Source organism: Bifidobacterium asteroides, assembly GCF_030758775.1.
Taxonomy (GTDB): Bacteria; Actinomycetota; Actinomycetes; order Actinomycetales; family Bifidobacteriaceae; genus Bombiscardovia; species Bombiscardovia kimbladii.
In genome coordinates, this window is record NZ_CP132384.1 from 57672 (window position 1) to 980417 (window position 922746).

General features: G+C 60.9%; 679 protein-coding genes, 16 tRNA genes, 3 rRNA genes, 2 other RNA genes, 14 pseudogenes and 1 riboswitch (1 of these 715 cut by a window edge). Of the genes and pseudogenes, 461 read left to right on the plus strand and 253 right to left on the minus strand.

The annotated features are described in order from the left end of the window. Positions 1-181: 181 nt before the first annotated feature. The 3 genes from RAM15_RS00170 to RAM15_RS00180 form a co-directional block, all read right to left on the minus strand. Positions 182-1147: a bacteriophage abortive infection AbiH family protein gene (locus tag RAM15_RS00170; protein ID WP_306221564.1), complete on the minus strand. Its 966-nt coding sequence runs from the start codon at positions 1145-1147 to the stop codon at positions 182-184. A 1976-nt stretch (positions 1148-3123) separates the two neighbouring features. Beyond that, positions 3124-3196 (minus strand) — tRNA-Ala (locus tag RAM15_RS00175). Between the two features lie 37 nt (positions 3197-3233). Then, positions 3234-3307 (minus strand) — tRNA-Ile (locus RAM15_RS00180). 104 nt (positions 3308-3411) lie between these two features. Between RAM15_RS00180 and RAM15_RS00185 the strand changes: the two genes are divergently transcribed. Then, positions 3412-4020, plus strand: coding sequence for a M48 family metallopeptidase (locus RAM15_RS00185; protein WP_306221565.1), 609 nt, complete (start codon positions 3412-3414; stop codon positions 4018-4020). A gap of 492 nt (positions 4021-4512) precedes the next feature. After that, positions 4513-5280, plus strand: coding sequence for an SDR family oxidoreductase (locus RAM15_RS00190; RefSeq protein WP_306221566.1), 768 nt, complete (start codon positions 4513-4515; stop codon positions 5278-5280). Between the two features lie 107 nt (positions 5281-5387). Here the strand turns inward: RAM15_RS00190 and nhaA are convergent, their stop codons facing one another. From nhaA to RAM15_RS00205, 3 genes are all read right to left on the minus strand, one after another. Continuing rightward, a complete protein-coding gene (gene nhaA, locus RAM15_RS00195; RefSeq protein ID WP_306221567.1) occupies positions 5388-7073 on the minus strand; it encodes a Na+/H+ antiporter NhaA in 1686 nt (561 codons plus the stop codon). A 196-nt stretch (positions 7074-7269) separates the two neighbouring features. Further along, on the minus strand, positions 7270-7749 hold the full coding sequence (locus RAM15_RS00200; protein WP_015021094.1) for a Dps family protein: 480 nt from the start codon (positions 7747-7749) through the stop codon (positions 7270-7272). A 262-nt stretch (positions 7750-8011) separates the two neighbouring features. Continuing rightward, the gene (locus RAM15_RS00205; protein ID WP_306221568.1) at positions 8012-9391 is read right to left on the minus strand and encodes a hemolysin family protein; all 1380 of its coding nucleotides are present in this window, start codon (positions 9389-9391) and stop codon (positions 8012-8014) included. 156 nt (positions 9392-9547) lie between these two features. Here RAM15_RS00205 and RAM15_RS00210 point away from each other — a divergent pair, with 156 nt between their 5' ends. Next, a complete protein-coding gene (locus RAM15_RS00210; protein WP_015021096.1) occupies positions 9548-10111 on the plus strand; it encodes a peroxiredoxin in 564 nt (187 codons plus the stop codon). Between the two features lie 121 nt (positions 10112-10232). After that, positions 10233-11984, plus strand: a complete 1752-nt coding sequence (locus tag RAM15_RS00215; RefSeq protein ID WP_306221569.1) for an FAD-dependent oxidoreductase — start codon at positions 10233-10235, stop codon at positions 11982-11984. Between the two features lie 148 nt (positions 11985-12132). On the opposite strand, the gene RAM15_RS00220 is transcribed toward RAM15_RS00215, so the two are convergent. Beyond that, positions 12133-13146, minus strand: a complete 1014-nt coding sequence (locus RAM15_RS00220) for a LacI family DNA-binding transcriptional regulator (RefSeq protein WP_024627525.1) — start codon at positions 13144-13146, stop codon at positions 12133-12135. A gap of 324 nt (positions 13147-13470) precedes the next feature. Between RAM15_RS00220 and RAM15_RS00225 the strand changes: the two genes are divergently transcribed. The 5 genes from RAM15_RS00225 to RAM15_RS00245 all read left to right on the plus strand — a co-directional run bounded on the left by RAM15_RS00225 (position 13471) and on the right by RAM15_RS00245 (position 20516). Then, positions 13471-14733, plus strand: coding sequence for an ABC transporter substrate-binding protein (locus RAM15_RS00225; RefSeq protein ID WP_306221570.1), 1263 nt, complete (start codon positions 13471-13473; stop codon positions 14731-14733). Between the two features lie 25 nt (positions 14734-14758). After that, a complete protein-coding gene (locus RAM15_RS00230) occupies positions 14759-15745 on the plus strand; it encodes a carbohydrate ABC transporter permease (protein ID WP_306221571.1) in 987 nt (328 codons plus the stop codon). A 1-nt stretch (position 15746) separates the two neighbouring features. Continuing rightward, positions 15747-16607 (plus strand): carbohydrate ABC transporter permease, encoded by an 861-nt coding sequence (locus RAM15_RS00235; protein WP_306221572.1) that lies wholly within the window; start codon positions 15747-15749, stop codon positions 16605-16607. 105 nt (positions 16608-16712) lie between these two features. Continuing rightward, positions 16713-18833: an alpha-galactosidase gene (locus tag RAM15_RS00240; RefSeq protein ID WP_306221573.1), complete on the plus strand. Its 2121-nt coding sequence runs from the start codon at positions 16713-16715 to the stop codon at positions 18831-18833. A gap of 45 nt (positions 18834-18878) precedes the next feature. Continuing rightward, positions 18879-20516, plus strand: coding sequence for a glycoside hydrolase family 36 protein (locus RAM15_RS00245; protein WP_306221574.1), 1638 nt, complete (start codon positions 18879-18881; stop codon positions 20514-20516). 514 nt (positions 20517-21030) lie between these two features. On the opposite strand, the gene RAM15_RS00250 is transcribed toward RAM15_RS00245, so the two are convergent. The 3 genes from RAM15_RS00250 to RAM15_RS00260 all read right to left on the minus strand — a co-directional run bounded on the left by RAM15_RS00250 (position 21031) and on the right by RAM15_RS00260 (position 27646). After that, positions 21031-24234: an RCC1 domain-containing protein gene (locus RAM15_RS00250; RefSeq protein ID WP_306221575.1), complete on the minus strand. Its 3204-nt coding sequence runs from the start codon at positions 24232-24234 to the stop codon at positions 21031-21033. A 245-nt stretch (positions 24235-24479) separates the two neighbouring features. Beyond that, on the minus strand, positions 24480-24623 hold the full coding sequence (locus tag RAM15_RS00255; RefSeq protein WP_306221576.1) for a hypothetical protein: 144 nt from the start codon (positions 24621-24623) through the stop codon (positions 24480-24482). Between the two features lie 263 nt (positions 24624-24886). Continuing rightward, positions 24887-27646, minus strand: a complete 2760-nt coding sequence (locus tag RAM15_RS00260; RefSeq protein ID WP_045923784.1) for a phosphoenolpyruvate carboxylase — start codon at positions 27644-27646, stop codon at positions 24887-24889. 306 nt (positions 27647-27952) lie between these two features. On the opposite strand from RAM15_RS00260, the gene RAM15_RS00265 reads away from it, so the two are divergent. Continuing rightward, positions 27953-29674 carry a threonine/serine ThrE exporter family protein gene (locus RAM15_RS00265; protein WP_306222204.1) on the plus strand — a complete coding sequence of 574 codons (1722 nt, stop codon included), beginning with the start codon at positions 27953-27955 and terminating at the stop codon, positions 29672-29674. On the opposite strand, the gene trpS is transcribed toward RAM15_RS00265, so the two are convergent. Next, on the minus strand, positions 29671-30756 hold the full coding sequence (trpS, locus tag RAM15_RS00270) for a tryptophan--tRNA ligase (RefSeq protein ID WP_306221577.1): 1086 nt from the start codon (positions 30754-30756) through the stop codon (positions 29671-29673). The two genes, RAM15_RS00265 and trpS, sit on opposite strands and share 4 nt — an antisense overlap. A gap of 153 nt (positions 30757-30909) precedes the next feature. Here trpS and RAM15_RS00275 point away from each other — a divergent pair, with 153 nt between their 5' ends. Further along, positions 30910-31293 (plus strand): DUF3073 domain-containing protein, encoded by a 384-nt coding sequence (locus RAM15_RS00275; protein ID WP_024627535.1) that lies wholly within the window; start codon positions 30910-30912, stop codon positions 31291-31293. A 6-nt stretch (positions 31294-31299) separates the two neighbouring features. On the opposite strand, the gene RAM15_RS00280 is transcribed toward RAM15_RS00275, so the two are convergent. Together RAM15_RS00280 and RAM15_RS00285 are read right to left on the minus strand one after the other, a co-directional pair. After that, on the minus strand, positions 31300-31719 hold the full coding sequence (locus tag RAM15_RS00280; protein ID WP_306221578.1) for a sterol carrier family protein: 420 nt from the start codon (positions 31717-31719) through the stop codon (positions 31300-31302). Between the two features lie 133 nt (positions 31720-31852). Next, positions 31853-32083 (minus strand): hypothetical protein, encoded by a 231-nt coding sequence (locus RAM15_RS00285; protein WP_015021110.1) that lies wholly within the window; start codon positions 32081-32083, stop codon positions 31853-31855. 154 nt (positions 32084-32237) lie between these two features. Between RAM15_RS00285 and RAM15_RS00290 the strand changes: the two genes are divergently transcribed. Then, a complete protein-coding gene (locus tag RAM15_RS00290) occupies positions 32238-32999 on the plus strand; it encodes a rhomboid family intramembrane serine protease (RefSeq protein ID WP_306221579.1) in 762 nt (253 codons plus the stop codon). A 416-nt stretch (positions 33000-33415) separates the two neighbouring features. Here the strand turns inward: RAM15_RS00290 and crgA are convergent, their stop codons facing one another. Further along, entirely contained in the window at positions 33416-33835 is a 420-nt protein-coding gene (crgA, locus tag RAM15_RS00295; protein ID WP_024627538.1) for a cell division protein CrgA, read from the minus strand. Positions 33836-33925: 90 nt separating this feature from the next. On the opposite strand from crgA, the gene RAM15_RS00300 reads away from it, so the two are divergent. Then, complete coding sequence (locus RAM15_RS00300) at positions 33926-34678, plus strand: DUF881 domain-containing protein (RefSeq protein ID WP_045923788.1); 753 nt, start codon at positions 33926-33928, stop codon at positions 34676-34678. Continuing rightward, positions 34679-35818 (plus strand): class E sortase, encoded by a 1140-nt coding sequence (locus tag RAM15_RS00305; protein ID WP_306221580.1) that lies wholly within the window; start codon positions 34679-34681, stop codon positions 35816-35818. It begins immediately after the preceding gene. A 241-nt stretch (positions 35819-36059) separates the two neighbouring features. Here the strand turns inward: RAM15_RS00305 and pknB are convergent, their stop codons facing one another. From pknB to RAM15_RS00345, 8 genes are all read right to left on the minus strand, one after another. Continuing rightward, a complete protein-coding gene (gene pknB / locus RAM15_RS00310; RefSeq protein WP_121913886.1) occupies positions 36060-38219 on the minus strand; it encodes a Stk1 family PASTA domain-containing Ser/Thr kinase in 2160 nt (719 codons plus the stop codon). Then, positions 38216-39208, minus strand: coding sequence for a serine/threonine-protein kinase (locus RAM15_RS00315; RefSeq protein ID WP_024627542.1), 993 nt, complete (start codon positions 39206-39208; stop codon positions 38216-38218). Before RAM15_RS00315 ends, pknB begins: the two co-directional genes overlap by 4 nt. After that, on the minus strand, positions 39205-40668 hold the full coding sequence (locus tag RAM15_RS00320; protein WP_306221581.1) for a peptidoglycan D,D-transpeptidase FtsI family protein: 1464 nt from the start codon (positions 40666-40668) through the stop codon (positions 39205-39207). Before RAM15_RS00320 ends, RAM15_RS00315 begins: the two co-directional genes overlap by 4 nt. Continuing rightward, positions 40665-42155, minus strand: coding sequence for an FtsW/RodA/SpoVE family cell cycle protein (locus tag RAM15_RS00325; RefSeq protein ID WP_306221582.1), 1491 nt, complete (start codon positions 42153-42155; stop codon positions 40665-40667). Before RAM15_RS00325 ends, RAM15_RS00320 begins: the two co-directional genes overlap by 4 nt. Further along, complete coding sequence (locus RAM15_RS00330; protein WP_144085857.1) at positions 42152-43702, minus strand: BofC C-terminal domain-containing protein; 1551 nt, start codon at positions 43700-43702, stop codon at positions 42152-42154. The genes RAM15_RS00325 and RAM15_RS00330 overlap by 4 nt, the downstream gene beginning before the upstream one ends. A gap of 6 nt (positions 43703-43708) precedes the next feature. After that, positions 43709-44224, minus strand: coding sequence for an FHA domain-containing protein FhaB/FipA (locus RAM15_RS00335; RefSeq protein WP_372338672.1), 516 nt, complete (start codon positions 44222-44224; stop codon positions 43709-43711). 36 nt (positions 44225-44260) lie between these two features. Then, positions 44261-44965 (minus strand): FhaA domain-containing protein, encoded by a 705-nt coding sequence (locus RAM15_RS00340; protein WP_015021121.1) that lies wholly within the window; start codon positions 44963-44965, stop codon positions 44261-44263. Between the two features lie 198 nt (positions 44966-45163). Beyond that, on the minus strand, positions 45164-46006 hold the full coding sequence (locus RAM15_RS00345) for an InlB B-repeat-containing protein (protein ID WP_306221583.1): 843 nt from the start codon (positions 46004-46006) through the stop codon (positions 45164-45166). Between the two features lie 349 nt (positions 46007-46355). On the opposite strand from RAM15_RS00345, the gene RAM15_RS00350 reads away from it, so the two are divergent. The 5 genes from RAM15_RS00350 (at position 46356) to RAM15_RS00370 (ending at position 56483) form a co-directional block, all read left to right on the plus strand. Further along, positions 46356-48764: a S9 family peptidase gene (locus RAM15_RS00350; RefSeq protein ID WP_306221584.1), complete on the plus strand. Its 2409-nt coding sequence runs from the start codon at positions 46356-46358 to the stop codon at positions 48762-48764. A gap of 57 nt (positions 48765-48821) precedes the next feature. Then, positions 48822-50129: a chloride channel protein gene (locus tag RAM15_RS00355; RefSeq protein WP_306221585.1), complete on the plus strand. Its 1308-nt coding sequence runs from the start codon at positions 48822-48824 to the stop codon at positions 50127-50129. 262 nt (positions 50130-50391) lie between these two features. Beyond that, positions 50392-53025, plus strand: coding sequence for a YhgE/Pip domain-containing protein (locus RAM15_RS00360; protein ID WP_306221586.1), 2634 nt, complete (start codon positions 50392-50394; stop codon positions 53023-53025). Further along, positions 53025-55355 carry a YhgE/Pip family protein gene (locus RAM15_RS00365; protein WP_306221587.1) on the plus strand — a complete coding sequence of 777 codons (2331 nt, stop codon included), beginning with the start codon at positions 53025-53027 and terminating at the stop codon, positions 55353-55355. Before RAM15_RS00360 ends, RAM15_RS00365 begins: the two co-directional genes overlap by 1 nt. Positions 55356-55391: 36 nt before the next feature. Next, positions 55392-56483, plus strand: coding sequence for an alpha/beta fold hydrolase (locus RAM15_RS00370; RefSeq protein ID WP_306221588.1), 1092 nt, complete (start codon positions 55392-55394; stop codon positions 56481-56483). Here RAM15_RS00370 and RAM15_RS00375 read toward each other — a convergent pair whose 3' ends face one another. The 3 genes from RAM15_RS00375 to RAM15_RS00385 form a co-directional block, all read right to left on the minus strand. Next, complete coding sequence (locus RAM15_RS00375; RefSeq protein ID WP_306221589.1) at positions 56484-57104, minus strand: hypothetical protein; 621 nt, start codon at positions 57102-57104, stop codon at positions 56484-56486. Beyond that, positions 57097-58365, minus strand: coding sequence for an AAA family ATPase (locus tag RAM15_RS00380; protein ID WP_306222205.1), 1269 nt, complete (start codon positions 58363-58365; stop codon positions 57097-57099). The genes RAM15_RS00375 and RAM15_RS00380 overlap by 8 nt, the downstream gene beginning before the upstream one ends. 63 nt (positions 58366-58428) lie before the next feature. Next, a complete protein-coding gene (locus RAM15_RS00385; protein ID WP_306221590.1) occupies positions 58429-61287 on the minus strand; it encodes a heavy metal translocating P-type ATPase in 2859 nt (952 codons plus the stop codon). Positions 61288-61406: 119 nt separating this feature from the next. Here RAM15_RS00385 and RAM15_RS00390 point away from each other — a divergent pair, with 119 nt between their 5' ends. Next, a complete protein-coding gene (locus tag RAM15_RS00390; protein WP_306221591.1) occupies positions 61407-61688 on the plus strand; it encodes a metal-sensitive transcriptional regulator in 282 nt (93 codons plus the stop codon). A 143-nt stretch (positions 61689-61831) separates the two neighbouring features. Here the strand turns inward: RAM15_RS00390 and RAM15_RS00395 are convergent. Together RAM15_RS00395 and tgt are read right to left on the minus strand one after the other, a co-directional pair. Further along, positions 61832-61914, minus strand: a tRNA-Leu gene (locus tag RAM15_RS00395). Positions 61915-61970: 56 nt separating this feature from the next. Further along, a pseudogene (gene tgt / locus RAM15_RS00400) lies at positions 61971-63270 on the minus strand (tRNA guanosine(34) transglycosylase Tgt). A gap of 232 nt (positions 63271-63502) precedes the next feature. Here tgt and RAM15_RS00405 point away from each other — a divergent pair. The 6 genes from RAM15_RS00405 to htpX all read left to right on the plus strand — a co-directional run bounded on the left by RAM15_RS00405 (position 63503) and on the right by htpX (position 72070). After that, complete coding sequence (locus RAM15_RS00405) at positions 63503-65371, plus strand: S1C family serine protease (protein ID WP_306221592.1); 1869 nt, start codon at positions 63503-63505, stop codon at positions 65369-65371. A 174-nt stretch (positions 65372-65545) separates the two neighbouring features. Beyond that, complete coding sequence (locus tag RAM15_RS00410) at positions 65546-67513, plus strand: heavy metal translocating P-type ATPase (protein ID WP_306221593.1); 1968 nt, start codon at positions 65546-65548, stop codon at positions 67511-67513. Between the two features lie 118 nt (positions 67514-67631). Then, positions 67632-69098 (plus strand): FAD-dependent oxidoreductase, encoded by a 1467-nt coding sequence (locus RAM15_RS00415; protein ID WP_306222206.1) that lies wholly within the window; start codon positions 67632-67634, stop codon positions 69096-69098. Between the two features lie 171 nt (positions 69099-69269). Continuing rightward, positions 69270-70451, plus strand: coding sequence for an ImmA/IrrE family metallo-endopeptidase (locus tag RAM15_RS00420; RefSeq protein ID WP_306221594.1), 1182 nt, complete (start codon positions 69270-69272; stop codon positions 70449-70451). Continuing rightward, positions 70448-71047: a DUF4411 family protein gene (locus RAM15_RS00425; protein WP_045923805.1), complete on the plus strand. Its 600-nt coding sequence runs from the start codon at positions 70448-70450 to the stop codon at positions 71045-71047. Before RAM15_RS00420 ends, RAM15_RS00425 begins: the two co-directional genes overlap by 4 nt. An 87-nt stretch (positions 71048-71134) precedes the next feature. Continuing rightward, positions 71135-72070, plus strand: coding sequence for a zinc metalloprotease HtpX (htpX, locus tag RAM15_RS00430; RefSeq protein ID WP_306221595.1), 936 nt, complete (start codon positions 71135-71137; stop codon positions 72068-72070). Positions 72071-72202: 132 nt separating this feature from the next. Here htpX and nagA read toward each other — a convergent pair whose 3' ends face one another. From nagA to RAM15_RS00450, 4 genes are read right to left on the minus strand one after another with little or no spacing between them, the layout of a single operon-like run. After that, positions 72203-73510 (minus strand): N-acetylglucosamine-6-phosphate deacetylase, encoded by a 1308-nt coding sequence (gene nagA / locus RAM15_RS00435; RefSeq protein ID WP_306221596.1) that lies wholly within the window; start codon positions 73508-73510, stop codon positions 72203-72205. Positions 73511-73524: 14 nt separating this feature from the next. After that, a complete protein-coding gene (gene nagB / locus RAM15_RS00440) occupies positions 73525-74313 on the minus strand; it encodes a glucosamine-6-phosphate deaminase (protein ID WP_306221597.1) in 789 nt (262 codons plus the stop codon). Then, positions 74310-75416 (minus strand): ROK family protein, encoded by a 1107-nt coding sequence (locus RAM15_RS00445; protein WP_306221598.1) that lies wholly within the window; start codon positions 75414-75416, stop codon positions 74310-74312. Before RAM15_RS00445 ends, nagB begins: the two co-directional genes overlap by 4 nt. 6 nt (positions 75417-75422) lie before the next feature. Continuing rightward, complete coding sequence (locus tag RAM15_RS00450) at positions 75423-76727, minus strand: AGE family epimerase/isomerase (RefSeq protein ID WP_306221599.1); 1305 nt, start codon at positions 76725-76727, stop codon at positions 75423-75425. A gap of 298 nt (positions 76728-77025) precedes the next feature. Here RAM15_RS00450 and RAM15_RS00455 point away from each other — a divergent pair, with 298 nt between their 5' ends. Beyond that, the gene (locus tag RAM15_RS00455) at positions 77026-78144 is read left to right on the plus strand and encodes an ROK family transcriptional regulator (RefSeq protein WP_306221600.1); all 1119 of its coding nucleotides are present in this window, start codon (positions 77026-77028) and stop codon (positions 78142-78144) included. 123 nt (positions 78145-78267) lie between these two features. After that, positions 78268-78338 (plus strand) — tRNA-Gly (locus RAM15_RS00460). A 1197-nt stretch (positions 78339-79535) separates the two neighbouring features. Here the strand turns inward: RAM15_RS00460 and RAM15_RS00465 are convergent. After that, positions 79536-79955, minus strand: a complete 420-nt coding sequence (locus tag RAM15_RS00465) for a hypothetical protein (protein WP_306221601.1) — start codon at positions 79953-79955, stop codon at positions 79536-79538. Between the two features lie 736 nt (positions 79956-80691). Here RAM15_RS00465 and RAM15_RS00470 point away from each other — a divergent pair. The 3 genes from RAM15_RS00470 to RAM15_RS00480 all read left to right on the plus strand — a co-directional run bounded on the left by RAM15_RS00470 (position 80692) and on the right by RAM15_RS00480 (position 82726). Beyond that, positions 80692-80925 (plus strand): DUF2188 domain-containing protein, encoded by a 234-nt coding sequence (locus RAM15_RS00470; protein ID WP_306221602.1) that lies wholly within the window; start codon positions 80692-80694, stop codon positions 80923-80925. Between the two features lie 204 nt (positions 80926-81129). After that, a complete protein-coding gene (locus RAM15_RS00475; protein ID WP_306221603.1) occupies positions 81130-81939 on the plus strand; it encodes a hypothetical protein in 810 nt (269 codons plus the stop codon). Between the two features lie 31 nt (positions 81940-81970). After that, a complete protein-coding gene (locus RAM15_RS00480; RefSeq protein WP_306221604.1) occupies positions 81971-82726 on the plus strand; it encodes an alpha/beta hydrolase in 756 nt (251 codons plus the stop codon). 6 nt (positions 82727-82732) lie between these two features. Here RAM15_RS00480 and RAM15_RS00485 read toward each other — a convergent pair whose 3' ends face one another. Further along, entirely contained in the window at positions 82733-84952 is a 2220-nt protein-coding gene (locus tag RAM15_RS00485) for a cation:proton antiporter domain-containing protein (RefSeq protein ID WP_306221605.1), read from the minus strand. A gap of 520 nt (positions 84953-85472) precedes the next feature. Between RAM15_RS00485 and RAM15_RS00490 the strand changes: the two genes are divergently transcribed. Together RAM15_RS00490 and RAM15_RS00495 are read left to right on the plus strand one after the other, a co-directional pair. After that, positions 85473-88259: a cation-translocating P-type ATPase gene (locus tag RAM15_RS00490; protein ID WP_306221606.1), complete on the plus strand. Its 2787-nt coding sequence runs from the start codon at positions 85473-85475 to the stop codon at positions 88257-88259. Between the two features lie 59 nt (positions 88260-88318). Further along, complete coding sequence (locus tag RAM15_RS00495; RefSeq protein WP_306221607.1) at positions 88319-88747, plus strand: nucleoside deaminase; 429 nt, start codon at positions 88319-88321, stop codon at positions 88745-88747. Positions 88748-88756: 9 nt separating this feature from the next. Here RAM15_RS00495 and RAM15_RS00500 read toward each other — a convergent pair whose 3' ends face one another. Next, positions 88757-89584 carry a sulfite exporter TauE/SafE family protein gene (locus RAM15_RS00500; protein ID WP_306221608.1) on the minus strand — a complete coding sequence of 276 codons (828 nt, stop codon included), beginning with the start codon at positions 89582-89584 and terminating at the stop codon, positions 88757-88759. A gap of 222 nt (positions 89585-89806) precedes the next feature. On the opposite strand from RAM15_RS00500, the gene RAM15_RS00505 reads away from it, so the two are divergent. The 4 genes from RAM15_RS00505 to ilvA all read left to right on the plus strand — a co-directional run bounded on the left by RAM15_RS00505 (position 89807) and on the right by ilvA (position 97105). Further along, a complete protein-coding gene (locus RAM15_RS00505; protein WP_045923818.1) occupies positions 89807-90781 on the plus strand; it encodes a ketopantoate reductase family protein in 975 nt (324 codons plus the stop codon). A 60-nt stretch (positions 90782-90841) separates the two neighbouring features. Then, a complete protein-coding gene (locus tag RAM15_RS00510) occupies positions 90842-92752 on the plus strand; it encodes an alpha-glucosidase (protein WP_306221609.1) in 1911 nt (636 codons plus the stop codon). 161 nt (positions 92753-92913) lie between these two features. Continuing rightward, positions 92914-95379 (plus strand): bifunctional alpha,alpha-trehalose-phosphate synthase (UDP-forming)/trehalose-phosphatase, encoded by a 2466-nt coding sequence (locus RAM15_RS00515; protein WP_306221610.1) that lies wholly within the window; start codon positions 92914-92916, stop codon positions 95377-95379. 460 nt (positions 95380-95839) lie between these two features. Next, positions 95840-97105, plus strand: a complete 1266-nt coding sequence (gene ilvA, locus RAM15_RS00520) for a threonine ammonia-lyase (RefSeq protein WP_306221612.1) — start codon at positions 95840-95842, stop codon at positions 97103-97105. Between the two features lie 531 nt (positions 97106-97636). Here ilvA and RAM15_RS00525 read toward each other — a convergent pair. The 6 genes from RAM15_RS00525 to RAM15_RS00550 all read right to left on the minus strand — a co-directional run bounded on the left by RAM15_RS00525 (position 97637) and on the right by RAM15_RS00550 (position 104314). Continuing rightward, positions 97637-98308, minus strand: coding sequence for an ATP-binding cassette domain-containing protein (locus RAM15_RS00525; RefSeq protein ID WP_306221614.1), 672 nt, complete (start codon positions 98306-98308; stop codon positions 97637-97639). A gap of 25 nt (positions 98309-98333) precedes the next feature. After that, entirely contained in the window at positions 98334-100352 is a 2019-nt protein-coding gene (locus RAM15_RS00530) for a bacteriocin-associated integral membrane family protein (protein ID WP_306221615.1), read from the minus strand. Positions 100353-100902: 550 nt separating this feature from the next. Beyond that, positions 100903-101409, minus strand: a complete 507-nt coding sequence (locus RAM15_RS00535; RefSeq protein WP_306221616.1) for a hypothetical protein — start codon at positions 101407-101409, stop codon at positions 100903-100905. Between the two features lie 701 nt (positions 101410-102110). Further along, positions 102111-102479 (minus strand): hypothetical protein, encoded by a 369-nt coding sequence (locus RAM15_RS00540; protein ID WP_306221617.1) that lies wholly within the window; start codon positions 102477-102479, stop codon positions 102111-102113. A gap of 43 nt (positions 102480-102522) precedes the next feature. Beyond that, the gene (locus RAM15_RS00545) at positions 102523-102738 is read right to left on the minus strand and encodes a hypothetical protein (RefSeq protein WP_306221618.1); all 216 of its coding nucleotides are present in this window, start codon (positions 102736-102738) and stop codon (positions 102523-102525) included. Positions 102739-103615: 877 nt separating this feature from the next. Then, entirely contained in the window at positions 103616-104314 is a 699-nt protein-coding gene (locus RAM15_RS00550) for a hypothetical protein (protein WP_372338659.1), read from the minus strand. A 113-nt stretch (positions 104315-104427) separates the two neighbouring features. On the opposite strand from RAM15_RS00550, the gene RAM15_RS00555 reads away from it, so the two are divergent. Together RAM15_RS00555 and RAM15_RS00560 are read left to right on the plus strand one after the other, a co-directional pair. Next, a complete protein-coding gene (locus RAM15_RS00555) occupies positions 104428-104832 on the plus strand; it encodes a hypothetical protein (protein WP_306221620.1) in 405 nt (134 codons plus the stop codon). Positions 104833-105016: 184 nt separating this feature from the next. Next, on the plus strand, positions 105017-106213 hold the full coding sequence (locus RAM15_RS00560; protein WP_306221621.1) for a DUF4062 domain-containing protein: 1197 nt from the start codon (positions 105017-105019) through the stop codon (positions 106211-106213). A 58-nt stretch (positions 106214-106271) separates the two neighbouring features. Here the strand turns inward: RAM15_RS00560 and RAM15_RS00565 are convergent, their stop codons facing one another. From RAM15_RS00565 to RAM15_RS00575, 3 genes are all read right to left on the minus strand, one after another. Beyond that, positions 106272-106871, minus strand: coding sequence for a recombinase family protein (locus RAM15_RS00565; protein ID WP_306221623.1), 600 nt, complete (start codon positions 106869-106871; stop codon positions 106272-106274). After that, complete coding sequence (locus RAM15_RS00570; RefSeq protein ID WP_306221624.1) at positions 106865-107290, minus strand: hypothetical protein; 426 nt, start codon at positions 107288-107290, stop codon at positions 106865-106867. The genes RAM15_RS00565 and RAM15_RS00570 overlap by 7 nt, the downstream gene beginning before the upstream one ends. Before the next feature lie 1304 nt (positions 107291-108594). Continuing rightward, positions 108595-109350 (minus strand): Sir2 family NAD-dependent protein deacetylase, encoded by a 756-nt coding sequence (locus RAM15_RS00575; RefSeq protein ID WP_306221625.1) that lies wholly within the window; start codon positions 109348-109350, stop codon positions 108595-108597. 654 nt (positions 109351-110004) lie between these two features. On the opposite strand from RAM15_RS00575, the gene RAM15_RS00580 reads away from it, so the two are divergent. The 7 genes from RAM15_RS00580 (at position 110005) to RAM15_RS00610 (ending at position 118686) form a co-directional block, all read left to right on the plus strand. After that, positions 110005-111529, plus strand: a 16S ribosomal RNA gene (locus RAM15_RS00580). 414 nt (positions 111530-111943) lie between these two features. Further along, positions 111944-115013, plus strand: a 23S ribosomal RNA gene (locus RAM15_RS00585). A gap of 167 nt (positions 115014-115180) precedes the next feature. Beyond that, positions 115181-115297, plus strand: a 5S ribosomal RNA gene (gene rrf / locus RAM15_RS00590). Together the 16S, 23S and 5S rRNA genes form the textbook arrangement of a ribosomal RNA operon. A 327-nt stretch (positions 115298-115624) precedes the next feature. Next, a complete protein-coding gene (locus RAM15_RS00595) occupies positions 115625-116284 on the plus strand; it encodes an SDR family oxidoreductase (RefSeq protein WP_306221626.1) in 660 nt (219 codons plus the stop codon). A 194-nt stretch (positions 116285-116478) separates the two neighbouring features. After that, a complete protein-coding gene (locus RAM15_RS00600; protein WP_306221627.1) occupies positions 116479-117231 on the plus strand; it encodes a tyrosine-protein phosphatase in 753 nt (250 codons plus the stop codon). A gap of 69 nt (positions 117232-117300) precedes the next feature. Continuing rightward, positions 117301-118239, plus strand: a complete 939-nt coding sequence (locus RAM15_RS00605) for an aldo/keto reductase (RefSeq protein WP_045923846.1) — start codon at positions 117301-117303, stop codon at positions 118237-118239. A 195-nt stretch (positions 118240-118434) separates the two neighbouring features. Further along, positions 118435-118686: a hypothetical protein gene (locus tag RAM15_RS00610; RefSeq protein ID WP_306221628.1), complete on the plus strand. Its 252-nt coding sequence runs from the start codon at positions 118435-118437 to the stop codon at positions 118684-118686. Between the two features lie 182 nt (positions 118687-118868). Here the strand turns inward: RAM15_RS00610 and RAM15_RS00615 are convergent, their stop codons facing one another. Both RAM15_RS00615 and RAM15_RS00620 read right to left on the minus strand, forming a co-directional pair. Further along, positions 118869-119687: a nitroreductase family protein gene (locus tag RAM15_RS00615; protein WP_306221629.1), complete on the minus strand. Its 819-nt coding sequence runs from the start codon at positions 119685-119687 to the stop codon at positions 118869-118871. A gap of 106 nt (positions 119688-119793) precedes the next feature. After that, entirely contained in the window at positions 119794-120159 is a 366-nt protein-coding gene (locus RAM15_RS00620; RefSeq protein WP_306221630.1) for a DUF4235 domain-containing protein, read from the minus strand. Between the two features lie 65 nt (positions 120160-120224). Here RAM15_RS00620 and RAM15_RS00625 point away from each other — a divergent pair, with 65 nt between their 5' ends. Together RAM15_RS00625 and RAM15_RS00630 are read left to right on the plus strand one after the other, a co-directional pair. Beyond that, on the plus strand, positions 120225-120935 hold the full coding sequence (locus RAM15_RS00625) for a histidine phosphatase family protein (RefSeq protein ID WP_306221631.1): 711 nt from the start codon (positions 120225-120227) through the stop codon (positions 120933-120935). Between the two features lie 996 nt (positions 120936-121931). Continuing rightward, positions 121932-123270 (plus strand): annotated as a pseudogene (locus tag RAM15_RS00630) (ABC transporter substrate-binding protein). A gap of 17 nt (positions 123271-123287) precedes the next feature. Here RAM15_RS00630 and RAM15_RS00635 read toward each other — a convergent pair. Continuing rightward, complete coding sequence (locus RAM15_RS00635) at positions 123288-124292, minus strand: LacI family DNA-binding transcriptional regulator (RefSeq protein ID WP_306221632.1); 1005 nt, start codon at positions 124290-124292, stop codon at positions 123288-123290. A gap of 211 nt (positions 124293-124503) precedes the next feature. Between RAM15_RS00635 and RAM15_RS00640 the strand changes: the two genes are divergently transcribed. From RAM15_RS00640 to RAM15_RS00680, 9 genes are all read left to right on the plus strand, one after another. Then, positions 124504-125358, plus strand: a complete 855-nt coding sequence (locus tag RAM15_RS00640; protein WP_306221633.1) for a carbohydrate ABC transporter permease — start codon at positions 124504-124506, stop codon at positions 125356-125358. Beyond that, positions 125355-126191: a carbohydrate ABC transporter permease gene (locus RAM15_RS00645; RefSeq protein WP_306221634.1), complete on the plus strand. Its 837-nt coding sequence runs from the start codon at positions 125355-125357 to the stop codon at positions 126189-126191. Before RAM15_RS00640 ends, RAM15_RS00645 begins: the two co-directional genes overlap by 4 nt. A 104-nt stretch (positions 126192-126295) precedes the next feature. Next, entirely contained in the window at positions 126296-126955 is a 660-nt protein-coding gene (locus RAM15_RS00650) for a DUF624 domain-containing protein (protein ID WP_306221635.1), read from the plus strand. A gap of 34 nt (positions 126956-126989) precedes the next feature. Beyond that, positions 126990-128039, plus strand: a complete 1050-nt coding sequence (locus RAM15_RS00655; protein ID WP_306221636.1) for a LacI family DNA-binding transcriptional regulator — start codon at positions 126990-126992, stop codon at positions 128037-128039. A gap of 184 nt (positions 128040-128223) precedes the next feature. After that, positions 128224-129618 carry a glycoside hydrolase family 32 protein gene (locus RAM15_RS00660; RefSeq protein ID WP_306221637.1) on the plus strand — a complete coding sequence of 465 codons (1395 nt, stop codon included), beginning with the start codon at positions 128224-128226 and terminating at the stop codon, positions 129616-129618. 160 nt (positions 129619-129778) lie between these two features. Further along, positions 129779-131092, plus strand: coding sequence for an ABC transporter substrate-binding protein (locus tag RAM15_RS00665; protein WP_306221638.1), 1314 nt, complete (start codon positions 129779-129781; stop codon positions 131090-131092). Positions 131093-131258: 166 nt separating this feature from the next. Further along, positions 131259-132575 (plus strand): ABC transporter substrate-binding protein, encoded by a 1317-nt coding sequence (locus RAM15_RS00670; protein WP_306221639.1) that lies wholly within the window; start codon positions 131259-131261, stop codon positions 132573-132575. Positions 132576-132664: 89 nt separating this feature from the next. Next, complete coding sequence (locus RAM15_RS00675) at positions 132665-133519, plus strand: carbohydrate ABC transporter permease (RefSeq protein WP_306221633.1); 855 nt, start codon at positions 132665-132667, stop codon at positions 133517-133519. Beyond that, a complete protein-coding gene (locus RAM15_RS00680) occupies positions 133516-134352 on the plus strand; it encodes a carbohydrate ABC transporter permease (RefSeq protein WP_306221634.1) in 837 nt (278 codons plus the stop codon). The genes RAM15_RS00675 and RAM15_RS00680 overlap by 4 nt, the downstream gene beginning before the upstream one ends. A gap of 100 nt (positions 134353-134452) precedes the next feature. Here RAM15_RS00680 and RAM15_RS00685 read toward each other — a convergent pair whose 3' ends face one another. Continuing rightward, positions 134453-136225, minus strand: a complete 1773-nt coding sequence (locus RAM15_RS00685) for a glycoside hydrolase family 13 protein (RefSeq protein WP_306221640.1) — start codon at positions 136223-136225, stop codon at positions 134453-134455. Positions 136226-136622: 397 nt separating this feature from the next. On the opposite strand from RAM15_RS00685, the gene dnaK reads away from it, so the two are divergent. From dnaK to RAM15_RS00710, 5 genes and pseudogenes are all read left to right on the plus strand, one after another. Then, positions 136623-138521: a molecular chaperone DnaK gene (gene dnaK, locus RAM15_RS00690; protein WP_198178561.1), complete on the plus strand. Its 1899-nt coding sequence runs from the start codon at positions 136623-136625 to the stop codon at positions 138519-138521. Position 138522: 1 nt separating this feature from the next. Further along, positions 138523-139248, plus strand: a complete 726-nt coding sequence (grpE, locus tag RAM15_RS00695) for a nucleotide exchange factor GrpE (protein WP_306221641.1) — start codon at positions 138523-138525, stop codon at positions 139246-139248. A 146-nt stretch (positions 139249-139394) separates the two neighbouring features. Beyond that, positions 139395-140399: a DnaJ C-terminal domain-containing protein gene (locus RAM15_RS00700; RefSeq protein WP_024627810.1), complete on the plus strand. Its 1005-nt coding sequence runs from the start codon at positions 139395-139397 to the stop codon at positions 140397-140399. 52 nt (positions 140400-140451) lie between these two features. Continuing rightward, positions 140452-140982 carry a heat shock protein transcriptional repressor HspR gene (locus tag RAM15_RS00705; protein WP_024627809.1) on the plus strand — a complete coding sequence of 177 codons (531 nt, stop codon included), beginning with the start codon at positions 140452-140454 and terminating at the stop codon, positions 140980-140982. A gap of 202 nt (positions 140983-141184) precedes the next feature. Next, positions 141185-142807 (plus strand): annotated as a pseudogene (locus RAM15_RS00710) (DEAD/DEAH box helicase); the annotation flags it as partial. Between the two features lie 345 nt (positions 142808-143152). Here RAM15_RS00710 and RAM15_RS00715 read toward each other — a convergent pair. Continuing rightward, positions 143153-143225: transfer RNA gene (locus RAM15_RS00715), tRNA-Ala, on the minus strand. Between the two features lie 83 nt (positions 143226-143308). Next, positions 143309-143992 carry a VTT domain-containing protein gene (locus tag RAM15_RS00720; protein WP_306221642.1) on the minus strand — a complete coding sequence of 228 codons (684 nt, stop codon included), beginning with the start codon at positions 143990-143992 and terminating at the stop codon, positions 143309-143311. Between the two features lie 212 nt (positions 143993-144204). Here RAM15_RS00720 and RAM15_RS00725 point away from each other — a divergent pair, with 212 nt between their 5' ends. After that, complete coding sequence (locus RAM15_RS00725; protein ID WP_306221643.1) at positions 144205-145599, plus strand: GH1 family beta-glucosidase; 1395 nt, start codon at positions 144205-144207, stop codon at positions 145597-145599. A gap of 65 nt (positions 145600-145664) precedes the next feature. Here the strand turns inward: RAM15_RS00725 and RAM15_RS00730 are convergent, their stop codons facing one another. After that, positions 145665-147221 (minus strand): dolichyl-phosphate-mannose--protein mannosyltransferase, encoded by a 1557-nt coding sequence (locus tag RAM15_RS00730; RefSeq protein WP_306222208.1) that lies wholly within the window; start codon positions 147219-147221, stop codon positions 145665-145667. A 223-nt stretch (positions 147222-147444) separates the two neighbouring features. On the opposite strand from RAM15_RS00730, the gene rsmI reads away from it, so the two are divergent. Beyond that, a complete protein-coding gene (rsmI, locus tag RAM15_RS00735; protein WP_306222209.1) occupies positions 147445-148398 on the plus strand; it encodes a 16S rRNA (cytidine(1402)-2'-O)-methyltransferase in 954 nt (317 codons plus the stop codon). On the opposite strand, the gene RAM15_RS00740 is transcribed toward rsmI, so the two are convergent. Both RAM15_RS00740 and RAM15_RS00745 read right to left on the minus strand, forming a co-directional pair. Continuing rightward, on the minus strand, positions 148377-148823 hold the full coding sequence (locus RAM15_RS00740; protein WP_306221644.1) for a variant leucine-rich repeat-containing protein: 447 nt from the start codon (positions 148821-148823) through the stop codon (positions 148377-148379). The two genes, rsmI and RAM15_RS00740, sit on opposite strands and share 22 nt — an antisense overlap. Beyond that, the gene (locus RAM15_RS00745) at positions 148820-149296 is read right to left on the minus strand and encodes a hypothetical protein (protein ID WP_306221645.1); all 477 of its coding nucleotides are present in this window, start codon (positions 149294-149296) and stop codon (positions 148820-148822) included. The genes RAM15_RS00740 and RAM15_RS00745 overlap by 4 nt, the downstream gene beginning before the upstream one ends. A 429-nt stretch (positions 149297-149725) precedes the next feature. Between RAM15_RS00745 and metG the strand changes: the two genes are divergently transcribed. Next, on the plus strand, positions 149726-151597 hold the full coding sequence (metG, locus tag RAM15_RS00750; RefSeq protein WP_306221646.1) for a methionine--tRNA ligase: 1872 nt from the start codon (positions 149726-149728) through the stop codon (positions 151595-151597). Between the two features lie 227 nt (positions 151598-151824). Then, positions 151825-154845 (plus strand): HAD-IA family hydrolase, encoded by a 3021-nt coding sequence (locus tag RAM15_RS00755; RefSeq protein WP_306221647.1) that lies wholly within the window; start codon positions 151825-151827, stop codon positions 154843-154845. Positions 154846-155170: 325 nt separating this feature from the next. On the opposite strand, the gene RAM15_RS00760 is transcribed toward RAM15_RS00755, so the two are convergent. Then, positions 155171-156235, minus strand: a complete 1065-nt coding sequence (locus tag RAM15_RS00760; protein WP_306221648.1) for a glycoside hydrolase family 43 protein — start codon at positions 156233-156235, stop codon at positions 155171-155173. Positions 156236-156433: 198 nt separating this feature from the next. Here RAM15_RS00760 and RAM15_RS00765 point away from each other — a divergent pair, with 198 nt between their 5' ends. The 3 genes from RAM15_RS00765 to gndA all read left to right on the plus strand — a co-directional run bounded on the left by RAM15_RS00765 (position 156434) and on the right by gndA (position 161464). Beyond that, positions 156434-157390, plus strand: coding sequence for a TatD family hydrolase (locus RAM15_RS00765; protein ID WP_306221649.1), 957 nt, complete (start codon positions 156434-156436; stop codon positions 157388-157390). A 173-nt stretch (positions 157391-157563) separates the two neighbouring features. Beyond that, the gene (locus tag RAM15_RS00770; protein ID WP_045923878.1) at positions 157564-159885 is read left to right on the plus strand and encodes a KUP/HAK/KT family potassium transporter; all 2322 of its coding nucleotides are present in this window, start codon (positions 157564-157566) and stop codon (positions 159883-159885) included. Positions 159886-159997: 112 nt separating this feature from the next. Further along, positions 159998-161464, plus strand: coding sequence for an NADP-dependent phosphogluconate dehydrogenase (gndA, locus tag RAM15_RS00775; RefSeq protein ID WP_306221650.1), 1467 nt, complete (start codon positions 159998-160000; stop codon positions 161462-161464). Positions 161465-161533: 69 nt separating this feature from the next. Here gndA and RAM15_RS00780 read toward each other — a convergent pair whose 3' ends face one another. After that, entirely contained in the window at positions 161534-162568 is a 1035-nt protein-coding gene (locus RAM15_RS00780) for a LacI family DNA-binding transcriptional regulator (protein WP_306221651.1), read from the minus strand. A 185-nt stretch (positions 162569-162753) separates the two neighbouring features. On the opposite strand from RAM15_RS00780, the gene RAM15_RS00785 reads away from it, so the two are divergent. The 4 genes from RAM15_RS00785 (at position 162754) to RAM15_RS00800 (ending at position 166813) form a co-directional block, all read left to right on the plus strand. After that, on the plus strand, positions 162754-164004 hold the full coding sequence (locus tag RAM15_RS00785) for an ABC transporter substrate-binding protein (protein WP_306221652.1): 1251 nt from the start codon (positions 162754-162756) through the stop codon (positions 164002-164004). A gap of 13 nt (positions 164005-164017) precedes the next feature. Further along, entirely contained in the window at positions 164018-164947 is a 930-nt protein-coding gene (locus tag RAM15_RS00790; protein WP_306221653.1) for a carbohydrate ABC transporter permease, read from the plus strand. Further along, positions 164944-165801, plus strand: a complete 858-nt coding sequence (locus tag RAM15_RS00795) for a carbohydrate ABC transporter permease (protein WP_306221654.1) — start codon at positions 164944-164946, stop codon at positions 165799-165801. The genes RAM15_RS00790 and RAM15_RS00795 overlap by 4 nt, the downstream gene beginning before the upstream one ends. A 127-nt stretch (positions 165802-165928) precedes the next feature. Next, positions 165929-166813 (plus strand): family 43 glycosylhydrolase, encoded by an 885-nt coding sequence (locus RAM15_RS00800; RefSeq protein WP_306221655.1) that lies wholly within the window; start codon positions 165929-165931, stop codon positions 166811-166813. On the opposite strand, the pseudogene gnd reads toward RAM15_RS00800, so the two are convergent. From gnd to RAM15_RS00815, 3 genes and pseudogenes are all read right to left on the minus strand, one after another. After that, positions 166803-167714, minus strand: a pseudogene (gnd, locus tag RAM15_RS00805) (phosphogluconate dehydrogenase (NAD(+)-dependent, decarboxylating)); the annotation flags it as partial. The gene RAM15_RS00800 and the pseudogene gnd overlap by 11 nt on opposite strands. A 54-nt stretch (positions 167715-167768) precedes the next feature. Continuing rightward, entirely contained in the window at positions 167769-168446 is a 678-nt protein-coding gene (locus RAM15_RS00810; protein ID WP_306221657.1) for a gluconokinase, read from the minus strand. A gap of 36 nt (positions 168447-168482) precedes the next feature. Further along, a complete protein-coding gene (locus RAM15_RS00815) occupies positions 168483-169928 on the minus strand; it encodes a GntP family permease (protein WP_306221658.1) in 1446 nt (481 codons plus the stop codon). Between the two features lie 232 nt (positions 169929-170160). Between RAM15_RS00815 and RAM15_RS00820 the strand changes: the two genes are divergently transcribed. Next, positions 170161-170937: a FadR/GntR family transcriptional regulator gene (locus tag RAM15_RS00820; RefSeq protein ID WP_306221659.1), complete on the plus strand. Its 777-nt coding sequence runs from the start codon at positions 170161-170163 to the stop codon at positions 170935-170937. 29 nt (positions 170938-170966) lie between these two features. On the opposite strand, the gene pgl is transcribed toward RAM15_RS00820, so the two are convergent. From pgl to zwf, 3 genes are all read right to left on the minus strand, one after another. Continuing rightward, complete coding sequence (gene pgl / locus RAM15_RS00825) at positions 170967-171758, minus strand: 6-phosphogluconolactonase (protein ID WP_306221660.1); 792 nt, start codon at positions 171756-171758, stop codon at positions 170967-170969. Positions 171759-171839: 81 nt separating this feature from the next. Then, on the minus strand, positions 171840-172847 hold the full coding sequence (locus RAM15_RS00830; RefSeq protein ID WP_306221661.1) for a glucose-6-phosphate dehydrogenase assembly protein OpcA: 1008 nt from the start codon (positions 172845-172847) through the stop codon (positions 171840-171842). Next, positions 172844-174325, minus strand: a complete 1482-nt coding sequence (zwf, locus tag RAM15_RS00835; RefSeq protein WP_231575765.1) for a glucose-6-phosphate dehydrogenase — start codon at positions 174323-174325, stop codon at positions 172844-172846. Before zwf ends, RAM15_RS00830 begins: the two co-directional genes overlap by 4 nt. 233 nt (positions 174326-174558) lie before the next feature. Between zwf and RAM15_RS00840 the strand changes: the two genes are divergently transcribed. After that, complete coding sequence (locus RAM15_RS00840) at positions 174559-175224, plus strand: HD domain-containing protein (RefSeq protein ID WP_045923884.1); 666 nt, start codon at positions 174559-174561, stop codon at positions 175222-175224. Here RAM15_RS00840 and RAM15_RS00845 read toward each other — a convergent pair. The 4 genes from RAM15_RS00845 to RAM15_RS00860 all read right to left on the minus strand — a co-directional run bounded on the left by RAM15_RS00845 (position 175203) and on the right by RAM15_RS00860 (position 179968). Continuing rightward, the gene (locus tag RAM15_RS00845) at positions 175203-176084 is read right to left on the minus strand and encodes a hypothetical protein (protein WP_306221662.1); all 882 of its coding nucleotides are present in this window, start codon (positions 176082-176084) and stop codon (positions 175203-175205) included. The two genes, RAM15_RS00840 and RAM15_RS00845, sit on opposite strands and share 22 nt — an antisense overlap. Positions 176085-176166: 82 nt before the next feature. Beyond that, positions 176167-177162 carry an ATP-binding cassette domain-containing protein gene (locus RAM15_RS00850; RefSeq protein ID WP_306221663.1) on the minus strand — a complete coding sequence of 332 codons (996 nt, stop codon included), beginning with the start codon at positions 177160-177162 and terminating at the stop codon, positions 176167-176169. Further along, entirely contained in the window at positions 177159-178394 is a 1236-nt protein-coding gene (locus tag RAM15_RS00855; protein WP_306221664.1) for an FtsX-like permease family protein, read from the minus strand. Before RAM15_RS00855 ends, RAM15_RS00850 begins: the two co-directional genes overlap by 4 nt. A 101-nt stretch (positions 178395-178495) precedes the next feature. Continuing rightward, a complete protein-coding gene (locus RAM15_RS00860) occupies positions 178496-179968 on the minus strand; it encodes a DHA2 family efflux MFS transporter permease subunit (RefSeq protein WP_306221665.1) in 1473 nt (490 codons plus the stop codon). Positions 179969-180128: 160 nt separating this feature from the next. Between RAM15_RS00860 and RAM15_RS00865 the strand changes: the two genes are divergently transcribed. Together RAM15_RS00865 and RAM15_RS00870 are read left to right on the plus strand one after the other, a co-directional pair. Beyond that, positions 180129-183623, plus strand: coding sequence for an SNF2-related protein (locus RAM15_RS00865; RefSeq protein ID WP_306221666.1), 3495 nt, complete (start codon positions 180129-180131; stop codon positions 183621-183623). 239 nt (positions 183624-183862) lie between these two features. Continuing rightward, entirely contained in the window at positions 183863-184633 is a 771-nt protein-coding gene (locus RAM15_RS00870; RefSeq protein ID WP_306221667.1) for an MIP/aquaporin family protein, read from the plus strand. An 83-nt stretch (positions 184634-184716) separates the two neighbouring features. On the opposite strand, the gene RAM15_RS00875 is transcribed toward RAM15_RS00870, so the two are convergent. Together RAM15_RS00875 and RAM15_RS00880 are read right to left on the minus strand one after the other, a co-directional pair. Beyond that, positions 184717-185133 carry a hypothetical protein gene (locus RAM15_RS00875; protein WP_045924232.1) on the minus strand — a complete coding sequence of 139 codons (417 nt, stop codon included), beginning with the start codon at positions 185131-185133 and terminating at the stop codon, positions 184717-184719. Between the two features lie 236 nt (positions 185134-185369). Then, positions 185370-190460, minus strand: a complete 5091-nt coding sequence (locus RAM15_RS00880) for a Spy0128 family protein (protein WP_306221668.1) — start codon at positions 190458-190460, stop codon at positions 185370-185372. Positions 190461-190975: 515 nt separating this feature from the next. On the opposite strand from RAM15_RS00880, the gene RAM15_RS00885 reads away from it, so the two are divergent. Further along, a complete protein-coding gene (locus RAM15_RS00885) occupies positions 190976-192226 on the plus strand; it encodes an MFS transporter (RefSeq protein WP_306221669.1) in 1251 nt (416 codons plus the stop codon). Between the two features lie 158 nt (positions 192227-192384). Here the strand turns inward: RAM15_RS00885 and RAM15_RS00890 are convergent, their stop codons facing one another. The 6 genes from RAM15_RS00890 to RAM15_RS00915 form a co-directional block, all read right to left on the minus strand. Then, entirely contained in the window at positions 192385-192750 is a 366-nt protein-coding gene (locus RAM15_RS00890; RefSeq protein WP_306221670.1) for a TIGR02328 family protein, read from the minus strand. Between the two features lie 112 nt (positions 192751-192862). Continuing rightward, positions 192863-193603 (minus strand): SDR family oxidoreductase, encoded by a 741-nt coding sequence (locus RAM15_RS00895; RefSeq protein WP_121914317.1) that lies wholly within the window; start codon positions 193601-193603, stop codon positions 192863-192865. Between the two features lie 1410 nt (positions 193604-195013). Then, entirely contained in the window at positions 195014-195865 is an 852-nt protein-coding gene (locus tag RAM15_RS00900) for an AraC family transcriptional regulator (RefSeq protein WP_306221671.1), read from the minus strand. A gap of 133 nt (positions 195866-195998) precedes the next feature. Continuing rightward, complete coding sequence (locus tag RAM15_RS00905; RefSeq protein WP_306221672.1) at positions 195999-197438, minus strand: sugar porter family MFS transporter; 1440 nt, start codon at positions 197436-197438, stop codon at positions 195999-196001. Positions 197439-197480: 42 nt separating this feature from the next. Next, a complete protein-coding gene (locus tag RAM15_RS00910; RefSeq protein WP_306221673.1) occupies positions 197481-198539 on the minus strand; it encodes an aldose epimerase family protein in 1059 nt (352 codons plus the stop codon). Next, positions 198536-201925: a DUF5107 domain-containing protein gene (locus tag RAM15_RS00915; RefSeq protein ID WP_306221674.1), complete on the minus strand. Its 3390-nt coding sequence runs from the start codon at positions 201923-201925 to the stop codon at positions 198536-198538. The genes RAM15_RS00910 and RAM15_RS00915 overlap by 4 nt, the downstream gene beginning before the upstream one ends. 304 nt (positions 201926-202229) lie before the next feature. Between RAM15_RS00915 and RAM15_RS00920 the strand changes: the two genes are divergently transcribed. Further along, positions 202230-202976 carry an SDR family oxidoreductase gene (locus tag RAM15_RS00920; protein WP_306221675.1) on the plus strand — a complete coding sequence of 249 codons (747 nt, stop codon included), beginning with the start codon at positions 202230-202232 and terminating at the stop codon, positions 202974-202976. Between the two features lie 18 nt (positions 202977-202994). Here the strand turns inward: RAM15_RS00920 and RAM15_RS00925 are convergent, their stop codons facing one another. After that, positions 202995-203615 (minus strand): isochorismatase family protein, encoded by a 621-nt coding sequence (locus RAM15_RS00925; RefSeq protein ID WP_306221676.1) that lies wholly within the window; start codon positions 203613-203615, stop codon positions 202995-202997. Positions 203616-203963: 348 nt separating this feature from the next. Here RAM15_RS00925 and RAM15_RS00930 point away from each other — a divergent pair, with 348 nt between their 5' ends. Both RAM15_RS00930 and RAM15_RS00935 read left to right on the plus strand, forming a co-directional pair. Further along, entirely contained in the window at positions 203964-204101 is a 138-nt protein-coding gene (locus RAM15_RS00930; RefSeq protein WP_306221677.1) for a hypothetical protein, read from the plus strand. A gap of 199 nt (positions 204102-204300) precedes the next feature. Continuing rightward, positions 204301-204630, plus strand: coding sequence for a GNAT family N-acetyltransferase (locus RAM15_RS00935; RefSeq protein ID WP_372338660.1), 330 nt, complete (start codon positions 204301-204303; stop codon positions 204628-204630). 130 nt (positions 204631-204760) lie between these two features. On the opposite strand, the gene RAM15_RS00940 is transcribed toward RAM15_RS00935, so the two are convergent. Next, positions 204761-207034: an ATP-binding cassette domain-containing protein gene (locus RAM15_RS00940; protein WP_306221679.1), complete on the minus strand. Its 2274-nt coding sequence runs from the start codon at positions 207032-207034 to the stop codon at positions 204761-204763. After that, positions 207031-207468 carry a MarR family winged helix-turn-helix transcriptional regulator gene (locus tag RAM15_RS00945; protein ID WP_306221680.1) on the minus strand — a complete coding sequence of 146 codons (438 nt, stop codon included), beginning with the start codon at positions 207466-207468 and terminating at the stop codon, positions 207031-207033. The genes RAM15_RS00940 and RAM15_RS00945 overlap by 4 nt, the downstream gene beginning before the upstream one ends. 602 nt (positions 207469-208070) lie before the next feature. Here RAM15_RS00945 and RAM15_RS00950 point away from each other — a divergent pair. From RAM15_RS00950 to RAM15_RS00960, 3 genes are all read left to right on the plus strand, one after another. Then, a complete protein-coding gene (locus RAM15_RS00950) occupies positions 208071-208442 on the plus strand; it encodes a MarR family winged helix-turn-helix transcriptional regulator (protein WP_306221681.1) in 372 nt (123 codons plus the stop codon). Positions 208443-208505: 63 nt separating this feature from the next. Further along, a complete protein-coding gene (locus RAM15_RS00955; RefSeq protein WP_306221682.1) occupies positions 208506-209225 on the plus strand; it encodes an MFS transporter in 720 nt (239 codons plus the stop codon). Positions 209226-209247: 22 nt separating this feature from the next. Further along, positions 209248-209940 carry an MFS transporter gene (locus RAM15_RS00960; RefSeq protein ID WP_306222211.1) on the plus strand — a complete coding sequence of 231 codons (693 nt, stop codon included), beginning with the start codon at positions 209248-209250 and terminating at the stop codon, positions 209938-209940. 1045 nt (positions 209941-210985) lie between these two features. Here the strand turns inward: RAM15_RS00960 and RAM15_RS00965 are convergent. The 3 genes from RAM15_RS00965 to RAM15_RS00975 all read right to left on the minus strand — a co-directional run bounded on the left by RAM15_RS00965 (position 210986) and on the right by RAM15_RS00975 (position 214406). Continuing rightward, positions 210986-211073 (minus strand) — tRNA-Ser (locus RAM15_RS00965). A 126-nt stretch (positions 211074-211199) separates the two neighbouring features. After that, positions 211200-212642, minus strand: a complete 1443-nt coding sequence (locus RAM15_RS00970; RefSeq protein WP_306221683.1) for a catalase — start codon at positions 212640-212642, stop codon at positions 211200-211202. Between the two features lie 321 nt (positions 212643-212963). Next, the gene (locus RAM15_RS00975) at positions 212964-214406 is read right to left on the minus strand and encodes an Nramp family divalent metal transporter (protein WP_306221684.1); all 1443 of its coding nucleotides are present in this window, start codon (positions 214404-214406) and stop codon (positions 212964-212966) included. 175 nt (positions 214407-214581) lie between these two features. On the opposite strand from RAM15_RS00975, the gene RAM15_RS00980 reads away from it, so the two are divergent. Together RAM15_RS00980 and RAM15_RS00985 are read left to right on the plus strand one after the other, a co-directional pair. Further along, complete coding sequence (locus RAM15_RS00980) at positions 214582-215304, plus strand: metal-dependent transcriptional regulator (RefSeq protein WP_306221686.1); 723 nt, start codon at positions 214582-214584, stop codon at positions 215302-215304. 99 nt (positions 215305-215403) lie between these two features. Next, a complete protein-coding gene (locus RAM15_RS00985) occupies positions 215404-217383 on the plus strand; it encodes a DUF6541 family protein (RefSeq protein WP_306221687.1) in 1980 nt (659 codons plus the stop codon). Between the two features lie 5 nt (positions 217384-217388). Here RAM15_RS00985 and RAM15_RS00990 read toward each other — a convergent pair whose 3' ends face one another. Together RAM15_RS00990 and RAM15_RS00995 are read right to left on the minus strand one after the other, a co-directional pair. Continuing rightward, on the minus strand, positions 217389-218411 hold the full coding sequence (locus RAM15_RS00990; protein ID WP_306221688.1) for a glycosyltransferase family 2 protein: 1023 nt from the start codon (positions 218409-218411) through the stop codon (positions 217389-217391). A gap of 63 nt (positions 218412-218474) precedes the next feature. After that, positions 218475-219530 (minus strand): acyltransferase family protein, encoded by a 1056-nt coding sequence (locus RAM15_RS00995; protein WP_306221689.1) that lies wholly within the window; start codon positions 219528-219530, stop codon positions 218475-218477. A 762-nt stretch (positions 219531-220292) separates the two neighbouring features. On the opposite strand from RAM15_RS00995, the gene RAM15_RS01000 reads away from it, so the two are divergent. The 10 genes from RAM15_RS01000 to rplI all read left to right on the plus strand — a co-directional run bounded on the left by RAM15_RS01000 (position 220293) and on the right by rplI (position 231164). After that, complete coding sequence (locus RAM15_RS01000) at positions 220293-221813, plus strand: hypothetical protein (protein ID WP_267400485.1); 1521 nt, start codon at positions 220293-220295, stop codon at positions 221811-221813. 94 nt (positions 221814-221907) lie between these two features. After that, the gene (locus RAM15_RS01005; RefSeq protein ID WP_306221690.1) at positions 221908-223779 is read left to right on the plus strand and encodes a glycosyltransferase family 2 protein; all 1872 of its coding nucleotides are present in this window, start codon (positions 221908-221910) and stop codon (positions 223777-223779) included. Positions 223780-223858: 79 nt separating this feature from the next. After that, the gene (locus RAM15_RS01010) at positions 223859-224701 is read left to right on the plus strand and encodes an ABC transporter permease (RefSeq protein WP_372338661.1); all 843 of its coding nucleotides are present in this window, start codon (positions 223859-223861) and stop codon (positions 224699-224701) included. Continuing rightward, positions 224701-225996, plus strand: coding sequence for an ABC transporter ATP-binding protein (locus tag RAM15_RS01015; protein WP_306221691.1), 1296 nt, complete (start codon positions 224701-224703; stop codon positions 225994-225996). The genes RAM15_RS01010 and RAM15_RS01015 overlap by 1 nt, the downstream gene beginning before the upstream one ends. A gap of 74 nt (positions 225997-226070) precedes the next feature. Continuing rightward, positions 226071-228173 (plus strand): glycosyltransferase, encoded by a 2103-nt coding sequence (locus tag RAM15_RS01020; protein ID WP_306221692.1) that lies wholly within the window; start codon positions 226071-226073, stop codon positions 228171-228173. Then, entirely contained in the window at positions 228170-229216 is a 1047-nt protein-coding gene (rfbB, locus tag RAM15_RS01025) for a dTDP-glucose 4,6-dehydratase (protein ID WP_306221693.1), read from the plus strand. Before RAM15_RS01020 ends, rfbB begins: the two co-directional genes overlap by 4 nt. Before the next feature lie 161 nt (positions 229217-229377). Then, positions 229378-229674: a 30S ribosomal protein S6 gene (rpsF, locus tag RAM15_RS01030; RefSeq protein WP_015021308.1), complete on the plus strand. Its 297-nt coding sequence runs from the start codon at positions 229378-229380 to the stop codon at positions 229672-229674. 123 nt (positions 229675-229797) lie between these two features. After that, the gene (locus RAM15_RS01035; RefSeq protein ID WP_306221694.1) at positions 229798-230415 is read left to right on the plus strand and encodes a single-stranded DNA-binding protein; all 618 of its coding nucleotides are present in this window, start codon (positions 229798-229800) and stop codon (positions 230413-230415) included. 36 nt (positions 230416-230451) lie between these two features. Next, entirely contained in the window at positions 230452-230700 is a 249-nt protein-coding gene (gene rpsR / locus RAM15_RS01040) for a 30S ribosomal protein S18 (RefSeq protein ID WP_015021310.1), read from the plus strand. A gap of 14 nt (positions 230701-230714) precedes the next feature. Next, positions 230715-231164 (plus strand): 50S ribosomal protein L9, encoded by a 450-nt coding sequence (gene rplI, locus RAM15_RS01045; RefSeq protein ID WP_024627583.1) that lies wholly within the window; start codon positions 230715-230717, stop codon positions 231162-231164. Between the two features lie 122 nt (positions 231165-231286). On the opposite strand, the gene RAM15_RS01050 is transcribed toward rplI, so the two are convergent. The 3 genes from RAM15_RS01050 to RAM15_RS01060 form a co-directional block, all read right to left on the minus strand. Then, entirely contained in the window at positions 231287-231634 is a 348-nt protein-coding gene (locus RAM15_RS01050) for a phenylpyruvate tautomerase MIF-related protein (protein WP_101431892.1), read from the minus strand. A gap of 108 nt (positions 231635-231742) precedes the next feature. Further along, positions 231743-232249, minus strand: a complete 507-nt coding sequence (locus tag RAM15_RS01055) for a GtrA family protein (protein WP_306222212.1) — start codon at positions 232247-232249, stop codon at positions 231743-231745. A gap of 78 nt (positions 232250-232327) precedes the next feature. Continuing rightward, entirely contained in the window at positions 232328-233665 is a 1338-nt protein-coding gene (locus RAM15_RS01060) for an MFS transporter (protein WP_306221695.1), read from the minus strand. A gap of 213 nt (positions 233666-233878) precedes the next feature. Here RAM15_RS01060 and RAM15_RS01065 point away from each other — a divergent pair, with 213 nt between their 5' ends. Both RAM15_RS01065 and RAM15_RS01070 read left to right on the plus strand, forming a co-directional pair. Then, the gene (locus RAM15_RS01065; protein WP_306221696.1) at positions 233879-234535 is read left to right on the plus strand and encodes a histidine phosphatase family protein; all 657 of its coding nucleotides are present in this window, start codon (positions 233879-233881) and stop codon (positions 234533-234535) included. Between the two features lie 81 nt (positions 234536-234616). After that, the gene (locus RAM15_RS01070; protein ID WP_306221697.1) at positions 234617-235477 is read left to right on the plus strand and encodes a hypothetical protein; all 861 of its coding nucleotides are present in this window, start codon (positions 234617-234619) and stop codon (positions 235475-235477) included. A 51-nt stretch (positions 235478-235528) separates the two neighbouring features. Here RAM15_RS01070 and RAM15_RS01075 read toward each other — a convergent pair whose 3' ends face one another. From RAM15_RS01075 to RAM15_RS01085, 3 genes are all read right to left on the minus strand, one after another. Next, on the minus strand, positions 235529-236527 hold the full coding sequence (locus RAM15_RS01075) for a DUF805 domain-containing protein (RefSeq protein WP_306221698.1): 999 nt from the start codon (positions 236525-236527) through the stop codon (positions 235529-235531). A 122-nt stretch (positions 236528-236649) separates the two neighbouring features. Beyond that, positions 236650-237438 (minus strand): ABC transporter permease, encoded by a 789-nt coding sequence (locus RAM15_RS01080; protein WP_306221699.1) that lies wholly within the window; start codon positions 237436-237438, stop codon positions 236650-236652. Next, the gene (locus RAM15_RS01085) at positions 237435-238451 is read right to left on the minus strand and encodes an ABC transporter substrate-binding protein (RefSeq protein ID WP_306221700.1); all 1017 of its coding nucleotides are present in this window, start codon (positions 238449-238451) and stop codon (positions 237435-237437) included. Before RAM15_RS01085 ends, RAM15_RS01080 begins: the two co-directional genes overlap by 4 nt. Positions 238452-238851: 400 nt before the next feature. Between RAM15_RS01085 and RAM15_RS01090 the strand changes: the two genes are divergently transcribed. The 11 genes from RAM15_RS01090 (at position 238852) to RAM15_RS01140 (ending at position 253717) form a co-directional block, all read left to right on the plus strand. After that, entirely contained in the window at positions 238852-239856 is a 1005-nt protein-coding gene (locus RAM15_RS01090) for a LacI family DNA-binding transcriptional regulator (protein ID WP_306221701.1), read from the plus strand. Between the two features lie 348 nt (positions 239857-240204). After that, on the plus strand, positions 240205-242601 hold the full coding sequence (gene nrdD / locus RAM15_RS01095; RefSeq protein ID WP_044097678.1) for an anaerobic ribonucleoside-triphosphate reductase: 2397 nt from the start codon (positions 240205-240207) through the stop codon (positions 242599-242601). Positions 242602-242684: 83 nt separating this feature from the next. After that, positions 242685-243407 carry an anaerobic ribonucleoside-triphosphate reductase activating protein gene (gene nrdG / locus RAM15_RS01100; RefSeq protein ID WP_306221702.1) on the plus strand — a complete coding sequence of 241 codons (723 nt, stop codon included), beginning with the start codon at positions 242685-242687 and terminating at the stop codon, positions 243405-243407. Positions 243408-243463: 56 nt separating this feature from the next. Beyond that, positions 243464-244990, plus strand: a complete 1527-nt coding sequence (gene gltX, locus RAM15_RS01105; RefSeq protein ID WP_306221703.1) for a glutamate--tRNA ligase — start codon at positions 243464-243466, stop codon at positions 244988-244990. 68 nt (positions 244991-245058) lie between these two features. Then, positions 245059-245131, plus strand: a tRNA-Glu gene (locus tag RAM15_RS01110). Between the two features lie 41 nt (positions 245132-245172). Beyond that, positions 245173-245244, plus strand: a tRNA-Gln gene (locus tag RAM15_RS01115). A gap of 324 nt (positions 245245-245568) precedes the next feature. Continuing rightward, on the plus strand, positions 245569-246744 hold the full coding sequence (locus tag RAM15_RS01120) for an NAD(P)/FAD-dependent oxidoreductase (protein WP_306221704.1): 1176 nt from the start codon (positions 245569-245571) through the stop codon (positions 246742-246744). A 281-nt stretch (positions 246745-247025) separates the two neighbouring features. Beyond that, on the plus strand, positions 247026-248078 hold the full coding sequence (cydB, locus tag RAM15_RS01125) for a cytochrome d ubiquinol oxidase subunit II (RefSeq protein WP_306221705.1): 1053 nt from the start codon (positions 247026-247028) through the stop codon (positions 248076-248078). Between the two features lie 61 nt (positions 248079-248139). Further along, positions 248140-250083: an ABC transporter ATP-binding protein/permease gene (locus RAM15_RS01130; RefSeq protein WP_306221706.1), complete on the plus strand. Its 1944-nt coding sequence runs from the start codon at positions 248140-248142 to the stop codon at positions 250081-250083. 67 nt (positions 250084-250150) lie between these two features. Next, a complete protein-coding gene (gene cydC / locus RAM15_RS01135; RefSeq protein ID WP_306221707.1) occupies positions 250151-251962 on the plus strand; it encodes a thiol reductant ABC exporter subunit CydC in 1812 nt (603 codons plus the stop codon). 261 nt (positions 251963-252223) lie between these two features. Then, complete coding sequence (locus RAM15_RS01140; protein WP_045923926.1) at positions 252224-253717, plus strand: cytochrome ubiquinol oxidase subunit I; 1494 nt, start codon at positions 252224-252226, stop codon at positions 253715-253717. A gap of 249 nt (positions 253718-253966) precedes the next feature. On the opposite strand, the gene RAM15_RS01145 is transcribed toward RAM15_RS01140, so the two are convergent. Further along, complete coding sequence (locus RAM15_RS01145) at positions 253967-254926, minus strand: polyprenyl synthetase family protein (protein WP_306221708.1); 960 nt, start codon at positions 254924-254926, stop codon at positions 253967-253969. A gap of 228 nt (positions 254927-255154) precedes the next feature. On the opposite strand from RAM15_RS01145, the gene RAM15_RS01150 reads away from it, so the two are divergent. Continuing rightward, positions 255155-256624, plus strand: coding sequence for a serine/threonine protein phosphatase (locus tag RAM15_RS01150; protein ID WP_306221709.1), 1470 nt, complete (start codon positions 255155-255157; stop codon positions 256622-256624). Between the two features lie 10 nt (positions 256625-256634). On the opposite strand, the gene RAM15_RS01155 is transcribed toward RAM15_RS01150, so the two are convergent. Further along, the gene (locus RAM15_RS01155; RefSeq protein ID WP_172636696.1) at positions 256635-257381 is read right to left on the minus strand and encodes an IclR family transcriptional regulator; all 747 of its coding nucleotides are present in this window, start codon (positions 257379-257381) and stop codon (positions 256635-256637) included. 193 nt (positions 257382-257574) lie between these two features. Here RAM15_RS01155 and leuC point away from each other — a divergent pair, with 193 nt between their 5' ends. The 9 genes from leuC (at position 257575) to RAM15_RS01200 (ending at position 269597) form a co-directional block, all read left to right on the plus strand. Continuing rightward, positions 257575-258978: a 3-isopropylmalate dehydratase large subunit gene (gene leuC / locus RAM15_RS01160; protein ID WP_101431909.1), complete on the plus strand. Its 1404-nt coding sequence runs from the start codon at positions 257575-257577 to the stop codon at positions 258976-258978. A gap of 52 nt (positions 258979-259030) precedes the next feature. Continuing rightward, positions 259031-259717, plus strand: a complete 687-nt coding sequence (gene leuD, locus RAM15_RS01165; RefSeq protein ID WP_024627605.1) for a 3-isopropylmalate dehydratase small subunit — start codon at positions 259031-259033, stop codon at positions 259715-259717. 114 nt (positions 259718-259831) lie between these two features. Then, positions 259832-260791: a CPBP family intramembrane glutamic endopeptidase gene (locus tag RAM15_RS01170; RefSeq protein ID WP_306221710.1), complete on the plus strand. Its 960-nt coding sequence runs from the start codon at positions 259832-259834 to the stop codon at positions 260789-260791. Positions 260792-260966: 175 nt separating this feature from the next. After that, positions 260967-263507: a CPBP family glutamic-type intramembrane protease gene (locus tag RAM15_RS01175; RefSeq protein WP_306221711.1), complete on the plus strand. Its 2541-nt coding sequence runs from the start codon at positions 260967-260969 to the stop codon at positions 263505-263507. Positions 263508-263609: 102 nt separating this feature from the next. Beyond that, positions 263610-264662 carry a CPBP family intramembrane glutamic endopeptidase gene (locus RAM15_RS01180; RefSeq protein ID WP_306221712.1) on the plus strand — a complete coding sequence of 351 codons (1053 nt, stop codon included), beginning with the start codon at positions 263610-263612 and terminating at the stop codon, positions 264660-264662. Between the two features lie 139 nt (positions 264663-264801). Next, positions 264802-266133, plus strand: a complete 1332-nt coding sequence (gene murA / locus RAM15_RS01185; RefSeq protein WP_101431913.1) for a UDP-N-acetylglucosamine 1-carboxyvinyltransferase — start codon at positions 264802-264804, stop codon at positions 266131-266133. Between the two features lie 14 nt (positions 266134-266147). Further along, complete coding sequence (locus RAM15_RS01190) at positions 266148-267041, plus strand: lysophospholipid acyltransferase family protein (RefSeq protein WP_306221713.1); 894 nt, start codon at positions 266148-266150, stop codon at positions 267039-267041. A 113-nt stretch (positions 267042-267154) separates the two neighbouring features. Continuing rightward, the gene (locus tag RAM15_RS01195) at positions 267155-268156 is read left to right on the plus strand and encodes an NAD(P)H-dependent glycerol-3-phosphate dehydrogenase (RefSeq protein WP_306221714.1); all 1002 of its coding nucleotides are present in this window, start codon (positions 267155-267157) and stop codon (positions 268154-268156) included. A gap of 292 nt (positions 268157-268448) precedes the next feature. Next, positions 268449-269597, plus strand: a complete 1149-nt coding sequence (locus RAM15_RS01200) for a D-alanine--D-alanine ligase family protein (RefSeq protein ID WP_306222214.1) — start codon at positions 268449-268451, stop codon at positions 269595-269597. An 87-nt stretch (positions 269598-269684) separates the two neighbouring features. Here RAM15_RS01200 and RAM15_RS01205 read toward each other — a convergent pair whose 3' ends face one another. Together RAM15_RS01205 and RAM15_RS01210 are read right to left on the minus strand one after the other, a co-directional pair. After that, positions 269685-270569 (minus strand): mechanosensitive ion channel family protein, encoded by an 885-nt coding sequence (locus tag RAM15_RS01205; RefSeq protein WP_306221715.1) that lies wholly within the window; start codon positions 270567-270569, stop codon positions 269685-269687. Next, positions 270566-271018, minus strand: coding sequence for a GNAT family N-acetyltransferase (locus RAM15_RS01210; RefSeq protein ID WP_306221716.1), 453 nt, complete (start codon positions 271016-271018; stop codon positions 270566-270568). Before RAM15_RS01210 ends, RAM15_RS01205 begins: the two co-directional genes overlap by 4 nt. Before the next feature lie 277 nt (positions 271019-271295). Between RAM15_RS01210 and RAM15_RS01215 the strand changes: the two genes are divergently transcribed. Further along, the gene (locus RAM15_RS01215; RefSeq protein WP_306221717.1) at positions 271296-271892 is read left to right on the plus strand and encodes a sugar O-acetyltransferase; all 597 of its coding nucleotides are present in this window, start codon (positions 271296-271298) and stop codon (positions 271890-271892) included. Here RAM15_RS01215 and RAM15_RS01220 read toward each other — a convergent pair. Beyond that, on the minus strand, positions 271852-272661 hold the full coding sequence (locus RAM15_RS01220; RefSeq protein WP_306221718.1) for an ABC transporter ATP-binding protein: 810 nt from the start codon (positions 272659-272661) through the stop codon (positions 271852-271854). The two genes, RAM15_RS01215 and RAM15_RS01220, sit on opposite strands and share 41 nt — an antisense overlap. 395 nt (positions 272662-273056) lie before the next feature. On the opposite strand from RAM15_RS01220, the gene RAM15_RS01225 reads away from it, so the two are divergent. From RAM15_RS01225 to RAM15_RS01240, 4 genes are all read left to right on the plus strand, one after another. Next, on the plus strand, positions 273057-274085 hold the full coding sequence (locus tag RAM15_RS01225; protein WP_306221719.1) for a helix-turn-helix transcriptional regulator: 1029 nt from the start codon (positions 273057-273059) through the stop codon (positions 274083-274085). 124 nt (positions 274086-274209) lie between these two features. Then, positions 274210-274404, plus strand: a complete 195-nt coding sequence (rpmB, locus tag RAM15_RS01230) for a 50S ribosomal protein L28 (protein ID WP_015021347.1) — start codon at positions 274210-274212, stop codon at positions 274402-274404. Between the two features lie 101 nt (positions 274405-274505). Continuing rightward, positions 274506-276983: an ATP-dependent DNA helicase RecG gene (locus tag RAM15_RS01235; protein WP_306221720.1), complete on the plus strand. Its 2478-nt coding sequence runs from the start codon at positions 274506-274508 to the stop codon at positions 276981-276983. A 16-nt stretch (positions 276984-276999) separates the two neighbouring features. After that, a complete protein-coding gene (locus RAM15_RS01240; RefSeq protein WP_306221721.1) occupies positions 277000-277599 on the plus strand; it encodes an RsmD family RNA methyltransferase in 600 nt (199 codons plus the stop codon). Here RAM15_RS01240 and trmD read toward each other — a convergent pair. Continuing rightward, positions 277581-278558 carry a tRNA (guanosine(37)-N1)-methyltransferase TrmD gene (trmD, locus tag RAM15_RS01245; RefSeq protein WP_306221722.1) on the minus strand — a complete coding sequence of 326 codons (978 nt, stop codon included), beginning with the start codon at positions 278556-278558 and terminating at the stop codon, positions 277581-277583. The genes RAM15_RS01240 and trmD overlap by 19 nt on opposite strands. A gap of 243 nt (positions 278559-278801) precedes the next feature. Between trmD and RAM15_RS01250 the strand changes: the two genes are divergently transcribed. Then, the gene (locus tag RAM15_RS01250) at positions 278802-280205 is read left to right on the plus strand and encodes an MFS transporter (RefSeq protein ID WP_306221723.1); all 1404 of its coding nucleotides are present in this window, start codon (positions 278802-278804) and stop codon (positions 280203-280205) included. A 30-nt stretch (positions 280206-280235) separates the two neighbouring features. Here RAM15_RS01250 and RAM15_RS01255 read toward each other — a convergent pair whose 3' ends face one another. Then, entirely contained in the window at positions 280236-281252 is a 1017-nt protein-coding gene (locus RAM15_RS01255; RefSeq protein ID WP_306221724.1) for a YdcF family protein, read from the minus strand. A gap of 356 nt (positions 281253-281608) precedes the next feature. Here RAM15_RS01255 and RAM15_RS01260 point away from each other — a divergent pair, with 356 nt between their 5' ends. From RAM15_RS01260 to RAM15_RS01270, 3 genes are read left to right on the plus strand one after another with little or no spacing between them, the layout of a single operon-like run. After that, positions 281609-282427, plus strand: a complete 819-nt coding sequence (locus RAM15_RS01260; RefSeq protein WP_306221725.1) for a (Fe-S)-binding protein — start codon at positions 281609-281611, stop codon at positions 282425-282427. Further along, the gene (locus RAM15_RS01265) at positions 282424-283929 is read left to right on the plus strand and encodes a LutB/LldF family L-lactate oxidation iron-sulfur protein (protein WP_306221726.1); all 1506 of its coding nucleotides are present in this window, start codon (positions 282424-282426) and stop codon (positions 283927-283929) included. Before RAM15_RS01260 ends, RAM15_RS01265 begins: the two co-directional genes overlap by 4 nt. After that, the gene (locus RAM15_RS01270) at positions 283926-284630 is read left to right on the plus strand and encodes a LutC/YkgG family protein (protein WP_306221727.1); all 705 of its coding nucleotides are present in this window, start codon (positions 283926-283928) and stop codon (positions 284628-284630) included. The genes RAM15_RS01265 and RAM15_RS01270 overlap by 4 nt, the downstream gene beginning before the upstream one ends. 115 nt (positions 284631-284745) lie before the next feature. Here the strand turns inward: RAM15_RS01270 and rimM are convergent, their stop codons facing one another. From rimM to RAM15_RS01295, 5 genes are all read right to left on the minus strand, one after another. Continuing rightward, entirely contained in the window at positions 284746-285351 is a 606-nt protein-coding gene (gene rimM, locus RAM15_RS01275) for a ribosome maturation factor RimM (RefSeq protein ID WP_306221728.1), read from the minus strand. Then, positions 285348-285581, minus strand: coding sequence for an RNA-binding protein (locus tag RAM15_RS01280; RefSeq protein ID WP_015021362.1), 234 nt, complete (start codon positions 285579-285581; stop codon positions 285348-285350). Before RAM15_RS01280 ends, rimM begins: the two co-directional genes overlap by 4 nt. A 35-nt stretch (positions 285582-285616) precedes the next feature. Then, positions 285617-286075 (minus strand): 30S ribosomal protein S16, encoded by a 459-nt coding sequence (gene rpsP / locus RAM15_RS01285; RefSeq protein ID WP_045923945.1) that lies wholly within the window; start codon positions 286073-286075, stop codon positions 285617-285619. A gap of 215 nt (positions 286076-286290) precedes the next feature. Next, the gene (locus RAM15_RS01290; RefSeq protein ID WP_306221729.1) at positions 286291-288606 is read right to left on the minus strand and encodes a glycoside hydrolase family 31 protein; all 2316 of its coding nucleotides are present in this window, start codon (positions 288604-288606) and stop codon (positions 286291-286293) included. A 28-nt stretch (positions 288607-288634) separates the two neighbouring features. Further along, the gene (locus RAM15_RS01295) at positions 288635-290014 is read right to left on the minus strand and encodes an SLC45 family MFS transporter (RefSeq protein ID WP_306221730.1); all 1380 of its coding nucleotides are present in this window, start codon (positions 290012-290014) and stop codon (positions 288635-288637) included. A gap of 158 nt (positions 290015-290172) precedes the next feature. On the opposite strand from RAM15_RS01295, the gene RAM15_RS01300 reads away from it, so the two are divergent. Next, the gene (locus RAM15_RS01300; RefSeq protein ID WP_045924248.1) at positions 290173-291195 is read left to right on the plus strand and encodes a LacI family DNA-binding transcriptional regulator; all 1023 of its coding nucleotides are present in this window, start codon (positions 290173-290175) and stop codon (positions 291193-291195) included. Positions 291196-291212: 17 nt separating this feature from the next. Here RAM15_RS01300 and RAM15_RS01305 read toward each other — a convergent pair whose 3' ends face one another. Together RAM15_RS01305 and ffh are read right to left on the minus strand one after the other, a co-directional pair. Beyond that, positions 291213-292355: an endonuclease/exonuclease/phosphatase family protein gene (locus RAM15_RS01305; RefSeq protein WP_306221731.1), complete on the minus strand. Its 1143-nt coding sequence runs from the start codon at positions 292353-292355 to the stop codon at positions 291213-291215. A 30-nt stretch (positions 292356-292385) separates the two neighbouring features. Continuing rightward, positions 292386-294002, minus strand: coding sequence for a signal recognition particle protein (gene ffh, locus RAM15_RS01310; RefSeq protein ID WP_306221732.1), 1617 nt, complete (start codon positions 294000-294002; stop codon positions 292386-292388). A 406-nt stretch (positions 294003-294408) separates the two neighbouring features. Here ffh and RAM15_RS01315 point away from each other — a divergent pair, with 406 nt between their 5' ends. The 4 genes from RAM15_RS01315 (at position 294409) to RAM15_RS01330 (ending at position 298812) form a co-directional block, all read left to right on the plus strand. After that, positions 294409-295719: an ABC transporter substrate-binding protein gene (locus RAM15_RS01315; RefSeq protein WP_101431937.1), complete on the plus strand. Its 1311-nt coding sequence runs from the start codon at positions 294409-294411 to the stop codon at positions 295717-295719. Positions 295720-295750: 31 nt separating this feature from the next. After that, on the plus strand, positions 295751-296686 hold the full coding sequence (locus tag RAM15_RS01320; protein WP_306221733.1) for a carbohydrate ABC transporter permease: 936 nt from the start codon (positions 295751-295753) through the stop codon (positions 296684-296686). 20 nt (positions 296687-296706) lie between these two features. Next, positions 296707-297588, plus strand: a complete 882-nt coding sequence (locus RAM15_RS01325; protein WP_306221734.1) for a carbohydrate ABC transporter permease — start codon at positions 296707-296709, stop codon at positions 297586-297588. A 93-nt stretch (positions 297589-297681) separates the two neighbouring features. Continuing rightward, on the plus strand, positions 297682-298812 hold the full coding sequence (locus RAM15_RS01330; protein ID WP_372338663.1) for a glycoside hydrolase family 172 protein: 1131 nt from the start codon (positions 297682-297684) through the stop codon (positions 298810-298812). 26 nt (positions 298813-298838) lie between these two features. On the opposite strand, the gene RAM15_RS01335 is transcribed toward RAM15_RS01330, so the two are convergent. Further along, entirely contained in the window at positions 298839-299849 is a 1011-nt protein-coding gene (locus RAM15_RS01335; protein WP_306221735.1) for a LacI family DNA-binding transcriptional regulator, read from the minus strand. Between the two features lie 4 nt (positions 299850-299853). After that, the gene (gene cysS / locus RAM15_RS01340) at positions 299854-301431 is read right to left on the minus strand and encodes a cysteine--tRNA ligase (RefSeq protein WP_306221736.1); all 1578 of its coding nucleotides are present in this window, start codon (positions 301429-301431) and stop codon (positions 299854-299856) included. A gap of 91 nt (positions 301432-301522) precedes the next feature. On the opposite strand from cysS, the gene RAM15_RS01345 reads away from it, so the two are divergent. After that, entirely contained in the window at positions 301523-302248 is a 726-nt protein-coding gene (locus tag RAM15_RS01345) for a type 1 glutamine amidotransferase (protein WP_306221737.1), read from the plus strand. Positions 302249-302250: 2 nt separating this feature from the next. On the opposite strand, the gene RAM15_RS01350 is transcribed toward RAM15_RS01345, so the two are convergent. The 9 genes from RAM15_RS01350 to coaD all read right to left on the minus strand — a co-directional run bounded on the left by RAM15_RS01350 (position 302251) and on the right by coaD (position 310647). Next, complete coding sequence (locus RAM15_RS01350) at positions 302251-304197, minus strand: ABC-F family ATP-binding cassette domain-containing protein (protein ID WP_306221738.1); 1947 nt, start codon at positions 304195-304197, stop codon at positions 302251-302253. Between the two features lie 54 nt (positions 304198-304251). Then, entirely contained in the window at positions 304252-304911 is a 660-nt protein-coding gene (locus tag RAM15_RS01355) for a sugar O-acetyltransferase (RefSeq protein WP_306221739.1), read from the minus strand. 30 nt (positions 304912-304941) lie between these two features. Continuing rightward, the gene (gene ilvN / locus RAM15_RS01360; protein ID WP_029677724.1) at positions 304942-305496 is read right to left on the minus strand and encodes an acetolactate synthase small subunit; all 555 of its coding nucleotides are present in this window, start codon (positions 305494-305496) and stop codon (positions 304942-304944) included. A 14-nt stretch (positions 305497-305510) separates the two neighbouring features. Next, a complete protein-coding gene (locus RAM15_RS01365; RefSeq protein ID WP_306221740.1) occupies positions 305511-307451 on the minus strand; it encodes an acetolactate synthase large subunit in 1941 nt (646 codons plus the stop codon). A gap of 217 nt (positions 307452-307668) precedes the next feature. After that, positions 307669-308430 carry a ribonuclease III gene (gene rnc / locus RAM15_RS01370; RefSeq protein WP_306221741.1) on the minus strand — a complete coding sequence of 254 codons (762 nt, stop codon included), beginning with the start codon at positions 308428-308430 and terminating at the stop codon, positions 307669-307671. A 142-nt stretch (positions 308431-308572) separates the two neighbouring features. Next, a complete protein-coding gene (gene rpmF, locus RAM15_RS01375; RefSeq protein WP_015021378.1) occupies positions 308573-308767 on the minus strand; it encodes a 50S ribosomal protein L32 in 195 nt (64 codons plus the stop codon). Positions 308768-308831: 64 nt separating this feature from the next. Next, on the minus strand, positions 308832-309452 hold the full coding sequence (locus RAM15_RS01380) for a YceD family protein (protein WP_306221742.1): 621 nt from the start codon (positions 309450-309452) through the stop codon (positions 308832-308834). After that, on the minus strand, positions 309449-310141 hold the full coding sequence (locus RAM15_RS01385; RefSeq protein ID WP_306221743.1) for a cell division protein: 693 nt from the start codon (positions 310139-310141) through the stop codon (positions 309449-309451). The genes RAM15_RS01380 and RAM15_RS01385 overlap by 4 nt, the downstream gene beginning before the upstream one ends. Continuing rightward, positions 310138-310647 carry a pantetheine-phosphate adenylyltransferase gene (coaD, locus tag RAM15_RS01390; protein ID WP_045923959.1) on the minus strand — a complete coding sequence of 170 codons (510 nt, stop codon included), beginning with the start codon at positions 310645-310647 and terminating at the stop codon, positions 310138-310140. The genes RAM15_RS01385 and coaD overlap by 4 nt, the downstream gene beginning before the upstream one ends. Before the next feature lie 62 nt (positions 310648-310709). Between coaD and RAM15_RS01395 the strand changes: the two genes are divergently transcribed. Beyond that, entirely contained in the window at positions 310710-311021 is a 312-nt protein-coding gene (locus RAM15_RS01395; protein WP_180335351.1) for a DUF3039 domain-containing protein, read from the plus strand. 25 nt (positions 311022-311046) lie between these two features. Here RAM15_RS01395 and RAM15_RS01400 read toward each other — a convergent pair whose 3' ends face one another. Next, positions 311047-312066, minus strand: a complete 1020-nt coding sequence (locus RAM15_RS01400) for an aldo/keto reductase (RefSeq protein ID WP_306221744.1) — start codon at positions 312064-312066, stop codon at positions 311047-311049. Next, positions 312066-313412, minus strand: a complete 1347-nt coding sequence (locus RAM15_RS01405) for a nicotinate phosphoribosyltransferase (RefSeq protein ID WP_306221745.1) — start codon at positions 313410-313412, stop codon at positions 312066-312068. The genes RAM15_RS01400 and RAM15_RS01405 overlap by 1 nt, the downstream gene beginning before the upstream one ends. A 106-nt stretch (positions 313413-313518) precedes the next feature. On the opposite strand from RAM15_RS01405, the gene RAM15_RS01410 reads away from it, so the two are divergent. The 8 genes from RAM15_RS01410 (at position 313519) to RAM15_RS01445 (ending at position 331962) form a co-directional block, all read left to right on the plus strand. After that, positions 313519-314157, plus strand: coding sequence for a Pr6Pr family membrane protein (locus tag RAM15_RS01410; protein ID WP_306221746.1), 639 nt, complete (start codon positions 313519-313521; stop codon positions 314155-314157). A gap of 66 nt (positions 314158-314223) precedes the next feature. Beyond that, positions 314224-314988, plus strand: coding sequence for a ribonuclease PH (rph, locus tag RAM15_RS01415; RefSeq protein ID WP_306221747.1), 765 nt, complete (start codon positions 314224-314226; stop codon positions 314986-314988). 35 nt (positions 314989-315023) lie between these two features. Next, complete coding sequence (gene rdgB / locus RAM15_RS01420; protein ID WP_306221748.1) at positions 315024-315710, plus strand: RdgB/HAM1 family non-canonical purine NTP pyrophosphatase; 687 nt, start codon at positions 315024-315026, stop codon at positions 315708-315710. A 174-nt stretch (positions 315711-315884) separates the two neighbouring features. Continuing rightward, the gene (locus tag RAM15_RS08570) at positions 315885-318845 is read left to right on the plus strand and encodes a hypothetical protein (protein ID WP_444832399.1); all 2961 of its coding nucleotides are present in this window, start codon (positions 315885-315887) and stop codon (positions 318843-318845) included. Between the two features lie 410 nt (positions 318846-319255). After that, positions 319256-322123, plus strand: coding sequence for a hypothetical protein (locus RAM15_RS01430; RefSeq protein WP_306221750.1), 2868 nt, complete (start codon positions 319256-319258; stop codon positions 322121-322123). 420 nt (positions 322124-322543) lie between these two features. Next, on the plus strand, positions 322544-325405 hold the full coding sequence (locus tag RAM15_RS01435; protein WP_306221751.1) for a hypothetical protein: 2862 nt from the start codon (positions 322544-322546) through the stop codon (positions 325403-325405). A gap of 327 nt (positions 325406-325732) precedes the next feature. Further along, positions 325733-328612 (plus strand): hypothetical protein, encoded by a 2880-nt coding sequence (locus RAM15_RS01440; protein ID WP_306221752.1) that lies wholly within the window; start codon positions 325733-325735, stop codon positions 328610-328612. Positions 328613-329073: 461 nt separating this feature from the next. Beyond that, positions 329074-331962 carry a hypothetical protein gene (locus RAM15_RS01445; RefSeq protein ID WP_306221753.1) on the plus strand — a complete coding sequence of 963 codons (2889 nt, stop codon included), beginning with the start codon at positions 329074-329076 and terminating at the stop codon, positions 331960-331962. Positions 331963-332015: 53 nt separating this feature from the next. On the opposite strand, the gene RAM15_RS01450 is transcribed toward RAM15_RS01445, so the two are convergent. Then, positions 332016-332096 (minus strand) — tRNA-Leu (locus tag RAM15_RS01450). 40 nt (positions 332097-332136) lie between these two features. Further along, positions 332137-332209 (minus strand) — tRNA-Thr (locus RAM15_RS01455). 122 nt (positions 332210-332331) lie between these two features. Here RAM15_RS01455 and RAM15_RS01460 point away from each other — a divergent pair. From RAM15_RS01460 to RAM15_RS01555, 20 genes are all read left to right on the plus strand, one after another. Further along, positions 332332-333456 (plus strand): mannose-1-phosphate guanylyltransferase, encoded by a 1125-nt coding sequence (locus tag RAM15_RS01460; protein WP_306221754.1) that lies wholly within the window; start codon positions 332332-332334, stop codon positions 333454-333456. 129 nt (positions 333457-333585) lie between these two features. Further along, positions 333586-335283 (plus strand): glucose-6-phosphate isomerase, encoded by a 1698-nt coding sequence (gene pgi, locus RAM15_RS01465; protein ID WP_024627418.1) that lies wholly within the window; start codon positions 333586-333588, stop codon positions 335281-335283. A gap of 222 nt (positions 335284-335505) precedes the next feature. Next, complete coding sequence (gene rplS, locus RAM15_RS01470; RefSeq protein WP_024627419.1) at positions 335506-335877, plus strand: 50S ribosomal protein L19; 372 nt, start codon at positions 335506-335508, stop codon at positions 335875-335877. Positions 335878-336022: 145 nt separating this feature from the next. Continuing rightward, entirely contained in the window at positions 336023-336787 is a 765-nt protein-coding gene (lepB, locus tag RAM15_RS01475; RefSeq protein ID WP_306221755.1) for a signal peptidase I, read from the plus strand. A gap of 7 nt (positions 336788-336794) precedes the next feature. Then, positions 336795-337502, plus strand: coding sequence for a ribonuclease HII (locus tag RAM15_RS01480; RefSeq protein ID WP_306221756.1), 708 nt, complete (start codon positions 336795-336797; stop codon positions 337500-337502). 49 nt (positions 337503-337551) lie between these two features. Beyond that, positions 337552-338673, plus strand: a complete 1122-nt coding sequence (locus RAM15_RS01485) for a LacI family DNA-binding transcriptional regulator (protein WP_306221757.1) — start codon at positions 337552-337554, stop codon at positions 338671-338673. Positions 338674-338775: 102 nt separating this feature from the next. Continuing rightward, complete coding sequence (locus RAM15_RS01490) at positions 338776-340389, plus strand: xylulokinase (protein WP_372338664.1); 1614 nt, start codon at positions 338776-338778, stop codon at positions 340387-340389. Between the two features lie 65 nt (positions 340390-340454). Beyond that, positions 340455-341147 (plus strand): L-ribulose-5-phosphate 4-epimerase, encoded by a 693-nt coding sequence (locus tag RAM15_RS01495; RefSeq protein WP_045923976.1) that lies wholly within the window; start codon positions 340455-340457, stop codon positions 341145-341147. 31 nt (positions 341148-341178) lie between these two features. Further along, positions 341179-342693 carry an L-arabinose isomerase gene (araA, locus tag RAM15_RS01500; protein ID WP_306221759.1) on the plus strand — a complete coding sequence of 505 codons (1515 nt, stop codon included), beginning with the start codon at positions 341179-341181 and terminating at the stop codon, positions 342691-342693. Positions 342694-342936: 243 nt separating this feature from the next. Beyond that, a complete protein-coding gene (locus tag RAM15_RS01505; protein WP_306221760.1) occupies positions 342937-344946 on the plus strand; it encodes an LPXTG cell wall anchor domain-containing protein in 2010 nt (669 codons plus the stop codon). Positions 344947-345138: 192 nt separating this feature from the next. Then, positions 345139-345966, plus strand: a complete 828-nt coding sequence (locus RAM15_RS01510) for a hypothetical protein (protein WP_306221761.1) — start codon at positions 345139-345141, stop codon at positions 345964-345966. 395 nt (positions 345967-346361) lie between these two features. Beyond that, a complete protein-coding gene (locus tag RAM15_RS01515) occupies positions 346362-347627 on the plus strand; it encodes a class C sortase (RefSeq protein ID WP_306221762.1) in 1266 nt (421 codons plus the stop codon). Between the two features lie 129 nt (positions 347628-347756). Continuing rightward, on the plus strand, positions 347757-348605 hold the full coding sequence (locus RAM15_RS01520) for an aldo/keto reductase (RefSeq protein WP_306221763.1): 849 nt from the start codon (positions 347757-347759) through the stop codon (positions 348603-348605). A gap of 54 nt (positions 348606-348659) precedes the next feature. Next, the gene (locus tag RAM15_RS01525) at positions 348660-349457 is read left to right on the plus strand and encodes an HNH endonuclease family protein (protein WP_306221764.1); all 798 of its coding nucleotides are present in this window, start codon (positions 348660-348662) and stop codon (positions 349455-349457) included. A 205-nt stretch (positions 349458-349662) separates the two neighbouring features. Further along, positions 349663-351657, plus strand: coding sequence for a family 43 glycosylhydrolase (locus tag RAM15_RS01530; protein WP_306221765.1), 1995 nt, complete (start codon positions 349663-349665; stop codon positions 351655-351657). 123 nt (positions 351658-351780) lie between these two features. Further along, positions 351781-353106 carry an ABC transporter substrate-binding protein gene (locus RAM15_RS01535; protein WP_306221766.1) on the plus strand — a complete coding sequence of 442 codons (1326 nt, stop codon included), beginning with the start codon at positions 351781-351783 and terminating at the stop codon, positions 353104-353106. A gap of 64 nt (positions 353107-353170) precedes the next feature. Continuing rightward, a complete protein-coding gene (locus RAM15_RS01540) occupies positions 353171-354133 on the plus strand; it encodes a carbohydrate ABC transporter permease (protein ID WP_156147894.1) in 963 nt (320 codons plus the stop codon). Then, the gene (locus tag RAM15_RS01545) at positions 354130-355098 is read left to right on the plus strand and encodes a carbohydrate ABC transporter permease (RefSeq protein WP_306221767.1); all 969 of its coding nucleotides are present in this window, start codon (positions 354130-354132) and stop codon (positions 355096-355098) included. Before RAM15_RS01540 ends, RAM15_RS01545 begins: the two co-directional genes overlap by 4 nt. 25 nt (positions 355099-355123) lie before the next feature. Next, positions 355124-357274 carry a beta-galactosidase gene (locus tag RAM15_RS01550; protein WP_372338665.1) on the plus strand — a complete coding sequence of 717 codons (2151 nt, stop codon included), beginning with the start codon at positions 355124-355126 and terminating at the stop codon, positions 357272-357274. Between the two features lie 49 nt (positions 357275-357323). After that, a complete protein-coding gene (locus RAM15_RS01555; RefSeq protein ID WP_306221768.1) occupies positions 357324-358382 on the plus strand; it encodes a LacI family DNA-binding transcriptional regulator in 1059 nt (352 codons plus the stop codon). Here RAM15_RS01555 and RAM15_RS01560 read toward each other — a convergent pair whose 3' ends face one another. Next, the gene (locus RAM15_RS01560) at positions 358383-359954 is read right to left on the minus strand and encodes an MDR family MFS transporter (RefSeq protein WP_306221769.1); all 1572 of its coding nucleotides are present in this window, start codon (positions 359952-359954) and stop codon (positions 358383-358385) included. Positions 359955-360284: 330 nt separating this feature from the next. On the opposite strand from RAM15_RS01560, the gene RAM15_RS01565 reads away from it, so the two are divergent. The 5 genes from RAM15_RS01565 (at position 360285) to RAM15_RS01585 (ending at position 365226) form a co-directional block, all read left to right on the plus strand. Beyond that, positions 360285-361433, plus strand: a complete 1149-nt coding sequence (locus tag RAM15_RS01565; protein ID WP_306221770.1) for a phosphate ABC transporter substrate-binding protein PstS — start codon at positions 360285-360287, stop codon at positions 361431-361433. Then, complete coding sequence (gene pstC / locus RAM15_RS01570; RefSeq protein ID WP_198201011.1) at positions 361430-362383, plus strand: phosphate ABC transporter permease subunit PstC; 954 nt, start codon at positions 361430-361432, stop codon at positions 362381-362383. The genes RAM15_RS01565 and pstC overlap by 4 nt, the downstream gene beginning before the upstream one ends. Continuing rightward, a complete protein-coding gene (gene pstA / locus RAM15_RS01575; protein WP_306221771.1) occupies positions 362380-363360 on the plus strand; it encodes a phosphate ABC transporter permease PstA in 981 nt (326 codons plus the stop codon). Before pstC ends, pstA begins: the two co-directional genes overlap by 4 nt. A gap of 31 nt (positions 363361-363391) precedes the next feature. Further along, positions 363392-364171: a phosphate ABC transporter ATP-binding protein PstB gene (gene pstB, locus RAM15_RS01580; RefSeq protein ID WP_045923987.1), complete on the plus strand. Its 780-nt coding sequence runs from the start codon at positions 363392-363394 to the stop codon at positions 364169-364171. 68 nt (positions 364172-364239) lie between these two features. After that, positions 364240-365226, plus strand: coding sequence for an AEC family transporter (locus RAM15_RS01585; protein ID WP_306221772.1), 987 nt, complete (start codon positions 364240-364242; stop codon positions 365224-365226). A 4-nt stretch (positions 365227-365230) separates the two neighbouring features. Here RAM15_RS01585 and RAM15_RS01590 read toward each other — a convergent pair whose 3' ends face one another. Then, positions 365231-365446 (minus strand): hypothetical protein, encoded by a 216-nt coding sequence (locus RAM15_RS01590; protein WP_306221773.1) that lies wholly within the window; start codon positions 365444-365446, stop codon positions 365231-365233. A gap of 712 nt (positions 365447-366158) precedes the next feature. Here RAM15_RS01590 and RAM15_RS01595 point away from each other — a divergent pair. After that, the gene (locus RAM15_RS01595; RefSeq protein WP_306221774.1) at positions 366159-367412 is read left to right on the plus strand and encodes a hypothetical protein; all 1254 of its coding nucleotides are present in this window, start codon (positions 366159-366161) and stop codon (positions 367410-367412) included. Between the two features lie 925 nt (positions 367413-368337). Further along, positions 368338-369738 (plus strand): NCS2 family permease, encoded by a 1401-nt coding sequence (locus RAM15_RS01600; RefSeq protein ID WP_306221775.1) that lies wholly within the window; start codon positions 368338-368340, stop codon positions 369736-369738. Positions 369739-369928: 190 nt separating this feature from the next. Here the strand turns inward: RAM15_RS01600 and RAM15_RS01605 are convergent, their stop codons facing one another. The 3 genes from RAM15_RS01605 to trxA all read right to left on the minus strand — a co-directional run bounded on the left by RAM15_RS01605 (position 369929) and on the right by trxA (position 375543). Next, complete coding sequence (locus RAM15_RS01605) at positions 369929-373771, minus strand: RCC1 domain-containing protein (RefSeq protein ID WP_444832400.1); 3843 nt, start codon at positions 373769-373771, stop codon at positions 369929-369931. A 270-nt stretch (positions 373772-374041) separates the two neighbouring features. Further along, entirely contained in the window at positions 374042-375025 is a 984-nt protein-coding gene (locus tag RAM15_RS01610) for a G5 domain-containing protein (protein ID WP_306221777.1), read from the minus strand. A 173-nt stretch (positions 375026-375198) separates the two neighbouring features. After that, the gene (gene trxA / locus RAM15_RS01615) at positions 375199-375543 is read right to left on the minus strand and encodes a thioredoxin (RefSeq protein ID WP_121914428.1); all 345 of its coding nucleotides are present in this window, start codon (positions 375541-375543) and stop codon (positions 375199-375201) included. A gap of 171 nt (positions 375544-375714) precedes the next feature. On the opposite strand from trxA, the gene RAM15_RS01620 reads away from it, so the two are divergent. The 19 genes from RAM15_RS01620 (at position 375715) to RAM15_RS01710 (ending at position 398239) form a co-directional block, all read left to right on the plus strand. Further along, positions 375715-376344: an NUDIX hydrolase family protein gene (locus RAM15_RS01620; protein ID WP_101431990.1), complete on the plus strand. Its 630-nt coding sequence runs from the start codon at positions 375715-375717 to the stop codon at positions 376342-376344. 23 nt (positions 376345-376367) lie between these two features. Beyond that, the gene (locus RAM15_RS01625) at positions 376368-377225 is read left to right on the plus strand and encodes an alpha/beta fold hydrolase (RefSeq protein WP_306221778.1); all 858 of its coding nucleotides are present in this window, start codon (positions 376368-376370) and stop codon (positions 377223-377225) included. Then, positions 377222-378259, plus strand: coding sequence for an NAD(+) diphosphatase (nudC, locus tag RAM15_RS01630; protein WP_306221779.1), 1038 nt, complete (start codon positions 377222-377224; stop codon positions 378257-378259). The genes RAM15_RS01625 and nudC overlap by 4 nt, the downstream gene beginning before the upstream one ends. A gap of 87 nt (positions 378260-378346) precedes the next feature. Next, a complete protein-coding gene (locus tag RAM15_RS01635; protein ID WP_306221780.1) occupies positions 378347-379945 on the plus strand; it encodes a L,D-transpeptidase family protein in 1599 nt (532 codons plus the stop codon). Positions 379946-379984: 39 nt separating this feature from the next. Beyond that, a complete protein-coding gene (gcvH, locus tag RAM15_RS01640) occupies positions 379985-380398 on the plus strand; it encodes a glycine cleavage system protein GcvH (RefSeq protein WP_024627451.1) in 414 nt (137 codons plus the stop codon). A gap of 10 nt (positions 380399-380408) precedes the next feature. Beyond that, positions 380409-381599: an App1 family protein gene (locus RAM15_RS01645; RefSeq protein ID WP_306221781.1), complete on the plus strand. Its 1191-nt coding sequence runs from the start codon at positions 380409-380411 to the stop codon at positions 381597-381599. Positions 381600-381606: 7 nt separating this feature from the next. Next, complete coding sequence (locus RAM15_RS01650; RefSeq protein WP_306221782.1) at positions 381607-384030, plus strand: S9 family peptidase; 2424 nt, start codon at positions 381607-381609, stop codon at positions 384028-384030. Between the two features lie 66 nt (positions 384031-384096). Then, a complete protein-coding gene (locus RAM15_RS01655) occupies positions 384097-385140 on the plus strand; it encodes a 3-isopropylmalate dehydrogenase (RefSeq protein ID WP_306221783.1) in 1044 nt (347 codons plus the stop codon). Between the two features lie 30 nt (positions 385141-385170). Further along, complete coding sequence (locus tag RAM15_RS01660) at positions 385171-386160, plus strand: TM2 domain-containing protein (RefSeq protein ID WP_306221784.1); 990 nt, start codon at positions 385171-385173, stop codon at positions 386158-386160. Beyond that, the gene (locus RAM15_RS01665) at positions 386157-387368 is read left to right on the plus strand and encodes a lipoate--protein ligase family protein (RefSeq protein ID WP_306221785.1); all 1212 of its coding nucleotides are present in this window, start codon (positions 386157-386159) and stop codon (positions 387366-387368) included. Before RAM15_RS01660 ends, RAM15_RS01665 begins: the two co-directional genes overlap by 4 nt. A gap of 123 nt (positions 387369-387491) precedes the next feature. Next, positions 387492-388211, plus strand: coding sequence for a Crp/Fnr family transcriptional regulator (locus tag RAM15_RS01670; RefSeq protein WP_024627458.1), 720 nt, complete (start codon positions 387492-387494; stop codon positions 388209-388211). Between the two features lie 41 nt (positions 388212-388252). After that, the gene (locus RAM15_RS01675) at positions 388253-390514 is read left to right on the plus strand and encodes a transglycosylase domain-containing protein (RefSeq protein WP_306221786.1); all 2262 of its coding nucleotides are present in this window, start codon (positions 388253-388255) and stop codon (positions 390512-390514) included. Between the two features lie 136 nt (positions 390515-390650). Then, the gene (locus tag RAM15_RS01680; RefSeq protein ID WP_306222217.1) at positions 390651-392021 is read left to right on the plus strand and encodes an NADH:flavin oxidoreductase/NADH oxidase; all 1371 of its coding nucleotides are present in this window, start codon (positions 390651-390653) and stop codon (positions 392019-392021) included. Positions 392022-392068: 47 nt separating this feature from the next. Next, on the plus strand, positions 392069-392773 hold the full coding sequence (locus tag RAM15_RS01685) for a polyprenol monophosphomannose synthase (protein ID WP_306221787.1): 705 nt from the start codon (positions 392069-392071) through the stop codon (positions 392771-392773). 220 nt (positions 392774-392993) lie between these two features. Further along, positions 392994-393851 (plus strand): DeoR/GlpR family DNA-binding transcription regulator, encoded by an 858-nt coding sequence (locus RAM15_RS01690; protein WP_306221788.1) that lies wholly within the window; start codon positions 392994-392996, stop codon positions 393849-393851. Positions 393852-393933: 82 nt separating this feature from the next. Further along, on the plus strand, positions 393934-395217 hold the full coding sequence (gene galT / locus RAM15_RS01695) for a galactose-1-phosphate uridylyltransferase (protein ID WP_306221789.1): 1284 nt from the start codon (positions 393934-393936) through the stop codon (positions 395215-395217). Further along, a complete protein-coding gene (gene galK, locus RAM15_RS01700; protein ID WP_372338666.1) occupies positions 395214-396476 on the plus strand; it encodes a galactokinase in 1263 nt (420 codons plus the stop codon). Before galT ends, galK begins: the two co-directional genes overlap by 4 nt. A gap of 115 nt (positions 396477-396591) precedes the next feature. Further along, on the plus strand, positions 396592-396864 hold the full coding sequence (locus RAM15_RS01705; RefSeq protein WP_306221790.1) for an ACT domain-containing protein: 273 nt from the start codon (positions 396592-396594) through the stop codon (positions 396862-396864). A 10-nt stretch (positions 396865-396874) separates the two neighbouring features. Beyond that, a complete protein-coding gene (locus tag RAM15_RS01710) occupies positions 396875-398239 on the plus strand; it encodes a PFL family protein (protein WP_306221791.1) in 1365 nt (454 codons plus the stop codon). 15 nt (positions 398240-398254) lie between these two features. Here RAM15_RS01710 and RAM15_RS01715 read toward each other — a convergent pair whose 3' ends face one another. Beyond that, a complete protein-coding gene (locus tag RAM15_RS01715; RefSeq protein WP_101432005.1) occupies positions 398255-398908 on the minus strand; it encodes a tRNA (cytidine(34)-2'-O)-methyltransferase in 654 nt (217 codons plus the stop codon). Between the two features lie 111 nt (positions 398909-399019). Here RAM15_RS01715 and RAM15_RS01720 point away from each other — a divergent pair, with 111 nt between their 5' ends. The 4 genes from RAM15_RS01720 (at position 399020) to RAM15_RS01735 (ending at position 408715) form a co-directional block, all read left to right on the plus strand. Beyond that, positions 399020-400012 (plus strand): A/G-specific adenine glycosylase, encoded by a 993-nt coding sequence (locus RAM15_RS01720; protein ID WP_306222219.1) that lies wholly within the window; start codon positions 399020-399022, stop codon positions 400010-400012. Positions 400013-400042: 30 nt separating this feature from the next. Next, positions 400043-400705, plus strand: a complete 663-nt coding sequence (locus tag RAM15_RS01725) for a hypothetical protein (protein WP_306221792.1) — start codon at positions 400043-400045, stop codon at positions 400703-400705. Positions 400706-400899: 194 nt separating this feature from the next. After that, a complete protein-coding gene (gene rpoB, locus RAM15_RS01730) occupies positions 400900-404466 on the plus strand; it encodes a DNA-directed RNA polymerase subunit beta (protein ID WP_306221793.1) in 3567 nt (1188 codons plus the stop codon). An 88-nt stretch (positions 404467-404554) separates the two neighbouring features. After that, entirely contained in the window at positions 404555-408715 is a 4161-nt protein-coding gene (locus RAM15_RS01735) for a DNA-directed RNA polymerase subunit beta' (RefSeq protein WP_306221794.1), read from the plus strand. 240 nt (positions 408716-408955) lie between these two features. Here the strand turns inward: RAM15_RS01735 and RAM15_RS01740 are convergent, their stop codons facing one another. From RAM15_RS01740 to RAM15_RS01760, 5 genes are all read right to left on the minus strand, one after another. Next, a complete protein-coding gene (locus tag RAM15_RS01740; protein ID WP_306221795.1) occupies positions 408956-411367 on the minus strand; it encodes a transglutaminase family protein in 2412 nt (803 codons plus the stop codon). Beyond that, positions 411364-412611, minus strand: coding sequence for a DUF58 domain-containing protein (locus RAM15_RS01745; RefSeq protein WP_306221796.1), 1248 nt, complete (start codon positions 412609-412611; stop codon positions 411364-411366). Before RAM15_RS01745 ends, RAM15_RS01740 begins: the two co-directional genes overlap by 4 nt. 3 nt (positions 412612-412614) lie before the next feature. Further along, a complete protein-coding gene (locus RAM15_RS01750) occupies positions 412615-413805 on the minus strand; it encodes an AAA family ATPase (RefSeq protein WP_444832402.1) in 1191 nt (396 codons plus the stop codon). Positions 413806-414139: 334 nt separating this feature from the next. After that, positions 414140-419581 carry an Ig-like domain-containing protein gene (locus tag RAM15_RS01755; RefSeq protein WP_306221798.1) on the minus strand — a complete coding sequence of 1814 codons (5442 nt, stop codon included), beginning with the start codon at positions 419579-419581 and terminating at the stop codon, positions 414140-414142. 165 nt (positions 419582-419746) lie between these two features. Then, positions 419747-421303, minus strand: a complete 1557-nt coding sequence (locus RAM15_RS01760; protein ID WP_306221799.1) for a serine/threonine protein kinase — start codon at positions 421301-421303, stop codon at positions 419747-419749. Positions 421304-421474: 171 nt separating this feature from the next. On the opposite strand from RAM15_RS01760, the gene RAM15_RS01765 reads away from it, so the two are divergent. From RAM15_RS01765 to RAM15_RS01835, 15 genes are all read left to right on the plus strand, one after another. Beyond that, positions 421475-425965 (plus strand): PD-(D/E)XK nuclease family protein, encoded by a 4491-nt coding sequence (locus RAM15_RS01765; RefSeq protein ID WP_306221800.1) that lies wholly within the window; start codon positions 421475-421477, stop codon positions 425963-425965. Continuing rightward, positions 425962-430002 (plus strand): ATP-dependent DNA helicase, encoded by a 4041-nt coding sequence (locus RAM15_RS01770; protein WP_306221801.1) that lies wholly within the window; start codon positions 425962-425964, stop codon positions 430000-430002. The genes RAM15_RS01765 and RAM15_RS01770 overlap by 4 nt, the downstream gene beginning before the upstream one ends. A gap of 127 nt (positions 430003-430129) precedes the next feature. Further along, on the plus strand, positions 430130-430870 hold the full coding sequence (locus tag RAM15_RS01775; RefSeq protein WP_306221802.1) for a GNAT family N-acetyltransferase: 741 nt from the start codon (positions 430130-430132) through the stop codon (positions 430868-430870). Next, positions 430857-432164 carry an MFS transporter gene (locus tag RAM15_RS01780; RefSeq protein WP_306221803.1) on the plus strand — a complete coding sequence of 436 codons (1308 nt, stop codon included), beginning with the start codon at positions 430857-430859 and terminating at the stop codon, positions 432162-432164. The genes RAM15_RS01775 and RAM15_RS01780 overlap by 14 nt, the downstream gene beginning before the upstream one ends. A 29-nt stretch (positions 432165-432193) precedes the next feature. Next, a complete protein-coding gene (gene dapB, locus RAM15_RS01785) occupies positions 432194-432931 on the plus strand; it encodes a 4-hydroxy-tetrahydrodipicolinate reductase (RefSeq protein WP_306221804.1) in 738 nt (245 codons plus the stop codon). A 40-nt stretch (positions 432932-432971) separates the two neighbouring features. Then, complete coding sequence (dapA, locus tag RAM15_RS01790; RefSeq protein ID WP_306221805.1) at positions 432972-433877, plus strand: 4-hydroxy-tetrahydrodipicolinate synthase; 906 nt, start codon at positions 432972-432974, stop codon at positions 433875-433877. 520 nt (positions 433878-434397) lie between these two features. Further along, positions 434398-434988, plus strand: a complete 591-nt coding sequence (locus RAM15_RS01795) for a hypothetical protein (RefSeq protein WP_306221806.1) — start codon at positions 434398-434400, stop codon at positions 434986-434988. A gap of 110 nt (positions 434989-435098) precedes the next feature. Beyond that, positions 435099-435668 carry a DUF805 domain-containing protein gene (locus tag RAM15_RS01800; RefSeq protein ID WP_306221807.1) on the plus strand — a complete coding sequence of 190 codons (570 nt, stop codon included), beginning with the start codon at positions 435099-435101 and terminating at the stop codon, positions 435666-435668. Between the two features lie 145 nt (positions 435669-435813). Further along, positions 435814-436593, plus strand: coding sequence for a hypothetical protein (locus tag RAM15_RS01805; RefSeq protein ID WP_306221808.1), 780 nt, complete (start codon positions 435814-435816; stop codon positions 436591-436593). Positions 436594-436934: 341 nt separating this feature from the next. Continuing rightward, positions 436935-437441, plus strand: a complete 507-nt coding sequence (locus RAM15_RS01810; RefSeq protein WP_306222220.1) for a DUF805 domain-containing protein — start codon at positions 436935-436937, stop codon at positions 437439-437441. A gap of 41 nt (positions 437442-437482) precedes the next feature. Further along, positions 437483-438007, plus strand: coding sequence for a hypothetical protein (locus RAM15_RS01815; RefSeq protein ID WP_306221809.1), 525 nt, complete (start codon positions 437483-437485; stop codon positions 438005-438007). A 4-nt stretch (positions 438008-438011) separates the two neighbouring features. Next, positions 438012-438443, plus strand: coding sequence for a YbjN domain-containing protein (locus RAM15_RS01820; protein WP_306221810.1), 432 nt, complete (start codon positions 438012-438014; stop codon positions 438441-438443). 610 nt (positions 438444-439053) lie between these two features. Beyond that, on the plus strand, positions 439054-439443 hold the full coding sequence (locus RAM15_RS01825; protein WP_306221811.1) for a hypothetical protein: 390 nt from the start codon (positions 439054-439056) through the stop codon (positions 439441-439443). A gap of 243 nt (positions 439444-439686) precedes the next feature. Further along, on the plus strand, positions 439687-440598 hold the full coding sequence (gene dapA / locus RAM15_RS01830; RefSeq protein WP_306221812.1) for a 4-hydroxy-tetrahydrodipicolinate synthase: 912 nt from the start codon (positions 439687-439689) through the stop codon (positions 440596-440598). A 62-nt stretch (positions 440599-440660) separates the two neighbouring features. Then, a complete protein-coding gene (locus tag RAM15_RS01835; protein ID WP_306221813.1) occupies positions 440661-442514 on the plus strand; it encodes a ribonuclease J in 1854 nt (617 codons plus the stop codon). Between the two features lie 87 nt (positions 442515-442601). Here RAM15_RS01835 and RAM15_RS01840 read toward each other — a convergent pair whose 3' ends face one another. After that, positions 442602-443669: a 2,3-butanediol dehydrogenase gene (locus tag RAM15_RS01840; protein ID WP_306221814.1), complete on the minus strand. Its 1068-nt coding sequence runs from the start codon at positions 443667-443669 to the stop codon at positions 442602-442604. A 115-nt stretch (positions 443670-443784) separates the two neighbouring features. Beyond that, positions 443785-444582: a hypothetical protein gene (locus RAM15_RS01845; protein WP_306221815.1), complete on the minus strand. Its 798-nt coding sequence runs from the start codon at positions 444580-444582 to the stop codon at positions 443785-443787. Positions 444583-444756: 174 nt separating this feature from the next. Between RAM15_RS01845 and pepN the strand changes: the two genes are divergently transcribed. From pepN to RAM15_RS01860, 3 genes are all read left to right on the plus strand, one after another. After that, entirely contained in the window at positions 444757-447372 is a 2616-nt protein-coding gene (gene pepN / locus RAM15_RS01850; RefSeq protein WP_306221816.1) for an aminopeptidase N, read from the plus strand. A 98-nt stretch (positions 447373-447470) separates the two neighbouring features. Next, on the plus strand, positions 447471-448847 hold the full coding sequence (gene glmM / locus RAM15_RS01855) for a phosphoglucosamine mutase (RefSeq protein WP_306221817.1): 1377 nt from the start codon (positions 447471-447473) through the stop codon (positions 448845-448847). A 30-nt stretch (positions 448848-448877) separates the two neighbouring features. Further along, on the plus strand, positions 448878-449531 hold the full coding sequence (locus RAM15_RS01860; RefSeq protein WP_306221818.1) for a peptide deformylase: 654 nt from the start codon (positions 448878-448880) through the stop codon (positions 449529-449531). Between the two features lie 14 nt (positions 449532-449545). Here the strand turns inward: RAM15_RS01860 and RAM15_RS01865 are convergent, their stop codons facing one another. Further along, complete coding sequence (locus RAM15_RS01865) at positions 449546-450229, minus strand: SOS response-associated peptidase (protein WP_306221819.1); 684 nt, start codon at positions 450227-450229, stop codon at positions 449546-449548. Between the two features lie 225 nt (positions 450230-450454). On the opposite strand from RAM15_RS01865, the gene RAM15_RS01870 reads away from it, so the two are divergent. Next, positions 450455-451573, plus strand: coding sequence for a Zn-dependent alcohol dehydrogenase (locus tag RAM15_RS01870; protein ID WP_306221820.1), 1119 nt, complete (start codon positions 450455-450457; stop codon positions 451571-451573). Between the two features lie 114 nt (positions 451574-451687). On the opposite strand, the gene RAM15_RS01875 is transcribed toward RAM15_RS01870, so the two are convergent. Then, positions 451688-452818 (minus strand): glycerate kinase, encoded by a 1131-nt coding sequence (locus RAM15_RS01875; protein ID WP_306222221.1) that lies wholly within the window; start codon positions 452816-452818, stop codon positions 451688-451690. A gap of 281 nt (positions 452819-453099) precedes the next feature. Next, positions 453100-453837, minus strand: a complete 738-nt coding sequence (locus RAM15_RS01880) for a DUF4391 domain-containing protein (protein WP_306221821.1) — start codon at positions 453835-453837, stop codon at positions 453100-453102. A gap of 150 nt (positions 453838-453987) precedes the next feature. Here RAM15_RS01880 and RAM15_RS01885 point away from each other — a divergent pair, with 150 nt between their 5' ends. Beyond that, positions 453988-455022: an alpha/beta hydrolase gene (locus tag RAM15_RS01885; RefSeq protein ID WP_306221822.1), complete on the plus strand. Its 1035-nt coding sequence runs from the start codon at positions 453988-453990 to the stop codon at positions 455020-455022. Between the two features lie 113 nt (positions 455023-455135). Further along, the gene (locus RAM15_RS01890; RefSeq protein WP_121914473.1) at positions 455136-455339 is read left to right on the plus strand and encodes a hypothetical protein; all 204 of its coding nucleotides are present in this window, start codon (positions 455136-455138) and stop codon (positions 455337-455339) included. A 75-nt stretch (positions 455340-455414) separates the two neighbouring features. Here the strand turns inward: RAM15_RS01890 and RAM15_RS01895 are convergent, their stop codons facing one another. After that, entirely contained in the window at positions 455415-456785 is a 1371-nt protein-coding gene (locus RAM15_RS01895) for a sugar porter family MFS transporter (RefSeq protein ID WP_306221823.1), read from the minus strand. Positions 456786-457105: 320 nt separating this feature from the next. Between RAM15_RS01895 and RAM15_RS01900 the strand changes: the two genes are divergently transcribed. Continuing rightward, complete coding sequence (locus RAM15_RS01900) at positions 457106-458062, plus strand: nucleoside hydrolase (RefSeq protein WP_306221824.1); 957 nt, start codon at positions 457106-457108, stop codon at positions 458060-458062. A 51-nt stretch (positions 458063-458113) separates the two neighbouring features. Beyond that, positions 458114-459502: an MFS transporter gene (locus RAM15_RS01905; RefSeq protein WP_306221825.1), complete on the plus strand. Its 1389-nt coding sequence runs from the start codon at positions 458114-458116 to the stop codon at positions 459500-459502. A gap of 198 nt (positions 459503-459700) precedes the next feature. Here the strand turns inward: RAM15_RS01905 and RAM15_RS01910 are convergent, their stop codons facing one another. The 16 genes from RAM15_RS01910 to RAM15_RS01985 form a co-directional block, all read right to left on the minus strand. Then, complete coding sequence (locus tag RAM15_RS01910; RefSeq protein WP_306221826.1) at positions 459701-462868, minus strand: RCC1 domain-containing protein; 3168 nt, start codon at positions 462866-462868, stop codon at positions 459701-459703. A gap of 238 nt (positions 462869-463106) precedes the next feature. Beyond that, positions 463107-463253, minus strand: a complete 147-nt coding sequence (locus tag RAM15_RS01915; protein WP_306221827.1) for a hypothetical protein — start codon at positions 463251-463253, stop codon at positions 463107-463109. A 429-nt stretch (positions 463254-463682) separates the two neighbouring features. Further along, positions 463683-466883 (minus strand): RCC1 domain-containing protein, encoded by a 3201-nt coding sequence (locus RAM15_RS01920; RefSeq protein WP_306221828.1) that lies wholly within the window; start codon positions 466881-466883, stop codon positions 463683-463685. Between the two features lie 887 nt (positions 466884-467770). Further along, positions 467771-471379: an RCC1 domain-containing protein gene (locus tag RAM15_RS01925; RefSeq protein ID WP_444832401.1), complete on the minus strand. Its 3609-nt coding sequence runs from the start codon at positions 471377-471379 to the stop codon at positions 467771-467773. Then, positions 471379-471696 (minus strand): hypothetical protein, encoded by a 318-nt coding sequence (locus RAM15_RS01930; protein ID WP_306221830.1) that lies wholly within the window; start codon positions 471694-471696, stop codon positions 471379-471381. The genes RAM15_RS01925 and RAM15_RS01930 overlap by 1 nt, the downstream gene beginning before the upstream one ends. A gap of 510 nt (positions 471697-472206) precedes the next feature. Next, positions 472207-475770: an RCC1 domain-containing protein gene (locus tag RAM15_RS01935; RefSeq protein ID WP_306221831.1), complete on the minus strand. Its 3564-nt coding sequence runs from the start codon at positions 475768-475770 to the stop codon at positions 472207-472209. 573 nt (positions 475771-476343) lie between these two features. Continuing rightward, positions 476344-479856: an RCC1 domain-containing protein gene (locus RAM15_RS01940; RefSeq protein ID WP_306221832.1), complete on the minus strand. Its 3513-nt coding sequence runs from the start codon at positions 479854-479856 to the stop codon at positions 476344-476346. Positions 479857-480152: 296 nt separating this feature from the next. Continuing rightward, complete coding sequence (locus RAM15_RS01945) at positions 480153-483815, minus strand: RCC1 domain-containing protein (protein WP_306221833.1); 3663 nt, start codon at positions 483813-483815, stop codon at positions 480153-480155. 298 nt (positions 483816-484113) lie between these two features. Then, positions 484114-485529 (minus strand): RCC1 domain-containing protein, encoded by a 1416-nt coding sequence (locus tag RAM15_RS01950; protein WP_306222222.1) that lies wholly within the window; start codon positions 485527-485529, stop codon positions 484114-484116. After that, a complete protein-coding gene (locus tag RAM15_RS01955) occupies positions 485498-487759 on the minus strand; it encodes an RCC1 domain-containing protein (protein WP_306221834.1) in 2262 nt (753 codons plus the stop codon). The genes RAM15_RS01950 and RAM15_RS01955 overlap by 32 nt, the downstream gene beginning before the upstream one ends. A gap of 491 nt (positions 487760-488250) precedes the next feature. Then, entirely contained in the window at positions 488251-492141 is a 3891-nt protein-coding gene (locus RAM15_RS01960) for an RCC1 domain-containing protein (RefSeq protein ID WP_306221835.1), read from the minus strand. Between the two features lie 344 nt (positions 492142-492485). Then, positions 492486-496064, minus strand: a complete 3579-nt coding sequence (locus RAM15_RS01965) for an RCC1 domain-containing protein (RefSeq protein ID WP_306222223.1) — start codon at positions 496062-496064, stop codon at positions 492486-492488. Positions 496065-496528: 464 nt separating this feature from the next. Next, positions 496529-497194, minus strand: coding sequence for a TetR/AcrR family transcriptional regulator (locus tag RAM15_RS01970; protein WP_306221836.1), 666 nt, complete (start codon positions 497192-497194; stop codon positions 496529-496531). A gap of 7 nt (positions 497195-497201) precedes the next feature. Continuing rightward, complete coding sequence (locus tag RAM15_RS01975) at positions 497202-497969, minus strand: ABC transporter permease (RefSeq protein ID WP_306221837.1); 768 nt, start codon at positions 497967-497969, stop codon at positions 497202-497204. 5 nt (positions 497970-497974) lie between these two features. Continuing rightward, a complete protein-coding gene (locus tag RAM15_RS01980) occupies positions 497975-498856 on the minus strand; it encodes an ABC transporter ATP-binding protein (protein ID WP_306221838.1) in 882 nt (293 codons plus the stop codon). A gap of 590 nt (positions 498857-499446) precedes the next feature. Further along, a complete protein-coding gene (locus tag RAM15_RS01985) occupies positions 499447-503325 on the minus strand; it encodes an RCC1 domain-containing protein (protein WP_306222224.1) in 3879 nt (1292 codons plus the stop codon). A gap of 324 nt (positions 503326-503649) precedes the next feature. Here RAM15_RS01985 and RAM15_RS01990 point away from each other — a divergent pair, with 324 nt between their 5' ends. The 3 genes from RAM15_RS01990 (at position 503650) to RAM15_RS02000 (ending at position 506126) form a co-directional block, all read left to right on the plus strand. Continuing rightward, entirely contained in the window at positions 503650-503892 is a 243-nt protein-coding gene (locus tag RAM15_RS01990; protein WP_372338667.1) for a hypothetical protein, read from the plus strand. Between the two features lie 886 nt (positions 503893-504778). Beyond that, positions 504779-505501, plus strand: coding sequence for a hypothetical protein (locus RAM15_RS01995; protein WP_306221839.1), 723 nt, complete (start codon positions 504779-504781; stop codon positions 505499-505501). A gap of 415 nt (positions 505502-505916) precedes the next feature. After that, a complete protein-coding gene (locus RAM15_RS02000; RefSeq protein ID WP_306221840.1) occupies positions 505917-506126 on the plus strand; it encodes a hypothetical protein in 210 nt (69 codons plus the stop codon). Between the two features lie 58 nt (positions 506127-506184). Here the strand turns inward: RAM15_RS02000 and RAM15_RS02005 are convergent, their stop codons facing one another. After that, entirely contained in the window at positions 506185-506352 is a 168-nt protein-coding gene (locus RAM15_RS02005; RefSeq protein WP_306221842.1) for a hypothetical protein, read from the minus strand. A gap of 341 nt (positions 506353-506693) precedes the next feature. Between RAM15_RS02005 and RAM15_RS02010 the strand changes: the two genes are divergently transcribed. Both RAM15_RS02010 and RAM15_RS02015 read left to right on the plus strand, forming a co-directional pair. Then, positions 506694-507248, plus strand: coding sequence for a hypothetical protein (locus tag RAM15_RS02010; RefSeq protein ID WP_306221843.1), 555 nt, complete (start codon positions 506694-506696; stop codon positions 507246-507248). 190 nt (positions 507249-507438) lie between these two features. Next, positions 507439-508437: a hypothetical protein gene (locus RAM15_RS02015; protein ID WP_306221844.1), complete on the plus strand. Its 999-nt coding sequence runs from the start codon at positions 507439-507441 to the stop codon at positions 508435-508437. Positions 508438-508979: 542 nt separating this feature from the next. On the opposite strand, the gene RAM15_RS02020 is transcribed toward RAM15_RS02015, so the two are convergent. Further along, the gene (locus RAM15_RS02020; RefSeq protein WP_306221845.1) at positions 508980-509558 is read right to left on the minus strand and encodes a hypothetical protein; all 579 of its coding nucleotides are present in this window, start codon (positions 509556-509558) and stop codon (positions 508980-508982) included. Between the two features lie 185 nt (positions 509559-509743). On the opposite strand from RAM15_RS02020, the gene RAM15_RS02025 reads away from it, so the two are divergent. The 3 genes from RAM15_RS02025 to RAM15_RS02035 all read left to right on the plus strand — a co-directional run bounded on the left by RAM15_RS02025 (position 509744) and on the right by RAM15_RS02035 (position 513791). Further along, positions 509744-510202, plus strand: a complete 459-nt coding sequence (locus RAM15_RS02025) for a hypothetical protein (protein ID WP_306221846.1) — start codon at positions 509744-509746, stop codon at positions 510200-510202. A gap of 123 nt (positions 510203-510325) precedes the next feature. Continuing rightward, positions 510326-513274 (plus strand): glycoside hydrolase family 3 protein, encoded by a 2949-nt coding sequence (locus RAM15_RS02030; RefSeq protein WP_306221847.1) that lies wholly within the window; start codon positions 510326-510328, stop codon positions 513272-513274. Between the two features lie 334 nt (positions 513275-513608). Continuing rightward, positions 513609-513791, plus strand: a complete 183-nt coding sequence (locus tag RAM15_RS02035; RefSeq protein WP_306221848.1) for a hypothetical protein — start codon at positions 513609-513611, stop codon at positions 513789-513791. A gap of 87 nt (positions 513792-513878) precedes the next feature. Here RAM15_RS02035 and RAM15_RS02040 read toward each other — a convergent pair whose 3' ends face one another. Then, a complete protein-coding gene (locus RAM15_RS02040) occupies positions 513879-514901 on the minus strand; it encodes a LacI family DNA-binding transcriptional regulator (RefSeq protein ID WP_306221849.1) in 1023 nt (340 codons plus the stop codon). Positions 514902-515230: 329 nt separating this feature from the next. On the opposite strand from RAM15_RS02040, the gene RAM15_RS02045 reads away from it, so the two are divergent. The 5 genes from RAM15_RS02045 (at position 515231) to RAM15_RS02065 (ending at position 523596) form a co-directional block, all read left to right on the plus strand. Then, a complete protein-coding gene (locus RAM15_RS02045) occupies positions 515231-516067 on the plus strand; it encodes a carbohydrate ABC transporter permease (RefSeq protein WP_306222225.1) in 837 nt (278 codons plus the stop codon). After that, positions 516064-517032: a carbohydrate ABC transporter permease gene (locus RAM15_RS02050; RefSeq protein WP_306221850.1), complete on the plus strand. Its 969-nt coding sequence runs from the start codon at positions 516064-516066 to the stop codon at positions 517030-517032. Before RAM15_RS02045 ends, RAM15_RS02050 begins: the two co-directional genes overlap by 4 nt. 104 nt (positions 517033-517136) lie before the next feature. Further along, complete coding sequence (locus RAM15_RS02055; protein WP_306221851.1) at positions 517137-518492, plus strand: ABC transporter substrate-binding protein; 1356 nt, start codon at positions 517137-517139, stop codon at positions 518490-518492. A gap of 1309 nt (positions 518493-519801) precedes the next feature. Further along, positions 519802-521124, plus strand: a complete 1323-nt coding sequence (locus RAM15_RS02060; protein WP_306221852.1) for a hypothetical protein — start codon at positions 519802-519804, stop codon at positions 521122-521124. Between the two features lie 549 nt (positions 521125-521673). Beyond that, positions 521674-523596 (plus strand): AAA family ATPase, encoded by a 1923-nt coding sequence (locus RAM15_RS02065; protein ID WP_306221853.1) that lies wholly within the window; start codon positions 521674-521676, stop codon positions 523594-523596. Positions 523597-524901: 1305 nt separating this feature from the next. Here the strand turns inward: RAM15_RS02065 and RAM15_RS02070 are convergent. Beyond that, positions 524902-524974, minus strand: a tRNA-Arg gene (locus tag RAM15_RS02070). Positions 524975-525141: 167 nt separating this feature from the next. Here RAM15_RS02070 and RAM15_RS02075 point away from each other — a divergent pair. Beyond that, positions 525142-526167 carry an endonuclease/exonuclease/phosphatase family protein gene (locus tag RAM15_RS02075; protein WP_306221854.1) on the plus strand — a complete coding sequence of 342 codons (1026 nt, stop codon included), beginning with the start codon at positions 525142-525144 and terminating at the stop codon, positions 526165-526167. Between the two features lie 7 nt (positions 526168-526174). Here RAM15_RS02075 and RAM15_RS02080 read toward each other — a convergent pair whose 3' ends face one another. Together RAM15_RS02080 and xseA are read right to left on the minus strand one after the other, a co-directional pair. Beyond that, on the minus strand, positions 526175-526486 hold the full coding sequence (locus RAM15_RS02080) for an exodeoxyribonuclease VII small subunit (RefSeq protein ID WP_045924047.1): 312 nt from the start codon (positions 526484-526486) through the stop codon (positions 526175-526177). A gap of 72 nt (positions 526487-526558) precedes the next feature. Further along, positions 526559-527833: an exodeoxyribonuclease VII large subunit gene (xseA, locus tag RAM15_RS02085; protein ID WP_306222226.1), complete on the minus strand. Its 1275-nt coding sequence runs from the start codon at positions 527831-527833 to the stop codon at positions 526559-526561. A 509-nt stretch (positions 527834-528342) separates the two neighbouring features. Between xseA and RAM15_RS02090 the strand changes: the two genes are divergently transcribed. Then, on the plus strand, positions 528343-533814 hold the full coding sequence (locus tag RAM15_RS02090) for an acyl-CoA dehydratase activase-related protein (RefSeq protein ID WP_306221855.1): 5472 nt from the start codon (positions 528343-528345) through the stop codon (positions 533812-533814). 84 nt (positions 533815-533898) lie between these two features. Further along, entirely contained in the window at positions 533899-534552 is a 654-nt protein-coding gene (locus RAM15_RS02095) for a sugar O-acetyltransferase (RefSeq protein WP_306221856.1), read from the plus strand. Positions 534553-534630: 78 nt separating this feature from the next. Here RAM15_RS02095 and RAM15_RS02100 read toward each other — a convergent pair whose 3' ends face one another. Continuing rightward, positions 534631-535248, minus strand: coding sequence for a TetR/AcrR family transcriptional regulator (locus RAM15_RS02100; RefSeq protein WP_306221857.1), 618 nt, complete (start codon positions 535246-535248; stop codon positions 534631-534633). Between the two features lie 301 nt (positions 535249-535549). Here RAM15_RS02100 and RAM15_RS02105 point away from each other — a divergent pair, with 301 nt between their 5' ends. From RAM15_RS02105 to ileS, 5 genes are all read left to right on the plus strand, one after another. Beyond that, positions 535550-535708, plus strand: a complete 159-nt coding sequence (locus RAM15_RS02105; RefSeq protein ID WP_306221858.1) for a hypothetical protein — start codon at positions 535550-535552, stop codon at positions 535706-535708. Between the two features lie 33 nt (positions 535709-535741). Next, positions 535742-537832 (plus strand): beta-galactosidase, encoded by a 2091-nt coding sequence (locus RAM15_RS02110; RefSeq protein WP_306221859.1) that lies wholly within the window; start codon positions 535742-535744, stop codon positions 537830-537832. Between the two features lie 83 nt (positions 537833-537915). Beyond that, on the plus strand, positions 537916-540216 hold the full coding sequence (locus tag RAM15_RS02115) for a glycoside hydrolase family 3 N-terminal domain-containing protein (RefSeq protein WP_306221860.1): 2301 nt from the start codon (positions 537916-537918) through the stop codon (positions 540214-540216). Between the two features lie 70 nt (positions 540217-540286). After that, positions 540287-541561: a glutamate-cysteine ligase family protein gene (locus RAM15_RS02120; RefSeq protein WP_306221861.1), complete on the plus strand. Its 1275-nt coding sequence runs from the start codon at positions 540287-540289 to the stop codon at positions 541559-541561. Positions 541562-541836: 275 nt separating this feature from the next. After that, the gene (gene ileS, locus RAM15_RS02125; RefSeq protein ID WP_306221863.1) at positions 541837-545181 is read left to right on the plus strand and encodes a mupirocin-resistant isoleucine--tRNA ligase; all 3345 of its coding nucleotides are present in this window, start codon (positions 541837-541839) and stop codon (positions 545179-545181) included. 136 nt (positions 545182-545317) lie between these two features. Here ileS and RAM15_RS02130 read toward each other — a convergent pair whose 3' ends face one another. After that, positions 545318-546265 (minus strand): aldo/keto reductase, encoded by a 948-nt coding sequence (locus tag RAM15_RS02130; protein WP_306221864.1) that lies wholly within the window; start codon positions 546263-546265, stop codon positions 545318-545320. Positions 546266-546431: 166 nt separating this feature from the next. Here RAM15_RS02130 and RAM15_RS02135 point away from each other — a divergent pair, with 166 nt between their 5' ends. Then, on the plus strand, positions 546432-547400 hold the full coding sequence (locus RAM15_RS02135; RefSeq protein ID WP_306221865.1) for an SPFH domain-containing protein: 969 nt from the start codon (positions 546432-546434) through the stop codon (positions 547398-547400). Between the two features lie 52 nt (positions 547401-547452). Here RAM15_RS02135 and RAM15_RS02140 read toward each other — a convergent pair whose 3' ends face one another. Both RAM15_RS02140 and murI read right to left on the minus strand, forming a co-directional pair. After that, positions 547453-548304: a patatin-like phospholipase family protein gene (locus RAM15_RS02140; RefSeq protein ID WP_045924054.1), complete on the minus strand. Its 852-nt coding sequence runs from the start codon at positions 548302-548304 to the stop codon at positions 547453-547455. Positions 548305-548371: 67 nt separating this feature from the next. Next, positions 548372-549157, minus strand: coding sequence for a glutamate racemase (gene murI / locus RAM15_RS02145; protein WP_306221866.1), 786 nt, complete (start codon positions 549155-549157; stop codon positions 548372-548374). Between the two features lie 67 nt (positions 549158-549224). Between murI and dapF the strand changes: the two genes are divergently transcribed. Further along, positions 549225-550190 carry a diaminopimelate epimerase gene (dapF, locus tag RAM15_RS02150; protein ID WP_306221867.1) on the plus strand — a complete coding sequence of 322 codons (966 nt, stop codon included), beginning with the start codon at positions 549225-549227 and terminating at the stop codon, positions 550188-550190. On the opposite strand, the gene RAM15_RS02155 is transcribed toward dapF, so the two are convergent. Then, the gene (locus RAM15_RS02155) at positions 550191-550799 is read right to left on the minus strand and encodes a vitamin K epoxide reductase family protein (protein WP_306221868.1); all 609 of its coding nucleotides are present in this window, start codon (positions 550797-550799) and stop codon (positions 550191-550193) included. Positions 550800-550870: 71 nt separating this feature from the next. Between RAM15_RS02155 and RAM15_RS02160 the strand changes: the two genes are divergently transcribed. Beyond that, complete coding sequence (locus RAM15_RS02160; RefSeq protein ID WP_306221869.1) at positions 550871-551758, plus strand: PHP domain-containing protein; 888 nt, start codon at positions 550871-550873, stop codon at positions 551756-551758. A gap of 64 nt (positions 551759-551822) precedes the next feature. On the opposite strand, the gene RAM15_RS02165 is transcribed toward RAM15_RS02160, so the two are convergent. After that, positions 551823-552062: a DUF3107 domain-containing protein gene (locus RAM15_RS02165; protein ID WP_024627268.1), complete on the minus strand. Its 240-nt coding sequence runs from the start codon at positions 552060-552062 to the stop codon at positions 551823-551825. An 89-nt stretch (positions 552063-552151) separates the two neighbouring features. Then, a complete protein-coding gene (locus RAM15_RS02170) occupies positions 552152-553813 on the minus strand; it encodes a phosphotransferase (RefSeq protein ID WP_306221870.1) in 1662 nt (553 codons plus the stop codon). Between the two features lie 103 nt (positions 553814-553916). Between RAM15_RS02170 and RAM15_RS02175 the strand changes: the two genes are divergently transcribed. After that, positions 553917-555407: an ATP-dependent helicase gene (locus RAM15_RS02175; protein ID WP_306221871.1), complete on the plus strand. Its 1491-nt coding sequence runs from the start codon at positions 553917-553919 to the stop codon at positions 555405-555407. A gap of 46 nt (positions 555408-555453) precedes the next feature. Here RAM15_RS02175 and RAM15_RS02180 read toward each other — a convergent pair whose 3' ends face one another. Then, on the minus strand, positions 555454-557067 hold the full coding sequence (locus tag RAM15_RS02180; RefSeq protein ID WP_306221872.1) for a zinc-dependent metalloprotease: 1614 nt from the start codon (positions 557065-557067) through the stop codon (positions 555454-555456). 94 nt (positions 557068-557161) lie between these two features. On the opposite strand from RAM15_RS02180, the gene RAM15_RS02185 reads away from it, so the two are divergent. Then, positions 557162-558028 carry a YlbL family protein gene (locus tag RAM15_RS02185; protein ID WP_306221873.1) on the plus strand — a complete coding sequence of 289 codons (867 nt, stop codon included), beginning with the start codon at positions 557162-557164 and terminating at the stop codon, positions 558026-558028. 50 nt (positions 558029-558078) lie between these two features. After that, the gene (locus RAM15_RS02190; protein WP_045924062.1) at positions 558079-558495 is read left to right on the plus strand and encodes a DUF3052 domain-containing protein; all 417 of its coding nucleotides are present in this window, start codon (positions 558079-558081) and stop codon (positions 558493-558495) included. A 93-nt stretch (positions 558496-558588) separates the two neighbouring features. Here RAM15_RS02190 and RAM15_RS02195 read toward each other — a convergent pair whose 3' ends face one another. After that, positions 558589-560160 carry an MDR family MFS transporter gene (locus RAM15_RS02195; RefSeq protein ID WP_306221874.1) on the minus strand — a complete coding sequence of 524 codons (1572 nt, stop codon included), beginning with the start codon at positions 560158-560160 and terminating at the stop codon, positions 558589-558591. A gap of 131 nt (positions 560161-560291) precedes the next feature. Here RAM15_RS02195 and RAM15_RS02200 point away from each other — a divergent pair. From RAM15_RS02200 to RAM15_RS02240, 9 genes are all read left to right on the plus strand, one after another. After that, positions 560292-560365 (plus strand) — tRNA-Val (locus RAM15_RS02200). 100 nt (positions 560366-560465) lie between these two features. Next, positions 560466-562133, plus strand: coding sequence for a DivIVA domain-containing protein (locus RAM15_RS02205; protein ID WP_306221875.1), 1668 nt, complete (start codon positions 560466-560468; stop codon positions 562131-562133). Continuing rightward, complete coding sequence (gene dxr, locus RAM15_RS02210; protein WP_306221876.1) at positions 562130-563404, plus strand: 1-deoxy-D-xylulose-5-phosphate reductoisomerase; 1275 nt, start codon at positions 562130-562132, stop codon at positions 563402-563404. Before RAM15_RS02205 ends, dxr begins: the two co-directional genes overlap by 4 nt. Next, positions 563401-564630: a flavodoxin-dependent (E)-4-hydroxy-3-methylbut-2-enyl-diphosphate synthase gene (ispG, locus tag RAM15_RS02215; RefSeq protein ID WP_180335377.1), complete on the plus strand. Its 1230-nt coding sequence runs from the start codon at positions 563401-563403 to the stop codon at positions 564628-564630. The genes dxr and ispG overlap by 4 nt, the downstream gene beginning before the upstream one ends. A gap of 101 nt (positions 564631-564731) precedes the next feature. Continuing rightward, positions 564732-566384 (plus strand): alpha/beta hydrolase family protein, encoded by a 1653-nt coding sequence (locus RAM15_RS02220; protein WP_306222227.1) that lies wholly within the window; start codon positions 564732-564734, stop codon positions 566382-566384. A gap of 15 nt (positions 566385-566399) precedes the next feature. Further along, positions 566400-567122 (plus strand): DNA repair protein RecO, encoded by a 723-nt coding sequence (recO, locus tag RAM15_RS02225; RefSeq protein ID WP_306221877.1) that lies wholly within the window; start codon positions 566400-566402, stop codon positions 567120-567122. Between the two features lie 3 nt (positions 567123-567125). Beyond that, positions 567126-567920, plus strand: coding sequence for an isoprenyl transferase (locus RAM15_RS02230; RefSeq protein ID WP_306221878.1), 795 nt, complete (start codon positions 567126-567128; stop codon positions 567918-567920). A gap of 168 nt (positions 567921-568088) precedes the next feature. Further along, positions 568089-569519, plus strand: a complete 1431-nt coding sequence (locus tag RAM15_RS02235) for an amidohydrolase (RefSeq protein WP_306221879.1) — start codon at positions 568089-568091, stop codon at positions 569517-569519. A 90-nt stretch (positions 569520-569609) separates the two neighbouring features. Further along, entirely contained in the window at positions 569610-570806 is a 1197-nt protein-coding gene (locus tag RAM15_RS02240) for an MFS transporter (RefSeq protein WP_306221880.1), read from the plus strand. Between the two features lie 254 nt (positions 570807-571060). Here the strand turns inward: RAM15_RS02240 and RAM15_RS02245 are convergent, their stop codons facing one another. The 4 genes from RAM15_RS02245 to RAM15_RS02260 form a co-directional block, all read right to left on the minus strand. Continuing rightward, positions 571061-572584, minus strand: coding sequence for a glycoside hydrolase family 32 protein (locus RAM15_RS02245; protein ID WP_306221881.1), 1524 nt, complete (start codon positions 572582-572584; stop codon positions 571061-571063). Between the two features lie 50 nt (positions 572585-572634). After that, positions 572635-573927 (minus strand): MFS transporter, encoded by a 1293-nt coding sequence (locus tag RAM15_RS02250; protein ID WP_306221882.1) that lies wholly within the window; start codon positions 573925-573927, stop codon positions 572635-572637. Positions 573928-574186: 259 nt separating this feature from the next. Next, on the minus strand, positions 574187-575260 hold the full coding sequence (locus tag RAM15_RS02255) for a LacI family DNA-binding transcriptional regulator (protein ID WP_306221883.1): 1074 nt from the start codon (positions 575258-575260) through the stop codon (positions 574187-574189). A gap of 61 nt (positions 575261-575321) precedes the next feature. Continuing rightward, positions 575322-575657, minus strand: a complete 336-nt coding sequence (locus tag RAM15_RS02260; RefSeq protein WP_306221884.1) for an MTH1187 family thiamine-binding protein — start codon at positions 575655-575657, stop codon at positions 575322-575324. Between the two features lie 198 nt (positions 575658-575855). Here RAM15_RS02260 and RAM15_RS02265 point away from each other — a divergent pair, with 198 nt between their 5' ends. From RAM15_RS02265 to glnA, 16 genes are all read left to right on the plus strand, one after another. Beyond that, positions 575856-577373, plus strand: a complete 1518-nt coding sequence (locus tag RAM15_RS02265) for a glycine--tRNA ligase (protein ID WP_229133117.1) — start codon at positions 575856-575858, stop codon at positions 577371-577373. Beyond that, positions 577360-578538 carry a tRNA dihydrouridine synthase DusB gene (dusB, locus tag RAM15_RS02270; RefSeq protein WP_306221885.1) on the plus strand — a complete coding sequence of 393 codons (1179 nt, stop codon included), beginning with the start codon at positions 577360-577362 and terminating at the stop codon, positions 578536-578538. Before RAM15_RS02265 ends, dusB begins: the two co-directional genes overlap by 14 nt. A gap of 231 nt (positions 578539-578769) precedes the next feature. Continuing rightward, positions 578770-579942: a cell division protein FtsZ gene (gene ftsZ / locus RAM15_RS02275; RefSeq protein WP_045924073.1), complete on the plus strand. Its 1173-nt coding sequence runs from the start codon at positions 578770-578772 to the stop codon at positions 579940-579942. Between the two features lie 18 nt (positions 579943-579960). Beyond that, positions 579961-580428: a cell division protein SepF gene (locus RAM15_RS02280; protein ID WP_029677902.1), complete on the plus strand. Its 468-nt coding sequence runs from the start codon at positions 579961-579963 to the stop codon at positions 580426-580428. A gap of 41 nt (positions 580429-580469) precedes the next feature. Continuing rightward, positions 580470-580754: a YggT family protein gene (locus tag RAM15_RS02285; protein WP_045924075.1), complete on the plus strand. Its 285-nt coding sequence runs from the start codon at positions 580470-580472 to the stop codon at positions 580752-580754. 91 nt (positions 580755-580845) lie between these two features. Further along, entirely contained in the window at positions 580846-582150 is a 1305-nt protein-coding gene (locus tag RAM15_RS02290) for a DivIVA domain-containing protein (protein WP_101432110.1), read from the plus strand. A 12-nt stretch (positions 582151-582162) separates the two neighbouring features. Continuing rightward, on the plus strand, positions 582163-582693 hold the full coding sequence (locus tag RAM15_RS02295; protein ID WP_306221886.1) for a signal peptidase II: 531 nt from the start codon (positions 582163-582165) through the stop codon (positions 582691-582693). Further along, positions 582690-583619, plus strand: coding sequence for an RluA family pseudouridine synthase (locus tag RAM15_RS02300; RefSeq protein ID WP_306221887.1), 930 nt, complete (start codon positions 582690-582692; stop codon positions 583617-583619). The genes RAM15_RS02295 and RAM15_RS02300 overlap by 4 nt, the downstream gene beginning before the upstream one ends. A 43-nt stretch (positions 583620-583662) precedes the next feature. Next, positions 583663-587220, plus strand: coding sequence for a DNA polymerase III subunit alpha (gene dnaE / locus RAM15_RS02305; protein ID WP_306221888.1), 3558 nt, complete (start codon positions 583663-583665; stop codon positions 587218-587220). 82 nt (positions 587221-587302) lie between these two features. Beyond that, positions 587303-588700, plus strand: a complete 1398-nt coding sequence (gene hisD, locus RAM15_RS02310; RefSeq protein ID WP_306221889.1) for a histidinol dehydrogenase — start codon at positions 587303-587305, stop codon at positions 588698-588700. Further along, complete coding sequence (locus RAM15_RS02315; protein ID WP_306221890.1) at positions 588697-589845, plus strand: histidinol-phosphate transaminase; 1149 nt, start codon at positions 588697-588699, stop codon at positions 589843-589845. Before hisD ends, RAM15_RS02315 begins: the two co-directional genes overlap by 4 nt. Positions 589846-589944: 99 nt before the next feature. Continuing rightward, positions 589945-590547 carry an imidazoleglycerol-phosphate dehydratase HisB gene (gene hisB / locus RAM15_RS02320; RefSeq protein WP_024627238.1) on the plus strand — a complete coding sequence of 201 codons (603 nt, stop codon included), beginning with the start codon at positions 589945-589947 and terminating at the stop codon, positions 590545-590547. After that, positions 590544-591296, plus strand: a complete 753-nt coding sequence (locus tag RAM15_RS02325) for a hypothetical protein (protein WP_306221891.1) — start codon at positions 590544-590546, stop codon at positions 591294-591296. Before hisB ends, RAM15_RS02325 begins: the two co-directional genes overlap by 4 nt. A gap of 31 nt (positions 591297-591327) precedes the next feature. Beyond that, positions 591328-592077: an imidazole glycerol phosphate synthase subunit HisH gene (gene hisH, locus RAM15_RS02330; protein ID WP_306221892.1), complete on the plus strand. Its 750-nt coding sequence runs from the start codon at positions 591328-591330 to the stop codon at positions 592075-592077. Between the two features lies 1 nt (position 592078). Then, the gene (gene priA, locus RAM15_RS02335; RefSeq protein WP_306221894.1) at positions 592079-592810 is read left to right on the plus strand and encodes a bifunctional 1-(5-phosphoribosyl)-5-((5-phosphoribosylamino)methylideneamino)imidazole-4-carboxamide isomerase/phosphoribosylanthranilate isomerase PriA; all 732 of its coding nucleotides are present in this window, start codon (positions 592079-592081) and stop codon (positions 592808-592810) included. Between the two features lie 46 nt (positions 592811-592856). Continuing rightward, positions 592857-594194, plus strand: a complete 1338-nt coding sequence (gene glnA, locus RAM15_RS02340) for a type I glutamate--ammonia ligase (RefSeq protein WP_045924085.1) — start codon at positions 592857-592859, stop codon at positions 594192-594194. Positions 594195-594203: 9 nt separating this feature from the next. Here glnA and RAM15_RS02345 read toward each other — a convergent pair whose 3' ends face one another. From RAM15_RS02345 to RAM15_RS02355, 3 genes are read right to left on the minus strand one after another with little or no spacing between them, the layout of a single operon-like run. Then, the gene (locus tag RAM15_RS02345) at positions 594204-595091 is read right to left on the minus strand and encodes a hemagglutinin (protein ID WP_306221895.1); all 888 of its coding nucleotides are present in this window, start codon (positions 595089-595091) and stop codon (positions 594204-594206) included. Beyond that, positions 595088-599158: an ATP-dependent RNA helicase HrpA gene (gene hrpA, locus RAM15_RS02350; protein ID WP_306221896.1), complete on the minus strand. Its 4071-nt coding sequence runs from the start codon at positions 599156-599158 to the stop codon at positions 595088-595090. Before hrpA ends, RAM15_RS02345 begins: the two co-directional genes overlap by 4 nt. Further along, positions 599155-599817: a class I SAM-dependent methyltransferase gene (locus RAM15_RS02355; RefSeq protein ID WP_306221897.1), complete on the minus strand. Its 663-nt coding sequence runs from the start codon at positions 599815-599817 to the stop codon at positions 599155-599157. The genes hrpA and RAM15_RS02355 overlap by 4 nt, the downstream gene beginning before the upstream one ends. A 222-nt stretch (positions 599818-600039) precedes the next feature. Between RAM15_RS02355 and hflX the strand changes: the two genes are divergently transcribed. From hflX to RAM15_RS02370, 3 genes are all read left to right on the plus strand, one after another. After that, entirely contained in the window at positions 600040-601506 is a 1467-nt protein-coding gene (hflX, locus tag RAM15_RS02360; protein ID WP_306222228.1) for a GTPase HflX, read from the plus strand. Between the two features lie 98 nt (positions 601507-601604). After that, on the plus strand, positions 601605-602567 hold the full coding sequence (locus tag RAM15_RS02365) for an L-lactate dehydrogenase (protein WP_306221898.1): 963 nt from the start codon (positions 601605-601607) through the stop codon (positions 602565-602567). A 71-nt stretch (positions 602568-602638) separates the two neighbouring features. Further along, a complete protein-coding gene (locus tag RAM15_RS02370; RefSeq protein ID WP_306221899.1) occupies positions 602639-603568 on the plus strand; it encodes a cation diffusion facilitator family transporter in 930 nt (309 codons plus the stop codon). 3 nt (positions 603569-603571) lie between these two features. On the opposite strand, the gene lexA is transcribed toward RAM15_RS02370, so the two are convergent. Further along, positions 603572-604240, minus strand: coding sequence for a transcriptional repressor LexA (gene lexA, locus RAM15_RS02375; protein ID WP_045924302.1), 669 nt, complete (start codon positions 604238-604240; stop codon positions 603572-603574). 298 nt (positions 604241-604538) lie between these two features. On the opposite strand from lexA, the gene RAM15_RS02380 reads away from it, so the two are divergent. Both RAM15_RS02380 and nrdR read left to right on the plus strand, forming a co-directional pair. Beyond that, positions 604539-604967 carry a LysM peptidoglycan-binding domain-containing protein gene (locus RAM15_RS02380; protein WP_306221900.1) on the plus strand — a complete coding sequence of 143 codons (429 nt, stop codon included), beginning with the start codon at positions 604539-604541 and terminating at the stop codon, positions 604965-604967. A gap of 157 nt (positions 604968-605124) precedes the next feature. Continuing rightward, on the plus strand, positions 605125-605607 hold the full coding sequence (nrdR, locus tag RAM15_RS02385; RefSeq protein ID WP_306221901.1) for a transcriptional regulator NrdR: 483 nt from the start codon (positions 605125-605127) through the stop codon (positions 605605-605607). 148 nt (positions 605608-605755) lie between these two features. Here nrdR and RAM15_RS02390 read toward each other — a convergent pair whose 3' ends face one another. After that, positions 605756-607990, minus strand: a complete 2235-nt coding sequence (locus RAM15_RS02390; RefSeq protein ID WP_306221902.1) for a HelD family protein — start codon at positions 607988-607990, stop codon at positions 605756-605758. Between the two features lie 278 nt (positions 607991-608268). On the opposite strand from RAM15_RS02390, the gene mraZ reads away from it, so the two are divergent. From mraZ to RAM15_RS02450, 12 genes and pseudogenes are all read left to right on the plus strand, one after another. After that, entirely contained in the window at positions 608269-608751 is a 483-nt protein-coding gene (gene mraZ / locus RAM15_RS02395) for a division/cell wall cluster transcriptional repressor MraZ (protein WP_306221903.1), read from the plus strand. 11 nt (positions 608752-608762) lie between these two features. Then, entirely contained in the window at positions 608763-609854 is a 1092-nt protein-coding gene (rsmH, locus tag RAM15_RS02400) for a 16S rRNA (cytosine(1402)-N(4))-methyltransferase RsmH (protein ID WP_306221905.1), read from the plus strand. Continuing rightward, entirely contained in the window at positions 609851-610342 is a 492-nt protein-coding gene (locus tag RAM15_RS02405) for a hypothetical protein (protein ID WP_306221906.1), read from the plus strand. Before rsmH ends, RAM15_RS02405 begins: the two co-directional genes overlap by 4 nt. Next, positions 610339-612120 carry a peptidoglycan D,D-transpeptidase FtsI family protein gene (locus RAM15_RS02410; protein ID WP_306221907.1) on the plus strand — a complete coding sequence of 594 codons (1782 nt, stop codon included), beginning with the start codon at positions 610339-610341 and terminating at the stop codon, positions 612118-612120. Before RAM15_RS02405 ends, RAM15_RS02410 begins: the two co-directional genes overlap by 4 nt. 46 nt (positions 612121-612166) lie before the next feature. Further along, positions 612167-613048 carry a UDP-N-acetylmuramyl peptide synthase gene (locus tag RAM15_RS02415; RefSeq protein ID WP_306221908.1) on the plus strand — a complete coding sequence of 294 codons (882 nt, stop codon included), beginning with the start codon at positions 612167-612169 and terminating at the stop codon, positions 613046-613048. Between the two features lie 9 nt (positions 613049-613057). Beyond that, positions 613058-614584: a UDP-N-acetylmuramoyl-tripeptide--D-alanyl-D-alanine ligase gene (locus tag RAM15_RS02420; protein ID WP_306221910.1), complete on the plus strand. Its 1527-nt coding sequence runs from the start codon at positions 613058-613060 to the stop codon at positions 614582-614584. Between the two features lie 74 nt (positions 614585-614658). Next, positions 614659-615762, plus strand: a complete 1104-nt coding sequence (mraY, locus tag RAM15_RS02425) for a phospho-N-acetylmuramoyl-pentapeptide-transferase (protein ID WP_045924096.1) — start codon at positions 614659-614661, stop codon at positions 615760-615762. Positions 615763-615841: 79 nt separating this feature from the next. Further along, positions 615842-617281: a UDP-N-acetylmuramoyl-L-alanine--D-glutamate ligase gene (murD, locus tag RAM15_RS02430; protein ID WP_306221911.1), complete on the plus strand. Its 1440-nt coding sequence runs from the start codon at positions 615842-615844 to the stop codon at positions 617279-617281. Next, complete coding sequence (locus tag RAM15_RS02435; protein ID WP_306221913.1) at positions 617265-618488, plus strand: peptidoglycan glycosyltransferase FtsW; 1224 nt, start codon at positions 617265-617267, stop codon at positions 618486-618488. The genes murD and RAM15_RS02435 overlap by 17 nt, the downstream gene beginning before the upstream one ends. 70 nt (positions 618489-618558) lie before the next feature. Further along, a pseudogene (locus tag RAM15_RS02440) lies at positions 618559-619790 on the plus strand (UDP-N-acetylglucosamine--N-acetylmuramyl-(pentapeptide) pyrophosphoryl-undecaprenol N-acetylglucosamine transferase). Between the two features lie 99 nt (positions 619791-619889). Beyond that, a complete protein-coding gene (gene murC / locus RAM15_RS02445) occupies positions 619890-621500 on the plus strand; it encodes a UDP-N-acetylmuramate--L-alanine ligase (protein WP_372338673.1) in 1611 nt (536 codons plus the stop codon). Beyond that, positions 621497-622762: a cell division protein FtsQ/DivIB gene (locus RAM15_RS02450; protein WP_306221914.1), complete on the plus strand. Its 1266-nt coding sequence runs from the start codon at positions 621497-621499 to the stop codon at positions 622760-622762. The genes murC and RAM15_RS02450 overlap by 4 nt, the downstream gene beginning before the upstream one ends. Here the strand turns inward: RAM15_RS02450 and dtd are convergent. The 4 genes from dtd to RAM15_RS02470 form a co-directional block, all read right to left on the minus strand. Then, positions 622755-623255, minus strand: a complete 501-nt coding sequence (gene dtd, locus RAM15_RS02455; protein WP_306221915.1) for a D-aminoacyl-tRNA deacylase — start codon at positions 623253-623255, stop codon at positions 622755-622757. The genes RAM15_RS02450 and dtd overlap by 8 nt on opposite strands. A gap of 18 nt (positions 623256-623273) precedes the next feature. Then, positions 623274-623543: a hypothetical protein gene (locus RAM15_RS02460; RefSeq protein ID WP_306221916.1), complete on the minus strand. Its 270-nt coding sequence runs from the start codon at positions 623541-623543 to the stop codon at positions 623274-623276. Between the two features lie 269 nt (positions 623544-623812). After that, the gene (locus tag RAM15_RS02465) at positions 623813-624130 is read right to left on the minus strand and encodes a DMT family transporter (protein WP_306221917.1); all 318 of its coding nucleotides are present in this window, start codon (positions 624128-624130) and stop codon (positions 623813-623815) included. A gap of 8 nt (positions 624131-624138) precedes the next feature. Beyond that, a riboswitch (guanidine-III (ykkC-III) riboswitch) is annotated at positions 624139-624202 on the minus strand. Positions 624203-624423: 221 nt separating this feature from the next. Then, positions 624424-626025, minus strand: coding sequence for a hypothetical protein (locus RAM15_RS02470; RefSeq protein ID WP_306221918.1), 1602 nt, complete (start codon positions 626023-626025; stop codon positions 624424-624426). Positions 626026-626378: 353 nt separating this feature from the next. Between RAM15_RS02470 and RAM15_RS02475 the strand changes: the two genes are divergently transcribed. Then, the gene (locus RAM15_RS02475) at positions 626379-627818 is read left to right on the plus strand and encodes an FtsX-like permease family protein (protein ID WP_306221919.1); all 1440 of its coding nucleotides are present in this window, start codon (positions 626379-626381) and stop codon (positions 627816-627818) included. 321 nt (positions 627819-628139) lie between these two features. Here RAM15_RS02475 and RAM15_RS02480 read toward each other — a convergent pair whose 3' ends face one another. From RAM15_RS02480 to RAM15_RS02500, 5 genes are all read right to left on the minus strand, one after another. Next, positions 628140-628418, minus strand: coding sequence for a type II toxin-antitoxin system RelE/ParE family toxin (locus RAM15_RS02480; RefSeq protein WP_045924101.1), 279 nt, complete (start codon positions 628416-628418; stop codon positions 628140-628142). Then, the gene (locus tag RAM15_RS02485) at positions 628411-628665 is read right to left on the minus strand and encodes a type II toxin-antitoxin system RelB/DinJ family antitoxin (RefSeq protein WP_306221920.1); all 255 of its coding nucleotides are present in this window, start codon (positions 628663-628665) and stop codon (positions 628411-628413) included. The genes RAM15_RS02480 and RAM15_RS02485 overlap by 8 nt, the downstream gene beginning before the upstream one ends. A gap of 242 nt (positions 628666-628907) precedes the next feature. Beyond that, positions 628908-629306, minus strand: a transfer-messenger RNA (tmRNA) gene (gene ssrA / locus RAM15_RS02490). 113 nt (positions 629307-629419) lie between these two features. After that, a complete protein-coding gene (locus tag RAM15_RS02495) occupies positions 629420-630364 on the minus strand; it encodes a LysR family transcriptional regulator (protein WP_306221922.1) in 945 nt (314 codons plus the stop codon). Between the two features lie 233 nt (positions 630365-630597). Next, positions 630598-632220 (minus strand): NAD-dependent malic enzyme, encoded by a 1623-nt coding sequence (locus RAM15_RS02500; protein ID WP_306221923.1) that lies wholly within the window; start codon positions 632218-632220, stop codon positions 630598-630600. 303 nt (positions 632221-632523) lie between these two features. On the opposite strand from RAM15_RS02500, the gene RAM15_RS02505 reads away from it, so the two are divergent. Next, positions 632524-633999 carry a DASS family sodium-coupled anion symporter gene (locus tag RAM15_RS02505; RefSeq protein WP_306221924.1) on the plus strand — a complete coding sequence of 492 codons (1476 nt, stop codon included), beginning with the start codon at positions 632524-632526 and terminating at the stop codon, positions 633997-633999. 91 nt (positions 634000-634090) lie between these two features. Here the strand turns inward: RAM15_RS02505 and RAM15_RS02510 are convergent, their stop codons facing one another. Then, positions 634091-634990, minus strand: coding sequence for a carbohydrate kinase family protein (locus tag RAM15_RS02510; protein ID WP_306221925.1), 900 nt, complete (start codon positions 634988-634990; stop codon positions 634091-634093). Next, positions 634980-636257: an ROK family transcriptional regulator gene (locus RAM15_RS02515; protein WP_306221926.1), complete on the minus strand. Its 1278-nt coding sequence runs from the start codon at positions 636255-636257 to the stop codon at positions 634980-634982. The genes RAM15_RS02510 and RAM15_RS02515 overlap by 11 nt, the downstream gene beginning before the upstream one ends. 297 nt (positions 636258-636554) lie before the next feature. Here RAM15_RS02515 and RAM15_RS02520 point away from each other — a divergent pair, with 297 nt between their 5' ends. The 3 genes from RAM15_RS02520 (at position 636555) to RAM15_RS02530 (ending at position 643986) form a co-directional block, all read left to right on the plus strand. After that, on the plus strand, positions 636555-639038 hold the full coding sequence (locus tag RAM15_RS02520; RefSeq protein WP_306221927.1) for a glycoside hydrolase family 2 TIM barrel-domain containing protein: 2484 nt from the start codon (positions 636555-636557) through the stop codon (positions 639036-639038). Between the two features lie 114 nt (positions 639039-639152). Beyond that, positions 639153-640496, plus strand: coding sequence for a xylose isomerase (xylA, locus tag RAM15_RS02525; RefSeq protein WP_306221928.1), 1344 nt, complete (start codon positions 639153-639155; stop codon positions 640494-640496). Between the two features lie 259 nt (positions 640497-640755). Continuing rightward, positions 640756-643986 carry a glycoside hydrolase family 2 TIM barrel-domain containing protein gene (locus RAM15_RS02530; RefSeq protein ID WP_306221929.1) on the plus strand — a complete coding sequence of 1077 codons (3231 nt, stop codon included), beginning with the start codon at positions 640756-640758 and terminating at the stop codon, positions 643984-643986. Between the two features lie 19 nt (positions 643987-644005). On the opposite strand, the gene RAM15_RS02535 is transcribed toward RAM15_RS02530, so the two are convergent. Beyond that, complete coding sequence (locus RAM15_RS02535; protein WP_306221930.1) at positions 644006-645517, minus strand: xylulokinase; 1512 nt, start codon at positions 645515-645517, stop codon at positions 644006-644008. A 194-nt stretch (positions 645518-645711) separates the two neighbouring features. Between RAM15_RS02535 and RAM15_RS02540 the strand changes: the two genes are divergently transcribed. Then, on the plus strand, positions 645712-646947 hold the full coding sequence (locus tag RAM15_RS02540; RefSeq protein WP_306221931.1) for an ROK family protein: 1236 nt from the start codon (positions 645712-645714) through the stop codon (positions 646945-646947). A 46-nt stretch (positions 646948-646993) separates the two neighbouring features. Here the strand turns inward: RAM15_RS02540 and RAM15_RS02545 are convergent, their stop codons facing one another. Together RAM15_RS02545 and RAM15_RS02550 are read right to left on the minus strand one after the other, a co-directional pair. After that, the gene (locus RAM15_RS02545) at positions 646994-647530 is read right to left on the minus strand and encodes an NUDIX hydrolase (protein ID WP_306221932.1); all 537 of its coding nucleotides are present in this window, start codon (positions 647528-647530) and stop codon (positions 646994-646996) included. Between the two features lies 1 nt (position 647531). Beyond that, a complete protein-coding gene (locus RAM15_RS02550; protein ID WP_306222230.1) occupies positions 647532-649082 on the minus strand; it encodes an aminopeptidase P family protein in 1551 nt (516 codons plus the stop codon). Between the two features lie 206 nt (positions 649083-649288). On the opposite strand from RAM15_RS02550, the gene RAM15_RS02555 reads away from it, so the two are divergent. Continuing rightward, complete coding sequence (locus RAM15_RS02555) at positions 649289-650710, plus strand: bifunctional folylpolyglutamate synthase/dihydrofolate synthase (RefSeq protein ID WP_306221933.1); 1422 nt, start codon at positions 649289-649291, stop codon at positions 650708-650710. Further along, positions 650710-654348, plus strand: a complete 3639-nt coding sequence (smc, locus tag RAM15_RS02560) for a chromosome segregation protein SMC (RefSeq protein WP_306221934.1) — start codon at positions 650710-650712, stop codon at positions 654346-654348. Before RAM15_RS02555 ends, smc begins: the two co-directional genes overlap by 1 nt. Here the strand turns inward: smc and RAM15_RS02565 are convergent. From RAM15_RS02565 to RAM15_RS02580, 4 genes are all read right to left on the minus strand, one after another. Then, complete coding sequence (locus tag RAM15_RS02565; RefSeq protein ID WP_306221935.1) at positions 654281-655024, minus strand: aspartate/glutamate racemase family protein; 744 nt, start codon at positions 655022-655024, stop codon at positions 654281-654283. The two genes, smc and RAM15_RS02565, sit on opposite strands and share 68 nt — an antisense overlap. Beyond that, positions 655021-656265, minus strand: coding sequence for a carboxylate--amine ligase (locus tag RAM15_RS02570; RefSeq protein ID WP_306221937.1), 1245 nt, complete (start codon positions 656263-656265; stop codon positions 655021-655023). The genes RAM15_RS02565 and RAM15_RS02570 overlap by 4 nt, the downstream gene beginning before the upstream one ends. Before the next feature lie 86 nt (positions 656266-656351). Next, on the minus strand, positions 656352-657920 hold the full coding sequence (locus RAM15_RS02575; protein WP_306221938.1) for a Mur ligase family protein: 1569 nt from the start codon (positions 657918-657920) through the stop codon (positions 656352-656354). A gap of 175 nt (positions 657921-658095) precedes the next feature. Continuing rightward, the gene (locus RAM15_RS02580; RefSeq protein ID WP_306221939.1) at positions 658096-658854 is read right to left on the minus strand and encodes an exonuclease domain-containing protein; all 759 of its coding nucleotides are present in this window, start codon (positions 658852-658854) and stop codon (positions 658096-658098) included. Positions 658855-659008: 154 nt separating this feature from the next. Between RAM15_RS02580 and RAM15_RS02585 the strand changes: the two genes are divergently transcribed. Further along, positions 659009-659629: a sigma-70 family RNA polymerase sigma factor gene (locus RAM15_RS02585; RefSeq protein WP_306222231.1), complete on the plus strand. Its 621-nt coding sequence runs from the start codon at positions 659009-659011 to the stop codon at positions 659627-659629. Positions 659630-659668: 39 nt separating this feature from the next. Next, complete coding sequence (locus RAM15_RS02590) at positions 659669-659956, plus strand: hypothetical protein (RefSeq protein ID WP_231575758.1); 288 nt, start codon at positions 659669-659671, stop codon at positions 659954-659956. 166 nt (positions 659957-660122) lie between these two features. Here RAM15_RS02590 and RAM15_RS08510 read toward each other — a convergent pair whose 3' ends face one another. Both RAM15_RS08510 and RAM15_RS02595 read right to left on the minus strand, forming a co-directional pair. Beyond that, positions 660123-660197, minus strand: a complete 75-nt coding sequence (locus RAM15_RS08510; protein WP_099327425.1) for a 50S ribosomal protein bL37 — start codon at positions 660195-660197, stop codon at positions 660123-660125. A gap of 85 nt (positions 660198-660282) precedes the next feature. Continuing rightward, positions 660283-661251 (minus strand): aldose 1-epimerase family protein, encoded by a 969-nt coding sequence (locus RAM15_RS02595; protein WP_306221940.1) that lies wholly within the window; start codon positions 661249-661251, stop codon positions 660283-660285. A gap of 172 nt (positions 661252-661423) precedes the next feature. Between RAM15_RS02595 and RAM15_RS02600 the strand changes: the two genes are divergently transcribed. Continuing rightward, positions 661424-662491, plus strand: a complete 1068-nt coding sequence (locus RAM15_RS02600; RefSeq protein WP_306221941.1) for a 4-hydroxy-3-methylbut-2-enyl diphosphate reductase — start codon at positions 661424-661426, stop codon at positions 662489-662491. Between the two features lie 20 nt (positions 662492-662511). Here the strand turns inward: RAM15_RS02600 and ybaK are convergent, their stop codons facing one another. After that, on the minus strand, positions 662512-663018 hold the full coding sequence (ybaK, locus tag RAM15_RS02605) for a Cys-tRNA(Pro) deacylase (protein WP_121914508.1): 507 nt from the start codon (positions 663016-663018) through the stop codon (positions 662512-662514). 76 nt (positions 663019-663094) lie between these two features. Here ybaK and RAM15_RS02610 point away from each other — a divergent pair, with 76 nt between their 5' ends. Then, positions 663095-663691, plus strand: coding sequence for a DedA family protein (locus RAM15_RS02610; RefSeq protein WP_306221943.1), 597 nt, complete (start codon positions 663095-663097; stop codon positions 663689-663691). A 74-nt stretch (positions 663692-663765) separates the two neighbouring features. On the opposite strand, the gene gap is transcribed toward RAM15_RS02610, so the two are convergent. The 5 genes from gap to RAM15_RS02635 form a co-directional block, all read right to left on the minus strand. Beyond that, positions 663766-664821 (minus strand): type I glyceraldehyde-3-phosphate dehydrogenase, encoded by a 1056-nt coding sequence (gap, locus tag RAM15_RS02615; protein ID WP_306221944.1) that lies wholly within the window; start codon positions 664819-664821, stop codon positions 663766-663768. 189 nt (positions 664822-665010) lie between these two features. Beyond that, positions 665011-665415, minus strand: a complete 405-nt coding sequence (locus RAM15_RS02620; RefSeq protein WP_306221945.1) for an arsenate reductase family protein — start codon at positions 665413-665415, stop codon at positions 665011-665013. A 42-nt stretch (positions 665416-665457) separates the two neighbouring features. Continuing rightward, positions 665458-666216, minus strand: coding sequence for a thiamine diphosphokinase (locus tag RAM15_RS02625; protein ID WP_306221946.1), 759 nt, complete (start codon positions 666214-666216; stop codon positions 665458-665460). Positions 666217-666257: 41 nt separating this feature from the next. Beyond that, on the minus strand, positions 666258-666614 hold the full coding sequence (locus RAM15_RS02630; RefSeq protein WP_306221948.1) for a branched-chain amino acid transporter permease: 357 nt from the start codon (positions 666612-666614) through the stop codon (positions 666258-666260). Beyond that, positions 666611-667348, minus strand: a complete 738-nt coding sequence (locus tag RAM15_RS02635) for an AzlC family ABC transporter permease (RefSeq protein WP_306221949.1) — start codon at positions 667346-667348, stop codon at positions 666611-666613. The genes RAM15_RS02630 and RAM15_RS02635 overlap by 4 nt, the downstream gene beginning before the upstream one ends. A gap of 188 nt (positions 667349-667536) precedes the next feature. On the opposite strand from RAM15_RS02635, the gene msrB reads away from it, so the two are divergent. From msrB to RAM15_RS02740, 21 genes are all read left to right on the plus strand, one after another. After that, positions 667537-668514, plus strand: a complete 978-nt coding sequence (msrB, locus tag RAM15_RS02640) for a peptide-methionine (R)-S-oxide reductase MsrB (RefSeq protein ID WP_306221950.1) — start codon at positions 667537-667539, stop codon at positions 668512-668514. Positions 668515-668654: 140 nt separating this feature from the next. Continuing rightward, the gene (gene asnB, locus RAM15_RS02645) at positions 668655-670544 is read left to right on the plus strand and encodes an asparagine synthase (glutamine-hydrolyzing) (protein ID WP_306221951.1); all 1890 of its coding nucleotides are present in this window, start codon (positions 668655-668657) and stop codon (positions 670542-670544) included. Between the two features lie 83 nt (positions 670545-670627). Beyond that, positions 670628-671554: a sugar-binding transcriptional regulator gene (locus RAM15_RS02650; protein ID WP_306221952.1), complete on the plus strand. Its 927-nt coding sequence runs from the start codon at positions 670628-670630 to the stop codon at positions 671552-671554. 384 nt (positions 671555-671938) lie between these two features. After that, the gene (locus RAM15_RS02655) at positions 671939-673705 is read left to right on the plus strand and encodes a dihydroxyacetone kinase family protein (protein ID WP_306221953.1); all 1767 of its coding nucleotides are present in this window, start codon (positions 671939-671941) and stop codon (positions 673703-673705) included. After that, positions 673702-674631: a sugar phosphate isomerase/epimerase family protein gene (locus RAM15_RS02660; protein ID WP_306221954.1), complete on the plus strand. Its 930-nt coding sequence runs from the start codon at positions 673702-673704 to the stop codon at positions 674629-674631. The genes RAM15_RS02655 and RAM15_RS02660 overlap by 4 nt, the downstream gene beginning before the upstream one ends. 74 nt (positions 674632-674705) lie before the next feature. Then, a complete protein-coding gene (locus RAM15_RS02665; RefSeq protein WP_045924137.1) occupies positions 674706-675701 on the plus strand; it encodes a 4-hydroxythreonine-4-phosphate dehydrogenase PdxA in 996 nt (331 codons plus the stop codon). 73 nt (positions 675702-675774) lie between these two features. Continuing rightward, entirely contained in the window at positions 675775-677181 is a 1407-nt protein-coding gene (locus tag RAM15_RS02670; RefSeq protein WP_306221955.1) for a GntT/GntP/DsdX family permease, read from the plus strand. A 51-nt stretch (positions 677182-677232) separates the two neighbouring features. Beyond that, positions 677233-677673, plus strand: a complete 441-nt coding sequence (locus tag RAM15_RS02675; protein ID WP_045924139.1) for an RpiB/LacA/LacB family sugar-phosphate isomerase — start codon at positions 677233-677235, stop codon at positions 677671-677673. A gap of 50 nt (positions 677674-677723) precedes the next feature. Beyond that, complete coding sequence (locus tag RAM15_RS02680) at positions 677724-678500, plus strand: triose-phosphate isomerase (RefSeq protein WP_306221956.1); 777 nt, start codon at positions 677724-677726, stop codon at positions 678498-678500. 230 nt (positions 678501-678730) lie between these two features. Then, positions 678731-679402, plus strand: coding sequence for a translation initiation factor IF-3 (infC, locus tag RAM15_RS02685; RefSeq protein WP_029676114.1), 672 nt, complete (start codon positions 678731-678733; stop codon positions 679400-679402). Continuing rightward, complete coding sequence (rpmI, locus tag RAM15_RS02690) at positions 679383-679577, plus strand: 50S ribosomal protein L35 (protein WP_015021617.1); 195 nt, start codon at positions 679383-679385, stop codon at positions 679575-679577. The genes infC and rpmI overlap by 20 nt, the downstream gene beginning before the upstream one ends. Positions 679578-679625: 48 nt before the next feature. Beyond that, on the plus strand, positions 679626-680009 hold the full coding sequence (rplT, locus tag RAM15_RS02695) for a 50S ribosomal protein L20 (protein ID WP_015021618.1): 384 nt from the start codon (positions 679626-679628) through the stop codon (positions 680007-680009). Positions 680010-680270: 261 nt separating this feature from the next. Then, a complete protein-coding gene (locus RAM15_RS02700; protein ID WP_306221957.1) occupies positions 680271-681896 on the plus strand; it encodes a spermidine synthase in 1626 nt (541 codons plus the stop codon). A 124-nt stretch (positions 681897-682020) separates the two neighbouring features. After that, the gene (gene xerD, locus RAM15_RS02705) at positions 682021-682950 is read left to right on the plus strand and encodes a site-specific tyrosine recombinase XerD (RefSeq protein ID WP_045924142.1); all 930 of its coding nucleotides are present in this window, start codon (positions 682021-682023) and stop codon (positions 682948-682950) included. A 45-nt stretch (positions 682951-682995) separates the two neighbouring features. Further along, the gene (locus RAM15_RS02710) at positions 682996-683835 is read left to right on the plus strand and encodes a ParA family protein (RefSeq protein WP_015021621.1); all 840 of its coding nucleotides are present in this window, start codon (positions 682996-682998) and stop codon (positions 683833-683835) included. After that, positions 683832-684635 carry a segregation and condensation protein A gene (locus RAM15_RS02715; RefSeq protein ID WP_306221959.1) on the plus strand — a complete coding sequence of 268 codons (804 nt, stop codon included), beginning with the start codon at positions 683832-683834 and terminating at the stop codon, positions 684633-684635. Before RAM15_RS02710 ends, RAM15_RS02715 begins: the two co-directional genes overlap by 4 nt. Then, positions 684632-685294, plus strand: a complete 663-nt coding sequence (scpB, locus tag RAM15_RS02720; protein ID WP_306221960.1) for an SMC-Scp complex subunit ScpB — start codon at positions 684632-684634, stop codon at positions 685292-685294. The genes RAM15_RS02715 and scpB overlap by 4 nt, the downstream gene beginning before the upstream one ends. Before the next feature lie 77 nt (positions 685295-685371). Next, a complete protein-coding gene (gene typA / locus RAM15_RS02725) occupies positions 685372-687291 on the plus strand; it encodes a translational GTPase TypA (protein ID WP_045924317.1) in 1920 nt (639 codons plus the stop codon). Between the two features lie 73 nt (positions 687292-687364). After that, positions 687365-687829, plus strand: a complete 465-nt coding sequence (locus RAM15_RS02730; protein WP_198200724.1) for an alcohol dehydrogenase — start codon at positions 687365-687367, stop codon at positions 687827-687829. Beyond that, positions 687826-688812: a prephenate dehydratase domain-containing protein gene (locus tag RAM15_RS02735; RefSeq protein ID WP_306221962.1), complete on the plus strand. Its 987-nt coding sequence runs from the start codon at positions 687826-687828 to the stop codon at positions 688810-688812. Before RAM15_RS02730 ends, RAM15_RS02735 begins: the two co-directional genes overlap by 4 nt. 65 nt (positions 688813-688877) lie before the next feature. Next, on the plus strand, positions 688878-689915 hold the full coding sequence (locus RAM15_RS02740; protein WP_306222232.1) for a prephenate dehydrogenase: 1038 nt from the start codon (positions 688878-688880) through the stop codon (positions 689913-689915). Here the strand turns inward: RAM15_RS02740 and RAM15_RS02745 are convergent. After that, positions 689905-690177: a DUF6725 family protein gene (locus RAM15_RS02745; protein WP_306222233.1), complete on the minus strand. Its 273-nt coding sequence runs from the start codon at positions 690175-690177 to the stop codon at positions 689905-689907. The genes RAM15_RS02740 and RAM15_RS02745 overlap by 11 nt on opposite strands. A 104-nt stretch (positions 690178-690281) precedes the next feature. Here RAM15_RS02745 and RAM15_RS02750 point away from each other — a divergent pair, with 104 nt between their 5' ends. The 12 genes from RAM15_RS02750 to acnA all read left to right on the plus strand — a co-directional run bounded on the left by RAM15_RS02750 (position 690282) and on the right by acnA (position 707729). Beyond that, positions 690282-691214 carry a tyrosine recombinase XerC gene (locus RAM15_RS02750; RefSeq protein WP_306221963.1) on the plus strand — a complete coding sequence of 311 codons (933 nt, stop codon included), beginning with the start codon at positions 690282-690284 and terminating at the stop codon, positions 691212-691214. Between the two features lie 136 nt (positions 691215-691350). After that, positions 691351-693030, plus strand: coding sequence for a peptide ABC transporter substrate-binding protein (locus RAM15_RS02755; RefSeq protein WP_306221964.1), 1680 nt, complete (start codon positions 691351-691353; stop codon positions 693028-693030). 78 nt (positions 693031-693108) lie between these two features. Next, positions 693109-694770 carry a peptide ABC transporter substrate-binding protein gene (locus RAM15_RS02760; protein WP_306221965.1) on the plus strand — a complete coding sequence of 554 codons (1662 nt, stop codon included), beginning with the start codon at positions 693109-693111 and terminating at the stop codon, positions 694768-694770. Between the two features lie 190 nt (positions 694771-694960). Then, positions 694961-695887 (plus strand): ABC transporter permease, encoded by a 927-nt coding sequence (locus tag RAM15_RS02765; protein ID WP_121914526.1) that lies wholly within the window; start codon positions 694961-694963, stop codon positions 695885-695887. A gap of 31 nt (positions 695888-695918) precedes the next feature. After that, complete coding sequence (locus tag RAM15_RS02770) at positions 695919-696908, plus strand: ABC transporter permease (RefSeq protein WP_306222234.1); 990 nt, start codon at positions 695919-695921, stop codon at positions 696906-696908. A gap of 10 nt (positions 696909-696918) precedes the next feature. Further along, the gene (locus RAM15_RS02775) at positions 696919-698916 is read left to right on the plus strand and encodes a dipeptide ABC transporter ATP-binding protein (RefSeq protein WP_306221966.1); all 1998 of its coding nucleotides are present in this window, start codon (positions 696919-696921) and stop codon (positions 698914-698916) included. Positions 698917-698953: 37 nt separating this feature from the next. Then, positions 698954-699772, plus strand: coding sequence for a DUF3710 domain-containing protein (locus RAM15_RS02780; RefSeq protein ID WP_306221967.1), 819 nt, complete (start codon positions 698954-698956; stop codon positions 699770-699772). 58 nt (positions 699773-699830) lie between these two features. After that, positions 699831-700478, plus strand: a complete 648-nt coding sequence (locus RAM15_RS02785) for a DUF3159 domain-containing protein (protein WP_372338674.1) — start codon at positions 699831-699833, stop codon at positions 700476-700478. Continuing rightward, the gene (locus RAM15_RS02790) at positions 700471-701757 is read left to right on the plus strand and encodes a class I SAM-dependent RNA methyltransferase (RefSeq protein ID WP_306222235.1); all 1287 of its coding nucleotides are present in this window, start codon (positions 700471-700473) and stop codon (positions 701755-701757) included. The genes RAM15_RS02785 and RAM15_RS02790 overlap by 8 nt, the downstream gene beginning before the upstream one ends. 1 nt (position 701758) lies before the next feature. After that, positions 701759-702373, plus strand: coding sequence for a substrate-binding domain-containing protein (locus tag RAM15_RS02795; protein WP_306221969.1), 615 nt, complete (start codon positions 701759-701761; stop codon positions 702371-702373). 14 nt (positions 702374-702387) lie between these two features. Next, positions 702388-704886 carry an HAD-IC family P-type ATPase gene (locus tag RAM15_RS02800; RefSeq protein WP_306221970.1) on the plus strand — a complete coding sequence of 833 codons (2499 nt, stop codon included), beginning with the start codon at positions 702388-702390 and terminating at the stop codon, positions 704884-704886. 110 nt (positions 704887-704996) lie between these two features. Continuing rightward, positions 704997-707729, plus strand: coding sequence for an aconitate hydratase AcnA (gene acnA, locus RAM15_RS02805; RefSeq protein ID WP_306221971.1), 2733 nt, complete (start codon positions 704997-704999; stop codon positions 707727-707729). Between the two features lie 50 nt (positions 707730-707779). On the opposite strand, the gene RAM15_RS02810 is transcribed toward acnA, so the two are convergent. The 4 genes and pseudogenes from RAM15_RS02810 to RAM15_RS02825 all read right to left on the minus strand — a co-directional run. Further along, entirely contained in the window at positions 707780-708583 is an 804-nt protein-coding gene (locus RAM15_RS02810; protein WP_024627141.1) for a Bax inhibitor-1/YccA family protein, read from the minus strand. Positions 708584-708910: 327 nt separating this feature from the next. Beyond that, positions 708911-712450, minus strand: a complete 3540-nt coding sequence (locus RAM15_RS02815) for an RCC1 domain-containing protein (protein WP_306221973.1) — start codon at positions 712448-712450, stop codon at positions 708911-708913. Positions 712451-712707: 257 nt separating this feature from the next. Next, the gene (locus tag RAM15_RS02820; protein ID WP_306221975.1) at positions 712708-714012 is read right to left on the minus strand and encodes an RCC1 domain-containing protein; all 1305 of its coding nucleotides are present in this window, start codon (positions 714010-714012) and stop codon (positions 712708-712710) included. 387 nt (positions 714013-714399) lie between these two features. After that, a pseudogene (locus RAM15_RS02825) lies at positions 714400-715428 on the minus strand (InlB B-repeat-containing protein); the annotation flags it as partial. A gap of 457 nt (positions 715429-715885) precedes the next feature. Between RAM15_RS02825 and RAM15_RS02830 the strand changes: the two are divergent. Beyond that, positions 715886-716155: a hypothetical protein gene (locus RAM15_RS02830; RefSeq protein WP_306221979.1), complete on the plus strand. Its 270-nt coding sequence runs from the start codon at positions 715886-715888 to the stop codon at positions 716153-716155. A gap of 945 nt (positions 716156-717100) precedes the next feature. Here RAM15_RS02830 and RAM15_RS02835 read toward each other — a convergent pair. From RAM15_RS02835 to RAM15_RS02855, 5 genes and pseudogenes are all read right to left on the minus strand, one after another. Continuing rightward, on the minus strand, positions 717101-717385 hold the full coding sequence (locus tag RAM15_RS02835; RefSeq protein ID WP_306221982.1) for a hypothetical protein: 285 nt from the start codon (positions 717383-717385) through the stop codon (positions 717101-717103). Next, positions 717354-717629, minus strand: coding sequence for a hypothetical protein (locus RAM15_RS02840; RefSeq protein ID WP_306222236.1), 276 nt, complete (start codon positions 717627-717629; stop codon positions 717354-717356). Before RAM15_RS02840 ends, RAM15_RS02835 begins: the two co-directional genes overlap by 32 nt. 82 nt (positions 717630-717711) lie before the next feature. Next, positions 717712-717996, minus strand: a pseudogene (locus tag RAM15_RS08515) (hypothetical protein); the annotation flags it as partial. 113 nt (positions 717997-718109) lie between these two features. Further along, on the minus strand, positions 718110-718268 hold the full coding sequence (locus RAM15_RS02850; protein WP_306222237.1) for an RCC1 domain-containing protein: 159 nt from the start codon (positions 718266-718268) through the stop codon (positions 718110-718112). After that, the gene (locus tag RAM15_RS02855) at positions 718204-720699 is read right to left on the minus strand and encodes an InlB B-repeat-containing protein (RefSeq protein WP_306221984.1); all 2496 of its coding nucleotides are present in this window, start codon (positions 720697-720699) and stop codon (positions 718204-718206) included. Before RAM15_RS02855 ends, RAM15_RS02850 begins: the two co-directional genes overlap by 65 nt. A gap of 289 nt (positions 720700-720988) precedes the next feature. Between RAM15_RS02855 and RAM15_RS02860 the strand changes: the two genes are divergently transcribed. Further along, entirely contained in the window at positions 720989-721828 is an 840-nt protein-coding gene (locus tag RAM15_RS02860) for an aldo/keto reductase (protein ID WP_306221985.1), read from the plus strand. A 120-nt stretch (positions 721829-721948) separates the two neighbouring features. Here the strand turns inward: RAM15_RS02860 and RAM15_RS02865 are convergent, their stop codons facing one another. After that, positions 721949-722659: a GTP pyrophosphokinase gene (locus tag RAM15_RS02865; RefSeq protein WP_306222238.1), complete on the minus strand. Its 711-nt coding sequence runs from the start codon at positions 722657-722659 to the stop codon at positions 721949-721951. Between the two features lie 151 nt (positions 722660-722810). Here RAM15_RS02865 and miaB point away from each other — a divergent pair, with 151 nt between their 5' ends. The 3 genes from miaB to RAM15_RS02880 are packed head-to-tail and all read left to right on the plus strand — an operon-like array spanning position 722811 to position 725731. Then, positions 722811-724211, plus strand: a complete 1401-nt coding sequence (gene miaB, locus RAM15_RS02870) for a tRNA (N6-isopentenyl adenosine(37)-C2)-methylthiotransferase MiaB (RefSeq protein ID WP_306221987.1) — start codon at positions 722811-722813, stop codon at positions 724209-724211. Then, positions 724198-725202: a tRNA (adenosine(37)-N6)-dimethylallyltransferase MiaA gene (gene miaA, locus RAM15_RS02875; protein ID WP_306221990.1), complete on the plus strand. Its 1005-nt coding sequence runs from the start codon at positions 724198-724200 to the stop codon at positions 725200-725202. Before miaB ends, miaA begins: the two co-directional genes overlap by 14 nt. Positions 725203-725236: 34 nt before the next feature. Further along, a complete protein-coding gene (locus RAM15_RS02880) occupies positions 725237-725731 on the plus strand; it encodes a MerR family transcriptional regulator (protein ID WP_306221991.1) in 495 nt (164 codons plus the stop codon). A gap of 24 nt (positions 725732-725755) precedes the next feature. On the opposite strand, the gene RAM15_RS02885 is transcribed toward RAM15_RS02880, so the two are convergent. Next, the gene (locus tag RAM15_RS02885; protein WP_306221993.1) at positions 725756-726466 is read right to left on the minus strand and encodes a Fic family protein; all 711 of its coding nucleotides are present in this window, start codon (positions 726464-726466) and stop codon (positions 725756-725758) included. Between the two features lie 101 nt (positions 726467-726567). Here RAM15_RS02885 and RAM15_RS02890 point away from each other — a divergent pair, with 101 nt between their 5' ends. The 7 genes from RAM15_RS02890 (at position 726568) to RAM15_RS02920 (ending at position 733906) form a co-directional block, all read left to right on the plus strand. Next, a complete protein-coding gene (locus RAM15_RS02890) occupies positions 726568-729273 on the plus strand; it encodes an FtsK/SpoIIIE family DNA translocase (protein WP_306221994.1) in 2706 nt (901 codons plus the stop codon). Positions 729274-729380: 107 nt separating this feature from the next. Next, positions 729381-729986 (plus strand): CDP-diacylglycerol--glycerol-3-phosphate 3-phosphatidyltransferase, encoded by a 606-nt coding sequence (pgsA, locus tag RAM15_RS02895; protein ID WP_306221995.1) that lies wholly within the window; start codon positions 729381-729383, stop codon positions 729984-729986. Next, entirely contained in the window at positions 729983-730552 is a 570-nt protein-coding gene (locus RAM15_RS02900) for a CinA family protein (RefSeq protein ID WP_198189462.1), read from the plus strand. Before pgsA ends, RAM15_RS02900 begins: the two co-directional genes overlap by 4 nt. Positions 730553-730706: 154 nt before the next feature. Further along, the gene (locus RAM15_RS02905) at positions 730707-731225 is read left to right on the plus strand and encodes a helix-turn-helix domain-containing protein (protein WP_372338668.1); all 519 of its coding nucleotides are present in this window, start codon (positions 730707-730709) and stop codon (positions 731223-731225) included. Between the two features lie 145 nt (positions 731226-731370). Next, the gene (locus RAM15_RS02910) at positions 731371-731604 is read left to right on the plus strand and encodes a DUF3046 domain-containing protein (RefSeq protein ID WP_024627845.1); all 234 of its coding nucleotides are present in this window, start codon (positions 731371-731373) and stop codon (positions 731602-731604) included. A 228-nt stretch (positions 731605-731832) separates the two neighbouring features. Further along, positions 731833-732987: a recombinase RecA gene (recA, locus tag RAM15_RS02915; RefSeq protein WP_024627844.1), complete on the plus strand. Its 1155-nt coding sequence runs from the start codon at positions 731833-731835 to the stop codon at positions 732985-732987. A gap of 4 nt (positions 732988-732991) precedes the next feature. Continuing rightward, on the plus strand, positions 732992-733906 hold the full coding sequence (locus RAM15_RS02920) for a regulatory protein RecX (protein ID WP_306221996.1): 915 nt from the start codon (positions 732992-732994) through the stop codon (positions 733904-733906). Positions 733907-733941: 35 nt separating this feature from the next. On the opposite strand, the gene rnpB is transcribed toward RAM15_RS02920, so the two are convergent. Next, positions 733942-734318, minus strand: an RNA gene (gene rnpB, locus RAM15_RS02925) — RNase P RNA component class A. A 177-nt stretch (positions 734319-734495) separates the two neighbouring features. Here rnpB and hpf point away from each other — a divergent pair. The 3 genes from hpf to trpD all read left to right on the plus strand — a co-directional run bounded on the left by hpf (position 734496) and on the right by trpD (position 739710). After that, positions 734496-735179 carry a ribosome hibernation-promoting factor, HPF/YfiA family gene (gene hpf, locus RAM15_RS02930; RefSeq protein ID WP_045924169.1) on the plus strand — a complete coding sequence of 228 codons (684 nt, stop codon included), beginning with the start codon at positions 734496-734498 and terminating at the stop codon, positions 735177-735179. A 238-nt stretch (positions 735180-735417) separates the two neighbouring features. Then, complete coding sequence (gene secA, locus RAM15_RS02935) at positions 735418-738378, plus strand: preprotein translocase subunit SecA (protein WP_306221997.1); 2961 nt, start codon at positions 735418-735420, stop codon at positions 738376-738378. A gap of 231 nt (positions 738379-738609) precedes the next feature. Further along, entirely contained in the window at positions 738610-739710 is a 1101-nt protein-coding gene (gene trpD, locus RAM15_RS02940) for an anthranilate phosphoribosyltransferase (RefSeq protein ID WP_306221998.1), read from the plus strand. Positions 739711-739831: 121 nt separating this feature from the next. Here the strand turns inward: trpD and RAM15_RS02945 are convergent, their stop codons facing one another. Continuing rightward, positions 739832-740353 (minus strand): hypothetical protein, encoded by a 522-nt coding sequence (locus RAM15_RS02945; protein WP_306222000.1) that lies wholly within the window; start codon positions 740351-740353, stop codon positions 739832-739834. A 48-nt stretch (positions 740354-740401) separates the two neighbouring features. Here RAM15_RS02945 and RAM15_RS02950 point away from each other — a divergent pair, with 48 nt between their 5' ends. Further along, positions 740402-741100 carry a lysophospholipid acyltransferase family protein gene (locus RAM15_RS02950; protein WP_306222001.1) on the plus strand — a complete coding sequence of 233 codons (699 nt, stop codon included), beginning with the start codon at positions 740402-740404 and terminating at the stop codon, positions 741098-741100. A gap of 12 nt (positions 741101-741112) precedes the next feature. On the opposite strand, the gene RAM15_RS02955 is transcribed toward RAM15_RS02950, so the two are convergent. Together RAM15_RS02955 and RAM15_RS02960 are read right to left on the minus strand one after the other, a co-directional pair. Then, positions 741113-743287, minus strand: a complete 2175-nt coding sequence (locus tag RAM15_RS02955) for a Stk1 family PASTA domain-containing Ser/Thr kinase (RefSeq protein ID WP_306222002.1) — start codon at positions 743285-743287, stop codon at positions 741113-741115. Continuing rightward, positions 743280-744506 (minus strand): polyprenyl synthetase family protein, encoded by a 1227-nt coding sequence (locus tag RAM15_RS02960; RefSeq protein WP_306222003.1) that lies wholly within the window; start codon positions 744504-744506, stop codon positions 743280-743282. The genes RAM15_RS02955 and RAM15_RS02960 overlap by 8 nt, the downstream gene beginning before the upstream one ends. A gap of 166 nt (positions 744507-744672) precedes the next feature. Here RAM15_RS02960 and RAM15_RS02965 point away from each other — a divergent pair, with 166 nt between their 5' ends. From RAM15_RS02965 to RAM15_RS08520, 5 genes and pseudogenes are all read left to right on the plus strand, one after another. Beyond that, positions 744673-745296, plus strand: coding sequence for a hypothetical protein (locus RAM15_RS02965; RefSeq protein WP_306222004.1), 624 nt, complete (start codon positions 744673-744675; stop codon positions 745294-745296). 114 nt (positions 745297-745410) lie between these two features. Continuing rightward, a complete protein-coding gene (locus tag RAM15_RS02970; RefSeq protein WP_306222005.1) occupies positions 745411-746832 on the plus strand; it encodes an RNA polymerase sigma factor in 1422 nt (473 codons plus the stop codon). 130 nt (positions 746833-746962) lie between these two features. Beyond that, positions 746963-749311 carry a DNA gyrase/topoisomerase IV subunit B gene (locus RAM15_RS02975; RefSeq protein WP_306222006.1) on the plus strand — a complete coding sequence of 783 codons (2349 nt, stop codon included), beginning with the start codon at positions 746963-746965 and terminating at the stop codon, positions 749309-749311. A gap of 48 nt (positions 749312-749359) precedes the next feature. After that, positions 749360-752213, plus strand: a pseudogene (locus tag RAM15_RS02980) (DEAD/DEAH box helicase); the annotation flags it as partial. Continuing rightward, the gene (locus tag RAM15_RS08520) at positions 752199-754286 is read left to right on the plus strand and encodes a DNA glycosylase AlkZ-like family protein (RefSeq protein WP_444832403.1); all 2088 of its coding nucleotides are present in this window, start codon (positions 752199-752201) and stop codon (positions 754284-754286) included. The pseudogene RAM15_RS02980 and the gene RAM15_RS08520, both read left to right, overlap by 15 nt. A 17-nt stretch (positions 754287-754303) precedes the next feature. Here the strand turns inward: RAM15_RS08520 and RAM15_RS02985 are convergent, their stop codons facing one another. After that, positions 754304-756925, minus strand: coding sequence for a DNA gyrase/topoisomerase IV subunit A (locus RAM15_RS02985; protein ID WP_306222008.1), 2622 nt, complete (start codon positions 756923-756925; stop codon positions 754304-754306). Positions 756926-757039: 114 nt separating this feature from the next. Between RAM15_RS02985 and RAM15_RS02990 the strand changes: the two genes are divergently transcribed. Further along, positions 757040-758263, plus strand: a complete 1224-nt coding sequence (locus RAM15_RS02990) for an alkaline phosphatase family protein (RefSeq protein WP_306222009.1) — start codon at positions 757040-757042, stop codon at positions 758261-758263. Here RAM15_RS02990 and sepH read toward each other — a convergent pair whose 3' ends face one another. Next, positions 758264-759325, minus strand: a complete 1062-nt coding sequence (sepH, locus tag RAM15_RS02995; protein ID WP_306222010.1) for a septation protein SepH — start codon at positions 759323-759325, stop codon at positions 758264-758266. It lies immediately after the preceding gene. Between the two features lie 167 nt (positions 759326-759492). On the opposite strand from sepH, the gene RAM15_RS03000 reads away from it, so the two are divergent. The 3 genes from RAM15_RS03000 to RAM15_RS03010 all read left to right on the plus strand — a co-directional run bounded on the left by RAM15_RS03000 (position 759493) and on the right by RAM15_RS03010 (position 762695). Further along, positions 759493-759786, plus strand: a complete 294-nt coding sequence (locus RAM15_RS03000; protein ID WP_024627827.1) for a DUF4193 domain-containing protein — start codon at positions 759493-759495, stop codon at positions 759784-759786. After that, the gene (gene dut, locus RAM15_RS03005) at positions 759786-760250 is read left to right on the plus strand and encodes a dUTP diphosphatase (RefSeq protein ID WP_306222012.1); all 465 of its coding nucleotides are present in this window, start codon (positions 759786-759788) and stop codon (positions 760248-760250) included. The genes RAM15_RS03000 and dut overlap by 1 nt, the downstream gene beginning before the upstream one ends. 84 nt (positions 760251-760334) lie before the next feature. Next, positions 760335-762695, plus strand: coding sequence for a RelA/SpoT family protein (locus RAM15_RS03010; RefSeq protein ID WP_231575762.1), 2361 nt, complete (start codon positions 760335-760337; stop codon positions 762693-762695). Between the two features lie 205 nt (positions 762696-762900). Here the strand turns inward: RAM15_RS03010 and RAM15_RS03015 are convergent, their stop codons facing one another. After that, positions 762901-764412, minus strand: coding sequence for a DUF349 domain-containing protein (locus tag RAM15_RS03015; protein ID WP_306222014.1), 1512 nt, complete (start codon positions 764410-764412; stop codon positions 762901-762903). Positions 764413-764496: 84 nt separating this feature from the next. Between RAM15_RS03015 and hisS the strand changes: the two are divergent. The 7 genes and pseudogenes from hisS (at position 764497) to RAM15_RS03050 (ending at position 774126) form a co-directional block, all read left to right on the plus strand. After that, positions 764497-765881, plus strand: a pseudogene (hisS, locus tag RAM15_RS03020) (histidine--tRNA ligase). A gap of 39 nt (positions 765882-765920) precedes the next feature. Beyond that, entirely contained in the window at positions 765921-767723 is a 1803-nt protein-coding gene (gene aspS, locus RAM15_RS03025; RefSeq protein WP_101432220.1) for an aspartate--tRNA ligase, read from the plus strand. A gap of 185 nt (positions 767724-767908) precedes the next feature. Further along, positions 767909-768724: an amino acid ABC transporter ATP-binding protein gene (locus RAM15_RS03030; protein WP_284143466.1), complete on the plus strand. Its 816-nt coding sequence runs from the start codon at positions 767909-767911 to the stop codon at positions 768722-768724. Positions 768725-768767: 43 nt separating this feature from the next. After that, on the plus strand, positions 768768-769598 hold the full coding sequence (locus RAM15_RS03035) for a glutamate ABC transporter substrate-binding protein (protein ID WP_180335391.1): 831 nt from the start codon (positions 768768-768770) through the stop codon (positions 769596-769598). A gap of 1 nt (position 769599) precedes the next feature. Next, positions 769600-770277: an amino acid ABC transporter permease gene (locus tag RAM15_RS03040; protein ID WP_306222015.1), complete on the plus strand. Its 678-nt coding sequence runs from the start codon at positions 769600-769602 to the stop codon at positions 770275-770277. A gap of 6 nt (positions 770278-770283) precedes the next feature. Continuing rightward, positions 770284-771447, plus strand: a complete 1164-nt coding sequence (locus RAM15_RS03045) for an amino acid ABC transporter permease (RefSeq protein WP_306222017.1) — start codon at positions 770284-770286, stop codon at positions 771445-771447. A gap of 74 nt (positions 771448-771521) precedes the next feature. Then, positions 771522-774126: pseudogene (locus RAM15_RS03050) on the plus strand (DEAD/DEAH box helicase). An 11-nt stretch (positions 774127-774137) separates the two neighbouring features. On the opposite strand, the gene RAM15_RS03055 reads toward RAM15_RS03050, so the two are convergent. Beyond that, positions 774138-774863 carry an amino acid ABC transporter ATP-binding protein gene (locus RAM15_RS03055; protein ID WP_306222239.1) on the minus strand — a complete coding sequence of 242 codons (726 nt, stop codon included), beginning with the start codon at positions 774861-774863 and terminating at the stop codon, positions 774138-774140. An 86-nt stretch (positions 774864-774949) separates the two neighbouring features. Next, a complete protein-coding gene (locus RAM15_RS03060) occupies positions 774950-776464 on the minus strand; it encodes an amino acid ABC transporter substrate-binding protein/permease (RefSeq protein WP_306222018.1) in 1515 nt (504 codons plus the stop codon). 270 nt (positions 776465-776734) lie between these two features. On the opposite strand from RAM15_RS03060, the gene RAM15_RS03065 reads away from it, so the two are divergent. Together RAM15_RS03065 and RAM15_RS03070 are read left to right on the plus strand one after the other, a co-directional pair. Further along, positions 776735-778129: a replication-associated recombination protein A gene (locus RAM15_RS03065; protein ID WP_306222019.1), complete on the plus strand. Its 1395-nt coding sequence runs from the start codon at positions 776735-776737 to the stop codon at positions 778127-778129. A gap of 185 nt (positions 778130-778314) precedes the next feature. Continuing rightward, positions 778315-779712, plus strand: a complete 1398-nt coding sequence (locus RAM15_RS03070) for an MFS transporter (protein ID WP_306222020.1) — start codon at positions 778315-778317, stop codon at positions 779710-779712. 112 nt (positions 779713-779824) lie between these two features. Here RAM15_RS03070 and RAM15_RS03075 read toward each other — a convergent pair whose 3' ends face one another. After that, positions 779825-780265: a MarR family winged helix-turn-helix transcriptional regulator gene (locus RAM15_RS03075; protein ID WP_306222021.1), complete on the minus strand. Its 441-nt coding sequence runs from the start codon at positions 780263-780265 to the stop codon at positions 779825-779827. Positions 780266-780660: 395 nt separating this feature from the next. Here RAM15_RS03075 and RAM15_RS03080 point away from each other — a divergent pair, with 395 nt between their 5' ends. The 8 genes from RAM15_RS03080 (at position 780661) to RAM15_RS03115 (ending at position 790392) form a co-directional block, all read left to right on the plus strand. Then, positions 780661-781239 carry a haloacid dehalogenase-like hydrolase gene (locus RAM15_RS03080; RefSeq protein WP_306222022.1) on the plus strand — a complete coding sequence of 193 codons (579 nt, stop codon included), beginning with the start codon at positions 780661-780663 and terminating at the stop codon, positions 781237-781239. A 120-nt stretch (positions 781240-781359) separates the two neighbouring features. After that, positions 781360-782073, plus strand: a complete 714-nt coding sequence (mtrA, locus tag RAM15_RS03085; protein WP_306222023.1) for an MtrAB system response regulator MtrA — start codon at positions 781360-781362, stop codon at positions 782071-782073. Further along, complete coding sequence (gene mtrB, locus RAM15_RS03090; RefSeq protein WP_306222024.1) at positions 782070-783707, plus strand: MtrAB system histidine kinase MtrB; 1638 nt, start codon at positions 782070-782072, stop codon at positions 783705-783707. Before mtrA ends, mtrB begins: the two co-directional genes overlap by 4 nt. Continuing rightward, positions 783704-785452: an LpqB family beta-propeller domain-containing protein gene (locus RAM15_RS03095; RefSeq protein WP_306222025.1), complete on the plus strand. Its 1749-nt coding sequence runs from the start codon at positions 783704-783706 to the stop codon at positions 785450-785452. The genes mtrB and RAM15_RS03095 overlap by 4 nt, the downstream gene beginning before the upstream one ends. A gap of 192 nt (positions 785453-785644) precedes the next feature. Beyond that, entirely contained in the window at positions 785645-786619 is a 975-nt protein-coding gene (locus tag RAM15_RS03100; RefSeq protein WP_045924190.1) for an ABC transporter substrate-binding protein, read from the plus strand. Between the two features lie 136 nt (positions 786620-786755). Then, positions 786756-788312, plus strand: a complete 1557-nt coding sequence (locus RAM15_RS03105) for a sugar ABC transporter ATP-binding protein (RefSeq protein WP_306222026.1) — start codon at positions 786756-786758, stop codon at positions 788310-788312. Then, positions 788309-789388 carry an ABC transporter permease gene (locus RAM15_RS03110; RefSeq protein WP_045924192.1) on the plus strand — a complete coding sequence of 360 codons (1080 nt, stop codon included), beginning with the start codon at positions 788309-788311 and terminating at the stop codon, positions 789386-789388. The genes RAM15_RS03105 and RAM15_RS03110 overlap by 4 nt, the downstream gene beginning before the upstream one ends. Beyond that, complete coding sequence (locus RAM15_RS03115) at positions 789385-790392, plus strand: ABC transporter permease (protein ID WP_306222027.1); 1008 nt, start codon at positions 789385-789387, stop codon at positions 790390-790392. The genes RAM15_RS03110 and RAM15_RS03115 overlap by 4 nt, the downstream gene beginning before the upstream one ends. Positions 790393-790471: 79 nt before the next feature. On the opposite strand, the gene RAM15_RS03120 is transcribed toward RAM15_RS03115, so the two are convergent. The 5 genes from RAM15_RS03120 to RAM15_RS03140 are packed head-to-tail and all read right to left on the minus strand — an operon-like array spanning position 790472 to position 793610. Beyond that, positions 790472-791518 (minus strand): Gfo/Idh/MocA family protein, encoded by a 1047-nt coding sequence (locus RAM15_RS03120; protein ID WP_306222029.1) that lies wholly within the window; start codon positions 791516-791518, stop codon positions 790472-790474. Next, positions 791511-791975, minus strand: a complete 465-nt coding sequence (locus RAM15_RS03125; protein WP_306222030.1) for a very short patch repair endonuclease — start codon at positions 791973-791975, stop codon at positions 791511-791513. Before RAM15_RS03125 ends, RAM15_RS03120 begins: the two co-directional genes overlap by 8 nt. Positions 791976-791987: 12 nt before the next feature. Further along, the gene (locus RAM15_RS03130; RefSeq protein ID WP_306222032.1) at positions 791988-792527 is read right to left on the minus strand and encodes a peptidylprolyl isomerase; all 540 of its coding nucleotides are present in this window, start codon (positions 792525-792527) and stop codon (positions 791988-791990) included. Between the two features lie 28 nt (positions 792528-792555). Further along, on the minus strand, positions 792556-792912 hold the full coding sequence (locus RAM15_RS03135; protein ID WP_045924197.1) for a YccF domain-containing protein: 357 nt from the start codon (positions 792910-792912) through the stop codon (positions 792556-792558). Then, positions 792903-793610: a TetR/AcrR family transcriptional regulator gene (locus RAM15_RS03140; RefSeq protein WP_306222034.1), complete on the minus strand. Its 708-nt coding sequence runs from the start codon at positions 793608-793610 to the stop codon at positions 792903-792905. Before RAM15_RS03140 ends, RAM15_RS03135 begins: the two co-directional genes overlap by 10 nt. 207 nt (positions 793611-793817) lie before the next feature. Here RAM15_RS03140 and RAM15_RS03145 point away from each other — a divergent pair, with 207 nt between their 5' ends. The 15 genes and pseudogenes from RAM15_RS03145 (at position 793818) to RAM15_RS03215 (ending at position 812405) form a co-directional block, all read left to right on the plus strand. Further along, complete coding sequence (locus RAM15_RS03145) at positions 793818-795512, plus strand: MFS transporter (protein ID WP_306222036.1); 1695 nt, start codon at positions 793818-793820, stop codon at positions 795510-795512. Between the two features lie 51 nt (positions 795513-795563). After that, on the plus strand, positions 795564-797243 hold the full coding sequence (locus RAM15_RS03150; protein ID WP_372338669.1) for an NAD+ synthase: 1680 nt from the start codon (positions 795564-795566) through the stop codon (positions 797241-797243). A 5-nt stretch (positions 797244-797248) separates the two neighbouring features. Beyond that, positions 797249-797485, plus strand: a complete 237-nt coding sequence (locus RAM15_RS03155) for a hypothetical protein (protein WP_101432280.1) — start codon at positions 797249-797251, stop codon at positions 797483-797485. A 242-nt stretch (positions 797486-797727) separates the two neighbouring features. Continuing rightward, the gene (gene pflB / locus RAM15_RS03160; RefSeq protein ID WP_046322815.1) at positions 797728-800103 is read left to right on the plus strand and encodes a formate C-acetyltransferase; all 2376 of its coding nucleotides are present in this window, start codon (positions 797728-797730) and stop codon (positions 800101-800103) included. Between the two features lie 98 nt (positions 800104-800201). Further along, positions 800202-801083: a pyruvate formate-lyase-activating protein gene (gene pflA / locus RAM15_RS03165; RefSeq protein ID WP_015021700.1), complete on the plus strand. Its 882-nt coding sequence runs from the start codon at positions 800202-800204 to the stop codon at positions 801081-801083. Between the two features lie 368 nt (positions 801084-801451). Then, positions 801452-802738 carry an HRDC domain-containing protein gene (locus RAM15_RS03170; RefSeq protein ID WP_306222037.1) on the plus strand — a complete coding sequence of 429 codons (1287 nt, stop codon included), beginning with the start codon at positions 801452-801454 and terminating at the stop codon, positions 802736-802738. Between the two features lie 49 nt (positions 802739-802787). Continuing rightward, positions 802788-804164, plus strand: a complete 1377-nt coding sequence (gene tig, locus RAM15_RS03175) for a trigger factor (protein WP_198201311.1) — start codon at positions 802788-802790, stop codon at positions 804162-804164. Between the two features lie 179 nt (positions 804165-804343). Beyond that, positions 804344-804931 carry an ATP-dependent Clp protease proteolytic subunit gene (locus RAM15_RS03180; RefSeq protein WP_029678947.1) on the plus strand — a complete coding sequence of 196 codons (588 nt, stop codon included), beginning with the start codon at positions 804344-804346 and terminating at the stop codon, positions 804929-804931. A gap of 9 nt (positions 804932-804940) precedes the next feature. Further along, the gene (locus tag RAM15_RS03185) at positions 804941-805609 is read left to right on the plus strand and encodes an ATP-dependent Clp protease proteolytic subunit (RefSeq protein ID WP_144086028.1); all 669 of its coding nucleotides are present in this window, start codon (positions 804941-804943) and stop codon (positions 805607-805609) included. A 144-nt stretch (positions 805610-805753) separates the two neighbouring features. Beyond that, positions 805754-807067, plus strand: a complete 1314-nt coding sequence (gene clpX / locus RAM15_RS03190; RefSeq protein ID WP_306222038.1) for an ATP-dependent Clp protease ATP-binding subunit ClpX — start codon at positions 805754-805756, stop codon at positions 807065-807067. Positions 807068-807137: 70 nt separating this feature from the next. Beyond that, positions 807138-808076, plus strand: coding sequence for an NAD kinase (locus RAM15_RS03195; RefSeq protein WP_306222040.1), 939 nt, complete (start codon positions 807138-807140; stop codon positions 808074-808076). Further along, a pseudogene (locus RAM15_RS03200) lies at positions 808076-809849 on the plus strand (DNA repair protein RecN). The gene RAM15_RS03195 and the pseudogene RAM15_RS03200 overlap by 1 nt, the downstream one beginning before the upstream one ends. Positions 809850-810305: 456 nt before the next feature. After that, on the plus strand, positions 810306-810713 hold the full coding sequence (locus RAM15_RS03205) for a GntR family transcriptional regulator (RefSeq protein WP_024627942.1): 408 nt from the start codon (positions 810306-810308) through the stop codon (positions 810711-810713). A 22-nt stretch (positions 810714-810735) separates the two neighbouring features. Next, positions 810736-811692, plus strand: coding sequence for an ABC transporter ATP-binding protein (locus tag RAM15_RS03210; RefSeq protein ID WP_372338676.1), 957 nt, complete (start codon positions 810736-810738; stop codon positions 811690-811692). Beyond that, a complete protein-coding gene (locus RAM15_RS03215; RefSeq protein WP_306222045.1) occupies positions 811689-812405 on the plus strand; it encodes an ABC-2 transporter permease in 717 nt (238 codons plus the stop codon). Before RAM15_RS03210 ends, RAM15_RS03215 begins: the two co-directional genes overlap by 4 nt. Before the next feature lie 17 nt (positions 812406-812422). Here RAM15_RS03215 and thrC read toward each other — a convergent pair whose 3' ends face one another. Then, on the minus strand, positions 812423-813904 hold the full coding sequence (gene thrC, locus RAM15_RS03220) for a threonine synthase (protein WP_306222046.1): 1482 nt from the start codon (positions 813902-813904) through the stop codon (positions 812423-812425). Positions 813905-814107: 203 nt separating this feature from the next. Between thrC and glyA the strand changes: the two genes are divergently transcribed. The 12 genes from glyA (at position 814108) to RAM15_RS03280 (ending at position 825082) form a co-directional block, all read left to right on the plus strand. Then, positions 814108-815415 (plus strand): serine hydroxymethyltransferase, encoded by a 1308-nt coding sequence (gene glyA / locus RAM15_RS03225; protein ID WP_306222047.1) that lies wholly within the window; start codon positions 814108-814110, stop codon positions 815413-815415. A 127-nt stretch (positions 815416-815542) separates the two neighbouring features. Beyond that, on the plus strand, positions 815543-816847 hold the full coding sequence (locus tag RAM15_RS03230; RefSeq protein WP_306222048.1) for a glutamate-5-semialdehyde dehydrogenase: 1305 nt from the start codon (positions 815543-815545) through the stop codon (positions 816845-816847). Continuing rightward, positions 816844-817401, plus strand: coding sequence for a phosphoribosylglycinamide synthetase (locus tag RAM15_RS03235; protein ID WP_306222049.1), 558 nt, complete (start codon positions 816844-816846; stop codon positions 817399-817401). Before RAM15_RS03230 ends, RAM15_RS03235 begins: the two co-directional genes overlap by 4 nt. Before the next feature lie 5 nt (positions 817402-817406). Further along, complete coding sequence (gene nadD / locus RAM15_RS03240) at positions 817407-818087, plus strand: nicotinate-nucleotide adenylyltransferase (RefSeq protein ID WP_101432243.1); 681 nt, start codon at positions 817407-817409, stop codon at positions 818085-818087. Between the two features lie 103 nt (positions 818088-818190). Beyond that, entirely contained in the window at positions 818191-819207 is a 1017-nt protein-coding gene (locus tag RAM15_RS03245; RefSeq protein WP_306222051.1) for a ribose-phosphate diphosphokinase, read from the plus strand. A gap of 82 nt (positions 819208-819289) precedes the next feature. Next, a tRNA-Gln gene (locus tag RAM15_RS03250) sits at positions 819290-819360 on the plus strand. Between the two features lie 67 nt (positions 819361-819427). Beyond that, positions 819428-820225 carry an HAD-IIA family hydrolase gene (locus tag RAM15_RS03255; RefSeq protein WP_015021717.1) on the plus strand — a complete coding sequence of 266 codons (798 nt, stop codon included), beginning with the start codon at positions 819428-819430 and terminating at the stop codon, positions 820223-820225. A gap of 14 nt (positions 820226-820239) precedes the next feature. Continuing rightward, positions 820240-821616 carry a bifunctional UDP-N-acetylglucosamine diphosphorylase/glucosamine-1-phosphate N-acetyltransferase GlmU gene (glmU, locus tag RAM15_RS03260; protein ID WP_261254683.1) on the plus strand — a complete coding sequence of 459 codons (1377 nt, stop codon included), beginning with the start codon at positions 820240-820242 and terminating at the stop codon, positions 821614-821616. A gap of 41 nt (positions 821617-821657) precedes the next feature. Further along, the gene (gene rsfS / locus RAM15_RS03265) at positions 821658-822134 is read left to right on the plus strand and encodes a ribosome silencing factor (protein WP_306222054.1); all 477 of its coding nucleotides are present in this window, start codon (positions 821658-821660) and stop codon (positions 822132-822134) included. Beyond that, complete coding sequence (locus RAM15_RS03270; protein ID WP_306222055.1) at positions 822127-822867, plus strand: histidine phosphatase family protein; 741 nt, start codon at positions 822127-822129, stop codon at positions 822865-822867. The genes rsfS and RAM15_RS03270 overlap by 8 nt, the downstream gene beginning before the upstream one ends. Before the next feature lie 74 nt (positions 822868-822941). Further along, complete coding sequence (locus tag RAM15_RS03275) at positions 822942-823868, plus strand: hypothetical protein (protein WP_306222056.1); 927 nt, start codon at positions 822942-822944, stop codon at positions 823866-823868. Between the two features lie 128 nt (positions 823869-823996). Then, positions 823997-825082: a glycerol dehydrogenase gene (locus RAM15_RS03280; RefSeq protein WP_306222057.1), complete on the plus strand. Its 1086-nt coding sequence runs from the start codon at positions 823997-823999 to the stop codon at positions 825080-825082. Positions 825083-825171: 89 nt separating this feature from the next. On the opposite strand, the gene RAM15_RS03285 is transcribed toward RAM15_RS03280, so the two are convergent. The 3 genes from RAM15_RS03285 to RAM15_RS03295 all read right to left on the minus strand — a co-directional run bounded on the left by RAM15_RS03285 (position 825172) and on the right by RAM15_RS03295 (position 828748). Next, positions 825172-826140: a PfkB family carbohydrate kinase gene (locus tag RAM15_RS03285; RefSeq protein ID WP_306222059.1), complete on the minus strand. Its 969-nt coding sequence runs from the start codon at positions 826138-826140 to the stop codon at positions 825172-825174. Next, a complete protein-coding gene (locus RAM15_RS03290; protein WP_306222061.1) occupies positions 826133-827599 on the minus strand; it encodes a purine-cytosine permease family protein in 1467 nt (488 codons plus the stop codon). Before RAM15_RS03290 ends, RAM15_RS03285 begins: the two co-directional genes overlap by 8 nt. A 153-nt stretch (positions 827600-827752) precedes the next feature. Then, complete coding sequence (locus tag RAM15_RS03295; protein ID WP_306222062.1) at positions 827753-828748, minus strand: ADP-ribosylglycohydrolase family protein; 996 nt, start codon at positions 828746-828748, stop codon at positions 827753-827755. A gap of 609 nt (positions 828749-829357) precedes the next feature. Between RAM15_RS03295 and RAM15_RS03300 the strand changes: the two genes are divergently transcribed. The 8 genes and pseudogenes from RAM15_RS03300 (at position 829358) to RAM15_RS03340 (ending at position 838524) form a co-directional block, all read left to right on the plus strand. Continuing rightward, positions 829358-830710, plus strand: a complete 1353-nt coding sequence (locus tag RAM15_RS03300) for an MFS transporter (protein ID WP_306222063.1) — start codon at positions 829358-829360, stop codon at positions 830708-830710. 52 nt (positions 830711-830762) lie between these two features. Then, a complete protein-coding gene (locus RAM15_RS03305; protein WP_306222065.1) occupies positions 830763-831872 on the plus strand; it encodes a LacI family DNA-binding transcriptional regulator in 1110 nt (369 codons plus the stop codon). Then, a complete protein-coding gene (locus RAM15_RS03310) occupies positions 831869-832891 on the plus strand; it encodes a nucleoside hydrolase (RefSeq protein WP_306222067.1) in 1023 nt (340 codons plus the stop codon). The genes RAM15_RS03305 and RAM15_RS03310 overlap by 4 nt, the downstream gene beginning before the upstream one ends. A gap of 587 nt (positions 832892-833478) precedes the next feature. Continuing rightward, positions 833479-834641, plus strand: a pseudogene (locus tag RAM15_RS03320) (IS1249 family transposase). Positions 834642-835340: 699 nt separating this feature from the next. Continuing rightward, entirely contained in the window at positions 835341-836771 is a 1431-nt protein-coding gene (locus RAM15_RS03325; RefSeq protein WP_015022037.1) for a ParB/RepB/Spo0J family partition protein, read from the plus strand. A 183-nt stretch (positions 836772-836954) separates the two neighbouring features. After that, the gene (locus RAM15_RS03330; RefSeq protein ID WP_306222070.1) at positions 836955-837218 is read left to right on the plus strand and encodes a hypothetical protein; all 264 of its coding nucleotides are present in this window, start codon (positions 836955-836957) and stop codon (positions 837216-837218) included. A gap of 24 nt (positions 837219-837242) precedes the next feature. Continuing rightward, positions 837243-837590 carry a hypothetical protein gene (locus tag RAM15_RS03335; protein ID WP_015022035.1) on the plus strand — a complete coding sequence of 116 codons (348 nt, stop codon included), beginning with the start codon at positions 837243-837245 and terminating at the stop codon, positions 837588-837590. Positions 837591-837963: 373 nt separating this feature from the next. Further along, complete coding sequence (locus RAM15_RS03340) at positions 837964-838524, plus strand: hypothetical protein (protein ID WP_015022034.1); 561 nt, start codon at positions 837964-837966, stop codon at positions 838522-838524. 135 nt (positions 838525-838659) lie between these two features. On the opposite strand, the gene RAM15_RS03345 is transcribed toward RAM15_RS03340, so the two are convergent. From RAM15_RS03345 to RAM15_RS03365, 5 genes are read right to left on the minus strand one after another with little or no spacing between them, the layout of a single operon-like run. Further along, a complete protein-coding gene (locus RAM15_RS03345; RefSeq protein WP_015022033.1) occupies positions 838660-839106 on the minus strand; it encodes a hypothetical protein in 447 nt (148 codons plus the stop codon). Between the two features lie 22 nt (positions 839107-839128). Beyond that, positions 839129-840439 carry an ABC transporter ATP-binding protein gene (locus tag RAM15_RS03350; protein WP_306222074.1) on the minus strand — a complete coding sequence of 437 codons (1311 nt, stop codon included), beginning with the start codon at positions 840437-840439 and terminating at the stop codon, positions 839129-839131. Between the two features lie 8 nt (positions 840440-840447). Beyond that, a complete protein-coding gene (locus RAM15_RS03355; RefSeq protein WP_045924218.1) occupies positions 840448-841893 on the minus strand; it encodes an FtsX-like permease family protein in 1446 nt (481 codons plus the stop codon). 47 nt (positions 841894-841940) lie between these two features. Then, positions 841941-842639: an ABC transporter ATP-binding protein gene (locus RAM15_RS03360; protein WP_045924347.1), complete on the minus strand. Its 699-nt coding sequence runs from the start codon at positions 842637-842639 to the stop codon at positions 841941-841943. A gap of 11 nt (positions 842640-842650) precedes the next feature. Continuing rightward, the gene (locus RAM15_RS03365; protein ID WP_198191706.1) at positions 842651-843037 is read right to left on the minus strand and encodes a class III lanthionine synthetase LanKC N-terminal domain-containing protein; all 387 of its coding nucleotides are present in this window, start codon (positions 843035-843037) and stop codon (positions 842651-842653) included. A gap of 681 nt (positions 843038-843718) precedes the next feature. On the opposite strand from RAM15_RS03365, the pseudogene RAM15_RS03370 reads away from it, so the two are divergent. The 4 genes and pseudogenes from RAM15_RS03370 to RAM15_RS03385 all read left to right on the plus strand — a co-directional run bounded on the left by RAM15_RS03370 (position 843719) and on the right by RAM15_RS03385 (position 849167). Continuing rightward, positions 843719-844881 (plus strand): annotated as a pseudogene (locus RAM15_RS03370) (IS1249 family transposase). Between the two features lie 164 nt (positions 844882-845045). Continuing rightward, positions 845046-845777: an ABC transporter ATP-binding protein gene (locus RAM15_RS03375; protein WP_029676375.1), complete on the plus strand. Its 732-nt coding sequence runs from the start codon at positions 845046-845048 to the stop codon at positions 845775-845777. Then, positions 845774-847810: an ABC transporter permease gene (locus RAM15_RS03380; RefSeq protein ID WP_033512067.1), complete on the plus strand. Its 2037-nt coding sequence runs from the start codon at positions 845774-845776 to the stop codon at positions 847808-847810. The genes RAM15_RS03375 and RAM15_RS03380 overlap by 4 nt, the downstream gene beginning before the upstream one ends. A 195-nt stretch (positions 847811-848005) precedes the next feature. Then, a pseudogene (locus RAM15_RS03385) lies at positions 848006-849167 on the plus strand (IS1249 family transposase). A gap of 126 nt (positions 849168-849293) precedes the next feature. Here the strand turns inward: RAM15_RS03385 and RAM15_RS03390 are convergent. Then, positions 849294-849366: transfer RNA gene (locus RAM15_RS03390), tRNA-Ala, on the minus strand. A gap of 213 nt (positions 849367-849579) precedes the next feature. Between RAM15_RS03390 and RAM15_RS03395 the strand changes: the two genes are divergently transcribed. From RAM15_RS03395 to RAM15_RS03490, 20 genes are all read left to right on the plus strand, one after another. Beyond that, entirely contained in the window at positions 849580-850605 is a 1026-nt protein-coding gene (locus RAM15_RS03395; RefSeq protein ID WP_306222078.1) for a D-2-hydroxyacid dehydrogenase, read from the plus strand. A 5-nt stretch (positions 850606-850610) separates the two neighbouring features. After that, the gene (locus RAM15_RS03400; protein WP_306222080.1) at positions 850611-851426 is read left to right on the plus strand and encodes a DUF1287 domain-containing protein; all 816 of its coding nucleotides are present in this window, start codon (positions 850611-850613) and stop codon (positions 851424-851426) included. 106 nt (positions 851427-851532) lie between these two features. Continuing rightward, positions 851533-852483, plus strand: a complete 951-nt coding sequence (locus tag RAM15_RS03405; protein ID WP_024627661.1) for a magnesium transporter CorA family protein — start codon at positions 851533-851535, stop codon at positions 852481-852483. A gap of 9 nt (positions 852484-852492) precedes the next feature. After that, positions 852493-853323 carry a glutamate ABC transporter substrate-binding protein gene (locus tag RAM15_RS03410; RefSeq protein WP_306222081.1) on the plus strand — a complete coding sequence of 277 codons (831 nt, stop codon included), beginning with the start codon at positions 852493-852495 and terminating at the stop codon, positions 853321-853323. A 75-nt stretch (positions 853324-853398) separates the two neighbouring features. Beyond that, positions 853399-856368: a leucine--tRNA ligase gene (leuS, locus tag RAM15_RS03415; RefSeq protein ID WP_306222082.1), complete on the plus strand. Its 2970-nt coding sequence runs from the start codon at positions 853399-853401 to the stop codon at positions 856366-856368. Between the two features lie 100 nt (positions 856369-856468). Then, positions 856469-857134 (plus strand): ComEA family DNA-binding protein, encoded by a 666-nt coding sequence (locus RAM15_RS03420; RefSeq protein WP_306222084.1) that lies wholly within the window; start codon positions 856469-856471, stop codon positions 857132-857134. A 461-nt stretch (positions 857135-857595) separates the two neighbouring features. Then, positions 857596-859080 carry a ComEC/Rec2 family competence protein gene (locus tag RAM15_RS03425; protein ID WP_306222085.1) on the plus strand — a complete coding sequence of 495 codons (1485 nt, stop codon included), beginning with the start codon at positions 857596-857598 and terminating at the stop codon, positions 859078-859080. Between the two features lie 28 nt (positions 859081-859108). After that, on the plus strand, positions 859109-860086 hold the full coding sequence (gene holA, locus RAM15_RS03430) for a DNA polymerase III subunit delta (protein WP_306222087.1): 978 nt from the start codon (positions 859109-859111) through the stop codon (positions 860084-860086). Then, positions 860083-860685, plus strand: a complete 603-nt coding sequence (gene tsaE, locus RAM15_RS03435) for a tRNA (adenosine(37)-N6)-threonylcarbamoyltransferase complex ATPase subunit type 1 TsaE (protein WP_306222089.1) — start codon at positions 860083-860085, stop codon at positions 860683-860685. The genes holA and tsaE overlap by 4 nt, the downstream gene beginning before the upstream one ends. After that, positions 860682-861470 carry a tRNA (adenosine(37)-N6)-threonylcarbamoyltransferase complex dimerization subunit type 1 TsaB gene (tsaB, locus tag RAM15_RS03440; protein ID WP_306222091.1) on the plus strand — a complete coding sequence of 263 codons (789 nt, stop codon included), beginning with the start codon at positions 860682-860684 and terminating at the stop codon, positions 861468-861470. Before tsaE ends, tsaB begins: the two co-directional genes overlap by 4 nt. After that, entirely contained in the window at positions 861467-861979 is a 513-nt protein-coding gene (rimI, locus tag RAM15_RS03445) for a ribosomal protein S18-alanine N-acetyltransferase (protein WP_306222093.1), read from the plus strand. The genes tsaB and rimI overlap by 4 nt, the downstream gene beginning before the upstream one ends. Beyond that, positions 861972-863015, plus strand: a complete 1044-nt coding sequence (tsaD, locus tag RAM15_RS03450; RefSeq protein ID WP_306222094.1) for a tRNA (adenosine(37)-N6)-threonylcarbamoyltransferase complex transferase subunit TsaD — start codon at positions 861972-861974, stop codon at positions 863013-863015. The genes rimI and tsaD overlap by 8 nt, the downstream gene beginning before the upstream one ends. A gap of 78 nt (positions 863016-863093) precedes the next feature. Next, positions 863094-863166: transfer RNA gene (locus RAM15_RS03455), tRNA-Asn, on the plus strand. A gap of 482 nt (positions 863167-863648) precedes the next feature. After that, the gene (gene arfA / locus RAM15_RS03460) at positions 863649-865184 is read left to right on the plus strand and encodes an arabinosylfuranosidase ArfA (RefSeq protein ID WP_306222095.1); all 1536 of its coding nucleotides are present in this window, start codon (positions 863649-863651) and stop codon (positions 865182-865184) included. 56 nt (positions 865185-865240) lie between these two features. Next, positions 865241-866611: an ABC transporter substrate-binding protein gene (locus RAM15_RS03465; RefSeq protein ID WP_306222097.1), complete on the plus strand. Its 1371-nt coding sequence runs from the start codon at positions 865241-865243 to the stop codon at positions 866609-866611. A gap of 59 nt (positions 866612-866670) precedes the next feature. Next, positions 866671-867597 (plus strand): carbohydrate ABC transporter permease, encoded by a 927-nt coding sequence (locus RAM15_RS03470; protein WP_306222098.1) that lies wholly within the window; start codon positions 866671-866673, stop codon positions 867595-867597. 1 nt (position 867598) lies between these two features. Next, positions 867599-868498 (plus strand): carbohydrate ABC transporter permease, encoded by a 900-nt coding sequence (locus RAM15_RS03475; RefSeq protein ID WP_306222100.1) that lies wholly within the window; start codon positions 867599-867601, stop codon positions 868496-868498. Positions 868499-868650: 152 nt separating this feature from the next. Beyond that, a complete protein-coding gene (locus tag RAM15_RS03480) occupies positions 868651-869745 on the plus strand; it encodes a LacI family DNA-binding transcriptional regulator (protein ID WP_306222102.1) in 1095 nt (364 codons plus the stop codon). Between the two features lie 469 nt (positions 869746-870214). Next, positions 870215-870880 (plus strand): M23 family metallopeptidase, encoded by a 666-nt coding sequence (locus RAM15_RS03485; RefSeq protein WP_306222104.1) that lies wholly within the window; start codon positions 870215-870217, stop codon positions 870878-870880. 120 nt (positions 870881-871000) lie between these two features. Next, a complete protein-coding gene (locus RAM15_RS03490; RefSeq protein ID WP_306222241.1) occupies positions 871001-872827 on the plus strand; it encodes an AMP-dependent synthetase/ligase in 1827 nt (608 codons plus the stop codon). On the opposite strand, the gene RAM15_RS03495 is transcribed toward RAM15_RS03490, so the two are convergent. Both RAM15_RS03495 and RAM15_RS03500 read right to left on the minus strand, forming a co-directional pair. Continuing rightward, positions 872797-874344 (minus strand): hypothetical protein, encoded by a 1548-nt coding sequence (locus RAM15_RS03495; protein WP_306222242.1) that lies wholly within the window; start codon positions 874342-874344, stop codon positions 872797-872799. The two genes, RAM15_RS03490 and RAM15_RS03495, sit on opposite strands and share 31 nt — an antisense overlap. A gap of 270 nt (positions 874345-874614) precedes the next feature. Beyond that, a complete protein-coding gene (locus RAM15_RS03500; protein WP_306222105.1) occupies positions 874615-875874 on the minus strand; it encodes an NADP-dependent isocitrate dehydrogenase in 1260 nt (419 codons plus the stop codon). Positions 875875-876037: 163 nt separating this feature from the next. Here RAM15_RS03500 and RAM15_RS03505 point away from each other — a divergent pair, with 163 nt between their 5' ends. The 24 genes from RAM15_RS03505 (at position 876038) to RAM15_RS03620 (ending at position 897530) form a co-directional block, all read left to right on the plus strand. Beyond that, the gene (locus RAM15_RS03505; protein ID WP_045924358.1) at positions 876038-877162 is read left to right on the plus strand and encodes a GuaB3 family IMP dehydrogenase-related protein; all 1125 of its coding nucleotides are present in this window, start codon (positions 876038-876040) and stop codon (positions 877160-877162) included. Between the two features lie 199 nt (positions 877163-877361). Next, positions 877362-877916 carry a hypothetical protein gene (locus tag RAM15_RS03510; RefSeq protein ID WP_306222106.1) on the plus strand — a complete coding sequence of 185 codons (555 nt, stop codon included), beginning with the start codon at positions 877362-877364 and terminating at the stop codon, positions 877914-877916. 38 nt (positions 877917-877954) lie between these two features. Further along, entirely contained in the window at positions 877955-879937 is a 1983-nt protein-coding gene (locus RAM15_RS03515; protein WP_306222107.1) for an AMP-dependent synthetase/ligase, read from the plus strand. Positions 879938-879940: 3 nt separating this feature from the next. After that, positions 879941-880423, plus strand: a complete 483-nt coding sequence (locus RAM15_RS03520) for a peptide deformylase (RefSeq protein WP_015021747.1) — start codon at positions 879941-879943, stop codon at positions 880421-880423. Positions 880424-880648: 225 nt separating this feature from the next. Continuing rightward, positions 880649-881518: a 30S ribosomal protein S2 gene (gene rpsB / locus RAM15_RS03525; protein WP_306222108.1), complete on the plus strand. Its 870-nt coding sequence runs from the start codon at positions 880649-880651 to the stop codon at positions 881516-881518. 27 nt (positions 881519-881545) lie between these two features. Beyond that, entirely contained in the window at positions 881546-882397 is an 852-nt protein-coding gene (tsf, locus tag RAM15_RS03530; RefSeq protein WP_306222109.1) for a translation elongation factor Ts, read from the plus strand. A 228-nt stretch (positions 882398-882625) separates the two neighbouring features. Beyond that, positions 882626-883381 carry a UMP kinase gene (gene pyrH / locus RAM15_RS03535; RefSeq protein ID WP_306222110.1) on the plus strand — a complete coding sequence of 252 codons (756 nt, stop codon included), beginning with the start codon at positions 882626-882628 and terminating at the stop codon, positions 883379-883381. Positions 883382-883495: 114 nt separating this feature from the next. Continuing rightward, positions 883496-884050 carry a ribosome recycling factor gene (gene frr / locus RAM15_RS03540; protein WP_045924363.1) on the plus strand — a complete coding sequence of 185 codons (555 nt, stop codon included), beginning with the start codon at positions 883496-883498 and terminating at the stop codon, positions 884048-884050. 25 nt (positions 884051-884075) lie between these two features. After that, a complete protein-coding gene (locus RAM15_RS03545) occupies positions 884076-885065 on the plus strand; it encodes a phosphatidate cytidylyltransferase (protein ID WP_306222112.1) in 990 nt (329 codons plus the stop codon). A gap of 44 nt (positions 885066-885109) precedes the next feature. Continuing rightward, positions 885110-886297, plus strand: a complete 1188-nt coding sequence (gene rlmN / locus RAM15_RS03550; protein WP_372338670.1) for a 23S rRNA (adenine(2503)-C(2))-methyltransferase RlmN — start codon at positions 885110-885112, stop codon at positions 886295-886297. Positions 886298-886409: 112 nt separating this feature from the next. Next, positions 886410-887186, plus strand: a complete 777-nt coding sequence (gene hisF / locus RAM15_RS03555) for an imidazole glycerol phosphate synthase subunit HisF (RefSeq protein ID WP_306222113.1) — start codon at positions 886410-886412, stop codon at positions 887184-887186. A gap of 139 nt (positions 887187-887325) precedes the next feature. Further along, on the plus strand, positions 887326-887739 hold the full coding sequence (hisI, locus tag RAM15_RS03560; protein WP_306222115.1) for a phosphoribosyl-AMP cyclohydrolase: 414 nt from the start codon (positions 887326-887328) through the stop codon (positions 887737-887739). Between the two features lie 71 nt (positions 887740-887810). Continuing rightward, positions 887811-889916, plus strand: coding sequence for a tryptophan synthase subunit beta (trpB, locus tag RAM15_RS03565; RefSeq protein ID WP_306222116.1), 2106 nt, complete (start codon positions 887811-887813; stop codon positions 889914-889916). A gap of 102 nt (positions 889917-890018) precedes the next feature. Continuing rightward, positions 890019-890828, plus strand: coding sequence for a tryptophan synthase subunit alpha (gene trpA / locus RAM15_RS03570; RefSeq protein ID WP_306222117.1), 810 nt, complete (start codon positions 890019-890021; stop codon positions 890826-890828). A gap of 37 nt (positions 890829-890865) precedes the next feature. Beyond that, positions 890866-891777, plus strand: coding sequence for a prolipoprotein diacylglyceryl transferase (lgt, locus tag RAM15_RS03575; RefSeq protein WP_198189705.1), 912 nt, complete (start codon positions 890866-890868; stop codon positions 891775-891777). 90 nt (positions 891778-891867) lie between these two features. Next, positions 891868-892533 carry a ribulose-phosphate 3-epimerase gene (gene rpe, locus RAM15_RS03580; RefSeq protein WP_029678892.1) on the plus strand — a complete coding sequence of 222 codons (666 nt, stop codon included), beginning with the start codon at positions 891868-891870 and terminating at the stop codon, positions 892531-892533. Between the two features lie 31 nt (positions 892534-892564). Then, positions 892565-892828: a phosphoribosyl-ATP diphosphatase gene (locus RAM15_RS03585; RefSeq protein WP_045935327.1), complete on the plus strand. Its 264-nt coding sequence runs from the start codon at positions 892565-892567 to the stop codon at positions 892826-892828. Positions 892829-892878: 50 nt separating this feature from the next. Then, on the plus strand, positions 892879-893730 hold the full coding sequence (hisG, locus tag RAM15_RS03590; RefSeq protein ID WP_306222120.1) for an ATP phosphoribosyltransferase: 852 nt from the start codon (positions 892879-892881) through the stop codon (positions 893728-893730). 4 nt (positions 893731-893734) lie between these two features. Continuing rightward, positions 893735-894349, plus strand: coding sequence for a CDP-alcohol phosphatidyltransferase family protein (locus RAM15_RS03595; RefSeq protein WP_306222121.1), 615 nt, complete (start codon positions 893735-893737; stop codon positions 894347-894349). Continuing rightward, positions 894342-895298, plus strand: coding sequence for a DUF881 domain-containing protein (locus tag RAM15_RS03600; protein WP_306222122.1), 957 nt, complete (start codon positions 894342-894344; stop codon positions 895296-895298). Before RAM15_RS03595 ends, RAM15_RS03600 begins: the two co-directional genes overlap by 8 nt. A gap of 1 nt (position 895299) precedes the next feature. After that, positions 895300-895632 carry a small basic family protein gene (locus tag RAM15_RS03605; protein WP_015021764.1) on the plus strand — a complete coding sequence of 111 codons (333 nt, stop codon included), beginning with the start codon at positions 895300-895302 and terminating at the stop codon, positions 895630-895632. 4 nt (positions 895633-895636) lie between these two features. Beyond that, complete coding sequence (locus RAM15_RS03610) at positions 895637-896470, plus strand: DUF881 domain-containing protein (RefSeq protein ID WP_101432310.1); 834 nt, start codon at positions 895637-895639, stop codon at positions 896468-896470. A gap of 6 nt (positions 896471-896476) precedes the next feature. Then, positions 896477-896920: an FHA domain-containing protein gene (locus tag RAM15_RS03615; RefSeq protein WP_024627697.1), complete on the plus strand. Its 444-nt coding sequence runs from the start codon at positions 896477-896479 to the stop codon at positions 896918-896920. A gap of 13 nt (positions 896921-896933) precedes the next feature. Continuing rightward, positions 896934-897530: a MerR family transcriptional regulator gene (locus RAM15_RS03620; protein WP_306222123.1), complete on the plus strand. Its 597-nt coding sequence runs from the start codon at positions 896934-896936 to the stop codon at positions 897528-897530. A gap of 176 nt (positions 897531-897706) precedes the next feature. On the opposite strand, the gene RAM15_RS03625 is transcribed toward RAM15_RS03620, so the two are convergent. From RAM15_RS03625 to RAM15_RS03650, 6 genes are all read right to left on the minus strand, one after another. Beyond that, positions 897707-898438, minus strand: coding sequence for an HAD hydrolase-like protein (locus tag RAM15_RS03625; protein WP_306222124.1), 732 nt, complete (start codon positions 898436-898438; stop codon positions 897707-897709). After that, positions 898431-898778 carry an RNA polymerase-binding protein RbpA gene (locus RAM15_RS03630; protein ID WP_024627700.1) on the minus strand — a complete coding sequence of 116 codons (348 nt, stop codon included), beginning with the start codon at positions 898776-898778 and terminating at the stop codon, positions 898431-898433. The genes RAM15_RS03625 and RAM15_RS03630 overlap by 8 nt, the downstream gene beginning before the upstream one ends. Before the next feature lie 84 nt (positions 898779-898862). Continuing rightward, positions 898863-901427, minus strand: coding sequence for a DEAD/DEAH box helicase (locus RAM15_RS03635; protein WP_306222126.1), 2565 nt, complete (start codon positions 901425-901427; stop codon positions 898863-898865). 13 nt (positions 901428-901440) lie between these two features. After that, positions 901441-901764 (minus strand): hypothetical protein, encoded by a 324-nt coding sequence (locus tag RAM15_RS03640; protein WP_306222127.1) that lies wholly within the window; start codon positions 901762-901764, stop codon positions 901441-901443. Positions 901765-901785: 21 nt separating this feature from the next. Continuing rightward, positions 901786-903741 carry a helix-turn-helix transcriptional regulator gene (locus RAM15_RS03645; protein WP_024627703.1) on the minus strand — a complete coding sequence of 652 codons (1956 nt, stop codon included), beginning with the start codon at positions 903739-903741 and terminating at the stop codon, positions 901786-901788. 144 nt (positions 903742-903885) lie between these two features. Then, a complete protein-coding gene (locus RAM15_RS03650; protein WP_306222128.1) occupies positions 903886-905316 on the minus strand; it encodes a UTP--glucose-1-phosphate uridylyltransferase in 1431 nt (476 codons plus the stop codon). A gap of 179 nt (positions 905317-905495) precedes the next feature. On the opposite strand from RAM15_RS03650, the gene RAM15_RS03655 reads away from it, so the two are divergent. The 4 genes from RAM15_RS03655 (at position 905496) to RAM15_RS03670 (ending at position 910978) form a co-directional block, all read left to right on the plus strand. Beyond that, positions 905496-905572: transfer RNA gene (locus tag RAM15_RS03655), tRNA-Pro, on the plus strand. A 673-nt stretch (positions 905573-906245) separates the two neighbouring features. After that, a complete protein-coding gene (locus RAM15_RS03660) occupies positions 906246-907229 on the plus strand; it encodes an Abi family protein (protein ID WP_306222130.1) in 984 nt (327 codons plus the stop codon). A 320-nt stretch (positions 907230-907549) separates the two neighbouring features. Beyond that, positions 907550-908551, plus strand: coding sequence for a dolichyl-phosphate beta-glucosyltransferase (locus RAM15_RS03665; RefSeq protein ID WP_306222132.1), 1002 nt, complete (start codon positions 907550-907552; stop codon positions 908549-908551). A gap of 201 nt (positions 908552-908752) precedes the next feature. Next, the gene (locus RAM15_RS03670; protein ID WP_306222134.1) at positions 908753-910978 is read left to right on the plus strand and encodes a glycosyltransferase family 39 protein; all 2226 of its coding nucleotides are present in this window, start codon (positions 908753-908755) and stop codon (positions 910976-910978) included. An 871-nt stretch (positions 910979-911849) separates the two neighbouring features. Here RAM15_RS03670 and RAM15_RS03675 read toward each other — a convergent pair. The 9 genes from RAM15_RS03675 to RAM15_RS03715 form a co-directional block, all read right to left on the minus strand. After that, positions 911850-912470, minus strand: a complete 621-nt coding sequence (locus RAM15_RS03675; RefSeq protein ID WP_306222135.1) for an Eco29kI family restriction endonuclease — start codon at positions 912468-912470, stop codon at positions 911850-911852. Then, positions 912463-913668: a DNA cytosine methyltransferase gene (locus RAM15_RS03680; RefSeq protein WP_306222137.1), complete on the minus strand. Its 1206-nt coding sequence runs from the start codon at positions 913666-913668 to the stop codon at positions 912463-912465. The genes RAM15_RS03675 and RAM15_RS03680 overlap by 8 nt, the downstream gene beginning before the upstream one ends. A 7-nt stretch (positions 913669-913675) precedes the next feature. Next, the gene (locus RAM15_RS03685; RefSeq protein WP_306222138.1) at positions 913676-914884 is read right to left on the minus strand and encodes a DUF262 domain-containing protein; all 1209 of its coding nucleotides are present in this window, start codon (positions 914882-914884) and stop codon (positions 913676-913678) included. Between the two features lie 15 nt (positions 914885-914899). Further along, positions 914900-915673 (minus strand): FRG domain-containing protein, encoded by a 774-nt coding sequence (locus RAM15_RS03690; RefSeq protein ID WP_306222140.1) that lies wholly within the window; start codon positions 915671-915673, stop codon positions 914900-914902. Positions 915674-916203: 530 nt separating this feature from the next. After that, positions 916204-916878 carry a response regulator transcription factor gene (locus RAM15_RS03695; RefSeq protein ID WP_306222141.1) on the minus strand — a complete coding sequence of 225 codons (675 nt, stop codon included), beginning with the start codon at positions 916876-916878 and terminating at the stop codon, positions 916204-916206. Then, a complete protein-coding gene (locus tag RAM15_RS03700; protein ID WP_306222143.1) occupies positions 916875-917978 on the minus strand; it encodes a sensor histidine kinase in 1104 nt (367 codons plus the stop codon). Before RAM15_RS03700 ends, RAM15_RS03695 begins: the two co-directional genes overlap by 4 nt. 285 nt (positions 917979-918263) lie before the next feature. Beyond that, a complete protein-coding gene (locus tag RAM15_RS03705; RefSeq protein WP_306222144.1) occupies positions 918264-919064 on the minus strand; it encodes an ABC transporter permease in 801 nt (266 codons plus the stop codon). Then, on the minus strand, positions 919061-919798 hold the full coding sequence (locus RAM15_RS03710) for an ABC transporter permease (protein ID WP_372338671.1): 738 nt from the start codon (positions 919796-919798) through the stop codon (positions 919061-919063). Before RAM15_RS03710 ends, RAM15_RS03705 begins: the two co-directional genes overlap by 4 nt. Positions 919799-919908: 110 nt before the next feature. Continuing rightward, a complete protein-coding gene (locus RAM15_RS03715) occupies positions 919909-920898 on the minus strand; it encodes an ABC transporter ATP-binding protein (protein ID WP_306222146.1) in 990 nt (329 codons plus the stop codon). A 336-nt stretch (positions 920899-921234) separates the two neighbouring features. Between RAM15_RS03715 and RAM15_RS03720 the strand changes: the two genes are divergently transcribed. Together RAM15_RS03720 and RAM15_RS03725 are read left to right on the plus strand one after the other, a co-directional pair. Continuing rightward, entirely contained in the window at positions 921235-922038 is an 804-nt protein-coding gene (locus RAM15_RS03720) for a MerR family transcriptional regulator (protein WP_306222147.1), read from the plus strand. Positions 922039-922122: 84 nt separating this feature from the next. Beyond that, a complete protein-coding gene (locus RAM15_RS03725; RefSeq protein WP_306222148.1) occupies positions 922123-922650 on the plus strand; it encodes a hypothetical protein in 528 nt (175 codons plus the stop codon). A gap of 51 nt (positions 922651-922701) precedes the next feature. Here the strand turns inward: RAM15_RS03725 and RAM15_RS03730 are convergent, their stop codons facing one another. Continuing rightward, positions 922702-922746, minus strand: partial view of a response regulator gene (locus RAM15_RS03730; RefSeq protein WP_306222149.1) — the 3' end only. Its footprint extends 582 nt past the window's final position; the window shows 45 of its 627 coding nt (coding positions 583-627); its start codon lies beyond the right edge, outside the window; its stop codon occupies positions 922702-922704.

Below are 922746 nucleotides of genomic sequence, written 5' to 3' on the forward strand. Positions count from 1 at the left end.
CGATTCGTGATTGGATGGGCATGGATATCATAAATTCCAATGCCCGTCGCCCCCCCCCCCCCCGTAAACTAAAATAGGCGTATCAAGTTTAGATAGCCGTTGTTAACCGGTTGTGTCGAGGTAAGCTGCGTGTCTATGATTTTTTTGGGGGGGGGGCAAATAATCTTTTCGGGCTTAACGATTACAAGCTGTCGAAGTACTGCTTAGACCTTATTATTGTTAACCCCTTCAAGGGTATGCCATTTGCTTTTGCCCTTGAGCACATTTCGCTTTTCCGGTTGTTGTCTTCTTTTCGGCATTTATCGCCGTGATAAGTAACAGTCCATTGCGCTTGTGGATACGCCAATGCCAGCTTGTTGATATAGGGTTTGTCGACGTCTCCTAGTGAGTGGCCGATAACGATAATTTCCTTCACTTGCTTTCCGCTTATCCGCTTTAGAAAGTCGTCGAGATTATCGAAACCTGAATCAATATTTTTCTTAGTAACTTCAATAAGTCTCAGACCCACATCTTCAGCAATGTCGCGTAATTCAGCTTCCACTTCCCGCTGAGAGATATCGGGCTGATTAGGATACGGATCATATTCGCTGCCTTCTATCTGTGAAAGGCCTCTCACTTCGACATCAGAACCATGGCCCACAATGATTTTAGCCGATTTGACAGAACCATGGATATGGCAAATCTGATTTTTTTTAACCCCATATACTTCTTCAAGCAGCATTGTATAGTTAAAGGTAATAAATAGATCACTTGGCAAGGGCCACTTCGGAATAGGACGAACTCCTTCAAGACTAACGCTGCTGATCCACTCTTTCACATTTTCTGCAATTTGGTCATACACATCAGGACCTATATCTAGGCTACTTGATAAATTTAGATTAAAGGGTGAGACGTTGCCTCCTGAGTCCGTATCCATTGTGGATATTGTTTGTTCGTAGTTTTCCTTAAGCTGTTCGCATATTTCTTCTACGTTAGGTTTGCCGAGATTGCTTTCTAAATCCGCCCACGGGTGTTCAGGATCGTCCGGATCTTCAAAAATATTTGAGTTCCATAACGCCCCAGCAGAGGAATAGATGAAATCCTCCCACGAGGTTGGCAACTTGTGGATAAGATCAAAACCATTACCGATAACATAAAGACGTACCATTACCTTCTCCTTATTATCAGTGTATATAGTGCACTATTAAATTATAGAGAAAAAGACGGCAGTAAGGTTGAAGCTAACTAACATTGCAGTTGTTCATTCATACCCAACTTACTTTCTAATCAGTCCCAAAAACTACTAGAACCTGAGGAAACCACTAAGAGTCGTTAACGATAGACAGCTGATACTAACTAATCAAAATAGCCAAGTCCAAAACAGAAGTCTTACGACACACTGGTTTACTGATCTGGGATTCTTGAAAGGATAATGGCTGATCATTTCATCGCATAATCCAATACTAAGTTCGATAAAAATAGATCTAAATAATAATTTCTTAATATTACTAATATGTTATGGATGATAGCTTTTGGAGATCTTGAGACCGATGAAGCTATAGTGCAAGACTTTTTGAATCGAATAACACAGGTACGGTAGATTGCTGGTAAAATATATAAGCTAGATGCCTTCTCAAGAGTTACGGACGCTTGCGTTGAGCGATCTAAAATTACGGAGAGATTGACTGCTCGGCGGCGATAGTTGTTTTGTCTTATACTAATTCTGAAATAGAGTGATTTTATCCTTGCTCGAGGGTATCTAAAGAAGGCATGATCCCGAATACTATCAAGGCTTATTTTAGTTTATTAGGAATTGGAAAATTATATGATAAAGGATATCGACGCTTTAAAAGGGCATGCTTAAGAAGTACTCAACAATTAGCGGCCCATATATTTTTTTGCCGATAAACTCAATTATTAAGGAGGAAGTAATATGAGTACTCGTTTCGGCGTTGTGGGTATGTTGTTGAATATGCGGTCGTGCTAACAGAACTATAGTTGAAGCAAAATAATCTGAGATAAGGAAAATTGGCAACTGATGAAGCAAGCGTCTCTGGAAAGAGGGAGGCCGTCACAGTCGGAGCGAATTGTAGAAATATTAAATTCTTGGAAATGATAATCTGGTAAGCCCATTCTCTGATCGTCTAAGTCTGTTACGTGTGTAAATGAAGTGGTTAAAAATATTGGCTCCACTTTCATTATGCATAGTTTAACCTGCTAAGTCTAGTGTCTGGTGTCTTATACAACAATTCTCTAATATCTGTGTGACACTGCTGCGTGTGTCCTGGCTGGTATTTGGGTGCCGGAAGATGAAAGCAATGAATCTGGTGACGTCCTCAGTTAAGTTTCATTAGTTGATAGACGTCGCACTTGGAAATGCAGTGCAAGTTTATCTATACGTGAAGTTTTGTAGTTGGGCGCATGGATAAGCTACCTACTTTGGCATGCAACAATATAGGCACACGCGATGTTACTCGTGATGGAGACGATGAATGCCTACTGTGAATACAGTTGTCAATTATTATGTGTTAATTGTTATGAGAACAGTGTGGATATTGAAGGAGTAGTGTGCTTCCCAACGTTTCAGTCGCGGTCTTGATCTAGTACTTTGAAGCTTTGGCAGTAGAGCCTTATATAATACAGGTTGTAAAGTGACATGCTTTGATTCACGTCAGTGGCATCGGCAAAGAAAAAAATCAAAGTTGTTGCTATTCTCAGTGTATACATATTTCCCTCTTAGACCAATTGGTGTGAGAAGTGCTCTCCCATTTTCGCTCGAGTGCGATAGAACCTCACAAAATCAAGTAGTAGTTCCAGAAAAGTCCTGATGCGTACAGGCTGTCCTCTTCCACGGTACAAGCTGCTCTCACTTTTCTAGCCCGGCGCACGTTAATGGGCAAGAGTGTATTTGCACCTAGTCATGTCCTCGTACTCTGTCTAGAGCTGACTTGAAGTTGCCGGACCTACCTTCATGACATTAAATGTTCATGGATATTCGGGGGATGCAACTTCTCACAGCACTTGATTATTAGGTTTCGTGAAGAATGAGGTATGGGTAGGGATAAAGAATGACTCCGAAACACTACAGGCAAAGAGTTTGTAGCAAAAAAGAAACTGCCTAGGACTTTGCAGAGAACCTACCTGTGGAGCTAGCCGGATTCGAACCGGCGACCCTCTGCTTGCAAAGCAGATGCGCTACCAGCTGCGCCATAGCCCCGTGAATGTGAAAAGAACTTCAACCGCGCAAGAATGCGTGGGCCTGGGAGGACTTGAACCTCCGACCTCATCCTTATCAGGGATGCGCTCTAACCAGCTGAGCTACAGGCCCATGCCGTGTGACCGAAGAATCACACAAATGGATAGCTTACCATAGTGTCCTCTCAAGTCAATCTCGGCGGCGTCGCGTCGCGTCTTGGCGGAAGAATGGGGGTCATGAGGCGGAAACGGCGTGCGGAACCAGTCCGATCGGAACAGTTCGAGGTCGGTGGCGAGACTGTTCTGGTCATTAGGAAGCGGATCGCCAACGTCTATCTGCGGGTCAAGCCGCCTGACGGCCATCTGGAAGTGACGGCGCCTCTGGCCCTGAGCGACGACCGGATTCGTGCCTTTATCGACGGCAAGCGCCGCTGGATCGCAACCGCTAGAGAACGTCTGGCCCGCTCGCGCGATGTCTACGCCCAACCTGGAGCCGATGGTCAGTTGCAGCCAGGACGATCCGAGGCCGAAGCCAAGAGAATTCTCCAGGATAGGCTGCCGACTCTGCTGGATCGGTGGGTCCCTGTGGTAGGTCGCCGGCCTGAGCGTATCAGTCTGCGGAAGATGAAAACCCGCTGGGGGTCCTGCACCCCCGCCACTGCCAGCATCCGGCTCAACACCGACTTGGCCTGGCTGGATCCTGACCTGCTGGAGTATGTGCTGGTTCACGAGCTGACCCACCTCTACGAGCACGGTCACGGCCCCGGCTTCCGCGCGCGAATGGATCGCTATATGCCCGACTGGACCGAGCGCCGTCGTCGACTCAACCGCTATCTGGTTTTGTGACCCGCAAAGCTTAGACGTCTGAAGTTATGACTTCGAGATCCATGACTTCTAGATTCATGACTCTTGGAGTCATACACTCCTCATGAGTCCGGAACTTGTGGACTGGGAGCTTGTAAATTACGAACCTGCGGCATCATCCGTGCTGAAGATTCGTGACCAAACCCTAGCTAGGCCATCTGGTGCGAAGTTGAATCGGTTTTTGATCGTCCTGCCTATCCCGATCTAGACCGACTATACGGTCTGATTCAGCCCGATCTGACTTTGCTCTGTTCTGACTCAACTAATCTGCCTTTGATTCGTTCTGGCTCTACTCAAGCCTGGTTTGATGTGCCACATTGGTCATCGAAGACTGACAGGAGACTGCCGCAGCCCATGTTGGTGCGCTAGCGTTGAGGAAGAGGGATGGCACTGCAGCAGCTAGGCAGGCTCTCTGTAGCCCGGAGGCGCGTGTGGAGCCGATCCGGGGCAATAGATCATGAAGGAGCAGTTGAAATGACGGAATCCAAGAAGACAACCAAGCGCGCCGTGGTGACCGGCGCCTCCAGCGGCATCGGCCAGGCCAGTGTGCGGGCCTTGGTTGACAAGGGCTGGAAAGTGGTCGGCCTGGCCCGGCGCGAGGACAAGCTCAAGGCTCTGGCTGACCAGCTGGGTCAGAGCTTCACCTATGAGGTCTGCGATGTGACTGACGAGGACTCCACCCAGGCGGCCGTCGATGCTGTGCTCAAGGGCGGACCGGTCAAGGCTCTGGTCAACTGCGCCGGCGCAGCCTTCGGCAAGGACCCGGTGGCTACCTCCAGCCTGGATGACTGGAGCGGCATGTACGAGCTGAATGTCATCGGCACCCTGCGGGTCATACAGAAGCTGCTCCCGGCTCTGAAAGAGTCGGAGGGCACAGTTCTGGTCATCTCCTCGACGGCAGGCATCGAGCCCTACGAGGGCGGTGGCGGATACTGCGCTTCCAAGGCGGCAGAACGGGTCATGGCCCGTATTCTGCGGCTGGAGCTGATTGGCCAGCCGGTGCGCGTGGTCGACATCGCTCCGGGCCTGGTCCACACCGACGAGTTCTCTCTGAAGCGGTTCGGCGGGGATAGCGACCGGGCCGACGCGGTCTATGCCGGGGTGCCCGATCCGCTGACCGCCGACGACATCGCCGGATGCGTCACCTGGGCCCTGGAGCAGCCCGATACTGTGGACATCGACCAAATCGTGGTCCGTCCCCGGGCCGAGGGCTCCTACACCAAGCTCTACCGTCGCAGCTGAGTCTGGTTGGGGGCCGATTCTGTAGGAAACCGAGATTGGCATGGGATGATTCTGGCAGGGGAAGATTCTGGCATGGGATGACTCTGGCAGAGGGATGAGTCCTGCAGTCAGGATGAGACGTGCCTGGCGGAACCCAGCCGACCGGGGATAGTGCCCACGGCCACGATGAGTACGGACAGGACCGACCCTGCCAGCACGCCCAGCAGGGCTGACTCCAAGTGCGGGGATCCGGCGAAGGCCAGGTTGGCGATCAGGAAGGACATGGTGAAGCCGATTCCGCAGAGCTGACAGAGGCCGATCAAGTTCCCGGTCGTGGAGCCGGCAGGTCGCCGCAGTCCCAGACGACCTGCCAGGATCAGCATGGTCATGATCCCCAGGGGCTTGCCCAAAGCCAGTCCCAGAGTGGCGCCCCAAAAGACCCGGTCCGTCAGCAGTCCGGGTCCCAGCTGATCCAGGGAGATTGACAGCGAGAAGAAGGCGAAAAGGGGCAGGACCACCAGGGCGCTCAAAGGGGTCAGGAAGTGGTCCAGCCGTTCAGCCGGTGATAGCGTCGGGTTGCGGTTTGGCTCAATCTCAGTTGGTTCAAACCCAGCTGGTTTGGTATTGGCTTGACTGGTCACTGGTGGATGGGTCTCGGTCGGCTCGGTACCGGATGGTTCTGTATCGGTTGGCCTATGTTCGGTTGGCTCAGTTAAATTCGGCGCGGTACTGGCCGAAGGCTCTTCCGCTTCTGCCGCTTCCGCTTCAGACGCCTTCGACCTGGCAACAGGAGTCAATAGGCCCATCGCCACTCCCGCCAGCACAGGGTGGATTCCAGCCTTGAAGAGGCTGTACCAGGCCAGCAGACCGCCCCCAAGGGCGCCCAACAAGCAGAGAGGTACCAAGGGTCGCCAGAGCCGGGCGGAACGGCTCGCCGCTCGGACCAGCAGGGCCCAGACCACTAGGCCGGCCAGGCAGACAAGCAGCCAGCTCGTTTGTCCCAAGCTGGAGTAGCCCAGGGCGATCAGCAGGACGCCGATCAGGTCGTCGAAGATGGCCAGAGTCATCAAAAAGGCCTGCAGGGCGGGCCCGGCCTTGGGCAGGAGCAGTTGCAGAGCCGCCAGGGAGAAGGCTACATCGGTGGCCGTTGGGACAGCCCAGCCGCGCAACCCGGCAGGGGAGCCCAGGTTGAACAGGCAGTAGATCAGGATCGGAACGGCCACACCGCCCAGGGCGGCCAGCATGGGCAGCAGGACCTGCCTGTGGTCGCGCAGAGTGCCCGTGGCAGCCTCCTGGCGCAGGTCAAGGCCCATGGTCAGGAAGAATATGGTCAGCAGCCCGTCCTGTATCCAATCCTTCAGGGACAGGCTCAGTCCACCGGGCAGGTCCAGAGGAAACCAAGCGGCAAGAGCGTTCAGCCCCGGCCCGGTCTCTGGCAGATTGGCCAGGATCAGCCCGGCCAGGGCGCAGGCCATCATGAATAGCCCGGTGATCCGATCATTTTCAGCCAGGGATGACAGGGCGGCGAAAAAGTTTGAATGATGGAGTCGGTTGTGCCGGTCCCTGTCAGATCCACCCCGCCCACGCTGTGGATTTGATGGTCGGGCATTCGATGGCTTGGAATCCGACGGTCCGGAATTCGGTTGGGTGTCTGATGACCGGGAATCCGACTGCCTGGGATTGAAAGGTTTGAGATTCTGTTGCGGATTCGAATCGTCGTAATCCTGACGACGTGGATTGATAGAGAATGTTGGGAAGGTAGGCGTGGGTGGCATTGATGCTCCTGGTCGGGCGGATAGGGTTCGGTCTTCCATGGCCGACCAGTCTTCCCGGCGTGAGGCAGCGCCCGGCCGTCTCCCAAGTGTCTATTCTATCCTGAAGCCCAGCAGTCTATCTCGGTCAGAGAAAATGCCAGCGGCCCCGCACCTTTCACGATGCAGGGCCGCCGGCTTACCGCTTATCGGAGCTGTGACGAGCTCTCAGAACTCAGAAACCGAGTAGCTCAGCAACTCAGAACAGGTGGCTGCGCATGAACCACTGGAAGTGCTCGAGCTCCTGCACATGGTCCTGCAGAATGTTGGAGCTGACGATGTCCAGGTCGTCCAGCTCCTTGATGGCCTCGCGGTCGCGCTTGATGAAGGTGGTGTAGTAGGTGTCTAGGGCCTTCAGGTAGTCCAGGGCATCCTGGCGGCCGGTCATGGTGATGCCATCCCAGTCGCGGTTCTTCATGATGTCGTCAGGGCGCCCGGCGGGGGAGCCACCCAGGGTGGCGATGCGCTCTGCGGTCTCGTCGGCCATGTTCAGCACCGAATCAACCTCGGGGTCCATCATCTCGTGGATGCCGATGAATTCCTTGCCCTTCATGTTCCAATGGGCGTGCTTGAGGATCAGGGCAGTCTCCTGTTCCTGGCTCAGACGGCTCTGCAGGATGGCGATGACCTTCTCGCTGGTCGCTTCGTCGAGTCCCGGTACGGTAAAGTTCAATGCCATAATCGCTCCTTAAATATGAAATTATGCCTGCGGTCGGGTCAGCCCGACCTTGTATCTCCAGACTAGAGGAAAAGGCAAGGAAACGCTTGGATTTTGCCGGAATCAACCAGTGAAATCATTCACGGACCATCGGCTACGCTGATAGTCATTTTTCCTTGACTGGTGTGAGGACGGTCCACGGCTGACTGCCAGCTGGGATTCAGCTAGACCATAGCTGGGCTCTGGTCGTAGCGTAGTCTCGGTCAGATTAGACCCGGTCGGGTTATCCTCGGTCTGCTCCCGCTTTGGAATTCGACCTATCTTCGCCGTCTTCGCTGGCTTCGTCATCATCGCCAGCCTGGTCCTCGGCTTGCTGTCGCCGCCTGACCTCGATGGTCTCAATGCGGCGCCCGTCCACCTTGGTTACCGCCATGTCATATCCGTCGTCGGAGTGGATCACGTCGCCCACCTGCCCCATGCGCCCGGTCTGGGCCAGGAAGTAGCCGGCTAGGGTCTCATAAGGGCCGTCCTCCAGCTCGATCCCGGTCAGGTCCGCGAAGTCCTCGATGGTCATGCCGCCGTCGACCGTGGCAACCCCGTTGACGAAAGCAGTCGCCTGGGGATGGGCCGGATTCTGCTCCTCGGGCAGGTCGTACTCGTCGCGGATGTCGCCCACCAGCTCCTCGGTCATGTCCTCCAGGGTGACGATGCCGTCGGTGCCCCCGTACTCGTCGATGACCACGGCCAGGTGGATGCCCTTCTTGCGCAGCTTCTCCAGGCTGGGCAGGAGCTTGGAGGTGCCGGGCAGGGCGATGCCGGGCCTGGTCACGTCGGCCACGGTCTTGGCATGGGGGTTGCGCACGTCCATCAGGTCGCGCACGTGGACGAAGCCCAGCACGTCGTCGAAGTCGCGGCCGGTCACCGGGTAGCGCGAGTAGGGCTCGTCGTGTACGAATTCGACCGCCTCCTGCAGCGGCATGTCCCCGGCGATGAAGACCACGTCGGCCCGGGGGCGCATGACCTCGGCCACGCTGGTCTCGGAGGCATCGAAGACGTCGCCCAGAATCATCCGTTCGTCCTTGCTCAGGTTGGTGTTGGAGGAGACCAGCATCCGCAGCTCGTCGTCGCTGACCTCGGTGTCGGTCTGCTGGGGGTCGAAGCCCAGGATGCGCACGATGAGGTTGGTGTTCTTGCCGATCAGCCAGATCAGCGGCCTGCACAGGGTGGTGAAGACGTCGATGGCCGGAACGACGGCCCGGGCGATGGCCTCGGTGCGTTGCATGGCGATCCGCTTGGGCACCAGCTCGGAGATGACGATGGAGCAGTAGGAGATGATCAGAGTCAGAATCACCGTGGTCAGAGTGCCGGCCAGACCCTCGTGCACGCCCCACCCGGTCAGGACGGGCACCACGTAGGGGGCGATGGATGATGCGCCGAAGGAGGCCGAGAGGAAGCCCGTCAGCGTCACGCCGATCTGCACGGCGGAAAGAAAGGTGTTAGGGTCGCGGGCGATGCGGGCCACCCGGGCTCCGCGCGCGTCCTGCTGCTCCATCTGCTCCAGCTGCGAGCCTCGCAGGGAGACCAGCGCCAGCTCAGTCCCCGAGAAGACGGAACCGAGCAGGAGGAAGAAGAAAATAAGCAGGATGTTCAGCCATAATGCCATACCTTCAATGCTAGGGTATGGACGCCCCATGTGCCCTATGTCACACCCAAGCGGTGAACCTCCGTCTTCCCCATACAGCGCTACCTGACTAGCATGAAACACGGAAGCAGGTTCGGCTCCAAGCCGGCATTCTCAACGCTCCCGAAAGGATTTTTCATGTCACAGCTTCAGCACGAATTGACTGAGTTCACCACGCAGGCCTACCAGGATAACAAGACCTTCCCGGTCTCCAAGAAGGATTTGCTGGGCCACTGGTCTCTGCTCTTCTTCTATCCTGCGGACTTCAGCTTCGTCTGCCCCACCGAGCTGGAGGATCTGGCCAGCAAGTACGAGGACTTCAAGAAGATCGGCTGCGAGATCTACTCCGTCTCCTGCGACACCGAGTTCGTCCACAAGGCCTGGCACGAGGCCAACGAGAAGATCGCCAAGGTCCAGTACCCCATGCTGGCCGATCCGACCGCAACCCTGGCCAAGGACCTGCAGACCTACAACGAGGCCGAGGGCAAGGCCGAGCGCGGCGACTTCATTCTGACCCCTGAGGGCAAGGTCGTGGCCTACGAGGTCATCTCCTCCAACGTGGGCCGCAACGCCGACGAGCTGCTGCGCCGCGTCCAGGCCTCCCAGTTCGTCTACGAGCACGGCGATCAGGTCTGCCCTGCCAAGTGGGAGCCCGGCGAGGACACCATCGAGCCCAGCCTGGATCTGGTCGGTCAGCTCTGATCCGCAGCTGCCAACATCGGGAACTCGCCGATCGGAAGCGACCAGGGCGGGTTCCCTTTTCTGTATTCACGACCAGCATCCAACACCAGCACATCCGTGCATTCCTTCGGAAGAGGCATTCATGACGGAAGACAAGAATCTTTATGACGTGGTCGTCATCGGCGGCGGCCCTGCAGGCCTGAGCGCAGGACTCTACCTGGCACGGGCGCGGTACCGCACCCTGATCCTGGAGAAGGACGACTTCGGCGGCCAGATCACCATCACGGCCGACGTGGTCAACTACCCGGGCGTGGCCAGCACCGACGGCCGCAAGCTGACCGAGACCATGCGCCAGCAGGCCCAGAACTTCGGAGCCGAGTTCATGAGCGCCGAGGCCACTGGCATCGAGGCCCAGGGCGACATCAAGGTGGTCCACACCTCCCGGGGCGACCTGCGCACCTTCGGCATCCTGATCGCCACCGGCGCCAGCCCCCGCAAGATCGGCTTCCAGGGGGAGCAGGAGTACGCGGGCCGCGGCGTGGCCTACTGCGCCACCTGTGACGGCGAGTTCTTCACCGGGCGCGAGGTCCTGGTGGTAGGCGGCGGGTTCGCGGCAGCCGAGGAGTCGGTCTTCCTGACCAAGTACGCCACCAAGGTGACCCTGCTGGTGCGCGAGGAGGACTTCACCTGCGACGCCGCCGTGGCTGACGAGGCCCGGAACAACGACAAGATCGAAATCCACTACTCCACCGAGCTCAAGGGGGTCTCCGCAGGCCCCGGCGGGCTGGTCGAGGCCACTATTCTGGATCGCAAGAGCGGACAGACCACCACCTGGAAGCCCCAGGACGGCGGCACCTTCGGCGTCTTCGTCTTCGCTGGCTACGTGCCCCAGACCGGCATGCTCAAGGGCGTGGTGGATCTGGACGACCACGGCTATGTGCTGACCCACGGCTACCTGGAGACCTCGGTGCCCGGCATCTACGCCGCCGGGGATCTGCGGGTCAAGAACCTGCGCCAGGTCATCACCGCCACCTCCGATGGCGCTGTGGCCGCCGTGGAGCTGGAGCGCTACGCCTCCAATATGTCGGACAAGACCGGCCTGGTGCCGCCGCGGCCCGACGATTCCCCTTACGCCCGCTCCGAGCGGCAGGCCGAGAACTCCGCACTGGCCTCGGGCACCTCGCCCGCGCCTGTGGCCCAGGAGCACGACCAGGCCCCGGCCAAGACCTCCGGCTTCTTCGGGCCGGACATCCGCAAGCAGCTGGACATGGTCTTCGGCAAGATGACCGGAAAACTGGAGCTGGCCCTGGACCTGGACGGCAGCCAGGTCTCCAAGGAGCTGGAGGCCTTCGTGGACGAGCTGGTCGGGCTCTCCGGCGGCAAGCTGACCTCCAGGGTCGACTCCCGCACGGATGAGGACGGCAAGGATTACGATCCCGCCGGCGACCTGCCCGATGCCCGCCCCAGCGTGCGCATCTGCCGCGTGGACGACCAGGGCGTCTCCCAGCCGACCGGGCTGGCCTTCCATGGCGTGCCCAGCGGCCACGAGTTCAACTCCTTCGTCCTGGCCCTCTACAATGCGGCGGGCCCCGGCCAGCAGGTGGATCAGCCCACCTCGGACCGGATCGATGCCATCAAGGACCAGGTGGACGTGATGATGCTGGTCTCCCTGACCTGCACCATGTGTCCGACCACGGTCCTGTCCGCACAGCGGGTGGCGGCCCAGAACGGCAAGGTGCGCGCCGAGGCCTACGACCTGGCCCACTTCCCCGAGCTCAAGGACCAGTACCAGGTCATGAGCGTCCCCTGCATCGTGATCCGCAAGGACGGCCAGGAGACCGTGGAGTTCGGCAAGAAGTCCGTTCCTGAAATGCTGGATCTGATCGGAGCCTGACCCTGGATCCGACCCTGAATAGAGTCTGAAAAGGCGCTGGTGTCACTGCCTTTGTGGCGATGACGCCAGCGCCTTCTCTGATGTATGCCGCTGAATTATATTGATGGAAAACTATGGATATTATCCACGGTTTGCACGATGTGCTGTATCAGCAGCCGCAGGAGTGGCGGATGACCAGATCCGCCTTGATGATCTGCACGTCGGGGACCTGGTCCGGCTCCAAGGCCGCATTCATGGCGCAGGCGGCGATCTTCTCGGTGTCCTGCTGCATGGTGGTCAGCTGAGGCCAGGTGTAGAGGGAGTCGACGGTGCCGTCGAAGGAGACGATGGCCACGTCTTCGGGGATGCGCAGCCCGCGCTCATGCAGGGCTCGCAAAGCGCCCATGGCCTCCATGTCGGAACCAGCGAAAATGGCCTGGGGCGGTCTGCCGCTGTCAATCAGGTCCAAGGTGGCGCGATAGCCGCCCTCGCGTGTGAAGAAGGCCTGGCGAATCCTGCCGGCGGGCAGGTTGGCGTTCTGGTGGGCCGCGTACCAGCCCTGGATGCGGGCGTCGCCCCGGTCGTCGGGGGAGCCGCCAAAGAGCATGTCGACGCTGCAGTGCCGGTGCTCGATCAGGTGCTGGGTGGCGGTCAGGCCAGAGTGGAAGAAATCGGTCGACACGCTCTTGGCATTGGTCACCCGGTGGGGCTGGTCCATGAAGACGAAGCGGCTCTCCTCAAGATGAGCCATGCTCAGCTGTGTGTAGCTGCGCGAGGATGAGAGGAAAATGGCATCGACGTTGCGCTCCAACAGCTGCCTGATGGACTGCTCCTCCAATTCGGGGTCGCTGCGCACGTTCATGAAGAGGACCGAGTACCCCCGTCGCATGGCCACCGTCTGCAGCTCGTCGTAGATGCCGGCGCTGAAGGGGTTGGACGAATCCGGTACGATGACCCCCAGCATCTTGGAATACCCGGTGCGCAGGGCACGAGCCGTGGGGTTGGGGTGGTAGTTCAGCAGCTTCGCCGCCTCGCGCACCCGCTTGGATGTGTCCGGAGCCACAGCCCTGGGTCCGTTGTTGAAGACGTAGCTGACCACCGCCGTGGAGACGTTAGCCAGCTTGGCCACATCCGTGCGTGTGGCCCTTCTGCGTTGTCGGAGTTTCTTATTGTTTGCAGCCATCAGAGCTCGATCCCATCTGCCTATTCACCAGTCTCAATTCATGCTACCCGGAATATAGAATCTACTCGAATTGATATTGTTTTCAAACTCCGTTCTACACCGCCATTGACTTGTCCGCACATGCCTGGCTATAGCCGGAAAATCAAGGGAAATGGCACCAAATTTCCAGCCGTCGGGAAAGTCCTTGTCTTCAAAAGCAGCTGTTCAGACAATCAGCCTCAGATATTTGACAGATGAATCTACTCGTGTATATTAAGAAACACGAATGTGCTCCTGTCTCATGGAACGTGTTCGGCAAAGAAGCAACCTACGAAGGAGTGGTTGATGAATAGGATCAAGACGGTGGCGGCGGTCGGCATCTGCTGCGCAATGGCAATAACCTCATTGGCTGCCTGCGGCTCTTCCTCCTCCGGGGGCAAGAAAACCGTGGAATTCATGACCATGCAGTCAACGGGGACCCCCCAGCTCAAGGCTCTTCAGGGCCTGGGCAAGAAGTTCGAAGAAAAGAATCCGGACATCACCATCAAGATGGTTCCGGGCACCAACAACAACGAGAACGACATCAAGGTTCGCCTGGCCGGCCACAATCCTCCGGACATCTGGAACACCCACGGCTGGTCGCGCGACCGGTACGGCAACTTCCTGGAGCCGCTGCAGAACAGGCCCTGGGCCAAGCGGCTCAAGCCGATAGGCAACGAGGTATTCAAGACCAAGGACGGCAAGTTCTACGCTCTGCCCGCCGACATCCAGGTGTCGGGCATCATGTACAACCAGACGGTCTTGGATGCGGTCGGCATCGACCCCAAGTCCATCGACACCTGGGACGCCTTTGAGCAGGCCTGCACGAAGCTGAAGGCCGCCGGATACACTCCGCTCATCTCCTCCAACAAGGACGCGGGTCCCAACGGCGACATCGCCGACTACATGCTTCCGGGCATGTATGACGAAAGCCAGCTCAAGGATCTCTCCAAGGGCAAGTTCGATACTGCGGTCTACGAGAAGTACACCTCCAGGGTGGCCAAGTGGGCCAAGGACGGCTGGTTCAATGTGGATTACACCTCCGCCTCCCAGGATGACATCTCCAGGCTGATGGCCCAGGACAAGGCCGGCTTCTCCTTCCGCGCCAACGGCAGCTCCCAGCTGATCGAATCCTACAACCCCAACGTCAAGCTGGGCATGATGCCGGTTCCCGCCGAGGTCGGCAAGCCCTACTTCTCCACGGGCGAGGACACCCTGACCTTCGGCGTCTCCAAGACCAGCAAGAACAAGGATGCGGCGCTGAAGTTCATCGACTTCATGGCCGAGCCTGAAAACCTGCAGAAGCTGGTCGACGTGAGCATGAACGATTCGGCCCTGACCGGCGTCAAGTCCGCACTGGGGCAGTTCGAGCCGACCTACAACTACTGGGTGAACGAGAAGAAGACCAAGCTGGTCCCCTTCTTCGACCGCAAGTACCTGCCCAACGGCATGTACAACACCTTGGCCAAGTCCACCGACGGTCTGCTGACGGGTCAGCTGACTGCACAGGCCGCTGCGGATCAGGTCAAGACCTCCTTCAACAGCCTGTATGGCCAGAAGTCTTCCTGATTAGCTGACCAAGAGGAGTCGAGTCATGACAGATAGTCGCTCAGGGGCGATTCCTTCGCAGGACACCCAATCCGGATCACCGTTACATGGGGATGGCAGGAATGCATCCGTTGGCCACGGCAGGGGTCCCTCCCCGCGTCGTCGCCGCTTCAGGGGTGCCTCGATCAATCTCTTCTATCTTCCTGCCGTCATCCTCCTGGTGATCTTCATCATCTATCCGCTCCTGTCGGGGATCGGGCTTTCCCTGACCAACTGGGACGGGTACAACGACGCCAAGTCCTTCGTGGGGCTGGCCAACTACAAGCAGATGCTGACTGACACCAACTTCAAACAGGTGGTCATCAACACCTTCATCTACGGCATCGGCAGCACAGTGCTCCAGCAGATCCTGGGCTTGGCTCTGGCGCTGTTGCTGAACGCCAAGATCAAGGGGCGCACCCTGATCAGGGCCATCATCTACCTGCCCGCCCTGGTGGCCCCGGTCATCATGGGCATCATGTACTACTTCGTCTTCCAGTACCAGCAGGGCGCTCTGAACGCCGTCATGACGGCGCTGGGTCTGCACAAGGTGGCCTGGTTCAACAATGCGGGGTTCTCGGTCTGCATCATCGTGCTGGTGAACTCCATCCAGTTCGTCGGCGTCTCCATGATCATCTACCTGGCCGGTCTGCAGACCATGGACCAGGAGGTTGTCGAGGCCGCCGAGGTCGATGGGGCATCCGGCTGGAAGAAGTTCTGGAACATCACCCTGCCGCTCCTGTCGCCCGCCTTCACGACCAGCGTGGTCCTGAACCTGATCGGAGGACTGAAGCTCTACGACATGGTCAAGGTGCTGACAGGCGGCGGTCCCGGGTATTCGACCAACTCCATCTCGACCTATATCGGCACGATCTACTTCGACAACCAGGCGGCCGGGTATGCCTCGGCCATCGGGGTCTTCCTCTTCGTCCTGATTGCCATCGTGACCTGGCTGGTCAACAAGGGACTGGCCAAGCTGGATTGGGAGGCCTGACATGGCTAGCAAGAACAAGAATGCGATGACCCCTGCCGAGCGGTCATACCAGCGTGGGCGCTGGGCCATCTACCTCTTCCTGGTCATCGTCTGCCTCTGCCAGCTCCTGCCCTTCTACCTGGCGATCACCACCTCGCTCAAGCCCTCGGATGATCTGAGCTCGGCTCTGAGCATGCGCACCCACGACATGGCATGGTCCAACTGGACCGAGGCCGTCAATGAGGGCGGCATCCTCAAATCCGTGCTCAACAGCGTGGTGGTGACCGTGGGGACGACGGCCCTGGTCTGCGTCCTGGGAGCGGCTGCGGCCTACCCCCTGGCTCGGCGCCTGACCCGGTTCAACAAGCTGGTCTCGGCCTTCATCCTCTCCATGATGATGATTCCGCCCCTGAGCATTCTGGTCCCCCTCTATTCCTTCCTGGTGAAGATCGGCGGGGTGAACAACTACTGGGGCATCATCGTGGTGCTGACGGCCACCAACCTGCCTCTGTCGGTCTTCCTCTACACGGCCTTCATCAAGGCCATACCCCCGGCGATCGACGAGGCCGGCGAGCTGGATGGAGCCAACCGACTCCAGGTCTTCATGCGCCTGGTTCTGCCCATGCTCAAGCCTGTGACGGCGACCGTGGTCATCATGACCGGCTCGACAGTATGGAACGACTACGCCCTGTCCAGCTACATCCTGACCGACCCCTCGGCCCAGACCATCGCCCCTCGCGTGGCCTCCTTCTTCTCGGCCAATACCAACAATCTGGGCGTCGCTGCAGCGGCATCCCTGATTGCGGCAGCCCCCATGGTGGTCGCCTACATGTTCCTGCAAAAGTACTTCATTGCAGGGATGGTGGCCGGAGCAGTCAAGTAGTCTATCAATCAGGAGCCGCCCGACTGCAGTGGGCTGGGCGGCTCACTGGTTCATCAAGCATTGTTGTTTTTGCACATTTGTGCCGTAGTTACTAAAGGATTTTTCATGCTCTTTCCACAGCCGGTCCATTCTGATCAGCCATTCACTTATATGGCCCTGGGGCCCATTACGCCGGGTGCCGATATTCCTGACATCAGGGGGCTCTATGCGGGTCCTGACCTGAATGGCTTGGAACAGACCCCCGCCTGGACCTCGACCCATTCGCCCCTGCTGCTGGAGCATGCACAGAACACCTACCTGCATCCGGGCCTGACCGGGCATCGGATCGCCCAAGGCCCCGAGGGCATCCAGGCCGGCCGTTCTTGGTCGCCTCGATTCCTGGTCGAGGGCCAGCCCGAGCAGGCCGCCGACTCGCTGACCATCAAGGCCCGTGACGAGGATGCCCAGCTTGGGTTGGAGACCAGGGTGGAGGCCATGGCCGGCGGTTCCCTGCGGATTCGCCACACCTTGCGCAACCTGGGCGCCGACCCCTTCCTGCTGGAGGGTCTGGAGGTCCGCCTGCCCTTGGACGACCAGCAGACCCAGATTCTGGACTTCGCCGGCAGGCACGAGCGTGAGCGCAGCCCCCAGCGCCACGACCTGGCCGACGGGGCCTGGGTGCGCGAGTTCCGCTGGGGCCGCACCGGCTTCGAGGGGCCCGTGGTCATGGTGGGTACCCCCGGGTTCAACTTCCATCACGGCAGGGTGCTCTGCGTCCAGCCGGCCTGGAGCGGGAACACCGTGCTTCGGGTGGATCGGAACAGCGCCACCCCGGCCGGCGTCAGCGCTGGCGAGCTCCTCCTGCCCGGCGAGGTGGTCCTGGATCAGGGACAGGAGTACAGCACCCCCTGGATCGTGGCCACGGCCTCCGACCATGGCATGGATCCGATCATGAACAGCCTGCACGCCTGGGAGCGAACCCTGCCCGAGCATCCGCGAGAGCAGCCGGTCATCCTGAACGTCTGGGAGGCCATCACCTTCAACCACGACTTCGACACTCTGCGCGACCTGGCCGACCGGGCCGCCCGCATCGGGGTGGAGCGCCTTGTGCTGGACGACGGCTGGTTCCACCTGCGCCGGGATGACAAGGCCGGTCTGGGCGACTGGTGGGTGGACCCTGCGGTCTGGCCCCAGGGCCTGGAGCCTTTAGTTGATTATGTCCATAAATTGGGGATGCAGTTCGGCCTCTGGTTCGAGCCGGAGATGATCAACCCGGATTCGGACGCCTTCCGCGACCATCCTGAATGGGTCATGAGGGCATCCTCCAGGAACCCGGAGCTGCAGCGCAACCAGCTGGTCCTGGACCTGACCAACCCCCAGGCCTTCAACCACGTGCTGGAGGCCATGACCAAGGTCCTGGAGTCCTGCCACATCGACTACGTCAAGTGGGACCACAACCGCGATCTGCTTGAGGCCGGTTCCCAGGCCCACGGCGGAGCGCCGGCCATCCACGAACAGACCCTGGCCTACTACCGCCTGCTGGACACTCTCCGCGCTCGCTTCCCCAAGGTGGAGTGGGAGTCCTGCGCCTCGGGCGGCGGCCGCATCGACCTGGGCGTGATCGAGAAGGTCCGCCGCTTCTGGAACTCCGACATGACCGATGCCCTGAGCAGGCAGTTGATTCAGCGCTGGACCGAGCAGACCGTGGCCCCCGAGTACATCGGTGCCCACATCTCCCAGCCCTCCTCCCAGCAGACCGGCAGAACCTACAGCCTGGATTTCCGGGCGGCCACGGCCGTCTTCGGGTCCATGGGCATCGAGTGGGACATCCGCCAGGCCAGCGAGGAGGATCTGGAGCGGCTCAAGGAATGGATCACCTGGTACAAGGCCAACCGGGGCTTCCTCCACTCCGGCCGTGTGGTCCGCCTGGACCTGGCCGATCCCTCGGTCCTGGCTCATGGCGTGGTGGCCCCCGACCGCAGCCGCGCCATCCTGGCCCACGTCCAGTTGGACGAATCCCTGCATAATCGTGGTGTTTATCTACGTATTCCCGGCCTGGACCCCAAGGCCCGGTATCGGCTGGCCTGGACTGGCCCCGCCAAGCCCAGGGCTTCGCTGGAGCACCTGGATCCGACTGGTCCGCTGGGAACCGCCGAGGTCACCGGCACCTATCTGGAGCGCGTGGGCATCCGCATGCCCCGCTGCCAGCCCGAGACCATCCGTCTGATCGACCTGGTCCGGGTCTGACCCGCCGCCATCTGCCACACCACAGGGATGAAGGAGCACTGCATCATGAACCCAACCAGCCTCAGCCTGGGAGAGCCGGACTGGATCACGCTGACCACCGATGCCGACAGGGAGACTGAGCCCACAGGCAGGCCCTTCCGCACAGCCCCCGATGCGAGGGTCAGCCTCAAGGGTGAATCCGCTCTGACGGTCAGCCTGACCGCCGGCTCCACCCCCATCCGCTCCCTGGCCCTGCGCTGGACCAGGCCCATGCCCGCCGATGACCTCTATCTGGGCGACGCCTGGGAGCGTGGCTACGGCCGCATGGGTTTCCAGACCATGCGCGCCAACCGGTTCATGCCCTGGTACTTCCTGGCGGCGGGTCAGGAGCAGGCCGAGGGGTACGGGGTGGCCACCGGTGCCAACGCCTTCTGCTTCTGGCAGGTCGATACGGCCGGCATCACCCTCTTCCTGGACCTGCGCAACGGCGGCAGTGGCCTGGTGCTGGACGGCCGGGAGCTTGAAGCAGCCACCATCATCTGCCTGCAATATCCGCTCCAGGAGCGGGCTGGCGGTCCGGTCTTTGCTGTGGCCAGCGACTTCTGCTCCCGGATCAGCCGCAAGGGCCTTATGCCCCCTGAGCCGGTCTACGGGAGCAACAACTGGTACTACGCCTACGGGGACTCCAGCCGTTCCCGGATTCTTGCCGATGCCGAGTATCTGGCCGACCTGACCCAGGGCAACGCCCACCGCCCCACCATGGTTGTGGACGACGGCTGGCAGGACCACCACCGGCTTGAGGACTACAACGGCGGCCCCTGGCGGCGTGGCAACCAAAAGTTCGGCGACATGGGCGCCCTGGCAGACCAGATCAAGGCCATGGGCATCAAGCCTGGCATCTGGTACCGTCCGCTCCTCAACGAGGACGAGGCCATTGCCGACCGGCTCAGGCTCCCGCACAACGGATGCCTGGACCCCTCGAACCCGCAGGCCCTGGACTACATCCGCCAGGACGTCGCCCAGCTGGGGGAGTGGGGCTACCAGCTGGTCAAGCATGATTTCAGCACCTTCGACCTGCTGGGCAGGTGGGGCTTCCAGATGAACCCCTGGCCCAGCCCGGACGGCTGGCACTTCTACGACCGGAGCCTGACCAGCGCCCAGGTGGTCAAGCAGCTCTACCGGGCCATATTCGAGCAGGCCACCAAGACCGGGATGCTGGTTCAGGGGTGCAATGTGGTCGGCCACCTGGGCGTCGGCTTCATGCAGATCAACCGGACCGGCGATGACACCAGCGGCCTGCAGTGGGAGCGGACCAGGCAGATCGGGGTCAACACCTTGGCCTTCCGTCTGCCCCAGAACGGGAGCTTCTACGCCACCGACGCCGACTGCGTGGGCATATCCGACGCAATCGACTGGGAGCTCAACCGTCAATGGATGGACCTCTTGGCGCGGACCGGCACTCCGCTCTTCTTCTCGGCCCGCCCTGGCAGCCTGACCGCCGACCAGGAGGATCAGCTCAGGCAGGCTCTGGCCCTGGCTTCGACCGGCGGTGCCCATGCCATTCCGTCGGACTGGCTGGTCAACGACTGCCCTGAGATCTGGACTGACGACGGTGGCGCACGCCGATACTCCTGGTATCAGCCGGCTGGCCTGGAGTTCGCCGACAAGCCCGAGCGTTACGACGGGTATCTTTCCGCTGTTTAAAAGTAGATGGCGACCGTGCTCGGTTGGGATGGGCACAGCCGCCAGTTCGCCGGATTGCAGTGATGGGAACCCGGCCTTACTCGTGCGAAGTACAGTGGGGAATATTCGATAATGCCATTTACAGAGCCTCCCAAGAACTCTGCCGACTGTCTCCCCAACAGACGGTGCATGTCATCCGTTTCTGCGTCTTTGTACAGTTGATACAACCTTATCATCGCGCAATGACTATGACAGCCTGATCCAATGTCGGCGGAACTCATGGTTGACGGAATGAGTAAACAGCGGCCAGGCTGGCTGGGGTTGTGTGCCCGTGGCCGGCCTGGCTGTGGTTCCCTCTCTCCCGGGCGGGGACGGGGGCGTGCATGCCTGCCCTCGGCTTCCGCCTGCAGAAGTGTGGTGGGGGCGCGGGAGGAAGTGTCGGGCTCTCTTGGGGTTGAGCCTAAAGTGGCACGTTCCTCCCTGCTCCCCCTTGATGGGCCGGGGGCGGGGGGATTGATACGCCGCCCGGCCGCTCTTACTCGTGCGAAGCGTGAAGCAGTTGGCGTGTTTCTTTCCGGTGGCGGCGTGAGGCGAGGACCCCGCCCATGCCGGTCATGCCCGTGGCCAGGGCGAGCAGGATGCCTTCCCCGCCTGCCTGGGGGAGCACGCCTGCTGGCAGGTATGTGTACCTCAAGGATGTGTCCGGCGTTTGGGCTGCGCCGCCCAGCGTGTAGTCCACGCTGACCGTGACCGTGCCCGGCTGGTGCGCGGGCGTGAGCACGGTCACGCTATTGCCGTCGCCGCGCGTCAGGCCTGATACGGCGGTCTGGTCGAACCTGATGCCATTGATCACCGGCGTCAGATTGAACGCCACCGGCACAGGAACAGCACTCTTAGCATCATTGGAGGATCCTGTGGGGATGCTGTCGTTGCCGAGCTGACCAGAGTAGTTCCATCCCCACGCTCTGGTGTTACCATCCGTCCCGATTGCCAGCGAATGATACCAACCGCCGTTCACTAGTACGGCGCTCAGCCACGGGCCAGCCGTGCTCGTGGACTGCGCGGAGGCGAACACTTTCACAGGGGTAAACTGTTCGCTCTTGGTGTTGTTGCCGAGCTGGCCATAGAAGTTTAATCCCCAGGCGTAGACGTATCCGTCGCTCCCTAGGGCCAGCGAATGAGCGACTCCGGCGCTGACCTGTACTGCTTTCAGCCCTTCGCTCGTGTCATTGGGGCTTGCGGGGTGGCGCACGCGCACAGGAACAGGCGAGTCCTTTTTCGTGTTTTTGCCGAGCCAGCTACCCTTGCTTCCCCAGGCGTAGGCGTATCCGTCGCTCCCTAGGGCCAGCGAATACAAGTTTCCGGCGCTGACCTGTGTGGCTTTCAGCCCTTTGCTCGTGTCATTGGGGCTTGCGGGGTCGCGCACGCGCACAGGAACAGGCGAGTCCTTTTTCGTGTTGTTGCCGAGCTGGCCATAGTTGTTGTATCCCCAGGCGTAGGCGTATCCGTCGCTGCCCACCGCCAGCGAATGATAGTATCCGGCGCTGACCTGTACGGCTTGCAGCCCTTTGCTCGTGTCGGTGGGGCTGGCGGGGTCGCGCACGCGCACAGGAACATACGAAGAACCGGTGGTGTTGTCGCCGAGCTGGCCATAGCCGTTGTATCCCCAGGCGTAGACGTTGCCGTCGCTGCCCAAGGCCAGAGAGTGAGAGTTTCCGGCGCTGACCTGTGTGGCTTTCAGCCCTTTGCTCGTGTCATTGGGGCTTGCGGGGTCGCGCACGCGCACAGGAACAGGCGAGCCCTTGTTCGTGTTGTTGCCGAGCTGGCCATAGTTGTTGTATCCCCAGGCGTAGGCGTATCCGTCGCTGCCCAAGGCCAGCGAATGAGAGCCTCCGGCGCTGACCTGCACGTAGGTGAAATCTGCAGGCACGTCCGGATACGTCTTGCGATCAGGCAACTTCACCATGACCGGCGTAGTCCGGGTGGTTCTCGTCCCATCGCCGAGCTGGCCATACCTGTTGTCTCCCCAGGCGTAGGCGTTCCCATCGCTGCCCACAGCCAAAGAAAAACTATAAGTGGTCTCTTTTGATCCGCTTATCTGGTTGAACCTGATGCCTCGGCTGGTGTCTGGCGGGGTGATGGTGATGGTTTCGTTGCCCAGCTGGCTGCCCTTGCCGGGGCTGATGCTCCACTCCTTGTTTTGATTGTTGGGTGTCCAGTGAGCGTTGAGAGTGAGGTCCGTGGTGACGGGCTTGCTGAAGTCGTAGGCGATGTTGTCGATGAACCATCCGTCGAACTGGTAGCCGTCGCGTGTTGGGTCGGGGGCGGGCCGCTTCACCCTGCTGTTTAAGGTGAAGAAATTCTGGTCTTCTGGTTTGGGGCTTCCTCCGTCCGTGTTGAAACTGACCCGGTAAGTTGGGCCTTGCGGCTCGTTTCTGGTCAGCGTCTGATTGACCGTGTAGTCGAAGCTTCTGGTGAAGGGTTTGCCGTCCTGTCTGCCGGCGATGAGGATGGTGGACGGCCCGGGATTGTGGGTGGGCACATCCGTCTGCCAGGCATCCTTCTTTTTGGTGAGTTTGAGCGGCTGGCTGTCCATGCTGGCTGTTTCCAGGATGGGTGCCTGTGTGGCGTCGATTCTGGCTGGTTTGCCGGGGTCGCCTTGGGCGTCGAGGCTCCATCTGAATATGCTGCCCTGTATGTCTATAGCGGTGATCCTGCTGCCGACAGCTATGGCCTGCACGTAGGCTTGTTTCCTGTTGTCTGCGCGGATGGGCGTCTCGCCGGGCTGCCAGGCCCAGATGTGGCCGTCCTTGTCGGTGATCATGGCCTTGTCCTTGTTGGCGGTGATCCTGTTCGCCTGCTCGCCGTCCTGCAGGCTGATGACAGTAGCGCTGGTTGTGCTGTCGGTCAGGTATAGGACCTGCCCGTTTGCGTTTAGCAGAAGGAATCCTTTGCCGAGGGCTTGGGCTTGGACGGTGCGCATGTCCGGGTCCTGCTTGATGCGTTCAGGATTGGTTTTCACAGTGTTGTTCGTGTCCCATGTCCAGGCTTGTCCGTCCGCGTCCACGATGAGGGTTCTGTTGCTGGAGGCGACGGTGAGTACGGCTTGAGCCTGTCCGGGCAGGCTGGTTGTCGTCTGCTTTGTGAATTTCGGGTTCAGGCCCTGGCTGTTGTCCTGGCTGGCCTGGAAGGTGTGGACCTGTCCCTGCTGGTCAACGGCAAGCAGCCGGTCGTCGCTTATGCTGATGCCGGTGAACTCGGCGTTTTGGTCGGTGTTGAGGATGGTGGGTGTCGCTTGCTGGTTGTTCCAGGTGTAGATGTGCTGGTCGGATCCGAGTGCTGCCTGCCATCGGCTGCCGGCTGCGGCCTGCAGGTAGCGGAACCCTTCGGGAGCCTGGGCGGGGAAAGGAACCTGTTTGGGTGTGCCGTCCTGCGCCCAGGTGTAGATACGACCGTCGCCTGTCAGGCCGACAATCTGCTCTCCTGAAGTTTGTATGCTGGCGAACTGAGGCTCCTGCATGTCGGGCGGGCTGATGGTCAGCCGGGCTCCGGTGGCGGGCCCGTGGTCCGGGCTCAGCGCCCAGTCCGTGGTTTTTGTCCATTGGGCTTTCAGGGTCGTGTCCTGGAGGATAGGGGTCCGGAGGTCAAAGGGCTGCCCGTTGTATGTCCACCCGTCGAAGCGGAAGCCTTCACGTTGCGGGTTCTGTTGCGGGGGAGCGGCGAGGGTGCCGGTTTTCACGGTTGACTGTGTTGGCTTGCTGCCGTCGGCGGGGTCGAAGCGCACTATGTGCGAAGCCTGATTGTCTGTTTGTTCGGCTGATTGAGCCGGAGCGGAGTCTATATTGTCAGGTGTTCCCGTCGTCGATGACGGAGTGCCTGGACCAGGTGTTGCTGAGCTTAATGGTGTGGTGGTTTGTATTGGTGAGGGTGTGGGTAGTGGTGTGCTGGTCGCGCTGCTGGGGGAAATGCCGGGGGTTTGCTCAGCTACGCGAGGGGTCTGACGACCCCCCCCCCCCCGGTGAGTACAGGAGCGTCCGCCTGGGCGGATGCGACGCCCATGCCTGCCAGCAGGCTGATCAGGACGGTCATCATCGCCATGATGCGACGCAGACGGGAAACCAGATGCATGAAACCAAAACCCCTTCACCAAACACCAGGCGGTATCAGAACCGCCTGCCTAATAAAGTTCTACCTGTCAACGCCAACCCTGCATCAGATTGCAAGAGCTAATGGCGTAAGCCAGTCGTCTTCTCGACGTCCCCCGCTTTTCACCCTACCACCCGACCCACAAACAACACACGACCGTGTCAGGGTCACTTGGATACGGCGAGGCCCCGCCTCCTGCTATCTACAAGAGAACGGGGCCTCATCCTTAAACCGTCAAGCGGCGATCAGCCGGTGTTCTGCAGGCCGGCGGCGACTCCCGAAACGGTGCAGAGGATCAGGTAGATGAAGTCGGCCTGTTGGCTCTTGCTGAGCTCCTCCTTGTCGTTGCGGCGACGCAGGGCCCGCAGGGCGCGCACCTGGGTCACCGACAGGGCGTCCACATAGGGAGAGCGGATCCGGATGGCCTGGCCCAGCACGTGGCGGTGCTGCAGGGGCCACTCGTCGCCCACGATCTGCAGAACCCACTTGCGGGTCAGCTCCATCTCCGAGAGGACCTTCTGGCTCAGGTCGTCCCGGTCGCCCAGGGAGAGGTACATCTTGGCGATGCGCTCGTCGGTCTTGGCCAGGCTCATCTCGATGTTGTCGATGAAGGTGCTGAAGAGCGGCCATTCCTCGTAGGCCTGACGCAGGGTCTCCAGGTCGCCAAACTTCTCGCAGGCGGTGCCCAGGCCGTACCAGGCGGCCAAGTTGATGCGGGCCTGCGCCCATGAGAAGACCCAGGGTATGGTCCGCAGATCGTCCAGGGACTTGGCGCCCAGACCGCGCTTGGCCGGCCGGGAGCCGATGGGCAGCAGGCCGATCTCGTTCAGGGGCGTCACGATGGAGAACCAGGGGGCGAAGTCCGGCGTGTGCAGCAGGTCCAGGAAGCGCTCGTGGGCGGCCTGGTCCAGCTTGTCGGCCATGTCCGCGTACTTCTCGGTCATGGTGGTGTTGCGCTCCTCCACGCTGGGCGCGGACTGGAGCAGGGTGGCTGCGGCCACGGACTCGATGTGGCGGATGGCCAGGACCGGGTTGCCGTAGCGGGCGAAGATGACCTCGCCCTGTTCGGTCAGCTTGAACCGGCAGTTGACCGAGCCCACAGGCTGGGCCAGCACGGCCCGGTTGGCAGGGCCGCCGCCACGGCCTACAGCGCCGCCGCGTCCGTGGAAGAGGGTCAGGTCGATGCCATGGCTCTCGGCCCACTTGGCGATGCGCTCCTGGGCGGAGTGCAGGGCCAGGGTCGCCGAGACGGGGCCGGCATCCTTGGAGGAGTCGGAGTAGCCCAGCATGACCTCCATCTTGTTGCCGGTCTCCTTGAGCCGGGCCTGGACCTCTGGGATCTTGATGATCTCCTCCAGCACGTCCACCGAGTTTTGCAGGTCCTCCAGCTGTTCGAACAGGGGGATCACGTCGATGACCGGCACGTCCTCGGCATGCTCGAAGGCCAGGCGGTTGAGCTCGTAGACGTCCTTGACGTTCTGCGCCGACTTGGTGAAGGAGATGATGTAGCGGCGGGCCGCCTTCTGGCCGTTGCGTTTCTGAATGGCACCCAGGGCGCGGAAGGTGTCGAGCACCTCGTGGGTCATGGGCTGCAGTTCTCCGCGCTCGCCGTGCAGGCCGTGCTCGCGGATGTCTTCCAGGGCGCGGGCGTGGACCAGGGAGTGCTGGCGGAACTCCATCTCGACCATGTGGAAACCGAAGGTCTGGGCCTGCCATATCAGGTCCTGCAGGGGGCCGTAGGCCTGACGGGCCGCGCCCGCCTTGGCCAGGGAGTCCTGGACCACGCGCAGGTCGGCGATGAAGTCGTCGCAGTCGGCATACATGAGGTCGGCGTCACGCTGGATAGTGGCCTGCAGGCGGTCGGCGATGACCAGGACCACGGCCCGGTGCAGCTCATTGTGCGAGATAGTGGTGGCCCGGTCGGTCAGGCGCTCGCTCATCTCCTTCTGGTGGCTCCACAGGCTCCTCAGCTCGGGGCTGGGGGGCGTGGTGGTCACCTCCATGGTCATGTTGCGGCCCACGGTGGTGGTGGCCTTGACCAGGGCCTTGAGCATGTGGTCGGAGAACTTGCGCGCCACCTTGCGCGAGACCTTGGCGGTCACGTTGGGATTGCCGTCGCGGTCGGAGCCGATCCAGCTGCCCGGGTGGAAGAAGGCGGGGCAGACGGGCTTGACCATGCCGGCCTTCTTGCCCAGCATCCAGTCGTCGAAGCGGCGGTAGACCTTGGGAATGGTCTCGAAGAGCGTGGCGTCGAAGATGTCCAGAATGGTGTTGGCTTCCTCGACGGGCGTCGGCTTCTTGGCTGCGATGGGCGAGGTGCGGAAGAGGGCGTCGATCTCGTTGTGCAGCAGACGCTCGTTCTCCTCCAGCTCGGAACCGCCCAGGCCGCGGCGGACGGCCAGCAGGTTGGCGATGCGCCGGATCTTGCCCTCCACGGCCTTGCGCCGCGCCTCGGTGGGGTGGGCGGTGAAGACGGGGTGGAACTCCAGCTTCTCCAGCAGCTCCGAGGCCTTGGCCGGGCCCATCTCCTGAAGGAGCTGGCTGTAGGCGCTGGTCATCTCGTTGATGGGGTCGGTGCCCTTGACTTTGAGGTCCACCTTGCCCTCGCGCTCATGCAGGACCTTCACCCGGTAGTTCTCCTCGCAGAGGTTGGCCAGGTGGAAGTAGGTGGTCAGGGCGCGGGCCAGCAGCTGGGAATCCTTGACTGAGGTGTCGTCGATCAGGGCCACGGCCTTGGACAGGCCGTCCTCGTCAGGCACGGGGTCCGAGGGGTGGCGGTTGAAGTGTTCGGCGCTGGCCGTCATCACGTCCTCGCGCAGGGAGTCGAACCGCTTGAGCAGCTGTTGATCGAATTCCCCCAACACATCCCTGAGCAGCCGCAGGCACAAGGCCATGTCCTCATCCAACGATTGAGGCAGCTTGCGTTCCTCCGGCCCCTTGGTCCCGGTGCCGGATGTGACCAGGGTCGCATCGGCAGCCGTGATTTGCTGATTACTGTCTGTCATCAGTCCTCCTTGTCGAATCGCAGGTTGCCCGGTCTTCGACCATTCCACGGCTCCTCCGCGGTTATTGGTGGTCGGCGTTGCAGGCCCACAGCCTTCGGTTCGATGGCTCGCGGCCCATTCTAGGACGCTTTAGGGTCGAATACGTTTCATGGTCCCGTGCGGCGGTGCAAGGGCACGTGACCCGGGTGGAGTATGAATGTGGGTGTGAAATTCAAGAGCAGGAGTTCCAAGGACGGCTATCGCGGCAGGACCGCAGCCGAGGTCAGACGGGTCAGCAAGTACCACACCCACTCCATTCCGCTGGACATGGAGGACATTGAACGCGATTACGACAAGCCCATCGTCGAGGCCTGCATAGCGGCCAAGACCAGCCTGATTGTGCGGGTGGGCATGCTGGAGCTGGGGGCCGGCACGGGAAGCTTCCGCGTGCGCGAGATGATGCATAGGATCGCCTACCCCATGGGCGTGCATGTGCGGGCCGACGTGAACCTGACCGACATCGAGGCCACCTGCACGGATGGCGTGTCCCGCATCACCGAGGTGGTGGACCTGCCCACCACCGGGGTCAACACCGAGCGGATCTGGCTGCTGGAGCACTTCGCGGACTGGCTCAGCGTCAAGTGCGGGCAGGCGGGGACCTACCACGCCATGACGGTGGTCTCCCGGGAGCTGGTGGACAACCTGGACGAGCCGAACGTCTACGCGGCGGCCCGCAAGGCTGTCAAGGAGGTGCTGGCCCAGGACCAGGATGCGGCCAAGGCGCTCAAGGATGCAGTGGCCACCGCCGTACACAACGAGGACGAGATCAGCCAGAACCGGATCGATGCGGCGGCCATAGACACCAGAACGGCCGCCGGACTGGGCACCGTAGGCTCCACGCCTCGGCCGGAGGATTCCAAAGGCTCCAAGGATTCGGATTCGAGCGCCGCCGGTTCTGCAGCCACCGGACCGTCTGCAACCAGCCAAGGCCGCGGCTCTGAGGCTGGGCGGCCTGCCTCCTCTGACAAGTCCGCGTCCCCGGAGCCGCAGGCAACGGGCGGCATCACAGTCCGGCAGGCGCACGAACGCCTGGACCTGATCGAGCGACGCAAACCCCTCTATTCGCCCCTCTTCTCAGGCTTCGCCTCGGCCGTGGCCTGCGCAGCCTTCGTCTTCCTGCTGGGCGGCGGCCCCTACGACATGGCCGGAGCCTTCGTCGGCGCTGGCATAGGCCAGTGGGTGCGCCGTCAGATGCTGGGCAGGCGGATCAACCAGTTCTTCGCCACGGGGGTGGCGGTCATCATCGCCGCCCTGGCTTGTGTCGGCACGCTGAGGCTGGTGGGCATCTTCGACCCGGTGGCCCTCAGGCACGACACGGCTTACATCGGCGCCATCCTCTTCGTCATTCCAGGCTTCCCCCTGGTCACCGGCGGCTTGGACATCGCCAAGCTGGACTTCCCATCTGGGGTGCAGCGCATCACCTATGCCTTCTCGATCATCCTGGTGGCCACGCTGGGTGGCTGGGCCGTGGCGCGGATGGTCATGCTCAACCCCCAGGGCTTTGAACCCATGAACCTGAGTCCCTGGCTGATGGCCGGCCTGCGCTTGATTGCGGCCTTCTGCGGGGTCTGGGGCTTCTCGGTCCTCTTCAACTCACCCCAGCGCATGGCCCTGGTGGCCGCCGTCATCGGCGCTCTGACCGACACCATGCGCTTGGAGATGCAGGACATATTCCATGTCCCTCCGGAGATGGCTGCCTTCCTGGGTGCCTTCCTGGCCGGCATGCTGGCCACGGTCTGGCGCTCTTCGGTCCGTCACGGCCTGCTGCCGCCCCACCTGGGCTACCCAAGGATCAGCCTGACCGTGCCCTCCATCGTCATCATGGTGCCTGGCTTGTATATGTACCGGGCCATGTTCTACCTGGGGCAGTTCAATACGCTCAACGCCCTGGACTGGGCCTTCCGGGCCTTCATGGTCATCATCTGCCTGCCCATCGGCCTGGTCACGGCCCGGGTGCTGACCGACCGCTCCTGGCGGTACGACGTCTAGTAGCGCATGCCCATGGCCGAGCGGACCTGATCAAGGGTCTCCTCGGCTATCTGGTTGGCGCGCTTGTTGCCCTCGACCAGGATGTCGCGCACGGCGTCCATGTCCTTGGCCAGCTCGGCCCGACGCTCGCGGTGGGGCGCCAGGAACTCGTTGACCGACTTGGTCACGTAGGCCTTGAGGGCGCCCGATCCGGCATAGCCGATCTCCTCAGCGATGTCCTCGGGCTTCCGGTCGGTCACCAGGCCTGCCGTGGTCAGCAGGGCGGAGACCTGGGGGCGGTTGACAGGGTCGAAGGTGATCCTGCGCTCGGAGTCGGTGGGCGACTTGCGGATCAGCTTGGCCGTCTCCTCGGCGGTGGCTCCCAGCATGATGGAGTTGCCGTAGGACTTGCTCATCTTGCGTCCGTCCAGACCCGGAATCTCAGGGGTGTCGGACAGGATGGCATCAGGCTCCGGGAAGACCGGGGCCTGGCCGGGGTAACGCTCGTCGAAGCGGCGGGCGATGGTCCGGGTCAGCTCCACATGCGGCAGGTTGTCCTTGCCGATGGGCACGACGTTGGCCTTGCAGAAGAGTATGTCGCAGGCCTGGTGGACCGGGTAGGTCAGCAGCAGGCCGGTCAGGGCGTGGCCGCTGGCCTCCATCTCGGCCTTGACGGTGGGGTTGCGGTGAAGCTCGGCCTCGGTCACCAGGGAGAGGAAGGGCAGCAGCAGCTGGTTCTCTGCCGGGGTGGACGAATGGGTGAAGATCATGGTCTTCCTGGGGTCGATGCCCGCAGCCAGATAGTCCAGCACCAGGTTGAGCACGTTGTCGCGGATGTGCTCGGTGGTGTCCCGGTCGGTGATGACCTGGTAGTCGGCGATGACGATGTTGGTGTGCACGCCGCGATTCTGCATCTGGACGCGCTCGCGGATGGAGCCGAAGTAATGGCCCAGATGGAGCCTGCCGGTCGGGCGGTCGCCGGTCAGCATGGTGTAGCGGCTCGGATTCTTGTCCAGCTCGGCCAGCACCTGGTCGGACCGATGCTTGGCGGCTCTGAAGCTGTCGCTGATCTCGTTGCCTGCCGCTGTGACTTCTCCCTGCATGGTCCCACCCTTGCCGTCGTGCCGAATGTCGTTCTGGGAATTGCTTTTATGGTAAAAGTCCGAGCCGACAAGATGCTCAGGTGGTACTCTCATAAATGATGCAAATTCACATTCAAGTTGCCTAAGTGCACGTTACCTGGCGAAGGGGGTCGGATGGGCCGCGGACGTCAGAAGGCTAAGCAGACGAAAATAGCCCGGAAGCTCAAATATCTGACAACGGACACGGATTACGACGAGCTGGCCAAAGAGCTCAGCAGCAAGGAACCCGGAACCAGGGGCAAAGATCCCTTCAAAATGGTTGAAGAGGAGTACTCCAAACCGGATTCGCGCAAATCGGGGGGCCAGGACCCCGAGGATTCCACGGACGATGATCTGGACGATTACGCCCGGTGGGCCGCCGAGGCTGCTGCCAAGGCCACCTCTGGCGAGATGCCGGCCACGCCCAAGCCCCACAAGCGCATACCTATTCCCGTGCCTAGCGCGCTCAAACACCACAAGGACAAGAAGACCGCAGCCAAGGGGTCCGCGAGCAAGTAGCCGGCCTCATACCAGCGGCAGCAGCTCGTGCAGATCGTCTCGCTCGCCCACGGCGCTGATATGCCCGGCGGCGGCTTCTTCGCTCCAGCTGGTGACGCCGGCGGCCAGCCGCAGCCAGACATCCGGGTCCAGTTCGATGACGTCGGGCGGGGTCAGGTTATGCGGGTCGGATGCCGGCCCGTCCAGAATCTTGACGGCCCCCCAAGGCGCCACCCTGACCTCTACGCCGGGGCCGGGAGCCTTGATCTCCAGCATGTGCAGGGAATAGCGGACAGCCATGGCCTTGCTGCGCCTGTCTGTTTGCGGGGTCACTGTCAGCCGGTCGCCCTCCGGGCCCAGATTATTCGCGGCCTCCTTGGCCGCATCGCGCCAGGCCAGAAAATCCCGGCGGCCTTCTTCCATGTCTGCTTCCCGTATGGCACTCATGGCTCCATTGTGACGCGCCGCCCCAACAGGCGTGTCCAGCAGGCTGCAGTCAGGCCGAATTCAGGCATGAAAAAAGGAACCCGTTGCCCTCACGTCTTTGACGCTGGGTCGGATTCCTTCCCGACCGGAACGGTCAGGCCTGTGCGCCCGCTTGCAGAGGGGTCTCGGGATCCTCGGATCCCTTGTCCTCCTCATCCTTGGCCAGGCCCAGGTCGACTGGCGATGAGCTGTTCTCCCACGGCTCCTCCCAGGGATCGTAATCCGGGTTCTGCTGCTTGTATACGAACAGAGCGACAACGCCGGCCAGCAGCGTGCCGAAGAGCAGTGCAAAGAACTTCCAGCCGTTTGAAGATGAATTCTCCATGTTTGGCTCCTTTCGACGACTTTCGTCGGTCCTGCCCACTTCGACCGACCTAGTCAACATCCTAGTAGAAAGCGGCGAACTGTGGGGCGCATCGGTGCCATTGCGGCACGGAAACCGCACACCCCGGGCCGGATGGTCAGGTAAGGTAAGGTTCATGGTCAATGGCATGGGCACCGGTTTCGCAGGCGGAGGGAACGGTCGGGGGCCGCTGGGCTGGATCCGGCGGCACTGGGGTGACCATGCTCCGGTGGTGACCATAGCCATCACCCTGATCTGCATAGTGGCCTGGGTCATCCAGATGGCCCTGTACCTGCTGGCTCCGCTTCGCTACCAGCGGCTTTTGCTGGGCTACTGGGCCTTCGTGCCGATTACGGCCATTCATGAGCCCTGGATGTTCGTGACCAACATATTTCTGCACGCCACCAATGTCTCGCACATCCTCTTCAACATGATCACCCTTTGGGTTGTGGGGCCGGTGCTGGAAAATCTGATAGGGCATGGGCGTTTTCTGGCCCTCTATCTGATCAGCGGGCTGGGCGGAGACCTGGGGCTGATGGTCTATGCGGTCCTGGCGCCCAATGGATGGGGCACGTCGGCCATCGGGGCCTCGGGCGCGCTCTTCGGGCTCTTTGCCGCCATCCTGGTGGTCTACCGCCGTCTGGGGATCGACATCGTTTCCATGGTGGTCTGGATGGCCATCAACTTCTGCATGCCCCTGTTTGTGCCCGGCATCGCCTGGCAGGACCATGTGGGCGGATTCATAGTCGGCGGCCTCTTCATGCTGGCCCTGCTGTACATGGGTCGGCCTGGCTCGCGGGTGCATGGCCTGCTCTCCTGGCTGCTGCCCACGCTGATCTTCCTGGCGGCCCTGGTCCTGCTGGCTCTGGGCTGCAACATGGTCAACCCCATGCGCTGAAAATCAGCATCTGGCCGCCCTGCTGCCGACTGCCGACTATCTCGTCTCCGCTTTGGGCCTCGTTATCGATAAATGACATGGATGTCATCTATCCACATTTGTTGACAATCGTGTGGATAACCTGGGAATAAGTATCCAGAACTGGTGCATATATACCGGCAAAAAGTGGATAAGTGAAGGCAGAACCCAATCAGCAGTAGGGTTGTGGACGAGTGTCCTAGGAAGTCCACGATGAATTCGGGCGATTGTGGATAACTGTGGCTTGAGTCTGACAACAGTGGATGAAATAGGTGGAGCTGGAGGCTTGAATCCACACACGCATAACGTTCAGGTGTGGACGGTTATAGGCAGTATACAAAGAACCCCACAGCCGTGTCTGGACGGTTGCGGGGTCCCTGAAGAACACTGTAGCTGGATCAGTGCCACCACATGGTCATGAGGAAGCCGACCAGCAGAATGCCGAAGCCCACGGCCAGGTTCCAGTTGCCGATGCCGGGGATGGGGAAGACATTGCCCCGGGTGGAGGCGATGTAGTAGACCACGATCCAGATCAGGCCCACCACCATCAGCGTGACGAAGAGAGGCACGAACCAACGTGGATTGGCCTTGGTGCTCTTGATGGTGTCCTCCACGCGGCGGGTGTTCTCCTCCTGACGCTGCACGATGCGGCGCATCTGCGGGGTCATGTGCTTTTTGTCAACGTTCTGGTTGAGCACAGCCTCCACCTTGTCCATGGACAGGCCGTACTCCTCGTCCTCGGCGTCCTCGCCAGTGTCAGCGGTCTTGGCCTCGTCCACCGCCTGGTCCTCGTCATCATGGAGTTGATGCTCTGCCATGAGGTTATTCTCCTTCAGTAGATCTACTAAGCCATAGTAGCGGTTAGACTCGAACGTAATACTATCGCAGATGAGGATGAGGGTATGCCTATGACCAGACGGACGGGACGGCACGGTGCGCGCAGGTCCCTGGTCGGCACAGTGTCCGTGGCTGTGGTGCTGGCCTTGGTCGGGTACATGCTGACCACCAACATCCGTGTCAACAGGACGGTCACGGTCACCTCGGACACGGCCGGGCTGGTGGAGGAGCGCCAGAACAAGGCTGCTGAGCTGCGCAAGGACATCAATGACATGAGCTCCCAGATCAACGCGCTGAAGACCCTTACCGACGACAAGGGCAGTTCGGACCAGTCCCGCGAGGACCCTGGCTCGGGCACGGTGCTCAAGGCCGTCCAGGGGCCGGGGCTGACGGTGACCCTCAACGATTCCCCGCTCTGGCAGCAGAAGGTGGGGTCCGACGGGTCGACGGCCAACATCAATGATTACGTCATCCACCAGCAGGATGTGGAGAGCGTGGTCAACGCGCTCTGGGCCGGGGGAGCCGAGTCCATGCGGATCCAGGATCAGCGGGTGCTGCCCACCACGGCCGTGCGATGCGTGGGCAATGTGCTGCTGCTGCACGGCCGAAAGTACTCGCCGCCATATAAGATTTCAGCCATAGGACCAGTCGACCGGATGACCAAGTCCCTGAATGCTTCGCCATCCATCCGCATTTACAAGGAGTACGTGAATACGGTAGGTCTGGGATGGAATGTCGAATCTTCGGACAATCTGAAATTCCCTGAGACGACGGCTGTCCTGCAGCCACTCCAGTACGCATCGCTAGATGAGAAGGCACGGTAAATGACGACAGAGGACTCGGAGAACGACAGGACGTCGGTCGATAAACCGGCGGATAAACCGGCGGATAAGCCGGCGGATAAGCGGCGAACTTGGCTGGTGGGCATTGCGGAAATCGTAGGGGAGCTGCTGATTACCCTGGCCGTCATCTGCGCCCTCTACGTGGTCTGGCAGCTCTGGTGGACCGGCGTGCAGTCCGAGCATCAGCAGTTGCAGGCCCGGGCCTCGACCTCCTGGAGCAACCCGGGATCGGGCGACTCCCGCAAGGTGGCCAAGCCTCAGAAAGGGGCGCCGCCGGTACAGCCCAAGCAGGCCGCCGAGGGTGAACTGATGGCCCAGGCCTACATTCCTCGGTTTGGACAGCATTGGGAGCGCAATGTGGTTCAGGGCACGTCGCCCCGGGAGCTGGCCTATGCGGGACTGGGGCACTACCCCAATACGCAGATGCCGGGCGAGATGGGCAACGTGGCCATTGCCGGACACCGTGCCGGCTATGGTGAGCCGCTGGGCCATGTAGACGAGCTGCGAGTGGGCGATGCCATCGTCCTGCGCACCAAGGATTACTGGTACGTCTACCACTACACCCGGTACAAGATCGTCTCGCCCGAAGAGGTGAGCGTCATCGCCCCCAACCCTTATTCGCCCAACGACGCTCCTGATCGGCGCATGATCACGCTGACCACCTGCGAGCCCAAGTACACCACGGCCACACATCGGTGGATCAGCTGGGGCGAATTCGGCTACTGGGCCAAGGTGTCCGACGGCGTGCCCAAGGAACTGCTGGGCGACCGTGGCAGCAATGTGGCCTTTGCAGACGACAAGGGCTCGGTCATGGCCAGGCTGGGTTCTCTGCAGCCGGTCTTCCTGGTTTTGGCAGCAGCCTATCTGATCATCTACCTGGCGGCACTGGCTGCCTGGCGTTACCCCCTGCTGCGGCAGATTCGCAAGGGCGAGAAGCCCCAGCCTATGATCAGCCTCTACGGCTGGCTGCTGCGGCACCAGTCCGGCATAGCCCCGATTCGATGGCTTCTGCTGATTCTGCTTCTGCTGGCTCTGGTCTGTGCCTTGATGGAATGGGGCTTCCCATGGCTGGCCAGCAACGTGCCCATGCTCAGACAGATGTCCAACTATTCCACCTTCTGATCGAGACGGCATAGCAAGAGCGGCGGGGCCGCAGGATCCAATGTGATTCTGCGGCCTCGCCGCTTATTGGTGCTATGTCTTGCCGACTGCCGGAAGTGATTGCCCTGGTTTATCTAAGACACCACGGTGGCCATGGTCTGAAAGGCGCCGCTTATATTCACCCCGTACTCATCTGCCTGGCCTTATATGACCCAACATATGGCCCCGGCGGCAGGACTGTGCCCGCCGGGGCCATATCAGGTCAGTTGGCGGAGCTGATGGTGGTCACCGTGATGGGTGTGTTGTCGTCCACCCTGCTTCCCGCCGATGGGTTTACAGCGGTCACCTTGTCCGTGTCCTTGCCGATGGAGGTGATCCTGTCGGCGCTGACACCGCTGTTGGTCAGCTTCTGCCGGTAGCTGCCCAAGGTCTCGCCCTGGGAGAAGGGCGGAATGCGGATGGCTGTGGTCAGGGTGATGGTGTCCTTGGACTTGTCGAAGGAGGCGCCTGCGGCAGGATCCTGGCCGGTGACCTCGGCGTTGTCGTTGCCAGGGCCGTTGACCGTGATCTTGACCCCCTGGCCCAGGGTGCGCTTGGCTTCGCCCAGGGTCATACCGATGTAGTTGCCCAACTGCATGCCGTTGCTGACGGTAACCGTGATCATGGCTCCCTGCTGGACGGAGGATCCGGCAGCCGGATCGGTGCTGATGACCATATCCTTGGCCACGGTGTTGGAGGCCTGCTCGCGGATGGTGATGTTGAAGTGCAGACTCTGCAGGGTCTTGGTTGCGTCGTCCTTGGTCTTGCCAGACAGATCAGGCACCTTGGTCATGCCCGAGGAGATGTAGATCAGGATGCTGGTTCCCTTGGCCACGCTCTGGCCTGCGGCGGGATCCGTGCGGGTCACATGGTCCTTGGGCACGTCCTGGCTGTCTTCCACCGAGGCGGCGGGGGAGACCTTGAATCCGGCCTTCTCCAGGGTTCTGCGGGCCTCCTGCTGGTTCATGCCCTTGACATCGGGAATGGCTGTGTCCTTAGGCCCGGAGGAGAACCAGACGGTCACTGTGGAGCCTCTGGGAGCCATGCTTCCGCCCTTGGGGCTCTGCTTGGTGAAGGTCCCCTTGGGCTCGGCCGAGTCGTGATCCTCCTTCTCCTGGTAGTGGAAGCCTGCGGCGGTGACCTTCTCGCGGGCGAGGATCCGTGACATCTGCGCGTTGATGGTGGGCACCTCGGCCATCTGATGATGGTTCCGGTTCACGACCGTCCAGAGACCCAGTCCGGCGGCCACCAGAAGCAGGGCTCCCAGGACTGCGCCGATGATGATCTTCTTGCGCTTTTTGGCCTTCTGCTGGGCCGTCTTGGCGGCTGTGCGCTCAGCCGTGGCTACGCCGGTGGCAGCAGGGTTGAGCGAATCCTGGACGGGGTTGAAGGCCTGGGTGGCGGCCGTCTCCTCTTCGGTCAGCGGCATGGTGGCCGTTTCGGTGCCCTGCTCGGCATCCTTGCGGGCCTTGACGTTGGCCAGGTCGGTCAGCGGGTTGAAGGCGGCAGCCACCGGGGTTCCGCCGTTCATGAAGGCCAGGATGTCGCTCTTGAAGGCGGAGGCCGTGGCATACCGGTTCTGCCGGTCCTTGGCCATGGCCTTGGCGCAGATGGAGTCCCACATCTTCGGCAGGCCGGGCACGATGCTGCTGGGCGGGGTGGCCACCTCGGTGACGTGCTGGTAGGCGATGGCCACGGCCGAATCCCCGTTGAAGGGCGGCCGTCCGGTCAGCATCTCGTAGAGGACGCAGCCGGCCGAGTAGAGGTCGGAGCGCATGTCCACGCTCTCGCCGCGGGCCTGCTCGGGGCTCAGGTACTGGGCCGTGCCCACCACGCCCTGGGACTGGGTCATCGTGGCGGCCGAGTCGTCCATGGCCCGGGCGATGCCGAAGTCCATGACCTTGACGATGCCCTGCTCCGAGATCATGATGTTGCCGGGCTTGATGTCCCGGTGGATGACGCCCATGTGGTGGGAGTAGTCCAGGGCGCTGAGCATGCCCAGCATGACCTGCTCGCTGTCGCGCTGGCTCAGGGCGCCGTTCTCCTTGAGGATGGACCGCAGGGTCTGGCCCTTGACGTACTCCATGACCAGGTAGGGCACCCGCTCATGGTTGCCCTGGTCGTCGGTCAGTATCTCCTCGCCCGAGTCGTAGATGGAGACGATGTTGGGGTTGTTGAGCAGGGCGACCGAGTGGGCTTCCCGCCGGAACCGCGATAGAAAGACTTCGTCATTGGCCAGATCGGACCGCATGATCTTGACCGCGACGGTCCTTCCCAAACGTGTGTCCACAGCCTTGTGGACCTCGGCCATGCCACCGCGTCCGATCAGCTGTCCCAGACGGTATCGTCCGTCCGCTAGGGACGGCGGCAGTGTGATGCTCATAGGGTATCCCCTCCGTTCGTCGCTTCAAGGCCGCGCTGTGCGCTTCCTTCTCCATAGTGCCCCCAGAAGGGCCTGAAGATGTCTTTTACCGCGTGCGGCCTGCTCATAATGCGTCGAGGCATGGGTGCGCGTGGATTGATGACCTCCGTCTCGCCCACCTGCTGATCCAGCAGCCGCTGCTCGATCCTGGCCAGTGTGTGCGAGACCACCAGTGCATTCGCCGGGCGGTCCCGCGGGTCCTTGGCCAGCATGGACATGACGAAGTTCATGAGTTGGTTGTCCACCGAGTCGGGCAGCGGCGGCACAGGGTCGTTGACATGTGCCGCCGCGATGTCCACCGGGGTGGCGCCGGTGAAGGGCCGGTGCCCGCAGAGCCCCTCGTAGGCCACCACGCCCAGGGAGTAGATGTCTGACTGGGGGGTGGCCTGAAGGCCTTGGGCCTGCTCGGGCGAGATGTACTGAGCCGTGCCCACCACCATGCCGTCCTGGGTGATCTGCCCCTGGTTGGTGGAGTATGAGACCCCGAAGTCGGTGATCTTGACCTCGCCGGTGTCGGAGACCATGATGTTGGCCGGCTTGACGTCCCGGTGGATGACACCGTGGGAGTGGGCCACGTAGAGCCCCCGGGCCGTCTGGATCAGGATGGGCAGCAGCTCGATGGGGTCCAGGGCGCCCCGGTCCCGGTAGATGTCTGCCAGGGATTGGCTGGGCACGTATTCCATGATCAGGAATCCGATGCCGTCATGCTCGTAGTACTCGAAGAGGGCGGCGATGTTGGGGTGGGCCAGGTTGGCGGAATTGTGCGCCTCAGCCCGTAGCCGCAGCAGTTTGGACTCCTCGTTGGTCAGGTCCTCGCGCAGGGCCTTGATGGCCACCACACGGCCCAGTTCGATGTCGTAGCCCTTCCAGACCTCGCCCATGCCCCCTTGGGCCAGACGGCGGTCCAGACGGTACCGTCGATGGATGAGCTGTCCCTGTACCAGTTTCACTTGGCAGCCTCCTGCATGACGCGTTTCATGATCGGCCCGGCGATCTCCATGCCATAGGAGGAGATGCCATGCACCACGACGGCAACAGCCACCTTGGGGTTATCGGCCGGGGCGAATCCTACCATCCACCCGTCATTTGCCGTATTGCCCGCGCCGATCTGAGCCGTGCCGGACTTGGCCGCCACCTGCATGCCGGGGATGGCCAGCTCCGGGTAGCTCTTGGTGGTCACCGCATCCATCATGGTGGTCAGGGCCTTGGCGGTGTCCGTGGAGAAGGCCTGCGAGTAGACCGAGGGCGTGGTTTCGCTGATGACGCTCAGATCGCTGGAGCGCACCCGGTCAACCAGGGTCGGCTGCATGAGCTTGCCCCCGTTGGCCACGGCGGCGACCGTCATGGCCGCCTGCATGGGGGTGGACAGGGTGTCCCCCTGGCCGATGGAGGCCAGGGCGAGCCGGTCCTGGGACTGGTCCTCGGGGAACTTGGATGCCACAGCCTTCATGGGCCGGCCCGTGGAGTTGGTCCCGTCCAAGGTGATGGTGGAGCCGTAGCCGAACTTGCGGGCCTGCTCGGCCAGCGTCTTGCCGCCCAGGCTGACACCCAGCTGGGCGAAGGCGGTGTTGGAGGAGTAGGCCAGGGCGTTCTCCATGCTGATCCTGCCGTTGACCCCGTTGCCCGTGGCTGTGGCGTTGGTCAGGTTGTAGTTGGTGCCGGGCAGGGTGTATGAGGCTCCTGCCGGCAGCTGGCTGTCGGGGTGGTACTGGCCGGACTCCAGGGCGGCGGCGGCCACGACCACCTTGAAGGTGGACCCGGGCGGATACAGCTGCGAGGTGGCCCGGTTGAGCATGGGGTTGTCGGAGCGGGAGGCCAGCTTCTGGTAGGCCTGGGAGGCATCGCCGCTGTCGTGGGCGGTCAGGTCGCCGGGGTTGTAGCTGGGCGTGCTGATCATGGTCAGGATGCGGCCGGTGGAGGGCTCGATGGCCACCACCGATCCGGACAGGTTGCCCAGCATGGAATAGGCCGCCTCCTGCATGCCGGGATTGATGGAGGTCTCGATGGAGGCGCCCTTGTTCTGGGTTCCGGTGAAGAGGGACTTGAGCCGGTCCATCCACAGGCTGTCCGACTGGCCGCTCAGCAGGCGGTCGCGCGAGGCTTCGATTCCCCGGTCGGCCGGGCTGGTGATGGAGTAGTAGCCGGTGATGGGCGAGTAGACGGCCCCCTTGTTGTAGTGCCGCTGGTACTGGAAGGAGTCGTTGATGGGGTCGGACTGGGCAATGACGGCGCCGTCCGAGGTCAGGATGGCTCCCCTGGGTGCCGCATATTCGTGGTAGAGGGCGCGCAGATTTCGCGGATCCGAGTTCAGGCTTCCTGCCCGGATCACCATGATGATGGAGCTGGAAAGCCCCAGGATGACGAAGAGGACGATGACGGCGTTGAAAAGTTGACGCAGGGCCTTGTTCACTGTCCACCTCCTCGCACCTGGCGGGCGGGGATGCGGCCGGTGGCTGGCAGGTCGGTCTGCTCATCCTGGTCCGAATCGTTTTGGTCCGAGTTGTCCTGTCCGCTGCGCTTGCTGGTCTCCTGCTGGCGCAGGACGGCCAGGGCCTCGTACTTGAAGGTGTCTGAGCTGACCTCGGGCGCCGGCTTGTTGGCCGCGTTGGAGATGATGATCAGCAGGACGGCCAGGATGCAGTTGGCTACCAGGCTTGAGCCGCCCGCCGCCATGTAGGGCATGGTCAGGCCGGTCAGGGGGATGACCAGGGTGATGCCGCCCACCACGGTGAAGACCTGGAAGGCCATGGTGAAGACCAGGCCGGAGGCCAGGAGCTTGCCGAAGCCGTCCTTGATCTTCATGGCCGTGATCATGCCCGAGGCCACGATGACCAGGTAGAGGGCCAGGATCACCAGCAGGCCGCTCAGCCCCAGCTCCTCGCCGACCGAGGTGTAGATGAAGTCGGAGTTGGCCAGGGGGGTGATCCAGGGGCGTCCCTGGCCCAGGCCGGTGCCGGTCAACCCGCCGGCGGCCAGGCCGAAGATGCCGCGCACCAGCTGGCCGGACCCGCCGAAGGCCTTGCTGAACTCAGCGTCGCTGAAGGGGTGCAGCCAGGCGTCCACGCGGGCGCCCACATGGGCGAAGATCATGGATGCGGCCACGGCCCCGATGACGAAGAAGACCGAGCCGATGGCGATCCAGCTGGTGCGGCCAGTGGCCACATAGAGCATGGAGACGAACATGGCGAAGTACATCAGCGAGGTGCCCAGGTCATGCTGGATGACCAGGACGGCCAGCGAAATAAGCCAGACGATGATGATGGGGCCCAGATCCTTGATTCGGGGCATCCGCATGCCTAGCACCTTCTTGCCGCCCACGGCCAGCTGGTCTCGGTGGTCGAACAGGTAGGCGGCGAAGAAGAAGGCCAGGAAGAGCTTGGCGAATTCGCCGGGCTGCAGGGTGTGCGACCCCACGCCTATCCAGATGCGGGCGCCGCCGATCTCGCGGCCGATGCCGGGAAGCATGGGCGACAGGAGCAGGACCAGGCCCACCACCATGCTCACATAGGAGAAGCGACGCAGCAGTCTGTAGTCCCGCAGCAGTACCACCAGCAGTCCGCACAGGACCAGGGCCAGACACAGCCAGATCAGCTGGGTGAAGCCCACTCGTGTGGGTTGGCCGATCCGGGCGTTGCGCAGATCTATGCGGGTGATCAGGGTGATGCCCAGTGAGCTCAGAATGACGATGCTGGGCAGGATGGCCTGGCTGCCATAAGGCTGGAAAATCTCCAAGAGGACCCAGAGGGCGATGAAGAGGGCGGCGGTGACTGCCAGCAGGGCGGCGTAGTCTCCAGGGAAGCGGCCCGCCGAGCGGGCGAACATCTGGAAGAAGCCGATGAACCCTACCAGCAGGGAGAAGAGCAGAAGGCCTATGCGGCGCAGACGGATGGCGATCATGACGAGTGCCGCCCGTCCTGGCTGGTTTTCGACGGCGAGGGTGAGGCGGAGGGGGAAGCAGCAGTCTTGGCGCGCTCGCGCTTGAGGTCGCCGGCCTCCTTGCGGATCAGGCTGGCGTGCTCCTGGGCGTCATCCATGCTGGAGACGGTGATGCCCTCTTCCAGCTGGTCACGCCAGGACTGGGGCAGCCCCTTGACGGCGATGTCCGTGGTCTGCACCGGGTGGGACAGCGAGAGGGCGAAGGCCTTGGTGGGCACACCCTGGTAGATGACCACACGGCCCTGATCCGTGCCCAGGTAGTACTGTTCCTGGCTCCAACGATAGGCGGCACCTGTGCCTCCGGCCAGGGCAAGGATTACCAGGGTGATGATGCCGGCCAGGATCAGTCGAATTCTCCGGTGCCGGGAGCGCTGGCGCTTGCGCTGCTCCAAGTGCTCCTTGTGGATGGCGTCAGCCACGTCGGGGTCGTAGGGGTCGGCTGAGGCCGAGCCGTCCTTCTTGCGGACGACGGGGATCTCGCTGGTGTCGGGCACATGCCGTTCGCCGCTCTCCTCGCGGGCCGCCGAGGGCTGGGCAGTGCGGCCATCTTCGTCCTCATCCTCCTGCTTGGCGGTATCCCGGTCCTGGGTCAGATCGGCGGCACGCTTGGCGGGGGACTCCCGGGACTGGTCGCGCAGGCGCGGTGCAGCCGCTACGGGCTCATCCAGGATGTCAGCCAGGGCCTCCAGGTTGGAGCTGGCTGCGCCGCCGACCAGAGGGGTCTGATGGGGCAGGTCGAAGGCATCGGCGTCCAAGGCCAGCGTGGCATCGGCGATGACCACGGTCACGTTGTCGGTGCTGCCGGCCTTCAGGGCGAAGGTGACCAGCTGCTGGGCGCACTCCGCCTGGTCCGAGACCGTGGACAGCACCTCGGCGATGGTCGAGTCCTCCAGAACGCCGCAGAGGCCGTCCGAGCAGATCATCCAGCGGTCTGCAGGCATGGCCTTGGTGATGGAGATATCCGGACGGGGGTCGATGTCGAAGTCCCCCAGGACCCGCATGACTACATTGCGCTGAGGGTGGTTGCGGGCTTCGGCCGGGGAGATGCGGCCGGTGTCGATCAGGTGCTGCACGTAGGAGTGGTCCTGGGTCATCCGGATCAGCTTGCCATCGCGCAGGAGGTAGCCCCGGGAGTCCCCGATATGGGCCAGCACCCAGGAGTCGTCGGCCAGAGCCAGGGCCGTGACCGTGGTGCCCATGCCTGACAGCCGGTGTTCGCGCTTGGCCTTGCCCACGATGGCGTCATGGGCCGCGATGACCGAGGTCTCCATCATCCGAGCCAGGGACTGCACGTCCTGCTCACGGTCGTCGCGTTCGATGTGGGCCAGGGATCGGATGGCTATGGTCGAGGCCGTATCCCCGCCTGCGTGGCCGCCCATGCCGTCGCACATGGCCACCAGGCGCTCGCCGGCGAAGGCAGAATCCTGGTTGTTGCTGCGCACGTACCCCACGTCTGAAACCGCCGTGGAGTAGAGGAACAGCTTTTGGCTCGCATCGTTCCTGGTCATGGGCGGCTACCTCAACTCGAAGGTGGTGGCACCGATGCGTACGGGAACCTCCGCCGGTAGGATTGTCGGCGCCGTGATTTTCTGCCCCGAGACGACGGTGCCGTTGGTGGACCCCAGATCCTCGATGGCCCATCGGCCTGATGCAGGATCCTGGTAGACCCGCGCATGATGGCCTGAGACGAACTCGTCGTCCAGCACCAGGGTGTTCGAGGAGGATCGCCCCAGGGTGATGGGCCGTCCGGACAGCGGTGTGGATGAGCCGGCCAGAGGTCCGTCAATGACTACCAACAAAGAGGGGTCGTCACTTGCAGGCTCTGTCTTGCTGACCGGGGCGATAGGCACGGATCTGGCGGCCGCCGGAAGCTTGCGCTGGGCTGCGCGTTCGCTGCGTCGGCGGGTATGAGAGGTCTTGGGGCTGAAAGTCTCGATGTCTTTGCGGAGTGAACGGATGGCCAGCCAGACGAATACCCATAACAGAGCCAGGAATCCGTATTTGAGGATGGCGAATGTCAGTTCAGTCAGCATAATGATTCGACCTTACTTCAAGGTCTGGGCGACTTACGAATCCTGTTCCTGTGACGATGCCCAGTAGAGGATGCGGGTACGGCCGATGGTGATGGTATTGCCGTCCAGCAGGGTGGCCGCGGGAACCTGATGTCCCTCTACATAGGTGCCGTTGGTGGACCCCAGATCGCGGGCTACCACGCCCTTGTCAGTGATCTCGATCTGCAGGTGTCGGCGGGAGATGCCTGCGTCGTCGATGACGATGTCGCAGGAGGATCCGCGGCCGATGGTGGTGATGGGGGCGGTCAGCAGGTACTGGCGGCCGTTGATCTCCAGCACCGGGCAGTCCTTGGACTCCTCGGGTGTGGTGACGGGTGCCGCGTTGCCCTGGACCGACTCGGCAGACAGGTGGAAGTCGCCCTTGTTCAGGTTGAGGTCCTCCTCGAAAATGACCACGACCGGGCCGACGAAGGCATAGTGCTGGCTTTCGGCGTACTTGGTCAGGTTGTCTGCCAGCTCGTTGGCCAGAGCCTCCGAACCCCACTGCTCGATGCGGTCGAAGTCTGGGGTGGATAGTCTGAACCGATACTCGTTGGGCGCCACGGTGCGGTCGCGACCGACGGGCATGGCCTGTGAGTCTATCTCACGCTCGAGGGCGCTCGACAGGTCGACGGGCTGTAGGTCCTTGGAGCCGAACTTCGAGAAGACACCGTTAACGGCGCCTTCCACGCTCTTCTCGAAACGATCGAGAACGCTCATAGTCATCCCTTTCCATATAACCCTTTCATAGTACGTGACCCTGCCGGAAGGGGGTAATGGGCGGTCGGATGCTTGCAATTTCTCCAATGAACAGGTTCGAACGACCGCGACTGCCGGGCATGGATAAGGCCCCGTGGCCACAATTGACCAGGGGCCTTTGAACTTCAATCATCATGGGTCAGGCCGAAGCCTGCAGGCTCACAGAGCCAGCTTGCGACGCAGACCCAGGGTGATGCCGGCGGCCAGGCAGAGGCCAGCGGCAATGGCCAGAGGAGCCACGGCGTCGGCGCCAGTCTGAGCCAGAGTGTTGTTGTTCTTGGCGTCCTTCTTAGCCGGATCCTTGGCGGGAGCCTTGTTGTCCTTGGCAGGCTGCTTGGTGTTGTTGTCAGCCGGAGCGGTCTGACCAGGCTTGTTAGGCTCGTTGGGAGTGGTCACCTTGGTGTACCTGGCCCTGAAAACAGCGTCTGCGGTGTAGGTGCCACCGGGGACGTAACGGGATCCGCCATTATCGCTAAACCAACCGTCGAAGGTGTAACCATCGAAGTTATGAACCGTGGGTTCCTTAGATAGCTTTCCCTCACTATTGGTTTCGACCGGGTCCATATATGTATCTTCGATATTTTCCGGATTCACACTGATGAAAGTGACCGTGTAAGTGGGGATGGCGGCGGGGTCTAACACCACGAAGTGAGGATAGAGATCGGCCTTGTCGGTGAAAACACGATTGGCGAAGTCGATCGGATGTTGATCTGGGTCTGTTGGATCCTCAACCCAGCCGTCAGGTTTCACATTCTGGTCGGTCAACTCACGGGACACTGTAGGCGTTGGGACATCTTCGAGTTTCAGCTTGCCGTCTGTGCCGGTAGTACGAGTAATCACGGTTCCAGCACCGGTGTCGTGAAAATCGACTTGGTAAGTAGCGGCCTTGGTCTGGACATTCTTGCTCTCGACAGCCTGGGCCACGGTAGGCAGCAACGCTAGGCCGCCTGCCAGGGTGGCGCCGGCAGCGAGTACTGCGCATGCGCGTTTGATACGAACCATGATATTCATTGGTTACCTCTATTTTCTCTTATTGTCGGTTGCTCCCCAGATACATTCATGGGGTGTCCTGCCTTGACACCCCGACCCCTGGGAAACAGGCATCATCAACCAGTCTTTGGCGACAACACGCTATAATTCTAGCGCACGGAATGGTCATCGGCCGGCCGAAGTCCGGGAATAGGCCATATTCGACGATAAGAATTTCTCATGTAGAACGATTAACGTCTGCTGCGGGCTGGGCGGCGCGTCGCAGTTGAGCTATTCGAATTCCCCTTTGGCACTTGGGCGCTTATCATCGTGGCAGACGCATGGTCATGGGGATCATGTCAGAGATATTCGAGGAGCGAGCATGGCCGAAGAGGTGGATCGGGCGATGGAGGCATATCCGCGGGCCAAGGCCCGGACCCAGCGGTTTACGTTGGGTGCGCCACGGTCGGCCCTGGCGGTGGGGGATGGCTCACGGGCCGTATTCCTGCGCTCCGACGGACCTGAAGACCTGGTGACCGGGCTCTGGCTGTCCGTATTTGACCAGGAAGGCCGCCACCATGAGGTGCTCCTGGCCGACCCTAGGACCCTGCTGGATGATGCGGACCAGGAACGGGTGCCGGCCGCCGAGCTGGCTCGCAGGGAGCGCTCGCGAGAGGGCGGCGAGGGCATTGTCGATTACAGTGTGGATGCTGCCGGGGATCGGGTGGTCTTTGCCTTGGGCGGTCGGCTCTGGCTCTCGCTGATAGCCCCCGATGGTCTCACCGCCTCCACACGGCCCCTGAGCCTGGAAGACAGCGATTCGGCCGTGCTCAATCCTGCCATCAGTCCGGACGGCACCATGGTGGCCTATACCACTGGCGACCGGCTGATGGTGGTCACTATCGGGCAGGATGCCGGGCAGGACCGTGAACGGGCTGTCCTGGCCCTGCGCCCAGGCACCGATGATCGAATGCGGCTGGGGCTGGCCGAGTTCGTGGCCGGCGAGGAGATGGACCGCTACCAGGGATTCTGGTGGTCGCCGGATTCCAAGGCGCTGCTGGTCGAGCACACTGATTCCTCTGATGAGCCGATCTGGTACATCAGCGATCCGGCCAATCCCCAGGTCGGGCCGCGCGCCCGGCGGTATCCCCAGGCTCTGACCGCCAACGCCCGCGTCGGACTGAGCCTGGTCCTCCTGGGCCAGGATGACGCCGACCCCTGGGTGGGCGAGGTGGACTGGGACCATCAGGCCTTCGAGTACCTGTCCGTGGTCCGTTGGCAGGACGGGCATCGGCCCCTGCTGCTGGTTCAGAATCGTCGGCAGACCGAGGACAGGATTCTGGATGTGCAGGTGCCGGATGCCCGCCAGGGCTTGGAGCCGGGGCAGAATATGACCCTGCTTGATCCCGAGGCGGCGCCCAAGGTGGCCACCAGGGTGCTGCAGGAGCATGGCAACGACCAGTGGATCGACCTGGTGCCGGGGCTGCCGGCCTACCAGCCCCAGGGCGGGCTGGTGGATGCCTTCATCGATACAGAAGCCGATACCACGCGGCTGCGCCTGGACGGAAAGGTATTCTCTCCTGCTGGCTGCCAGATTCGACAGGTGCTGTCCGTGGAGGACCGCGATGTGCTGGCGGTGGTCTCCACTGACCCCCGCAGCTTCGACCTGATGCGCCTGGGCTATGACGGCTCCATTCATGTGCTCAACCGTCTGCCCGGAGTGTGGTCCGCCTCGCGAGCCGGCCATGGCATCGTGGTCAGCGGCCGGACCATGGCTTCGGCGCAGGGACAGGTGCGCCATTGCTACCTGGGGGCTGATGGAGATCTGGACCGCCTGGGTGCTGAAGGGCTGGGGTTGGTTGGCGAAGCCCGCCCCGACAGCAGCGCTAAGCAGGCTGGCGAAGCTGTGCGGCATGAGCATCAGGATCGTCCTGATCGGCGGGCCGTGGATGCCGGTCATATCAATAGCCAGGGAGCCATGAGCGCCGTCTTGGCCGACACCAGCAGCGATCCCGGGTTCACCCCCAACGTGGACTTCGTGCGCATGGGTCAGCACGAGCTGTTCGCTGCCATCGTCAGACCGTCCGAATCCAGCCCCTACGCCAGCGCCGACAGCCTGCCCGTCCTGCTCAAGCCCTACGGCGGGCCGGGGGCCCAGCAGGTGGTCTTCAACCAGTCCTACTACTGGGAGTCCCAGTGGTGGGCGGATCAGGGCTTCCTGGTCCTGACCGCGGATGGCCGGGGCACGCCGGGTCGTGGGCCTGCCTGGGATCGGGCCATTTTCGAGGACATGGCCCAGGTGACTCTGGATGACCAGCTTGAGGCTCTGGAGGCCCTGCCGGACTTCGCTCCTGAGGCAGACCTGGGACATGTGGCCATGATCGGCTGGTCCTATGGCGGCTTCCTGTCGGCCCTGTCGGTTCTGCGGGCTCCCGACCGGATCCATGCGGCCTGCGCGGGCGCCCCGCCCACGGACTGGACTCTTTACGACACTCATTACACCGAGCGCTATCTAGGTCTGGACCCGGCCGTCTACCGCCGCAACGGGATCATTGATGACGCCCCCTCGCTGCGCCGCCCGCTGATGCTGATCCACGGGTTTGCGGACGACAACGTCTCCGTGGCCAACACCCTGAGGCTCTCCGGCGCTCTGATGGCGGCTGGCCGTCCCCATACGGTCCTGCCGCTGACCGGCATCACCCACATGACCAATGACGAGACCGTGGCCGAGAACCTGCTTATTCTGCAGCGGGACTTCCTGCGGGAGGCCCTCAAGAACAAGACGGACTGACGGAAAGGCTGTTTGGGCTGACGCTCTGCTGGCGGTTGCTTCCGCTAGATTGGGGTTGTGCATATCCAACGAAAGCCTGACCAGGCTCCAGGGTCCAGTCGCGGATTCCAGCTTCCCCGCAGCTGGGGCCTGGCGGTCTCGGTGCTCTGCCTGGGCCTGTTGGTCGGACTTTCCTCGGGCCTGTTGGCAAGGTTCTTCGAGCTGACCCAGGTCGGCCTGCTGGGTTTCGCTGAGACTCCAAAGGCTCCCACGGCTGAGGCGGTGCCGCCGATCAGGAGGCTGGCCTCGGTGACCATTGCCGGCCTGGCGGCCGGTCTGGTCTGGGCCTGGCTGCGGACGAGGACCAGACTGGTTCCCTCGGTCGGCCAGGCTGTCAAGGGCGTGCCCATGCCCCCGGGGCGGACCGTGGTTCATGTGCTCACCCAGATCTTCTTTGTGGCTGCCGGCGGCTCCATCGGCAGGGAGGTGGCCCCGCGCGAGGCCGGGGCCCTGCTGGGCGGTCTCTGGACCAGGCTGGGTCGGCGACTTGGACTGCGTGATCAGGACGGTCCGCTGCTGGTCGCCTCGGCTGCTGGTGCGGGTTTCGCTGGCATTTATATTGCGCCTCTGACCGGTGCCTTCTTCGGCATCGAGGTGCTGTTGCGGCGGGTGGATGCCGAAGTGGTGACGGTCAATCTGGCCATGTCAGCCCTGGCTACCCTGGTCGGCGGATCCATCAAGGGGTTTGCTCCTTACTATAAGGTCGGCTCCGAGCCCTTCCGGCCCTGGCTCATGGCAGTGGTCCTCCTGATCGGACCGGTCATGGGGCTGTTGGGGGCCGGATTCCGGCGGATGACCTCCTGGGCTGAGGCCCATAGAACCACTGGTCCTGCAGCCATCTGGCAGCTGACGGGGGTAGCTCTGTTGACCGGTCTGGTCGCCCTGGCCGTTCCACAGGTCTTGGGCAACGGTCGGGCCCTGGCTCAGATGGGCATGGATCAGCGCCTGTCTGCAGGGTTCTCGGGACTCCAGCTGGCTCAGTCGCTCGCCTTGCTGGTTATCTTCGCACTGGCCAAGGCCCTGCTGACCACAGCCACTATCCGTGCCGGGGCCTTCGGCGGCACCCTGACGCCGTCCATAGCCCTGGGCTCCGCCATGGGCGCTGTTCTGGGCCTGCTGCTGGCTTGCCTTGTGCCCGGCCTGCCGGTCTGGCAGTGTGCCGTGATCGGTGCCACCTCCCTGCTGGCCGCCTCCCAGCAGGCTCCGCTCATGGCCATGGCCATGCTGATGGAGGTCTGCCATCTGCCGGTCATGGCCTTCATGCCCATGGGCCTGGCTGTGGCCCTGTCGACGGCGGTCTCCCGTCTGTTCGTGGCCAAGGCATAAACCGTCGTCGGTAGCCCGTGTTGCCCAAGGGATCCGTCCTTACTCATATACGATAAAACCACCATTGGTCGCATGCCTGCCCTTCCGCCTCCAGCATTGAGCGGGCATCGAGCGGGCATTCACGATCAGCTGACCGGCCTGGGCCAGTAAGGAAGGGTGGCTATACTCGGGCCGGACGTAGGTCCCGGGAGGATGCAGCCGATCCGAGTGGAGCAGGCCAGTGCCGTGATACCCCGGACAGACAAGAAGGAGGTGCCTGGCGGTGAAGACCGTGTTGGCCATCTTCAGGCGAGATCTCTGGCGGATACTGCGCAACCCCGTGGCCCTGGTGGTGACCATCGGCGTGGCCGTGCTGCCCTCCCTCTATGCCTGGTTCAACATCATGGCCCTCTGGGACCCCTACAGCAATGTCAAGAACCTCCCTGTGGCCGTCGTCAGCATGGATCGAGGGGCCCAATCCGCGCAAACCGGCAGGATCAATGCCGGCAGATCGGTCATCCAGGAGCTGCGCGGCAACAACAGCCTGGGTTGGAAGTTCATGGATGATGACCAGAGAGCCATCGCCGAGGTCCACTCAGGCAAGTGCTACGCGGCCATCATCATCCCGGAACGGTTCAGCGCCGATCTGGTCGGCATCGTCGAGGGGGCCGGGAGCAGGCCTGCGCTGAACTATTACGTCAATGAGAAGAAGAACGCCATCGCCCCCAAGGTGACCGACACCGGCGCCTCCACCATCGACCAGGAGATCAACACCGTCTTCGTCTCGGCCGTCAGCGATGCCCTGGCCGGGAAGGTCCTGCAGACCGCCGGCGATGCACAGGGCGCGGCCGAGCAGAGCCGCAGTCAGGTGGTGGGCGACCTGGGGGAAATCATCGGCCAGCTGGATCGTACGGATGGCCAGCTTGACCGGATTGGTTCCACCATGGGCCAGGCCCGGCAGACCGTGGCCGGCTCCAGAAGCGACGTCAAGGACCTGCAGAGTCAGATATCGGCCACCCAGGCCACCCTGAGCAAGGCCCAGGACCACATGACCAGGACCCGCGATGACAGCCTCCGCTTCTCCTCCGCCCTGAACCAGGCTCTGGCGGACGGGTCGGTGCGGCTGTCCAGCGCGGTCACGGATGTGAATACGGTGGCAGGCGGGATCACCGCCGACCTGAACGCCACCCAGGACAAGGTGGACCGGGTCAATTCCGGCCTGGGCCAGTTGGTGGACGCCAACGGGAAGGCCGTGGACCGGCTCCAGACAGGTCTGGACCAGTCCGGGCTGCATCCCGGGGATCCGGCCTACGAGAGCATCCAGCGGCAGATCGACGATCTGAAAAAGACCAACCAGCAGCAGAAGGCTTTCCTGGATGCCTTCAAGAAGAACTCCTCCACGGCCCTGGACTCGGGCAAGCAGGCCGCATCGGACCTGAGCTCGGCCATGACCGACACCGGCGACACAGGCATCAAGGCCCTGACTGCGGCCAGCCAAAGTCTGACGGGGACCACCATGCCCAACCTCCTGACTGGGCTGGACAACCTCAACGCCTCCAATGGCTCGCTCCAGGGCGCCCTGAGCAGCCTGTCCACCACGGCCGCCCAGACCGATGCCCTGCTGGACCAGCTGGATTCCACCATTGGTCAGGCCCAGTCGACCCTGTCCACCACCAGGGCCTCCCTGGCCTCGGTCAGGTCCGATCTGGAGGGGGTTCGCACCGATGTGGCGGCCCTGGGATCCTCGGCCGCCTGGAACCGGATGTCCCAGACCCTGGGGTTGAGCCCCGAATCCTTCGGAAAGGCCATGGCCTCTCCGGTCAAGCTGGATTCCCACACGGTCTACCCGGTCAGCAACTACGGGTCGTCCGTGGCGCCCTTCTACACCAATCTGGCCCTCTGGGTGGGCGGGTTCATCCTGATCGCCATCTACAAGCTGGAGGTCGACAAGGAGGGCATTCGCAAGTGCACCGCCACCCAGGCCTACCTGGGCCGCTGGCTTCTGCTGGTCTTCGTCGGCTTCTTCCAGGCTTTGATCGCTACAGTGGGTGACCTGATGCTGGGCATCCAGTGCCATCAGCCGGCCCTGTTCGTCCTGGCCGGGGTCTTCGCCTCCTTCGTCTACATCAACATCATTTATGCCCTGGCCGCCTCCTTCAGGCACATCGGCAAGGCCCTGGCCGTGGTCCTGGTCATTCTGCAGATACCCGGCTCCTCGGGCATGTACCCCATTGAGATGATGCCCGACTTCTTCCGCAATCTGAACCCCTGGCTGCCCTTCACCTACGGGATCAACGCCATGCGCGAGACCATCGGTGGCATGTACGGCAACCACTATTGGCAGGATATGCTCCACATCTTCTGGTACCTGCCCGCGGCCCTGCTGATCGGACTGGTGGTGCGACGGTACCTGCTCAACCTGAACGCCCTCTTCGACCGGCGGCTGGGCGCCACCGACCTGATGCTGACCGAGCAGAACCATTCGGCCGACCGTCGTCTGAGCCTGGGCAGCCTGGCCCGCTCCATCCTGGGTGAGGGCGACTACCGTGCCGTCATCAGGCGGCGGGCGCATCGCTTCCTGGCCCTCTATCCAACGCTGATCCGGGCTGGTCTGGCCCTGGTTCTGCTGCCGGTCCTCTTCCTCATCCTGCTGTTCAGCACCGAGGCCAAGATCGTCATGCTGATCGCCTGCATCGCCTCCATCGTCCTGATCGACGCCTACCTGATCATCGTCGAGTACATCTGCGACAGCTATGTGCAGCAGCTGGGTCTGACCGAGCGCCCCGGCATGGACTTCCACACCCTGATTCGCCCCCGTCGACAGGGTCCCTCGGCCGTGACCAGGCTGACCACGGCCGTGCGCGAATCAGTCCTGAACCGCGATGAGGAAGACGCTCACGAGGATGGTGACCGCTGATGAGGAACATTTGGAGGATCCTGCGCAAGGACCTGGCCGATGCCACCAGCAACGTCATCGCCATCATCGTCCTGATGGGCCTGATCATCGTCCCGGCCCTCTATGCCTGGTTCAATATCGCCGCCAGCTGGGATCCCTATAAGAACACCAAGGCCATCAAGGTGGCCGTGGCCAACACCGACAAGGGGTACAAGTCCGACCTGATCCCGGTCAGGATCAACGTGGGGGAGACGGTCACCAGCACGCTGCGGGCCAACGACCAGCTGGACTGGAGGTTCGTCAACCGCGACCAGGCCCTGGAGGGGGTGCGCTCAGGCGAGTACTATGCCGCCATCGTCATCCCCAAGGATTTCAGCGCGGACATGATGACCCTCTTCTCGCAAGATGTGAAGCACGCCAACCTCGAGTACTACCTGAACGAGAAGAAGAACGCCATCGCCCCCCATGTCACCGAGCAGGGGGCCGACACCGTGGCCACGACCATCGACAAGACCTTCGTCAAGACCGTGGGGCAGGTGGGGATCGACCTAGCCAGCCAGGTTTTCACCTACTCGCAGAGCCCCGAAGTCCAGGATTATCTGACCAGGACGACCGGCCACATCGATCAGATGTCACAGCGGCTGACCACCGCCTCCAGCCAGGTGAATGCCTATGCGGGCCTACTGGATTCCTCCGGACAGATGATAGACTCCACCGGCAGGATCCTGGGCCGATCCGACTCCGCCATGGCCGATGCCAGGAAGGCCCTGAATCAGGGAACCAAGGGGTCCAAGGATCTGGGCAAGTCCCTCTCCGGGTCGGCCCAGGCGGTCGATGCCGCCCTTGACCAGGCCTCGGGCGCCTATGACACCATCGGCTCCAAGATCGACGATGCCTTTGACAAGGTAGGCCAGCAGAGCGATGCCGTCAGCAGCCAGCTGAACGATCTAAGCGAACGGATCAGAGACTCGGCGGCCGACTACGACCGTATGATCGCCAGCCTGGAGGATCTGCGTGCCACGGTGGAATCCGACTCCAATCTGACAGCAGACCAGCGCCAGGCCCTACTGACCGCCATCGATCAGGCCCAGGCCGGAATGCGGGCGGCCCAGGCGGCTCAGCGCGACCTGGCCGACCGGATCAGCCAGGCCTCCCAGACGGCCAAGGAGGGCAAGGACAAGCTGGGCGGTCAGCGGCAGGATCTGAAGAACAGGATCGCCCAGGCCCGTGCCTCGGTGGATCAGGTCCGCGCCCAGTACCGCGATGATTTGAAGCCCCGCCTGGATGACCTGGCTTCCTCCATGGACACCGTGGTCACTTCGAGCGACCGGCTGCTGACGGGCTTGGACGGAACCGTCAAAGGCGCCTCTGGGCTGACGGGACCTATGACCAAGGACATCAGCCAGGCCAAGGACCAGCTGAGCGGGATCTCCCAGCGCCTGGACCAGGCTTCCAAGCGGCTGACCGACCTGGGGGGACACCTGACCCAGGCTTCGCAAGGCAAGGATGCGCAGGAGGTCAAATCTCTGCTGAGCGGGGATTCCGAAACCCTGGCCGCGCTTCTGTCCTCGCCTGTCGGCATCCATCGGCATGCGGTCTTCCCGGTCATGAACTACGGGTCGGCCATGACCCCCTTCTACACCATCCTTTCCATCTGGGTGGGCGCCACCATTCTGGCAGCCATGATGAAGGTGGCCCTGTCCGACAAGAAGAAGGCCTTCGTCCTGCACCTGGACTCCCTGCAGGATGCCTGGAAGAGGGCCGATGACCTGGATGAGGATTCCGAGGGCAGCCGCTCCTGGGGAGCCTTCCGCCCGGAGTCGCCAGGCAACGCCCGCCGCTTCGGCCTTCAGCTCTACCAGGAGTACTTCGGCAGATTCGCGGTCTTCGCGCTGATGGCCATCCTCCAAGGTTGCCTGATTGCCCTGGGTGACCTCTTCTACCTGAAGGTCCAGTGCGTGCATCCGCTGATGTTCGTGCTGGTGGCGGTCTTCGCCTCCTTCGTCTTCATGAATCTGATCTATACCCTGGTCGTCTCCTTCGGGGACATCGGCAAGGCCATCGCTGTCATCCTCCTGGTCATGCAGGTGGCTGGCTCGGGCGGCACCTTCCCCATGGAGACCCTGCCCGGCTTCTTCCAAGGGGTCTATCCCTTCCTGCCCTTTGTTCACGCCATCGGGGCCATGCAGTCGGCCGTTGCCGGAGCCTATGGCATGGAGTTCTGGCGGGAGATGGCCACCCTGGCCCTCTTCCTGGTACCCTCGCTGCTGCTGGGACTGGTCCTGCGCAAGCCCGTCATCCGCTTCAATGATTGGATCGTCAGAAACCTGGAGAGCACCCGGCTCATGTAGGGCCGAGTCCAACAGAAGGTGGTATAGGGTGAGAGCATGAGCGTCCAACTGGTTGAGGAGCGCCGCTACGACCAGATCATGAAGGATCGCGTCCTTCCTGATCTGGCCTCCTGTCGCAGTGACGGATGGATGATCTCCCATGACGGCGGCGAGGACGGGGGAACCGTATTGGACAAGGCCCATCTCAGCGGCGTCGACCCCTCCCGGCTTCTGCATTACGTCTGCTATGACCGGACGCTGTTTCGCCAGGGCGCGGTGGAGTCAGGGTCGGCTCGCGTGCGCGGGGCCGTAATCATCTCCTTCGGTTTTTCGGAATTCGCCGACAAGTATCAGGAGATGGCCTGGTACCTCCTGATGCAGGGGTATTCCGTCTGCATTCCCGAGCATTGGGGACACGGTTTCTCCGGCCGGGGCGTAAACGATCCCAGTCTGGTATGGGTGGATCATTGGCAGCGGTATGTGGCGGATCTGGCCGCCTTCTGCTCCCAGGTGGGCCAGCAGTACGCCCAGGACAAGCCCATGGTGCTCTATGCCCATTCCATGGGCGGCGGTGTGGCTGCAAGGATGCTGGAAACTTTTCCTTCACTTATTGATAAGGCGGTCCTGTCATCGCCCATGATTGCGCCGCGGACCGGGTTGATGCCCTCGGTGGCATGGACGGCGACAAACGCCGCCTGCATGATGGGCCGCTCGCGCAGCATGGCTCCGGGGTTCGGCCCATTCCGTCCCGAGCTGGACATGGGCAAGTATCCCAATGGCAGCCAGGCTCGGGTGGCCTGGACCCATAAGTTGCGGGCCAAGGAGGTGCACTACCAGACCAGTGCCGCCACCTTCGGCTGGGTCAGGGAGAGCCTGGAGATGAGCCGGGCCATACTGCGTCCCGACCGGTGCAGCCGGGTGGAGACGCCGCTGTTGCTTTTCCAGGCGCAACCCGACCGGTTCGTGCTGCCGATGCCCCAGAACCGTTTTGTCGACCAGGTCCAGCAGGGCGGCTGCCAGGCCACGCTGGTGCGCATCCCGGGCAGCATGCACGAGCTCTACCAGATGCCCGACAAGGTCCTGAGGCCCTACTTGGAGCGCATCTTCGACTTCTTCGACCAGCCCTGGCAGCTCGCTGACGACCGCTGATCAGACGTTGAGCAGATCGGCCAGTAGGAAGTCATCGCCCTGCTTTTTTGCCGAGGCTAGCTCCCTGTACAGTTCCAAAGCTCTGACCAGCGCATCCGCATCATCCCAGTATTGATTCAGAAAAGGATATTTCTTGATATTGCGGAAGTTGCGGTCGTCCTGTCCGAGCTCCTCCTTGCAGAAGAGGCTTGGCTTCAGTTTGCTGTTCTTTGCGCCGCGATGGTGCGACTTCCAACTGTTGTACTCGTCCAGCTTGCCCTCGCGGTAGACGATCAACATCTCGATCTCGGGATGCGTGGTGACGTTGATGGTTTGGGCATGTTCGGCGTAAGGCTGGCGCAGCAAGGTGCGGTGGCCCAGCTGGTCCTGTATGCAGAGGATGGTCACGTTTCGTCCATAGTCCTGGGTCAGAAAGTCACGAGCCAGGCTCTCACCGCTTCTGTCGCGGGTTGGCCAGGCGTCGTCGTTGTAAGGATCGGTGATGATGCGGTCCCGATTGATGAAGGTCAGGCGCTTGGTGACCAGTTTGTCGACGATGACCTGCTCGGCTACGCCTTCGCACGAGAAGAGAACTGCATCGTCCCCGATGGCCCTTGCAAGCTCCTCCCGCCTGCTATGCATGATGTTCTTGCCCTGCCACCTGATCGGCTACGTATTGGCGCATGGCCTTGAGCTCGGCTGCCTTAGGGGCGGTGCCTCCGATGTAATTGGATAGGAAGACCTCGCTGTGCTTGAGTTCCCCGCGCCTGACTGCCTCTGAGTAGTTGATCGCCTGGATGCCCTTGCGCTCGTCTACGCCGCGTCTGAGGAAGTAAATATTGTCCTTGCGCTGGATCAGATCGAGCAGTTCCGCGTAGTGGGTCGTGAACACCAGGGTGGCGCCGTGGGGGTTGCTGGTCGTTGACATGAAGAGGTTGATGATCATGCGCACCAGCTCCTTGTTGATGCTGTTCTCGATTTCGTCGATCAGCAGATAGCCGCCGGTGCGCAGGACCCGAATGGCTGCTTTGACGATTCGGGATCCGCGGACGGTGCCCAGGGAGAGCAGCCCGGCCGTGTCCATGTTGGACATGACCACCTCTTGAGAGGTGCCGGCGAATCTCAGATGGGCGCGGTGTTCCTGGTCGATATGGAAGTAGTCGATGCTGTCATCGAAGACGTGCAGCACGGGGTCGGCGATGGTGCCGACCGGAACGATGGGGAAATAGGTTTCTGGTCCGATGCGGGCGATGACCTGAGTCAGATCCGTCTTGGTTTTTGGCAGAACGATGCTCGAGTGAGGCGAAAGGTAGTCGAAGGCCTCCTTGGTCAGATAGGTGTCGGTGGATGCATCACCTGAGGATTGGGCTGCCGGACGCCGGACCTTGATCAGCTTCGAGCGTTGTTGGAAAGCGTCTGTATTACGGAGCACGGACTTGGGCAGGGACTTGCTTGGATAGTGCCAAAGTTGTTCCTGAGAAAACTGATAAGTGCTATCTGCTAGCGGGTCCGTACTTTCATCGGCGTTGTCGTTCCGGACCGCATCCAGCTGTGATTTGAGCAGATAGAACTGCTGATTGGACTCGAATATCACAGAGATCTGCAGGCTGGGCCCGAAAGCGCTGAGGGACCTGACGGAGGACAGCATAGGGCTGGCATCCCTGCTCAGGATGCTGACAGCTAGAGCCAGGGCGTTGAGTGCCGTGGTTTTGCCGGATGCATTGATGCCTGTAAGGCACAGCACGTTCTGCGCGTAAATGTGACTGCCTGGACTGTTCTCCAGATAAGTCAGTCCGTTGCCAGGGGTTCTCGAGCGGACCTGGTCACGGGCGTAAAGATCCAGGGCTAGGGTCTGGTTTTCAAAGGGTTCGAGGCCCTCGACGACCATTCTGAGCAGACGCATGATAGTCACCAATATTCCTGTAGACATAAAAAGTGTCTACAGGAATATGATACGCCTGCAATCCTACTTGTCGAGCACCTTCTCCGGGTCGGCATCGAAGGTATCGACGCAGTTCTGCGAGCAGAAGTAGTAGGTCTTGCCCTGGTAGTCGCGCTTGGCTGCGGCTGTGTTGGGGTCGATGGTCATGCCGCAGACTGGGTCGGTGACCTTGTCCGTCGCTGCCTGGTCCTGCTGCATGTCGTCATGATGATGGAAGAGTCCCATCTCGTTTCCTTTCTCTTGGTTGTGTTCTTGGTGGGTGGAAATACTGAGGTCCCTGGTCAGGGCATCCATGTCGATTGGCTTGGCCTCCTTGACCGGCCTGGCCTTCAGGGGCGTATGCCGCAGCCGGTTGGCGTTGAGCACCACTGACAGGGAGGAGAAGGCCATGGCTGCACCGGCGATCATGGGGTTGAGCAGGAGGCCGATGAAGGGGTAGAGCACGCCGGCGGCGATGGGGATGCCCAGGCCGTTGTACCCGAAGGCGAACCAGAGATTCTGGTGAATGTTGCGCATGGTCGCTGCTGAAAGGTCGATGGCCTTGACGGCCGCGTTCAGGTCGCCCGAGACCAGGGTCACGTCAGCGGATTCGATGGCCACGTCCGTTCCGGTGCCGATGGCCATGCCCAGGTCGGCCTGGGCCAGAGCCGGGGCGTCGTTGATGCCGTCGCCGATCATGGCCACCTTGTGACCCTGGGCCTGAAGGGCCTTGACGATGCTCGCCTTGTCCTCGGGATGGATCTGCGCCACCACTCGGGTGACTCCCACCTGGCCGCCGACCTGCTCAGCGGTGCCTTGGTTGTCGCCGGTCAGCATGATGGTCTGGATGTTACGTTCGTTCATGTCGTGGATGGCCTGCTTAGACCCGGACTTGACCTGGTCGGTCACGGCCAGGACACCGGCAAGCTTGCCGTCGATGGCCACGAAGATTGTTGTGCGGCCCTGATCCTCCCAGCTGCGGGCAGTATCGAAGAGGGATTGCGCGCCTGCCTGGTTCGCTGTTTTGTTCTCCAGTCCGATTCCCTTGCCCTCGAGCAGTCTGCGGTTGCCGACAAGGACCTGCGAAGTGCCCTTGCTTCCTTCAAAAGATCCAGAGGGGAAGGTTGCATCGATGCCGGCGCCGGTGACCGAGTCGAAGTCCTTGATCGGGACCAGCTCCAGATTGCGGTCCTTGGCGGCCTGGACGATGGCCTGGGCCAAGGGGTGCTCGGAATTGCTCTCGGCACTCGCGGCCGCCCTGATCAGCAGGTCCTCATCCAGACCCTGCACGCTCAGGGCATCAGCCAGTTCGGGTCGGCCCTGGGTGATGGTACCGGTCTTGTCGAGGACGATGGTATCGACGTCATGCGCTCCCTGCAGGGCCTCCGCCGACCGGTAGAGCACGCCGGCACGGGCGCCGCGTCCAGTGCCGATCGTCACGGACAGGGGGGTGGCCAGGCCCAAGGCGCAGGGGCAGGCGATGACCAGGACGGAGACCGCCGCCACGATTCCGTACACTCCGCGAGGCATGGGGCCGAACGCCCACCAGGCCACGAAGGTCCAGAGCGCCACCAGGATGACCCCGGGGATGAAGATTGACGATATCCGGTCGGCCAGCTTCTGGATGGGTGCCTTTGAGGTCTGAGCCGTCTTGACCAGCCGAATGATCTGCGCCAGAACCGTGTCCTGTCCTACCTGGGTGGCCTTGTAGCGCAGGGAGCCTGTGCCGTTGACGGTGGCTCCGACCAGGGAATCGCCCTCCTGCTTGAGGACGGGCATGGGTTCGCCGGTCACCATGGATTCGTCCACTGAGGATGATCCGGAAATGACCTGGCCGTCCACCGGCAGCTTCTCGCCCGGATGGACCTGGATCACGTCCCCGACGGCCACATCGTCGACGGCGATCTCTTGGGTGGTCTCCCTGCCGTCCTGGTCGGTCCTCACCACGGTGGCGGTCTTGGGCCTGAGTCCGACAAGGGCGCGGATGGCATCGCCGGTGCCACGCCGGGCTCGTGCCTCCAGGATCTGGCCGAGGATCATCAGGGTGATGATGGTGCCCACGGCCTCGTAGTAGGGTTCACGGCTTCCCTCGGGCAGGAGTTGCGGAGCCACGGTGACCACCAGCGAGTAGAGGAAGGCCGTGGCAGTACCCAGGGCGACCAGGGAGTTCATCTCCGGAGCCCGGTGTGCCAGAGCCAGCCATCCGGTGCGGTGGATGGGCCAGCCAGAGTAGAACATAACCGGCAGGATCAGGACCAGCTGGACCCAGGGGTTCATCAGAAAGTGGGGCATGGGCAGGAACATGCCGAACATGGCTGGGATGAAGACCGGGAGTGTGAAGACCAGGGCTACGATGAATCGCCTGGTCAGGTCGCGGATTTCTGCCGTGCGCTCCTGATCCGCCTCGTCCTGGTCGTTGCCGCCTTTGGTCTGGACGGATTTGGCGGCCTCGGTGGGTTCGGCCTGTGAATGCTCGTCTTGCGACTGGCTGCTTTGTGCTTGTTTGGATTGAGTCTCGGCATTGTCGGTCGTCGGTCCATCGGTGGCCCGGAGCATCCCGTGGAGCATGTTCATCCCGCAGGCGAAGGGATAGTCGCCGGCCTTGGGCGGGGTCAGCTGGACGGTCGAGGTCTGGAAGGCAGGCAGGGTCTTATCGATGTTGAAGTCGTTGAAGACCACGTGCGAGGAGCATTCCCCGCTCTCTTGGCGGTCGAAGACCAGCTTGACCGGCCGCCCGGCCTGAACTTGGATCAGCTGAGGGCTGTATCCGCCCTTGACTGTGATGTGGACTGTCTGGACGCCGCCCTCATCCTTGGCCTGGGTGGCCTTTCTGGGCGCGAAGAAGTACCAGATGATGCCCGCCGTGATGGCCAGGGCCGCGATAAGGACCAGGATGCTGCTCATGTGGCTCACTATACCCCCCAGGGGTATACTGATAGTGAATTTCGAGATGGGTTTCATGAATTCGAGTCAGTCTTGGCTGCGTCATGAAGGCCATGGGATGAATGCGAATGGAGTGAATCGTGCCCGGATATGCCAACGATAAAAAGCGGACCATCACCAGACTGCGGCGTGTCGAGGGCCAGGTCAGGGCCATTGAGCAGATGGTTGAGTCGGACACCTACTGCATCGATATCCTCACCCAGATCGCCGCCTCGACCAGCGCCCTGAAGTCGGTGGCTCTGACCCTGCTGGACGACCACATGGACCACTGCGTCCGCGAAGCCGCCGAAAAGGGGGGTGAAGAGGCCGACGAGAAGATGCAGGAGGCCTCCGAGGCCATCGCCCGGCTGGTTCGCTCCTAGCAGCCCTTGTCAGACAGGTCCAATCGGACTGGGAATTCTGGTGGGCGTGCCTGGAATATCGAATAGGCTGAACGGCCTCGGCTGCCATCGGACCAATAAAAAATGCCTTCGACCGACATCAGTCAGTCGAAGACATTGCTTTGTGCGAACGGAGGGAGTTGAACCCTCACGAGCATCAGCTCACTGCCACCTGAAGACAGCGCGTCTACCATTCCGCCACGTTCGCAGACAACTGGAAAGGTTAGCACGGTTGTCTGCGCGGCGCAATAATGGCGTGTTGGCTCAGCCCTTGGATCCGTGGGCGTAGAACCTGGCCAGCGTCTCCTTCTTGTAGTCGTCGAAGTAGCCGCCATCGATGGACTGGCGGATCTCGTCCAGCAGCCTTACGAAGAAGCGCTCGTTGTGGATGGTGGCCAGCGTGTAGCCGTTGAGCTCATGGGCGCGGAGCAGATGGTCGATGTAGGCCCGGGAGTAGTGGGTGCAGGTGTAGCAGTCGCAGTCCTCCTCGATGGGTCTGAAATCGGTCTTGAATTGGGCGCGCTTGATGTTCCAGCGGCCGTCTCGGGTGAAGACGGCTCCGTTGCGGCCGCAACGGGCCGGGGATACGCAGTCGAAGGTGTCCCCGCCGTTCTCCACGCCTGCAAAGATGTCGTCCACAGCGGCGATGCCCAGGACGTGTCTGGGCCGGGATTCGGGCATTTCGTCGCAGATCCAGGCGCAGGTCTGCCCCAGCAGCCGTTTCTCTATGGCGCCCCCGATGCCCACGCCGTCGAAGTCCAGGGAGGCGATCTGGCGGGCGGCGCGTCGGCGCAGATCCTCATAATTGGCCCCCTGCACCACGCCGAACAGGGCCTGGTAGGGCTTGCCGGTCCGCGCTTGGGTCAGCCTGTGGTGCTCGTCCACGCAGCGTTTGGCCCAACGGAAGGTGCGCTCCACTGACTGCTCCTGGTAGGTGCGGGTGTTCATCAGGGTCGTCAGCTCGTCGAAGGAGAACATGATGTCGGCTCCGATGCGATGCTGGATGCCCATGGAGATTTCGGCCGAGAAGCGGTGCCGGTCGCCGTTGAGCGGGGACTTGAAGGTGACCCCGTCCTCATCCACGAAGGCCAGGCGCTCCTTGCGCTTCGGCGATCACCTGGTCCGACTTCATGCCGGTCACGTCCATGGCCAGGGTCTTCTTGAATCCCGCCCCCAGCGAGAGCACCTGGAAGCCGCCCGAGTCGGTGTAGGTGGGGCCGTCCCAGTTCATGAACCGGGCCAGTCCTCCGGCTTGGTCCAGAATGTCGGGGCCGGGGCGCTCGAACAGGTGGAAGGCGTTGGCCAGCAGGACCTGGGCGCCCAGCTGCCGCATCTGCTCGGGCAGGACGGCCTTCATGGCCGCCTGGGTGGCCACGGGGATGAATGCGGGGGTGCGGATGTCTCCGTGAGGAGTATGGATGATGCCGGTGCGGCCGTAGCGGCGGCCATTGCGTCCCAGACCATCGGGGCTGTCAGGCAGACGGTTCAGGGTCTCGAATGAGAATGCGGTGCGGTCGCCGGGTCGGCCCGGCGTGGCTCCCAGCGGGTTGGTGATCAGGCTCATGGCTCCACTGTATCCAAGACATCCAACCGTCCCGCAGCTGCCCTGCGTACAGTCGATATGACTTTCATGCAATGTCCAGACAACATTCAGCATTTCGGCTCTAGACTTGGAAGCAATGCATGCGAGGACCCGCTTCGCCTGTCAGCCGGAAACAGCAAAAAGCGCGGGCGACGGGGTAGATTGACAAGCGTGACCGAATAGCAGGCAGCGGCATCGATCCGAAGGAGCAGAAATGGCTGAAGAGCACAAGGCCGACCCTTGGAGGGGCGGCGATGACGATCAGTCCTGGCAGCCAAGCCACATCGAGCGCGGGGCCGCCAATCAAGAGCAGGAGACGGGAGCCTCCACAGACCAGACCGACTCTGCTCAAGTCCCAGCGACAGAAGAAGGGGACCAGCAGACTCAGGCCTGGGATCAGAGGCCCACGACCCCTATTGCCATGCCTGGTGGCGATGCACAGTCCGGGACTACGGAAAACGGGTCGAATGGCGATAGCAACGCAGGGGCTTCAGCCTCCGCCTCCAACGGCTCGGCCACAGGGCAGGATGCGCCGACGCAGCAGCAGTCTTACTACCGGCCTGCGCCCGAGTATGGTGCCTACGCACCCGCAGGCTCGCGTCCGCCTGCCAACGACCAGGGTCAGCAGCAGCCCAATAACCAGGGGTATGGCTCTGGTCCTCAGCAGGGCTTCTTCGGACAATACGGACAGCCAGGCCAGTTCGGGCAGAACGGCCAGCCCCGTCAGAATGCCGGCCAGAGCCCCCAGGGTGGTCAGCCCTCCGGCCAGGGTCCCTTCGTGCCTTTCGGATCCGGCGGCCCCAACAACGGCCGGTCCGGTCCTGGCAATAACGCCGGCAGCAGCATGAGCGGCACGGGCAAGTACGTCTTCACCGCTGTGGTGGCCGCCCTAGTGGCCGCAGCCCTCATGCTGGGCTTGGGCTGGGCTGCACTGTCCAACGGATGGATCACCCTGCCCTCGTCCTCCTCGCTGAACGGGGTCTCCTCCAATTCCTCGGGCCAGGGCACAGCCAAGGTCCAGGGCGGCCAGGCTCCCGACTGGCAGGCCATCAGCAAGCAGGTTTCCGAGTCTGTGGTCTCTATCCAGGTGCAGACCAAGAGCGGGGTGGGGGCCGGATCGGGCGCGGTCTTCGACACCCAGGGCCATGTGGTCACCAACAACCACGTGGTCGATGGCGCTCAGGAGATTCACGTCACCCTCTCCAACGGGCAGATGTACACGGCCAAGGTGGTCGGCACCGACACCACGGCCGATCTGGCCATCCTCAGCCTGGATCAGGCGCCCTCCGACCTGAAGCCTGTGAAGTTCGCCGACTCCGAAAAGCTGGCTGTGGGCGAGAATGTCATGGCCATCGGCAACCCACTGGGTTACGAGAACACGGCCACCACCGGCATCGTCTCAGCCCTGAACCGCCCGGTCTCGGTCATGGACGAGAGCAACAACAACCCCATCGTGACCAACGCGGTCCAGCTGGATGCGGCCATCAACCCCGGCAACTCGGGCGGCCCCACCTTCAACGCGGCCGGCGAGGTCATCGGAATCAACTCCTCCATAGCCTCCATGGCCTCCTCCAAGTCCGAGGCGGGATCCATCGGCATCGGGTTCGCCATCCCGTCCAACCTGGTCAAACGGATCGCCGATGAGATCATCAAGGACGGCAAGGCCAAGCATGTCTCCCTGGGTGTCACCATCCAGAGCAGCACGGCCCAGGCCGATGGGGTCACCCGAGGCGGTGCCAAGGTCACCAAGGTGGTCTCCGGCTCCCCGGCCGACAAGGCGGGCATCAAGACGGGCGACACCATCGTGGCCTTCAACGGCCATGCGGTCAACAACAACTTCTCCCTGCTGGGCTTTGTCCGGGCTGCCGCCTTCGGTGACTCGGTCAAGATCACCGTGGTCAGGGACGGCAAGACCTCCGAAGTGAACGCCACTCTGGACCGCGAGGAGCAGACCGTTCAGGGCAAGCCCAGGACCAACAAGAGGAACTCGGACGGCAGTGGTCAGGACGGCGACTCTGACCAGGGCGGTTCGGGCGACGACGATGACTCCATGGATCCCTTCCGCTTCTTCTTCGGGCAGTGATCCGGGACTGACTCCCTGGGGCCGCATCCGTCACTTTGGCGGGTGCGGCCCCTTGTCGTACTCGCCGTCCATCGCCGGCACCGACGCGGTATAGGCTTGATATGTCAAGAGGAAAAGAGAGCCGTGATCCGGCTACGGCTGTCAGGCTGACAAGTCCGGAGCGGGGAAGTGGTCATGTCGAAAATCCTGGGTTTCGCCAAGAAGGTACCCATGCTTTGGGTGGTTCTGATCTGCGGGCTGGTCATGGGCCTGCTCTGGCACCCCTATCGCCAGGCCGCCCAATGGCTGGTTGCGGCCCTGGTGGCCGTTTCGCTGGTGGACACCCTCAAGGGGATGATCGATGACGTGCGACATGGCCACGTGGGCGTGGATATCCTGGCTGTGGTCGCCATTCTCTCCACCCTGGCTGTCAAGCAGTATTGGGCCAGCTGGGCCGTGGTCCTCATGCTCTACTCCGGCGATGCCATCGAGCAGTATGCAGGGAACAGGGCGCAGAACAACCTGACGGTGCTGGTTCAGGCCGCCCCCCAGGTGGCCCATGTGGTTCAGTCAGAGCTGCCGGAGGGGGAGCATGCCCTTCCCAAGGAGAGCGACTGGAGCACGGTGGCGGTCGATCAGGTCCGCCTGGGCGACCTCCTGGTGGTCAAGCCCGGCGAGACTGTGCCCGTTGACGGCGAGCTGATAAGCCGCACCGCCACCCTGGACATGTCCACCATCAACGGCGAACCCATGCCGCGCAGGCTCTACCAGGATGCCCAGGTCATGTCCGGAGCGGTCAACGGCTCGGGCACCTTCCTGATGCGGGCCCGGCAGCTGGCCCGCGATTCCCAGTACCAGCGAATCCTCAACCTGGTGCGCTCCGCCCAGAACTCCCGGGCTGCAGTCGTCAGAACAGCCGACCTGATGGCGGTCCCCTTCACCGTGGTGGCCTTCATCATCGCCTGCGTGGCCTGGATCATCTCCGGCGTGCCGACCCGTTTCGCCCAGGTTCTGGTCCTGGCAACCCCCTGCCCTCTGCTGATCGCCGCCCCTGTGGCCTACATGGCCGGAACCGGAAGGCTGGCCAAGGCGGGGCTGCTGATCAAAACCCAGGACGTGATCGAGAACCTGGGCCGGGTCTCGCACATCTTCTTCGACAAGACCGGCACGCTGACCGTCAAACGTCCCCAAGTGGCCAAGATCGACCTGCCTGACGGCAGGGAGCAGAAGGTGGATACAGACCGGATTCTGGCCATGGCGGGCGCTGTGGAGGCCTACTCGGTCCACATCCTGGCCAACGGAATAGCTGAAGCCGGCGCCGCTGCCCAGGAGCGACTGCGGGCGCAGAGCAGTGACGAGATCCATCTGCATGCGCAGGAGGTTCAGGAGGACTCCGGCAACGGGGTCCAGGGTATGGTCGACGGCCATCAGGTCAAGGTGGGCAGGGCTCAGTTCGTGGCCGACGGGAATTCAAGTGATTTCTTTGGCCCCCTGGCACCTGACGAGATGGCCTCCTACATTTCTATCGATGGAGTCCTGGCCGCCAGAATTGTCATGAAGGACGTGCCCAGGTCGGATGCCGCCCAGACCATCGCCCAGCTTCGGGAGTTGGGGATCACTCGTCTGTCCATGGTCACCGGTGACAAGGAGGACTCGGCCCGGATCATCGCCGACCAGGTGGGCATCACCGACGTGCATGCCGGCCTCTTCCCTGAGGACAAGGCCGATCTGATCGCCAAGGCCTCCAAGGAGGAGCCCAACCGGCAGCCCCTCTGGGACATCTGGCTGTCCAAATTCCTGGGGGAGTCAGTGACCAAATCCATCACCGTGATGGTGGGGGACGGGGTCAACGATGCTCCGGTCCTGGCTGCCGCCGACGTGGGTATGGCTATCACTGACGGCACCACCACGGCTGCCTCTGAGTCCGCCCAGGCCGTAATCATGAATGACGACATCGCTTGTCTGCCAAGGTCAATCACCATTGCACGCAGAACCAAGCGGGTCATGCTCCAGGCGGTCATGCTGGGGCTGACCCTGGCTACAGTGGGCATGCTCTGCGCCGCCTTCGACCTGATTCCGGTGGTTGTCGGCGCCTTTACCCAGGAGGCCATCGATGTGGTTTCCATCCTCTGGGCCCTGACCGCGCTGATAGACCGGGACTGAGACCATTTCGCGACGCTTGGTGAAAGTCCCGGGGATGGAGACCGCCTGGCTCTGTTCCCGACCGTCGCTTTGCGTTAGGCTGACAAGCATGAGCGATATTAATGTCAACGATTCCACCATGCCCGCACCGGCCCGCGGCGAGGAAGCCGGCTCACCCCTGCGCGTGGCCGTCATAGGCGCGGGGCCTGCAGGGGTCTATGCCTCTGACATTCTGTTGCGGCAGCTTCGGGAGAAGGGTGCCGACCTGGGTCTGGGCGACCGGGCCCGTATCGATCTGTTCGAGAAACTGCCTGTTCCCTTCGGCCTGGTCCGTTATGGCGTGGCCCCGGACCATCCCAGCATCAAGTACATCGCCGGCGCCTTGGAGAAGACCCTGGACAACCCCGAGATCCACCTCTATGCGGATGTGGAGTTCGGCAGGGACGTCAACCTGGATGATCTGCTGCAACGCTACGATGTGGTCCTCTTCGCCACCGGTGCGGTGGACGACCGCCCCCTGGAGATCGCCGGGCACGAGCTTGATGGCGTTCACGGGGCCGCCCACTTCGTCGAATGGTATGACGGCTATCCCGACGCTGACCAGGACTGGCCCCTGGATGCCAAGCAGGTGGCCGTCATCGGAGGCGGGAACGTGGCCATGGATGTCTCCAGAATCCTGATGCGGCGGGCCGACGACCTGCTGGGCACGGACATCCCCGGCAATGTCTACCAGGGGATTCAGGGCAACCAGGCCCGCGAGCTGCACATGTTCATCCGCCGCGGCCCGGCCCAGGCCAAGTTCTCGGTCCAGGAGCTGCGCGAGCTGGAGAAGCTGCCCGGAGTGCAGATCATCATCAACGAGGAGGACTTCGACCTGGATCAGGAGACCATCGACCGGGCCGGTGCCGACAAGCTGACCCGCCAGATGCTGGAGGAGCTCTTCACCATCAGGGAAATGGCCGAGGACATGGCTGAGGACGGCGGTGTCGACTTCGAGGGCAATCCCGCCGACCGCCGTTTCTATATGCACTTCTACCGGATGCCTGCCGCAATCATCGGCCAGGACGGCAGGGTGACCGGCATTCGCGTGGAAAAGACCAAGGTCACGCCCGAGGGCGCCATGGAGGAGACCAGCCAGTACGAGGAGTATCCGGTACAGGCCGTCTATCATGCCATCGGCTACAAGCCCGCCGAGGTTCCCGGCATTCCCTACGATTTCTCCGGCTACACCCTTTCCAACGTCCACGGTCGTGTGACCACTGCTCCCGAGGGGCAGGACGGCCGACCCATCGACCGTCTCTACGCCACGGGCTGGGCCAAGAGGGGGCCTGTGGGCCTGATCGGGTCCACCAAATCCGATGCCCTGGAGACCATCGGCAACATGCTGGATGACCTGGCGGCCAGCCCGTCTCGCGGCCGCTTCGCCCAGGACCGGGACGACGATTCGATTGATCGCTTCCTGGCGGACAAGGGCATCCAGCCTATCGACTTCGCCGGTTGGAAGCGGGTCGATGCCTATGAGCGGGCCGAGGGCGCCAAGGTCGGACGCGAGCACATCAAGGTCATCGACCCAGACCAGCTCCGCCAGCTCGCCCACGGCGAATAGACGATCGCGCCTAGGTCGTCGGTGGCAGTGGCAGGGCCTGGATGAGGTTCATGAATCCTCACCCAGGCCCTGTTTTCTTGGTATGCCCTACTGGGTGCTTACGGCAGACGGACAGGCCTGGTGCAGCTATCATTGTCATTAGAGCCCCTCACGGAATCGAAGGAGCGTGACATGGCTAATCTGACTCTCTATCCGGCCACCCTCCAGTGGGCCGTTGAGGAGAGCGATGCCGATCCAGTGGCCCTGTCTCAGCGCCGGGGACTTGGCCAGTTGCCGGATTGGCTGGAATCCAAGGAACCCGTATCCTTATCCTTCAACAAGGTTGAGCAGCTCAGCAGGGCCCTGCATGTGCCTTTCGGTGCCCTGGTCAGGTCGGTTGTGCCCCAGCGTCGCCTTGAGCCTCTGGTTCGTTACCGGACCGTAGGCAACACGTCTGTGCAGCCCAGCAAAAATCTGCAGGACACCATCGACCAGATGCGGTTTAGGCAGGAGTGGGCCAGGGATGAATTGCTTGAGTCCGGCTTGGATGCCAACCCGCTAGTCGGTTCGGTGCGCGATGCCGAGCAGGACAATTCCCTTGCTGATGCGCTTCGCTCCACCCTTGGGCTGGATGGGCGCTCTGCCTGGGAGGGCGGCAATTCCAGCGACCGTTTCCGTGAGCTCAAGGAACGTGCCTCCCATGCGGGCATCATGATCATGCTCAACTCCCAGGTGGGTTCCGTGAGTTCTCGAAAGCTGGATCTTCAGGAGTTCCGGGGATTCGTGCTGATCGACGATATGGCTCCGCTGGTGTTCATCAACAGAAATGATTCCTTTGATGGCATGATCTTCACCTTGATTCACGAGGTGGGGCACGTACTGCTGGGCACTCAGGAGCTCTTCGACGGCATTGGCGGCCAAGGGGACCGCAAGGCCACGGAGCGCGCGATAAACCGGGCGGTGGTAAAGGCCGTGATTGACGATGAGCGCTTCCGGCAGGTGTGGCGAGAGCAGCTGGTAGGTGATAAAGAGCCGGCCAGTGCTGCGGAGTCCATAGCTGGTGAATTCCATCTGAGCCCTCTTGCCATGGGGATGCAAGCCCATCAGCTCGGCTTGACTGGCGAGGATACGCTTGAGGAGCTGCAGGCACGAATGAATCGGCATCTTCATGACAGGGCCGTCCACCGTCAGGAACGGGAGTCCCATGGTAATGGCAACAGGACCAATGCCTCCAGGGTCGATACCGGTTTCGTCCGCCTGGTCAATGCCGCCATGGACGGGGGAAGACTGGCTCCGACTGAGGGCTTCGACCTGGTGGGGGTGCGTTCCCCGCAGTCTTATCAGGGGTTGATTCGTGAAAAGAAGCTGATATGACCGCCACCCTCTACCTGCCCGATTCCAACGTCTTCATCGCCTCCTGCCGGCTCAACCATCCTTTCGACTACAAGGAATTCCACCCCTTCTGGCGATGGATGGAAAAGCTGGCTGAGGACAAGGCGATCGCCTTGGTGGATGTCGTCTACGACGAGTTGGTCAACGAGCAGGCCGCTGATCCCGATATGCTGGATCTTTGGGTGCGTGCAATGTTCAAAGGTCGTCAAATAAGTCATAAGGATGACAGGTATGGGCAGGTCTATGCGCAAATCCAGGATTATCTGGTCACCTGCGGGAAGTATACGGAAGAGTCGCGCCGATACTGGGAGCCGGAGAGCAAGGCGGATCCCTGGCTGATCGCCGTGGCCAAGGTCGAGGGGGCAGTCATTGTGACGGATGAGGCCCGGGTTCCGCTGCAGCAGGGGCAGCACATGAAGAAAGAGCCCAAGATTCCTAACATCGCAGACCATTTTGGGGTAAAGACCATGAATCTTCGCCGGTTCTTCGATGAAAACGGGAGGATGAAGAAGGTCCAATATGTTCTTCCTAAGCCTCAAGGCGAGAGGAAAGACGTGAGCCAACCAGGCCTGTTCTGAAAGGACAGTAGGGGGAGGAGCCCAGCAGTCCTATCTTTTCAGAGGTCGTTCAGCAAAAATTCAGCGGCATTGTCTACCATGGAACCCATGAATGGCAAGCTGAAGGTTCACGGACATTTCAACGGCCTGAAAACGACGCTTTTGTTCGCCCTTATGTGGGCCGTTATTATGCTCATCTGGTGGCTGACCGGCGGTCGCCAGGGGACGCTGGGCGTCTATATCCTCATAGGCCTGGCCACCACTTTTGGATCCTACTGGTTCTCCGACAAGGTGGCGATCGCCTCCATGCATGCCCGGCCGGTCAGCGAGCAGGAGGCTCCCGACCTTTATCGGATTGTCCGGGAGCTGTCGGGGAGGGCCGGCAAGCCCATGCCCCGCATCTACATCGCCCCCACCGACTCGCCCAATGCCTTTGCCACAGGCCGCAACGAGCGCCATGCCGCCGTCTGCTGCACCCAGGGGATCCTGCGCATCCTCAACGAGCGTGAGATTCGCGGTGTGCTGGGCCACGAGCTCATGCATGTCTACAACCATGACATTCTGACTTCTGCAGTTGCTTCGGCCATGGCCACGGTCATCACCTATCTGGGGTACTCCCTCATGTATTTCGGCGGCGACAGCCGGGACAGGGATAACGATTCCGGTGTCTTCGGCCTCCTGGGCGTGCTGATCAGTTCGATTCTGGCCCCCTTGGGCGCCTCCCTGATCCAGATGGCCATTTCGCGCACCCGCGAGTATGACGCCGACGAGGACGGCAGTCGGCTGACTGGGGACCCGGCGGCTCTGGCATCGGCGCTGAACAAAATATCCTACGGGTCTCAGGCCGCGCCCATGCCGCAGACCGCCGGCACCCAGAGCGCCGCCGCCATGATGATCGAGAATCCCTTCTCTGTCCGGGGATTCAGCAGGCTCTTCTCCACCCATCCGCCCACCAATGAGCGCATAGCCCGCCTGATGCAGATGAGCCAGGAGATGGCTCAGACCCAGGTGAATTCCGGGCATGGAGCCCAGGTGGGGTACTGAAAGAACAGCGGTCTGAGGCGTCTGTACACCTGTCGATAGTGGTGACCGTTTCCGCCTTGGTGCCCCCAGTTGCGAAGAATCCAGCTTGTCATAGAGGCAACGAGGAACCCGAGGCTTTAGGTTATCCGTGCTTTAGATCTGAATTCTGCGCCCGTTGCAGACCACGGTTTTGACGGACCAGTCTGCCGGGTTCAGGAGGAGAAGGTCGGCAGCATAGCCAGGTGCCAGAAGACCCAGCGGAGCATCGGTGATCGGGTTGGGACGGTCAAGTCCCAGGGCCCGGGCAGGTGTCAGAGTGGCGGCTTCCACTGCCTGTGGGGCTGGGACGCCAATGTATCGGACGGCTCTGCCGACCGCTACATCCAGGGTTAGCGTTGAACCAGCGATTGCTCCGTTGGAGGTCAGGCGGGCGTGGCCGCCCTTCACTGTTACGTCCAGGGAGCCCAGCTTGTAGGCGCCGTCCTCGCAGCCGGTGGCCTCCATGGCGTCGGTGACCAGGGCTATCCGATGGGGGAAGAGCCTGAAAGCCAGATCGACGCAGGGGTCCTGCACATGGAAACCGTCGTTGATCAGCTCGGCCGTGACCCGAGGGTCCTCCACGGCGGCCGGAATGGGTCCTGGCTGACGGTGGTGGATGCCGTTCATGGCGTTGAAGACATGTGTGAGTATGCGGGCGCCGGCATCGAAGGCGCGGCGGGTCTGGTCGTAGTCGGCATCGCAATGGCCGACCGCGGGCACCACGCCGGATCCGGCCAGGCGTGATATGGCCTCGTAGCCGTGGTCGCGCTCGGGGGCCAGCGTCACCTGGCGTATGCAACCGTCGGCGGCCTCCAGAAGACTGTCGAGAACCGCGGGTTCAGGGTCGCGCAGGCACTTGGGATCGTGCGCCCCCTTGCGGGAGAGGGCGATGAAGGGCCCCTCCAGGTGGGCGCCCAGCACGTCGGGTCTGGAGTCCATGACCCGCCTGACCGAGCGCAGATTGATGCACATCGTGTCGACCGGGTTGGTGATCAGGCTGAGCACCTGCCGGGTGGTTCCATGGACCATATGGCAGGCCCTGGCTGTGCGAATGGCCTCGTCACCGTCATCGAAGGAGTGAACCCAGCCGCCGTGGGAGTGGATGTCGATGAACCCGGGGGTGAGGATGAAGCCGGCTGCGTCGATGAACTCCACACCGCTCGCATTCACGCCATGGTTATCGGATCCAGGCTGGAAGGAGGGTGGCAAGCTGGGCAGGCCAGCGGCTCGCAGTGCGGATTCCAGGCTCTCTCTACCTTGTCCGACCTGTTCAATCCTGCCCTCTAGGGCCAAAATCCAGCTATCTTCCCTGATGCCCCGGGCATCTATCAGCCTTGCGCCGGTCAGGACAAGGGGATGGGCCGGTCCATTCAGGGATGACTCGACCGCTAGCCCCGCCGACTCGTATGCTTCCTTGGACATGTTTGGTTTGCCTTCTAGATGGACTGCCAGTCAGGCTTGTTGGCATAGGCCCACTTGTAGTAGTCGCGGTTGCGCAGGCGGGAGGCGGCGGCCTCGTCCACGATCACGGTGGCGTGGGGGTGCATCTGGAGGGCGGAGGCCGGGCAGAAGGACGATATGCCGCCCTCTACGCTCTCGGCCACGGCTTCCGCCTTGCCGGCTCCGAAGGCCAGGAGGACCAGCTGGCGGGCCTTGAGTATTGTCCCGATTCCCTGGGTGATGCAGTGGGTGGGCACCTGGTCCATGTCATTGTCGAAGAATCGGGCGTTGTCGATGCGTGTCTGCTCGGTCAGGGTCTTGATGCGGGTGCCCGAGGCCAGGGAGGATCCGGGCTCGTTGAAGCCGATGTGTCCGTCGGTGCCGATGCCCAGGATCTGCAGGTCGACGCCGCCGGCATCCTCGATTGCCTGGTCGTACACGCGGCCAGCGTCCTTGATGGTTTCCAGGTTCCCGTTGGGCACCCTCACCTTGGCAGGGTCCAGGCCCAGAGGCTTGACCACGGTCCGGTCGATGGTGGACCGGTAGGACTGGGGGTGGGCCGGATCCAGCCCCGCATACTCGTCCAGGGCGAAGCCGCGTACCTGGGATACGTCGATCCCCTCCTTGTGGACCAGATCAGCCAGCGCCTGGTATGCCGCCAGGGGGCTGGACCCCGTGGCCAGACCCAGTACGCAGTCAGGCTTGCGCCGGATCAGGTCGGCCGTGCAGCGGGCATAGATTTGGCCGGCTTCCTCCTGGGACTTGACGATGATGATTTCGGTCATGATGCGATTTCCTTTCCGATAAAGTCAGATGGGCGACTGTCGGCGGCCATGCGTCCTGCCAGGGCGGCGCCGATGGCTGCGATGGGCAGGTCGGCCGTGGCCAGGCGCAGCCGGTCGGGCAGATTCAGCGAGGCGATGAAGTGGCTGCAGGCCGCGCTCCTATTCAGATGCTCGGTGACCAGATCCAGCAGGGGCTGGCCGGTTTTGCTCATGCCGCCGCCCAGGATGATGATTGCGGGATCGATGGTCAGGGCCACGATCTGCACGGCCAGGGCAATGCCATGGCCGATGATGTCCTCCACTCTCTGGGCGCGCTGATTCCCTTGACTTGCCTGGGCGATCAGGTCGGGCAGGGGATGGGCGATTCCCGGCCAGAGGGCTTCCACGGCCGAGCCTGAGGCCACGGTCTCCAGACAGCCGCGCTGGCCGCACTTGCAGGGGAACTGGTGGGCATCCACTGAGATGTGGCCGATTTCGCCGATTGCCCCGCTGGCTCCGTGTTCGATCCTGCCCCCGCGGATGATGCCCGCTGCCAGACCGGTGCCTAGGTTGATGAAGGCCACTACGTGGTCGTCCTGGTCGGGCACGGCCCTGGGTTCGTCACGCCCGGGCTCTGATGCGGAACGTCGGGCCTGGTCCCGGGCAGCCTCGGAGTGGGGTGTGGTTCCATGGGTCATCAGGGTATTGCCAGCCTGCGAGGCAGCTCCCAGAGCAGCGATGTTGACATCGTTCTCAACGCGGACGGGCAGACCGGTCGTCTTGGCCACGGCAGGGCCCAGAGCCATGTGGCGGATGCCTAGGTTGACCGCGTCATCCACCATCCCCCGATTGGCATCCACTCGCCCCGGGATGCCTAATCCTACGGTGACCGGACCCTGGTTTGGGCCCACCTGATCCAGCAGGTGGCGGACAAGTGTCACTGTGTCGTCATGGACCGCCTGGTTGCCCTGGCGCGTGGGGGTTCGACGGCAGGCCAGCAGGTGTTCGTCACCATCTATGGCCACGCCCTCGATCTTGGTGCCGCCGATGTCAATTCCCAGGCTGATCGGGCCGGCCTGGACGCTGTCTTTGTCCGCCCTGGGATGCGGGGTCGATGTTGCCATGAGGTTTCAGCGGGCCTGGCCCTGGTCCGTCCGTCCCTGTCCGCAGGCCTGCTTGACGGCCGTAGCGATGGAGACCGCCGGGTCGTTGTAGGGAATCAGGGTGGACTGGAAGGCGTGATAGAGGTCGGACTTGCCGGGCCAGACCGTGCCGATCACGTGGTTGCCTGCATCCAGCTGATGCCACCAGGATCCGCCCTGGTGGTCGATCAGATAGTGGTCTACGTAGCTGCAGAAGGTGGCGTACCAGTCGGCGTAGGTGGCCTTGCCGGTGGCTGCGTAGAGGGTGGACGAGGTGTTCAGGGCCTCGGCCAGGGTCCAGTGCATGCGGTCGTGGACCACCGGGCGGCCCTGCCAGTCCGTGGTGTAGACCAGGCCCTCGGCTCCGTCGGCGGCCCAGCCATCCTCAACAGCCCTGGCGAACAGGTGCTCGGCAGCTTCGATGTAGCGGCGGCGGTCGGTCTCCTGATCGAACCTGCTTAATGCGTACTGGGTGATCAACCTGGCCCATTCGATCCCGTGGCCCGGTGTGGCCCCGTAAGGCTTGAACTGATCGGCCTTGTTGTCCTGGTTGTAGTCCAGGTCAGCCTGCCAGTCGCTGTTGAAATGCTCGGGAATGCGCCACTGGTTGTTCTCGGCCCAGCTGATGACCTGGTCGATGATGCGGCCGGCGCGCTCGCGGTAGTCCTCCTTGCCGGTGGCATCGGCCACGGCTAGGAAGGCCTCGGTGCTGTGCATGTTGGCGTTGAGTCCCCGGTAGGGGTCCAGCCGGGTGAAGCCGCTGTCCCAGGTATCGACGGCCAGGCCCTTCTTGTCATCCCAGAAGTAGCGGTTGAAGATCTCCAGCGCCTGATCCAGCAGCTCCTGTCCATCGGGATCGCCGGCCAGCATGGCCGAGGAGGCAGCCAGGACCACGAAGGCGTGGGTGTAGCAGGACTTGCCGCTCTCGGGCTGGCCCTGCCAGGAGACTGAAGGGTACCAGCCGCCGTGTTCATCGTCGTGCAGGTTGCCTTGAAGGGCCTGGACGCCGCGGTGGACCAGCTCCGAGGCTCCCGGGTAGCCCAAGAGGCTGCCGATGGCGTAGACGTGGGTCATCCGGCAGGTGATCCAGGTCTGAATGCCCTGGTCGGGGTCGATGCTGCCGTCGTCATTGAGCCAGCCGGCGCCGCCCTGCTCGGTGGGGAACCCGCGCCCGAAGTCCAGGAAACCGTAGGTCTGCGAGGCCATGAAGATGCGGTTGGCCTCGTTGCCTAGTAGGTACCGGGGATTGATGGCGGACGGTGAGGTTCCCGAATGGTTCGGTGTCGTGGTCATGGCGATCGCTCCTTTGCTCAGCGAGGGGATGCAGCTGTTTCTGGTATCTGTTCACAGCCTAACACGCAATTGTTAGGAAACTAAACTTTTTACTGGCAGCCCCCGTGGTCTTGTCTACGATGCTATTGCGCGGTCTTGAAAACGAACCGTTTTGATGTTGCTGTGGCGAGATCTGGATCTGCCTGGACAAGGAAGTTTACAATATAAGGAGCAAGCATGGATGGGCATGGTCACGGGGTTCAAGGCCCAATCCCCATGGCGGGTCCCCGTTCCCGCATTATCTATCGTCAGGCGAATCATGACCAGCAATACCGGCAACCTGTCCAAGGCGCTGCCCAAGTCGGTGCGGCACCACAATCGAGCCATCCTGCTCAGGCTGCTCTACCCCGATGTCAGTATGACCAGGGCTGATCTGGCCCGTGCTTCAGGGCTGACCAGGGTCGCCATATCAGACATCGTGGCCGAGCTGCTGGGCGAGCATCTGCTCGTAGAGGTGGGCTATAGCAAATCCACTGGGCCGGGCAAGCGGGGACGGCTGCTGCGCATCAATCCTGACGGGCGCAGCATCCTGGCCCTGGATCTCTCCACGCCCTACGTCTTCAGGGGGGCGGTGCTCAACCTGACCGGGCAGGTGGTGGCGCGTGAGGAGATCCCGCTGACTGCTGACGGCAAGATTCCCCTGGACTTGGTGGGGGAGCTGACCGATTCATTGATGCAACGTGCAACCCATCCCATCATGGGGATCGGCGTATCCAGTCCCGGCATTGTCAGTGCTGAAGGCGTGGTCGATGATGCCACCAACCTGGGCTGGGTTCAGACCGACCTGCGCGGCTATCTGCATGAGAAGACAGGCCTGGATGTGACAGTCAACAACGATGCCAACAACGAGGTTCTGGCCGAGCAGCAGTTCGGCTCAGGACAGTCCGACCTATTGCTGGTCCATCTGGGCGACGGAGTTGGGGCAGGATTGCTGGTTTCCGGCGAGCTGGTGACCGGTTGCAACCGCGCGGCCGGCGAGATTGGCCATGTGGTGGTGGACCCCACCGGTCCTCAGTGCCGCTGCGGCAAGCGCGGCTGCTTGGAATCGCTGATCAGCGTTCCTAAGCTGACTGCTGCAATGGACAGGGATCCTGACAATCTGGCCAGCATTCTGCGCCGGGCCGGTGAACTGCTGGGCCGTGCCCTGACCATGCCTGCCGGTCTTATGGACATTCCTCGCGTGGCTGTTCTGGGCGACTCCAGAGTGGTCAACCGCATCTTCCTAAGCGCCATGGAGAAGACCATGAACGATGCCTTGGCCGCTGATTTCCGGCGGCCCCTTGTGGTCGATCGCTCGGCCCTGGGTGAGGATGCAGCCTTGCTCGGGGCCTGCAGCACAGTGGTGGCGGACCTGATCGAGCCTGACGGCACCGTATGAAAGTGGACTGAAGACCTGTCTCGCAACCGTGCCCGGTGTTGGTGATTCGCGCACATCGCCGAGACCTGCTACCATGGTGACTCGCATGCGGTTGGCCGAGGTCTGACCCCGGTAGCCGGATTTGCGGGCGTAGTTCATTGGTAGAATGGAAGCTTCCCAAGCTTCAGAGGCGGGTCCGATTCCCGTCGCCCGCTCTTGACTGGATTGCTGGGCTATCAAGGAAAAAGTTATTTGTTTAAGTATGATAACTGATTGATGTTAGCAGTTTGGCAACAGTTATAGTGCGAGAGGAAAGGGGTCAACGTTGACGTATAGCTATACAATAGGCAAAAAGGCTGCCACCCTTGATCGTTATACAGGCGGAAATGAGCAGTATTGCAGAGCAAGAGAATGGTGGTTGGAGCACCCTCGTTGTAGCGAAAGGGAACTGCAGGAATACTTGATCCACGATTTTGGGTTTATCGCAGACTCGGGTACAGGCTCTGGTACAGAATCGGGTACAGGCTCTGGTAAAGGCTCGGCTGATGTTGCAGAACGTGCTCATAAGATTGCGGTGTGTCTTTGCGAGAGTAAGCCACGTCAGACGACATCAATAGGGTCTGTGTCATTACTGGTCGCATTACTGGCGTTGGTAATTTCTATTTGCTCGGCGCAGTTTAACAAATATCCGGAGTTGGTAGGAGAGGTTCTTCTCGCCGCTATATGTCTTGTAGTGCTCTTTACGGCTGTATGGGTCGTCATAAAGATTAAGACTGATCGTCGTCTCACTCTTGACACTGAATTTCGCGGGAGACTTTCGGCTCTTTAATCGCTTATTTAGTTGTTGCTGCGCGCCGCCCTAGATTGAATCCGGGGGCCTGACCTTAACTCTAGGTTAGAGTCTGTTCTTGGTCTTATGCCTGAAGGAAGGAGTCAACCACTATACGGTTCTTGTGATGGTTTGGTTTTCCTTAGGCATACACGCTTGATTGCTTCGAAAGGATGATGGGGATCCTGTAGATAGCTGGAGTGGGACTGCTGGTCATGTCGATGGCGATGAGGAGTAATATAGGTGACAACTTCAGCGCTATGGATCCGATTCTGTTCGCCTGTTCTCCTTCCTAGAAAATTCCCAATAGCATTGACATTTGGGTTTAGAAAGATTCCATTTTCGGTAAGGATAAACAGTTGAGTGAACCTGGTATTGACCGGCTTCCTGCCAAGGATGTAGCGCATGCCTTCGCTCGAGCATATGTTGCGTTCCTTGCGAATCCATATCGTTAGGTCAATCTGATTGAGCCTACAGTCGGTAAGCAAACATCAGCATCGGCGTTTACTCACCTGAGAAATGTTGCTGACGTCTATCGAGAGGAACAGTATCTCGCCCAGACTATGCAGTAAGACGATCAACATCACTGAAAAAACAGGACTTTTGCGACGACGCTCCACCATTTCCGGGCTTTGCGTGACTTCCTTTTATACAAGGCAACAATATGGACGATGCCGCTTATCAGCCAGCAGACGAGCCCTTGAACAGTCGTCGCAATTATTCTGTTTACCCAAGTGTCTGACGAAAAATCAACGGCATACGGGAATGCCATAAAGAGCCGAATAGGAGTTTCGCGATACAAGCCCCAGCTCATTGGCAGTAACAGAACCAGGCCCAGAAACCCTGGGATAGCTTCGGCACGAACGGGTACGTGGATCATGCGGCGAAGGTCGGTCTTCTCCGTATCCTCGCCTGTTTTATCCGCTTTCCGTCCCCTGCATGCCATAGTCGCAAGGCTGCAGTATCTGTAGGTATGAAGAGCCACATGCAGACGCTTCTTCACATTCCCCGTTAATCCTGTTCTACGTGACCGCTAGTTTTCACTGAAGCGTTTCTCGTCTGTGAAAGGTTTGACTGTGCAATCCCCAAGGAGGGCGACTAAAGCAAAAGATGGTACAAATCGCGGCGTGACCCCGTTTATGTTTCCAAGTTTGATTGAGGCGTATGCCCAGACTTTTGCTCGCTTAATCCGATGTGAGGAAGTTTTATCGCAGTTTGGCTAGTTAGCATGAGATTTAGAAGTGAAGTATTGCGTGCCAACTCGACCCGCAACTATGCTGACGTGATGCCTGCTGACCAGTTGATGGATTGCTTCCTCGAAGCCATTATCAACATTTGGCGGCTCCCGGGCACACTGCTTCTCGCATCGGCGAAACAATCGCGTCTATGGTTGCAACCAGGACTCTGCTCAAATCTCTAGAATCTTAAGGTTGACGCAGATGAGTCCACCTTGCCTAAATATGCATCTACCCCAGGTCCTGTATTCAAATAGGTAACCAAACATCCGTAGTTTCGCCCCACTTAAATCACCTCATAGGAATTGCTCTGGTCCTTTTATTTTCTTCTCCATAATCGAATCTTCCGCATCTGGCCTAAAAGTTACAAGCCTGGCAACAATGGAGAAAAGCCCTTCCTAGCTGAACGATATTCCTGAAATTTCCGGAGTGTCGAAGCACGGTGCCTCTGGTCGGGCAGTGGAAGATGAGGGGGTACAGGGAAGTACGGAAAGGACGGCCATCATGGCTGATTATCACGTGCAATACGACGGGGATCGCGATCTCTGGACAGTCAAGCGGGCCGGGGCCACACGCGTCTCCCGCACCTTCGCCACCAAGGCAGAGGCCACCAAGCAGGCCAAGGTCTTTGCGGACCGGTCCGGCGGCGGCGAGGTCAACATCCATAACAAGGGCGGCAACAAAATCCGCGACAAGCGCACCATAGGCAAGAAGGATCCCCGAGACATCAAGGGGTGAACGCTAACTGAGCTCTGGGACCTTTCGCCGTCACCGGGCCTGTGCATGTGCCGAACATCGCGGCGATAAGCACCTATGCCTATAGAACTATGCTTACCTATCAGCCCAGCAGGATGTTGGGATGGTGAAGCATTGGCCGCCCTCGCTGGTCTGCTTGTGTCCGCCCCCATAGACTGAAACCAACCGTGAAAGGTGGCGAGGTCGATGGCCGATGGATTCAACCAGCTGGATCAGCGGCTGGCGGACAGCGGGTATGATGAGGGTCTGCCGGCCTCCTACCCTCCTCGCCCGGATATTGATGAGCGTCCTATTCAGATAGCCCATGCCAACATCTGGAGCCGGTTTGCGGCAGTCACGGGGCTGGTCTCGGCCCTGGCGGGCGCGGCCTTGCTGGCCCATGCCATAGCCCCCTCCAGGCTGGGGGTCATAGGCCAGGTGGGCATCTCAGCCTGGGTGGGCGTCTCTGTGGCCTTTGCCCTGTTGACCATAATCCTGGTCGTCATAGCCCGTCATTCCGGACCAGTCCCGAACCGGCCATCGGTAGGCTCGGCAGGCATTATTCTTCTGATCTGCGGAATGCTCTTGACCGTGGCAGGCCTGCTCATCGCCAACTCTTTTCCCAAGGGCATCATCAAGGCTCCTGCGCGCGACGAAGCGCCCATCAGCTCGGCCCAGGCTATGACCGACGGTATCGACAAGGCTATCGGTCAGTGCGCTTCGGGTTGGCATGACATCGGCCTAGACGGGTATGTGGGCATCTCCCAGGCCCGGTATTGCACGGATACGACCATGGCCTACGTGGTTTTCGACAACGATTCAGCGGCATCCCTGGCCAAGGGGCCCATCCGCGCCCGCGTGCCTGACCTGCTCTCCCGCTACGGAGGTGGGCTGCAGCCTCAGGATCTATGGATGCTGACCGGCAAGCGTTGGATGGTGATTGGTAGCAAGGCCCAGGTGACCGGGCTGCAGAGCCAGTGGGGTGGCCAGGCTGAGCCGCTCATGAGCCAGCATTGAATGACCGGACCAGTCGACTATCGTGGCAGATATGGATCAAGCACAAAAGGATGATGGCGGATTGGTGGGTCGGCCCTCCACGGTGGTGCCCGGACGTTTTGGGCAGGAGCTCAAGGTCGAGCAGGCCCGCTGGTCCCGCAAGCAGGGCACGGGCAACCCCTCGCGGCCCATTTTTGTACTCATGCACGGCTGGGGCTCCAATGAGGAGGACATGGCTGACCTGATGCGCTACGTGGCCCCCTACAACGACTACGCATCCCTTCGGGCGCCCATGGTGGTGCCGGGCAGCGAACGCGGCATGTTCGGCCCGGGGTACACCTGGTTTCATGATATGCGCCCCGAACAGGAGGACCTGGATCGGGATGGCTACGCAGCGGCTCGGGCTGTGGACACCTGGGTTTCAGCCAACATTCCCGAGGACCGACCTGTGGTGGCCATGGGCTTCTCCCAGGGGGCTATGTTGGCGGTTCATCTGCTTCGGGTCAACCCTGAGCGCTACCGGGCATCCATATGCCTGTCCGGGTTCCTTGCCCCAGGCCTGGTGCCCGGCACTGCTCCGGCGGATGAGCGCCTGGCTGGCTTGAACAAGCCGGTCTTTCTGGGCTTCGGTTCGGATGACACCACGGTGCCCAAGTACGAATTCCGGGCCCTGGCCGCCTGGCTGGACGAGCACGTATGGCTGCACACCACCGAGTACGACCATTTGGATCATGCCGTCGACATGCGCGAGATGAACGACCTTCGCCAGTGGCTGGGCGAGATCGACGTGACCTCGGGCCTTATGTAGATCGGCTCACAGGGCCGAGTCGGCGTCTACCTGCATGACGTAGACGTTGCGGCGCATCTTCCTGGCTGTCGTACGCGAGATCTCCCCGGATTCGACCATGTCTTGGATCTGACCCAGCTCGATGGCATACCCTTCGCGCTTGGCTTCCTCCACCTGGTCTCTGACGGCAGGCATGCCCGCGTACTCGGTCTTCCCCTCCGCCGAGGATTCGATCATCTGGTGGTTGATGATGGTGTTGAGCAGGTCCTCGGTCTTGAAGCGTCCCTTGCCCAGTTCGGAGTAGAGCTTTTCAATCAGGAAGTGGTTCATCTCCGCCTGCAGGTGGCGTCCGGCCACGAAGACACGGTCCTTGTCGATCGGCTGGGTCAGGTGCTTCAGGCGGTGGAACTGGCTGTGCAGCAGTCCCCTGAGTCGTCTGCGAGCCGTGTAGGCCCTCCAGCGGAGCTCCCCGCCCCTGTCCAGGTGGAAGAGGGATCCGGATATGGTGGACAGGATTCTGCGGGCGGCCTGTTCCTGGCTGCGCAGATTCAGCAGTTCCTCCTGGTCGTCTCCGCGGTCGCTGCGCCGGTCGATCAGCTGGGCGTCGGCATCCCTGTCGGCCACAGTCTCGGCCTCGGTGCTGGGTTCGGCTTCGGCCGCAGGCTGTGTTGATGCAGGTGCCTGCTCAATACTTGTGTTCTCGTTCTTGAGCCGCTCCTCCAGCTGGTCCTGGGCCTCCTCGATCCGGCTCAGCCGTTCCTCCATGTAGTCCTGCTCCCACTCCATGGTCTGCACCTGCAGGTCCTGGAAGTCCTTGGGGGAGTACTGGCCGATCCGCGACTTGAGCTTGGCGATGCGGTGGTTGTACTGCTTGATCACCTGCTGGATGGCCAGCCGGTTCTCGTCAGTGATCCTGCTGGAGAGCTCCCGGACCGTGCCCCTGAGCACCTTGATGGATTTTTCGACCTGCTGGGCCGGCACCTCGTTGCTCTGTGAGGGGGCCAGCAGCGGCAGGGCGAAGTTGGCCAGCACCAGGGTGACGATGATGACCCCGGCGGCCACGAAGATCAGCTCGCTGCGCATGGGGAAGGCGGACCCGTCGTCGGTCATATAGGGGATGGTCAGGGCCAAGGAGAGGGTGATGGTCCCCTTGGGGCCGCCGAAGGTCATGACGGCCGCCGACCTCAGGAGCTTGGATGTGATCCTTCGTCTGCTGCCGGTTTCATGGTCCTTGGTGAAGATCAGGACGCTGGCCGTCCAGAGGAAGCGCAGCACGATCACGGTCAGGCAGACCAGGGTGATGGTGGCCACGAGCATCCAGTTGCTGACCCGCCGGTCTCGCCAGCTGGTGCCCATGGCCGCCGGCAGCAGCATGCCCAGAAGGACGAAGACCGCGCCGTTGAGGCTGAAGGAGAGCACCTTCCAGACGCTTGATGAGACGATGTTGGCCTTGGAGGTATTGGGTCCCACTCCGGTGTGGTCGAAACGGACCAGCAGCCCGGTGGAGACCACGGCCAGGACTCCGGACACATGCAGGATGTTCTGCCCGACCATGTAGATCAGGAAAGGAAGGAAGAGCTCCAGCAGGATCCTGGTGGTGGTGGTCTCCCAGCCCAGGCGGCGAGCGGACTCAAAAAGCCAGTTGACCACAAATCCCATGATCAGGCCGAAGCCGATGCCGCCCACGAACTCGAGGAGGAACTCGCCCAGGGCCCGGGGCAGGGAGAAGGACCCTGTCACGGTGGCCAGGATAGCGAACTGGAAGCCGATGACGCCGGTGGCGTCGTTGAAGAGCGATTCGCCGGCAAGAATGGAATGTTCGTCCGGTGTGAGATCGGCGCTCTCGCCCAGGGAGGAGACGGCCACGGCATCGGTGGGCCCCAGGGCGGCGCCCAGGGCCATGGCTGCAGCCAGGGGAAACATGGGCCAGGCGGCGTGCAGGATGACGCCCACCATGATCATGGTCAGGGCAGCCAGGCCAATGGCCAGGGAAAGGGATGACCGCAAGCCCTTGAGCAGCTCCACCTTGTTGATGGTGTGGGCCTCGTAGTAGAGCAGGGGCGCGATGAAGAGGACCATGAACAGCTCAGGATCCAGCCGCATCCGCGGGAAAATGGGCAGCAGGGCCATGACTGCGCCCAGGGAGATCTGGACCAGAGGGGTGGAGATCCGGGGAATGAATCTGGAAATGAAGGAAGAGACGAGGACGGCAGCAAGTATGCACAGAATGAGGATGAATGTTTCCACGGGCTTCCTTTCCGCCACGCAATCCCGGGCGGGCTGCCGCAGGCCCGACTAGCAGGGTTCGTTCGACCAATGAAGGAATCTTCGAGTGCAGGGTCGCATGAGGATCGACGTCGCATAGTCCAGTATACGGAATGGCGATATCCAGGAACAGTATTGATGGACAATGTGCGCTAAGTTGACACCTCCAGTCAAAACGGTGGACAGACTGCGCTCGCGATAGGCGAACATTTGTGAAAATCCGGCCCGGGGGTCCCCGCAAGCGCATGAAAGGCCGGCTTAATCGGTATACTCGTGAAGACCGGGAAGGCTCCGAACCTCCCAGCGGGCACTGCTTGCGGCGGCTGACCATGGAGCCCCATCTCCTGACCCCGGGGATTTGCGCGCACGCTATTGTTTCCCCGACGCTTTTGGACATCCCCCGGTCCAGAAGGAAGATTGCAAGAACGACTGCAGAGGGTCGCATGCGGGGACAAATGACCGATCCGGTTTGGAAAGGCCAGGTTGAACGATGACATCATCCATGACATCTACAAATATCAAGAATCAGAACGCATCGGCGGCAGGGACTGACATGCGTTTCGACGACACCGACTGGCACAGCTTGGAGACCTCGGCTGTGCTGGAGACCCTGCACGCCGGGGATCAGGGTTTGGATACGCAGGAGAGCGCACGCCGACTGGAGATCTTCGGGCCCAACAGCCTGGCTGAGGCCCAGGCCAAACCCCGTTGGAAGCTCTTCCTGGAGCAGTTCGCCGGCCCCCTGATCGCCGTTCTGATGGTCTGCGGCATCATCACCATTTTTCTGCAGCACTATGTGGACGCTGCGGCCATATTCCTGGTCCTTTTCCTCAACGCCATCATCGGCTATGTGCAGGAGTCCAAGGCCGACAAGGCCGTGGAGGCCCTGACGACCCTGTCCACCCCCACCACACGGGTGGTGCGCCAGGGCCGGATGGAGCAGATTGACGCCGACCAGCTTGTTCCGGGTGACCTGGTCCTCCTGGAGAGCGGCGATCGCATCCCCGCCGACCTGCGGTTGATCGAGGCCCTCCACCTGCGCATCGACGAGGCCATGCTGACGGGCGAGAGCGAGGATGCCAAGAAGAATACGGACCCCGTGGACCGTGACGCAGCCTTGGGCGACAGGCGATGCATGGCCTTCTCGGGCACCATGGTCACCAGCGGCCGTGGCCGAGGGCTGGTGGTGGCCACCGGTTCCGACACTGAGCTGGGCGAGATCAACGATCTGGTCCATGTGGCCAAGGGCCGCACGCCCCTGCAGCGAATCATCCACCGCACCGAGGTGGGCATCGCCGTCGCCGTCATTCTGGTGGCCATCTTCGTCTTCATCGGCGGAGCCATCCTCAATGGCGATGCCACGGGGGCCTTCCTGTCTGCAGTCTCTCTGGTGGTAGCCTCCATGCCCGAGGCTCTGCCCATCGTGCTGACCGTGGCCATGGCCTTGGGAGTCTCGAGGATGGCCGAATACCATGCCATCGTCCGTTCGCTGCCAGCGGTGGAGACTCTGGGCTCCATCACCGTCATCGGCTCGGACAAGACCGGCACGCTGACCCAGAACCGCATGACCGTGGAACAGTTCACCCTGGGCGGCGGCCAGCCGGTCCCCGTAGAGGGCCTGGACCTGGGCGCAGCGGCTGTATCCGACGACGACCGTATGAGCGGCCTGGCCGCCCTTGCCCGGGCCGGGGCTCTGACCAATGAGGCCCACCGGCAGCCGAATGAAGAAGGCGGCATCGAATACAGCGGCGACGCGGTCGACATGGCCATGGCCCGCCTGGCCGACCAGACCGGGGCCGTAACTACCGAAGACCTGGACGCTCCTATCGTCATGGAGACCCCTTACGAGCCGGAGCTGCTCCACTCCATGACCATCCGCCGCAGTCCGGACGGCACCCTGACCCAATACGTCAAGGGCGCCCCTGACGCGGTCATGGCCATGAGCCGAACCATGCTGGATCCGGATGGCCAGGTCGTTCCTCTGGACACCCAGGCCGTCCACAAGTCCTACGAAGCCATGGGTTCCCAGGGGCTGCGCGTCATAGGCGTGGCCAGCAGGGTCCTCTCCTCTGACCAGGACCCCGCCTCCCGCCGTCGACCTGACGACCTGACCTTCCTGGGGCTTGAGGGCATGCTCGACCCGCCCCGACCCGGCGTGCGCGAGGCCATCGCCGAATGCGCAGGGGCCGGCATCCGCGTGGTCATGATCACCGGCGACCACCCGGTGACCGCGGCCGCCATAGGCCGCCGCCTGGGTCTGGAGCACACCGACCAGGCGCTGACCGGCAGCGAGATGCTGGAGATGAGTGACGAGGTCCTTCGGGCCCGTCTGCGCGAGACCTCCATCGCCGCCCGTGTCTCCCCCCAGGACAAGCTGCGCATTGTGGAGGCTCTGCAGGAAGAAGGCCACGTGGTGGCTGTGACCGGCGACGGCGTCAATGACGCCCCGGCATTGAAGGCAGCTTCAGTGGGCATCGCCATGGGCCGTTCCGGCACTGACGTGGCCCGGGAGGCCAGCGATGTGGTCCTGACTGACGACAACTTCGTCACCATCACCCAGGCCGTGCGCCAGGGGAGGGTCATCTTCAAGGCCATCCGCGGGTCCGCCTACTTCCTCCTGTCCACGGCTGCGGCCGCCATGATCGCCGTGGGGGTCAATGTGATCGCCGAGGAGCCCCTGCTCTTCCTGCCCCTGCAGATGCTCTGGATCAACTTCGTGACCAACGGCGTCCAGGACATCGCCCTGGGATTCGAGCCAGGCAACGGTGATGAGCTGGAGTCGCCCCCGCGTTCGGCTGGAGAGGGCCTGCTCTCGCGAGTGCTTTGGGCGCGACTTGCCGTCTGCGGGCTCTGGATGGCCACCTGCATCCTGGTCCTCTTCCGCCTCAACATCAACGCGGGGATGGATCTGGCCCAAGCCCGGACCATGGCCCTGACCCTGTTGGTCCTCTTCAACTTCTTCGTCGCCATGTCGGCCAGATCCGAGAACAGGCTGATCTTCCAGCTCAATCCCTTGGACAACACCTTCCTTCTGGTGGCCTCGTTCGTGGCCTTGGGCATCCATGCGGGGGCCATGTATCTGGCTCCGGTTGCGGGCGTTCTGGGCATGGCCCCCTTGAGCGCGAGCCAGTGGCTCATCTGTCTGGTGATTGGACTGACGGTCCTGATCTTCAGCGAGGGCGACAAGATGGTTCGTGCCTTCCTTGCCAAGCGGGGCATCGACACGTCCGGGCGGCCCAAGAGCCACCTGCACCATATGCGCCGCCGCATCGCCGGCATGATCAACTGAACTGGCTTGTCGGGCTGGACTGCCAGACTGAACGCGTGCAGGAACGGTGGAAGGCGCCCATGGAGGAGGCCCTGCGGCTGGCTGGGATAGCCGGAGACCGGGGGGACGTGCCCGTGGGCGCCTTGGTCTTGGATGCCTCGGGCCGGGTCATCGGTCGGGGCTTCAACCAGCGGCAGGCCCTGGGCCGTCCCCTGGCTCATGCCGAGATGGAGGCCATCGGGGAATCCGACGCGGGCTGGGATCTGGCAGGGTGCACCATGGTCGTCACCCTGGAGCCCTGCCCCATGTGTGCCGGAGCCCTGATGGCCTGCCACTTCAGCAGAGTGGTCTTCGGCGCCTGGGACCCCAAGATGGGAGCCTGCGGGTCGGTCTGGGATCTGCCCCGTGACCCGCACACCGGGTCAAAGGTCGAGGTGCTGGGCGGCGTGTGTGAACAGCCATGCGCCGGGATTCTTGCCGACTTCTTCACACGGCACCGCCGGGACTGAGTCTTGTTTTCAGCGGTGGCTGTGATTGGCTCTGTACCGCTGGAAGGCCGGGGTGACCTGGAGGGCCGCCCAGATGCAGCGCAGGACGATCAGGCAGAGGTAGGCGGCGAACAGATTGGCGCCCACTCGCGCGCTGACCCCTGAGGCTGCCCAGGTGCCCACCGGCGTGGTCAGAGCAGCCACGATGCCTAGAAGCAGCCCCTGACCGGCGTGGACCAGGTGGTGCCGCAGGTTGGTGAATGTCCCTGACAGTGAACTGGGCAGGATGGCCAGCAGGGAGGTCCCCCTGGCGATCAGGTCGCTGGCGCCCAGCAGAGCCAGGGCAGGGACCGCTATGGCTCCGCCGCCAACGCCCAGCAACCCTGACAGGGTTCCGATCAGGATGCCGACCAGCAGAATGATCAAAGCCACCGCCGGGCTCAGCTGGATGCTGCTATCTCTGGAGGGCGTGGACAGCAGCTGCTGGGCAATGACTGCCATCAGGAAGCCCACATAGAGCCACCTGAGTATCACCTCTGGAAGCCGGTCCAGCAGCCAGGTGCCGATCTGCGCCCCAATGACCGTGCCCACGGCCAGCAGCAGGGCGGCCAGCCAGTCCACATGCCCGCCCAGGGCGTAGGAGGCCACACCGGCCAGCGACATGGGGATCATGGATGCCAGCGAGGTAGCCGAGGCCTGCCGTTGCTGCAGTCCGGTCCATACCAGGGCAGGCACGATGATCGATCCGCCGCCGATGCCGAACATCCCCGACAGGAATCCGCTGATCACGCCCACCAGGATCAGGATGGCCAGGGTCCGCCGATCCATCCTTCCGGCTCCTCTCTGTTCTTTCTGCATGGGTTCCAGCCTAGGTCGACGTTTTCGTCGGGATGGCGGGATGTCCGTGTATGCGACCAAGTCCTCCAAGGTGCAGGAATTCAGGCATATTCCAGTCCTTATGTCCACCATGCGACCGTTGCCTTGGTTCCCTTCTGCCGTCTCGGCATACTGCTTGGTATCCCCCGGGCCGGTCCCCGGAGGTGCGTTGTCTAATCAAGAAAATGAAGAGGGTGTGTTTCGATGCGTTATACGGTCATCGGTGCCGGAGCCATGGGCTATCGTCTGGGTGTGCTGCTGCAGGAGCAGGCCGGCCTGCAGGTGGATTTCGTGGATACCTGGATGCCCAATATTGACAAGGTTCATGACCAGGGAGGCGTCTATGTCTCCCGCGATCACGAAAATCGTCATTTGGTGCCCGTCAACATTTACACCCCCGAGGACTACAAGGGCGACCCCGATGTCTGGATCGTCATGCTCAAGCAGATGCAGCTGGAGGCTGTCCTGGAGCGTTGCGCACCGCTCTTCCGCGACCATCAGGTGGTCTTCTCGGCCATGAACGGCTGGGGGCATTTCGACAAGCTGCTCAAGTACTTCCCCAAGGAGCGCATCTACGGCGGCACGGCCATGATCGGCACAGTCCTCAACGGGCCGGGCGACGTGGACTTCATCGGCAAATCCGGGGCCGGCTCCATGCACCTGTGCGCCATGACCGAGCAGACCAGCGACCTGGAGCGCGGAATGGCCGAGGACTTCAAGGCCGCCAACCTCAACCCCATCCTGACCGAGAACTTCGAGGGCACCTGCCTGGCCAAGATCATCTTCAACTCGGTGGTCAACACCATCTGCACCATGTACCAGATCACCATGGGCCAGTTCATCTCCTACCCGGGCGCCAAGGATATGTCCCGCCAGCTGATCGACGAGGCCTATGACGCCTGCGAGCGGGCCGGCAAGCAGCTGATCCAGACCCGTCAGGAGACCCTGGACGAGGTGGACTATGTCAGCCGCGTGGGCAATCCCCTCCACTACCCCTCCATGTATCAGGACATGTCCAAGGGCCGCCCGACCGAGGTGGATTACATCAACGGCTATCTGGCACGTCTGGGACGCGAGCATGACTACGTCTGCCGGACCCAGGAGTTCCTGACCCACGGCGTCCATCTGGCCGAGCTGGCTTTCCGCGTCCATCATGAGGAGCAGGCCAACCAAGGGTGAATGGGTGATTTATAGTGGGGGTGGCACAAGGACGTCCGAACCCGTCCGGCCAGGAGGATCATGACCCAGGAAGAACGCATGCAGCTGCCCGACCGGGTGCGGACCAACGGAGCCACCCCCAACCCCTGGTGGGCCAATGCGGTGGTCTACCAGATCTATCCACGGTCCTTCCAGGACACGAACGGCGACGGTTACGGCGACCTGCCGGGCATTACCCAGCGTCTGGACTACCTGGCCGATCTGGGCGTGGACGTGATTTGGCTGAGCCCTGTCTACCGATCTCCCCAAGATGACAACGGGTACGACATCTCCGACTATCAGGACATCGACCCCATCTTCGGCACCATGGACGATATGGACGAGCTTTTGGACCAGGCCCACCGTCGGGGCATCAAGGTGGTCATGGATCTGGTGGTCAACCACACCTCGGACGAGCACGCCTGGTTCCAGGCCTCCCGCAACAAGGATGACCCGCACGCCGACTGGTACTGGTGGCGTCCCGCCAAGGCCGGCCACGAACCCGGCACCCCGGGCGCAGAGCCCAACCAATGGGGGTCCTACTTTGGGGGCTCCGCCTGGCAGTACGATCCACAGCGAGGCGAATACTACCTGCACCTGTTCTCTAAGAAGCAGCCTGACCTCAACTGGGAGAACCCCCAGGTCCGGCAGGCCGTCTTCGACATGATGAATTGGTGGATGGACCGGGGCATCGACGGGTTCCGCATGGATGTGATCGTCATGATCTCCAAGACCGTCGACCCCGAGGGTCGTCTGCCCGGCGAGGACGGATCGGCCATCGCTGACGGTCCCGTGGGGCCTGAGGGGTACTCGTCCTCGGTGCCCTTCTGCGTGGACGGCCCCAGGCTGGATGAGTTCCTCCAAGAGATGCGCAGCCAGGTCTTCCAGGGTCGGCAGGGTTACCTGACCGTGGGGGAGGCTCCCAGTCTGGCGCCTGCCCGCAGCGGGCAGATCACCGATCCGGCCAACCACGAGCTGGACATGCTCTTCCTCTTCACCCAGACCGAGGTTGACACCGGGGACAGCAAGTGGGACATCCGCCCCTTCCAGGTCTCCCGGCTCAAGGCGGTCATGGACGAGCAGCAGCAGGCCGTGGCCAAGGCCGGATGGGCCAGCCTCTACTTCGACAACCACGACCAGCCCAGGATCGTCTCCCGTTGGGGCGACACCTCCAGCGAGGAGCTGCGCTCGCGTTCGGCCAAGGCCCTGGGGCTCCTCCTGCACATGCATCGGGGAACCCCCTACATCTATCAGGGCGAGGAGCTGGGCATGACCAACGCCGGTTTCACCAGCCTTGACCAGTACCAGGATCTGGAATCCATCAACCTCTACCATCAGCGGGTCGACCAGGCGCACGAGCAGGATCCGGAGTCCATGATGGCCGCCCTGGCCTATATGAGCCGCGACAATGCCCGCACCCCCATGCAGTGGGATTCCACCAAGTTCGCCGGCTTCACGGCTTCTTATGCTCCCAAGGAGCCCTGGCTGGCCGTCAATGCCAACCGGGACAAGGTCAATGCCAAGACCGAGCTGCGTGACCCTGAATCGGTCCTGGCCTTCTACCGTGAGCTGATTCGTCTGCGTCATACCAATCCGGTCGTGGCGGCCGGCGACTTCACCCTTCTGGATCCGGATGCGGACCAGATTTACTCATTCACCCGTTGCCTGGACCAGGCGCCGGAGCCCAAGTCGGGACCCGAGGCTGCCAGTGTTCTGGATGCCCTGCCCTGCCTGCGCCTGCTGGTTGTGGTCAATCTGAGCAGCCGCCCGGCCTCGCTGCCTCCTGAAACCGCAGCGCTTCTGGGCTTGGACCAGACCGGATTCACCTCTATGGCTCTTGGGGCTGTGGACCCCGACCGGATCCTCATATCCACCTACCGGCCCGAGCAAACTGCCAGCTCACTGCTGACCGGTCGTCTCTCCCCATGGGAGGGTTTCGTCTACCGACTCTGAGGAAACCCCGTCGCCGGCACAACTTCCAGGCTAGAGTGGAAGTCAGCGATGCCCCGATGGGCCTGTGGGACCGGATGGGTCCCCCGGGTCCAGGGGCGATGGGTCCGCGCCGTGGTCAATCCCGACGATTCCGGTACGGACGGGAATAGAAAGCGGGTTGCATGTCTCGTCTGATCATTGTCTCCAATCGTTTGCCCATGTCACTGCAGGCGCAGGAAGACGGCTCCTACACCTTGCACCAGAACGTGGGGGGACTGGCCACGGCCATCGGCCCCTACCACCGTTCCCATAAGGACTGCCTCTGGATCGGCTGGAGCGGCATCGATCCTCAGAAGTACTCGGAAAAGGAGCTGGACCGCATCCGTCAGGCCTACCGGGAGAGCCGGTGCATTCCTATCTTCCTGAGCAAGGAGGAGCTGAACGGATACTACGCCGGGTTCTCCAACAACACCCTCTGGCCGCTCTTCCATGACTTCTCGCACGAGGCCGTCTTCCGCCAGGAGGACTGGGAGATGTACCGCAAGGTCAACATGCGTTTTGCACAGGTGGTGGAGCCGCTCATCCGCAAGGGCGACACCATCTGGGTCCAGGACTACCACCTGATGCTCCTGCCCAAGATGTTGCGCGAACGTTACCCTGATGCCTCCATCGGCTGGTTCCTGCACGTGCCCTTCCCCAGCGCCGAGATCTTCCGCTCCCTGCCCTGGAGCCGCGAGATCCTGGAGGGCGTCCTGGGCGCCAACCTGATCGGCTTCCACACAGTGGACTTCTCCGCCAGCTTCCTGGCTTCGCTGCACAGGCTGCTGCCCGAACTGCCGGTCAACCGGGACGGCGTGGTCGAGATGCCTGACGGCCACCGAGCGGCCATCGACGCCTTCCCCATCGGCATCGACTACAACCTCTACCGGCGTACCGCCCACTCCGGCCTGGCCCGGGCCATGCGTCGAGGAATCGATGAGGTCTGCGGCAAGTCACCCCGTCATCGCTACCGCACCTCGGTGACTGCCGAGGGCGTGGCGGCCAACGAAGCCGCCACATCGGACGCCAACTGGTGGAGCCACTACATGGAGAAGGACATCCCCGAGTCCACGCTGGCCAAGCAGGCGGCTTCCTCGGTGGGCAGCCGCTCCAACAAGGTCATCGTTTCGGTGGACCGGCTGGACTACACCAAGGGTCTGCCCGAGCGGCTTCAGGCCTTCGGCCGCATGCTGGACAAGTACCCTGAGTGGGTGGGCCATGTCACTTACTACCTGCTGGCCACCCCCTCGCGCGAGGTCGTCGAGTCCTATCAGCGGCTCAAGGCCCAGGTGGACCAGTTGGTGGGGGAGATCAACGGCCGCTACTCCCTGTTGGCCTGGACCCCCATCCATTACATCACCCGCTCCCTGTCCATCAAGCCGGTCTGCGGCATCTACACGGCTGGAGACGTAGCCCTGGTCACCCCCCTGCGTGACGGGATGAACCTGGTGGCCAAGGAGTACCTGGCCTGCCATGACGGACGCGACGGCACCTTGGTCCTGTCGGATATGTGCGGGGCTGCCGACGAGCTGACCGATGCCTTCATCGTCAATCCCTACGACATCGACATGGTCTGCGAGGCCCTGCACAACGCCCTGGAAATCACCCCCGAGGAGTCCAAGCGGCGCAACATCCGCATGCAGGCCCGGCTCAAGGTGCGCACCGCAGCCAACTGGTGCACCTCATTCCTCGACTCCCTGCGGCAGGTATCCACTCCGGGCATGACAGACAGGAGGCTGCGTATGGATCACCACAACGCCATCGTTCGTCAGTGGGACGGCGCCCATCGTCGTCTGGTCCTGTGCGACTATGACGGGACGCTGACCCCGCTTGTTCGCCGTCCTGAGCGGGCCAAGCCCACCCAGGCCCTTCGCCGCCTGCTGACCCAGGTGGGAAGCAATCCCGATGTGGACTTCCTGCTGGTCTCCGGCCGCAGCCATCAGATCATGCAGGACTGGTTCGGCGACCTGCCGGTGGGGCTGATTGCCGAGCATGGCGCCTGGAACCGCAACCTGCCCGGCAGCGAATCGGACGAGTGGCAGCGGGCGCAAGGCCTGCCCGACTCCGATACCTGGCAGAAGGTGATCCGGCCCATCATGGATGAGTCGGCCACCAGGGTCCCCAACTCCTTTGTGGAGAGCAAGTCCGATGCGGTGGCCTGGCACTACCGGATGAGCGATGCCCAGGTGGCGGAACAGGAGCGTCAGGATCTGCTCCATCGCCTGCGCGGAGTAGTGGTCGGCCTGGGGCTGATGATCATGGAGAACTCCAAGGTCGTCGAGGTCACCCCTGTGGCCACCAGCAAGGGTCAGGCCATCCTGCCCTTCGTCAACAGCGATGATTACGACTTCATGATGGCCTTGGGCGACGATGAAACGGACGAGACCATGTTCGCCGTCATGCCCGATAAGGGCTGGACCATCAAGGTTGGGCCGGGCCAGACCAAGGCCCGGTTGCGGGTCAATGACCCGACCGCGGTCACTTTGCTGCTGGCCGACCTGGGTGCCGGTGTGGCCCGTGACTCCAATGAGCCCGTGGCCTCCCATGACTTCCGCGACGACCATACCGTGGTCGACGAGGCGCATGCCCAGCTCACTGACGAGAAGTGAGGCAGACGGCCGCCGGCCGTCGCCGGTGACTGCTCGTGAAGTCCGTCAAGTTCACGGGCGGGCTGTTGGCAATTGCCACCCACCGGTGACGGCTTGTGGCGACCACAGACGGATGACCATTGGCGGTCGGTTGCGACCGTTGCCTGTTGGTGGCGACTGGTGAGGGCTGTCGGCAACTATTGGCTGCAGACGGACTTTTTGTTCATCCATCATGCCCACTTGTTTGCCCGACTCGGTCGCATCGGCGTACCAATCTGTCTGTCGGAACTGATTCATTTGTTGTTTGCTTGGTTGTTGGTCTAGTTGTTTTTGGTTGTTTCAGATCCGCTCTCATGCCTGTTCGGTCCTCGGGTGCCCAAACGTTCGATTGCTCACATGTTTTGGATTTTCAGTATGTTTAGGTGTCCACCATGTTGACGGATGACCCCATTGGTCGGGCCCGGCCGACCATACTTGGAGCATGGATACTTCAACAATCACTGCCTGTCTTGAGTCCGATCATGCCGCTGATCTGCGCAAAGCCGCCCAACGTCTGGAAGGTGTGGCCCGTCATACCCTTATCGAGGAATCCGATGACCTGGGTGCTCGGATAGGCCATCGTGTTCTGCTCAAGCCGGAGAATCTGCAGCTGACCGGATCCTTCAAGATTCGCGGAGCTTACAACAAGGTGGCCTCGCTGAATCAGGACGAGCTGGATCGCGGGATCGTCACCGCTTCCGCTGGCAATCATGCCCAGGGGGTGGCTTTTGCTGCCCGCAGCCGGGGCGCGAAGGCCACGATTGTCATGCCCCGGATCACGCCGCCCCTCAAAGTCGATGCCACTCGGGCCTATGGTGCCGAGGTTGTCCTGCAGGGCGAGGTCTTCGATGAAAGCTCTGACTACGCCTTGGGTCTGGCACGTGATCGCGGCATGACCTTCGTCCCGCCTTTTGACGACTACGAGGTCGTCTGCGGTCAGGGAACCATCGCCATGGAGATTCTTCAGGACGTGCCCGATGTCACCGATATCGTGGTTCCCCTGGGTGGGGGCGGGCTGGGCGCCGGAGTGGCGCTCGCTGTAAAGACTTTCAAGCCAGACGTCAGGGTCATCGGAGCCACCCCGGTCGGTTCTCCGGCCTGGCGTGAATCTCTGACAGCTGGTCATGTGATCGCAGCGGATCAGATGCGTACGGCCGCCGAGGGCGTGGCCGTCAGGCGTCCCGGCGATCTGAACTATGCCCTGCTCAGCCGCTATATGGATGATCTGGTCCAGGTGACCGAAAGCGACATCTCCGAGATGATCCTATTCATGCTGGAGAAGCACAAACTGGTGGTCGAGGCAGCTGGCGCCGTCTCCCTGGCAGCCCTGGGACAGTTGGATCTGCAGTCCGATGTCTTCCGGTCGGCCCCAGGGCCGCATGTGATTGTCCCCATCATCTCTGGCGGTAACATCGACACTGTCACCATGGGTGCGGTCATCCAGCGGGGGATGATCTCCCGCGGGCGCATCATGCAGTTCGGCGTGGAGCTGCCCGACGTTCCTGGTCAGCTGGTCAAGGTGGCCACGGTCCTGGCCGATCTGCGTGCCAATGTGATCGAGCTCAACCACGACCAGTTCAAATCCTCCGGCCACTATGACAACGGCGTGCTCTTGGAGGTGACCGTGGAGACCAACGGCCCCGACCACATCACCCAGATTTTGGATACCTTGCGCAGTCGAGGCTTCCAGGTCCATCAGAACTACTGAGCACTATGTCAAGATTGGATCCGGTGCCCGTGCCCGGCATCCGATGTTCGGGGACAATGATGGACAATGATCATCGCCGCGAGAACAGTCGGAATCGCCGATGCCTTTGCTGGGCTTGGCTGATGGGCCCTGCTGGTTCTTGAAGGTCCAATCTATGGCGATTCTTGTGCTGCCTTGCGTCTCATCACAGTCGGAGTCCCTTTCTTGATGCTCTCATGAGGCCTGCCCTCTGCGCCGGCATCGGTCAGGGCCGCGACCCAGAGAGCGGCCACATGCTTCAGCGACTGTTTGAATCTGGTGACGAAGTTTCGTGTTTTGGCGTAGTTCGAGCCCATTTGGTTCTGGAGCGAATTCCGTGTCTCGGCCTGTGGAGGGGAGCATGATGACGCGGCTGGTGTTGTGCTTCTTCTGGCGCACGACTTGGGTGCTTATCCGCACCATGAGCAGCCTGGCCTTCTCCCTGTACGGCCGGATGCGGGTAATGCCCTTCCCCGGGGTCGTCACGGTCTGCGGGTGGAGGACGTGGGTGTATCAGCCTATTTCGATGATCGATGAACAGATTTTCTTTATTTCCTCATTGTGTGTTGAGATGATGACGGCAGAGCCTTGTTGGGCAAGTTCGCATAGTATGTGTATGACGACGTTGGCGTTGTCTTGATCCAGCGCAGAAGTCGGCTCGTCTGCAAGAATGACACCCGGCTGTTTGAGCAGGAGCCTCGCGAGGGCGATTCTCTGTTGTTCCCCGCCCGATAGGGTGTAAATCTTTTTCTTCTGCGCGCCATTCATTCCGACGATGTCAAGTACGCTTTCGATTCGTTCGTCCCGTTCCTTGCGATGCTCGCGCTTCTTTATTTTGAGTGGGATCTGCAGGTTACGCGATACATTCCACTGTTCGACAAGACCATAGTTCTGGAATAGGAATCCTATCTTTTCGCGAAGACACACCCGCTGCCCCTTCCGGCTCTTATGCAAATAACCGGAACGGAATGTCCTTTCATTGTAAGTGACCGATCCTTCATCGAAGTCCTCCAACAAGCCGATGCAGTTGAGCAGGGTCGTCTTGCCTGCGCCGGACGGCCCGCTCACTGCGACTATGGAACCGGGTCCAGCGTCGAAGGACAGCCTCGACCATAACGTGTGTTCCGCAAATCTCTTGGTAAGTCCTTCGACTTGCAATGTCGGCTGCCTGCCTGCGTCTGTCATATGCATCTCCCTCCGCACCGCGGATTCACAGGCGTTTGATGTCGTCGGCACGGAACCTTGATTCGTATGCCGATACGGTAATGGCCATGATGAGGCTGGATCCGGCGAAGAGCAATGCTCCAGCCACCAGATCCGCAACCTTGTTCATCGAGCCGATAATGCCGACTGCCATGAGGACCAGCAGCACCCCGGTATTCTGCATGACAAGAAAGCCTCCATGTCTTCTGAAGAACCCGTATCCATGGATGAATTGGACGAAGGAGAGTCTGCGCCGCCTTGCACAATACGCGGCCGAGCACACAAGGATGGCCATCATGGCAGCGGCCAGACCGAACGATATGGCTATGATGTCCCCGCGTTGCTCGTTCCGGGATAATGACAACGTATACGCTACCGAGTCCTTGGCGTTATCAATACCCTGGAAGTATCCGGAGATTCCATAATGGTCCAGCTTGCTTTGCAAGAGTTCCGGATCAGAGAACAATACACTATCGCTTGATGTGTATGACAGGTATACCATGGGGCTCATCAACCCTGACGATGGGGATGTGACGGCTACCACTGGATCCTTCAAAGACAGCTTCTGCTGATCTTCCGCAGGCATGAACTGCGTTCCCGAGAAGAGGGATATGTCTTGGCCCGAACGTGTGCGGACCAGGACGCCGTGAGGGTTGCAGGAATGTCGTTTCTGTTTCTGGGTGACACCCAGTTGGCACTTTCCCTTGAAATATTCGGCGTATTCCTTCAACAAGGCTCCGGGGTCCCTTTTATATGATGAAGGCACCAGGAGTGTGAAAGCCCCGATATCTTTTCCAACCACTCTAACCGGTTTCCCATCAAGTCCGGCAATGGGTTGTTTGTCGAGATAGTTCGGGCTCACTATCACCGAATCGGATCCGTCCGGTTCATAAGGATCATCGTTGCCATCATCGGAAAAAACGGAGTCACCGTTATACCCGACCAACATCACCTTCCCTCTGCTGTCAAGATCCTCGATCACTTTCATCAGGGGAGGCGCTGCCCGGAGCCCATCCTCGTGTGGGGTGTTGGTGTTGACTGACAGCCTCAGGACATATTGATCCGAGATGCGAGACCACTGTGCCAGGGACCGGCTGGTGCTCCGTACCGCGCTGATCCTATTCAGAGACCCGCTGATGGTGCCAAAGAGAACAGCCACCACCATGAACTGGGCAAAACCCGCGATGATGCCATCACGGAGTTCGTCGCCCTCTCCGTTGAGAACGGCGGGTATTCGATCGCGGAATGTACTGGCACCACCTAAAGCCAACGCCAGGAAGACAAGATATGCTGTCAATACAGCCACGGCGATAAGCAGCGCTCGGAGGAGTCGCCAAATCTGGTGGAAGCCGTTGACAAGCCAGAGGAAAGGCAATCCCATCAAGGCAATTGTCATCAATCCCACGGCGAGCGTGGCGAGCAGCGGAACCAGCTCGCCGACGAGTATCCTTCCGCTGGTATAACCGTGCATCGCCTTGACCGCATGTATCTTCCTGTTCCTGGATAGGGAATACGCGGTGGACACCACCAATGTGATGGCGATGATAGCGACTCCCGCCCAAAGGCCACCCTTTCCTAACGCGTATACCGTCGCATTCATCCAGAGGCCTCGTGATTCGTCAACCACTATCCGAGAACGTGACAAAGCCTTGGCGAGCTGTTCCATATGCGACCTATCCGCATTGGTCGCATAGCTTCCGCGCAAGTCCTGGGTGGTAATCTCTTCAAAAGAAACCACCTTCGTTGACTGGCCACGCGTTGAAAAGGAAGGATAATCGTACCCTCCATTTCGTTGAAAAGACTTTTGGTCACCCACAAAGGCCACGAGAACACGAGAATTCATTGAGTTACGAAATGAAGGTTGGATCTTGAAGACATTGATCCCCAAAGTTCTTGAAGCTTGGGCAATCGCACGCACAGCATCCGCCTTCGTCGCGGTATCAACCCTCTCGACGGTGAAAGAGGTACCAGTACCCGCAGGAAGCTCCTGGTCGATGGTGATAAGCATCTCGAATGTCACCACCATGGTGAGAATCAAGGAAGCCCAAATCGTCAACCGTTGAATCCAGTGAATTCGCAAATCAACTCACCCACCCAAAACAAAGAGCAGTCCTGCCGGCATGTGTCTGCACCGCATCACCGGTGATGCGGTGCAGACACCATTCCAGCCGACAAGGCAGGAGCTGCCAGTGATGAAGCAACAACTTTCCCAAACTTCCTCATAGGCTTCTCCTTTGAAAGCAAATATGAGGCGAAAACATTCTACCGCTGACTATTTTACTCCATAAACACAGCTAACTCATTCCGGCCTCTCACACATTGAGACTGCTCTCATGTCACTGACACCGATGTGGAAATCCGAACTGGTACGATGACGCCACCACTCCTGGAACAATACCCCTGCCGGAATTCGAACAATACATCCAAGACCAGTTTGCTTGGCTACACTCACACTATGAGCATGGGATGTTTAGTGGATGCAGTGCGGAATCATGTAGAGGATCCCGCTGGTGATGACACTGGGGGGATGCCGGCGGTCAGCCATTTGCGGATCTGGTGTCAGTCGAGTCGGATGCTCAATCGTCCGATCTGCTCGCTGGCCTGTTGTCTATCGAGTGAGGCCAGGGCCTCGTCGAGGTGCCGTGGACGTTGTGGGCGAGCGAGTCGAGCCTGCTTTTCTGCTCGCTCTGCAGCCTCAAGGGCCGCTCGTTCACGCGCCGCTGCTCGTCGTGCATCTTCCTGAGCTGTGTTTCATTCCTGCTGGCCGTTTGCTCCACGCTCTCCTCGAACGCCTTGTAGCCAGAGAGGATGACCTTCCTTGAGGCTTCGTTCTGCCTGTCGCCTAAGTCCTCTAATCGCTGCAAACTGGTCAGCAGCATCTGGTTGGCCTGTTCCGTCGTGCAGGTTATCGCCTCCAACTGCTCCTTGAGGTTCAACTGGCTGCTGAAGGCGAGCCGTATCTGCGCGCTCTGGTAGTTTCTGAGCTCCTCGAGACCTGCCTCGCCTCGCGCAGTCGTGCGCTCAGGTCCTCCTTGTTGCTCTGGTTCGGGTTCTCGTCCAGGTCTCCTTGTTTCGTCCAGCAAGGATTGCAGTTCCCCGGCCACGCTCTTAATCTGTTCGCGCAGCTTCTCGATGGGCGTCTCTCCAATGACCGCGAAGCGAAGTCATCCACCGTCAAAATCAAAATCAAAAATTCAAGTTTTCTAGTATAGGTATATAGGTATATAGGTATATAAGGGATCTCTGATTAGATTTAATGCGCGTGGGGCTAAGAGGGTTTGCTGCATTCAAAGTCCCTCAAATTACATTCAAGGTCCATCTCTTGAATTTGGTCTGATTGTGGCTTATCTGGACGTGATTGCTGTCTGCGCTGGTTGATGCACTTGGGGTGTGTTGATGATGGTGGTTTCGTGATTGCTGGTGGGTCTGATGCTTGGGTGGTTACGTTTGGTGGGCTGTGATTGCTGGTGTTTTATGGATGTGGTGGGCTGGTTTCGGACCCTTTCTGGGATAACGGTGAAATGCTCGTTTCTGACTGCGGCAGTTCTTCCGGCGCGCACGCCCAGCTCTGTTCTTTCCTGCCGGCTCCGGCAGGCTTGTACCGCATGCATGGAGGTGGAGAATCTGTCCACCAGGAGGATGGCCCAGGACCGGCTGGCCGTCCTGGACATGCCCTGCGGGATCGCCTACGTGCAGCCAACCGCATGACCGCATAAACGAAGGCACCCCCGGACCCGTCATTCATGGGTTCCGAAGGCGCCCTTGCGTCTTGGTGCGGTGGCCATCAGGCGGTTGTCGGCTGCTTGTCTGTGGCCTGGACGTCCCGAGCGACGGCCTTGCGGATGATGGCCGACTTGGGGATGCCCCCTTCTTGGTCAGCCGGCTGGCCTTGTCGTCCAGGTCCTTGGGCACCCTGACCCTTCAGGCGCGTCGAGCGGTCCGTGCCTTGGCCCGCCGCTCCTCCAGCTTCTCCAGATTCACCAGACTCTGGGCCATGAGCAATGCGGCCTGCTCGTCGGTCAGCAGCGGGGCGCCGGGGTCCCGCCGGACGGCGGCCTCCGGGTGGTGGATCAGCTCCCCCCCCCCCCCGGTCGGCTGCGCGGATCATCGCATCGATGTCCTCCTGGTTCTTGGATGTGATTTGCCTGGCCATTTTGCGCTCCTTTCCCTTCCTGCACGCCTGTCGCTCTCCGCCCTCACCGGGTGGTCTCGGCCCGGCGCAGGCGCATCTGGTCGAATTCCTCCTGGAGGTCGCGGAAGAACTCGTCCTCATCCACTCCGCGGTTCGGATCCTTGCGTCGTACGGAGCCTGGTATGACGTCCAGGCGCTCCCCGCGTTCGGCCTTGGCGTTCATCTCCTCCATCTGCTGGCGCTCCTCTTCCGTCTTAGGTTCGTACTCGTATTCGTTCATGGCTATTCTCCTGTACCCAATAACATGGCTTTTTTAAATTATTGGTCGGTGTTGTCTGGCCGTCTATCGGTCGTGCTTGTGCGACCTGATCAGCCACCGCCACACGTCGGTGACGGTCATGATCTGGAAGGCGACGAAATCTCCTGGCCCGGCTTCCTTGATTATGGCCTCGTTATGGCCTTGATGCAGTCCTCTTCGAGCGCCTCAGGATGCCTGGACCCGACGAACACCACGGCATCCAGCCCATTCCGATCCTGAATCTCCTCTTTGCCTGCACGATGCAGGACGGCATAGCCGATTTCCTGGCAGGCGTTACACCATGCCCGCCGCCACTTCTGGCCATCTTGAGCGTTTGAGCTCCTCTCTCCCCCGCCCTCCATCCATATGGCACCACACTGACGACCTACAGTCAAAGGCCGCACTCTTTTCCTCTGGGTGTTCCTTGGATCTTCCAGCCGCGGCCCTGCTTTTCCACCTGGCTCCGGCAGGCCCACGCCTTATACACGCCCAAAGCTGTCAAGCCGTATTTTGGCAAGCATCCTATGATCGACCTGATCCAGGTCGCCGGAGCGCGGGGCGGGAGCCCCGCCGTCACGCCCGGCCTTTTTCCATGGGCGTACGCCCCCATGCGTCTTTACGATAAGGGCCATGGCAAGCGAGGAAGTGTCTCCGGAGGACAAGGCCAGGACCGAGCAGGTGGCCGACAGCATCATCGGCCAGCTGCTGGCGGGCCAGCGGATGACCCTGCTCGACGAGGACTCCCCCAGGGGCCGCTACCTGCACGCCCTGATCGAACGGGGCCGGCAGGAGCACCTGATCGACATAGGCCGGTCCATGGGGCACCTGGCCTGGGTCACCCGCGAGCAGGCCGAGCAGATCAACGAGTGGTATGCCAGCCGGCGGCCTCGATGGTGGCCAGGGCCTGGGCCTTGTAGCCCAGGTAGAAGGCGCTCCGGGCCGGGGCGTCCAGATGGTCCGGGTAATGGTCGCCCACCGGGGTGACGGCCCGTGCCAGATGCAGGTACCATCTCCGGTCGGCCTTGGAGGGGCCTGTGCGCAGGCGCCGATCGAGCGCGGGGATGCCGTGGGACGGGCGGGCGGCTGTGCTGCATAGCGTCTGCCTGAGAAGGGGTTTGAACGTTCCCGGGCTGTTGAGCCGGCGGATCTGCGCCGCGTACATGTAGTAGACCCTGCCCAGCCGGTAGCCCAGGCAGTCGGAGTCCTCGTGCGTGCCCGGCCCGAGTATCCCATGGGGGCAGGCCTTGTCGGGCCTCCTGGCGTAGTAGGCGCGCAGGAGCATGGCATCCGTGCCGCTCACATCGCCGGCCCTGCGGATGTCCTCCTCCACCAGGCGGGGCAGCTCGGCCGGGTAGGGGCCGTCGGCGTCTTCGGGCGGCGGGGTCTGCCGAATGCCGGCCTGATGCAGGAGGGCGTCAGGGTACCTGGAGTCGGCGTCGTCGGACCAGCAGACCACCGAGACGGCCCTGCCGATGGGCGCATGCCATCCTGGCGTCGCCAGCATGTAATTGAGCGCATCCGCATAGGCTGTCGCCTCCTGGGCGCCGACCGGGGACACCAGGCCCCGCTGCTTGCCGTATGACCATATGGAATATGTGGTACATATTTTATGAATTTTGGCCAGAGGCGGGTAAATACTGTTGTCCATAACGGCGTGGTGGGGAGGCATCCATGATGGGGATACGGAAGAAATTCAAGGAGCTAAAGAATCAAAAACTGACTCTTTTTCGCCCAGACGATACTCAATGGCTAACCCTTGGACAGCTCCAGCAGAGGTATGACGACCTCAAAGACCAGCGCGACAAGCAAATGGATCATGCACAGCGCCTGCTCGCGTTGTGCGCAGTGTCCAGCTTCATCTCCTTCATGTCGCAGCCCGCCTGGAAGAAGCTTAAGAGCACTCCGCCGAAAGTATTGCTTGTTATCTGCACTATCTCATTGGTGACCATTGTATTTTTGATCGCTGCGGTGATCATAGCTGATCTATACAGCCCCATAAAAACCCCCCATGCTGGTAAACGCCACAGCACAGGCACAGCCACAATCCACGGGGGAAAACCAAAAAAACCTCCTTGACGAGTGGAAGGCACAGGTCGATATATTGGAATCTCATAATAACTTACGAGAAGCCATAATTATCTTTGCCTATGCCGCTTATGCAGTTGCCTTGGATGGAATCATTGTTTGTTTTCTCCCCGTGTAATCCGAGAGGGAAAGCAGCTGAGCCAGGAATCTTGTAGCTTGGTCTTATGATTTTCCTATGGAAAGCTATGCAAAAAAGAAAATAAACCATACCATAAATGCACTTAAACAATTCGATCCAGACAAACACCCCGAGCTTTTCGATGAAATTCTCTATGGAAGGTACCTGGCTAGGCAAAGCGATTTTCCAGAGTTGGCCAAATTTCTGACCGTTGCTCAAATTAAACTGGCCAGCTGCGTCCTGCCTCTTAATAAGTCGATAAGCGGCGAAAGTAAATTAGAAATTCTTCTTAAAAACTTAATAGATACAATAGGTGCTCTGAGTGCTTTCGACAAAACGATAAGGAATGAAGCCGATTATGAGGTGGATTACGGCAATAACTTTCCGGAGGCGCAGATTCAACACGCCATTCAAGTTCTACAATACAGGCCTTCATATTGGGAGGAACCTGGACCTCAGGATAGATTCAATGTACTGCCGTTAACGAGACGCCCCATGTTTGCAGTGAAGCGTGTTCATACTCCAGGCTATGTTATAAATTCACCAAAAATTCATTCTGATGCAGCGGAGTCACTACCACAGCATTTGATCTTGTCCAACGGAACCTACCGATTACACGTATCGCAAGCAAATTCGCCAGAAAAAGGACAGGATCCGCAGGGGCACCAGCAGGGCACAACACAAGCGGAGCAGGCTGGGCGGAAGCATTACACGGTGTTCGTCGGCTCGACCTTCGAGGATATGAAAGACATCCGTGCGGCTGTGCTGCGGCGGCTGAACTCCTCGGAGGAATACAAAGCGATCGGCATGGAAGACTTCACGGCCGCCAACGGAAGACAGCTCCCATACATCAAGGAAAGGCTCAAGGACACCGACATCTACGTGCTTATCCTGGGCGGCAAGTACGGCAGCCTCATATCCAAGGACGACAAGGACCGGCCGGACGAGGAGGACAAGAGCTATACGCAAAAGGAATATGAGCTGGCCATGGCAGACCCTGATATCAAGGTGCTGTGCTTCGTGTGCGAGAAGCCTGAGGAATTGCCTCCTGATAAGCGAGAAGAGACCGACTGTAAACGCAAACTGCTCACAAAATTTAAAGATAAAGTGGGAGCCGAACACAAGTACATGCCCTGGGTCGCCCAAGACAGCCCGGAGAAGATCGCAGGCGACGTTTACCAGTCTCTGGCCCAAATGGACAAAAGCGCCCTGCGAGGCTGGGTCAGAGGAACATCGGGTTCCTCGGCCAAATAGGGCTGTCTGGCCCGGACAAGCGGCACCGTCCCGTCAGAGGCAGGGCCAGGCAGGCGCCTTAAGCCGGCGCGGCTGTTCCTTCAGAGGTTTGCCTGGTGCTGTTTTTCCCTGCCCGTCCGATCGCCTTGTAGATGGTGCTTCGGCTGACGTTGAACCTGGCGGCTATCTCCTTGACGGTCACGGTCCTGGAGTCGTACAGCTGGCGCACCATGGCGACGTCCTTGTCGGAGAGCTTGTATGGGCGGCCTCCTTTCCTGCCGCGCGCCCTGGCCGCCGTCAGGCCGGCCATGGTGCGTTCCCGGATCAGGTCCCGCTCGAACTGCGCCAGGGCGGAAAAGATGTTGAAGACCAGCACCCCTCCAGGCGTGCTGGTGTCCATGTTCTCGGTCAGGCTGCGGAACCCCACCCCCTGCTTATGGAACCGGTCCATCAGATCGACCAGGTTCTGCACGCTGCGCCCGAGACGGTCGAGCTTCCACACCACCACCGTGTCGCCCTCGCGCAGCGCCTCCAGCATCCGGTCCAGCTGGGGGCGGCTGGCCTTGGCACCGGAGGAATGATCGACATAGATCCTCCCGCAACCCGCCTTCCTCAGCGCGTCGGTCTGCAGATCCTCGTTCTGCTCAAGCGTACTCACCCTCGCATAGCCGATCAGCATGCACCCTCCCCCCGGCCGGCCGACGGCGACTTCAGCCGCCTTACATGGGCCCGCTTTGGAAACCGACGGTGATAGACCGGACGGTTACAGACCGGACGGTTACAGACCGCCATATGGGTCTCTTTGTATGGGCCTTCCCTGGGAACGATGCGTTCGTTGATGATCTGCACCAGATAGTCGACCGCCAGCACGGTAACAGCCACAGAGAAGATCAGCGAATAATCTTCCCCTCCGCCGTGATCCTCGTTCCACAGATTGAAGAACAGCAGGAAGATCATGCCTATGACGGGATAAGGCGTGGTGCGGATCCACCATCTGCTCGGCCGCATACGTTCAAGATCGAAAAAAACGTCGTGAAAATAGAGAAACCATGCCGTTAGCTCAACCAGGGTAAGAAGCCCGAGACAAACGGATGGCATTGTCGGCACCCTGTTCGTAGGAACGAGCTTATCTCCATCGATTTCTGAAGTGAATTGCACAAAGGAGACTGAAATACAGAAGACGTATACCAAGTGAAGAAGCAAACAAGTTAGCATCTTGCTTGTAATCCTCATACGCAGAGAGGCTGAACGTCTGCTTACCTTGAGGATAAGATACACCGGTCCGGATAACAAACTCAGAACTGCAACTATATACCACAGACCAAAATAGGCTAGATCAGCTTTGCCAAAGAAGACTAGGCCTATATGAACACAGCAGGCGAAAGACAGGACCTCTAACGCAAGAAACACGAAGAGTCCGCGTAGTTCGTGCGGTTGGGATGACGGTATTTCCCTAATAAACGAATCTATATAATCACTTGTATAAGCGTTGATTCGCTTAAACACACGCACATACTTGCTTAGTAGCTTCATGTCCACTCCCTGCCCTCGAATCAGTTTATCTTCCCATACGATTATCGTACTTAGATTAAAGAACAAGTAAAACGACAAATAGGCAACATTGGTTCTTCGGATATGGAGGACAAGCCAGATGTCTATAAAACGGTCGTTTCTTCAGCAGGCGAGAGACGCTGGTGCTTTTCACGATGAATTCGGACTTGTGATCATGCCTTTCAGGCGAGTTTGGGCTCGGCCATTACATGTTTGATCTACTTGGTGACTATCTGAAAGCTAGATTCTATATCGGAAGCGTCGGAGTTCTGCTGGGATAAGACGTTTCAGGCTTATGGCTCTACTAAAAGTATGCTATCGGGCATGAAAGGGTTCCGATGGGACGTATGGCTGGAAGCCAGCGGGGTGCCCGCTGATCATTGTGGCGTGGCTATGGGTATTTTGAAACAAAGGATTGACTCTGTTGGTGCTGCAAATAGGTTGAGAGACAGGATGGGGCGAGTTGAATGCCGAGGAGCGGGGGAGTGCGGTTATTCCTATCCGAATTTTAAAGGCCCTATTGGTATCTGGTCCCAGTCCTCGTCAGTACTGATGGGGCGTGTCCAGGGCATCATAGCTTTGCTCGGGCGGGAAGACTTTAGCTTCCGGAGTCGGTTCGCCGTCCCTCTTCTGAGGCAGGGTTACGCTTCCTGATGCAGAGTATCCGCGTGATAGGGGCGCCGAGGTTCCGAAGCGACGCTGACAAGGGACCGTACAGGCGGAGTCTGTCTGTAGTGAGACGGAAGACGGCTCAAGGATTGCCATAGTGGGCCCTGCAGGTTCTTGCAGGGCCCATCAGAAATCTGCAAATCGCAGACCTGTTCCAATAATTGCGTGGAAAGGTTAGGGAATCAACTCTGGCCGGCGATGGTCTTGTCAACGAGCTTGGGCAGCGCTTCTTCGATGGGTTCGTGGATGAGCCGGGTTGCCAGGGAATCATACTGGGTCGAACCCATGTTCATGATGGTGATTGGCACGCCTGCCTGGGCTGCCACCGGCACCAGCGAGGCCGCCGGATAGACCTCCAAGGTGGAGCCGATCACCCAGAATTGATCAGCCTGGCTGGCCAGTCTCATGCTCTTTTCCATGGCTCCCTCGGGCAGGGCCTGACCGAAATAGACCACATCAGTCTTGATGATGCCATTGCAAGGCATGTTGCCTTGGTAGGGCATGGGCTTGTGGCAGTGTGGATCGGGTTCCTGATCGAGCTTGGCCATGATGTCGGCCGTCCGATATGCCTGACCGCATTTCATGCAATGGGAACTGCCGATGGTCCCGTGAAGGTTCACGATGACGTCCTCGGAGTTGCCGGCTTTCTCGTGAAGGGCATCGAAGTTCTGCGTAGCCAGCAGGTTCAGCATGCCTGCCTGCTCCAGCTTGGCCAGTGCCTTGTGCGCTACTCCGGGCTGGGCCTTCCAGACAGGCGACTCCTTCTGCCACCGCCATGAATACTCCCGCTGCTTCTTGTCGCTCATGAACAGGTCCAGGTCATAGACATTCATCTGATCGGGATGCTTGGTCCAAACCCCGTCAGGCCCGCGAAAATCCGGTATGCCGGCGGAAGTCGAGATTCCCGCCCCGGTCAGTACTGCAATTGTTGTGCTCATACACCCGTCTTACCATCCGCCAACAGAATCCACGGTCCGAAGCCCAGCATTGTGCGCGAATATGCATCTATATCAACATGAACATTTATGAGTTGTGGATGACTGACGATCGGAGACGGAAAGAGGACTCCGCACCGGATATGGCCGCCTATAAACAAAATTCGGAAGGATTATGACAGGGCAATGCTGACACGCCGATTCAGCTGTAATCTGACCGATACTTTGTGAATAAAGTGTGTGTATGGAGCTGTGATGCTGCGCTGAAGTCCCGTCTCGGTGAGGCTCGAAGTTTTAAAAGGACGTGTTGCGACACGCCGTTTAAAGGCTTGTTATTGCTTGTTTTTAGGGTCTTCGCAGGAGAGCTGAGTTGCGTTTTGGCCGGCTCGTGGTAAGTTTATCTCTTGCTGCTCAACACGGCGGTTCTTCTTCCGGGAGGAAGTAGGATGGCTTGTTGGTGTGGTGGTGGTTTGAGAACTCAAGAGCGTGTTTGTGCTACTTATAGCTTTTTGATTGCCAGTCCGATGCCCGCCCGGCTGTTGTCGGGTACGTGGGAGCGTTGTGAGGGGTGTCGGGGTTTTTCGTGGGTTGGTTTCCTCCTTATGGAAGCTGGCCCGTCAATTTATTATGAGAGTCGTTTCGGCTTCTTCATGGTTTTTTGTGGAGGGTTTGATTCTGGCTCAGGATGAACGCTGGCGGCGTGCTTAACACATGCAAGTCGAACGGGATCCGCCAAGCTTGCTTGGCGGTGAGAGTGGCGAACGGGTGAGTAATGCGTGACCAACCTGCCCCGTGCTTCGGAATAGCTCCTGGAAACGGGTGGTAATGCCGGATGCTCCGCATCATCGCATGATGGTGCGGGAAAGGGTTTACCGGCATGGGATGGGGTCGCGTCCTATCAGCTTGTTGGCGGGGTGATGGCCTGCCAAGGCTTCGACGGGTAGCCGGCCTGAGAGGGCGACCGGCCACATTGGGACTGAGATACGGCCCAGACTCCTACGGGAGGCAGCAGTGGGGAATATTGCACAATGGGCGAAAGCCTGATGCAGCGACGCCGCGTGCGGGATGACGGCCTTCGGGTTGTAAACCGCTTTTGATTGGGAGCAAGCGAGAGTGAGTGTACCTTTCGAATAAGCACCGGCTAACTACGTGCCAGCAGCCGCGGTAATACGTAGGGTGCAAGCGTTATCCGGATTTATTGGGCGTAAAGAGCTCGTAGGCGGTTCGTCGCGTCTGGTGTGAAAGTCCATCGCTTAACGGTGGATCGGCGCCGGGTACGGGCGGACTGGAGTGCGGTAGGGGAGACTGGAATTCCCGGTGTAACGGTGGAATGTGTAGATATCGGGAAGAACACCGATGGCGAAGGCAGGTCTCTGGGCCGTCACTGACGCTGAGGAGCGAAAGCGTGGGGAGCGAACAGGATTAGATACCCTGGTAGTCCACGCCGTAAACGGTGGATGCTGGATGTGGGGCCCGTTCCACGGGTTCCGTGTCGGAGCTAACGCGTTAAGCATCCCGCCTGGGGAGTACGGCCGCAAGGCTAAAACTCAAAGAAATTGACGGGGGCCCGCACAAGCGGCGGAGCATGCGGATTAATTCGATGCAACGCGAAGAACCTTACCTGGGCTTGACATGTGCCGGACGGCCGCGGAGACGCGGCTTCCCTTCGGGGCCGGTTCACAGGTGGTGCATGGTCGTCGTCAGCTCGTGTCGTGAGATGTTGGGTCAAGTCCCGCAACGAGCGCAACCCTCGCCTCGTGTTGCCAGCACGTTATGGTGGGAACTCACGGGGGACCGCCGGGGTTAACCCGGAGGAAGGTGGGGATGACGTCAGATCATCATGCCCCTTACGTCCAGGGCTTCACGCATGCTACAATGGCCGGTACAACGGGATGCGACATGGTGACATGGAGCGGATCCCTGAAAACCGGTCTCAGTTCGGATCGGAGCCTGCAACCCGGCTCCGTGAAGGCGGAGTCGCTAGTAATCGCGGATCAGCAACGCCGCGGTGAATGCGTTCCCGGGCCTTGTACACACCGCCCGTCAAGTCATGAAAGTGGGCAGCACCCGAAGCCGGTGGCCCAACCCGTTTGGGGGGGAGCCGTCTAAGGTGAGGTCCGCGATTGGGACTAAGTCGTAACAAGGTAGCCGTACCGGAAGGTGCGGCTGGATCACCTCCTTTCTACGGAGATATGAGTGAAATCCCCCGCCTGTTTATGGGTCGTGGGGTCGTGTCCATGGGTCCGGCCGGTTGGTCGGATGGCGTGGGCGTGCTGGCGTGGAACGGTCGGAAGGCTGTGGCATGGATGCGCTGTTGGGTTCCCGGACCGCCACCTTGTTTTGGGTGGTGTTCCTGCCGCCCGTCGGGTTCCTGCATGGGGTGTTGCCCTGTGGCGGGTCTTGGCGGCGCGCTGGTGGCTTGAGAACTGGATAGTGGACGCGAGCGGATGGCTGGCTTTTCGGGCTGGCTGTCTGCTGTATTGTTTCGTCCGAGCCCATGTTTGGTGGGTTCGGGTCGATCGTTTTGTGATCGTTTAGTGTGATGATTTGTCGTCTGGCAGTTCGCAGTTGTTGTTGTCGTGGCATGGCCTGTGGCCGTGTTGTCGGCAAGGGCGCATGGTGGATGCCTTGGCAGACAGGACCGATGAAGGACGCGTGGGGCCGCGATAGGCCTCGGGGAGCCGCCGACAGGGCTTTGATCCGAGGGTGTCCGAATGGGGTAACCCGCCGGCTGTTATGGGCCGGCACCGCATTCGTGCGGGGGGTACGCAGGGAAGTGAAACATCTCAGTACCTGCAGGAAAGGATATTCCGTGAGTAGTGGCGAGCGAAAGCGGATGATGGCCAAACCGGTGCCGTGTGAGACCCGTCGGGGGTTGCGGCATGGGTGTTGTGGGACTTGGCGTCCGGGCTCCGACGGGCCCGGCGGCAGTGATAAAGCGGCGTGTGAGGCGAACGGGATTGAATTCCCGGCCGTAGAGGGTGATGGCCCCGTAGCCGAAGGCGCGCCGCCTGCCGGTTCTTGTTCCCAAGTAGCGCGGGACTCGTGGAATCCCGTGTGAATCGGCCCCGACCGTGGGGTAAGCCTGAATATTCCTGTCTGACCGATAGCGTACGAGTACCGTGAGGGAAAGGTGAAAAGCACCCCGGGAGGGGAGTGAAAGAGTTTCTGAAACCGTGTGCCTACAATCCGTCGGAGCCTTTCGGGGTGACGGCGTGCCTATCGAAAAATGAGTCTGCGAGTCAGTGGTGCGTGGCGAGGCTAACCCGTGTGGGGCAGCCGTAGCGAAAGCGAGTCCGATAAGGGCGTTCCAGTCGCGTGTCCTGGACCCGAAGCGGGATGATCTAGCCCTGGGCAGGTTGAAGCGCGGGTAAGACCGCGTGGAGGACCGAACGGACCTGGGTTGAAAACCGGGCCGATGACCTGGGGCTAGGGGTGAAAGGCCAATCAAATTCCGTGATAGCTGGTTCTCTCCGAAATGCATTTCGGTGCAGCGTCGCGTGAGTGCCTCCATGGGGTAGAGCTACTGGATGCTTGAGGGCCCGTATCGGGTACCGACAGCAGCCAAACTCCGAATACGTGAGAGGTGTATCGCGGCAGTGAGTCGGCGGGGGATAAGCTCCGTCGTCGAGAGGGAGACAGCCCAGATCGTCGTCTAAGGTCCCTAAGCGCGTGCTAAGTGGGAAAGGATGTGGAGTCGCATAGACAGCCAGGAGGTTGGCTCAGAAGCAGCCATCCTTGAAAGAGTGCGTAACAGCTCACTGGTCTAGTGGTTCCGCGCCGATAATGTAGCGGGGCTCAAGCACGCCACCGAAGACGCGGCAGCGCAGTTTGCTGTGCTGGGTAGGAGAGCGTTCCGCATGGGGCGAAGCGGCGGCGTGAGCCGGCCGTGGACCGTGTGGAAGTGAGAATGCAGACATGAGTAGCGAGAGGCGGGTGAGAATCCCGCCCGCTGGATGACCAAGGGTTCCGGGGCCACGTTCGTCGTCCCCGGGTGAGTCGGGTCCTAAGGCGAGGCCGACAGGCGTAGTCGAATGGATGAAGGAGTCGATATTCTCCTACCGGCGTCAAGCCGTCCAATCCAAGACGCGGAAGCGTGCCCTTACCTGTGTCGGGCGATGGCCTTCGGGCCGTCCGATGGCATGGGACCGGCGTGTGGATGCGTGGCGGGTAGCGCGGGAGTGACACGGAACGGGAGCCGGGCCGCGGTGGTGGTTATCCGTGGTCAAGCATGCGGCGCGTCGGGCAGGCAAATCCGCCCGGCATGAGCGCGAGGTGTGATGATGGGGGGCCTTGTGCCCCGAATCCGGTGTGCCGTTCCGTCGAGAAAAGCTTCGGCGTGAGGAGTGGCGCCGCCCGTACCCTAAACCGACACTGGTGGTCAGGTAGAGTATACCAAAGCGATCGAGCGAATCCTGGTCAAGGAACTCGGCAAATCACTCCCGTGCCTTCGGTATAAGGGAGGCCCCTGCCGGTGAGGCGCCTTGCGCGCGGAGCCGGTGGGGGCGGCACAGACCAGGGGGTAGCGACTGTTTACCAAAAACACAGGTGCATGCGAAGACGTAAGTCGCTGTATATGCACTGACGCCTGCCCGGTGCCGGAAGGTTAAGAGGATCCGTCATCCCTCTTCGGAGGGGGCAGCGGTGAATTCAAGCCCCGGTAAACGGCGGTGGTAACTATAACCATCCTAAGGTAGCGAAATTCCTTGTCGGGTAAGTTCCGACCTGCACGAATGGCGTAACGACTTCCCCACTGTCTCGACCAGGAGCTCGGCGAAATTGCAGTACGAGTAAAGATGCTCGTTAAGCGCAGAAGGACGAAAAGACCCCGGGACCTTTACTATACCTTGGTATTGGCGTTAGGTGCGGACTGTGTAGCATAGGCGGGAGGCTTCGAAGCGGGTGCGCCAGCATCCGTGGAGCCGGAATGTGAAATACCGCTCTGTCCTCATCTGGCCTCTAACCTCGGCCGGTCATCCCGGCCAGGGACAGTGCCTGGCGGGTAGTTTAACTGGGGCGGTTGCCTCCCAAAGAGTAACGGAGGCGCCCAAGGGTTCCCTCAGCCCGGTTGGCAATCGGGTGTTGAGTGCAATCGCACAAGGGAGCTTGACTGCGAGACCGACGGGTCGAGCAGGGACGAAAGTCGGAGATAGTGATCCGGTGCCGGCGTACGGACGCGGCATCGCTCAACGGATAAAAGGTACCCCGGGGATAACAGGCTGATCATCCCCAAGAGTCCATATCGACGGGATGGTTTGGCACCTCGATGTCGGCTCGTCGCATCCTGGGGCTGGAGCAGGTCCCAAGGGTTCGGCCGTTCGCCGATTAAAGCGGCACGCGAGCTGGGTTCAGAACGTCGTGAGACAGTTTGGTCTCTATCCTCTGCGCTCGTTGGAATCTTGAGGAGCCCTGCCCATAGTACGAGAGGACCTGGGTGGACGAACCTCTGGTATGCCGGTTGTCGCGCCAGCGGCATGGCCGGTTGGCTACGTTCGGATGGGATAACCGCTGAAAGCATCTAAGCGGGAAGCCCCCTCCAAGATAAGGATTCCATGAAGCCTTGCGGCTTCTGAAGACCCCATGCAGAACACATGGTCGATAGACCGGACGTGGACACCCCGCAAGGGGCGGAGCCGACCGGCACTAATGGTCGAAGACAACACCACACCCGCCCCCGTGAGGGGCGGCGGCATCAACCCTGCTGCGAAACACATGCCTGCGGCAATATGCACGAACACGCACAGGCGATCAGACAATCGGAACACGCGTCCACCATCCGGTCCCCAAGCCGCCAGGAGACCCCGACCCGGCAGGGTCGGCAGAATTGAAGATTCGCGGCGGTCATGGCCTGGGGGAGACGCCCGGTCCCATTCCGAACCCGGAAGCTAAGACCCAGCACGGCAATGGTACTGCACCCGGAAGAGTGTGGGAGAGTAGCACACCGCCGCCACTAAACGTGATTAAGGGAGGCATCTCCAGGACAATATCCTTGGAGATGCCTCCCTTTTTCATATCCGCAACAGACCTGGGCTTAAAGATTCATGCCTTCTCGCAAAGCCACATTCCAAGTAACTGAACACGGTTAAGCGGAATATGAAAAAGCTGCTTCGTACCCATGCTGACTTGTATTTGAGCGGCCTGCGATTTGATATTCGAAATCACTGATCCGGAAGCTCTGGCTTGTTTTGCCGCCTGTTGTTTCTGGTCCAGGACATCTAGAATGGAAAGCAGCCGAATCGGGCGCACAAAAACACATATGCGGAGAAAGCGGATAAACATGGGCAAAAGAATCATTCTTGTAGGAGCCACAGGCAGAGTAGGTGCATTGACCTGCGCTGATCTGGTAAAAGCCGGTCATGAAGTGGTTGCCTGCGCACGAGGGGCCTCGAAGATTCCCGCCAGCCAGCAGGTGGAACCAATGACTCTGGATTTGCATGACCCGCTTTCCCAAGTAACCGACGCATTCCGCAAGTCGCATGCGGATGCTGTCGTCTTCACTGCAGGATCGCGTGGCAAGGACATCAACCAGATAGACGCCCTGGGAGCCATGAAGACCATACAGGCCGCTAAAGCGGTCGGCATCACGAGGTATGTCATGCTGGGAGCCATGTATGCAGCCGATTGGCTGCGCTGGGAGCAGCCCCAGGTCAAACCTGCCATCGATGCCCTCGCTGACTATTACGTGACCAAGAACATGGCCGACCAATACCTGATCAGCTCCGGGCTGGACTACACCATTATCGAGCCAGGCAGTCTGACCGAGCAGGAAGGCACAGGAACCATCCAGGTCGAGCCAGACGGGCCCGGTCCCATACCGATCGCCGATGTGGCACAATGCCTGGCCGACTGCATCGACCTGGAGCAGACCATAGGCAGGATCTACAACATCATCGGAGGCAGCACGCCCATCAGCAAGGCCCTGACTGCAAACCAGTAACAGAACCCGCCAATTCCTCAAGAGCAACGTCCGCCTACAGACTATGGCGTGTCTGCAGAGCAACAGGAATGGTACCTTGGTTGCATTGCTTGTTGCCTTTATGCTGTTGATCGCGCGCTGGCGCATTGCGTCCCAGTGACCTTTATGAAGGTGGGGTTGACGTGGGGACTGGGCGCAACCGAAGGAGGTCGTCAATGAACATCACCAATTTTCGGGATCTGGGTGGCATGCGGACCATCCACAGCCGCCGGGTCCGCCAGCATAAGTTCATCCGATCAGGGCAGCTGGTGGGTCTGGACGAAGATACGGAGAGGGAGTTGGTCGACCGCTACCAGGTGACACAGGTTGTGGATTTCCGCCGGCCCTTTGAGAGACAGGAAAGTCCGGACGACAGGATCGATGGTGTGACCTTCACCAACATCGATCTGCTGGAGCAAAGTGGCACCAGCGGCGCCAGCCTGGACGATTTCGCCTCGCTGGGTTTGGCGGATCAGGTCAACGGCCACATGTTGAATGTCTACCATGACCTGGTCATGAATCCTGCGGCCCAGCAGGGGTATGGGAAGTTCCTGCGCATCGTCGTGGGCAACATCCAGGGGGCTACTCTCTTCCACTGCTTTGCCGGCAAGGACAGGACCGGGTTCGCCGCGGCCCTGGTGCTTTGGCTGCTGGAGGTGGACGACGACCAGATATTCGCGGACTATCTGAAGACCAACCAAGAGAGGGTCGCGGCCAACAATCAGCTGCTGGACCAATTCCGCGCCAAGGGCTTCGACCAGGATTCGTTGGACGCGCTAGAGATTGCGCTCTGCGTCAAGAAAGAATACCTGGCTCATGCCCAACAGACCATGATCGAGGCCTATGGGGACGTCTTTACCTATGCACATCAGGCCCTAGGGTTCGGGCCAGACCAGGTGGAGGCCCTGCGTCGCAACCTGCTTGAGTAACCGCATAAGGCTGGAAGGCGGCTGGAGCGGGTAGACTCGAGCCTAGACGTTAATTGCGAGGAGGACATTGTGCGATACATGAACTTAGGACAGTCCGGATTCCGGGCCTCCCGTGTGGCCCTGGGGGTCATGCGGATCGATCAGAAGAGCCGCGAGGAAGCGCGGACCATTGTGGAGACGGCCATGAATGCGGGTGTCGACTTCTTCGACACTGCAGACTGCTACCATGCCGGGGCCAGCAGCCGGGCTCTGGGGCAGGCTCTGAAGGATCTGAGCGTAGACCGGGACAGCGTGGGCATCCAGACCAAGTTCGGCATCTTCCGCAACCCGGACAGCGACCAGATCACCCGCTACGACTTCTCCAAGGATCACCTGCTGAAGGCCCTGGATGAGGAGCTGGTCAACCTGCAGACCGACCATGTCGACTTCGTGCTGCTGCATCGCCCGGACACCCTGGTCGACTTGGACGATCTGGCCGAGGCCTTCAATGAACTGCAGACCAGTGGAAAGGTTCGGCACTTCGGTGTCAGCAACGTCAACCCCATGCAGGTGGAGCTGCTGCAGAGCGCGGTAAGCCAGCGGCTGGAGGTCAACCAGCTGCAGTTCGGCCTGGGGCACACCGGCATGGTCGACCAGGAGATCCACGTCAATATGGGCGACGATCCCAGCCTGGATCATGATGGCGGTCTTCTGGCCTATTCGCGGCTGAAGTCCATGACCATTCAGGCCTGGAGCCCCTTCCAGACCGGATACTTCGACGGGGTCTTCCTGGACAATCCCCGCTATCCCGAACTCAATGCGGAGTTGGACAAACTGGCCAAGCAGCATGGGGTAGCCAAAAGCGCTATTGCTGTGGCCTGGATTCTGCGGCATCCCGCCGGCATACAGGTGCTTCTGGGATCTATGAACCCCGGGCGCATCACGCAGATGGCCGCTGGTGCGGATGTGGATCTGACAGCCCAGGAATGGTACGACCTCTACCTGAGCGCCGGTCACGACCTGCCCTGATCTGTGCTCTAGGGTCGCTCACGTCCATCCGGCTTTAACTGCTTCGGGTTATGAACGATTGCACCCTGCCAGTCTGATCTTGCATCATCGGCTTGCGTCATCTGGCAGGGCCTGTCTGGCCGGGCGTTGGGCGCTATGAGTGTATAAGTGCGCAGAAGGAAAGTCAGATCGGTTTCGAGGTAGTCGTACGCTGTCATGCATTATTTCACCCCACGACGTTGCGCTGCTACGTCCAAGATCATGTATCACGATCGGGCCAAGGCCCAGCAGGCCGCCGACCGCAGCATGCTCGAACGCAACGTTCTTCTGTGGGTCTACCGTTGCGACTACTGCGGGAGCTGGCATCTGACCAGTCATGAGCCGGGCTCCTACCAGCGCACGAGGATGGGCTCGCGAACTTTGAAACCGCATAGCCGCAAACGTGGGTACAAGCCTCGTCGCAGGTGAGGCAGTCATTGCCGAGTTGATTCTGATTGACTCTGCCGGCCCCTAACAGCAAGATCGGATTCCGCTGATCTCGCTGTTAGGGGCCGATTGGGCTTTGTCTGTTCACCTAAGGCCGGTGAACTAGGCTGGTGAACATATCAGGTGAGCCCTACAGTTGTCTGGCCAGCAGGGATTTCGTTGCCCTAGCAGGCTGGGTCGAAGCCCTGTCGGCGAATCGAATCCAGCATGGGTTCATGGCCGGAGGCGGGATTGCGAACCTTGTCAGCCATCATGGCGCTGAACGAGCGGTGGGGGTCGTCCAGGTGCCGGATGTCGCGATAATAGCGGGTGACCGTCTGATCGAAGCCAGCCAAGGCATCCTTCATGTCTGCATCATCGTCGGCCCGCTGATAGGTGTTGGTAAAGATTTGCGCCTGACGAGGCATCCTGGGCTTGGGATCCGGATCCTGGGCCGGATGGCCGATGGCAAGACCCAGCACCGGATAGACCAGTTTGGGCAGCTTCAGCAGATCAATCAACCTGTTCGTGTCATTGATGACGCTGCCCAGAATGACGCCGCCCAGGCCCAGGGCGTTGGCTGCGGTCTCCATGGCGTGCAGGGCCAGAACCGCATCATTCTGGGACTGCAGGAAGACATACCCGGAGTTGAGCAGGGTGGTATCCGGATCCAGATCATCGGCGAATTGTCGGACCAGATCGGCATTGCGACGCTGGTCGGCCAGGAAGATGTAGAGCAACGGGGCTTCGGCAACATAGCGCTGATGGGCCATATCTGCGATAGCCAGCGCCTCATCATGGTCAGTGACCCTGATGGCCGACCATTCATGGAAGTACCGGCTGGTCGCTGCATGCTGAGCCGCCTGCTCAAGCAGGGCGATGGTCTGGTCGTCGATCGGTTCGTCGGTGAATCCACGGATGGAGCGTCGTTCAAGCAAGGTCCGTATGGTGGGGTTGTCGGCCGGATTCGCGGCCGGGGTTTTCTGTGAATTTGATAAGGTCATTTTGACATTCTGGCCGTCAATGCCTGTCAATGCAAGACCTTGTCGTCAAAATCACGCAATCAGCGTTATCAGGACCAGCCTGGTTATCAGTCAGCGTCCCTTGCTTTCAGCGCTGGTGACGACGGTCGATCAGAGCCTGGGAACCACGCTCGGACAGACCAGAGACCAGGGCGGTGACGGCTGCCGACAGAACGCCGAAGAGAAGACCGGCAGTAGCACTCTCCTGATCTTCTTCGGGGTTGTCAACGCCTCCGTTGCGCTTGCGGACCAGTCCGCTCCAGAAGGATTGGAAGAGTTTGCCTGCCAGCAATGCAGCGATGCCGGGAAGCGCAAACTTGATCAGCTTGTCTGTCAGCGATTCCGGATCCGATTCAATCGAGTTGCGCATGTCATTCACCTTGCCATCCACCTGATGAAGCATGCCGACCACTTGGTCGGCCATCCCGCCAGGTTCCCGTCCTGAGTCCGTCATGGGTCCATTATCCCACACGCCTGGGGGTCTGGGGCGTGACCGGACCGTGGGTTAAACTGCTATCCATGGACATTGCGAAGAATACGTCGGGCAATGATGCCTCGACCGAGAGCGAAGGCTACGCTGTGCTGTTGCGGCATGGTCAGACAGTTTGGAGCGAAACCGGGCAATATACGGGGCGCACTGATATCCCCTTGACTGACCAAGGGCGTGAACAGGCCAAAGAGGCGGGTCAAAGGCTGGCTAAGGCCTTCCCCAATGGGTTTGACCCTGACTGCATTTTTTCCAGCCCCCTGCAACGAGCCCGGCAGACAGCCGAGCTGGCCGGTTTCCCTGATCCGGCGCCGATGGATGAGATCTTGGAGTGGGATTACGGTCCGGCCGAGGGGCACCGTCCTCAGGATGTGGTGGCCAGCCTTGGCCGAGAGTGGAAACTGTGGATTGACGGTCCGCATGCTTTGGGCATCGGTGAGCTGAGTGGCGACCGGGTGGTCGATCTGCCTTCGGGCAGTCCCGTTTCCGTACATGTGACTCAGGGCGAAAGTCTGGATCAGGTAGCTGCCCGTGCGCGTGGGATCGTCGAATGGCTCGAGCCCCTGGTGTGTTCGGGGCGGCATGTGCTCCTGGTGGCGCACGCCCACATCCTGCGCATCCTGACGACGCAGTGGCTTGACTTGGATCCCCATAAGGCCCAGCTGTTCCGGATGAATACGGCGCATTACGGTGTTCTTGGCATCTACCAGGGCAAGCGTGTGCTCAGGCAGTGGAACGTGTGATTGAGCTGAATATCAGTTTGTCTTAGTGGGTTTGACGATTTCGAAACCCGCTCAGGAAGTAATCCCTGTGGGCCATAATTATAGCCCAGACCTTAGGCTTTCAGCCCCATGCCTTGGACAGACATGCAGTTGCCCAGAATCAACCTGGCTGGAAACTGTTTTTTGCATGAGTCGGTTAATTGCGCTTGCCAGTGGTCAGGTCCACGACTTTTCTGGTGGCGATCTCTTCTATCTGTTTGGGTTCTTGATGGGGACCGGGGTCACTTTGCACCCGCGAGCGTGCAGACTGTCGTCAAAACCTTGCCCCCGCGACTTGTTGTCGGCGCCCTAACGTGGCTCTTTCCCAGTACGAGCATAAGCAATACTGCTATGCCATACTCCTGGCAGGCTATAGCCGCGGGAAAGGACCTAATGCTGAATGTTTGGTCTATCTGCCCACGGCTTTCTGCTATCTTGACGACTGTGGGCTCTGCCTGGCTGGCCCGACAGGCACAGTTATAAAAAAGCATTGACTCGTTTTGCGTACTGAGAATGGTGCACAGAAGCGTGTATCCCGGTAATTGAGAAGGCAATGTTTCTAGGCCTCAGAGTGAGGATATTACGTATCGATTCCAGGAAAGAGCGGCCCTGTCAAAGCTTATGCGCGTGTTTCGCGGATCGTGGTCGCATCGGATCTGCGCTCTGATGTGCCGTTTCTGCAGTCGATGATGGCAGGGGGAGTCACCTGTCAAGATAGTGTACTGATTTCGAGAGTTTTTCTAGATATTATGCAAACGTTTGTACAAGAGAGCACATTTATCCTTAAATAATAATGGGAATGAATTATTAAGGTTGATAAATGAGCATAATTAAGTCACGATCTAAAATGCTAGCGTTTGCAATTTGCTCGGAAAAGTGGGAGATTATGAGTATAGGCGGTTGATGAAGCCTTGCTTGATCTGCGCCGCCGCGTAAGTGATTGCGGGATACCTCGCGATCTAGAGGAAAGGTTCAAAGATGAATAATACGGTCAAGGCGACCATAACCGCGGCGGTTGCTGCAGTTGTGACTCTTGGAGCCGTTGCCGGGTGCGGGGCTTCCGGAACTGCCGCCAAAAGCGATCAGGGAAAGGTGTATTTCCTCAATTCCAAGCCAGAGGTTTCGGACAGCTGGAAGAAGATTGCCGATGAGTATACCAAGCAGACAGGTGTCCCGGTCACGGTGGAAACCGCTGCTTCAGGAACTTACCAGCAGTCACTGAAATCCGAATTTGCCAAGTCTGAACCCCCTACGCTCTTTCAGCTCTCTGGGCCGGTGGACATGGAGACTTGGAAGGATTACACGGCTGATCTGACTGACACGGCAATCTATAAGCAGATGAAGGATCAGACCCTCGCCTTGAAATCTGCGGAAACCGGCAAGCCCGTAGGTGTGCCTTTCGTTATAGAAAGCTATGGCTTGATTTATAACAAGGACATCCTGGACAAGTACACCAAGACCAGCGGTGCAGCGGTCAAATCTGTCAAAGACATTAACTCTTTTGCCAAGCTCAAGGCTGTTGCCGACGGGATGCAGAAGCATAAGGATGAACTTGGCATCAAGGGAGCTTTTACTTCAGCCGGTTTCGACTCGAGCTCCATTTGGCGGTATGACACTCACCTTGCCAACATGGCGCTTGATAGGGAATTCAAAGACGACGGTATCACGCAGGAACCGGCCAGCATCAAAGGCACCTATCTGCCTCAGTTCAAGAACATCTTTGACCTGTATCTAACGGATTCGACCACTCCGCGTACGCAGCTCAGCAGCAAGACGAACGATGATGCGAACTCTGAATTTGCCTTGGGGGATGCTGCATTCTATCAAAATGGCACTTGGGCTTGGACTGATCTGCAAAATGCTGGGATGGATGCCGATAAGGTCGGTATGATACCCATCTACATGGGTTTGCCCAATGAGCACCAGCAGGGATTGGCGACTGGTTCCGCGCAGTACTGGTGCTTGAATAAGAAAGCTGATTCTAAGAACATCAAGGCAACCGAGAAGTTCCTTGACTGGATGATCACTTCAGAGCAAGGCAAGAATGCCATAGCCAAGGATATGGGTTTCACCACCCCCTTCAAGACTTTCAATAAGGTGAAGGCCGATAATCCTCTGGTCGCCGCTATGCAGAAAGACTCCGATTCCAAGCGTGAGCGTGTGGGCTGGAGCTTCACGGTTGCGCCTTCGGAGCGTTGGAAGGATGATCTCGGAAGCGCCATGCTCGAATACGCCCAGGGGACTGCCGGCTGGGATGGCGTCCAGAAGGCCGTTCGTGGACAACTGGGCGAGGGAGTATCAGGCCAACAAGCACTGATCGTTGCAAAGATGATTTCAGCGCTTGAGCGGAGCGGTGGACGACCGGAGAATCAATGTGGGAGGGATCAGCTCATGCGGATTCTCCGGCTTCTTTCCCTCAATAAGCTGCAGGGTCTTCTTGGCAAGCGAAACAGCCATATCGTAAGGCTTCTGCCGAATGGTGGTCAGTCCAATGTCCTCTGCGAATCTGCTGTCGTCATACCCTATGACGGACATATCAGAGGGAACGGCGATGCCGAACCGTTGCAGTTGAAAAATCAGCGGTATGGCTAATGAATCCTCCTGACCCGCAATTGCGGTGGGACGGGTTTTCAGGCTTTCCAGCTGTGCCAGAACAGCACTGGTGGGGTTTCCGGTTGCAGGGGCTGCCAGGACTGTTGGCTCGATATTGGCAGCCCTGCAGGCGCTGAGGAATCCCTCCAATCGGGCTCGAACGCTGAAGTGAAGTGAAGCAACAGGAGTTGATCGAATATATGCAATACGGGTGTGACCCAGAGCTATCAGATGATTGGCCGACAGCATGCCGCCATTGAAATCGTCGATGCGGACCGAGGCCATGAAACCGTTCTCCTCAGTAACGTTAAGGCTGAGAATCGGGACGTTGATGCTGGTGAGGCGAGAGACCTCGGCAGCCTCAATATCAAAAGAGGTGACTATGACGGCGTCAACGTTGCGTTTGACCGGCAATGCCTCGAAGAATTCTCTTCGTGCGTGGCCACTGATGATCTGGCAGATAGAGATGTCGTATCCATTGCGTGAAAAGACCGCGTTAAATCCTTCCATGATGGTCGAGTTGAACCAAGTGCTCAAGTGGTCGTTGATGAGCACGGCCACTCGTAAGGACTGGCCTGATTTGAGCGCGGTCGCAGAGCGTGAAATCGAAAAGTTCAATTTCCGCGCAGTTGACAGGACCCTGGAACGCGTGCGCTCGGATACCAGCTCCGGCCGGGTGAACGATCTGGAGACAGTGGACACAGAGACATTCGCTTGTTTGGCCACGTCCTGGATTGTGGATTCCATGGGTAACTCCTCGTCAATGCTGAGCCAAGACCAGCTCCTGCAATTGGATGCCGTTACAGTGCTCAGATATCTGATGATAGCGCGCTTGATTGAAATACTGTCAGTCCCGCATATGTCGTCTTCGGCTGTTGCAGGGAGCCATCAATTTGCAAAGGAGCAAGCGTATGTGTGAATCAATGGACGTGTCGTACCGAATGAGAAAGCAGGAACGATGATTTCGATGGTTGGTCGGTCGATTCGTAGGTGGTGGGGGTTGTTTGTGTTGCCTACGTTGTTGGCGTTTGTGGTTGGTTTTGTGGTGCCGTTTGTGATGGGCGTGTATTTGAGTTTTTGCCGGTTCACGACGGTGGTGGATGCCCGGTTTGTGGGGTTGGGCAATTATGCTGCGGCGTTGTCGGATAAAGAGTTCTGGCATGCGATGTGGTATACGGTGGCGTTCACGGTGGTGACGACGCTGGTTATCAATGTGTGTGGTTTCGCGGTGGCGTATATGCTGACCAAGGCGATCCGTGGGGCGAATGTGTTCCGTTCGGTGTTTTTCATGCCGAATCTGATCGGCGGGATCATCCTGGGGTATATCTGGCTGCTGTTGTTGAACGGGGTGCTGGCCCATTGGGGTCGTTCGATCACGTATTCGGGGGTGTATGGCTTCTGGGGGATGGTGCTGTTGTATTGCTGGCAGCAGATCGGCTATATGATGATCATTTACATTGCCGGCCTGCAGGCGTTGCCTGGGGATGTGGTGGAGGCTGCTTCGGTTGACGGGGCCAGCGGCCGTCAGATCCTGTTCCGGATCACGTTGCCGTTGATGATGCCTTCGATCACGGTGTGCACGTTTTTGACGATGACCAACGGGTTCAAGATGTTCGATCAGAATCTGGCGTTGACCAACGGGGCGCCGTCGAACACGTCGGAGCTGCTGGCGCTGAACATCTACCGGACGTTCTACGGGCGCACGGGCTTCGAGGGCGTGGGCCAGGCGAAGGCGGTGGTGTTCTTCGTGATCGTGGCGGTGATCGCGGTGGTGCAGAACAGGCTGACGACCAGCAGGGAGGTGTCGGCATGAGCGGCAAGGTGAGGCATTCGGGCCTGTGGACCCTGTTCTTTGCTCTGGTGTCCTTGTTGTGGGTGTTCCCGATCGTGCTGGTGGTCGTGAACTCGTTCAAGAACAAGGCGTATATCTCGCGCAACGCGTTCTCGCTTCCCACGGGCAGGACGTTCGTGGGCCTGGAGAACTACCGCAGGGGGGTGGAGCGGACCAACCTGCTGGCCAGCTTCGGCTGGACGGTGTTGGTGACCGTGGGCTCGGTCCTGCTGATCCTGTTGTGCACGTCCATGTGCGCCTGGTGGATCGTCAGGGTCAACACGCGGGTGGCCAAGTTCCTGTACCTGCTGTTCCTGTTCAACATGATCGTGCCGTTCCAGATGGTCATGTTCACGCTTTCCAAGCTTGCGGACATGCTGGGCCTGAACACGCCGTGGGGGCTGTGCGTGGTGTATCTGGGGTTCGGTGCCGGCCTGGCGGTGTTCATCTTCACGGGCGTGGTCAAGGGCATCCCCCAGGAGCTGGAGGAGTCGGCCATGATCGACGGGGCCAGCATCCCGCGCACCTTCTTCGGGATCGTGGTGCCGATCATGCGTCCCTCGATCGTGTCGGTGGCGATCCTGGAGGCCATGTGGATCTGGAACGACTTCCTGCTGCCCTACCTGACCCTGGACATGCGCCGGTTCAAGACCATGAGCATCGCCATCCAGTACCTGAAGGGCGGGTACGGCTCGGTGGACATGGGCGCGATGATGGGCTGCCTGGTCCTGGCCATCATCCCCATCATCGTCTTCTACCTGATCTGCCAGAAATACATCATCAAAGGCGTCCTCGCCGGCGCCGTCAAAGGATAAACTGATCTACGCCAGTTAGCAGTGGGTTATCATGGGAACCGGTATCACGATATGGAACGAGTGTCGTTGCCGGTTTCCTGCCCTTTCTTGGCTTGGGGGTCCCGTTGAGTTTTCTTTCTCCTGATTCAGGCTTCATGAGAGGTCTCGCCGATCTTATTGATGCCATATGGATCAACATCCTCATGCTGGTCACGTCAATCCCCCTGATATCCATCGGAGCCGCTCTAACCGCCGGCCATGACGCCGCCAGAAGAAGCCTTGAAGGGCGAGGGCATGTGACATCGAACTATTTCCGTGCCTTCCGTTCAAACTTCATCAAGGCAACCATGATCTGGCTCCTTTTCGGGCCATTGCTGCTGCTGTTGATCTACGCTTGGGTAGTTCTCCAAATCACGCCCTTGTTGATCGTCAAGTTTTCCTTCAGTATTTTGTGGGTGCTGGGGTTCGAGTGGGTATGGGCCTTGCAGTCCCGTTTTGAAAACACTGTTGGTCGAACTTTGCTTAATGCATGGGTATTTGCCTTGGCCAATCTTGGGAGAACTTTGATCATGGTGCTTTTTGACGCCGCATATCTTGTCCTGCTGGTCCTATCGTGGTTCTACATGCCGCAAGGGCTCTTCTTGTTGCTCCTTCTCGGCTATGGGACTTTGATCATGGTGCACACGCCCCTGCTTAATGGTGCCTTTAAACATTTTGTTGCGAATGCCCCGATGTCACGGTCCGCTGCCGTTGAAGCAGGTCAGAAGAAGAGCGAAGAGCGCTGACTGAGGTTGGCTCGCAATATTACAATGAGGATCCATGGTTACACTTCAGGATGTCGCTCGAGCCGCAGGTGTTTCGATTGCCACGGCGTCCTGGGCAATCAATAACAATAAGAACGTCAGGATTCCCGAGTCCACCATGAGGAAGGTCCGCAAAGTTGCGGCGGATCTGGGATACAGGCAGAATGCCATGGCCCGAAGCCTTGCCAGAGGACGATCCGATCTGATCGGGTTTATTAGCGATGGGGTGGCTACTTCTCCTTTTGCCGGACAGGTCATCCAGGGGGCTCAGGATGAAGCTTGGCGCAACGGGAAGATCCTGCTGATTGTCGATACGCATGGAGATCCCGATATTGAGCGCAGAGCCTGCGCTTTCATGCTGGAACGGCAAGTAGAAGGAATTGTGTATTCGTCTTGGGTTCACCACGAGGTTCGCCCTCCGGAGGACTTGGCTCGGGTGAATTCCATCCTTGTGAACTGTTTTGACCGTCTGGGTCGTTTCCCGGCAGTGGTGCCGGATGAAGTTCAGGGAGGCCGCACAGCTACGGAAATGCTGACGAATGCAGGTCATAAGCGTATAGCTTTCGTCAACGCCACCGAGCAGTCGCCAGCCTCGCAGGGCAGGTTGGAAGGGTACCAGGAGGCCCTGGCTGCAGCAGGATTGCAGTACGACCCAGACATGGTGATGACGTGCACGGTGGATCAGGAAGGCGGGTATGGCATCATGTCTCAGGTCATGCAGACTGGCGCCACGGCGGTATTCTGCCATAACGACCGCACTGCCATGGGCCTGTTCGATGCGCTTCGTGAACGAGGAATGCATGTGCCAGACGATATTTCGGTGGTGGGATTCGACAATCAGAAATTGATTTCCGCCCATCTCCATCCGGCGCTCTCCACAGTTGGTCTGCCGCAGTATGAACTCGGGGTGCTTGGAATTCGCATGCTGCTGCAGCGCGAGGATGTCGGCGAGAAGGGTGAGGGTGGCAGTGCTGATGCTGCTGGTGAGCACGGACCCTATTCACCCATCAGGGTGGCCTGCCCTTCAGTGCCCCGTGACTCCATACGTATCCTCGCGGCTTCTTGATTTATGGATCACTGGGATACGGGTATCTGTGTTGCCCTATGAAGCTCTCCCTGTGAAATCGATATCCCCTGGTTTATGACCTTGTTTGACTTTTAACTTGAGGCTAATATAATAAGTGCTTAATCGCTTAAACAATGATGTAGCTGAGGATCCGACATATGCGATCCTCGACGGAAAGGTTGCGATGACCAAGCTGTATTATCAATTCCCGGGCACCTGGTTCGGAGACTGCATGCCCTTCGGCAAAGGGGATGAGTTCTTCCTCTTCCATCAGCGCGATAATCGGGACCCTGAACCATTCGGTAAGCCGTTTGGGTGGGACTTGGCGACGACTAAGGACTTCGTTCATTATCGGGATTGTGGCGTTGCCATTCCGCGAGGCGGAGACGCAGATCAGGATCAGTTTATATATGCGGGAAGTGTCTGTGAGGGTGAAGGCGCTTATCATGCCTTCTACACCGCCTATAACAGGGATTACTCTGCGCAGGGAAAGCCGGCGCAGGTCCTCATGCATGCAGTGAGTCATGACCTTTATCATTGGACGAAGACTCATGATGCCCTGACCTTCTCCCCCCAGGAAGGCTACGATCCTGATGATTGGCGGGATCCCTGGGTTATCCGCGACGATGAGCATGATCGCTATCTATTGATCCTTGGCGCACGTAAGCAGGGTCCTAAAACCGTACAGTCGGGACGAACCGTGGCATTCTCGTCAAAGGATCTGAAGCACTGGAGCTTTGAAGGTGATTTCTGGGCGCCCAACCTTTACACCATGCATGAAATGCCTGATCTTTTCAAAATGGGCGATTGGTGGTATCACATCGTCACTGAATACAGTGACAAGCATGGAATGGTCTACAGAATGGCCCACTCGCTCGAGGGACCTTGGACTGCTCCTACCGACGATGCATTTGATGGCAGCGCCTACTATGCCGGCCGCACCTTTGAACTGAACGGCAAGCGGATAATGTTCGGTTGGGTCGGCACCAAGGAAAACGAAGATGACAGGTCCAATTATGAATGGGGCGGGACTTTCGTTCCTCATCAGGTCTATCAGCGTGAGGATGGGTCGCTTGGCGTGCAGCCGGTTGACACCCTTTGGAGCGCTTTCGATCACCGTCGCGAGATTGCAGACTTCGACATAGATGCGTCGGCCGGACGAGCAGAGAAGACCGTTGTCCAAGACTGCGGTGATCTGTATTCGTTTGAGGCAGATCTGACCTTCTCCCCAGGAACCCGTTCATTTGGTCTGCGGCTGAATGAAAACGAAGACACCGGTGAGTCCTACCAGTTCATATTCAAGGTTGGCGAGAACAGGTTCCTCTTTGAAAACAACCCGAACTATCCCTGGTTCGCCAATATGAACATAGGGTTGGAGCGGCCGCTTGAATTGGTTGCAGGGCAGAAGTATCACCTGCAGCTCGTAGTTGACGACACCATTGCCACCCTATACGTAAATGGCGTGGCTTTGAATTCCAGGATGTACAAAAGACCCGGTGACCATCTGGGAATCTTCGTGACAGAGGGGTCGTTGCAGACCACCAACATGACATTTTCCAACACGTTGAAAGAGGGGTGACTTCCTTAGCTGTTGAGATTTGATCGCCGGCGCCTGGCGACGTTGCCACAGGTGTCGGCGAGCCAAGCAATGAACCATTGAGCTTAAGCGTTTATCCGTTGGTCGAGAGGCACGAATAAGCGCCCGATAAAGTAGTCGGTCAAAGAGTAATGGAGTAATGATGAGGAAAATCACTAAAGCAGTGGCTCTGGCAGGAGCGCTCGCTATGTCCCTAGGCGGATTAAGCGCATGCGGAGGCTCTCAGGCCAGCGCCGACAAGGGTCACGTCTATTATTTAAGCGCCAAACCCGAGCAACAGGACGAGTTCAAGGATTTGGCCAAGCAGTTCACCAAGGATACCGGAGTACCTGTTGATGTGTCTGTTGCTTCTTCCGGTACGTATGAGCAGTCCTTGAAGAGCGAGCTGGCAAAATCCAACGCGCCCACCATGTTCGACGTTGATAACAATGATTTCCAGAACTGGGGAGATTACTATCGCGACATGTCCGGGACGAAGATCTACAAGGATCTGAAGAAACAGGACTACGCCCTTAAGCTTAAGGACAAGGTTGTAGCCGTTCCCTTCGTCATGGAACGCTATGGCATTATCTATAACAAAGCACTGATGAAGAAGTACTTCGATGCTAAATGGTCCAGCATAAAGTCCATAGACAAGGTCAACAACTTCAAGGCGTTGAAGACTGTTGCTGATGAAATCCAAGAGCACAAGGACGACCTCGGAGTGAAGGGTGCCTTCAGCTCAGCAGGGTTCGACAGCAGCTCCAACAAGAGGTTTGGAGATCAGCTCGCCCACATTCCGGTCTACTACGAGTACCGGGACCAGAATACCGAGGAAGAGCCTCCGACACTTACCGGAAAATACATGGATAACTTCAAGAACATCTTTGATTTGTATCTGAAGGATTCCACAACTCCGGCATCGCAGCTTTCGAGCGCCACGATGGACGACTCCAACAGCGAATTTGCGACCAAGCAGTCTGTGTTTCTGCAGAATGGCTCCTGGGGCTATCCTCAGATCAAGGATCAGGATGTGGCTGACAAGGATATCGGAGTCCTGCCCATCTATATTGGCGTGCCGGGCGAAGAAAAGTCTGGGCTGACGGTCAGCTTCATGTACTTTGCCACCAACAAAAATGCTTCGGACAAGGATCGAAAGGCTACCGAGCAATTCCTGAATTACATTTTGGAGAACGACAAGGCCCGCAAGATCTTCACTGATGATATGGGCTTTGAGACGCCGTTCAAGTCCTATGAAAAGGCAGGATTCAAGTCGAAGAACCCCGTGCAAAGGGCCAATGACGCATATGCCAAAGCCGGTGACTACGACACTGTTATTCATCCTCTTCCCAGTGCACAGTGGGTGGCTTCGCTTAGTGATGCCATGCTCGAATACGCCCAGGGCACCGGAAGCTGGTCAAAAGTCACCTCCGCCTTTGTAGACGGCTGGGCAAAGGAGTACAAGACCACTCACTGAAACCAATGGGATAACCATCAGTTGACCATGTTGGACATCCCACCGGAATCTGGTGGGATGTCCTCTCCGGCCCAGGATGCTGAGATGGCGTTCTTGGCCCCAATCCAGCGGGGTCTTGATTTTCCGCAACCAATCTGGTTCGGAACTGTATGAAATGAGATGGGTCATGGGTGTAAAAACAAAATCTGCGTTTGCCATAGGTCTTGCATGCGCAATGGTCATGGCATCCGCCGCGTGCGGCGGTACCTCAGCCTCAGAAGCAAAGGGCCGAGTGTACATGATCAGCCAGAAAGTGGAAAACAACGATCAGTTCCTCCAACTCGGAAAGCAATTCACCAAAGATACAGGCATACCGTTTGATTTGATTTCCCCCTCTGCCGACAGCTATGAGCAGACTTTGAAGAGTGAGCTGGCCAAGAGCAAAGCTCCGACTATCATCGGCCTCGACAACAACGACTATCCCAACTGGTCGGATTATTGCGCGGATCTGTCCAAAACACGCATGTACAAAGATCTTACGGATCCGAATTACGTACTCAAGACCGGGAAAAAGGTGGGCGCCATTCCGTTCGTTCTGGACCGCTATGGCATCATCTATAACAAAGCTATTTTGAATAAATACTTTAAAGCATCGTGGGCCAGCATCCGCTCAGTGGATGCCATCAGAGGATTCGACAGCTTGAAAACCGTGGCCGACGAAATTCAAAGTCACAAAGACGAGCTTGGAGTCAAAGGAGCCTTCACGTCCGCCGGATTCGAATCAAGCTCTATCCGACGATATGGTGACCAGCTGGCTCATATACCGGTCTACTACGAGTATCGAGATAAGAACGTCACAGAGTTGCCGGCAACTGTATCTGATAAATATATGCCCAATCTCAAGAAGATCTTTGATTTGTATGTGAAAGACGAGACCGTTGCGCCGACCCAACTTTCCAGTGCGACATTCGACGATGCTGTTTCCGAGTTCGGTCTTGGCGACGCAGTTTTCATTCAAACGGGATCCTGGGCATATCCGCAATTAAAAAATCAGGAGGTTGCCGACAAGGATATGGGGGTTCTGCCCATATATATGGGTGTGCCGGGAGAGGACAAAGCAGGACTGACCATAAGCTCTAACTACTTTGCCATTAATTCGAAGATATCTCCGGAAGACCGGCGAGCCACGGAGAAGTTCATGTCATGGATGCTGGATAAGGACAGTGCCAGGAAAATCGTCACGGACACCATGGGATTCGAAACCCCATTCAAGTCCTACGCGAAGGCCGGGTACAAGACAAAGAACCCAATCCTCCGCGCCAATGATGCTTACGCCAAGCGTGGCTACTATGACATAATCATCCGTCCTCTGCCCACCCAGCAATGGTCACTGAGTCTGGGTAATGCCATGTTGGAGTATGCCCAGGGCACCGGGCCCTGGTCCGGCGTTGAGTCGGCCTTTGTCAACGGTTGGGCTTCTGAGTACAAGACCACACATAAGTGATGAACTGATACGGTCGGCCCCGCGTTTCAAAGCTGGGCCGGTTTCAAAGTTCTAGTGCAGACTGCATGATTCCAGGTTTGGAGGTTTCAGTGATTTCGATGGTTGGTCGGTCGATTCGTAGGTGGTGGGGGTTGTTTGTGTTGCCTACGTTGTTGGCGTTTGTGGTTGGTTTTGTGGTGCCGTTTGTGATGGGCGTGTATTTGAGTTTTTGCCGGTTCACGACGGTGGTGGATGCCCGGTTTGTGGGGTTGGGCAATTATGCTGCGGCGTTGTCGGATAAAGAGTTCTGGCATGCGATGTGGTATACGGTGGCGTTCACGGTGGTGACGACGCTGGTTATCAATGTGTGTGGTTTCGCGGTGGCGTATATGCTGACCAAGGCGATCCGTGGGGCGAATGTGTTCCGTTCGGTGTTTTTCATGCCGAATCTGATCGGCGGGATCATCCTGGGGTATATCTGGCTGCTGTTGTTGAACGGGGTGCTGGCCCATTGGGGTCGTTCGATCACGTATTCGGGGGTGTATGGCTTCTGGGGGATGGTGCTGTTGTATTGCTGGCAGCAGATCGGCTATATGATGATCATTTACATTGCCGGCCTGCAGGCGTTGCCTGGGGATGTGGTGGAGGCTGCTTCGGTTGACGGGGCCAGCGGCCGTCAGATCCTGTTCCGGATCACGTTGCCGTTGATGATGCCTTCGATCACGGTGTGCACGTTTTTGACGATGACCAACGGGTTCAAGATGTTCGATCAGAATCTGGCGTTGACCAACGGGGCGCCGTCGAACACGTCGGAGCTGCTGGCGCTGAACATCTACCGGACGTTCTACGGGCGCACGGGCTTCGAGGGCGTGGGCCAGGCGAAGGCGGTGGTGTTCTTCGTGATCGTGGCGGTGATCGCGGTGGTGCAGAACAGGCTGACGACCAGCAGGGAGGTGTCGGCATGAGCGGCAAGGTGAGGCATTCGGGCCTGTGGACCCTGTTCTTTGCTCTGGTGTCCTTGTTGTGGGTGTTCCCGATCGTGCTGGTGGTCGTGAACTCGTTCAAGAACAAGGCGTATATCTCGCGCAACGCGTTCTCGCTTCCCACGGGCAGGACGTTCGTGGGCCTGGAGAACTACCGCAGGGGGGTGGAGCGGACCAACCTGCTGGCCAGCTTCGGCTGGACGGTGTTGGTGACCGTGGGCTCGGTCCTGCTGATCCTGTTGTGCACGTCCATGTGCGCCTGGTGGATCGTCAGGGTCAACACGCGGGTGGCCAAGTTCCTGTACCTGCTGTTCCTGTTCAACATGATCGTGCCGTTCCAGATGGTCATGTTCACGCTTTCCAAGCTTGCGGACATGCTGGGCCTGAACACGCCGTGGGGGCTGTGCGTGGTGTATCTGGGGTTCGGTGCCGGCCTGGCGGTGTTCATCTTCACGGGCGTGGTCAAGGGCATCCCCCAGGAGCTGGAGGAGTCGGCCATGATCGACGGGGCCAGCATCCCGCGCACCTTCTTCGGGATCGTGGTGCCGATCATGCGTCCCTCGATCGTGTCGGTGGCGATCCTGGAGGCCATGTGGATCTGGAACGACTTCCTGCTGCCCTACCTGACCCTGGACATGCGCCGGTTCAAGACCATGAGCATCGCCATCCAGTACCTGAAGGGCGGGTACGGCTCGGTGGACATGGGCGCGATGATGGGCTGCCTGGTCCTGGCCATCATCCCCATCATCGTCTTCTACCTGATCTGCCAGAAATACATCATCAAAGGCGTCCTCGCCGGCGCCGTCAAAGGATAAACCAAAATCTGTTACATACCAGATTTTAAAAGGGTCTCGCAGCAATATGTGGATTACTGCGAGACCCTTTTGGTGACTTGTGCTCAGCGTCCTTTGTCCGTTATTCCTGCACTGTGCGAACTACCCAAGCGGTTGTGTCTTGGGGAAGCGAGCCGTCCTCGGCTAGGTCTCCCGATGTGAGCACAATTCGTCCTTGTGGAAGGGGAGTCGGTGTCTGTGAAAAATTGGTCAAGCAGGTCAGTTCCGCAGGCTTGGAATCGACAAGTGCCTTGCGTGTGTAGGAAATCCGGCCGTACGTGGCAGATAGGGCCGTGACTTCCACGTTGCCTGTAGGGGTCAGCAATGTGGCCCGTAGATTAAGGGCTTTACGATAGAGGGAGAGCATCGAGGTCTTGTCGTTTTCCTCCTTATCCACAGCAAAGTCCTTGAACCAAAGAGGTTGGGGCAGGTGAGGATCGCTGGCTGGCCCTCCGTCCTTGCTGTGAGAGGGGGAGAATCCGAAGGAGGCCCCTTCTCCGAAGGCGGGATTCCACTTTGCAGGGGCAGGTGTGTCTCCGGCGACCCAAGGTAGAGGGACTCGGCACCCATCACGGCCCTTTTCAGTGTATTTGCCGCGGGTTCGGTGCGCAGTCGGATCCTCTAGACGGTCCCAGGGAATATCAGGAACTTCGAACAGGCCAAGCTCCTCACCCTGATAGATGTATACAGAGCCAGGTAATGCTGCTTCCAGGGCGAACCCTGCGCGTGCCCTGCGCGTGCCCTTGGCCCGGTCCTCGAAATAAGTCTGCCCGTCTCGAAGGATCCAGTCCTTGTCAAGCTGATGATAAGTGGAGCTGTCCACCTGGGGCAGTGCGTATCTGGTGGCCTGTCTGACCACATCGTGGTTGCTCATCACCCATGTTGTGGTCGATCCCGAGTCCTTGGCGGATTGCAGGCCCTCGGCAATGGCGGTGTACAGGGCCTGGCAGTCCCAATTAGCCTTGGCGAACTCGAAGTTGAAGACCTGCCCCAGTTCGTTCTCGGATGCGTACAGATGCTGGTGCTCAGGCACGACCCAGGCTTCTCCGACTGCAAAACGGTGAGGTTCAAATTCGTTGAAGACCTTTCGCCATTCCTTATAGATATCATGTACTTCGGGCCTGTCCCATAACGGGTGCTCATAGTTGTGATAAGTGGACTGTTCCTGGACGGGCCATTTGTCCAGCTCGGACAGAGGGCGGCTGTCCAGATCCTTGGCCAGCCCGTGGGCCACGTCGATGCGGAAGCCATCCGTGCCATGATTGGACCAGAAACGGAATATGTCTTTAAAGGCTTCGTGAACTTCCTTGTTCTTCCAGTTCAAATCAGGCTGCTCTTTGGCGAATATATGCAAGTACCATTCGCCGTCGTCAACCTGCTCCCAGGCAGGCCCTCCGAACAAGGACATCCATCCATTGGGCGGCAGTTCTCCATTCGTACCTCTGCCCTTGCGGAAGATGTATCTGTCACGTTCGGGGGATCCCGGAGTTGCACGCAGGGCATCCTGGAACCATTCGTGCTTGTTTGACGTGTGATTGGGAACAATGTCCACGATGACCTTGAGTCCCATGGCATGAGCTTTGTTGGCCATTTCGTCGAAATCAGCCATGTTGCCCAGGCGTGGGTCGACGTTGCGGTAATCCATGACGTCATACCCGCCGTCGGCCAATTCCGATGGGTAGAAGGGTGACAGCCAGATGGCGTCTACGCCCAGGTCTCGCAGATATTCCATTTTTTCGGTCACGCCTCGGATGTCGCCAATGCCGTCGCCATTGACATCCTTGAAGCTGCGCGGATATATCTGATATACAACTGCCTGCTTCCACCAATCATCGTTCATGTTGTTGTTGGTCATGCACATCTCCTCCTCGAAACAGGCCGTCTTATTGATCAGCTTTTATATGACAACGATAGCAAAACCATTGGTCATCGGTTTTCACGTTTTAGAAGGGCATTGAATAGAGCTTACTTCAGAATCAAGTTGATTCAGGGCGAGCTTTGAAAATGCGTAATTGCATACGTTCTCATTACTATCAAATTTATCTAGCTTGGCAATTTAGACGCAGTGGGAATAATATTTGCCAGAAGAAGTTGAGTGATGTAGGCTCAAGTTTCGGAGTGGTCATGATGGCTGCTTGCCCGGGCTGACGGGAGCCGGCCATCGGGACCACGAACGAAGCGCGAGCGGAGAACGTGAACGATGAGGTGCAGGGCCAGACCCTGCGCCCCAATTTCATCAGGAGGTAATGAGTATGGCACGTGCAGTTGGCATTGATCTGGGAACCACCAATTCCTGCATTGCAACCCTGGAGGGCGGCGAGCCCACCGTAATCGTCAACGCTGAGGGCGCGCGGACCACGCCATCGGTGGTGGCGTTCAGCAAGTCCGGCGAGATTCTGGTCGGCGAAGTGGCCAAGCGCCAGGCGGTCACCAACGTGGACCGGACCATCAGCTCGGTCAAGCGTCACATGGGCACCGACTGGTCCGTCGAGATCGACGGCAAGAAGTGGACCCCGCAGGAGATTTCGGCCCAGATCCTCATGAAGCTCAAGAGGGATGCTGAGTCCTACCTGGGCGAACCCGTCACCGACGCGGTCATCACCTGCCCTGCCTACTTCAACGATGCTCAGCGCCAGGCCACCAAGGATGCCGGCAAGATCGCCGGTCTGAACGTCCTGCGCATCATCAACGAGCCCACCGCCGCGGCCCTGGCCTACGGCCTGGAGAAGGGCAAGGAGGATGAGCGCATCCTGGTCTTCGATCTGGGCGGCGGTACCTTCGACGTCTCCCTGCTGGAGATCGGCAAGGACGACGACGGCTTCTCCACCATTCAGGTTCAGGCCACCAACGGCGACAACAAGCTGGGCGGCGATGACTGGGATCAGAAGATCATCGACTGGCTGGTCAGCGAGGTCAAGAACAAGTACAACGTGGATCTGTCCAAGGACAAGATCGCCCTGCAGCGGCTCAAGGAAGCTGCTGAGCAGGCCAAGAAGGAGCTGAGCTCCTCCTCCTCCACCAGCATCTCCATGCAGTACCTGGCCATGACCCCCGACGGGACTCCAGTCCACCTGGACGAGACCCTGACCCGGGCGCACTTCGAAGAGATGACCTCTGACCTGCTGGGCCGCTGCCGCACGCCTTTCAACAACGTGCTGCACGATGCCGGCATTTCGGTTCAGGACATCGATCACGTGGTGCTGGTCGGCGGCTCCACCCGTATGCCCGCCGTCAAGGACCTGGTCAAGGAACTGACCGGCGGCAAGGAAGCCAACCAGACCGTCAACCCTGATGAGGTCGTGGCTGTTGGCGCTGCCGTGCAGTCCGGCGTCATCAAGGGCGACCGCAAGGACGTGCTGCTGATCGACGTGACCCCGCTCTCCCTGGGCATCGAGACCAAGGGCGGCATCATGACCAAGCTGATCGACCGCAACACCGCCATCCCGACCAAGCGCTCCGAGGTGTTCTCGACCGCTGAGGACAACCAGCCTTCCGTGCTGATCCAGGTCTACCAGGGCGAGCGCGAATTCGCACGTGACAACAAGCCCCTGGGCACCTTCGAGCTGACGGGCATCGCTCCGGCTCCGCGCGGCGTTCCTCAGATCGAGGTCACCTTCGACATCGACGCCAACGGCATCGTGCACGTCTCCGCCAAGGACAAGGGCACCGGCAAGGAGCAGTCCATGACCATCACCGGCGGTTCCGCCCTGCCCAAGGACGAGATCGACCGCATGGTCAAGGAGGCCGAGGCTCACGAGGCCGAGGACAAGCAGCGTCGTGAGGACGCAGACACCCGCAATGCCGCCGAGTCCGCCGCCTACCAGACCGAGAAGCTGGTCAACGACAACAAGGACAAGATCTCCGACGAGGTGGCCAAGGAGGTCACCGACAAGGTCAACGCTCTGAAAGAGGCTCTGAAGGGCGAGGACATGGACAAGATCAAGAACGCCCAGAGCGAGCTGATGACCTCTGCCCAGAAGATCGGTCAGGCCCTCTATGCCCAGCAGGGCTCCGCTGACGGTGCAGGCGCCCAGGGCGCTGCAGGTGCCTCCGGTGCCGCCTCGGGTGCAGGCTCCTCCTCGTCCGCCGATGACGACGTGGTGGATGCCGAGGTCGTGGACGACGACGACAAGAAGAAGGACGGCGAGTGACATGTCGGCCTTCGACAAGGATGATGCCGGGCCGCTGAAGGGCGACCCGGCCGCCGCCGGTGAACCGGATGGGAACGAGGCCAAGGCCTCTGACGCCGCTTCGACACCCGATCAGGAAGGGGCGCGCGGCCGTCATGCCGGCAAGAGCGCTGCAGACGAGAGCCAGGCGGCTAGCCAGTCCTCGTCGGATTCCTCCGCCAAGGACGCGTCATCAGCGGATGCTCAGGCTGATGACAAGACTGATGCTGACTCGGCCAAGGAGGAGAGCGCCGACAAGGGATCAGATGGGCTGACTCCTCTGGGTCAGGCCAAGAAGGAGGCCGCCGATTACCTGGAGGCTCTCCAGCGCGAGCGGGCCGAGTTCGTCAACTTCCGCAACCGCGCCAAGAAAGAGCAGGACATCTTCCGCCAGCACGGCATCGTGGATGTGCTGACCGCCCTTCTTCCGGCCCTTGATGACATTGACCGGATCAAGGAGCACGGGCAGATGGACGACTCCTTCCAAGCCGTAGCCAAGAAGATCGACAAGACCTTCGAGAAATTCGGCGTCGAGAAGTTCGGTGAGAAAGGCGAGGACTTCGACCCCACCAAGCATGAGGCCATCCTGCACAAGCCGGATCCCAAGGCCGAGAAAGAGACCGTTGACACGGTCGTTGAGGCAGGCTATCGGATCGGTGACCGGGTGATCCGGGCTGCCAGGGTAGTGGTGACTTCGCCCGGGCAGTAGCAGGGACGGTGATTGCGGACCTTCCGCAGGCTGAATCGACGCCTTCGCATGCGGCGGCTGGTGGGTTATGGCCCTGCCCGCCGCCGCACGCGAAAGGGCGGATTCCAATTCGATATATTCGTTGCTTATGAGGAAAGGAGACATGGATGGCTGAGAATGAATGGCTGAGCAAGGACTATTACAAGGTCCTTGGTGTCTCCAAGGACGCCAGCGAAGCGGAGATCACCAAGGCCTACCGCAAGCTTGCCCGCAAATACCATCCCGATCTCAATAAGACCAAGGAGGCTGAGGAGAAGTTCAAGGACATCTCCGAGGCCTACGATGTGCTCAGCAACAAGGAGCAACGTCAGAAGTACGACGCCATCCGCCAGTTCGGCATGGGGGGAGCCCGGTTCGCCGGGGGTTCCGGCCAGGGCGGCTTCAACACCGATGCCTTTTCGGACATCTTCGGCTCCATGTTCGGTGGGGCTGGAGCGCCTGGAGGCACCCGTATCCGTTTCGGCGATGGTTCGGGGCAGCCGGACTTCGCTGACATCTTCTCCTCCTTCGGCGGGGGTGCCGGCGGTGGCGGCCGGACCGCCTACCAGGAGAGCAGGCCCAGGCCAGTCAAGGGCGAGGATCGCAATTCGCGCATCGGCCTGTCCTTCCGTCAGGCGGTCAAGGGGGCTACGGTCTCCCTAAGCGTGGGCGGCAAGCGCTTCAAGACGCATATCCCTGCTGGGGTTCGCAATGGCCAGCGGATCAGGTTGGCTGGCAAGGGTCGGCCCGGCAGGGACGGGGGCGCCAATGGCGACCTCTATCTGCAGATCAGCGTTCAGCCCAGCCAGCGGTTCACCATGAAGGACAGGGATCTGGTCATGACCCTGCCGGTGACGGTATCCGAGGCTGCCCTGGGGGCCAAGGTCCAGGCTCGGGACATCGACGACCAGGTCGTCACCTTCAAGATCCCGGCCGGCTCCTCCAGCGGCGACGAGATCCGCATCGCCGGCAAGGGGGTACAAGACCGGCGCGGCAAGGGCGACCTGGTGGGGCGGCTTGAGATCCGCATGCCTGGTCGGTTGGGCATGGCCCAGAAGAAGGCCATGCGTGACTTTGCCAAGTCCAGTGGCGACTTCGACGAGCGGATCGCCGGTGAGCGCATGAAGATATGACGATCCCGATGCAGGATCAGGTTGGAACGAACAGCGGAGAGGAGTGATGATCATGGTCAGGGTGGATCCCGAGACCAGGCGGATCTATCTGGCCTGCGCTCGCGGTCTGGTGGCCGGGCGCATCAGTCTGGATGCTGCCGATGATGCCGGTTTGGACATTGAGCTGCCGGTCTTCAGCGTCGGCCAGGTCGGGCAGTTGGCCAACATCCATCCGCAGACCCTGCGCCAATACGACCGGCTGGGTCTGATCGTGCCGGAACGGACCGAGGGGGGTGCACGCCGATACTCCCTGCGGGATCTGGACCGGCTGGGTCAGGCTCAGCATCTGAGCCAGGACGAGTCCATCAACCTGGCCGGGGTGACCAGGATCCTGGCCCTGGCCGAGGAGAATCGTCAGCTGAGGCGCCAGCTGCGCCGCTCCCACCAGTCACAGGGGTCCAGCATGTTCGCCGCCGCTGCCGACGGCCGGGTCGTCGAGGTCAGGCGGTCCAGCAGGGCCCGGCTCTGGCGGCAGGACACGACGCATGACGAGGCCGATCCAACTGAGTCCAAATCGCTGATCGTCTGGAGCGTACGCTCCTGAAGCAGGTGAGGGGCCTGTGCTATGGTGTACAGGTTGGCCGCTCGCCCAAGAGCTGCGGCTGATCGTCGCCTGAATGCTTTGAGTACGGGGAAACCGCTTGCGCGAAATTCGTCATTCTCTGCTTTGCACGCGGCCCGCGAACTGTCGACCGACAGTACCGTTTTCTTCCCTGTTGTGAAAGGTCATTGTGACTGCTTCATCCATGCCCGATTCCACTTCGTCCAATTCCGACAATTCTGCTGTAGAACCTATGGCTTTTGACCAGCTGGGGGTGCCTGAACCCTTGGTCCGCGTCCTGCGCAAGGACGGCAAGACCAGCGCTTTCCCCATCCAACGGGATACCCTGCCTGATGCCCTGGCCGGCCGTGACATCCTGGGCCGGGGGCGGACTGGTTCCGGCAAGACCCTGGCTTTCAGCATCCCCCTGGTAGCTCGACTGGCTGCCGATGAGGAAGGACGGGTTCGCCACGGCCGGGGGGGTGCCGCCGGATCAGGCAGCCTGCCCCGCCCGCGCGGTCTTGTTCTGGCTCCCACCCGCGAGCTGGCCAATCAGATCGACGAGGTTCTCAACCCCCTGGCCCAGGCCTACGGCATGCGGACTTGCACCGTCTACGGCGGTGTTGGCCAGGGCCGTCAGGTCGATGCCCTTCGGCGCGGGGCCAAGATTGTGGTGGCCTGCCCTGGTCGCTTGGAGGATCTGCTCCGTCAGCACAAGCTCAGCCTGGAGGACGTGGAGATCGCCGTGCTGGACGAGGCCGACGAGATGGCTGACATGGGCTTCCTGCCTGCCGTGGAGCGGATCCTGGCCCAGGTTCGCCCGGGCGGTCAGCGGATGCTTTTCTCGGCCACCCTGGACCACGGTGTGGATGCCGTGGTCAAGCGTTTCCTCAAGGACCCCAAGATTCACGAGGTGGACTCGGCAACCCAGCATGTGGATCTGATGACCCACCACATCTTCCGCACCACCCAGGCCGCCAAGCATGATCTCGTGCGCAAGCTGGCTTCGGGCACTGGACGTCGTATTCTCTTCACCCGGACCAAGTTCCAGGCCAAGAAGCTGGCCAAGAACCTGATTGACAATGGCATACCGGCCGCACAGCTGCATGGCAACCTCTCTCAGAACCAGCGCGATCGCAACCTAGGGGCTTTCTCACGGGGCGAGGTGAAGGTCCTGGTGGCTACCGACGTGGCCGCCCGCGGCGTGGACATCAGTGACGTAGACCTTGTGGTTCAGGTGGATCCACCGGCCGATTCCAAGTCCTTCCTGCATCGGTCAGGGCGTACGGCCCGGGCCGGCCGTTCCGGCGACGTGGTCACCTTGGTCTTGCCCGATCAGTGGCGCGACACCAGGCGGATGCTGCGCATGGCCCATATCGATGCCAAGCCGGTTCAGGTGACCGCCGATTCGCCTGAGGTTACCGAACTTGTAGGACCCGTGGCCAAGCCGGTGCAAGGCTGGTCCTTGCAAGCCGAGCAGCCGCAGGCCTCAGGCGGCCGGTCTGCCCGTGGAGGCCGTAGCGGCCGAAGCGGACATCGGGATCGTTCCCGGTCCGACAGGCATTTCGATCGCGGCGGCCGGGCTAGGGCTGCAGGCCGGGACCGGGATCGTCGGCCTTACCGTTCCCGGCGGTCTGGTGACCGACCGGCATTCGATCGTGAGGATGGCCCATTGGACGGCAGGACCAGAGGCCATCGTCATTCCGGCAGCAGCGAGCGGACCCATGGTCACGACCATGGCCGTGGCAACGGCCGTGCTGGCTCTCGTTTTGACGCAGACCGTCGTGGGTTCCGCCGCGGTCATCGTCATCATCGTCGTGACGATAACCCCTTCCGCTCCGCCTCCAGGCGTTGATTCATCGATGGGCGCGTTTGCATAATGCGCCCATCGTGGTTGTTGATGCTGACCCGATATACGCTGTCTTTGCTGCCGGGGGGACGGATGCCGGCTTCGCTGAAGCAATTCTGAGCGCTTGATGAGCAATTGCAACCTTGCTGATTCCATGGTTGCAGTGCGAGCTGACCCTGGCCCCATGCCAAGGTTCTTACGCACCCACCCGCCTGATTGGTTCTGGCAGGAGAGCGGCTGTGCTGCGTTGATGCGTCAGGAATCTGCCGAAGCCTTTATCGGTCGTGATGACGACCTGGAGCATTGTGCAGTGTCTCGACATTGTGGAGCTGAGGGTAGTCGAAACCCCGACCTCTTCGATGCGAACGAAGCGCTCTACCAACTGAGCTACAGCCCCATTCGTTGCCCGACCGTAGCCGAACAACAGAAGCTTACTTTAGCGCGTGCCCTGGCCAAACGCAAAATATCTCAGGCCAGGTATCAGTCTGCCTTGGCGCTGGTTTCTTCGACGGAAGCCTTCTTGCGGCCGAACTTTGCCTTGAGCAGGCCAATGACCGTGGGCAGGACCGAGATGACCAGGATCAGGATGATGACCAGCTCGAAATGCTGCTGGACTGCGGGGATGCCGCCGAAGAAGTAGCCCAGGAGGGTGAAGAGACTTGACCATACCAAGCCACCTAGCACGCTGAAGGGGGTGAAGCGCCGCCAGCGCATTCCGGAGATGCCTGAAATGAAAGGCATGAAGGTCCTGATGAAGGGAAGGAAGCGTCCCAGGACCACGGCCAGAGGGCCCCACTTGTCGATCAGCCCTTCGGTCTTGGCGATTCGTTCGGGGGTCAGCGACTTCACGCGCCCTGAACGGACGATGGCCCGGCCGAAGAAGTGCCCGATGAAGTAGTTGCTCTGGTCGCCCAGGATGGGGGCCAGCCAGACGACGGGCAGGAGCACGTCCAAGGCCATGCCGCTGGATGGGTCATGGGCGAAGACGCCGGCGGCGAAGAGCAGGGAGTCGCCCGGCAGGAAGGGCATGAAGACCACGCCTGTCTCGATGAAGATGATCAGGAAGATGAACCCGTAGGTCGGCACCAGCCCCATGGCGATCCAGCTCGCGATGGCGCTGCGCGGATCCTTGAGCAGGTGTATCAGCCAGTTGACGAACCCCATGAATCGCGTTCCATTCCGTCGATGTGTGCTTTTCCAGAACCGAGACACACTTTAACAAGCCGGCCTTGGCACCCGGTACTCCCCGGTCTGATTCCTTGCGAGGACAACACAACCCATCGTTGCCGGACTTATCGGCTGTCGGCCACGGTCCTGTCGTCGGTCCTCCTGTGCGAAGATAGGCAGGAAGGGTCACACAATCGAGGAGTGGACATATGGTCAATGACGAACGACTCGCCTTCCCTGAGGACTTCACCTGGGGCACGGCAACAGCATCCTTCCAGGTAGAGGGTGCGGCGCATGAGGACGGCAGGGGAGACTCCATCTGGGACGTCTACTGCAGGCAGCCAGGAAGGATAGCGGATGGATCCAATGGCGATGTCGCCTGTGATCAGTACCACCGCTACCCAGAGGACATTGCTCTGATGAAGCAGATGGGAGTGGGGGCCTACCGGCTGTCTGTAGCCTGGCCTCGCATTGTGCCCCAGGCAGGCGGCGCCATCAACCAGGCTGGTTTGGACCACTACCGGCGGGTGCTGGACATTCTGTTGGAAAACGGCATCAAGCCTGTAGTCACCCTCTACCACTGGGATCTGCCTCAGTACCTGCAGGAGGCTGGAGGCTGGGCCAACCGCGACACCGCCCAACGATATGCCGACTATGCAGCCGTCCTGGCCAAGGCTCTGGGCGATCGGGTGCAGACTTGGACAACCCTGAACGAACCTTGGTGCTCGGCCTATCTGGGCTATGGCAATGGCGGCCATGCTCCAGGCATCCGCGACTACGGACAGGCTCTGGCAGCGGTCCATCATCTGAATCTTGCTCACGGTCTGGGAGCCCAGGCCATCCGTGCCGAGCTGGGTGACAGGGCGCGCATATCGGTGACCCTGAACCTGCAGGTCAACCGGGCCGATAGCGACGATCCGGCGGATCTGGCAGCCAAGACCCGGGCTGACCTGTTCGCCAACGAGGTATGGCTGGGCCCCATGCTGGCCGGAACCTATGACCAACGCATCCATGATGCCGCTGAAGGTATCACTGACTGGAGCTTCGTTCGTGACGGTGATCTGGAACAGATCCATCAGCCCTTGGACGTGCTGGGCATCAACTACTACTCGACCAACCACGTGCGGGGTCGAAGCGGCGCTGGTTCCGAGCGCAACCCCATGCCTGCCCAGGAGATGGTCGAGACTCTGCCTCCTCAGGGGCCGTTGACCGCCATGGGCTGGAACCAGGAGCCTCAGGGGCTGACCGATCTGCTCATGGAGGTCTCCGGCCGTTTCCCCAAGCTGGATCTTATGATCACCGAGAACGGATCTGCCTGGGAGGACCAGGTCAGCATGGATCTATCCTTCCCTGGCGGCAAAGGGGTGCACGATCCCCAGCGGGTGGCCTATCTGGAGGAGCACCTGCGTGCCGTGGCCCGGGCCATCCATGAAGGAGCCCGGGTGACCGGTTACTTCGCTTGGTCCCTGCTGGACAACTTTGAGTGGGCCCTGGGCTACACCAAGCGTTTTGGGCTGATCAGGGTCGACTATGACACCCAGGAGAGGATCTGGAAGGATTCCGGTCTGCGGTACGCGCAGATCATCCATGATCGTGCAGTCTGAGCACTACGGCGCACAAACGTTGCTGCAAGGCGGTCGGGCATCCCTGTCCGGCCGCCTCCTTTGTCCTAGATCCAGCTGGACAGCCACATGTGCATGCGCCAGAAGTCATAGGGGATGGGCATGGCGGTCCACAGCGGATAGAAGAAGACCGAGGTCAGGCCCAGCAGGGTCAGGCCCATGATCATGGTCTGCCGGTAGAGGATACTGTCCGAATTCTGCCGTAGCCAGTTGACCACATAGCAGATTGCCAGGATCATCCAGGGCAGGATGACGATGGAATAGAAAGTGAAGGTGGTCCGGTTCATGTATTGGATCCAGGGCAGCCAGCCGGCCAGCATGCCTGCCAAGACCCCCCAGATCCGCCAATCTCCGTGCTTGACCACGACGGCGATGACGATGGCCAGAACCATGCAGATGCTGCCCAACCACCAGGTCAGGGGATTGCCCAAGGATGTGACGGCGGCCACGCAGGGGGAGTCCTTGGCCAGTCCGCACAAGCCGGGGAAGCCTGTGATCTTCTGCCAGTAGAAGCTGGTGGGTCTGATCTGCAAGGGCCACGTCAGGGGGTTGGCCATGTATGGGTGTCGTGTATGCAGGGTGGTGTGGAAGTGCCACATCTGCCGGTGGTATTCAGCCAGGGATCGTAACCCCTCCGGCAGCCAGGTCAGACCCTGGCCAGGGTGCTGGGCCGCCCAGCTGTGCATGAAGGAATCCCCGTGCAGGAACCATCCCGTCCAGGAGGCCAGATAGGTGCCCGCCCAGACGGGGATCATAAGCAGGGCCGCCGGCAGCCCGTCCCTGAACACGGCGCTCTGCAGCCAGGATCCGTATCCTGCCTGATGGCGTTCCCAGCCATCCCAGAGCACTGAGATCAGGGCGAAGACGGCGAAGAAGTAGGCGCCTGACCACTTGGTGCCGGTGGCCAGGCCCAGGAGCAGGGCGGCTCCTGTCCGCCACCAGGACCAGGCGATGAAGGGGCCGGTAGTGGCCACGGGCAGTTCGACACGGCTTTGCCGTCCTTGCTGTCCCTGTGACTGGATGACCTTCACCCGGTAGTGCAGGCGGAAATCAGCCTGATCCTTGGCCCAGGATTGTCGCAGCCTGGTCCGAGCCCAGTCCCGGTGGCCCATCAGGCACAGCCAGGCTCCCAGGACGAAGATCATGACGAAGTTGTCCAGCAGGCCGGTTCGGCTCATAACGATGCCCAGACCATCGATAGCCATGAGGAAGCCGGCTGTCAGGGCGATGGGCAGGTTATGGAAGAGGCGCAGGGCTACTCGGCAGAGCAGCAGGATGGCGATGGTGCCCACAAGGGCAGTGGCCGCTCGCCAGGCGAAGGGATTCCCGGCTCCGCCGAACAGTTTGAGACCCAAGGCGATGCACCACTTGCCCACCGGCGGGTGAACCACGTATTCGGCCTGGGGCAGCCAGTCGCTGGTATGCCCCTGGGCAAAGATCTGGTCGATGGGAAGGTCAAGGGGGCCGGCTTTTTTGGGCCAGTTGCGCGGCTCGCCGGTCATCAGCATGGTCCAGGCGTCTTTGACGTAATAGGTCTCGTCGAAGACGATGGCTCGAGGGCTGCCCAGCCGTACAAACCGCAGAAGCCCGCCCAGAAGCGCCATGAGTATGCAGGCCAGCCAGCTGCTCTGCCGCCGAGAGAACCGGGGTATCGAGATCCCTCGTTTGGTGTGGTGACCCTTGGGCTTGCTGAAGATGTACAGCATGACAGGGCGACCGGACCGGTGGGCGGCGTGCCTGCCGTGTCTGGAGGAGCGATGCTGCGAAGAAAGCCCTGCCAAAGATGTCATCACCCCTAGATTAGGCCATACTGAAGGCATGAGCAGCATGAACGGCCGGAGCGATGGACATATACAGGGTGGAGAAAGCCATGCAGGGTCGATTTCACCCGGTGTTTCAGGTGGAACAGTGGTGCTGGCGGCCACGCCTATAGGCAATGTCGCCGATGCCTCGACACGCTTGGTGGAGCTCCTGCAGTCGGCGGACCTGGTGGCAGCAGAGGACACGCGGCGGCTCTATGATCTGGCCAATCGTTTGGGGGTACGCGTAGGCGGCAGGGTTATGGCCTATCACGATCATAACGAGCGGCGAATGGCCGATCCCATCCTGGATCAGGTTTGTGACGGAGCCTGCGCGCTGGTGGTCTCAGATGCGGGCATGCCCACCATCAACGATCCGGGCATGGCCATCGTCAGGCGGGCCATTGAACGAGGCATACCGGTCACCTGTGCCCCTGGCCCCAGCGCCGTGCTGGATGCCCTGGCCCTCTCTGGTCTGCCGACCGACCGCTTCTGCTATGAGGGGTTTCTTCCCCGTCGGCACCAGGAGCGGTTGCGGCATCTGCGCACCCTGCGCAGCGAGGAGCGGACCTTGGTCTTCTACGAGACGCCTCACCGCATTGATCAGGCTATGCAGGACCTTCAGGAGGTCTTCGGCCCCGACCGGCTCATGGCCCTCTGCCGGGAGCTGACCAAGGAACATGAACAGATCCGGCGGGGCACAGTCGGAGAAATTGTGCGTTCCCTCCAGGAGGATCCTCCCCGGGGAGAGATGGTCCTGGTCGTGGCTGGTGCATCCGCCTTGGAGGCAAGGCGCAACGATCCTGAGGCCATGGATGATCGGCGGCTGGCGGTTCTAGCACGTGATCTGGCTCGAACCGAGGGCCTGCGGCTCAAGGAGGCCATCGCGCGGGTAGCTGCCGAGCACCCCCTGGCTGATGGCAGCCTGCCTAATCGCAAGCGGATTTATGCCCTGGCCGTTCAAGAGGATAAGGAGGACTGATTCCCCTTTCCCTCATCCAGCAGCACCTCCAGCGCTCTGCGCACACCGGGCCCGCCCAGCTGGGAGATGGTCTCCAGCAGGGCTGGCGAAGCAGCGGGATTGGCCACCAGCCACCGGCGCAGCTCAGGCTCTTCTCGGGCGATGGCCCAGAGGATGCTCGGGTCGGTCGCGGGGTCTGTGGCCATCAGCGCTGTGGGCACCAGGGGAGGCTCCGGTGGCGGGGCGCGCATCTGGGCCATCGGGTGGATGCCATCAGGTTCGTCTTGGCTCAAATCGTCATCTGCTGGGGAGCGCGACCGGCTGCTGATGGCAGTCATGAGCCGGGCCATGCGTTCAGTGGCGGACAACCCACGATGTCTCCGGGCCCTGCCTCGGTGCCGATGATGGCCGTGCGTACCTCGGGCATACCTCACTGTCAGACTCATAGGATCGCCTTGAGTCTTCTTATGGTCTCCAGCCCTTGAGCGTGGCCAGGCCAGCGGGGGTTGGAGGACAGAAGCGCCTCGCAGGATCCGCAGCTGACCTGATATCGCTCCATGAGCTCATGCAAGACCGCCATGGTCTCTTCTCCGTTGCACCGGCCCGAGGGGTCGCAGGCCAGGTCGCAGGCCGTCCAGAGCGGCGAAGTCACCCAAAGTTTCCCAAGCTTCATCAGATAGCGGGCATCCAGCTGTCGCTGGTGGGGGTGCAGGGGCCTGCCGTGAACGGGCGTGCGGAAGTGGGAGTTGGAGATAATGTCCAGCGTGTCGGGGAAACGGCCGTTGATCCATATCCAGAGCGCCAGTCCGCCACATGCTGCTGCGCCGTAAGGGACCATGGGCATGACGATGGAGGCGCGACCGTAGAGTCCCTCAGCCTGTTCGTTCAGATAGCAGCAGGATCGGTCCAGACAGGTCACGATCCCCTCATTCACCAACAGGCTGAGGCTGAGCGGGCCGGGCAGATCTCCGGTTTGGATCAGACTGGGCAGCGGCTTGGGATCGGGGGTCAGGGCCCCAAATTCGGTCGTAGGAGGACGGCCGCGGGTGCGCATCGGCGCTGCCCCGGCTGGTGGTCCGGGCCACTGTTGGGCGGTGTCGGCGTGCGGTGTTCGGCCTGGCGGCTTTGTTCTAGCTCTGAGGGTGCGACTGGCGCCATGGGCAGTGGTAGGCGTCCACGTCACTCCCCCGAGGACGTGTTCTGGATTCATGGTTCGACTGTAAATGGCTGGTCCCGAGTTTGCCTGAAGGAGGGCCAAATTTGTGTACTTGTGGATAATCTGCTTGCTCGACGGCAGTCCTGTGGACGAGCAGGGGGATTGTAGGCCTGAGCCGATAATCTTGCTGGTATGAGTCATATCCTTGTTTCCGTCGCCTGGCCCTACGCGAATGGGCCCCGTCATATCGGCCACGTCGCTGGGTTCGGCGTCCCCTCGGACGTCTATGCACGCTACGAACGCATGAAGGGCAATGATGTCCTTATGGTTTCGGGGACTGACGAGCACGGCACTCCCATCCTGGTGGAGGCTGACGCAGAGGGTGTGGGTCCCCAGGAGATCGCCGACCGTTACAACCGGGTCATCGTCAAGGATCTGTGCGATCTGGGGCTCAGCTATGACCTCTTCACCAGGACCACGACCGGCAATCACGAGAAGGTGGTGCAGGAGCTCTTCCGCCAGTGCAGGGCCAATGGCTACATCTATGAAGGCCAGCAGAAGGTGGCCATCTCGCCTTCCACTGGCCGGACCCTGCCGGACCGCTATATCGAGGGGACCTGCCCCATCTGCGGTGCTGACGGCGCTCGCGGCGACCAATGCGACAACTGCGGCAACGAGCTGGATCCGGACGAGCTGATCAATCCCGTATCCAAGATCAACGGGGAGACCCCCCGGTTCGAGGAGTCCAGGCACTTCTTCCTGGATCTGCCAGCCCTGGCCGAGGCCAACCTGGCCTGGTTGAAGACCCGCAAGGGCTGGCGCAGCAACGTGCTCAACTTCTCCCTGGGGCTGTTCAAGGAGGTCAAGCCGCGAGCCATCACCCGCGACATCGACTGGGGCATTCCCGTGCCTGTGGACGGCTGGGTCGACGACCCCAACAAGAAGCTCTATGTTTGGTTCGACGCCGTCATCGGATACCTGTCGGCGTCCATCGAGTGGGCCCGCCGTCAGGGCGACCCCGAGGCCTGGCGCAAGTGGTGGAATGACCCCAAGGCCCTGGGCTACTACTTCATGGGCAAGGACAACATCACCTTCCACTCGCAGATCTGGCCCTCGGAGATTCTGGCTTACAACGGCCAGGGGTCCAAGGGCGGACAGCCGGGATCCTACGGCGAGCTCAACCTGCCCGAGCAGGTGGTGGCCAGCGAGTTCATGACCATGGAGGGCAAGAAGTTCAGCTCCTCGCGGGGCATCGTCATCTACGTCAAGGACATCCTGGCGCGCTACCCGGTCGATGCAGTCCGCTACTACATTTCCATCGCTGGTCCGGAGACCTCGGACTCGGACTTCACCTGGGCGGAGTTCATCCGGCACAACAACGAGGAGCTGGCCGCCTCCTGGGGCAACCTGGTCAACCGCGTGGCCAACCTGCTCAACAAGGACTTCGGCAGCATCCCCCACATCGAGGAGGACTGGCTGACCGAGGAGGATACTGCCCTGCTGGACCGCAGCCTGCAGGCCTTCGATACCGTGGGCTCCCTGATCGAGCACCATCGCCAGAAGGCCGCCCTGGTCGAGGCCATGGCTCTGGTGGGCGATATCAACAAGTACATCTCCGCCCAGGAGCCCTGGAAGATCAAGGATGACCAGAACCGACTGGCTGCCGTCCTGCACACCGCAGCGCAGGCCGTGCTGGACGCCAACACCATGCTGGCCCCCTTCCTGCCGCATGCTTCTCAGCGGGTCTGGGAGACCATGGGCGGCAAGGGCACCTTCTCGCCCCTGCCTCGTGTCGAGGAGGTTGACGACCTGGATCGGTCCGGCTTCCACTATCCCATCATCACCGGCGACTACCGGCTGGGGGAGACGGTCCACCCTTGGGCGCGTGAGCCCCTCAGGGACGGCACGCCGATCGAACGGCCCACACCTATCTTTCCGCGCATTCCCAAGGAGGCCGTGCAGGAGGAGCTGGATCGTTTCCAGGAGCAACTGGACCGCCGCAAGGCCAAAGAGCGCGCCCGATTCGAGGCGGAGCAGGCCAAGCTGGGCGACCAGGGCAAGTGACGGTCGACGCGCCCGGGACGGCATTCGTGATTCACAGAGAACTTTGAGGTTTTCGGGCACTTCCTCCAAGGTAGCGCTGGTTATATTTGTTCTGTCGGTTGAAGTACTGGCCGATGGGGGTCGTGCGGCCCCGATAACTGAACCCCTTCTTCTCTCTCTCTTCTCGCCCGGCGGCTCTTCGAACCGCCGGGTTCTTTCGTCATGGAAGACCCATAGGATGAGTAACCATGAAGATTGCCCAATTCGCCTGTGTGCTCTTCGATCTGGACGGGGTGCTGGTGCCCACGACCATCCTGCACAAGGCCGCCTGGAAGGCGTTGTTCGATCAGGTCCTGCCCGGGAACGTCCCGGCCTACACGGAGCAGGACTACTACGCCTATGTGGATGGCCGGCCCCGCTATGACGGCGTCGACGCCCTGCTGCGCAGCAGGGGCATTGAGCTGGACTGGGGCAACCCGGATGACGATCCGCAGCTGGACACCGTCTGCGGATACGGCAATCGCAAGAACATGACCTTTGAGCGGATGCTGAAGCAGAAGGGCATCGATCCCTACCCGGACACCGTGGATCTGCTCAGGCACCTGCGCGCCGACAAGAAGCGTCTGGCTGTGGTGTCCAGTTCGCGCAACACGGCCCAGGTCCTCCAGGCCGCTGGGATCGCCGGATACTTCGACACTGTGGTGGACGGCAATCTCAAGGACGAGATGGGCCTTCAGGGCAAGCCGGCCCCGGACACCTACGCCTATGCGGCCAAGGTGCTGGGCCTGCGCAATGAGGATGCCGTTGTGGTCGAGGATGCCCTCTCTGGTGTAGCCGCCGGCCATGCAGGCAGGTTCGGCCTGGTCGTGGGCGTGAACAGGGGTGCCGGCCGCGAGCAGCTGCTCAAGGCGGGCGCGGACCTGGTGGTGGACCAGCTGATCGAGCTGATCGACGACGATGCCGGCGAGCGCGGGCAGGGGGAGGACCCCAGTCTGGATGAGGATCGCTTCCCTGTAGAAGAGTGGGGGTTCAGCGAGAACGGTCGGCCCGATGCTGTCAGCGCCACAGTCTTCTCGGTCACCAACGGCTCCGTCGGCGTCAGGGGCGAAGGCGGCGGGGAACGCTGCCTGGGCAACGGTACCTTCCTGAGCGGATTCCATGACACCTTCCGGATAGCCCATCCCGAAAGCGCCTACGGATACGCCCAAGTGGGTCAGCTGATCCAAGGAGTGCCCGATGCTTCGGACTTCACCCTCAAGGTGGAAGGGCTGCCCCTGGGCAGGCCGGAGAAGACCACTCAGCGACTGGACTTCCGAGCCGGGATTGCAACCACCACCAATCTGTACGATCTGGGTCATGGCATCCACCTGAAGACCGTGCTCACCCGCATGGTCTGCCTGTATGACCGCAGCCTGAGCGTCTGCACGCTGACCGTTGAGTCGCCCGACCGGGACATGGCTGTGGTGGTCGATGGTCCGGTCAACGCCGACAACCCCCGCCATGTCAACTCCAGTGACCCCCGCAAGTCGACCTTTGTGGACGGCTGTGGAATCCATGAGGTGCTGGACAATGCGGTCTACGGTGAGCTGAGTGCGGATTGCAGGGTCTTCCGTTGCAATAATTCACGGCTCAGCCTGGCCCTGGGCGTCAGGCAGTTCAGGGACGGCCGGCCTGTCGAGGGCTCCGGTTGGCGCATGGACGTGCCCAAGGGCGGTTCCACCCGTCTGGTCCGTTACGCCGTCTATCGCAGCCACCCCATTCTTCCGGCTGGCACCAGCGGCAATGGTCTGGTCGTGCAGACCCGGGGCGAGGGAACCAGGAATCTGGTCGAGGACTGCCGTGATCGGCTGGAGGAGGTCAGCACCCTCTCTCTTGATCAGCTGGAGCGGCGTCAGCGGGAATGGCTGGATCGGTTCTGGGAGCGTCAGGATATCCGCATCCAGGCCGACGATGGCGGTCGTACCCAGCAGATGGTGCGTTGGGAGCTCTTCCAGCTGGCCCAGTCCACAGCCCAGATCGAGAACGGCGTGGGTGCCAAGGGTCTGAGCGGGTCCGGCTACAGCGGCCACTACTTCTGGGACACCGAGATCTACATTCTCCCCTTCCTGATCTATTCAGCGCCTGCCCGGGCAAGAGCCGTCCTTCACTACCGCTACCTGATGCTGCCTGCCGCCAGGCGCAGGGCCTGCGCACTCAACCTGAACGGCGCCCTCTTCCCCTGGAGGACCATCGACGGTGAGGAGGCCTCCGCCTACTTCCCTACGGGCACGGCCCAGTACCACATCGATGCCGATATCGCCTACGCGGTGGCCCAGTATGTGCAGGTCACCGGCGATGAAGACTTCCTGCAGGCTGAGGGCATCGACATTCTGGTGGAGACGGCCCGTCTCTGGATGAGCCTGGGGCGCTATAAGGAGGACGGCCGCTTCCACATTCACTGCGTGACCGGCCCCGACGAGTACACGGTCCTGGTTGACGACAACCTCTACACCAACCAGATGGCCCGGTTCAACCTCCTGGCTGCTTACAAGGCCTACCAGCACCTACGGGAGAAGCACCCAGATCTGATCGGCACCATACGTGAAAGGCTGCACTTCAACGAGGAGGAGGCCGACAAATGGTCCAGCGCGGCCGAGGCCATGTTCGTCCCCTTCGATGATCAGGAGGGGGTCCATGCCCAGGACGCCCAGTTCATGCAGCGGCCACGCTGGCACTTCGACAGGTTCACTGCCAGGCCCCTGCTGCTGCACTACCATCCCTTGGTTATCTACCGTCACAAGGTGCTTAAGCAGACCGACGTGGTCATGGCTCTCTACCTGCTCAGCTCCTGGTTCACTCCGGAGCAGAAGCGGGCTGACTTCGACTATTACGATCCGCTGACCACCGGGGATTCGACCCTGTCGGCAGCCTCCCAGTCCATCCTCGCCGCTGAGGTGGGGCATGACCAGCTGGCCATGCAGTACTTCCGCCGGTCCCTGTTTACGGACGTGGACGATCTGCATGCCAACACGACCGACGGCATCCACCTGGCTGCCTGCGGAGGCGTCTGGTCCAGCCTAGTCTGCGGCTTCGGCGGCCTTCGGGATACCGGCGGGACCGGGCTGAGCATTGACCCCCGCCTGCCTTCGTCCTGGCGCTCGATGACCTACGAGCTGGAGGTGCGGGGCACCAGGTTCCAGGTTGCTGTAACGACAGACGGTGTCGATCTGAAGCGCGTGTCAGGACCCGAGCTGGATCTTCTAGTCCAGGGGCATCCACGCCATATATGATCTCCGGATTCTGGGCCTAGACACACCCGGGATCCGGAGTTGCACCTGATGCAGACCCCAATGGATTAAGTGGATGCCGGACTGATCGAGGATAATTGGGACTTGACGCTAGGGACTTGAGTGGGTCTGTAGCTTCGGGAACAGTCTCATAAAAAACTACAAGTGAACATGTCCTGATTTGGCTCACTTCTAGCCCAGGTCTGGGTTTTGCTGGCCGCGTTCCCTGTTGCGGTACAGGTGGAGGCATTTATTGGAGCACCTACGCACGATTATGGGATTTTATTCGTGTGAGGCTTCGTCATGGTTGCCTGCATGCTGCCGCCGCTCAGCGGGTCAGGGTCCGTTTCAGAATTCGGTACTCGCTTTTGGTGATGGGCATGATGGAACCGTGGCGCTTGGTCAGCCGGCCGAAGTTCATGTCGCTGACCAAGGCCCAGTCCTGCCGCTCTCTGGAAGACAGATCGGCACAGCGGAAGGGCAGATAGCCCCGGCCCTCGGCGAACTGGTCGCAGATCAAGCCGAAAGGCATGGTTCGCCCGTCGGGTCCTGCGGCGTCGGCATCGTTGTAGAGGAAGAGCTCAGGGCCCTCCAGATACCGCGAGGAGTAGCGCCCCTGGCCGAAGATGTCGGTCAGGTTGGACAGGTATGACCAGGCCTGGTCGTCGTCGGTACGCACCAGCTCGTGGGTGGCCGCATAGGGGTTGCGGGTGCGTTCCAGGGTGATCTGGTCATCCTTGGAGGCCCGGTACCACCAGCCGTCAGGCGCCTTGAGCATGGTCGTGTCGATGATGCCGTTGCTGCGGTCGATCCACTTGACCGGGCGGGAGAAGGAAACCAGATCAGTGCTGGTGGCGTAGTACATGTTGATGCCGTCACCCAGCTCGTTGGCCAGGTCGGCTGCGGCCGGGTCCTCGGCGCTGTCGGAGGCAGCCGTGGCCCAGAAGACTATCCACTGCCCCCTGTCGGCATCCCAGCAGGCCTCCGGTGCCCAGGCCATGCCCGCCTTGGGAATGGCCGAGGCCACGTCCACCAGGCGGGGTCTGCCCCAGTGGGCCAGGTCCGGCGAATCCCAGATGACCAGGCCGGTGGATCCATCCACCGTGGACCGGCCCTCCTGCCAGCCGCCCCTGTGGTAGACGGACAGGTCGGTGGCGATGATGTGGAAGAGGCCGTCAGGGCCTCGAACAATATAGGGGTCGCGTACGCCGCCCTCGCCCTCGCTCCAGGTCAGAACAGGGTCTCCCTGGGCGCGCAGGTCATGCCAGTGCAGGCCGTCCCGGCTGAGGGCGAAGTAGAGCTGCTCATCCGTCTCGGCCTGTTCATGGCCGGTGAAGTGGACGAAGAGGTAGGCGCTGGTCGCCTCGAACGAGGGCTGCCAATCCATAGACATAATCCACCTTTTCTGCGTTCGGCAACGGTACCGCGGCGGCGGGGGACTGGCAGACGGACGACGGCTGCTTCTTCGTTCTTCCCATCCGGCTGGTCCTGGGCCGTCAGAGGTGATTCTAGCTGCAGTCCTCCCTTTTGGCGCAGTCGGCCACCTGGGCGGGTCGAAGATTGGGCCGCACAAGACCTTAGACTGTGGACCATGAGCAAGCATCATCGCAACCGCAGCTGGGCTCCCGATCCCGAGCCACTGCCCGAAGGCATCGGAGTCATCGACGATCACACCCACATGGCCTCCGTGGTCCCCTTCGCCCAGGAGATGGACCGGCAGGCCAGGGAGCGCGGGCAGGATCCGGTCCCCGTCCGCACAGTCGACCAGCAGCTGGAAAGGGCCCGTGCTGTGGGGGTGGTCGGGGCCATCGACGTGGGTTGCGAGCTGCCCAACCTGCAGACGGCTGTGGATCTGGCACTGGCCCATCCCGGGGTGGTTCACGCGGCCTTGGCTATCCATCCCAATGAGGCCGTCCTGCACGGCCATCGAGGGGTGCCGGGACCGGATGGACTGCCGCTGCAATATCAGCCCTGGCATGAGGTTTCTTTCGAGCAGGCGCTGGAGGAGGTCGCCCGTCTGGCTCGCGCATATCCCGACCAGGTGGTGGCCATCGGAGAGACGGGCATGGACCTCTTCCGAACCGGCCAAGGGGCCGAAGAGATCCAGCGGCAGGCCTTCCGCGATCACATCGCCCTGGCCAAGGAGCTGGACCTGCCCATGCAGATCCACGACCGCGACGCCCATCGGCAGGTTATTGAGACCTTGCTGGAGGACGGCGCCCCCGAGCGCACGATCTTCCATTCCTATTCGGGGGATGCGCAGATGGCCCAGGTGGCCGCCGAGCACGGCTGGTATCTGAGTTTTTCGGGGACGGTCTCCTACAAGGGCAACGAGGGAATCCGCCAGGCCCTGTCCGTGGTCGGCATGGACCACATCATGGTGGAGACCGATGCGCCCTACCTGAGTCCCATGCCCTACCGGGGACGCACCAACTCCCCCTACATGATTCCCTACACCCTGCGTGCCATGGCCGATGCGCTGGATTGCCCCCTGGCCCAGGTGGCCGAAGCGACAGCAGCCACCACGCGCCGGGTTTATGGCCTGTGAAGGATGTTCGACGCATAGTGCCAGGGCGGGATTAAGCTTATGGAGTGTCGCGGTCTGAATCGCCCCCGCCAAGTGTGGGGGGAGAGTGCTACGGTTGTCGTCGCACGTGTGCGCACAGCAACATACGGCACCCGGAAGTAGATGAGTGAAGGCATTGGCCGATGGAGGGCTCTATGGCGGATGAGCGGCATGAGTTGGCGGCTCAGGATGATGGCAGGGGCGCTGACGAACCACCCCGGTTATCCGGTGAAAAAGCGGCGAAGCCGACGACGGCCCGTCGTAAGGGTCGGCCGACGAAAGAATCGATACTTCCTCAGGAGAGCTTCACCAAGGCTCCCAAGATTTCTGCCAAGTCCCGCACCCGGGAGGAGGAGAACGAGCTCAAGCGGGTCCGGCGCGAGGCCCAGCGGGCAGCCCAGCGTCGTCGCACCCCGCCAAAGGGTCCTCTGGGCCGCTGGTGGCGGCGGGTGCAGTCCTCGCCAGACAGGATCAGCCTGGGCATGTGTATTGTCGCCCTGGGCGTGGTCTACGGAGACATCGGCACCTCACCCCTGTACACCATGCAGGCCTTCGTGGCCGGGCAGGGAGGCATGGCCCGTGTGGACAGGGCGGCCGTGCTGGGCATGCTCTCCCTGGTTTTCTGGTCCATCACGCTGATCACCACGGTCAAGTACGTTCTGGTGGCCATGCGCATCGACAACAAGGGCGAGGGCGGCATCTTCGCCCTGTACACCCTGGTCCGGCACTACGGCAAATGGCTGGCCATCCCGGCCATGGTCGGCGGCGCAGCCTTCCTGGCTGATTCGGTGCTGACTCCGGCGGTCTCCATATCCTCGGCAGTCGAAGGACTCAAGACCATCCCTGTGCTGACTCCGATCTTCCGTGAAAACGGAAACCTGACCATGGTCATCACCTTCGTGATCATCCTGATCCTGTTTGCGGTCCAGTCGCGCGGAACCGAGCGGATCGGCAAGGTCTTCGGCAGCGTGGTCATGGTCTGGTTCGCCTTCCTGGCCCTGATCGGCATCTACTGCATCGGCAACGACTGGTCCATCTTCGAGGCGCTGAACCCGGTCTACGGGATCCGCTTCCTCTTCAGCCCGCAGAATCCGGTGGGCCTGACCATCATGGGCACGGTCTTCCTGTCGACCACAGGAGCCGAGGCTCTCTACTCCGACATGGGCCACGTGGGCCGCGGCAACATCTACGCCACCTGGCCCTTCATCAACATCGCCCTGGTCTTCAACTACTTCGGCCAGGGGGCATGGATCCTGCGAAACCGCGACAATAAGGCCCTGCAGGGTGTGGACGGGCTCAATCCCTTCTTCCAGATGATGCCCACTACCGTGCGTTACGTGGCGGTCCTCCTGTCAGTGACGGCCGGCGTCATCGCCTCGCAAGCCCTGATCACGGGAGCCTTCACCATGGTCTCGGAGGCCACCGGCCTCAACTGGATGCCTCACCTTCAGGTGCGTTACCCGGCGCGTACCCGCGGCCAGCTCTACATCCCCACCATCAACTGGGTCCTGTGTGTGGCCACGCTGACGGTGCTGGCCATATTCAAGGATTCCGAGCATATTTCGGCCGCCTACGGACTGGCTCTGACGGTGACCATGATCACCACCACCGTTCTGCTGGCTGACTACATCTGGCACGACGGCAAGCGTATGCTCTCCCTGCTCTTCGCTGCGGTCTTCCTGGCCATCCAGATCCTCTTCTTCATGGCCTCCATGGCCAAGTTCATGCACGGCGGCTGGTTCACCATGCTGCTGACCGCGGCCATCCTCTACATCATGTACACCTGGGATGTGGGCACCAAGGTGGAGCGTTCGCAACGCCGGCATATGACGGCCAAGGAGTGTCTGCCCGCCTTGGAGATGCTCCATAACGACTTCCGCGTCCCCTACTATGCGGACAACCTGGTCTATCTGACCTCGGACGCGGAGATGCGGCGGCTGGACACCGACATCTTCTTCTCCATCTTCGCCAACCGGCCCAAGCGGGCCCGGGCCTGGTGGGCCGTCTCGGTCCAGACCACGGACGCCCCCTACACCCGCAAGTACTCGGTGGAGAACTTCGGCACCAACTACCTCTTCCGCGTGCGCATGAGGCTGGGCTTCAAGGTGGATCAGAATGTGGCCACCTACCTGCACCAGATCATGCACGAGCTGATCGACAGCGGCGAGCTGCCCAAGCAGCCCTCCATCTACCCCAAGGTGGACGAAGACCCGCAGATCGGCACAGTCACCTATGTGCTGGTCCACAAGGCACTGATGCCCGAGTCCAAGATCGACTCCCGCGGCGCCTTCTCGCTGAAGGTCAAGTACGCCATCCGCAAGGTGGCAGGCTCGCCGATCAAGTGGTTCGGTCTGGCTCCCTACAACCCCATTGTGGAGGTGCAACCCCTGTTCGTCTCCACCAGGGCCGTTCCCAAGCTGACGCGTGTAGTCCTGCCCTCCCGCAAGATCAAGGGCGGCAAGCACCACAAGGGCTGAGTGAGTGGAATCTCACCCCGGGGAGCCTGGCTCAAATCGAGTCCGGGCCATAGAATTGACGGCATGGAACCTGGTGCCCGGCCTTTCCGGGCTACCGTCGAAAGGTGATGTGATGACACAAGCTCAAGCCAATATCGGAGTCGTGGGTCTGGCCGCCATGGGTGCCAGCCTGTCCAGGAACCTGGCACGGCACGGCAATACCGTAGCGGTCTACAACCGCCACTATTCGCGCACCGAGACCCTGATCCGCGATCATGGCCAGGAGGGCCGGTTCGTCCCGGCCAAGACCCTGCAGGAGTTCGTGGCCTCGCTGACCAAGCCCCGCACGGCCATCATCATGGTCAAGGCCGGGGATCCCACCGACCAGATGATCAATGACCTGGCCGACCTGATGGAGCCCGGTGACATCATCGTCGATGCCGGCAATGCCTACTTCAAGGACACCATCCGCCGGGAGAAGGCCATCAGGGCCCGCGGGCTGCACTTCGTGGGTTGCGGCGTCTCGGGCGGCGAGCAGGGCGCCCTCCTGGGGCCCTCCATGATGCCCGGCGGGACCGATGAGTCCTGGAAGACCCTGGGGCCCATCCTGGAGTCCATCGCCGCCAAGGTCGATGGCGAGCCCTGCGTCACCCACATCGGCACCGACGGTGCGGGCCACTTCGTCAAGATGGTCCACAACGGCATCGAGTACGCCGACATGCAGGTGATCGCCGAGTCCTATGACCTGATGCGCCGGGGCCTGGGCATGGAGCCTGAGGCCATCGCCCAGGTCTTCGAAGAGTGGAACCAGGGGGATCTGAACTCCTATCTGGTGCAGATCACCGCTGAGGTGCTCCATCACACCGATGCTGCCACAGGCAAGCCCTTCATCGACATCGTCACCGACCAGGCCGGCATGAAGGGCACCGGCACCTGGACCGTGCAGACCGCGTTGGATCTTGCCGTGCCCGTGACCGGCATCGGCGAGGCCGTCTTTGCCCGGGGGCTGTCCTCCTCGCCGGAGCTGCGCAGTCAGGCGGCCCAAGAGGGTCTGAAGGGGCCGCAGCCCAAGGCCGTCATGGCCGACCTGGCCGACGACCCCGAGGCTCGCAAGTCCTTCATCGAGGACATCCGCCAGGCGCTTTACGCCTCCAAGATCGTGGCCTATGCCCAAGGGTTCAACGAGATGCAGGAGGGTGCCCAGGTCTACGGCTGGAAGCTGGACATGGGTGCCATCGCCCGCATCTGGCGCGGCGGCTGCATCATTCGGGCCAAGTTCCTGAATCGGATCTCCGATGCATATGCTTCTGGCCGTGAGCCGGGCTCCCTGCTCTTCGACCCCTTCTTCAAGCAGGCGGTCGAGCAGGCCCAGGATTCCTGGCGGCGTGTCGTGGCCCGCGCCACCCAGGCCGGCATCCCCATCCCTGTTTTCGCCAGCTCCCTGTCCTACTACGACGGGCTGCGTTCCGATAGGCTCCCCGCCGCCCTGATTCAGGGCCAGCGTGACCTCTTCGGCGCCCACACCTATGGGCGCGTGGATCAGCCAGGCGCCTTCCACACCCTCTGGGCCGAGGACAAGTCCGAGATCAAGCAGGACTGAGCTTCTCGCCAGAATCGCAAGGGTCCGCACAGCCGCTCAATCGGCAGCGCGGACCCTTTCGTCAACCTGTCAACGGATCTTGGCTGTGGATTCCCGGACCACCAGCCGGCAGGCTGCAGTCGTCCGAGTGGGAGGACGACTATCGTCGTCGCCCTGCAGACGGGCCAGGAGGGCATCCACCGCCTTGCGGGCCAGATCCTCCTTGTCGGTGCTGATGGTGGTCAGCGAGGGTATGTAGGACTCTCCCTCCTGGATGCCGTCGAATCCCACGACGGCCAGGTCTCGGGGGACCTCCACGCCGCATTCGTGCAGTCCTCGAATCAGACCTAAGGCCAGAGAATCGGTCATGCAGAAGATGCCGTCAAAGGGCAGGCCGGACGTGTCCGCCAGATGATGGCCCAGATCGCGGGCCATCTCCCCGTCCCAGCGGTCCAGGGGCAGGAAGTCTTTGGGGCGGGCTTTCATTCCGGCGTCCTTCAGAGCCTTCAGGCAGCCGGCTACCCTGCGGCCGCGGACCGAATGTCGTTGGACCGGATCAGCGCTGTCCGTCATGTCGGAACCCACTACGCCTATTCGTCGGCATCCGCAGTCCAGCAGGTGCCGCACAGCCATGGCGGCTCCCTCGAATCCGGCCGTCATGACCGAATCGAAGACCGGCTGGGCCGAGGGGTCGTCCAGCAGGACCAGAGGCTTGCCGTCGGCCAGCTCCTGCATCTCCTCGTTGGTGATGCTGCCTGGGCTGAAGATGGTGCCGTCGCAGAGCTGGCTGGTCACATGCCGGAGTATGGAGACCTCGTCTTGCTTGGAGTTGGAGGTCTGCTGGATGATGGCCTGCATGCCGTGGGCGTTGATCTGCCGGGAGATGGCCGCACTCATCTGCGCAGGATAGGGCTTGTCCAGCTCGAAGATGGCCACCCCGATGATGCCGCTCTTGCCTGAGCGCAGGCTTCTGGCTGACAGGTTGGCCGAGTAGCGGAGCTTGCGAGCTGCGAGCAGGACTCTGCGCCTGGTGTCATCCGCTATGCGTGTATCGCCTCGAAGGGCATAGGAGGCAGTGGCTCGAGAGACCTGCGCCTCCTTGGCCACATCGCTCATCGTCACCATCTCGCACCTTTCCCGGGGTTCAGCCATTATCTTAGGCACGCGGGTGGCCTTATCAGGATGTAATTGACACGATTCAACCAACGTGCTATACCATATGGTGACAGCAGTTGAATCGTGTCAATTCCCGGGTCTCGACGTTGAACAGCCCGGACGGATGTTCAGAGGATTGATTGCAAGGAGGAGTCATGAAGCTGAAGCGAGCATGGAAGGGCATAGCTGCGGCGCTTGGGGTCGGCATGGTGGTGTCGGCCATGGGTGCTTGCGGGGCTGGTGGCGCTGACGGATCCAAGACCACGCTGACCTTCCTGTCATGGAACAACGAACAGGTGATGAGGCCATACATCGACCAATTCGAGCAGGAGAACCCGGGGATCAAGGTGGACTTCAGCTATTCGCCGCCGACCCCTGAGTACATCCAGACCCTGCAGACCCGGCTGGTCGGCAACCAGGCACCGGATGTGTTCGTCATCACCTCCGAGAACAAGGCTGACCTGATCAAGAACGGCTACGTGCGGGATCTGACCAATGAGCCCTTCATGCGCAACATCTCCAAGGCCAACAAGGACTTCGTCAGTCACCAGGGCAAGGTCTACGGCATGTCCGTGTCTTCCTGGGCCTCGGGCATCGTCTACAACAAGGATCTGCTGGCCAAGGCGGGCGCCAAGGAGGTGCCGCAGACCTGGGATGGCTTCCTGCAGCTGTGCAAGAAGCTCAAGGCGGCCGGGGTCACGCCCTTCCTGGAGACCATCGCCGATGGCCCGAGCAGGATCCCCGATGCTTTCATGGGCTCGCAGTTCGACAGGGACAAGGTTGATGTGACCAGCCTGATCGACCGCCGTCCTCAAAAGCCGGGCAGTGATCAGCGTGAGGCGGCTGCGGCCTGGATGAAGCTCTACGACCAGGGCCTGGTCACACGGGACACGGTCGGCATCAGCGGCGACGACATGAAGACCCAGTTCATCAACGGCCAGGTGGCGATGATCTGCACCGGCCCCTGGGACCTGCCATCCATCGGCCAGTCCGGGCTCAAGTATGGCATGGCCCCCATGCCGCTCATGGAGAAGGGCATGGTCAACTATGCCCAGGGATCGCCGTCGCCTGCCTACGCCATTTACTCGCATCTCAAGGGCGCCAAGCTCAAGGCAGCCCAGAAGTTCCTGACATTCATGGACAGCCGTTGGGCCCTGCAGCGTTCGGCCGACAACGGGGATGCCATCACCGTCCAGGGGTTCAAGGCCAAGGTCAAGCCCGAATATGAGCAGGTCTACCGGGCCAACGTGCAGCCGGGCCACTACTTCCTGCTCATGAACTTCTACGCCAAGCCGGATGTGCTGACTACCGTCCGCCAGTCCGAGACCCAGCAGCTGGTCCAAGGATCCATCAACCTGGATCAGTGGGCCAAGGCCATCGACGACAAGATGGCCTCGGTCAAGTAGGAAGGGCTGGATCATGGCTACCCAATCTGCCTCGGAGCGTGCCAACGCCCATCGGCGGCGCATGCTCGGCCTGCGGCAGGATCTGACCTCCTTCTGGTTCCTCCTGCCTATCCTGGCTGTTTTCGTGGTCCTCTTCGCGGTGCCGCTGGTGCAGACCATCATCTACTCGGTGACCGACTTCAACGGCTACAGCCTGAACATGCACTATGTGGGCTGGAAGAACTACCACAGCGTGTTCACCGATTCCTCGACCATGCAGGGCCTGGTGTTCACCATCCTGTACGCCGTGGCCCAGACGGTCCTGGTGACCATCTTTGCCATCCCCCTGGCTGTCACCCTGAACCGGAAGTTCTGGGGCCGCAACTTCGCCCGTTCCCTGTTCTTCTTCTTCAGCGTGCCATCGCTGGCCATCATGGGCATGGTCTGGAAGTACATCTTCTCGCCCATGAAGTCAGGCGTCTTCAACACCATCCTGGGTGTCTTCGGTCTGGGTCCGGTGCCCTGGCTGTCCAATTCGACCCTGGCCCGCTGCTGCGTCATCTTCATCGCGGTCTGGGCGCAGATCGGCTGGCACGCCACCCTCTATCTGGCCTTTCTGCAGTCCATTCCCGGAGACCTCTATGAGCAGGCCACGGTGGATGGGGCCACCAGCCGCCAGCAGTTCGTCCACATCACCCTGCCCCAGCTGATTCCGGGCATCGTCACCTCCAGCTTCCTGCTCATGTCAGGAGGCCTCAAGGTCTACGACCTGCCCTACACCATGACCAAGGGCGGCCCCGGGTACTCCACCTATACGGTGACCCAGTCCATCATTCAGCAGGGCATCGGCCAGTCCCAGTATGGGCTGGGCTCGGCCCTGGCGGTCCTGTTCACCCTGGCCACGGCCCTCGTGGTCTTCGCTCAGATGGGCGCCGCCAGCCTGATTTCCAGGAGGTTCCAATGAGCAGCAAGAAGAGCTCGACCCTGACCCTGAGCCAGCGGGAACGGCGGCGTTCGGCGGTCAGGAGCGTGGTGGTGCTGATCATCGCCCTGATCTGCGCTGTGCCCCTCTGGTACATCCTGATCAACACCTTCAAGACCATCCCCGACATGGCTACCAATCCCCTGGGCCTGCCCAAGCAGTGGACGCTGCGCAACTACACGCGGGCCTTCGCTACGGTGCCCATCGTCCGCAGCCTGGTCAACACCCTGATCGTCACCTTCTTCGGCGTCCTCTTCCAGGTGTTGATCGGAGCCCTGGCCGCCTACGGGATGATCCTGCGCAAATCGATCTTCACCTCGGTCATCGGGGTGATCCTCATGATCGCTTTCGTCATTCCCACCCAGTCCACCCTGATCCCCCTCTACCGGATGGAGTCCAGCGTGGGGCTGGTCAACACGCTCCTGGGCCTGATCATCATGTACCTGGGCGGTGCGGTCTTCTGCTACTTCCTGATTGTGGGCTACATGCAGTCCCTGCCCTTTGAGGTCATCGAGGCCGCCAGGATCGACGGGGCCGGCCCCCTAAGGATCTTCTGGAGCATCGTGCTGCCTCTGATCAGGCCCATCCTGACCACGGTGGTGGTCTTCCAGACCATGTCGACCTGGAACGACTTCATGACGGCCAACGTCTTCATCAGCAGCTCCAACCTGCGCACCATCGTTCTGCAGGTCTACAACGCAGTCGGCCAGTTCACCACTGATTGGCCCAGCTTCATGACCATTACGGTCCTGGCCCTGATCCCGGTCTTCGTCTTCTTCATCTTCTGTCAGAAGTGGATCGTCTCCGGGCTGGTTGCCGGGGCAGTCAAGGGGTAAGTGACCAGTCGGAAGGTCGTAGTCAATGGCGGCGGTCGGAGGTTCCGGCCGCCGCACTCGTAAGGAATCGGAGTCACAGTCCATGGAGGAATTCGCAAGCGCACATCAAGGGTCGAAGGGGATTGGATTGGCGAGCAATCCCTTGCATCGCTACTGTGCAGACCCGGATCTGGTCATGATCGGGGACCGCTGGTACCTGTACTGCACCGAGGATGGTCTGCCTGATTGGTCCTCGCACGCCTTCTACGTCTATGAATCCGGGGATCTATGCCACTGGACCTGCAGAAAAATCCTGGACCTGGACCAGGTTCCCTGGTGGCATGGGGGACAGGGCGCCTGGGCACCCTGCCTGCTGGTGCGCCAGGGACGCTGCATCCTGTATTTTGTGGCCGACGGGCAGATTGGCCAGGCTGTCGCTCCTGGGCCAGCTGGACCCTTCCGGGCGGCCCAGGAGCCTTTCATCGCTCGGGGGGACTATGACTGCCTGCCCATCGATCCCTCGGTCTTCGTGGATGACGACGATGTGCCCTATCTGCTCTGGGGCAATGGTCGTGCCTACATGGGGCGGCTGAGCCCGGACGGCCTGCGTCTGGAAGAGGGTTCGGTGCGCTCCGCCGTGCCCGACAACTTCCGCGAGGCCGTCACTGTTTGCCGACGGGGAGACACCTACTATGCCTCCTGGTCGGAGAACGACACCAGGGATCCGAGCTACCGGATCCGCTGGTCCAAGGCGCCATCGCTGGACGGGCCCTGGACCGCGCCCCAGGTCCTGATCAAGGCTGATCATTCCAAGGGGATCCTGGCTACAGGGCACCACTGCATCACCCGTGTGCCAGGCCAGGACGACTGGATCGTGGCCTACCACAGGTTCGCCAAGGACGGCCGGGGCGACGGCTGTCATCGCGAAATCGTCTTCGCTCCCTTGGATTTCGCCGATGACGGCGCCATGGTCCAGGTCCGTCCGCAGGTAGGATCCTACTGGTACCCGGCCCGGAACCCGGTCACTCCCTGACGATGGGGTGGCCGCCGAAGGCGCTGCGCAGGGCGGAGACCACCTTCATGGTCATGGGGTCCTCGATCTTGGAGGACTGGCGGGCATAGAGGGCCGAGGTGATGGCCGGCGTGGGCACCCCCAGCTCCAGGGCGTCCGCGATCATCCACTTGGTCTCGCCGGTCTCATCGGCCTTGCCGGCGATTCCGCTCAGGTGCGGGTCCTCTTTCAGGGCCTGGGCCAGCAGGTCCAGCAGCCAGGACTGGATGACCGAACCCTTACGCCAGGACTCCACCACTTCGCCTGGCTCCTTGATCAGGTCGGAGGCCTCCAGGACCGCATACCCCTCGGCCAGGGCCTGCATCATCCCGTACTCGATGCCGTTGTGGACCATCTTGGCATAGTGGCCAGCGCCGGTGCCTCCCGCGTGGACCAGACCGTAGTCGCCCTCAGGCTTCAGGGTGTCCAGAATGGGCTGGATCCGGGCCACGTCCTGGTCCGATCCGCCGACCATCAGGGCGTAGCCCTTCTCCTTGCCCCAGATGCCATTGGAGGTGCCCACATCCACCAGGCCTATGCCCTTGGCGGCCAGAGCTTGGGCGTGCTCCTGGTCCTGGGTGAAGCGGGTGTTGCCCCCGTCCACGACCAGGTCTCCGCGCTCCATCAGCTCACCCAGCTGATCGAGCGTGGACTCGATGGGTTTGCCGGCTGGGACCATGACCCAGATCACTCGGGGGGCCTCGAGGGCCTGGACCAGGGCTTGCAGGCTGTCCACATCCCTGCCCGAGTCCGGGGCGATGTCGTAGCCGACCACCTGGTGGCCGCCGGTGCGCAGGCGGTCCGCCATGTTCTTGCCCATGCGTCCCAGGCCGATCATGCCAATCTTCATAGTGTCAGTTCCTCTCCCTTGACTGCAACAGTGTGAAGTTGACCGCGATGGTTGGTGGTCGGCCGCGGTCGGGCCGAATCGTCGGTGCTACTGGCGGGCTGCCTGCCGGGCACGCTCGGCCTGAATCTGATCGGTGTGCGCCTTGACGTCGCACTGCAGTCCCAGGGTGTCGATGACCTCTTCGGCCTCGATCTCAGGGGACATGCGCAGACCCACGTCGATGGTCAGGTGGACCTCGTCCGGTCCCAGGGGCTCCAGGTCGTCGAACTGGGAGCGGAGCATCTGCGGCTTCATGAAGTGGCCCTTCCGCTTGGAGAGCCGCTCCATGATGGAGTCGTAGTCCCCGCTCAGGTGGATGAAGACCACGCCTGGCATTCGCAACCGATCACGGTAGATCCGCTTCAGGGCCGAGCAGGTGACGGTTCCGGGCACTCCACGGCGCATGTGATCCTCGATCCAATCATGGATGCTGTCCAGCCAGGGCCAACGGTCCTCGTCGTTCAGGGGGATGCCGCGGGCCATCTTGTCGATGTTGGCCTGGGGGTGGAAGTCGTCGGCCTCGGCCATGTCCCAGCCCAGCTTGTTGCCCAGGTGCTCGTTCATGGTGGTCTTGCCGCAGCCGGCGACCCCCATGATGACCAGGATGGGCGTGCGGCCCTGGAAGTAGTCCGGGGGAACCGTGTTGTCCACTGCCGAGGGAACCTGGGGCTCCGGGTGATCCTCTGCGCTCAGCGCGTCGGAATTCTTTGACGATGTGTCGACCATGTGCAACCTTTCTGAAAAGTTATTTGACAATGACGCTCAGGCGGTGATGGGCACAAAGATGCTGGCGATCATGACCAGGACCAGGACCACTACCGACAGCAGGCATTCCAGAACCGACCAGGTCTTCAGAGTCTCGCCAACGCTCAGGCCGAAGTACTCCTTGATCAGCCAGAAGCCTGCGTCGTTGAGGTGGGAGAGGAAGATGGAGCCGGCGCCGATGGCGATGACCAGGAGCGTAGTGGCCGTGGAGCCTGCATGCATCATGGTCATGGCGTTGCTGAGGATGCCGGCCGTGGTCAGGATGGAAACGGTGGCCGAGCCTGTGGCGATGCGCACGAAGACGGCGATGACCCAGCCCAGCAGGAAGATGGAGATGTTGGAGTGCTCGACAAAGGTGCCGATGATCTTGCCGATGCCGGTGGAGACCAGTACGCCCTTGAAGCCGCCGCCTGCGCCCACGATCAGCAGGATGCCTGCCACAGCGGGCAGCGAGGCTCCCAGGGAGTCATTGACGGTCTTCCAGGAGATGCCCGAGGCGGCCTTGAGGACCAGCATGGAGACAATCAGTGCTATGGCCAGGGCCATGACCGGGTTACCGATGAAGTTGATGGTCTGGGCCAGGCCGTCCGTGCGATCCTTGAAGCCGGGAATGGCGATCTCGAAGATGGAGGTCAGCAGCATGAGGACTGCCGGCAGCAGGATGCAGCAGACCGAGATGGCGAAGGAGGGCAGTCGGGTCTCCTCCTTGCCCGCCTGCTCGCTCTTGGCCACAAAGTCGGTCGGCGCCTGGATGGGCACCCAGCGGGAGGCCAGCCGGGAGAAGCCCGGGCCCACGACGACCAGGGTGATCAGGGCGAAGGGGATGCCGAACATCATGGTCAGACCCACATTGCCGGTCTGCTTGAACTGGCTCAGGGCTGCCAGGGGGCCGGGGTGAGGAGGCACGCAGGCGTGCATGATGGACAGGCCTGCCAGAGTGGGGATGGCCACCCGCATCAGAGGAAGCTTGGTACGGCGGGCCACCAGAATGATGACCGGAACCAGAATGACCAGGCCAACCTCGAAGAACATGGGCAGGCCGATCAGGGCGCCGATCAGGGCCATGATCCAAGGGATGGTGGCGGGCTTGGACTTGGCGACCAGGGTGTTGACCACCTGGTCGGTGGCCCCGGTGTCCATGAGGACCTTGCCGATCATGGCTCCCAGGCCGATCAGAATGCCCACGGAGCCCATGGTGGAGCCGAACTCGCCGGTGAAGCTGGTCAGGGTGGCCACGGGACCATAGCCGGAACCGATGCCGACCACCAGGGCGGCACCCAGCAGGGAGACAAATGGATGAAGCTTAACGACGGTGACCAGGAAAATGAGCACTGCCAGGCTGAGCACCAGACTGATGCCCAATTGGGTGGTGTTCAGGGAAACGGCCTGACTCGCCGCCAGGGTTAGGTACCCTTCGGCTGTCGGCTGCGACGCTAAAAGCATTGCTGCCTCTTCTCTGAGGATGCGAACCGTTCGGCCTGAGCAGCTTTCCGGCTCTTATTTTTGCATTACATAATATCGACAGTGTGATATTACGTATGCCTTAACAGACCATATCTTACACGAACCTGTGACGGTTTGGAAGATGGCATGCTAAGAGCAGGATGGAGCCTCAACAAGTTTGCAGAATCGTTTGATCCCTTTGGAAACGAGCCCGGTTGCTAGAGTGGAATTCGTGGAAAGCGCGAGCAAGCCTGAGGACGAAACCGCTACAGAAGGCACCCTGCATGACCGGCTCCTGGACCAGTGGGGGGCGGCCATCGTCGATGGCGCCATCGCTCCGGGCGACCGATTGCCTGCCCCTAATCTGGATAGCCAGAGGCCTTCGCGCACGGTGACCAGGGAGGTCACCAGGGTTCTTGAGGCCATGGGTCTGGTCACCGTCAAACGCAAGGTCGGTGCCACGGTCAACCCCCGTCGGCTCTGGAATATCTATGATCCGCGGGTGATCGAGTGGAGGCTGCGCGGACCTGGCCGGGGGCGGACCCTGCATGAGCTGTCCGAGCTCAGGGCATGCGTGGAGCCCATGGCTGCCCAGCTGGCGGCCAGCCACGCTGATCAGGATCACTGGGCGAAGCTGACGCGGGCCGCCATTGACATGGTGGCCAACGCTGACCGGGCCGACGGGCCGGACTATCTTCGGGCTGACGAAACCTTCCATCGAACCCTGCTTGAGGCATCGGGCAACGCTATGTTCGCGGCCCTGGGCGATGTGATTGCTTCAGTGCTGTCTGGGCGGACCCGGCATGAGCTTATGCCCAGGAAGGCTGATGAGAAGGCGCTGCGGCTGCACGGGGACGTGGCTGCGCTGATACGGCGGGGCGATGCAGAGGGTGCCCGCCACGCCATGGATTGGATCGTCGACGAATCCGATCGGGCTATCGAACAAATGACCAGAAAAGACTCCGAAAGCTCCGTCCCTGCTGCGGATGAGGAATCTTCGGAGTCCTGAAATCTGTAGAGGCTCTTGTTGCTGAAGGCTCAGCGCAGTTTCGAGGCGGCATCAGCGTCCAGGAGCCAGAGGGTCTCCAGGGTGCCCCTGGCATACGAGGAGGGGACATGAGGGTCGTCTGTGGTTCCCAGGGCTGCAGCCACGGCCGAAGCCTTTTCAGCGGTTGAGGTGAAGAGCCAGACCTTGGGGGTCCGGCGGATGAATGGCGTGGTCATGGTGACCCTGAGCGGCGGCAGCTTGGGGGAGTTGCTGACGCCCGTCACCAGCAAATCATCGTCCTGTAGCTTGACCTCGGAGCGGTCGGGGAAGAGGGAGGCATAGTGGCCGTCGGGGCCCACGCCGAAGACGGCTAGATCCATGTGTCCATCAGGGCCGAGCTGGTCGATGATCTCCTGCTGATAGGTGGCTGCCGCCTGGGTCAGAGCCCGTTCGTTCTCCTCCTGGTCGGCGGCTTCAACCTGAGCTGGGCTGCGGGTGTCCACGGGCATGGGATGCACGTTGGCTTGGGGCAGCAGCCTCTGGTCGATCAGCGAGCCATACCAGGCCCGCCGTGCCTGTTCGTCGTTGCGGTCCGGGTCTTCCAGTCCCACGAACCGCTCATCGCTCCACCAGAGGTGGACCCGGCTCCAGTCCACGCTCTGGCTCAGGGGATCAGCGCCCATCAGGGCATAGACCTCCGCTGCGTCCCGGCCGCCGGTCAACGCCAGGTCGGCCCGGTCCTGACGGGCCAGGAGGTCGCCCAGCTCCAGCAGGATCCGGGCTGCGGCGGCTTGATTGAGCAACTTGGTTGTGGCATAAGTCACGACATGACGATCGGTCATCTGATCCTCCTTGCATGCAGGTGAAGCTGGCCTCAGCCTACACCCAGACGTTTGCATATGAATTGAGCCGCAGCAGGGGGTCTACTGGTGGTCGACCATTCCCCAGCCGATGTGGATGACATCCTGATAGACCTCGTCAGGATCCAACCGACCCAGTTCCTCGCTCATGCAGTCCACGGCAGAGCGCAGGGGCATGGAGATGGTCTGCGGGGCCTGACCGGGCTGGTTGATCCGGGCCTGGTCGTCATGGTGGCGCTCCATGCTCATGACCCCGTCCGGACGTTCGAAGTAGACGCCGGTGACCGCCTGAGCCTGCGGGTCGCGTTCGACTGTGACCGGCACCTTTAGCTTCAGGGCCAGCCAGGAGGCCAGCAGCTCCAACGGCAGGTAGTGGGCTTGGCCGGTTACCCTGACCGAACGGATGGGCAGGTGGGGCGGCTGCTGCACCATGGAGGTCAGCAGCGCTCGCCAGATGGTGATCCTGGTCCAGGACAGGTCCACGTCCTCAGCGTGCGAATGGGCCAGCAGCCCGGCGAAGGTGGCCTGGCGATCGTCGGCCTCCATGGCATCGGTGATTCTGCTGGCGGCCATGGTCCCGATGGGATCCTGCGAGGGATCCAGGGGCGGATTGGTGGGCCACCAGACTACTAGAGGCGCATCCGGCACCAGGAGGGGAATGACCAGCGCGTCGGAATGGTCCAGCAGGGCTGCCACTGGTCGCAAGACCACCACTTCGCCGGCACCAGCATCCGAGCCGAAGCGTATTTCGGCATCCAGCGTGCGATCCCCATTGTGGTCGGTGTTCTTGTAGGAGACGCAGTCATCAGAGGTCTGTGCTGCAGCGGTCCTCTGGTCCGCATCCTGCCCGGCCTGATGGTCTTCGGCATCGGTCACTATGGCGATGACCCGGCAGGGATGTTCGCGGCTTGCGGCGTTTATGGTCTCCAGGGCTGTCTCCAGATTGGCCTGCTCGGTGATGATGACCAGGGTCAGCACCCGTCCCTGGGCGGCCTCCCCGCGTTCAACGTGGAGTTCGTCGATCTCCCGGGCGATGGCGGAGGTAGTGGTGTTGTTCAGTCTGACGATCATGGCATCCTCCAGTGGTATCCGTCGCGGGCCAGCATCAGATCAGCCTCCCGCGGACCCCAGGTGCCGGCGCGGTAGGGCTGGGGCTGGCCCTGTCCTGCCCAGAACTCCTCGATGGGGTCCAGGATCTTCCAGGAGAGATTGACCTCCTCGGTGGTGGGGAAGAGGGGCGGGTCTCCCAGGAGCACGTCCAGGATCAGCCGCTCGTAGGCCTCGGGGGAGGCCTCGGTGAAGGAACGTCCGTAGGAGAAGTCCATGTTGACGTCGCGCACCTCCATGGCCGAGCCAGGGGTCTTGGCTCCGAAACGCATGGTCACGCCCTCGTCGGGCTGTACGCGGATGACTACGGCGTTGGCGCCCAGTTCCCGGGTGGCTGTGGCCTCGAAGGGCAGGTGGGGGGCACGCTTGAAGACGATGGCGATCTCGCTGACCCTCTTGCCCAGGCGCTTGCCCGTGCGCAGGTAGAAGGGGACGCCGGCCCAGCGGCGGGTGTCCACATCCAGCCTGATGGCCGCATAGGTTTCAGTGGTGGAGGAGGGGTCTATGCCGTCCTCGTCCAGGTAGCCGACCACGTGCTGGGACCCCTGCCAGCCGGCCGTGTACTGGCCTCGAGCGGTGTGGGCCGCCAGGTCCTTGGGAAGACGGACAGCAGAAAGGATCTTGGTCTTCTCAGCCGTCAGATCCGATGCTGAGAAGGAGACCGGCTCCTCCATGGCCGTCAGGGCCATCAGCTGCAGGAGGTGGTTCTGGATGACGTCCCGGGCTGCTCCGATTCCGTCGTAGTAGCCGGCCCTGCCGCCGATCCCCATATCCTCGGCCATGGTGATCTGCACGTGGGAGACGTAGTTGGAGTTCCAGACCGGCTCGAACATCATGTTGGCGAAGCGCAGGGCCAGGATGTTCTGCACGGTCTCCTTGCCCAGGTAGTGGTCGATGCGGAAGACCGAATCCGGCTCAAAGACCTCGGAGACCACCCGGTCAAGCTCCTTGGCCGAGGCCAGGTCGTGGCCGAAGGGCTTCTCGATGATGACGCGGCGCCAGGCCCCTTCCTTGGAGTGGGAAAGCCCCGACTCGGCCAACTGACGGGCCACCTGGGGGAAGGCCTTGGGCGGCACTGACATGTAGAAGGCATGGTTGCCGCGTGTGCCCCGGACCCGATCCAGCTCCGAGACGGTGGCCGACAGGCGGCGGAAGGCCTCGGCATCGTCGAAGCTGCCCTTGACGAAGCGCATGCCCTGGCTCAGATGTCGCCAGGTGGATTCGTTGAAGGGGGTGCGGCAGTGGGCGCGGACGTTCTCCTCCGCAAAGGCGACGAACTGCTGGTCGCTCCAGTCGCGCCGTCCGAAGCCGATCAGCCCGAAGCTGGCTGGAAGCAGCCCCCGGTTGGCCAGGTCATAAACAGCCGGCAAGAGCTTTTTCTTGGCCAGATCTCCGGTGACGCCGAAAATGACCAATGAGCTGGGGCCCGCGATGCGCGGCATGCGCAGATCGCGCGGATCCAGCAGGGGGTTGTGCCAGGGCGCCTGTCGGCCGCCGTCCTCGTCTGGAGGAGCGGGCTGGTCGGCGGAGCGCACAAGTGGTGAAGTGTCCATAGTGCTCCTCGTGAAATACTGTGGCTCCTAGTGTACTGTCGGAGGCAGAAGGGCAGGGCCGATTATCCGCTGAAGTGTGCATAAGCGTCGCAAAGGTCACATTTGCGGCAGGAATCCCTAGAATGGTCGGTATGATTCCCAATGTTCCCATGGCCGAGGCCCTGCACCGTCAGTATGCGCCCTCCCAAGCCGCCTATGAACTGATACACACCCACTGCCAGATCATTGCCGCCCTCGCGGTGCGTATGGCCGACCAGGTCAACGAACGCCTGCTGCGTGATGATGATCCTGACGGGGTTCTGCCCGAGCGGCCTCTGGACCGTGACCTGGTCCGCACGGGCGCCTTGCTGCACGACATCGGTACCTACCGGATCCTCAAGGACGATGGTTCCCAGGGCCGCCCCCTGACCTTCCAGGGCGAGCGGTACATCGAACATGGGCTGGAGGGTTACCACTTGCTGCTGGACGCTGGGGTGGACGAGTCGGTGGCCCAGTTCGCCCGCAACCATACCGGGGTGGGGCTGACCCGCCGCCAGGTTGAGGAGGAGCATCTGAACCTGCCGCCTGACGACTACCTGCCGGTCAACCCTGAGCAGGAGGTGGTCATGTATGCGGACAAGTTCCACAGCAAGCACCAGCCGCCCATCTTCGTCTCCGAGCCCACTGCCGCCAAGCGCACAGCCAAGTATGGTCCCGACAACCTGGCCCGCTGGAGGCAGCTGGTGGCCCGGTACGGGGTGCCGGATCTGCAGCCCCTGGCCAAGCACTACGGCATGACCATCGTCTGATCCGGCCGGGCCGGCCCCCAGGAACTGCGGAAGCGGCCGCCGAATTCGCGCAGCATCCACGGGTCTGGTTGATAGGGATCGACTGGATCGGTCCGGCAGGTCGTTACGGCTTTCAAGAACGAGACCATTCCCTGCGGCCCGTAAGCGTAAGGGGCTGCGCACCAGACCGGGTTTCCCTCCAGGACGAGAGGCCGATCCGATCCACGGAGGAAGGCCAGATCCACGCTGATCGGAGCAGGAGATCGACCCTTGGCTGCCTGGAGGGCGCAGTTCTCGGCGATCGTTCGATGCCTGGGATCGAAGATGGCGCCGTCGAAGACCGTGGTAATGGCTCGAGAGCCCTCGTCCTCATGCAGGCAGTATCCGCTGGAGGCCGCGATTCGATCCCTGTCGATGATGACCCGCCACTCCTCATGGATATTGGGCAGGTGGGTCTGGATTCGAATTAGCGATTGCGCAGGGGCTGTCCGCAGATCGCTCTGCAGGCCTTCAAGGGTCCGTCGGGCCGCAGGCAGGCCCGATACCCGGCCGGCGGCCAGCTGCGACCAGGGACGTTGTCCCAACTCCGATGGCAGCCGACGCCAGGTCAGGATGGTTTCTGCCGTCACAGTCAGAATCCTGCGTTCGGTCAGGGACTGGTCCAGTTCATCCAGCCACAAAGTCGGTGGGGCTGACAGGGCCCATGAGGGACGGCCTTGGGATGCCAGCCAGGCGTTCTGAGCGATCAGCAGCCCTGGGGTAATCCATATGGCTTCCTTGACGCCGACCTCCCGAACGGGTCCGAATCCATGGTGATGGTGCAGGATGACCCTCCCTTGCCGGCGTGGGTCATTGTTGCATGAACCGATTTGTTCAGTCATGACCCGGGGTATCCACTCCTCATGGGTGATGACCGAACAAATCAGTGCAGTGCTGTCCATCCCCGGCCGGGAAGGCTGGGGCTCAATCGACGATGAATCGGTCGTCGTAGGTGTCCTCGTCCACGGTGTCAGAACCGCCGGAGGTCAGGATGATCACTGCGCAGTCATGACGGCGGGAGACCCGCTTCAGGGTGGCCAGCAGGGTGTCCCAGTCGCTCGGTTCCAGCCCCTCGGTGGGTTCGTCGGCGATGAGCACGTCGCACTCGCAGCACAGGGCACGGGCCACGGAGGCCAGGCGGAAGTCCAAGTGGCCCAGATCAGCCGTCAGCTTGTCATGCAGGCGCTCCGGGAAGCCCACCTCGTCCAGCAGCTGACGGGCCAGATTGTCCTTGGGGCCCAGGAAGGTGCGTCCGCTGGCCTCCATGGTGTAGACAAGATTCTGTACGGCGGTCAGGTCGCGCCTTAAGACATCGGTGCCGAAGATGGCTCCGATCTGATGGCCACGATAGTCGGAAGCCAGTAATTGGCGCAGGTCCGTGCCCCGGAAGAGCACGCTGCCCTGGGTGGGGGCGCGCAGACCGGTCATCAGAGCCATCAGAGCGGCCCGTCTGGAAGGCGAAGTGGTCTCCACCGAGTAGATGCGGCGACGCTGGAATTCCAGATCGACATCATCCAGGATCTGTTCGGGACGACCCTGAACCTTGCGCGTGTAATCCACATGCTTCAGGGAGAGCACCGGGTAGCCGCCAGGAACCAACACCCGCTGGTCATCGGTCTCCAGCAGTGGGTCCTCCTCCTGATCGTCGTCGCTCTCCTCGGCATTTTCCTGCTCGATGACCACCTTGAAAGCGGCCATCGACGCGTCTTCTTCCGAAGAACCATCCTCCTTGGACTGTTCGTCCGTCTGAGGGGCTGCTTCTTCCTCGGATTCGGGCAGCGGTTCGGCGCCGGTGTTCTCGTCGGTTTTTTGCTCAGCATCGGCCGTTGTTTGAGCGGCTTGCTTCTGGTCGGCGGCCTTGGCTGCAGCCTTTTCCTGGGACTCTTCGTCTGGCTGTTGGTCCGATGTCTTTTCGCTCATGCCTCGTCCTCCAGGTCGTTGGTGTATAGCTGGGCGGTTCTGAAGGCCGCTACCCTGGCGGCTGCTGCCAGAGCGAGGACCAGGCAGACGGCCAGGCCAATCAGGATCATCTTCCAGATCAGACCAGCATGCGGCATGCTGGCCAGGCTCCCCAGCCGGAAGAGCGACCGGCCCAGGGGCCGACTGATCGCGGTGCCCAGAGCCAGGCCCAGCACCAGTCCGGGCAGGGTGAGCAGGAGGGTCTCCAGGGCGAACTGCCAACCCAGCCGAGCCTTGTGGACCCCGATGGTGATGGCCATGCCGATTTCGTTGGCACGGCTGCGCAGCATGAGGAACAGACAGCCCAGCAGAATCAGCCCGCCCAGCAGGCAGACCAGGATAATGGTGGTTCGCGCCTGGTCGGCGGCCCTGTGAACAGGCTCCATCCGCCGCTGGTAGTCCTTCAGGCTGGGGGAGTCGATGTCGTACTGCGAAGCCTTGAGCCCGTCCTTGCGCAGCTCCTTGATGAACTTCTGGTAGGTGCTCGGCGAATCCAGGACGAAGGCCACGAGCAGTTCATGGCCGGGGTCTCCGGGCTTGCTGGCTGCATCCAGCCCCAGCATGGCAAAAGTGGGATAGGCCGTGTAAATGGCCCGGTTGGCTGTCTGATCGGCGGCCTTACGGTAGTGGTAGGTGCCGGAGATGGTCAGCTTGACCTGCTGATCCTGCTGGCGGGGATCCTTGATGGTCAGGGTGTCGCCCACCTTGAGCTTGTTGGCCTGTGCCATTTGCTTGGAGATCAGCACGGTCTGGGCGCCGGAGGCATTCTGGGAGGCGTAGTCCAGTCCCTTGCCCTGATCGACTGTGAAGGGGCCGTGAGGCAGGGTGGGTTCGGCCTCCTTGTCGGAGACGCCCACCAGGGAGTAGGTGCCTGACTGGGGTAGTCCCTCCGGGCTGATGTCGGCGGTCTCATGGAAGTAGGCCTTGTACTGCATGCCATCCATCTGCAGGCGCTGGGCGTACTTGGAATACTCGTTCCAGCCCAGGGGAGAGGCCTTGGTTCCCTTGCGCGGGCTGATGACGGCATCCACCTGTTGGGATTCGTAGTCTGTGGTGCGTGCCTTGGTGTCAGCCTGGAGCACGGTGGCCGCCGTCGTGGCCAGAGCCGTCACGACCAGGCAGGCCAGAACCATGACCAGGCTCCGCGCCGCATGCCGCCTGATGGTGAACCAGGCGTTCTTGAGAACGAACATGACACCCTTCCTGATAGCGTTCCAGGGATGACCGGGCGGCCCACGATGGCGGGCCTTAAGTCCGGTCGCCGTCCTCCAGTCTAGCCAGGGACGCTCCCAAGCTAGCGGTGCGAACTTGGAGCTTGCTGAATGTCCCGTTCGGCCTCTGGCTGCTCGGCATGGGAGAAGTTGCGCACCTTCAAAGAGACGACCAGAGCAGCCAGAATCAGCACCAAGGTGAAGACCAGTCCGTAGTGGGTGCCCCTGGTGAAGGCCTGGGCTTTGTCAACTCCGGCTGCCTGCCCCTCGCCCATGGCCAGCAGGGAGGTGGTAATGGCTGTGGCCACGGCTCCTACGATCTGCTGCATGGTGTTGATGATGGTGCTTCCATCGCCGGACTGCGGGCCGCTCAGAGAGTTGAGCGCGTAGGTCTGGGCTGGCGACATGGCCAGGGGGCAGCCAATCATCAAAATGATATGGGCAGCAACCACCAAGGCCACAGGGGTGTGCGGGCCGGTGAACAGGAGGATGACCGTGCCGAGCAGGGCGACAAGGAAGCCGCAGCGGACGGGCATACGAGCCCCGAAGCCGTCGTAGAGCCGGCCGGCGAAGGCCGAGACCAGGGCGTTGATGGCCCCGCCGGGCAGCATGAGGATGCCGGTCATGGCCACGGGCAGGAGCAGCCCACGCTGCAGGAACTGGGGCAGCAGATACATGGAGGAGAGGATGACTGCGAAGTCCAGCATGACCAGGGTGGCGCCGTAGCGGAAGGCCGGGATGGAGAAGATGCGCAGGTTGAGCACCGGGTGTTCCAGGCTCAGCTGACGACGAATATAGAGGACCAGGGCTACTAGGGCCACGACCAGGATGATCAGGGTGACGGGGGAGAGCCATCCGTACCGGCTGGCCAGGCTGACACCTGCCACCAGTCCGCCGAAGCCGACAATGGATTCCAGAATGGAGGCCAGGTCGGGCCGCTGGTGGGTGATGGTCCCCACATTCTTCAGGAAGCAGACGGCGAAGACCAGAGCCACAACCAGGAAGGGGGTGAAGAACCAGAAGATCCAGTGCCAGGTCAGCTTGCCCAGGATGATCCCGGTCAGGGTCGGGCCGATGGCGGGAGCGAACATGATGACCAGGGCGCACATGCCCATGACCGTGCCCAGGCGGGCTGGCGGGAAGATCAGCATGGCCACGGTGAACATGAGCGGCAGGATCAGGCCGGTGCCGATGCCCTGGATCAGCCGTCCCGTCAGAAGGACGGGGAAGGTGGGGGCCATGGCCGAGACCACCGATCCTGCCAGGAAGGCGACCAGGCCGAAGATCACGGTCTGCCTGGTGGTGAACCACTTGGAGATCAGGCTGGAGAAGGGCAGGACGGTGCCGATGACCAGCATGTACCCCGTGACCAGCCATTGCACGGTGGCAGCGGGGATCTGGAAGCTCTCCATCAGGTTGGGCAGGGCGATATTGAGCGAGGTCTCGCTCAGCATGCCCACGAAAGCCCCGATCATCAGCGCGGCGATGGCCGGCCAGGGATGGGGGACGGCCGGTCGTGACCGGTGAACAGAGGCAGAGGTGGACGTGTTTTGCACGATGATGATCTCCTTCTTCAGACAAACAGCACGCCATCTTAGGGAGGCGGTCATTTTTTCGTAAGTCGGCATGTCTACTCGCTTCGCCGAAGGCGTGCCGCATCGGGACGGAAAAGGTTATGCTCGGGAATGGTCGTCAGAGACCATAAGGAGGGTGCGTGTGGATTGGCATGCAGCGGTCTACGGGTCAAGAGCCGTTGGTTCAGGAGGCCATGGCTTCTATGATCCGGGCGACGATGAGGAGGGGCGGACCTTCGGCGATCCAGACACCATCTCTGACGCCGCTCTGCGCCGATTGGGCGGCAAGGCCTACTTCCGCGCCCATCAACTGCTGGATGACCGCCGCTTTACAGACCTGCGCCTGCGGCACTTGGGGGCTCTGACCGTTCTCAAGGGGCGTGTGCCCGCCACCTATCAGCCGGATGGCGACTGCATGGTCCAGGCTCGGCTGGACGAGCAGGCCCATCGGGTCATCGACTCCTCCTGCACCTGCCGGGCCTTTGGGCGCCAGGGTCCTGCCTGCAAGCATGTCGTCGCCCTGATCATGGCCTACAACGAGTCCAGCCAGGCCTTTGCAGGATCGGATGACTGGGACGGCGACCAGGGTCGATCCAGTTCCGCCCGGTCGACCTCGGGACCCCTGGCAGCCTACATGCACCGGCAGGAGGTTCGGCGTCGGCAGGCCTTTCGTGACCGCCAGCTGAGCCTGCTCAAGCAGGAGAGCGGACCGGTTGGCGGCCGTCACCTGCCCATCGGCTCGGTCGGGCTTATCCCCGATCTGACCAGTGAGCGCGGCGGCTGGCTGGTCCGTCTGCACATCACCCTGTCCTCCCACGGGGTCGCCTACCTGGTCAAGGACCTTCCGGCCCTGCTGCGTGCCGTGGATCATGGCGAATTCATGTCTTACGGGCGGCGGCTGGCCTTCATTCATTCTCGTGACACCTTTGATGAACGGACCCAGGCTCTGCTGACCATTCTTGAAAGGGCCGGTGCCATCCGCCGCAGCCTGGCCGAACAGGAGGGGGGCATGCGCCGCCGCCTTGCACGCGCAGGATTGGCGGGGATCCGGCTCAGCGACGACGAAGTGGCGCAGATCCTCGACCTGTTCGTAGACTCCGGGCTCACCCTGGACTATACGCCTCCCGAGGACTCCTTCCTGCAGACCATGCCTGCCCCCGTCCTCGACGGGGATCCGGACCCTGGCATCGCGGTCAGCAAGGAGGCGGATGGCTACCGGATCACCCATGCCCTGGCCGTGGAGCGCTTCATCGTCGGTCAGGCCTCTTCCTTCGTTATCGTGCGCCCTTCGCAACCCGGCTTAGGGCTGGATCCGGGGCCGGTCATCCATCGTTGCAGCGCGCGCTTCATGCGTCATCGGGATCTGCTGGAGACCCTCTGCCGTCCTGGCGAGGATCGGGATCTGCATCTGGATGCCGACGACCTGGATCTGTTCGCCCGGACCGTCCTGCCTGACCTGGATCAGGGCGCCCAGGAAGGATCCGGGCTCTCTGCCAGTCTGCCCGAGGAGCTGGATGCCCGGCGGCGGCCGCCCTGCAGGATCGAACTTTACCTGGACAGGGATCGGCAGGGGGTCAGCTGTGACCTCAAGGCCCGCTACGGGGACCGTCTTCTGTCCATCGGCGCTGATCCTGCCTCGGAGGATGAACCCGGCAGAGATCGGGAGAGCGAGTCTTTGGCCTGGCAGACGGTTCGCCGCTATTTCCCCTTGATGGAGGAGGGGCTGGCCCGTATCCCCGAGGAGAACGAGGAGGCCATCCACACACTGTTGACCCGGGGCCTGCCTGTGCTCAAGGGTCTGGGACGGGTCTTCTCCACCCCGGCCTTCGACGGGCTGAGCGTCGTCTCTCATCCGCAGATCCGCGTGGGTGTGCGGGTGCGCTCCGGCCTGGTCGAGATCTCGCCCATCGCCGATGAGGTGCAGCCCGAGGAGGCTGCTGCCATCCTGGCCGACCATCGCCGCCGTCGGCGCTTCCATCGCCTGCGCAACGGGGCTTTCGTCGAATTGGATGATCTGAATACCGAGGCTGTGGATACCCTGGCCCAAGACCTGGGCATCGACCCTGCTGATCTGGCCAAGGGGCCGGTCCATGTGCCTGAATTCCAGCTCGGCTACCTGGATGCGCTGGTGCCCGAGCAGGACCGCGATCCCAGCTTTCGAGACTACCTGAAGGAGCGCAAACCTGACCCTCAGGGGTTCAGGGTCCCTGACGGGCTCCGCGGACAGCTCAGGCCCTACCAGGTCGAGGGGCTGCGTTGGCTATGCACCCTGAGCGACCGCGGATTCGGCGGCATCCTGGCCGACGAGATGGGTCTGGGCAAGACAATACAGATGCTGGCCTACCTGCTCTCCCGTCGGGATCAGGCCAGGGGTCGGGGACCGTCGCTGATCGTCTGTCCGGCCTCCTTGGTCTACAACTGGGAGGCCGAGTGTCGCCGCTTTACGCCGGATCTGCGGGTGGCGGTCCTGGCCGGAGGGCGCAGCCAACGTCAGGCTCTGCTGGATCAGGCCGGGTCCTACGATCTGCTGATTACCTCATACGATTTGCTCAGGCGGGACCTGGACCGGTATCGGAGCCTGCCCTGGTATGCCTTGGTTCTGGATGAGGCCCAGTACATCAAGAACCATGCCACCAAGGCCGCGCGGGCCGTACGCGCTCTGGACAGCCTGCACCGGTTCGCTCTGACCGGCACGCCCATCGAGAACCGGCTGTCTGAGCTTTGGAGCATCTTTGACTTCCTGATGCCGGGGATGCTGGGTCCATACTCTCGGTTCCGGGACCGCTTCGAAATGCCCATACTCAGCGGCGATCAGGATGCCCAGTCCCGGCTCCAGGCCCTGGTGGGGCCTTTCATTCTGCGCCGGCTCAAGTCACAGGTGCTGACGGATCTGCCCGAGAAGATCGAAAACGTGATCAGCGTGCCCCTGCAGGGTCATCAGCGCAAGCTCTATGCGGCCCTGGAGCAGGAGCTGAGGGCTACCCTCAACAAAGAGCGCGACCAGGAGTACGAGGTCGGCAAGATTCAGGTCCTGGCCCAGCTGACCAGGCTGCGGGAGGTCTGCTGCGATCCGCGTCTGGTCTATCAGGATCAGGGTAGAGACCGGCGCGGCGATTCGGCCAAGCTGGATGCCATCGAGGATCTGGTGGCCTCCTGCCAGGATGCCGGACGCAAGATGCTGATCTTCTCCCAGTTCACCTCCTACCTGGACCTGATAGCCCAGCGGCTCCGTCGGTTGGACGTGTCCTACGACCTGATCACCGGCGCCACCTCCAAGAAGCGGCGGCTGGAGCTGGTGGAACAGTTCAATAGGGATGCCACGCCGGTTTTCCTGATCTCCCTGAAGGCCGGCAACACCGGGCTCAACCTGACCGGAGCCTGTGTGGTGGTCCATGCGGACCCCTGGTGGAACGCCGCAGCCCAGGAGCAGGCCAACGACCGCGCCCACCGGATCGGCCAGACCCAGGACGTCAACGTCTACCAGATCGTCGCCAAGGACACCATCGAGGAGCGCATCCTCAACCTGCAGCACAGCAAGAGCGACCTGGCATCGCGCTTTGTCGATTCGGCTGCCTCCACCGGTGCTGCCAGCGTGGCCAGGCTGAGCAGAAAAGACCTCCTGGCCCTGCTGGGCTGATCCGAAACGGCTGCTGATCTACTGGTCAATGGTCATGAATACAGCATCATGGTGAGGAGACCCTTGGGCCACGGCTTCGGTTATTCTTGATGTATTAGTCAAATCGAAAGACTATATGTATGAGCAGATTGTTGGTTGCTCCACCGGTGGTTTTGTCGGTTTGGCAGCAGTTGACTATTCGGTTCTGGGAGTCTGGTCACCTTCAGCTCCTTTGATGGCAGGAAGCTTGGAGGGAAAGCATGATCAGCGGTGTGCAGATGTTCTGCTCAGAGTTTATGGGTACAGCCATTATGATGGCCATCGCGGTCATGGTCGCAGCCAGCAGGTCACTCCCCAAGACAGGGGCCTATCGGGCCGACTGGATCAACGCTTCATTGGGTTGGGGTCTTGCTGTTTATGTAGGCGTATATGCGGGGTGGAGAACGGGCGGCCATCTCAATCCGGCTGTGACCTTGGCCAGGGTGGTCGGTCACTGGATTGATCCACAAGCGACTTTGAACGGTCTGGCTGTGGGCAAGGGTGGCATTCCGGTTACCTTAGCCAACGTGGCCATTTTTATTTCCGCCCAGTTCCTGGGGGCTTTCTTTGGTTCCTGCCTGGGCTACCTGGGCACTCGCAAGCATTTCGAACTTCCGACCGATACGGATACCAAACTTATGGTTTTCTGTACCAAGCCGGCCATACGTTCGAATTTCTGGAATCTGACATCGGAGGCTATCGGCACGGCCATTCTGGTTGCCTGGGTTTTCCTCAATGGGGGGACTCCTACCCAGGTTGGGCCCTTGGGCGTGGCCCTGGTCATCACGGTTCTGGTCATGGCCCTCGGCGGGGTTTCCGGTGCGGCCATGAATCCGGCACGTGACTTTTCCGCTCGATTGGCATACTGCCTTTTGCCCATGTCCGGCAAGAAGGATGCGGACTGGAGCTACGCCTGGATACCCTTTGCCGGGCCGATCGTCGGAGCCTGCGTCGGTGTGCTAGCTCCTGCCTGGATGGGGCTTCTGCCTTGATTGTCGGCATGGAAAAGCCCCTGGCCCTGTCAGGGGGTTATTACGACAGGACCGGGGGTCGAGTGAGTTAAGGTAGCTCAGGCTCAGTAGCTGGCTGAGGTGGGCTCCTGGAAGCGGACTGTCAGCCCGCGGCCGTGGTGAAGGAACATCTCTGCACCGTGGCGGTCGACGTCGCGATGGGTGAAGAGCATGCGGATGGCGAAAGCCGTCTGAACGTCATCGGGCAGATCCAGGAAGGCCTTGTGGGCATCCCATCCATCGGCTGCGACAGCCTTGTTGGGTACGTAGGCATATCCATAGCCGTCCTCGTCCACGTAGCCCAGGAATGGCAAATCCCATGCCTGGTGGTAGCTTAACTGATCCTTGTAATCCTCGACCTTCTTAAGGGCCTCGTCGCTGATGCCGTACTTGCGTGCGACCTCGTTAGCCTTGGCGGTTTTCGCGTCGGCGTCTTTTTCGAACATGGAAGTATCAACAACAATGACTGTATCGTCTGCCATGACTGACCTTTCTGTGTGACGGCCTGCACGTGTGACAATCGACATCATGACCGTGCAGGGCCATGACCGTTCAGGTGACCGTCCATCGTCGACGGTGACCTCTGGATGCAAGATTCCTTCCACTTGCAAGAATAGCAAATTTCGCCTGCAGATAGGGGCAGGGAACCGTGAGGTTCGCCATAGGTGCCTGTCACTAGTGAAGAAGAGGCCCAGCTGTGTTCTCGTGCGGGGAACGATTAGCCTAGGTCAGCATCCTGATCCCCGCGATGCCGCAACAAGCACATCAGTGCCAGGCCGAGGACGGCAGTGCCGATAGCCAGCGCTACAGGCATGACTATGTCTGAGCCTGAGGCGGCTAGGGCTTGGGAATCTGCAGATGGCTTTGCTTGGTCATCAGAAGATTGGTTTCCTGGCACCGGTTTTTGGCTGTTGGAACTGGTTTGATCTGGTTTGTTGCATGCATGATCGGACTCGCTCGGTTTGCTCGGTTCTACCGGTGGATTCGGCTTGTCATGTCCTCCGGAGTTGTCTGGCTTGTCCGGCTTGGCCTGGTAGGTGTTGGTGAAGGTGGTGTCCTTGCTGGTGATGGTGGCTTGGAGCTGGCCGTTGAGGTCGTCGGTGACGTGGACGTCGACCGTGGCCGCGTGCCGGTCGTAGGTGATGCCGGGCAGGCTGCCCTGGTCCTCGCGGATGGTGTAGTGGTAGTCGCCGGGCTGGTCCAGGGTCAGGTCGTTGAAGGCGATCCTGCCCTGGGCGTCGTTGGATGCCGAGCCCGCTTCATGGCCGGTCTCCCCGTCGTACAGATGGAAGGTGAACTCGTCAGCCTTCAGGTCCCGGCCCTGCAGGTGCTTGGTGGCGGTGATGACGGGCTTGGCCGGCTTGGCTTGGTAATGGTTGGTGAAGGTGGGGTTGTTGCCGTCGATGGTGGCTTGGAGCTGGCCTTGCTGGTCGTCGGTGACGTGGACGGTGATCCGGTGCGTCTTCTGGTCGTAGGTGATGCCGGGCAGGCTGCCCTGGGCCTCGCTCACGGAGTACGTGTAGTCGCCGGCCTCGGTCAGGGTCTGGTCGGGGAATGCGACGGTCCCGTCGGCCTTGTTGGATGCCTGGGTCGGCTTCCCGCCCTTGGTGTTCTGCAGGAGGAAGTCGAACTCCCCGGCTTTCAGGCCCCGGCCTTCCAGATGCTTGGAGGCGGTGAGCCTGACCGTGGCCGGCTTGGCCTGGTAGGTGTTGGTGAAGACCGCCGTGTCTGTCTTCTTGCCCTTGTTGTCAGTCCACTGCGCCTTGGCGGTACGGTGTAACTGAGCTGCATCGGTTGTCAAAGTGATGGTCAGGATTGCAGTGCTCTGATCATACGTCAGGCCAGGAATGGAGCCGGTTTCCTGGTGTATACGATACTCGTAGCCGCCATCGTCGGGCAGAGCAGACACGTTGACAGGCACCTGGGCATTTTTGTTGTCGGCATCTATGGTGATTTGGCTGGGCAACGCTGCGGACGGTGCGTTATCCAGGGGCTCGACAGCCAGTGTGAAGGAGTCTGAGTTGAGCCAGTTCCTGCCTTGGATCTGTACTTTGACTCCTGCAGACACTTCATTGGTGTCCATTGTGCCTGTCAGGCCGCAGTTGTTGAAATCCAGGGATTGGCTGGCCGCGTCCACCATATCCTCGGCCTTCTGGAACTTAATATCCTTGATGACGGCGCCTTTCATGGTTCCGTCCTCCAGTATGTCGCTGGCTGAGGAGTTTTCGCTCGGGCTGGCTCCGCTGGCCTTCTGGATTGTCGTAGACAGGTGGATCCAGTTTGTACTCGGAGCGGGGTCGAACCGCAGATGGAATTGCCCTGCCGGTATATTGGTCAGTTCGTACTTGCCCTGGGAATCAGATTTTGTGCTTAGATCATCATGTGGGGTGACGACCGACTTGGCGGGCTTGTCGTCAGAATCGTTGAGCAGGGTCACTTTGACATCTTTAAGCAGAATATCTTCCGAAGAGCGGGTGCCGTCCCCATTGACGTCGTACCATACGATGCCACTGATGGAACGTTGAACAACCATGGCCTGGGCCGGCATTTGGTTCAGTGCATTGCCCCAGCGATTCCGATAGAGGTCGCCGGAGGAGTTGTTTCCGGGGTTTATATGGAAAGTAATGTCATAGCGGAATTGGTTGGGCTGCCCATCGATGATGAAGGCCCAGGCGACCACGTTTGCAGGCATTTTCACTTCGCCACTTGTTGTGTCCAAGTCAGCCTCGTCCCAAGAGAGGTATTCCTGGGATTGTATGGAACTCGTGTCATTCACCCGCCATCGAGAATCTGTGGTGTAGCGTATGGTGATTCGGCTCAGACTAGCCCCCGCCGAAGCTTTTACGTTCATATCGGCAAAAGTAGGTTCCCCGTGGAAGTCGGGTTTGCCGCTTGTCTGTTTGTACGGCATGATGTCGATGGCATAGTGATGCTGCTTGCCACTGCCTGAGGTGCTGCTCAGCATGTTGGTGAAGCCAATTGGTGTACCGGCTTCATTAGTGTCCTGTACGGCCGAGGTGGAAAGGCTGGTGGTGTTGGTCCGCCAAGCGTGGATGGTGAAGGAATCGGCGGTCTTCAAGTATGTGTTGGGCTGGGACATATTCTGTTTTGACTGAACTGTGGCAGAGGTCGTCAGGTCTTCGTTGGAGCCGATGTCTTTGTTAGGGTCAGTCAGGTCACCCAGGGAGGTGGAGAAGTGGATGACGCGGTTGTTGCCGTCCACAGGGATGTCGGTCAGTGTCCAGGACAGAGTGGTGATTCCGGTTCCGGGGTCCGTGCTCACTGATGGCTCACAGGCGGTTCCGCCCTCTATGTGGCCCATTTCAGGCGTGGCTTCCGTATATGTGCCACCCAATCGGGCGCTGCCGGGGATGTAGTGGAGCTTTGCCGGTAGTTTGTCGGTGATGTAGAGTTCGGTTTGGGCGCCCTTGTTGGCTTGGGAAGCTGATGTGCCGGTGTTGATGGTTAGCCGCCAGTCAACGAACCGTTGATCGCTGTCTATGTCAAAGTATTCTTTGGGTTTGGAATTGGTGCTTGTTTGTGCTACGGCGTTGGAGATGGTGTTGGTTTCGCCGGCTACATAGAGGCTGTCCCCGTGTTCATTGCCGCCGGTGTCTCCGCCCAGGTAACCGTTTATTTGGTCATAGTTGGCCTTGGTATAGCCTCCGACTGACGTGGCTAAGACGGGAGATTTGATTTTGGCCAGATCGTAGGGGTTCTGTTTCTTGGCCCACTCCTCCCATTCCTGATCGCTGGAGTTCTCGGGGCTTAGCCCGGCCATAGCTGCTAATTGACTGCGGGTGAAAGTGCGTGAAACTGATGTCAGCTGGGCTACCGAACTTACTTTGGCATCGGGGAGGACGTTGATTACAAATCCGCCGAAGCCGAATCGGGAATTCTCTTCGGCAAACCTGGAGGGCGCGGCGGTGCGCCCGCCCAGCAGGATGCCTACAACCGTGCCATGCTTCTTTGCATCCTCCTGCGTGCTATAAAAGTTCAGATCCTCTATGTCGGCATTGGCTTGCTCAGTGTCGTTTTTCCAGTCTTTCCCGTCGGGTTTGGTGGCGTACATGACCAGATCCAGCAACGGGTTTTTATCGCTCGTTGGATCATTGTATTTGCCGTTCTGCCAGATGCCGTTGCCCCAAGGAAGATCCAGACCGTCGGAGTTTGGCAGTCCAACTACCTTTGGGTCGATCTTGACCAAGGACATTCCCAGCAGAGGCAGATCAGCCCTGCTGGTTTTGAAGTTAAAACCGGCCGTTACCCGCACTTTGGTCCCTGCGACTGCTGAGTCGGTCCCCCGTAGATTGTCAGGAGCAGTCCACCACCCGCAGTCCACGCCGTCATCAAAATAGTTAGGAGCCGTCATGCAACTGTACTGAATGATGTTGCTGATGCCTGCCTTTATTGTGTTGGAGCCTAGCGTGAAGATGACGTTGTGCCACATGTCATCGGACTGGTCGGGTTGGTTTGACGTGTCCGTGGGGCCAGAGGCATGGGGTAAAGACTGGTTTGATAGCGATTTCGCACTCAGGTTGCCGTCGTCGACCTTGCTCTGCAGGCTGAGGCCGGTCTGTCCATAGTAGTTGGCCACGTCCTTGCCGTCGACAGTGGAGGGGTTGAAGACATATAGGTAACCAGTGGAGATTTCGGCCACTTCTTGTCGCGTGCAGTCAGTCGAGGCCAGGGCAGGCGTGCACTTGGCGTCTGGTGCATAGGTGTGTCCCAGGTAGGGGAAGGGGTCGTTGGTTTTATAGTCCTTCAAAGTCAGGTCCAGCCTGAGGCCCTGGCTGTTGCGCTGTTCAGCCACGGTGTATTGACCATTGCCTTGGACTTGGTCCTTTCCAGCCGTGCCACCCGTGGATCGGGCATAGCCATAGTTGCTGAGAGTGGGTCTCCAGCCCTGATCGCCGGTGTTGCGTCCGCTGTTGTTGAAGTCGCCGTCGATGGTGCCGATGTCCCAGAAGTAGGGTTGCAGATCCGCTATCTTCGGGTAGGCATCTCCGCCAGCGGTCTGCCACAAATTGCTCAGTGACAGGGAAAAGGTAATGGGGCCAGTGGGAACCTCCAGACCCTTGAGGCCCTTGGTTCGATCGGGCCAACGCATGTCAACGGCCCAGTTGAACTTGCTGATTATCCCCTTGCGCTTACCCAGCTCATGGTTGGGGTAATTGCTGGCGGCTGGGGTGTTGAAGTCGAAGGTTTGGTTGCCGGAGCCTTCATTGGTTCCGCCAGTGATTCGTAGGTTCAGATTAAGCTTGGCCGACACGGTGACCTGATCGGATGTGGCTGAAGCAGGATCGGTCTTGGTGGTGGTATTCGGAGCGCCCCAGGCTTGGACCTCGGGGGCGAATTTGCTGCCATTGGGCATGCTTCGGACCCGAAGGACCAGAGTGACGCTGGAGGATCCCGGAATAACGGTAGGCAAATTCTGTGGGGCGGTGAGTAGCCTGTAAACGGTAAGCACCCGTGTCGGATGACCGTCGATAGTCTCTGTAGTTTGCTTTGGCTGGTATTCCGGCGTAGTGTCCACCCAGCCCATGGAATTCACATCAAAGGTGACCTGGTCCTCAGGCTGGCTCAGTTTGAATTGGAAGCCTATTCGGCCTCGGCGATAGCTGGTTGTCTCGCTGCGGGTATTTACGGCAAAAGAGTAGGTGTAGGACACCTTATCGAAAGTGCGCACTATGTCATTGTCTGCATCGTGGTCGTCGCCGGGGTTGTTGTCGTTGTCGAAAGGAGCCGTGCCAGTGGAGCGGGATGCTTGGGACAGTGTGGTGACCACGGCGTCGTCGGTGTCCAGCATGTCCTTGATTGCCGATTTGGTGGTCGGCCCTGTGCTGGGTTGTATGGGCGCGGCCTGGCTCGATGAGGTTGACTCCGACTTCTGAGCGGTTTGGGCTGCCCCGGACGCGGCGGTGTTTAACTGTGGAGTCGAGGTTTGGGTCGACGTGGACGATGTCTGCTGTGCTTGTGTCGTTGCATATGTTGATGTGGAGGTGGAGGTCTGGGCATCAGCTGTCTGTCCACCATCGGCTAAGGCCATAGTGGGTATTAACGTGGCCATAGCCAACAGGCCGGCCAGGACTTTTCCGCTCAAATTACCCTTTGCCACGTTTCTCCTTTTGAGCGCCGACGACCGACTGGGGCGTCGGGCCGGGCATCCCCTTCGGGTCATCCGGTCGACTGTCTACGATGGTTCTCAAGTCATCCGATAAAAGTGCTGTGGAACAGTATACAGAATCCTTGGCTATGATTCCGCTATTGCTGTGCGTCTCCGGAGAAAAAAGGGTCAACAATGGACAGAGCAAGGAGGCCCGCATGAGTGAACGGGATCATCGTGAGCCTTCGGCGGTCGGTCCTCCAGGTCACGGAATGCGCGAGCGGTCGACCGTTTACGGGTTTTTCATCATCATGGGCATCGGTACTTCGGCCTGGATTTCTCGACTGCCAACAGTCAAGGCAAGTCTCGGTCTGCAGCCTTCGGGCCTGGCTCTGATGACCATCCTGGGAGGCTGCGGCGCTCTGGTCGGCATGCTGGTCTCGGGTGTATTGACTGATCGGCTGGGCGTGCGGCGGGCCATGCTGCTGGCAGCCTCCACCTGGTGCCTGGGCATGGTAATCGCGGCCTTGGCTGTCACTCTGCGCTCGGTGCCCGGGGTGGTTTTGGGACTGCTCTTCAATTCGGCGGGGATCAGCCTCTGGGGAACGGTCAACACCGTCGAGGCGGGTGCAGTGGAGCGCTTCTCCTCTCGGTCCATAATGCCGCGTTTTCATGCCTCATATAGTTTGGGCATGTTTCTTGCCTTGGGACTGGGCTCGCTCCTGTCTCATCTGGGTGTGGCCATAGGTGCGCACCTAGCAGTCAATGCGCTGGTCAGCCTGGCTCTGGTGATCGCCTGCGTTCTGCTCTGCCCGGCTCAGCCTCTAGGGGATTACAAGGGCGGCGCTGACGACCGACGTTCGGATCAGCAGGCGGGTTCAGGGCAATCGTCCGCCTTCGGCAAGCAGTTGGCGGCCTGGGGCGATGCCCTGGTGCTCATGCTTGCCCTGATCAACGTGGCCCTGGAGGCCAGCGAGGGTGCCGTCAACGACTGGAGCGGTATTGGCCTGGTCGATGCCTTCGGCGTCCCTGAGTCTCAAGCCGGTCTTGCTCCCACGATTTTCGCTGCAGCCATGATCGTTTCAAGGCTGTTGGGGACACATCTGATCGAGCGGTTGGGGAACATGCGCTCGCTGGTCCTGACCCTCCTGGTCTCGGCTCTGGGCATCCTGGTCTATGCTCTTTCGCCCTCTTTTGTGTTGAGCCTTGTGGGCACTGGAATTTGGGGTGTCGGAGCTGCTCTGGGCGTACCCATTGTTACTACTTTGGCAACCAAGGATCCAGCCGTGGCGGCCCAGCGTGCTTCGGTCATCTCCACTGCCTACTACGGGGTCTCCTGGATCATCCCTCCGGCTATTGGATTCCTGGCCGACCATACCGGTGTCAGGCCGGCGCTGTTGCCCTTGGCGTTCTTGCTGGTGGCGGTTACCCTCCTGGTGCCCCCGGTGTCTAGGCTCACTCGGGAATGACGCCCTTCGGTTGGCAAAACTCCGCCAACCGGTTGTCGGGCGAAGCACAATCTTTGGGCAGATACTCGGATTCAAACAGCCGTTCCCAAATATTGCCGTACACGTCAGTGAATTTTATGGCCACAGCAGCCAGTCGACACCGGCCCTGAGGATCGCCTTTAGGGCAAATGGATGCCCTTGCCCGCCAGATTCTCCAAGCATTCCTGCAGATAGGCTGCATCGTGCTCGGGGTAGATGGGGTTCGTCAACGGCACGGCAGTCAGATCCTTGTATGGCGGGCAGTGCCTGCCGCGGTAGAACGGATCATACCAGGCGGGATCAGGAAGGTAGCCGCGCTCGCGCATCGTTGCCATGACTAATAGATGAAATTGAAAGAGCTTATATGGGCAGTGGTCGAAGACATAGTCAACGGTGGCATGCTGTCGACCCCATCCAAGGCCCCGCAGGGCGGTGATCTCCCTATGCTGGCCCAGCAGCTGCTGTCTGGGAAGCAGCCGGATCAAATCTTGATGCCACAGTCGCATGACGCCCCCTCGTTGAGGGCATAAGTGAACCCCTCCTTCAGCCTAGCCGCTTGTATCACTGTGAAGCGGACTGGCAGAAGAAGGGGTTGGGGCAATTCCTTACTGGAACTCCTTACTGGGCGATGAATCCGCCGTCCACAACGAATTCGGCACCCAGCGCGAACTTGGATTCGTCGCTGGCCAGGTAGACGCAGATTTCGCCGATGTCCTGGGGCTCGCCGATATGACCCAGGGGCGTCAGCTTGCTCATCCTGTCCTCAAGGCTCTGGCTGATCAGAGGGGTCTTGATGAATCCGGGATGGACCGAGTTGATGCGAACACCGTAGTTGTTGTTGGCGGAATCCAGAGCGGCGGACTTGGTCAGCAGCCTGGTGCCGCCCTTGCTGGCGTTGTAGGCTCCGGCCCGGCTCAGGCCCACGAAGCCCTCGATGGAGGAGATGTTGATAATGGATCCGCCGCGGCCTTTCATGACCCGCATGCCATGCTTGGTGCCCAGGAAGGTTCCGTTCAGGTTGATAGCGATGATCTTCTTCCAGTCATCGTAGCTTTCCTCGTCCATGGTGACGCCTTTGTCGCCGACGCCGGCGTTGTTGACCACGGTGGTCAGCTGGCCCAGCTCCTTTTCAACGGTGTCGATGGTAGAGACCCACTGGTCCTCGTCCGTCACGTCCAAGGTGTGGAAGACGACCTGCCCGGGATGCTCCTGCATGAAGCTGCGGGAGGCATCGGTCTCCTTGATGTCGGTAAGGGCCACCTTGGCCCCCTCGCGGACGAAGCATTCGGCGATGCCCACGCCCATGCCGCCGGTTCCTCCGGTGATGATGGCTACCTTACCTTGTAGACGATCAGTCATATCCACTCCTTTATAGAGATGTGCTGTCGTATTTCATCGTATGCTATGGCATGCCCATACTCCCATACTGATGGTTGCTGCATGAGCCATTCGGGATGATACGTCTCCTGCGGTTGGTATGTGGATTTGTATTACTGCTTCGCCAAGCCTGCTGGCTGTAACTCGATGAGATTTTTCGACCTCAAAAGCGATGCTATATGGCGTAAATCAGCATGATGCCAACTGTATTGTTCACGAATTAGTTTGGGTTAATAACGTATCCGCACTCATCGGCCTTTGTAGCTTAGTACCTTATCTTTGAACAAGCAGCGATACAGAAATTACTGTAAAAATTATTTCATGTATACAGGCTCTCTATCCTGTGGCCATCGACCAGTGGAAGAGAGCCAGTTGTCAGAGCTGTTACCATGATCAGCGCGCTCAAGGTGAGCAGTATGGCACAACCATGTGGCGGTCAACAATTATTTCCCAGAGGATCGCTGCGACGGCTGAGGCTGCGGAACCGTCCATCTGTACGCAGGCATCAATCTCCGTATAGTCCAAGGTTCCGAAGCCCGAGCGCACCAACAGAGGTGTTTCGACCGTCGTGCAGGTATATACGGAATCCAAATCCGAAAGAACCGAGCAGCAGCAGGATGCCCTGGTTGGTGAAAGCTCGCAAAGATGCCCATCAGTCCGCTACTGATCTCCCCCCCCCCTAAACCAAGGACCGCATTCCGGTCGTTGATGAATCCAAGTGTGATCTCGCCGATTGCTTGTCCAATCATGCAGGAGGAGGCAATCAGACCTGCCATGGAGGCCATGGAGGGAATGGATGTCGCATAGGGGGGGGGCAGGAATTGGTAGACAGTCTGATCAATGGTGATCAGTACGCAGAATATCTCCAAGGATCAGAAAGCCGGGGTACGCATGGCCTGATGCGCTGTTAGCCCTTGCTCGTGGGTTTTGCTGCAGATCTAGGTCTGATGGATGTGAGCGGACGACGAATATGGTAAATGGAAGAGCGGCGACCTGGATGATAAGTCCAACGGTCAGGCATCTACGTCTCCATCCGTCGGGTGCGGATTGGATGATCAAGTTGCCTAATTGGTTGAAAATAGCACCACCTACACCTGTGAAGACCATGCACAAACCTATATTGAATCCGATGCGCTTGCAGAACCATGCGTTGATCAAGATGGGTACGGCTAGGTAAAGTACAGCCGGCATGCCCACGCCCATGATGAATCCGCAGACGTAGAACTGCCAGACAGCCTAAAACCAGCAAAAGGATGCTTGCGCTTAGCATAGCGCGCAGGTCGAATTGCGTGGGATGATACCAATATGTTGTTGCGGAATCCGCGATGAGGATGCCAATATGGGCACGAATTATCCTAATAGGATTTTTGAATGTTGAAGAGTAGCGAACACTCAGTAATCACCGCTTTGACGGCGGTACTGTATAGGAGTCATACCTACTTGATGTTTGAAAGTGGTGCACAGGATTGATATCGAAGAGAATCCGCACTGTTTGCGGATTTCGTCCAGGGAAAGGTCGCTGTTGGCAAGTAGGAACTTGGCCACATCAATACGTGAAGCAGTGATATATGCGTGAGGTGTCAGACCTGTTTGTTTTTTGAAGATGCGAATAAAGTGGTATTCGCTCATATATGCCCGTTCTGCCAGTGAGCTCACCGTTAGTGACTGATTGAGATTATCGGCGATGTATGCTATCGAGTCATCGATGGTATGTGAGCGCTTTGCTGTGACTCCAGGCTTGTTCTCTACAGCAAATTCCGTGAGCAGATCGGTAATATGACGAGCCATCTCCGGTTCGGAGTATCCACCTTGATCCGTGGCCATATCGTGGATTTCACGCAACTGAGTCCGCGCATATGAAGGGTTGCGAAGGGTAATTACGTTTCCAAGTTTTGCTGTGATCAAATCATAATACGGTCGTGCCGTTATTCCATCGAAGTGCATCCACAACACGTCCGTTTTAGTGTCAGTCCCATAACGATGGCGGGAATAGCAGTCAACGAGAACGAATTGATCAGCCACGGCCCGCAAATGACCTGCAGGCAGATCCAAATCCATGGATCCTGAGAGCACTAGCATGACGAGAAAACTGTCAAAGGACCGGCGATCAAGACGATAGCCGGGCTGGTAGCTGAACATGCCAGATCTGAGCAAGTAAAGAAATGTACGCCGGGCTGTGGCTGAAGGAATTCGCATGACGAAGTCCGACTTGGCCAAGTCGATGAAGTGCTCGGCGGGTTTCATGATTACTGTTCCTCTTTGTCCATATTCCTTAACGATATGCTATAAGTCTGGTCCTTAAGTGGGTAAGGATGATGGCAGGAGCCGTGTGGTTATGGCCCCTGCCATCATCAAAATGCCCGTGTAGGGCCCGGTTTCAGTTCTCGCTCATGTCTTCTAGCGCCACGCCGCTGGTTTCGGGCAGGGCCTTGGTGACTAGGAGGAAACCTACTACGCCGAAAAGGGCGAAGATCACGTAGGACCAGCCCAAGCCAATCCCGTCACGCATCGAAGGGAACACCCAGTTACAGGCGGCTGAAGCAATCCAGCAGAAGAAAGTCGCCACTGACACTCCTATGGCGCGAATGGAGTTTGGCAGCACTTCGGAGATGACGACCCACATGCCAGGTGCCCAGGTAGCGGAATAGCAGAACCAGAATACATTGGCTACGATCAGCAAGAACCAGGCCCAGCCTGTGGTCACGTTCACTTCACCGTTGACCACTTTGCCGGTGAAGAACCCTACGGCCATAAGCGCCAGACCAATGGTCATGGTTACGGAGCCAATCGTCAGCAGCTTGCGCCGACCGATCTTGTCGATGTAGGCCATGCCGATCATGGTTGCAATGAGAGCGAAGATCGTGCGAATGAACGACATATGCAATGCGCTTTGCTCGGAGAATCCGACCATCTGCCACATGGACGAATCATAGAACATGATAACGTTCGTACCTTGGAGCTGCTGCAGCATGGCTACTCCGATTGCCACCCACATGACCTTGCGCAATCCGAAGCAATCGCCTCTCAGATCAGACAAGCGCGCCGGACGTTCGAGCATGGTTCCACGTATTTCCTGAACCTTGTCGTCGGGATCGGGCTCGCCTGTGATTTCGGAGAGGATAGTCCTGGCCTTTTCGTTCTCCCCTTTCATCACCAGGTATCTTGGGGACTCCGGAAGCATCAGTGCCACCACGAACATGAGTATGCCTGGCAGAGCCATAGTCATCAGCATCCATCGCCAAGCCGCCAGACCCAGCCACCAGGTCTTTTCAGCACCGCCTGCGCCCATCGCATACAGATCATTGAGGCCTAAAGCTGCTATTTGTCCAAGGACAATGGCGAATTGTTGCATGGAACCTAGCATGCCGCGCAGATTCTGAGGAGCGATCTCCGATATGTATGAAGGCCCGATGACGGAGGTGAAGCCGACCCCGATCCCTCCTAGGAATCTGAATATGAAGAACACCCAAACGTTGCTTGTCAGGCCCGATACCAAGGCGCAGGCCACGAAAAGTATGGATGCGCCGATAAGAACCTTGGTGCGACCGTAGCGATCGGCGAGTTTGCCAGCAAACCAAGCTCCTACAGCGCAGCCGACGAGCGCCGATGAAACCGTGAATCCGGACATGAAGCCTGTGACGCCGAATCCGGAATCCGGACTGGTCAGTGCCTTGACGGCGCTATTGATGACGGATGTGTCGTAACCGAACATGAATCCGCCGACGGCAGCGGCCGCACAAACGATAATGAGTTTGATCCTATTGCCGTTGGATAAGCCTTTTGCCGGCGGTATGCCGGTTTTAGTTGGATGAGACATGTGGGAAACTTCTTTCTATGTTGTTGACGGATCGCTGTTGTTTCAAGAGATGATGCTCGTTCGGTAGTAGATCCTGGCGGCAAAAATGTCGCCTGCTCTCAAGATGGGTTTTATGGGGTCGTCGCTGTTGATGGCGTTGGGTACAAATTCGCACTCAAGCGCTATGCCTTCCCTAGGCCCATAGCAGTGGCCATCTCTAGCTCGGGTGTTGCTCAGATAGTCACCGGTGTAGATCTGGATTGCGGGTAGATCAGAAAAGACGTCGAGTCGAATGCCGGTCTTCGCGCTGGCTAGTGTGGCCATATGGCCGAACTGCCGGGGGCTTTTGTCGATCGGATAGGCATGGTTGTAGCCGTGCCCAAGTCTGATCTGGTCGAAAGCCTGATCGCGCCGCTCACCGATGCTGCAGGGTTTCCTGAAATCCATCGGAGTATCGGCCACGGCCTGTCGAGAGCCTGTTGGTATGGCATCCTCACCGAGGATGGGGCAGAACGTATCTGCATTTATCTGCAGTGTGTGATCCAGAATATTGCCAGATCCATCGCCATCCAGATTGAAGTAGGCATGATTGGTGAGATTGCATATGGTGTCTGTATCCGTGGCGCCTTCGAAAGTTATTTCGAGTCCGTCATCCTGAAGTCTGTAGCATACCGTGATCGACATGGCTCCCGGAAAGCCTTGATCGCCGTCTGAGGTATCCATCCTCAAGGTGACATGCCGGTCGTCGTACGAATCAGTCGTCCACAGCCGGTGCTCGTAACCGTCAGGGCCGCTGTGGTTGTTGTTCTTGCCGTCGTTCGCTTCTAATCGGTATGTGCGTCCATTCAGCTGAAACTGGGCATTGGATATTCTGTTGGCATTGCGTCCGATGATGGCACCCAGACAGCAGGTGTCGGCGCAATAGCTCGCTAAATCCGGGCATCCCAGGACTATTTGCCTAAGTTCTCCTGCACTGTCCGGGGTGAGGAAAGAGACGAGCCGCGCTCCGAAATCGGTGATTGTTGCCGATTGTCCCTGTCCGTTCTGGAGCTTGAACAGGTGTGCGACTCTGTCATCGTCTAATCTACCGAATTCGCTGGCAGACATGTCCGCTGCTTTCATGCTGCCGCCTTGGTTGCGGCGGAACTGTTCATCAATATATGTCGATGTGAGAGTTCGTCGCTAAATAGGTTGACCTGGATGTGGCTGGGATCTTCGGACATAGCCTTGGCGAGCAGATCCGACGCCTTTTGCGCCTTGCCCAATCCGATGTTGGCTAAGGCCATGACATACAAGCAATGAATGTGGTTCATTCTTGTGTAATCTTTGTCGTAGATTACGAAGTCAGGAAGGGATACTGCGAAGTATTCTATAGCTGCTTGATCGTTCAGGTGCTGTTCGCCGAAGTCCAGCAGGCGGTAGAACCTGGCATTGGCAGGTCCGTGTTCACCCAGTGCAGCATGGGCTAGGCCCTGGTACAGGATCATTTCTGCAGGCTGATCATTATAGAACATTGCCCCCTTGACCTCGTCCGGTCCGATGGTCGCTTGACGGAATTGAGCTTTTGCGGCATCATCATGACCCATGTGTGCCTCGACCAGGCCTAAGAGATAATGCAGATCGTTGTCTTTCTGTCCTTCGAGCTTTCCCTCGCCCAGATTTTCTGGGTAGGACTGGGCCTTGGTCAGCAGATCCTTAGCTGTTTGCCAGTCTTGGGCATTCATTGCGTCCTTTGCCATGAGCGTCAGGCTGATGCGGTATTGGGCTGTGATCTTCCCCTCTCCGCCTTCCCAAGGATGGAAATGTCGCTTGCCCATCAGTTCATAGGCTTCGCGATAGTTGCCGGTCATGTTGAGCACTGTCAGATACTCGATGTACAAGTCATCTCGCTCTTGAACGGCGTTGAGATTGCGGCGGTATTCGACCAGACGCTGGCTGTAGGTCCATCCAAGCATCCGGCGGAGTTGATCCAGCTCCAGGAAAATGCTGGAATCTGTTGGATCGAGGCTGAAGGCCTTTTCCATCTGCTCTAGGGCACCGGCTTGGTCATGTCGCTTGTTATAGTATGCCAGGGATAAATTGCGGTGGACAGTGGGGAAGTTCGGATCGTTCTGAGCACTGGTCTGCCACAGCTTGATAGCCCTGTCTGATTGAAGCTTGTCGTAATAAAGGCATCCCAGATAATAAGGTGCCTTGGCGTTGGCGCCCATCTTCATCGCAGTCTGAAGGACCTGAATATCGTCCAAGGTGTTGGGGAAGCAGCAGTAGCTGTCGTCTTCCTCGCCTTTCAGGACAGCTTCCTTGGCTTGGTCAGTACGATTCATGGCTGCCAGGTAATAGCCTTTGTAGTAGTCCAGCATCGGATCCTGGCCTTTGGCTTGGTTCAGCATGGCCAAGGCTTCATCGTAGGCTCCGAAGGACGCGTATTCGCGAGCTGCTTTGATGTGGTTCTTCGTGAATCCCCGGGTAAGGTCCAAATCGTGTTTGTTGCCTGTGGTCAGGTAGTGCTCGTATTGTGAGACGAAGTCAAATGCGTCCAAGGCGAGGTTCTTCTCCACCTGGCTGGCGGCCTCGTCAGTTCGGCCCAATTTACGCAACAAGTAGGCTTTGAGCCCTCTAGCCCTGATGTTCTCGGAGTTCTTCACCAGGCTTCTGTTGACGAAGTCCAAGGATTGAGACCAGTCGCCGCGGCGTGCGCTGATTGCGGCGAGATAGAAGAAGCCCATTTCTTGCTGGGAATCATCCCAGGTCGACTTGTAAAAGGCATCGTATGCCTGATCTTCCAGTCCCAGATACCAATTGGCCAAGCCGAGATTGAAGTATGGTTCTGAATCATAGGGGTTGGGGTTACGGCTGGTTATGCGATCGATGGCCTTTTGGAAATGTTCCTTTGCTTTTTCGAATACGCCACGTCGTAGCAGAAGCAGGCCATAGGCATTGTTGATCCTGGCATCGCCGGGGTCACGTTGCAGTCCTTCCAGATAGTAGGGATCGGGACGATATGTGGCATGGCGGTACTGTTCGAGATGGGTGCCGATTAGGAATAGCTCCTCATTGGTGGCGACATCGCTCGGTTTGGGTGCGGCTTTTGCGGGGCTGGGCAGTTTGTCGATAGTATCTGGTTCCGGAGTGTAAGAGACGAGTTCCTTGCCGGTGTCTTGGTCAGTGACCGATACGGTCATGTCTGTGGGAGCCGCCCCATGAGTGTCGAACTCTTCAGTGAGGATATTGACGGGGCTCAGTCGAGTGGTTCGTTCGAGTAGGGTCTCGCCTTTACGATTCGTGACCTTGACCAGACCATGGTCTACAAGGTGTGTGGCGTACACGGTTACCCGGCCCTGCCCATCCGACAAGCCGCTGCCATCGACGCCTTCGGTCTCTCCGGCGGCTTTCGCGGGATCAACAGGGCCAAACTCCATGTTCACAGCAGCATCTAATGTAGCGTTTTTAACCAGACCACAGGCTTTATACGGCATGAAATACTGGGTGAAACGTTTGGTTTCGAAAGGCTTGAGCCAGCTGAAATCCGGCTGGTTGTCAGTGAATACACCGGTCATGAGTTCGGCATAGGGCCCATTGTCATCGGTCAGGTTCCGATCCCAGGCATGTCCAAAATCACCGCTACCCCAGACCCACTGCTTCTTGCCGGGACTGATGTGGTGGTCGGCATAATGCAGGATGCCGGCTTGAGCTGCATAATCGTATCCACCAACGAAGTCGTACTTGCTTCCAGCAGCCATATAGGAGGTAGGAACGGGGACGTTCTTGTATCTGCCTATGTCCACGCCTTCTGAATAGTCGTGCTTGTAATAGGTGCCTGTGGCGATAGGATATCTGCTCACGTCGCGTTTGCCGTGATCCATCACCGCTGTCACATCCGGAGGCATGACCGTCTTGGTATGGTCGTTGACAGATACAGCTGGGTTAGCCCACCAAAGGAAAGTCTGGGGAAGGCTTGTGCCATTGTAGAGATCTCCCGTGATGGCTATGTACGCTTTACCTGGATAGAGGGCGATTGTAGTGACGACCTCGGTGCCGTACATCTGGTCGACATCATGACATTGGACACCCTTGCCACCATTGGCGAGGTCGACAAGACGGTAATCAACTGGACTGAAAGTAGTAGGGCGATGGTGTTGAGGCCAGTTAAATTCGATGCCTCCCGAGATCCACGGTCCTGTAAGGCCGACCAGTGCAGGCTTGATGACATCGTTTCGGTAAACGAAATCGTACCCGTTGGTCTTATCCTGGGCATATTGGATTCTGCCCCCTAGCTCGGGGAGCACGGTTACCTTTATATATTCATTCTCAATGATGACTGCTTTGTATGACTTGTCTTCCTTGGTGTCTTTGATGGAAGTGATTACAGGGTACGGATAGACCTTGCCCGAGGATCCCTGATAGACGCGTTTTTCAATAAATTGAGGATTCTTATCCGGTTTGCCGACTCCGTAGGTGGGAATGACCAAGGTGGTGTCCGAAATTTTGACCTGTTCGGTTGACGACATTACCTGCTCCTTTGTCTTTTAAGGTTATGTCTGGGGGAGTCGAGCGGCCCGAAGCAGCTCCGATGCTGTCTCCTTACGTCTCACACTAAGGCTGGATAATTGGGTTGCGACCAGTAAAATTGTCCTTTTATTTCGGATTCTTGCTATTAGTAGGGGGATTTGTGGCCTCGTGCCGGTTCGGTCTGTCGATTTTGAAATCACAGATTCTGATGGGTAAGTCACAGGCGGCCCATTTGTGACTTGCACTTCCAGCGACTCGAGGTTGTACCATCGGGCCGACTGAACATCAAGGAAAGGTGGGACTATGACACTTGCAGATAAGACAGTGTTGATCACTGGAGCTTCGTCCGGCATCGGGGAGGCCACAGCGAGGCTGTTGGCGCAGCGAGGGGCCAAGGTGGTGCTGGGCGCTCGCCGCAAGGATCGGCTGGATACAATCGTCAACGACATCGTTCAGGCCGGTGGCCAGGCGGCCTCCATGGCTCTGGATGTGACCGATCGGCAGGCCAATAAGGACTTCGTGGCTTTCGCCAAGGAGCAGTTCGGCGGAGTGGACGTGGTATTCCTCAACGCCGGACTCATGCCTAACTCGCCCTTGTCGGCTCTGCATGTGGACGAGTGGGATAGGACCATTGACGTCAACCTCAAAGGCGCGCTGTACGGCATTGCTGCGGCCCTGCCGGAGTTCATCGGGCAGCGACATGGTCAGTTCATCGCCACCTCTTCGGTGGCTGGACTCAAAGCCTATACTGGCGGGGCGGTCTACGGGGCAACCAAGTGGGGTCTGCGTGATCTGATGGAGGTGCTCAGGATGGAGTCCGCCCAGGAGGGGACGCATATTCGTACCTCTACCATTTATCCGGCGGCCATTAAGACTGAACTACTAGAGACCATCACGGACAAGCAGACCCTGGCTGATATGAATAAGACCTACGACAGCTACCAGATTGATCCCGAGCGGGTGGCTCAGGTGGTGGTCTTTGCCATTGATCAGCCTGAGGATACCAATGTATCGGAATTCACCGTAGGCCCCACCATCCAGCCCTGGTGAATTCCTCCGTCACTGCCTTTAGTCGCCGTTGGAGGAAAGAAGACGAATGCCGGCTTGGGCCATGGCCTTTCGAGCCTCGACGCCCTGATCCTCGCTGACCGGGACAGTCAGATCCTCGCAGACCGTGACCTGGTAGCCCAGCTTCGCGGCATCTAGGGCCGTCTCCTTGACGCAGTGCGATTCGGCGATGCCGACTATATCCACTTGGTCGATGCCAGCTTGCGCCAAGGCATCGGCCAGGGTGACGCCTGATGACTTGGCCGCAGCGAATTCCTCCCTACTCTGGATCCGATCAGTGTTGTCTTCGATACCTTCGAATCCGGAGTAGGCGGCGGAATACTGACCCTTTTTGAAGTGATGGGTGATACCCAGCCCACGAATACTGGGATGCAGCTCCGCCCCGGGCGAGCCCGCTACGCCGTGTTTGGGCCAGGTGTCCACGAAATCCGGGTGATCGGACCAGTGAGATCCAGGCTCGATGTGCCAATCCTGGGTGGTGGCCATGTAGGCGTAGTCCCCGGCATGGTCGTGGACATAGTAAGCGATTTTGCTAGCCGTGGCGTTGCCTCCCTCGACTCCCAGTTCGCCTCCTTCGCAGAAGGTCGGTTGAACATCCACGACAATCAAAGCCTTGGACATGGTGATCACTCCCTTGGTCGATGCTGACGGTAGACAGAAGGAATACCGGTTGAAGCTCCTGGATCATTTCCTCTTATGTATCAGTCTAATTCCCGCAAATACATCGCTCCTTCCGCTTGAGTGGATGTGGACAAATATGGCGGCGAATCATCATCTTGTGGACATGATGATAAAGGAGGCAGCAAGGGTGATCAGACGTGGTTGTGCGAGGCGGATTCATACGGACTTTTGGGGTGTTTGCTCGGTATCCTAAATGCCGGGATTGTACGGGATGATAGCCGGCGCTTACGGGCCGTCCCTTCCGTACGATGACGGAGCGAGCATCGTTCCAAGGGAGGAGATGCGGGTATGAGGATCAATGAGTTCGGACAGCTCGTTGGTGATGCGGTTTCGTTTGCAGGGGCCATGATGCCGAAACCTGTCAACTTGACTGGCAGGACCGTTCTGGTAGTGCCCTTGGAAGAAAATCAAGGCGATGCCTTCTGATGAGCGGATTTTCGGTCCGGATTGTGACGAAGCCATCATGACCTATAGCACCCACGACCTCTACCCTGATAGACCAGCATTCGACTCAGACTTCGCATCTATGATTGCAAGCCGGGATCCACTCTTCTTTGCCATTCTCCGCAAGCCGTCTGCACCTGAATTTGGTGCCGGTCAGTCTGCAGGTGGGAAGGACGCGGATATGAGCGAACATGTGAAGCTTCATGATTCGTCGGTTCTGTTGGGCATGTATGCTCTGATGCGGATTCGGGCGAATATGGGAAGCGTCGAGATGGGCCATGTCATCTACACCAGGGAGCTGCAAAGAAGCAGGCATGCTACCGAGGCCCAGTATCTGATGGCTCGGCATGTCTTCGAGGACTTGGGCTATCGCCGATACGAGTGGAAGTGCGACAGCCTCAACGCGCCCTCCCGGGCGGCTGCGCTGAGGCTGGGATTCAAGGCTGAAGGCCGGTTCAGAAACGATATGGTCTACAAGGGCCGCACTCGGGATACGGATTGGTTTCCATAACTGATAGTGAATGGCCGGCCGTAAAAGAGCGGTTGGAGACCTGGCTGGATGACGCCAATTTCGATCAGGATGGCAGGCAGAAGCGCCGTCTGCAAGATTGCTGAACTATTGTTGATCTGAATGCAGCCGCTTAAGGTTGCATTGCTGAATCCTTGGTAAAGCCGAAATAGGCATTCATGGCTCGGGCTGTGGGAGTGTCATTGCGGCGCATCAGTGCAAGAGGAGCCCCTTCAAACAGCACCTTGCCGCCCGCGCTCCCGGCTCCTGGGCCCATGTCGATCACCCAGTCAGCCTGACCTATGAAGCGCAGGTTGTGTTCTATGGCGATGATAGTGAGTCCTTTGCTCGCGATGAGTTTGCGCAAGAGCGCAATCTGCTGCAAGATATTGGATTCGTGCAGGCCACTGGTGGGCTCATCCAAAATCAAGGTCTCACGAATTCCGTCTTTGAGCAGCTTGGCCAGTTTGAGGCGTTGCAACTCACCGCCTGAGAGCGTATCGAGAGCTTGCCCAATGGATAGGTAAGACAGCCCGACGTCCTCCAGTGCCTTCATGGCTGGCCCCAGTACTTCACGATATTGGTGCATAGCTTCGCTGGCAGTCAGTTTCAGCACCTGAGCAATGCTGAAACCGCGATATCTGGCAGACAGAGCCTGCGTTGAATACCTGGTTCCATGGCAGCTTTCGCAGACAGTGCTGGTATCACCCATGTAAGCAATATCCAGGGTGACGACTCCCTTGCCCTTGCAAACCGGACAGGCTCCAGCAGCGTTGAATGAAAAGAGTGAAGGGGATTCACCTGTGGCCTTGGCGAAGGTCTTACGCAGCGGGTCGAAGACGCCCAAGTAGGTCAACAGGTTGGAGCGTCCACTGGCCTTGATCGGCTTCTGATCCAGGAGTATGGCATCGTGCTGAGCCATGAAGCCTTCCCTGATCAGCGTGCTCTTACCTGAGCCGGCCACTCCGGTCACCACAGTCAGCATATGCCTGGGTATTTTGGCGCGGGCTTCTCTGACGTTATGGGCAGTGACCTTGTCTATTGTGTAAAAGCCATGTGAAGGCGCCGCTGGTTCGCTCACTACGCCTGGATCCGACAGGGCTCTGCCAGTGGTTGTGCCGCTTTCCAGCAGAGACTGGTAGTCCCCCTCGAAGACGATGCGTCCGCCTGCCCTGCCTGCTCCTGGCCCCATGTCGACGATATGATCGGCGATGGCGATGAGCTCGGGGTCATGGTCCACGATCACCACCGTATTGCCCTTGTTCCGCAAGCCCTTGAAGATTTTCTTGATCCCAGTCAGGTCATGGGGATGCAAGCCAACGCTCGGTTCGTCAAAGATGTAGAGAACATCATTCAAAGGGCTGTTCAGGCAGTTGGCGATTTTCAGACGCTGTCCCTCTCCTCCGGAAAGCGTAGAGGTGCCACGCTCCAAACTCAAGTAGCCCAGACCAACCGTTATTAGGTTGACTATCTTGCGCTTCAGGTCCTGCAGAATGGTGTCAGCCTGATCGTCATGAATTTTTCCCAGCCAGTCCTGCAGGTCAGCCACGCTCATGGCAGAACAGTCAGCTATGTTCAGTCCGCCGATCTTGGCTGAGCGGACCTTGGCGTTGACCCTGGCCCCTTGGCAGTCAGGACACTGGGCGATTCGTGTAACCTGCTCGAGCTCATGCTGGTATTTGTCGGCGTTTTGGTTGATAAAGGTCTTGGTGATTCGGGGCACCAATCCCTCAAACATGGCCGTCTTGTGCCAGTTGGGACTAGGGTGTGCCGGTCTTTGCTTCTTCCCGTAGAGCAGGAGGTCAAGATCACTGCTGGTCCACTCACGTAAGGGCAGATCGTTGTCAAAATAGCCTGAGTCCGTATACCTGGTCAGTCTCCAGCCGCCCGGCTGGAAGGTGGAAAAGTTGATGGCGCCCTGATTCAGCGAGAGATCCACGTTGAGCAGGCGATCAAGCACTAGGCTGCGTATAGTTCCCAGGCCCTGGCAGGTCGGGCACATTCCCGCAGGATTGTTGAAGGAGTACGTCATGGAGTACCCGATGAATGGCTGGGCCATACGGGAGAATAGCAGGCGCAGGGCAGTGTAGATATCAGTGTAGGTGCCTACGGTTGAGCGAGCATTGCCCGAGAGCTGCTTTTGGGTTACGACAATGGAGAAGGGCAGGTTGTCGATTCGGGCGACTTCCGCAGGTTCATACTTGGGCAGGAGCTGCTGAATGTAGGAGCTGTAGCTGCGATTGATCATGCGCTGTGATTCGGCTGCCAGCGTGGAAAACACAAGAGACGACTTTCCTGAACCCGACAGGCCGGTGACCACGGTGATGGCCCTCTTGGGTATGGCCAGCGAGACTTGCTTGAGGTTGTGCGTGGAGGCCCGATCAATAAGAATGTACTCGGTCCTCATTGGGCGACTCGCTCCTGGCGTAGCTTGTTGATAAGCCTGTTGGCAAGAGTAGCGAACTCTTCCTGTTCGTCTTTGGACCAGACCTGTCGGGCATCTTCCTCAAGGGTCTTATGGTGTTGATCGATGATGTCAAGCATGTCCCGGCCATCCTGGGTCAGATTGGTCTCCAGCTCTCGCCGGTCGTGGGCGTCAGGCACCTGCCTGATGTATCCGAGATCGCGCAGAGTGCTGAGGTTCTTGGAGACCTTGGATCGGGTTATGCCGAGTCGCTGACCAATCTGTGAGGGCGTGGACGCTCCTGTGCGCAGAACGGTGAGGATGTCGAACTGTTGCCAGGTGATGTTCCCCGGGTTGACCCTGTTGCGCTCTGCTACGAATTCGCACTGCAGATACATGAGAGCATCGTAGAGGGAGGACGGATTATTTGATTTCATTATAGAAACTATATCATATCGGAAACTATCTATCGCCCGGATAGCTTGCTTTTCTCTGAATTCGTTCTTGTCTGACTGTATCGACTGATGAAGCCACGTCTCAGGAGGTTCAATATTGGCCTTGTGTTGTTGAAAGAGCTTCTTGCATGAGAGCAGGCGTGTGTCTGCCTGGTGGATCCCTTGATGCGGTTTAGCAATTTTCTCTGTTGGTCGCTCCAAGGTAAAGGAGGTCTATTGGACTAAAGGCTCGTGATTTGTTGACAGCGGCGGTGGGATGGAGTGTCAACTTATCATCCTATCAGTATTGCTTAGCCAATCGGCTATGCAGAACGACGATACTGAGGCCTAAATGCTAGGTAAACCAGCATGCCCACCGGTCGGAGAGGCTGAGCTAAGGCTCTTCTTTTGCTCGAGCCTCCTGTATTAAGAACGTTGATGAATAGGTTCTTGTATTTCCTTGATTTGACAGCTAGGCCTTCTTTGTTAAGAATGTAGCATGCTACATTTTGGAGAGGTGGTATCTTTTGGAGCTCTCGGAGAAGCGGCCAGAGGGATTGGTCAAAATAGCCAACACGCTGCTGGAAAAGCACATGAATGAGTGTGTGCGGAGCATCTTTCCCAATCTGACTGGTCCCCAATTTGTCATGGTCTATTACCTGTATGAGCATGAGGGCCTGGAGGTGACGCAGAAGACGGTGGGCGACAGGTTCCGTTTGAGCCATCCCACGGTTCGGGGAGTTGTCAAACGGCTGGTCAAGGCAGGATGGTTGACGGCAAAGCCTCAGACTGATGACCGACGTCAGATGGTTCTTGAGCTTACCGGACATGCGCGCAATGAGCTGGATGCCCACCAGGTCGAGATCCGGCATGCATTGGAGGCCACGGGCAAGCTTGCCTTGAAAGGGTTCGATGAGCGGGAGAGCAGACAGCTGATCGGCTACCTGGAACGGATCATTAGAAATATGGAATCCTGATCTGTTTTTAGTCGGAGCATGCAGGCTTTGGACCGAGCCGGTGAAGGACGGGGAGGATGCGGTATGAATAAGGATGGCGGCAAGGGGAAAGGCAGCAAAGACGGGGCTAGGGGAAGTCGTACTGCGATGATGGGCACGCTTTTGGCAGGGGCCTTCCTGGCCCTGATGGCCGAGACTTTCCTTAACAATGCTCTGCCAACCATTATGGCGGAATTCCATGTGTCCCAATCCACCGCACAATGGCTGAGTACCTCCTATCTGCTGGTGGTGGGGCTGATGATACCCGTATCGGCTTGGGTGTTTTCCAATTTCCGGTCCAAGCACACCTTCATAGCCATGATGGCTATTTTCCTGACGGGCTCCTTGGTCTGTATCTTCTCCGAAGGTCATTTCCTCCTACTGTTGGCGGGCAGAATCATCCAGGCCGTGGCCGCTGGATCGTTGATGCCTTTCATTCAGAATGTGGTACTGCTGCTTTTTCCGCCGGATAGGCGCGGTGCGGCCCTGGGTGTGGTGGGCCTGGTGGTGGCCTTGGGTCCTACGGTTGGCCCCACGCTCTCGGGGTTTGTTCTGGAGCATTGGTCCTGGAGGGCCTTATTTGTGCTGCTTGCTGCCTTGAGCGCCGTGATTCTGGTGGCCTCGTTCTTCCTGGTCTACACGGTCAACCACCAGGTGAGAACCCGGCTGGAACGTGCCTTCCGTGGTATATTCCTGCCTAGGTTTCGGGCTCATTCTTTATGCCCTGTCCGCCATAGGGGACGCGGGTGGTGCGTCAGTGCTTGACTTGGGATTGCTGCTTGCTGGCGTGCTGGTAGTAATCCTGTTCTGCCGGCGCCAGCTGCGTCTGGAGTCGCCGCTGGTGAATTTGCGTGTTTTCACGAACGCTACTTTCAACCTGACCAGTCTGCTCAGCACCTTGAGCAACATTGCCATGGTAGGGGTGGAGCTGGTGCTTCCCCTGTACCTCCAGAATACGCGCGGGTCAAGCGCGCTCACCTCTGGTCTGGTCATGCTGCCGGGAGCCATTGTCATGGGCATATTCAACCCGCTCTCTGGTCTGATCTATCAAAGAATCGGAGCGAGGAAGATTTCCCTTTTGGGGTACACGGTGCTGCTGGCCGGAACCTTGCCAATGATATGGTTTGGCACCACTACGAGTCTTATTGTGATCGCCTCCTCTTATGCTCTGCGCCTGGCAGGAGTGGCACTGGTCATGATGACCACTTTCACCGAGGGTATCAACGCACTGCCCGCAGAACTCACAGCCCACGGCAACGCTGCTGCTTCGACTGTCCGCCAGGTGGGAGGCTCGCTGGGTACAGCTGCAGCCATGATGATCGTCACCATCGGCGCTCAGCGCAGCAGTCTCAGCGGAGCCACTCCAGCCCAAGCTCTCGACCAGGGCTACCAGTGGGCCTTCATCTTCCTTATGCTCGTAGCCCTAATCGGCCTGTGTGCCTCGCTTTTCCTTAAGCGGCATAAAACTGAGAATGAGTAAGAAAGGTATTTTTTCGCTTTCAAAGCAGGGATCGTTGCTGACATCGATTGACTCATAATGTTAACGAGCAGGATTCTGGATTGGCGAAGTGAACCTTTGCTGCCAGTGGATACAAGCATTAAGAGATTCATTACAGGCCCCAGACACGCATGCGTAAGAGACGATGAAGATAGAAGAATCAACTTATCCATCGTCTTTTGCAGTGCCTGGCAGCCCATTTCGGATCCAGACTGCTTCTCGGGCGCAGACCAACACCATCCGGAATAACTCAAGCCCGAAAAGATACCAGAATCAGTCAAGCAGGGAAATACCGAGGAGGTAGAAAACAACTATTGTGCAGGGCAAGGCCAGGAATTCGACAAGGAAGAGAAAAGCGTTATCCGATACGGGGCGAAGGAAGCCCTCGGTAATCGAATCAGTTATGCTCTTGCCGGCGATGCATCCTAAAAATAGCAGAATAATTGCATGCACCGGCGACCATACCCTTGTGCTAATGCCCGATTGCAGCAAAGGCATGGCGCTTATATAGATGTTCGAAATACAAACTGATTTGAAGCACGTTTTCTCATCGCATAACCTGCAATCTACTGTGGTTGTACTTAGCGCTTAGACCAGAAGAGGCGCCTATCAGCCTGGCGACCAGAATTGCCAGTGACTTTTCCACCCCGGTCTCGAACCTGCGAGGAAGCGACCGGTGATTCGCTTAAGTAAGATCACCCGTCGCACAGCATATGGGTGCTAACTTGTAGCTGGTGACGGGCCTGAGCACATCTTCGCCTGCATTTGCCATAAGTCTGCAAAGGCATGGCTCTGAACTTTCTCTGTCCCGCTCTGCTCGCAGCCTCTTGTCGCCTCCAGACATTCCTGACTTGCGAGGTGCTTAGATGATGAGGCACTTTATCGTAACAAGACCGCCTAGCTCGCTATATTAAACGACCTGCTAAGACCGAACAAAGGGGAAAGCAAGAGGATCGACAGTGCAGAGAATGGCAATGTCGATATTGTGCGTACAAAAAGAGTCTTGGGCCACTGTCCAAGACTCTGCTGGCGGAGGATACGAGATTCGAACTCGTGAGGGCGTGAACCCAACACGCTTTCCAAGCGTGCGCCATAGACCACTAGGCGAATCCTCCAAGGCTGCAATGAACGGGGTCGTAGCCTACGTGACCCTTATCAAGGCAACTAGGAAATAGTAACACAGGGCGGGGATTGCGGGCCAGTTCAGACGTGTCGCCGGCAGTTCCCGCCCTGTTTCTGTATTACTTGATCTGATCCATGGAAAGGCCAAGAGCCTCAGCCACGCGCTGGCCGTAATCCGGGTCGGCCTGGTAGAACTGCCTGGTCTCGAGAACCTGGATCTCCTGGTCATCGACAGAGCCCAGAGTGTTCTTGATGGTCTGGATCAGGCGGTCCTTCTCTTCCGGGCTCATCAGCCTGTAGAGACGGCCGGCTGCAGAGTAATAGTCCTTGTCGTAGGGACGGGAGTACTCGGTTTCCCCTTGGACAGCATCGCCATGCATACGGGCATCGTTGTCCTCCACGGGGCCACCCTTGCTGTTGGGCTCGTAGTTGACCGATCCGTCCTGCCCCTGGGACATGAACCCATCGCGCTCGTAGTTGTGGACCTCGTTGACCGGACGGTTGATGGGCAGCTGTTCGTAGTTGGCGCCCAGACGGTAACGCTCGGCGTCCTTGTATCCGAATAGCCGGCCCTGCAGGAGCTTGTCGGGCGACGGCTCGATGCCGGGGACGAAGTTGGCGGGGGAGAAGGCCGCCTCCTCCACATCATCGAAATAGTTGGTCGGGTTGGTGTCCAGCACGAACTCGCCTATCTCAATGCGCGGATAGTCCTTCTTGGAGACGACCTTGGTCACGTCGAAGATATCGTCCTTGTAGTCCAGGCCCTCCTGGTAGGGCAGGATCTGCACGCAGACCTTCCACTTGGGGTAGTCGCCCCGGTCAATGGCATCGTAGAGATCATGCAGGAGGAAGTCAGTGTCCTCGGAGGCAACCTTGGCGGCGGTCTCATCGGTCATGTTCTTCACGCCCTGCTCGCTCAGGAAGTGGTACTTGACCCAGAACTGCTCGCCTTTCGCATTGACCCACTTGAAGGTGTGGCTTCCGTAGCCGTTCATATTCCGGTAGCTGGCAGGGTTGCCCCTGTCGCCCATCAGATAGGTGACCTGGTGCACAGACTCGGGGGAGTGCGACCAGAAGTCCCACTGCATCTCCTGGCTGCGCAGGTGGGTGGCCGGGTCGCGCTTCTGCGAGTGGATGAAGTCGGGGAACTTCAGGGGGTCATTGACGAAGAAAATGGGGGTGTTGTTGCCCACCACGTCGTAGTTGCCCTCCTGAGTGTAGAAGCGCAGGGCGAAGCCGCGCACGTCGCGCAGGGTGTCGGGATAGCCGGATTCGCCGGCCACCTGAGAGAAGCGCAGCAGGATGGGCGTGGTCTTGCCTGCACCGTTGAATACGTCGGCCTTGGTGTATGCGCTCATGTCCTTGGTCAAGGTGAAGGTTCCCTTGGCTCCGGCGCCCTTGGCGTGGACTACGCGCTCTGGTATGCGCTCGCGGTTGAAGTGGGCCAGCTTTTCGAGGAGCTGGTAGTCCTGCATGAGGATGGGTCCGCGGGTGCCCGCCGTCTGGCTATGGTTGTTGTCTGCCCAAGGCTGCCCTTCGTTGGTAGTGAGTTTGTCGTTCATGTCTGCTCGATTCATCTGACATCTGTGATTTTTGCAATTGACGGTCCCAAGCTGGCCAGGTCTGCGACCCAGCTCCTGGTTAACCACTCGATCGCTGATAGCAGAACTCTTGATAAAATCCTGCTATTCTCCACCGTATCTGACAAGGGATGGAGTTGGTGGATATGCGCGCAGAGCGAGAGTCAGATATGTCACTAATCAAACCAGTGCTTTATGAAACCTAAGGGTGATGGGTCTGCTGCAGACAGCATTGCAAGAAAGCCGCCGCCACTGCCTCATTCATTAGGCAAATGGCGGCGGCTCCCATTAGAGCACTGGCGCTCAGAGCATCTGTATCAGTTCGCCCACATCCTGGATGACCAGCTGGAGGTTGAGCCCGGTCAGGACAGCCACCACAATCCAAGCCAGGAAGGCCATCCATCGAGGGTTGGCATACTTGCCCATGATTTTCTTGGAGGAGGTGAACCAGACCAGGGGGATCATGGATATGGGCAGGGCAACGCACAGGAAGACCTGGGAGTAGACCAGGAGGCTGTCCAGGGCGGATTCCTTGCCGCCGAAGGCGATGGTGCAGATCAGCACGGGGATGATGGAGATCACACGGGTGACCAGCCTGCGCAGCCAGAGGGGGATCCTCATGCGGATGAAGCCCTCCATGACGATCTGTCCGGTCAGGGTGCCGGTGATGGTCGAGTTCTGACCGGAGGCCAATAGGGCTACGGCGAAGAGGGTGGAGAGCAGACCGGAGGCGACCGGGCCGGCGATGGTCTTGTCGCCGAGAGCGTTGTAGAGGGCGGTGAAGGTGTCCAGCCCTTCGCCGTGTCCGAAGAACATGGCCGCCCCCAGCACCAGCAGCAGGCAGTTGACCACGAAGGCGGCGGACAGCTGGATGTTGGAATCCCAGGTGGCGAAGCGGACCGCGTTGGCAACCTGACGGTCGTCGTTTCGGTCGAAGTCGCGGGTCTGGACGATGGATGAGTGCAGGTAGAGGTTGTGAGGCATGACCGTGGCACCCACGATGCCCAGAGCCATGGTCAGCTGGCCGTTACCCAGGATGGCCTTGTCGGGGATGAACCCGCGGAAGACTGCAGGCACGTCCGGCCTGGCCAGGAAAACCTCGTAGAGGAAGACCGCCATGATGACCAGGATCAGCGTGGCTACGATGGCTTCGATGCGTCGGAAGCCGATCTTGGTCAGCAGCAGAAGGATGAGCACATCCAGGACGGTCAGCGTCACCCCTAGGATCAACGGAATGCCGAAGAGCAGCTTCAGGGCGATGGCTCCGCCGATCACCTCGGCGATGTCGGTGGCCATCACAGCCAGCTCCGTGCAGATCCAAAGGACGAAGCTGAGCCGGCGACTGGTGTGCTGGCGGGTGGCCTGGGCCAGGTCCAGACCAGTCACGATTCCCAGCTTGGCCGACATGTACTGCAGCATCATGGCGATCAGGCTGGAGATGAGGATGACGCTCATGAGCAGGTAGCCATACTGGGCGCCGCCGCCGATGGAGGTGATCCAGTTGCCTGGATCCATGTAGCCGACTGCCACCAGAGCGCCCGGGCCGGAGAAGGCTGCCAGATTCTTCCAGAAGGAGGAGGTTGAGTTGGGCACGGAGATTGTGGCGTTGATCTCTTCCAGGGAGCGCCCGTTGGCCGTCTCGATAATGGGATGGGATTGGTGCTGCCGACTGGACGGCGGAGTCCTGACTTCGGATCCGGCTGGGCTGGCGGACCCTGAGGCGGGTCGGGTCTGAGTGTTCGGCATGTCACCTTCCTTGATTCTGGACCATGGCGGTCGCGCGGCTGTCTATAGACTTCGACCCTTCGAAGTCTAATGGCGCTTGATGAAGAATACCAGAGGTGATCTGTGACAATGTCGAAATATGCCTGCAGGGTTGCTCTCGGATCGCGCCTTGGATCTGTGCTATAGACTGTGGAACATGGGAATTGCCGAATTGTCTTCCAGCGCCCAGGATTATCTCAAGGTCATCTGGGATCTTCAGGAATGGGACAAGGGCCCTGTACAGCCCACTGCGGTGGCCGAAAGGACGGGCATGAAACAGTCGACGGTTTCGGGCGCGCTGGGCCGTCTGGTCGATGCTGGCCTGGTCACTCACAGGCCTTACGGCAAGGTGGAGCTGACTGAGACCGGTCGTCGCTATGCGGTCACCATGGTCCGACGCCACAGGCTGCTGGAGACCTTCCTGGTGCAGGTCCTCGGTTACGGCTGGGATGAGGTGCATGAGGAAGCGGACAGCCTTGAGCACGCCGTCTCCGACAAGATGGTGGACCGCATCGACGAATATCTGGGACACCCCACCATGGATCCGCATGGAGATGCTATACCCTCACCTGAGGGGGACCTGCCGCCAATACCTACAACCACAAGGCCTCTCTCGGAAGTATCTACAGGGACGACGGTAAGGGTGCAACGAGTCAGCGACGAAGATCCTGATTTCCTCCGATACCTCGGTGAGAGAGGGATAGGTCCGGGCTGTGTACTAGCTATATCACAAAACAGAAGAGGATTGATTAGTATACGATCAGAGCAAGTTCCTGCGGCTGTACAGCGTGCAGATGAAATGTCGGATGTTTTAGAACTGATGCCTGATCAAGCCAACCGTATTCAAGTTAGTCTGTTAACGCATAAAGAATCTAAATAGTAAAATCCCGAAAGCGTTGTTATTCGCCATGCCTCGCCAGCATGTTCAAAGTTGTACTGACAGGGGCGAGGTCCGAAAAAGCGAAGGCAAGGAGCAACTATGATTAGGCGGTTGACAAGATTGAGCTCACGGGGTGGCCAGGTTTTGAGTATTTCTCCCAATTTTGACAATACTTACGGTGTCTCGGACGCAATAGGTTCGTCGGAGATTTTGGAACAGCCACTTTCATCAAACCAGACAGATACCGCCGATGAGGTCCAACTTCCTCTAATTAAACGAATTAAGACATCTAAATGGCTGGCATCGTTTCTGGGTATCTGTTTAGCATTTCTAATTGTTCTGATCTGGTTTCCTAAAAGCCAATCCATGTGGACACTGCCGATTCAGGAGATCGATGCCCCGTCCCACTATTACTTCATCCGCAAACTTATGCGCAATGGGGTTTCCGCGGCCCTGACCCTCAATCCGAACGGCTCCTTCTACCCACCCCTCTTCCATCTCCTGGTCTATGCATTGATCAGCATCTCTTCTATGTTCGGGTCTGGTCTTAATATTTTCGCTTCCTTGAATATCGTATGGATTGTGGCTTCTGGCCTGATTTTTCCTGCTGGCATGGCACTCTGGTGCTCCTACTTTCTCCAGAAGAGCAGAGGCTGGGGTAAGGAGGTTATCAGCTTTCTGGTCCCCGTTTTGTCAGTGTCTTCTGCTGCTTTTCCTTTCTGGCTTCTCAGAGCTGGTCCTCTGATCGCCTATGGATTCGCATCCTGCATCCTGCCTTTTCTACTTTATGGAAGTCTCAGGCTTATGGATCTTCTGACCGGGGTCGATCCTGGGCGGTCTCGAGCCTTGGTCCGTTGGATTCTGATCGTCCTTGCGTTATTCTTAATGATTTGCTTTGCTCAGCCTCGTGTCGCCTTCACATACCTTGTTCTGGTGGGATTCTTTGCTCTTATCAAGCTTCCCAGGAAGTTTCTTCTCTCCATACTTGCTCTTGTCCTGGCAGCCGGGGGACTCTTCGGCGCATATGTCATGTATCGCGACCCAGGCAAGAATTACTTTCACCCGTCCACCTGGTTCCATACTTTCCAGCCCACCCGTTCTTTGTCGGGTGCCTTGGGAATCGTGATTGGTGATGGGATGTCCGGATTGGCAGGGGTGAGTATGGGCTTGATGGTCTGCTTGGCTCTTTTTTCTTCTCTATTTTTATCGGAAGAACGCAAATGGCTTGGGGCTGCCTTAGTGCTGACATTTCTGCTTGTGGGCTTGATATTCGTCTGTAGCGCATCCCTAACCGGGTCTATTGCTAACTTGTTGACGGCTGCTTGGTACCGGGGGGAGACAAGGACTGTTAGCATGATACCTTTTGCTGTAGTGCCCCTTCTGGCTTTTGGGACGGATTGTCTGCTTGTCAATGGTCCTGACTTGCTTCGTAGGACGATTCCGTCCGTTGACTGCGCAGCCGAGGGGCTGATGCCTTGGGTGCTTTCGAGTCTGATGGTCATTCTGGTTCTCTTGGCTAACTTTTCAAACCCGATACGCATCGAAATGGCTGGTCAGATTGCTGACACCACAAGGCTGTTCAGCACTACCCAAGGTGCCCAGCTAACCACCCAGAAGAAGCAGGTCCTGGATGATTTGGCTACTCGAATCGAGCCTGATGCGGTCGTCATCTCTGATCCCATGAACGGATCAATGTATGGGATGACGCTGAACGGAACCAATATGCTCTACCCTGTCTATAACCCCATGCACACCAAGCACGGGGCCATCTTTGGGCAGGTGGAAGAGGCTTTCGCTTCGGGTGACAGGAATATTTTGTTAGATAGAGCCTGCCCTGTTCAGACCAATTACGCTCCCGAAAGTCCTCGCTCTGCACCGACGTCCGTCTATTTCCTGGCGATGGGAGATCAGTCCGACAGTCTGCTCATGTTTACCTATAAGGATCAGTACCTGCCGTTCCATGACCAGTCGATTATCGATAGATATGTCAACCAAGGCGCTCTGAAGCTGATCCGTGATTACAGTGATGGAGATTCTGCCAAGACAAATTGGGCTTTGTATAGGCTTGCCTGCCGTTGATTTATCTAGCGTCTCCCGATAGGTTCAGTTTTACTGACAAGCTCTTTTTGTGTGTCCTCTTTCTTCGGAACATCCTCAACAGACTTTTCCCTCCTGCGTAGGTAGGTGAAGGTGTTCGTGTTGCGAATGTATGATTTCCGGTCGTTCCTGGCAAGGATATCCAGGATGACGCCAGTGAAGATACCAAGCAGTCCCATCAAGATCAGGAGCACCGAGCAGACCAATGTGGGAAATCGCATGACTACGCCTGTCCTCCAGAAATCGATGATGACAGAGATCAGAAATCCTAGGCCTAGCGCAGTCAGGATAGATCCGCAGGAACCGAAGAAGGACATGGGCCGATACTGCCGTATCATTTGGAAAATTGTAGATAGGACCCTCATCCCGTCACCAAAGGTGTTCAGCTTACTGACCGAGCCATGGGGGCGATCTCGGTACTTGACCGGCATCTCATAAAGACGAAGATTCTTATCAAGGCTTTGGATTGTCATTTCGGTTTCGATTTCGAACCCGGTCGAGAGGATAGGGAAGGTTTTGACATAAGCGAAGGAGAAAGCCCTAAAACCGGTCATTATGTCGTTGATGTTGGCATGGAAGCACCAGTTAATGGCTCGTCTTACCAGTCTGTTCCCGAAGTTATGGAAAGGTCGCTTATTCTCTGTGAAATAGGTTGAGCTGAGCCTGTCGCCGATAACCATATCATAGCCATCGATGATTTTCTGGACCATGGCCGGGGCCTGCTCGGCAGGGTAGGTGTCATCGCCATCCACCATGATATAGATGTCAGCGTCGATGTCGCAGAACATAGCCCTGGTCACGTTCCCCTTACCTTGTCTTGGCTCGTGGCGGACTATGGCACCATGTGTTTCAGCTATCGAAGCTGTTTCATCAGTTGAATTGTTATCATAGACATAAATGCGTGCTTCGGGTAGATAGAGGCGAAAATCGTCGACTACTTTGCCTACTGTGCTGGCTTCGTTGTAGCAGGGTATAAGCACGGCGACATCCATATGGTTCTCGTTCGACATAGGCACAAATGCAAGTATAGCTGACGACCGCGTCTTACGTCCTGAGAACCTTGTGGTACTCGCTTAGGCCTGCCTTTTAGCTAGTTCGGGGAAGAAAACGCGATTTATGACAGGTATTTGGTGGAGATAAAGAGCCATTAGTAGATCAAAGATTAGACGGACAGTGAAGATAATCAGAGTCGCTGCGAGCGAGGTAAATTGATTCAGCACTCGTGGGATAATGATTTCCCACGGCAAGACGTCGTCCTCTAGGAGATGCACGCAAAGTATGGCCAGTGTGTATCGGCCCAATTTGGCTAGTACTGAATTTATCAAAGGCAGGTTTGAATCGATCAACTTAGACAGGCCAACCACGCAGACGGTACCGCCTAATGCACCTAGAAACGTCAGAAGGGGAATTTTCCCGTATTGGTTGACTGCCATGCTGAAGCCGCTAAATCTCCAAATAGATGCCACCCAAGCAATAGAGGGGATGATCCATAGCCAAGGATACTGGATCAAGATTTTCTGCAGATTGAGTTGATGGGCTAGGTGACCCAGGTAAACGAAAGTGGCGGCAGCCATGCCTGCTTGGATGCTCCAGGGTAGCCAACCTATGTGGGCACTTGTATAGCCTATGGCGAAGAAAAGGGCAATCCAGATAAATGTATAGGGGAGGTGTACTGCCAGGTTGACCAAGAGGTGTGCCCAAAAGAGTGCCAAGAGGAACCATATGGCCCCTATGCTGTGGTGGACAGACCAGAATAATCCGTCTACCGGTGCCCCGGCACCGTAGATAGAAGCCTTGGTCCAGATCACTAGGGAATTCAGGATGGATCTGTGTAAAGGCAACGCAAGCAGAACATTGCAAATGATCACCATAAATGAGGTCAATCCGTAGGAAACTAGAAGCTCTCTGATTTCCTTGCGCCAGGCAAACTTGCTTTCCGGATGGGAAAAGAACCCTGAAAGTGCGAAGAAAAGAGGCATATGAAAAGAAAAACAGCAACTATAAAAAAGAAACGAAACGTGGTCCATGCTCTCGGGCCTGTTCACATTGAGTGTGCTGTGTCCCAGAATGACAGCAAGGATGGCGAGCCCGCGCGCGATGTCAAAATACCGAACTCTCACCTTTGCCATATTCGTTTTTGATGCCTTTCGCGCTCTTTGCATGCATACAGCAGCATCTGACCGCCCGCCTGCCAGCTTGCTTTCGATGGTTGTGCCCTAAGGCTATCATGTCGCATTATGCATTTGCCAAGGTCGAAGACTACTTTTTTGGTACGGACTCTGATCCGGCAGCAACTAGTACCCATATTGTGTGTGTTTCTAGCTTTTTCGGCAGAGGTTTTCATCTTCAATCTGCCTTATTGGTTGACACGTAACGCCATGCCCATCCAGGCTGTCAATGAGGGTCTGGGTCCAGGTTTGGTTCAGATAGGGGATGGAAAGGCCAGGGTTACTGACCCTGCGCAGGCTTGGATGGATATTTCAGCCTCTGATCGAATAGAATACTTGTATCTCAATCCGGGCACTGGCAGGCAGCAACGTAGCTTAAGTTCGGATGCTAAGAGCTTGAGCTGGACTACTAGTACTAAGAAGCCAACCGAGAGCGGCTGGTACCATTCCACAGCCCCTATTATGTTCTCTCCTGACAATGAGATGACCAGGTATTCACACATTGGTGGCGGTGCCACTAATGTTCGGTTGATATATAAAGCCAATGTCAATGACACGTTTACAATCCCCTCTTTCACTGTTAATCCTCGCGTACCTTTTCGCTTATCTTGGCCGAGAGTAGCCCTAGAAGCAGTCTTGGTTTTGCTGATCATCTGTTTCCGACCGAATTCCCCTCTTTATAGGCGTCGATTGGCCTCTGGAGATATAGTCTGTTGGGCCGGAATGTTTATTCTTCTGATCATCGAAATATGCGCTGTGATCAAATTGTGGTTAATAGCCGGTGGTAGCGATACGCCCATCGGGCTTGACCGGCTAGGTAACGGCCAATTCTTCGACAACGGCCAATATAACCATATGGCTGATGCGCTCATCAACGGTCACGTTGCTTTAGACATGCCGGTCAACAAAGATTTAGCGGCGCTCTCGAACCCCTATGATACTTGGGCGAGGACTCAGATCGCAGCGACAGGTAGAGATCGGACGCCGATTCTTTTCGATACGGCCTTTAAATCGGGAAAATACTACAGCTATTTCGGAGTACTTCCTGCGCTCTTTATGTTTGCTCCATTTAAGATGATTACTGGAGCCGAGCTATCGGTGGGCTCTGCCATCTTAATCCTGGCTTTGATTAACACCATAATGTCTATGGTGGTGGCCATTCAGATTGCCCGCCTTTTCTCTCGGTCGAAGTCATCTTGCAGTCTGGGTGCAGTTATGTTGATTAGTTGTGCTATTTTCATGGGTCTACAGATCATAAACTTAGTGCCGGTGAGACTCTTTTACCAGATTCCTCAGACCATGGCTCGGGCTTTTGTCCTAATAGCTATTTCTTGTTGGGTACAGTCCAAATTGTCAGGTCTTAATAAGGCTTGGTTGGCTTTGGGTTCTTTGGCAATGGCAATGACCTTGGGATGTCGCCCTCAATTCATGCTGGCTGCTATTGTGGCCATCCCCCTCTTCTGGGAGGAGATACGCGGTCTTTGGTTGCAGGGACGGACAGGAGTCCGTGGGCTGGCTAGGGAGGCTGGAGTATGGGCCTGTGCCTTATTACCTGTTCTTCTGGTTTTCGCACCGCTCTTGGCCTATAACAAGGTACGCTTCGGGTCTTATCTGGATTTTGGGTCGAATTATAATTTAACCGGGTTTGATATGCCCAACTCCAGCCTTCCTTATACCCAGCTTTTCCCTATGATTTTCCTCTATTTTCTGCAGCCCCCTGTCATTTCTACTTTCTTCCCCCTTGTGGCTAAGACACCACAGCCACTCCCCCTTTGGGCACCCATGCAGAACAGTTATGGCGGTTATCTAACCACTATTGCTCCCTTTGCGTTGATTCTTTTTTTGTTGCCGAAATGGCGTGTCTGCCTGAAAACGCATCGGGTGAGTTCACTCTGCTGGTTCTTGGGCTTTTATGCTGTAGTCGTTTTCTTTTTCGACGTGCATGCGGTTGGATACGATGCACGTTATCTTGTGGATTGGGGTTGGGCTTTAATGCTTCTTTTTGCAATGCTGTTTATGTCCATTGACAGTGAGCGGAAAATAGATGTGCCCAAAAACGTGGTTTCGACTGGTGAAACTGACTGTGCAGAATGTCTTGGAGCATTTACTGAGCTTTCGCGCGTGATGATTGGATTGGTCACAGCTGGAATGGCTCTGGGGGTTATCCTCAACCTCCTCCAACTTCAAGCTGTTGAGGGAACCTCACTGTGGTGGGATGTCTATTCCTGGTTCCTCTTTGTGTAGATGATCGAGGGTTTTGACCTAGGGTTATTATTCGTATGTATGTTTTTCGAATGTAAAGCATGAATTCGGTTGTTGAGACGAGGTGCCTACAGGTATGCCAACCATGAAATTTGCCAACATTATTTTGGAGGCCAACCAGAGGTCAGTGTCCTACCCAGACCTTTACTGCCGTTCTGATCAGCCGGTGATTTACGACGATCATGAGGGCGAATGGGCTATGTACAGGGCGGGGCTCTATGATTTCAACACATACTTCAATTCCTTATCTGTTATGAAGCTTCGGCGTTACACCCGGTCCACTGGGTATACCCTGCACCTGGAGCTACGAGGTGCCGACTGCACGGTTATGCAAACCATGGGCGATGCCTTTGCTGTGCACCCTGTGCCCGTCAAGGAGGTCGAATTCCATGTTGAGGCATCTGATACTTGGCAGGATCTGGATATTCCATTGAAGGTGACAGACGATATGGTCCTGATCGGGTTCAGCATCGAGACTCAGGGGCAGGTTTATATCCGTAATGGATACTATGCCCTGGATTATGAGGGCGATGAGCGGTCAGTGGAACTGGCCCTGGCTACCACTACCTTTAAGAAGGAGAGCTACATCACTCACAATATTGGTCTTGTTCGTAAAAAGATTGTTGAATCCGGTGAAGACATTGCGGATCACTTCCATATGTATGTCATTGATAATGGCCGTACATTGGATGCTCCAGCTCTGACCAGCGAACGGATACGGATTATTCCAAATGACAACGTGGGCGGGGCAGGCGGTTTTACCCGGGGAATGTTGGCTGCTATGGATCAGAAACCCAGGGCCACCAACATCCTGCTCATGGATGATGATGTGGATGTGTCTCCCGAAAGCATCAAGCGGACCTACAACCTTCTGAGAATCCTCAAGCCAGGCTACGAAAAGGCCATGATCAGTGGTGCCATGCTCAATTATGAGGTAGGCGAGGACCAATGGGAGGACATCGGGTACATGACGCCTGAAGGTACTTTTTCCCCCTGCAAGCCTGGTCTGCGTCTAGTGCTCTTTGAAGATTTGATTTACAATGAGCTCTTCAAACCCACCAAAGTTATGAAGGCCAATCTTTATGCAGCTTGGTGGTACTGCTGCATTCCTCTGTCGGTCATAGACAAGAATGGTTTGCCTCTGCCGTTCTTCGTGCGTTCCGATGATGCAGAGTACGGAATGCGCTGTAAGACGCCCTTCATTACAATGAACGGTCTGTGTATCTGGCATATGTCCTTCCATGAGCGTTACAACGCCGCCGTAGAACGGTATCAGACAACTCGTAATACAATGATTGCCCAAGCGACCACCGGGGTCGCCCAGAGTTCTGACTTCATGCGCGAGCTTCATAACAACATTCGGTTGGAGCTGAAGAAGTTCGGTTATCAGAACGCCGAACTTTGTTTGGATGCCTTCGAAGATTTTCTCAAAGGGCCAGGTTTCTTCAGCCAAGTAGGGAAGGCGGAAGAGACCTTCCTCCGGGCGAATCGTGTCAAGGAGCAGCTGGTGGACTTCGATCAGTTGCAGCGACAGCTGGATGCGGATCCGGAAACGAAGGGGCTCAGATTAAATCAAATCGACCGTCAATTGATTGATGGGAACAAGCCTCGCACCACGCTGGAGCGCTTGGAGGACTATGTAACCGATAATGGGCAGCGCTATCTTAAGACCCAAGGAAAGGGTTATGCAGTCATTCCTCTGCTTGGCTGGGTTTATCCGGCGGGGGCGATTCGCGGCAAAAACAAACTTATCGTTCTGGATTGGTACAACCGCAAGGGCGCTGTACGTGTTAAAGATCCTGAACGGTATGCCAGGATTAAGAAGCGCTATGCCAGGGATTTGCGCTATTATAGGGCCAATATCAAGAGGATTAGCCGCGACTATGCCCATGATCGTGCACGGCTGACCTCTCAGAGATTCTGGCGCAAATATCTGAAGATGGACTGAAAATTCGCCTTCTGTGAATAGTGTTTCATAGCATGTCAGGCCGAGTGCTGAAGTATGGTGGTGCGGTCGTCGATAGGAAATGAACGTGAAACAACTTGTGCAAAAGATCAGGGACCGATACGGGTATGCGCTGACCGTGCTGCGCGGCTTGGTAAAGACTGATTTCAAGCTGCGGTACCAGGGTTCTTTCCTGGGCATCGCCTGGTCGGTACTCAAGCCGCTTATGCTTTTTTGCGTCATGTATCTGGTTTTTGCCAGATTCCTGCGTATGTCAGACGGAACAGCGACTTATCCGGTTGTCCTGTTGCTGGGCATCAGCTCCTGGCAGTTTGTGACTGAATCCACGAATGTGGGCCTGCGCTCCGTGGTAGACCGCGGTGACCTTCTGCGCAAGATACATTTTCCTAACTATATCGTGGTAGTTTCAGCCACGATTGGGGCTATGATTTCCTATGCCATAAACCTTGTTGTGGTTCTTGTCTTTGCTCTTTTCAGCAGGGTTCACTTCACTTGGCGAATCATCTTCCTGCCGATCAATGTGGCTGAGCTCTACGTGGTCACTCTGGCCATGACGTTGATCATGGCAACCATGTATGTTTACTACCGCGATATCGCCCACATTTGGGAAGTGCTTCAGCAGCTGATTTTCTATGCTATGCCCATTATCTACCCCCTGAAGTACGTGACTGATCGTGGGGGCAGGCTGGCCTTTCTGGCTCGGTTGGAGTTGATTAACCCCATAGCCCAATCCATTCAGGACATCCGCCACAACTTCATTGCGCCGGAGACTCAGCCTACTATATGGAACCAGTTTCACAGCTTTTGGATTATGATGATTCCCTTGGTGATTACCCTAGGTCTGCTTTGGTTTAGTATCTGGCTGTTCCGCCGTAACAGTCGCAAATTCGCGGAGGTCATGTGATGTCTAGCGATGATCAAACCTACGAAGAAGTCCTGCAACGTTATCAGCAGGCACCAGTGGTTCTTTCCGTTGATCATGTTTCCAAGTACTTTAAGCTCCCCACAGAGCAGGCCACTGGTCTCAAACAGGCATTCATTAACTGGACCAAGGGCATCAAAGGCTATAAGAAGCAGCAGGTTCTTCAGGACATCAGCTTTGAGGTTCATCAGGGGGAGTTCTTCGGCATTGTCGGGCGTAACGGTGGCGGCAAATCCACTCTACTCAAGCTGATTTCGCAGATTTATTGCCCCGAGCACGGTTCCATCCACGTGGTCGGCAAGCTGGTCCCCTTCATCGAGCTGGGTGTAGGGTTTAACCCGGAACTGACTGGCCGTGAGAACGTCTACCTGAACGGAGCCCTGCTCGGGTTCACCAGAGATCAAGTGGATGCCATGTACGATGACATCGTTGAGTTCGCTGAACTTGATGACTTCATGGACCAGAAACTTAAGAACTATTCCTCTGGCATGCAGGTCCGCTTGGCTTTTTCCGTGGCCATCAAGGCCCAGGGGGATATCCTGGTTCTGGATGAGGTCCTGGCTGTGGGGGATGAGGCTTTCCAGCGCAAGTGCGATGATTATTTCACTGAAATCAAGAAAGACCCTACAAAAACTGTCATCCTCGTCACTCATGATATGGGTTCAGTCAAGAAATACTGTACCCGAGCCATGATGATCGCCGACGGGCGGGTGGAAGCACTAGGAGATCCAGAGACCGTTTCTCATAAGTACACCTTGGCTAATTTGGAAGCTGAGCGTACAGCGGAGCACGAGATGCAGATTCAGCGTGGGGGCTACGCCAACGGGTTGAACGATCGCTGTCCTATTCTGAGGACCATTCCAGTTTCCCCGCAGGTGAGTGACGGTACTGGCGTTTTCAAGTTCGATGTCGAGTACCAGTACGACCAGCCAGGTGATTTCTATCTAGCTGTAGCTCTGCACGATATCAGGCGGGGAGGCATTACCTATGATACAGGCCCAAAAACCATGCGTATGCGCCGCCACGGCCACCAGATTGTTCACTTCGAGCTTCCGCTGAACGTTTTTAACAATGGTGAGTTCCGTTTGATTACGTCTTTGCGCACTCCCAATCCCAACGATCCTCATGGGACGGACGCTGTGGGGGTGGCGCTGGACGAGAACGCCTGTGACTTTGTTATACGAAATAAGCGGAATGGAGAGTATGCTCTCCTCAGCGATCGGGCACTGACCATAGCTGCCCTGGACCCTGACCAGGTGGACGAAGTGGATGGGTGATTCCCGTCTTCGTGCTCGGGATAGGATGATTTTGAGACGATTCGGCGGCTGTGCCGCGGGAAGGTATTTGACCCATGAAGGTTCAAGAGATGGCAGACACAGGTTTTGAAAGTGTGGTCCGGGTGGTCTTTCCCGAGCGTGACCAGGAACAGGTGCTTCCTTTGTATGCCATTGACTGGTCACCTTCGCACCTGTCGAATACGGTTATGGATCCACGGACGGATGTGAAGCGCATCAGGCTGAATGCTATGAATCAGTCTGAATATCAACGGCTGGTGGGCCAGGCTCTAACGCGGACCGGCGCAGGCGTGACCACCAATGACTTCGACCTTCTCTCCAGGCGATCTCTGCGTATCCACGCCGGTGGGCGGATCTCACTCTGCACTTTCTTCAACGCCTTCCCAGCCGGTTACTGGCGTCGTTGGACCAGAGTCGATACCGTCAGGCTGACCCTGATGGTTTGGGGCCGCGGTGAGGTCCGAGTCATGAAATCCAATGGTCGGGGTATCTTCACCTGTGCCGGTTCTGTCCGGATCGAGCAGGATGGACAGACGGAACAGGGAGAACACATTGCCCTGGACATACCTATGACTGGTCTGGTTGACGGCGGTTACTGCTGGCTGGAAGCACAAGCCAGCAAGGGTGATACCTTGACTATCAAGGATGCGGACTGGCAAGTACCCATTCGTGCCAGGACCGCATCCCACCAGACCAGTGTATCCGTCGCTATTACTACCTTTAACCGCGCCCCCTATTGCTTGCGGCAGCTGCAGGACCTCGCTGCTGCTACTGAGCTCCGTAGCCGATTGGATACTATATACTGCACTGACCAAGGTAATGAATTCGTCAATGACCAAGAAGGGTACGGAGCCGTGGCACAGTCTCTGGGTGACCAGCTGACTTATATGCGCCAACGGAATCTGGGAGGGTCAGGCGGATTTTCGAGGGGCATGTATGAGACGCTCAAAGCCGGTCGGTCCGACTACGTCCTCCTCCTGGATGACGATGCCATTAGTGAGCCGGAGTCTATCCTTCGTGCAGTTCAGTTCGCCGACTATGCATGCAAGCCCATGCTGGTCGGTGGAGGCATGTTCCACCTAGACAACCGGACCGTCCTCTACACTCAGGGGGAGCGGCTGAACTGGAAACGTATGTGGATGGAGCCTTCTCAAGGGCTGGGTTACAACCATGATTTCGCCTTGGAGCCTCTTCGTGATTGCCCTGAACGCCATCAGCGTATTGACGAGGACTTCAATGGGTGGTGGATGTGCCTGATACCAATCAGTGTCATCAGGGAAATTGGTCTCTCCCTACCGGTCTTCATTAAATTTGACGATGTTGAGTATTGTCTTCGGGCACAGCATGCCGGCTATCCCACGGTCTGTCTTCCGGGAGTTGCGGTCTGGCATCAAGCTTGGCATGAGAAGGATCCGGCGCGTACTTGGGAGGAGTACTACACGGAGCGCAACCGGTGGTTGGCCGCCCTTCTCTTAGAACCTGAGTTCCCTGTATCTCGAATCATGACGGAAACCTTGTATGGGGATGCTAGTCTGGGGCTGCGCTTTACCTATTCAGCTATGGCTCTGCGCAACTTGGCGCTTCAGGATCTTTTGAGAGGGCCACAGTATATCGTTGAGACTTTCCCCACCAAGCTAGACCAGGTACGCCGCCTCAGGGCGGGCTTCACTGATGCGCAGACTACCAAGGATCTCTGGTCTCTACCGGCTCCTGATCATGAGACCATACCCCCGCGTAAACGGCCACAGAGTAGGGAACATCGGATGTTGGTGGCGTTAAAGCTCCTTGCCAAGTCCGTGTTGACTGACCGTGACGCCACAAGAGACCAGCAGCCTGACACTTCCATAGCAGCTCAGGACGCAGCTTGGACCTGGGTGGCTTTCGATGGCATAGATTCGGCCTTAGTCACTTCGCCAGATGGCGATTCGGTAGCCTGGCTTAAACGGGACAACAGCGAATTCCGTCGTCTCATGGGTCAGGGTTGCCGTTTAGCTTTGACTATCAGGAAGCACTGGAAAGAAATTTCGGCCCAATATCGTGATTACGGCCTGGCCTCTCTTGATACTTGGCAGCGAATTTTCGCCAATAGCGGCATGAAGGTGATTCCCTATTCTTCCGAGAGAGATGGAAAACCCGGGTCCAAGATAGGTAGCGAATGACCACCATGGTCGGCATAGGGAGTGATCAGACTTGCCCCTGCAACCTCATGGTTACTGGCGGGGCGGGATTCATTGGGAGCAACTTCGTGCGTTGGGTCGGCCAGCACCATCCCAACACAAGGATTGTGGTCTTTGACGCCCTTACTTATGCGGCCATTCCTGGTAGCCTTCCCGATACGGGTCCAAATGGCCCTTTTCTGGTCAAGGGCGATATCTGCGATCCTGGAGCCGTAGAGAGGGCTATCAGCGAATACGGAATCGATACCGTCGTTCACTTTGCAGCCGAGTCCCATAACGACAACGCCATTCAATCTCCCGATCCCTTCATCAAAACCAACATCCAGGGCACCTATATCCTTCTTCAAGCTGTTCGTCGACATGATTTGCGCTTTCACCATATTTCTACGGATGAAGTCTATGGCGATTTAGATTTTGGTGATTCCAGGCGTTTTGACGAATCAAGTCCTTACAGGCCTTCCAATCCATACTCGGCTAGCAAAGCAGCTTCGGACCATCTAGTCAGGGCCTGGTGGCGTACCTATGGGACTCGGGTGACTATCTCCAACTGTTCTAATAACTATGGACCGCGCCAGCATGTGGAGAAGTTCATTCCCCGTCAGATCACCAATATTCTCGCAGGGATTCGTCCCCGCCTCTATGGCGAAGGGCGGGAGTCCCGTGATTGGATTCACGTTCAGGACAACTGTGAAGCTATTTGGACCGTTCTGACCCGGGGGATATTGGGATCCACCTATCTGATAAGTGCGGATAACGAATACAGCAATCGGGAGGTTCTAGCCATGATCCTAGAGGAGATGGGACAGGAACCTGATGCCTTCGACAGAGTACCTAACAGGCCGGGGGTGGATCGGCGCTATGCCTTGGATTCCAGCCGAATCCAGTCGGAATTGGGTTGGAGGCCTCGACACCATGATTTTCGGCACGGGCTCAGGGATACGATCGATTGGTACGCCTCGCATCAGGATTGGTGGAGGCTCGCCAAAGAAGAAACTGAGCGTCGTTACAAGATCCAGGGGCACTGAGTGTAGCTTGCTGCTTTGTTTCTGAGACAAGGTCGGGACTAGTGTATATTCTTAATAAGTTACTGGGTGGCTGTCCTGACTTTGGACAGCCAGATCTGGTAATCTGCTACACCCTCCTGTCACGGAAGGTCCGTGACCTGTAAGTCCAAAGGAGGTGGGTGATGTCTGCGCACAAGTATGAATTGATGTTCATTGCCGATCCGGCCATGGATGAGCGCTCGCTGAAGAAGCTGACCGACCAGTATCTCGAGGTGGTCACCAAGGAAGGCGGCTCCGTCGACAACATCGACGTCTGGGGCCGTCGCAAGCTGGCCTATGAGATCGACAAGCACAAGGAAGGCAACTACGTGGTGGTCGAATACACCTGCGAGCCTTCCGCCAGCGCTGAGCTCGATCGTGTGCTCAACCTGAACGAGTCCGTCATCCGCACCAAGATCCTTCGCAAGGATGACAAGTAAGCAAACAGCAAAAGGACATCGAAGCGTCGGCTGACATCCAGTTCTCGCGTCGAAGGTCCAAGGGTGCGGGATTCGCCCCAGTAGGCCCATTCCCAAGTCCTCACTCCGAGGAAAGGTCGTGACATGGCGGGAGATACATACATCACCGTGGTGGGTAATCTCACTGCGGATCCGGAGGTGCGTACGACCTCCAACGGAGGCACGGTGGCCAATCTGACCATCGCGTCCACGCCCAGGCAGTTCAACAGGAACTCGGGGCAGTGGGAGGACGGCGACTCGCTCTTCATGCGTTGCTCGGCTTGGGATTCTACATACAGTCCCATGGCCTCCAACATTCAGGCCAGCCTGACCAAGGGCATGAGGGTAATAGCCCAGGGTCGTCTGGTGCAGCGCTCCTATCAGGATCGCGAGGGCAACAACCGCACGGTTGTGGAGCTGCGTCTGGACGAGATCGGACCTGCACTGACACGGAACACCGCTCAGGTCACCAGGAACGCCAACACCGGTGGCGGAGGATCTCGTGGCGGTTTCGCCGGCTCCAGCAACGGCGGCTACCAGGGTGGGGCATCCTACCAGGGCGGCACCGGCGCGGCATCGGCCCCTATGGGTCGTCAGCAGCCAGCGCAGAGCCAGCAGGCCCCGGCCCAGGATCCTTGGTCATCGACCGGATCTGGCGATTCCTTCGGATCCTTTGGGTCCACCGGCGAGTTCGGTGGTTCTGGAGACGATCCCGAGTTCTGAAGTTTCATAGCGTCATCATTCATTTAAGGAGTACCAATGTCACGTAAAAGGCCGCAACCGCCGGTCAAGCCCTTCAAGAAAAAGCCGAATCCTCTGAGGGCTGCCAAGATTCATACCATCGATTACAAGGACGTGGCTCTGCTGCGCAAGTTCATCTCGGACCGGGGCAAGATCCGTTCCCGCCGCATCACCGGCGTCACCGTCCAGGAGCAGCGCGAGATCTCCAAGGCTATCAAGAACGCCCGCGAGATGGCCCTGCTGCCCTACGCCACCAACGGTCGCTGAGGGAGGTCAGGATTATGGCAAAGGAAACCAAGGTTATTCTGACCGATACCGTGACCGATCTGGGTCATAAGGGCGACGTTGTCGGGGTCAAGCCTGGCTATGCGCGCAACTTCCTGATCCCCCAGGGACTGGCTTTCGCCTGGTCCAAGGGCGCTGCTGCACAGATCGAATCCCTGCAGAGGGCACGTCGTGCCAAGTCCATGGCCACCCGCGAGGATGCCGTGGCAGCCAAGACCGCCATCGATGGCCAGACCGTCGAGATCGCAGCCAAGGTGTCTGATTCGGGTAAGCTCTTCGGCGGCATCTCCAATGATGCCATCGCTCAGGCTCTTCGCCCCTTGGCCGATGTGGATCCCCGCTCCATCTCCGTGGAGACCATCAAGACCACCGGAGAGTTCCCGGCCACCGTGGCCCTGCACCCCGAGATCTCGGCCGCTTTCACGGTCAAGGTCGTCGCAGAGTAGTAAATCTGACCTATCCCATAACGATCCTTTTTGAAATAGGGATCTGGGCTTAAGCAGGAGGCCTTCCCGCAGCAGGTATATGCGCGGGAAGGCCTCCTTATGCGTTACAGGGGATTACTCGCCTAGAAATTGCCGCCATTCCAGCCCCAGTCAGTGGTGGCCGTATAGCGGATGTAGGTGCGGTTCTTGGGGATGGACAGCTCAGATTCCAGCGTGTCCATGATGGTCTTGGTCAGGCTTTCCCAGGCGGACTTTGGTACGTCGCTGCCGAAGACGTTGACCTCGACATAGGCTGCAGGCTTGCTGTCGTCACCGCCGAAATAGATGGGCATGTCCGACTCGAAGGGGCACATGAGCCAGCCCTCGGACTTGCCGGGGACAGCGGTGATGGCCTTGCCGTAGGCGGTCTTGATCCGTTCGCGCTGTTCGGCGGTGATGGGCGTGCTTACATGGGTATGGATAACGGGCATGGTGCTTCCTTTCCGGTTCGTCCGGCGTGACCAATCAGGATGACTCGGTCCGCTTGGCGGATGGACGACTATTCCCGTCCCATAGTAGCCTTGACCGGGCAGGCTGGCTCAGCGCCAGCCGAAGGGCCGATGACGCAGGGACCAGGCCCCCAGACGGTGGGCCACCGAACGCGGGTCGACCGGTTTGCCGGGGGCGGGAGCATCCAGCAGCCACTTGCGGATCAGGAAGTTCCAGATGGCCACCACCACGGTGGCTGTGATCTTGGCGATGTTGGCGTAGAGCAGGTAACGGGCGTGCATGGTGGTGATGGCGTCCGGCGGCAGCATGGCAGTGCCCATCCACAGGATCACCTCATTGATCCCCAGGCCGATTACCGAGGAGACCAGAAAGACCGCCATCTCCATCCACCGGGCCATGTCCTCCCTATGCTTGAAGACGTAGCGCATGCTGGCCAGATAGTTGAAGACCAGGGAGATCGGGAAGGAAATGGCCCCAGCCAGGACATTGTTCAGGTGTGGCCCCATGATCAGCAGGTTCATGATGCCGATGTCGATCAGAAAGGCGATGACGCCCACGATGCCGAACTTGAGCAGCTGTCCGATTAATCTACGCACGATAGCCCATTCAATCATTCCTGCTGTGCTCGCGGGGTAGCGGGAGCCGCTTGTGCGCAAAAGCCTTACGTTGCGCCCTCAGGCGGGCAGCTCGGTCAGAATGGGTTCCTCGGTGCTGTTGCGGATTTGACGGAACCCTACAAAGGCGATGGCCAGCGAGGTCAGAGCCAGAGTAGTGACCACCCCGAACCCGCCTTGGGATCCGTAACGGTCGATGAACTGCCCGGCCACAGCCGAACCCGCCGAGGACCCGATCGAATTCATGGCGCTCAGCCAAGCCATGCCCTCGGTGAAGCGGATGGGCGGCACCAGGTGGAGCATGAGCTGGTTGCCGTTGATCCAGGTGGGTGCCTGGCAGACGCCGATGATCAGGTAGATGATCATGATGGTCCACAGATTCCTGGCGAACATGAAGGTTCCGATGCCCAGGTTGACCACCAGCAGGCAGAAGTAGAAACGCTTCCAGAGGGGGATGGTCCAGTTCTTGGCCCCGTAAAGCAGGGCACCGACCAGGGAGCTGAAGGAGAAGCAGGCGAAGACGAATCCGGTCATCTGCTTCATCCCCTGTTCGGTGGCGAAGGCGATGATGGAGATGGATGCGGCGCTCTGGAAGGCTCCCAGGCCGAACCAGGTGGCGCAGACGGCGATCATGCCGGCGCTCCAGAAGGCGCCACTACGGCCGTTTCCGCCCTCCTGGTCCCGCAGGCGCGCCACTTGCTGAGCCTGGCGCTCCCGGTACTCTTTGCGGGTGATGCCCTGGGCGCGGGACATGTCCGTCTGCGAGGGCGGCTCGGTCTCTCGGCAGGATAGGAACATAAAGGCCCCGACCAGCACACAGATCCCGGTAAAGAAGAAGGCCAATACGCCTGAAATGACCGCCAGGATGGAGGCTAGAGGATTGCCGATCACCCACATGGCCTCGTCGAAGACCCCTGACAGGGACAGGGCCTGATTAGTGGCTCGGTGGTCGCCGCGCAGCAGATGCGTCCACCGGCTACGGCTCATGGCTCCCCAGGGTGGAATGGCCGCCATGAACGGGGTGACCAGGTAGAGCACCCAGGTGGGGGCGTGGGCGGTGATGGCTGTGATCAGGACCGTGGCGGCCACGATCCAGACCAGAACGGTGGGAATGGAGACCTGTCGCTGGCCGAACTTGTCGACCATCTTGCCCAGCATGGGGCTGACTAGGGCCAGTGCCACGGCTTGGATGGCGGTCAGGGCTCCGGCCAAGGAGTAGCTGCCGTAGTAGTGCTGCACCGAGATGGTGATGGTCATGCCCACCATGGGGAAGGGCATGGAGGCGATAACCGACCCCACTGCGAACCGTGCCGTGTGAGGCAGTCGCAGGAGCGCCGAGTATCCCCCGAAGACCCTGTGACCGGCTTCGACCAGGGCCGCTTTCAATTGCCGTGGCATGGGTTGTTCACCTCGCATTCCTTGAGTGTTTTTGCAGTCCCGAAGCATGTTTTCTCCAGAACCTTCCAGATGCATGAAAGGGATGTGGGGCTGTTGGGGGACTGCTACAGTGGTAACCATATCGGCGCCTGATGGGTGCCATTGGGATACTGATAATTCTACCCCCCGCCATGGTCTCTTATCGGGTCTGCCGGGGAGCTTGGGAGGTGGGTCGTGCCTGCGACGACCATTCATTTCGTCCGTCATGGCCAGGTTGATAATCCCGATCATATTCTCTATGAGCGATTGCCGGGATTCCATTTGTCCGCCAGAGGCAGGGCTATGGTCGAAGCGACGGCCCGCTTTATGGCCGAGGCTCCTGGCATGCGCGATCTGGAAGCCGTTTACTCATCTCCGCTGGACAGGACCAGGGAGACCACAGCCATCCTGCTTGAGCAGATCAACCCAGCTCGTGTCCAGCACGGTTTGAAACCATTGGAGCCTGTCTATGACCGTCGTCTGATCGAGGCCGGCAACGAATTCCGCGGCAAGCGTATCGGACGCGGGCAGGGGGCCCTCTGGCGGCCCTCCAACCTGCGGCTGATCCTGGACCTGCGCCGACCCAGCTGGGGGGAGTCCTATCGGCAGATCGCCCGGCGAGTGGGGGATTTCGTCCGGCAGGTGGTCCGTAGCCATCCTGATGCGCAGATCATGGCTGTCTCGCATGAGTCGCCCATCTGGTCCTACCGTCATCTTTTGGAGACCGGTCACCCCGAGCACAATATGTTCCTTCGAGCCACCGCCCTGGCATCGGTGACCTCCATCACCCTGGATTGTGACACCGGCAAAGTGCTGGGAATCACCTACGCGGACCCGGCGGCAGGCGTGTGAAGACCGCTTGCACGGCCTAGGATGGCTGAGGATACTGTCGTGGATGACTGTCCGAGAACCCGATGAAGGAGCGTGATGATCATGGTGGATGTAGAGGGAAGCCTGGAGGCCATAGCCGGGCGGCCCGCCGTGGCCCAGGCGGCTGAACAGGGGGCCAGGCTGGTAGACCTTTGGCCCTTGACGAATGCCGAGCATCTGGCCAACGACGCCAAGTATGCGGAGGACCTGCAGGTGCGCATCAGCATGGTGTTGGCGCAGTTGATGACGGGAGAGGATGTGACCATCCCCGACGCTGAATACGTCTATGAGGGCGCTGAGGACATTCCTGGTCGTCCCCAGGATCTGGTGGATGCCCTCATGGCGGCCAACGATGCCATCGAGGCTGCTGCACAGGCGCAGGAAGACCGGTCCAAGATGCTTGCGGATTTGGCTGAAACCTTGGGCAGCGGCTGGGACCAGGTTCGGCAGCAGGATGTAGCCGCCGGCGTGGCCAAGGCCGAGCAGTCCTTGAATGACCAGAGCACATCCCCCAAATCTCTGCAGGACAAGGAGGGGGTGGCCCGGGCCCTGGCCACCAGCCTGGCGATTTGTCGTGATCTGCTCCGGCGTGCAGGCGCTGACCCCGATCACGCAGCGGCCGCTGCGCCGATACTGGTCTATGTCAATGAGCTCAACGAGCGGCTGGGCATTCCGCGGGCTTTCCTGTCCGGCGAGGATGTCGTCCAGGCGCTGGGATTATTGGATGATCCGGAGGCTTTCGCGGACCTGCTGGCTCCTCTGGCAGGTGCCGAGTGGGTCCATCATCGTCAGGAGGTGCTCTGGGACCCCGAGGAGGCCAAGCGCAAGGCCAAGGAAGATGACGAGCGCAAGAGCCGCGAGGCCCTGCAGGCCAAGTTCGCCCATGTGCCCGAGGATCCCAACAAGCCTCCTGTGGAGCTCTGAGACCTTCTGCCCTTCGCCTTGCTATCGTCCAAGGCGAAGGGCTGGCTGGACTCAGCGATCGAAACGGGCTCCTCGTGGATCGCTGGGTCGGGCCAGCAGAATGATCCCGGCGACGGTTCCGGCGATCATGATCAATGCGCCCAAGCCAAGCAGGGAGAGCGAAGATCCCGGATGCCCGTCAATAATAGCCACGATGGCGAAGACCAGAGGGATGGCGCCCACCAGCTCGCTTGCAAAGGGCAGGAGTATCCAGTAGCCGGACATGTTGGTGTCGTGAAGCCGCCGTATGCCTACAGCCAGATTGGGTATGAAAAGTCCAAGGGTGACCAGGAGGGACAGAATCCGTCCCACAAAGATGGATCCTGAGGTGATGATCGAGATCGCAAGGTCGATGAGAAAGATCATCAGAACAACCCACCAGAATTCCCCGCGGGAGGCCCTCCCGGAGAAGACGGAATATTTGACGAAGAAACGCTTGCAAGCGTTTACGAAGTCAATGCCGTACCAGGGTGCGTTCAGTGGCGGCTCGCCGTTGAATCCGGCATCCGCATAGGGGTAGGCCGGATACTGCGGGACCTGGGGGCCGGGCTGGTAGCTGGCCTGTGGCCAACCCGCGGGCGATTGATAAGGGTTGCCCGGCGCATAGCCAGTCGGAGGGGTTGCGCCATTGGGCTGACCGTTGGCCTGGCCGGGATTCGGACCTTGACCATAGGGTGCCTGCTGCTGCCCGTAGTACTGCTGACCATAGGGCTGTTGCTGGTTGTAGCCTGGCTGTTGACCCTGCGGCTGTTGACCGTATGGCTGCCCTTGGTACGGCTGTTCCCGACGGTAATCGTCGGCAGGTCTTTGGGCTTCGCTGATCGGATGGTACACGTCGCTCTGATCCGAAGCTGCCGGCGCATGGCCGGATTGTCCTGGCTGAGGCTGATTCAGGTAGGCTACGGGCCCTGAGCCGGTTCCGTCTGCGTGGTCATTCTGGGGCAAGCCGTTGGCCGAACCTTGGTCATTGGGGGTCTGGTTCCCGTTGTTCGTATCATCTGGATGGCTCATGGATGTCGTCCCTCTCATCTTCTATTGATATTCCTGAATCTGACTTTTCCGTATGTTCCTATTATGGCAGGCCGGTTCTTCCGCTTGATAGCCATGAATAGTGCAGGGGATGGGGGGACTCTTCATTCGTCGTCTGGATTGACCATGTGATCATCGCCTGCATCGCCCAGCAGGAGGCGCTCGATCAGGGTGATCAGGGCCAGCAGGAGGGCGGTCAGCAGGATGATGACCAAGGTGGCCGAAAAGATCAGCGGTGTTCTGAAGGAATTGAAGGCCGACTGCAGCCATATGCCCAGGCCGTTTCTGGCGCCTAGATACTCTGAGGTGGCCGCTGTGGCGAAGACATAGGCGGCGCTGATGCGCAGGCCGCCGAAGATCTGTCCTGCGGCCACCCGAAGCTTGACGTGCCAGAGGGTCCAGGTCCGAGTCGCCCCGCAGTTCAGGGCCACGTCCTGATAGAAGCGGGGCACGGACTTGAGGCCCCGGTAGGTCTGGACCACGATGGGGAAGAGGGCGAAGACGGCCACGATGACTACCTTGCCCAGTGGCTCGAATCCGAACCAGATCACGAACAGGGGGGCGATGGTGATCAGCGGGATCATCTGAGCGCCGGCGATCAGAGGGTAGAGGGCATCATGCAGGGTGCGCCAGCTGTAGAGTGCCAGACCGATCACTATCCCCAGGACCGAGGCCAGGAGGAAGCCCAGCAGACCCTCAAGGGCGGTGATGGCGGTGGCGGGCAGCAGATCCTCTCGGGACTGCACTGTGGCAACCAGGATTCGACTGGGTGCCGGCAGGGCCTGTTCGCTGACTCCGCCCAGGCGGGCTGCCAGCTCCCAGATGATCAAGAGCGCCAGCAGGGTGAGGGTCGGAGGCAGCGCCCGGGTTCTGCTCTGCTTGCGTGCCTTCATCGACCGGCTGCCTCCCGAACGTAGCGATCGGTCCACAGGTCCGTGGCCTGAGGAGCCTTGTTGGGATCGCCCTTCTTAGCGTCCCGGTAAGTGCCTGCCTTGAACTGAAAGTCCAGATAGTCCTGGGCATCCTTGACATTGATCAGTCCGCTGATGCTCTTTTGATTTGGACTGTCAACCCAGTACCCCTCCTTGACGATGCTCTCCATGGAGCGCTTGGCCAGGGTCGGGTCGATGGCCGACCCCTTGGTCTCCTGGACCAGGATGTCCGCCGCCTGGTCGGGATGGCTCAGGGCGTAGTCGTATCCCTTCAGACAGGCCTTGACGAATGCCGTCAGGGCGCGACGGTGGCCGGCCTGCTGCAGCCAGGAATTCTTGGCCACGAAGCCCAGCTGGTCGGGGTTGCCGGGCACTCCCCAGTCGGCCTGGGTGAAGCAGTGCAGGGCCGGGCCCTTGAGCTCGCTCTCCACCCCCTCCCAATTGGCGTAGAAACCGGCGAAGTCGCCCTTGCCGCTGGTCAGGGTGGCGAAGGTGTTGGTGCCGCTGGTCACCCGCTTGAAGTCGCCCTTGCCGCCTGCATAGCGGATCATCTGCTTGACCACGGCCGTCTGTTCGGCCGATCCGAAGCTGACGAAGGTCTTGCCGTCGAAGTCCTTGGGGGTCTGGATGTCGGTGCGCGAGGCCAGCGAGCACCAGCGCGCCACGGAATGCTGGCCTATGTTGAAGACCTGCCGAAGGTCGGCTCCCTGGGAGTTGAAGGTGGCCAGGTTGCTCAGCTTGGAGAAGCCTACGTCGGCGACCCCGTTCTGAACGGAGGTCTCGGCTCCTGCCTGGGCCGTGGGCAGGATGGTCAGCTTCAGGCCGGCCTTGTCGAAGTAGCCCAGATGCCGGGCGACATAGATGCCCACATGATTGGTGTTGGGCGTCCAATCCAGCATGAAGGACAGTTTGGAGCCGTCATCGGCCTTGTCGTCTGCCCCCTTGGCCCCGCAGGCTGCGCTCGTGGCTGCCATGCAGAGCGCAGCTGTTAGGGCGAGCGCCCGCACGATCAGTTTGTGGCCGGGAACTCTCCTGAAGCCACTGTTCCTCGACATGCTCATCACTGTCACCTTGCCTCTCCGGCACCCCTGGTGCCCATCCGCATCGGGGCCGCTACGGGAAGGTGAGGAGCCCGCGCGACGATCCGGTACGGTCTTGACCGATGGAATTCTGCGATGTGTGCCACGGCTGCTGCCACCAGCCGCGCGAACAAGACCACTCTAGTCCAAGCCTGCCGGTCCTGCCTCGCCGTGATGAAAGGTTGCATCGTATGCCTCTATACTGGAAACTCACGAGAGGTCCGTGCGGGCCGGCCGCTGTCGGTCTCGTCCGGAGCAAGACAACCGATCTCGGTAGGGGTCGACGGAGGTTCCCATGTCGGTGACCATCAGTGATGTGGCCAAGCAGGCGGGCATGTCCGTGTCCACGGTCTCCCAGGCGCTCAACGACAAGGGACGCATTTCGCCGCCCACCAAGGACAGGGTCCGCAGGGCGGCCATGGAGCTGGGCTACATCCCCGACAGCCGTGCCCGCTCCATGCGTTCCTCGCGCTCGCATGCCGTTGGCCTGCTGGTTCCCGATATCCGCAATCCTTATTTCTCTGAGCTGGTCTACGCCGTCCAGGACCAGCTCTACTCGGCAGGCTACGCGCCCTTGATCGGCGTGTCCTCTTGCCAATCCAGCAGGCGGGAGGACTATTACCGCATCCTTCTGTCTCGGCATATGGACGGTGTTTTGGTCGTGCCTGACGGGCCCACCTCACCCATGTTGCGCACCATGTTGGCAAGGGAATTCCCTGTGGTTTTCGTGGATCGTCCCGACCGGACCCTGCCCGGTGTCCCTTTGGTGGATTCCGATCCTGTGCCCGGCTTGGAGGCGGCCATGGACGCTCTGGCAGCCAGGGGATGCAGACGAGTGGCCTTTGTCCCGGGCCCGGAGAGCCGCTCCTATACTTTTCGCGAGCGTGAGCAGGCTTTTCTGGACTGCGTAGATGTCCGTCAGGGGCTGACAGGATTGGTGGTCCGCCAGGGGTTTGAGGATCGTCCCCGGGCGGCTGCGACCATGCGCGGCCTGCTTGGCCAAGGGGTTGACGCTGTCATCTTCGGATACTCGGCTGATGCCATCAAGGCCGTCGCCATGGAGTGGGACGGCGATCTGCGCTCGCGCGTGCCCATGGTCTCCTTCGACGACTTGGAGGTTTTTCAACTGATCAGCCCCCAGGTGTCGGTCATCTCCCAGCAGGTGGATCGCATGGGCCGTCAGGGCGTTGATATGCTCCTATCCATGATCGAGCCGGGGCGGCAGGCTCCGGAGGGCATGGGCGTGGATCGCCGTCTGCGCACCCAAACCCTTTTCGTGCCCAGGGGTCTGCTGGCCTAGGCCTCTTCCTGGTTGATGCAGGAGTCGGGGCTGGACAAAATACGTGCGTGTCGGGCGGCTGTGTCGTCTCTGTTGATGACCTCCAATGGCCTTTCGGCCATTTGCCGCCCTTGTCCAGACCCTGCTATTTGTGACACAGTTCACAAAACAGATAAATTACTAAATGTAGGTAACGAATCATTCTCAGACACTACATATGGTGGTCTCGGCGTGATAGAGTGAGTGCTGTCAGCAAAGAATGACATCCATGTGATTCGCCGTTTCCGGTCTGGAATTTGGAAACGCCAAAGCAACTGCACATGAGTAACCGTATGAGTCGTATGAGGAGTGACGATGGATACTGAGGTCATGACCGATAGCGTGAAGGAGCGTGGCATTTCGGATCGCGATGCTGTCGATGGCATTCTGGTCGAGAAGCGCGACGGCCGGATCGTCGATTTTGATCCCGTCAACATCATGAATGCCATCGAAGCCGCCTTCAAGGATGTCAAGCACGAGGTCAGCCCTGAGGATCGCCAGCAGATCCGGGGCATGGCCCTGACCGTCCAGTCCGAGATCACCGATCGCTACACCAACCCGGTCAAGATCGAGGACATCCAGACCCTGGTCGAGCATGCCCTGGTCAATGCCCATCTTTACGAGATCGCTCGCTCCTATACCTCCTACCGTCTTGACCGTGACATTCAGCGGGCCAAGGCCACTGATGTCAACGAGGCTGTTCACCGTCTGACCAGCAAGGACGAGACCCTGGTGCGCGAGAACGCCAACAAGGACGCCAACGTCTACGCCACTCAGCGCGACCTGCTGGCTGGCGCGGTCTCCAAGGCCTCGGCCTTCGCCATGCTGCCCAAGGATGTCTCCAACGCCCATATGAAGGGCGACATCCACTTCCACGACGCGGACTACTCGCCCTTTACGGCCGAGACCAACTGCTCCCTGCCTGACTTCGGCGACATGCTGGCCCACGGCTTCGAGCTGGGCAACGCCATGATGGACTCGCCCAAGTCCATCGGCACGGCCGCCACGCAGATCACCCAGATCATCAAGGACATCGCCGGCTCCCAGTACGGTGGCCAGACCGTCAACCGCTGCGACGAGATGCTGGACAAGTACGCTCGTCTGGACTACAAGAAGAACTATTCCATGGCTGAGGCTGTCCTGCCGGACGAGGAGCCCATCGACGTGGCCAAGGATGTCGTCCGCGGCCTCAAGGCTCGGGAGGCTGACTGGCTCCACCTGGACGATCGTGCTCCCATCGGCGAGGATGCCCCCTTCGATCTGGACGCTCCCCAGATTGTTCGGCTGCGTCAGGTCTATGCCAAGATCCTGACCCGCAAGAACATCTATGATGCCATGCAGACCATGGAGTACCAGATCAACTCCAACCGTGTCAGCAATGGCCAGACCCCCTTTGTCACAGTGGGCTTCGGCCTGGGCACCTCCTGGTTCGCCCGGGAGATTCAGCGCGCTATCTTCCTGATTCGCATCCGTGGTCTTGGCAAGGACCGCCACACGGCCATCTTCCCCAAGCTGGTCTTCACCATCAAGCATGGGCTGAACGCCGACGAGGGTGATCCCAACTACGACATGAAGCAGCTGGCCCTGGAGTGCTCCACCAAGCGTATGTACCCCGATGTGGTCTTCTATGAGAACCTGATCAAGATCACCGGTTCCTTCAAGGCCCCCATGGGCTGCCGCTCCTTCCTCCAGGCCTGGACCAACCCGGAGACCGGGGAGGACGAAGAGGACGGCCGCATGAACCTGGGCGTAGTCACCGTCAACATCCCGCGTATCGCCCTGGAATCCCGCGGCGACAAGGATCGTTTCTGGAAGATCTTCGACCAGCGCATGGAGGTGGCCCATCACGCTCTGCAGTTCCGCATCATGCGCTGCAAGCAGGCCACGCCCATCAACGCCCCGACCCTCTACCAATACGGCGCCTTCGGCAGGCTGAAGCCGACCGACAGCGTGGACACCCTCTTCCGCAACAGCCGTGCCACTGTTTCCTTGGGTTACATCGGTCTCTATGAGGCCACCAGCGTCTTCTACGGCAAGGACTGGATGAAGGACCACTCCTGGGATCCGGAGGGCAAGGAATTCGCCCTGAGCATCGTGCGCCGGATGAATCAGCTCTGCAAGCAGTGGGAGAAGGCTGAGGGATACCACTACTCGGTCTACTCCACCCCGGCCGAGTCGCTGACCGACCGCTTCGCCCGGATGGACAAGGAGAAGTTCGGCGTTGTCGACGGCGTGACCGACCACGACTTCTACACCAACAGCTTCCACTACCCGGTCTGGCTGCGGCCCACGCCCATGGAGAAGCTCAGCTACGAGCGGGACTTCCCTTACCTGGCCTCGGGCGGGTTCATCAACTACTGCGAGTTCCCCTCCATGCAGCAGAACCCCAAGGCCCTGGAAGCGGTCTGGGATTACGCCTACGACATCGGCATCGGCTACTTGGGCACCAACACGCCCATCGATCACTGCTTCGTCTGCGGCTACGAGGGTGACTTCGAACCCACCGAGGAGGGCTTCAAGTGCCCCGAGTGCGGCAATGACGACCCTGACAAGTGCAACGTGACCAAGCGCACTTGCGGCTACCTGGGCAACCCCGTCCAGCGGCCCATGGTCCACGGCAGGCACGAGGAGATCGCCCACCGCGTCAAGCACATGGAGGGCGAGACCGGCCACGTGGTCCTCAAGGATGGATCCACCAAGGAGTGGTTCGACGACAAGGCCGAATAAGCTCTGACGAATAAGCTCTGACAAGACGCAGTTGATGGCGGGCCAGGTAGTTTGCGGCCCGCCATTGTCATGAGGAGGACCAGATGACGGACAAACAGGCAGTCATGAAAAAGACGGGCGGCCACCGTGACTTCGCAGCTGATGAGCAGGGGCGCGGTCCGGGGGTTCCCTCTGCACTGACCAACAATCCCAAGGCCGGCCAGTGGGACGGTCGCCGGCTCAGTCGGGGAATCGTGGCGGACTACAAGCGTCTGGTCATGACCGACGGCGAGGGGATCCGCTGCTCCCTCTACGTCAGCGGATGCCCCTTCCGCTGCCAGGGGTGCTACAACGCCTCCATATGGGACTTCGGCGCCGGGCACCCCTATACCCAGCAGCTTGAAGACCGCATCATCAAGGACCTGTCGCTGTCCTATGTGCAGGGCATCACCTACCTGGGCGGGGAGCCCCTGCTCAACACCCCCATGCTGCTGGGCCTTTCGGAGCGGATTCGGCGCGAGTTCGGCCACGAGAAGGATATCTGGTGCTGGACCGGCTACACCTGGGAGGAGCTGAACCGGCCGGGGGAGACCCCGGACAAGGCCCAGCTGATCTCCTACCTTGACGTGCTGGTGGACGGACGCTACTTGGAGAATCGGAAGAACAGCCTGCTCCAGTTCCGAGGCTCGGACAACCAGCGGATCATCGACGTGCCACGGTCCTTGGAACAGGGCCAGGTAGTCATCTGGCCCAAGCTGCACGACCAGACCAGGTTCATTCCCGAGACCTACAGCAAGGACCGTCAGCAGGAGCAGCAGCGGGGCTGATACCGGCTCCTGCTCTGAATTGGTCTACGTCGCCTTGCCGGGGCACAATGGGTGTCATGACTGATGAGCATGATCACGACGCTAAACCCGACCTGCCTAAGGATCTGAGGGTCCGTTTCTGCCCTTCGCCGACCGGCACTCCGCATGTGGGCATGGTCCGCACAGCCCTCTTCAACTGGGCCCAGGCCAGGCATTCGCATGGCACCTTCGTCTTCCGCATCGAGGACACCGATGCCCAGCGCGACAGCGAGGAGAGCTACCAGCAGATTCTGGAGGCCCTCAAGTGGCTGGGTCTGGACTGGGACGAGGGTGTGGAGGTTGGCGGCCCGGATGGCCCCTACCGGCAGTCCGAGCGTGGCGACATATACCGCGATGTAGCCCGGCAGTTGCTGGATGCCGGCTACGCCTACGAGTCCTACTCCACCGCCGAGGAGATCAAGGAACGCAACCTGGCCGCCGGCCGTCCTGCCGCTTTCGGCTACGACGGCTACGATCGCGACCTGAGCGAGGAGCAGCGTCAGGCCTTCCGCGATCAGGGCCGGCGACCAGCCCTGCGCGTCCGCATGCCCGACGAGGACATCGCCTTTGACGACCTGATTCGCGGACACATCGAGTTCAAGGCCGGGTCCGTGCCCGACTATGTGATTGTGCGCCCCAACGGCGATCCCCTTTACACGCTGACCAACCCAGTGGATGATGCACTGATGCGCATCAACGTGGTTCTGCGCGGCGAGGATCTGCTCAGCTCCACCCCCCGGCAGATCGTCCTCTACCGCTATTTGATGAAGCTAGGCATCGCTCGGGCCATGCCCCTGTTCGGACACCTGCCCTACGTCATGGGCCAGGGCAAGAAGAAGCTTTCCAAGCGCGACCCCGAGTCCAATCTCTTCCTGCACCGGGAACACGGCTTCATTCCAGAGGGCCTGCTCAACTATCTGGCTCTACTGGGCTGGTCCATCGGCCCCGACCGGGATGTCTTCTCCATGGAGGAGATGGTTGAGCACTTCGACATCCGCGACGTCAAGGCCAATCCGGCCCACTTCGACATCGATAAGGCCGTGGCCATCAACGCCGAGCACATCCGCATGCTGGAGCCGCAGGACTTCCTGGACCGGTCCCTGCCTTATCTCAAGCGCGACGGGCTGGTGAGTGCCGAGCGCTGGCAGGATCTGAGCGATCGTGAACAGCGAATTCTGACCGCGGCCGCCCCCTTGGTCCAGCCTCGAGTGCGTCTGCTGGGCGAGGTCTCCGGCATGGTAGGCAGTCTGCTCAGCCAGGAGGAGTACCTGGAACCCGAGCCGGATGCCCGAAAACAGCTCAAGGACTCCGCTGGACAGGTTCTGGACCTGGCCATTGCCGCTCTGCAGGATGTGCCAGACCAGGACTGGAAGACCGATCACCTGCACGACCTGCTCACTCAGGCACTGGTGGATGAGGGCGGCTACAAGCTCCGTCTGGCCTTCGGCCCGGTCAGGGTGGCGGTCTCGGGAAGGCGGGTCTCGCCGCCCCTGTTTGAGTCCCTGGAGATCCTGGGCAAGGGCACAACACTCCGAAGGATGGCCAACTTGCGCCAAAACCTCTGAGCGGGTATATTTCTTTTTTGTTGTGCTACTGACCTGCTGAACCGGGTTCGTACGCGGCGAAAAGTGAAGCCCCCGTCGTCTAGCGGTCTAGGACTACGCCCTCTCACGGCGCCAACACCGGTCCAAATCCGGTCGGGGGTACGACATGTGGCAATTGTCCAAGCGATTGTCGCACAGCCAATTGGGGTATGGTGTAATTGGCAACACAGGTGATTCTGGTTCATCCATTCTTGGTTCGAGTCCAGGTACCCCAGCGATAGAGACATGAAGTCCCAAGGAGCGGAATACCGACACGGTGTTCCGCTCTTCTTATTTACGCATTACCATGGATTCTAGGGATTCTAGGGATGCTTCTGGTTTGCAAGGCGGCGGTCGGAGGCATCCACCAGAGTTGCCCACGGTGTGAGCAAGCAAACAAAAAGAGGAGGCCCGGCAGACTGCTATGTCAGAGTTTCCGATGATGGAATCTGATATTTTGAGCATAGAGGCTTGAGTGATGAACCCAATCATCGGCTGATCGGGGAATATCACCCAGTATGCGAATCATTGTACGATTTTTTCGATAAAGGTGTGTGATTATGACGACAATCATGGTGTTGGGAGCTGGTTATGCTGGTCTTCGCGTGGTCAAGAAGCTGGCTCATGCAAAGACTGATGCCCATATAGTCCTGGTCAATCAGAACGAGTACCACTACGAGTCCACCCAGCTGCACCAGGTGGCGGCGGGAACCAAGGAACCGGCGGACGTGGTCTTCGACCTGCGCAAGTCCCTGCCTGATTCGGTGGAGCTGATTATTGACAAGGTGGTTGGCATCGATCAGGACAACCGCAAGGTCAGCCTGGAGCATCACGATCCTCTGTCCTATGATTACCTGGTCAACGCCCTGGGCTTCGAGTCGGAAACCTTCGGCATCAAGGGTGCCGAAGAGTACGGGTGGCCGCTCGTTGACGTGGACACCGCCTTGGCGGCCCGCAAGAAGCTGGAACAGACGCTGGCCCGCTACCAGACCAGCCATGATCCGCTGGATCTGAGCATCGTGGTCTGCGGCGCTGGCTTCACCAGCATCGAGTACCTGGGCGAGTTGGTCTACCGTCTGCCTCAGCTCTCAAAGCGCCTGGGCTTCCCCATGGATCAGGTCAAGGTGGACTGCATAGAGGCTTCGCCCAAGATTCTGCCTATGTTCAGCAAGGACCTGGTCGACTGGGCTGTGGATTACCTGCGCAAGCGGGGGGTCAACTTCCACACATCGACTGCTATCACCGAGGTCAGGCAGGATGCTGTGGTCTCCAATGACCAGGAGTTCAAGGCCCATACGATCATTTGGACAACGGGTGTGCGTGGTAGCCACGTTATTGCCGATTCCGGGTATAATCAGAAGCGTAACCGTGTAGTGGTCAGGGATGATCTGTCGGTGGAGCAGCATCCAGAGGAATTCCTGGTGGGTGATGTCAGCGCCGTTCCCGACCCCCAATCGGGTCGGCTCTATCCAACCACTGCACAGATTTCGATGGCCCAGGCTGATACCGCGGCCGCGAATGTCCTCGCCAGAATGCGGGGGCAGGAGCCCCAGCGGTTCACCTACAGAAGCCTGGGGACCGTGTGCTCTCTCGGTCCTCACGATGGGGTTGCCGAAATCGACCGTATGGGCACGCTGAAGCTCAAGGGCAAGGTGGTCTCGGTCCTGAAGTGGATCGTGAACGAGCGGTCGGTCCTGGAATTGGCTGACGTGCGTACCATGTTGGAGAGCAACTGAACCAGCGTCTCAAGGGACGTAAAGGGCTAGACGACGAGGGAGAGGAGGACGAACATGATTCAGGTCATGAGGAAGCGGCGCATGTTCGTCCCGTCCCAGCCTCGGATTGGATCATTCTGGGCGACGATGGCCATCGGCCCTGCGTCCATCGACATCATTGACTACCTCCTGCTCCTCCTCATTCTGGCGAAGACCGTGGCCGACTGTGGCCTCCGCCAGAATGTTGGAGGCCCCCGTGCCCGTGCGCGGATCGGCAGGAGCGAGAGGAGAGTGGCATTAGCATGAGTTTTCTACAAGGTTTGTGGTTCTTTGTCATTGGCCTGCTTTTTGCAGGATTCCTTCTGCTTGAAGGATTCGACTTTGGCGTTGGCATGGCTACCAGGTTCGTGGCCCGCGATGGTGATGAGCGCGCCACCTTCATGAGGGCTATCGGCCCCCACTGGGATGGCAACGAGGTCTGGCTGATCACCGCCGGCGGCGCTATGTTTGCTGCTTTCCCACTCTGGTATGCCTCCCTCTTCTCCGGGTATTACCTCCTGCTCTTCCTGGTGCTGGTCTCCCTGATCCTGCGCGGCGTCTCTTTCGAGTTCGCCTCCCATGCGCTGACCAGCCGTGAGCGTGGTGTCTGGCAGTGGGCCAACTTCATCGGCTCGCTCTTTGCGCCATTCTTCCTGGGCATGATGCTGACCAGCCTGATCCAGGGCATTCCCATGGATAAGAACGGCGATGCGTGGCCCGGGTTCTTCGACGTGTTCAACTGGCTGTCTGTGGTCGGCGGCATCGCTGTCGTCTTCTTCAGCTTCGTTCATGGCCTGCACTTCCTGAGCCTGAAGATGGGGGTCATGGATTCCCGTCGGATGCTCAACGTCAGCGAGAAGGCTTACTGGATCGCCTATCCAGCTCTGGTCGTCTTCGTGCTCCTGGCCATCTTCAACACCGACTTCTACAAGGCGCGTCCCCTGTCCACCTGGCTGATCACCGTAATTATCCTGGCCTCGGTTATTGGAGGTCACGTTGCCGTTTTCAAGAAGCATGGCGGCTACGCTTTCACCTGCTCGGGCATCACCCTGATGGCCATCATCGCCTTTATCTTCAACGGGCTCTTCCCGCGGGTGATGATCGCTGATGATCCGGCCCACAACCTGCTGATTCAGGATGCCTCAGCTTCGCCGCTGACTATGAAGATCATGACTGTGGTGCTTTGCATCTTCCTGCCCATCATGCTGGCCTACTTCATCTGGAGCTACTTCATCCAGCGCAAGCGGCTGGACACCGATGGTGCCCATCTGGCCTCTCCTGTGGCCCCTTCGGCCACTGTGGCTGAGACCGTCTGAAAGTTAAAGGAGGCAGGGGGGCAGTGCTGGCAGGACCGGAGCGCATCCGGAGGATAATGCATTGATTGACAAAAATCTCTTCCGTTTCGACGGAGTCCGGTCCACATTGGGTCTGCTGGCCGCACTGTCCCTGGTTCAGGGAATAGGCGTGGTGGTTCAGGCCTATGGGTTGACCCTGGCTCTGGTACGTATTTGGCACCTTCAGAACCTCAAGGTGCTAGTGGTGCCGGTACTGATCTTTCTGGCCGCCTACACCTGTCGACAGCTCTGCGATGTGGCCAAGGATCGTTTTGCCACTGACCGTGCCGACGCCATCATAGCCGAACTTCGGCCCCGTATTCAGGACAAGGTCTTCTCGCTGGGGCCGTCGGCTCTGGCCCGGCGTGGCACGGGCTCGGCCGTAACCATGCTGGTGGATGGGCTTGACCAGGTGCGTACCTACGTGCTGACGGTCCTGCCAAAGATGATGGATCTCATCTTCATCCCATTGATTGTCTTGGTTGTGGTCTGGACCCAGGATGCAGGTTCCGGGCTCATCCTCCTGCTCATGTTGCCCCTGCTTATCTTCTTCATGATCATCCTGGGCCTGGCAGCCAGGGATCGTTCCAGTCGGCAGTACGCTCAGTTCCGCAAGCTCAACACCAGATTCATGGATACGGTCCTGGGCCTGCCGACCCTGAAGATGCTGGGCATTGACAAGGAGTACGAGGACGAGATCTATTCGGTCTCGGACCGCTTCCGCAAGAGGACCATGAGCGTTATCAGGGTGGCCATGACCTCCACCTTTGCTCTGGACTTCTTTGCCACCTTGGCCATCGCCATCATGGCCGTCTTCCTGGGCAACAATCTGATCAATGCCAAGGTGGAGCTCTTTCCAGCCCTCCTGGCCCTGATTCTGGCCCCTGAATACTTCATGCCCATCCGCCAGTTCGGAGACGACTTCCACGCCACGCTGAACGGCAAGAACGCCTTGGACGATATTGCGGATATGCTGGCGCAACCAGAGCCCAAGCGCTTGGAGGAACTGGACTGGTCCGGGTGGAAGGAGAACAGCCACCTGCGTCTGGAAGGAATAGACTTCGCCTATCCTGGCCCCAAGCCGGTGGAGAGCAATGCTTCAGCCGGGGCGCAGATGGATGCCATGGCCAAGTCCGAGAGCCAAAAGTCAAGCAAGAAGGGCAGCAAGCGCAAGGCATCCAAGGTTCATGACGGTAATGGGGGAGCGGTCTCGGCTGAGGCCGGTTCCACGGCATCGCAGGGAACTGAAGTCGAGGCAGCTGTGGATTCTCAGGAGCAGCCTCTGGCGCTGAGCGGCCTGGACTTCAACCTGCACGGCTTTTCCAAGGTGGCCATTGTCGGTCGCTCCGGAGCCGGCAAGTCCACGTTGATGGATCTGCTGGCCGGCTTTGACCAGCCCAAGGCAGGCGCCATCGACCTGGATGGTCATCAGCTGGAGCATTGCAACGTGGCTGCCTGGCAGCGGCACATCAGCTACATTCCGCAGAACCCCTTCATCTTCCACGGCACAGTGGCCGACAACATCCGCTTCTACAAGCAGGATGCAGACGATGCCGCCGTGGCCCGTGCAGCCGACCGAGCCGGATTGAGCGACTGGCTGCAAACATTGTCTGACGGTCTGAACACTCGAATCGGAGAGGGCAACCGAGGCATCAGCGGCGGCCAGGCCCAGCGAATCGCCTTGGCCAGGGGGATCCTTGACCCCTCACGCGAGATTCTGTTCTTTGACGAGCCCACAGCCCACCTGGACATCGAGACCGAATACGACCTGAAGCAGACCCTGCTGCCCATCATGGACGGGCACCTGGTTGTCCTGGCCACCCACCGGCTGCACTGGCTGGCCAACATGGACTGGGTGATCATGCTGGAGCATGGACGAATTGTGGCCCAGGGCGATCCGCGCAAGCTGATTGGTCAAGGCGGACCCTTGGATGCGCTGATCGATGAGATGGGAGGGAACCAGATTGCCGACTACCAGCAGGACTGAAACCGCCGGAAGAAATGGCACGGGATCGTCGAAGACCTCCCGCCGCGGCCGCGGGCTGTCAGGCTACATGCATATCTGGCATCGGGACCATTGGTTCTGGCCCTACCTGCGTGAGAACAAGGGGCTGCTTGCCCTGATCTTCTTCCTGGGGACCATCACCTTCGTGTGCGCGGCTGGACTGATGTTCACATCGGGATTCCTGATCAGCAGGTCGGCCCGCCATCCCTTCAACATCTTCGCCGTATACGTGCCGGTGGTCCTTACCAGGGCCTTCGGCATCGGACGACCCACATTCAAGTACATGGAGCGCATCAAGAGCCATGACTGGGTGCTCCGGGTGGTTTCCAAGCTGCGGGTTCAGCTCTACCGCACCCTCTCGCAGGATGCGGCCTTCCTGAACGAGCATGAGCGCACAGGCACGGTCCTGGGCATGCTCTCGGACGACCTGGACCATCTGGAGAACTTCTACCTGCGCACCATCTTCCCCACGGTCGTAGCCTACATGATGTGGGTGGTGGTGACCATCGCCGTAGGCGTCTTCTCCTGGCTGACCTCGCTCCTGCTCTTCCTGCTTTTCGCCCTGATCCTGATCCTGATCCCGCTGGTCTCGCTGGCTTATTCAGACGGGCGTTACGACATGGAGAAGGCACGGCGGCAGGATCAATACACTGCAGTGACCGAGAGCTACATGGGCCTGGGGGATTGGGTGATTACCCGCCGTCGGCGGCGCTTCGTGGACACGGCGTCCGGTGACTTCAACGACATCGCCACCGGCCGCAAAGAGCAGAAGCGGTTTGAACGCTGGCGCAACTGCGGCATCCAGATGATTTTCGCCCTCATGGTGGTGGCTCTGATTGTTGGAGCGGATCTGCGTATGACCAGCTCCACCTCCATTGCGGACTTCGCGGCAGCCGTGGTCCTGGCGGTCTTCCCTCTGGTCGACTGCTTCATCGTGGTCTCCCAGGCCGTGGCCGAGGTTCCCCTCTACACAGACTCGCTGGACCACCTGAATGATCTGACCGAGCGGGTCGAGTCCCGGCGAATTGAGCCGAGCGCCCAGACCAGGCTGGAGGGGCCGATCAAGTCAATCGTCTTCGACCATGTCAGCTTCTCCTATGGTCCTGATGACCCCCTGCTGCTGGACGACTTCAGCCTGCGAATCGAAGGCGGGCAGCGCGTGGCCCTGCTCGGTCCCAGCGGCGAGGGCAAGACGACGGTCCTTCAGCTGCTCCTGGGCGACCTGCGCCCCACCAGTGGCCGCATCCTGATCAATGGAATACCGGTCGATGCCTTGCAGGATCAGCGTCCTGAGCTCTTTGGCTACCTGAACCAGCAGGCCTTCCTCTTCAACACCACCATCGCCTCCAACGTGCGTCTGGGCGCTCCCCAGGCCGATGATGATCAGGTTCGCCAGGCTCTGAAGGCTGTACAGCTGGATCAGGTCGTAGATGACATGCCCCAGGGAATCGACACGCCGGTGGATGAGGCTGGCGGCCGTCTTTCAGGCGGGCAGCGCCAGCGTCTGGCCCTGGCCAGGATTGTGCTCAAGCGCACGCCGATCATTCTTCTGGACGAGCCAACCATCGGTCTGGATCCCATAACCGAGCGGCGGCTCATGGCCATGATCTTCAAGGTCAGCCAGGATCGCACCCTTCTTTGGGTGACCCACCACCTCCAGGGGCTGGAGGAGGCCGACCAGGTCATCTTTATGCAGGATGGTCATATAGCCATGCAGGGTCGACCTGTTGATTTGTACCATGCGAACGCCCGTTTCCGTGAACTTTATCGCATGGATGTCTCGGACGTGGACAATGGTGCCGGTCAAGGGATATACTTAAAGAAGCAGTCAGATTCAGATGGACGGAACCCTGTTGAATGACCATCAGGCTGTTTCCCGAGCAATGAATTTTGCACGGTTGTCGGGTCGCCGATCTTGTCGGATGGCTTCCCGGCCGGTCACCGTGCGCCGTCGGTTCATGGACTGGACGGTGAGGAAACCGGAGCCCGTGGAAGCGACCAGGTCGCGAAGTCGGGGAGAGCTGAAAGGTTCTTGTGGGCACAAGCCTGGTCATATCTGAATCCGTCCGGATTCGACCCGTGTACCCGCGCCCGACGAACCCTGCAGAGATTGGGAGGAACGATGTTCACTGTATTGGGATTGTCTAGATTCCAGTTCGCCATGACGACGATATTCCACTTCTTCTATGTCCCTATGACCATCGGTCTGGCCCTGGCGGTCGCCATCATGGAGACCACCTATGTGGTGACCAAGAAGGATGTCTACAAGAAGATGACCATGTTCTGGTCCAAGATCTTCCTGCTCTCCTTCGCGGTCGGCGTGGTCACGGGCATCATCCAGGAGTTCCAGTTCGGCATGAACTGGTCCAACTACTCCAGATTCATGGGTGACATCTTCGGTGCCCCCCTGGCCATCGAGGCCCTGCTGGCCTTCTTCCTGGAGTCCACTTTCATCGGCGTGTGGATGTTCACCTGGAATAGGTTCAAGCCGGCCGTGCATGTGATCTTCATCTGGCTGACCTTCCTGGGTTCCTCCATGTCGGCCATCTGGATTCTGGCTGCCAATAGCTTCATGCAGCACCCGGTTGGTTTCGAGATCAACCAGGCCACCGGTCATGTGCGACTGCGCAGCTTCGGTGATGTCATGTCCAATCCCCAGCTGTGGATCGAGTTCCCCCACGTCTTCTTCGCCGCCGTCTGCACAGGGGCCTTCGTGGTCATGGGCTGCAGCGCCTTCAGCCTGCTGAGAATGCACATGGGGAACAAGGATCAGGCCGTGGCCGCTGTCGAGGCCGACTCCGAGAAGCAGGCCAAGGTCAACCTGTTCACCAAGTCCATTCGTCTGGCCGCCCTGCTCGGTCTTATCGGTTCCATCTGCGTGATCACCTACGGTGATTTGCAGGGCAAGTACATCGTGACCGATCAGCCCATGAAGCTGGCCGCCACCGAAGGCATCTACGAGGACACCGGCGATCCCGCTCCTTGGAATGCCGTGGCTCTGATCAATGAGAAGGACCATAAGATTGAAGGGTCCGTCGAGATTCCCGGAGCCATGTCACAGCTGGCTTACGGCAAGAAGACAGGCGCCGTCAAGGGCATGAACACCGTCAACAAGGAGTTGCACGAGAAGTACGATGCCAAGTATGGCAAGGACATGAACTACTACGTGCCGGTCACCACCCTATTCTGGGTCTTCCGTCTGATGGTCGGAATCGGGTTTGCCTTTGCCCTGATATCAGCATTGGTGCTCTGGTTCACACGTAAGAAGAAGAACACGCTCTTCACCACACGCTGGAAGCTCTGGATCATGGGTATCTTTACTTTCGCCCCCTTCGCTGCGACGACCAGTGGCTGGCTGGTGACTGAGCTTGGACGCTATCCATGGCTGGTTTATGGTTATCAGACCATTGCCGATGGCGTTTCGCCCACCAGCACGGTGCCGAACCTGCTCTTCACCTGCATTGTCTACTTCCTGCTCTTCCTGGTTCTGGGCGGAGTCATGGTCTTCTATACCAGGAGGACCCTGCACCAGGGACCCTTCTACAAGCCGGATGACGGCAATGGGCCGCAGCCTGCCAAGGTGCATGGCGCACCAGCTCGGGTGGCCCTGGCCTAATGGCCGGCTGACCTTAAACACTCCCTTCCCCTTCGGTAAATCCCCCGCTTCGGACCGTATGGTCCGGAACGGGGGATTTGCTGTCATAGGGTGTTTGTCATCAGCGGCTGCCAGCTGTGGTGAGATTCAGAAAAGAGAGCAATGCCAAGCATGAAGTGGCAGATATGACGGATGTTCGGCTCGTGGCTGATAGGAGGCTGGTCTCACTCGCTCTAGTTATGCTGCGCCGGTTCCGCCGCGCCGATTCGGTCAGACCTGGGCAGTCAGCTTGCTTACAATCCGCTGCAGCAAGCTGCGTATGCCCTCAGACATGGGGGAATCCTCCAGGCTGTCTGAAGCCCGCCGCAGATAGTCTTTGGCGGTTTGACGGCTGCTTTCCATCAACTGGGGATGTGCTCTGAGGTAGTCGACTACCTGTTCGGGATCGTCCTGCTGGACCAAGGCTCTGAAGTTCTCATCCTTCTGGAACCCCAGCAGAACCGGCAGAGTGTAGATTCCGTCGCGGATATCCTCCAGCTTGGGCTTGCCGCTGTCACGATCCAGATCAAAATCGTTGATGTCGTCAATGATCTGGAAAGCCATGCCTAGATTGCCGCCGAAGTCTCTGGCGGTCTGCTCCAATGCCGGGTCAATTGGCTGGCCGTCAAGGCGGATCCCGGTCAGGCAGGCCAGTCGGAAGAGGGCTGCGGTCTTGCCGGAGATGGCTCTGTCGTAATCGTCAATGGTTATGTGGGTGTGGTGGCGGTCGGACTCCTGGTAGAGCTCTCCACCTACGATCTCGCAGACCGTGCCGGCCTGTTCGCGGATAAAGCCTGTGTCAGGGGCGATGGAGGCCATGATCTCCATGTAGCGGGAGAGGATCAGATCACCTAGATAGATGGCGGCCTTGTTGCCCCGGATGGTGTGGACCGTGGGCTTGTTGCGGCGGATGGGGGCGTTATCCAGAACGTCGTCGTGGACCAAGGTGGCCAGATGAAGCATCTCGATGGCGGCGGCGCCGGTGATGACGGTGTCGTCCAAGTGTCCTTTGGTTCGTGCTCCGGCCCGCGCAAAGAGAGCCACCATAGCGGCGCGAATCATCTTGCCGTGGTTATCCAGCAGTCGACGGTAATCCTCCTGATAGGGCGCTACATGAGTACGTTCCTGGTGCAGGCGGTCGACAACCCGCTCAAGATCCTTGCGCAACAGGAGCTCTTGTCCTTCTGCCATGGAGGTACGCTCCCTCTATCTCGTTAAGAACCGCAACGTATCCAATATACCAAGACCGGGGCCAGGCCTGAAGATTGTCGGCCCGGTCCTTGCCGTCATCGTAATCACTGTGGTCAAGTTAACATCAGGGTGCCGGCCTGCGGTGGTGACGTTGCGGCCTGAATCCGATTCGTAAGAGGACTGCATACATCGGCCTAGAGGCGAAGTCGGGTGAAGTAGGCTGGATGTATGAGTCAGCATTACCACGCGGATCAGGTCTCCCCACAAGGCGGCGGGGGAGAGCATGATCGACCGCTGTCCGTTTCGGCCCGGCTGGGGCGACTTCAGTTCCATTACTCAGGCAAGTTCAGACTCCTGCAGCTGGCCGACGTCCAGGAAGGCCCCAAGGTCTCTCCGGACACAATCAGGCTGATAGGCGCGGCTTGCGATGCGGCAAAGCCCGATCTGGTGGTCTTCTCAGGCAACCAGGTAGCCGGTTACGACACGGCCTACGAGCGCACCTTCCGCAAGAGGCGCTGGAGCACTCCCCTGGACGGCATCTATTCTGCTGGTCTGAGCATGGGCGGCGCCTTGGGGCTTGGGGGAGCCTCTCTGAAACGCTCTGCCAAGTCCCAGGATGGTCAGGCTGTTGCGGACCGCCGGGAACCAGACCGCAGGGATGCCGAGCGTGTACGCCAGCAGAACATCAAGCACACTGAGGATCTGGTCCGCAGAACCGTTGGCCTGGTCACCGGCCCGCTGGTTGAACGCGGGATTCCCTTCGTCGTCACCTATGGCAACCACGACTTCCAGTGTGGGCTGGACACCGACCAGATGGATGCCATCTATCGGGAGGTGCCCGGTTGCCTGAACCCGGAGGCCACGGTCGCCCATCCTGATCGAGTCCATGCGCTGATCGGGTCGGCCCTGCCCTCCCAGACGGCTTTCGTCTGCGCTCCAGGCACCTTCGCGCTGCCTGTGGCGGATTGCGACGGTCACGGGGTGGTCATGGGCCTGGTCCTGCTGGACTCTGGCGACTATGCCCGGGCAGGAGGCTATGGCTCACCGTCGGCGCAGGCCCTGGACTTTCTGGCGGCCGCTCCCGATCTTCTGGGCAACCGGTCCATAGTCTTCCAGCACATGCCCATTCCCCAGTTCTACGATCTGCTCAAGCCGGTGCCAGCCACCACAGCCTATGCGGTCCAAGGTTACAGAAGTTTCGACTCCCGTTGCTACATTCTGGACGAATCGCGCACCTGCCCCGGCTCCTACCTGGGCGAGGGGGTCTCCTGCCCGGATGAGGACAGCGGCGAGTATGACCTGCTGACCCGGAACCGGGGCTATTTCGCCCTCTTCGCCGGGCATGACCATCGCAATGGCTTTGTCGGCCGTAGCGGAGATCTGACGCTGGGGGCCACGCCTACATGCGGATTCGGCTCATACGGTCCGGTGCCCAGCAAGCGGGCTGCCCGGCTCTTCGAGTTCGACATCCGCCATCCCCATCATCCTCGCACTCAGCTCCTGGAGTTCGGGCAATTGGTGGGGCGGCCAGGATCCCACAAGGTCTACACCTTCGCCATGAGCCATGTGCCCACCTCCACCGGGGACGCGGTCAACCTCTTGCGTCGGCCCGGGTTCTTGGCGGGCGGCCTGACGGCTCTTGCCGGGCTGATCGCCTCCTGGGGATCCAGCAGGCGGCGGTCAGGACCAAGGCGTTAGGAATTCCCGCTCAGACCCTGCGACGGGCGGGAGATGAGGCTCGCAGCAGGGCTTCTGTCAGATATTTGCCGGCGGCCATGACCAGGGGGGCGTAGCGCCTTCCCGGCGTTGTGGACATGCGGTTGACCGGCCCGGAGATGGATATGGCGGCCATGACCTGCCCGGATCCGTTGCGGATGGGGGCCGAGATGGAGCAGACGCCTTCTTCCCGCTCGTTGATGGATTCGGCCCAGCCGCGCTTGCGGACCGTGGCCAGGGTCGCTGCGTTGAACTTGGCGTGCCGCAGACCCTGATGGAGGCGCTCGGGTTCCTCCCAGGCCAGCAGAATCTGCGCTGCCGACCCGGCCTCCATGGACAGCAGGGCGCCTACGGGGATGGAGTCGCGCAGGCCCGAGGCGCGTTCCACCGCGGCGATGCAGACACGGACTTCGCCTTGGCGGCGGAAAATCTGGGCTGACTCGCCCGAACGGTTGAGCAGTGTATGCAGGATGGGCCCCGAGGCGGTCAGCAGTCGATCCTCGCCAGCGGCAGCGGCCAGCTCGGCGAAGCGGGAGCCCAGGACGAAGCGGCCATGCGCGTCCCGCAGCACGAAGCGGTGGCGCTCCAAGGCGATGGCCAGTCGGTGGGCTGTGGGTCGAGCCAACCCTGTGGCGTTGACCAGCTGGCCCAGGGTCATGGGTCCAGTCTCCAGGGTGTCCAGAATTCGCACCGTCTTGTCCAGAACGCCGACGCCCGAATGAATCTCCTCCTGATGCATGTTCGGATCATTTGTGGAGGGGTATCTGTCGTCGTCGTTCATAGAAGGTGTGTCCATGGTTGAATTATGCCATCTCAGTATATGAAATGCAAAAGTTCATAACGGTTGGGCAGTTCCATACTCGGTGGTAAGAAGCCGGCGGGGTGCCGATGAGATTGGCGCTCCGGCTGGTCGCAGGTTTTCAGGAGGCGATATGGGACGCACAATGGCGGAAAAGGTCTGGGCCGATCATTTGGTCAGAAAGGGCCAGGGAGGCGAGCCCGATCTGATCTACATCGATCTGCAGCTTATGCACGAGGTAACCAGCCCACAGGCATTCGAGGGGCTGCGCCTGGCAGGCCGCAAGATCCGTCACCTGGACCAGGTCATCGCCACCGAGGATCACAACACCCCCACCATCGACATCGATCGGCCCATCGCCGACAAGGTCTCGGCCCTGCAGATCTCCACCCTGGAGCGCAACTGCCGCGAGTTCGGCGTCCGTCTGCATCCCTTGGGGGATGCCGATCAGGGCATCGTCCACGCTTTTGCACCCGTCCTGGGACTGACGCAGCCCGGCATGACCATCGTCTGCGGCGATTCGCATACCTCGACCCACGGGGCCTTCGGGGCCCTGGCTTTCGGCATCGGCACCTCCGAGGTGGAGCATGTTCTGGCCACCCAGACCCTGAGCCTGAAGCCTTTCAAGACCATGGCCATCACCGTCCGCGGGCAGCTCAAGCCGGGCGTGGGCGCCAAGGACGTCATCCTGGCCGTCATCGCCAAGATCGGCACTGGCGGCGGCCAAGGGCACGTTCTGGAGTACCGGGGCGAGGCCATTCGGCGCATGTCCATGGACGCGCGCATGACCATCTGCAACATGTCCATCGAGGCCGGGGCGAGGGCCGGGATGATCGCGCCGGACGAGACCACCTTCGCTTACTTGGAGGGCCGGCCGCACGCCCCCAAGGGGGCCATGTGGGATCAGGCACTGGACTACTGGCGTACCCTGCCCACCGATCCGGACGCAGTCTTCGACAAGGAGGTCATCCTGGATGCCGACCAGCTGACCCCCTACGTGACCTGGGGCACCAATCCCGGACAGGGTCTGCCCATTGCCGCTGATGTGCCTGTGCCCGAAAAGATCGCCGACCCGGCCAAGCGACAGGCAGCCCAGGAGGCCATCGACTACATGGGTCTGAAGCCGGGGATGCCAATCCGGGACATCGCCGTGGACACCGTGTTCATTGGTTCTTGCACCAACGGGCGCATCGAGGATTTGCGCGCGGCGGCAGCCATCATGAAGGGACACCACAAGGCCAAGAACCTGCATCGCGTCTTGGTGGTTCCGGCCTCTTCGCGAGTTCGCATTCAGGCCGAAAAGGAGGGGCTGGATCGCATCTTCGAGGACTTTGGAGCCGAATGGCGCAACGCTGGCTGCTCCATGTGCCTGGGCATGAACCCCGACCAGCTGGTGCCGGGGGAGCGCTCCATCTCCACATCCAACCGCAACTTCCAGGGTCGTCAGGGCAAGGGCGGCAGGACGCATCTGGCCTCGCCCGAGGTGGCCGCTGCGACGGCCATCCGGGGAACCATCTGCTCCCCGGCCGATCTGTAAGCCCATCAATCATTCGTCATCGTCATCGCCATCCAGCAGGCAGGAGGTCATCATGGAGCCACTTTCCGTTGTCACCGGGGTCGGGGTGCCCTTGCGCCGCTCCAACGTCGACACCGATCAGATCATCCCCGCCGTATTCCTGAAGCGGGTGCAGAAGACCGGCTTCGAGGACGCGCTCTTCTACGCCTGGCGAAGGGATCCGAATTTCGTGCTCAACCGGCCCGAATATTCAGGCGCCCGAGTTCTGGTGGCCGGGCCGGACTTCGGCATCGGCTCCTCGCGCGAGCATGCGGTCTGGGCTCTGCGGGACTACGGCTTCCGCGTGGTCATCGCCCCCCGCTTCGCTGATATCTTCTATGGGAACACCGCCAAGAACGGTGTTCTGGCCGCCATCATGCCCCAGGAATCAGTGGAGTTGCTCTGGAAGCTCCTGGAGGAGGACCCCGGCACCGAGATGACCGTGGACCTGGGCGCTCGCACGGTCACCTGCGCGGATGTGACTCTGCCTTTCCAGGTAGACGACTACGTGCGGTGGCGGCTCATGAACGGTTACGACGACATTGATCTGACCCTGCAGCACGAGGATGACATCCGTGCCTATGAGCGTATGCGGGCCGAGCGATTCCCCTTCAAGCCGCGTACCCTGCCGGCCCAGCACATGCCAGAAGAGCCGGTCACTTCAGCCAGGGAGGGTCAAATCGACTGGCCTGGACCCCTGGCTGACCGCGGCATCATTTGACCGACGGGCCGTGAGCCCTCATATGAAAGCCATTTGCTCCCTCTTCGCTTACCATGGAATGAGACAGCCATTGATCGCCTGTGACTAGTTGGCGAGTGAAGAGGAGCGGTTATCATGAGGCACAGCAGCGGCGATGTGCACGACTGGGGCGTTAGACGGGCAGTGAATACCCTAAGTGCTTTTGCCTTCATCTACGTGGCCATAGAGACCCTGGCAGGTCTTTTGGGGAGCAAGGCGGTTCTGCCTGCTCTCTTCCCGCATGCTTCCAAGGCACAGATCAACGGCCCTCTGGGTGACTGGACTGTGGCCATCTCCGTAGTGCTGGCCCTGCTGTTTGCCTTGATCAGCCAGTGGCCGGTCATCGTGGGCCATGAACGCCATGGCCAGGATCAGGTGCAGTGGGTCACTGCGCGCCGATTCAGCCTGTTGGCCTTGATTATCGCCCTGGCCTGCTTCTTCCTCAGTCAGCTGGTGGCCGGGGCGGCCGACTCCGGACTGAGCGCCATTCTGTCCAGTACTGGCCTGCATCCGCCGTCCGCGCCTGGCGACGGAGGCATGGAAACGCCGATCATGCTCTTCTATGGCATTCTTTTGGGGCCCTTTGCCGAGGAGCTGGTCTTTCGCGGGGTCATCATGAACGGTCTGCGCCGCTTTGGCCGGGTCTTCGCCATTATTACTTCTTCTCTGCTTTTCGGCTTCATGCACGGCTCCTTGGTCCAGGGTCTGTTCGGTTTCATTTCCGGCCTGGTTCTGGGCTATCTGGCCATGGAGTACGGGCTGGTCTGGTCCCTGCTGGTGCACATGCTCAACAACGCTTTCTCTTCAGGTTTGTTGGCCAAGTACATGCCTCTGGCGCCCGAGGTGGTCCGCATCGGCCTGGGCTTTCTCATGATCCTGGTGCTGCTGGTTGGCGTCGTCGGGCTGCTGTTCAAGATAAGGACTCTCCGTGATTACTGCCGCAGCAATCGCGCTCCCAAGGGAATCTATGCTTCCTGGCGGGCGCCCTGGTTCCTGCTCTTCTGCCTGGCATGCCTGCTGATGGCCCTGAGCGAATTCGTACCAGGGCTGGCCTGACCAGACAGTCGATGGCGCCGGGCGCCTGGCCATTGTCGGGATTCTGTCGAGGAAGGGCGGGGTCGGGCTAGACTCGGACATGTAGTGTTGTGATATGAACGTGGGGAAAGGTTCGTGTCGCTGGACGCCCTTGACGGTCGTACGGTAGTGCATGAAGGGGAAGGATCATCGACGGATGAGGGATGATGAGGATCGCGACAGCGGCAGCGAGTCCGCCGATGCCCAAAGCGATCAGGGGCGCTGGAAGATGTCGCGCTCCTCTATTGCCCTCATGACTGCAAGCCACAGTGCCAGCAAGGACTACGCCCGTCATTGGGATTATGAGGAAGGGTCCATCGACCTGCCGCCCTTGAGCCTGCCGGGGGAGGCCGTGGATGATGGCTTGGCCTACCCGGGACGGATAGCCCATAGGAAGACTGCGGTTCTGGGCGATGAAGGAGCTGGCGGCAAGGGTTCCAGACCAGTCGGTGAACGACCGTCAGTGCTTCCAGGATCCTATGATTTTTTGGACTCGGTCACCATGGCCAGTCAACCGGGAGTTCCCGCATTTCCTCCTGAAGATCTACCAGCTGACGGGCATGTCGGGAAGGGATCCGACAAGGAGTCTTCTCCGCGGCGTGTGGTGGTTCGCCGAGAGCCGGAAGCCGCAAAGGCCAAGGAGACCCCGGCGCAGCCTCAGCAGCCTGCGGCCAAGGTCGTCTGGTCCTGGACGAAGCCCGAAAAGAACAATGGCCCGGTCTTCTCTTGGAATATGCCCAAGCGTCGTAAGCCGTCCGCAAGCACCCGTGCAGGCAAACCTGCGGCTTCCGCTCCTTCCGCAGTCAGAACAGCCGAACCCAAGTCGGCGACTATGCTCGAGGCGCCCTCGGGTTCCGGCGCTGAGGATTCGATGTCTGCGAAACCGGGTTCGGAGATTCCTGCACCCGCAGCCTCTGTTCATGCGTCTGAGGCCCCTGTGGTATTCGCCGACCGGCCAGTCGTTGTCCGTCGCTCGGATGCCGACTGGGATTCCCTGGTCACTGGTTCATCGGCTTCTGGGGACAACGGTGCTGCTGCACAATCCGTGTCCAGTGGAACCGATCATCAGGGGCGTCGGGTCTGTTCGACTCCACGGGTAGTTGCCCAGCCTGCCGCAGTCGCCGGTGACGATACCGGTGGTCGGGTCGTTTCGTCAAAGGCTATTGACGGACAGGAGACGGCGCTCGCGCAGAAGGATCATGCCGGCCAGCCCATGCAGACCGGCCAGGCAGCGATTGCCGTTCAGCCTGCCCCTGCCGAATCTTCAGAGGCTGTGAACGCAGCTCCGGCGACGCAGTCGGTCGTCCAGTTCGCGTCTTCGTCGACATCCGTATCCGCTCCAGGTGCTTCTGTGGCTCTCGCCGCCAAGGCTGCCGAGGCTGCTGCAGCTGCTGTGGCGGCCAAGGCCAAGTCCTCAGAGACCGAGGAAGCCGCAGCGAATGCAACCAAGCCGACCCGTTCTTCGCATGGTCTTCATTTCGGCCTATCTGCCAGAGGTCATGAAAGGAAGAGGGGAGCCCGTCGGTCGTTCAAGCGGCGGGCTGCTCGCAACCGTACCCATCCTTCAGCCGAGTCGGCAGTCCCTCGGGTCGTTTCCAATGCTTCGGCAGGATCGGTCAATTCGCAGCCGGTCGCTGTTCCCAGTGAACTTGACGCCGTCACGCCAGCTGCTGAAGTTGCGGCTCAGCCCCAGCCTCAGGCCCAGGCGCAACCACAGACGGCCAAGCCCACCACCGGCAAGTCCAACACCTACACAGCCAGTTCCGGGGTCCTCCACGCCGTCAACGGACAGGCCGCCTTCGCCTTCGTCTATCTGGCCATATCGGTTCTGGTGCTCATGGTCGGTTCGGGGATGATCCTGCCAGTCGTCATGGAACAGGTCAAGGACCCCAGATCCATCGCCTTCCTATCCGACGGGATTACTCTCCTGTCGGTCCTGCTGGCGCTGACCTATGCCTGCATTTCAGAGTGGAGCGTTATTCGAGGTGTGGATCAGCGGGGACAGGACGCGGTCCGCTGGCGAACGGATCGAAGAATGACCCTGGCGGCTCTGCTGGCCCTGGTCGCGGTGCTCCTGCTGGGCCAAGGGATGGTTCATGAACTGAACAAGTTCTTCAATCACTTCGGTCTGCTTCTGCACATCCCCTCCCTGGCCTCGCACAGCCTGCTGGTCACCGGGGCTTCCTCGCCAATGATGGCCCTGTATGCCCTCCTGGCGGTCCCCCTGGCTGAGGAGCTGGTCTTCCGCGGCATCATCCTCAACGGGTTGCGTCGGTATGGCCGGGTCTTTGCCATTCTGACCGCATCCCTGCTCTGCGCCCTGCTGCAGAGTGATCCGGTCTCCGGGCTTTGGATCTTCCTGCTGGGGCTGGCATTGGGATACTGCTCCCTGGAGTATGGTCTGATCTGGGCCGTCGGAGCCCGTGTGCTCGGTGATCTGCTCTTCAGCGGCCTGCCCAATCGATATCTGATGAGCGCTCCGAGAACCGCTCGTCTGTCGATTTTGGCAGTAGCGCTGGTCTTGGTTCTGGCTGGGCTGCTCATGTTCTTCCTGCACCGCACCAGTCTGTTGGACTACCGGCGGCGCTATCGAGCCCCTAAGGGCACATATGTTTCCTGGAGGCAGCCCTGGTTCCTGCTCTACTTGCTGCTCTGCCTGCTGCTGACGGTCTTCAAGTTCGTGCCCGGCCTGCTCTGAGGCATGACGCATTGGCGCTGCGGTGGTGGCGTAGACTTGGACAAGCTGGAGGTCAATGCCGGATGGCCGAACCTGCAGAGGATCATGAAAGGGCATGGTGACATGGGGCAGACAGCGACGGCGCCCGACGCGTCAGGGACCGGGCAGGCTCAAAAGCCCAGACGAGGCGTGGCGGATCGTGCATGGATGAGTGCGGCCAGAGGTATGCTCAACCGTCAGGCCGCCCTGCTGCTGGTCTACCTGCTTATCATCAACAGTGTCGGCCTTCTGTTCGGTGTGCTGGCTCAAATGGAGTGGAATGCCGTGTTTGATCCAGTGCCTGCCCACTCGGGATTTATATATGTGATGAGCCATGCGGACAAGGAGTATGGGGGCATCATCAACCTGATCGCCGCCTGCACAGGCCTCTGCTTCCTGGTCTTCACACGACGTCGGCAGATCTGCGATTCCGGTCCTTCGGGTATCTTCCACACTGATCTGCACCCCATGACCTGGCAGGTGCTGCTGGGATGCTTTGCGCTGACGCTGACCGGGCAGACCCTGGCCGACTGGTATCAGTCAGGGATGGACTGGACCACGGCGCGGCTGGGAGTGCAGCAGTCCTGGACCACGACCGAGCAGATCCAGCAGGCCTCGGGTACCATTCCCATGTTCATCTACGTCAGCCTGCTGGCCCCCGTCATCGAGGAGCTGGTCTTCAGAGGTGCCATCCTGCATGCGCTGAAGCCCTACGGCCACGTCTTCGCCATCGTCACCTCCGCGGTCATGTTCGGTTTCTTCCACGGCGACCTTGGCCAGGGGTTCTTCGCTTTCATCATGGGTCTGCTCCTGGGCTATCTGGCCTGCGAATACTCCATCTTCTGGTCCATAGCCCTGCACGTGTTCAACAACCTGGTCGTCAGCGACGGGCTGGAACTCCTTCTCGGGTTTATGAGCGACAACATGTCCTCCTACATCAACGTGCTCATGATGCTGGCAGGCTTGCTGGCGGCCGTCCTGGTCCTCTATTTGGGCCGTCATCGGATTGTCGCTTTTCTGCGGGAAAACCGCACTTATACGAACGTCTATGGCGCCTGGGCTTGCCCATTTTTCATCATGCTGCTGCTGATCATGGGCTTCACGATGCTGACCCCCTTCGTTTCAGCTGGCGCCTGACCAGTATCTGACTGGGTGGACGCTCTATGCCCGAGGCGACAATTCACGGTGTCCCCACACCCCTTGTGGCAGACTTGCAGATAGGGCCGATGATGTGCCAAAGCCCGGCTCTGAGCAGATACGAGAAGGAAGCCGATATATGCCCAAGGTGAATACACAGAATGATGTGCTGCATGTGGTGGGCGGCAGACCCCTGCACGGTACCATCCAGATCCGCGGGGCCAAGAACTTCGTCAGCAAGGCCATGGTGGCGGCCCTTCTGGCTCCCGGTGTTTCAGTGCTGAAGAACGTTCCCGAGATCCGCGATGTCCATGTGGTCTCGGACCTGCTGAGGCTGCACGGGGTCAAGGTGGATGTTCGTCCCCAGGAGGGTGTGGTCACCATCGATGCCAGTCATGTGGAGCTGGCCGACGTGGCTGATGTAGACACTCTGTCGGGCTCTTCCCGCATTCCCATCCTCTTCTCCGGCCCGCTTCTGCATCGGATGGGGGAGGCGTTCATCCCCGTTTTGGGCGGATGCCGCATCGGCAGCCGGCCCATCGATTTCCATCTGGAGACCCTGCGCAAGCTGGGGGCCAATGTCGACAAGGAGCATGAGGCCGGCATACACATCACGGCGCCCAATGGTCTGCATGGGGCCAAGATTCACCTGCCCTACCCTTCGGTGGGCGCCACGGAGCAGACTCTGCTGGCAGCCGTCATGGCCGAAGGGCGCACTGAGCTGTCAGGGGCGGCCACCGAGCCCGAAATCATGGACCTGGTGGCGGTCCTGCAGAAGATGGGCGCGCAGATTTCCGTGGATGTGGACCGGACCATCCGCATCGAGGGGGTGCCATCCCTCAAGGGATTCACCCATACCTCCCTGCCCGACCGGATTGAGGCCGCATCCTGGGCCTCCGCCGCCCTGGCCACCCATGGCGACATCATGGTCAAGGGTGCCCATCAGCCCGATATGATGACCTATCTGAATGTCTTCCGCAAGATCGGCGGCCAGTTCGACGTGCGCGACGACGGCATCCGCTTCTGGCATCCGGGCGGCGACCTGCGGCCCGTGGCCATTGAGACCGATGTGCATCCTGGGTTCATGACCGACTGGCAGCAGCCGCTGGTGGTCGCTCTGACCCAGGCCAAGGGTCTTTCCATCGTTCACGAGACCGTCTACGAGAACCGCTTCGGCTTCACCGAGCCCTTGATTCAGATGGGCGCCACCATCCAGCTCTACAAGGAGTGCCTGGGGTCCCTTCCCTGCCGCTTCCAGCAGCGCAACTTCAACCATTCGGCGGTCATCTTCGGGCCCACCCCGTTGACCGGCCAGGACATCGATGTGCCCGACCTGCGTGGCGGCTTCAGCCACCTGATCGCCGCGCTGACGGCCTCCGGTCCCTCCACCGTCCACGGCATCTCCCTGATCGACCGCGGCTACGAAGACTTCCGCGACAAGCTGCTGGCCCTGGACGCGCAGATCGACTGATCCGGCAGGCATAGATGGCTTCCAAAGGCAAACCTTCCCCACGCTCTGCGGTGCCGGCCCTGTCCGACCAGCAGGTGGCCCTGTTGGCCCAGCGGCACAGGTTGGTGGATCCAACCCGCTACTATCCCACTGGACACCGCATACCGGCCCTGGACGAGATAGACGGTCAACACCCTGTGGGGACCACTCGTCTGTTGCGCGGAGTCTCCCAGGTGGTGCGAGACTCCTGCCGGGTCTATGCCTGGGGCCTGGAACGGGTGCCGCAGAGCGGCCCCTTTATCACCGCAGCCACCCATGTGACCCAGTTTGACGTTTTCATTCCCATGATGGCGCTCTTCCACCTGGGTCGTCGTCCCCGATACATGGCTAAGGCCGAAATGGCCCATTGGCCCCTTATCGGCAGCTGGTTCCGCATGGTGGGCATGCAGCCGGTGGAGCGCAAGTCAGGCAAGGCCAGGTCGATTGAGGAGGAGTCGATCAGCATTATCACCTCGGGCAGGCCACTGACCATTTGGCCCGAGGGAACCGTGACCCGTGATCCTCTGAAGTGGCCCATGTCGCTTAAGCCCGGTGTCGGATTCATCGCCCTGGAAGCCTCGCGACAGCTGGGTCGCATGGTTCCCCTGTATCCCAGCATCACCTGGGGGGCGGCTTCGATCAATCACAAGTGGCCCTGGCCTCGAAAGAACGTGGTCTTGTGCTATGACCGGCTCCTTGACTATTCCGACCTTCTGGAAGACGTGGATCAGTGGGGAGCGGAACCCCCCAAACAGTCCGTGCATGTCCTCTGTGTCCGCCTGCGCAACCGGATGGAGGAGGTCATGGCCGAGATCCGTGGCGAAGAGCCCCCAGCGGCTGGATACTTCGATTACGTGACCATGACCCGTCGGCCCAGAAGCGAGCAATAAGGCCGGAACCCGCCTCTAATTCCAGCTGCCTGGCGGCGGTGTCATAGGATGGTAGAGACAAGAATAAGGCTGCTGGTCGGCGTTCCCGTGCGCACGGCATTATGCAAAGGAGAATGATGACGAAGATCGCAGTATTGGGAGCAGGCGCATGGGGAACCGCTTTTGCCCAGGTATTGGCTGACGCAGGCAATCAGGTGATCATGTGGGACATTGACCCGGATGTCGTGGACGAAATCAACAGCAAGCGTTCGAATGCCCGCCGCCTGCCGACCGTGGAAAGGCTGCCCGATGGCATCAGCGCTGAGGGTGACCGGGCCAAGGCTGTCTCGGGGGCTGAAATCGTGATCGTGGCCATAGCCGCTCAGCATGCCTGTGAGGCCTTGACGGAATTCAAGGGTCTGCTAGGTCATGATGCCATTGTGGTCTCCCTGATGAAGGGGATTGAACGGGGCACCGACAGGCGGATGGATCAGGTGGTCCGCCAGACACTGGATCTGGACTCAGCCAGGTTCGCGGCTGTCTCCGGCCCCAACCTGAGCAAGGAGGTGGCCGCCCGCGAGCCGAGCGCCACCGTGGTCGCCAGCACTGATGCCGATACAGCCATGAGAGTAGCCCGTGCCTGCACGAACGACTATTTCAAGGCCTTCGTCTCGGACGATGTGATCGGCCTGGAAATGTGCGGGTCGCTGAAGAACGTCACTGCGCTGGCAGTCGGGATGTCACGAGGGGCTGGATTCGGGGAGAACACAGCCGCCATGATCCAGGCCAGGGGCCTGGCTGAACTCACTGCTCTGGGGGAGGCCTGCGGGGCCAAGTCCAAGACTTTCGCCGGTCTTGCCGGGGTCGGCGACCTGGTGGCCACCTGCGGTTCATCCCTGAGCAGGAACTACACTTTCGGCTTTAATCTGGGTCAGGGCAAAAGCCTTGAGGAAGCCACTCGCGTCAGCAAGGGTGTCGCCGAGGGCGTGCCCACCACCGATGCTGTCGTCGCCCTGGGCAGGCGTTACCAGGTGGCGACCCCGCTGGCTACGGCCATGAGCCATGTGCTGGGTCAAGGTCTGAGCTGCCGGGGCATGATCGACGAGCTGTTCGGGGGGCAGATCACCACAGAGTGAGTCTGACGGCCATCAGAACATTCTGATGACTATAGAGAGCGCGAAGACTATGAAGCCGGCGCTACCAGCATTGTGCTTGACGATATACGGGTTATAACTCAATCGTGCGCCTGACTTGTCTGGTGCCTGCGTCAGCTCAATCATGCCTGTTCGTGCCAAGCTTGTGGATGAGCGACTCCACCCGTGCCTAGCTGACCGCCAAGGGGATATTCTGCTGTCTTGAGTGATGTATCTGCCCGGGCATGTGGGTGAGGTCGGAATGCGTGTCCAGGATGAGGAAAGCCGAGGGATGATGGTCAGGAAACGTGTTGTGGTGCTCTATGGCGGGCGTGCCGACGAACATTCCATATCCTGCGTGTCAGCGGCCGGCGTGCTCAATGCCATCGATACCGACCGGTATGAGCCCGTCCCCATCGGCATCACCAAGGACGGTCGATGGACCATCGGCGGCCAGGATCCCAGGCAATGGGGTCTGGGCGATGCCAGTCTGCCAAGGGTGCAGATAACCGAAGGCAGCCGTCCGGTCATCCTCGACATGGCCCGTGGCAGGGATGGGTTTCTGATCGGCGACCATGCCGACCTGGTCTCTGGAGCCCAACCTTCCGGGGCAGTCGGTTCCCTGGAGCCTTTGGGGCATGTTGACGCGGTCTTTCCGGTGCTGCACGGCCCATACGGTGAGGATGGCACCCTACAGGGCCTGCTTGAAATGATGGGCCTGCCCTACGTTGGGTGCGGGGTCTTCGCCTCTGCCGCATGCATGGACAAGCACTATACCAAGATTCTGCTCAGCCAAGCCGGCATACCTGTGGCTCCTGGCATCACCATAGACTCCCGTGAACAGCGATCCGGAGCCGACCTGCTGGCTGCTGTGGAGAAGGCAGAGCTGCATTACCCGCTCTTCATCAAGCCCTCCCGTGCGGGATCCAGCTTTGGCGTGGTCAAGGTGGAAGAGCCCAAAGGCGAAGCCCTGGCTGCTGCGGTCGCCGAGGCAGCAAAGCATGACTGGCGGGTTCTGATAGAGGAGGGCATTGAGGGGCGGGAGATCGAGTGCGCCGTGCTTTCATCGAGCAAGGACAGAAAGCCCCATACAGCCTGGCCAGGCGAGGTGGTACTGGACAAGGCTGATCAGGACGAGGCCTTCTACGACTTCGACAGCAAGTATGTGGACTCTTCCGCCTCCCATGTAGAGGTCCCCGCGGACCTGCCGGAGGAGACCCTTCAGAAGGTTCGCGACCTGGCTGCCAAGGCCTTCAGAACCGTGGACGGCGCCGGTCTGAGCCGTGTCGACTGCTTTGTAACGCCCGAGGGCAGGGTCATCGTCAACGAGATCAACACCATGCCTGGTTTCACGCCCATCTCCATGTATGCCAAGGCCTGGGAGGCCACCGGGATCACCTACACCGATCTGATCACCGAACTGATCGAGGGTGTATCGGCCTGACGCGGAGTCGCCTGCGGAGTTTGAGGCGTCTCGTGAGAGGAAAGATGCCGTTTTGCATTTCTCCCGCAGGATGAGAGGATCATCTGGTTAATACTCAACGTCTTTTGTTCGGAGCTCGGCCTCCTGGACCAGGTAGTCCTGGCCCGCCAAAGCGCGGGTGGCGGCATCCTGCATATCGGCGGCGATGACGCCCTGCTTGGCGAACATGACTACCTGGCCCTTGATGCCGTAAGGGGTGAAGCCCTGGAGCTGGACGATGGGCGGATTGGCTGGCATGGCCATGCCCTTGGTTGCCTGGGCCACCACCTGTGCTATGGAACGGGAGGACTTGGCTATATCGGCATCTCCTCGCAGGGTGAAGGGAACCGTGGTGGCGGCCTCGCCTGCCTCGGTGATCTTCTCAAGCGCCGTGGTGTTGAGGATGGAGTTGGGGATCAGCAGCTGGTTGCCGGTCCTGTCGATGACGATGGTATGGCGCCAGGTCACGTCGCGGACGGTTCCGGTGGTGCCCTGGATGGTGATGATGTCGCCGGGCTGGACCACCTTGCTGACCATCAGTCCGAAGCCGCCGACGATGTTGGCGATCGTATCCTTCAATCCGAAGGAGAGGGCCAGGCCGCTGACGCCCAGGGCGGCGACCACAGTGGATGGGTTGATTCCGAAGACAGGTTGCAGGACTGTGGCAGCGGCGAAGATCCAGATCAGGGCGCGGACGATGTTGACGAAGATGGATGCACTGGGCAGGTTGGTTCGCTCCAGGGCACGTCGCATGGCCGCCGCTACGATCTTGGAGATCAAGGCAGCGCAGACAGCCACGACGATCAGAAGGACGATCTTTCCGAAATTCTGGCGGAACCAGTAGATGACGGCATCGCTGAAGCTGGAGATGGCCTGTTCGGACCTTCCCATGGGATCCTTGTCCGGATTGACGCTTGCGATGCTCGTGCTGGCAAAATCGACGGTCGGATTCATGAGGCCTGGTCCTCCGGCTCGTTTCCGGTGCTGTCCGTCAGGGGCTTGTCCATCCACATGTGCGGACATCCCTCGTCCTGATCGTGAATGCCCATATCCCGATACCCTAAGGACTTATAGAAGCCCGCTACCCGTTCTTGGGCATGGAGTGTGAGCCGGTCGGCCCCGTGGCTTCGAGCGGTTTCCTCGGCCCTGCCTACCAAATCGGCACCCAGGTGCTGGCCGCGGTAGGGTTTCAGAACCGCCAACCGGCCAAGTGTCCATGTCTTGCCCTGGTCGGGGAAGACTCGGCATACTCCGACGGGTTCATCCCTGTCATAGGCCACGATATGAAGGCTGGCATCGTCGGTTTGGTCGAACTCATTGTGAAAGCCCTGCTCCTCTACGAATACGGCCTTACGGATGGCCTTGGCATCCTCGGGAATGGCCTCGCTCACCTCATACCGCATGCTTCCTCCTCGCCATGGTCCTCCGCTGTCTCCAATCTACCAAGCTTGACCCTCGGCATGAACGGATGTCCGCAACCGGACGACGAACGGTCCCTGCGACTGTCGGCTGTCTGACCCAGACGATTACATGGATGAGGACTCTGCAAGCAGTGCGAGCTTGCAATAGAGATACTGAAGTGATGCGGGAGCGATGGGATTGGTCATGGGCAAGGATTCAAAACTGACAGGTGCGGCTGGCGAAGCCGGTAAAGGAAATCGGCGCTCGCAGAGGGAGCGGATGCTTGCTGGCGAGCTCTATGACGCCTCGGATCCCGAACTGGGCCAGCTACGAGTCAAGGCCCACGAGCTTTGCCGTCTTTTCAACGCATCTTCTGAGCAGGAGCGGGACCTGCGCAGCCGGCTTCTGGACGAGCTGGTGCCCCAGCATGGTCAGGATGTTGACTTTATGGGGCCTATCTATTTCGACTATGGATGCTTCACCAAGCTTGGCTCGCGCATCTTCGCCAATTTCAACTTCACTGTTCTGGATACTTGCCCGGTGCAGATCGGCGACGATGTGATGATCGGCCCTAATGTCACACTGGCCACCCCTCTGCATCCCCTGCGGTGGCAGGAGCGGAATCTGAGGCGCCATAAGGATGGCTCCCTCTACGACTACGAGTTGGCGGCTCCGATCACCATAGGCTCCAACTGCTGGCTGGCATCAAACGTGACTGTGGCCGGGGGAGTGACCATCGGCGATGGTGCGGTCATCGGGGCCGGATCCGTGGTCACCCATGACATCGCACCTGACTCCCTGGCCGTGGGTGTGCCCTGCCGGGTAATTCGTACCATCACCGAGGCTGATCGGATGGAACTGCCAGGGGAGGGCTGAAGGCCTCCTGGTTTGGCACGGCATCCATGCTGGCCAGCTGCTGGGCTATGGTCTGTGGGTCTCCGCCCGGGCATGCTGCCTGAATGCGTCCGTCCTGGAGGAAGATGACGCGGTGGGCCCGGGCGGCGACGTTGGGGTCGTGGGTCACCATGAGGATGGTCTGGCCGCTGCGGACGGCCAGGTCGAAGAGGTCCATGACCTCCCGCGAGCTATGGGTGTCCAGGGCGCCGGTGGGCTCGTCGGCCATGATGATCTCCGGGCTGGCGGCCAGGGACCTGGCGATGGCCACGCGCTGCTGCTGGCCTCCGCTCATGTCAGCTGGATAGGTGTTGGCATAACCCTCTAAGCCGACGTTCGACAGGGCAGACAGGGCTGCTTGGGCGGAGATTTTCCTGCCGCCGAAGAGGCTGGACAGCATGGTGTTCTGCAAACAGGTGAAGGCGTTGACCAGGTTGTAGTCCTGGAAAACGAAGCCGATATGGTCGCGCCGGAGCCTGGTCAGCTCTTTCTCTTTCATCCGGGTCAGGTCCTCCCCGGCGATGGCCACCCTGCCCTGTCTGACCTGGAGCAGTCCCGCGGCGCAATAGAGGAGGGTCGATTTGCCGGCGCCCGAAGGTCCCATGATGGCCGTCCAGGTTCCCGCCTGACATTCCAGGCTGATCTCGTCCAGCACCCGGGCACCCTGCTTCTGCCGCGTTCCGTAGTCGTAGCAGATCTTGTCCAGAATGAGCGGTTGTGCGTATGGATCCTTGATCGCCCGATGCTGCATCGTTGCCTTCCTTCCGATCGCTTCCTGTCTAGTCTTTACCTCTATAAGACCATGGCCAGAGCTCCTGTCAGGGTGTTTTCAGGGTCGAATCGGGGACGGTTCAGGGTGGAATCCACAGGATTCGCATTTGCTCCTGAAAGGTATGTATCGTGAACGTAGGGGGTCGTATCTCTTGCCGGAAGGGGGGATTGATGGGCGGGTCGTCATCAGGCTGACAGGGATTCGGTGATTGCTTATTTCCTTGGAATTGCAAGGATGCAACCGTCGGTTGACGGCAAATATCGGTGTCTTCGCCGGGTGCAACCCAAAGCTGGTGGCGGTCGGAGCCACGCACGTTTCATCATGGCCTCGTTGCTGGTTGAATCGGCAATCTGCCGATCGGGAGAAAGAACAATATGAGTTTCAGAACCAACGTGCAGTATCTGCGTTCGCAGCGCAACATGACTCAGGAGCAGCTGGCCATGCTGGTGGGGGTGTCCCGTCAGGCGGTGTCCAAGTGGGAGTTAGACAAGGCATATCCTGAGATGGACAAGCTCCTGGCCATCTGTGACCTCTTCGGCTGCACCCTTGATGACCTGGTCCTGGGCGATGTTCGGCAGCCGGGTTCCGGGCAGCGTGCGTCCAGGCCGGACCATCAGGATGCCGCACAGGCGACTCCGCCAATCCATGCGACTATGCCGCCTGTCCCGTCTGCTATGGAAGACGTTACCGGCTACGCCTCCTTCAGCAATGTCTACAGTCTTCGGATGGCTTTCGGAATTGCCCTTATCATGCTTGGACTGGCTTTCGGTGGTCTTTTTGCCGGAGTCAGTCAACCGACAGACGCCCAGAATGGTCTGGCCTTTCTCGCTCTGATGATTGGCATCGTCCTGGGCCTGGCCTGTCTCATACCGGCGATTTCCACCAGGAAGGACTTTCGCCGCAGGCATCCCTATGTGGCGGATTTCTATACCGATGAGGAGCGCTCGCGAGTTTATCGGCAGACTACCTGGGAGTTGGTCTGCGGTCTGGCTGTCGTGCTCCTGGATGTGGGTATCAACTCTGCCGGATACCTGATCTGGGGCTGGTCCGATCAGGTCAGAGGGTTTGTCTTCTTCCTTCTTCTGGCTCTGGGGGTCTTCCTACTGGTCCACGCTGGAACAAGCCATAGGATGATGAACCTCCGTGCCTACAACAGGCAGGTTGATTCCGTCGATGACGGTCGCTGGGATACCTATCGTTACGAGCACCGGGTAAGCAATGCCATCAGCGGAACCGTCATGGGCCTTTGCACGCTGGTGGCCCTGACCATGCTCTTCTCCGGCAATTACGACAATCTCTTCGGTTGGCGCATCCCATTCTGGGCCATCTGGATCATCGGCGGGGTGTTCTGCGGAGTGCTCCAGTCTCTGATCGGCATCTTCCGCAAGCCTCCTCGTGCTTGAGACCGCTGATTTGCCTTACTCGACGGAATGTAGTAGTCTAACAAAGTTGTGTGTTCATCCGTAGCCTTGCGTTGCGGGCAAGGACACCTGGGACGACTTGGAAAACAACGTAAAGGAAGTCATCATGGCAGCTCGTTGCGCGGTGTGCGGCAAGGGCCCGCAGACCGGTTACAGTGTTTCTCATTCGCATATCCGGAACAAGCGCATCTTCCGCCCCAACCTGCAGTCGGTGCACACCACCGTTGATGGTCAGAATGTGCGTCTGCGCGTCTGCGTCAAGTGCCTCAAGGCCGGCAAGGTGCAGCGCATCGCCGCCTGAGTGCGGTTCGTCGGTCGTATATGGACCCCCGGGGGCATAAGCTCCGGGGGTTCTTGTCATCCTGAGGGATGATGGTCGGCGCTTGCGGGAGGTGATCGGGTATGTCGGCAGTGGCTCGTGTAGGTCTGCACAGCACCGTGGCCTCGCTGGTGGCCAACAGGCGTCGGGTGAGCGCTCTCAAGGCTCTGGGCGTGGTCACGGTAGGGGATGCGCTGACCTACTATCCTTTCCGCATCACCGATCCCATGCAGGTCACCACTATTGCCGGCATTCGGCTGGGTGAGCCCTGTGCCTTCGCTGCCCGGGTGGACCAGGTGCGTCTGGTGCCTCTGAGCGGTCACCGGGGCTTCCGGCTGGATGTGATGGTGGACGATGCTGCCTTCGTCAGCGGTCGGGGCGGTACTCCGCTTGCGGTCAGGCTGGTCTTCTTCTCTCATAAGAAGCCCTATATGGATTGGATGGTCCGTCGGCTGCAGGTAGGGGCGGATCTGGTCGTGGCCGGTGAGCCCGGCATCTACATGGACCAGCTCCAGTTCACTCATCCGGAGACCCTGGTTGTTGCTGATGCCAATCAGGAGGTTTCCGCGGACGCTTCTCGGCCCGATGCGGCCAGTCTTGACGAGGCCCTGGAGCGGATCCGTCGACCGCGGCCGGTCTATCACGCCAGTTCCCGCATTTCCTCAGACCATATTCACGATGTCATTCTGGGTTTTCTGCGTCTGCTGGCGCAGGCCGATGATGCATCTGGCACCATCCCTGTAGCCGGTGCCGCAGAAGAGGAACACAACAGTGCCGAGGTCCGCATCAATCCAGAAGCGTTGGGTCGGGCTATACCTGATGTGCTGCCCGAGCAGGTCCGTGTCGACCAAGGGCTGATGCATCGTGCCCGTGCCCTGCTGGGCATGCATGCGCCCGACAGCCCTGACGACTTCGCTGCGGCACGCAAGACCCTGCGCTATGAGGAGGCCTTCGTCTCGCAGACAGCCCTTCTGCAGACCCGCCGACAGACCCAGCAACAGCCCACTTATCCATGCGCGGATTCGGGTGCCGACCGTCCAGACACCCTGCCTGCCCGTTTCATCGGCTCTCTGCCATTCCAGCTGACCGATGGCCAGCGTCAGGTCATCAATGATATCGGTGTCGACATGGCCAAGGATCAGCCCATGCAGCGGCTTCTGCAGGGCGAGGTCGGCTCCGGCAAGACCGTGGTGGCCCTGGCAGCCATGCTCCAGGCGGTTCAGGCTGGTCATCAGGCTGTTTTGGTGGCTCCGACCCAGGTGCTGGCCGAACAGCACTATGCATCCATCGGCGGCATGCTCAAGGCCATGGGCACCGATGTGACCGCCACTGCCGTCGAAGGCCGCCATAAGCCTGTGGACAACGTCACCATGATTCGTATGACGGATCAGCTGGTGCTGCCTCTGGTGCTGCTGACCGGAGGCATGAGACTGGCCCAGCGCCGTTCCGCTCTGGCTGTCTCGGCTTCGGGCCGTCCCTGCATTGTCATCGCCACCCATGCGGCCTTCTCCAAGACCTTCCAGGCCCCCAATCTGGCTCTGACCGTCATCGACGAGCAGCATCGTTTTGGGGTTGAGCAACGTGAGGAGCTGCGTCGCAAATCCGATCGCGTTCCCCACCTGTTGATCATGACCGCCACGCCCATCCCGCGTACAGCCGCCATGACCTGGTTCGGTAATCTGGACATCTCCGCCCTGACCGAGCTGCCCAGCAACCGCAAACCGGTCCGTACCCACGTCATCGCCGAGTCTGACGGGCCGACCATGGGCGCCATGTTCCTGCACCTTCGTCGACGAATTGATGCTGGGGAGCGAGCCTATGTCATCTGCGCCCGCATCGACGATGAGGACGACCCTTCGGTCTCCTCAGACCGCTCCGGCCAATCCAGTGCGTCTGACTCCCAACCTGAACTGCTGGTTGAGGAAGGCCAAGGTGATGGCCAGCGTCCGCCTCTGCACTCGGTGGCTGAAATGAGTCAGCGACTGGCTGCCCTGCCGCAATTCCAAGGCATTGCCATGGCCACGCTGACTGGTCGAGATGACGACGCCACAAAGAATGCCGTCATGGCGGACTTCGCCTCGGGTCGCGCCCCCCTGTTGGTAGCCACCACTGTGGTGGAGGTGGGGGTGGATGTGCCCCAAGCCTCCTGCATTGTCATCTTCGATGCCGATCGGTTCGGACTCTCCCAGCTTCATCAGCTGCGCGGCAGGGTGGGGCGCGGCGGCACCGATTCATGGGCATTCCTGATCTCGCGTGCCCCTGCGGATTCCCCTGCTGCCGATCGGCTCGAAGTCATTCGCGACACCACTGACGGGGCCAAAATCGCCGAGGAGGATATCCGCATCAGAGGAGCCGGCGATGTGTTGGGCGATGCCCAGTCCGGCGGCCATTCCTCCCTGAAGCTTCTGCGGGTGGTCACCGATGCGCCCATGATCGCCCGTGCCCGCACCCAGGCAGGCCAACTCCTGGAATCCGACCCTACTCTGGTCGGGCAGCCCCAGCTGGCTGGCGCTGTCTTGGACTTTATGAGAGGCAACGAAGGTTTCCTGGTCTCCAGCTGAAAGGACAACAGACCATATGCACATCATCGCCGGCCGCTTCAAGGGATTCCCCATTCCCGCAGCCCTCAAGGGCACCCGGCCCACCACCGATCGGACCAAGGAGGCCATTTTCTCCCATCTGGAGTCCGAAGGCCTGCTGTCCGGTGCTCGGGTCCTGGACCTGTTCGCCGGCACCGGGGCCTTGGGATTCGAAGCCCTATCCCGCGGTGCCCAGAGCCTGGTGGCTGTGGAGTCTTCTGGTCGTGTCGCCGGACTGCTGTCACGCTCGGCCGCAGGGTTGCGACATCATCCGGCCTGGGATTCAGCCATGGACATTCGCGTCAGCAGAAACCGTGCCGAGCGCTTTGTTCGTCCCCTCTCCTCCGGTCATGAGGATGCCGGTCTGTCCGAGGCCTGCTTCGACCTGGTCTTCATGGATCCGCCTTACGATCTGTCGACGGAGGACTGCCAAAGCATTATGACCGGTTTGACTGGCCGAAAAATGGTGGACGATAGAGGCATGATCATTCTGGAGCGATCGACACGTACCCCGTCGCCCGCGGCTCCTCAAGGATGGACCACTGATCAGGCCCGCACCTATGGGGAGACAGCAGTCTACTATCTGACAGCCCGCTGATCATCCATGGAATTTGACGGCTGATCCAGAGGTCTCGGATGCGTTTCCCGTGTGTCCCAGCCCAGGTCTTCCAAGAGACGGCGGTCATGCTTATCGAAGGTTGAGCAGTCCAAGCGGGCAATCAGGTCGGGACGGATCCGACTGGTTCGCTTGATGGCCTCATCGCGCCGGAACCGGTCCACCTTTCCGTGGTCGCCGCTGGTCAGTATTTCGGGCACGGCCATGCCACGCCAGGTTGTGGGGCGTGTGTACTGGCGATATTCCAGCAGGGGCTCATCACCTGTGTAGGATTCCTGCACAATGGATTCCGGATTGCCCATGAACCCAGGCAGGAGCCGGGTGATGGCCTCCAGCATGACCGAGACGGCCACCTCGCCCCCATTGAGCACGTAGTCGCCAATGGAGTACTCCCGGATGTCGATCCCCTGATTCCGGTAGTAGTCGGGGATGCGTGCGTCATAGCCTTCGTAGCGGCCGCAGCCGAATACCAGCCTCTCCGCCCGTGACAGTTCGGTTGCATCGGCCTGGGTGAACAGGGGTGCGGATGGGTTGGGGAAGATCAGGACTGGACCGGCCGCACCAGCCTTGTAGCTGTCTGCTGGTGAATCTGCCTCGGCTGCTGTGCCATCGCTTTTCTCGCCGGACCTCTTCATCGCTTCTTTTTGTCCATTAACATCAGCGGTGTTGGCTGTCTGGTCCGAAGGCGGTTGTTGCTGAGTCGGTCCATCTGGCATGCCCAGCAGATCGTCCAGGCACTGACCCCAAACTTCGGGTTTCATGACCATACCTGCTCCGCCGCCAACCGGCGTATCGTCCACGGAGTGGTGCACGTCATGGGTCCAGTCGCGCAGATTGTGGGCGTGTATGGCCACCAGACCTTTCTCCTGGGCCTTGCCTAGCAGACTGAGTCCAGTTACGTCAAAATACTCGGGAAAGACAGAGACGATATCGATTTGCATGCCACCAACTCTACCCAAGCCTGTTCGGGTCGGAATCGGGCACGGATTGGTACACCTATGAGTGTTACACTGTCTGGGTCTTCAAGTCGCGTATGAATCCGGCTTGGGAGATGTCATCAACGCAGCCAGAGAGCTATAACCGTTGCGTAAACAGCAATGAGAGCGGTATCGGATGATGCCATGCCGTACGGATCCGTGGTGATGGCTATGCGAACAGTCTGATGCGTGAGGAGCGGACGGTCCATGGTCGACCATGTTGACAAGAAAACAAAACTGCTGATTACCGGCACTGCCGGCCTTGCCTTCTGCGGGGTGCTTTTGGAGACCTCGCTCAATGTCACCTTTCCGGAGATGACCAGGTACTTCAAAACCGGGCTGGGCACAGTCCAATGGCTGACTACCGGCTATCTGCTGGTGGTGGCCTTGACGGTTCTGGCCGCCGCCTGGTTGGAGCATTCATTCACGACCCGTGCATTGATCCTGGCCAGCGTCGGAATATTCCTGGGCAGCGACCTGATGTGCATCCTCGCTCCATGCTTTCCTGTCCTTATGGCGGGACGCCTCCTGCAGGGCATCAGCACTGGTATTGCTCTTCCCTTGGTGTTCTCTCTGATCATGAAAAAGGTTCCTCTCCACATCCAGGGTCGTTACGTGGGCAGCGCCGGCATGGCGGTGGCCCTGGCTCCCTCCCTGGGCCCGACTTTTGGCGGAGCAGTCATCCAGGCCTTATCCTGGCGATCCATCTTCCTGATCGTGCTGCCCATTGAGCTGGTATTCGGGATTATTGCCCTCATCTCGGTTGACAGGGAGAGCGCCCATGTCGGTCCCTTTGCCTGGCTCCAGTTCCTTCTTCTGGGTATTTTCCTGACCGGTCTGACCATGGGTCTGAGCACCTTGGATGTGCATGGTCCAATCACCTGGCTGTCCTTGTTTATCGGTGCCCTGGCACTTGTTGCAGGGGTCTGGACTCTTGTGCGCCAGCGGACCAGGCTGATCAACATCGCGGTCTTCCGGAACCGTACCTTCACTCTGGCCCTGATCCTCTACTTCCTGGTCCAGTTTGTTCAGATAGGCCTGACGTTCATCTTGCCCAACATGGCCCAGTCCGTCCTAGGGGAGACCTCCACGGTCGCTGGTCTCCTTCTGCTGCCGGGGAGCCTGCTCTCGGCCCTCTGCCAGCCCGTCACAGGCGGCTATCTGGATGGCCATGGCCTGCGTGGACTGCTTGCGGTGGGAAGCACTGCCTTCTTCCTCTCGGCCTTAGGCTTCCTGGTCCTCAGCCGGCACTTGTCCGTCCCGCTGATGGTCCTTCTCTACGCCTGCTACATGGTCGGGCAGGCTTGCGTCTTCAACAACCTGCTCACAGTCGGGCTGCAGCATATCCCAGCCAAACTGGTGCCTGACGGCAACGCGCTCTTCAACACCCTTCAGCAGTATTCAGGCGCCGCCTCGACCGGCGTCCTGGCTGCCATCATCACTGGCATGCCCAAGGCCAGAGGGATCCATGCCGGTCCTCAGGCCTTCCAGTTCGGCGCCGTCTGGGCTTTCGTCTTCGTCTTTCTCATCGTCCTGGGCATCCTCCTGGTGGCATGGTCCCTGGAGCGCAGCCTGGCCGATCAGGATAGGGATGGGATTCAGGTTGCATGACCTCTGATTCCTTCTGAAGGGTTGATGGTGTTAATGCAGGACTGAAATGCCGATCCAGACGGCCCAGCCTATCGCAAGGACCAGGTAGGGCCACCAGTGCATGCGGGTGATGGCCACGAACTCCCGGATGAAGGCGGTCGGCCAGTAGTAGCCCTTGGTGTGTGAGCCGATTCCGTCGGCATTCAGTCCCACCTTGCTGGCGTATTCGCTGGCCCGGAAGACGTGGTAGTCGCTGGTGACCAGGGCCACCCGGTAATGCTCAGGTCCGGTGCCCATCTCGTAGCGGTCGTCCAGGATCTGCTTGGAGTAGCGCAGATTCTCCAGGGTTGTGGTCGACCTGTCCTCCATGATGATGGCCTCGCCTGGCACCCCGCAGGAGTTGCGCAAATACTGAGCCATGGCCCTTGCCTCGCTGATGACCTCATCGGGGCCCTGTCCGCCGGAGACTACGAAGCGCCCCAGGCGCCCCTGCCGCTTCCAGAGGTCTACAGCCTTGTCCAGCCGTCCCCGGAGCAGGGGCGTAGGTTCTTCGCCGCGCAGACCCGCTCCGTGGATGATGATGTAGTCGTAGCGACGCTTGCGGGGCAGCAGCCTGTAAAAACTGGAATAGAGCAGCAGGGCCAGGAAGGAGAAGAAGAACCAGGTGGCTTCCAGGTCGATCAGTCCAGCCAGCTTCTGCATCCATGAGGGGGCGCCAAAGCCTGCGAGGAGGGGCGAAAGAAACATGTAGGCCACCACGGCCAGCGCCAGCAGCCCGGGCAACAGAGTGGTCAGGGAGATTCCCTCATGTCGGATGACGATGACCGTGTTGGCCAGCAGGAAGCAGATCACCAGCAGGGGAGAGGCAATGAGCAGGATGACCAGGGGCAGGATCAGCCAGCGCATGCCGAACTGCAGAAGAAGTGCTCCGCCCAGGGTCAGCAGCAGGAGCAGAAACCAGATGGCATTGCGGAACTGCCGTGGCTCCTTGTGCAGGTCCCAGAGGAAGAGCAGGCCGAAGATGATGGCGGGTGCATAGAGCAGGAGGAGCTGCATATAGTTGGTCATGCCTTGATTTCCCTTCCCGAGGACGAACTGGCAGGGTTTTATTCCACTGTAGCGAACAGACGAGCCGCCGCTCGTCCTTGACATGCCACTGCTTTCCAGCCTGCCGTGGTAGCATATATGTGGTAAATCTCACACGTTCAAAAGCTGAGGGTGGGCGATTCCCGACGGTGCGAATTCCAGGTCGATACCATGATAATGATGGGTCCTTTCAGGATTGCACATCGGTGCCTGCATGGGCGTGGTTGGTCGCAAGGCAGCGATGCGGTGGGAGGATCAGGGGTTCAAGTGATGTTGGGTTTCTCTGCGATCCGGAGATGGTTCGGACCTGGCGTGCAAGGTTGTAGAGAGGTGTGGTAATGAAAGTAGTGATATTCTCCACCTGCGTGGTGGACCTCATGTTTCCGAACGTGGGGAAGGCCATGGTGGAGGTGTTGGAGCGGTTTGGCTGCGACACCTACCTTCCCAAGGAGCAGATTTGCTGCGCCCAGCCCACCTTCAACAGCGGGTATGTCAAGGGAAGCATGCAGGTCATGCGCAACGAGGTCGATGCCCTGCTGAGCGTGGATGCCGACTACATCGTGGGTCCAGCGGGCTCCTGCGTGAATATGCTCAAGGAGCTGCCCTTCCATCTCAAGAACGACCCGGTCTATGCCGCCAAGGCCCAGACCATGGCTGACAAGACCTATGAGTTCTCGCAGTTCCTCTATCGTGTGCTGGGTGTGCTGGATGCGGGCGCTGAGCTTGATGCCGTGGCCACCTACCACCGCTCCTGCCACATGACCCGGTTGTTGGGGGAGCGGACCAGTCCCTTCGCCCTGCTGGACCATGTCAAGGGTCTGACCATGATCCCCCTGCCGCATATCGAGAACTGCTGTGGGTTCGGCGGCATGTTCTCCATGAAGGAGCCTGAGATCTCCAAGCAGATGGTTGACGAGAAGGTGAACGACGTGCTCAGCACCAATGCCAGCGTCCTCATCTCCTGCGATCCGGGCTGCCTGATGAACATCGGAGGCCGTTTCAACCGGCGTGGCGAGAAGATCACCATCATGCACCTGGCTGAGGTGCTCAATCACAACGTGGACATGAGCCGCGTCAAGTATGTGGAAGGCCGCTCTGCTGGCGATGGGGCTACGGGCTCCGTCAGAGCCGCCAAGGAAGAGGGGGCTCTGGTATGAGCAGCATGGTCAATGGCAAGAAGGCCGCGCAATATTTGCGGACCAGCAAGGCTCCCTTCCTGACCAGGGTCAAAGAGTCCGAGCAGGACAAATTCGCCCAGCAGGCTGTGGCCAAGGCCCAGGATGCGCAGTGGGTCAAGCGTGAGGCCGCCCGACAGGAACTGGGCAACTGGGAGCAGTGGCGCGACCTGGGCGAGCAGATCCGCCAGCACGTCATCCGCTATCTGCCTGACTACCTGGAGGAGTTCGCCGACAACGTGGAGAAGCGCGGCGGCCATGTCTTCTTCGCCCAGACCGACGATGAGGCTGCCCAGTACATCAAGCAGATCGCCATCGAGAAAAAGGCCAAGCACGTCGTCAAGAGCAAGTCCATGGTGACCAGCGAGATCAACCTGGATCCGACGCTGATGACGGTGCCCGGCCTGGAGGTTCTGGAGACCGACCTGGCCGAGTTCATCCTGGAAGAGGACGACTGGGACCAGCCCACGCATCTGGTCTTCCCCGCCCTGCACAAGAACCGCGAGCAGGTTCGGCAGGTTTTCGAGAAGAAGCTGGGTTACAAGGGCGACAACGACCCCCAGCACATGGCTCGCTTCTCGCGTAAGGTTCTGCGCAAGCACTTCCTCGAGGCCGACATGGGCATCACCGGCTGCAACTTCGCTGTGGCTGACACCGGCATGATCAACCTGGTGACCAACGAGGGCAACGCCGATCTGGCCATGTGCATTCCCAAGACCCAGGTGGTGGTCATGGGCATGGAGCGTCTGGTGCCGACCATGAAGGAGGCCGAGACCATGGACAACATGCTGGCCCGGTCCGCTGTCGGCCAGAAACTGACCTCCTATCTGACCTACACCGCACCACGTACCGGCCAGGAGTCGGACGGACCGGACGATGTCTATGTGGTCATTCTGGACAATGGCCGCTCCAACGCCCTGGGGACGGTCTTCGAGCCCATCCTTCAGTGCATCCGCTGTGCCTCCTGCCTGAACGTCTGCCCCATCTACCGGCACATCGGCGGTCACGGCTACGGATCCATCTATCCCGGTCCTGTGGGCTCGGTGCTTTCGCCGGTGCTGGACGGTGGCTACGACGACTTCGGGGATCTGCCCTACGCCTGCAGCCTGTGCGCAGCATGCACGGCCACCTGCCCGGTCAAGATCCCTCTGCATCAGCTTATGATCGAGCACAGGCGGATCATGATGGATGACCAGTCCCAGGCCAACCTGATCGACGACACGGTCATGAGGGTCATGGGCCTGGGCACTGGCCATTCCTCGCTCTTCCGCACCGCCCTAGGGGTGGATCACACCATGCTGACGCCCATATCCAAGAAGCAGCCGGAGACAGCCAAGAACCTCTTCGCCAGTGATCGGCACGTGGAATGGATGCCCTTCGTCTTCGGCGGATGGACCAAGGTTCGTGATCTGCCGGATCCGCCCAAGCACGGGCAGAACTTCCGCAGTTGGTTCGCTCATCACAAGAAGGAGCAGCAGGCATGACCGATCGTGAGGTATTCCTGGACTACCTGGCCAAGAAGAGCGGACGGCCCCGCCACCAGCTCAAGGATCATCCTCTGGTTCCGGTCAACGACCTGCCGGAGACCACTTTGTCCGGCCACACCCAGGATGAGCTGTTGGAGATCGCCCGGAAGAGCAGCGAGGCTGTCCATGTGGACTTCCGCACCTGCACCAAGGCCGAGTTGCCCATTGCATTGGACGAGTTCATCGATTCGCGCAAGGACGACAGCGACCATGTGATGCTGCCCACCTCCGACCTGTTTGCAGATTTCGGCCTGGAGGAGTGGAGGGACGGTCTGAACCCGCCTGCCACTTTCTGGAAGCCGGGGGCCAGCCGCGAGGAGAACATCAAGACCGCCGACGAGTCCGGGACGGCCATAGCCTTTGCGGACTTCCTGCTGGCCGAGTCGGGCACCATCACCGTGGCTACCACCCCGGGTCAGGGCCGTGCCTTCCACTTCCTGCCGGTGCACTATCTGAGCATCATCCGCAAGTCCAAGATCCTGCCCCGAACACGGCAAGCTATGGACTACTATGACCCAGCTCTGGTCTCAGGCGAGCTCAAGACCTCCAACATCAACTTCATCACCGGTCCCTCCAACACGGGCGACATCGAGATGGTGATCGTGGTGGGCGTGCATGGCCCACTGGATATGACATATCTGGTGGTTGAAGACATGTAGCTCTATAACATTTCCTGCTTAGGCAGGGCGCATTTCCCATAAGTGGGGAGTCAGCGGCTCGAAGAAGGACGCTGACCCCCCCCCCCCCCGCATACGCTTCTGCTGAAAGACGGGTTCAGACCAGGCCAGGCAGAAGCCCTCCAGGTGGGTCGATGGCCACGTACCCGTTTTCAATGTCAACCTGGGGTACCAGGGCTTCGACGAAGGGTATCAGCCCTTCCGCCTCCTCGTCGTCTTCTTTGGTGGTCATGCGGATCTGCAGCTGCTGCTGGGCTACGCCGTCCAGCACGTCGCTGACTTGGCCGACCACTCGTCCGGAGGGCTCGCCCAGAGAGTTGCCCGGAGCCATGCGAACCTCGAGCCCAATCAGATCCTCGGGATACCAGGCATCCTCCTGCGCCAGTTCCTGGGCTGGATCTGCCTGGACATACAGTTCAATGCCGTTCAGCGCTTCGGAGGCGTTCCTGTCTTCCACGCCTTTGAAGAGGACGATCCAACGCTGTTTGAAGCGCCGGGAGGAGACCACCGTGAAAACCTGTCCGTCCTTGGTCTGCAACTGGGAGTCGGGGGCGAAGCGCCGCTCAGGCTCGTCGGTGTAGGCATATACGTTGACCTCGCCCTTGAGTCCCTGTGCGCGGCCAATACGGCAGACCCTCAGCAACCTTCGCTGCTGAGGGTCCGGACCCTGCGGGTCATGATTGGTGGACCGGCTGGGGCTCACCGGCGCACGTCCATGATGTCGACGCGCACCTTGTGGTCTGCCAGCGCCTGGATCACGGTGCGGATGGCGTTGGCAGTCCTGCCGCCCCTGCCGATCACGCGGCCAATATCCTCGGGGTTGACCCGCACCCGCAACAGTTCTCCGCGAGAGTTCTCGTGGGACTTGACCGACACGTCATCGGGAAAGTCCACGATGTTCCTGATCAGGTGCTCAACGGCCTGTGCAAGCATGATAGCCGGTCCTTCCAATACTCAGTAAATGTGCCTTACTCAGCTGCCTGCTCGGCCTGGGCGGCATCTGCCGACTCATCGGCCTTGGGGGCTTCCTTCTCCGCCTGGGCCTTGGCCTTGGCGTCAGCCTCGGACTTGGCAGCCTTGAGCTTCTGAGCTTCGTTCTGTGCCTGCTCAATGCGGGCCTGGGCATCGATCTCGGCCTGGGGCACCTTCAGAGTGCCTTCCTTGCCGGGCAGATCCTTGAACTTCTGCCAGTCACCGGTGATCTTCAGAAGGTTGAAGACAGGGTCACTTGGCTGAGCGCCTACTCCCAGCCAGTACTGGGCGCGCTCGGAGTCGATCTTGATTGAAGAGGGCTGGGTGTTGGGATCGTAGGTGCCGATCTCCTCGATGACCTTGCCATCGCGCTTCTTGCGGGAATCGACCACGACCACGCGGTAGAAGGGGTAGAACTTCTTGCCCATTCTCTTCAGACGAATTCTGGTTGCCAAAACGGCTCTCCTTGGTACTTGGTGTGCCCGGCGGCGTCTCCATGTGGGGCATGGTGGCGCTCCTGGCGTGTTCCTCACGGCCGTCGGAATGAGAGGGCTCCTCCGGACATGAATAACAGCAAAAGTATACCTCAACCATAGGATTAAGGGTCTGCTGTGGCATATGCCTCAACAGACCCTTGGTTTGGTTTTCTCCAACCTGTTCCGACCTAGGTCTAGGCTTCGGCCTCCCTATAGACCGGGGCCTGGCTCTCGTCGTCCAGGATCAGGGTCATGGTTCGCTCAGGCAGGACCAAATGGATCCTTCGATAGAGAGGCTTGAATCCATAGTGGGTCACGGTAACCGAGCACTGGCCTTGGCTCTCCATGCGGATCTGATAGAGGTTGTAGGCCCCCTGCTCGTAGTCGAAGCTGTATCCGTCATCCTGATAGTGGGTGTAGTCGCCATGTTGGCCGAAGAGTCTGAACGTCATGGACTCCTCGGGCTGGTCGTCCATATGCTCCACCAGTCGACCCCAAGGCAGAACGGTGTCGGCCCTGACGAAGATCGGCAGCTGGTCCAGAGGAGCCTCAACCAAAATATCTCGTTGGCCGCCGAAAGTGACCATGGTACGCAGATCCACCCAGTCGCCCTTGGGCAGATAGACCATTCTTGAGACCTGCCCTTGCTCTACCACCGGTGCCACCAGAACCTGGTCGCCGACCATGTACTCATCGTTCAAGTTCCGGGTGCGCGCATCTTCTGGGTAATTCAGGACCAGGGGACGCATAACCGGCAGGCCGTCTTTCATCTGCTTGGCGAAGCAATCGTAGAGGTAGGGAATGAAGCGATACCTCAAGTGCAGGAAATGCCGGTAAATGTCTAGGACCTCAGGGCCAAAGACCCAAGGCTCCTGGTCTCGTGCCTGGAGTGCGGAATGGTTGCGCAGAAGCGGGCTGAAAATGCCGGCTTCGATCCATCGGGTCAGCAGCTCCGGGGTTGTATCGGCGCTGAATCCACCGATGTCGGCCCCGACAAAGCTGAATCCGCTCATCCCCATATTGCAGAGCTGAGGGATCGACATTTGCAGATGCGGCCAGAGGCTTTGGTTGTCGCCGGTCCAGACCGTTGAGTACTTCTGCGTTCCCGCGTAGGCCGCACGTGTGATGACGTAGGGCCGTCTGCCGGTGGCTTTTTTCAGGCCCTGATAGGTGGCCTTGGCCATGTTGTGGCCGTAGACATTGTTCATCCTGGCAAGGTCGGACTTCTGATCTTCATCGCTGAAGACGGTGTCTTCCGGTATCTCTCCGTCGAATACGGCGGGTTCGTTCATGTCTGTCCAGATGCCGGCTGCCCCGCTGTCGACCAGAAAACGGCAATGCCCGGCCCACCAGTCGCGGACTTCGGGTCGACCGAAGTCAGGGAATACGGACTTGCCGGGCCAGACCCTGTTGACATAGATGCTGCCGTCAGGGTTGGTCGCGAAGTACCCCTTATCCAGACCCTCCTGATAGATCGGATAGTCGGGATCCTCTTTGACTCCAGGATCCAGGATGGGGATGACTCTGACTCCCCGTCTTTTCATATCCGCCAGGAACCCGGCGGGATCCTTGAAGATATTCCTGTTCCAGGTGAAGACGCGGTAGCCGTCCATATAGTCGATGTCGAAGTGGACAGCTTCTAGGGGAAGGTGATACTTGGCGAAGGTGTCGACGATCTGCTCCACCCGGTCCTGGCTCATGCTGTAGCCCCAACGTGACTGTTGATAACCCAGCATCCAACGCTGGGGGAGAGGGACCCGGCCAGTCAGATAGGTATAGTTGGAGACCACCTCCTTCAAGGAGGAGCCGCCCAGTATGTAATAGTCCAGGTTTCCGTCGACAGCCGAGTAGAAGTAGTAGTCGGCGTTTTCCCTGCCCAGGTCAAGATGGCTCCGGTAGGTGTTGTCGAAGAAGATCCCCCAAGGGCGGCCTTTTTTCAGTCCGAACAGGACCGGGATGGACTTATAGAGGTTGGTGAAGGTCTCGATGTGCGGGCGCGGCTCATCATAATTCCAGTTGTCGTATTGATAGGACCGCTTGTTCAGATAGCCGGTCTTGTCGCCCAGGCCATAGAATTGCTCGTCTGGATCCAAGGCCTTGACTACCTGGTAGTAGTGATCCTCAGTCTGGCTCACGCCGGAAACTTCGTGGCCCTCGGCCCGCATGATGCTCTGGTGGGCGGCATCAATCGTCTTGGCGATGGGGCGCCTCTTGCCACGGTAGTCCAGGATCAATGGATTGCCCTGAGCGTCGAAGACGTCCAAGAGCAGGTCAGGTCCGACTTTGACGGTCAGCTGCCCTGTGGACAGTTCCAGATGGTCGCCGACCTCTTTCAGATCGAAGGGAGTCTCCACCTTCTTTTCGCCCTCGATGGCGTAGGAGTTGGTATGTCGTCCCCGGTCCTGAAAGACGCGGATGATTTGGTCCGTCAGCACGGTCAGGATCAATGCTCCCTGGTCGGAACTCAGGGTGATGGTCTGACCTTTCGCGGTGTAATGCAGGTTCGTCATGGCAGACGTTTTCCTTTCGTAATGTTGCTTAGGCCTCGTTGGATTCGGGTTCCCGGCTCTTGATGATGTCCATCAGGGCTGCGCCAATCAGCCAGGAGATGCCCCCGATTAGGAGCATGGTCGGCATCGATCTGCCCACCAGCGGGAAGATCGCGAAGCTGCTGACCGATGCAATTATCTGCGGGAGGCAGATGAAGATGTTGAAGAGCCCCATGTAGGCCCCGTCGTTGGCACCGTCGGTTTCCGTAGTGAAAATAGCGAAAGGTTCGGCATGCATGGTCAGGAAGCAGATGCCGATCAATGTGAAGGAGCCGATCAGTGCGTACTGGTTGTGGGAGAAAGCGGTCCAAATCATTCCCAGGCCGCCGCAGAGCAGCCCAATCCGGTACCAGAATTTGCGCTTGTACTGGCTGGTCCTGGACAGAACCAGGAATCCGTAGATGATGCCCACGATGGACTGGACGAAGGTGAGGATGCCATACCAGTTGCCGGCGGCCTGGAATCCCGCTGAGGAAGAGTCGGCCGTGTGCCAGACGTTTTGGGCGATGGCCCCGGTCGTGTAGGTCCAGAGGTACTGGACGCCGAAGTAGGCGAAGAACTGGATGACTGCAACCTGCCAGAATGTGCTGGGGGCCTCCTTGAGAAGGGTCCAGTAGGACTTCTGCGGCTTCTTCTCCTCATATTCGAAGTTGTGGTATTGGGCATAGGTCTTAGGATCGTATTCCTTGACCGAGAGGATGGTGTAGATGGAGGTGGCCAGAAGGACAGCCGCGGCGATGTAGAAGGAGAGTCGCACAGACATGGGGACCACTCCTTTCTTATCGATGTTGGCTATACCCAGCCCGGTCAGCAGGAAGGGGCAGAGGTTGGCCAGAACGCCTCCCAGATTGCTGAAGGACTGTTGCCAGGACCAGGCCTGGTCCTTCTGCTTCTCGTTGACCATGTCGCCGATGATCATGCGGAAAGGTTGCATGCAGGCGTTGTTGGACAGGTCCATAAGGACGATGGCTGCTGCTCCGAAGCACAGAGCAGTTACGGATCCGTAACCAAAACCAAAGGAACCGGAATTCGGCAGCAAGACCATGACGATGGCAGCCAGGGGAGCGGCCCAAAGCAGGATGGGCATCCGGCGGCCGAAGCGTGGGGACCAGTGTCCGTCAGAGAATCGTCCCAGGATTGGTTGAATGATCATTCCGATCAGGGGCGGCAGTATGAAGAAGAACCCAAGCTTGCTTGGGTCGGCACCCAGAGTCTGGAATATGCGGCTCATCTGTGAGGTCTGCAGGGAGAAGGCCATGTTGACGCCGCAGTAGCCGAAGGTGATGGCGAACATGGTCTTCATGGTGATATCCGGTAGCGAATGCCGTTTCTTGGTAGAGGCATCACTCGTCATTTGAGGTGCGCTCAAGGTATCTCCTTTGATCTTTTGTAAACAATTACTGTAAACGTTTACGGTATGAGTATACAGCCTCATTCATCTTTTTCATGCCCGGGCGTGTGGCTATGATGGCCGATGACGTAGAAACTGGGTCCGGCATGGGTTCGGCAGAGGGAAAGATGGAGGTCATGGCTGAAGCTTCCAGAGTGACCTTAAAGGACATAGCCCAGCGGTTGGGGCTGTCGACGGCTACCGTTTCGCGTTCCCTTTCCGACACCGGTGAACACAGGGATCAGACGGTACGCTTGGTCAAGGAGACGGCCAAGGAGATGGGGTACATCCGCAACACGGCAGCGGCCGACCTCGTTCAGGGCAAGAGCCATGCTTTGGCTGTCATCCTCTCCAACACCAAGACCAATTTCGATTCTTCAATCATCGAGGGGATCGAACAATCAGCTGCGGAACGGAACCTGGATGTGTTGATTCTCCATGCTGGCAACGCTGATCTGCAAGCCCAGCGGCGGGCCATCACCACTGCGGTAGAGCGTGCCGTCAGAGGAATTATTCTGGTCTCCCTCGAGCTCCAGGAGTCATTGATCGCCACCATAGAGCAGGTGGGAATGGATTGCATATCGCTCTCATCCTTTGTGGGCGGCGGACGGCTGCCCTGCATTACTTCAGATGACTATCAGATGGGGTATGAGGCCACGCAGTTTTTGATTGACCAAGGTCACCGACGGATCGGGTTGGCGGGCATTCCTAAGCATGGTTCAATCACTCTGCGCATCAGCGGGTACCGGCAGTGCCTGGAGGATAACAGCATCCCTTATAGGGAAAGTCTGGTTTTCCGTGGGGGATGTCTCTACCAGGATGGTATAGCCGCCATGAAGCGCTGTCTAAAGACGAAAGAACAGATCACTGCCCTTATCGGTGCCAGCGACCTGGTGGCTATGGGTGCCATCAACCAGGCCAGGGACCAGGGGTTGGATGTGCCCGGTGACGTGAGTGTCATGAGCTTTGACGGCACGGACATTGTAGAAATGGTCAGGCCCACCATAACCAGCGTCACCCAGGCCTTTTACCGTATGGGAGTGGAGGGAGTCAAGGCCCTGCTGTCCGGAGACAAGCCGGGTTCGCGTTTTCTGCCTTTCCGGATAATCAGCAGGCAGTCCACCGGACCGGGCCCTTGCCTGCACGGTGATCATAAGTGAGCAGCCTCTGCTCAGGCTCACAGGTGCAGTTGAGCCAAAAGGCCGCAGTGGTCGGTGTGCGGGACTTTCATGACCTTCATCGATTCGACCCTGATGCCTTGGCTGACCAGGATATGGTCGATTTCGATCAGCGGCGGTAGAAGTGCCTGGCAATGCGGAAAGGTCGGATGCGGCCCGCAACCTAGGGAAAGGGAGGCATCACGCAACCTGCCGGACTGCAGCATAGCGCGAAAGGTGGGGTGGTGCAGGTTGGCGTTGCAGTCGCCCATGATGACGGTGAATGCGGGCGATTCCATGTCTGGGGCGGCCGCCGTCTTTTCGTTGTTCAAGAGAGCCAGGCGCTCAATGCCTAAGCCCCATTGTCTGGCGCCGCGTTGGGGCGACTTGGGATGGACTGAAGCCACGCGGATTGTTCCAGCTTGGGTATGCAAAAGCATCAGAGGGACGGCTGAAGCTTCCAAATCAAGGCCTGACGGTTGATGCCATATGGGCTCCAGACGAGAGAAGAGGGCGTTCCTGCCGCCATTGTCATTCTGGGTCTGCGGCCCCTCCACCAGGTATGGCATGATCTGCCTCATCCCTGCTTTCTGAAGATGAGTCAGCAGCGTCGAGTTCACTTCCTGCAGGGCTAAAACGTCGACATCATGGCTTTGAACCTGCTCCATGATGGTCTGCGCATCCGCCTTGCCATAGCGGCAGTTTAGCGTCATTACTCTCAAGGAAAGGGCTGGATGGCTAGCGGCTGGAGCCCGGTCGCGAGTTTCTGTGTGGACCTGTGCTGAATCAGGCGTGACCTGATTGAGCTGGTTTGATTTGGGACTGTCTGCATAGGCATCTGCTTCATTACTAGTATCGGTGCGATGCCTATTGTTTGACAGTAGCCCAGTTCTGTGCCCCGAGCCCGTTGGAGAGGACAGGTGAAACCTGTACTGGAGTCTCCACAAGGTGACCAGAGTCAGCTCAATCAGGGCCAGGGCGGACTGTGGCCAGGCCTGGATCACAATGGCGCAGACCAAGATGGCCAACAGGGGAACGGCCAAGAGGTCGATCAGGGCGATCAGCTCTACCAGAGGGCGGTGCCAGTCAGTTCCGGCAGGGAGGAAGCGCAGGGCCATCCACAAGGCGATGAGCCCCAGGAGAATCCAGAGAAGGGTGTTCACGTGCCATTGTCTCCTGCAGGAGAGAGGGGTTTAGCGGCCGCCGAAGAGACCGCCCAGTCCGCCGCCAAGGTTGGGCGGCAGGTCCGGCAGGCCTTCAGGCATCTGCGGAGTTTCGGGGCGCTTGGCGAAGGCGGAGCCGCCGGAGGATTTGCCCTTGCCGGACAGGCGCTCGCGTAACGCCTTCTCTTCGGCCTCCCGCTTCATAGGATTGCCTGAACGGGAGCCCTTGCGGCCTTTCTTGCCCTTTTTGCCCTTCTTGCCGCCGCCAGCGCCCATGCCGCCCATGCCTGGGATCGAGCGGCTGCCATTGGTCATCCGCTTCATCATCTTGGCCGCCTGCTCGAACCGCTGCAGCAGGCCGTTGACAGCCGAGACCGTAGTGCCGGCGCCATAGGCGATCCGGGCCCGCCGCGAGCCGTCGATGATGCTGGGGTCGCGTCGCTCCTGGGGAGTCATCGACTGGATGATGGCCTGGGTCCGGTCCACTTCCTTCTCATCGAACTGCTCAAGCTCCTTGCGGTGCTGGGCCATGCCCGGGATCATGCCCAGGATGCTCTTGAAGGAACCCAGCTTGCGAACCTGCTGGAGCTGCTCCAGAAAGTCGTCCAAACCGAAGCTGCCCTCGGACATCTTCCCGGCGGCCTTGCGGGCCTCCTCCTCGTCGAACTGGCGCTGGGCCTGCTCGATCAGGGTCAGGATGTCACCCATGTCCAGAATGCGGGAGGCCATCCGGTCGGGGTGGAAGACCTCGAAGTCCTTGAGGCCCTCGCCGTTGGAGTCGAAGAGGATGGGCTTGCCGGTCACCGAGGCCACCGACAGGGCCGCACCGCCTCGGGCATCGCCGTCCAGCTTGGACAGGACCACGCCGGTGAAATCCACGCCCTGGTCGAAGGCCTTGGCTGTGGCGACTGCATCCTGGCCGATCATGGCATCGATGACGAAGAGGATCTCGTTGGGGTGGACGGCATCGCGGATATTGCGGGCCTGCTCCATCAGCTCCTGATCCACGCCCAGCCGACCGGCCGTATCAATGATGACCACGTCATAGAGCTTGTCCTTGGCCACCCTGATCGAGTCGGCTGCCACTTTGACCGGATCGCCTGTGACCTGCCCCGGGGCTGCCAGCTCGGATCCGCTGGTCTGCACGCCTGGCTCGGGTGCGTATACCGGCACTTCGGCGCGCTCGCCGACCACCTGGAGCTGGGTGACCGCATTGGGCCGCTGCAGGTCGGCCGCCACCAGCAGGGGGGTGTGGCCGGCATCCTTGAGCCAGTAGCCTAGTTTGCCGGCCAACGTGGTCTTGCCGGCACCCTGCAGGCCAGCCAGCATGATGACTGTGGGCGGATTCTTGGCGAAATTGAGCGGTCGATCCACTCCAGCGCCCAGGATGTCAGTCAGTTCGTCGTAGACGATGGAGACTACCTGCTGGGCCGGGTTCAGGGCCTTGGAGACCTCCTCGCCCAGGGCGCGTTCCCTGATGCGTCCGGTAAAGGATCGCACCACGTCCAGGGAGACATCGGCATCCAGGAGGGCGCGGCGGATCTCGCGGATTGTGCCGTCGATGTCGGCCTCGGTCAGCTTCCCCTTGGAACGCAGATGGGTGAAGGCCTGGGAGAGCCGGTCGGTCAAAGATGAAAATGCTGCCATAATGCCCCAAGTCTACCTGTCAGCCGGGAGATTGGCCGGCAGCTCCGTAAGGCCTGCGCCCTGAGCCTACCAGACGTAGGAGGTTCGGGAGAATTCGATATTGATGGGCGAACGGTTGTAGTGCTTTGACTGTTGAGAAGTACGGAAACAATGGTTGAACACGGGTGTATCGATCACAAGAAGGAGGGTGAGAGGGTCTGAGCAGCTATATAGAAGAAAGATATGAGTCTACTTTGTGTCTTCTTGACATGGTGCCCAACTAGCTTCTATACTGAATCGAAACGATTCGACATTTTGGTTGCATCGACGGCATGGTCAACGCCTGCACTACGCCCGGAGTCGAAACCTTTCGACATGTTGAATCGCAGTAGATGGATGCAAGGATGCAAGGAAGTTAGGAGCCATCATGAAGATCAGAAGAGGGATCGGGGCGGCCTTGGCCTTGGCCATGTCGATCCTGCCGCTGGCGGCCTGCGGATCGGGGGGCGATGCTCCCCAGGAAGCCCATCCGTCCAGCATCAAGATCTGGTACTACGAGGAGCCCAGCAGCGGTCAGGCCCGGGGCTGGCTGAAGGCTGCCGATATCTTTACCCGACAGACCGGCATCAAGGTGGATTTCGAGGTAAAGTCATTCACTCAGATTGCCCAGAATGGCAGCCAGTTCCTCAACTCGGACGACGCCCCGGACGTCATGGAGTCCAATCGCGGCAACGGCTCGGCCGGGGTCCTGTCCACCCTGCAGCTGCTGACCGACCTGAAGCCCTATGTACAGAAGTACGGCTGGGACAAGAAGGTGCGCGGCCAGGCGGCGGCAGTGGGCAAGTACGACAAGCGCGGCGTCATGGACGGGGATACCTGGTACGGGGTTTCCTCCTACGCGGAGATGCAGCGCGTCTACTACAACAAAGACTTGTTTGCCAAGTACAAGATTCCCATCCCGCAAACCTTTGACCAGTTCGTGGCAGCCCTCAAGGCCTTCAAGAGCCACGGCGTCACGCCCATAGCGGCCGATGCCCAGGAATATGGGGTGCTCTGGCTCTGGTGGCAGCTGGCCATGACCAAGGCCGATGCCCAATTCGTCGACGACTGGCAGCTCTACAAGCATCCAGTCAACTGGCGCAGCAAGCCGCTGACCTTCGCCACCAACACCATCCGTGACTGGATCGACAAGGGATATATCTCCAAGAACGCCACCGGCATGAAGGCCGAGGACACGACCACGGCATTCATCAAGGGGACCTATCCCATCTACCAGACCGGCACCTGGAACCAGACCCGCTTCATGGAGCAGGTCAAGGCTTTCGACTGGACGGCATCCATCTTCCCGGGGGCCAAGATGGTCGAGGGCTGCGCGGGCAACCTGCTGGTCATCCCGCAGAAGTCACGGCGTAAGGATGCCGCGGCCCGCTATATCAATGTGGTCCTGTCCAAGGAGGTTCAGAACTACATCGGCAACAAGGGTGGCGTGCCAGTGGCGGCTGACACGGCGGCTATTACCAACCCCAAGAGCCGTGATCTGGTCAATGAATACACCAAAGCCTCGGACGCCAGCCGGATGAGCTACTATCCCGACTACCCTGCGCCCAACCTGACCGACGCCATGCCGGCCGCCTTCCAAGAGCTGGTCAACGGCACCAAGAGCCCCGACCAGGTTTTGGACACCCTGCATAAGAACTACGACGACGGCGTCGCCCAGCTCGATCTCGATGACGACTGAGCTGCGTCAATCCGCCAAGGAGAGTACAAGCATGTCTGACACACATAGCAGGAAGAAGGCGCAGTCCCGCATCCCGGGCAGTGCGCCCTCGCGGTTCGTTCCTTATCTGATTCCCGGTCTGATAGGCATCGTGGCCATCGTCATCGTGCCCATCTTCTGGAACATCTATCTGAGCTTCACCCGCTGGAGGGGGGTGGGGCCGACCAAATGGGTGGGTCTGCGCAACTGGCGACGACTCATGGGCGACTCGACCTTCTGGGTCTCCTTCGGGCACACCCTCTGGATCATCGTGGCCATCGTCATCATCCCCACGGTTCTGGGCCTGCTGATCTCCTCGGCCCTGACTGACGTGATCCAGAAGAAGTTCGGCCCCCACACCTCCTCGACCCTGCGGGCCCTCTACTACCTGCCTCAGGTCCTGCCTGTGGCCGTGGCAACTATCATCATGGGCTGGATCTTCAGGCCTGAAGACGGTGCGGTCAATGACCTGCTGACCAAGATCGGCTTGGGCGGACTGGCCCACAACTGGCTGGGCTCGACCACCACGGCACTGCCCATCCTCATGGTCATCCTGATCTGGATCCAGCTGGGCTATCCCATCGTCATTTTCATGTCCGGACTGCAGCGGGTGGATCCCGAGCTCTACGAGGCGGCCAGCCTGGACGGGGCCAACTGGTGGCAGAAGTTCCGCGTCATCACCCTGCCCTCCATCATTCCCGAGCTCCTGGTGGTCATTCTCACGTCTACCATCGGTGCGCTGAAGACCTTCGCCCCGGTTTATTTGCTGACCAAGGGCGGGCCCGGCACCTCCACTATGGTTCCCTCCTACTACTCCTACAACCAGTTCTTCCAGGTGCAGCAGGTGGGCTACGGTGCCGCCATCTCGACATCCCTGACCGTGGTCATCGTCATCTTCTCCATCGTCTTCACCATCGTGCAGAAGCGCGTGCAAAAGAACATCGCCTGAGGAAGGCTAGGAAGCACATCATGAATAATCAAGCCACACTGCAAGCCGACGCCCGGGTGTCCTCCCGGCACGCCCATAGAATCCGCACCTGGGGGGACTGGGCCGGTCTGATCCTGCTGATTGCCGGAGCCGTAATCATGCTCTTCCCCCTGCTGATCCTGGTCCTGAACGCTTTCAAGACTACGGCTGACTACAACGCCACGGGTCCCCTGTCCGTGCCTGCCCACTTCAGCATGGATGGCATCATCTCCTTCTGGAACAAGAGCAATTTCCCGCTCAAGCTGGGCAACTCCCTGCTGATTTCCCTGGTAGTGGCCGTTGTCGGGGTCCTGCTTTCGGTCCTCAACTCCTTCGCTCTGGGCATCGGCAGGGTCAAGGGCAACACGGTCATCCTCCTGTTCATCATGCTGGCCAACATGGTCCCCCAGGAGGCCCTGCTCTATCCGCTCTACGTCATGTTCAAATGGATGGGCTTCTACAACTCCCAGTGGTCCATCATCATCATCTTCACCATCATCCAGAGCGCCTACGGCACCTACCTGCTCTCCTCGGTCTACGGTACCTTCCCCCAGGCCATCCTGGAAGCGGCCACCGTCGATGGGGCCTCGCGCTGGCAGATTCTGCGCAAGATCGTACTGCCGGTGTCCTGGTCGACCATCAGCGTCCTCTTCGTCTTCTTCTTCATCTGGACCTGGAACGAGTACATGATCCCCATGGCCTTCCTGATGAGCGAGAAGACGCAGACCATACCGCTGGCCCTGGCGACCATGCAGGGGCAGCACACCATGGCTGCCACCGACCTGGCATCCGCCTCCCTGCTCAGCATCATCCCCACCATCATCTTCTTCATCTTCTTCCAGAGGAAGCTCTCGCAGGGGATAGTGGCAGGTGCTGTCAAGTAATCGCCGCTGCACAAGTACACTGAACATGGCCGCCCGCTGCAAGAGGGCAGAGGAGGGGAGCGGGCGGCCCGAACATGAAAGGCAACCACAACCATGGGTATGACCATGCCGAACTTCACCAACGGTCTTGAGGCGCTGACTCGCCCATCCACAGACCGCACCCGTTGCATCAACGCCGAGAACCCTCGGGGAGGCAAGGGCAGTGCAGCTATGACTGCAAGCAATCTCGGTCCATCCAGAAAAGGAACCCCATGCCTGAGGAACATCCCTCCTGGGCAGGACATGGTTCTAGCCGACCTGTCCGGCGCGGGCGAGATCCGTCATATCTGGATGACCGTGACCGATGCCACTTCGCCTACCGGGCCCAACGTCCTGCGCAATCTGATTCTGGAATGTTACTGGGATGGGGAACAGACACCCTCAGTCTGCGTGCCTTTGGGCGACTTCTTCTGCTGTGGCCACGCCCAGGCCTGCCGGGTGGAGTCCGTGCCTGTAGCCGTCTACCCACGCCGGGGCTTCAACTGCTACTGGCCCATGCCTTTCCATCACGGGGCCCGGATCGTCCTGCGCAACCGCCACAACGAGCCCATCGAGGCCTTCTTTTACCAGATCGACTATGTGGAAAAGGACGAGCTGCCCGAGCAGGTAATGACCTTCCATGCCCAGTGGCGCCGTCAGCGGGTCACCGAACTGGGTCAGGACTATGTGATCCTGGACGGAGTACATGGCCGGGGCTCCTACGTGGGCACCTATCTGGCTCTGACTGCCCTGGAGAGCCGCTGGTGGGGCGAGGGCGAGGTCAAGGTCTACCTGGACGGGGACAAGGACTATCCCACTTGGTGCTCCACGGGCAGCGAGGACTACTTCGGCGGTGCCTGGAGCTTTGCCGGGCAGGATCCGGATGGTCGTATGCACGAGGTCACCTACAGCGGGGCCTACATGGGATTTCCCTTCCATTCCAGGCAGTTGGACAATCGCGAATCCCAGTACTGGGATGCCGATACCCCGGTGACCAGAGGATTCTATCGTTGGCACATTCCCGACCCCATTATTTTCGCGAGCGATATCAAGGTGACCTTGCAGCAGATAGGCGTGGACGAACAGGGCTACTTCGAACGTCAAGATGACCTGGCCAGTGTGGCCTATTGGTACCAACAGGAGCCTCACCAGCCCTTCCCGCACCATGTGCTGGAGACAGGGGAGAGGGACCGTCGGCCACGCTGAGTGGCGGCTCGGGCGGACTCCGGCTTCTATCGGCTGATGGAGGAGCGGTCGATCAGCTTGGGACGCTCCAGTTGGACTCGGCCGGCCAGGGAAGCCCCCTCCTCCACAGCCTGGGTCAGCAGATCCGCAGCCTTGGCACACAGTGAGCGGGGGGTAAGGGGCATCTCTGAGATGCCTTGAAGCTCAAGAGTGGGGCTGACCTTGCCTGCGGCGCAAGACAGAACGGCCACGTCATCAGGAATACTCATGCCGTCCGAGCGCATGCGAATCACCACGGTGTCCAGCAGGGAGGGGCGGATCTGGCTGATCAGGCCATCGATGCGGCCGTGATGGATAAGATCCAGCACCTGCTGGGTATAGGCCAAATCGCTGCCGGTAGGTCCCGGCTGAAGCTGCAGATCCATGCCCAAGCGGCAGGCCCAAGTCTTGAGACTGCGTAGCAGGATAAGGCGGAAGCCGGAACCGCGCCGGTATTCGCCCTCGAGATCCTCCAGAAAGAGCAGGCGTTTGCATCCCGCCCGGGCCATGGCTTCCACCGCCATGCGGCCCATCAGTTCGAAGTCCAAATCCACACAGGCGCAGGCTGCGTGCTGCTGAGGCACTCCCAAGGCCACGCAGGGGCGTCCGTATGAGGCGGCCTGGGCGGCGCGTATGTCATCGTCCACCAGATCCATCAGGACCACGCCGTCGGCCAGATTGCTGCGGGTGACCCGCCGAATATCTTCGACGCCGTTTTCGGCGGTCAGCAGCAGGGAGTCATAGCCACGGGCATGCTCGCAGCTGGCCATCTCGATGAAGTAATCTGCGTAGGAGGCCCGGTTCTGCCCGGGGCGCAGGGGGGCGCTCAGGGCGACAATCTGATTGCGCTTGGCCCGCAGCATTCGGGCACCGGCATCCGGGGCGTAGTCCAGTTCGTCGGCGGCTTGCATGATCCGCTGGTAGGTTTCCGGAGAGACGGGACGCTTGCCAGAGAAGGCATAAGAGACTGTGCTGACCGAGACTCCGGCCCTTCTGGCGACATCGCGTATATCGGACATGAGGTCAGCGGTTCAGATCCCAGGTGCTGCCAGCGGGTGTGTCCGCCACGGTCACGCCGGCCGCCGTCAGCTGATCCCTGATGGCATCGGCCCGGGCGAAGTCATGATCCTTTCGTGCTTGATCGCGTTCCTTCAACTGCTGGCCTACCAAGGCATCCAGGGTGTTCATGGCTTGATCGTCATGGTCGGCTGCAGCCCCGGCCCAGTGGGGATCGAGGGGATCAAGGCCGAAGACATCCAGCATGGTTCTGACCTGGAGCAGGGCATTAGCCAGCCACTTCCGATCCAGAGCATTCGGATCCGCATCCATGGCCGCGTTGGCTTGACGGATCAGTGCATAGAGGGCGGCCAGGCCGCCTGAGACGTTGATGTCGTCATTCATGGCCTGCACAAAGTCCTCCGGCAGATCATCCGCGCTCAGTCCAGCCACGCGGGCACGCTCGGGCTGTGCGCCCAGGATCCGCCCGGCCCGGTCCACGAAGTTGCGGATGCGCTCATAGGCGCCCTCGGCCTCCTGCAGGGACTGGTCGGACCATTCCAGCATGGACCGGTACTGCACCGAGACCAGGGCGTAGCGCACCACCCAGGCCGGATGCTGCGAAAGCACCTGGTCCACGGACAGCCCGTTGCCCAGGGACTTGCTCATCTTCTCGCCCTTCTGGGTCACCCAGGCCGTGTGCATCCACCGATGGGCGAATCCCCAGCCGGCTGCGTGCGACTGGGCCATCTCGTTCTCGTGGTGGGGGAAGCGCAGGTCCAGGCCGCCTCCGTGGATGTCGAACTCCGCGCCCAGATAGCGGTGGCTCATGGCCGAGCATTCCAGGTGCCAGCCCGGCCGACCTGTGCCGAAGGGTGTTTGCCAACGAGCCGTGGGTGGATCGGTGGGCTTGGGCGCTTTCCAAAGTGCGAAGTCGCGGGGGTCGCGCTTGCCGGGCTCCTCATCGGGGTCGGCAGCTTGCTCATCGGTGTCGATGCTGGGTCCCAGCCGGTCGTTGGCGGCGGCCTGTTCGTCAGCGGGCTGGGTGCCGGTCTGCTGGTGGGTCAGGGCACCATACTCGGGCCAGGAAGCCACGTCGAAGTAGACGTTGCCTGATGGGCGGCCCTGTTCGTCGGGCACCACATAGGCGTGGCCGCGGTCGATGATGCGCTGGATCAGGTCGATCATCTCGGGGATGTGCCCGGTAGCTCGGGGCTCGTAGGTGGGTGGCAGGGCTCCCATGGTCTCATAGGCATGGGTGAATTCGCGCTCGTAGATGTAGGCCCGCTCCCACCAGCGCTGGCCGTTGGCCGCCGCCTTGGTCAGGATCTTGTCGTCGATATCAGTCACGTTGCGGATCAGGGTCACCTGGTAGCCCAGCCTGAGCAGCCAGCGTCGGATCACGTCGAAGGCCAAGGTGGTCCTGATATGGCCGATGTGGGGCGAGCTCTGCACCGTGGCCCCGCACACGTAGATGCCAACCTTGCCCGGTTCGATAGGCCGGAAGGGGGTCACCTGGTGACCAGCTGTGTCATACAGACGCAGACCAGCTGCGGCCAGGCTGACTGAAGCCTTGGAATCATGCGGTTGCGAACTCGTATCCATATCCTTGAGCCTACCAAGGCTTGCTGACTGCCCAGGGGGAAATGCCGAGCCTGCAGACCCGGTCCGATGGCATGTGTGCAAGAATGGAATCATGGCGAAACCTAGGGTGCTGGTGGTCCAGCATGTGGATTGGGAGAAGCCGGGTCGCATTCTCGACAACCTCCAGGAGTGCGGGCTGGATACCGAGATCACCAATATCGTGGATGAGAAGAAGCCCAAGCTGCCGCGCTCGCGTGAGTTGGCGGGACTGGTCATCATGGGCGGGCCCATGTCGGCTGACGACTATGCGCATCACCCCGGACTCAAGGCAGAGACCAAGCTGGCCAAGGCGGCGATGGCTGCCAACAAGCCCATTCTGGGGATTTGCCTGGGTCATCAGATTTTGGCGCGGGCCCTGGGAGGCACCCTGATGCGGGATCAGGATCCCGAATATGGCATGGGCCCCATCCGCTGGGTGGGGCAGGACGACGACGTGGCCATGTGGAGCAAGAACACGGATGTGCTGCACTGGCACGCCGACCAGGTCACCCTCCCGCCAGGGGCCAAGCTTCTGGCCCGCTCCCAGGCAACCAAGGTTCAGGCTTTTCGGCTTGGATCGGCCTTGGGCCTGCAGTTCCACCTGGAGGTGACGGCGCCCATTTTCGAGGAGTGGATGCAGGTGCCGAGCATGGTTGGCACGATGAAGAAGTCCAAGATCGCTAAAATGCGCGAAGAATTTATCAAAGGGATGCCGCAGATGCAGCCTCTGGCCGATGCCATCTTCTCTGCCTTTGCGGCCAGGTGCTCGACTCAGGCCGCCCAGCTAGCTGCCGCCTGAGGCTACTCCAGCTCCTCCCCGATGGTCAGCCACTCCTCCTCTAGCTGGTCCGACTGTCCGGTCAGATCCTTGAGCTTGCTGTTGAGCTCGTTGAGACCCTGGTAGTCGCCTGGGTCGTGCTCAGCCATCTGTCGCTCAAGTTCCTTGCGTTGATCAGCCAGCTTGGCCAGCTTGCGTTCGATGGCGGAGGCCTGCTTGTTAAGATTTCGCCTGGCAACACGTTCGGCCTTGGCCTGATTATGATTCCCGGTCTCCTTGGCTGATGCCTGGCCCGGCGCATCCGCAGCTTCCCGGTCGGCCGATTCGACCATGTCCAGGTAGTCTTGGATGCCGCCGGGCAGGTGAACCACCTTGCCGTTGATCAGGGCGAACTGCTGGTCGGTCACCCGCTCCAGCAGGTAGCGGTCGTGGGAGACCACGATCAGAGTGCCCGGCCACGAATCCAGCATGTCTTCCATGACGGCCAGCATGTCGGTGTCCAGGTCGTTGCCTGGCTCGTCCATGACCAGCACGTTGGGCTCGTCCAGCAGGATGAGCAGGAGCTGCATGCGGCGCTTCTGTCCGCCGGACAGGTCGCCTATTCTGGTCATCAGCTGGGAGCTTTCAAAGCCCAGGCGCTCCATCAGTTGGCTCGGGGACACCTCCTTGCCCTCCACCAGATAGGTGGGCTTGTAGCGGCTAAGGACCTCTTTGATCCGATAGCGGCCCAGCTTCTCCAGTTCATCCAGACGCTGGGTCAGCACCGCGAAGCGGACCGTCTTGCCCACCTTGACGTGTCCTGCCGTGGGAGCCACGCTGCCGTCAATCAGACCTAGCAGGGTGGACTTGCCCGCTCCGTTGGCGCCTACGATGCCGAATCGGTCGCCGGGGCCGATCAGCCAGGTCACGTCGTCCAGGACCTTGTGTCCGCTGATGGTGAGGGTGTCGGCTGCCGCAGTGCCCGGACGGTCCTTGCCGGGATCGGCGGCCACGGTCACCGAGCCCATCAGTGGGCGCTCGGCATGAGGGGAGGGGACCCGGTCGTTCTTGTTTCCATCGGCATCGGAGTCGGCCCCTGGATAGATCTTGGTCACGTCGACCAGGTCCACCACCTGCTTGCCCAGGCGTGAGGTGGCCATCCGCTTGAGTTCCAGGCTGTTGCGCATGGGCGGCACGTCGGCGATCAGCTCCTGCGCGGCCTTGACATGGAATTTCTGCTTGGTCGACCGGGCCCGGGCTCCTCGGGTCAGCCAGGCCAGTTCCTTGCGGGCCAGGTTGCGGCGCTTGGTCTCGGCCAGATCCGCCTGGCGCTCGCGCTCCACCCGCTGGAGCATGTAGGCGCTGTAGCCGCCCTCGAAGGGGTCGATGGTTCCGTCATGCACCTCCCACATGGAGGTGCAGACTTCGTCCAGGAACCAGCGGTCGTGGGTGACCAGCAGGAGGGCTCCGGAATTCTTGGCCCAGCGGTTCTTCAGATGCTCGGCCAGCCAATGGATGGTGAGCAGATCCAGATGATTGGTCGGCTCATCCAGGGCCAGGATGTCCCAATCCTGAAGCAGCAGCCGGGCCAGATCCACCCTGCGGCGCTGACCGCCGGACAGGGTGCCCACCTTGGCCTCCAGCTCCATGCCCCCCAGAAGGGACTCGACGATCTCGCGGGATCTGGGGTCGGCAGCCCATTCGTAGTCTTGTCGATTCTCCAGGGCCGCCTTGCGGACCGTGTCCTCGTCCTTCAGGGGATCACGTTGGTCCAGCATGCCGAAGGTGAGACCATTGCGCATGGTCACCCGGCCCTGTTCGGGTTCCTGGGTGCCGTTCAGCAGGTGCAGCAGGGTGGACTTGCCGTCGCCGTTTCGGCCCACGATGCCGATACGATCACCCTCGAAGATGCCCTGCGTCACATCCGTAAAGATGGTTTTGGTGGCGAAGGATAGAGCGACGTGTTCCAGACCGAGATCATAGATGGGCATGATTCCCCAATCTACCGCCAGCCTTGGATGGAATGAGCTCTGGGCTTTCAGGGGTTATTGGTCCTGGCTGTTTTCCTGGTCCCGCTGACGAATTCTGTCTATATAGCCAGTTCTGTCCGCATCGGTGATAGGTCGCAGGACAGTGCAGGGGTTGCCGACCGCAACTACCTGATCCGGTATGTCATGGGTGACGACAGACCCCGCTCCGATGACGGCTCCACGGCCGATCCGCACTCCTCCCAGGACGACTACGTGGCCACCCAGCCAAGCTCCCTGGCAGATTTCGATGGGTCGGGCCTGGCAGGCGCCAGCCTTCCGTTCCTCATAGTCCAGGGCATGGTTGGTGCAGAAGAGCCCTGCGCCGGGGCCTATCCACACGTTCCTGCCTATGATGATCGGAGCGTTATCCAGCATAACGGCGCCGTAATTGATTAGCGTCTGACTGCCGATCCGTATGTTGCAACCGACTTCGCATCTGAAGTCCGGATTGATGACGACATCCTGTCCCACCTGGCCCAGAAGATCTTCCAGAATTCGTCGCCGTTCCTGCTTCTGCCCAGGGCCGGTCCTGTTGTACTCCAGGAAGAGGTTCTCGGCCCGTTCCCTTTGGCGATCGATGTCGGGATGGGTGTCTTGATAGACCTGACCGGATACCATCCGCTCCCATTCGATTCGGCCGGTCCGGCTCATTCCCGCCGTCACGTCGTCAGTCATGGGCACCGCCTTCCAGGATAACGGGATGAGTCAGCGGTCGGTGATCTGGGAGCCCAGCACCTTCTCGCTCAGGGCCCGGGGTCCCCGAGTCACGGCCACGGCGCCCGACCTGACCAGCTCGATGATGCCGAAGGGCCGCAGCAACCGCAGCAGGGCTTCCAACTTGCCTTCGGCCCCGGTGGCTTCGATGGTCAAGGACTCGGGGTGGACGTCGACCACGCGCACACGGAAGAGTTTGACGATCTCCAGCACATCGGAGCGGTTGCGTTCGTTGGCTTTGACCTTGATCATGACCAGTTCGCGTTCCACGGCTTCGTCGCCCTTGAGTTCGACGATTTTGAGCACATGCAGCAGCTTGTTGAGCTGCTTGATGATCTGTTCCAGAGGGACGGCTTCCACATCTGCTGTGACCGTGATCCGGGAGATGTCGTCTCGCTCAGTGGACGAGACGGACAGGGAGTTGATGTTGAAGGCGCGCCGGGCGAACAGGCCGGCCACCCTGGCCAGGACGCCGGGGCGGTTCTCGACCAGGACGGAAAGGGTGTGCCGTTCGGAGCCGGGCTTGGATGCTGGATAATTGGCCATGTGGTGCCCCTTTCCTACTTGTTCATGCGACCGGCGGCGTCGCTGGCCATGGCTGCCCGATCGGCTCCGGTCTGCTCATGCGGCTCGGGCTGCTCCTGCTCAGGACGGATGCCGGCCAGGGGCTGCACGCCCGGCTTGTAGATGATGGTGTCATTGGAGGCGCCTGCCGGGACCATGGGCCATACCATGGCATCCTTCCAGACGCGGAAGTCGATCAGGACCGGTCGGTCGGTCACTGCGTTGGCCTTATCGATGGCCTCCAGGGCCTGTTCCTGGGTAAAGGCCCGCAGTCCCAGGCAGCCATAGGCCTCGGCCAGTTTGACGAAGTCGGGGATGCCGTTGCCGTCTGTGGGCTTGGCGCCGCCGTCCTCCAGGTTGGTCTGGGAGTAGTGGCTGCCGTAGAAGAGGGTCTGCCACTGACGGACCATGCCGTAGACCGAGTTGTTGAGTATAGCGATGCGGATGGGCAGTCCCGCCTGCCCGGCCGTGGCCAGCTCCTCGGAGGTCATCTGGAAGGAGCCGTCCCCGTCGATCAGCCAGACGGGCCGCGGATCCTCCTCTTCCCTAGTGCCGATGGCTGTCCCTATCGCGGCGGGCAGGCCGTAGCCCATGGTCCCCAGTCCGCAGGAGGAGACCCAGGAGCGGGTGCGTTCGAAGTCGATGAACTGGCTGGCCCACATCTGGTGCTGGCCCACGCCGGATACCCAGATAGTATCCGGATCGGCCTTGTTGCTCAGGGTCTGGACCACCCACTGGGGTGCCAGGGTGCCGTCCGGGCTGGGCTCAAAGGTGGTGGGGTAGTCGTGCCGCCAGCCGTCGATCAGCCGCCACCAAGGCTTGAGGTCGGGCTTGCCCCAGGTGCGTTGGGCCGCCTTGAGCGCCGGGATCAGATCGTCCAGCACCTGGGCCACGTCCCCGACGATGGGTACATCCGCCTGCCGGTTCTTGCCGATCTCGGCCGGGTCGATGTCGATGTGGATGACCCGAGCCACCGGGGCGAAGTCCTCCAGGCTGCCGGTCACCCTGTCGTCGAAGCGAGTGCCCACGGCCACCAGCAGGTCGGAGTGCTGGATGGCCCCGTTGGCGGCCACCGTGCCGTGCATGCCGGGCATTCCCAGAACTGCTGGATCGGAGTCGGGTACGATGCCTCGCGCAGGCAGGGTGGTGACCATGGGGGCACCGGTAGCTCGCACGAGTTCCTGGACCTGCCGACGCGCGTCGGACCGGACGGCGCCGCCGCCCACATAGAGGACCGGTCTGTGCGACTGGACCAGGAGCCGGGCGGCATCGTCCAGGACGTGCCCGTGGGCCCGCGTCACCGGGTTGTAGCCAGGCAGAATCATCTCCTGGGGCCAGGAGTAAAGCATTTTGCCGTTCTGGGCCGTCTTGCTCAGGTCCACCACCACCGGGCCGGGCCTTCCCGAGCGGGCGATGTGGTAGGCCTCGGTCATGACCCGGGGGATGTCCTGGGCCTTGGTCACCAGATAGGAGTGTTTGGCCACCGGGTAGGTGATGCCCACGATGTCGGCCTCCTGGAAGGCATCGGTGCCGATGGAGTCCACACCCACCTGGCCGGTCACCACTACCAGGGGAACCGAGTCCATCATGGCATCGGCTATGGGGGTGACCATGTTGGTGGCCCCGGGTCCGGAGGTCACCAGGCAGACCCCCACCTTGCCCGTGGAGACGGCGTAGCCCTCGGCTGCGTGGCCGGCTGCCTGCTCGTGGCGGGTCAATGTGAAGTTGAAGCGCACTTGCTCGTCAATGGCGTCGTAGGCGGGCAGAATAGCACCTCCTGGAACGCCGAAGACCTGGGTGACCCCCAGATCCTCCAGGGACCGAATCAGCGCCTGGGCTCCCGTCATGGGCTCGCCCTGGGCGGGGACATCCTTGTCGTCATGATCCCAGTTCTTGGGTACCGAGCTGAATGCTTGCAGAGGTGTCGGCAGACTCATGTTTCCTCTCGACCTCCAGACTGCGCGCCGACCTGCGGCCGTGCATGTCGAAATACGAACCTGTCGGAGCGTCGGCGGGGTGGGCGGACGATTCCCGATCAGGAGGAGGCACCTGTGCCGTTCGTGACGGCGTGCCTCCGGGTTATGCCCATAGTCTAAACAGGGGTCTGGTCGGGGCGTTGGCACAGTACCGCATGCCGGAATTCCGTCTGAAATCTCAGGAGGATTGCTCGGCGCGCAGGGTCGCAAGCAGGTCCTGGTTGTCCAGCTGCTTCCACCCCTGGGCGGCAGCAGCCAGCTGGGCCTTCCGTTTGCTGCTGGCCTGGCCCTTGCCGATCACGGTCCCGCCGTCCTCCAGGCGCAGTTCGGCGGTGAAGACTTGGGCGTATTCCGGCCCGGAGACCGTCATGGCGTACCGGGGCTCGCCCAAGCCCAGCTTGTGGGCCTTGACGGTGATCGAGGTCTTCCAATCCAGTGCCGGTCCCTCAGTGGCCACTTCGGCCAGGGTGTCGTCAAGAATGGTATGGACGGTGGTCCTGGCCCCCTCGATGCCGTGCTCCACGAAGACCGACCCGATCAGCGATTCGACGGTGTCGCAGAGTATGGAGTCCTTGTCAGCCCCGCCGTTTTCGCTCTCTCCGCGGCCCAGAAGAATATACTGCCCCAGGTGCAGTTTCTCCCGGGCGATGGCCGACAGGGCCTCCTCGGAGACCGCCTTGGCCCGCATCTTGGCCAACTGGCCCTCGGTCATGTCTGGATGAACCTTGTACAGGGTCTCGGTGGCCACCAGTTCCAGAACCGCGTCGCCCAGGAACTCCAACCGTTCGTTGTTGGGCATGCCCGGGTGCTCATGGGCGAAGGAGCGATGGGTCAGGGCGTGCACCAGCAGCTCCGGGCTGATCCTGCCGCCCAGGGCCTGGAAGAGCTCCTCAGCCGCCTGGTTGCCGGAGTCCACTTGCTCCTGTTCCTCCTGCCGCATGTGGTCTTCCTGATCCTTCCTGGAGTGCCCTGTCTGCATAGCCCTTCTCGCTTTCTCGGCCTTGCCGTCTGATGATATGGAAAAACCCCTGCCACCCGTCGATGGCCGGGGTTTTCTCATTGCGTGTCGATCGCCGATTGGCTCACTTGCTGAACTGCGAGCGAATGGCGTCGCGGTAGACGCGCCCGCGGTACATGCCGCAGCTGGGGCATGCCATGTGCGGCAGCGCAGGAGCTCCGCAGTTGGGGCAGGTCACCGTAGCGGCGGCCTGGGTCTTCCAGTTGGCGCGCCGGGAATGGGTGTTGGCGCGCGAGGTCTTGTACTTTGGCAGTGCCATATTGTCCTCTGTTTCGATCGAATACTTCGAGCTTAAGCGTAGAGCAGTCTACCGCAACCTCCGGTCATTCGCCAGTCTGGCCGTCGTTGCCGGGGTTCTCCTCCTGCTCCAGACGCTGCTTGAGTCCCTCCAGGGCCGCCCAGCGGTCGTCCATTATCTCGTGGTGGTGATCGGGATGATCGTTCAGATCCATGCCGCACTGGGGGCACAGGCCCCGGCAGTCGGGTCGGCACAGAGGTTGCAGGGGCAGGGCCTCCACCAGGGTGTCACGCAGCAGGGCCTCCAAATCCATGAAGGCGCCCCCTCTGGCCAGAGGATAGGTCTGGCCGCTGGCCTCCTCCTGCTCGGCCAGAATCTCCTCCTTGCCATGGGTCGGCTCCGGTTCTGGATCCTTGTAGGGGAAGAAGACCACCGGATCGTCCTGAATGCTGGTATCGACAGGCCTCAGGCAGCGGGTGCATTCGGTCTTCAGCGGTACGCTGATATGGGCCTGCAACAAGAGGCCGTCCACCAGGGAGTCGATGTTGCCCTCCACATGCACGGGTGTTCCTGCCGGGATGCCCACCACCTGGTCGCCAATGCCCTCAGGGGCTGGAAAATCGCGGTCCACTCGGGTGCTTTGCCCTGCCCGCGTCGACACCTGGGCCACTGAAACCGCCCAGGGTGAATCCTCCGGTCTGCTCATCCCTGCGTCTCCTTTTCCTGGTCCGAGACTGACGCGTTCATGCTACGCGCTGCCTCCTGCTCACGCTGCTGGAGAACCTCCAGGCCGGCACGCACATCCTGGCTCATCTTGCCCAGCTGTGTGTCAAGCTCGCCCATGACCTGGGCGGCATACCCATCGGCCCCCTGGACCAGACGGTCTGCCTGGGCCTGGGCCGTGTCGATGATGGTCTGGGCCTTCTGTCGGGCTATGGCCACCACATTCTCCTGGCCGGCCAGGAAGCGGGCCTGCTCGCCGGCCTCCTTGACGATGTCTGCAGCCCGGCTCTGGGCGTCGGACATGGTGGCGTTGGCCTGGGTCTGCGCCGTATTCAGCCGACGCTCCGCCTCCCTCATGAGCGCCGAAGCTCGCTCCAGCTGCACTGGCAGCATTTTCTTGAGCTCGTTGAGGTCGTCGGTCAGCTCGTCTCGGTCAACCTTGACCAGTCCCGGACTGAAAATGGGGGCCTTGGCCTCATCCAGCATGGCCTGGATCCGATCGATGATGTCATAGACGGTGGTGAATTCCGATCGGGGGTTCCCGCTCTCGTTGCGGTCCTCCTGCAGGTCGGGCAGGTCCTTCATGTCGACTGCTGGCTTGGGCGCGCTCGCTCTGGTCGAGTCGTCGATAGGCTCGGCATCGTCCCTTTCCTGGGTCTGCTCGTTCATCATTGGCTCTTTTCCGTGTGCGGTGTGTCCCTGTGCAATGTGTCTATCAGTGCATCCACGACGCTGTCAGGGACCATGCCGGTGATGTCCCCTCCATGTCTGGCTACGTCCTTGACGATGGTGCTGGAGATATGCTCCCGCACCGGATCGGCTGGCAGGAAGAGCGTTTCCACCCCGGACAGCTTGCGATTGACCAGGGCCATGCCCAGCTCGGCCTCATAGTCCCCGTTCTGCCTGAGTCCCTTGACGATGACCGAGGCGCCCACTTTACGGCAGTAGTCGGTGATCAGGCCATCGGTAGAGGCTACGGTGATGTTCGGGTATCCGTCCTCGTCCAGGGCCCGGCGGATCATGGCCACCCGCTCCTGTTCGCTGAACATGGGGGTCTTGGCGGCGTTGACGGCCACAACCACGTGGACCGTCTCGAAGAAGCAGGCGCAACGTTCGATCACGTCCATGTGGCCGGAGGTGACCGGATCGTATGAGCCAGGGCATACAGCGATAGTCATGATTCTCAGCGTAGCGCGTCATAGGGAGCGAACGTGCAGCTCGCCGCCGTACCATGGATGTCATGACTGCAAGCAAGAGCATTCGCATGGAGGATCCGGAGCGGGAGCAGAACCCCGACCAGGGCACTGGCACGGCCGTGCTGGATCGTCCGGACACCGAGACCGCCGAGAAGACCCGGCTGAGCGACCAGGGTGACGCTGACCGGTTCGCCCACTACGTCTCCCGTGAGCGCATCGCCGAGTCCAAGCTGACCGGCCGGCCTGTTGTGGCCCTCTGCGGCAAGGTCTGGGTGCCCAAGCACGATCCCTCCCAGTACCCGGTCTGCCCGGACTGCAAGCGCATCTACGAACAGATGACGGGCGGCAGCCACTGAGCGCCACTGAGTGGTCCAGGCTGCTTCAGGACTGCTTGTCCAAGGCGATCCGGTCGATCATCTCCAGCTCTTCCTGGCTGAAGTCGGCCGACTGGACGGCCTTGAGATTGTCCAGGATCTGCTCGGGCTTGGAGGCACCGATGAGCACCGAGGTGACAGCGGGGTCCCTGAGCAGCCAGGCCAGGGCCATTTCTGCCAGACTCTGGCCGCGTTGGTGGGCCAGATCGTTCAAATCCTGAATCTGCTTCAGCCGCTGGGGGGTCAACGCAGACTCCTTGAGGAAGCGGCCGTCGGCACGTATCCGGCTGTCCTCGGGAATCCCATGCAGGTAGCGATCGGTCAGCAGTCCCTGGGCCAGCGGGCTGAAAGTGATCAGTCCCTTCTTCTCTTTCAGCACCGCCTCTTTGAGCCCGTTGTCCTCGATGGTTCTGTCGAAGATGGAGTAGCGGTTCTGGTTGATGATGAAGGGGACGTGCATCTCAGTCAGGATGGCCGCAGCCCGTGCCATGGTCGGCCCGTCATAGTTGGACAGTCCCAGGTAGAGGGCCTTGCCGCTGGTGACCGCCTGGGCCAGGGCGCCCATGGTCTCTTCCAGGGGAGTGTTCGGGTCGGGGCGGTGGTGGTAGAAGATGTCCACATAGTCAAGCCCCAGACGTTTCAGGCTCTGGTCCAGTCCGGACAGCAGATGCTTGCGTGAACCAAAGTCCCCATAAGGGCCAGGCCACATTCCATAACCGGCCTTGGTGGAGATGACCAGCTCCTGGCGGTGGCGGCTGAAGCACCGGCGCAGGATGATTCCCATGTTGCGCTCGGCGGCGCCTGGTCCAGGCCCGTAGTTGTCGGCCAGGTCGAAGTGGGTGATGCCGTGGTCGAAGGCCGTCGTGCATAGCTCCTGCATACGGTCCAAGGGCGTGGTGTTGCCGAAGTTGTGCCAGCAGCCCAGGCAGATGGGCGGCAGTTTCAGACCGCTGTCGCCGCAGCGCCGGTAGGTTGTGGAATCATATCGGTTCGGGTCAGGCTGGTAGGTTTCGGATTGTGCGTTCATCAGATGCTCCTCACTAGGGTGGGCAGGACCGGTTCGCCCTTCATCAGGCTGAGGGCGTTGATGGGCATCTCCTCGAGGGCCTTGGCCCGGTGCTCCCGGGCATCCAGGACTGCCTGCTCGCCTTGGAACTCCGGCCTGCTTTGGCCATGGTCCACGTAGGTGACCAGCAGATCCCGCCAGTCCTGCTCAGGCGTAAAGGCTGCCAGCGCATCCTCAGCGCCCGAGATGATGTGCTCGGCATCGGCCACCCCGTTGTGATAGGAGCGGTAGGCCAGCTTGCGTCCCGGCACCGAGGCCTTGCCCACCGACTTCTTGGCGACGGCCTGCATGACCCCATCGGAGTTCTCGCGCTCGGTCAGCTTGTAGACCATGGCGCAGGTGGGGGCTCCCGAACCGGTGACCAGCATGGTGCCCACCCCGTAGGAGTCCACTGGGGCATCCTGCAGGGAGGCGATGGCGTACTCGTCCAGATCATTGGTGACGGTGATGGTGGCCTTGGTGGCTCCCAGGGAGTCCAGTTGGGCGCGGACCTGCTGGGCCAGCGAGCCAAGGTCTCCAGAGTCGATGCGGACCCCGCCCAGCTCTGGTCCGGCCACATCGACGGCTGTCCTGACGGCCTCCTCGATGGAGTAGGTGTCGGTCAGCAGGGTGGTTCCCTTGCCCAGGGCCTGGATCTGCCCCTGGAAGGCCTCGCGTTCATTGTCATGAAGGAGGGTGAATGAATGGGCTGCGGTTCCGATGGCCTTGAAGCCGTATCGCTTGGCTGCCAGCAGGTTTGAGGTCCCCTGGAATCCGCCGACTATGGCCGCTCTGGCTGCTGCCACGGCTGCATATTCATTGGCCCGGCGCGCGCCCATGTCCATGCAGGGCCGGCCCTTGGCCGCAGTGACCATGCGGGAGGCGGCCGAGGCTACGGCCGAGTCGTAGTTGAGTATGGACAGGACCAGGGTCTCCAGCAGGGTGCACTCGCCGAAGCCGCCTTCGACCTGCAGAATGGGGGAGTCGGGGAAGAATATCTCGCCCTCCCGGTAGCCGCGGATGGTTCCGGTGAAGCGGAAGTGTTCCAGCCAGTCGATGGTGGTCTGGCTGACGATGTGACGGTCGGACAGGAAGCGAAGCTCGTCCTCGCTGAGGTGGAAATCCGCCAGCGCATCCAGAATCCGCCCAGTGCCTGCCACCACTCCGTAGCGGCGCCCCGCCGGCAGGTGCCGGGTGTAGACCTCGAAGACGGATCGTCGTCCGGCCGTACCGTCCTGCAAGGCGGCATCCAGCATGGTGTATTCATACATGTCGGTCATCAGAGCCGTAGAGGTTCCGGTGTCCTTGCTATTGTTTTCAGCGTTCATATCTTCCCCTTTGTGGGTGGAAAAGCCCTTGGTTGGCCCCCAGTCTAATCCTCTGCCGACCTACTGGCTCGCCCTGCCCTCCCAAGGTCGGGCTAAGCTGATCCGCATGAGATTCGTCGTGGGCATCTACCGATTGCTGATCGCCTTTTTCTGCCTGGGCGGCACCTACGAGGCCTGGCTGCTGGGAATCGGCAACAAGTGGGTCTATTTTACCTTCCAGACCAATATCGCCCTGGGTCTGGTCATGCTCTGGGCCGGAGCGGCCACCCTGCTCAAGGGCATCCAGCCTCCCGCCTGGCTCAAAGGATGTCTGACGCTCTACATCGTCATCACTGGGCTGGTGGCCATCCTGGTTCTGGGGCTGAACAGCACGGACTACCAGCTGGTCCTGGGCATCCGGACCACATGGATGATTCACGTCATCAGCCCCATCCTGGCATCGGTGGACTTCCTCTTGTTCGACCCTCATCGTCGTTTCCACTGGCACAACGTGCTGACCTGGCTGATCTATTTCCCCTTCTACGTAGCCTTCGTGCTGATCAGAGCCGCCATCTGGCCTCATTCGGGACCGCAGCCGGGCGGCAATCCCTACCCCTATGCCTTCTTGGACCTTGAGCACTTGGGCTGGGCCCAATTGACGGTCAACCTGGCTGAGTATCTGGTCGTCTTCTTTGCTCTGTCGCTGGTCATCTTCCTGATTGATCGCATCCTGCCGGCCAAGACACCGCTGACCATTGATCGGTAGACGGCTGACGGAATAATAGGGACCAGACCAGGGGAGCCTGGGCGGAACGGGAAAGGATCATCACTGATGGTTGCTATCAAGGACATGCTCCAGGAGGGTGCCGTGCTGCGGCCTGACGGCAGGGCGGCTGATGAGTTGCGGCCGGTCGTCATCACCAGGCATTGGACGGAGGCCCCCGAGGGATCGGTGCTGATCGAGTGCGGCAAGACCAGGGTCATGTGCACGGCCTCCTTCACGCCGACGCTGCCCCGTTGGCGCAAGGACTCCGGGCTGGGCTGGGTCACGGCCGAGTACGCCATGCTCCCCAGGGCCACCAGCGACCGTACTGCACGCGAGTCGGTCCGGGGAAAGGTCGGTGGCCGCACCCAGGAGATCAGCCGGCTGATAGGCCGTTGCCTGCGCGGTGTGGTGGATATGAAGGCCCTGGGCGAGAATCAGATCCAGCTGGACTGCGATGTGCTTCAGGCCGATGGCGGCACCCGTACAGCCTCGGTCACCGGCGCCTATGTGGCCATGGTCGATGCCCTCCGATGGGCCCAGGACCACCATCACATCCGCAGTGCCGACAAGGTGACCAAGGATTGCGTCTCGGCCGTCTCGGTGGGCATCATCGACGGCAAGCCCATGCTCGACCTTCCCTATCTGGAGGACAGCAGGGCCATGACCGATATGAACGTATCCATGACCGGCTCCGGCGATTTCATAGAGGTACAGGGAACGGCGGAGCATCGTCCCTTCAATCGTCAGGAGCTTGGCATCTTGCTGGACCTGGCAACCAAGGGGAACAAGGAGCTTCAGGCCGCTCAACGCAAGGCTCTCGCATCCGACTGACGTCAGGAACAGGCATTTCAGGCAGGAGGATCGATATGGGGCAAGCCAGAAAAGTGGTTGTGGCCACGCACAACGAGGGCAAACTAGGTGAGCTTCGTCGCATACTCGACGGTTTCCTGGCCGATGAGGGGCAGAGGATCGAGCTGGTTTCGGCGGGGCAACTGGGTCTGTCCGATCCGGTAGAGACCGGCACCACCTTTCAGGAGAACGCCCTTATCAAGGCTGGGCAGGCTGCTCGGGAGTCAGGTCTGCCCGCGCTGGCGGACGACTCGGGGCTGGTAGTTGATGTGATGGGCTCTGCCCCGGGGATCCTTTCGGCAAGGTGGAGCGGCCGCCACGGTGATGACCAGGCCAACTTGGAGCTCTTGCTGAACCAGCTGAACGACATTCCCGATGATCACAGGGGAGGGCGGTTTGTCTGTGCTGCCGCCTTGGTCGTTCCGGATGTGCCAGGGTACGCCGTCCGGGGACGTCAAGTGACCAGGGTCGGAGAGATGCCCGGAAGCATCATCCGCCAGGCGCGAGGGGACAATGGGTTCGGCTACGACCCGATCTTCGTGCCCCTTGATCAGCCTCGGCGTGCCAGCGACCAGCAGCCGCTGACCTCGGCGGAAATGACTTCGGATGAAAAGAACGCCATTTCGCACAGGGGCAAGGCCTTGGCGGCCATCATGCCGATTCTCATCGGCTGGGTGCTGGGGGATGGCCACATTAGAGGCTGATAAATCCTTATAGATTCCGTACGGTGAACGGTCGCGAAACATCAACGATCATGTTCTGAGTGCCGGTCGCACTTGAAGCATGCAAGGAAACGCGAAGGTGCGATTTTTTTATCTCTATGATACAGTCTGCGGTATTGGGGACAACTTAAAAACAGAGCCGATCTGTTCTATCAGATGATTCCATCGGGATTTGGGGGTTTCGTATTGAAGCGATTGCAAGAACGGAACAATAAGGGATCACTGCATATGAACCGTTCGATCATCGCCATTCTGATAACCCTTCTGGCGACACTGGCCATGGTTGTTCCGCTTGGGTTGAGCGCTCTTTCGGCCAGTCAGGCCAATGCCATCGATGGACAGGATGAAACGGCGAGCAGGAAGCCCCTGCTCTATAGGATGATGGCCTTCAACGACAGGATCGATACCTATCAGGATGAGCTGCGCATGGACTTCATCCTGCGGGTAAAACACAACGAGTTCAAGCCGGATTGTGTCGACCTTGGTAAGGCAGACACCGGTGGTAAGTCAAATTGCAATTTATCTTTTGTATATCAGTATGTTGGTTCTGATAACCCTGCAGATTATCATCGTGTAAAGTATATAAACACTATAACTCCAGATGATTATCTTGAAAATAACAAAACTGGGTATGCATATGATGGAGCTACAGCGTGGGCTGATAATCATCTGCAGCGCTTTACTGTTCATAAGGTAATCAATTCGGGTTTATACGACTACTTGGCCATATCCATCGAAGGCGACATGAACATTGCGGATAAGTCTACAGATCCCGCAAAGTTCGTGGCTGGTGGTCACCCTGAGCCCTTGAATGTCTTTGCTATCGTTGGTGAACAGAATGATGCCCTATCCTGTGGTAGCTCTTCGTGGGCATGGGGTACCGAAACCTGCTCAACTTTCGATCCAGCCTCCATGAGTGATTTACAGGCTCAGGATAGATATTCAAATATCACCGCGAGTTTATCGAAGGATAAACAGATGAAAGTGTATATGGGTGACTGCTTGGGTAGCGGAGGAGACGACCTGCAATGCAGCGGCCCATATTCCTGGGTTGGGTGGGACAGCAACCCATATCTCTATCGAAACCATCAGGCTAATTGGGGTATGGTGACCGATTATGGTTTTCCGGCTTATAGCGATGGCACGGTTGGAAATATAAATGCCACAGCCCCGGGTACGGCCCCGGCACGGTCTTTCTTCGTGTATTGGATGAACTTGCGTGGTCCAGGCAACAAAACCAATGGCATATGTTCTGAGACCAGTTCCTATTACTATCAGTGGGTGGCTCTTAAGGACAGCCAGTGGGTGCCTGTTAAGGAACTGACTCCTGAGCCGGTCCTGGTGACAGGCCAGCAGCCGAGTCCCAACACTTTGACTACCACCTACGGACTGCAGGGCATGGTCAATACCAATGGCGCTTATAACGTTAATCCGACCGACCCAAAGTATGCGAATACCACCAACGTGCTTTTTGCGACTGATAAGGATGGCAATCCTATGCCTGCTCAGAAGGCTGATGGCGGGATTGATTTCAAGGAGGCCAAGGAGAAGCAGGATCTCGACGGTTATTTCAAGCTGGTGACCTGGCCTGACACCAGGAATTCTGATGGCACGGAATGTACAGCCGTCAGCCCTGAGGTGTACAGCCCCAAGAGCGCTGGTCTTGTGGGGATTGACGATAACATGTCCGCCGCGCAAAAGGATACGAATCTCTCTGCGGGTTGGACGATTGATACTGCTTTTTATAAGTATAATGTGCCTCGTCCTGATGATCCGACAATCACCAAGATCCAGAATGATGCGGATGCCGGCTTGGATGCTTCTGGGAGCGTGTATACGTCGAAGCTTGACCCGATAATCAGTGGTGAGTGCACGCCTTCCAAGGATGAGAAGCATCCCAATACGGTTGTTCTATATGGAGAGGATCCCACCAATCCGATTGCGGATGGGCAGGGCACGAATGGCGATGACTTGGTGAAAAGCTCGGACACCTGGGGGTTCAGGCTGGGGGAAGCTGTTTGCGAGACCGACACTGGCAGCAAGCAGGGAGGGTCCTGGTGGATACAGGACACCAATAAGCAGTATCCGTCGCCGGACCCCGGCAACAAGTACAACGGCTACAGGCGTTATCACGCCTGGGTGGTTGAGTCCACGTCAGGGTTCGGCTTGACCTCCTACTTCTCGAATGTCGGCACGGCTTATTTCGTTTCGGGAGAAAACGTCCCGGATGCCAGCAAGTTCTCGGTCACTGTGCCTCATACCGTCAACGGGAGCCTGCCGACAGGTTCGGTGGTCACGTTCAGGGGTGAGGTGTCGCCTGTGTATACGGCCTGGTCGTCGGGAAGTCTGGGGATGACGGATTCGAGGATGGCTGTTTCGATGAAGCAGAATGCTGCCTCGGGCTGGACCAGTCTGTTGACCACTCCGGCCAACACCTTCCAGAGGGATGCGGCGGTTGGCGCTGCTCCTTCCGTCGCTGACCCCGCATCAGGTCTCACGCTGAACCTGACCAAGACGGCGGCTTCCACCTGGTCCTGGTCGCTGAATATCCCTGCTGACAAGTTCACTGGTTATAACGGTGACGATGAAACGCAGACATACACCTTCCAGGTTGAAATGGTCAACCCGATGAACCTCCGTTCGGGCCCGGCGTCCATCGAGCGGAAGGTCGACATGACGCCCACCACGCTGACCATTGACCGCCATGACGTCTTCCAGGTAGCGGGCAGGGCCTACAAGTATGTCAATGGAAACACGAAGGTTCCTGAGACCAAGGGGACCATGGTGCATGTGACCTGGCCTGACAACACTGGCACGGATGTGTCTGTGGGGGACCAGGGCTTATGGCAGGCGGTCCCGCCTGAGGGGATGAAGCAGGGGGATGTCGCCGTCCAGGTGCTTTCGGATGATGCCGAGGGCCCTGACGCGCAGGGTCGGTTCCAGGGCGGGAACCAGTCGGCCTCGGTGTCGCAGGAGCTGGAGTTCCGGCCTTCGACCTCCTCCCTGCCGCTGACCGGCGGATGGCCGCTTTCCGTGCTCAGGATCCTGCTGCTGATAGCCTTAGGCCTGGTGGGCTTCGTGGCTTGCCTGAGGAACAAGCAGGAAAGCCGCCACTGACCCCGGCAGCATAAGAACAGGGCCCGCCCTCATCCTTCCAATTCCATGGAGATGAGAGCAGGCCCTGTTCTTTTTTATTCCTCTGATGCAGCCGTTACGCCACTCGCGCCTGCAACGTGTCCTCCGGTAAAGACAAGATACTGCTTCTGGTCAGCTAGGTCCTGGGCTTGCCGGGGTCAAGACCTTGGACAGTCGAAAAACACCCTATCTGAATCCCAGATTATGCCTTCCATCTCTGTACTCTTGGAACGCGTAAACAAGGAATGAAGATGCATTTTTGTGCTCTATATTCAGTTGGCTTAATTGGGGATGAGTCAAAAACGGGGTTGATCTGTTCTGGAGCATGATTTCATTGTGGTTTGGGGGGTATTGTATTGAAGCGTTTGCAAGAACGGGACAATAAGGGATCATTGCACGTAAGCCGTTCGATCATCGCCGTTCTGGTAACTCTTCTGGCGACGCTGGCCATGGTTGTTCCGTTGGGGCTGAGCGCTTTGTCAGCCAGTCAGGCCAATGCCATCGATGGACAGGACGAAACGGCCAGCAGGAAGCCAATGCTCTATAGGATGATGGGCTACAACAACAAGGTAGATGCATGGCAGGATGAGCTGCGCATGGACTTCATCCTGCGCGTGAAACACAACGAGTTCGACCCATCTTGCGCCAATAGTAGCGGTGGTGCCGATACCCGGGGCAATTGCAATCTGGCCTTTGTCTATCAGTACAAGGGCTCAGATAGTCCATCATATTATCGCAGAATAAAGTATCTGAACACCATAGCTTCAGCGTCATCCTCGGATCAGCCCTGGTCCGGAGCCTACAAGTGGGCGCAGAACAGGGATGAGTACTTCACCGTGCACACGATAATCAATTCTGGTTTATATGACTATCTGACCATTTCCATTGAGGGTGATCTGGCGCTGAAGAATTCTGCTGATGCGTCATATTACCAACCTGGTGGTGCCGACGAACCCCTGAATATCTACGCAGTCGTTGGACAGCAGAACGGGGCATTGTCCTGCCTGCGCCCTAGCAACTCGTGGAGTTGGTCTAGCGGAATCGATGACTGTACCACTTTCAACCCTGAAACTATGATTAATGCGCCAGATAGGGTATCGAATATTACAGCATCTTTAGCAGCAGATGGTAAGTACATCAAACTATTTATGGGCGACTGTCTGGGTAAGGGTGCTGATCTTCAGTGCAGTGGCCCGTATTCTTGGGTAGGCTGGGATAACAATCCATTACTCTATGGAGGCAATCAGTCCAACTGGGGTATGGTGACCGACTATGGTTTTCCTAACTATTCGAGCCTTGGCACTGGGGCGATCGCCGGCACTGCTCCTGGCACAGCTCCGGCACGGTCATTCTTCGTGTACTGGCTGAATGCTCGTGGCAGCACTGTCTATAACCCGGACGGGATATGTTCTGAAACTAATTCCTATTACTATCAGTGGGTGGCTCTGAAGGATGGCCAATGGGTGCCTGTTGATGAGCTGACTCCCGAGCCGGTCCTGGTGACAGGCCAGCAGCCGTCTCCCAATACGGTCACCACCACGTCAGGCAAGCAATTTCAAGCCTCTAATTATTCGGCTTTCAACGTACCCAAACAGCCGAAAAACCCCAATGAGATGTTTGCTACTGATAAGGATGGCAATCCTATGCCCGCCCAGAAGGCTGATGGCGGGATTGATTTCAAGGAGGCCAAGGCCAAGCAGGATCTTGATGGCTATTTCAAGATGGTCACCTGGCCTGTCACCACGAATAGGGATGGCAGCGCTTGTACCGTCGGTCCTGAAGTGTACAACCCTGAGCGGAAAGGTCTTGTCGGAATACGTGACGGCATGAACAGCTCGGATATAGAACGAAACCTTTCTGCTGGTTGGACGATTAATAGTGCTTTTTACAAGTATGATGTGCCTCGCCCTAAGGATCCGACGATCACCAACATCCAGAATGATGCAGATGGCAGCTTGGATGCTTCGGGGAGCGTGTATACATCGAAGCTTGATCCGGTGGTCAGTGGCGAGTGCACGCCTTCCAAGGATGCCGCGCATCCCAACAAGGTTGTTCTCTACGGGGAGGATCCCGCCAATCCCATCAGTGACGAGCAGAGCCAGAACGGCGGGGACTTGGTGAAGACCGCGGACACGTGGGGGTTCAAGCTTGGTGAAGTTGAGTGCAAGGTCGATCCCAAGAGCAAGCAGGGAGGGTCTTGGCAGATACAGGACACCAACAAGCAATACCCATCGCCGGACCCAGGCAACAAGTATGACGGGTACAGGCGCTATCACGCCTGGGAGATCGAGTCCACGTCCGGTTTCGGCTTGACCTCGTTCTTCTCGAATATCGGCACGGCTTATTTCGTCTCGGGGGAGAACGTGCCGGATGCGAGCAAGTTCTCGGTGACGGTGCCTCATACGGTCAACGGGAGTCTGCCTGAAGGTTCGGTCGTCGTGTTCAAAGGTGAAGTGTCTCCTGTATATACGGCCTGGTCCTCGGGAAAGCTGGGGATGGCGGATTCCAAGATGGCCATTTCCGTGAAGCAGAAGACCGCCTCGGACTGGACCAGTCTGGTGACTACTCCGGCCAACACCTTCCAGAGGGATGCGGCAGCCGGCACCACGTCTTCCGTCTCGGATTCCACGACGGGCCTCACGCTTAGCTTGACCAAGACGGCGGATTCCAATTGGTCGTGGTCGCTGAATATCCCCGCTGACAAGTTCAGCGGCTACAACGGCGGCGATGAGACTCAGATGTATGACTTTCAGGTTGAGATGATCAACCCGATGAACATCCGTTCGGCCCCGGCATCCATCGAGCGGAAAGTTGACATCACACCGACCACGCTGACCTTGGAGCGGTACGATGTCTTCCAAGTAGCGGGCAAGGCCTATAAGTATGTCAATGGCAACACGAGGGTTCCAGAGGCCAAGGGGACCGTGGTGCATGTGACTTGGCCTGACAATACTGGCACGGATGTGACTGTTGGGGACCAGGGCTTGTGGCAGGCGACCCCGCCTGAGGGCATCAATCAGGGGCGGTTCTCTGCTCAGGTGCTTTCGGATGATGCCGAGGGCCCTGACGCGCAGGGCCGGTTCCAGGGCGGGAACCAGTCGGCCTCGGTGTCGCACGCGTTGGAGTTCCGTCCTTCCAACTCGGCTTTGCCGCTTACCGGGGGATGGCCGCTTTCCGTGCTCAAAATCCTGCTGCTGATAGCCCTCGGCCTGGCCGGCCTCGTGGCCTGCCTGAGGAACAGGCAGGAAAGCCGGCACTGACCTCGGTCGTATAAGACAGGGACCGCTCTCATCCTTCCAATTCCATGGAGATGAGCGCGGGCCCTGTTTTTTTTTAATTCCCGTGTTGCTGCCGTTGCCAAGGCAGTATTCGCCCCCAATCCGGAACGACCCGAAAAAGACAACATATTGCTTCTCACCAGCTGGGTGCTGGTCCTGCATTGTCGAGAACTTGAACCGCCGCAAAACACCCGATTTGAATCCCAGATTTTGCCCTTCATTTCTGTAGCCTTGAAAAGGCAAAGAACAATTTATATGCATTGTTGTGCTCTATGTGCAGTTGCCTTAATTGGGGGTAGGTCAAAAGCAGACTTGATTTGTTCTGGAGCATGATTTCATTGTGGTTTGGGGGGTATTGTATTGAAGCGTTTGCAAGAACGGGGCGCTAAGGGTTCACAAGGTGTGAACCGTCCGATAATTGCCGTTCTGGTAACCCTTCTGGCAACGCTGGCCATGGTTGTTCCGTTGGGGCTGAGCGCGCTTTCGGCCAATCAGGCCAACGCCATTGATGGGCAGGACGAAACGGCCAGCAGGAAGCCCAAACTCTATAGGATGTTGGGCTACAACAACAAGCTTGATTCCTATCAGGATGAGCTGCGCATGGACTTCATCCTGCGGGTGAAACACAACGAGTTTGACCCTTCTTGTGCCGATGCCACTTCTGGTGCCGATACCAAGGGCAATTGCAATCTGGCCTTTGTCTATCAGTACAAGGGGTCAGATGACACTTCCTTTTATCGCAGAATAAAGTATCTGAACACCATAGCCTCAGCATCATCCTCGGATCAGCCCTGGTCCGGAGCCTACAAGTGGGCGCAAAATCAAGATGAGTATTTCACCGTGCACACCATAATAAACTCCGGTTTATATGACTATCTGACCATTTCCATTGAGGGTGATCTGGCGCTGAAGAATTCTGCTGATGCGTCATATTACCAACCTGGTGGGGCCAACGAGCCGGTGAATATCTACGCAGTCGTTGGTAAACAGGACGATGCACTGTCCTGCCTTCGTCCTAGCAACTCGTGGAGTTGGTCTAGCGGAATCGATAATTGTCGCAATTTTGACCCTGACACCATGATCAATGCGCCGGACAGGGTATCCAACATTACTTCAACTTTAGCGGCGAACGACAAAAACTTCACTTTGTATATGCAAGAATGCCTGGGCACGGGCGCTGATCTCCAGTGCAGCGGCCCATATTCTTGGGTAGGCTGGAACAGCAACCCAAATCTCTACGGAGGCAATCAGGCTAACTGGGGCATGGTAACCGATTACGGTTTTCCTGACTATACGAGCAATGCTACTGGGCCAATCGCCGGCACTGCTCCGGGAACAGCTCCGGCACGGTCGTTCTTCGTGTACTGGCTCAATGTGCGCGGCAGCACTAGAGATAATCCTGATGGCATATGTTCTGAGACCAATTCCTATTATTACCAGTGGGTGGCACTCAAGGACAGCCAGTGGGTGCCTGTTGACGAGCTGACTCCTGAGCCGGTCCTGGTGACAGGCCAGCAGCCGTCCCCCAATACGGCGACTTCCACGACTGGCAAGGCGGCCCAAGTCAGCAAGTATTCCGCTTTCAATTTGCCCAAACAGCCTAGCAATCCCAATGAGATGTTTGCCACTGACAGGAACGGCCAGCCTATGCCTGCCCAGAAGGCTGATGGCGGGATTGATTTCAAGGAGGCCAAGGCGAAGCAGGATCTTGACGGCTATTTCAAGATGGTCACCTGGCCTGTCACCACGAACCGGGACGGCAGCGCTTGTACCGTCAGCCCTGAAGTGTACAACCCTGATCAGAAAGGTCTCGTCGGTATACGTGACGGCATGAACAGCTCGGATATAGAACGGAATATTTCAGCGGGCTGGACGATCAATAGTGCGTTCTATAAGTACGATGTGCCTCGTCCTGATGATCCGACGATCACGAAGATTGAGAACGATGCCGGCAGCGCTCTGGATGCTTCGGGCAGTGTGTATACTTCCAAGCTTGATCCGGTGGTCAGCGGTGAGTGCACGCCTTCAAAGGATTCCGCGCGTCCCAACAAGGTTGTTCTCTACGGCGAGGACCCAGCCAATCCGATTGCGGAGGGGCAGGGCACGAATGGCGATGACCTGGTGAAAGCCGCGGACACGTGGGGGTTCAGGCTGGGCGAAGTTGAATGCCAGGTCGATCCCAAGAGCAAGCAAGGAGGGTCCTGGCAGATACAGGACACCAACAAGCTGTATTCGTCGCCGGGCCAAGGCAACAAGTACAGCGGCTACAGGCGTTACCATGCCTGGGTGATCGAGTCTATCTCCGGATTCGGTTTGACCTCCTACTTCTCGAACATCGGGACGGCCTATTTCGTTTCGAGTGAGAATGTGCCGGATGCGAGCAAACTCTCAGTCACGGTGCCTCATACGATAAACGGGAGCCTGCCGGCAGGTTCGGTGGTCACGTTCAAGGGTGAAGTGTCGCCTGTGTACACGGCCTGGTCTTCGGGAGGGCTGGGGATGACGGATTCGAGCATGGCTGTTTCGATGAAGCAGAAGACCGCCTCGGACTGGACGACCCTGCTGACCACTCCGGCCAGCACCTTCCAGCGGGATGCAGCAGCCGGCACCACGTCTTCCGTCGCGGATTCCGCAACGGGCCTTACGCTGGGATTGACCAAGACGGCGGCTTCCACGTGGTCTTGGACGCTGAACATCCCTGCTGACAGGTTCAGCGGCTACGACGGCAGCGACGAGACGCAACTGTATGATTTCCGCATTGAAATGGTCAACCCGACGAACATCCGTTCGGACCCGGCATCCATCGAGCGGAAGATCGACATGACACCGACAACGCTGGCCTTGGAGCGGTACGACGTCTTCCAGGTGGCAGGCAAAGCCTATAAGTATGTGGACGGGGACAGGAAGGTTCCCGAGACCAAAGGCACCCTGGTCCATATAACCTGGCCCGGCGGCAGTGGTACGGATGTCGTTGTGGGGGACGAAGGTTCGTGGCAGGCGGTTCCTCCTGAGGGCATCAATCAGGGGCGGTTCTCTGCTCAGGTGCTTTCGGATGATGCCGAGGGCCCTGATGCCCAGGGCCGGTTCCAGGGCGGGAACCAGTCGGCCTCGGTGTCGCACGCGTTGGAGTTCCGTCCTTCCAACTCGGCTTTGCCGCTTACCGGGGGATGGCCGCTTTCCGTGCTCAAAATCCTGCTGCTGATAGCCCTCGGCCTGGCCGGCTTCGTGGCCTGCCTGAGGAACAGGCAGGAAAGCCGGCACTGACCCCGGCAGCATCAGACAGGACCCGCCCCTGCCCCATGAAGTTGAGAGGCTGGGTGGGGAGGGGGTTCTGCCGTTGTCCAACCGACCCCCATCCCACCAATGCAGACTGTGATCAGTCAAGACTAAGGACGGTCGCGAAACACCCTATCTGAATCCCAGATCACGCTTTCAGTCTCGGTACTCTTAAAGCATGTAAAGGGGACAAGAAGATGCCATAAGTGAGGATGCAGTACTTGTGCTCCAGGGTTTCGTGGCCTGCACCGGGGACAGTCAAGCGTGCAGTCCGTCTGATTCTGGAGATGGTTGCATTGAGGTGTGGGGGGTAGCGTGTTGAACCGATTGCAAGAAGGGGTCGATGAGGGTCCACGGCATGTGGATCGCCCTATAGTCGCTGTTTTGATAACCCTTTTGGCGACGCTGGCCATGGTTGTTCCGCTAGGGCTGAGCGCGCTTTCGGCCAATCAGGCCAATGCCATTGATGGCCAGGGTGAGACGGCCAGCAGGAAGCCTCTGCTCTATAAGATGCTGGCCTATAACGACAAGATTGATTCCTATCAGGATGAGCTGCGCATGGACTTCATCCTGCGCGTGAAGCACAACGATTTCAATCCGCAATGCGTTCCGATGCGTGATACTTCTCCCTATGATTCAGTAAAGTGCAATCTGTCTTTCGCATATCAATATGAAGGAGAGCAAAATCCGTCCCACTATACCCGGATTCGGTACCTGAATACTATTTCAACAAATCCCAACGACCCTACCGGCGGTGCTGAGCAATGGGCGGAAAATGAGGAGCAGTTCTTTACGGTTCATAAAGTGATCAACTCTGGTTTATATGATTTCCTGGCTGTATCCATAGAGGGTGATTTGTCCTACATGGATACCTCCTCGGATCCGAAATATTATGTGACTGGCGGTTATCCGGAGCCTTTGAACGTCTTCGCAATTGTTGGTCAACAAAACAATACGCTCTCGTGTGGAGGTTCTCCATGGGACTATACTACGAATGACTGCACGACCTTCGATCCAAGCTCTCTCGGCAGCAATGTCCAAGACAGGGTTGCCAATATCACTGCAGACCAGGGTAAGGGCATCAAGCTTTATATGGGCAACTGCCTAGGTAACAGTCCCCACCCTCAGTGCAGCGGACCTGCTTCTTGGGTTGGCTGGAACGGTAATCCCCCTCTTTATGGCAATCACCAGGCCAATTGGGGCATGGTAACGGATTATGGATTTCCTATAGGAGCCAAGCCGGTTCCAGGAGTAGCGCCCCCCAAGTCCTTCTTTGCATATTGGTTCAATTTGCGTGGAAATAACAGCGCTGGTGGAATATGTTCCACGACCAACTCCTATTACTACCAATGGGTGGGGCAGAAGAATAGCCAATGGGTGCCTGTCGATGCGCTGACGCCTAAACCGGTGCTCGTAACTGGTCAGAAGCCAGCAGTAAACGGCTTGACCAGTTCCTGGGGTCTTCAATATCAGGTCAATGACAATACGGCTTACAATCTGCCGACAAGTCCGGGCAATTCGAACGAATTGTATGCAACTGATAAGAATGGAAAACCCATGCCTGCCCAGCTGCCTGATGGCTCTATAGACTTCAAGAAAGCTCAAGAGTATCAGCAGCTCGATGGTTATTTCAAATTAGTTACTTGGCCTGTCACTACCAATGACGATGGTACCCAGTGCAAGCCGACGGCAAGCACTCCTGAAGTCACTACTAAGATATATGACCCGCAACAGGATGATCTTGTTGGGATAACAGACGACATGCCTGCAGCTCGGAAAAATACGAATTTGGACGCGGGGTGGGCTATCGATACTGCCTTCTACAAGTATGATGTGCCTCGTCCTGATGATCCGACGATCACCAAGATTGAGAATGATACAGACAACGCTTTGAATGCTTCGGGAAGCGTCTATACCGGCAAGCTTGATCCGGTGGTCAGCGGTGAGTGCACTCCCTCCAAAGACGACACGCATCCCAACATGGTTACTCTTTATGGAGAGGATCCCGGCAATCCCTTCAAGGAGGGGCAGAGCAAGAGCAGTGACGATCAGGTGAAAAGCTCGGACTCCTGGGGGTTCAAGCTGGGAGAGACCGTATGCAAGGTTGATCCCAAGAGCAAACAGGGAGGGTCCTGGCAGATACAGGACACCAATAAACAGTATCCGTCGTCGGCTCCCGGCAATAAGTACAACGGCTACAGACGTTATCGTGCCTGGGTGACCGAAACAACCTCTGGGTTCGGCCTGACCTCCTTCTTCTCGAACATAGGAACAGCCTATTTCGTCTCCAACGAGAATGCTCCGGATGGCAAGCTCTCTGTGACAGTCCCCCATACGAAAAACGGGATTCTACCGGCGAATTCGGTCGTCACCGTCAAAGGCACTGTTTCGCCTATAAATATGGCCTGGTCCTCGGGTGGGCTGGGGATGACTGATTCCAGGCTGGCCATTTCCATGAAGCAGAATGCTGCCTCGGACTGGACGCCCCTGCTGACCACTCCGGCCAACACCTTCCAACGGGATGCGGCGGTCGGCACTGCTTCTTCCGCCGCGGATTCCGCCTCGGGACTCAGGTTGAATCTCACGAAGACGGCGGCTTCCACCTGGTCCTGGACCTTGACCATACCGGCTGACAGGTTCACCGGTTACAACGGCGACGACGAAACGCAAAAATATACCTTCCAGGTCAAGATGATCAACCCTCTGAATGTCCCTTCGGACCCGGCTTCCATCAACCGGACGGTCGACATGACGCCGACCACGCTGACCTTGGAGCGGTACGATGTCTTCCAGGTAGCGGGCAAGGCCTATAAGTATGTCAACGGAAACACCAGGGTTCCCGAGACCAAAGGCACCCTGGTCCATATAACCTGGCCCGGCAACAGCAGCACAGATGTCGCCGTGGGAGACCAAGGTTCATGGCAGGCGACTCCGCCTGAAGGGATAAACCAGGAACAATTCACCGCTCAGGTTTCTTCCGATGATGCCGAAAGCGCCGATCCTCAAAGTGGCAACTTCCAAGGCGGAAACGAGTCGGCTGCGGTGTCGCACGCACTGGAATTCCGGCCCTCCACCTCATCCCTGCCCTTCGCCGGAGGATGGCCGCTTTCCGTGCTAAGGATCCTGCTGATGCTGATACTGGGTCTGGCTGGCTTTGTGGCCTGCCTGAGGAATAGGCAGGAGAGCCGATACTGATTCTCCGGCGGCATAAGGCAGGGCCTGTGCTCATCTCCAAGGAATTCGGGGGATGAGTGCCGGCCCTGCTTGTGTTTCCTGTGCGCGAGATGGGACTCGAGCCCAGACATCTGAAGGACAGCTGGCGGGAGAGCCGCTTGACAGCGTCGAACTGTCTGCCTTTCCATGCCAAGGTGGCCTCCCCGTCCAACCCAGACAAGCCAGATGAAGACCGTAAACGGTTGTGAAATGCCGTTCGTGAAACACCCTATGGGAATCCTGGATAATGCTTGCAATTCCAGTGCTCCTGGAGCATGTATGGAAAAGGCGAAGATGCTATTTATTTATCTCTATGATAGAGTCGAAGCAACTGGGGATAAATTAAAGGCAAAGTAGAGCCGCTCTAGAGCATAATTGTATCTTGATTTGGGGGGATTGTATTGAAGCGACTGCAAGAACGGGGCGCCAAAGGTTCACAGCATGTGAGCCGTCAGATTATCGCCGTTCTGGTAACCCTTCTGGCGACGCTGGCCATGGTTGTCCCGTTGGGGCTGAGCGCGCTTTCGGCCAATCGGGCCAATGCCGTTGATGGACAGGACGAAACGGCCAGCAGAACACCGAAGCTCTATAGGATGATGGCCTTCAACGACAGGATCGATGCCTACCAGGATGAGCTGCGCATGGACTTCATCCTGCGCGTGAAGCACAATGAATTTAAGCCGGATTGTGTCGGTGTTGGTGGGACTGACACCAAAAATCCGTCACAATGCAATTTATCTTTCATATATCAGTTTGTTGGTTCCGAAAACCCTGACTATTACAGGCGCGTGCGGTATATGAACACTATCACCCCGGATGATTACGTAGACAGCAATAAAAATGCCTACGCTTATGATGGTGCCTTAGCCTGGGCCAAGAACCAGGCTGAGTTCTTCACCGTTCATAAGATCATCAATTCTGGTTTGTACGACTACCTGACCATATCCATTGAGGGTGATATGAATATCGCGGATTCGTCCAAAGATCCTGCGAAATTCGCGGTCGGCGGTCACCCCGAGCCCTTGAATGTCTTTGCCATCGTTGGTGACCAGAACAAGGCCCTGTCCTGTGGCAATTCTTCCTGGTCCTGGACTACCGATAACTGCACAAGCTTTGATCCGGCTTCCATGAGTGATTTACAGGCTCAGGATAGATATTCAAATATCACAGCGAGCATGTCCCAGGATAAACAGATGAAGGTGTATATGGGCTACTGCTTGGACAGCAAAGAGGATATGAAATGCAGTGGCCCATATTCTTGGGTTGGTTGGGACGCCAACCCAAATCTCTACCAAAACAATCAGGCTAATTGGGGCATGGTGACGGATTACGGTTTTCCTGAATATAGGAACAATTCCACTACTGGGCTAATCAATGCCACTGCTCCGGGCACAGCCCCGGCACGGTCTTTCTTCGTGTACTGGTTGAATCCGCGTGGCAGTACCAATGATAATCCTGATGGCATATGTTCTGAGACCAATTCGTATTATTACCAGTGGGTGGCTCTGAAGGATAGCGAGTGGGTGCCTGTTGATGAGCTGACCCCTGAGCCGGTTCTGGTGACAGGCCAGCAGCCGTCCCCCAATACGGCGACCACCACGACTAGCAAGGCAGCCCAAGTCAGCAAGTATTCCGCTTTCAACGTGAGTCCAAAGGATCCTCAATATCTCGACAACCCCAACGTGCTTTTTGCCACTGATAAGGATGGCAATCCCATGCCTGCTCAGAAGGCTGATGGCGGGATTGATTTCAAGGAGGCCAAGGAGAAGCAGGATCTTGACGGCTATTTCAAGATGGTCACCTGGCCTGTTACCACGAATAGGGATGGCAGCGCTTGTACCGTCAGCCCTGAGGTATACAACCCCAAGAGCGCTGGTCTTGTAGGGATAAACGATGGTATGTCCACCGTGGAGAAGGATACGAATATCTCTGCGGGCTGGACGATCAATAGCGCCTTTTATAAGTATGACGTGCCTCGTCCTGATGATCCTACGATCACCAAGATCGAAAACGATGCTGATGCCGGTTTGGATGCTTCTGGAAGCGTGTATACGACCAAGCTTGATCCGGTGATCAGTGGTGAGTGCATGCCCTCCAAGGATGCCGCGCGTCCCAACAAGGTCGTTCTCTACGGCGAGGATCCCAATAATCCCATTGTGGAGGGGCAGGGCACGAATGGCGATGACCTGGTGAAAGGGACGGACACGTGGGGGTTCAGGCTGGGGGAAGCTGTTTGCGAGACCGACACTGGCAGCAAGCAGGGAGGGTCCTGGTGGATACAGGACACCAATAAGCAGTATCCGTCGCCGGACCCCGGCAACAAGTACAACGGCTACAGGCGTTATCACGCCTGGGTGGTTGAGTCCACGTCAGGGTTCGGCTTGACCTCCTACTTCTCGAATGTCGGCACGGCTTATTTCGTTTCGGGAGAAAACGTCCCGGATGCCAGCAAGTTCTCGGTCACTGTGCCTCATACCGTCAACGGGAGCCTGCCGGCGGATTCGGTCGTTGTGTTCAGGGGTGAGGTGTCGCCTGTGTATACGGCCTGGTCGTCGGGAAGTCTGGGGATGACGGATTCGAGGATGGCTGTTTCGATGAAGCAGAATGCTGCCTCGGGCTGGACCAGTCTGTTGACCACTCCGGCCAACACCTTCCAGAGGGATGCGGCGGTTGGCGCTGCTCCTTCCGTCGCTGACCCCGCATCAGGTCTCACGCTGAACCTGACCAAGACGGCGGCTTCCACCTGGTCCTGGTCGCTGAATATCCCTGCTGACAAGTTCACTGGTTATAACGGTGACGATGAAACGCAGACATACACCTTCCAGGTTGAAATGGTCAACCCGATGAACCTCCGTTCGGGCCCGGCGTCCATCGAGCGGAAGGTCGACATGACGCCCACCACGCTGACCATTGACCGCCATGACGTCTTCCAGGTAGCGGGCAGGGCCTACAAGTATGTCAATGGAAACACGAAGGTTCCTGAGACCAAGGGGACCATGGTGCATGTGACCTGGCCTGACAACACTGGCACGGATGTGTCTGTGGGGGACCAGGGCTTATGGCAGGCGGTCCCGCCTGAGGGGATGAAGCAGGGGGATGTCGCCGTCCAGGTGCTTTCGGATGATGCCGAGGGCCCTGACGCGCAGGGTCGGTTCCAGGGCGGGAACCAGTCGGCCTCGGTGTCGCAGGAGCTGGAGTTCCGGCCTTCGACCTCCTCCCTGCCGCTGACCGGCGGATGGCCGCTTTCCGTGCTCAGGATCCTGCTGCTGATAGCCTTAGGCCTGGTGGGCTTCGTGGCCTGCCTGAGGAACAAGCAGGAAAGCCGCCACTGACCCCCGCAACGTAAGACAGGGCCTGTTCTTGCGGGCCCTGTTCTTAATACCTGTGCGCGAGATGGGACTCGAACCCACACGTCCGAAGACACAGGAACCTAAATCCTGCGCGGCTACCATTACGCCACTCGCGCGTACGACATACCCTGCCGTTGAAAGGGCAGCTGGTGAAAGAGCCACTTGACAGAATCGAACTGTCGACCTTCTCATTACGAGTGAGACGCTCTGCCAACTGAGCTAAAGTGGCCTTCGCCTCCCGTCCGGACCTGCCGGAAGAAGACAACATGTCACATCATACTGGATGCGCGCGATAAAAACGCCTTGGGCTTCAGGCCAAGGGTGTACAAGCTTCTTGACACAATGGAGGGCATGGATCTCAATGATTTCTATGCCGTCATTCCGGCCGGTGGTGTGGGTACCCGGCTCTGGCCATTGAGCCGTCAGGACCGGCCCAAGTTTCTCTATGATCTGTTGGGGTCAGGCAGAACCATGATCCAAGGTACCTTTGACCGGCTGGCCGGTATCTGCGGGGCCGACCATGTGGTCGTCTCCACTGGCCAGCGGCATGTGGACCAGGTGCGCCAGCAGCTTCCGGAACTGGCTGAGGACGCCCTTTTCGCCGAGCCTGTTCCTCGCGATTCCACGGCGGCCATAGCCTTGGCGACTGCTGTACTGGCCCAGCAGCACGGCGGGGAAATCATCGTGGGCTCCTTCGCCGCCGACCACGTCATCCGAGACGACAAAGCATTCGCGTCCTCAGTGGAGCAGGCGGTGGCAGCGGCCCGGGCCGGTTATGTGACTACCATCGGCATCGCCGCCTCCCGTCCCTCCACCGCCTTCGGCTACATCCACCAAGGCCCCTCCCTGGCCGATCGCATTCCCGGGGCTCCTGATGCCCGCTTGGTCAGCGAATTCGTCGAGAAGCCGGATGCCTCTACGGCCCAGGCTTACCTGTCCACAGGGGAGTATCGATGGAACGCCGGCATGTTCGTCATGCAAGCGCAGGTGCTCTTGGACTGCCTGCGTCGTTACAAGCCGGAGCTCCACGCCGCGGTCATGGCCATCGCCCAGGTCTGGGACCAGGGCGAGCAGGCCCGCGGCCAGGCCATGGAGGAGCACTGGCCGGGCATCGAGAAGATCGCCTTCGACTATGCCGTGGCCGAGCCCCTTTCGGCGGCCGGCGGCGTGGCGGTTGTTCCAGGGGGCTTCGATTGGGATGACATCGGCGACTTCAATTCGGTGGCCGGCCTGCTGCCGTCCTCCAACAGGCGCAACATCAAGATTCTTGGGGATGCCGACCGGGTCATGTATTTGGATTCAGCCGGAGACATGGTCGTGCCCGGCTCCGAACGCACGGTTGCTCTTCTGGGTGTGGATGACATGATCGTCGTCGACACTCCCGATGCTCTCCTGGTGGCCCCCCGAGCCCGCAGTCAGGAAGTCAAGGACATGGTGGCCAAGTTGGCCCAGTACGGCTGTGACGACATACTTTGACAGCGATTCGGCTCGGTCAAGTAGATTGACTGATTTTGTTGTCTTCTGTCTGCTTTTGTGAGTAGTTTGGGTTACAGAACCGGGTGCTCGGTAGACCGGGCATCACCTCATGAAAGGACCCGAACAACCATGGCCATCAATCCTCCAGTGGACGCTACCAGCACCAAGGCCTGGGCGGCCTTGCACCAGCACTTCGACGACATGCAGCGCCAAGGGATCGATCTGCGCGCATGGTTCGCCAAGGACCCGCAGCGCACCGAAAAGCTCAGCTTCGAGCTGGGTGATCTCTATATTGATCTGTCCAAGAACCTGATTCAGCCCGAGACCCTGTCACTGCTGGCCCAGCTGGGCCGCGAGGTCGGCCTTGAGGAGCGGATCGAGGCCATGTTCAACGGCGAGCACATCAACAACACCGAGGACAGGGCCGTCCTGCACACAGCCCTGCGCCGTCCCGAGGAGGATCGCGGCCGGCTGATCGTGGACGGCCAGGATGTTGTCGGCGACGTCCGCGACACCCTCAAGCGCATCTATGCCTTTGCCGACCAGGTCCGCTCGGGCAGCTGGACCGGTCTGACCGGCAAGCGGATCACCACCGTGGTCAACATCGGCATCGGCGGCTCCGACCTTGGCCCGGTCATGGCTTACGAGGCCCTGAAGCCCTACGCGGATGCCGGCATCAGCGCCCGCTACATCTCCAACATCGATCCCAACGACCTGGCCGAGAAGACGCGCGATCTGGATCCGGAGACCACGCTCTTCATCATCGTCTCCAAGACCTTCACCACTCTGGAGACCCTGACCAACGCCCGCCAGGCCCGCGCCTGGCTCCTGAAGAGCCTGGGGGAGCGTGGCCTGCTGTCCAAGGACGGCGAGGACCTCTCGGCCGAGGCCATCCGCCGGCACTTCATCGCCGTTTCGACTGCCCTGGACAAGGTGCGCGACTTCGGCATCGATCCGGACAACGTCTTCGGCTTCTGGAACTGGGTCGGCGGCCGGTACTCGGTGGATTCCGCCGTGGGCACCTCCCTGGCCATCACCATCGGCCCCGAGCGTTTCGAGGAGTTCCTCAAGGGCTTCAACACTGTCGACCGCTACTTCCGCGCCACCCCCCTGGATCGAAACGTAGTTGCTCTGATGGGCCTGCTCAACGTCTGGTATGTCAACTTCTTCGGCGCCCACTCGCACGCAGTGCTGCCCTATGACCAGTATCTGCACCGCTTCCCGGCCTACCTGCAGCAGCTGACCATGGAGTCCAACGGCAAGTCCGTGCGCTGGGACGGCACGCCGGTGACCAGCCTGACCGGCGAAATCTTCTGGGGGGAGCCCGGCACCAACGGACAGCACGCCTTCTACCAGCTGATCCACCAGGGCACCCGCCTGATCCCCGCCGACTTCATCGCCTTCGCCAACACCCCCAACCCGGCAAAGGACGGCGACCAGGACGTGCATGAGCTCTTCCTGGCCAACTTCCTGGCCCAGACCAAGGCATTGGCCTTCGGCAAGACCGCCGACGAGGTCCGCGCCGAGGGCACTCCCGAGGCCATCGTCCCGGCCCGGGTCTTCACGGGCAACAGGCCCACCACCTCCATCTTCGGCGATGCGCTGACTCCGGCCGCCCTGGGCGAGCTGATCGCCCTCTACGAGCACATCACGCTGACCGAGGGCACGGTCTGGGGCATCGACTCCTTCGACCAGTGGGGCGTTGAGCTGGGCAAGAAGCTGGCCCGCGAGATCACCCCGGCCATCTCCCGGGACGACCAGGCCCTGGCCGAGCAGGATCAGTCCACAAAGTCCCTGATCGCCTTCTACAGGGCCCACCGCCGCTGATGTCATGCCGGGTCCCTGCGGGTCCGGTTGGTGGTATATTATTGGACAGTTGTTTGCCGGAAGGGTAGCTGCCGCATGGGCTCCCTTCCTTTCAGGTCCAGCCGGATGCTCCGGCGGATCGGCACCCCCGACGGCAGACCGCCGGGTTCCGTCCAGGATCGCCTCCTTTGATGGTTGCGGTCCATGTCATGGGTCGATGTGCGGCGGCCATGGAGGAACAGCATGAACGCGATTCAGGAATTTGACGCCAGCCACATGAAGCCTGCGGAGCAGATCCCAGACTTCCGCCCCGGCGATACCGTCGAGGTCAACGTCAACATCACTGAGGGCAACAACTCTCGTATCCAGGCTTTCACGGGCGTGGTGATCGCTCGTCAGGGCTCTGGCGTGCGCGAGACCATCCTGGTGCGCAAGGTCAGCTTCGGCGTGGGCGTCGAGCGTCGCTTCCCTCTGCACTCCCCGCAGATTGATTCCATCAAGGTGCTGCGCCACGGCCGTGTCCGCCGCGCCAAGCTCTACTACCTGCGTGGTCTGCACGGCAAGGCCGCCCGCATCGTCGAGCGTCGCGACAACAAGGCCGAGTCCAACAAGTAGGCTCCAGCCAGGGCGACCCAGCCCAGGCCAGGCCGCTAACACCCGGGATGTAATGCTCCCGGGTTTTTCCATGCTTGGGTGTGTACGCTATGAGGCATGCGGAATCTGTTTGTGGGCGGGTTCCAGCGGATGACAAGGAGTGGATATGGCCTTTCGGGATGAGGAAGCGACCTCGTCGGGACTCTGGTACCCGGACGGCAGACAGGCCACCTCAGCCCCGGTGCCGCCCCGTCATGCCTTCGACCGCCCCGGTGGACGCGGCTCCACCAAGGGCAGCCACCCGCGTCTGGGCGAACGCGGTTTCCTGCCCGAGTTTCTGTTCGAGCTGGTTGCCCTCTTGGCCGTCGTTGCCGTCCTGCGCATATTTTTGTTCAGCATCTACGTCATCCCCTCCGGCTCCATGGAGAACACCCTTGGCATCGGGGACAGAATCCTGACCACTCACCGGCTGACCAGGTCCATGATGGCCCCCCGCCGTGGGGATGTGGTGGTCTTCACTGATCCTGCCAACTGGCTAGGCGAAGAGTCCACACCCAGCTTCCGTGGCAGTCACCTGGTCAAACGCCTGATCGGCATGCCCGGCGACACAGTGGCCTGCAAGGGTCATGGCGCCCCAGTCACCGTCAACGGCGTCGCCTTGGATGAGAGCTCCTACCTGCGCCCAGGAGTGGAGCCCAGCTCCTTTGCCTTCAAGGTCAAGGTGGACCCTGGGTACGTCTTCGTCATGGGCGACAATCGTTCCAACTCCGCCGATTCCCGTCTGCACAAGGACGACGGACACAATGGCCTGGTCCCCATGGACAACATCAAGGGCACTGCGTTGCTGACCTATTACCCGGTGGGCAGCTGGAAGCTGCTCAACAACCAGCACAAGGTCTTCGACTCTGTGCCTGAGCCTACCCAGGACTGAACTGGCTATGAGGCGGATCCTGCCGACCCTGGCCACTGAGGCTGCCTTGGCTGATCAGGGAGCCGAGTATGTGCTGGGGCTGGATGAGGTCGGCCGCGGAGCCCTGGCGGGTCCGGCCATGGTCGGCGTGGTGGCGGTCCGTTCCGCTGACCTGCCCCATTTGAAGGTCCCTGAAGGGGTGGCGGATTCCAAGATGCTGACCCCTGCGCGTCGGCTGGCCATGTACCGTGACTTGGAGAACTGGGCTGCCGGCTGGGCGGTGGGGGCCTGTTCCAATCATGAGATCGACCAGTGGGGCATCGTTCACGCCCTGGGCATCGCCGCCCTGCGCGCACTGGCCGAATTGGAGCATGGGATGGACCTTGGGCCCGGCCGCCGTCTGGCTGCCATCCTTGACGGCCCCAATGACTACATCACCCCGGCCGCCGACAGCTTTGACGCCCCCGACCTCCCGGTTCTGCCCAAGGTTTCCACCCAGGTCAAGGGTGATGCCCACTGTGCCAGTGTGGCCTGCGCGGCGGTCATCGCCAAGGTCACCCGTGACCAGCTTATGGTCCGGTTGGCCGCCTCTGACCCTGCCCTGGCCCCGTACCAGTGGGAGCACAACAAGGGCTATGGGTCGCCTGCGCACCTGGAGGCCATTCGCCGTCTGGGACCCAGCCGCCTGCACCGGGTCAGCTGGCATTTGCCCTCGTCCGGTCCCGGCAGGGGCTAATATCGGAACGGTTGACACGGCTATCGTACGGCTATCGGAAGAAGGTCACATGCCCGCAGGCAGCGGGGGCAGGTCACGGTCCAAGCGCCCCTCCATGTTCGAGGTTGCCCGGCTGGCCGGGGTCTCCCACCAGACTGTGTCCAGGGTCATCAACAACTCCAAGGACGTCTCGCCGGCCACCCGGATCAGGGTTCAGCAGGCCATCAGGAAGCTGGGCTACCGACCCAGCAACTCTGCGCGGGCCCTGGCATCCAGCCGCAGCCGGACCATCGGACTGGTGGCCGGCGGAGTCAGTCTCTTCGGACCTGTTTCGTCAATTACGGCCATCGAGACCGTGGCCCGTTCCCACGGACTGTTCATGTCGGTCATGATGGTGGACGAATCAGCCTGCACCCTTGCCGGATTCCAGGAGCTCTGCGGCACCTTCCTGGAGCAGAACGTGGACGCCTTCATCTTTCTGACCCCCACCGACACCATGTTCCAGGCCGCCTGCCAGGTTGAGGTGAGCCAGCCCCGGGTCATCGTCACTTCCACTCATGGCATCACCAGTGTCGAAGAGGCCCTGAGCCGCCGGCGGGGCGACGGTCAGATAGCCCTGACCGGAATCGACCAGTGGGGTGCCGTGCAGCGCCTGGCCCGGCTGCTGGCCTCCCGGGGCCATCGGCGAGTGCTCTATATGGCCGGTCCTGCGCAGTGGCGGGACGCCGCCACCCGATTGGCTTCCTGGAAGGTGGCCTGCGCCCGTTGCCGCATACGAACGGCCGTGGTCCACGCCCGCAGCTGGGAGGCAGGGGAGTCCTACACACTGATGAACCACCTGATCGATCAGCGGGGCATGAGCGGCACCTCCCTGCCCTCGGCCGTGGTCACCGCCAACGACAACCAGGCCGTGGGCGTGGCCCGGTCACTGCAGGAGCATGGCATCCGCATTCCCAGTGACATCAGTCTGGTGGGCTTCGACGACGTACCTACGGTAGACAACATGTTTCCGCCGCTGGCCACGGTCCGTCCCCGCTTTGAGGATCTGGGGGTGGCCACCATGCGGCAGGTCCTGGCCCTGCTTCACCAGGGGCAGCCGGTGGACTTCCCGGTCACCCACCACGGTGTTGGACTGATCCAGGCGGATGTGATCCAGCGTCGGTCCCTGGGCTATGCAATCAAGCGCATCTGACCACTGTCGGACCGCATCCCGCAGGCTTGCCTGATGCTCTGGTCTCGGTTACAATCGTAACCAGACTATGTGAGCGTTAACATATCAGGCAAAGGAGCAGACATGGTTGTTGGCGAACAAGGCGTCATCGTGAGTGAATTAAAGGAGGGCGCGACCAGTCTGGGCATCGAATTCGGCTCCACCCGCATCAAGGCTGTGCTGATCGACCATGACTATCGGACGCTGGCTACCGGGGATGTCGAGTGGGAGAACCGGCTGGAGGACGGCCTCTGGACCTACTCCATGGACCAGATCCACCAGGGTCTGCAGGCGGCCTATGCGGCCATGGCCGAGGACGTCCGTCGCCAGTACGGGGTGACGTTGACCAAGATCGGCGCCATGGGGATCTCGGCCATGATGCACGGCTACCTGGCCTTCGACAAGGATGGCCAGCTGCTGGTGCCCTTCCGCACCTGGCGCAACACCAACACCCGCCAGGCCCATGAGGAGCTGTCGCAGGTCTTCAAGATCAATATTCCCGAGCGCTGGTCCATCGCCCACCTCTACCAGGCCATTCTGAACGGCGAAGAGCATGTGCCCAGGGTGGCCTACATCACCACGCTGGCCGGCTACATGCACTGGAGACTCTCCGGTCGCAAGGTCATCGGCATCGGCGATGCTTCGGGCATGTTCCCCATCGACTCCTCCCGCAAGGAGTTCGACCAGGGCCTGCTGGACATCTTCTCCCGACTGCCCCAGGTCAAGGCCCAGCCCTGGGACATTCATGACCTGCTGCCTGAGCCATTGACCGCCGGCAGCGATGCGGGCGCACTGACCGCAGAAGGGGCCGCCCTGCTGGATCCCAGTGGTCAGCTGCAGCCCGGCGTGCCCATGGCCCCGCCCGAGGGCGACGCGGGAACCGGCATGGTGGCGACCAATGCGGTTCGTCCCCGCACCGGCAACGTGTCTGCAGGCACATCCATCTTCGCCATGGTGGTCCTGGAGCATCCCCTGCGCGACTTCCACCCCGAGGTGGATCCGGTCACCACGCCGGCTGGGGATCCTGCCGGCATGAGCCATGCCAACAACTTCACCTCGGATCTGAACGCCTGGGTGGGGCTGTTCGGCGACTTCGCCAAGGCTGCTGGACTGGACATCAAGGGGGATGAGCTCTACGCCACCCTGTTCAACCAGGCCCTCCTGGCAGACAAGGACGCCGGCGGGCTGATCAACTACTGCTTCTATTCCGGGGAATTCCTGGCTGGCCTGGAGGAGGGCCGGCCGGTCTTTGCCCGCGGCCCCGAGGGGCGGATGAACCTGGCCAACTTCATGCGTGCCCAGCTCTTCTCGGCTTTCTCGCCGGTCACTATCGGCATGGATGTGATGACCCGCCAGGAGCATGTCCAAGTGGACACCATGGTCGGCCACGGCGGCATCTTCGCCACCCCCAAGGTAGCCCAGCGGATCCTGGCCGCCGCCTTCAATGCCCCCATCAAGGTCATGTCCACTGCTGTGGAAGGGGGCGCCTGGGGCATGGCTGTCCTGGCCGACTATCTGGGCCATGCCGACCAGACCCTGGCCGACTACCTGGATGCCAATGTCTTTGCGGGTGTCCAGTCCACGACCGAGCAGCCGGATCCGGCCGATGTGAAGGGCTTCAGAGCCTTCTTCGACCGCTTCACCAAGGGCCTGCCCATCGAGCAGGCGGCTGTGAAGACCATCCCCCTGCAGGGATGAGGCCTGGATCCGAAAAACGTCAAGCGGCCGGATCAGCGGGATCGGGCCGGGAAAAGGAGTTGCTGATGGTGTCCTTGGCTGATTATTCGCCCGAGGTGCGCGACGAGGTGAAACTGGTACGTGAGCAGGTGGCCACCCTGCATGCGCAGCTGACCAGGTGGAATCTGGTGGTCTGGACGGCGGGCAACGTCTCGCAGCGCCTGCGCTCCGCCGATCTGATGGTCATCAAGCCCTCGGGGGTGCGCTATGAGCACCTGACCCCGGGATCCATGGTGGTCACCGATCTGGATGGCAATGTGGTTGACGGTGCCGAGGCTCCCTCTTCGGACACGCTGTCCCACGCCTATATCTACCGGCACATGCCAGAGGTCTACGGCGTGGTCCACACCCATTCCACCTATGCCACCGCCTGGGCGGCCACCGGCAGGGACATTCCCTGCGTGCTGACCATGATGGGCGACGAGTTCGGCGGCCCCGTGCCGGTGGGTCCCTTCGAGCTGATCGGCTCCGAGGCCATCGGCAAGGGCGTGGTCGATACCTTAAAGGATCACCCGGGCTGCCCGGCCGTGCTCATGCGCAACCATGGGCCCTTCACCGTGGGAGCCGATGCCGAGGCCGCCGTCAAGGCGGCGGCCATGACCGAGGAGGTGGCCCATACGGTCTGGGCAGCTGAGCAGATCGGCACGCCCAAGCCCATCGATCCGGCCGACATAGCGAAGCTCAACGACCGGTACCAGCACGTCTACGGCCAGCACTGAGCTAGAAAGCATAAGCAAAGGAGCAAGAAGTATGAGCATGAAAAATCCCTTCGAGGGCAAAGAGCTTTGGTTCGCCGTTGGTTCGCAGGACCTTTACGGCGAAGAGACCCTGCGCCAGGTGGGCGTCCAGGCGGCGGACATCGCCCAGTCCCTCAATGACTCGGGTCGGATCCCGGTCAAGCTGGTTCTGAAGCCCACCCTGAAGGATTCGGATTCCATCCTGAACTTCATGGTCGATGCCTCGTCGAACCCGGCCTGCATCGGGGTGGTGGCCTGGATGCACACCTTCAGCCCGGCCAAGATGTGGATCAGGGGCCTGGAGAAGCTGCGCAAGCCGCTCCTGCAGCTGAACACGCAACACCATGTGGAGATCCCCTGGGACACCATCGACATGGACTTCATGAACCTGAACCAGTCGGCCCATGGCGACCGTGAGTTCGGCTATATCCTGACCAGGCTGGGAATCCCGCGCAAGATCGTGGTCGGCCATTACACCGACCCCGAGGTTGCCGACAAGATCGGTGTCTGGGCGCGCGCCTGCGCCGGCTGGGATGCCGCCAACAACATGAAGGTCTGCCGCTGGGGCGACAACATGCGCGATGTCGCCGTTACCGAGGGCGACAAGACCGAGGCCGAGCGGGTCTTCGGCGTCTCCGTCAACACCTGGCCGGTCAACGAGCTGGTGGAGCATGTGAATGCTGTCACCGACGACCAGGTCAAGGATCTGATCGAGGACTACAAGCGCAGCTATGAGGTGGCTCCCGAACTTCTGGACTCCCGGTACGACTCCCTGGTGGTGGCCGCCCGCGAGGAGCTCGGCATGCGGGCCATGATGGAAGAGGTGGGCGCCACTGCCGCCGTTGACAACTTCCAGGATCTGGGCGGCCTGCATCAGCTGCCCGGCGTTGGAGCCCAGCGGTTGATGGCCGACGGGTACGGATTCTCGGCAGAGGGCGACTGGAAGACCTCGGTTCTGATCCGGATCGGCAACGTCATGGGCTACGGTCTCAAAGGCGGCTGCTCCCTCATGGAGGACTATTCCTATAACTTCGTGCCCGGCCATGAGGAGATCATGGGCGCCCACATGCTGGAGGTCTCGCCCACTCTGCTGACCGAGGGACGGCCCCGCCTGGAGATCCACCCCCTGTCCATCGGCGACAGGGAGGATCCGGTGCGTCTGGTCTTCACGGCCACTCCCTGCACTGATGCCGTGGTCGTCTCCCTGGCGGATGTACGCGAACGCTTCCGTCTGGTTATGAACGTGGTGGATGTGGTCGAGCCCGGCGGGTCCCTGGCCAAGCTGCCTGTGGCACGTGCCCTCTGGAAGCCCCGGCCCTCGCTCAAGGTCTCGGCTGAGTGCTGGCTGCGCGCCGGCGCGGCCCACCATACCTGCATGACCACCACCGTGGGTCGCGAGGCCTGGGAGGACTTCGCCCGGATGGCCGGCGTGGAGCTCGCCGTCATCGACGAGAACACCGAGCCGCGCCGTTTTGAGGCCGATCTGCGTGCAGCCGAGCTCTACCATCGGCTGGACAACCGGCACTGATCGCCTGTCTTAGGACAGATTGCAAGGCCCTGCCACAACACACGTGGTGGGGCCTTTGACATTCGGCTTGTCGGTTTGCGTTGTCCCTACTTTGTCGGTACAGTGATGATTAGGCAATGGGAACAGTGGCATGTCCCAAAGTTGACATATTGCCCACCCCCCTGAGTCGGGGAAGTGATCGGTTGGGGAGGCGAAGATGTGCCTGGCCATCCTGTGCCTATTAACAAAGAAGGGAATGCGTGCATGCACATGCAACGAGATAATGAAGGGATAAGGCTCCCTAAGCTTTTAGGCTTGGCGGTTGCCGGAGCGACGCTCCTGGCGGGCATGGTAGTTTTGCCTGCCGCCCACGCTTCAGCCGCTGAGACCTACGGATATAATGCCGAAGATGACTTCAGGCCGGGTCCGCTGCAATCAACAGTGAATCCTAAGCTGACAGTCACCAAGTACCTGTCGTTGGTTCAGGGGTACAGCCCCACGGGTTCCTCTAAAGATGCTGACGTTTTGAGTTCGAAGGCAGATCTGGTTCCCGCTAAGGACGTCACTTTCAATGTCTTGGATGTCACGTCTACGTCAGGTAATTTGGCTGACATCGATCCAATGACTCCTGGTACATACAGTGTCCAGAAAACGTATGCCGGTGTGACTAACGGCCAGGGTGTAATCACTAAGTGGTACCCGGCCGGTGACGGCGGGGCTATGCCGGCTGATGGTACGGCAGAAGCCACTTTCCCGGCAGGAGCCAACCATTGGTACATCCTCCAGGAAAATCGTGACAAGTCGTGGGCTTTTAACAAGGATAATCCAAACAAGATTGATTCTTCGAAGTATGCAGACGCGGCACCCTCATTCTTCGGCCTGCCCTATGCAGCCACTTCGCTCACCGACGACACTAATACTGCAAATAAGGTTCAAGGATATATCTATAATCTGCACCTGTATCCGAAGAACATGAACACCACACAGTTCTCCAAGACCGTGCAGGCCGTCAAAGATTTGCAAGGTAACCCGAAGCCTCAGCGGACAGCTGTCGCCGGTGATACGGTTTCTTACAAGCTGTCGCAGAGGCTCTACAACGCTGGCGAGAAGACTCAGAATGATGGCAAGCTTGATGTTAGTGAATTACAGGGCGATAGCAAGGATCTGATTATTGTAGATCGGATGTCGAGCTCCCTAAAGTTGGTTGGTAATTTCACTGTTAAGCTGGAATCCGATGGCACTACTCCTGAACCTGTAAATCTCGAAAAGGATACGGATTATACCGAGGCAAGACCTACAGAAAATCCTGATAGCTTGGTTACTGGTAAGAAGATGTTTGCAAATGATGTGCCAAGTAAAGATGTCTCTTATTATCAGTTCAACTTCTTCAAGGCTCTTGGCAAGGTACAGAGTTTCGGTGCCCCATCTTTCCGGCTCAACATCTATTATGATGCCAAGGTCACCGGAAATGGTGATTCTACTGGCACTGATGGTGTTGCCAACGATGCAGCTTCTGATTTCATCGAAAACCTTGATAGCAGCGGTAAACACCAAGATCCTATTCCTGAACATACGAATTTGATCAACGGTGTCGTTGCCTTCGGTAATGTGAAGAATCAAGCATCGAAGTTTGCAGCTCTGCCTGGGTCTGAGTTCCGTCTGGTTAAGTCGCAAGCCGAGTCAGACAAGTATCTTGCCTCCGATGGCAACTTCTATACCACTGCTGAGACGCTGCCGTCTGGTGTCGAGCTCTACAAGGCTACCGCTAACGACAACGGTGTGGTAGCATTTGCTGCATTGCCTATCTTTGGCGCTGCAGCGAGTACACCAACACCAAAGGCTGCTGGAGATCCTGGTAAGACGGTGCAAGCTGGCGATTGGTGGTTGCTCGAGACCAAGACTCCCAATGGCTGGCGTAGCCCTGGCTTCCCCTTCCAGAAGGTGACGTTTAAGGATGCAGGTAAGACTGAGCAGGACATAGCACAGTTGTATGGGCCTCATGCCACGGTTCAGCCCGATTATTCTAAGCTGTCATTCGGCAAGTTCGGAAAGGCACCTGCGGATATAACGGCTGCTGGTGGCCAGGAGATGAAGTTTAATAATGTGCCAGTACAAACTTATCTGATGCATTATGCGACTACTGATGGTGATTCACCATTGGCCCTGCCCCTGACTGGTGGTCGTGGCATCCTGCTGCTGCTGGTTGTCGGTGCCCTGATCATGGGTGGTGCCCTCTACGCCCGCAATCGGCGCAATAACGCCGCCCGGGCCTGATGATCACGGTCACATCAAGAATCATGTGAGGTGACCCGATGGCGGACGGTTCCTCCGTGAATCGTCCGCCATTTTAATACGGAACGTTGAACTTCTGCGGTCCGCACATGTCGGGAAGCTGGTCTGGTTTCTTTGGACCAGCGGAACTGACGCAACCACGTCGTCGAAAGGCGGCCTTGGAAGGGAAGGTTTATGAAGGGAATTGCCTTGCCGAAATGCCTCACCCACCGGGTCCTGCCCTGTCTGATCGCGGCCTTGGCCTGCTTAGGCCTCACCGCTTTCGATATGACGCCGGCGGCAGAGGCGGAGACGGTCAACCCGACCCTGACGGTGCAACTCAAGAGAGGGCATTCAGGTCAAGGTGGTCAGAACGACATCCTGCCGAGTGCTCCTGTATCTGCTGGAGCAGGATATGTCTTTCGTGCCCTGAGGCTGGATGCCGGTACTCTGAAGAGCCGGGTGGAGGCACTAGACCACAATCCTGGCGCTGATAAGGCACAAGCGGCCATCAGTAATGAGGTGGCAGCCAACCCAGATGCTTTCAAGGACAAGACACAACCCGCTGAATACTACGGTGTCTCAGATGAAGAAGGCACCATAACAAACGCATCCGAAGCGAAATCGCAAGGTGTTTGGCTTACAGGAGCTCAGCTCGATTCAGATGTACCCAGTCTGACAGGCGGAAGTCCTGCTGTTTTCGACGGTGACTATTTCCACGCCTCGTACTGGCTGGTCACTCTGGTGGCCACACCCAAGAATGCAAAGGTAAAAGCCGACCCAGTGGTCGTGCAGTTGCCGCTTTACCGCGAACAGGGTGAAGTCCATCCGCTTTATGATGTGACTATAAGCCCCAAGCTTGTGGACGTGCCTCAGGTCGTGCCAGTAGTGCGACCAGGACCAGGCAAGCTTGCCGCTACCGGCGTATCCATGGTAGCGCCTGGCATTTTGCTTATGATCTTGGCCATGATGGGCCTCTACTTGGCGGTTGTTGCCCATTCCTGGAACAGGGATGAACACTAGGTATTCTCATGCCCATGTCGGTGTGATGCTAGCAAATGGCATTGTAGGCATCTCTGAGGATGCCTAAGGACCGGCGGTATCATATAGGTGCCGCCGGTCTTTGTATGTCAAAAGGTAGTAACGGGACTATTTGAAGTGCTGTGCGAGGAAGGCTATAGATGGACCAGAACACTGACTCCGCTACTATGAGCCCAGTTCATGCCGCCGGCAACGGTGATGTTGCATATGAGTCCATTCCGACAGAATCATCCTCGTCAGACATACCTGCTGGGCAAGCAGATATGCCGCCTGCCTATGCTCCAAGTTCTGATATACCACCCTCCTACCCACCTTCGGCGACACCTGACGATAGAGGAGCTTCAGCCTCGGATGATTCAGATACAATAGCAGCTCCAGTGTCTGTTCCAGGCCAAGCTACAACGTCGGCTCCGATAATTGTGGTTTCAGGACATCATTCCCAGGACACAAGTCAACAAGGCAACGCTGGTCAGGCAGCTGCGGCAGCATCCAAACAGGCCAAGAACGTTGGCAAGTCTGGCAAGTCAGGGCGGGGGTTCGGCCTCCTGGAGACCTTGGCCTTCCTGATTGGTCTGGCAATCTTCCTATACCCGCTGTTGGCGGCCTATGTGAACTATTCCAAGGATTCCACCGCAGTAGACAATTACGATCAGATCGTGGATGCACTTTCACCTGCACAGCGCAGAGCCATGTGGCGTGATGCTAAGAAGTACGACGAGGAATTAGGCAAGCCTACGCTGAGGGACCCCTTCAAGTACAAGGAAGTCAAGGAACCACTGGGTCGCTACTACAAAATCCTCAATGTAGACGGCAAAGGCATGATGGCCTATGTGGAGATCCCCAAGATCAATGTCAAGCTGCCCGTGCGGCACGGCACCAGCGATGCTGTGCTCAAGGATGGCACGGGGCACATCGCCACGACCCACGTGCCTACCGACAACAGAACCATCCACTCCGTCATCACTGGACACACCGGCGAAGTCGGCTACATGTTGTTCGATAACCTAACGCAGCTGCGCAAGGGGGACGTCTTCCAGATACGTGTCCTCAAACGGCATATGAGCTACAAGGTAGATCAGATTAAGATCATCTTGCCCACCGATGTGAGTGCACTGCAGCCAGTCCAGAATTCAAACTATGTGACCCTGCTGACCTGCTATCCCTATGGCGTCAACTCTCACCGCCTGATCGTGCGTGGGCACTATATCGGCGATGACGTGCCACCCACCCAACCTGAAGGGGCGCCCATTTACATGGTCTGGGTGCTGCTGGCCCTGTTTTTGGCCTGCCTGGTTGGTTGGTACCTGCTCTCACGTCGCAGGCGCAACTGCCGTCATGAGCTGGAGCAGATGGAGCATCTGGAATCTCGGGCGACAGGACCTGGGACTATGGGGGAGCCGCTGGCCACGATCATGGTCAGCCATGAGCAGGAGACCCGTTCAGAAGCCACACGCCGTCGCCGGTTGATCAAAACCCGACGAATCTGCAGCGCTTTCATGTGGCTGTTGGCTGTGCTCGGCCTCTTCTTCGCCTGGGGTACGGTCGGCATGATGATGAAGATCAGCCTGTTGCCCGTATTCGACCTTGGCTACCATTGGTTCGATACCCACGTGCTGTACTTCTTTAGCATCAGCAAATTCTAAGCCGGTGCATGAGCGGGCAGGTTTGACCACATAGGACTGTTCTGTTTCAGCCGGGCTTTTGCCTGGCTCTAGAATGGAGCGAGCATGGCCCGGCAGACTGCTGGGCGGCATCCTGGGAAGGTGTGGACCATGACAGCAGTTCCTGACATCCAATTGTCTGACGGCAATCGCATTCCGCAGGTGGGTCTGGGCGTGCTCAGGATCGACGATGATCAAACCGCTGGAGTAGTGCAATCCGCCTTGGAACTGGGTTATCGCCACATCGATACGGCAGCGGGCTACCGCAATGAAGGAGGCGTGGGCCGTGGCCTCAAAGCCTTCGGTTGCCAGAGCGGACCTGAGCGTGCCAACCTGTGGCTGACTACCAAGCTGCGTGATTCCGAACAAGGTTATGACAGCGCTCTGCGGGCTTTCGACCGCCAGCTGGCTCTGCTGGGCACCGACTATGTCGACATGTATATGATCCATTGGCCCACGCCGTTCGATTGGCGGGCCGACCAGGTTTGGCGTGCATTCCATCGGCTGCGCGATGAGGGGCGGGTGCGGACCCTGGGGGTCTGCAACTTCCTGCCAGAGCATCTGGAACGGCTGCACAGGGAGACGGGGGAGTACCCTGCCGTGGATCAGATCGAGCTGCACCCCAGCTGGCAGCAGCGCACGGTAACGGCCTTCTGCAAGGAGCATGGCATCGCCGTCCAGGCATACTCGCCATTGGCACGTGGCGCAGATCTGACAGCCGGAGGCGGAAGGCTGGAGCAAATCGCCCAGGCCCACGGGGTCACGCCGGCCCAGGTGGTGCTGCGCTGGCACATCGAGAACGGGACCATCATCATCCCCAAGTCTGTCCACCAGGAAAGGCAGGCGGAGAACCTGGACCTGTTCGGCTTCAGTCTGACCCCTGAGGAGCATGCCGCCATCGATGCCATGGACTCCCCGGTGCGTGCAGGACACGACCCGATGACCTACGCCTACGCTTGACCGCTATGATGGATGATTCATGCAAGCAGTCGACATAGGAGGTATCGGCGGTAGATGACCGGTCCGAGACGCAGAAGATATCGGTATCGAGGACGCAGCCGGTACGGTTCGGCACGGAGGAATCCCGCACCGGCCCGCTTCCGTCGCGAATCGCTCACTGAACGGGTGCTGATTCTTCTGGTAGTGGCTGTGGTCCTAGGCATCACCATCGGCCTGATATTGCCAAGGGTCAACGGTGGAGTCGGACGGTTGACCGGCCGATATACGGCAACCGGCGATGCGGCCCAGATCCTGCAGAGTCTGACAGTGGACGATCATTCCCGTCCTGCCCGCCAGTACCGGCGTGAGTCCTTCGGCTTCAAGGAGACCGATGCGGACGGCAACGGCTGCAATGTGCGCGAGGATGTGTTGACCCGCGACCTGACTGACCTGCGTACCACTACTCCCGGCGGGTGCAAGGTGGCCAGCGGTCGTCTGCAGGATCCCTATACCGGGCGAACCATCGAATTCGTCAGAGGGCCGAAAACCAGCTCGGCCGTGCAGATCGACCACGTGGTCGCCCTGGAGAATGCCTGGCGGTCAGGAGCCAGCAAGTGGGACACGGCCCGCCGCTACCGTTTTGGCAACGACCCCTACAATCTTCTCGCCGTGGACGGCCCGGCCAACCAGGCCAAGGGGAGTGCCTCGGCCGACTACTGGCTGCCCGAAAACAAGGATTATCAGTGCTCCTATGTGGCCCGTCAGATTGCAGTCAAGGACAAATACTCCCTGAGTGTCACCAGCTCGGAAAAACAGGCCATGCTGGCCGTTCTGCACACCTGCCCGGGCCAGCCCCTCCCGCAGGATCGTTGATCGCTGGCCTTGGCTGACAGACGGAATTGACTGCCATGTAAGGGTCTATTCGCGTAGGTGCTTGATAGCCTGACTTTCTGCACTGAACTGGACCTCTTAAGGTGTGATAGCATTGTTGCAGTTTGATACACAGTTGTATCAACAGCATAGATTTCGATTTGATCAGGGTCTATGACCGCAACAATCAGCAACAGAGAGGTTGACTATGAATGAGAATATCGGCTCGGATATACCCGGAACCGGAAACCGTATTCGGGATCATACGCTGGCAAAGCACAGATTGACCATTCTGTTTGTCGCCCTAGCGATGATTATGGGCTTGTCCTTTGGAGCGCCAAAGGCGGTTGCCGCTCAGGGAGCAGGGCAAAAGTCCGATTCTGCAGGCGGAAGCGGGCTGATCGTCAATGACCGTTTTTGGAATGACGTCGATGGTAATCCAATGTATATGCAGGGCGGAGGGATTTTCGATTTCCCGGATCCTGCTACGGGGAAGGTTTCTCATTTTTGGTATGGTGTTCACTTTTCCCAGGCTGAAACTTATCGCCAGGACCCAACCCATGCGCTCACTGGCAATGATTTCATCTCTGTGGATGTCTACAAATCCGCGAATCTGACCGATTGGAGATATCAAGGCGTGGCGTTGAATAGGGCGCAGGCTGATGCATTCTCCAGTGACTTTGGTGGCCGTCGTGCGGGTTGGGTATGCAGAATGGGAGTTGCTTATGTCCCCGAGTTGCACACTTATGCCATGCTTATCCAGCATGAAATGCCAACGGATGCAACGGGTCGCAATTTCGACAAAAAGGTGATGATCGCTACAGCCGATTCGCCTGCTGGACCGTTCAAAGCCCAGAGGCGTATTGACATGCGCGATTACGGGCTGGGCACCAGCAATACCGGTGACCAGAGTGTCTTCCAGGATGAGGACGGCACAGGTTATCTGATTTATTCCTATGGCCGTGGCCGTGGCAGTGTCTGGGCGGCCAGAATAGGGGCCAAGGGGGGTAAGGTGGATTTGCTTGAACCTACCAAGCTCTACCAGGGCTTCGGGCGTGAAGGCAATGCGCTTTTCAAGTATGCTGGCCGGTATTATCTGGCTGGTTCCGATCTATTCGGGTGGGATGCATCCCGAATTCATTTTCAGGTAGCAGATCATCTGTTTGGTCCCTATCAGCCCGTCAATCAGACGGTGATCATGGATGGCAGCCGAGCGGATTTCGGCCACATCACTCAGACCGGTTTTTACTACACCTTGCACGGCAGCCGAGCAGAGACCGTCATTCACTGCGGCGATCGATGGGCTGACTTTGCGGGTAATGGGCTTGGATACAACCAGTGGAATCCGCTCAGTTTTGATGATTCCGGCAAGCCCCGCTTCAATTCCATGAGTCGGTGGAAGCTGGATGCCGACACCGGCCTTTGGTCGGTTGACGATGCCAATGACTACGTACTCAATGGTTCCTTCGAAGCGGACAGGGTTTCGGTGGGTGAACAGGGGTATCGGGATAAGGACGGTAACGTGATTGCCGATATCGCCGGATGGCGGCGGGTCAATCCAGATGCCGTGAACAACGTAGCCGATGCCTATGGGCGAGTGGGCGACTATGATCTGCAATTCGCGCCCGGACGATCCCGCAGTGCCTCCATTGTCCAGGATTTGGATGAACCAGGGCATGTTCCCCTGCACGCCGGCCGTTTCCTTTTGAAACTCTCCTATGCGAACCCCAAAGGCATGGATCAGGCCAGGATCGCGATTGAATCCGGCGGGAAGACCTCGGAGATTAACCTGGCTGCCTCTACCGGCACAGACTGGAAGCAAGCCTCCTTGCTGGTCGATCTGCCCGGCGGGCAGACCAAGATCACTATTGATGCCTCCGGCAGTTCAGGCCAGACCCTGCATGTTGATGACGTGTCCCTGACAGGTGTGCCTGAAAAGGGAAATGAGACCAATGATGTGGCCGATCATGACGGAAATGGTACGCCGGCAGGCCCTGGAGGGTCCGCGTCCGGTTCTGTAGAGCCAGACAAATCCCTGCCTGTCCGTCCTGTCGCTGGCAGCGGCGGTCTATCCTCCACTTTGGCTGCCACGGGCATCGCTATCGGCCACACTCCAATTTTCGTAGCGAGCTGCCTGTTGGCGGGCATTCTGTCCATGGTCGTAGCCGTGTACTGTCGGCGACGTCTCATTGAGCGGAATTGACAATCCAAGGCTATGGATTATACTGAGAAACACGTTGGTACACAGTTGTACCAACGATTGGAAGGAGTAGGGCGTCAAAACCTTATCAAGGACGTGGTTTTTACAAACATCGAAAGGTTCATCATGAATTCTGCAAGGAAAATCCTGACCATGGGCGTCACCGTGGTCGCCTTGGCCTCGTTCGCTGCCTGTGGAAGCAGCGGGTCTGGATCAACATCGAAGCCAGCGGACACCAGCAAGGCCTCTGGGCGCATAGTCTTTTGGGGCTGGGGCAATGGTATCAAGGAGACCATTGCTGCTTTTGAAAAGGCCAACCCCGGCATCACTGTCAAGTACAACAACACGGGCACTGCCGGTGACACCCAAGTGGCCTTGTCCAACGCAGTCGCTGCAGGCAAGGGCATCCCCGATGTCACCATGCTGGAGGATCCTACCGTCCAGCAGTTCGCGATTGAAGACAACCTGGAAAACCTGTCGGATTATGGGGCCGACAAGTTTGCTGACGACTTCACCCCAGGGCCCTGGAACAAGGTCCAGTACGACGGCAAGCCCTACGCTCTGCCCATTGATGCCGGTCCCGAGGTTTTCTTCTACAACAAGGCGGTCTTCGACAAGGCTGGTATTCCCGAGCCCCCAAAGACCTGGGATGAGTACTATCAGGATGCCAAGAAGATCCGAGCTGTGGGTTCTTACATCACCAACAACGCCGGCGACAAGAACGCCTATCAGCCATTCACCGCACAGGCTTGGCAGGCTGGGGCCCACCCATGGAAGGTCGATGGTGACAAGATCACCATCAACATGACCAAGGATGCCGGCATGAAGAGGTATATCGACTTTCAGCAAAAGCTGATCGACGAAGACCTGCTCGATACCAAGACCGCCAACTGGTCCGATGACTGGAACAGGGCGCTTAACGATGGATCGGTGGCCTCGCTGACCATCGGTGCCTGGATGCCCACCAATTTGGAGTCCGGTGCACCCGACCAGAAGGGCAACTGGAGGGTCGCGCCTCTGCCTCAGTGGAAAGAGGGAGACAGCGTGTCCGCAGAGGACGGCGGTTCGGCTCTTGTTGTGCCCAAGAAAGCCAAGAACAAGGCGGCCGCCTGGAAGTTCGCAGAATACCTGACGCACGGCAAGGGAGCTCAGGTCATGGCCGACCAGGGCAGCTTCCCCTCGCTGAAACGCATCCTGAGCTCGACTGAATTCACCAGCAAGAAGAACGAGTACTTCGGAGGTCAGGAAGTCAACAAGGTTCTGACCGAGGCAGCCAACCTCAAGGTCTCCAAGTTCCAGTATCTGCCCTACAACCCCTTCGCCCAGTCGACCTATGGAGATTCCATCGGCAAGGCCTACATGAAGCAGACCACACTGGAGAAAGCTTTTGAGGACTATCAGCAGAAGCTAGTGGATCACGGCAACCAGCAGGGGTATCAGGTCAATAAGTGAGTGATTATGGAGGCGGCTGACCATGGCCGTCTCCGGGCAGCGACAGGAAAGAAGGAGAGGCATCATGAGTGAAGTCGAAGGTTCGACTGTGCGGGTTCCGGCCCCCGCGCGGGCTCAAGGCCCTGGCGGAACCAGCGAGAGTCGCACTGGGGAGCGGCCTCACAGGCCCGACTGGCGTGGATGGAAGTTCATGGGACCCTTTGTCCTGGTCTTCGTATTCGTTTTCGTCCTGCCGGTGCTCTATGCCATCTACCTGAGTCTGTATGAGAAGCGCATGATCGGAGGGAACGTCTTTGTGGGTCTGGCCAATTACGCCAGGCTGATCAAGGACGGGCAGTTCTGGTCATCAGTTGGCCGTGTGGCGCTCTTCACTGTGGTTCAGGTGCCCATCATGCTCCTTCTGGCGGCATTGATGGCGCTGGCCTTGGACTCGCTCAAGCTGCACGGTACGCGCTTCTTCAGAATCACCACCTTCTTGCCCTATGCGGTGCCTGCTGTGGTGGCGGCTCTGATGTGGGGGTTCATCTACGGCACCAAGTACGGAATGGTGGGTTCCTTGAATCAATGGCTGGGCACGCATATCGATGTTCTGCAGCCCAGCGTGCTTCTGGCCGCCATCGGCAACATCAATACCTGGGAGTTCACGGGCTACAATATGCTGATTTTCTATTCCTCGCTGTCGACTGTGCCGCACTCGCTCTATGAGGCAGCGGCCATCGACGGGGCCTCGGAGTGGCAGATCGTGCGCAGCATCAAGGTTCCTGAACTCAAGAGCTCCCTGGTCATCACGGTCATCTTCAGCATCATCGGCAGTTTCCAGCTCTTCAATGAGCCCTCGGTCCTGCAGACCATGGTTCCAGGAAATGCGATTACCACCTATTACACCCCCAATATGTATGCCTACAACCTGAGCTTCATGGGCGGTCAGAGCAATTACGCGGCGGCCTTGGCCATCGTCATGGCCATCATTACCATGGTCGCTGCCTACGCCGTCCAGCTCAGGGGAATGAAGGAGCAGATGCAATGAGCACGGTTGATTCGAGGACTACCGACGGGGCCAAGGCTGAGCGTATTCGTGCTCGACGCGTCGCACGTGATGAGCGCGCGGAACGTCGAAGGGCAGCTCGAACGGGATTCTCCAATCCGGACAATCCGCGGCGCAGCTGGCTGTTGACCCTGGTTGCGGGAATCTTCGCGCTCTATTGCCTGTTTCCCCTGATCTGGCTGGTCATCAATGCCACAAAGACCCAGTCGGACTTCATTGGCACCTTCGGCTTGGCCTTTGGGCACAAGTTCGCCCTCTGGGACAACCTGCGCGAAGTGTTCACCTATGAGGGCGGGATCTTCGGGCGCTGGCTGCTCAACACCCTGCTTTACGTGGTTGTGGGAGCCGGTGGCGCCACCTTACTGGCAGTACTGGGTGGATATGCCCTGGCCAAGTTCCGCTTTCCTGGCCGTCGCCTGGTCTTCGCAGTGGTCATCGGAGCCATCAGCGTGCCGGGCATCGCTCTGGCTGTGCCTCAGTTCCTGCTCTTCGCCAAGATCGGACTGACCGATACGCCTTGGGCCATGATCATCCCCAGTCTGATCTCGCCCTTCGGCCTGTACCTGATGTGGATCTTTTCCGACCAGGCAGTGCCTACTGAGCTGCTGGAGGCAGCCCGAGTCGACGGGGCTGGGGAGTTCCGTACTTTCTGGCAGGTCAGCCTGCCTCTGCTGGCCCCCGGCATCGTAACCACGGCGCTTTTCACTATTGTGGCCACTTGGAACAATTACTTCCTGCCCTTGATCATGCTCAAGGATTCCAATTGGTATCCGCTGACAATCGGGCTCAACAATTGGAAGGATCAGGCATCGACAGCTGGTGCCCATGCCATTCAGAACCTGGTGGTGACGGGCAGCCTGGTCACCATCATTCCCATCATCGTCGCCTTCCTGCTGCTGCAGAAATACTGGCAATCCGGCTTGGCTGCTGGTGCTGTCAAGGAATAGCAGAAACACGCAGACGGGATTAGGCATGAGCAAAACGGACCATCATGACCGTCGGCAGCCCCAACCATATAGACCTTACCGATGGCCGAAGGAGCCCAACGGTCATTCGGGAGGAATCTGGTTCGGCGGGGATTACAACCCGGACCAATGGCCAGAGCAGGTATGGACCGAAGATGTTGCGCTGATGAAACGGGCCGGAGTCACCATGGTGACACTGGGCATTTTCTCGTGGGCACGTCTGGAGCCCAGTGACGGAGTCTGGGATTTCGGATGGCTGGATCGGGTGGTGACCTTGCTAGGAGAAGCCGGTATCGCTGTAGACATGGCTTCGGCTACGGCTACGGCCCCATACTGGCTTTACCAGGCACATCCTGAGGTGTTGCCCGTGGAGGCAGATGGAACCCTGGTCCATCCGGGGGCTCGACAATCCTGGAGGCCCACCTCACCTGTTTTTCGACGCTATGCCCTTCGCCTTTGCAGGGTCATGGGAGAGCACTTCCGCGACAATCCGACTGTGGTTGCCTGGCATGTAGGCAATGAATATGGATGGAACAACGCTGCTGACTACTCGCAGGATGCTTTGAAGGCCTTCCAAGGCTGGTGTCGCCGGCGCTATGGCAGCATCGAGGAGCTGAACCGGGCCTGGGGCAACGATTTCTGGTCCCAGCGTCTGCAGAACTTCGATCAGGTTCCCCTGCCTGAACATGCTGGCGTGCGTGATGCCTTCATCAATCCGGCGCTGCGTCTGGATTTCCGTAGATTCTGCTCAGATGCGCTGATGGATTTTTTCTGTGCAGAACGTGATCAGCTGCAGGAGCTCACCCCTGATAAACCGCTGACTACCAACTTCATGGTCTCGACAGACCAATGCGTCCTTGATTATGAGCGTTGGTCCCGCCAGGTCGATTTCGTGGCAAACGACCACTATTTCGCCCATGGACCCGGACACCTGGATGAGCTGCTCTGCTCGGATTCACTGGTGGATGCCTATGCCCAAGGTCATCCTTGGTGCCTGATGGAGCATTCCACATCAGCCGTCAACTGGCGCAATTTCAACGCCTCCAAGCGTCAAGGCGAACTGATTCGGGACGCTCTGGCCCACGTAGCTATGGGGGCGGATGCGATCAACTTCTTCCAATGGCGGCAGTCCGCCTTCGGTGCGGAGGCCTTCCACTCGGCCATGATTCCCCACGCAGGGCCGGATTCGGCGATTTATGCACAGGTTGCCGATTTGGGAGGCATTTTGCGCGGACTTTCCCGGAGCGGACTGGCCGGGACTCAATTGGAACCCTCGCCCATTGCCCTGCTTTTTGATGCCGACTGCCAGTGGTCTATGGCTGATTCGACTCTGCCCGATTGTTCTGTAGATCATTGGCAGCAGGTTTATACCTGGTATCAGGCTCTGCTTGATGCCGGATACAGGGCGGACGTAATGCCACTGAGAGGGCAATGGGAGCGCTATGACGTGGTGGTGTTGCCGGCCCTGATTCTGCTGGATCAGGAGCAAGCCGGCCGTCTGCGCGATTATGTGAGCAGGGGTGGCCGGCTGGTGGTGGACTTCGCCAGTGGCATTATGGACGACCATATGCATGTTGGCTTGGGCGGATATCCTGCGGTTTTGCGTGATTTGACAGGTATCGCTTCCCAGGAGATGATCGCCTTGGGCACGAGTGACCAAGGCGGTGGATCCATCCTGGTATCAGAGGGCATTGAGGGCAATACATGGGTCAACGAGCCCTTGAGCATAGAGGATTCGGTAAGGGTGCTGGCTCGTTACCAAGGACGTCGTTCCTATGACCTCGACATGGCTGGGAAGCCTGCGGTGACCGTCCATGGTTACGGTCAGGGCAGCGTTCTCTATCTGGGGACGGGCTTCACCAAGGAATCGCTGGTCTCGGTGATCAATCGGATTGTTCCTCCTGATTTCCTCACTGGCCCAACAGGGGCAGGGCTGCATAACGGACGTGACGGCGACCCGAGGTTGGTGCACCTGATCAGATCCGGGCCACAGGGTCGGTATCATTTCTATTTCAATCGGGGGGCGACAGTTGTCAGAGATGTGTCCACCATGGGCAAGGTTTTAGTGGTTCAACGAGCAGCCCGGTGCAGTGGGGGTGGTTTATCCGGTAATCGGTACACTATAGGAGTGCATGGTGTGGTGGTCACCCGTCAGTAGATCTGATCGCCATAGTGCCTTGGAGGTTGTTGCATTCTAGGGGGTGCCTATGGCTACGGATGAAGGACGTCCAGGTAAGCGGATCACCCTACGCGAGGTGGCCAGCAAGGCGGGTGTTTCGCTGAAGACCGCATCCAATGTGATCAACGGCAATGGCCGTATGTCCAAGGCGACCCGTGCGCGTGTGCAGCAGGTGATCGACGAATCGGGATACAAGGTCAATGCCGCGGCCCGTAATTTGCACCGGAACAAAACCGGTATCATTACGCTGGCTGTGCCTTCGTTGACACCTCCCTACCTGTCCGAATTGGCTAATAGGGTCATCGACAGCGCCCGCCTGCGGGACTATGCAGTCTATGTCAGCACATATGCCGAGGGGTCTGCCAAGGGAGCGCATGAGATTCTGGCCTCCTTTAACAGCACTATCAGCGACGGCATAATCCTGTCCATGTCGGAGCTTGAGCGGTTCGCCGTGGAGGATCTGGATGTGCGCTACCCCCTGGTTTGCGTAGGCGCGCGGACTACCCATGGGGTGGCGGATCATGTCATGGTCGATGATGCCGAGGCAGCTCGGATGGCCGCAGAGTATCTATTTGATCGGTCGGTGCGTTCACTGGCGGTCATCGGTCTGCATGCGCCGCTTGACCAGAATCAATTGGAGGCTGCAATCGAAGGCAATGCCGAGTTAAGGATGAAAGGCGTGCTTAAGGCGGTTCACGCAAGAGGACTGCAACTGGATGACCGGCTTCTGGGTGTAACCGGTTATGACTGGACCTTGGGCAGCGGGTACCTGACCATGCAACGGATATTAGAGGCGGGCGTGCCCTTCGATGGGGTGGTCGCTCTCAATGATCAGCTGGCTATCGGTGCATTGTCAGCACTGACTGCTTACGGCAGAGCCGTACCTGACCAGGTCCAGATCATCGGGTTTGACAACATCGAGGAGTCAGCTTATCTGCAGACTCCGCTTACTACCATGGATTCCTGTTTGGGGTGGATCTCACGAACCTGCGTCGACCGCGTCCTGGGACGTATCGGAGGCAGAGCTACGGCACCCCAGGATCTTGTCGTCGGATCACAAGTCATAGCCCGCAAAACCACCCGGTGATCAGTCCTGGGCCTTGGAGTCGGCGGTGGAGGCGGTGATGGCAGGAGCGTCAGTGTGGATGATGTGCATGTGGCGCAGGAGCATGCGGGTCATCTGACGGCCGGAGCCGGCGCCGTTTCCACGAACGCCGAAGTAGACCAGCAGAACCATGCCCAGGCAGATCAGTGCCGAGATGCGCAGGGCCCACTGCACGCCGAAGATGTTGGCTGCGATCTGGGTGGAGTGACCACCGCCCATGGCGTTGTGGCGCAGGGTGGTGATGGTCTCCATGAGGATGACCAGGATGGGTGCGCCGACAGCGCCGGCGATCTGCCGGGCCGTGTTGGTGACGGCCGAACCAGCTGAAACGTCCTTGGGAGCCAGGTTGTTCAGGGACCAGGTGGTCAAGGGCATCAGGGTGAAGCCCATGCCGATCTGGCGGATGAACTGGCAGATGGAGACCAGGCCGATCCAGGTATCGGCGCCGATCAGGCTCATGGCGATGGTGCCCAGCAGCAGGACCGAGCAGCCCGTCATGGCCACGGGACGTGCGCCCCAGCGGTCCAGCAACCGGCCGCCGAAGAACTGGGCGATGGCGGTGCCGATAGCTCCAGGCAGCATGACCAGACCGCTCATGGTGGCCGAGAAGCCGCGGTCAGTCTGGATGTACATGGGCAGGATGACGGTGACCGAGCTGAAGGCGAAGAAGGACATGGAGGCGATGATGGTGCCCACAGTGAAGTTCTTGATCCGCAGCACATGCAGGTCCAGCAGGGGCTTGTCGTGATGGAGCTGGCGCAGAACGAACCAGACGATCCCGATCAGGCCGACCAGCATGAAGGGCCAGGTCATGAAGGAGGTGATGGGGAAGTTCTCGATGTTGGTGAAGCCGAACATGAGGCCGCCGAATCCGAAGATGGACAGGGCCACCGAGAAGAAGTCCGCCTTGACGCTGGTGTCGCGCTGGCCGAAGTTGCGCAGGCCGAAGATGGACAGGAGCAGCGCCACGGCCCCGCAGATGCTCAGTGTCAGGAAGATGGAGCGCCAGCCGTTGGCATCGGTCTGCCATCCGCCCAGGGTAGGGCCGATGGCCGGGGCCACGCTCATTGCCAGGCCTACAGTGCCCATGGCCATGCCGCGCTTGGCCAACGGATAGATGGAGAAGACGGTGATCTGCAGGACGGGCCACATGGTTCCCGTGCCTACAGCCTCCAGGATGCGGCCCAGCAGGACCAGAGCGAAGGTCTGCGACTGCCAGCTCAACAGGGATCCCAGGGTGAAGACGGCCATGGAGGTGATGACGATCTGCCTGGTGGAGAAGCGTTTGGTCAGAAAACCGGTCAACGGCACCATGACGCCCATGACCAGCTGGAATACCGAGGTCAGCCACTGGCCGGTGGTCAGGGTGATATGGAACTCGTCCACAATGGTGGGCAGGGCGGAGGCCAGCTGCAGCTGGGTGAAGTTGCCCAGGAAGGTGATGACGGTGAGGATGGCCAGCGACAGGAAGGCCTCATGGGTGAGCTTTCCGTTGACGAAGGCTCCATCCTTGCTGAGGGTCCGCCCTCGCTTGGCGAGCTCCTGCTTCCTCATGCAACCACCACTTCCTTTGGGTTCGGTTTTCACTGCGCATACCGCTCCCTGCGGTGCCGTCCTAGAAAGCAAATCAGGGCATACCGATACCGGTGACACTAAGAAAAGAACAAGAGAGCTAAGCGTCTGACAATGACCTTATAATATACCCAGTTGTGGATTGTGATGGGGTTTTTCCACATGGCTGACGCGGATGTGGCGACCTTGTCCGGCAGTCAGCGTTTCCAGTATGCTGTGTGAGGCGAGCTTCGGTAATGTGAATACGTGAGGATCCAACACGGACTGATGAGGACGGACGTTTGAAATGCAACGGCGGTCAAGGTAGGTAGCATGCACGTACATGGTCGTGGTCGTGGTAGATTCCCGGCCCTCCTCATGTCCCTGGCAATGATGATTCCCCTGGCGGCCTGCGGTGACAATGTCCCTGCCGCAAGCAGCGGAACAGGCAATACTGCAGATCAAGCACTCTTCCAGGGCGAATTCGCCGGATCTGGCGCATCCTCACAGCAGAGCGCCGACGAGGCCTGGATAGCCGGTTTCCGCAAGCAGCATCCTGGGGCGCGCATCTCCTATGATCCGGCAGGTTCAGGTGCTGGAGTCACGGCTTTCCTGTCAGGCTCGACCATCTGGGCCGGTTCCGATGCACCGCTGACAACAGAGCAGCTTGAGCGCTCGCGTCAGGTCTGCGGTTCCGGCACGGCCATTGACCTGCCCGTTTACGCCACTCCGATCGCCGTGGCCTACAATCTTCCTGACCTGTGGCCCAAGGGCTCAGGCGGCCATCTGCGGATGGACCCGGCTCTGATCGCCATGATCTTCTCCGGAAAGGTCACCAACTGGCGGGATCCACGCATCGCAGCCCTCAATCCGCGAGCCAATCTGCCTGACTTGGACATCACCGTGATCCATCGTTCGGACAAGTCCGGCACTACGAAAAGCTTCCTGTCCTATCTGCACGACACAGCCGGGTCTGCCTGGCCTTATCCAGCGGGCGAGAATTGGCCCAACGACCTGGGGCAGGGCGCCAAGGGCACTGCCGGAGTGGTCATGACCATGAACCAGGCAGAGGGCACCTTCGGCTATGCGGACGCAGCCCAGACCACCGGGCTGGGCACTGTGGCCGTCCAGGTGGGGAAGACCTGGCAGCCGCCTACAGCAAAGACCACAGCCAACTTGCTTGATCTGGCCCAGCGGGATCCCCAGGCCAGCCAGCCCGGACGGGTGGTCCTGGCTGTGGACCATCGCACCAGCCGGGAGCATACCTATCCCATCGTCCTGGTCTCTTACGATGTGGTTTGCACCGCCTACCGACATGATCCGGACGGATCCAAGGCTCGGTTCGCCAAGGCTTGGCTGACCTATCTGCTGAGCGAGCAGGGTCAGCGCATGGCAGCGGCCAATGCGGGCAGCGCCGAGCTGGGGCAGGGGCTGCGCAGTCAGGCCATGGCCTCGGTGGAGACCATCGGAGGGAAGGCATGAGCGAGAAACCGGACGAGACCGCAACCCTGCACCAGGCCAGACGGGTGGACCGGATCTTCAAGGCCTGCGCCACAGGGGCGGGAATTCTGATCCTGCTGGCCCTGGCTGCGGTCACCCTCTTTCTGATTCTGCGGGCCTTTCCGGCCTTCACCGGGGACCCGGATTCCCGCACCCAGGCCATCCTCTCCCTGAGCGGGGGGCGGGCGAGCAGTTTCCTGGGCTATGTGGGCCCCCTGGTTTTTGGCACCATTCTGATTGCCGGCCTGGCCCTGCTCTTGGCCTTTCCTGTCTCCCTGGGCATCGCCCTCTTCATCGGCTACTACGCTCCCGCCCGCCTGTCCACGTTGCTTAGCACGGTAATCGACCTGCTGGCCGCCGTGCCTTCGGTGATCTACGGGCTCTGGGGGGCTCTGGTCCTGGTTCCCAACATCACCGGCTTCTGGCGCTGGCTGTCCGTTCATTTGGGATGGATTCCGCTGTTTTCCGGACCCGTTGCAGCTCCGGCCAGGTCCGTGGCCACCGTAGCCCTGGTGTTGGCGGTCATGATTCTGCCCATCATCACCTCGGTCACCCGCGACATCCTGATCCAGGCCCCTCGACTCCAGCAGGAGGCCGCCTTGGCTCTGGGCGCCACCAAGTGGGAGATGATCCGGCTCGCGGTCCTGCCCTTCGGTCGCTCGGGGATCATTTCTGCTTCTATGCTGGGGCTGGGCCGCGCCCTGGGCGAGACCATGGCGGTGCTGATGATCCTCTCGCCGGGCCTCAGCTACTCCCTTCGGCTGCTGCAGGCTTCGAAAAGCCAGACCATCGCCGCCAACATAGCCGCCCAGTTCCCGGAGGCGGACTCCCAGGGCGTGGCCCTCCTGGTGGCCACCGGTCTGGTCCTCTTCATCATCACCTTCATCGTCAACTATCTGGCGCGCAGGATCACAGCAAAGGCGGGTGCATGATGGCAAGCCGAACTGATCGCGGTCCAGTTATCGATTTTGACCGCTTCAGGCCAACCAGGTCCTCCATCCGGGCGCGCAAGCGCAAGGATCGGCTGATGACCGTCCTGATCGGGCTCTCCTTCCTGGTGGCCCTGATTCCGCTGGTTTCGGTGCTCTGGGTCAGCCTGTCCAAGGGGATGCGACGGCTGACACCGGACTTTCTTACCCATAACATGAGCGGTGTGGTAGGGGGCAACCCCACGCCGACCGGAGGCTATGGCGGCATCCTGCACGCGGTAATCGGGACCCTGGAGATCACCTTTGGCTCCATGGTCATATCCATTCCAGTGGGCGTCATGTGCGCGGTCTACCTGGTCGAGTACGCCCACGGAGGTCGCCTGGCCAAGGCCATCAGTCTCATGGTGGACGTGATGAGCGGAATCCCCTCCATAGTGGCCGGCCTCTTTGCCTTCTCCATGTTCGCCATGGTGGTCGGACCAGGTACCGTCAACGGACTTGCCGGCTCGGTGGCCCTCTCGCTGCTTATGCTGCCCACGGTGGTCAAGACCTCTGAGGATATGCTGGCTGTGGTGCCCAACGACCTGCGCGAGGCCGCTTATGCCCTGGGGGTGACCAAGCAGCGTACCATCACCAGCATTGTTCTGCGCACGGCCCTGCCCGGCATCGTCTCGGGCACCATCCTGGCTGTGGCACGGGTCATCGGTGAGACGGCGCCCTTGCTGATAGCTTCGGGCTTCATCGCCACCACCAACCCCAACCTCTTCTCCGGGAGGATGACCACCCTGCCGGTCTTCGTATACAACGAGTATTCCCAGGGGCTGGCCGTCTGCGGGCCAGGTGCCGACCCGGGATGCCTGACCGACATCCACATGCAGCGGGCTTGGGCTGCGGCCCTGGTGCTGATCCTTATCGTCCTGCTGCTCAACCTGCTGGGGCGGCTGGTCTCGCGCATCTTTGCTGTTGGGCGGACCCGTTGAGCGCCGCCATGAGAGAAACGGAGGCCGGAATATGGGCCAACGCATAGACATCAGCCATCTCAACGTCTACTACGGCGACTTCCTGGCCGTTGAGGACGTGAACATGCGCATCCAGGCCAACAAGGTCACCGCCTTCATCGGTCCCTCCGGCTGCGGCAAGTCCACGGTTCTGCGCACCCTGGACCGCATGCACGAGATCACTCCGGGGGCGCATGTAAGCGGGCAGGTGCTGCTGGAGGGTCGCGACCTCTATGGACCGGATGTGGACCCGGTCGAGGTGCGGCGGGATGTGGGCATGGTCTTCCAGAGGGCCAACCCCTTCCCGACCATGTCCATCCGGGAGAACGTCCTGGCTGGTATCCGGCTCAACAAGAAGCACATCGCCAAGTCGGACGCCGACGACCTGGTGGAGTGGGCCCTGCGCGGGGCCAACCTTTGGAATGAGGTCAAGGATCGTCTGGACAAGCCGGGCATCGGGCTCTCGGGCGGTCAGCAGCAACGGCTCTGCATCGCCCGTGCCGTGGCCGTGCACCCCCAGGTCCTGCTCATGGACGAACCCTGCTCGGCCCTGGACCCCATCTCCACCCTGGCTGTGGAGGATCTGATCAACGAGCTCAAGCGGGACTACACCATTGTCATCGTCACCCATAACATGCAGCAGGCCGCCAGGGTCTCGGACTATACAGCCTTCTTCAATCTCAAGGCCGTGGGTCAGCCCGGCCATCTGGTGGAGATGGACGACACCACCACCATCTTCTCCAACCCGCACGAGCCGGACACCGAGCGCTACATCTCCGGTCGCTTCGGCTGAGACAGAACCGGTCTGCGCCTCCGCCCGTCAGGTATCATGGTTCCGGCATCCACGGAAGGAGCGAGGGCATGGGAGTACTGCTGGAACCGGCCACCCTCTTGGGCATCATCCTGGTGGGCTACCTGTTCAAGCGTTTTGGGCTCTTTCGCCCGCTGGACTACCGGGTGCTGCAGACCGTGGTGTTCGACCTGGTCCTGCCCGGGGCCATCATCTACTCCTTCGCTACCAACCCTCACGATCCCAGCCTGCTTCTGGTCTCGGCCTTCGCCTTCGTGGCCGCGCTGATTCCGCCCTTGGCCATCTTCCTGACCAGCAGGCATCGGTCTACGGCTCAGCGGGCTTTTCTTATGCTCAACGGATCGGGTTTCAACATCGGGTGCTTCTGCTTTCCCATGCTTCAGTCGCTGCTTGGCACGGCGGCTCTGGTGCCCGCCGCCATGTTCGACATCGGCAACTCGGTCATGGTATCTGCGGGGACCAACGTCATGACCCAAGGGCTTCTGCATATTCGACCCGGCCAGTCCCTGGATCCCGATGCGGGGGAGCCGGTCAAGCTGGATGATCCGGATGCTCGCAAACTCCATCGCAAGGCCGCGGCCATCTCCATATTCAAAGGCTTCTTGAGCTCGCCCTCCTTCGACACTTACATGGTTATGGTGGGCTTTACGCTCGCCGGAATCTCCCTGCCAGACTGGTCGGCCCAGATCACCCGCCCATTATCGACGGCCAACGCCTTCTGCTCTATGCTTATGGTGGGCATGCTCATGGACTTGCCTGGTGGACGGGATGATGTCAAGTCCGTATTGCAGATCCTGGCCTGGCGACTGCCCTTCGGCATCCTGTTCGCAACGGCCGCATGGTATTTGCTGCCCTTCGAACCCTTGATTCGTCAGGCGGTGGCCCTGTGCTGCCTGGCTCCGACGGCGGTTTTCGCCACCATGTTCACCGACAAGGTCTTGGGCAACGCCCGTCTGGCCGGATTCACCCTGGCCCTGACTGCGGTGATCGGCGCGGTGCTTATGGTTTTGGCGCATCTGCTGATGGGCGCCATCTAAGGATTCAGTCCTTCTTCTTGTCCTTCTTGTCGTCTGTGCCCTGGCCGCGGCGCTCCTGCTCCTGGCGCAGGGTGCGGCCCTCACGGGTGCGCTGCTTGTTGACCGTGGCTGCTGCAATCCGCTCGGCAGCACGTTCATCCTGTCCACGATCGACTTCGCTGTCATGCACGTGCTGATACTGCTTCTGATCGTCCGGATCCCAATGATTGTTCCTGGCCATATGCCCCTCCTAGAAAGCGCCGTGCCCTTCAACGCATCCCCAGGTAAGGAAGGCTTCAGGGCCCTGCCGGTATGCCGATTATAGGTGGGCGGACAGCTCTGCGGCGGTATTGGAACCCGGGCTATACGCCAAAATGCGTGCGTTTTTCATCCTCTAAGCCCTTATCGGGGTAGGGCTAGAAGCGTCCAGTAGATGCCTGTTCTCCTTAGAAAGCATGAAGACACCGAATTGCCTGGCCTGGGCTACCAGCACAGGTCGCACCCAGTGGCGGTGCTAGCGGTGCGAGGCCCCGATTCCCACGACTAAAAATCTGCTCGAATCATGAACTAACAACTGCGCGCCTTGCCTAGGAACCACAATGGGCTGGGCCCGGAACACGAAATCAGAGCCATCTGCCAGCGGGGTCATCAACACGCCGCCGACCCCCAGAGAGATGCCCGGCCGGCCACCCACATTTGCAGTGACCAGAATTTCGAACGGTTGAACGACCTCGCTTGGCAACACAGCCAACAAGATCTGCACCAAGCCACCGCTATCGACTGGAACGAACTGCACACCCCCGTCAGATACCTCAGCAGCACCGACTAACCTGCGAATATTTTGGCATATGACCCAAAAAATACGACGCCCCCACATCTCGCGATGTGAGGGCGAAGAACTTATTGCTCTTATATAATATCATGGCCTTATGCAGACTGCAACTCACTCGATTATGGATCTGGCGATATCAGAGAAGCGCTTGGAACCCTATAAGAAAGAGGCCCGGAAACACCCGGGAGTGGAAGCCGCTGACTTATACCGTTGGAATACCTTATTCTCCGGAGTGGCAGTCACGCAGATCTCCTTTGTCGAGATGAGTGTGCGCAATGCGATGGACAAGGAGCTGATACTTTGGGCTCGTGCTAATGGATATGACGACTGGCTTGGGAAAACGCCGCAGCCCGAATGGTTCGAAGGTCATGAGACTGCCCCTCTGAGCCAGGCGCCACCTCTTATTGAGGAACTACTGGGCGCAGACCAAATAGGGAAGCTGTGGTACTCATGCCGCAGGGTATACCGGATATGGGAAAAGAATTCTAATCACCACAAGCATGGCCAATACCCGAACAGGCATGATGCATTCTCGCATTTGATGTTCGGAGGTTGGCAACGGTTACTTGGACCTACGGATTTCAAGAGCAAAGACCCAACAGTCCTCAAGAGGGCGGCGGCTGCACGGCAGCTCTGGAAAGAGGCTTTGTATAAGGCCTTTCCGGAGATGACCCATAGCAAGGTCAATGATCAGCAACGGGTGAAACTCCTGCTTGATATCGATAGGATTCGTCGCCTGCGCAACAGAGTCTCCCATGGCGAGAACGTCCTAAGTATTCAAACGGACCTGTACCTGGATAAGATGCTCGCAGTCCTGTCGGCCATCGACCTCTACATTAGTGACTGGGTCATGGACCAAACAGGCCGCACTTATCGGACAGTGGCCAAACTCAAATATTACCCGGAGCTGCTGCAGTCCTACCAGCAAAACGATCCGCTCCCCTCTAGTCAGGAAATCGTGGCCTACAAGCTGACCTCCAGTGGTTCCTACAGCGGGGAAGAGATCATTGAAGCCCAACTGAAGAACTCACAGAGTCATGGAGGACGCACCTTTATGACCGTCGGGAAACCACCGCTAGAAAAGAACAGATCCCGCCTCAGGGAAATCCTCCTGGTTGATGCTGGAGGCAAGAAAGCGGCCGTAGGTGAAATCGTCGCCTACGGCTATGGGAACGACGTAAAGCGGCCGAAAGGATACGATCCTCCGGCATACAGGAAGCGGTATCAAAAGAGAAAGGCTTGGTTCGCTGTGAGGAATCTATACGAAGTCGACTGCCAAGGCGGACGGGTCATCGGTTACCAAACCAAAGACGGCCAGAAGGTGCCCGGCTGTTTCACAGGGCAGGTAACAATGAGATATGTCTGCCACGACTAAGAGTCCTAACACTCCTATTCCCAAATCAGACTAACCTCATAGCCTCATATGTTTCCTGCATGGCTTAATGGAACTATAAGAACGCTGCAGGCGCTTTCCCAGAAGGCTCCATAAGTCATCACCCCTTATCTCAGGTTTTTAGCCAACACTAGGATTTCGGTCTTCCAGACCAAACACAACGAAGCCCCCATGCTTCCTCATCCACGGCAACCCCTATTAATTTCCAGTCTCAGATCATGCAAGCTGCTGATAGGTACCGAGATTCCGTTCAGAACGTGAATGAATCCGTAGACTTCAACACCACGGGATTCAACTGGAGCAAAGTGCTGTGAATTGTAGGGTCATACCTTGAAGCATGGCGATAAGGCGCACTCTGCTTAGGTGGTGGCCTTTCGCATATTGCACGATTAGTCCGGGCCATACTGGGTATGACTTGTGGTCATATATTAAAGGAGTCTGTGAACCACAGATCAGGATACGAGTTAGAACTTCCTGGTTTCGTTGGAAGGATCCGAAGCCGATTTAGATCAAATCATGTACCCGGCAACACGGTTCTTCATCAGCAGCATCATTTCACGAGCCAAGCTGCAACAGTCTGGACAGGCATCGCACAAACTCTGTATTTCATGGAAACAAGGTTGCGCACCATTGAAAACAGAGATGAAAGCTAGAACACTTCTGTCGTGGAAGCTTTTGACATCCCTAGTAGCTTTCTGATTTCATTAGCACAACACCTAGGCACCGCCAGTGACTGGACCGAGTCCCACATATCAGTCAAATACTCTGAAATCGCAGACTAACAGGCACAAATCTTGGCGTATAACTCTAGAGCTCAATAGGGTGGGGGACTTGTAACAGAAAAAGCCGAGAGCTCGTGATATTCTTTCCTTGTCTCATCGCCAAATAAGACAATAAGGAATCGAATATGCATAAGCTATTTCGGCTTTCGGATAATAATACCACAGTCTCTACAGAAGTGGTAGCAGGCATCACCACCTTCTTCGCTATGGCCTACATCATCGTGGTGAATCCCTCGGTGCTCTCTACAGCGGGCATGCCTTGGGGGGCCGTCTTTCTCGCCACTCTGATCGCTGCCATCATCGGCACCCTGATCATGGGGCTGGTGGCCAATGTGCCCTACGGCGTGGCGCCAGGAGTCGGGTTGGATGCCTTCTTCACCTTCACCGTGGTCAAGGGGCTGGGCTTCACCTGGCAGCAGACCATGTGCATGGTCTTCCTGTGCGGCCTGATCAACATCCTGGTCACCGCCACCAAGCTGCGCAAGATGATCATCCAGGCCATTCCGCCCCTGCTTCAGCACGCCATCGGCGGCGGCATCGGCGTCTTCATCGCCTATGTGGGTCTGCTCAATGTGGGCATCATCAAGTTCACCCCTGACAAGACCTCAGCGGCCGGCGCCAACCCTGGACTGACCACCTTCAACACCCCGGGGGTCATCCTCTTCGTCATCGGCTTGCTGCTGACCGTCTTCCTGCTGATCTTCAAGTTCAAGGGTCACCTGGCCTTCATCAACAAGGGCGCCTTTGTCATCGCCATCATCGTGGTCACGCTCCTGGGCATTCCCATGGGGGTCACCAGCATGGCCAAGTCGGTCGATCTGGGTCAGGCCTGGTCACAGTTGCCGCAGACCTTCCTGGCCATTTTCAGCCAGGATGGATTCCCCGCGCTCTTCTCCGACCCGGCCAAGCTGCCAGTGGTTCTGGTGACCATCTTCGCCTTCTCCCTGTCGGACACCTTCGACACCATCGGCACCTTTGTGGGCACCGGCCGGCGCTCAGGCATCTTCTCAGCCGAGGACGAGCAGGCTCTGGAAAACGGCCGAGGCTTCAGCTCCAAGATGGATAAGGCCCTGTTCGCCGATGCTACGGCAACCTCCATCGGCGCTCTCTTCGGCACCTCCAACACCACCACCTACGTGGAGTCCGCAGCGGGCATCGCAGCTGGTGGCCGGACCGGACTGACCTCAGTGGTCATCGCTGCCTGCTTCGCGCTCAGCGCCGTCTTCGCTCCCTTGATCTCCGCGGTGCCTTCGGCGGCCACCGCACCCGTCCTGGTCATTGTGGGCTGCATGATGATGAGCTCCTTCGCCGAGATTGAGTGGGGCGAGCTGTCTGAGGCCATTCCGGCCTTCTTCACGGCCATCTTCATGGGCTTTGCCTACTCCATCTCCTATGGTGTGGCCGCCGGCTTCATCACCTACTGCCTGACCATGGTCTGCAAGCGCAAGGGCAAGGAGGTCCACCCCATCATCTGGACGGTCTCGGCTCTCTTCATCCTGGACTTTGTGCTTCAGGCTGTGCTCTGAGCCAGTTTTAGAATTACGAGCTCTCCATAAGCAGCATTCTTCAGAACCATTGTTCAGCAGTGCGGTTCGTCGTCATGCTGTTGTCAGGTTGACCTGACTGTTTGAGGGTGCGCAGAGAGCAAATCAGGCACAGAGACCGCAGCAGGGCCCCGACACCTTTTAGTGGCGGGGCCCTGCTCGTTCGTGCATGTCAGTGCTTGTGCCGAGCGGCTGCTTTTCCGCCTTGTGCGCTTTGTGCTTCAAGGCGTTGCCGGTTGGCGGCCAGGCCAGCGACTGCGGCCAGCAAGCCGGTTAGGATGGTCACTAGGATGCCTGCCTCTCCGGTCAGGGGGAGGATGCCATAGTGGATGAAACGGAAGGCATTGGTCTCATCGTTGGGTTGTGGAGCCCCATTGAGCGTCCAAGCGATGCTGACAGTCGTGTCGCCGGCCTGGTGGTTCGGCGTCAGCACAGTCCAGGCGCCGTCCTTCTGCCCCGTGGAGCTTAGGCTGGTTCCTGAGGTGCCTCCGAATTGTACTGCGGACGGGGTGCCGAGTCTGAAGGGGAAGAGCACGTTGACAGGAGAATAAGTTGTTTGTGTCGCGTTGTTTCCCAGCCTTCCTTGGCTGTTGTTTCCCCACCCCAATGTGCTGCCGTTGGAGGCGATGGCCAGGGTGTGGCCAGTGCCGGCGCTGACCTTGACGAAGTGGTCAATGCCTGATGGATTGCTCATCCTGGTTGGTTTGTTTAGGCTGCCTGTGCCTCCAGTCCCCAACATGCCTGTTGAGTTTTGACCCCAGCCCCAGATGCTTCCATTCTGGTCCAGAGCCAGCGAATTGCCGCTAACTCTGCTGCCTGTCAACTGCGTGAACGTGCTGACGTTTGCAGGCATGGCTACCAGAGATGGGGCAGTCCTTGTGGTGGTGTCGCCCAGGCCGAGCTCTCCATTGCTGTTCCCGCCCCAGGTCCATAGACGTCCCAGATCATCAAGGGCGGAGGAGTGGCCGTTGCCGGCAATGATCTGAACAGGCTTGAAGCCGCCTGTCGGGTTGGTGCCCGGCTTGGCCTGGACAGGTGTGAAGGTGTAGCTATTAAGCGCCACATCGCTCGTATTGCCCAGGTCACCGTTCTGGTTTGATCCCCAGCCCCAGGCACGGCCCTGGGTGTCGGTCGCCAAAGAATGTGAGCCGCCCGCACTGACCTGTGCATAGCGGAATCCCGTCGTCTCACCTTGCGGGGTTGCGACCTGGACGGGTCTGGTGGTGATTCCTGTCATCGCCACAGTGCCAGAGGAAACACCCAGTTTGCCGAATTCATTGGATCCCCAGCCCCAGGCTCTGCCCTGCCCGTCTACGGCGAGGACATGAGTGATTCCTGCACTGATGCCGGTGAGGCTGAAGCTTGTTGCCGTCATCCCGCTTGGGGCTTGCACGCGAATCGGGCTTGAACTGTATGCAGATGAGCCATTGGTAGCAATGGTATTGTTGCCCAGCTGTCCGGAGCTGTTAAGACCCCATGCCCAGACGTGGCCCTGGTCATCCAAGGCCAATGAGAAGGCTTTTCCTGCACTGACCTGTTTGAATCGGTTCACGCCTGTCGGCTTGGGAATCTGAACCGGGGTCAAGCGGTCCGTTGTGGTCCCATCGCCAAGCTGTCCGTATTTATTGGCACCCCAGGAATAGACGTTCCCATCCGATCCGAGAGCCAATGAATGATCATCGCTGGCACTGACCTGGCTGAACCTAATGCCTCGCGCTGCAGGTGGAACCAGGGTCACCTTGGTCTGACCACTGTCGGGACCCTGCTTGGGAGAGGTGTTCCATTGCCCGCTGCCTGCCGTCCAGTGGGCTGTCAGTTTCGTGGAACCCTTGACGGGGGAAGAAAAGTCGTAGGCCGCATCGCCGTTGAACCAGCCATCAAATAGGAAGCCGGGACGGGTCGGGTCTTGATCCGGTCTGGAAGCCATTTGGTCTTCGATGACCGACTGACTGGTGGGCTGGCTGCCGTCGGCCTTGTCGAAAGTGACGACATAGGTAGGCGGGTCATAAATGTAATCCAGGATGTCATCGGGTTGCGGACCATAGAGATTCCAGGTGATGGCCGTATCCACTCGCCCCTTCCTATGAGCTGGTGTCACCACCTGCCAGTTTGTACCTGCTTTTTTGAGATTGCTGCCCAGTGTTTGGTCGAATTTGACAGCAGTAAGCTCCGGTGTAAGCGGGAATGCCGCCAGACCCGGTGTCAGCCTCTTGGCTTTGCTGTTGTCGTAACCTGTGGGAATGGTCGGATCACCTAGTTGGCCCCCGCAGTTCCATCCCCAGGTATACAGGTTTCCGTCTGACCCCAGGGCTAAGGATTGCTCCCAGCCAGCGTAGAGCTGAACCCAGCTGGTTTCCTCCCCGGCCACTGATGGTTTCGGCTTTTGCACAGGCCGGGGTCTGATGACGGTGCTGGTCTCGCCGGTGGGGACGTCCGGAAAGCCCAGCTCGCCGTACCGGTTGACGCCCCAAATATAAAGATTGCCATCTGAACCGATGCCCATGCTGTGGTAGTCCCTGCCCATGACCTGCTTCCAGGTGAATCCTGCAGGTGTCCCAGCTGGGCGAGGTATAAGCGTAGGTACATGCCTGTCTGTGGTGGTGCCGTCTCCCAGGCGCCCGCTGTCATTCCATCCCCAACCGTAAAGATCCCCATTCGTAGTGATGGCGAAACTGTGGTCGGCTCCTACGCTGAATTGCGAGAAGGTGACCCCATTGGGCTGAAGGACTTGGGTGGGCGTCAAACGATCTGTGGTGGTGCCGTCTCCTAGGCGCCCATAACTGTTCCATCCCCAGGCATACAGTTTTCCGTCGGATCCCATGGCCAAGCAGCTGTATCGTCCCGTGGTCGCCCGGGTAAGAGTGATTCCCGCCGGCTTGCTGACGGGGACGGGTTTAGTGCTATATGCAGCTGGATTGTTAGGACCTCTCGGAACGCTGGTATTGCCGAGTTGTCCATATGAGTTCAGTCCCCATGCATAGAGATTGCCGTCTGATCCCAAGGCCACAGTATGGTCCCACCTGGTGTTTGCCTGCTTCCAGGTAAATCCAGGCGCGGCCCCATCCGGCTTTTTCACCGGAGCAGGTCTGTTGCGGTTTTCGGTAGTTCCATCGCCCAGCTGTCCAGAAGCATTGAATCCCCAAGTGTAGAGGTTGCCATCCGAACCCATGGCAAGGGCTGAATGATCACCAGCATCTACCTTCGTGAAAATGAATCCTGCTGGTACATTTGCTGGTTTGGCTACTTTTATTGGGGCTTGGTGATCGATGTTTGTGCCGTCGCCCTGTTGACCGTAAGCATTTTTGCCCCAGGAATAGATGTTGCCGTCCGATCCTAAAGCCAGTGATTGGGTGGATCCTGACGTGATCTGTGAGAATTTGATCCCCCGTGTTGCTGGGGGAGTTACCGTCACGGTGGTGCCCCCTGATATAGCTCCATGTGCAGGTGCCAGGGACCAATGGCCATCGCCTATTGTCCATTTTGCGGTCAGCTTCAGGTTGCTGGTGACGGGCTGGTTGAAGTCATAGGCTACCTGGCCAATGAACCAGCCGTCAAAGAGGTACCCGTGCCTGGTGGGATCGGTCGGCCGTTTCGCCTGTCCTTCCGAAGGGACGGTCTGAGTGTTAGGGGTCGTTGTGTCAGCTTGTGCCGTGTCAAAGGTGACCGAACATTGATTATTTAGGCAGGGGCTTGTCGAGCGGGTGGAGGGAGCAGGGCTTGCTGAGCCTAGTGAAGTGGGGGATGGAAAGGCGGGAGAAGGTGTTGTTTGGATAGGGGAATCCAGCTTTTGAGTTACTGTTGGCGTTGGAGCATTAGGGGGAGCTTGGGTTGAGCTGGGTATATTAGGGGTCACCCCCTCAGCTTCATTTTCCGTGCTTTGCGATGCTGTCGGGGATGCGGTTGCATCCGCCTGCGCCAGGTCAATCCCCGAGAGATTTCCCAATATCAACACTGAGGCGATAATGGCTGCAAGAGAAGCTACGCAGCATGCACGATTCCTATATGACGATTGCATACAGTCCCCTTTGAAAGCAACGGCGCATGCAACGTGGCATCTGCATCCCCAGCTCAATCCCCATGGCCAGCGTGCATGACGTTTCAATCAAAGTCAGCTTATATCATATGGCTCTGGAATACCAAGTCCTCGGTGATGCCTTTCCTTTTGCCTTGACGGTCGGATAGTCGGCAGGAAATTGGGAGTGGTTGTTTTCGTATATACAAAAAGAACTTCCGGCAAACCGAAGAAGCCTGCCGGAAGTTCCTGATTGAGTTTTATGAAAAGAGATTAGTACCAGTTGGATGACTGTGATTGGGCCCACGCGCCACAGGGATTCCCGTAACGGCCCTGGATGTAGCCCAGTCCCCAGACGATCTGGGTGTGGGCATCGGTCTGCCAGTTGGGGCCGGCCGAGGCCATCTTGCTGCCGGGCAATGCCTGGGGAATACCATAGGCACCTGAGGGGTTGGCTGCGTTGGTCCGCCAGCCGGACTCCTTGTTCCACAGCTGCACCAGGCAGGTGAATTGGTCCTCGCCCCAGCCGCGGGAGGTGACCAGATCATGGGCGATGCTCTGGGCTTCGCCTACAGGGGTTGTGGTGGTGGTCGAGCCGGACTGTGCAGGGGTGCCACCGCCGGTGCCCACCAGGATCACCTTGTCCACGGGGACGGTCTTGACGAAGGATGCGAAGATGTTGCTGGTCAGGTGCTTGTTGCCGGCTGCGGTGACCAGGCTGGTGGTCTCCATGACGCCGTTCTGTCCCTCGGTCTTGACCCTGGTGGTGCCTGACGGCAGGGAGTCGGTCTTCTCCTCGATGGTGTTGAAGGGGATGGGCGATTCGTCCGTCTTGACCTGGGCGTTGGCCCGGTCGATGCGGATGACGGTCTTCTCACTGACCCGGCTGGTTAGTGAGGGGGTAATCTGGTCGCCCGGCTGCAGGGTGATGTCTCCGGCCTCCAGGACCGATTTGACATTGGTGAAGCCGTTGCCCAGCACCACCTTGTTCTTTCCGTTGATCTGCACATTCACGTAGGAGGTATCGGAGTTGGCGCCGCCCGCACCATTGCGGATGGCCTGCCTGGTGCTCCCACGGGATACCGTGCCCAGATTCTGGGTAGCGGAGTAGGAAGTTACGCCTGACTTGGCCGAGCTCTCAGTGGATGTATAGAAGTCGCGCGAGACGAAGCCCGCGCCAATAACCATGCCGAGAACGGTGACACCGGCAGCCAATCGCAGCCACTGACGCTTGGTCAGAGCCTTGACCGCACTCATCCGTCCTCTACGGTGGTTCGCCATTACTCTCCTCTGTTGGACCGACAGATCCTCAGTGATCAGTCGACTGGTCAGTTCCTATCGACCGCACGCTTCCGGCAGTGCCGAAAGGGTCACTGGACAAACACAGCTCTACTGTAGTGCAAACCTGCTTTGGAACCAACTCGACCGGCTCAAACCCGCGCCGGGGTTGACACATCGGCCTTGCGTGCCTGGTCGATCAGGTCGTCCAGGTCCGAGGACCTGAGCGCGCCGGCCTGCTTGAAGATGATCTGCCCCTGCTTGGTGATCATCAGTGTAGGCACCGCCTGGATGTCGGCGGCCGCGGCCAGATCCTGATTCTGGTCGATGTCCACCTTGCCGAAGACGATGTCGGTGTTGGCCTGCGAAGCCTTCTCGAAGATGGGGCCGAAGGCCTTGCAGGGTCCGCACCAGGTAGCCCAGAAGTCAATCAGCACCAGGTCGTTGTCCTTGATGGTTTGCTCGAAGTTATCCGAAGTAATAGTCGTGGTGGCCATGATAACGCTCCTTGAAGTAGTTTGACTGACGCGCGGGAAGCTCCCGTGCTTAGCAACCGCTTTCAATCCTCAGCATTCCATCACGGCTGGAGAAAGCGCCCGAATATGCTCTGGGTGGAGATGTCCGGCGGGGTCCTGTGGGCGGTCAAGCCTGGTACGGATAATGGAACCATGCCAGTGCTGAACGACGAGATTCCCGACGATGACGACTTCGATGCCGATCGCGACCGTGGTGCCTTCTCACACATCACCCCGGAGGACTTCAACCGAGGCTTTTCGGGTTCGAATCCCCCTGGATGGCTGGACCGAGACGCCATCGACCGTGCGCGGCGTTGTCTGCCCATGCCCTATGTGGAGGTAGTGCCGGTTCGCGTGGATGAGATGAGCGCCGTCACCCAGGTGGGCACCCTTCTGCGCGTGGATGATCAGGGCAACATCGAGCGCACCCTGATCACCGGGCGGATTCTTTACCACGAGACCATCAGGGAGGCTCTGGCCAGGAACATCGCCAAGGATCTGGGCCAGCTGGCCCTGCCTGTGCTGCCTGCCAGCCCCCAGCCCTTCACCGTGGCTGAGTTCTTTCCCACGCCAGGAGTCTCGGAGTATTACGATCCGCGCCAGCATGCCATTGCTCTGTGCTATCTGGTGCCGGTGGCCGGGGACTGCAAACCCCAGGATGAGACCCTGGATGTGGAGTGGATCGATCCCAAGGGCGACATGCTGGAGTCCTTCATAAGCCAGATGCCCGGTGGGCACGGCAAGGTGCTGATGAGCGCCCTGACATGGGCTGGTGCGCTGTGAACCGTGAATCCTTGGAGGCGGGCATGACCATTGCCAATACCGTATATCGACAGGGGGAGGGGCTGCCCTTGGTGCTGGTCCATGCCTTCCCTGTGGACCATCGCATGTGGGATCGGTGTGCGGCCTTGCTGATCGACCAGGCGGATCGTGCGGGTATGGCCCCCTTCCCTGTCTATGCTCCGGATATGCCCGGGGCGGGCGATTGTCCCCTGCCTGAGCCGGCGTCCTGTGGTCCAGCTGACTCTGATGGCGCCCTGCCTGGTGCCCTGGATGCCATGGCTCAGGCCTTTGTAGACATGGTCGCCGCCACGGGGGCGCAGAAGGCCATCTGGGTCGGACTTTCCATGGGAGGCTATCTGGTCGAGGCCGTAGCCAGGCTTTACCCTCAGGTGGTGGCTGGGCTGGCCCTGTGCGATACCACCATGAAGGCTGACCGCCCGTCCTCCCGAGCCAACCGGCTGCAGATCGCCAGAACCTGCGAGGTGGAGGGGACGCTGGATCCGGTCATGCACTTCGCCAGGCCCCAGGAGGGCGATTCCACGGTCAAGCGCTCGCCCGCCTTCGTGCAGACCATGACCGAATGGATACAGTCCCAGGACCCCCGGGGCATCGCCTGGCGGGAACGGATGGCTGCAGGACGCCCGGATCAGAGCGGCCTGGCCGGCAGCATCAGAGTGCCCGTGGCCCTGGTCAGCGGCCGCTGCGATCCCTCCAGCCCTCCACACGCCATGGAGCCTCTGGCTCAGGCCATGCGCCAGGCTGGAACCGACGTGACTTTCACCGCCATCGACGACTGCGGCCACTTCAGCGCCGTCGAGCATCCCGATCAGGTGGCCGCTGCCCTGCTGGACCTGGTTCATCGCGTAGGGAGGCAAGCATGAGCGATCCTGAAACGGTCTTCTCCCCGCTGGCCCTTACCGGGCCCCTGCCCTTCCTGCCCCTGGCTCAGGGGGATGTGGACTATGACACGGCATCGCGGCAACAGCCCGGGCTGCTTGACCGTCTGCTGGAACAGGAAGGCACTGGGGTCATCCTGGTGCGGGGCGAGAAAGTGGCCGTGCCCAGGGGCAAGGGGGCCTTGGCCTCTCGCACCGGGGCCAGCATCCGTCTGGCTACCCTGCCTGCCGCATACTTGCGGGGTCCTCTGGCAGGCTCGACGGGCCAGTCTGAGCCTCCCTGCTACTACCTGGGGACGGCCAACAATCAGTCCTGGCTGGCCCTGGATCTGAATCTTGCCTGCGCCGGTCAGGCTGTCCAGGGTCCTCTTCGTGACTTGGCTCAGGCCGCGGACCAGCGCTTCGATTGGCTCGCCCTGCGCGAATATGCTCCTCATGGCCGTCCGCGGCAGGTGGGCCTGGCAACCTGCGCGGTCGCCCTGTCAGTGTGGCATGGACGCCAGGCCTTCTGCCCCCGCTGCGGCGCTCCGGTCCATCCTTGCCAGGCCGGATGGGCTCAGATCTGCCAGGGGAGTGCATCAGGAGACAGGCACACGCTCTTTCCCCGCATCGAGCCCGCAGTGATCATGGCCGTGGTGGACAGCCACGATCGGCTTCTGCTCCAGCACAATCGGCAGTGGGCTCCCGGTTTTCGTTCAGTCACTGCTGGATTCGTCGAGGCCGGGGAGAATCTGGAGCATGCAGTCCGGCGGGAGACCCTGGAGGAGGTGGGCCTGAACCTGGGGGAGATGCGGTACCTGGGCTCCCAGCCCTGGCCCTTCCCATCCTCCCTGATGGTGGCCTTCAGAGCCAGATCAATGAATACGGACATCCGGGTGGATGGTCAGGAGACCGATGCTGCCGACTGGTTCACGCGGGAGGAACTCGGCGCTGCCTTGGCCTCGGGCCGGTTGCGCATACCCCAGACGGCCAGCGTGGCCAGGTACATGATTGAGCAGTGGTATGGCAGCGAGCTCTGACCCATTTGGGAAGTCCCGTGCTTTCGGACCTGGTCCTGTCGTAAGATATTACAGGGAACTGTAAGCAGCGAAAGGTGTGCTATGGCCATGGAGGGGCAAGAAGAGCCTCGTATCTCGGACGTCGACCAGGCCGAAACTGTGACCATGCCGCCGACGGCCGGCGAGGGGCCCGACCCTGTGGACCTGTCCGCTGATAAGCAGGCGAATCGGGCACTGGGCGCAGGTCCCGCCCACGAGGCCCAGTCGAGCCGTCATCGGGGGCGTACCATCCTGGCCCTGCTGCTTCTGGCTGTGCTGATTCTGGTAGGGTGCTGGTTCGGCGCCCGTGCTTTCTTCCGCGATCGGGTGGCCCCCGGCGTCACCTTGGGCGGAAAGATGATGATGGGCCGGACCAGCGACCAGGTCCGTCAGATCGTCGATCAGCAGGTGCGCGACTCCCAGGTGGAGCTCAAAGGCGAAGGGGCCTCCGCGCGGGCCGGGCTAAAGGATTTGGGTGTGAGCGTGGATCAGGATGCCACGGTCACACGGGTCATGACTGCCAAGGGCTCTGCAGGCCTCTCCCGGCTCAACCCCTTCCATAGCGAAGCTGTACCCCTGGTGGCCGAGCGGGACCAACTGGCCATGAATAAGTATCTGACCGAGCACTTCATCGACCGCCAGGACCGTTCCGTCCCTTCTACCATCGTCTTTGACTCCGGCGCTCACGCTTTCAGGGCCCAGGAGGGGCGTGGCGGCAAGGGACCCGAGCTGGGCCGTGTGCAAAATGCTGTCTCCTCCCTGATAGACAAGCCCGGCAGGCGGCTGGCCGTTGGGCTGGTCTACAAGGACGTGGGCATGCCCATCAGTCTGGATACCGCCAATCAGGTGGCTGCTCAAGCCAATCAACGGCTGGCCAAGGATCTGGTCATCAAGGGGACCGATGACGATGTCATGACTGTTCCGGCCGCCACCGTGGCCACCTGGGTCAAGCCGGTGACAGACCTGGGCAAGGGGACCATGGAGCTGGGCTTCGATCGGCAGGCCATCCAGCAGTACCTGGACCAGGAGCTGGCCCGGCATCTGGATCGGGATATGGTCACCGCCGTCAACGTCAAGAACACCAAGGGTGAAGTGGTGGCTGAGACCACCAAGGGTGTGGACGGGGTTCGGGTTTCGGATGTACCCGCTACAGCTGATCTGGTCGTCAAAGCCCTGGTCCAGGGTGACACGAACCCGGTTCAGGCGCGTGCCGATGTCACCCCGCATAAGGAGCAGACACGTGTGGCCCGCTACGACGTGCCTGACGGTGACACCTGGATCCAGGTCAACCTGAGCGATCAGACCGCCACCGCCTACCATGGCACCACCGAGGTCAAGACCTTCCCCATCTGCTCGGGTAAGCCCTACGATGGGGACCAGTCAGATACCGGCACCTTCTTCATCAACGTGCGTTACACAGTCCAGACCATGCGCGGCCCCGGCTACGTCTCGCCCAATGTCAGATGGGTCTCCTACTACAACGGCAGCGAGGGCTTCCATACGGCCGACTGGAACTACGGGGGCATCGCCAAGGGCGACCCCACCCACTACGGATCCCACGGCTGCATCAATATGTACGAGCAGGATGCCAAGTGGATCTACGACAACGCCCCGGCCGGGACCATGGTCAAGGTGGAGGGGCAGGTTCCGCCGGGTCCGGCCCGGTAGATGCACCTGTCGCGGCAGACGGTCGAGTAGGCTGGAACCATGAGCGATGAACACAGTGATGGAACCTCCCGTTTGGACGTGCCCGACCACCTGCGGTATTCCCAGGATCACGTCTGGATCGACCCCAGTCAGTCTCCTGCGCCTATGGGCGTGACCGAATATGCGGCGGACCAGTTGGGAGACCTGGTATTTTTGGATCTGCCCGAGACCGGCACCCACGTCGATGCTGGCGACGAGGTCATCGAGCTTGAGTCCTCCAAGGCGGTGGAGCCGGTGGTTTGCCCAGTGGCGGGCACCATCGCCTACGTCAACAGGGCGGCCTCGGACGATCCTGAAGTCATCAATTCAGACCCTTATGGGGAGGGCTGGATAGCCAAGATCGACCTGGAAGATGACGAGCCCGATCTGATGAGCGCCGAGGAGTACGGTCAGCTGCTGAAGAGCCTGAACTGACGGTTCGGATATGACCAGGCGATCCGGCCGTGACGGAGGGCCCCTGCGGGTTCGATCGGTCAGCACCACCTTCGATTCAGCTACGCCCGGGGAGGACATCCAGAGCAGACCTGCTCCGGTGCGTCTGCTGAGGCATCTGGTAACGGGCGCCTTCGACCTCTGGGTGGGCCTGTCCATCAATATGACAGGCCGCATGGGTTGGTCGGCCGACGTCCAACCCTATGTGGGTTATGGCACTGAGTCATACTCCCGGCTGATCTGTCGCACTATTCTGACCGACGGCCGCAGACGCGAGGATCCGGCCATCCGAGGCATTCGCGGTCTGCTGACCGTACCCGCGCCCCGGACCAGGGTCAGGCTGGCCATCGACAGCACCGCCATCGGGAGGGTCCAGGTGGGCGATTCCTCGGTCTACGATGCCGTCGACCCCAGCCGCAGCCTGAGCGCGGATGCGGTCTTCTCCGACCGATCGGGCTACCTTGATCTGGTGGCCGAGCATCGGCTGACCCCAGGCGTGCACCGGGTCTCCTACCAGGTGCGGGGCCGCAGGCCTGTGGACGCGCCGCTGTACATCGTGCCAGGCCAAACGCCGGTTGGCGTCATATCCGACGTGGACGACACCATCATGATCAGCCAGGTGCCCAATCATTGGAAGGCTGCTTGGAACCTGCTCCTGTCAAATCCGCACCGCAGGTCCTCGGTGCCGGGCATGGCCGTGCTCTACAACCGCATCCGCGACCTGGATCCCCGGATGCCCTTTTTCTACCTGTCGGCTTCGCCCTGGAATGTGGAGGGGTCCATACGCGGCTTCATTCGCGACCACGGCTTTCCGTCCGGCCCCCTGCTGCTGCGGGATCTGGATCCCAGGCCCAAGACCTTCGTGCCCTCCATCGTGCAGCACAAGATGGAGTTCATCCACCAGCTCATGGCCGACTTCCCTCGGATGCGCTTCGTGCTCATGGGCGATGACGGGCAGAGCGACCCCGCCACCTTCGCCCAGGTGGTGCGTCAATATCCGGACCGGGTCCTGGCCATCGGCATCCGTCAGCTGAGCCCCTCGGAGACCGGGCTGGGATCCTTGTTCAAGCGCACTGCCACCCAGCCGATGCCGGTGACGCAGGTGCCGGTCTTCTACGGAACCACGGGCGCCAACCTGATGCGGACCCTGCTGCCCTATCTGCGTCGTCGCGCCCGAATATAATCGCCCCATGAGTTTTTCGGCAGTCAACTCCACTCCTCCTCGTGCACAACGCTGTCCCGCTGATCGGTGCTTCCATGGGGATCACTTCGAAGATCCCTACGAGTGGATGCGCAACCGGGAGGATCCTGCCACCCAGGCCTATGTGCGCGACCAGAACAGCTACTGCCAGGAACGGCTGGCTGGCCAGAAGGGCCTGCGGGCTACCTTGCTCAAGGAGTTCACCGACCGGGTGCAGCAGACCGACATGTCGGTGCCAACCCGGATGCACGGCTACTGGTACTTCTCACGGACGCTCAAGGGCCAGGAGTACGGGGTGCAGTGCCGTCTGCCGGTGCGCGGCCAGAATGACTGGGATCCTCCAACGGTTCAGGCTTCATCGGCGCCCGGGTCCATGCCGGGCGAGGAGGTCATCTTCGACGCCAACGCCGAGGCGGAGGGCTACGACTTTTTCTCCCTGGGTTGCCTGGATCTGAGCGCTGACGGTCGATGGATGCTCTACGGACTGGACACCAGGGGCAACGAACGCTACGACCTGCGCATCCGGGATCTTTCCCAAGGCCGAGACCTGCCTGATCGGATCGACCAGGTCTCCTCCGGGGCAGTGCTGACCCCCGACGGCCGATGGGTCTTCTACACCGGCCTGGACAAGGCCTGGCGTCCGGACACGGTCTGGCGGCATAAGGTGGGCACTTCGGCCGACCAGGATGTCCTGGTCTACCAGGAGGGCGACGAGCGTTTCTGGGTGGGGCTGGGCCTCAGCTACGACGAATCCGCCATGCTGATTGCCACCGGGTCCAAGACCACCAGCGAGGTGCTCATGCTGGACCTGAAGGATCCGCAGGGCGAGTTTGTGCCCTTGATCCCCCGCAAGGAGGGGGTCGAGTACGACATCAGCCTGGCCAGGTTCGAAGATGCCGGTCCGGCAGGGGAGGATCTGCCGGTAGCTGTGGTCTACCACAATGTAAACAACCCCAACTTCGAGGTGGATCTGATCGATTTGCGCAGCCACCGTCCGCCGTTTCGCCTGGGAGAAGGGGTGCGGCTGGCCCAGGGCAGCCCCTATGGCTGCGAGCGCTCCGGAGGCCTGGCCTCCCTGCCGCCCGAAAAGCCCTACCATTACCCGGGCAATCCTGCCATTCTTCAAGGCGCTCGCGGGCTGGGAATCGAGGGGCTGGGCATCCACCGCAGCTTTGTGGTTCTGACCTACCGGGCCGACAGCCTGCCTCATATGGCTGTCATCGCCAAGGACCAGGCACTTGAAGATCTGCGGGCTGGTCGGCCCTGGCGCTTCCATGAGGTCCTGCCCGGCCAGGCCAGGGACGGCATTGACCGTCTCTACAGCATCAGCCCCACGGACAACCCCTCCTACCAGGCCCCCGGGCTGCGCTACATTCGGGGCAGCTATGGGACCCCGGCCGAGCTGCGCGAGCTGGACCCGGTCCGGGGCGTGGACCGGTTGCTCAAGCGGGCCCGGGTGCTGGGCGACTTCCGGCCCGAGCGCTACGCCGAGCGTCGGGTTCTGGTACGTGTCAGGGATGGGGCTTTGGTGCCGGTGTCTCTGGTCTGGCGTCGGGGCATGCATCCGGAGCTGGATGCCTGCGGGAGGACCGGGCCCGACGATACGGTCATCCAGGCTCCCGGAAACCCTGAACGCCGCCCTTGGCCGGACCATGATCCGGGCAGGTCTGCACCCATGTTCATCACCGGGTATGGAGCCTACGAGATCAGCCAGGATCCGGGCTTCTCCACCGGTAGGCTGAGCCTGCTGGACCGAGGCGTGCTCTACGCCGTCCCCCATGTGCGCGGCGGCGGGGAGATGGGCCGCGCATGGTACGAGCAGGGCCGCCGGCTGCACAAGGTCAACACCTTCCTGGACTTCATCGACGTGACTGCCGCCCTGCAGGCCCAGGGTTGGGCGGATCCACGTCATACGGTGGCCAACGGCGGGTCGGCCGGCGGGCTGTTGATGGGGGCCGTGGCCAACATGGCCCCTCAGCTCTATGCCGGCATCGAGGCGGATGTGCCCTTCGTGGATGCGCTGACCAGCATCCTGGACCCGGACCTGCCGCTGACCGTGACCGAATGGGACGAGTGGGGAGACCCCCTGCATGATCAGCAGGTCTACCGGTATATGCGCTCCTACTCGCCCTACGAGAACGTGCCTGACGCTGATAGCAGGCGCCGGCTCTTCGGCAGCGACCACTTCCCTGCCATCCTGGTGACCACATCCATGAACGACACCCGGGTGCTCTACGTGGAGCCGCTCAAGTGGGTGGCCAGGCTGCAGGAGCCGCAGGTGGGGGCCGATGCGCTGATCAGGATCGAGGTCCAGGCAGGCCACGGAGGCATCAGCGGACGTTACCGGCAGTGGGAGGAGCTGGCCTTCGAGAACGCCTGGTGTCTGTCCATCATGGTCCCTCAAAGCTGCTGAACCTGGCCTGTCCGGGATTCGGTCGGGGTCGGGAAAGGGCCCTGGCAGGCTCGTTATGCTCGGGGTATGACAAATAGCAAGCAGAAAACATATCACATTGCGGTCATTGCCGGTGACGGCATCGGCAAGGAGATCGTTCCCCAGGCTCAGGCTGTGCTGGAGAAGGTGACCCGGGGCAAGGCTGATATCCGCTATGAGGACTTCGACCTGGGCGCTGAGCGCTACCTGCGTGATGGAGCCGTTCTGCCCGACGAGGATCTGGACCGGCTCAAGCAGCAGGATGCCATCCTCCTAGGCGCCATCGGCGACCCCCGGATCAAGGCCGGCATTCTGGAGCGGGGACTGCTGCTCAAAATGCGTTTCGAGCTGGACCAGTATGTCAACCTTCGTCCATCCAAGCTCTACAAGGGCGTGGTGTCGCCCCTGGCCAATCCGGGTGACATCGACTTCGTGGTCGTGCGGGAGGGCACCGAGGGGCTTTATGCCGGGGCCGGCGGCTCCATTCGCCGTGGCACCCCCCAGGAAGTGGCCACCGAGGTCTCCATCAACACGGCCTACGGGGCGGAACGGGTCATCCGCTACGCTTTCCAGCTGGCCATGAAGCGTCGCCGTCGCTTGACCTTGGTCCATAAGAAGAACGTGCTGACCAACGCGGGAGACATGTGGCAGCGGCTGGTCGACCAGGTGGGCCAGGAGTACCCCGACGTGGAGCGCGAGTACCTGCACATCGATGCCTCCACCATATTCCTGGTGACCGAGCCCAGCCGCTTCGACGTGATCGTGACCGACAACCTCTTCGGCGACATCCTCACGGACGAGGCGGGGGCTGTGGTGGGAGGCGTGGGCTACTCGGCCTCCGGCTGCATCAACGCCTCGGGCACCTACCCATCCATGTTCGAGCCCATCCACGGGTCCGCCCCTGACATCGCTGGCAAGGGGATCGCCAACCCCACGGCGGCCATCCTCTCGGCCGGGATGCTCCTGGATCATCTGGGCTTTGAGGACGAGGCGGCCAGCATCGAACGGGCCGTGGAAGACGACATCGAACGCTCCGGCTCCACCCAGCGGAACACGGAGCAGATCGGCAGAGATATCCTAAGCCGACTGTGATCGGGCCGGATGGCGGCTAGACTGGAGGGCATGACTATGGATGATGCCCCCCAGCCGGACGACCGGCAGTCCAGCGATATGCCGACAGGGAATCCCGGCTTCGGTCCCTCCCCGTTCCCGCAGGTTCCGCCCGAGCATCAGGAACCTGCCGGGGGAGACACCGATGCCAGAGCAGCCCAGCCGGGCCAGTCAGGTCCAGATGCAGCCGACGGGCAGAAGCAGGCTTCGGGCTATCCAGCTGGACATGATTTTGGCGGGGGGAATCAGAATCCGTATCAGACCGGTCAGTATTCCTCCGGTCAGTATTCCACGAATCAGTATCCCCATGGTGGGTATCCGACAGGGCAGAGGGCCAATGCCGGATACCCGTTTGCCCCTCAGGAGGGCGAACAATATCCTGGGGCGTATCAGGCAGGGCCCTATCGGCCCAATCAGTATCCGACGGCCGGGTATCCAGCCGGTCAGCAGTATCCGACCGGTCAGCAGTATCCTGCTGGGCAGTATTCCGGTGGCCAGTATCCTGGGGGCCAGAATCCTCCAAGGCCCTATCAGCCGGGACCGGGCTATCCCGGCCAGTACCCGTCTGGCCAGTACCCACCGAGCGGGTATCCGGGCAATCAATACCCAACAGGCCAGTATCCGGGCAACCAATATCCTGGTGGGCAGTATCCGCCGCAGGCTCCTATGCCTTGGCCCTACCCGGGCATGCCCCAGGGCGGGTATCCCGGGGCTATGCCCAGCGGCAGGAGTCCCTATCCAATATCACCCACTCCGCACAGCAAGCTGGCTGCCGGACTGCTCAGCATCTTTCTGGGCTGCTTCGGCGTGGGCAACTTCTACCTGGGCAGAACCGGCCGGGGTGTGGCTCAGCTCATGCTCACCCTGATCGGCTTCCTCTTCTTCTTCATCGGGCCGACCATCGCCATAATTTGGGGGCTGATCGAAGGCATCCTGATTCTGACATCCTCATCCGGCTCCTTCTGGCATCGTGACGCTCGCGGGTGGGAGTTGACGGATTGAATCCGGCCCTTCTGCGCGGCGTCGGCAAGCAGATGGGCGGTAAGCTTGCGGCCGTAACCCTGACCTTGGGCCAGGGGCCAGACTCCCGTCCAGTCATTGCTTCCTGCAGGATTGACGGCGACTTCTTTACGGAGCCGGCCCCGGCAGCCTCCCGTGAATACGAGGAGGATCGCAGTCCGGTATCCCGGCTGGAATCCGCAATTTGTGGCATCCCGCTGCCCTTGGATCCTGGTCTGGCTCTGAAGCGGCTGGGCAGGATCATGGCAGAAGGGGATGGCCAACGGGTTGTCGGCGTGTCCCCATGGACCCTGGTGACCGCACTGGAGCGCGCCCTGCCGGCTGGGCTGGTCATCCACAGGCACGAAGAGTCCGACCAGGCGTCTTTTCAACAGCCGCAGCCGGACGAGGTCGAATGCCGCCGCCGTTGGTCTGGCCTGAAGCTGAATCTGATCAGGGACCGTCCACGCCAGCCGGTCATGCAGATGGCCATGGATCAGGCTCTCAATGATGCCGTAGCCCAGGGCCAGCTGCCACCCACCCTGCGCATCTGGAACTGGGCGGCGCCGGCGGTGATCCTGGGACGCTTCCAGTCCCTGAGCCGGGAGGTCCACGCGGAGCGGGCGCGCAGTCTGGGCTTCACCCTGGTTCGCCGATGCACCGGCGGTGGCACCATGGTCATTCAGCCCGACCGGGCCATCACCTATTCGCTCTATCTGCCCCTGGACTTCGTCAAGGGGACCGATCTGATCGACTCCTACCGGATCTGCGACTACTGGCTGGTTCGCGGTCTGCGCATGCAGGGGATTCAGGCCGGATGGCAGGGCATGAATGACATCGCCTCCCCGCGGGGCAAGATGGGGGGCGCCGCCCAGCGCAGGCTGCCAGCAGGCTCCCGCGGACCGGGCGGACTGCTCCACCACACCACCCTTTCCTATTCAGTGGATGCCGATCTGATGGCCCAGGTGCTCAAGGTGGATCCGGCGAAATTCCACGACAAGGCCGTAACCTCGGTCAGAAGCCGGGTGGATCCCATCAACAGGCAGACCAGGCTGTCCCGCCGATCCCTGATCGATGCCCTTCTGGACACCCTGCCCTCCCTGGTGTCGGATCTACGCATATCGAGTCCTGCGCCCGAGGTCGAGCAGCGGGCCCGCACTCTGGCCCAGCAGCGCTACGGCCGTGGGGAGTGGACCGCCCAGATCGCCTGACCGGCAAGGGGGTTGATGTGTATGGGTATAATCGTGCTCAGTCGCGTCGAACCCGGCGCGAGGTCATCAACCATGCGTGAGTCGGTGCAGACCCGCCAGACATGGCGAAAAGGAGTGCGGAGTATGGCGGTTCACAAGCCCAACGAGATTCCCGATGACGGGAACGCCCTCAGGCAGACCGCCCTATTCAAACAGGTGCCCCGGCAGGACGCCGACCAGCTTTTGGACACCATGCACGAGTCCACCTATGCCAAGGGGTCCACGGTCTTCCGACAGGGGGACACCGACCATCGGATGTATCTGCTGGAGGAGGGCAGGGTCAAGCTGGTCCGCCAGTCGCCCGACCGTCGCATCCAGCTGCTCAGCATCCATGGGCGCGGGGAGATCCTGGGCGAGATTCCCGTCTTTGACCCCTCCGGCGGGCCGCGCACCGCCTCGGCTGTGGTCATGGTCAACAAGACCAAGGTGGCTGCCCTGGATCACGATGCCCTCTTCGATTGGCTCAACCAGCATCCCAAGGTGGCTGTGGACATGCTTCAGGTGCTGGCCCACCGCCTGCGGACCGACAACGAGCGCATCTCCGACCTGGTCTTCCTCGACGTGCCGGCCCGTCTGGCCAAGACCCTGCTGGATCTGGCCACACGCTTCGGCGAACCATTCGAGCAGGGGCTGATGGTCCCCTACGATCTGACCCAGGAGGAGCTGGCCCAGCTGGTCGGTGCCTCGCGGGAGACCGTCAACAAGGCCCTGATGGACTTCTCCAACCGGGGATGGATCTCTCGCAAGGGCCGCACCATCATCATTTTCCAGCCCGGACCTTTGATTCGACGCTCACGCATGTGAACGCCGCTGCCAGGTAGAGCCAACGGCCTAGGATGGAGACCATGCCCGAACAAAAGAAATCCATGTCGGTAAGGCGCTTCTTCACGCTGCTGCTGGCTTACCTCATCTTCTGCGTCGCAGGTGGCGTGGTCGTCTCTGGTTTTCTGTTCCCCGCAGTCTTCGGCATCAACGCCGTCTCCAGGAATCTGATGCCCGCCCTGAAGACGGAGAACATCGACTTCAACGTCAACGATCTGCCCCAGCAGTCCCGCCTCTACGCCTCCGACGGGCATACCGTCATCGCCACGTTCTACGCGCAAAACCGGATTGTGGTACCCATCAAGGATGTCTCCGACTACATGCAGAAGGCCGTGGTGGCCCGTGAGGACCGTCGTTTCTTCGAGCATGCAGGCGTGGATACCCAGGGCGTGCTCAGGGCCTTCATCCAGACCTACATCAAGCAGGGTGACACCCAGGGCGGTTCCTCCCTGACCCAGCAGTACGTCAAGAACGTGCTCATGAACCAGGCCGAGGAAAACAACGACCCCATCGCCGAGTACCACGCCCAGGAGGAGACCATAGCCCGCAAGATGCGGGAGATGCTGATAGCGGTGCAGATGGAGAAGAAGTACTCCAAGGCCGAGATTCTTCAAGGGTACTTGAACATCGCCCAGTTCGGCACCAACGTCTACGGGGTTGAGTCGGCAGCCAGGCGCTACTTCAGCAAGTCGGCCAAGGATCTGGATCCGGGCGAGTCGGCCACCATCGCCGCCGTGACCAAGAATCCCGCACGCTTCGACCCCACAGTCAATATCAAGGCCGCTCAGGAGCAGCGGAACATCGTCCTGGATCTGATGAGGCAGGAGAACTACATCAGCCAGCGCCAGTATGAGGAGAACAAGGCCAAGCCGCTGGATCAGATGCTGCATGTGCAGTCTGCGGACGCCGGCTGCCAGGCGGCCGGGGACGCGGCCTTCTTCTGTGACTACGTGACCAAGCAGATCCTCAACTCCAAGGAGTTCGGCAAGAGCCAAGAGGATCGCAACAAACTCCTCAAGGAGGGCGGCCTGGACATCTACACCACCATGGACGTCAACGCCAACGCCGCAGCCATGAAGGCGGCCCGGGACACCATCCCCGTGGATGATCCGTCCGGCTTCGAAGTCACCATGGCGGCCATTCGCCCGGGCACCGGCGAGGTCTTGGGCTTCGGCATCAACCGCATTTACGACGCCACCCAGAACTCCGGCGGCGGCACCCGCACGGCCATCAACTATGCAGTGGACCAGCAGGACGGCGGCGGCTGGGGCTTCCCCGTGGGCTCCACCTGGAAACCCATCAATCTGGTGGCCTGGATGAAGGCCGGCAAGTCCATCAACCAGCCCCTGCGCACCTCTACCAGCTATCCGCAGACTGCCTTCGCCTGCAAGACGGCTGACGGCACCTCCTATGGATTCGGCACTGGCAGCTGGCACGTTGAGAACTCGGGCGGCGGCACCACTTCGCCGGAGAGCCCCCTGCAGGGCCTGATCCGCTCGCACAACACCACCCAGGCCTCCATGGCCCAGCAGATTGGTCTGTGCAGCATAGCGGATACAGCCAAGGACATGGGCTACCACAATTCGCCCAAGGACCAGATGGACATACACTCAGACAACAGCTTCCAGCCGCCCATGACCATCGGATCGGTCCAGGCCTCCCCGCTGACCATGGCCAACGTCTACGCCACCATCGCGGCCAAGGGCGTGGCCTGCAGCCCTATAGCCATGACCAAGGTGATCGATAAGAACAAACGGTCCATCAAGGTGCCCAAGGCCAACTGCCATCAGGCCATCGACCCGGGCATCGCCGAGACCACCGCCTATGCCCTCAACCAGGGCGTGGTCCAGCCCGGAGGCGAGGCGGCCGTGACCCAGCTGGACGGGGGTCGCAAGACCTTCGCCAAGACGGGCACCCATGAGGACAAGTACATGCTGACCGGCGGATTCGTGCCCCAGGTGGCGTCCTTCGTCACTGTGGGCAATGCCGAGGGCCAGGTCTCCTTCAACGGCAAGTCCATCAACGGACGGTCCATGGGTACCTGGTACGGCATGTACATCGCCACCCCGGCATGGAAGGAGTTCATGAACACCTACCTGGCCGCTGCCAACATTCAACCGGACAACTCCTACGGCAATCCCGATGCACGCTTCACTGGCGGGGTCCAGCCTCAGCAGCCAGCTCCGATGCAGCAGCGTCAGATGACCCGTGGCGTAGAAGCGCAGGAGCCGGAGATCGGGGAGTTGACCTCGGAAGAGGCTCAAACAGTGCCCGCGGCCGACTAGTACCTGGCTGGATGACTGCTTGTCGGGTCCCGGCTGGGATCCGAGCGAGGCTGTGCCTACAATGGAGACCATCAGGGATTCGTCGACGGGCGGGACCACGAGGGGTACGGCCGTCCGCCGGGAGAGGCAGGAACAGATGGTCCAGGAATATTCAGAGCTGGATGACAAGGCCCCTCGGGCCGACGGCCGGGTTAACGAGGATCAGGCCATGCCGGGGCCGGTGAGCGGCTCTGGCAGGTTGGATGTGTCCAAACCGATCTGGTCCTTTGAGTCGGATGCCGCCGACGGAAAGAAGAAGACTGGCAAGGCTGCCAAGGGGATCAAATCGTCCAAAAAGGACAAGAAGGCCAAGAAGGCGAAAAGAGTCAAAAAGGCCAGGAAACCAAAATCGGGAAGAAGACGGGAGAAGGCCCTGCCTGCGCTCTTCCAGCCCATGGAACTGCGCGACCAGCACATCCGCAATAGGATCTGGATGCCGCCCATGGACACTTATTCGTCCCTGCGGCATGACGGGGTTCCTACCAACTTCCACTATCAGCACTATGTGTCCAGGGCCCTGGGCGGCTTCGGAGTCGTCATCGGGGAGGCCACGGCCGTAAACCCCCAGGGGCGGATCTCTCCCTGCGACGTGGGGCTGTGGGATGACGAGCAGACCAGGGCCTGGCAGGGCATCGTCCGGGATGTCAAAGCCGCTGGAGCCGTCCCCATCGTCCAGCTCAACCATTCGGGGCGCAAGGGCTCCTCCGGGTGCTCCTCCATGGGCTATATCAACGCCACCGTGCCCGTGGCCGAAGGAGGCTGGCAACCCGTGGGCCCCAGCCCCATCGCCTTCGGGAGGATGGCGGTTCCGGTCCAGCTCTCACGGGCGCAGATAGCCTCCATTGTGGCTGACTTCCGTTCCGCTGCCGTACGAGCCGTTCAAGCCGGCTTCCTGGGTGTGGAGCTGCACGCCGCCCACGGCTACCTGCTCTCCCAATTCCTGGATCCCCTGATCAACCGCCGCAGCGACGAGTACGGGGGTGACCTGTCCGGCAGAATGCGCCTGCTGATCCAGGTGACCGATGCCGTGCGCGAGGTCATTCCCTCGGGCATGCCCCTGCTGGTGCGCATGTCCGCCACCGACTGGGCCACTGGCGGCTGGGGTCTGGACGAGACCATCCGCACCGCCAAGGTGCTCAAGCTGCACGGGGTGGATCTGATTGACGTTTCCACCGGGGGTCTGGTGCCAGGCGTGAAGATCCCGGCCGCTCCCAACTACCAGGTGCCCTTCTCCTACCAGGTGCGCAGCCAGGTGCTGATTCCCACCACAGCCGTGGGGCTGATCACCAAGCCCAGGCAGGCTGACCGGATCGTACGCAAGGGTCTGGCCGATGCGGTCGAGATCGGTCGAGCCAGCCTGCGCGACCCCTACTGGCCGCTCAGGGCCGCCTACAAACTGGGGCTGTCCGCTCAGCAGGCCCCCTACCCTGAGCCTTACCGGCGCGGGGCCTACGGCATCGCACGCTGAGAGCGGCCATGGACGCTGTTCGTGGTGGAGCAGGGACCATTGTGGTCATGCCTACGTATCAAGAGGCTGACAATATCGGAGTGACCCTTCCACAGCTGCTGGCCTGCTGCCCGGAAGTCGATGTCCTGGTCGTCGACGACAACTCGCCGGACGGCACCGGTGCCAAGGCCGAGGATATGGCCGAGCGCGACCCTCGCGTGCACGTCATCCATCGGCATGACCGCCGCGGGTTGGGTCCTGCCTACGTGCAGGGTTTCCGCTGGGCTTTGGGGCATGGCTATGACCTGATCTGCGAGATGGACATGGATGGCTCCCATCGGCCCCAGGATCTGGCCAGGATGCTGGCGGTGGCCCGAGGCGAGGCGCATCCGGATCTGGTCATCGGCTCGCGCCGGGTGCGTGGAGGCCGCACCCAACATTGGCCCTGGTATCGGGACCTGATTTCGCGTATGGGATCCTGGTATGCCCGCACCGCCCTGGGATCCTCAGTGCGTGACATGACCGCCGGCCTGCGGGTCTATCGAGCGGATGTGCTCAGGCGGATCGACCTGCGAAGGGTCCACTCCAGCGGCTACGTCTTTCAGGTGGATATGCTGCGTCGGGTCCAGGCCATGGGTCTGAGCGTCGTCGAAGTGCCTATAGTCTTCGTGGAGCGGGTTCGCGGCAGCTCGAAGATGGATGCCGGGATCGTACTGGAGGCCATGGTCCAGGTGACCCTGTGGGGACTTGAACGGTTGACCCATCGAAACTGACATTGCATCGCCATCGTGTTCGCTTTCTCAGGCGACCCCGCAGGCCCTTGTGGGCGACTTGAAGACAGAATGTGCCTTGGTTGACTGATTGTTGCTATAGTCTCGACAGGCCTCTGGCATATGGAAGAATGGTCGGGGTATCGAAGAAACATTGATTGTTCGCCCCTGTTTTTTGGATCGCGACCACAGTCCAATGGTCGGCTTGCCAATTTGGGCGAATGTGTGCGATAATGTTCGAATGATATCGTCACAACGCCAACACCTGATATTGAACCGGTTGCGTACTCGTGGCGCAGTCCGTATCACCGCCCTCTCCAAGGAGCTGGGCGTTTCCGCCATGACCATCCGTCGGGACATTGCCGACCTGGCGGACAAGGGCCTGCTCAAGAGGGTCCACGGAGGGGCCGTCACCACCAGCTCGCTGCTGGCTGAGCCGCTCTTCTCGGTCAAGTCGCAGATGGACATGGGCCTCAAGGACACCATTGCCCGTCACGCCATCGACTATGTCTCCCCGGGCGATGTCATCGCCATCGGCGGCGGGACCACGGCCTATGTCTTCGCCCAGCACCTCCTGGAGAGCCGTCAGTGCGCCGGCGTGACCCTGCTGACCAATTCCATCCCCGTGGCCGAGCTGGTTCAGGCCATGGAGAGCAAGGACGTCGAGGTCATCGTCACCGGCGGCGTCATCACCCGGTCCAACTCCCTGGTAGGCCCCATCGCGGACAAGGTCATCGCCTCCCTGCGGGTCAACACGGTCTTTCTGGGGACCCACTCGGTCTCCATCCCACGCGGCTTCCTGATGCCCAACTCCCTGGAGGCGGCCACCGACATGGCGCTCATGGACATCGCCGACCGGACCATCATCCTGACCGACCATACCAAGTGGAGCTGCACCTCCCTGTCCTTGTTCGCTTCCTTCGACCAGGTGGACACCGTCATCACCGACGACCAGCTGGACCAGGAGTCGGCCGAGGCCACCCGGTCCCTGGTCAAACGGCTGGTGCTGGTGCCGGTCAACCCCGAGGAAGGCCAGTCTCAGGACGGAGCCTCAGACGGGTCTGGGGACCAGGTTCAATGAGCGGCCGGTCACACTGGGGTGCGTGGGTTGCCATAGCTGGTTGCCATGGATTGTCAATCATCACGGACGATGAAGGAGCAGCATGAAGTCAGAGCAGTATGTCCCCCAACGGTATGTTCCCGGCGACTACGCCAGGGGGCATATCCGCATCACCCCCACCAGGCTGGCCGACGGGCGACGGTTCTTCTACCTGGACGACGATCCCGAGTACGTCTCCGGCCGCAGGACCAGGCGTCTGGACGATCCCCGTCCACTGACCGACCGGTTCGCCCCCCATCAGGATCAGGAGGGCAGGACGGTGCCCTTCCAGCCGCCGCAGATGCGCCGGGATCCTTTGACCGGTGACTGGATCCCCATGGCCACGGCCCGGATGAACCGGCCCATCACCGCCGGTCCACAGGCCACCGCCAAGGGCAACCCCCTGGCCGCCAGAAAGCCGGGAGACCCCTACCAGGATGGGGAGATCCCCGATGTGGACTACAACGTGGCGGTCTTCGAGAACCGCTTCCCTTCCATGATGCAGGTGCCCAATACCCAGGCGGCCAACCAGCCCTCCCTGGTGGACGGCAACCCCCTCTGGCCGGTGCGCGAGGCCAACGGGCGCTGCGAGGTGGTCTGCTTCGACCCTGACGAACATGCGCTCCCCGCCGATCTGCCGGTCTCCCGTCTGCGGACAGTGGTGGAGGCCTGGGCCTTCCGGACTGCTGAGATCTCGGCCATGGAGGGCATCGAACAGATCTTCCCCTTTGAGAACCACGGCCAGGAGATCGGCGTCTCCCTGGCTCACCCCCACGGACAGATCTACTGCTACCCCTTCATCGCCCCCCGGCTGGAGCAGGAGTTGAGGCAGTGCGCCGACTACCGGGAGCGCACCGGCGGCAACCTCCTGGGGGACATCCTCAAGGCCGAGCTGGACTCTGGCCGGCGGGTGGTCTTCCGCAACGCCACTTGGGTGGCCTATGTGCCCGCCGCCGCCCGCTGGCCCCTGGAGGTCCACGTGGCACCCGTCCGCGACGGGATTCTGAGCCTGGACCAGCTGGACGACCAGGAGCGCTGGGACCTGGCCGTCATGTATTCGACCCTGCTCAAGCGGGGCAATGCCTTCTTCGACAAGGGCGACGGCAGGGGGATGGATCTGCCCTACATCGCTGCCTGGCACCAGGCCCCGCTGCACGATCCGCGGCGGGAGGACTACAGACTCAACCTGCAGTTCTTCTCCTTCCGTCGGGCCGTGGACAAAATCAAGTATCTTGCCGGGTCCGAGTCAGGCATGGCTGCCTGGGTGTCGGACACCACCCCGGAGCGGATCGCCGACCGCTTCCGCCAATTGGGGCCCATGGACCTGGAGAATGGAGAGAATCAATGACGACGACAGTGGAATTCATGCAGGCCTGGACCCAGGGCGCCGACGGCCAAGGGGCCACCAGGGCCCGAGAGCTCTTCCAAAAGGTCTATGGCGGGGATCCCCAGGGCGTCTGGAGCGCGCCTGGCCGGGTCAACCTGATCGGCGAGCACACGGATTACAACGCTGGACTCTGCCTACCCATCGCCCTGCCTCACCGTACCTATGTGGCCGCCAGCCCCAGGACGGACAGCCGGGTTCGCCTGGTCTCCACCATGGATCCCGAGCATCCGGTCCAGGCTGACCTGGATGGGCTTCAGGCTCGAGGGGTGAGCGGATGGGCGGCTTATCCGGTCGGCGTGGCCTGGGCCCTGCAGCGGGATGGCTTCCCTCAGGTCCAAGGCTTCGACCTGGCGCTGGCCTCCTGTGTGCCCGTGGGGTCAGGGTTGAGCTCCTCGGCGGCCATGACCTGTGCCGTGGCCCTGGCCCTGGATGACCTGTTCGCCTTGGGGTTGGGCGGCGACGAGGCTGGCCGGGTCAGGCTGATCCAGGCCGCCATCACCGCTGAGAACGATATGGCTGGCGCTTCCACAGGCGGCATGGATCAGAGCGCCTCCATGCGCTGTCGATCCGGCTGCGCCCTGCGGCTGGACTGCCGGCCAGAACTGGATGCCATGAGCAACGTGCGCCAGGTTCCTTTTGATTTGCGGGCTGCGGGCCTGGAGCTGCTGGTGGTCGACACCAGGGCCCAGCACCAGCTCAACGACGGCCAATACGATCAGCGACGGGCTACCTGTGAGCAGGCTGCGCAACTGCTGGGAGTGGCCAACCTGCGCCAGGCGGCGGACCAGGTCAATGGTGCCGCTGATCCTCCATCCGCCCTGGCTGCCCTCCTGGAGCGGCTGCCGGATGAGACCATGCGCCGGCGGGTCCGTCACGTGGTCAGCGAGATAGGACGGGTGGACCGTTTTATCGAGGCCTTTGGCAGGGGCGATTACGTCCTGGCCGGCCGCCTGTTCAACGCCTCCCATGATTCCCTGAGGGACGACTACGAGGTCACCTGCCCGGAGCTGGATGAGGCCGTTGACGCAGCACGCCAGGGCGGGGCCTACGGGGCCCGGATGACCGGCGGCGGGTTCGGGGGATCGATCATCGCTCTGGCTGACGCCGGCAAGGGCTCCGATCTTGCCCGCGACGTCGCCGAACGATTCGCCTCCAAGGGATTCAAGTCTCCCAGAGCCCTGATCGCCCTGCCATCATCGGCGGCCGCGCGCGAAGCCTGAATCGGACTGCAGACCTTTGCGACCCCGCTTCTCCCGGCGCTCCTCTAAGCTGGGGGAGCGGGGTCCCGGTTTTCAGAGGGGCCGGTCAAGGGCGAGGTGGATGAGGAGGACGGCCATGGACAAGGCGATCATCACAGTGGTGGGCAAGGATGCCATCGGCATCATCGGCAGGGTCTGCACAGACCTCTCCCAGCAGGGTGTCAATGTGCTGGACATTTCGCAGACCATATTGGACGGCTTCTTCACCATGATGATGATCGTGGACTGCACCTCCTGCCGGGATGATTTCGACGCGCTCAGCCAGCGGATGGAATCCCTGGGAGAAGAGATCGGGGTCTCCATCCGCTGCCAGCGCGAGGAGATCTTCACCAGGATGCATCGGGTCTGAGGAGGCGGCCATGATCACACGCGACGAGGTCCTCGAGACCAACGACATGATCGACCGGGAGCGCCTGGACGTGCGCACCATCACCATGGGCATCAGCCTGCTGGATTGTGTGAGCGGTGATGTGGACATGCTCTGCCGGAACATTCATCGCCGGATCGTCTCCCTGGCAGGCGACCTGGTGTCCACAGGCGATGCCATCGCCCGTGAGTACGGCATTCCCATCGTCAACAAGCGCATCACCGTCACCCCCATCTCCCTAGTGGCCGCCGGAGCCTGCCACAGCGTGGAGGACTATGTGGCCGTGGCCAAGGCCCTGGACCGCTCGGCCCAGGAGGTCGGGGTCAACCTGATCGGCGGCTACTCGGCCCTGGTAGGCAAGGGCATGACCCCGGCCGAGCGGCTGCTGATCAAGTCCCTGCCCAGGGCGCTGAGCCAGACTGAACGCGTCTGCGCCAGCGTCAACGTGGGCTCCACCAGAACGGGCATCGATATGGATGCCGTCGCCCTCATGGGACGGGTCGTCAAGGCCACTGCCGAAAGCACCGCCGACTCGGACAGCTCTGGCTGCACCAAGCTGGTGGTCTTCTGCAATGCTCCGGACGACAACCCCTTCATGGCCGGTGGCTTCCATGGGGTCAGCCAGGGGTCGGCCGTCATCAACGTGGGGGTCTCCGGACCCGGCGTGGTCAAGACCGCCTTGGAATCGGCCAAGGGAGCGGACTTCGGGCAGCTCTGCGAGACCATCAAGCGGACGGCCTTCAAGATCACCCGGGTGGGTCAGCTGGTGGCCCAGGAGGCCAGCCGTCGCCTGGAGGTGCCCTTCGGGATCATCGACCTGTCCCTGGCGCCCACCCCGGCTGTCGGAGACTCAGTGGGGGAGGTCCTGCAGACCATGGGCCTGGAGCAGGTGGGCGCCCCCGGGACCACTGCGGCCCTGGCCATCCTCAACGATCAGGTCAAGAAGGGCGGCATCATGGCTTCCAGCTCGGTGGGCGGGCTGTCCGGGGCCTTCATCCCCGTGTCCGAGGACGCCGCCATGATCCAGGCTGCGCAAGAGGGGAGCCTGACCCTGGAGAAGCTTGAGGCCATGACCTGCGTCTGTTCGGTGGGGCTGGACATGATCCCCATCCCAGGGGACACTTCTGCGGAGTCCATCTCCGGTCTGATCGCCGACGAGGCGGCTATCGGCATGATCAATCAGAAGACCACCGCAGTCAGGGTCATTCCTGTCATCGGCAAGCAGGTGGGCGAGTGGGCCGAGTTCGGCGGGCTCATGGGCGGCGGGCCGGTCGTGCCCGTCAATACCCGTTCCTGCGCCGACTTCGTCAATCGGGGCGGACACATTCCGGCGCCCATTCACAGCTTCAAGAACTGAGTGCGCTCGCGGAGTTCAGCGGCCGCCTTGGAATCCCAGCTGCCGCCAGGCCTCGTAGATGGCGATGGAGGCGCAGTTGGTCAGGTTCAGGCTGCGCAGGCTGGGCCGCATGGGCAGCCTGACCTGCTCGGCTACATGAGGGCCGGCCATGATGTCCATGGGGTCGGGGATGTCGCCCGGTTCGGGGCCGAACAGGAGGATGTCGTCCGGCCGGTAGCTGACCTCGGTGTAGAGCTTGTCGGCGTGGGCGGTGAAAGCGATGATCCGGCTGTCGGGCATGGAGCGGACCAGGTCGTCGAAGTCCGGGTGCAGGACCACGTGGGCCATGTCATGGTAGTCCAGGCCGGCCCGGCGCAGCTTGGTGTCCTTGAGGTTGAAGCCCAAGGGCTCTATCAGATGCAGGATGGTCCCGGTCACGGCGCACAGGCGGATGGCCGAGCCGGTGTTGCCGGGGATCCGCGGCGAGTAGTAGCACAGGTGGGGCGTGGAGGTCTTCACCCGGCTGGCCTGATCGGCCTTCATCATGGCGTCCACTACCGATATGGGGTTGCCGTGGGCATCGGTGACCAGCTCGTCGGGACCATAATTCGATTTCCGGTATCCATACTCGTACATGCTTTCGACGGCTTTCGACGGGTCGCCGGACCGCTCCTGCTCCTGCCTGTTCATGAGGCCAACCTACCGTCGCCAAACGACAGGCCAGGCAGTGACGGTCGGCACCGTCGGGCAGAATACGGCGGTTGAATGAGGCAGGATCGAGTGGCGAAGGGCGGTGTGACCATGGAGAACACGGAAACGGCCTTGGCGGAGACTGAGCCCATCCGCCTGCGGCTGTTCGACTGGTGGAGCCGTTATGCCCGCGACCTGCCCTGGCGCTTTGGACGAACCACGCCCTGGGGGGTCTTGGTTTCAGAGGTCATGAGCCAACAGACCCAGATGAGCCGGGTGGTGCCCTACTGGACGGCCTGGATGAGAGTCTGGCCGGATGCGGCCTCACTGGCCGCCGCCCCCAAGGCCGAGGTCATTACGGCCTGGGGCCGTCTGGGCTACCCGCGCCGAGCCCTGCGCCTGCAGGAATGCGCGCGGCAGGTGGCCGGCCAGTATGCAGACCGGCTGCCCCGGGATTACGACCAGCTGGTGGCCCTGCCCGGCATCGGCGACTATACGGCCAGCGCTGTCATGAGCTTTGCCTACGGCGAGAGGATCGCCGTCATCGATACCAATATCCGCAGGGTGCTCTCCAGGGTTTTTCTGGGGCGTGAATCCACCGGGGGGGCTGCCAGCCGAGAAGAGCGCCAGCTGGCCTGGCAGGTTCTGCCTGAGGACGAAGATCCAGGGACTTCTGATCATCGCGTGAACGGTGACGACCGCTTGGAAACGGCTGACCCGCAGGTCCGGTCGGCAGCCTGGCGGGAGCCGCCCTCGGCCCGATGGAACCAGGCCGTCATGGAGCTGGGCGCCACGGTTTGCGTGGCCCGCAAGCCGGCCTGCGACATCTGCCCTCTAGCTGGTCACTGCCGTTTCCTCAAGGCGGGGCTGCCCGGTCTGGGTGCAGGCAGGACCAGGCCCCGGCAGCGCTTCGCAGGCACCGACCGGCAGATTCGCGGATCCATCCTCCAGGCACTGCGGCAGGCTTCGGGCGCGCCCGTCTCCAGGAAGGACCTGAAACCCCTGTGCGACGACGAAATCCGACTTGATCGGTGCATCGCCTCCCTGGACGAGGACGGCCTTCTGGAGATCGGCCCAGATGGCCTCCTGAGTCTGCCGCAGTGAAGGCAGCCCTGACGATTAGACTGGAGAAGTATGGCCAAGCGACGCATGAGCGAGAAGAAGCGGCGGATGTACCGTCGCCGGAGGATTGCGGCCGCCCTGCTGGCGGTGCTCTTCCTGCTGGTCTGCGCCGGTCTGGTCTGGGGCGTGGGGGCCGGCATCCGAGCACTGCGTGGAGGCAATGGGGCCCAGGGAACCTCGACCAGTGTCCAGCAGAGCTCAAAGACCAAATCCAAGGACAAAGACAAGCAGAAGAAGGATCAGAAGAAGGACTCCGGCAAAAAGCGTTCCTCAGGAGCTCCTGACTGCGGCAAGGAGGACTTGGCCTTGGAACTGGCCGCGCCCGATCCCAGTACCGGGGTCGGCGGATCCATCGACTTTACGGCGACCATTCGTCACAAGGGAACGGGCTCCTGTCTGGTGGACGGCTCCGACGGCGGACGGGTGCTGATCATCACCAGCGGCCAGGAGACCATCTGGCGTTCCGATGCCTGTCCGGTTGGGGCTCGCACCCTGCTCATGGCCACCGGCGACAAGGACGTGCAGACCATCACCTGGAATGCTGACAGCAGCCAGGACAGCTGCCTGCCCGACGACCAGTTGCCTCGAGTCAATGCCGGCTCCTACCAGGCCAAGCTGGTCCTCAAGGCCAATCCCCGGGTGGCTTCCCAGCCTGTGCCGGTCATGGTCCAATAGCAGCTTTCCAAAGACGACACGCCGATTGCATCCATGATTCTTGTCTGCTATAGTTTTGTCTTTGCATGAGGTGTGTCATATAGCGGGCATGCATCATCGAGGAGATGCCCGCGAATAGGCATATGGCGGCCATTCGGCATCTCCCTGGGGTAACAGGAATGATCGAGTACGGCGAGCGATAAGGAACGTCCATTTTGGCTGCCAATAAAGCTGTAAGAAGTACCACCACTACGCAGGCACGTGCTGACGAACACGACATCAAACTGCACAAGGCCACCGACCGTGTCAACTTCGGATCCATCCGCGAACCCATCGAGGTGCCCTACCTCCTGGGTGTGCAGACCGACAGCTTCGACTGGCTGGTCGGCAACGACCGCTGGAAGAAGCGGGTCGAGGAGGACCAGGTCAACGGGACCCATACCGTGGCCCCCGTCTCGGGCCTGGATGAGGTTTTCCAAGAGATCTCACCCATCGAGAACTTCGCTCAGACCATGAGCCTGACCTTCTCGGATCCTTACTTCGAGGAGCCCAGGCACACGGTCCAGGAGTGCAAGGAGAAGGACTACACCTACTCCGCCCCCTTGTACGTGAACGCCGAATTCGAGAACGGGGACACCGGCGAGATCAAGTCGCAGACCGTCTTCATGGGCGACTTCCCGCTGCAGACCCCCCACGGCACCTTCATCATCGGCGGCTCGGAGCGCGTCATCGTCTCCCAGCTGGTCCGCTCTCCTGGCGTCTACTTCGACCGCACCCAGGACCGCAACTCCGACAAGGAGATCTTCGGAGCCAAGATCATCCCCAGCCGGGGCGCCTGGCTGGAGTTCGAGATCGACAAGCGCGATGTGCTGGGCGTGCGCGTGGACCGCAAGCGCAAGCAGTCCGCCATCGTCTTCCTCATGGCCATCGGCATGACCAAGCCGCAGATCCGCAAGGCCTTCAAGGGCTACCCGCTGGTGCTGGACGCCCTGGAGAAGGAAACCATCGAGACCCAGGACGAGGCCCTGACCGACCTCTACCGCAAGATCCGGCCCGCGGACACCGCCTCGCCCGAGGCCGGCCGCAACCTGCTGGACTCCTTCTACTTCAACACCAAGCGCTACGACCTGGCCCGGGTCGGCCGCTACAAGATCAACCGCAAGCTCGGTCTTGAGACCGACTTCAACGACCGCAGCCTCCACCCCGAGGACATCATCGCCACCCTGAAGTACCTGGTGACCCTGCATGCCGGCGGGCAGACCTTCCCCGGCCGCCGCGACGGCCAGGACATCGAGCTGCGGGTAGACGTGGACGACATCGACCACTTCGGCAACCGCCGCATCCGCCAGGTGGGCGAGCTGATCCAGAACCAGCTGCGCACCGGCCTGAGCCGTATGGAGCGCGTGGTCCGCGAGAGAATGACCACCCAGGACGCGGAGGCCATCACCCCGCAGTCCCTGATCAACATCCGCCCGGTCAACGCCACCATCAAGGAGTTCTTCGGAACCTCCCAGCTGAGCCAGTTCATGGATCAGAACAACCCGCTGGCCGGCGTGACCAACAAGCGTCGTCTCTCGGCCCTGGGCCCCGGCGGCCTGTCCCGCGACCGCGCCTCCATGGAGGTGCGCGATGTGCACCCCTCCCACTACGGACGCATGTGCCCCATCGAGTCCCCTGAAGGCCCCAACATCGGTCTGATCGGCTCCCTGGCCACCTTCGCCCGGGTCAACCCCTTCGGCTTCATCGAGACCCCCTACCGCAAGGTCATCGATGGCCAGGTGACCGACGACGTGGTCTACATGACCGCCGACCAGGAGTCCGAGCACACCATCGCCCAGGCTAACCAGGAGATCGACGAGACCGGACACTTCGTCGAGGACGAGGCCCTGGTGCGTGACGCCGAGGCCGAGGCCAAGGATGTGCCCGTCTCCCAGGTGGACCTGATGGATGTATCCCCCCGGCAGATGGTTTCGGTGGGCGCCTCCCTGATCCCCTTCCTGGAGCACGACGAGGGCCACCGAGCGCTGATGGGCACCAACATGCAGCGTCAGGCCGTCCCCCTGGTCAAGTCCGAGCGTCCCCTGGTGGGCACCGGCTCCGAGTGGCGCTCCGCCATCGATTCCGGTGATGTCATCCTGGCCGAGAAGCCGGGCGTGGTCACCTACGTCTCCGCCGACATCATCCGCGTCATGAATGACGACGGCACCCAGTCCTCCTACAAGCTGGCCAAGTTCCAGCGGTCCAACCAGACCACCTGCTACAACCAGGTTCCCCTGATCAAGGATGGGGAGCGGGTCGAGGCCGGCACGGTCCTGGCCGATGGCCCCGCCACCCAGAAGGGCGAGATGGCCCTGGGCAAGAATCTCCTGGTGGCCTTCATGCCTTGGAACGGCTACAACTACGAGGACGCCGTCATCATCTCCCAGCGTCTGGTCCAGGACGACACCCTGAGCTCCATCCATATCGAGGAGTACGAGACCGACGCCCGCGAGACCAAGCTGGGCGCCGAGGAGATCACCCGCGACCTGCCCAACGTGGGCGAGGACGCAGTGGCCAACCTGGATGAGCGCGGCATCATCCGCATCGGTGCCGAGGTCGAGGCCGGAGACATCCTGGTCGGCAAGGTCACCCCCAAGGGCGAGACCGAGCTGACCCCCGAGGAGCGGCTCCTGCGGGCCATCTTCGGCGAGAAGAGCCGCGAGGTGCGCGACACCAGCCTCAGGGTGCCCCACGGCGAGACCGGCACGGTCATCGAGGTCAAGGAGGTCACCCGCGAGGATGCCGAGGAGGACGGCGACGAGCTGCCCAACGGCGTCAACCGGATGATCAGGGTCTACATCGCCCAGCACCGCAAGATCACCCAAGGCGACAAGCTCTCCGGCCGCCACGGCAACAAGGGCGTCATCTCGAGGATCCTGCCCGAGGAGGATATGCCCTTCATGGCCGATGGCACTCCCATCGACATCATGCTCAACCCCCTGGGCGTGCCCTCGCGTATGAACCTGGGCCAGGTCCTGGAGCTCCATCTGGGGTGGATCGCCCACTCCGGCTGGGACATCAGCCTGGATCCCAACCTGGAGGCCGAGTGGAAGAAGCACATTCCGGCAGGTGCGGAGAAGGCCGAGCCCGGCACAGCCGTGGCCACACCGGTCTTCGACGGCGTACGGCAGGATGCCCTGAACGGCCTGCTCAAGACCACCCTGCCCAACCGTGACGGCGAGCGCCTGGTGGGCGACGACGGCAAGGCCGTGCTCTACGACGGCCGCACCGGCGAACCCTTCACCAAGCCGATCTCCGTGGGCTACATGTACATGCTCAAGCTCCACCACCTGGTCGACGACAAGATCCACGCCCGGTCCACCGGCCCCTACTCCATGATCACCCAGCAGCCCCTGGGCGGCAAGGCCCAGTTCGGCGGCCAGCGCTTCGGCGAGATGGAGGTCTGGGCCCTGGAGGCCTACGGTGCCGCCTACACCCTGCACGAGATGATGACCACCAAGTCCGACGACGTGGACGGCCGTGTGCGGGCCTATGGCGCCATCGTGCGCGGGGAGAACCTGCCGGCGGCCGGCATTCCCGAATCCTTCAAGGTGCTGCTCAAGGAGATGCAGTCGCTCTCCTTGAACGTGGAGGTGCTCAACGCCGAAGGCAACGTGATCGAGATGAAGGACGAGGACGACGACCCCAACGCCGCCTCCGACGACCTGGGCTTCAACATCGGCGCCCGCCCGGACGCCGCCGCCAAGGCCGACCAGTCAGCTCCCGAGCCGGAGTACCGCTGAACCACCAGTCACAGGGATGCCCGCCTGACGGGCATCCCGCTAAAAGGCAAACTTCAGAGCAGTTACAAGATCAGAGACAGGACATAGAGTGCTGGACGTCAATGCATTTGACAAACTGAGAATCGGACTGGCCACGGCCGACGACATCCGCGGCTGGAGCTATGGCGAGGTCAAGAAGCCCGAGACCATCAACTACCGTACCTTGAAGCCCGAGAAGGACGGCCTGTTCGGCGAGCAGATCTTCGGACCCACCCGCGACTGGGAGTGCGCCTGCGGCAAGTACAAGCGCGTGCGCTTCAAGGGGATCGTCTGCGAGCGCTGCGGCGTGGAGGTCACCCGCTCCCGCGTCCGCCGCGAGCGTATGGGCCACATCGAGCTGGCCGCCCCCGTCACCCACATCTGGTTCTTCAAGGGCGTGCCCTCCCGGCTGGGCTACCTGCTGGATATTGCGCCCAAGGACCTGGAGAAGGTCATCTACTTCGCGGCCTACATGGTCACCAAGGTGGATGAGGACAAGCGCCACAAGGATCTGCCCGACCTGCAGGACGAGTTCGACAACGAGATCACCCAGCTTGGGAAGAAGCGCGACCTGGAGATCGACAAGCGCGCCAAGAAGCTGGAGGAGGACCTGGCCGAGCTGGAGAAGACCGACGAGGTCAAGGGCTCTATGAAGGCCCGTCTGCGCAACGGGGCCGAGCGGGACATGACCGCCATCCGCAAGCGCTACGACGACCAGATCCAGAGGGTCACCGCCGTCTTCGACCGCTTCAAGACCCTGAAGCCCGGCGACATGGAGGGCGACGTGGATCTGTGGCGGGAGATGCAGGACCGCTACGGTGACTACTTCGAGGGTTGCATGGGCGCCGAGGCCATCAAGAAGCGCCTGCAGGACTTCGACCTGGAGGGTGCCGCCAAGGAGCTCCGCCACGAGATCGACACTGGCTCCGGCCAGCGCAAGGCCCGTGCCCTGAAGCGGCTCAAGGTGGTCTCCGCCTTCCTGAACACCGGCAACAAGCCCGAGGCCATGGTCCTGGACGTCGTCCCGGTCATTCCGCCCGACCTGCGCCCCATGGTGCAGCTGGACGGCGGCCGCTTCGCCACCTCCGACCTCAACGACCTCTACCGGCGCGTCATCAACCGCAACAACAGGCTCAAGCGCCTGATCGAGCTGGGCGCCCCAGAGATCATGCTCAACAACGAGAAGCGCATGCTCCAGGAGGCTGTGGACTCCCTCTTCGATAACGGCCGCCGTGGCCGTCCCGTCACCGGAGCCTCCAACCGCCCCCTGAAGTCCCTGGCAGACATGCTCAAGGGCAAGCAGGGCCGCTTCCGTCAGAACCTGCTGGGCAAGCGCGTGGACTACTCGGGCCGTTCCGTGATCGTGGTCGGGCCCTCCCTGCGCATGCACCAGTGCGGCCTGCCCAAGCCCATGGCCCTGGAGCTCTTCAAGCCCTTCGTCATCAAGCGGCTGGTGGACCTCAACTACGCGCAGAACATGAAGAGCGCCAAGCGGCTGGTCGACCGCGGCGACCCCGAGGTCTGGGGCGTGCTGGAGGAGGTCATCTCCGAGCACCCCGTCCTGCTCAACCGTGCGCCTACGCTGCACCGTCTGGGCATCCAGGCCTTTGAGCCGATCCTGGTCGAGGGCAAGGCCATCCACCTGCCCCCGCTGGCCTGCGCGGCCTTCAACGCCGACTTCGACGGCGATCAGATGGCAGTCCACCTGCCCCTGTCGGCAGAGGCCCAGGCTGAGGCCCGTTCGCTCATGCTGGCCTCCGACAACATTCTCAAGCCCGCCGACGGCCACACGGTCACCATGCCCTCCCAGGATATGATTCTGGGTCTGTACTACCTGACCACTGTGGTTGACGGTGCCAAGGGCCAGGGCCGGATCTTCTCCAGCCTGGCCGAGGCCCGGATGGCCCTGGACCTGGGTGAGATCGACATGCAGGCCAAGATCCTGCTGCGGGTCCCCGCCGACTTCGTCATGCCCAAGGATTGGGAGCCCGGCGACCTCAAGGTCATCGACCCCGAGCCCGGCAGCCCCGACGTGGTCAAGGAGGAGGTCTTCAAGGACGGATCCAGGCTCTTCGCCACCAACTACGGGCGGGTCCTGTTCAACCGGACGCTGCCTGTGGACTACCCCTTCATCAACGAGCAGGTGCCCAAGGGCAAGCTGTCCGGCATCGTGGACGACATCGCCACCCGGTACTCGACCGCCCAGGTCGCGGCCACCCTGGATGCCCTGAAGGATCTGGGCTTCACCCGGGCCCAGTGGTCCGGCGTGACCATGGCCTTCTCCGACATCGTGGTGCCGCCCGAGCGCGAAAAGATCGTCAACGAGTACCAGGGGCAGGCCGCCAAGGTCAACTCCCAGTACGACATGGGTCTGCTGACCGACGAGGAACGCCGTCAGGAGCTGATCAACCTGTGGACCGAGTGCACCGACAAGGTGGCTGACGCCATGCAGGAACACTTCACTCCGGACAACAACGTGAACATCATGGTCCAGTCCGGGGCACGAGGCAACTGGATGCAGATCCGCCAGATCGCCGGCATGCGAGGCCTGGTGGCCAACCCCAAGGGCGAGATCATCCCTCGACCCGTCAAGTCCAACTACCACGACGGCCTGTCGGTGCTGGAGTACTTCATCTCCCAGCACGGCGCCCGCAAGGGTCTGGCCGACACCGCACTGCGCACCGCCGAGTCGGGCTACCTGACCCGTCGCCTGGTCGATGTCTCCCAGGACGTGATCGTGCGCGAGGAGGACTGCGGCACCATGCGCGGTCTGACCATGAAGGTGGCCGAGCGCGACGAGCAGGGCAACCTGGTTCTGGTCAAGGCCGCCGACGGCGGACCCTACTCCAGGCTCCTGGCCGCCGACGTCATCGACCCCAAGGACGGCAAGACCGTGCTCTACAAGCGTGGCGACGCCCTGTCCATGGATGTCCTTCGCGACATGGTCGCCCACGGCGTGGAGGAGGTCAAGGCCCGTTCGGTCCTGACCTGCGAGTCCACCCGCGGGGTGTGCGCCAAGTGCTATGGCTGGTCCCTGGCCACCAACAAGCTGGTGGATGTGGGCGAGGCTGTGGGCATTGTGGCTGCCCAGTCCATCGGCGAGCCCGGCACCCAGCTGACGCTGCGTTCCTTCCACTCCGGCGGCGTGGCTTCGGCCTCCGACATCACCCAGGGTCTTCCCCGTGTCACCGAGCTCTTCGAGGCCCGTACCCCCAAGGGCGAGGCTCCCATCGCGGAGTTCCCCGGCACCGTCAAGGTGGAGGACACTGATCGCGGCCGCCAGGTGACCCTGACCCCCGACGACACCTCCGTGGAGGCGCTGACCTACCCGGTCACCCGCCGTGCGCCCATGATGGTCAAGGACGGACAGCACGTCGAGGCCGGCACCCAGCTGATCGAGGGCTCCGTGGATCCCAAGAAGATCCTGCGCATCCTCGGCCCGCGCGCTGCCCAGGTGAACATCGTCAACGAGGTGCATACGGTCTACCGCTCCCAGGGCGTGGACATCCACGACAAGCACATCGAGGTCATCGTCCACCAGATGCTCCGCCGCGTCACGGTCATCGACTCGGGCGACACCGACCTGCTGCCCGGCGAGCTGGTTGACCAGGCCAAGTTCAAGGCCGCCAACATGAAGGCCGTCAAGGCCGGAGGCAAGCCGGCTGCTGGACGCCCCGAGCTCATGGGCATCACCAAGGCCTCCCTGGCCACCGACTCCTGGCTGTCGGCCGCCTCCTTCCAGGAGACGACCCGCGTGCTCACCGAGGCCGCCCTGAACCAGAAGGTCGACGACCTCAAGGGTCTCAAGGAGAACGTGATCATCGGCAAGCTGATCCCTGCCGGCACCGGCCTGGCCAGGTACCGCAACGCCACTGTGGAGCCCGACAAGGCCATCCGCGACACCATCTACCCCAACTTCGGCCTGGGTGGCGGCGACGTGGATCTGAGCGACGCCGACCTGAACGATGTGGACTTCTCCAACATCGACTTCGGGGATCTGAAGCTGGGCGACGACTTCAACCCTGACGACTTCCTCAACGACCAGGGCGGCCAGAGCCATCTGGACACCCCCAATGTGCAGGATCCGTCAGCTGAGGCCGCCGATCAGACGGCTGCCGCGGGCGCCGGATCTTCGGATGCCGCCGATGGCAGTGACTCCGCCCAGAATCCGTCCCAGCAGCCTGGTTCGGCCACCTTCTCCTCCTCGGAGGATCAGCACTCCAACCAGTGAGCGTCTGAACAACCGGTAGCCGCAGATCCGCTTGGGCCGGATGACCCGGCCTAGCGGATTCGGCTGCCGGATATGTGATAAAGGATGAGGGCCCGTGCGATCATAGCGATCGCACGGGCCCTCATCTTGTTTTTCTTGCGATCTAGGTTCTGCCGGTAGATAGTGGCAGACGATGGCTGTTTAGTGACCGGTTCTGGGCGCGAAGGACACGTCACGGCGATTTCAGCCATGGCAGATAGGTCAGCGCAGGTGCCTCGGGGAAAGCAGGGTCCGCCAGCGTCGGGTTCGTGGCAGGGATGCCAGGATGGCGGATCGCAGCTTGTCCACCAGCTGCCAGCAGTCTACGGCCTCCTGCTCGTCTGAAGGGTGCCGGTCGAACGAGGCCTGATCGGCCATGTTGCGCAGTCGATCCAGATCCCGGCGCAGACCAGCCGACGAGGACCCTGGGGGGTCAGCCAGCAGGGTCTGGGCGATCAGAGCTGCCTGCTCGCTACGGGTGCCCTCCAGGGGCAGGCCGGTTTGTCTGCCCAGGTTGCCGATCTGTCGCCAGCCGGCGCGGATGCGTGTCTTCGGGTCGCCGGTCGACCGGGCCCGTCGGCGTAGCCAAGCCTTGACAGCCAGCAGGGCCAGAACCAGGAGAGCCGGCAGCCAGAGCGGCATGGTCCAGAGCGTCACTCTGGCTATCAAAGGTCCGTACCGTTTCCAGAAGGAGGGTGAAGATTGTCGCGATGCTTCCTGTCCGCCGACGGTAGTTCGACCCTGGGTGGCCCGGTCGTCGCGGGGAGGATCGACCAGCGGGGGCGGCGGCTGGCGGACCAGGGTGCGCGGATTGGGTGGGGTGGAGTCCAAGGACTTGTCCGGGATCTTGGTCTCCGGTGGGGTGGGGTAGAAGGGGACCCACCCTAGTCCTTTCAGACTGACCTCCACCCAGGCCTGGGCATCGCGTCCGGTGAAGTCGATTCTGGTGCTCCCGTCCGCCTGGGTCCTGGTCCGTGCCCGGCTGATGGAGCCATCGCGGTTCTTGGGCAGGAATCCCAAGACCACTCGGGATGGCAGGCCCATCTGCCGGGCCAGGAGGGCCATGGCCGAGGCGTATTGTTCGCTGTCGCCCACCATGGCCTGGCCTTGCAGGAGCTGATTGATCCGATAGTCGCCATGGCCGGAGGGCGACGGGTAGTCTCCTGCCAGACCGTGGGAGAACCATCCCTCCCGGTGCAGCCGTTCCTCAATGGCCAGGGCCCTGGCGCCGCCGCGCACCTGCATGGAGGTCATGGAAGCAGCCGCCTTGGGCAGGCTCTCAGGTGCATCCGCCAGGGCAGGCACCTGCGCATCTCCAGGATCGCTGTCAGCTATACGACGGGTTGCAGGTCGGCCTTCGGCCACGCCGTGCACCGAATAGCTGGTCCCCTTCTGCAGGGGCTGATCGGTCAGTGCGGTGTCTGTGGCCTTGTTGAAGTAGAGGTCCTTGCGTTGCAGGCCCTGATCCGTATCGATGCCGTCGACTTGTCCGGCGGAGGGCAACCAGGCATGGTCGAACCCCTCCCGGATCAGGAAGGTCGCGGTAAAAGGCTGTCCGGCCTGTCCGCTGTCTTGGGCCTGCTCCTGCTGCCTTTCCGTGCGGATCTGGGCGCCGATGCGCCGGTAGTCGGCTGCTCCTGCGCCCGAGGAGTCGGACAGATTCCAGACCTTGCCGTCATAACGGTCCATGACGGCCATACGGACCGGGGTGCCAGCGGGCAGGTTGCGGACCGTGACCAGGGTATCGTCGCGGTGGCGTTTGATGTACGCCCGGTAGTCGCTCAAGGGGCTGGTGAACTGGTAGGGGTCCATGGGCGGCTGATAGTGGTCACGAATGACCAGCCGGGTCGGGGCGGGCAGCAGTCCAGCGGAGAAAATCAGTCCAGCTGTCAGTGCCAAGGCCAGAAGAGTGGATGCGAGCCCTTGCAGACGGATCAGCCCCAGCCCGCTGGCGCACCAGATCAGCAGGAGCAGCCAGAGGATGCCACCCGTCAATGCCGGGTAGAGGCCCCTGCTGGTGCCTAGGGCTGCTGACACAGCCATGGCGGCCAGGATGGGCAGCGTGGCTGTCAGGACGGCCACGGGGTGCGCGGGCCGTCCCAGGTTGCGACCCAGGCCATGGCGGGCCAGCAGCACGGCCAGATAGCAGGTCCAGAGCATCAGCGTCCACAGAGCCATCAGTCCGCCTGCTTCCTGGCCGAGTGGGGGATCGATGGCTGCCAGGGTCTTGAAAGCGCCGAAGGTGGCGGACCAACCTTGTGCCAGGGTTGCCCAGGTGGGCAGGACATGGGCCAGGGTGGTCCCGTTCAGAGCGAGGATGGGGCCCAGCAGGAACTGGGCTGCGATCAGCAGCAGAGGCTGCAGGAGGGCTGTGGCAATGCCGCGGCGGGGGAGCATGGCGATCAACAGTCCGGCCAGACATGCTGCGGCTCCCACTGTCAGCCAGAAGGGCAGACTGCCATAGACCGGCAGCAGCTGCAGTCCGGCCAGCAGATCGAGTGGAGCCAATGCGGCGACCAGAATCATGGGGGAGCGGCGCCTGGTCGGGTCGACAGTGGACTGCAGACCAGTCCGGTCGATCAGGCGGATAGGCTCCCTCTGGGCTTGGTCCATCCACGATGCTGATGTGCTCATGGCTGGTTCTCCAAGAGGATGGGAAGGTCCTTCCTGTTGCCCAAAACAGCGTTGACCAACCCCGGCTGCGTCTGCAGGCTTGGATGGGCGCCCAAGTCAGCAGCCAGCAGCATGACCGGAGATGCGCTTTGGGCCGATCCGTCCATCAGGGCTGAGGGTTGGCGGTCGCCCAGCGAACCGGTCACCAGGATGGTCAGACAGGTCCGCTCGGGAGCCTCAGCCAGGTCGGGCTTGTCGTAGCTGTCCTGACGGGGGCGGATGGCGCTGCAGGCATCCAGAAAGCTACGGGGATCCTCCGTAGGCAGGGTGGTTCCATGGGCATCAGGATCGTCCGGTTCCGGAGCCAACGCTTGCAGCCGACGGCCGTCAAGCAGGCATCGGCAGCCAAGGGAAGCATAAATTTCGACCGCCAGTTCGAACTCATCCGCGTTCCGGTAGGAGGCGGCCTGGCCGTCCAGGATCAGTTCGGTCCTGGTGCGCAGGGTGGGCTCGTACTGGCGGACCATCAGGGTGCCGGCCCGGGCAGTGGACAACCAGTGGACCCGTTTTATGTCATCGCCCGGAACGTAGGGGCGCAGGGCATGAAATTCCAGATCGTCGTCGACAATGCCGGAACCAGGATCCCCCTCCAGGTCGCGTTCCAGCCCGGCTTCGAGGGGCGGCAGGGCCACCGTGCGGGGATGGATGTAGAGTTTTCGGGCGCCGGTCAGAATTCGGCGGCGACGGATGAACCCCAGCGGATCGCCGGCCTCCATGGTCACCGGGCCCAGGTCAATCACGCCACGGGACCTGGCTTCCAGCTTCAAGCTGATCTGGTGACTCTGGCCGGGGGCAAGGGCTGGCAGGGGCGCAATGACCGTTCCTTGGCCTAGAGCCAGACCGATTCGGCCGCGACGGGTGGAACGGCTGCCTGGGTTGGTCAGAACCAGGACCAGCTCGGCCTGGCCACCCACCTCCAGATGGCCTTGGTTCAGACTCGTTTCAGCGTTGCAGGACAGGTTGCCCAGGCTCGTCAGCAGCCCAAACAGCAGCATGCCCGCGCCCAGCAGAGCGCCCGCCAGCAGTTCACGCCAGCCTGTAGGGACGAAGGCCAAAGCGCACAGGAGTGCGGCCAGAGCCATAGCCCGGCCCAGGGCGGTGATCGACTGCCATAGGCCGGCGGCCCGGGATCGCAGGCTCTGTTCGGATCCTGTCGAGGATGCCGGTCTCGCTTTCGGGGCAGGTCGGCTGGCGAAGGCGGTCATGGCTCACTGCTCTCCTGTGGGGACGGGGACCTTGGCCAGGGCTTCGGCCAGCGCTTGGTGTTCATCCATGTCCGCCAGCCTGCTCTGGGCGGTCAGGACCAGCCGGTGGGCCAGGATGGGGTCGACCAGGTCCTTGACGTCATCGGGGATCACGTAGTCGCGGCCCTGGGCACAGGCCCGGATCCTGGCGCAACGGACCAGAGCCAGCCCGCCTCTGATGGAGGAGCCGACCCGGATGGCGGGGCTGTGCCGTGTGGCTTCGATGATGTGGATGACGTATTCCATGATGGAGGAATCGCAGAAGACCTTGGAGGCGCAGGCGGCCATGGCCTCCACCTGGGCGGCGTCGACCACCGGTTCCACCAGGCCTGCCCGGTCGCGGATGTCGGCCTCTTGAAGGATGCGCATGCTGGCATCGTGCCCAGGCGCCCCAAGCGAGGTGCGGATCAGAAAGCGGTCCATCTGCGCCTCGGGCAGGGCATAGGTGCCCAGCTGCTCGATGGGATTCTGGGTGGCCATAACCATGAATGGCCGGGGGAGGCGGTAGGTGCGGCCATCCACGGTCACCTGGCCTTCCTCCATGACCTCCAGCAGGGCCGACTGGGTCTTGGGGGAGGCCCTGTTGATCTCGTCGGCCAGAACCAGGGAGGCGAAGACCGGCCCAGGCCGGAAGGAGAATCGTCCTTGAGACTGGTCATAGAAGGTCACGCCCAGCAGATCAGAGGGCAGCAGGTCGGGGGTGAACTGGATTCGCTTGCAGTCCACGGCGATGGAGGCAGCCAGGGCGCGTGACAGCTGGGTCTTGCCGGTGCCTGGATTGTCTTCCAGGAGCACATGGCCTCCCGCGATCAGGGCAGTGACGCACAGGGCGATGGTCTCCTCCTTGCCCAGCACCGCCTGGCCGACGTTGTCCACGATGGAGCGGAAGAGGCCGGCGAAGGTCGGCACATCCACGGCGGCCTGGCTGCTTCCTGCGGTCTGGACTGATCGCCTCTGCTGCCTGGCGCCTGCTGCTCGATCCGCTGCTTCGGTGGAAGACCGTCTGTCCCGTTCTGTCTCTTCCATCTCCCCGGGTTCGTCGGTCCTGACTGCGTACGTGGGGGCCGAGGTCTTCCCCGGCTGGGTATGACGGGACTGATCAGTGACATCGACAAGGTCAGGCCTTGCAGGAGCTGATGAGGGCCGGGCGAACAGGTCACGGACCGGCTGGCGGCCGGGGATGGTCCCGTCTTCAATCATGGTGCGGTCAGATGGGCTGGATTCCGCTCCGGACTCCCGGCTTGTTCTTTGTCTGGCAGACACAGGGATGCGACCGGGCCGGGTCCGGTCGTCGCTCACCGCAGGAGTGGATTCCTGCTGGCCCAGACCGGCCATGAGGGCTTGGCGCTGCCGCTTGAGTACATCCAGTCGGTCGGCAGGGATCCGTCGGCTCTCGTTGCCCTCCTCGCGGACGGCTTTGGGGGTACTTCTCCTGGTCGCGTCATCCGGGATGGTGCCGTCCTGCTGGATGGGTTCGTGTGCGTTTCGTTCATCCATGGTCATTCATCCTTGTCTGCTGAGGGGACCCCTGACGGGTAAGGGTCTTGTCTCTTGGCTTGTCGGTCTCCTTGGGCAGGATCAGCTCCTTGGTGGCGGCAGGCGAATGGCCTTCGGACCCCATCCCGCGGATGCGAGCGACTGCCCGGAAGGTCAGCGTGTCACCTGGCTTGGCGGATCCAGCAGGCAGGGTGATGACTTCACTGACCTCCGGCTGGTTGCAGGGCAGGGTCCAGGAGGCCTTGTCGGAGTCGAGGCCATCGATGCTCACCTGGATGTCTGCGCAGGACCGGCCGTGTTCGCCCCCGGGGGCAAGGACCAGCTTGACCTGGTCCTTGCCCTGGTACTCAAGAGTCTGGAATGCAGGGGGATCCGGATGCGACCAGGTGGCTCCAGAGGCTGAGGCCACAGGTCCGGATCCGGCCATATTGGCCGGAGTCACGCTCACCGTGCAGGTGGCTCCTGCCTCGTCATGGCCGACATCGAAGACCGCCTTGGTGGCGGTGGCCGCGCGCCATCGTGGCGAACCGCAGCCGGAACCCTCGCCGTGGACCGCATAGCCCTGGATGGGCGAGCCATGATTCTCTGGCGGGCGCCAGGTGACGGTCAGAGTTTCCTTGCTGCCGCCGTCCACGGTCAGTGCCTGCACGCCTCCGGGAAGCGCGTCCGGTCTGGCTGCCGCCGGCGAGGAGGCAGGGGACCAGCCCACCTGGTTGTGGGCTTGGACAGTGAAGGAGTAGTCATGGCCGTTGGCCAGCCCGTCGACCCGGCAGGTGACGGCATTGCCGCAGGAACGTTGTCCCGAGCCTGCCGATGAGGTGTAGGAGACCCGGTACTCGTCCACCGGACTGCCGTTGGCTGCGCCCGGCTCCCAGGCCAGGCGAACCGTTCCGTCGCCGGCCTGGGCCGCGCCCGCCAGCATTCTGGGGGCCTGCGGGCGGTCGATGATGCCCACGGTGATGGTGGCGCTCACCCGGCGTCCCGGATCACGGCTGCCATCCTCGACCGTGGCCAGAATGGTATTGGTGGAGGCGCCGATGTCACGATCGGCCTTGATGGCGATCCTCCCGTCGCCCAGGTTGCTGGCTGTCAGTCGTGAAGCGTCATCGCTGACCAGGCCGACCAAGCGCAGCGGAGTGTCGGGGAAGGGGTTGAGGGCGCCGTCGAACAGGTTCAGCTCCATGCTCTGCCCGGCTTTGAGCCCCACCTGACGTGAGGGGACCGAAGCCAGGGGCCGGGTGGTGGCGACGATGCGGAAGGCCAGGGCCGTATGTACATCGCCGGATGAACCGGTAATGGTCACCGGCAGGGTTGCCTTGGTGCCAGGCGTTGCGGTCTTGTCAGCGGACACGTTCAGCTGGCCCCGAGGACTCAGCCTGGCATGGATCGGCCCCTGGGGGTCCCCGGAGGAGAAGGTGCTGTCTGCCGGGTCGCTTCCCTGGGGCCAACGGGTCATGGCATGCAGGGATATGGTCTGTGCAGGCTCCCCGGCCACCAGATCGATGACCGGTGCCGAGAGGACCGGCGGGGATGCTCTGCCGCCTGTTACGGTGATGGGCAGGGTCAGCACCGACTCGTTGATGATGGCCTGGCCGCCTGGATCCCCGTCACGGACGGCAAAGGTCAGTGAGGCTGGACCGGCATAGTCCTTGGCGGCGGTGAACCTCAGGGTGTGCTCATCCACATAGGGGTCGGATCCGTCGGACTTGGTGGCCGAAACGGACTGGCGGGAGGTGATCCGTGCGGTCTTGCCTGCACCCACCCTGACCTGATCGGCGATGTCGATGGTGATGCTCTGACCAGCCCGCACTTTGAGGGCCGGAGCGCGGGGTCTTAGGACTGGAGGGAATACCCCATAGGCGGGGACCTTCACAAAGGCCATTGAGGTGATCTTGTACCGGGTGTTGGTGACGGTGTAGGGCACAGCCCTGGCCTGGTCGGTCAGATCGATGACCAGCTTGGCGGAGCCGGCTTCGCCTGCGGTCCTGGCGTGGGCCCTGGCTCCAGGATGAATCCCAAGGCGCAGGTCATCGAGGGTGCCGGATGGATTGCTGATGGAGTCGGCCAGATTGACTTCCACGCTGCGCTTGTCCACGGTGTCCTCGGGAGCCACCTGGTAATCCTGGGCTATGGGCGGCTGGATGGGGGCTTGAGGATCCGAGACCACGGTCAGGGTGGCCTGGTCGCTCAGTCCCGCCCGGTTGCGTGCCCGGTAGACCAGGTAGGAGGTGCCTGGCTGTGAGGGGGAGGTCAGCCGGATCATGCCGTTTTCCACGCTGGCCTGGTCCAGGCCCTGGCGCTCCAGGTGGGGGTCCAGACTCAAGGAGTCATCATCCCCGGAGATGTCGTTGAGCAGGACTGGCACATCGGCCACGGTCCCAGGCCGCAGCCTGACCTTGTCGTCCCGGGCGAAGACCCCGGTCACCGACGAGTCAGGGAAGACCCCGATGCGTACGCGCGCCTGGGCACGCTGCCCCACCCAGTCCTCCACGGCGTAGGTGAACTCGTCGGTGCCGTGCGAGTCGGGATAGGCCTCATAGATCAGGTAGTCGGCCCCGGCTTTGACGATCCTGCCCAGCCTGGGCGCCTGGTTGCCCAAGCCGGACAGGGTGTCGCAATCTCCATCCTGGTCGATGCCGGTCAATGGGACGGGGATGCGCACCTTGGTCCCGGCAGCCACCTGGGCCCGCAAATCCTTGGGTGTAGGCGCGGGCTTGCTGGCCGGGTCGGAGGCATGCACCCGGAAGGTGATGGTGCCTGAGGCCGCGTTGCCCAGATCGTCCCTGACTGTATAGGTGGCCGGGAAGTCCCCGGTGCGCTCGCTGGCCTGATATCTGACCGTGTCCCCGGATACGAAGGCCAAGCCTGCAAAGGTCCGCTGATCCGTAGTCAGCTGCTGGTCCAGGGTGACGCTGGTCCCGTCAGCGTGAGCGACCTTGTCCATGACCGAAACCGTGACCAGGCCCGATGAGCGGACCCCAACCGTCAGATTCGGGGCCTTGGGCGCCGAGGCCGCCCTGCTCAGGGAGGGGGGCTGCAGGACGATGGTCCCCTGAGCCGTACCATCGGCGTTGGCAACTGTGTAGGCGATGCTCAGCGGCCGTGTGGGGATTTTTCTGGCAGACAGGTAGACCCGGCGGTGGTCCACGATGCCGACCTTGATGCCGGAGTCCGGATCCACGCGCACATCGGTCAGGGCCAGCACTCCGCCCATGGGATCCAGGTCGTTGTCAAGCGGATCGACGATGGCGGTCTGGTCGGCCCCCAGCAGGGCTACGTCGTTGACAGGAACCGGCAGCGCGGATCCGCCCTGGCCGTGTTCTACCTCCAGCCTGACCAGCCCCTGGGTCTCCCGGTCACCCTGGGCCACCCGGTAGGGCACATAATAGGTGCCCGGGTTGGCGGCGGTGGCGGTGAAGGAAAGGCTTTCGGCGTTGACCTCCACCTGGATTCCATCGGGTTTGTCGACCCGGACCAGGCGGAGCGGCTGAGCGGCATTGGCGTGTACGCTCCTGCTCAGGTCCACGGTGGCCTCTCGGCCGGGAGCGGCCTGGCGAATGACCGGATCGACCAGTGGAGCCAGGGTATTGACGGGTTTGACGGTGAAGTAGATCAGTCCCTGACCGCTCATGACTCCGTCGGAAACAGTGACTTTGACAGCCAGCCGACCGGAGGTGGCCGACCCGGCGCTCATGGTCAGCTGTCCGTCAGCCCTGGTGGACAGGGATATCCGATCCGAATTGACGGACTCGGCGCCGGCCAGGGTCAGCGGGTCCCCATCAGGATCCTCGAAGCCGGCCAGGGCGTTGACAGTGGTCGTGGCGCCCTGCTCCACTTCGTATTCGGGAGGGGTGTCGTTCTGGACCGGTGCCTGGTCGCCTCGGTCCATCTTGGCAGGGGCGATGCTGAGGTCGATGCCAGCCGAGGAGACCTGTCCGCGTCCGTCGGTTATGGAGTAGTTGATTCGGGCCCGACCCACAGGTGCGTCGCTGGCATCCACCTGCAGGTAGCGGCCGTTCATGACCGGAGACAGGCGCAGATTCCCTTGCGAGCTGCGCGCATCCTCGATTCGCAGAACCGAGCAGTCCGTCTGGCGATCGTTGCGCAGGGGGTCCAGCAGGGCTCTGGAACCGGCCCGGATGCCCAGACTGTCGTCCTCGGCCTTGATGGGTTGGGATCCTGATCGACAGGTGGCCGCGAACCGCTGGCGATTGTCGGCCGAGTCCTGACGCTGATCGGTCCTGTCCGCGTGCTTGACCTCCATGGTCTGCCACTGCGGCCGAATCACCTTGGTGGAGGATCGAGGATTCCAGACATCGCCAGTCAGCACGTCGTTGAGGATGACCCTCCGGTGGTTGGCCCGGAAGACCAGATCCGAGGTGGGACTGATGGCCTCCAGGGTGGAGGGGCGCGGCTGCGGTGACCGGACCCGCGGTACGGCTGTCCCTGTTGCGCACAGCCGCAGGAAATTGTTCCCCGAGGAGGCCCAGGCCGTCCAAAGGCATCCGCCCGAGGATACCGGCTGGGCGGGTTGGCCGCTGCCGCCGGTGCCTAGAGTCTCAACCTGATTCCGGGGGTGATCCAGATCGACCAGGTGGACGCTTTCCTGATCGGTCAGGCCCACCCAGGGTCCCTGGCGGTCCATATCCACTGGAGTGGACTGGAGCTGCAGGTCTCCCTGGTGCGCTATCCGGATGGATCCCTTAGGCCAGTAGAGCCGGTCGCCTGCCAAGAGGACGGGTCTTCCGTCGATGACGCTGAATGCAGTGGCCCGGACGGGAGTGTGGTCCGTCAGAGAGTCCAGCTCACGGTGGGCCCGGGAGTCCGGTCCGTCGATCCTTAACACGACCCCGTCCGAGGGCCGGTAGGCGTAGACGGCCCCGGAGGCATCCACAGTGACGGCGGCCCCGGAGCCTAGGGTCAGCACAGGGTCTCGGCGCTGAGGGTCCAGATCTCCCGGCGAAGCGGCCCGGCCCACCCAGATTCTGCCGGTCCGTGCCTGGAAGAGGGCCAGAGTGGGCCCGTTGACCATCCGTTGAACCCTGGCATCCGACCGGGTGGTGTCCCCCAGGGTGGCGGTGGAGGCCGCTATGGGAGCCATGCCTCCCTCACGGCCCAGGATGACCGCGTATCCGCTCTGGGCCAGGTCGAAGCGGTCGGTGCCCGTCGACAGGGCCACGTCCGCCTCTCCGATGTCGGGCTTGAACCGGGCTACCTTGCGCTCGTTCTGGGAGGTGATCCAGATGCTGCCGTCATCCACCTGAACGGCACGGCGGTCCACCCCATGCACGAATAAGACGCCCAGGACGAGCAGGACCAGCGCCGTCAGCGTGACGGCCAGGATGGCGGCAGGGTTCCTGGCGCGGACGGCCAGAGCATGCCGCAGGCGCAGCCCGGCCCGGCGCATCCGCAGGAATCGTCCCTGCAAGTACATAATCCCCTGGGTTCCTTTCCTGTCCTGCCACACAGGCTTGGCTTCTTAACTCGTCCCGGACCGCCGTCAATGCTCTCTCTGAGGACTGATTTTAGCTGGTTTGCAGGGTCTTGGCGGTCTGTGAAAGTCGGGGTGGTCGAATGTGAAAATTCATCCACCGAGGGTTCACTGAACGGCGCAGATAATGGTCGGTTCCTGGGACATGCTCCGGTCGGCCCGCACCAGGGTGACGCTGATGCAGGTCTGGCCCCCCTGCGGATCGTCGATGCGGGCGGTCGGCTGTCGGGTCTGTACGCTGCGGCCACGATCTTCGGCGCCGCCCTGGCCCAAGGGATGCCAAACATAGCTGTCTCCCGGTTTGGGGTCGGGATTGGCCCAAGCGAAAACTGCCGTGGTGCCCTGGTAGCGGCCCTGACCCTGGGTGGGCGAGGGAACTGAGCCCTCCTGCAGGTCATGAGGGTCGCTCGAATCCGTCGGGTCCGGGGACTGCGCCTGCTGGGTTTGGATCTGGGAGGAACCTGCAGTCGGCTGTGAACCTCGCTCGGATCCGTTTGGCAGGCCGACAACCAAGGCCCAGACCAGGGCAACGGCCAGGATGGCAGCGAGGATCAGCGCCAGAAGAATCACACGGCGGCGGCCGCCAGGAAACCGCCTAGCCTGGCTGCCTTCATGGTTAGCCGCCGCCTCCCTGTCTTGTTGCAGGCGCGATTTTGAGCTGACCCCAGTCCCGGTCCAGGAGTGAACGGACTCCTTGCTTTTTGTCCGGCCTGACATGGCTCCGGTATGGGCGTGCGAGCGTGCATCTCCCTGCGGATAGGGGGCGATTCCCTCGCCGATGAAGGGCGTCGCATGGCCGTAGAGCTGCTGCTGGACCTCCTGCAGGGCGCGGCCGAACTCCAGCGCCGAGTAGTAGCGGTCGTCCCGGTCATGGGCCATGGCCTTCTCCAGAACCGTAGCCAGCATAGGGGAGGCCTCACCCATGTGCAGAACCGGGGTTTCCGCTGTCAGGATCAGCTGGGCCAGGTGATCCTCATCCCTGGCCCGGTAGGCGTACTCGTAGGGGGAGCGGCCGGCCAGCATGCCGAAGAGCGAGGCGCCCAGGGAGTAGATGTCGCTGGCCTCGGACCCTCCCGAGCGATTGGCCAGGACCTCCGGGGCCGCCCAGGGTATGGAAAGCCCGCCGGCCCGTTCGCCTCCATAGATGCCAGAGGAGATGCCGAAGTCGGCCAGGACGGGCAGGCCCTGGTCGGTGATCAGAAAGTTGCTGGGTTTGACGTCCCGGTGCAGGATCCCGCGTTCATGGGCGCAGCAGAGGGCCGAAGCCATGCGCACTCCCAGGTCCAGTACGCCTTCCTGGTCCATGCCCCCCTTGAGCATGATGGTCTTGCAGCTGCCGCCCGGAGCGTATTCGAGCACCAGGCAATCCCGTCCGTCATCGCTGACCAGCGCCTGGTGGATGCTCAGGATGCAGGGGTGGGTGGAGAGCTTGGCCAGGGTCTTGGCCTCGCGCAGAAAGAGCTGATGGGTCTGCTGGTCCATGCTGCCTTGGAGGGCCGCCTTGACCGCCACAGGTCGGTTGAGCCCCTCCTGCTCGTACAGGTAGACGGCGGCGGTGCCTCCCAGATCAAGGGGTCGCAGGAGCCGCAGCCCGGGCAGCGCCGGCGCCTGGTCCATGGCTGGAACCGCACCCGGGCGCCAGGCCTGGGAACCATTCTGCTGCAAGGGACATCACCTCCGGGGGACTGCCTGAGAACTGTAATCCACGATAACAGCACGCCGCTCCCGATCAGGCTTCCTTTGAGCCTCCTGCGGGGTTCAGGACCAGTGGGTTCCGGGGCCTGCAGATGGACCATGCCGACTCCTATTCTTGTAGTTATGAGCAAGCAGCCACCGGTGGATCCGCAAGAGGCCATGGAACCGGTCCGCGCCCTTATCGGCGATCGGCTCCGGAACGAGGAGGGTCGGCCCACCCGGGCCCTGGTGGTGGCTGGCCCCCCCCGCAGCGGCAAGACCAGGCTGGCCACCCGGGCCCTGCTGGCTGGCATGGAGCAGTTCGGCGATGGTGCCAGCATGGCCGTATCAGGTAGGACCGCGGCCGACCAGGTCAGCCGCCAGGTCATTCTGGAGCGGGGCAGGTCCGACCGCACCCGGCCTGTGGGCACCCTGCAGGCCCTGGCCTTCCGTCTGCTGACACGGTCCCGGCTGGCCCAGGGGGGCCACGATCCGCTCCTGCCCAGACTGCTTAACGGTGCCGAGGAGGATGCCCTGCTCAGGCAGGTCATGACCGTCCATCTGGAGCATGTACAGGCCGGGGATGACTGTGCGGTCTGCCGACTCCTGGAACGCTACTTCCGCAACGGGGCAGGCTGGTCGGCCGTCCTGGTTGGCGACGGTCAAGGACGGGTCGTAGGGGTCGCCGACAGGTTCATCGCCCAGCTGCGGGACATGTTCGCCCGCATGACGGAATTAGGCCTGGACAGGGGTGACCGGGACCAGCTTCTGGATGCCTTGGCCGTACAGCCCATGGACCCTGACCGTCGCGACCGGCTGGGCCTGCAGTGGCGGCTGGCTTTCGCCCTGGAAGATGAGTATCGCCAGAGCATCACCGAGAGCTACCCGGACGAATTCCGTCTGGACCCCTCCATGCTCATGGTCGAAGCTTCCCGCACCCTAGGCGGGCTGGCTGATGACGACCTGCCTGACCTGCTGGTCGTGGACGACTGGCAGGACATCACCCTGGCCGGGATGGGCCTCTTGCAGGGCTTGAACCAGGCTGGCTGCCGACTCCTTCTGGTGGGCAACCCCAATCAGTCGGTCCAGTCCTTCCGCGGCTCCTATCCTGAGTTTCTGGCCACTCGCCTGACGGCCTTGTCCAAGCCCATGCCAGGTGCCGCCGCCCCCCTGCTGGCCCAGGATTTCGCCTGCCTGGGCGCCGCCACCGTGACCCTGAAACCCCGGAGGATGGTGGTTCCTGAAGCGGCCGCAGAGCATGCCAAAAGCGTCCAGGGCTCCTACGCCGATCTGGTGGCTGCCAGGGTCAGCCTGGGCATCGCCGGGGTTGAGGAGAGCGACACCCCTCTGCCCGACAGACCCGGCAAGCTGCCCGCCTGGCCCGGCGCCGGCCCGGTGGCGCCCCTGGCCGCCGGTGACAGCCTTATCTGCGACGGCAGCGTGCAGACCAGGCTCTTCCACACCCCTGACCAGGAGGACGATGACCTGGTTTGGCAGATCAAGCATGAGTTTCTGGCCAACGATCGTGACTGGAACGACATGGCCGTCATCGCCCACGACAACATGACCCTGCGCAACCTGGGCCGCAAGCTGCGCGTTCAGGGCGTGCCGGTGCGCTTCTCCTCGGTTACCCGTCCGCTCAGCCAGGAGCCCGCCATCCAGGGGCTCTTCGCCCTGGTCGAGCTGGCCCAATCGGTGCTGGACCCTGGTGTTGCCGGAAGCGCCCCGGACGATCCCGCCCAGGTGGCAGCCTGGATCCGTTCGCGCCTGCGCACCCTGATGGCTGGCCCGCTCTTCCGGGTTCCCGCAACCGCCGCTCGTCAAGAGCGTCCCGTCAGGATGGAACGCCTGGAGTCCATCATGGAGACCATGGCTGCATTGGCCCCCCTGTCCGACCAGCAGGGGAGCGACCCGGACTCAGCGGGCTCCTTGGAGGACCTGCCACTCCTGGGACAGGCCTGGCAGACCTGGGTCGAGGACCTGGCCGAGCGGCGGGCTCAAAGGGACCGTTCATCCGGCATCAGCGTCGATGACTCCCTGTTGACCAGGCACGATTCCGTCGAGCCAGGGGACGGGTCTGGTCCCTTCTCCGCCGCCTCGGCCCCAGACCAGCCGGTGGATCTGGGAGACCGGGATGGTCAACAGCCAGCAATTCTGTCGGTTCAGGCCTTGGAGACCCTGCTGGTGCTGGACCCGGATGACCGATCCTCGGGAATCATTCTGGAGGCCATGACCGCCATCGCAGGAGGTCGCCGTGAGGATCCTGACGTTCAGGTCCTGGACAAGGCCCTGCAGGTTCTGCGCCTGACGGCCACACGCATCAGCGCCCTGGAGGACCGTCAGCCCCAATACGTGCTCTGGGAGGCCTGGCGGAGCCTGGACCTGGCCGACGACTGGCAGCGGCGGGCCTTGATGGCCACCCAGGAGGGTGAGGAGGCCAATGACCGTCTGGACGCGCTTATGCGGCTCTTCCAGTACGCGGCTGGCTCCCGTCGTTTCCCCACGGTCGAGGCCTTCATGGACCAGGTGCGCACCATGCAGATCGAGGCCGACTCACTGGCGCGGATCGGGCCCATCGAGCACGCCGTCACCCTGACCACACCCGCCGGGGCCGCGGCCCTGGCCACTGACTGGCCTCTGGTCTGGCTGCCCGCCGTCCAGGACGGGGTCTGGCCCAATCTGATTCCCCGCGACACCATGTTCGGGGCCGAGGAGCTGGCCGATCTGGTCCTGCACGACCGCATCGGCGACCCCCTGGCGGACACGCTCAGCCACGATCCTGCCCTGCGCTCCATCCTCTACGCCGAGAAGAAGGGTTTTCTGGAGGCGCTGACCCGGGCCCGGACCCAGGTACGCATCAGCGCGGTCTGGAACGATGACCTGGTTCCTTCGGACTTCCTCTACGGCTATCTGCCTGAACGTTATCCGCGCACTGCAGATATGAGCCAGGCCGAGTTCAGCATGGTCGGCGCTGGCTCAGGCGGCAGTGAGCGCTACGGGGGGCTGGAGGTGTCTGCTAGGGGCCTGACGGCGGCCGCCCGGTCCATCCTGGCTGTCCAGGCGCTGCTCCCGGAAGATCGAGTCGACCGTGAGCGAGTGGACGATGCCGTGCAAGCTCTGCGGCTGCTGGCCGATCAGGGCCAGGATTCTGCCGATCCCCGGCATTGGCCTTTCCTCTATGACCATGACCAGGAGGGTGCTGCTGAACCGGCCTCGGCGGAAGAAGTTCATACTGCACAGGCCGCCGAGTCAAGGGCTGTGGGCGCCGCCACAGGTGTCGCATCGGTTACTGAAAGGGACCATGCCCCTCGTTCTGCACATGCTTCCGTCCATCAAACCGGGCAGGCGGATCAAACGCAAAACCGTGACCAGGGTCGTGAGCACCGCCATGAGCACCGGTTCGACCGCCAGGTGGTCCTTCTTTCGCCCTCAGCGGTCGATGCCATCTGGAACTGCCCACTGGAGTGGGCCCTGGGTGACCAGTTCTCCGGCCCCTCCCCGTCAAGGGTGCCCACGGAGTTCGGATCCCTGATTCACAAGGTGGCCAGTGAGGGCACGGCCCAGGGTCTGGACCGTCCCGGCCAGGGTGATCCTGACGCCCGCCAGCAGCAGGTGCGGGATGCGCTCCTGGACATCTACCAGGATCTGGCTCCTCAGGAACAGCGCCTGCGGGACCCTGACGAACTCTATGACCAGCGCGGTCGCAGCAGCAGGGTGGGGCCCATCCTGGACAACCTGGCCTCTTATTTCGTCCGCTCATCGGATTCCGAATACGGCCTGGAGGGCAAGAGCCCGGTCCCGGTCGGCGACCTGCTGGGGGTCCAGAGCGAGCGTTCCTTCGACGTCAGCCTGTCCGTAGAGGACCTGGTCCCTCTTTGGAAAGCCACCTTCCCTGACAGGCCTTTGGATGCCGACGGGCTCTTTGCCCTGATGTCAGGCCTGGTCGACGGCTTCCCCGCAGCCCTGGATGCCAGGACGACGGTCAGGCTGACCGGCCGCATCGACCGTCTGGAGGTCAGGTCCCTGCCCGAGGGCATCCGTCTGCGGCTGGTGGACTACAAGACCGGCAGGGTCCCCTATACCCAGGGGCAGCTCTTCAACGACCTGCAGCTGGTCTGCTATCAGCTGGGACTGGCCTTCCCGCCCACGCCCGGCAGCAGCCCGGAGGTGGGGGCGGCCTGGAGCTCGCCCCAGGCACCCGATCTGGAGAGGACCGAGGGGATGAAGCTGAGCCAGTCCCTGCTCCTGCAGCTGCAGGCTCCGCCCAAGGATGCGCAAACGGGCCTGCGCCGGGAGGAGATGGCCTATCAGCCGCCCCTGTTCGAGGGTGACAGGCTGGTCACCATCGCTCAGCCCAGAACCGGCATGCCCTCCCCGCTCAAGTCCAAGGCCGAGCCTGCGGATCTGCCTGATCAGGTGCCGCCTGGGGTGGATGCGGACCTGTGGGCCATGGTCCGAGCCGCCAGGGTCTCCTCCCAGGCTGTATGGGGGCTGACCATGATAGCCAGGGTCTTCTTCGCTGCCGGGGTCAAACTGGCGGCTGGCCTGGATGACGCGGTCTTCGACCCGGCCCGTTGCCATCGGGCCGGCAATGGCCAGGAATGCCAGGCATGGCAACTGGTGGCGCCCAATCTACTGGAGGATCAGGAATGAAGCAGACTGCCGAACAGTCCGCCATTGTCGATGCGGATGTCAATGAGGATCTTCTGGTGGTGGCCGGCGCCGGCTCGGGCAAGACCATGACCATGACCAGCCGGATCATCGCCCTGATCCGCCGGGGAGTGCCCTCCGAGCAGATCCTGGGGCTGACCTTCACCCGCAAGGCCGCCTCCGAGCTCCAGTCCAGGGTGGGGGCTGCGGTCATCCGACGCGACCAGGGCAGAGGCGCCCCGACCGTGGATCCCGAACGCAACTTCCTCAAGCCGACCGTGTCCACCTATGATGCCTTCTTCCAGTCCATCGTGCGCCAGTATGGCTTGCTGGTGGGCATGGACCAGGACACCCGTCCACTGAGTTCGGCAGGGGCCTACCAGCTGGCCTCCCAGGTGGTCGCCGACCATCTGGATCTGATCTTTCCCGCTGGTTCCTCGGCGCAGGAGGGCGACTCCGACGACCTGGGCTCTGCGACCTTCTCGACCACCGTCAACCGGGTCCTGGCCCTGACCGGGGCGGTGACCACCTCCATGATCAGCAGCGACTGCCCTGATTTCGATCAGGCGGTGGAGCGGATCCGCGCCTGGGACCGCGCCTTTGTGGATCGAGCGGACCAGCTCATCGGCGACCAGCCCGTGCCGGCCGCCGAGACCAAACCCAGCGGGACGCCGCCCAAGCGCAGCAAGAAGGAGACCGACGAGCACTATCAAGGCAAAATCAAGGCCTTCCAAGACAAGCGGCAGAGCATTCGCCTCTACCGGGTGGATGCCATGCGACGGGCGGTTCTGACACGCGAGAAGCTGCTGACCCTGGTCCAGGACTACCAGCGGGCCAAGCGGCAGGCCAACATGGCCGAGTTCGGCGACTTCACCCTGGCCGCCTTCCAGCTGGTCGAGCGTTTCCCCTCCATCAGCGCCCAGCTGCGGCGCCGCTACAGTCACGTTTTTCTGGACGAATACCAGGACACCTCCACCACCCAGGCTCTGCTTCTAGCGGCCATCTTCCATCCGCAAAATCGACAGGAGGATCAGGGGAGTGCGGACCAGGCGCCCGGCAGATCCGCTGTGACCGCCGTGGGCGACCCCTTCCAGTCCATCTATGCCTGGCGCGGGGCCAGTCCCGGGGCCTTCCGCACCTTCCAGGCCCAGTTCGGCATGCTGGCTGACCGGCCCGCCTCCGGCGGCGGTCCTCTGTCTGGCGTGACCGCCTTTGGGCGCTCGCAGGACCAGGACCCGCTGACCCTGTCACGCACCTTCCGCAACTCCAGCTGGGTGCTCAAGGCCGCCAACCAGCTGACCGTCCCCCTGCGCCATCGGGGCCAGGAGAGCCGGTCCGAAGCTGAACTGCGCGAGGTGGACGTGGCCAGGCTCCGTCCCCGTGAGGATGCCGACCCGGGTACCGTGGGCCTCCTGGGCTACAGCACCGGCGGCCAGGAGATCGATGGGGTGGTCAGGTTCGCCCTCAAGGCGCGCGAGCTCTATGGCAATCAGGGTGACGCGCCGCACGTGGCTGTTCTCTTCCGCTCCAAGGCCGCCCTGCCCAGGTACCGCGAGGCCCTGGAGGCTGCAGGGCTGAGCTGCCAGGTCGTCGGGTACTCCTCCCTCTTTGATCGACCCGAGGTCATGGATCTGCGGGCTCTGCTCTCTCTGATCTGTGACCACACCGACAGCGATTCTCTGATGCGTCTGCTGGCCTCGGCCCGGTTCGGCATGGACGCGGCCGACCTGAGCGCTCTGGCCTCCCTGGCCGCCAAGGTCAATGAGGACAGCCAGTACCGGGCCCTGGTTAGGGCCGGCCTGGTCGAGTCCGACCCTGATCCGCGCCGCCGTCGCGAGGATCTGCACCGTTACCGTGACCAGGTTCCCAACGACGTTTTCCTGGTGGATTTGCTCCTGCGCGACGACCTGCCAGACCTCTTGAAGAGTTCCGGGCTCTCTGTTAGAGGGCGGGCCCTGGCCGCCGAGGCCGCCCGGGTCATTTGCCAGGTCCAGGCCGAGTCCTCGGCCCCCCTGCGTCAGGTGGTCATCGCCGCCATCCGCGCCCTGGATCTGGACGTGGACCTGGTGCTGGCCCGCTCCCTGGCCAATCCTGGACATCCTCTGGAGCCCAGCCAGGCCAAGATGGGCATCCAAGCCCTGCTGGATCAGGTGGATGTCTACCTGTCCGAGCTGCCCCAAGGCCTGGGGCCCAGCCTGCGCGGGTTCGTCTCCTGGCTGTCATCCCTGGACCAGAGTCCCGAAATGCCTGCTGACGGGGACGACCGCCATGCCGATGTGGCCCTGATGACCGTCCACCAGGCCAAGGGTCTGGAGTGGGATGCCGTGGCGGTTGTCGGGCTCAAGCGTGGAGCCTTCCCCAGCAGCCAGGGCGACCGGCTCACGGTCAAGCCCGCCTCGGACCGGCCGGTGGTCCAATCCCCGGATGGCCCGGTCTACCAGTACGACTGCACGGCCCGTACCTGGCTGGTCGATCCCGAGTCCGTGCCGGTGCCGGTGCGGGCTGATGCCATGATTCTGCCCCGCTTTCCTCACGATGCCCCCTTGGGCGCTGACCCTGAAGACCTGCTGGGTCGGCTGGATCTGGCGGGCCTGGAGGAGGAGGCCATGGGCCTGTCTCGGGAGAGCGGGCTGGATGACCAGGCGCGCCCGGTCCGGGCCGATGCCATAGTCCCCTCTCAGCGCGAACAGTACGGCCGTCGGCTGCTGGACGACGAGCGGCGGCTGATCTATGTGGCGGCGACCAGGGCCCGACATGACCTGCTGATGACCTTCAGCCAGGATTCCCAGGCGGAGTCTGCGGCCCTGAACACACCGGCTCCGGACCCGGATAAGGCCTCCAACTTCTGGACCGAGCTGGCGGAGCTTTTCCAGGAAGAGCCCGATGCGGTCAAGCTGGAACAGGCAGAGGATGCGCAGGAGGGCCAGCCAACGCCGCCCTTGGGGCTCTTTGTCGGTGAGAACGCCCAGTCCTACCGCCAGGCCATTGTCGACCGTGCTCTGAAAGAGGTGGATCAGGTCGCCGCCCGCGACGGCGAACGGGATCAGGCGCTCTGGCCTCCGATGCTGAATGCGCGTACCCGTGAAGCCCTGGATCGCTCGGCCGCCTGGGTGCGCGCCGGGGAACCAGGCGACCCCGCAGTTGATCAGGAGGGCGATGACGGGCTCTACGCCAATGCGGTCCGCGTCCTGCAGGTCAGCACGGGTCGTCTGGGTGTCGCTGATGACCAGCTGCTCACGGATCTGGATCTGCTGCGGCGCACCGGCCGACGGATCCTGGGGCATGGGGCTAGCAGCGTCACCGCAATCCAGGCTGGTTCGGCAGGGGACGACCCCAAGATGGAGAGGGATTACTGGCAGGGGCTGGTCAGACCCATACCTCAGGTGGCCTCCCCGCAGGCTGAGGCGGGCACCCGCTTCCACGACTGGGCCAGACGCTTCATCCTGCCCGATGTCTCCGCCCCTGAAGGACTGGTGGACCTGCCCGATCAGGCGGAAGCGCCGAATCTGCTCGATGGTCCGCTGGGTCCCGGGGCCATGGCTGAGCGGGCCCGCATGCTGGCCAGGCTTGACCAGGAGCGGGAGTCCCTGGATTCCCAGGCCGATCCCGTGCAGGCCCGTCTGCTGACCTGGGAGCAGCGGCTGGCTGAGTCTGACTGGGCCCAGCGCACCCCCGTCTGGGTGGAACGGCCCATCGTGGCGGTGCTGGCAGGCCAAATCGTCAAGGGCAAGCTGGATGCCGTCTTCGCAGGCGGACTGGACCCAGATCGAACGGATCTGCGTTACACCATCGTGGACTGGAAGACCGGAGCCCGGCCGCGCGGTGAGGAGTCGACCAACCGCCGTCTGGTCCAGCTGGACTTCTACCGGCTGCTCCTGTCACGCTTGGAGGGTATCGGCCTGTCGACCATCGACGCCTGCCTTTATTATGTAAGCGAAGACCGGCCCCAGGATCGACTCATCAGGGCCCGTGCCAGGACCGAAGAAGAAATTCTCGCATCCCTGGCCGAGGGCATACCCGAGCAGTCGGACGAGGACTGAGTCTGCGGCAGACCCCGCCGGATAAGGCGATGGGTGCCGCGCATCAGTAATCATGAACAGCAGGCGATCGGCAGACGGCCAAAGGCCGGCATGGGGCCGGGCACGCCCGAATGGAGCAATGAGACAGATGACTACGTCCAGTATTCACGACCAGGCCTCCCGGCGGAGGGGGAGTGTGGAAATACGACCCATGGTCTGGGCGGACATGCCCGACCTGGTGGGGACTTTTGACGCTACTTGGAAGGTGCAGGAGGATCCCGAGGGCACCGTGTCCCGGCTGAGCGCCGCCCACTTCATCCTGCACTACCTGGTGGGTACCACCAGGGCCCGGATAGCTGTCGATGGGCAGGACTTTCTGGGGGTGACCCTGCTGGCCGAGGGGGTTGGCGAACTGTGCTTCCCCCAGGCCCAAGACGAGCTGGAGCGAGTGGACCAACAGCTGTCTGCCACAACCTTGGGCGCCCAGACCCTGGACCGGGCCCGCCAGTGGCAGCTGACCGAGGTCAGGCTGGAGGAGCAGTGCGGCCTGGCGGTCCCGCCCCAGGCTGAATTGAGGCTCTTCCTGGTCTCCAGCCGTGCCCGGGGACGCGGCGTGGGCGGTTCCCTGTGGCGGGACACCCTGGAGCATCTGGACCAGGCGGGTATCGAGCGCTTCTACCTGCATACGGATTCCTCCTGCGACGTGGGCTTCTACGACCACAAGGGCATGGAGCGGTTGGCTGAGCTCAAGGGGCGGGACCATGCGGCCTTCGCCGGGCGCGACCCCTCCGACGACCCGCAGTTCTTCGAGGGAATCGACGACATCTTCATTTACGGAGGCCGTGTGAGCGACCAGCTGGGCAAGGACGGTGATCATGGCGGCCGCTAAATCCCCCTTCCTGCGCCTGTTCACCTACCCGGGCGCCGCCGGTTTCTGCCTGTCGGCCGTCCTGGCCCGCCTGCCCCTGGGCATGATGGGTCTGGGCATCGTACTGGCCCTGAACAACATCTATGACAACTGGACCTCGGCCGGGCTGATGAGCGCCGTCTACACGCTCTGCGCGGCCCTGGTCACCCCCTTCTACGCTCGTCTGTTCGACCGGTTCGGCCAGCGTCGGGTTGGAGTGACCGCCCTGATCGTGCAGGCTCTGGCCATACTGGGATTTGCGGTGGGAGCCATGCGCCGGGTTCCCTTGGGAGTGCTCTTTGTGCTGGCGGCCCTGATGGGCCTGACCCAGTTCGCCTTCGGAGCCCTGGTGCGCACCCGCTGGGCCTGGGTGCTGCGCGATGACAAGACCAATCTGCTCAACACCGCCTACGCCCTGGAGTCAGGTCTGGACGAGTGCGTCTTCATCCTGGGGCCTATCCTCTCCGCCTACCTGGCCACCTCGGTCAGCCCGGTCTCCCAGCTCTACCTGCCCGCTCTGGCCCTGCTGGTTGGCGGACTGACCTTCTTCGCCATGCGTTCCACCGAGCCCCCGGCCGTCGTTCGCATGGAGGCCGTCGACCAGTCGCCAGCGGATCATTCCCCGGTGGACGCCCACGGAACCGTTCTGCCAGGTGACACTGACGGCCACCAGGGCTCGCGCTCGGCTCTGGTCTATCCGGGCATCCTCCTGCTGGTGGTGATCTTCGTCGTCTTCAACATGAGCTTCTCGGCGGTGGACGTCTCGGTGACCGCCCTGACCAAGTCCATGGGCCGCGAGGGTGCGGTAGGCCTGCAGCTGGCCCTGTTCGCCCTGGGGTCCCTGTGTGGGGCGCTGATCTTCGGCTCGGTCAAGCTCAAAGGATCCCGCTGGCGCTATCTGACGACCTTCCTGGTGCTGCTGACCCTGGGCTACGTGGTCTTCCGCCTGGTCATGGACAACCTGGTCCTGCTGGGTCTGGCCGAGGTGCTGACCGGCCTGTGCGTCTCGCCCATCTTCGCCACCGGCAACCTGATCGTGCGCGAGAACGTGGATGCCCGGGCCCTGACCGAGGGCCTCTCCTGGCTGTCCACAGGCGGATCCATCGGCACATCCTTGGGATCAACCCTGGCCGGAGTCGCCCTGGATCAGTTCGGGCCCCACGGCGGCATGACCATCCCCGCGGTGGTCACCTGCTGCGCTGTTCCTCTGGCCCTGCTGGGCTGGGCCAGGAGCCGCAGGAGGGGTATGGTCGTGGAAAAGACCGAAAATGCATAGTGAATGAACAGTCGAGAAGGAGGCAGCCGATGATCCGCGTATCGGTGCTGGGCGCAGGCGGACGCATGGGAACCGAGGTGGTGCGTGCTCTGAAGGGCGCGCAGGATATGCAGACGGCCCTGCTGCTGGGGCCGGATGACGATCCGTCGTCCATCAATCCGAGCAACACGGATGTGGCGGTCGACTTCACCAGCCCCGATGCCGTCCTGGCCAATACCCTGACCCTGATAGGGCAGGGGGTTCACTCCGTCATAGGCACCACCGGCTGGACCAAGGAGCGTCTGGACCAGGTCAGGCAGGCTCTGGACGGCCATCCCGGGCTCAGCGTCTTCATCGCCCCCAACTTCGCCATCTCCGCAGTGCTGGCCGACCGGTTCGCAGCCATGGCTGCCCGCTACTTCGAGTCGGCCGAGGTGGTCGAGCTGCACCATCCTGACAAGGTCGATGCCCCTTCCGGCACGGCTCTGGGGACCGCTTCCGCCATCGCCGAGGCCCGCCGTCAGGCTGGCATGGGTCCCATGCCCGACGCGACCCAGCAGGCTGATGCTTCCAGGGGCCGGGTGGTTGACGGTGTCCATGTCCACGCCGTCCGGCTGCGGGGACTCAATGCGCACGAGGAGATCCTCATGGGCAACCCCGGCGAGCAGCTGACCATCCGCGCAGACAGCTTCGAGCGTGTCTCCTTCATGCCCGGAGTCCTCCTGGCCGTGCGCCGTGCCGGGAGCATTCCCGGACTGACCGTGGGCCTGGATCACTATCTGTTCTGATATCCGCAAGAGCGTCCCCTTCTGCAAGTAGCGTGAAGATATGACTGAGACTGGTGTCCATCTGCTTCCTCCTGCCCCGTTTGGCCGGGTGATCCCCGCCATGATCACGCCTATGAATAAAGACGGATCCGTTGATTACGAGGCTGCCGCCAATCTGGCCCGGACCCTGGTGGCCGATGGGGCTGACGGCATCCTGGTCAACGGCACCACAGGCGAGTCTCCCGTCACCCACATGGAGGAGAAGGTCAACCTGGTCAGGGCCGTCAAGGATGCCGTCGAAGTGCCTGTCATCTCCGGAGCGGGATCCAACGACACCGCGCACACGGTACGGATGGTGGAGATGACCCAGGAGGCCGGGGCCGATGCCCTGCTGGTGGTCATGCCCTACTATTCGCGGCCCTCCCAGGATGGGGTGGTGGCCCACTTCCGCTCGGTCTGCCAGTCGGCTCAGCGACCGATTATTCTCTACGATGTGCCTGGACGGACCGGACTGCACGTCGAGCTGGACACCTACCGGCGGCTGGCCGAGCTGGACGGGGTAACAGCCGTCAAGGATGCCACAGGCGACCTGGCCTCCATGCCCCGCAAGCGCCAGGAGACCGGCCTGACCTGGTATTCAGGTGACGATGGCCTCTATCTGCCCTTCCTGGCCCTGGGCGCGGTAGGCATCATTTCGGTGATCGCCCATGTAGCCTCCGGGCCTATGAAGCGCCTGGCCGATGAATTCGATGCCGGTGACCTGGATGGCGCAAGGAATTTGGCTGCACGTCTGGATCCGCTGGTCCAGACTCTGAATGGCCAGGGTCAGCAGGCCGTCATGGCCAAGGCTGCTCTGAAGGCAGCCGGAAGACTGGATCAGACCGCCATGAGGCTGCCCAATCTGGGTCCCGATGAGGATCAGGTGGCTCTTGCCCGTAAGGGCATGAAGGCTGCTGGACTGATCTGAATTACTCCTAAAAGCAATAGCGCTATTGCCCCTTCTCCAGCCACGTCCACCGGGTACAGCAGGTGGGAGTAAACCGTTACTGGTTGTTGGCCGCTCCCGCCGGCTGTTAAGGCAAGGGGGGTCTGTGCCGGGGGATGTTCAGCAGTGTTCGGCTTGAAGGTTGTGGGTAAGAGTCTTTCAATAGGGCTTGAATTATTCCAAAGCTGAGGCTTTTGGGTGACCTTATGCAACAAGGTGGTTATTTGGTTTCCCACTTTTCGATGATGCTGGGTAAATAGAACGGCATCCTGCCGGTTTCGAAGAGGTTGAAATTCGTTTCTTGTGAAATCCGATCCGTGGTCAAAGACGAGGTCGATGCCTTAAAGCCTCAGGTCTATAATCAGAATAAAGGTGGTGTCGGGTGGAAGACGTCGTTGTCTGAGGCCCTTGGTTATTTGTGAAGCCTTTCTCGCCGTTAGCAGGGTTCTTGGGTTCCGTGCTTGCGCAGGTGCAGGGCGAAGGGTGAGTGGTGGTGATGTCTGTGTCCAGCGGGGTGTCGGATGGCGCCGAGGATCGGGTTGATGCGTTTGTCCTGTCGTCGGTGATGTCGAGTGTGGTCGGGAGCGTCCCGCATGCGCGGCCTGGCGCCCGTGAGTTCTCCTTGGGCGGGGTCCTGTGGAAGACGGTGCTGTACGCGTTGACCTATGTGGCCGGGTTCGCCTGCGGCTGGTTCCTCCTGTTTGACCAGGACCAGGATTGGGTGCGCATGCGGATAGGTCAAGCTACGTTTCCCGTACTGTTCTCTATTTTTGCTGTGACTATCCTGTTGGGGCGGTATGAGGATGGGAAGGGGTGTCCGGGGCCTTGGTTTGTGGTGTTGTGCGTGGTGCCGTCCTGGATGCTGGCCAAGGCGACGGGGTCTGCTGGCGCGTCCTTGTTCTGGTGCTGCGTGGTGGGCGTCGTCGGCGCCTTGTGGTTCGTGCTGGACATGTGGGCGATCGGGAAGTGCGCGAGCACACATCGTGACGCGGCTTTCGAGTGGCTGGCGGCCTGGGCGCTGGTGTTCGATCTGATCGTGCTGATCGCCTCCCTCCTGGGAGCCTCCAATGATGACGACGATGCCAGCCGGTGAAGCCGGACGGCGGGCTGCGCCATGGGTGTGTTTGCGTTGATGTCGATATTGGATGTTCCGTTCCGACAATTCGTCGGGACGGGCTTATGAAGAAAGTGAAGGTGAGGATTATGGCCAGTGCCTTGTTATCGAAGAGGCCGCCTCGTGTGGATGTGATGAAGGGGTACGAGCCCATGTACGATGCGACCATGCAGGAGTGCATGCAGCGGCCCTTCTACCTGTATGCGAGGGGGAGGGGGCGTTCCTGCCGCAAGGAGATATGGGTTTTCGCCGCGTTCATCTGGGTCTTGGACACCTTCCTGACCCGCTTGTTCTCTTCGGGTCTCTTGGCCGTCATACCGGGGCTGTTCTCCCTGGCGGTTCTGGTGCCTATGTATGCCCTGATGGTGCGGCGTCTGCATGATCTGGCCCTGTCGGGGTGGTTGGCGCTCGTCCCCTATGTGCTGGAGGTGGTGGGCGTGGGTCTGATTGTCGGTCCGATGGTGTCGGATGCCTTGGAAGGGCTGGATCCGTCCGCCCCTTCGCCTACGGGGATCGTCATCCTCCTTCTGGCTGTGGTAGTCCGGCTGGCCATCATGTGCGTTCCCTCGCGTCGCCGTCATCCAGTTGTCGATAACGGAAGCCTCGGTGCGAGTCAGACTGGCACGGCACAGTATCCAGGGGACCCGAACGGACAGTGACCCCTCTCCTGTAACAGGAAAGGGTGAACCTCGACGATGCGGGATGGAAAGAGACCTGCATGAACGGCACTGATGCAGGACCGGAATCGACGGCTTGGCGGGCCGGACGGCGAATTCGAGGCCTTAAACAGGATGGTGGTGCGTGATGGCTGATGGTGTTTCCGGTTCCTTGCGGCTTCCTGCGGGGAGGTCCTGGCTGCAGAGCGCGTCTTCGATCATGTCGCGGGTGGCGGGGTGCGCGCGTCATGCGCCCGCGGGTGAGCGTGTCTTTTCGCGTGCCGGCGTGGTGCGCAAGCTGGCGGTGTACGGGGCGGCCTTTCTGGCGGGGTTTGTGCCGGGCTGGGCGTTCCTGTACGACCAGGATGAGCTGTGGGTGCGGTACCGTTTTGCTCTGTTTCTTCTGGTGGGCCTGTTCTCCATTTTTGCGATGGCGTGGTTTTTAGGCCGGTTCGAGGGCCGTGGGGGGCGTCCGGGGTTCTGGTGTCTGGCTTTGACGATGCCGCTGATGCCCTGCTGGGGGGTGGTGTTCGGCGCGATTACTGGCATGTATCCGGGGGTGATGCGCTGGGTGTTGGTGTCGGTGGCCGTGTTGGTGGTTGCCGGGGTGACCTGGCTGCGGTTCGTGTCGGATCGGGTGCATAGCCGTGTGGCGGCGTGGGCGGCTTCGGCTGTGTCGTGCGTGGTGCCGTCGTGGATGCTGTGCCTGTTGTTCGGGGGCTCTCCATTGTCGTGCCTGCCCTGGTGCATAGCGGTGGGCGCGACGGGCGCCTTGTGGTTTCTGCAGGACCTGTGGGCTATCGATTATTGCGCGGGCGACGATCGCGATGCCTCCTTCGAGTGGCTGGCGGCCTGGGCGCTGATCTTCGACCTGATGACCCTGGTGGCCGCCCTGGCACGCGGCGGCACCGCCGCACAGGATCAATGAGGGGGTTGCTGGTAAGGGAAGGAAGGTTGACGTACCTGTCGCGCATGTGGTCTGCTTGGCCGCAGTCGGGTTGGATGCAGGCTGTTTTGTTTGCTACTGCGCGGCGGCAAGTGGAGTCCTGTAGTATAAGTAATCGTTCAGGCTTTTACTGGGCTTCAGGCCTTACGTGAACGATATCTACAGCCGTAATGCAATCTACGCTGGTTGTCGACAATGAAGTTGGTCGCGGCGGAATCTGTTCTGGTTGGCCGCTCGAGTTGCATGGAAGGAAAGGGACCATGGCTGTTGCCTTGTTTGAAAATAGACCGCCTCGTGTGGCAGAGATGAAGGGTTTCGAACCCATGTATGACGCTACATTTCGAGAATGTCTGCAGCGGCCGTTCTACCTGTTTGCCCGGGGTCGGGGGAGATCGTGCCGCAAGGAGATATGGGTGTTCTTCATCGTTCTATCAATTGTAGAGCAGGGCCTGAGTAAGGTCTGCGGCGGGGGATCCTGGGCTCTCATCCCCCTGGTCTTCGACCTGATCATGGTGGTGCCAGAGTATGCTCTGGAGGTGCGGCGTCTTCATGATTTATTGCTGTCGGGATGGCTGACTTTGATACCGTACGGTCTTATGGTTATAGCCACGATTGGTCTGGTGAAATCTCGAATGTTGACCATAGGTGGCGGTCCTTTGCTCTTGGCTGTCATCCCGCTGCTTGTGGCGATAGTGATTCAGCTGGTCATCATGTGCACGCCTTCCCGTCATCGCCGTCTGTCTTTTGACAACGGGGTAATCGACAACGGAGTAATCGACAACGGGACAATAGGGGCGGGAGTGAACCAGTCGGGTACTACCCGACCTTGACTGACTAGCCTGCACGGGTGGATTTATATAAGGAGACTGGGATGACTGATACTGCTGCGGATGTGGGAGGACAAGGAACCGCTGGGACGAGTGTGGATGAGCAATTATTGCAAGGCCTTCCAACTCCCATTGCCCGCATAATACGACTGCTCGCTCAGCGGGGGATACCCTCGTACGTCAATGCCAGCGGCGGTCCTGTACTGGTGCCGCTGGTCGATTGCGGCATTACTTTTGTAATGAGCAAAAGTCTGGATTCCATTGGTTTCACAAGTCTGTGGAGCCGGGGATTCAGCTCCGCCAGGTATCGGGATGCGGTGAATGTCTGTACTGAATGGAACCGATCAGTTGGATATCTCAAGGCCTATGCCACCGAACCTTCCTTAGAGCAGAACCAGGCCGTCAGGATAGCGGGAGTCGGGCAGATTATGCGCGACGAGCGGGATGAGGTACTGGGACAGCGTCTCGATGATTCCATCTATCTGATACAGAATCTTTATGCTTGGGTGAATGAGCAGTGCCCGGATCCCATACGCATACCGAATGCGCCATACGGAAGAGGGGCATGAACAAATGGAACAGCCGATGAAATCCGTCGTTGACGGGAAGAGAATACAGCAGTGGTTGGATGCCCAAGGATACCGTGTCGAATATCATGAGCAGGCCTGGATCGGTTTATGGGGGAATATCGCGCTCGATTTCAGTGTCCGTGGCGAGCATGATAAGTATCTGGTGGTTCATGGGACTGAGCAGGGCAGTCATCCGAATGGCCAGCATGATTTGCTTGAGGATGTCTGCAATGCCTGGAACCGGTACTATGAGGGGCCGGGTGCCTATTTGCAGAGTTCCGAGAACGGCTTGATCTTCCACACGTTGTTCGTGGTGAACTGCCAGGGCGGTATGGATGATGACCAGTTCGATCGCCTGATGAAGTATGCCATGGCGGGTTCGGAAGGTTTCCTTGGCTTTGCCCGGGAGCAGCTGTCGAGGATGAGGATGGCCTAGGACGAAGTGCAGAGTCAGACGTGACCGTGCTTCCGGGAAGGTATACGGAAGATGTCGGTGTCTGATGTCCTTGGGGTCCTGCTTTCGCAGGTGTGGGGCGAACTCCGGCGATGCGGGATGGGAAGAGGCCTGCATGAACGGCACTGATGCAGGACCGGAATCGACGCTCTGGCGGGTCGAGTGCCGGATTTGGGGCTTTGAGCAGGAGAGTGGTGTGTGATGGCTGATGGTGTTTCCGGTTCCTTGCGGCTTCCTGCGGGGAGGTCCTGGCTGCAGAGCGCGTCTTCGGTCATGTCGCGGGTGGCAGGGTGCGCACGTCATGCGCCCGTGGGGGAGCGTGCCTTTTCCCGTGCCGGTGTGGTGCGCAAGCTGGCGGTGTACGGGGCGGCCTTTCTGGCGGGGTTTGTGCCGGGCTGGGCCTTCCTGTACGACCAGGAGGAGCAGTGGGTGCGCGGCCGTTGCATCCAGTTTCTTCTGGTGGGCCTGTTTTCGGGTTTTGCGATGTGGTGGTTTCTGAGCCGGTTCGAGAGCCGTGGGGGGCGTCCGGGGTTCTGGTGCCTGGCGCTGACGATGCCGATGATGCCCTGCTGGGGGGGTTGTGTTCGGTGCGATGACCGGCGCGAATCCGGGGGTGATGCGTTGGGTGTTCGTGTCGGTGGCTGTGCTGGTGGTTGCCGGGGTGACTTGGCTGCGGTTTGTGTCGGATCTGGTGCGTGTCCGTGTGGCGGCGTGGGCGGCTTCGGCTGCTTCGTGTGTGCTGCCGTCGTGGTTGGTGTGTCTGTTGTTCGGAGGTTCCCCCCTGTCGTGCCTGCCCTGGTGCGTGGCGGTGGGCGCAACCGGAGCCTTGTGGTTTCTGCAGGACCTGTGGGCTATCGATTATTGCGCGGGCGACAATCGTGACGCCTCCTTCGAGTGGCTGGCGGCCTGGGCGCTGATCTTCGACCTGATGACCCTGGTGGCCGCCCTGGCACGCGGCGGCACCGCTGCACAAGGGCAATGAGCTTGCCCCGGGGGGATGCTGCTCTCTGCCCGGCTGAGTAGTGCCAGGTGATGGATAGACGCGGATCGAACGCGCAGCGTGGGAGGCGGCAGGGTGGCCGGGCTTGCCCTGCCTTCTGGCTTATGCTACTGGGAAGCGCCTCTTTCCCCTTCTGTTGATTTGGGCAGGGACCGTGACTGACAGTGTGAGGGGGGAGGGGTGTCGCGAGGGTGATGAGTCCCCATCTGCAAGTAGCGTTGAAGTATGTCTGAGCTTCAAACCCATCTGTTGGACAAGGCCCCGTTTGGGCGGGTCGTGCCGGCCATGGTCACCCCTATGAACCATGACGGGTCCGTGGATTTTGAGGCCGCTGGCAAACTGGCCCGCAGACTTGTCGCTGATGGGGCGGATGGGTTGCTGGTCAACGGCACCACCGGCGAATCTCCGGCCACCCACATGGAAGAGAAAGTCGATTTGGTGCGAGCCGTAAAGGCTTCGGTGGACGTGCCGGTCATCTCGGGTGCGGGCTCCAATGACACGGCCCATACGGTTCGTATGGCCGAGATGACCCAGGAAGCCGGGGCGGATGCGCTCCTGGTGGTCATGCCTTACTATTCCAGACCCTCCCAGGATGGGGTGGTAGCGCATTTCAGGTCCGTCTGCCAGTCTGCGGATCGTCCCATTGTGCTCTACGATGTACCCGGCCGCACCGGGTTGCACGTGACTGTGGATACCTACCGTCGTCTTGCCGAATTGCCGCATGTCGAGGCGGTCAAGGATGCCACTGGTGATCTGGCCGCAGTTCCTATCAAGCGCAAGGAGACGGGGCTGATCTGGTATTCCGGTGATGACGGGCTGTACCTGCCCTTCCTGGCCTTGGGTGCCGTCGGCATCATATCGGTCATGGCCCATGTGGCCAGCGGCCCTATGCAGGATCTGGCGACTCGGTTCGATCAAGGCGACCTGAAAGGGGCGCAGAGGTTGTCGACCGCCTTGGCGCCGCTGGTTCAGGCTCTGAACGGCCAAGGGCAGCAGGCGGTAATGGCCAAGGCCGCTTTGAAAGTGGCCGGCGTCTTGGACAGTACGACGATGAGGCTCCCTAATCTCGGGCCTGGCAAGGACCAGCTGATCCAAGCCGAGAAAGGCATGAAGGCCGCAGGGCTGATGCGTTCCTGACAAGCAACCAAGCGTCGCCCCTGTATCAGACGGGGGTACAGATAATAGAAACACAAGTGAGAATGGCAAGAAAACAAGAAGAATCAAATACGACCGGCAAGAGTAGAAATCGTCGGTCCTCCTCCAAGAACGGCAAGCAGGGGTCAGGCAGGTCCCGGGGCGAATCCCGCAGCCGCCGCAACGGCGCCATCGCCCGCGGCAAGGGGACCCAGACCGAGCAGCATCTGGTGGCGCCCCCCAAGTACCGCAAGGGATCCATGCGCATCGTTCCCCTGGGTGGCCTAGGCGAGATCGGCCGGAACATGAATGTGATCGAGTACAACGGCCACATCCTGCTGATAGACTGCGGCGTGCTTTTCCCTGAGGAGGAGCAGCCGGGCGTGGACCTGATTCTGCCCGACTTCAGCTATATCAAGGACAAGCTGGATCAGGTGGACGCCCTGGTGCTGACCCACGGGCATGAGGACCATATCGGCGGCGTGCCCTACCTGCTCAAGCTGCGTCCGGACATCCCCCTGATCGGTTCCAAGCTCACCCTGGGATTCGTCGATGCCAAGTGCGAGGAGCACCATCTCAAGCCCACCGAGGTGGAGGTCAAGGGCCGCGACAAGCTCAAGGTGGGCCCCTTCAACTTGGAGTTCGTTGCGGTCACCCATTCCATTCCTGACGCCCTGGCCGTCTCGGTGCGCACTCCGGCGGGTCATATCATCGACACCGGCGACATGAAGATCGACCCGTTGCCTTTGGACCACAGGCTGACCGACCTGCGCGAGTTCGCCAAGCTGGGCGAGTCCGGCGTGGACCTGCTCATGGTCGATTCCACCAACGCCGAGGTCCCCGGCTTCGTCAAGCCCGAGATCTCCATCGCCCCCGCCCTGGACAAGGCCTTCGCCGAGGCGCAGCGCAAGATCATCGTGGCCTCCTTCTCCAGCCACGTCCACCGGGTGCAGCAGGTGGTCGACGCCGCCCACAAGTTCGGCCGCAAGGTGGTCTTCGCCGGCCGGTCCATGGTCCGCAACATGTCCATCGCCTCCGACCTGGGCTACCTGCACCTGCCCGAGGACACCGTGGTCGACCTCAAGGACGCCCACAGCATTCCCGATGAGAAGATCGTCTACATGTGCACCGGCTCCCAGGGCGAGCCCATGGCGGCTCTGGGCCGAATCGCCGACGGGACCCACCGCGACATCACCATCAATGAGTTCGACACGGTCATCCTGGCCAGTTCGCTGATCCCTGGCAACGAGCATGAGGTCTACAAGGTCATCAACAAGCTGGTGCGCCTGGGCGCCAAGGTGGTCAACCGCGACAACGCGGCCATCCACGTCTCCGGCCACTCCGACGAGGGCGAGCTCTTGCACTTCTACAACATCGTGCAGCCCAAGTGCGCCATGCCCATCCATGGCGAGAACCGGCACCTGGTGGCCAATGGACTGATTGCCGTCAAGACCGGCGTGGATCCGCAGAACGTGGTCCTGGCCGAGGACGGCGACGTGGTGGATCTCTACCATGGTCAGGCCGCTGTGGTCGGATCCGTGCCCTGCGGATACGTCTATGTGGACGGCGACTCCGTGGGCCAGCTGACCGACGACGAGCTGGAGCAGCGCCGGATTCTGGGCACCGAGGGCTTCGTCTCCGCCTTCGCTGTGGTCGACACCGAGACCAGCAAGGTCGTCTCCGGCCCCAAGCTCTACCTGAACGCCGTGGCCGAGGACGAGAGCGAGTTCAAGTCCATCAACGCCCAGATCGTCGATCAGCTTGAGGACGCCATGTCCAAGGGAACCACCGGCACCTACCAGCTCCAGCAGATGATGCGCCGCACCCTGGGCGGCTGGATCTCACGCAAGCTGCACCGCCGGCCCATGATCGTGCCCGTGGTGGCCGACATCGCCACAGACGTGCAGCCGCAGGACTGACGCCACTGCCTGCATACTGATACCGAAGGCTCCGGTCGCCCAAATGGACGGCCGGAGCCTTCAGTGTTATCAGTAAATAGGGAGCGTTTACATGCTCACGATGATCTTGACGTGGTTTTCCGCGTCCTCACGCAGCTGGCGGAACCCCTTGTCCACGATGTCCTCGACCTTGATCCGGTCGGTGATGAAGGTGGACAGGTCGATGTTCCGGTCATGGATGAGCTTGATGGCGTCAGGATGGTCGTTGGCGTATCCCATGGTACCGCGGATGAACTTCTCGCCGAAGCCCAGCTCTTTGGTCAGGTTCAGCGTAATGGGCTTGCCATGCAGGGCTACGACCATGAGCCCGCCAGTGGCCTTCAGGGCCTCCAAAAGCTGGTGGTCGACCGGCTCGGCTCCAGCTGCATCGAAGGCCAGATCGGCCCCGGCTTCGCCGGTCTCGCGGCGGACCCGCTCCGCCAGGTCCTCCTTGCTGGGATCGACCACAATGTCGGCCGAATGGGACTGCAAGGCCTTCTCCTTACGAGCCGAGGAGAGCTCCGACATGATCACCCGGACTCCCTTCGCCCGCAGGATGGTGCCGATGAGCAATCCCACTGGCCCGGCGCCGCCGACCACTGCGGTCTGTCCTTCTTGGGGATCCATGGCGCGGATGGCGTGATGGGCCACGGCGAAGGGCTCGATCATGGCAGCCTGGTCCAGGGGGATGTCGCCCACGGGGAAGACGTGCTCTGCCGGAACCACGATGTGCTCGCTGAGTCCGCCGCCGCCTCCGTTGATGCCGATGCCGGCCAGCTTGTCGCAGTCATTATAGTTGCCGGCCTTGCAGGCTGGGCATTCGCCGCAGGCGATTTCGGCCTCGACGACCACCGAGTCGCCCACCTTCATGTCAGTGTGCACGTCGTCGGCGATGGCCTCGACGGTACCCGAGATCTCATGGCCGAAAACCACCGGCAGGGTCTCGCCCGTCAGGGGATGTGGATGGTCGGGCGAATTGCCTCCGCCGTTGACTGCTCCGTCGTAGTACAGATGGACATCGGAACCGCAAATGCCAGTGAAGGCGGGGTGGATCTTGATGGTCCCGGGTTTGAGCTCAGGCTCGGGCACGTCCTCCAGACGCACATCTTCCTTGCCGTAGTACATCAACGCTTTCATATCGTATATCCTCTCTGATATGCGTGTAGATCCTGCACGGACGCAGTTGAATACCCAACATGACATCCTTGCTGGTGGGTGACGCTCCTTCGTTGGAGACCACCTGATTCCCATATTACCGCTGATATGCAGCCCCAGTAATGGGAGTTTCAGTAAGGATCTCGCCGCCCTGGTCGAAGTCGAAGTCGCCCAGCCAGTGTCCGAACCTGCTGGGCCCCTTGCCGCACCAGACCACACAGGCGCTGCGGTCGGCCTGACCGCTCAGCAGACGGTTGGCGGTTCCGGTCACCCTGTCGTTGCCCAGACGGTAGTCCAGGAACTTGCCGTCCCCGTAGTGACGGGCCACCCGCTGACGCTGCTCCTGGTCCAGCACCCGCCATGGGTCGGCGGCGCAGAAGACCCTGGCGGGCAGGTCCTGCTCCGCCGCCTGGATTAGGGCCAGGCCGCCGCCCAGGCTGTGCCCGGTAAAGAGGACTCCGCGTTCGGTTCCCGCCTTGCGTCGGGCCAGGTCAAGCGCCTGCTTGGCCAGGATGCCTGCCTGCTGTGTCTGTCCTGGTTCCCCGTTCAGCGGCGGCAGGAAGCAGGTCAGCGCGGCGTGGATGTCATGGCGGGGGTCGTCGCGCAGGTTGGTGCCTGCATAGACCACGATCAAATGGGTGTAGTCCGGACCGTTCTCCAGGCCCTGGGCGGCGATCATCCCTTCGAAGCCGTTTTCGGGGCAGTAGCGGGATCGCAGCACCCAGTAGCTGCCCAGGGCCGGATCCTCGAACCAGTGCAGGCCCGGCCGTGTCTTGGCATCCCCTCGGCCTATCCCGTAGGAATACTGGCAGAGCATGTTGAGCTGCTGTGTGGTAAACCCGGTCCGGACCTGCATGGCGTTCCCTTTCTGCCAGACTCGTGAGGCATCGACCATGACCAACCGCCTTTAGGCCCGACTATTCCCGTCCAGACTGCGCCGTGAGAAAAGAGGGAAACCGTCCCGCTGGCCCGTCGGCTGGTGACCGCATTAGACTTGACATGCCATATCCATACAGGACCTATGCCGATGCCGGTGGGGGCACCGACATCCATGCGCGAAAGGAAATTCATGCCCGGAGCCAATCTGACTCGTGTGGAAGCCGAAGAGCGAGCCGTCGTCGTATCCAATGTCAGCTACAAGGTCAATCTGGACCTGACCAAGGGGCCTGCCACCTTCCCCTCAACCGCCCTGATCGACTTTGATGCCCGGCCGGGGGAGTCCACCTTTGTGGATCTGATCGCCGACCAGGTCAGCCTGATCGAGCTCAACGGCCAGCGTCTGGACCCGGCCGTGGCCTTCCGGGACGACCGGATTGAGCTTAACGACCTGCGCGAGCACAACCAGCTGCGGGTGGAGGCTCTCTGCCGCTATTCGCGCACAGGCGAGGGTCTGCATCGCAGCGTGGACCCCTCGGATGGCAACGTCTACCTCTACTCCCAGTTCGAGGTGCCCGACGCCCGCCGGGTCTACGCGGTCTTCGACCAGCCGGACATCAAGGCCGTCTTCGACTTCACCGTGGACGCCCCGGCATCCTGGACGGTCCTGTCCAACATGCCTCCCGCCTCCCATCAGGACCTGGACAGCCGCACCGCCGAGGGAACCCTGGAGGGCGGCCGCACCGAGGGCGTGACCCGCTGGGTCTTCCAGACCACCCCGGTCATGAGCTCCTACCTGACCGCCTTCGCCGCCGGACCCTATGCCCAGTGGACCAGCGAGTATCAGAACGAGGATGGGCGGACCATCCCCATGGGCCTGTACTGCCGCCAGGCGCTGAAGGACTCCCTTGACGGGGATGCCGAGTACCTCTTCGATGTGACCAAGAAGGGCTTCGCCTTCTACGCCAAGACCTGGGACCTGCCCTTCCCCTGGGCCAAGTACGACCAGATCTTCGTGCCCGAATACAATGCGGGCGCCATGGAGAACATCGGCCTGGTCACCTTCCGCGACTCCTACGTCTTCGAGTCCAAGGCCACCGGCGCCCAGATCAACCGCCGCGTGGAGACCGTCCTGCACGAGCTGGCCCACATGTGGTTCGGCGACCTGGTGACCATGAAGTGGTGGAACGACCTGTGGCTGAACGAGTCCTTCGCCGAGTTCATGTCAACCCTGGCCACCGCCGAGGCCACCGAGTGGACCGACGACTGGGCCACCTTCTGCTCCGGCGAGAAGAGCTGGGCCCTGACCGAGGACCAGCTGCCTACCACCCACCCCGTGGTGGCCCCCATCCGCGACCTGCATGACACCGAGGTCAACTTCGACGGCATCACCTATGCCAAGGGCGGTTCCGTCTTGAAGCAGCTGGTTGCCTATGTGGGCCGTGAGCGCTTCTTCCAGGGCATCCACAACTATCTGACGGCTCATGCCCACGGCAACGCCACCCTGAAGGATCTGCTGACCGAGCTGGAGAAGACCAGCGGCCGCGACCTGGGCAACTGGTCCCGGCTCTGGCTTGAGGAGGCCGGCATCACCACGCTGACCAGCCAGGTGCAGACCGATGGGCAGGGGATCATCACCGCCATGCGGATCGATCAGACCGCTCCCGAGGAGCATCCGGTCCTGCGCCCGCATCGCCTGGCTGTGGGCTTCTATGACGAGGACCAGTCCGGCAAGGTGGTGCGTACAGACCGGTTCGAGCTGGATCTGGAGGGGCAGGGAGCCGAAGTGCCCCAGGCTGTGGGCAAGAAACGTCCGGCCCTGATCCTGATCAACGACGACGACCTTACCTATGCCAAGCTGCGCCTGGACCAGGACTCCTTGGAGTATGCCACGCAGAACCTATACAGGATCGAGGACCGCCTGGCCCGTGCCGTGGTCTGGCTCAGCTTGTGGGACATGACCCGGGATGCGCAGTTCCCTGCTGAGCGTTTCATCAGCCTGAGCCTGAAGGCCCTGGCCACCGAGCACCAGTCCACCACCTTCCGCTACGCCCTGTCTCAGATTTCCACGGCCGCCCACCACTTCACCGCCTCCCGTCGTCGTCAGCCCATGCTGCAGCTGGTGGCCGGCACCCTCTGGGATCTGGCCATGAAGGCCCAGCCCGGTTCGGACGAGCAGTTCCAGCTGGTCCGCGCCTACCTGGGTTACGGGGACGACGCCGACTTCGAGGATCACGCCCGCGGTCTGCTGAACGGCGACCTGAAGCTGGAGGGGCTGACCATCGACAACAACACCCGTTGGCTGATCATCCACGCCCTGTCCGCCCACGACCTGCTGGCTGACGGCGAGATCGACCGGGAGCTGGCGGCGAAAGACACCACGGAGAACCGCGAGTTCGCCATGGGCGCCCGGGCCGCCCGCCCGACGGCTGGGGCCAAGTCCTGGGCCTGGGATCAGGCCCTGCACAACGAGGATCTGACCAACTCGCAGATCGAGGCTCTGGCCGACGGCTTCTCCGGCTCGGGGGACCAGGAGCTCTTCGCACCCTACGTGGATCGCTTCTTCGCAGCCGTGGACGAGGTCTGGGCCCAGAAGACCTTCCACATCGCGGAGACCCTGCTCAACCCCCTGTCGGCAGGCGGGCTCTACCCGGCCAAGGCCGACCCGGCCGCCCTGGTCAAGGCGGGCGACGCCTGGCTGGCCGACCACGCCGAGGCCCCCAAGGCCCTGCGCGGGATGATCATCCAGAACACGGAGTCCTCCAGGCGCATCCTCAAGGTCCGCGAATACAACGAGCGTCTGCGCTGAGCGACCTGCCCGCCCCCGATCCGAGTGGCGACGGGTCAGGGGCGGGGCCATAATGAATCTGTCGCCTGTATGCAGAATGGTAGGTTCGGAGGAGAGCAATGCCCAGATTATTCGGTACCGATGGTGTACGCGGTTTAGCCAATAGAGACCTGACTGCACAGCTGGCCCTGGATCTGGGCGATGCAGCGGTCCGTGTCCTAGGTCGTGGCGCGGATCGGTCCGCTGGTCGCCGACGGGCCTTGATTGGCCGCGACACCCGGGTCTCCGGGGACTTTCTGGCCTCGGCCTTGGCTGCCGGCATGTCATCGGGCGGCTTCGACGTGATCGACGTTGGCATCATCCCTACTCCGGGCATCGCCTACCTGACCAGCGTGCTCAATGTGGAGATGGGGGCGGTCATCTCCGCCTCCCACAACCCCATGCCCGACAACGGCATCAAGTTCTTCGCCCGGGGCGGGTTCAAGCTCCAGGATTCCAAGGAGGACGACATCGAAGCGGTCCTGGGCCAGGACTGGGAGCGTCCGGTGGGCGAGGGCGTGGGCCGCGTCTCCCATGACACAGTGACCGCCACCAATATGTACATCGACCACCTTGTTGAAGCAGTTGCCCCTGTCGCCCCCGACAAGACCCAGACCAAGCCCTTGGACGGTCTGCGGATCGTGGCCGACTGCGCCAACGGAGCCACCTCGGTGGTCGCTCCCGAGGCCCTGCGCCGGGCCGGGGCGGACGTGGTGGTCATCAACGCCTCGCCCGACGGCTACAACATCAACAAGCACGCCGGATCCACCCACCCCGAGCAGCTGCAGGCCATGGTCCAGGCCTCGGATGCGGTCATGGGCGTGGCCTTCGACGGGGATGCCGACCGCTGTCTGGCCGTGGACGAAGAGGGTCACATGGTCAACGGCGATCAGATCATGGGCATCCTGGCCCGCGCCAAGCAGCGCGAGGGCAAGCTGGCCAACGACACCCTGGTGGTCACTGTCATGAGCAATCTGGGGCTCAAGCTGGCCCTGAAGCAGATGGGAATCGTCACCGTGCAGACGGCTGTGGGCGACCGCTACGTCCTGGAGGAGATGCTGCGCGGGGGCTACACCCTGGGCGGCGAGCAGTCCGGGCACGTCATCAACCGGGAGTTCGCCACCACCGGCGACGGGACCCTGACAGCCCTGACTTTGGCCAAGGAGGTCGTGCGCTCGGGCAAGAGCCTCAAGGAGCTGGCCGCTGACTTCCCCCAGCTGCCCCAGCAGCTGATCAACGTGTCCGGTGTGGACAAGAACGCGGCCCGTACCAACGCCAAGGTCCAGGATGCGGTCGAGGCGGAGGAGCGGATGCTGGGCAGCACCGGCCGGGTCCTGCTGCGGCCATCGGGCACCGAACCCCTGGTCAGGGTCATGGTCGAGGCGGCCACCCAGGAGCAGGCCGACCAGGTCTGCCAGCGGCTGGCATCGGTCGTGGCCGACGAGCTGGCCATCTGAACCGAAGACCCAGGAAAGGCGGAATCATCCATGTTTGGCAGAAAGGCGGCCTTCGACGCCGATCTCAACCACCGGGTGGAATCCATGCTGGCCAAGGCCGGCAAAGAAGAGCTCTTGCCCATCGTGCAGATGGGCGAGCCCGTCCTGCGCCAGCAGGCCCAGCCCTACCAGGGTCAGCTGGCAGCCAAGACGCTGAACAGGCTGCTCAAGGCCATGCGCACCACCATGCTTGAGGCGCCGGGAGTGGGGCTGGCAGCACCTCAGGTGGGCCTGGGCCTGGCCATCGCCGTCATAGAGGACCATGTCCGCGACGACGAAGATGATCCGCGCCAGATCCAAGAACTGCCCTTCAGAGTCATCATCAACCCCTCCTATGAACCTATCGGGCAGGAGGCTGCATCCTTCTACGAGGGGTGCCTGTCCCTGGAAGGATTCCAGGCGGTTCGGCGGCGCTGGCTGGACATCACGGCCAGCTGGGAGGACCGTTCCGGGCGCAAGCACCGCCAGCGCATGCACGGCTGGCCTGCCCGCATCTTCCAGCATGAGACCGACCATCTATCGGGTGAGGTCTACATCGACAAGGCCGAGATTCGCAGCCTGTCCTCCGACGACAACCTGAGCGAGTACTGGGCCTACGACCCGGTCCCCACCGAGGCGGCGCGGGAGCTGGGCTTCACCATCTGAATCCCAGGAACCATCTAAATTTTCTTGACCCTCTGATCCAGAGCTATATCCTCAGTCAGTTCCGGTCCATCACCCTTCAGGGGCGCCACCGGGTGCATGGTCAGTGTCCCAGAGGCATGACGGCCAGGCTCCACAGCCTTGGGCAGGATTTCCTTGCCCTCCATGCCTGGATCCAGCCAGGAGTCCAGGTTTTCATCAGTGATCAGCAGAGGCATCCGATCGTGCACCCGGGCGGCCTCCGGCGTGGCTTGTGTCGTCAGGATGGTGGCCGTCAGCAGCCAGGGCTGGCCAGGTCTGGCACGCCACCAGGAGTAGAGGCCGGCGATGCTCAGGGTGTGGCCGTCGGGAGCCTGGAAGTAGTAGGGATGGTGGTCAGGTGTCCACTCGTAGTAGCCGCTGGCCGGAATGATGGCCCTCTGACTCCTGGCTGAGTCCGCGTAGGTCCGCTTGGTCAGGGCGCTCTCCACTCGGGCGTTGTGGGTGGGGTAGGCCATCTGATCGCTGTCCGACCAGGAGGGGACCAGATTCCAGCGGGCCGTATGCAGGTGCCGCTGTCCATGTCGGTCCTGGGCCACCAGGGCGATGGCCGATCCGGGACTGATGTTCCATGAGGGCTTGGGCAGTCCCGGAGCCTGCCGGGCACCATAGTGCTCGGCCAGGCTGGAGTAGTCTAGGTCAGCCGCGAATCGTCCACACATGGTCCTCATTCTATGGGGGCTTGGAGCCAGCGTCGAGGAAACGCCGGAGGGCCTCTGCTAGGAAAGTTTGTATGGTAGTTGAGGCCTTTCCCTGCTACCATAGAAAGTGGTCTGCAACAATGGCGTGTGCATTGAAGACCACCGTGGCTGCAGTACAGTATTTAACGATATACATTTGTCCTGTCGGGTGGAACCGGCAGGAACATGGTTATTAGGAGATGGCTTATGCCTCAGAAGATCAAGGCGTCGATTGCTTACGGCATCGGCAAGGGATTCGCCCAGCCCGAGGAGATTATCATTGATGACCCCATCGGCGCGGAGGTCCTGGTGGACGTGCAGGCCTCGGGTCTGTGCCATTCGGATCTGCATCTGGTCGAGGATGACGACAAGTTCTTCCCATTCCCGGCTGTGATCGGCCATGAGATCTCGGGCATCGTCGAGGCTGTGGGCCCCGAGGTGTCCGGCATCAAGGTTGGCGACCACGTGGTGGCCTCCTTGGAGCAGGTCTGCGGACACTGCGCCAACTGCCTCAAGGGCCAGCCTCAGTCCTGCACCCAGCAGCAGGAGTGTGTGCGTGGCGCGGGTGAGAAGCCCCGTCTGTCCTTCCCCGACGGCCGGCCCATCACCCAGGCTTTCGGCGTCGGCGGCTTCGCCGAGAAGGCACTGGTCCACGAGAACCAGCTGGCCGTGGTCAACAACCAGGTCAAGTGGGATGAGGCAGCCTGCATCGGCTGCGCCACCATCACCGGAGCAGGAGCAGCCATCAACACCGCCCATGTGCGCCCCGGCGATACCGTGGCCGTGATCGGCACCGGCGGCATCGGTCTGAACATCATCTCGGGAGCCCGGATTTGCGGCGCCAAGCGGATCATCGCCATCGACCTGCTGGACAACAAGCTGGAGTTCGCCCGTAAGTTCGGCGCCACCGACGTCATCAACTCCAAGAACGAGGATCCCGTGGCCAAGGTGCGTGAGCTGACCAACGGCGGCGTGGACAAGGCCTTCGAGGCCATCGGTCTGCCCGTCACCATGAAGCAGGCCTGGGACATACTGGGGGTGGGCGGCACCGCTTACCCGATCGGACTGGCCAAGCCGGATGCCACAATCTCTCTGGAGATCAACCCGGCCGACCTGCTGGTTCATCAGCGCGGCTTCAAGGGTGTGTGGATGGGCTCCACCAACATCAAGCACGACATCCCCATGTATGCCGACTTCGCTGTGGACGGGCGGCTGAACATGCATGACATCGTCAGCCAGCACATCAAGCTGAGCCAGATCGACGAGGCCTACAAGCAGCTGGTCAACGGCGAGGTCATCCGTTCGGTCATCACCGAATTCGACTGATCCCTTCCAACTTAACGGCATGACTGCTGCAGGTTATGCCGAACAAATTACAGGGGCTCCGGGTGCGCAAGGCATCCGGAGCCCCTTTGTTGTTCTGCTGATCCGAGGGCTGGATCAGGCCAGGAGCCTGCCGATGTTCTCGGCCACTGCGGCGAGATTGTCGGCGGCCTTAGCCATGGCATCCTCAAGGCTGACGGCCCCGGGGCTGATGCTGAAGATGGCGTCGATGCCCAGCTTGTAGAGCTCTTCGGTCCCTGCTCTCACGCTGCCCGCCAAGGCGATGACCTTGCAGCTGGGGGAGGACTCCTTGACGGCCTGGGCTGTGCCCATGGGGGTTTTGCCGAAACCGGTCTGGAAGTCGATGCCGCCCTCGCCGGTGAAGCAAAGGTCGGCGCCGCGGGCCAGCTCCTTAAGACGGGTGGTCTCCACGACGATGTTGATGCCCGAGGCCATGACGGCAGGAGTGAAGGCCAGGAATCCTGCACCCAGACCTCCGGCGGCCCCCGCGCCTGGTTTGGTTTCCACCTCCCGGTGCAGGTCCTTGCGAATGACGGCTGCATAGTGAGCCAAGGCCGCATCCAGCGTGGCGATCATGGACGGGTCTGCTCCCTTTTGCGGGCCGAAGACGGCCGAGGCTCCTTCGGGGCCGGTCAGGGGATTGGTTACGTCTGAGGCCAGACGAATTCGGGTGCGGGCCAGTCTGGGATCCAGTCCGGAGATGTCAATCCGATCCAGCCGGGCCAGTGCTGCTCCTCCCCGGGGCAGCTCACGTCCCTCGGCATCCAGGAGCCGGGCACCCAGGGCCTGGGCCATGCCGGCGCCGCCGTCGTTAGTGGCCGAGCCGCCCAGACCGACGATGATCTCCTGTGCGCCCTGGTTCAGGGCCTTGCTGATCAACTCGCCTGTACCGTAGGTGGTGGTGACCATCGGGTCGCGGGTCTGTTCGTTGACGAACTGGATGCCGCTGGCCGCAGCCATCTCGATGGCGGCCGTATGTCCGTCGCCCAGGATGCCGTAACTGGCGGTGACGGTCTGGCCTAGGGGTCCGGTGACCTGGGTCTGGATCATATGGCCTCCGGTGGCATCGACCAGGGACTGGACCGTCCCCTCGCCGCCGTCGGCCATGGGCACAAGGACCATTTCGGCCTTGAGGGGGCTGCGTCTCAACCCACGTTCGATGGCCTTTGCAGCCTCCTTGGCGGTCAGGCTGCCCTTGAAGGAGTCGGGTGCGATGATGATTTTCATGAGTGTGACCTTTCCTGACTCGTCGCTTCGGAAGACCAGATAGACCAGCATGGCCACCAGAGTCATAGTAAGGCCTACCCGCAATTCAAAGGAGGCCGCCCCCACCGTGCTCGCCCAGGTCAGGTTCATGGACTTGGTGAGGGAGCTGCTGCCCAGGATGACACTTGTGGAAGTGGCGGCGACCATGAGGATGCCGGCGATGGGTGACAGCATGGGTTCGGGCACGACCATGGAGCAGATGAGGTTTACGATCCGCTTGGGCAGGTCTGGACTAGGTCAGACTAGGCCTGGCTCGGCCCTGCAGCTTTCGCTGCCTGGTTATCGGCGGAAAGCTGCTTCAGCTCGGCGCGGACCTTCTGGAGCTTGGCGAAGGCTGTGTTGCGGTCCTGGGTGGTTTTGGCCCGGCTATGGTCTCCTGTCAGCTTGGCCTCCTGGGCCTTGAGCAGTTCGATGCGCTCGCGGACGGCGAGTCGGCTGTCCAGATCTCTGCCGTCAGTCTGGTCCAGGGTCACCTGGGCGCACAGGCTGTCCCAGAGCTGGTCCATATCGTCGCCGACCAGGGTCAGACTGGTCTGATCGACAGGACGGGGCCTGCCCAGGTGGAGCGTGTGCCTGGTCTCATGACCGGCTTTAGTGGGCAGGGCTCGGCGGACGGCCGGTGTGCAGACGAGACCCTCTTCACCCTGGTGAATGGTGATAAAGACCATGCCTGAGGAGCGCATGGCAGCGATGTGTTCCAGCACATCCTCCGGCACATCGGGGGTCTTCAACCCGATGGCCATGACCAGCACCTCATGGCAGTGCGCGCCATCCGTTACAGGGATGGTCCCGGGCCGCAGCAGGGCCAGCATGACGATCTTGTCGACGCTTGTGGAGAAGTGCTGACGCAGCCGTGAAGAGACGGGCGGTCGCGTGGTAAAAGCTCTTATGGGCAGGTCGCCCTTGGCTGCTGGAATGGCGGTGGTGGGCGGCAGGCCCAGGGAGCGCGCGGATACGCCTTCGTAAGTTGCGATTGTCATCCTTGGCCTTTCTGTCGCTGTTGCCGTTATTCTACCGGCAGGAGTGCGATCAGGGGCAGGAGTGTCCGTCTGCCGGCAATGTATATTGGCTGTAAACCCACAGGACCGGATGCGAGGAGCTGTGCGGGTTGGAGTGATGAGGACTGAACGATGAGCAACGATGCAGAGATGACGGTAACCGACGAGGAGCGCGAACTGCTAGAGGGCTGGACCGAGGTCGACGGCGACCTGGAGGGCTGCAGTCCGGATATGGTTCGGGCCGTTCTGGGCTCCCGGCTGACCTTCGGGCGCATGGATGCTCCCCGTTCCCGTCACTGGCAGGTGCCCGAGGGGGTGGACTGCTTCAACGACATCGCCTATGTGGACGACGGTTTGCGCGCCCACAAGCTGGATCTGTACCTGCCTCATGATGCCCTGCTGCGCAACGGCAGGGTGACCCCGGTCTACATCGATATCCACGGCGGCGGGTTCATGTACGGCTACAAGGAGCTCAACCGGAACTTCTGCACCCACCTGGCCCAACGTGGCTTCGCGGTCTTCTCCGTCAACTACCGGCTGATCCCCAGCACGGACTTCATGGGCCAGCTGGGCGACGTGCTGACGGCCCTGACCTGGATAAAGCACCATCTGGACGAGTATCCTGTCTCGCCCGACCGGATCTTTCTGACGGGAGACTCGGCCGGAGGCACCCTGGCCCTTTATACGTTGGCCGTCGAGTCCGATGATCAATTCGCGCAAAGGCTGGGGCTGAAGCCTGCCGGTCTGCGGCCCCGTGGCGCTGCCTTGGTTTCAGGCCTGCTCGATCTGACTCCTTACTTATCGGTGAATCCGGAAGACTTCCATCCGACTGGTTCACCCACCGATGCCTTGACCATGGTTGCTCCATCCTTCTTCAGAAGCTTCGCGCAGGCTGGGGGCGATCAGGTGGCAGACCTGACGACGATGGTCGACATGGTTCACCTGCCGCCGGTATTCCTGAACACCAGCGCCGACGACTTCCTGCAGGGCGACGCGCTCAAGATGGCCGAGATCCTGTGCAGGAAGGGCCGCGACTTCGAGCTGCACGACCTGAGGCCCAACCGTCTGCAGACCCTGGGACACGTCTATCCGGTGGCCATGACCTGGCTGGAGGAGAGCCGGCAGGCCCTGGACCAGATCCACGATTTCTCCTACGACCTGATTTGAGCCTCTGTGCGCGCCCGGTTCATCCGGTCGCTGGCTATGATGGGAGGAGAAAGGTGGGCATCGATGGCGCAAGGCCCCCGGTGTCTGCACCGCCGCTTACAGAGGAGTGATTCATGGACGAGAAGACCTTGGTAGAGAAGCTAGGCAACCTGGAGACCATCGACCAGCTGGTTGATCTGTCCAAGGAGATCGGCCAGCCCCTGTCATATAACGACGCGGACCAGCTCTTCGGCAGGATCAACCAGTGCAAGAATGACGTCGCACAGCTGGGCGGCGACACCATCGCCAAGCTGGCCAAGAAGGTCTTCAACATCTGAGGCATCAGAATCTGAGGCATCAGATTTCATAAGGGCGGGCCGTTGTCCGGTTCCGCCCTCTTTTCATGCCCGGTTTCATGCCCGGGCCCGAGCCTCCTGCTCGATCTGGGCCAGGCTCTTGCCACGGGTCTCGGGCACCATGATCCAGGCGAAAACCAGGGCGCACACATTGATCAGGGCGAAGAGCAGGTAGGTGCCGGTGCCGCCCAGCCGGGCCAGCAGGGTGGGGAAGACCAGGGAGAGCCCGAAGTTGGTCAGGTTCATGGCCACGTTGGCGTAGCCTATGCCGCGGCTCTTGATCTGCTGGGGGAAGATCTCGGACAGGAGCAGCCAGGTGACCGGGGCCACCAGGCCTTGGACGAAGATCACGTAGATCATCATCATGCCGATCATGATCCAGGCGGCCGTTCGTGACCCGCTGCCCGGGGCGCCGACGAACCGGTAGCAGACCCCGATAGCGGCCAGGAAGACGATGGTGCCTGCAAGTCCCACAGCCAGAATGACACGGCGGTCGAAGTGGTCGATCAGTCCCAGCCCTCCGATGGTGGCCGCTACGGCGGAGACCAGGATGACGGGGACGGTGGCCACCATGGACAGGGAGGGGTCGAAGCCCAGGGTGTCGGTGAAGATGGTCGGCGCGTAGTAGTTGACGATGTTCAGCCCGGTCAGCTGGTTGATCATGGCCACGCCGATGCCCACGATCAGCACCCGCCGGAGCCAGGGGGCCTTGAAGCTGGCGGTCTTCGCGCTCGCCGTCTGCGACAGCTCCTGCATGGTCACCCGGGCCTCTGCCTGGTCGCGGGTGGACTTGAGGAAGGCCGCTGCCTGGTCGGGTTGGCCACGGCGGATCAGGTGGGCCGGGCTGTCATGCAGGAAGCAGGCCAGCAGCGCCAGCAGGATGGCTGGCGGCACGAGGGCCCAGAGCATGGTCCGCCAGTCGGCACCCATCCGGTCCAGGATGGCGTTGACGCTGACTGCCAGCAGCTGCCAGACCACGATCATGACCGAGTTGACCGAAACCACCCGTCCGCGTTCCGCCGTGCCGACCATGTCGGCCAGGTAGATGGGCACGATGGTCGAGGTCATGCCGATGCCGGCTCCGATGATCAATCTGCCCAGTCCCAGCAGGGCCAGGCTGGGGGCCAGGGCGCTCAGCAGGGCTCCCGGGATGGCCAGCAGGGCCCCGGCCAGGATGATGTGCTTGGGGCCGAAGCGGTCGTTGAACTTGCCTGCCAGGTAGGATCCCAGCGCGGCGCCTATCAGCAGGGCCGAGGTGACCATGCCCTGTTCGCCGGCCGTCAGGTGTCCGCCCGAGCCGGAGCCCAGGTTCATGCCGATCAGCGCTCCGGAGATGACGGTCAATGTATAGCCGTAGAGGCCGCCTGCCAGTACGCCCAGGGCGGTCATCAGTTGCAGATTGCGCCGCCGTCCTTGGATTGCAGCCATGGGCTCCCCTTTCGCCGGATCATCCGGGCATAATTAGGGTAATCATAGGCTCCTGGGGGAGCGGTCCGTCGATCCGGCTCGCCATTATGGACCAGGGAATCGCCCGGAAAACCAGCTGCTGGATTCGCTATCTGGATTCGTCCTCCGGGCCCTGGTCGCGGGCTAGATGAACATTTGAGGATATTGTCCACGACTTGCGCATGTCATGGGCAGCGAAACTGCTCAATTTCGCATATGATAAACAAGCATTCACCACAAGGACATCGTGGATGCATACGGCCATGGTTCCATACAGCCATGGCAATGAAAGGAAACATTGTATGCGCAAGCTGATTCTGGATCTGGACACTGGTGTCGACGACACTCTGGCTATCTCCTATGCCTTGGGCAGCCCCGAAGTTGAGCTGATTGGCATAACCGGCACCTATGGCAACGTGCTGCTGGAGCAGGGCATCCGCAACGATCTGGCCATCACCGACCTGCTGGGCCACCCCGAGGTCAAGGTCTACCCGGGCCTGCCCCACGCCTCCAAGGCGGATTCCTTCGAGGTGCTGCCTGTCTCCGCCTTCATCCACGGAGAGAACGGCATCGGCGACGTGGCCATCCCCGACTCGGACCGCAAGGCGGAGACGCAGTCGGCCGTGGACTTTATCATCGATGCAGTCAACACCTATGGCAAGGATCTGGTCTACGTGCCTACCGGCCCCATGACCAACATCGCCGCCGCCCTGGCCAAGGAGCCTGACATCGCCCAGCGCATCGGCTCCATCGTGCTCATGGGCGGGGCCCTGACCGTGCCGGGCAATGTGGACGCCTGGCAGGAGGCCAACATCTCCCAGGATCCGGACGCGGCCGACGTGCTCTTCCGCTCCGGCGCGCCCGTGACCATGGTCGGCCTGGACGTGACCCTGCAGACCCTGCTGACCTACAAGGAGACCGCCCGCTGGCGTGAGCTGGGCACCGCGGCAGGCAACTTCCTGGCTGACATGACCGATTTCTACATCAAAGCCTATGAGACCACCTCGCCCCACCTGGGCGGTTGCGGCCTGCACGATCCGCTGGCCGTGGGCGTGGCCGTGGATCCGACCCTGGTCACCACCCTGCCCATGAACATGAAGGTGGAGACCGAAGGCGCCACTCGCGGGCGCACCATCGGCGACGAGCAGCGGCTCAACGACCCGAACAAGACCATGCGCGTGGCCGTCGGCGTGGACGTGCCCCGCTTCCTGGACGAGTTCATGACCCGCATCACCAAGCTGGCCTCCCAGGCCGACTGAGGTCCGCCATCCCCGGCAAGTCCACGCAAGAGAAAGAGAATTGACGACATCATGTCCGAAAAGCAATCCACCGAGGATTCGACAGCCGTACGATCGCTGATCCTGCTGCTGATCACCTTCGTTCTGGGAACCCTGTGCCTGCAGGGCTTCAACCTGGTCTTCCAGCAGGTCGGCAAGGACGCCGGCGCTCCGGACCAGGCCTCGCTGATCACGGCCCTGCCCAGCATCGTCCTGGGCATCGTCTGCTTCATCTACGGGTCCCTGGGCGACTTCGTATCCCTGCGCAAGCTGGTCACCTTCGGCCTGTGCATACTGTTCGTCGGGTCCGTGTACGGATACGTGGCCAACACGATCATGGCCCCCAACATCTGGAATGTGATCGCGGCCCGGCTGCTGCAGACTGCCGGCGAGCAGGTGGCTGGCTCGGCCTACCTGGTCGTGGCCACCAAGTACCTCAAGCCCTCCCTGAAGGTGATCTTCTTCGGCATCTTCACGGCCGGATACCAGGTGTCTGCAGCCATCGGCATCTTCGCTGCCGGTCTGCTCAGCTCCATAGCCTGGCAGTACCTCTTCCTGATTCCCGCGGTCACCATCATCTTTCTACCCATCCTGCTCAAGAGCCTGCCCACCGGCGGCGGCAACGGCGAGAAGGTGGACTGGCTGGGCTTCGTCATCTTCGGACTGGCCACGGCCCTGCTGACCCTCTTCTTCTCTTACACGGCATGGTGGCTGCTGGCGGCCTCCGCTGTCTGCTACCTGATCTTCGCCGTATACATCAGCCGGGCCCGGAGCCCCTTCATCACCCCGGACTTCTTCCGCAACAAGCGCTGGCTGATGGGCATCGGGCTTATCCTGATCTTCTACTTCATGAACTACTGCATGTCGCCCATCTTCAACGCCATCGGGCGTGACGTCTACAAGGTGTCGACCACCACGGTCTCCCTGCATGTGGTCTGGGCCTTCCTGGTGGCGGCCGTGCTGGGCACCACCTCGGGCGCCATTGTGGACAGGATCGGCCGCAAGCCCGCCATCATTATCGCCGCCTGCCTGATGATCCTGGGCTTCGCAGGGACGGCCCTGGTGGTCAACTCCGGCCTGCTGGCCCTGACGCTGACTGCCTGCGTCTACTATGCCGGCGTCGGCCTGATGTATTCGCCCATCGTCTCCACCGTGCTTGACACCCTGCCCCAGGACCAGTCGGGCCGCGGCGTGGGCATGAACGATCTGGTCATGAACGTGACCGGCTCCATCGGTATCGCCATCATCGGCGGTCTGATGGGCAAGCCCAGCCTGGAGGGTTTCAGCATCATGGGCGCTACCGGTCCTGCCGCCAACTACAGCAACCTGCTGCTGATCGGGGCTGCCGTGTCCCTGCTGGGTCTGGTCGTGTATTTGGCCTGCAAGAAGACCATCTACGCCACGACTACTGACCAGCAGTAGAACAGTTGCAGTCGACCGTCCGGGCGCGGAGAGGAGCTGCTTCCTCTGTTGCGCTTGGGCGGTCGACTGATATGTGTGGTGGGGGCGCGGGAGGGAAGTGTCGGCTCTCTTGGGGTTTGAGCCTTCAGTGGCACGTTTCCTCCCTGCTCCCCCTGTATGGGCCGGGGGCGGGGGGATTGATTCACCGCCCGGCCGCTCTTACTCGTGCGAAGCGTGAAGCAGCTGGTGTTGTTCTCTCCGGTGGCGGCAGGATGCCAGGACTCCGCTTATGCCGGTCATGCCGGTGGCCAGGGCGAGCAGGATGCCTTCCCCGCCTGCCTGGGGGAGCACGCCTGCTGGCAGGTACGTGTAGGTCAGCGATTTGTCGGTCATGGTACGTCCCGCGCCGCCCATCGTGTAGTCCACGCTGACCTTGACTAGGCCCGGCAGGTGTGCAGGCGTGAGCACGGTGATGCTGCTGCCATCGCCGCGTTTCAGGTTCGTGCCGGGATTGGTGTCGAACCTGGCCTTCATGATCACAGGTTGCAGGTTGAATGATACCGGTACAGGAGTCAAACTCGTTCCCGAATTGCTGCTACCGAGCTCACCAGAGTCATTCCATCCCCATGCCAAGGCGTTCCCACTCGTGTCGATTGCCAGCGAATGGACATCTCCTGCACTTACTAGTGAAACGTCTAGCCAAGGGCCGGCCGAGTTAGTAGATCGCGCAGAAGCAAATACTTTTACTGGGGAAAGCTGATCCATTGTGGTGTTGATGCCGAGCTCACCCCAGGTGTTGAATCCCCATGCCCAAGCGTTTCCTTTCTTGTCGATGGCCAACGAATGCCAGCGTCCTGCGCTTATCTGGACAGCCTTTACTGTGCCCCCGTTGGTAGGGTATTGCACCTTTTGCGGGACAGGGTTTGCAACGTTATAGCTGGTGCTGGTTCCGTTGCCGAGCTGACCACTGTTGTTTTGCCCCCATGCCCAGGTGTTCCCATCTTCGTCGATGGCCAGAGCATACCAGCCTCCTGCACTTACTTGAGTGGCTTTAAGCCAAGGATCTGCCGCAGATTTGGATTGGGTAGAGGAGGGCACGCGGTTGGGGATGGTCGAATAGCCACTAGTAGTTCCGTTGCCGAGCTGGCCGAGGTTATTATAGCCCCAAGCGTATACGTACCCGTCCTGGCCGATGGACAGGTCAAAGGACCAGCTGGTGCTGATCTGTAAGGCATGGAATGCGCCGCTGGCATCTGAGGGGTCCCTGACCTTGGTGGGGACGATCTGAGGGCTTGAGGAGCTATTATCGTTATTGGTCATGCTACCCCAGGTGTATACGCTCCCATCGGTGCCCAGAGCCATGGAGTTCCGTGCGCCGGCAGAGACCTGGATTGCTTTGAGGCCTTCGCCGGAGTTGTCTGGGCCATGCACGCGCACGGGTGTAGATGAATCTGATTTGGTTCCGTTGCCGAGCTGCCCGTGGTCGTTGAGTCCCCAGGCGTAAACGTATCCGTCGCTACCCAAGGCCAGCGAATGCGGGCCTCCGGCGCTGACCTGTACATAGGTGAAATCCGCCGGCCGGTCCGGATACGTCTTAAGATCAGGCTTTTTCACTACGACCGGCGCAGTCCGGGTGTTGCCGGTTGTCCCATCGCCGAGCTGACCATAATAGTTGTCTCCCCAAGAATATGAATTCCCGTCACTGCCAACAGATAACGAAGAGCCGTTGTCTCTTGAACTACTGACTTGATTTAATTTGATGCCGCGACTAGTAGCTGGCGGGGTGATAGTGGTCATCTCATTGCCGAGTTGGCTGCCTTTGTTGGGGCTGATGGTCCACGCTGTGCTGGGGTTTTTGCTCGTCCAGTGTGCGGTGAGGTTGAGATCTTTGGTGACGGGTTTGCTGAAGTCGTAGGCGATGTTGCCGGTGAACCATCCGTCGAACTGGTAGCCGTTGCGTGTTGGGTCGGGGGAGGGCCGTCGGACCCTGCCGTATGGGTAGGAGACTTTCTGGTTTTCTGGTGTGGGGGTTCCGCCGTCTATGTTGAACGTGACCGTGTAGGGGGCGCCTGGCTCCATGTTTCTGGCCAGCGTCTGGTTGACCGTGTATTTGAGGTTTCTGGTGAAGCGTTGGCCGTTCTGCTTGCCGGTGATAGTGATGGCGGCTTGTCCTGGTTTGCTGGCGGGTGTTTGCGTCTGCCATGCGCCGGCGGTCTTGCTGAGCGTCAATGTCTGGCCGTCCAGGCTGGCTGATTTCAGGGTGGGCGTCTGTTTGGTGTCGAATCTTGCTGGCCTGCCGGGATTGCCTTGAGCGTCCAGGCTCCACGCAAGTATGCTACCCTGTCTGTCGATCGTGGTGATCCTGCTGCCGACGCTGACGGCTTGTATGTACTGTTTGTTCCCGTTGTCTGCGCGCATGGGCGTTTCGCCGGGTTTCCACGCCCAAACGCGTCCCTCTGTGTCCGTGATCAGCGCCTGGTCATTGTTTGCGATGACTCGGCTGGTTTTCGCGCCGTCCGGCAGGCTGAGAGCGGTAGGGCCGGTAGTGCTGTCGGCTAGGTGATGGGCCTGCCCTTCTGTGTCAAGGAGGAGAAATTCTGTGCTGAGAGCTTCGGCTTGGATGATGCGCATGCCAGGGTTTTGTCTGACGCGCGTGGGTTTGGCCTTTCCGATGTTGTTCGCGTCCCAAGTCCAGGCTTGTCCGTCCGCGTCCACGATGAGGATCTGGCTTGCGGAGGAGACGGCGGTGACGGCCTGTGCCTGTCCAGGCAGGCTTGCTGTAGCTTGTTCTCCGAGCTTTGGAGTTGGGTTCTGGGTGTCGGACTGGCTGGCTTGGAAGGTGTGAATCCCGCTCTTCTGATCTACGGCTAGAAGACGATCATTGTTCATGCTGATGCTGGTAAATTGGGCGTTCTGCCTGGTGTTGAGCATGGTGGGCGTGGCCTGTTGGCTGTCCCATGTGTAAATGTGCTGGTCGGATCCCAATGCGGCCTGCCATTGGCTGCCGGCTGCGGCCTGCAGGTAGTGGAACCCGTCGGATGCCTGCGCGGGGGAGTGAACCCGGTTGGGGGTGCCGTCTTGCGTCCATGTGTAGATGCGGCCGTCGCCGGTCAGGCCGATAAACCGGTCTCCTGCGGCTTGGATCTTGACGTAGTAGGGCTCCTGCCCATTGGGCGGGCTGATGATCAGACGAGCGCCGGTGGCGGGCCCGTGGTCCGGGTTCAGCATCCAGTCCGTGGTCTTCGTCCATTGGGCTTTCAGGATCGTGTCATGGAGGATAGGAGTCTGGAAGTCGAAAGGCTGGCCGCCGTATGTCCATCCGTCGAACTGGAAGCCATCACGTTGGGGATTCTGTTGCGGGGGAGTGGGGAGAGTGCCGGTCTTCACGGTTGACTGCGTTGGCTTGCTTCCGTTATTCGGGTCGAAGCGCACTGTGTGCGAAGCCTGATTATTTGTTTTTTCGGCTGTTTTAGTCGGTGAAGTGTCCCTACTGTCAGGTGTTGTCGTCGTCAATGACGGGGTGCCCGGACTTGCTGTTGGGTTTAGTGGTGTGGTGTTTTGTGTTGGTGAGGGTGATGGTAGTGGTGTGCTGGTTGCGTTGCTGGAGGAAATGCTGGGGGTTTGTTTAGCTACGCGAGGGGTCTGACGACCCCCCCCCCCCGGTGAGTATGGGAGCCTCCGCCTGGGCGGATGCGACGCCCAGGCCTGCCAGCAGGCTGACCAGGACGGTCATCATCACACAGATGCGACGCAGACGGGAAACTAGATGCATGAAACCAAAACCCCTTCACCACACACTAAGCGGTATCAACACCGCTTGCCTACTAAAGTTCTGCCTGCCAGCGCCAGCTCCGCATCAAATTGCAAGAGCCAATGGCAAAGCCAGCCGTCTTTTCGACGTCCCCCGCTTTTCACCCTACCACCCAGTTAACAGACAACACACAAGCCAGAGCCAGTCATTCGGCAATAACGATTCTTTAGTTGGGCAGGGTCGTTGTTGCCATCTATTACCTAGATGGAGAGATAAACAGTACAAGATGACTGTGTGCATGCCTGCCCTCTCTCTGCCTGCGGAAGTGTAGTGGGGGCGCGGGAGGGAAGTGTCGGCTCTCTTGGGGTTTGAGCCTTCAGTGACACGTTTCCTCCCTGCTCCCCCTATGTGGGCCGGGGGCGGGGGGATTGATACGCCGCCCGGCCGCTCTTACTCGAGTGAAGCGTGTAGCAGTTGGTGTTGTTCCCTCCTGTGGCGGCGGGAGGCGAGGACCCCTCCCATGCTTACTGTCCCGGTGGCTAGGGCGAGCAGGATGCCTTCCCCACCAGCCTGGGGGAGCACGCCCGCAGGTAGGTACGTGTATTGGAGTTTGTTGTAGGTAAGCATATTTCCTGCGCCGCCCAGCGTGTAGTCCACGCTGACTGTGACCGTGCCCGGCAGGTGCTCGGGCGTGAGCATGGTGACGCTATTGCTGTTGCTGATTTGAGTCAGATGTTTAGCGGGGCTGGCATCGAACCTGGTGCGGCTAATCACTGGAGCTAGATTGAACACCACCGGCTCCGGAACAGAATTCGTCTTAGAACCCCTTGTTGCGTCCTTACCGATCGCTCCATACTGGTTGTTTCCCCATGCTTTGGTGTATCCGTCCGTGCCTATCGCCAGCGAATGGTAGTCTCCGGCGCTTGTCTGTGTGGCATTCAGACAGAGGCCTGCAGAGCTTGCAGTCTGCTCGAAGGCGAACACCTTTACCGGGATAGACTGATTGCTCGTGCTGTTGTCGCCGAGCTGGCCATATTCATTGTTTCCCCAAGCCCAGGTATTGCCGTCCTTGTCGACGGCCAACGAATGCCAGCCTCCGGCGCTCACCTGCACGGTCTTTACCATCCCCGCATTCGTAGGGTATTGCACCTTTTGGGGAACGGTATTCGTTCTAGCGCTGCTATTGATGTTACCGTTGCCGAGCTGGCCAGAGTTGTTGCGCCCCCATGCCCATGTGTTCCCGTTGTCGTCGATCGCTAGTGAATGATGATCTCCGGCGCTTACTTGTATGGCTTTCAACCAAGGTCCGGCTGAAGCTGTGGACTTGTTGGAGGCGAACACACGGTTTGGTTTGGAATGGAAGATTGTGGTGAAATCGCCATCCTTTCTTTTGTTGCCGAACTCGCCACTGGTGTTATAGCCCCAAGCGTATACGTAATGGTCCTGTCCGATGGCTAAGTTGAAAGCCATGTTGGTGCTTATTTGCGTTGCATGGAAGACACCGCTTGCATCCGACGAATCCTTAACTGCAACAGGGAGAGTCTGCGGACTAGTGCGGACGTAGTCGAATCCGCTGGCCATGCTGCCCCATGTGCACACTGTCCCATCAGCGCTCAACGCCGTGGAGCTCCATGTTCCGGCGCTGACTTGTATGGCCTGCAGCCCTTTGCCTGCATCAGCGGGGCTGGCAGGGTTGCGTACGCGCATAGGGACAGACGAATTCGTCTTGGTGTTGTTGCCGAGCTGACCGTAGTTGTTTAATCCCCATGCGTAGATGTATCCGTCGCTGCCTAGGGCCAGTGAATGCTCGCCTCCGGCGCTGACCTGCACGTAGGTGAAGTCCGCTGGCAGGTCCGGGTACGTGTTGCGGTCAGGTGTCCTCACCCTGACCGGCGTGTACTGGCTGCTGGTCGTCCCGTCGCCGAGTTGGCCATACTTGTTGTATCCCCAGGCGTAGGCGTTCCCGTCGCTGCCCACCGCCAAGGAAAAACCGTAGTTAACGTCTACCGACCCGCTGATCTGGCTGAATCGTACTCCTCGGCTGGTGTCTGGCGGGGTGATGGTAGTGGTTTCGTTGCCGAGCTGGCTGCCCTTGTTTGGGCTGATACTCCACGTGTTGTTCTGTGTGTTGGGCGTCCAGTGTGCAGTGAGAGTGAGGTTCTTGGTGACGGGCTTGCTGAAATCGTAGGCGACATCGCCGATGAACCATCCGTCAAACTGGTAGCCTTTACGCATTGGGTCGGGTGAGGGTCGCTTTGCTCTACCGTATGGGTAACTGATTTGCTGTGGTTTGGGTGCTTGGCCTCCTCCGGCTGTATTGAAAGTGACTGTATGGATGGAATCCTGTTCGGCATCCCTTAGCAGTGTCTGGTCGACGGTGTACTTCAGGTTCCTAGTGAAGGTCTGGCCGTCCTGCCTGCCTGTGATAGTGATGGTGGCTGGCCCGGGCTTGTGGTTTGGAAGCTTTATCTGCCAGAATCTGTCTTCTTTACTCAGCCTCATTGGCTGGCTGTCCATGCTGGCTGTTTCCAGGATCGGTGTCTGCGTTGTGTTTAGTCTGATTGGTTTGTCTTGAACGTCTGGATTCCACATGGACATGCCGCCTTGCCTGTCCAAGGCGGTGATTTTACTGCCCATGCTGATGGCCTGTGTGTAGTAGTGGTTCCCGTTGTCTGCGCGCACGGGTGCCTTGCCGGGCTGCCAGGCCCAGACGTGGCCGTCCCTGCTTGTGATCACTGCCTGGTTCTTGTTGGTAGTGATTCTGCCGGCTTTCTGGCTATCGGGCAGGCTGATGGCAGTGGTACTGGTTGCGCTGTCGGCCAGGTATTGGACCTGCCCGTCCGCGTCTAGGAGGAGGAATCCTGAGCTGAGTGCTGTGGCTAGGGTGATGCGCATGCTCGGATCCTGCTTAATGTGTTCAGGCTTGATGCTGCTATTGTTGATTGCTTTCCATGTCCAAACGTATCCGTCCGTGTCCTGAGCGAGGATCCGGCCGGATGAAGTGACGGCAAGGACGGCCTGCGTCTGACTGGGCAGGCCGGTCGTGGCCTGCTCGACTGGCTTCGGGTCGGAATCATTGCCGTCGGTTTGTCCGGCTTGGAAGGTGTGGATTCGGCCCTGCTGGTCCACGGCTAGCAGTCTGTCATCGTTCAGGCTGATGCTGGTGAATTGGGTGTTCCGGCCAGTGTCGAGGATGGTGGGCGTTGCCTGTCTGCTCTCCCATGTGTAGATGTGCTGGTCGGATCCTAATGCGGCCTGCGATTGGCTGCTGGTTGCGACTTGCAGATAGTGGAACCCGTCGGCAGCTTGGGCGGGGGAGGGGACCTGCATGGGTGTGCTGTCTTGCGTCCAAGTGTAGATGCGGCCGTCGCCGGTTAGGCCCACAATTTGGTCTCCTGCGGCTTGGATGCTGCTGTAGTAGGGTTCCTGCTTGTCGGGCGGGCTGATGGTCAGCTGGGTGCCGGTGGCGGGCCCATGGTTCGGGCTTAGCGTCCAGTCTGTGGTTTTGGCCCATTTTGCAGTCAGGGTTATGTCTTGGAGGATGGGTGTCTGGAAGTCATAGGGCTGGTCGTCAAGCGTCCATCCTTCGAACTGGAAGCTTTCACGTGCAGGGTTGTGTTCTGGAGGGATGAAGAGGGTGCCGGTTTTCACGGTTGATTGTGTTGGCTTGTTTCCGTTATTCGGGTCGAAGCGCACCGTGTGCGTGGCTTGATCATCCGTCTTGTCGGATGGCTTGGTTGAAGCGGAATTCGTACTGCTGGTAGTAGCTGTCGGCGATGATGGAGCAGATGGATCTGTTGTTTCGGGATTTAATGGTGATGTGGTTGTCAGTGGTGATGGGGTCGGAAGTGGAGTGTGTGTTGCGTTGCTGGGGAGAGTGCCGGGGGTTCCGTTAGCTACGCGAGGGGTCTGACGACCCCCCCCCCCCGGTGAGTACAGGAGCGTCCGCCGCGTTTGCGGACGCGACGCCCAAGCCTGCCAGCAGGCTCAGCAGGACGATCACCATCGCCAACGCGCGACGAAGACGAGAAACCACATGCATGAAACCAAAACCCCTTACCAACACCAAACGAATTCAAATGCCGTTTGTTTGTTTAAAGTTCTGTCCGTCGGAAAGCCCTTCTGTCCTTCAACGCCAGCCCTGCATCGGATTGCATGAGCCAATGGCGGAAGCCAGTTGTCTTCTCGACGCCCCCACGTTTTTCACCATACCACCGGATTAACAAGCAACACACACGAGCCAGGTCCGAGCCCTGGGTGGCGATGACCTCGATGGTTGGGCAAAGGCGGCTGCTCGCCAAATCATGAGGAGGGAGGGGGAAGGGAAATGAACAGCGGCCGGCCTGGCCGTGTTTCCTCCTCTCCCGGGCGGGGGCGGGGGCGTGCATGCCTGCCTCGGCTTCCCCTGCAGAAGTGTGGTGGGGGCGCGGGAGGGAAGTGTCGGCTCTCTTGGGGTTTGAGCCTTGACTGGCACTTTTCCTCCCTGCTCCCCCTGTATGGGCCGGGGGCGGGGGGATTGATACGTCGCCCGGCCGCTCTTACTCGAGTGAAGCATGTGACAGTTGGCGTGTTTCCTGCCGGTGGCGGCGTGAGGCGAGGACCCCGCCCATGCCGGTCATGCCCGTAGCCAGGGCGAGCAGGACGCCCTCCCCTCCGGCTCGGGGGAGCACGCCCAGGGGTGTGTACGTGTAGGTCAGGGACTTGTCCGTCAGGGTGCTTCCTATTCCGCCCATCGTGTAGTCGACGCTGACCGTGACCGTGCCCGGCTGATGAGCGGGCGTGGTCACGGTGACGTTGTTGCTGTTGCTGACAGGGTTCAGGCTCTTGGCTGGGCTGGTGTCAAACCTGACTGCGCTGATCACCGGCTGCAGGTTGAACGCTACCGGCACAGGAACAGTCGATTCCCTAGTGGTGCCGTCGCCAAGCCGCCCATAGTTGTTGTATCCCCATGCTTTGATGTTCCCATCCGTGTTGATGGCCAGCGAATGATGGTTTCCGGCGCTTATTTGTACGGCATTCAGCCAGGGGCCGGCCGAGTTCGTGGATTGTGAAGAGGCGAAAACTTTCACGGGGTATGAATATTTAGTGTACGTGCCCCTGCCAAGCTGACCATGATCGTCGTCTCCCCATGCCCAGGCGTTCCCGTCCTTGTCGAGGGCCAGCGAATGAAAGCCTCCGGCGCTGACCTGTGTGGCTTTCAACCCTTTGCTTGCGTCTGTGGGGCTGTTGGGGTCGCGTACGCGCACAGGAGCATACGAAGAGCTGGAGCTGTTGTTGCCGAGCTTACCAAACCCGTTGTTTCCCCAAGCATAGGCATATTCGTTGCTGCCCACAGCCAGCGAATAATAGTTTCCGGCGCTGACCTGTGTGGCTTTCAACCCTTTGCTTGCGTCTGTGGGGCTGTTGGGGTCGCGTACGCGCACAGGCACATACGAAGAGCTGGAGCTGTTGTTGCCGAGCTCACCATTGCCGTTGCTTCCCCATGCCCAAGCGTTCCCGTCCTTGTCGAGTGCCAGCGAATGATAATTTCCGGCGCTGACCTGAATGGCTTTCAATCCTTTGCTCGCGTCTGTGGGGCTGTTGGGGTCGCGTACGCGCACAGGCACATACGAAGAGCTGGAGCTGTTGTTGCCGAGCTGGCCATTGTTGTTTAATCCCCAGGCGTAGGCGTATTCGTCGGTGCCCACGGCCAGCGAATGATAGCCTCCGGCGCTGACCTGAATGGCTTTCAATCCTTTGCTCGCGTCTGTGGGGCTGTTGGGGTCGCGTACGCGCACAGGAGCATACGAAGGGCTGGAGCTGTTGTTGCCGAGCACACCATTGGAGTTGCTTCCCCAGGCGTACACGTATCCGTCACTGCCTAGGGCTAGCGAATGATATTGTCCGGCGCTGATCTGCACATAGGTGAAATCCTCTGGCAGGTCCGGATACGTCTTGCGGTCAGGCGTCTTCACTCTGACCGGCGTGTACTGGTAGTAGGTGGTCGTCCCGTCGCCGAGCTGTCCATACGTGTTGTTTCCCCAGGCGTACGCGTCCCCGTCGCTGCCCACAGCTAAGGAAAAGCCGTACTCGTAGTTTTCTTTTGACCCGCTTATTTGACTGACCCGTATGCCTCGGCTGGTGTCTGGTGGGATGATGGTGGTGGTTTCGTTGCCGAGCTGGCTGCCCTTGTCGGGGTTGATCCGCCATTGGTTGTTTTGCGTGTTGGGTGTCCAGTGGGCGGTGAGGGTGAGGTCTGTGGTGACGGGTTTGCTGAAGTCGTAGGCGATGTTGCCGGTGAACCATCCGTCGAACTGGTAGCCGTCGCGTGTTGGGTCGGGGGAGGGCCTCTGGACCCGGCCGTATGGGTAGGAGACTTGCTGGTCTGCTGGTTTGGGGGTTCCGCTGTCTGTGTTGAAGGTGACTGTGTGGGTGGTGTTTGGTTCCGTGTCTCTGGTCAGCTGTTGGTCGACTGTGTAGTTGAGGCTTCTGGTGAAGGTTTGGCCGTCCTGCCTGCTGGTGATGAGGATGGCGGCTGGTCCGGGCTTGTGTGCGGGGATCGGCGTCTGCCATACGTCGCCGGTCTTGGTGAGTTTGAGCGGCTGGCTGTCCATACTGGCTGATTCCAGGGTGGGGGCGGTGTTGGTGTTGAGTCTTGCTGGCTTTCCGGGTTTGCCTTGAGCGTCCAGGCTCCACGCGAGCATGTCGCCCTGACTGTCCAGAGCGATAATCCTGCTGCCGGCTTCGGCGGCCTGCATGTAGTGCTGGTCCCCGTTGTCCGCGCGCATGGGTGTCTTGCCGGGCTGCCATGCCCAGACCTGACCGTTCGTATCAGTGATCATGGCCTGGCTGCCGTTGCCGGTGATCGTTCCGGCCTTGCCGCCGTCCGGCAGGCTGACTGCTATCGCGCTGGTGGTGCTGTCGGCCAGGTAATTGGCCTGCCCGTTCGCGTCCAGCAGGAGGAACCCTTGGTTGAGGGCTTGGGCTTGGATGATGCGGATTCCTTGGTCTTGCTTGATGCGTGCAGGTTTGATGCTGCCAATCTTGTTCGTATCCCATCTCCAGGCTTGTCCGTCCGCGTCCACGATGAGGACCCGGCTGCCGGAGGCGGCGGCGGTGATGGCCTGTGCCTGTCCGGGCAGGCTGTTCGTGATTTGGTCTGTGAATTTCGGGTTCAGGTCCTGGGTGCCGGGCTGGCTGGCTTGGAAGGTGCGGACCTGTCCTTGCAGGTCCACGGCTAGCAGTCTGTCATCGTTCATGCTGATGCTGGTGAACCTGGTGTTTTGGCCGGTGTCGAGGGTTCCGGGTGTGGCTTGTTGGTGGGCCCAGGTATAGATGTGCTGGTCGGAGCCCAATGCGGCTTGCCATCGGCTGCCGACTGCGGCCTGCAGGTAGTGGAACCCGTCGGGAGCCTGGGCGGGGGCGGGAACCTGTGTTGGCCTGTTGTCCTGCGTCCAGGTGTAGATGCGGCCGTCACCGGTCAGGCCCACAATCTGCTCCCCTGTGGCATGAACACTGGTAAATTGAGGTTCCTGCCTGTCGGGCGGGCTGATGGTCAGCAGAGCGCCAGAAGCGGGCCCGTGATCCGGGCTCAGCGTCCAGTCCGTTGCTTTGCTCCATTGCGCAGTCAAGGTGGTGTCTTGGAGGATGGGGGTCTGGAAGTCGAAAAGCTGGTTGTCGAGTGTCCACCCGTCGAACCGGAAGCCCTCACGTGCAGGGTTGTGTTCCGGAGGTACAACGAGAGTGCCGGTTTTCACGGCTGACTGTGTTCGCTTGCTCCCGTCGGCAGGGTCGAAGCGCACTCTGTGCGTGGCCTGGCTATCCGTCTCATTGTTATTGAATGGCTTGGTCGAAGGTGAGCCTGTGTTGTCCTGCGTGCCTGTCGGCGTTGACAAGGTGTTTGGATTTGCTGTTGGGTTTAATGGTGCGGTGGCTTGTATTGGTGATGGTGTGGGCAGTGGTGTGTTGATTGCGCTGCTGGGGAGAGTGGCGGGGGTTTGCTTAGCTACGCGAGGGGTCTGACGACCCCCCCCCCCGGTGAGAATGGGAGCGTCCGCCTGGGCGGATGCGACGCCCAGGCCTGCCAGCAGGCTGATCAGGACGGTCGTCATCGCCAGCGTGCGACGCAGTTGGGAAACCACATGCATGACTCGTAAACCCCTTACCATTACTGGGCATTGTCTGTTGGTTCGCGACGGTCGAACCAGCGAAACAGTGCCGCTTTGCCTTGTAACGTCTTGTCCATCGAAAAACCGTTCAGCCTTTCAGCGCCAGCCCTTGCATCCAATTGCACGAACCACTGCGGAAGACAGACACATTTCCGATGCCCTGTTTTCACACCATACCACCGGGCCGAAAAAACAACACACGAAGCAATCCGTGATAGCCGATCCGCACGGTACGGCGAGCCATCATTAACTGTTATGTCAGCGTCGTATTGTCCGATTAATCGCATCACTGTGTCGACTCTTATATCGACCGCCATGTTCAGCATCTGCTCAGCAACGGAACGGGCTGGCAAATCAGATGTGAGGGAAGCGGCAGTGTCAATCAGGTCTGGATGCTACGGATGGCGGCATCCAATGCCCTGTGTGGGCGAACGTTTCGGTCGAACCTAGCATGGTGCGATCCGGTAGTTATCATTCTCCGACGGCCAAGGATAGTGCGGTTGAAGAATCCGGAATCTGTTGGTTTTTCCGTCGCTCTCAAAAAGACCGGTCAGCTATGCCAGGATAGGCCTGATGCACTTGCCTATCCTTTCGCCTGTGCTTGACACGCTGCCTCAAATGCAGTTGGACCGTGTTGTGGGTATGAATGATCGGGCTATGAATGGATCGGTTTGGCCTGCATCACGGTCATTGGCGGTTAAATAAGTGTGGTGGGGGCGCGGGAGGGGTGTCGGCTCTCTTGGGGTTTGAGCCTTGATTGGCACGTTCCTCCCTGCTCCCCCTTGATGGGCCGGGGGCGGGGGGATTGATACGCCGCCCGGCCGCTCTTACTCGCGTGAAGCGTGTAGCAGTTGGCGTGTTTCCTGCCGGTGGCGGCGTGAGGCGAGGATCCCGCCCATGCCGGTCATGCCGGTGGCCAGGGCGAGCAGGATGCCTTCCCCGCCGGCCTGGGGGAGCACGCCTGCGGGCAGGTACGTGTATCGGAGAGAGGTGTCCGGCTTTTGGGGTGCGCCGCCCAGCGTGTAGTCGACGCTGACGGTGACCGTGCCCGGCTGGTGCGCGGGCGTGAGCACGGTCACGCTATTGCCATCGCCACGGGTCAGGCCTGATACGGCGGTCTGGTCGAATCTGACGCCGGTGATCACCGGCGTCAGGTTGAACGAAACCGGCACAGGAGCCGACTTGCTGTTTGTGGTGTCGTCACCGAGCTGGCCATTGTCGTTCCGTCCCCAGGCTTTTGCGTTCCCGTCTATGCTGATCGCTAATGAACAATGGTAGCCTGCGCTGATTTGCACGGCTTGCAGCCAGGGGCCGGCCGAGCTTGTGGACTGCGCGGACGCTAGCACCTTCACCGGGATAGTCCGGTCGCTGGTGCTGTTGTTGCCTAGCTGGCCATAGCTGTTGTATCCCCATGCCCAGGTGTTCCCCTCCTTGTCAAGTGCAAGCGAATGTTTACCTCTGGCGCTGATTTGCATGGCTGTCACGGAGCCCGCATTCGCGGGGTATTGCACGCGCACGGGAATAGGATTCGCACCATTGCTGCTGGTGGTGCCGTTGCCGAGTGCGCCATAAGTATTTTGTCCCCATGCCCAGGTGTTCCCGTCCTCGCCGATAGCCAATGCGAACCATCCGCCGGCGCTCACCTGGACGGCCTTCAGCCAGGGGCCCGCAGCAGCCGTGGACTTGCTGGAGGCGAACACGCGGCTGGGCGTGGGGTGGAAGACGGTGGTGCTGGTACCGTCGCTGGTGTTGTTGCCGAGCTGGCCGTTGGTGTTGTATCCCCAGGCGTATACATACCCGTCCTGGCCGAGGGCCATGTCGAAGGACCAGCTGGTGCTGATCTGCACGGCGTGGAGGACGCCGCTCGCATCCGAAGGGTCCTTGACCGTTGCGGGCACGGTCTGCGGGCTGGAGCAGTCATAGCCCCATCCTTTGGATATGCTGCCCCAGGTGTATACGGTGCCGTCGGCGGCCAATGCCATGGAGTTCCAGGCTCCTGCGGCGACTTGGATGGCTTTCAGCCCTTCGCCGGTGTTGCCGGGCCCGTGCACGCGCACGGGGGTCGATGAATTGGACTTGGTGTTGTTGCCGAGCTGCCCGTGGTCGTTGAGTCCCCAGGCGTACACGTACCCGTCGCTGCCGATGGCCAGCGAATGGTAGCCTCCGGCATAGGCCTGCACGTAGGTGAAATCCGCGGGCGCGCCTGCAGGCTTTGGCACCGGTACGGGCGTGTTCTGCTGGGTGGTCGTCCCGTTGCCGAGCTGGCCGAACTTGTTGTTGCCCCAGGCGTAGGCGTTCCCGTCGCTGCCCACAGCCAGCGAATACCCAGTCTGATCACCCATGACGTATCCTCCGCTGCTGACCTGGCTGAACCTGATGCCCCGGCTGGCGCTGTCAGGCGGGGTGATGGTAGTGGATTCCCTGCCCAGCTGGCTGCCCTTGTTGGGGCTGATCCTCCACATGTTGCTTGCGTTTTCTGGCGTCCAGTGGGCGGTGAGGATGAGGTCTGTGGTGACGGGCCTGCTGAAGTCGTAGGCGACTTCCCCAGTGAACCACCCGTCGAACTGGTAGCCTTCGCGCGTCGGATCAGGCGTGGGCCGCTGGATTCTGCCGTAGACTGGCTGGATGCTCTGGTCCTGGGGGGTCGGGCCTCCTCCGCTCGCGTTGAAATGGACCGTGTAGGTGGAATCCTGCTGGTCGCCTCTGGTCAGCGGCTGGTCGACCGTGTAGCCGAGGCTCCTGGTGAAAGGCTGGCCATCCTGCCTGCCGGCGATGGTGATGACGGCTTGTCCGGGCTTATGGGCGGGCATCTCCGTCTGCCAGGAACCGTCTTTCCTGCTGAGCGTCAATGCTTGCCCGTCCATGCTGGCTGATTCCAGTGTGGGTGTCTGTGTGGTGTCGAGCCGGTCTGATTTGCTTAGCTGGCCTTGCTCGTCCAGATTCCACTGGTATAGGCTGCCCTGCCTGTCCACGGCGGTGATTCTGCTACCGATGCGGACCGCTTGCATGTAACGCTGCTTTCCGCTGTCTGCGCGGGTGGGCGTATCGCCGGGCTTCCAGGTCCAGAGGCGGTCGTCCGTGCCGGTGATGATGGCCTGGTCCTTGTTGGCGGCGATCCGGCTGGCTTGCACGCCGTCCGGCAGGCCGACGGCTGCAGGAATGGCTGTGCTGCCAGCCAGGTACCGGGCCTGCCCCTGTGAACCCAGAAGAAGGAACCCTTGGCTGAGGGTTTGGGCTTGAGTGAAGCGCATGCCCGGGTCCTGCTTGACGCGTCCGGGCTTGGCTTTTCCGGTCTTGCTCGCCTCCCAGGTCCAGAGGTGCCCGTCCGCGTCCAGGGCGAGGATCCGACTGGCGGAAGCGAAGGCGAGAACGGCTTGCGCCTGTCCGGGCAGGCTGGTTGCGGCCTGCTCCAAGAATTTCGGATTCTGATTCTGGCTGCCCGTCAGGCTGTCTTGGAAAGCGTGGACCTGTCCCTGCCGGTCCAACGCCAGCAGCAGGCTGTCGTTCATGCTGATGCTGGTGAACCTGGCATCCTGGCTGGTGTCGAGGATGGTGGGCGTGGGCTGTTGGCTGGTCCAGGTGTAGATCCGCTGGTCGGATCCGAGAGCCGCCTGCCGGCGGCTGCCGGCTGCGGCCTGCAGGTAGCGGAATCCGTCGGCAGCCTGGGCGGGGAAAGGCACCTGTTTGGGCGGGCAGTCTTGCGTCCAGGTGTAGATGCTGCCGTCGCCGGTCAGGCCGACGGTCTGGTCTCCGGCGGCATCAAGGCTGGCGAATTGGGGCTCCTGCCTGTCGGGTGGGCTGATGGTCAGCCTTGCGCCGGAGGCGGGCCCATGGTCCGAGCTCAGCGTCCAATCAGTGACCTTCAACCATTGCGCTGTCAGGGTCGTGTCCTGGAGAATAGGGATCCGGAAGTCGAAAGGTTGGCCGTCAAGCGTCCACCCGTCGAACCGGAAGCCATCACGCTCAGGGTTCTGTCGCGGGGGAGCGGCGAGAGTGCCGGTTTTCACGCTCGTTTGGGTGGGTTTGCTGCCGTCGGCCGGGTCGAAGCGCACTGTGTGCGAAGCCTGATCAGCTGTCTTCTCGGCTGGTTTGGCCTGGGCGGAGCCTGTGCTGCCGGGTGTTCCCGTCGTCGATGACGGGGTTCCTGGGCTTGCTGTCGGGCTTAACGGTGTGGCGGCTTGTATCGGCGATGGCGATGGTAGTGGAGTTTCTGGAGTGTTGCTGGGGAGGGTGCCGGGGGTTTGCTCAGCTACGCGAGGGGTCTGACGACCCCCCCCCCCGGTGAGAATGGGAGCGTCCGCCTGGGCGGATGCGACGCCCATGCCTGCCAGCAGGCTGATCAGGACGGTCATCATCGCCATGATGCGACGCAGACGGGAAACCAGATGCATGAAACCAAAACCCCTTCACCAAACACCAAACGGAACCAACACCGCATGCCTATTCAACGTTCTGCCTGCCAGCGCCCACCCTGCATCAAATCGCAGGAGCCGATGGCGCAAGCCAGCCGTCTTCTCGACATCCCCCGCTTTTCACCCTACCACCCAGCCCGCCGACAACACACACGAGCCGGAGCCAGGCGTTCGAATGTAGGGAGACCCCAGCCTCCTGTTAAGCATCGCTTCGCTAACCAGTGCTTCAACTTCCAGACTCCTATCTGTCTGGAAGCAAATCGGGCTGACTAATCAAACGAAGGAAAGCGAGGCATGACTGAGGGCACCAATCTGATCTGACAGCCCGTCGGCTCACCTCATCATGACTGAACTAGCCACCCTTCTCGGCGGTTAATCCCCTGTTTTACGAGGATCGCAAGGGGCAAGCCGGTAGTCAGAGGTAAGGCCAATGCCGTTCTGGCGGAAGTATATGGGTGGCCCCTTTGTGTTGGGGGAGTTGGGGCCACCCGTGTGGTCCGGGAGTGTGTTGGGGATAGTGATAACCCGGACCTGCTTACACGAGGGAAGTCTTTATTGTTGTCGGCTGTGGGTTTCCAGCCGGTGGCGCCTGGCTGCTGCGGCGCATGCGAAGGCAAGCAGCTCGGCTATGAGCAGGGGGAGCAGGCCGCCTCCTCCGGCCCTGGGCAACACGCTGATGGAGTTGTACCGATACGTGTTGCTGGTGTCGGGGGTCTGGGCTGCTCCGTTCAGTCTCCATTCGATGGTGACGGTTGACGTACCGGGCATGTGTGCCGGCGTGGTCACCGTCCAGGTACCGTCGGAGTTCTTGGTCAGGTCGGAGGCTTCCACATTGTCGAACTGGACGTGCGTGGGGATGCCAAGCCTGGGGAAGGTATCCTTTGCCGGGCTGGCGTCCTGAGCGCTGCCGGTGTCACGGCCCAGCTGGCCACTATCGTTGTCTCCCCAGCTGTAAAGGTTGCCGTCGGATCCCAGGGCCAGGCAGTACGATGCTCCTGCGCTGGCCTGGGTGAAGGTGATGTCTGCTGGGGTATCCACCTTGTTGGGCCTGTCTGACGAGGTTTTGCCGCTGTCGCCCCAGGTGTAGAGGTTGCCGTCGGATCCCAAGGCGATGGAATGCGCGCCTCCGGCGCTGGCCTGGGTGAAGGTGATGCCAGCCGGGGTTTCAACCTTGCCGGGCTTGTCTGCGGGGGTGTTGCTGGTGTCGCGGCCGAGTTGTCCATTGGCAGTGTTGCCCCAGGTGTAGATGCTGCCGTCGTCGCTTACGGCCACGGAGTGGCTTCCGCCTGCGCTGGCCTGGGTGAAGGTGACCCCTGCCGGGGTGTCGGCTTTGCCGGGCTTGTCTGCGGGTGTGCTCGTGGTGCTGCGACCGAGTTCGCCGTGGGTGTTGTTGCCCCAGGTGTAGACGTCGCCTTGCGTGTCCACGGCTACCGTGTGGCCCTGGCCTGCACTGACACTGGTGAAAGTTACGTCTGTCAGGGTGTCCGCTTTGCCGGGCTTGTCTGCGGGGTTGTTGCTGGTGACGGCACGGCCCAGCTGGCCAGCGCTGTTGTCTCCCCATGTGTAGATGTTGCCGTCCGAATCAACAGCCGCCACATGGGATCCGCCTGCGCTCACCTGGATGAAGGTGAGGCCTGCAGGTGTCTCCACCTTGTTGGGTCTGTCGGCTGGGGTGTTGCTGGTGACTGTGCGCCCGAGCTCGCCGTGGGCGTTGTCTCCCCAGCTGTAAAGGCTGCCATTGGAGGCCAGTGCTACGGAAAATCCGTAGCCTGCGCTGACATGAATGAAGTTGACGCGTGCAGGAGTATCCGCCTTGATTGGATGGCTGTCCTGCTTGTCGGCGGTGTCGCGGCCCAGCTGGCCTTGGCTGTTGTCTCCCCAGGTGTACAGGCTGCCGTCGGAGCCCACGGCTGCGGAATGGAGGTCTCCTCCGTCAGCCTGGCTGATGCGGATGCCGCGTGCTGGCGGTGGAGTCAGGGTGACGGTTTGGCCGCCACTTTCAGGCCCGTTGTCCTTGTCGAGTTTCCACTTGGTGTTAGCTCTGCTCCAGTGGGCGGTCAGGGTCACCTTGTCGGTGACCGGCCTGCTGAAGTCATAGGCTGTGTCGCCGATGAACCAGCCGTCGAACAAATAGCCACCCCTGATCGGATCCTTATCGGGGCGTTTCACTTGGTTGCCCTCAGTCACGGACTGCCAGTAGAACCCGAAGCCGCCAGCGGTGTCGAAGGTGGGATGGTAGGTTTCCAGGTACCTGTAGGGCAAGTGCGCGTCCGGTCGTTCGCCGTTCATCCTCCAGGTAATGACTGCATCCACTCTGCCATGGTCATGTTTTGGCGTGATGACGCTCCAGGTGCCGTCCGGGTTGGGGTCGAGGTTGGTGCCGGGCGTCCCGCCGAAGCTCACGTTATCGGGCTTGGGATCTTCGGGGAATGCGACCATGCCGGGGCGGCTGTCGTACTTGCCGCTGGTGGGGCGTCCCAATTCGCCGTACTGGTTGTATCCCCAGCTGTACAGGTTACCGTCGGAGCCGATGGCCAGGGAGTGGGAATAGTCTGCGCTGACTTGGGTGAATTGTGCGACACCTGCTGGTGTAGGCACTTTGCCCGGCTTGACGTCGTATTTGGCTGATCCGGTGTCGCGACCCAGCTGACCGCAGTCGTTGAGCCCCCAGCTGTAGAGGTTACCATCTGATCCCAAGGCCAGGGAATGCTCGCGTACTGTACTGATCTGGGTGAATTTCTTGACGCCTGTCGGCATAGTCACCTTGCGTGGTCTGCGGTCTCGAGTTGCTGATCCGGTGTCGCGTCCCAGCTGACCGTATTCGTTCCATCCCCAGCTGTAGAGGTTGCCATCCAAGCCGATGGCCAGGGATGTCCACTGTCCAGCCATGATCCACGTGTATTTCTTGACGCCTATCGGGGTGGAGACCTTGCGCGGTGTTCGGTCTTCTTTTTTCAAACCGATGTCGCGTCCCAGCGCCTCGTTAGCATTGCCCCCCCAGCTGTAGATGTCGCCGTCCGAGTCCAGAGCCATGGAGTAGAAGGGACCTGCGCTGATCTGGGTGATTTTCGCGACACCTGCCGGCATGGACACCTTGCCTGGCTTGGCATCATATGTGGCTGAACCCGTGTCGCGTCCCAGTTCGCCGTAGCTGTTGTTTCCCCAGCTGTAGAGGTTGCCATCTGAGCCCAAGGCCAGGGAATGCCAGGCTCCTACGCAGGTCTGGGTGAAGTGGACGCCGGCCGGAGGAGTCACCAGCCCCGGCTGATTGTCTATCTTAGAAGGGGGAGTGGTGTCGCTGACGATTTCGCGTCCCAGTTGGCCTTGTTTGTTGTATCCCCAGCTGTAGAGATTGCCGTCCGATCCCAGGGCCAAGGAATGAGAGGATCCTCCGCTGACCTGGGTGAAGCGGACGCCGGTCGGCGGGTTGACCAGGCTCGGTGTACGTTTTTCTTCGTCAGGGGTTCCCGCTTTGTAGTTGTTGTCCCCCCACCGGTAGAGGTTGCCGTCTGAGGCTATGGCCTGGGACCCATCTTCTTCTGCTGGGATGATGTGGCTGAAGCGTATGTCTGGTGTGGTTGGCGGGGTCAGGGTGACCTTGGTGTCTCCTCTGACTTTCCCTGAGGTGGGGGAGAGGTTCCAGGCGCTGGTGCCCTTGGTCCAGTGGGCGGTCAGGGTGAGGTCTGTGGTGACGGGCTGGGTGAAGTCGTAGGCGACCTTGGAGTCGCCCTTGGCGTCTTTGGTGAACCAGCCGTCGAAGAGGTAGCCGTCCTTGGTCGGGTCTTGCGCGGGTCGACTGGCCTGGGTGCCTTCGGCAATGGTTTGTGAGTCGACACTGCTGCCGTTGTCGCTGTCGAAGATGACCTGGTACGAGGTTGAGCCTGCCTGAGCGCGGCTGGTTGCCGTGCTGATGGAAGCATCTGTTTGCTGGGGTGGGCTGATCGGTTTCGCGACGGCGTCGGCCGCGGCGAGGCCGCCGATGATCATGCTGGCTGGAAGAATGACGATGACCTTCAAAAGGTCTACAACAATGGCTGACCGGGAAGACACGTCCGGATGGCACATGATCGCTACAAACCCCTTTCCCAAGGTAAGGCGGTCCGATGATGAAAACCCCAAGTTTTTTCATCGGCTGCATGCCGGGTACGTTCCCGGTTGCTAAAAAGTACGCTAGCATGCAGGTTCGGGTCTGAAGGGGAGCAACACTCGGTTAAAACGGATAAAAAATATTATGTCAAGTTGGGAAGCAGATATTTTCCTCTAGGCGCAGAGGTAAAAATGAAAATGGGTGGCTCCCTGATGTTGGGGGGTGCGGAGCCACCCATCATGGCCGGGCCGTTCTTGGGATGCGGCCCGGCCGTTTACTCGAGCGAAGTGAATTCATGCCTGTGGCGTCCGGCTGCCAGAGCACCGGCGGCGGCAAGCAGGCCGGAGGCGAGCAGAAGGAGTACCCCCGTGTTGCCTGTGAGGGGCAGAATGCCTTTGAAGGTGTAGCTGAGGTGGGTCGGGGTCTGGTTGGCGGTGCCCAGGGACCAGTCCACGATCACATCGGACAGTCCCGGATTGTGGGCTGGCGTGGTCAGGGTGACCGACCCGTCCGCGTTCTGCTGCAGGCTGCCGGCGGGTGTCTGGTCGAACCTGACGCCGGTAATCAGCGGCGGCGGATATAGCGCCACCAGCGTCGGCGTAATGATCTTCGTATCGCTGTTGCTGCCGGTGCCGAGTTGCCCACGATAGTTGTATCCCCAGCTGTAGAGGTTGCCGTCCTGACCGATGGCCAGGGAACAAGCCGATCCTGCGCTGATCCGCGCGACCGCGAACCTCTTGCCTGCGTTGTCCTGGCCTGCGGGGGGTGACACTTGTGAGGGGACGAGCAGCTCGGAGGTGCCCTGGTTGCTGCCCAACTGATCAAAGGTGTTTTCTCCCCATCCCCAGGCTGTGCCGCTCTGGTCGATAGTCAGCGAATATGTGGCTCCGGCGATGATTTGGGCTGCCTGGAATCCCTGGCTGGCATCGGCAGGGTTTTTCACCTGCGTGGGTGTGAACCGGTCGGTCAGCGTGCCATCGCCGATCTGGCCCGATGTGTTCCTTCCCCATGCCCAGGCTGTGCCGTCCTGACCGATGGCCAGTGCGTGGACTTCACCGCTGCTGATCATCCTGGCCTTAAAGGTCTTGCTGGCGTTCTTGGGATCGGGCACGGGAGCTGGGTCGGCAACATATGCGGTGCTGTATTTTCCTGTGCTTTGGCCGTTGCCGAGCTGTCCGTGGTTGTTGTATCCCCAGGTGTATACGTTGCCGTCGGCGTCCAGGGCCATGAGGAAGCTGTATCTTGTGCTTACCTGGACCGCCTTCAGCCCCTTGTCGGAGCCGCTGGGATCCTTGGCCAGGGCCGGCATCAGTTTGGGCGCGCTATAGGTGTCCTGGCCGTTGGTTTCGCTGCCCCAGACGTAGACGCGCCCATTCAGGTCGATTGCTGCCGAATCGGTGAAGCCGGCGGTCACCTGGGTGGCCTTGAAGGGTTGTCCGTCTGGGCCCTTGACGGGCTGTGGCTTGGAGCGGTCTTGCCTGCTGCCGTCGCCAAGCTGGCCATATTGATTTTGTCCCCAGCTGTAGACGGTCTGGTCGGAGCCGATGGCCAGCACGTGGGTTCCGCCTGCGGCGACCTGCGTGTAGGTGAACCCGGTAGCTGCGCCGTCAGGCAGGGGGACCTTGGTCGGCGCGTACTGTGTGGCCGTCGTACTCGGATCCTGGCCCAGCTGCCCGTAGTCGTTGCCGCCCCAGGCGTAGGCATTCCCATCGCTGGTCACCCCTACAGAAAAACCGGCAAAATTATCGCTGGCGCTTACCTGGTTGAAGCGGATGCCCCGGCCGGTTTTGGGCGGGGTGATGGTCACTTGCTGGCCACCCTGGGCATCGCCGTTATTCGGGCTGATTGCCCAGCTGCCGATGTCTACAGGGCTCCAATGGGCGACCAGGGTGATGCTGCTGGTGACGGGCTGGCTGAAGTCGTAAGCCACCTTGGATTCGCCCTTTGAGTCCTTGAGGAACCAGCCGTCGAACAGGCAGCCGTCTTTGGTCGGGTCTGCGATCGGGCGTGTGGCCTGCCTGCCTTCGGTGACGGACTGGGGTCCGGGCATGCCCGAGGGTGCTGTAGGGGAGTCACTGTCGGAAGAAAAAGTGACATGGTAGGTGTTCACGTATTGGTAGGTCAGGTGGGTGTCGGGCTGCTGGCCATTCATGCCCCAGATGATGGTGACATCGGTCTTGCCTGCTGCATGCTGGGGCGTGGTGACGCTCCAGGTGCCGTTCGACTCGGCGATGAGGTTGGTGCCGGGCGTCCCGCCGAAGCTGACGCTGACGGGTCTGGGATCCTCGGGGAATGTGACTGTGCCGGGGTGGGCGTCAGAATGACCAGTGGTCGTGCGTCCCAACTGGCTTCGGCTGTTGTCTCCCCAGCTGTAGAGGTTGCCGTCCGAGCCTAGGATCAGGGAGGAGGTATTCTCTGCGTTGATCTGGATGCAGCTGATGCCTGCCGGCAGGGATACTTTGCCCGGTGTGGCATTTCTCAAGCTGTTGGCATCACGTCCCAGCTGGCCGAATTTGTTGCTCCCCCAGCTGTAGAGGTTGCCGTCCGAGCCTACGGCCAGGGTGTGTTGGTTTCCTGCGCCGAACTGGGTGAATCTCGTGACGCCTTTGGGCAGCGTCACTTTGCCTGGATCGATGTTTTGTGTGGGTGTGTCGGTGTCTCGTCCCATCTGGCCGTAGGCGTTGTAACCCCAGCTGTAGAGGTTGCCGTCTGAGCCCATGGCCAGAGAACACCATCCCTGTGCGGAAATCGCGGTGTATTTCGTAACGCCTTTCGGCAGGATCGCTTTGTTCGGCAGGGTTTCTGGCTGTTCGCTGTTGGTGTTGCGTCCGAGTTCGCCCTCGGTGTTGTCTCCCCAGCTGTAAATGTTGCCGTCCGAGCCCAGAGCCAGGGAATAGAAGGTTCCCCCGCTGATCTGGGTGCAGGTGATGCCTGTCGGCATTGACACTCTGCCTGGCGTGGCGTCGTAGGTCGCTGATCCCGTGTCGCGTCCCAGCTGGCCTCGGCTGTTGTCTCCCCAGCTGTAGAGGTTGCCATCCGAGCCGATGGCCAGGGATTGCGAGTATCCGGCGGTGAACTGGGTGAAGTGGACGCCGGTCGGCGGGGTGACCAGGCCCGGTCTGTCAGCTGGCGTGCTGGCGGTGCTGCGTCCCAGCTGCCCGCTGTCGTTTAGTCCCCAGCTGTAAAGGTTGCCGTCCGAGCCCATGGCCAGGGAAAGGCTCATTCCTGCGCTGGTCTGGGTGAAGTGGACGCCGGTCGGCGGGGTGACCGGGCCTGGGGTGCCTTCTGGCGCCTTGCTCGGTGCGGTGGCTGGTATCTCATTGGTGTCGCGTCCCAGACTTGCTTTGTTTTCTCCCCAGCTGTAGAGGTTGCCGTCCGAGCCCGTGGCCAAGGTATGCCATAGACCCGAGCTGATGTGGCTGAATCGTACGCCGGGTTTGGCGGGTGGGACCAAGGTGATCTTGTCACCTCCGGCGGTTGACCCGGAGGTGGGGGAGAGGCTCCAGGCACTGGTTCCCTTGGTCCAGTGGGCGGTCAGGGTGAGGTCTGCAGTGACGGGTTGGGTGAAGTCGTAGGCAAGATTGCCGGTGAACCAGCCGTCGAACAGGTAGCCGTCCCGGGTCGGGTCCTTGGCGGGCCGGCTGGCCAGTGCGCCGTCATCGACGTTTTGAGGGTCGATGCTGCTGCCGTCGGCGCTGTCGAAGGTGACGGTGTGCCTTGTTGAGCGTGCTTGGGGGCGGCTGTCAGGTGTTTGATCGTGTTCGGGTATGGTGTTCAGTGGCGAGGGTGTTGGTGTCAATGGGGACTGGGGTGTCGTCGGCGTGGCCTGCAGCGTTGGCTGGCTTGTGTCGGTGTTGGTGTGGGTGTCAGTGTCGGCTGTGGCGAGGCTGCCCATGATCAGACTTGCGAGCAGGATGATGGCAAGCAGAAGGCTCACGGCAATGCATGGCCGGGCAGAAGCATCCCTATGGTGCATGATGGCTGCGAACCCCTTTCCCCAAACAGGTGGCTCGATGATGAAAATCCCCAAGTCGCTTCACGAGACGTGTGCCGGGGATCATCCCGACAGCTGTATTGCAGTCTATCACGCGCGGACGGGCAAGAGCGGGAGCAACACCAGGGTGAATAAGAAGGGTGGCTCCGCTGTGTTGGGGGATTGCGGGGCCACCCTTGTAGGTCCGGATCGTCATGATTTGGGGATAGACGTAATCCGGGCCTGCTTACTCGTGCGAAGTCTACTGCTTCTGGCTTCTGGCCTTTCTCAGGCGTCGCGCTGCCATGGTTGCCATGATGATGAGCAGACCAACGGCGAGGGGCAGGAATATGCCGGCGCCGCCGGCCCGGGGCAGGACGCTGATGGAGGTATACAGGTAGGTGTTGCTGGTGTCAGGAAGTTGCTTAACCCCGTTCAGCGTCCAGTTGATGGTTACCGTAACCGGCCCTGGAGTGTAAGGCGGTGTGGTCACCTTCCAGGTACCGTCATTGTTGTCGGTCGGATAAATTCCGCTCGTATTGCCGAACTGAACGAGTTTGGGAATGCCGACTCCAGGGAAGATGACCTTGCCTGGATGCGAATCCTGGTTGCCGCTGACGTCGCGTCCCAGTACACCGTCGGCGCTCTTTCCCCAGCTGTAGGTGTTGCCGTCTGATCCTATGGCTGAGGAGTGATTGTCTCCTGCCTGAGGCTGGATGAGGGTGATGCCGGCTGGAGCCTCCAATTTGGTGGGCAAGTAGTCGGATGTGCTACTGATGTCACGTCCAAGTTGTCCATAATCGTTGTATCCCCAGCTGTAGAGGTTGCCGTCCGATCCTGCAGCGATGGCAAAGTACCTTCCCGCCACAAACCGGGTGAAGTTAACGCCTGAAGGCATGATGACATTGGAAGGGTACATAGATATCATTTGCGAGTTCCCCAACTGACTTTTTAAACCGTTCCCCCAGCTGTATAGATTGTTGTCGGAGCCCAGAGCCAGCGAGAAGTTCAGGCCAGTGCTGGCTTGCGTAAAAGTGATGCCGGTTGGGGCCTTCACTTTGCCTGGCAGAGGGTCGCCTAACGCAGTTAGCGCATTACGTTGGCGGCCCAGTTGGAACGAATCATCGTATCCCCAGCTGTAGAGGTTGCCGTCTGAGCCCAGAGCGAGGACATGCCTGCTGGATGGCCCTGTGAAAACCTGGGTGAATGTGATGCCTTCGGGTGCAGCTACTCTAAGAGGATTTCTGCTCGTGGCTCCTATCCTGCCTTGCCCTAGTGCGCCGGCCGAATTGTCTCCCCAGGCGTAGAGGTTGCCGTCTGAGCCTGATGCCAAGGCGAAGCGATCGCCCGCGTAGACTCGAGTGTAGTGGATGCCCGCAGGCGGTGCGACTTTGTCGGGGGCATTGTAATTGTTGCCAAAGGTGGATCGCCCCAGCTGATCATAAGTGTTGTTTCCCCAGGTGTATACATAGCCGTCTGAGCCAAGGGCCAGGGCGAAGGTTTGTCCTGCAGCGGCCTGGGTATAGCGGACTCCGGCGGGGGTTTCCACCACGACAGGCTTACCTGAGGTGGTGTGTCCAAGCTGGTAATCATAATTGAGTCCCCAGCTGTAAAGGTTGCCGTCTGAACCGAGAGCCAGGGAAAAATCATCTCCCGATTGGACCCAAGAGAAGCGGATTCCGCGTGTGCCTTGCGGCGGGGTAAGTTTGACGCTCTGGCCGCCGGTTTGCGGTCGCTTCCTTCTTGTCGATGGTCCAGTGCGAGACAGGACTGAAGTGGGCGGCCAAGGTGATGTCCCCGGTGACGGGCTGGTTGAAGTCGTAGGCTATATTGGAGTCGCCCTTGGAGTCTTTGAGGAACCAGCCGTCGAACAGATAGCCGTTCTTGGCTGGATCCTTGTCCGGGCGAGCAGCCTGATCGCCATCCATGACCTGCTGGGCCTCTGGTGTTGGTGTGCCGCCTGCGCTGTCGAAGGTGACCGTGTACGTGGAACCGTCGTACTGGTAGAGCAGGTGTGCATCGGGCTGATGGCCGTTTCTGGTCCAGGCGACCGTCACGTCCACCTGGCCTTTTTTGTGTGCAGGGGTGCGGAAGTTCCAGGTGCCGTTCTGGTTCTTGATCAAGTCGGAAATCGGTGTTCCATCCAGCTTGGCGCTGATGAATTTGAATGCTTGTGGAAAGTCTGCCTTGTTTGGGGTGGTAACTGGCGCACTGCTGGAGGCACCAGTGCCCAGTTGGCTGCTGCTATTGTCACCCCAGCCGTAGAGGTAGCCGTCCGAGCCCATGGCCAGGACGTGCCTGTACCCTGCAATGGCCTGGGTATAGGTGACGCCGTCGGGCGTGACCGCTTTGCCCGGCTGGTTTGTGGTTTCACCACCCGTATCCTGTCCCAGCTGGCTGCTGCTGTTGTCTCCCCAGCTATAGATGTTGCCGTCGGAGGCGGTTACCAGCGAGTAGTCGTGTCCGGCGCTGATCAGCCTTGTCCTGATGCCGTCAGGCAGGGCTACCTTGCTGGGCTGGCTGGTGCCGCCGTACCCCCAGCTGTATGTATTGCCATTTGAATCAACGGCCAGCATGTGGCGGTATCCCGCGCTGATCTGGCTGAAGCTCATGCCGTCCGCCGTAGTCATCCTGTATGCCCGATCGGCCGGTTCACTGGCGCTGGGTGTACGTCCCAGCTGGCCGCTACTGTTGTCTCCCCAGCTGTAGACGCTGCCGTCGGATGCGAGTGCAAGGGAGGCCTTGCCGCCTGCGGTTACCTGGGTGATCTTTACGCCTTTTGGAAGCGGCACCGGGTTCGGGTTCCCGGGTCCATAGTGGGTCGTGGTGTTGCCGACTTCGCGTCCCAGCTGGCCGCTGCTGTTGTCTCCCCAGCTGTACACAGTTCCATCCGAGCATGCGGCCAGCACATAGTTTGGTCCTGTGCTGACTTGAACAAAACTTTGGGTGGCATTTACAGATGGGATCACCTGATTTGGTGGGAGACTTGGTGAGAAGGAGATGCCTTGCCCCGCCTGGCCTTTTTCATTGTTCCCCCAGCTGTATAAATTGTGATTGATGTCGATGGCCACAGCGTAATCGTCTCCTGCGCTGATCTGGAGGAAGCGGGTGCCGTTTGGCACATCTACTCGTCCTGGCCGATCGGCGGGTTCGCTGTCAGTGGGGGTGCGTCCCAGCTGCCCCTTGCTGTTGTTTCCCCAGCTATATAGCACTCCGAGTGAGTCGAGGGCTAGTGAAAAGTCTTTTCCTGCGCTGAACTGGCTGAAACGAATATCTCCTATGGCCGGCGGGGTCAGGGTGGCTGTCGTGTTGCCGGCGGTAGGGCCATGATTGGGGCTAAGACTCCAGGAATTGAGACCCTGGACCCAGTGGGCCGTCAGCTTGAGGTCTCCGGTGACGGGCTGGGTAAAGTCATAAGCGACATTCCCAATGAACCAGCCAACAAAAGAATAGCCTTTGCAGTAAGGGTCCGGGGGACGTGTCACCCTGCTTCCAGGGCTGAGTATTAACTTTTGTGTTGACGAACCTATTGTGCTGTCAAAAGTTACTGTGTATGTTGTGGCAAAGCGTGGCCGGACCGAGTTTCCGCTGCTTTCGCTCACCTTATCAGAATCCTTGGGATTATTTTCAGACGGGGTGGTGGTCGGAACTGGGGAGGAGTCGGAAGAGGGATTCGGCTTGGTGGGATTCTGGGGTGCGGTAGTACTTGACGGGGAATCTGAAGTGCCCGGAGCAGTGGAAGGCGCTGAGGGCGCTGAGGGTGTTGTTGAGGTGTTTGGGGTTGCTGTAGGTGAAGAAGGCGTCGCGGGTTTTGTTGACGGGCTCTGCGAGATTACGGTGCTGGAGGAAGTGCCGGGGTTTTGCTTATCTACCCGAGCGGTCGGTCGACCCCCCCCCCCCGGTGCCATTTAGAGCAGTCTGCGCGCTCGCGCTGGCTGCTCTAGAATCGTTCGTGACTGGCTCGGCAGTAGCAGCAAGGCCAGTCAGAAGGCTGGCAGGCAGGATAATCGCGAGCAGAAGGCCAGCAACAGTGGATGACCGAATCTGCTTTTTCCGACGATGACGCATGATGGGTGCGATCCCCTTCCTCAAAATCAACGGCCCGTTAATAAAAACCCCAAGAAAAACGAGCTACACGCCGGGAGCGATCCCGACTTCTCTTTCATCATGCTACCACGCTCTGCACACATTGACTGCCGGACTGGAATTTGGCGGGATTGCAGACAAGCAGCTGCTGCACAGTGGGTGTCTATATTTTTTCTGTTGCTGCTGGGTTTGATGTGTGAGGGGGATGAAATGAAGAGGGGTGGGTGGCTCCGCTGTGTTGGGGACTGCGGGGCCACCCTGTTTGGCCGGGCCATCTTGGGGTATGGTCCGGCTGCTTACTCGTGTGAAGTCTCTAGCTTCGCAGGTTGCGGGATTCGCGCCGGTGGCGTCCCGCTGCTGCAGCGCCAGCAGCGGCGAGCATTCCAGCCGCCAGCAAAATCAAGGTCCCGCTGCTGCCTGCGTGCGGCAACATGCCTTCGTAGGTGTAGGCCAGGTGCGCTTGAGGCTGTACGATCCCTCCCAGGGTCCAGTCCACGATCACATCGGCCTGTCCCGGATTGTGGGCAGGGGTGGTCAGGGAGACGGACTGATCAGGGTTCTGCAACAGGGAGTCGACCACCGTCTTGTCGAATCTGACACTGGTGATCAGCAGTGCCTGATTGAAGGCCACTGAGGTCGGCTTACGGCTCTGCTGCAGGCTTCCGTTGCCGAGTTGGCCGTATGTGTTGTCGCCCCAGGCGTAAGCGTTGCCATCCCGGCCGATGGCCAGGGAATGATATTGGGCTGCGCTGATTTGCGTGGCCTGCAGGGATTCGCTGGTGTTGGCGGAAGAGTCGGTGCTCAGCACTTTTGTAGGCGTTTGCAGTGGATAGACGTCGCCGTTGCCCACTTGCCCATAGGCGTTGTATCCCCATCCCCAGGTGTTGCCTGCGCTGTCGACGGCCAGAGAGTATATGACTCCTGCGCTGATGCTTACCGCGGTGAAGTTGCCTGTCCTGCCGGGATTCTTCACCGGTTTGGGGACGGGCTGGTCGTAGGTGGAACCGTTCCCTAATTGGCCGGAATTGTTGTGCCCCCAGCTCAGGACGGCCCCATTCTTGTCGATGGCTAGGCCGTGGTCCGTGCCTGCGCTGATTTGAGTGGCTTGCAGTCCTTTATTAGGGTCCTCGGGGCTGTTCGGGTTGCGCACCTTTGCTGGTGTGGCTGTGTATGTGCTGCTGGTGCTGTTGTTGCCGAGTTGACCGTAGTTGTTGTATCCCCAAGCGTATGCGTTGCCGTCCGCGTCCAGAGCCAAGATGAAGCTCCATCCGAGGCTGACCTGCACCGCCTGCAGTCTTTGGCCGGAGCCGTCAGGGGCGGCTGCTGGGGCAGGTGTCTTCTGTGGCTGGGTGAAGCTGGGATTGAAGTTACCGTCGCGGCTGTTGCCTTCGCTGCCCCAGGTGTAGACGTTCCCATTTAGGTCGATGGCGGCCGAGTCGTAGGCACCGGCGCTCACTTGGACGGCCTTGAAAGGCCGGCTTGTGTCGGACGGGTCCGGCACGGATTGTGGCGTGGAATGGTCGACGGTTGTGTTGTCGCCCAGTTGGCCGTGGTCGTTGGCGCCCCAGCTGTAGACGATTTGGTCGGAGCCTATGGCAAGCACGTGGAAGCCGCCCGCTACGATCTGTGTGTAGGTGAAGGTGGAGTCCACGCCGTCCGGCAGGGGGATCTTGACCGGCTTGTTCTGCTTGGCTGTGTTGCCAATGCCGAGTTGACCATGCTGGTTGCTGCCCCAGGCATAGGCGTTCCCATCACTGGCCACTCCTACGGAGAAGCCTTTGGCGTCACTCATCTGGTAGCCACCTGCACTGACTTGGTTGAAGCGGATGCCCCGGCTGGTTTTGGGCGGCGTGATGGTTACCTGCTGGCCGCCCATCGAGCTGCCCTTGATCGGGTTGATCGACCACCCGCCGCTATTGGTTTGACTCCAATGCGCGATTAGTGCGACATCTCCAGTGACAGGCTGGCTGAAGTCATAGGCGACCTTGGAATCGCCATTGGCATCCTTGATGAACCAACCATCAAACAGGCAGCCGTCCGCTTTCGGATCGGGGTATGGGCGCACGGCCTGCCCGCCCTCAGTGACGGACTGGTTTTGGGGCATGTCGGAAGAGGCCGGACAGGACTTGTCTTTGTTGCTGAAGGAGACGGTGTATTTTGGTCCATCATATCGATAGGTCAAATGCACATCCGGCTGCGACGCCCCATTTATGGTCCATTGGACGGTCACATCCGCCTTCCCCTTTGCATGTGGCGGGGCAGTGGCGCTCCAGGTGTTGCCATTCGTGTTCTTTGACAGGTCTTTAATAGTGGTTCCGTCGAACTTAATGCCAGTGAGGTCGGGTGTGCCGAGCGTCGACACCACTCCGCGTTCTTTATCGCCGGCGGCGCCGTGCCCTAGTTCGCCGTAATAGTTGAAGCCCCAGGTATACAGGTAGCCATCTGAGCCCAGTCCCATGGTATAGCCGTTGTTTATGCTGGCCTGCTTCCAGGTGAAGTCATCCTTGTCACTGTCTGGCTTGGCCACAATTCCCGGGCCGCTTACCGGGGTAGCGTGCCCGAGCTCGCCGTCGCCTCCCGTTCCCCAGCTGTAAAGGTTGCCGTCTGAGCCGAGCCCCATGGAGTGGTAGTCAGTCGTCATGCAGTCAATGTAATTGACGTTTGCCGGTTTATAGACAGCTGCCGGACGGTTGGCTGCATTGAGGCTCAGGTCGCGTCCCAGCATGACTTCTTGAAGATCCGAACCCCAGGTATAGATATTTCCATCCGAGCCCAAAGCCATGGAATTATAATGGGCTGATCCAGTCTGGAGCCATGTGAAGTCGCTGGGGACACCTGCAGGCTTGTCAATCTTGCCGGGGATGGGATTCTTCCTTGTATCAGTGGTGTCGCGGCCTAGTTGGTCAAAGTCGTTGTTCCCCCAACTGTAGAGGTTGCCGTCTGAACCGATCGCAATCGTATCGTAGAACCCTCCGTTTGCCTGAATCCAGGAGAAGTTGGATGATGCATTCGCGGGTTTGTCGACCTTAGCCGGTTCTTTGACTTGCTGAGTTCCCCCATCATGACCCAGTTGTCCATACTCGTTCCATCCCCAGCTGTAGAGATTTCCAAGGGAATCAAAAGCCATGGCGTGGTTTGCCGCTGCCTTGATGCGGGTGAATTTGATGGTGTCCTGCTTGTCTACAGGTCTTGGTGTCTGGTCACCGCCGAAGAGATTGTAAACACCATCGCGTCCAAGCTCATAAAAGTCGTTGTCTCCCCAACTATAGAGAATGCCGTCAGAACCGAGAGCCAGGGCAAAAGTGTTTCCTGCGCTGACCTGAACCCAGGTGAAGTCGGATGGTACGTTTGCGGGTCTGTCGACCTTACCGGGTGTGGGGTTGGGATCGTATAGGCTGCTGCTGGCTGTTCGACCAAGCTGGCCTTTCTGGTTGGAACCCCAGCTGTAGATGTTGCCGTCTGATCCCAATGCCACAGCAAAGTTATTTCCTGCGCTGATCTGACTGAACCGAATATTGGGTATGACGGGTGGGGTAAGAGTGACTTTGGTGTTGCCGCTCGCTGGCCCATGGACGGGATCAATGCTCCAGGTACTGGAGCCTTTTGTCCAGTGGGCTGTTAGGGTGATGTCGCTGGTGACCGGCTGACTGAAATCATAGGCCACGGGTGTGTCACCTATGAGCCATCCGACGAATATATAGCCGATTCTTGAGGGATTGACGGGTCGGCTTACACGGTTTCCGTCCGTGATTTTTTGTTCTGTGCTGGTTTGCTGTTCAGGGTCGTTGAAGGTGACGGTATGTTGAGCGGATGAGCGTGGCTGTGATCGGCCGTTTACATGTTCATCGGCAGCGATTCTTTTATTGGGCCCTGGGATGGTGGGTGACGGCAGCTGCGTTGTGTTGAGCGGGGAGGATGTAGCTAGGGGTGATGGCGTAGAGAGGGGTGTGGTTGAAGGCGTTGCCTTACTGGGGGAAATACCGGAATTTTGCTTAGCTACGCGAGGGGTCTGACGACCCCCCCCCCCGGTGCCTCCTGCTGTGGCAGGCGCGCTCGCGCCGGACACAGCAGGCTCGCTGACCTCAGTGCTGGCATCGGCGCTGGATCCGACAAGCAGGCCTAGAGGCAGGATGACAGCCAGCAGTGTGCTGATGGCCATAGCCGGTCCGATAGACGTGTGCTGATGCTGACGCATGATAAGCATGATCCCCTTCCCCAGGAACTGTGGCTACATGTCCGGAACTCCCCAGTCCGGATTCCCCGCCGCGCGCCGGGCACAATCCCGGTTTCATCTGCAACAACTTTATCACTCTGGTGGACATGTCTATTCAAAGCTCTATCGAGGTTCTAGCAAGTTCAGGGAGATTGATCTTGTGCTGCCTGAGGAGTTTTGTTCTATCTGGTTCTTCTGTCTGGCTTATTGATTCTTCCGGCCGAGCGGAAGCAAAAGAGAAATGGGTGGCTCCGTTGTGTTGGGGGAGCGCGGGGCCACCCTGTTTGGCCGGGCCACCTTGGGGTATGGTCTGGCTGCTTACTCGTGTGAAGTCTTCAGGCTTGCAGGCTGCGTGCCTCCCGCCGGTGGCGTCCGGCCGCGATGGCGCCGGCCGCGGCGAGCAGCCCGGTGGCAAGCAGGAGGATCATGGTTCCATTGCTACCGGTGTGGGGGAGCATGCCTTCGTAGGTATAGGCCAGATGCGCCTGGGGCTGGACGACCCCGCCCAGGGTCCAGTCGACGATGACATCAGCCTGTCCTGGATTGTGGGCGGGGGTGGTCAGGGTGACGGATCTGTCAGAGTTCTGTTGCAGGGTGTCCACGCCCGTCTGGTCGAAGCTGACGCCGGTGATCAGCAGGACCGGGTTGAAGGCCACCAGAGCCGGAGAGCTGCTCTGTGTTGTGCTCCCGTCGCCGAGTTGGCTGTATGTGTTGTCGCCCCAGGCGTAGGCGTTGCCATCCTGACCGATGGCCAGGGAGTGGTTTCGTCCTGCGCTGGCGCGTGCTGCTGAGAGCCCGCTGCCGGCCTTGCCTTGGCCGGCGGGCGGTGATATGCGCGTAGGTGTTAGCTGGTCGTTGGTGGTGTTGGTGCCGAGCTGGCCGTCGGTGTTCCATCCCCATGCCCAGGATGCGCCGTTCTGGTCGATGGCCAGGGAGTGGTGCACGCCGGCGCTGATCCATGCTGCCTGCAATCCTTGGCTGGAGTTTGTGGGGCTTGGCACCTGCCTGGGGGAGGGCCGGCTGGTTGTCGTCCCGTCGCCCAGCTGCCCGTGGTCGTTGTATCCCCATGCCCAGGTAGCGCCATACTGGTTGATGGCCAGGGCGTGGTTGGCTCCTGCGCTGATTTGCGAGGCTTTGAAAGTCCTGCTGGCGTTCCCAGGGTCAGGCACGGGTGCCGGGTCGGCGGCGTATGTGGTGCTGTATTCTCCTGTGGCCGCGCCGTTTCCGAGCTGCCCGTAGTTGTCGTATCCCCAGGTGTATAGGCTGCCGTCCGTGTCCATGGCCATGATGAAGCTCCAGCCGAGGCTGACCTGGGCAGCGTGCAGTCCTTGGCTTGAGCCGTTGGGGTCCTTCGCTAGTGTCGGCGCCAGTTTAGACGTGCTGTATGCGGTGTAGTTGTTGTTTTCGCTGCCCCAGGTGTAGACGCGGCCCTGCTGGTCGATGGCGGCCGAGTCGTAGGCTCCTGCGCTCACCTGGACGGCTTGGAATGGCTGGCTTTTGTCAGATGGGTCAGATATGGGCTGCGGCTTGGAATGGCTGGCGGTGGTGCCGTCGCCCAGCTGCCCGTGGTCGTTGGCCCCCCAGCTGTAGACGATGCCGTCGCTGCCGACAGCCAGCACGTGGTAGCCGCCAGCTGCAACCTGCGTGTAGGTAAAGCCGGCGGCCACGCCGTCGGGCAAGGGAACCTTGACCGGCGTTTTCTGCGTGGTGCTGTTGGCGGTGCCTTGGCCAAGCTGGCCGTGCTGGTTGCTGCCCCAGGCGTAGGCGTTCCCGTCGCTGGCCACGCCCACGGAGAATCCGTGGAAGTCACCGGCCTGGTAGCCGCCGGCGCTGACCTGGTTGAAGCGGATGCCTCGGCTTATCTTGGGCGGCGTGATGGTTGCCTGCTGGCCGCCCATCGAGCTGCCCTTGACCGGGTTGATCGCCCAGTCGCCGGTATTGGCTGGGCTCCAGTGCGCGACCAGCGTGATGTCTGCGGTGACCGGCTGGCTGAAATCATAAGCCACATTGGAATTACCTTCGGCATCCTTGAGGAACCAGCCATCAAACAGACAACCGTCTACTTTTGGTTCTGGATAGGGACGCTTTACCTGTCCGCCCTCTGTGATGGACTGGTCCGCTGGCATGTCTGAAGGCATCGGACAGGCAGCGTCCGTGGATGTGAATCCGACGTTGTATTTGGGCCCGGTGTAAGTGTAGGACAGATATGCGTCCGGCTGAGGTCCGTTCATGCTCCAAGTGATGGTGACATTCACCCATCCCTTGCTGTGCGGCGGAGTGGTGACGCTCCAGGTGCCGTCCGCGTTGGCAGCTAGCCCTGTGCCTGGTGTCCCGCCGAATTTGACGCTGGTGATTGCGGCATGGTTGGTCAGGGGAATCGTACCTGGCTGATAAGAATCCCGTTTCTTAGTGTCTCGTCCCAGTTGGCCATTGGAGTTGCGTCCCCAGCTGTAGAGGTTGCCGTCGGAGCCGATTGCCACAGCATGATCGCCACCTCCGATAACCTGGGTGTAGTTGACGTTCTTCGCTGGCGGGTCGATTTTAGTTGGTTGGGGATCTGTCGCATTCCAATATGGCCTTGCTAGTTGTGCATGGCTGTTGTTTCCCCACGTATATAGGATCCCTTTGTCGTCCAAGGCGAAGCCATTCCAGTCTCCCGCGCTGATCTGGATTATGTGTGTCTTTGTAGGTACGTTGACCTTGCCTCGTGGGTTGATCCTTGTGCTGCCGGTGTATCGTCCCAGCTGGCTGAAATTGTTGTATCCCCAGCTGTAGAGCACCCCATTCGAATCCAAGGCCAGGCAGTGCATGCCTTTGGCGATTACTTGTGTGTAGCGGACTCCGGCAGCAGGCGTATCCACTTTCCCTGGACTGCCGGTCGGTGTAGTGCTGGCGTCGCGGCCCAGCTGACCATGGCCATTGCCTCCCCAGCTGTATAAGTTTCCATCAGTGTCGAAAGCCATGCAGTAGTCATATCCAGAGGTGATCTGGGTGAAACGGATTCCTGTCGGGGTGTCCACTTTGCCTGGCCTGGTAGTCGGCGTGGTGGTAGTCCCGCGTCCCAGTTCGCCGTCGCTGTTGTACCCCCAGCTGTAGATGCTGCCGTCCGAGGCTAGTGCTTCTGAGTGGTACTTTCCTGCGCTGACCTGGGTGAAACGAATTCCTGCAGGGGCGTCCACTTTTCCAGGAGTATCGGCTGGTGTGGTGTTGGTGTTACGCCCAAGCTGACCATAACTGCTGCTGCCCCAGCTGTACAGGTTCCCTTCTGAATCAAGGGCTAGGGAGTGATCGTAACCTGCGCTGACCTGGATGAAGCGAAGTCCGGCTGGGGTGTCTTCCCTACTTGGTTGCCAGTTGTAGTCGGAGCCATACATTTCTCCCCAGTGGTAGATGCTGCCGTCTGATCCCACTGCCACTGAATATTGGTATCCTGCGCTGAACTGGCTGAAGCGGATGGTTCGAGCCGGAGGTGCAGTCAGGGTGATTAAAGTGTTGCCAGCTGTGGGTCCTTGAGTAGGTGAGAGGTCCCAGACATCACCGTTTTTGGTCCAACGGGCTTCCAGAGTCATGTCGCTGGTGACAGGCTGGCTGAAGTCGTAAGCGGTCAATGTGCCGCTGATGAACCAGCCATCAAACGAATAGTTGGGTCGGGCTGGGTCGGCAGGCCTCAGCGCTTGGGCGCCTTCATTGACGGTTTGATCAGGCGTGGTGGTTCCGCCCTCTGTATCAGAGAACTTGATGGTGTACTGGGCGGCTGAGCGGGTCTGGGGATTTTCGGTATTCGTGCTTGGCGCGGCGGATGCAGTCGGTTGAATTGGTTCTAGGGGCGATGATGTGTTTAAAGGCGATGGGGTTGCCAGTGGTGATTGGGGTGTTTCTGATGTGGCTGTTGGCGTTGCCTTGCTGGGGAAAATGCCGGAATTTTGCTTAGCTACGCGAGGGGTCTGACGACCCCCCCCCCCCGGCGCCTCCTGCTATGGCTGGCGCGCTCGCGCCGGACGCAGCAGGCTCGCTGGCGGTGGTGCTGGCATCGGCGCTTGTGCCGGCAAGGAGTCCTAGAGGCAGGATGAAAGATAGCAGAAGACTGACGGCCGCGGCCGGTCTGATCGACATGTGCTGATGCTGACACCTATTAAGCATGATCCCCTTCCCCAAAGGCTGACCCACCGGCCCCTACCGGTTGAAATACCCTTGGAGGCTTCTCTGACGTTGCGTATATCCCCATCCCTCTGTGCGAGGGTACAAGCAGGAAGCCTTGCATCTTTCAACTATACTACGTGCCGATAAGGTTCTCTCAGGTGGAATGTCGGGTAAGCAATTCTGAGTCGGACTTCAACGTTGATGGGTGCATGACTAGGAATGATCCATTGGCCACTGATCAGGCAGGCCAACCGGCGATCAGGGCGTGCAGGCCCTTGCGGTAGCTGGTCTCCATAAGGGTGCCTATTCCGTCATCCGTAGAAGCGAAGAGTGTCTTCAGATCATCGAATCCTTGGGTATCTTCAGCCAGTCTTTTGGCCAGTTCCGTATTGGTCTGGCCACCCGCACCGCCGACCGGGGGAGAGGCCTGGGCGATGGCACTGCCCAGGGTCAGTCCTGCAAGGCTGTTGAGCAGGTGGATGGTGTCGGAATCGACCTTGAGTCCGTGGGCGGTCAGCTGGTTCAGCCAGGTGCTGACCATGTGGAAGGATTGGTCGGTGTTGATGGGATGCGTGGCCATGAGCGGGAGCGCCCGGGGATGCGAAAGCAGCGTCCGGTGAACCTGGAGCATGACATCTTCAAGCGCTTGCCGCCATCCCATGCCCTGTGGTATGGAGTTCAGGTCGGTGGCTGACTGCCAGATGAGCTCGACGATCCCATCAAGCAGGGCGGCCTTGCTGGGCACATGGCGGTAGATGGCCGGCCCCGACACCCCCATTTGCTTGCCCAAGGCGCGGATGTTCAGGGCCTCCAGTCCGTGCTCGTCGACGAAATAGAGGGCGGAACGCAGAACGTAGTCGCGGTTGAGCGTCGTCTTGACGGGTGCCTTGGGTGGGTCAGCCATGCTTTCCTCACTCCTTCCGCTGTACTCCTCTCTTGAATAGTACCGTTGCCAGGAGAGCCAGGGCGAGCAGGAAGGCCAGCAGGATACGCAGGTCAGGCCATACATCCGCCATTCCGGCATGGTCGAAATTGATTTTTCCTATGGCATCCATGGCCCAGTAGACGGGGCTGCCCTTGGCCAGCTTCTGTGCCCATTCCGGGAACCCGGAGACAGGGCTGAGCGCGCCGCCCATGCCAGCCAGGAGCATGCCAAGAATGTTGTTGAAGGACATGGCCATGTTTTGCGAGGACGAGAAGATGTAGAGCAGCAGGCCGAAGAGGGTCAGCACAACCGAAATGACCAGGCAGACCGCGGCCAGGGCCAGGACTGATCCATTGGGCCGATAGTGGTAGAGCGCCGTCCCGATGAGCATGACGACAGCGACCTGGACCACCTGCACCATGAAGGACACGCTCAGTTTGGCCATGACCAGGTCGAAGAGGGAGACCGCCGACACCCGCATTCTGTCCCAGGTATGCCATTCGTGCTCCTGGAAGAAGAGTTGGAGGACCAGCTGCAAGGAAAACATGGCGAAAAGGATGGCGAACCCAGGAAGCGCCTGCTCGGATCCGTTGGCGCCCAGATGCCCCTGGGCTCTCAGCGAGTCCCGGTAGGAGGGCAGCATGAAGGGGATGATGATCAGTGGAATGGCCACGATGACCGCCTGCAGCCAGATGCTTCGCAGCTCGATTTTGAAATTGAGGCGGAATGTCGCCAAGTATCCGTTGAAATGCACGGCGTTCACCTGTCTTCCCATGCTCGTGACCCGGCAGGGTCGCTTGAAGATGTGCCCATGACGGTCATGTAGGCCGACTCGATGTCAGGCTGGACGATGGTGATTGATGCCAGACGGGCACTTTTCATGACCGGCTCCTGCAAGAGGCGGGCCAACTCCTGCTCTGGACTGGACACCGGGTGATCGGGCTCCAGGAAGCCGTCTGCCGTCCGCCATCCCGGGACCTGGCCTGGGATCTGATTGACGAATGAGACGCGCAGGGAAGCCCGGGCATATTTATGGAGTACCTCCTGCAGGGAGCCCTGGACCTGGATCCGCCCGTCGATCAGGAAGGCCAGGTCCGCGCCCATCTCTTCCAGCTCCTTCAGGTAGTGGGTGGTGTAGATGATGGTGGTGCCCTGCCGGCTCATGGCTTTGACCATGTCCAGTATTCTGGCGCGCGCCTCCACGTCCGCTCCGACTGTCGGCTCGTCCAAGAAGAGCACCGGGGGATTGTGGACCATGGCCATGGCGGTATGCAGGCGGCGCTTTTGCCCTCCCGATAGATTCTCGGCTGCTGTTCCTGACTGGGATCCCAATCCCATGAGCTCTACCAGTTCGTCGGCCCTTTTGCTGCCCTGCTTGGTGCTCAGTCCCTGCAGGCCAGCCATGCCGCGCAGGTTGTCTCGGACGCTGAGATGGGGATAGATGCCCAGGTCCTGGGGAGCAAGTCCGATGACCCGGCCGAAGATGCGCGAAGGGGTTCGATAAGGGTTGTGCCCCTCGACTGTGATGTGGCCTGAGTCCGGCTCGCCCAGCCCGGTCAAGGCCGAGATCAGGGTTGACTTGCCTGCCCCGTTCCTGCCCAGCAGGCCCAGGATGCTTCCGCACCTGACTTCAAGATCCACACCCTTAAGCACCTGCCTGCTCCCGAATGATTTGCGCACCTGGCGACAGGACAGGGCATATTCCCCTGAGTTGTTTCTTGCAGGTTGCAAGGTATACCTCCTGACGAATGTTGCTGATTAACAATGTTAACTATAATAACATTGTTAACTACTCAGTCTCACCATGATTCTGTGGACTGCGCCGGCTCTCGGATATTCTGACGTGGCGAGGTCGGGATATACGCCTTGCATCGTCTTGGAAGTACTATGCTTACCTCAGCAGTGTTGGGAATCCGATAATTACTCTTCAACGAAGAAGACCCGGGGGATTGTTCAAGTCCGAGCGGGGCAGGATGCTGTCTATGCCGCTATGCCTTGGTTGGCCGTAGCCCTGGCTTAGTGATTCCGCAGGCGCCAGTCTTCAGGGTCCCTATGGGCGTGGCAATAGCTGGCGTATACAGTAGCTGGCTTATGACAGAAAAATGTTGGCCCTGCTTAAGAGGAAGCTCCAGTTGGGGAGCAAAGCAGGAGATTGAAGGAGATTGAAGAAATGGGGTGGCTCCGCAATCTTGGGGGTTTGCGGGGCCACCCCGCTTACTCATGCAAAGAGCTCAGTGGCGGCGGCTGCTGGTTTCCCGCTGGTGGGAGGCTGCTGCTGTGGCGCCTGCAGCGGCGAGCAGTCCTGTGGCGAGCAGGACAAGCAGGCCGGTGCTGCCGGCCATGGGCAGGATGCCTTCATAGGTGTAGCCCAGGTGTGCGGTCGTCTGCGCGACTTGGTCGATGGTCCAGTCGACGGCCACATCGACGTGTCCTGCGTCGTGGGGTGGGTTGGTGATACTCCAGGTGCCGTCGTTGTTCCTGTACAGGCTGGTCCCGGGGATGCCGCCGAACTTGACGCCAGTGAGAACCAAAGGCGTCGGATCGAAAGCAACCGCCATGGGGGCCGTGCTTTTGACTGCCGTTTGATTGTTGCCCAGCTGTCCGTACTGGTTGTCACCCCAGGCCCAGAGGTTGCCATCCTGCCTGATGGCCAGTGAATGGAGTTGCCCCGCGCTGCTTCGAACGGCCTTGAATGCTTGGGCCTTATTGGCAGGGTCCTTGATGAGAGCGGGCTTTGTCTGATTGACGGTGTTGCCGATGCCCAGCTGTCCGTTGCTGTTTAATCCCCATGCCCAGAGATTGCCGTCCTGGCCGACCGCAAGGGAGTGATTCACGCCCGCGCTGATCTGAGTGGCTTTAAGACTTTGGCTGGTATTAGTGGGGTTCTGCACGGTTTGAGGCTTGTATTTATCACTGGTGCTGCCGTCACCCAGCTGGCCGTACCCGTTGTATCCCCAGGTCCAGGTGTTCCCGTTCGAATCGATGGCCAGGGCGTTCCAGCTTCCTGCGCTGATTTGGGTGGCCTGGAAGGACTGGTTGGGCAGTCGGGCCGGATTGGCTGCGTAATTGGTGCTGTTACTGGTGTTGTTGCCGAGCTGGCCATTAGTGTTGTACCCCCATGTGTACACGTTGCCGTCGGCGTCTAGGGCCATGACGAAGCTCCAGTTGAGGCTGACCTGGACCGCACGCAAGCTCTGTCCCGGATTGTCCGGGTCGGCGGCTGGTGCCGGGTTCTTCCTGGTTGTGCTGTATGCAGGCGTCTGCCCCTTGCCTGTGCTTTCGCTGCCCCAGGTGTAGACGCGGCTTTCAGAGTCGATGGCGGCCGAGTCGGCGACGCCGGCGCTGACCTGTACGGCTTTGAATGGCTGGCCGCTGGTGTCCTTGACGGGCTGAGGCTGGTACCGATCCGTGGTGGTGCCGTCACCAAGCTGACCATGATCGTTGTGTCCCCAGCTGTAGAGGATGCCATTGGATCCGATGGCCAGAACATGCGAGTCGCCAGCTGCAACCTGCATGTAGGTAAAGCTGGAATCCACGCCGTCGGGCAGGGGGACTCTGACAGGGGCCTTCTGCATGCTGGCATCGGCCGGTTTCTGAGCCAGCTGCCCGTACTTGTTGCTTCCCCATGCATAGGCGTTTCCGTCGCTGGCGACTCCTATGGAGAAACTGTCGACGCTCGCGGTCTGGTAGCCTCCGGCGCTGACCTGGTTGAAGCGGATGCCTCGGTTGATTGTGGGCGGGGTGATGGTCACATGTTGTCCGCCGAGCACATTGCCTTTTTCGGGGTTCAGGGCCCAGTGCGTGTCCATCTTGGTCCAGTGGGCAGCCAGGGTGATGTTGCCGGTGACGGTCTGGCTGAAGTCGTAGGCGATCTTGGAGTCGTTGTTGGTGTCTTTGATGAACCATCCGTCGAATAGGCAGCCGTTTGCTTTCGGGTCGGGGGAGGGACGTTTGGCCTGTTTGTTCTCGGCGAGGGTCTGGTTTTGAGGCATCCCGGAGGGTGCAGGGCAGGAGGTGTCCGCACTAGTAAAGGTGACTGTGTAGGAGTCCAGGTACCTGTAGGGGAAGTGAGCGTCCGGCTGTTGGCCGTTCAAAGTCCATGTGACTGCCGTGTCGACTTTTCCTCGCGCATGCGCGGGCGTGTTGACACTCCACGTGCCGTCCGCGTTCTTGGCTATGTTTGTGCCTGCTGACCCGCCGAAGCTGACAGCAGTGATTTTGGTAGTCCCAGGTATGTTTACCCGCACGGGGATATACCGCTCTGTGGTAGTGTTGTCACCCAATTGGCCATCGTCGTTGCTGCCCCATGAGTAGAGGTTCCCATCTGAAGCCAAGCCGAAGGAGGTGTTGTCCCATCCCGAGCTAGCCTGAATCCAGGTCAATCCGGTTGGTGCGTTTTGCGGCGCAGAAACCCGGACAGGAGTGTTTCGTTGCTCAGTGGTACCGTCGCCTAGCTGGCCGTTTTCATTGCCACCCCAAGAGTACAGGTTCCCGTCATTTCCTATGCCTAGTGATGTTTGGGATCGGTTACTTACCTGTTTCCAAGAGAATTGTGGAGATACCCCGTAGGGTTTGGTTGTCCGAGTTGGACCGTATGAATCTTTAGCAAGCCCATCGCCAAGACATCCGTTGGGGCCAGCTCCCCATCCATATGCGTTGCCATCAGATCCGATGGCTATAGAAGAGTAGTCCCCCATTTGGAATTGTCTCCAGGTGAAATTGGAGGGAACCCCTTGCGGTGTGGCAATTCGGACAGCGGTGAGTATGTCGCTAGATATTGATCCGGTACCCACTTCACCGCGGGTATTTGTGCCCCAGCTGTAGAGCAAGTTATCCGATCCCAATGCCAGAGAATGCCATCCCCAGCCGTTCATTTGCTGCCATGTGAATCCGGAAGGCACTCCTTTTGGTAACTTCACTTGGACGGGGGTATGCCGTTCGGTGGTGGTGCCGTCTCCCAGGAATCCATGTATATTGCTACCCCAGCTGTAGAGATTGCCGTCAGATCCTAGGCCAAGAGTATGCAGGCTACCTGCTGCTGCCTGCTTCCATATGAACCCAGATGGGACATTCGGGGGCGTGTTAACAGGTTCGGGGGTGTGATGCTCGGTTGTAGTGTTGTTCCCCAACTGGCCATAGGTGTTGTCGCCCCAACAGTAAATTTGACCATTTGATCCTAGGGCCACGGAGAACATGTATCCGGCTGAGGCTTGGACCCAGCTGAAATCCTGAGATACGCCCTGTGGTTTTTTCACTTTAGTCGGCTCGTGACGTTCAGTGGTGGTCCCATCGCCTAGCTGGCCATGCTCATTGCGTCCCCAGCTGTAGATGTTGCCGTCTGAGGCGACTGCAACGTTGTGTCCTCTGCCGGCGCTGATCTGGCTGAAGCGTACTCCCGGTCCGGGAGGGGTTAGGGTGACTTTCGTGCCACCGGCTACCGGCCCCTGAACAGGGCTCATGCTCCAATTATTGGTCCAATGGGCGGTGAGTTTCAGATCTCCGGTGACGGGCTGGCTGAAATCGTAGGCGACTGGTGTTGAGCCGATGAACCAGCCGTTGAAGAAGTAACCGTCTCGGGTTGGATCCGCTGGGCGCTTCGCACGCTCTCCGTCCATTACTGTTTGTGTCGTGTCGGTGCCTTGGGGACTGCTGAAGGTTACGGTGTGCGGTGTGGAGGCGCGTGCCTGTAGCTTGGCGTTGTCTTTGTCTAGCGAGGGAGCGATGGAGGGGGTCGGCTGTGTGGGATTCAGCGGGGAAGATGTAGCGAGGGGGAATGGCGAAGTAGGAGTTGTTGCTGTATCTGTTGGCTGGGTGGCTGTTGGCTGGGTGGTGATATCGGGAGAGTTACTGGATTGTTGTTGAGCTTCACGATCCGCCTCCTCCCCGCTATTTGCTTGTGTGGTCGGTGCTACCGTGTGGGTTGCGCTGGACTCGTTTGCGGTGTTGTCTGCCGTGGCATAGGTGCAGACTAGGAGACTTGCGGGCAAGATGATGGCCAGCAGGATGCTGATCAACAAGGCCGGTCGAGCCTCTATATTCGAGTGCTGACGAGGCATAAATGGATCCCCTTCCCCAGGAATCGCAGCCGCGTTGTCATGAATCCCCAACATTCGGCGAGTCACGCGCCGAAGACAACCTTGGCTACTTATATAAATTTACCATATATGTGAAGGCAAAGTGAAAATGAAATATGGAAAAATGTCGCCAGTCATACAGTGTATGACTGTATTTTTGCCTCTTATGTGTAAATGAATACGTGATTTCAAGTTGTTGGCGATTATGGATCCATCCTATTGGTCGGACCGCTTACTTGATGTAGCCGCGGGCTGTTGCAACAGTCACGGAGAGAAGCCCAAAAAGGAGCTGAAGAAGGATTCCGATGCTGTCCGTATGGCCCGTTGCCCTCCTAGGCATAAGGCTAATTGGGCTGGAGCATGATTGCAAGGCGCTTGAAGGCCTACACAACCGTTCCGATGTTAAATGGACCTACATCAGCCCTGCCGCTGATTTCCAAGCCGATGGAAAACGTACCGGTTCATACGGGTGCAGGCGAAGAATTGACGACAAATGCCAAGGGGGAGAGTTACGCCAGCTATGCCGATTATGCAATTGCTGTGGTGGATGAGGCCGAGTCAGGCAAACATGTAGGTGAACGCATTTCCGTTTATGCCGAGTAGCTGCATCGAATTGAAGCCCTTCACTTGAGAAACCGGTATTAATCTGCTTCTTTTCCGACAGCGCCGATTCCGTCGTGAGAAGTTGAAGGAGATGCCTATACCAAGATACCTTCGTAGATGTATCCCATTAGTGCGGTCGTCTGTAAGGCTCGGTCTAAGGTTCAGTCGATGGTCATGCCGACAGATCCTGCGTTGCGAGGCGGGTCGGTGATGCCCCGGGTACCGTCGGTGTTTCGGTAAAGGCCGGTACCAGATATGCCGCCGAACTTGATACTAGTGAGAACTACAGGTGTCATTTCGAATATCGCTTGGGCGGACATAAGGCTGTTCGCTGCATTCCCGATTCCAAATTTGCCTGTACTAGTTGTCAACACAGGCCCAGATTGTAAGCCTTCTACGCTGATAATGGCTGCTGGGAACTAGTTGACTGGCGGAGGGCTTCCACTCCTCTTCAGACACTGATGTATCCCTCATCCTTTTGATGCCTGATTTGTTACGATAGTCAACTTCTCACACGCTGTTTTTGCTGATGCATCCTCTTGAAAAGTTCTGGGGCGTTGTTTGCTTGGTACCCTCGACGCTGTCCTGGTTGAAGTGGATAAAAGATTGATTGCGCGCGCGGTGGCGTTCAATGTGTGTCCGCGTTTTAGCTGTGTCCGTGCCTGCCGATTCGCCGAGTCCGGTGGACTTTGAATCACCATTTTGCGCAAGATCTGACTCTTGAGAACAATATCTGTCCGTTAATATGTTTTGTCTATTTCCAAATAATTGATCAACGTACAGTAAGTGTATGGATAGAAAGATAGTACGGAGCAGAAAAGCTCGAAGAAGGGCTGCACGAAAATGGGGAGCACGCAGGACGATCGTACCGAGCGTACAAGGACGAGTGCTTGATCGATTCAGGGATAGCGTGAAATTGAAGGGGAAGAGTCGTTCGGAAAAAGCAGAGGCGATAAGCTTTATCAACGACATTGTGATCGCCGTTCTAGCAGGTATTTTGATTATATTTATGTTTATCTTGCAAGCTAGCCTGGTCTCGCAGCTGAGCTACCGTCTCATGATCGCAATAACCTATCTTTTACCGCTAGTTCTTCTGGTTTGTCTTTTTCTAACCCTCATAACGCCTATGGATCTGACTGTCGATTTGTCTTTTGCTGCCCACAGCCTCTATGCGTTTTGCCTTACAATTTCTGGGATTGATTTTGTTAATCTATTTACTGACAAGCTAGTAAAATTGAATCATCAAAAGGAATCTGCAGCTTTGCTGAATCTTCTGGCGCCTTGTATGTGTTTTACGTTAATGGAGTTGGTCGAAGTGGTCGCCTTGTTTTGCTGTCTTTATGATGTCGTTCATGGTCGAGTTGGGCGGTCATGGGATAGGTGGTGGATTCAGACTGCTGTTTACCCCCTTTTGGGTGTAATACTCTTAATGGTCTTCTGGATATTGTTCGAGGATAGGGGGGAAGCAGGCGTTTATAGTTCAAATATTTGCTCTGTCCTCATTTCTTTGCTTGTTGTCGGCTTTCTACTACAGATCATCAAACAGCGCCTATCCTTTAAAGATGATAAATTCAAGCAGAAACAAATTAACCTGCTCTCTATTCGTTAACCTTTGAGACAACGCGAGTTCATCCTTGACTTAAGGTTGGTCAGAATGCTGCTGCACAGACTGATGGTTTGTCTGGAATTCTAGAGCAGAGAATGACTAGAAGCCTTGACGCTCTTAACGATGTGACTTGTCTTAGATACTTTTCGCCTACGAAGGTTTCGAGACTCAGCTCAAGGACTATGGTCTTTTCCTGATGGCAGCGATGATATCGGTAGGTCAGTACGTTGCCGGGGTACATTTTATTGCTGAGAACTTGAATCACAACCAATACATAAGGGAGCGAAACCAGGGGTTACCAGCATCTTGGCTGGATAGTAATAGCCAACGGTATGAGCAATTTCAGCATAAGATATCACTTTCCCAAAGGAGCTCTCAATAATGCAATAATGTCCCGGGTCAAATGGTGTTCAACAGCATGGATACAGATCTGGTTGATGCAAACATCCAGTTCGAGATGCACAGAGACTTCCAGCCCACAGTCAGCACCGAGACATCGTCCAAAGAGCTCCCGCGCGGGCAGAAGATGACCGATCGGGTCATTTCCGGCGTCAATGCCGCCAATGGGGACGAGCAGGTGATCGACCAGCAGATCTTCGTCGTGGCTAAAGTTGGGGCAGTGGTGTGACTTTACATGCGCGGGTGCTGTTCTTGTGATTCATGGAGGTGGGGAGGTTGACGGCTGCCTAGCTTGGCGGGCGCGGGTGTGCTCTTGAGGAATCCAGGCTGGTCCTTGTCGTCCTGGTCGGACCCCAGTCGTTGTCGATCTCGGCCATGGCGAGCGGATTCTGATCGTCGTCCGTGCCGGTATCCTGCCGCGGATCAACGTCCGACTGAGAATCTTGCTCCGGCATCCAGACAAGGTCGCCGTTTTCGGGGAACTGCTCCCAGGGAGCTTCGTCTTTCTTTCAGATCAGCTCCGGATCCTTTCCAGTTCTATGATCTTTGCCTCGTCCTAAATCAGCGCTGTTAGATGGCTGCTCGGCAGATCCCTGCTTTCTTTGACCTGGATGAGCCCAAACTTGTTTCAACGGGTCCTGGTGAGGTCCCAATCGTTGCGTTACGAGGATTGTAGAGGGGATAATTGCTCTCTTCTGTCTGCGTTGCGGCCAACCGACAGAGGCAGAACCAGAGCAAAATAAGTTTTTGACACTGGATAAAACAACTAATATAATAAGTGCTGGAGGCGATAAAAATGAAAAAAACAGTTATCAAATCGGTGGAAGAGTCGAGGGGAAATCTTGATGAGGCTATGAAGCGGGCGTATGAGGAGCGGGTGACCATCGAGAGTATTGCCGAAGCCGCTGGTCTGTCAAAAGCTGAGGTGGAACGAGTTGTTAAGGATATGGATCTGTCCTGGAAAAACGTATCGCTGGTAGTGAAAGCGCTAGCTTGCCAAAAGCCTCCACAACTGACTACATACTCTGCGGTCGCCAAGGCGCTGGGCAGAAAAGGGCAGGCGGCGATCGCCGTCGGGCGAGCTCTGGCTACTAAAGGTAAGGCGACTCCTCTGGAAGGGGCTATTGTACTTACTTCCAACTGGAGGAATCCTGACTACGGTGGCTATCTAGTTCCCCTCGAGGAGCCAGACTGGGACATTGTCCGCGGCTCTGATTGTCCCCGCTACAAGGTGCTCATTCACCACGGCGTCGACGTGCGCGAAGGGCCGGACTCCGACCACTATCTGATCCCTGATGATCTGGTTATCACCATACCTAACGAGTTGCGCAAGATCGCTAAATTGGATTAAAACCGGTAGATTTTGGCGCATTCCTGCCGATCATATGATGGATGCTGGATGGTTGATCTGTCCGTCGTGGCCTATTTCTTACGTGCGTGATGGACAGACTGATCAGCCATCCTGCATTCATATGATCGGCAGAAATCATGATTTACAGATTCTGAAACGAGGTAGGGGTTGAGGGCAAGAAGGAGTGTTTATGGCGGATCAAGGAGAGGATGGGAACACGGGTCTGCAGAGCGTATCTGATCCTGTAGAAGGCGAGTCCTCGGACCTGCCGGCGATTGTGCCTGAGGTTGGGGGAGACTCTTCGGGTGGGGGGCATCGTTCGAAGTGGCTAGTCCCGGTGATTGTCGCTGTCGTGGTGGTCATTGCGGCTGTGGCTGGTCTTGTGGGTTGGCGCGTGCTTGAGTCCCGCCGGCATGATGCGGCGCTGGACTCCTGCAGCCGGGCTGTCAAAGTCCTGCAGGGAAAGACCGGCCCGGCCCGGATAGCCGTTTACCGCGAAGCATCCGGAGTGAGGGAGAATCAGGTCAAGGAAGCTCAGGCCGTCAGGGCCTTGGCCAGCAGCGTGAAGGCAGCCGGTGGGCTCAGGCCGCAGACTGTGCAATGCAAGGCTTCCATGTCCACGGATGCTTTGAACGCTGTCGTCGGCAAGGCCCGCCAGGAGAGCGGCGCATATGCTGCTGTGGGCAGGGATGCCAGGGCGGTTTTGGCTTCCCGGGATGCGAAGGTCCTGGATGATGCGAAGGCGGCCTTGAATGCGAAGAAGGATGAGGCGGCCAGGCTGCTGGATGATTCGGATGGTAAGGTGGCTGACAATGCGACTCGTGACGGCTTGCAGAAGGCTATAGACCGGGCCGGCCAGGTCAAGGGGGCTGAGGCGAAGACCTACCGGGATGCTGTGAACGACTTGCAGGTGGCCATCGACCAGGTGAACGCCTCCGTGCAAGCCAAGAGCCGGGCTGACCAGCTGGCCGCCCAGCAGGCGGCATCCTCCAATAACAGCGGCCGAAGCGGCTACACGCCCTCCTACCGGCCGTCCTACGGGCGGGGCGGCAGTGGAGGCGGATATGCACCAGCACATGAGTCGGCGGCGCCACAAAGCGGCGGTAGTGGGATTAACTGGGATCAATGGGTCCACGACCATCAGACCCCTAGCCAATGTCGTGCCGGGGAAGCATGCCCTATTGGCTGACTGATTCGAAAATTGAAGAATTTGCCAGTAGAAACGGTTGCTTGGTAGGTCTCCTGTCCCGCTGGTTCTGTTTGCGGGCGACCAAATGGATTGGCTATCCCTTCATGGTATGGGGAGGGAAACATAAATGATGACACCAGGAAAGATCAGGTGCTGTTTCTGTGCCTGGGAACTGGATGGGCCAGCAGGGTGGCGGCCACGACTACCGCCGCCACGTAGGTGCTGAATCGCCAGTATATTTTTCACAATAGAATTTCAGCCATTCATTGCTGCATTCGCCGGAGAATGCGATATGGTTCGGTTTACGTCTAAATATTGTAGACGTGGATTCTTTATGTTTGATGGTTTCTTCAGATACTATTTCGTTTTTACCACAAGCCTTAATTCAAGAAAACCTATTTGAAGCATACTGATTGACCCATGAATCGGGAAAGACCCAGCGACAAGAGATTCATTGTTTATAGAGGCACTTACTGATAGGACTCGAGCGATTAAAGCCGGAATCGACGTGTCGTAACAGCGAGGAAAAGCAATAACCGGAATTATGCGGCTTGCTTTGGCAGGCTTCGAACATGAGGATCGAGCAATGCAATCATTTCGACACCATCTGGCTGGTTGCATGAGAGCTTGTGCGAGTTGCCCTTTTTAATGTCGATTTGTGCAAATGGGAAGAAATTCTGCCCGTCGCCTGCAGGATAATTCAAGTTTGAAGAAGATCGCTGCATGGATTGCCCATTTACCTTGCATTGCTCGGGTTTTGCCTGCTTAAGGTCGGCCCGCCGTGCAAGTACATACATGGTTCCTGATTTGTTTGCAGAGATGGTTTTGACGCTGCCGTCACCAGAAACGTCGTACTTTGTCAAAGATGAAAAATAATCGGAGACCTGTTCCACTGACGGCTCTGACTGATTCGCCCCCTGGCAGCCGGAAAACAGTGCCACGCTCATCAATACTGCTATCAGGGCAATTATTTGTTTTTTCCAAATAGCCGCAGCCGTCCTTGCTTCGCTATGGAATCGGGCTGGCAATGCCGCCAACTGTCCCACGCGTCCATGGGAATCCCCCTGAGGTGCCTCTGCTGGATCAAAGTCCGTCTGTCCAAAAGCCTTTGCCTTCTTCATCAGTTCTCCTTAGGTAGGTGGAGGAGGTTTCACAACACTGTTAATTAGATTTAGGTTTCATAACCTAGAAGAGCGATTATTGGCTGAAGCAGGTTTAACTCTTTATCTAAAGTATACAAATATTTGCCGACTTGTATCATCATTGGTCGAATGCTGGCTATGTTTGCCTGTTATTAGCATGACGCGTGCGATCTCCACCGTCTGCAGACCCGAAGTCACAGCGCCTGCTCAAGGGTCTGGCCGTCGGGTTGTTTCCGCTGGCACAGGTCATCGCAGGCCTGGCGCTGACCAAACATTTCAATCTGAATGCCGTCATCACCCTCGCCTTCTTCACGCCGACCATGCCCGCCCTGATTCTGGATGGGAGCGGATCCTCCGGCTACTCCCTCTGGTTGATGCTTATCTACCATGCCTTCATGGACCTGTCCAACCAGCAGGTCTATCTCTTCCCCATCATGGCTGTGGCCCTGGTGGCCGTTGCACTGGCACTGAGTTTTCAGCCGTCGCCTAGAGAGGCAGATGGTGGTATGAGTGAGAGATTCAATATGAGCAGCTCTATCAATATCGGCCGGTCCCTTCGCAGATCATGCATGCATAATGACAGGTTGTGCCTGGGCATTGATGGCTGTATGCGCTTCCGATAGTGTTGGCTTCTACAGACATAACTTTTCGAAGTCTCCTGGCCATCTGTGTTGATGGCTTTGGGGCTGTGACATTGCATTGGTCCGGCCGCATGGGAGCTTCATTTCAACGAGGAGGTTAACAGCATGCTTCAAATAGCATGGTCAGACGTGGTGGGAGTCATAGATGCCATCAAATGGTATCTGGTGGTCTTTGCGCTCATCGTCATTGCCGCCATTATTGTTGCGGCGCTCGCTCATCTTTGGTCTGTTCCGATCCGCAAACTGGTCCGGTCCAACGCCATAGCTGTGCCCTTGGTGGCCCTGGTTGCTGTGATCAGCATGATACTGACAGGGCCCATGTCCACGCTGTTGAATTTGTCCATGAACTCGGATGCGGCAGGAAAGGCGACGATTTCGGACGCGACCACCGCCAAGGCTGGCAAGGTGGCCAAATCCATCGCAGGAGAAGGATTCGTACTGCTGAAGAACGATGATGGCCTTCTGCCACTCACCGACACCAAGAAGCTCAATCTCTTTGGCTGGGCCTCGGAGAATCCCGTTTACGGAGGCACCGGGTCGGGCGCCATCAATGCCAGCTATGATATCCAATCCCTCAAGGACGGTCTGCATAAGGCCGGTTTCCAGACCAATGATGACTTGAGCGCGTTGTATTCCAAACTTGGCAAGCGAGATTCCTCAAACAGCACCTTCAACAAGGGTTGGTCGCTGCCTGAAGTCACTGCAGACCGCTACACCGATGAAATCATGACCAAGGCCAAGGCTTTCTCGGATACTGCGGTGATCACACTGGCCAGAGTCGGTGGTGAGGGCTACAACGACATGCCCCAGGATATGAGCCAGCTGCCTGCTGACAAGTATCGCAACAATTCCGACAAATATGCCGACTTCCAATCAGGTGAATCGTATCTGCAGACCTCCCGTACCGAGCGCGACATGATCGACCTGGTCTGCAGAAACTTCGACAAGGTCATTTTCCTCTATAACGGATCAAACCCCATGCAGTTGGGATTCCTCAGAGATCATCCTCAGATTCGTGCCGCCCTCTGGGTTCCTGCTCCCGGCAATGTTGGATTCGATTCCCTGGGGGAAATTCTGTCCGGTCGCATCAATCCGTCTGGACGTACGACCGACACCTTCCTCTATGACATGCGCAAGGCGCCGTGGTGGAACAATGCCGCAGCCACCGACTATGAGAATCTGAAAAGCAAGGCTGTCAGCCTGCCGGTGGCCAAGGGCGTCACCTTCAAGCTCAAGCCGTCATACATCAACTACGTGGAGGGCATCTACGTCGGGTACAAGTATTACGAGACGGCCGCTTCTGAAGGTGCCATCGACTACGACTCCACGGTTCAGTTCCCATTCGGCTACGGACTGAGCTACACCAGCTTCAGCCAGCAGATGTCCGACATCAAGGACGAGGGCAATTCGCTCTGGTTCACCGTCACTGTCACCAATACCGGATCAGTTGCAGGCAAGGATACGGTCGAGGTCTACTCCAACCCGCCTTACACCAACGGCGGTCTGGAGAAAGCTACGGCCAACCTGATCGCATTGAAAAAGACCCGACTGCTTGATCCCAAGCAGTCCCAGACCATCAAGGTGTCCATTCCCAAGGAACGGCTGGCCTCCTATGACTATCTGGGCCACAAGGCCTATGTGCTTGAGCGCGGAGCTTACGAGATCTCCATCAAGTCCGACTCCCACCACGTGATCGACCACAAGGATTATACGGTTGATAAGGACGTGGTATATGGCAAGGGCAATCCCAGGCCCAGCGACAAGACAGTGGCGACCAATCATATCGACGAAGTTGCCGGTGACGTCCACTACCTGTCCCGCAAGGATCATTTCGCCAACTATGAGCAGGCGACTACTGCCCCTGCGCTGAAGGAGCTGCCCAAGAAGTATGTCGACCAGTACCATACGAACGCCGACTTCGACAGGGCCACTTACAGCCGCAAGCAGGACACCATGCCCACCACAGGTGCTAGGAACAATCTGAAGTTGGCCCAGCTGCGCGGCGCGTCGGCTGACGACCCCCGCTGGGACAAGCTGCTTGATCAGATGTCCGTCAAGGACATGTCCGATCTCACTTCGATGGCTGGCTTCCAGACGGCTGCTGTCGACTCCATCGGCAAGGTGGCGACGACGGATGCGGATGGTCCTGCAGCCATCAACAACAACTTCACGAAGAAGGGTTCGCTCGGATTCCCGGTAGCCGTGGTTCTGGCCAATACTTGGAGTGCGGACCTGGCGCGGCAGTACGGCGAGATCATGGGGAAGATGGCACGTGAGATGGGCATCGTTGGCTGGTATGCGCCGGCGATGAACACTCATAGGACATCTATTGGCGGCCGAAACTTTGAGTACTTCTCAGAGGATGGCGAACTTGCCGGAGTCATTGGTGCCAATGCAGTGGCAGGAGCCAAATCCAAGGGTGTATACGCCTATATCAAGCATTTCGCCCTCTACGATTCGAATGCGATGATGGTCAGCATCTGGTCCAATGAGCAGGCAGCCAGGGAGATTTACCTGCGGCCCTTTGAGATGTCCGTCAAGCAAGGCAAGGCCGACGCGACCATGGTCGGCTGGGACTACGTAGGCACCAAGTGGTCCGGAGAACAGGGGTGGATCAACACGATCATGCGCAACGAATGGGGTTTCAAGGGCATGGCTCTTACGGACTCCTTCGGGGCTGACGGCCGTGGCTTCATGAATGCAGACAACGCTCTGCCCAATGGAGTGGACGCCATGCTCTCGACGTATGGGAATGGCCCCAATGTGGTCGACAATCCCAGGTCCCCGTCCTCGGTGAAGTATCTGCGTCAAGCCAGCAAGCACATCCTCTACACGGTGGTGAACAGCGGCGCCTATGACGACGGTGGAGCCAAGGCGAATGCCATGCCAGCATGGAAGAAGATGGTGATCGGCGTGGATGTCCTCACGGCCATACTCGCGATTGCCGCCGAGGTTCTATTCATTAGACGCTATCTGCGTCGGCGCTCGCAGGCTGACGCGGTCGTCGCTGGTCGTGGTGACCTGACGGACCAGAATGGGCAGCAGGAATCCTGACGATTCGGGTCTCCAAGGCGGGGCAGGGGCATGATGGCTCCTGCCCCGCCTTAGTATTGATATCAGAATCGGAGGCTTAACCTTACTTGGCCTGCTTGTTTGGGATCGATGCCCGAGGGGCTCGGCTTTCCCTGGTCTGCACGACATGATTCGGGCATTGGATATTAATTCCACTGCGGTTTCTGAAAGCGGGGTGATGGAGACGACGACCAGCAGGTAGAGGGTGGTCATCCATTGCATGCTGGAGGTCCTGATACCGAAATGGCTCATGAGGGCCGGGAAGGTGATGTTCATGGCCGTTTCCACAATCACGCCGTAGAAGGACATGATGCCAGTGGCCACTACCGCGCCGATGACCCTGCGGGGGCTTGCCTGGGTTGCGCTCATGAGCGAGACTTTTTCCGGCCAGGGAGGAATCATCGGAGTTCAGAGTGATGAAATAGGCCAGCATGCGGTCGAAAGCAGCCAGATCACGTTGGTCGAACCGGCGTTCCATGGCTGTTTGCTGCCCGGCTAGGCACCAGTGATCTGACATCTACTTGGGCCAAGGCAATGATGCTGAATCGGGATGGTTTAGGGGAGGGGGTCGCCGACCTTACCTCGATTATTCCCGACGCTGGCTGATGTCGCTGACCGATCCGCGCTGGATCAACTTCGCCGGAATAAGCGTCTTGGTGTTTGTAGGAACGTATTCTCCCTCGCACTGAAGCTTGACTTTGGCGAAGGCCTCGCGCCCGATGGTTTCGAAGTCCATGCGCATGGTGGTCAGGCTCAATCTGGGGACTGTCCCGGTCAGAGAATCGTCGACACCGATCACGCTGACATCTTCAGGCACTCTTTTGCCGGAATCCTTGAGGCCTTCAACGGCTCCATAAGCCATCTGGTCGTTGGCTGCATAGATGGCTGTGCAATCAGCTTCATGCGCCAAGGCTCGCCCTGCCTCATATCCGCTGTCTGCTTCCCAGTCGCCTATATAGGTCGGCGGCACTGGGATGCTATGAGCTTGAAGAACGTCTCTCCAACCCTTGGCCCGGCTTTCCGCAGCTCGTGAAGTCGAGGGGCCTGAGATGTGGTAAACAGTGCGGTGGCCTTTCTTAAGCAGGTATTCGACAGCCGAAGTAGAGCACCCGTATTGGTCGGCATCAATAGTGGGGCAATGAGGGGAAGGTTTCTCGGTGATGAGTACCACGGGAAGCTCCTTGCTGGGTCTAAAACGATCAAAATCGGCGACTCTTTGTTCAAGCACCACTATGACGCCGTCCACAGGCAACTGCTTCATTTGCTCTACGATGTCCGCCAAGGTGATTTCCGATGAGTGGTTCACGATGTGCACGGTCGCCGCATATCCGAATTCTGATGCGGCTTCCACAGCGCCGTCCAGGATGCGCGCATTGCCAAATGTGGTGATGTTGAACAGGACGATGCCAATATTGTTGAACCGGCCGTGCTTCAGCGCCCTGGCGGCATAATTCGGTCGGTAGCCCAAGGCTTCCATGGCGTTCAGTACTTTTTGTCTGGTGTTCGGGCGCACAGCCGTGCTGTCATTGACGACTCGCGACACAGTTTGCGGCGATACCTCGGCAAACTGTGCAACGTCCTGTATCGATACCTGTTTCTTCCGTCCCATGCCTACCTGATCCAGCTCATGGGAGCTTGCCGTCCTTAGCGTCGGTTGCTCCTTGGTGGCAGACAATATGTTTGCGACACCATTTTTATAAACACCATTATATCAAAGATTCAGAGAATATTTGATTCGCAGATACGTGCTATTATGATAACGAAAACATCCGGTGAACGTCCATTGCAGTTCGATATGGTCGGAGCTTGATTGTTTGTGTTGTTGCAGAGCTTCGAGGGAGAAGGTCAGATATGGCTGCTGTTGCTAGCGGCGATGCTACCCGGTCAAGCAGTGCACCCCGGGGCCACGTGAGTTCTCGTTGGCGTGGTTGGTTGTTTATGGGGCCGTTTGCTGTGGTGTTTGTGGTGGTGTTTGTGGTGCCGGTGGTGTATGCGGTGTGGATTTCGTTGTTCCAGCATCGGATGGTCGGGGGGACGGTGTTTGTTGGGTTGGCGAATTATCGTCGTCTGCTGGCTGACGGGCAGTTCTGGTCGTCGGTGCGCCGGGTGGTGGTGTTCACGGTGGTGCAGGTGCCGATCATGCTGTGCCTGTCGGCGTTGATGGCCCTGGCCTTGGATTCGCTGCGTCTGCATGGGATGCGGTTCTTCCGTATTTCGACGTTTCTGCCGTATGCGGTGCCGGCGGTGGTGTCGGCCCTGGTGTGGGGGTTCATGTACGGGGCGAAGTACGGGCTGGTGGGCTCGTTGAACGCGTGGCTGGGCACGCATGTGGACGTGCTGCAGCCGTCGGTGCTTTTGGCGGCGATCGGGAACATCAATACGTGGGAGTTCACGGGGTATAACATGCTGATCTTCTATTCGTCGCTGTCGACGGTGCCGCGCTCCTTGTACGAGGCGGCGGCGATCGACGGGGCGGGCGAGTGGCAGGTGGTGCGCCGGGTGAAGCTGCCGGAGCTGCGGGGCTCGCTGGCGATCACGGTGATTTTCAGCATCATCGGCTCGTTCCAGCTGTTCAACGAGCCGAGCGTGATGCAGAACATGGTGCCGGGCAATGCGATCACGACGTATTACACGCCGAACATGTATGCGTATAATCTGAGTTTTTCGGGCAATCAGTCCAATTATGCGGCTGCGCTGGCCATCGTGATGGCGGCGCTGACGATGCTGGTGGCGTATGCGGTGCAGCTGCGGAGCATGAGGGAGCAGATGCGATGAGCGTGCTGGATGCTGAGGGCCGCCGGGTGCGGGCGGCGGAGCGTGCGCGGGCGCGCCGCGTGGCGGCGGACGAGCGGGCTGAGCGGCGTCGTGCGGCGTCGAGCGGGTTCTCGAACCCGTCGAATCCGCGCCGGTCGGTGTGGCTGACGCTGGCGTGCGGCGTGTTCGCCGTGTACTGCCTGTTCCCGTTCGCCTACCTGCTGGTGAACGCGACGAAGACGCAGGCGGATTTCACGAGCACGTTCGGCCTGGGGCCGGGCCGTTCGTTCGCCTTGTGGGACAACATCCGGGAGGTGTTCTCCTACCAGGACGGGATCTTCGCCCGCTGGCTGGCGAACACGCTCATGTACGTGGTGGTGGGCGCGGGCGGCGCCACGCTGCTGGCGGTGATGGGCGGGTACGCGCTGGCCAAGTTCCGGTTCCCTGGCCGCAAGGCGGTGTTCGCGGTGGTGCTGGGCGCGATCAGCGTGCCGGGCATCGCGCTGGCGGTCCCGCAGTTCCTGCTGTTCGCGAAGCTGGGGCTGACCAACACGCCCTGGGCGATGATCGTCCCCAGCCTGATCAGCCCGTTCGGCCTGTACCTGATGTGGATCTTCTCGGACCAGGCCGTGCCCGGGGAGCTGTTGGAGGCGGCGCGCGTGGACGGCGCCTCGGAGTGGCGCACCTTCCGCACGATCAGCCTGCCCCTGCTGGCGCCGGGGATCGTGACCTGCGCCCTGTTCACGATCGTGGCGACCTGGAACAACTACTTCCTGCCCCTGATCATGCTCAAGGACGCGGACTGGTACCCGCTGACCATCGGCCTGAACCAGTGGAAGGACCAGGCCAGCACCGCGGGCGGGCAGGCCATCCAGAACCTGGTCATCACCGGCAGCCTGATCACCATCATCCCCCTGGTCATCGCCTTCCTCCTCCTGCAGAAATACTGGCAATCCGGCCTCGCCGCAGGAGCCGTCAAAGAATAACCAAACAAACCAAACCCGTGCTATAGGCGAAGAGCCATAGAACAGCGAAAGATATCAGTAGTCATGCGTTGTTGCCAAGGACAACAGAAAAGGAGATAGGGACAATGAGGTTCGAAAAGATGACGAAGGTCATAGCCCTGACAGGTGCTGTAGCCATGGCGTTCGGACTCGCCGGCTGCGGTGGATCCGGCAGCGGTTCTTCTGCGTCGGGCAAAGACGGGAAGACCGAAATCTTGGTCTGGTCCTGGGATTCGACCCTTCCTAGGACAGTCAAGGGTTTCGAAGCCAAGAACCCCGACATTAAGGTGAAGGTCACTAATGTCGGCACCAACAAAAAAGAGTACACGGCCTTGAACAATGCCCTGTCCGCCAACAAGGGCGCCCCTGACCTTGCACAGATCGAGTATTATGCTCTGCCCGAATATGCTACTCAGGACAAGCTGCAGGATCTGTCTGACATGGGCGCTTCCGGATACAAGAGCTTCTACACGCCGGGCACTTGGGATTCAGTGAATTTGAATGGGGGCGTCTACGCGCTGCCTATGGATTCCGGACCCATGGCCCTGTTCTACAACAAGGAAGTGTTCGACAAGGCCGGAGTGACCGAAGTGCCCACGACCTGGGATGAGTATTACGAGGCAGCCAAGAAGATCAAGGCCGTCGGTTCCTACATCACTTCGGACTCTGGCGATGCAGGGTTCTTCGATTCCATGACCTGGCAGGCCGGCGCCAAGCCCTTTGCCACCAGCAAGGACGGCAAGACCGTCACCATCAATCTGACGGGTGACCCCAAGGTCAAGCAGTGGGACGACTACTGGCAGAAGATGATCAACGAGGACTTGATCAACACGAAGATTCCTGGATGGTCGGACGACTGGAACAAGGGCCTCAACGACGGATCAATCGCCTCCTTGCTCACTGGCGCCTGGATGCCCTACAACCTGCTGTCCGGTGCCCCTGATGCCTCCGGCAAGTGGCGTGTGGCGCAGATGCCGACCTGGGAAAAGGGCGGGACTGAGAATTCCGAGAACGGCGGGTCTTCCCTGGCTATGATCAAGACCAAGGACGATTCCAAGAGCAAGGCCGCGTACAAGTTCCTGGAGTACGCTTGCCACAACGCGCAGGGCATCAAGACCCGTGTCGATGGCGGCGCCTTCCCGGCTGACAACAACACGCTGAAGTCCAACGAGTTCCTGTCAATGACCAGCTTGAAGGACGCCAACGGCAAGGATAACGCCTACTTCGGCGGCCAGAAGTTCAACGAGGTCCTGTCGCAGGCCGCCAAGAACGTTCTGCCTGGCTACAAGTTCCTGCCCTTTGAGGTCTACGCACGTGGAATCTACGGTGACAAGATGACCGCTTTCACTTCTAAGTCGGCCACATTGGATCAAGGGATCGCGGCTTGGCAGAAGGATCTGCAGAACTACGCCAAGCAGCAGGGCTACACGGTGAAAAAGTAGGTAGCTCTCATCAATTTAGCGCTGTAGCGCAGATTCTTTAATAAGGTATACTGGCCAGGGAACAAGATGGATTTTCTCTGGCCGGTTCTTGCATGCCCACTGCCGTATCAGGACTGCGCTATTCCTCAGATTTTGGACCGCTGAAGCCTTTTGCAGCCTCCGACCAATAACAGGATGTACTGAAAATGGGCTTGCTGTTTCCAGTGAGATACTGCTTTTAAGGATCTGACTTGTAGCAGTAGCAACATTTCAATGGATGATTGTAATTTGATTTGCTTTGATAAACTGCTTTGAACTATTGGCAAGGACATCAGTTGGCTGGTTTGAGAATGTAAGAAGATATCAGTTTGAAGTTGACTCGCTTTCGACTCCGATGTCAACTCTGTCGATTGTATCGTTGATCCTCATGGATCGGGCTGATGTGTGGGTAAGATGGAGCTCTTTGGTGATGCCTGCCGAACATAGAATAGATGCTAGTGCTTTTGACTTCGCGACCTATACCTTCCTTATTGCGCGAACGACGTTTTTCTATCTGCAGCGGGTGGGAAAATTTTCCCATGAATCCGGCTATAGATTAGAGTGATGATCCTTTGGTAGCTATCTAATTATTCATATCGATAGGGGGAATTTGACTCCGAATCTGCCTAAAAGCCCATTCGCAGACAAGGAAGATTAGTTTACACCGGCCAGCTGTTATGCATGCCATTTCTATGGCACTTACTGGGATTTGGCGCTCATACACAGTATAAAGTTGAGTGTAAAAAATAGTGCGCTTTTTAAAATCCAATCAAATACCTAATTATAAGCATAACATTCAATATAATTAACTTTAATCGATTATAGTACAGCAGTTGGTTTGTTCTTTTGGGAAAACCATTCATTCTTCCCAAAAGAAATAACGAATATGTTCATCTCTGCTGCTTCGCCCTGAGCTGCTGTAAAATGTTAGAATTTTGTCGCTTTTGGTAGCTGAAACTTTTCAATTTGTTTAACGTTTCGTGGGTTAAATTACTTAACTCTTAATGTCAATCTAGTATACACGATATACGTGAATTCATTCCAGATGCTTGTGCTGCCGCACTCATCTAATTTAAACTGAGAAAGGTAATCTCTTAACTTGCTGATCAGCTGTATCGGATTTTCTGAAGAAAGCACGTAATACTATTCATATGATCTTTGACTTACCTGTTGGAAACGTCCGCTATGGCGTTGTTGGCGACTAATTGTGTCAATTGCATTAGTTGTTTCGGTTATGGTGTTATATAGCAGATGTGCTGGGACTTGGCTTCAGGACCAGGAGGACTTATTAATGCTTGCCAGTGACACTGGGTTGGATTGCTTCAAACTCCCAAATGGCGAAGATAGTTGGTCAAAGTTTGTGTGTGACGTTTCTCATGAAGGTGATATCGCTGAGCGCGACTATTTAGAGTTGAAAGGCTCTATGTTCGATATCACCTCTAAAAGAGATAAGCAGAAAATTGCCAAATTTATTCTTGGCTCAGCCAATCGTAATCCAGAAATAGCAAAACGGCATTTTCAAGGTTCTGCTTTGATGGTACTAGGTGTGGATTTCAACTCAATTTTGGGTGTTAAACGAATTGAAAAGGTTGAGCTCGATCGTGTCATCAACCCGTTTCTGGGTGCGTCAGGACCGCGGTGGGATATTCAGCGAGTGCCAATAAAGGGCAATCAGGATAAAGAGGTTCTTATAATTATTGTGGATCCTCCTTACGATGGACAGCCCCCTTTTCCTTGCCGAGCGGACGGTGAAGGCTTAAAGAACGGGGCACTTTATATAAGGGCTGATGGTGAGACCAGGGAGGTGAAAGCAGATGAACTTGATATGTTGATAAATAGAGCTCGACGGCGTTTAAAACGGGTGAAGTTACGCATAAGCGTAAAGGGCTCAGCTAATCAAGTAACTATAGATAGATCTCGAACCCTTGATGAGTATATAGAAAATACCACGAAAACACTGCTCGAAGCGGCAAAACTTCCTGATCGCTTCTCGTCAATCTCACCAGTTCTAAATAACTCTATTTTCTATGAAAACCGCACTAGAGATGAATATTCTAGGGAGATAAAGCAGTGGCAAGATGATTGTGTTGATAAGTGGGATGATGCTTGTCGGCGTATAGGTGCAGCGTACTGCGACCCAATTGATTTCATCGTTGATAACACAACGAAGGTTCACTTGAAAGCTGTAAAAATAAAAATTCATTCAGATTATTGTTTGAGTTTGATTGATCAGTTCGACAGTGATGAGGTAGACCTAGGATTACCTGAACCACCATCACTTTGGAGAAGTGGAATACAGCCTTTATGTTCTACTTTTGATCCTACAGTTTTCATTAATCATAAGTCTAAGATCAACGTGGTCAAAGTGAATAGCGGCATTGATATTATAATCGATGTTGGTGATTTGAGGCCGTTGGATAGTATAAATACTAAAATGCTAGATGAAGAGCCGCAAGTTTTGTTAGTTCCCGCAGAAATTAAAAGAGAGTCTATTAACTGTAATTGGACAGCGACGGCCGACGGAGTCGATGATGTATTCACAGGTAAATTAACAATCCCAGTAGGCCCTGTTAAAGACCTTACGAAGGTTACACAAATATTATTAAGGGTATAGAAATTATCTGGGACCGTTTATTTGCTATTTATTTGATGACCGTTAAATATTTTGATAAAATGTGTTAGAAATTCGCCCTGAGATAGGGGTGTGAGGTAGTACGCATTTTTTGTAGCATACCTTCCACTGCTTGATTGAGAGCTGACATGCTTATCTTGTTAACTTATTTGGAATATTATTGCATTTGACTTAACGTGACATCATGAGCATTCATTCAACTACTAGAGTGCCGCAAAATTAAAGATCACAAAAATATTGCTGCTGAGAAACAATGGGGTCATTTAAATAAAACGTCCAAATTGTACTTACGTTTTTCTAAACATCGACTAACGATCCCTTTTAGACCTCAGTAGTATATTTCCTGTGCGATTCTTACTGTTTGGATTGATGATTTACTGATAGCGGATCATGTGTTTAGCGGAAATCGAGAAATGGGTTGGGCACACAATTCGACAGTTACTTGAAGTAATGCATTTACGAAGCCTCGGAAGATTCGACGGTGCAAGTGATGGTTAACTGCTAAGGAAGTTTATGCAGTAAAGTAGAATCATGAAATTGACAAAGGTGCAATTACACAAATACAAGAGCATTGACGATAGCACAGCATTCGACGTTCAAACAGATGTTACATGTCTAGTTGGGAAAAATGAATCCGGCAAGACGGCTGCCCTAGAGGCCATGTACAAGAGCCGTCCAATCAGTAACAATGTAAAATTTGATATGGTCATGGACTATCCGACTCATTTGACCAGAGAAAGAAAGGAATCTGGCAGATCTCAAATAGTGTCGGATTTCGCTTATGAACTAGATGAAGAAGATATAGCAGCTGTAGAAAAAGAGTTAGGGCCGAATACTGTCATTAGTAAGACGATGACATGTTCCACACGGTACGATCAATCTGTTGTCTTTGGCTTAAAAATTGATACCTTGGCTGTCAAAAATAATCTATTAAAAGAGCTTGATCTTTCCGATACTGTGAAATCAGCCGTCCAGGGCGTGAAAACCCCACAAGAATTAGTGAGTGTGCTTGAAGAGAAAGTAGAAGGAGACGTACCTAGTGTCCAGAACGTGATTCACCGGGTTAAAAACTGGAGGGATTTAGATGCCACTAATCGGGCTTTTGACATACTTAATGAAAGGAGACCAAAGTTTGTCTATTACGAAGATTATGACATTATGCCCGGCCTTATATCGATTCCCTATCTCATTAAACAAAAGGAAGATGGAAATCTTACTCGAGGCCAAAAGGCTCTAATCGCTTTAATCCGGATGGCTGGAATTGATCTGGAAGAATTAGAAAAAGCAGAAACAGCTAATTATGAAAATATTATTCGCGAGCTTGAGAATGCATCGAATGTTCTCTCTGATGAAGTTTTCGAGTATTGGAGTCAGAATCAAGAACTCAGTGTAGTTTTGAAATTGTTGCCAGGTGTTAATCGCCCAGAGCGATTAAATGAGCAAGGGCCTCTATTGCAAATTCGTATTAGCAATCAGAGACATAAAGTCACCGTGCCTTTGAGTGAACGGTCCAGAGGTTTTATCTGGTTTTTCTCTTTTCTAGCTTATTTTTCAGACATCGAGGATAATGCACAGCAGCCGCTGATCCTTCTGTTGGACGAACCCGGCCTCAGCTTGCATGCCACTGCTCAACAAGACTTGCTTAGGTTTATACGAGAACGTTTGGCACCAACCCATCAGGTTATTTACACGACGCATTCCCCGTTCATGGTAGATGCTCACAAGTTCAATCAGGTTAGAACAGTCATTGACGCAGACAATACTGGCACAGTCGTATCATCAGACGTTTTAAAAGCAGATAAGGAATCGGTATTCCCCTTGCATGCTGCAATGGGCGTACAACTGACACAAACGCTTTTTATTGGACCTTACGTTCTTTTCGTCGAAGGTCCCTCAGATTTAATCTATCTAAATTATCTGTCGGATGCAGTTAGCAGAAGTGGAGGCCAAGGACTTGATACAAAGTGGACTATTACTCCAGGTGGTGGATTGGCTAAGATTCCATTTATGTTAAATTTGTACGGCGCCAACGATATTACTATTGCAGTGCTTACGGATTCGTCTAAACAGGATAAATCTGTATTGAACGCATTAAGACAGGATGGTAGGATCTTCAATAGTAGCTTGGTGTCAGTAGGCGATATTCTTGACAAAACTGAGGCTGACATTGAGGATATCTTTACCCCTGAATACTATTTAAACTTAGTTAGCAGAGCTTATGCCGGAATGCTCAACAATAGAAAAATAAAAGTACAAGAACTCCCGAGAGGTAATAGAATAGTTAAACGTGTGGAACTTTATTTCCAAAAGAATAATATAAATAAAGGTAGGCTTAACCACTACTCGCCTGCGGCGGTTTTATTGCGTGCCAGTGATGAACTTCCACAACCTGATCGAGAAACTTTGCAAAATGCGGAAGAACTATTTAAGAGAATAAACTCAATATTACAATGAAAATAGTTGTGCTTCGTGTATGGTGATATATGAATATAAACATGTAGGATTAAACTAGCATATAAGATTCAAAGAACTGTCAGTCTATCTCAATGGATTTGTTTAGTGGATTGGATATGTCTTCCAAAAAGAAAATTGGTTGAAAAAATAATACAGAAGGATAATGCATAAATTAGTAGCTGATGACTGTGAGCGATACCATGTCGTGGTCTTAGTTTTTTTTTTATCATTGATTTCATAGAACTCTTTATATCCGTTCGTATTTATAACTAGGCTTAGCGAAGTTTCTCTTTGGCAAAAATCGAGAAGGTGAGAAGTGAGAAGAGTTTTCGGCTGACTGTGAGGCATGATCCAGCCTTTGGAGTCTGGGTTATATTCAAGCATCGGTAGTGATGTTCAGTCGGTTTTATCTTGCTAGCTGTGGCTTCAATAGTTAGCTTGGCAGCAAAAAAAGTATTCGTCTTCTGGAAGTCATGAGCTCAATTGCGGTTAATTGTGTGCTCTTTTCGGAACTTTTCCCATTCTCGATTGAGTCTGCAAATAACTTGCAGGATTGGTCTTTTTATAAATCCTCTCTGTTCCGCTGGAATAGCTCTGAACTACCGTTAAGCCTGCATCATTTAAGGTGGAAAGCAAGGATGACTGTCGCGAATCATGAATATTCCGCCGTCTTTCAGCAAGAGGGCTATCGACCGAGGTTCATCCTTCATATCGGGTAGCAAAGTGACCATACCATTGCTGTTAACGTTCACATCGAACCAACCTATCTGTTCAGACACGGTGTTCGCTACAAGGCGGACATCACTTTGCGTATAGGTGATGGGTGTGCCAGCCGTTTGAGATAAATTCCTGGCATATGCAGAGCTGTGGAAGAAAAAATCTAGGTCATACACTTCTCGTGTTCCCAGGTGCCACCATGTCAGAGAGTCAACGCCTATATGGCATTGCTAATGCAATAGATACAATCATCCTCTGATGCCACTTCAGGGAGGTGAGGCTTTAAAATCGCTAGATTGCATTAGTCAATCGGTCATAGAGCCTATGGCTTACCGGTAAAAGAGTTCAAATCTCTATCAGCACCGTTGGCATGCACAACTGCCCTGTCATTCCAGTTAAGGAGATTATTCTGAACATCCTAATCCTGGTGCATTTTATGAGGGATGGCGCTGCTTTCGGATAGATGCCTATCGAGGTGATCGAACCAGGAAATGTTACGAGTACTTTTTCAAGTGCAGATGTATCGGTCATATACAAATATGCAACCCTGCTATATCCTGAATACCCACTTCGTTGGTAAATACAGGGTGCCCCGGATGCGATTCGAACGCACGACACCTTCTTTAGGAGAGAAGTGCTCTATCCCCTGAGCTACCGGGGCAACGGAAACTACTGTACCACGAAGTGCGACTCGGGCAGGTCGCTGATGGGCAGGCTAGGACCGTGTGCCTCCTGGAGAAAGTTAGCCTCCTATCCCGGTACGCCATATGGTCATGGTTTACAATTGCTCAACGGTCAAGCTGACTGTGTATCCCTTGGGAGGAGACCATGGCGAAATTCAGACAGTCCTTCCTGGTGAAGCATGTCTTTGGGTGGACGGCCAGACTGCTGGCGTTGGCCAGCTTGCTGGCCCTAGCGGCGCGTGCCTGCCCGGCATGGCTGTCAGCGATACCCTACCTGCCTGATCTGGCCGCTTTGACGCCCTGGTTCATCTTCATGAGTCTACTGGCCCTGGTCCTGGCTCTGATGGCTTCACGATGGTTCACGGCTTTGGTGCTTATCGCCGCCTTGGCCCTGAATGTCTACTGGCAGTACCCCTTCTACCAGGAAGGATCCCAGATCGGCGGGCAATTTGATCAGTCCATGGCCCTTGAGCATCCCGACCGGTACGACGATGTGGCGCGGGTCATGACGCTGAACGTCTACAAGGGTCAGGCCGATGCCGATCAGATAGTCAAGACCGTCAGCGACAACCGGGTCGAGGTGCTGGCTCTGCAGGAGGTCAGCGAGGATTTTGTGGACCGTCTGCACAAGGCCGGCATCGACCGCTATCTGCCCCACGAGCAGCTTTCCACATCTTCGAAGGAATACGCCAACGGTCTTTGGACAGCCGCGCCAATGCAGTCACCCTCAAAGGACGACGTAGGTTCCCGCTCTTCCATGATGCCGGCGGCCAGCATCGACTTCGGCAGGGGCAGGACCAGTGTCAGATTCGTCTCGGTCCATACCACCTCGCCGCAACCGGGCAGTTGGAATGCCTGGCGACGCAGCGTGTCCGACCTGGGAAAACTGCGGAAGCACGAACACACGCGATACGTGCTTTTGGGGGACTTCAACGCCACCTGCGATCATGCAGTTTTCCGAGACATGCTGGGGGAGCGGTTCAGTGATGGAGCACGTCAGGCCGGGCATGGCATGAGCATGACCTGGCCAGCCAACCGAGCTCCATTGCCCAGGTTGGTGGCCATCGATCATGTGGTGGTGGATCGGGACATCAGGGCCAATCGGCTGCAGGTCGTACCTATCGCGGGTTCGGATCATGCGGCCCTGCTGGCCACGGTGATGGTGGAGTAGTGGATTTTCAGGCATCCAAGTTGGACTGGGTGCCAGCCTGGGCCCCGGCGCTGGCCTGCTCCTGCTGAGCAGCATCAAGTTTGGCCCGCACTTGGCCCAGCAGCTCCTGGGCCCGCTTGGCCAGAGCCTCGCCGATCTCCCACTGACGCATGGAGGCATCCAGATCCAGGCCGCCGGCCTCCAGCGCCTGAACCGCCTGGATCAGCTGGTCCCGGGCCTGCTCATAGGGCAGTTTGGCGATGGTTTCGCGTTCCTTCTGGCTCAGGGCCGAGGCCAGTACCGGCTGTTCCTTGCCCTGCTCCTCATCGGTGTCGCTCATTTATGCTCCTCTTCTTATATAGTGCGTTATCAAATTCCTGATGATTATATGTAGCTGACGACGTGGGATCGGTCACTGCCCGCTGACGACCCTGGTCTCGATCCTGCCCTCTTTGACGGTCAAGGTCAGATCCTGATCGGCCTGAACCTGCTGTGGGCTGACGACCACCTTCCCGTCCAGAGTCTGCACGACTGCGTATCCGCGATCCAGCGTGGACTGGGGAGAGAGGGCGGTCAGCGAGGACTGGAGCTTCTCCACGGTCAGGGAGGCGTCGTCCACGATCCGCCGAAGGGCGATGTCCAGGCGGACCAGCGACTCGTCAACCAGCCGCTGGGGCTTGTCCAGCATGGTCTGCGGCTTGGTCAGGCTGGGGCGGTTGGCGTATCCCTCAATCAGCCGTGTCTCGCCCTCGACCATATTTTGGATGCGCGCGTTTATGCGCATCCTGGCCTCTTGGATGATGCCCTCCTGCTCGACCAGGTCGGGCACCACCCGCTTGGCGGCGTCAGTGGGGGTGGAGGCACGCAGATCTGCGGCCAGGTCAATCAAGGTCCAGTCGTCCTCGTGGCCTATGGCCGAGACGATGGGAGTGACACAGGCTGCCGTGGCGCGGACCACGGACTCGTCCGAGAAGCCCAGCAGATCCTCGAAGCTGCCGCCGCCCCTGGCCACGATGATCACATCCACAGCCGGATCAGCATCCAGCTTCTGGATGGCTTCGACCACTTCGGGCGGGCACTGGGGGCCCTGGACGTGGGCGTGTACCACGGAGAATTCGATGGTGGGCCAACGCAGGCGGGCGTTGGTGATCACATCCCCCTCGGCTCTGGCCTTGGGCGCGCAGATCAGGCCGATGCGCCGGGGGAATTCGGGCAGGGGAACCTTGTTTTCCGCATCGAAGAGGCCCTCGCCCTTGAGCTTGCGCCTGAGCTGGTCAATCTGCTCCTTCAGGTCACCGGTGCCTACGCGCTTGATCCGGTCGGCCATAAAGCTCAGACGGGTCTGTTTGATCCACAGGTCGGGTCGCCCGTGCACCACCACGCGGTCGCCCTGACGAAATTCCCTGGCCTGGGTGGCGAAGGCCCGGAAGCCCATGACATTGATGGAGATGTCCTCGAAGTTGTCACGCAGGGTCAGATATGCCGAACCGGTCCGGCGGGTGTTGATCTCCACGATCTGACCCTCCACCCAGGCTCCGGGCCAACGGGCCACGGCGTCGTGGTACTTCTGGCTGAGCACGCTGACCGGCCAAGGGTCTTCCTCGGTGGTGTCACGTGCCAGGCGGGGCAGCTGATCCAATGGTTTGGGAGCCAGTCCTGACGGTGCTGGGCCAGCCGGCGCACCCATCGACCCGCGCATGTTCGAACCCATGTATGCTCGCACCTGATACCTCCTGACCATCGGTTCCGCCAGTCTGACCAACCTATCTGGCAACGGCCTGTACAGGATGGTATGCGGGCTGGTCGGTGAAGGAAACGTTCTCTCAGGGTCTCTCAATACGGGGACAATTCCCTATTCCCTGTAAGTCCTTCGCAGGCCTACTGTCGACTGCTCCTGAGCCGATTTCGCCAAGGGCACAGCGGCTTTTCTTCCATTTGCGGGCAGGCTGTCATTGAGGCGAAAGCGTGGAGGACGAGGGTTGCAACCAAGGCCTTGATGCACCTGTCCCAGTCTGTGGCTTGCCTGTATCGGTGGTGGTTCTGCTGGCGGCTGTGTCAAAGGAGACAGTCTTGATTCCCTGATATTGCAAAAGTTATTCACGCTCTGGCGGTAGCATAAATAGGGTAAGCCGGATATGATGTGGTGTCTGCTTTTTGGACCCATCATGCGGCGGTCTCACGGATTGAGGTAGTTTCATGTCTGATGGCGTCGACATAGCGGGTCGATATAAGGGCACAGGACCGCGGGATCTCCTGCGTGTGGGTCTGGACATCGGTTCCACCACAGTCAAGGCCGTGGTCCTGGGCGCAGGTGACAGGCTGGATCAGGCGCTGTTCAGCGACTATCGCCGCCATCACGCCAATGTGCGGCAGTGTGTGGCCGAGCTGGTCACCGACATCAAGCTTTCCCTGTCACGGGTCGGTCTGGCCGGCAATCCCATCAGCCTGGTGATCACCGGTTCGGGCGGGCTGGAACTGGCCAGCCAGCTGCAGGCCGAGTTCGCCCAGGAGGTCATTGCCGAGACCGAGGCCATCAACGCCACCTACCCCGAGGGGGACGTGATCATCGAGCTGGGCGGCGAGGATGCCAAGATCACCTATCTGAAGCCCACGCCAGAACAGCGGATGAACGGGTCCTGCGCAGGCGGGACCGGAGCCTTCATCGATCAGATGGCCACCCTGCTCAACACCGATGCTTCAGGCCTGAACGATATGGCCGCCAAGTACAAGACCATTTATCCTATCGCCTCGCGCTGCGGGGTCTTTGCCAAGTCCGACCTCCAGCCCCTGATCAACGACGGAGCCGCCAAGGAGGATCTGGCTGCATCCATCTTCAATGCCGTGGCCACACAGACCATTTCCGGTCTGGCCTGCGGACGTCCCATTCGTGGCAACGTGATCTTTTTGGGCGGGCCCCTCTTCTTCATGAGCGAGCTCAGGGAAGCCTTCAAGCGGATCCTTCAGGACAGAGTCAGCCGTTACATCATCCCTGAGAACGCACACCTCTATGTGGCCTACGGCGCTGCCATCATGGCTGGCCGCCGCGAGCAGGACGACCAGGACAGCGCTGTGCAGGTCAAGACCGACTATTCGCCAGAGACCGATGTGAACGACCCCTTCGGCCCGGCCTGGGGGCTGGATCAGGCGGAGGTCGACAAGGCACGGTCCGAGAAGGCCTCGAACCTGGACAAGATGGCTCTGCAGGATGCCATGCAGGACGGCCGCACCACCACCTTGGTGGACGGTGAGCATAAGGCTCCCGCGACCGAAACCGCCAAGGATGCCAGCCACAATCAAGACATGAACTTTGACCTGACTTCCTTGGATGGCGTCCTTTCCGCCCTGAAGGGCCTGGAGAACATGCCCTCCACGGCCAGAACGATCCGCCCGCTCTTCCTGAACGAGGAGGAGCGCAGTGAGTTCAACGACCGGCATGGGGCCCAGGTCATCCCCACCGGAGACCTGTCAGGAGCCAAGGGGCCGCACTTCCTGGGCATCGATGCGGGCAGCACCACCATCAAGGCCGTGCTGATTAACGACGACAAGACCATCGTCTGGTCCACCTACGGGGTGCATAAGGACAGCCCGCTGATTGCCGCCGCCAACATCGTCAAGGAGGTCAGGAAGTCCCTGCCGGAGGGGGCCTACATCGCCCGTGCCTGCGCTACCGGCTATGGTGAGGGCCTGGTCAAGGCCGGCCTGCATGTCGACGAGGGCGTGGTCGAGACCATGGCCCACTACCGGGCAGCCGAGGAGATCAGCCCCGGGGTCACCTCGGTCATCGACATTGGCGGGCAGGACATGAAGTACATCGCCGTCAACGACGGGGTCATCGATTCCATCTGCGTCAACGAGGCCTGCTCGGCCGGCTGCGGGTCCTTCCTGCAGACCTTCGCCCAGTCCATGGGCATCAGCATCCAGGAGTTCACCAAGCAGGCGTTGGCTTCCGAAGCCCCGACCGATCTGGGTTCACGCTGCACGGTCTTCATGAACTCCTCGGTCAAGCAGGCTCAGAAGGAGGGCGCCTCCCCGGAGGATATCGCCGCCGGGCTCTGCTACTCGGTGGTCAGAAACGCCCTTTACAAGGTCATCAAGCTGCGCGATGCCAACGCCCTGGGGCCTGTGGTCGTGGTCCAGGGAGGCACCTTCCTCAACGATGCCGTCCTGCGGGCCTTTGAGCTCCTGACTGGTCGCAAGGTGACCAGGCCCAACATCGCCGGGCTCATGGGAGCCTATGGTGCTGCACTGACGGCCCGCATGCACTGCCCGCAGAATGATGAGGTCGAGGATCTGACCGCTGCCGGCTCCCACATGGCCAACGGGGTGAAGTCCGTGGGCAGTACACCCACCACCCCCAATAAGGCTCCGACTTCCACCAAGCCAAAGTCGTCACCGGCCGCCGTCAACAAGATTGCCTCCAAGAACGACCAGGGGTTTAAGGCGACCCTGCCTGACCTGAAGGTGCAGGACGGCCATGTGGTCAGCTCCATCCTGGCAGGGGACGATCTGGACAACCTCTCCATGACCACCACCCACGATGTCTGCAAGCTCTGCCAGAACCACTGCAAGCTGACCATCACCGAATTCGAGGACGGCGGCCGCTACGTGACCGGGAATCGCTGCGAACGTGGCGGCGACAAGAACAGGAAGCGCTCCGACAGGCCCAACCTCTACGACTTCAAGTACAAGCGGGCCTTCGCCTACCGTCGTCTGACCCCGGACAAGGCCACCAGGGGCGACATCGGCATTCCTCGCGTGCTCAACATGTACGAGGACTACCCCTTCTGGTTCACCCTGCTGACCTCCCTGGGCTTCCGGGTCATGATCTCCGGGCGGTCCAACCACGAGCTCTTCGAGAGCGGGATGGAGTCCATCGCCTCCGAGAACATCTGCTACCCGGCCAAGCTGGTCCATGGGCACATACACTCCCTGGTCGACAAGGGCATCAAGACCATCTTCTATCCCTGCGTCACCTATGAGCAGGAGCTGGTTCCCGATACGGACAACCATTACAACTGCCCCATCGTGGCCAACTACCCGGTGGTGATCGAGGCCAATATGGCCGAGCTCAAGGAGAACGGCGTCCGCTTCATGCGGCCCTACTTCAACCTCTCCAACAAGGAGAAGATGGTCGAGCGGATCGTCAAGGTCTTCGACTGGGCCAAGGTGAGCGAGGATGAGGCCAGGACGGCCGTCCAGGAGGCCTACCGTGAGGATGCCCGCTTCAAGGAGGACGTCCGCCAGGAGGGGCTCCGTGCCCTGGCCTACATGCAGGAGTATGGAGTCAAGGGCGTGGTTCTGTCGGGCCGTCCCTACCATGTGGATCCCGAGGTCAACCACGGCATTCCCGAGACCATCTGCTCCCTGGGCATGGCCGTGCTCTCCGAGGACTCCATATGCGAGCTGGACGTGCATAAACTGCCCAAGCTGAGCGACTATATCATCCCGGCGGCGGGGGAGCGGGCCCTGGCCTCCAACAACCCCACGGCCGCCAAGTTCCGCAAGACCGTGCCGAGCTTCGGCGACGACCATCAGAAGATGCCCTTGAGGGTGACCGACCAGTGGGCCTACCATTCCAGGCTCTATTCCGCAGCCAGGTTTGTCTCCGAGTATCCCGACCTGCAGCTGGTCCAGCTGGTCAGTTTTGGGTGCGGCGTGGATGCCATCACCACTGACCAGGTTCAGGAGATTCTGGCCGACAAGGGCGATGTCTATACGCAGCTGAAGATCGACGAGGTCTCCAACCTGGGTGCAGCCAAGATCCGTCTGCGCTCGCTGAAGGCCGCCATGGATGAACGCCATCAACGGGATGTGGCCCAAGAGAATGGCGAAGGCCAGAAGGAAGCCCCCGTCAAGGAGCAGGCGCCTGCCAAGGTCGCGGTCAAGGATGCTGATCCGTTGCCTGACCTGGTTCAGGCGGAGGAATCATCTGATTCTCAGGGTTCTCAAGAGTCTGCAGACCGCATTGAAGCAGTGGATGCGAATGCGTCTGACAAGCCGGCATCCGATGGGTTCCGGTCCACCAACGCGCAGAAGATCAGCCTGTCCCAGCGCAAGTCCGACATTGTGGCTCTGGCGCGGTTTGTGGCTCTGCACGACAAGAGTGATCAGGGTCTGATAGGTCTTCACCCTATGGGCATCCGGCCCATTCGGGAGACCATAGCCTCGCGGCAGAAGGATCAGGAAGTCGAAACCAAGTCGGCAGAGCCTCCGGCCGAACACGGCCAAGCTGCTCAGCCCAGCGGGGCCGCCGCCAAACCGACCCTGTCCAAGTACGCCACTGAGCATCGCTTCACCAAGGAGATGGGTCACAAATTCACAGTGGTGGCGCCGCAGATGTCGCCTGTGCACTTCTCCCTCCTGGAGGCGGTCTTCTCCAGCGCCGACTACCACTTCGAGCTCCTGAAGCATGCCACGGCCGAAGACATCAACACCGGTGTCAAGTATGTCAACAATGATGCCTGCTTCCCGGCCATCATCGTGGTGGGGCAGCTGGTCAACGCCTTCCTGTCCGGCAGGTTCGACCCACACAAGTGCGCGGTCATTGTTACCCAGACCGGTGGCATGTGCAGGGCCACCAACTACTATGGCCTCCTGCGCAAGGCCCTGGCTGATGCGGGCTACGGCTACGTGCCGATCATCACGCTGAGCGTGCAGGGGTTCAAGGCCAATCCGGGCCTTCAGGTAACCCCGGCCCTGCTGCACCGCGCGGTCAAGGCCTTCTACCTGGGCGATGCCATGATTGAGTGCCTGCTCAGGGTCCGCCCCTACGAGCAGAAGCCCGGCTCGGCCAACAGGCTCTACAAGCTTTGGGACACGATCTGCAAGGAGACCATCGAACACCACGGGTACTCCAAGACCGCCAAGAAGGTCTACGGCCATGGATATCTGCCTTACCGCACGCTGATGAAGCGGATGATCCGGGCCTTTGACCAGCTGCCCCTGCGCAATATCCCCCGCAAGCCTCGAGTGGGTGTAGTCGGAGAGATCCTGGTCAAGTACCATCCTGATGCCAACAACCACGTGGTCGACCTGATCGAAAGCCAGGGCTGCGAGGCTGTACTCCCCGGTGTCTGCGACTTCATGGTCAACGGCATCTCCAATGCTGAATGGAACGAGGAGATGCTGGGCACAGGCGGACCAGTAGGTGTCAAGAAGATCGTCCTCAAGGCGGCGGATGCCTACCGTGCCCCCATGATCGCCGGCTTCAAGGCCTCCCATGGGAAGTTCGACATTCCCGCTCATATCACCGACCTGAGGGATAAGGCCGCTTCGGTCACCTCCCTGGGCGTTCAGGCGGGAGAGGGCTGGCTTCTGACCGGCGAGATCATCGAGCTGATCCAGTCCGGCGCCCCAAACATCGTCTGTGCGCAGCCCTTCGCCTGCCTGCCCAACCATGTGACAGGACGCGGCATGTTCGGCAAGATCCGCAGGACCTACCCTGAGGCCAACATCGTCTCCATCGACTACGATCCCGGCGCATCGGAGGCCAACCAGCTCAACAGGATCAAGCTGATGATCGCCGCCGCCAAGAAGCCGGGCGGCCAGCAAAAGCTCAGCCAGGACCACAGGGCCAACGTCGAATCCCAGGCATCTGGATCGACCGGTCGGGATGCTGGGCAGGCAGCACCCGTCCAGGACGAGGAGAAGGTTCTGGAGAGCCTGTAGCCGCCAGGCCGAGGCCGGTTCCGGGACTAACCCGCCGGCCTTGGAGCTGCTGAACCACGAAGATCAAGGAAAGAGGGGTTTCCCATGACCAGCCGCGAAAAGATCAAGGCTCTGCTGGACACCGACCAGATCTACATTGCCGATACACCCGAAATGAAGCAGGTCCAGGACGCCCAGCAGGATCTGGTCTTCGAGTTCAACGCCTGCCGTCCCAGCCAGGCGGAGAAAAAGCGGGACCTCTGCAAAGAGATGTTCGGTTCATTCGGCGAAGGCAGCTGGATTGAGGGGCCAGTGCGGGCCAATTGGGCCTGCAACACCTACTGGGGGAGCAAATGTTACGCCAACTTCAACCTGGTTCTGGTCGACGACGGACGCATTGACATAGGCGATCACACCATGTTCGGACCCAACGTCAGCATCGTCACCACGGGGCACACCATTCGCCCCGATATACGCGTATATGGAACGCCCCAGTTCTCGGTTCCGGTCAGCATAGGCAGGAATGTATGGATCGGAGCAGGCGCCATCGTCATGCCGGGAGTGACCATCGGCGACAACACGGTCATCGGGGCAGGGTCCCTGGTCACCAAGGACATCCCCTCTGATGTGGTCGCCTACGGCCACCCCTGCAAGGTCGTCCGTCCCATCAGTGACCACGATTATGAATACTACTGGGGGGATCGTCGGTATCAAGCGCCTTACGATGCCCGGCCTTTCAGGATGGATCAGGAAGGCTGATTGGTTGCTGCTTCCTTGGATGTCCCTGTCGGCTGGTGTCCGGCAACTGCGGTTTGGCCACTGCAATGCCTGTGCTGATCAGCAATATCCATCCCAGAGTGGTGAGGGAAAAATCAGCGCTTTGAACCGGTCCCATTCCTGGATGTAGTCGATTTTCGGCTCACGCAGCAGCCGTATCTGTATGCCGTCCATGACTTCCAGACTCATCCTCACCTTGTCCTGCATGTCTGTTGCCCACGCTATGCCATCAGGAAGCAGCCAGGGGAATTCAGAATAGCGCTTCCAGACCTCTGCCGGCCTGCGGATGAAATAATCATGCAAGGGGTGGCTGGCCGAAATGGCCTCTGTCTCTAGGACCGTATACAGCTGTGTGAGTTCGGGCTGGTCGGCATTGTGGGCGACCAAATAGTCAAAATAGGCCGGAAGATGCGGATGTTCGGGGTCGGACCCGGGAAGGCCGGTCTGCAGGAATTCCTCTGGCGTGCCATCGGCATCATAGATATCCGTGACCAAGAGGGAGAGCAGGCCTTCCTTGCTGCCCACATAATGAAGGACGCCCGGTTGCGACATCCCTACCATGTCAGCGACGTCTTTGAGCGATATGCCGTTGTACCCATGTTGGCTGATGAGGCGGGCAGCGGCCTGTGTGATTTCCGCACGTCTCACCTCTGGTGATTTTCTGGTACGGCTCGTCATTTCCTGGTCTTGCGGCTCCTTTTCACAGCTTTTGGATGTCTGGATCCTCCCGGTGGTTTGATACCTATGGTACATGGGGGCGTATCGGCAACAGCAAAAGGGGTATGGCTCGCCTAAAGCAGGGTTCCGACTCTTCTGGGAAGAGAAAAAGAAGCCGTGGCACTCGTGGACCTGCATTGGGTCGATGACTTGACAGAACCATTGAAAGCCTGTTAGGTATATCATTATCTAATGATCAGTAGATATGGATTTTTCCACCATTGGAAGTGTCAGAGAAGACTAGTTGAAAGATATCGGCACCATGAGCGACTCAACAACCCTGGCATTGGATGATTCGGAACCGCTGCAGGCGCATAAGGCTGCCTTGGAGCCGTCAACCGATCTGGGATGGACTAGGGAAGAAAGCCAAGGCTTCCAGTCAAAGCTGGAGCCGCGATCTTTCAGCACCATCGCTCTATGAATTGAGTCCCGTCAATCAAGATTGGAGTTCATCATGTCAGACAATGCGGGCAGCACGCGCCTTCCGGACAGGCTGATCTTCGGATGCGCCTACTACGACGAATACATGCCCTATGAGCGGGTGGACAAGGACATGTCCATGATGAAGTCCGCCGGCATCAACACCATTCGCATCGCCGAATCCACCTGGAGCACCCTGGAGCCCCAGCCTGGCGTATTCGACTTCAGCCATGTGGACCGGGTGCTGGATGCTGCTGAACGCTTCGGTATTCAGGTCATCGTGGGCACGCCCACCTATGCCGTCCCCGCCTGGCTGGTCGCCATGCATCCGGATGTTCTGGCGGACACCCCCAAGGGTCCCAGCCGGTATGGCGCTCGCCAGATCATGGACATCGTCAACCCCTCCTACCGGTACTATGGCGAGCGCGTCATCCGCAGGCTGGTGAGCCATGTGGCCGACAACCCCCAGGTGATCGGCTACCAGGTCGACAACGAAACCAAGTACTACGACTGTGTATCGCCCGACATGCAACGGCTCTTCGTCAAGGATCTGCGACGGCGTTTTGGCAATGACCTGGGCTGTCTCAATGCGGCCTTTGGCCTTGACTACTGGTCAAACAGGATCGACTCCTGGGAGGATTTTCCCGATCTGACCGGGACCATCAACGCCTCCCTTGGTTCGGCATTCGACCGCTTCCGCCGCAGCCAGGTCAGCCGCTACCTGGCCTGGGAGGCTGACATCGTGCGCGAATATGCCCGCGAGGACCAATTCGTCACCCACAACTTCGATTTCGACTGGAGCCCAGGCTGGTCATACGGCCTTCAGCCCGCCGTCGATCATTTCGAAGCGGCCGAATGCCTGGATGTGGCCGGCGCGGACATTTACCACCCTTCTGAAGATGACCTGACCGGCAAGGAGATCGCCTTCGGCGGGGACATGACCCGCAGCCTGAAGGGCGGTGCCAACTACCTGGTTCTGGAAACCGACGCCCAGGGGCAGAACGGCTGGCTGCCCTACCCCGGGCAGCTGAGGCTGCAGGCATACAGCCATCTGGCCTCGGGGGCTGACGGGGTCATGTACTGGCACTGGCATTCCATCCACAACTCCTTTGAAACCTACTGGAAGGGGCTGCTTTCACAGGACATGGAACCCAACCCCACCTATGAGGAGGCCGGCCAGTTCGGCAGGCAGATAGCGCAGAAGGGTGTGGGTGAGCGCCTGATCAACCTTCAAAAGCGCAACAAGGTCGCCATCATGGTGGGCAACGACTCCCTGACCGCCTTGGACTGGTTCTCCCTGGAGACCGGTTTCCCCCGTCAGCAGGGGCAGATCTCCTACAACGATGTGGTCAGACGGGTCTACGATGCCCTCTTCGAGCTCAACATCGAGTGCGATTTCATCAGCGACAAGGCTGACCGGTCCCATCTGGACTCTTACGCCATGGTCGTGGTCCCTGCCCTCTACAGCACCGATGAGGATACGTTGACGGCCCTGGCCGACTACGTCCATCAGGGAGGTCACCTGGTGGCCACGCTGCGCTCCTTTGTGTCGGACGAGAACCTCAAGGTCTGGCATGAGAAGGCTCCGCACCTGTTGACCGACGTGTTCGGCATCGACTACAACCAGTTCACCCGTCCCGGCAAGGGGTTGACCCTGGATCTGCATGGAGCCGAAGCCGACCAGGTTGGACCGGCCTGCCAGGGGCTGATCGAGCTGCTGAATCCGCGTTCCGACACGCAGGTCCTGGCATCCTATGACCACCCGGTCTGGGAGCGGTATGCGGCTGTGACCCGTCATGATTACGGCCACGGCAGCGCGGAGTGGATCGGCACTCTGCCGTCGGCCCAGGGCATGCGGCAGCTGCTTTCGGATGCGGCGGATGCGGCTGGCTTGAGCGGTCCTGCCCGGGATCTGGCTGGCCTGGTCACCGTGCGTGAGGGCATCAACGCCCTGGGGGAGCAGGTCGCCTACCTGCTCAATTATTCGTCCAAGGAGGTCAAGCTGGACGCGCCCTACGGGGGGCATCTGCTGGTGGCTGACGGGCAGGCTGATCCAGGGGCTCATGTGGACCAGGGACAGTCCATGACCATCGGACCCTGGGATCTGGCAATCATCGTCCGGTAGACCGGCTTCAGTCTGATCGGCTTCAGACTGACCGGACGCAAATATGAGTGGATGAGTGCTCAGTAAGAAAGGAAGGTGCCCAGATGGCATCAAGGAAGTTGACAGGGGATCTGCCCTACCGCAATCCCGACCTGAGCGTGGATGAGCGGGTGGCTGATCTGCTGGGACGGATGACCCGGGAGGAGAAGGTGGGCCAGATGATGCAGCTCGATGCTCGCCAGGGAGTGGACAAGGAGGTGGTGGACCAGCATGCTGGATCCCTGCTGCATGTCTCTCCGCAGAACATGATCAAGGCTGACAAGGCCGTTCATCGCACCCGTCTTGGCATTCCCCTGCTGATCGGGGACGACTGCATCCACGGCCATTCCTTCTTCCGCGGGGCTACTATTTTTCCCGAGCAGCTGGGCATGGCAGCATCCTTCGATCCTGAACTGGTTCAGCGGATGGGGCGGGCCACAGCCCAGGAGGTCGCCACGACAGGCGTCCACTGGACCTTCTCCCCGGTGCTATGCATCGCCAGGGACACCCGCTGGGGCCGGGTGGACGAGACCTTCGGCGAGGACCCCTTCCTGATCGGCGAGATGGCCTCGGCCATGGTGCGCGGCTACCAGGGCGGATCAGCCATGACCGGGACCCTGCCCAAGGATGCTGTGCTGGCCACGGCCAAGCACTTCGCCGGCTATTCCGAGACCCAGGGTGGGCGTGACGCCTCCGAGGCCGACCTCTCGCACCGTAAGCTGCTCTCCTGGTTCCTGCCGCCCTTCGAGCGCCTGGCCAAGGAGGGTGTGGCCACCTTCATGCTGGGCTACGAGTCCATCGACGGGGTACCGGTCACCATCAACAACTGGCTGCTCAACGACGTGCTTCGAGGGGAGTGGGGCTACCAGGGCACCCTGATCACCGACTGGGACAATGTGGGCCGGATGGTCTGGGAGCAGAAGGTGCAGCCCGACTACACCAGGGCCGCTGCAGCCGCCGTCAAGGCCGGCAACGATCTGATCATGACCACGCCCGGCTTCTACCAGGGGGCCTTGGATGCGCTGGATGCCGGGCTGCTGCGTGAGGAGGACCTCGACCGGGCGGTCAGGCACATCCTGGCCCTGAAATTCCGCATGGGGCTCTTCGAGGATCCGCGTCTGCCCGACCCCGAGGCCCAGAAGGCGGTCATCAACTCACCGGAGCACCAGGAGCTCAACCTCCAGGTGGCCCAGGAGTCGGCAGTCCTTTTGAAGAATGACGGCATCCTGCCCCTGTTCGGCGGGGTGGATGCCGATGGCCGCCCCGGTGATGACTCAGCGCACAGCATCGCCCTGGTCGGTCCGCTGATCGACGATGCCCAGAACCAGCTGGGGGACTGGGCCGGCGGTTCGGGTCAGTGCGACTGGATCAAGGACCAGCCTCGGGAGATGATCTCGACCGTGGCCGACGGTCTGCGCCAGGAGCTGCCTGAAAACTGGCGGCTCGGCTGCGAGCAGGGCGTCGACATGCTCCGTCTGGTTGACGATCCCGCGGGTCCGCTCTTCCCTGATGGCCAGCCCAGGCCCAGGGTGGCGGCCCCGGCCAGGATCGATCAGGGCCGCTTCGACAGGGCCGTAGGCCTGGCCAGGCAAAGCGACCTGGTGGTTGCTGTGGTAGGCGACGTGGTCCAGCTGGTGGGCGAGGGCCGTTCGACTGCCACCCTGGAGCTCTACGGTCCTCAGCGCGATCTGCTGGACGCCCTGGCACAGACGGGCAAGCCCATGGTCATCGTGCTCATGTCCTCCAAGCCCCTGGTCCTGCCTCCGTCCGCACAGTCGGCCAAGGCTCTGATCTGGCAGCCCGATCCTGGTATGCAGGGCGGTCGTGCCTTGGCCAGGATTCTGACCGGCATGGTTGAGCCCACAGGCAGACTGCCTATCACTTTTCCCAGGCACGCAGGCCAGCTGCCGGTCTACTACAACCAGATCCGGGGCCAGCATGGTGACCGCTATGCCGACCTGACCCAGGAGCCGGCCTTCGCCTTCGGCCAGGGGATGGGCTACACCACCTTTGCCTACGGAAAGCCCCAGGTCGACGGATCGGATGCCGTCGGCCCTGAAGACAGGGTCAGGGTGACTGTGGACCTGACCAACACCGGCCAGCGGCCAGGCACCGAGGTGGTCCAGGCCTACATCAGCGACCTGGTGACCTCGGTCAGCTGGGCTGACCGCGAGCTCAAGGCCTTCCAAAGGATTCAGCTGGATCCAGGGCAGACCCGGAAGGTGGTTTTCGATCTTCCGGTGGCCGAGTGGGCCCTGGTTGATGCCGACTGCAATCGCAGGGTCGAGCCCGGTCAATTCCAGGTGCTGGTGGGATCCTCCTCGCGCAGGGAAGACCTGCAGGCTGTGACGGTGACCGTGGGCTGACGGCCCTCCGATAGCGCAACTCCTCGCGTGTTGGTTGCCCATGGCCCTCGCCCGCTTCTACCATTGCAGCATGAGGAAAAGCGTAGGCGCTGGGTATGCGCACCTGTTGACGGTCCCAAATCCTCGGCATGTGGCCAGCCTGGTCGACTACTTCACACGCGGATCCAAACCACGGTCCCAGTGGCGGTTCGGTATTGAGATCGAGCATCTGCCGGTGCGCAACGACGGGTCCGACGCTCCGGTTCCCTATGAGGGGGAGCGGGGCATCGAGGCTCTGCTGTCGGCCTTGGAGCCCTGCTACGACGGTGATAAGGAATACCGGGAGGATGGCCACCTGGTCGGGCTGAGCAGGCCGGGCTGCGTGGTTTCCCTGGAGCCCGGAAGCCAGGTGGAGTGCTCCCTGGGCGTGGTGCGCGACAGCCGGGAATTCGAGGATCTCTACCGTCGTTTCCGTGCCGAGGCCGACCCCATCGCCGAGCGGCTGGGGTTCCGTCTGGTCGAATATGGGTACCGTCCGGCTGGGTCCTATGCGGATGTGGGCCTCAATCCCAAGGAACGCTATGCGGTCATGAACACCTACCTGGGCCGCATCGGCCAGTGCGGGCCCATGATGATGCGCAGCACCGCCTCCACCCAGATAAGCATCGATTACCGGGATGAGGACGATGCCATCGCCAAGATCCGTCTGGGTACGGCTATCGGGCCCATTTTGGCCTACTTCTTCCGCAATACTCCGATCTTTGAGGGGAAGCCCAACCGCATGCCCCTGCGACGCCAGCGGATCTGGGATTGGCTCGACACCCAGCGCACAGGCCTGATTCCGGGGCTGTTCGAGGACGGCTTCGGCTGGGAGGACTACGCCGTGGATATGCTCTCCACCCCGCTCATGGTGGCGGATGTCTCCCACACCCCTGAGGTGGACGGGCCGCAGGGTCGGCAGTTCTTCATTGCCTGGCATGAGAACGCCGGGGAGATCTATCCTGACCGCCGGCTCAACGATGCCGAGATAGCGCACATCCTGACCACGCACTTCAACGACGTCCGTTTGAAGAATTACATCGAGCTCAGGCACTGGGATTCCCTGCCTATGAAACGGGCCAGCCGACTTCTGGAGATCGTCGGCGGTATCTTCTACGACTCGGATCGATTCGCCGGACTTGTCGGGCTTTTGGACGGGGTGAGCGAGGAGGACGTGCTCCAGGCCAAGGCCGACCTGCAGGCCCACGGCGGGCAGGCCAGCCCCTATGGGCACTCTCTGGACTTCTGGCGGCAGGCGCTAGGTGCCGAGAACACTCTGGATGATCTGCCGGGCGATCCGCGCCATCCTGAACGCTTCCAGTCCTGACGACTGTTTCGTTATGCGAACGGGCAGATCAGGTTTCCTGAGGATGGTATAATCTGGTCACCAATGGGCCTTGATCCGTCATCAGCGGGGAGCCCTCGGAAGAACGGGTTCGCTTGCGGCGATCCTCAGTAGAACCGACGGGCGGGCCCGCATAGCCCAGTTCAAGCGGTCCGGCGCAGGTCATTGGCCGGGCAAGCGAGGTGGTACCGCGGTGGGCCCCATGGGTCCCTCGTCCTCGACATGGCGACATGAACGACCAGCGAGGAGCGTGAACGGTGAATCAGACCACTGATACCTCAGATGCGACAAAACGGGATGGCGCAGTCTATCCCAAGGCGGTGGTGGACCCGGCTCTGGCCAAGGTGAAGCCCAATCCCTCCTTCCCCCATATGGAGGAGTCCGTTCTGGACTACTGGGACCATGACGACACCTTCAACAAGTCAGTAGACCGTCGCCCTTCCGGCGATCATGCCGACAACGAGTTCGTCTTCTTCGATGGCCCGCCCTTCGCCAACGGCCTGCCCCACTATGGGCACCTGCTGACCGGCTACGTCAAGGATGTCATTCCCCGCTACCAGACCATGAAGGGTCACAAGGTCAAGAGGGTCTTCGGCTGGGACACCCACGGCCTGCCCGCCGAGTTGGAGGCTCAGCGCGAGCTCGGCATCGACAGCGTGGATCAGATCGAGCAGATGGGCATCGAGAAGTTCAACGACGCCTGCCGCGCTTCAGTGCTCAAGTACACCAGCGAGTGGAAGGACTACGTCCACCGTCAGGCCCGCTGGGTGGACTTCGACCACGGATACAAGACCCTGGATGTCTCCTACATGGAGTCGGTCATGTGGGCCTTCAAGACCCTCTACGAGAAGGGCCTGGCCTATGAGGGCTACCGGGTGCTGCCCTATTGCTGGAAGGATCAGACCCCGCTGTCCAACCATGAGCTGCGCATGGATGCCGATGTCTACCAGGACCGCCAGGACACCACCGTCTCCGTGGCCGTCAAGCTCAGGGACGAGGACGCCTATGCCGTCTTCTGGACCACCACCCCCTGGACCGTCCCCACCAACCTGGCCATCGTGGTCGGCGCTGATATCGAGTACTCGGAGGTCAGTCCGGTCTCCGGGCCCTTCGCCGGCAAGCGCTTCTACATCGCCACGGCCCGTCTGGGCGATTACGCCAAGCAGCTGGGGGAGGACTACCAGGTGGTCCGCACCCTCAAAGGGTCAGAGATGGAGGGCTGGCGGTACTGGCCGGTCTTCCCCTACTTCGCCGGAGAGCAGGCTGAATCCGAGGGCGGCACCCCCGGCCCCAATGCCTATACCATCTACACGGCCGATTACGTCGACACCGTGGAGGGCACCGGCCTGGTCCACCAGGCTCCCTATGGCGAGGACGATATGAACACCCTGAACGCCAAGGGCATCCGCAGCGTGGACGTGCTCGATGCAGGCGCAGTCTTCACCGAGCAGTGCCCTGACTACCAGGGCCTGCAGGCCTTCGAGGCCAACATGCCCATCGTCCGCAACCTGCGCGCAGGCGATGGCCCCCTGGCACAGATCCCAGCCGAGCACCGGGCCCTCCTCTTCCAGGAGAAGAGCTACGTCCACTCCTACCCCCACTGCTGGCGTTGCGGCACCCCGCTGATCTACAAGCCGGTCTCCAGCTGGTTCGTCTCCGTGACCAAGATCAAGGACCGTCTGCTGGAGCTCAACCAGCAGATCAACTGGATCCCCGGAAACGTCAAGGACGGCCAGTTCGGCAAGTGGCTGGCCAATGCCCGCGACTGGTCCATCTCCCGCAACAGGTTCTGGGGCTCGCCCATCCCGGTCTGGGTCTCGGACGATCCCAAGTATCCTCGGGTGGACGTCTACGGGTCCTTGGATGAGCTCAAGAAGGACTTCGGCCGCTACCCGACTGATGACAAGGGGCAGATCAACATGCATCGGCCCTGGATCGACCAGCTGACCAGGCCCAACCCTGACGACCCCACCGGCAAATCCACCATGCACAGGATCACCGATGTGCTGGACTGCTGGTTCGAGTCGGGCTCCATGCCCTTCGCCCAGTTCCACTACCCCTTCGAAAACAAGCAGTACTTCGAGGACAGGGATCCCTGTGATTTTGTGGTCGAGTACATAGGCCAGACCCGCGGCTGGTTCTACACCATGCACATCATGTCCACGGCCCTCTTCGACCGCCCGGCCTTCAAGAACGTGATCTGCCATGGCATCGTCCTGGGCTCCGACGGCCAGAAGATGAGCAAGCACCTGCGCAACTATCCGGATGTGAACGAGGTCTTCGACAAGTACGGATCCGACGCCATGCGCTGGTTCCTGATGAGCTCGTCCATCCTGCGCGGCGGCAACCTGGTCGTCACCGCCGATGGCATCCGCGACACGGTCCGCCAGGTCATGCTGCCGGTCTGGAGCTCCTACTACTTCTACACGCTCTATGCCAACGCGGCCAACAAGGGCGCCGGCTACCAGGCCCAGGCGCTGACGCCGGAGCGTGTGGCCGACCTGCCGGAGATGGACCGCTTCCTGCTGGCACGCACCCGTCGGTTGATCCAGTCGGTGCAGAAGGCCCTGGACGACTTCGCCATCTCGGAGGCCTGCGATGCGGTGACCGACTTCATCGATGTGCTGACCAACTGGTACATCCGCAACAACCGTGACCGCTTCTGGGGCGAGGACCACCAGGCCTTCGACGCCCTCTACACGGTTCTGGAGGCCTTCGCCCGCCTTCTGGCCCCCCTGGCGCCCATGGAAGCCGAGCAGATCTGGCGGGGCCTGACCGGTGGCGAGTCGGTCCATCTGGCCGACTGGCCCTTCCTGGCCGACGAGGCCACCGGGCAGGAGACCGAACTGGGACAGGTCCTGCGTGACGATCCTGCCCTGGTAGCCGCCATGGAGAAGGTCCGCGAGGTGGTTTCGGCCACCCTGGCCCTGCGCAAGGCCGAGCAGATTCGCGTCCGCCAGCCCCTGTCCCTGCTGACCGTGGTGGTTCGTGACCCCGACGCGGCCCGCCCCTACGTGGACGTGCTCAAGTCCGAGCTCAACATCAAGGAGGTGGAGTTCTGCACCCTGGACCAGGCCGGTCAGCATGGTCTGCGGATCATCCACGATCTCAAGGTCAACGCCCGTGCGGCCGGACCCCGGCTGGGCAAGCAGGTCCAGTTCGTCATCAAGGCTTCCAAGCAGGGCGACTGGTCCGAGCAGGACGGCCAGGTGGTCGTCACCACCCCCGACGGAGCGGTGGCCCTGGAACCCGGCGAATACGAGCTGGACAACCGGATCGAGCAGGAGGATGGTTCCCAGGCTGATCGTTCGGCCTCCGCAGCCCTGCCCACCGGCGGCTTCGTCATTCTCGACACCCAGCTGGACGACGATCTCCTGGCGGAGGGCTATGCCAGGGATCTGATCCGCCAGGTTCAGGATGCTCGGAAGACCGCTGGCCTGGACATCGCTGACCGGATTCGGCTGACCCTGACCCTCCCCAAGGAGGATGCCTCCAAGGCTCAGCAGTTCAGCGACCTGATCGCCCGCGAGACCCTAGCCACCAGTCTGACCGTCAATGCTGGCGATATGGACCAGCCGCAGGTCGACCTGGTCAAAGCCTGATCATAATTGCATGAAAAGGGCTTCCATCTGACAGGAGATGGAAGCCCTTTTTCATACGACCTGCCTGGCTAGGTGCTCGTCTGCGCCACGCTTGGCCGTGCGGCTGGCAATATTGCGATGGAGCGCCGGCTGTTGATCAGCCCTTGACCTTGTCGCTGACCTGGTCCAGGGTCTGTATATCCTGGTCGCTCAGTTCCAGATGGGCAGCGGCCAGAAGGGCCGGCAGCTGCTCGGGGGTGCGTGCAGAGGCGATGGGGGCTGCGATCCCAGGCCTGTGGTTGAGCCAGGCCAGGGCTACGGTGGCCAGCTCGACCCCGTGGGCCTTGGCGATGCCGTCCATGGCAGCGACCACGTCCAGTCCCTCCTGGGTGAAGAAGTCCTTGACCATGCCCTCGCGCTGCTTGCCCTTGAGGTCGTCCATGGTCCGGTACTTGCCCGTCAGGAAGCCCGAAGCCAGTGAGAAGTAGGGGAAGACCGCCAGATCCTCGTCCTTGGCAACTGGCATAAGGCCATTCTCATAGTCCTTGCGGTAGACCAGGTTGTACTGGGGCTCCAGAGCCACCGGCAGGGTCAGGCCCTCCTTGCGTGCAATGCTGAACCATTCGCGGATCCGGTCAGGCGTGTAGTTGGACAGGCCGATGGCCCGGACCTTGCCCTCCTTGACCAGCTTGTCGAAGGCTGCCGCAGTCTCCTCCAAGGGGGTGGAGCTGTCGTCGTAGTGGGCGTAGTAGAGATCGATCACATCCAGGCCCAGCCTGAGCAGCGAGGCGTCGGCGGCGGCCTCGATGTTCTTGGCTGACAGGCCTGAGTACTGGGGGTGCTGGCTGACCTTGGTAGCCACCAGGACCTTGTCTCGGTTGCCGTTCTTGGCCAGCCAGCGGCCCAGGACGATCTCGGACTCGCCGCCGGAGTGGCCTGGGGCCCAGGCCGAGTAAACGTCGGCTGTATCGATCAGGTTGCCCCCGGCTTGCGTGTAAGCGTCCAGGACCTGGTCAGACTCGGATTCGTCGCTGGTCCATCCGAAAGTGTTGCCGCCCAGGACCAGGGGGAAGATTTCGGCGTCGATGCCGCGTAGTTTTGCCATATTCATCCTTTCGGGTTGAAGGCTCGTAAAGCCGAGTCTATTACGGCTTATGCGCCCGAACCGATTGTTCAGACGAGTCCATCATGTATGGTGATGAGAGGAAAGGCCGGAATGGTGCGGTTCTCAGGTCCGGCCCCAAGGGTTTTAAGCTCGAAGGAGAACACTCATGCATCTGGGCATCGCCATTGTGATCGCCGTGCTGGTCCTGGCGCTGATCATCTTCCTTCTGGGGATTTTCGTGGTGCCCCAGCAGCAGGCGGACGTCATCGAGCGCTTCGGCAAATACCATCGGGTGGCGCTGGCGGGCATCCACGCCAAGATCCCCCTGGTGGACCGGATAGCCGCCAAGACCAACCTGCGGGTCAACCAGCTGAACGTCAAGCTGGAGACCAAGACCAAGGACAACGTCTTCGTCACCGTGGAGGTCTCCGCACAGTTCCGGGTGGAGGCGGCCAACGTGTCTACGGCCTACTACGAGCTGGTCGACCCGGCGGGCCAGCTGCGCTCCTATATGGAGGACGCCCTCAGGTCGGCCATTCCCGCCCTGAGCCTGGATGACGCCTTCGCCCGCAAGGACGACATCGCCTCCGACGTGCAGCAGACCGTGGGCCAGGAGATGCAGCGCTTCGGGTTCTCGGTCATCAAGACCCTGGTCACGGCTATCGACCCCTCCACCCAGGTCAAGCAGGCCATGGACTCCATCAACGCGGCCCAGCGTGAGAAGGAGGCCACCAGGGAGCGTGCCGAGGCCCGTCGGATCGAGATCGAGACCCAGGCCAGGGCCGATGCCGAGAAGACCAGGATGCAGGGCGAGGGCCAGGCCAACTACCGACGGGAGATCGCCAACGGCATTGTGGACCAGATCAACAGTCTGCGGGCCGTGGGCATGGATATCGATGCGGTCAACAATGTGGTGCTCTTCAACCAATATCTGGATGTGATGCGCTCGCTGGCCGAGTCCGACAATGCCAAGACCCTGGTTCTGCCTGCGGCGACCCCTGGGGGTTACAACGAGCTCTTCAACCAGATGACCGCAGCGCTGATGACCGCCCAGAGCACCCAGGGCAGTGCGGATCCCCGCCACGGCCGCAGGAGTGCGGGCGCAGAGGGCGGGGCCGGGACGCCGGCTCTGTAAGGCCGTGTCCTAAGAAGCAATTTCCGCATGGCAGGTCCTGCGGGGTCGGGGTTCAGCTTTTCAGGAAGTCGGCTATGGCCTCGGCGGCCCGATAGCCCTTGTCGTACATGGCGTTGAGTCCCTTGAGCGACTTGCTCAGCGTGGTCAGTCCGCACAGGCTGTCAGGGGCCAGGATCAGCACCCGACCCTCCTTTTCGGCCTGCTTGGCCAGGGCCACCTCGTCGTTGTAGGTGCGGTAGCGCTCCATCAGGCGCTCGCCGGCCGCCGGATAAGTTCTGGCCAGGATCCGGGCCGGCAGGACATCCTTCTTCTGTTCGCGCAGAATATCCCTCTGGCGGGTCAGAACCAGGACGATGCGCTCGTAGCCCTCGTCCATGGCCTTGCGGACCGGGACCGGGTCGGCGATGCCGCCGTCCAGATAGGGCACCCCATCGATCATGTAGGGCTTGTTGGCCACCGGCACGGTGGATGAGGCCTTGAGGATGTCATAGTTGTCCTGGGCCAGGTCGGACTTGTCAAAGTAGACGGTGGATCCGTCAGTGGCCTTGCAGGCGACTACGGTGAACAGGGCCGGATTGGCCTTCAGAGCCTGGTAATCCAGCGGGCATTCCCCGTCGTGGGCCGACAGTTTGCCATAGACGTAGTCCAGGTCGACGAAGGTGTGCTTGGTCAGGAAGTTGCTCACGCTCGCGTACTCCTTGCGGGAGGAGTAGACGGTGTAGAAGCGGTAGCAGCGTCTGAGCTGGCCCGACAGGAATGAGGCCAGATTGGCGCTGCCGGCCGAGACCCCGTAGCAGTGATCGAAGGTGATGCCCTGCTCCATGCAGCGGTCGAAGACGCCGGCGCCGAAGATGGACCGGTAGCCGCCGCCTACGTCGATGACGGCTGTTCTTTTGCGTGCCATGGCACCTCGTTTCCTGACAGATATCCGAGCTTGATGACAGCTTATGCGCGAACGTTGGACAAGCCGTTCAGGGGCGGCAGGAGGCCAGCAGCCGCTTGGACAAATCCAGCATGGCCGGTGAGGGATCGGAGTTGGCGATCTCTACTCTGCCGGTGCCGGGGCCCGGGTTGAGGGCATCGGCCTGGGCCAGCAGATCCTTGAGGTGGCGGGCCGTTCCAGGGTTGCCGTCGATCAGCGCCAGGCCTGGCGGGCAGATGCGGGCGATGGACTGGCGGAAGAAGACGAAGTGGGTGCAGCCCAGGACCAGGGCATCCAGGGTCTGCAGGTCATAGGGGTCCAAATAATGGTGCAGGGTGGCATCGACCAGGGCCTGGTCATTCAGCCTGTCAGACTCCACAATGGTCACCAGATCCGGGCAGGGCTGGGTCAGGATGGTGTGCTTGCCGGAGAAACGTGCCATCAGGCGTGAGAACTTGGCCTCCTTCAAGGTCAGCGGGGTGGCCGTGACCAGTACCCGTTGGGGTCGGCCTCCGCCACGTGTGCAAGCCAGCTTCAGGGCCGGCTCCATGCCGATGACCGGGACCGGGTAGCGTCGGCGCATTTCATCCACGCAGACGCTGGTGGCGGTGTTGCAGGCGATGACCATGGCCTTGACGCCCTGGTCCATGAACCGGTCGCCAATGACCTGGCAGCGCTGGGTGATCTGATCCGGCTTCTTGATGCCGTAGGGGGCGTAGGCGGAATCGCCAAAGTAGAGCAGGTTTTCTTGAGGAAGGAGGTTGCGGATGGCTGCAGTGACGCTCAGACCGCCGAGTCCGGAGTCGAAGATCCCGATCGGTGCATCTGATGTCATCTGATCCGCTCCTTTCGCAGCCGAAGAACCACCCTAGCCTGTCGCCGAAGGGCCGTACGCTACAAACATGAGTATTCCCCGGACTGTTTACAAAATGCAAGCCACCGGTAACGATTTCGTGGTCTACGCCGATCCCCGGGGGGATCTGGAGCCTACGGCCGACCAGGTGCGCTGGCTGTGCGACCGTCATTTCGGGGTCGGAGCCGACGGGGTCATCCGGCTGACCCACCCGGCCGATGTCAGCGACCTGAACCAGGAGCAGGTGGATGCCTGCGACCGTTTCGGCTGCCAGTGGTTCATGGACTATCGCAATGCGGACGGTTCCTTGGCTCAGATGTGCGGCAACGGGACCCGGGCCATCACCCTCTTCGCCCAGAAGCAGGGGCTGACGCCGACTATGGAAGGCGCCTCCTTCCTGCTGGGTACCCGGGCCGGGGTCAAGCGGATCGTCTCGCGCAGTCCGATGAAGTGCGACGGCGATCATGTGTTCAAGGTCAAGGTCGGGGCCTGGCGGATGGGGCCGGTGGGGCAGCAGCTTGTCGATGGCGGAGCCTTGGGAGGCTCGGCTCCTGGCACCATGGTGGATATGGGCAATCCTCATGCAGTCGTCCTGACTGCAGTCGCTGCCGAATTGGAGGCCGGTGGACTGCCCGGGACCGTGACCGAACTACTGGCTAGGACCGACCTGCCCGATCCGGGCGATCTGGATCTGTCGGCCCCGCCGCGGGTCAGGCCCGGGCTGGCTGAGGGGCAGAATGTGGAATTCCTGCGTCTGGATGCCCTGGATGCCGACAATGGCAGCGGTCGGGCCACCATGAGGGTCTATGAGCGTGGGGTGGGCGAGACCCTGTCCTGCGGTACCGGTCTGTGCGCCAGCGGCGTGCTCTTGCGAGCCCTGACCGGGGTCGACCATTGGACCATCCAGGTGGGCGGGGGCCGTCTGAAGGTGGATGTGGATTCGCAGGATGTGTGGCTGACTGGACCGGCCAGAATGGTCGCCCGTCTGACCCTGGAGCATGTGCCAGACTGCTGATCAGCCGAAGAGGGCGGATCCCTCCACAGCCAGGACGATAGTGGCCAGGGCGACCAGCCAGACCAGGTCGACCATCAGATCGAAGTGCCGCTGATAGTAGGTCAGCAGCCATCCCGACCTCTTGCGCGGCAGACCCTGCTGGATGACCGTGGCATGGCTGAAGGCCATGAACTGCAGGCTGGTGGCGAAGGTCATGACCAGGCACCAGGGGCAGAGGGCGTGGATGACGAAGAGCGACTGCGTGAACAGCCAAAGCGCATAGGCCAGGGCGGCAAGCGAGGCCAGCCAGGTCCCTGCCGCCAGCAGCGCAGGCATCTTGATACGGCACAGACCCACTACGGCCAGCGTCAGGAAGACAGCCTCAGCGACCAGCCCCAGAAAGGCATTGGGGATCGGCAGTGTGCCCAGGCGGATCAGCTCGGCTTGGGGGGACTGGGCCACGGCTGAGCAGGAGACCACCGAGTTGATGTCACAGCTGAGCTGGCCCTGGGGGTGACGCGCCAGTTGCAGGGTTTCCGCTGACAGGACCAGGCTGGCGTAGAGCGCCGCAAACGAGGTCAGGGCGGCGATCAGATAGCTGGAAGGGGCTGACGAGGTCGGTTCGCTCATGGGGTCCATCACCTCAATGGTCGGGAGGGTTCTCTGAGACGGGAACGCGTTCACGAGTTTAGGATGGAGGCATGACGCATGAGGATACTGTCACGGTCTCCGGCTGGGACCTGCACTGCCACACCGTGTTCTCCGACGGCACCGTGACGCCCCGGGGAATGGTCGAGCAGGCGCAACAGTTGGGACTGGAGGGTCTGGCCATCACCGACCATGACACCAATGCGGGCTGGGATGAGGCCCGTCAGGCGGCCCAGGACCTGGGAATGCCCCTGCTGCCAGGCACCGAAATCACCGCCCAGGATGGCCATGTCTCGGTTCACATGCTGGCCTACCTCTATGATCCTGAGGATCCGGTCATCGCCGGGCTCTTCGCCAAGACCAGGGAGGCCAGGCTGACCAGAACCAGGACCATGGTCGAGCGGATCTCCCGGGATTACCCGATCACCTGGCAGGATGTGCTGGATCAGGTCAAGGAGGGGTCGAAGACCACGGTGGGCCGCCCGCATATCGCCGATGCATTGGTCAAGGCCGGTGTCTATGCCGACCGCAGCCAGGCCTTCGCCGGGGTCTGCTCCTCCGGAAGCGCCTACTACCTGCCAACGCCCTCGCCGACCACCCACCAGGTGCTGGCAGCCGTCAACCATGCAGGCGGCGTCCTGGTCGTCGCCCACCCCGGTGCAGTCAGTCGCAATCCCGTCCTGCTCTCCGATCAGCAGATCGCCGCTCTGGCCGGGGAGGGACTGGGAGGCCTGGAGGTCTGGCATCGGGACAATCCGCCCGAGCAGCGCCGACGGCTGCTGGCCCTGGCCCAGCGCTGGGGGCTGCTGGTGACCGGAGGATCGGACTGGCACGGCCAAGGCAAGCCCAATCGCATGGGGGAGAACAGCACCAGTGACGAGGTGGTGGCCCGAATCGTGGACAGGGCCCGGGGGAGCCGTCCGGTGGCCTGGAAGGGTTAGCGGATACGAATCGGGGGCGGTCGGACCACAAGGACCCGGCCGCCCCCGTCAGGCGATCACAGCCTCAGTCGGAGGAGCCTCCCAGGACACCGAAGCCGACCGGATGGGTGGTGTCCGAACCGACCACTGCGTAGCCCAGGGATTCCTTAGGAACAATGATGTGCCGGCCCTTGTCGTCCACCAGATCGATGGGTCCGCCCTCGTTCAGGGCCTGGGCGATGTGGGCAGCCACCTCGTCCGCCTTGGCATTGGTGCTGAAGTTGACCGTCCGGGCCACATTTTTGATGCCGAATTCGATATCCATTGCTACCTCCAAGGTTGTTTTCCGTCGCCCAGACCTGCCGGCCCACGGTTCTTCCGGTCTCATTATTCGCTGGCCCGGGTGATTACGCTCTAAGCGTCTCCCTGATGCCCCTCCGGGGAAGAGCCGCTTTCCGGCGGTGATGCCGATGCCTGTCCGTCTGCAGTGAGCGTGGGGGTCTGCTCGGGCAGGGGCTTTCTGGGAATGACGACGGTCTCAGCCTGATCGCTGGCGAGGGCTTGAGCTGACGAGGCATCATGCGGCTGGGAAGCGGCCTCTCCTGCCCCAGCGGGGTTCGAGGACTGGCTGTCTACGGACGGGTCGCTCGTTGCAGCCTCTGGGTTCGCCTCGCCATCCGTATCCTTGTCGCTGGTGGCTGGACTGCCGATGCCGCGGAAATGATCGCTCAGGCCTGATTCCTCTTCTTTGGCAACAGGAGCAACAGCTGGTGGCCTGGGTTGATTGTCGCTGCCAAGGTTTGTGCTCTGGGCCTGTCTGATGGGCTTGTTCCTGGCTTCGGAATGGTCCATGGCGGTCTGGGTCTGAGCCAGGTCAGCCATTTCTGCCCTGCTGATGGCGATGGTGGCCGAGCTCTCATCCGAGGGTTCAAAGGAGGGTTCCTTAGGTGAGGTTGCCGCATCAGCCGCGGCGAGGCCCTGTTCTGATGCCGGATTCTCCTGTATTTTCGCAGCGGAGGGATCTTCAGCTTTGTCGTCGCCGAGCAAAGTGCCCACGGTGATGGTGGAGGGTGCCCCAGTGGGTGACGAACCGGAAGTCTGCTGCTGACGACGGGCGCGCTGGTTCTGCTCGTGGTCGCCCAACTGCTGGGCCAGACGCTCCACCTGGGCCTTGAATTGGATGATCCGTTCGTTGTCGGCATGATCCAGGGCGGTGATGAAGTCGCCCACCTGCTCCATCTGCAGCCAGAGATTGGCTCGGAGCATGATCAGGTCGTCCAGCCGAGCCCCCATCATCCTGCCGTAGGCTGCAATGACTGCGTTGCGGCGGGATCCATCCAGCTTGGCGAAGATCCAAGCCAGGTCACGGGCAGGATCGTTGACCTGCATGTCCTGCCAGCCGTAGACACCGCTCAGCCCGGAGCCTGCATAGAGCAGGTCGCCGTCGGAGAAGCCTCCATGCACGGTGCATGTTTCAAAGGACCAGAGTCCCTCGGTCGCCACGATGGATGCCCAGGAATCGGTGATTTCCTTGGGCACGTGGCCGTCCATCCGCAGCCGCTTGATCCATCCCCGCAGTTGGGCCGCGATCTGGGCAGTGGAGAAGGCTGGGTATCCGTGGGTTTTCAGAAAATCAGGGCGCACCCGGTGGATGGCGCCGATGGCGGTGCCTGCGGCGGTGCATTCGTTCAAAGTCAGCAGATGGAGGGGACGGATTCGGCCTGGGCAGTGGGTCATGACGGCAACAGCTGTGGTGCCGGTCGGACTATCGGCCTTCTCGCCGGGCTGGTAGGCCAGGATGTGCTCGACCCTGAAGCCCATGGCCGCCATCTCCTTGGCATCGGCCAGAGCCTGAGCCGCCTTGACCCGAGCGGCCAACCGGCGCTTGCCGGCTTCCGAGCTGGTGGCCCAGACGTCGTAGACGTTGCCGGTCGCGTCCTGGACCACCGCACAGTCCACGCCCTGTGCGCGGTCAAGGCTGCTGAGCTGGTCGCAGTCCCGCGCGCCGGTCATGGGCACCTCGGGCATGGCGGCCGACGCCAGGGCGGCCAGGGTCAGCTTCGTTCGTTCACTCACATTCTCAAGGATAATACAAGGACTGTTGTGAATACGGTTGTCCACTTGACCACATGGGCACGCCGCAGCGGGTTCCGGTACCGGCCTTTGACACAATGGGGGTGTGCATGAGGATGAGGAACGATTGCTGCAGGGTCTGGATCCTGCCCAGCGGCAGGCGGCCACTGTGCTTGACGGGCCTGTGCGGATCGTCGCAGGGGCCGGGGCTGGCAAGACCAGGACCATCACCCGGCGGATGGCCTATGCCTGCGCCAGTGGCAGCTGGGAGCCCTCCAGAACCTTGGCAGTGACTTTTTCGGTCCGTGCCGCAGCCGAGATGCGTGATCGTCTGACCAAGCTTGGCGTGTCGGCCTCCCTGCAGGCGGCGACCTTTCACTCGGCGGCCCTGCGCCAGCTCAGGCGGGTCTGGCCCCAGGTCAGCGAGACCTATCTTCCGGATCTGATCGAGGATGTGGCCCCCCTGGTGTCCTCCGCCTGCCAGCGGGTCTGCGGTGAGGAGGCCGACCCGGGCCAGGTCAGGGACCTGACTGCGGAGATCAACTGGGCCAAGGTGGGGCTGATCGCCCCTCAGGACTACGTTCGGGTCTGCGCGGCCAGTCACCGTCTGCCGCCGGCTGGTCTGGAGGCTGAGCGGATGGCCGACCTGTACACCGTCTTCGAGAGCTCCAAGGCCGCCCATAATCAGATGGACTTTAACGATATTCTTCTGCTGGTTTGCCACATTTTGGAAGAGGGCGGCCAGGCTGCTGCTGACATTCGAGACCGCATCGGCTGGCTGACCGTGGACGAGTACCAGGATGTCTCGCCCCTGCAGCATCGGTTGCTCAAGCTCTGGCTCAACGGCAGGCAGAACCTGTGCGTGGTGGGGGACCCGGCCCAGACTATTTACTCCTTTGCGGGGGCCACCTCCTACTACCTGCTGAACTTCCCCCAGGAATTCCCGGGAATCAAGGCCGATCTGGACCTGTCCACCGACTACCGGTCCACGGGAAGAGTGGTTCACTACGCTAATGGCATTCTGGCTCGCTCGCCGGTGCGTGGCGACTACCTGAAGCTGGCATCAGCCCGCCAGGAGGGCAGCAGGGTCGCGATGACCCGTTACGAGGACGATGGTGAAGAGGCTGGGGCAGTGGCCTCCCGTATATCCTCCATGATCCGGAAGGGGGCCCGCCCCGGCCAGTTCGCAATCCTGACCCGGATCAACGCCCAGCAGACCCTGATCTGCCGTGCCCTGCACGAATGCGGGATCGGCTACCGGGTGCGCACGGAGTCGGGCTGGCAGAACCAGTCGGTCGATCTGAGCAAACATGAGGTGCTGGAGCAGCTGGAGAGCGGCATGGGCCAGGGGAGGGTCACGGTCTCCACCATTCATGCTGCCAAGGGGCTGGAGTTCGCCCATGTCTTCATCGTGGGCTGTGCCGAGGGGCTGATTCCCTTTGGCTCACCGCCCGAGGGGGATGCTCTGGAGGAGGAGCGCCGCCTTATGTATGTAGGGGTGACCCGAGCAGAGGACACCCTGCATCTTTCCTATGCGGAGCACAAGGACGGCAGTGCCTTTGCCCGGCGTGCTCCCAGCCGGTTCATTCACCGCTGAGCGCTGTCGATCCGGCCCCTCGGAACGCGGGGAGAGGGAGTGCGATTCAAGCTTGGTTGCCGTCCGAATCGCCCTTGTCTGAGTTGTTCTGGTCCGGGTGACCGCTGTCGGGGTCCTTGGGATCGGTGCCGGCGCTTTTCTGATTGCCGGGGGCTTCGTGGTCTGAATGCTCCTGGTCATTTGAAGCGTCGGAATCGGAAGCGTCGGCAGAGGAATCCTTGTCTTCGGCATTCAGCAGTTTGTCCAGCTCGGCATCCCAGTCCACCGAGGTGGCGGAAGTGGAGGCCTTCTGCTCGGATTGCCCATCTGCAGAGGTGGATGCTCCGCCCTGGCCGCCTTCGACCTTGACAGGCAGGGAAGGCAGCAGGTCAGGATGGGACCAGTGGCCGTCACGGCCCTGGACTCCCTCCTCGGCGGTGATGCGCTCCCAGAGGTCGGCGGCCTCGCGCAGCCGCTTGGGGTGAAGATGCAGGCCCAGCAGGGACTCGAAGGTCTGCTCGGCCGGCCCCCCCACGGCGCGCTCGCGTCGGGTCATCTCCCGCAGCTGCTCCAGGTGGGGCAGGTGGGCCATGCCGGCATTCCAGACCACGCAATCCACCCAGCCGTCCACCAGGGCCAGCAGGTCGCCCAGGCTGTGCAGGGCCTCCTTCTGCTCAGGGGTGTCCTCGATGCCGACATTGCTGAGGTTGATGGCGCCGGCGATGGATTCGGGATTGATCTGGTCGGCGTCGCGCAGCTGATCCTCCACCGCGTCCAGGTCGATGGAGACCCCCCGGGCGTACTTGCCGATCAGGGCCTCGAAGCGCGGCATCAGCCAGGGGACGGCGGCGTAGAGCCGGGCGTGGGCGGCCTCCTTGAGGGCCATGTAACGGGTGACCTCGTCCAGATCCAGTTCCAATGATTTGGCGTAGGCCTTGATGTTCTGCGGTATAAGGGCTCCGGCGGGGTTCTTCAGCAGCGGGATGCCCTGGTCGAATCCTCCGCGGACCTCCTTGGCCAGCTCGCCGGCGGCCTGCCCCAGCTGCATGGCGAATGAGGTGTTCCCCAGCAGTCTCATCAGCGTGGTCGGATCCTTGAGATTGTCGGGCAGGGGGATGGGCACAGGTCCGGCGAACATCCCCGAAATCTCGCCCTGGCCGAAACCTTGGAAGCGCTGGTTTATGACGGAGGTCAGGGCCTCGCTGACCGCCTGGGCCACAGGCGAGGCGAACTGGACCCAGGCGTCTATGCTGCCCTCGATCCATCCGGCACGGGTCAAGGCTTCGGTCTGGCCTGGGGCGGGGTCGAAGGAGCAGACGGTGTCCAGCCAGAGGTTGGCCTCGCTCATGACCCGGGCCACCCGGTCGCCGTCCTCGGCTGTGACGGCGGTATCGGACTGGTCGGCCCTGGTGCGTCCCAGGGCGATGTTCTTGGCCAGCACAAGGTTGATGGGCCCCTGGTCGGCCTGGGCCTGCATGTCAGCCGGCGTGTTCAGCCCTCCGGCCGTGAAAGCCTGAATCAGGGCCTGAACCTCGGCGGGTTTGGGCAGCTGATCGGCTCCCTGGGCCGCCATCTGCGAGCGGATGGACTCAGGCAGCTGTGAGAACTGACTCCAGGCCAGCTCGCCCTGCACCGGGCCGAAGCACTCGATGAGCCATTGGTGGATTGCATTCTCGTCCATTGCTTTGATTCCAGTCCTCGCCAAGGCAGGCCGTCCGCCATCGAGGTTGACGTCTGCCGGGATTATCGTCTTCATCAACCATAATATTGGAGCTATGACACTTCCGCACGGGAAATCGGATCACTGCGCCACAGGCGCACCCGAAAAGCAGATCGGGACGCTTGGCGGACCCACCCGCAAAATGCTGGCCGGCGGTCTTCTGATCATTCTGGCCCTCCTGGCGCTTTTCCTCCCCTCGCCATATACCATCGAGACGCCCGGACCCACCCAGGATGTGCTGGGAAGTTCAAAAGGCTCACCGGTCATCAAGGTCAAGGGCGGCCAGGTCCACCATGACAAGGGCCGTCTGCTGATGACCACGGTCAATGCCCGCGGAATCCCCGGTTATCCGGCCTCCAATCTGGATGCCCTGGTGGGCTGGGCCGACCCCCACGCCACGGTGCTTCCCCAGGAGGCCGTAGTGCCTCCCGGGCAGAGTGTGGAGGAGTACAGGCGCCAGGAGCAGGGTGATATGCACGGCTCCCAGAAGGCTGCCTCGGCCCATGCTCTGGCCTTCCTCAAGGCCCGGGGATATGACGTCTCAGGCCTGCAGTTCAGCATGAGGGTGGCCGACATCGGCGGTCCCTCGGCCGGGCTCATGTACACCCTGGGGGCCATCGACAAGATCACTCCGGAGCAGGAGACAGGCGGTCTGACCATCGCAGGTACCGGCACTATGGACCAGAAGGGACGGGTCGGTGCCATCGGCGGCATCCAGCTGAAGATGCTGGGCGCCAGGCGGGACGGCGCCACCTGGTTCCTGGCCCCGGCGGCTAATTGCCCACAGGTGGCGGGTCATGTGCCACAGGGACTGCGCGACGTGCGGGTATCCACCTTGGACGAGGCCTATAAGGCCCTGGTGGCCATCGGCCATGGCCAGGGGGAGGGGCTGCCCCGCTGCACAGCCACCAAGGGTAGGTAGACAAGGCCGGCCCAATTGGTGAATTCCGGCAGTCTTGTTATGCTGAAGCCGTGGCTGAGACTACAACCTATACAGCGGAAGAGTTCGGTTTCCATCCCGGCGATATCGTTCAGGAATGGATGTGGGACGACGATGTCGACGACGGGATCCGGACCAGGATCGAGGATCTGACCGGCGAAGAGCTGGTGGACGAGGACTATGACGCAGCCGTGGATGGGGTCATCATCTGGTGGCGGGACGGCGATGCCGAGGACGATTTGGCAGATACCATCATGGATGCCTCGGCCATGGTCAACAAGGGTGCGCCGTTCTGGGTGCTGACCCCCAAACCCGGCAGACCTGGGGCATCGGCTCCAGGGGTCGTCTCCAATGCGGCCAAGACCGCGGGCATGAACGCCCTGATGCCCACCACCGCCAGCAAGGATTGGAACGCCACCCAGCTGCGGGCTTTCGGCAAGGGCAAGTAAGTTTTTCTGGCTGCAGAAGCGCCAATGAACGAGGTGGTGGGCATCAGGATCAACCGATGCCCACCACCTCGCTGTCTTTCATAAGGGATTCCCTCAGGAATCCAGTTTGGCCAGCGGCCCTTGCTGCTCGCCCTTCTCAGCAATGGCCGGAGACGCCGTCGTGGCCTTGTTCTGATATTCGGCCAGCAGGGTGCGCGAACGGATGTCGCAGAGGTTGGCCACCAGGGCCATGATCAGAATGACCAGGCCTACCAGGAAGATCCAATGAAGGCCGTCGAAGACGATGGTGCGGGCCGGGCCCAGCAGACGCGATGGAATGCTCCCTGCCGTGGCCGGGTTGATCATGCTGTTCATCATGTCCTCGGTCAGTCCCTTATGTTGAGGCACCTCGCGGGCGATGACCGTGTTCATGACGATGCCGAAGATGGAGACCATCAGGGTCTGCCCCAGGGAGCGGGCCAGGGTGTTGAAGCTGGTCGAGGCGCCCACGTCTCCTGAGGGCACCACGCTCTGGGCGGTGATGGTCGAGGTGGTGATGGTCAGTCCGAAGCCGAAGCCGACCACGGCCGAGATGACCAGGAAGACCCAGTAGGCGGTGGCTTGGGGGACGGCTATGTAGCAGATGCAGGCCGTCAGGATGAAAGCCAGGCCGATGTTGGTGGCCCGGTGCGGCGGGTGATGCATGGTCAACGGTCCGGCCAGGTAGGCGCCCAGGAGCCAGAGAATGGAGGATGGGGTGACCACAAAGCCGCCCAGTGAGGGGTTCATTCCCAAAACAGACTGCATCCAGATGGGCATGTAGGTGTCGAAGCCCATCAGGAATCCGGCCACCAGAAGCATGCAGATGTTCTGGATGACAAAGGTTCTGATGCGAAAGAGCCGCAGAGGCAGGATGGGGTCCTCCTGGCGGCCCTCCACATGAAGCAGCAGGGCAAAGGTGACCACGGTGGCTGCAGCCAGGATCAGGGTAATTCGCGTATCGCCCGCCGATCCCAGGCTCTGCAGGCAGAGCATCAGGCAGATCAGGCAGACGCTGAGCAGCCCGATGCCGATGTAGTCGACGCGGGTTTCACGCGCCTTGATATGTTCGCTCAGGAAGATCTGGATCATGATGATGACCAGCAGGCCGATGGGCACGTTGATGGCGAAGACCCAGTGCCAGCTTATCTGCTGGACGATGAAGCCTCCCAGCAGGGGGGCGATGATGGAGGCGATGCCCCAGGCCGAGCCGTTCAGGCCGATCATGCCCGCCCGCTTGTCCAGGGGATAGATGTCGGCCAGGACGGTGTAGGTCAGCGGCTGGATGGCGCCGGCCCCCAGGCCCTGCAGAAAACGGGCGCCGATCAGCTGGGGCATGGACTGGGAGAGGGCGCACAGGGTGGATCCGATCACGAAGACCAGCAGTCCGATGGTCAGCAGCGGCTTGCGGCCAAAGCGGTCCGAAAGCTTGCCGTAGATGGGCGTGGTGACCGCCGTCATGAGCAGATAGATGGAGTAGACCCAGTTCATGATGGACAGCCCATGCAGGTCCCCGATGATGGTGGGCATGGCGGTGGAGACGATGGTCCCCTCGATGGCCGTCATGAAGGTGGCGATGAAGACCGCCACCGTCACCAGGGTGCGGTTGGTCTTCCTGCCGCTGCCTGTATCGACTGTCTGTGACAATCCGAACCCCCTTTTATACGGTGTATATGGTGTGTTTCTCTTCTTTTTGCGGACAAGGCCCGCGAATTCCTAGTGGATTATAGCCGCACCGTGCGGCCTTGTCACCGTGTATTCTGCTAAGGTAGTGTGCTGGTCCCGTGGCTCAGTTGGTTAGAGCGCCACCTTTACACGGTGGATGTCCCCGGTTCGAGTCCGGGCGGGACCACAGGGGTTTTTAGGGGGCGTGCCCGAAGTCGCGTCTTAGCGCTCACGTAGAATCGATGCACGACGATCGTTGGCAAGAAAGGTCAGGAGGTCGATGCCTGATGTCAGCTAAGCCTGATGCCCGTGGAACCGAGGCGACCATCGCGCGCTCGGGCAAGCGCAAGTGGGGGTATGACACCAAGCAGGTGGACGCCTTCCTGGAGCGGGCGCACTCGCTCTATGAGAGCCAGGATCCTGATCTGACCCAGGAGGAGATAGCCAACGCCTCCTTTGACCTGTGCAAGAACGGCTACATCATCACCCAGGTGGATGCAGCCCTCTCCCGACTGGAGAGGGTGATTTCCGACAGGCAGACCAGCTTGGAGATAGCCCGGGTGGGCGTGGATGGTTGGACGACCAGAATGGTCAGTCTGCAATCGGAGCTGACCACTCATGCCGGCAGGCCCTCAGGCAGCGTCTTCAAGCGCGGGGATCCCGGCATGCCCTCATACGACTGCAAGCAGGTGGAGCGGCTGATCGAGCAGGTCCTCAACAAGACTTCTGACCAGCTCAACCTGCAGGAGGGGCGGAAGACGGACTCGGGCAAGTCGAAGAACACCGACATCACGGCTGACCGCGTCTCCAACGTCATCTTCACCCAGCGGCGGGGGCCCAAGGGTTATGACGAGCGCCAGGTGGACTTCTTCCTGGCCAAGGCCGTCGAGCTTCTGGAGCAGCTGGAGTCCTTCGCCAGGGTCAGCGAGAGGGCCAAGAGAGCAAGCGCGAGTTCAACGGCGCCTGCCGCTGTTCCTGCGCAATCGCAGCTTCCTGTGCAGGACTCTTCAGCCTCGGGCGTTCAGCCGCTGATCGGACAGAGTCAGGAACCCGCTTGGAGCATCCCCAATGCTTCCCCTGTTGCGGAGGACCAAAGCAGTCAGGACGATTTCGCTCAACTGCATCAGGCGGAACGGGCCATCTTCGATGCTCCCGCTGCCAGCACGCAGACGGTGCCGACGGCCCAGCCCAACAGCTCCCTGAGTGCCCTGGCTTCAGCGGTCAACCAGCGACTGGCTCAGGACGGCGCTGGAGCGGCTGTGGATACCGGTGTTGATACACCTTCAACAGCTTCAGCCCGGTCTGCATCCTCAGTCGATGTCGGCGGCGGAGCGGCCGTTGCTCCTACAAATCCGGCTGTCTCCGGTCGGCCTGAATCGGTTATGCCCACCTCTGCGCCATATACTCCTGCAGTCTCCGCTGCAGGCTCGGCTGCACCCGCGCCGGCTGTACAATCCGTGCCTTTCAACCCGACGGCCTCTCCTTCGCCTTCCCCCGCACCGCAGACTCCTGAGCCGACGGTATTCCAGCCGACCCCCTCGACACCTGCCGCATCCGCCCCCGCCACAAGACCGGAATCACCGGTGTCCCCCTCGAACGAGGCTGACGCCGAAGACTCTTCTGTGCCAGGATCCACCTCAGTTATCTCGTCGCCTTTCGTCGACGGACCTCTGGGCGCAGGCGGGCCCTTGGGCAGCTACGAGGAGCCGGCACCAGCAGCACCTGAGACCCAGGAGCGTCCTTGGGCCGAAACAGCCGAAAGCAGCACGGATACGCCCGACTGGGCCAAGCCTCGGTACTCACAAAACACGCAAGGGAACAAGCAGGACCAGGATCCGGATTCCTACCTGAACTCCCTGCTCAACCAGGATCTGCCCAAGATGGATCTGGACATCCCTGATATTTCATTCCCGGCCTTCGGCGACGAGGGGGAGCAGGATAAAGGCGGTCGATGAGTCAGTTGGCAGTGATGAGTGAAGGCGTGCAGGCCGGTCTGCCGGTCGAGCGTGAACGTACCCTGGCGGATTGGTCGCCTAGGGACGATGCCGACCAATCTCGCAGTCTGGTTATCCTGGGTTCCACAGGATCCATCGGTACCCAGGCCTTGGATCTGATCAGTCTTCATAGGGATCGGTTCCAGGTGACTGGATTGGCCGCTGGTGGTGCGCATGTTGAGCTCCTGGCCCGTCAAGCCCGTGATTTTGGCGTGACCCGTCTGGCTCTGGCCGACAGGGCCCAGGTTCCGGCCCTGCAGGAGGCGCTCAAGGCCCTGGGATTGACTGGTATCCAAGTAGAAGCAGGCATGGAGGCGGTCCAGGCTCTGGCCGGCTCCGGCAGTGATCTGGTCCTCAACGGCATCACCGGATCAGTCGGTCTGCGCCCGTCCATTGCGGCCCTGCAGGCCGGATCCCAGCTGGCTCTGGCCAACAAGGAGTCCGTGGTGGCCGGCGGCCATCTGCTCTTTGATGCCGAGATACGGCCGGGTCAGATCAACCCGGTCGACTCCGAGCATTCAGCCATCTGGCAGTCTCTGCGTTCGGGGCAGCATGGAGAGGTGGCCCGTCTGGTGGTCACCGCATCGGGAGGTCCTTTCCGGGGCTGGAGCCGACAAGCCATGCGCGAGGTCACCCCTGAGCAGGCCCTGAATCATCCGACCTGGTCCATGGGCCCGGTGGTCACCATCAACTCATCCACTATGGTCAACAAAGGGCTGGAGGTCATCGAGGCCAGCCGGCTCTTCCGAATCGAGCCCGAACGGATCACCGTGGTGGTTCACCCCCAGTCCGTGGTCCACTCCATGGTCCAGTTCCAGGACGGGGCCACCATAAGCCAGGCTTCCCCTCCGGATATGCGTCTGCCCATCGCCCTGGGCCTGTCGGCGCCCGTCCGTCTCGACCATGTGGCTGCGGCCTGCGACTGGTCCAAGCCCAATACATGGACTTTCGAGCCCCTGGATGATGAGGCCTTCCCGGCGGTCAACCTGGCCAGGCGGGCCCTGGGCAGCTGCGAGCCCATGACCGCGGTTTTCAATGCCGCCAACGAGCAGGCGGTCAGGGCCTTCCTGGATCACCGGCTGCCCTACCTGGGCATCGTCGAAACCATCCGTTCGGTCATGGATGCCATGGAAACGCATCTTCCGGGAACATTCACATCCGTGGAGGTAATGGAGCAAGTCGAGCATGAGGCACGCCAAAGGGCTGATGCTTTGATAGACATGACAGCGTGAGTAGCATTCCCAAGACCGAACAGTCAACATCCTCTCAGGGGTTCCGCAAGACAGGCGAGCAGGCCATCAGCCAGACTCCGCTGCATCCTCGTCGCCGCTCCCGTCGGATCATGGTGGGGCCTGTGCCGGTCGGCGGGGGAGCCCCCATATCGGTGCAGTCCATGACCAACACGGTCACCGCTGACATCAATGCCACCCTGCAGCAGATCGCCGAGCTGGCCGCCGCCGGCTGCGACATCGTACGGGTGGCTGTGCCCAGCCAGGACGATGCCGACGCGCTTCCCATCATTGCCAAGAAGTCGCCCATCCCGGTCATCGCCGACATTCACTTCCAGAGCAAGTACGTCTTCCAGGCCATCGATGCGGGCTGCGCAGCCGTCAGGGTCAACCCGGGCAACATCCGCAAGTTTGACCAGGTCGGCCCCGAGATCTGCAAGGCCGCCACCGATGCAGGCATCTCCCTGCGCATCGGGGTCAATGCCGGCAGCCTTGACAAGGACATTTACGCCCGCTACGGCGGACCCACCCCTGAGGCCCTGGTCGCCTCGGCTTTGAAAGAGGCCCACATGTTCGAGGACGTGGGCTTCCATGACTTCAAGATCTCCGTCAAGCACCACGATCCCGTCACCACGGTCCAGACCTACAGGCTTCTGGCCTCCAAGGGCGACTGGCCCCTGCACCTGGGCGTGACCGAGGCCGGGCCCTCCTGGCAGGGGACCATCAAGTCCTGTCTGGCCTTCGGCGCGCTTCTGGCCGAGGGCATCGGCGACACCATTCGTGTTTCCCTGTCCGCACCGCCTGTGGAAGAGGTCAAGGTGGGCTGCAAGATCCTGGAGTACCTGGGGCTGCGCCAGCGCCACTTCGACATCATCTCCTGCCCCTCCTGCGGCAGGGCCCAGGTGGACGTGATCGAGCTGGCCAAGGAGGTCACCGAGGGGCTCAAGGACATCACCGCCCCCATCCGGGTGGCCGTCATGGGCTGCATCGTCAACGGACCTGGCGAGGCCAGGGAGGCCGATCTGGGGGTGGCTTCTGGCAACGGCAAGGGCCAGATCATCATCAAGGGCAAGGTGGTGCAGACCGTGCCCGAGGACCAGATTGTCCCCACGCTGCTGGAACGGGCCAAGGAAATCGCCGCCCAGATGGATGCCAAGGCGGCGGCCCAGGGTGAAACCCTGCCGGAGGCAGGGCCCATGGTGGTCCCGGTCACCGGCCGTGCCAGCTGAGGGCGTAAGCGCCATCCCCGCCACCGGCTACAATGGCCGACGTGTCCCAAGAGGTTGAGCGTTCCCTCCCTGCAAGCGGGTGGAGCAGGGTCAGGCGGCTCATGACCAGCCTGCCCGTCTTCATCATTCTCATGGGTCTGCTGGCCTCGGTCTCCCACTTGACCGCCGTCCCCTGGAAATACGAACCAGTGGATCAGAATTTTCCCACGCTGACTCCGGACACCGCGGTCACCTTCGACTGGCCTGCTGGGGTTGACAGGGATGCCGTGGGGCAGTACCAGGTCGAATCCCGTCACCAGGAACTGAGCGTGGAACGGCCAGCCACTGGCGAGCACCAACGCATCCGAATACTGATCCGCGCCCCCAAGGAGGCCTCAGGGCATCGGCCAGCCGTAGTCTTCATGCACGGCGCCGGTTACGGCACCTGCGACAACTCCTTCGGGGATGTGGCCCGAACCCTGGCCTCTGCCGGTTTCGTCACCGCCGTGCTGGACAAGCCGGTCTGGTCCACCAATGATGCCGACCGGGACTATCCCGCCTCGGCCAAGGCCTACGAGCGGGTTGCCAATCTACTGCGCGACCGGGCTGATGTGGATGCATCCAAGGTAGGCATCTATGCCACCAGCGAGAGCACTTGGATCGCCGCCATGCTGCTGACCATGGACCACCGGATCGCCTTCCAGATCCTGTTGAGCCCCATGGTCTATTCGCCGCGGCACGCGATGGGCTTCTTCGTAGCCCAGGATTTCGCCATTGCCGGAGCCAACCAGGGCTACCAGTCGGTGGTCCGTCGGCTCTTCAGCACCGATGCCTCCCTCTTGGGCCTGAATAATCTGGACATCGACCCCACCGACCGCAGCACCTATGCCATTCCCACCCTGCTGGCCTACGGGGCCAAGGATGTCATGACCGCCCAGGTGGAGGGGGTGCAACGCGTGCTCGCCCAGGCCCACGCCTCGGGCAACGAGAACGTCACTGTGCGTTCCTACCCGGTCTCCAACCATGTGCTGCGTTTGGGAGATGAGGCCCGGACCGGCACGCCCCTGGCCGACCACTACCAGCAGGACATGGTCGACTGGGCGGTGGGTCAGGTCCATGGCCTGCATCAGACCAGCCCCAGCGTGGGTGGGGCCACCATCCACCAGTCCATCGCCGTGCCTACTGACCTGCGGGGGCGACGCTCGCTGACCATCTATATGCTGGTCCTGCACCTGCTGACCCTGGTGCTTTTGCTGGCGGCCTTGATTATGGCTTTGGTGGCCGGTCTGATGAAATTATTCCGTCTGCGCCGGCGCAAGGACCCGGTCCTGGGCTTCAGCCATGGCTTCGGCGGCACCTTGGTCACCATTACCGGCACCACCCTGGCTACCCTGGTCCTTTTCGGAGCTGGTCTGGGCCAGGTCATCATGGCCGTGGTACGCCTGGGCTGGGGCGGCGTGCCCGACCAGGCTGGGGTCAGCTACTGGAGCTGGCCGGTCATCCAGGTGGTCTGCGCCCTGGTCATCTGGGCCTGGTCGCGCACCTTCGCCCGTATGGTCGAGGTAGCCTCACTCAGGGGATTGGACCGGCTGCCCGACCAGGTGCGCACAAGCAAGGCCGGCGGCCCCAGTCTGCGCCAGCAGATGCGGAGCATGGATCCCAGGCCTGTGCTGGCCTCCACCCGCTTTGGCGTCGCGCTCTTCACCGTCACCACCCTGGCCATGTTCGGAGTCCTGCTGATCTTCGCTTTCTGGGGCCTGTTCATCTACCAATGAAAGGACGGGGCCGTCGTGGCTATCTATCGTGACGAGGGCCTGGTCCTCAGAACGGTCAAACTGGGTGAGGCAGACCGGATCGTCACCATTCTGACCAGGGGGCACGGCAAGGTCAGGGCCGTGGCCAAGGGGGTGCGACGGACCAAGTCCCGCTTCGGCGCGCGGCTGGAGCCATTCATGCGTGACGACCTGCTCATCTCCCGTGGCCGCAACCTGGACATCGTCTCACAGGCGGTCTGCATAGCTCCCTATGCGGATGCCATATGCGCCGACTATGACCTCTATGCCAACGGGGGCGTCATGCTTGAGACCGCCGACAAGCTGGTGGTGGGCGAGCACGAGCCGGCCCCTGAGCAATACCGTCTGCTGGCCTCCGCCCTGGCCAGCCTGGCTGGTCACCGGCATGGACCCCGTGACATCGGCGCCTCCTACCTGCTGCGGTCCCTGGCGCTGGCTGGCTGGAGGCCCCGGCTGGATTCCTGCATCGTCTGCGGCCGGACCGACCAGCTGACCCACTTTTCGGTGCCTGGCGGCGGGGTGGTCTGCAGCCGGGACAGGCCTACCGACGCCGTGGCAGTGGATTCCGCCACCCTGGCCCGCTTCCGGGCGCTGAGCAGCGGGGACTGGTCCAAGCTGGACGGCAAGGACTCCACCCCCCTCTGCGACGGTCTTGTTGAGAAATGGGGCGAATATTACCTGGAGCGGCCCATCAGGTCTCTGCGGCTATTAGATTCTTGAAGCATGAGCTTTGACCCCGTCGACTACACTTCTCTGGATGTGCCTGCAGCCCCCTTCTCCGACCCCGCGCGTATCCCGCAGTTCCCCAAGGGCTCAGTCCCGCGGCACCTGGGTGTGATCATGGATGGGAATGGCCGCTGGGCCAAGCAGAGGGGCATGGAGCGCACCCAGGGTCACCGGGCTGCCGAGCCGGTGGTCTTCGACACCATAGCCGGGGCCATTGAGGCCGGGGTCCGCTACCTGAGCCTGTACACCTTTTCCACGGAGAACTGGAAACGCTCGCCCTCTGAGGTCCGCTTTCTCATGGGCTTCTCCCGGGACATCATCCACCGCCGGGTGGCCCAGATGGACGACTGGGGGGTGCGCGTGCGCTGGGCGGGTCGTCGGCCCCGGCTCTGGAAGTCGGTCATCGACGAGCTGGAGGCGGCCATGGAGCGCACCCGCCACAACACCAGGATCGATGTGATCTTCTGCATCAACTACGGGGGCAGGGCTGAGCTGGCCGATGCAGCCACAGACATCGCCCGAGAAGTCGCGGCTGGGCGAATCAAGGGCTCCAAGGTGACTGAAAAGATGATCGCCCAGCACCTCTACAACCCCGACATTCCGGATTGCGACCTGGTCATGCGCACTTCTGGGGAGCAGCGCACCTCCAACTTTCTGCCCTGGCAGGCGGCCTATGCGGAGCTGGATTTCGTCCCTGAGCTCTTCCCGGACTGCGGGCGTGAGGTGCTCTGGCGGGCCATCGACGATTACATCCACCGGGACAGGCGCTTTGGCGGCGCGGAGAATGCCTGAGAAGACAGAACCTCCAATTTTGTGAGGTTACCCATAGTCGTCCAAATTTACACGTCTGAACACCCTCGTAACGCCCATGAAAGGTAGTCTGTGACTTATCACAGCGGAGCAGGCCATGTGTCCGCCGTGGAAATCAGCGCAGCAAACGAAACGAAGGAGTCGACAGGCGTGGACGACAAGCAACGCATCATGCAGATCATCGAGGACAAGTCACAGGAGTTCATCGAGGCAGCCGATCATATTTGGGGCACCCCCGAGACCAGGTTTGCCGTCAAGGAATCGGTCCAGCAGCATTACAAGGTGCTGGAGCTGGAGGGCTTCGAGATCGAGAAGGGCGTGGGCCATATGGACTACGCCTACGTGGCGACCTGGGGTTCGGGCCGTCCGGTGATCGGCATCACCGGCGAATACGATGCCCTGGGAGGGCTCAGCCAGGTGGCCGACCTGGGCGAGCACAAGCCCCTGGTCGAAGGCGGCAACGGGCAAGGCTGCGGCCACAACATCCTGGGCATGGCCGCCGTCGCGGCAGGCGTGGGCATCAAGACCTTCATGCAGGAGAAGGGCCTCAAGGGGACCATCAAGGTCTTCGGCTGCCCGGCTGAGGAGTCGGGTTACGGCAAGGCCTTCATGGCCAGGGACGGGGTCTTCGACGGGCTGGATCTGGCCCTGTCCTGGCATCCCTCGGATGTGACCCAGGCCTGGGGCTCCTCCAGCCTGGCGGTCCTGCAGGCCTACTTCGACTTCACCGGTGTGCCGGCCCACGCGGCTGCGGCTCCCGAGCTGGGCCGGAGCGCCCTGGATGCCGCTGAGCTGATGAACGTGGGCGTGCAGTTCCTGCGCGAGCACATGATCGATGCGGCCCGTGTGCACTACGCCTTCATCGACGCAGGCGGCGAGTCGGCCAACGTGGTGCAGTCCCACGCCCGTCTCTACTACTTCGTGCGCGCCCCCAGGATGGATCAGGCGCAGGATCTGTTCAAGCGTGTTGAGAAGATCGCCCAGGGTGCGGCCCTGATGACCGAGACCCAGGTCAAGGAGGAGTTCGACGCGGCCTGCTACAACTTCATTCCGAACCATCCGCTGACCGAGGCCATAGACAGGAACCTGGACCTCGTCGGCCCACTGCCCTTGGACCAGCAGGAGGTGGACTACGAGCGCCGCTACACGGACACGGTCCCCGAGGCGGGCAAGCAGCGGGTGCTCAGCCGCACCAAGGAGGCCTTCCCTGATCTGACGGATGAGGAAGTCAGGAAGATGGCCGAGTCGACCATGGCCCTGAAGAAGTATCCACTGGTCTTCACCGATACGGCATCGGGATCCACCGACGTCGGCGATGTCAGCTGGCAGACGCCCACCGCCCAGTTCAGCGGCGGCTTCGAGCCCCAGGGCACTTCTGCTCACTCTTGGCAGTGGGCGGCCAACGGCAAGTCCTCGGTGGCTCACAAGGGCCTGCTGGCTGCGGGCAAGACCCTGGCCCTGACCGCCTACGATGCCTTTACCGATCCGGATCTGGTCAAGGCCGCCAAGGAGGACTTCGACAAGACCTTCGCCGGTCAGGAGTACAAGGTCGTCATTCCTGACGATGTGATGCCCCACTGACCTCTACTGTTCGGCTGCCGCCAGGCCCTGTGATCTTTGCGGATCACCTTGCCCGGCGGCGGCCGGTTTCTACTGAAGGATGACAGACCAATGGCAATCAAGCAATCCTCAAAAACGGCGAGCGGAACGCTGATCTTCTCCCTGATGGCCGGTTACTCGATCGTGTACATGGACAAGAACATGATCTCGACCGCCATCATCCCCATCTCCGAGCAGTTCCACCTTGACTCGGGGCAGACAGGCATCATCATGTCGGCCTTCTTCCTGGGATACTCGCTCATGCAGATTCCCAGCGGCTGGCTGGCCGACCGGCTTGGGGCCAAGCGTGTGCTGATGGCCTCCATGATCATCATCGGTCTGTTCAGCTACTTGTTCGGCCTGGCCAATGGTCTGGCCTTCTTCATCATCGTCCGGTTCTTCGCTGGCATGGGCCACGGCGGCTACCCGCCCTCCTGCTCCAAGTCGATCGCGGAGAACTTCCCCCAGGAACGGCGTACCTTCGTCCAGTCGCTGATCCTGTCGACCTCGGGCATCGGCGGCATTCTGGCCTTCGTCCTGGGCGCCAACCTGGTCGCCATCAATTGGCACCTGGCCTACGCTGTGCTGGGCACCCTCTACCTGCTGGCCTTTGTCTGCATCCTGATCTTCGTGCCCTCCAAGCCCCGCCAGCCCGAGGCTGACCAGAAGCCCGGAGCCAAGGGGGCAGGGTTCCTCGAGGTTCTGAAGAACCGGAACGTGCTGGTCCTCTTCGTGGCCATGCTGCTGCTGAACATCCTCCTGTACGGCAATATCTCCTGGATGCCCACCTTCATCAAAAACACCTTCGGGCTCTCGATCGGTCAGGCAGGCATCCTGCTGGCGGTCAACGCGGTCTTCTCGACCGTTGCTACCATCTACGCTGGTCAGCTGCTCTCGAAGCTCTTCCTGGGCAGGGAGAAGTTGGCCATCCTGGGTGCCGGGGTGATCAGCGCCGTCCTGGTCGTATGCTTCGTCTTCTCGCGCAACATCTGGCTCTCCCTCCTGCTGCTGATCCTGGTATCCTGCGTCTCCGTGGTGGCCTTCACCGGCATCTTCACCTGGCCCCACAAGATCATGGACCCGCATATCATCGGCTCCGCCATCGGCATCATCAACACCGGCGGCACCCTGGGTGGATTCCTGGCCCCCATGATCATCGGCTACCTGGTCAAGGCGGCCGGCGGTTCCTTCGTCGGAGCCTTCCTCTTCATGGGCGCGGCGGCCATCGCCTCCGGGCTGATGGCTCTGCTGGTCAAGGTCGGCAAGTAAAGCCGAAGTCGGATCGGCCACACCAATGGCTTCCGGTCCCGCAGATCAAAGGTCTGAGACCTAGTCATGACTGGCGATCTCCGGCAAGGAGTCAGTGCTAAAGGACCGGTGCTTCCTCTAGGATTTCCGATTCATTGGTTCTGACCATGGATGTTTGAAGGCGATGCTTGAAAGCGATGCTTGAAAAACAAAAAGACCTGCCCCCTGAGTGATTCAGAGGGCAGGCCTTTCCTTGTGCCGACCAGGACAGGGGATCAGCGATCCGGCTCTTCCCAGATGGTGCCCAGCCTGGCGATGGAGAGGGAGTCGATCAGGGCCTTGCCCTCGCCGGATTCGGCGATCAGGCGGATGCCGCGGTGCCCTTCGGCGGGGAAGGAGTAGGAGGACATGATCTCAAGCCCGTCGTTGATGACGACCTCGATCGAGCCCCGGTCCACGATGATGCGCAGCTTGAGCTTGCCCGAGGACTTGTCGACGGGAGCAGTGCGGTAGCCACGGTCCCCATAGGTGTTGCAGTGGCGGTCGAGCACCACGCGGCCCAGCTGGTCGTCATAGCAGACCAGCGTGTGGTCACCTGATTGGGTCCGATGAATCTCCAGGCCGATGCGCTCGGCCTGGGACTTGTTCAGGTCGATTTCCATAGCGATGTCGGCGGTCTGCGCGTCGTCAACCAGATCCTGGCTGCCGTTGACCTCCAGCTCGATGGGACCGAAGTCCTGCCTGTCCTGGTCCAGGTCGGAGAACTCGCGCACCGGCAGGCAGCGCAGATGATCACCGGCCAAGGTGACCTCGCGGGGTACCGTGAACTGGCCGCACCAGCCATCCTCCTGCATGGGGATGGGTTCGGTGAATGGGCTCATCCAGCCGAAGACCAGCCGGCGGCCGTCAGGGGCCTGGAAGGTCTGCGGGGCATAGAAGTTATGGCCGTCATCCCAGAGGTGGAACTCAGTCTCCTGCTGGAAGTCGCCGCCGGGCTGCCAGCTGCCGATCACGTAGCCGGCGTTGTTGTGGTTGCGGGCTTCGAACCCGTGGGGCTTCAGGCCCATGGCCGAGTAGCAGATCACCCACTTGTCCTCCAGGGGGAACATGTCGGGGCATTCCAGCATGAAGACCTCAGGGTCGGGGTGCCGGTAGATCACTCGGTCGAAGGTCCAGTGCTCCATGTCATTGGAGGTATACATCCAGATCTCGCCCCGGTGGGCGGGGGTGCTGACTCCGAAGACCATGTACCAGAGCCCGCCCATCTTCCACACCTTGGGGTCACGGAAGTGCAGGATCTTGTCGTCGGGGCAGGGAACCACAACACCTTTCTTCTCGAAGTGGATGCCGTCGGAGGAGACGGCCATGCACTGCTCCTGGAGGTTGCCGTCATCTTCGTTGACCCCATTGCGCCAGCGGTGACCGGTGTAGTAGATGGTCAGGCGGCCGTCGTCGCCCACAACGGCTGATCCGGAGAAGACTCCGTCCTTCTCGACCTCAAGGGTGGGCGCCATGGCCAGGGGCTCACGCCGCCAGGTGACCAGGTCGGCGCTGGAGACGTGACCCCAGTGCATGTTTCCCCACTCGCTCCCGTAGGGGTTGAGCTGGAAGTAGGCATGGTAGCGCCCCTTGTAATAGCTCAGGCCGTTGGGGTCGTTGATCCATCCGGCCTTGGAGGCGATGTGGCACTGGGGATACCAGCGGTCATTGCGGGTGGCGAAGAGCCGGTCGATGCTCTTCTGGGCCTTGTCCAGCTGAGCGCTCATGTCGGCGTTTTCCTTGGTTGTTGGCTGGTTCATCCTTGAATCCTTTCGGGTTGGATGGGTGCTGATTACGGTTGACGTTGGGATCAGCCCCGGGTCACGGCGGACTTCTGCGAATCCCTGATGAAGGGATCGCCGTCAACCTGCTGGTCGTCGCGCTTGAGCACGAAGATACCGTAGATCAAGGCGACCAGTACTACCAGTGAGATGGTGTAGAAGGTGACCCGGTCGCCGGCGCGGTCGTGGAGGATGCCCAGCGGGGTGGACATGGCCACCTGGCCGACCTGGGAGGCGATCTGGAAGCCCACCATGTAGAGGGTGGCGGACAGCTTGGGGTTGAAGTGCAGGGTGAAGTAGCGGAAGGCCGGCAGGCTGAAGAGCGGGACCTCAATGGAGTGGAAGAGCTTGACAACAGAGACCATGACCGGATCGTGGAAGAAGCCGCACAGGCCGATCCTGGCGAACATGACCGTAGCTCCCAGCAGAAGGGAGTTACGCACGCCGATCTTGCGCATGATAATGGGAACCACGCCCATCATGGCTGATTCCAGGAACACTTGGATGGAGTTGAGGATGCCGTAGACCTCGTGACCCTGTTCCGGGGTGGGGAAGAGGTTGGCATAGTAGTTGGGGAACATCTGCTGGTCGAAGACCGTGTAGAAGGTGTTGGTGAAGATCACAAAGACGATCAGGAGCCAGAGGGCGGGCATGCCCAGGACATGGATCATGTCGCGCAGGGAGGGCTGGGACTTTTCGCCCTCGGGGGTGGACTCTCGCTTGATCTCCTCGCGTTGCTCATCGGGGATCCAGAAGGCGTAGACCAGGAGCATGCACGCGCCGAAGGCGGACCCCAGCCAGAAGTTGATCATCGGGTTGATGTTGAAAGTGAACCCTGCGATCAGAGCCACAATGGCGTAGCCGAAGGAGCCCCAGGCGCGGGACTGGCCGTATTCGAATCCGAATTTGCGGCTGTACCGCTCGGTGATGGCCTCGATCAGGGAGCAGCCTGACATGAAACCTGCGGATAGAACGATTGAACCGAGTACGGCGCCCAGGATCAGGTTGGAATGCATGAGGGGGGCGTAGATGAACTGCACGAAAGGTCCGACCAGCGCTGCAATGGCGGCGATGAAGATGGCGAGCCTACGCTTGACCCCCAGCTCGTCCTGTATTACCCCGTAGACAAACATTATTATCAGCGTGCCCACGGAGTTGATGGAGTAGATGTTGCCGACCTGTGTGTTCGTCATGCCAAGGCCGTTGATCAGCCATGGCGAGTAGAAGGACCACCAGATGCCCCAGGCGCAGAAGAAGAAGAATATTCCGGTAGAGGATTCCAAATATGATGGATTCCTCCATGCTGATGATTTGGCGGCCATGCTGCCCCTCCCTCACTTGTTGTGCACCGCTTCTCCGCAGTGCCTTCCGGTTCGATGCACTTACTGTGTGCAGAGCGAATCCTGGTAGGTATAGTAGGCCGTCAATCGATTTACGTCAAACGATTGACGGTTGGTGTGCTTGCCTGTAAGTACGATTAGCAACTAGCAATGGAGGTTGGCCGATTGGCAATTGGCACGAAATCCTCCAGGATTCAATCTTGCTTCACCGTCTTGCGATGAGGACGGATGTGATTCGGCTTTAGTGGGTGGCTGGGACCGTGTTCAAGGTGGCATCGAGGCGGGTGGAGCCCTTGCGGATTAGGGCGCAGTGAATGCGCACCACGCCAGCCTGATCGAGTGGCGGCAGGACGGCACGGGTTTTGGGCAGGGGCAGGGCAACGCGACGGGGATTGATTTGCGCCAGCAGTCGTCGCACCGCCCAGAAGCCCATCTCGTAGTGGGGGAGTTCGATTGTGCTCAGGGGAGGTGCCATTGTCTCGGCTATGACCTGGTGGTTGTCCACGCCCACCAGATTGAGGTCCCTGCCGATGACCAGATGGCGGGCTGCGGCCGCCTGGTAGAGGTAAATGGAGCGCGAATCATTGAAGCAGAAGACCCCATCGGGGTGCTGGTCGTCCATCAGGTCGTTCGCCTGATCCATGGCATCCTGGTTGAAGCCCACCAGTCGGATCAAGGACTGGCCTGCAGGTAACCCAGCTTCCTTGAGAGCGGCCTGATACCCCCGCATTCTGTCTTCTTGCGCCGGCAGATCCTGTGTGGTGCCCAGGTAGGCCACCCGGCGGCAGCCTGATTCAATCAGGTGGCGGGTGGCATCGTAGCCGATCAGGAACTCGTCGGGGGCGATGCTGGGACAGCGGTTGGCCCGCTCCGCCGCGTTGACCACCACGGCAGGGCAGGAGCGCAGAGCCTGGGGCAGGTCAACATCCTGGTCATACATCTTGGCGAAGAGGAAACCGTCCACCCCATAGCGTTTCAGGGCCTGGATCTGCTCGGCTTCCCGAACGCCCCCTTCGGTGGAGACGGTGAGAAGCACATAGCCGCGCTCGGCTGCCGCATCCTGCGCACCCTGAATGATGGCGCCGGCGTATGGCGTGGTGGCCACCTCTTGGCTGATGAAGCCCAGCATGCCGGTCTTGCTGGTGCGCAGCGACCGAGCCATGGGATTGGGCCGATAACCCAGGGTCTTGGCTGTGCTGCGCACTTTCCGGGCGGTCTCCGACTTGACTCTGCCCTTGTCGCGGCCGTTGAGCACCAGAGAGACTGTGGAGACGGACACGCCTGTGCGTTCGGCGATCTGCTTCATCGTGATCATGGGCACACCTTAACTTGCTCAGGCGATTTCAGCCCGGCTGATCTTGAGCGGCAGGGAGCTTTCAGCGGCTTTCCCCGCCCAGAATCCGGTCGACCCGCTCCACCTTCTCATGGATCTGATCCCGCTTGCCGGGACGGATGTCCAGCCTGAGGCTGACGCCGGTCCTGTATCCCTGCTCGGCCAGGACCCGTGTGGCTTCTTCCACGACCTCCATGACCCTATGCAGATCCCCTTCGACGACGGTGCTCATGGCATTGGTCTGGTTGGGCAGCCCCGAATCCCTGATGACCTTGATGACCTGGGCCACATAGGTGGACAGCTCCTCACCCTGACCAGAGGGCGCAATGGTGACCTCGGCTACGGTGTTCAGATAGGATGGGTCGTTCACATTAGGCATATCGGGAACCTTTCCTCGTCGACTGGGGTTGGCAGGCAGGATGCCCGGTGTCCCCTTGCGGTCACCTGCGCGGCCTCCCGCACCTTCCTCAAGGGTAGGCCTCTGCGCTGACAGCAGGTCACCCGCCGAAGGTATGCTGGAGGCCGGTCATCAGGTCGTATGTCCCCAGGAGGGGCTCCCGAGCAGAAGGTGTGATCAGTGGCAGTATCGAAACTGGATGAGGTCATCTCCCTGGCCAAGCGCCGAGGATTCGTCTTTCCCGCAGGGGAGATCTACGGCGGGACGCGCTCGGCCTGGGACTATGGCCCCTTGGGCGTGGCCCTCAAGGACAACATCAAGCGTGAGTGGTGGCGGACCATGGTGGTCACCCGCGACGATGTGGTCGGCGTGGATACCTCGGTCATCCTGCCCACGGCGGTCTGGGAGGCCTCGGGCCACGTGTCCGTATTCAACGACCCCCTGATCGAGTGCCTGAACTGCCACAAGCGGCACCGGGCCGATACCTTGGAGGAGGCCTACGTCGAAAAGCACGGCCATGATCCGGAAAACGGCCTCAAGGACATTCCCTGCCCGGACTGTGGCACCAAGGGTCAGTGGACCGAGCCGCGCGACTTCAATATGATGCTGCAGACCCACCTGGGTCCTGTACAGGACGAGAAGAGCCTGCACTACCTGCGCCCCGAGACCGCCCAGGGCATTTTCGTGGACTTCAAGTCCGTCATGGCCTCCTCCCGCTCCAAGCCCCCCTTCGGCATCGCCAACATGGGCAAGAGCTTCCGCAACGAGATCACTCCCGGCAATTTCATCTTCCGTACCCGCGAGTTCGAGCAGATGGAAATGGAGTTCTTCGTCCACCCTGGTACCGACGAGCAGTGGCACCAGTACTGGATCGACGCCAGGACCCGCTGGTACGTGGACCTGGGCGTCAAGCCCGAGAACCTGCGCCACTACGAGCACCCCAAGGAGAAGCTGGCCCACTATTCCAAGCGGACCGTGGACATCGAGTACCGGTTCGGCTTCCAGGGCTCCGAGTGGGGCGAGCTGGAGGGCGTAGCCAACCGCACCGACTATGACCTCAAGGCCCATGCCGAACATTCGGGCGAGGATCTGAGCTATTTCGACCAGGCCAGCGGGGAACGGTATATTCCTTACGTGATCGAGCCCGCTGCCGGCCTGACGCGCTCGCTGATGGCCTTCCTGGTCGACGCCTATGACGTGGACGAGGCCCCCAACACCAAGGGCGGGGTCGACCGGCGCACCGTGCTGCGTCTGGACCCAAGGCTGGCCCCGGTCAAGGCCGCCGTCCTGCCCCTGTCCAAGAAGCCCGATCTGCAGCGGATCGCCCATGACCTGGCCGCCGACCTGCGCCAGAACGAGTGGATGGTGGACTACGACGAGTCCGGCGCCATCGGTCGTCGCTACCGTCGCCAGGACGAGATCGGCACGCCTCTGTGCATCACCGTGGACTTCGACACTCTGGACGACAAGGCGGTCACCATCCGCAACCGCGACTCTATGCAGCAGGACCGGGTGGCCCTGGACCAGGTGGAGGACTATGTGCGCCGGGTCGTCGGTGAGCAGCGGGTGCGTTATCCCATGGGCCCATCCGACCTGACCGGCTCACGTGCCGCTGACGGCTACACGGACCTGGCCAGCGAGCCAGGCACTGACGAGAGCGAACCCATCAAGGTGGCCGAGGCCGGTGGCCGGTACTGAGACTGATCGCCCGACCCCGAAGGCTGCCCCTGTGCAGCTGGGCCCGATAACCGTGCCTGTGCCGGTCATGCTTTCGCCTATGGCGGGCGTGACCAACTGGCCCTTCCGCCTGCTCTGCCGGGAGTACGGTCCCGACGGACTGTATGTGGGTGAGATGGTGACGGCCCGGGCCCTGGTGGCGCGCAACCCCAAGGCCTTCCGGCTCTGTCGCTTCGCCACGCAGGAGAAGGTGCGATCCCTGCAGCTGTATGGGGTGGACCCGCAGATCATGGAACAAGCTACCCGGATGGTGGTTGATGCGGGCTGGGCCGATCATATCGACATGAACTTCGGCTGCCCGGTTCCCAAGGTCACCAGACACGGCGGCGGGTCCGCCCTGCCCTGGAAGACCGACCTCTTCGCCGAACTGGTCCATCGGGTGGTCGCCGTCTGCTCGCCTGCCGGGATCCCCGTCACCGCAAAGATCCGTGTGGGCATCGATCACCAGCACGAGACCTTCCTGGAGGCGGCGCACATCGCCCAGGAGGAGGGATGCGCCGCCGTGACCCTGCATGCCAGAACCACGGCTGAGTACTATGGCGGCCATGCTGACTGGGACCGGATCGCTCAGCTGGTCCAGGCCGTTGATATCCCCGTCTTCGGCAACGGCGACATCTGGACCGCCGAAGATGCCTTGGATATGTTTGCCCAGACCGGCTGCGCAGGCGTGGCCATCGGTCGGGGTTGCCAGGGCCGTCCCTGGCTCTTCGCCGACATCGCGGCGGCCCTGGCTGGCTCCCCGGAAAGGCAGGAGCCAACCCTGGGCCAGGTAGGGGCCATCATGGCCCGCCATGCCCGGCTTCTGGTCGAGTTCTACGACGGCGACGAGCGCATGGCCGTCCACGACATGCGCAAGCATGTGGCCTGGTATTTGAAGGGTTTCGCGGTGGGAGGCCAGGTGCGCCGCGACTTCATGGCCTGCGAGAGCCTGGAGGAGCTGGACCGCTGCATCGCCGATCTGGATCAGGACATGCCCTATCCACGAGCCGTGGCCGGCAAGCCCCGTGGCCGGGTCCGCTATGCCAAGAAGGTCCGTCTTCCCTATGGCTGGCTGGATTCGCGGACCACCACCCATCAGGAGCGCGAGACGCTCTTCGGCAACGACCCCATGGATGCCTCCTACTGAAGCCGGAAATATTCCTGTCGCCAACCGTGCGCATCGGGGTCTAGAATCAGGGTTTAGAATACGGACAGAACGGCGTGGAGGTTCTCTCGGAAGGCCAGGGCGGTTGGCTCTGTCCTCCCGGACCCTAGGCACATGGCCGTCAGGGAGGGTCGGAACGCCTGTGGGCAAATGCGTGTTGGCGTATACGACCTGCGCTAGAGTTGAGCGTAACGTGAGTGACGGGAGCATACTGTGAGCGAGATTGCCCAGAATGACAATTTCAATGACAAGACCAACATCAAGGTCGTTGGTGTTGGTGGAGCCGGTGGCAATGCTGTCAATCGCATGATCGCCGAGGGTCTGCAGAATGTCGAGTTTGTTGCCATCAATACCGATGCCAAGGATCTCCTGCGCTCAGAAGCCGATGTAAAGATCTCCCTTTCCGATGCCAACAGCCGCGGCCTGGGGGCCGGAGCCGATCCAGAGAAGGGCGCCAAGGCTGCCCAGGACCATCAGTCCGATATCGAAGAGGTTCTCAAGGGCGCCGACATGGTCTTCGTCACTGCAGGGGAGGGCGGCGGCACAGGCACTGGCGCCAGCCCACTGGTTGCGCGTGCAGCCCGTCAGCAAGGCGCACTGACCATCGCCGTAGTCACCCGGCCGTTCACCTTTGAGGGACCCAGGCGCTCCGCTTCCGCCGAATCGGGCATCGAGAACCTGCGCAAGGAGGTCGATGCCCTTATCGTTATCCCCAATGATCGGCTTCTGGACCTCTCGGATCGCACAGTCTCGGTCATGGATGCCTTCAAGACCGCCGACACGGCCCTGCTGGCCGGTGTTCAGGGCATCACTGACCTGATCACCATGAACTCCTACATTCACGTGGACTTCTCCGATGTCACCGCCATCTTGAAGGATGCAGGCACCGCCCTCTTCGGTATCGGCGCAGCCAGGGGCGAGGATCGAGCCACCCAGGCCGCCGAGATCGCCATCTCCTCCCCGCTCCTGGAGGAGAGCATCGAGGGTGCCCACGGGGCCCTGATCAACGTGGCTGGCCCCACCGACCTGAGCATGCAGGAGGCATCTGCCGCCGCCCAGCTGGTTCAGGATGCCATCCATCCCGAGGCGCAGATCATCTGGGGCCTGGCCTTGGACGACGCCTACGGGGACGAGGTGCGGGTCACGGTCATCGCCGCCGGATTCGATCCCACACCAAAGAAGGACGAGACCCCGGCCCCTGCAGTGGACACGACCACCACGCCAGCAGCGGCCGCCCCGGTCCAGCAGCCCCAGCAGCCGCTGACGACCCCTTCCGCCCAGGCGGAGTCAGATGAGACTTCCGAACACGATGTGGTGCCCCCCGCCTCCGGCGACGACGGCACCTCCGACCCGGGATATCTGGATATCCCTGACTTTCTGCGGTAATCAGGCGAAGGAGCAGGTATGGCAGGATTGATGAAGAACGCAATGTCCTTTTTCGGCATGTCGGACGTCGTAGACGACGATGACGACGACCTGGCCGACGATGACGAGGCCCGCGATGGCTTCGACACCGATCACTCTGTGACTCCCATGGCTCCGCAATCCACGTCCAGCAGCCAGGAGGCCGAGTCCACGCCCTTCCAGAGCCGGATCAACCGCATCACCACCATCCATCCCAAGTCCTATGAGGATGCCCAGATGGTCGGCAGGGCCCTGCGGGACGGAGTGCCGGTGGTCCTCAACCTGACTGGCGTGTCCGAGTCGGTGGCCTACAGGATCGTCGACTTCTCGGCAGGCGTGGTCTTCGGGGTACGCGGGTCCATCGAGCGGGTCACTCCCAGGGTCTTTCTGCTCAGTCCTGCGCAGGTCAACATCAAGGTGGAGGAGCCCGAGTCAGGCTCTTCGGCCAAGGGGCTTTTCGCCCAGTGAGCGATGCCCTGGCAGCCGTGTCTGCAGGAGCCTAGAGACGCATGCTTCTTCTTTTTATTCGATATCTGATAGACATCTGCATTGAGACCTACCTGCTGATCCTCTTCGTGCGGATGATTCTGGACTGGGTCCTGGTTCTGTCGCCTCGCTGGTACCCTCGTGGCTTCGTGGCCTCGCTCATTCGGGTCATCTATGCCTTGACTGAGCCGCCCCTGCGCTGGCTGCGCCGGTATATTCCGCCTCTGCCCATGGGCAGGATCCAGCTTGACGTCTCCTTCATGGTGCTCTACGCGGCCCTGATCATCATCCAGGTGCTGTTGGGGTAAGAGCAAGACCGTGGATACGGCAGACTCCGTGCTAGCATGCAGTAAGAGAACACAATCGGGCTGGTTGGCCTGAAGCGAGGTGGAGAAACATATGGCTCTATTGACGCCTAATGACATAAGGGAGCATACCTTCCAGACAGTGCGGTTTAAGGAAGGCTACGACGTCGACGAGGTCGACGACTTCCTGGATCAGGTCACCGATACGGTTGAAGCTCTGGGTAAGCAGGCCATGCAAGGCAACGCTGCTTCCACCCAGTCCCTGGGTACCGATGTGGCCTCGCTGAACTCGAAGATTTCCGACCTGACGGCTCAGGTCGAATCCCTGCAGAAGGAGAACCGGGATTTGAAGCAGGCCCAGGGGTCCGCCGCCCAACAGCCTGCCGTGGATGCCCAGACCAAGCGACTGCTGGCCGAGTCCCAGAGCCAGGTCAAGACCCTGGCCTCCCAGAACGACCAGCTCAAGCGTCAGGTCGAGCAGCTCAACTCCCAAATCGACCAGCTTACCGCCCAGGCCGCCGCAGGCAACAACACCCAGGCGCTGACCAACCAGCTGACGGCCATGCAAAAGGAGCGCGACCAGGCCCGCCAGCAGGTCCAGGCTCTGACCAACCAGCTCAATGCCTCCCAGCAGGGCATGGCCACGGCCCGCCAGCAGGTCACCCAGGCCCAGAAGGCTTCTCAGGAGCAGCAACAGCGCACCGAACAGCTGAACAAGGAGCTGGAGGAGTCCCGCAAGCGCGAGGAGCAGCTGCGTCAGCAGGTCTCCAAGGCCGAGCCCTCCACCGAAACGGGCAGCCTGCAGCGGATCGCGGGCGCTGGCGCCGAGGCCAGCAGCGAACCCGAGAGGGCCACCGCCATGCTCACCCTGGCCATGCAACTGCACGATCAGTACGTCGACAAGGGCAAGGCCAACGCCTCCCAGCTGGTGGCCGAGGGCCACGCCCAGCACGACGACATCGTCAAGAAGGCGGAGGACTACTCCAAGAGGACCCGCGCCGAAGTGGACGAGTATTCCAAGCGCGTGCACTCCGAGGCCGATGGCTACTCACAGCGCGTACGCTCCCAGGCTGACGAGTACTCGGTCAAGACCCGTTCCGACGCCGACGCCTATTCCAAGCGCCAGCACACCCAGGCCGACGAGTACGAGACCCAGGTGCAGACCCGTGCCCAGGAGTACGACAAGAACACCCGCGACAGCGCCGACCGCTATGCCGCCGATGTCAAGAACAAGCTCATGGATCAGTCCAAGGTTCTGGAGGAGAACATCCAGGGTCTCAAGCAGTTCGAGGCGGGCTACCGCAGCAAGCTGACCGAGTTCCTCAACCAGCTCATCAACCAGATCTCGGACACCAGCAATTACCAGTCCATGGAAAAGAAGTCCGAACAGGCCCACTGATTCCATCCGGTAATGACCAAGAACACATACAAGAGACGGCTGCGCGGGCGCGTGGCCGTCTTCGTCGCTCTGGCGGCAGTGGCCATAGCGTTGGATCAGGTGACCAAGGCCTTGGCCTTGGCTCGGCTGGGCAAGGGGGTCAGTGTGGCACTGCCGGGTCCTCTGCATGGTCTGCGACTGGTGCGCAACCCTGGGGCTTCTCTTGGATTGGGATCCGGGAGTACCTGGGTCATATCCCTGATCGCCCTGGCCGCCTGCCTGCTCATCATTGTTCTGGCCCTGCGGACCACCTCCATGGCCTGGACCCTGGCCCTCTCCCTGGCCTTCTCAGGGGCGGCAGGCAATCTGATCGACCGGGTGGCCTATGCATCAGGCTTTCTTGACGGTGCCGTGGTCGACTTTCTGGACTACGGATGGTCGGTGGGCAATGTGGCCGACATCTATCTGACTCTGGCCGGTATTGCCGTGGTGGCGCTCATTGCCTGCAACGTGCAGTTCAGCGACAGATCCCAACCCAAAGAACATGGGGGAGCGGCCAAGTGACCCGGCTTCTTCCCACGCCGGATGCCCTGGTGGGTCGGCGCCTGGATATGGCCCTGTCCAAGATGCTGGGCCTGTCCAGGGCCAAGGCCAGCGATCTGGTGGCCCAGGGCCATGTGCGGATCATGGGCCGTCGGGTGGACAAGGCCACCACCCTGATGAGCGGCGATCTGATAGAGCTGGACGAACCCGAGCCGGCCACACAGGTGGAGCCGGTGGCTGAGGACATGCCCGTGGTCTACGAGGATGAGGACGTGGTCGTCGTTGACAAGCCGGTTGGGGTGGCGGCACATCCCTCCATAGGCTGGACCGGACCAACTGTTCTGGGCAGCCTCCTGCAGCGGGGCACCCACATCACCTCCATGGGGGCCCAGGGCCGTCAGGGCATCGTCTCCCGCCTGGACGCAGGCACCAGCGGCCTTATGCTGGTCTGCAAGTCCGACCTGGCCTACAAGGAGATGCGCCGGCAGTTCGCTCGGCATGAGGTGGTCAAGATCTACCACGCCCTGGTCCAGGGCAATCTTTCCCAGGACAAGGCCACCATCGAGGCTCCCATCGGCCGGGCCCGGGTCTCGGACTTCCGCTTCACCGTCACCCCTGCAGGCAAGGAGGCCATCACCCACTGGGACGTACTGGAGCGCTTCGGCTCGGCCACCCTGGTCAGCGTCAATCTGGAGACCGGGCGCACCCATCAGATACGCGTGCACTTCTCTTCCATAGGCCACCCCCTGGTGGGCGACCACATGTACGGGGCCAACCCCGACCTGGCGGAGCGACTGGGCCTGAAGCGGCAGTGGCTGCACGCCATGCGCCTGGAATTCCGCCATCCCCGCACCAAGATCTGGACCAAGGTGGTCTCCTCCTATCCGGCTGATCTGCGCCGCGCCCTGCAGATAGAACGCCAGAGCGCCACTGGTATACGCAGCTAGCGGACTCCGGCGATTCGGCCAGGGTCCTGGGTAAGTTGGAGATATGTCCTCAACCCGGTCAGACTTCGTTCACCTTCACACCCATACCCACTATTCCACCCTGGACGGGGCCAGCAGGATCCCCGACCTGGTTGCCGAGGTGGGGCGGCTGGGGCAGCCGGCCGTGGCCATCACCGACCACGGCAACATGCACGGGGCCTACGAGCTCTGGCGGACGGCCGTGGATGCCGACATCAAGCCCATCATCGGCATCGAGGCCTACGTGACCCCTGAGACTGCCCGCCAGGACAAGAGCCGGGTCCACTGGGGAACCGACGAGCAGCGTTCCGACGATGTCTCCGGAGGCGGCTTCATCACCCACATGACCCTCTGGGCCAGCGACGACACGGGTCTGGTCAACCTGATCAAGGCCTCCTCGGTGGCCAATCTGGAGGGCTTGGTCGGCAAGTGGCCCCGCATGGACAAGGACCTGCTGTCCACCTACCACCAGGGGGTCATCGCCACCACCGGCTGCCCCTCGGGCATCATCCAGACCAGGCTGAGGCTGGGCCAGTTCGACGAGGCCCTGCGGGCGGCAGGGGAGTTCCAGGACATCTTCGGCAAGGAGAACTACTACGTGGAGCTGATGGACCACGGGCTGGAGATCGAGCATCGGGTGACCAAGGAACTGCTGGAGATCGCCCGTCGTCTGGATGCCCCCCTGGTGGCCACCAACGACTCGCACTATGTGCGCAAGGAGGACGCCTCGGCCCAGGATGCCCTGCTCTGCATCAACTCGGGATCCCGGCTGACCGACCCTGGACGCTTCAAGTTCGACGGCACCGGCTACTACATCCGCTCGGCACAGGAGATGCGGGAGATCTTCAAGGAGTTCCCCGAAGCCTGCGACAACACCCTGGAGATCGCGGAACGCTGCAACGTCATGTTCGACGATCACGAGGACGGGGCCTTCATGCCCCGCTTCGACTGCCCGGAGGGCTGGGACGAGACCTCCCTCTTCCTGAAGAAGGTGGACGAGGGGTTGAAGAACCGCTACCCGGACGGGGTGCCCGAGGAGGTCTCCCACCAGGCCGACTACGAGTGCGGGGTCATCTGCCAGATGCAGTTCACCGGATACTTCCTGGTGGTGGCCGATTACATCAACTGGGCCAAGCAGCATGGCATCATGGTGGGGCCGGGCCGTGGATCGGCGGCAGGATCCATGGTGGCCTACGCCATGGGCATCACCGAGCTGGATCCGCTCAAGCACGGGCTGATCTTCGAGCGCTTCCTCAACCCCGAGCGCGTCTCCCTGCCCGATATCGACGTGGACTTCGACCCCGAGGGGCGCATGAAGGTCCTGGACTACGTGGGCCGCAAGTACGGCTCCGACAAGGTGGCCCAGTGCGTGACCTACGGCACCATCAAGACCAAGCAGGCCCTGAAGGACTCGGCCAGGATCATGGACTACGAGTACTCGGTGGGCGACCAGGTCACCAAGGCCCTGCCGCCCACGGTCAACGGCAAGGACATGAGCCTCAAGGAGATCTTCGACCCCCAGTCCAAGCGCTACCCGGAGGCCAAGGAGTTCCGTGACCTGTACGAGTCCAACCCGGACGTCAAGCGGATCACCGAGGAAGCCAAGGGCATCGAGGGCATCATCCGCCAGACCGGCGTGCACGCCTGCGCCACCATCATGGCCTCCAACCCCATCACCAATACCTCGCCGCTGATGGAGCGCACCGACGGTACGGTGACCACCACCTTCGAGTACCACACCTGCGAAACCCTGGGGCTGGTCAAGATGGACTTCCTGGGGCTGTCCAACCTGACGGTCATCAGGGACACGGTCGCCAACATCAAGCGCAATGGCAAGGAGCCCATCAGCATCGAGAAAGTCCCCCTGGACGACAAGGAGACCTATCAGCTGCTCTCCCGGGGCGACACCCTGGGCGTCTTCCAGCTCGATGGCGACGGGATGCGATCCCTGCTGCGCATGCTCAAGCCCGACAACTTCAACGACATCTCCGCCCTGATCGCCCTCTACCGGCCAGGGCCCATGGATATGAACTCGCACATCAACTATGCCAAGCGCAAGAACGGGCTGCAGAAGATCGAGCCCATTCATCCGGAGGTGGCCAAGCCCCTGGCGGGCGTGCTTGACGAGACCTACGGTCTGATCGTCTACCAGGAGCAGGTCCAGTCCGCAGCCCGGATTCTGGCCGGCTACTCCCTGGGCCGAGCCGACGTGCTCCGAAGGGCCATGGGCAAGAAAAAGCCCGATGTCCTGGCCAAGGAGCAGGTCCCCTTCTTCCAGGGCATGAAAGAGCACGGCTACTCCCAGGAGGCCGCCCAAGCGGTCTGGGACGTCCTGGTGCCCTTCTCCGGCTACGCCTTCAACAAGGCGCACTCCGCGGCCTACGCCCTGATCGCATACTGGACCGCCTACCTGAAGACCCACTATCCGGTGGAGTTCATGGCCGCTCTGCTGCAGAACGAGAAGACCAACAAGGACAAGACCGCCCTCTACCTGGGTGAGGCCAGAAGGATGGGCATCCGCATCCTGGCGCCTGACATCAACGAGTCCGTGGCCGAGTACTCCGCTGTCGGCGACGTGGTCCGCTTCGGCCTGGGAGCCATCCGCAATGTGGGCGACAAGGTGGTGGCGGACATCATCAAGGAACGCCAGGGGCCCCGGGGCAAGTACGTCAACTTCATGGACTTCGTCAAGCGGGTGCCCATGGAGGTGCTCAACAAGCGAACCGTGGAATCCCTGATCAAGGGCGGCGCCTTCGACGGCATCGACCCCAACAGGAGGGCCCTCTTCCAGATTCATGACGAGGCCGTCGACCAGGTCATGCCCATCAAGCGCAAGCAGGCCGAGGGCCAGTTCGATCTCTTCGCCGACCCCGATGACGACGTGCCCCAGCAGGATGCCTTGGGCGATGCCCAGGTGACCGTGCCCGACATCGACGAGTGGGACAAGTCTACCAAGCTCAACTTCGAGCGGCAGATGCTGGGTCTGTACGTGTCCGACCATCCCTTGAGCGGCATGACTTCGGTTCTGGCTGGCATGCGTGACATGTCCATCGCCCAGCTGCTCAACCGGTCCAAGGGCATGGACGGCAAGGCGGTGACCCTGGCGGGGCTGGTCACTGCTGTGGACCGCCGGGTCTCCAAGAAGGGCAATCCTTGGGCCATCGTCACCATCGAGGATCTGGAGAGCTCCATTCAGTGCATGTTCTTTGGCAAGGTCTACGACGCCCACTCCGACGACCTGGTCCTGGACTCGGTCATCCGGGTGAAGGGTGTGGTCGAGCTGCGGGACGAGGCCACCAACATCCGCGTCACCGATATGGAGGTGCCCGTCCTGGAGTCGGCGGACGAGCGGCCTCTGACCATCACCCTGCCCAGGCAGGCCCTGGATCGGGGGCACATGGAGCGGCTGGCCCGGATACTCAAGTCCCACCCCGGCTACTGCCAGGTTCGTCTGGCGGTCACCGACGACCGGGGCAACGTCCGCCTGCTGACCTTTGGCGACGGATTCCGCACCAGGCACGACACCTCCATGATGGCCGAGATCAAGTCGGTCTTCGGACCCTCCTGCCTGCCGTCGGCCTAGGATACGCCCGGAACCGTCTCACCATATGGGACGGCGGTGAGTCGCTGGCTTTGGCGACACAAAAGTTCACTACCATCAAAGTATGTCAAAGCTCATGATGAGAACCATGGATCTGCGCGGGAAAACCATGTCTCGCGCCCAACTCCTCGCCGCCATGCCCCGAGCCGATATGGGTACCCGGGAGGCCAGCGCCCAGGTGCGGCCCATACTGGACCAGGTGCGCGAGCATGGGGCTGCGGCCCTGCGCGACCTGGAGGAGAGGTTCGACCATGTGCGTCCCCATGATCTGAGGGTCCCGGCATCGGCCATGCAGGAGGCCTTGGACGGGCTGGACCCCAAGGTCAGGGCGGCAATCGAGGAGTCCGTTAGCCGCATCCGCAAGGTCTGCACCACCCAGGTGCCCAAGCCCATGGCCACCGACCTGGCACCCGGCGCCCGGGTCAGCGAGCGGTGGATCCCGGTTCAACGTGTGGGTCTGTACGTGCCTGGAGGCAAGGCCCTGTACCCCTCCTCGGTCATCATGAACGCGGTCCCCGCCCAGATTGCCGGTGTCGATTCCCTGGCTGTGGCCACTCCGCCTGCCTCTGACGATCCCCGCGGTCTGCCAGCGGCCATCATCCTGGCCACCTGCGCCATCCTGGGGGTGGACGAGGTCTATGCCGTGGGCGGCGCCCAGGCCGTGGCCATGTTCGCATACGGGGCCAAGGGGTCCGAGCCCCAGGACGGGGAGATTCTCTGCGATCCGGTTGACAAGATCACCGGCCCGGGCAACATCTTCGTGGCGACAGCCAAGCAGATGGTCTCCGGCATGGTGGGCATCGACGCCGTGGCCGGCCCCACGGAAATCGCTATTCTGGCTGACGGGCAAGCCAACCCCGACTGGGTTGCGGCAGACCTGATCGGCCAGGCCGAGCATGACGAGCTGGCCGGCTCGGTGCTGATCACCGACAGCCAGGATCTGGCCCAGGGTGTTCAGGAGGCTCTGGGGCGCAGGGTGCCTCGGACCGAGCATGCCGACCGGGTGCGCACCTCTCTGGGCGGCAACCAGTCGGGAATCATCCTGACCGACGGGATCGACCAGTCCATCGACGTGGCCAATGCCTATGCAGCCGAACATCTGGAGGTTCAGACGGCCGATCCTGATGCCGTCATCGACCGGATTCGAAACGCGGGCGCCATCTTCCGCGGCCCATACTCTCCTGTTCCCCTGGGCGACTACATGTCCGGGTCCAACCACGTCCTGCCTACCGGCGGAACCGCCCGGTTCGACGTGGCCCTGGGCGTCCACACCTTCATGAAGCCTGTCGAAGTCATCGAATATGACGAGGAGGGGCTCAAGCCCATCGCGGCCAAGATCAACGATTTCGCCGTAGCCGAGGACCTGCCCGCCCATGGCGAGTGCATTCTGAGCCGGTTCCTGGACGACCCCTATGACAAGGCCGACCTGGAAGCCAACGAAGAGAAGGCCGGTCTGCGGTGAGTGCCATACCAGCCGATCTGCCCCTGCGTACGGATCTGGTGGGAGAGGAGCCCTACGGCGCCCCCCAGCTGGATGTCCCGGTCTGCCTGAATGTCAACGAGAACCCCTACCCCTTGGATCAAGAAGTGGTTGAGGCCATCTGCCAGCGTGTGCGCCAGGTGGCCCCCGGCCTCAATCGTTATCCGGACAGGGAGCATGAGGAACTGCGGCGGGCCCTGGCGGCCTATCTGAAGAGGGAATCAGGGACCTCGCTCGAGCCCGAGCAGATCTGGGCGGCCAACGGGTCCAATGAGATCATGCTCCAGCTCTTCCAGGCCTTCGGCGGACCGGGCAGGACCGCCTTGGGCTGCGACCCGACCTACTCCATGTATCCCGAGTACGCCAGGGACACCTTCACCGACTGGGAACTGGCCCATCGGCTGCCCGATTTCAGCCTGGACATGGATGCGACCATCGAGCGCATCAAGGCTTTGAGGCCAGCCATGGTTCTGGTGACCAGCCCCAACAATCCCACGGGGACGCCCCTGCCCATGGATCAGCTGACCAGGCTTCTTGAGGCCTGCTCCAAGGTCCCTGTAGCGGGCGCGGATCCGTCCTCCCGACCCATCGTGGTCGTGGACGAGGCCTACATCGAGTTCCGCGACCCGGGCACACCCTCGGCGGTCAGCCTGATCGGGCAGTACGACCATCTGGCAGTCAGCCGGACCATGTCCAAGGCCTTCGCCTTCGCTGGCGCCAGGGTGGGCTATTTGGCCGCATCCCAGGGAATAGTCGACGCGGTCCGCATCGTCCGAATGCCCTACCACCTGAGTGCTTTGACCCAGGCTGCGGCCCTGGCTGCCCTGGAGCACACGGACCTCCAGCTGGCTCGGGTGGATCAGCTTCGCCAGACCCGTCGGCGGACCGCCCAGTGGCTGGCCGGACAGAAGTTCCATGGTCAGCCCTTGACGGTGGTGCCATCGGCGTCCAACTTCATCCTCTTCGGCATCTTCCCCGACCGGGATGCCGTCTTCGATGCCATGAAGGATGAAGGCGTGCTGATCCGGGCCGTGGGCCCCCAGGGCTACCTGAGGGTCTGCATGGGCACGGACGCGGAGATGGATCGATTCCGTCAAACCCTGGTCCATGTCCTCAAGCGGTTCTAGGAGGATGCAGACCAGCCGAACGGCTATGCTGGTGGTCTAGACGCCGTGCAGAAGACACAGTGCGAACTGGAGAGCGCGGCAGAAAGCGGAGGAGCAGCAATGGCAGGCAGAACAGCCACCATCACCCGCCAGACCAGTGAATCCAAGGTGAGCCTGAGTCTGGACCTGGATGGCACCGGAGTGACCGATATCGACACCTCGGTTCCCTTCTATGACCATATGATGACGGCCCTGGGCAGGCATTCCCTGATCGACCTGACCATCAAGGCCAGCGGGGACACCCAGATCGACGTCCATCACACCGTCGAGGACGTGGCCATCGTCTTTGGCGAGGCCCTGGCCCAGGCCCTGGGCGACAAGCGGGGCATCAAGCGCTTCGCCGATGCCACCGTTCCCCTGGACGAGGCCCTGGCACGAGCCGTGGTCGACATTTCCGGCAGGCCCTATGCGGTCTGCACCGGCGAGCCCGAGGGGTTCGAGTACGCCATGATCGGCGGGCACTTCACCGGCTCCCTGGTCAGGCACGTCATGGAGTCCATCGCCCTGCATGCCGGCATCTGCCTGCACCTGACACTCTTGTCGGGCAGGGATCCGCACCACATCGCCGAGGCTGAGTTCAAGGCCCTGGCCAGGGCTCTGCGCTTCGCCGTGGAGCCTGATCCCAGGGTGAAGGGGATCCCCAGCACCAAGGGGTCGCTATGAGCGCTGATGAACACGACAACAATGACAGCGAGGATCAGGGCTTGCCGGATTCCGGCCACCATCTGAGCGAGGAGGAGGTCGAGCGGGCCCTGGCCAGCTTTGAGGCCGAGTTCAATGAAGGCCAGAATCAGGCGGATCAGCCTGTTGGCCATACCGAATCAGGCGTGGCTGACGAGGCCGGTTTGGATTCCGGGTCCGCTGACGAATCGTCGGTGGAACCGGATGAGGCTGATGGCGTTGCTGCCGATTTCGACCAGGAGCTGGAAGGCCTGATCGGCAATCGGGCCAAGGCCGCCGTCATGGTGACCCGTCTGGCTTCGGCAGAGCTTTTGGCGGCCTTCTGCCAGATATCCGATATCTCAGCTTGGTGCATCCAGGCCCGTGAGGGTGCCGTGGCCGTCCTGAGAAACCTGGACGGTGACGGACCCGAGGCAGCCATCCGCGACCTGACCACGGTCGTATCCGGGCTCAGCGCCATCCTGGCGGTCAACCGGGCCGACAAACTCGAAGTGACCCTCTGGATCAGCGGGCAGTCGGGGCAGACGCTCGCACCGCCCATCCTCTTTGCCGCCACCGCCGACTTCGTGGAGGACCTGATGATCGGGACCACCACCGTGGACAGGCTGCGCCAGGATGGGGCCGCCATCTTCGATTCGGGGGAGTACAACCGCGAGAAGGCCATGGGCATCATCGCCTCGCACACCAGGTTCGGGGCCGGCGGATCGACCCGCCAGGGCCGCGTCGAGTAAACGTTCAGACAAAAGACCTGCTAGGAGGAACATGACCAGGATACAGGTGCTTGACTATGGGTTCGGCAATGTCAGATCCATGGTGCATGCCCTCTCCCAGCTGGGGGTCGATGCACAAATCAGCGCCGACCCGGACCTGGCCATGAAGGCCGACGGCCTGGTCATCCCCGGCGTGGGGGCCTACGGGGCCTGCATGGCAGGGTTGCGCGCCGTCGGCGGTGACCGCATCATCCTGGATCGCCTGGCCCAAGGGCTGCCGGTCCTGGGGGTCTGCATAGGCCTTCAGATCATGTTCCAGTTCGGGGACGAGGACGGCCGCAGCGAGCCCGGCCTGGGCCTGATCCCCGGTCGGGTGACCAGGCTGGACGCTGACGTGGTGCCCCATATGGGTTGGGACCATGTCCAGGCGCCTCAGGGAACACGACTGTTGGCAGGGGTCCAGGACCAGCGCTTCTACTTTGTCCACTCCTATGCCGCCATAGCGGTGCAGGGGGATGATCGGGCCGGCGTGGCGCAGCCCGATCTGTCCCTACGAGTATCGGCGTTGAATGAACACAGCGACAGGCAGCCAGGGTCAACAGAGGGCGCATTGTTCGGCGAACCGCTGGTTACCTGGGCCACCTATGGGCGCAGCAGATTCGTGGCCGCCTATGAATGCGGTCCCTTGAGCGCCACCCAGTTCCATCCTGAAAAGTCCGGTCAGGCCGGGGCGCGGCTGCTGACCAATTGGGTGCGGACCCTTCCCGGGGCTTCCGGAATCCCCTCCGAGAAAGGTGAATGAGATGCTGACGCTCCTACCCGCTGTCGATGTCCGCGACGGAAAGGCGGTTCGCCTCAGGCAAGGGGTCTCCGGCTCCGAGAAGGTCTACGGTGAGCCTGCCGATGCAGCCAAGGCCTGGGTCGACCAGGGTGCCCAGTGGCTCCACCTGGTGGATCTGGATGCGGCCTTCGGCACCGGAGACAACCGTGACAAGCTGGCCGCCCTGGTCACCCAGCTGGGCGATCGCGTCAAGGTGGAGCTCAGCGGCGGCATCCGTGACGATGCCAGCCTGGAGGCCGCCCTGGATGCAGGTGCCACCCGGGTCAACATCGGCACGGCGGCCCTGGAGGACCCGGAGTGGACCAGCCAGGTCCTGGAGCGTTACGGGCAGAGGATCTGCGTGGGTCTGGACGTGCGCGGACACACCCTGGCCGCACGGGGCTGGACCAGACAGGGCGGGGACCTTTTCGAGGCCATGGAGCGGCTGGACCGGGACGGGTGCAGCCGGTACGTGGTCACCGACGTGACCCGCGACGGGATGATGACCGGCCCCAACCTGGATCTGCTGGGACAGGTGGCTGACCGGACCCCGGCCAAGGTGACGGCATCGGGCGGCATATCCAGCCTGGATGACCTGAGCCACATCCTGGGTCTGGTGGATCGGGGCGTGGACAGCGCCATTCTGGGCAAGTCCCTCTATGAGGGGGCCTTCACCCTGGGGCAGGCACTGGACCTGGTCTCAGGGCATTGTTAACGCTATAAGCAAGTCAGCGAAATATAGGAATGGGAGCATAAGCTCTATGGATAAGCAAGAGGAATTCGCGCTGCGCACCGTCGAGGAGCGCGATGTCCGGTTCATTCGTCTCTGGTTCACCGATGTCTTGGGAACCCTGAAGTCGGTGGCCATAGCACCCACCGAGCTGGAGGTGGCCTTCGAGGAGGGGCTGGGCTTTGACGGCTCGGCCATCGAGGGCATGACCAGGGTCTCCGAGGATGACATGATCGTCAAGCCCGACCCGTCCACCTTCCAGATCCTTCCCTGGAGGGGCGGACCGCAGGGCACAGCGCGCATCTTCTGCGACGTGCTCACCCCGGACGGCGAGCCCAGCAGCGGGGATCCTCGGCACGTGCTCAAACGGGCCCTGGCCAAGGCCAAGGAGAAGGGTTTCATCTTCTACACCCATCCGGAGATTGAATTCTACCTGTTCGAGAATCAGGAGGACTGGTCCCAGACCCCGACCCCCATCGATGAGGGCGGATACTTCGACCATGTGCCCCGCAGCCCGGGGATGGACTTCCGCCGGGCCTGCGTCAACATGCTGGAGCAGATGGGCATCTCGGTGGAGTACTCCCACCACGAGGCCGGGCCGGGGCAGAACGAAATCGACCTGCGCTATGCCGACGCCCTGACCACCTCCGACAACATCATGACCTTCCGGACCGTGGTCAAGGAGATCTCCCTGGAGCGGGGGATCTACGCCAGCTTCATGCCCAAGCCCTTCACCGACCAGCCTGGATCGGGCATGCATACCCATCTGAGCCTGTTCGAGGGGGACACCAACGCCTTCTACGAGGTAGGCCAGGAGTTCAACATGTCCCAGACGGCCCGGCAGTTCGCCGCCGGCATCCTGGCCCATGCGGCCGAGATCTGCGCGGTGACCGACCAGTATGTCAACTCCTACAAGCGTCTCTGGGGCGGGGCCGAGGCGCCCAGCTACGTCTGCTGGGGGCACAACAACCGGTCCGCCCTCCTGCGCATACCCCAGTACAAGCCCGGCAAGGGCAACTCGGCCAGGATGGAGTTCCGCGGGCTGGATCCGGGGGCCAACCCCTATCTGGCCTATTCGGTGCTGCTGGCTGCCGGCCTGGACGGGATCGAGCAGAAGATGACCCTGTGCGAGCCCACCAGCGATGATGTCTGGGAGCTGACCGACGCCGAGCGGCAGGCCATGGGCATCGAGCCCCTGCCTGACAGTCTGGACGCGGCGCTCAAGGTCATGGAGAAGTCGGACTTCGTGGCTCAGGTGCTTGGCGAGCAGACCTTTGAATACTTCCTGCGCAACAAGCACCGGGAGTGGGCCGGATACAGCCGGCAGGTCACCCCCTACGAGCTGGCCTACTACCTGCCCAGGCTTTGAAACCGGGGCTCACTGGTCCGATCGGCCGAACCAGTTGTTGTAGATGATGACGAAGTTGCGGTTGCCGTAGCTCGAGCAGCGGTCGCCTTCGCCGTCGCCTGCCTGCAACGCTGCCTCGTTGGGCTGGTAGGGCGTATAGATGTAGAGCAGGGCGGTGGCGTCGTTCTCGATGTAGACCTTGCCGCTGCCGCAGGAGGCATCGGGGCTGAAGCGCACATCGTTCAGGGCCTTGGTCTGGTAGGAATACTGGTCCCGATGGGCCTGGTAGTAGCGGAATCGGTGGGCGGCCCCGTAGACCTGATTGAAGAATCCGGCATAGCGGGTGTCGCAGTCTGCATCGTCTGGGCAGGAGAGGCCCATGGCCGACTTGAGCTGGACCTGTGTGGGGGACTGGTTGGTGGCCACAAGATGCTGCTCCTTTTGCAGCATGGTCAGGAGGACCTTCTGGCTGATTCCACAGGAGCGGGCGGCACCGTCGATGATCTGAGCCGCGCTCTGCCTCTTGCCGCCCTTGTAGGCATCACATAGACCGTCACCGGGACGGTCGGGGACATCCATCTGCAGGCTGCGCAGGCAGGTGGATCCGCTGCATGAGGCCTCATGCTTGTTTAAAAAGTCCTGGACATCGTCGGCGTTCATATCGACGGTGTCATGGAAGCGGTGATCGGTGATGATTTTGCCTGGATTGAAAACGTACTCCTGGGACAGCTCCTCCTGGTGGCGGATGACGCGGCCGACCATCAGCCGGTAGGAGACGAAGCGGACGGCCAGGATGCACAGGGCGACCACCAGGACTATGGCCATCAGGGCGGCCCCCAGGGTCTGCGCGCGGCGGAGGGTCATCCGTCCGCGTTTGGTGCTGCCCCTGCGTGATCGTCCCGATGGTTTCGTGCTCATGGCTTTCCTTCCAGCACCTTCCTGATCCGTTGCAGGCTGACAGGGATGGCCGTCCCCAGCTCCTGGGCCCAGATGGAGACAAAGTACTCCTCCATCATCCAACGTCCCCTTCGCGCACGGTCCATGGCCTGGTCTCGTCCGGGACCGGCGGGCAGGGCCTGGGCCGCCTTGGCCGCCTGGTCCACCAGATCCTGGGCGGTCTGCGCCTGCCATGCCCATCGTACGTCACGGTCCTTGTCCCTGCGGGCCTTGTTCAGGCGCATCAGGTCCGCCTTCAGATATGTGCGCAGGCGGGGAAGGGCGTAGGGCGGGTCGGCGCCGATGAAACCCTTGGCCACCAATCCGCCGGCGTGCTGGCGGATCCACTGCAGGACCGAGAGCAGGGGAAGATCGGCCGGGCCAGACACGGCCTTGTCCACCTGGGCCGAGGTCTCCAGAATGGCGACAACATCCTTGGCCACCTGGTAGACGGTGTCCTCGTAGACCTGGCTGACGCCGGCCACAGCCTCTTGCAGGGACCGGTCGTCGGTGATGGCCTCGGTGTGGGGGATCAGGCGCTTGACAGCAGCCATCTGCAGGTCTTCGGCAAGGGCGGAGGTGTCCGGGTAGGGGGCCGAGGCCAGCATCAGGGTCTCCCGGCTCAGCCAGCGCGAGGAGATCCTTTGGGCAGGCAGGTGGAGCTTGCCCAGGGCGGCCTGCCAGATCAGCTCCTCTCGCGGTTTGGTGGTGGCGCCGGACTGGTGAAGCAGGTCGGCGCTCTTGACCACCTGGCCCTGTCGGGCGGCCTTGCTGGCCTGGGAGTCAACCCGGGACCGGGCCGACTGCCGGGCCTGTCCGGCCAGGTCGCGCTGCAGGTCGGTCAGGGACTTGGACCTGCCCAGGACCTTGGGATGGCCGTGGCGCCGTTTCTCCTCCACCTGGAAGGTGGGCCGCAGGTAGTCGGGCAGTCGTTCCAGCCTGTCCTGGGTGAAGACCTCCGGGTGCAGCTGGGCTCCGACCGTGTCTATGGCCGCGGCGGTGAAGGCCTGCTCGAAGTCCGGCCAGCCCTCGGCGGGGATGGCTTCTGCACCGGTTTCGTCCCCGGACGCAGACTGCTGGTCAGCCGATCCGTAGGTGGCCTGCTCTGCCGAGTCAGGATCGGCGCCGGGCAGCAGGGGATAGTGGCCGTCTATCCAGGCGCGGATGGTCCGGGCGGCGTCAGGGGCGGGTACGAACTGGACCCGCAGGGCCTTGGGCAGGGACTTGATGGTGGCTGTGATCAGATCGTCCAGGAGGCCGGGCACGGTCCAGCTGAACTGTCCGGGCGTCAGCTGGTTCAGGCAGTGCAGGGGAATGTGGACCGTGATGCCGTCGTCCGGCTCTCCCGGCTGATAGCGGTAGGTCAGGGGCAGATCCATGGGCCGGCCGTCGGTGCCCAGGGTGTGCCAGTGGTCGGGGTAGTCTCCGGGTCGGTAGGAGGCGGACTGGTCGTTCAGGCGCTCCACCTTGTCAGGGTCGAAGTCCAGCAGGTGGGGGTCCGCATCGTGGTGCCGCCGCCACCAAGAGCCCAGTGCGGCCAGGGAAGTGGCCTCCTGGGGGATGCGCTCCTGGTAGAAGTCGTAGAGGTCCTCCTCGGTGACGGCGCCGGTCACCTGGCGGGTTCTGCTGGTCCGCTCACCGGCCTCGCTGAGCACCTGCCGGTTGGCCTGGATGAAGCCGTCATGCGGGAAGCGCTCGCGCACGTCACCTTGGACCAGGCCCTGGCGTATCAGCATGTCCCTGGCCTGGCCGGGGTTGATCCGGGCCCACTGGACCGTCCTGTCGCGCACGATGGGCAGGCCGTAGAGCAGGACCTTGGAAGTTGCGACCGCGGCACCACGGGAAGCCGACCAGTGGGGTTCGGCGTAGGTGGTCCTGGTCAGGGACTTGGCCAGGGGCTCGGCCCAGGCCGGATTGATGGCCGCGCAGCAGCGAGCCCAGAGCCGGGAGGTCTCCACCAGCTCGGCGGCCATGATCCAGGGCGGATTGGCCTTGGAGAGCGCAGATCCGGGGAAGATGGCGAAATGCGTGCCGCGCGCCCCCTGGTAGTCGTTCTTGGCCTGCCGGCGCGCCCGCTTCATGGCCTTGGCCCGGGCCGCGCCATGCAGGCCGGCGAAATCGGAGGCCTTGGGCTCGTGGATCACCTGCATGCCCAGGCTGGAGAGCAGGCCGGCCAGCATGGAACGATGGATGCCCTGGTCGTCCCAGGAGCAGACCAGGGCGTGTGCCGCCTGCTGCCCTATAGGCAGGGCCAGCAGAGCCTGGTCCGGACCCTTGACGGGGACGGGGGAGCCTACCTTCATGTGCAGGCCCCGGCACATCTGGGCCAGCTGCCGGTAGAGGTCATGCCACTGCCGCATGCGCAGGAAGGCCATGTACTCCTGCTTGCAGGCCTTGCGCAGGGCCCCGTTGGATGGCTCCTTGTCCTGCGGGAAGAAGCGGTTCCAGATGTTCAGGGCGGTCAGGAAGTCGCTGGAGGGGTCCTCGTAGCGGGCATGGATCCTGTCGGCCTCCTCGCGCTTCTCCTCCGGGCGCTCGCGAGGGTCCTGCAGGGAGAGGAAGGCCACGACCACCAGAACGGCGGCCAGGGTGTCCGGGGTGGCGTCCTGGCCGGCCTGCAGGATCATTCTGCCCAGACGGATGTCGATGGGGATCCTGGCCAGCCGTCGTCCCAGATTGGTCAGCCGGATGAGGCCCTGCCGGCGGGAGATGGCCTGCAGCTCGGTCAGCTCCCGCAGACCGTCGCTGACCGCACGGGTGTCGGGCGGATCGATGAAGCCGAAGTCGGTGACGTCCTCGGCCGTATGGGCCACGCCCACCGAGAGCATGTGCAGGATGACTGAACCCAGGGAGGTGCGCAGGATCTCAGGATCGGTGAACTTGGGACGGGTGTCATAGTCATCCTTGGCATACAGACGAATGGCGATGCCGTCGGCCACGCGCCCGCAGCGACCAGCCCGCTGATCGGCTGAAGCTTGGGAGATAGGTTCGATGGGCAGGCGCTGGACCTTGGCCGACTTGGAGTAGCGGCTGATCCTGGCCAGTCCCGGATCCACCACGTAACGGATGCCCGGCACCGTCAGGGAGGTTTCGGCCACGTTGGTGGCGATGACGATGCGCTGATGGCCGTGGCGTTCGAAGACCCGGTGCTGTTCCTTGGCCGACAGGCGGGCGAAGAGGGGGATGATCTCCAGGGCGTCCGGACGGCGCATGTCGGAGGTCCGAGGGCCGAAGTGCCGTCGCAGGGCGGTCTCGTACTCGCGGATATCGCGTTCTCCGGCGGCGAAGACCAGGATGTCCCTAGGGCCGTCCACGTGGGTGGAGTGGATGACCAGCTCGGCGCAGGCCCGGGCCACCGCCTGGGGCATGTCCGGCTCCTCCCTGTCCGGTCCCTCCTTCTCGGAGTCGAACCCGGGGACATGCCGCATCAGGGCAGGGGCCGACCCAGCAGGCTCGTAGAGGGTCTGGACCGGATAGGTGCGGCCGGAGACCTCCAGCACGGGCACCTGGGTGTGCAGGGCCTTGGCGAAGTGGTTGCGGAACTTGACCGAATCAATGGTGGCCGAGGTGATGATCAACTTCAGATCGGGCCGTTTGGGCAGCAGGGCGGTCAGATACCCCAGCAGAAAGTCGATGTTCAGGCTGCGCTCGTGGGCCTCGTCGATGATGATGGTGTCGTAGGCCCGCAGCTGCGGATCGCCCTGGATCTGCGCCAGGAGGATGCCGTCGGTGACCACTCGCAGACGGGTGCTTCGGCTGGACTTATCGGTGAATCGCACCTGGTAGCCGATCTGATCGCCCAGCCTGGTGCCCGTCTCCGAGGCGATGCGCTCGGCCACGGTTCTGGCGGCGATCCTTCTGGGCTGGGTGTGCACAATCTGGCGGCCGTGGTCGCCGCGACCCATTTCCAGGAGGATCTTGGGGATCTGGGTGGTTTTGCCCGAGCCGGTCTGGCCCGAGACGATGACCACCTGGGAGGACTGCACGGCATGGACGATGTCCTCCTTGGCCGCGCTGATGGGCAGCTCGGCAGGATACTCGAACCTCATGCCCGGCCCACCTCGATGATCCGGTAGCCCTTGGACGAGGCATACTTCTCCGCCGTCCAGCCGGGGCCCAGGGCGTCAGACAGCCATGGAATCAAGGAGTCGGCGCCCAGGTTGCGCTGAACCACCAGGTAGGCCAGGCCCTGGGGCTTCAGCCTGGGCAGGTAGGTCATCAGCAGGTCGTGCAGGGCCGCCTTGCCCACCCGGATGGGCGGATTGGACCAGATCAGGTCGAAGCGCAGATTGTCCGGCACCTGTTCCGGGGTCAGGGTATGCACCCTGTCAAGGTTCTGGGATCGGGCGTTGCGGGCGGTCAGATCCAGGGCTCGCAGGTTGGTGTCTACAGCGTAGACGTTGGCCTTGGGCGACTGTATGGCCATGTTCAGGGCGATGGGACCCCAGCCGCAGCCCAGGTCCAGAAAATCGCCTTCGGACGGGGGTTGGGGGACGCGTTTGAGCAGGACCGAAGTGCCCAGGTCAAGCCTGCCTGACGAGAAGACCCCGTGGGAGACCTCCACCTGGCAGGTGCGGCCGGCCAGCTCCACCTGGATGGTCCGCCGCTGGTCGGGGGAGGCCGGACGGGCTACGAAGTACTGTTCGCCTCCGTCCTTCCCGGTCCTGGAGGATTGCCCCCGGCTGCTGCCATGGTCCCTGTGCGTCATGTCCATCCTGTCCGTCTTTGAAATCTGCCCGTCCCTCGGGCATCCGCTGATGTCTGCTAAGAAGATGATAATAAAGACTGTGTCATGATTCCGCCTACACCGGATTCGTTCCCTAGTCCATAGATCAATGCAGAGGTGCCTTTGACCCAAGAAAAACCGACCCAAGAACATGGTTCAGCAGTTGTCGATGCCCACCAGGACCCGCTCGCCCACAAGTCCGAGGTGCTGACCGGCAGCGAGGGGCAGGTCGGGCAGGACCAGGATCAGGAGTGGCAGGAGCGCAGCCGGCGCAATGCCTTCCGCCATGTCGAGGGACTGGGCGAGCTCCAGGACGTGACCGAGGTGGAGTACCGCAAGGTCCGTCTGGAGCGGGTGGTTCTGGTCGGCGTCTGGTCGGGTTCGCGGACCACGGTCGGTCAGGCCGAGGAGTCCCTGCGCGAGCTGGCCGCCCTGGCGCGGACGGCCGGGGCTCAGGTGCTTGACGGGCTGCTCCAGCAGCGGGTCAAGCCGGATCCGGCCACCTACCTGGGTTCGGGCAAGGCACGGGAGCTGGCGGATATCGTGGCTGGGCTGGGCGCCGACACCATCATTATCGATGACGACCTTCATCCCTCCCAGCGACGTGCCCTTGAGGACGTCACCAAGGTCAAGGTGGTCGACAGGACAGCCTTGATTCTGGATATATTCGCCCAGCATGCCACCAGCCGCGAGGGCAAGGCCCAGGTGGAGCTGGCCCAATTGGAGTACATGCTGCCCAGGCTGCGCGGCTGGGGCGGATCCCTCTCCCGCCAGGCCGGCGGCCAGGCTGCGGGACAGGCCGGCGGCATAGGCTCCCGCGGCCCGGGAGAGACCAAGATCGAGACCGACCGTCGGGTCATCAGGCGACGGATTTCCCGGCTGAAGCGTCAGATCGCCCAGATGGCCCCCTCGCGCCAGGTCAAGCGTGGGTCGCGTCGGCGTTACCAGCTGCCGGCAGTGGCCGTGGTGGGGTATACCAACGCCGGCAAATCCTCGCTGACCAACCGGCTGACCGGCTCCGAGGAGTTGGTGGAGAACGCCCTCTTCGCCACGCTGGACACGGCCGTCAGGCGCACCAAGACGGCGGACGGCCGGCTCTACGTCTACGTGGACACGGTCGGGTTCGTACGCCGTCTGCCCACCCAGCTGGTCGAGGCCTTCAAATCCACCCTGGAGGAGGTGGGGCAGTCCGATCTGATTCTGCACGTCGTAGACGGCTCCCATCCCGATCCCTTCGGGCAGATCAGGGCTGTGGACGCCGTGCTGGCAGACATCCCCGGCGCTGAGTCCATTCCCCGCCTGCTGGTCTTCAACAAGGTTGATCTGATCGATCGGGATGCCCGGCAGCGCCTTGCCAACCTTGAGCCCGAGGCCTTCCTGGTCTCGGCCAGGCAGGGTCGGGGTCTGGAGCCCCTGCGCAGACGAGTGGAGGAGCTGCTGCCCGCCCCCGCTGTGCATGTCCAGGCTATCCTCCCGTACACCAGCGGCTCCCTGCTGGAGCAGGTGCGGCAGCTGGGACGGGTGGATTCGTTGGAATACCGGGCCGATGGGGTTGCGCTGAGCGCTGATGTGGATGACCGGCTGGCAGCTGCCGTGCTTGACCAGGCCATCGATCAGAAGCCCTTGCAGGCTTCAGCGGGTGACACGCCATCAGCCGGGCTGAGCTCATAAGAGCAGGTGCGCGCCAGGTCATCTATGCTGGGTAGACTACGTATGTTGTCAGCGGCAAACCCGTTTCCCGGGTTCCGATAAGAGAGGTCCATAAAACTATGGCGGAATCATCAATCAAGCCAACCAAGCTAGCAATCGTGGGAGCCGGAGCCGTGGGGTCGACTCTGGCCTTTTCGGCGGCCCAGCGCGGTGTGGCTCGGGAGATCGTCCTTGAGGATATCAACGCCCAGCGTGTTGAGGCCGAGGTCCGCGACATGCAGCACGGATCCAGTTTCTACCCCACAGTCACCATCGACGGCTCGGACGATCCGCAGATCTGCGCCGACGCCGACATGGTGGTCATCACGGCCGGAGCCAGGCAGAAGCCGGGACAGACCCGGCTTGACCTGGCCGGCGCCACCATCAACATGATGAAGTCCATCATCCCTCAGATGGTCGAGGTGGCCCCCAACGCCATCTTCCTGCTGATTACCAACCCTGTCGACATCGTGACCCGAGTTTCCCTGGAGCTGTCCGGGCTGCCGGTCAATCAGATGTTCGGTTCGGGCACCAACCTGGACTCCGCCCGACTGCGCTACCTGATCGGCCAGCAGACCGGTGTCAACGTCAAGAACGTGCATGCCTACATCGCCGGCGAGCACGGCGACTCCGAGGTCCCGCTCTGGAGCTCAGCCACCATCGGCGGGGTGCCCATGTGCGACTGGATGGAGCTGCCTGGCCACGAGCCTTTGGATGCGGCCAAGCGCGAGGAGATCCACCAGGAGGTGAAGAACGCCGCCTACCAGATCATCGAGGGCAAGGGGGCGACCAACTTCGCCATCGCCATGTCCGGCGTGGACATCATCGAGTCCATCCTCAACGGCACCGACCGAATCCTGCCGGTCAGCTCTATGTTGGAGGACTTCCACGGCATATCGGACGTGTGCATGTCGGTGCCCAGCGTGCTCAACCGTGACGGGGTCAACACCCACATCAACACTCCGCTGAGCGACGGCGAGCTGGCCGCTCTGAAGCGCTCCGCCGAGACCCTCAAGGAGACGGCCAGCAAGTTCGGCTTCTGAGGATTTGGCATAAGACCCTTGCCTTGCAGCCCCTGGTGACTTACCTTGGTGACTGATGAATCGGGGTATGCATGAGTGCTCATGAAGGTGGTGTCCAAGGCGGCGGATCCGCCCATCGTCGACAGTTGCTGACGACCCTGGCGCTGACGGGATCGGTCTTTGTTGCCGAGGTCGTCGGCGCCTTGGTCACCCGCAGCCTGGCCCTGCTGGTCGATGCCGGGCACATGATGACCGACATGGCTGTGCTGATCGCCTCCACGGTAACCGCTGTGTTGATGGATCGCCGCCCCACGAACCGACGGACCTGGGGCTGGTCCCGTCTGGAGGTCATCACGGCGGCTGGCGGTGCTCTGGTTCTGCTGGCTGTGGGCATCTATGCCATCGTGGAGGCCGTCTTGCGGCTCTGGTCGCCCGGTCGGGATCAGGTCCATCAGCAGGGACTGCTGCTCTTCTTCGGACTTTTGGGTCTGGCTGCCAATGTGGGATCCATCCTGGTCCTGGCCTCAGGGCACAAGGACAATTTGAACATGCGTGCCGCTTTTCTCGAGGTGGTTAACGATGCATTGGGCTCGGTGGCGGTTCTGGTATCAGCCGTGGTCATGATGATCACCGGCTGGGCCGGGTTCGATGCCGTGGCGGGAGGACTGATCGCCCTGCTGATGATTCCCCGTGCGATCAAACTGCTGGCCAGCAGCGTCTCTGTGCTGCTTGAGGAGACTCCGGCGGACCTCGACATGGCCAAGGTCAGGAAGCACCTGGAGGGCGTGCCTGGCGTACTTGAGGTACATGACCTGCATGCCAACAGTGTTTCCACCGGTCTGCCGCAGCTGACGGCGCATGTGGTAGTGCGTCAGGGCACGACGGCTGTTGAGAGCGAACGCATTCTTACCAGCATGCAACGCTGCCTGCGCGATCATTTCCCTGTTTCGGTCGAACACACGACCTTTCAGATAGAACCCCAGGGCCACCGGGATAGCAGCGGCGAGCATTTGGACATGTAGTCTTCAGACCTTGCGCAGAACGGTGACTACCTTGCCCATGATGACGGCGTGGGTGCCGTCGATGGGGGAGTAGGCCGGGTTGTGGGGAATCAGCCAAACGTGGCCCTCCTCGCGGCGGAAGGTTTTTACCGTGGCTCCATCGTCAAGCAGGGCTGCAACGATATCTCCGTTCTCAGCTTCCTGCTGGCGGCGGACAACGACAAAGTCCCCGTCGCAGATGGCGGCATCGACCATGGAATCCCCATGGACCTCAAGCATGAAGAGCTCCCCGGATCCGGTCAGACGTTCGGGCAGACGCATGACATCGTCCACATGCTGCTCGGCCAGAATAGGCTGGCCGGCGGCGATTCTGCCGACCAGGGGCACGTCGCGCGACTGCATGATGGCCTCGTCGGCCTGTGTATCAGGGAAGGGCATGATCTTGGCGATTCCAGCAGTTGGCTCAGGCTGATCCTGGACCAGCTCTATGGCACGTCCCTTGTTGGCAGTCAGACGGATATAGCCCAGATCCTGCAAGACCTGAAGCTGGTGCTTGACGGAAGAAGTGCTGCGCAGTCCCGCGTCTCTGCCGATCTCCCTGTAGGAGGGCAGGAATCCGCGCTCTGACAGGTGCCGCTTGATGGCTTCCAAGACCTTGGCCTGGCGATCGGTCAGTTTGGGTCTGGACTCCAGATTCGGACTCTTGGAGGTGGCTGCCTTTTCTTTCGTCGTCTCCTTGGCTGAGGGTGAGCCGGTTTCCTGAGATCCGGCGCTGTTGGCAAGAGTGGACTGGTTGAGGGAGCTCGTGGCCGTGGACCCGGTGAAGGGGATGGTACTCACGATGGGCTCCTTTCCTTGGAAACTGAACTCAGTCTAACCTGCCTGAAGTGAAAAATCAAACAAATGTTCGAATCAGCCTTGCCAAATAACCATCGCGGTGCCAGAATGAGAACATCTGTTCGATAGAACAAATGTTCGAAAGAGGTGTGCCATGGTTGTCCGTACCTGTGCCGGTTCCCGCATGTCTGCGCCGACGAACCCGTTTTCGGTCTGCCTGGCCTATGTGCGTTCTGTGTTCTCGTCCGTCTTGGCTCGTCTTCGCAGAGCTGTCAATGCCTGTCTGCCTGATCAGGGGTTTGCGGGTGTCGTCGTGCGCAGAATCGCGGTTTTCCTGGCTGTCGGAGCTTTGACCCTGGCTGGGTTCGGATGGATGGCTCGTCCGGCCAGCTCTGCTCCAGGACCACAGGAAGTCGTCACCAGAACAGTTCGTCCGGGCGACAATGTCTGGTCCTATGCGGCCGCAATCACCCCGCAAGGCGAGGATGTCACCAAGAACGTAGACCGCATCATGCAGATCAACAATATGTCCTCACCCAACCTGCGCGTTGGGGACCGAATTCTGATTCCCAGCGACGAGTGAGGCATCGGCTTTAGATCCAGAAGATGCACGACGGGGCCTCAATGACCTCTCGTTTGGATGAAGGCAGTAGCTGAATTCGAGGAGTTTGTCCAGTGTTATACGCTGATAGGCCCGGTATACGTGGGTCTTGAGATTCTTTGGCGCTATGATATTGCATATGCACTGTCCTTTCTGCCAGAATCCCGATACCAAGGTTGTGGATACGCGAATCAGCGACGACGGCCATGCCATCAGACGCCGCCGTGAGTGTCCGCACTGCTCGCGTCGGTTCACCACGGTGGAGACCTCGATCCTCTTGGTCATGAAACGCTCAGGCAATGCCGAGCCCTTCAACCGCGACAAGGTCATTGCTGGCGTGAGGAAGGCCTGCCAAGGCAGGCCCATCGACGAGAATGACCTGAAACTCCTGGGCCAGCAGGTTGAAGAGGATCTGCGCTCACGCGGCCTGGCTCAGGTGGATTCGGAAGAGGTCGGCAGGGCCATCCTGAAGCCTCTCAGGGAGTTGGACGAAGTGGCCTATCTGCGCTTCGCCTCGGTCTACCGCAACTTCAGCAACCTGGAGGACTTCCAGCAGGCCATCGACACCTTGCGCGCCGAAGACCAGTCTGCCGAAGACCAGTCTGCAATTCAGCAGTCCTAGAATTGGCTATTCTGGCATCGGTCATTCTGCCAGCAACAGGCCAGCAGCTTTCGTCAGTGTGCGACTGGGCCAGCTTGTGACGAGATCGGACTGTGTCTGGAAGCGAACTGGGGCGCCAGGCACGATGTAGGCCTGGCACCTAGGCACTTCATCCCAGGTCCAGCAGCCTGTGGTCCCCGGAAGTCTGGGCTATGACCAGCTCCTGTGTCGGTCGCGTCATGGCCACATAGAGGTCAGCCGCCGCGCTCAGCCTGGAAGGGGCTTCATCCTGAATGGCTCCAGGCTCAACCAGAACCACGGCATCGAACTCCAGGCCCTTGGTGTGACCGGTGGTCGTGACCGTGATCTGGTGCTCCTGAGCCTTGTCAATATGCAGCCGTGAGATTACTTCAGCTTCCAGGGCGCCAGGAACGATAATGGCCAGGCGTCCGGTGCCGTCCTTGCCCAGATGACGTTTTGCCAGCTCGCTTACCAGGTCAGGCAGCTGGTCCAACAGGCTTGCTTGATCCTCTGCCCGCAGGCGGCTGACTGAGCCTTCCACCTCTCGTACGGCCTTGAGCGTTGAAACTTCAAGACCTTCGGAGGCTGCGAAGGAGGAGGCCAGGTTGGATACCTGACGAGGGTTGCGATAGTCGATGGTCAGCTGTCGCAGGTCCCAACCATCCGGTCCGAAAAGCGCATCCATAGTGGCGGCCCAGGACCGGGTGCCGCCCAGGGCTGCGGTCTGGGCCACGTCCCCGACGATGGTGAAGGATCGGGAGGGGCAGCGCCGGATCAGCATCCTCCAGTCCATGGCCGTCAGTTCCTGGGCCTCGTCAACCACGATGTGCCCGTAGACCCATTCACGGTCGGCGGCCGCCTGGGTGGCTGCCTGGTTCTCGTCCTGACCGTTGATGGAATCAAGCAGCATCTGGGAGGTCACGATCCCTGTGCCGATGCCATTCTGGGCCAATGTGTCGCTGGCAAACCGCCGTTCCTCATCGCGACGGGCCTTTTCAGCCTGTTCGCGGTCCGCCTGGCGTGGGTCGGGGCCCAGCAGCTCCATGGCCTCGTCCATGATGGGGATGTCGGATACGGTCAGTTCGGCGCCATCCTGGCGGGTCAGCAAATCAATCTGTTCAGGAGTCAGCCAAGGGGCGAACCGGCGTAGACGGTCCGGCCTGGACCAGAGGTCGTTGACCAGCCAGCGGGGGTTCATGGGAAGCCAGGCCAGGTTGAGAGTCCTCCGCACCTGGTCGTTCAGCCGCAGCAGGGAGGTGACCCGGGCGAGTTCCTCGGCTCCGGGCTGATAGTCCACCCCTTCGGCATAGCGGGCGGTCATGGCGTTCAGGGCCGAGCGCACAAAGGTGTTCCTGGCTTTGTTGTGGGGCTGGTGGCTGCGTCGGGCATCGATCAGGGCCTGTTCCAGGTCGACCGCCAGCATGGGGACGGCCACCCCATCCACCTTGACCGTGGGCAGGGAGGCAGGCACCCGCTCACGGGAGGCGACGGCGTTGGCTACAGCCTCGGCCATGCGGATGTCCCCCTTGAGCCGGGCCACGTGCGGGTCCTCCTGGCGGTCGGTGCTGATGCCGGGGATGAGGTCGCCCATGGTGCGGCTGAGCACTCCGGTCTCGCCCAGGGAGGGCAGAACCTGGTCGATGTAGTGCAGGAAGGCGTTGCTGGGCCCGACGATCAGCACGCCTGAACTCTCCAGTCGGCGCCGGTGAGTGTAGAGCAGATAAGCCGCCCGGTGCAGAGCCACGGCCGTCTTGCCGGTGCCCGGTCCGCCCTGGACCACCAGCGGACGGGTCATGGGGGAGCGGATGATCCGGTCCTGTTCAGCCTGGATGGTGGCCACGATGTCGGTCATCTGCCCGGTGCGGCGGCTGGACAGGGATGCCATGAGCGCGCCCTCGCCGGCCAGGGTGCCGCCCTGGGCCGCCTTGTCCACTTCCGGGGCCGACAGGTCCAGAACCTCATCCTCGATGCCGGTGACCTGGCGGAAGTTGAGGGTGATGTGCCTACGCATGACGATGTCGCCGTGATCCGCCGGGGTGGCCTCGTAGAAGGGGCGTGCGGCCTCGGCACGCCAGTCGGTCAGGATTGGCTCGTGATTGCTGTCCAGCAGGCCCAGTCGCCCGATATATCGCCGGCCGCCCTGGGCTGTATCCAGTCGGCCGAAGACCAGACGGTCCTCTACGGCCCGCAGCTGGGTGAGCCGGTCCTCATACATGTTGGCGAAGGAATCCCGCTCGGTACGCTGCGTGGGGGAACCGTGGGAGCCGGCGGCCCGAACCGCGTCCAGTCTGGTCCTGGCCTGCGCCCGCAGCTCGTCCAGACGGCCGTAGGCCCTGTCCACCGCCGTCTGCTCTTCATGCAGCTGTGAGGAATAGCTCGACATGTGTGTCCGTTCTGTGGAATGTTCAAAATCGGATGATCCAATATACCGCTCGACCTCTACATTTTTTCGGTCCATCTGACCCCTGGCCGCGCCCTCCTTGCCGGGTGGCGAAACGCCGAGGCGAACCCGTCGGTGAGGCGAATGGTTGGATTTGGGCCTGAGGTGGTGTCGAGGTGGTGAGCAATGGGGATAAGTGGGGTAAAGTGGGGAGCACTGCGTAGGGGACGCTACCCGATGGGGCCGTCCCATGGTTACCAAACTGGCATTGGAGGTGGGGCATGGCCGATACATACGACGCAGATGCCGCCTCGCCTTCCCTGCCGCCCATGCTTCTGGGCACCTACACCCCCAAGATGGATTCCAAGGGCCGCCTGGCTCTGCCCGCCAAGTTCCGCGCCCAGCTGGGTCAGGGCCTGGTCATGGCCCGTGGCCAGGAACGTTGCGTCAGCCTGCTGCCCACCGAGGAATTTCGACGGATGGCCGTGCGCATCCAGCACACCTCCATGGGCGACAAGTCGGCCAGGGACTACCTGCGCGTATTTCTGTCCGGCGCCGTCGACCAGGTCCCCGACAAGCAGGGCCGCATCCTGGTCCCGCCCATGCTGCGCTCATATGCACGGCTGACGGGCCCCGTCGTGGTCATCGGCGTGGGCACCCGTGCTGAGATCTGGGATCAGGATTCCTGGACTGCCTACCTGGAGAGCAAGGAGCAGGGCTACGCCGACATTGCCGATGATGTTCTTCCGGCGGTGGATTGCTGATGGAGGCCCTGATGTCAGATCGCAATCCTCCCGACCAGGAGGCCGTGGACAGCGGCAGGGTCCACCGTCCCGTCCTGCTGGAACGCTGCCTTGCGCTGGCTCGACCCGCCTTGGAGCACCCGGGGGCCGTGGCTGTGGATTGTACGCTGGGCCTGGCTGGTCACGCCACCGCCTTTCTCAAGTCCTGCCCTGAGGCCCGTCTTATTGGCATAGACAGGGACAGCCAGGCCCTGGATCTGGCCACTGGCCGGATGCGCGACGAGGGTCTGGCCGACCGCTTCACGCCGGTTCACGCCCCCTTTGATCAGCTGGACCAGCAGCTTGATGCCCTGGGCCTGGGGCAAGTGGACCTGGTTTTCATGGATCTGGGATTGTCTTCTCTGCAGATCGACCAGCGCGACAGGGGATTCACCTACCGTCAGGATGCCCCGCTGGACATGCGCATGGATACCAGCCAGGAGCTGACGGCCGCGCAGGTCCTGGCCGAGTACGACCAGGCCCGGCTGGCTGACATCTTCTCCCGGTATGGGGAGGAACGCTATGCAGGACGCATCGCTCGGGCCATCGTCGAGGCCAGGCAGGAGCAGCCGCTGACCACATCGGCCCAGCTGGACCGTCTGGTCGACAGGGCAGTGCCGCGTGGCCATCGTCCGCCGGGCAATCCGGCCAAGAGGGTTTTCCAGGCCCTGCGCATCGAGGTCAACGGGGAGTTGGATCGTTTGAGGCGCACCCTGCCCCAGGCCATGCTGCGGCTGGCTCAGGGGGGCCGTCTGATTGTGGAGTCCTACCATTCTCTGGAGGACCGCATGGTCAAGCGCTTCATGGCGCCAGGGCTGCATGTGGACCTGCCGGCGGGCATGCCGGTGGTGCCCGATCAGGCCCGCCCCTATCTATCGGATCTGACTCATGGGGCCATTAAGGCCGACGCGGCCGAGCGGGAACACAACCCAAGATCGGCTTCAGTGCGTCTGCGGGCCGTGGAGATGATCGGAGCCATCCCCGAGGAGCGTCGCCATCGGCTTCAGGCCGAGGCCCGTGGTGAGGGCTCGGATGGTCGTCATCGCCGCGTCGGCCATGGTTCGGAATCGAGGCGCCGGTCATGACCATGCCAGCACGTTCAGTCCGTTCCAAGGCATCTGCGGACAAGGGCCATCCCCGCATTCAGGAGATGCCCACCAGGCCTGAGCTCAGTCTGATCAAGGGCACAGGCAAACCGGGCAAGGACCGCCATCCCGAACGAGGCCCGGTGGCTGAGGGGGCCAGGCGTCTGATTGGCTGGACGCGCACCCGCGGCAACCCCCTGCTGCGGATCATGGCCTCCGTGGTTTTTCTGGCTGCCTGCATGTTCGGTTCCCTGATGCTGCGCACCCAGATGGTCCAGGACTCCTTCGAAGCTACCCAGATCCAGCATGAGATCAGCAATCTCAACCAGGATGTCCAGGATGACCAGAACAAGCTCGACCAGCTCCAGGCTTCTTTGCCGGACAAGGCCCAGCAGTTGGGCATGCAGTCTCAGCAGGGCCTGAACTCCATCGATCTGCAGGGCTACAAGCCCCCTCAGGATGCCCAGGGCAAGGCGGGGCATCCATGAGTGGCAAGGGAACCAAGCGCTCCTGGCACCTCTCCTTCTGCAAGCGTTCGCTGTCTGTGGGCCTGATCCTGGTCCTGGTGGCCGCCCTGGCCCTGGGCAAGCTGGCCTATATCCAGCTCTTCGACGGAAGGTCCATGGCCCAAGCCGCTGCGGCGGGCCGCACCGTGCCGCATACCATCAAGGCCCAGCGTGGCCGCATCCTGGACGTCAATGGCCGCGTGCTGGCCCAGAGCCTGGAGCGGTACAACATCATCGGTGACCCCGAGGCGGCCGCCTCCTTCATACCTGTCAACTGCACCAAGCGCACAGGCAGCGACTGCCACAGCATCAAAGGCCACCCGGTGGGCGCTGACGGTGCTGCCGGCGTGGCCCGCCTCCTGGCGCCGGCCCTGGGAATGAACGCCATGGAGCTGGGCGGCAAACTCAGCGTCCCCGGACGGTACGTGGTCTTGGCCAAGCGGGTGACTCCCGAGGTCAAGCGCTCCATCGACAAGCTGGGGCTGCAGGGGATCATCACGGCAGAGCTGAGCAGCGAACGCACCTATCCTCATGCGGATCTGATGGGAGCCCTGATCGGGGGCATCGACGACAGCGGCAAGGGCGTGGCCGGGATCGAGCAGATGGAGAATCGGCAGCTGACCGGCTCTGACGGCTACACGGTCTACCAGCAGGGGATGCTTGGCCAGGAGATCCCCGGAACCGTGACCCGTCAGCGCAATCCGGTCAACGGCAAGGATGTGACCCTGACCGTTGATCAGGACGTTCAGTGGTACGTCCGTCAGGCCCTCAAGTCGGGCTGCCAGCGCTTTCATGCCGACTGGGCCCTGGCCGTCGTCCAGGACACCCGCACCAACGAGATCCTGGCCCTGGCCGACACTGACGATTACCAGGCTGGCAGCGACCAGGCCAAGGTCAACTCCTCGCGGGCGGTGGCGGAGACCTTCGAGCCCGGCTCCATCGGCAAGACCATCTCGATCTCCGGCATGCTTCAGGAGCAGGTGCACTCCATGAGCGACCGCTTCACTGTGCCCGACCACATCACCGTGGACAACCAGCAGTACAAGGATGCCTTCGACCATCCAGCCGAGCACTGGACCCTTGCCGGCATTCTGCAGAACTCCTCCAACGTGGGCATGGTCATGGCCGGCGAACACTACCCGGATCAGAAGCGCTACGACTATCTGACCCGCTTTGGCATCGGCCAGGCCTCGTCCCTGGGCCTGCCGGGGGAGTCCAAGGGCCTGCTGACTTCGCCTCAGACCTGGGACCGACGCACGCGCAACACGGTATTGTTCGGCCAGGGCTATGCCACCAACGCCATCCAGCTGACCAACGTCATCGCCACCCTGGCCAACAAGGGGGTCCGGGCCGACCAGACCATCATCCGCGGCCAGGGTGCCGTCAACGCCAACCGGGTGAGGGTAGTGGACGAGAAGGTGGCGGCTACGGTCATGAACGGCATGGAGTCGGTGGCTGAAAAGTACCAGAATACAGCCAAGGTGGATGGCTATCGGGTGGCCTCCAAGACCGGCACCGCCGAGGTGGCCGACAGCTCGGGCGGCCTGGGCGGCATCATCAGCGACTGGGTGGGCATCCTGCCTGCTGACGACCCCCATTATGTTGTCACCGTAGTCCTGAAGAATCCCCACAGCAGCGATGGCGTTTTCGGCAGCATCACCGCCGGCCCCATCTTCGCTCAGATCGGTGAATTCCTTATGCAGAAATACCAGGTCCCCACGTCTGGGCCCAGAACTGATGCTATCCCGGTAACATGGTGATACCGGCAGGCATCATGGCGTTCCCGGACGAAGGAGAGATTGCAGCATGAGTGCGCTGAGTGAATCAATCTCCCGACGGTTGACCCTGGGTCAGCTCAAAGGACGCTACGGGCTGACCTTGGTCCCCGATTTCGCTGAACCAGTTACGGTGACCTCACTGGTGGACGACCTGCCCTCAGTGCGGCCCGGCAGTCTGTATGTGCCAGCAGACCAGCAGGTGGACCAGGGCATGATCGAGGAGGCCGAGCGTCGAGGGGCTTACGCAGCCCTGCTGCCGACCTCGGCCCGTCAACAGGTGGGACGAGCCCGCATACCCCTGCTCTTCGGCACCATGCACGCCTGGCAGATGGGCCAGCTGCTGTCCAACGCCGCAGGGGACCCTTCGGGAGCCCTGGCCGTCTTCGCCCTGGTCGGTTCCCAGGTGCAGGAGCAGGTGGATCTCTTGGCCGACTTCCTGCACGTGCTGGGCAATCCCGTCGGCATTCTCAGCTCCAAGGGCTCATACTCGCTGGACCGGCGACTGGACCTGGAATATCCCCTGAGCATGTTCGATGTGCAACGCAGTCTGTCCATCGCCCTGGAGGACGGGGCGGCCGCCGTGGTCATCTCCGTGGACGAACAGACCCTGGCCAGGGATGCCCTGCAGGCGGTGGATCTGGATGTAGTGGCCCTGGGCGCCCAGGAGGGCTCCACGCGCGATATGCGGCACGTACGGCTGATCTCCAGGGCCCGCCGATATGGGTTCAGCCTGGGCGGGCACACCATCGTAGCCCGGCGCAACGAGGAATCCGACGGGCTGGCCCGGCAGTCCCTGCCCGCCGATGCACAGAGCGACGACCTGTCCCTGTGCATCGCCATGACCATGGCCGCCGGCGTCAAACGCAACAACATCAGGAGCGCCCTGCGCGTCTCCCGCGAAATGTCCTGAGAGGTGAGGATGAGTCAGTCTGTAGGGGCCGGGTCCATGCCCATGACCCTGGAAGAGGTCGTCGAATATGTGCACGGTCGGCTGGTCGAGGTCAGTCCTGGTCACGAATCCGACCAGCGGTCCGTGCGCATGCGGGTGGTGACCGACTCCCGTCAGGCCAAGCCCGATGGACTCTTCGTAGCCATCAAGGGCGAGCACGTGGATGGTCATGACTATGTTCCCGGCCTGGGAGCCAAGGGCTGCCGGGCGGCCCTGGTCGACCATCTCGTTCCGGGCGCTGACCTGCCCCAGATTCTTGTGGACGATACGGTTGACGCCTTGGGGCTGCTGGCCCGGGCCAGCATAGACCGTCGGCGCGCAGCGTCAGAACCCTTTACGGTGATCGGCATCACCGGATCCGTCGGCAAGACCACCACCAAGGATCTGCTGTCCTCTCTGCTGGCACTCCTTGGTCCGGTGGTGGCCCCTGTCGGGTCTTTCAACAACGAGATCGGCCTTCCTCTGACAGCCTTGGAGGTGGGGCCTGACACCCGGTATCTGGTGGCCGAGATGGGTGCCAACCACCTGGGTGAGATCGCCCGGCTGACCACAATGGTTCCCCCGGACATGGCTCTGGTCCTCAAGGTGGGAGTGGCCCACCTGGGCGAATTCGGCTCCGTGGATCGCATCGCCCAGGCCAAGAGCGAGATCGTGCAAGGTCTGGTGCCGGGCGGGACCGCCGTGCTCAACGCAGACGATTCCCGGGTGGCTGCCATGGCTGATCTGGCCTCTGGGCCTGTTCTGCGGTTTGGCATGGCCGCTGAGGACGGCGGTCAGGACCGCAGCCTGGACGGCTCGGCTCGCTACCTTGACAGCGACAGCCTGGACAGGCCGGCCTTCGAGCTGCGTCTGCCTGGCCAGCAACCAGTGCGGTTGCGTCTGGGCATCCCGGGACGGCATAATGTCATGAACGCCCTGGCTGCCGCCACGGTAGCCCACGCTCTGGGTCTGGACGCAGAACGCATCGCCGATGAGCTGGGTCGACAGCAGCAAATAAGCCCGCATCGGATGGCCCTGTCTTCGGTCCGGCTGCCGGATGCCTCCTTCACGCTGATCGATGATTCCTTCAACGCCAATCCCGACTCCGTGCGGGCTGGTCTGGACGCCCTGGCCGCCTGGAAGGGATCCGATGGCCCGGTCTATCGGATAGCTGTCCTGGGGGTCATGCTTGAGCTGGGCGGCCAAGGGGAGCGGCTGCACCAGGAGATCGGCGCCTACTGCCGTCGGTTGGGCATTGATGCATTGGTCGCGGTGGGCTGCCGGGATCAGCAGATGGACGGGTTGGTTCATGCCCTTGTCCGTGGCGCTGGCGGCCTATCTGGTCGGAGCGAGGAACAGTCTGGGGCCATGCGCGTCCTCTTCGCCCAGGATGCTGACCAGGCCGATCAAATGGTTCGCCGCCTATGCGCCAAGCATCCTGACCGGCAAAATCTTGTCCTGCTCAAGGGCTCGCACATGTCCGGCCTGTCCGGTCTGGCCGACCGGTGGCAGGGCTGAGCCATGAATCTGCTGGCATCCCCACAGCGGGGTAGAACGTTCAAGGACAGAATCCAAGAGTTGGAGTACACACTGTGATTGCCCTCATCATCGGAATCCTGGTCGCCCTGGTGGTGACGCTGGCAGGCACCCCCCTGCTGATACGGCTGGTCCACCGTCTGCACTACGGCCAGTACATCCGCCAGGATGGGCCCAAGTCCCACCTGGTCAAGCGCGGCACCCCGACCATGGGCGGGCTGATCATCAACCTGGCCATCCTGCTGGGTTGGGCAGCCTCGGCGCTCTACCGCTACCTGTCGCGGGGGGAATCCGTGTCCCTGTCGGCCATGCTGGTGCTGTTCGCCATGCTCTCCATGGGCTTCCTGGGCTTCATCGACGACTTCGCCAAGGTGCGCAAGAAGCAGAACCTGGGCCTGTCGGTCAGGGCCAAGTTCATCGGCCAGTTCATACTGGCCACCATCTACGCGGTGCTGGCTCTGAAGCTGCCCACCAAGAACGGGTACCCCAGCGCCCAGGCGGGCATCTCCTTCGTGGAGCAGCCCATCATCGACTTCAGAATGGCAGGCAGCGTCCTGTCCGTGGTGCTGTTCATCATCTGGGTCAATCTGCTGATGACGGCCTGGAGCAATGCGGTCAACCTGACTGACGGCCTTGACGGGCTGGCTTCAGGCTCCTCCATGATCGCCTTCGTGGGCTACACGGTCATCGCCTTCTGGGAAAGTTACCACTTGAAGGGCGGCAGCCATCCCGGCCATGCCTACGCGGTCTCCGACCCCCTGGACCTGGCCATCATCGCCTGCTGCGCGGCCGTGGCCTGCTTCGGCTTCCTCTGGTACAACACCAATCCGGCCTCCATCTTCATGGGAGACACCGGATCCTTGGCCCTGGGCGGGCTCTTCGCAGCCCTGTCCATCGCCACTCATACCGAGCTTCTGGCGGTCATCCTGGGCGGGCTCTTTGTGGGTGAGGCCGCCTCCGACGTCATCCAGGTGGGCTACTTCAAGCTCACCCACAAGCGGGTCTTCAAGATGGCGCCCATCCACCACCACTTCGAGCTGATGGGTTGGCAGGAGTCCAAGGTGGTTGTCCGGTTCTGGATGGTGGACCTGATCTTCGTCCTGCTGGCCCTGGTCTGCTTCTATGCAGACTGGGTGGTCCGCTCTGGGCTGCCCATCTGAGCGCGTCCATTCACGGTACCGGACTTCGGCAGCCGGTATCATGCCAAGCAGATGCCGGAGCTAGCGGAATGAGGTGTTCATGGATATGGACTTGAGCCAGAAGCATGTACTGGTCGCCGGGCTGGGCATTTCCGGACGGAGCGTGGCCGCAGCCCTGCGAGGCCGGGCGGCCGGGGTGATCACTGTGGACCAGCGCGCCCCGCAGGCCGATCTTCATGACTTCGACCAGGTGGATTGGAGCCAAGTGGACCTGGTCATGGCCTCGCCCGTCTTCAATCCGCGCACCCCATTTGTCCTTGAGGCGCAGCGTCGGGGCATCCCTGTGGTCAGCGAAGTGGAGATGGCTTGGATGCTGCGGGTGCCCGCAGCCCGGACCGGCCGGCCAGCCCCCTGGATCGGAATCACCGGCACCAATGGCAAGACCTCGACCACCAGGATGGTCGCCGCCATGATGCAGGCCAGCGGGTTCACGGCCCCTGCGGTGGGCAACATCGGCAAGGCCGTCTCCACAGCCGTTCTGGACTCCGACAACGACATGCTCTGCGTAGAGCTGAGCTCCTTCCAGCTGCACTTCACCTTCTCGCCGACCCTGGAGTGCGCGGCCATCACCAATCTGGCCGACGATCACCTGGACTGGCACGGTGGCTTTGAGGCCTATGCGGCCGACAAGGCGCGCATCTACCGGGGCGTGCGCAAGGCCCTGGTCTACAACGCTGACGACTCCCGGGTCTCTGAACTGGCCAGGCAGGCGCAGCCAGCCCCAGGCTGCCGACGTGTGGGGTTCACCCTGGGTCGGCCCGAGCCTGGGCAGTTGGGCGTAGAGGATGGCTGGGTCATAGACCACAGCGGATTGACCGGTCATGACTTTGAGGAGGGCGTCAGGCTGGTCCGGGTGGCCGACCTGACGGATCTGTGCGAGCCTGACGGCACGGTCTACCCCCATCTGCTGGCTGATGCCCTCTGCGCCCTGGCTCTGGCCCTGGGTGCTGGGGCCAAGGTCGACGCGGCCATCGAAGCCATGCGTGCTTTCACCCCTGGCGACCACAGGATCAGTACGGTGGCCACCCTGGGCCAGGGTTCGCAGGCCATCCGTTTTGTCGACGACTCCAAGGCCACCAACGCCCATGCCGCCGAGGCCTCCCTGGCCAGCTACCATGACGGCCAGGTGGTCTGGCTGGCCGGCGGGTTGGCCAAGGGCGCCCGCTTTGACGATCTAGTCCGGTCCCGCAGGTCCAAGCTGGCTGCAGCCGTGATCATCGGCCGGGATCAGCAGCCCATGGCCCAGGCCATCAAGGACCAGGCGCCCGATCTGCCGGTTACCCTGATCGACCCTGGTGCCGGCGATCAGGTTATGGCCCGGGCCGTCCGTGCCGCTGGCTCCTATGCACAGCCTGGCCAGGTGGTTCTGCTGGCCCCCGCCTGCGCCTCCATGGATCAGTTCGCCTCCTATGCCGACCGGGGCGACCAGTTTGCCCAGCAGGCCGAACAGTGGGTCCACGAGCATGAAGCGCGACACTGATCCGCACAAGGCTCCCTCCCGGGGGTCTGGCGGCAAGGAAGACTACCGGGGCTGGCGGGCCATCCTCAACCCGCTCTGGTGCTACTACGGCTTTTTGGCCACGGTCGTCGCCACCACGGTTTTTGGCCTGATGATGGTCTTTTCCTCCTCGTCTGTGGATCTGGTGGCCCAGGGCAGCTCTCCCTGGAGCCAGGTTATTCGTCAGAGCATATACGCTGTGGTGGGACTGTTGCTGGCCCTTCTGGCTGTGCGGATCAGCATCGACCGCTACCGGAGCTGGAGTACGGGGTTTCTGATTGTCAGCCAGGGTATTCAGCTGCTGACGCGTACTCCCCTGGGGCGGTCTGCCAACGGCAATGAGGGATGGATCTCGGTGGGGGGCATCTCCATGCAGCCGGCTGAGCTGCTCAAACTGGCCCTGTGCCTGTGGCTGCCCCAGGCCCTGATCGAAGCCCAGCGGCAGGCTGGCAAGGATTCCGACCTGAAGAGCCTGGCCAAGGCCTATGCCAAGCCTGCCGCCGGTTTTATCGTCAGTTTCCTGCTGATCATGCTGGGCAAGGATCTGGGAACGGCCATGATCATCGTCATCATCGGCTTCGTGGCCTTCCTGGTCTCGGGCTTCCCCCTGCGCTGGCTGCTCAGCCTGGCAGTCCTGGGGATGGCGGCGGTCATCGGCTTCTCGGTCTATGGCAACAGCAACCGGACCCAGCGGATCATGGCCGCCTATGGCAAGTGCTCGGCGGATGACATTCAGGGTGTCTGCTACCAGTCCATCCATGGACTGTATGCCATGGCCTCGGGGGGGCTGACCGGGGTCGGGCTGGGCAACTCCAGGGAGAAGTGGAACTACCTGCCCGAGGCGCACAATGACTTCATCTTCGCTGTCATCGGCGAGGAGCTGGGCTTTGTAGGGGCGGCCATGCTTATTCTGGTCTTCGTGGTCATGGGCTGGTGCATGCTGAGGATCGCCCTGACCACCAGGAACCGGTATGCGGGCATGGTGCTGATCTGCCTGGATGTATGGCTGGTGGGTCAAGCCCTGGTCAACATCTGCGTGGTTCTGGGCCTGTTGCCGGTTATCGGCCTGCCCCTGCCCTTCGTGTCGGCTGGAGGGACCGCCCTGATCTCCTGCCTGGCTTCGGCCGGGGTGGCCCTGCAGATGATTCGGACTCAGCCGGACGTGAAGGCGGCCACGGACGGGTCATGAGATATGGAATGGATATGGCGGAAAGGAAGCGGATTCAGGGATGACGACAGCGACGAGGACCGTGAACGGGATGCCTGGGGACGACCAGGAGCATGCCGGTAAGGGCGCTGGCCCCCATCTGGTGCTAGCCGGTGGTGGGACGGCAGGGCATGTCAACCCCCTGCTCAGCGTGGCTGCGGCCATTCGGGAACGCTGCCCCCAGGCGGCTGTCAGCGTGATCGGTACTGCTGTCGGGCTGGAGCACGACCTGGTGCCGGCCGCCGGACTTCCCCTGGACCTGATTGAGAAGGTGCCCTTCCCCGTCGCCCCGGCAAGGCCGCCCTGGGCTTTCCCCGGCGTTGGCGGCATGAGGTGCAGCGAGTCCGAGAATATCTGCAGGAACGGTCGGCCGACCTGGTGGTCGGCTTTGGTGGCTATGCCTCGGCGCCGGCCTACAGGGCTGCGCGGAACCTGGGTCTGCCCATCGTCGTCCACGAGCAGAACGCCCGGGCAGGCATGGCCAACAAGCTGGGCGCTCGCTGGGCTGATTTCGTAGGTACAGCCTATGAGGATACCGGCATCCGAGCCCGGGCCGGAGTGCCTGTGCGCCGCGTGGGTCTTCCCCTGCGGCCAGCTATCGCCCGACTGGCCAAGCGGATGGAGGCTGATCCCTCGGGCGCTCGCCGGGAGTCGGCGCAGTCCTTGGGTCTGGATCCCGATAGGCCCATCCTGCTGGTCACCGGGGGATCCCTGGGTGCGCTCAGCCTGAATAAGGCGGTGGCTGGCGCGGCCCGGCAACTATTGGAGCGAACCCAGGTCATTCATCTGACGGGCCGCGGCAAGGCCGACCAAGTCAGAGAGCAGGTGGCGGCTGATCTGGGCGATGCGGCCATCAACGATTTGGACCCGGCCCACCAGGGCCGGGGGGACTACCATATGGCCGAATACTTGGAGCGGATCGATCTGGCCTTCGCCTGCGCCGATCTGGTGGTCTGCAGGGCTGGTGCTGGCTCTGTCAGCGAGCTGGCCGCCCTGGGGGTGCCCGCAGTCTACGTGCCCCTGCCCATCGGCAACGGCGAGCAGCGATTCAACGCCCAGCCAGTCGTTCAGGCCGGGGGAGGGCTCATGGTCGATGATGCGGCGCTGGACGCCAAATGGGTGGTCGAGCATGTCCCTGCTCTTATGGCTGATAAGGATAGGCTGGCTGATATGCGCCGCCGGGCCTGGGGGTACGGGATTCGTGACGCTGCCCAGGTTATGGCCGAGCAGATTCTGACCATGGCCGACCAACACCTTGCCCGCCAGGACTCAGGGAGGGCCTAATCGGGCATAATGGAGGCAGGCGACGGGCGACCCCGTCCTGGATGGTCCTGAACTGTTGGAGGAGATGCAACTACTGTGCCCAAGCATGAATTGAATACTGTGCCCGGTCGGCAGGACGGCGGCGACCGGTCCCTGCCGGTTCTGGACCCCTGCCTGCCTGCCTTGGCCCAGGCCGGAGTGCGCGACCCCAGGGATTTGGGGCCCACCCACTTCATCGGCATCGGCGGGGCCGGGATGAGCGTGCTGGCCGAGATGCTCCACCAGGAGGGGGTGCAGGTCTCGGGCTCCGACCGCGCCGAGGGGGACAAGACCCGCCGCCTGTGTCAGCTGGGAATCCCGGTCGCCATCGGCCAGGACGCCAGCAACGTGGCCGGGGCTCGCACGGTGGTCTGGTCCAGTGCCATCAAGCCCGACAATCCCGAAATTCTCGCGGCTCGTGAGGCCGGCGCCCGGCTGGTCCATCGCAGTGACATTCTGGCCCTGCTCATGGCATCCAGGATTTCAGTCACCGTAGCTGGAGCCCATGGCAAGACCACCACCAGCGCGCTCTTGGCCCACCTGCTGACCAAGGGCGGCCAAGGGGATCTGGCTGATTCCAGCTACGCCATCGGGGGCAGCCTTCAGAGCGGCCAGGGGCCCATGGACGGAGGGCATATGGGGGCCGGACGGGTCCTGGTGGCTGAGGCGGACGAGTCCGACGGCAGCTTTGGCAAGTACACTCCCGACATCGCCATCATCACCAACGTGGAGCCCGACCATCTGGACCACTACGGCACGGCTGACGCCTTCCACCAGGCCTTCGTGGAACATGCCAGGCATGCCCGCCGCTTCCTGGTGGTCTGCGGGGACGACCAGGGAGCCCTGGAGGTGCTGCGGCGGCTGCACGGGGACTGCCAGGCCAAGATCATCGTCTATGCTTCGGATCCCCAGCTGAATATGGACTCCCTGCCCGGGGTCCTCGGCCTGGTTCGCATCGAGTCCGAGTCCGAAAGCAGCGGCAGCGGTCGTGAGCATTGCCGTTTGGCTCTCCCGGCGCAGGTGCTTCAGGCAGCAGGGTTGGATGCCAGCAAGCCGCTCGAATTGCAGGTGGACTTGGCGATTCCCGGCATTCACAATGCCCGCAATGCAGCCGCGGCCATCATCGCCGCCATCCTGTTGGGAATGGATCCCGATGCAGCCGCCGCTTCTGCAGCCGACTTCCGTGGGGCCTCTCGACGCTTCGAGGTCCGCGGAATCCAGCACGGGGTCACCGTAGTTGATGATTACGCCCATCATCCTACGGAGATCGCCGCCCTGCTGACAGCCGCCAGACGGCGTTATCCGGGGCGGACCATCAGGGTGCTCTTCCAGCCTCACCTGTATTCGCGAACGGCCATCTTTGCTGACCGGTTCGCAGATGCTTTGTCCCTGGCGGACGATGTGACCGTCACCGACATCTTCCCCGCCCGCGAGCTGGCCAGCGATTTTCCGGGCGTGGATGCCGGGACCATCCCTGCCGCCGCTCGCAAGGCATCGAATCAGGAGTCCCGGGATTCCGGGAAGAGGTCGACCGGAGCTGTCTTCCGGGCCTGCCCGGACATGCATCAGGCAGCTCTGGATCTGGCCGAGCGGGCAGAGCCGGGGGATGTGATCCTGACTGTGGGCGCCGGTGATGTCACCGCCATGGGAACGGTCATTCTTGACAAGCTTGCTGAACGGGACGAGCAGTGAAGACCGGCAAGGGTCGCAGCGCCTCCGGCGGAGCCTCTTCCAGAAGCAGGGCCGTCCGGGCTGCCAAGGCCGCACGGACAGCCCGGTCTGGGCGCACCGCCAAGCCTTTGGGAGAGGAACCGCAGACCGGCAGAAACGCCAGATCGGGAAGGTCGGCCGCTTCCGATGCTGCGGGATTGGCAGGTCGCCGGTCCAAGGCTGAAAAGACAGGCGGCAGGGGCAGGCGTCTCAAGCGGTCCAAGCGTCTCAAGAGTCGTCCCAATCGTGCCAAGAATGCAGGCGGATCCCGGACGCGTAGCCCAAGGTCGGCCTCTTCATCCTCCCGCTCGCTGGTCAAAGGCAGCAGCGCCTCAGCCTCCAAGTCTGTGGCATCCAAGTCTGCAGAATCTCGTTCGACGAGTTCGGCCGGCGGATTCGTCGATGCCCGGACCATACCGCCGGACCGACCCGTCTCAGGCAGGATTGGCACCGACCAGGAGGATCAGGGGCTGGGGATCTTCGTACGGCCCAAGGTTCTGGACTTTCAGGCCCGGGTGCGCGAGAAGAAGAAGGTCAGTCGCAGGCTGGTCCTGATCCGGACAGGTGTCGTCCTCCTGGTCATGGCTCTGATTGCAGGACTGTCATGGCTGCTTTTTCTCTCGCCGGTCTTCCGCCTGCAGACCGAAAAGATCGATGTCAGCGGCGGCAATGCATGGGTGTCCAACGATCGGGTGGCCTCAATCGTGGCTCATCAGGGGGATCGCTCGCTGCTGCTGATTTCCACTAATGGAGTCGAGGAGGAGATCAGCGGCATGGCCGGGGTGACCGATGCCAAGGTCCGCAAGAGTTTTCCGCACGGTCTGGAGGTGACCTTCGATGCCCAGGAGCCCACTGCGGTCTTCAAGGATGCACAGGACAGACTGACGGCCGTAGACAGACAGGGAAGGGTGCTCAATACTGTGTCCAAGCCGGTGAAGGGAGTGCCGGTCATCCAGGTCTCCACCGTCAACCGTGCCCAGCAGGATCAGGCGGTCAGGCAGACCCTGCGGATACTGTCGACCATGCCCGAGGCCATGCGTCATTCGGTGACCAAGGTGACTGCGGAAACCCAGGACTCCATCACCACCGAGCTGGACCAGGGCAAACATGTCATCATCTGGGGCGACGGCTCCGACCTGAAGCTCAAGCAGGCGGTGGTCGACAAGATCATCAATGATCCGTCCAAGATCGGCGACAAGCATCAGTTGGATGTGTCGGCGCCCCTGCGACCCATCGTTAAATAGTCGCTGAAGGAGCAGCCGTCTTCAGCAGCCTGTCGGTATCCAGCAGGATGGTCACCGGTCCGTCGTTGACCAGATCCACTCGCATGTGGGCGCCGAATTGTCCGACGGCAACTGGCACACCGGTCGCGGCCAGGGCTCGGTTCAGGTCCTGCCAGACGCTTTGGGCGTGTCGGGGCTCTCCGGCCGCCATGAAGCTGGGACGATTGCCGCGACGCAGATCCGCATAGAGGGTGAACTGGGAGATGGAGAGGATGGAGCCGCCGCAGTCCAGGACCGACCGGTTCATCCGGCCCTCCTCATCGGCGAAGATGCGCATCCGTGTCAGCTTGCGCACGGCATAGTCCACCTGGGCATCGCCGTCGCTGTCCTGGACGGCCACCAGGAGCAGGAGACCCGTGCCGATGCTCTGTGGCGTGAAATCGGGATCCGGCTGCCCCTGCTCGTCGACCACATCGACCCGTGCACGGCTGACCCGTTGTATAACGATTCTCATGGTTCCAGTCTAAAGACTTCAGGCGTTGTTATAGTGCCGAAGGGAAAAGCTGGGCCGGTATTTGGTGGGGGTCAGGGTAAAGAGCCGTTTGAAGACCAGCATGAGGGATGCCCGCTTCAACGGAGGCATGACAGAGCGATTCTTGTCAACGGTCCAGTCAATGGCTATTTCCACAACTCTTTCGGTATGCAGCTTCAGGCCGAAGTCCACTATGCCCGTGTTATTAAGGTAATCCTGACAGACTGGATCATCGATACAGTCCTGATCAGTGTGCACGGATGATGTCATGATGAATTACCTGCTTCCCTCTGGGGGGCGGATTCTGGCCACTCATGGTTTGCGTCGGGTCGTCTCCGATCCGTCGGTGCCGCTCGGCTGTACAGACGCATCCGTCAATTGACTGCTGCGTCATGCTCCAGTCGGTCTGAACGTCGGTGCCCAAGGTGAAGGCGTGCTCGCCGGTCCGTTTGAAGCCCATGGCCTGATAGAAACGTTGAGCGGGCTCATTTGTTCTTAATTCGGTCGCTGGGATATGTCTGTGTTGATGGCCACTGTTCTCAGTTGACGACCTTGAGTCCGACCACGCAGGCGACCAAACCGATGATGAGCAGAATGCGGGCGAGTGAAACAGGCTCCGAGCCCGTAGCCATGGCGTATAGGACAGTCAAGGCAGCTCCGATGCCGACCCAGACCGCGTAGGCCGTGCTGGTAGGGATGTTGCGCATGGCAAAGGCTAGACCCATCATGCTGAGAATCAATCCAACGATGAAAACCATGTCCGGGACGATTTTGGTAAAGCCTTGAGACTTGCCTAGGGCGGTGGCCCAGACTGATTCACAGATGCCAGCGAGTATGAGTACGATCCACGAGGACATGGCTGCCTTTCGGCAAGTCTTGTCGCTGTCCGGGTACTTGACCATCGTCCGGGAACCTGCATCAGGTTCTGCGCATCAGAGTAGCACGGGTTGAATCGTAAGATGTTGAGTCAGATATTTTTATGGCGGTTCAAAGGCCGTAAATGATCAATGCCGATTCAATTCGTCAAAGATCCTGCACATTTGGGATTACATTGTTGCTTGTCCACGAGGAATGGAGAACGCTGCAACCTAGGTGATCTGGTCGATTAAAGCTGTCAAAAGCACACATGGTTACATCGCATGTCTTGGCTTCACCGCCTCACTAGCGTCAGTATCAGCTGCCACCTTCCTTTGAAGCTGGAAAAACTATGAGTGATGACTTTTTGTAGTCTTTCCTCGTTATCAGCCTCTGAGCTTATAGATGTTGATAAGTACTGACGATCATCGAAGATAGCAGCTAAATAGATTTTGCAGTCCTCTTGGTCGCAACAATTGAACTCTGGATCATTGGTGTCGATTTTATTTATCAAGCGTGTGATAGCGCGTTGACGTTCTGTTGCTTCAGGACTTATATCGTTTTTCTGTTTGAGGTTATCAGATTCTAGGGTTTTCTGAAGTTCCTGAGTTGATAAAGAAAGCAAGGGAACTTGATTTGTGGTGCGGGAAGCGGGATCACATATTTCTGCCCATTTCCCTTTTTCAGCGGGTATTATGACGGTATGCATCAAATACTCGCGATGAGTATCCACGGATAATTCGGAGCTTAAGTATGACGCCGCAATTTTTGTGAATGCTTCGTAGTGAATCTGTTCTATATTACGCTGGTCATCTTTTATCAAATTGCTAACCCACCATTTATGAATGGGAGCTAAAAACCAATTCCAGCAGGGTAGCAGATAGATGACGACGATCAATATCGGCACCAAAAGAGTGATTAAGAACATAGGCATAGTTGTTGGATTCAATACGATGGCAAAGGTAAGCACTGATATAAGCCAAGAAGACAATACTGTAAAGACTCGATATATCCATTTACAAACCATGCGACCCTTGTAGTGTTCTAGGTTCTTTCTACTTGGGCGACCGCCAACGCCGATGTCTAGCATAAACAGAGGATCTAACAAGCAAGGAACCAGCTCAAAAGCAACAGTTATAATAAACGTCCCTATAGAGGCCACTGGGTGATTGTTTATTCTGGCGAATAGCGCTGCTATTCCATATGTTATAAAAGCAGCAGGAGTAGTCATGAGTATCAATCCGCAAGTAATACGAAGAAAAGCATCGGCTTTCGGGTGTCTTCTGACCAATGATCCCTTAGCTAATGACTGATATTCATTGAGGTGATCTGATCTCAGCATTTCGTTTTCCTGTATCATGTGAAACGAAAAGACCTGTTTTACGCCATAGCTAAGAGCAAAGGCTGCGATATTGAGGCTGACGAATATCAATAACAGGCTCAGACCAAAATCGTTCTGCTGCAACATATCAGGAGATATGTAGCCTGTGACAATGCTAATAGCACATGACAGGAAACAGACGAATACAATGAATGCTCTCGCTTTGCTGGATGATTCAGGAGTTTTTGTTTCCAAAAAAGCTGTCACAATAATGACGCTTATGATTAATGTCCACAAAGCCAGCAGCATATTTGCAGAGTCTTTATAGGGATTGTCAAGCACGAAATTGTGGGGGAAGGTATTTTGCTTATACCAACTTCGCTCTGCTTTATTTTCAATTAAGTTATATTCTGCCAACCTGAGACCGATTCCTGATGCTAAAAGCAGGACAGAGTATGCTATTGCTACAAAGAATTGCCTTACATTTTCAGCGTGCCAGCTTTCTGCTGGATGGAATATTGGAGCAATACTCGAATGATCTCTTGTAGTGGACATAATTGAAACCCGCTCTATCATCGTCTCTCATTGTGACCTTATAAAGTTAAATATAAATATGATTAAAGGACATGTAGTTTGTATACTGTCCTGGTTGTGGATCGAGAAACAAGATGACCATCGAACTGGCCAGTGAGTTGGAATTGCTTGTTTGCTAGGTCTTTCCATTTAAAGGGTTTCACTCTAATGCTGTGACGCCTAGACGATGTAAGGCATACGCTCACAATGAGCTCGGTATCATAAGGTTGAATCAGGGTTGATTCAGGGTCGTTTCAGGGGTTTGCCGGATGTTGTCTTACGCGCCGATCGGCTATTCATGTAAATACAGGAATGTAGTCGAGTGTACGCACGAGGACGTGGCAGGTGAATGAAACATGACTTGGGCCTTACGTGATTTGAAAGCCAATAGTGGCATCTGGGCTGGCGTCTTTATCGTTCTTGTGGTCACCCAAACCCTGCTCTGTGCCATGAGCGTGAGCATGGGTGTCAACAGCTATTACCAGGGTTTGTCGGCCAAGACCAGGGATCCTGCCAAGAGCCTGGCTTCGGTCCTGAGTCTGGTCTTTCTCACGGTCATTGTGCTCGGCTGTCTGGTGATCAAACAGACCCTGCAGGCATCGATTCGCCAACGTCGGCAGGGGCTGGCCCTTCTTTCGCTGCTGGGCGCTACGCCTAAGCAGATCCTGGTACTTACGCTTTTGCAGGTGATGATTTTGGTTCTACCAGCCTCCCTCGTTGCTGCGGCTCTTTCACCTGCGCTGGTTGGAAGGATCCTCGATTGGTATTCAGCTGGAATGCGAATACCGGTGCATTTCGCTTTTACCTGGCACGGTTTTCCCAGGTCTGCCCTGACTGGTCTCGCAGTGGGACTGGCTACGGCCGTCTTGGCGACCAGCCGGACATTGCAGGATTTGGGAAAGATGACACCAGTCCGGGTGGTGCGCCGTGCTGAGGAGAGCGAATCGATTGACCGGCCCCGACATGGACGTGGTCTTGTATCGCTTTTCCTTGGGCTGGCCTTGCTGCTATTGCCCTTGCCTGTCTTTGCCTATCTTTCGCACAGCGGCTCTGGGGCCTTAGAGCCTAAGCAGGTCCAGGCGGTCATAAGTGCCGTTGGAAGTGGACCGCTGTTTGCTATTTTCTTGCTGCTGATTGCCTTGGCACGTTCTGGGGGGCCAGTTATAAGCAGGGTCACTCAACTTTGGACTGCTCTGGTCCCCTCGTCATCTGCTGTCTGGCGGATAGCGCGTTCACAGTCTGTGGCCAGGAGTCGAGACACTACATTCGGCTCAACAGTAATAGCTCTGACTGCCTGTATGTTTCTGGTTGGTGGTCTGTTGGCTGCCGGAGGCACCAGTACCATCGCCATGAACAAGGTACCGGGAATAGAGAATGTCACATCGGGTGGAACCTTGGAGTTGCTCTATGGTTTCTGGGCAGCGCTGCTGGTCGCCCTGGTCGGTGTGATCGCGGGGTTTGCTATCGCCGCTCGGGATCGTGACCTAGATCTCGCGCTCCTGTCAATTGCCGGCGCAAACCCGCAGCAGCTGACTGCTATATCCATATTGGACGGCACCATCGTGATGACTACGGGCATTATCATCGCAGCAGGTGGCACCGGACTGGTCGGGCTGAGCACAGCTATGGTCTACTGGCCGCTTGTCCACAGCTTGTCCATGGTTTTTCCTTGGCAGTTCTTCCTTATATGCGGGTTCCCGATCATCGTCGTCGGTTCGCTGGCGACCATGCTGACGGCGCGGCCTGCTTTGCGGCGCTCGCCCATAGCCATTCTGCAAGGGGCCGTAGGCGAATGATTGACAATGAACTTTTACTCCTGGGCTCGCGATGCGTAATTGAGCGGTCTTGCCAAGCACTGATTTCGGCCATGGCTGTGTGACATATTCATCAACCTGCAGTTCCTTGCCGTATTGACCAGCGCTGGTCAATACAGAAAATACATGTTGGCTGCTCGAAGATGGGTATCGCCATTATGGCACGTTAATCTTGAGGAGATCCTACTGACGATTAACTCTTTAACTGAGAAGTAGATAAACAGTTGGCGGTCAAATTTGTGTATTGAGTACAGTGATTCGTGTCAGTCTGAACAAGACTCGATTACTCAGACTTCACTTATGTCACAGTGTTTGGTCATGGCTGCCAGTGGTCATCAAAGTGAGAATCATTCGATTTTTATCGCGCTTGTATACCAGGAGCCAGTCTGCGTCGACATGTAGCTCCTCGTATTTGGACCAGCGTCCCTTCAACTGGTGATTTCGGTATTTGCGTTTAAGCAGTGCTGAATTGTAGTCAGCCAAGTCGTCGAGCACTTGATCGAGCCTGCTTAAGTCGAAATGCTTCTTCTTGATTTTCTTGACATCACGCAGGAATTTTTGCGTATATGCAAACTCATACATGATGGATGATGTCTTTCATATCCTCTACATCACCCACGTGAGTGACCGGTGAAGTCTGAGCTTCCTCCATTTCCCTGTCAAATTCGGAAAGTCGAGAGCGAAATGGAAGTCCTCCTTCGCGCAACGACTGGGAGAGAAACATGTTAATCGCCGTGCCGAGATCAAGGCCTAGGTCTTCGAAAAGCTGTGAGGCACGACGTTTCATATCCTCGCTGGTGCGAATTTGGATTCTCGTTGTCTCTTTCATTACTTTCACCCGCTTCAATTGCTCTATTTGTCTTCTTTAGCTCCAAAATTATATCATTTATGCTCCGAATGGAGTTACTCTGGAGTTATTCTAACTCTACGAGTAAAGAAACGAGCATGACTTGAGGTTCATGAATTAGGCTGTTGCCAATGTGATGCACTAAATAATCCGTAAAGATGGATCTTTGAACCGTAAAAACGGTATAGAAAGGGCCGGCCAAGTTGCCTCGGCCGGCCCTTGCCTTGTGGAGCTGCGGGGAATTGAACCCCGGTCCGGTGACCGCACCCTCAGTCTTCTACGTGCGTAGTCTGCTGGCCTTTGTGGCTATCTGTCTGCCCCCACCTGTGTCGCAGACAACTGGTGGCGGGCATAGCCGCAGTAAAAGTCCCCGAACCGCCCTGTGGCGCAGCAGTTCAGGCAAGTCTTCTTAATGACGCTCAGCATCCCCCCGAAGGCGAAGGGGAGTGAACGGAGCAGCTGCTCACTGGTTAATCCTGGCGCGAAGCTCAGGCAGCGAGAGCGAACTCAGTGCGGTTAGATTTAGCACTTGTTGTTTGCGGGAGGACATTAACGAGCGGACCCCCGCGTTCTCGGCACGCTTCCCTGCGACGAACAGGTCACCGTCGAAACCGATCAGCCCCAATCTTGAATTATCAAGCTCCGCTGGTGCCATTGCGGACCAGCCTCGTCAGTATACAACAGATGGACGCTGTGGATATTCCCGCTTCTCCCTGGGCATTGACTTGAATCCTGGTCAAGCCATAGAGCCCAGTCGACTGGTGGCATATTCGCTGAAGGCGTGCACCTCCTCCACGTCCTCGTGAAAGGCCTCCCGCTTCGTGTCGTTAAAGAGGTAGATATTGAAGCGGGGCATGTCATCACCGGCAAAGGGGATGAAGCGCAGACCATCGCCAGGGTGTACGCCAGCCGAGGTGATCAGGCTGCAGACCAGGCTGGATGTAGTCACCATTTTCAGTGTTTCCACGTCGGAGACCTCGATCAGGTGGCTGACAGGTTCAGACAGGTGAATCAGCCGTTCAGCTGCCTGGGCATGGACGAAATCGCGGTTGAGGGTGGCGAAGGGGACGTCCCCGGGAAGCATGGCCAGATCCTCGGGGTGCAGACTGGTCATTCCTGCCGTGCCCAAACGTTCGGCCATGGACTGGGTGCAGACCATACCGAAGGGGAAGGATGCCAGCTTGGTCGTTTCAACGCCATCCACGCTCAGCGATTCGTCCACGCTGGCAACAGCCCCGTAGTCCACGCGGTGGGCCTCTATCTGGCCCAGGAGCTTTTGGGATCCTATGGTTTCTACGGTCGTGTTCTTGTCTGGTTCGGACTGCTTCTGCTTCCCTTGTCCGGAGCTCAGTAGCGATGAGATGATGGGCGGCAGGCCGATGGTGCGCCGTCGAATACCGGTCCGTGCAGCTAAAGCCTCGGGCAAGGAGTTGATCAGGTCCAGGGCCTGGCTGACATGATCCACCACTGTTCTTCCGGATTGGGTGAGCTGTGTGCCTTCGCCAGCGCCGAAGCGCTGCCGCAGAACCAGCCTGGTTCCTAGGCGCTTTTCCAGCCTTCTGATGGCCTGCGAGACCGCAGGCTGGGAGATGCCTGCCTCCAACGCGACGTCGGTGAAACTGCCGTACCGGGCCAGCATGGTAAGCAGCTCGAGGTCGCGGACATTATCCATATAGGTCATGAGCCGCTTCCCTTGATTGTTGCTCAGATTATTATTGCTTATCCGTCAACTTTGGCGAAAGACTACTTACCGCCACCCTATCATTGTCGTCTGGACTTAAGAAGATTGACACATGGGGAATATTGATACGGCTTGGCTCATGATTGTGGTCCGGCCAACACGATCGTCGTTCATAAATCGTGCTGGCCGGACCACAATCTCAATATTGCAGGAAGCGAAGGCGCTGGTTTCGCTCAGGCATCATAGTGCCACTGGGCCTTGGCCACGGCGGCGTCCACATCCTCAATCGGCTCACGGTTCAGACCCTCCTGAACCGCCTGTTCAGCCACAGCAGTGGCGACCCGGCGCGAGATCTCCTTGAGGTCGGCCACCGGCGGCAGCACGGCGGTTCCGGGCTTGTCCACGTCGATCATGTCGGAGATGGCGTAGGCTGCTGCCAAAAGCATTCCCTTGGTGACCAGCCGTGCCTTGGCGACGATGGCCCCGAAGCAGATGCCGGGATACATGAGGGCGTTGTTGCCCTGTCCGATGGAATAGGTGACGCCCTGGTAGTCAACCGGCTTTGAGGGGGTGCCGGTGATGACGAAACCGCGGCCGTGGGTCCAGGCGATCACGTCGGCAGCCTTGGCCTCAGCCAGTTCCGTGGGGTTGGAGATGGGGCAGATCAGCGGCCGCTCCACATGCTTGGCCATGGCCTCCACAACGTTCTGGTCAAAGGCTCCGGGCCTGGTCGAGGTGCCGATGAGCACCGTAGGTTGGAAGGCGTCGACAACTTGTGCCAGCGAGGTCTTGTCGGTGACCGAGGCGAACTCGTCCGGCTTGCGTGCATAACGGGTTTGGCCCTCGGTCAGATCATCTTGTCCCTGCTCGATCAGACCTTGACGGTCGAAGAGCAGGACCCTGCTGCGCGCAGTCTCGGTATCCATGCCTTGGCGGATGATCAGGTCGTCCACGATCTGGTCGGCGATGCCCACGCCGGCGGTCCCTGCGCCGAAGACCATGATCTTGGTGTCCTTGGGGTCGGTTCCGGCGATTTTTCTGGCGGCGATCAGTGCAGCCAGGACGGTTACGCCGGTGCCTTGAATGTCGTCGTTCAGGGTCAGTATGCGGTCCTGGTAGCGCTTGAGGACGGGCGCGGCCTCGGGCCTGCCGAAGTCCTCCCAGTGGATCAGGGCCTGCGGGTAGCGCTGGAGGACCTGTTGGACGAAGTCATCGATGAAGTCGTCGTAGCGCTGGCCTCTGACCCTGGCGAAGTGGTTGCCCACGTAGTCGGGATTGTCCAGCAGGGCCTGGCGGTTGGTGCCCACATCCACCATAACCGGCAGAACGCGCGAAGGGTCAATGCCGGCAGCAGCGGTGTAAACCGCCAGCTTGCCCGTCAGGATCTCAGCGCCCTGAGCGCCCCAGTCGCCGATGCCAAGAATGCCTTCTGCGTCAGTGCAGACCACCAGGTCAATGGGCCGATCACCGGCGTACTGGTCCAGGGCATCGCCGATCCCCTCGGGATGATCGATGGAGATGTAGGCCACATCGCTGCCCGAATAGAACTCGTCGTAGCGTTGGATGGACTGGGCCACGGTGGGGGCGTAGACGATGGGCATGTACTCGGTCAGGTGCTTGTCCATGCTCCTGTAGAAGAGCCGACGATCGGTGCGGCAGATGCTCATCAGATAGAGCCGCTTGTCCAGATCGGTGGGCTGGGCCAGGAAGCGGCGGTAAACGATGCGCTCGCGCTGTTCGTCATCCTGTATGGCAGCAGGCAGCAGCCCGTCCAGTTTTAGCTCGCGCCGTTGCTCATAGTCGAATCCCAGTCCCCGGTTGGCATAGGAATCGTTGATGGTATCGAATCCTGTCATGGTCTCACTTGTCCTTCACGATCGGGGCCGGCCGCGTTGCCGGACCTCTGCAATCAGCCTAGAAAAGCCTTGGACACACCGGCAAATAATCAGAATCTATATGCGTTTAAGCCCCCTTTGCCGCTCTTTGACGGGCCTTGGAGGTCATAGGCGGCCGCCAGTCATGGCGCTCCCTACATATAGGCAATGCTTATTTGTCGCCCCTGCCGCCAGCCGCATAGCATAAGTCCACATGAGCAAGCCGACGAAGAGGTCGGTGGTTTCCAGGCGGTCATACGCCGGATCATGAGCGAAGGAGCAATGATGGGTGAAACAGTACGAACACGTGAGGGCAGGGGAGACCCCCAGGCAGAGGCCAGACAGCCTTTCAATACGAGCCAGCTGGTCAAGGCTCTGATCTGTGTAGCGGTAGGGTTGGTCATCTTTCTGATTCCGCCTCCCAAGGGGCTGACCGCCCAGGGCATGCACATGCTGGGAGTCTTCGTAGGCACCATCCTAGGGCTGATTCTGCAGCCTCTGCCCACCTCAGCAGTGGCCATCATCGGCATGACCGTGGGGATGCTGACCGGTGCCCTGGATCCCAAGAAGGCGGCTTTCAACGGACTGGGCAGCGCATCCATCTGGCTGATTGTGGCGGCCTTCTTCATCGCCCAGGGCTTTGTCTCTACCGGGCTGGGCCGCAGGATTGCCCTGGTCTTTCTGTCTCGATTAGGCAAGTCCAGCCTGGGCACAGCATACGGACTCTCGGCCGCCGACCTGGTCCTGGCTCCGGCCACCCCGTCAAACACGGCTCGCCTGGGCGGCATTCTGTTTCCGATCATCACCTCCATCAGCGACGTGCAGGGTTCAAAGCCGGACACTGACGAATCCCGGCGGCGCATCGGTGCTTACCTGGCAATCACGGCCAACAACGTCAACGCCATCACATCGGCCATGTTCCTGACGGCCATGGCGGCCGGCCCGGTTGTCGGGCAGCTGGCCCAGAAGTTCCATGTGGACATCGGATGGGGTACCTGGGCCCTGGCCGGCATCGTGCCTGGCCTGATCTGCCTGATCATCATCCCCGCCCTGATCTACCGCATCTTCCCGCCAACTCTGAAGAATGTTCCTCAGGCTCAGGAGGATGCCAAGGACGAGCTCAAGGGAATGGGTCCGCTGAGCATGCACGAGTGGATTATGACTGTGACTTTCCTGGTCATGCTGGTCCTCTGGGCGACCGGTTCGGTGATCCATATCAACTCCACCACCGTGGCCTTCCTGGGCGTGGCCGTGCTGCTGTGCACCAAGATCATCACCTGGCAGGATATGGTGGCTAACAAGTCCGCTTGGTCCACGTTGATCTTCTTCGGCGTCCTGGTAGGCATGGCGGAACCGCTGAATACCCTGGGCGTCACCACCTGGGCGGGGGAGATCATCGCCGGACTGGTCAAGGGCCTGCCCTGGGTGCTGGTCCTGATCATTCTGACGGTCTTTTACTTCCTCATCCACTACATGTTCGCTTCCGAGCTGGCTCAGGTGGCGGCCATCTACACGCTCTTCGTCAGCGTGGCCGTGGCCGCCGGGGTCCCCGCCATGCCTGCAGCGCTGATGCTGGGATGCGCCAGCGGTCTGATTGGCGCCATGACCCATTACGCCTCCGGACCGGCGGCCTTGATTTACGGTGCCGGATACGTCAAGACCTCTGAGTTCCTGCGGATCGGCCTGATCTGCGGACTGGTGACCGTGGCCATCTTCCTGACCGTGGGCCTGGGCTGGTGGCGGCTCATCGGCATCTGGTAAATCCCGATTCCGTAGATATATGTTTGGTCCCGTCCAGTCGGCTATTGACAGCTCGACCGGGCGGGACCAAATCACGTTTAAAAGCGAGGGATCACTGACCCTGCTGGCCCAGATAGTCGGGGATGTGCTCGGGGTATTCGGGCCAGGCGCCTTGTTGGGTGCAGACGAAGGCGGCGGTGTTGACGGCAGCCCGGTGGGCCTGGGTCAGGGAGGCCCCCAGCAGACGGTTGATGGCGAAGGTGCCGGAGAAGGCATCGCCGGCCCCGACCGTGTCGGCTACGGTGATCTCAGGCGTGGGCAGGTGTGAGGACTGGCCGTCCGCCAGGCAGATTGTGCTGTAGTCGCTGCCGGCGGTCAGCACGATGGTGTCCAGATGCCACTGGTCCATGAACCAGCGGCAGAGCTCGTCGTCGGTGGCTCCGGGAACGTGGAACATGTCGCGCAGGGTGACCAGCTCCTCGTCGTTGAGCTTGAAGACCGTGGCCATGTCCAGCAGTTCTTGGATCAGGTCCTTGCTGTAGAAGGTGCCACGCAGGTTGATGTCGAAGAAGCGCATGGCATGGCTCTTGGTGTGGCGCAGCACCTGTAGGCAGGTCTCGCGGGACTGGCTGTTGCGCATGCTCAGCGTGCCATAGCAGACGGCATCGGCCTTGCTGGCCAGTCCGGCCAGGTCATCCGTGTACTCCAGATGATCCCAGGCCACATCCGGTTTGAAGACGTACTGGGGGATGCCCTCGGTCAGCTGAACCTCGACGGTGCTGGTGGGATGGTCGTTGTGCTGCAGCACGGCATCGACGCCGGCCTGGTGAACAGCCTCCTCCAGCTCCCGGCCCAGGTCGTCGCGTCCTACGGCGCTGATGGCATAGCCTTCCGCCCCGTTCTTGGCAGCATGGTAGCTGAAGTTGACCGGTGCGCCACCGGCCCGCTTGCCTGTAGGCAGAACGTCCCAGAGGATCTCGCCGATGCTGAGGACCATGGGTTTACTGGTCATGGTGTTCCTTTCCTGATGACGGGTGATGCGCCCGCCTTGTGCTTGTTGATTTCACAGCTGTACGGCCCATGCTGGCCGGGTGCTCCAAAAACTGGTTGGCCGCCACTGCCGCAGCGCCGGTCAGCGTGGCATCGATTGGAAGGCGGGAAAGCAGGATCTGTGTGTGCTCGCGCAGGCCGGGCAGGGCGCGCTGGGAGACTATGGCCCGAACCCGTTCCAGCAAGCGGTTTCCGGCGGCGGCCACCATGTCTCCGATGACAATTTGGGCGGGGTTGTAGGCGTTGACGATGGTCACGCAGCCATAGCCCACGTAGTCGGCTATCTGATCCACCAGAGCCTGGGCGGCCTGTTGACCAGAGCGAGCCCAGTCGAACAGGCTCGCACATGCCTTGGCGTGGGTCATGGCCTCGACTCCAGGGAAGTGATTCCGCACATCCGGCTGACACATGCGGCGGTGGATGGCTACAGCCGAGCAGTAGCATTCCAGGCAGCCACGGTTGCCGCACTCGCAGGGCAGGCCGTTCAGATCGATGCTGACGTGGCCGATCTCGGTGGCCGCTCCCTGGCTGCCGTCCACCAGGGCGCCCCTGTCTATGACTCCCAGCCCTACGCCTTCGCCCACCAGGAAGTAGGCCATGCTGGATGCACTCACGCGGGGGTCGAACAGGCTCTGGGCCAGCGCCCCGGCCCGAGCGTCCTGCTCGATGAAGGTGGGTACGCGGAAGGCCTGACCGAATTCGTGGATAAAGTCCACGCTGCGCCAGCCGGGCATGCTGGTGACCAGGGCGATGCGTCCGCTCTCGCGCAGATAAGGGCCCGGCACGGCCATGCCTACAGCCACGATGGCGGGATTCGTTTGAAGTCGTCCTGCCACTCGGGTTCGGACATCGGCTACGGCACCTGGGATGTTGCCGGGGTCGACGGGGGGCAGCTCCTCCGAGTCCAGCAGGCGACCGCTGATGTCGAACAGCCCGATGCTGACCAGGCTGCGGGCGAACTTGACTCCGATGACCTGGTAGCGGTCGGCGTTCAGGGCCAGGCCGATGGATCGGCGGCCGCCCTCTGAGTCCATACTGCCAGTCTCGCTGATCAGGCCCAGACTCATCAGGCGGGCCACCAGCTTGCCTACGGCTGCCGGTGTCAGATCGAGGTCCCGGGCCATTTGGGCTCGCGAACTGGTGCCTTGCTGGTGCAGATACTGGACGATGCGTGACTGGTTGAGCTCGGAAATGGCCTTCGGCGTGCTGGCGTAGGTGCTGATGCGCATATCGACCTCCTCCTTGAGTGGTACCGTCACGCGATCTTCGCGAACTTTATTAACAGTGTTTATATATTAACACTGTTTAGTATCTGCTCGCAAACCTTTCCATCTGTTCCAAAACTGTTCAAGGTGCCAAGGAGAGGATTGCCATCTGCGGCCGTCGAACTGGTCTGCTCAAGGGGCGGGGTTTCGGCTGGAAGCCAAGGTCGAACCATCCAGGCGGGAGTAGTCTGGTCTTCTATCCATCAATGTTGATTAGGTCGGCTATGCACTGGTGATCATGAACGATGGCGGAGGAGTTGTATGCAGGCAACGGATTGGAACCAGGGTTGGCATTATCGACATTTACAGGAGTCAGAAGAACCCTGGAAGCCTGTTGAGCTACCCCACGATGCCATGCTGGCAGAACCCAGAAGGGCCGATGCCCCGAGCGAGGCTAACAGCGGATGGTTCGTAGGGCGCGATTACGAATACTGCAAGAAGTTACGTGCTGACGGTCTTAGGCAGCAGGATTCGATGATTCTGGAATTCGAGGGCGTTTACCAACACAGCGAGGTCTGGCTGGATGACCGCCGCCTGAGCTTTCACCCTTATGGATACACGGGGTTCTTCGTCGACCTGAGTGGGAAAATCCGACCGGGGCAATCGGGCATGATCCGTGTTGTCGCCCGGAACGCCCAGCAGCCCAACTCGCGTTGGTATTCCGGAGCAGGCATCTACCGGCCCGTCACGCTCTGGAGTGCCGGCCCGCAGCATCTGTACCCAGACGGCATCAGAGTCTCTACGCTTGGGGTCAATCCCTGCGTCATCCGGGTCTCATTGCGGGCATCATCAGGCGGGACCGCGCAGGTTCGCATTATGCGCAACGACAAGGATGAATCGGGGCCCTTGACTGAGGTCGCAGTCCCTGTGGATACCGATGGCAGAGCCCAGGTCGATATCGACCTTCCTGGCGCCCAGCCATGGAGTCCGGAAAGCCCGACGCTATATGAATGCCAGGCGCTCTTCGTCTCCTCCTCGGGCTGCCATGACCAGGCTCAGGCGATATTCGGCATACGAACGGTGGCCTGGGGGGATCAGGGGCTGCTCATCAACGGTGTCCGCAGGATTCTCAAGGGTGCCTGCGTTCACCATGACAACGGGATCCTTGGCGCCTGCGCCTGGCCCGAGGCCGAGGAGCGGAAGGTGAAGCTGCTGAAACGTAATGGCTACAACGCCATTCGCAGCGCCCACAACCCCTGTTCGAAAAGCCTTCTGGCGGCTTGCGACCGTCTGGGTATGCTGGTCCTGGACGAATATGCCGACCAATGGTACATCCACAAGACCATCCACGACTATGCGCAATACCTCCCGAAATGGTGGCGCAGTGATCTGGCTGATATGGTTGCCAAGGATTTCAACCATCCATCGGTCATCATGTACTCCATCGGCAACGAGGTCAGCGAAACCGCCCAGTCCAAGGGGGTGGAACTGACCAGGCGCATGGTCGACTTCCTCCACGGTCAGGATGCGAGTCGTCCGGTTACCTGCGGGGTCAACATCTTCTTCAACTTCCTGAGTTCGATCGGGCTCGGGGTGTATTCGAGCAAGAAGGCGGCCAAGCAGGCGGTGCACGATGGGTCAAAGAAGAGCGTGTCACTTTCGATTAAGCGTCATGGATCTGTAGGGAGCCGATTCTTCAATGAGATGGCCGGAATCATGGGAGCGGACTTTATGAAGAGAGGTGCCACCCTGCCATCCTGCGACCGCCTGACCCGTGATGCCTTCGCACTTATGGACGTGGCCGGATACAACTATGGAATCAAACGATACCTTCAAGACCTCCGCAGATACCCTCATCGGCTCATCCTGGGGACGGAGACCTTCTGCAGCGATGCCGACGAGTTCATGCGTCTGGCCTCCCGTTGCCCGCGCCTGATCGGAGACTTCGTCTGGGCAGGTATGGATTATCTGGGCGAAGCCGGCGTGGGCGCTTGGGAGTATCGACAGGAAGCTCCACGGTTCAGCGGGCTGGGATGGCTGACTGCTGGTTCCGGTCGTCTTGATCTGACAGGCAGGCCGCTGGGCGAGGCCTTGTACACACGGGTGGCGTTAGGGGGCGAGACTGGGCCCTATCTGGCTGTCCGCCCTGTCAATCATTCGGGGGAGAGGCATTCCCCCAGCGCCTGGAAGATGACAGATGCCCTTGACTCATGGTCTTGGGACGGCTGTGAGGGCAGGACCGCCCAGGTGGAGGTCTACGCCCGGGCTCATGAGGTCGTGCTGATGCTGAATGGCCGTTGCCTTGGCCGTTCGCGTTGGCGGGGTAGCACTCGTTTCCGTTTCTCCTGTCCTTATGAACACGGCCTGCTGGAGGCCTTGGCCTACGACAGCTCGGGCGGGCTGATTGGACGGAGTCGGTTGCGGTCAGCCGCGCCTCAGACCACGGTCAGGCTGGCAGCCGATCGGGACTCCGTCCGCCCGGGAGGGTTGTGCTTTGTGAGGGCAAGGTATACCGACCAGCAGGGCATTGACAAACCCACGGTATCGGGGGATTTGACTGCCCGCGTGCAGGGTGGCCGACTGCTGGCCTTTGGGTGTGCCGCCCCATACAATCCCGAAGGGTTTTTGACCGGGCACACGCGTACCTATTACGGCCAAGCCTTGGCAGTGGTGCAGGCGGATCGGTCAGCAGGTTCAGACGGCTCGGACGTACCCAAGCAGCTTGAACTCAAGGTTTCCGACGGTCGTCACAGGGTTTCCCTGCACATTCCTATCCGTGAGCAGGTAGGGTCGCCGTCTATATAATTCAACGAATTGACAAAATCGATCCAGCCCTCTACTCTTATTGTTCAGGAGGCAGGAACTGGTTTCCTCCCCTGTGAACGCTGTAAAGGCAAATGCATTAGGCAAAGGAGCATTATGGGTCTGTGGGACGTTGACAAGATCGAATACGTGGGTCGCCAGGGTGTCAAGGAGGGCCTGGGCTTCCGTTACTACGACAAGAACAAGGTGGTGGCCGGCAAGCCCATGAAGGACTGGCTGCGCTTCGCTGTGGCCTGGTGGCACACCTTCAACCAGGGCCTGGTGGATCCCTTCGGCGATCCCACTGCGCAGAGGCCCTACTACCGCTACACCGATCCCATGGATCAGGCGCTGGCCAAGGTGGACTACGCCTTCGAGCTCTTCACCAAGCTGGGGGTCGATTTCTTCTGCTTCCACGACCGTGACCTGGCTCCCGAGGGCGACACCCTGCGCGAGAGCGATGCCAATCTTGACAAGGTGGTTGACCGCATCGAGGCCGCCATGAAGGACACGGGCGTCAAGCTGCTCTGGAACACCTCGTCGCTCTTCACCAATCCTCGTTTCGAGGCTGGCGCCGGCACCTCGCCCTTCGCTGACATCTATGCGTATTCGGCGGGCCAGCTCAAGCACAGCCTGGAGATCGGCAAGCGGCTCGGTGCCGAGAACTACGTCTTCTGGGGCGGCCGCGAGGGCTACGAATCCCTCTGGAACACCCGGATGAAGGAGGAGCAGGACCATATGGCCGCCCTCTTCCACATGTGCGTGGACTACGCCAAGGAGATCGGCTTCGACGCGCAGTTCCTGATCGAGCCCAAGCCCAAGGAGCCCACCCTTCACCAGTACGATTACGACGCGGCTACCACCATCAACTTCCTGCGCACTTACGACCTGCAGGATAACTTCAAGCTCAACATCGAGGGCAACCACGCCAACCTGGCCATGCACACCTATCAGCATGAGGTCCGCGTGGCCCGCGAGGCTGGATTCCTGGGATCCTTGGATGCCAACCAGGGCGACAAGCTGATCGGCTGGGACATGGACGAGTTCCCCTCGGATCTTTACGATGCCACCGCCGTCATGTGGGAGGTGCTGGCCAATGGAAGCATCGGGCCCCGCGGAGGCTTGAACTTCGACGCCAAGCCTCGTCGCTCCTCCTTCCTGCCTGAGGACCTCTTCAGGACCCACATCGTGGGCATGGACACTTACGCCGCCGGTCTGCTGGTCGCGGCCAAGATGCACGAGGACGGCTACATCGAGCAGCTGCAGCAGGAGCGCTACTCCTCCTTCGAATCCGGCATCGGTTCGACGGTAAAGGACGGCACGGCCACGCTGGCCTCCTTGGAGGAGTACAGCCTTGACAAGCCGCAGGCCGAACTGATCGCCGCCGACAAGTCCGACCATCTCGAGGTCGTCAAGGCCACCATCAACAACTACATCGTCGAGGCCCTGGCCCAGGCCTGAGCTTTAGACGGCTGTCGTCTCCTAGCTCCGCGAGCGAAAGCCCGCGGGGCTTTTTTATGCCCTGACCGAAGCAGACATTTTTGGCAGGGCGGACTCGAGTCTGCATAGGGGATACCTAGGGCGCGTCCGGTGCGTTGATGCCTGTGACAACCTCCGGGACTTCTGTGCCATGGCCCCGCTATCATGGTCGCATGTGAGCGTAAACAGTTACGCCTGTGAAACGTCTGCTGCCATGGCCACCGAGGAGGATGGAATAGTCATGTTCATACCACGTTATTACGAGGATCCAGCCACGCTGCATGTGGGGACCGAGCCCAACCGTGCCTACTGCGTGCCGGCCGGCGCCCCCATGGACACGCGTGGTGACTTGCGCAGGCGTTCCGATCGCTACCTGGACCTGGATGGGGACTGGGATTTTCGCTATTACGCCAGCATTGACCAGCTGGATGCCGAGGTCCAGTCCGCGCTCGAGGCCAAGGATCCGGTCTTCTTCGAAGCCGACTACAGCCCTTCCAGGGATGCGGGCCGAGGGGTGTACCAGCCCATCCATGTACCAGGAGTCTGGCAGACCCAGGGCTATGACAACCCCCAATACACCAACGTGCGCTACCCCTTCCCCTTCGATCCGCCCAGGGTGCCTGCCGACAATCCCTGCGGCATCTACCTGCGCGCCTTCGACTACGAGCCCGAACCCTCAGCGTCCCGGGCCCTGCTCAATTTCGAGGGGGTGGATTCCTGCTTCTATCTCTGGGTCAATGGGGATCTGATCGGCTACAGCCAGGTCTCTCATGCCACCAGCGAATTCGACGTGACCGACCACCTGCAGCGAGGCCGCAACCAGCTGGCCGTCCTGGTGCTCAAGTGGTGCGATGGCAGCTATCTGGAGGATCAGGACAAGTTCCGCATGAGCGGCATCTTTCGCGATGTCTACATCCTGCGTCGCCCCAAGGCCCGTCTGCGCGACTGGTTCGTCCACACCAACCTCGATGAGGACATGAGCCATGCCAGTGTGACCCTGGATCTGGATCCGACTGGCGTATCGGGCCAGGAAGATGCCGCTCTGGACGTCCAGGCTCTGCTGACCGACCCCGATGGTGTGGAAGTGGCCCGGGCCGAGCTGACGGGTTGCAAGGAGCCCGCGCAGTTTGTCCTGGAGGTTGGCCATCCTCGCCTCTGGAATGCCGAAGATCCCCAACTCTACCGGCTGACCTTGTCGACCAGGGCCAGCTCAACCGGCTCCGGCGACTCGGGTGAGGTCGTCACCGAGTACATCGGCCTGCGCACCATCAGCGTGGACGGCCAGGTGGTCAAGGTCAACGGCAGGCCAATTAAAATCCACGGAGTCAACCGCCATGATGGGGATCCGCTCACCGGCTTCGCCATCGATCAGAAGCAGATCATGCGCGACCTGACCCTGATGAAGGAGCACAACGTCAACGCCATCCGCACCTCCCATTACCCCAACAGCCCCCAGTATTACGCTCTCTACGACCAGCTGGGCTTCTATCTGATAGCCGAGGCCGACCTGGAGGCCCATGGCATCGAAGCCCTCTATCATGGTCCGGACTGGAAGGAGCCCGATTACTGGAACGGCCGCATTGCCGACGAGCCGCTCTTTACCAAGGCCATTGTCGACCGGGTCCAGCGCAGTCTGGAGCGGGACAAGAACCACCCCTCCATCCTGATCTGGTCCATGGGCAACGAAAGCGGCTACGGCTGCGGCATCGAGGCGGCTCTGGCCTGGGCCAAGTCTCGGGACCCCTCCCGTCTGACCCACTACGAGTCGGCCATCCATGGCTCGCCCCGTAAGGATCTGGACTATAGCAATCTGGACATCACCTCGCGGATGTATCCCTCCATCAAGCAAATCGAGGATTACTTCAGGCCGGAGGGTCCTCACGGCATCAGCAGCCACGGGGATGACGGGGATGGGGGCCGGAAGCCTTACTTCCTCTGCGAATACTGCCATGCCATGGGGCTGGGCCCAGGGGATCTGGAGGACTACTTCCGGGTCATCCAGGCCCATCCAGGGCTCCTGGGCGGCTGCATCTGGGAGTGGGCCGACCATGCCATCGACCAGGGCAGGGATCGCAAGGGCCGTCGGATCTATGCCTATGGGGGAGACCATGGCGAGTACCCCCATGATGCCAACTTCTGCATGGATGGCCTGGTCTATCCCGACCGGCGGCCCCACACTGGACTCAGGGAGTTCAAGAACGTCTTCCGTCCGGCCCGCCTGGTCGGCTACGATCCCCAGACCCGGCTGCTCACCCTGCATAACTACCTGGACTTCACTTACCTGGATGAATACCTGAGCCTGAAGTGGACTCTTCTGTGTGATGGGGAGCCTGTGGCCTCCGGGAAGCCTGAGCTGGATCGCGGGACCGGTCTGCACATCGCCCCCCATGCTGAGGGCACCGTGGGCCTGCCCGCCATGGATCCGCCCGAGCACGGCCGCCTGACCCTGCTGGTGGAGTACGCCCTGGCCAAGGCCGATCCAGTGCTTTCACAAGGGTATCCGCTGGGCTTCGATCAGCTTGAAGCCGCAGACATGGGGATGCCTGAACGTCCCAACGGCGTGGCCAGGGTCATCAGTGCCGACCCCGGCAGTGGAGCCCGGGGCGCCCACCGGCCGGTGGTCAGGCAGACTGATGCCCGCTTCGATGTGGAGGGGGCCGACTGGCGCTACGTCTTCAACCGCCGCACCGGCATGGTGGAATCCATGAGCATCGACAACCGCTCCCTGCTGAGCGCTCCTATGGAGGTCAACCTCTGGCGGGCACCCACCGACAACGATGCCATCATCAAGGAGGAATGGCGCAAGGCCGAATACGACCGGGCTGGTACCAGGGCCCTCTCCTGCCAGCTGCAGACCGATCAGGACAGGGGATTGACCACAATCAAGGCTGAACTGTCCTTGGTGGCACCCTTCATTCAGCCCATGGGCAGCATCCTCGTCACCTGGACCCTGAGCGACCAGGGTGGACTGGACCTGAAGATGGAGCTGCATCGGGATCCCGAGTTCCCCTATCTGCCCAGGTTTGGACTGCGGCTCTTCCTGCCCAAGAGCCTGCAGCGGGTCACCTACTGCGGCTATGGGCCCTACGAGAGCTACCGGGACATGCACCGCGCCAGCCACTATGGCGTTTTCCATGACACCGCATCAGGCATGGTCGAGCACTACCTGCGGCCCCAGGAGAACGGCTCCCATTATGGCTGCGACTACGTCCTGGTGGAGGATGACCGCTCCCTGCTGCAGGCGGCGGGGGATGGGCCGATCAGCTTCAACTGCTCCCCATACACCCAGGAGGAGTTGACCGCGAAAGGGCACGACCATGAGCTGGAGGAATGCGGCTCAACCGTGCTCTGCCTGGACTATGCCACAAGCGGCATAGGCTCCAACAGCTGCGGACCGGAGCTGGATCCCGCCTACCGCCTGGATGAAACCGATCTGGTCTTCGGACTGCATCTGCGGGTCCGCTCCAAGTGACCCCGGCTGGCGGGGCCCCTCATCCCCGCCAGCGCAGGTACTGCTGGTAGACCTGCTCGCAGGGGGCTCCCGTCAGCGTGGTCTCGATGTCCACCGGCCAGGCGGGGGGCTCCTCTTCCCCAGTCAGAGTCCAGGCTGCCTGGCGGGCAGCACCGATGGCCACATACTCGTCCGGCCGGGGCAACTGCACATCCATGCCCAGAATCCCTGGTGCGTAGGCTCTGACCGCTGGGGACTTGGCGCCGCCGCCGACCAGAAGGATCTTGGAGACCGTGGTGCCCAGCCGTTTCAGCAGCTCCAGGCAGTCACGCTGGGAGCAGAGCAGGCCCTCCACGAATGCTCTGGCCAGGTTGGTGCGCGTGGTGTTGGCCAGGGTCAGTCCCTCCAGCCTGGCGTGGGCATCTGGACGGTTCGGAGTGCGCTCGCCGTCGAAGTAGGGGATCAGGGTGATGCCCTCGGCCCCTGGCGAGGACTTCTCTGCCAGTTTGGCCAGACCGTCGTAATCGGTTCCCAGGGCGGCCAGGCCCGCGTCCAGGATGCGTGAAGCGTTGATGGTGCAGGCCAGAGGGAGCCAGTGGCCGGTGGCATCGGCGAATCCGGTGACCGAGGCGCTCATGTCATAGGCGGGGACCGGGCTGACCGCGGCAGCGACCCCCGAGGTTCCCAGGGAGATGGAGACGTCGCCCACCTGCATGGCCAGGCCCAGGGCTGTCATGGCGTTGTCGCCGCCGCCCGGTGCGATGATGCAGCCTCCGGGCACGTCCCTGCCGGCGATGCGGGGGTCGGCTTTGGCTCCGACCTGGTGGGGGCCAAGAACCTTAGGCAGGATGACCTGTTCGGCCATCCCGTCGGGCAGGGCCATGGCCAGCAGGTCACGCCGGTAGCTGTCGGCGGCGGGGTCGTAGTAGCCGGTGCCAGAGGCATCAGAGCGATCAGTGAAGAGATCCTCCAGCCCGGGTTCAGTCTCCGGGTCGGCCGCGGGACCATGGCCGGCGATAACCCAGCTCAGCCAGTCGTGGGGGAGGCATATGGCCGCGATGGCCTTGGCCTTATGCGGCTCCATCCGGCTGACCCAGGCCACCTTGGTGATGGTCAGCGAGGCTACGGGGGAGGAACCCACAGCCCGTACCCAAGCTTGCTTGCCCTGCATGGCCAGGCCCTGGTCTGAGTCCGGGTCTTTGTTTGGCCCGCCGGTTTCGGACTTGGCGAGCCGGATGATGAGATCGTCGGCATCAGGAGCCGAACGCGTATCGTTCCAGAGCAAGGCATCCCTGATTACTCGCCCTTGGCGATCCAGCAATACCATGCCGTGCTGCTGGCCACCCACGCTGAGGGCCGAGACATCGCCCAATCCGCCCGCCTGGGCGGAAGCCTCCTGAAAAGCCTTCCACCAAGCCATGGGATCGACGCTGGTGCCTGCCGGATGAGGAGCCTTGCCGAAGCGGACCAGCCGACCGGTCCGGGCATCGGTGACCCTCACCTTGCAGGACTGTGTCGAAGTGTCCACTCCCGCCACCAGGATCTCATTCATGTCAGCCTCCTTGCTTTCTGGGCTCCGTTCATTGGAGTACCCCATCATAGTATCTCAATTATTAAATCGATAAACTAAATGGTCTTAGTCTGAGTACCTTTAATTGCTTACCTGCCGTTAGGCTGGAACGTAAGATGTTGAAGAAGGCCCAGGATTCTGCGGGCCTGTGTTCCTTCATGAAAGGTTATTGAACCGTGACTGCCCTGCGCTCTATCAATCAGGATGATCTGAGGAACCACAACCTCTCGGTCATTATCGACACCATTCTGCGGTCACCTACCGCGCTCAGCAGGGCGGATCTGGCCAAGGCTACGGGGCTGACCAAGGCTACCATGTCGCTCCTGGCAGGGCTTCTGATCCGGAATCGGGTGGTGCGCGAGGAAGAGCCTGAGACTTCGCAGAGCAGCCATGGCCGACCCAGCACCCCACTGTCCATCGCGCACGGACGCTGGGCCGGTCTGGGCCTGCAGATCAACACCGATGGTTACGGATGTCTGGCCATGGATCTGGATGGGACCCTGATCGATTCGGCCTGGGTCAAGGATGATATGCATGAGGCTGAACCCGATCGGGTCTTCGCTGACCTGGAGAAACTGACCAAGCCCATCGAACGCAAGCTGTCCCGTCGGCACTACCGTACAGTGGGTTCGGGCCTGGCTCTGCCCGGCCTGGTCGGTGGCGACACCACCCTGCTCATGGCCCGCAACCTGGGGTGGGAACGTCTGGATCTGCAGGACTTTCCCCTGGTCCGTCGCCTGAGTCCCAGAGTGGGCAATGAGGCGCGTCTGGCAGCCCTTGCTCAGATTCCCGGCTACGCGACCCAGCGTCCTGCGGGCGGAGATGAGGGGCCACTTTCGCCCACCGACTCCTTTATTTACATTTCCACTGACATTGGCATCGGCGGCGCTGTGGTGCGTCGCGGGGCCGTCGAGACCGGAGACCATGGGTTCGCCGGTGAATTGGGGCATGCCTCGGTGGATCTGAACGGCCCAACCTGCCGTTGCGGCCGCCGTGGGTGCCTGGAGACCTACGCCGGGCGTAGGGCTCTGGTTGAGGCGGCTGACATCGCCACCGGAGCTGAGGCGGTCACACCCCAGGCCATGGAGGAGCTCTACCAGCGCTGGCAGCAGGGTGATGCCAAAGCGGTAGACGCCATCGACCGCGGGCTCGATGCCATGATCTCGGTCATCGCATCAGCCATCAATATTGTTGACGTGGATACGGTCATTCTGGGGGGATTCTGGTCGCACTTCGGTGGCAACCTGGCCCAGCGTCTGCAGGATCGGCTCAATCAGCTGACCCTGGGCCGGGATGCCGTGGACATTCGCGTGCTCATCCCCACCCAGGCCGACTATCCGGCCCTCAAGGGGGCAGCCCTGGTGGGCCTGCGTCGCTTTATCGACGATCCGCTGGATTTCTTCGAGGACTGACCCTTCGAGGGCGGAGCCGTCCAAGGGCACAATGGTCAACTTGAGACTAGTCGGGATTTGCAGGCAACTCCCTGCCGCCAACCTTGAAGAGGGCGTGGGCGTCTCCGCCATGCAGGCGTTCCAGATAGGTTCGGGCTCGGGCCATGCGTTCCACAGTGGTCTGGGCCAGCGGAGAGGGGAGTTGATCGGGGTCGAACCAGCCGACTGACAGGCTCTCCTCGTCGCCCACAAAGGGATCGGTGTTGCCGCTGGGGTCAGGCTGGCAGATGAACAGATGATCCATGTACATGGTCCGGTCCCCGTTGGCATAGGTGATCACCTCTTGGGAGGATGTGACCGCCGCCAGGTCGGTGACGATCACATCCACCCCGGTCTCCTCCTTGACCTCGCGGATCACGGTGTCGGCCGGGTCCTCGCCCGGTTCGTTGATCCCGTAGACCAGGGCCCACTGTTCGGTGTCGGAGCGCCGGCCCAGCAGGAGGCGGCCCTGGTCATCGCTGACGAAGGCCGTCACACCGTTCAGCCAGAGCAGGTCATGGCCTATGGACCGGCGCAGTCTGAGCACGAAGTCAGGGGTGGGCATATCAGTCCCTGTCCGGGTCGGCCAGTGCGGCCCGTTGCGCCATCCAGGCTTCCACCTCTTCGACGGTCTTGGGGATGCCAGCAGACAGCCACTGGGGTCCCTGCTCGGTCATGAGCACGTCGTCCTCCACGCGCACGCCGATGCCGCGGAACTCCGGAGGCACCAGCAGGTCGTTCTCCTTGAAGTAGAGTCCGGGCTCGATGGTGAAGATCATTCCAGGGGTGATGGGCGCGCCCTGGTAGGACTCGTACCTGGCCTCCGCGCAGTCGTGCACGTCCAGACCCAGGTGGTGGGCGCAGCCGCAGGCGTGCCAGCGGCGGTGCTGCTGGCCCTGGGGGGAGAGGGACTCTTCCACGCTGACCTTGAGGATGCCCCACTCGTGCAGTGTTTCGGCCAGCACCCGCATGACGGCATGGTGGATGTCCGAGTAGGTGGCGCCTGGCTTGGCGGCTTCGAAGCCGGCCTGCTGGGCCTTGAGCACGGTCTGGTAGATCCGCTTCTGCAGGGGGCTGAAGGTGCCGCCTACGGGGAAGGTGCGGGTGATGTCGGCCGTGTAGAGGCTGTTGACCTCCACGCCAGCGTCGATCAGAAGCAGATCGCCCTGCTGGACTGTCCCGTCATTGCGCATCCAGTGCAGGATGGGAGCGTGCTTGCCCGAGGCGATGATCGAGCCGTAGCCCACGTCGTTGCCCTTCTCGCGGGCGTTGGCGTTGAAAACGCCCTCCAGCATCCGCTCGGAACGGGGCTTGCCTACCACCTGGGGCAGGTGGGTCAGAATCCGGTCGAACCCGTCTTTGGTGGCGGCGATGGCCTTGCGCATCTCGCCCACCTCGTAGTCGTCCTTGATCATGCGGGCCTCAGAGGTGAATTCTTCGAGCTTGTCGTCGGCCTCCTCATTGCGGTCCGGACCGCCGATGCCGTTGGCCTTGCGGGCGGCCTCCACCTGATTCAAGACCTCCTGGTCGGCAGTGCGGATCACCCGCATCTTGACTGCACCCTGGTCCGGCCCCAGATCCTTGGCGATGGCATCAGGGAAGGAGGCGATGTCCTTGGTGGGGATGCCGGTCATGATGGCCAGCTCCCGCAGCCCGGCGCGGGGACCCACCCAGTACTCCCCATACTGGGAGGACCGGTAGTAATCGCGGGTGGACTGATCGGCCCGGGGATGGACGAAGAGCTCAGGGGTATGCGTCAGACCCTTGGCGGCCTCCGGGCTGTCGGGGTCCACCGGGTCCAGGACCAGGATGGCTCCGGGTTCGTAGTCCTCGCCCAGGCCCGTGTAGTAGGCAAAGGTGGTGTCTGGGCGGAAGGCGTAGTCGTTGTCGTTGTTTCGGGTCTTATAGGATCCGGCTGGGATGACCAGCCGCTCGCCGGGGAAACGCTGTCCCAGCTCACGCAGGCGGCGCTCCGTGTACTTGCTGGACTCCAGCGGCTCGATCTGAGGCTCCTGGGCCTGCCATCCGGTGGTCATGAACTTCTGGAAGGCGGGGGAGTTGGGACGCAGGGTGCGATTGTTCACCCGGTCTTCCATGTTCTGCTCATCCAGGTCCACATTCTTGGGATCGGTGTCTCCTTGTAGATGCTCCTGTGCGGATGCGGTCACGTCCAGCCTCCTTGAAATTCCGGTTATGACTATGTTGGTTCCATGGTAGTGCGTTCGGCCGATGTGACAGTCGGCTGATCCGGCCCTCAATCGGGGTCGGTCGCGCATAGAATGGGCGGGAAGCATCCACAGCCAGCAGGAGGCGCAGGCAGAATATGTCATTCGAACACCCCAACAGCAAGGGTCAGAATATTCGCGATGTCGAGCGGGCCATCATGGCGCGTCCCGTCGAGCATGACAGCCCCAACCTGGACCTGGACAGGATGGGGATGATGCTGGACCTGCTGGGCCATCCGGAGCACAGCTTCCGGGTTATCCACGTCACCGGGACTAATGGGAAGGGGTCCACGGCGCGGATGGCCGAGGCTCTGGTGCGGGCTTACGGTCTGCGCACCGGGCTCTACACCTCGCCCCACCTGGAGCGGATCAATGAGCGGATCGCCATCGACGGCCAGGAGCTCTCAGACGAGGACTTTGTGGATCTCTACCAGCAGATCGAGGATTTCATCGCCATGGTGGACGACCGCTTCGCCCAGCAGGGCAGGGCCCCCATGAGCTTCTTCGAGGTCCTGACCGCCATGGCCGTCTGGGCCTTCGCCGACGCCCCGGTGGACGTGGCCATCGTCGAGGTGGGGATGGGCGGCCGTTGGGATGCCACCAACGTCCTCGATGGCGATGCTGCCATCATCGGTCCGGTGGACATGGACCACATGCAGTGGCTGGGGGATACGGTCGAGCAGATAGCAGGGGAGAAGGCCGGGATCATCAAGCCCAAGTCCACGGTCATCGTCGGGGCCCAGCCTCATGAGGAGGCCGTCATGCCCATCATCGAGCAGGCCGTGCGTGAGCAGGGCGCCCCCACCCTTTTAAGGGATGGCAACGAGCTGGAGGTGGTCTCCCGCATGCCCGCAGTGGGCGGCCAGGTGGCTACGTTGCGCACGCCGCAGGGGCTCTACAAGGATGTGCCCATCGATAAGTTCGGGGAGCACCAGGCCCACAACGCCCTGGCGGCCCTGGCAGCGGCTGAGACGGTCATCCCCGTCAACGGGGCACTGGACCAGGATCTGGTGGCCGAGGCCTTGAGCCAGGTGCGCATCCCCGGACGGATCGAGCAGGTGCGCACCTCGCCCACCATCATCATCGACGGCGGGCACAACCTGAACGCGGCCCAGTCCCTGCGCTCGGCCATCGAGGAGAACTACGACTTCAAGCAGCTGGTGGGTGTGATTTCCATGATGGCCGACAAGCAGGTGGAGGACTATCTGGGCCTGCTGGAGCCCGTGCTGGACAGCGTCGTGGTCACCGAAAACTCCTGGAAGGGCCGGGTCATGCCGGCCGAGGATCTGGAACGGGTCGCCGTGCGGGTCTTCGGGCCCGACAGGGTGGTCCGGCGCGACCGGATGCCCGATGCCATCCAGACGGCTGTCGACATGGTCGACAGCGAGGATCAGACCGGGGTGGGCTATGGCCGCGGCGTGCTGATCTGCGGCAGCTTCGTCACCGCCGGCGACGCCCGCACCCTGCTGGCCGAGCGTCCCAATCCCGATCTGGCCAAACCTAAGGCGGAGCGCGCCTGATGTATCTCAAGGAGCTGACCCTCAAGGGCTTCAAGTCCTTCGCCTCGGCCACCACCCTGCGCTTCGAGCCGGGCATCACCGCTGTGGTGGGCCCCAACGGATCAGGCAAATCCAACATCGTCGACGCCCTGGCCTGGGTCATGGGCGAGCAGGGGGCCAAGAGCCTGCGCGGCGGATCCATGGAGGACGTGATCTTCGCCGGCACCTCCTCGAGACCGCCACTGGGCCGGGCTCAGGTCACCCTGACCATCGACAACACCGACCGGACCTTGGACATCGACTACACCGAGGTCACCATCAGCCGGACCATCTACCGCAACGGCGGGTCAGAGTATGCCATCAACGGATCCGACTGCCGTCTGCTGGACATCCAGGAGCTGCTCAGCGACACCGGGCTGGGCCAGCAGATGCATGTGATCGTCGGCCAGGGGCGGCTGGATGCCATCCTGCGGGCTGATCCGGCCGGCCATCGGGCCTTCATCGAGGAGGCGGCCGGCATCCTCAAGCACCGCAAGCGCAAGGAGCGGGCCCTGCACAAGCTGGCCAACACCGAGGCCAACCTGTCCCGCCTGGATGACCTGATCGGCGAGATTCATCGGCAGCTGGGGCCTCTGGGCCGCCAGGCCAAGGTCTCCCGCCGGGCCGACATGATTCAGGTCAGCCTGCGGGACGCCCAGGCACGCATCCATGCCGACGACGCCCTGACCTCGCAGAGGAAGCTAGAGAACCTGCGCTCGCAGATGGCAGAGACTCGGGGGCAGCTGGCTCGCGGGCAGGAGGATCTGACCAGGGTCAAGCTGCGCATCGAGCAGCTGGAGGGGCTGGACCGACAGTCCAATCCGGCCCTGGAGGCCGTCAACCAGCAGTGGAACGACCTGACCAAGCTGGGTGAGCGGGCCGGGTCCCTGGCATCCTTGGCCAGAGAGCGCAGCCGTTCGCTGGAGGCCGGCATGGTGGCCGACCAGGGGCAGGATCCCGGGGTGCTCAGGCGGAGGGCCGACGAGCTCAAGGGCCAGGTCGACCAGGAGGAGGGCCAGGTCGGAGCCGACCGGATCGCCCTCGATGGTTGTGTCCAAGCCCGTGCGGATCTGGAGCGGCGGTTGGCCGCTCACCGGCAGACCATGACCGAGCTGCGGCAGGCGGCCAGAAAGCGGCAGGCTCGGCTGGGCGATCTGGCCCAGCTGGTGGCCAAGGAGGAATCGGCCCTGGAACTTTCCAGGCAGCGCGAGCGTGACCTGTCCCGCCAGCAGGATCAGCTCAGAGAAGGCCTGGAGCGGGCCAGAAACCGGGTGCGGGACCTGGACAGCCAGGAGGAAGGTTCTGACCAGGACGGCAGACAGGCCCTGGACCAGGCAGGTCAGGTCAGGGACCAGGCCCGCAGCAGGCTCAACGACCTCCAGGAGCGCGAACGTCGAATCCAGTCCGATGCCATATCGGCCCAGGCCAAGGCCGATGCCCTGGCGGACACGCTGGACCATCGCGGCGCCGGCGAGGCCTTGTCCCAGGCGGGGGATCCGGCCCTGCTGGGTGTACTGACCGACTTCGTCCGAGTGGAGGAGGGTTGGGAGGAGCCCCTGGCCCAGGCCCTGCACGACTATGCCTCGGCCCTGGTGGCCAAGGATGGCCAGACGGTCGACCGGACCCTGGAGCGGGCCCGCCGGGATCGCCTGGGACGCGCCGCGCTGATCTCGGCATCAGGCCCGCTCAAGGGGACAGCCATAAGCTCCGGCGATGGCCCCTGGCGGTCGGCCGCCGACCTGGTGGCCCTGCGCGAGCATCCTGCCGATCCTGACCAGGCTCAGGGTGTGCTGGCGGCTGTTCGCAGTCTGCTGGCCTCTACAGCCGCCGTCGATGACGCTGATCAGGCCCGCCGTGCCTTGGAGGACGGATGGCAGCAGGCGTTGACCCGCCTGGGCGACCTCTACGACCGGGTAGGTGCTGTGGGCGGATCAGCCCCGGCCACCAGCGACCTGGCGTTGACTGCACGCAGGGATAAGGCCCTGGCGCAGGTGGAGGCCCTCCAGGATGAATCCCGAACGCTGCAACCGCAGATGGATGCGGCCCGTGCCGCCCTTGAGCGGGCCGAGCAGCAGCTGCAGGAGGCGCGCAACCGGTGCACCGAGGCCCGGGTCAAGGCCGAGCAGGCGGCTCGGGAGCTGGCAGCAGCCCGCAAGGAATCTGATCGAGCCCAGGCCGGGGTCAAGGATCTGGAGGACCGGCTGGCCCAGGTGCGCGACCAGGTGCGCACCCACGAACTCAAACTGGAAGACCTGAAAGCCGGCCTGGCCCGTGCCCAGGAGGACGGGGGGACTGATCCTGATGACCCGGAGGGCATGGAAGACCGGCAGCATGAATTGGAGACGGCCCTGGACCAGGCCCGCACCGCCGAGATGGAGGCCAAGCTGACCTGGACGGAGAGCGACCGGCGGCACGCCTCTCTGCTGCGTCAGATCGATTTGCTGCGGGATCAGGCCGACCAGGCCGAACGCCGTCGTCAGCGGATCAGCCAGGAGAACCGTCGCCGCAAGGCTGGCATGGCTTCCCTGGGGCTGATCGCGCTTAGGGCCGACCTGCTGGCCCAGCTGATCAAGAAACGGTTGGAGCATGCGGCCCGCCGCAGGGATCAGCTCAGGGCCAAGGCCTCGGCCCATGACAAGGAGCTGACCGATCTGCGGGCCAGCAGGGATGCCTTGGAACCCAAGGTGGCCGGTCTGCGCCAGGATGAGCACGGCCTGGATCTGGAGCGGGAGCGTCTGGCCGGCGAGGACGGCCGTCTGCGCCAGCGCATCCAGGATGACTTGGGCATGGAGCCGGGGGAGCTGATCCGCGAATACGGCCCCGACTGTCCGGTGCCCGTCCTGGATGACGAGGGCAATCCTGTGCCTTTGGACCAGGAAGCGACGGAGGAAGACGGGGATTCATCAGCCTTCAAAACAGTGCCCTACCAGCGCGGGGAGCAGGAGAAGCGGCTGGCCAAGGCCAAGCGGGACCTGGCTGCCCTGGGCAAGGTCAACCCACTGGCCACCGAGGAATACGAGGCCCTGGAGTCCCGCAACCGCTACCTGCACGAGCAGCGTCAGGATGTGATCGGGTCCCGGGACGATCTGATGGCCCTGGTCAAGGATCTTGATTCGACCATGGTCACGGTCTTCAAGGAGGCCTTCGACGACACCGCCCAGGCCTTCGAACGCATCTTCGCCACCCTCTTCCCCGGCGGGCGCGGGCGGCTGCGGCTGGAGGATCCGGATGACCTGCTGACCACAGGCGTTCTGGTCGAGGCCAGCCCGGCCGGCAAGAAGGTCCGCCGGCTCTCCCTGCTCTCGGGCGGGGAGCGGTCGCTGACGGCCCTGGCCCTGCTCCTGGCCATCTTCACGGCCCGGCCCAGCCCCTTCTATGTCATGGACGAGGTCGAGGCCGCTCTGGACGATGTGAACCTGACCAGGCTGCTCAAGGCCTTCGAACAGCTGCGGGAGCATGCCCAGCTGATCATCATCACCCACCAGCAGCGGACCATGGGCATCGCCGACGCCCTCTACGGGGTCACCATGCGGGGGGACGGAGTGACGGCCGTCATCTCCCAGCGGCTGAAGGATCCGAATCGTTCCGGCCGCGAAGAGCCCGAGCCCGATCAAGGGTGACCTCTGCCAGAACGGCCTGGGAGTCCACGATGGGCAGCTGCGGCATGGGGTAGGCCTCGTTGAGCACTGAGAGCTCGGTGCAGCCCAGCAGGACCGAGTCGCAGTGGTAGTCCTTCAGGAAGGCATCGAGAACGCCCAGGTAGCGGTCCCGGTCCAGTCGCCCTTCCTTGACATCGTCGTAGATCAGCGCACTGACCCGGTCCTGCAGGGCCTGGTCCGGGTCCACCAGCTGGTAGCCGGCGCTGTCGGCCGGGCCCTGGTAGATGGCGGCATGACGGGACCCCTCGGTGCCCATGTACCCCATGCGAGGATGGGATTTCGCCGGATAGTGCCGGTCAGCCCAGTCGATGGTGGCCTGGGGCATATCCAGGATGGGCACCGGAGTCAGGGCCTGGAGCCTGGGCAGAATCTGATGGGCGGTGTTGCAGGCCATGACCATGAAGGAGGCGCCCATGGCTGTGGCCTGGCGAACATCCTCGGCCAGATAGGGGAAGGGGTCATCCTTGCTGCGGCCCAGGATGAATTCGGTGCGGTCGGGCACGGTGGCGTGGTTGAAGACCACATAGTCCAGAAAGTCCTGGTCCCTGTGCGCCCCGGTCATCCGGTCCAGCACCCGCACGAAGCTTTCGGTGGCCAGTGTGCCCATGCCGCCCAGGACGACGAAGAAGTTCCTCATGCCAGTGTCCTCTTGTCACGGAAGTAGCGCCGGTAACGACGCCGATAGATGGAAAACATGTGCCGAATCAGCAGCCAGCGCTTGAAGTTGCGGTCCTTACTGTACTCCAGAGTGGTGCCCCAGTCTCCGCGGCGAATCATGGCCATGGCCTGTCGCTTGTCCTCGGACTCGGCGCAGTATTTGCGGAAGATGTCCTTGGGGATCTCCATCCAGAGGCGATGCCCCCGGCCGAAGACGGTGCGTCCGTTGAAGGGGGTGTCCAGAACCAGGTCGTCCACGAAGCAGCGGGCCAGGTTGAAGCCGTTCAAAGTGACCACGTAGCTGCTGCGTCCCTGGCGCAGATTGATCTCGAAGAGCTTGTAGACGCCGTCGCGCGGATCGTACTTCATGTCGAAGTTGGCCACACCGCTGTAGTTGATGTCCTCGAGGAAGGCCTTGATCCGGTCGAAGATGTCCTGGTTGTAGTCGGGCATAATGGCTGCGTAGTTGCCCACGGCCTCGGGAGTGGGGTCCTCCAGCAGCGGGTGTCCCAGAAACATCATGCGCACCCGGTGGTGGCGGTCCACATAGGCATTGAGCACCCTCATGTTGTCATCGCCCCCGGGCACGAAGTCCTGGATGACCATTTTCGAGGTGTACCCGGCCTGGTAGGACCTGCGGATCATGGTGTCCAGCTCCTCAGGGTTGCTGAAGATGAAGGCCTTCTTCCTCCCGGGGAAGTCGATGTCCAGCCACTCGTCGCTGTCCGCGGGCTTCATGGCCACCGGGTAGTCGAAGGGCAGCTTCCGGTGACGACCCGCCTTCACATCGTCGGCATCCACCGAGACGGTCTGCGGATGGGGCAGATCGTAGCGGTCGCAGAGTTCGTAGAAGGAGGACTTGAGCGAGAGGGCGCGGTTGAGCTTGGCGTCGATGGCGTTGAAGACGAACCGTTCGCGCAGTGGATCGCCGAACTCGTCCAGCAGGTTGGCGTAGGTGTCCCCGCAGGGCAGCAGGAGCAGGGTGGCTCCTGGGTGGTCCCGGTGATAGGCGTCGGCCCAGTCGTTCAGGGCCGGCACAAAGACCTTGGGATTGGCGAAATCCGGCACCAGGTGCACGTCGATGATCCTGCTGTACTTGGTGGGGGAGAGCTGCTGGTGGGCGAAGGCGGTGGAGACCAGTCCATAGGCCTCATGAAAGGCGCGCGCCATGCCGTAGGCGTTGATGTCGCTGCCCAGTATGACCGGTTGGAATTCTTGCATCTGTATGAAACCACCTACCATGTGCTCGTGCGCCCCGCCCTGCCGCGGGGCATTTGGCTTTCCATCTTAGGGTCCTGTCAGGATCGTCATCCCCGGGCTGCGCCGGTAGCTCCCAGGTTGTAGCTTTCGGTGCCCAGCAGGCGCGCCACCACGTGGTCATCGCCCTCATAGGGCACGTGGCCGCCGTCCGTCTTGAACCAGCGTTCCTCACCCTTGCCGATGACCAGCGTGACGCGCAGACGGTCCCCTGGCTGGCCCGGATCCCCCAGGGCCTGCTGGATGGCCTGGACCCTGTTCGGAACTATGCTGGCATCCAGGCTTGGGTTGGTCACGAAGCCCAGCATCTGCCGGTCCACCTGGTCCGCGCTCTCCCCCTCCTCGTCGTCGGCGGTCAGGATCAGCCGGTCGACGCGGTCCTGGGCGGCGCTGACGATGCCCTCCCTGCGGTCGATGGCCTTGCCGCCAGCGGAACCGGAGACCAGGGTAATCAGGGGTTTGCGCTCGCCGTAGCGCTCGTCCACAAAATCCAGTAGGGCGGTGACCGAGGCCTTGTTGTGGGCGTAGTCGACGTAGACTACTCGGTTGTCGGCCTTGAAGCGTTCCATCCTGCCGGCGATCCTGACGCTCCCCATGGCCCGGAGTGCGTCGGCATCGGGCTCCAGACCCAGACGGGTCAGCATGGCCAGGGCAGCGGCCGCGTTCAGGGCGTTGAAATCCCCGTCCATGGACAGGCTGACCGGCCTCATGGCTCCGCCGGCGGGTCCTATCAGGTAGTCGTCGCCCTGGCCGGGAGCCTTGCGAACCAGGAAATCGGCCTGTCGGGTTCCATCGCCGAATGTGGTCACCGGAATGCCGGCAGCGCGGGCATCCTGACGTATCAGGTCGGCTCCGCGCGCATCGGCTCCCAGAACCAGCTGCCGGCTGTTGTAGGTTATGCGGCGCTTGCAGTAGAAGTAATCCTCGAAGCTGGGGTGTTCGATGGGGCTGATGTGGTCGGGGGAGATGTTCAGGAATGCCCCCAGGTCGAATGTCAGCCCGTAGACACGGTCCACCTTGTAGGCCTGGGAGGAGACCTCCATGACCAGGTAGCGCATGCCGGCGTCTGCCGCCTGGCGCATCATCCGAAAGAGATCCAGCGATTCGGGTGTGGTGAGCTGGGACTCTTCGTAGTGCCGGCCGTCCAGGCAGTTGTCCACTGAGGAGAGCAGGGCCGCTCGACCTCCGGAGATACTGGACAGCATGGCATGCAGGAAGTAAGCGGTGGTGGTCTTGCCCTTGGTCCCGGTGATTCCCACCAGCGTCAGCTGCTCCTGGGGATGCCCGTAAAAAGCAGCGGCCAGCAGGCTCATGGACTTGCGCACGTCGTTGACGATGATCCCCGGGGCCTTGGTGTGGGCGGACAGATCCTGCTGGGCCACATAGGCCTGCGGTCCCTGGGGATTGCAGGCATCCAGATATTCAGGCAGGAAGCGGCCCTTGCAGAAGAGCAGACTGCCGGGTCCAGCCTGGCGGGTGTCGTAGGTGATGTCGGTGAAGGGCTTGGATGACTGGGTGTCTTCTGGAGTATTCAAGGTCCACTGGTCGCCCTGGATCACCTCGCGCAGTTGATGATGTTTGCGCAGCAGCTCCAGAGTTGAAGCCATCGTCAGCGCCATGCCGGCTTCCCCCTTGTCTGTAGGTTCGTCACTTCAATCGTTCCCGTCCCGATTGGTGACCCCGATCGAGACCAGATACAAGTCTAAACCGCCTCCAGGCGAGGGCAGGACGATTCGACGACCCCTTGACTGAATGGGCAAAAAGCAGGAAGCGGATCGGCCTGGGAGCTGGGCTTCAGAGCCAGGAGTCGGTGACTGGACGGCGCCCCTGGGAGATCAGGTGCTGGTTGAACTGTTCCCGCCACCTGGCCTGCGCCTGCCGCTGCCAGTCCATAAGCGAGTCCATGGTGATTCGGGCCACCTGGGGGAAGAGGGTGGTCATGGGCTTGATCAGGTCGACGGCAGCCACCGTATCCGCTGTGGCATTGTGGAAGTTGCCATGGGGGACGACGCCGTAGTACTCGCTGGTCAGCCCCAGGGTGCGGCGGCCCGACCGGTGGGAGATCTCCCTATCCAGGACCAGGGGGTCCACTACCAGCAGGTCCCCCTCGCTCAGAGGCTTGACCGACTGCGCGCACCAGTGGGCGATGTCCCCATCCAGCATCTGTACGTCAAAGGGCGCGTTGTAGGCCAGCAGGGGGATGCGCTTGTCCTGGGCGCGGGCAATGAACCCGGCCATCTGCTCGGTGGCCAGCTCAGGCTCCATGCCCTCGTCGGCCAGCTGCTCATCGGTGAACCCGTTGACCCGGCTGGCCCCCTTGCTGATATGCCGGTGCGGATTGACTATCCAGGTGGCTACGACGTCCCCTGAGTAGCCCTTGGTCGGGTCGCGCAGAACCAGGCTGGCCGAAACGATGCCGTCCTTGCCCGGTCTGGTGCCCGTGGTTTCGGTGTCGAACCCCAGAAGCCAGGAGTCCCCAAGGCGAGTCGACCCCTCCTGTTGCGGGGCGGACGCGAGCGCCTGCTCCATGCTTGTGTACTCGGTGTTTTCCATAAGCGTGATTTCTCCTTCGTCATTATGGTAACCGAGGACCGACCGGCCCGCGACCGGGTCGAAACCGCCACGGGCGAGGGGGGATGGCACAATAGGGGTTGTGGCAGATACCAGCGAACTCGAAAGCAGAAAACGTCAATTCGAGGCCCTGGCCATGCCTGCGGTGGATGTGCTCTACCGCCAGGCCATGCGCCTGACCAACAACCCGGAGGATGCCCAGGATCTGGTCCAGGACACTTTCGAGCGTGGATTCAAGGCTTTCGACCGCTTCCAGCCCGGCAGCAACTTCGAGGCCTGGATGACCACCATCGAACGCAATGCCTACTTCAACCAGTACCACAAGGCCAAGCGGCGTCCGCAAAGGGCCAACGACTCGACGGGCGAGTACAACGACTGGGACATCTATTCGGCCTCGGAGCACGGGTCCGAGGGGCTCAAATCCGCCGAGCAGGAGTACATGGAGACCTTTGCCCCTGAGGAGATCATGGCAGCCCTGGACCGGCTCAGCCCGGAACGCCGACGGGTCTTCATCGATGCTGCCATCGACGGCAAGAGCTATCAGCAGGTGGCCGACGAGGAGGGCATCAAGATCGGCACGGTCATGAGCCGGCTGAACCGTGCGCGCTCGCAGTTGCGCCAGGAGCTGGAGCGCTATGCCCAGGAGCGCGGCTACCAGCAGGAGCGTGAGGCTGCAGGCAAGCCCTCAGCGGAACACCATGGCACTGGTGCTGCCAGGCCTAGTATAAAAAAAGAGATCAGCAACAAGGGGCATTGAGGGCCCCCGAAGATCGGGTATTAGGAAGCGGGCAGGAGCATGGACGGACGCGTGGAGATGAGTCACTACGCCTACGATGACGGCGGCTCTGTCAGGGTGTCCCACACCAGCCTGCGCATCTACCGGGATGCTTCCTGCGTTGATCCCAGCGACTGCTTTGATCCGGAATCCTGCTGCGACGAGCGTGAGCGCATGGTCATCGAGGAGCTGCGCCGGTATCTGCGTCCCGAATGCGCACCGGACTGTCTGCTGGATCGGCTCAGGCACATGTTCGATCAGATGGATGAACTGGAGCAGGGAACCCCGGATCGCGCTACGGACAAGTAGATCAAGTAGATAAGGTCAAGCGGATCCAGCCTGTTTCTTGGCAGAGGATCGCTTCTGTCCGGCTATTTCAGGCTATTGCACAGATCATGGTCATGCGAATGCAGCCATGGTTTTTTTTTTATGCATATATGCAAAACCCCGGCACCGTTGGTGCCGGGGCAGACGATCAGGTGTTCGGCCTCTTGCCGTGGTTGGCGGCCTTCTTGCGGCGATCCCTGCGCTTGCGTCCGCGCATGCCCATGATTGGACTCCTTTGCTACTGATGATCCGATAAGCCTTGCCGATTATCGCACACCGGGCTGACCTTTGTCGACCAGCCAGGCCGCTCAGAGCTGTTGTGCCCGGTAACCCACCTGGGTGGTGTATGCAGCGGCAGGCTGCAGAATGACCAGGTTCCGGCCTGTCCGGAAGGCATTGGCATAGGCGGTCATGGGCTCTACGGCAACGCCTGCCGGGCGCATGCCTGCGTCGAAGCCGGTTCCGGTGCAGACCTGCCAGGAGGTGATGGTCTCATCGCCCCAGAGCTGAATGCGGATGCCATCCGGCCTGGTGAACCAGGCCGAGCAGGTGCCGTCGTCGTCCGGTTCCACATCGGTCCAGGCATCGTCGAAGGACGCATCCTCGCCCAGCACAGGGCCCTGGCGCAGATCGGTCCGTCCCTGGACGGGCTCGGTGCCGGTGGGCAGCAGCCTGTCCGGATCGACCACCACATGGGTGCGGCAGGGGATGGACAGGGTGCAGGGGGCGTTGTCCTTCTGGATCTGGTCACCGACGCCCTGCTTGCCGTTGGACAGCCAGGGGTGGATGCCGAAGGCCCAGGGCGCGGCCTCGTCGCCCAGGTTCAGGGCCCGGGTGGTCATGGTCAGCCCCTGGTCGTCCAGGGTGTAGGTGACGGTGACCACCACGTCGAAGGGGTATCCGGCCATGTCGGGCACCCGCCAGGAGAGGCTGACGGAGTCTTCGGCCAGAACCTGCAGGTGCCAGTAGGCGCGGTAGCCGTAGCCGTGGATGGCGGTGCGCCGGTCGTGCTCATCGATGGGCAGGGTGTAGGTGTGGCCTTGGAAGTCGTAGGTGCCGTCCTCGATCCGGTTGGGGAAGGGGACCAGCACGTTCCCGTTGCTGCAGGGTACGGTTCCATCCGGGTCGAATGAGGCCAGCAGGTCCTTTCCCTGGTATTTCAGGACGCGCAGGATGGCTCCCAGCTCGGTCACTACCGCCTCGTAGTCCCCATGACGGATGCTGTACTGCTGTCCGGTCCGGGGCACGGCCCCGCCCATCATCTCGTTCGTATGCATGCTCCCACTTCCATAGTGCCGTTGATGCTTGGTACGCCACCATCCTAGCGCCTTGGCGGTCTTGGCTTCTTGGTGAAAGAGTGGCGCATGGACTACCGGGAGCTGCCCTGGTTTTCTACCATGGTCTTGCAATCACCGGGACCGTCCGGATTGACATCGATAAGGAGCGGCAGTGGCAGGATTTCGGACCACCGTGTGCGAACAGCCGACCCCGCAGGGGCATGGGCGGGTCATCCTGGCTGATCCGCGCGGGTTCTGCGCGGGAGTGGACCGTGCCATCCAGACCGTGCAGACCATCCTGGATGCGGACAACCCCCACCAGGGGCTGCCGCCGGTCTATGTGCGCCGGCAAATAGTCCACAACCGGCATGTGGTCGAGGATCTAGCCCAGCGGGGGGCTGTCTTCGTGGACGAGCTGGATCAGATTCCCGACCAGGCCGTTCGTGCCGGGGTTCCTGTGGTCTTCTCGGCCCATGGAATCGCCCCCTCGGTCGTCAAGGAGGCCCAGCGTCGGGGGATGCGTGTGGTCGATGCCTCATGCCCCCTGGTCAGCAAGGTCCACCGGGAGGTCCAGCGCTTCGTTCGCGACGGCTACCGGATTATTTACATAGGCCATCGGGGGCACGACGAGGCTGTGGGAGTCATGGGGGAGGCCCCGGACCGGGTTCATCTGGTCGAGCATGTGGCCGATATCGAGGCCTTGGATTTTGGGCCCGACACGCCCTTGGTCATGCTGACCCAAACCACCCTGAGCCTGGATGAGACCGCCGACCTGGCTGCGGCCCTGCGTCGACGCTTCCCCTGGATAGAGGAGCCGCCAGGCTCAGACATCTGCTATGCCACCCAGAACAGGCAACAGGCGGTCAAGCTGGTGGCTGGTCAGGCGGACTGCATGATTGTGGTGGGGTCGGCCAACTCCTCCAATTCGGTGCGTCTGGTCGAGGTGGCCCGTCAGGCCCTGGATGAGCGCTTTCCCGGTCAGGGCGAGCAGAGGGCCCACCGGGTCGACGATGCGGGCGAGCTGGATCCCGTCTGGCTGCAGGGCGTGGATTCGGTAGGGCTCACCTCGGGTGCTTCGGTTCCCGAAGACCTGGTTCAGGGGGTGCTGGAGACCCTGGCCTCCCGAGGGTTCACCCAGGTGACCCGGGCCCGGGCGGTTGACGAGCACATGCACTTCGTACTGCCTGCGGCCCTGCGCTCCGCACGGTCATCCAGGAAGCTTCCACAGCCGCAGGGCTGAGCTTCCAGGGCTAAGTTCCCTCAGTCGGTGGCCAGCGGGGCGGTCTTGGCCTTGAGAACACGGATCAGATCCCGCGGGTCCAGACCCAGGCTGATCCCGCGCTTGCCGCCGGAGACCATGATGGTGTCGAATTCCAGGGCGCCCTGGTCCAGTACGGTGATGTGTGCAGTGCGCTGTCCGAAAGGCGATATGCCGCCCAGGACATATCCGCTCTCCCGCTCGGCCTGGGCCTTGTCGGCCATGCGGGCCTTCTTGGCGCCCACAGCAGCCGCCAGGTGTTTGAGGTTCAGGTGGCCGGTCACCGGCACAATGCCGATGACCCGTTCCTTGCCTGTGTCGGCCATCAGGGTCTTGTAGACCGTGCGCGGGTCCAGGCCCAGCTTTTTGGCGGCCTCGATGCCGTATCCCTGGTCCATGTGGTCGGCATTGTGTTGATACTCGTGGATGGTGAAGGGAACTCCCAGACGCTCCAGCTGGGCCATGGCCGGGGTCGCGGCATCCGAGTCCGCCCGCTTCTTCTTGCTCATGACTCCATGCTAAGGTACTGACCGTTTAGGGAGGCTGAGGGGTGTCTTTGGCACCATCGCGCGGAAAGGGTGGTCCATGACCGCTGTCAATGCCTGGCTGCTCGATGCGGTGACGGGCGGCTGGGGGCTGGCCGTGCTCTTCCTGGCCGCCTTTTTGGATGCGCTGATCATTCCCATACCCACGGAGCTCATGGTCCTGGCCACGGCTTCGGCCTTCCGGGCCTCGGGACGACCTCTGCCTGTGCTGGTCTTTCTGGTATGCGCCCTGGCCTTCGCAGGCGGCGATGCCTGCACCTATGGGCTGGGGAGGATGGTCCCGCTGAATCGTCTGGCCGTCTTCCGTGGCGCCGCAGGCAAGGCTGTGACCTCATGGGCCCACCGGGCCCTGCTGCATGGAGGCGGCTTCTTCACGCTGGCCTCGCGCTTCGTGCCCTCGGGCCGGACCGTGGTCAATCTGACGGCAGGCGCGGCCCGGTACCCGCTGAACCGTTACCTGCCCCTGGCTGCCCTGGCCGGCCTGCTCTGGTCCATCTACATGTGGACCCTGGGGTATCTGGCCGCCTCATGGCTGGAAAACAACCCTCTGGCGGTCATGGCCTTCGGCTTTCTGGCGGGCATGGTCGTCGGCCTGGTCTGCGACCTGGCCATGCGGGCGCTCACCCGGAGGCGCTGATTACAAACAAGGGGCCCGCCCCCCGTAGGGAACGGACCCCGAAATCGTTATGGCCGGAAGAACCGGCCGGATGCTCAGTCGCCCAGCTTGGCGAAGTAGAGCAGGGTGCGGATCATGTTGCTGGTGAAGCCATACTCGTTGTCGTAGAAGGCAACGGTGCGGACCAGCTGGTCGTCGCCGTGGGTGTTGACATCGGTCTGGGTGGGATCGAAGACGCCGCCGTGTGTGTCGCCGATCACATCGGAGGAGACGATGCCCTCGTCGTTGTAGCCGTAGTAGTCCTTGCCCTCGAAGGACTTCTTGGCGGCATCGTTGATCTCGTCGACGGTGACCTTCTTGTCCAGGACGCAGGTCAGCTCGGTGACGGAGCCGGAGGGAACGGCCACACGCTGTGCATGGCCCTGCAGCTTGCCGTCAACGGAGGGAACAACCTTGCCGATGGCCTTGGCGGCACCGGTGGAGTGCTCGATGGTGTTGATGGCGGCGGCGCGGGTGTTGCGCGGCTTGTTGCCCTTGGGGCCGTCCAGCAGCATCTGGGAGCCGGTGTAGGCGTGGATGGTGGTCATGTAGCCGATGCGGATGCCGAAGTTGTCATCCAGCATCTTGACCATGGCGGCCAGGGAGCCGGTGGTGCAGGATCCGGCGGAGATGATCTTGTCGGAGGACTTCAGGGTCTCCTCGTTGACGCCGTAGACCACGGTGGGCGTGGTGTCGTCCTTGGCGGGGGCGGAGATCAGAACCTTCTTGGCTCCGGCGTTCAGGTGGGCCTGGGACTTCTCGGCCGAGGTGTAGAAGCCGGTGCACTCCAGCACATAGTCCACGCCGTCGTTCTTGACCCAGGGGATGTTGTTGGCGTCCTTCTCGGCATAGACCGGGTACTCCTTGCCGTCCACCACGATGGCGGTGTCGGTGGAGGTGACGGAGACAGGGGTGCCGTCGTCGTGACGGAAGGTGCCCTGGGTGCTGTCGTACTTGAGCAGATAGGCCAGAATGGCCGGGGTGGTCAGATCGTTGATGGCGGCAACCTCGATGTTGGAGGCGTCGCCGCCACGGGCCTGGAGCTCAAAGATGCGCCGGAAGGCCAGACGACCGATACGTCCGAATCCGTTGATGCCAATCTTTACTGTCATTCAATTCTCCCTTGGAGATTGGCCGTATACAGCACAAAAAATACCGGACCGTATATGGCCGATTACTGATAACATCTCATAGTTTATAGAACCCTATGTACTTATAGCAAGCGATAACGCGGGTTCTGCCAAGGAAAAAACGAACAAAAAAATTGGTAGGTTTTGTTGTCTGTTTGCATAACGAAACGATCAAGAATTGTGAGGATTTTCGTTCGTATCGGCCAGCCAATTCTCCCACTGCTGCTGACGGAATCCTACCAGGACATGCCGGCCATCCAGCAGGATGGGACGCTTGACCAGCATGCCGTCGGTGGACAGCAGCTGCAGAGCCTGTTCCGTGTCCATCTGCGGCAGACGTTTGCTTAAGCCCTGGCTGCGATAGGCCTGGCCCGAGGTATTGAAGAATCGTCGGACGGGCAGGCCGCTCATGTCCAGCCAGGCGGTCAGTTCCTCCTGGGTGGGGCGGTCCTCCTTGATGTCGCGCTCGGTGAAGTCCACATTGTGGTCGCGCAGCCAGGTGCGGGCCTTGGCGCAGGTTGAGCAGCGGCTGTAGCAGATGAAGAGCGGGTGCTGGGCTGTAGGTGATGCTGTCATAGTTTTTCCTTTCCAAGTGGGGTTTGAAGTCAAAAGCGAGGCTCAAGCCAGACGGCGGGAGGGACGGGTCTCCAGGGAGCCCAGGTCGGCCCTGGGCTCCAGGCTGGTGCTCCAGACCGGCTGAGGCGCCGAGGTGGGGTAGGTGACGAATACCGCTCCCTGTTTCAGGCCTATGTGGGCCGGTCTGCCGGGCAGGAACTCGTTGCTGACGCCGATCACCTCCTGGTTGGTCATGGTCATGCCATCCGTCTGGTATTTGAGGCCCTGCTCGACCACGCCCAGAGCCTGGTCGTCGGCTGCCAGGACGGAGACCATGGACCTGGGCGGGCAGTCCCAGGCGGGGAAGTCCAGGCTTCCAGGGCCAAGGGCCGTGACCAGCATCCCTTGACCCCAGAGTTCGGCCCGGCCCCCGCTGGCGGCGATCAGATGGATCAGGTTCAGGTTGGCCAGCGTGTGGTCCATGCGTCCGCCCAGGCCACCATATATAAGGAACCGTCGGCAGCCCCGCCGCCAGCCCACCTTGACCGCGGCCAGCAGGTCCGTGTCGTCCTTTTCGGCAGGCAGGACCCGACGGGGGATGTCTGTACGGAGCTTCCGGCTGTCGGCGGGCAGGGAATCGAAGTCGCCGACGACCAGCTCGGGCTCGTCCCCGTGCTCCAGGGCCGGCTCCAGCCCTCCGTCCGCTGCGATGACCAGGGCCTGACCGCCGCGTGCCGTCTCTTCGCCAAAGTACTGTCCTGCGCCCCAGATCCGGCAGAGCGGCGCCTGGACAGCCTCGCCCGACTGACCGTCATCCTGCATAAGAGTCTTCTTTCTGCGCTCGTCCCTTGGAGGCGCCTCCATCATCCCAGACCGGCCAGACCGACCAGGAAGCTCAGCCACCCCTGCACCAGGGCCATGTAGGTCAGGGTCCCGCAGGCGATGCTGACCATCATGTTCCGCCAGCGCAGGTGGACCAGGGTCGTGACCAGCAGGGCCAGGGCCTCGTAGAGCCCGTGGTCGCCTCCGGCCAGGTTGGTGTGCCTCAATGAATAGACCACCAGCAGCCCCATGACGGCGGCGGGCAGCAGTTGCCCCAGTCTGGTCACCAGGGCCGGCGGCCGACGCCCCTCCGGCCAGATGATGAAGGGCAGGAATCTGGTGGCCATGGTTCCCAGGACCACAATGCCTATGGTGATCAGTTGCTGCGCGGCGGTCATGAGGCCTCCCTTTGGCTGTGGAAGTCCAAGAGGATGAAGATGGCCAGGATGACCACCATGGACGGGATGATGAACCGGTCAGGTCCGAAGACCAGCAGGCAGGCCAAGGAGGCCAGCAGACCGATCATGGCAGGCAGACGGGCCTCGGCCTGCCGCCACTGCTCCAGAAAGAGGACCAGGAACATGGCGGTCAGCACGAAATCCAGCCCCCTGGTGTCGAAGTTGGCCAGGTTGCCCAGCACGGCGCCCAGGGTGGCGCCGCCCACCCAGTAGATCTGGTCGAGCAGGGTGACGAAGAAGAGGTACCAGCCCTTGTCGGTCCCGGCCGGGTGAGGATCGGCGGACTCCAGGGCGAAGGTCTCATCGCACATGCCGAAGATCAGGTAGGGCTTCTTCCGGCCGGTCCCTCGAAAGACCGGCAGCATGGCCAGGCCGTAGAAGAGGTGGCGTGCATTGACCATCAGGGTCAGCATCAGCGCGCCCCAGGGGTTGAAGGTGGACATGAGCAGGTCCACGGTCACGAACTCCATGGACCCGGCATAGATCAGGGCGCTCATGGCCACCGGGTAGACCACCGGGAAGCCACGGCTGGTCATCAGAAAACCGTAGGAGACCCCCAGCACCAGGAATCCGGCCATGATGGGCAGGGTCCGTGGGAAGGCCGCAGCCAGGGAGCCCAGGATGGTCCCGGAGGACTCCGCGTCTTCGTCAGCGTCTTCCTGCACTCGCTGCATGAACCGCCTCCTGACTTCGTTTGGGTGACTTTGTTTGGGGAATGGTCAGCAATGATAATCTCCTCTCGCGCTGCGCGGATAGGTTGGTCGACAATGTGAGAAGGCTGTCAAGACGGGACGGGCGTGGAATAGGCGCTCTCCCGCTCCTGTTGAACCTAGCGATAGGCACCGGTATGTGAGGAGGAATCATGGACAAGAACAAGATTTCGACCAACAACCCGGCCACGGTCGTCCTGGCAGGGGGATGTTTCTGGGGCATTGAGCGGTTCTTCCAGGAGGTGGACGGGATCACCGACACCCAGGTGGGATACGCTCAGTCCACAGTGCCCAACCCCAGCTATGAGCAGGTCTGCAGCGGTGTCACAGACGCCGTGGAAAGCGTTCGGCTGACCTATGATCCCCAGAGCGTCAGTCTGCGGACCTTGACCCTGCTTCTGCTGGATCTGATCGACCCCTTCTCGGTGGATCGGCAGGGCAACGACCGGGGCAGGCAGTATCGCAGCGGCCTCTACTGGGATCCTGAGGATCGCGAGCAGGAGGAGCCCGTCTTCCGCCGCGCCCTGGATGAGCTGGAGCGCAGGACCGGCCGTCACCCCGCTGTGCAGGTGGAAGCCCTGATCAACTTCTACCCGGCGGAGGAGTCCCACCAGGACTATCTGCTCAAGAACCCCGGCGGATACTGCCACATCCCTCTGGAGGCCATCGCCAACGCCGCCTCCCGCCAGCGCTATATCGAGCGCATCTGGTCCCTGGACCCTGAAAGCTACGAGGTCACCCAGCACTCGGCCACCGAGAGGCCTTTCGCCAACGCCTACGACGGGGAGTTCCGTCCGGGCATCTATGTGGACGTGGTCAGCGGACAGCCGCTCTTCTCCTCGGCGGACAAGTACGACTCGGGCTGCGGCTGGCCGGCATTCACCAAGCCCATCGATCCCGACCTGCTGGTCAACCGCAAGGACTACAAGCTGCTGGGCCGGCCCCGGATTGAGGTGCGGACGGCACAGACCGGCATCCATCTGGGACACGTCTTCGACGACGGCCCTGCTGACCGTGGCGGGCAGCGCTACTGCATGAACTCCGCCGCCCTGCGGTTCGTGCCGCGGGACCGGATGGAGGAGGAGGGCTACGGGGACTACCTGCCCCTGGTAGACCAAGTTAGCCGTTGACCGTTCTGCCTCCAGTGACACGCCGGAGCTTCTCACCCATGGGGTTCCGGCGTAGTCCACATATAAGTGAGGCCCGTCTGTTCCCTGTTGCCCTTTTAGGCTATTGTGGACTGCTGGTGGATTGATAAGGAGTCATGCCAATGTGCGGAATTGCTGGGTTCGTCAACGACACCTCTACCGAGGAAAAAACGGCCGTGCTCAAGCGGATGACGGATATCATCGCCCACCGAGGCCCCGACAACGAGGGGCATTTCGTTGATGGGCGGGTGGCCCTGGGCTTTCGGCGCCTGAGCATCATCGACCTGCAGGGCGGCGACCAGCCCATCTTCAACGAGGACTCCTCCATGGCCATCACCATGAACGGGGAGATCTACAACTACCGTGAACTGCGCCGCCAGCTGATCGACCTGGGGCACACCTTCTCCACCGAGTCCGACACCGAGGTCATCCTGCACGGCTACGAGCAGTGGGGTCACGAAGTGGTCAACCGCCTGCGCGGCATGTTCGCCTTCGTCATCTGGGACCGGGGACGCGGCGAGCTGTTCGGGGCTCGGGACCACTTCGGCATCAAGCCCTTCTATTACGCCCGGATGGGCGGCACCTTCATGTATGCCTCGGAGATCAAGAGCCTCCTGCAGCATCCGGACTTCCACAAGGAGCTCAATACCCAGGCCCTGCGTCCCTACATGACCTTCCAGTACCCGGCGCTTCCGGAGACCTTCTTCAAGGGGGTATTCAAGCTTCCCGAGGGCCATTGGTTCACCTTCCGGGACGGGAAGATGGACATCCACCAGTATTATGACCCGGCCTTTGGGGAGAGCAAGCAGGATCTGAAGGACCTGGTCGACTCCATCGACCAGACCGTCCAGGATTCGGTCAAGGCCCACCAGGTGGCCGATGTGGAGGTGGGCTCCTTCCTCTCCTCCGGGGTGGACTCCAGCTATGTCGCAGCCCTGGCACGCCCCCGGCACACCTATTCGATAGGCTTCGGCAAGGGGACCTACAACGAGTCCGACCAGGCTGGCGAGCTGGCCTCCATACTCAAGCTCAACAACACCACCGAGTCCCTGGACGGCGACCAGGCCTTCAGCTATTTCCCGCAGATTCAGTGGTATATGGACGAACCTGACTCCAATCCCTCCTGCGTGCCGCTCTTCTTCCTTTCCGAGCTGGCCAGCCGGGACCTGCGCGTGGTCTTGAGCGGGGAGGGCGCCGACGAGCTCTTCGCAGGCTACGTAGACTACGGCGTGCACACGCGCTCGCGCATCATCAAGGATGTCACCCGTCTCCTGGGCCGTCTGCCCCGCAAGGCCCGGTATGCCATCGGACGCTGGGCCAAGGGCAAGCACTTCCACGGGGCCTGGCACCTCTACGCCAACCTGGCCCCCGCCGAGGAGAGCTTCATCGGCCAGGCCAAGGTCTTCGACGAGGACGAGGCCGGCAGGCTGCTCAAGCCGGCCTACCGCAAGGCTCCCCGTGTCTGTGAGATCACTGGGCGAATCTATGCCCGGCTCAAGGGGCGCAGCCTGTCCGAGCTCAAGAAGAAGCAGTACCTGGACATGCATCAGTGGATGCCCGGGGACATCCTGCTCAAGGCCGACAAGATGACCATGGCCCACTCCCTGGAGCTGCGGGTGCCCCTGCTGGACCGCAAGCTGATGGATGTGGCCGAGAAGGTGCCTACCAAATATCTGATCACTGATCAGAACACCAAGTTCGCCTTCCGCAAGGCTGCCGACCGCCATATTCCCCGGGAGTGGTCCGCCAGGGAGAAGCTGGGCTTCCCCGTGCCCATCAGGGACTGGCTGCATCAGGAGCGTTACTACCGGCTGGTCCGCAGCATGTTCGAGCAGGACTGGGTGTCCGAGTTCTTCGACCAGGAGGCCCTGCTGCGCATGCTGGACGACAACTACGCCAAGCGCAACGACGCCCGCCGCAAGATCTGGACCGTCTACTCCTTCCTGACCTGGTATGACGTCTACTTCATCCACGACGGAACCAAGCCGGAGCTTCAAGATCTCGGAAAATAACGCGGTACCCTTGAAACAGCTTCACAGAGCTGGATAAGGGGGTACCCTCCATGGCTTTACGCCCTGATGTTGCCAGAAGCAGGATGGCGGATGCCGCCGAACTCTATTGGGTGCACGGCATGAAAGTTGCAGCCGTGGCAAGAGAGCTTGATGTGTCCACGTCAACTGTCTCGCGTCTGCTGTCTGAGGCGAAACGTCGCCACATCATCGAGTTCACCGTCAATCGTCAGGAGGACTCGGCGCTCGAGCTGAGGCATCATCTTGAGGAGGAGTTCCATATCCATGCAGTTGTTGTGGGTACTGGTGAGATATTGGATGCTACCAGGCGGAGGGTTGCCGTAGGAGATGCCGCTCAATCGCAGATTTGGAAGATGGTCAATTCCGATACGGTCATCGGGGTGGCGTGGGGCCGAACTATAGAATCTCTCTCCCTTCAGCTGATACCCAAGCATCTATCGGGTGTTGAGATTCTGCAGCTTCATGGTTTCGGGAATACACTTTCCTTCGGGGAAAATTATTTTACCCAGATCCTCACTCGCTTTGGCACCGCATATGACGCTCAAGTTCATTTGTTCCCCGCCCCTGCCATCTTCGATTCCAGTGAAACTCGTGAGATGATGTGGAAGGAGACCAGCATTCGTCAGATGCTGGAATTGCGGCGTTCCTTGGATCTGATCATAACCTCTGTCGGCACTCCGTATGGGGCCACGCCCAGCCCCTTGTTTAGTCCGGGAGTGCTGTCCCGTCATGATCGAGAAGAGCTTAAACGTGAGCATGTAGTGGGGGATGTGACCTCCACCTTCTACCGCAGCGACGGCAGCATGCGTGATTTGGCCATCAATAAAAGGTCGACCGGGCTGAGCCGAGAGGAATTGCTCAGGGTGCCGACTCGTCTGTTCATCGTAGCCGATGAAAACAAGGTTCAAGCCTTGACTACGGCTCTTAATGCCGGCTTGGTTACTCACCTGGTCATCGACCAGACGACGGCAGCACATCTGGTCCGGCAGTAGGCGATAGTTCTCCACGCACAAATACAGACGTGCATCGCGGCATGGTCTGAATTGTGGTGGATTTTATAGACTGATCAACCTGTTCTTTGCAGGACTATGCCCAAATGCTTGGCTGTTTATACAGCATCTTGTTTCATTTATCCGATACCAATAAATACCTGATAAATGAAAATATTCCCACAAATATCAGGTATATCATGCTGAATATCACCATTAATGCATAAAGCATTCGCTTTTGATGGGTATTTTTGCTATCACTGAAAGTACCGCAAGGGATGGCGATGTCCTGAAGCGGATCTCAAAAAACAGAAGAGCCCAGTGTCATGCTCCTGGGCTCACCAACTTTGCGGGTGAAGAGCTCGAGGACAGAGAGGACTGCGCACGATGGCGTGTCGGATTGATGATGTCGGTGAATTCGCAACGGAATCGATCAGAGGATTCGTCCAGGCCAATCCTGGGTATGTCAAGGCATGCCCGGGTGGCGTGATTCGTTCTACACGCTCCAGGAATGATCAGGTTGCGCTGGTAATCGGCGGAGGCATGGGGCACTATCCGGCATTCGCGGGACTCGTGGGGCCGGGCATGGCTCATGCGGCCGTGCAGGGCAATATTTTCGCATCTCCATCCGCCAGGCAGGTTGTTGACGTTTGCCGTCGAGCCGATCAAGGGCGAGGCATAATCCTCATCTTCGGCAACTACGAGGGGGATCGGTTGAATTTCAACCAGGCTGCACGCACGCTTCGTGCCGAGGGCCATGATGTGCGAGTTCTGCCGGTTACTGATGATCTGTATTCCGCCCCTCCGGATCGAATTCAGGAACGCCGAGGCATAGCGGGTGATATGGCGGTTTTCAAAATCGCCGGAGCCGCCTGTGCGGCCGGAATGGACCTGGATTCTGTGGAAGCCTTGGCTATACGTGCTAATGCTTGCACACGCAGCTTGGGTGTGGCATTTTCCGGATGCACGCTGCCCGGGTCGGACAAACCACTGTTCAGTGTCCCTGAAGGCCGTATGTCGCTAGGGCTCGGCATTCATGGGGAGCCTGGAATCGGTCAAACAGATCGGCCTACTATCGATGGTTTGGCGGATCTGCTGGTCCGACGCCTCATGGATGAAAGACCCGAGGACCGTCAAATGCATGGGGCGCATGTGGCTCCCATTCTTAACGGCTTGGGCGCTCTTAAGTCTGATGAGCTCTTTGCTGTATACGATGCTGTCCAACGACGTCTGTCACAGCTGGGTCTGCGATTGATCCAACCTCTGGTGGGGGAGTTTTGCACCAGTTTTGATATGAGCGGATTGTCGCTTTCCTTGTGCTGGCTGGATGAGGATTTGGAGCCCCTTTGGTGTGCTTCCGCAGAGACGCCGGCTTTGCATTTGGGTAATCATGTAGATTCCAGCCAGACGGATATAGATGCCCAAGTGTCCGCGCAGGAGGACGGTCCGACCGAAAAAGAAGAGCAGGCCACCCCGGAGTCAAAACAGGCTGCTCAAATCTTGGCCAGAATCATGCAGACTGTGATGCAATGCGTTAACGACAACGTGGATTATCTGGGACGAATAGATGCGGTGGCGGGTGACGGGGATCATGGACTCGGCATGCAGCGCGGTGCTGAAGCAGCGGCAAAAGCTGCAGATGAAGCAATAGCAACTGGGTCCGGTTGCCGAACTGCATTGAAGCAAGCGGCTGAAGCCTGGGCCGATAAGGCAGGCGGCACGTCAGGAGCGCTCTGGGGTGAATTGCTGACATCCCTGGCAGGTCATCTCTCCGATTCATCGAGACCTGGGAAGGAGGAGATTGCAGAGGGCTGGCGCGACGCTGACAAGCAGCTTATGGAGTTTGGCGGGGCGAAACCGGGAGACAAGACCATGATCGATGCCGTGCATCCTTTCGTGCAAGCTTTTGCCAGCGGCGGGGATTCGCTGGCAAATACTTGGAGCCACGCTGCAGAAGCTGCTCGCCATGGGGCTGAGGAGACAGCCGATATGCTGCCCAAGAAGGGTCGCGCGAAAGCCCATGGCAGCAAGGATCTGGGTACCCCAGACCCAGGAGCGGTCTCATTCGCCATGATTGTCCAAGCCGTAAGTCCCGTACTGAACGATTTGGCCAGCCAAGAACAGTGCAATGCCGACAAGGTGGTGCTCTCATGAGTGCGGCCGTGACCGATAAGCCAGTGATTGCCACCTGCCTGAATGGAGCGCCTCTGCAAGGAGCGGATGGTAGATCGATGACCAAGGCCGACCCAAGCGATTGGGCCAAGATTTTCACAGCGATAGCAGGCGCCGGTTTCCATTACGCCGAACTGTCGGATGCCTGGATCAGGCCGGCGGATATGACTCCTGCAAGGAGGCATGAATTGGTGGAGACTGCACACAGCTGCGGGGTTGAATTGCCCTCCTTGCATGTGCAGCGCGCCAGCGTCATTCAGCCGGGAATCGGGCAGAACAATCTGGCCTATGCGCACGCCAGCATTGACGCTGCGGCGGAGATGGGTATGAAAGTCTTTTCAACCGGACTGCATCAGCCCCTGAACTCCTCACAGCGCAAGGCCTTTTGGTTCTGGCTGGGACAGGGTCCGGTGGATCCGCCTGACGACCCTGAGCGCTGGCAGACCGCGGTACGCAGAATCAGAGAGCTGGGCCGGCATGCTAATGACGCAGGAATGGTCATGTCTTTGGAGATGTACGAGGACACCTATCTGGGTCGCGCTGACTCCGCCGTCCGTTTCGTATCCGAGGTAGGCCTGCCCAACGTGGGTCTCAATCCAGACGTGGGCAACCTGGTCCGCCTGCACCGGCGGATCGATGATTGGCGCGAAACCTATCGGAAGACGCTTCCATATGCGGTTTACTGGCATCTGAAGAACTACCAGCGCGACGAAGCCCCTGACGGTTCCTGGCATGTTGCTATACCCACAACCTTGCGTGACGGCATCATCGATTACCGTTGGGCGGTCCATTATGCCCAAAGCTGCGGGTACCAGGGCATGTTCATCTGTGAGCACTACGGAGGCGATGTTCTATCCGTCTGCGCTCACAACGCTGAATACCTGCAGAAACTGCTTTCCCGGCCGTGACCTTCGAAACGATGAACCAATCGGTCAAAGATTTGGGGAAATAAACCAACACCATATCCAACAAAGGAGTACATATGAGTGCAAATGCATCAACAAAACCACGTATTGCCATGACGTTCGGCGATCCGGCCGGCATCGGCCCTGAACTTGGCGTCAGGTTGCTCGCTGATCCCAAAAACCGCAAGTCCGCTGACATCTATGTTTTGGCTGACAGGGTTGAGGTGGAGTCCGCGGCCGAGAAAGCCGGTCTGGAAGTCCCCATTGCTGATCAGCCTAATGATGATGCGGTAGCCGTTCTCGACGATCATTCGCTACCTGAAACCGCTATCCCCATCAAGCAAACGTCCAAGGAAGCCGGCGAGCGCGCACTGCATCAGCTCAGTCGCGGACTGGATCTAGCGCGAGACGGCAAAATCGAAGCCATGGTCTTCATGCCGTTGAACAAGACCAGCCTGCACCTGGGCGGCATGAACGAGCTCGACGAGCTCCGTTGGTTTGCCAAGAAATTGGACTTCGATGGATTTACGAGTGAAATCAATATCATTCCAGGATTGTGGACTTCAAGGGTGACCAGTCATATGGGACTCAAGGACGTGCCGGGCCGTATCACCAAGGATGGTGTGGTCAGCGCTATCACTCTGCTGCACAACTTGTTGCATGACTCGGGCATAGCGGAACCCCGCCTTGGGGTTTGCGCTTTGAACCCCCATAATGGCGAGAACGGCATTTTTGGCCGCGAGGAGATTGATATCATTCGTCCTGGTATCGAGCAGGCGCGGCAGGCCGGCATTAACGTGGAGGGAACCTATTCGGCTGACACCATATTTATTGGTGCCAAGGACCGGTATGACGGTGTCGTGACGATGTACCACGATCAGGGCCAGATCGCTATAAAGCTGATGGGCTTTGACGGTGGAGTCACTGTCCAAGGCGGTCTTCCTGTCTTCATAGATACGCCTGCTCATGGAACGGCATTCGATCTGGTTGGAAAGAACAAGGCCAACATCACTTCAAGCCAGAATGCCTTCAACATTGCCTGCGCTATCGGATCAAGCAGGGTCAATCGCTGATCGTCAAGATCTTACCGACGGTCAGGTGAAGAGGATCGACAACGGAAGTCATCCATTTGCCTGACTGTTCGACGTGCCCCGGCATCCTCTTGATTTCGGGGCCGTCTTTTGGTCATACATTCAAGGAAAGAGTGTCATGCTTCCAGTTCTCAGCGGCATTGCCGCCATCATTGTTTTAATAGTTCTGATTGTGTACTGCAAACTGCATCCCTTTGTGGCGCTCATCATCTCATCTTTGGGCCTTGGTTTGGTCAATGGCCTGGGCACGGAGAAGACCGTCAAATCCTTTACTACGGGGTTCGGTTCTCAGCTGTCCACCACCGGTATCGTGATAGGTTTGGGAGCCATCATCGGTGGGATGCTCGTCAGCAGCGGCGGAGCCGAACGCATAGCCAACGTGATCGTGGGCAAGAGCAAGAAGGCTTTGATCCCTCTTGCTGTGGGTTTGGTGGCTTTGATCATCGAATTGCCCAATTTGTTTGAGGTCACCTTCGTGCTCCTCATTCCAATTGTGTTCTCTGTGGCTAAGAGGACTCATACCAGTGCGCTTTACGTAGCCATTCCTATGGCCGCCGGTATGATGACCGCCCATGGTCTGCTTCCTCCCGGCCCTGCAACCGTCATCGGTGCAGGTGCAATCGGAGTGGATCTCGGGTTGGTTTCCATGATCGGCATCGTAATCTGCATTCCTGTGTTCGCGGCCGGTGTCTGGCTGTTCCCCAAGCTCATGCAACGGTACTACCTTCGTTATCAGGTAAGTGATGGCTCTGAGTACGCCACCAAGGACGACGACCTGGCACAGGCTCCCGGCATAGTCAAATCACTGCCTTCGGTATTGCTGGCTCCGGTTCTGCTGATCATCGGCACCATTGGCAAGGCGGTCTTCTCCAAGGGCTCCGTCGGTTATGTGATTACGCAATTCTTTGGCAATACAGTGGTCGCCTTGCTCCTGTCGGCCTTGTACGCGCTGATCTTCCTGGGGCTCGGCTCGGGTATGACCGCCAAGAAGACGTTGAGTCAGAGCAAGACCAGTCTCAAAGGTGTGGTCAATGTTCTGCTGATCATTGGCGCAGGCGGTGGCCTTAAGGAAATGCTGCAGAGCACTGGTCTGAGCGATCAAATAGCGACAACCACAGCCAAGTGGGCCATTCCCACCGTTCTGCTGGCTTGGCTTATCGCTGCGCTCTTCCGTGTCGCTCTTGGGTCTGGCACGGTCGCTGTGGCTGCTGCGGCGGGCATCGTGGCTCCCATGGTCGCACAAGCAGATGATTTGCATAAGGCACTGGCTGTGTTAGCCATCGCCGTAGGCGCGATGATCTTCTCTCATGTAAATGACGGCGCCTTCTGGCTCTTCCAGGAGTATCTGGACATGACCGTTCCTCAGACGCTGAAGACATGGAGCTTCCTGGTGACTGTCCAATCGGTGGTAGGTCTGATTGCTCTGTTGCTGGTGGATGCCGTCATAGGCGTTGTGGTATAGGCCGCTAGCCCGCTAGGTCGATATTCGAGATTCAAGGAAAGGTGAAAGATAATGAGACTGGCGTTTGGAGCCGATCCTAATGCTGCAGGGTTGAAGAATGTGCTCATGGAGGAGGCAAGACGTCTAGGTCACGAGGTGATCGATTTTCCTACCGATGATCCGATCTACGCCAACGTGGCCATCGCCCTTGCGCAGTCTGTGGTTAGGGGCGAAGCGGATCGAGGAGTCCTGCTTTGCGGGACGGGTCTAGGCGTTTCGATCTCGGCCAATAAAGTGCCGGGAGCCTATTGCGCTTGCGTATCGGACATATATCAAGCCGAGCGTGCCCGCCGCAGCAATGATGCGAACATCATCGCCATGGGAGCTCAGGTTCTGGGGCCCGAAACAGCCAAATCCCTGTTAAGGGCCTATCTGGACAGTGAGTTCGATCCTGATTCCAGAAGCGGCCCGAAGGTGGCGCGCATCCGCGAATTTGAGCTTCATCAGCAATGATGAATCCGTGGGCAGCAGATAGTCAATTTTAATAGCGCAGAGTGGGGAAGATGAACAAGCCGATTGTAGCTATAAGCCTGAAAATGTATTTTACAAGAAAACAGACACTGGCATATTGTCGACGATTAGCCGATCTTCTCAATGCCGCAGCCCTTCCACAGGACAAGGTGACGATGGCGGTTTTGCCGGATTACCTTACGGTGGAGCAGGCTGGGCAGGCCCTGCTGTCCACGGATGTTCATCTTGGTATTCAGGATGTATGCGATCAAGATCGTGGCCCGTTTACTGGAGAGGTCTCGCCCCGGGATGCTTTTGATCTGGGTGTGACCGTGGCCGAAGTGGGTCATGAGGAACGCCGTCGCCTGTATGGGGAAGATGATGAACTCATCGGGCGGAAGGTTCGTGCATGCTGGCGCAATGGATTGACACCCCTGCTGTGTGTGGGTGAGCTTAGCAACCACGGCCCTGAGGCAGCCGCTGAATATTGCTTAAAACAGATCGAAATGGGGCTGGGTGAGAAGCCTGACCTTCCAGCCTGGATCGCATATGAACCCGTCTGGGCCGTCGGAGCTTCCCGCCCCGCTCCAGTTGAATACGTCCAAGAGGTATGTTCGATTATCAAAAACAAGCTTGGCCCCCAATGCCACAATTTGTCGCTCATATATGGAGGGGCTGCTGCTCCGGGATTGTTGACTGAGCTATGGCCAACTGTCGATGGGGTCTTTCTAGGCCGTTTCGCGCATGATCCCGCTGCTTTCATGGAAGTCGTGAAAGAGGCCTGGCGCCTGATCAGCCAGGACTCGGAGGTCCAGAACGGTCAGAGTTGACCGCTTATCGGCATTGTGCTAGTATATCCAACGGCTTGAGCAATCAAGAAAGCGGGTGACCCACCTGGAAGTCTCTCATGACTTCGGGTTCGAGGAGTGGCGATATTCTGTTGTATTCTACAGAATCGCCCATGAACGCGGAAGCGCGTCGTTTACAGCGATGGTCTTTTCGTCTGGACTCATGTGGATCGGCTGCAGGCAGTGGATGTTGTGGTATTTGAGAAGGAGTCATCATTAGCGACGAACCAAGGATTAACGACGATATACGAGTGTCTCAGGTACGCCTGATCGGGCCCAACGGCGAGCAGGTGGGAATCATTGCGACCTCCGTCGCCCTCAACCTGGCCAAGGAGGCCAACCTTGACCTGGTCGAGGTTGCGCCCAAGGCCAAGCCTCCGGTCGCCAAGCTCATTGATTACGGCAAGTTCAAATACAACGAGAAGATCAAGGCTCGTGAGGCCCGCCGCAATCAGAGCATGTCGGAGATCAAGGAGATCCGCTTCAGGTTGAAGATCGACGACCACGACTTCGAGGTCAAGGAGGGGCACGTGCGCCGCTTCCTGTCCGCCGGAGACAAGGTCAAGGTCACCATCATGCTGCGTGGGCGCGAGCAGTCCCGGCCCATCGGCGGCGTGGAGCTCCTGCGCAAGCTGGCTGACGACGTCGCGGATCTGGGCTCCATCGAGTTTGCCCCCAAGCAGGAGGGGCGCAACATCATCATGACCCTGTCGCCCAAGGGCAAGAAGGTCCACACCCAGTCCGAGCAGCGTCGGCGGGGCGGCCAGGCCCGTGCCGAGCGCAAGGCCCGTCAGGCGGCCCATCTGGCTGCCAAGGCCGACAACAATACTTCTCCCAAGCAGATGAAATCCAAGGAGGGCAGCAATGCCGAAGATGAAAAGTAACTCCGCCGCATCCAAGCGCGTCCGGACCACGGGTTCGGGCAAGCTCATGCACGCCGGGACCGGTATGCGCCACAATCTGGAGCACAAGTCGGCCAAGAAGCGTCGTCACCTGTCCACTGACGAGGTGCTCGCTCCGACCCAGTCCAAGAACATGAAGAGGATGCTGGCCCGCTGAGCGGGTGCTGTCGCGTCGAGTGAGATTTTAGAAAGCTGAGGAATATCTATGGCACGAGTCAAGCGGGCAGTCAACGCGCATAAGAAGCGTCGGGTCGTCCTGGAGCGGGCGTCAGGCTACCGTGGCCAGCGCTCCCGTCTCTACCGCAAGGCCAAGGAGCAGCTGCTTCATTCATATACATACAACTTCCGGGACCGCAAGGCCCGCAAGGGCGACTTCCGCAAGCTGTGGATCCAGCGCATCAACGCCGGATGTCGCGCCCAGGGAATCACCTACAACCGCTTCATCCAGGGGTTGCGCCTGGCCGGCATCGAGCTGGATCGCCGTGCCCTGGCCGACCTGGTCGTCAACGACATCGACACCTTCAACGCCATCGTGGCTGAGGCCAAGAAGGCCCTGCCTGCCGATGTGAACGCTCCGGTCGCAGCCTGATCAGCGGACCTGAACACCCTACTGCAAGAACCCCGCCTTTCGCGGGGTTCTTTGCATATTTGACCATTCCTCATGGGGACGGTAAGTTGATTGACGACAATGATGCCGGGAGCCGCCATGAACAGTGATCACAGCGCAGACGCGTCGGCTGTCTCGGCAGCATCGGCAGGTCAGGCCAGTCAGTCGCCGAGCAGCGGTACATCCAAAAGGGCCAGAATCAATCAGTCGCGCCCTATTTTGCGGTCTCGGATCTTTCTCTATGTGACGGAGTTCTTCTCGGGGATGGCCGTCATGGCCGCCGAGCTGGGGGCCTCCCGCCTGCTGGCTCCTTACTTCTCGTCCTCGCAGATCGTATGGACCATCATCATCGGGACCATCATGATCGCCCTGGCCCTGGGTGCTGTCGTCGGCGGCCGCTGGGCCGACCGGAACCCTGACCCGGACAGGCTCTACCTGTGCATTATGGCCGCGGCGGTCTGGATCGCCCTGATCCCCCTGGTCGGCAAGTATCTGATCATCCTGATCTCGGGGCTGCTGATCGTGGCCGTCTCCACCAACTTCCTGGTCCTGGCGGCCTTCATCTCCTGTCTGATCATCTTTGTCCCGCCCCTCTTCCTCCTGGGGACCATCACCCCCGGCCTGGTCAAGAGCGCCACCGACTCCCTGGACGACAACGCTTCGGTGGTCGGCCGGCTCAGCGCCTGCAATACCGTAGGATCCATCCTGGGCACCTTCCTGCCCACCTTTGTGACCATCCCGGCCGTGGGGACCTTCGTCACCTTTCTGATCTTCTCCGGGATACTGCTCCTGGTGGCCTTGGTCTACTTTCTTTCCTCCCATGCCCACCGCCTGGCCTGCCTGATCGCCACGGTGGCCTTTGTGGTCTCGGCAGCCCTGTCGCCGATGACGGGGTTCGCCTTCTGGGAGAAGGGCCTGGCCTACGAGGGCGAGTCCATCTACAACTACCTGCAGGTCAAAACCCTGGCGGACAGGACCATCCTCTCCACCAACGTCCTCTTCGGCGTTCAGTCGGTGACCATGAAGCACCCCGGGATGACCGGCATGTACTACGACACGGCCCTGGCGGCGCCGCTCATGGCTGATCAGGCCCGCTCGGCCCTGATCCTGGGCATGGGGACCGGGACCTACGCCCGGCAACTGAGGCGGTACTATCCTCGGATGGCCGTCCAGGGGGTGGAGATCGACCAGGCCATCAGCGACCTGGCCATCAAGTATTTTGATCAGCCCGCCGATATCCCGGTTTCCACCTACGACGGCCGAGCCTGGCTGGCAGCCAGTGGCCAGCGCTTCGACCTGATCATGGTCGATGCCTATCAGGACATCACCATACCCTTCCAGATGAGCTCCACCGAGTTCTTCGCCCTGGTCAGGAACCACCTGAATCCGGGCGGAGTCATGGTGGTCAACATGAACATGATCGACGACGGTCAGGGGTCCATCAATGCGGCCCTGACCAATACCATCACCAGGGTCTTCGGGTCTGATGCCATCCTGACGGCCGACGTGCCCCAGACCACCAACCGCGAGCTTTTTGCGCGTCGTCCCTCTTCCGAGGATGTCTCGGGACCAGGAGGGGATAGCCAGGGCAAGAAGGATGCGATGGGGGACTACCCGGGTTCCGACCTGTTGGCGGAGGCGGCCGCCAGGGTCAGCCCTGATCCGGACCTGTCCCAGATGATGGGGCAGGTCAGCTCCCGTCTGAGCACGGTTGGGGATGCCAAGGGGAGGGTATTGACCGATGACAATGCGCCGGTCGAATTGCTGGGCATGCACGCCATCGACCGGATCATCGGCAGGGAGGCCGGCCCCTACCGGCGGATTCTTCAGCAAAAAGGGATCCAGGGGCTGATCCAGGAGGTCTCTTGATCGGCCATCTTGATATCGGCCATCTGGATCCCAGGCGCGTTGGAAGCACGGGAACAGGGGAGCTGAGCGCTAGAATATGGCCTAAAGACCAGCACTGATGAAGAGAACCGGAGGTTAAGCAGTAGTGGACGGTGATCATCAGGAGGGGCTGACTGCATTGCTGGATCAGTTCCTGGCCTACACCGGTCTGGAGCGGGGTCTTGCCCCCGCCACGGTCAAGGCTTATCGGTCCGATCTGACCATGTACATCAACTGGCTGTCCGGCCGCGGCATCACCAGCCTGGAGCAGATTCAAACCGCCGATGTGGAGGGCTTTCTGGCCCATCTGGCCGACGAGAGTCCAGCCAGCCGCTCGCGGAGGATGGCCGCCGTCCATGAGTGGCACCGGTTCGCCCTCAAGCAGGGGGTGACCGACCAGGATGTCTCTCGTGCCGTCAAGGCTCCCAAGGGCACCTCGGCCCTGCCGGATGTGCTGGACGTGGACCAGGTGACCCGGCTGCTGGATGTGGCCGCCATGGGCGGGTCCAAGGATCCGGTCGTCCTGCGGGACAAGGCCCTGCTGGAGTTCATGTACGCCACCGGCTGCCGGGTCTCGGAGGCCGTCGGCACTGATTTGGAAGACATGGACCTTGACGAGCGGGTGGTCCGCCTGACCGGCAAGGGCGACAAGCAGCGTCTGGTGCCTATGGGCTCCTACGCCTGCCAGGCCATGGAGGCCTACCTGAATCTGGGGCGGTCCAGCCTGTGCGATCGAGCCTCCAAGGGCAGGGAGCTGCGTGCCGTCTTCCTCAACAAGCGGGGCAAGCGGCTGACCAGGCAGACCGTCTGGCAGGTGGTCAGGGATGCCGGCCGCCGGGCAGGGCTGAACAGACCCCTGCACCCCCACACCCTGCGGCACTCCTTTGCCACTCATCTGCTGGAGGGAGGCGCCGATGTGCGTTCGGTCCAGGAGCTGCTGGGCCACGCCTCGGTGACCACGACGCAGATCTACACACACGTCAGCCCCCAGGCCCTGATGGAGACCTACCAGACGGCCCATCCCCGCGCCCGCTGACCCGCCAACCCGCGAAAGCGGACGGAAACTTGATAGGGTAGAGGCATGCCTACGGATTTGTTAGGGCGCGAGTATGAGACGTTCGCTGCCCCGGAGCCTTTGAAACAGCACGGTCCGGCCCGTGTCCTCGCCATGTGCAACCAGAAGGGCGGCGTGGGCAAGACCACCTCATCCATCAACATTGCCGGGGCCATGTGCCAGTATGGGCGACGGGTGCTGATCGTGGACTTCGACCCCCAAGGCGCGGCCACCGTGGGCCTGGGCATCAATGCCAACAGCGTGGACAACACCATTTACACCGCCATGTTCGACACCTCCTTGGATGTTCACGAGGTGGTCCGGCACACCCGTTTTGACGGCCTGGACATCATCCCGGCCAACATTGACCTGTCGGCCGCCGAGATTCAGCTGGTCACCGAGGTCGGCAGGGAACAGGCCCTGGCGGCCACCATCCGGCCCCTGCGGCAGGAGTATGACGCCATCATCATCGACTGCCAGCCCTCGCTCGGCCTGCTGACCGTCAACGCGCTGACTGCTGCGGACGGGGTCATCATTCCCGTGGCGGCCGAGTTCTTCGCCCTGCGCGGCGTGGCCCTGCTCATGCAATCCATAGAGAAGGTCCGCAGCCGCATCAACCCCGACCTGCAGATCTACGGGGTGCTGGTCACCATGTACACCAAGACCCTGCATTCGGACGAGGTGCTTCAGCGCATCTACGAGGCCTTCAAGGGCAAGGTGCTGCACTCCATCATCAGCCGGTCCATCAAGCTGCCCGACGCCACGGTGGCCGGCGAGCCCATCACCATGTTCGCCCCCGAGCACAAGACCGCCAAGGAGTATCGGGAGGTCGCCCGGGAGCTGATCGCCCGCGGCATCGTGGCGTGAGCGGATCAGCGGACGGCTTTGCCGTCGACCTGGATGTCTACCAGGGGCCATTCGACCTGCTGCTGGGCATGCTGGCCAACCGCAAGCTCTCACTGACGGAGGTCTCGCTGGCCGCCATAACCGGGGAGTTTCTGGACTATGTGCGCACCCTGGACTTCGGCCAGGGGCTGGACCAGGCCAGCGCCTTCCTGGACGTGGCCTCGGTGCTGGTGGAGGCCAAGAGCGCCGCCCTCCTGCCTGTGGAGGACGAGTCCATGCGCGACCAGGCCTCCATGGATGCCCTCCGGGAGCGTGATCTGCTCTTCGCCAGGCTCCTGCAGTACCGGGCCTTCAAGCAGGCAGGGCAGGACTTTCGAGCCAGGCTGGCCGCCAACTCGGGCCGCTACCCGCACCCCGGCCATCTGGAGCCCCAGCTGGCCCATCTGCTGCCTGATCTGGTCTGGACCCTGAAGCCGGAGGATCTGGCCCTGCTCTGCGCCAACGCCCTGGTCAACGCTCCGGCCTCCCAGGTGCGTCTGGACCAGCTGCACGTGCCCCTGGTCGACCTGAACAAGGAGGCCGACCAGGTTCGCCAGGCCCTGCTGGCACAGCCCGGGCAGCCGGTGGCCTTCGCCGATCTGGTCGCCTCCTCCAAGGGCCGGGCGCAGGTGGTGGCCCGATTCCTGGCCGTGCTGATCTTCTTCAGGCAGGAACTGATCCAGTACCGTCAAGATGGCCCCTACCAGCCGCTCTACCTGCGCTGGGTTGGGCCGACACAGGAGCCGGAAACGGCCTTGATCAGTGAGGGGGACTTTGCATGAGCCAAACCTCGGCTCCCGATACCCGTCCCGAATACGTGGACTTTGACGTGCAGGACTTTCCCGGGGGGCTGGCCGCCTGCCTGGAGGCTATTCTGGTGGCCACGGACCGGCCGCTGACCGCAGAGGATTTCTCCCGGGTGCTGGCTGTGGATCCGGACCCGGTCAATGCCGCCCTGGAATCGCTGGCCGAGTCCTATGGCGACCGAGGATTCGAACTGCGTCGGACCGCCCGGGGCTGGCAGCTGACCAGCCGGGCCGCTTACCAGCCTGTGGTGGCGGCCTTCGTCAAGGACGGCCAGACAGCACGCCTCTCCCAGGCGGCCTTGGAGGCCCTGGCCATCGTGGCCTACCGCCAGCCCATGACCCGTGCCCAGGTGGGGCAAATCCGCGGGGTCAATTCGGACGGGGTCATCCGGGCCCTGCTGGTGCGCGGCCTGGTCCGCGAGGAGGGTCTGGACGAGCAGACCCACGCCGCGCTCCTGGTCACCACCGACCTCTTCCTTGAGCGGATGGGCCTGCAATCCTTGGAGGATCTGCCCTCCCTGGCCCCCTTCCTGCCCGACGAGGACTCGGCTCTGGCCCAGGCCCGCCAGGAGCTGTCCGACCAGCTTCAGCCTCCGGACCCAGTCCAAGGTTCGCCCCAGGGCGAGGAGGAGTGAACGCCTGTCACACAAGGCGGTTACACTTGTCTCTGTTTGTCCAATTCCGGGATAGCATTCACGAGAATGAGGTTTTGATGGCGGTACGCGGCGATATACGAAATGTGGCGATTGTGGCACACGTTGACCACGGCAAGACCACCCTGGTCAACGCCATGCTGCAGCAGTCGCACGTCTTCTCCGAGCGGGAGGAGGTGCCCGACCGGGTCATGGACTCCAACGACCTGGAGAAGGAGAAGGGCATCACCATCCTGGCCAAAAACACCGCCGTCAAGTACACAGGTCCGCTGGCCGCCAAGCTGGGCGAGCCCGACGGCATCACCATCAACGTGGTGGACACCCCAGGCCACGCTGACTTCGGCGGCGAGGTGGAGCGCGGTATCTCCATGGTCGACGGCGTGGTCCTGCTGGTGGACGCCTCAGAGGGGCCCCTGCCCCAGACCCGCTTCGTCCTGCGCAAGGCCCTGGAGGCCAAGCTGCCCGTCATTCTGGTCATCAACAAGACCGACCGTCCCGATGCCCGCATCTCCGAGGTGGTCTCCGAGTCCACCGATCTGCTCCTGGGACTGGCCCAGGACGTGAGCGAGGAGGGAGTGGACCTGGATTTGGATTCCCTCCTGGACCTGCCGGTCATCTACTGCGCAGCCAAGGCCGGCAAGGCCTCCGTCAATCAGCCCGCCGACGGCGCCGTGCCCGACAACGACGATCTGGAGCCCCTCTTCGAGGCCATCCTGACCAACATTCCCGCCCCTGAGTACGAGGAGGGCGCCCCGCTGCAGGCCCATGTGACCAACATCGACGCCTCCGACTACCTGGGCCGCCTGGGCCTGGTGCGCATCTACAACGGCACCCTGAGCAAGGGCCGCCAGTACGGCCTGTCGCGCGTGGACGGATCCATCGAGAACTTCAAGCTGACCGAGATCCTGCGCACCAAGGGCCTGCAGCGCTCGCCAGTGGACGAGGCCGGCCCCGGCGACATTGTGGCTGTGGCCGGCGTGGAGGACATCATGATCGGCGAGACCATCGTCGACCAGGACGACCCCCGGCCCCTGCCGCTGATCCACGTGGACGACCCGGCCGTCTCCATGACCTTCGGCACCAACGATTCGCCCCTGGCCGGCACCGAGGGCAAGGACCACAAGCTGACCGCCCGCATGCTCAAGGACCGTCTGGACCGCGAGCTGATCGGCAACGTCTCCATCAAGGTGCTGCCCACCGACAGGCCCGACGCCTGGGAGGTCCAGGGCCGTGGCGAGCTGGCCCTGGCCATCCTGGCCGAGCAGATGCGCCGCGAGGGCTACGAGCTGACCGTGGGCCGCCCCCAGGTGGTCACCAAGACCGTGGACGGCAAGCTTCAGGAGCCCATGGAGTCCGACACCATCGACGTGCCCGAGGAGTACATGGGCGCGGTCACCCAGCTGATGGCCGACCGCAAGGGCCGCATGGAGACCATGACCAACCACGGCTCCGGCTGGGTCAGGATGCAGTTCACTGTGCCCTCCCGTGGCCTGCTGGGCTTCCGCACCGCCCTGCTGACCGCCACCCGCGGCACCGGCATCTCCGCTTCAATCTCCGCCGGCTACGCCCCCTGGGCGGGCGACATCAAGACCCGGCAGAACGGATCCATGGTCTCCGACCGCTCGGGCAAGGCCAGCCCCTATGCCATGCAGAAGCTCCAGGCCCGGGGTGAGTTCTTCGTCAAGCCCCAGTCGCCCGTCTATGAGGGCCAGATCGTGGGCATCAACAACAAGCCCGGTGACCTGGACATCAACATCACCCTGGAGAAGCACATGACCAACATGCGTTCCTCCACCGCCGACGTGCTGGAGACCCTGACCCCGCCCATCGACATGAGCCTGGAGGAGTCCCTGGACTTCGCCAACGATGACGAGTGCGTGGAGGTGACCCCCGAGTCCATCCGCGTGCGCAAGATCATCCTGGACAGGGATGCCTGGTACAAGTGGAACGCCCGCCAGCGCAGGGCCAACAAGAAGTAACCCTTCTCCCACAATCAGATTCAGTCCGACCCGGCCCGCCCCACGGTGACCGGGTCGGACTAGTCTTGTACCCATGAAGTCTCAGGTTTCCAAATCCAAGGATCAGGCCCCCTCCCATTCGGCGGGTGAGTCCGGCAAGAGGAGTCCTTTCCGCTGCCTGCTGGGCCTGCCCATCGGTCTGGCGGTGGGCGTGCTGGGAACCCTGGTCCAGCGCTCCGGGGCCGCCCAGGGTCTGCCTTGGGGGATGGTCCTGGCCTATCTGCTGGTGGCCCTGGCCTCCTGGTGGGTCCGTTGCGACAGCGGCACCATGGGTCTGGCCCTGCATCTGGTGGCCTCGACGGTCACGGTCTGGCTGCTCTCCATGCGGGGGCCTGGCGGCGACGTGCTCATGCCCTATGCCGACTTCCCCACATTCTTTGCCAAGTATGCGGTCTTTCTCTGGATGGGCGGGCTGGTCCTGATCCAGACCCTGGCCATCTGCCTGCCGGCCTCCTGGTTTGCTGACGGTCCCCTGCGTCGTCAGGGGCGATCAGCATGAGCCAGGATCCGTCAGGAAAGCCGGCGACTCTGCCCGGCCGGATTCCCCTGCACTTCCTGGGTCCCGAGGGGACCTTCACCCATCAGGCCGCTCTTGAGGCAGCCAACCTCATGGAGACAAGGCTGGACTGCAAGGCTGACTTGCACCCCTGCTCGGATGCGGCTGCCATCGTGGCCGCCGTGGAGGAGGGCCGAGGCTGGGGAGTGCTGGCCTGGGAGAACAACGTGGAGGGCCATGTGGTGCCCAACATGGATGCCCTGATCGACGCTCAAGCGGTAGCGGGCTTCGGCATGGTCCGCCTGCCCATCGTCTTCGACGCCTTCGTCCGGGCTGACCATGATCCCCTGCGCCAGGTCGCCGCCCATCCCCATGGACTGGCCCAGTGCAAGGGCTTCATCACAGAGACCGGCCTCAATCCGGTGACGGCCAACTCCAACGCTGCGGCCTGCCGTGATCTGGGCCCCGATCAGGTGGCTCTGGGTCCTCGCATCTGCGGGAGCCTCTACGGACTGGAGACCTACCGGCGTGAGGTGCAGGACTATCAGGGCGCGCGCACCGACTTCCTGCTGCTGGCTGCCCGGGACCAGGCAGCCCGGCTGGCACGCCGTCTGGCGCCGGGCGGGGATTTCGAGTCCATCGTCACCTTCATCCCCCTGAATACGGGGCCGGGCGTGCTGGCCAACCTGCTGGACCGCCTGCGCGATGCGGGCCTGAACATGACCTCATTCATGTCCCGGCCCATCAAGGGGCACGACGGGACCTACAGCTTTGTAGCCAGCATCGACGCCGCGCCTTGGCAGAAGGGGCTCCATCAGGTGCTGGCCGACCTGCTGGACAGGGGGGACTGGCTCAAGACCCTGGCGGTCCATCCGCGCACCCCGCATCCAGCGCCCCCCATCCGTGAATGGATGCTGCCCAGGGCGGGGGCCTTCCGGGGCGAGGACCCCGACACCGAGACGATCAGCAAGGAGTTGTTATGGTAGATGAATCCGCGTCTTTCCCGCACATGGACCTGTCAGGGCCCGAGCACATGCACCCCATGGCGGGCATGGCCGCCTCGCCGGTGCTGACCTCGGCCCACAAGATCGCCGTGGCGGGGCTGGGTCTGATCGGCGGATCGCTGGCCCGCCGCCTGGCCGCCCGGGGTCGGTTCGTGATCGCATGGAACCATAATGACCGTCCCTACGAGCAGGCCCGCAGCCAGGGGATCCATTGCGTGGACACCCTGGAGGAGCTGGCCAAGGGCAAGGCAGACGTGCTGGTGCTGGCCACCCCCTTGCGGGCCATGCCCGAGGTGCTCCAGGCCCTGGCCCCGGTGCTGACCCGAGGCACCACCCTGACCGACGTGGGCAGTGTCAAGGGGCCGGTCCGCCGTCAGGTCGAGCAGGCCGGTCTGGCCGATCGGTATGTAGGCGCCCATCCCATGGCCGGCAGCGAAGGCTCCGGCTATGAGGACTCGGACCCGGCCCTTCTGGAAGATGCCCTCTGGGCTCTCTGCGTCGATGAACATACGGATTACAGCCGCTTCCTGACCGTGGCCGACATGGTCACCCAGGGACTGGGCAACCGGCTGATCGCCCTGGACGATGCCACCCATGACCGGGCCGCGGCACTGATCTCGCACATGCCCCATGTGGTGGCCACCGCCCTGGCCAACATGCTGACGAAGTCGCCTGACCGCCGAGTGGCCTCGGCCCTGGCGGCCGGATCCTGGCGGGACATGACCCGTGTGGCCCTGACCGATCCTGAGCGGACCCGGGCCATGGTGGAGGAGAACGCCGGCCAGGTGGCCGACCTGCTGGATGCCCTGGCCGAGAATCTGCAGGGCATGGCCTCCCTCTTGCGGGACCAGGAGCCGGAGGCCGACGAAAAGCGCCAGGACTTCTTCCTCCAGGCGGACCCCTTCCGGCGCTACAAGGCCGCCCTGGGCGACCGGGAGCAGATGTCCACCACCGACCTTGAATTGGATCCGCAGGAGGGCAACTGGCGGCAGGAGCTGCTGGATTCAGCCCTGCGCGGTGAGCAGGTCTCGGCCTTCCTGACCACCAGCCGGGCCCGGGTGCTGCACCCGCCGGTCATCGACTGAGATCAGGTGGGTCCGGGCGGGGCGAACGGCGTTCCGGGACCGGCTTCAGGGCCACCATGTCTTCTGCTGGCAGGGTCACACGTTCCCCGGGACGCGACCCATTGGCCGCCGGGTCCCTGTCCAGGATCAGCCGATGTCCGTCCCAGTCGACCACATGGCCCACGTAGTCTCGGAACTTGGGCCTTCCATCCTCCGGGTCCGACCCCAGGGCGATCCTGACCACCAGCCGCGATCCGGCCGGTATGGCTGCTGGCAAACGCATGGCCATCCACCTCCTGGGCCAGTATCGCCTGCGGCTGCGACGAGGGTGAAAGCGCCTAAACTGTATTGCACATACTGCACAGTCAAGCGAAGGGAGCGCCATCGGTGGATCATGATCTGCAGGACTTCACCGACTATCTTTCCCGGGTGGCAGGCAAGAGTCCCAATACCGTGCGATCCTACCGGGCCGACCTGTCGGGCTTTCTGCATCTGATGCATCTGCACGGCATCGATGACCCCGCGCAGATCGACCTGGCCACCATCAGGTCCTGGCTGGCCCACGAATCCGCCACCCACGCCCGCTCGACCATGGCCCGGAAGACAGCCGCGCTGAGGTCCTTCTTCGGCTGGCTGAGCAGGCACGGCCGCATCAAGACGGACCCCACCCTGGCCCTGAGCAGCCCCAAGCAGTCCGAGCACCTTCCACGGATCCTGACGCACGACCAGGCCCGCACCCTGATGGATACGGTCGACCATGATCCGGTCGAGCCCCGGCAGGACCAGGATGTTCAGGCGGCCCTGCAGGTGCGGGACGCGGCCATGCTGGAGCTGCTCTACGCCACGGGCATGCGTGTGGCCGAGCTCTGCGGGCTGGACCTGGATGACGTAAACCGGCGCAGCCGCACCGTAAAGGTCCTGGGCAAAGGATCCAAAGAGCGGGTCCTGCCCTATGGTCTGCCCGCCGATCGCGCTCTGGATCGTTGGCTGGGGGAGGGGCGGCCGGTCCTGGCGGGCGCAACGGCCAAATCGGCCCGCAAGGCAGGTCAGGCCCTCTTCCTGGGTCAGCTGGGCGGCAGGGTTGGTCAGCGTCAGGTTCGCAAGGTGGTTCACCAGGCGGCCGGTCAGGCCGGGGTGCCCGACATCGCCCCCCATGCCCTGCGGCACTCGGCCGCCACGCACATGCTGGATGGGGGAGCCGACCTGCGCGAGGTTCAGGAGATGCTGGGCCATTCCTCCCTGCGGACCACCCAGCGCTACACCCACGTCTCCATCGAGCAGCTGCGAGCCCGGTACAGGCAGGCTTTTCCCCGGGCCTGAAATCCGGCAAATGAGATACGACTTGTCTCGGGAAACATCCTGGTATCAGAATATGGCGTATTCTAGCTTGAAAATCAGTCAAAGACTTTCGGGATACAGGCGCAATGTTGGTAACCAGCCAAAGGGAGCAGCAGGAATGAAGAAGAGTTCACGGCTCACGGTGGCCTCAGCCGCCATCTGTGCCTTGGCGCTCTTGGCCAGCGGCTGCGGCAGCGGAGGCAGCAGTACCAATGCCGAGGATGCCGAGCAGTCGTCCAGCAGCGAGTCCAGCAACAACGCCGTGGTGTCGGTCCGTGGGTGCGAGCCGGCCAATCCGCTCATTCCCAGCAGCACCGCGGAAAGCTGCGGCGGGCAGGTCGTGGATGCCATCAGCTCCAAGCTGGTCCGCTTCGATGGCCAGGGCAAGGCCCACAACGATCTGGCCTCGGAGATCAAGGGCAACGACGACATGTCCCAGTACAGGATCACCCTGGCCGACGGGCGCAAGTTCTCGGATGGCACTCCCATCACCGCCAAGTCCTTCACCAGGGCCTGGTCCTGGAGCGCCAATGCGTCCAACGGCCAGCTGAACGCCAGCTTCTTCTCCAACATCAAGGGCTTTGATGACCTGCAGAGGCAGGGAGCGCCTGCGGATGCCCAGTTTTCCGGATTGAAGGTCATCGATGACAAGACCTTCACCGTGGACCTCATTTCGCCCTCGTCCACCTTCCCCATTCAGGTGGGCTATACCTCTTTTGCGCCCCTGCCTGAATCCTTCTACAAGAATCCCAAGGCCTACGGGGAGAACCCGGTCAGCTCGGGTCCCTACAAGTTCGAGTCCTGGCAGCACAACGTCATGATCAAGCTTCGCAGGAACGACGACTACGACGGGGAGGTCAAGGTCCGCAACGGCGGCATCGACTATAAGGTCTACACGGATCTGGGTTCCGCCTATTCCGATGTGCAGGCGGGCAACCTGGATGTGATCGACAGGATTCCCACCTCCGCTGTCAAGACTTTCATGACCGACAGCATGGTTCAGAGTTATAACAAGCCCGGCTCCACCCTGCAGATGTTCACCATTCCTACCACGATGGAGCATTTGGGCCAGGATCAAGAGGGCCACCTGCGTCGCCTGGCCATCTCCATGGCCATTGACCGGAAGATGCTGATCGACAAGGTCCTGGGCGGTCTGGGCGTGCAGCCCACTGACTTCACCGCACCGACTATCCCGGGCTATACCAAGGATCTCAAGGGTTCGGACAACCTCAAGTACAACGCCAAGAAGGCCAGGGAGTACTGGGCCAAGGCCGATGCCATCAGCAAGTGGCCGGCCGACAAGAGCTTCCAAATGCTTTACAGTTCAGATGGCGGTGCCAAGGACTTCTACGACGGCATGGCCAACTCCATCAAGAACACGCTGGGCATCAAGGCCGAGGCCACTCCTGTGCCCACCTTCAGCGAGTTCCGCGGCAACATCAAAAAGCGCCTCTACACGGATGCGGCCTTCAGATCCTCCTGGTCACCCGACTACCCATCGCCTGAGAGCTATCTGATGAGCAACTTCGCCAGCTCGGCCGCCGATGGCAACGGATCCAACGATGGCGACTACAAGAACCCCAAGTTCGACGCTCTGCTCAAGCAGGCTGCCAAGGCCAAGGACACCGATGAAGCCAACAGGCTCTTCCAGCAGGCTGAGGAGATCCTTCTACAGGACATGCCGGCGGTTCCGCTCTATTATGGAAACAACATTGGCGCCTCCGCCAAGAAGGTCCATGGGATGCGTCTGGGCTGGGATGGCTATCCGATCTTCCCGGAGCTGTCCAAGGACCAGTAATGATCGTGCCGGAAACGGCATGAACCGCCGTCGATGACTGGCGGTTCGGGAAACCAACCAAAGGAAAGAGCAAGATATATGAAGAAGCAATCGGCCCTGACCATTGCGGGCGCCGGACTGTGCGTCATGGCGCTCACGCTGGGCGCCTGCGGCGGATCCGGCGGATCCGGCTCCTCTGCCCAGGGGACCAACGGCGGCAGCTCGAATGCCGTCATCTCGGTCTTCAATCCTGAGCCGGCCAATCCGCTCATCCCCAGCATGACCAACGAGGTGGGCGGTGGCAACCCCATCGACGTCATGTTCTCCAAGCTGGTCCGTTTTGACGACAAGGGCAAGCCGGTCAACGAGATCGCCAAGCAGATCAAGGCCAACGAAGACAACACCCAGTACACCGTGACCATCAACGACGGCTGGAAGTTCTCGGATGGCACCCCGGTCACCGCACAGTCCTTCACCAAGGCCTGGTCCTGGGCGGCCGACATTGCCAACAAGCAGCTGGGTGCCAGCTTCTTCGCCAACATCAAGGGCTATGACGATCTGCAGAAGGAGGGCACCCCTGGCGATGCCCAGCTGTCCGGCCTCAAGGTCATCGACAACAAGACCTTCACCGTTGACCTGACCTCGCCCTCCTCCACCTTCCCCATCCAGGTGGGCTACACCGCCTTTGCGCCCCTGCCCGAGTCCTTCTACAAGGACACCAAGGCCTTCGGCGAGAAGCCGGTGACCGTGGGACCCTACAAGTTCCAGTCCTGGGAGCACAACAAGGCCATAAAGCTGGTCAAGGATCCCTCCTACAAGGGCGGCATCAAGGTCAAGAACGGCGGCGTGGAGTTCCGCTCCTACACCGATGCCACCGCAGCCTACCGCGATGTGCAGGCCGGCAACCTGGACGTGCTGGACACCCTGCCCGCCTCGGCTCGCAAGACCTTCCAGACCGATAACACGGTCCAGGCCATCAACGATCCGGGTTCGGTCATCCAGATGTTCACCATCCCCACCTACATGAAGCACTTCGGCCAGGATCAGGAGGGCAAGCTCCGTCGCCAGGCCATCTCCATGGCCATCGACCGGCCGACCATCATCAAGAAGGTGCTGTCCGGAACCGCCAAGGAGGTCCACGACTTCACCGCCCCCGTCATCCCCGGCTACTCAACCAGCATCAAGGGATCCGACGTGCTCAAGTACAACCCGTCCAAGGCCAAGGAGCTCTGGGCTGAGGCCAACAAGATCTCCCCCTGGGGCGAGGGCGACAGCTTCAAGATCGCCTACAACGCCGACGGCGCCCACAAGGAGATCTATGACGCCGTCACCAACTCCATCAAGAACGCCCTGGGCATCCAGGCTTCGGGCAACCCTCTGCCCACCTTCAGCGAGTTCCGCTCCAACGTGCAGAACCGCAAGTTCACCGACTCGGCCTTCCGCTCCGGCTGGCAGCCCGACTACCCCTCGCCGGAGAGCTACCTGTCCAGCAACTTCGCCAGCTCGGCCGCCAACGGCAACGGGTCCAACGACGGCGACTACAAGAACCCCGAGTTCGACGGCCTGATGGACAAGGCAGCCTCCGCCAAGAGCATCGACGAGGCCAACAAGATCTACCAGCAGTCCGAGGAGCTGCTCTTCCGCGATCTGCCTGCAGTTCCGCTCTACTACCAGAACTCCAACGGCGTGGCCGCCAAGAACATCCAAGGATTCTCCTTCACCTGGAAGGGCGTCCCTGCTTACTACAACATCAGCAAGTGAGGTGACGGGAGCCTGAATCCCGCACCTCAGAACTGATATCGCCCGGGCCGGCACGGAAGGATCCACTCCGCGCCGGCCTTGGCGTCTTTGCACCCCTGTTGAGGTGTGCTGGTAGACTCAAACAAGAATTTTTGCGGCGGCCCCGATCCCCATGCCGATCCCGGTCGCGGATGACAAAGGAGAATAGCCGATGGGAAAATATCTTCTGCGACGTATTCTGCAGATGATCCCCGTCGTTCTCGGCACGACACTGCTGATATACGCGCTGGTCTTCGCGCTTCCCGGCGACCCTGTGGCCGCCATGTTCGGGGACAAGCCGGTCAATCAGGCCGTTGCCGCACAGATACGTTCGGAATACAATCTCGACAAGCCCTTCATCGTGCAGTACGTGCTCTTCCTGAAGAACGCGCTGACCCTGAACTTCGGCAACACCTTCGCCGGCCAGCCCGTGATCAGCGTGATCGGCAGGGCCTTCCCGGTGACCATCAAGCTGGCCCTGATGGCCTTCGTCTTCGAGGGCGTCTTCGGCGTGATCTTCGGCATCATCGGCGGCCTGACCAAGGGCAAGTGGTCGGACAACATCATCCTGGTCCTCTCCCTGCTGCTGATTTCGGTGCCTACCTTCGTCACCGGCTTCATCCTGCAGTACCTGTTCGGCGTCAAATGGCATCTGCTGCCGGCTACAGCAGGAGCCAATCCGGGCTTTATCGATCTGCTCATGCCGGCCGTTGTGCTGGGGTCGGTGTCCATGGCCTCCATCATCCGTCTGACCAGGACGGAGATCACCTCCAACATCTCCGAGGACTACGTGCGCACGGCCCGGGCCAAGGGCATGAGCAATCGGTCCGTCATCGTGCGGCATGTGCTGCGCAACTCCCTGATCCCCGTGGTCACCTACCTGGGCGCCGACATCGGCGGACTCATGGGCGGGGCCATGATCACCGAGCGCATCTTCAACATCCAGGGTGTGGGCAACACCCTTTACCAGGCCATCCTGAGGGGCGAAGGCACCCTGGTGGTCTCCATCGTGACCATTCTGGTCCTGATCTTCGTCATCACCAGCCTCCTGGTCGACCTGCTCTACGCAGTGCTCGATCCGCGGATCCGGTATGCGTGAGGGAGAGGGACCGACTATGAGTGAAACGGCAATGAACGAGTCAAGCGAACAGAACGAAAGCCAGGCCCGCGTCTACTTTCCCGACCCCCTGCCGGGGCAGGAGCGGTTCGTGGCCCCCGTCGACGAGACGCCCCTGCGCGAGGTGGACTCGGTGGATGAGGACGTGCCGCCCACCAGCATGTGGGCCGACGCCTGGAAGACCCTGAGGCGCAACCCGCTCTTCATCATCTCCGCAATCCTGGCGATCGTGGTCATCCTGGTGGCCCTCTTCCCCAACCTCTTCGCCAGGCAGGACCCCATGGCCTGCAGCCTGTCCGACTCCTTGGAGCCCGGCCGGCCCGGGCACCCCTTCGGCTTCGACCTGCAGGGCTGCGACGTCTACAGCCGCGTCATCCACGGGGCCCGGACCTCGGTGTCCATCGGCATCATGACCACCATCCTGGTCACCGTCTTCGGCGGCCTCATCGGCGCCATCGCCGGTTTCTTCGGAGGCTGGGTTGACGCAGTGCTCAGCCGCATCACCGACATCTTCTTCGCCATCCCCATGATCCTGGGCGCCATCGTGCTCCTGCAGATGTTCCGCACCTCCACCTCCCTGTGGAAGATCATCCTGACCCTGACCCTCTTCGGCTGGGTCAACATGGCCCGCATCACCCGCAGCGCCGTCCTGGAGGCCAAGAACCTGGAGTTCAACACCGCATCCACGGCCCTGGGCTCCACGCCCCTGCGCAACCTCTTCCGGCACATCATGCCCAACTCCCTGGCCCCGGTCATCGTCATGGCCACCATGTCGCTGGGCACCTACATCGTCTCTGAAGCCACGCTGAGCTTCCTGGGCATCGGCCTGCCCTCCACCGTGGTCTCCTGGGGCGGGGACATCTCGACGGCCCAGAACCTCCTGACCACCAACCCCTCGGTCCTCTTCTATCCCTCCGCAGCCCTGGCCATCACCGTGCTGGCCTTCATCATGATGGGCGACGCGGTCAAGGATGCGTTGGATCCCAAGAGCAGAACGGCCTGAGTGAGGAAGCATGACTGAAGCAGACAAGAACATGACCACCAATCAGGAGCAGCAGCCTCTGCTCGACGTGCAGGACCTGCAGGTGGACTTCACCGCCGATGGGCGCACCGTCCACGCAGTTCGCGACGCCTCCTTCAACGTCTACCCCGGCCAGTGGGTGGCCATCGTGGGGGAGTCCGGCTCGGGCAAGTCCACCTCGGCCATGGCTGTGCTGGGCCTTCTGCCCGGCACCGGCAAGGTGACCGGCGGCAGCATCCAGCTCAATGGCCGCGAGCTGGTGGGCCTGGACCGCAAGGACTACGAGGCGCTGCGTGGCTCCCAGGTGGGTCTGGTCCCGCAGGACCCCATGAGCAATCTGAACCCGGTCTGGCGCATCGGCTCCCAGGTCAAGGAGGCGCTGACCGCCAACCACATGGATGTCTCCCGGGAGAAGCGCTCCCGGCTGGCCAAGGCCCTGGCCAGCGATGAAGAGGTGACGCTCAAGAAGTCCGACGACGAGCTCTTCATCTCCTCCAAGGACCTGCCCGGCCTGCTGGAAGCCGCCCGTCAGGCCCTGAGCGATGCCGGGGTAGCCGACGTGGACAAGACCATGGAGGCTATGAAGGCCGAGTGGGATGTGGGCTCCGAGACCCGCTGGGGCGTGGCCAAGTCCCTGATCGACGCCGGTGTGGATGACGATGCGGCCTGGAAGCTGGCCAAGGAGCATGTGACCGGTTCGGACATGGACGACCGCATCGCCGGTCTGCTGTCGGAGGCCGGTCTGCCCGAGGCCGCCACCAGGGCCCGGCAGTATCCGCATGAGTTCTCGGGCGGTATGCGCCAGCGTGCCCTGATCGCCATCGGCCTGGCCTCCCGGCCCGACCTGCTGATTGCGGACGAGCCCACCAGCGCCCTGGATGTGACCGTCCAGAAGCGGATTCTGGACCACCTGCGCAGCCTGACCGAATCCCTGGGCACCGCCGTGCTCTTCATCACCCACGACCTGGGGCTGGCGGCCGAGCGCGCCCAGCACATCGTGGTCATGTACCGGGGCCAGGTGGTGGAGTCCGGGCCCAGCCTGGAGGTCCTGCAGCACCCCCAGCACCCCTACACCAAGCGGCTGGTTCAGGCCGCGCCCTCGCTGGCCTCCCAGCGCATCATCTCCGCCAAGCAGCGCGGCCAGGATGCCGAAGACCTGCTGGAGCACCACGTCAAGGGCGAGAGCACCCTGGAGCGCAGCGAGCATGTCATCACCGTGGAGCACCTGACCCGCGAGTTCAGGCTGCCCCGGCGCAAGGAGATGTTCAAGGCCGTGGACGACGTCTCCTTCTCGGTCAAGCGGGGAACCACCCTGGCCATCGTGGGGGAGTCCGGCTCCGGCAAGTCCACCGTGGCCAACATGGTCCTGCACCTGCTCAAGCCCACCTCGGGCCGGGTGACCTACGAGGGCCAGGACATCGCCGGCTTCGGCAGCCACGAGCTCATGGAGTTCCGCCGGCACGTGCAGCCGGTCTTCCAGAACCCCTACGGCTCCCTGGACCCCATGTACTCCATCTACCGCTCCATCGAGGAGCCCCTGCGCATCCACAAGATCGGCAACGCCAAGTCCCGGCAGAAGCGGGTCAAGGAGCTGCTGGACATGGTGGAGATGCCCGAGTCGGTCATGGGGCGCTACCCCAACGAGCTCTCCGGCGGACAGCGTCAGCGCATCGCCATCGCCCGGGCCATGGCCCTGAATCCGGATGTGATCATCTGCGACGAGGCCGTCTCCGCCCTGGACGTGCTGGTCCAGGACCAGGTGCTGCGGCTGCTCAACGACCTGCAGGCCGAGCAGGGGCTCAGCTACCTGTTTATCACCCACGATCTGGCCGTGGTCAGGCAGATCGCGGACGAGGTGGTGGTCATGCAGCACGGCCGTCTGGTGGAGCACGCCACCACCGACGAGGTCTTTGACCACCCGCAGCGCCAGTACACCAAGGATCTGCTGGACGCCATCCCCGGCGGCAAGCTGCGCCTGGGTCTTGACTAGGTATCCTTTGCACAGACTCACAAGGAAATGAGGCATCATGGGATTGTTCGGTTTCGGCAGGAAACGCGCCAAGAAGCAGGCTGAGGAGGCCGTCGAGGAGTCCAAGGACGTTGAAAAGTCCACGGAGAAATCAGACCAGACCTCTCAGGCGGACCGCGTTGAGACGGCTGCGGAGCAGGACGAAGCCGAGCAGAGCGGGAAAGGCCCCTGGGACAGTTTGGATTCCGATGCCCCTGACACCGATGAGTACCTGGACATCGGCGCCCTGATGCTGCCCTTCCTTAAGGGTAGCGAGCTGAGGCTCAAGGCCAATTCGCAGACCGGCGACGTGCTGGGGGCCACCATCACCTACGGGTCCTCCAGTCTGGAGCTGGAGCCCTTCGCGGCCCCCAAGTCCCTGGGCCTCTGGGACGAGGTCCGGGCCGACCTGCTCAAGGCCAACCCCTCCTGCAAGGAGGTGGACGGCGTCTTCGGCAAGGAGCTGACCCTGCCCGTCAAGGTCAAGGGCAAGAACATGCTGACCCGGGTGGTGGGCATCGACGGACCCCGCTGGATGCTGCGAGGCATCTTCTCCGGCCCTGCAGCCAAGGGCGGCAAGGAGAAGGATGTGCTCGACGGCTACCTGGCCGACCTGGTGGTGGTCCGTGGCGATGAGCCCCTGGCCCCCCGTGACCTGGTTCCCATGCATGCGCCCGTCACCCCCAACCAGCGCCGCGGAGAAGCCGAAGACCCGGAGTCCCAGGACGATGAGAGCGCGCAGATCCCCGGCAGGCCAGAGGGTCCCTTCGACTCGGACCAGCAGACCGAGGTGAAGACCACCCTGTCGCGTGGACCCATGTTCTCGGAGATCCGCTAAGGCTGTGAAGCAGAAGCATTCCGGGCTGGCGGCGCTGGCCGACGACGACTTCTCCGTCATGGAGGCCATCGGCGGATGGCGGGGGATCGTCGAGTCCCTGCTGCCGGGGCTGGTATTTCTGGTTTTCTTCCTGGCCACCGGCCGTCTAGGTCTGACCGTGGCGGTTTCGGCGGCCCTGGCCGTTGTGCAGCTGCTGATTCGCCTGGTCCAGCGGCAGTCCTTTCTGGGTGCGCTGACCGGTCTGCTCTCGGTGGGCATCTGCCTGGTGGCCGCATGGCTGACCCGGGATGCCCGCAATTATTATCTGCCAGGATTTCTGACCAACGGATTCTGGATCATCGTTCTCGGGGCATCGCTGCTGGCACGGACGCCCGGCATCGGCCTGCTGGTGGAGTATCTGCGCCGGCCTGTGGTCTCCGGGTGGAGGCAGTGGCTGGACTCCTGGCGCAGTGAACCGGACCTGGTCCGGGCCTATAATCAGGCCACTCTGGTCTGGATCGCCGTCTTCGCGCTGCGCCTGCTGGTTCAGGTGCCGCTCTACCTGGCCGGTTCTGTCGGGTTTCTGGGCGCTGCACGCCTGATCCTGGGCCTGCCCCTGTTTGCTCTGGGCATCTGGGTCAGCTGGCTGCTGATCGGCGGCCCATACCATCGTCGTCAGGCTGACCAGGTTCAGGCCGACCAGGAGGTTCATGCCGATCATGACTGAGACCAGGGTTCGTCTGCGCATCGAACGCTATGCCGACCAGGGCCGTTGCGTAAGCCATCTGGAGGACGGCCGGGTGGTCTTCGTCCGCTTCGCCCTGCCCGGGGAGCTGGTGGAGGTCCTCCTGGACGAGCCTCACGGCCGGGCCGGCAGGTTCGCCACGGGCGAGGTCACCAAGGTGCTGGAGGCCAGCCCTGATCGCCGTGAACCCGCCTGGCCCCTGACTGGACCCTTGGCTTGGGGCGGCGGCCTTGGCGGGGCCGATCTGATACACGTCAGCCTGCCCGGTCAGCTGGCCTGGAAGGCCGATCTGATCGGTCAGCAGATGGCCCGTCTGGGCGGGGTGGACGTCCAGGTGCCGGTGGCCCGGGTACCGGGCGATGAGGAGCTGGGCGGCCTGCACTGGAGGACCCGAATCGAGCTGGTGGCCGACGATCAGGGGCGCCCCTCCATGCGCCGTCGGGGTTCGCATGACCGTCTGCCGATTCAGACCATGCCCTTGGCCACCCAGGAGCTGCTGGACCTGGCCGACGAACTGGGCATCTGGGAGGGCGGCCTGCCCGCCGGTGCCCGCATACGCCTGGCCGTGCCCCAGCCGCGCGACGGGGGACCGGTCGGCGACAACTACGCCCTGCTGGTGGACGGTCGCCTGAGTAAGGGGAGCCGCCTGCTGACAGAGCGGCTGGAGGCCGGAGGAGGGCCTGAATACCAGGTCCGGGCCGACGGATTCTGGCAGGTCCACCGCCAGGCACCGGTCGTGCTGACCAAGGCGGTCCTGGACCAGGCCAGGCAGGCCCTGGACGGGGTTGCCGAACCGGTCGTCTGGGATCTCTACTGCGGATCGGGGCTCTTCACCCTGCCCCTGGCCGCTTTGGCCGACGGACGGGCCCGGCTTCTGGCCGTGGAGGGGTCCGCCGGAGCCATTGCCAGCGCGAAACACAACGTGAAGCAGGCCGGACTGGACCGGGTGGTCCTGCGTCGAGGGGACGTGGCCAAGGTCCTGGCTGGGGGTGCGCCCAAGGGGCTGGGACATCCCGACCTGATCCTGCTGGATCCGCCCAGGGCCGGCGCCAAGGCTCAGGTCTGCCGGCTGCTGGCCGCCAGCGGGGCTGGGACCATCATCTATGTGGCCTGCGACCCGACCAGCCTGGCCAGGGATACGGCCACCCTGATCTCCCTGGGCTACAGCCCCAAGCACCTCGAGGCCTTTGACATCTACCCGATGACCCACCACGTTGAGACTGTGGCGGTCTTCACCCGCACAGCGGGAAGGCGGCGCTGACATGAGCCGCGCCGGGCAAGTCTTGGCAGCGGTCAGGCGGCTGGCGGGTCTGTTGCTGGCGGCCGCTCTGCTGGCAGGCCTGCCCATGCTGACCGGCTGCGCCCCCAAGGACAGGGCCGTGGGCGACTCCTGGCATGAGGGCACCGTGCCCCACGACGGCGTGGATCGCTCCGACACGCTCGTGGCCTTGATTGGATGCCCGCAGAAGGGTGATAAGGAACCCGATACCGGTCTTGACAGCCGCATTCTGGCATCCTTGAAGGCCGAACGCATGAAGGGCTATTTCTCCTCAGCGCAGTCCACCAGCGATCAGCAGGATGGCGTGCAGGATGCCGTCAACCGCGGGGTCAGCCTGATTCTGATCCGCCGGCCCGGAGCCGGCGACTGGACCCCAGCCCTCAAGGCAGCCCGGAAGGCGGGCATCCCTGTGGTAGAGTTCGCTCAAAGCGCCAAGGCTTGGACCCCTGACCCAGGTAGGCTCTACTATGCGGCTACAGTTCACCCGGTGGATCCTGCCGGGAATCCACACGCGCCCCTGCTGGCTGATGCCCTGCAGACCATTGTGGATGACGAACCGCATGAAAGGATTATGGCCGTGCGCCTGAGCGCCGACTGAGAGGGGGGCCAAGGATGAGCACAGGCAGTGATCAAGAGCTGACTACGGGCACAGCAGCGGGCACAGGCTTTCCGGACACCGACCGGCCGGGGTTGAGCTCCCAGGAGGTGGAGCGGCTGAAGGCCCAGGGTCTGGTCAACGTCTCCCAGGACCAAACCTCGCGCAGCCTGGGCCAGATCATCCGGGACAACGTCTTCACCCTCTTCAACGGGATCATCCTGACCGCCATGGTGGTGGTCCTGCTGACCGGCCAGTGGAAGGACGCGGTATTCGGCCTGATCATCATCATCAACACCGGCATCGGCGTGGCCACCGAGCTCAAGGCCAAGCACACCCTGGACGGGCTGTCCATCCTGGTGGCCTCCGACTATACGGTGCGCAGGGATGGGCGCAACCTGACCGTGCCCCACGATGCCATCGTCAAGGGGGATCTGCTCTGGATCCGCTCCGGGGACCAGGTGCCCGCCGACGCGCAGATCATCGACACCTACGGCCTGGAGCTGGACGAGTCCATGCTGACCGGCGAATCGCGCACGGTCAAGCACAAGCCGGGGGACCAGGTCTACTCGGGTTCCACGGCCGTCTCGGGCATGGCCCTGGCCCAGGTGACCGCCGTGGGCGCCGACTCCTACGCCGCCACGCTGACGGCCAAGGCCAAGGTCTACAAGAAGGTCCACTCCGACCTGAACGAGGGCATCAACACCATCCTCAAGGTCATGACCATAGTGGTCATTCCCCTCTGCCTGCTGCTCATCTTCACCCAGATGCGGACCGTGGGCGGCTTCCAGACGGCCCTGGCCACCGGAGCCTGGCGGCAGGCCGTGGTGTCCGCCGTGGCCGGGGTCGTGGGCATGATCCCCGAGGGGCTGGTCCTGCTGACCTCCCTGAACTTCGCCCTGGCCGCCATCCGCCTGGCCCGGCATCAAACTTTGGTCCAGCAGATGGAATCCGTGGAGACCCTGGCCCGGGTGGATGCCCTGAATCTGGACAAGACCGGCACCATCACCGACGGGGGCATCGTCTACGACGACCTGCACCCGCTGGCCGAGGATCTGCCGGCCCAGCAGCTGCGGCAGGCCCTGGTGGACGTCTGCGCGGAGGAGAGCCCCAACGCCACCGGCCGGGCCATTCTCAAGGGGATGGGCGACCTGCGCCCGGGCAGGGCCGTCAGCCGCCTGCCTTTTTCTTCGGCCCGCAAGTGGAGCGCCGTGGCCGACCGGTCCGGCAGAATCTGGTACTTCGGCGCCCCGGAGGTGCTCCTGGCATCCCAGGCGGGCAGTTGGCCCCAGGTGGACCAGCAGGTGGCCGACCTGGCCGACCGTGGCTACCGGGTGCTGATGCTGGCCGCCCCCGACGGGTACCCGGGCACCGACCAGCCTGACTACTTCACCAGCAGCCCCGACCTGCCCGCGAACCTGAAGCCCCTGGCCCTGATCACCTGCTCGGAGCACATCCGCGACGACGCCGCCGAGACCCTGGCCTGGTTCCGCCAGCAGGGCGTGCGCTGCCGGGTCATCTCGGGCGACAACCCGGCCACCGTGGCGGCCATTGCCCACAAGGTGGGCCTGACCGGCGACCGGGCACCCCGGGCCATGGATGCCCGCCAGCTGCCCAAGGACACTGCAGCCCTGGCCGATGTCCTGGAGGATGTGGACGTGCTGGGCCGGGTCCTGCCCGACCAGAAGAAGGCCATCGTCCAGGCCCTGCACCTGAAGGGCCACACGGTGGCCATGACCGGCGACGGGGTCAACGACTCCCTGGCCCTGAAGGAGGCGGACCTGGGCATCGCCATGGGCAATGCGGCGGCCGCCACCAAGGCCGTGGCCCAGCTGGTCCTGGTGGATTCGCGCTTCTCCCACCTGCCCGACGTGGTGGCCCGGGGTCGGCAGGTCATGGCCAACATGGAGCGTGTGGCCGGCCTCTTCCTGGTCAAGACCGTCTACTCGGCCCTGATCTCCCTGGGCGTGGTCCTGACCGGCATCCCCTTCCCCTACCTGCCCCGGCACATCACCTACATCGGCGCCCTGACCATCGGCACCCCGGCCTTCTTCCTGGCCCTGGCCCCCAACACCAGGCGCTATCGGCCCGGCTTCCTGAAGCGTGTGGTCACCTTCGCCCTGCCCTCGGGCATCGCCACGGCTTTGATTGAGCTGGCGGCGGCCTGGAGCCTGCCCGGCCTGCTGGGACTGGACCTGGCCCGGCCCGGCGACCTGGGGCGCTGGCGTTCGGTCTGCGCCATCGTCCTCTTCTGCATGGGCGTGCTGGTCCTGACCCAGGTGGCCCGGCCCCTGCGCTCCTGGAGGGGGCTGCTGGTCCTCTTCTTTGCTGCAGCTGGTGTGATCGGGGCCCTGATTCCCGTTGTGGCGCGGTTCTTCGCCATCAGCCTGCCCACTGGTCCGGCCCTGGCCGCCACCGTGGCCTTCGCCCTGGCGGGTGCCCTGCTCATGGTCCTGGCCGTCCTGGGCTATCCGGCATGCGCACGTTACATAGGCCAGGTAACACATAGGCGCTAAGAATGAACCTCACAAGCACAGATAAGCGTCACTGACGGCATGGGGTCCTCCCGCCGCCGGTCCACATGGGCGCAAGGGCAGTGCCTGAGCGTCCAAGGAAGGGGTGGTGCATGTCAGAATCCGCACAAGATGCCGGTCGTTCCAAGCTCAAGGTGGGCTCCGAGGAGTTCGAATACTACCGGATCAGCGACCTGCCGGGCATCGACCACCTGCCCTACAGCCTGCGCATCCTGGCCGAGAATCTGCTGCGGCACCAGAACGGGACCACGGTGACTCGGGACCAGCTGGACCAGCTGCTGAACTGGGATCCCAAGGCCCAGCCCGACAGGGAGATCCAGTACAGTCCCGCCCGGGTGCTCATGCAGGACTTCACCGGCGTGCCCTGCATGGTCGACCTGGCCACCATGCGCGACGCCGTCAAGGCCCTGGGCGACGACCCCTCCCTGGTCAACCCGCTCATCCCCGCGCAGATGGTCATCGACCACTCCGTCCAGGTGGACAGCTCCGGCGTGCCCGGCGCCCTGGAACACAACATGGACATGGAATACCGGCGCAACAGTGAGCGCTACCGTTTCCTGCGCTGGAGCCAGCAGGCCTTCCAGAACTTCCGCGTGGTGCCCCCGGGCACCGGCATCATCCACCAGGTCAACCTGGAGTACCTGGCCCAGGTGGTCATGCGCAGGGACAGGACCCAAGGGGAGGGGCCGGCCCTGGTCTACCCGGACTCCTGCGTGGGCACCGACTCCCACACCACCATGGTCAACGGCCTGGGCGTGCTGGGCTGGGGAGTGGGCGGCATCGAGGCCGAGGCGGCCATGCTGGGCCAGCCCATCTCCATGCTGGTGCCCCAGGTCCTGGGCTTCAAGCTGACCGGATCCATTCCCGAGGGGGTCACCGCCACCGACGTGGTGCTGACCGTGACCCAGATGCTGCGCGAGGTGGGCGTGGTGGGCCGGTTCGTGGAGTTCCACGGCAAGGGCCTGGCCCAGGTCCCCCTGGCCAACCGGGCCACCCTGGGCAATATGAGCCCCGAGTTCGGCTCCACCTGCGCCATCTTCCCCATCGACCGAATCACCCTGGACTACCTGCGTCTGACCGGCCGCAGCGACGAGCATGTGCGCCTTGTGGAGGCCTATGCCAAGGCCAACGGCCTGTGGATGGACCCGGAGGATGCCGACTGCCCCGAGCCCGAGTATTCCCAGGTGCTGGAGCTGGACCTGTCTACGGTGCGTCCCTCCATTGCCGGCCCCCGGAGGCCCCAGGACCGCATCCTGCTGGACCAGGCCCAGAAGACCTTCCATCGGGACCTCAAGGATTACAGCGACCAGGACAGGGACGGCGATGGCCAGGCTGTGCCGGTCAGGAAGGCCGACGGCAGCGAGTTCAGCCTGCGGGACGGGGATGTGGTCATCGCGGCCATCACCTCATGCACCAACACCTCCAACCCCTCGGTCATGGTGGCCGCCGGTCTGCTGGCCCGCCAGGCGCGCGCCCGGGGCCTCAAGCCCAAGCCCTGGGTCAAGACCTCGCTGGCTCCCGGCTCCCAGGTGGTGACGGACTATCTGAACCGGACCGGCCTGAGCAAGGACCTGGACGCCCTGGGCTTCGAGCTGGTCGGCTACGGCTGCACCACCTGCATCGGCAACTCCGGACCCCTGGACCCGGCCATCCACCAGGCCATCGCCGACCACGACCTGACGGTGACGGCCGTGCTCTCGGGCAACAGGAACTTCGAGGGCCGCATCAGCCCGGATGTGAAGATGAACTACCTGGCCTCGCCGCCCCTGGTGGTGGCCTACGCCCTGGCCGGCACCATGGACTTCGACCCCTGGAGCGACCCCCTGGGCCAGGACAGCCAGGGCAAGCCGGTCATGCTGGCGGACATCTGGCCCTCCCAGGAGGCCATCGAGTCCGTGGTGGGCACCGCCCTGGATCGGGACATGTATCTGCGCGACTATGCGGACGTCTTCGGCGGGGACGAGCGCTGGCGGAAGCTGGAGGTGCCGGAGGGCGAGCTCTTCCACTGGGACCAGGATTCCACCTACATCCGCCGCCAGACCTTCTTCGACGGCATGAAGGCCCAGCCCGACCCCCTGGAGGACATCCACGGGGCCCGGGTGCTGGCCCTGCTGGGGGATTCGGTCACCACCGACCACATCTCGCCCGCAGGGGCCATCAAGGCCGACGCACCGGCCGGCCGCTACCTGCAGGAGCACGGCATAGCCCCCAGGGACTTCAACTCCTACGGATCCCGGCGCGGCAACCACGAGGTCATGGTCCGGGGCACCTTCGGCAACATCCGCCTGCGCAACCAGCTGCTGGCCTCGGTGGGGCTGGATGTGCGCCCGGGAGGGTTCACCTACGACTTCCTGAACGGCCAGGAGACGACCATCTTCGAGGCGGCGCAGGACTATGCCAGGCAGGGCACGCCCCTGGTGGTACTGGCCGGCAGCGAGTACGGGACGGGCTCCTCAAGGGACTGGGCGGCCAAGGGCACCCGGATGCTGGGCGTGCGGGCCGTCATCGCCAGGTCCTTCGAGCGCATCCACCGCAGCAACCTGATCGGCATGGGCGTGCTGCCGCTGGAGTTCCCAGCGGGTCAGTCGGCCCAGAGCCTGGGTCTGGACGGCCAGGAGACCTACGACCTGGTTGGCGTCGACGCCTTGAACAGCTCCCTGCCTGAGCAGGTCCAGGTGCGGGCCCAGCGGCCAGACGGCAGCATGGTTGAGTTCGTGGCCAAGGTGCGCATCGACACCCCTGGCGAGGCCGAGTACTACCGCAACGGCGGCATCCTGCAGTACGTGCTGCGTGGGTTGCTGGCCAGGGCCGATCAGGAGGCCTGAAGATACAAAAATCCCCGCCACCAATGCCAGGGGCGGGGATTTTCTTTTTGTCAGTTGCGGTCGCCGACCAGATCCAAGATGTAGAGGAAGAGGTTGACGAAGTCCAGGTAGAGGTTGAGGGCGCAAAGGATGGAGACCCGCTTGATGGCCTCCGGCCCCTGGCTGCGGTAGGTGGCGAAGATGGCCCTGGTCTGCTGGGCGTCATACATGGTCAGCCCAGCGAAGAGGATGATGCCGATGGCCGAGACCACGCGCAGGGCCGTGTTGGAGGGGGCCACGAAGAGCATGACCACCTCGACCAGGATCAGCATGAGCAGGCCGGCCATGAAGATGGACCCCATGCCCAGCATGTTGCGCCGTGTGGTCAGCGCCAGCATGCTGAGGACGAAGAAGAAGCCTGCGGTGATCACCAGGGTCAGCATGATGGAGGGCAGGGAGTAGGTCATGAAGATGGTGCTCAGGGTGAAGCCCATCAGGGCCGCATAGAGGTAGAACATGACCCGGGCGGTGGAGGTGCGCATGCGCATAACCCGGAAGCTCAGAATCATGGCGAAGGCCACCTGGACCACGGCCATGCCGATCCACCCCAGGGTGCCCGTGGCCTGCATGAAGGCCAGGAGCAGTCCGGTCCGGGCGGTCAGGTAGGCCGTCAGGGCGGTGACCAGCAGACCGACGGCCATCTCCGCATAGGCGCGGGACATGGAGACCCGTTCCGCCTTTTCAAAGCTGTATGCTGCGTTGGTGTCGATGGGCGCGCCCATGCCGTAGGGCTCACCACCCTGCATGGTCGGCATCGGCTGCTGTGTGTACTGACCGTATGGGGCCTGCGGCCGCGGATTCCCGTTAAAAGCCATCTGCTCCTCCTTGTCTTCCCGTCTGTGGCGGGATGGTCGTCTTGTTCAATTCTACATGGCCGGTTTGGCCATATAACAGGTGTTTGCTCTGGTTGGAATCAGGCGGGGATGGCCGCCAGGGCGGGGTGGTTGCATGCCCACATCCCGCCGTGGCGGTTGCCCCTCTCCTGATGTGCCGTCCAGACTTTGCAGGCTGGACGGAGTGTGGTGGGGGCGCGGGAGGGAAGTGTCGGCTCTCTTGGGGTTTGAGCCTTGATTGACACGTTTCCTCCCTGCTCCCCCTTGATGGGCCGGGGGCGGGGGGATTGATTCGCCGCCCGGCCGCTCTTACTCGTGTGAAGCATGTGACAGACTATGTGTTTCCCTCCGGTGGCGGCGTGAGGCGAGGACCCCGCCCATGCCGGTCATGCCGGTGGCCAGGGCGAGCAGGATGCCCTCACCGCCTGCATGGGGGAGCATGCCTGTAGGTGTGTACGTGTATCGGAGGGAGGTGTCGGGCTGTTGGGGTACGCCGCTCAGCGTGTAGTCCACGCTGACCGTGACCGTCCCCGGTGCGTGTGCCGGTGTGAGCACGCTGATGCTATTGCCGTCGCCGCGCGTCAGGCCTGATACGGTGGTCTGGTCGAATCTGACGCCGGTGATCACCGGCTGTAGGTTGAACGATACCGGCAAGGGGGTCAGACTTCGGCTGCCTGCATTGGGATTGCCGAGCTGGCCGTACTGGTTGTCTCCCCATGCTTTGGCGACTCCGTCCGTGCCGATCGCCAGTGAATGCCGCCATCCTGCGCTGATTTGTATGGCGTTCATCCAGGGTCCGGCCGAGCTCGTGGACTGCGCGGAGGCAAACACCTTCACCGGGGAATGCCGGTCAATGGTGGCGTTGTCGCCGAGCTGACCATAGTCGTTGTAGCCCCATGCCCAGGTGTTTCCGTTCGTGTCGACGGCCAATGAATAATAGACTCCGGCGTTCACCTGTACGGCTGTCACTGCGCCTGCGCTCTTGGGGTATTGCACTCGCACGGGAAGAGGATTCGCAATTAGATCACTTCCGGTGCTGGTGCCGTTGCCGAGCTGACCATGGCTGTTTTGTCCCCATGCCCAAGTGGTTCCGTCCTCGTCGATAGCCAATGCGAACCAGCTTCCGGCGCTCACTTGGACGGCTTTCAGCCAGGGGCCTGCCGCAGCCGTGGACTTGTTGGAGGCGAACACGCGGCTGGGCGTGGGGTGGAAACTAATGTCGTGGGTGTTGTTGCCGAGCTGGCCCTGGCGGTTGTAGCCCCAGGTGTACACGTACCCGTCCTGGCCGATGGCCATGTCGAAGGACCAGCTTGTGCTGATCTGCACGGCGTGGAAGACGCCGCTCGCATCCGAAGGGTCCTTGACCGCAGATGGGACAGTCTGCGGGCTCGAGTAGTCATCACCGGCTTGTTTGTTTATGTTGCCCCAGGTGTATACGGTGCCGTCGGCGGCCAATGCCATGGAGTTCCAGGCTCCTGCGGCGACCTGGATGGCTTTCAGCCCTTCGCCGGTGTTGCCGGGCCCGTGCACGCGCACGGGGGTTGAGGAATTGGACTTGGTGTTGTTGCCGAGCTGCCCGTGGTCGTTGAGCCCCCAGGCGTACACGTACCCGTCGCTGCCGATGGCCAGGGAATGGTAGCCGCCGGCATAGGCCTGCACGTAGGTGAAATCCGTGGGCGCGCCTGCAGGCTTTGGCACCGGGACGGGCGTGTTCCGCTGGGCGGTCGTGCCGTTGCCGAGCTGGCCGAACTTGTTGTTGCCCCAGGCGTAGGCGTTCCCGTCGCTGCCCACGGCCAGCGAATACCCCGTCAGATCGTACGGGGCGTATCCACCGGAGCTGATCTGGTTGAACCTGATGCCACTGGTGCTGTCTGGTGGGGTGATGGTGGTGGTCTGGTTGCCGAGCTGGCTGCCCTTGTTGGGGTTGATTCTCCAGGAGGTGTTGGGGTTTTTGCTGGTCCATTTGGCGGTGAGGGTGAGGTTGCCGGTGACGGGCTTGCTGAAGTCGTAGGCGATGTTGCCGGTGAACCATCCGTCGAACTGGTAGCCTTCGCGCGTGGGGTCGGGGGAGGGGCGCTGGACCCTGCCGTAGACTGGCTGGATGCTCTGGTCCTGGGGGGTTGGGCCTCCTTCGCCCGTGTTGAAATGGACCGTGTAGGCGGAGCCCTGTTGGCCGTTTCTGGTCAGGGTCTGGTCGACCGTGTAGTTGAGGTTTCTGGTGAAGGACTGGCCGTCCTGCCTGCCGGTGATGAGGATGGCGGCTTGTCCGGGCTTGCGGGCGGGCATGTTCGCCCGCCATGAGTCGTTGTTCCTGCTGAGCGTCAATGCGTGGCTGTCCATGCTGGCTGATTCCAGTGTGGGCGCCTGGGTGGTGTCGACTCTTACTGGCTTGCTTGGCTGGCCCTGCCCGTCCAGGCTCCACCTGTATATGTCGCCTTTCCTGCTGATGGCGGTGATCCTGCTGCCGGTGCTTGTGGCCTGCATGTATTGCTGGTTCCCGTCGTCTACCCGGGTGGGCGCTTCGCCGGGCTTCCAGGCCCAGACGTGGCCGTGCGTATCAGTGATGACGGCCTGATCCTTGTTGGCAGTGATCCGGCTGGACTGCACGCCGTCCGGCAGGCCGGAGGCTGTGGAACTGGTTGTGCCGTCGACCAGGTACCGGGCCTGTCCCTTTGCATCCAAGAACAGGAATCCATGGTTGAGGGCCTGGGCTTGGACGATACGGGTTTCCGGCTGTTGCTTGATGCATTCGGGCTTGGCGCTTCCGGTCTTGCTCGTGTCCCGGGTCCAGGTTTGCCCGGCCGCGTCAACGATGAGGATCCGGCTGCCGGAGGCTGCAGCGGTGACGGCCTGCGCCTTTCCGGGCAGGCTAATTGTTTCCTGTCCGTCGGGCTTCGGGCTCGTGCTTTGGCTGTCTTGGAAGGCGTGGACCTGTCCCTGCCGGTCCAACGCCAGCAGCAGGCCGTCGCTCAGGCTGATGCTGGTGAACCTGGCATCCTTGCCGGTGTCGAGGATGGCGGGCGTGGGCTGTCTGCTGGTCCAGCTGTAGATCCGCTGGTCGGATCCTAACGCGGCCTGCCGGCGGCTGCCGGCTGCGGCCTGCAGGTAGCGGAACCCGTCGGGGGCCTGGGCGGGGGAGGGAACTGGTTTGGGCGTGCTGTCCTGCGTCCAGGTGTAGATGCGGCCGTCGCCGGCCAGGCCGACTATCTGGTTTCCTGCGGCGTGGATGCTGGCGAACTGAGGCTCCTGCAGGTTGGGCGGGCTGATGGTCAGCCGGGCGCCGGAGGCGGGCCCATGATCAGGGTTCAGCGTCCAGTCCGTGGTCTTCGACCACTGGGCTTTCAGGGTCGTGTCCTGGAGGATGGGAGTCTGAAAGTCAAAAGGCTGGTTGCCAAGCGTCCACCCGTCGAACCGGAAGCCCTCGCGCACTGGGTTCTGTTGTGGGGAAGCGGCGAGCGTCCCGGTTTTCACGCTCGTTTGGGTGGGTTTGCTGCCGTCGGCCGGGTCGAAGCGCACTGTGTGCGAAGCCTGACCATCCGTGTTCTCTGCTGGTTTGGCCTGGGCGGCGTCTGCGCTGCCAGGTGTTCCCGTCGTCGATGACGGGGCTTCTGGCGTGGGGTTTAACGGTGTGGTGGCTTGTATCGGCGATGGCGAGGGGAGTGGAGTGCTGGTCGCGCTGCTGGGGGAAATGCCGGGGGTTTGCTTAGCTACGCGAGGGGTCTGACGACCCCCCCCCCCGGTGAGTATGGGAGCGTCCGCCTGGGCGGATGCGACGCCCAGGCCTGCCAGCAGGCCGATCAGGACGGTCATCATCGCCAGGATGCGACGCAGACGGGAAACCAGATGCATGAAACCAAAACCCCTTCACCAAACACCAAGCAGAGCAAACACCGCTTGCCTAATAAAGTTCTGTCTGTCGGAAAGTTGCCCAATGCTCAACGTCAGTCCGTGCAACAGATTGCACAAATCCTGACAAAAGCAAGTTGTCTTCTCGACATCCCCCGCTTTTCACCCTACCACCCAGCCCACAGACAACACACACGAGCCAGGTCAGTCATCGACGACAATGAATTTTTTGGTTGAGCAAAAGTATTTGTTAACAACAATTATCTGGAACTGGGAGCACGGACGAAGACCGATCGGACTTGGGGTTCTGTGCCGCTTGATCGGTTTGCCCAAGTTTCCTTCTTACCATTGCAGAGGCGAGATGTGCATGCCTGCTTCCAATTCCTGTCAGCATCAGTCGACAGTAGTGTGGTGGTGGGGGTGCAAGAGGAGTGCCGGCTCTCTTGGGGATGAGCCTTGTATGTGGCATTCCTTCGTGCGCCCCCGTTGTAAGCCGGGGGTGGGGGGATTGATCCGCCTCCGGCCTGTCTTACTCGTGCGAAGTGTGCAGTAGCCTGTGCCGTTCTCTCCGGTGGCGGCGCGAGGCCAGGACTCCGCCCATGCCGGTTATGCCGGTGGCCAGGGCGAGCAGGATGCCCTCCCCGCCGGCTCTTGGGAGTACGCCTGCAGGCAGATATGTATATCTGAGGGAAGTATCGGGCTGCTGGGCTGTGCCGCCCAGCGTGTAGTCCACGCTGACCGTGACCGTGCCCGGCACGTGTATTGGCGTGAGCACGGTGACGCTGTTGTCTTTGCCATGCGTCAGGCCTGATACGGCGGTGCTGGTCGAATTTGACGCCGGTGATCGCCAGCTGCAGGTTGAACGTCACCGCCACAGGAACAGTCGATAGGCTGGTGTTGCCGTTGCCGAGCTGGCCAAAGCCGTTGTACCCGCAGGCGTATGTGTATCCGTTTGGGCTCACGGCCAGCGAATGATGGTCTCCGGCTATGAACTGTGTGGCTTTTAGTCCTTTGCTCTTGTCGGTGGGGTTGGCTGGGTCGCACACGTGCACAGGAACAGACGAATTGCTGTAGCTGGTGCCGTTGCCGAGTTGGCCATACTTGTTGTATCCCCAGGCGTAGGCGTATCCGTCGCTGCCAACGGCCAGTGAATGATAGTATCCGCCGCTCACTTGTACGGCTTGCAGGCCTTTGCTTGAATCGTAGGGGTTGGCCGGGTCGCGCACGTGCACAGGGACAGACGAGTCGTTGTAGGTGTTGTTGTTGCCGAGCTGGCCATTGCTGTTGTATCCCCAGGCGTAGGCGTATCCGTCGCTGCCCACCGCAAGTGAATGATAGGTTCCGGTGCTCACCTGTGTGGCTTTCAGTCCTATGCTTGTGTCAGTGGGGTTGGCGGGGTCACGCACGCGTACCGGAACAGACGAATCTGCATAGTAACCGTTGCTGTTGTTGCCGAGCTGGCCACGGGAGTTGTCTCCCCAGGCGTAGGCGTATCCGTCGTTGCCTACGGCCAGCGAATGCTCGTATCCGGCGCTGACTTGCACGTAGGCCAAATCTGCAGGCACGTCTGTAGACGTCTTGGGATCGGGTGTCCTTCACCATGACCGGCGTCGTCCTGCTGGTGGTCGTCCCGTCGCCGAGCTGACCGGAGCTGTTGTATCCCCACGCGTAGGTGTTCCCATCGGCTGCCCACGGCTAGTGAATGATAGGTCTCCGCCGCTCACCTGTACGGCTTTCAGTCCTTTGTTCGTGTCGGTGGGGTTGGCGGGGTCGCGTACGCGCACCGGAACAGTCGATAGAGCTGTGACTGTTGTTGCCGAGCTGGCCATTGGTTGTTCCAACCCCAAGTGTAGGCGTATCCGTCGCTGCCCACGGCTAGCGAATGCGAGCCATCCGGCGCTGACCTGCACGTAGGTGAAATTCTCAGGCACGTCCGGGTACGTCGTGCGATCAGGTTTCTTCACCAAGACCGGCGTATGCCGATCGGTGGTTGTCCCGTCGCCTAGCTGGCCATACTTGTTCCATCCCCATGCATAGGCGTTCCCGTCGCTGCCCACACCCAAGGAAAAACCAAGATCAAAATCTTTTGATCCGCTGAGTTGGTTGAACCTGATGCCTCGGCTGGTGTCTGGCGGGGTGATGGTGGTGGATTCCCTGCCCAGCTGGCTGCCCTTGTCGGGGCTGATGCTCCACTTGTTGTTCCCGCTTTCGGTCCACTTGGCGGTAAGGGTCAGGTCCTTGCTGACGGGCTTGCTGAAGTCGTAGGCGACTTCGCCGGTGAACCATCCGTCGAACTGGTAGCCTTCGCGCGCCGGGTTGGGGGTGGGCCGCTTTACTCTGCCGTAGGGGTCTGAGATGTTCTGGTCGGCGGGTTCGGGGCTTCCTCCGTCCGCATTGAAAGTGACTGTGTGGGTCGTGCCCTGCTGGTCGTCTCGTGTCAGCGGCTGGTCGACCGTGTAGTTGAGGCTTCTGGTGAAGGGCTGGCCGTCCTGCCTGCCGGCGATGGTGATGGCGGCTGGACCCGGCTTGCGTGCAGGGATTTCCGCCTGCCAGATGCTGCTGGTCTTGCTGAGTTTGAGCGGTTGGCTGTCCAGGCTGGCTGATTCCAGGGTGGGGTCGGTGCTGGTGTCGAGTCTGGCTGGCTTGCCGGGCTGACCCTGCTCGTCCAGGCTCCATTTGTATATGTCGCCCTGCCTGCTGATGGCGATGATCCTGTTGCCTGCAGCTGTTGCCTGCACAAACTGCTGGTTCCCGTTGTTTGTGCGTTTGGGCGCTTCGCCGGGCTTCCAGGCCCAGAGGCGGCCGCCTTTGTCGACGATCATGGCCTGGTCATTGTTGGTGGCGGCCGAGCTGGCTTTCATGCCTTCTGGCAGGTTGACGGCTGTGGAATCGGCTGCGGTGTTGGCCAGATACCGGGCTTGCCCGTCCGCATCCAGGAGGAGAAACCCCTGGTTGAGGGCTTGGGCTTGGATGATGCGCATGCCGGGCTGCTGTTTGATGCGTGCGGGTTCGGCTTTTCCGGTGCTTGTTCTGTGTCCCAGGTCCAGGCTTGCCCGTCTGCGTCCAGGGCGAGGATCCGGCTGGCGGAGGCGGCGGCGAGTGACGGCCTGCGCCTGCCCGGGCAGGCTGGTTGTCGGCTTGTTCTGGCGAGCTTCTGGTTCGGATTCTGGCTGCCGGTCTGGCTGTCTTGGAAGGCGTGGACCTGTCCCTGCCGGTCCACGGCCAGGAGCCGGTCGCCGTTGATGCTGATGCTGGTGAACCTGGTGTTCTGGCTGGTGTCGAGGATGGTGGGTGTCGCTTGTCTGGCTGGTCCAGGTGTAGATCTGCTGGTCGGATCCTAAGGCGGCCTGCCATCGGCTGCCGGCTGCGGCCTGCAGGTAGTGGAACCCGGTCAGGAATGCTTGAGCGGGGGAGGGAACCTGTTCTGGGTGTGCCGTCTTGCGTCCATGTGTAGATGCGGCCGTCGCCGGTCAGGCCGACAATCTGGTCTCCTGCGGTTTGGATGCTGGCGTAGCAGGGTTCCTGCCGGTTGGGCGGGCTGATGGTCAGTCTGGCGCCGGTGGCGGGCCCGTGGTCCGGGCTCAGCGTCCAGTCCGTGGTCTTCGCCCACTGGGCTTTCAGGGTCGTGTCCTGGAGGATGGGGGTCTGGAAGTCGAAAGGCTGGCCGTCAAGCGTCCACCCGTCGAACCGGAAGCCGTGACGTACTGAGGATTCTGTTGCGGCGGGAGTGGCGAGGGTGCCGGTTTTCACGGTTGACTGTGTTGGCTTGCTGCCGTCTGCTGGGTCGAGGCGCACCACATGTGAAGTTTGATCATCACTATCGGATGGCTTGGTTGAAGCGGATCCTGTGTTGTCCGGACTGTTCGTTGATGATTGCGAAGTATTTGGACTTGGTGTTGCGGAGCTTAACGGCGAGGCTGGTTGTCAGAGGCGATGGCGAGGGCAGTGGGGTGTTTGTTGCGTTGCTGGGGAGAGTGGCGGGGGTTTGCTTAGCTACGCGAGGGGTCTGACGACCCCCCCCCCCGGTGAGTACAGGAGCGTCCGCCGCGTTTGCGGACGCGACGCCGAGGCCTGCCAGCAGGCCCAGCAGGACGGTCATCATCGCCAACGCACGACGTAGACGGGAAACCAGATGCATGACTCGTAAACCCCTTCACCAACACCAAGCAGAGCCAGCGGCTCGCTTAAAAGCGTCTTGTTTGCCGGAAAGCCGTCCTGTCTTTCAACGCCAACCCTGCACCGGATTGCAGGAACTGTGGCGGAAACCAGCCGTCTTCCCGTTACCCCTGTTTTTCACCATACCACCGGTCTGACAAGCAACACACAAGCCGGATCCGAACGCCCGACGGCTGTGATTGCAGTAATTGGGCATAGTCGGCTGCTTAGGGCAATTATGAAATTGCATGAAAGGGGCTGGCTAGGATCAGGTGGGGATGGCCGTCATGGCGGGGTGGTTGCATGCCCACATCCCGCCATGGCGGTTGCCCCTCTCCTGATGTGCCGTCCAGCCCTTGGAAGGCTGGGCTGAGTGTGGTGGGGGCGCGGGAGGGAAGTGTCGGCTCTCTTGGGGTTTGAGCCTTGACTGACACGTTTCCTCCCTGCTCCCCCTATGTGGGCCGGGAGCGGGGGGATTGATTCGCCGCCCGGCCGCTCTTACTCGAGTGAAGCGTGAAGCAGTTGGTGTTGTTCCCTCCGGTGGCGGCGTGAGGCGAGGACCCCGCCCATGCCGGTCATGCCGGTGGCCAGGGCGAGCAGGATGCCTTCCCCGCCTGCCTTGGGGAGCACGCCTGCAGGCAGGTACGTGTACCTGAGGGAGGTGTCCGGCGTTTGGGGTGCGCCGCCCAGCGTGTAGTCCACGCTGACCGTGACCGTGCCCGGCTGGTGCGCGGGCGTGAGCACGCTGACGCTATTGCCATCGCCGCGCGTCAGTTCTGACACGGCATTGCTGGTCGAATCTGACGCCGGTGACCACCAGCAGCCAGGTTGAACGACACCGGCACAGGAGCCATACTTGACGATGTTGTGTGCTGCCGTCGCCGAGCTCGCCATACTTGTTGTTTCCCCATGCCCAGGCGTTGCCGTCGCTGCCCACGGCCAGCGAATGAGTGTCTCCGGCGCTGACCTGTGTGGCTTGCAGTCCTTTGCTCGCGTTCCCGGGGTTGGCGGGGTCGCGCACGTGCACAGGAACAGACGAATTGCTGTAGCTGGTGCCGTTGCCGAGCTGGCCATACGTGGTTGTCTCCCCATGCCCAGGCGTTGCCGTCGCTGCCCAGGGCCAGGGAATGCCGCCATCCGGCGCTGACCTGCAGGTAGGTGAAGTCCGCTGGCAGGTTCGGGTACGTCTTCCGGTCAGGCGTCTTCACCCTGACCGGCGCAGACCGGTAGGTGGTGCTCGTCCCGTCGCCGAGCTGGCCGTGGTCGTTGTCTCCCCATGCCCAGGCGTTGCCGTCGCTGCCCAGGGCCAGGGAATGCTGGTATCCGGCGCTGACCTGCAGGTAGGTGAAGTCCGCTGGCAGGTTCGGGTACGTCTTCCGGTCAGGCGTCTTCACCCTGACCGGCGTATACCGATAGTTGTTGCTCGTCCCGTCGCCGAGCTGGCCACTGGTAGTTGTTTCCCCAGGCGTAGGTGTTCCCGTCGCTGCCCAGGGCCAGCGAATGATAACTATCCGGCGCTGACCTGCACGTAGGTGAAATCCGCAGGCGCGCCTGCAGGCTTCCCCACTTTGACCGGCGTATTCCGGCTGCTGCTCGTCCCGTCACCGAGCTGGCCATAGGTGTTGTCTCCCCAGGCGTAGGCGTTGCCGTCGCTGCCCAGGGCCAGGGAATGAAAGCGCTCCGGCGCTGACCTGCACGTAGGTGAAATCCTTAGGCAGGTCCGGGTACGTGCTGCGGTCAGGCGTCCTCACCGTGACCGGCGTATTCCGGCTGCTGCTCGTCCCGTCGCCGAACTGGCCATTGCCGTTGTTTCCCCAGGCGTAGGCGTTGCCGTCGCTGCCCAGGGCCAGGGAATGAAAGGCTCCGGCGCTGACCTGCACGTAGGTGAAATCCTTAGGCAGGTCCGGGTACGTGCTGCGGTCAGGCGTCCTCACCGTGACCGGCGTATTCCGGCTGCTGCTCGTCCCGTCGCCGAGCTGGCCATTGCCGTTGTTTCCCCAGGCGTAGGCGTTGCCGTCGCTGCCCACCGCCAAGGAAAAACCATAGGGATTAGTACCGTCGTATGTTGATGCGCTGATCTGGTTGAATCGTATGTCTCGGCTGGCATTGTCGGGCGGGGTGATGGTTGTGGATTCCTTGCCCAGCTGGCTGCCCTTGTTGGGGCTGATGCTCCACTTGGTGTTCCGGCTTGTCGGCGTCCAGTGGGCGGTCAGGGTCAGGTCCTTGTCGACGGGCCTGCTGAAATCGTAGGCGACCTGACCGGTGAACCAGCCGTCGAACAGGAAGCCTTCACGAGCCGGGTCGGGTGAGGGGCGCTTCGCCCTCCCGTACGGGGCGGGGACATGCTGGTCCGCTGGTTCGGGGTTTCCGCCGCCCGTGTCGAAGCGGACCGTGAACGCGGATCGTTGTCCGGCGCCTCTGGTCAGCGGCTGGTCGACCGTGTACGCAAGGCTCCTGGTGAAGGGCTTATCGTCCTGCCTGCCCGTGATGAGGATGGCGGCCGGCCCGGGCTTGCGGGCGGGCATGTCCGCCTGCCAGGAGCCGTTGTTCTTGGTGAGTTTGAGCGGCTGGCTGTCCAGGCTGGCTGATTCCAGGATGGGCGCTTGTGCGGTGCCTAGCCTGTCGGGTTTGCCAGGCTGGCCCTGCCCGTCCAGGCTCCACCTGAATATGCCGCCCTGGCTGCTGATGGCGCTGATCCTGCCGCCGGCAGCGGCGGCCTGCACGTAGGCTTGGTTCCTGCTGTCTGCGCGTATGGGCGTCTTGCCGGACTTCCAGGCCCAGACGTGGCCGTCGGTATCAGTGATGACGGCCTGGTCCTTGTTGGCGGCGGTCGAGCTGGCCTGCACGCCGTCCGGCAGGCTGAGTTGGATCATGGCGGCAGTGCCGTCTGGCAGGTACCGGGCCTGCCCGTCCGCGTCCAGGAGGAGGAACCCCTGGTTGAGGGCCTGGGCTTGGACGATGCGCATGCCCGGATCCTGCTTGACGCGTGCGGGCTTGGCGCTTCCTGTCTTGCCTGCATCCCAGGTCCAGGCTTGCCCGTCCTCGTCCACGATGAGCGCCTGGCTGGCGGTGACGGCGGTGACGGCCTGCGCCTTTTCGGGCAGGCTGGTTGCGGCCTGCTGTATAAGTTCCGGGTTCTGGCTGTCGGCCTTGCTGGCCTGATAGGTGTGGACCTGTCCCTGCCGGTCCACTGCCAGGAGCCGATTGTCGTTCATGCTGATGCTGGTGAACCTGGCATCCTTGCCGGTGTCGAGGATGGTGGGCGTTGCTTGTCTGCTGTTCCAGGTGTATATCCGCTGGTCGGATCCGAGGGCGGCCTGCGATCGGCTGTCGGCTGCAACCTGCAGGTAGTGGAACTCGTCGGGGGCCTGGGCGGGGGAGGGCACCTGTTTGGGCGTGCTGTCCTGCGTCCAGGTGTAGATGCTGCCGTCGCCGGTCAGGCCGAGGATCTGGCCGCCTGCCGCTTGGATGCTGGCGAACTGAGGTTCCTGCCTGTGGGGCGGGCTGATGGTCAGCCTGGTGCCGGTAGCGGGCCCATGGTCCGGGCTCAGTGTCCAGTCCGTGGCCTTCGACCATTGGGCTTTCAGGGTCGTGTCCTGGAGGATGGGGGTCTGCAAGTCGAACGGCTGGCCGTCGTATGTCCACCCGTCGAACCGGAAGCCATCACGCTGCGGGTTCCGTTGCGGGGGAGCGGCGAGAGTCCCGGTTTTCACGGTCGTTTGGGTGGGCTTGCTGCCGTCGGCCGGGTCGAAGCGCACTGTGTGCGAAGCCTGACCATCCGACTTTTCGGATGGCTTGGCAGGAGCGGAGCCTGCGCTGCCGGGTGTTCCCGTCGTCGATGACGGGGTTCCTGGGCTTGCTGTCGTGCTTAACGGTGTGGCGGCTTGTATCGGCGATGGCGAGGGCAGCGGGGTGCTGGTCGCGCTGCCGGGGGGAATGCCGGGGGTTTGCTCAGCTACGCGAGGGGTCTGACGACCCCCCCCCCCGGTGAGTATGGGAGCGTCCGCCTGGGCGGATGCGACGCCCAGGCCTGCCAGCATTCCCAGCAGGATGACAGCCATCGCCAGGGTGCGACGCAGACGGGAAACCAGATGCATCAAACCAAAACCCCTTCACCAAACACCAAACGGAACCAATGCCGCTTGCCTACTCAAGTTCTGCCTGCCAGCGCCAACCCTGCATCACATCGCATGAACTAAAGGCGCAAGCCAGCCGTCTTCTCGACATCCCCCGCCTTTCACCCTACCACCCAGCCCGCCGACAACACACGAGATGCAAATGCACAGCGGTGGGCCTTAAGCAACAACTGATCCCATCTTGCCTGGCAGATAGAATGGGCAGACAACACGTCACGGCCGCTGATCGGCCGATAAGGAGCATGACTATATGACCGGAAACGTCACCGACACCGTCATCACCCTCAACAATGGGGTCAGCATCCCCCAGCTGGGTCTCGGGGTCTTCCAAACACCTGATGGCGAGGCCACCAGCCAGGCCGTCACCTGGGCCCTGCAGGCGGGCTATCGCCACATCGACACCGCCATGATCTACGGCAACGAGCAGTCCGTGGGGGAGGGTCTGCGCCGCTCCGGTGTCGACCGGCGGGATGTCTTCCTGACCACCAAGCTCTGGAATGACGACATCCGTGCAGGACGGGCCAAGGAGGCCTTCAAGGAGAGCCTGGACCGGCTGGGCGTGGACTACTTGGACCTCTACCTGATCCACTGGCCCGCCAAGGGCTGGCAGCAGGCCTGGGAGGACATGGAGGAGCTCTACACCCAGCGGCGAGTGCGGGCCATCGGGGTCTGCAACTTCCAGAAGCACCACCTGGACGAGCTGCACACCATCAGCGGCACCAAGCCGGCGGTCGACCAGATCGAGTCCTCGCCCCAGTTCGTCAACGACGACCTGATCGACTACTGCCACGGCACCCTGCGCGTGGATGTGGAGGCCTACAGCCCCCTGGGCGGCACCGGCGGCAGCCTGCTGGCCGACCCCAGGCTCAAGGCCATGGCCGAGCGCTACGACCGCTCCCCGGCGCAGATAGTGCTGCGCTGGCACCTGCAGCGCGGGGTCATCGTCATCCCCAAGTCCACCCACAAGGAGCGGATCGAGCAGAACGCGCAGGTCTTCGACTTCGAGCTGAGCGATGAGGATATGAAGGCCATCACCGCTATGAACAGGGACGAGCGCACCGGCGCGGATCCCGACAACTTCGACTTCTGAGGGATGGTGGTGCAGGAGGAGACCCGACCTTGCAGGCGGGGCCTCCTCCTGGGACCCGGCGGAAGCCCCAACCCTTCCACCTGGCCTGGTTTCTATGGTAAAGGATTTGTGAGGATTCAGCTAATCCTTATTGTTGCTGATGGCCTCGTCGTCGGAGTCCTGCTCCTGGGGAGAACCTGAGATGTCGCGGTGGATGGACTGCATCTGCACCTCGATGTTCTGCAGGGAGCGGGCGCAGTCCAGCAGGGTCTGCGAATGCTCGGCCAGGCGGGCGTCGGGCAGGTCGGACTTGTAACGCAGCTGGTGCTCCAGGGAGGCCCAGTAGTCCATGGCGATGGTGCGGAACTGCACCTCGACCGGCGTGTAGTGGGGGCCCGAGGTCAGGAAGACCGGCACGGCGTAGATGACGTGCAGGCTGCGGTAGCCGTTCATCTTGGGGTTGCGGATGTAGTCCTTGACCCTCAGCACCTGGATGTCCGACTGGTCGGAGAGGTAGCGTGAGACCGAGTAGACATCGTCCCGGTAGTTGCAGATGACGCGCACGCCGGCCACGTCGAAGATGTGATCGCGCACCGAGGGGATGGTGACGGGCAGGTTCTTGCGGTGCAGCTTGCCGATCAGGGAGTCCACGCTCTTGAGCCGGCGCTCCATGTGGTGGATGGGGTTGTGGCTGAACCGGACCTGGAATTCCGTGTCCAGCACGTCCAGCTTGGTCGAAATCTCGTACATGGCCCCCTCGTAGGTCTGCATGAGATTGACGAACTCCGTTATCTCGTCGATGTCCAGCTTGGGACGGTCCTTTTCGTCCAGGTCGGACAGTCGCTGCTTCATTTCGGATGCGCTCATGGCACTGTTACGGTCGAGTATCACATGAACCTCCCATGCCGCCGTTCGTAACCATGACTCATGGTACGCACAGGCCCCGATGGCCGCGGGACCCGACCTGCGCATACAATCATGGCTTATGGAAGCAGGCGAGGGCATGAGCGCGACCGCTCAGCGTAAGGACAGCAGGGGCGTCTACTATGTGCGGACCCTGGGCTGCCAGATGAACGAGCATGATTCCGAGCGGATCGCCGGGGTGCTCCGGGCCCAGGGCTACCAGCAGGCCACGCCCGAGCAGGTTCGTGCGCGCGAGGTGGACGTGATGGTGCTCAACACCTGCGCCGTGCGAGACAACGCCACCCAGCGCATGTACGGGACCATCGGGCGCTGGCACAGGTTCAAGCAGCACAAGCCCGACACGCGGATCGCCGTGGGCGGCTGCATGGCCCAGAAGGACCGGGAGCGAATCGTGAAGGCGGCGCCCTGGGTGGATGCGGTCTTCGGCACCAGGGACATCGGCTCGCTGCCCGGCCTGCTGGACAAGGCCCGCAAGGACGGGCGGCCCCAGGTGGGGGTGTCGCAGGAGCTGCGGGATCTGCCCGGGCGGCTGCCGGCGGTCAGGGCCTCGCGCTCGCAGGCCTGGGTGTCCATATCGGTCGGCTGCAACAACACCTGCACCTTCTGCATCGTGCCCTCGGTGCGCGGGCGGGAGCGGGACCGGTCCATGGACGACATCCTGCAGGAGGTTGAGGATTGCGTGCGCTCCGGGGCCCGCCAGGTGACCCTGCTGGGGCAGAACGTCAACTCCTATGGCTGGTCCACGGGGGACCGCTACGCCTTCGCCAGGCTCCTGCGGGCCTGCGGCCGGGTGCCTGGGCTGGAGCGGATACGCTTCACCTCGCCCCATCCGGCGGCCTTCACCGACGATGTGATCGCCGCCATGGCCGAGACGCCCACGGTCATGCACCAGCTGCACATGCCCCTGCAGTCGGGTTCCGACCGGATTCTGCGGGCCATGCGGCGCTCCTACCGGTCCCAGCGCTTTTTGCAGATACTGGACAAGGTTCGGGCCGCCATGCCCGATGCCCTGATCACCACCGATATCATCGTGGGCTTCCCAGGGGAGACCGAGGAGGACTTCCAGGCCACCATGGACGTGGTGCGCCGGGCGCGCTTCTCGTCCGCCTTTATCTTTGAGTATTCGCCGCGTCCGGGCACGCCTGCCGCGCGCATGCCACAGCTGCCCAAGGCCGTGGTCCAGGACCGGTTCGAGCGGCTGCAGGCCCTGCAGGAGTCCATCACCCTGGAGCACATGCAGGCCTTTTTGGGCAAGGAGGTGGAGGTGCTGATCGGCGACGGGCACGGCCGGCACGATGGCAGCACCCACCGGGTGACCGGGCACGAGCGCACCGGGGTGCTGGTCCATGTCGGCGTGCCCCAGGGGATGCCTGCGCCAAAGCCCGGGGATCTGGTCACCTGCACCGTCACCCAGGCCGGGCCCCACTATCTGATCGCTGACCCGGATCCCCGGGCGGGGCAGGTCTATGACATCCGCTGAACCCCGCATCGTCTCCATCGTGGGTCCCACAGCCTCGGGCAAGACCGCCCTGGGCGTGGCCCTGGCACAGGCTCTCCAAGCCCGCGGGCAGGAGGCACATATCGTCAATGCCGATGCCTACCAGATGTACCGGGGGATGGACGTGGGCACGGCCAAGCCTTCGGTAGGGGAGCGGCAGGCGGTGGTCCACCACCTGATCGACATCATCGAGCCGGAGGAGGCCATGAGCGTGGCCCGCTTCCAGACCATGGCCCGCTCCCTGATAGCTGACCTGCGGGCCCAGGGAATCCGGCCGATCCTGGTCGGTGGCTCAGGGCTCTATACCCGGGCGGTCATCGACGATCTGTCCTTCCCCGGCACCGACCCGGCGGTCAGGGCCAGGCTGGAGGAGCGGGCCCAAAAGGAAGGTCCCGGGCTGCTCTTCCGCCAGGTGCAGGAACGGGACCCGGAGGCTGCGGCCCGGATGGATCCTCGGAATGTGCGGCGGACCGTGCGGGCTCTGGAGGTCATGGAGATCACCGGACGGCCCTATTCGGCCAGCCTGCCCCGGTACCGCTACCTGCTGCCCGCCCTGCAGCTGGGGCTGGACCTGCCCCGGGAGGAGCTGGACCGCAGGATCGACCAGCGCACCCAGGCCATGCGCGACCAGGGGCTGGTCGACGAGGTGAGCAGACTGCGCAACCGCCTGGGGACCACGGCCTCACGCGCCCTGGGCTACCAGCAGATTCTGGACTACCTGGACGGCCGCACCGACCTGGATGCCGCCTTCGGTCTGATAGCGCAGAAGACCAAGCGTCTGGCCCGCAAGCAGATGGGCTGGTTCGGCCGGGACCCGCGCATCCACTGGCTGAATGCCCTGGCTCCGGATCTGGCCCGGCAGGCACTGGATCTGGTGGACCAGGCTGACCAAGGCTGCTTCGATCAGGCGGACGCCCAGGCCGACCAGTCGGATCAGGGGAGGGTGACCAGACACCATTTGGGCGCGCTTTGACTTCAAGTACTTGAAGTTCCTAGGCTGGACGGGTATGACCACCATCACGCAGCCCCAGGCCGACCTGGAATCCGGGCCCTGGTACACCATCCGCCAGGCCTCGCTCATGTCGGGGATGCCGGAGACCACCCTGCGCTACTACGAGACCATCGGCATTATTCCGCCCATTGCCAGGGACCCCTCAAGCGGCCACCGTTGTTACGACCAGGATGATCTGGACCTGCTGGAGACCATCTCCTGCCTGAGCGCCACGGGCATGTCCCTGGAGCACATGCGGGAGTATCTGGGCAACCGTGCGGCGGGGGCCGAGGCCGCCGGACGGCAGATCGAGCTCCTGGCCGAGCAGGGACGGCGGCTGGACCAGCGGATGGCCGGCCTGCGGGCACGGAAGCGGTATGTGCAGCTCAAAATACGATACTGGGGGCGCGTCCGCGACCACGACCAGGCCGGGGCGACGGAACTGATCAATCAGAGCGCCCAGATCATCGAGGCCGCCAAGCGCAGCGGCAACGAGCGGCTGCCAAGCTGAGGCTGCCGGGCTGAGGCTGCCAATTCAGTGGGCTGGGCCCTGGTCCCATCCGGCGATCAGAAATATTCGGGTTGGGTTGACCGGGCGGACCATGCCCGCAATCAGGGCCTGCAGGTCATCGGTGCTGCCTCGGAGCGCTCGCTGGATGGCCCGGCGGTGGGCGGTCGGATCAGCCTGTCCCCAGTCCAGGTCCCAGCCGGCATCGTGGGACAGGCGCGAGAGGAAGATACGCAGGGTCATGCCGTCACAGTCGGCGAAGGGGTGCAGGCAGGAGAGCTCGTCGTAGTAGTGGGCCAGGCGCTCCACGAAGACCGGACGGTCCAGGCTGGCCAGGTTGCGTTCGGCTGCCAGCTCCTGGCCGATGGCCGCAGCTCCCTGCTCCAGCATGGATGCCGGATACAGGCTGGCGTCGTTCTCCGGTTGGGGTCGGCGCAGCGCTCGCTCTTCCGGCAGGCCGGGAAGCAGTCGGCGGTGGATGGCCCGCAGCTCCGCAAGATCGCCCTCGGTCGCCCAGGGTCGCTGACAGACCAGGATGGTCCGCAGAAAGAGGGCATCCGTCAGGGCAGCCGCCTTGGCCTCCAAGCGCCGGGCCTGGTCGGCCAGAGCCTCGGCCTGCCTTCTGTCCGCCACAAAGTCGCTGGCCGCCTGAAGGGCCGAAGGGCCGGGCTGACGGTCATCCAGAAGCAGGTTGCGCAGGGCGAAAGCCACGGCGCTCTGACGTTCGGCTGGTGTCATGCCAACGATGCTAGCCCTGGCGGCCCACCGTCTGAAAGAGTTGTGCACACTGACCCGTCGGGCCCGGCGCGGACCGGGGTTCTGGGTAGGCTGAAAGGGTTATGACACGTAAGCAGCAAGCAGACGCACGCGGTCGCGGCCGGGCCGCAGCCAAGGACAGCCATGACCCGGAACCCTTCTGGCACAAGGCCTTGCTGGCCCTGCCCCGGGGCCTGGGATCCCTGGTGCGTGCTGTGGTCGGCAAGAACGGCGACAACTCCGCCTACCGCAAGGACGGGCTCTGCTTCGTGCTGGTCATCCTGGCTGTGCTCTTCAGTGCCAGCGAATGGTTCCGCGTGAACGGCTTCTTGGGGCGGGGGCTGCATGCTCTGGCTGCGGGCGTTCTGGGGCTCTGCAGCATCATCCTACCGGTGGTCCTGCTCTTTGCGGCCTTCCGGCTGGTCTGCTACACCGGGCGCGAGGCCGGCAACCTGCCTGTGGTGGGCGGGCTCATGGTGGTGCTCTGGTCGGTCTGCTCCATTCTGGACGTGCTCATGGCCTCGGACCATCGAGGATTCGACATGAGGGCCATCAGCGGCTCAGGCGGCCTTCTGGGGTTCTTTCTGGGCTCGCCCCTGGCCTGGGGGCTGTCCAAGGTCTTCGCCGTCATCATCTTCGTCCTCGTGGCTATTTTCGGCCTCTTCATCACCTTCAGATTCCATATGAGCGACCTGGTTGCCTTGCTGCGCGGCAAGAGGTCCCATGCCTCCGGCTCGGCTTCGGCGCAGACCGCTCCCAACGAGGTCAGGCTGGGGGATGACACCCTGCCTCTGGCCCCCGGCGTGCCCACCCACGAGGAATCGGACCAGGAGGATGCCAAGGATTCCGGCCGTGGCGGGGTGGCCGGCTGGTTCAGCCGCCTGCTGCATGGCCGCATTGGCAAGGATACGGACACCCATCTGGAGCGTTACGAGGCTGACGAGCCTTTCTCCCAGGCGGCTTCGCTGGAGGGGGCTGACCAGGCTGACCAGGGTGACCAGGTGTCCACGCAGAACATGCCCGCCGTGGAGGCGCCGGCCACGGCCGCTCTCCTGGATGCCAGGGAGCAGGCGCACCCCAAGGTGGATCCGGCCGCGCTGTCCGGCGTGGGGGCCTCGGATCCATGGGCCGCTGCCGCAGCCGCAGCCGACACCGTGCAGATGGACGCCCAGCCCGCTCCAAGAGCAACAAATCAGGCTGCCGGAACCCAGGGTGCGGGAGCTCAGGCTGCAGACGCGTCAGGTGCCTCCGATGACCGGCAGGTGGACGAGAGCCGGCCCTATGTGCTGCCCAGCACGGACCTGCTGGTCAAGGGCAAGCCCCACGCGGTCAGGACCTCGGCCAACGACGCGGTCATCAAGGCCCTGCAATCGACCTTCCAGCAGTTCGATGTGGACGCCAAGGTGGTCGGCTTCCTGCGCGGGCCCTCGGTCACCCAGTACGAGGTGGAGCTGGGGCCGGGCGTCAAGGTGGAGAAGGTCACCAACCTTCAGCGCAACATCGCCTATGCGGTGGCCAGCTCGGACGTGCGCATCCTATCGCCCATCCCCGGCAAGTCGGCCATCGGCATCGAGATTCCCAACGTGGACCGCGAGATCGTCCACCTGGGCGACGTGCTGCGCTCCGACAAGGCCAAACAGGATGACAACCCCATGATGACCGCCGTGGGCAAGGACGTGGAGGGCCACTATGTGACCGCCGACCTGACCAAAATGCCCCACCTGCTGGTGGCCGGCGCCACGGGCTCGGGCAAGTCCAGCTTCATCAACTCCATGCTGGTTTCGCTGATCATGCGGGCCACGCCGGAGCAGGTCCGCCTGATCATGGTGGACCCCAAGCGCGTGGAGCTGAGTGCCTACGCCGGCATCCCCCACCTGCTCACGCCCATCATCACCGAGCCCAAGAAGGCCGCCCAGGCCCTGGAGTGGGTGGTCAAGGAGATGGATGCCCGCTACGACGACCTGCAGTTCTTCGGATTCCGGCACATCAAGGACTTCAACAAGGCCGTGCGCGAGGGCAAGGTCCACGCCCCCGCCGGCTCCAACCGCAAGGTGGCCCCTTATCCCTACCTGGTCGTGGTGGTCGACGAGATGGCCGACCTGATGATGGTGGCCAAGAACGACGTGGAGAGCTCCATCCAGCGGATCACCCAGCTGGCGCGTGCCGCCGGCGTCCACCTGGTCCTGGCCACCCAGCGGCCCTCGGTGGATGTGGTCACCGGCCTGATCAAGGCCAACATCCCCTCCAGGCTGGCCTTTGCCACATCCTCCTCAACCGATTCCCGAGTCATTCTGGATGCCACCGGCGCCGAGACCCTGATCGGCCAGGGCGACGCCCTCTTCCTGCCCATGGGCCAGGCCAAGCCCACCCGCGTCCAGGGGGCCTGGGTCTCCGAGTCCGAGATCCGCAAGGCGGTGGATTATGTGCGCACCCAGCGCAAGCCCCACTACCGCGAGGACATCGAGCAGATGGCCGACAAGGCCAACCACAAGAACGAGATTCAGGAGGAGATCGGCGACGATATGGACGAGCTGCTCCAGGCGGCCGAGCTGGTGGTGACCACCCAGTTCGGATCCACCTCCATGCTCCAGCGCAAGCTGCGTGTGGGCTTCGCCAGGGCGGGGAGGCTGATGGACCTGCTGGAGTCGAGGGGAATCGTAGGGCCATCGGAGGGTTCCAAGGCCCGCGAGGTGCTCATCCAGCCGCCGCAGCTGCAGCAGGCCCTGGCCTTCATCCGAGGCGACGCCCCCTCCATGGATCCCGCCCCGGATGAGCAAGCGCAGGGCTGAACATCGGCCCAAAAAGCTGGGCCTGGTCTACCGTTATGATGAAACTGCCGCCCGGCATCTCTTGCTGGACGGCCCGAGCGCACGAGTATCGCGTATAAGGAGTGGCAATGCAGGAGCATGCCGAGTCAGAGACCGGTCGTGAGAGGCGCAGGCTTCTCGAAGGATGGAATTCACCCCCAAACCTGGTCACTTACACCCGTATCCTCCTGGTCCTGGTCTTCATCGCCCTGGATCTGATGGCCGGTCCCTGGGGCGAGCGCAGGCCCGGCATGCGGTGGACCGCCGCCGTGCTCTTCATCCTCGCCGCCTCGACCGACAAGCTGGACGGGTGGCTGGCCCGCCGGTACAACCAGGTGACCGAGCTGGGCAAGCTCATGGATCCCATCGCCGACAAGCTGCTGATCTGCTCGGCGCTGATCGTGGCCTCGGTCTTCGGCGAGCTCTGGTGGTGGGTCACCCTGCTCTTCCTGGTCAGGGAACTGGGCATCACCCTGCTGCGGGTCCTGGTCATCAACAAGCAAGGGCGGGTCATCGCCGCCTCACAGGCTGGTAAGTACAAGACCCTGTTTGAATGCATCGGCCTGGGCATGCTCATGATGCCCCTGTCGGCCGTCTGGCCCTGGTACCTGGTGGCCACCCGTGTGGTCATCCTGGTGGCCCTGGCCCTCTGCCTCTACTCGGGAGCGGAATACGTGTTGGGGATGCGGCGATGATCGGCAAGAGTGTGCAGGGCCGTTGCGACGACCTGGCTGGACGGATCATCGACACCTGCCGTGACTCGGGCCTGCTGCTGGCCGCCGCCGAATCGCTGACCGGTGGGCTGCTGGCCGATGCCTTCGTCAGGATTCCCGGTGCGTCAGACGTCTTTCTTGGGTCGGCCGTCACCTACGACATCGCCGCCAAGGCCGCCATCCTCAAGGTGGACCAGGACCTGCTGGCCACCCAGGGTGCGGTCCATCCGCGGGTCGCCCAGGAGATGGCCGAAGGCACGGCCAGGCTCTACACCAGGCCGGGGCACGAGGATACGGTCATCGGCATGGCCACTACAGGCGTGGCCGGGCCGGGCCCTGACGGGGACGATCCTGCCGGGCTGGTCTACATCGGTCTGGCCCTGCCCGTCCGGGTGATGGGTCGGCGTATTGAGACCGGCCTTCAGTCCCATGCCTACCGGACCTATGCCTACGAGCTGCATCTGGATGGCGACCGCGAACAAGTGCGTCGTGGTACGGTCATGCGGATTCTGGACCAGCTGGATCGGGCCCTGCACTCGCGCGGCTGACGGCCTGATGTTCACAAGCCGATGCAGGACCTTGTGCATACGTGACCTTGGTCACAAAGCAAGCCCTTCGGGTTCCTCCCCTGGAATAATCCACCGGCTCGTCTGTTGGTCACTGTGTAAGAAGTTGAACACGATAATGGCGAAAGGGGCTGCTATGGCCAGCACCGAGACCGTGATGACTCGAACCAACGATACCTATGATGTCAAGCCGGCCGCACCCGGAGTAGAGCGCAATGCGCGGGTTCGTGATCTAACGCCCGCCCAGCGTCGTGCCGTCGTCTTCGCCCAGCAGCAGGTGATCCGTGCCAAGGCCGCCAAGAAGGCCAAGGAGGAGCGCCAGGCCAACCTGAACAAGATGTGGATGGAGGAAGACGGCATGGAAGCAAGCCGTCAGCGGGCGGCCTCCAACAACGACGGCCGGGCCGTCACCCATACCGTCTCCCTGCGCGAGGCCCTGGGCCACGTGCTGCGCGAGCTGAGGACCAACGATCACAAGACCCTGCGTGAGGTCAGCGAGAAGGCCGGCGTGTCCCTGGGCTACCTGTCCGAGGTGGAACGCGGCCAGAAGGAGGCCAGCTCCGAACTGCTGAGCTCCATCGCCGACGCGCTGGGCCTGGGTGTGCCGCAGACCCTGCGGATGGTGGCGGACTACCTGGAGTCCACCCAGGAGTAAGCATGTCAGGTCCAGTCGATTGACTCGGCGGACCGTTCTTGAGGGCGTCCGGTTCTGAGGAACCAGGCGCCCTCTTCTGCTGACTGTCGGTTGCTACCGTAGAAGGGGTGTGACAGGGTGGGTCTTGGACGAAAGGTGATGTCGGGTGCGTGAACGGGAATTCTGGCAGCTGCTGGAGGAGGTCTTCGGCCGGGTCTACGGACGCAGTCTGGCCCGTGACCAAAGGCTGACCGCCCTGGATGCCATGACCGTAATAGAGGCCCTGGATGCGGGCGTGGAGCCGCGCGTGGTCTGGAATGTGCTCTGCGATCAGATGGAGATTCCCGACTCCCGGCGCTGGGGAAAGGACCACAATGCGCCGCCCCTGCCGGCAGCCTGATCGGCGGGTTTTATCCTCCGCGAATTTATTTTCCATTCCAGGCGATTTTCGAACATTTGTTCGCATGGTCGGGTATACTGATACCCATGGTCCGGTGACCATCGGCACGTTCGACCACATCGGGCGCCGGGACCGCAGACAGGTTCCGACGGCGGATAGGCTGTCAATCGTGAGGTCGTCAATCAGGATGTCGTCATCGTGAGGTCGGTTACGAAGAAGGAGAGCCATATGGCACGTCAGAGCAACAGTGGCAAGGCGAAAAAGGAAGAAGAGGGCGGGATCGACCCCCGTCGCCAGGCAGCCTTGAACACGGCCCTCGCGCAGGTGGAGAAGAGCTTCGGCAAAGGTTCGGCCATGCGTCTGGGCGACAAGCCTGCCCAGGATGTGGAGGTCATTCCCACCGGGTCCCTGGCCTTGGACATGGCCCTGGGCATCGGCGGACTGCCCCGCGGCCGCATCGTCGAGATCTACGGTCCGGAATCCTCGGGCAAGACCACCCTGGCCCTGCATGCGGTGGCCAATGCACAGGCCGGCGGTGGAGTGGCGGCCTTCATCGATGCCGAGCACGCCCTGGATCCCGAGTACGCCAAGAAGCTGGGTGTGGACACGGATTCCCTGATCGTCTCCCAGCCGGACAACGGCGAGCAGGCGCTGGAGATCGCCGACATGCTGATCCGGTCGGGCGCCCTGGATGTCATCGTCATCGACTCGGTGGCCGCCCTGGTGCCCAAGGCCGAGATCGAGGGCGACATGGGCGACAGCCACGTGGGTCTGCAGGCCAGGCTGATGAGCCAGGCCCTGCGCAAGATGACCGGCGCCCTGTCCCAGGCCAACACCACAGCCATCTTCATCAACCAGCTCAGGGAGAAGATCGGCGTCTTCTTCGGCAGCCCGGAGACCACCACCGGCGGCAAGGCCCTGAAGTTCTACGCCTCGGTCCGCCTGGACATCCGCCGCATCCAGACCCTGAAGAATGGCGACGAGGCGGTGGGCAACCGCACCAAGGTCAAGGTGGTCAAGAACAAGATGGCCCCGCCCTTCAAGGTGGCCGAATTCGACATCCTCTACGGAGAGGGCATCTCCAAGGAGGGTTCGGTTCTGGACATGGCCCTGCAGACCAACATCGTCAAGAAGTCGGGCTCCTGGTTCACCTACGAGGGCGATCAGCTGGGTCAGGGCAGGGAGAACGTCCGTCAGTTCCTCAAGGACAACCCCGGCCTGACCAAGGAGATCGAAGATAAGGTCAAGGTCGCCTTCGGCCTTATCCCTGCTCCTTCCGAGGACGACAAGGCCGATCAGGCTGATGCTGACCAAGGCAGCAAGGAAGACGATTCTGCTCCTGTCGACGTCAACACCACTGTGCCCACGGCCCAGGCTGCATGACCCGATGATCTCGGCCGAGGACTTCCTCAAGGAAAATCCTGTCCGACTGGCGCAGACCGGGGATCCTGCCGACTCCAGCACAGAGTCGGACGATTCTCGGTCGGACCAGTTGCAGCCAGACTCTGCGGGTGCGCCTGCTCCAGCAGAGTCGGTGTCAGTCCTTGATCCTGCCCTTGAGCAGAAGGATGACAGCTTCAAGGAGGACAGCCGCCTGGTGCAGTCTCCTGTCCTGGGTCTTGGGCATGGCGCCCGATTCGGAGGCAGTCTGGAAGATGCAGACAGTGCTGCCAATGCTGATATGGGTGACGAATCCCTGGCAGGTCGCCATTCTCGTGGTCGCCGTTCTGCTCGTGGTTCCGATAGAAGAACCCGCCGTCGTGGCCGTCGCCCACGTGCCGGCGGCTTTGGCGGCGGGTCCGCGCCTGCAGCTCCGCGAGCAGATGCCGATGATGCGGATGCTTGCCGGGAGGCTGCTCTGACCCTGCTGGATGCGGCGGCTCGTTCGAGTGGAGCTCTGGCCCGCCGTCTGGTTGACAAGGGGTTTGACACAAACGTGGTCGATCAGGTGATCGACCGGCTGACCAAGTTGGGTCTGGTGGATGACCAGGCCTATGCCCAGGATCTTCTGCGTTCCTGTCTGCATCGCACCATGGGGGAGCGCGGTGTTCTCTCGGAGATGACCCGCAAGGGTTTGGATCGGGGACTGGCTGCGCAGGTGGTGGCACAGGCCTCTCGTGAGGGACTCTTCGTCGACTCCGCCTACGAGCTCGGTCGCAAGGTGGCCCGCAAGACAGCCGGACTTGATCTCAAGGTGCGTAAACGGCGATTCTGGAGTGCTGGATCGCGCAAGGGCCACTCTCCCGGCCTCCTCAACCAGGTGGCAGCAGACCTTTTCGTTTCTGACGACCCTCTCGATTGAGTCGATTGCTGCCAAGGCACCACACGGTAAAAAGAAGATGAGACCTCTCATATACCCCGGGTTCTGTCATCGACCGGATAAAATCCGGACGACGGATGGCCATCCATCTCGACCTGACGTTGCCGCCAGGCTCTAGCGGCCTACCCGAAGGCGGGACGAGCAGCCCCTGAATGCCTTCTGCTTGGCCTTGCTCCCGATGAGGCTTGCCATGCGGTCGGCGTTACCGTCGACCCGGTGGTCTCTTACACCGCCGTTTCACCCTTGCCCGCCTTTGCCAGGCGAGCGGTCTGTTCTCTGTTGCGCTATCTCTCAGGTTGCCCTGGGCGGACGTTATCCGCCATCGTGCTCTGTGGAGCCCGGAAGTTCCTCAGCCCTTCCCAGGAGGAGGGGCCGCGGCCATCCGAGAGGTCTCGGGGATTCAGCATAGCGGAACTGAACGACCAGACCAACGGCCAGGATCCCGCTCTGGCCTCAAGCTCAATCAGTGAGTCAGCCCTGCTCTTCGGATACAATCGGAAGCACAGTCGATGGTGACCAAGTCCGCCATCGCACCAGCGGTTCGTCCGCTCACAAGTGCAAGGAGATTCCCATGGAGATCGTCATTACCGGTCGACATACCCAAATCAAGCAGCGGTTCCGCGATGTTGTGGACAGCAAGATGAACAGGGTGACGGCCATCGCCCCCGATGCCCAGCGCATCCAGGTCGTTCTGACACATGAAGGCAATCCCCGCCAGGCTGACAGCGCCAAGAGGGTGGAGCTCACGGTCCAGGCCGGCAAGACCGTGATCCGCGCCGAGGCCTCCAGCGCCGACGAGTTCAGCGCACTGGACATGGCCCTGGACAAGCTGACCCAGCGTCTGCGCCGGGTCCGCGACCGCCGCAAGGACCACCGCCGGGGACTTGAGCATCCGCCCCTGCCCGCCGACCTGCCCGTGGATGATCAGACAGGCGATGAGGGCGACCAGGGAGACCAGGGCCAGGAGTCCAACCCCGACAACAGCGCCCAGAGCGCCGTGGCCTCGGACCTGGCTCCGGGCCAGTCGGTCGAGGTGCAGGTGGGGGACACCCCCATCGTCATCCGCCGCAAGCTGCACATCGCCGAGCCCATGAGCATCGACGAGGCCCTCTACGAGATGGAGCTGATCGGCCACGACTTCTTCCTCTTCGTCAACAAGGAGACCCAGCGGCCGTCGGTGGTCTATCGTCGGCACGGATGGAGCTACGGCGTCTTCGAGATCGATACGCCTGAGCATGTAGGCCAGAAGAAGTAACAGCAAAACGGATAGACGAGCGGATATTGAACTGTGGGGCGATTCCCCGGCGGCAGATTGTCCTGACCTCCGGAGAATCGCCCTTCTTCAATGCCCGTTCCGGCTGCCAAGGCCGCAGTTGGGTTCATGGAATAATCGGTTTCGAGAAAATCGGTGCATTCGCGTAAGATAATCAAGGTCTGGGCCTACGTCAGCTGAGGGCGTGCGAAGGCCATAAAAGAACGGTAGGGAGCGCAACGTGGTAGCAGTCTTGGACAAGGTCCTCCGTATGGGCGAGGGTCGTCAGATTCGCAAGCTTCAGGGGGTGGCCAAGGCGACCAACGCCTTCGAGGATCAGATCTCGGCCATGAGCGATGAGGAGCTCAAGGCGCAGACGCCCAAGTTCAAGCAGCGACTGGAGAACGGCGAATCCCTCGATTCCCTGATGCCCGAAGCCTTCGCCACGGTTCGCGAGGTTTCCAAGCGCACCCTGGGCCAGCGGCACTTCGACGTCCAGCTGATGGGCGGCGCGGCCCTGCACTGGGGCAACATCGCCGAGATGAAGACCGGCGAGGGCAAGACCCTGGTGGCCACCCTGCCCAGCTATCTGAATGCCCTGGAGGGCAAGGGCGTGCACGTGGTCACGGTCAACGACTACCTGGCCTCCTACCAGAGCGAGCTCATGGGGCGCATCTTCCGCTTCCTGGGCATGAGCGTGGGCTGCATCATCACCGACCAGCGCCCCAACGAGCGCCGCAAGCAGTACCAGGCGGACATCACCTACGGCACCAACAACGAATTCGGCTTCGACTACCTGCGCGACAACATGGCCTGGGACAAGGACGAGCTGGTCCAGCGCGGCCACCATTTCGCCATCGTGGACGAGGTCGACTCCATCCTGATCGACGAGGCGCGTACTCCTCTGATCATCTCCGGACCCGCCGAGGGCGATGTGACCCGATGGTACCGGCAGTTCGCCAAGCTGGTCCCCAAGCTCACCAGGGACGAGGACTACGAGGTCGACGAGAAGAAGAAGGTCGTCGGCATTCTGGACCCCGGCATCACCAAGGTCGAGGACTACCTGGGCATCGACAACCTCTACGAGCCAGCCAACACCGCCCTGATCGGGTACCTGAACAACGCCATCAAGGCCAAGGAGCTCTTCCTGCGCGACCGCGACTACGTGGTCCAGAACGGCGAGGTCCTGATCGTGGACGAGCACACCGGCCGTCTGCTCAAGGGCCGCCGCTACAACGAGGGCCTCCACCAGGCCATCGAGGCCAAGGAGGGCGTGGAGGTCAAGGCCGAGAACCAGACCTTCGCCACCATCACCCTGCAGAACTACTTCCGCATGTACGACAAGCTGGCGGGCATGACCGGAACGGCCGAGACCGAGGCCGCCGAGTTCATGAACACCTACAAGCTGGGCGTGCTGCCCATCCCCACCAACAAACCCATGATCCGCAAGGATCAGGACGATCTGATCTACCGCTCCAAGAAGGAGAAGCTGGCCGCCATCGTCCGGGACGTAGCCAAGCGGCATGCCAAGGGCCAGCCCATCCTGCTGGGCACCGCATCCGTCGAGTCCTCCGAGGTGGTCTCCTCCCTGCTGGACGTGGCCGGCATCGACCACCAGGTGCTCAACGCCAAGCAGCATGCGCGCGAGGCTGCGGTCGTAGCCGTGGCAGGGCGCAAGGGCGCCGTGACCGTGGCCACCAACATGGCCGGGCGCGGCACCGACATCATGCTGGGCGGGAACGTGGAGTTCCTCGCCGATCAGAAGCTCAAGGAGCAGGGCTACTCGCCCGACGACACCCCTGAGGAGTATGAGAAGCGCTGGCCCAAGATGCTGGATTCCGTCAAGGAACAGGTCAAGGATGAGCATGAGGAGGTCGTCAAGCTGGGCGGCCTCTACGTGCTGGGCACCGAACGGCACGAGTCCCGCCGCATCGACAACCAGCTGCGCGGCCGTTCCGGCCGTCAGGGCGACCCTGGTGAGTCCAGGTTCTACCTGAGCCTGGAGGATGACCTCATGCGCCTGTTCAACACCCAGCTGGTGGCTCGAATGATGTCCTCCAAGAGCCTGCCCGAAGGTCAACCCATCGGCACCAAGAGCGTCTCCAAGGGTGTGCGCAATGCGCAGAAGTCCGTTGAATCCCGCAACTACGAGATCCGCAAGAACGTGCTCAAGTACGACGATGTGATGAACAAGCAGCGTCAGGTCATCTACGGCGAGCGTCAGGCCGTGCTCAAGGGCGAGGACATCCACCAGGACATCCTCCGCTTCATCCGTGAGACCGTGACTTCATACATCCATGGGGCGCAGAACGGCTCGGACAAGCCTCAGGAATGGGATGCCGACGGGCTCTGGAAGGCGCTGGCCTCCGTCTATCCGATCAGTCTTGACCAGGACGAGACCATGGACTCCCTGGAGGGTCTGAAGGGTGACAAGGCCGTCAAGGCCCTGGCGGACAAGATCGTGGAGGATGCCGAGTCCATCTATCAGGATCGCGAGGATGAACTGGGCGAGAAGGGCTCAAGGCAGCTGGAGCGCCAGGTGGTCCTCTCCGTCCTGGACAGCAAGTGGCGTGAGCACCTCTATGAGATGGACTACCTCAAGGACGGCATCGGCCTGCGCGGCATGGGTCAGCGCGACCCCCTGGTCGAGTACCAGCGCGAGGGCTACCAGATGTACAACTCCATGATCGACGCCATCAAGGAGCAGACCGTACAGCTGCTCTTCAACGTGGACCTCAAGCAGATCGCGGCCAGCCAGGAGAACGAGCGGCGGGCCCGCGAAGAGCGCGAAGAAAACGAGGGGAGCCAGTCCGAGGAAGTCAACTACCAGGCGCCTGAAGAGCCTGATGCCGAGGATGAGACCACCGACATCGACGAGACGGCCGAGGAGCGTGATGAAGATGCCCCGGCAGGCAGCGTACAGGAGGACTCAGACGAGGATGCCGCTGACGCGCAGTCGGGTCTGAGCACGTCCGCCGAGGACTCGGAGGCTCCCGACGCTTCGACCCCGGCTCCCGTCGGGCCTGCGCCCATCAGCCATGCCGAGGGCAAGGTTCCTGCCAATAAGCGGCCCAAGGCCGTGGAGGATCACTCGCCTTGGGCCGATGGCCGCACCTTCCCGGGCACACCCCGTAACGCCCCTTGCCCCTGCGGCTCCGGACGCAAGTACAAGATGTGCCACGGTCAGAACGAGAAGAAATGACAGGTACGCGTAAGCATTAGCGGCTTCTGCAGATAGGGTTGCCCATCTGGTTGACGGCCATCGCTCGCAAGGGCGGTGGCCGCTTTCATATATTGGATTGCCAATTTCCATATATTGGTAGCAAAGTGACCAAAATATGGGATGGCCTTGTGCAGGGGAGGGGCAGGGCAGTAAACCTAGAGCAAACAGCGGGGCATCCGGCCCCGTTTCTTCAAAGGGAAAAGAGTCATCATGCGGCCACTTAGCTGGAAATCCGTCCTGAACTCCTTGGTGTCCGGTCGACACCTGAGCGCGGATGAGGCCGAGTGGTGCATGAACGACCTGATGGACGGCAATGCCGACCCGGTGCAGGTGGGCGCCGCCCTGTCCATGCAGTCCACCCTGGGGCTGACCAGCCCTGAGGTCGAAGGGGCCGCCAAGGCCATGGTGGGCCATGCTGTGCCGCTGAAGGTCAGGGGTGACGTGACCGACATCGTCGGCACCGGCGGCGATGGGGCAGCGACGGTCAACCTGTCGACCATGGGCGCCATCGTGGCTGCCGCAGCAGGGGTCAGAATCGTCAAGCATGGCAACCGGGCCGCGTCCAGCAAGAGCGGCACCGCCGACTGCCTGGAGCAGCTGGGCCTGCCCTTGGATCTGCCGCCGCAGGAGGTGGCTGCCATGGCTGACCGCTACGGCATCACCTTCGTCTTCGCCAAGACCTTCCACCCTGCCATGCGGTTTGCCGGGCCTGTTCGCTCGTCGCTAGGGATTCCGACCGTCTTCAACCTCCTGGGACCCCTGACCAATCCGGTCAACCCCCGCTATGTGGCCATCGGATGCGCGCAACGTCAGCTGAGCCCCATGATGGCCCAGGTCTATGCCTCACGCGGCCAGGAGGGCATGGTCTACACCTCGATCGAGGGCCTGGACGAGATGGCCCCGACCGGTCCGGTCTCCATCTGGGAGATCCACCAGGGCAAGGTGGAGGAACGCTCCTTCGACCCGACTCGTGAACTGGGCCTCGACCCGGTGGATTTGGACGACCTGCGCGGCGGCGATCCCGCCTTCAACGCCAGCGTCGTCAGGGACTTCCTGGCTGGAAAGTCGGTTCCTTCGCGTTCCACGGCCCTGCTCAATGCGGCCTCGGCCATCGTGGCTGACGGCACGCAGATTGACGCCGGTCCCGAGGCCGACCTGAACGTGCGGTTTGCCCAGGCCTATCAACTGGCTACCGAGGTTGTGGACCAGGGCAGGGCCGCCGACCTGCTGGCAGCCTGGATCCACGGAGCCCAGGAAGCGCAGTCCCGCTGCCAGCAAGAGAATCGGGCATCCCGTCAGGTCTTGGTCTAGGTTCGCGGCTGCCAAGCCTGTTCGGGCCTCGCTGGCTGATCTCTCTGCCAGCGAGGCCCGACTGTTTTGGAGGCTTGTATACGGCGGCACAAGGCATTATCGCCGGTAGTGTCGCTGGTCGTCATCGAAGAGCCCGCTTGAATCGTCGCGGAAATTCTTCCGGTCGATGATCAGTCCTGCGATGCCTATCAGCAGGAGCAGGCCCGCCAGCAGGCCGGTCAATCCGGACCAGCGGGGGATGAAGATGGTCAGGAAGAAGCAGACCAGGCCCAGCGCCGTCATGATCGATGAAGGCCACCCGCCTTCTGCCCAGGTCGCTCAGGTCGGGGTTGGGCGGCACAAAGTTCGACGACTGGTCCATGACCTCGTCGGTGTCCAGCCAGCTGCTGCCTTGGAAATCGCGAGGCCCGGAGCCGCCGACGAAGGAGTCGCGCTTCAGGTCCTCGGCCCTCAGCGCTGCCTTCTTCTCGGACTTTCGAGCCTTCTTCTCGAATTCCTTGGCCGTCCTGGACGATTCCAGGGAACCCAGCTCGTCAGCGTGCGAGTTCAGGAAGTCCGCCCATTCCTCATCCCCCTGTGGGGACCCGGTTCCCGCCTCGCTGTTATACTGTTTCCCGGCGTCGTTATGCTTGTGCTCGGTCATAGAACCATCGTAACCTCGGCCGCACGCATTCGCTACCAAGGAGTCTCTGTGCTGTACTGGTTCTTCGTCAAACTGCTCGGTCCGTTGGCGCGTACCTGGTTCAAACCGACCGTTGAAGGCACGGAGAACATTCCCAAGCAGGGGGCTGCCATCATCGCCTCCAACCATCTGGCCGTCATCGACGACGCCCTCCTGCCCATCACCTGCCCTCGGATGATCCACTTCATGGGCAAGGCCGAGTATTTCAACGGCAAGGGGATAAAGGGCAAGTTCAAGAAGTGGTGGTTCAGCTCGGTCGGTGTCTTTCCCGTGGACAGGTCAGGCGGCTCCAAGTCGCTGGGCGCCATGGAAACGGCTCGTTCCATCCTTGAGCACGGGCACATCTTCGGCATCCATCCCGAGGGCACGCGCAGCCCTGACGGCAGGCTTTACCGGGGGCATACCGGGGCGGCGCGGCTGGCCTTCGAGACCGGGACGACGGTGGTGCCAGCAGCCATCATCGGCACCAGGCAGCTTCAGGAGCCCGGCCATGTGATTCCTCATAAGGGCAGAACCAAGGTCATCTATGGCAAGCCCATCACGGTGCCCTGCGTTCCGGTCAACAGCCTCACCCATGAGGAGATCCGCAACCTGACCGACCGGATCATGCAGGAGATCCAGGAGATGAGCGGGCAACGCTACGTGGACGTGTATGCCCAGGTCATCAAGGCGCATGAAAACCACGAGAACAGTCAGGAGCTGGACTGACTTCCCGGAAGTTCAGACCACAGTCAGGGTCACGACGGCCGGCGAGCCGTCATCGTTGAGCACCTTGACCTGACTGCCGGGATTGGGGTCCTGGATGCGCACCGTGTGGGTCAGGTTGCCCAAGGGAGCGGAGATGTTGACCTTGAGCCCGTACCCCTCCAGGATCCTGGTGGCCTCGTCCTGGCTCTTGCCTTTCACGTCGGGCATGGTGATGGACTGCGGCCCCTTGGAGATCACCACGTTGACCGCATCGCCCCAGTGCAGCTGCTCCTGGGCCTGGTGGGAGGCGGAGATCACCTGGTTGCGTGGCACCTTGTCGGACCAGTCCTCGCTGTAGCTGACCTTGAGCCGAAGGGCTTCCAGGGCCGCCTTGGCCTCATCCCTGGCCTTGCCGACGATATCGGGCATGGCCACGGGCATGCGACCCTTGGACAGGACCAGGCTGACCTTGGCATCGTGGCGGGTCTTGGTCCCTGGTGCCGGATCCACTGAAATGGCCGCTCCCTCGGGGATGTCCATGGAGTACTGGTCCTTGGAGGTGTCGTGGTCTATCCTGTCGAACCCGGCTGCCTTCAAGGCCTGCACCGGATCCTTGCCATTGGGTGTTTCCGGCGTGAGGATGTCCTTGGGCACCGTGGCCTGGCGCACCCCCTTGGAGACGGTCAATTTGAGCCTGCCGCCCCTCTTGCTGATATGGGCTCCGACCGTATCGGGATCCGCGGCCATGACGGCTCCCTTGGCCACCTGGTCGCTGAAGTCATAGGCGGTGTCGACCTGGATGCCGGCGACCTTGAGTGTGCGGGCGTACTTGGCGAAGTCGGCGCCGACGACCTTGCACTCCTGGTTCTCGGAGCAGGAGACGTCATCCGGCTTGGGCAGGGCGACATAGCTGCCCGGACCCAGGAAGTACCACCAGGCGCCACCGCCGCCTCCTGCCAGGGCCAGGACCAGCAGAACCACCAGCACGATGATCAAGCCCCGATGCCGGGGCTTGGGTTGAGCCGCTTCAGCGCCTGGCTGCATGATCTTCGCATCGGCGGAAGATGCTGTCGGATCCTGAGGCTGCAGAACGGTCGTGGTCTCGGCTCGGGAGGGGGTGTCCACATCGTTGAGCCGATAGCGTCTGGTCGCTGCCTCCGCATCGGTTTCGGGCGGGGCGGGCACAGACAGAACCGTGTCCGAATTCTCCGGGTCTGCGGCTGCCGCAGCCGCCTGGCTCGCCGACCCGGTCGCCTCAGGGTCGCGCTCTGAGGTTCCGGCGATGGCGGACTCGGGCTGTCCACTGGCTGCGGCTGCTGCGGCCCCTGCAGGCAGCACATAGTCCATGGCCTGTCGGTCCAGTCCCTTGACCACCTTCCTCAGGCTCTCCAGGGCCTTGCCTGCGTCGTCTGGGCGATGCTCGGGGGAGCGGTCGGTCATCTCGGAGACCAGGGCGGCCACAGACGGGTCGATTCCCGGGCAGACCCTGGCCAGGGAGGGGACGTCCTCGTGGACGTGCTTGAAGACGATGGTCACCGGATTGTCGCTGGCGAAGGGGACCGTGCCGGTCAGCATCTCGTAGGCGATAATCCCCACGGCGTAGAGGTCGCTCTGGGGGGAGGCCTCATTGTTCTCGATGGTCTCGGGGGCCAGGTAGGCGGCCGTGCCCATGAGCATGCCCGTCGAGGACAGGGTGGCCTGGGCGGCGGCGCGGGCCAGGCCGAAGTCGGTGATCTCCACGTGGCCGCGGTCGTTGATGAGGATGTTTTCCGGCTTGATGTCGCGGTGGATGACGCCGGCTCGGTGGGCGGAGGCCAGGCCGTCCAGGATCTCGCCCAGGATGCGCAGGGTCTCCTTCAGGGGATAGACGCCCTGCCGGGCCATGTCCCGCCGCAGGCTGATGCCGTGGACATACTCCATGACCAGGTAATCCAGCCCCTGATCGACGCCCGTGTCGTAGACTTGGACGATGTGGGGGTTGGCGATGGCGGCTGCGGACCTGGCCTCCCGGCGGAAGCGCTCCTCGAACTGGGCCCTGTGCGGCCCCTGGGCCAGCATGGTGTGCATGATCTTGACCGCCACATGCCTGGACAGCCGCTGGTCCAGGGCCTCGTAGACCGTGGCCATGCCACCCTGTGCGATCTCACGCAGAATGCGGTAGCGCCCGTCGATGATCCGGTCGCTGGTCCTCTCGTCCGCTTCACTCATGCTCGTCTTGTCCGGCCCTCTGCACCTCTGAGGCCTGACCGGCCTCGGCATCAATGGAAGATACACGTTCATGATACCCGGCGGTGGTGGCAAGCGGCAGGAAGCGTCGGCAGGCCTCTAGGAAGATGGTTCGGCCCCCTGTCGACAGATGCAGACGATCGGCCAGGGCCTGGGCTCGGGCCTGGGCTCGGACGGACAGGTCAGCCATGCGTCGACGGCTGGCCTCTACGGCCCCGCAGGACTGCATCAGGTCACGGACCATATTCACCTGGGTCTTGTTGCGGACTTGGGAGGTGCAGCTGTACAGCCGGCGGATTTCCTTGGCCTGGTCAGGATCGGCCATGGCCAGGGTGTCGGCCAGGAGGACGGTCCGCTTGCCCTCGCGGATATCGCCACCCACGGGTTTGCCGGTACGTCGGTCGTCGCCTGTTACATCCAGCAGATCATCCGCCAGCTGGTAGGCCAGACCCAGATCCAGACCCAGGGCGCGCACGGACTCTTTATGTTCTTCCAGGTCTGCTCCAGAGGCCAGCAGGCCCAGAGCCAGCGGGGCCAGGGTGGTGTAGGAGGCGGTCTTCCAGGCCATGGTGTGCAGGGCCTGGCGGCGCAGGCGTTCCGGATCGTCCAGACAGGCCTCCTCCATGCCCATGTCCAGGACCTGGCCGGTGACCACAGCCGTCTGCATGGCTTGAAAGGCCCTGCCGATGGCCGCCCCCTGAGGGAGCTTGGCAGCCGCCTGGAGGGCCATGTCCGTGCTCAGCGATGCCAGCAGGTCGCCAAGGAGGATGCCTAGGCCGGCGCCGCGGGCATCAGGTTTTGCGGGCGCCCGGCCGCTCGAATCGTTTCCGGCAACCGACCGGCTCAGGGCCAGATGGGCGGCAGGGCGGCCCCGACGACGGGGGGAGCCGTCGATGATGTCGTCGTGGACCAGCGCGCTGGTCTGATAGACCTCCAAGGCGCAGGCAAGGTCCACTACCGCCTGTTCACGGTCAGGATTCTGCTCGGACTCCAGAGCCCGCCAGACGTCGCAGAGCAGCAGGGCGCGCAGGCGTTTGCCGCCGCGGCCAGCCTCGATCGCCTGGAGGATGACCTCCTGCAAAGCCTCCTGGGAGGGGTTCTGATCCAGGGGTTGGTCCGGTCCGGACTCTGGAGCAATCAGATGGTCGCAACGGCGCTGGAGCAGTTCCTCCATGCGCTGTTCGACCCGTGCTGCAGTCACGCTTTTCATGCCTTAGAGCCTATCCGCATATCTGCCCAGCGAACAGGCTGCCAGGACCATGGTGGATGGATGACACCACTTGACCACATGATCGGTTGTGGCTTTCCTCGCGATTCCAGCTGGATCAGGATGGTGCCAAGGCTCCCGGTGCTCATACCGGGAGCGGATGGGAGGCGATGACGGCATGGACGATGCGCATGAATACGGCATGAAAGACCTGGTGGAGCACTACCGAGAGGGCCGACGACGATGGGGTGTGGAAGAGGCCGACAGACGATGGCTCCAGCAACCTCTGACAGACTGGACCGCTGGTTTGAAAGGGCCGCAGGCGTGCCAGCGGTTGGACTCCGACTCGGCCGACTGCCTGGCCGTGGCCATTAAGGAGACGCTGGCCATACGCGACGGACTTATTTTGTCCATTCTGGCACCCGGGCCTGGCCTGGACAGCGATCGGCTGATGGATCTTTGCGTTCGTCCCAACGATCCATCGAATGTGACGGCGCTCTGCAGCATCCTGGATGCGGTCTTCAAGGACACCGCAACACGGCCGGACCAGCCCCGTTGCCGTGCTGGGCTTGCCATGCTTGAAGCTATGGCAGATCAGGTTCCGCCTGGGTTTCGGTCCCAGCCACTGGCGGTCGCGGCTTATGTCGACTGGTGGAGTGGGGGATCCCGAGCATCGGGGTTTGCGGAGAAAGCTCTGGCAGACGACCGCTCCTGCAGCCTGGCCGCCATCGTCCTGGCCTTGATAGGCCGCAGCATCGACCCGGCTTGGAGGCAATTGGGCTGAATCGGGAATAATCGTCCCCCTGGGGTGGTTCACTTTAATGAGTCTACGATTTGACCTTGCCAGAGCTGTGCCCTAAAAGCAGTGTCGGCGGGTGGGATGATCCAGGAGGAGAATTTGGCCACGAAGGACACCAAGTCAGCCAAGACAGCCGCAGTGGATACCGAAAAGGGCCGGACCAGTTCAACTGCCGGCAAGACCAAGACCGCCACCAGGTCCAAGACCAGCAGCAAGGCGTCCCGCAAGACCGCGTCCCGCAAGAGCGCCGCCACTAGCACCTCGGCGACCAAGACGAACCGCCGTCCGGCCTCCAAGACCGCCAAGAAGGTTGAAGAGAAGCCCATCCTCCAGCAGGAGGAGCAGGAGCCCGACGAGGACCTGCTCGAGGATCAGGAGGACGACGACCAGCTGGACAAGAGCGAGGATCAGCTGGAGGACGAGCCCGACGAGGACGATCAGGAGGAGGATGAGGCCTCCCAGGTCCAGGACGAGGCCGAAGAGGACCGCAAGGCCGCCCATGCCCTCGCAGCCAAGGTCAAGGGCGCCTTTGTCGTCGACGATTCCGATGACGACGAGAATGTCACCCCCTCAGGCAATCCCAAGCGTCGTGTGGTCACCGCCGGCGCCACTGCCGATCCTGTCAAGGACTACCTCAAGCAGATCGGCCGCGTCAGCCTGCTGAACGCCGAGCAGGAGGTGGACCTCTCGGAGCGCATCGAGGCCGGCCTCTACGCCCAGCATCTGCTGGATACCGAGGGCGAGGACATGGACTTCAAGCGTCGCCGCGAGCTCAAGTGGGCCGCCAACGACGGGAAGAAGGCCAAGGACCATCTGTTGGAGGCCAACCTGCGACTGGTGGTCTCCCTGGCCAAGCGCTACACCGGCAGGGGCATGCTCTTCCTGGACCTGATCCAGGAAGGCAACCTGGGTCTGATTCGTGCCGTGGAGAAGTTCGACTACACCAAGGGCTACAAGTTCTCCACCTACGCCACCTGGTGGATTCGTCAGGCCATCACCAGGGCCATGGCCGACCAGGCCCGCACCATCCGCGTGCCCGTCCACATGGTCGAGGTCATCAACAAGCTTTCCCGCGTCCAGCGTCAGATGCTGCAGGACCTGGGCCGCGAACCCACCCCCGACGAGCTGGCCAGGGAACTGGACATGCCCGTCGAGAAGGTCCAGGAGGTCCAGAAGTACGGCCGCGAACCCATCTCCCTGCACACCCCTCTGGGTGAGGACGGCGACTCGGAGTTCGGCGACCTGATTGAGGACACCGACGCCATCGCCCCCTCGGATGCCGTGGCCTTCTCCCTGCTGCAGGAGCAGTTCCAGCAGGTTCTCGAGACCCTGAGCCCCCGTGAGGCCGGCGTCATCAAGATGCGCTACGGCCTGGAGGATGGACAGCCCAAGACCCTGGACGACATCGGCCGCGTCTACGGGGTCACCCGTGAGCGCATCCGCCAGATCGAGTCCAAGACCATGTCCAAGCTGCGGCATCCCTCGCGCTCGCAGACCCTGCGGGACTTCCTGGATCAGTGACCTCTGCGCCCGGCGGGGAGGTCCTGGTGCTGTCGAGGCCTCCTTGCTAGAAATGGTCATCGGTGCGTAAGCGACCGCCCATGCGAGGACTCCTGTCCCCGTGGGCGCCATGAGGTGAACGGCGAGGTAAATGGTGGCGAAAAAGCCTGATAAGGGAAAGTCCTATGGTGCCGGCAGTCTGACGGTTCTGGATGGGCTGGACGCAGTGCGCAAGCGTCCAGGCATGTACATCGGGACCACGGATAGCCAGGGGCTCATGCACTGCCTTTGGGAGATCATCGACAACGCCGTGGACGAGGCTCTGGCCGGCCAGTGCGACCACATTAAGGTCATCCTGCACCAGGACGGCTCCATCGAGGTGGACGACAATGGACGAGGCATCCCCGTCGATATTGAGCCTCGCACGGGGCTGACCGGCGTGGAGGTGGTCCTGACCAAGCTTCATGCCGGCGCCAAGTTCGGCAACTCTTCCTATACGGCCGTGGGTGGTCTGCACGGCGTGGGCTCTTCGGTGGTCAACGCTCTGAGCTCCCGACTGGACGTGGAGGTGGACAGGGACGGCAAGACCCACCGGATGCGCTTCCACCAGGGCCATCCCGGCACCTACCAGGACCCGGATCCGGAGCATCCCTCGCCTGATTCGCCTTTCAAGCGCACCAGGAAGAACCGGCCTACGCCTCTGGAAGTGGTGGGCAGCGTGCCCAAGTCCCGGACCGGCACCAGGGTGCGTTACTGGGCCGACCCGGAAATTTTCAACTCGACGGCCCGGTTCAGCTACGCCCAGCTGATCGACCGGGTGCGTCAGACCAGCTTCCTGGTGCCCGGCCTCAAGATCACCGTGATCGACGAGCGCATCCCCGCCACAGGAAGCGCCGAGCAGGACCTGCGCCTGGAGGTTGACGGCGAACCTGCTGCGGAACCGGACGATCAGGACGTTCAGGGGAACCTTGGTGAACCGTCTGACAGCGGGGACTGGCCAGAAGAAGGCGCCAAAGACCAACCTGCCGAGGATGCGCAGGCGGATGATGCCGACCTTTCGGCCACCGAGCGGGCCGACCGGGCCATGCTGCAGCCGGAGGACGAGTCCGGCCATCAGCGGGTGGAGGAGTTCCTGCACACCGGCGGGGTGACGGACTTCGTGGACTTCCTGTCCAAGGGCGAGCCGGTCAGCGACATCTGGCGGATCAGCGGCCAGGACACCTACCAGGAGGAGACCCAGCGGGTGGGCCCCGATGGCGAGCTGCACGCCGAGCAGGTGGAACGTGTCTGCGGGGTGGATATCGCCCTGCGCTGGGTCAACGACTACGATTCAGTCGTCCGCAGCTTCGTCAATGTGGTGGAGACGCCCGGCGGAGGCATGCACGTGGACGGGTTCATGAACGCCATGACCCGCCAGGTGCGCAAGGCCGTGGAGGCCAACGCCCGCCGTCTCAAGGTCAACCTCAAGGACTCCCATACCAAGGTGGAGCGCGACGACGTCCTGGCCGGGCTGGTGGCCGTGGTCACGGTGCGCATTGCCGAGCCGCAGTTCCAGGGCCAGACCAAGGACGTGCTGGGCACGGCCCAGGTCAAACCCATCGTCACCCGGATGACCGACGACCAGTTCGGCCAGATGATCAGCGGCTCCAAGCGCGGCTTCAAGGAGCAGTCCGGCCAGGTGCTGGAGAAGATCGTGGGCGAGATGCATGCCCGCGTCCAGGCCCGGAAGACCAAGGAGGTCACCAGGCGCAAGAACGCCCTGGAATCGGCATCCATGCCCTCCAAGCTCTCGGATTCCATGCCCGGCAACGACGACATCGCTGAGCTGTTCATCGTCGAGGGCGACTCCGCCCTGGGCACGGCCAAGGCCGCCCGAAACTCCATGTTCCAGGCCCTGCTGCCCATCCGCGGCAAGATCCTCAACGTGCAGAAGGCCTCCCTGTCCCAGATGCTGACCAACAAGGAGTGCGCCTCCATCATCCAGGTGGTCGGCGCCGGCTCGGGGGCCAGCTTCGACATCGACCAGGCCCGCTACAACAAGGTCATCATGATGACCGACGCCGACGTGGACGGCGCCCACATCCGCATCCTCCTGCTGACCCTCTTCTACCGCTATATGCGGCCCCTGATCGAGAACGGGCGGGTCTACGCAGCCGTGCCGCCCCTGCATCGAATCGCCCTGGCAGGCAAGAACAAGGGGAAGTTCATCTACACCTATTCGGACGATGAGCTGGAGGGCAAGCTGGCCGACCTGCATGCCAAGCACATCGACTACAATCCCGATGTGCAGCGCTACAAGGGTCTGGGCGAGATGGACGCCGACCAGCTGGCCGACACCACCATGGATCCCAGGACCCGCATGCTGCGCCGCATCCGCATGGAGGATGCCGCTCAGGCAGCCGGCATCTTCCCCCTGCTCATGGGGGACGACGTGCCGCCCCGCAAGCAGTTCATCGTGGACAATGCCGACGACTTCGACCGGAGCAAGATCGACACCTGATCTGCCTTCGGCAAGGCCCGAAAGGGCGGGGAGAGGAGTGTGACGCACATGGGCGATCCCTTGGGCAGTTTCTCCCCGCAGACGGCCGACTGGTTTCGTCAGGCCTTCCCCGAGGGTCCCACGCCGACCCAGGTGCAGGCCTGGCCGGCCATCCGCGCAGGCGGCGATGCGCTGATCATTTCGCCCACCGGTTCGGGCAAGACCCTGGCCGCCTTTCTTTGGGCCATCGACGAGCTCATGACCAGGCCCCGGCGCTCCCGGAAGCCTGGGGTCGCCGTGCTCTACATCTCGCCCATGAAGGCCCTGGGGACGGATGTGGCCCGCAACCTGCAGGCTCCGCTGGAAGGCATCGCCGAGCGGTTTGAACAGCAGGGAGGCAAAGCGCCCAAGGTCCGGACGGGCATCCGCACCGGAGACACCGATGCCCGCGGCCGCAGAGCCCTGGCCGCCCATCCGCCGGACATTCTGGTCACCACCCCTGAATCCCTCTATCTGATGCTGACCTCCAAAACGGCTAGCACGCTGAAGAACGTGCAAACCGTTATTGTGGACGAAATCCATGTTTTGGCGGGCAACAAGCGCGGGGCTCATCTGGCCCTGAGTCTGGAGCGGCTGGACGACCTGGTCGGAGGGCCCGTGCAGCGGATCGGCCTGTCGGCTACGGTCCGGCCGCCCGAGCAGGTGGCACGTTTCCTGGGTGGCAGCCGTCCGGTCAGTCTGATCCAGCCCAAGTCGTCCACAGCCATGGACCTGCGCCTGATCGAGCCCCTGGAGGACATGGGCGATCTGGCCGCGCCGCCCGGTCAGTCAGGTGAGTCGGGTCAGGAAGGCGACCAAAGAAGCGGATCCATCTGGCCAGCAATCGAGCGGGCCATTCTGGACCAGGTTCTCTCCCACCGCACCACCCTGGTCTTCGTCAACTCGCGAGGGCTCGCCGAGCGCCTGACCGCCCGGCTCAACGACCTGCACCAAGCCGATCTGCAGGCCTCAGGTCATGGCCAGCCGGGTTTCTCCGATGAGACCGATGAGTCCACGGTCAGGGCTGCGCCGGCCAGGGAGCCCGCCCACTACGATTCGGCCACCGGTTCCACTTCCGAGAGGACTTCCGGCCAGAGCGTCGACCAACCCATTGCCATGGCCCACCATGGGTCGGTGTCCAAGGAACGCCGGCGCCAGGTGGAGGACGACCTCAAGGCCGGCAGACTGCGCTGTGTGGTGGCCACTTCCAGCCTGGAGCTGGGCATCGATATGGGCTCGGTCGATCTGGTCATCCAGGTCAACGCCCCGCTGTCGACCGCCTCGGGACTGCAGCGGGTGGGCCGGGCCGATCACCAGGTCGGTCGGGTATCCCAAGCCAGGCTTTTCCCCCTGACCCGCGAGCAGATCCTGGAGTGCACGGCCAGCATGGAGAGCATGGCCCAGGGCGACATCGAACCCACCATCATGCCCAGCAGCCCCTTGGATGTTCTGGCCCAGCAGACGGTGGCCGCGGCCGCCATGGGACCGCTCAGGGAGCAGGACTGGCTGGCCACGGTCAGACGGGCCGCGCCCTTCGCCCATCTGGACCAGCAGGTCTACCGGGCGGTGCTGGGCATGCTCAGCGGCGCCTACACCTCCCAGGATTTCACCGCCTTCCGTCCCATCCTGGTCTGGGACCGCCAGACCGGAACCCTGACGGCCCGACCCGGCGCACAACGACTGGCGGTGACCTCCGGAGGCACCATTCCCGACCGCGGCTCCTACAGTGTGGTCATGCCCTCCGAGGCCGCCGGCGGCAAGCCCCGCCGAGTGGGGGAACTGGACGAAGAGATGGTCTACGAGTCCCGCAAGGGGGACGTGATCACCCTGGGCACCACCTCCTGGAGGATCCAGCAGATCACCCGCGACCGTGTGGTGGTGGTACCCGCTCCGGGACGCTCCGCCAGACTGCCCTTCTGGCACGGGGAGGGCACCGGCCGTGACCCCGCATTCGGCCGTCGTCTGGGCAGGCTGGCCAGGGAACTGTCCCAGGGCCTGATACCGGCGGTCCAGACTGCCTCCGGTCGGCCGGGCTTCACTCAACCCGTCTGTTCTCGTCTGCTGGAGGACGGCCTGGACCGTCCAGCCATCAACAATCTGGCCGCCTTTCTGACCGAGCAGCAGGCCTCCACCGGCCGGGTGCCCGACGACCGTCACCTGGTGGTCGAGCGCTGCCCCAACGAGGAGGGCGATCTGAGGCTGATCCTCCATTCGCCATACGGCCGCAGGGTCAACGAGCCCTGGGCCCTGGCCATCGCCGCCCGGCTCTCCCGCGAGCGCGGATACGACGGATCCGTCTGGGCGGGGGAGGACGGCATCGTCGTGCAGATCCCGGGCACAGATGCCGTTCCTGGAAGACCAGCGAATATTCGGATTCACCCCCGATCAGGTGGAGCGCGAGGTCCGACGTCATCTGGTCGGCTCGGCGCTCTTCCAGGCCCGCTTCCGCCAGTGCGCAGCCCGCTCGCTCTACATGCCCAGGATGGAGCCCGGCCGCAGGGTGCCGCTCTGGCAGCAGCGTCTTCGAGCCTCCCGTCTGCTGGATGCGGCCCTGAAGGAGGATGACTTCCCCCTGGTTCTGGAGACCATGCGCGAGTGCCTCCAGGACGTCTACGACATGCCTGCCCTGCGCGAGCTCATGGCCGACCTGGAGCAGGGGAGCGCCCGTCTGGTCCCGGCCTTTACCCGGACCCCCTCGCCCATGGCCTCGGGGCTGCTCTTCGGCTACCTGGGGACCTTCATGTACCAGTACGACATGCCCAAGGCCGAGCGCGACGCCGCCATGCTGGCCATCGACTCCGATCTGCTGGAACAGATGGTCGGCCAGGTGGACATGGCTGACCTCCTGGACCAGGAGACCGTCGACCAGGTGACCGCTGATCTGCAGCGGCTTTCGCCCAGGACCCGGGCCAGGGGGGCCGAGGGGCTGGCCGACCTGCTGCGCACCCTGGGCCCCATGGACCTGGCCGGGATTCGCCGGCGCATGCGCGGGCAGGAGGACGAACCGGTGACGCAGGCACAGGTCCGGGCCATGCTGGAGGAGCTGCGGACCCAGTCCAGGGTGGTTCCGGTCAGGTTAGGCGCTCGCGACTGCTGGGTATGGGCCGGTCAGGCAGGGCGGCTGACGGCGGTTCTGGGCCCTGGCATCATCCAGCCATCCGCCCAGCCGACAAAGGAATCGGAATCAGACAGCGAGGCCTTCGACCAGCTGGTCAGGCAATACGCCGCAGTCCATGGGCCATTCACCACCCAGGATCTGGCCGGCCACCTGGGCCTGGGCAGCGCTCTCTTGGAGGACAGGTTGCGTTCCCTGGCCGCTCGCGAACTGCTCATGACCGGGGTCTTCCCCCGGCCCGACCTGCGTGCCTACGACGAGCCTGGATGGGAGGGGGGTCAACCCCACCGAGGGTGGCTGGATCCCGAGGTCTTCCGCCGGCTGCGCTCGCGGTCCCTGGCCAAGGCCAGCAAGGCCGCCAGTCCCGTCCCCGGCCATGTCTACAGCGACTTTCTTCTTCACCGGCAGGGTCTGGCACCCCTGGGCCAGGAGCCCTTGATGGGCGCCGAAGGACTGCTGGAGGTGGTCGGGCAGCTGGAGGGGCTGGCTCTGCCGCCCGAACTCTGGGAGTCGGCCATCTTCCCGGCCAGGGTGCGTGATTACGGTCCCGCATTGATGGACGATCTGCTGGCCTCGGGCCAGGTGGTCTGGGTGGGGTCCGACCAGGGGGAGGGCCCGCTGGGCGCCATGACCTTCTACCTGGCCGAGGACCTGGATGAGGAGCTTCCAGCACAATCCGCTGGTTCTGCATCGGTCACGGATGTGGCCGGCAAGTTGAGCAAGGCGGGCGACGCGGGTGATCTGGAAGAGACCATGCTGGATGTTCTGGCCGACGGGGGAGCCTACCGTTTCGATCGGCTTCTGCGCGCCTGCGCCGGTCGGGGCGGGAATGACGTTGAGTCTCCTGGTTTTGAAGCCCCCGATCAGGAGGCCGTGGCACGGTCGCTCTGGGATTTGGTCAGGCGTGGACTGGTCACCAATGCCTCCCTGGCTCCGGTTCGGCGCCTGATCCGAGGATCAGGGTCTCAGTCCTCGGGGAGGACCCGACGCTTGCCCCACGGCCTGCGTGGACACGGCAGGCCCAGGGGTCGTGCAGCCATGATCTGGGCGGCCAGCTCAACAGCGCTGTCAGCAGCTGCTGAGGGGTTCTGGACCCTGGTTGTCGATGAGCGCGAGGCAGCAGGAGGCTCAGCGGGAACGGACATGGCCGGTTCACGTGATGGACCTAGAGACAGCCAGGACGGTGACCGCCAGCGGACCGTCAGCCTGGTCCACGAGGAGCAGGCCATCCTGGACCGCTATGGGCTCCTGGCTCCGGTGCTGCCTGAGGTGCGGTCCCTGCCCGGCGGATTCTCGGCTCTCTATCAGGTCTGCAGGCGCATGGAGGAGGCCGGCCGGCTGACGCGAGGGGTCATCGTCGACGGCTTCGGCGGCGCCCAGTTCGCCCCCAGAGAGGTGATCGACCAGCTCAGGGACTTCCAAGATGATGAGCGCACAAGCGATGGCGAAGGCGGATCGGGGCAGCGACCTGCCGAACCCGTGGTCATGGACGTGACCGATCCCGCCAACCTCTATGGCACGGCTCTTGCCTGGCCGACCACATCAGGGGATGGCGGCGGACGGCCCATTCGGCGGATAGGAAACCTCCTGGTGCAGAATCATGGCCGCGCCCTGGTCTATGCGGCGCCCAAGGGGCATCATCTGCTGGTCTTTGGTGAGCCCGAGCGTGGATTGCTGGAGGCCGCCTTCGCCCAGCTGGCCTCATGGCTGAGCCGGGACGGACAGGGACGCATCCTCTTCAGTGATGCCAATGGCCGGCCCCTGACCATGCGCGAACCGGTGGGGATGGCCCTGGCCACAGCCGGGTTCACGGCCGGTCCGGGCGGCATGGCCCTCTACTGAGCCCTTGCTGAGCGCCCTCAGGCCACGAAGGCGATGGGCGCTGCCAGCTCCTGGCCGGAGGCGTCCCGGCGCATGTCCACTTCGGGCAGTTCGACCGGAGAGCCGGCGGCGGTGCTGGCGTGCAGGGGCCAGGCGCCCACCCGGGCCAGCAGCAGGGTGTCCTGACCCTTGAGGAAGCGTTGGGAGCGCACGCCTTTCGTGCCGCGGCCCTTGACCGGATACATCTCCAGCGGGGTCAGCTTGGCCGACCCGTTCTCGGTGCCGGGCAGGGCCTCGGAGTCGCCGGCCACAGTCAGGACCACGGCCCCGGCCTGGGTGCTCATGCCATCCTCGCCGGTCTCCTGATAGGTCCAGCCAATCTCCCCGGCCGGCACGACCGCGAAGGCGGCGACCTGGCAGCCCTGGGCCAGCCGGATGCCCACCATGCCGGCCGCGTTGCGGCCCTGGGGGCGAACCTTGTCCCCGGTGAAGGTCAGCAGGCTGGCATCCGAGGAGATGAGCACCATCCGGTCCCCGTCCTGGCAGGGGGCTGCGAAGACCACCTGGTCGTCCCCCTTGAGGTCGATGACCGACCAGGAGTCCATGGTGGTCGGGGATTCGCGGTTCCAGCGCTTGACCGTGCCCAGCCGGGTGCCCAGGGCCAGTGGCGCGGAGTCGTTCATGTCGATGACGGTGACGGCGTGCTCGTCGGCCTGGGGTTCGGTGCTGGCGGTCCCGCCCAGGAGCTCGTCAGCCACGATGCCCCCGCTCAGGTTGGGGTTGGCGGTGGCCGGGATCAGCGGCAGGTCGGCCACGGGGGCGGTGATCAGCCTTCCAGCCGTGGTCACCAGGCCGTAGGTGGCCAGGGTAGTGGTGGCGAATATGGCGATGACCTGGTCGTCATGCCCCCGGTCCTGGTTGCGCGGCCGGGACCGCCAGGCATCCAGGGCGCCCGGGGTGCTGCGTGCCAGCAGTCCGGTGGCGCTCATCATGACCGTGCAGGGCTTGTCCTCCATGTGCAGGTCGCCGCCGTCGCCGCCGCGGCTGGTTCCTCCGCTGGCCATCAGTGCGGCCTGTGGGCCGGCACCCGTCTTGCCGGGGGTTTGCTGGTCGCTAGCTGCCGACTGCACGGGGGCCAGGTCGCCGGAGGGCTCCTGGTCCAGGATGACCGTGCGCCTGGGCGTGCCCCACTGGGCCACCGCCTGGTCCATCTCCTGGATGACCACCCGGTCCAGCTCGGCCGATGAGCCCAGAATCCGCTCCAGCTCCTCCAGCTGCTTGTTGAGGTCGTCACGCTCGCCCTCCAGCTCGATCCGGCTCATCTTGGTCAGCCGCCGCAGCCGCAGGTCAAGAATGTACTGGGCCTGGGTCTGATCCAGATCGAAGACCGCCATCAGCCTGGTCTTGGCCGCATCCGCGTCGTCCGAGCTGCGGATGACCTGGATGACCTCGTCGATGTCGACCAGGGCCAGCAGGAGCCCCTCGACCAGGTGCAGACGCTCCAGGGCCTTCTTGCGGCGGAACTCGCTGCGCCGATGGATGACCGTGCGCCGGTGCTCCACCCAGACCTCCAGCAGCTCCTTGAGCCCCATGGTTCTGGGCCGTCCGTGGACCAGGGCCACGTTGTTGATGGTGAAGGAGTCCTCCAGGGGCGTGTACTTGAAGAGCTTGCCCAGGACCTTGCCCGGATCGAATCCCGTCTTGATCTCGATGACCAGGCGGGTCCCGTTGTGCCGGTCGGTCAGGTCGATGGCGCTGGAGATGCCCTCCAGCTTGTGGTTGCGCACCCCATCCGAGATGCGTTCCAGAACCCGCTCGGGGCCCACCATGAAGGGCAGCTCGGTGACCACGATGGCTTTCTTGCGGGCGGTCACGTTCTCCAGGTGGGTGACGGACCTGGTCACGAAGGCCCCCCGGCCGTGCTCGTAGGCCTTGCGGATGCCGTCCCGTCCCACGATGACTCCGCCGCCGGGCAGATCCGGGCCGGGCACGTAGCGCATGAGCTCGTCCAGCCCTGCGTCCGGGTGGGCCATCAGATACTTGGCGGCGGCCACCACCTCGCCCAGGTTGTGGGTGATCATGTTGGTGGCCATGCCCACGGCGATGCCTGAGGCCCCGTTGACCAGCAGGTTGGGGATGGCCGAGGGCAGGACCTGGGGCTCCTTGAGCTTGTTGTCGTAGTTGGGGGAGAAGTCCACCGTGTCCTGGTCGATGTCGGCGTTCATGCCCAGGGCCGCAGGAGCCAGCCTGGCCTCGGTGTAGCGGGAGGCAGCCGGCCCGTCGTCCAGGGATCCGAAGTTGCCGTGGCCGTCGACCAGGGGCAGGCGCATGGCAAAGGGCTGGGCCAGGCGCACCATGGCCTCGTAGATGGATGAGTCGCCATGGGGGTGCAGCTTGCCCATGACCTCGCCCACGGCCCTGGCGGACTTCATGTAGGGGCGGTCGGGGTTGAGGTTCATCTGGCCCATCTGGTAGATGATCCGCCGCTGGACCGGCTTGAGTCCGTCACGGGCGTCGGGCAGGGCCCTGGCGTAGATGACCGAGTAGGCGTATTCCAGGAAGGACTTGCTCATCTCCTCGTTCAGAGGGGTTTCGACGATGTGCTCCTTGACCTGCCGGGGGTCGTACCCCGCCGCCTTGCTCCTGCGATGAGTTGCCATGCTCCAGCTCCTGCTCCTTCATGTTCCGCCTTATGATAACCGGACGGTCCGCCAAAGCATTGACAGCAGGGATGCGGTGTCGGCCTGGGGCCTGACCGTGCTTGAATGGGTTGTATGGGTCTGGATACACCTGACATGAAGGAACTGCTGCAGCCGAGTCCGCCTATCCAATACGGGGACCGGGCGGGGGACAACCATGTTGGCGGGGCCAGGCATCTGTCCGCCGTCCTGCCCGCCCTGAGCGCCTGTTTGGGAACGCCTGTGGCCACCGACGTCCACCCGTCTGCCAAGGCCCTCCAGGAGGCCCTGGGACTGCCGGAGGCCCGGTCGGTGGTCGTCGTCCTGGTGGATGGGCTGGGATTCTGGAATCTGGTCAGCCGCCAGGGCCATGTGCCCTACCTGCGCTCGCTGCTGTCCGAACCCATCAACCAGCGTCCCCTCTACACCAGCCTGCCCTCGACGACCGTGGCGGCCATGGGCGTCTTCGGCACCGGAACCAGCCCTGGGCTGACCGGCATGACCGGCTACACCCAGCTGAATCCGGACACCGGCCAGCTGGGCCAGATGATCCAGTTCAGGGGCGCTCAGGATCCCGAGAACCTGCAACGCCGTCCCACGGTCTTCGAGACCCTCCAGGCGCAAGGGGTGCGTGTCACCTCCTCGGGCCTGCCGCGTTTTCGCGATTCAGCCCTGACCCGCGCGGCTCTGCGCGGCGGGGAGTACCTGGCTCACAACCACTCCCGTCAGCGTCTCCTGGCCGCCTGCCAGGCTGCCAGCCAGCCGGGTCTGACCTACCTCTACATCCGCGATGTGGACAAGGTGGGCCACCACAGCGGCTGGGAGGGCGAGGAGTGGGTGGCCGCTCTTGAAGCGACCGATGCACAGCTGGCCGAGCTTCATCGCCGCCTGCCCGCCGGGACGCTGACGGTGATCGTAGCCGATCATGGCATGGTTGAGTCCGATCCGAACCAGCGCATTGACATCGCCCAGGATCCGGAGCTGAGCCAGGATGTGCGACTGGTGGGCGGCGAGCCCAGGGCGGTCATGCTCTATCTGGACCAGGGGGCGGATCCCCAGGTTGTGGCTACACGCTGGCGTGAGCGTCTGGGGGATCGGGCCTGGGTGCTGACCCGTGACCAGGCCATCCAAGGGGGAATCTTCGGTCCTGTGGATGCCCGGATTCGACCCATGATCGGCGACCTTCTGGTGCTGGCCGGCGACCGGATCACCCTGGTGAATTCTGCAGATCAGACGGATGCTGCAACCAGGCTGCCCGGCGTCCATGGCTCATGGACCCGTCTGGAGACGCAGATTCCCTGCCTGATCGACCTGGTCTGACTACTTGCCGAAGAGGATCTCATCCCAGCTGGGCACGGCCGACCGTCCGGAGTGTTTTTTGGCCCGCTTGCTGCGGCGGCCCTCCTTGGGCTGATCCTCCTGCTCGTCCTGTCTGGCATCATCGCCTGGATCCTCTTGCCGGGGCTGCTCCTGGTCCGCCTGGCCCTGCCCATGGTTCTGCACGGGCAGGACCATGGTGGATTCGTTGTCTCTGATGGGAGGATGCTCGGCCGTGTCAGGGTCCTCGGTCAGTTCTGCACTGGGGTGGCTGGGCTCCCGCTCGGCTGTCCGCTCCTGGCTCTCCTTGGGCTTGCCATAGAGCCAGGCCGTGAGTGCCGCCTGGCGTTCACCGCTCTCCTGGCCCTCCGATCCGGCATCCTCTTCTTCTATTTGGGTAAAGGTATCCTTCTGGCTTGGAGGCCGCCTGTCGGTCTGATCGTCAATCGCTTCAGCAGGCCGATCCTGCCCATGGTCGTCCGTGGAATTGTCCAGCAGCATCCTTGCCGCCCCGTTCAGGCAGGTCACCGTGTTGTCATGCATGTTCCATGCCCAGCGGGCGTTGAAAATCCGTTTGTCCAGCGTAAACACGCCGTTGATGTTCCAGGGTTCGTACCCTCGTCTGGTGGCCTGCCAGGAAACCTGTGTCAGGCTGACCCCCGCACGGGCCAGCACCTTGCCGATCAGTTCCTGATAGTTTCGCCCGCCCGACCCCTTGGGCGCCGGCATGGTCAGGAACTGCTCGATGGCGTACTTCTTCTCGGTTTCCACGGGAGCCGCGAAACGCCGTACCAGCGCTTCGTTGACAGCGTATTGCTGAGCCACCTGCTCGGGGCGGGCACCGGCGCGCACAGCCGCCTGAATGGCCGAGACGGGCAGGGGCTTGGACTTGCCGGTCTGGGGGTCCACGTCCTCTTCCTCCTTGACCTGCTTGGCCTCAAGAATGGCGCGATCAAGCGCATCGTCGACCCTTACGGCGAAGTGCCGGTGGTCACAGACGAAGACCAGATCGCCCCTGTCGTCGACATGGTCAAAGCTGGCCACCCTGGTCCCATTCTCAGACATGCACGCCCCTATCCTCTTACGGTTCCTTTACACGGCCTCAGGTATTTCCATTGTGCCCTATGGTTCGTATTTTACGTGCTTTTGAAATCGTGTATCCTATGCGCAGTACATATCGTGTGAAATGACCGGCATACGAGGTGGCTGGTCGAACAAGGAAAGGGTACACGATGGCACAGGATTACGATACCCCGCGAGACAAGGACGAAGACGAGGAATCCCTGCAGGAGCTGGGCAAAAGCGGCCAGGATGCCGGGGCCGATCTGGACGACGACGAGAACGCCATCGCCGAGGACTACGAGCTGCCGGGCGCCGACCTGAGCAATGAGGACTCTTCGGTGACTGTCATTCCCATGCAGGGCGATGAATTCATCTGCTCCAACTGCTTCTTGGTCAAACACCGGAGCCAGCTGGCCTACACAACCCCCGACGGCAAGCCCGTCTGCAAGGAGTGCGCCGCCTAATGGCCTACGACGAGTCCTACAACGAGCCAGAAACGGTCGAGGTCCTGTTCGAATCCTTGGATGGGGCCGAGGTGCCGGAATACGCCATGCCTGGCGATGCAGGAGCCGATCTGCGAGCCAGGGTGGCCGTGGATCTGGCCCCCTTCCAGCGGGCACTGGTTCCCACCGGTGTCGCTCTGGCCCTGCCCAACGGGTACGTCGGCCTGGTTCACCCACGCTCGGGGCTGGCAGTCAAGATGGGGGTGACCGTGCTCAACGCGCCAGGAACCATCGATGCCGGGTACCGGGGCGAGATCAAGGTGCCGCTGATCAACTTGGATCCGCATGAGCCGGTTCACTTCGAGCCTGGGGAGCGCATTGCCCAGCTGATCATTCAGCGCTACGTGCAGGCCCGTTTCGTGCCCGCAGAACGTCTGCCTGGCTCGGTGCGTTCGGATGCCGGATTCGGCTCGACGGGCCGATGAGGCATCTTTCGGACACGGACGGCCTGAATGGGTCAGGCGCAAGTGTAGGATTGGTGCATTATATTCAGGATATTGGAGGCTTGAATGGTCACTCCGGAGGGCAGCGTCTGCAGCAATGATGTCGGCGAGCAGGCCCCTTCCGGCCTGTCCTCCAGAGCCTTGGGCTGCGAGATCAGCGACGATGCGCTCAACCCCCTGATGCCCATCCAGGAGATCTGCGCTGCCCACCATCCTGGCGAGGACCTGTCCATGCTCCAGCGCGCCTATGACCGGGCTGTAGTCCAGCATGCCAACCAAAGGCGCAAGTCCGGCGAGCCCTACATCATTCATCCGCTGGCTGTGGCCCAGATCCTGGCCGACCTGGGCATGGGTCCCACGGTGGTTTCGGCCGGCCTGCTGCACGACACCGTGGAGGACACCGACTACACCCTGGAGCAGTGCAGGAATGAGTTCGGCGACACCGTGGCCGGCCTGGTGGATGGGGTCACCAAGATATCCAAGATGGACTACGGCGATTCGGCCCAGGCCGAGACCATCCGCAAGATGATCGTGGCCATGAGCCGGGATGTGCGCGTCCTGGTGGTCAAGCTGGCCGACCGGGTCCACAACGCCCGCACCTGGCGCTACGTCAAGGCTTCGTCAGCCCAGCGCAAGGCCCGCGAGACCCTTGATGTCTACGCGCCCCTTGCCAACCGGCTGGGCATGAACGCCATCAAGACCGAGCTGGAGGAGCTCAGCTTCAAGACCCTCTATCCCAAGATCTACAACGAAATCGTAGTTCTGGTCTCCCGCAGGGCGGGCCAGCGGGAGGTCTACCTGAAGCAGATCCTGGACGAGATCCACGAGGATCTGGATGCCCAGGGCATCAAGGCTCAGGTGACCGGCCGGCCCAAGGACTACTTCAGCATCTACCAGAAGATGATCGTGCGAGGGCACGATTTCGCCAACATCTACGACCTGGTAGGGGTGCGCATCATCGTGGATACCATCCGCGACTGCTATGCGGCCCTGGGCGCCGTCCATGCACGCTGGAGCCCGGTGCCTGGGCGGTTCAAGGACTACATCGCCATGCCCAAGACCAACCGCTACCAGTCCCTGCACACCACGGTGGTGGGCCCGGGCGGCAAGCCGGTCGAGATCCAGATCCGAACCTGGCAGATGCACCGCCGTGCCGAGTTCGGCATCGCCGCCCACTGGAAGTACAAGGAGAACGGTTCCGCAGGCCGTGAGCTCTCCCAGCCGGACAAGTCCGATGTCAAGCGCGAACGCCAGGAGGGGGAGCTGACCCAGGAGGACAACCTGACCTGGATCCAGCAGCTGGCCGACTGGACCAGCGAGACTCCGGACTCCAACGAATTTTTGGGCTCTCTGAAAGACGATCTGGGCTCGGCCGAGGTCTATGTGTTCACCCCCAAGGGCAAGATCATCTCCCTGCCGGCCGATTCCACGCCCGTGGACTTCGCCTATGCCGTCCACACCGAGGTAGGACACAGAACCATGGGCGCCAGGGTGAATGGCCGTCTGGTCCCGCTGGATACCAAGCTTCGCAACGGGGACACGGTCGAGATCCTGACCAGCAAGTCGGACACTGACGGACCCTCGCGCGACTGGCTCAGCTTCGCCAAGAGCCCCCGCGCCCGCAGCAAGATCCGTCAGTGGTTCAGCAAGGAGCGTCGTTCGGAGACCATCGAGGAGGGCAAGGACGAGCTGATCCGCGCCATGCGCAAGCGGAACCTGCCCGTGGCCACCCTGTTGACCCCCGAAGCCATGGTGGGGGCCGCCGACGAGCTCAACTATCCCAATGAGAAGGCGGTCTACGCTGCCATTGGCGACGGACAGGTCTCCACCCAGAACGTGATCTCCCGGCTGGTTCATGACGCTGGACGGTCGGCCCTTGAGGACGAGGTGGAGCAGGAGGCCATTCCTCTGCAGCGGGTCGCCAAGTCCAGCCGGCCGGAGACCTCCCAGGGGATCTCGGTCAAGGGCGTGGACGATGTCTGGGTCAAGCTGGCCCGTTGCTGCACCCCAGTGCCGGGAGATCCCATCACCGGGTTCATCACCCGCAACCAGGGCGTCTCGGTCCATCGGTCCGACTGTCAGAACCTTCTGGACCTGCGCAAGAAGCAGCCCGAACGGATCATCGAGGTCTCTTGGACGGGCAAACAGGGCACCTTCATGGTCCAGATCCAGGTGGAGGCCCTGGACCGGCCCCACCTGCTCTCGGACATCACCCAGGTGCTGTCCGACCACGGCGTCAACATCCTGTCGGGCAGCCAGTCCACTGGCCGTGACCGGGTGGCGGTCAGCCAGTTCGTCTTCGAGATGGGCGATCCCCAGCATCTGAACACGCTCCTGGCGGCCGTCAGGAAGATCGACGGGGTCTTCGATGCCTATCGGCTGACCGGAGCCAAGGGCTCGGCCAGTCCCCATATGCGGGCCATCTGACCTTCCCTCTCAGCCACCAATATATCCGCTTATCCTCTGCGCTCTTTCGACGGCATTCTTCCTGTTGTGCTGTCGAAGTGATCATTTGCTTCCAGCCTTGAAAATTCACTGGGCCGCAGTCTGGAAGACGGCTGTGAACGGTGGTTACAGAAGGACCCCCGGTGGTCGATGACCAGGCCGGGGGCCCTGACGGAAACGGGTGCGATCAGCGCACGGCGTTCATCCACTGTTCCTTGGTGGCCTTCTCGGCCTCCAGTTCCTGCTTCTTGGCTGGATCCTGCTCGGCGGCGATCCGACGGTCCAGGTCCTCAAGCTGGGCGGCCAGCTGCTGCTCGAAGCTGGAGACTCGGGCATCGGCCTCGGGGTCGGACTGGTTCCAGGCCGCATCCTCCACGGCCTTGATCTGCCGGTCCACGGCATCCATCCTGCCCTCGATCCGGCGCACGTCGTCACGGGGGACGAAGCCGATGGCGTCCCATTCCTCCTGGATCTTGGCCAGCTCCTGCCGGGCCTGCTTGGCGGCCTTGGTGTCCTTGACGGGCAGCAGGGCCTCGGCCTTGGCCACCAGGGCCTCCTTCTTGGTCAGATTTTCGCGCTCGTTGACCGAGGTCTTGTCCCGGTCTGCCTGGCGGGCGTTGAAGAAGACATCCGCGGCCTGGCGGAACCGAGCCCAGAGTGCGTCGTCATCCTGGCGTCCTGCCCGTCCGGCCTGCTTCCAACGGTCCATGAGCTCGTTGAACTGGTGGGAGGTGGGTCCCCAGTCGGTCGAGTCCTTGATCTGGTCGGCCTCGGCGATGATCTCCTCCTTGATCCGCTTGGTCTCGGACCGCTGGGCATCACGCTGCTGGGCCCACTTGCGGCGGGCCTGGTTGAAGGTGGTGCGGGCAGATGAGAAGCGCTTCCAGAGCGCGTCCGCGTCGGCCTTGTCGATGCGGATGGTCGTGCGCTGGTGATGCTGCCACTGCTCGAAGAGGGAACGGAACTTGTCCGCTGTGGACCGCCAGTTGGTGGAGTCGCCCAGGGATGCGGCCAGATCTTCGGCCTTCTCCACGATGGCAGTCCGCTCCTTGATGGCCTTGGCCATGGCATCCTTGCGGGCCTGCGCCAGCTCGGCCTTGCACGCCTGCCCCTGTTCAGCCAGCTGATCCAGCTGTGTGCGGAGGGCGGCGAGGTCGCCGACGGCCTCGGGCTGCTTGGTCTCCTCTTTGAGCGAGGTGAGGGACTCGTCGATCTCGTGGGCCTTGATCTTGGGGCTGCGCAGCCTGGAGGCAAAGAGGTTCAGCTTCTCCTTGAGGTCCAGGTATCGGCGGGCATAGAGGTTCAGGGCCTCCTTTGTGTCTGCGTTGGGGAACTGACCTACCTGGCGCTCCTGATCGCCCTCGCGGACGAATACGTTGCCCTGCTCGTCCACCCGGCCGAAGGCTTCGGCCTCGTCGATCTCTTCCTGGCTGTATGAGGGAGCGGCTGGAGCGGCCTTGACGCGAGGGGCCTTGTGGGCCAGAGCCGCAGGGGAGGGGACTGCCTTGGGCTTGGGCGCAGCCGGTGCCGGTGCGCTCTGGGTCGGAGCATCCTCTGCGGGAGCAGTTTGCTCGGCGGCTGCCTGTCCCTGTCCGGCTTCGGGTGCCGGCGCAGCGGCGACCTGGCCCGCCGCATCCACGGTGTGGTCCTTCTGCGGTGTCGAGGTGTTCTCGGGTGTAATGGCGATGTTGTCGGCCATGGCCAGCTCCTTAGGCTTGTGTGTTGGAGAGATCGCAAAATATGGCAATACCATTTTCCTTGACCTCCTATAGTATAGGTTCTTATGGCAAAAGGCACATCTCTATCCGGTTTCCCTGAATGGCTTCCTTCACAACGAGTGGTGGAGCAGCGCATCACCGACACGCTCCGCAAGGTCTTCGAATTGAACGGCTACATCGGCATTGAGACCAGGGCCGTGGAAGAGGGATCCAGCCTGCTCAAGAAGGGGAGACCAGCAAGGAGATCTACCTGCTTTCCCGTCTTCAGGACCTGGGGCAGGAAAAGGATGTGCCGGTGGAGCGCCGGCTGGGCCTGCATTTTGACCTGACCGTGCCGCTGAGCCGCTACGTGGTGGAGCACAGCAACGATCTGACCTTCCCCTTCAAGCGCTGGCAGATCCAGAAGGTCTGGCGTGGGGAGCGCCCCCAGGAGGGACGGTTCAGGGAGTTCGTCCAGGCCGATATAGATGTGATCGGCAACGGGGAACTGCCCGACCACTACGAGGTCGAGGTCCCCCTGGTCATGCTGAGCGCCCTGGAGGAGCTGCGGGCCTTCGGCCTGCCCAAGCCCACCGTGCACGCCAACAACCGCAAGCTTTCCGAGGGGTTCTACCGGGGTCTGGGCCTGGAGGATGTCGAGGGCGTTCTGCGCGAGATCGACAAGCTGGACAAGATCGGTCCCGATGAGGTGGCCAACCTGCTGGTCAGCGAGTGCGGCGCCAACCAGGACCAGGCCAGGGCCTGCCTGGATCTGGCTGAGCTGACCGCTGACGATGGCCAGCAGCTGCGCCAGCGCTTCGACGCCCTGGTCGACAAGGTTGGCATCGATAAGGAGTCTTCTTCATATGCCCTGGCCATCGAGGGACTGGAGACGCTGGCCATGATCATCGACGAGGCCGCCCGCATCCGGCCTGGCTCGGTCATCGCCGACCTGAAGATCGCCCGCGGGCTGGACTACTACACCGGCTCGGTCTACGAGACCTTCCTGGAGGGGGCGCAGTCCCTGGGGTCCATCTGCTCTGGAGGCCGCTATGACAACCTGGCCAGCCAGGGTAACCGCACCTACCCGGGTGTGGGGCTGTCCATCGGGCTTTCACGCCTGCTCTCCTACCTGCTGGCCCAGGGGGTCCAGGCCTCAAGGGTCTCCCCGGCTGCGGTCATGGTCGCTGTCTGGGACGAGGAGGACCGTACCGCCAGCAACCACATCGCCCAGGACCTGCGTGACAGGGGGATCGCCGCTGACGTGGCTCCCACCGCGGCCAAGATCGGCAAGCAGATCCGCTATGCCGACCACCTGGGCATCCCCTATGTCTGGTTCCCCGCCAAGGAGGGCCAGCAGGAGGGCGACCAGGTCAAGAACATCATCACCGGCGAACAGATTCCGGCTGACCTGGTGTCGTGGACGCCGGATAGCCTGTATGCCCGGCAGAGTGTGGAATACCAGGCCTGACGCAGGGGCAGGCCGAGCATTATGGAGGTACAGGAAAGCATGGGCCAGTCGGCTTACAGAACGAGCTACGCCACGGATGTCACGCAGGATATGGTCGGTCGCCAGGTGACGGTGGCCGGGTGGGTGGATCGCCGCCGGGATCACGGAGGCGTGGCCTTCATCGACCTGCGTGACCGTTCCGGTCTGGTGCAGATCGTCATCTACGATGAGGAAGAGGCCCGGCCCCTGCGCAGCGAGTACGTGATCCAGGTCACCGGCAAGGTCCGCGAACGCCCCGAGGGCAACGACAACGAGCATCTGTCCACCGGGCACATCGAGATCGTAGCCGACAAGATCGAGGTTCTGGCCAAGTCGGCCGCCCTGCCCTTCCAGGTGTCCACAGCCCTGGAGAACGAGGCCGAGAACAAGCTGCCCGGCGAGGATGTGCGGCTGCGCTACCGTTATCTGGACCTGCGCCGCCCCTCCATGCAGCGCAACATCCGCCTGAGGGCCGCCATGAACCGTGCCGCCCGTGCCGCCTTGGACAAGATGGACTTCTGCGAGATCGAGACGCCGACCCTGATCAAGTCCACCCCCGAGGGTGCCCGCGACTTCCTGGTGCCGGCCCGTCTGGTGCCCGGATCCTGGTACGCCCTGCCGCAGTCCCCACAGCTGCTCAAGCAGCTGCTGATGGTGGGCGGCTTCGAGCGTTACTACCAGATCGCCCGCTGCTACCGCGACGAGGACTTCCGTGCCGACAGGCAGCCCGAGTTCACCCAGCTGGACATCGAGATGAGCTTCGCCTCCCAGGAGGACGTCATGGCCATGGCCGAGCAGGTCATCGCCGAGGTCTGGAAGGCTGCAGGATTCGAGGTCACCCTGCCCATTCCCAGGATCAGCTGGCAGGAGGCCATGGACAAGTACGGCTCCGACAAGCCTGACCTGCGCTTCGGCAACCCCATCGTCGAGCTGACCGAGTACTTCAAGGACACGCCCTTCCGGGTCTTCCAGGCCCCCTATGTGGGTGCCGTGGTCTACCAGGGCGCGGCCAACCTGCCCCGCAGGCAGTTCGATGCCTGGCAGGAGTGGGCCCGCCAGCGGGGTGCCAAGGGTCTGGCCTATGTCCAGTTCACCGGCGATGGCACCCTCAAGGGTCCCGTGGCCAAGAACCTGTCTGATGCCGAGCGCCAGGGCCTCAAGGAGGCTGTGGGCGCCTCGGACGGGGATGCCGTCTTCTTTGCAGCCGGACCCCGCGAGGCCTCGCAGACCCTGCTGGGTGCGGCCCGTGTGGAGATCGCCCGCCGCCAGGGGCTGCTCAAGCCCGACGAGTTCGCCCTGACCTGGGTGGTGGACTTCCCGCTCTTCAAGCCCACCGACGACCCGGATGACGACGATGTGGCCGTGGGCCATTCCAAGTGGACCTCCATGCACCACCCCTTCACCATGCCCTCGGCCGACTGGATCGACCGTTTCGACGAGGATCCCGAGCACGCCATGAGCGACTCCTACGACATCGTCTGCAACGGCGAGGAGATGGGCGGCGGCTCGGTGCGTATCCACCGTGACGACATCCAGGACCGGATCTTCAAGGTGCTGGGCATCGGCCCCGAGGAGGCCCAGGAGAAGTTCGGCTTCCTGCTGGATGCCTTCAAGTACGGCGCTCCGCCCCACGCGGGCATCGCCTTCGGCTGGGACAGGACCGCACAGATCCTGACGGGGGCGGATTCCATCCGCGATGTCATCGCCTTCCCCAAGTCCGGCGGCGGCCAGGATCCCATGACCGGGGCTCCGGCCCCCATCTCCGACCAGCAACGCGCCGAGACCGGCGTGGACTGGGAGCCGGATGAGGAGGATGCCGACTGAGCGCATCCCCCCGCTGATCGGCGAGAGTCTTCAAAGGGCTGGAATCCTGCGGGGTTCCGGCCCTTATTGTGTATGCCTTGTTATGCGCTGCGGACCGATCGGGCCGGGCTTTGCCCTTGCCTCGGCTTGACGGGAGAACCGTTTCTATGGCCGTTCTGCAACAAAGGATGAGTAAACTGCCCAATATGAGCGAAACAACCAAACATCCGTCGGAGCGGATTCTGCCGGAGAAGCCGGCCTCGGATCGCCCCGTCAAGGACAAGTCCGGGCCGCTGGTCGAGCTGGCCCACGTCGAGAAGCATTTTGGCAGCCTGCACGTCCTCAAGGACATCAACCTGCAGGTCGATACCGGCGAGGTGCTGGTGGTGGTCGGGCCCTCAGGCTCCGGCAAGTCCACCATGTGCCGGACCATCAACCGCCTGGAGTCCATCGACTCCGGCGTCATCAGGATCGAGGGGGAGCCCCTGCCCCAGGAGGGACGCGACCTGGCTCGGCTCAGGGCCGAGGTGGGCATGGTCTTCCAGTCCTTCAACCTGTTCGCCAACAAGACCATCCTGGAGAACATGACCCTGGCGCCCATCAAGGTGCGCCACATGCCCAAGAAGGATGCCGAGGACCTGGCCATGGATCTCTTGGCCCGGGTGGGCGTGGAATCCCAAGCCTCCAAGATGCCCTCCCAGCTCTCCGGCGGGCAGCAGCAGCGTGTGGCCATCGCCCGCGCCCTGGCCATGCAGCCCAAGATCATGCTCTTCGACGAGCCCACATCAGCCCTGGACCCGGAGATGGTCAACGAGGTGCTGGATGTCATGATCCAGCTGGCCCAGGAGGGCATGACCATGATCTGCGTGACCCATGAGATGGGCTTTGCCCGTCAGGCGGCCGACCATATCGTCTTCATGGCCGATGGGCGGATCCTGGAAAAGGATGACCCCGACGACTTCTTCGACCACCCCAAGACCCAGCGGGCCGCCGACTTCCTGTCCAAGATTCTGACCCACTGAAGCAGGAGGGAAGCATATCCGCATGAATGCAAGCATGCATGGCATGGGCCGGCCGCTGAAACGGCTGGCCAGGAATCTGACCGCGATCCTGTGCGCTCTGGGTTGCCTGGTCTCCCTGGCGGCCTGCGGCTCCGACAAGGAGGCAGGCAAGATCCGGGTGGGCATCAAGTTCGACCAGCCCGGTCTGGGCTTCAAGAAGGCCGGGACCTATGTGGGCTTCGACGTGGACGTGGCCACCTACATCGCCGACAAGCTGGGCTACAGCGCCGACGACATCGTCTGGAAGGAGGCCCCCTCCAAGCAGCGGGAGGCCATGCTCCAGAACGGCGACGTGGACATGATCCTGGCCTCATACTCCATAACGGATGAGCGCAAGCGGGCCGTCTCCTTCGCCGGACCCTACATCGTGGCCGGCCAGGACCTGCTGGTGCGCAAGGAGGACCACCATATCCGCGGCCCCGAGGACCTCAACGGCAAGCGTCTGTGCTCGGTGACCGGGTCCACCTCGGCCGTCACCGTCAAGAAAAAATTTGCCAAGGAGGTCCAGCTGATGGAGCAGCCCGGCTACGCCGAATGCGCCACCGCACTCTTCTCCGGCATCGTCGATGCGGTCACCACCGACGACATCATCCTGGCCGGCCTGGCCTCCGCCTCCCGTGGAAGACTGCGGCTGGTGGGCAAACCCTTCACCCAGGAGTACTACGGCGTGGGCATCAAGAAGGGCAATACCAAGCTGGCCCATAAGATCAACGCGGCCCTGGCCGACATGGAGGCCAACGGCTCCTGGCAGCGGGCGCTGGAGAACAACACCCGGGGCACCCACTACAAACCCGACCCGCGGTTCAATCCGCCCAAGCCCACGGAAGGGGAGTGAGATGTCAACCATCATCGAACTGTTTTCCGACTACGACATCCCGGCGGCCTTCTGGGTCAACATCCAGCTGACCCTCTGGTCGGCCCTCTTCTCGCTGATTCTGGGCATCATCCTGGTGATCATGCGCATCTCGCCCATCTCCTCCCTGAGGACCGTCGGCCGAGGGTATGTTGAGTTCTTCCAGAACATGCCACTGACCATCATCATGGTCTTCATGGTCCTGGGGGCCTTCGCCCAGCTCAAGATCAGCTTCTCGCCGGAATTCTCCGTCAACTTCTTCTGGCTGGCGGTGACGGGCCTGTCCCTGTATACGGCGGCCTTCGTCTGCGAGTCCCTGCGCTCGGGCATCAACACGGTGCCCCTGGGTCAGGCCGAGGCGGCCCGTGCCCTGGGGCTGAGCTTCTTCCAGTCGGCCTCGCAGATCATTCTGCCCCAGGCCTTCCGCGGGTCGGTGGCGCCCCTGGGCAACACCTTCATCGCCCTGCTGAAGAACTCCACCGTGGCTGCAGCCGCTTCCGTGGCTTCCGAGAGCTCCTCCCTGATGAGCGAGATGATCGAGTTCCACGCCAACGCCATTGTGGCCATCTTCCTGATCTTCGCCCTGGGATACGTGATCCTCGTTCTGCCCATCGGGGCGCTGACCACGTACCTGTCCAACAAGCTGGCAGTAAGGAGGTGAGCGGCCATGGCACAGGACAATGAGAGCTCGCTGCTCTTCGATCAGCCCGGTCCCAAGGGCCGGCGCACCATACGAATCGTCAACTGGATAGCCGCTGTTATCTTCGCCATAGTGGTCATCCTGGTGCTGATGAGGCTGCACAACCCTCCGGACGGCGAGAACCAGCTGAGCTGGGAGCTCTGGCGTCCGGCCCTGGACTACGAAGCCTGGTCCGACTTCTACCTGCCCGGGCTCTGGCTGACCATCAAGGCCTCGGTTGTGGCAGTGATAGGCTCGGTCATCTTTGGGTTCGTCTTCGGCATCGGCCGTCTGCTGCCCAACGGGCTGGTAAGGGCGGTCTCGGGCGTTATTGTGGAGTTCTGCCGGGCCGTCCCGGTGCTGATGATGATGATCTTCTTCTGGCGCTGGTTCGCCTTTGCCGGAGTCAGCCAGGCCTCCTACTGGGCCGTCGTGCTGGGTCTGATCCTCTACAACGGCTCCGTGGTGGCTGAGCTGATCCGTTCGGGTGTGGGCAACCTGCCCAACGGCCAGCGCGAGGCCTCCCTGGCCCTGGGGCTGACCAGGACCCAGTCGCTGATGCAGATCGAGGTTCCCCAGGCCGTCTACGCCATGCTGCCGGCGGCTGTTACCCAGCTGGTCGTGGTCCTCAAGGACACGGCTCTGGGCTCCATCATCATGTACACGGATCTGCTGCAGGAGTCCCGTCGTCTGGGTTCCATGTACTTCAACATCCTGCAGACCCTGGTGGTGGCCTCGGTGGTCTACTTCTTCGTCTGCTTCCTGCTGTCCCACTTCGCCCGCTGGCTGCCCAAGAAGATGCAGGAGCGCACTGCCGCTCCCGCCGACTTCGTGGAGCCGGCCGCGCCCGTGGCCATCATGGATCCCTCCAATGTCAACCAGATAGCCGTGGCCAAGGAGGTGGACGAGGACCGGTACGGCGGCGCGCCGCTGCAGTACCACGCCCATCACCGTGGATCCAACGCCTCCATCCAGCACTGGAGGAAGACCCGCTACATCCAGGGCTATGACAGGACCCAGCCCGACACGCTGGTCGATCCGCACAAGGCGAGCCTGGAGATTCCTGACTTCCTCAAGCCTGGACGCGGCGGCCGCTCCGACGGCGATCAGAAGGACGAGGGCAAGAAGCAGGAGGGCAAAGACCAGGGCTGACCGGTCCTCAGCTCCCATGATTCCAAGCCAGTCTCCGGCCGGACTTGTGTGCCTGGCCGGATAGACTGGTGGACATGGTCCAAGAACATGCTGATTCCTCAACCGCCTCAACCGACCAGCCCGCCTCACTGGGCGACCTGATCCCCGAGGCGGGAGGCCCCCGCAACCTGACCGAGGATCAGAATCTACGACCGCTTCTTCTCCTGGGTGGCTTCCCGAGGCATCACCCCCTGGCCGCACCAGGAGGAGGCCGTGCTCTCCCTGGTTTCAGGCGACCATGTGATCCTGTCGACCCCGACCGGCTCGGGCAAGTCCATGGTGGCCCTGGCCATGCATTTCATCGCCTTGTGCACCGGGAGGCGCTCCTATTACACGGCCCCCATCAAGGCTCTGGTCTCTGAGAAGTTCTTCGACCTGGTCTCGGTCCTGGGCCGCGACCGGGTGGGCATGATCACCGGCGACACCCACATCAACACGGATGCTCCGGTCATCTGCTGCACGGCCGAGATCCTGGCCAACCAGGCCTTGAGGGAGGGCAGGCACGCCGACATCGGCTGCGTGGCCATGGATGAGTTCCACTATTACGGAGACCCGGACCGAGGCTGGGCCTGGCAGGTGCCCCTGCTGACCCTGCCCGATGTGCAGTTCCTGCTCATGTCGGCCACCCTGGGCGACGTGGATCAGATTGCCCAGGATCTGGAGCGCAAAACCGGGGTGGGTGTGGACATCGTCGCCGATGCCCCCCGGCCGGTGCCTCTGGACTACCGGTATGTGGACACCCCTCTGCCTAGCACTGTAGAGTCCTTGCTGGCCGATGGGGATTCGCCGGTCTATATCGTTCATTTCTCCCAGGATGCCGCCCTGGAGACGGCCCAGGCCCTGTCCAGCACAGGGGTCTCCGACCGGGGGCAGCGCGACCGGATCAAGGAGGCCATGGCCGGCACCCGTTTCACCACGGCCTTCGGCAGGATTCTGCAGCGGCTGCTGCGCACCGGGGTCGGGGTCCACCATGCCGGCATGCTGCCCCGGTACCGGCGCCTGGTGGAGCAGCTGGCCCAGGATGGCCTTCTGCCGGTCATCTGCGGCACGGACACCCTGGGGGTCGGCATCAACGTGCCCATCCACACCGTCCTGCTGACCGGACTGACCAAGTTCGACGGCTACAAGATGCGCCGTCTGCGGGCCCGGGAATTCCACCAGATCGCAGGCAGGGCCGGACGCATGGGCTTCGACACCAGCGGACTGGTCGTGGCCGAGGCACCCGAATACGAGATAGAGAACGCCAGGGCCGTGGCCAAGGCGGGCAACGACCCCAAGAAGCTCAAGCGGATCAAGCGCAAGAAGCCCCAGGAGGGGTTCGTCACCTGGGGCAAGGGGACCTTCGACAAGCTGATCGAAGCCCGTCCCGAGACTCTGACGCCGCACCTGAAGATCTCCCACGCCATGGTCCTCAACGAGGTCGACCAGGGCGGGGATGCCAGGAGGCGGGTGGAGGACCTGATCGAGGACTCCCGTCAGACTCCGCAGCAGAAGGAGCATCTGCAGGACCGGGCCGACGAGATCTTCCAGACTCTGACCGACACCGGGGTCATCGAGACCGAAAAGAACCCGGACGGCGGCCTGGACTACTTCACGACCGTGGACCTGCCCGAGGACTTCGCCCTGGACCAGCCCCTTTCGCCCTTCCTGCTGGCCGCCCTGGAGCTGCTGGATCCTGAGGATCCTGATTACGACATGAACCTGCTCTCCATGGTCGAGGCCACCCTGGAGGATCCCCGGCAGATACTCAAGGCCCAGCAGCGGCAGGCCCGCGACGCGGCCATCCAGCAGATGAAGGAGGATGGCCTGGAGTACGAGGAACGGATGGAGCGCCTGCAGGAGGTGACCTGGCCCAAGCCCCTGGAGGAGCTGCTGGGCGAGGCCTTCGACCGCTACCGTCGGGACGTTCCCTGGGCCAACGACTTTGAGATCCATCCCAAGTCCGTGCTGCGGGACATGATCGAGACGGCCTCGGACTTCAACGGCTACATCGCCCGCTACGGAATATCCCGGTCGGAGGGGACCCTGCTGCGCTATCTGTCCGATGCCTATCGGGCGCTCAGCAGGACGGTTCCCGAAGAGTTCATGGATGAGCGGCTGGAGGACATCCTGGCCTGGCTGGGACTGATCGTGCGCTCGGTGGACTCCAGCCTGGTGGATGAGTGGGAGGCCGCAGGCAGGGGCGAAAGCGGCGAAGTTCCTAGCGGGCTAGATGCCGCCCCGCCCAAGGTGGAGGACCAGGTGGTGGCTGACCGGCGTGGGCTGACCCTGCTGGTGCGCAACGCCATGTTCCAGCGGGTGGAGCTGGTGGCTGCCGACCGGCCGGAGGCCCTGGCCGACCTGGATGCAGACTGGGGCTACGGCCTGCGGGCCTGGAGCGATGCACTGGACGACCTCTACGAGGACCATGAGCAGATTCTGACCGATGCCCAGGCCAGGTCCTCGGACTTCTTCAGCCTGGACGACCGTGATGAGCGAAGGGGCCGCACCTGGCGGGTCCAGCAGATCTTCGACGATGTGGAAGGCGAACGCGACTGGGGCATCGCCGGCATTGTGGATCTGGATGCCACCCAGGAGAGCGGTCAGGTGGTCTTCAAGGAGTACCGGGTGGGTCCCATCGAGGAGTTGATGGAGCTTTAGGCCGAGGTCCTTTACAGGACCTTGGAGAGGAAGGACTGCAGCCGAGGGCTCTGCGGGTGGCCGAAGATCTGCTCGGGCGTGCCCTCCTCCTCGATGATCCCGGCATCGGTGAAGATCACCCTGGAGGAGACCTCCCGGGCGAAGGCCATCTCGTGGGTGACCAGAATCATGGTCATGCCGCCCTCGGCCAGGGAGCGGATGACTTCAAGCACGTCGCCCACCATTTCCGGATCCAGGGCCGAAGTGGCCTCGTCGAAGAGCATGATGTCCGGGTGCATGGCCAGTGCGCGGGCGATGGCCACACGCTGCTGCTGCCCGCCCGACAGGTCCGTGGGCCTTGCGTCCGCCTTCTCCTGAAGCCCTACGGTCTCCAGCAGTTCCAGGGCCTGCTGCCGGGCATCCTCCTTGGGGGTCTTGTGCAGCATATGGGGGGCCAGCGTGATGTTGTCGGCCACGCTCATGTTGGGGAAGAGGTTGAAGTGCTGGAAGACCATGCCCACGTGCTCGCGCAGCTTGTCGATGTTGGTCTTTGGATCGGAAATGTCGATCCCATAGACGCTGATGGTGCCCGAAGTGGGCATCTCCAGGGCGTTGATGCAGCGCAGCAGGGTGGACTTGCCCGCGCCCGAGGGGCCGATGATGGAGATGACCTCGCCCGGCTTGACCTCCATGTCGATCCCCTTGAGGACCTCGGTGTCGCCGTAGCGCTTGTGCAGGTCGCGGATGGATACGGCCATCTGGGATGTTCCCTGGCTGAGGCGACTTTGGTTCTGACGGATGCGACGGGTCAGTCGTCCGGTGTCCATGTCCGGGTCCTCGAAGTTCATCGATGCAGCCTCCTATCGAGCATATTGGCCATCCAGGTCAGGGCGCTGATGGCGACGAAGTAGATGACGCCCACCATGAACAGGGTCTCTGTCACGCGGAAGTTGGCCGCGTAGATCTGCTGGGCCTGGTAGAGCAGTTCGCCGAAGCCGATGGCCAGCAGCAGGGAGGAGTCCTTGAGCATGATGACCAGCTGGTTGATGATGGAGGGCGTGGCGAATCTGACGGCCTGGGGCAGGATGACCCGGCGCAGGGCCATGCGACGTGTCAGGCCCAGGCTGCGGGCACCCTCCATCTGCCCGACGTCAACCGAGTCGATGGCGCCGCGCACGATCTCCACCAGGTAGGCTCCGGAGTTCAGGGACAGGGTCAGCGCGCCGGCCAGCCAGATGCTGATGCGGTGGCCGATCAGCTGGGGGACGCCCAGGTAGAAGAAGAAGGCCCAGACCAGGACGGGTGTGCCCCTGAAGATCGCCACATAGATCCGGGCGATCCAGGACAGGATCCGGTTGGGGCTGATCCGCCACAGTCCCAGGATGATGCCGATGGCCAGGGCGATGACGAAGGATATGGCCGTGATGGCCAGGGTGTTGCGCAGGCCCAGCATCAGGGAGGGGAAGGCCTGGCGGACCAGCTCGAAGAATCCTGGCCTGGAGGCGGGGGCGCTCTTGCTGGAATGGCCGCTGCCCACATAGGCATCGACCAGTTTTTTATAGCTGCCGTCGGCCTTCATCCTGGCCAGACCCTCGTTGAAGGCGGCCACGAACTCCTTGTTCTCGCCCTTGCGGACGGCCGCCCCGTAGGAGGCGCCAGGCTCCTTCTTGGTCACGGTCTTCAGCCCGTTGCCCTGGGCGATGCCGTAGGCCAGGACTGGGTAGTCGTCGATGACCGCCTGGGCGTTGCCGGACTTGACCATCTCGTACATGGTGGAGGACTGGTCCACCGCCTTGACGCTAAACCCGTACTGGGCCGCACGCTGCTTGGCGAAAGCCTCGCCCTCGCTGCCGGTCTTGACGGCCACCACGCTGCCTCGCAGATCCTTGTAGCTGTGGATCTGGTCGTTGTCCTTGGCGATGGCCATCTGCACGCCGGAGTCGAAATAGGGGTCGGTGAAGTCGTAGACCTGCTTGCGCTGGTCGGTGATGGTCATGCCGGCTATGACCACGTCGGCCTGCTGGGAGTTCAAGGCCTGCAGGGCGGCGTTGAAGCCCAGGGACTGGATCTGCACCGAGAAGCCCTCGATGTCGGCGATCTTGCGGATCAGATCCATGTCGATGCCGACCAGCTTGCCGGAGGAGTCGCGGAATTCAAAGGGGGCGAAAGTGGTGTCGGTGGCGACGCGGAAGGTGCGTCCGTGGACCGCCTGCGCGGCGGGGGAGTCCTGAGCCGCCTGCGCCGGCGTGGCCAGGGGGGCGACGATCAGGGCTGAGAGCCCTAGGACCAAGGCCAACAGGCCGACGGCCCACCTGCCTGGACCCGATGTCCATCCCTGGCGAACATGCTTGGCGATCACTGGCAATTCTCCTTATTGTTCCGACCTGTGCCGGTACCGGTTTCTTCCAGGCGGCAGGCCTTGCTGCTGCCTATGGCCTTCCTGAAAATATCCAGGCTGATGACCAGTAAACTGTACACATACCGGGTTTCCGGAGCCCAACTACGCGCTGGGCGATACAGCTATATGAGTTCCCAGTCTAGCGCGTTCGTCCTTCTGATTGCGGCAGATGCAGGCTTATGCTGGTGAGGGCGGGGAGCCATAGGGGCCCCGAGGAATGAGGTATTGCAGATGGTTGATGATCTCTTCCAGGCGGCGGATCCCCCCGAGGAGCACACCCTGCCTCTGGCGGTCAGGATGCGGCCCAAGAGCCTGGACGAGGTGGTCGGCCAGGACAAGGTCACGGCTCCTGGAACCCCTTTGGAGCGGCTGGCCCGGTCGGATCCGAACAACCGCCTGACGGCTCCCAGCTCGGTCATTCTTTTCGGTCCTCCCGGGGTGGGCAAGACCACCCTGGCCTACATCGTCGCCCGACAGTCCGGACGGCATTTCGAGGAGCTTTCGGCCGTCACCTCGGGGGTCAAGGAGGTGCGGCAGGTCCTCGCCCAGGCTCGGGAGCGGCTGGTCAGCCAGGGCCAGGAGACTGTCCTCTTCATCGATGAGGTCCACCGCTTTTCCAAGTCCCAGCAGGATGCCCTGCTGCCCAGCGTGGAGAACCGGGATGTGACTTTTATCGCAGCCACCACGGAGAATCCCAGCTTTTCGGTCATTGCGCCCCTGCTTTCCCGCTCGGTGGTGGTCAAGCTGGAGGCCCTGGACGACCAGGACCTGGCCAAGCTGGTCCGCAGGGCCGTCAAGGACCAGCGGGGGCTCAAGGACCAGGTGCGGCTGGATGCAGAGGCTCTGGACCAGATCGTGCGCTTTTCCGGGGGCGACGCCCGTCGTGCTCTGACCATTCTGGAGGCTGCGGCCGGGGCCGTCACCGAGGGCGGGCCTCGTGCCAAGGGGGCGCGCCGGCCCCTGATCAATGCCAAGGTGGTCTCCTCGGTCATGGACGTGGCCGCCGTCCGCTATGACAAGAAGGGCGACGACCACTATGACGTGGCCTCGGCCTTCATCAAGTCCATGCGGGGTTCCGACGTGGATGCGGCTCTGCACTACCTGGCTCGGATGATCCGGGCAGGCGAGGACCCGCGTTTCATCGCCCGACGGATCATGATCGCCTCCGCCGAGGAGGTGGGCATGGCCTCTCCGGAGGTGCTGGAGATCACGGTCGCGGCTGCCCAGGCCGTGGCCATGGTGGGCATGCCGGAGGCCCGGCTGATCCTGGCCGAGGCAGTCATCGCCGTGGCCACTGCGCCCAAGTCCAACGCCTCCTACCTGGCCATCAACCAGGCCCTGGAGGATGTGGACGCCGGGCATATCGGCCAGGTTCCCCTGCACCTGCGCAATGCCCCCACCAAGCTGATGAAGGCCTGGGGCAACCATGAGGGCTACCAGTATGCCCACGATGCGCCGGATGCGGTGGCGCCCCAGCAGTACATGCCCGACGAACTGGTCGGGCGACGCTACTACCACCCCAATGATCGCGGCTATGAGCGTCAGCTGGGTCCACGACTGGAGGCCATCAGGGCCATCCTGGACAGGGCGGCCGGGCCGGGGGGAAACGCCGGGTCTGGGCAATGACCGTCCAGACTCCTATACTGGGCACCCAATAGACGTTGAGCAGCCACACAATGACCGAAACGCCGCAGGGTCCAGGCCTTCCATATTGACGGTCGCCATGCTCCCACAAGGAGCCTGTCGTCGTCGGCAGGTCTGGCATGGACGCATGGGGCATGCCTGCCTCATGCACGGGCGCGAGGGTGACGATGTCGACAGCGGTCATTGACAATGCAGACATATCCGAACAATCAAAGGGCCTCGGCGTGGCCGAGGACGACCTGGCGGTCCGCGAGATTACCCGGCGAGTAGACAATGCTCGTGAATCGGCTACTTTTTACAAGATCGTGGCCCTGGTGGCCGCGGGAATGCTCATGGACAGCATCGATGTCTATGTGGGCAGCGCAGTAGCCAGTTCAGCACTGAGCACCGGGTGGTCCACGGTCGCCCAGAATTCCCTCTTCCTGTCGGCTGGTTTCCTGGGGCTCCTGGTGGGCTCGCTGCTGGCCGGATTCATCGGAGACCTGCGAGGGCGCAAGACCGCCTATCAGATCAACCTGCTGCTCTTCGGAGGCTTTACCCTGCTGGGCGCTCTGGCCCCGAACATGGCCGTCCTCTCGGTCTGCCGCCTGGGGGCCGGCCTGGGTCTTGGCGCCGAAATCGTCACCGGATTCTCCATGGTCAACGAATTCGCTCCCATCAGGCATCGCGGCCGCTGGAGCGCCATCGTCTCGCTGGTGGCCAACACCGGAGTGCCCCTGGCCATGCTCCTGTGCGCCTGGATCATTCCGCGCTGGTCCTGGCGGCCGCTCTTCGTGGGCATTGGTCTGGCAGCGGCGTTGATCTGGTACCTGCGGCGTGACATCCCTGAGTCCCCTCGATGGCTGGCCCAGCACGGGCGGATAGACGAGGCCACCCAGGTGGTCGAGCTTCTGGAGGCCAACAACGCTCAGGGTAATTCAGGCTCCGGTTCTGCCAGTGGCTCCGCCCTTGTTGGGAAGGATGAAGGCACTCAAGCACCTGCCCAGGCTTCGGGCAGCATTGTCCGCGGCCTGATTGTGGCCACTGTGGCAGTCTCGGCCACCAATGTCTGCTCCTACGCCTTCACCTCCTGGGTGCCCACCATCCTGCTCAAGCGGGGCATCAATCTGAGCGGATCCCTGTGGATCAGCACCCTGATGATGCTGGGTGCCCCCCTGGGCTGCCTGATCGGATCCCTGCTCTTGGACCGGATAGGTCGTAAGCGGATCATCGTCACCGCCTTCCTGCTGACAGCGGTTTTCGGTATGCTCTACGCCGCGCAGACCAGCCAGGTCACGGCCATCCTGGTGGGCATCCTGCTCATGGCCAGCCTCTACGTCCTCATGTCTTCAGTGGTGGCCGTCTATGCGCCCGAGCTCTTCCCGACCACGGTCCGCTTCCGTTGCGTGGGCATTGCCAATGCCGTTGCCAAGCTCTGCAATGTGCTCATGCCCGTGCTGATCGGTGCCATGCTCAGCGTATGGGGGAGCACCTCGATCTTCGTCACCATCAGCCTGGTTGCCCTGGCCTCCATGCTGGTTGTAGGCCTGATGGGATGGGAGACCTCCGGCCGTTCGGTGGGCTGATACGGTCCGGCATAAGGGCGTAAAAAGCCTGAAAAAGCTAGGGGCCTGACACAAACCCAACCGTCCAAGGACGGCGACAGGTTCGGTCGGGTCCCTTCTTCAGTATGAGGGATCAGAGCTGGTTGGCCAGGAGCCGGTTGTAGACGCAGCGCAACTCGTTCTGCAAGGTCTCAGGGTCGATATCTGGATTCTGTTTGAACAGATCGATCCACCAGTTGTTGACCGATCTGATTCGCTTGCGCGCTATGCCTGCGCCTGACCTGGTCAGAGCGATGATATTGACCCGGTGATCGGCGGGGTTCTGTTCACGGCTGACCAGGCCCAGGGCTTTTAAGGCTTTCAGATCCCGGGCCAACAGACTGGGATCTACGCACAGGTCCCGGGCTATCTGGCGCTGGCTGAGGCCTGGATGGTCATAGAGGTATACGATCAGATCACCCTGGGTGCCCCGTAAGGTGGAGTCGCCTGTATACCGGCTGGCATCGTTGCGTGCATGCCGGTAGATTCCGGCTATACAGCTGCTCAGGTTGTGGTAGTGGCTCTTCTTCAACATCGCTGCTGCCCCCTAGCTGGTAAGGAAGATCGAAGAGTTCTGCGGGCATGGTTAACCCAATGACCGCATGGACCCCTTCTGCGCCGTTCCCCTTCCAGGCCTATTTCCGGCAACTCCCTAGCCTCGGCCCAGCACGGACGACGCATTTTTCATCATATCAATACCGTCGACACCATGGGGATGATCCACAATCAGGACATGGATCAGGCAGGCCATACAGGGCTTTCCCGCCTTCATCCGGCTCCTGGACCGAGGTGAATTGCCTGCTTGTGCGGCCAAGTGGAGCTAAGCATCCGACGAGGCAGGGTCGGCCAAGGTCGGGGACTATCACCGTCATTGCTCCACGGTATGCTAAGATGTTCGCTTTTTAGCGCTGATATCTGGAAAGGACTGGCATGCGGGTACTGGACTTCGATGGCACCATCTACGATGGCGAGAGTCTGCTTGACTTCTACCTGTTCACCGCCCGCAAGGATCCGCGGGTGCTTCACTACCTGCCGATCGCCCTCTTCTATGCTGTCCGCTACCGTCTGGGCCGGGTCACACTCAAGCAGCTGGACTCGGCCATGCGCCGGGTGGGCTCGCGCTACCTGCGTCGCCTGACCTCGCGTCCCGGCTTTGACATGGACCGGTTGGTCAACCAATTCTGGGATGCCAACATGCACAAGATCATGGATTGGTACACCCCCCAGGCTGACGATGTGGTGGTGACCGCCTCCTTCGATCTGGTGGCGGGGGAGGCCTGCCGCCGACTGGGCATCACCCGCTGCATCGGCTCCACCCTGGATTTGGAATCCCTGACCGTGGGCTACCTCAACTTCGGGCCTGACAAGCCCCTGCACTTTCAGCGGATCCTGGGCCAGAAGACGGCCATTGACGCCTTTTACACCGATTCGGCCTTCGATCTGCCCATGATCGATCTGGCGCGGCGTGCCTATATGGTGGAGCATGGCCGGGTCCGTCGCATCAAATAGGTCAACCCTGCCAATTCCCGCCAGGATCCGTCGGCGGGTTCAGCCCCGACCAACCCTGCTATCGTTCTGCTTAGAAGCAAGTGAGCATAATGGCATGCTGAGAACGAGGGAGGGCTTCTTGTGAAAGAGCCGGCCACGATACTGATTGTCGACGATGACAGGGATCTGGGCGAGATGCTGTCAATAGTGCTGCAGACGAAGTCCTACAGGCCGGTGACCTGTACGGATGGATCCAGGGCAGTGGAGATATTCCCTACGGTGGAACCTGATCTGGTGCTGCTGGACATCATGCTGCCCGGCATGGATGGGATTGGCATCGCCCGGTGGATCAGGTCCAGATCCAATGTCCCCATCATCATGCTGACGGCCAAATCCGATACCAAGAACATCGTCGAGGGTCTGGAGGCTGGAGCCGATGACTATGTGGTCAAGCCCTTCAGCACCGATGAACTCCTGGCCAGGATTCATGCACGTCTGCGTCCGGTCTCGGTCCGGGCTGATCAGCAGGGGCAGGAGTCACCGGCCGCCATCCATGGCCTGATAGAGATCAACCGCCAGGAGCACACTGCGGTCAAGCGGGGCAAGCAGCTTTCCTTGACACCCACGGAGTTCGAGCTGCTTTACGTGCTGGCCTCGCATCCCGGGGAGGTGCTCAGCCGGGGAGAGCTGCTGCGGAAGGTCTGGGATTACCAGGATATGGGCGATACCCGTCTGGTCAACGTCCACGTGCAGCGTCTCAGGCAGAAGATCGAAGACGATCCCGAAAATCCCAGAATCATCGAGACGGTTCGGGGCATCGGTTACAAGTATGCGGCTGAGCAGCCAGGATCATGAGCAGTCGCACGAGGCACAGGGTGGTGTCTTCCGCAGTCGGGATGTTCCTGCGCAGGCTCTACAGAGCAGTCAGGAGCTCCCTGCAGATACGAATGGTCCTTCTGGCAACGGTTTCGGCACTGCTGATCGGCGTCGTCTTCATGACAGCCTCCCTGTATTCGGTCAGGACCTCCCTCTTGAACCAGGTTCTGCGACAGGCACAGGCCGACTTTGCCGCTGAGCTGGCCAGGGCTCAGGGAGGACTTGACTCCGCAGACATCACCGGTGATGAGGGCAGCTATCAGAAACTGGTGGTCAATATGGCAGCCAACGTTCAGAATGAGGGGGCGCCCAACATGGTTGGGGTCTTCATCTGGCCGGATGACTCCACAGCCCGCAGGTTCGTCCCCGTATCCACTGCCCCGGGAGACAGCGACCTGATCACCCCGGAAATCAGGAATGCCGTCGTCTCGAATGGCAGCCACTCATACTCGCAGATGATCAACACGGCCGACAAGGGTCAGTACCCGGTCCCGGGCATCGTCATGGGGTCCATGCTGAGGCCGGCCACTACCGGAGGGATCGAGTTCTATGCCATCTACTCCTTCGCAGACCAGCAGCGCTCCGTGCTCTCCGTGCAGATGGCCCTTCTTGCGGTCAGCGTGGTGACCAGCGTTGTGATGGGGATCATCGTGTTCCTGGCCCTTCACTCAGTCATCCGTCCGGTGACCAAGGTGGCAGGTGCCGCCAAGGGATTGGCCCAAGGGGAGTCGGACGTCCGGGTCACCGAGGACCGGACCGATGAGCTGGGCACCCTGCAGCGTTCCTTCAACGTGATGGCTGATTCCATCAATGAGAAGATCGGTCAGCTGGAGGAGGCCGAAGCCTACCAGCGCAGGTTTGTATCAGATGTCAGCCATGAGCTGCGGACCCCGGTCACCACCATCCGCATGGCCACGGACCTGCTCTTCAAGACTCGGGACGACCTGGATCCCAGCAAGCGCAGGACCGTGGAATTGCTGGACAAGCAGGTGTCGCGCTTCGCCAGCATGCTTGAGGATCTTCTCGAAATATCCAGGTACGAGGCTGGCCAGACATCGCTGAATCCGGACCTGTGCGATGCCTGCGGTCTGGTCCGCAACGTGGTCCAGCAGGTCGCCCAGATAGCCAGGACGAAGGGGGTTGCAGTGAAGGCGCTCCTTCCCGACCACAAGGTGATGATCACCGTCGATGCCAGCCGTTGCACTTCGATTCTGCGCAACCTGGTCAACAATGCCATCGATTTCGCCGAGGACGGGCCGGTGCAGCTGCGGCTGGCCGTCTCGGAGCACGCCGTGGTATTCAGTGTGCGCGACTGGGGAACCGGCATTGCGCCCGAAGACCTGACTCATATATTCGAACGGTTCTGGCGGGCCGATCCGTCGCGGTCTCGATTGACCGGCGGTACAGGTCTGGGGCTGTCGATCGCCTTGGACAATACCGACCTCATGCATGGCCTGCTCCAGGTGCGCTCGCAGGTTGGGCAGGGGACCTGGTTCCTGCTGACCCTGCCCAGGGATGTCTCCGAGCAACTGGATCAGGGGAGTGCGCCGGTCCGATTCCAGCCTGGCCATGGTCTGGACGTGGAAGGCTTCTTCGAAGAGGCTGCATCATGAGCATTTTCAGACCGTCACGCTGGCCAAGAGCCTTTCGCCCTGTGCGGATGCTGGGGCTGTGTGTGGCCATGGTGGCTGCTCTGGTCGCAGGAGGCTGCGCCAATCCATTCGGGCTGCCGACCTCAGGGTCGGTCCGTCAGCTCAGTCCCATCGAGAATCAGCCCCATCGCGTCTTCTCCTCCCCGGAGGGTCCTGTGGACGGAGCCGTGCCAGAGAGCATTGTCAAGGGCTTCCTGGCGGCTCTGCCTACCGGCATTCAAAGCGATGGCTTTGCTGTCGCCAAGTCCTACATGACCAAGCGGGCCTTTGCGGGATGGGATTTCAATGCATCCGTCTCGATCTATAAGGGTTCCCCTGTCTATGACCGCGTGGATGACGAGGGCAGCGGGAAGAGGACTGCCCTTGACCTGACCACCGAGTGCATTGGCTCCTTGGACGCCCATGGAATATTCTCCGTCACCGAACAGGACTGCGGCTCAGGGTACAGGACCGAACGGTTTGAGCTCGCTAAAGTGCGCGGCCAATGGCGGATCAGCAAGGCCCCGGCGGGGATAGTGATCTCTTCGGATGATTTCATGCAGGTCTACCGTCAGGTCGTCATCTATCAGTTCCCCTTGGCCAAGGGTGTGCCTGTTCCCGACAACCGCTGGTTCGGCTGGCGAAACTGGAGGACCCTGGCCCTTAAGGAACTGCTGAAGGGCCCTCCGGCCTGGCTGCGGGATTCCGTGACGAACTTCAACACCGCCAAGGTCTCCCTGGCAGTCGATGCGGTGCAGCAGGTCAAGGGACGCATGGAAATCAGGGTAAGCAGCTCCTTCGCCTCCCTGAGCAGCGAAAACAGGGCCATGCTGGTCCATCAAATGCGGATGCTCTTGGGCGACGGCAATGGCGAGTTTGATCTGCGGGTGGTCGATGCGTCAGGGATTGACTACTCCCACGCGGATGACGACCTGACCATAGCTTCAGGGCAGACTTCCAACCGCATCTACAGTCTGGGCAGCAGCGGGGTGGTAGGTTTCAACTCCTCGAACCTGATCAGGGTCGGTCAGCCTCCCGTCTTTCATGAGCCCAGGGGGCTGGTCTTTTCCTCCAACGGCGGTGCGCTGCTGTCTGATCAGGGCCAGGTGACCTGTCTGAAACCCGATGCTTCATCCTGCGGAAAACTGTTTGCCGGCACACCCATTACCGCCATAGCCGGCAGTTTCACCGATGAGGTTTGGGCTGTCAGGCAGAGTGATTCCGCCATCCTGGTCGACGCAGGCAAGCCGGGTGCCTTGGAATTCGCCCTGCCCTGGCTGCATGGGCGGCGTGTGGTCGCCCTGACTGTGGCACCTGAGGGGCAGCGTCTATGCCTGGTGCTCGAAGATGGTTCGCAGGGTATGAACACCCTGGTCATGCTGGGTATTGTCCGAGGCGAGAATCAGCGGCCGAAGGGCTTGAGCGACCAGATCCAGGTCATCGCCCGACATCGGTATATCAGGGCCTTGACCTTCTACAACGACGACACCCTGGTCTACAAGGATGGCGACATGGATGCGGGCGGCCATTCCCAGATCGCCCCTGGCCCGGAGACGATCCAGCATTTGCCGGCCGGAACCACAGGCTTGGCTGCAGGGCAGGTCAATCAGATGCAGAGCCTGATCGCCCTGGACCGTTCGGGCATCGTTCACTGCCTTTCCGGAGCCCTGGAGGGCATGTGGTACATCATTGATTCCCAGGTGGATACGGTTACCAGCGGCAGGTGACAATCACCGGGATGGGTGGGACCGGCTGCGGCTCGGCTGCAGCTTGGCTGTCGGTGTGGTTGAACTGTTATCGATTTGTTATCACTGCGCCTTGAGCTCGGCAAGAGGAAAAACGATACTGAAAATCGTGGATGTCATCATCGATGATCATAATGCTGTGGCTTCGATGCTGACTACTCAAGGAGGAGAACAATGAATACAGTACTGAAGAAGGCGCTGACCATCGCCACGGCCTCGGCTGCGGTCTTGGCCATGGGAGCTTGCGGCTCTTCCGGATCCAGCTCCAGCAAGGGCGGCGACAAGCAGAAGACCATCGGATTCGTTGCTGTAGGCCCTGAGGGCGGCTTCCGCACGGCCAACGAGAACGATCTGAAGAAGGCCTTCAAGAATGCCGGATTCAACATGATCTATTCGCCGACCCAGAACAACGATCAGCAGAAGCAGATCCAGGCCTTCAACAAGTTCGTCAACGACGAGGTTGATGCCATCGTCCTGTCCTCCACCGAGGACAGCGGATGGGATGAGTCGCTGAAGAAGGCCAAGGAGGCCGAGATCCCGGTCTTCCTGGTCGACCGCAACGTGCAGACCAAGGACGAAAGCCTGGTCGCCTCCCACATCGGACCTTCCAACGAGTGGGCAGGGCAGCAGGCGGCAGAGTTCGTCAACAAGAACTTCCCCGATGGAGCCAATGGCCTGATTCTGGAGGGCCCTGCTGGCCTGTCGGTGGTCAAGGACCGCCAGAAGGGCTGGGATTCCAAGATCGGTGGCAACATCAAGGTTCTGGAGAGCCAGTCGGCCAACTGGTCCACTGACGAGGCCAAGACCGTCACCGCCGGACTGCTGGACAAGTACAAGAGCCAGAATGTCCAGTTCATCTTCTCGCAGAACGACGAGATGGGCCTGGGCGCTGCACAGGCTGTCGATGCCGCAGGTCTTAAGGGCAAGGTCAAGATCATCACCATCGATGGCACCAAGCCTGCTCTGAAGGCACTGATCGACGGCGATCTGTCGCTGGTGATCGAGTACAACCCGCTCTTCGGCGAAACGACCGCCAAGACCGTCAAGGATTACCTGGACGGCAAGAAGGTCAAGAAGAACATCGTCATTGATTCGAAGGTCTTCACCGCCGACGAGGCCAAGAAGGTCATCGATTCCAGAGCGTACTGATCTATCGCTGATCGCGTAGGACGCACAGGACGGCGCACCCGGGAAGGTTGCGGTACGCCGTTTTTTATGGGCGGGAAAGGGTCTTTGGGCCGCGGTACCGCCCCCCGATCAGCATTCAGTTTGATGAGGCAAGACAATGACAAAAGAAGCACCCTTGGTCTCCATGAAGGGAATCAGCATTGAATTCCCTGGTGTCAAGGCGCTCGACAATGTCGATCTGCGTCTGTTCCCCGGTGAGGTCCATGCCCTCATGGGGGAGAACGGCGCAGGCAAATCGACCATGATCAAGGCGCTCACCGGGGTATACAAAATCAACGCGGGAACCATCACCGTCAACGGCCAAAACAGGATTTTCAACGGCACAGCCGATGCGCAGAACGCCGGCATCGCCACGGTCTACCAGGAAGTCAACCTGTGCACCAATCTGAGCGTGGGCGAAAACGTCATGCTCGGGCACGAGGTGAGGGGGCACCTGGGCATCAACTGGCGCAAGACCCATGAGGCGGCCAAAGGCTTTCTGGCCCAGATGGGCCTGACGGATCTGGATCCCCACACTCCGCTCAATGAGATATCCATAGCCATGCAGCAACTGGTGGCCATCGCCAGGGCCATGGTCATCGATGCCAAGGTCCTGATCCTGGATGAGCCGACATCTTCGCTGGATGCCAATGAGGTTCAGGATCTGTTCCGGATCATGCGCAAGGTCAGGGACCGGGGCATCGCCATACTGTTCGTTTCCCACTTCCTGGACCAGGTCTACGAGATCGCCGACAGAATGACCATTCTGCGCAATGGCAAATTCGTCGAGGAGACCATGGTCAAGGACATGCCGCGCGATGTCCTTATTACCAAGATGATCGGCAAGAACGCCGATGAGCTCTCGCTGATCGGCACCAAGTCGAGGAAAGAGACATCCCAAGCCGCAACAGACCGGCCTCTGGCCAGCGTCCGCGGCTTCGGCAGAAAGGGCAGCATCTACCCCTTCGACATGGATCTTTTCAAGGGCAAGATCATGGGACTGGCCGGCCTGCTGGGTTCCGGCAGAACCGAAATCGGCCGCCTGCTCTTCGGCGCAGACAAGCCCGACAAGGGTACCTACACCTTTGATGGGAAGAAGATCTCCATCGACAGCCCAGCCAACGCCCTGAAGAACAAGATTGCCTACTCTACGGAGAACAGAAGGGATGAGGGCATCATCGGCGACCTGACGGTCAGGGAGAACATCATCCTGGCCCTCCAGGCCACCCGGGGCATGTTCAGGCCAATCCCCAGGAAGGAGGCTGATCGGATAGTCGACAAGTACATCAAGGAGCTCAATGTTCGCCCGGCCGATCCCGACAGGCTGATCAAGAACCTTTCAGGAGGAAACCAGCAGAAGGTCCTGCTGGCCAGGTGGCTGGCCACGGATCCCGAGCTGCTGATCCTGGACGAACCGACCAGGGGAATCGACATCGGCGCCAAGGCGGAGATCCAGCAGACGGTGCTGGATCTGGCCGCTCAGGGCATGAGCGTGGTCTTCATCTCCTCTGAGCTTGATGAGGTCGTCCGCCTCTCCGATCAGATAACCGTCCTCAAGGACCGTCACAAGATCGACCTGATGGACAACGATGACACGGTTTCCCAGCAGACCATCGTGGAAGACATAGCCAACACCTCGGTCTCCGGACAATCTCAAGGAAAGGAGGAAAGATGAGCAAGCCCGCCAAGCAGCAATCGGAGGATGAAGGTCCATCCTTCCTGCGCCGTATATTCGGCAATCAGCTGATTTGGAGCGTGGTCGCCTTCCTCGCGCTGATTGTGGTCTGCACCCTAGTGGATCATTCCTTCCTCAGCCTGTCATACAATCCGCGCACAGGCGGCCTGGCAGGACCCCTGATCACCATGATCCAGGAGTCTGCGCGATACCTGATGATCGCCACCGGCATGACCCTGGTCATCTCGACCTCGGGCATCGACCTTTCGGTCGGCTCGCTCATGGCCGTGGCCGGAGCTGCAGCCATGCAGATGCTGATCAACGGGGTGAACGTCTGGATGGCCATTCTGATTTCCCTGGCCGTAGGTCTGGTTCTGGGCTGCATCAACGGCGCCTTGGTCTCCATTCTGGGACTCCAGCCCTTCATCACCACGCTGATCATGATGCTGGCAGGCAGGGGACTGGCCAAGGTCATCACCAATGGGCAGAATGCCGACGCTTCAGGCGTGGCCGGCAGCGGACCGTTGCGCTGGATGGCCAATGGCTTCATTCTGGGAATCCCGGCCAATTTTGTCATAGCCGTGATCATCGTCTGCCTTGTCGGTCTTCTGATGAGGAAGACGGCAGCCGGCATGATGATCGAGTCGGTGGGCATCAACCAGGAAGCCAGCCGAATGACCGGCATCAAGCCCCGTCGGATCCTCTTCCTGGTCTACGCCATCTCGGGTCTGCTGGCCGCTGTGGCAGGGCTGTTCGCGACTGCTTCAGTGATGAGGGTCGATGTGGTCAAGACCGGTCAGGACCTGGAGATGTACGCCATTCTGGCTGTGGTCATTGGAGGCACCTCCCTGCTGGGCGGCAAGTTCTCGCTGCTGGGAAGCGCTTTCGGCGCCGTGATCATTGCGATGATCCGCAAGACCATCATCACCCTGGGCATTGATTCAGCCGCCACGCCAGCCTTCTTCGCCGTGGTGGTCATCATCATCTGCGTCATGCAGGCGCCCAAGGTGCACAACGCGGTCGCTGAGTTCAAACGCAGGCGTGCCATGAGGCAGTCTGCAGAGGTGGTGGCATGATGAAGAAGAGTGCAAGCAGACAAGCAGGTTTCCGGCTGAGCCCCAGGGCCATTCCGACAGTTGCTGCCGTGGTCATCTTCCTGCTCATGCTGATCATGGGCCAGGTGCTCTTCGGCACCTATATCCGGCTGGGATTCATGTCCTCCCTGTTCATGGACCACGCCTACCTGGTGATCCTGGCAGTAGCCATGACCTTCCCCATCCTCACCGGCGGCATCGATCTGAGCGTTGGTGCCATAGTGGCCATCACCGGCGTGGTCGGTGTCAAGCTCATGATTGCCGGTGTGCCGGCGTCACTGGTCATCGTCATCATGATCGCCATCGGTGCGGTCTTTGGACTGCTGGCCGGTGTGCTCATTGAAGAGTTCAACATGCAGCCCTTCATCGCCACGCTGTCCACTATGTTCCTTGCCAGGGGCATAGCCTCCATCATCTCGACTGACTCGCTCAATATGCCGCAGAACAACAACTTCAGCTGGATCGGCGGCGAGGGACTGAAGATCATCGACAACCCGAAGATTTCCAATGATCTTTCGCTGAACTTCGGCGTGGTAGTCGCTCTGGTCGTTGTGGCAGTCAGCTATGTCATCCTCCACAAGACCAGGACGGGCCGTACCATCTACGCCATCGGCGGTTCCCGGTCCTCGGCCGAGCTGATGGGCCTTCCGGTCAAGCGGACGCAGTATGTCATCTACCTGACTTCGGCTGTCCTGGCCTCCATCGCTTCCATCGTCTATGTGGCTGGCATCGGTTCAGCCAAGAACACCATGGGCGTGGGCTGGGAGCTGGACGCTGTAGCTGCGGTCGTCATCGGCGGCACCCTGATCACTGGCGGTTACGGCTACGTGCTGGGTTCTGTCATAGGTGCGCTGGTCCGCTCGATCATCGATCCTCTGACCTCGGACTTCGGAGTCCCGGCTGAGGCCGTCACCATCGTGGTCGGTCTGATGATCCTGGTCTTTGTCATCCTCCAGCGTCTGGTGACTTTCGTGAGAAAGGAATGAAGCAGGGCTTTCCTGGATGATCTGAATGGGGGCTGATGCCGTGGCGATTGCGGCATCAGCCCCCATTCGCATTGCTGGTTCATGATTCGAAGGGGAAGACCAGGCCCCACTGGCGGCGCAGAGAGTCCATGAGCTCCATGATCCGCAGGGTGTCCTTGTGGGGCATCTGGGCGCACTCGATCTTGCCGTCCAGAATGGCCTGCGCTGCACTGGACACCTCATACTCATAACCGGTCAGCTGGTCGGGAATGGGGTAGTGCTTCTTCAATTGGTGATCCGCGTCGTACAGGTCGATTGACTCCACGTTGTTGATGTTGGCGCACTGCAGGTAACCCTGGTCTCCGCAGATGCTGCCGGTCCGGTCACTGGCCGAGACCATGGAGCTGGTCGCTGCCCCCATGGATCCATCCTGGTAGAGAATGGTCGTGGAGTTCTGGCTGTCCACGCCCTCCGGGCTGCGGACCCAATCCGTGCAGACCCGCTCAATAGGCTTGGGTCCCATGACCATGTCGATGAAGTTGAGAGGGTAGACACCTACGTCGAGCAGGGCGCCGCCGGCCAGGGCCGGGTCGGTCATTCTGGCCTTATCCACGGTGACATATCCCAGGTTGGCGGTGACCGTTCTGACGGTGCCGATTTCTCCCGAGGAGACGATGTCGTCGATGATGGAGCGCGAGGGCATGTACCTGGTCCAGATGGCCTCGGTGCAGAGCAGGCCTGTGCTCTCGGATGTTTCAATGACCTGCCTGGCCTGATCGGCGTTGGCGGCGAAGGACTTCTCGACCAGCACGTTCTTTCCCGCCTTCATGCAGGCGATGGCCTGTTCGGCGTGGAGGCTGTGAGGCGTGGCGATGTAGACCAGATCCACTTGGGGATCGTCCAGGAGCTCCTGGTAGGAACCATAAGAGTGCTCGAATCCATATTTTTTGGCGAAAGCGGCTGCGCGATCCCCATCCCTCGAGGCCACGGCGTATGGGGCAACCAGATGGCTGTATTGCTGGTCTTTGGCCATCATGACCACCGTCTTGGCCAGGGCGTTGGCTATCCGTCCGGCGCCGAGAATGGCGAAGTTGACCCGCATGCCCTTCTGCTCAGCCTCTTGTCCTTTGCCGTTCAATCTACTCATCCTTGACTCCTTCGTTTGGATGGTCATCTGCTGTGATGGCCTCATACAATTTCTTCAGGGTTTCCTCGGCATGTCGGGTGTCCAGCTGGCACTCCCAGACTGTGAAAACCCGCCAACCCATGGCTTTCAGTTTTTCGCCCTGTTCCTGATCCCGCAGACGGTTCCTTGTCAGCTTTGTGGTCCAATATTCCACATTGGATTTGGGAAGTGAGAATTTGGCACAGCCCTGATGCATGTGCCAGAAACAGCCATTGACGAATACCATGGCCCGCCACTTGGGCAGTACCACATCAGGATGGCCCGGATACCTCTTGTCGTTCTTGCGAAACCGCAGACCGCGCGAGAAGAGGTAGGACCGGACCTGTCGTTCTATTGATGTCTCCGTGCCCCTGATTCGGGACATGGTGTAGCTGCGTGTGCCGGGCTGGAATCTGCTGGGTGTCTTTTTCGAAACCATCCCCGGCCCGGCTCAGAGGACTTCGACGCTGTTGATGAAGACCGGCTCAAGGGGACGGTCGTTCGAATCGGTGGCTACGGCGTCCAGCTTGTCGACTACCTTCCGGGAATCCTCATCAGCCACTTGGCCGAAGATGGTGTGATGCCCGTTGAGCCAGGGGGTGGGCACGGTGGTGATGAAGAACTGTGATCCGTTGGTGCCGTGGGTCTTTCCTGTGGCCGGATCCCGGCGCAGCCCTGCATTGGCCATGGCCAGCTTGTAGGGTTCCTCAAAGGTCAGAGAGGGATCGATCTCGTCATCGAACTCGTAGCCTGGGCCGCCCGTGCCCGTGCCCAGCGGGCAGCCGCCCTGGATCATGAAGTCCTTGATGATCCGGTGGAAGGTCAGGCCGTCATAGAAGGGATCCTGACGCTTCTGGCCCGTCTCGGGGTCGGTCCAGTTTTTGCGGCCTGCGGCCAGATCCAGGAAGTTGGCTACGGTTTCAGGGGCCTGATCGTCAAAGAGGTCCAGGCGAATATCGCCCTCCGAGGTATGCATGATAACTGTGCTCATGTCACCAATCCTTTCATAAGATGGCGACTCACACTGAGGATCCGAAGGGCATCAGGGCCAGGCGGGCCATCTTGAAGGCCTGCAGACCGAAGGGGATGCCCACCACGGTCAACATGGTGACCAGTCCGGCCACCAGATAGGCCAGGGCCAGCCACCAGCCGCCCAGAATGATCCAGAGCAGATTGGCCAGCCATGATCCCAGCCCGCCGCCATAGATGACCTGTCGGCCAAAGGGGGTCAAAGTCAGTCTGGCCATCTTGAAGGCCTGCAGACCGAAGGGGATGCCCACCACGGTCAGGCAGAGCAGGATGCCTATCAGGGCCCATGCCAGGGCAATGGCCAGTCCTCCCAGCAGCAGCCAGCAGATGTTGCCGATCAGGCGCATGTGGATCCTTCCGTCAGGGTGGCGGTGACGGCCTTGGCGCAGGCGGTCACCTTCTCGATGATGATAGTCAGTCGTTTCTGCCGCTGCTCGGGGGCGAGCTCCTGGTCCAGGGCATCAATCAGCCGCATGCCTGATTGGACGATGCCTCGCGTCACCTCCACGCCCATGGCCGGATCTGCTGGGCGCAGGGCCGTCCATGCCTGGATCAGCGGCTGGTTGACCTGTCGGTGGAAGTCCAGCAGGGCTTTGACCTGCCGGCCTGTGGACTGGTCGCTCCCTGGGGCGGGCTCATGGGAATTCGAAGGGTTGCCATAGATCAGGGCCTGGCGTAGCTGCTCGTCGTGCTGCTCGGCGTAGAGGTTCATCAGCCAGCCGTGTCCGTGCAGTCCGGCCTGCTCCAGATTGGTGCGGGTCCAGACCTCGATCGTCCGGCGCGGGTCTTCTGCCTTGCCCAGGGATTGGTCCAGGGCACGGCCCCAGTCGGGCAGGTGCCGTTCCATGACCATGTCGCAGAGCTGGTCGGCGTCCCGGGCGTAGCGGTAGAGGGAGTTCCGGGCAAGATTGGCGCGCCGGGCCACCTCGGCCATGGTCAGTTGGCCTCGCCCGCCAGTGCGCAGGATGGCCTCGGCGGCGGCGATGATCTGGTCCAAGGTCTTGGCGCGGTGCTCCTGGAGTGTGGATTCGCGGATCCTGGGCATGGTTCTCCTTGGTCCGGCCTCCTGGGTGCAGCGATTGGGAATCGGGCTGGGCCGGTCTTGGGGCATATGATATGGCCTATTTGCTGAGGAACCAAGCTGTAAGGACTGGTTCAGCGTGCGGCTTGTCCGCGCTGAGTGAACTTGCCAGATATGTTTTCGCGACGTATAGTCGCAAAAAATTCGCAGACCAGGGTGAGGGGAGCTCCGATGACCGGATCGGCAAGTACGGACGTGAAGATGGGCATCCAGAAGAACCGTCAAGAGTCTCAGGAGGCAGCACCGCCCTGGCGTGCCCTCTGGGTGCTGGCCCTGGGTCTGGCCATGATTGTGCTGGATTCGTCCATCGTCAACGTCTCCATCCCCTCCATCATCGCTGCCATCCACATCAACCTGGCTCAGGCCCAGTGGGTGACCGCCCTCTACAGCATCGTCCTGGCGGCCCTGCTCCTGCCTTCCGGTCGACTGGGGGACATGATCGGACGCAAGCGGATCCTGCAGGTGGGCACGGTCATCTTTGTGCTGGGTTCCGTCTTCGCCGCATCGGCCTCCTCCGGCTCAATGCTGCTTCTGGCCAGGCTTGTTCAGGGAATCGGTGGTTCCCTGGTCATGCCATCCACCCTGTCTACCGTGTCCGCCACCTTCCGGGGTCGTCACCGGGCTACTGCATTCGGCATCTGGGGGGCCGTCATGTCCTCTGCTGCGGCGGTCGGCCCCTTCCTGGGCGGGGTCTTCACCAGCACCATCGGATGGCGGTGGATTTTCCTGGTCAATCTGCCCCTGGGCCTGATCGTCCTCCTGACTAGCGCAGTCTTTGTGCCCGAGACCAAGTCAGCGCCCCGGCGGACCGGCGACCGGTGGGGGATGCTTGCCGATTGGAAGGGCATACTCCTTTCGGCCCTGGGGTCGGCTCTGGTCGTCTTTGCGCTGATCGAGGGGCAGACCTACGGCTGGTGGCGCCCCCGCGCTGCACTCGATTTGGGCCCTCTGCACTGGTCCGCATCGGCACCCCTGTCGCCGGTCCCGGTCAGTCTGCTCCTGGGGTTGGCCCTGCTGGCCGCCTTTGCGCTGACCGAGCTGGCCAGGGCGCACAGGGGCAGGATGGTCATCCTGGACGTTTCCATGTTCGCCATCGGCACTTTCGGCTGGGGCAACCTGACGGCCGCCATCGTCAACGCTGGTCAGTTCGCAGTCATGTTCATCCTGCCCCTCTATCTGATCAACGCCAGAGGCCTGAGTCCACTGGGGGCCGGATCCATCCTGGGCGTCATGGCTCTGGGGTCAGTTGTTTCGGGCGGTCTGGCCCGGGTGGTCTCAGCCCGTCTGGGGGCCGGCGGCACGGTGCAGACGGGCCTGCTGATGGAGATCGTCGGCGTGGCCCTGTCCATTCTGCTCATGCGCGGGTCGGTGCCGGTCTGGCCCATGACCCTGACTCTGATCATCTACGGTGCCGGCCTGGGCTTTGCCTCGGCACAGCTGACCAGCCTGGTGCTCTCCGGTGTTCCGGTGGCCCAGTCAGGCCAGGCTTCGGCCACCCAGTCCACCATTCGTCAGTGGGGGACTGCCCTGGGTGCTGCAGTCTCCGGTTCCGCACTCTCCCTGGCTCTGAGCCTGGTGCTGCCAAGGCATCTGACGGCGCTCAAGGGGATCTCGGCGCAGATGGCCGATGGCCTGGTCAGATCCGTTCAGTCCTCTGCCGGGAATGCCATCGTCGGCCTGCGCGCCCAGGGCACACGGGGTCGGCTTGGAGCCCTGGGTCCTCAGGTGACCAATGCCCTGACCGAGGGATTCACCCAGGGCGCCCAGTGGGCCATGGGCTTTGCAGTCCTGCTGCTTCTCGTGGGACTGGCTGCCTCGGTGCTGGTGCGTCGGGCCGCCCGCAAGGCTGGAGCCGACAAGGTCTGAGGCGTCCGCGATCCTGCTTTTCCCGGGTCCCTTCCTGCACGGTTTAGAATCATGGGTATGGGCATACAAGACGAACAGCCGCAGCGGGATGGCGATCTGCTGGTGGCTCTGGCTCAGATCGACACCTGTGTGGGCGATCTTGACGGCAACGCTGACATTATTATGGACTACTCCCGAAAGGCGGCGGGGCAGGGGGCGACCCTGGTGGTCTTTCCCGAGATGAGCCTGACCGGCTACCCAATCGAGGACCTGGCATTCCGCGCCAGCTTCCGTCGGGCCGCCTGGTCTCGGGCCGACCGTCTGGCCAGGCAGCTGGAGGAGCAGGGTCTGGGCAATCTGTATGTGATTGTGGGGACTGTGGGCACCGATACGGATCAGGATCGACCCCGCAACCGGCTGGTGGTTCTGCACCAGGGTCGGGTCGAGGCCGGCTACGACAAGCACTTCCTGCCCAACTACGGGGTCTTTGACGAGTACAGGATTTTTACTCCGGGGGACAGAACCGTGGTCCTGGAGGTGCAGGGGCACCGGATAGGGCTGGCCATCTGCGAGGACATCTGGCAGGAGGGCGACCCCATCAGCGACCTGGCTGGACGGGACATCGATCTCTTGGTGACCATCAATGGCTCCCCCTTCGAGGAGGGCAAGGGGCATGTCCGCTACGAGCTGGCGACTCGCCGGGCCAAACAGGTCGGCGCGCCTCTGCTCTACCTGAACCAGGTGGGCGGGCAGGACGATCTGGTCTTCGACGGCGGCAGCTTTGTGGTGGACCAGGATGGCACCCTGCTGGAGCGCTCGCCCAGGTTCGTCCAGGATCTGTCCACGTGGACCTTGCCTGCACGAGGGGAGCGCCCAATGCCCAGCAAGTCATGCATGGCCGAAGAGATGCCTGGAGACGAGGAGGTCTATCGGGCCTGCGTGCTGGGGCTACAAGACTATATGGCCAAGAATCACTTCACTGGCGTCTGCCTGGGGCTCTCAGGCGGGATCGACTCGGCCCTGGTGGCCACCATGGCCGCCGATGCCTGCGGGGGGGAGCACGTGCGCGGCATTTCCATGCCCAGCCGCTATTCCTCGGAAGGCTCCCGGGATGATGCCGCCGACCTGGCCCAGCGTCTGGGCGTGCGTTACGTGGTCCAAGCCATAGGCCCGGAATTCAATGCCTTCCAAGGGCAGCTGCATCTGGAAGGGGTGGCTGAAGAGAACCTGCAGGCCCGGATACGCGGCGTCATCGTCATGGCTTACGCCAATGCCGAGGGGCTTCTGGCCCTAGCCACAGGCAACAAGTCCGAGCTGGCCTGCGGTTACTCAACTATTTATGGCGATGCGGTCGGAGGCTACGCGCCCATCAAGGATCTGCTCAAGACCCGGGTCTGGCAGCTGGCCCGCTGGCGCAACGCCCAGGCCCAGGCACGGGGCGAACGTGAGCCCATTCCGGTCAATTCCATCGTCAAGCCACCCTCGGCCGAGCTGCGCCAAGGGCAGAAGGACTCTGATTCCCTGCCCGACTACAGCCTGCTTGACAAGGTTCTCGAGGCATACATCGAGCATGCGCATGGTCGGGCCGACCTTCTGGCAGATGGCTTCGATCCCGACACGGTCGACACGGTCATGCGGCTGGTGGATCGGGCCGAGTGGAAGCGGCGTCAGTACCCGCTGGGGCCCAAGGTCACCTCCCTGGCCTTCGGCCGGGACCGTCGGCTGCCTGTCACCAACGCCTTCAGGGAATGATCACCATGGGTTCCGAACAAGAGCAAACGGCCTGGTACTTCAACACCGTCACCGGCGAACCCGAACAGGGCAAGCTGTCTCCCCAGGACAGGCGGATGGGCCCCTACCGCAGCAGGCAGGAGGCCCTCGATGCCTGGAAGATCGCCAAGCGCCGGAACAAGGAATGGGATGAAGAAGACCGTCGCTGGCGGCAGGCCTGGGAGGGAGACCCTGGGCAGGGACAGTCATCAGCTGACAGATGAAGCTCCTGCTGGATCGCTCACTAGCGTTAGCGACCAGTCGGCCATTCAGGCAGAACGAATCGGGACTCAGACGGTGTGCCGGGCGAGTTTGCAAGATATGGGCGTGGCGTCCATTGCGAGTCTGCCCTTAGTGTGATATAGCTCACGTCGCGATTCGGTTTCCCGTGGTAGTGCGCACCCTATACTTGAAAGTGACAGTGGTGTGAGGAAGCGCCATTGACCATATCAACAAGGAGTTGACTATGACAGCAGTTGAGACCAACACCGTCTCTCCCGCAGAGCTGCAAGCCAAGGCTTGGAAGGGCTTCAAGGGCGAGGACTGGAAGAAAGACATCGACGTTCGCGACTTCATTCAAAAGAACTACACTCCGTACACCGGTGACGAATCCTTCCTGGCACCGGCCACAGAGAAGACCAAGTTCCTGTGGAACTACCTGGATGACAATTTCCTCGCCGTGGAGCGCAAGCAGCGCGTCTACGACGTGGACACCCACACTCCGGCGGGCATTGACGCCTTCCCGGCCGGATACATCGACGGCAAGCCTGCCGGCGAGACTCAGGATGACGTGATTGTCGGCATACAGACCGACGTGCCCTGCAAGCGTGCGATGATGCCCTACGGCGGCTGGCGCATGGTTGAGCAGGCCCTCAAGGAGGCCGGCAAGGAGCCCGACCCCGAGGTCAAGAAGATCTTCACCCGGTATCGCAAGACCCACAACGATGGCGTCTTCGACGTTTACACCAAGAGGATCAAGCTGGCCCGCCACAACAAGATTCTGACCGGTCTGCCCGATGCTTACGGCCGTGGCCGCATCATTGGCGACTACCGTCGTGTGGCCCTCTACGGCATTGACGAGCTGATTGCCCGCAAGAAGGCCGACAAGGATTCGATTCCTTACCGCAACGACTTCACCGAGGAAGAGATCGAGCACTGGATCCGCTTCCGCGAGGAGCACGCCGAGCAGATCAAGGCTCTGAAGCAGCTGCTGAACCTGGGCAAGGAGTACGGCCTGGATCTGAGCCGTCCTGCCATGAACGCCAAGGAAGCTGTCCAGTGGACCTACATGGCCTACCTGGCCTCGGTCAAGAGCCAGGACGGCGCCGCAATGTCCATCGGCCGTCTGTCCGCATTCTTCGACGTCTACTTCGAGCGTGATCTGGCCGCTGGCCTGATCGACGAGACCGATGCCCAGGAGATCATCGACAACATCGTGATGAAGCTGCGCATCGTGCGCTTCCTGCGGACCAAGGACTACGACAACATCTTCTCGGGCGACCCCTACTGGGCCACCTGGTCCGACGCTGGCTTCGGCGATGACGGCAGGCCCATGGTCACCAAGACCTCCTTCCGTCTGCTGGCAACCCTGACCCTGGAGCACCTTGGACCCGGCCCCGAGCCCAACATCACCATCTTCTGGGATCCGAAGCTGCCTGAGGGCTACAAGCGCTTCTGCGCCCGTATCTCCATCGACACCTCCGCCATCCAGTACGAGTCCGACAAGGACATTCGCGCCCACTGGGGCGATGACGCTGCCATCGCCTGCTGCGTTTCCCCCATGAGGGTCGGCAAGCAGATGCAGTTCTTCGGCGCTCGCGTCAACTCCGCCAAGGCCCTGCTCTACGCCATGAACGGCGGCCGTGACGAGATGACCGGCATGCAGGTCATCGACAAGGACGTGATCAAGCCTGTCACCCCCAAGGAAGACGGTTCTCTGGACTTCCAAGAGGTCAAGGACAATTACGAGAAGGCCCTGGAGTGGCTGAGCGAGACCTATGTCGAGGCCCTGAACATCATCCACTACATGCACGATAAGTACGACTACGAGTCCATTGAGATGGCCCTGCACGACAAGGAGGTCTACCGCACCCTGGGTTGCGGCATGTCCGGCCTGTCCATCGCCGCTGACTCACTGTCGGCTATCAAGTACGCCAAGGTCTACCCGATCTACAACAAGGATGCCAAGGGCACACCTGAGTATGTCGAGGGCGCTGACGACGACCTGATCGTCAACTACAAGACCGTCGGCGAGTTCCCGATCTACGGCAACGACGACGATCGCGCTGACGACCTGGCCAAGTGGACTGTGTCCACCGTTATGGGCCAGATCAAGCGTCTGCCCGTCTACCGTGGCGCTGTGCCGACCCAGTCCATCCTGACCATTACTTCCAACGTGGAGTATGGCAAGAACACCGGGTCCTTCCCCTCCGGCCACAAGAAGGGCACCCCGTACGCTCCCGGCGCCAACCCCGAGAACGGCATGGATTCGCACGGCATGCTGCCCTCCATGTTCTCCGTGGGCAAGATCGACTACGACGACGCCCTGGACGGCATCTCGCTGACCAACACGATCACCCCTGACGGCCTGGGCCGCGATGAGGATGAGCGCATCAACAACCTGGTGGGCATCCTGGACGCCGGCAACGGCCACGGGCTCTACCACGCCAACATCAACGTCCTGCGCAAGGAGCAGCTGGAGGATGCCGTCGAGCACCCCGAGAAGTACCCGCACCTGACCGTGCGCGTCTCGGGCTACGCCGTCAACTTCGTCAAGCTGACTCGCGAGCAGCAGCTCGACGTGATCTCCCGCACCTTCCACCAGGGCGCGGTGACCGACTGATCGCCCTTGTGCGATAGTCAACCGTTGATGAGACGGTGAATCATGGGGCGGGGCGCACCAAGGCCCCGCCCCCTTTTCGTCTTTTTCAGGAGGATCCAATGACGGAGACCACCACCTTCCATACCACACAGCCGCACATGCTCAAGGAATCCAAGGTCTACCAGAGCCAGACCCTGATGGGCGGCCTTTCGGGGTTCGAATCGCCCATTGGACTGGACCGGCACGACCGTATGAATGCCCTGCGCACGGGCGACATCGGATTTGTTCACTCCTGGGACATCAATACCTCAGTGGACGGGCCGGGCACAAGGATGACCGTCTTCATGAGCGGATGCCCCCTGCGCTGCCAGTACTGCCAGAATCCTGACACCTGGAAGATGCGCGATGGCCAGCCCGTATACCTACAGGCCATGATCGATAAGGTGGCCCGTTACCAGGACCTCTTCAAGAGTACGGGCGGAGGAATCACCTTCAGCGGCGGCGAGTCCATGATGCAGGCAGCCTTTGTCTCACGCGTCTTTCGCGCTGCCAAGGAGATGGGCGTCCACACCTGCCTGGACACCTCGGGCTTCCTCAATCGCAACTACACCGATGCCATGATTGACGATATCGACCTGTGTCTGCTGGACGTCAAATCCGGCGACGAGGCCACCTATAAGAAGGTGACCGGCGGCACGTTGGCCCCCACAATCGAATTCGGCAAGCGTCTGGCTGCCCGTGGCAGCAAGATTTGGGTTCGCTTCGTGCTGGTGCCGGGGCTGACCGACTCCGAGGAGAACGTCGAGAACGTCGCGCGGGTGTGCGAACAGTTCAAGGATGCCATCGAGCACATTGACGTGCTTCCCTTCCATCAGCTTGGACGGCCCAAGTGGCACGAGTTGCGCATTCCCTACCCGCTGGAGGACGCCAAAGGCCCTTCGGCGGCCCTGAAGGATCGGGTCAAGAAGCAGCTTGAGGCCCACGGCTTCGTGGTCTACTGAGCCGCAGAACCCACTGTGGTTCCCGGGCGGTCCTAGGAGCAACCCGAATAATCAACTTGTGACTCCTCACGGCAGATGCCGTGGGGAGTTTTGTTTGCTTGGGCGCAGGCCAGCCAGCCAATCAGCGAATGACCGACTCACTGAATGCCTTGCACGCTGAATGACCGACTTAATGGTGGGAAGAGCCAATGGGTGGCGGATCCAATAGATGACCGACACTGTAAATCGATAAATTGCTGACCAGTCATGCTCGGTAAACGATTGTCAGCGGGTTGAGGCCATGGACTATGCTTTCAGGCGAGTGTTTTCCGGGCCTGGTCGGCCCGGTGGCGTTATGGAAGACAAACTAAAAAAGAGGTTGAGCGCAGGTGACCACGGATCCTAAGACGCAGCTGCTTTCAGAGCCCGCCCAGGGTGTACCGTCGGTCATCGACGATATGGCCGGATACCGCCGGGCATGTCGGCTGCTGTCCCAGGGGAGTGGTGCGCTGGCCGCGGACGCTGAACGCGCATCAGGCTTCCGCTATGGCCACGACGACTACCTGGTCCAGTTCAAGCGCCAGGGGGCGGGGATATTCCTGCTGGACCCACCGGCTCTGACGCAGGCGGGCTGCGACTGGTCGGAATTCAATAAGGCCGTTGATGGTGCCCAGTGGATCATTCATGACTCCCCCCAGGATCTGCCAGGCTTCTACGCACTGGGCATGAGGCCCTCATCGCTCTTCGACTCCGAGCTGGCGGCCAGGATGCTTAATCTCGGTCATTACGGCCTGTCTGCAGTGACCGCACACTATCTGGGGCTGACCCTGGCCAAGGAGCACTCTGCCGCAGACTGGTCCTACCGCCCACTGCCGCGTGATTGGCGCAATTACGCCGCCTTGGATGTGGAGCTGCTGGATCAGGTGCGATCGTGCGAGCTGGAGGATCTGCGCCGTCACGGCAAGGATGAGTGGGCCAGGCAGGAATTCACCTGGCTGCTGGAGCAGGGCAAAATCCCCAAGCCGGAGCCCGAGCAGCCCTGGCGGCATATTTCGCATATCAATGCCCTGCACAATGACCGTCGAGGCCTTGCTGTGGCCCGTTCGCTGTGGACCACCCGAGACCAGTTGGCCCGGCGCAACGACATCGCTCCGACGCTGCTCCTGCCCGACAAGGCCATCATCGAGGCCGGCAGGCTCAAGCCCCGCAACAACGCCCAGTTCCGAGCCATCAGATCCTTGAATGAACGGGTCAGAATCCACACCGGTGGTGAGCAGGACCGCATGTTCGAGCGCTATGCTCCCATCCAGCGCCGGGTCAGACCCTCAGTCTGGAAACAGGCCATTTTGGATGCGTTGCATCTGCCCGCCGAAGAGCTGCCTGTGCCTCCCAAGCCGCGGTGTGAGGAGACCAATGCCCCTAAGTCCATGCAGGTCTGGCGGCACCGCCACCCGGAACGATATGCCAGGCTGGAGGCAGCGCGCAAGGCGGTGACAGAGGTGGGACGCCAGACCAACACCCCCGACGAGATTCTGATCAAGCCCCGCTACCTGCGCAACCTCTGCTGGACCGATCAACCGGAGAAGCGGGATGTGGCCGACTTCCTGCGTCAGGAGGGCGCCCGTCCCTGGCAGGTTTCGCTCCTGTCAGAGTCCCTGACTCGCGCTATTATGTAACGGTTGCCTTACTGGCAGATCAAACGGTTTGGATGAATTGGAGCGCAGCGTGAAAATCAGCGTCAGAAACCTCGAGCCCACCAAGGTCAGGCTCACCATCACCGTCGATCCCGATGAGCTGAACCCCTACCTGGATCAGGCCCGTAAGGAGATCGGCAAGCAGGTAACCATTCCCGGCTTCCGCAAGGGCCATGTGCCCGGACCCATCATCGATCAGCGTGTGGGCTTTGCCAGCGTGGCGGGCGAGGCTGTCAACGCCGGCGTGCCCGAGCTCTACTCCAAGGCTCTGGAGGAGAAGCAGCTGCACGCCATGGCCCAGCCGCAGATCGATGTCAAGGACATGCCTTCCTCGGCCAAGGACGACACCAAGCTCAAGTTCACCGCTGAGGTGGAGATTCGTCCCAAGTTCGAGCTGCCCGACATCGAGGGCATGGAGATTGAGGTCCCCAAGCCCGCCGTCACCGACGAGGATGTGGACAAGCGTCTGGACAACCTGCGTCAGCGCTTCGGCACCCTGGTCAGCGTGGATCGTCCCGCCTCCAAGGGCGACTATGCCAACATCGACCTGGATGCCGTCATCGACGGCGAGTCCGTGGACTCCCAGCAGGGGGTCAGCTACGAGCTGGGCTCCAACACCATGCTGGACGGCCTGGATGAGGCCTTGGACGGGTTGTCCGCCGGGGAGGAGACCACCTTCGAGGGCACCCTGGAGGCCGGCGAGCACCAGGGCGAGAAGGCCCAGATCAAGGTCAAGGTCAACTCGGTCAAGGCCGAAGAGCTGCCCGACCTGGACGACGAGTTCGCCAAGGAGGCTTCGGAGTTCGAGACCCTGAAGGAGCTGCGCGAGGACGTGCGCAAGCAGTGCCAGGTGGATGCCGAGGGTCGGCAGGCCACTGACGCACGCGACGCCTTCATCGCCAAGCTCCAGGACGGCCTGGACATCCCGGTGCCCAAGGGCATCAAGCAGTCCATGGTGACCGATCAGCTCAAGAACACCGGCAAGGATCCCGACAAGGCCAGCAAGGATGAGAAGGCCGAGGCCGAGAAGAGTGTCGAGAAGGAGCTGCGCGACCAGATGACCCTGGACGCTCTGGCTGAGAAGCTGGGCATCACGGTCAGCCAGGCCGACGTGACCAACTTCCTGGCTTCCATCGCTCAGCAGTATGGCATGGATCCCAGCGCCTTCATCAACGGCATCGTCCGCAACGGCCAGCTGGGTTCGGCCGTGCAGGAGGTCGGCCGCTCCAAGGGCATGCTGGCCGGCATGCGGGCTGTTACCTTCAAGGATCCCGATGGCCAGGAGGTGGATCTGAGCCGTTTCCTGGGCGAGGATGAGCCTGAGGCCCAGGAGGAGCAGGACGAGAGTGTCCAGGCTGCCTCCGCCGCGGCCGAAGTGGCTGACCAGCTCTCCCAGGATCAGGAGTAGCTTTCAAAGCAGCGAACAGGGCCGCACCCAGTGGCGAAACAGCCTGGGTGCGGCCCTGTCGTAGCGGTTGCGCAAAGAGCAGAAAGACCAAGACCGCGTCGATTGCGGGGGCTACTCTCAATACAGATACGTTTATCGAAGGAGACAGGGTGAACAACTCATTGGCAACCAGTCCCGTGATGGAGGAGGGGGAGGCCCCTACGCCGACCGATCCCATCTTCAACCGACTGCTCAAGGACAGGATCATCTGGCTGGGGGACGAGGTCAAGGACGCCAACGCCAACGTCATCTGCGCACAGATGCTGATGCTGGCGGCCGAGGATCCCAAGAAGGATATCTGGCTCTACATCAATTCGCCTGGCGGCTCCATTACGGCCGGCATGGCCATCTACGACACCATGCAGCTGATCGAGCCCGACGTGGCTACGGTCGCAGTCGGCATGGCGGCCTCCATGGGCCAGTTCCTGCTCTCCAGCGGGGCCAAGGGCAAGCGCTTCGTCACCTCCCATGCACGGGTGCTCATGCATCAGCCTTCGGGCGGCGTCGGAGGCACGGCCACTGATGTCAGGATCAACGCCGAGCTGATCATGGACATGAAGCGCACACTCTCCCAGCTGACGGCCGAGCAGACCGGCCACACCTTGGAAGAGATCTACCGGGACAACGAATACGATCACTGGTTCACGGCCCAACAGGCCCTGGAGTACGGCTTTGTCGACCGGATCGTGACCACCCACGGCACTATGACCGCGGATCAAGGGAAGTGAGCACTCCACATGGCATCTGAAGAAGCGCAATTCGTAGCACGGGCCCGTCGACTGGCCGGCCCTCGCGGCCTGGGCGCCATGCCCACCGACCGCTATGTGCTGCCGCAGTTCGAGGAGCGCACCCCCTACGGCTATAAGCGCCAAGACCCCTACACCAGGCTCTTCGACGACAGGATCATCTTCATGGGCGTCCAGGTGGATGACACCTCCTCGGACGACATCATGGCCCAGCTGCTGGTTCTGGAGAGCCAGGATCCCAACCGCGACGTGATCATCTACATCAACTCGCCGGGGGGATCCATGACGGCCATGACCGCCATCTATGACACCATGCAGTACATCAAGCCCGATGTGCAGACTGTCTGCCTGGGCCAGGCCGCTTCGGCTGCTGCGGTTCTTCTGGCGGCCGGAACCAAGGGCAAGCGGCTGATCCTGCCCAACGCCCGTGTGCTGATTCACCAGCCGGCCATGGAGCAGGACTTCGGCAAGGCCACCGAGATCGAGATCCAAGCCAAGGAGATGCTGCGCATGCGCACCTGGCTGGAGGAGACCCTGGCCAAGCACACCGGCCAGGATGTTGACAAGATCCGCAAGGACATCGAAGTGGACACCATTCTGACCGCCCAGCAGGCCAAGGATTACGGGATGGTGGACGAAGTCCTGGAGCACCGCAATTAGCTCCAGTGACTGCGCGCAAGATTGATCGTCCGGATGGCGGCGGATCCTCGGGACCCACGGCCTCCGGACGTTTTGGCATCATGGACGATGCCGGTCAGAATGTGATTTCGGCGATCCTTGCGGATTCTCCGGGAAGGGAGAGCCATGGGCCGTGTGGTCAGCTACAATGACGGACTGAATCGCTGCGAGTTCTGCGGCAAGGACGAGCACCAGGTGCGCCGCCTGGTCAAAGGGCCTTCCTGCGCTATCTGCGACGAATGCATACGCCTATGCGCCCAGATCATCCAGGAGGACATGGCCAAGGATGCCGCCGACCAGCGGGTGACTCTGCCTGCGCCCTCAAAGATATTCGCCTATCTGAACCGGTATGTCATAGGCCAGGAGGCTGCCAAACGCACCCTGTCGGTGGCTGTCTACAACCACTACAAGCGCGTCAATATGGACCTGGGAGACCGAGGCCGTATTGCCGACGCTGCGTTTGGAGGCAAGGATGCGGCCCCGCGCGTCCAGGTGGACAAGTCCAACATCCTGCTCATGGGTCCCACCGGCGTGGGCAAGACCTACCTGGCCCGAACTCTGGCCACCATCATGAATGTCCCCTTCGTCATTGTGGACGCCACCAGCCTTACCGAGGCCGGATATGTGGGCGAGGACGTGGAGTCCGTCCTGCAGGGGCTGCTTCAGGCTGCCGACGGCAACATGGATCTAGCCCAGCGCGGCATCATCTACATCGATGAGATTGACAAGATCGCCAGAAAGTCTGGCGAGAACACCTCCATCACCAGGGATGTGTCCGGCGAGGGGGTTCAGCAGGCCCTGCTCAAGATCATCGAGGGCACCCAGGCCCGTGTGCCGGTCCAGGGTTCGCGGCGGCACGGCGATGTCCGCACGGTCGTCATGGACACGGCCAACATCCTCTTCATCTGCGGCGGCGCTTTCGTCGGTCTTGAGGAGATAGTCCGCCGGCGGCTGGGTCTGCGGGAGAGCGGATTCTCGGCAATTCAAGGGAATGACAGAGTGCCCGACGACCGGGTCATGAGCCAGGTCAGGGCCGAGGATCTGGAACAGTTTGGCCTGCTTCCTGAGTTCGTGGGTCGTCTGCCGGTCATCTCCACCCTGGAGCCGCTGGGTGCCGATGAGCTGCGGCGGGTGCTGACCGAACCGGACAATGCCCTGGTCGACCAGTACCGGCGCATGTTCCTGGATGACGGGGCCGATCTGGTCTTCACCGATGCCGCCCTGGACCGTGTTGCTGCCATCGCCCTGGAGCGCAAGGTGGGCGCCCGGGGGTTGCGCGGAATCATTGAGCACACCCTGGAGGCGACCATGTTCGAGCTGCCCGACAGGACGGATGTCTCCCGTGTTGTGGTGGATGCCGATGCCGTGGACGGGACGGGATCGCCCCGCTACGAGACCGGGCAAGGCATGGCCGCAGCTACTGGTCGTCGTTTGGCCTGACCCCGCCGTGATGAGCATCGCTGTTGGCCGGGCCCGATAGGATGATCATTGATGCCGGAAGGGAGGACCCATGGGTGCTCGTAGCGCTGTCGTGGTCACGCACAGCCGGGTCCGGGCAAGCGGCCACCTGGTGGACGAGGTCGAGGAGCAGTTGCGCCGGGACGGATTCCGCGTCTCGGTTGTCGACAATATCGCCGCCCCAGAGTTCGGCAGCCCCAGCCAGCAGGTGGCTGACGACACCGAGATCGTCATCGTCCTAGGCGGCGACGGGACCATTCTGCGTGCTGCGGAGCTGGTCAAGGGCACCCAGGTGCCCATCCTGGGGGTCAATCTGGGTCACGTGGGGTTCCTGGCGGAGTTCGAGAGCTTCCAGATAGGGGAGGCCATTCGCCGGGTGGCTGATCATGACTACTCCATCGACGAGCGCATGGTGGCCCATGTGGACCTGTGGATACCCGGGGCCGATCGACCACTGAGCGACTGGGCCCTCAACGACATGACCCTGGAACGATATGATCGGGGCAAGATGATCGAGGTATCGGTCCGAGTGGACGATGTGGAGATGAGCTCCTTCGGCTGCGACGGCATGATTGTAGCCACCCCGACCGGTTCGACGGCCTATGCCTTTTCCGTGGGTGGGCCCATCGTCTGGCCGGATGCACAGTCGCTGCAGATGGTGCCCATAGCTGCCCATGCCCTCTTCGCCCGATCCCTGATCATCGGTCCAAAGTCGCAGTTCACCCTGGACATTCTGGGTGATTCCCAGTCGGCCGGCTGGATCTGCAATGACGGGCGCCGTCAACGGCCAGTGCCTAAGCGGTCCCGCATCGTGGTGAGGCAGTCCCATGACATCCTGAGGCTTGCCAGGCTGTCCGGGGTGCCCTTCACCAGACGGCTGGTTTCCAAGTTCGACCTGCCGGTGGTCGGCTGGAGGGAGCAGCATCGCCCCTCGGCAGCTGCAGACGGGCAGGACCAGGGGGAGTCGCAGGAGTCGAACAAGGAGCACTGATGCTGGAAGAGCTGGAAGTACGAGACCTGGGTCCCATCCATCATGCTCTGCTACGGCCTGCCGCTGGCATGACGGCCATCACCGGGGAGACCGGGGCTGGCAAGTCCATGCTGCTCAACGCCATCAGGCTGATCTCGGGGTCCACTGCCCGCCCCCAACTGGTGTCGCCTGGAGCCCGTGAGTCCTGGGTGCAGGGGATTTTTGATGCCGGAACAGCGGGAGCTGAGAATCCAGTGATCGCTGCCATCACCGAGGCTGGCCTGCCCTTGGAGGATGAGGGGCAGATCTTCCTGGCGAGAACCATGCCTGTCAAGGGGCGTTCCCGTGCCGCTCTGAACGGCAGGACGGCCCCTCGTGGCCTGCTGGAGGAGGTGGCTGGCATGCTGGTCACCGTCCATGGCCAGGCGGATCAGATGCGTATGGCCAGTCCGGCCCGGCAGCGCGAGTTTTTGGATGCCTATGCCGGTGACGGTCTGCAGCTGGAGGCTTTTTCCAAGGCCTGGAGGCAGTACCGACAGGCCCAGGACCATCTGGAGGAGCTGCGCAACCAGCAGTCCGGCGCTATGGCCCAGGCTGATTATCTTCGCGAGTCCATCGCCCGGATCGACCGTGTCGACCCCCATCCCGGCGAGGATCGTGAACTCAAGGCCCAGAGAGACCGGATCGAGCACGCTGCCCAGATCAGTCAGGGAGTCATGGCTGCACTGTCTGCCCTGGACTCCGGCCAGATTGACCCTGACGCCGACGCGCCATCAGCCACGGCCCTGGTAGAACGAGCCATCGCCGCCTTGGAGGGCATCGGTGTAGAGGGGGTCTTTCAGGAGTCGGCCCAGCGGTTGCGCTCGCTGAATGCCGACCTGTCTGACCTGGTCTTCACCCTGAGCAGCCAGCTGGACGACGAAGGCCAGGAGGGCGATCTGGACAAGATCAACGCCCGCATCCACGATCTGGATGAGCTGACCCGGCGCTGGGGACCAGACATCGACGACGTTCTGGCCTGGCGCAAGAAGGCTGCGTTTGAACTTGAGGACATGGATGCCTCACCTGAGAAGCTGGAGGAGCTTCAGGTCCACGTTGAGCAGCTTCGCGGGAGCGCCCTGAAGGCCGCACGGAATCTGTCTGCGTCACGGGGCAAGGCTAGCACGAAGGCTGAGCGAACTCGTCGACGGCGAATTGCGCTCCCTGGCCATGTCGGGTGCCGGGCTGGAGATCCGTGTCAGGCCACGCCGGGACCAGGACATGGACGGGCATGGCCTGGATCAGATCGACTTTCTCTTCAGGCCGTATCCGGGTTCGGACCTTCTGCCCATGGGCAAGAGCGCCTCGGGCGGCGAACTCAGCCGGCTCATGCTGGCCCTGGAGCTGGTGGCCGCCGAAGGCCGGACCTCATCGGGATCTGACGGCGCTGGAGATGGGCATAATGGTCTGGATTCCCAGGTTGGCGACCCGACGATGACCTTCATCTTCGACGAGGTGGATGCTGGAGTCGGCGGTCGGGCTGCCGTCGAGCTGGGTCGTCGTCTGGCCCGGTTGGCCGTCACCGCCCAGGTGATCGTGGTCACCCACCTGCCGCAGGTGGCTTCCTGGGCCGATCGGCAGTTCGTCGTGGCCAAGGGGCGTGAAGGCGGCGATGCCGTAGAGACCCTGGTCCGCCAGGTGGAGGGCGAGGACAGGGAGCGGGAGATCGCCCGGATGCTGGCGGGCAGCGAGTCCACTACCTCCCTGAAGCACGCCCAAGAGCTTCTGGCCTCCAGCAGGCTCCAGGCCCGATAGATCTGATTGTCGGCTCAACTTTGCCATGCCGAAGTCCCTCGATTCAGCGACTTTGACCAGTTGCGACGACTTTGTTGCTGACGACTTTGTCGCTTTTTGCGGCCGTGCTGCTGCATGCTCGACATCTGTCCTTCTGTTGCTTTTCATTCTGACGCTTTGACGGTAGGCAATCGGCTGTTGGCGGCCGTGCGGCAACGAACATGCTGGATTTTCGTTGATGACACCGTATCCGCCCTCGACATGCACAATGCGGCGGCGACCTGGCCCAAATGGATTTTGTCTGAAATTGTGATCGGCCGGGGATTTCGGCACCAGAGACGTATCTATCAATCCATGAACCACCCCTTGGAAGATCAAGGTCGGAGTTTGTCTCCATGATTAAACTGTTATAGTGTATATATGAACACCGGCACAGCTCAGCCAGGGTCGTGCCGACAATCAATGAAAGGGGCTTGGATGAAGCTGATCATCTCATCCCTGTCCGGGCAGCCGATTTATCGGCAGATCGAGGACCAGATACGTTCGGCCATCCTGACCGGAGACCTGAAAGCGGGGGAGGGACTGCCTTCCCTGCGACATCTCTCACAGGAGCTCAGGGTGTCCGTGCTGACCGTGACCCGCGCCTATACCGAACTCGCTCAAGAGGGTTTGGTGGAGAACATCCAAGGCAAGGGGACCTTCGTGGCCGACAGCGGCGACCAGGTCATGAGGCAGCATCTGGAGGACCGCGTGCAGTCCCTGCTGGGAGAGGCAGTCGATACGGCTCGTCGGGCCGGCATGGAGCCGGATCGGATTCGCGGCCTGCTCGACGGTCTGATTGGCAACAGGGGTTCTGCGCCCGCGTCCGAAGAAGGAAAGGAATAGCAGCATGTACGCATCACCGGTGATGACAACCTCTGGCGAAGATGTCGACTATGCCCTGCGCGTCAGTGACCTGGGGAAAAGCTACGCCAAGGCCGACGGCACGGGTTTCCGCCTGCACCAGGTCACCATGGACCTGCCCATGGGCTACATCATGGGATTGATAGGCCCCAACGGCGCAGGCAAATCCACTCTGATCCGGCTCTTGCTCAATATGACCCATCGAGACAGCGGAGCAATCAGCATTCTGGGCCGTGATCCCTTGAGCCGGGAGGAGGAGGTCAAAGCAGACCTGGGCGTGGTCTTCGATTCCATTTATTTCCCGGAGGCATGGAAGGTCAAGGCCGTCGAGCCAGTGATGGCACCCATGTATCCCTCTTGGGACAGTGATCGCTATCAGGACTATCTGCGTCGGTTCGGCCTGCAGGAAAACCGCAAAATCGGCAAGCTTTCCCGCGGCATGCAGATGAAACTGATGCTGGCCGTCGCCCTCAGCCACGATGCAAGGCTCTTGATTCTGGATGAGCCCACCAGTGGTCTGGATGTCCTGGCCAGGGACGAGCTCATGGATATTCTGCTGGACTACATCGGCGACGGCCGTCACTCGGTGCTTTTCTCCACGCACATCACCGCGGATCTCGAACGGGTGGCTGACTTCGTCACCTATATCAATCGGGGGTCTGTCTTCTACACCGGCCCCAAGGACGAGTTGATGGAGGCTTTCCAGGTCGTAAGAGGGGGGCCGGACGATCTGGCTGGAGCGCAAATGCCGCATCTGATGGGCTTGCAGCGCTCCGCCACAGGTTTCGAGGCTCTGGTGCCCACTGAACGCTTGAAGGATTTTCTGGCATCGGCTTCCCCAACCGCCATGGAGCCTTCAGAGGACCGCTACCTGGTGGAGCGGGCCGACTTCGACAACATCATCAGACTGACCGCGGGCTCACCTGCCGCGACCGACAAGAACAAGGAGGTGGAGTCATGAAGGCGATAGCCGAGCAGATCAGGCTGGACATGCAACGTTTCTCAGGAGCAGGGAGAACTTGGGTTGGTGTGTTGATTTTCCTGTCCGCGCCGCTCATCGGAATCCTGCTGAACCTGGTCATGGCCCTGACAGGCCATGATGGGGATGATGCACGGACTGCCTTGACGGGAGCAGTGGCCGGCATGGGAATCGGACTGATTGTAGGCCTGGTATCTGGTTTGTTTGTCGATTTCAGCAATGCGGCGATTCGGTTGAACGGTCTGCTGCCCATAACACGCGATCACCAGGTATTCGGACGCTATGCTGCTGTCAGTCTGCTGGTCCTGGTTCAGTCTTGCGGCTATGCAATATTCTATTTCTGCGTTGCTGATTCGTTTTTGCAGGGTCAGGACCATTGGCGTGCTACCGTCCTGTTTGCTCTGGGATTGTTCATGTCGGAGTCTTTGCTCTTTGCAGTAGCTGCGCCCCTGTTTTATTGGCTGGAAATGGCCAAAGCCGTGATAGCTTTTCTGGCGCTTCTTGGTTTGGTACCAATAACGGCCCTTGTCGGCAGTTGGCTGCCCTTTGACTGGGGGGCCGTCTGGAATTCAATCATGCGTTTTTTGACATCCGACCTGTGGCGGCCGGTGCTCCTCGGGCTGGCGGTGATTCTGGCGGCTGATATGGTTTCGATAGCCATATCTCGCAAGGTCTATGCCAGGAAGGAGATCTGAGCCGATTCGCTCAGGCTTCAGGACTGCATGACCACGTGGCGGACGTAGTCGGACATGTCTCCTGGATCGATGCAGTCCTGGAAGCGCACAGGCGCGTTTTCCAGGGTGCGCAGAGCCTTGGGGGGCCTGGTGTTGGTGGCCTCGGCCAGGATGTCCATGCAGTCGAAGTCGCTGTCCGGGGTCTCCAGGCCCAGGGATTGGCAGACCACCCGGGGGAACTTGTAAGGACTGGCTGTAGACAGCAGTACTCGGGGCACGGCAGGATCCCTGTCGGTCTGCCCGGTCATGACCTGGTAACCGCAGGCCGTGTGCGGATCGATCAGGTATCCCCGGTTCTCCCAGCAGTTGCCGATGGCTGATCCCACCTGGTCCTCGTCGGCCCAGCCGCAGGAGAAGAGCCCGCGGATTCTGGTCAGCAGGGCCTCAGGCACCTGGTAGCGTCCCCTGGACTCCAAATCGGCCATAAGCGAGGCGATCAGTTCGGTGTCGCCGTCGGCCATGTAGTAGAGCATCCGTTCCAGGTTGGAGGAGATCAGGATGTCCATGCTGGGGGAGGTGGTGGTGTAGAAGGGGCGGTTGCGGTCATAGACGCCTGTGGTCAGGAAGTCGTTGAGGACCCGGTTGCGGTCCGAGGCCACGGTCAGACGGGCCACCGGAAGGCCCATCATCTTGGCGTAGTATCCGGCCAGCACATCGCCGAAGTTGCCGGTGGGCACGCAGAATTCGACCGGATCCCCAGGTCTGATCACTCCCCGTTCCATAAGGGACCCGTAGGCCAGGAAGTAGTAGACGACCTGCGGGGCCAGGCGGCCCACATTGATGGAGTTGGCCGACGAGAGAACGGTTGAGGCCTTCTCGTCCAGCTCGCGAGCCAGATCAGCGTCGGCGAAGATGGACTTGACTGCGGACTGGGCATCGTCGAAATTGCCCCGAACCGCGCAGACCTGCAGGTTGCCGCCCTCCTGGGTGACCATCTGCAGGCGTTGGATCTGACTGACCTTGCCCTGAGGATAGAAAACAGTGATGCCCGTGCCCGGCGCGTCTGCGAAACCGGCCAGCGCCGCCTTGCCCGTGTCTCCGGAGGTGGCCGTAAGCACCATGATTCGTTCGCCATCGTCCCCGGCCAGGGCCATCAGTCTCGGCAGCAGCTGCAGGGCCACATCCTTGAAGGCCGAGGTGGGCCCGCGGAAGAGCTCCAGTACGAAGTCGTTGCCGCCCAGGTCCACCAGAGGGGTGATTGCCGGATCGGACCACTGCTCTCCGTAGGCTGCGTCCAGGCAGGAGTCCAGCTGAGCGGAAGAGTAATCGCTCAGCAGTCTCGAAAGGACCAGTTTGGCCGTGCCCTTGTAGTCCAGGCCGGCAACGTCGGCAGGGTCGATGGTCAGTGCGTCCAGTCCATCGCTGACGTAGAGTCCGCCGTCAGGAGCCAGGCCTCGTCTGATGGCCTGCTTGGACTGCAGCTGCTCCTTGCCGCCTCGGGTGCTGTGGTATGTGCTCATGGTTGCCTGCCCCTCCGCCATGTCGCCGAACTGATCATTACCAGGGCATTCTACCCCGTGCAGGGGTCCGAACCATGGCCTTGCTCGGCTCGCGGAGGAAACTGTCTGTGGACGCCAGGGCCTGCCAGGGGTCGGCATGGCGTACAGTGTTGCCCACCAGCCCCTGTATCCGAGGCTGTACGTTACAGACAAAGGAGCGACCCATGGTCGAAGAGAACCCGGTACAGCAATCCTACGATGTCCTGAACTCTTCGATCTCGCAGGTGGATCCGGAGATCGCAGCACTGCTGGACGGGGAGTTGGAGCGCCAACGCGGCGGTCTGGAGATGATCGCCTCAGAGAACTTCGTGCCCAAGGCTGTCTTGCAGGCCCAGGGATCCGTGCTGACCAACAAGTATGCCGAGGGCTATCCCGGCAGACGCTACTACGGGGGTTGCGAGTGGGTGGACCAGGTCGAGAACCTGGCCCGGGACCGCGCCAAGGCCCTGTTCGGCGCCGAATATGCCAACGTGCAGCCGCATTCGGGCGCCCAGGCCAACGCCGCCGTCTATCAGGCCCTGATCAAGCCCGGCGACACCGTGCTGGGCCTGGCCCTGGACCATGGCGGCCACCTGACACACGGCATGAAGATCAACTTCTCCGGACGCTTTTACCATGCTGAGTCCTACGGGGTCGATCCGGACACCTTCCGCATCGAGCCCGAGATCATCCGCCAGCGGGCCCTGGAGACCCATCCGGCCCTGATCATCGGCGGGTGGAGCGCTTATCCGCGCATTGAGGACTTTGCAGCCATGAAGGAGATCGCCGATGAGGTGGGGGCCAAGTTCTGGGTGGATATGGCCCACTTCGCCGGCATGGTTGCGGCCGGTCTGCACCCCAGCCCGGTGCCCTATGCCGATGTGGTCTCCTCCACGGCCCACAAGACCCTGGGCGGACCCAGGTCCGGGTTCATCCTGGCCCGTCAGGAGTATGCCAAGAAGCTCAACTCCTCGGTCTTCCCCGGCAACCAGGGCGGCCCGCTCATGCATGTGATCGCCGCCAAGGCTGTGGCCTTCAAGCTGGCCGGCACGCCCGAATTCAAGGAGCGGATGGAGCGCACTCTGGAGGGCGCCAAGATCCTGGCTGAGCGCCTGATGGCCAAGGACGTGGCCGACAACGGCATCACCGTGCTCACTGGAGGGACTGATGTCCACCTGGTCATGGTGGATCTGCGCAACAGCGAGATGGACGGCCGTCAGGGGGAGGACCTGCTGGCCAGGATCGGCATCACCGTCAACCGCAATACGGTCCCCTTCGATCCGCGTCCTGCCTCTGTGGCCTCCGGTCTGCGCATAGGTACCTCCGCCCTGGCCACGCGCGGATTCGGCCCGGCCCAGTACGAGGAGGTGGCTGACGTGATCGGCACTGCGCTGGCCCAGGGTCCCCAGGCGGATCTGGATGCCCTCAAGGCCCGGGTGGACCGGCTTGTGGATGCTTTCCCGCTCTATCCTGAGCTGGATCAGACCCACTGATCGGCCTTGGAGGAGGGAGGTGCAGCAATGCCCTCCCTCCTCCTGTCGTCATTGCCTCCGCTGAGGGTTACAATCGGTACAGAATATGGGTCTGGCAGGCCCGTGAGGGCGAAAGGATCTGACGAACATGAGTAAAAACGACGACTCCGATCGTCAGGATGTGTTTGATCGGGTCTGCGCCATGGCCGATGCTGCGGCGGCTGCGCAGGCAGGTCTGGCAGGTATGACCGGCCAGGCAAGGAATGCCCTCTTGCTGGCCTTGGCCGATGCGCTGATCGATAAGGCTGAGCAGATTGCTGCGGTCAATGAGCAGGACTGCGCTCAGGCTTTCGAAGAAGGAATGAGCGCCGGTCTGATTGACCGTCTGCGCTTGGATAAGGTTCGTATTGCGGACGCCGCCCGTGGCGTGCGTATGGTGGCGGGGCTGACCGATCCGCTTGGCGAGGTGGTTCGCGGCCATGACATGCCCAACGGCATGCGGCTCAATCAGGTGCGGGTTCCCCTGGGCGTGGTGGCCATGATCTACGAGGCCCGGCCCAACGTCACCATCGATGTGGTGGCCCTCTGCCTCAAGTCCGGCAATGCGGCCCTCCTGCGGGGAGGTCACGCGGCCCAGCGCACCAATCGCGCCCTGGTTGAGCTGATAGGCGGGGTCCTTCGCGAACAGGGGTTGGATCCGGCTCTGGTGGCTTCCGTTGACCGATATGGTCGTGAGGGGGCCCAGGCTCTGATGAAGGCGCGCGGTCATATCGATCTGTTGGTGCCTAGGGGTGGCCGAGGGCTGATCCGCAGCGTAATCGAGCAGGCCACTGTGCCCACCATCGAGACCGGGGCAGGCAATGTCCATATTTACGTGGACCGCTCAGTGGATATGGATCAGGCCATCCCCATCATCGTCAACGCCAAGACCCAGCGGGTGGGCGTCTGCAACGCCGCTGAAAAGCTGATCGTGCACAGGGATGTGGCCGCTGAATTCCTGCCCCGCGTGGCCCAAGCGCTGACGCAGGCCCAAGTTGAGCTGCACCTGGATACGGTCTCCATGGACATCCTTGCCGGGCAGGGTCTGCCTGAGGATCTGCTGGTTCGCGCTGAGGAAGCCGACTGGGACCGTGAGTATCTGGATCTGAAGATGGGGGTGCGTGTGGTGGACTCCATGGATCAGGCCATCGATCACATCAACCGTCACTCCACCGGCCACACCGAGGCCATCCTGGCTCGGGACTATGCGGCTGTGGAGGAGTTCTCCCGTCGGGTGGATTCGGCCGTGATCATGGTCAATGCTTCGACCAGATTCACCGATGGCGGCATGTTCGGCATGGGCGCCGAGCTGGGCATCTCCACCCAAAAGCTGCATGCCCGAGGACCCATGGGTCTGCAGGAGTTGACCACCACCAAGTGGATCGGCTACGGCAGGGGGCAGGTGCGGCCGTGAATGAGAAGATCGAAGAGCTCTTCCAGCGCGAGCACGACAATCCGCGCATCTGGCTGAGGGTGGCTTCCGAACGGCTGAGCCTGTTGCGGTACGTCTTTTTGGTGCAAATCGAGGATGGTATCCCGGATGCAGACCAGCGCTCCTGCCTTGAGTACGCCGACGCTGTCCTGATTGGCTGGCCTGACGAGCATGCCGATGATGTGTACGACCTGGACCAGGACCAGCTCAATCAGGTCAGGCACAACATCACCGTCATGGAGGAGCGGGTGCCGGTCTTCCGCAAACAGGAGCAGGAGGGGCGCATCGCCGACCTGTCCGATTCATTGGTAGCTGTCACCGGATGCGTGGCTCAGGTTCGTCGGGCCTACCAGCCGGGCTTCCCCCTGCCCACCTATTCCGAGATCCGCCGGGTGGTCCAGGAGGAGTGGAATGCCGACATGGAGCGGATCGATCCTGACCGGGTCGACCCCAGCGCCGAGCAGATGCGCCAGGAGGCCAAGTCAGAGAACGAGGAGAACGCCTCGGAAGCTAGACGGGAGGGCGAGCAGGGGTGAACCGGATGATGTCTGAACTGTCCAAGGAGGGGGAATCCGGGCAGGAGCCATCAGATATTGACGGATCCTGTAGGCCTTCTCACCATAACCGCCGACCCCGGGTGGGGATCATGGGCGGCACCTTCGACCCCATTCACAACGGCCACTTGGTGGCTGCCTCGGAGGTGGCCTGGGTCTACGACCTGGATGAGGTCATCTTTGTGCCCACCGGCCGTCCGGCCTTCAAGCTGAACAAGACGGTGACCAATGCTGAGGACCGCTATCTGATGACCGTGATCGCCACGGCCTCCAACCCCAAGTTCACCGTCTCCCGGGTGGACATTGAGCGTCCTGGCATCACCTACACCGTGGACACCTTGCGCGACATCAAGCGGATGCGTCCCGACAGCGACCTCTTCTTCATCACCGGGGCGGACGCTGTGGCCGAGATCATGCGCTGGAAGGATGCCAACCGGATGTGGGATCTGGCCAAGTTCGTCGCCGTCTCCAGGCCCGGCTATTCCTCCAGCCTGGACGATCTTCAGGTGCCTGCTCAGCGGGTGGATACCTTGGAGATTCCGGCCCTGTCCATCTCGTCCACAGATGTGCGCCGTCGTTCGGCCAGGGGCATGCCGGTCTGGTACCTGGTTCCGGACGGGGTGGTGCAGTACATCAACAAGCACGGGCTCTACCGCTCGGCTTCCTGAGCTGCGCATGCTGTCGGACTCGCCAACACGGACAGCCCGGCTGTGTCAGCGCGCGCCATTATTATGGAGGCTGTCCGCTTCAGCGAAAACAACGTTTGGAGATATGGTGAGCGCGATACTCAAAGGCAGACCAGGAAAAAATCTCATACTTGTCACAGGCCGGACCCATCCCAGACTCGCGGCGGACGTGGCCGATCAACTTGGCATCGACGTCCTGGAGACGACGGCATACGACTTTGCCAACGGCGAGATGTATGTGCGTTATACGGAGTCGGTGCGCGGTGCGGATGTCTTCGTCCTGCAGACCCACTCAGACCCGGTCAACAAGTCCATCATGGAACAGCTGATCATGATCGACGCCCTCAAGAGGGCCTCGGCGCGATCCATCACCGCGGTCTGCCCGCTCCTGGGCTACTCCCGTCAGGACAAGAAGCACCTGGGCCGCGAGCCCATCTCCTGCCGGCTCATGTTCGACCTGCTCAAGACGGCTGGCGCGGACCGGATCATGTCGGTTGACCTGCACGCCGCCCAGTCCCAGGGCTTCTTCGATGGGCCTGTGGACCATCTGATCGCCATGCCTGTGTTGGTGGACTATGTGCGCGACCGGATGGACCTGTCCAAGGTGGCCGTGGTCTCGCCGGATGCCGGCCGCATCCGGGTGGCCGAGCAGTGGGCCCAGCGCCTGGGAGGCGTGCCTCTGGCCTTCATCCACAAGACCCGTGACATCACCCAGCCCAACAAGGCTGTGGCCCATCGGGTGGTGGGCGACGTGCGTGGCCTGGACTGTGTGCTGGTGGACGACCTGATCGACACGGGCGGCACCATCACCGAGGCCTGCAACGTCCTGGAGGAGGCCGGCGCCAACTCCATCACCATCGTGGCCACTCATGGCGTCATGTCCGGGCCTGCCGTGGAACGGCTCAAGTCCTGCCAGGCCAAGGAGGTCATTGTCACCGACACGGTCCCCATTCCCCAGGAGAAGCGTTGGGATGGATTGACTGTGCTGTCCATCGCGCCCCTGCTGGCCTCGGCCATCAAGGCGGTCTTTGAGGATGGCTCGGTGGCCCGGCTCTTCGACACGTATCCGGCTCATCACGGCCAGGGCTTCCTCTTTGCCTAAAGCCCTGCCTGCCCGGCATGGCGTGGCGTAATCGTCCGGCTGTGGCATAATAAACCTGGCGGGGCCTCAAGGGTTCCGCCCTTCCCCCATGGTGTAAAGGCAGCACACGGGTCTTTGGAACCCTTAGTCTTGGTTCGAATCCAGGTGGGGGAGCTTACGCTCGCCGATTCCGGTCGGAGACGGCCTCCTTGGGGTCGGTGACCAACCGAAAGGAACTGTCTTGGCAGTCAAGAAGATCGAAACCTGGCTCACCGACATGGACGGCGTGCTGGTGCACGAGAACACGGCCCTGCCCGGAGCTGCCGAATTCATCGACACCCTCAAGCGCAACAACCGCCAATATCTGGTGCTGACCAACAATCCCATCTATACCCCTCGTGACCTTTCGGCCCGCCTTGGTCGTTCGGGCATCGACGTGCCCGAGGATCGGATCTGGACCTCGGCCCTGGCCACCGCCGACTTCGTGTCCCGGACCATGCCGCGGGGATCGGCCTATGTGATCGGCGAGGCCGGGCTGACCACGGCCCTGCACGAGGCCGGGTTCATTCTTTCCGACATCAACCCGGACTATGTGATCCTGGGCGAGACCCGGACATACTCCTTTGAGTCCATCACCACAGCCATCCGCCTGATCCTGGGAGGCGCCCGCTTCATCTGCACCAACCCGGACGCCACCGGCCCCAGCGAGAACGGCGTCCTGCCGGCAGCCGGCGCGGTGGCGGCCCTGGTGACCAAGGCCACCAATCGGGAGCCCTACTTCGTGGGCAAGCCCAACCCCATCATGTTCCGCACGGCCCTGAACAGGGTGGGCGGCCACTCCGAGACCACGGCCATGATCGGCGACCGGATGGACACCGACGTGGTGGCCGGAGTCGAGGCCGGTCTGAACACCTTCCTGGTGCTGACAGGCATCACCACACGTTCCGAGGTGGAAACCTTCCCCTATCGCCCTGACCAGGTGGTGGACTCTATTCAGGATCTGATCGACATCGCCGAGAGCGGGGTGGTGGAGTTTTGAGCGGCGGGAAGACGCTGACCGCTGGCATCATTCTGGCCGCAGGCGAGGGCACTCGCATGCATTCGGCTCATCCCAAGGTTCTGCACACCTTGGCCGGCAAGACCTTCCTGCAAAGGGTCATGACATCGGTGACCGCCCTGAATCCCGAACTGACGGCCGTGGTGGTTCATCATCAGGCCGACCTGGTGGCGCAGGCTGCACGCTCTTACGATCCCCAGGTGCGCATCGTGCGTCAGGACAGTCGACCGGGCACAGGGCGTGCGGTCCAGTGCGCCGTGGATCAGCTGGATGGCGAGCTCCAGCACGACGGCCAGGTGCTGATCGTGGCCTCGGACATGCCCCTGCTGGACGCGGATACGCTGCAAAGCCTGCTTGACTATCATGTCAATTCCGGCGACGGGGCCACCGTGCTGACGGTCAATCTGGACGACCCCACCGGATACGGCCGCATCATTCGTGACCAGGATGGACGGGTTCTGCGCATCGTCGAGCAGCGTGATGCCACCGGCACTGAGCTGGCCGTCAAGGAGGTCAACACTTCGGTTTACGTCTTCGAGGCTGACCTGCTTCGACAAGCGGTCCGTGGCTTGGACGACAGCAACGCCCAGGGGGAGTTCTATCTGACCGATGCCCTGGAGACAGCCCGTCGCTTGGGCCGGGTGGGAGCCTTCGCCGCTCCTGATCCGCTCAAGGTCGAGGGTGTCAACGACAGGATCCAATTGGCTGATCTGGCCAAGGCCCATAACCTGCGGGTCTGCCAAGAGTTCATGCGCCAGGGGGTGACCATCCTGGACCCGTCCACCACCTGGATCGAGGACGACGTGGTCATCCAGCAGGATGCCGTCATCCTGCCCGGATGCTTCCTGCAGGGTCATACCGAGATTGCCTCGGACGCGGTCATCGGCCCCTATACCACACTGATTGACGCCATCGTCGAGCCGCAGGCCAAGGTGGAGCGTTCCCGCGTGCAGGAGACCAGGATCGGGGCCCGGGCCAACATCGGCCCTTGGACCTATCTGAGGGCCGGCAACGTCCTTGCCGAGGACACCAAGGCCGGGGCCTTCGTGGAGATGAAGAAGGCCACCATCGACCACGGGACCAAGGTGCCCCACCTTTCCTACGTGGGTGATGCCCACATAGGCCACGACAGCAACGTGGGCGGCGGGTCCATCACGGCCAACTATGACGGCGTGCACAAGAACCGCACCGAGATCGGGTCGGAGGTGCACGTGGGCGCAGGAAACCTCTTCGTGGCACCCGTCCAGGTGGGCGACGGGGTCACGACCGGGGCCGGATCGGTCATCCGTCATCCGGTCGAGGACGGAGCCATGGTCTACTCCACCAATGACCAGCATCAGGTTCCGGACTGGAAACCCGCCTGGGAGCGGTAATCATGGGAGCATCGGCTTCACAACAAGGAAAGGCGTGACAAGTGCCAGCATTGCAGGAATCCATCGACGCGGTCCTGGTGGCCGCTCGGGCTGCCAACGATGTCAAGGCCATGGACATCGTGGCCTTCGACGTCTCCCGGCCCATCGCCATCACCGACATCTTCATGGTGGCCACCGGCAGCAACGAACGTCAGGTCCTGGCCATCGCCGAGGAGGTGGAGAAGCAGCTCCATCTGCAGAAGAACCTGGATCCCCGCTCGCGGGAGGGCGTCCAGGAGGCCCAGTGGGTTCTGCTGGACTACGGTGACTTCGTCATCCACATCATGCACAAGCAGGCCCGGGCCTACTACGATCTGGAACGGCTCTGGAAGGACTGCCCCCAGGTGGACCTGCAGCTGGAGCACCCCTTTACCCTCGCCGATGATGACCCGGATAGCCAGCTGGCCTCCAAGGCGGACGATCTGAATGGGGATGATCTGCGCAGCCGTTTCGCCGACCCTCAGGAAAGCCATGACTGACTCGGTTGCCGCCGTCGAGGATGGACGGCATGTGCGCTCCATGACCGTGGTCCGCCACGGACAGACCTCATACAATGCAGGGCACCGGATGCAGGGCCAGATCGACATCCCCCTCAACAGTGTTGGCCGCTGGCAGGTGGAGAGGGCTGCCGAGGAGCTCCGGGCTGAGTACGTGGATGGCGCTCCTCAAGACCGTCACCTGCTGGTGGTCTCCTCTGACCTGGGTCGGGCTGCCGCCACCGCCCATGCCTTTGCCGATCCCTTGGGCCAGACGGTCCATCTTGATTCCGGGCTGCGCGAGCGCAGCTTTGGCGAGTGGGAGGGGGCCAGCGCCGAGGAGGTTCGTCAACGTTGGCCCGAAGACTATGAATCCTGGTCCCGGGGTGCCGGGGGAGAGCTGCTTCACGGTGCCGAGACCAAGGCCCAGGTAGGCAAACGAGGCTTGGAAACCCTGAATCGTTGGATCCACCGGGCTGGTTCGGATACGGATCTCATGGTCTTCTCCCATGGGTCCTTCATAGCCCAGGCCCTCCAGGCTCTGCTGGGCATGGCCAGTGAATATCCCGAATACCTGGGTCTGGTCACCATGCGCAATGCCCACTGGGCGCGATTGATGCCACGAGACCTGCCGGACGGCGGTCTGCGCTGGTCCATGATCGACTACAATCGCGGTCCTGCCATCGCCATGCGTGGGGACTGGGACAATCCCCGAGGGCTGGTCCAGACCGACTGACCATCACAGGATCGCCATGACGACCAGCTACCATAAGAGCGCAGCAACCAGCCGTTGGATTAAAAGGGGTCGTAGTGAAGCAGTTCTTTCATGACATTTCCTGGGCGCAGATCGTCGCCGGCGCTCTTGCAGCCATGACCTCCTTCTGGCTGGCCGCCAAGATCGGCGTGGCGGGATCCATCATTGGCGTAGCCATCGGTTCCATCGTTTCTGCTGTGGCCTCGCAGATCTACAAGAATGTCTTGGAAGCCTCTGGTCAGAAGCTCCAGGAGTCCGTGGTGGGCAGTGCCGACCAGGATGATGACGATTCCAAGACGGATACGGACAGCGATTCAGCCGCTGATGGGCAGACCAGGGTCTTGCCGGCACAGGGGAAAGGCGCTTCGGACGATTCCAGCGGTGCTGCCGACGGGTCCACCCAGGTCATGGCGCCGGTTGATGGATCCACCCAGGTCATGCCTCCTGTCGGTGATGAAAAGACGGCAGCCAAGACCGGCAGAACCATTTCGTCCAACAATGGTCCTCGGGCCCATGCGGCCCCCATCGCGGCAACGAGCAAAAAGAAACTGGATCAGCGCCGCCGCAACGTCATTATCGTCTCAGTGGTCAGCGCTCTGGTGGCCGTGCTGCTGTCCGCCCTGGCCATCAATGCCCTGACCAAAGGCGAAGGCACCGACAAGGTGGTCCGCAACGTGGTCAGCCCTTCGACCAGCCAGGTAACCCCCAGCCAGGAGGAGGAGACCCCCTCCAAGCCTGCACAGCGTACTGAGCAGCCTGAAGACCAGGCGACCCCGGGTGCCCCCCAGAATCAGCCTTCGGGAACGAATCAGCACCAAGGCAACGAACAGGGATCCGGGCAAGGTCAACAGCAGGGAGGGAACCCCACGAGCTCGCCTTCGCCGTCTGCCGATGCGACCGGCTCCACGCCCAGCCCCTCAAATACGGCTTCCACACCCCAGTCGTCGCCGACGAGCACGACCAATTCCTTGCCTCATAACTGACCGGTCGCACGGCGCGGCACACCCATCTCACCATGTAATGTGACTAGGGTCACTTTCAGACGGGCCAAGAGGCTCGTCACTAAGGACCTGGTCCCGAAGGCGGGATCAGCGATGAGAAAGGTGTATGTATGCGCAAGGTTCTGTGCTCTCCCGGCTCCTATGTTCAGCAGGAGGGCGCCATGGGAAAGCTGGCTGGAGAATACGCGGCTCTGGGCACCAAGGGCGCCCATCTGATCGTCGATCCGGTCATCGACGGGCTCTACCATGACGACATTGTCGCCTCCTTTGAGCACGATGGGATCCCCTACGAACTGATGAAATTCGGCGGCGAGTGCTCCATGGAGGAGATCGACCGTCATCGTGCCCATTTGGGCGACAGCGACGCGGTGATCGGCATCGGCGGCGGCAAGACCTTGGATACCGCCAAGGCTGTGGCCCACTTCGCCCACCTGCCGGTCATGATTGTTCCCACGGCGGCCTCCTCGGATGCGCCCTGCTCAAGGCTGTCCGTGCTCTACACGCCCGAGGGCGTCTTTGACCGTTACCTGCCCCTGCCTGCCAACCCCAATGTGGTCCTGATGGATACCGACGTGATCGCCAAGGCACCGGTGCGCTTCCTGGTATCAGGACTGGGCGATGCCTTCGCCACCTACTATGAGGCAGCCGCCTGCGTGCAGTCGAATGCGGTGACCATGACCGGAGGCCACGCCACCATGGCCGCCTTCGCCCTGGCCCGTCTCTGCCGCGACACCCTGCTCGAGGATGGGGTCAAGGCCGTGGCCGCTGCCAAGGCCGGTGTGCGCACAGCCGCCCTGGAGAAGATCATCGAGGCCAACACCCTGCTGAGCGGACTGGGCTTCGAGAGCTCCGGACTGGCTGCAGCCCACGCCATCCATGACGGGATGACCGCCCTGGAGGGCACCCACTCCATGCTGCACGGCGAAAAGGTGGCCTTTGGCACCTTGGCCCAGCTGGTCCTTGAGGATCGGCCCCTGGAGGAGACCCGCCGGGTCTACGACTTCTTCTGCAGCGTGGGTCTGCCCACCTCCCTGGAGCAGATCGGCATCGGCCAGGCCAGTGAGGAGGATCTGCTCAAGGTCGGCGAGCATGCCTGCGGCCCTGACGAGACCATGGGCAACATGCCCTTCGAGGTGACCCCGACCGATGTGGCTCACGCCCTGCGTGCGGCCGATCAGCTGGGCAAGCAGCTCTGATACGTCATTCTCTGGTCCCTCGTTGAGAGGCCAAGCGGCCGTCGGCATGAAGTCGGCGGCCGCCTTTGTTTCCTCCGGTTTTGCTCCGGTCACCATTGCAGGGAGCTGGCGGCCTTTCGTATGGCTTCTTCACTTGGGCATGTGGCTGGACCCCGATGGGTAGTGGAAAGTGCTCCTGCACAGTTGGCCAGCACCAGGGCCTCCTCAATGGGCAGACCTTGGAAGATGCCCGCGCAGAGGACACCCGAGTGTGCATCGCCTGCACCGTTGGTGTCTATGGCATGGACCTGCGGGGTGGGAATGTACTGGCCCTGCATTGCATCCTTGGGCTGGCAGTACCAGGCACCGTGGGCGCCGGCTCTGAGAACCACCGGACTGTCCAGTCTCAACGAAAGCGAGCGGCAGAGGGATTCCAACTCAGTAACGTCGCCAGTTTCGGGTTGGCACCCTAGACGTTTCGCCAGGATTGGTCCCTCGCGTTCGTTGAGGGACCAGATAGGATGCAGACCGTTGACCGCATCAAGCACATCCAATGTAATATCGGCCACCATGGGTCCCAAGTCGAAGAGCACCGGAAATCCTTCGCCCTGGTGTTTCTCAGCAAAACCGAGCAGGCTTCGGGTGTTGTCCTTGTGGCAGAAGGAATACCCGCTCAGGTAGATGACATCGCCGGGAACCAGGTTCATGCTTTCGTAGGTGCCCTCCGGCACCCGGGTCTCTGCGCCCCTCGCCGATACGAAGGTGCGTTCGCCCGAGGGCTCGATCATGGCTACCGAATATCCGGTATCACAGTCGTCCAGCACAGGCCCTTGTGCGGGAACCTGCAGGGCAGCAAGGGCTCCACGGGCCATGTCCGCCATCGGACCTGTGCCGATCGCCCCCATGTAGGCTACGGGCGTTCCCATCCGCCTGGCTGCCTGGATCACGTTGTATCCGCCGCCGACCTTTATGGCGCTTCGCCTGGCGAAAATGTCCCCTCCGCGTTCCGGGAGGTGGTCGATGTTCATGCTCAGGTCAATCACCACCTGACCGAGATGAAGGATGCTGGGTTCAGTCATTACTGCTGCTCCTCACCGCCACGGAGTCCTTGGAGAGGAGGTGCAAAATGGCATAGAGGATTCCTCCCAAGAGGAGGGATACCAGCCATGCCAGGCCGTTCCTGCCCAGGAAGCTGCCGGCCAGCGGTCCTGAAAACCAGACCTCGTTCTTGGAGACCTGGGCCGTCACGAACAGGAAGCCGACGACTATCCCCACCAGCCAGCTGACGATCGCCGGGAGGTTGATGCCGTGCCAGTACCAGTATGGGGAGTCGGCTCGCAAATTCAGAAGGCCGTCCGAATCGTAGCGCTTGCGGAAGATCATATCTGACAGGAAGATGCCTGCCCAGGTGCTCAGCGGCACTGCCAAGAGGGAGATGAAGGTGACGAAGGGGCCGTAGAATCCGTCGGAGCCCAGCGTGAAGTACAGGGCTCCGCAGGTGGTCACCACCACATCGACGACGACCGCATAGACGCGGGGAATTCTGATGCCCAGGGTGATGGTGGTCAGGCCGGCCGAATATACGGACAGGTTGTTTGACATGAGCAACCCAGCGAAGGCGGCAATCAGATAGGGGATCGAAACCCAGGCGGGCAGGGCGCTTCGAACCGCGGCGACCGGATCAGCGGCGGAGGCAATGGTGGAGTTGCCTGCTGTCAGGACCGATCCCAGGCCGATAACCACGACCAGGGGGATGCCGGCGCCGGCTGCTGCAGTCAGGATCAGAGAGCCGGATTTTACCGAGGTCTTTTGGTAGCGGGCCATGTCTGCGCCGGAATTGACCCAGCCGATGCCCGTCCCTGCGGCTATGGTGCCGACTCCGATAAGGAAGGCGCTGGCTGACCCGGGGGCATTGCCGATGAAGGAGGACCAGTCGACGGTCGTGGCCAGATAGATGGCTACCAAGAGGGTAAGGGCTCCGAATATCCAGGTGGCCCACTTCTGCACAGTGAGGATGAAGGCGTGGCCTGCGGCCGAGACCACCACGGTCAAGGCCACGAACACGGCAATACAGACGAAGGTCAGGAAGGGGGAGCGCTTGGCATCAGCTGAGGTGCCGAAGATGATGGCGATCAGGGAGAGCAGGGCAAAAGCGCCAGTCATCGTGTTCACCGTCTCCCAGCCCAGCCTGGACAGCAGAGCCACCAGTGTGGGGCCCGCATTGCCTCTGACGCCGAAAATGGCTCGGGACAGGGTCAGCGTGGGGGCGCCGCCTCTTCTGCCGGCTATGGAAATGATGCCGACCAGTGCGAAGGATCCGAAGGCTCCGATGGTCGTGGCGAGCACGGCCTGCCAGAGGTTGAGGCCCTGGGCAATCAGGGTAGCTCCCAGAGGGATTCCCAGGATCGAGATGTTGGCGGCGAACCAGACCCAGAAGAGCTGACCGGGCGACCCGTTCCTCTGATCCTCGGGCACGGGTTCGATGCCCCTTTGCTCAACTCTGGAGAGGATGGTGCCCTCTTTTGGTGCAGTTGACATGGATTGTCTCCTTTGACTCACGATGTACTGGATGCAGCGATGGATTGTCTGGTCAGGCCTGTGGTGTGGTCTGGGTGGACCCCATGATCTCGGGGTTGACTGGATTTTACATTCTTGTATTCCTGAAGGATTCTGTCGTATCCGTTTTGCGCTTTACCTTAGGGTAATCAGGCCACGGGCAGTTTTCTGCAGGTCAAGGTGAGATACCGAAGCCACCTGGGAGCAGAGTGCAGGGTTAAAGGCCTCGGGGCCGGTGCATGCGCCGGTCATTGCGCCGGTCATGGCAGCGATGGTGTCCGTATCGCCTCCCAGGTTGACTGCGACGAATAGAGCCGATTGGGGATCGTCGGCGAATCTCCAGGCCAGGGCAAAAGCGGCTGCCACAGACTCATTGGCCTCCACCGAGGTGCCGCAGTCTTCGATGAGGTGGCGTTCGAAGTCGTCCTCATCGCTGAATTCTTCGGACACTTGTATTGCCTGGCGGGCCCGAGCGGGAACCGATGCCTTAGGGGTCCAGGCTCCGGAGGTTTCCATGGCGGGTACCAGGCGCAAGGACTCATTCAGTGCCTGGCGAACGGTCATTCCTTCAAGTCCCAGACTGACTGTCGTAGCGATCAGCGCTGCGCCTTGAAAGCCTGCGACCGTGTCGTGGGTGACCTGGCAGGACTCGTAGATGCGATTGGCCAGCCGTCTGGTGTCTTCGGGCCTGTTGGCTATCCCTACCGGGGCGACTCGCATGGCCGCCCCATTGGTGGTGCCGGTCCTTCCTGTTGTCATGATGTCCGCGCCATGGCGAACCTGTTCCAGGGCCAGCTTGGTGGATGGCCCGAGCAGGTCGAGTGATCCGCGTGACTTCATGCCGTCCTCCCAGGCCAGAAGGCGCTTAGCGAACTCTTTGGGATCGATGTATCCTCTGCCCTCGATGATCAGTTCTGCGACAATCAGTGCCTGCTCGGTGTCATCGGTCACAGATCCCGCAGGCATACCGGGAGCTATCGGCTGATCCGCAATAGCATCATGAAGGGTGTCAACCCTGCCGTAGGCCTCATGGATGGCTGCTGGACTCATGCTCTGTGTGGGCATGCCCAGCGCATCTCCCAAGGACAGCCCAGTAAGTGCGCCCAGTGCGCCTTCCTCAATCGTGCTCATTGCCGCGCACCCCTCCCGAATTATTCGTTGTTTCGGACCAGGATCTTCTTAGCCTGAGTGAATATTATCAATACTATTGATCTGATCAGCTCGATAAGCATGATTCGTCATGATGATTGAACCCTATATCAGCCCAGGTAGGGTAGTACAGTTGCAGTGATCGCTTAATCGTTGAGCAAGCATCTTTAAAGGTCGAACGAACCAAGACAGTTGCAAGGATATGCTTCGTGCTCGAATACTATGAGTCGCATTCGTTGGAATCCATTGATCGTTTTGATTGCTGAGTTCTTGTTGCAATCAGGCAAGGTTTGGGTTTGAGCCTCGCAATGGCTGGGAGCCCATCTTATGTGACCATGAACTCCATCCTGCGTGCTTGCCAATCAGCAAAACGGGAAACTCTCAAATTGACAAGGAAAACTACGCGCGTAGAATTTTGCATTGTAGGCAAATGGAAACGCGTAAAAAGTCGCTTCCAATCTACGCGGGTAGAACAACGGTATTCAGCATCGAATCGCAATGATCCCCTGCAAGGAGGCATAAATGGGAGTGAACCGGGCCAAGAGAGAAAAACCTGAAACTGTGTATCAGCGATCCAGGTCAAATTCCGAATTGTCTGATCAACAGGAACAGGCAGCTGATGTCAACTTCCGCACCAAGGAGGGCAGGAAGAGCTTCTGGACCAATATCGTGGCCGTATGGTTGGGCACAACCATGGAATATGTGGACTTTGCCTTGTATGGTCTGGCTTCAGGGCTCGTCTTTGGCGACATCTTCTTTCCCGGGCAAACGCCGGTAATCGCTCTGCTCTCTTCATTCGCAACATATGCGGTCGGCTTCCTGGCCAGGCCTGTCGGAGCCTTTGTTCTAGGCAAGATAGGTGATAAGCGCGGACGTAAGTTCATCATGGTCTTCACGGTCATGCTGATGGGTCTGTCGACTACAGCCTTGGGGCTTTTGCCGACGTACCAAATGGTGGGTATTCTTTCTCCTATTCTCTTGATACTTTGCCGCGTATGCCAGGGATTCGGCGCTGGGGCCGAGCTGTCGGGGGGAGCAGTGATGCTCGCCGAGTATTCCCCCGTCAACCACCGTGGCCTGGTTTCCTCATTGATTGGCATCGGGTCCAATTCGGGCACCTTGCTGGCTTCTGCCGTCTGGCTTCTGGTTCTGCTTTTGCCTCACGACAGCCTGATTGCCTGGGGATGGAGGATTCCCTTCCTGGTCTCGATCCTGATTGCGCTTTTCGCTGTCTATCTGCGTCGCTCCATGCAGGAGACGCCCGCATTTCGTTCCTACCAGGCCAATAGGAAGAAGGAAGAGGCTATTCTGGCTGCCGCAGGCAAGCAGGAGAAGAAGTCCGAGGGTGGCTGGAAGGCCTTCTTCATCATGCTTGGTCTGCGTATAGGAGAGAACGGTCCCTCGTATCTTTCGCAGAGCTTCCTTATCGGATACGTGGTCACACTGGGCGTGAGCAAATCTGTGCCGACCACAGCCGTACTGATTGCTTCGTTGCTGGGCTTCCTGATCATCCCCTTCTCCGGATGGCTTTCCGACCGGTTCGGCCGCCGGATTGTCTACCGCGTCTTCTGCCTGCTTCTGGTCCTTTACGCCTTCCCCGCCTTTGCTCTGTTGCAGTCGAAGAACACCTTAGTTGTCAGCCTGGTGATAATCGTGGGCATGGGTGTGGCTTCGCTGGGCATCTTCGGAGTCCAAGCGGCCTACGGTGTTGAGCTCTTTGGCATTCAGCACAGGTATTCCCGGATGGCAGTCGCCAAGGAGCTTGGCTCCATCCTCTCCGGCGGCACGGCTCCGATGATCGCTTCGGCACTGCTGGCAGCCTTCAGCTCCTGGGTGCCTTTGGCTGCCTATTACTGCTTGATGGCAGCGATCGGTCTGGTCACGACATTCTTCGCCCCTGAAACCCGTGGCCGGGACCTGACCCTAGTTGACGATGCGATCTGATGAATCTCCATTGAATCGGTAATCTGTAAGGAGACCAGTTGCAAGGAGGGGAATGGTGACGAGGCGTCCGACAAGGGATGACGTGGCCAGGGAGGCGGGTACCTCATCTGCTGTGGTGAGCTATGTGATCAATCATGGTCCACGTCCAGTCTCCGAGCAGACCAGGCGCAAGGTCTTAGATGCCATCAGGCGAACCGGCTATGTGCCTAACAATATCGCCAAGTCGCTGGCCAACGGGACCAGCGATACCTACGCCCTGCTGGTGACAGACCTGGCCAATCCCTTCCTGGCACAGATGACCAAGGCTTTGGAGCACAAGCTTTTCTCCTTGGGCAAGACCCTCCTGGTCGGCGATTCCAGCGATGACCCCAGTCGCCAGATGGAGCTGTTGGAATCCTTCCAGCGTCAGCAGGTCTCTGGTCTGGTTTGGTATGGCGTGGACCAGCCTCTTCCCATGGATGCCCTTGAAACCTACCCGGGAACCGTGGTTATGCTCAACCAACCGGAAGGACAGGAATTGAGTCCCGCTGCAGGGCGCCGAGTTCGATTGGGCCTTGACGAAAGCGAAGAGGCCAGGATGGCTACAGCCCATCTGATAGGGCATGGCTATCAAAAGCTGGCCATCATTGCCGGCCCTCGGGAGCGTCTCAATTCGCGGGAAAGAATCCGTGGGTGGAAGAGGGCCATACGTGAATCCGGCTTTGAGCCAGGGCAGGAGATCTTCGTTCCCTACACCTGCCAAGGGGGGTACGAGGCGGCAGAGCTGGTCGATGATCAGGTCGAGGCTGTCTTTGCTTCGAATGAGCTTCAGGCCATGGGCTTTCTGGCTGGCATGGCCCAGCGTGGCAAAAAAGTGCCTGATGATGTGGCTTTGGCGGCGATGAATGGGACTGACCAATCCGCATATTTGATCCCCTCACTGACAGCCGTACAGCTATCTGAGGATGAGATAGCGGATAAGATTGCCAAGGTGTTGCTGAAACCGGACGGCGCCTATCAGGACACTGGCGATGATGGAGACGACAAACCAGGGGGTTACGAGACTTCCGTCGCTCCAACAAATCGTTCGGATGCTCCTGTCCGTACTGGTTTAGGCACAATTCCGGCAGCTCCACAGCTGGTCATTGGCCGTAGCTGTGGATGCAGCCAAAATGAGGTATGAAAACAGAAATGAAAGATGCAGTCAACATTATCGTCGACTGTGACCCGGGTAACGGTGTGCCCGGAGCCAACGTCGATGATGCCCTGGCCATTGCCTATGCCTTGCGTTCCGAAAAGCTCAGGACCAGAGCAATATGGACCGTGTTCGGCAACACTACCTCTGATCTCGGTTATTCCAGTGCAGAGGCCTTGCTGAGATCCATGGGACGCATGGATGTTCATGTCCGTCGAGGGGCGGATGGCCCGCTGCAGGGATCACGCCAGCCTTGGCTGACCAAGAGGCTGAATGCGGCCAGCAGCCCCGAGGCGCCAGAAGTATGGAGAAATGCCGTGGGATCGCAGGCAGGGTTCCATGCATCAAGCGCCGATAAGGTATCAGCCATACCAGAGGTTTCCGGGCCTGATCAGCTTGCGCAGGATGTGCTTGCTTGCAGCGGTCCGGTGTCCATTGCCGCCATAGGACCTCTCACCAACCTAGCCAGGCTGATCAGTGATGAGCCTCAGGTCATTGGCCATATTGAGAGGATCAGCATCATGGGCGGTTCCATTGGATTCGGTGATGAGGTGGACACCAACTTCGCCGTCGATTCGGTGGCAGCCCGGCGGGTGTTGGAATCCAGTATTCCCATCACCTTGGTTCCGCTTGATGTGACCAGGACCACGCATCTGAGCCAGCGATGCTGGGATCGTATGATCGCCGAGGCCGATGCAAGCAAGGCGCCGTGGAAGGACTCGATGAACCGTTGGTTGAGACCGTGGCTGACATACAGCAGACGAACTCGACCGGTCGATGGCATGTGGCTTCATGACCTTGTATCCGTCTTGGCACTGGCTGAAAGGGACCTTGTTGCTCTTCGTCCTGCACGGGTGAATCTTGCCGACTGCGGCAAGCTGTTATTGGCTGACAGGAATGGTGACCAGCCTGTTAGTGGTGTCAGATCGTATGAGGTGGAACTTTGCACTGGCGTGGATAATTCGCGCATGATTCAGGTCTGGCAGCAGGCTGTTCTGCCTCGCTGAAGTCGCGCGGGTGAGATTTACATCCGGGCCGAGCCCTTTTCACTATCTCATGAGTTAGTCATGGGGGCTGCAGCACATGTACGCGTCCAGTTATTCCGCAAGTGGTTGGACTCTGCGGTGGCGGTCATGTGCTGTTTGGCAGCCTCTTGGACCTTCGAAATCCCAGGAATATTGTCAACCTGCTTATAGCAACGACCCAAAACGCTGTCTGTATGACTATCGCCGGTCATGATGCCCAATTGCCCGTGGTGACGGCTCTGCCTTGCTTAGGGGTAGCTTTGCCAAAACACAATTGCAAGAGCCGAAAACCATGGCGTTTTCACAGATCGACCACAGTCAATGATGGCAGTTTGACTGTGCCAACACAGTCATTGGCAATGATCCAGACATGTATCGGCTGTTGCTGAGCATAAGGAAAGAAGAGAGCGATCTGGCGTTTGCAAGCCCAATGAATGGGCTATAGGAACTAAACGTGTTGTTTATGTTGGGGGTTTGGCCTTGTGGCTGTAAGCGTGTTGGGTGGTTGTTAATAGGTCGGGTTGTTAATAGGGGTCTTGCAGGGGTGCCCGTTCCTGTTCGATTGGGGAATGAGAACCAGATCGAAGAGGGCCAGGCATTGCCCCATATGCCATGGGCGGATGCGCAGGCATGGGCGCAACAGATCAGGCACGCAGCGCTGGATGTGTCCGTCCTGCTCGATCACGTCCACCGCGCGCAGGCAGGACCGGGCCCGCGCCGCGCAGTTGAGGGAGTTCCCGGACCGGCCGCTGACGGGCAGGACCCGGGAACAGATGGGGGCCATGGGCGCCAGGGCCTGGCGTAAACGGGTCGGCTGGTGCTGGAACATCAAGCCGGCAATCACACCGGACGGGGTGGTCCATCACACGCTCATGGCCGACGGCACGTATATGGCACACGGCTGGTGCCTCCTGATAGCGATCGACGGGCAGACGGGCCAGGTCATCGACCGGCAGTGGTGCCATCAGGAGAACACGGCGGCCTGCACGGCCCTGTCCTCCCGCATCCCCGGGCCCGACGTGCTCATCACCGACGGCCTTCGCGGCGTGCAGAAAGCCTGCCATGCCTGCTGCCGGGCACGCGCATCCAACGCTGCCTGGTGCACGTGCAACGCAACACCAAAACCGACCTGACACTCAAACCACGACTTCAGGCCGGCAAGGAACTCAAGCGACTCTCCGACCAGCTCACCCGGGTCCATACCATCGAGGAAGCGGTGCGTTGGGGTGAGGCCTTGAACGCCTGGCACGAAAGATGGAAAACCCTCATCGACGAACGCACCATGGCCAAGGACGACCCAGCCAACCCCAAAGCCAGCCACCAATCCTGGTGGTGGACCCACCAGGAACTCCGCCGCTGCTACCGCAGGCTCGAACACCTCTTCCAAGACAGGCCGCTCTTCGCCTTCCTGGAACCCGAACTCACCGCCGGCGGGCCAGTGGAACGCACCACCAACCGGCCGGAAGGAGGAGTCAACCCACCCATCAAACGCACCCTCCTGCAACACCACGGCCTACCCGAGAGCCACATGGGACGCGCCTGCGAATGGCGCTGCTGCATGAAAACCGACAACCCCGACCCCGCCAGCCTGATCAGGGACGAACACCACCAGCCACAACCAGCACCCAAACGGGAAACCAGACAGGAACAGGACGAGCCCGAACACTACGGCACCGCCATCAACTGGAACGAGTTCCACACACCAGTCAGATACCCCAACACCACACTCTGACCAACACACAACCAAACCCACACACAGAACCTAAAACAACGCGTTTAGTTCCTATAGCCCCTGATGCCGGAGAGACCGTTCTGTATCAGCATAGAGGCTAGATTGGCTGAGCTCTGATAAGGATGCGAAGGGTAAGGAATACGAGCGGTGTCCATCTCAGTTACACCCCTTTAGATAAAAAAGTGCCGCCCTAGTGTGCATATCATATAAATATGATAGAGGCAGTGGCGGCTTCTAACAAGCTTTAATATACTCGGGATATCAGTTAGAAAGCTTCATCAAGATAAAGCTTCACAATATAAACACATTTATTATCGGATGGTCTTTCTTCTATCATGAGCTACTGCAGATCACCCTTCAATCGGCAAACATAAAACTGGTCGGCTCGGCCGGGGTTGTGGTCATCGGCGGCTGCGCCTTGATGTCTGGCCGCCGCTGTCGCACGCCTGCGGCGTGCTGCTGAAGGGGTTGGGAATGTGGTGTTTGTGCCGCCCCCTTCCATTCTGGCCCGGGCCGCTGCGACTCAAGCCCCGAGCGTCTCCGCCCACACCCCGCTCCGGCCGAGGGGGCCGAACAGCATGCCCCCTCGGCCTCCGGGGGAGTGTTCGGATCCACGCGGGGGCTTGACTCTCCGCTATACCCGGGCCGCCATTCCAGGCGTCGGCACAAACAGTCCCGGCACCAAGGAAAGGAACACCCATGAACACCACAACCACAGTGACCATGCTGCCCATCGACGCCATCAGGCCCAACGACGCCAACCCCCGAAGCGAGATAGGAGACGTGTCGGAGCTGGCCATGAGCATCGCGTCCCAAGGCATACAGCAGGCCCTGGTCGTCACACCGGCGAACCAGGAGGGGCGGCACACCCTGGTCATCGGACACCGGCGGCTGGCGGCCGCCGAGCAGGCCGGCCTTGCAACCGTGCCCTGTATCATCACCGACATGGACGAGCAGACCCAGGCGGAGGTGATGCTGGTAGAGAACATACACCGTGACCAGCTCACCGCCCTGGACGAGGCACGCGGATACGCCCACCTCCTGGACCTTGGCGAAGACGTGGACCAGATGGCCAAAGCCACTGGCCGCAGCCGCAGCACCGTGCAGCGACGGCTCAAAATATCGTCCATCGACGACGAGAAAATACTCGCGCTGCCATCCCAGCTGAGCTTCGAGGAATTGGAGACGATAGCCGACTTCCGCGACGACGAAGGCCTGCAAGACCAGCTCATCAAAGCCGCAGGCACCAACAACTGGAACATGACACTGCACCAGGTCCAGGCCAAACGGTCGCTGGACAAGTGGATCGAACAGGCCCAGGAAGCCATCAAGCAGGCCGGGCTGCCCATCGTGCCGCTGACACCATCACAATCCTGGTCTGACCCGGAAGGTTGGCGCACCATCGCCCGATTCTCCCCGGATACCGACCCCGACCCCAAGCAGGCCCTCGACACATGGCTGGAGGAATGGGAAGGCGACAAACCCACGGCCGCCGGACTGCTCGACCGTGGCGGACAGTGGCGCGTCAAAATCACCCTGCTGGAGCCATACACCCAACAGGACCAGGAGGACGAACGCCGGCAAAGAGAGGATGACCTGGCCAGGTGGCAAGCCGAACAAGAAGCCGAAATCGCACCGGCCAAGCAACTGGACACGGCAAGCCACGACCTGCGGCTGGCCTACACGCAACGGCTCATGTCCCTCAAACGCCCCGCCAAAAACCAGTCCCAGGCCCTGTCCATGCTGGTCATCGCCCAAGCGAGCCAACGCACCTGGTGGGTCAGCCGGGACCAGGTGCGGGACACATGGCGCGCCATCGTCCAGGACCAGGAAGCCGAGCTGGCGCAAAAGGCCGACCTTGACGAGAGTCGCCGCACCCAGACGGCCTTCGCCCTGTGCCACGCCATCATGGAGACACAGATCAACCACGAGACCTGGCGCAGCCAAGACGACATAGACGGCCTGCTCAAACCCCTCTACCGTGCCCTCCAAACCGCAGGCTACGCCATCAGCGACGAAGAGCAATCCGGTCTCGACGGCGACCTGGTGCCCCGACCTGAAGAGGAAGACAACGAAGGGAACGAAGATGAAACAGACGACGGCGACCAGGAGGAGGACACCAAAGAGTGAATGAACCCCGCAGCCGGCCCCGCCACCAAGCGGGGCCGGCTGCCGGCGGCGGCGCAGCGATGCCTCGCGCCACCCCACGGGGTGGAATCGGCATCGTCGAACGCCCCGCGTTCGGACAGCCAGACCGCAACGCGAGGAACGCACGACTGGTTTGTATGTGCAATTTGTACTACACTCATGGTCATGGAGATCGAGATAGAGCAATCAGCCCGCAAGCACGGCTGCGCCGACGACGAAATCAGGCACGCGGTCCTCCACTCCATAGGCCACGAACAAATCGAGGGCTACGGCGACGAGATGACGGTGGTCTTCGTCGGCCAGCCACACCCCGGGGCCCTACCCGACAACCTGCTCGAAGTCATCGTCAGCAAATGGCAGGACGGCCAGCTCCACACCTTCCACGCCATGCCGCTGACCAGCCGGTGGCAACATCTCAGATACCAATAGACACAACCAACAAGGAGCCAGACCATGACCAACACACAGACACCCGCCGACAGGGCAGCACACGCCGAAGCACTCGACCGCATGGCCGACGCCGGCCAATTCACACCCATCGAAGGCACCCGGGTATACCGGGGCTACGACGCCGGCCCCCTGACCGACGACGACCTGCTCTCCATCTTCGCCGGCCGCCCCCGCGACGAACTCAAACAACCCACCAGCAAAACCTGGCAGGTACGCACCACCCCGGCCCTGGACCAATGGGCCGAAGCCGCCGTCAAAACAGAAGGCACCAACCTATCGGCACTGATCCGCCAAGCCACCGCCGAATACCTGGCACACCACTACCCAGGACTCCGAAGCCAGATGGCCTGACCCATCAGGGCAACATCATCAAGGGACCCCTCAACGGGGTCCCTTTTTCCATGCTCGGCTCGGCCGGGGTTGTGGTCATCGGCGGCTGCGCCTTGATGTCTGGCCGCCGCTGTCGCACGCCTGCGGCGTGCTGCTGAAGGGGTTGGGAATGTGGTGTTTGTGCCGCCCCCTTCCATTCTGGCCCGGGCCGCTGCGACTCAAGCCCCGAGCGTCTCCGCCCACACCCCGCTCCGGCCGAGGGGGCCGAACAGCATGCCCCCTCGGCCTCCGGGGGAGTGTTCGGATCCACGCGGGGGCTTGACTCTCCGCTATACCCGGGCCGCCATTCCAGGCGTCGGCACAAACAGTCCCGGCACCAAGGAAAGGAACACCCATGAACACCACAACCAGCCTCCAGGACGACGTCAAGCAACTGAGCCAGGACCCCCAACTCATGCTCACCGCAGGCCGACAGGCCCTCGACAGCATCATGCGCATACTCGACGGCACCCACCAGCCCGAAGCCATAGGACACGACCGGCTCACCCGCATGGCCGCGCTGATAGAAACCTCACTGCCGCACCGCGACGCGCTCCTGGTCGCCGCCATCAACCCCGACACCACCCGAGACGACCTGACCACCATCACCGAACAACCCCACGACCCCGCCGCCGTCAAACTCATCTTCACCAGCCTCACCACCTGCTTCGAAGGCCGGACCCCCGTCAACCAGGAACGCGCCGACAGAGCCTACAACCTCTTCGACCAGCTCACCGCCGCCGTCGGCCCCACCCCACACCTCAGCGCCTCCAGAGCCTACCTGGCCTGGGCCGCCCGCGACCCCGACCAAGCCAGCTCATACATGGTCCAAGCCCTCACCCTCGACCGAACCAACAACCTCGCAGCGCTCATCGCCCTGGCCCTCAGTAAGAACATCAACCCCACCGACGACTAACACCACACACAACCAAACCGAAGAGGTCTCCTCCCAAACCAAGGAGGAGACCTCTCCGCGTCCGATGCGTTTCTCCCGCCCCATAAAAGGGGCACTCGAATCCGCTTCATTCCCTAGGAATGATTGTTGTTTAGATTAATCATGCTTGTCTGCAGCATCAACGGCATGAATGACGAGTAGGGAGATGAGAATGGTGAGAACCTCAGTTATCAAAGATGAGAGCGCCATGGCTTCCCACCTGCTGAAGGCCAAGGCCATCAACCCCATGAGAAACACAAAACTCACAACTTCGCTAACAAGCTTCTTCAAGACCTTGTGACTGCTCATGCTAAACAACACATCCACCAACGCATCAGTTATGTAGGTACCAAAGAACCACAACAGAAAGATAACGATGGTACCCAAAACCCCACGCCACCCATGCACCCAGGAACGAACGCCACCGAAAGGGAGCAAGCGATAAGTGACACCAATGCCGACCGCAAAAGGAAAGACAAAACCCAACAACACAGTTCCGAAAAAACCAACACCGGTAATCGCATCCGAAACCGTTACATGGTCTGATCGTCCACGGTCACTCATCGCTCACCCCTCTCTCCATGAATCAGAGGAACAAAACAACGCGTTTAGTTCCTATAGGCCCATTTAAATCAGTTGAGTCAACATTGTTGTATAGGATATGCCCCGAATCCGGCCTATAAAAAGCCTCCAATAGGGAAAGCAGCGTAGTTTTACCTGAACCCGACGAGCCCACGATGACGGTTCTTTGGTGTGGGACTGCGCTAAAACTAATGTTCTGCAGAGTGGTATTTCGTTCATCATCTTTGTCCGCTGTATTGTAAGAAAAGCATACATCTTTGAACTCCAGCGTAATGTTGGCTGTATCAAACGAGGAATGCCCATCTGGGGAAAGCATATTGCTCGAACTTACGGTTTCGCTTTTATCGCGCAAAGATTCAATGTCTTCTATTCTCCTGAGTGGTCCTAAAGCTTTGAAAGCCGTGGTTATAGATGAGGAAAAGGAGCTTAGCGAAGAAACAACCATAGTCAAATACATTGAAAAGGAGATGAAATTAGAAATATCAAGATCCCCTTTCGCTATTTCCGCGCCGCCAAAGGAAAAAACGATTAGTAAGGTCAGCTGTATGGCGCAGTTCACAATGGACCGAATGATTGTTTCCTTGTTGGCCACTTTTACTGTTGCCCGATACACTTCTTCTGCGGTACCGACTACTCTTTTCGTTTCAGGCACTGTTGCCATAAAGGCCTTAATTGTGCGAATTCCAGCTAATGATCGCAGTATGGCATTAGACAGTCTTGCTGTCTTAGCTTGTACCAGTTCGGTATAGGCCTGCAGACGAGAAGAAGCAGCAATCATCAACAGAATGGATGTGCACGAAGTTATAAGTGCCACGGCAAAGAGTCTGGTATCAATGAACAGCATAGCGACAGCTGATCCGCAAGCTGTTAACAGATTCGCGGCCACTTTAAAGAAGTCTGATGACAGGGCTGAGCGTAACTCATTAGTATCTGAGATGACAGTTGAGACATAGTCACCCGACTCCCTCTTATCATACTCTTGTACCGGCAGGCCGAGGATACAGGTAATGAGATTGCTACGTTTATCGAAAACTATTTTCGCCGCAAGGCGGTTTGCCATATTGGATCCCAAACCATCCAGGACGATGCCTGCTACAAACAAAAGCGCCAAGACTGCAATTGGTCTCACCAACTTCTGACTCTGTTCTATGGCGTGTAGAAGATAATTGACACACAGAGGTTGTAGTAACGCCAGACCTGAAGACACTATACCCACAGACATCACAACAACAGTGATAGCTGTGTGCGGTTTCAATAGTCTGAATACATTAAAAATTGTGGTTTTTTGACGTTGCTGAGTTTGCATAGTTGACATGATTTCCGCTATTCGCCTATGGCTGTTTGGACGGTTTCAATTGCCGATCGCTTCAAACTAGAACGTGCAGAGAAAAATGTGGAAAGTGTTCCCGCGGCGATAATGGGCACAGCAAGGATAATGAAGAACTTCCAGGGGAAGACCACTACAAAGAGATTCTTGGAAAGAGGGAGGAATGTCACAGCGGTGAAAACTCCGACGAGCAAGGTGGCCCCCGCAGAGATAAGGATACCGGTGGTCACGAGGATGAAACCATCCAAGGCCGATATGGCAAGTAGCTGTCCGGGCACAGCGCCCGCGATGGAGATAAGGGCCAGATCAAGGTTGCGTTCCTTGGCAGAGATGGCGAAACTGGCGACCGCACCGATTACAGCAATGAGCAAGGCCGACCACAGGCTGGACATAAGCTCTATCGGTGTGGCTGATCCCATGTCTTTCAACTGGGGAAAGCCACTTATGGCAGCAGTACTGGTTTGACCTGTGATTAACAATCCACCGAGCAGGAACAGGCAAGCAGTCAGTGAGATGATGGTGGAGCCGAATGCCTTCCCGCGACTTCTCACAATGGCTTGTGCCCGTGCGATCTTCCAGACATCGGATTGCACAGGAACCAGATTCGTCCATGTTTTGGTGGCCCATTGGATGATGGGTCCTCCAGAATAGGCCAGAGCGACCAGAAACAGCAGTATCGCGATGATCGGGCCTAATGACATGGGTTGCATGATGATGCCCAATTGGGTCTTACTCAGAGTTTTGGGGTCGTTCAACACCAGGATAACGGCAGCGACAGCCGGTGCCAGCAGGGCGATGAAACCACCGATAATAAGGAATCTCCTCAGACCGCGCCCAGCTCTCGTGACGTGGACTTCCTCAGTTCCTGAACCTCTCAGCAGCTCAACCGGAAGCACTTTCCTCAAAGCACGCAGAGTAAAGAGAGCACCCAACAAAGCCACAATGAAACCGACTGCAAGCCCCCTCAAAGCAAAGTCTAAGAAACCCTGCCAAGTAAAAGTGATAAGCGGCGGTAACAGCACGGCCTCCAACTGGAACTTTAGAATCCGTGGGGCAAGAATTGGCGCCAGCGCCATACCAACGATGGAGGAGATCAGAGTCAGCACGAACACCTGCACCATGGTGAGGGTCAGCACCTGCCTAGGTGTGGCACCAAGCAGGGACAACAATGCAAGTCCCTTCCGCCGCTGCCTTATGGAAGCCTGAATCGTCACCATAATGACCAGGCAACCCAGGACCATTGCTATCTGGTAGACCGAGTCCACGTTAGTGCTGAGATGGTGAGATACCACACCCACTTCCCCCGGGGAATCATGTTTGAGATCATTGATTCCCTTGCATACACTCATGGCGCACAGAATCGTCTGCGTGACCACAAGCACAAGAAACACACCGGCCCAGATTCCTCTATTGGCTTTCAGATCATTCAACGCCCACTTCATGACTTACACCTTTCACGCCGCATCGCCATACAGAATCAGGGCAATAACTACGCTTGCTCTTCCACATTCCCTGATGCGACAAATCCGCCATCACTCATGGTGTATACGACGTCGCATTGCCGGGCCAGGCGGAGATCGTGTGTGACCACGACCACGCATTTACCGGGTCGATGGGAGAAGTCCCGCAACTGCGAGAAAACCAACTGTCCGGACTTCTGGTCAAGAGCACCTGTCGGCTCATCGGCGAACACAACATCGGGATCCGCGACCAAGGTGCGAATCAAGGATACCCGCTGCTGCTCACCACCTGAGAGCGAACTAGCTGCGTCATTGTCGTGCCCGCTCAAGTGGAACTTATCCATGAGGGCATCGATGCTTCCTTGATCGACCTTGCGATGGCTGAGAGTCAAGGGGAGCAGGATATTGTCACGAACGGTCATGGACGGGACAAGATTGTAGGACTGAAACACAAACCCGATATGCGATCTGCGAAACAAAGCCAAGTTACGCTGGTTCTTCTTAGTTAGTTCCTCACCCAGCACCCACACATTTCCTTGAGATGGCTGTTCAAGACCAGAAAGGCAATATAGCAAGGTGCTCTTACCACATCCAGAGGGCCCTGTAATTGCGGTCATGGCACCACCAGCAGCAACAAAAGAAAGATCATTGAATACCACAGTGGGAGTCCCGTCACCCGAGACGAAATTCTTACTTAGCTGTTCAGCTACTACCACACCATCACGCATAATATTAACCTTCATGGTACTGAGATCAGAGTATCGCCAGACCTCATGCGATTATAAAGCCCCACGACAACGAGTACTGAATCGGACATTTCTATTGAAACAAACGCCCCATATCTGAAAAAGATAGGTCCGTTATTGTACCTTAAATCACTGAGGATATAAGGTCCTGGTTCACCGCCTATTGCTTCCTCTAGTTTGAGGGTTAATCTTTCAAGATGCTCATCAGAAAAGGGATATATGGTTATGAATTTTCCACTAGAGCTGCGTCCTGCATATTTGGTATTGGAGGATCGGTACTGTTGTTTATCCCTGAGATATTTGAACATAACATGCTCTGAAATACAGATTTTAGAAACTTTTTCTAAAACTGATTGTGCATTGTCAAGGGAAGCCGTCACATGAATTTTTCATCCGTGGGTCCTCATTATGCAAGCAGTCGGCTGCATATATGTCCATACTACGGATTTATTTGAAGCCCATCCTATCGGACAGTCAGGTTCAGGATCCCATGACTCTTCGGCATGTGCCATGAGACTACGGCTATCGACAAAGAAAGGAGATCCTGGGTGCGTCGCCCGCATGTATACAGCTTCCCCAATCATTGCGTCTCCCATCGTTGCGGACTATGCTTTGTAGTAATATTATCAGAACCCGGTTCAGTGTCAACTTCTGTTTTAACTCGCTTCTTGAATATTAATAACTTGCTCATTGCCTTTGATAGCTAAGTACCCATACGTCGCCTTTTAAGATGGCAACTTTCCTTTGAGTAGAGATGGACCTTCAATTGCTGCATCCAATGATGTCAAGACACCAAGCCGTTTGCATAGCAAACTTTTCCCAGCGTCTATACTTACCTGATCCTCCCCCGTGGCTTCCATTCTGAATGATATTAACGACTGCGTCTGCACCGATTTCCTGGAGCAGTGACACCCACTTCAGAGATTCTGGGCTATAGGAACTAAACGCGTTGTTTATGTTGGGGGTTTGGCCTTGTGGCTGTAAGCGTGTTGGGTGGTTGTTAATAGGTCGGGTTGTTAATAGGGGTCTTGCAGGGGTGCCCGTTCCTGTTCGATTGGGGAATGAGAACCAGATCGAAGAGGGCCAGGCATTGCCCCATATGCCATGGGCGGATGCGCAAGCATGGGCGCAACAGATCAGGCACGCAGCGCTGGATGTGTCCGTCCTGCTCGATCACGTCCACCGCGCGCAGGCAGGACCGGGCCCGCGCCGCGCAGTTGAGGGAGTTCCCGGACCGGCCGCTGACGGGCAGGACCCGGGAACAGATGGGGGCCATGGGCGCCAGGGCCTGGCGTAAACGGGTCGGCTGGTGCTGGAACATCAAGCCGGCAATCACACCGGACGGGGTGGTCCATCACACGCTCATGGCCGACGGCACGTATATGGCACACGGCTGGTGCCTCCTGATAGCGATCGACGGGCAGACGGGCCAGGTCATCGACCGGCAGTGGTGCCATCAGGAGAACACGGCGGCCTGCACGGCCCTGTCCTCCCGCATCCCCGGGCCCGACGTGCTCATCACCGACGGCCTTCGCGGCGTGCAGAAAGCCTGCCATGCCTGCTGCCGGGCACGCGCATCCAACGCTGCCTGGTGCACGTGCAACGCAACACCAAAACCGACCCGACACTCAAACCACGACTTCAGGCCGGCAAGGAACTCAAGCGACTCTCCGACCAGCTCACCCGGGTCCATACCATCGAGGAAGCGGTGCGTTGGGGTGAGGCCTTGAACGCCTGGCACGAAAGATGGAAAACCCTCATCGACGAACGCACCATGGCCAAGGACGACCCAGCCAACCCCAAAGCCAGCCACCAATCCTGGTGGTGGACCCACCAGGAACTCCGCCGCTGCTACCGCAGGCTCGAACACCTCTTCCAAGACAGGCCGCTCTTCGCCTTCCTGGAACCCGAACTCACCGCCGGCGGGCCAGTGGAACGCACCACCAACCGGCCGGAAGGAGGAGTCAACCCACCCATCAAACGCACCCTCCTGCAACACCACGGCCTACCCGAGAGCCACATGGGACGCGCCTGCGAATGGCACTGCTGCATGAAAACCGACAACCCCGACCCCGCCAGCCTGATCAGGGACGAACACCAGCAGCCACAACCAGCACCCAAACGGGAAACCAGACAGGAACAGGACGAGCCCGAACACTACGGCACCGCCATCAACTGGAACGAGTTCCACACACCAGTCAGATACCCCAACACCACACTCTGACCAACACACAACCAAACCCACACACAGAACCTAAAACAACGCGTTTAGTTCCTATAGCCCAGCAATACTTGTATTGCGTCTCAGTGTAAAGTTCGCTGTAGCTTTTCGCGTTGTGGATTCGTATGGTGCTCGGGGTTTCGTCGGGCTGTGGATTGGGGTTGGGTATGGCTGGTGAGTTTCTGTCCCTTGAGGGTGTCTCCTATCATTACGGTTCGGGCGGGGCCGGCATCACCGACGTGTCCCTGCAATGCCCGCCTGGGTCGTGGACGGCGATCATGGGGCCCTCGGGCGCGGGCAAGTCGACCCTGCTGAATTGCGCCTCGGGCCTGCTGCCGGTCGACCAGGGCTTGGTGCACATCGGGCAGCATGACCTGGCCCGGATGGGAGAGGCCGACCTGACACGTGTCAGGCGTGACCTGATCGGGTTCGTGTTTCAGGACTACAACCTCGTCGAAGCGTTCACATGCCTGCAGAACGTGATGCTGTCCTTCCTCTTCGGCGGGCCGCGCATCGAGGTCGACGACGCCGTGCGGGCCCTGCAGGCGGTGGGTCTGGATGGTTTCGCCGACGTCTATCCCTCGGACATGTCGGGCGGGCAGCGGCAGCGTGTGGCGGTGGCCAGGGCTTTGGCCTCGAGGCCCTCGGTCGTCTTTGCCGACGAGCCGACGGGCGCCCTGGACACCGCCGGCTCCCAGCTGGTGCTGGACGCCTTCGGCCAGGTGGCGGCGCGGGGGTCCACGGTGCTGATGGTGACCCACGACCCGGATGTGGCGGCCCGTGCTGGCAGCACCGTGTTCCTGGTCGACGGCCGCATCCACTCGGTGTGGTCGGGCTGCACGGCCGAGCAGCTGGCCATGCACCTGGCCGAGACCACGTTGAGCGGGGCCGACCGGTGAGCGCGGGCATGGCCTCCCCGGCCCAGCAGGCGAGCCGACCCTGGCGCAAGCGGCCAACAAGGGCCAGCCTGTCCTTCTCCCTGGTCAGGGCCCACCGCTCCTCCTACTGGATCATGTGCCTGGCCGTGTTCGCCGCCACGACCCTGTCCTGCGCGACCCTGCAGGCACGTCAGGCGGGCCTGGCCTACGACGGCCTGCACGGCCTGGAGGGCCTGAACGCCTACCACCGCATTCTGACCAAGGCCTACTACGACCTGGCATTGAACACTGTGTCGCTGATCGCGCTGGTGTTCTGCCTGCTGGTGACGGTGTTCCTGGTCCTGTCATCGGTGTCCTTCCTGGTCCAGGAAAGGCGCCGGGAATACGGCCTGATGCGGCTCAACGGCGCCTCGGGCAAACAGGTCGTGGCCATGGCCCTGCGAGAGTTCTCCCTGCCCCTGGCCCTGGCCGACGCCGCGGGATGCCTGGCCGGATCCCTGCTGACCGTTCCTGTGGGCATGGCCTTCATAAGGGCCATGGGCACCACGGACATCGACCTGCTCTTCCACCCCAGGGCCCGCCTGTGGGTGGCGGCCGTGGCCTTCGCCCTGATGATGGCGGTCTGCCTGCTGGGCGTGTGGCTGGCCACGCGCAGGTTCGGGGCCGAGACCCCCCTGAAGCTGATGACACAACCGGCCGTCAAGGACAAAAAGGCCAGCCGGTTGCGGATCGTATGCTCCCTGGCCCTGTTCCTAGCCTCTATCACGGTCGCCTTCATGCCGGTCGACCGCTCGGAGTTCTACGACCGGCTGCTGGGCTTGATCGTCCTACTGATAATCACCGTGTACGTGGCCGCCCCCCTGCTGGTCCCCCCGGTAGCATCCCTGCTGGGCCTGCTGGCCGAAAAAACCGCGGCCGGACCGGGCCTGCTGGCCCGGCAACGGGTCCGCAGGGGCAGGGCAGGCGCCACGGCCATAGCGTTGCCGGCCATGATGGCGCTGACCATTCTGGTCTCCTTCATCCTCATCATGCAGGCGGGCCGCATGAGCTCGGTGGTGCTCAGCATCGAGCCCATGAAGGCCGACGTGGTGGCCTCCTCGGACGACCTGTCCCAGGCCGGCAGGATCTCGCGCACGCTGCAGGGGCTCGGACGGGAGGTCGGCACAGCCGACATCTACCAGACCCAGCAATGGGTCCTGACCGACAAGCACGGAAACATCCAGATGGACACCTTCCCCCAGGTCACCTGGGCCCAGGCCCGTGACCTGGCCGACCCCAGCCACAAGGACACCGCCCCCAAGGTGCTCCAGGGCAGCCTGGCCGACCTGGGCGCCGGCAAGGTGGCCATAAGCAGAGCATACGACAACCAGCGCAAGCCGGGCGACACGATCACCCTCATCGACCGCCACGACAAAAGACACCAGGTCCAGGTCGTGGCCGTCATCGAGCCGCCCAAGACCACCCCCCACGTGAACATGGACATGCTCACGACCGAGGATGGCCTGCCCAGGGAGGGCGAGAACGGCCGACTGTACGCCTTCATCACCGCCCGCGACCACACCCAGGCCGACGACATAGCCCAACAGATAAGGGACACCACCCACAAGATCACCGCCTTGAACAGGCAGGACTTCATCGACGACTACATCAAGACCAGCATCAAGGAGCAGCAGGGAACACCGCTCATGATAGCCGGCGGCACCATCCTGGCCCTGATATTCCTCGTCCAATCTATAGCCATAGGAATCAGCGAACGACGCATGCAGAACCGGCGCCTCAACCAGATGGGCGTCACCCGCGGCGCCCTCGCCTGGTCAGCGGCCATCGAGACCACACTCGACGTCACCGCCGGCATCATCCTCTCCCTCGTCGCCGTGGCCATCACCGAGGCATCCGTGGCGATAAGCTTCGTCCGGGACGGGGTCGGCATACAACACACACCCATCATCGCAGACATCTTCCTACCCATGTCCCTCCTGCTCCTGGCCGTCGCCATAGCCACCACCATCCTCTGCACACGCCTCACCCACAAGAACCAACCCACAAAACACTAGAGGCCAGGCCAACCATGAACTTTATCCACGTCGTCAGGAAATACATGCCGGGGCACATTCTTGGGCTATAGGAACTAAACGTGTTGTTTATGTTGGGGGTTTGGCCTTGTGGCTGTAAGCGTGTTGGGTGGTTGTTAATAGGTCGGGTTGTTAATAGGGGTCTTGCAGGGGTGCCCGTTCCTGTTCGATTGGGGAATGAGAACCAGATCGAAGAGGGCCAGGCATTGCCCCATATGCCATGGGCGGATGCGCAGGCATGGGCGCAACAGATCAGGCACGCAGCGCTGGATGTGTCCGTCCTGCTCGATCACGTCCACCGCGCGCAGGCAGGACCGGGCCCGCGCCGCGCAGTTGAGGGAGTTCCCGGACCGGCCGCTGACGGGCAGGACCCGGGAACAGATGGGGGCCATGGGCGCCAGGGCCTGGCGTAAACGGGTCGGCTGGTGCTGGAACATCAAGCCGGCAATCACACCGGACGGGGTGGTCCATCACACGCTCATGGCCGACGGCACGTATATGGCACACGGCTGGTGCCTCCTGATAGCGATCGACGGGCAGACGGGCCAGGTCATCGACCGGCAGTGGTGCCATCAGGAGAACACGGCGGCCTGCACGGCCCTGTCCTCCCGCATCCCCGGGCCCGACGTGCTCATCACCGACGGCCTTCGCGGCGTGCAGAGCCTGCCATGCCTGCTGGCCGGGCACGCGCATCCAACGCTGCCTGGTGCACGTGCAACGCAACACCAAAACCGACCTGACACTCAAACCACGACTTCAGGCCGGCAAGGAACTCAAGCGACTCTCCGACCAGCTCACCCGGGTCCATACCATCGAGGAAGCGGTGCGTTGGGGTGAGGCCTTGAACGCCTGGCACGAAAGATGGAAAACCCTCATCGACGAACGCACCATGGCCAAGGACGACCCAGCCAACCCCAAAGCCAGCCACCAATCCTGGTGGTGGACCCACCAGGAACTCCGCCGCTGCTACCGCAGGCTCGAACACCTCTTCCAAGACAGGCCGCTCTTCGCCTTCCTGGAACCCGAACTCACCGCCGGCGGGCCAGTGGAACGCACCACCAACCGGCCGGAAGGAGGAGTCAACCCACCCATCAAACGCACCCTCCTGCAACACCACGGCCTACCCGAGAGCCACATGGGACGCGCCTGCGAATGGCACTGCTGCATGAAAACCGACAACCCCGACCCCGCCAGCCTGATCAGGGACGAACACCACCAGCCACAACCAGCACCCAAACGGGAAACCAGACAGGAACAGGACGAGCCCGAACACTACGGCACCGCCATCAACTGGAACGAGTTCCACACACCAGTCAGATACCCCAACACCACACTCTGACCAACACACAACCAAACCCACACACAGAACCTAAAACAACGCGTTTAGTTCCTATAGGCCCCGATCTGGCGTTTACAAGCCCAACGAATATAAAAAGATCCCGAGGTGACCTCGGGATCCTATCTGTGGAGCTAGGGGGATTCGAACCCCCGACCTTCTCCATGCCATGGAGACGCGCTACCAGCTGCGCCATAGCCCCGTGCTTGCCTTGCTTGGTGAAGCCTTGCTTATAGTACACCGGGATTGGCGAATGGAGCAACTCAGTGTGTTGCCCCGGAATTGCAGGGATTGTGAGCTATTTGATGGATTTTATCCTCGAATGGTCTTGAGGCATTCCTGAGCTTGCAAGTGCGCTAGCATGATGAACAAGGGGCGACCAAGGGGGTCGGCAGCAACGGAAAGGCGGCGGACCATGACCGGCAAAAACGATGCCGAAGTGCGGGTTGAAAAGCGGAACGAGAACCATCCTGGGGACCAGCTCATCATCAACTGCCTGCCCTTGGACCAGAGTGAACGACAGGAATTCCTCCAGGCGGCTCCAGGCGTTCGTCAGGAGTTCATTGTCGACACGGACATGCGGCAGAGCATGCATTGGCTCATCGATGTCCCTGAATCCCTCCGATCGGAGGCCACGATCATTTTGGGTAATCCGCCGGCCGAGCAGGTAGTTGCCTGCCGTAACCTGGTCTGGCTGCAGACCAGCAGCGCGGGTGTGGATGCCTACATGAAACCGGGGGTTCTGCCTCCGGACGCCATGTTGACCAGCGCCTCAGGCGCTTACGGGCAGTCGGTCTCCGAGCACATGTTCGCCATGATGTGGGCTCTGATGAAGGACCTGCCGGCCTACCGGGACAATCAGCGTTTGGGACGTTGGGAACCTCGCGGGGCCGTCCTTTCGCCGCATGGCTGCCAGGTCCTGGTTTTAGGCACAGGGGATATCGGAGCCTCCTTCGCTCGTCTGGCCAAGGCCGTAGGCGCTCGGACCATCGGTATCAGGCGCCATCCCGACCAGCCGGTGGAGGGGTTCGACCGTCTGGCTGGTTTTGATGATCTGGATGCCCTGCTGCCTGAGATGGATGTAGTGGCTCTGGCCCTGCCTTCAACGCCGCAGACCCGGCACATCATCGATGACCATCGTCTTGCATTGATGAAGTCCACCGCCGTGCTGATCAACGCGGGCAGGGGAGATGCCGTGGACTGCATGGCTCTGGCCCAAGCCCTGGATAAGGACGGCATTTTCGGTGCAGGTCTGGATGTGACCGAACCGGAGCCCCTGCCTGAAGACCACCCGCTCTGGAGGCAACCACGCTGCCTGCTCACCCCGCATGTGGCCGGGGGAGCCTACCTGCCCTCCAACATGGACAAGGTTCGGGAAATCTGCCTGGATAACCTTCATCGGTTCATGGATGGCAGGCCCCTGCGCAACCGGATGAGGTGACCGCTGTGTCTACAGAGCGAAACCGCGGCGGCCGCAGCCAGCGGCGGACAGTGGTTCTGCGGTGGGCGGCTGTCCTGCTGGCGCTTGCATTGATTGTGGCGGGCTCCTTGGCCCTGGCTGGCAGGCTGGTGGGCGTCGGGCCTGCTCGCCATTCAGACAATCAAAACTCCTCCGCAAACGGCCCCAGGACCGCTTCTCACGGCCCTCCTGGATATTCTCCAGAGCAGACCGCGGCCCATTCGCCTCTGACCTCGCCTGTAGACTACAACCATGACGGCGTGGATGACTACACGGCCATGGTGCGTGGAGCCCATCAGGAGGCCCGCCGCCATCCTCATTATGACAGCGGCTACTACCAGGGCGGCTATCCCCCCGATGACCGAGGCGCCTGCACCGACGAGATCTGGAGGGCCTTCCGACAGGCCGGCTACGATCTGAAAGCCATGGTTGACGCCGACATCGCCTCGTCTCCTGGGGCCTATGCCGGAGTCATCAGCAGCCCGGATCCGAACATCGATTTCAGGCGCACCAACGTCCTCGGCGTATTCCTGTCCCGGCATGCCCAGCGTCTGACCAACGACACTGCGACCACCGACCAGTGGCAGCAGGGCGACATCGTCATCTTCGACACCTCCTGGCACATCGGCATGGCCTCCGATAGAAGGGACAGCCGTGGCATTCCCCTGCTTCTGCACAACATGGGCCAGCGCGACAGGGAGAACGACTACCTGGGCTCGCCAGGCCACCGTCCCATCACCGGGCATTTTCGCTTCGACGCCTCCAAAATCCAACCCGCCGTCCTGCGGCCATGGCGGGGATGACCGGGGACTACCCTGCGGAATTGAACACGGCGGTAACTGGTTGTCTGCTACTATCGGTTCGGCCAGAAACGTCGGCCAGGTTCGAGCACGAGAGGCGGTGATGGCGATGATGAGAGTATTCAGCACCATGAACGGGCAGATCGAGCAGATCGGCAAGGCTTCCAAGGGCTCATGGATATGCTTATCGGCGCCCACCGATGTCGAGCTGGCCAACGTCTCCCAGACCACCGGTATCGACCTGGCTGACCTGCGTGCCCCCCTGGACGATGAGGAGCGCTCGCGTGTGGACGTTGAGGACGAGTACACCATGGTCATCGTCGACATTCCCCGGGCTGAGGAACGCGACGGCCGGGACTACTACGAGACCATCCCTCTGTCCATCATCGTCACCGAGGATCTGATCGTCACCGTCTGCATGCAGGACACCGTCCTGCTTCATCCCTTTATGGAGGGCACCATCCGGGGTTTCAACACCTTCATGAAGTCCCGCTTCATCCTGCAGATCCTCTACCGCAACGCCACCCTCTACCTGCGCTACCTGCGCATCATCGACCGCGAGTCGGACCGGCTGGAGCTCAAGCTGCGCCACTCCATGCAGAACCGCGAAATTCTTATGCTGCTGGAGCTCAACAAGACCTTGGTCTACTTCGCCACCAGCCTCAAGTCCAACGAGATCGTCCTGGAGAAGCTGACCGGGCTGGAGCGGATCAAGCGCTACCCGGACGACGAGGACCTTCTGGGCGACGTGATCACTGAGAACAAACAGGCCATCGAGATGGCCAACATCTACTCAAGCGTGCTTTCGAACATGACCGACGCCTTCGCCTCCATCGTTTCCAACAACGTCAACAATGTGATGAGGATCTTCACCATCATCTCCATCAGCCTGTCAGTGCCCACGCTGATCTTCTCCATGTACGGCATGAACTTCAACCAGGGCATGTTCGGCATGCCCTTCACCGACAAGCCCTGGGGCTTCGCGGTCGTGGTGATTCTGTCAGGTCTGGTGACCGCCCTGGTGACCTGGTTCCTGACGCGCTCGAGAATGTTCAAGTAGGGGCCGATCATGTTTGCACGCAGGATTGCGGCGGCTCTGGCGGCGCTGGTTCTGGCCGTGCCCCTGAGCGGGTGCGGCCGCCAGGAGGATCGCTACCGGGCCGGCTCCATCGGGCCCAAGATCAGCGTGGGCATCTCCTTCGACCAGCCCGGGCTTGGATTCGCCCAGTCCGGCCAGTACCGGGGTCTGGATGTGGATGTGGCCCAGTACGTGGTCCACGAGCTGGGATACGCCGAGTCGCAGATCGTCTTCCGCCAGGTGAAGCCTGCAGACCGCGAGCGCATGCTCGAACAGGGTCAGGTGGACATGGTCGTGGCCGGCTACTCCATCACCCAGGAACGGCAGAAGCTGGTGGATTTCGCCGGACCCTACCTGGCTGCAGGGCAGGATCTGCTGGTTCGTCGAACCCAGAATGACATCGCCGGGGTGGAGGATCTGGCCCAGAAGCGGGTCTGCGTGGCAGCGGGATCCACCTCCGGGGCTCTGGTGCGCTCGCTAGCACCCCAGGCCCAGGTCCAGGAGCGTGAGGAGTTCCCCGAGTGCGTCACGGCCCTGCTCAGCGGGGACACGGATGCCGCCAGCGGCGACGATTTTGCCTTGGCCGGACTGGCTCATGTTCGTGGCGGCGGCCAACTGCGTTTGGTCGGCAAGCCCTTCTCCAACGAACATTACGGCATCGGCGTGCCCCACGGGGATCCGGAGCTGGTGGATGTCATCGACCAGGCCCTGAAGAGGATGATGCGGGACGGATCCTTCAAGGCCGCCCTGGGCCGGGCCTCCAGGTCCATCGGCTATTCCATTGATGCCGCCGCCCGCACGCTGCGGCCCGGCGATCGCTGAGCAAGGCTTCCGCCAGGATGACGGATACTGGACACTGGCTCGGCCGTGTCCATGTGAATGGCGATAATTCACCATATGAACGCGAATGAAGACAGGGATCATCAGCAGACCCAGGAATCCGATCAGCCCAAGTTCCGCTACGATGCCGCCATGGCGCAGACCATCGAGGAGCACTGGCAGAAGCGCTGGGACAAGGAGGGCACCTTCTGGGCAGCCAACACCAAGGGCGACTTGACCGATGCCCAGGGAGATCACGCCGGAGGCCGCAGTCCCTACTTCGTCATCGACATGTTTCCCTATCCCTCGGGCAAGGGCCTGCATGTGGGCCACCCCCTGGGCTACATCGCCACCGACGTGGTCAGCCGCTACCACCGGATGAAGGGTGAGAACGTCCTGCACGCCATGGGCTACGATGCCTTCGGCCTGCCCGCCGAGCAGTATGCGGTCCAGACCGGCCAGCATCCCCGGGTAACCACTGAGCAGAACATCGCCAACATGCGCTGGCAGCTGCACCGGCTGGGGCTCAGCTTCGACGACCGCCGCTCCTTCGCCACCATCGATACGGACTACGTGCGCTGGACCCAGTGGATCTTCTCGCGCATCTACGAGTCCTGGTACGACCCCGACTACCGTCGAGCCGACGGGGGGACGGGCTCGGCCAGGCCTATCAGCGAACTGGTCGAAGCCTTCAAGTCCGGCAGCAAGGCCATCCCTGGCCATCCCGACGCCTCCTGGGAGGACCTGGACGATGCCGAGCGCTCCGAGGTGCTCAACGACTTCCGCCTGGCCTACATCTCACGCTCGCCGGTCAACTGGTGCCCCGGGCTGGGCACGGTCCTGGCCAACGAGGAAGTGACCGCAGAGGGCCGCTCCGAGCGCGGCAACTATCCGGTCTACCAGCGTGAGCTCAAACAGTGGTCCATGCGCATCACCGCCTACGGTCACCGGCTTCTGGAGGATCTGGACATTCTGGACTGGCCCGAAAAGGTCAAGCTCATGCAGCGCAACTGGATCGGGGAGTCGCACGGGGCCTCGGTGGACTTCACCGTGCCCAGCCCTGACGGCGACCAGACCATGGAAGTCTACACCACCCGTCCCGATACGCTTTTCGGCGCCACCTTCGCCGTGGTCTCTCCCGAGCACGACCTGCTGCAGCACCTGCCCCAGGAGTGGCCTGAGGATGTGCCTGAGCAGTGGAAGGGCGGCTATGCCAATCCTGCGGAGGGCGTGCAGGCCTATCGCAGGGCCGCCGAGGCCAAGACCGCCAAGGATCGCGTGGACGAGGGAGGGGCCAAGACAGGCCTGTTTACCGGGCTGTATGCGCTCAACCCCATCACCGGGGCCAAGCTGCCTATTTTCACCGCTGACTACGTGCTGATGGACTACGGCACTGGAGCCATCATGGCTGTGCCAGGCGGCGATCAGCGCGATTACGACTTCGCCGTCAAGTATGGCCTGCCCGTCGTCTACACGGTCAGCCCGCTGGCCGATTCCGGACAGACCCTGGATGACTATCGCGGCAAGGCGCCTTTCGTCTCCCACGACGGCATTGTGGTCAACTCTTCTGTCCAGTCCACTCAGGCCGTTGGCGACCCTCTCAGCCTGGACGGTCTGCGGGTTGACCAGGCCATTGAGAAGATCACTGAATGGCTGGAGTCGGCAGGAGTCGGTCATGGGACGGTCTCTTACCGGCTGCGCGACTGGCTCTTCTCCCGTCAGCGCTACTGGGGCGAGCCCTTCCCGGTGGTCTATGACGACCAGGGCCTGCCCCACCTGCTGCCCGACGACCAGCTGCCGGTGGCCCTGCCTGATGTGCCCGACTATTCGCCCAAGACCTTCGACCCCGAGGATGCCCAGTCCAGCCCCGAGGCCCCGCTGAGCCGCAACCAGGACTGGGTGAACGTGACCCTGGATTTGGGCGACGGCCCCAAGGTCTACCACAGGGACACCAACACCATGCCCAACTGGGCCGGTTCCTGCTGGTACTACATGCGCTACATCGATCCCAAGGATGACCAGCACATGGTCGATCCGGAGGAATACGACTACTGGCTGGGGCCCAGGCACAACGCCACGGCCGGTGAGTCGGGCGGCGTCGACCTCTACGTGGGCGGCGTGGAGCACGCCGTGCTGCACCTGCTCTATGCCCGCTTCTGGCACAAGGTCCTCTACGATCTGGGTTATGTCTCGTCCAAGGAGCCCTTCCACAAGCTCTTCAACCAGGGGATGATCCAGGCCTACGCCTACACGGACCAGCGCGGCCAGTACGTGCCCGCCGCCGAGGTGGAGGAGCATGAGGAGGGCGGCAAGGTCAGCTACACCTGGCAGGGTCAGCCGGTCAACCGCGAGTTCGGCAAGATGGGCAAGAGCCTCAAGAACATCATCACTCCGGACGACATGTACCGCACCTATGGGGCCGACACCTTCCGCCTCTACGAGATGAGCATGGGACCCCTGGACGAGTCCAGGCCCTGGAACACGCGCAACGTGGTGGGCGGCATGCGCTTCCTGCAGCGGCTCTGGCGCAACGTGGTGGACGAGCAGACAGGTGAGGTGGTCCTGGACGAGGGTGAGCCCGACCAGAAGACCCTGAAGCTGCTCAACACCACCATCCACGACGTGACCGTGGAGATGGAGGCCATGCGTCCCAACACGGCCATCGCCAGGATGATCGTGCTCAACAATCATCTGACCGGGCTGAATCCGACGCCCAGGGCAGCCGTTGAGCCACTGGTGCTCATGCTTTCGCCCATTGCCCCACACATCTGCGAGGAGCTCTGGAGCCGACTGGGTCACAAGGAATCCCTGGCGCATGCCCAGTGGCCGACATGGGATGATCGCTATCTTGGCGAGGACACGGTCACTGCCGTGGTCCAGATCAAGGGCAAGGTCCGCGGCAAGCTGCAGGTCAGCCCCGACATCGCACCCGACCAGCTCGAGGCCATGGCCCTGGCACTGCCCGCCGTTCAGGAACGGCTGGGCGGCAAGGAGCCTCGCAAGGTCATCGTCAAGGCGCCCAAGATCGTTTCGGTCGTGCCGGCCTGACCTTGCACTGCCCGCAGCCAGGCTGTGGACAGGCGATGACCTTCGACCACATAGCCCCTCGACCTCATATCGGGGGGCTTTTTCATGCCAGGCTGGGTCCATGAGCATCAACATCACCCAGCCGCCGGCGCCGCCCTTGCAAGCTCTGGCTCTGAATCAATCTGCCCGGTCAGAGGGGTCAGCCGAAGGCATGGCCGAATCCCAGACTCGGCATAATCGGCCCGTCTGGTCGTTTACCCCGCTTCAGGCCTTGACAGCCATTCTTATGCTGGTGGTTGCCCTTGCTGTCAGCCTGACCCTGCTGGTCCAGCAGGAACGGGCGCTGGCTGCAGGAGTAGCAGTCGACGGAACCGGGGGCATGTCATCGACTCCGGCAAACGGCGATGCCAGCAGTGCTGCACACCGAAGCAAGCATGTTTCAGGAAACGTTCCCAGTCGGAACACCCATGGTGACGAAGGCAGCGAGCATACTGACTCGGTCTCAGATTCCGCTCAGCATGGTGAAAGGGCGGGCAATCCCTCTGCTGCTCCGGCCACCAGCACCTCCGCGGGAACAGTAGATCAGACTGGACGAGTGAATCTCAATAGCGCCAGCCAAGAGGATCTGGAGAATGTCAAGGGAATCGGACCGGTCACGGCAGCAAAAATACTGGAGCATCGTCGTGCTATCGGCGGTCGCTACGCCTCGGTCGATCAGCTTTTGGATGTCCCCGGCATCGGTGCCAAGACCCTGGCCCGATTACGCCCATATCTGGTGGCGCAATGATGGCCGGCCGGGCAGGAGATCGTCCTGCTGCTGATCGAGAAAACGGCAATCGCAATCTTCGTATGCTCCCCGCTGCCTGTCTGGCCTGGGCGATTGCCCTGCTGGTGCCGTGGCTTCTGGACCGAATCATGGGCGGATCCGTGGCCGGGCCAGCCAAAAGCGGCGGCTGGTCCAAGACGGCAGGGGAGTCCAGAGGTGGCATAGCTGGTGGGGGCACGGGCATGTCGGTCTGGTTGATGCCGCTTGTCTTGGCGCTTCCATTACTCATAGCTATGGTCCTGCTTGCCTTCAAACTCGTTTGTTTGGTCGCTGCAGAGAACTCCGATTGCAAGGGTCAGGTATTGCGTCACCCCTCTCGCTCATGCCCACAAAACCACCTGCCCCAAGGTTGTGAGTCTCCTTGTATCCCCACCGTGCCGACCTTGGCGTCCACTTGGTTTGGTCCTCGGAAACTGCCGACCTTGGCTGTCTTGGCTGCGGTGGCTCTGACTGCAGCATTGGCCGCCGCAGTCGGTCATGAGTCAGCGCGCAGCGGGCCGGCAGCCCGGCAGATCCGTCAGGGAAAAGCGCTGGCCGAGATTCGTGGCCGGGCTGTGGGCCCTATGAGTGCATCCTCTCGGCGAGGCTGGGACTGTCAGGCGGAGATCAGGCTGCAATGGGTGACTGTGGCCGGGGTGCGCATGCCTTCCGATGAACGGATCATGCTCTTCGCTGGAAGCCGATCATGCCTGCTGCAACAGGGCGGGCAGTATCGTGCGCGGGGCCTGTTGGAGCCCCCTGCTTACGGCCGTCCTATTCCCTGGTTGGCTGTGGAAGACGGCACAAAACAGGTCGAGCCGCCAGGCCCCTGTAGACGATTGATCGCCCGTATGCAAAGGGCCTTTCTCGAACAGACCGGCAGACTGGACGATCAGGGAAGGATCCTGGTGCCGGGTTTGACCATGGGCATCCTAGGCAACCAGGCCCTGCCCGGATCGGATGGCTCCCTGGGCAGACCGGCAGTGGAGCCCGCCTATGCAACCCGTCTGACCCAGGACTTCCGGGCATCGGGCATCCTGCACCTGATGGCTGTCTCCGGCGGGCACTTCATGATCCTGGCCTCGCTGCTGGTGAGGATCATGCGAGCCCTGCGCTCGCCTCCCTTGCTGATGGCCTTGGTTTTGTCTGCCGCCTATCTGGGTTTGGGCATGCTGATGGTTCCCGGGGATTCAGTCTTGCGGGCTCAGGCCATGGGGCTTCTTTCGGCATTGGCTCTGGCCGCCTGCCGGCCTGCCCAGTCATTGAACACGCTGTCCTGGTGCGTCCTGCTGGTTCTGATCCTGCGACCTTCCATGGCTGCCAGCTTCGGCTTCGCTCTCTCCTGTGGAGCCGTGCTGGGCATCGGCCTGGGTAACCGGCGGTTGTCGGCCCTCCTTGAGGATCATCTGCCGGCATTTCTGGCACGTCCATTGGCCACGACCCTGTGCGCCCAGGCCGGTACGCTGCCCGTGCAGGTGCTGATGAGTCCTGGGTTGCCTCTACTGGCTCCGCTGGCCAACCTGCTGGTCACCCCTGTGGTCGACGCTGCCACAGTGACCGGCCTGCTGGCATTGCTCACCTCCTGGCTCTGGCCACCAGTGGGTCTGTTGCTGGCCCGACTGACCTCCCTGGGTACCGGAGTCATGGCTTTTGCCGCCACCTGGCTGGGCGAAGCGGCTGCTCCGGCGGCCTGGCCACCGGGGCCGGTCGGCAGCGCCTGCCTGGTCGGTCTGGGTCTCATGGCCCTGATCGATCATCGGTTGATGCGATTCATCCGTGCTCGGGGGCGGGACCATTCATGGCCGGCTGTGACAGGGGCGAATTCGGGGGTTCCATTCCGACCGTCGGCCTGGTTGTCAGCCAAGGGCTGGCTGCGGCAGACCTATGGCCTTCTAGCCCAGCTGGTCTTCAAAAACGACCCAGGTTAATGTCCAGCGATAAAGGGAGATTTGAGTCATGACCAAAGCTCAGCAGGAGAACCCTTCCGTCCATCTGGTGGTCGGCGGCGATCCCTTCCTCAACGCTCAGCGTTTCAAGGAGCTGTGCGCGCAGGCATGCGCCGCCCATCCGGACAGCGAATACATAGAGCTGGACGCAGCAGACTGCGACGCGTACGCCTTTCAGGAGGCGGTCGGTCCCTCCCTGCTCAGTCAGACGTCTGTGGTTTGTCTGGATGATCTGCAGGCGGCTGATGAAGCCCTGAGCCAGGCTCTGATCGATTTCTGCCGTGAGAGCGCAGGGGCCGGATCCAGCATCGTCATCGCACGTCATGACGGGGGCAACCGGGGTCGCAGGCTTCTGGACCAAATGGCGCGGGCCGGAGCGGTGACGGAGCGGATGCCGGATCTGAAGAAGTTCGACGACAAGGTCGACTTCGTCTACGGGCGTTTCAAAGCCCATCAGCGCCGCATCCAGCCACGGGCTGCCCAGCGCCTGGTTGATGTCCTGGGCGAGCGCACTCCGGAACTGGCTGCCATGTGCTCCCAGCTCTGCTTCGATTTCGACCAGGATCCCATGACCTTGGAGATCGTCAACCGTTATCTGACCGATAACCCGGCTGTATCCGGTTTCGCGGTGGCGGACAGGGCCCTTGCCGGCAGTCCGGCCCAAGCCGTCGTCGCTCTGCGTACAGCCCTGGAGCAGGGCAACGAACCCGTCTCCCTGATTGGCGTACTGGCCCTGAAGCTGCGGACGCTGGGCAAGGAGGCGGCCATCGAGTCGGGATCCATTACCACAGCCGAGGCCAAGGCCGCCTACTGGCAGTTGCGGGAGGCCAAGAGACAGCTGCATGGATGGACCTCCGCCGGCCTGGCGGCCTGCATCGAGGCCTTGGCCCAAGCTGATGAGATCAGCAAAACCAGCAGCGGCGACGCCCGCTATGCCCTGGAACGGGCAGTGGAGCTGATCGCCGCCAAGGGAAGGACATTGGCATGAACTTGCAGGTCAGTGCCCGGCAACAGGACGGATTTGAACTGGCTGTGCCTACAGGCGAGGACATGCAAGGCCTGGGCAGAAACCTGGCCTCGTGTCTGCAAGGCGGGGACGTGATCCTCCTGTCCGGGCCTCTGGGTGCGGGCAAGACCACGCTGGCCCAGGGGCTGGGCCACGGACTTGGAGTGGACGGCCCTGTGGTCTCGCCCACCTTCACCATCGCAAGAGAGCTGCATGGCCATCTGTCCGACGGCTCGCCGGTTACCCTGATCCACGTGGATGCCTACCGGCTGGGTGGACAGGGCTATCTGCCTGGGGAGGATGCCGTGGATCGGCTCCTGGACGAGCTGGAGTCCCTTGGTCTGGATGAGGAATTGGAAGACCCGGGCCAAAGGACCATCATTCTGATGGAATGGGGCGAGCAGATGGCCTCTGTCCTGGCCGATCAACGTCTGGAAGTGACCATCGACCGACACGTGGATCCCCGGGAGGATCCTGAGGCGCCACCCAGCTCCCAGGGTCAGCGTATGGTACGTCTGCGTGGAGTGGGCCCGTCATGGGCCAATAGAATGGATCAGCTGAGAAAGGCGATGACGGCATGAGCGGGACCGATACGTCCCTTTTGGTGATCGATACCTCATATGGATCGACTGTGGGGCTGCCAGGGCGGGAGCCGTGCATCGAGACCGACTCGCGCTCGCACGTTGAACGCCTCCAGGTCAATATCGCCAAGGTCATGGATCAGGCTGGGCTGTCTGCAGACGATCTGCGGACCATCGTAGTGGGACTGGGGCCTGCGCCTTTCACCGGTCTGCGGGCAGGCATCGTCACCGCCAAAGCCCTGGCGTTCGCCACGGGTGCCCGTCTGCTGGGACAGGACATCCTGGAGCCGCAGGCCCGCTATGCCTACAGCAGGTTCAAGCAGCAGGGCCAAGACCATGCACGGCTTCTGGTTCTGGCTGTCAACGATGCTCGACGGCGGCAGCTCTATTACCGTCTCTTTGACGACTTCGGTGGCGCAGAGGCTCCGGCACGGCCGCTGACCGAAATGAGCATCGACTATCCGGCGGCTATTTGTGAGAAGATCGCGGCCATTGCGGAAGAGCGGGAGTCTGTGGATCAGGACCCTGTCACTCTGGTCATCAGCGGCCATGGAGCCACCCGCTATGCCGACCAGTGGGAGCGTCTGGATCAGCATTCCGATATGCGGGTTGTGCTGGACGAAGGATCCTTCCTGGAGGATCGGACACTGGGGACGGGCCTGATGGCTGCTTGCGCTACCAGACGTGCCCAGCATGGGCTGATCGACCCGGTGGAGCCACTTTATCTTCGCCGGCCGGATGTCTCCGTGCCCAATCCGCTTAAGCATGTGGCAGTCCAATCATGATCCGCAGGGCGGTCTTGGAGGATCTGGACCGGTTGGTCGATCTGGAATCGCGCGTCTTCGGCGACCAGGCCTGGAGCCGGCAGGAGCTGCGGTTCGAGTTGTCTGCGCCTTCACGCACCTACCTGGTATGGGAAGACCAGGGTGCCATACTGGGCTACGGAGGCTATTGGTCAGGCGAAAGGGATGCCGAGCTGATGACTATCGGGGTGCTGCCGGAAGCCCGGCATCGCGGCATTGCAGGATCTCTGCTGGCCAGGATAATTACCGGAGCCGATCGCGAGGGTCTGCAACGCATGAACCTGAAGGTCCGCGTAGACAACCCTGCGGCCATTGACCTCTACAAGGACTTCGGCTTCTCACAGACGGGTCTGTGCAAGGGCTACTATCAGCCTGAGGATGTTGACGCCTGGGCTATGACCAGACCTTTAAGCTCGGTTGGATCGGGTCCGGTGGGTTTTGTCAGCAACAAGCTTTCGGAGGGACAGGAAAGGATCATTGACCATGAGTGAGCCCCTGGTGCTGGGCATCGAATCCACCTGCGACGAGACCGCTGCCGCCCTGGTCCAGGGCAACCGACTGCTGTCCGACGTGGTCGCATCCTCCATGAACGAGCACGCCCGCTACGGCGGCGTCATACCTGAGATCGCCTCGCGGGCACACGCTGAGTCCTTTGTGCCGGTCGTCTCCAAGGCCCTGAAGGATGCGGACATGGACCTGTCCCAGGTGGATGCCATAGCGGTCTCGGCTGGTCCTGGACTGGCTGGATGCCTGGCTGTAGGCGTTTCCGGTGCCAAGGCGCTGGCTTGGGCGGCGAAAAAGCCCTTGTATGGCATCAACCACGTCATAGGACACATAGCGGTCACCCAGCTCCAGTTCGGCCCCTTCCCTCAGAATGCCCTGGCCCTGATCGTCTCCGGCGGTCACACCTCACTGCTGCATGTGGATGATCTGGCGCGATCGGTCCAGGTGGTGGGCACCACCTTGGACGACGCGGCGGGGGAGTGCTTCGACAAGATCGCCCGTCTGCTCGGCTTTCCCTATCCGGGCGGCCCCCACATCGACCGCCACGCCCGTCTGGGCGATCCTCATGCCATCGCCGTGCCCCAGGGGCTGACCAAGGGCCGGGCCGGAGCCGAGCATCCCTATGACTTCAGCTTCTCCGGGGTCAAGACGGCCGTGGCTCGATGGGTCGAACGCAGACAGCAGGCCGGGCTCGACATTCCCGTGGATGATGTCTGCGCCTCCCTGGCTGATTCCGTGGCCACGGTCCTGTCCCGCAAGGCCATGGCCGCCTGCCACAGGTTCGGCACGGATACCCTGATTGTCGGCGGCGGGTTCTCGGCCAATTCGCAGCTGCGTGGCAAGCTCCAGGAGTTCGGCGACCAGGAGGGCATCAAGGTCCGCATTCCGAAAATCAACCTGTGCACGGACAACGGCGCCATGGTGGCCATGCTGGGCGTCAATCTGGTTCAGGCCGGACTGGCTCCCTCTGCTCCTGACTTCTCCATCGATTCGGCCATGCCCATGGACAGGATTCTCATGTAATCGACACGCCAAGTTGTCGGATACGAGAGTCCTGACTATAGTATGGTAATTGTGTTCAGCGAGAGTTGAACGGGACATTCCCGCATAGCTCAGTTGGCAGAGCGTTCGACTGTTAATCGAAATGTCGCTGGTTCAAGCCCAGCTGCGGGAGCTTCCAACCGCCGGTCCTCCGGCGGTTTTTCTTTATATAAGCATACTGGTGCTATCTGCAACGAACAGGTTCGTCATTGCAATGGGCTAGCTTATTGGTTTCGACTGAGTGGCTGACAGGAGATAGTCGTGGCTCTGCCTCTCTATGTATTTCCTTTAACTCAGTGAATAGATAGTCGACTTTGAGCTGTACCTATGGATACAGCAGTCATAAGACCCGACAGATCCCTCAAACATCGTGTAGCTGCGGATGGCGTGTCGCGCTTCTTTTCAGGCAAATTAGAACAACGTTGTATGTGTTGTTGAATCAGCTCTTTCTTTTTGTTGTATAGTGTAGGCAGTGATGTGCAGGGTTGCACGAAGAAAAGCGAGGCAAAGAAATGATACTTCTTCATATTTCGTAGTGAAAACAACGTTGTACTCAAAACGTAAAACCCTGCACTGCTGATAGACACAAAAGGCAGGGGGAAGGAGACCAGATCCATGGAAGAACGGCAACAATCAAAGCCTGGAAAAGCGCATCTGATTCTGGACACGCGGACAAGGTCCATTCCCATCAATGAACGCATTTTCGGCTCGTTTGTTGAGCATTTGGGTCGTGGTATCTATACAGGCATCTATGAACCAGACCATCCGACTGCGGACAAGGCGGGATTCAGACAGGACGTCATTGATTTGGTAAAGGAGCTTGGTGTCACTGCCATCCGCTATCCCGGCGGGAATTTTGTATCCGGGTATCGCTGGGAGGATGGTGTCGGTCCGCGCTCCGAACGTCCTAAGCGTATCGATCTGGCCTGGCATTCGGGCGAAAGCAATGAATTCGGTCTTCATGAGATGGCGGATTGGCTGGATGAGTTGGGCGGCAACGAGCTCATGGAAGCTGTCAATCTTGGTACACGGGGTATTCAAGAGGCCCTTGATCTACTTGAGTACGCCAATATTCCTTCTGGCACGGCTTTGTCTGACATGCGTCGACGCAATGGCCGTGAGCAACCGTTTGGAATTCGAATGTGGTGCTTAGGCAATGAGATGGATGGTACTTGGCAGATCGGGCACAAGACCGCCCACGAATACGCCAGACTGGTTGCTCAGACTGCAACGGCGATGCGCATGGTCGACCCCGATCTAGAGTTGGTGGCCTGTGGCTCTTCTTCGCACAGTATGCCTACATTTGGTGAATGGGAACGGACTGTACTGGAGGAAGCCTACAATCAAATCGACTTCATCTCCTGCCACGCGTATTATGAGCCGCACAATCGTGATATGGCTAGCTTCTTGGCTTCCGGCGTCGATATGGATGAGTTCATCCGCGATGTGGCTTCGGTCATAGCTGCAGTTCGAGGCAGACTCAAGAGCAAGCATCAGGTCTATATATCTTTCGATGAATGGAATGTCTGGTATCAGGATGCAGAACCGAGTAAGCCTCCAGTAGGCATAGGCAACTGGCCTCAGGGTTCCAGACTTCTGGAAGATATATATTCGGTTGCTGATGCAGTGGTGTTTGGCGATCTACTGATCACCCTGCTCAGAAATGCTGATATCGTGCATTCCGCCAGTCTGGCTCAGCTGGTCAACGTCATTGCACCCATCATGACAGAACCCGGCGGCCCTGCTTGGAGACAAACCATCTTCTTCCCATTTGCTCTGACTGCCAAATACGCCAAGGGTGGCAGTGTCTTACCCTCTCAGGAAGATGCTGAAACATGCGAAACCAGCCAATACGGCGATGTGCCGATGACGGACTCTGTGGTGGTCAGAGGAGCTGATGGTTCGCTGACTGTTTTTGTTGTCAACCGCAGTCTTGATCGGAGCGTGGAGTATCGTTCCGACCTTTCTGGACTTTATAAAGCTGGGAAAGTGGTTGTCCAGAGCCTTCATGATGACGATGTTGATGCTCGCAATACGCTTGAGGATCCCGAACGTATCGGTTTGCAGACGCGTAAGGACTTTACCTTTGAGAACGGCAAACTGAGCATCATGCTTCCTCCGGTTTCGTGGACGGCTATCCACTTAGATTGATAATTACAAATTGTTGGTTTCCACATATATTCAAAGGAGAAATAATGAGGAGAACTGTGAAAATCATTGCAGCGGCACTCTCGGGAGTCTTGGCGATTTCCATGGCTGCCTGTGGCGGTGGCGGAGGAGCCAAGAATGAAAGTCAGGCTGAGCACAGCGATAAAACTGCGAATGCTAATGCTCAATGCCAGAACAAGGTCAAGAAGCCAAATGCAGAAAAGGTTACCGTATGGGCCTGGTATCCGGCCATTCAGAAAGTAGTCGATGACTACAACGAGAATCATGATGATATTCAAGTGTGCTGGACGAATGCTGGTCAGGGAAGTCCCGAGTACACCAAATTCAATAATGCTATAAAAGCCAAGTCCGGCGGTCCTGACATCATCCAGCTTGAGTATGAAGCAATGCCGCAATTTGTCGCGGGAGCTCAAAAGCATCTGGTTGACCTCAGCAAGTATGGCATGAATGATCACAAGCAGGAGTACACGGAAGGCGCCTGGAAGAGCGTGAGCATGGGCGGCGGCAACTCCGTTTATGGCGTTCCTGTCGATCTTGGTCCCTTCGTCATGTATGTGCGTCAGGACATCTTCGATAAATACCACGTCAAGGTTCCTACTACTTGGAAGGAATTCGAGCAGGCAGGCAAGGATCTTAAAGCTGCTGGTTTCGACGGATTCCTGAGCGATTGGGCTCCTAACGGCACTGCTGTCAATCCTGCACTTTTTGCTCAGGCAGGAGAGAAAGTATACGAGTATTCGTCAAAGACGCCTGACAAGGTAGGTATTAAGTTGGATACCCCAGGCGTGCAGAAGGTTCTAGAATACTGGCAGAACCTGGTCAAGGAGGGTCTGGTCGACACCACGGACGCCAATACGACCGACTGGAACAACAATATGATTTCCGGCAAGTATGCCGCCTATGTTCAGGCTTCCTGGCTGACTGGCTACATCAAGGGTTTGGACAATTCTTCAAGCGGCAATTTCAGGATTTATAAGGCGCCGGTTTGGGATGACTCCACGCCTCAAGTCAACCAGGGAGGATCTGCTTGGGCTGTAACTGATCAGGCCAAAGACACCAAAGCAGCGGCCAGCGTTGCTCACGATCTGTTCGATTCAGATACAGCACAGCATATCGGTGTCACCGATGGTGCTTTGTTCCCATCTTGGAAGAAGCAGCTCGCATCGGATGCTTTCAAGAACATGCAAGAGCCATTTTTGGGTAACCAAAAGCCTAATGAAGTCACTATTCCAGTGGCAAATGCCTGGAAAGGCGACGAGTTCCTGCCCTTCCAGACTTATGCCTATGACGAACAGACTAAGTCTTTCTCTGCGATCGTTAAGAAAGGCAATGATTGCAAGGAGACCCTGAAGACTCTGGAAACCAAGCTGAACAATTATGCCAAGCAACAAGGTTTCACTACAGAGTGACTGCTCATTTAATTGGAGGGATGTCGTCATCGGTATCCCTCCTTTTAGGAGGTTCTGAAATGGCTTCGAACGCAATAGACAAGCCCAGAAAGACGAAATCCAATGTCGGCAGCAGTCATAGAGGGATGTGGGGCTGGTTCTTTACTGCTCCTTTTGGGGTCATCTTTCTGTTGTTCCTTGTGATACCGCTTGCTTACGCATTCTATGTATCGTTGTTTACTTATACACAGGTCAAAGGGGAGTCCTTCTCGGGGTTCGCCAATTATCAGCGCGTTTTTACTGACTCGATATTTCTGGTCGGTATGGGCCGCGTCATTCTTTACACCGTTGTCATGGTTCCGATCCAGCTGGGACTAGCGCTGATATTCGCTCTGCTCCTAGACTCCTTTAAGAACAAGTTTGCCTCAGTTTCCCGGCTGGTTATCTTCCTGCCTTATGCAATTCCTGGAGTCATCGGTGCATTGATGTGGGGATTTATGTACTCCAAGAATATGGGCCCGTTTACTACCATATTCGGGCTGTTTGGAATGCAGACCCCCGGATTCCTTACTGCCAACGGCATCTTCGGTTCATTGGTCAATGTCGTGACATGGCAATGGACGGGTTACTACATGGTGATTTTATATTCGGCCCTGCAGTCCATTCCGCATGAACTCTACGAGTCGGCCAGAATAGATGGGGCATCAGAACTGAAGATTGCTACAAGGATCAAAGTGCCGATGGTCTCAGGATCATTGGTCATGGTGACCATCTTCTCGCTTATCGGCACCCTGCAGTTCTATACAGAACCCACCATTTTGCGTAATCAGGCGCCGACGGTCATACCGCCGGAGTACACGCCCAATATGTATGCGCAAGCTCTTGCTTTCAATTACAACCAGACCAACTACTCTGCTACGGTTTCATTCGCGCTGGGACTGGTCGTGGTGATATTCAGCGTTTTGTTCATGAGACTGACTCGTAATCAGTCTGGATTGGAGGACTGACATGTCAGCCACAAGAACAAGCGGCGTTCGCAGAAGCGCCAGACGCATTCAAGGTAATACCAGCGTTTTCGTTTATGTAGTACTGATATTGGCCATGGTCTACTTCCTCCTGCCTGTATGGTGGTTGATCGTCGCTTCCACAAAGTCAAATTCGGGATTGTTCTTCGGTGCCCATGGCTCTATGTGGTTCGATAAGGATTTCGACCTTTGGAAGAACATCGGTCAGCTTACGAGCTATCAGGATGGCATTTATTGGCGTTGGATTTTCAACTCCTTCCTATACGCTCTTGTAGGAGGGTTCGGCGCCACAGTAGTGGCGGTTATGGCTGGATATGGTTTCTCCAAGTTCAGATTCCGCGGGCGAAATCTGTACTTCAACATCGTTCTCGGTGCTTTGATGATTCCTTCGACAGCCTTGGTGATACCCACGTTCCTGTTGATGTCTGACATTGGTATGACCAACACCATTTGGGCTGTGCTTTTGCCATCCCTGCTTAATCCAATGGGTGTTTACTTGATGAGAATCTACTGCATGCAATCCCTACCCGATGAAATGATTGAGGCGGCTCGAGTTGATGGGGCAGGTGAGTTGAGAACTTTCACACAAGTTTCTCTGCCTATTATGACCCCAGCAATTACTACAGTCTTTCTGCTTTCCGTCGTCGGTGCTTGGAACAACTTCTTCCTGCCCCAGGTTGTTCTCACTAATCCAAAGTTGTTCCCGATTACGGTCGGGCTGACCCAATGGCAGACAAAATCCCAGGCCGGAGCAGCATCAGAACAGGTTTGGAATCTGGTGACTTCTGGAGCCTTCATCTCGATCATTCCCATGGTCTTGGCTTTCCTCTTCCTACAAAGGTACTGGGTAGGAGGATTGACGGCCGGATCTGTCAAATCATGATTCAAGGGAGGCCTGATGTTAAAGCTACATTTTCTTAGTTGAGATAAACTGAAAATAGAATTGTTGTTACGTATTCCGAATTCGCACAAGTTCACTATGCGGAGTTGTGCGAATTCGGAATATATGTAATTGCCGATTGGTAAGGGGCTCTATTGACAACCAGAGTGACTATCAAGGATGTAGCCAGGCATTCTGGTGTTTCCATCAAAACAGTGTCCAATGTTATCAACGGTACTGGCAGCATGCGTGATTCCACCAGAAAACGCGTGCAGGACTCCATTCGTGAACTTGGCTACATGGTCAATGTATCGGCCCGTTCATTAAAAACGGGTGCGACTAAACTTTTAGGTCTGGGAATTTTCGATTTTTCGCAGCCATTCGCCCCTTATTTGGCAGATAAGGTCATAGACATATCACGAAAACATGGATATGGAACAGTAATTAGCACTTACGGGTCGGACGGATCAGGTCTGCCTGTCATCATGGATGAAATCACTCAGCTATCAGCAGATGGGTGGCTGCTTTTTTCGGACCAACCTTTAAAGAATGAAGGCATCATCCTTGATCAGCCCTATCCTATTGTTCTAGCCGGTGATTACAACTCTTATGATCGTGTTGACTGGGTGACTATGCCTAATACGAGAGCCATTCGGTATGTCACAGGCAGGTTGCTCGATATGGGATGTCGTCATATAGCAGTCTTCGGTGCACCGGAAAAGCCAAAGACGCGCAATGAATACATGTGCGCTACTGAAGGCCTGCAGGAACTGAGGATTAGGGGATATATCGAGGCCTTCGAAGAGCGGGGACTATCGGTGGATTGGCAGATGCTCCTGCCCAAGGATTGGATGGAAGGAGTTAGCGGCGTACAGGCTGTGACACAAATGTTGTCCAGAGGTATACGTCCGGATGCGATTATTTGCTTGACTGATGCCATGGCACTGGGTGCCTTGCATGGTTTGCAGAACGAGGGAATTCGTATTCCTGAAGATGTCCAAGTCGTGGGGTTCGACGATGTGCCGGAATCGTCTTACTCGACTCCATCGCTAACCACCATTGATCCGTGCCTGAATGACTATGTTGAGCATGCAATTGATATGTTGATTGAGCGCATCAATGGGTACAAGGGCAAACCGAGGACTTTTGTAACCGATTTCCGGCTCGTAGAGCGTGATTCGACCTTGGCTTTCCCAACAGAAAAACATACTGTAGCAGTGACTGCAACAAACCAAGCAGATGCGGCTTGACCTTTGAATGTGATTCGATACTTGCAAGAATGAGATTATTTGTTGAAGTATTTTTTAGTGAATTCAGTTTAAGACTGGCCATCTCTATGATTCATTGATTTTAATTCGCCGAATTGTCTAGTAGCCTGGAAGTTGTTTCTCAATGGTGTATCTATATTAGATGAAATGTACATGAGGATCTATATGCATTCAATAACTGTTAGCGTGGCCTTTACCTACTTTTATTAGAAGGGTTCTCGGTTTACGAAATATAAGATTCAGTCAACGCTTTTGACAAATCTTTTCCTCATTCCTTGCACTCTTGCACTCTTGCACGAACGATCACTATTAGGTTCCTCGCTGGACGAACTGTGCACGACTCCATATTCGACCACATGTTCCTGCTTGATTATTGCGGTTCCGGCATCAAGTCCATCATGATGGTGGACGCTCAATCGGGCATCCGTGATGACGGAATGAAGGTGCGATTATGGCCTGTGCGCGTGACCATAAGAAGAAGGGCATCCAGAGGGTTACCGGCCGGATGCCTGACATGCCTTCCGGCTGTCGGCCTCCCTGGTTCCCCAGGTCCCTGCTGGCATTGATGCTGGCCTTGGTCCTGTCGGCCGGAGGGCCTACGGCAACCGTCGCGGCTCAGCCTGCGCCGACCCTGCCTTCGGCTGCAGCTCCGGCGCAGATTGATCGAGTTACCTCATCGACCTCTGCCTGCCGCCGGGGCTGGCTGTGGCCCCTTGAACCTCTGCCTGGCGACAAGGCTGTTCCGCAGGTTATGCGTCCCTTCGATCCTCCGGATCATCCATGGCTGAGCGGTCATCGCGGGATTGATCTGGCAGTGCAACAAGGCAGGCGCATCCGGGCCCCGGCAGACGGTGTCATCACTTTCACCGGTTCTGTAGCAGGCAAGGACGTGGTCTCCATTCGTCACGGCAAACTGACCTCCACCTATGAGCCAGCGAAGAGCTCGTTGCCGGAGGGAACCCGGTTGCAGGCAGGCACAGTCTGGGGAAAAGTAGATGGGGTCTCTGACCATTGTGACCAAGATTGCCTGCACTGGGGGCTGAAAGATGGTCACAATCACTATCTGGATCCAGGCGCTAAAGTCGGACGGCATCGCATTCGTCTCAAGCCTCTATAGGAGTGCAGGGGTCCGCCTGCAAGACTCGCGCGTCTGCAGACCAAGTATATCGCAGGCCCGGGGGAGCGGTTAGAATCGTAAAGCATAACGCCGTTTCAGCAGGGAGTGGTCATGCAGAACATGCAGCAAGAATTTACGCGTCCGCTTGAGAAGCCCATAGACGCCGATGCCGGTGTCTTCTCCCTGCTTGAGGACAGGGTGAAGCGCCTGGGCGACGATCCTCTGATCGAATACCGGAGCGGACGCGAGTGGAACACGATAACGGCCCGGGAGTTTCGCGACCGTGTGGTCGCGCTGGCCAAGGGGCTTATGGCCCGGGGGGTAGACCGGGGGGATTCAGTGGCTATCGTCTCGCACACCCGGTGGGAATGGACTGCCCTGGACATGGCCATCCTGGCTATCGGGGCCGTGACGGTGCCGGTCTACGAGACCGACTCTCCCGATCAGATTCGGCGCATCTTCAACGACTCCCATGTCGGCATGGCCTTTCTGGAGGATGACGACATGAGGGCCCGGGTGGATGCGGTTCGCTCCCAGTGTGCCTATCTGAATGACTTGTATGTGATCACCAGGGGAGCGCTGACCACCATGACCGCCTACGGACGGGCGGTGGACCAGGCAGACTTCCAGGCCCGTGCCGACTCGGTGCAGGGTTCCGACTTGGCCACCATCGTCTATACCTCAGGCTCCACGGGCAAGCCCAAGGGCATAGAACTCAGTCATAGCAACATCGTCTTCACCGTTCGTTCGGGTACCCAGGCAGTCCCTGACATCTGCCTTGGTGAGGGCAGACGGCTTCTGCTCTGCCTGCCCCTGGCCCACGCCTTCGCCCGTTGTCTGCAGTTCTTCGCCATCGCCACGGATCTCACTCTGGGGCTTACCGGGTCCATCCGCAATCTGTTGCAGGACATGCAGACCTTCAAACCCACTTTCATCCTGGCTGTGCCGCGGATCTTCGAGAAAATCTACAACGCTGCCTCCCAGCGGGCCGGAACAGGTGCCAGGGGCAGGATTTTCCTGGATGCCGCAGGTGTGGCCAGGCAGTGGTCTCGTCATCAGCAGACCGGAAGCCGGGTTGCCATGTCGCTGAAGACCAAGCACCTCATGTATACGGGCACCGTCTACGATCCCATCCTGGAGGCCTTGGGCGGCCGGGTCCGGTATGCCATTTCGGGCGGCGCCCCCCTGGACAGGGACATTGCGGACTTCTTCAATGGCATAGGTCTGCCCCTGCTGGAGGGCTATGGCATGACCGAGACCATGGGTCCGGTGACGGTCAACCCCACTGAAGGCTACAGGCTGGGCACCATCGGCCTGCCCATGCCCGGCATCACCGTGGGCATCGACCAGGAGGGCCAGCTATGCGTCAAGGGCCCCGATGTCTGCATGGGCTACCACAACCATCCGGAAATCACCACCAGGCAGATTCGCGACGGCTGGCTGCTGACCGGCGATCTGGGCAGTCTGGACGAGGACGGGTTCGTTCGGTTGACCGGCCGGCGCAAGGAGATCATCATCACAGCAGGGGGTAAAAACATTTCGCCGTCGTTGCTGGAAACAGCCGTTGAACGTTCGCCCATCATCAGCCATTGCATGGTCATCGGGGACCGCAGGCCTTTCATTTCGGCCCTGATCACCCTGAATCTTGAGGAGGTCAACAGGTGGTTGAGGGACCAGGGCGCTGAACCCTTGGACGATGCCGCTTCGGCTGGGGAGAACCCCATCATCCGCACGGAGATCGATCGTGCGGTAGACGCGGCCAATGCTCAGGTCTCCCGGGCCGAGGGGATCCGTCGCTATCTGATTCTGGACCAGGACTTCACTCGTGAAAATGGACTGCTCACCGCATCATACAAGCCCCGTCGTCAGGAGGTTCTCAAGCGGTATGAAGACCAGATCGAGCAGAGGATCTATGCTCAAAGACCTGCGTCGGCTGGCTTGATGTAGCCTGTATCAATCAGAGCCGCCTTGAGATTGGAGGCTGAAACCGCAACCAGTGGCCTTGACAGGCGGCGCAGTTGCTTGCCGTCTTGGTTGACAGTCTGGATCGTATCCATGGCTGGCACCTTGCCCTGGCTGTTGAGTCCGACACAGGCCTTGGCAATATCAGCCGCAAGCCCCTGTCTGTCCTCCAGACCAGTCATCCACTGCCGTCCGTCCACGATTTGAGGGATGTTGTCGACGTAGGCGCCGTATCCACTGATGATGGGCCAGGCAGCGTGGTCGTCCGAGGGTGTGGAATCCTGAGTCCTGCCCGTGCCCTGTGAAGGATCCGCCTGCGACCCCGTCGGATTCTGCGCTGTAGGACTCTGAGCGGGTTTGGGCACGCGATTCCGGTGCAGATCCTGGCGACCGACCATGGATCCCACAATGCCTGATATTGAGATCTCTGGGTTGACGTCCGCTGAAGAACCCCGATATCCCAGATCCCCGAGCTCAGAGACCACACCGGAAACAATGAAGTCGTTCATGGCCAGAATGCCGTCCACCTCGGTGTGGGTCTTGGCGCCATCGTTCATGGCCAGGCGGGTCGCCAGCTCTTTGCCGGTAGCCGAAGCGTCCTTGCCCGGATCGAAGGCGATCGCCTGCCAGTCCTTCTCGGTGCTGTCTGCCTTCAGAAGCCCCGAGGGGCTGACAGCCCGTCCATCCTTGAAGTAGGGCCCCAGCACCTGCCAGATTCCAGCGAAAGCCTGGGCGGGGAAGGAATGCTGTTCATCCTGATCCTCTTGCTGGTTCCGCTCAGCCTGGCCTGCTTCACCGCCCTTGTCAGCAGGGGATTCATCAGATGATGCATCAGTTGTCCGGTTCGGCAGCAGAATCTCGATGCGGCAGGGGTTGTCCTTGCTGGCCTTGTCCAGCTCCAGCTTGCTGGCCAGCTTGTCCGCCTGCATCTGACCAATGGCCCGTGCATCGGACAATTGCACGAACAGATCCGGCTGGATGCCCGGCACTTGGTTGGCCAGCAGAACCACATGCATGCCGGCGCCCGAAGCCAGACGCAGAGACGAGACCAGACGTGCCCGCGCCTTGTCTTTGGAGTCGGCAACCAGAGACTTGCTGATATAGTCGCCATACTGGCGGGTAATGGAGTCAGGCGAGGTCATGGGTGCCACCACCAGTGTGGTCGGCTCTGAAGCCTTCCCGGTCTTGCGTTCTGAAAGACGGTTGACCAGGTAATCCTGCAGCTCCTTGCTCTGATCCTCCAGATTTCCGCTGGTGTAGGTGTCGATGTGTTTATCGGAAAGATGCTCCTTGGCCAGTGCTGCCTTGAGCTCAGGAACCAGCGCGGCCCACTTGTTGATGGGCGTGTGCTGGGAGAGCGTGATGCCGTCGGAGGGAGTGAAAATGGCCACCCGACCGGGGACATCAGCGGCCGCAGTGGTTCCCTGGCTCTGCGGGGCGCTCGGAGACTGCTGTCCACTGCCCGAGGCCGGACCACCGCAAGCAGCAGCCGAGGCTACCATGGCCAGGCCTGCCAGCAGGGCCAGCAAGCTGGACAAACGCCGTGCAAAGCCGGTCTTCTTCACGTTCGCTCCTTCGTTCCGACAGGGCCTGACTCTGGCCGGGTCCCGAGCAACCATTCTATGGGCTCTCGGGCAGGAGCGTATGAAGGGTCGATGTTTCGCGTACACGGTCCTCGCTGATGGGACAGACAGTGAAGGCGGATCTGAAAAGATCAACCGCCTGCAATAACCGTCCGCAATGGCAAAAGGCGGGTGTTTTTCTTTGATCTGCTAGTCTGCTTTGGCCGCCTTGTGTCCCTTGGCCCCTGCGGCACCTGAAGACATACGCTCGGCAAGAGCATGGTCCAAGGCGTCCATGAACCCTTCGGTGTCCAGCCAAGGCTGATCAGGACCTACCAGACTGGCAAGATCCTTGGTCATGCGACCGGAGCGAACGGTCTCGATGACCACGGATTCCAGTGTTTGCGCGAACTCGGCCACCTTGGGTGTCTCATCCAGCCGCGCCCGCTGCTTGAGTCCGCCGGTCCAGGCGAAAATGGAGGCGATCGGGTTGGTGGAGGTGGTTTCCCCCTTGAGCCAGCGCCGGTAATGCCTGGTCACGGTCCCATGGGCGGCCTCGGCTTCAACGGTCTGCCCGTCGGCCGTCATCAGCATGGAGGTCATGAGGCCAAGAGACCCGAACCCCTGAGCAATTGCATCGGACTGGACATCGCCGTCGTAGTTCTTGCAGGCCCAGACGTAGCCGCCCTGCCACTTGAGCGAGGAGGCCACCATGTCGTCGATCAGCCGATGCTGGTATGTCAGTCCTTCTTGCTCGAACCGGCTCTGGTATTCCTGCTCGTAGACCTGGGCGAAAATATCCTTGAACCGGCCGTCATAGGCCTTGAGGATGGTGTTCTTGGTGCTCAGGTAGACCGGATAGTGCCTCTGCAGGGCGTAGTTGAAGCAGGAGCGGGCGAAGTCGCGGATGGAGTCGTCGAGGTTGAACTGTACCTGGGCCACGCCTGGACCTGGGTAGACGGTCACCTCCCGTGTCACCGGGTCGCTCCCGTCTTCAGGAGTGAAGACGACGCTGAGCTTTCCCGGCCCCGGAACGGTGAAATCAGTGGCCTGGTATTGGTCGCCGAAGGCATGTCGGGCCACTACGATGGGCTTTGACCACCCGGGAACCAGCCGGGGGATGTTATCGATGACGATGGGCTCGCGGAAGATGGTTCCGCCAAGAATGTTGCGGATGGTGCCGTTGGGCGACTTCCACATGCGCTTGAGACCGAATTCCTTCACCCTGGCCTCGTCCGGGGTAATGGTGGCGCACTTGACGCCCACGTGCTCGCGCTGAATGGCCTGGGCCGCCTGCACGGTGACCTTGTCGTCGGTGGCGTCCCTGTTGCGGATGCCCAGGTCGTAATAGTCCAGGTTCACGTCCAGATAGGGCAGAATCAGCCGTTCCTTGATCATTTTCCAGATGACCCTGGTCATCTCGTCACCGTCGAGCTCGACGATGCGTCCTTTCACGGCGATCTTGTCCATGGCGGCCTCCTATCGGTCGGCGGGTCGGGGGCCGGATCCTGCTCCCGGTGCCGCAGTTGCGCTTGCGAACTGTTCTATCCCAAGTTTGTTACTCTCTGTTCCCAGGCTCGTAACTCGTTCGTAGCACGCCGGAGCGTCATCATGAGGCGCTAGGCTGGCAGACATGACACAGGATATCGAAATCGGTCTCGGCAAGAAGGCCACGGTGGCCTACACGCTCGATGATGTCTCCATACTCCCCTCCAGAAGGACCCGGGATCCCCAGGATGTCTCCACAGCCTGGCAGGTGGATGCCTACGAGTTTGACCTGCCCTTGCTGGCGGCGCCCATGGACTCGGTGACCAGCCCTGAGACGGCCATTGCTCTGGGACGATTGGGTGGACTGGGCGTGCTGGACCTGGAGGGGCTGTGGACCAGATACGAGGATCCGCGCCCCCAGCTGGATCGGATCGCCCATGCCTCGCCGGAGCAGGCGACCGGGGTCATTCAGGAGGCCTACCGGGAACCGGTCAAGGCGGAGCTGATCACCCGCCGTCTGCAGGAGATCCGCAAGGCCGGGGTCACGGTGGCCGGAGCCCTGTCCCCTCAGCGCACCCAGGAGTTCTATACCACAGTGGTCGATGCGGGCGTGGACCTCTTCGTGATCCGAGGAACAGCGGTCTCGGCCGAACACGTCTCCACCAGCCATGAGCCTTTGAATCTGAAGAAGTTCATCTACGACCTGGACGTTCCGGTCATCGTCGGAGGGGCCGCCACCTACCAGGCTGCCCTGCATCTGATGCGCACCGGTGCCGCCGGGGTGCTGGTCGGGTTCGGCGGGGGAGCCTCCTCCACCGATTCCGCCACCATCGGAATCCAAGCGCCTATGGCCACTGCCATCTCGGATGTGGCCGAGGCGCGTCGCGACTACTTGGACGAGTCGGGCGGACGTTACGTTCAGGTCATCGCCGACGGGGAGACCGGTACCTCGGGTTCCTTCGTCAAGGCCTTGGCCATGGGGGCCGACGCGGTCATGCTGGGCACGCCCCTGGCCAAGGCTACGGAGGCTCCCGGCCAGGGCATGCACTGGGGGGCCGAGGCTCATCATCCCGAACTGCCAAGGGGTCGCAGGGTCCAGGTCGGCCAGGTGGGGAGCTTGGAGCGCATACTCTTCGGTCCCAGCGACCGCACCGACGGCAGTCTGAATCTGATCGGGGCGCTTCGCCGGGCCATGGCTTCCACCGGTTATGTGGATGTCAAGAACTTCCAGAAGTGCCGTGTGGCAGTGACCCCCGGCCCCCGCTGCTGAGCAGAACAGGGCATTCACGGTCCATTTATCCACAATCTGTCTAAAGGCCGGTCCAGGTTGACCACATTCCTGAACCGGCCTTTACAATCCCTCAGCGCATTCCTACTCTGGACGTATTCGCTGTCGTTGCGTCGGTTGCCCAGTGCGCCTCGCCGGCATGGGAGGGGGGACAAGCACATCGGAGTGCGAGGAGAGAAGTATGACGGAGTATATGGATCTGGCACCGGTCTGGGATCAAGATCAAGCAACCGAGGAGTCGGCAGAACAGGAGAATGGCGGTTGGTGGCCGTCTACCTGTACGCAGGTGCCGCTGGGACTTGGCGACATCAATCTGACCGTGCGAACGGTCAACTTCATTCGGCCGGGGGATGCTGCCGGGCATGAGGGTCTGTCTGCGGATCTCAAGCGTATTCTTGTCAATCTGTGCGCCTTGGCATCCAGGGTCTTCGATGTGTTGCGGGGTCGTTTGCCTATGAAGAGCCTGGACCGTGTGCTCAACCGCGTCTGCATGGAACGATTGGCCCTGCTGGCCCAGTTGCTGCGGGATCGGCATCTGGGCATGGTCCGCACGGCGGATCATGTCGGCATGACATACCTGCCGCTGATTCCTAAACTGGTCGAGCTCTACCGCGTAGACCGTGACCGGTACGAAACCACCATCGGATTTCTGGTCGGCGAGCGCACAGTGCTGACCAACCTGATCGTCGCCAGAAGCGGTTCGCGCTGGGTTTGCGTCCGCTTCGACATGGGCTAGGCGGCGGCTTTGGCGGGGTGACCCATATGATGGTGGGTATGTTGCGTGAATATACGGTCGAGCTTCAACACCCGACGACGGACAAGGACACCATCTATTCACTCCTGGCAAAACGCACCGCCCGCGATCCTGAGGAGCTGGTTGCCCAGTGGCAGGATCCCATGACCCGAAACTGGCACGATGTCAAGGCAGGGCAGATGTCCGCACGGGTACGCGCCGTGGCCAAGGGCTTGATGGCCCTGGGCGTGGAAAAGGGCAGTACCGTGGTCATCTACGCCTCCACCAGTTACGACTGGGGGGTCACAGACTTCGCCTGCGCTGCCATCGGGGCGGTCTCTGTGCCCATCTATGAGACCGACTCGCCCAACCAGGCCCAGAAGATCGTCCAGGACGTGGACTGTGTCCTGGCCTTTGCCGGCGACTCTGAGCACGCGCAGATCCTGGAGCAGGTCCGGGGGTCCTCGCCCAAGCTCAAGTACGTCTTCAATTTCGAAGCCGGGGGCTTGAACGCAGTCAGTGAATTCGGCCAGGGGATAGAAGACGAGCGCCTGGATCAGGCCATCGCCCAAGTCAAGGCCGACGATCTGGCCACCATCGTCTACACTTCGGGCTCAACTGGTGAGCCCAAGGGCGCCATGCTCTCCAACCGGAACTTCGTCCACATCGTCTTCGTGGGCTGGGATGTGCTCTACCACATGCTGGCAGCGCCCTCCCGCCTGATGCTCTTCCTGCCCCTGGCCCACTGCTTCGCCCGCTACATCCAGTATGTGGCCATCGGTGCCCAGGGCGTGGTCGGGTACGTCTCCAACGCCAAGCATCTGCTGACCGACCTGCGCACCTTCCGGCCCACCTATCTGCTGGGCGTGCCCCGCGTCTTCGAAAAGGTCTACAACGCCGCCTCGCAGAAGGCCGGCACAGGCTTGGCCGGCAAGGTCTTCGCCAAGGCCACCAAGCACTTCATCAAGTGGTCCAAGGACGAGCAGGAGGGGAGCGGCCATTCGCCGCTGACACGCTTGGCCCACGCCTTCTACACCAAGACAGTCGGCAATACGATCGAGTCCGCTCTGGGTTCCAACCTGAGCTACCTGGCCTGCGGCGGCGCGCCCATGAATGCCGACCTGGCCCACTTCTTCAACGGGATCGACGGCATCACCTTCATTCAGGGCTACGGGATGACCGAGACGGCGGCCCCCTGCATCGTCAACTTCGAGGACGCCAATGAGGTTGGGTCGGTCGGCCGCCCTGGCTCGGGCATTACGGTCAGGCTGAGCGACGACGATGAGCTCCTGGTCAAGGGCCCCAGCGTCTTCATGGGCTATTACCACCAGCCCGAGCTTGATTCCACCGTGCTCGATAAGGACGGCTGGCTGCACACCGGAGATCTGGCCCAGATCGACGACCAGGGCTTCGTCTTCATCACTGGCCGCAAGAAGGATGTCATCATCACCGCCGGCGGCAAGAACGTGAGTCCGGCGCCTTTGGAGGATGTCATCAGCACCTGCCCCATAGTCTCCCAGGCCGTGGTCGTGGGCGACGGCAGGCCCTTTGTGGGCGCCCTGGTCACCCTGGATGCCGGGATGCTGAAGTCCTGGCTGACCTCCCAGGGCCTGGACGCTGACATGAGCATGGAGCAGGCCAGCCATAACGAGGCCATCCATGCTTTCATCCAGCAGTATGTGGACAAGGCCAACTGCAACGTCTCGCGGGCCGAGTCGGTGCGCAAGTTCCTGGTGCTGGACAAGGACTTCAGCCAGGAGGACGGCACCCTGACCCCCAGCCTGAAGGTCGTGCGCCCCGAGGTGCTCCGCCAGTATGCCGAACTCGTGGACAAGGTCCTCTATGCCCCCAGGACGCCTGCCAAGCCGGCCGCCAAGGAGAACGACATCGTCAGCAGGGCTCGGACCACCATGAGCGACTCCCTGGCCAGCATGACCGGACGCATGCGTGATGTCCGCCAGGAGGAGGAAGCGGCCCCGGAGGACGAGAAGGACGGCCGCGACGGCCGGGATGACGAGGAGTAAGCAGTGGCGATTCGTACAATCAGAGTGGTTCCAGATCCGGTTTTGCGCACCCCCTGCGATCCAGTGACCAGCATCACCCCGGCTGTGCGCAGTCTGGTGCGTGACCTGGTAGACACCGTGGACGACCCGGGCCGGGCCGGCCTGTCGGCCAACCAGATCGGCGTGGGCCTGCGTGTCTTCTCCTACAACATCGGCGGCAAGGTGGGCTACATCATCAATCCGGTCATCGACAAGACCTCCGGCGAGCAGTATGGCGAGGAGGGGTGCCTGTCCCTGCCCAACCTCTGGTATCCGACCAGGCGGGCCGACTACGCCCGAGCCCACGGCATCGACTTGGACGGCAAGACGGTGACTCTTGAAGGCCATGGCATCATGGGGCGGATGATCCAGCACGAGTGCGACCATCTGGACGGCCATGTCTATGTGGATCGGCTGGAGAGCGACGTTCGCCGCAAGGCCATGCAGCAGCTCAGATCAGCCAGGTAGGCAGAGGGCGAACGCGATACCCGAGGTCATTGGCCTCGGGTATCATGGTAATTCGGCGTGTCATTGCGCAGGTCTGCTGTCACGGGCGGGCAAGCGCGCCAAGAGTATTCCCGAACGCACGCCGCAAATTCGCGCCATGTCCGCGACGTCCTGTGTCGGTCGGCTCCTCGGAGTTGCACGCAGGTGCACATGGCCAGGCAATAACCGACAATGAAAGGTACGGACATGGCACAGATCACCATGAGCGAAATGCTGAAGGCCGGCGTCCACTTCGGACACCAGACCCGTCGTTGGAACCCCAAGATGAAGCAGTACATCCTGATGGAGCGCAACGGCATCCACATCATCAACCTCTTCAAGTCGCTCGGTCTGATCGACAAGGCCTATGACTTCATCAAGCAGACCGTGGCCCACAACGGCACCGTGCTCTTCGTGGGGACCAAGAAGCAGGCCCAGGAGGCCATCAAGGCCCAGGCCACCCGGGTGAACATGCCCTACGTCTCCGAGCGCTGGCTGGGCGGCATGCTGACCAACTTCCAGACCGTGACCAAGCGGGTCGGCCGCTTGAAGGAACTGGAGGAGATGGACTTCGACGACGTGCACGGCTCGGGGCTGACCAAGAAGGAGCTCCTGCTCCTGCGGCGCGAGAAGGACAAGCTGGAGCGCCAGCTGGGCGGCATCCGCAACATGAACCGCACCCCTTCGGCCCTGTTCGTGGTCGACATCAACAAGGAGGCCCTGGCGGTCTCCGAGGCCAACAAGCTGGGCATTCCGGTGGTGGCCCTGGTGGACACCAACACGGATCCTGAGCTCGTCACCTACCCCATTCCGGCCAACGACGATGCCATTCGCGGCGTCGAGCTGCTGACCAGGCTGATGGCCGATGCCGTGGCCGACGGTCTGCTGGAGCGCTCCGGCAAGGCCGCCAAGACCGAGGAGGCCTCCGACCAGCCCATGGCCGAGTGGGAGAAGAACCTGCTGGAGAACAAGGACGGACAGCCGCAGGAGCAGGCCCAGGAGACCGCCCAGGCTCCCCAGGCCGAGCAGCCTGCGCAACCGCAGCAGGAGACCCCCGCTGCTGATCAGGCCGCCTGAAATCTGGCGTCTAGATAGGAGAGTTTCATGGCAAAAATCACCGCTGCACTGATCAAGGAGCTGCGTGATCAGACCGGCGCCGGCATGATGGACGTCAAGAAGGCCCTGACCGAGGCCGAGGGCGACATGGCCCGCGCCAAGGAGATCATCCGCGCCACCGGCATCCAGGCCGCAGGCGCCCGTGAGGGCCGCAAGGCTCAGGAGGGCCTGATAGCCTCCACCGTCGTCGAGGGCGAACAGGGCCAGATCGGCTATGCCGTCGAGCTCAACTCCGAGACCGACTTCGTGGCCAAGACCCCTCAGTTCATCGAGTTCGGCCAGGAGGTCATCGACGACGTGGCCAAGGCTGATGCCTCCAACGCCGAGCAGGTCGATGCCGCTCCATCCAAGTCGGGCACCGTCAAGGAGACCGTTGAGGAGGCCGGCGCGCTCTTCCATGAGCACGTCAAGGTCGGCCAGGTGGCCCGGGTCGAAGGTCCCCGTGTGGAGATCTACGCCCACCGCAAGTCCGTGGAGATGCCTCCATCCATCGTGGCCATGATCGCTACTGACGAGGCCGGCGCCCAGGTGGCCCATGAGGTGGCCCTGCAGATCTCCGCCATGAGCCCCAAGTGGCTCAGCCGCGAGGATGTGCCCGCCGACGTGGTGGAGTCCGAGCGTCGCGTGGCTACCGAGAAGTCCCAGGCCGAAGGCAAGCCCGAGAAGATCATTCCCAAGATCGTCGAGGGGCGCCTGAACGCCTTCTTCAAGGAGACCGTCCTGCTGGAGCAGCAGTACGTCAAGGACACCTCCAAGACCATTGGCGACCTCTTCAAGCAGGCTGGCGGCAAGGCCCTGGCCTTCGCCCGTCTCGAGGTCGGCAAGGGCGACGAGGAGTAGTCGGTAGCCCAGCAGTGTCTTGGGTCGTCGCGTCCGATCCTGTCTGAGGGATAGACAGACGGCCGGCATTGATGATGACTGACGATAGGGGAGTGGCTTTTGTGGCCGCTCCCCTTCTTTCGTCCTGGGCCTATCACCTCAGCATGCTCAAGGAGGGGTTGTCGCGCAGCCTCGATACCCTATTAGCGGCGTATTCCGCCCGTCATCATGTCTGGAGAAAGGGTTTTTATGACCGGATCCGATTCAGCGCAAAACCCAGCATCGCCTCGTCGTGTGCTGCTCAAGCTCTCCGGAGAGGCCTTCGGGGGAGGCGAGGTCGGCATCGACGTACAGGTGGTCAAGCGGGTGGCCAAGGAGATCGTCCAGGCGGTGCAGAGCGGCGTTCAGGTGGCCATCGTGGTAGGCGGCGGCAACTTCTTCCGCGGAGCCGAGCTCAGCCAGGCCGGAATCGAACGCTCGCGCGGCGACTACATGGGCATGCTGGGCACGGTCATGAACTGCCTGGCCCTGCAGGACTTCCTGGAGCAGGATGGGCAGGCCACCAGGGTGCAGACAGCCATCACCATGGGCCAGGTTGCCGAGCCCTACATCCCGCTCAAGGCCATCCGTCACCTGGAGAAGGGACGCGTGGTCATCTTCGGCGCCGGATCCGGCATGCCGTACTTCTCAACCGACACGGTCTCCATCCAGCGGGCCCTGGAGATTCATTGCGTCGAGGTCCTCATGGGCAAGAACGGCGTGGACGGCGTGTACACGGCAGATCCCAACAAGCAGGCTTCTGCGCGCATGTTCACCAATCTGAGCTACCAGCGGGCCTTGGTGGACAATCTGGCTGTCATGGATGCGGCAGCGCTGTCCATGGCCAGGGACAACGACATGCCCATCCGCGTCTTCGGACTGGAGGGTGAAGGCAATGTGACCGGAGCGCTCAGGGGCCAGCGCCTGGGCACCCTGGTCCACGGTGGTCCTGATCGTACCCTGTGACCGGTTGCGGGCACACCCCGCGCCGCTTGGCCCCTGTGGCCCCATGGCCGTAGAGTATAAGAATGACGGACCTCGCGCGCACAGGCGGATGGTCCATACAGCAAGGAGCAGATCATGACCACAGTGGTGGACCAGGCCGGAAGGCAGATGGACAAGAGCATCGAGGCGACCAAGGAGAACTTCTCGGGAATCAGGACCGGGCGTGCCAACCCCTCCTTCCTCAACGACATCATGGTGGAGTACTATGGCACTCCCACGCCCATTAAGTCGCTGGCATCCATCGGCGTCCCGGAGCCTCGCACCTTGGCCGTCACCCCCTTCGACCCCTCCCAGGCGGGTGCGGTCGAGAAGGCCATCCGCGATTCGGACCTGGGCGTCAACCCCAGCCGTGACGGCAACGTCATCAGGGTCACCATGCCCGAGCTGACTGAGGAACGCCGCCGGGACTATGTCAAGCTGGCCAAGACCAAGGCCGAGGAGGGCAAGGTGGCCGTCCGCAACATCCGGCGCAAGGTCAAGGAGGAGCTGGAGTCCAAGGTCAAGGATGGCGACCTGGGCGAGGATGAGGGCAACCGGCTGCAGAAGGAGCTGGAGACCGTCACCAAGCAGAAGAACGACATGATCGACCAGCTCCTGGACGCTAAGGAAAAGGAGATCCTCGAGGTCTGATCCGCCTGGGGAGGATCCACACTTCATGAGTACTAAGGAAAGCTCCGCCGAGAAGGCAGGTCAGGATGCCGTCGCAACCCTGAACAAGCGGACCGGGCGCAACATGCCGCAGGCGGTGGCCACTGGCGCGCTTCTGGTGGTCATCATCCTGGCCTGCATCCTGGTGCGCATCGACGCATTCATCTACCTGATTGTGATTTTCATGACCCTGGGGCTCTGGGAGCTCAGGGTGGACTTTGCCACGGCGGGCCTGCATATACCGGTGGTCGAGCTCTGGATCTGCTCGGCGGCCACCATGCTGGCCTCCTTCTATGCGCCGGACCATGTCGCGGTTATGACCGCCGGAGTTCTGGTCACTGCTCTGGTCGGGGCTCTTGCGGCCACCCGCAACCATCGCCTGGGCGGTCGTCTGGTCAAGGCGGTGAATGCCAAGCTCTCGGGCAAGGATGCGCAGACCATGGCCGACGCCTCCTACGGTGCTGCAGAGCAGGGGAGCCGGTCCAGCAGCCTGGCCAATGTGGGCGTCACCCTCCTGACCGTTGTCTACATCACCCTCCTGGCCTGTCTGATAACCCTGCCCACCACCTTCGGCGGGCATCCTGCAGCTCATGCCTTCATGGTGATTTTCCTGCCCGCCTTAAGCGACATCGGCGGTCTTCTTTTTGGTTCGCTCTTTGGCAAGCACAAGATTTCGCCCCGCATCTCGCCCGGCAAGTCCTTGGAAGGTCTGGCCGGCTCCATGCTCTGCTGTCTGGTTGGCGCTTTGGTCATTTTCGCGGCCACCTATCCCATGGCGGATTGGGGAAGGATCTGGTGGGTCGCCCTGCTCATGGGCATCATGGTCGGAGCCACAGGCACCCTTGGGGATCTGAGCGCATCCTTGATCAAACGCGATCTGGGGATCAAGGACATGGGCCACCTGCTCAAGGGCCACGGCGGGGTGCTGGACAGGGTGGATTCCATCCTCATGTCCGCGCCCTTCATAACACTGGTTCTTTTGATTACCGGCCTGTGACCGAGATTGATGGTCGGATGACTGATACGGGATGAGGTAGAGGTATGACAGATGTCGACATGACTGGTGCCGAGCCTGAAACCGGCATCACCCCTGGTGGCAAGAATGGCGCCTTCAGGGACGTTCTGGCGGCCGACCATGCCCGTCGAGGCAAGCCGCCGCGTCACTTTACGGATATGGACCTAGAGGAGCGTCAGGAGGTCTGCGCTCAACTGGGTCTGCCGAAATTCCGGGCCTCGCAGCTGGCCAATCACTATTTCAACCATCTGTCCACCAATCCGGACGACTTCACGGATCTTCCTGCGTCCAGCCGCCAGGATGCCGCACACCGCTTCTTTCCTGAACTGATAGCCCCGGTCACCGTCCAGAAGGCGGATCAGGGGACGACCATCAAAACCCTCTGGGAGCTCTTCGACGGGTCCAGGATCGAGTCCGTACTTATGCGCTATCCCTCCAGGGCCACCCTCTGCATCTCCAGCCAGGTCGGCTGCGGTATGGGCTGCCCCTTCTGCGCCACCGGTCAGCTTGGATTGACCCGGAACATGTCGACCGGCGAGATTCTGGAACAGGTAAGGGCCGCATCCCGGATGATGAGGTTCGGACAGGTCGCCGGAGGACCCGGGCGTCTGAGCAACATCGTCTTCATGGGTATGGGCGAGCCCATGGGCAACTATCGGGCTGTGCTTTCCGCGGTCAGGCAGATCAGTGCCCTGCCGCCCAAGGGATTCGGCATCTCGGCCAGGAATATCACCGTCTCCACGGTCGGTGTGGTCCCCGGCATCCGCAAGCTGACCAAAGAGGGCATTCCGGTCCGTCTGGCCGTTTCCCTCCATGCTCCCAGCGACAAGTTGCGCGACGAGCTGGTGCCCATGAACAGGCGCTTCAACACCACCCAGGTTCTGGACGCGGCCCACGACTACTACCTGGCCAGCGGCAGACGGGTCAGCATCGAGTACGCCCTGATGCGTGGCATCAACGACCAGGCCGAGCATGCCCGTCTTCTGGCCAAGCGCCTCAACCATTACGGGGACGACTGGGCGCACGTCAATCCCATACCCTTGAATCCAATCGAGGGATCTCGCTGGACGGCCTCCAAGCCCGAGGACGAGCAGCGCTTTCTGGACATCCTCCACAAGGCCGGCATCACTGCAACCATGAGGGACACCCGCGGATCGGATATCGACGGTGCCTGCGGGCAGCTGGCTGCAAAAGCCGTCAAGCTCCAGGCCTAATCCGGTATTCTGCAATCAACATGCCATAGTGTGGACATCCTATGGTCTTCGGGCACTACAGAAGCTAGTGTCGTGACTCAAACAAATCGGTTCAGGCAGGAAGGCGGGTCGCATGACGGTAGCGGTTCGTGTCATTCCCTGCCTTGATGTCGACCAGGGCCGTGTGGTCAAAGGCGTCCACTTCAAGAATCTGCGCGATGCGGGCAACCCGGTCGAACTGGCTTCCGCTTACTACCAGCAGGGCGCTGACGAACTGACCTTTCTGGATGTGACTGCCTCTGGAAGCGGGCGAGCCACCATGGTGGACCTGGTCAAGAGCACTGCCGACCAGATCTTCATTCCATTGACCGTCGGCGGAGGTGTGCGGACGCCGCAGGATGTCGACACCCTCCTGCGGTCAGGGGCCGACAAGGTCGGCATCAACACGGCAGCCATTGCCAATCCGCAGGTCATCGGCGATATCGCCCAGCGGTTCGGTCGTCAGGTCCTGGTGCTCTCGGTCGATGCCCGCCGATCCAATGCCCAGGGCATTACCTCAGGATATGAGGTGACCACCATGGGCGGCCACCAGTCCACCGGCATAGATGCCATCGGCTGGGTCAAGCAGGCCCAAGAACTCGGAGCCGGCGAGATCCTCCTCAACTCCATGGATGCAGACGGCACCCGTCAGGGATTCGATCTGGAGATGATCGCCGACGTGCGCAAGGCCGTATCCCTTCCCCTTATCGCCAGCGGTGGCGCAGGCAAGGCCGCCGATTTTCCTCCAGCTGTCAAGGCCGGGGCCGATGCGGTCCTGGCGGCTTCCGTCTTCCATTTCGGCCAGGTGTCCATCAAGGATGTCAAGCAGGCGCTCCATACGGCCGGGTATCCGGTTCGATGGCAGGCCTGAACCAATCCCGCAGATAATTCGACACCGCATGCTGCATGGCATTTGCTGGCCATGTTGGCAGCCATCGGGGAAACCATACCCATACCATAAACAATCAACCGACAAGGATGTGTCGGACAAATCAGGAGAATGAGGATCAATGTCACAGTCTTCGAAGGACCAGGAAGCACGTTTGGATCCGAGCATAGCGGCCAGGCTGAAGAAGGATGCCAAGGGACTTGTGGCCGCTGTGGTCCAACAGTATGACAGCCGTCAGGTGCTCATGGTCGGATACATGGATGAGGAGGCCTTGAGACGGACCCTGACCACGGGAAGGGTCACCTTCTGGTCCCGCTCCAGGCAGGAATACTGGCGCAAGGGAGACACCTCCGGGCATGTCCAATACGTCAAGGGCGTCAGCATCGACTGCGACGGGGACGCCTTGCTTATCGAAGTCGACCAGGTGGGGGCGGCCTGCCACACCGGACACAGGTCGTGTTTTGAAGCCGGAGGACCCCTGCCTGCGGTGCAGGGCAATCGTACTCAGGCACAGATGCAGAGCGAGGAAGGGTAATGGGTAATCCAGTGCAGAAAGACGCTAAGGTTGTGACAGGGAATACACAAGAAACTGGAGGGAAGGGCTCTATGACCGTCTTGGATGAACTGGTGGCCGGCGCCGTGGAGGATGCAAGGAGCCGGGTACAGAAGATTCCCTTGGAAAGCCTCAAGCAACAGGTCAGGAGCATGAAGCGCAAACCTCTGGATGCCGCCCGACTGCTCAGGGAAAGCGTCGGCATTCCGATCATCGCGGAAATCAAGCGAGCCTCGCCATCCAAGGGGTACCTTGCCGACATCAAAAATCCCGCCGCCCTGGCCCGGCAGTATGCAAACGGGGGCGCTTCGGCCATATCGGTCCTGACCGAGGGCAGACGCTTCCTGGGATCCTTGGAGGATCTGCGGCAGGTCAGACAGGCCGTGGGCATTCCCGTGCTCAACAAGAACTTCATCGTCTCCGACTACCAGGTCTGGGAGTCCAGGGCCAATGGGGCCGATATGATCCTGCTGATTGTGGCGGCCTTGGATGACGCCCGCCTCAAGCACCTGCTGGACCTGGCCGGGAGCCTGGGCATGACCGCCCTGGTCGAGACCCATGATCGTCAGGAGATCGAGCGGGCCATTGCGGCCGGCGCCAGGGTGATCGGCATCAACGCCCGGAATCTGAAGGACCTGAGCGTTGACGTTGACCAGTATGCCCGCCTGGCTTCCAACCTGCCCAAGGATGTGGTCAAGGTGGCCGAGTCCGGAGTGTTCGGCACGGTCGAGCTGGAGCGGTACGCCCGGGCCGGGGCCGATGCGGTCCTGATAGGAGAAGGTCTGGTCACCTCACAGGACCAGGAGGGTACCGTCCGCTTGCTGGTTCAGGCTGGTCACCGCTTCAAGGCCGCCGAGGCCAGGCCCCTCTCAACCCATGACGGTCCCTATTTCGGCCCCTATGGCGGACGTTTCGTCCCTGAGGCCCTGGTGGGCGCCCTTGATGAGCTGGAGCGTGTCTACAAGGAGGCCAAGGCCGATCCGGCCTTCCGTGAGGAGCTGAACAGACTCAACCGGGTCTATGTGGGGCGTCCCTCGGCCCTGACACCGGCGCCTCGGTTCGCCAAGCTGATCGGCGATCGGGTCGGCGGTCAGGTCAGGGTCTTCCTGAAAAGGGAGGACCTGAACCACACGGGCGCCCATAAGATCAACAACGCCCTGGGTCAGGGGCTCCTGGTCAAGCGTATGGGCAAGACCCGCGTCATTGCGGAGACCGGCGCCGGCCAGCATGGCGTGGCCACGGCTACGGTCTGTGCCCTCCTGGGCTTCAAGTGCCGAATCTACATGGGGCAGATAGACGCCCGCAGACAGGCCCTGAACGTGGCCAGGATGCGAATGCTGGGAGCCGAAGTCGTCGAGGTGACCACCGGGACAAGGATTCTCAAGGACGCTATCAACGAGGCCCTGCGCGACTGGGTGACCAACGTGGAGACCACCCACTACCTGCTGGGCACGGTTGCCGGCCCCCACCCCTTCCCAACCATCGTGAGGGACTTCCAGAAGATCATCGGCGAAGAGGCTTCCGCGCAGCTGTCCGCATACGGCATCGACCATCCCGACGGGGTTGTGGCCTGCGTCGGCGGAGGCTCCAACGCCATCGGCATCATGAACACTTTCCTGGACGATCCCCGGGTTTCCCTTTACGCTTACGAGGCCGGCGGGGACGGGCCCAAGTCGGGCAAGCATGCCATCCGCCTTTCGCCCGGCACCGGTCAGATCGGCGTCTTCCAAGGGACCAAGTCCTATCTGCTGGAGGACGACCAGGGCCAGACCATGGACACCTACTCCATCTCCGCCGGCCTGGATTACGCCTCAGTGGGGCCTGAGCATGCCTGGCTGCACGACATGGGCCGGGTCAAGTATGACTATGCAACCGATAAGGAGGCCATGCAGGCTTTCAGCGACCTGTGCCGGACCGAGGGCATCATCCCCGCCCTGGAGTCCTCGCACGCCTTGGCCGGAGCCAGCAAGGCGGCCACCGACCTTTTGCGCAAGGGAATCAGAAATCCTGTCATTCTGATCAACATCTCGGGCAGGGGCGACAAGGATGTGGCCACGGCAGGCAGATGGTTCGGCTACCTGTCCGAGCAGGAGGCCAGCGCTTTGGAAGCCCAGGCCGGGCACAGCAGAAGCGATCAAGCAGAAGAGGAGGCCCGATGATGGTCAACCAGCAATGGCAGTGGCAGAAAGCGCCCGTCCAGCCCCAGCCTGTGCAATCCCAGCCTGTTCCAGCCTAAGGGGTTCAGCCGCACGGCCAGCCCGGTGGCGTCCACGCTGCAGGCCCTCCGCCAAGAGGGCAGGCCGGCATTCATCGGGTACTTCCCCTACGGTTTCCCTGACGTGCCCACATCCTTGGAGGCCATGCGGGTCATGGTGAAAAGCGGGGTCGACATCCTCGAGATCGGGCTGCCCTACAGCGACCCGGTCATGGATGGCCCGGTCATCCAGGCGGCCAGCAAGTGCGCCATCGACAATGGCGTCAAGGTCGAGGGTGTCTTCGACGCGGTCCGCCAGGTTCAGGCGGACGGTGCCAGGGCTCTGGTCATGAGCTACTGGAATCTGATCATGCATCACGGAGTAGCGGATTTTGCCGCCCGCATGGCCGAGGCCGGCGGGTCCGGGCTGGTCACCCCGGATCTGATCGTCGACGAATCCGGGGAATGGATAGAGCAGTCGGACCGGTATGGTCTTGACCGGGTCTATCTGGTCTCGCCCGACTCAACCGATGCACGTCTGCAGATCACCTCCCGTGCAGCCAGAGGATTCGTCTACGCGACCTCCCGAATGGGCGTGACCGGCGAACGTACCAGCATGTCCAACTCGGCCCAGAACCTGGTGGCGAGAGTCAGGCAGGCTGGTGCCCCTTATGTCTGCGTGGGCATCGGGGTGTCTACCGCCCAGCAGGCCTCCCAGGTCGGCGCCTACGCGGACGGGGTCATCGTCGGCTCGGCCCTGGTCCATTGCCTTCTGGATGACGAGGGCAGGCCACGAAAGGACCGCAGAAAGGCACTGGAGTCCCTGGCTGAGGTTTGCTCCGACCTGCGTTGGGGCATCTCCCAGGCCAGGAAGTGAGTGGGGCTGTAAGGCCCAGGGGCTAGATTGGGGCTTTATGACGCTTGCCTACATTCCATCGCCGGGAATATCCAGCTTCCATCTGGGGCCGGTCACCATCAGGTTCTATGCGCTGACCATGCTCTTGGCCATCATCGTGGCTGCCTGGATCACCGCCAGGCGCTGGAAGAAGGAGGGCGGCCGGACCGACCAGATTCTGGACATCGCCATCTGCGCGGTACCGGCCGGCATCGTCGGCGCCAGGCTCTACCACGTCATTACCACCCCTGAGCGGTATTTCGGAGCTGATGGCAATCCAGCCGATATTCTGCGCATCTGGCGTGGCGGTCTGGGCATCTGGGGTGCAGTCCTCCTGGGAGCACTGGCAGCCTGGGCCTGGTGCCGTCACAAGAGCTACCCGACCGCCCTGCTGGCCGACAGTGTGGCCCCTGCCCTTCTGGTGGCTCAGGCCATCGGGCGGCTGGGCAACTGGTTCAACCAGGAGCTCTACGGGGCCCCCACCACGCTGCCCTGGGGGCTGAAGATCGACGCGGCAGGTTCCGCCATCGGCAGCAGCGAACAGTGCTATGACGGGGCCACTTGCCCGACCGGCACCCTCTTCCAACCAACATTCCTCTATGAGATGATCTGGAACCTGATCGGCGCGGCCCTCCTGGTCTGGATCGGCCACAAGGCCGTGAACGTGCTCAAGGCCGGCTCCCTCTTCGCCCTCTATGTCATGTGGTACACCCTGGGGCGCACCTGGATCGAGGCCCTTCGCATCGACTTCGCCCACGAATTCCTGGGAGTCAGGGTCAACGTCTGGGTGTCCATGACGGTCTTCTTCCTTGCGGCTGCAGCCTTCGTCCTCATAGCGCGCAAGGGCAAGCCGACCTCCCTGCTGTCCGAAAAGCTGCGGACCATCACCGAGCTTGAGGTGCGTCAGGAGTCCGAGGCCCGGAGCAAGTAGGACAGGGGTCAGCTATCCGGGGGTCGGTAGGTGTGCAATTGGGCCACAAACCGGTGCCGCCGGTCTTCCGTACAACATAGAATAATCTCCATGAGCATTCAGATAGCACCCAGCATTCTTTCCGCCGATTTCGCCAACTTGGAGCGGGATCTCAAGGCTATTGCCAATGCCGATATGGTTCACGTGGATGTGATGGACCACCATTTCGTTCCCAACCTGACGCTTGGCGAGCCTGTGGTGGAGCGCATCTGCCAGGTGACCGACCTGCCGGTGGACGTGCATCTGATGATCGAGGACCCCGACCGGTGGGCCCCGGAATTCGCCAAACTGGGTGTTGCCTCCGTCACCTTCCACACCGGAGCCGTCCATGCCCCGGTCCGTCTGGCCCGCCAGCTGCACGACATGGGGGTCAAGGCCTGCCTGGCCGTGCGCCCTGCCGAACCTGTGGAGCCGATCTTCGACATTCTCGATGAGTTTGACATGATTCTGGTCATGACCGTGGAGCCAGGATTCGGCGGGCAGAAGTTCCTGGACAATCAGATGCCCAAGACCCGCCGTCTTCGTGACCAGATCACCGCCCGCGGCCTGAAGACCCACATCCAGGTGGATGGCGGGGTGAGTCCCACCACGGCTCCCATCGTGGCAGAGGCTGGAGCCGATGTCCTGGTGGCAGGCTCCGCGGTCTACGGCGCTGACGACCCGGCCAAGGCCATTGACCAGATCCGGCAGGCCGCGCAGGTAAGCTACAAGGACTGACAGGTTTTGCAGGAAGAATGGAGATAGCCAGATGAAGACCTTCGATGGGTTGTTTGAGGAGCTCACGACCAAGGCCAAGGAGCGCCCAGAAGGATCCTTGACTGTTGAAGAGCTGGACAAGGGCACGCATTTCATCGGCAAGAAGATCAATGAAGAGGCTGGAGAGACATGGATCGCCGCTGAGTATGAGGGCAAGGAGCGGACGGCCGAGGAGATGAGCCAGCTGCTGTACCACATCCAGGTCATGATGATCGATCGAGGCATCACCCTGGAGGATGTCTACAGATATCTGTGACCTCTGATCCTTTCCCGCTGTAGATTCGCTTCCGCAATTAGGAGGTTGCCGTGTTGAAGGTCGCGGTGCCCAATAAGGGCATGTTGTCCCAGCCCGCATGGAGGCTGCTGTCAGAGTCCGGCTATCGTCTGCGTTCCAATGACCGGCAACTGGTGGTCGATGACGTCGACAACGACATCCAGCTCTTTTACTTAAGGCCCAACGATATAGCGGTCTATGTCGGCTTGGGGACCATTGATCTGGGCATCACCGGGCGTGACCTGCTGCTCAACTCCGGAACCAGGGCCGTCGAGGTCATTGAGCTGGGATTCGGCGCATCCACATTCAGATTCGCCGCTCCGGAAGCCAGTGCTATCAACACCTTGCAGGACGTGGACGGCAAACGGATCGGCACTACCTTCGACCGGCTTCTTGAAGACTACCTGAACAGCAAGGGACTCAAGGCCGAACTGATCCACTTGGACGGCGCAGTGGAGTCCTCAGTCGAGCTCGGGGTAGCCGACCTGATCGCCGATGTGGTCTCCACCGGCACCACCCTGCGCAACGCCGGGCTTCGGGTCTTCGGCGATCCCATTCTGAAATCGGAGGGGATTCTCATCAGATCACCCCGTCTGGATCCCGATGATGAGCGGTTGGCGGTCATGTCCCGCAGGCTGGAGGGCGTGCTGACAGCCCGCCGCTATGTACTGATGGATTATGACATCCCGGTAGAGCGCGTAGCCATGGCGGTGGGCATCACGCCCGGCTATGAGTCGCCGACAGTCTCCTCCCTGCACGATAAGCAGTGGGCCGCAGTCAGGGCCATGGTTCCCAGGGACCAGGTGAACAACCTCATGGACCGCCTCTATGAGATCGGTGCGCGTGCCATCCTTGTAACTGCCCTTCAAGCTTCTAGAATGTAGTCGGATGGCACTGATTGATCGAATTTCACGCAGCAGGTACAGCCCTGAGCCACGGTCGGTGATTCTCACCGTACCCAATGTCATCAGCCTGCTTCGTATCCTCTCCATACCTCTTATTGCCTATCTGGTGGCCAACCGTCATCTGATCATTTCCTTGGTAGTCATGCTGATTTCGGCCCTTTCTGACGGTGTGGATGGGATCATTGCCCGCAGGTTCAACCAGGTCAGCAAGCTGGGGCAGATCCTGGACCCGGTTGCCGATCGGCTGCTGATTCTCTGTTCCGTACTTGCTCTGAGCATCGCCTCCATACTCCCATGGTGGCTTCTGGCCCTAGTCGGTGCCCGGGATGTGCTCATGGGGCTGTTGGTTTTGACGCTGGCCCAGCATGATTATGGCCCCTTGCCGGTGCACTTCGCTGGCAAGACTGGTACGGCCGTGCTCATGCTGGCCATACCGGCCCTGATTTTTGCGGATGTGGGCACTTCAGCCTTCTTCCGTTTCTTCCACCTGGTGGCTCTTGCGGCTGTCATCTGGGGGGTTGGCCTTTACTGGCTGGCAGGGCTGATCTACGCACGTCAGGGCATCGGGCTGCTTCGTCAGGACCGCCATCATGACTGAACCGCAGATGACCCCCCAATCCTTCCCCGTGCCGCCTGACCGTGCCTTGATTCACCGCCGGGCGGCTTTTTCGCATTCCAGCGCAGGTCTGGAACGCCACTATGTGGACCAGGAAAGCTCGGAGCCCGCCCAGGAATCCATGCGTCGGCGCATGGCTGATGAGTCTCTGAGGCTGATTGACGACCTGACCAACCGTCCCATGGACCCCATGTTCGAGGATGCCCGTCTGCTGCCCGCTGAGCGTAGATCGCCGCTGAGCGTCTGGGTCAATCGGATACTGGTCTTCGTCATTTGCGTGCTGGTCGGCCTGGCGGGCACGGGTATAGTTCAGGTGTTGCACCGGGACCCGCGTCAGAAGGTACGCGAGAAGCTCATCTCCCAGGTGGAGGGGGTCAGCAAGCGTGCCAATGACCTCAACAGTCAGATATCGGACCTTAACGGCAATATCGACACGCTCTCGGCTCAGGAGGGCGGCCAAGGGCAGAACAGCACGCAGGCCGCTGACGATCTGACCAACGGCACCAGCAAGGTGCAGGGGCAGGGCGTCGTCATCACCCTGGCCAACCCCATTGCCTCCAAGGATTCCCGGGACAATGCCGATCAGATCAAACTGCTCACCGACCAGGACCTGCAGTGGTTCCTGACCAAGCTTTGGTCTGCTGGGGCCGAAGCCATTGCCATCAACGGCAATAGAATAGGAACACAGACATCAGTGCGTACAGCCGGTCAGACCATTTTGGTGGGGACCACCTCGATCGAGTCACCCTACAAGATCGAAGCCATCGGCGACCAAGGCGCCTTGTCCGATCTGATGGTTCGCAGTGATCTGCAGGGCCGCCTGCGTGACCTCAAAAGGGCGAACATCACTGTCAATGTGGCCAAGCAGCGGCGCCTGAATCTGAATGCAGTGAGTTTGCCCAATCTGTCCTATGCCGGAAGGAGTCATTGACATGTCGGCAATTCTCGGCCTGATCCTAGGCGTGGTGGCGGGCATCTTCCTCAAGCCCGACATTCCCATTGTCCTGCAGCCTTATTTGCCTATCATGGTGGTGGCCGCCCTGGATGCCCTGATGGGCGCAGTCCGCTCCTACTTCGAACGCAGCTTCTCGGACCGGGTCTTCGTGGTTTCCTTCATCTCCAATGTGATCACGGCCACTCTTCTGGTCTTCCTGGGCAACCAGCTGGGCGTGGGTTCTCAGCTGTCCACGGCCGTCATTGTGGTCCTGGGCATCCGGATCTTCTCCAACGTTTCCGCTATTCGACGGTTCATTTTCAAGGGGTGAGCATATGAGACACACCCTGAGGAAGAAGCGCGACGAGGGAATGCCCAAGAGCATTCCGCCTAGGAGGCCCGGACGGGTCAGGGCTCCAGCCGACGATACGCAGACCGGTGCTTTTCCGGTGGTTCGCCGTCGGCCTCTGCGCACCCTCAATTCCAACGCCACCAGGGTCAGACTGGTTACCAGCGTCCTGGTGGCCCTTATGTGCGCCCTGTTGGGTTTCGGGTATGCGGTCCAGGTGCATAATAACCAGTCCTCCTACCAGAGTCTGTCCGAGGAGGAGCTGGTACGGGTGCTGGACGAGACCAGCAACCAGGTCGATAAGCTGGAGGAGCGCAAGAGCCAGCTCAACCAGCAGCTGACCTCCATCAAGTCAGCCGCCGACAAGCAGAAGGAGGCTGCCCGCATAGCCCAGCAGAATGAGCAGAGCAGCGGCATCCTGGCCGGACGGCTGCCTGCCCAGGGCAGGGGAGTGGTGGTAACGGTCACCGAGGACAGTGACCGGGTGGACGCCTCTACCATGTTCAATCTGATCGAAGAACTGCGCAACGCTGGCGCCGAGGTCATATCCTTCAACGATGTCCGGGTGGTTACCAGCACCTATCTGCTGGACACCCGCACCGGTCTGCAATGCGACCACGCCAAGCTGCGCAGTCCCTACATTGTCAAGGCCATTGGGGATCCGGACAGCCTGCAGAATGCCGTTCAGATCGCTGGGGGAGTGGGTTCGCGGATCAAGGTGCAGTTCCATGCGACCGTATCCGTGGAGCAGTCAAATAGTGTCAGAATCGACCAGGTTCGACGCGTGCAGGACTACCAGTATGCAAAGCCTGTAGAATAGGCAATTATGACAGATCCTATTCCCACTGCGGGCGAGACGACCATCATCGGCATGCCGGCCCTGAACATTCCAGTCACCTCCAACGGTGACCGTCCACTGACCAAGGACGACCTGGAGACCATGGCGCGATTGCCTGAGGGCACAGCCCTGCTGATCTCTACCAGGGGAGCGGTGTCAGGATCGCGTTATCTGTTGGACGAGGATCAGGTCAGCGTGGGTCGCGATCCGAAGGCGGACATCCTGCTGGATGATTCGACGGTCTCCAGGGCGCACGCCATATTCGTACGGACTGACCATGGTTTTCGGGTCGAGGATACTGGCAGCCTCAACGGCACTTACGTCAACCGCGAACGCGTGGACCAGGCCGACCTGCACAATGGCGACGAGATCATGATCGGCAAGTTCAGGTTGGTCTACTTCGATAATCGGGCAGTCATCGCCAAGAACTGACAGGGGGCACGGCATGGCCGAAGAGTTGCCGACGCTGGTGCAGGGGGAACTCTTTTCGCCTGAGCAGGCCGAGGGCACGACCCGGGGCTACCGGGGAACGGTCGCGGCCAAGGTGGCCGGCATTACCTATCGGCAGCTGGATTATTGGGCCCGCAAGCGAATCGTCGAGCCATCGATCAAGGCCTCGCACGGATCAGGCTCCCGCAGGCTCTATTCCTTCAAGGATGTGGTCATCCTGGCCGTCCTCAAGCGCCTCTTGGATGCCGGTGTCAATTTGGTCAATGCCACGAACACGGTGAACTATCTCGAGCGTCGAACAGTCGGTCAACTTGAGCATGTAACGGTGGTCTGCGATGGTGATCAGGTCACAGAATGCTCAGGACCCGATCAGGTCTTTGCACTGATGCAGTCCGGGCGTGCAGTTTTTGCTATCTCTGTGGGTGCCATCTGGCATCGTATGGATCTGGAGCTGCAGACCTGCGACCACGTGGATTTGACTACTGGACAGCTGACCCCGGGTCTGCCTGAACGACCTATCGACGAGCTGACGGCTATGCGTCTGCGTCAGCGCCTGGAGCAGCAGCACGAGCAGCGCCAGCGGGCTGCATGAATCTCGCGGTGGAAGACAAAACAGGAGAGAAAACAATAAGTAATTTGACATAACGTACATTATCGGCTTACTAGCTCATGATTGCGATTTTCATTTCTGGTCAACTTGGTGATGTTGCAAAGGCCACCCGAGTTCATCCGGGTGGCCCTACAGGATAAGATACAGTTCCGACCGAATCAATGCTGAGTCTGATTGTTGCCGAAGTAATCGTCAGTGGTTTGGCACAATCGGTCAACCTGGTCGATGACACGATAGCAGCCGTGAGATTCCAGTTCTCCGGGTTCGGCATAGCCCCAGCCGCATCCTAGGCAGTCAAGACCGGTTTCCTGCGCACCATCGGCATCGGTCCAGCGGTCGCCGACCATAAGGGCTCGGTCACCCTGGTTGGCGTCAAAGCCAAGCTGTTGCAGAGCGTGGGTGATGACCTGGGCCTTGGTGATTCGTGTGGAGTCCTTGCTGGCACCATAGACACCATCTACCAGTGGCGTAAGTCCGAAGTGGTCACATACCGGCTGAGCCTGGTACTCGGGTTTGCAGGTGGCCACGGCCAAGGTCAGACCATGCTCGTGCATACGATTCAGCTGTTCGGGAATGCCGTCAAAGACCGTAGCGAGCAGACGTCCAGGGATGTGTTGTCCTGGATGGTCAGGATCATCAAATGCCGCTATCTCACTGTAATAGCGCCGGTAAATCTGGACGCCCTTATCGATGTCTTCTTCTCTGATGCCGTTGCGGCGCAGGGATACTTCAACGGCAGGGCCTATGAATTGGCGAAGCTCGCTTTCATCGGGCACGGGATGACCAAGCTCTTTGAAAGTTTGCACCACGGAGGCGATAATGCCCGGATGCGAGGCGGTCAGGGTGCCGTCCAGATCCAGCAGAACCAGGCGGCGCGGTGATTTACTCATAGTCCGGGAACCATCCTTCGCGGTGCATTTTCAGACGCTTGTCAAGCACAGCCTTGAGCTCGTCCTCCGACCGGCGCTCCAGCAGCATGTCCCAGTGGGTCCTGGTCGGCTTTCCGGTCTTGCCGGACTCCTGCTCGTCATGCCCCTCAAGGTGAGCAATCTGCCCGCAGCGGCACTCCCACTCCTGCGGCACCTCAGCGCCTTCAGCCAAGGGCAGGATAGTCCGATGGCCTTTGGGGCAGACATAGGCGACCTCGCTGCGTGCAGCAAAATCCACATTCTGATCGGATTCCAGGGACTTCGCCCCAATACTCATGCCGCGAAGACTGCGCTCTGCCATGATTCCTCCATACTCGTGTCCGTCACTGCCTCCAAGCTACAGAACAGTGTTGACCTGATACTTATTCCCGGATTGTGCCCGTGTTCACTCCACGCCTGTATAAGCCACAATGCCGCGATTGACCTGGTCTGCGGCGATGCTGGCAGTCCTGGCCAGGTGATGCCCTCCCCTGCCCAAGTAGGGCTCCACCTGGACGATCTGCGTAAGCACATCGGACAGACGCTTGGCGTTGCGCACGAAGTCCCCCGCCGTCAGATCACTGTCCCGCAGGATGGTGGTCAGCGAGTCGCCGCAGGCCCAGTCGTAGATGGTCGGCCCCAAGCCAAAGTCGAGTTCAGGCGGCAGCTCCAATCCAGCCTGATCGCAGCGTTCCTGTACCTGGGACCACTGACGTTTCATATCCTCCATGGCGTCAACCAGTCTGGGAGCTCGATACCCGGCCCTCTCCCCCGGCTGCTCCCCTACCCCACGGCGGGATTCGTAGACCAGTCCGGAGACAGCCGCTGCAAGTTCAGCGGGCTCCAGATCGTTGAGGATGCCACGATCCAGGATCTCGGCAAGGCTCAGATCCTGCTCGCTGTAAATGCGCCGAAGCAGCTGCCCCTTCCGGGTCAGTCGGCAGTCGTCAGGATCCACGGGCCGGGTGTAGCGCAGGTCGGCCAGAATCTGGCAAATCCTGTCGAACTGGCGCGAGACCGACCCTGTCTTGGACTCGTACTGTTCCCGGGTGCGCTGCAGCTCCTTGTCCATGCGGATCCACCGGTTCCCCCAGCGCAGGTGCTTGGGCAGATCCGGGCACTGGCGGCAGGGATGGTTGCGCTCCTGCTCGCGCAGCTGGTCGATGTGCCGGTCAAGGTCTCGGAACGCCCGGTCGCGGGCCTTCTCGCTGGTAAATCGTTGGCGCTTCAGGCGGCGGCGATCGTTCTTCTGGGCTGAAGACAGGGCTGTACGGATGCGCATGAACTCGATCAGATCGCCACGGCTGCACTGGGCGGCCTTCCGGTAGTCCTCCAGGCCGTTGGTCAGGGTCTCGATGCGTTCCTCCAGCTCCGAGGCTGATCGGTTGGCCTCCCACTGGGCGAAGGAGTGGTCCAGGGTATCCCGAGCACGCGTATAGCTGGATGAGTTGAGCAGGTTGACGGCCATGTTGAAGGTGGGCCGGAAGCTGGAGTGCAGCGGGTAGACCCTTCTGCTGGACAGGGCGGCCATGGTCTTGGGACTGAAGTCCCGGTGATCGACCACTACTACATGGCCGATGTCGTCGATGCCGCGCCTGCCGGCCCGTCCGGTCAGCTGGGTGAACTCGCCGGGGGTCAGAGCTACATGGCCGGTGCCGTCGAACTTCTCCAGCTTCTCGACCACCACGCAGCGGGCGGGCATGTTGATGCCCAGGGCCAAAGTCTCGGTGGCGAAGACCACCTTAAGCAGTCCTAGTTCGAACAGATGTTCGACTATCTGCCGGAAAAGGGTGACCACGCCGGCGTGATGTGCTGCAAAGCCCTGTTCCAGAGCGAAGCGGAACTGGGCGAATCCCAGCGCCTTGAGATCCTCCTTGCTGAGCTGGCCGGCTGCCATGGAGTCCACGATGTGCCGTATGCGGCGGGCCTCCTCGTCGGTAGTCAGCTGCAGCCCTGCCCGGATGCACTGCTGGACTGCCTGGTCGCAGCCGGTGCGGGAGAAGATGAAGTAGATGCCGGGCAGCATGTCCATGAAGTCCAGCTCATCAACCACGTCGGCCCGGCTTGGACGATACCGCTCCCCCATCCGTCGCTCCGGCCTGCCGCCACGGCCATGGCGATGGTGATGCCCTTGGTCGCGGGCCTGGGCACGCTCCTGTCCGGCCTTGTCCAGCTGGGCCAGCCGGGAGACCAGACGCGGGTTGATCTTTGGGGTCTGCCGTCCTGAGCCGTCATGCCGATACAGATCCAGGATCTCTGGCTCGGTGTGCCTGTCGGCCTGGACCAGGACGTGCTGCTCCAGCGGCACGGGCCTGCGCTCGGAGACCACCAGATGGGTGCGTCCGCGCACCGAGGAGATCCAGTCGGAGAATTCCTCCACGTTGGACACGGTGGCCGACAGCCCCACAATGCGGGTGGAGGCCGGAAGATGGATGATGACCTCCTCCCAGACGGGCCCCCGGAAGCGGTCGGCCAGATAGTGGACCTCGTCCAGGATCACGTACTTCAGTGCCGTCAGGGTGGAGGACTGCTCATAGAGCATGTTGCGCAGGACCTCGGTGGTCATGACCACGATGTCCGCTTCGGAGTTGATGGAGGTGTCGCCGGTCAGCAGCCCCACCCGGTCCTCGCCGTAACGGTCGACCAGGTCGTGGTATTTCTGGTTGCTCAGGGCCTTGATGGGGGTGGTGTAGAAGGTCTTGACGTTCTGCTCCTGGGCCAGGAATACCGCGAAGTCGGCCACGATGGTCTTGCCGGCACCGGTCGGAGCGGCCACCAGGACGTTGTCGCCATCCTCCAGGGCGGTGATGGCCTCCAGCTGGAAGTCGTCCAGGGGGAAGGGAAGCTTGGACTGAAAGCGTGCGGGCGCCCCGGTCATGCGTTTGCGGTGACGACTGAAACGGGCATAGCGTTCCGCCGGCCCCGGTTCGGATGCTGATGAATCCTGTCCGTGGTGACGATGACCTGACATGTTCCTCCAAGAACTACCTATTGAAATGCTTCCACCGCCGCCAGATGAGGCCGTGGTTCCTCCTGCGCTGCTCCTTGCGCTCCAGCACCAGGGCATGTGCCTGGCTGTATCGCTCGGTTGACTGCGACAGGGGCAGGGCGAAGGCCGGTCCCTCTGTCCTATCCGTTGCCTGGGACTGCCCTACCGCCGGGGGTTGGGGCATGTGGCGGTTCAGATCCTCTGAGACCCGCCCTATGGAGCGGCTGGCTGCCATGGCATGTCGGATGGCGTAGACGGCTCCGCCGATCAGCATGGCCAGCATGAAGATCACCAGAAGGATCCAGATCCATCCAGGCATGGAACTCCTCTCTGACCGGGACTAGTGCCGGTCCTGCTCCTTGTCGTGAGCGTCGCTGATGGTGATCTCGCGCTGGGCGCGGGCCAGGATCATGGTGCGCAGGGTCTTGGGCGCCACTGCGGTGATGTGCTTGGCGTGGGCGATGCAGAAGGCCACGAACCAGGAGTCCGAGGATACGGTAAGGTGAACCTTCTGCCCGGATCCGCAGGGTTCAACCGAGGCGCCCGGCAGGGACTTGATGTAGGGCAGGTCAGGACGGTCGGTGATGAAGACCGCGGCCGTGCCGTTGTCGAAGGACCACTTGCGCAGCTCACTGACCGGCACGTCGGGGAACTCCACCTTGTGGCTGGGCTTGACGATGGTCGCATGTTCGATTCTGGCGATTCGCAGAACCTGCCACTGCCTGTTGCGCCCGGTGCCCTGCTTGAGGTGGCGGCTGGAATCCGAGGGCGCATCCGCAGCCTCGGTGCCCTCTGCTGCGTCGCCGATATCGGTCCATGCGGCGACATAGTAGACGCCCTCATCCACAAAGATCTTGGCAGGTGCCACCACCTTGCGGCGGGTCCGGCCGGCGGCGTCCGTGTACTCCATGTCCAGCAGGGACTCGGTCTTGATGGCTCGGCGGACCACTGAGAAGCTCTTGGGCTCGGTCTCATACCCAGTGAGTGATAACCATGGTGTCTCGCCAGGTCCTACGTGTGTGCGCAGGCGCTGGTAGAGCGACTCGGCCTGGGTGCGGGACTGCTCGGGCAGCAGGGGCGAATGGGCCAGGTAGTTGAGCGAGGCGGTCAGCATGCTCAGGTACTGGGGCGAAATGCCGGCCAGCCGTTCCAGCCCCAGCGAGTTGGTGGCCGAGACGATGCCGCTGTCATCCAGCAGGGACCAGTCGATGTCGAAGAACTGGCTGCCGGCCATCTCTCCGTCGTCCGAGACCGTGGTCAGGGTGTTGATGTCCTTGTGGATGGTGTTGACGTACTTGCGCAGCTCTTCCTTGCTGTTGGGGTGGCCGATGAAGCGCTCGGCCAGCTCGGCCAGGGAGAACTCCTCGCCCAGGTGTGCGGACAGGAAGAGCATGAGCCGCAGGCGACGGTCCACCTCGGACCCGGTCTGGAAGGAGGATGCGCTGGCTCGACGGGCATGCCGAAGGTCGGTGTCGTCGTCACTAAGGTCGGTGGCGAAGTGCTCGACGCTGGTGCGAGCGATCTCCGGTGAAATCACCGTTGCTGCTCCGGGGCTTATCGACTCGTCGGCCAGCTTGAAGCGGGCGGCGGCGTCCAGGCGCCGCCGGAAGGCGTCTGCGGCCTCCTGCGGGCTGACGATGGAGGCATCGGGGTGTTCCAGGACGAACATGGCCAGATCGTCCGAATCGGCATAGGCCACGTTCAGATTCTCCCCGTCCACGTCCACGGTGGCGGCGAAGCGGCGGGAGTCGATGACCTTGACCAGATTGTCGGGAATGCGCTGGGTACCTAGTCCAGGAGCTATGGAATCCAGACCCAGACCAGGGATGGGCACCTGCGGCACCCGGGGAGTGGTGCGCGAGGCCGGGCGGACCGGCTCTTCGCATGCCTCCTGGGACATGGCGATGGATCGGGCCAGATAGTTGGCTGCGGCCAGCACCGGCATGTCCTCCTGGTTGAAGTGCATACGGATGCGGGGCTCGTCCCCCAGTTGCAGGCGGTAGGAGGCGAAATCCTGCCCTTCGGACTTGGAGGAGTACTCGGGCTGGCGGGATTCGATGGCGATCCCCATGGCTGCCAGCTTGGCCCGGTCACGCTGGAACTGTTTGGCAAAGGCGGCCTTGGCGGCCTGATCGGCCAGCTCGCCATAGGAGTCGGCATAGGCTTTGACCCGCTGCGCTATCTGCCGAGAAGTCAACCATTGAGGGAAAGCGGACGATAAGACGGCCAGGACATCGAGTTCGTGTTTGCCCCACTTATCAGAGAAACGCCGTCTTCCGTTCGTACCTTCTGCCATCAGTCCTCGCGTATCGTTAAAATTTTGACTATTAGTGCGCCTAACGCACATCTGTCTATCATAGATTCATTTTCAGGAACGTGGGAGCCAAACACTCAAATACGGTCCCTTTTCTTGACAGGCTGAACCTTCTTGCGCCTGGCTTTAGACCCACTCGTCCGGTTCGATACCCTGGGGTCCCACATACTGGCCATTGGGCACGTATGAGGAACGCCCCTGGTCACTCAGATGGGCATCCGCATACAAGGTCACATCCCTGCCGAAGGTCCAGTCCCCCTCGATGGTGACCGAGTTGGCGGCTGCCAGGCTGGGAACCCCGTAGGGAAAGCGTTCGTCGAAGTCGGCGATGTACTTGTAGTAGCGTTCGTCCAGTTGGACGTTGGGGAAATCGTAGTTGCCATCCTCCATCTCGTAGGAGTCGGTCAGATGGAAACGGTCGGAGCGCATGATGAACAGGTCGTCGGTGGTCTTGACGGGCAGGAAGCGCATGCGGTCCACCTGCACGCAGATGGCCCCCTCGAAGAGGGAGGCGGCGGAGCCCATGGCGGTCTCCAGCTGCACAACGGGTCTGGTGGAAGGGTCGGTGGGATCGACGGTCTTCCGGTTCTCGATGATGGGCAGGGGCAGCACCCCGTCGTATTCGGCCAGCTTGTCGCGCAAGGCATCGACCCGGACCCAGATGCTGTTGGTATTGAAGTAGGGATGCTTGCGGATGGACATGGCCGAGCTGCGGTCGTGCGGATCCACCTGGGACATCTCTCGCAGGATGAGGTGTCCGGTGGCCTTGTCGATGACGATATGGCCGCCTTTGCGGTCAGCCTCGGTCCGCTCGGCCACCTCGATCATGAAGGGCGCTCCGGACTGTGCGAAATAACCGGCCAGGGTCCTTGAAGGCCTGGCGCCCAGGTTGTCGGAGTTGGAGATGAACAGGTAGTCGATCCCCTGTTCCTTGAGTGTGTCCAAAAGGCCGGTCTCCCAGATGGTCGAGAAGATGTCGCCGTGGCCGGGAGGGCACCATTCCAGGTCGGGCTTGGCCGGGAAGTCGACAGGACGGCCGGTTTCGGCGTCGATTTTGGGTTCGATGTGCTGAATGATCTCCATGGGCACCTCGTTTTGGACGAAGCGGCGGTCCTGCTTGACCGCGCGCATGGTGTCTCGTGAGGTGCGGAAGGAGTTCATAAAGATCAGCGGCAGCGGCACCCCTAGGCGCTTGCGGGCTGTCAGCACCTGACCCATGATGATGTCCAGGAAGCGCATCCGACGGGCCTTGTGGCGACGGATGGGCAGCAGGGACTTGGCCTTTTCCAGGCCCATGGAGGTGCCCAGCCCACCGTTGAGCTTGATGAAGGCGGTGCGGGAGAACGCGTCCAGGGCCATATCCATATCCATGGCGTCGTGGATGTCTTTGGTACGGGGCACATCCTTGAGCGGGGTGATGTCCTTTTCACGCACGCAGGCTTTGGCATCTCCCCGTTCCCAGGTTTCGTAGAGGTGCCTGAACTGGTTGATGGAGACTTCGCTCATGCCCTTGTCGCGCATCTTTGCGGCCGAAAGGTCGAAAACGTCTGTGCTCATGGAACCCCTTCCGGGCTGGGACGACTTGCGGCCGACGCGGGTTGCGCCGACCGTCAAGAATCATGATAGCAAGTTGATCATGTGGCCCCGTCTGTCCGGACTGGTCTGCCGGGACTCGCCGGACCGTTGTCGGCCCCGCTGCGCTGTGCTACTATCTCTACTCGGTGCTGATGCACCGTCGGGCCGTAGCGCAGTTTGGTAGCGCACTTGACTGGGGGTCAAGGGGTCGCGGGTTCAAATCCCGCCGGCCCGACCAAATAGCAACGATTCCAAGGTCTTAGGCCTTGGAATTATTTGTAGTTCCAGGCCCTTTGATACCTATTTGCATATCTTCGGCGCCTCGCTCGTTCTTCATGTTTCCCTTCATTCGCCAACTGTGAGTTCATGATCGGCCAGAAGATCTTCGGGGTCGGCGTTGAGCTGAGCGTAAGCCGTCATCAGCTTCTTTCTCAGAGTCCACGGCAACGCGGCCGCGCCTTCCCTTGATGCTGATGGTCTCTGCGGATGCATTCCTGCGCTAATACAGGCGCAAGTTCTCTACGCCATCCTCCTCCATCCAATCACGTAGGTCGTGGAGTCAACCTGGATCAGTTGACGTTTGTGGCTGGCTTCGGCCTGGCGGACGGTCAGGGTTGAGGTCGCCGGTATCCTCCTGTTCTGTGCAGAACCACAAAGGAGCGTACCCAGGGCAACTGCGGGAGTCTGGTAGAGGGTCATAATCAAATCCACCGCCCTGTGTCTGGTCCGAGATGTCATCTCGTTGAGTGCCGTGTACGCTCAGCCTTAGCTCTGAGCGGCAATCGAGTCTTGAAGTTTTGTGTTCGGCGCCCGCACGATGTAAAGTTAGTGCTGTTAGAAGCCGCCACTGCCTCTACTGCCTTTCGGGGTGGAACGCATACTATGGCGGTATTTTTTTACCCGGAGGGCACATGGGATTCACAACTGCAGCCAAGTTGCCCCCATACCCCAGCCATCATTACCGCGACTCTGCAGAACTGGCCCAACTGCTTCTGGATAACGGGTTGACAGGCATCGGCGTGCAGGACCTTGCGGATCGTTTGGAATTGGTAGGCTATTATCGCCTCAAGGGCTACTGGTATCCTTTCCTTACTCCTATGGTGGGTAGCAGTAAACGAAAGTTGCCCTTTCTTTTGAAGACTGCTTGGGACCCCATTTGGGAACGGTACGCGTTCGACCAGGAACTACGCAACATCGTCTTCGATGGCATCGTCAGCATCGAGGTCTTTCTCAAAAGCTACATGGCTGCTGAACTTGCCAAAGCAACGGGTCCGTTCGGTTACCTTGAGCCTGCCGGTCTGCCTGGACTCAGCACCGAAGAGCATAAGAGTGCGATTGCCGGCATAGCCAAGGACTATGAGCGATCTTCGCTGCCACAGCTTAAGCATTTCAAGAGCACCTACTGCGACCCGCTGCCGCCCATTTGGATGCTAGTGGATTGCCTGTCCTACGGCGATTTCAAGAAGATCTTCTACAAGGGTGCTGACCCTGCCATCAAGCGCAGGTTGGCCTTGCAACTGGGAATCATGTCGAACAAGCCCGGTGTCGGCAATGAGAAATTGTTGCGCGGTTGGCTCGAGAATATCCGTGTTGCCCGCAACAAGACCGCCCACCATGACCGCTTCTGGAACTGCATAGACCCGAAGATGACACCCATCAAACCCAAGCTGTATCCCGCAAATGCCGACTGGTGGGGTAACGAATGGGAGCCCTTCCGCCGACCGGAGTCGAAAGGCCCTGCAGGATTCCTGACCATGGAACACTTCCTCCTGAAGCAACTGGGCGTCACTCATTGGCGTACAAACTTCATAGACCTGATGAACCGCTATCCTGGCATTCCACTCAAACCAATGGGCTTCCCGGACGACTGGCAAAAGCTGCCCATATGGCAATAGGGTCTTCTATCTTCTCTATTTAAAATGCGCGGTTTTGATTTCTCAATATGTATGTCATATTCGTACTAATATCCTCAAACAGATGCCGTCGTTAAGCGCTGAAACAGTACTAAGTGGTAACTCTGTCCGTGGCACTTTTTGAGCGGCAAGCTATCTACAGTTGCGTAGTGGCCGAGAACACTGCGGCATTGACTGCGGATATTTGGTGCAGCTGTATCAGCGAACATTGAGAAATCCTCATGATTCTTTTTAAGGAGTCCAATCAGTTTATAAAGATAAGTTTGAGGAATAGCCCAAGAAGCCGCTGTTTACTATGAGTCATGAACACAGCGAACATTCTCCAAAGAAACATTGCCGGGCAGTCCAATGTGCCTGACAGGCGCTCTTCTGGCAACAGGCAAATCCCAGAGGGTGAGGTTGATTCGCCTATCTACTACGGCAGTCCAAAACCGGTCGACGCCGATATTGTCATTCCCATATATAACGAGGAGGTTCAGCTGGCTGACTCCGTATCCACCTTATGCAGCTTTCTGGATCGTCACGCCAGAGATCTGACACCCTTTAGCTGGAACGTCGTGATTGCGGACAATGCCAGCACAGATGCCAGTTGGCAGATAGCCAAGGCTCTGTGCGACTGGTGCCCCAACCAGGTTCGTGCCTTGCGCCTCGCCAGAAAGGGCCGCGGGTACGCCCTGAAACAGGCCTGGCTCAGCTCCAGGGCGGCAGTCGTCGCATATATGGACGTGGACCTATCCACCGACATCGGCTCTACGGGCAGTCTTATTCTTCCCCTGCTCCAGGGCGGGGCTGACATCGCCTTTGGCTCGCGTCTTATGCCGCAGTCTCAGGTCACCCGCTCCCTCAAACGTGAATTCATCTCGCGCACCTACAACCTCATGCTCCGCTCATATCTGGCTGTCTCCTTTCATGATGCCCAGTGCGGTTTCAAGGCCATTACTGCCCAGGCTGCACATGTCCTGCTGCCTCAGGTGAAGGATGACGAGTGGTTCTTCGATACGGAGCTGCTTGTACGCGCCCAGCAGGCCGGGATGACCATGTTGGAGCTTCCTGTCCGTTGGGTGGAGGATGCCGGCTCGACGGTCGACATTCCCGACACGGTGAAGAAGGATCTGGAGGGCATGCATCGGGTCAGGGAGGGTATGGAGGCCCGAGCGGTCGATGGGCTTCGCGTCGACCTGGACTCCCCTGCCGTCTGGGATCAGATCCGCCAGTATGAGTTGCGCGGATCCCTTTTGCCTGCCAAAGATGAGGACCCGCATTCACATATGCAGAATCCAGGCAAAGAAACTGCCGTTTGTTGAGCGGCTGACAGCAAACGAAATCTCGTACAGAAAGAGCAAACTTCACTTATCATGAACGCTTCATTGGCTTCTCACAGCAGCTTTGGCTTTTCCCCGCATTCACGGACTTTCAACCCGCCACGATCAACAAGCGCAGATGCAGTCGCTGATGAGCACGCTTCCCGCGCGTATATCCTGCCGCGACGGACTCGTGGGGATTGGATGGCGCTGGGTGTCATGCTGCTTGCAGCCTGTGCAATATTCTTCATCAACCTTACGGCCTCCGGGTATGCCAACGAGTTTTATTCAGCTGCGGCCCAGGCTGGCTCGGTCAGCTGGAAGGCCTTTCTCTGGGGGTCCCTGGACTCAGGGAACGCCATCACCGTGGACAAGCCGCCGGCAGCCCTATGGTTGATGGCGCTTTCCGTGCGCGTCTTTGGTCTGAATTCCTTTGCCATCCTCCTGCCGGAAGCGTTGATGGGGGTGGCGACCACCTACCTGCTCTATGCCACTGTGCGTCGGTACTGGGGCAACTGGGCGGGTATTGTCACCGGTTTCATCTTCATGCTCACTCCAGTAGCCGCGCTCATGTTCCGCTTCAACAACCCCGATGCCTTGCTGGTGCTACTGATGACCGGTGCTACTCATACGCTCCTCAGATCCCTGGAGTATGCCAACCATCCTTCTGGCAATCGAAAGCGTACCTGGTGGATGGTCCTGGCCGGGGCTCTGATCGGGTTTGGCTTCCTTACCAAGCAACTGCAGGTGCTGCTCGTACTGCCTGGCTTTGCCCTAGCTTTTCTTCTGGCCTCGCCTACAGGCATGGTTCGTCGCATTCTGGATTCACTGGCTGCCATTGGTTCCATGATTGTCGCCGCTGGCTGGTGGGAACTGCTGACGGTCATCGTGCCAGCCAGCGACAGACCTTATATAGGCGGCTCCCAGCGCAACTCCTTCCTTGAGCTCACCTTTGGCTATAACGGTTTCGGACGCTTGACCGGCAGCGAAGAAGGATCCGTCATACCTGGCCACGGCCGCGAAGGTGGCGGCATGCCGGCTGGCGGCGGTCGCGTTGGTGGCATGTGGGGCCAGACTGGCCTCAATCGTCTGTTCAGCGGCGAATTCGGTACGCAGATTTCCTGGTTGGCTCCTTTGGCTTTCGCAGGCATTGTCATCAGCTTGCTGGTTATCGGCAGGGCCGTTCGCATTGACGTGCGCAGGGCCAGCGTTATTGCTTTCGGAGGTTGGCTGACCGTCACCTGGCTCGTTTTCAGCTTTATGGCGGGCATTTTCCACCAGTATTACACCGTGGCTCTGGCTCCTGCCCTAGCTGCCTTGGTGTCCATCGGCGCATTCAGTCTGTGGATCGCCCGGGACAAGCTCTGGGCCAGGATTGTCACGCCGATTCTTATCGTTTTCACGGCCTTCTGGGATTTCAGCCTGGCTGGTCGCTCCCAGTGGCTTCCCTGGCTCAAGTGGGCCATTCTCATAATCGGTCTCATGGGCGCTCTCGGCTTTGTCCTTGCTGGGCTGTTGCGAATACGACGGCTCGCTCTTGCTGCCCTCATTCTCTCAGTCGTTGGGCTTATGTCTGGCCCTGCTGCATGGACGCTGTACACCGTATCCCAAGGACACATGGGATCAATCGTCCTAGCCGGACCCAGCCTGACTTCAGGGAGCATGGGTGGCGGCCCCGGTGGTATGCCCGGGGGTGCTCCTGGTGGCGATCGGCCTGGCGGTAGCCAGCATGGTGGTGGCCAGTCAGGCGGCATGGCACCTGGCAATATGCAACAGCAAGGCATACCTGGTGGTGACGGCGGTCCCATGGGCTTATACCAAATGGGCCAAGACCCAATGAATCAGCAGGGACAGCCGAGCAAGAAGGGCCAGATGCCCGGTGGTAGTTCGGATAGTCAACAGCCTCCCAGCATGGGTTCTCAAGGACCAGGTCCCATGGGCCAGGATTCCTCGGGGTCACAAGGGGAATCCAGCACTTCGGGTGTGCCTTCCGTGCCATCACAGCGCAGGGGCAAATCTGGATTCCATGATGGACTAGAAGGAGGAAGGATGAAGGGAGGAAGTCTGCTTGGTGGAGGCCGGTCCAGTTCCAAGATCGTCGCCAAGTTGGAAAAGTCATCTGACTCCTATCGCTGGGCTGCTGCCGCGACTGGATCCCAGCAGGCGGCGGGCTATCAGCTAGCTTCTCAAAAGCCGGTCATGGCCATTGGCGGGTTCAATGGTTCCGACCCCTACCCCAGCTTGGAACAGTTCAAGCAGTACGTGAAGGATAAGCAGATTCATTACTACATAGCTGGTGAGATGGGTGGCCATCAGATGGGAGGTTCCGACACCGCCACACAAATCTCGGAGTGGGTGGCCAAGCACTATACCGCAACGACTGTTGATGGTGTCACTGTTTATGATCTGACCCAGCAGCAGGCCAGTTGAGCGGTGGGAGTAGCTCTTGCCTAAGAGCTACTCCCACCGCTTGTGATAACAAGATAAGGGCGAGACGAGCTACTGACTTCTAATCTGTAGGTCGAGAGTTTGAATCTCAGTAGTCACCAACTAAATTCCTACTCATCATTGAGAGTAGGGCTATTTCTCTGACTCCACACGGCACTTGGAAACCCGCATGTGTGACCCATAATCAACAAAATGAGAATCAATGGCGAGCCTGAAGGCGATGAAAACGTTGGATGATAATCTGGGCCTCGAACAGATCGGCTGGAGCGGCGAGTAAGACTTACCTGTGCTTGCGCTCCAAGTCTCCTGCTGTCTCTTCGGTGACTCCATACCTGATGACTGCCAGGTCCTCCCCGATCTGATGGCGGATTACTACCAGACCTTCTCTTTCCTGTGGGCTGCTGCACCTGGTCGATGACCTAGTTGAGCTACTGGTGCAGGAGGATGGTCAGCCGCTCCTGCTCGTCATCCGACAGAGGGATATATGAGGGGTGGTTGTAGAGGATCTGGGAGATGTCATTAGGGATATAGACCATAACTAGATGATAGGGCGGGCATCGAGGCGATTTGCGCGTCGCGTCAGCTTGGTGCCTTCATGATTATTCGCTGGTACCTGCATTGAATACCGGACAAGACAGGAGACGGCATTGAAGCTGGTCGGTACTCTCGAATACCGGATTGCGGAAGCCGTGTACGAGGGAGATACCCACCAGATCGCCTGTGAACTCGACGTGATCCTACAAGTGATACATGACTATCAACTGGCATTAGACATGATGCTGACTTTATAAGTCGCATCTTTTCACAACGAAGCAAACCGATCCCGCATGACATCAAGCAGTCCTTTTCCTTTTCAGTTCATGCTTTCGTCAATGAAATGCTCGGCCTCATGGATTAGGTCTGATTGCGTTTCCTTTCGCGGGGGGAACTTACTCACCCATGGTCTGCCGGGGTGCAGAGTGTCCCACCTCGAGCAGAAGCCTCTGATCCTGCCCGAGCCCGGGTCATGGTTGCCGAAACCGTCGATGCATGAATTCCAGACAGGCTTGTACTTTCCGATCATCGCGGATTCGGCCATCGGGACCCATATGTAGGAGAGCACAAGTATCTTCGCGGAGAAATCCTCAACCCGTAGATTATTCGCCTGTATGATGCTCTTGCTGTGCTGTCTAAGGCGGTCATAGAGATTTCGTCCAGTCAGATTACCCGGAATCAGGCCATCGGAGTTCCCCATTCGTGTCGACTGTGTGGCCTTACCTATGTAAATTGGATGACTTCCGGGAGCCGATTTCTCCACGGCAACCAGACTGGAGTATGCAGGAAAATCACCGCAGTAGAAGAGCGCATATATACCAGGGTCTTCAAAAGGTTCAATCGAGTCGAGAGGCATAAGAGCACAATCCATGAGTGCTCCTGTCACCGAATCCGGAAGAGAGCCATAGTCGAGTGGATCGAAGAAGCGCACATCAGTCATGAATCCGCACCTCTCGTCTGGGAACCGGTTGGATGGAAGCGAGTTCGGCTTCCTTGACCGCCATATCCTTCTGCAGCGCCACAACCACTGATGAGGCGACAGTTGCGGCCAGACTCACGGGCACCGCATTACCTATCTGTCGCATGGCCTCGGTCCATGATCCGCTGAATGCATACCCGTCCGGGAATGTCTGGATGCGTGCGGCCTCACGCACCGAAAAGTACCGTACTCGCCCGTTTCGGTACCTAATCATGTTTTCTCCGCCAGGAACTCCATGAACCCCGGCCTTGATGGCTTTCGACGGTGCATCGATATCTGAACCTGTATGCCCGGGATACGAACGTGCCCCTGCACGCAGGACGTGGTTCATCGGCCAGTGGGCGTCATCGTTACTTTTCCCTGCCTTCGGCTTAGGCAACCCCTTGAGCGCATCGCGTATCGTACGCCACGGAAGCAGCCTGGGATCCCCGTTCGTCTTTGGAATGACCGGCTTTCTGCAAGCCAGACCATGACGTTCCCAATACTGCCCCGTCTCCTGTTGACTGTACAGCGCCGCCCCCGAGTGGGTCGGTTCCGGGAATTTCCAGTCGGCATTGATGTCGGAACGGAACCCGACAATGAAGACCCTGTTCCGATGCTGTGGCACACCGTAATCCGCAGCATCTACCAAGGTAGATACGAGTTCATAGCGGAGCTCATCATGAACACCGCTTGTGTGCTCCTTCGACAACCGTTCGTAATGTTCCCTCCAGGACTCATCCGCCCGGGCAGCCAGACATGGGTGCTGCAGACGAAGCAGGATGTAGGAATAGTAGTCGGAGAAGGAATCCCTCAGAAGGCCTTTCACGTTTTCCACGATGAATGCTTTGGGGGAGACTGCAGCCAGGGCTTCGGTCATTGCGGGGAACATGTCGCGCTCGTCAAGCGCGGCACGCGAGAGACCTCCCAGACTGAAGGGCTGGCAGGGAGGTCCGCCCGCGAGAACATCGACATTCCCATACTTGCTCCAATCGACGTCTCTGACGTCACCTTCCAATACCCTTGTCGAGCGTAGGAACGGATAATCTCTGCGGGCGTTGAGACGCAGCATCTCGCAGGAGTTATGTTCCCATTCGATGGCGGCATCATGTTCCAGACCCACCATTGCTGAGCCCAGGAAAAGGCCACCGGCTCCGGCAAACAGTTCAATCGCTCGCATACATCACTTATATTGCATCAGATGGACCTTTGTCTTCATCATCGTCGGGATCGCTATATTCGATACCGTTCTCCTTCGCCACTTGTTTCATTTTGTCCACGAACTTTTCTTCATCACCACAGCTTTCAATCCAAGTATTGATGTAAAGCGCGCGGTTCTTGATTGCGGAACCATCATTGGTGGATTGCACATAAGAATTGTATTTCTCGAATAAGTGATAACTATCTAGCTTGAAATAACGTAAACTAGCAGGGTCAATGCCCCGAATCCCATAGCGTTTTTTCTCAAACTTAGCGAGCAGACTATTCAATTTTTTTGCTTCTTCGGGATTCCAAAGTTTTTTTTCACGAAGAGCCGCATAGAAGAATACGGAAATGTTCCCCAGACTCCTCAGCAAAGGATCATTATCAGTAAAGACAGTTTTAAGAACTCCCAAGACGAATTGTACCTCTTTTTCGATTTTTCCCACTTCATTCTCGCTTCTTTTATCCGAAGAAGGAAAATCCTTGTATAACTTGTCTAGGGTCTGTTTCTTTGTGTCGCGCAATTCATTGCGAGCATTTTGCTGTGCAATCGCAAATAGCTTTGCGAGGACTTCTTCATTTTTCTTTCTCGCCCTGGGCTTCAGTTTCTTCATGAACGGATCTGTTGTGGCTAAAGATCGAACTTTGTCGCGAACAACGCTTTCAATTGCGTCACGTTTCTCTTGGGCAGTCAGAGCGACCCCGGAATTCAACCTTAAAAAGAACTCGTCAGCAGTATTATCATCAACCTGTCTCATAGACACGATGTCGAAATGGTATGACTCGAATTGAATATAAAGATCGCGGTGCTTTTCTTTCAGTTCTGAAAGATAAATCTCATGCTTATCATTATCTTCATGCCGCTCTTGGAACGACCGAGAATTTGCGGGGACACCGTAACGGCCATCCTCAAAATCCCTGACGGCAAGTAGTCTTTGCTTACCGTCGACCACATCATAGTTTATGTACTCATTTTTTCCATCGATAATTTGTATTTTTTCAACCGAGCGGAAATAGAATTTAGGTATATCGAATCCACACAGGATAGAATCAATGAAAAGTTGCTGTTTAGTTCTTGGCCAGATACTCCCTTCACGTTGGAAATCCGGGTCGAGATTCAGCTTTCGCCACATCCTCATCAGGTATTGTATCGATGATTCGGGCGCAGAGAGATGGATGAATTCTTGTTTCATAATTCTGCAGGCTTTCTATCTTTTATCTTTATTATTCGCATGACGTTTAGCTACTTGTTGCGCCAAATGATCAAGATCAGGGTAGGTGCTTGCCGCGTCCACACCTAGGAAATCCAACTCTTCCAGAATTATTTCCTTTTTCTCAGCGGGAATTATGAATTGTCTGATAACTTCTTGTCCTTGGTCATCATACTGGTAAAGTGAATCGGAACAAACCGTGAAACAACCGTTCTGAGCCCCTATCCTAGGGAAATCATCCATTGCAACAACAGCTATGGGCTTATTGCCTGTTGAATCATCATTGTCAGGTAGATAAGGTCGGCATTTATCTTCCCTCTCTTCAAGGAGAATCGGAGAGGGGGCACTGTCACCGAGTGTTTTTCGGTTCATTTTATCCGGTTCCAGAACGAACAATTTCCCGTCCTGTTTTTCTTGGTTGCTGTTGACTGCCGGTTGGCAGGCAAAGTAAAGGGCTTGTAGAGGATTATCCGACCAATCCAAAAGTCTGGTAGGAAGCCCATAATGCTGACCAAGTATAATCCATCCCCATTCGTCAACAGGATGAACACCCGAGACAAGACAAGCCTTCTGCTTGAAATCATTCAGTATGTCTCTTTCGCTCGCCTGCACGTACTCCGCTCGAAAAGCCTTGGGTACCAGAGGGAAAGTAGCATCATCTTGACCGCGGAACCATAAGTTTTCCTCATTATGAGAGATCCATAATTGCCTGAACACATCTGCCACTGATTTTATAAGTTTCAGTGGGCAGGCGTTTGAATCGTCTGGCATGGGCAGTCCCTTCACTTTATCTATCTTAGACACAAATGATTATAAAGCCCGTTAGGGAACGTTCTCATGTTCTGCCCTTTCTTGAGAACCTATAATGCCTGTCTGATGGAGGGTCTAACTCGCATTGATATGTTTATATTGTTCGTTTTTTGAAAACGGTCGGTAGAGCATTAGCACAGTTCAAGGCTTTTGGAACATACAATATCTATTATTTTGTCGAGTTTGAATATGACCTGTTCGCGTCTTCCCAGTCCCAAGTAAGGTGGTGCATAATCGGTATCCTTCTAATCTGTAGGTCGCCAATTTATTACAAGACCTTGCATTGCATGCCAGATCACATCAGATCAAACTGAATAGAGCTATTGATCTCGTTGCACTGGTATGTGTTGTATTCGTTTGCTTTGCACTGCAGTAAAAAATCCTTACAAATAGCGGACTTCTATCGCCAATATATGGATTAAGCCGCAAAAGATACAGCCGGATGTAGCCCTCTTCCATCTACGGATAAGCCCGCTTGAATTCAGTGCTATTCAGTGGTTTGCCATGTTGGCCTGATACCAGAGAACGGCGATGTTGATCCGGTCCCTAACCTTGAGTTTTGCCAGTATGCGGCTGACTGTCTTTTTGACCGAATCAGGCTGCAGCTGGAGTTGCTCGGCAATCTCTGCGTTTGTCAGGCCTTGGCTGACCAGCGACGCGACCTGAAGTTCGCGTTTGCCCAGTTGCGCGAATTTACGGCGAGCCTCAGATTCATCATTGGCTTTTGGCCTTGGAACTCCTTTCCGGATCACTTCGGCCGTGATGCGCGGCGTGAGAATGGCATCGCCTGCATGTACCGCATGGATGGCTCTGTTCAGATCGGCTGTCTTGACATCCTTGAGCAGGAACCCGGAGGCGCCCGCCCCTAGAGCTGTGAACGCATAGTCGTCCTCGTCGTAGGTGGTCAGAATGAGAATGCTTATTTCAGGATGGAGCTTTTTGATACGGCTGGTGGCATCCAGCCCGTCCATGACAGGCATGCGCACATCCATCAGAATCACATCAGGCAAAGGCTGTTGATTTTTGGCGGCTGTGGTCAGTTTATCCAAAGCCTCTTGGCCGTTGGCCGCCTGCGCAACGACATGTAAGGTTGGATCCTTAGCGACCATGAGTGCCAGTCCCATGCGGGTCGGGCGCTGGTCGTCGACGATCATGACGCGGATCATGCGTTCTCCTTCATGCCTATATCGTTAGCTGACGTTGCAGCTAGTGAGGGTATGCGGGCCTGCAAGGTCCAACCATCAGAACCAGGACCCGAATGGAAGCTGCCACCATGAGCTTGCACTTCGGCCCTTAACCTGGCAAGACCTGTACCGCTGCTACTGGTATTGTCAGCTTCGTTATTCAAGATTCGTCCATCATCGCGAACGGTGATACCTATGCCCCTCTGGCTGTCGTGATCCCAGGAGACCACAATACGGTTGACCTCCCGTCCGTGTCGGAGGGCGTTGGTAATCGCCTCCCTGGTGATGGTGAAAGCAAGGTCGGCCTGTTCGGAATCCTGTGGCCGACGGCCTGTCTCCGTCAAGGCAGTGCTGATGCCGACATGCCGGGCATGGTCGAGGATGGGTTTGATGTCATCCCAGCTATGCCTCTCCCCTGTGGCTGGCTGTGGGTCGTTTTTTGGATCTGTTTCTGATTGCAGGGCTTTAACAGCCGTTCGGGTGTCATCCAGTCCCTGCCGTGCCAGGTCGTTAATCATCGAGATAGCCTCATCAATTTCCGGTTTTCCGCTGGCATGATCCAGTCCCTCAGATAGGGCGATAATGGCGGTCAAGTCGTGACCCACGCTGTCATGCAGTTGGGCGACAACCCTGGACTGATGCATGGCCTGGTCCCGCTCATGGGCCAAGGTTAGAGCATGCGAGCGCTCCTCCTCCAATGCCTGCTCTGACAAGCGTGATTGCCTTACGGAGCGTGAGAGGAAGGCGACTGTCAGGCAAAGGGCGAAAGTCAATCCAGTCGGATACAGAAGGTCGGTGAAGTGGACATCACGATGCCAATTGGCAGAGAATGCAATGCTGAGCAGGCCCAGAATGGCGGAACTACCCAGCCCAGCTGTCAATGATGTCACGTTCTTGGCTTCTACCGCGCAGGCGTAGAGGCTGACGAGCCAGGGAATGATCAGGTAGGTGCATCCCGAGCCATAGATTGCGGCAGTCAGGGCAAGCAGGCCACTGACCACCAGCAGGGTCGCCATAGGATATAGGCGGCGCAGGCATAGGGTGACAAGTGCGAGAAAAATAATGACCACGAACAGGGGCAAGCCCCAGCTGGCAGACTTCATGACCTGGTAGAGGGTCTGGTTGGCGCTGCTTGGGACAAGGATCAGCCTGGTCAGCATCCCTGTCTCGTAGAGGGTGCAGAAAAAGACTGCCACGAAGATCATATATGGCCGGGTCCACAACTGAATCCAGCCTTGAGTCTTCTTGCCTGCTCTCATCGGTGAGCCTCTTCCTGATAACTGCCGGTATTCCATTATGCTGTCAGACACTGTGATGTGCGACCTGGCAAGTGCTGCATCCTCACTTAATTGATGTTGTACTTGAGACTAAATGGCTCTGCGAGCCTGGTGCCGAAATATAAGGAGGCTGATCAACACCCAGAGGATTGCCGCCATACACGAACCTGCTATAGAGGCCGTAGACGTAATATTGCCCATGTCGCGGGCTGCGGATGCAGTGGTGATCAAGGCCAGAGGATAAGGCAGCGCCAAGGACGGTGCGGCAACCGACAGCGTACAGCCTGCCAGAGTGAGCAGAAACATGATGCTCATAGTCGAGGCAAAGGATTCGGCTCTGGCGGCTATGGCCTGGGTCAGAGTCATAATGGCCCACACTGCCAACGTCATTGGTACGCCACGCAAGAGATAGGGACCGAGTTCCGCTGGGTCGAAGCCTCCTACAAGAACACCCACGAGTATGAATTCGGATTCAAAGATGGCGACGCTAAGGAGGGAGGCCAGCAGTCCATGCAGCATCTTACCGGCTAGGGCAGTCCCGACCATGCCTGAGGAATTAAGACGCTGCCAGTTTCGTCCCTTGTGCTCGTTGGCTTCAACCTGGGCTGCAAAGGCCGCGACCAGGACTGGCATGAAGACCATGCTTGGCAGAAGGATCGCCTGCCCCCAGACCGCAGCCCAGGTCACCCCTTGAGCCTGGAAGTCCGGTTTGTAGCTCTGATACTGATCCCAACCGTTGAAGATTCCTACGGCGTCGAAGAGCATGGTGGCCAGCCAGTACCAGAGATTGCCGGCCTTGCGAATCTCCCATTTGAAGGCGGCGGCGATCGATGGCTTGTGGCGATGCATCGGGGTGATGGTTATAGCGTTTGCAGGGTATTGCCTGTTCATCGGCCTGACTCCTTGACCTTGACGATGAGTGCTGATATTCCCGACCAGATAATGTATGCCAGAAGGCTGGTCAGGACTTTTGGCCAGGGATTGGCGACCAAGGTCATTCTGGCAAAACCATCAGAGCTGGCTGAAAACAGGAACGGGCTGGCTGCGGAACTGATCCCGGCTGGGAAGAACCAGCCCAGAGCCGGCATATTCATCGGGCCCAGTCCAGTCCCGATCAGACCGGCTATCACACCCAGACCCAGGCCTATGGCCTGCCTTTCGATAGTCAGGGAGAGGGCGAGTTGTATGGCCGTGACAGCCATGGATGAGAAGCAAGCAATCAGTGCCGGAAGGAGTATGTAGTCGGCCAGACTGCCATCGAGATGGAACCCTTGTGCTGAAGCTGACAGCGGTATACACGCCAGAGGAATCACGAAGCATAGCGAAATCACACACCCCGTAACTACGAGCTTGGCAAGAAACCTCCCAGTCGCACTCTGGCCTAGGGATCGCCATTTGAGATCCATGCGCTCGCTGCTCTCCATGACGGCAAGCCGGCTGGTCAGCAGCGCTGCAAGGATGGGTGCCAGCAGACCGACAGTTTGGAATATCTCACCTTGGGCAAGGGCTACGGTACGAGTGGCGGGGTTCGCAGACTCGGCTCGTTTCATGAAGGCCAAGCCCGACCATGCCGAAACCAGGGCAATCATGCCCAAGGCCATCCACCAAAATGAGGAACCTTTCAACTTGCGAAGCTCCATCGAAAGCAGAACAAGCAGCCCTCCTGGATGGGATGAGCGTAGCGGTTTCCCCAATCGAAATTCTTCGGACCGCATGGAGATTGATTCGACAGAGCTCATCGTATGCTCCTCTGTTTATGACCGGACGGCTGCATAGGGCACTGCGCTGCATGACTCTGCGGGTTTTCCACGAGTTCGAGGAAGGCCTCTTCCAAGCTCTTGCGTTCGGAAGCGACACGGTATACCTGCAGACCATGCGATACCAGCCGAGCCACCAGCGCTCCGATTTGCGAATCGGTTATCTCGGGAATACGCAGGGTTGCGCTCTTGCGGGTATATTCGTGGTGAATGCCTTGAGTTTCGAGCATCTCTGACGCGAGCCCAGGATCGGATACCCGTAGATCGATATGACCCTCTTCGCGCAGATTTTCCAATGTCCCTTGGTAGAGCAGATGACCGTCGGCAATGATGCCAACTACAGGAGCCATCTTTTCGGTTTCGGACAGGATATGGCTGCTGATGATGACGGTGACTCCCTCGGACGTAGCCAAGTCCATGATCATCTGTCGCACTTCGACCACAGCCTCTGCATCCAAGCCATTGGTGGGCTCATCCAGGAGCAGGAGCTCCGGCTGCGAAATCAGCGCCATGGCGATACCCAGCCGCTGCTTCATCCCCAGGGAGTAGGCGCCCGCCTTCCTCTTCTCGTATCCCCGCAATCCAACCTTGGTTAGCACTTCTGAGGCAGCTGAAACTGGCAGACCCAGATAATCGGCTACCATGCGGCAGTTATCCAGTCCCGACAGGCCTGGATAGAAGCTGGGTCCTTCAATCATGGAGCCCATACGACCCGGCTGGATCGTGGTCTTCTTTCCGACTTGCTGTCCTAGCAGCCACATGTTTCCGGCAGTCGGTTTTGTCAATCCCAGAAGGAGCTTCATGGTGGTCGATTTTCCGGCTCCGTTTGGTCCCAGCAATCCGTAGACCCCGCCTGCCGGCACCCGTAGATTCAGTCCATCCACGGCTTTGAATCCGCCATAGTCCTTGACCAACCTCTGTGTGGACACAGCCAGTTCCGGGTCATTGTTTCCGTCCGTATATGCCATTGCGCCTCCCCTTCCAATCGGAATTCAACTGATTCCTATGCAAGTTCGACGGGCGCAATCCTTCAACGCGTGAAAAGAAACTGTCCTCTGCAGGGGACACGTCGCTGTTGACGAGGCTAATTTGCACCCATGGGAAAGGAGTCACGCTGGATTTAGTCGTCTTCATGATTGGATAGGGGCTACTTTGCAAACAAACAGAACCAAAAGCGTCCTCCTCAAGAACCTGTTATTGGGTATTGGGATGCTAGGGGCCGACGTGTGCATACACTCACTCACCCATCCCCCAGAAAACAAACGATTTGACCTTGACATAATGGCAGGGTTTAGGGTCAAGGCATGACACGAGAGAGCGAATTCAGTGGCGAGGGCAGCAAGAGCGGCTTGAGCATCGGTCAGATGTCTGAGTTAATTGGGGTCAGTCGGAGAATGCTGCGCCATTGGGAGCAGGAAGGACTGATCTCCCCCTTTCGCGACCAGTCGAATTACCGGCATTATCTGCAGGATGACGTCGCACAGCTGGAGCGAATTGTGACATACAGGGAGATGGGCTTCAATGCCCGACAAATCAAGGCATTGCTCGATTGCAAGACACCGCTGGCCTTGGACGAGTTGCAGGGACAGCGCTCGCGAATTGATGAGAAAATCCAGCATCTTAGGAAAGCTGCGGATCGTCTGGACCGACTCATAGCCCTTGCCGAGGGAAAGTCAGGTAATGATTCAGCTCCTACGAAGATCGATCAGGAGGACCAGTACTTTTCGGAAGCATACGAACGCTGGGGTGCTAGCAGGCAGTGGCTTGAGTATGCGGAGCGAAAAGCTTCCCGCTCCGAACAAGAACAGAAAAAGGACATGTCCCGGCTTAAAGACGTGGAAAGTGAGCTTGCACAAGCCAAACGAAAAGGTCTGGCTCCGTCATCAGATAAGGTTCTCGAACTGATTGACGAACATCGGCAGGCTTTGTCATGGTTCCATGTGACCCCATCTATGTACGTCATTCTGGGGCGGATGTATGTGACTGACCCACGTTTCAGATCCCACTATGAACAACTGGAACCTGGATTGGCGAAATGGATGCTTGTCGCAATCGAAACTGCAGCGCGTGCAAACGGGATAGATTCGGCAACCGTCAAATGGGAGTGATGCAGTCAGTATCTTCCGTCTACGTATCACGTTTTCTGTTTGACTACCCAATTCAAAACACTTCAACTAAGGAACGAGGTAGCCATGGACAACCATGACCAGCCCAAAGCTACTGCTTATGCAGGTGCAGGCATAAGTCCCGTGCCGGAGCCGGGGAAGGATGCGGAACCGCCGGAGCCTTATAGGGGCATCTATCTCATGCCCATGTTCATGTGCCTGTATAGCGACGATCTGGAAGAATCAGAGGTTTTCTGGACGCAGGGATTGGGCTTCATCAATTTATACACCATGCCGGGCACGATGATTCACTTGAGGCGCTGGGCCTTTCAGGATGTGCTGATTCGTAAGAGTGGTTCCAATACTGGCGACCCTGATACGGATATGGAGTCCATAGGAAGCCTGAGCGTAGCAGTCACGGAAAAGCAGATCAGCAAGATTGTGGATGCATGCGAGCGCCTCCGTCCTGGCTCCACTTCAGCTCCATTACGTAAGCCGTGGAACTCACTCGAAGCCAGGATTCACACTCCGGAAGGCCTGGCCCTTACCCTTACGGCTGCCTTGGCTGTCGATAAAAGGCAGACCGAAGTTTATTTGAACTCGCACGGTCAATGATCAAGGATCAAGCCCTCCTCCCCTGTCATGATTTGATTCTAAGAGCAACGTTTAAATGTCTCTTAGGCCTAGAGTTTCGATGGCTTCCGCTACTGC

Coding starts and splice junctions, on each gene's coding strand:
- RAM15_RS00170 (WP_306221564.1), bottom strand. CDS start 1,147: ATGGTACGTCTTTATGTTATCGGTAATGGTTTTGATCTTATCCACAAG.
- RAM15_RS00185 (WP_306221565.1), top strand. CDS start 3,412: ATGAGGCGGAAACGGCGTGCGGAACCAGTCCGATCGGAACAGTTCGAG.
- RAM15_RS00190 (WP_306221566.1), top strand. CDS start 4,513: ATGACGGAATCCAAGAAGACAACCAAGCGCGCCGTGGTGACCGGCGCC.
- nhaA (WP_306221567.1), bottom strand. CDS start 7,073: ATGGAAGACCGAACCCTATCCGCCCGACCAGGAGCATCAATGCCACCC.
- RAM15_RS00200 (WP_015021094.1), bottom strand. CDS start 7,749: ATGGCATTGAACTTTACCGTACCGGGACTCGACGAAGCGACCAGCGAG.
- RAM15_RS00205 (WP_306221568.1), bottom strand. CDS start 9,391: ATGGCATTATGGCTGAACATCCTGCTTATTTTCTTCTTCCTCCTGCTC.
- RAM15_RS00210 (WP_015021096.1), top strand. CDS start 9,548: ATGTCACAGCTTCAGCACGAATTGACTGAGTTCACCACGCAGGCCTAC.
- RAM15_RS00215 (WP_306221569.1), top strand. CDS start 10,233: ATGACGGAAGACAAGAATCTTTATGACGTGGTCGTCATCGGCGGCGGC.
- RAM15_RS00220 (WP_024627525.1), bottom strand. CDS start 13,146: ATGGCTGCAAACAATAAGAAACTCCGACAACGCAGAAGGGCCACACGC.
- RAM15_RS00225 (WP_306221570.1), top strand. CDS start 13,471: ATGAATAGGATCAAGACGGTGGCGGCGGTCGGCATCTGCTGCGCAATG.
- RAM15_RS00230 (WP_306221571.1), top strand. CDS start 14,759: ATGACAGATAGTCGCTCAGGGGCGATTCCTTCGCAGGACACCCAATCC.
- RAM15_RS00235 (WP_306221572.1), top strand. CDS start 15,747: ATGGCTAGCAAGAACAAGAATGCGATGACCCCTGCCGAGCGGTCATAC.
- RAM15_RS00240 (WP_306221573.1), top strand. CDS start 16,713: ATGCTCTTTCCACAGCCGGTCCATTCTGATCAGCCATTCACTTATATG.
- RAM15_RS00245 (WP_306221574.1), top strand. CDS start 18,879: ATGAACCCAACCAGCCTCAGCCTGGGAGAGCCGGACTGGATCACGCTG.
- RAM15_RS00255 (WP_306221576.1), bottom strand. CDS start 24,623: ATGCATCTGGTTTCCCGTCTGCGTCGCATCATGGCGATGATGACCGTC.
- RAM15_RS00260 (WP_045923784.1), bottom strand. CDS start 27,646: ATGACAGACAGTAATCAGCAAATCACGGCTGCCGATGCGACCCTGGTC.
- RAM15_RS00265 (WP_306222204.1), top strand. CDS start 27,953: ATGGAGGACATTGAACGCGATTACGACAAGCCCATCGTCGAGGCCTGC.
- trpS (WP_306221577.1), bottom strand. CDS start 30,756: ATGCAGGGAGAAGTCACAGCGGCAGGCAACGAGATCAGCGACAGCTTC.
- RAM15_RS00275 (WP_024627535.1), top strand. CDS start 30,910: ATGGGCCGCGGACGTCAGAAGGCTAAGCAGACGAAAATAGCCCGGAAG.
- RAM15_RS00280 (WP_306221578.1), bottom strand. CDS start 31,719: ATGAGTGCCATACGGGAAGCAGACATGGAAGAAGGCCGCCGGGATTTT.
- RAM15_RS00285 (WP_015021110.1), bottom strand. CDS start 32,083: ATGGAGAATTCATCTTCAAACGGCTGGAAGTTCTTTGCACTGCTCTTC.
- RAM15_RS00290 (WP_306221579.1), top strand. CDS start 32,238: ATGGTCAATGGCATGGGCACCGGTTTCGCAGGCGGAGGGAACGGTCGG.
- crgA (WP_024627538.1), bottom strand. CDS start 33,835: ATGGCAGAGCATCAACTCCATGATGACGAGGACCAGGCGGTGGACGAG.
- RAM15_RS00300 (WP_045923788.1), top strand. CDS start 33,926: ATGACCAGACGGACGGGACGGCACGGTGCGCGCAGGTCCCTGGTCGGC.
- RAM15_RS00305 (WP_306221580.1), top strand. CDS start 34,679: ATGACGACAGAGGACTCGGAGAACGACAGGACGTCGGTCGATAAACCG.
- pknB (WP_121913886.1), bottom strand. CDS start 38,219: ATGAGCATCACACTGCCGCCGTCCCTAGCGGACGGACGATACCGTCTG.
- RAM15_RS00325 (WP_306221582.1), bottom strand. CDS start 42,155: ATGATCGCCATCCGTCTGCGCCGCATAGGCCTTCTGCTCTTCTCCCTG.
- RAM15_RS00330 (WP_144085857.1), bottom strand. CDS start 43,702: ATGACCAGGAACGATGCGAGCCAAAAGCTGTTCCTCTACTCCACGGCG.
- RAM15_RS00340 (WP_015021121.1), bottom strand. CDS start 44,965: ATGAGCGTTCTCGATCGTTTCGAGAAGAGCGTGGAAGGCGCCGTTAAC.
- RAM15_RS00345 (WP_306221583.1), bottom strand. CDS start 46,006: ATGGTTCGTATCAAACGCGCATGCGCAGTACTCGCTGCCGGCGCCACC.
- RAM15_RS00350 (WP_306221584.1), top strand. CDS start 46,356: ATGGCCGAAGAGGTGGATCGGGCGATGGAGGCATATCCGCGGGCCAAG.
- RAM15_RS00365 (WP_306221587.1), top strand. CDS start 53,025: ATGAGGAACATTTGGAGGATCCTGCGCAAGGACCTGGCCGATGCCACC.
- RAM15_RS00370 (WP_306221588.1), top strand. CDS start 55,392: ATGAGCGTCCAACTGGTTGAGGAGCGCCGCTACGACCAGATCATGAAG.
- RAM15_RS00375 (WP_306221589.1), bottom strand. CDS start 57,104: ATGCATAGCAGGCGGGAGGAGCTTGCAAGGGCCATCGGGGACGATGCA.
- RAM15_RS00380 (WP_306222205.1), bottom strand. CDS start 58,365: ATGCGTCTGCTCAGAATGGTCGTCGAGGGCCTCGAACCCTTTGAAAAC.
- RAM15_RS00385 (WP_306221590.1), bottom strand. CDS start 61,287: ATGAGCAGCATCCTGGTCCTTATCGCGGCCCTGGCCATCACGGCGGGC.
- RAM15_RS00405 (WP_306221592.1), top strand. CDS start 63,503: ATGGCTGAAGAGCACAAGGCCGACCCTTGGAGGGGCGGCGATGACGAT.
- RAM15_RS00410 (WP_306221593.1), top strand. CDS start 65,546: ATGTCGAAAATCCTGGGTTTCGCCAAGAAGGTACCCATGCTTTGGGTG.
- RAM15_RS00415 (WP_306222206.1), top strand. CDS start 67,632: ATGCCCGCACCGGCCCGCGGCGAGGAAGCCGGCTCACCCCTGCGCGTG.
- RAM15_RS00420 (WP_306221594.1), top strand. CDS start 69,270: ATGGCTAATCTGACTCTCTATCCGGCCACCCTCCAGTGGGCCGTTGAG.
- RAM15_RS00425 (WP_045923805.1), top strand. CDS start 70,448: ATGACCGCCACCCTCTACCTGCCCGATTCCAACGTCTTCATCGCCTCC.
- htpX (WP_306221595.1), top strand. CDS start 71,135: ATGAATGGCAAGCTGAAGGTTCACGGACATTTCAACGGCCTGAAAACG.
- nagA (WP_306221596.1), bottom strand. CDS start 73,510: ATGTCCAAGGAAGCATACGAGTCGGCGGGGCTAGCGGTCGAGTCATCC.
- nagB (WP_306221597.1), bottom strand. CDS start 74,313: ATGACCGAAATCATCATCGTCAAGTCCCAGGAGGAAGCCGGCCAAATC.
- RAM15_RS00445 (WP_306221598.1), bottom strand. CDS start 75,416: ATGGCAACATCGACCCCGCATCCCAGGGCGGACAAAGACAGCGTCCAG.
- RAM15_RS00450 (WP_306221599.1), bottom strand. CDS start 76,727: ATGACCACGACACCGAACCATTCGGGAACCTCACCGTCCGCCATCAAT.
- RAM15_RS00455 (WP_306221600.1), top strand. CDS start 77,026: ATGACCAGCAATACCGGCAACCTGTCCAAGGCGCTGCCCAAGTCGGTG.
- RAM15_RS00470 (WP_306221602.1), top strand. CDS start 80,692: ATGGCTGATTATCACGTGCAATACGACGGGGATCGCGATCTCTGGACA.
- RAM15_RS00475 (WP_306221603.1), top strand. CDS start 81,130: ATGGCCGATGGATTCAACCAGCTGGATCAGCGGCTGGCGGACAGCGGG.
- RAM15_RS00480 (WP_306221604.1), top strand. CDS start 81,971: ATGGATCAAGCACAAAAGGATGATGGCGGATTGGTGGGTCGGCCCTCC.
- RAM15_RS00490 (WP_306221606.1), top strand. CDS start 85,473: ATGACATCTACAAATATCAAGAATCAGAACGCATCGGCGGCAGGGACT.
- RAM15_RS00495 (WP_306221607.1), top strand. CDS start 88,319: ATGGAGGAGGCCCTGCGGCTGGCTGGGATAGCCGGAGACCGGGGGGAC.
- RAM15_RS00500 (WP_306221608.1), bottom strand. CDS start 89,584: ATGCAGAAAGAACAGAGAGGAGCCGGAAGGATGGATCGGCGGACCCTG.
- RAM15_RS00505 (WP_045923818.1), top strand. CDS start 89,807: ATGCGTTATACGGTCATCGGTGCCGGAGCCATGGGCTATCGTCTGGGT.
- RAM15_RS00510 (WP_306221609.1), top strand. CDS start 90,842: ATGACCCAGGAAGAACGCATGCAGCTGCCCGACCGGGTGCGGACCAAC.
- RAM15_RS00515 (WP_306221610.1), top strand. CDS start 92,914: ATGTCTCGTCTGATCATTGTCTCCAATCGTTTGCCCATGTCACTGCAG.
- ilvA (WP_306221612.1), top strand. CDS start 95,840: ATGGATACTTCAACAATCACTGCCTGTCTTGAGTCCGATCATGCCGCT.
- RAM15_RS00525 (WP_306221614.1), bottom strand. CDS start 98,308: ATGACAGACGCAGGCAGGCAGCCGACATTGCAAGTCGAAGGACTTACC.
- RAM15_RS00530 (WP_306221615.1), bottom strand. CDS start 100,352: ATGGTGGTGACATTCGAGATGCTTATCACCATCGACCAGGAGCTTCCT.
- RAM15_RS00540 (WP_306221617.1), bottom strand. CDS start 102,479: ATGGCCAGGCAAATCACATCCAAGAACCAGGAGGACATCGATGCGATG.
- RAM15_RS00545 (WP_306221618.1), bottom strand. CDS start 102,738: ATGAACGAATACGAGTACGAACCTAAGACGGAAGAGGAGCGCCAGCAG.
- RAM15_RS00555 (WP_306221620.1), top strand. CDS start 104,428: ATGATGGGGATACGGAAGAAATTCAAGGAGCTAAAGAATCAAAAACTG.
- RAM15_RS00560 (WP_306221621.1), top strand. CDS start 105,017: ATGGAAAGCTATGCAAAAAAGAAAATAAACCATACCATAAATGCACTT.
- RAM15_RS00565 (WP_306221623.1), bottom strand. CDS start 106,871: ATGCTGATCGGCTATGCGAGGGTGAGTACGCTTGAGCAGAACGAGGAT.
- RAM15_RS00570 (WP_306221624.1), bottom strand. CDS start 107,290: ATGCCATCCGTTTGTCTCGGGCTTCTTACCCTGGTTGAGCTAACGGCA.
- RAM15_RS00575 (WP_306221625.1), bottom strand. CDS start 109,350: ATGAGCACAACAATTGCAGTACTGACCGGGGCGGGAATCTCGACTTCC.
- RAM15_RS00595 (WP_306221626.1), top strand. CDS start 115,625: ATGGGCAAAAGAATCATTCTTGTAGGAGCCACAGGCAGAGTAGGTGCA.
- RAM15_RS00600 (WP_306221627.1), top strand. CDS start 116,479: ATGAACATCACCAATTTTCGGGATCTGGGTGGCATGCGGACCATCCAC.
- RAM15_RS00610 (WP_306221628.1), top strand. CDS start 118,435: ATGCATTATTTCACCCCACGACGTTGCGCTGCTACGTCCAAGATCATG.
- RAM15_RS00615 (WP_306221629.1), bottom strand. CDS start 119,687: ATGACCTTATCAAATTCACAGAAAACCCCGGCCGCGAATCCGGCCGAC.
- RAM15_RS00620 (WP_306221630.1), bottom strand. CDS start 120,159: ATGACGGACTCAGGACGGGAACCTGGCGGGATGGCCGACCAAGTGGTC.
- RAM15_RS00625 (WP_306221631.1), top strand. CDS start 120,225: ATGGACATTGCGAAGAATACGTCGGGCAATGATGCCTCGACCGAGAGC.
- RAM15_RS00635 (WP_306221632.1), bottom strand. CDS start 124,292: ATGGAATCCACAATCCAGGACGTGGCCAAACAAGCGAATGTCTCTGTG.
- RAM15_RS00640 (WP_306221633.1), top strand. CDS start 124,504: ATGATTTCGATGGTTGGTCGGTCGATTCGTAGGTGGTGGGGGTTGTTT.
- RAM15_RS00645 (WP_306221634.1), top strand. CDS start 125,355: ATGAGCGGCAAGGTGAGGCATTCGGGCCTGTGGACCCTGTTCTTTGCT.
- RAM15_RS00655 (WP_306221636.1), top strand. CDS start 126,990: ATGGTTACACTTCAGGATGTCGCTCGAGCCGCAGGTGTTTCGATTGCC.
- RAM15_RS00660 (WP_306221637.1), top strand. CDS start 128,224: ATGACCAAGCTGTATTATCAATTCCCGGGCACCTGGTTCGGAGACTGC.
- RAM15_RS00665 (WP_306221638.1), top strand. CDS start 129,779: ATGAGGAAAATCACTAAAGCAGTGGCTCTGGCAGGAGCGCTCGCTATG.
- RAM15_RS00670 (WP_306221639.1), top strand. CDS start 131,259: ATGGGTGTAAAAACAAAATCTGCGTTTGCCATAGGTCTTGCATGCGCA.
- RAM15_RS00680 (WP_306221634.1), top strand. CDS start 133,516: ATGAGCGGCAAGGTGAGGCATTCGGGCCTGTGGACCCTGTTCTTTGCT.
- RAM15_RS00685 (WP_306221640.1), bottom strand. CDS start 136,225: ATGACCAACAACAACATGAACGATGATTGGTGGAAGCAGGCAGTTGTA.
- dnaK (WP_198178561.1), top strand. CDS start 136,623: ATGGCACGTGCAGTTGGCATTGATCTGGGAACCACCAATTCCTGCATT.
- grpE (WP_306221641.1), top strand. CDS start 138,523: ATGTCGGCCTTCGACAAGGATGATGCCGGGCCGCTGAAGGGCGACCCG.
- RAM15_RS00700 (WP_024627810.1), top strand. CDS start 139,395: ATGGCTGAGAATGAATGGCTGAGCAAGGACTATTACAAGGTCCTTGGT.
- RAM15_RS00705 (WP_024627809.1), top strand. CDS start 140,452: ATGGTCAGGGTGGATCCCGAGACCAGGCGGATCTATCTGGCCTGCGCT.
- RAM15_RS00720 (WP_306221642.1), bottom strand. CDS start 143,992: ATGGGGTTCGTCAACTGGCTGATACACCTGCTCAAGGATCCGCGCAGC.
- RAM15_RS00725 (WP_306221643.1), top strand. CDS start 144,205: ATGGTCAATGACGAACGACTCGCCTTCCCTGAGGACTTCACCTGGGGC.
- RAM15_RS00730 (WP_306222208.1), bottom strand. CDS start 147,221: ATGGCGCTTCTGGGCGGGCTTCTGCGGTTTGTACGGCTGGGCAGCCCT.
- rsmI (WP_306222209.1), top strand. CDS start 147,445: ATGAACGGCCGGAGCGATGGACATATACAGGGTGGAGAAAGCCATGCA.
- RAM15_RS00740 (WP_306221644.1), bottom strand. CDS start 148,823: ATGAGTCTGACAGTGAGGTATGCCCGAGGTACGCACGGCCATCATCGG.
- metG (WP_306221646.1), top strand. CDS start 149,726: ATGAGTCATATCCTTGTTTCCGTCGCCTGGCCCTACGCGAATGGGCCC.
- RAM15_RS00755 (WP_306221647.1), top strand. CDS start 151,825: ATGAAGATTGCCCAATTCGCCTGTGTGCTCTTCGATCTGGACGGGGTG.
- RAM15_RS00760 (WP_306221648.1), bottom strand. CDS start 156,235: ATGTCTATGGATTGGCAGCCCTCGTTCGAGGCGACCAGCGCCTACCTC.
- RAM15_RS00765 (WP_306221649.1), top strand. CDS start 156,434: ATGAGCAAGCATCATCGCAACCGCAGCTGGGCTCCCGATCCCGAGCCA.
- RAM15_RS00770 (WP_045923878.1), top strand. CDS start 157,564: ATGGCGGATGAGCGGCATGAGTTGGCGGCTCAGGATGATGGCAGGGGC.
- gndA (WP_306221650.1), top strand. CDS start 159,998: ATGACACAAGCTCAAGCCAATATCGGAGTCGTGGGTCTGGCCGCCATG.
- RAM15_RS00780 (WP_306221651.1), bottom strand. CDS start 162,568: ATGGTGACGATGAGCGATGTGGCCAAGGAGGCGCAGGTCTCTCGAGCC.
- RAM15_RS00785 (WP_306221652.1), top strand. CDS start 162,754: ATGAAGCTGAAGCGAGCATGGAAGGGCATAGCTGCGGCGCTTGGGGTC.
- RAM15_RS00790 (WP_306221653.1), top strand. CDS start 164,018: ATGGCTACCCAATCTGCCTCGGAGCGTGCCAACGCCCATCGGCGGCGC.
- RAM15_RS00795 (WP_306221654.1), top strand. CDS start 164,944: ATGAGCAGCAAGAAGAGCTCGACCCTGACCCTGAGCCAGCGGGAACGG.
- RAM15_RS00810 (WP_306221657.1), bottom strand. CDS start 168,446: ATGGTCGACACATCGTCAAAGAATTCCGACGCGCTGAGCGCAGAGGAT.
- RAM15_RS00815 (WP_306221658.1), bottom strand. CDS start 169,928: ATGCTTTTAGCGTCGCAGCCGACAGCCGAAGGGTACCTAACCCTGGCG.
- pgl (WP_306221660.1), bottom strand. CDS start 171,758: ATGACCGATCGTCATGTCGTGACTTATGCCACAACCAAGTTGCTCAAT.
- RAM15_RS00830 (WP_306221661.1), bottom strand. CDS start 172,847: ATGATCGTCAGACTGAACAACACCACTACCTCCGCCATCGCCCGGGAG.
- zwf (WP_231575765.1), bottom strand. CDS start 174,325: ATGCCGCGCATCGCGGGCCCCAGCTCATTGGTCATTTTCGGCGTCACC.
- RAM15_RS00840 (WP_045923884.1), top strand. CDS start 174,559: ATGGTCGGTATGATTCCCAATGTTCCCATGGCCGAGGCCCTGCACCGT.
- RAM15_RS00845 (WP_306221662.1), bottom strand. CDS start 176,084: ATGACTGAACAAATCGGTTCATGCAACAATGACCCACGCCGGCAAGGG.
- RAM15_RS00850 (WP_306221663.1), bottom strand. CDS start 177,162: ATGAGCGAAAAGACATCGGACCAACAGCCAGACGAAGAGTCCCAGGAA.
- RAM15_RS00855 (WP_306221664.1), bottom strand. CDS start 178,394: ATGTTCGTTCTCAAGAACGCCTGGTTCACCATCAGGCGGCATGCGGCG.
- RAM15_RS00870 (WP_306221667.1), top strand. CDS start 183,863: ATGATCAGCGGTGTGCAGATGTTCTGCTCAGAGTTTATGGGTACAGCC.
- RAM15_RS00875 (WP_045924232.1), bottom strand. CDS start 185,133: ATGGCAGACGATACAGTCATTGTTGTTGATACTTCCATGTTCGAAAAA.
- RAM15_RS00880 (WP_306221668.1), bottom strand. CDS start 190,460: ATGCTGGACACCGACGACGCCGTGGTCACCACACTGTCCCAAGCATCC.
- RAM15_RS00885 (WP_306221669.1), top strand. CDS start 190,976: ATGAGTGAACGGGATCATCGTGAGCCTTCGGCGGTCGGTCCTCCAGGT.
- RAM15_RS00890 (WP_306221670.1), bottom strand. CDS start 192,750: ATGCGACTGTGGCATCAAGATTTGATCCGGCTGCTTCCCAGACAGCAG.
- RAM15_RS00895 (WP_121914317.1), bottom strand. CDS start 193,603: ATGACTGATCGTCTACAAGGTAAGGTAGCCATCATCACCGGAGGAACC.
- RAM15_RS00900 (WP_306221671.1), bottom strand. CDS start 195,865: ATGAAACCCGCCGAGCACTTCATCGACTTGGCCAAGTCGGACTTCGTC.
- RAM15_RS00905 (WP_306221672.1), bottom strand. CDS start 197,438: ATGTCTCATCCAACTAAAACCGGCATACCGCCGGCAAAAGGCTTATCC.
- RAM15_RS00910 (WP_306221673.1), bottom strand. CDS start 198,539: ATGAAAGCAGCGGACATGTCTGCCAGCGAATTCGGTAGATTAGACGAT.
- RAM15_RS00915 (WP_306221674.1), bottom strand. CDS start 201,925: ATGTCGTCAACCGAACAGGTCAAAATTTCGGACACCACCTTGGTCATT.
- RAM15_RS00920 (WP_306221675.1), top strand. CDS start 202,230: ATGACACTTGCAGATAAGACAGTGTTGATCACTGGAGCTTCGTCCGGC.
- RAM15_RS00925 (WP_306221676.1), bottom strand. CDS start 203,615: ATGTCCAAGGCTTTGATTGTCGTGGATGTTCAACCGACCTTCTGCGAA.
- RAM15_RS00930 (WP_306221677.1), top strand. CDS start 203,964: ATGAGGATCAATGAGTTCGGACAGCTCGTTGGTGATGCGGTTTCGTTT.
- RAM15_RS00935 (WP_372338660.1), top strand. CDS start 204,301: ATGAGCGAACATGTGAAGCTTCATGATTCGTCGGTTCTGTTGGGCATG.
- RAM15_RS00940 (WP_306221679.1), bottom strand. CDS start 207,034: ATGAGGACCGAGTACATTCTTATTGATCGGGCCTCCACGCACAACCTC.
- RAM15_RS00945 (WP_306221680.1), bottom strand. CDS start 207,468: ATGAAATCAAATAATCCGTCCTCCCTCTACGATGCTCTCATGTATCTG.
- RAM15_RS00955 (WP_306221682.1), top strand. CDS start 208,506: ATGAATAAGGATGGCGGCAAGGGGAAAGGCAGCAAAGACGGGGCTAGG.
- RAM15_RS00970 (WP_306221683.1), bottom strand. CDS start 212,642: ATGAACGACAAACTCACTACCAACGAAGGGCAGCCTTGGGCAGACAAC.
- RAM15_RS00975 (WP_306221684.1), bottom strand. CDS start 214,406: ATGCCGAACACTCAGACCCGACCCGCCTCAGGGTCCGCCAGCCCAGCC.
- RAM15_RS00980 (WP_306221686.1), top strand. CDS start 214,582: ATGGGAATTGCCGAATTGTCTTCCAGCGCCCAGGATTATCTCAAGGTC.
- RAM15_RS00985 (WP_306221687.1), top strand. CDS start 215,404: ATGATTAGGCGGTTGACAAGATTGAGCTCACGGGGTGGCCAGGTTTTG.
- RAM15_RS00990 (WP_306221688.1), bottom strand. CDS start 218,411: ATGTCGAACGAGAACCATATGGATGTCGCCGTGCTTATACCCTGCTAC.
- RAM15_RS00995 (WP_306221689.1), bottom strand. CDS start 219,530: ATGGCAAAGGTGAGAGTTCGGTATTTTGACATCGCGCGCGGGCTCGCC.
- RAM15_RS01000 (WP_267400485.1), top strand. CDS start 220,293: ATGTTTATTCTTCTGATCATCGAAATATGCGCTGTGATCAAATTGTGG.
- RAM15_RS01005 (WP_306221690.1), top strand. CDS start 221,908: ATGCCAACCATGAAATTTGCCAACATTATTTTGGAGGCCAACCAGAGG.
- RAM15_RS01010 (WP_372338661.1), top strand. CDS start 223,859: ATGAACGTGAAACAACTTGTGCAAAAGATCAGGGACCGATACGGGTAT.
- RAM15_RS01015 (WP_306221691.1), top strand. CDS start 224,701: ATGTCTAGCGATGATCAAACCTACGAAGAAGTCCTGCAACGTTATCAG.
- RAM15_RS01020 (WP_306221692.1), top strand. CDS start 226,071: ATGAAGGTTCAAGAGATGGCAGACACAGGTTTTGAAAGTGTGGTCCGG.
- rfbB (WP_306221693.1), top strand. CDS start 228,170: ATGACCACCATGGTCGGCATAGGGAGTGATCAGACTTGCCCCTGCAAC.
- rpsF (WP_015021308.1), top strand. CDS start 229,378: ATGTCTGCGCACAAGTATGAATTGATGTTCATTGCCGATCCGGCCATG.
- RAM15_RS01035 (WP_306221694.1), top strand. CDS start 229,798: ATGGCGGGAGATACATACATCACCGTGGTGGGTAATCTCACTGCGGAT.
- rpsR (WP_015021310.1), top strand. CDS start 230,452: ATGTCACGTAAAAGGCCGCAACCGCCGGTCAAGCCCTTCAAGAAAAAG.
- rplI (WP_024627583.1), top strand. CDS start 230,715: ATGGCAAAGGAAACCAAGGTTATTCTGACCGATACCGTGACCGATCTG.
- RAM15_RS01050 (WP_101431892.1), bottom strand. CDS start 231,634: ATGCCCGTTATCCATACCCATGTAAGCACGCCCATCACCGCCGAACAG.
- RAM15_RS01060 (WP_306221695.1), bottom strand. CDS start 233,665: ATGCCACGGCAATTGAAAGCGGCCCTGGTCGAAGCCGGTCACAGGGTC.
- RAM15_RS01070 (WP_306221697.1), top strand. CDS start 234,617: ATGGTGGATGTAGAGGGAAGCCTGGAGGCCATAGCCGGGCGGCCCGCC.
- RAM15_RS01075 (WP_306221698.1), bottom strand. CDS start 236,527: ATGAGCCATCCAGATGATACGAACAACGGGAACCAGACCCCCAATGAC.
- RAM15_RS01080 (WP_306221699.1), bottom strand. CDS start 237,438: ATGAAGGCACGCAAGCAGAGCAGAACCCGGGCGCTGCCTCCGACCCTC.
- RAM15_RS01085 (WP_306221700.1), bottom strand. CDS start 238,451: ATGGCAGCCACGAGCGCAGCCTGCGGGGCCAAGGGGGCAGACGACAAG.
- RAM15_RS01090 (WP_306221701.1), top strand. CDS start 238,852: ATGTCGGTGACCATCAGTGATGTGGCCAAGCAGGCGGGCATGTCCGTG.
- nrdD (WP_044097678.1), top strand. CDS start 240,205: ATGACCGATAGCGTGAAGGAGCGTGGCATTTCGGATCGCGATGCTGTC.
- nrdG (WP_306221702.1), top strand. CDS start 242,685: ATGACGGACAAACAGGCAGTCATGAAAAAGACGGGCGGCCACCGTGAC.
- gltX (WP_306221703.1), top strand. CDS start 243,464: ATGACTGATGAGCATGATCACGACGCTAAACCCGACCTGCCTAAGGAT.
- RAM15_RS01120 (WP_306221704.1), top strand. CDS start 245,569: ATGACGACAATCATGGTGTTGGGAGCTGGTTATGCTGGTCTTCGCGTG.
- cydB (WP_306221705.1), top strand. CDS start 247,026: ATGAGTTTTCTACAAGGTTTGTGGTTCTTTGTCATTGGCCTGCTTTTT.
- cydC (WP_306221707.1), top strand. CDS start 250,151: ATGCATATCTGGCATCGGGACCATTGGTTCTGGCCCTACCTGCGTGAG.
- RAM15_RS01140 (WP_045923926.1), top strand. CDS start 252,224: ATGTTCACTGTATTGGGATTGTCTAGATTCCAGTTCGCCATGACGACG.
- RAM15_RS01145 (WP_306221708.1), bottom strand. CDS start 254,926: ATGGCAGAAGGACAAGAGCTCCTGTTGCGCAAGGATCTTGAGCGGGTT.
- RAM15_RS01150 (WP_306221709.1), top strand. CDS start 255,155: ATGAGTCAGCATTACCACGCGGATCAGGTCTCCCCACAAGGCGGCGGG.
- RAM15_RS01155 (WP_172636696.1), bottom strand. CDS start 257,381: ATGCATCAGGAGGAGATTCATTCGGGCGTCGGCGTTCTGGACAAGACG.
- leuC (WP_101431909.1), top strand. CDS start 257,575: ATGGGACGCACAATGGCGGAAAAGGTCTGGGCCGATCATTTGGTCAGA.
- leuD (WP_024627605.1), top strand. CDS start 259,031: ATGGAGCCACTTTCCGTTGTCACCGGGGTCGGGGTGCCCTTGCGCCGC.
- RAM15_RS01170 (WP_306221710.1), top strand. CDS start 259,832: ATGAGGCACAGCAGCGGCGATGTGCACGACTGGGGCGTTAGACGGGCA.
- RAM15_RS01175 (WP_306221711.1), top strand. CDS start 260,967: ATGAGGGATGATGAGGATCGCGACAGCGGCAGCGAGTCCGCCGATGCC.
- RAM15_RS01180 (WP_306221712.1), top strand. CDS start 263,610: ATGGGGCAGACAGCGACGGCGCCCGACGCGTCAGGGACCGGGCAGGCT.
- murA (WP_101431913.1), top strand. CDS start 264,802: ATGCCCAAGGTGAATACACAGAATGATGTGCTGCATGTGGTGGGCGGC.
- RAM15_RS01190 (WP_306221713.1), top strand. CDS start 266,148: ATGGCTTCCAAAGGCAAACCTTCCCCACGCTCTGCGGTGCCGGCCCTG.
- RAM15_RS01195 (WP_306221714.1), top strand. CDS start 267,155: ATGATGACGAAGATCGCAGTATTGGGAGCAGGCGCATGGGGAACCGCT.
- RAM15_RS01200 (WP_306222214.1), top strand. CDS start 268,449: ATGGTCAGGAAACGTGTTGTGGTGCTCTATGGCGGGCGTGCCGACGAA.
- RAM15_RS01205 (WP_306221715.1), bottom strand. CDS start 270,569: ATGAATCCGACCGTCGATTTTGCCAGCACGAGCATCGCAAGCGTCAAT.
- RAM15_RS01210 (WP_306221716.1), bottom strand. CDS start 271,018: ATGCGGTATGAGGTGAGCGAGGCCATTCCCGAGGATGCCAAGGCCATC.
- RAM15_RS01215 (WP_306221717.1), top strand. CDS start 271,296: ATGCTTGCTGGCGAGCTCTATGACGCCTCGGATCCCGAACTGGGCCAG.
- RAM15_RS01220 (WP_306221718.1), bottom strand. CDS start 272,661: ATGCAGCATCGGGCGATCAAGGATCCATACGCACAACCGCTCATTCTG.
- RAM15_RS01225 (WP_306221719.1), top strand. CDS start 273,057: ATGAGTTTCAGAACCAACGTGCAGTATCTGCGTTCGCAGCGCAACATG.
- rpmB (WP_015021347.1), top strand. CDS start 274,210: ATGGCAGCTCGTTGCGCGGTGTGCGGCAAGGGCCCGCAGACCGGTTAC.
- RAM15_RS01235 (WP_306221720.1), top strand. CDS start 274,506: ATGTCGGCAGTGGCTCGTGTAGGTCTGCACAGCACCGTGGCCTCGCTG.
- RAM15_RS01240 (WP_306221721.1), top strand. CDS start 277,000: ATGCACATCATCGCCGGCCGCTTCAAGGGATTCCCCATTCCCGCAGCC.
- trmD (WP_306221722.1), bottom strand. CDS start 278,558: ATGCAAATCGATATCGTCTCTGTCTTTCCCGAGTATTTTGACGTAACT.
- RAM15_RS01250 (WP_306221723.1), top strand. CDS start 278,802: ATGGTCGACCATGTTGACAAGAAAACAAAACTGCTGATTACCGGCACT.
- RAM15_RS01255 (WP_306221724.1), bottom strand. CDS start 281,252: ATGACCAACTATATGCAGCTCCTCCTGCTCTATGCACCCGCCATCATC.
- RAM15_RS01260 (WP_306221725.1), top strand. CDS start 281,609: ATGAAAGTAGTGATATTCTCCACCTGCGTGGTGGACCTCATGTTTCCG.
- RAM15_RS01265 (WP_306221726.1), top strand. CDS start 282,424: ATGAGCAGCATGGTCAATGGCAAGAAGGCCGCGCAATATTTGCGGACC.
- RAM15_RS01270 (WP_306221727.1), top strand. CDS start 283,926: ATGACCGATCGTGAGGTATTCCTGGACTACCTGGCCAAGAAGAGCGGA.
- RAM15_RS01280 (WP_015021362.1), bottom strand. CDS start 285,581: ATGCTTGCACAGGCCGTTGAGCACCTGATCAGGAACATCGTGGACTTT.
- RAM15_RS01290 (WP_306221729.1), bottom strand. CDS start 288,606: ATGACGAACCTGCATTACACCGCGAAAGGTCAGACCATCACCCTGAGT.
- RAM15_RS01300 (WP_045924248.1), top strand. CDS start 290,173: ATGGCTGAAGCTTCCAGAGTGACCTTAAAGGACATAGCCCAGCGGTTG.
- ffh (WP_306221732.1), bottom strand. CDS start 294,002: ATGGCAGCATTTTCATCTTTGACCGACCGGCTCTCCCAGGCCTTCACC.
- RAM15_RS01315 (WP_101431937.1), top strand. CDS start 294,409: ATGAAGATCAGAAGAGGGATCGGGGCGGCCTTGGCCTTGGCCATGTCG.
- RAM15_RS01320 (WP_306221733.1), top strand. CDS start 295,751: ATGTCTGACACACATAGCAGGAAGAAGGCGCAGTCCCGCATCCCGGGC.
- RAM15_RS01325 (WP_306221734.1), top strand. CDS start 296,707: ATGAATAATCAAGCCACACTGCAAGCCGACGCCCGGGTGTCCTCCCGG.
- RAM15_RS01330 (WP_372338663.1), top strand. CDS start 297,682: ATGGGTATGACCATGCCGAACTTCACCAACGGTCTTGAGGCGCTGACT.
- RAM15_RS01335 (WP_306221735.1), bottom strand. CDS start 299,849: ATGTCCGATATACGCGATGTCGCCAGAAGGGCCGGAGTCTCGGTCAGC.
- cysS (WP_306221736.1), bottom strand. CDS start 301,431: ATGGATACGAGTTCGCAACCGCATGATTCCAAGGCTTCAGTCAGCCTG.
- RAM15_RS01345 (WP_306221737.1), top strand. CDS start 301,523: ATGGCGAAACCTAGGGTGCTGGTGGTCCAGCATGTGGATTGGGAGAAG.
- RAM15_RS01350 (WP_306221738.1), bottom strand. CDS start 304,197: ATGCCCATCTATGATCTCGGTCTGGAACACGTCGCTCTATCCTTCGCC.
- RAM15_RS01355 (WP_306221739.1), bottom strand. CDS start 304,911: ATGACTGACGACGTGACGGCGGGAATGAGCCGGACCGGCCGAATCGAA.
- ilvN (WP_029677724.1), bottom strand. CDS start 305,496: ATGGCCAATTATCCAGCATCCAAGCCCGGCTCCGAACGGCACACCCTT.
- RAM15_RS01365 (WP_306221740.1), bottom strand. CDS start 307,451: ATGAGTCTGCCGACACCTCTGCAAGCATTCAGCTCGGTACCCAAGAAC.
- rnc (WP_306221741.1), bottom strand. CDS start 308,430: ATGCGGCAGGAGGAACAGGAGCAAGTGGACTCCGGCAACCAGGCGGCT.
- rpmF (WP_015021378.1), bottom strand. CDS start 308,767: ATGGCACTGCCAAAGTACAAGACCTCGCGCGCCAACACCCATTCCCGG.
- RAM15_RS01380 (WP_306221742.1), bottom strand. CDS start 309,452: ATGAGCAGACCGGAGGATTCACCCTGGGCGGTTTCAGTGGCCCAGGTG.
- RAM15_RS01385 (WP_306221743.1), bottom strand. CDS start 310,141: ATGATGAACGAGCAGACCCAGGAAAGGGACGATGCCGAGCCTATCGAC.
- coaD (WP_045923959.1), bottom strand. CDS start 310,647: ATGACTATCGCTGTATGCCCTGGCTCATACGATCCGGTCACCTCCGGC.
- RAM15_RS01395 (WP_180335351.1), top strand. CDS start 310,710: ATGACTGCAAGCAAGAGCATTCGCATGGAGGATCCGGAGCGGGAGCAG.
- RAM15_RS01400 (WP_306221744.1), bottom strand. CDS start 312,066: ATGAACGCACAATCCGAAACCTACCAGCCTGACCCGAACCGATATGAT.
- RAM15_RS01405 (WP_306221745.1), bottom strand. CDS start 313,412: ATGAACGCTGAAAACAATAGCAAGGACACCGGAACCTCTACGGCTCTG.
- RAM15_RS01410 (WP_306221746.1), top strand. CDS start 313,519: ATGAGATTCGTCGTGGGCATCTACCGATTGCTGATCGCCTTTTTCTGC.
- rph (WP_306221747.1), top strand. CDS start 314,224: ATGGTTGCTATCAAGGACATGCTCCAGGAGGGTGCCGTGCTGCGGCCT.
- rdgB (WP_306221748.1), top strand. CDS start 315,024: ATGGGGCAAGCCAGAAAAGTGGTTGTGGCCACGCACAACGAGGGCAAA.
- RAM15_RS08570 (WP_444832399.1), top strand. CDS start 315,885: ATGATTCCATCGGGATTTGGGGGTTTCGTATTGAAGCGATTGCAAGAA.
- RAM15_RS01460 (WP_306221754.1), top strand. CDS start 332,332: ATGGATCTCAATGATTTCTATGCCGTCATTCCGGCCGGTGGTGTGGGT.
- pgi (WP_024627418.1), top strand. CDS start 333,586: ATGGCCATCAATCCTCCAGTGGACGCTACCAGCACCAAGGCCTGGGCG.
- rplS (WP_024627419.1), top strand. CDS start 335,506: ATGAACGCGATTCAGGAATTTGACGCCAGCCACATGAAGCCTGCGGAG.
- lepB (WP_306221755.1), top strand. CDS start 336,023: ATGGCCTTTCGGGATGAGGAAGCGACCTCGTCGGGACTCTGGTACCCG.
- RAM15_RS01480 (WP_306221756.1), top strand. CDS start 336,795: ATGAGGCGGATCCTGCCGACCCTGGCCACTGAGGCTGCCTTGGCTGAT.
- RAM15_RS01485 (WP_306221757.1), top strand. CDS start 337,552: ATGCCCGCAGGCAGCGGGGGCAGGTCACGGTCCAAGCGCCCCTCCATG.
- RAM15_RS01490 (WP_372338664.1), top strand. CDS start 338,776: ATGGTTGTTGGCGAACAAGGCGTCATCGTGAGTGAATTAAAGGAGGGC.
- RAM15_RS01495 (WP_045923976.1), top strand. CDS start 340,455: ATGGTGTCCTTGGCTGATTATTCGCCCGAGGTGCGCGACGAGGTGAAA.
- araA (WP_306221759.1), top strand. CDS start 341,179: ATGAGCATGAAAAATCCCTTCGAGGGCAAAGAGCTTTGGTTCGCCGTT.
- RAM15_RS01505 (WP_306221760.1), top strand. CDS start 342,937: ATGCACATGCAACGAGATAATGAAGGGATAAGGCTCCCTAAGCTTTTA.
- RAM15_RS01510 (WP_306221761.1), top strand. CDS start 345,139: ATGAAGGGAATTGCCTTGCCGAAATGCCTCACCCACCGGGTCCTGCCC.
- RAM15_RS01520 (WP_306221763.1), top strand. CDS start 347,757: ATGACAGCAGTTCCTGACATCCAATTGTCTGACGGCAATCGCATTCCG.
- RAM15_RS01525 (WP_306221764.1), top strand. CDS start 348,660: ATGACCGGTCCGAGACGCAGAAGATATCGGTATCGAGGACGCAGCCGG.
- RAM15_RS01530 (WP_306221765.1), top strand. CDS start 349,663: ATGAATGAGAATATCGGCTCGGATATACCCGGAACCGGAAACCGTATT.
- RAM15_RS01535 (WP_306221766.1), top strand. CDS start 351,781: ATGAATTCTGCAAGGAAAATCCTGACCATGGGCGTCACCGTGGTCGCC.
- RAM15_RS01540 (WP_156147894.1), top strand. CDS start 353,171: ATGAGTGAAGTCGAAGGTTCGACTGTGCGGGTTCCGGCCCCCGCGCGG.
- RAM15_RS01545 (WP_306221767.1), top strand. CDS start 354,130: ATGAGCACGGTTGATTCGAGGACTACCGACGGGGCCAAGGCTGAGCGT.
- RAM15_RS01550 (WP_372338665.1), top strand. CDS start 355,124: ATGAGCAAAACGGACCATCATGACCGTCGGCAGCCCCAACCATATAGA.
- RAM15_RS01555 (WP_306221768.1), top strand. CDS start 357,324: ATGGCTACGGATGAAGGACGTCCAGGTAAGCGGATCACCCTACGCGAG.
- RAM15_RS01560 (WP_306221769.1), bottom strand. CDS start 359,954: ATGAGGAAGCAGGAGCTCGCCAAGCGAGGGCGGACCCTCAGCAAGGAT.
- RAM15_RS01565 (WP_306221770.1), top strand. CDS start 360,285: ATGCACGTACATGGTCGTGGTCGTGGTAGATTCCCGGCCCTCCTCATG.
- pstC (WP_198201011.1), top strand. CDS start 361,430: ATGAGCGAGAAACCGGACGAGACCGCAACCCTGCACCAGGCCAGACGG.
- pstA (WP_306221771.1), top strand. CDS start 362,380: ATGATGGCAAGCCGAACTGATCGCGGTCCAGTTATCGATTTTGACCGC.
- pstB (WP_045923987.1), top strand. CDS start 363,392: ATGGGCCAACGCATAGACATCAGCCATCTCAACGTCTACTACGGCGAC.
- RAM15_RS01585 (WP_306221772.1), top strand. CDS start 364,240: ATGGGAGTACTGCTGGAACCGGCCACCCTCTTGGGCATCATCCTGGTG.
- RAM15_RS01590 (WP_306221773.1), bottom strand. CDS start 365,446: ATGGCCAGGAACAATCATTGGGATCCGGACGATCAGAAGCAGTATCAG.
- RAM15_RS01595 (WP_306221774.1), top strand. CDS start 366,159: ATGGATCTGGCGATATCAGAGAAGCGCTTGGAACCCTATAAGAAAGAG.
- RAM15_RS01600 (WP_306221775.1), top strand. CDS start 368,338: ATGCATAAGCTATTTCGGCTTTCGGATAATAATACCACAGTCTCTACA.
- RAM15_RS01605 (WP_444832400.1), bottom strand. CDS start 373,771: ATGCAATCGTCATATAGGAATCGTGCATGCTGCGTAGCTTCTCTTGCA.
- RAM15_RS01610 (WP_306221777.1), bottom strand. CDS start 375,025: ATGAGTGCGGTCAAGGCTCTGACCAAGCGTCAGTGGCTGCGATTGGCT.
- trxA (WP_121914428.1), bottom strand. CDS start 375,543: ATGGCCACCACGACTATTACTTCGGATAACTTCGAGCAAACCATCAAG.
- RAM15_RS01620 (WP_101431990.1), top strand. CDS start 375,715: ATGCCAGTGCTGAACGACGAGATTCCCGACGATGACGACTTCGATGCC.
- RAM15_RS01625 (WP_306221778.1), top strand. CDS start 376,368: ATGACCATTGCCAATACCGTATATCGACAGGGGGAGGGGCTGCCCTTG.
- nudC (WP_306221779.1), top strand. CDS start 377,222: ATGAGCGATCCTGAAACGGTCTTCTCCCCGCTGGCCCTTACCGGGCCC.
- RAM15_RS01635 (WP_306221780.1), top strand. CDS start 378,347: ATGGAGGGGCAAGAAGAGCCTCGTATCTCGGACGTCGACCAGGCCGAA.
- gcvH (WP_024627451.1), top strand. CDS start 379,985: ATGAGCGATGAACACAGTGATGGAACCTCCCGTTTGGACGTGCCCGAC.
- RAM15_RS01645 (WP_306221781.1), top strand. CDS start 380,409: ATGACCAGGCGATCCGGCCGTGACGGAGGGCCCCTGCGGGTTCGATCG.
- RAM15_RS01650 (WP_306221782.1), top strand. CDS start 381,607: ATGAGTTTTTCGGCAGTCAACTCCACTCCTCCTCGTGCACAACGCTGT.
- RAM15_RS01655 (WP_306221783.1), top strand. CDS start 384,097: ATGACAAATAGCAAGCAGAAAACATATCACATTGCGGTCATTGCCGGT.
- RAM15_RS01660 (WP_306221784.1), top strand. CDS start 385,171: ATGACTATGGATGATGCCCCCCAGCCGGACGACCGGCAGTCCAGCGAT.
- RAM15_RS01670 (WP_024627458.1), top strand. CDS start 387,492: ATGGCGGTTCACAAGCCCAACGAGATTCCCGATGACGGGAACGCCCTC.
- RAM15_RS01675 (WP_306221786.1), top strand. CDS start 388,253: ATGCCCGAACAAAAGAAATCCATGTCGGTAAGGCGCTTCTTCACGCTG.
- RAM15_RS01680 (WP_306222217.1), top strand. CDS start 390,651: ATGGTCCAGGAATATTCAGAGCTGGATGACAAGGCCCCTCGGGCCGAC.
- RAM15_RS01685 (WP_306221787.1), top strand. CDS start 392,069: ATGCCTACGTATCAAGAGGCTGACAATATCGGAGTGACCCTTCCACAG.
- galT (WP_306221789.1), top strand. CDS start 393,934: ATGAAGTCAGAGCAGTATGTCCCCCAACGGTATGTTCCCGGCGACTAC.
- galK (WP_372338666.1), top strand. CDS start 395,214: ATGACGACGACAGTGGAATTCATGCAGGCCTGGACCCAGGGCGCCGAC.
- RAM15_RS01705 (WP_306221790.1), top strand. CDS start 396,592: ATGGACAAGGCGATCATCACAGTGGTGGGCAAGGATGCCATCGGCATC.
- RAM15_RS01710 (WP_306221791.1), top strand. CDS start 396,875: ATGATCACACGCGACGAGGTCCTCGAGACCAACGACATGATCGACCGG.
- RAM15_RS01715 (WP_101432005.1), bottom strand. CDS start 398,908: ATGAACAGGCAGGAGCAGGAGCGGTCCGGCGACCCGTCGAAAGCCGTC.
- RAM15_RS01720 (WP_306222219.1), top strand. CDS start 399,020: ATGGAGAACACGGAAACGGCCTTGGCGGAGACTGAGCCCATCCGCCTG.
- RAM15_RS01725 (WP_306221792.1), top strand. CDS start 400,043: ATGGCCAAGCGACGCATGAGCGAGAAGAAGCGGCGGATGTACCGTCGC.
- RAM15_RS01740 (WP_306221795.1), bottom strand. CDS start 411,367: ATGAGCACATCAGCATCGTGGATGGACCAAGCCCAGAGGGAGCCTATC.
- RAM15_RS01745 (WP_306221796.1), bottom strand. CDS start 412,611: ATGACCGCCTTCGCCAGCCGACCTGCCCCGAAAGCGAGACCGGCATCC.
- RAM15_RS01755 (WP_306221798.1), bottom strand. CDS start 419,581: ATGTACTTGCAGGGACGATTCCTGCGGATGCGCCGGGCCGGGCTGCGC.
- RAM15_RS01770 (WP_306221801.1), top strand. CDS start 425,962: ATGAAGCAGACTGCCGAACAGTCCGCCATTGTCGATGCGGATGTCAAT.
- RAM15_RS01775 (WP_306221802.1), top strand. CDS start 430,130: ATGACTACGTCCAGTATTCACGACCAGGCCTCCCGGCGGAGGGGGAGT.
- RAM15_RS01780 (WP_306221803.1), top strand. CDS start 430,857: ATGGCGGCCGCTAAATCCCCCTTCCTGCGCCTGTTCACCTACCCGGGC.
- dapB (WP_306221804.1), top strand. CDS start 432,194: ATGATCCGCGTATCGGTGCTGGGCGCAGGCGGACGCATGGGAACCGAG.
- dapA (WP_306221805.1), top strand. CDS start 432,972: ATGACTGAGACTGGTGTCCATCTGCTTCCTCCTGCCCCGTTTGGCCGG.
- RAM15_RS01800 (WP_306221807.1), top strand. CDS start 435,099: ATGGCCAGTGCCTTGTTATCGAAGAGGCCGCCTCGTGTGGATGTGATG.
- RAM15_RS01805 (WP_306221808.1), top strand. CDS start 435,814: ATGGCTGATGGTGTTTCCGGTTCCTTGCGGCTTCCTGCGGGGAGGTCC.
- RAM15_RS01810 (WP_306222220.1), top strand. CDS start 436,935: ATGTATGACGCTACATTTCGAGAATGTCTGCAGCGGCCGTTCTACCTG.
- RAM15_RS01815 (WP_306221809.1), top strand. CDS start 437,483: ATGACTGATACTGCTGCGGATGTGGGAGGACAAGGAACCGCTGGGACG.
- RAM15_RS01820 (WP_306221810.1), top strand. CDS start 438,012: ATGGAACAGCCGATGAAATCCGTCGTTGACGGGAAGAGAATACAGCAG.
- RAM15_RS01825 (WP_306221811.1), top strand. CDS start 439,054: ATGACCGGCGCGAATCCGGGGGTGATGCGTTGGGTGTTCGTGTCGGTG.
- dapA (WP_306221812.1), top strand. CDS start 439,687: ATGTCTGAGCTTCAAACCCATCTGTTGGACAAGGCCCCGTTTGGGCGG.
- RAM15_RS01835 (WP_306221813.1), top strand. CDS start 440,661: ATGGCAAGAAAACAAGAAGAATCAAATACGACCGGCAAGAGTAGAAAT.
- RAM15_RS01840 (WP_306221814.1), bottom strand. CDS start 443,669: ATGAAAGCGTTGATGTACTACGGCAAGGAAGATGTGCGTCTGGAGGAC.
- RAM15_RS01845 (WP_306221815.1), bottom strand. CDS start 444,582: ATGGTCGATGCCTCACGAGTCTGGCAGAAAGGGAACGCCATGCAGGTC.
- pepN (WP_306221816.1), top strand. CDS start 444,757: ATGCCCGGAGCCAATCTGACTCGTGTGGAAGCCGAAGAGCGAGCCGTC.
- glmM (WP_306221817.1), top strand. CDS start 447,471: ATGCCCAGATTATTCGGTACCGATGGTGTACGCGGTTTAGCCAATAGA.
- RAM15_RS01860 (WP_306221818.1), top strand. CDS start 448,878: ATGTTTGGCAGAAAGGCGGCCTTCGACGCCGATCTCAACCACCGGGTG.
- RAM15_RS01865 (WP_306221819.1), bottom strand. CDS start 450,229: ATGTGTGGACGATTCGCGGCTGACCTAGACTACTCCAGCCTGGCCGAG.
- RAM15_RS01870 (WP_306221820.1), top strand. CDS start 450,455: ATGCCTCAGAAGATCAAGGCGTCGATTGCTTACGGCATCGGCAAGGGA.
- RAM15_RS01875 (WP_306222221.1), bottom strand. CDS start 452,818: ATGAAAATCATCATCGCACCCGACTCCTTCAAGGGCAGCCTGACCGCC.
- RAM15_RS01880 (WP_306221821.1), bottom strand. CDS start 453,837: ATGACAATCGCAACTTACGAAGGCGTATCCGCGCGCTCCCTGGGCCTG.
- RAM15_RS01885 (WP_306221822.1), top strand. CDS start 453,988: ATGAGCAACGATGCAGAGATGACGGTAACCGACGAGGAGCGCGAACTG.
- RAM15_RS01890 (WP_121914473.1), top strand. CDS start 455,136: ATGGACGAGAAGACCTTGGTAGAGAAGCTAGGCAACCTGGAGACCATC.
- RAM15_RS01895 (WP_306221823.1), bottom strand. CDS start 456,785: ATGGCTGCAATCCAAGGACGGCGGCGCAATCTGCAACTGATGACCGCC.
- RAM15_RS01900 (WP_306221824.1), top strand. CDS start 457,106: ATGCGCAAGCTGATTCTGGATCTGGACACTGGTGTCGACGACACTCTG.
- RAM15_RS01905 (WP_306221825.1), top strand. CDS start 458,114: ATGTCCGAAAAGCAATCCACCGAGGATTCGACAGCCGTACGATCGCTG.
- RAM15_RS01915 (WP_306221827.1), bottom strand. CDS start 463,253: ATGCATCTAGTTTCCCGTCTGCGTCGCATCTGTGTGATGATGACCGTC.
- RAM15_RS01925 (WP_444832401.1), bottom strand. CDS start 471,379: ATGGTAAGGGGTTTACGAGTCATGCATGTGGTTTCCCAACTGCGTCGC.
- RAM15_RS01930 (WP_306221830.1), bottom strand. CDS start 471,696: ATGGCGGTCGATATAAGAGTCGACACAGTGATGCGATTAATCGGACAA.
- RAM15_RS01935 (WP_306221831.1), bottom strand. CDS start 475,770: ATGCATCTGGTTTCCCGTCTGCGTCGCATCATGGCGATGATGACCGTC.
- RAM15_RS01940 (WP_306221832.1), bottom strand. CDS start 479,856: ATGTGCCATCCGGACGTGTCTTCCCGGTCAGCCATTGTTGTAGACCTT.
- RAM15_RS01955 (WP_306221834.1), bottom strand. CDS start 487,759: ATGGCACCGGGGGGGGGGGGTCGACCGACCGCTCGGGTAGATAAGCAA.
- RAM15_RS01960 (WP_306221835.1), bottom strand. CDS start 492,141: ATGCTTATCATGCGTCAGCATCAGCACACGTCTATCGGACCGGCTATG.
- RAM15_RS01970 (WP_306221836.1), bottom strand. CDS start 497,194: ATGGCTGACCCACCCAAGGCACCCGTCAAGACGACGCTCAACCGCGAC.
- RAM15_RS01985 (WP_306222224.1), bottom strand. CDS start 503,325: ATGTTGGGGATTCATGACAACGCGGCTGCGATTCCTGGGGAAGGGGAT.
- RAM15_RS01990 (WP_372338667.1), top strand. CDS start 503,650: ATGATTGCAAGGCGCTTGAAGGCCTACACAACCGTTCCGATGTTAAAT.
- RAM15_RS02000 (WP_306221840.1), top strand. CDS start 505,917: ATGGATACAGATCTGGTTGATGCAAACATCCAGTTCGAGATGCACAGA.
- RAM15_RS02005 (WP_306221842.1), bottom strand. CDS start 506,352: ATGCCGGAGCAAGATTCTCAGTCGGACGTTGATCCGCGGCAGGATACC.
- RAM15_RS02010 (WP_306221843.1), top strand. CDS start 506,694: ATGAAAAAAACAGTTATCAAATCGGTGGAAGAGTCGAGGGGAAATCTT.
- RAM15_RS02015 (WP_306221844.1), top strand. CDS start 507,439: ATGGCGGATCAAGGAGAGGATGGGAACACGGGTCTGCAGAGCGTATCT.
- RAM15_RS02020 (WP_306221845.1), bottom strand. CDS start 509,558: ATGAAGAAGGCAAAGGCTTTTGGACAGACGGACTTTGATCCAGCAGAG.
- RAM15_RS02030 (WP_306221847.1), top strand. CDS start 510,326: ATGCTTCAAATAGCATGGTCAGACGTGGTGGGAGTCATAGATGCCATC.
- RAM15_RS02040 (WP_306221849.1), bottom strand. CDS start 514,901: ATGGGACGGAAGAAACAGGTATCGATACAGGACGTTGCACAGTTTGCC.
- RAM15_RS02045 (WP_306222225.1), top strand. CDS start 515,231: ATGGGGCCGTTTGCTGTGGTGTTTGTGGTGGTGTTTGTGGTGCCGGTG.
- RAM15_RS02050 (WP_306221850.1), top strand. CDS start 516,064: ATGAGCGTGCTGGATGCTGAGGGCCGCCGGGTGCGGGCGGCGGAGCGT.
- RAM15_RS02055 (WP_306221851.1), top strand. CDS start 517,137: ATGAGGTTCGAAAAGATGACGAAGGTCATAGCCCTGACAGGTGCTGTA.
- RAM15_RS02060 (WP_306221852.1), top strand. CDS start 519,802: ATGCTTGCCAGTGACACTGGGTTGGATTGCTTCAAACTCCCAAATGGC.
- RAM15_RS02065 (WP_306221853.1), top strand. CDS start 521,674: ATGAAATTGACAAAGGTGCAATTACACAAATACAAGAGCATTGACGAT.
- RAM15_RS02075 (WP_306221854.1), top strand. CDS start 525,142: ATGGCGAAATTCAGACAGTCCTTCCTGGTGAAGCATGTCTTTGGGTGG.
- RAM15_RS02080 (WP_045924047.1), bottom strand. CDS start 526,486: ATGAGCGACACCGATGAGGAGCAGGGCAAGGAACAGCCGGTACTGGCC.
- xseA (WP_306222226.1), bottom strand. CDS start 527,833: ATGGGTGCGCCGGCTGGCCCAGCACCGTCAGGACTGGCTCCCAAACCA.
- RAM15_RS02090 (WP_306221855.1), top strand. CDS start 528,343: ATGTCTGATGGCGTCGACATAGCGGGTCGATATAAGGGCACAGGACCG.
- RAM15_RS02095 (WP_306221856.1), top strand. CDS start 533,899: ATGACCAGCCGCGAAAAGATCAAGGCTCTGCTGGACACCGACCAGATC.
- RAM15_RS02100 (WP_306221857.1), bottom strand. CDS start 535,248: ATGACGAGCCGTACCAGAAAATCACCAGAGGTGAGACGTGCGGAAATC.
- RAM15_RS02105 (WP_306221858.1), top strand. CDS start 535,550: ATGAGCGACTCAACAACCCTGGCATTGGATGATTCGGAACCGCTGCAG.
- RAM15_RS02110 (WP_306221859.1), top strand. CDS start 535,742: ATGTCAGACAATGCGGGCAGCACGCGCCTTCCGGACAGGCTGATCTTC.
- RAM15_RS02115 (WP_306221860.1), top strand. CDS start 537,916: ATGGCATCAAGGAAGTTGACAGGGGATCTGCCCTACCGCAATCCCGAC.
- RAM15_RS02120 (WP_306221861.1), top strand. CDS start 540,287: ATGAGGAAAAGCGTAGGCGCTGGGTATGCGCACCTGTTGACGGTCCCA.
- RAM15_RS02130 (WP_306221864.1), bottom strand. CDS start 546,265: ATGGCAAAACTACGCGGCATCGACGCCGAAATCTTCCCCCTGGTCCTG.
- RAM15_RS02135 (WP_306221865.1), top strand. CDS start 546,432: ATGCATCTGGGCATCGCCATTGTGATCGCCGTGCTGGTCCTGGCGCTG.
- RAM15_RS02140 (WP_045924054.1), bottom strand. CDS start 548,304: ATGGCACGCAAAAGAACAGCCGTCATCGACGTAGGCGGCGGCTACCGG.
- murI (WP_306221866.1), bottom strand. CDS start 549,157: ATGACATCAGATGCACCGATCGGGATCTTCGACTCCGGACTCGGCGGT.
- dapF (WP_306221867.1), top strand. CDS start 549,225: ATGAGTATTCCCCGGACTGTTTACAAAATGCAAGCCACCGGTAACGAT.
- RAM15_RS02155 (WP_306221868.1), bottom strand. CDS start 550,799: ATGAGCGAACCGACCTCGTCAGCCCCTTCCAGCTATCTGATCGCCGCC.
- RAM15_RS02160 (WP_306221869.1), top strand. CDS start 550,871: ATGACGCATGAGGATACTGTCACGGTCTCCGGCTGGGACCTGCACTGC.
- RAM15_RS02165 (WP_024627268.1), bottom strand. CDS start 552,062: ATGGATATCGAATTCGGCATCAAAAATGTGGCCCGGACGGTCAACTTC.
- RAM15_RS02180 (WP_306221872.1), bottom strand. CDS start 557,067: ATGGACGAGAATGCAATCCACCAATGGCTCATCGAGTGCTTCGGCCCG.
- RAM15_RS02185 (WP_306221873.1), top strand. CDS start 557,162: ATGACACTTCCGCACGGGAAATCGGATCACTGCGCCACAGGCGCACCC.
- RAM15_RS02205 (WP_306221875.1), top strand. CDS start 560,466: ATGTCAGCTAAGCCTGATGCCCGTGGAACCGAGGCGACCATCGCGCGC.
- dxr (WP_306221876.1), top strand. CDS start 562,130: ATGAGTCAGTTGGCAGTGATGAGTGAAGGCGTGCAGGCCGGTCTGCCG.
- RAM15_RS02220 (WP_306222227.1), top strand. CDS start 564,732: ATGACCAGCCTGCCCGTCTTCATCATTCTCATGGGTCTGCTGGCCTCG.
- RAM15_RS02230 (WP_306221878.1), top strand. CDS start 567,126: ATGAGCTTTGACCCCGTCGACTACACTTCTCTGGATGTGCCTGCAGCC.
- RAM15_RS02240 (WP_306221880.1), top strand. CDS start 569,610: ATGGCAATCAAGCAATCCTCAAAAACGGCGAGCGGAACGCTGATCTTC.
- RAM15_RS02245 (WP_306221881.1), bottom strand. CDS start 572,584: ATGAACCAGCCAACAACCAAGGAAAACGCCGACATGAGCGCTCAGCTG.
- RAM15_RS02250 (WP_306221882.1), bottom strand. CDS start 573,927: ATGGCCGCCAAATCATCAGCATGGAGGAATCCATCATATTTGGAATCC.
- RAM15_RS02255 (WP_306221883.1), bottom strand. CDS start 575,260: ATGATCACGATGAAGCAGATCGCCGAACGCACAGGCGTGTCCGTCTCC.
- RAM15_RS02260 (WP_306221884.1), bottom strand. CDS start 575,657: ATGCCTAATGTGAACGACCCATCCTATCTGAACACCGTAGCCGAGGTC.
- RAM15_RS02280 (WP_029677902.1), top strand. CDS start 579,961: ATGGCAGGATTGATGAAGAACGCAATGTCCTTTTTCGGCATGTCGGAC.
- RAM15_RS02285 (WP_045924075.1), top strand. CDS start 580,470: ATGCTTCTTCTTTTTATTCGATATCTGATAGACATCTGCATTGAGACC.
- RAM15_RS02290 (WP_101432110.1), top strand. CDS start 580,846: ATGGCTCTATTGACGCCTAATGACATAAGGGAGCATACCTTCCAGACA.
- RAM15_RS02295 (WP_306221886.1), top strand. CDS start 582,163: ATGACCAAGAACACATACAAGAGACGGCTGCGCGGGCGCGTGGCCGTC.
- dnaE (WP_306221888.1), top strand. CDS start 583,663: ATGTCCTCAACCCGGTCAGACTTCGTTCACCTTCACACCCATACCCAC.
- hisD (WP_306221889.1), top strand. CDS start 587,303: ATGTCAAAGCTCATGATGAGAACCATGGATCTGCGCGGGAAAACCATG.
- hisB (WP_024627238.1), top strand. CDS start 589,945: ATGGCAGGCAGAACAGCCACCATCACCCGCCAGACCAGTGAATCCAAG.
- RAM15_RS02325 (WP_306221891.1), top strand. CDS start 590,544: ATGAGCGCTGATGAACACGACAACAATGACAGCGAGGATCAGGGCTTG.
- hisH (WP_306221892.1), top strand. CDS start 591,328: ATGACCAGGATACAGGTGCTTGACTATGGGTTCGGCAATGTCAGATCC.
- priA (WP_306221894.1), top strand. CDS start 592,079: ATGCTGACGCTCCTACCCGCTGTCGATGTCCGCGACGGAAAGGCGGTT.
- glnA (WP_045924085.1), top strand. CDS start 592,857: ATGGATAAGCAAGAGGAATTCGCGCTGCGCACCGTCGAGGAGCGCGAT.
- RAM15_RS02345 (WP_306221895.1), bottom strand. CDS start 595,091: ATGAGCACGAAACCATCGGGACGATCACGCAGGGGCAGCACCAAACGC.
- hrpA (WP_306221896.1), bottom strand. CDS start 599,158: ATGAGGTTCGAGTATCCTGCCGAGCTGCCCATCAGCGCGGCCAAGGAG.
- RAM15_RS02355 (WP_306221897.1), bottom strand. CDS start 599,817: ATGACGCACAGGGACCATGGCAGCAGCCGGGGGCAATCCTCCAGGACC.
- RAM15_RS02365 (WP_306221898.1), top strand. CDS start 601,605: ATGGCGGAATCATCAATCAAGCCAACCAAGCTAGCAATCGTGGGAGCC.
- RAM15_RS02370 (WP_306221899.1), top strand. CDS start 602,639: ATGAGTGCTCATGAAGGTGGTGTCCAAGGCGGCGGATCCGCCCATCGT.
- RAM15_RS02380 (WP_306221900.1), top strand. CDS start 604,539: ATGGTTGTCCGTACCTGTGCCGGTTCCCGCATGTCTGCGCCGACGAAC.
- nrdR (WP_306221901.1), top strand. CDS start 605,125: ATGCACTGTCCTTTCTGCCAGAATCCCGATACCAAGGTTGTGGATACG.
- RAM15_RS02390 (WP_306221902.1), bottom strand. CDS start 607,990: ATGTCGAGCTATTCCTCACAGCTGCATGAAGAGCAGACGGCGGTGGAC.
- mraZ (WP_306221903.1), top strand. CDS start 608,269: ATGGCCGATACATACGACGCAGATGCCGCCTCGCCTTCCCTGCCGCCC.
- rsmH (WP_306221905.1), top strand. CDS start 608,763: ATGTCAGATCGCAATCCTCCCGACCAGGAGGCCGTGGACAGCGGCAGG.
- RAM15_RS02405 (WP_306221906.1), top strand. CDS start 609,851: ATGACCATGCCAGCACGTTCAGTCCGTTCCAAGGCATCTGCGGACAAG.
- RAM15_RS02410 (WP_306221907.1), top strand. CDS start 610,339: ATGAGTGGCAAGGGAACCAAGCGCTCCTGGCACCTCTCCTTCTGCAAG.
- RAM15_RS02415 (WP_306221908.1), top strand. CDS start 612,167: ATGAGTGCGCTGAGTGAATCAATCTCCCGACGGTTGACCCTGGGTCAG.
- RAM15_RS02420 (WP_306221910.1), top strand. CDS start 613,058: ATGAGTCAGTCTGTAGGGGCCGGGTCCATGCCCATGACCCTGGAAGAG.
- murD (WP_306221911.1), top strand. CDS start 615,842: ATGGATATGGACTTGAGCCAGAAGCATGTACTGGTCGCCGGGCTGGGC.
- RAM15_RS02435 (WP_306221913.1), top strand. CDS start 617,265: ATGAAGCGCGACACTGATCCGCACAAGGCTCCCTCCCGGGGGTCTGGC.
- dtd (WP_306221915.1), bottom strand. CDS start 623,255: ATGAGAATCGTTATACAACGGGTCAGCCGTGCACGGGTCGATGTGGTC.
- RAM15_RS02460 (WP_306221916.1), bottom strand. CDS start 623,543: ATGACATCATCCGTGCACACTGATCAGGACTGTATCGATGATCCAGTC.
- RAM15_RS02465 (WP_306221917.1), bottom strand. CDS start 624,130: ATGTCCTCGTGGATCGTACTCATACTCGCTGGCATCTGTGAATCAGTC.
- RAM15_RS02470 (WP_306221918.1), bottom strand. CDS start 626,025: ATGATAGAGCGGGTTTCAATTATGTCCACTACAAGAGATCATTCGAGT.
- RAM15_RS02475 (WP_306221919.1), top strand. CDS start 626,379: ATGACTTGGGCCTTACGTGATTTGAAAGCCAATAGTGGCATCTGGGCT.
- RAM15_RS02480 (WP_045924101.1), bottom strand. CDS start 628,418: ATGTATGAGTTTGCATATACGCAAAAATTCCTGCGTGATGTCAAGAAA.
- RAM15_RS02485 (WP_306221920.1), bottom strand. CDS start 628,665: ATGAAAGAGACAACGAGAATCCAAATTCGCACCAGCGAGGATATGAAA.
- RAM15_RS02495 (WP_306221922.1), bottom strand. CDS start 630,364: ATGACCTATATGGATAATGTCCGCGACCTCGAGCTGCTTACCATGCTG.
- RAM15_RS02500 (WP_306221923.1), bottom strand. CDS start 632,220: ATGACAGGATTCGATACCATCAACGATTCCTATGCCAACCGGGGACTG.
- RAM15_RS02505 (WP_306221924.1), top strand. CDS start 632,524: ATGGGTGAAACAGTACGAACACGTGAGGGCAGGGGAGACCCCCAGGCA.
- RAM15_RS02510 (WP_306221925.1), bottom strand. CDS start 634,990: ATGACCAGTAAACCCATGGTCCTCAGCATCGGCGAGATCCTCTGGGAC.
- RAM15_RS02515 (WP_306221926.1), bottom strand. CDS start 636,257: ATGCGCATCAGCACCTACGCCAGCACGCCGAAGGCCATTTCCGAGCTC.
- RAM15_RS02520 (WP_306221927.1), top strand. CDS start 636,555: ATGCAGGCAACGGATTGGAACCAGGGTTGGCATTATCGACATTTACAG.
- xylA (WP_306221928.1), top strand. CDS start 639,153: ATGGGTCTGTGGGACGTTGACAAGATCGAATACGTGGGTCGCCAGGGT.
- RAM15_RS02530 (WP_306221929.1), top strand. CDS start 640,756: ATGTTCATACCACGTTATTACGAGGATCCAGCCACGCTGCATGTGGGG.
- RAM15_RS02535 (WP_306221930.1), bottom strand. CDS start 645,517: ATGAATGAGATCCTGGTGGCGGGAGTGGACACTTCGACACAGTCCTGC.
- RAM15_RS02545 (WP_306221932.1), bottom strand. CDS start 647,530: ATGCCCACCCCTGACTTCGTGCTCAGACTGCGCCGGTCCATAGGCCAT.
- RAM15_RS02555 (WP_306221933.1), top strand. CDS start 649,289: ATGTCATTCGAACACCCCAACAGCAAGGGTCAGAATATTCGCGATGTC.
- smc (WP_306221934.1), top strand. CDS start 650,710: ATGTATCTCAAGGAGCTGACCCTCAAGGGCTTCAAGTCCTTCGCCTCG.
- RAM15_RS02565 (WP_306221935.1), bottom strand. CDS start 655,024: ATGAGGAACTTCTTCGTCGTCCTGGGCGGCATGGGCACACTGGCCACC.
- RAM15_RS02570 (WP_306221937.1), bottom strand. CDS start 656,265: ATGCAAGAATTCCAACCGGTCATACTGGGCAGCGACATCAACGCCTAC.
- RAM15_RS02575 (WP_306221938.1), bottom strand. CDS start 657,920: ATGGCGCTGACGATGGCTTCAACTCTGGAGCTGCTGCGCAAACATCAT.
- RAM15_RS02580 (WP_306221939.1), bottom strand. CDS start 658,854: ATGGAAAACACCGAGTACACAAGCATGGAGCAGGCGCTCGCGTCCGCC.
- RAM15_RS02585 (WP_306222231.1), top strand. CDS start 659,009: ATGCCTGCGGTGGATGTGCTCTACCGCCAGGCCATGCGCCTGACCAAC.
- RAM15_RS02590 (WP_231575758.1), top strand. CDS start 659,669: ATGGACGGACGCGTGGAGATGAGTCACTACGCCTACGATGACGGCGGC.
- RAM15_RS02595 (WP_306221940.1), bottom strand. CDS start 661,251: ATGCATACGAACGAGATGATGGGCGGGGCCGTGCCCCGGACCGGACAG.
- ybaK (WP_121914508.1), bottom strand. CDS start 663,018: ATGAGCAAGAAGAAGCGGGCGGACTCGGATGCCGCGACCCCGGCCATG.
- RAM15_RS02610 (WP_306221943.1), top strand. CDS start 663,095: ATGACCGCTGTCAATGCCTGGCTGCTCGATGCGGTGACGGGCGGCTGG.
- gap (WP_306221944.1), bottom strand. CDS start 664,821: ATGACAGTAAAGATTGGCATCAACGGATTCGGACGTATCGGTCGTCTG.
- RAM15_RS02620 (WP_306221945.1), bottom strand. CDS start 665,415: ATGACAGCATCACCTACAGCCCAGCACCCGCTCTTCATCTGCTACAGC.
- RAM15_RS02625 (WP_306221946.1), bottom strand. CDS start 666,216: ATGCAGGATGACGGTCAGTCGGGCGAGGCTGTCCAGGCGCCGCTCTGC.
- RAM15_RS02630 (WP_306221948.1), bottom strand. CDS start 666,614: ATGACCGCCGCGCAGCAACTGATCACCATAGGCATTGTGGTCCTGGGA.
- RAM15_RS02635 (WP_306221949.1), bottom strand. CDS start 667,348: ATGCAGCGAGTGCAGGAAGACGCTGACGAAGACGCGGAGTCCTCCGGG.
- msrB (WP_306221950.1), top strand. CDS start 667,537: ATGGACAAGAACAAGATTTCGACCAACAACCCGGCCACGGTCGTCCTG.
- asnB (WP_306221951.1), top strand. CDS start 668,655: ATGTGCGGAATTGCTGGGTTCGTCAACGACACCTCTACCGAGGAAAAA.
- RAM15_RS02650 (WP_306221952.1), top strand. CDS start 670,628: ATGGCGGATGCCGCCGAACTCTATTGGGTGCACGGCATGAAAGTTGCA.
- RAM15_RS02655 (WP_306221953.1), top strand. CDS start 671,939: ATGGCGTGTCGGATTGATGATGTCGGTGAATTCGCAACGGAATCGATC.
- RAM15_RS02660 (WP_306221954.1), top strand. CDS start 673,702: ATGAGTGCGGCCGTGACCGATAAGCCAGTGATTGCCACCTGCCTGAAT.
- RAM15_RS02665 (WP_045924137.1), top strand. CDS start 674,706: ATGAGTGCAAATGCATCAACAAAACCACGTATTGCCATGACGTTCGGC.
- RAM15_RS02675 (WP_045924139.1), top strand. CDS start 677,233: ATGAGACTGGCGTTTGGAGCCGATCCTAATGCTGCAGGGTTGAAGAAT.
- RAM15_RS02680 (WP_306221956.1), top strand. CDS start 677,724: ATGAACAAGCCGATTGTAGCTATAAGCCTGAAAATGTATTTTACAAGA.
- rpmI (WP_015021617.1), top strand. CDS start 679,383: ATGCCGAAGATGAAAAGTAACTCCGCCGCATCCAAGCGCGTCCGGACC.
- rplT (WP_015021618.1), top strand. CDS start 679,626: ATGGCACGAGTCAAGCGGGCAGTCAACGCGCATAAGAAGCGTCGGGTC.
- RAM15_RS02710 (WP_015021621.1), top strand. CDS start 682,996: ATGCCTACGGATTTGTTAGGGCGCGAGTATGAGACGTTCGCTGCCCCG.
- scpB (WP_306221960.1), top strand. CDS start 684,632: ATGAGCCAAACCTCGGCTCCCGATACCCGTCCCGAATACGTGGACTTT.
- typA (WP_045924317.1), top strand. CDS start 685,372: ATGGCGGTACGCGGCGATATACGAAATGTGGCGATTGTGGCACACGTT.
- RAM15_RS02730 (WP_198200724.1), top strand. CDS start 687,365: ATGAAGTCTCAGGTTTCCAAATCCAAGGATCAGGCCCCCTCCCATTCG.
- RAM15_RS02735 (WP_306221962.1), top strand. CDS start 687,826: ATGAGCCAGGATCCGTCAGGAAAGCCGGCGACTCTGCCCGGCCGGATT.
- RAM15_RS02740 (WP_306222232.1), top strand. CDS start 688,878: ATGGCCGCCTCGCCGGTGCTGACCTCGGCCCACAAGATCGCCGTGGCG.
- RAM15_RS02745 (WP_306222233.1), bottom strand. CDS start 690,177: ATGCGTTTGCCAGCAGCCATACCGGCCGGATCGCGGCTGGTGGTCAGG.
- RAM15_RS02755 (WP_306221964.1), top strand. CDS start 691,351: ATGAAGAAGAGTTCACGGCTCACGGTGGCCTCAGCCGCCATCTGTGCC.
- RAM15_RS02760 (WP_306221965.1), top strand. CDS start 693,109: ATGAAGAAGCAATCGGCCCTGACCATTGCGGGCGCCGGACTGTGCGTC.
- RAM15_RS02765 (WP_121914526.1), top strand. CDS start 694,961: ATGGGAAAATATCTTCTGCGACGTATTCTGCAGATGATCCCCGTCGTT.
- RAM15_RS02770 (WP_306222234.1), top strand. CDS start 695,919: ATGAACGAGTCAAGCGAACAGAACGAAAGCCAGGCCCGCGTCTACTTT.
- RAM15_RS02775 (WP_306221966.1), top strand. CDS start 696,919: ATGACTGAAGCAGACAAGAACATGACCACCAATCAGGAGCAGCAGCCT.
- RAM15_RS02780 (WP_306221967.1), top strand. CDS start 698,954: ATGGGATTGTTCGGTTTCGGCAGGAAACGCGCCAAGAAGCAGGCTGAG.
- RAM15_RS02785 (WP_372338674.1), top strand. CDS start 699,831: ATGGAGGCCATCGGCGGATGGCGGGGGATCGTCGAGTCCCTGCTGCCG.
- RAM15_RS02790 (WP_306222235.1), top strand. CDS start 700,471: ATGACTGAGACCAGGGTTCGTCTGCGCATCGAACGCTATGCCGACCAG.
- RAM15_RS02795 (WP_306221969.1), top strand. CDS start 701,759: ATGAGCCGCGCCGGGCAAGTCTTGGCAGCGGTCAGGCGGCTGGCGGGT.
- RAM15_RS02800 (WP_306221970.1), top strand. CDS start 702,388: ATGAGCACAGGCAGTGATCAAGAGCTGACTACGGGCACAGCAGCGGGC.
- acnA (WP_306221971.1), top strand. CDS start 704,997: ATGTCAGAATCCGCACAAGATGCCGGTCGTTCCAAGCTCAAGGTGGGC.
- RAM15_RS02810 (WP_024627141.1), bottom strand. CDS start 708,583: ATGGCTTTTAACGGGAATCCGCGGCCGCAGGCCCCATACGGTCAGTAC.
- RAM15_RS02815 (WP_306221973.1), bottom strand. CDS start 712,450: ATGCATCTGGTTTCCCGTCTGCGTCGCATCCTGGCGATGATGACCGTC.
- RAM15_RS02855 (WP_306221984.1), bottom strand. CDS start 720,699: ATGCATCTGGTTTCCCGTCTGCGTCGCACCCTGGCGATGGCTGTCATC.
- RAM15_RS02860 (WP_306221985.1), top strand. CDS start 720,989: ATGACCGGAAACGTCACCGACACCGTCATCACCCTCAACAATGGGGTC.
- RAM15_RS02865 (WP_306222238.1), bottom strand. CDS start 722,659: ATGAAGCAGCGACTGTCCGACCTGGACGAAAAGGACCGTCCCAAGCTG.
- miaB (WP_306221987.1), top strand. CDS start 722,811: ATGAGCGCGACCGCTCAGCGTAAGGACAGCAGGGGCGTCTACTATGTG.
- miaA (WP_306221990.1), top strand. CDS start 724,198: ATGACATCCGCTGAACCCCGCATCGTCTCCATCGTGGGTCCCACAGCC.
- RAM15_RS02880 (WP_306221991.1), top strand. CDS start 725,237: ATGACCACCATCACGCAGCCCCAGGCCGACCTGGAATCCGGGCCCTGG.
- RAM15_RS02885 (WP_306221993.1), bottom strand. CDS start 726,466: ATGACACCAGCCGAACGTCAGAGCGCCGTGGCTTTCGCCCTGCGCAAC.
- RAM15_RS02890 (WP_306221994.1), top strand. CDS start 726,568: ATGACACGTAAGCAGCAAGCAGACGCACGCGGTCGCGGCCGGGCCGCA.
- pgsA (WP_306221995.1), top strand. CDS start 729,381: ATGCAGGAGCATGCCGAGTCAGAGACCGGTCGTGAGAGGCGCAGGCTT.
- RAM15_RS02900 (WP_198189462.1), top strand. CDS start 729,983: ATGATCGGCAAGAGTGTGCAGGGCCGTTGCGACGACCTGGCTGGACGG.
- RAM15_RS02905 (WP_372338668.1), top strand. CDS start 730,707: ATGGCCAGCACCGAGACCGTGATGACTCGAACCAACGATACCTATGAT.
- recA (WP_024627844.1), top strand. CDS start 731,833: ATGGCACGTCAGAGCAACAGTGGCAAGGCGAAAAAGGAAGAAGAGGGC.
- RAM15_RS02920 (WP_306221996.1), top strand. CDS start 732,992: ATGATCTCGGCCGAGGACTTCCTCAAGGAAAATCCTGTCCGACTGGCG.
- hpf (WP_045924169.1), top strand. CDS start 734,496: ATGGAGATCGTCATTACCGGTCGACATACCCAAATCAAGCAGCGGTTC.
- trpD (WP_306221998.1), top strand. CDS start 738,610: ATGCGGCCACTTAGCTGGAAATCCGTCCTGAACTCCTTGGTGTCCGGT.
- RAM15_RS02945 (WP_306222000.1), bottom strand. CDS start 740,353: ATGACCGAGCACAAGCATAACGACGCCGGGAAACAGTATAACAGCGAG.
- RAM15_RS02955 (WP_306222002.1), bottom strand. CDS start 743,287: ATGAGTGAAGCGGACGAGAGGACCAGCGACCGGATCATCGACGGGCGC.
- RAM15_RS02965 (WP_306222004.1), top strand. CDS start 744,673: ATGGGAGGCGATGACGGCATGGACGATGCGCATGAATACGGCATGAAA.
- RAM15_RS02975 (WP_306222006.1), top strand. CDS start 746,963: ATGGTGGCGAAAAAGCCTGATAAGGGAAAGTCCTATGGTGCCGGCAGT.
- RAM15_RS02985 (WP_306222008.1), bottom strand. CDS start 756,925: ATGGCAACTCATCGCAGGAGCAAGGCGGCGGGGTACGACCCCCGGCAG.
- RAM15_RS02990 (WP_306222009.1), top strand. CDS start 757,040: ATGGGTCTGGATACACCTGACATGAAGGAACTGCTGCAGCCGAGTCCG.
- sepH (WP_306222010.1), bottom strand. CDS start 759,325: ATGTCTGAGAATGGGACCAGGGTGGCCAGCTTTGACCATGTCGACGAC.
- RAM15_RS03000 (WP_024627827.1), top strand. CDS start 759,493: ATGGCACAGGATTACGATACCCCGCGAGACAAGGACGAAGACGAGGAA.
- dut (WP_306222012.1), top strand. CDS start 759,786: ATGGCCTACGACGAGTCCTACAACGAGCCAGAAACGGTCGAGGTCCTG.
- RAM15_RS03010 (WP_231575762.1), top strand. CDS start 760,335: ATGGTCACTCCGGAGGGCAGCGTCTGCAGCAATGATGTCGGCGAGCAG.
- RAM15_RS03015 (WP_306222014.1), bottom strand. CDS start 764,412: ATGGCCGACAACATCGCCATTACACCCGAGAACACCTCGACACCGCAG.
- aspS (WP_101432220.1), top strand. CDS start 765,921: ATGGGCCAGTCGGCTTACAGAACGAGCTACGCCACGGATGTCACGCAG.
- RAM15_RS03030 (WP_284143466.1), top strand. CDS start 767,909: ATGAGCGAAACAACCAAACATCCGTCGGAGCGGATTCTGCCGGAGAAG.
- RAM15_RS03035 (WP_180335391.1), top strand. CDS start 768,768: ATGGGCCGGCCGCTGAAACGGCTGGCCAGGAATCTGACCGCGATCCTG.
- RAM15_RS03040 (WP_306222015.1), top strand. CDS start 769,600: ATGTCAACCATCATCGAACTGTTTTCCGACTACGACATCCCGGCGGCC.
- RAM15_RS03045 (WP_306222017.1), top strand. CDS start 770,284: ATGGCACAGGACAATGAGAGCTCGCTGCTCTTCGATCAGCCCGGTCCC.
- RAM15_RS03055 (WP_306222239.1), bottom strand. CDS start 774,863: ATGGCCGTATCCATCCGCGACCTGCACAAGCGCTACGGCGACACCGAG.
- RAM15_RS03065 (WP_306222019.1), top strand. CDS start 776,735: ATGGTTGATGATCTCTTCCAGGCGGCGGATCCCCCCGAGGAGCACACC.
- RAM15_RS03070 (WP_306222020.1), top strand. CDS start 778,315: ATGTCGACAGCGGTCATTGACAATGCAGACATATCCGAACAATCAAAG.
- RAM15_RS03075 (WP_306222021.1), bottom strand. CDS start 780,265: ATGTTGAAGAAGAGCCACTACCACAACCTGAGCAGCTGTATAGCCGGA.
- RAM15_RS03080 (WP_306222022.1), top strand. CDS start 780,661: ATGCGGGTACTGGACTTCGATGGCACCATCTACGATGGCGAGAGTCTG.
- mtrB (WP_306222024.1), top strand. CDS start 782,070: ATGAGCAGTCGCACGAGGCACAGGGTGGTGTCTTCCGCAGTCGGGATG.
- RAM15_RS03095 (WP_306222025.1), top strand. CDS start 783,704: ATGAGCATTTTCAGACCGTCACGCTGGCCAAGAGCCTTTCGCCCTGTG.
- RAM15_RS03100 (WP_045924190.1), top strand. CDS start 785,645: ATGAATACAGTACTGAAGAAGGCGCTGACCATCGCCACGGCCTCGGCT.
- RAM15_RS03105 (WP_306222026.1), top strand. CDS start 786,756: ATGACAAAAGAAGCACCCTTGGTCTCCATGAAGGGAATCAGCATTGAA.
- RAM15_RS03110 (WP_045924192.1), top strand. CDS start 788,309: ATGAGCAAGCCCGCCAAGCAGCAATCGGAGGATGAAGGTCCATCCTTC.
- RAM15_RS03115 (WP_306222027.1), top strand. CDS start 789,385: ATGATGAAGAAGAGTGCAAGCAGACAAGCAGGTTTCCGGCTGAGCCCC.
- RAM15_RS03120 (WP_306222029.1), bottom strand. CDS start 791,518: ATGAGTAGATTGAACGGCAAAGGACAAGAGGCTGAGCAGAAGGGCATG.
- RAM15_RS03125 (WP_306222030.1), bottom strand. CDS start 791,975: ATGGTTTCGAAAAAGACACCCAGCAGATTCCAGCCCGGCACACGCAGC.
- RAM15_RS03130 (WP_306222032.1), bottom strand. CDS start 792,527: ATGAGCACAGTTATCATGCATACCTCGGAGGGCGATATTCGCCTGGAC.
- RAM15_RS03135 (WP_045924197.1), bottom strand. CDS start 792,912: ATGCGCCTGATCGGCAACATCTGCTGGCTGCTGCTGGGAGGACTGGCC.
- RAM15_RS03140 (WP_306222034.1), bottom strand. CDS start 793,610: ATGCCCAGGATCCGCGAATCCACACTCCAGGAGCACCGCGCCAAGACC.
- RAM15_RS03145 (WP_306222036.1), top strand. CDS start 793,818: ATGACCGGATCGGCAAGTACGGACGTGAAGATGGGCATCCAGAAGAAC.
- RAM15_RS03150 (WP_372338669.1), top strand. CDS start 795,564: ATGGGTATGGGCATACAAGACGAACAGCCGCAGCGGGATGGCGATCTG.
- RAM15_RS03155 (WP_101432280.1), top strand. CDS start 797,249: ATGGGTTCCGAACAAGAGCAAACGGCCTGGTACTTCAACACCGTCACC.
- pflB (WP_046322815.1), top strand. CDS start 797,728: ATGACAGCAGTTGAGACCAACACCGTCTCTCCCGCAGAGCTGCAAGCC.
- pflA (WP_015021700.1), top strand. CDS start 800,202: ATGACGGAGACCACCACCTTCCATACCACACAGCCGCACATGCTCAAG.
- RAM15_RS03180 (WP_029678947.1), top strand. CDS start 804,344: ATGGAGGAGGGGGAGGCCCCTACGCCGACCGATCCCATCTTCAACCGA.
- RAM15_RS03185 (WP_144086028.1), top strand. CDS start 804,941: ATGGCATCTGAAGAAGCGCAATTCGTAGCACGGGCCCGTCGACTGGCC.
- clpX (WP_306222038.1), top strand. CDS start 805,754: ATGGGCCGTGTGGTCAGCTACAATGACGGACTGAATCGCTGCGAGTTC.
- RAM15_RS03195 (WP_306222040.1), top strand. CDS start 807,138: ATGGGTGCTCGTAGCGCTGTCGTGGTCACGCACAGCCGGGTCCGGGCA.
- RAM15_RS03205 (WP_024627942.1), top strand. CDS start 810,306: ATGAAGCTGATCATCTCATCCCTGTCCGGGCAGCCGATTTATCGGCAG.
- RAM15_RS03210 (WP_372338676.1), top strand. CDS start 810,736: ATGACAACCTCTGGCGAAGATGTCGACTATGCCCTGCGCGTCAGTGAC.
- RAM15_RS03215 (WP_306222045.1), top strand. CDS start 811,689: ATGAAGGCGATAGCCGAGCAGATCAGGCTGGACATGCAACGTTTCTCA.
- thrC (WP_306222046.1), bottom strand. CDS start 813,904: ATGAGCACATACCACAGCACCCGAGGCGGCAAGGAGCAGCTGCAGTCC.
- glyA (WP_306222047.1), top strand. CDS start 814,108: ATGGTCGAAGAGAACCCGGTACAGCAATCCTACGATGTCCTGAACTCT.
- RAM15_RS03230 (WP_306222048.1), top strand. CDS start 815,543: ATGAGTAAAAACGACGACTCCGATCGTCAGGATGTGTTTGATCGGGTC.
- nadD (WP_101432243.1), top strand. CDS start 817,407: ATGATGTCTGAACTGTCCAAGGAGGGGGAATCCGGGCAGGAGCCATCA.
- RAM15_RS03245 (WP_306222051.1), top strand. CDS start 818,191: ATGGTGAGCGCGATACTCAAAGGCAGACCAGGAAAAAATCTCATACTT.
- RAM15_RS03270 (WP_306222055.1), top strand. CDS start 822,127: ATGACTGACTCGGTTGCCGCCGTCGAGGATGGACGGCATGTGCGCTCC.
- RAM15_RS03280 (WP_306222057.1), top strand. CDS start 823,997: ATGCGCAAGGTTCTGTGCTCTCCCGGCTCCTATGTTCAGCAGGAGGGC.
- RAM15_RS03285 (WP_306222059.1), bottom strand. CDS start 826,140: ATGACTGAACCCAGCATCCTTCATCTCGGTCAGGTGGTGATTGACCTG.
- RAM15_RS03290 (WP_306222061.1), bottom strand. CDS start 827,599: ATGTCAACTGCACCAAAAGAGGGCACCATCCTCTCCAGAGTTGAGCAA.
- RAM15_RS03295 (WP_306222062.1), bottom strand. CDS start 828,748: ATGAGCACGATTGAGGAAGGCGCACTGGGCGCACTTACTGGGCTGTCC.
- RAM15_RS03305 (WP_306222065.1), top strand. CDS start 830,763: ATGGTGACGAGGCGTCCGACAAGGGATGACGTGGCCAGGGAGGCGGGT.
- RAM15_RS03310 (WP_306222067.1), top strand. CDS start 831,869: ATGAAAACAGAAATGAAAGATGCAGTCAACATTATCGTCGACTGTGAC.
- RAM15_RS03325 (WP_015022037.1), top strand. CDS start 835,341: ATGAACACCACAACCACAGTGACCATGCTGCCCATCGACGCCATCAGG.
- RAM15_RS03330 (WP_306222070.1), top strand. CDS start 836,955: ATGGAGATCGAGATAGAGCAATCAGCCCGCAAGCACGGCTGCGCCGAC.
- RAM15_RS03335 (WP_015022035.1), top strand. CDS start 837,243: ATGACCAACACACAGACACCCGCCGACAGGGCAGCACACGCCGAAGCA.
- RAM15_RS03340 (WP_015022034.1), top strand. CDS start 837,964: ATGAACACCACAACCAGCCTCCAGGACGACGTCAAGCAACTGAGCCAG.
- RAM15_RS03345 (WP_015022033.1), bottom strand. CDS start 839,106: ATGAGTGACCGTGGACGATCAGACCATGTAACGGTTTCGGATGCGATT.
- RAM15_RS03350 (WP_306222074.1), bottom strand. CDS start 840,439: ATGTCAACTATGCAAACTCAGCAACGTCAAAAAACCACAATTTTTAAT.
- RAM15_RS03355 (WP_045924218.1), bottom strand. CDS start 841,893: ATGAAGTGGGCGTTGAATGATCTGAAAGCCAATAGAGGAATCTGGGCC.
- RAM15_RS03360 (WP_045924347.1), bottom strand. CDS start 842,639: ATGCGTGATGGTGTGGTAGTAGCTGAACAGCTAAGTAAGAATTTCGTC.
- RAM15_RS03375 (WP_029676375.1), top strand. CDS start 845,046: ATGGCTGGTGAGTTTCTGTCCCTTGAGGGTGTCTCCTATCATTACGGT.
- RAM15_RS03395 (WP_306222078.1), top strand. CDS start 849,580: ATGACCGGCAAAAACGATGCCGAAGTGCGGGTTGAAAAGCGGAACGAG.
- RAM15_RS03405 (WP_024627661.1), top strand. CDS start 851,533: ATGATGAGAGTATTCAGCACCATGAACGGGCAGATCGAGCAGATCGGC.
- RAM15_RS03410 (WP_306222081.1), top strand. CDS start 852,493: ATGTTTGCACGCAGGATTGCGGCGGCTCTGGCGGCGCTGGTTCTGGCC.
- leuS (WP_306222082.1), top strand. CDS start 853,399: ATGAACGCGAATGAAGACAGGGATCATCAGCAGACCCAGGAATCCGAT.
- RAM15_RS03420 (WP_306222084.1), top strand. CDS start 856,469: ATGAGCATCAACATCACCCAGCCGCCGGCGCCGCCCTTGCAAGCTCTG.
- holA (WP_306222087.1), top strand. CDS start 859,109: ATGACCAAAGCTCAGCAGGAGAACCCTTCCGTCCATCTGGTGGTCGGC.
- tsaE (WP_306222089.1), top strand. CDS start 860,083: ATGAACTTGCAGGTCAGTGCCCGGCAACAGGACGGATTTGAACTGGCT.
- tsaB (WP_306222091.1), top strand. CDS start 860,682: ATGAGCGGGACCGATACGTCCCTTTTGGTGATCGATACCTCATATGGA.
- rimI (WP_306222093.1), top strand. CDS start 861,467: ATGATCCGCAGGGCGGTCTTGGAGGATCTGGACCGGTTGGTCGATCTG.
- tsaD (WP_306222094.1), top strand. CDS start 861,972: ATGAGTGAGCCCCTGGTGCTGGGCATCGAATCCACCTGCGACGAGACC.
- arfA (WP_306222095.1), top strand. CDS start 863,649: ATGGAAGAACGGCAACAATCAAAGCCTGGAAAAGCGCATCTGATTCTG.
- RAM15_RS03470 (WP_306222098.1), top strand. CDS start 866,671: ATGGCTTCGAACGCAATAGACAAGCCCAGAAAGACGAAATCCAATGTC.
- RAM15_RS03475 (WP_306222100.1), top strand. CDS start 867,599: ATGTCAGCCACAAGAACAAGCGGCGTTCGCAGAAGCGCCAGACGCATT.
- RAM15_RS03485 (WP_306222104.1), top strand. CDS start 870,215: ATGGCCTGTGCGCGTGACCATAAGAAGAAGGGCATCCAGAGGGTTACC.
- RAM15_RS03490 (WP_306222241.1), top strand. CDS start 871,001: ATGCAGCAAGAATTTACGCGTCCGCTTGAGAAGCCCATAGACGCCGAT.
- RAM15_RS03495 (WP_306222242.1), bottom strand. CDS start 874,344: ATGGTAGCCTCGGCTGCTGCTTGCGGTGGTCCGGCCTCGGGCAGTGGA.
- RAM15_RS03500 (WP_306222105.1), bottom strand. CDS start 875,874: ATGGACAAGATCGCCGTGAAAGGACGCATCGTCGAGCTCGACGGTGAC.
- RAM15_RS03505 (WP_045924358.1), top strand. CDS start 876,038: ATGACACAGGATATCGAAATCGGTCTCGGCAAGAAGGCCACGGTGGCC.
- RAM15_RS03510 (WP_306222106.1), top strand. CDS start 877,362: ATGACGGAGTATATGGATCTGGCACCGGTCTGGGATCAAGATCAAGCA.
- RAM15_RS03515 (WP_306222107.1), top strand. CDS start 877,955: ATGTTGCGTGAATATACGGTCGAGCTTCAACACCCGACGACGGACAAG.
- rpsB (WP_306222108.1), top strand. CDS start 880,649: ATGGCACAGATCACCATGAGCGAAATGCTGAAGGCCGGCGTCCACTTC.
- tsf (WP_306222109.1), top strand. CDS start 881,546: ATGGCAAAAATCACCGCTGCACTGATCAAGGAGCTGCGTGATCAGACC.
- pyrH (WP_306222110.1), top strand. CDS start 882,626: ATGACCGGATCCGATTCAGCGCAAAACCCAGCATCGCCTCGTCGTGTG.
- frr (WP_045924363.1), top strand. CDS start 883,496: ATGACCACAGTGGTGGACCAGGCCGGAAGGCAGATGGACAAGAGCATC.
- RAM15_RS03545 (WP_306222112.1), top strand. CDS start 884,076: ATGAGTACTAAGGAAAGCTCCGCCGAGAAGGCAGGTCAGGATGCCGTC.
- rlmN (WP_372338670.1), top strand. CDS start 885,110: ATGACAGATGTCGACATGACTGGTGCCGAGCCTGAAACCGGCATCACC.
- hisF (WP_306222113.1), top strand. CDS start 886,410: ATGACGGTAGCGGTTCGTGTCATTCCCTGCCTTGATGTCGACCAGGGC.
- hisI (WP_306222115.1), top strand. CDS start 887,326: ATGTCACAGTCTTCGAAGGACCAGGAAGCACGTTTGGATCCGAGCATA.
- trpB (WP_306222116.1), top strand. CDS start 887,811: ATGACCGTCTTGGATGAACTGGTGGCCGGCGCCGTGGAGGATGCAAGG.
- lgt (WP_198189705.1), top strand. CDS start 890,866: ATGACGCTTGCCTACATTCCATCGCCGGGAATATCCAGCTTCCATCTG.
- rpe (WP_029678892.1), top strand. CDS start 891,868: ATGAGCATTCAGATAGCACCCAGCATTCTTTCCGCCGATTTCGCCAAC.
- RAM15_RS03585 (WP_045935327.1), top strand. CDS start 892,565: ATGAAGACCTTCGATGGGTTGTTTGAGGAGCTCACGACCAAGGCCAAG.
- RAM15_RS03595 (WP_306222121.1), top strand. CDS start 893,735: ATGGCACTGATTGATCGAATTTCACGCAGCAGGTACAGCCCTGAGCCA.
- RAM15_RS03600 (WP_306222122.1), top strand. CDS start 894,342: ATGACTGAACCGCAGATGACCCCCCAATCCTTCCCCGTGCCGCCTGAC.
- RAM15_RS03605 (WP_015021764.1), top strand. CDS start 895,300: ATGTCGGCAATTCTCGGCCTGATCCTAGGCGTGGTGGCGGGCATCTTC.
- RAM15_RS03610 (WP_101432310.1), top strand. CDS start 895,637: ATGAGACACACCCTGAGGAAGAAGCGCGACGAGGGAATGCCCAAGAGC.
- RAM15_RS03615 (WP_024627697.1), top strand. CDS start 896,477: ATGACAGATCCTATTCCCACTGCGGGCGAGACGACCATCATCGGCATG.
- RAM15_RS03620 (WP_306222123.1), top strand. CDS start 896,934: ATGGCCGAAGAGTTGCCGACGCTGGTGCAGGGGGAACTCTTTTCGCCT.
- RAM15_RS03625 (WP_306222124.1), bottom strand. CDS start 898,438: ATGAGTAAATCACCGCGCCGCCTGGTTCTGCTGGATCTGGACGGCACC.
- RAM15_RS03630 (WP_024627700.1), bottom strand. CDS start 898,778: ATGGCAGAGCGCAGTCTTCGCGGCATGAGTATTGGGGCGAAGTCCCTG.
- RAM15_RS03635 (WP_306222126.1), bottom strand. CDS start 901,427: ATGTCAGGTCATCGTCACCACGGACAGGATTCATCAGCATCCGAACCG.
- RAM15_RS03640 (WP_306222127.1), bottom strand. CDS start 901,764: ATGCCTGGATGGATCTGGATCCTTCTGGTGATCTTCATGCTGGCCATG.
- RAM15_RS03645 (WP_024627703.1), bottom strand. CDS start 903,741: ATGGCAGAAGGTACGAACGGAAGACGGCGTTTCTCTGATAAGTGGGGC.
- RAM15_RS03650 (WP_306222128.1), bottom strand. CDS start 905,316: ATGAGCACAGACGTTTTCGACCTTTCGGCCGCAAAGATGCGCGACAAG.
- RAM15_RS03660 (WP_306222130.1), top strand. CDS start 906,246: ATGGGATTCACAACTGCAGCCAAGTTGCCCCCATACCCCAGCCATCAT.
- RAM15_RS03665 (WP_306222132.1), top strand. CDS start 907,550: ATGAACACAGCGAACATTCTCCAAAGAAACATTGCCGGGCAGTCCAAT.
- RAM15_RS03670 (WP_306222134.1), top strand. CDS start 908,753: ATGGCGCTGGGTGTCATGCTGCTTGCAGCCTGTGCAATATTCTTCATC.
- RAM15_RS03675 (WP_306222135.1), bottom strand. CDS start 912,470: ATGACTGATGTGCGCTTCTTCGATCCACTCGACTATGGCTCTCTTCCG.
- RAM15_RS03680 (WP_306222137.1), bottom strand. CDS start 913,668: ATGCGAGCGATTGAACTGTTTGCCGGAGCCGGTGGCCTTTTCCTGGGC.
- RAM15_RS03685 (WP_306222138.1), bottom strand. CDS start 914,884: ATGAAACAAGAATTCATCCATCTCTCTGCGCCCGAATCATCGATACAA.
- RAM15_RS03690 (WP_306222140.1), bottom strand. CDS start 915,673: ATGCCAGACGATTCAAACGCCTGCCCACTGAAACTTATAAAATCAGTG.
- RAM15_RS03695 (WP_306222141.1), bottom strand. CDS start 916,878: ATGATCCGCGTCATGATCGTCGACGACCAGCGCCCGACCCGCATGGGA.
- RAM15_RS03705 (WP_306222144.1), bottom strand. CDS start 919,064: ATGAACAGGCAATACCCTGCAAACGCTATAACCATCACCCCGATGCAT.
- RAM15_RS03715 (WP_306222146.1), bottom strand. CDS start 920,898: ATGGCATATACGGACGGAAACAATGACCCGGAACTGGCTGTGTCCACA.
- RAM15_RS03720 (WP_306222147.1), top strand. CDS start 921,235: ATGACACGAGAGAGCGAATTCAGTGGCGAGGGCAGCAAGAGCGGCTTG.
- RAM15_RS03725 (WP_306222148.1), top strand. CDS start 922,123: ATGGACAACCATGACCAGCCCAAAGCTACTGCTTATGCAGGTGCAGGC.